This window comes from Streptomyces sp. Q6, assembly GCF_036967205.1.
In the GTDB taxonomy this organism is placed as follows: Bacteria; Actinomycetota; Actinomycetes; order Streptomycetales; family Streptomycetaceae; genus Streptomyces; species Streptomyces citrinus.
In genome coordinates this window covers 7,168,942-8,091,687 of sequence record NZ_CP146022.1, presented here as the reverse complement: position 1 = coordinate 8,091,687, position 922,746 = coordinate 7,168,942, and the positions used below count along the sequence as shown (strand labels likewise).

Sequence of the window (922,746 nt, the reverse complement as noted above, 5' to 3'; positions counted from 1 at the left end):
GCCTGGAAGCCGTGCGCGCAACCCGCCGGGATGTACACGGTCGTCTGCGTCTCGCCGGACAGTTCGAAGTACGCCTGGTTGAGATAGGTCGGCGACGTCGGCCGCAGGTCCACGACGACGTCGAAGACCTGCCCGGACGAGCACCGCACCAGTTTGGCCTCGCCGTCACCGGAGCGCAGGTGCATGCCGCGCACCACCCCGCGCACCGAGCGGGACAGGCTGTCCTGGACGAAGGCGTGCGGGTCGAGGCCGACCGACCGGACGACGTCGGCGTCGAAGGTGCGGCAGAAGAAGCCGCGCTCGTCGGCGTACGGCGTCGGCTCGAAGAGGAACGCGCCCGCGATCTCCGGGACTTCGGTCGCTTTCATGGGGCCTCTCGGGTGGCAGGGGTGGGGACGGGGGCGGTCGTGGGGAGCAGGGCCGCGCTCAACGCGGCGAACTGGTCCGCGAGTTGGCTGGCGGCGATCCGGTTCCGCTCGGCGAGGATCTCGCGCAACTCCGCCGCGCGCTCCTCCACCTCGCGGAACTGGGCGAGCAGCCGGTCGGCGTCGACCTCACGGGCCGGGTGCACGTACGCGCCGAGGCCCATCCGGTCCATGAGCGCGTCGCTCTTCGCCGCGTAGCTGAGGGCGAGGGTGGGGGTGCCGGTCTTCAGGGCGCAGATCAGGTTGTGGTAGCGCGTCGCGACGACGGTGTCGGCGGCCGCGGTCTCCTTCATCAGGTCGGCGAGCGACGCCGTCTCGGTGGCGGTGACCAGCGGCGAGTCCACGGCGTCGAGGATCGCGGTCACGACCGGGGCGTCGCACCCGTCGCCGGTGAGCAGCCGGACCTGCCGGCCGTCCTCGACCAGCGCGCGGACGAACCGGACGGTCCCGTCGAGGTAGCGCCGGTGGATCTCCTCGGCGCGGGCGCGGTCGTCGTCGCTTCCGTGGAAGTCCATCACGCCGACGCACACCGTGCCCGGCGCGTCCGAGGGCGCGGCCGCGGCGGGCGCGGGGAGGGCGAACGCGAGGTCCGGGTGGACGGCGTCGCGGCTGGTGTCCACGCCCATCTCCCGCATCGCGTCGCGGGATTGCGTGTCCCGGTACGAGCGGTACGTGGCGAGCCGCGCCGACCGGCGCACCAGGGCGCGGGTCAGCCGGTTGCCGATCGGTGCTGCGCCGACTCCGGCCAGCGCGACCCGGGTACCGAACATCCGGCCGCTCGCGCAGAGCAGGAACAGCGCGTACGGGAAGCCCCAGGGCCGCAGCGGCAGCGTGGCCTCCAGGACGCCCATGCCGGGCACGATCACCACGTCGTGCCGGCGCACCCAGGCGGCGGTGCGGAACGCGTCGACGACCTTGCCGAGGCCCTTCGCGGCGACGGCGCCCGCGCGCGACGCGGTCCGGTACTCCGCCCGGTTCCAGTGCAGCCGCGTCGCGGGATCCCGTACCGCGCCGCGACGGCCTCGGGCCCGCCGCACAGCGCGTCCACGATCGCGGCCGGGTGCGCCGCGCGCAGGTGACCGAGGACGGCCTCCAGGGAGCCGTCGTTGCCGAGGTTGCCGGAGCCGAGCAGGCCGAACACCCCGACCCGGGGCGCGCGCGTCATGCCCGCCGCCTCTCCCGCCCGGCGACGACGGCGTCGACGGAGACGGTGAGCAGGTCCGGGTCGACCGGGGCGCGGTCCTCGACCCGCTCGCCCGCGCCGGGCCGGGCCCGGCTGGCCATCCACGCGGCCAGGTGGCGGAAGCAGGCGCGGCGGTCGGCCGGGGAGAGCGGCGCCCGCCGGATCGCCGAGGCGAAGCCCCAGACGTACTCGGCGAGCAGCCGCGGCGTCGGGTGCAGGGCACCCGCCCGGCGCGGGTCGAGGTTGACGCACCGGGACCGCTTGGACGGGTTGGCCCGCTCGGCGCGGGTGGGGTGGTCGCGGCGGAAGTACAGCAGCTCGGGGACCTGGTGGAAAGGCCCGTTGAGGACGATCTCGGCGACGAACGTGCGGTCCGCGTGGTGGTAGCTGTCGTGCGGCCGCACCCGGCGCAGCATGTCCGCGCGCATCACGCCGTAGAAGTCGTCGCCGCCGGGCGCGAACAGGAAGCTGCGGAACCGCTCCGGCGCGGACGGCGAGTCGGTGGCGATCCCGTACTCGTACGGGACGGTGACCTGGCCCTGGCCGTCGATGACCGCCTGCCCGGAGTGCGCGAGGACCACGTCGGGGCGCTCGTCCAGGGCCTCGACGCAGCGCAGCAGCAGGTCGCGGGCGTAGAGGTCGTCGTGCGAGGCCCACTTGAACAGTTCGCCGCGGCACTGCGTGAAGACGTAGTTGTGGTTCGGGGCGGCGCCGATGTTCCGGGGCAGCCGCAGGTACCGGACGCGCGAGTCGAGTGCCGTGTACTTGCGGCAGATCTCCTCGGTCCCGTCGGTCGAGGCGTTGTCCGTGATGACCAGCTCGAAGTCCTCGTAGGTCTGGCCGAGCAGGGCGTCGAGCGACTCGGCCAGGTACTCCTCGCCGTTGTACACGGGCAGGCCGATGCTCAACCGGGGGTGAAGGTTCATGACGTCCTCACTTCGGGGGGGTTGTGGTGGTGCTCACGCAGGGCGGACCGCAGGTGCAGCCACCACACGGCGGAGCTGCCGAGGGTCGCGGCGGCCACGCCCCAGGCCGAACCGACGGTGCCGGCCACGGCCGCACCGCCGAGCCCGCCGATGACGTACAAGGTGGAGGCGAACAGCTGGCTGCGCAGACTGCGCCGGGCGGCGGCGAGGGCGCGCAGCCCGGCCGCCGCCCCGGTTCCGAGCCCCGCACCGGCGACGCCGAGGGTGACCGGCACGATGAGCGCCGAGGAGGCGCTCCAGACGTCGCCGAGCACGAACGCGCCGAGCCGGTCCGGCATGAGGAGCAGCGCTGATCCCCACAGGAGTGCGGCGACGGCCTGTCCGGCGCCGAGCAGCAGACAGAAGCCGCCCAGTCGGTGCGGGGCCTGCCGTACCACCCGTGCCGCCTCCGCCACGGTGACCAGCGAGAGGCCCATCAGCACGGCCATGAACGGGCCGAGCAGGAGTTCGGCGCCGCGGACGACACCGACCGCGCTGACCCCGACGATCGCGCCGAGCCCGTACGCGCGCAGCTGGCTCGCGCCGCTGACGCCCACGTTCTCGACGAGGTAGCGGTAGCCGAGGTCGCGGTGGTCGCGCAGCCAGCCGCGGACTCCGCTCATCCGGGGCCGGATGCCCGACTGGAAGCAGCCGTACCCGGCGGCCACCGCGGCGGACCCGCCCCAGGCGAGCACGAACGCGGCGACGCCGCCCGCACGAGCGGCCACCACCAGGGCCGGGACCAGCGCGACGCCCCACACCAGGTCGTTCATGAACGCTTTGCGTCCGGCGCCGGTGGCGAAGAACGCGTAACGCCAGGCGTCCTGGAGCAGCAGTCCGGGAAGCATGACGCCGAGGCAGGCGAACGCGGGACCCACCGCTCCGCCGACGGCCAGTCCGACCGCCAGACAGCCGGCGCCGATGGCGGCGCCGACACTCAGCGCGGTCCCCGAGGACCGGGCCACCGCGTCGCGCCACGTCGCGTCGGGCACGCCGCTGAAGCGCACCACGAGCGGGTCGGTGGCGAGGCCGCGGGAGATGCTGAGCACGACCCCGTAGGTGACCCAGGCCAGGCTGAACACGCCGAACGCGGTCAGCCCGAGCTCGCGGGCCACGTAGATGCCCACCGCGAAGTTGGAGATGCTGGAGGCCGCCTGGTCGGCGAGTCCCCAGGACAGCCGGCCGACGACGGCCCGCGTGGCGGTCCGTCGGGCGGGTCCGGCCGCCGCCGTCGTCTTCTCCCCCTCCGTGGTCATCGGTCTCACGCCTTGATCAGACCGGCGCCGCGCAGGGCGTCGGCCGCTGTGGCGACGGTGTCGAACGGGAGCCCGGACCGCTCGGCGACGTCGAGGAGACTGTGCTCGCCGTCGGAGAGGTTGAGAACCCAGAGCATGGCCAGCTGGGCCTCCTTGGTGTCGCTGCGGCCGCCGAGGGCGTCGTACAGACCGCGGCGGCCCAACTGCGGTTCGCCGTACGGGCTGAGGTTGAGGTAGCTGCGGTTGCGGTCGAGGACGGCGAACGCCTCGCGGCAGACGGCGAGCGTGTCGGCCATCGCCTCCGGGGAGACGAAGTCCGGATTGTCCGCGGAGGTGTGGTACTCGGGGTACCCGGCGTACGGGGTCCGGGTGAGCGAGCCCACGCCGAGATCGAAGCCGGGCGAGCAGTACTGCCGCTCGTCGTAGCCGTAGGGGGTGAACTCCCTTATCTCGTGCGGTCGTCCGGAGGCGGTGAGGACGTGTCGCAGCACGCGGTCGATCTCGGCGTCGCCGCGCCTGCTCCGCTTGTACGTCAGCTGCCCGCGGTCCCCGGCGCAGGCCAGGACCACGCCGTGCTTCACCTGCTCCACCCGCTCCTTGTTGCGGGCGAGCCAGGTGATCGCGCCGATGGTGCCGGGCGCGTAGATGAACCGGTAGGTGTAGTACGGGTTCCGCTCGGCCAGCGAGCGGGCCAGGAACGTCGCCACGGCGATGCCGGCCAGGTTGTCGTTGGCCAGCGACGGGTGGCAGACGTGGCAGGACACGATCACCTCGTCGGGCACCTGGCCGGGGACCACGTGCTCGGCGTAGGTGAGGTGGCCGTCGGCGAGGGTGGAGTCGATCCGCACCTCGTACTCACCGTCGGGCAGTGCGTCCAGGGTCTCCTGGGCCAGGCAGAACCCCCACTCCGGCTTGTAGTAACTGGTGCGGTACGGAACCCACTTCGGCCGGTCGGGCAGGGTGTGCAGATGGGCGCGCAGCTCGGAGAGCGGCATCGTGCGCGCCACGGGCACGCTGTAGCCGAGCACGTGCAGGCTGGACGCGGCGAAGTCGACGACCCGCCGGCCGGAGGCGTCGGCGATGTACGCGTCCCGGATGTTCCACTCCTGCGGCACCGTCCAGTCGAGCACCTGCGTTCCGGTGGGCACCTCGTGCACCTGGAGCGGCAGGTACTCGCCGACGATGTCCAGGGTGGCGCGCACGCCGTCCCCGGTGATGCTCCGGCAGAGCGGATAGAGCCGCTCCACCAGTGCGTGCATCTCCTCGCCCGGAGCGGTCATCCGCGCCACCGCAGGGTGTCGTCGACGGAGCCGGACGCGGACGCGGCGCGCAGGACGGCGAGCCGGGTGAAGCGGCTCTCGAAGTCGTCCTTGGTGAGCCCGAACGACCGGTAGGCGTCGGCGAGTTCGAGGGCGCCCTGCTTCACGGTCCACTCGCAGTCGAAGCCGGGGATCGCGGCGCGGAACCGGGAGAAGTCCACCCGGTAGGAGCGCGGGTCGGAGCCGTTCTCCCCCGTGATCCGCACCTTCGCGCCGGACACCGCCTCGGCGACCTGCTCGGCGATCTCGGCGACGGTGACGTTGTTGGTCTCGCTGCCGATGTTGAACGCCCGGTCGTGCACGGCTTCCCGAGGTGCCGTCAGGGCGGCCGTGAAGGCCCGTGCGATGTCGGCGGCGTGCACCAGTGGACGCCACGGGGTGCCGTCGGAGAGCACGAGCACCTCGCCGGACAGCAGCGCGTGGCCCACCAGGTTGTTCAGGACGATGTCGGCGCGCAGCCGGGGCGAGTAGCCGAACGCGGTGGCGTTGCGCATGAACACCGGGGTGAAGTCGCCGTCGGCGAGCGCGTGCAGGTCGTCCTCGACCCGCACCTTGGACTCGGCGTACGGCGTCACCGGGCGCAGCGGGGCGTCCTCGGTCACCAGATCGTCCCCGCCGGACGCGCCGTAGACCGAGCATGTCGACGCGTACAGGAAGCGGCGCACCCCGGCCTCGCGGGCGAGCCGGGCCAGGCGTACGGAGGCGTGGTGGTTGATGTCGTAGGTGAGTTCGGGCGCCAGCGATCCCAGGGGGTCGTTGGAGAGCGCCGCCAGGTGGATCACCGCGTCGACACCGGCCACGTGCTCGGCGGTGACGTCGCGCAGGTCGACGCGGTGGCCCGAGGGGTCCGCGGGCGGCTCGCCGAGGACGCAGTCGGCGAACAGGCCGGAGTCGAGGCCGACGACCTCGTGTCCGGCGGCGGTGAGGACCGGGGCCATCACGGTGCCCAGGTAGCCCTGATGTCCGGTCAGTAGTACGCGCACGGTTCAATCCCCCAGGTCGAGCGTGAGTTTGGTGACGGCGAACGCCTCGGCGTATCGCTGGTGGCATTCGATGCCGCGGATCCGGGCGAGGCCGAGGAAGGCCTCGCGGTCGTACCACGGCCGGTGGCGCTGCGAGGGATAGTGCTCCTGCAACAGCCGCACCTTCTGCTCGGCGGTCTCCGGTGACAGCGGCTGGTACGCCGCCATCCGGCCGAAATCGCCGTCCCATTTGACGATCTCGTAGCCGAGGACGAGGTGGTCGCGGAAGGCGGTGGGCATCAGGCGCGCGAGGCCGCGGTGGTCCTGGTGCGCGTCGTCGGTGCGCGGGGCGAGGACGAGGTCCGGGTCGGTCTGCGCACGCAGTTCCTCGACGGCGGCCTTGGCCTCGTCCCAGTGCGCGGGCAGATGGCCGTCCGGCAGCTTGTGCACGGTCAGGCGCAGGTCGGCGCCGGGGCAGAACGCGGCGAGCGCGGCCTGCTCCTCCTGCTCGCGGTCACTGCCGCCGCCGGACAGCACCAGGGCGTCGACGCGCAGGCCGGGCCGCGCCCGGCAGAGCGTCAGGAGGGTGCCGCCGGCGCCGATGGCGATGTCGTCGCAGTGCGCGCCGACGGCGACGATCCGCTCCAGGGGCCCCGCGCCGAGACGGATCACGCGCCCACCTCTGCGGCGTCGCGCTCCCACACAGCCCACGGGCGGTCGCCGCGGGCGTAGGCGGCGTCGAGGGCGGCCCGCTCCTTCACGGTGTCGGTCGGCTTCCAGAAGCCGCGGTGCTGGTGCGCCACCAGCCGTGCCCGCTTGGCCAGTTGGGCGCAGCCGTCGGCGACCAGGTCCCCGTTCTCGGGTATGTGGTCGAACACCTCCTGGCGGAGCACGAAGTAGCCGCCGTTCTCCCACAGCGGCAGTTCGCTCACCGCGGTGATACCGCCGACCAGGCCGTCCTCGCCCAGGTCCACGCAGTGGAACGAGGACTGCGGCGGCACCACCATCATCGACGCGCCGGCGTCGCGCCGGCTGAACTTGTCGATCATCTCCGGCAGCGGGGCGTCGGTGAGGACGTCGGCGTAGTTGGCGAGGAACATCTCGTCGCCGTCCAGGTGGTGGCGCACCCGGCGCAGCCGCTCACCGATGGGCGACTCGACGCCGGTCTGCGCGAACGTGATCGTCCAGTCGGAGATGTCGGTGGACAGCAGCTCGGTCTGTCCGCCGCGCAGCACGAAGTCGTTGGACGTCGTCTCCTCGTAGTTGAGGAAGAAGTCCTTGATGTGGTGCGCGCCGTAGCCGAGGCACAGGATGAACTCCTTGTGCCCGAAGTGCGCGTAGTAGCGCATGACGTGCCAGATCAGCGGCCTGGGGCCGACCATCGCCATCGGCTTGGGAACGTCGTCGGCGGCACCGCTGCGCATCCGCATCCCGTAACCGCCGCAGAACAGGACCACCTTCATCGCTTGACCTCGACAATGCTGAGTTCCGGGATGGGGAAGACCAGGCGGCCGCCCCATTCGTGCACGTACGCGAGTTGCTCGACGAGTTCCTCCCGCAGGTTCCACGGGAGGACGAGGACGTAGTCCGGTTTGTCGTCGGCGATCTGCTCGGGCGGCAGGATCGGGATGCGGGTGCCCGGGGTGAACCTGCCGTGCTTGTACGGGTTGCGGTCCACGGTGTACGCGAGCAGGTCGGGCCGGATCCCGCAGTGGTTGAGCAGGGTGTTGCCCTTGCCGGGGGCGCCGTAGCCGACGACCGTCCTGCCCTGCTCGGCCGCCTCGACGAGGAAGGTGAGCAGGTCGCGGCGGACCTTGGCCACCCGGGCGGAGAACTCGGTGTACCCGGAGAGCTCCTGGAGACCGGCGGCCTTCTCCCTGGCCAGCACGTCGGCCACCCGCTGCGACGGCTCGCCGGCCGCTTCGGCGGGCCGGGCCCACAGCCGGATGGAGCCGCCGTGCGTGGGCAGCAACTCGACGTCCACCAGGGCGAGTCCGCCGCTCGCGAGCGCCCGGATCGCGGAGGCGACCGTGTAGTACTGGAAGTGCTCGTGGTAGATCGTGTCGTACTGGTTCTCCTCGATCAGGGTCAGCAGGTGCTGCACCTCGATGGAGACCCAGCCGTCGTCGGCGACCAGGGCGCGCAGTCCCTGGGTGAAGCCGACGACGTCAGGGATGTGCGCGTACACGTTGTTGGCCACGACCAGGTTCGCCGGGCCGTGCTCGGCGCGGACCTCGGCGCCGGTCTCCGGGCTCAGGAACGCGGTGAGCGTCGGCACCCCGGCGTCGCGCGCGGCGGCGCCGACGTTCACCGAGGGTTCGACGCCGAGGCAGCGGATCCCGCGGTCCACCACGTGCTTCAGCAGGTAGCCGTCGTTGCTGGCGACCTCCACCACGAAGGCGTCGGCTCCCAGGCCCGCCTTGTCGACCGCGTCGGCGACGAACGTGCGCGCGTGCTCCACCCAGGAGGTCGAGAAGGAGGAGAAGTACGCGTACTCGCTGAACGTCTCCTCCGGCGTGATCAGCGGCGGTATCTGCGCCAGCCAGCAGTCGGTGCAGACCCGCAGGTGCAGCGGGAACGTCGTTTCCGGCTTGTCCAGTTGGTCGGCGGCGAGAAAGCTCTCGCACGGCGGCGTCGCCCCGAGGTCGACGACGCTCGCCGTCGCGTGCGAGCCGCAGAGTCGGCATCGTGTCATCTACTGTCCCCATCCCCCCTGCTCGCGCGGGTGTCCCCGCCCCGAGTCAGTACTGACCGACCCGCGATCGCGGTGCGGTACTCCTCCAGCAGGCGCTCCAGGCCGACGGCCGGGCTGAAGCCCTGCTCGTACCGGCTCCGGGCCGCCCGGCCCATCTCCCGGCCCAGGGCCGGTTCGTCCGCGATCCGGCGGATGCCGGCCGCGAGCGAGGACGCGTCGCCGGGCTGGTGCAGCAGCCCGGTCTTCCCGTCCTCGACGAGTTCGACGAACGCGCCGTGGCCCGCGGCGACGACCGGGACCCCGGCCGCCATCGCCTCGACGACCACGAGGCCGAACGCCTCCAGCCAGGTCGACGGCGCGACGACCGCGACCGACCGGGCGATCGCCTCCCGGCACCGCGCCGTGTCGTACAGGCCGACGCACCGCACGTCGTCCCGGCCCGCCGCCCACGCGGTGACCTCCGGCTCCAGCGGTCCCGCGCCGGCGATGACGAGCGGGACGCCCACCCCGCCGTGCGCGGCGAGTTCGTCCCACGCGGTCATGAGCAGCCGTACGCCCTTGGCCTCCGCGAGCCGGCCGAGGAACAGCACGTGCTCGCCCTCCCCGGTCCGCAGGACCCCCGGTTCCGGTACGAAGTTGTGCTTCACCGCGAGGCGGCCGGCCGGCATTCCGGCGCGTACGAGGACGTCGCGCTGCGCCGCGGAGATGCACAGGAACCGCTCGACGCCCGACCACCAGCGCCGCCGGTTGGCCGACAGGCTGACCGCGAGCGGCACCGTCGCCAGCCGGGAGCCGCGGTAGCAGCCGTGGCGGACGGCGGGCAGCGGCGTCGACCCGACGCACTCGGTGCACGGTTTGCCGTCGCGCTGAAGCGTGCCGGGCGGGCAGATCTGGGTGTAGTTGTGCAGCGTGGCGACGGCGGGCACGCCGACGTCGGCGCAGGCGGCGATGACCGCGGGCGACAGCAGCGGGAAGACGTTGTGGACGTGCACGACGTCCGGCCGGTCGGCGCGCAGCCGGGCGGCGAGTTCGGTGCGCACGGCCGGGTTCCACGGCACGAGCAGTGGCAGGGCGGCCTTGCTCAGCAGGGACCGGCCGGCGATGTCGTCGCTGCGCCGCTCGAAGACGTCGACCCGGTGGCCGCCGGAGCGCAGCAGCTCCACCTCCTGATCGACGACCTTGTTCTCGCCGCTCGGCTGTGCCGAGGCGTAGCGGTTGTGCACCACGAGGATGTGCATGCTCAGGTCACCTCCCGATCCCGGGCCCAGCGCGGGACAGGTCGTCGTTGGGGCGCGGGTGCGAAGAGTTCGGGCGGCGCGGCCGGAGCCTTCGCGGCCGGGGTCGCCAACAGCGAGGCGGCCAGAGCCAGATGGAGCAGGTACGGCGAGGCGTCGCCGAGCCCCGCCTCGGTGTACGAGGCGATCGCGCAGTAGCTGATCAGGAAGATCGCGCAGGCTCGTTGCAGCGACGGCGGCCGCAGCAGGGCGACGCCGCCCAGGGCGAGGAAGACGGCCGCGACGAGACTGACGCCCATCAGGCCCTGTTCGTGGTAGACGGCCAGCCAGCTGTTGTCGATCGGCAGCCCGCCGAACGACTTGTCGCCGAGGCCGGTGCCGAACGCCATGTCCGCGCTCGACCGGGGTGCCGCGAGGAGCGCGTCCCAGACCTTGGCCCGGCCGGTGAGGTTGGAGAAGTTCTCCTGGGTCTGTCCGCGCAGGAACCAGGCCTGGAGCGCGGAGGCGAACCCCACGGCGGCGACGACGGCGATCACCACCGCCCAGGTGAAGAAGCGGCGGGCGGCCGCGCTGGTCAGCAGGAGCGAGCCGATGGCGAGGGCGAGTCCGATGAACAGGCCGAGCGTCGCCGTCCGGGTGTGGGTCAGGGCGAGCAGGACGAGCGAGGGCACGATGACGAACGTCGCGCTGGCCCGGTCGGTCCTGCGGCCGATGAGGAGCAGCACGGTGAGCCCGATGATCACCGCGGCGTACTGTCCGATCTGCGGCGGGGTGAGCGGCCACAACGCGCCGACCAGCCGCCCTCCGTAGAGTTCGGGCAGGGCCGCGCCCGGCGAGATGACCAGCCCCGCGGCCACCGATCCGAGCACCACGAAGTACATCCGAATGTGGTGCCGTACGAACGTCAGGTCGCCGTCCCACCAGCGGCTGAGCAGCCACAGCGTGGCGACGAACAGCGCGAACCGCGCGCAGCGGAACAGCGCCCCGAACCCGGACTCCAGGTCGGCGCTGGCGACGACGCTCGGTACCAGGATCAGGGTGAGCAGGGACACGTACGCGCTGGGGCGCACGGTCAGTCGCAGATTGACGGCGAGCGCGAGGGCGAAGGCGGCGACCAGCGCGCCCATCGTGACCATCTGGATGAGCGAACGGGGCAGCGGGACGATGGTCTTCGCGCCGGCGGAGCCGAGGGTGTTGAGGATCAGCAGCCCCCACACCGCCCCGATGATCTTCGGTGTGCCGGGCCCGTGCCGCAGGTCGTCGCTCATCTCAACCACCGGCCCGTGCGCGGAAGGTGCTGCCCGCGTCCTGCCGGAAGGACGTGCCCTGCCACCGGTGGGAGGTGATGACCTGGCTGGTGTCCTGGGCGACGAACTTCCACGCCCCGACATAGGTGTTGTCGTGCCAGCGGTTGCCCTGCTTGCGGGTGATCGCCTCGGCCACCTTCTCGCCCTTGTACGGCGACCAGTCCGGATAGGTGCCGAAGTTGGCGAGGACCGCCATGCGGTCGCACTTCTCCGTGCACTTGACGACGGACTTGTCGAGCACGAAGCGGTTGTCGTGGATGTCCACCCGCTGGGTCTTCCACCGGCAGTCGGCGTACAGCGGCGGCTTGGCGATGGCGGGCTTCGCGCACCGGTCGGTGCTCTTCACGAGCAGGGTGCAGTCCCCGGACGAGGTGTTGGCCGGGCTGTTGCAGAACCGGTCGGCGTTCTCCCACAGGGTGATCCCCGACCAGTTGTTCTCCAGGACGTTGCCGTAGATCTCGATCTTGTCGGTGCGGGCCCTGACCCGGGGTTCGCCGCCGGACTCGGACACGTAGAGGGTGGCGAACGGGAAGTTGTCGCCGTCCTTGGCCTGCCGGCGGCCCTCGACCCAGTTGTTCCGCCGGATCATGTTGTTCCGGATCACCGCGTTGTAGCTGGTCTCGTAGATCAGGGCGGCGCCGTCATTGCCCTCGATCACGTTCTTCTCGATGCGGAAGTCGTTGTTGTTGGTGTCCGCCCACAGGCCGGTGCCCCGGTTGTCGTGCACCCAGTTCCCGCGCACGTCGGCGCCGTTGACGGCCCAGAACTTCACACCGCCGGTGCAGCCGCAGCCCTCGCGCTTGCGCTCCCAGTCGCCGGTGTTGTTGCCGACGATCTCGTTGCCCTCGATCACCAGGCCGGTGAGCCGGCCGTTGCCCTTGTACGCGTTCATGCCGTACTGGCCGTTCTCGCGCAGGCAGCTGGCGCGGACCTGCTGGCGGGCGCCGGCCATCAGGCCGGCGGCGGAGTTGTACTGGATCGTCGCGTGCTCGATGACCCACCCGTCGGCCGAGTCGTGGTTGACGACGCCCTCGTCGTGCGGGGCGTTGAAGTGCTGGACGGTCAGGTAGCGGATCGTGACGTTCGGGGCGTCGCCGCCGAACGCGTACTGGTTCTTCTTCCCGCCGTCGAGCACGGCGCCGGGCGCGCCCAGGTAGCGGTTCCCCTTCTTGGGGATGACCTGGGCGTACCGGTCGGGTTCGAGCCGGTGCTTGCCCGGCTCGAGCCAGAAGGTGGTGTCCGGCGGGTTCTTCTTGGTCTTCTTCTCCAGGTCGCCGACGACCCCGGGGTCGACCGTGATCGCGCCCTTCGGCGCCTTAGCCGGTCCGGCCTCCGGCGCGGCGCACACCCGTGCCACGGGTGTGGCCGTCGGCGCGGCGCTCGGCTTGGCGTCCGCCTGCCGCGGTGTGCTGTCGCAGCCGGTCGCGGCCAGCAGGACCAGCGCCAGCGATGCCATCGCCGGCGCCCACGGCCGCCTCGTGTTCCGCACGCTCCGCCCCCTAGCCGTGGAACCTGAGCACGGTGGTGAAACCGTCCGTGCCGTCGGCGGAACGGGTACCGGTGCCGACGAGCGTGGTGGCGGGCTCCTTGCGTCCGAATCCGGCGGAGTACCAGCCGAGCGGCGGCTCGCTCTCGCCGGAGTGCGCCTGCCAGGACAGCTCCGCGGGCAGGTCGAGCACCGCCGAACGCTCCTCGCCGTCCCGGGTCCAGGTGAGCCGGGCCCGGTGGTCGACCAGGTCAGCGGAGACCGTCGGGCCGAGGTGGAAGGCGAGCTGCACGGACCGGCCGGGGCCGCGCACCTCGTCGATCACCTTCACCTCCCGCTCCGCGGGCGTGAGTTCCACCTGGCGGCGGTGCACGGCGTCCTGGTAGCCGTCGTGCTCGGCGCACCAGCGGGCCACCGGCGCGTCGGTGTCGGCGACCAGGACGCGGCTCTCGGCGTGCCGGGTCCACAGAAACGGTCCGCCGGACACGGACTGGTCCGCACCGTCCAGGCACAGGGTGTTGTGGCCGAGGGTCGACCGGAAGTACTGCCGCCACTCGGGCTGCCCGTGGTAGCAGTACGTGCCCGGGTCGGCGAGCACGTCGACCCCGTCGTGCCGGACCTCGACGGACAAGGCGTCCGCGTGGGCGTGCGCGGCGATGGACAGGAAGCCGTGCGGGCCGCCGTCGCAGCGGCACCAGATCTCCTCGGGCCCGCGCAGGATGGTGAGCCCCGCGTCGGCGAAGTGGGCCGGGCGGCTCGCCGGCCGGGTCGCGGCCGGCTCGCCGGGCTTGACGAGCGCGGCGAGCAGCGGGGTGCGCACATCGGTGCCGGTCACGTCCGGCCACCAGTCGAGGCGGCCGAACACCGCGTCCCCGGTGGCGAGGAGCGAACCCCAGCGGTCGGTGCCCGCGCCGTCGACGACGAGCCCGTGCCCGTCGTCCGCGTCCCCTTGGCGCGGGGGCCGCAGCCGGTTGTCGACGACGGCCGCGAGGGCGTCGGTCATCCGCAGCAGGACGAGCCGGACCGTCGCGGGGACGGTGACGTCGGCGGCGTCGGCCTCGGCCAGCGCGGCCAGGCCGAGCTCCAGGACGAGGCCGTGATACTCGCTGGCCAGTTCGCGGTTGATGCCTGACAGGAAGGTGTTGGCGCGCAGGTTGCGCTCCAGGGACCGCAGGGCCCCGGCCCGCCAGCGCGCCGACGAGGGGAACCAGTCGAACGCGCAGGCGGCCGACAACTGCCCGGCGGCCTCGGCGATGACGTGGTTGTTCGCCGAGGAGCCCCGGCTGGGGAAGGCGGCGAGCCAGCGCTGGTGGTGCCAGATCTGCTGCACCGCCACCGGGTTCTGCTCGAACAGCGCGGCCGCGCCGGGCCAGCCGTCGAGGAGCCGTCTGACCCACACCCAGGACAGCAGCCGGATGCCCAGCTCGATGCCGCTGATCCAGTGCACTCCGCGCAGCGGCGGGTTGGCCGCCCACCAGGAGCGCAGATGGTCGGCGACGCGCTCGGCGTACCGGTCGTCGCCGGTGACCGCGTAGGCGGCGGCGAGGACGGTCAGGTACTGGTGCCGGGACAGCTCCCAGATCTGCTTGATGTCGCCGACGGCCTCCTCGTCGCGGTAGGGCACGCCGAAGCAGTAGCCGAACGGCGCTCTGCGCCCGGTCTTCGGGTCGTGCCACCAGTCCGGGTCGACGAGGTCGTCGCGGACCACGCCGAAGTACTCGACGTGCCCGTACATCAGCCGGTCCGCCTCGGCGACGAGGCGTTTCGCGGCGTCCGGCGGGATCGCGGCGATCGCCCCCGCCGGCAGGACCGCGGTGAACCGGGCGTCGGTCACGGTCGGACAGGCCGGCCGCGCCGTGCGCCAGCGGCGTCGGCGCACCGCGTCGCCCGCCCGGCCCGCGACCTCCCGCGGCCCCATCCGGGACAGCCGCCGGAGGTACCAGGCCGGGCTTCCCGCGGTGACGCTCATCGCGTCCTCGCCAACGTCACCGGAGCGCCACCGGCCAGCGCGGTCTGCACGGCGAGCGTGGCCGCCGTGGTGGCGACGAGGGAGTCGAGCGGTACGGGCATCGGTCCGCCGGTCCGCACGGCCCTGACGAAGGCGGCCAGTTCGGCGTTCTGGCCCTTGTCCCGGGTCTTGGGCAGCCGCGAGCTGACCCACTTCCTGCGGCCGGACCCGCCGTCCGCGTACACGGAGGCGCGGACGAAGTCGTCGAGCCGCAGCGCGCGTCCGTCGGCCACCAGGTCCAGGGTCTCCTTGGGGAGGCCGGAGGGGCCGGTGGTGAGGTAGCTGAGGGTGGCGGTGGATCCGTCGGGGTAGCGCAGGACGACCTGGAGGTCGTCGTTGCCGGACGGGGCGACCGCGTACACGGAGACCGGGTCGGCGTCGAGCAGCCAGCCGGCCGTGTCGATGAAGTGCCCGCCCTCGCCGGCGAACCGCGAGCCCTCACTGCTCTGCCGCAGGTACCAACTGCCGTGCTGCAACCGTCCCGCGTTCACCAGGTAGCGCAGGCTCGCCGGACCCGTCCGGGCGCCGAACTGCTGCTTCGCCTCCTGGAGGAGCGGCGCGAAACGGCGGTTGAAGCCGACCTGGAGGCGGTCGTTGCCGGACTCCTCGACCGCGGCGAGGACGCCGGCCAGGTCGTCCTCGGTGAGGGCCAGGGGCTTCTCCACGAACACGGCCTTCCCGGCGAGGAGTGCCTGCCGGGTCAGTTCGGCGTGCGAGCTGTGCCGGGTGACGACGAACACCGCGTCGATGGACGAGTCGCCGAGGACGGCGTCGAGGTCGGTGGTCGCCTCGGCGAAGCCGAACTTCTGCTGTGCGTTGGCCGCGGACAGCGCCGTCGTGGTGACGACCGTGGCCAGCTCGACGCCCTCGCGCCGGGCCAGGTGCGGCAGCAGCATCGACGTGGCGTAGTTGCCCGCGCCGACGAACGCGAGGCGCACCGGCGTCTTCGCGGGCCGGGCCAAGCTCGCCTCGACGCGCGCCGTGGGCACGGCCACCTCCGGGGCCGCCGCAGGCGTGCCGTCATCGGTCTGCTCGGGGTAGCGGAACAGGACGGTCACGGCCTTCAACTCGCCGTCCTTCAGCCGCTGGTACGTCTCGACGGCCTCGTCGAAGTCCGCGGTGTGGGTGACCAGCGGCTCGACGTCGACGCTGCCGCGCGCCATGAGGTCGAGGAAGCACGCCAGGTTGCGGCGCTCGGTCCAGCGCACGTAGCCGATCGGGTAGTCGCGCCCCTCCAGTTCGTACTCCGGGTCGTAGCGGCCGGGGCCGTACGAGCGGGAGAACCGGACGTCGAGCTCCTTCTCGTAGTACGCGTTCCACGGGAGATCGAGGCGGCACTTGCCGATGTCGACGACCCGGCCGCGGTCCCGGCTCAACTTCGCGGCCAGCTCGACGGGTTGGTTGCTGCCGCCACCGGCGGCCAGGTACACCTGGTCCACGCCGTACCCGTCGGTGAGGTCCGCGACAGCGCTCTCCACGGCCGCGGACGCGGGGTCGCCGCAGGCCGTGGCGCCGAGGCTCTCCGCCAGCTCGCAGCGCGCCGGGTCCGGGTCGGCGCCGACGACACGGACGCCCGCGGCGGCGAGGAGCTGCACGACCAGCTGTCCGATCAGGCCCAGGCCGATGACCAGGGCCGTCTCGCCGAGCTGCGGCTCGCCCTGGCGCACCCCCTGGAGCGCGATCGACCCGACGGTGCCGAAGGCGGCATGACGCGCCGGGAGGCCCTCGGGCACCCGGGCGTAGAGGTTGCGCGGCACCCAGTTCAGCTCGGCGTGCAGGGCGTGTTCGTTGCCGGCGCAGGAGACGAGGTCGCCGACCTTCACGTCGTCGACGCCGGCGCCGACCTCCTCGACCACGCCGCACAGCGAGTAGCCGAGCGGGGTGTAGGAGTCCAGCTTGCCCATCACCTTGCGGTAGGTGGCGGGCACGCCGTTGGTGGCCACGCTCTGCATGACCTTGGCGACCTGGTCGGGCCGGGAGCGCGCCTTGCCCACCATCGACATGCCGGCCTCGGAGACCTTCATGAGCTCGGTCCCGGTGGAGATCAGCGAGTAGGCGCTGCGGACCAGCACACCGCCCGGCTTGCACCCCGGCACCGGGACGTCGAGCAGCGCCAGCTCGCCGCTCTTGTAGTTCTGCACAACCTGTTTCACCGAAGTCCCCTTGTTTCTCTGCCGTCTTCTACGCGCTTCACGCCGCGGAACGAGCGCCCTGGCCGGACCCGGAGGTCGCGTCGCGGTACCAGTACTCGAGGGTCAGCACATGCCACAGATGCTTGGAGAAGTCCCGCTGTCCCGCGGCGTCCTCGGCGACCATCCGGGCCAGCGCGTCACGGCGCAGAAACCCGGAGCTCACGAGGACGCCGTCGTTCACCACCTCGCGGACCAGCGGTGCCAGGTCCCGGCTCATCCAGGCCCGCAGCGGGGCGCTGAACAGGCCCTTGGGCCGGTAGACGATCTCCTTGGGCAGGATCGAGGTGGCCGCCTCCTTGAGCGCCGCCTTGCCCTGCCGTCCGACGATCTTGCGGTCGCCGGGCACGGCGAACGCCGCCCTGACCACCTCGACGTCCACGTACGGCACGCGCACCTCGGTCGACGCGGCCATGCTGGAGCGGTCCGTGTACGCGAGGTTGAGCCCCGGCAGGAACATCCGGGCGTCGCCCAGGCACATGCGGTTGACGAAGTCGTCGAGGTCGTTGTCCTCGTAGACGTCCGCGTGTTCGGTCAGGACGTCGTCGACCGTCCCGGCCAGGTCCGGGTTGACGAGGTCGAGCAGTTCGGCCTGGTCGTACATGGTGTAGCTGCGCCGGAACGCGGTCTCCTCCGGCAGGTCGGCGAAGGACAGGAACCGCTTCGCGAAGCGCACCGAGCGGTAGCCGCGGCGGCTCGTGGCGACCGGCAGCCGGTCCACGGCCGCCGACAGGCCGCGCCGCAGGGGCCGCGGGACCCGCTGGTAGCGCACCGCGAGGAGGTTGGCCAGGTGCTTGCGGTAGCCGGCGAACAGTTCGTCGGCTCCCATGCCGGAGAGCATCACCTTGACCCCGGCCTCCCGGGCGGCCGAGCAGATCAGGAAGGTGTTGATCGCGGCCGGGTCGCCGATCGGCTCGTCCAGGTGCTGCGTCATCCGCGGCAGCAGGTCGAGGACGTTCGGCGCGATCTCGATCTCGTGCAGGTCGACGCCGAACCGCTGGGCGACCTGCCGGGCGTAGCGCAGGTCGTCCGGCATCGCCTCGAACTTGGCGTCCTCGGCGCGGAATCCGATCGTGTACGCGGAGATCCCGGGCTGGTGGCGGGCCGCGAGCGCGGTCAGCCAGCTGGAGTCGAGGCCGCCGGAGAGGAAGGTCGCCACGGGGACGTCGGAGAGCAGATGGCGCCGGGTCGACTCCTCGACGATGGCGGCCAGGTCCGGCCGCTCGCCGGCCTGCGCGCGCGCCCGGCCCTCGGCGGCGACGTCCTTCAGGTTCCAGTACCGGCCGCGCTCCACCCGGCCGTCGGGCCGGCAGCGCAGCCAGCTGCCCGGCGGCAGCTTCTCCGCCTCGCGGTACGCGCACCGCGAGTCCGGCACCCAGTAGTAGAGGAGGGAGGCCACCAGGGCGGCGGGGTCGACCTCCAGGGGGCCGCCGGTCGCGGCGGCGACGGCCTTGAGCTCGGAGGCGAACAGCAGGCCGTCGCCACGGCGGAGCAGGAACAGCGGCTTGATGCCCAACTGGTCGCGGGCGAGGACCAGTTCACCGGTGCGCTCGTCGAAGATGCCGAACGCGAACATGCCGCGCAGCCGGGGCAGGCAGTCCGTGCCCCAGCGTCGCCAGGCCTCCAGGATCACCTCGGTGTCGGAGGTGCCGCGGAACCGGACCCCGGCGGCGGTCAGCTCGGCGCGCAGCTCGGGCGCGTTGTACAGCTCGCCGTTGTAGGTGAGGGCGAGGCCGTCCTTGACCATGGGCTGGGCGCCGGTCTCGGACAGGTCGATGATGGACAGCCGGCGGTGCCCGAGCTGCACCTCGCCGTCACCGACCGGGTGGCCGTAGCGGCCCGCCCCGTCAGGACCGCGGTGGGCGAGGATGTCGGTGAGCCGGTCGGTGACGGCCTTCCCGTCCGGCCAGCGGTACGTCCCTGCGATGCCACACATAACTACCGCCCCTCCTGTTCGTTGTCCGCGCCCCGTGCGGCCCAGATCGGCTGCCGCTCGGTGTGCCGCCGCTCCGTCCCGTTCTGCCGGGGCAGCCGCTCGCTGCGGCCGCGCAGCGCGGTGTGCAGCCCGTCCCACAGGGTGCCGTCGGTCCTGTCCCGCGGATCGGGGTCGATGAGCACGACGCCGATCACCGGGATGCGCTGGTCGGCGAGTTGGCGCGCGACGGTGTGCAGCCAGGCGGCGCTGCCGTGCCCGGCGCGTACGACGAGCACGGTCTGGGTGCCGAGGTAGTGGAGGTCGGTCCACGCGGTGCCGGGTGCCACCGAGCCGACGCCGATCCGGCGTACCTGGTCGGAGACGGTCGCGGCGCGCTCGCCGCCGACCACGGTGGGGTCGGACTGCTGCGGGCGGCGGCGGGAGAGCTGCGTGCCGGGCAGGCCGTCGATGACGGTCACCGGCCCCTCCGCCATCAGTGCCCGGCCGACGTCCAGGGCGATGGTGCTCGCGTTGCGGGCACAGCCCAGTTCGAGCACGGACACCGGTTCGGTGGAGCCGCGCACGGTGCGGGCGAGGTGCGCGGTGAGGCGTTCGCCCGCCGTCCGGGTCCGCCGGCGGCGCCACGGCCTGCCCGAGCGGCGGGGCAGTTCCGCGATGACGGACGCGCCCAGGTTCGCCGCGATGTCCCGTCGCAGCACGGGGCGGTCCTTGACCACGACGCCGACGGCGGCGAGCGCGAGCCCGAGGACCAGGCCGAGGACCAGCCCGATCGCGGCATTGGTGACGACGGCCTTGGGCAGGGAGTGCTCCACCGCGCGGGCGTCGTCCACGACCTGCGTGCCGGCGATGACGTCGGGCGTTCCGGTGCGCGCTTCGGCGGCGCGCTGGTCGAAGTCGGCGATGCGGGAGTTGAGTTCGGCCCGGCGGGCGAAGAGGGACTCGATGCTCGCCGCGTCCTGCGGGTCGCTCTCCGGCGAGCGGTCCCCGATCGTCTCGTTGACCTGGGCGAGTTCTTGCCGCATCCGGTCGCGCTGGTCGAGCAGGGCCTTGGCCTCGGCCTTCGCGGCATCCTTCATCCGCCTGACGTGGTCGCTGACGAACGCGTCGGCGAGCGCCCTGGCCCGGGCCACGGCCTGCGCGTCGGTGTCGGCGGTGACGTCGATCCGCAGCAGGTTGTTGGTCAGACCGGTGCCCCGGTAGTCCCGCATGAGGTCCTCGGGCTTCTCCGAGGAGTGGAGGGACGTGAGGGCCGCGGCCGCGATCCGTGTCGTCCCGAGGAGTTCGACGTCGGTGCGCATCAGCGTTCCGGTGTCGTTCGGCTGGTCCTCCTTGTGCGCGACCAGCACCTTGGTCATCGCGCTCGGGGGCGGTGGCAGCAGAACCGCCATCGCCGCGCCGGCCAGCAGGCCGAGGAGCGCCATGGCGCTCCAGAGGCGGCGGCGCCTGCGCACCGCCACGACGAGCGCGTGCAGGTCGAAGAGGGGAGCGGCCGTGGACGACTCCGTTTTCCTGTCCGTCGTCATGCCGAACCTCCCCTTGCCTGGCCGCGCCCGGCGAGCGCCGGGGCGGCCTTGTCCGGTGCGTCGCCGGCGTCGCGCCGCGCGACGGCCTGGACCGGTTCGGCGACGACGACGCCGACGACGTCGTGTCCGCCGTCCGCGCAGGCCTCGGCGATCCCGGCGAGCTCCTCCGCGGTCCAGCTGCCCGCGCTGAGCACGACGAGGGCGCCGGACTCGGCGCCGCGGTCGGGCACGGTCGGCCGGTCCACCGACACCTCCAGCGCGCGCAGCGCGGATCGCCGTGCGCCTCGGTGACGAGCTGGCCCGCGGCCCGCAGGGCGATCTCGTCGCCCTCGGGGACGAGGACCAACAGGCCGCGATTGTGCGCCAGTTGGTTGCGGAGCCGGGCGCACACCCGTCCGTAGCGGATCCGTCGGCCCGCCTCGTCGCGGGACTTCAGCGGTGCCGCCATGTCCCATCGGGTGTCGGCGCCGACCAGGCGGCGCAGTCGGGCCCGCGAGCCGTGGCCCTCGTACCGCTGCGCGCGCTGTTCGCCGGGTACGTCGACAGTGCCGAGCAGCGTCGAGCCGAGGGCGGCCGTGATCTCCGCGTCGGTGCGCAGCCTGCGGTTCATACGGGCGGCGACGAGATGGCCGATGACCGCGAGCAGGAAGGACAGCAGGGCGCCGAAGACGACGAGCTGGGTCCGCGTGGGCGGCGCCTCGCCGGTCGGCCGGGCCGCGGGGCCCATGACGACCATGTTGGCCAGGGTGCTCGCCGGGTCGGACTCGTCGAGCTTGCGCATGGCCTCTTCCAGGGAGGTGCGCAGCTTTTCGAGCGCGGTACGGGCCTGCACGCTCTCCACGCTCTGCCCGGGGTCGGCGGCCTCGGCGAGCTCGGTGATGCGTTTGTTGGTCTCGCGCACCTGCTTGCGCAGTGCCTCGGGAGCGGTGGCCGGGTCGGCGTCGGTGCTGCCGCCGGCGACCCGGGCGGCGAAGGCGACGAACTCCTTGGCCAGCCGGTTGGCGAGCTGCTGGGCCCGCTCGGGGGTCTCGGCCGTGCCCGAGAGCGCGATGATGTTCCCGTTGGCGGCCTTGGCGCTGACCCGCTCCCGCAGGTCGTCGCCGGTGACGCCGCTCCAGTCGAGCTCCTCGGCGGTGCGGTCGACGACCACGGAACTGGTCGCGATGTCCACCTGCGTGAGCAGTTCGCGCTCTTCCCACTGTCCGGGCAGCAGCACGGAGGCCGACGCGGTGTACCGCGGCGGGAAGACCACGGAGACGCCGTAGCCGACGAGCGCGCCGATCAGGGCGGCGACGGCGAGAACCCGCCACCGCCGGTGGAAAATCCGCCCGATGGTGACCAGGCGTATCGTGTCCTCACTCACCTGCGCGGCCTCTTCCTTGCGCGGTCACGGCAGGCGGCGTCGTAGGCGGCGAGCAGCGATTCCTGCGAGTTGCTCCAGGACAGCGGTCCGCTGATCCGCTCCTGGCCGATCGCGCCCATGCGGGCCCGCTTCTGCGGGTCGTCCAGCAGCACCGTGATGAGCTTGGCGAATTCGGCCTCGTCGTTGGCGGGCGCGTAGACGGCGGCTTCCCCGGCGGAGACGCGTGCTTCCTTGAGGTCGAACGAGACGATCGGGCGGCCCATCGCCATGTACTCGAGGACCTTGTTCATGGTCGACACGTCGTTGAGCGGGTTGTGCGGGTCGGGCGACAGGCACACGTCCGCGGTGGACAGGTACCGCACGAGGTCGGCGTCCGGAACGCGCCCGGTGAACTGCACCTGATCGTCGAGCCCGAGCTCCGTGGACAGCTCCACCATCGCGTCGAAGGCGTCGCCGGCCCCGACGAACACCGCGTGCCAGTCGGTCCGTCCGAACTCGTCGCGCAGTTTCGCGAGGGCGCGCAGCGCGTAGTCGACCCCGTCCTGCGGCCCCATCACGCCGAGGTAGCACAGCAGGTGTTCCTTGCCGCGCTTCAACTCCGGTTCGGGAGGGACCGGTTGGAACCGGTCGACCGCGGGTGCGCTGCGTACCACGAACACGTCCTCGGGGCGCCGGCCGCCGCGGCGGATCGCGACGTCCCGGTAGCTCTCGTTCGTGGCGAGCACGATATCGGCGGCCCGGTAGGTGCGCCGTTCGAGGGCGCACACGGCGCGGTAGAGCAGGTCCTTGCCGCGGTCGAAGCGGGAGAGGTACAGCTCGGGCACCAGGTCGTGCTGGTCGAAGACGAACTGCGCGCCGCGCCGCTTCAGCCACATCGCGGGCAGGAACAGCAGGTCCGGCGGGTTGCAGGCGTGCACCACGTGGACCGGGCCGACCTTGCGGGCCAGCCGGGCCGTGTGCCACAGCGCCGTCGCGTACTCCTTCAGGTAGCCGGACGGTCCGCCGGTGGCCGCGGTCAACGGGTAGCGGTGGATCCGCACCCCGTCGATCACCGCCTCCGGTTCGGTGTCTCTCTTGCTCCCCTGCGGGCAGATGACGTCCACCGTCCAGCCCGCGTCGCGCAAGGTCGTGCATTCCTGCCACACCCGCCGGTCGAACGGCACCGACAGGTTCTCCACGAGGATCAGCGCGCGCCGGCCGGGCCGGACACCGCTCGTTGCTTTACCAGGCAAGGCCCACGTACCCCGGATCGGTCCGACGCGCTTCGGCGTCGGGAAGGCGGATGAGATCGACGATCACCGGGCCGTCGCCGTGCGGCAGCGCCGACAGGACGGCCGGGTCCCTGGTTCCGACCAGGCACACCTCGGCGTGGTCGAGCACTTCGTCGACGGAGTCCGCGAGCAGTTGCGCCAGGTGCGGAAGCCGGGTCTCGATGTATTCGCGGTTCGCGCCGATCAGCCGAGAGAGGCTGACGTTGGCGTCGTGGATCCGCAGGTCGTAGCCCTTGCCGTGGAGCCGCTCCGCCAGTTCGACGAGCGGGCTCTCGCGGAGGTCGTCGGTGCCCGGTTTGAAGGAGAGTCCGAACAGTCCGACCCGGCGTTTGCCGGTGCGCTCGACGAGGTCCACCGCGCGTTGCAGATGGTCGGCGTTCGAGGCGAGCACGTGGGACAGGATGGGCACCGAGACGTCGGCCCGCTGTGCCGCGTGGACCAGGCTGCGCAGGTCCTTCGGGAGGCAGGAGCCGCCGAAGGCGAAGCCGGGCCGCAGGTAGGCGGGGCTGATGTTCAGCTTCCGGTCGGCGAGGAACACGTCCATCACCTGGTGCGAGTCCACCCCGAGGGCCTGGCACACGGCGCCCAGTTCGTTGGCGAATCCGATCTTGAGACCGTGGAACGAGTTGTCCGCGTACTTGATGGCCTCGGCCACCGGGACCGGCACCCGGAACACCTCGCCGGGCAGGCCGCCGTACAGCGCGAGCACCGCGTCGCCGCTGGCCGCATCGAGTTCGCCGATGACGGTCTTGGGCGGGTCGAAGAAGTCCCGCACGCTGGTGCCCTCGCGCAGGAACTCCGGGTTGACCGCGACGCCCAGGTCGACGCCCGCCGTGCCGCCGACGTACTTCTCCAGGATCGGCAGCAGCAGGTTCAGGCAGGTGCCGGGGAGCATGGTGCTGCGGAAGACGACGGTGTGCCGCCCGCCCCGCTCGGCGAGGGCGGCGCCGATCTGCTCGGTGACCCGCTCCAAGTACGTCGTGCACAGGCTGCCGTTGGGCTCGGACGGCGTGCCGACACAGATCAGCGATATCTCGCTGTTCATGATCGCCTCGCGGACGTCGACGGTGGCGCGTAAGGCTCCCTTCCGTACGACGTCGGCGGTGAGTTCACCGATCCGCTCCTCGACGACCGGGGCCTTCCCGTCGTTGACCAGGTCGACCTTCACCTGGTTCACGTCGACGCCTATGACCTCGTGTCCCATGCCGGCCAGGCACGCGGCCGACACGCAGCCCACGTAGCCGAGCCCGAAAACGCTGACCCTCATGACGCATTCCTCCCCCCAGGCAGGCCCTTGCGGCCTGCCGTCCGCGCGGCGTCGATGCGACGTCCCCGCTCTCCCCGCATCAGTACGCCCCCTGCCCGTGGAGCACCGCGCGCAGCGTCTTCCACAAGATCACCGTGTCCAGTGCCAGGGACCAGTCCTCGACGTAGCGCAGGTCGAGGCGGACGGCCTCCTCCCACGGCAGGTCGCTGCGCCCGCTGATCTGCCACAGGCCGGTCAGACCGGGCTTGACCAGGAGTCGCCGCCGGATGTCCGGCCCGTACGCCGCGGACTCCTCCGGCAGCGGGGGCCGCGGGCCGACGAGCGACATCGAACCGGTGAGTACGTTGAACAGTTGCGGGAGTTCGTCGAGCGAGTAGCGGCGCAGTACCGCTCCCACCCGCGTCACCCGCGGATCCCGGCGGAGCTTGAACAACAGGCCCGCGCCTTCGTTGCGGTCGGCGAGCTGGGCACGCGCCCCGTGGGCTCCGGCGACCATCGTGCGGAACTTGAAGATGGTGAACTCGCGGCCGTCCTTGCCGACCCTGCGCTGGCGGTACAGCGCCCCGCCGCGGCTGTCGGCGAGGACCAGCAGACCGACGAGGACCATCAGCGGCGCGAACAGCACGAGCAGAACGGCCGCGCCCAGCCGGTCGACGACACCCTTGATCGCTCTGCGGCCGCCGGTGAAGGTCGGCATGCTCACCCGCAGCAGCGGGATGCCGAGCACCGCGTCGACGTGCAGCCGCGGCCCGGCCACCTCCATCAGGACGGGGGCCACGACCATCTCGGCGTCGCTGCCCTCCAGGTTCCAGGCGAGACGCTGCAACCGGTCGGGGGACCAGTGCGGGTCGGGGGTGACGGCGACGACCCGGTAGCCGTCGCGGCGCACATGGCTCGCCACGTCGGCCAGTTGGCCGACGACCGGCACCCCGTCGAGGTCAGCGCCGTCGGATCCGAGGCCGTCCGTCGTGCACACGGCCTCCACCCGCCAGCCGAGATGCGGGAACTTGCGGGTACGGGATATCAGGTCGCGCACGGTCTCCGGGCTCCCGGCGGCGAGCACCGGGCGCAGGCACCATCCGTCCTTGCGCTGTTTGTGCAGCCAGAGGCGGAGCACATAGCGCGTGGTCATGGTGACGAGCGCGATCGCGGGTATCGCGACGAAGATCCAGAGCTTGATGTTGCGGGAGGTCAGGGCGATGCCGCCGAGCGCCAGCACGACGGTCGCCGTGAACAGCGAGCGTCCGAGCCGGCGGAACTCCTCGGCGCCCTGCCCGAGCACGGCGGGAGCCCACGCCCTGCTGAGGGCGAGCGCGGCGAGCACCAGGAGTTCGGTGCCGAACGCCAGGATGCCCCACTTCTCATGCCAGTTGGCCGCGTCGCGGGCCCCGAAGAAGTTGCCTATGGAGGCCACCACAAGCGCGGTGGCCACGGTGTCGCTGGTGATCACGGTTCGCCGGTACCGCTGTTCCCAATCGTGCGCGAGCTGGCCGAACTCTCCGTTCGCCAAGCGACCGCGCGCCGACGGAAAAGGGCCGACTAATCCCCCCTGACGCACAGAACCCCCCCGGTCCCCAGTGGTACGACGTGGTCGTTTTACGCCGTTCCTCCCCCCGGGCAGCCCCCGCCCCCGCGGACGGCACCCGGCTGCTTCATCGCTGCGTGAACAGCCCACCCCGGCGGCAATAGATCATCATTTGTCGCCTCGTGTCCCAGCATGTGAAGCACGGTCAATCTAGACCATGGGGACCCCCCTGGAGAGAGGGATGTGTGGAATTCGTGCCCAACATTTGAAGCTCAATACATGGCCTGTGAATCATCCGCGAGGGTCATGACAACGAAGTCGTGGCCTGTGACCTGTGACGACACGGCCGCGCCGGAGGGCCACGACGGCGGTCGAACATCCGGATGATCGTCGACCGGTCGCCGCAGGCTGTCCGGATGAGCGGCTCTCGCGGCCTGATCTCGCCCCTGCGAAAGATCGCAGAAAGCGGTTTCCGCAGGCCCGAGCCGTTTTCACGGCTCCTCGGGCCCGTCCTCGTCGAGCGCGAACCACACCGTCTTGCCCTCCGGTTCGGGGCGTACGTTCCACTGGTGGGCCAGGAGGTCGAGGAGGACGAGACCGCGGCCCGAGGACGAGAGTTCGCCGGGGGCGCGCCGGTGCGGGACCTCGTCGCTGCGGTCGGTGACCTCCACGCGCAGCCGCCGGTGTCCCTGCGGCCCGCTGATGTCGGCCCGCAGGAGGGCGGACTGCTCGGTGTGAATGAGCACGTTGCCGAGGAGTTCGGAGGCGAGCAGGACGGTGGTGTCGACCTGCTCGGGGCGCTCCCAGTCGTGGAGCAGGCCCTGGAGCTCGATCCGCGCGTCGGCGAGGCCCTGCGCCTGGTCCTGTTCGAGGGTGAGCCGCAGATGCCGTCCGGTGCCGTCGGCGTGCGGGGCGGACGGGTCGCGGCGCAGCAGAAGCAGGGCGATGTCGTCCTCGGTGTAGGAGGCGGGCCGGCCGTCGGGCTGCGCGGAGTGCGGTGCCACGACCGCGTTCAGGAGCCGGTCCGCGAGGCCGTCGAGGTCGTCGGGGGTGCCGGGCGTCAGCGCGTCGCGCACCCGCAGCCAGCCGGAGTACATGTCGTGGCCGCCGGACTCGATCAGCCCGTCCGTGCACAGCATGAGGATCTCGTTCTCGCGCAGGGAGACGACGCTGACCGGGTAGTCGTCCTCCCCGAGGTCGAGGCCGAGCGGCAGTCCGCCGCGTACGTGCTTGAGCAGGCAGGTGCCGTCCGGGAGGCGGATCACGGGGTGCGGGTGTCCGGCGCGGGCGATGCGCAGGGTGCCGGTGGCGGGGTCGGCCTCCAGGTAGATGCAGGTGGCGAAGCGGCCCCCGGCCAGGGACGACAGGAACTTCGAGGCTCGCACCAGGACGGCGTCGGGGCCGTGGCCCTCGGCCGCGTACGCGTGGATGGCCGTGCGCAGCTGGGACATCAGGCCCGCGGCCTGGACGTCGTGCCCCTGGACGTCGCCGATCACCAGGCCGAGGCGCCCGTTGGGCTGGGTGATGCAGTCGAACCAGTCGCCGCCGACCATGAGCCCTCCGCCGGTGGGCAGGTACCGGGCGGCGACCGTCAGGCCGTCGGTGCCGGGGCCGACGCGGCCCATGCTGCTGCGCAGGTTCTGCGAGAGGGTGCGGTCGGCCTGGCCGTCGTAGCTCTGTTCGATGCTCTGGCCGAGGAGGACGGCCACGGTCCGCAGGAAGGCGCCGAGGCCGTTGGTCATCCGCAGCGGGGCGTCGAAGGCGGCCATCCAGACACCGGTGAGCCGCCCGTACGTGGTCAGGGGCAGGAACGCCCAGGCCACGTACCCCTGCCGGTCCGAGAGTCGCCAGGTGGAGGGGAACCGGTCGCGGAACTCCCGCGGCGACGCCAGGAACACCGGACGTCCGGTGCGGGCCACCTGGGTGGCCGGATGGGCGGCGTCCAGGGGCAGTCGGTAGACGTCCCCCTCCCCCTCCGGCAGCCCCAACTGGCCGACGCAGTGCAGGAGTTCGCGGTCCGCACGGAACACGGCCTGGCCGCACAGCGGCAGCGTCGGGTCGGTGAGCCGCGAGATCAGCGTGAGCGCCTCGCCGAGCGACGCGGCCCGCGCGAGGGCGTGCCCGGTCAGGAGCAGGCCGGCGCCGCGGTGCCGCATGCGCTCGGACACCCGGCCGGCTCCGTCGGCGGCCGGGCCCGCCATCCGGTTCAGCGCCTCGACCTGACGCGTCTCGGCGTCGTACGCGTCGGACCCCTCGGCATCACCGTGCTCGCGCCCACCACCCACCAGCGCCACTCCCGTCAGATCTGCGCACCCGTCTCCCCCATGTTCCGCCGATCCGCTGCGCCGCGCCTGCGCTCCCGCACCCGTTTGCGCGCGAGGCCGTACACCCCCGTACCAACTGGCCGTCCGGGAGCAGGCATTGACGGATCCGCACGCGGCGACGAAGATCGACAGGCATCACTCTGACAACGTTGTCGAGAAGGAAAGGTCCGCCATGCGCCCGATCCGACCGATGGGACCGATGAGAGCGCTGAGACGCGGGGTGACGACCGCGTTGATCCTCACGACCGTGGCCGCCGCCTCGGTCACGACCGGCGTCGCCGCCGCCCAGGAGCGGGGAGCGCGGTTCGCCGCCGACCCCACGTCCCTGGTCGACACGTCGGTCGGCAACAACGGCGACGGGACGACCTTCCCCGGCGCCGCCACCCCCTTCGGCATGGTGCAGCTGAGCCCGGACACCCAGCTGAACAAGTACGCCTCCTACGACTACGCGCAGGACACGATCCTCGGCTTCAGCCACACCCACCTCTCGGGCGTCGGCTGCCAGACGATGGGCAACATCCGGTTCATGCCGACGACCGGCGCCGTCACCTCGTCCGACCCGGCGGCGTACGGGGCGAAATTCAGCCATGACCATGAGACCCGCGCCCCGGGCTACTACGGCGTGACGTTCGACAACGGCATCAAGGCGGAGCTGACCGCGACCCAGCGCACGGGACAGCACCGCTACACCTACCCGGCGGACTCGGGCACCCAGAACGTTCTCATCGAGGCAGGTGAGAGCAATGGGAGCACGTACGCGGGCGACATCAAGGTGGTCGGCGACGACACCGTGGAGGGCTGGGTCCAGGGCGGCAACTTCTGCGGGGAGACCGGTAAGGAGCGGTACCGGGTCTACTTCAGCGCCACGTTCGACCGCACTTTCAAGACGTTCGGCACCTGGACCGACGGGACGCTGACACCGAACCAGCGGGAGGCCTCGCGCGGCAGCAAGCGCGCGGGCGCCTGGCTGTCGTTCGACGCGGCGCGGGGCCGGCGGATCGGATCGTCGGTGGGCCTGTCCTACACGTCGGTCGACGGCGCGCGCCTCAACCGCAGGGCCGAGCGGCCCGCGTCGTTCGACGCGGCGCGCGGTGCCGCGCACGACGACTGGCGGAGCGAGCTGAACCGGATGCGGGTCGCGGGCGGCAGCACCGCCGACCAGCGCACGTACTACACCGCGCTCTACCACTCGCTGCTGCACCCGTCGATCGGTTCCGATGTCGACAACCGCTACCGCGGCTTCGACGACAAGGTGCACCGGGCGGACGCGCCGTACTACCAGATGTTCTCGCTCTGGGACACCTACCGTTCGCAGAACCAGCTGGTGGCGTTGTTGCATCCGGACAAGGCCGCGGACATGGCGAAGTCGGTGCTGCGGATCTACCAGGACGGCGGCTGGCTGCCCCGCTGGGGGCTCGGTGGCGGCGAGACCAACGTGATGAGCGGCGATCCCGTCACCCCGTGGGTCGTGGACCTCTACAACCGCGGCCTGCTCGACGACAGCACCGCGCGTCAACTCTTCGACGCCTTGTGGAAGAACGCCAACGAGGTGCCCGCCGACCAGTCCCTGTTCCGCGGCCGTGACGGCAATCCGACGTATGTGAAGAACGGCTGGGTCGGGTACCAGAACCTGCCCGGCTACCGGTTCGGCGACAGCCGTCAGGCGGGCTCGGCCACGCTCGAGTACGCGCTCGGCGACTGCGCGCTGTCCACGATGGCGGCGGGGCTCGGCCACCGGGACAAGGCCGCGACGCTCGCCGCGCGCTGCGACAACTTCAGCACGCTGTGGGACAAGGACGTCACGTCGAAGGGCTTCACCGGGTTCCCGGTCACGCGCGACGCGGACGGCACGGTCGCCGGTGACCCGGATCCCACTCGGTCGGGGGCGTTCCACGAGGGCACCGCGTGGCAGTACCAGTGGCTGGCGCAGCAGGACCCGAAGGCGCTGTTCGGCCTGATGGGCGGAGCCTCGGGCGCGGAACAGCGGCTCGACACGTTCTTCGACATGCCGACCGTGCTCACCGACCCGGCGAAGGCCGCGTCGGAGTCCTGGGTGACGGGCGCGTACGACTACCACAACAACTTCGCCTTCAACCCGAACAACGAGCCGGACTTCCACACCCCGTGGATGTACGCGTGGACCGGCGCGCCGTGGAAGACCTCGGCGGTACTGCGGGCGATGCGGACGCTGTTCACGGACGACGCGTACGGCATGCCGGGCAATGACGATCTCGGTGCGACGTCGTCGCTGCTCGTCTTCGCCATGGCGGGAGTGTTCGAGGCCCAGCCCGGGTCGGCCCGCTACATCGTCTCGGCGCCGATGTTCGAGAAGGTCGAGATCCGGCCCGCGCACGGGCGCGCGATCCGCATCGAGGCACCGGGGGCGGACGCGTCGAAGGCCCAGTACGTCGCGTCGGTGCGGACGGACCGGGGCCCGTCGCGGCAGAGCTGGCTGTCCCACGAGGATCTGCTCCGGTCCGGCACACTGCGCGTCACGTTGTCCGACCGGCCCACCCGTTGGGGCGTCGACGCCGCTCCGCCCGCGGTGGCGCGGGACTGATGGCGTGGGTGACCGTCAGGAGGCGGGCCGGGCGGCCGGTCCGGGCCTGGCGGTCACCTCGGTGGGGGCCAGGGACGTGTGCCCGTGCTCGCAGCCGACCGTGACCCGCACCGGCGCGCCGCACTCCGTGTGCCGCAGGTCGAGGACCGGCTCGGGGCCCGTGCCGGTGTGGGTCTCCCCCCACTGTTTCAGCGCCACCAGGACCGGCCACAGGTCCCAGCCCTTGCGGGTCACGCGGTACTCGTTGCGGGCGCGGCTGCCGGGCTCCTGGTAGGGGACGGCCCGGAGGATGCCCGCCGCGGTGAGCTTGCGCAGCCGGTCGCTGAGGACGGCCTCCGACAGGCCGATGTGGCGGCGGAACTCGTCGAACCGGCGCACCCCGTTACAGGCGTCGCGCAGGATCAGCAGCGTCCACTTCTCCCCCACGACGTCGAGCGTGAGCTGGACCGGGCAGTTCTCCGTGCTCGTCTCAAGCCACTCCATGCCGTCATCGTAGAAGCCTGACTTCATGATTGACAGCCAGATGACGCCCGGCTAGCTTCATTCTTCGAAGTCAGATGGCGCGCAGGTGGCATGGTTCGGACGAAGAGGAGCGGGGCTGTGGGACGGACACGCACGTACGAGTGGGAGGATCCCGCGCGCACCGCGGCCGCCGTGGGCCAGGGCTCCGGTCTGGACTTCCTCCGCGACATCCAGGCGGGGAAGCTTCCCGCGGCGCCGGTGGGCGCCACGATCGGCTTCACCCTCGACGAGGTGGAGAAGGGACGCGTGGTCTTCTCCCTCGTCCCCGGCGAGGCTCACTACAACCCGATCGGCAGCGTGCACGGCGGCGTCTACGCGACCTTGCTCGACTCGGCGGCCGGCTGCGCGGTGCAGTCGACGCTGCCGCCGGGCATGGCGTACACGTCGCTCGATCTGACCGTGAAGTTCCTGCGCCGGATCACCGTGGACACCGGCACGGTGCGCGCCATCGGTACGGTGATCAGCAGCGGCCGCCAAACGGCCCTGGCGCAGGCCCAGTTGGTCGACGCGACGGACCGTGTCCTGGCGCACGCGACCAGTACGTGCATGCTCTTCCCGCTGCCCGCCGCCTGACCGGACGCCGCTCTCCCGCCCCTCAGCCGATGGTCACCACCCGTGCCCAGGTCGGCGGGGAGTCGGGGACGTAGTCGGGATCGTCCTCGTCCGTGCCGCGCGTCGGGCGGGGGAAGAGGCCGACGACGGTGCGGCACGGGGGTGGCGCGGACGGCCAGGGGGTCTGGCCGTCGGTCAGGGCGACGATCACGTCGGGGCGGGGACGCGAGCGCAGGGCCCGGTCGAATCCGGAGCGCAGGTCGGTGCCGCCGCCTCCGATCAGTTCGAGGCTCTCGGCGCGGCAGATCGGGACGGCGATCCCGGCCGCCGCGTCGCAGGAGAGGACCGAGACCAGGTCGCGCCGCCCGCCCACGGCGCGGGAGATGGCCGCCACTTCGATCAGCGCGCTGCCCAGTTCGGCGTCGCTCACCGAGCCTGACGTGTCGATGACGACGCAGACGCGGGGCGGGGTCCGGCGCAGGCTCGGCAGCACCACGCCCGGCAGGCTCGCGGAGCGCCGGGACGGGCGGCGGTAGGTGTGGTCCTCGCCGACACCCGGCGCGCCCGCCGCAGACCGGATCGCCGACCCCAGCAACTGCCGCCAGGGCTGCGGCGGTTGGAACGCGTCCTGCGCCCACCGCCGCCACCCCTCCGGCGCCTCCCCGGGCGCCCCCTGATGCCTTCCGCGACACGGAAGCGGACGGCGTCCCGCTGCTGCCGGGTCAGCCCGTTCGCACCCTCGGGCCCCAGCTCCCAGGGCCGTTGCTGTCCGTCGGCGCCGCTGCCGCAGTCCAGCCAGGCCAGGTCCGCGGCGAGCCCGGACATCGACGCCGCCCGCAGGTACTCCTCCATCAGGAGCCCGTCGGGCAGCCGCAGCATCGACGGCAGCGCAGCGCCGACCGGCAGCGGCAGCCCGTCGCCGTAGATGTCGTCGTTGATCTCGAAGTCGGCGGCGATGTTGCGCCGCAGCCGCTCCCCCGGCCCGAACTCCTCGTGCTCGCGGGCATGGCGTTCGCCCCGCCCGTGGTGGTCCCGCAGCAGGTGGGAGACCTCGTGCACCCAGACGCCCGCCAGTTCCTCCACCGGCATCAGCGCCACGAAGCCCGGCGAGACGTAGCAGCGCCAGTGCACGTCGACGGCCATCGTCGGCACGGTCGGGTCCTCGATCACGTGCAGCGCGAAGAGCGCGTCGGCCAGGTAGGGGCGGACCTTCACCGCGTGCAGCCGGGCGGCCAGCAACTTCTCCATGTCCAGCGGGATGCGGGGCTCGCCCGGCCCGGGGGGCGGCGCGGGACGCACGGCTCGCACCGGGCGCGGCGGCGCGGGCCTGGCCATCGGGCGGGGCAGCGGGCGCCGGGTGGGCCCGGTCATCGGCGCACCCCGTTCGCGCGGCCCGCCTCGACGCGGCCGACCGAGCGCTGCGCCCGTTGCGCGAGACCGATGACACCGGCCAGGCGCTGCACCGTCTCCGGTACCTCCCAGTCGTCGCGCCGCAGCCCGGCCAGCGCGGTCGCCGGGGCGACCAGCAGATCGGGGGCGCCGGTCTCCAGGGCCCGGACGAGGACGGCCCAGCCCGCTTCCCAGCGCGCCCGCTCGGGCCGTCCCCCAACGGCGGCGACGACCGCCTCCAGAGCGGCCTGGCGCAGGTCGCCGCGTTCCGGAAGGTCGGCGGTTGCCGGGTCGGCGAGGAAGGTCTCGGGGTCCGGCAGGTCCATCCGGTCGATGTGGGCGAGGAGTTCGAGGCCGGGGCCGTCGCCGACCGCGCCGCGCACGAGCAGCGCGATGACGTCCCGGGACACCGAGGCCGCCGTGCCGAACGCCAGCAGGGTCAGCGCGGCCTCCCAACTGCGCGGCGAGGGCCAGGCGCCGCCGCGCCGGGTCTCGGTGTTCGGCAGCCGGTGGATGAGCGTCGGCCGCGCCGCGAGGAAACCGCAGACCGCGCGCCGGGCGAGCGCCACGGCCTCGGGCAGCCGCTCCGGTTCGAGGCGGGGCAGTTCGGCCCGGGGCCAGACGCCGCCGAGGCCGCGCACCACCACGTCGCGGTCGTGCACCCAGTACAGGTGCACGAAACGGTTGGCCAGCGGCGGGCTCAGCTCCCAGCCGTCCGCAGCCGACGCGCGCGGGTTGGCGGCGGCCACGATCCGGACGCCGGGCGGGAGTTGGAGCGCGCCGACGCGCCGCTCCAGGACGACCCGCAGCAACGCGGCCTGCACGGCGGGGGTGGCGGTGGACAGTTCGTCGAGGAAGAGCAGTCCGCGCCCGGCCCGTACGAGTTCCACGGCCCACTGCGGCGGTGCCATCGGCACGCCCCGCACCGCCGGGTCGTCGCCGACGATGGGCAGTCCCGAGAAGTCGGACGGCTCGTGCACGCTGGCGATCACCGTCGTCAGCGGCAGGTCGAGCGAGTCCGCGAGCTGGGTCAGAGCGGCGGTCTTCCCGATGCCGGGCTCGCCCCACAGCAGGACGGGCAGGTCGGCGGCGACGGCCAGAGTCAGCGCTTCGAGCTGCTCGTCGGGCCGGGGTTCGGTGCTCGTCGTACGGAGCAGCCGGAGCAGATCCTCGGCCACGGAGAGGTCCGAGCCGGGGGCAAGGGACGGAGCGGAGGCGGGAGCGGTCAGGAGGGTGCTGGGCGTCATGGGCATCACCTGGGGAGAGTCGAGGGAACGCCGTGTCGGCGTTCCGGGGAGGAAGGCGTGTGGGAATGCGGAGGTGTGCATGTCTGGATGTGCGGGACACGGTGGCGGGACGGAGGGCGGGGCGGCCTGCACCTCGCCGGGTCTGATCAGTACGTGGATGGGCCGAGCCAGGCGAACTGGTCCTGTGGAACGTCCAGTTGTGCCGGCCCGACCAGGCGGGTCAGGAGAACCGCTACCGCCGGTCGGCCAGTTGGCCCCGACCGACCGCGACCAGCTACACCTGACCGGTACGAGAACGAAGCCGGCCACGCGAACTGGTCGAGCCAGTCGGGCAGGCGAGCCCCGACCGACCGCGACCAGCTCCCACCGACCGGTACGAGAACGAACCCAGCCAGGCGAACTGGTCGAGCCAGTCGGGCAGGCGAGCCCCGACCGACCGCGACCAGCTACACCTGACCGGTACGAGGACGCGCCCGGCTCCCCCGTTTACGGCGCACCGCAAGTGGTGTCCGGCGCTCGATCCGCGGGCGTCCGGTCCCCTGCCGTGCGGCCGGGCCCCCGTCGGTGAGCCCCGCGCGGAAGAGCCCGTGGTCGACGCGGCGGGCCGCGGCCGAGGCGAGTTCGTCGCGCAGCGGCCCGTCGCGCAGGACCGCGCCGGATCCGAGGAGCCCCTCGACGACAGCCAGGGCTCCCTCCATGTCGCCGTGGCCGAGGCGTTCACGGACCGCGGGCAGCGCCTGCGGATCGCGGTGCACCGCGTCGATCGCCCGGAGGCAGGGCAGCCCGGGGCCGCCGAGCGCCACCAGGATTTCCTCGCGGCGCAGTTGGTCCGCGTCGTGGTCGACCGCGGTCAGGACTCCGTCCCGCAGCGCGATCCGGTGGATCTCGCCGCGGCAGTCGACCCGGTGCGGATCGCCGGGCGGCTCGGGACCGGCGTCGGGGCGCGGCCCCTGGGCCGCACCCGCGCCGGTCAAGGCCCGCGCCACCAGCGGATGCAACCGTCCGGGCGCGATCAGACCGGCCCGCAGCAGTTCCAGGTCCGGCAGGACCCGGGCCGCCGCCTCCGGCAGGACCGCGAGCCCGGCGACGTCCTGCGGCGGCGGGGTCCGGCGCGGCGGCCGGAGCGTCGGGGCGTGGCTGTCGTCGGGAGCGACGAGTTCGAGCACGGCGCGGTCGCGGGCCCCGAGCCGTACGGTGAACGCGCCGCGCGGCCGACCCGCGGCGCGCAGCAGCAGCTCGGCCTCGCGGGCCCAACTGCCCACGGCCCAGCCCGCGTTCGGATCCACGTCGACGCCGGGCACCGCCGGTTCGCGCGGTGCCGGGCCCGCTCCGCACCGCCGAGCCAGGTCGCCGGCGTGGCCCGCGTCCCAGAGGTGCCGGTGCAGATCGAGCCGGAACCGCCGGTCGGGATGCGGATGCGGGTGCCAGGGGGCGTGGTCGTCGGCCCCGTCCCACAGGGCGAGGGACATCCGCTGACCGGCGTCCGCCCGAGCGGGTGGTGTCCGCACCACCAACCACGGCGGTGTCGGCCCGGAGCCGCGACAGCGGGCGAGCGCGAGGGTGAGGCCGGGCCGCAGTCGCCCGTCGGGGGCGGTTCTCGGCATGTGCCAGCGCAGCAGATCCGGTGCCAGACTGCGCAGCTCCGCGCGGAGGCGGGTGGCTGTCTCGGTGCCGTGGCGGTGGCGCACGGCGCGCAGATCGAGGTCGACATCGATACGGGCGGCGGCGCAGGCGCCGGCCCAGTCGCCGACCGCACGGCGTGCGGTCGCGGTCTCGATCATGGACGGTGGCACGGCGTACTCACGTACGCGCTGCCACATCAGAAGGCGGGGCGGAATCTCATTCGCGGTGTGAGGTGCCATCAGCACTCACCGTTCGCGAATGAATCCCCCAATCGGTACGAGGAGAAGTTCGTCATCCCCGGCATCGTAACCACGCCGAAGTTGATCTGTCAGTCCCCTTTTTCACCTGGCCTATCTTGGCGACCATGCAGTCATACACGATCGGCCAGACGGCCAGGTTGCTCGGCGTGAGCCCCGACACCGCGCGACGGTGGGCGGACGCGGGCCGGGTGGCGACCCATCGCGACGAGAGCGGGCGGCGCCTCGTCGACGGGAAGGATCTCGCCGCCTTCTCCGTGGAGCTCGCCAAGAGCGTGCACAGCGAGGAGGACGCCTCCTACACGTCGGTGCGCAACGCGTTCCCGGGCATCGTCACCGCCATCAAGCTCGGCGATGTCGCCGCCCAGGTGGAGATCCAGGCGGGGCCGCACCGTCTGGTGTCGCTGCTGACGCGGGAGGCGGTGGAGGAACTGGGCCTGGAGGTCGGTATGGAGGCCACCGCCCGCGTGAAGTCGACGAACGTGCACATCGACCGCACCTGAGCGGGGACACCGGCCCACGGCCGGCCCCTCCAGCCCCGCACCACCGAGCCCCACTGGATCCCGTACTAACGCACATACCAAGCCTTTGGATCTCCAGGGACGCTCATGCGATGAGACAGGAGACTTCCCCCTCGCATCTGCGGCAGTATGATCCGCGCAGGACATCGGCCCTGTCCCGGCTCGTAGAGAAGTTCTCGCGTCCTGCGCGAGAAGGTGAGGGAGTACTCCGTGATGACCCGTTCCGCGCGCCGCACCCGTCGCATGCTTCAGGTGAGCGGCCTCGGCACCGCCGCGCTGCTCACCCTGAGCGCGTGCGGGTCGTCCGACTCCGGCTCCTCCTCCGACACGTCGGACTCCTCGGCGAAGAAGCTCTCCGGCACGGTGAACGTGTTCGCCGCCGCCTCCCTCACGGAGAGCTTCACGACGCTGGGCAAGCGGTTCGAGAAGGAGCACCCCGGCACCAAGGTCACCTTCAACTTCGGCGGCAGCGACACCCTCGCCGCCGGGATCACCGGGGGCGCCCCGGCCGACGTGTTCGCCGCGGCCAGCCCCAAGACGATGAAGATCGTGACGGACCAGGGCGACGCGTCCGGGGAGCCGACGACGTTCGTGCGCAACCGGCTGGAGATCGCGACCGTGCCGGGCAACCCGGACAAGGTGGCCTCGCTCAAGGACCTCACCGGTGCGGGCCTCAAGGTCGTGCTGTGCGACAAGACGGTGCCGTGCGGTGCCGCCGTCCGGACGGCCCTGGACGCCGCCGGGTTGAAGCTCACCCCGGTCTCGTACGAGCAGGACGTCAAGAGCGCGCTGACGAAGGTGGAGCTGAAGGAGGCCGACGCCGCCGTCGTCTACAGGACCGACGTGCGGGCGGCGGGTGACAAGGTGGAGGGCGTGGACTTCCCCGAGGCGGCCGACGCCATCAACGACTACCCGATCGCCCTGCTGAAGGACGCGCCCCACACCGAGGCCGCGAAGGCCTTCATCGCGCTGGTCAGGTCGGCCGAGGGGCAGAAGGTCCTGACGGCGGCCGGGTTCCTCAAGCCGTGACCTCGCTCCACAAGCCCGGCGCCGCGGCCGACACCCTCCAGGGCGCATCGCGGCGCCGCCGTACCCGCTGGGCGCCGCTGCCGCTGCTGCTGCCCGCGCTGGTCGGTCTCGCGTTCCTCGTCGTGCCGCTGGTCGCGCTGCTCGTCCGCGCGCCGTGGCGGGACCTGCCGGAGCAACTGGCCAGCCCCGAGGTGTGGCAGGCGCTCCAGCTGTCCCTGCTGTGCGCCACGTCGGCGACCGCGGTGAGTCTGGTGCTCGGGGTGCCACTGGCCTGGGTGCTCGCGCGGACGCGGTTTCCGGGGCGCGGTCTCGTACGGGCGCTGGTGACGCTGCCGCTGGTGCTGCCGCCGGTGGTCGGGGGCGTGGCGCTCCTGACGGCGCTCGGGCGCAACGGCGTGGTCGGGCAGTACCTGGACCAGTGGTTCGGTGTGACGCTGCCGTTCACGACGACGGGTGTGGTGATCGCCGAGGCGTTCGTCGCGATGCCGTTCCTCGTCATCAGCGTCGAAGGGACGCTCCGGGCCGCCGATCCGCGGTACGAGGAGGCCGCCACGACACTCGGGGCGTCGCGGTTCACCGCGTTCCGCCGGGTGACGCTGCCGCTCATCGCGCCCGGGATCGCGGCGGGCTCGGTGCTCGCGTGGGCCCGCGCGCTCGGTGAGTTCGGCGCCACGATCACCTTCGCCGGCAACTTCCCCGGCCGTACCCAGACCATGCCGCTCGCCGTCTACCTCGCCATGCAGAGCGACCCGGCCGCGGCGATCGCCCTCAGTCTGGTCCTGCTCGCCGTGTCCGTCACGGTGCTCGCGGGCCTGCGCGACCGCTGGATGACCGCCTCATGACCTCCACCGAGCCCGTACCGACGGAACCGGTGCGCAAGGACCCGGCCGAGGGGCTCGACGCGCGGCTCGTCGTCGACCGGGGTGCCTTCCGCCTCGACATCGCGCTGACCGCGGCGCCCGGCGAGGTGGTCGCCCTGCTCGGCCCGAACGGCGCCGGCAAGACCACCGCCCTGCGCGCCCTGGCGGGCCTCACCCCGCTCGACGGGGGCAGACTGCGCCTGGACGGCACCGAACTCGACGGCACACCACCCGAGTCACGGCCCGTCGGCGTGGTCTTCCAGGACTACCTCCTCTTCCCGCACCTGACCGCCCTCGACAACGTCGCCTTCGGGCCGCGCTGCCAGGGCAGGACCAAGGCGCAGGCCCGTGCCGAGGCGGCGGACTGGCTCGACCGGATGGGTCTCGCCGCGCACGCGGGGCCAAGCCGGGCCGGCTCTCCGGCGGTCAGGCGCAGCGCGTCGCTCTCGCCCGCGCGCTCGCCACCCGGCCCCGGCTGCTGCTGCTCGACGAGCCGCTGGCCGCCCTCGACGCCCGTACGCGTCTGGAGGTGCGCGCCCAGCTCCGGCGGCATCTGGCCGAGTTCGAGGCCGTCGCGGTGCTGGTGACGCACGATCCGCTGGACGCCATGGTGCTCGCCGACCGGCTCGTCGTCATCGAGCACGGTCGCGTGGTCCAGGAGGGCGCGCCGTCCGACATCGCGCGGCGGCCGCGGACCGACTACATCGCCCAGCTCGTCGGCCTCAATCTGTACCGGGGCCGTGCCGAGGGCCACACCGTGCGGGTCGACGACGGCGGTCCCGCGATCACCACGACCGAGGAGTTGGACGGACCGGTGTTCGTCGCGTTCCCACCCGGCGCCGTGACGCTGCACCGGGAGCGGCCGACCGGTGCGAGCGCCCGCAATCTGTGGCGGTGCGAGGTGAGTGGCATGGAGACGCACGGCGACCGGATCCGGGCCGCGCTCGCCGGTGAGCTGCCGCTCGCGGCGGATCTGACGACCGTCGCCGCCGCCGAACTCGGGCTGCATCCGGGGGTGACCGTGTGGGCGTCGGTCAAGGCGACGCAGACACACGCGTACCCGGCCTGAAACCGCAGCGGTGCCGGACGCGGGGCTACGGTGGGCCGCGTCGGGGCCCGCACGGGCGCGCCCCCCTTCCTCCGTGAGGCGCGTCGTCATGAGTCTGAGCATCCGCAACCAGCTCCCCGGAACCGTCACCGCCGTCACCCCGGGCGAGGTGATGGCGACGGTCGGGGTCCGTCTCGACGGGGGCCAGGAACTGACGGCCGCGATCACCCTGGACGCCGTCAAGGACCTCGGTCTCGCCGAGGGCGCCGTGGTCCGCGCGCTCGTCAAGTCCACCGATGTGGCGCTGGCGACCGGCCCGGTGACGGGTCTGTCCATCCGCAATCAGGTGCGGGGCACGGTCACCGACGTGGCCACCGGGGGCGCGATGGCCTCGGTGAAGGTCTCGGTCGGCGGCGGCGAGCTGACCGCGGCGGTCACCAAGGACGCGGTCGCCGACCTGGGCCTCGCGGCGGGCTCCTGTGTGGTCGCCCTGATGAAGTCGACCGAGGTGTCGCTCGCGACGGCGTAGTCCGGGTCTCGGCCGGCGCGCGCGGAGGTGTCGGTGCGCGCGTCCGTACACACTGGTGTGAGCCTCAGTACCGCTGCGCCTTCGCGATCTTCGCGGTGAGGTGCGGCTCCGGCGGTTGGGTGCTGATCGCCAGAGGCTGCGCCTTCTCGCCGGGCTTCAGGTCCTTGGCACCGACGACGGTGGTCTCCACGACCTTGCCGTCGGAGTCGCTGAAGTCGACCTGGACCGCGTAGGAGGCGGTCGCGTCGGTGCTGTTGGTGATGGTGACGACGAGGGCGCGGACGCCGTCGGTCTGGGAGAGCGGCTTGCCGGTCATCGAGACGTCTTTCATGGCGTTGCCCTGACCGTCGGCCGCGTCGAGTGCCTTGGTGAACTCCTGGCGGTTGCGCTCCACGTCGGCGGAGACGGACGCCTCGAAGTCGTGGGCGCGCTGGGACGCCGACTCCGCCGCGGCGGAGGCCGACTTCTTCACCTCCGCCTTCTTGGACGCTGCGCTCGACGCCAGCGCGGACGGCGGCTCGCCGGTGAAGTTCGACGCGTCGGGGGCGGTGGCGCGCGGGGTGACGCTCGCGTCCGCGTCGCTGCCCGATTCGGTGCTGCAGGCCGCGAGCGCCAGGGCGCTGGTGAGCGCGCACAGGGCCAGGGTGGCGGAGCGCAGGGTGCGTGGCATGCCTGGGGACCTTCTTCCGTACTTCCGTACATCCGTCAGCGGCACGCCCCATGCTGCCTATATGTCACGAGTCCCGCCATTTGTACGGATACACCACTAAAAGATGCGTTCGGTCGGGCACTCAGAGAAGACTGTGTGCCCGAGCGTTCCGTTGGCTCCGCAGCGCGACCGTGAGGAAGACATGGAGAAGGCCACCACCACCCCCACCACGGCCAAACTGCCGCTGTTCACGCTGACCACCATGGTCGTGGGTTCGATGGTCGGCGCGGGCGTGTTCTCGCTCCCCCGGCGCTTCGCCGAGGAGACCGGCGTGGCGGGCGCGCTCATCGCGTGGGCCATCGCCGGCACCGGCATGCTGATGCTCGCCTTCGTCTTCCAGTCCCTGGCCGTGCGCAGGCCCGATCTGGACGCGGGTGTCTACGCGTACGCGAAGGCCGGGTTCGGCGAGTACCTCGGCTTCTTCTCCGCGTTCGGCTACTGGGCCAGCGCCTGCGTCGGCAACGTGACGTACTGGGTGCTGATCATGTCCACGGTGGGCGCGATCTGGCCGGCGCTCGGCGAGGGCGACACGGCGCTCGCGATCGTGATCTCCTCGGCCGGCCTGTGGGCGTTCTTCCTGATGATCCGGCGCGGCGTGAAGGAGGCCGCGGCGATCAACAAGATCGTCACCGTGGCCAAGGTCGTCCCGATCCTCGTCTTCGTCCTGCTGGCGCTGTTCTGCTTCAAGGCCGACGTCTTCGCCGACAACTGGGGCGGCGCCGACTACGCGGGCTCGCTGTTCAGCCAGGTTCGCGGCACGATGCTCGCCACCGTCTTCGTCTTCCTCGGCGTCGAGGGCGCGAGCGTGTACTCGCGGCACGCCAAGAAGCGCTCCGACGTCGGCAAGGCGACCGTCCTCGGTTTCCTCAGCGTCTTCGCCGTCTTCGCCTCCGTGGTCATCGTGTCCTACGGGATCATGCCCATGGAACAGATCGCCGAACTGCGCCAGCCGTCCATGGCCGGCGTCCTGGAGGAGGCGGTCGGCACCTGGGGCAAGGTGTTCATCAGCGTCGGCCTGATCGTGTCGGTGCTGGGCGCCTATCTGGCCTGGACGCTGATGGCGGCCGAGGTACTGTTCGTCGCCGCCAAGGACGACGACATGCCGCGCTTCCTGCGCAGCGCGAACCGCGCCGACGTGCCGGTGCCCGCGCTGATGCTGACGACGGCCCTGTCGCAGGTGGTCCTGATCATCACCGCGTTCTCGGACGACGCGTTCAACTTCGCGCTCGATCTGACCAGTGCGCTCTCGCTCATCCCGTATCTGCTGGCGGCCGGGTTCGCCGTCAAGCTCGGGACCCGCTCCGATCCGCTCACCGACGGCGGCCGCACCTCGAACCGTGAGCTGACCATCGCGGCCGTCGCCGCGCTCTACACGCTGTTCATGCTCGTCGCGGCCGGGCTGAAGTTCGTCCTGGTGTCGTTCATCTTCTACGCCCCCGCCACGATCTTGTTCGTGATGGCCCGCAGGGAGCAGGGCCGACGCCTGTTCTCCCCGCGGGAGCTGGTCATCCTCGTCGTCTCCGTCGTCGGCGCCGTGCTCGGCGTCGTGGCCCTGGCCGCCGGCTGGATCAGCCTCTGAGCCGCTCACCCGAGCCCCGCACCCCCTGGAAGGCACTCCGTGACCGACACCCCCGCTTCCGCGTCCTACGGCGTCCACTCCGAGGTGGGCAAGCTGCGCAAGGTCCTCGTCTGCGCACCCGGGCTCGCGCACCGCAGACTCACCCCGACCAACTCCGACGACCTGCTCTTCGACGACGTCATGTGGGTGGAGAACGCGCAGCGCGACCACGCCGACTTCGTCAACAAGCTGCGCGGGCGCGGCGTCGACGTCGTGGAGCTCCACGAGGTGCTCGCGCAGACGATGGCGATCCCCGAGGCGAAGTCCTGGCTCCTGGACCGCAAGATCGTCGCCAACCAGGTCGGGGTCGGTCTCATCGACGACACCCGTGCCTTCCTGGAGGCGCAGGAGCCGCGGCAGCTCGCGGAGTACCTCATCGGCGGTCTCGCGACCACGGACCTGCCCGACGACCACCGCTCCGCCTATGTGTCGCTCGCGCGGGAATCCACCGGCGTACGCGAGTACTTGATGCCACCGCTGCCCAACACGCTCTACACCCGTGACACCACCTGCTGGCTGTACGGGGGGCTCACGCTCAACCCGCTGTCCTGGCCGGCGCGGCACGACGAGACGCTCCTGATGAAGGCCGTGTACGGGTTCCACCCGGACTTCGTGGGGTCGACGGTGTGGTGGGGGGACCCCGAGCGGAGCTGGGGGCAGGCCACGTTCGAGGGCGGCGACATCATGCCGGTCGGCAAGGGCGTCGTCCTGATGGGCATGAGCGAGCGCACCTCGCGGCAGGCCGTCACCCAGGTCGCGGCGGCCCTGTTCGAGAACGGCGCGGCCGAGCACGTCATCGTCGCCGGGATGCCCAAGCTCCGCTCGGCGATGCACCTGGACACCGTCTTCACGTTCGCCGACCGGGACATCGTCACGCTGTACCCGCGGATCATGGACTCGGTGCACACGTTCTCGCTGCGTCCGAGCGACAAGGCGCCCGGCCTGCACATCACCGACGAGGGCACGACGCCGTTCGTCGACGTCGTCGCCTCGGCCCTGGGCCTGAGCGGCGGGCTGCGGGTCATCGAGACCGGTGGCGACGTGTACGCGTCCGAGCGGCAGCAGTGGGACAGCGGCAACAACGCCGTCGCCGTCGAGCCGGGCGTCGTGTTCACGTACGACCGCAACACCCAGACCAACACGCTGCTGCGCAAGGCCGGCGTCGAGGTGATCACGATCGTCGGCGCCGAGCTCGGCCGCGGGCGCGGCGGCGGGCACTGCATGACGTGCCCGATCGTGCGCGACCCCGTGGACTTCTGAGTCCGCGTGGACGCCCGGTTCGCGGCGCGTGCCGTCGCCTGCGTGGTGGCGGCGCTCGCCACGCTGACCGTCCTCACGACGGCGACGGTGCGCGGCACCGTCCTCGACCCGGGTTTCCACGCGTCCGTCCTCGACGAGGAGCACGCCTACGACCGGCTGTACAACGAGGTCCTGGTGGATCCCCGGGCGGCCCCGCTCACGCGTGATCTGCTCGCCGGCCTCGCCGTGCCGGAGGCCCAGGTGACCTCCAACATCAAGCTGGTGCTGCCGCCGGAAACGGTGCGCGACCTCACGCTGGAGCAGATCCAGGCCGTGGTCGGCTATCTCAACGGCACGCGCGGCTCCCTCGACCTCACCGTCGATCTGCGGCCGGTCCTCGCCCACCTCGACGATCTCGCGCAGACGTACTTCGGTGACCTCGTGGCCGGGGTGCAGCGCAGCCCGGAGCCGGACTTCGAGCGGTTCACCGCCGATCTGTCGGACGCCCTGCGGGAGTTGTCCGCGGGGCGGGCCCCCGAGGGGATACCGGCGCTCCCGCTCACCGAGGAGCAGGCCGACCGGGTCGCGGACGCGCTGCTGTCCGCGGTCGCGGAGAACGAGCGCGGGGCGCTGCGACCCGAGGTGGAGACGGCGCTGGCCGACGGGGACGTCGCGACCGCGCTGGCCGCCGTGGCGCCCGCCGCCCTGTCGGAGCACACGCGGGGCGCGGTCGCCCAGCTCCGGCAGCTCGTGGACGACGGCACCTGGGACCTGGGCGCGGCGCTGCGGGAGTCGGGCAACGACCTCGACACGCTGCACGACGTGCGTCCGTACACGGCGGTCGGGCTCGGTCTGGTCGAGGGACTCGCGGCCGCGCTGCTCGTGGCGTCCCTCGCCGTGCTGTGGTGGGCCGGATCGCCGCAGCCCGGACGGCGGTTGACGCGGCTCGGCGTGCCGCTCGTCGCAGGTGGTCTCCTCACGCTGCTGGCCGTGGGCGCGGCGCGGCTGTCGGCCGACGGGCGCCTGGTCGACCCGCCCGCCTCGTGGCCGCCGAGCCTGGCCCGGCTGGTCGACGACGTGCAGGGCACCGCCGTCGACCGGCTCACCGCCACCGCGGTCGTCGCGGCGCTGGTGCCCGTCGCCGTCGGGGTGCTGCTGGTGGCGGCGGGGCTGCGGCTGCGCGCGGAGCGGGCGCGGACGGCGCCGTCGCGGCGATTCCTCGGGGCGGGGCTGGGCGCGGCCGCCGTGGCGGTGGCCGGGATGGTCGCGCTGCCGCCGCTGATCAGTCCCGGTGGGCCGCGCGTGTGCCAGGGCAGCGCCAAGCTGTGCGACCGGCGCTACGACGAGGTGGCGTACCTGACCTCGCACAACGCCATGTCGACGACGGTCGACCGGTTCATCGGGCCGCTCCAGGACCCGGGGATCACCGCGCAGTTGGACGACGGGGTGCGGGCCCTCCAGATCGACACGTACCGGTGGGAGCGGCCCGACGAGATCGCCGGGCGGCTCTCCGACTCGGATTTCACCCCCGCGCAGCAGGCCCTGGTCAGGTCGGCGGTCAACGCGATCAACCCGCCGCGCGACGGGCTGTGGCTGTGCCACGCGGTGTGCCGGGCCGGGGCGGTCGAGCTGGTGGCGGCGCTGCGCGGGATCGGTGACTGGATGCGGGCCCATCCCACCGATGTGGTCACGTTCATCGTGCAGGACGCGATCAGTGGTGAGGACACCGCGAAGGCGTTCGCCGAGGCCGGTCTCGACGATCTGGTCCACACGCCCGACCCGGATCCCGCACGGCCCTGGCCGACGCTCGGCGACATGATCGACAGCGGTCGCCGGCTCGTCGTCTTCGCCGAACAGGCCGACGGCCCCGCTCCCTGGTACCGGAACTTCTACCGGTACGGCATGGAGACCCCGTTCGCCTTCCGCTCCCCCGGCGACATGAACTGCGTGGCGCACCGCGGCGGCGACGACAAGCGGCTCTTCCTGCTGAACCACTTCATCACGATCGACGGCGGCAGCCGCCTGGACGCCGGTACGGTCAACACCCGCAGGTTCGTGCTCGACCGGGCCCGCCGCTGCGAGCGCGAACGCGGCCGACCGGTGACCTTCGTCGCCGTCGACTACGCGACGATCGGCGACGCGCGGGGTGCGGTGGCCGTGCTCAACGCGGAGCGCCGGACACCGGCCCCCTAGGGCCTGCCCGGCCGATCGTGTCGTGGACGCGGGGTCCGGCACGCCGGCGCAGCAGGGCACGGGCCACCCGAGCCGCGACCTGATCCGCCGGGCAGGCCCTGGGTCCGCTCGGCCCGAGACGTCCGGCCTGTGATAATTTCGCCGAGCCAGTCGTACCTTTGTGCGTTCAACGACGCACACGGGTCAGGGAATCCGGTGGGAACCCGGAACTGACGCGCAGCGGTGAGGGTGACGGGCGGAGCAACTGCCACTGGGCCACCGGCCCGGGAAGGCGCTTCGCGCGGACGACCCCGAGTCCGAAGACCTGCTGGCAGCCTCCGGCGGCGACCAGCGGGCGGGGGTGAACCGTAGGCCGGCTCCGCGTATGAGCCCTGGACGCTAAGGACTCCCCGTGCCCCTCGCACGTCAACTCCGCCTTGCCGCGCCCCTGTTGGCGGGAACCCTGCTGCTGCTCACCGGATGCGCGACAGCGGAACCGGCCGACGGCGCGCCGGACGGCGACGCACGCGCCGTGACGCTCGACAACTGCGGTACGAAGGTCCGCGTCGCCCACGCGCCGCGCCGGGCCGTCGCCCTCGATCAGGGGTCGGCCGAGATCATGCTGTCCCTCGGACTCGCGGACCGGATGGTGGGCACGGCCACCTGGACCGATCCGGTCCTCAAGGGCCTGGCGAAGGCGAACGCGAAGGTGCCGCGTCTGGCCGACCGCTACCCGTCCTTCGAGAAGGTCCTCGACACCGAACCGGACTTCGCCGCGGCCTCCTTCACGTACACCCTCGGCAAGGGCGGTGTGGCCCCGCGCGAGGAGTTCGAGAAGCTCGGCGTGCCCACCTACCTCTCCCCCACCGACTGCGCGGACAAGGACAACAGTGGCGACGGCGACGGGGTGCGCACCGAGGCCCTCACCCTGGACACCGTGTACGGGGAGATACGTGACCTCGCGCGCGTCTTCGGCGTCGAGGAACGCGGCGAGAAGTTGATCACCGGTCTGAAGTCCCGTGTCGGCGCGGCCACTTCGGGGCTCGACGCGAGCGGCGTGGACGTCCTGTACTGGTTCGCCAACTCCGACTCGCCCTATATGGCGGGGTGTTGCGGCGCGCCCGGCGTCATCACGAAGGAACTCGGCCTGCGCAACGTGTTCGACGACACGCGCGAGGAGTGGCCGCAGATCAACTGGGAGACGGTCGCCGACCGCGACCCCGACGTCCTCGTCATCGGCGATCTGACGCGCCGCTCGCAGTCCGCCGAGTCGGCCGCGCAGAAGATCCGGTTCCTGGAGTCCGACCCGGTCACCAAGAACATGACGGCCGTACGGAAGAAGCGGTACGTGCTGCTCAGCGGGCAGGACATGAATCCCACGATCCGGACCGTGGACGGCGTGGAGAAGGTGGCGGCGGCGCTGCGCACGTACGGCCTCACCAGGTGAGCGTCCTGCGGCCGGGACTCTACGGGGCCGCGGGCCTCGCCGCGCTGTGCGCCTCCGTCGCCGTGGCCATCACCATCGGGCCCGCGCACATCGAGGTCGCCGACGTGTGGGCCGCGGTCGGGGCACGGCTCGGCTGGGGCACCTCCGATCTCTCGCCGATCCGCGACGGCATCGTGTGGAACCTGCGGCTGCCGCGCACGCTGCTCGCGGCCGTGTGCGGCGCGGGCCTCGCGGTGTGCGGCACGGTGCTCCAGGCGCTGCTGCGCAATCCGCTCGCCGACCCGTTCGTGCTCGGGGTGTCGTCCGGAGCGTCGACCGGCGCCGTGCTCGTCGTGGTGCTCGGGGTGGGCGGGGGCGCCCTGTCCGTGTCGGGCGGCGCGTTCGCGGGCGCGGTCTGCTCGTTCGCGCTCGTCCTGCTGCTCAGCCACAGCCTCGGCGGCAGCACGGACCGGGTGGTGCTGTGCGGGGTGGCCGCGATGCAGCTCTTCTCCGCGCTGACGTCGTTCGTGGTGCTGACGGCGGCCGACGCGGAGACGACGCGCGGCGTCCTGTTCTGGCTGCTCGGCTCGCTCGGCGGCGTCGGCTGGACCGAGGTGTGGCTCTGCCTCGCGGTCCTCGTCGTCGCCCTCGCGGTCTGTCTCGGGTACGGGCGCACGCTCGACGCGTTCGCGTTCGGCCCGGAGGCGGCGGCGGCGCTCGGCGTCCATGTCGCCCGCACCCGCCTGGTCCTGCTGTGTGTGACGGCCCTGTTGACGGCGGCCCTGGTGAGCGCGGCGGGCGCCATCGGCTTCGTCGGTCTGGTGCTGCCGCACGCGGCCCGCGCCCTGGTGGGTCCCGGGCACACCCGGCTGCTGCCGGTGACGGCGCTGGCCGGGGCGGTGTTCCTGGTGTGGGTGGACACGGCGGCCCGCACGGTCCTCGAACCCCAGGAGGTTCCGGTGGGGGTGGTGACGTCCTTGATCGGCGTGCCCGCGTTCGTGCTCGTCCTCTACCGCGGCAGGGCCGTGCGGTGACTGTCTCCGGGAAGGGGCTGAGCGCGGAGCGCGTGTCCTGGTCGCCCGGCGGGGCGCTCGTCCTCGACGGGGTGAGCCTCGCCCCGCGCCCCGGCACCGTCACCGGACTCCTCGGTCCGAACGGCTCGGGCAAGTCGACCCTGCTGCGGCTGCTCGCCGGTGTGCTGGCCCCGAGCGGCGGTGTCGTCACCCTCGACGGCGACCCGCTCGCCTCGGTGCGCCGCAGGACGGCCGCCCGGCGCATCGCGATGGTGGAGCAACAGGCCGACACCCAGGTCGAATTGACGGTCGCCGATGTCGTACGTCTCGGCCGGGTGCCGCACCGCCGCGCCTGGTCGGCCGCGTCGGCGGGGACGAGGCGGCGGTCCGGGCCGCCCTGGAGCGCAGTGGGCTCGCCGACCGGGCCCACCGGCTGTGGCACACGCTGTCGGGCGGGGAGCGGCAGCGCGTGCAGATCGCCCGCGCCCTGGCGCAGGAGCCGCGCGAGCTGCTGCTCGACGAGCCGACGAACCACCTCGACATCCAGCACCAGTTGGACCTGCTGGACCTGATCGGCGGGCTCGACCTGACCAGCGTCGTCGCCCTGCACGATCTGAACCTGGCCGCCGCGTACTGCGACCAGGTCGTCGTCCTGTGCCGGGGCCGGGTGGTGGCCGCGGGCGCCCCGGGCGACATCCTGACCACGGAGCTCATCGCCGAGGTCTACGGCGTACGCGCCGAGGTCAGTCGGCCGGGCCCCGCGGACCGTCCGCACATCCGGTTCCTGGGCACGGTCGGCCGCTGAGACCGGACCCCGTGTCACTCGAAGCGGTCGACGTCCCCGGCTCCGCGCCGCACGATCTCGGCCTCTCCGCCGGAGAAGTCGATGACGGTGGTGGGTTCGGTGCCGCAGTCACCGGAGTCGAGCACGGCGTCCACCGCGTGGTCGAGCCGCTCCTTGATCTCCCAGCCCTGCGTCAGCGGCTCCTCCTCGCCGGGCAGCAGCAGGGTGCTCGACAGGAGCGGCTCGCCCAGCTCGGCGAGGAGCGCCTGGGTCACCACGTGGTCGGGGATGCGTACGCCGACGGTCCGCTTCTTCGGGTGCTGCAACTGGCGCGGCACCTCCCGGCTCGCGGGGAGGATGAACGTATAGCTGCCGGGGGTCGCCGCCTTGATCGCGCGGAACACGTCGTTGTCGATCTGCACGAACTTGCCGAGCTGCGCGAAGTCCTGGCAGACCAGGGTGAAGTGGTGCTTGTCGTCGAGGTGCCGGATCGAGCGGATCCGCTCGACGCCGTCACGGTTGCCGAGTCGGCACCCCAGGGCGTAGCAGGAGTCCGTCGGGTAGGCGACGAGGGCGCTGTCGCGGATGCTGTCGGCGACCGCGGAGATGATGCGCGTCTGCGGATTCTCGGGGTGCACGTCGAAATACCTGGCCATCCGCCGAGCGTACGGGATCACCCGCGGTCCGGCCCGGTGCATGCGGAGTGAACCGGGCCGGGGCGCGACGCCTCACTCCCCGGCCGGTTCGGCGACCGCGCGGGCCGGGCCCGACGAGGCGAGGAGCCGGGTGGCGGTCCGCACGGCGGCGCCGACGTGACGGGTTCCGGTGACCACGCACAGCGTGTAGCCGAGGTCCTCCACGCGCTGCCGCGTGACGGCGTCCACCGGCGCGGCGCCCGGCGCCGCGCTCTCGCTCAACTCCTGGTACTCGGCGAGGAGTCTGCGCAGCACCGTGGGGTGCGGGACCAGCATCAGGCCGCCTCTCCCGTGGCACTGCGGCGCACGCGGTCGCAGCTGCGGTTGATCAGCCGCGAGACGTGCATCTGGGAGATGCCGAGCTGCTCGGCGATCCGGCTCTGCGTCATGTCCTCGAAGAACCGCATGTAGAGGATGGCGCGTTCGCGCTCCGGCAGCTCGCGCAGGCCCTGCCGAGCGGCCTCCCGGTCGGTGACGAGGTCGAAGCCGGGGTCGGCGGTGCCCAGGACGTCGGCCAGGCTGTACCCGTCGTCCGAGGTGGCGAGTTCGGCGTCGAGGGAGAGCGCGGTGTAGCTCTCCAGGGCCTCCAGACCGTCACGGACCTCCTGCTCGGTCAGCCCGGTGTGCTCGGCTATCTCGGCGATGCCGGGCTCGCCGGCGCCGGGGGCGTCGGCGATGTCACGGCGCGCGGCGCGCACCTTGTTCCGCAGATCCTGGACACGACGGGGTACCCGCAGGTCCCAGGTGCGGTCCCGGAAGTGGCGGCGCAGCTCGCCGGTGATGGTGGGCACGGCGTAACTCTCGAAAGCCCCGCGCTCGGGGTCGAAGCGCTTGATCGCCTTGAGCAGGCCCACGGCGGCGACCTGCTTGAGGTCGTCCAGGCTCTCGCCGCGGTCACGGTAACGGCCGGCGATGCGGTGGGCCATCGGCAGCCAGGCCGAGGCGAGTTGCTCGCAGACGAGGTCGTACTCGGGCCCCGCGTCGAGGCTGTTCAGCCGGGCGAAGAGCACGGCGGTGTCGGGCGCGTCGTCATGCGGGTGTCGCCCCGGGGCGGTCGTGCGCGGGGCGGGGTGTGCGGCGGTCTGGGTCATCATGAAGATTCGCTCCTCCACGGATAACTGCTGGCAGGTCACCGCGGGAGCCGGGAACGACCGACGAAGCGGCCGTCCACCGGGAAAGGACACACCTCTCCCGCGAACGCGCCTCCTGTCCGAAGCACGACTCCCGTTTGCCCCGGCCCCCGCACCGCAAACAAGTCGTTCTCGCAACGACTTCGCGGGCCTTTTCGGCAGGTGTCCGCGTCACCAGGGGAGGAACACGTGGATCTCCTTGCCGCCGGCGCCCGCCACGACATGCACCTGACGGGCGAGCGCGCGCACCAGATGCCAGCCGATGTGTCCCGGCCCGCGACGCGGATCGGCGGGGCGCGGCGTGGGCGGCACCGGATTGCTGTCGCCGACGGTCAGGTGCAGGCCGTCGAAGGTACGGCGCAGGGTGACGGTGACCGGCCCCGGTGCGTACTGCACCGCGTTGGCGACGAGCTCGTCCACGATGAGCAGCGCGTCGTCACGACTGTCGGGCTCGTCGGGTGGGACCCGGCGGGCGAGCGTGTCCAGAAAGTCCGCCGCGAACAACCGGGCGTCGGTCACTCCCCGTGGGTCGTACCCGTTCACCACGGTCGCCGCCAGGTCGTCGGCGCTCGTCCGCCCCTCACCGTCAGCCATCATCCATCACCGCTGTCCTTCCTTACCGACCTGTCGCACTCCCGAGGACGCCTTGCCCGGAGCGGCCACATCATGTGCATCACTTCTGAGACCTCTGTGCACACGGGTTCCACGAAGATTCCTCTCACACCTGGCGAACCGTGACAGGAAGCACCGGACATGGCGCGCCGGGCACCCCCTGCCTGCACCGTCCGGGGCGAAGGCGGCCCATACTGGGTCCCACCCCGTCCGCTCACAGAACGACTCCATGTCTAAGACCAGCACCCCCTCGCCCCTCGTCCCCGACACCGCGTGGCTGGGACGCGGGCGCCATCTCGGGCCCGAACCCGAGCAGGACGTCCGGCGCAACCTGATCGCCCTCGAGGCGGCCGGTGTGCTCGACGGCTTCCTCGATCTCGATCCCGTGGAGGCGGCCCGCTCCACCGCCCTGCACCCGCGGGACGAGGACTCCGTGCCCGGACCCGCGACCCGCCGCCTGTTCGAGGCGCGCTGGCGCCCGGTCGACGGCGTCACGGTCCGCGCACAGCTGACCACGTACGACGTCGAGGCGCGCCGCAAGGACGGTGCGCCCGGTGTCGGCTGGGTGCTGGCCGCCGAGGCGGAGCAGGCCTGGGACCCGCGGTGGCCGTCGCCGCTGACCATGTTCTGGCCGGACAGCGACAGCATCCCGTGGGACCACGACACGGTGGCGGGGCTGCGCCTGCGGGCACCGAACCCGCTGCCCAAGGACGACGACGAACTGCGTCACCTGCTGCGGGACTGCGCGAAGCAGAGCTGGTACGTGCACGTGGTGGTGCACGAGGCGATGACGCCGGACGCGCGCGGTCAGCGGCCGGTCACCGCGTATCTGCCGCCGAGCCTGCGACACCGGGTGATCGAGCACCGGGCGACGCCGGAGCAGGCGCAGATCGCGGACTTCGCGCTGCGCCGCGAGCTGAAGTCGGGGATGCCGCGCGGCGGCGCCGTCGTCCTGCCCACGTCTCCCCCGCCGCCGGGCTACGACGCGGACCACTTCACGGTGCGCAATGTCTTCCTCGACGGCTCCGAGCAGACCGAACTCCTCGCCAGGATCGCGGAGTTCGCGGCGATCCCGCGGCCCCTGTCCGCCGAGGCGGAGCAGGCCCTCACGCGGCTGCGCAAGGGCTGGCACCTGCTCACGCCGGACGAGGAGCTGGCCCACGCGCAGGACATGGTCGGCCGGTACGCGGAGGCACTCGACGCGATGACCCGGTCCCGTGATCTGTACCGGGAGGCGGCCGAGGCGGCGCAGGCGGCGCTGGCCGAGGCGACCGGCGGCGACGGGTTGCCGCGCCCCTCGACGGCCTCGCCCGGCAAGGGCGAGGCCTCCCCGCTGAGCGCCCTCACGAAGGCGTTCGGCCGGTTCCGGGATCCGGGGAAGTAGCGCGATCCCGCGTCACTCCTGCGGGCCGGGCTCGGACATCCGCAGCGCGATCTCCTGGAGCAGCTCGGAGGACGTGACGTCGCCGCGTCCTTCGTCGTGCACCTTCGCGAGCTGCATGAACACGAACGCGAACGCCTCGACGAGCGAGACGCTCGCCGGCATCAGGGCCGCGATCGTCAGCTCGGCCGCCTCCTCGGCGGTGGCTCCGGCCGGGATCTCGATGGTCGGGAACACCTCCGAGACCAGCTTGCCGAGTTGATTGACGTCGGTGTCGAGTGCCTCACCCGTCCCCAGTCTGCGCACCATCTCCTGCGTCTCGGTCAGTACGCCGATCGCCCGCAGGATGATCTCCCTCTGTTCCATGCGAGGAGCCTATGCGCGAAGGGCCTCCAGACGTGCAACGTGGTCGCAACGTCCCTGGGGCTTCACTGCCCGTCATGACCGACGTACCCCGCGTGGAGCTGACGCCCGAGGCCGCCGACCTGCTGCGGCGGCTGCGGGACGCCCACGGTCCGCTGATGTTCCACCAGTCCGGCGGCTGCTGTGACGGCAGCGCGCCGATGTGCTACCCGGAGGGCGAGTTCCGCACCGGTGCCTCGGACGTGCTGCTCGCGGAGCTGGCGGTGGAGGGGATGGCGGAGCCGGTGTCGTTCTGGATGTCGAAGAGCCAGTACGAGGTGTGGAGTCATACGCGTCTGATCGTGGACGTGGTCGAGGGCCGGGGCAGCGGCTTCTCGCTGGAGGCGCCGGAGGGCGTACGTTTCCTGATCCGTTCCCGGCTGGTCGGTACATAGCCATCGACGGGGCTCCGGACGTCTGCTGAACTCCCTTGATGCAGACGAGAGTTGGCAAGAGACGCAGAAGTGTTCTGGCGGCCCTCGCGGTCGCGGGCGTACTGGCGGGGACCGTGCTGGGCGGGGCGGCGCCGGCCGCCGCCGATCCGGGCGCGGCCCGGGTGGCGGCGGGCGTCACGTACACGGAGTTCGACATACCGGCGACCAGGGCACGGCGCACGCCCATGTGGTCACGGTCGATCTGCGCGACCCGCACATACGGGTGGGGCTGCTGCACCCGGGCGTGGTCGGCGCGCGGGCCACCGTGTCGTCGATGGCCGACGCGAGCGGCGCGGTCGCGGGGGTGAACGGGGACTTCTTCAACATCACGGAGACCCAGCACCCGGGCGTCGAGGCGACCGGCGCGGCGGTCGGGCCCGCGATCGCGAACGGACACCCGCTGAAGGCGGCCGTCCCGGACGGGCAGCGGTTCGGGCCCGCCCTGCCGCCGGGCACCTCGACGCGCGACGTGCTGGGAGTGGGGGTCGACCGGCGGGCCCGGCTCGACAGCCTGGCGCTCGACGGGTCGGTCCGCACGCGCGACGACGCGGTCCCGCTCGGCGGGCTCAACCAGTACGCGCTGCCGGTCGGTTCGGTCGGCGCGTTCACGGCGGACTGGGGCGGCGTGTCCCGGGTGCGCGCCACCTGCGGCACGGACACCCAGCGGGCGGCTCCGTGCAGTACGGACACGTACGAGGTCACGGTGCGCCACGGCCGGGTCGTGGCATCGGCCGACACCCCGGGCGGCGGTCCGATCGCGGACGCCGACACGGTTCTGGTCGGGCGGGAGGCGGGCGCCCAGTGGCTGCGGAAGCTGTCCGCGGGCGATCCGGTGCGGGTCACGCACCGGCTGGTCGCGGCCGGCTCCCGCGTCCCGTACGGCTTCGCGGTCGGCGGCTATCCGGTGCTGCGCGACGGCGCGCCGCTGCCCGGCCTGGACGCGAGGACCTCGGCCGTGCGGACCGCCGCCGGGATCGCCGACGACGGCCGGACCCTGATCCTGCTCGCCCTGGACGGGGCGCCCGCGTACCGCACCGGTCTGTCGATCGCCGAAGTCGCCGACACGATGCGGTCGTTGGGTTCGACCGACGCGTTCAGCCTCGACGGCGGCGGTTCCTCGACGCTGGTGTCGCGGGACCCGGGGGCGGCCACGGTGACGGTCCGCAACCATCCCACGGATCCCCCGGAGCGCGCCGTCGCGAACGGCATAGGCGTCTACTCCCGCCCGTAGCCGGTCAGTTGTCCCGCACGGCCACCAGCCCGTTGAAGACACCGACGTAGGCCGTCCCGTCGGGGCCGAGCGTCACGGGCGCCCAGTTGTTGTCGTACGCGACGCCGGTCCCCGCGAGGCGCTTCCACCGGGTCTCACCGCTGCGGAAGTCGACGGCCGTGAGGTACCAGGCGTCGACGCCGAGGGAGTTGGGCTCCTTCGTGTAGAAGTACAGCAGCCCGTTGGCGGTGGAGAGCTTCGGCACGGTGGAGGGGGCGCGCACGCCGCTCTCCCACACCGTGTCGCAGCCGCTGCCGTCGGCGCGTACGTCGATGCGGGTGACGCCGCCGACGACGCTGCGGCCGAAGGTGAGGGACGTGATGTTCTCGTAGCCGTAGTTGTTCTCGACGACGAGGCTGTTCCCGTGGGAGATGAGGGAGTTGTCGGTCGTGGAGGCGCCGGAGCCGAAGACCGGCACCTTGCAGACGAGCCGTTCGTCGTCGGGGACGTCGGCGCCGCGGCGGTAGACGAGGACGTTCATGCGGTCGTCGGCGTTGTCGGTGATGGCCACGTAGTCCTCCCCCTCGCCGAACAGGTCGGGGGTGGTGCCCGAACCCTGGTTCACGGAGCCGGGTTTGGTGCCGGTGCCCCGGTCGTAGGTCTGCCGCCAGACCGACTTCGGGGTGCCGTCGGGGGCGGCCGTGAACCCGTACAGGGCGTGGTCGGTGACGATCGAGACGCCGTCCTTCGCGACGGAGAACGAGTTCTGGATCTCCTCGCCTTGCAGGCGGATCGAGCGGATGGTGCCGGTGGCGGGGTCGACGGTGCCGACACGTCCCTGGCGGGTCACCCACCAGATCCGGCCTTCCCAGTCGGGCATCACGGCGGTGACGGGGTCGCACTCGCCGCTGGGGTAGAGGTTCGTCCAGCTGACGCAGTCGTGGGGGACCTGCCCGGTGAGGTCCCAGTCGTCGGTGACGACGAACCGCCAGCTCCCGTCCGCCGCCTGTTCGTGCGCGAGGCGGACGATGTGCTGCCGGGAGTCGGCGAGGACGAGGCGGTCCTGGTCGTCCAGGTAGGAGTAGGCGCCGCCCGACGTGTCCTTGAAGATCTTCGCGAAGTCGAGCCGGGTGATCGCCTCGACGGTGGAGGGCCGCTGCGGGAGCTGGTACTCGGCGAGCGTGGCGAGGCTGTGCGGGTCGAGGAGTTTGACGAGGAACCCGGTGAAGGTGCCGCAGACGGTGACGATGCGGCCGGCCCGGTCGAACGTGACGGTGGCGCACTCGCCGCCGAGCGCCGCCATCTGCTCGCTGCTGACCGTCGGACTCTTCCCGCTGGGGCCGCTCCAGGGGTACGTGCCACTGCCCCAGGCGTCCGCGTGCATCCCGCTGCGGCCGTTGGCGGCGAGGTACGGGTGCTGGTCGGGGGCCTTGCCGGGGACGGGCTGCGGGGCGGCGGGCGCGCCCTCGTACTGCGTGACGAGGCGGTGGCCCGGGGCCTTGGGGATCTCGTCGGCCGACGCGACCTGGGGCTGCACGGCACAGGCCGCCGCGAGGGTCAGGGTGAAGGCTGCGGCACGGGCGAGATGTCTGCGAGGCGGCATGCGCCGAAGCTAGGTCGCCACCCTTGAAGTGTCCATGCATATACGGGAGTTGTTCACGAACCCGAAACGATCACGCGGGGCGCGGGGCGCGGCTACGGGTTGAGGCTGCTGACGAGCCCTGCGGTGGCACTGATGCCGTTGTGGATGGTCGGGGCCGCGCTGGTCCCCGCGAGCAGGAACCCCAGGAAGACGCACACGAGGGCGTGCGAGAGCTTCATGGAACCGCTGCGCAGGAAGATCACCGCGACGATCAGGAGCAACAGCACGATGGAAATGGACAGCGACATCGTCGAACCTCCTCCGCCACGTCAACACCGTGGCTTTCGGCCGCAAGTGTGACGCAGCGGAGGACGCCCACCGGGGCATGACCTGTCCCCCGAACGGGTGTTAACAGCGGGTCACCGTCCCACGGTCACCGGTCGTGGGCCTCGAGGAAGGCTTCGAGCCCGGCGAGATCGTCGGTGTTCAGGTGGTCGACGTCGGCAGCGATCAACTCGGCCCAGACCGCGTCGCGTTCGGGCCCGGCGAGATCAGGCGTCGCCCAGAACCGGACGCGCTGTCCGCGCGCGTGAGCCGCGTCGACGATGCCGCGCAGCTTGGCGCGCTCGGCCGCAGGGATCGGGCCGGTGCCCAGCCAGGTGAAGTTGTTCGCCCAGTTGTCGCTGATGAGCGGGATGAAGGAGGCGGGCGCCGCAGTGCCGAGGTCGGCGAGGCGGCCGTCGTAGAACGCGCTGCGGCTGCGCTGCGCCTCCATCGGGACGCGGGCGGCTCGGTCGCCCGAGACGACGGCTGTGACGGGTCCGTTGCGCACCCGCCCGTGGGCGTACGTGGTGAACAGGCCGCGGTAGCGGCGCAGTTGCCGGTCGAGTTCGAGGTACGTCGCGGCGCCCTCGGTCTTGATGTCGACGAGCAGGTGCAGCGGGGTGCGCCACCCCCGGTACACGGAGCCGTGGTTGGCCCTGACGCGGGCGGCGAGCGGGGCGAGGTAGAGCGAGTCGAGGGTGCGCGCGGGGTCGAGGTCGATCGGGTCGTGGGCGACGAGGAGCTCGCCGTTCACGAGGTAGATGTCGGCCTCGACGCTGTTGAACCGGTGGTCGAGCGCGTCGAACAGGGGCCGCGGGTGCTCGTAGTCGTTGTGGGCGTGCGCGCGCGGGAGCGGGCGGGGCCGCGCCGCCCTGCCCCGGCGTGCGCGAGACCGGGTGCGGCGATCCCGGTGGCGAGTGCGGCGGCGAGGGTGCCGAGCGCTCTGCGGCGAGTGGTCAGGGCCATGTGTGCCTCCCGTGGTGGGCGGGTGGGGACACGGGTGAGTATGCGGGGCGGGGGACGCCGAAGGGCAGTGCCGTGACGGGAGTTGGCCGGACTGCCGCCCCTGGTTCACCGCCGGGTCATCGCGCCGGGACCTGGCGCGCCGGCTCCCCCGCGGACAGTCGCTCGCGCAGGCGGCCGAACGCGGTGGGGGTCGGCCGGTGGGGCAGGAACGCCTTGATCTGTTCGGCGCAGTCCCGCGGGCTCGACAGGCCGGTGTCGCACTCGATGTCGTAGTCGATGTCGGCGTCGCCGTAGCGGTGGACCTGGTCGTACTGGAGGGCCGCGAGTCCGGGCGGGCGGTCGCCGCGGGCGCGTTCGCGGCGGGTGAGTTCGTCGAGCGGGCAGCGGACGCCGACGAAGACGACGTCCTCGGGGCGCAGCACGCTCAGGCAGTCGCGCAGCCGCCAGGGCTCGCTGAGCACGTGGTCGACGACGAGGTCGTTGCCGACCTCGGCCATGGCCGCGATCGCGCGGTGGAAGCCCCTGCGGGTGCGGCGCAGAGAGGCGTCGAGTTCCTCGGGGCCCAGGTCGCGCCGGGTGCGCATGGCGTTGAAGGCGTCCACCGCCAGATGGAAGTGGACGCCGTCGTCGAGGACGTCGAGGAGTTCGCGGGCGATGCTCGACTTGCCCGAACTGGACGTGCCGTTGAGGAAGATGATCCGGCCAGGCGTCATACGGTCATGATCACACGGGCGCGGAGGGGCGATGCCGCACGGGCCGACGGCCACCGCGTCGGCGGTGGCCGTCGGCCCGCGGGGACGCTCAGGGCGCCCGGAGGTCGATCAGTTCGGCCAGTTCCTCGCGGTGGCGGCCCGCCGTGCCGAGGGCGATCGAGTCGGCCTTGGCCCGCTTGAGGTAGAGGTGGATCGGGTGTTCCCAGGTCATGCCGATGCCCGCGTGCAACTGGAGGGCTTCTTCGGCGGCGTGCACCGCGACGGGCGCCGCGTAGGCCTGGGCGACGGCCACCGCGATGTCGGCGTCCGCGCTGCCGGTGGCGAGCGCGTCGGCCGCGTTCCGTGCGGCGGCACGGGTGTTGACGGTTTCCAGCCACAGCTGCGCGAGCCGGTGCTTGAGCGACTGGAACGAGGCGATGGGCCGGTTGAACTGGTGGCGCTCGCGGGTGTAGCGCACCGTCTCGGCCAACAGCCACTCGGCGAGGCCGAGTTGCTCGGAGGCCAGGAGACCGGCTCCGGCGCGCAGGGCACGGCGCACGGCCGGTGCGGCGTCCCGGGCGAGCAGCCGTCCGGAGGCGCCGGACAGGGTGACGGTGGCCAGTGGGCGGGTGCGGTCGAAGGAGATCTGCGCCTCGACCGTGACGCCCTGGGCCGTGGCGTCGACGGCGAAGAGACCGTCCGCCGTGGGCACGAGGAACACGTCGGCGGCGGCCGCGTCGGCGACACCGGTCACCTGCCCGGTGAGGGCGCCGTCCGCTTCTCGTACGTCGTCGAGGGCGCGCCCGGACGTCGCCGCCGACGGCACGGCGAGTGCGCCGACGGTGCGGCCCGAGGCGAGGGACGCCAGCAGGGTGGCGGCGGCGTCCGTGTCACAGGCAAGCAGCGCCTCGGTGGCGATGACGGCACTGGTCAGGTACGGCACGGGGGCGACAGCGCGCCCCAACTCCTCCAGGACGACGGCGGCTTCGCGGTGCGAGGCACCCTGGCCGCCGCGCTCCTCCGGTACGAGGAGACCCGCGAGGCCCATGCTCTCGGCGAGGTTCTTCCACAGGGCGCGGTCGTGCGGCTCGTCCGACTCGATGCGGGCGAGGACGGCGGTGGCGTCGCAGTGGTCGGCGAGCAGGTCGCGGACCGCCGAGCGGAGCGCTTCCTCCTCCTCGGAGTAGAGGAGGTCGGGCTGGGTGGGCGTCGTGTTCATCGGGCGAGGTCCTTCCAGGCGACGTCCTTGTCGGTGCGGGGCTCGGGCGGCAGGCCCAGGACGCGCTCGGCGACGATGTTCAGCAGGACCTCGCTCGTCCCGCCCTCGATGCTGTTGCCCTTGGCGCGCAGGTAGCGGTAGCCGGCCTCGCGGCCCGCGAAGTCGACGATCTCGGGGCGGCGCAGCGTCCAGTCGTCGTACAACAGGCCCTCCTCGCCGAGGAGTTCCACCTCCAGGCCGCTGATCTCCTGGTTGAGGCGGGCGAAGCCGAGCTTCATGCCGGCGCCCTCGGGGCCGGGATGTCCGGCGACGAGCTGCTGGCGCAGCCGCTCGCCGGTGAGGCGGGCGACCTCGGCGTCGACCCACAACTTCACGAGGCGCTGGTGCAGGTCGTGGGTGCGCAGCTCGGGGCGCTCGCGCCACGTACCGGCGACGATGCCGATGAGGCCGCCCTCGCGCGGGATGCGGGCGCCGCCGATGGCGACGCGCTCGTTGTTGAGGGTGGTCTGGGCGACCTTCCAGCCGTTGCCGACATCGCCGAGGCGGTGGGCGTCGGGGATGCGGACGTCGGTGAGGAACACCTCGTTGAACTCGGCCTCGCCGGTGATCTGGCGCAGCGGCCGCACGTCGACACCCGGGTCGGTCATGTCGCACACGAAGTACGTGATGCCCTTGTGCTTGGGCACGTCCGGGTCGGTGCGGGCGATGAGGATGGCGAACCGGGCGTTGTGCGCGCCGGACGTCCACACCTTCTGGCCGTTGACCGTCCACTCGTCGCCCTCACGGACGGCTCGGGTGCCGAGCGCGGCGAGGTCGGATCCGGCGCCGGGCTCGCTGAACAGCTGGCACCAGATCTCCTGGCCGGTCCACAGCGGCTTGAGGAACCGCCGCTTCTGCTCGTCGGTGCCGAAGGCGAGGATGGTGGGGGCGGCCATGCCGAGCCCGATGCCGTTGCGCCTCGGGGCGTTGTCGGGGGCGCCGGCGGCCTCCAGTTCGGCGTCCACGACGGCCTGGAGGGAGCGCGGGGCGTCGAGCCCGCCGAGGCCCTCGGGGTAGTGCACCCAGGCCAGGCCCGCGTCGAAGCGGGCGCTGAGGAAGTCGGCGCGCGGGGTGGTGGCGGGCGGGTGCGCGGCCAGGAACTCCTGGGTGAGCGAGCGCAGTCGAGCGGCGTCGACGGTCATGCGGCGGCACCTTCCTTGTCGGCGGTCAGGCCGGGGATCACGGCGACGCGGCCCGTGGTCACGCCGTCGGCGACGCGCTGCACGGCGGCCGCGGCACCGGTCAGGTCGACCCGCTCGCTGACGAGGGGCTTGATCGCGCCGCGCGTGGCGAGTTCGGTGAGCCGCTCGTGGCAGTGCGGGATGAGCTTGGGGTTCTTGCTGGCGTACAGCCCCCAGTGCAGACCCATGATCGAGTAGTTCTTGACGAGGGCGTGGTTGAGCGCGGGGCTCGGGATGGTGCCGCTGGCGAAGCCGACGACGACGATCCGGCCCTCGAAGGCGACGGTCTTCGCGGACTGCGTGTACGCGTCGCCGCCGACCGGGTCGTAGATCACGTCGGCGCCGCGGCCGCCGGTGGCCTCCTTCACGGCGGCGATGACGTCCTCGGAGCGGCGGTCGATGACGACGTCGCAGCCGAGCTCGGCGGCGACCTTCGCCTTCTCCGGGCCGCCGACGACACCGATGACCTTGGCGCCCGCGGCCTTGCCGAGCTGGACGGCGGCGCTGCCGACGCCACCGGCGGCGGCGTGCACGAGCAGCGTCTCGCCGTCCTGGAGGCGGGCGCGCTGGTGCAGGCCGAACCAGCCGGTCTGGTAGCCGATGTGCAGCGCGGCCGTCTCGGCGTCGTCCAGCGCGTCGGGCGCGGGCAGCAGGCCGCGCGCGTCGGCGACGGCGTACTCGGCGAAGCCGCCGTACGGCAGGACCGGGTTGGCGATGACGCGGCGACCGTCCTCGGTCTCGCCGCAGATCTCCACGCCGGGGGTGAACGGCAGCGGCGGCCTGACCTGGTACTGACCGCGGCACATCAGCGCGTCGGGGAAGTTGATGTTGGCGGCGCGCACCTTGAGCAGGACCTGCCCCTCGCCGGGCACGGGGCGCTCGACCTCTTCGAGGCGCATCACCTCGCTCGGCTCGCCGATCTCGTGCACTTGCCATGCCTGCATGCGGAGCCTCCACGGGACTGCGTCGTCACACCGGGTTCCGCTGCATACTAAGCGGTCGCTTGCCCTTCTGTGAATGCCCCTGCCGGGTCGCTCCGCTCACTCCTCGGAGCGGGCCGTTCGCGCGGGCCGTGCCCGTACGTGCATCCGCTCCCCCTGCGGCCCGAAGAGGCTGAGGAACTCGGCGGGACCCTCGCCGGTCGAGCCGAACCAGTGCGGCACGCGCGTGTCGAACTCGACGGCCTCGCCGGGGCCGAGCACCACGTCGTGCTCGCCGAGGACGAGGCGCAGCTTGCCGGAGAGCATGTACAGCCACTCGTACCCCTCGTGGGTGCGGGGGTCGGGCTCCATCAGGCGCTGCGGCTCGATCACCTTGTACGCCTGGAGGCCGCCGGGCTGCCGGGTCAGCGGGATCAGGGTCCGGCCGCCCATCTTGATCGGCTTCGCGCGCACCCGTGGATCCTCCACGGGCGGGGCACCCACCAGCTCGTCCAAGGGCACCTGGTGGGCGCGGGCGATGGGCAGCAGCAGCTCCAGGCTGGGCTTGCGCAGCCCGGACTCCAGGCGGGAGAGCGTGCTGACCGAGATGCCGGTCGTCTCGGAGAGACCCGACAGCGTGGCGCCGCGCTCCTTGCGCAGCGCGCGCAGCCGGGGGCCGACCCCGGACAGCACGGCGTCCATGCTCGCCCCGGACGGCTCGTCGTCGTGCTCGTGCGTGTGCTGGTTCATGCATCCATTGCAGTTTCGGCAAATGCATTTGTCAATACGGTCGGCTCAGATGCACCTTCATGAGTGCAGGTACACACACAGAGACGCACGGACGACGAGGTGGGCACATGAACGGGACCGAGAAGGAGACGTACGAGGTCGTGGTGGTCGGCGGCGGCGCGGCGGGCCTGTCGGCGGCGCTGATCCTCGGCCGCTCGCGCCGCTCCGTGCTCGTGGTCGACGCGGGCGAGCCGCGCAACGCGCCGGCCGCGCACATGCAGGGCTACCCGTCGCGGGACGGCATGCCGCCGGCGGAGTTCCTCGCCGAGGTGCGCCGCGAGGTCGCCGGGTACGGGGTCGAGCTCGTACGGGACCGGGTGACGGCGGCCGACCCGGACGCGGCTGGGGAGTTCGACGTGGCTCTCGCGGGCGGCGGCCAGGTGCACGCACGTCGGCTCGTGGTCGCGACCGGCCTGGTCGACGAGCTTCCGGACATCCCCGGCGTCGCCGAACGCTGGGGCCGGGACGTGATCCACTGCCCGTACTGCCACGGGTACGAGGGGCGGGACGAGCCGATCGGTGTCCTGTACGGCAAGGCGTTCGGCACGCACCAGGCGCTGCTCTTCAGTCAGCTCTCGAACGACGTGACGCTCTTCCTGCACGACGTCGACGCGGACGCACTCCCGGACGCGGACTGGCAGATGCTCGCGGCGGCGGGAGTGAGCGTCGTGACCGGCGCGGTCGCCGAACTCGTCGTCGAGGACGACCGACTGACCGGTGCACGGCTCACCGACGGACGGACGGTCGCACGCTCGGTGTTCGTCGTGCCGACCCGCATGGTGCCCCGCGACGCGCTGCTGGCCGCCCTGGGCGCCCGCACGAAGGAGACCCCGGCCGGTCCCTTCGCCGACATCGACCCGACGGGTCTGACCAGCGTGCCGGGCGTGTGGGCGGTCGGGAACGCGGCGGGGCCCGCGGAGCAGGTGGTCAACGCGGCGAGCGCCGGGTACCGGGCCGGCACCTTCATCAACACGGACCTGCTCCACGCCGACCTGGAACGAAAGGTCGCGCTGCGGCGGTCCGGGGTGTTCTCGCCGGAGGGCGAGCAGGCGGTCGCACGGGCGCGCCAGGTGTCCCAGGTGTCCGAACCGGCGTGAAGTTCGCTCCAGGCATGGAGGGTTGAGCGCTCAAGCGGTATCCATGCCCGCATGAATCCCTCCTCCGTACCCGGCCTGCCCGCCCCTCCCCCGCTCGGTGCGTCGGCGCTGCCCCCGGACACGTACGACGGCAGGCTGGTCCTGGTGACCGGGGGCGGCACCGGGCTCGGGCGGGCCGTCGCCGCCGAGTTCGTACGGCTCGGCGCCTCGGTGATGATCGTCAGCCGGAAGGCGGAGCATCTGGCGCCCGCGCGAGAGGAGTTGGCCCGTATCGAGGGCGCGGGCACGGTCACGGCGGCGACCTGCGACATACGGGACGCCGCGCGGATCGCCGAGGTCTTCGACGCGGCCGAGGCGGCGCACCGCCGCATCCCGGACGTCCTGGTGAACAACGCCGCCGCCAACTTCCCCGTACCCGCTGAGGAGTTGACGCCGAACGGCTGGCGCTCGGTGGTCGACATCACGCTCAACGGGACGTTCCTGATGACCCGCGAGTTCGGCCGCAGGCACCTCGCCGCGGGCACCCCGGGTTCGGTGATCGCGGTGGGTGCCTCGTACGCGTGGACCGGCGGCCCCGGATTCGCGCACAGCGCGGCGGCCAAGGCGGGCGTGAAGAACCTGGTGGAGACCCTCGCGGTCGAGTGGGGCCCGTACGGCATCCAGGTCAACGGGCTGGTGCCGGGCCTGATGCCGCACGACGACATGACGCCCGACATCCGCGAGAACCTCGACCGGGCCGATGATCCGGCCGCCCGCCAGCCCGCTCTCCGGGTGGGCGCGCCCAGGGAGTTGGGCTGGGCGGCGACCTTCCTCGCCTCGCCGTACGCACGGTTCATCAGCGGGCACACCCTGGTGGTGGACGGCGCGAACTGGCAACGACGCGGCCTGGTCAACGCACCAGTGACAACCGTGCGCGACCAGCTCGGCCGCGGACCGTTCGACCCACGCTGAGCGGCGTACGTGCCGTGCGGCAGGCTGCTGACAGGCGTTCCGCACCCGGCCCTCAGCCGATCCGCTGCCCGTAGACGTGGTCGACGGCCATGATCATCAGGACGCGCCGGTCGGCGACCATGACCGTCCGGTACTCGTCCCAGTCGGGGTGCTCGCCGGCGGCCGCGCGGTAGTAGTCGACCAGCGCCTCGACCTCCGGGCCGTGCGGATCGGTACCGGGGCCGATGAGCGTGACCTTGCCCTCGGCGGTGGCCCACGCGCGGCCGCTGGAGCCGGTGACCTCCAGTGCCGCCCGCGGGTCGCGGCGCAGGTTCGCGGTCTTGGCCCGCCCCTCGGTCATGGATACGTAGAGGGTCTCGTTCGCGCGGTCGTAGAAGGGCATGACGGGTGAGAGCTGGGGCAGGCCCCCGGACTTGATCGTGGCGAGGACACCGAGGCGGCTCTCGGCGAGGAGGGTGCGGGGGTCGAAGTCCGTGGCGGCCGTGCCGTACGTGTCTGCGGTAGTCATACCGAGCGCAACGGACCCGGCGCGTCGTTGATTCCGCCCGGCCCCGGCACGCTCACGCCCCGCGGAACTCCGGTGGCCGTCGCTCCCCCTTCGCGGCGAAGCCCTCGCGCGCGTCGTTCGAGGTCAGGGTGAGGGCGGCGCTCATCGCCACCCGGTCCAACGCCGCGTCGAGCCCGGCGTCGGCGTACGCGTCGATGTCGCGCTTGACGGACTGCACGGCCAGGGGCGCGTTGGCCGCGATCTCGGCGGCGACGTCCCGGGCGGCCTCCTCCAACTCCGCTTCCGGGACGACGTGTTGGAGCAGTCGCAGTTCCCTGGCCGTGACCGCGTCGATGCGTCGTCCGGTGAGCGCGAGGAACTTGGCCCAGCCCGCGCCCGCCTCCCGCGCGATGCGCAGATCACCGCCCGCGTCGACGGCGACGCCGAGCCGCGCCTCGGGCAGCGCGAACACGGCGTCGTCCGCCGCGATCCGCACGTCAGCCATCAGGGCCAGCTCGAACCCGAAGCCCAGGCAGTACCCCCGCACGGCGGCGACCACGGGCTGCGGCAAGCGGGCGAACGCGGCGAACCGCTCGTGCACCCAGCGGATGCCCTCGTAGTAGGCGCGGCTGCGCGCCGATCCGCTCTCGCCCTCGATGCCGCCGCCGGGCGCGGTCACGTCGATGCCCGCGCAGAAGGCCCGTCCCTCGGCCCGCAGCAGGACGACGCGGATGCGGTCGTCGAAGCGGATCCGGTCGGTGAGCACGCCGAGCTGACGGCTCGACTCCCAACTCCAGGCGTTGAGCTTGGCCGGGCGGCACAGGGTGAGGACGCCGATGCCGTCCTTCTCGACGTCCAGGCGCAGCCGCCGCGCGTCGCCGTCGGGGATCTCGGTGTCGAGGGTGTCGATCATGTGGTCTCCGGCCGGCTCGTCGGCGGGTGCGGGCGGCGCGCAGCGTAACGCGTCCGCGTACGACCTTGAAGGGATGCACGACGACCGACGCGAGTAGACACTGTCTACCTCCGTCGGGTAGACAGTGTCTCTGCACGAGGACCGGCAGGGACTGCGGAGGGAACGCATGGACGGCGCGGACAGCGGCGGTATCGGCTCACTCAGGGATCGACTCGTCGACACGGGTGTCGCGCTCGTGGACGCGGAAGGGGCGGCGGCCCTGTCACTGCGGGAGATCGCCCGCAGGGCGGGTGTCTCGCACGGAGCACCCAGGCGCCACTTCCCCACGCACCTGGAACTGCTGTCGGCGATCGCCCGGCGTGGCTTCGCGGAGCTGGGCGCACAGGCGGACGAGGCCGTACGGGCGGCCGGGGACGAGAGCGCGCGGGCACGGCTCGCCACCCTGGCCCGTACGTATCTGGACTTCGCGGCGGACCATCGCGGCATGTATGAGCTGATGTTCCGTCACGATCTGCTGGAGAGCAACGAGTTGGGGCTGCGCGACACGAGCCTGCCGCTCTTCGAGGTGCTGGTGGAGCTGGTCGCGGCGGCCCGTCCCGACGTCGAGCCCGCTGTCGTGGCGGGCGCGTTGTGGGCCAATCTGCACGGGGTCGCGCAGTTGTGGGGCTGGGGCAGTCTCCAACTGGCCGTGGGCGGCGACGAGATCGAGCCGCTGCTCGCTTCCGTACTGGACGCTCACCTGGGTCCGGTGGCGCGATGAGCGCCCCGGCGCAGCGGCGGGTCATGCTCGCCGGGAGCGTCGTCGGCGCGGTGCTGGTGGCGCTCGACGGCACGGTCCTGACGATCGCCCAGCCCGCGCTCCAGCGCGATCTGGGTGCCTCGCTGTCGCAGGTCCAGTGGACGAGCACCGCTTATCTGATCGCGGTGGCGAGCCTGCTGGTCTTCGCGGGGCGGCTCGGCGACCGGTTCGGACACCGGCGGCTGTTCGCGTACGGGATGCTCGGGTTCGCGGCGACGTCGGCGGGCATCGGGCTCGTCCCGGGCATCGGCTGGGTGATCGCGCTGCGCGTCGTCCAGGGCGTGTGCGGGGCGCTGCTGCAACCGGCGACGCTCGGCATGCTGCGGGCCGCGTACCCGCCGGACGAACTGGGCATGCCGATCGCGCTGCGGACCAGTGCCATCGGGCTCGCGGCGGCCGCGGGTCCGCTGGTCGGCGGTGTCCTGACGGCGCATCTCGGCTGGCGCTCCGTGTTCTTCCTCGGCGTGCTCCCGGCGGTGGTGATCGCGCTGCTCGTCCTCTTCGTACGGGAGCCGCGGGTAGCACCGACGACGACGCCCGTGGGGCTCGATCCGCTCGGGGCGCTGCTTCTCGGCACCGCGCTGGCCTGCCTCGTCACGGGACTTGTCGCACTCCCGGGGGCAGGTGCGACACCGGCGCTCGCCGGGGCCGCCGCGGCGACGGCGCTCCTCGTCCGGCACGAGCGCCGCACCTCCAGCCCGCTGCTCACCCCCGCGATCGTCGCGTCGCCGGTGTCCGCGGCGGCGCTGGGCATCCTGCTCACGTCGTCGGCGGCCCTGTTCGGGTCGCTGTTCGCGGCGACGTACTTCCTCCAGGACGTGCTGGGCCTCGACGCCCTGGCGACGGCCCTGCGGATGCTGCCCGCCGCGCTGTGCATGGTCCTCGCGGCGCCGCTGAGCGCGGTGCTGCTGCGTCGGCACGGCGCGAGGGCGACGACGGCGGCCGGGATGCTCCTGCTGACGGCGGGCGTCCTCGGCTTCGGCCGGCTGGACGAAGGCGCCGCTCAACTCGCCATCGGCGCTTGCGCGGTGGCGATGGGCGCGGGCTTCGGCACGGTCATGGTGAGCGCGACGGAGGTCCTGGTGCGCCGGGCGTCCGAGGCGCACGCCGGGGTCGCGGGCGGGTTGCAGCAGACAGCGATGAACGTGGGGCCGACGCTGGGCGTGGCGACGGCCACGACACTGCTGGCGTCCGGCGCGGACTTCGTCGGCTCGATGCGCACGACGCTGACCGTCCTGGCGGCCCTGACGTGCGCGGCCGCCGTGGCGGCGCGCCTGCTGCCGGCACGGGAGACGGAAGCCGTCAGTGCGGGATCCCGTCGATCAGTTCCCGCGCCCCCTGACGCAGCAGCGCCACCGCCACGGACATCCCCAGCGTCGCCGGGTCCAGCGGACCCGCCCATTCCTGGGCGTTGAGCACCCGCTTGCCGTCGGGCGTGAACACGCAGGCGCGCAGCGACAGATCGCCGCTGCGCTCGGCCCGCGCGTACCCGGCGACCGGCGAGTTGCAGTGGCCTTGGAGGACGTGCAGGAACATGCGCTCCGCCGTCGCCTCCCGCCAGGTGTCGCGGTGGCCGAGCCCGCTCACCGTGTCCAGGGTGACCGTGTCGTCGGCGCGGCACTGGAGCGCGAGGATGCCGGCGCCGATCGGCGGGCACATCAGCTCGGGCGCGAGCACGTCGGTGACCACGTCCGTGCGGCCGATCCGCTCCAGCCCCGACAGGGCGAGCAGCAGCACGTCGGCGTCGCCCGCCGCGAGCTTCTCCAGCCGCCTGTTGGCGTTGCCGCGCATCGGCACACACATCACGTGCGGGTGGCTGGCGGCGAGTTGAGCGACCCGGCGGACCGAGGACGTGCCGATCCTGGTGCCCTCGGGCAGCTCGTCGAGGGTGCGGCCGTGCGGGTCGATGAGCGCGTCGCGGACGTCGTCCCGCTTCAAGTAGGCGCCGAACGTGCACCCTTCGGGCAGCGGGCGGTCGGCGGGGATGTCCTTGAGGCAGTGCACGGCGAGGTCGGCGCGCCCGTCGAGGAGTGCCTGGTCGACCTCTTTGGTGAAGGCGCCCTTGCCGCCGAGTTTCGCCAGGTCACCCATCCACTTGTCGCCGCTGGTGGTGACGGGGACGACCTCGGTGCGCACCTCGGGGTGGAGCGCGGCGAGTTCCTCGCGGACGCGCTCCACCTGCGCCAGGGCCATCGGAGAGGAACGGGAGACGATACGGATCAGCTCGGCAGCCATCCCGCAACGATAGGGGACCGCGGCCTCAGCGGTTGAACACTTCGAACGGCACGGCCGGCTTCCCGCCGAACCGCTCGGCCGCGGCCTGCACGTTTCCGGTGAGGAAGGTGCGGCAGTAGGTCTCCGGGTCCTCGTCGGTCAACACTTCGATGTACGTACGGTGTTCGAGCAGCGAGCGGACGGCGCGTTCGAGGCCCGCCGTGGCGTCGGCGGCGTGCGTGGGCTGCGCGGAACCGGCGACGGCGACCCATTTCACGCCGTTCCACGGCTCCAGCCCCTCCTCCGTCAGCTCGGGGAAGATCCACCGGTTGCCCGCGTCCGCCGCGGCGTCGAGCGTGGCGCGGCCGACGGCGACGTGGTCGGGGGTGTTCCAGTACACGCCTCCCCACGTGTCGCGGTGGTTGAGGGTGATGACGAGTTCGGGGCGGTGCCGGCGGATCGCGGCGGCGATGTCGCGGCGCAGCGCGACGCCGTACTCGATGACTCCGTCCTTGTGGTCGAGGAACTCGACGGTGTCGACGCCGACGACGGCCGCGCTCGCCCGCTGCTCCTGTTCGCGCAGCGGACCGCACTTGTCCGGGGCGAGGGTGTCGATGCCGGCCTCTCCGCGCGTGGCGAGGACATACGTGACCTCCTTGCCGGCGTCGGTCCAGGCGGCGATGGCCGCGGCGCAGCCGTATTCCAGGTCGTCGGGGTGGGCGACGACCGCGAGGGCCCGCTGCCAGTCCTCCGGCATGGGCTGGAGCGCGGGTTCGCTCTTCGGTTCGGGCAGGCTCATGAAGGGCAGGGTAGGCGCCCACGGCGCGGGGCGCCTCATCCGGATTCACCGGGGTCAGCCTCGCGGGGCCGCTGGGAATGCGGAGCCGTCTGGCCTGTCGCCTCCGCGCTCGTGCTCACCCTCCGGTGGGCAGGGCTCGGCCTCTACCGCCGCGGCTGCGCCGGGCACCGCGCCTACAGCAGGAACAACACCCCCGACACCAGCTCGACCCCATCCCCCCGACCACCGCTACCGACCATGGCCAATCGACGGCGACATGCATGAACACCTCCCGGAGCAGACCGCCAACAAGCCAGACGGAGACCGTCTCCTACAGAGACCGTGATCGAGGCGGCTGGCTCTCCTGTCTCGGGGCATCAGAAAGGGGCCGCGCCCTCGCGGGTCGGCATCGTCCTCGCCCCGTTCACCACTTAAGTCTTCCTGTACCGACCCCGAAGCAGCAGCCCCAGGGGGCCAACCACAACCGCGACCTCCACGACCCCGATCCGCACTGGATCGTCCGCGCTGAACACCCAGCCCGCGACCGCACCCACCACGACACCCCACGCCACCATGATCGGAACGCCAATGACACCCGCCCTCCGCACCGCCCGCTGGCTCACCGCGGCCGCCGCCCTCAGCAGCGCCACCGCCGCCTACCTCACCGCCACCGGCTGGTACAGGTCCGCCGCCGGGGTCGTCTATGCGGCCGGCCTCCTCGCCTGGTGCGCGTCCCGCGAGTACGCCATCGCCCGCCGGGCAAGGCTCCGGGCGCAGCTCGCCGAACGCAAAGCCCGCGGCATCCCCATCTTCGAGGCCGTGTTCGAGGTCGTGCCGTGCTGCGACCTCTCCACCCACGCCGACGGCAGCGCGCATGGTTCCGACTGCCTGCGCCCTCGGGACCCGGACGAAGAACTGCACGCCGCGTGCTGCGCCGACGGGTTCGTCTCCCGCGGCACCACCCATGACTCGGCCTGCCCCACCCGCATGACGAGGAGCAACGCCGCATGACCGACCGCATCCGCTGGACGAGATGACCAGCGATCACCTCGACGCCCTGTACGACCGCGCCGAGGATCGCCGCCCTCAGCGCCTGCGATCCTCCGGCCACGCGAAGGGACCGTGGCGCCGGCCGAACTCCCTCGACCGGTCATTGAGCCGCCGACGCAGCCACGTCATCCACAACACCAAGGGGGTCGCGACCATCCCCATCCCTAGCGCCATCCACCAACCGATGCCGCTGAAGCGCCAGATCAAGACCATGACGACGTAGATCGCTACCGCGCTCAGGACGTACCGCGTTCTCCTCGAAAGATTCATTCGGACCGGATACCCCCGCCCCCGCGACCACAACGAAGGGGCGCGCGCCAGATGTCTCCCCGGACCAGCACACGCCCCATCCGGTGGCCTCGTCGTCCCGCCCCACGGCACGGGCCGCCTCGTCCCCGTGGCCCCCTCAAGCAAGCGGCCTCGCCGCTGTTCCAGGGGACTCGGGGAACCACGGCGCACCCGCGACCGCACGCCGAAGCCACAGAACCCCGTACGGGGCTACACGTCGCCGCGCACCATGGCCAGCAGACGGTCGAGGACGCGCGGTCCGCCCGCCCGGAGGCCGTCGTGCTCGAACTCGTTCGTCACCCAGGGCCGCAGCCCTCGGATCGAGCGGGCCGTGTGCAGCGCGTGCTCCGTGTCGACGTACATGTCGTCGTGGTAGACGGCTGCGACCACCGGCACCTCGTTCGCCGCGAGTCGCGCCGGGTCGTAGAGCGGAGCCCAGTCCGTGCGCGCGGCCACCGCGTGCGCGGCCTCCCGCAGCGGGCGCAGCGCCGGGTCGGTGTCGAACTGCCAGGGGTGCACCGACTCCCCGGTGAAGAGCAGCGCCGAGCCCGAGGCCAGCGTCTTCTCGCCGTCGAACTGGGGGAACTCGGCGCGCACCCGTTCGGCGGACCAGTCGGTGGCGCGCCCGCCCTGCGCGTAGATCGCCTCGTGCAGGACCGCGTAGAGCGGGTGGCTCGCGTAGGACAGCGCGCCGGCGACCTGCTCCTGGAACGCGTCGGAGAGTTCGCGTCCGGCGGGGGTGCGGACGAACGCGTCCTCCAGGAGGTGGTGCAGTCGGTCGCTGCCGTCGCTCCCGCCGAGCCAGATGCCGAGCGACTGGAACGCCTCCAGGGTGAGGCGGTAGCCGTTGGGCAGGACCGGCTGCCGGTCCTGGACGTACGCGGCGATCTCCCGGGCCCGCTCGACGTCCATCGGATAGCGGGCGTAGTGCGCGCGGACCTTGCGCTCGACGCGCGGGTACGCGGCGCGGTAGACGTCGTCGGCGTGGCCGTCGAGCGTGGGCAGGCCGCCCGTGATGAGCGCCGCCGCGAGGCCCTCGGGCGCGGACGACAGGTAGCGCACGGCGCAGAAGCCGCCGAAGCTCTGGCCGAGGACGGTCCACGGGGCGCCCCCGGTGACCTCGTGGCGGACCAGCTCGCAGTCGCGGACGATCGAGTCGGCGCGGAAGTGCGTGAGGTACTCGGCCTGGGCCCGCGCGTCGCCGCGCAGCGGGAGCGTCTGGCGGTTCACGGTCGCGGAGGCGCCGGTGCCGCGCTGGTCGAGCAGGAGGACGCGGTAGTCCTGGAGGGCGCGGCCGAGCCACGCCTGCTTGCCGCTGAAGCGGTTCGCGCCGAACCCGGGGCCGCCCTGGAGGTAGACGAGCCAGGGCAGTTCGTCGTTCTCCCGGCCGGCGGCGACGGCCTCGCGCGCGTACAGCTCGATGCGCTCGCCGTCGGGGTCGGCGTGGTCCAGAGGGACGGAGAAGCGACGGTCGGCCAGGACGACTCCGGCCTGACGGTAACGGGCGGCGCTCAAGGCAACTCCTGTACGGATGGCGGTGCGGGCGGCCCGAACTGCGGACAAGCGGGCCGTCCGCCCAGTTCAGCACATGGTCGCGGGCGGGTTCAGCGCGGGCCCAGGCTGGAGCCGCGGACGACGAGCTCCGGCTGGAGGACGACCCGGCGGTGCTCGTGCCGGCGCCCGGGGTGGTCGGCGGCGTCGATCTCGTCGAGGAGCAGCTCGGCGGCGAGGGCGCCCATGGTGACGGCGGGCTGCCGCACGGACGTGAGGGGGACGGCGGCGGCGGCCGCGAACTCGATGTCGTCGTAGCCGACGATCGCGACGTCCTCGGGGACCCGCACCCCGGCCGCGTACAGGGACTGGAGGACGCCGAGGGCCAGCAGGTCGTTGGCGCAGAAGACGGCGGTGGGGCGGGCGGAGAGGCCGAGGAGGCGGGCGCCCGCGTCGCGGCCCGCGGCCACGTCGAGCCGGTCGGTGGGCAGTTCGCGCAGCGCGGTGGCGGGCAGTCCGGCCTCGTCGAGGGCGCGGAGCGCGCCCTGCCGGCGGTCCTCGACCTGGTTGAGGGCGGGCGGGCCGCTCACGTACGCGATGCGTCGGTGACCCGCGTCGACGAGGTGACTGACCGCGAGCGCGCCGCCGTTGACGTCGTCGACGGATACGGAGCACTCGGTGGCGCCCTCGGCGACCCGGTCGACGAGGACGAACGGGATGTCGTGCCGGCGGAACTGCTCGACGGTGCGGCCGGTCGCCTCGGCCGGGGTGAGCAGGACGCCGCGCACCCGCTGCTCGGCGAAGAGGGACAGGTACTCGGCCTCCTCGCTCGCGCTCTGCGCGCTGTTGCAGACCATCACGCCGAGCCCGGCCTCGCGCGCGGCACGCTCGGCGCCGCGCGCGACGTCCACGAAGAACGGGTTGCCCATGTCGAGGACGAGCAGGCCCATGATGCGGCTGCGGCCGGCGCGCAACTGGCGGGCGGACTCGCTGCGGACGTAGCCGAGCCGGTCGATGACCGCGAGGACGCGGGACCGCGTCTCGTCGGCGACGGTCTCGGGCCGGTTGATCACGTTCGAGACCGTGCCCACGGACACCCCGGCGGCGCGGGCTACGTCCTTGATCCCCACGGACTGTCCCATCGGGTACGGACCTCCAGGTGAGCGGGTGCGGCAGGGGGAGTGTACGTGGGGCGCACCCCGAAATGTTCGGCCAGTCGGACAACCGGACGACGGAGGTCGGTGCCGGGTCCCCGGACCGAGCCGCTCGTCGCCACGCCGAGACGGCGGCAGCCCGATGACTTGAATCGTTTCTTACCACACCGTCGGCCACTGTGCGCCCACCGGCATCCTCTGTCAATCCGCTTGCACGAGTGTCTTTTGTGCACGCAAGCCCCTTGTCTCCGCCTCAGGCTGCGCATAGGTTCCTCCACCCCACATTGAATCGTTTGAAATCGTTCAACCCACGATCTCGCTCCTCCCCCCCACCCATCGACAGAGACCTTCCGGCAGAGGCCTTCCGGCAGAGACCTCCGCAGAGCGCCCTCGCCGGGCGCCTTCACCCAGCTCCTTCACCGAGCGCCTTCACCGAGCGCCTTCAAGGACGAAGGGAAACCTCGCAGATGAGCAGCGACATCCACCGCAGGACCGTGCTGGCCGCGACCGCGGGCGCCGTGCCCGTGATCACCGGGCTCGCCGCCGTGGGCACGGCGGCACCGGCACAGGCGGCCCCGTCGGCGTCCGCCGCACCGGACGCCACCCCCACCGTCACCGGCCTGACCGTCGAGCACCGCGTCCTGCCGCTCGGCACCGACGCGGCCCGCCCCCGCTTCGGCTGGCGGCTCGGTTCGACGGCGCGCGGCCTCGCGCAGGGCGCGTACCGCCTCCGCGTCGCGACCTCCCCCCAGCGGCTGACCGCGGGCCGGCCCGACGTGTGGGACAGCGGCACGGTGCAGGGCTCCGACTCGGTCGCCGTGCGGTACGACGGGCCCCGACTCAAGCCGTCCACCCGGTACTTCTGGGACGTGACGGCCTGGGACGCCACGGGCCGCGGCCTGGGCACGGCATCGGCCGCCTGGTTCGAGACGAGCCTCATGAGCACGGACGGCGTCGCCGACTGGGACGGCGCCCAGTGGCTCGGCATGAAGGGCAAGGCCCCCGACTCGGCGGGCGCGCCCCTGCTCCGCAGCGAGACACCGCTCGGCGAGGGCGGGATCGCCGAGGCCCGCCTGTACATCACGGCCCTCGGGGTGTACGAGGCGTACGTCAACGGCGAGCGCGTCACCGCGCCGCAGGACGGCGGCCGGGCGACGGAGCTCCTCACGCCGGGCTGGACGAACTACGACACCACGGTGAACTACCTGACGTACGACGTCACGGACGCGGTGGCGCGCGGAGGCCGCTCCGTGACGCTCGCGGCGGTCCTCGGCAACGGCTGGTACAACGCCCGCGTCTCCGAGGGCAGCACGTACTGGTCCAAGGACGGGAACGCGCTCGCGCTGAAGGCCAAGCTCCTCGTCCGGTACGCCGACGGCAGCACACAGTCGGTCGTGACCCGCCCGGACGCCGGCTGGAAGGCCACCGACACCGGCCCCTACCGCGCGGACGACATCTACGACGGGCAGACGTACGACGCGCGGAAGGAACTCGACGGCTGGACGTCCGCCGGCTTCGACACCGCGGGCTGGGCCGACGTCGAACAGGTCGGCTACGCGGCCAGGTTCCCCGGCGCGAAGCTCACCGCGTACCCCGGCGAGACGGCACGCCTGATCCCGAAGTGGGACCGCCACCCCCGGTCGCTCACCGTCTACGACACGGTGACCGGCGCGTCGTCGAGCGCCAACGGCAAGGGCGAGATCGTCCCCGACCCGGACCGCACGACCACCGGCAGGCCCGGCCCGGTCACCCTGCGCCCCGGTGACACGGCCGTCTTCGACCTCGGCCAGAACATGGTCGGTGTCCCCCGCTACACCCTGCGCGGTCCGTCCGGCGCCGAGGTCGTCGTCAGATGCGCCGAGATGCTCAACGACGACAGCGAGGGCGCCGACGGCCCGGTCGGCTCCCTCTACCGCGCCAACCTCCGCTCGGCGAAGGCGACGAGCACGTACGTCCTCAAGGGCGCGAAGGCCGGCGAGACCCACCAGGACTCGCTCACCTTCTACGGCTTCCGCTACGTCTCGGTGGAGGTGACGACGCCCGGCGCCGAGGTCACCGTCTCGGACCTCACCGGCAAGGTCGGCACGTCCGCGATCCGCGAGATCGGCGACGTCACCACGGACGACGACGCCGTCAACCAGCTGATCAGCAACGTCCGTTGGGGCCAGCGCGGCAACTACCTGTGGGTACCGACCGACTGCCCGCAGCGCGACGAGCGGCTCGGCTGGACCGGCGACACCCAGGTCTTCTCGAACACCGGCCTGTACAACACCGACGCGGTCGCGTTCCTCAGCCACTTCGAGGACATCCTCATCGAGTCGCAGAAGACGTACGGGGTCGACGGCGCCCAGTTCACCGCGGTGGCGCCGGGCAACCGGTACAACGCGGCCGCGCCGTGCAGCGGTTGGGCGGACTGCGGCGTCATCGTGCCGTGGACGGTGTGGCAGATGAGCGGCGACGCCACGATCATCGACCGCAGCTGGGAGGCGATGGTCCGCTACATCGACTGGATCCGGCGCAAGGGCGGCGACACCTACGCGGGCCAGGGCGCGATCTTCGCCGACTGGCTGGCGTTCCAGAACACCGGCACCCAGCTGATGAGCGACGTCTACTACGCCTACAGCGTGCTTCTGATGGCGCAGATGGCGCGGGCCACCGGACGCACCGCCGAGGCCACGGCGTACGACGACCTCCTGGCCCGCATCCGGCGCGCGTTCCTGGCCACGTACATCAGGACGGACGGTGACCGGATCACCGTGCTGTCGAGCAAGGGCGGCAAGCCGCTCATGGGCGGTGACCCCGAGGACGACAGCCAGTCCGCACTGCTGTGGGTCCTCAAGCTCGGCTTCTACGACACCGAGGCCCAACGCCGCTCCCTGGTGGGGCTGTTGGCGGACAACATCGGCAACGACGCCGCGTACAAGGCGGCTCATCCGGACAGTGCCCGGGTGCGGTACGCGCGGAACACCCTCTCCGTCGGCTTCCTCGGAGTGAACGTCCTCGCGCCGGTCCTGACCGACGAGGGCCGCGCCGATCTCGCGTACGAGCTGCTGCACCAGGACGCCATGCCCTCCTGGCTGTACTCGGTGAAGAACGGCGCGACGACGGTGTGGGAGCGCTGGAACTCGTACTCCCAGGAGGACGGGTTCGGCCCCGTCGAGATGAACTCCTTCAACCACTACTCGTACGGCGCGATCATGGAGTGGATGTACGCGTACATGGCGGGTATCGCACGGGACCCGGAGCACCCCGGCTTCCGGCGCTTCCGCCTCCAGCCGCACCTCGACCCGACCGGCCGCATCACACGGGTGTCGGCCCGCCACCTGTCCCCCTACGGCGAGATCACCAGCGAGTGGTCCCTGGCCAAGGACGGCACGCTCACGTATGAGGCGGTCGTCCCGGCCAACACCGAGGCGACGCTGAGCCTGCCCGCGGTGTCGGCGTCGGCGGTCCGCGAGGGACGCACACCACTGGCGAAGGTGGCCGGCGTCCGAGCGCGCGGGTTCGCGGACGGCACGGCGACGTTCTCGCTGCCGGCGGGCCGGTACCGACTGACGAGCACGGTGCGCTGACCCCGCGCCGCGTATCGGCCTTCGGTGAGCGGACGGGGCGGCTCCCCGCCCGCTCACCGAAGCGCCCGGCTCGACCCCCGTACCACCAACTCCGGTCGCATCAGCACATGTTGGTGCCGGTGCGCGGAGGCCCGCTCGCCCGTCTCCTGGAGCAGCAGTTCCGCCGCGATCATGCCGAGGGTGAGGGCGGGCCGGCGGACCGAGGTGAGCGGGACGGTGGCCGCCGCCGCGAACTCGATGTCGTCGTAGCCGACGATCGAGATGTCGTCGGGGACCCGCACCCCGGCCGCGTACAGCGCCTGGAGGACGCCGAGGGCCAGCAGGTCGTTGGCGCAGAAGACGGCGGTGGGGCGGTCGGCGAGGCCGAGGAGGCGGGCGCCCGCGTCGCGGCCCGCGGCCACGTCGAGGCGGGCGGTGGGCAGTTCGCACAGGAGGGTCTCGGGCAGGCCCGCCTCGGCGAGTGCCTTGAGGGCGCCCTCCCTGCGGTCCTGGACCTGTTTGAGGTGCGGCGGGCCGCTGACGAAGGCGAGCTTGCGGTGGCCGCCGCCGACGAGGTGGCGGAGGGCCAGGGCGCCGCCCGACACGTCGTCGACGGCGACCGAGCAGCCCGGTTCGTCACCGGCGACCCGGTCCACGACGACGTACGGGATGCCGTGCCGCCGGAAGTCGCGCAGGGTCGCGCCGCTCGGGTCGGCGGGGGTGATCAGGGCGCCGCGCACCCGCTGTTCGGCGAAGAGCGAGAGGTACTCGGCCTCCTCCGACGGGTTCTGGGCGCTGTTGCAGACCATGACGCCGAGGCCCGCGTCGCGCGCGGCGCGTTCGGCGCCGCGCGCGACGTCCACGAAGAACGGGTTCCCCATGTCGAGGACGAGCAGCGCCACGATGCGGCTGTGTCCGGCCCGCAGCTGACGCGCGTACTCGCTGCGGACGTAGCCGAGCCGGGCGATGACCTGCTGGACGTGGCGGCGGGTGGGTTCGGAGACGCGGTGCGGCTGGTTGAGGACGTTGGAGACGGTGCCCACGGAGACTCCCGCCTCGTGGGCCACGTCCTTGATGCCGACCGTCGAGCGTTCAGGCAAGGTGGAAGACCTCGGTGAGCGGCCGCATCGCGGCGTCCGGGGCCTGTCCGTCCAGCTCCTCGAAGAAGGCGCCCATCTCGGCCTGCCAGCGGGCGTTCACCTCCGTGGCGTCCATGGCGGCGCGGGCCGCGTGGAAGTCCTCCGTCTCCAGATAGCCGACGAGCAGTCCGTCGTCCCTGAGGAAGAGGGAGTAGTTGTGCCAGCCGGTGGCGGTCAGGGCCTCCCGCATCTCCTGCCACACGTCCGCGTGGCGGGCGCGGTACTCGTCGATCCGGTCGGCCTTGACCTTGAGCAGAAAACAGACGCGCTGCATATGGGTGGTCCCTCGCTCAGAACGTGAACTGGTCGATGTTCTTCTTGTCGAAGACGGTCGGCTTGCCGAGGGAGACGACGCCGTCCTTCCCGACGGTGAACTCGCCGAGGTCACCGGCCTTGAAGGTCTCGCCCTCCTTGCCGGAGATCTGCCCGGACTCCAGCGCGACGGCGGTGTGCGCGGCGAGCGCGCCGAGCTTCGCCGGGTCCCACAGCTCGAACGCCTCGACGGTGCCGTTCTTGACGTAGGCGCGCATGTCGTTGGGGGTGCCGAGGCCGGTCAGCTTGACCTTGCCCTTGTACTTGGAGCCCGACAGGTACTGGGCGGCGGCCTTGATGCCGACGGTGGTCGGGGAGATGATCCCCTTCAGCTTCGGGTGCTCCTGGAGGAGGCCCTGGGTCTGCTGGAACGACTTCTGGGCGTCGTCGTCCCCGTAGGCGGTCGTGACGAGCTTGATGTCCTTGTACGCGGGCTTCTTCAGCTCGTCCTTCATGTAGTCGATCCACGTGTTCTGGTTGGTGGCCGTCTGGGCCGCCGAGAGGATCGCGATCTCGCCCTTGCCGCCGATCTGCCGCGCGATCTGCTGGACCTGGGTGCGGCCGAGGTCCTCGGCGCTGGCCTGCGAGACGAAGACGTTGCGGCAGTCGGCCTTGGTGTCGGAGTCGTACGTGACGACGCTGACGCCGTTCTTCATCGCCTGCTTCAGGGCGGTGCACAGGGCGCCCGGGTCCTGCGCGGAGACGGCGATGCCGTCGACCTGCTGCTGGGTGAGGGTGTTGACGTAGGAGACCTGGCCGGAGGTGTCGGTGCCGCTGGACGTCCCGACCTCCTTGTACGTCGAACCGAGCTCCGCGAGCGCCTTCTTGCCGCCGTTGTCGGAGGTGGTGAAGTACGGGTTGTTGACCTGCTTGGGCAGGAAGGCGACCGTGAGGCCCTTCTTGGTGGCGGCGTTCGGGTCGGCCTTGCCGGCGGCCGCGGACTTCGCGTCCTCCTTGTTCGCGTCGTCCTTCGTCGTGCCGCTGCAGGCGGTGGCGCCGAGGACGAGGGCGGTGGTGACGGCGAGCGCGGTGGAGAGGCGGCGGGTTCGGGCGGTTGCGGACATGGCGGTTCCTCACGGGTCGAAGGGAGGGGAGACACGGGAACGGAGTTCAGGGCGCGGCCGGTACCGGTGGAGGTGCGGCGGCGGTCTTCCTGCGGGCCCTGGCCTGGGCGATCCGGCGGCCGACGCGCGGCGCGAGCACGGAGATCACGAGGAGGACGCCGGTGACGACGATCTGGGACTGGGCGGAGACGTTGAGCAGGCTCATCACGTTCTGGAGCGTGCCGAGCAGGAACACACCCGCGATCGCGCCGCCGAGGGTGCCCTTGCCGCCGTCGAAGTCGATGCCGCCGAGCAGGACGGCCGCGATGACCGACAGTTCGAGGCCGGTGGCGTTGTCGTAGCGGGCGCTGGCGTAGTGCAGGGCCCAGAAGACGCCGGTGAGCGCGGCGAGCAGGCCGGTCGTCACGAACATCGACAGCTTGAGCCGCTTGACGCGGACACCGGAGAAGCGGGCGGCTTCCTCGCTCGCGCCGATCGCGAACAGCGAGCGGCCCACGCGGGTGGCGTGCAGCACGACGACCGCGATCCCGAGGAGGACGAGGAAGGGCAGGAAGGCGTACGGGACGAACGTGTCGCCGATGTGGCCGGCGCCGAAGTCCAGGTACGAGGAGGGGAAGTCGGTGACCGAGTCGGAGCCGAGGACGATCTGCGCGATGCCGCGGTAGGCGGCCATGGTGCCGATGGTGACGGCGAGGGAGGGCAGGCCGAGACGGGTCACGAGCAGTCCGTTGACCAGTCCGCAGACGAGGCCGAGCACGAGGCAGACCGGGATGATCGTCTCGATGGCCATGCCCTCGTTCCACAGCGCGCCCATGACGGCGCCGGACAGTCCGGCCGTCGAGCCGACCGACAGGTCGACCTCACCGGAGACGACGAGCATCGTCATCGGCAGGGCGATGAGCGCGATCGGCAGGGTGTTGCCGATGAGGAAGGACACGTTCAGCGCGTTGCCGAAGTTGTCGACGAACGAGAACGAGCAGAGCAGCAGCACGATCAGCAGGGCGCCGACGGCGGTGTCCCAGCGCACCACGCTCCTCAGGGAATCGGCCTTGAGGTTCTCAGGCATGGCGGGCGCTCCTCATCTGTGCGGCCTGCTTGCGCAGCACTGCGGCGACGCGCAGCGCCAGGATCCGGTCGACGGCGATGGCGAGCAGCAGCAGGATTCCGTTGATGGCGGTGACCCACACGGAGCTGACGCCGATGGCGGGCAGGACGCTGTTGATGGAGGTCAGCAGCAGCGCGCCGAGGGCGGCTCCGTAGACGGTGCCGGAGCCACCGGTGAAGGCGACGCCGCCGACGACGACGGCGCTGACGACGGTGAGTTCGTAGCCGTTGCCGGTGGCGGAGTCGACGTTGCCGAAGCGCGCCAGGTACAGGGCGCCGGCCAGGCCGGCGAGCGCCCCGCACAGGATGTAGGCGGTCATGACGCGCTTGCGGACGGGGACACCGGCGAGGGTCGCGGCCTCCGGGCTGGAGCCGAGCGCGTACAGGTCGCGGCCGCTGCGGTAGCTGCGCAGGTAGAAGCCGACGCAGAGCAGGACGGCGACGGCCAGCAGCGCCAGGTAGGGCACGATCCACAGACCGTCGTGGCCGAAGTCGACGAAACCGTCCGGCAGGTCGGAGGCGACGATCTGCTCGGAGCCGACCCAGATCGAGTCGATGCCGCGGATCACGTAGAGGGTGCCGAGAGTGACGACGAGCGCGGGCACCTTGCCGAGGCTGACGAGCGCGCCGTTCAGGGCGCCGAAGAGGGCGCCGAGGGCGACGGCGTACAGCACGGCGACGAGTGAACTGCCGCCGCCCTGGAGGTAGTTGCCCGCGGCGAAGGCGGAGATGCCGAGCACCGAGCCGACCGAGAGGTCGACGTTGCGGGTGATGACGACGACGGCCTGGCCGGTGGCGACGAGGACCAGGATCGTGGCGTTGAGGAGCAGGTCCTTGACGCCCTGCTCGGACAGGAACTCCGTGTTGGAGATCTGGGTGGCGAGCAGCATCAGGACGAGCACGCCGGCGACGGCGAGTTCGCGGGCCTTGAACACCTTGTCGAGCAGGCGCCGTCCGGCGGCCGGTTCGGGTGCGGCGTCCTCGCGCACCGGCTGAGCGGTGACGGTCATGCCGCCCTCCCCTGGGTCGTCCGTCCGGTGGCGGCGGCCATCACGGTCTCCTCGGTGGCCTCGGTCCGGGTGAGTTCGGCGGTCAGGCGGCCCTCGTGCATGACGAGGACGCGGTCGGCCATGCCGAGGATCTCCGGCAGGTCGGAGGAGATCATCAGGACGGCGACGCCCTCGGCGGCCAGCGACGACAGCAGGCGGTGCACCTCGGCCTTGGTGCCGACGTCGATGCCGCGCGTCGGCTCGTCGACGATGAGGACCTGCGGCCCGGTGGCGAGCCACTTGGCGAGGACGACCTTCTGCTGGTTGCCGCCCGACAGGGTGCCGACGACATCGGCGAGCCGCGCGTACTTGACCTGGAGCTTCACGGCCCAGTCGAGCGAACGGCTGCGCTCCGCCCGGCGGTTCATCAGGCCGGCGCGGCTGGTGTCGGCGAATCCGGTGAGGCCGATGTTGCGCTCGATGGACATGTCCATCACCAGGCCCTGGGCGCGGCGGTCCTCGGGGACGAGCGCGAGGCCCGCGTGCATGGCGAGGCTCGGCGCGCCGGGTTCGAGCCGCCGACCGAGCACCTCGACCTCGCCGCCGTCGAACCGGTCGACGCCGAACACGGCGCGGGCCACCTCGCTGCGTCCGGCGCCGACGAGTCCGGCGAGGCCGACGATCTCGCCGCGGCGCACCTCGAAGGAGACGTCGGTGAAGACGCCCTCGCGGGTCAGCCGGCGCACGCTCAGCGCCACTTCGCCGAGTTCGGTGTCCTGCTTGGGGTAGAGCTCGTCGAGGTCGCGGCCGACCATGCGGCGTACGAGGTCGTCCTCGGTCAGCCCGTCGAGGGGTTCGCTCGCCACCCAGGCGCCGTCGCGCAGCGTGGTGACGCGCTGGCACAGCTCGAAGATCTCCTCCAGGCGGTGCGAGATGAACAGCACGGCCGCACCCTGCGCGCGCAGTGCCTTCACGACGCCGAACAGGCGGGCCACTTCGCTGCCGGTCAGCGCGGCGGTCGGCTCGTCCATGATCAGGACGCGGGCGTCGAACGAGAGGGCCTTGGCGATCTCGACGAGCTGCTGGTCGGCGATGGACAGGCCGCGGGCGGGCTGGTCGGGGTCGAGGTCGACGCCGAGGCGCTGGAAGAGGGCGGCGGTGGCGTCCTTGACGGCGCGGTGGTCGACGCGGCCGAGGGAGCGGCGCGGCTGGCGCCCCATGAAGATGTTCTCGGCGATCGACAGGTCGGGGAAGAGCGTCGGCTCCTGGTAGATGACGGCGACGCCGGCGTCCCGGGCGTCGGCGGGGCCGTGGAACTCCACGGGCGCGCCGTCGAGCAGCACCGTCCCGGTGTCGGGCCGGTGCACGCCGGCGAGGGCCTTGATGAGCGTCGACTTCCCCGCACCGTTCTCACCGGCCAGGGCGTGCGCCTCGCCCGCGTACAGGCGCAGCGAGACGCCGCGCAGGGCGCGCACGGCGCCGAAGGACTTGCTCACCCCCTCCAGCGCGAGCACCGGAGTCGTCTCCGGTTCAGGATGCGTCATGGCATGTCTCCATGGGTGTGCTGACGGCGGGCGGGGTCGTGCGGGAGGCACGAGCGGCGGCTGTGGGCACCGGGGCCGCTCGGGGCTTTCCCTGCGGCGTGAAATGTTTCAGTGAAGTTGCCCGGAAGCTAGCTCCGTCCGTCCGGACAGGTCAAGAGGTCGAGTCCATCCCGATCCTTCGACGTACAACACGATTGAGTAACACGGTTGACCTTGTGCGCGACCCCTTGACGGCCTCGGCGAGCGGGGCTAACTTCCCCTCCGAATGAATCGATTCACTCGATTCGTGCCCAGACCCGCACCCAGAGGTGGACATGCCTGACATCGCTGCCGTGAAGGCCGCACTCTCCAGCCAGCGGATCGAGACGCCGTCGTGGGGCTACGGCAACTCCGGCACCCGGTTCAAGGTGTTCGCCCAGGCCGGTGTGCCCCGCACCCCGCAGGAGAAGCTCGACGACGCGGCGAAGGTGCACGAGTTCACCGGCATCGCCCCGAAGGTGTCGCTGCACATTCCGTGGGACAAGGTCGACGACTACGCGGCGCTCGGAGCGCACGCGAAGGAGCGCGGCCTGGAACTGGGAGCCATCAACTCCAACACCTTCCAGGACGACGACTTCAAGCTCGGCAGCGTCTGCCACCCGGACCCGGCGGTGCGCCGCAAGGCGGTCGAGCACCTTCTGGAATGCGTCGACATCATGGACGCGACGGGCTCCAAGGACCTGAAGCTGTGGTTCGCCGACGGGACGAACTACCCCGGCCAGGACGACATCGTGGCCCGCCAGGACCGGCTCGCCGAGTCCCTCGCCACCGTCTACGAGCGCCTCGGCGACGACCAGCGGCTGCTCCTGGAGTACAAGTTCTTCGAGCCCGCCTTCTACTCGACGGACGTCCCCGACTGGGGCACGTCGTACCTCCAGTGCCTGAAGCTCGGTGACAAGGCGCAGGTCGTCGTCGACACCGGACACCACGCGCCGGGCACCAACATCGAGTTCATCGTGGCGCTGCTGCTGCGTGAGAAGAAGCTCGGCGGCTTCGACTTCAACTCCCGCTTCTACGCCGACGACGACCTGATGGTCGGCTCGGCCGACCCCTTCCAGCTCTTCCGCATCCTGCACGAGGTCGCCAAGAACGGCGGCTTCGAGCCGGAGACGAACGTGGCGTTCATGCTCGACCAGTGCCACAACATCGAGGCGAAGATCCCGGCGGTCATCCGCTCCGTGATGAACGTGCAGGAGGCCACCGCCAAGGCGCTGCTGGTGGACCGCGAGGCGCTGAGCGCGGCGCAGGCCGCGGGCGACGTGCTGGCCGCGAACGCCGTGGTGATGGACGCCTACAACACCGACGTGCGGCCGCTGCTCGCCGAGTGGCGCGAGGAGCGGGGCCTGAACCCGGACCCGGTCGCCGGGTACGCGGCGTCCGGGTGGCAGGAGCGGATCGTGGCCGAGCGGGTCGGCGGCGAGCAGGCCGGGTGGGGGGCCTGAGCCCACCCGCGTTCGCCGCCCACGACACCCCAACTTCCCAAGGAATTCGCATGTCTACGCATCCTGAGGTCGCCGCGCTCCTCGCGCGCTCGAACCGGCTCGGCGCCGACCCCCGCAACACGAACTACGCCGGCGGCAACACGTCCGCCAAGGGCACCGAGACCGATCCCGTCACCGGCTCCGACATCGAGCTGATGTGGGTCAAGGGCTCCGGCGGCGACCTGGGCACCCTCAAGGAGGGCGGCCTCGCCGTCCTGCGCACCGACCGGCTCAAGGCGCTCACCGCGGTGTACCCGGGGGTGGAGCGCGAGGACGAGATGGTCGCCGCGTTCGACTACTGCCTGCACGGCAAGGGCGGCGCGGCCCCGTCCATCGACACGGCCATGCACGGCCTGGTGGACGCGGCCCACGTCGACCACCTGCACCCCGACTCCGGTATCGCGCTGGCCTGCGCGGCGGACGGCGAGAAGCTGACCGCCGCGTGCTTCGGCGAGCAGGTCGTGTGGGTGCCGTGGCGCCGTCCCGGCTTCCAGCTCGGCCTCGACATCGCCGCGATCAAGGCCGCCAACCCGCAGGCCATCGGCTGCGTCCTCGGCGGCCACGGCATCACCGCGTGGGGCGACACGGCCGAGGAGTGCGAGCGGAACAGCCTCTTCATCATCCGCACCGCCGAGACGTTCCTCGCCGAGCGCGGCAGGGCCGAGCCCTTCGGACCCGCCCTTGAGGGGTACGCGGCTCTCGACGCGGCCGAGCGCCGGGCGCGGGCCGCCGCACTCGCCCCGTACATCCGGGGGCTCGCGTCCAGCGACCGTCCGCAGGTCGGGCACTTCGACGACTCCGGCACGGTCCTCGACTTCCTGGCGTCCGCCGAGCACCCGCGCCTCGCCGCGCTCGGCACGTCCTGCCCGGACCACTTCCTGCGCACGAAGGTCCGCCCGCTCGTCCTCGACCTCCCGCCGACCGCCGAACTCACCACCGTGGTAGACCGGTTGACGGAGCTGCACGCCGCCTACCGCGAGGAGTACGCCGCCTACTACCGGCGGCACGCCACCCCCGACTCCCCCGCGATGCGCGGCGCGGACCCGGCGATCGTCCTCGTCCCCGGCATCGGCATGTTCTCCTTCGGCAAGGACAAGCAGACGGCACGCGTCGCGGGCGAGTTCTACCTCAACGCGATCAACGTCATGCGCGGCGCCGAAGCGGTGTCCACGTACGCCCCGATCGAGGAGTCGGAGAAGTTCCGCATCGAGTACTGGTCCCTCGAAGAGGCCAAACTCCAGCGGATGCCGAAGCCGAAGGCGCTCGCCACCCGGGTCGCGCTGGTGACCGGCGCGGGCAGCGGCATCGGGAAGGCCATCGCGCACCGCCTCGTCGCCGAGGGCGCGTGCGTCGTCGTCGCCGACCTGAACGCGGACGGCGCGGCGGCGGTCGCCGAGGAGCTGGGCGGCGCCGACAAGGCGGTCGCGGTCGAGGTCGACGTGACGTCGGAGGAGCAGATCGCGGACGCGTTCCGTGCGGCCGCTCTCGCCTTCGGCGGTGTCGACCTGGTCGTCAACAACGCCGGCATCTCCATCTCCAAGCCGCTCCTGGAGACCACGGCGAAGGACTGGGACCTCCAGCACGACATCATGGCGCGCGGCTCCTTCCTCGTCTCGCGCGAGGCGGCCCGCGTGATGAAGGCACAGGGCATGGGCGGCGACATCGTCTACATCGCCTCCAAGAACGCGGTCTTCGCCGGCCCCAACAACGTCGCCTACTCCGCGACCAAGGCCGACCAGGCCCATCAGGTCCGCCTGCTCGCCGCCGAGCTGGGCGCCGACGGCATCCGCGTCAACGGCGTCAACCCGGACGGTGTGGTGCGCGGCTCGGGCATCTTCGCGGGCGGCTGGGGCGCGCAGCGCGCGGCGACGTACGGCATCGAGGAGGAGAAGCTGGGCGAGTTCTACGCGCAGCGGACCCTGCTGAAGCGCGAGGTGCTGCCGGAGCACGTGGCGAACGCGGTGTTCGCGCTGACGGGCGGGGAGTTGACGCACACGACGGGGCTGCACGTTCCGGTGGACGCGGGGGTCGCGGCGGCGTTCCTGAGGTGACCGGCGAGGGTGGCTGATCCGGTGATCGGCCCGCCCGCGTCCGCCGGACGCCCGCGGGCCGCGACCGGTCCCCGCGCGGTTCCCGGCGCCCTTCCGCGGCGCGGGGAACCGCGCGACCAGCCACCCCACGCCCCACACCCGCCAGCCACACCCCGACCGCACCGGCCCAAAGGCGAACGAACCTCATGCCCCACATCCCCTATGCCGCGATCGACCTGGGCGCCTCCAGCGGCCGGGTCATGGCCGCCCAGGTCACCCCGGACACCCTCACCCTGACGGAGTCGCACCGCTTCGCGAACCGACCGGTGCGCACCCCGGACGGCCTCCACTGGGACATCCTCGCCCTGTACGCGGGCATCCTCGACGGCCTGCGCGCGGCAGGACCGGTCCGCTCCGTCGGCATCGACAGCTGGGCCGTCGACCACGGCCTGCTCGACGCGGACGGCGCGCTGCTCGGCAACCCGTTCCACTACCGCGACAGCCGCACGGACCAGGTCGCCGAGAAGGTCTGGGAGAGCGTCCCGCCGGCCGACCTGTACGCGGCGACCGGCATCCAGTACGCCCCGTTCAACACCCTGTACCAGCTCGCCGCCGCCCGCGGCACCGCCCAACTCGACGCGGCTCGAAGCCTGTTGATGATCCCCGACCTGCTGACGTACTGGCTGACGGGACAGCAGGGCACCGAGCTGACCAACGCCTCCACGACCCAGCTCATCGACCCGCGCACCGGCGACTGGGCGCACGACGTCGCGGCCCGCACCGGCGTCGACCTGACCCTGTTCGCCCCGCTGCGGCGCCCCGGCGACCCGGCGGGCGAGCTGCTCCCGCACGTCCTCGACGAGGCCGGGCTGACCGGGCCCGTCCCGGTGACGACGGTCGCCTCGCACGACACGGCGTCGGCAGTGGCGGCGGTCCCGGCGACGGAGGAGCACTTCGCGTACATCTGCACCGGCACCTGGTCCCTGGCCGGCCTCGAACTCGACGCCCCGGTCCTGACCGAGGAGAGCCGCGCCGCGAACTTCACGAACGAGCTCGGCATCGACGGCACCGTCCGGTACCTCCGCAACATCATGGGCCTGTGGCTGCTCCAGGAGTGCCAACGCACCTGGCGGGACGCCGACCTGACCGAACTGCTCGACGGGGCGGCCCGGTGCGCCCCGCTGCGCTCGGTCGTCGACGCGGGCGACCCCGCGTTCCTGGCACCGGGCGGCATGCCGGACCGGATCGCCGCCGCCTGCCGCGCCACGGGCCAGCCGGAGCCCCGGACCCGCGCCGAGACCACGCGCTGCATCCTCGACTCGCTCGCCCTGGCGCACCGCCGCGCCATCGCGGACGCGGCCCGCCTCGCGGACCGACCGGTGGACGTCGTGCACATCGTCGGCGGCGGCGCCCGCAACGCCCTGCTGTGCCGGCTCACCGCCGACGCCTGCGGGCTGCCGGTCGTGGCGGGCCCGGCGGAGGCCGCGGCGCTCGGCAACGTCCTCGTGCAGGCCCGCGCCCACGGCGACGTCGGAGACCGGGCCGCCATGCGCCAACTGATCGCCCGTACGCAGCGCTTGACCCGGTACGAGCCGCGCGGCCGACGCTCCGAGTGGGACGCGGCGGCTGCTCGTGTCGCGACCTCGTGACCCGCGCGCCGGTACCACGTACGCTGCACCCATCCGATGACCGAGCCGCATCTATCAACGAAGGGGCCACCATGCGTGTCGCGCTCTTCCTGACCTGTGTCAACGACACGCTCTACCCGGACACGGGCCGGGCCGTGGTGAAACTCCTGACCAGGCTGGGCGTCGACGTGGACTTCCCGGCCGCCCAGACCTGTTGCGGGCAGCCTCACTACAACACCGGCTACCGCCGCCAGGCGGAACCGCTGGCCCGTCATTACTCCGATGTCTTCGGGCCGGGCCTCGCGTCGGGTGATTACGACGCAATCATCACGCCGTCCGGCTCGTGCGCGGCGATGGTGCGCGAGCTGTACCCGCGGATGGGCGAGCGGGCGCGCGCGGAGGGCCGGGGCGACCGGCTCGCGACGACGCTCGCGCCGGTGATCCCGAAGACGTACGAGCTCACCGAGTTCCTCGTCGACGTGCTGAAGGTGACCGATGTCGGCGCCTCCTACCCGCACAAGGTGACGTACCACCCGACCTGCCACGGCCTGCGCTCGCTCGGCCTCGGCGACCGCCCCCTCCAACTCCTGCGGGCCGTCAAGGGACTTGAGCTGGCGGAGCTGCCCGGCGCGCAGGAGTGCTGCGGCTTCGGCGGCACGTTCGCGGTGAAGAACTCCGATGTCTCCTCGGCGATGGGCGCCGACAAGGTGCGCAACGCCGAGTCGACCGGCGCCGACGTGCTGTGCGCCGCCGACAACTCGTGCCTGATGCACATCGGCGGCACGATGTCCCGGCTGAAGGTCGGCATGCGGCCGGTCCACATCGCGGAGATCCTGGCGAGCACAGAAGAGGAGCCCCACGTATGAGCGGCACCTTCGTCGGCATGCCGGCCTTCCCGAAGGCCGCGCACGACGCCGTACGGAACACGACCCTGCGCGCCAACCTGAAGCACGCCACCCACACCATCCGTGACAAGCGCGCCCGCGCCGTCGCCGAACTCGACGACTGGGCGGCGCTGCGGGAGGCCGGCAAGCAGATCAAGGACCACACGCTCCGCCATCTCGACCACTATCTGGTCCAGTTGGAGGAGTCGGTCACGGCCGCGGGCGGCACCGTGCACTGGGCGCGCGACGCCGACGAGGCCAACCGCATCGTCACCCGGCTGGTCCGGGAGACCGGCGAGTCGGAGGTCGTCAAGGTCAAGTCGATGGCCACGCAGGAGATCGGTCTCAACGAACACCTGGAGGCCGAGGGCATCCGCGCCTACGAGACCGACCTCGCCGAACTCATCGTGCAGCTCGGCGACGACCGGCCCTCGCACATCCTGGTCCCCGCCATCCACCGCAACCGCGGCGAGATCCGCGACATCTTCGCTCAGGAGATGGGCCGTTGGGGCCGCCCGGCCCCCGAGGGCCTGACCGACACGCCCGCCGAACTCGCCGAGGCGGCCCGGCTGCACCTGCGCGAGAAGTTCCTGCGCGCCAAGGTCGGCGTCTCCGGGGCCAACTTCATGGTCGCCGAGACCGGCACCCTCGTCGTCGTCGAGTCCGAGGGCAACGGCCGGATGTGCCTCACCCTCCCCGAGACGCTGATCTCGGTCGTCGGCATCGAGAAGATCGTCCCGACCTGGCAGGACCTGGAGGTCTTCCTCCAGACGCTGCCGCGCTCCTCGACGGCGGAGCGGATGAACCCGTACACGTCGACCTGGACGGGGACCACCGACGGCGACGGACCGCGGACCTTCCACCTGGTCCTGATCGACAACGGCCGCACCGACACCCTCGCCGACGAGGTCGGCCGCCAGGCGCTGCGCTGCATCCGCTGCTCCGCGTGCCTGAACGTCTGCCCCGTCTACGAACGGGCCGGCGGGCACGCGTACGGCTCGGTCTACCCGGGCCCGATCGGCGCCATCCTCAGCCCCCAGCTCCGGGGCACGGCGAGCGAGATCGACGCCTCACTGCCGTACGCGTCGTCGCTGTGCGGCGCCTGCTACGAGGTGTGCCCGGTCGCCATCGACATCCCCGAGGTCCTCGTCCATCTGCGCGAGCGGGTGGTGGAGGGCGGCGAGGTGACCCTGCGCGGCACGAAGGTGACGCTCAAGCCGGCGAAGGGGCACGCGGCGGAGCGCGCCGCGATGCGCGCGGCCCGCTGGGCGTTCACCCACCCGGCCGTCCTCGCCACCGGCCAGCGCATGGCCTCGCGCACCCGGCGCTTCCACCCGCGCACGGTGCCCGGTCCCGGCAGGGCGTGGACGGCGACCCGGGACCTGCCGCAGGTGCCCGCGGAATCGTTCCGCGACTGGTGGCAGCGGACCGACGGCGGAAAGGAAGGCCAGAAGTGAGCAGCAGGGACGTGATCCTGGGCCGGGTGCGACGGGCGCTCGGCGGCCCGGCGGGCGCTCCGTCGACGTACGCGACGGACATCGACCGGAGCTATCTGCGTGAGCACGGTTCCCGTACGACCGAGGAGACGGTCGAACTCCTGGCGGAGAACCTGGCGGACTACCGGGCGATCGTGCACCGGTGTTCCGCAGGGGAGCTGCCGAGGACACTCATGAGGCTGCTGGCCGAGCACGGGGCGCAGTCCGTGGTCGTCCCGCCGGAGCTGCCCGCCTCCTGGCTGGCGGAGGCCGACCCGGTCCGCATCCACGACAGGGCCGCGAACACCGCCGCCGAACTCGACCGGGCCGACAGCGTCGTCACGGCCTGCGCGGTCGCGGTCGCCGAGACGGGCACGATCGTCCTCGACGGCTCCCCCGACCAGGGCCGCCGCCGCATCACCCTCGTCCCCGACCACCACATCTGCGTCGTGCGCGTCCCCGGCCAGGTCGTCTCCTCCGTGCCGCAGGCCCTCGAACGGCTCGACCCGGCACGCCCGCTCACCTGGATCTCGGGCCCGTCCGCGACCAGCGACATCGAGCTGGACCGGGTCGAGGGGGTGCACGGACCGCGCACCCTGGAGGTGGTACTGGTGAGCGAGGACTGAGCGGCGCGGTTAGCGTGAGGCCATGATCCGGTTCGACCAAGTCACCAAGCGGTACGCGGACGGCACCACGGCGGTGGACGATCTGTCCTTCGAGGTCGCCGAGGGCGAACTGGTCACGCTCGTCGGCCCGTCCGGCTGCGGCAAGACCACGACGATGATGATGGTCAACCGGCTCATCGAGCCCACGTCGGGCCGGATCTACGTCGACGGCGAGGACATCGCGACGGTCGACCCGGTCAAGCTGCGCCGCCGGATCGGCTACGTCATCCAGCAGGTCGGCCTCTTCCCGCACCGCACGATCCTCGACAACACGGCGACCGTCCCGGCCCTCGTCGGGTGGAAGAAGGCGAAGGCCAGGGCGCGCGCCGCCGAGCTGCTCGACCTGGTGGGCCTGGACCCCAAGACGTACGGCGGCCGCTATCCGGAACAGCTCTCCGGCGGCCAGCGCCAGCGGGTCGGGGTCGCCCGCGCGCTCGCGGCCGACCCGCCGGTGCTCCTGATGGACGAGCCGTTCGGCGCCGTCGACCCGGTGGTGCGCGAACAGCTCCAGGACGAGTTCCTGCGGATGCAGGCCGCCGTGCGCAAGACGGTCCTCCTCGTCACGCACGACATCGAGGAGGCTGTGCGGCTCGGCGACCGGATCGCCGTGTACGGGCAGGGCCGCATCGAGCAGTTCGACACGCCGGGCGCGGTCCTCGGCACGCCCGCGACGCCGTACGTCGCCGAGTTCGTCGGCGCGGACCGGGGGCTGAAGCGTCTGTCGGTCACGGAGATCGAGCCGTACGACCTCGAACAGCCCGCGGTGGCCCGGCTCGACGAGTCCGCGGCGCAGGCCGCGTCCCGGATGCGCGCGGAGGCGGCGCGCTGGGCGGTGGTCCTCGACGGGGGAGGCGATCTGCACGGCTGGATCGGCCTCGACGAGGCGGCCCTCGCCGGGCAGGACGGCCGGGTCCGGGATCTCGCGCACCGGATGAACGCGTGGGTCCCGGTCGGCGCTCCGCTGAAGCAGGCGTTCGGCGTGATGCTTCAGCACGACGCGGGCTGGGTGGCGGTCCTCGACGGCTCGCGCTTCCTGGGCGTCCTCACCCCGGCGAAACTCCATGAGGCGCTGCGCCGCTCGGTCGACGCGGACGCGCAGGGGATCGCCCGTGCCGAGGTGGAGTTCGACTCGGTGGCCGACGCGTGAGCGTGCCGGTCCCGGCCGACGTCCACCGATCTCCACCGACCTCTACCTGTCTCCACCGACCTCCACCGACCTCCACCGATGAACCCTCACCCTAGACCTGACCCTGAGACTTGGGGTTCGCGGTGGACGTTCCGGGGCCGTGATCGGGCACCTGCCCGTTCGGTCCGCGCGCATTCATCGCGCGCAGGTTCTCGTCGTGCACGTCGCCGGGCAGCCGCCGGTCGGGCCGGTACGCGGCGAGTTCCGGGGCGGTCCCGCCGGTGGTGATCTCCTGGGCGGCGAGCCGGCCGAGCACCGGGGCGAGCGTCACCCCGCTGTGCGAGACCAGGTGGTAGAGGCCGGGAGCGCCGAGTGCCTCGCCGATCAGCGGCAGCCCGTCCACCGGCACCGGCCGTACGCCGATCCGCGCGTCGGCGACGGGCGCCGCGCGCAGGGCGGGGACGATGGTGGTCGCCCGCTCGTGGAGTTCCTGCGGCAGCCCGTCGAGCGCCGTCCCGTCGAGCCGGGCGTCCACTTCCCAGGACAGGCTGAGGACTCCGCCGTCGGGTGTGGGCCGCAGGTCGATGCCGGGCGCGGTGAGGATGGCGGTGAGGGGCCCACCGGGCAGCGGACGGCTCTCGGCGACGAGTCCCGGTACCCGGCGCAGCGGGAGCCGCACCCCGGCGAGCGCGGCCAGGCGGTCGGCGCCGGGACCCGCGCAGTTGACGACGGTGTCGGCGGCCGTGCGCCGCTCCCCGCGACCACCCCGGTGACCCGTTCGCCGTCGCGCAGCAGTCCGGTGACGCGGGCGCCGAAGTGCGTCTCGGCGCCGTGCCGCACGGCGGCGTCGAGCAGGGCCCGTACGAAGCGGGGCGCGTCGTACCAGGCGCTGCGCTCGTGCACGACGACCTCGGCGGCACGGCAGGCGGCCGGGTCGACGGCGGGCGCGAGATCGCGGAGCACGGCGGCCGGGGCGACGCGGCAGGTGTGTCCCCAGCCGCGGGCGCGTTCGGCGCGCTCGCGCAGCGCCCGTCGGTCCGCCTCGTTCTCGGCCCACTGGACGTGCGGCAGCGGATGCCGCCAGCGCGGCCCGCCCAGTTCACCGGCGAGCCGGACGTGCTCGTCGGAGCCCTGCCGGTTCAGCCGGTAGTAGGCGTACGGGGTCTTGAGGTGGGTCACGTCGGCGGAGAAGGAGGCGCCGGAGGTACCGGCGGCCGGTCGCGCCTCTTCCACGACGACGACCTGGGCGCCCGCGCGGGCGAGGTGGTAGCTGACGCAGGCGCCGAGTACGCCCGCGCCGACGACTAGGACTCGGCTCATAGGCGTGCGTGTACCCCCTGAGGGCGCTTCGTTTCAAGGAGCCCTACCGCAACAGCCCTTTGTCCTGGAGGTAGGCGCGGGCCACGTCCTCGGGGAGCCGCCGCCAGCTGTCGACCTGCTGGTTCATCGAGGCCAGGTCGGCGGTGGTGAGGACGGAGTTGAGGGCGCCGAGCGCCTCGGCGACCTTCGCGCTGCCCGCTCGGGACCGGTTGACGACGGGCACGAGGTAGTCGGCGTTCTGGAGGTGCCGGTCGTCGTCGAGCAGGACGAGCCCGAAGTCGCCCAGCGTGGCGTCGGTGGTCGTCGTCAGCACCATCTGGTCCTGCCCGTTCTGCACGGCCTTCTTGGACTGGGTGGTGCCGACGCCCTTCGGGTCGACGCCGGTGATGTCGATGCCGTAGACCTTCTTCAGCCCCGGTGCGCAGTAGGGGCGTTGGACACACTCGTCGCCGGCGGCGAGCCGCACCTCGAGACCGGAGGCGCCGAGGTCGCTGAGCGTCCTGAGTCGGTGCTTCTTCGCGTACGAGGAGGCCACCGCGAAGGCGTTCTGGTCGACGGCCTTGCCGGGGTCGAGAACGACGAGGCCACGGGGCCGGGCGAGTTCGCGCAGCGCTTTCATGGTGGCGTCGAGGTCGGGCGAGCCGACGGGCGCGGCGTCGGCGCCGTTGGTCTTGGCGTTGAGCCAGTCGGCGAAGGTGGCTGCGTACTCGGGGACGACGTCGATCTGGCCCGACTCCAGGGCGGGTTCGTACAGCTCGCGATTGGCGACGGACAGGATCTCGGTGCCGTATCCGGCGTCCTTCAGCAGAAGCGCGTACATCGTGGCGAGCAGGTCGCTCTCGGTGAATCCGGCGGATCCGATGACGAGGTGCTTGCTGTCACCGGGCGGCGCGGTCACCTCGCCCTGGTTCTCCAGCGACGGCCCGCCGGAACAGCCGCCGACGAGCAGCAGCAGCCCGACCGCGCCGGCCAGTCTCCGCATCATCGCGCGGGTCACCCGACCCTCCCCCGCGCCCAGGCCGGAGCGAGCCGCTCGGCGATCTCGAAGATCCCTTCGACGAGGAGCGCGAACACGGCGACCAGTACGGCGCCCGCGACGACCTGCGGAGTGCTGGCGAGGTTGAACCCGGCGGTGATGATGCGCCCGAGCCCGCCGCCGCCGGCGAGAGCCGCGATGGTCGCGGTGGCGACGAGCTGCACGGCGGCGATCCGCACCCCGTTCATGATCATCGGCAGGGCGAGCGGCACTTCGACCCTCGTCAGCATCTGCCGCCCGGTCATGCCCATCCCCCGCGCGGCCTGCACGACACCGCGGTCGACGCCGCGCATGCCCACGTACGCGTTGGTGAGCAGCGGCGGTACGGCGAACAGCACCAGGGCGACGACGGTGGGCCCTTCGCCGTACTGCCCGAGGGGTGTAAGCAGCAGCAGGACGAGGACGGCGAAGGTCGGCACGGCGCGGCCGATGTTGGAGATGTTGACGGCGAGGGCGCCACCCTTGCCGAGGTGCCCGAGCACGAGGGCGACGGGCAGGGCGATGAGGCAGCTGATGACGAGACACACGATCGTCAGGAAGAGGTGCTGGGCGAGCCGGTGCCAGATGCCGTCGTCGCCGGACCAGTGCGCCGCGTCGGTGAGCCAGTCCCAGGTGTCGGTGAGGGTCTTCACGCGTGGCTCGCTCTCGCCCAGGGCGTGAGGAGCCGGCCCACGCCGAGGAGCAGCACGTCGGCGGCGACGGCGATGACGACGCACAGCACGGAGGCGGTCAGCACCTGCGCCTTGAAGTAGGTGTTCATCCCCGCGTAGATGAGGTTGCCGAGGCCGCCGTAGCCGACGATCGCGCCGACCGTCACCAGGGAGACGGCGGACACGGTGGCGATGCGCAGCCCGGCCATGGCGGCGGGCAGCGCGAGCGGGAGTTCGACGGTGAGCAGCAGCCGGATCGGCCCGTACCCCATGCCGCGGGCGGCCTGCCGGGTCTCCTGGGGGACGGCGCGCAGCCCGGCGAGGATGTTCCGTACGAGCAGGGTCAGCGAGTACAGCACGAGCCCCGCGACGACGAGCGTCGCGGACAGTCCGTACGCGGGCAGCAGCAGCGAGAACATCGCGAGCGACGGAATCGTGTACAGCACCGTGGTGAGGCCGAGGACGGGACCTGCGGCCCACCCCCACCGCCGCGCGACGACGGCCAGCGGCACGGCGATGACCAGGGCGATCGCGACGGCGACGCACGTGATCTCCAGGTGCTGCACCACGGCGTCGACGAGGATGTGCCGGCGCGTGCTCAGGTACTCGCCGCAGATCCATTCGTTGCGGGCGAGGCAGTCGTCCGGTGGCGGTGCTTGCGGTACCGCTGTCACGAGGGGCACCCGCCCATTCCAGTGGCCGAAGCGGCGCGTGGCGCGCTGGGTGACCCGTACGGGCGGCGGACGGGCGCCCCGCGCGCCCCCCGACGGGGCGACATCCCGCCGCGGGACTGACGCGCGACGGTGGCGCGGCTAGGTTGTCGGGCATGAGCAATCTTGATCGTCAGGCGGTCCCTTCCGTGTGCGGCGGACGCGGGTTCGTCGTGGCGGAACCGGTCCGTGAACTCCTCAGCCCGCGCCGGGTGCGGCTGGGCGAGTCCACGGAAGTACGCCGGCTGCTGCCGAACCTGGGCCGCCGCATGGTGGGCGCCTGGGCGTTCGTGGACCACTACGGCCCGGACGACATCGCGGACGAGCCCGGCATGCAGGTGCCGCCGCACCCGCACATGGGGCTCCAGACGGTGTCCTGGCTGCACGACGGCGAGGTGCTGCACCGCGACTCGACCGGCAGCCTCCAGACGATCCGCCCCCGCGAACTCGGCCTCATGACGTCGGGCCGCGCGATCTCCCACTCGGAGGAGAGCCCGCGCCCGCACGCCCGCTTCCTGCACGGCGCCCAGCTCTGGGTCGCCCTGCCCGACGCGCACCGCCACACGGACCCGCGCTTCGAGCACCACGCGACCCTGCCGACGGTCACGGCACCCGGCCTCACGGGAACGGTCGTCCTGGGCACGCTCGACGGAGCGACGTCCCCCGGCACGACGTACACCCCGCTCGTCGGCGCGGACCTGACCCTGACGGCGGGCGCGGACGTCCGCGTCCCGCTCGACCCCGACTTCGAGTACGCGGTCCTGTCGATGTCCGGCGAAACCCACGTCGACGACGTCCCGCTCGTCCCCGGCTCGATGCTCTACCTCGGCTGCGGCCGCACCGAACTCCCGCTGCGCGCGGGGTCGGACGCGAGCGTGATGCTCCTGGGCGGCGAGCCGTTCGAGGAGGAGCTCGTCATGTGGTGGAACTTCATCGGGCGGAACCAGGACGAGATCACTCAGGCGCGGGAGGACTGGATGACAGGGTCGCGATTTGGGGATGTGAAGGGGTACGACGGGGGGCGGTTGGATGCGCCTGAGCTGCCGCCTGTTCCGCTCAAGCCGCGAGGTCGAGTGCGCTGAACGGACTGTTCTCGGCGTAGGCCACGTGAAGTCGGGCGAGCAGCGAAGTCGACTCGCCTGACTTCCCTCCAACGCGATCGCCCCCAAGGCTCAGTAGCCCCGGCGCGGCGGATCGGCCTCCTCTCGGGAACGATGCTGACTACAGGAGCCAGCTGCACGGTTCCCACAAATCACCGGGGAGGTGCAGCTTGTTGATTCTGCACAGGGACCCGGCCAGTCCACCTCTGTTCGGGCTGTACCGCACAAGGTTGACCGCCGAACCAGTCCGGCGGTCACGTGATTGGAGCGGCAGCGAAACAGCGCCCGAGCGATAGCGGGGAGGCGACGGCACGGCGACGGCCCCCGGCAAGGTGATGACCACAAGGAGTCCGCCGGCTCAGGGGCCGCTACGCAAACCTGGGGTGCATCATCATGACCCGCTCCATCGCCCGCACGACCGCCCTCACCGCTGTGCCCGCGGCCCTCGGCGTCACCCTCACCGCCCGCACCATCAACTGGCCCGGCCAGGCGCCCCGGCGCGGGAACCCGGAGCAGCAGGGCGACCACCTGCGGCTCACCGGGATCAGCACGTCCGGCGCCGCCTGCACCGTCCGGGGGCATCCGGCCGTCCCCCCTGATGACGCAGGTGGCGACGCCCCGCACGCCAAGGACGACAAGCATCGCGCCCGCCCCCTGACCGAGCCGGCCGTCGGCAGCGTCCCCTCCTCGCCGGCGTCACCCGGGACACCGGGGCCGAAGAGACCGGCGAGCACCCCGGCAACGTGGACGACGGCATCGAGGTCCACACGGGGAACCCGGTCACTTCCTTCGGCGATTGAGCCCACGTGAGCGGACACCGGCCGGAGGGTGTGACGGCTCGGCTCGGGCCGCTTCCCTGTGCGCCGCCCTCACCACGCGTGTTGGGCACGGTCCACGGGCCTCGGCCGCAGTGCCGGGCGAGGTCAGGCGAGCGACGCGGCGCGGGCCGGGTCGAGGGCGTGGCGGAGCGCCTCGGAGCGGGTGAACCGCCCGAGTTCGTCGAGCACGAGTTGTCCAAGGCGGTGGCGTTCGGCGCCCAGGGCGCCGGCGAGATGTGGGGTCAGGACAACGTTCGGAAGCGTGAACAAGGGCGATTCGGGAGCCGGGGGCTCGGGATGCGTGACGTCGAGTACGGCGGTGAGATCCGGCCTGGCGCGCAGGACCTGCACGGCGGCCTGCTCGTCGATCAGCGCGCCTCGCGCGGTGTTGATCAGAGTCGCGCCTGGTCGGAGGGAATTCAGCAGCACTGCCCCGACGGCGCCTTGGGTCGCGGGCAGGAGGGGCGCGTGGAGGCTGACGACATGACAGGTGGCGAAGAGTTCCTCCATGTCGACCAGCCGGACGTCGGCCTGCCGGGCAATGTCCGACGAGGCCACGGGGTCGGTGGCGACGACCTCGACGTCGAAGCGGGAGAGGTGGGCGGCGACGAGTCTGCCGATGTGGCCGAGCCCCCACAGGCCGACCCGTGCCCGGTACGCGCCGGGGACATCGGGGTCGCGCGGGAATCGGCGGCTGCTCGCGACGTCCCGGGCGATGCGGTACGTCTGCTTCAGCCCGAGCAGGACCTGGGCGAGGGTGAATTCCGCCACCGGGACGGCATTGGCCGCGGCGGCCGAGACGATCGGAATGCCGCGCGCCCAGAAGGCGGGCGTGGTCAGGTGCCGGACGGACCCCGCTGCCACGAACACGGCCTGCAGTCTGGGTGCCTGCTCGAGAAGCGGGGCGTCCAGTACGGGTGCGCCCCAGCCGGTGAGCAGGAGGTCGACGTCCCTCAACACCTCGGGGGCCGCGGCGAGTTCCTCTCGGGTACGCGGCGGCGCCTGCCAGTGCACGAGTCGGCTGATCCCCGTGAGCACCTCGGGCGCGTAGACGTCCGCCCGGCGTTCCTCCTCCATGACCAGCAGGGCTGTGGGTGCGGTGGCCATTGCGCTCATGTGGGACGGGTCTCCTCAGGTGGATCCGCACCCGGGCGGGGGCCGGACGATCACTCCCCCCGGGTTCGGACGTGTTGGAAAACGTGGGACTACGTGAGGCAAATCGATGTGGCTTGTTTAGTGCGTCAGCTGGACGCCCGCCGGGACCATACATCGGACCTATGAAAGGCCCTATGCACACCTCGGATGTTCTGTCGCACCCTACTCGACGAGGTGGAGCCAGAATTCCCGCCTACCTGCTCCTGGACGATCATGCGCAAACACTCCAACTACGCCTACACCAGGCCACTTTCCCGGCGGTAGACACTCTTAGCACGCCTCCGCCCGCGAAGGCCATGCTTCCGGAGAGGGCTAAGCGGGCACGGCGAGCGGGGAGGACTTTTTTGTATTCATCGGAGTATTGACCGCCGATTCCGGCCCCGCTACCTTCCTGGCAGGCGCTCCTGGCAAGCGCTTTCTCAGCTAACTGTCATGTGGGAAATCGGGAGTTGTCATGCAGAGATCGCGATGGGTAGGTGCCGGTGTTCTCGCCTCGGCCCTGGTGCTCACCGGCTGTTCGTCCGGGCCTGCGGGAGTGGCCGCCAAGCAGAACTCGAAGGCCACTTTGGAGCTCTGGACCCGGACGACACCGGGCGGGCCCGGCGAGCAGGGCGCACTCAAGCTCGCCGCCGCCTTCACCAAGGCCACGGGCTACAAAGTCAAGGTCACAGCCATCTTCGACGACTTCGAGACCAAGCTGCAGCAGCGGGCGGCCCAGAAGAAGCTCCCCGACATCGTCATGAACGACGTGACGCAGCTCGGGGCCATGCACAGTCAGGGGCTGCTGCGGGAGATCGACCTGGACAAGATCAAGGACAGCGAGCAGATCATCGGTCAGGGCCTCGACTCCGGCAAGAGCGTGGACGGCAAGCAGTACGGGCTGCCGTACTCGGCGCAGGCTTCCGCGCTGCTCATCCGCAAGGACTGGCGGCAGAAGCTGAAGCTCGACACCCCGACGACCTGGGACGACTTCGCCGCCATGGCCAAGGCCTTCACCACCAAGGACCCCGACGGCAACGGGAAGAAGGACACCTCCGGCCTCGCCGCGCCGCTGTCCACCAAGCGCGGCTACGCCTCCTGGTACTTCTCCAACTTCCTCTGGGCCGCCGGCGGCGACTTCATCACCGAGGCCGGGAAGGGAACGTACAAGCCGGCGATGACCAGCACGGCTTCGGTCAAGGCGGTGCAGTGGTTCCGCGACCTGGGCTGCAAGGACAAGGCCATCCAGCCCGGCGCCGTGACCATGGACACTCCCCCGACGAACGAGACGTTCGAGTCAGGCAAGACCGGCATGTTCGTCGTCGGTCCCTACCTGCTGCCCCGCTTCGACGAGACTCTCGGCAAGGACAAGTACGAGGTCGTGCCGATGCCCAAGGGCCCGAAGGACGCCACCGTCCTGGCCGAGGGCGGCTCCGTCTATCTGATGGCCGGCTCCGACAATGAGGCCGGCCAGGACGCTTTCGCCTCCTTCGCCGTCTCCGTCGAGGGTCAGAAGACGGGGATGGAGGGCGACACCGCCTACACCGTGCAACTCCCCGTCAACAAGGCCGTGGACGTCTCCCAAGTACGCCCCGACCCCCGTTGGAAGACCTACTCCCAGGCGTACCAGGACTCCGGTCGGTACGCGCCGTCCATTCCGAACTGGACGCCGGTGCGGCAGGCGACGGCTGACACCCTGAACGCGCTCATGGCCGACTGCAGCCTGAACACCGAGGCCAAGCTCGGTGACCTCGACAAGCAGCTCGCCGACATCCTCAAGGAGCAGGGGATCGACGCGTCATGAGCCTCGACCAGGCGGAGCCGGTGGCCGCTCCGGCAGCCGCGCCCGGTCCCCGCGCACCGGGCCGCGGTCGCGCCGCGGCCACCGCCCGACAAGGGCGCAGCCGCAGATCGGGCCGGTGGTGGACGCCCTGGCTGTTCCTGGCCCCCGCGCTGATCCTCTTCCTGTACTTCAAGTTCATCCCCATGGCCAACGCGCTGACCATGTCCTTCCAGGAGGTTCAGCCCTATCTGGGAAACAAGTGGGTCGGCACCGAGAACTACTCCACGGTGCTGCAGTCCCACGGGTTCCGCGAGGCCGCCTGGCACACGGTCGTCCTCGCCGCCGGACAGACGGCCGGTTCGATGGCGCTCGGCCTCGTCCTCGCCCTGCTGATGGAGGGGCAGGGCCGCCGGCTCAGATTCGTGCGCTCCGCCGCGTTCCTTCCGGTGGTGGTGCCGATCGCGGTCGTCGCCGAGCTGTGGCGGATCATGTACCACCCGACCGGGGACGGCATGCTCAACTCCCTGCTCGGTCTGGTGGGTCTTGGGCCGTCGGGGTTCATCAACGATCCGGACACGTCGATGGCCTCGATCATGCTCACCGGCATCTGGCGGGGCGCTCCCTACGACATGATGATCATCCTCGCCGGTCTGACGAGCGTGGACCGCGGCCTGTACGAGGCGGCGAAGGTTGACGGCGCATCGAGGTGGCAGCGGGTGTGGTACGTGACCGTGCCCGGACTGCGGTCGGTGTTCTCGATCCTGTTCATCCTCGCCGCGATCCGTGGACTTCGGGTGTTCACCGAGGTGTTCCTGCTGACCAACGGCGGACCCGACGGCTCCACCGAGGTCGTCATGACCCTCATCTACAAGCTCGGACTCGAACAGAGCCGGCTCGGCGTCGGAGCCGCAGGTGCCGTCCTGCTGTTCGTCGCGACGCTGATCCTGACCGTCGTCGTCCAGCTGCTGCGACGCAGGGAGAGCAAGTGAGTGCGCAGACCGAGACCGCGCTTGGCCTGACCGAGAGCCGCAGCACCGGCGGGCGGATCCTGAAGGCCGTCGTCCACCTCCTGGTTCTGATCATCTTCGCGGGCCCCCTGCTGGCCCTGCTCGTCAGTGCCTTCGGCCATGTCAAGGACCCGACCCAGCTGAGCATCGTCCCCTCGGGCCTCACGCTGGACAACTTCAGGATCGCTTTCGACCAGGGGGTGCTCGCGTATCTGCTGAACTCGTTCCTCGTGGTCGGCTTCGGGCTGCTGCTCCAGGTCGCCGTCTCCGTGCTGGCCGGGTACGCGCTGGCGCGCAAGAAGTTCCCCGGGATGACACTCGTGCTCGTCGCCATCCTGGCGACGCTGATGCTGCCCGAGGAGATCCTCGCACTGCCCCTTTCGCTGATCCTGTCCGATCTGCCGGTCGTCCACTTCAACCTCATCGGCACCCTGGCCGGAATGATCGTGCCGCTGGGCGCCTGGGGATTCTCCATCCTGGTGATGACCGAGTTCATGAAGGACGTGCCCCGCGAACTCGAAGAGGCCGCACGCATCGACGGCGCGGGAGACCTGCGGATCTTCGCCCAGATCATCCTGCCGATGTGCAAGCCCGCGCTGGGTGTCATCGGGGTGTTCGGCTTCACCATGATCTGGGACCAGTACCTGCTGCCCCTGCTCGTCTCCACCGACTCCTCCTCGTACACGCTCCCGCTCGCGCTGCGGACCCTGCGGATCGACCCGGCCGTCACGCCCGGAGTGGTCATGGCGGCCTCCCTGCTCGCGCTGCTGCCTTCCGTGATCGTCTTCCTGTTCTTCCAGCGCTCCTTCGTGAGCGGCCTGTCCTCCGGCGCGTTGAAGGGCTGACCCCGACCGCTCCGCCCCCGCCCGTGCACGAGAAAGAACGATGCCCCATGCCCTCTGCCGCCGAAGCTCACCTGTCCGCGCCACCGGCTCCCCGAGCGGCCCCGGAGACGGCCTGGTTCACCACCGCCCGGTTCGGCATGTTCGTCCACTGGGGCCTGTACTCCCTTGCCGCCCGACACGAGTGGGTGAAGAACCGGGAGCGGCTGACCGACGAGCAGTACCAGGTGTACTTCGACCACTTCGACCCCGACCGCTACGACCCCGTCGAGTGGGCCAAGGCGGCCAAGGCCGCCGGCATGCGCTACGTCGTGCTCACCACCAAGCACCATGACGGATTCTGTCTGTGGGACAGCGCCCTCACGGAGTACAAGGTCACCAACACCCCGCACGGTCTTGACCTCGTCGGGCCCTTCGTCGAGGCGTGCCGGGCCGAGGGGCTCAAGGTCGGGCTCTACTACTCGCTGATCGACTGGCACCACCCGTCCTTCCCCGTGGACGGCACCCATCCGCAGCGTGACGACGAGGAGTTCAAGGCCACCCACGCGGACCGGGACATCCGTGACTACCAGCGGTATCTGCACGGGCAGGTCCGTGAGCTGCTGACCTCCTTCGGGCGCATCGACTACCTGTTCTTCGACTTCTCGTACGCCGGACGCACCTGGTGGGGCGGCAAGGGGCCCGACGACTGGGACTCCCCGAAGCTTCTGGAGACGATCCGCGAACTCCAGCCGCACGTCCTCGTCAACGACCGGACCGGGCTGCCGGGCGACTTCGTGACCCCCGAGCAGTACCAGCCCTCAGGACCGATGACCGAGAACGGGCGGCCCGTGCTCTGGGAGGCCTGCCAGACGCTCAACGGCAGTTGGGGCTACGACCGTGACAACCTCGACCGCAAGAGCGCGGACCTGCTCATCCGCATGCTCGTCGACGGGGTGTCCAAGGGCGGCAATCTGCTGCTCAACGTGGGCCCCACCGGCCGCGGCGATCTGGACCCGCGCGACACCGAGGTGCTGGCCGAGATCGGCCGCTGGATGCGGCTGCACGACCGGGCGATCCGCGGCTGCGGCCCCTCCCCCTTCACCGCCCCCGCCGAATGCCGCTACACCCAGCGCGGCGACCGGCTCTACGTCCATCTGCTCGCCTGGCCGCTGCGCCACCTGCATCTGCCGGGCCTGGCCGGCCGGGTGCGGTACGCCCAGCTACTCAACGACGCGTCCGAGATCGTCCCGGTCCACATCGCGCCGGACCGGCCCGCGGTCAACACCGAGATGGGCGGACAGCCCGCCGGAACGCTCACGCTCCAACTTCCGGTACGCCGCCCCGACACACCCGTCCCCGTCATCGAACTGTTCCTGGACAGCCCCGCCCGCTGACCGCAAGTCCCGGACACGTTTGTTCACCGCACCGTCACGGAGGAACCATGCAGCGTCGCACCTTCCTCATCAGCACCGCGGCCGGGGTGGCACTGGCCGCCGCCCCCGTCGGCACCCTGTCGACCGCGAGCGCCACCACGGCCCCTGCCATGGTCCGCACCCTGGACGAGCTCCGGGCCGCCATCAACGGCGCGGGCCCGGGTGACCGGATCGTCGTCGCCGACGGCACCTACACCGTCCCGGCCGACACCCCTCTCCTCATCAGGGGCACGAACGGCACCGAACGCGCCCCGGTGACCATCGCCGCCCAGACCCGCGGCGGCGTCGTCCTCGAGGGCGAGCGGAGCTTCGTCCTGGAAGCCTCCAGCCACATCACCCTCAGCGGCTTCTCCTTCCGGCAGACCACCACCCTGGACGTCCCCCCGGACTGCTCCCACATCCGACTCACCCGCAACGACTTCCAACTGGCCGACATCGAGGGCCTGCACTGGGTGATGGTGCGCGCCGACGACAGCGTCATCGACCACAACCACTTCCACGGCAAGAGCACCCTCGGCATCTATCTCGGCGTCGAGGGCGCGGGCACGGAGGAGATGGCGCAGCGCGTCCACATCTATCGCAACCATTTCTCCGACCACACCTTCACCGGGTCCAACGGCGGAGAGCCGATCCGCCTGGGCGTCAGCCCCCGAGCCCTGTCGAGCGCCCGGGCCGTCGTCGAGTACAACCTCTTCGAGCGCTGCAACGGCGACCCCGAAGCCATTTCGGTGAAGTCCTCGGACAACACCATCCGGCACAACACGATCCACGACAGCTTCGGCGGCATCGTCCTTCGACACGGCAACCGCAACCGGGTGGAAGCCAACCATCTCGTCGACGGCACGGAAGGGCTCCGGATCTACGGCAACGACCACGTGATCGTCAACAACTACCTCGCCGGCCTGTCCGGCCGCGCCATGGTGATCGGCAGTGGATCGGAGCGCGACCACCTGCCCGGCGAATCGCCCGAGACGCGGCGCGGCAACGACGCCCCCGACCGTGTCCTGATCGCCTACAACACCCTGGTCAACAACGCCGGCACGCTCTCCGGCGAGAGCCAGCGCCCGCACGAACCGCGCGATGTCACCGTCGCCGACAACCTGTTCGTCGCGGACACCGGTCAACTGGTCGCCATGGCCGCCACCGTGCGCTTCACCTGGTCGGGCAACATCCTGTGGGGCGCCGCGGCCGACGGCAACATGCCCACCGCGGGCGGCGTCCGGACCGACCCGAGACTGGTGACGGACGCGCACGGCATCGCTCGGCCGGCCGCCGACAGCCCGGCGATCGACGCCGGCACGCTCCGGTGGCCGCCTGTCACCCACGACATCGACGGTCAACCGCGCGGTCGGCTGCGCGACGTGGGCGCGGACGAGCACTCCTCCCGCACGCCGCGGCGCGGCCCGCTGACGCCCGCAGACGTCGGCCCCGAGGCCGCCTGAACACCCCCTGTCCCCATCGACGTAGGAGGCATCATGCAACGACGCACGTTCCTCAGAAGCACCGCGGTGGCCGCGATCGCCGCCGTCCCCCTCGGCACCACCCTCACCACGAGCGCCTCGGCGGCCGACATCCCCGTCGCCTCCCTGGCCGCGCTCCAGAGCGCCATCAACAGCGCGGGTCCCGGGGATCGCATAGTCGTCGCCAACGGCACCTACACCGTCCCGTCGGGGGGCGCCCTCACCATCTCGGGCAAGCACGGCACCGAGGCCGCACCGATCACCATCGTCGCGCAGAGCCGCGGCGGCGCCGTGCTGAAGGGCGAGCGCAGCTTCGTACTGAGCGACTCGACCAACATCGTGCTCAGCGGCTTCGCCTTCCGGCAGAGCACGACGCTGGAACTCCCGGTCAGCTGCTCGGGGATACGCCTGACCCGCAACGACTTCCAGCTCGCCGACACCACGGATCTCGACTGGGTCGTCGTGCGGTCGGACGACTCGAAGATCGACCGGAACCACTTCCACGACAGGACCACCGCAGGGATCTTCCTCGTCGTCGACGGTCCTTCCGACACGTCGGTCATGACGCAGCGGACGCACATTCTGCGGAACTACTTCTCCGACCACAGCTACGGCGGCACCAACGGCGGCGAGCCGATCCGGATCGGCTACAGCAAGAGGGCCCTGGCCAGTGCCGACGCCACGGTCGAGTACAACCTCTTCGAACGCTGCGACGGCGACCCCGAGGCCATCTCGGTGAAGTCCTCGGACAACACCGTCCAGTACAACACCATTCGCGACAGCCTCGGCGGCATCGTGCTGCGCCACGGCAACCGCTCCACGGTCCAGGGCAACTACGTGATCGGCGGTACCAATGGTGTACGCCTCTACGGCAACGACCACACCATCGTCAACAACTACATCAGCGGGCTGTCCGGCCGGGCCCTGGTGATCGGCAGCGGTTCCACCCGGGACCACAACACGAGCGAGTCGGATGAGGAGCGGAAGGGCAACGACGCCGTCGACCGCGCCCTGATCGCCCACAACTCCCTGATCGGCAACGCCGAAACGCTTGAGGGCGAGACCCGCACGTACGCGCCTCAGGACGTCGTCGTCGCCGACAACCTGCTGGTCGGCGACGCGGGCAGCCTCGTCGCGATGGGAGCCACCACACGCTTCACCTGGCAGAGCAACCTGCTGTGGGGCGCGGCGGCGAACGGCAACATCCCCGCCGGGGGCTTCACCCGGGCCGACCCTCGCCTCGCCCAGGGCGCGGACGGGGTCATGCGACTGACGGCGGCCAGCCCGGCGATCGGCGCGGCCACCCTCGCCGACGCGCCCGTGACCGACGACATCGACGGGGACCCGCGTGGCAGCGTCCGGGACATCGGCGCCGACGAGTACGCGACGACGGCCGCGCTGCGCCACCCGCTCACGACGGCTGACGTGGGCCCGAACGCCCCTGAGCCGGAACCGGCCCCACGATGACACCCGGCCGCCCGCCCGGCGGGCGGCCGCACCCCACCCACCCCGCAGACGCACCGGAAGAAGGCAGCGCCATGACCGGGACGAACCGCCACGCCACGGCAGCACCCGGCCCACCGGCCACACCGGCGACGGACAGGACCAGGCTGGGCCTGTGCTCCGTCACCTACCGCCGGTTGCCCGCCATCGAAGTCGCGCGGTACGCCGTCCATGCCGGACTGGAGGTCATCGAATGGGGGGCGGACGTGCACGCCCCCGCGCAGGAGCCCGGCACCGTCCGCGCGGTCCGGGCCGTCTCCGACCGGTACGGGCTGGCTTGCTGCTCGTACGGTTCCTACTTCCGCGCCACCCCGGGGGAACTGGCCGACTTCCCCGCCATCGCCCGGGCCGCGGTGCGGCTCGGGGCGCAGCGGGTCCGGGTCTGGGCGGGCGGCACCGGATCACAGCACGTCCTGCCGGATGAGCGGCACGAGACCGTGCGCTGCCTGCGAGAGGCAGCCCGGATCGCCGCGGACCACGGCCTCACGCTCGCGACGGAGTTCCACGGCGGAACCCTCACCGACACCGTCGCATCGACCGTCAGGCTGCTGGACGAGGTGGACGCGGACAACGTGCACACCTACTGGCAGCCCCCGCTCGACATGCCCGACGAGGAAGCGCTGGCAGGGCTCGTCGAACTCGGCGCCCGGGTCGCCGCCGTCCATGCCTTCTCGTGGTGGCCGGGCAACACGCGACGTCCGCTGGCGGAACGCAAGGCCCTGTGGACGGCTGCTCTCGGTTCTCTGCGCGGCCGGGGCGTGGAGGCACTTCTGGAGTTCGTACCCGGCGACGGCCCCGCGCTATTGGCCCGCGAGGCGGCAGCCCTGAGGCATGCCGCAGGTCAGTCCCACGCCCCACAGACGTAGTTGACCGAAAGCGGACGTACCACGAGGAACAGTTCGTCCGCTCCCTCCACCCCGACCCCGGACGGCAGGCATGCACATCACGGACGACGACACTCTCCTGTTCATCGGCGACTCCATCACCGACGCGGGCCGCGACCGCGCGGACGCCACCTCGCTCGGCACCGGTTACGTCAGCGAGATCGCCCGGACCTTGCGCGACCGAGCGGCCGGCAGCGCCGGCCCCCGGATCGTCAACCGAGGGATCAGCGGCCATCGCGTGTACGACCTCGAACCCCGCTGGACCGCCGACGTGATCGACCAGAACCCGACCGTCGTGACCGTGAAGATCGGCATCAACGACACCTGGCGGCGCTACGACCAGGGACTGGTCAGCTCCATCACGGAGTTCCGTACGTGTCTGGACCGCCTGCTGGCTGTCACCGCACAGCAACTCTCCGCGCGGCTGGTCGTCATCACCCCGTTCCTCCTCCCGGTCGAGCCGGGACAGGAAGCCTGGTTCGAGGATCTCGGGCCCCGCACCGACGCCGTTCTGAGGGCCGCCGCGGACAACGGCGCCCAGGTGGTCCGCGCCGATCTCGTCCTGCCCCGCGCTGCGCGGAACCGCCCGGCGGCGGAGCTGGCCGAGGACGGTGTCCACCCGACCCCTCTCGGGCACCGGCTGATAGCTGACGCCTGGCTCTCCACCGTCCATGCCTCGTCCCCGGATCCGGTGCGATAGCCGGTCCGCCGTGTGTCGCGGTCCGGATCGTGCAGCCAGCGAGGACAACGTCACCGACAAGGCTGTCGGGACCCGGGCCGGGCCGCTGACACCGGCTTCGGCACAACCTGTCGGTGCCTTCACCCTGCCCCGAAACAGACCGGCTCAGCGCGCGGCCGCAGCACAAGGCCGAGCGGTTGGCCGGCGTCGCGCTGCACCTGGGTCACCACCGGCAACGCGCACCGCCGCCACATCCGCTGTGTCGTCCGGCAGGCCGACCCCTTCTCGCCTCGCCGAACACGTGAACTTCCTGTCCTCGCGCGGCGGCCGTCTGAACCGACCGCGCCCCCGAAGAACCCGCCCCATGTCGAAGATCAACGCCGCCACCGTCGCCGAGCACCGTGCCAAGCGGCCTGCGGCCGACGCGATGATCGACCATCCGATTCACACAAGCGCAGGACCAGCGACGCCAGGAAGCGCCCAGCGCCGACATCACCGTGCGCAACACGTCGGACCGCCGGCTCGACGGATGGAAGCTCGATTTCGCCTTCCCCGGGCAGCAGAAGATCAACTCCGTGTGGAACGCCAAGGCGACCCAGAACGGTTCCGATGTCCATGTCACCCCCGAGTCCTGGACGAACCCCATCCCCGCGGGCGGGTCGGTGAGCTTCGGCCTCAACGGCTCCTCGACCGGCGGCAACGGCACACCGACGTCCTTCTCGCTCGACGGCAGGAGCTGCGCCGTCGCCTGAACCATGGTTCAGTGACCGGCTGAGCGCGTCCCGGCGGCCGACCGGTAAGGTCGGCCGCTGAGGCACGGAACCGGTACAGCGGGAGGGCGCATGAAACGGCCGACGATCGCGGACATCGCGCGCCAGGCGGGAGTCTCCAAGGTCGCGGTCTCCTACGCGCTCAACGACCAGCCGGGCGTCTCCGCGCAGACCCGGGCGCGGATCAAGGCGATCGCCCAGGAGGTCGGCTGGCGGCCCAGCAGTGCCGCCCGCGCGCTGAACGGCGCGCAGGCCCGTGCCGTGGGCCTGGCCGTGTGCCGCCCCGCACGCACGCTCAGCGTCGAACCGTTCTTCATGGAACTCATCGGCGGCATCGAGTCGGTGCTCGCCCCGCGCTCCATCGCGCTCATGCTCCAGACCGTCACCAGCCACGAGGACGAGACGGAGCTGTACCGGCGCTGGTGGGGCGAGGGCCGGGTGGACGGCGCGCTCCTGGTGGACCTGCACGACGACGACGCCCGCGTCCCCGCTCTCACCGCCCTGGACATGCCCGTGGTGGCGCTCGGCCCGCCCCACGCGGCGGGGAGCGTGCCCGCCGTCTGGTCCGACGACGGGGCCGGCATCCGGGAGACCGTCGCCTATCTGGCCGCACTGGGGCACCGCAGCCTCGCGCGGGTGGCGGGACTCGCCCGCCTCGCGCACACCACCGTGCGCGATGCCGCGTTCGAGGCGAGCTGCCGCGAGGCGGGTCTGCCCGAGCCGGTCGTGGTGCACACCGACTACTCCGGCGAGGAGGGAGCACAGGCCACCCGCAAGCTGCTCATCTCCCCGGACCGTCCCACCGCGATCGTCTACGACAACGACATCATGGCCGTCGCGGGCCTCTCGGTCGCCCAGGAGCTGAGCCTGGAGGTGCCCCGCGATCTGTCCCTCGTGGCCTGGGACGACTCCCCCTTCACCCAGGCCGTACGTCCCCAACTCACCGCCCTGACACGGGACATCCCCGAGTACGGCGCATGTGCCGCGCGGACGCTGCTGGCAGCCATCGACAAGGAGCCGGTCGAGCATCTCCAGGTGGCGGCCGCCCGGCTGGTGCCGCGGGGCAGCACCAGCCCGCCTCGGTCCCTGTGAAGGCGCCCGCCGGGGGTTCCGCCGGGGCGGGCCGCCCTGTCAGCTCGTCGGCGGACGACGAGGCGCGGCGGTCGAGGCACGGGGCGTCAGGGCGGGGGCGTGCGGCGGCAGCGGGGACACTTCCCGACCGGCGATCACGGCGAACAGTTCCCGGGTGACCTGGGCGCCGAACCCGTACACGTCGTGGCTCATCGCCGAGAGCGTGGGATGCGTCAGACGGCACAGCTGCGAGTCGTCCCAGGCGAGCAGCGACAGATCGTCCGGAACCGCGATGCCCATCTCGGCGGCGACGCCGAGCCCGGCCACGGCCATGATGTCGTTGTCGTAGACGACGGCGGTCGGCCGCTCGGGCCGCAGCAGCAACGAGCGGGTGGCGCGGGCCCCTTCCTCCCCGGCGAACCCGGTCGACACCTGGATGCCAGGGGCCAGGCCGAGGTCCCGCAGGGTGTCCTGGAAGGCACGTTCGCGGATGGCGCTGTGCCCCAGGCCCTGCGGGCCGCCGACCCGGGCGATGCGCCGGTGGCCGAGGGCGGCGAGATAGCGCACCGCCTCGGCCACCGCCGTGGCGTCGTCCGTCCACACCGACGGGAGGCCCCCGGTCAGGTCCGGGTGGCCGACCGCCACCGCCGGAACGCCGAGCCGCTTGAGCGGCTCGATCCGCGGGTCGCCCTGGTGGAAGTCGACCAGGATGGAGCCCCCTACCTGCCGTTCGCGCCACCATGTCTCCTGGAGGGCGATCTCCTCGTCCAGGCTGCTCACCAGTCGGAGCAGGAGGGAGCAGGACCGCTCGGCCAGGACGCTCTCGATGCCGGAGATGAACTCCATGTAGAACGGTTCGAGGCCGAGCAGCCGGGCAGGACGGCACAGGGCGAGGCCGATGGTGTCGGTCCGCTGCGTCGACAGGTTGCGGGCGGAGGAGTTGGGTGCCCAGCCCAGTTCACGGGCGGCGGCGAAGATGCGCTCCCGTGTGGGCTCCGCGAGGCCGGGCTTGTGGTTGAACGCGATCGACACCGCGCCCTTGGACACCCCGGCGGCGGCCGCCACGTCCTTGATGGTGACGCGCCCGGCGGAGGTGCTCACGCCGGTTCCACGCAGAAGAGGGCCGCGCGGAACGCGTTGGCACCCGCGCCCTGGGCCCCCCGTACCCGAATGCGCGTCTGCTCGCCCGGCAGCAGCGTGATCAGCCCGCGGTCCGCGGTGGCGTGCGGGGCGAGGCGGTCGGGCTGGAGCAGCAGGTCGCGTACGAGGGTGTGCGCCGTCACCACGACATCGACCGTGTCCCGGTCCCGGCCCACGGTCTCCACCGCGATGTCGAATCGCGGTGCCGGATAGGCGAACTCCTTGTCCCGCACGGGCAGATGCAGGGCGCGCAGCCCGTCGGCGTCGGCCACCAGGTACTCCTTCGTGGCCCCTGTCGGGGGCCGGACCTGCGGCGGGGCGGGCAGCTTCAGGACCTCGCGCGCGGGCACGGTGAAGGGGTGGTCGACGCGGGCGGCGAGCGTGCCGTCGCTCCGCATCAGGCGCAGCGTCACCTCGCCGCTCCACGGCTCGGCAGCCTGGTTGACCAGGACGAGATCCGGTCCCTCGACGCCGGGCTGGAGGGTGAGGAGCCGGTCCGCGTAGACGCGGCGCAGTTCGTGGTGGAGCGGCTTGAGGCGGCCGTCGCCGTCGATAGCGGACCAGGAGCTGACGGGCCAGCAGTCGTTGATCTGCCACACGACGGTGCCCGCGCAGCGCGGCCAGTGGGCGCGCCAGTGCTCGATGCCGGTGGCGACGGCGCGGGCCTGGACGACCTGGGTGAGGTAGTGCCAGCGGTCGAAGTCGCCCTCGGGCAGGGCGAAGTGACGCTCGACGCCGCGGTTCAGTTTGCCGTTGCCGTCCTCGGCCTTCTGGTGGTGGAGCATGCCGGGCGAGTCCGGGGCGAGCTCCTCGCCGGGCAGGGCGCGGCGCAGCGTGGCGAGCGCCGGGGGTGCCTGCCAGCCGAATTCGGAGACGAAGCGGGGCACGTTGTCGAGGTACTCGGTGTAGTCCCGCCGGTTCCACACCTCCCACGAGTGGTAGGTGCCGTGGTCGGGGTCGTTCGGATGGTGGTCCCACGATCCGGACCACGGGCTGCCGGCCGAGTAGTGCCGCGTCGGGTCCAGCTCCGCGACCACGCGCGGCAGCAGACCGAGGTAGTAGCCCTCGCCCCAGGAGTTGCCCGCGAGCGGTTCCTCCCAGTCCCAGTCGCGAAAGCCCCACAGGTTCTCGTTGTTGCCGTTCCACAGCACGAGACTGGGATGCGGCATCAGCCGGACGACGTTGTCGCGCGCCTCGGCCTCCACCTCGCCGCGCAGCGGCTGCTCCTCCGGGTAGGCGGCGCAGGCGAAGAGGAAGTCCTGCCAGACCATCAGGCCCAGTTCGTCGCAGGCGTCGTAGAAGGCGTCGTCCTCGTAGATGCCGCCGCCCCAGATCCGTACGAGGTCGACGTTGGCGGCGGCGGTCTGCTCCAGGCGGGCGCGGTAGCGCTCGGGTGTGATGCGGGAGGGCAGCACGTCGTCGGGGATCCAGTTCACACCGCGTACGAAGATCCGCTCGCCGTTGACGACGAACGTGAAACCGGTGCCGTGCTCGTCGGCGGCGCGATCCAGTTCTACGGTCCTGAACCCGACCCGGCGCTGCCACCCGTCCAGCGGGGAGGAGCCGTCGAACAAGGTCAACTCAATCTCGTACAAGGGCTGTTCGCCGTATCCGCGCGGCCACCACAGTCGTACGTCCGGGACGTCGAGCACGAGCGTGACAGCGTTGTCATCAACGTCGGCGCACGCCTCGGCCCCCGCCACCGCGGCCCGCACGGCGAGAGGCCGGCCGGCACCCGAGGCGGTGCGTTCGAGATCGACGTGGAGTTCGACGCGACCGCGACCGCCCTCCACCGTCACCAGCGGACGCACCCGCGCGATGCGCGCCGTCGACCAGCGCTCGAGGCGGACCGGGCGCCACATGCCCGCGGTGACCACCGTGGGCCCCCAGTCCCAGCCGAAGTTCGCGGCCATCTTGCGGATGTACTGGAACGGCTCGGGATAGACGTTCGGCCGGTCTCCGGTCGACTCCCGCACGGACGCGGCCTCGTCGTAGGCGGAGGCGAACGTGACGCTCAACTCGCCGGTGAGGTCCGTGACATCGAACCGGTAGCTGCGGTGCATGTTGCGCGTGCGCCCCAACTCCCGCCCGTCCAGCGTGATATGGGCGGCGGTGTCGAGGCCGTCGAAGACCAGGTCGGTGCGCTCGTGCGGGGCGGAGCCGGGTGCCGGGCCGTCCAGACGGCGCGTATACGTCCACGACCGCCGCCCCACCCAGTCCACCTCCCGCTCGTTCGCACCGAGGAACGGGTCGGGGATGAGGTCGGCGGCGAGCAGATCCGTGTGGACACAGCCGGGGACACGGGCTTCGAGGAGCCTCCCCTCGTGGCTGACGTGCCAGCCCTCGGTCAGCTGGACGATGTCCTTCATCAGCGGCTCCATTCAGACAGGCGCAGGCCCTGGTCGTGCGCAACGCCCGCCAACCTAACCCCCTCATGATTAACCGGTCCAGTCCTCAGAAGCGATCACGGCCGCACGCGAACACCCCAGACAGGAACCGCTCTTTACCGCAGGTGGTCTAGCGAGCTGGTAACGATTGGGCATCGCGCCGGAAATCAGTGCTTTACCGGTTCACAGATGGCTGACATAGTGCGGTCAGCCGCTGGGCCTGAGCCGTAACCCTTGGAAGGAGTTGGGCACATGAGGAAGAAGCCGCTGAGCATCGCGCTGCTCGCCGCCGCGACAGTGACCGTCGCGGGATGTGGCGGAGGAGGGGCCTCGACGGGCGAGGCTGCCACGTCGCCTGCGGACCCGGGCAAGGCGTCGGGCACCATCACCGTACTGACCAACCGGACCGACCTGGTCCAGGACGGCACGATGAAGAAGTACGCCGCGGAGTTCAGGAAGACACACCCCAAGGTGACGGTGAAGTTCCAGGGCATCACCGACTACGAGGGCGAGGTGAAGATCCGGATGAACACGGAGAACTACGGTGACGTCCTGCTGATCCCCTCCGTGATAGCCAAGGGCGACTACCCGAAGTTCTTCGCCCCGCTGGGCGACACCAAGGACATGGCGAAGACGTATCGCTTCACCGGCAAGACCGACGTCAGGGGCAAGACGTACGGCATCGCCAACTTCGGCACCGTCAACGGCCTCGTCTACAACAAGGCGGTGTGGAAGAAGGCCGGCATCACCGACTGGCCGACCACGCCGGCGCGGTTCCTCGACGACCTGAAGCAGATCAAGGCGAAGACCGGGGCCACGCCGTACTACACCAACTTCAAGGACGGCTGGCCGCTGAGCAGCCCGTGGACCAACAGCGTCGGCTCGGTCAGCTGTGACGTGAACGCCTCGGACGCGCTCGCGACGTCCGACAAGCCCTGGGCCGAGGGCAGCGATCTGAACGTCCTGGACACCCTCCTCCACGACATCGTCCACGACAGGCTGTCCGAGAAGGACCCCACGACCACCAACTGGGAGACCTCGAAGACGGACCTGGCCAAGGGGAGGATCGGCAGCATGCTGCTCGGGTCCTGGGCCGTGAACCAGATGCGCGACGCCGCCACCAAGGCGGGCAAGGACCCGGACGACATCGGCTTCATGCCCGTCCCGGTCCAGAAGGACGGCACATTCTGCGCCACGATGCTCTCCGACTACCAACTGGCCGTGAACACGCACTCCAAGAACAAGAGCGCGGCCCGCGCCTGGATCGACTGGTTCACCGAGAAGTCGGGCTTCGCCGCCGAGGAAGGCGGCGTCTCCGCCCTGACGTCCATCAGCTTCCCCGACGTCCTCAAGCCTTATGAAGACAACGATGTCAAGCTCATCGAGCGATCCGAGGCCAAGACCGAGCAGGTCAATGCCATCGACAACGCCTCCGAGATCGGTCTCGCCAAGCAGGACTACCGCCAGAAGCTGATCGACATCGCCCGCGGCGCCCAGAAGGGCTCTCTCCAGGACTACTTCGACGACCTCGACAAGCGCTGGGCCGACGCGGCCGCCACCGCCGGCAACTGACCCGGACACGAGCACGGGGCCCCGCACCGTCCGCGGGCAGGGCCCCTTTCCTGCATCGCGCTCGACACGGATCACGAAAGGCCCGTTCGACATGACCGACACCACGTCCACAGCGCCGTCGACGCCCGCACGCCAGGCCGCCCCCGTCGGCCGGCGTCCGCGCCGGGGCGTCCCGCCCACCCGGTCCTGGCGCGACCACCCGCTGCGCAGGATCACCCCGTGGCTCTTCCTGCTCGCGCCGCTGGCGCTGCTGATCACGTTCACCTACGTGCCCGTGGGCAACATGATCTATTACAGCTTCACGGACTGGGACGGGGTGAGCCCCGACCGGAGCGTCGTCGGGTTCGACAACTACACCCAGCTCTTCACCCGGCCCGAGTTGTTCCGGGTGTTCTTCGTGAGCTTCTACTACCTGGCGGCGTCGGCCGTGCAGATCGTGATCGCGTTGTACTTCGCGACCGTCCTCAGCTTCGACCTGCGCTTCCGCAACTTCTTCAAGGGGATCCTGTTCTTCCCCTACCTGATCAACGGCGTCGCCATCGGCTTCGTCTTCCTGTACTTCTTCCAGGACGGCGGCACCCTCGACTCGGTCCTGTCCTGGTTCGGCGTCGGCGGCGACCACGCGTGGCTCGGCGATCCCGAGTCGGCCAACACGTCCCTCGCCGGGGTGTCGGTGTGGCGCTTCACCGGTCTGAACTTCGTCCTCTTCCTCGGCGCGATCCAGTCGATCCCGGGCGAGCTCTACGAGGCGGCCCAACTCGACGGCGCGAGCCGCCGGCAGCAGTTCCGCCACATCATCGCGCCGAGCATCCGGCCGGTGCTGAGCCTGAGCGTCATCCTGGCGATCTCCGGCTCACTCGCCGTCTTCGAGATCCCGTACATCATGACCGGCGGTGCGACCGGCACCTCGACCTTCGTCATCCAGACGGTCAAGCTCGCCTTCCAGTTCAACAAGACGGGCCTGGCCTCGGCCTGCGCCGTGGTGCTGCTGCTGATCATCCTGGTGATCACCTGGATCCAGCGCCGCCTCGTGCCCGACGACAAGGTGGACCTCGTATGACCACGCCGACCACGCACGACCGCCCGACGCCCCGCAACCGACCCCGCATCGGCACGGCCCTGACGTACCTCTCCCTGCTCGTCGCCTCGCTCGTGGTGCTGGTCCCCCTGGTCGTCGTCTTCCTCACCTCGCTGAAGTCCTCCCGCGAAGTCAGCGACGGCGGCAGCGCGTTGAGCCTGCCCCACGACTGGCTGAACTTCTCCAACTACGCGACCGCGTTCCACGACGGCGAGATGCTGAGGGCATTCGGGAACACCGCGTTCATCCTGCTGTTCTCCATCACCGGCACCGTGCTGATCGGTTCCATGACCGCGTACGCGATCGACCGCTTCGAGTTCCGGCTGAAGAGGACGGTCATGGCGCTCTTCCTCGTCGCCACGCTCGTCCCGGGTGTGACGACGCAGGTCGCCACCTTCCAAGTGGTCAACAGTTTCGGCCTGGTGGACAGCCGATGGGCGCCGATCCTGCTCTACATGGGCACCGACATCGTGTCGATCTACATCTTCCTTCAGTTCATCCGCGGCATCCCCACGTCGCTCGACGAGGCGGCCCGCCTCGACGGCGCCAACACCTTCACCATCTACCGCAAGATCATCTTTCCGCTGCTCAAGCCGGCGATCGCCACCGTCGTCATCGTCAAGGGCATCACGACGTACAACGACTTCTACATCCCGTTCCTGTACATGCCCTCCGAGGACAAGGGGACCATCTCCACGGCACTGTTCCGCTTCAAGGGGCCGTTCGGGGCGCACTGGGAGGCCATCTCGGCGGGGGCGATCCTCGTGATCCTGCCGACGCTGCTGATCTTCCTGTTCCTTCAGCGCTACATCTACAACGGCTTCGCGCAGGGGGCCACCAAGTAGCGTGACCCACTGGCGGTCGGCGGGACACGGAGGCGGTGGCCCGCCGGCACCGATCGCGCGCCCGCTCCCCGGCCGCGGCCCTGTTCGTCGTGCGCGACCATCACGCTGCCGCCGGTGGGCGCGATGCGCCATCAGCGCTGCGGCCGCCCCTGCGCATCCGGGTCTGCGCCCACCACGCCTACGCCGCTCACCGCCGCCGCACCGACAGGCATGAGGCTGAGCTCAACTCCCGTTAAATTAGGGAGAGATCAGTTCGGACGAACTGGCACGGCAGGCGGCCGACCTGGGACTTGAGTCCGTGGCCGACCTGGTCGACGTGAGGGGGCCGCGGCATGAAGTACCGGAGCGAATCCGAGATCAAGCAGGCGCTGGGCATCGACACCTGGAGGAATCTCTCCCGGGACAAGATGATCAGCTTCGTCGCCATGATGCCCGATCTGGACACCGAGGTGGCCCTCAAGGTCATCGAGCAGTTCCCCGCCTTCAAGGACTTCGCCAAGGACGCTGTGAGCGCCATCGAACGCGCGCACGCGGCGACGCTCTCGGCCAATGATCAGAGTCAGGACCATGTCCACCGGGCCTGCCAGGAGGTCAGGGAGATCCTCAGGGGCGAGCTCAACAAGGATGACCTGAGCTGGGAGGAGCGGAAGTTCATCTACGAGCAGCTTCAGGAGACCGCGCGGATGCAGTTCCAGAAGGACAGCGAGAACAAACAGTTTCTGGACGGACAGTTCAAGAAGGTGCTGGTGGGCGCCGCCGGCGCGCTCGCGCTGTGCGTGGCCTTCGTCGGCGGCAGGGTGATGGCCGGGAGCAACGACGATTCCGCAGGCTCTCCGGACTGACCCCGCCCGGCGCCCCGCCCCAGAAACGGAATCGCCCCGCAACCGGCAGGAAACCCCCCGCCGCACCGCGCTTCGTACACTCGGCGTACCAGTCCTGGACACCGGGATCCCATACGCGCCGGCGGACGACTGCTCATGGGGAGACCGCCATGGCGAACATCATTCCGATGCGCGGCCCTGCCGCACGTGCCGTACGCGACGGGCGTGCGCCGGACAGCGGCAGCGCACTCGCCTTCGCCACCGTGCATGGTCACCGCCGCGCCTACCGGATGACCGGCAAGGGGCCGGCCGTGCTGCTCATCCACGGGATCGGGGCGACCTCCGCGCACTGGGAGGACTGCATCGAGACCCTCGCGCGCCGGCACACCGTCATCGCCCCCGACCTGCTCGGTCACGGAGACTCGGCGAAGCCGCGCGCCGATTACTCGGTCGCCGCGTACGCCAACGGCCTGCGTGACCTCCTGGGCGTGCTCGGCGTCGAGCGCGTCACCCTCGTCGGGCATTCCTTCGGCGGTGGCGTCGCGATGCAGTTCGCCTATCAGTTCCCCGAGCGCGTGGACCGGCTCGTCCTGATCGCCACCGGTGGTGTCGGGCGCCAGGTCACCCCGGTGCTGCGGGCGGCGACCCTGCCCGGCGCGGGGCTCGCACTCGGCCTGTTGAAGGTGCCCGGAGCGCGGTGGCAGATCACCGCGTTCATCCGCGCCCTCCAGCTTCTGGACACCGGGCTCGGCCTGGACGCGGTCGACCTCGTCGACGTGGTCGACGCGCTGCCCGACCAGAACTCCCGCAACGCCTTCACGCGTACGCTCCGCGCCGTCGTCGACTGGCGCGGCCAGGTGGTCACCATGCTGGACCGCTGCTACCTGGCCCGGGGCGTACCCACCCTCCTCGTCTGGGGTGACCGCGACAGCGTGCTGCCCATCGCGCACGCCCACACCGCGCACCGGGCGATGCCCGGCAGCCGACTGGAGATCTTCCGCGGCGCCGGGCACTTCCCCCACCACGCCGATCCCGCCCGGTTCATCCGCGTCCTGGAGGAGTTCATCGCCACCACCACGCCCAGCGACTGGAGCGCCGAGCAGTGGCGCGAACTCCTGCGCGCAGGGCGGCCGGAGGAGAGATACGCACTGGCCGCGGATCGCGAGTACCGCGAGGCCAGCGAACGCAGCGCGACGTGAACCATCCAGGTGGACAGGGGCGTCAGCGTTCCTGCCGCGTCGGGCGGAAGAGGATCTCGTTGATGTCGACCTCCTGCGGCTGGCTCATGGCGAACGCGACGCAGCGGGCGAAACTGTCGGCGGGGATGGCGGTGTCCCGGTAGAAGTCGGCGATGCCGTCCGCGACGCCCTCGGCCTTGACCGAGGCGGGCAGTTCGGTGGCGACCGCGCCCGGGGAGATGACCGTGGTGCGGATGTTGTACGGCTTGACCTCTTGGCGCAGGCCCTCGGAGATGGCGCGCACGGCGTACTTGGTGGCCGAGTAGACGGCGCCGCCGGGGTTGATGACGTGTCCGGCCACCGAGGAGACGTTGATGAAGTGACCGGAGCTCTGTGCCTTGAAGTGGGGCAGGGCCGCCGCGATGCCCCAGAGGACACCCTTGATGTTGACGTCGATGGCCTGTTCCCACTCGTCGAAGCGTTCCATCTCCAAGGGGGACAGCGGCATGAGGCCGGCGTTGTTGAGCATGACGTCGACCCGGCCGTGGAGGTCGACGGCCCGCTGGACGAGTTCCTTCACCTGCTCGCGGTCGGTGACGTCGGTCCGTACGACGGCCGCGGGTTCGAGGGAGATCTCCTCCGCCAGTTGCTCAAGGCGGTCCAGGCGGCGGGCGCCGAGCACGATCTCGGCACCCTGCGTGGACAGGTGCCGGGCGGTCTCGGCGCCGAGGCCGCTGCTCGCGCCGGTGATGACGACGACCTTGCCGGTGATCTTCTCGGACATGGGGGTCCCTTCCGTGAGGGGTGGTGGTTGTCGTTCGGGGCTTGGGCGTTCGGTGTCGTCCGGTGCGGGGAGGGCTGGGGCACGGGGCGTGGACGGCGACGGGTTCGAGCGTCTTGTGGTCCGCATCGGGCGAGGTGAGCGCCGTGACGAGGACCTGGCGGCCGGGGACGCCGATCGCGGTCATGAGCGCGATCCGCGCCGGATGGTTGCCGAGGGCGGCCAGGGTGTTGCGGACTCCCCCGTGGTCGATGTGTTCCGCCTGACCGGGGCCGCCATGGGAGCCGTGCGTGAAGACGACGGCGTCGACGCCTTCGACGGCGGCGCCGAGGCTGCCGGCGTCGGTGAGGTCGCCGGCGACGATCTGGACGCGGGCGGGCAGGGCGGCTCGGGCCGCTCGGGGTCGCGGGCCAGAGCCTTGACGTGGTGGCCGTGGCGCAGGGCCTCGGCCACGGCGTGGGTGCCGACGCTGCCGGTGGCGCCGACGACCAGGACGGTGAGCGGGGCGTGCGGGGCGGATCCGGTCATGGGCTCACGCCTCGGGACGCCTTCTCGAAGGCGTGCGCGGTGGCGTCCTCTCCGTGGTCGTTGATCCAGACCTTGGTCTCCAGGAACACGTCGTCGCGGGCGACGTCCGTGTCGCGCAGGGCCTCACCGGCCTGGGGCTCGTTGCCGAACGCGGCGGCGGTGTCGACGCGGCGGTAGCCGACGCGCAGCGCCTCCGTGACGGCGGCGGTGACCTCGGGCGGGCTCTGGAGGACACCGAGACCGAGGGCGGGGATCCGTACACCGTTGTTCAGCGGAAACGGGCCGTTTGTCATAGTTTGACGCTACGGAGTCGGTCCGGGGCCCGCACTCCGAACGCGGGGTCGCGTGCGTCCCCCGCCCGCCGCGAGCGGCGACGGCCTGGGAGGCGACAGTGACAGTGAACCGAGTGGGCCTGGTCGTGCACGGCGGGCGGGCCGAGGCCGTGGAAGCGGCCCGGGTGGTCCGCGCGTGGTGCGAGGAGCACGCCGTGCGGTGCACCGACATCGACGCGTGGCACGACGAAGGGCCGCCTGACGACCGTGCGGAACTCGCGGCCGCGGGCCATCCCGATCTCATCGTCACGCTCGGCGGCGACGGCACCTTCCTGCGTGGCGCACGACTCGCCGTGGAGGACGAGGCGCTGGTGCTCGGGGTCGACCTCGGACGCGTGGGTTTCCTCACCGACGTGTCGGCCGAGGACGTGCGCGCGGCGCTGGACGCGGTGCACGAGGGCCGGTTCGAGGTCGACAGCCGCATGCTGCTCGCCCTGCGCGCCTCCCGCCGTCTGGAGGTCCCCAAGGATGTGGCGGACTGGGTGGAGTACGGCCGTGGCCGCATGATGCCGCCGCCCCCGGTGCGCCCCGATCTCCAGGGCGACGGCGAATGGGGCACCCCCTTGAGCGTCACCGCGCTCAACGACATCGTGGTGGAGAAACTCACCCGCGACCGCCAGGTGTCCGTCGGCGTCTATCTCTGCGGCAGGCTGCTGGCCGCCTACTCCGCCGACGCGCTCCTGGTGGCCACCCCCACCGGTTCGACCGCGTACAGCTTCGCGGCCGGCGGCCCCGTGGTCTCGCCGCGCGCCGACGCCCTCGTCTTCACGCCGGTGGCTCCGCACATGGCGTTCAACCGGTCCATCGTCGCCGCCGCCGACGAACCCGTCGCCCTGCGCATCCTCGAACGGTCCGGCCAGGCCGCGGTCAGCATCGACGGCCAGCTGCGCGGCGTCCTGGACCCCGGTGACTGGATCGCGGTGTACGCGGCGCCGCGCCGGCTGCGCGCGGTACGCCTCGCCCCGATGGACTTCTACGGCCGGCTGCGCGAGCGGATGAACCTGACGGACGCCCCGGCCGCGGTGGCCGACGGGTGTCCCCCGCGGCTGTGGTCGGTGTCCACGCCGCCGCCCGCGGACATCGCCCATCTGGCGATGCTGCCGGTGCCGGATCGCGTCCGCGGCAGGTGACGCCTCCGGCGCGCGGGTCGGCCGGGCCCCTGATGGCTGGACCGGCGGACGACGGTGGTGCGGCCGGGCGGCTACCGCGGTGCGGTCACGTTCTCGGTGGCGGCCCAGGCGGCGAGGAGGTGGAGCCGGTCGTGGTCGGGGGTGTTCGGCGGGGCGCTGTAGGCGGTGAGGGTCAGGCCGGGCCGGGCGGGGAGTTCCATGGCGTCGAAGTCGAGGGTGATCTCGCCGACGACGGGGTGCCGGAAGGATTTGCGGCCGGTGTGGTGCAGCCGCACGTTGTGCCTGGCCCAGGCGGTGCGGAACTCGTCGTTGCGGGTGACCAGTTCACCGATCAGGCCGGTCAGCTCGGTGTCGCCCGGGGCGCGCCCGGCCTCGGTGCGCAGCAGGGACACGGTGGTGTTCACGGACTCCTCCCAGTTCGGGAAGAAGTCGGGCCCGGCGGGGTCGAGGAACTGGAAACGGGCGATGTTCACCGGATGCCGGCCCTTCTCCGCGTAGAGCGGGCTGTACAGGGCGCGGCACAGGTCGTTGGCGGCGAGGACGTCGAGGCGGCCGTTGCGGATGAAGGCCGGGGAGTCCGTCATGGAGTGCAGCACCCGCAGGACGCTGTCCGGCAGCGGTCCGCGCACACGCTTCGTACGGCGGGCGGGCCGCTTCGCGGCGGCACGGGCGAGGTCGTAGAGGTGCGCGCGCTCGGCGTCGTCGAGCTGGAGGGCGTGGGCGAGGGAGTCGAGGACCTCGTCCGACGCGCCGGCGAGGTGACCGCGTTCCAGGCGGACGTAGTAGTCGATGCTGACGCCCGCGAGCAGGGCGACCTCCTCGCGGCGCAGGCCCGGCACGCGGCGGTTGCCGCCGTAGGCGGGCAGTCCCGCCTGCTGCGGGGTGATCCTGGCGCGGCGGGAGGCCAGGAACTCGCGGATGTCGCTCTCGGTGCTCACGCATTCCAGGCTAGATCGGACGGCGCACCTGTGGGGGGTCCTGTCGGTACCTGTAACGCCAGACCCTTCTCCACCACTTTGACCTGCGATTTCCTGGACATCGGCAGCAGCTGGGGCCTCCCGGACGGTATCCGGGGCCAGACCGCGGCGGCTGCCGCACGACAGGCCGGGCCACACAGTGGCCTGTGCCGGTACGCCCCCTTCGCACTCTGGAGCCGTCATGCCGAAGCAGTCCGCACCCCAGGAGCTGGCCGGGATCGCGCCGAAGCTCGTCGAGATCACCGACGACGTCCTGTTCGGCGACGTGTGGGAGCGGCCCGGTCTGTCACCGCGCGACCGCAGCCTGGTCACCGTCAGCGTGCTCGCCGCCCTGTACCGCGGCGAGCAGCTCCCGTACCACCTGGGCGTCGCCCTGGACAACGGACTCAGCGTCGAGGAACTGTCCGAGGCGATCACGCACCTGGCGTTCTACGCGGGCTGGCCCAACGCCATGACCGCGATCACCCGGCTCAAGAAGATCGCCGACGAACGCGACGCCGGCTGAGCCCACCGCACATCACGCGACACCCACAGCACACCTCACGCACGGAGCACACCCCGCATGAGCAAGGTCTTCTTCATCACCGGCGCCGGGCGCGGCCTGGGCGCGGACATCGCCCGCCAGGCCCTGGCCGCCGGCCACCAGGTCGTGGCCACCGGGCGCCGTCCCGAGCGCGTCCTGGAAACCCTCGGCGGCGAGCAGGAGAACCTCCTGGCCACCGCCCTGGACATCACCGACCCGGCCGCCGCCGAGGCCGCGGTCCGGGCCGCCGTCGACCGCTTCGGCCGCATCGACGTACTGATCAACAACGCCGCCAATTTCTACGCGGGCTTCTTCGAGGAGCTCTCCGACGCGCAGGTCCGCGCCCAACTGGAGACGAACCTGTTCGGCCCGATGAACGTCACCCGCGCCGCCCTGCCCGTCCTGCGCGCCCAGCGCTCCGGGCACATCATCACCGTCTCCTCCCTCGCGGGCGTGGTCGGCGTCGACTTCTGTGTCGCCTACTCGGCCGCCAAGTTCGGCGTGGAGGGCTTCATGGAGTCCCTCCGCCACGACGTCGAGCCGTTCGGCATCCGCACCACCATCGTCGAGCCCGGCTTCTTCCGCACCGAACTCCTGGTGGACTCCTCCACCACGTACGCGGAACTCTCCCTCGACGACTACGCCGAGCGCACCGCGGAGACCAAGAAGGTCTGGGAGTCCATGAACGGGCAGCAGGCCGGGGACCCGGTCAAGCTCGCCGACGCCCTCGTCGAGGTCGCCGAACTCGACGAGCCGCCGCTGCGGTTCATCGCCGGCGACGACTGCCTCCAGGCCGTCGAGGCCAAGGCCGAAGAACTCCTCGCCCAGGTCGAAGCCTCCCGCGGCTCGGGTTCGGGCCTGGCCCACGCGGACGCCGTCTGACCCGCACCACAGCAACGGAGAAGGACTCATGGAACTCGTCACGTCGACCCCCACCGTCAAGACCCCGGCCGAGCGCTTCACCGGCGACGTCTACCTGAACCTGCTCGAAGCGCCCGCTGAACCGGCCCGTCTGGCCGTGGGCCTGGTCCGGTTCACCCCCGGCGCCCGCACCCACTGGCACGCGCACGCCAACGGCCAGACCCTCTACGTCACCGAGGGCGTCGGCCTGGTCGGCACCCGGGACGGAGACGTCGTACGGGTCGGCGCCGGCGGCACCGTCAAGTGCCCCGCGGGCGAGGAGCACTGGCACGGCGCGACGGACGCCACGTTCATGTCCCACATCGCCATCGTGGTCGGCGACGGCCAGGGCGACGGCACCACGTGGCTCGAGCCGGTCACCGACGAGCAGTACGCCGCGGCGCTCTCCGCCACCGGCGACACCCGATAGGCGACGCCTGACCGGGGCCGGGGAGCCGGGGTGCCGGCGTGTGCCGACGCACTCGATGTGATGCCGCGTACGGCCCTCGCAGGAGGAGGAGGCACACTGGAGCCCACTGTTCTTGTCCGCTCGGGCACGTGAGCGTGCCCGAGCGGACAACTCCCGCCGCCCCCTGAAGGAGCCGCTGCCGTGAAGCGCCCCACCGCCCGCGACGTCGCCGAGCGCGCCGGAGTCTCGCGGGCAGCCGTGTCGTTCGTCTTCAGCGGGCGCGCCGAGGGGAATCTGTCGGCCCGGACGCAGGCCCGTATCAAGGAGGCGGCCGACGCCCTCGGCTACCGTCCGGACGAGGTGGCGCGTTCGCTGCGCGGGCGGCGCACCGGGGTGATCGGCATGCTCAGCGACTCGATCGCGACGAGCCCGTTCGCGGGGCGCATGGTCCTCGGTGCGATGGAGGCGGCACGCGCGCGCGGACACCAGATCCTCCTCATGGAGTCGCGCAGCGACAGCGCGGCGGAGGCCGAGGCGATCGCCGAGCTGCGGGCCCGGCGGGTCGACGGATTCGTCTACGCGGCCATGGAGTTGAACGTGACGGACGTCCCCGAGGGCCTCGATCCGGCACGGACCGTTCTCGCCAACTGCCTTCCGCGCGAGGAGGGTTCGTACGCCGCCGTGGTCACCGACGAGCACGCCGGCGGACGCAGCGCCGTGGACGTGCTGCTCACGGCCGGACATCGGGACATCGCCCTGGTGGGCGGCCCCGAGGGCAACATCGCCGCCGACGACCGGGCCCGCGGCTTCACCGACGGTCTGCGCGCGGCGGGCCTGTCCGTGCGACCGGGCTGGTCGCGGCGGGTCGGCTGGCAGATCGACGAGGGACACGCCGCCGCGCTGCGGCTGCTGGACGCGGCCGAGCGGCCGACGGCCGTCGTGTGCGCCAACGACCGTGTCGCGACCGGGGTGTTGCTGGCCGCCGCCCGGCTCGGCATCCAGGTTCCCGAGGAGCTGTCGGTGGTCGGGTACGACGACCAGGACCAGATGGCCGCGCATCTGGTCCCGGCCCTCACGACCGTGGCGCTGTCGCATCACGCGATGGGCGCCGCCGCCGTGGACACCCTGCTCGACTCGGTGGAGTCCGGCGAACCCGTCGCGACGGAGCGGGTGCGGCGCCTGGACTGCCCGGTCGTCAGCCGCGGTTCGGTGGCGGCCCCGGCGCACGACTGACCCGCCCGGCCACCCCGGTCACGGGTGTTCCCACGCCGCGACCTCGACCTCCGCGCCGCCCCGCGCGACCTCGATCGCCAGCCTGCCCCGCGGCGCCGGATGGATCTTCTCCGTGAGCGCCACCCGCTCGTCCCAGATCACCTCGACGAGCGGTCCGTCGACGAGGACGCGGAGGCGGCCGTCGGCACCGGTCGGGCCGGTGGCGGTCACCGTGCCGGTACGGGGATACGGGCGCGTCGCCGAGGCGGGAACCTCCGTGCGGTCCAGCGTCACCGTGCCGCGTGTGGGATTGACGCGGACCGAGACCGCGTCGCCGAGGCGCACGGTCACTTCGGCGTCCGGTTCCCGCGTGCGGATGTCGGCCTGGATCTCGTACGCGGGCGGCAGTTCGGCTCCGACGGGCAGCTCTCGTCCGCGCAGGGCGGTCAGTTCACGGGCGAAGGCGTGCCGCACGGTGCCGTCGGGATGCAGCCCGATCTCGCGGGGGTACGTGAGGCAGCCGGCCCAGCCCGCGGCCACCGATTCGGCCTCGGTACGGGACTCCCAGCTCCACCCCCACACCAGGACCCGGTCGTGCTCGACGAGCGCGGTGGGGGCGTAGAAGTCCCGGCCGTGGTCGAGGAGTCCGCCGTCGTCCGGGACGAACCGCAGTCCGTCGCCCTCGGTGCGGAGCGTGCCGCCGAGGTGGGTCGCCGTGTAGGTGACGCCGTCGATCCAGAGCGACAGGATGAGCAGCCACCGCCCCTCCCGCACCGGAATCAGCGCGGGGCACTCCCAGGCGGTGGCCGGCATCGCGTGCCGGGCCGCGGCGGGAGCCTCGGCGTCGAGGAGTGAACCGGCCCATTCCCAGGGCGCGTCGAGGGACTCCTCGTCGATCCGGTACACGAGGACGTCGGGGCGCGGCACGGCACCCCGGTGTCCCGCGCCGACGAGGGCCCAGCGGCGGCCCTCGTACGTGAAGACGTACGGGTCCCGGAAGGCGAGCAGGTCGAGCCCCGGCGGCGGGCCGTCGACCACCGGGCGGGGCAGCGCGTCGAAGCGGGTGATCTCCGGGTCCGTGGCGCGCGCCAGCATGACCGTGCCGAGGCCGTCGTGGCGGTTCATCCCGGTGTAGACGGCGGTCGGCACGCCGTCCTCGACGAGCGCGCAGCCGGACCAGGCGCCGAGGCGGTCGGGCAGCTCGGGGCTGGGCTCCAACGCGATGCCGTGGTCGGTCCAGCGCACCAGGTCGGGGCTCGACGCGTGGCCCCAGTGGATGTCGCCCCACACCGGTTCGTGGGGGTTGTGCTGGAAGAAGAGGTGGTAGCGGCCGTCGTGGTGGAGCGGCCCGTTGGGGTCGTTGCACCAGTTGCCCGCGGCGGGCCGCACATGGTGGCGCGGCGCCGAACGGTCGGCGGCCTGAACGCTGCCGGGGGCCTGCGGGGCGAGGTGCGTGACGTGCGGCATGCGGCATGACTCCTCGACGTCGTGAACGGGGGGTGCGGGGCGGCGGACCGGGCCGACGGCCCTTCACGTACGCCCTGCGCAGCGCAACCTAACACGTGATAGCTTCGCTGCTCCCGTATACGTCGAGTCCCCGGCGGTACCGCACGCCGGGTCCCGCGAGGGCCTCGCGCCGGGACCGGACGGGGCCCTGTCCCGCGCCCCGCCAGGACCGTGCGCAGGCTCGGCCCGGAGCGCGCCTCAGGTTCCGACCGGGGTCGCGCCCCGGTCCCGACCAGGCCACCAGCCGAGTCCCCGGCGGGCCCCAGCGCCGCCCCCGCCGCGACGACCCGCAGACACCGGAGGGAATCCGCCCGTGATCGCCACCACCGCGAAGGAACCCGCTCGCGATCGTCACCGCCCCCGAACGAACCCGCCCGCGTCCCCCATCGCCCCGAAAGGAATCCGCCCGTGATCGTCGTCGCCGGCGAGGCTCTCGTCGACCTCGTCCCGCAGCCCGGCTGCGGCCCCTTGGCCCCCCTCGCCCCCAAGCGTGGCGGTGGCCCGTACAACACCGCCGTGGCGCTCGGCCGGCTCGGCGAGCGGACCGCGTTCTTGTCCCGTCTGTCGCGCGACGCGTTCGGGCAGGAGCTGCTCGACGGCCTGCGGGCGGCGGGAGTCGACGTCACGCATGTGCAGCGCGGCGACGAGCCGACGACGCTCGCGGTGGCCGCGCTCGGCCCGGACGGTTCGGCCGGCTACACGTTCTACGTCGAAGGCACCGCGGACCGCCTGTTCAGCGCGCCGCGCGAACTTCCGCACGGGACAAGGGCGGTGTCGTTCGGCACCTGCTCCCTGGTGCTCGAACCGGGCGCGAGCGCGTACGAGGAGTTGCTGCGCCGCGCCCACGCGCGCGGCGTGTGCACCGCCCTCGACCCGAACATCCGGCCCGGAATAATCCCTGACCCGGACGCCTATCGGGCCCGCTTCCGCTCCTGGCTGCCGAGCACCACGCTGGTCAAGTTGTCCGACGACGACGCCCGCTGGCTGGGCGGCGACCCCGACTCCTGGCTCGGGCACGGCCCTTCCGCCGTGGTGATCACGCGCGGCGGCGAGGGTCTGACCGTCCTCACGCGCGCGGGCGAGGTGACCGTGCCCGCGGTACGGGTGCCGGTCGCGGACACGATCGGTGCGGGCGACACGGTCAACGCCGCGCTCCTGCACCGCCTCGCCGCCCACGACGCGCTGTCCGGGGAGGCGATGTCGGCCTTGGGCGAGGCCCGATGGCGCGACGTGCTCTCCTTCGCCGCGCGGGCGGCCGCGGTCACGGTGTCCCGGGCGGGAGCGGAACCCCCGTACGCCCATGAACTCGTCTGAGACGAGCAGCACTTGACCCCGTGCCGGGGTGCCCGCACGTCGGCGGGCACCCCGGGGACCGGGAGCGAGGGAGCTCAGCCCAGTCCGTACTCGCGGATCTCCAGGTCCCCGAAGACGGCCGGGCCGCCCGAGGCGTACAGGGCGACACGGTCGTCGCCGGGCAGGCCGAACGCCTGGTGGGTGTGGACATAGCGGCCGTCGCCCACGAACACCTCCACCGTCGTGCGGTCCACGAGGATCCGCAGCGCCACCTTCCCGGCGCTCGCGTCCACCGGCGTGTGGGTCTCGCGCGTGCCGCCGGGATACAGCGTGCCGCCACGGTTCACGTAGGCGTAGCCGCCCGCGACGTACACACCCACGTCGACGTGACGGGTCCCACCGGGGGCCTTGCGGAGCTGAAGGCCGACGTTCTCGGTGCTGCCGGGGGTCCACCGCAGTTCGCCGCGGATCTCGTAGGCCGTGCCCGTGTGGTCGAGGGTCTTGGCGCCGTCCACCGTCACGTCACCGAGCCGCTGGGTCCGTGTGACGTAGGCGTCGAGGGCCGGGGTGGGACGCGAGGCGAGGAAGTAGGTCCCGTCGCCAGCCCGTTGGAGGGTGATCTCCCGGGTGATCGAGTCGGTGCCGTTGAAGCCGTCGGCGATGAGGGTGGGGGTGTTGTGGGGGTACTCCCAGTTGTTCGTCCAGGCGAAGGCGTACCGGGCCGCCGGGTCGACCGTGCCGTCCGCCGCCCGCTTCTCGCAGGTGACGCCCGCGTACCAGTCCGGGCCGTGGTCCAGCCACTGCGGCGCGTCCGCGTCGGCGGTGAAGGTCTCGCCGTCGAAGTCGCCGGTCCAGTAGGCGTAGGTGGCGGGCAGTCCCCGCGCTGAGCCGTTGGCGCTCGCGGCGAGGACCCAGTGCGAGGTGCCGTCCGCGGCCTTGATGCGGAACAGGTCGGGGCATTCGAGGGTGCCGTAGCCGTCGCGCACGAAGCCGCTCCGGTACGTCCAGGACGTGAGGTCGCCGGAGGTGTAGAGGCCGATCTTGTCGCGCTCGGCGAGAGCCATCACCCAGCGGTCGCGGTCCGTGTCGCGGACGATCTTGGGGTCGCGGAAGTCCTTGACCCCGGGGTTGGCCAGGACCGGTCGCGTGCCGTACGGGCGGAAGGTGCGGCCGGAGTCGGTGGAGTACCACAGGTACTGCGCCTGGGAGTCGGCCGCCGCGTCCGGTTCCATCGTCACGAGGGCGATCACCGCGCCCGCGCCGAAGCCGGCCGTGTTCTCCTCGTCGACGACCGCGCTGCCCGACCAGGCGTCGCCCGCGGCGGTCGTGTCCTTCGGCAGCGCGACGCCCTGGTCGCTGTGACGCACCAGGTCGGTGGAGGTGGCGAGACGCCAGGCGGTGCCTTCGGCGCCGGTGATGTAGTCGGCGTTGTAGAGCGTGTAGTACGCGTACGCGCCGTCGATCCAGATCGGGCGCTGCGGGTCGTTCTTCCAGTTGTCCGGGATCGTGAAGTGATAGGCGGCTCGGTAACTGCCCAGCGCCGTCGTGGACTTGGGCTTCGCTCCGGCTCCGGTCCCGGCGTCGGCCGCGGTCCCGGCCCGGGCAGCGGGGGCGGGCAGGGCCAGGGCGCCCAGGGCCGAGGCCCCGAGGAGTGCGGCTCGGCGGGTCACAGGTCTGATCGTCATGGGGCGGCCTCTCGATCGGGGGGCGGGGGTCGCGCCGTCCGCGCCGGACCCCTCGGGCACGTAACCTAACTCGTGATAGGTCAAGCCCCGCAAGGGGTGTGGGGTGGGCGAAAATTCCTTGGTCCACCCTCTTGACGCGACCCTCCCGCCCCTCCCATCATCCGGAAGTCACCGCAACTATCACGAGTTAGGCCCGACTTGATGTTCCCCATCGCCCCGGGACGGCAGGCATGACGACACCAGTGCCGTCCCCCGCTCCCGCCCCGTCACGCCGTACCGGTCCCGGCCGCCGGACCCTGCTGCGCGCCGGCGGCTACACCCTCGCGGCGGCCGGACTCGCCTCCACCGCCGCCCACTGGGACCGGCTCACGGCCTCCGACATCCCGGGCCGCGACGGGTCCATGCTCACCGTCGCCATCCTCGGTTCGGCGATCGATCCGAGCCAGCAGAGCGTTCTGGTCGAGGACTTCCAGCGGCTGCACCCCGGCGTCAAGGTCCGGCTGCTCGCCGTCCAGGCCACCGACTGGAGCGACTTCTTCTCCAAGATCCTGACCCAGATCGCGGCCGGCAGCGCCCCCGACGTGGTGTACGTGGCGACCGAGGGCGTGCAGCTCTTCGCCGACCGGCTCGGCGTCGCGCTCGACCCCTGGGTGCGACGGGACGCCGACGAACTGCGGGAGTTCTTCGCCGACGTCCACCCCTCGCTCGTCGAGTCGATGATGTACGAGGGGTCGCTGTACCAGCTGCCGGTCGAGTTCAACGCGGCCGACATGTACCTCAGCAAGAAGGTCCTCGACCGCACGCACGCCACGCTCCCGCCCGCCGACTGGACCCGCGACGACTTCACCGGGCTGCTGCGCGACATGAAGCGGGCCGGCGGCCGGGGCTTCACCCCGTTCTTCTGGACCAACCGCCTGTGGGGCGGCGTCGTTCCGTGGCTCTTCGCGAACGGCACGAACATCCTCAGCGAGTCCAAGGCCCCGGGCGGCGACTGGCTCTGGGACACCTTCTACGAGCCGAAGGCGCGGCGCGGACGCGGTGGCGGCTTCCGCTGGACCACCCCGCAGGCGCTGGACGCGCGCGTGGAGGAGGTCTACGAGTATCTGGCCTCGCTCGTCCACGACGGCCTGTGCTCCCGTCCCGAGGGCGGCAGCGGGACGAACCTGATCGGCGCGTTCTCCACCGGGCGGGTCGGCGCCACTCCGGCCGGCGGTTTCTGGGCCGGCGGGCTGAGCGCGGCGGGTGTCGAACGGGACGCGTACGACGCGCAGTTCTTCCCGCGCTGGCGCACCCAGCGGCACCAGTACGGGGCCGCCGGATACGCGATCCTGCGCACATCGAAGCGGCAGGACGAGGCGTGGGAGTTCGTCAAGTACGCGGTCCGCAAGGACGTGATGACGCGGCTGTTCCAGGCGAACCAGACCACCCCGGCGCGGCGCTCCATGCTCACCGCCGAGCGGTACGCGAAGACCGGCCCCGCCCACTGGGAGATCTTCTACGACACCCTCGACCGCTTCCCCACCACCGGGCCGATCCCGGCCCCGCCGCAGGTCGCCGCCGTCGACCTCGCCCTGACCAAGCACACCGCGACCGCGCTCGGCAGCCCCGGCAGCGTCAGGCCCGCCCTGCGGGCACTGCAACGGGACCTGGAACGCGCCATGGAGCGTGACATATGAGCACCCCTGTGAGTACCCCCGTGCGCACCCCCAAGAGCATCCCCGCCCGTGCCGGACGGAGCCGCGCCGCGCGCGTCACCGCCTGGCTGTTCCTCGCACCGACCGTGCTCGGCGTCGTCGTCTTCACCGTGGTGCCCATCGTGGGCTCGGTGGTCCTGTCGTTCTTCCACTGGGACGTCATCGACTCCCCCACGCCCGCGGGTCTCGCCAACTACCGCGAGCTGACGGCGGATTCCTCCATCCTCACCGCGTTCCGCAACACGCTCCTGTTCATGGTCCTCGCCGTGACGCTCCAGCTCGTCGTCGCGCTCGTCCTCGCGCTGGCGCTGCAAGGGCGGATGCCGCGATGGATCCAACAGGCGCTGCGCTCCGCCTTCTTCTTCCCGCTCGTGCTGTCGGCGGCGTCCATCTCGGTCGTCATGAAGTACCTGTTCAACCAGGACTTCGGCGTCGTCAACTGGCTGCTCGGACAGGTCGGCGCCTCCCCCGTGCCCTGGCTCACCTCCGAGGGCTGGGCCATGGCGGCGGTCGTCCTCGTCTACGTGTGGCAGCAATTCGGCTTCTCCTTCCTGCTGTTCGTCGGCGGACTCGCCAACATCCCGCGCGAACTGCACGAGGCCGCCGCGATGGACGGCGCGACCGGGCTGCGCAAGCACCTGCGGATCACCATCCCGCTGCTCTCGCCCACCCTGCTCGTCGCCTCGGTGGTCGGCGTGATCAACGCGCTACAGGTCTTCGAGCAGCCGTACGTGCTCACCGACGGCGGGCCGGGCGACTCGACGCGCACCGCGGTGATGGTCCTCTACCAGACCGCCTTCGAGCAGCTCCGGTTCGGCGAGGCCTCGGCCGTGGGCGTGGTGCTCTTCGTGCTGATCCTCGCCGTGACCGCGCTTCAGTTCCGCCTCAGCCGCCGCTTCGTGCATTACCAGTGAGAGGCCCCTCCCCCGCCATGACCTCAGCGTCGTACTCCCCTTCCTCGTCCACCCACTCGTCCTCGCCGGACCGGCTGCGCGAGCGGGTCGGCTCCCTCACCGCGCGGCGGCTCGGTACCGTCGCGCGCGTCTGCGGACTGCTCGTCGTCGCGCTGTTCACCATCGGGCCCGTGGTGTGGACGGTGTCCACGTCGCTGCGCTCGCCGGCCGAGTCCTTCGACCTGCCGCCGCAGCTGATCCCGGCGCACGGCACTCTGTCGGCGTACCGGCAGGTCTTCGACCAGATCGACGTCTGGCTCTTCGCGCTCAACTCGGCCCTGGTGACCGGCCTCATCGCCGTCGGCCAGATGATCACGGCCGGTCTCGCCGGGTACGCGTTCGCGCGGCTCGACTTCCGGTTCAAGCGCCCGCTGTTCGGGCTCGTGCTCGCCACGATGATGGTCCCGGTCCAGGTCACCATCGTGCCGGTGTTCCTGATCCTGAAGGGGATGGGGCTGACGGACACGCTGCTCGCGCTGATCGTGCCCGCGGTCCCGACCGCGTTCGGCACGTTCCTGATGCGGCAGTACTTCCTCACGATGCCGAAGGAGCTGGGCGAGGCGGCGATGATCGACGGGGCCGGGCCGTGGCGTGTCTTCCGCTCGGTGTACGCGCCACTGGCGACCCCGGGACTCGCGATCGTCGGGGTCCTCGCCTTCAACTACCACTGGAACGAGTTCTTCCGGCCGCTGATCCTGGAGACCAGCAACCAGAACTTCACGATGCCGCTCGGCCTGGTCTCGCTCCAGGGGAACCTCGGCACGGGGTCGATCTCCGTCGTGCTCGCGGGAGTCGTGCTGTCGATGATCCCCGCCGTGGTGGTGTTCGTGATCGGGCAGCGACCGCTGCGGGAGGGGATCACGTCGTCGGGGCTGAAGGGCTGACGGGCTGGAAGTTCGGTGACGGGAGAGACCGTGCTACCCGTACCCGAGCGGGGAAGGAAGGGCCCCGTTCCGAGGTCCTGTCGGCCCCTGCCCTCGTGTCGGCGCGTGGGCGAGAGTGGCAATGACATGACTGGGAGGTGCTTCGCCATGATGTTCTGGAACGGACATGATCCGGGTGGCTGGGGCTGGTTCGGCATGTCGGTCGGCACCCTCGTGTTCTGGGCGCTGACCGTCACCGCCGTCGTCCTGATCTTCCGGGCCTTCCCCCACCCTCCCGAGCCCTCGCGTTCGTCCGCACCAGCCGCGCCCGAGCGGCTGCTCGCCGAGCGCTTCGCCCGGGGCGAGATCGACGAGGACGAGTACCGAGGGCGCCTGGCCGTCCTGCACACGGCCGACCCGCTCACGAAACGCTGACGTCGACGCCGACAGCGCACCGTGCCGGTCGTCGTCGTGGTCGATGACCGGCACGGTGCGCTGACAGTTCTTGCTGTCAGTTCTTGGCGAAGAGTCGGTCGACGAGGGCCGTGAAGGCACCCTCACCTGCCGTCCGGGGAGGCAGAGGACGAACACCCCTGAGGCACGGCTGACGGTCCGTCGCAGCGAAGTCCCCTACAGGCAGGGGCCGTTCGGCCCTGGGGTGGGGCCCACATGCTCTCGTCGGGCGGGGGCGCAGCCGGGAGAGTGGGCCCGGTACGCGACCTCGTCCGTCCCTTCCTCACGGAGGTGAGCGATCGTGCCCCGCCCCGTCATCGCCGGAATCGACGGCAGTGCCGCCAGTCTCTCGGCCGCCGAGTGGGCGGCCCACGAGGCCGAACTCCGGGACACGGCCCTGCGTCTCGTGGCGGCCTGGCCCGCCTCGTACGGAGCCGTCCCGGACGCCGCGGAGGCGGTCGAGCGGCGCCGTTGGTCCCTGCGCTCGCTGGACCTGGCCGCCGAGCGGCTGCGCAGCCGCCGTCCCCGCCTGGAGATCCACACGCGGCTCATGGGGGCCGCACCGCGCGCGGCGCTCCTCGCGGCGGGCGACGAGGCGGAGTTGCTGGTCATCGGGTCCCGGGGCTCGGCACCGTCTCGCCGCTGGTGGTCGGCTCCACCACGGACGCCGTCGCCGCCGGGGCGGGCTTCCCTGTCACCCTCGTACGGCCCGCTCCGCCGCCCGGGCCGATCCTGCTGGCGGTCGACGCCGGGCACGATCAGGCAGACACCGGTGCGCTGTTCGCCTTCGCCTTCGAGGAGGCCGCGCTGCGCGGGCTGCCCCTGCGGGCGCTGTACGCCGCGCCCGGGCCGACGCTGCGCTCGTACCCGCTCTCCACCTCGCACCACGGCAGCCGGCCACAGGTCAGGCGCGCCGCACGGCAGCTGACCGAGGCCCTGCTGCCGTGGCGTGACAAGTACCCCGGCGTGCGGGTGGAGGAGGTCTGCCACGACGATGTTCCCGCCCAGGCCGTGATCGCCGCCGCCCGGCACGCGTCCCTCGCCATCCTCGGCCGCCACGCGCCGCACGCCGCCCGGCCCCGGCTGGGGGTCGTGGCCCACGCTGCCGCGCACCATGCGGCCTGCCCGATCGTCCTGGTCCCCGTCCCGGACGCCGTGACCTCGAGGCCGCGCCTGGCGCCCTGACTCTGCGTCTTCGTCCCATGGCCTGATCCGACGTCCTGCGGGAGCACGTGCCGGTCCGTCCGAAGGAGCACACCGTCATGACAACTCCGCCGAAGCCGACGCACCACCCGGTCCGGGTCGATGCCGAGCTGGATCCGTCGCTGTCCCGGTGGCTGTGGCTGGTGAAGTGGTTCCTGCTGATCCCCCACTACGTGGTGCTGTTCTTCCTGTGGATCGCGTTCACCGCGGTGAGTGTGGTCGCCTTCTTCTCCATCCTCTTCACCCAGCACTACCCACGGTCCCTCTTCGACTTCAATCTCGGTGTGCTGCGCTGGAGTTGGCGCGTCGCCTACTACTCGTACGGCGCTCTCGCGACGGACCGGTATCCGCCCTTCAGCCTGGGCGAGGAATCCGGCTACCCCACGCGGCTCGACATCGACCGGCCGCCGCGGTTGTCGCGCGGCCTGGTCCTGGTGAAGTGGTGGCTGCTGGCGATTCCGCACTACATCGTCGTCGGGCTCTTCCTCGGCGGGTACCACCTGGGCGGCTGGGACGGCGGGCTCATCTCCGTCCTCGCGTTGATCGCCGGGGTGGCGCTGGCCTTCACCGCCGCCTACCCGCGGGGCCTGTTCGACCTGGTCATCGGGCTCAACCGGTGGGTGCTGCGGGTCGCCGCCTACGTGGCCCTGATGACCGACTCGTACCCGCCGTTCCGGCTCGACATGGGCGGAACGGAGCCGGGTCAGCACCTGGAGGATCTGGAGCACCTGTGAACGTGCGTGCTGCGGAACCTCGGCGGGCTCGCCCCGTTCGCCGCCCGGCTCGTCCCTGGCGCTACGGCGCCGACCACCCGCCGGGTCAGGAACCTGACACCCCCGGCCAGAGCCGGACGGGTCGCTCGGCCGCGCGGTCCTCGACCCAGCCGACCAGCAGGATCGCCGCGCCGATGAGCGGCCACACGACGAGGAAGAGGAACCAGTCGGCGCCCAGGGGCAGGGCCGTCTCCAGCGCGTGGACCTTCCACAACTGGTCGATGAGAAGCACCCCGAGGACCAGGGCCACTTCGTGCCAGAGGTAGACCGTCACCGCACGGGCGTTGAGCAGCACCACGGTGGCGTGCACGGGCCGCAGGCGTCGCACCCACTGGTCGCCTCGCGGCGACAGGCGCAGCAGAAGCAGGACGAAGCCGAACGACCACAGCGCCTGCGCGAACGGGATCTCGCCCAGGTCGTATCCGGCGTCGGCCCCGTGGGTCAGCGCGTACCAGCCGCCCATCGCCATGACGAGCACCGACAGCGCTACGACGCGCGCGACCGGAAGGCGGCCGACGAGCCGGTCACGATGGGCGAAGCCGAGGAGCCAGCAGGCACCGAAGGTGACGAAGTCGGTGACCGGCCCGTCGAGGCGCTCCGGAAAGGGAACGCTTCCGGTCCGGATCAGCGCCGCGAGGGCCAGGAACCCGGCCACGCACCACCACGGCCGCCACCGGAACAGACGCAGCAGCGGCGGGGAGAACAGGACGAAGAGGAGGTACGCGCGGACGTACCAGAGAGGGGCGACGATCTGTCGGGCCCATTCGGTGTCCGCCGCGGGCGGATCGTTCAGCGGCACGATCCACCACAGCAGTTCGGGCCATCCGCGCGACGTTCCTGGGCCTGCCTCGGCGGGCGTCCAGCCGTGCGCGAACATCGCGGTGAGCACGCAGAGCCCGAACATCCACAAGGGAGGCAGCAGGCGTCGCATACGGGCCCGTACGACCGTCGGCGCGCTGCGGTCGTGCCGGTCGAGCGACCTGGCCATCAGGGAGCCGGCCAGGGCGAACATGACGCCCATCGCGGGGAAGGCGAAGGTGAGCCAGGCCCAGTTGAAGGTGTGATAGGTGACCACCCGCACCAGGGCCAGGGCGCGCAGGAAGTCGAGATAGAGGTTCCTGGGCGGCTTTCCGGCCGGTCGAGCGGTCGGATTCGCAGTCGGTGGAAGGGGTGGTTTCGCGCTCGGTCCGGATGGGGGTACGGGGGTCGGCGACTGCCGCGTGCGCTGCCGTTCCGGCGTCGCCGGAGCGGTCACCAGGCCGGTGCGGCGGAGTTTGTGCCAGCGCAGCCGGGCCCCCGTCACCGCCGTCGCGCAGGATTGCAGCAGTACCAGGTAGAGGAGTTGCCGGTAGACGATCTGCTGGAGCGGCAGCGCCCACAGGGCGCGCAGTTTCTCGCCGTCCAGGTGGAGCGCGTAGCCCGCGCAGAGCGTCTGCACCGCCAGCAGCCCGCCCCACACGAGGAGGGTGCGCTCGGGGTCCTGGAAGAGCAGCCCGTACAGCAGGAACAGGTCGATGAGCGGCGCCAGGAGCGGGGTGAGTGCCGTGAACAGGACGACGAGGACGAGGCCGTAGCGTCCGAAGTGGCCCGCGTGGCCGCGTTCCACGACGGCGTGGCGGTGCTTCCACATCGCTTGCAGCGTGCCGTAGCTCCACCGGTAGCGCTGTCGCCACAGCTGGCGGATGCTCTGCGGCGCCTCGGTCCAGCCGCGGGCGCGCTCTTCGTAGACGACGTCCCAACCACCTCGGTGCAGCGCCATGGTGAGGTCGGTGTCCTCGGCGAGGGTGTCGCCGCTCACGCCGCCGATGTGCCGCAGCGCGGTGCGCCGGAAGGCGCCGACGGAGCCCGGCACCGTGGGGATGCAGCGGAGCAGGTCGTACATGCGCCGGTCGAGGTTGAGGCCCGTCACGTATTCGAGGTGCTGCCAGCCGCCCAGCAGCCGGCGCCGGTTGCCGACCTTGGTGTTGCCCGCCACGGCGCCGGTACGACGGCGGGCGAAGGGCTGCACCAGCCGGTGCACGGTGTCGGGCTCGAAGACGGTGTCGCCGTCCATCATGACGATCAGCTCGTGCGAGGCGCGGGCCACTCCGGTGTTCAGCGCCGCGGCCTTGCCCCGGTTGCGCTGTCGGACGAGGACGACGCCCGGCAGGCCGAGCCGCCGCACGATGTCGGCCGTGCCGTCGGTGGAGCCGTCGTCCACCACGACGACCTCGACCGGGTGCGTACCGCCGACCACGGACAGCACCGTCTGGGCGATGCATTCCCGTTCGTTGTAGGCCGGGATCACCACGCTGACGGGCTCGGTGACCTCCGGCCCCCAGGAGAAGTCCGGGCCGCCGCGCGTACGGGCGTGCCGGTGGGCCAGGAGCACCATGGTGGCCAGCCGGAGGAGCACCAGGGCGCCGACCACGGCGAGCAGCACGGCCAGGGCCGGCACGATCCGGTCGGCGGTCACGACGGCGGCGACGAAGGTCCGGCCACTCCACAACGCGGCTCCGTGGACGCGATGTCGGGCGTCGTCGGCGCCGAGCGCCTCGGTGACGGTGGCGAACCGGTAACCGCGGCTCTTGAGCTCGGGCACGATCCGCTCCAGCGCGCGCACCGTCTGGGACCGGTCTCCCCCGGCGTCGTGCAGCAGAACCACGGCGCCACGGCCGTGCAGGGTGCGGGTGACCCGCTCGACGACGGCGTCCGTTCCCGGGCGCCGCCAGTCCTCGCCGTCCACGTCCGTGAGGACGGTGACGTACCCCCTCTCGCCCAGGCTGCGCACCACCGGCCAGGACCGGTCGTCGAGGTCGGCGGCCGTGGCGGAGTACGGCGGGCGCACGACGGTGCTGTGCACGCCTGCCGCGCCCGCCAACGCCATTTGGGACTGGGCCAGTTCGCGGTCGAGTCCGGCCGCGGACCGGTGTGCGAGATCGGGGTGGGTGAAAGTGTGGATGCCGATCTCGTGCCCCGACGCGACCAGGTCCCGTACGAGCGCGGGCTCGCGGGCGGCGGCGGCGCCGACGACGAAGAACGTGCCGTCGACGTCGTACCGGTCGAGGATCTGTCGCACGCGCGGCGTCCATGTCGGGTCGGGGCCGTCGTCGAAGGTGAGGGCGATGACGTGGTCCGGGATGCGGTGGCTGCGGGCCCGGGGGCCGCTGAAGTCGACGACCGGGCCGCCGCGCAGCACCTCGTCGGGGACCCGGCCGGTGGCGGCGGGCCGGTGTACGCGGTGGTCCGCGCCGAACTCGCCGTGCACATAGCCGTGCAGGAGCAGCATCCCGAGCGTCAGCGCCAGCGCGAACAGGAGGGCGGCCGGCCACGGCCCCGGTATGTGGCTGCGGCGGGGCGCCGGTCGGGTGTCGGCCTCCTGTCCTGTGCCGCTCATCGGGTGTTCCCGGTCGGTGTCGTCGCCGCGAGCGGCGACGCGGTGGGCGCGTCGGGCGCGGTCGTGTCGGGCGTCGCCATGTCTCCGGGAGTGCCGGTGGAGGCCGACGGGCTCGTGCTGCCGGTCGGCCCGCTGCCCGAACCACCGGGGCTCGTACGCGTGCCGGACGGCGTCGACGGCTGCGGTCTGGTGGGAGTGGCCGTGGGAGTCGGAGGTGTCGACCCCGATGGCGGGATCGTCGTCGTAGCGGGCGGGGGCGGGGCGCCGCCGGTCGAGGCGGTGCCCGACTCCGACGGTGGTGGCAGGGGTGGCTGCGGGGCGGGTATGTCCGTAGGCGTCGCGGCCGGTGTCGCCGGACTCGCGGGCCTGTCCGGCGGTACCCGTTGCACGGTCCCCGGCTCGCTGGAGGGCACACCGGGGATCGGGAGCACGGAACGCGGGGCGAACGGCGTCGCCCCGATGAAGCTGAGGACCAGCACGGTCGTGTACGCGACACACAGGGCCGCGGCGCCGTAGACGAGGCGGCGTACGGCTCGCCCGCGTCGGCCGGTCGCGTCGACGAAGACGGGGTCGGGGGCGGGCCCGGAACCGGGGGCGCTGGACGGGGTGGTGAGGTGCGGAGCACGGGGCAGCACCAGGCGCAGGGTGCGGGACTCCTGTCGCGCTCGCCGATCCCGGTCTTCCCGGTGGCCCGGGCTGAAGTGGCTCAGGTGAGGGCGCCTGCCGGGCCGCCCCTTCGTACGCAGTGACATGTCGGCCCTCCCGCCCCACACAGCCCCGGCTCCGCTCCGGTCCGCTCTGCTCTCTCCTCCAGCCTTTCGCTCTCGTGACCTGCGAAGAATGGGGCGAGGGGCCCGGCTCGGGGCCGATTGGTCCCGGGCGGGGACCGACTGCCTCCTGCCGCGGGCGGCGGCGCGCGCTGCAATGGGAGGAAGGGCAACAACTCCCCGCCGCGGCAGGTCGGTTGACCGTCGGACGGCCCCTCGGTGGGACGGGTGGAAGGACGGCGCGCCATGCGTTTCGACGACCGTAGGGCAGCCGGGCGACGGCTGGCCTGGCATCTGGACTTCCTTCGCGGGCGGCATGCGATCGTGTTGGGGCTGACACGCGGCGGAGTACCGCTCGCCTTCGAAGTGGCCCAGGAGCTGGGCGCGCCGCTGGACGTGCTCGCCGTCCGCAAACTGGGCGTGCCGTGGCAGCCGGAGCTGGCGTTCGGTGCCATCGGCGAGGACGGGGTCCGGGTGCTCAACGACGACGTCATCCTTCGTACGGGCCTGACGCAGACGGTGCGCGCGTCCGTCGAGGACGCCGAACGGGCCGCACTCGACGAGCAGGTGCTGCACCACCGCGCGATCCGGGCCCCGGTGCCGGTGACCGGGCACACGGCCGTGATCGTGGACGACGGGTGCGCCACCGGCGCCACCGCGCAGGCCGCCTGTCTCGCCGCCCGCCGGCGTGGTGCGGGCGAGGTCGTCCTCGCCGTTCCCGTCGCTCCGATGTCCGTCGTCGAGCGGCTGCGCCGGATCACCGACGATCTCTTCTGTCTCCAGTCCGTGCAGCATCTCGGTTCGATCGGCGCCTGGTACGACGACTTCAGCCAGGTCTCCGACGACGACGTGCGGCGGCTGCTCGAGCAGGCCACGCGCCTGGCGCCCGCGCCGCGGCTGACCGTCCAGCCCGATCCCGCGCGCCCGAGCAGGGAGCTGCCGGTCTCCGTCGCGGGCGTACGGCTCGCGGCGCAGCTCGCGGTGCCGGACACCGCGCAGGCGGTGGTGGTGTTCGCGCTGGCCGGCAGCAGCGGCAGGAACAGCCCCCGCAACCGGTACACCGCCGCCACCCTCAACCGGGCCGGTCTCGGCACCCTGTTGCTCGACCTGCTCACCGAGGAGGAGGACCAGGAGCGCGGCGCGGTCTTCGACATCCGCCTCCTCGCCCACCGGCTGCACGCCGCCACGCTCTGGCTACGTCATCACGTCACCCTGCCCGTCGCCTACTTCGGTGCGGAGACGGGCGCGGCGGCCGCCCTGGAGGCAGCCGCAGTGTCGGACAGCGACATCCTCGCCGTCGTGGCACGCAGCGGCCGCACCGATCTGGCGAGTCGTACGGCACTGGCCCAGGTCCGCGCGCCTGTCCTGTTGATCGTGGGGGGCCAGGATCCCGGGATGCTCAGCGTCAACCGCCTCGCGGCGGATTGGCTGACGGGTGATTGCGGGCTGGCCGTGATCCCGGCCGCCACCCACCTGTTCACGGAGCCCGGGGCGCTGGCCGCGGCGGCCGAACTGGCCCGTGACTGGTTCACCGGCCACCTCGCCACCGCCCCGGCGCTCGCCGAGGTCCGGCCGCTCCTGTCGGCCCGGTCGGCATGACCGCGACACCGATCGTGCGCGCGGGCTGCGCCCCGGGACGGGTGTCCCGGGGCGCAGCCAGGCGTACCACCTCGTCGGATCCCCGAACACCGAGACTCCCGAGGGCGCCCGAGAGTCGCGGGGGGGGTCAGTCGCCGACGTCCACGACGTCCACCCGGACCTCGGGCGGCTGTCGCAGCGAGTTGTGCACGGTGCAGTGCCGCACCACGGCGTGCAGGGCCGCCCGCCGCACCTCGCTCAGGCCGCCGGGGACATTGACGCGCACCCGGATGGCCGCGACCCGCGCCGGGCGGTCGTCCGCCATGTCGAACTCCGCCCGCACCAGAAGCCCTTCGCGCGCCAGGTGGTGCCGTTCCAGGAAACGCCCCGCGTAATACGCCACGCAGCCCGCGAGCGACGCGACGAAGAGCTCGACCGGGGTGGGGCCTTCGTCCCGGCCTCCGGATCCGAGCGGCTGATCGGTGGTGAGCCGGTGCTCGCGCACGGAGATCGTGTACGCCTCACCGGACGTGAACACCACCTCCACGCCAGTGGGCCGGGTCGTCGCCACGGGCGGTGTGCCGCTCTCGTTCGTTCCCTGCTCCACGGCAGACATCACGCCCTCCTCCCTCTCGCTTCCTCTCGCTGCTCCTCCGAGTGGTGCAGCAGGCGGTTCAGGGTGGCCAGGTACCGTGCGCCGACAGCGCCGTCGGACGCCCGGTGGTCGGCGCTGAGCGTGGCCGTCACCGTCGGGTGCACACCGAGCAGGCCGTCGACCGCGCAGGGGCGATCCGTCACGGTGCCGAATCCGACGAGGGCCACCTGGGGCGGGTGGATGACGCCGTACACCGTCTCGACACCCTGTTCGCCGAGGTGAGGGTGGCGCCGGTCAGTTCGCTGCCGCGCAGCCTTCCGGCGCGGGCTCGCACGGCGAGGTCCTTCAACCGGCGCATGAGAGCGGGGAGTTCCAGGGTGTCCGCGTCGTGCAGGGCGGGGGTGAGCAGCCCACCTCCCCGGAGGGACACAGCGACGCCGAGCGCGGCGGTCGTGCCGCTGGTGAAGTGCAGCAGGGCCATGTCGTCGGCGGAGGTCGGCGGGATCGTGAACTCGAGGGAGGCGGCGGCCGTCAGCTCCTCGTACGAGCGGGTACCGGGCAGGTCCGCGGCCCCCTCCCCCACGATCAGTACGTGTTCCAGACCGGGCAGCGCGTCCCTGATGCCGGTGACCTTGCGCCGGTAGAGGGCGGCGGCGGTGACCAGGACCCGGAAGTCGCCGAGCGCCGGCCGCCGGCGTACCGGTTCGGGGCCGAACGCGGAGAACAGCGGGCAGAGCACGCTCGTGTTCTTCAGCGTGCCCAGGACCACGGTGTACAGCTCGGGGCCCCGCCCGAGCAGCGTGCCGACGCGGTCACCCCTGCCGATGCCCAGGGAGCGCGGAACGTTGGCGAACCGGGCCGTGCGCAGGGCGAGTTCGGCGTAGGTGACCGTCGTGAGGCTGTCGTCACGGGCGACGCAGCGCAGCGCCACATCCGCCCCGTGGCCCGCGTCGACATGCCGGTCGACCGCCTCGTACGCGATGTTGAGGCCGTGCCCGCCGTGCAGCCCGAGGAGTTGGCCACGGGCGTTGGACCACGTGAACCAGCGGCGTTCCCGGTCGTAGTCGGCCAGGTTCGGCGCCACCCGGGGCGAGGCGCTCTTACGAAGGGTCTGCCAGGGCATGACGGCCTCCCTGTTCGCACGGCTCCTCCCTCGACCATCCGCCCGCGCGCTGCGTCCCGCATGGGCCGAAAGTCCCCCGGTCGGTCCCCGGCGGCCCATGCTTCCTCCAGGGCAGGGGAGTTGACTGGACGTGTCGGGCGCACGGATGAACGTGCGGGCTCCTCGTTCCTGGATTGGGCCCGCGCCGCCGGGCTCTTAGACACGAGAATGTCCGGTCAAGGGCAGGTGATCGCGATGACCGCCAAGGAGTGGGCCGTTCGGATCCACCTCATCGAGGAGGGCGACGAGACGTGCGCCCGCGCCGAGTTGACCGCGCCGGGCTCGTCCAAGACGGTCGTCGGCCGCGGGGTGTCGCGCCGTCACCCGATCGACCGGCCGGTACCGGAGATCGGCGACGAGTTCGCCGTCGCACGGGCCCTGGAGGACCTGGCCCTGCGCGTGCACGACGTGGCCGTGGACGACGTCGTGGAGCTGACGGGCCCCATCGGGCCGACGCCCCGCACAGGCACTGGCCGGCGGTGGCCATGACCGTTCTGATCGCGTACGCGAGTGTCCACGGCTCCACCCGGTCGCTCGCCGAGCGGATCGCGGAGCGGCTCACGCGCCGCGGGTTCGACGTGACGGTGACGCCGCTCGGTGCCGCTCCGGATGTCACGCCGCCGCGCGCCGTCGTGCTCGGCAGCGCCGTGCACGACGGCGCGTGGCTGCCGGAAGCCGCCGGCTACGTGCGGGAGCGTCGGGCCCAGCTCTTCGCCACCCCGGTGTGGATGTTCAGCGTCGGGATGGCCGCGGCCCTCCCCCGGCCCCTGCGCCGCCTGGCCACGCGCCGCGAACCGCCGCGGCTGGCCCGCCTCGTGGACGCCGTCGAACCGCGTGGCTACCACCGTTTCTCCGGCGTGATCCGCCGGGACCATCTCGACCGGCGGGGACGGATCCTCTTCCGCCTCCTGGGGTGCCGTTACGGCGACCACCGCGACTGGGACGAGGTCGACGCGTGGGCGGACACGATCGCCCAGACGCTCGCCGGCTGAGCGCCACCCGCCCACGCGCGTCCCTGACGCCTACGCCAGGGGCCACCCGGTCCGGACACAGGCCCCACGTCCCCTGTCCGCGAACGGCGTTGCGGCGCCACCGTGGGAGCAGGAGCCCCTCCGCACGAGGAATCGGTCCGCAGGGCGCCGCACGCGAAGGCGTCGGACCGGCCGAACGCGGTGACAGCACCACCGGGGAGGCGAAGGTCATGCTCAAGCCGATCGTTGTCGGTCTCGACGGGTCACGTCAAAGTCTCGCCGCCGCCGAGTGGGGAGCGCGGGCGGCTCTGCGGCGCGGTCTGCCGCTGCGGCTCGTCCACGCCTGGCAGGGTTCGCCCGGCGAGGCCATGCCGCCCGATCTCACCGTCCCCCAGTACTGGGCCCGCCGGGTGCTGCGCGGTGCTCTGGAGCGGATCAGCGAGCGCTATCCGCAGGTGTACGTCAGCGCGGAACAGGTACGGCACCCACCGCGTCAGGCCCTGCTGACCGCGGCCGAGGATGCGGAGCTGCTGGTCCTCGGGAACGAGGGGCTCAGCGGTGTCGGCAGTCTGTTCTCCGGGTCCGTCGCGCTGTCGGTCGTGTCCCATGCCCCGCTGCCCGTCGTCCTCGTCCGGGCCGGCTTCACCGCACCGGACGAGCACCGCCCGCACGACAGCGGTGCCTCCTGCGAACGCACGCCCTTCCGCGACGTCGTGGCGGCCCTGGAGCCGGAGAAGTCCTACGACGAGCTGCTGGCGTTCGCGTTCGCGGAAGCCGCCCTGCGCGCCGCGACGCTGCACGCCGTGCACGTCTGGCACCTGCCGTACAGCACGGCCCACACCGCGGTACCGGGAGTCCGTGCCGCGTCCCGGCAGGCGGCCGAGACGGCGATGGCGGACCGGCTGAGCCCATGGCGCGAGAAGTACCCGACGGTCCCTGTACGAAGCTCCGTGATCCGGGCCCGGACGGCGCACGAGATCGTCCACGTCTCCGAGGGCGCCGGTCTGCTGGTCGTGGGGCGCGGCCCGCGCCACGCGGGGATGGGGCCACGCACCGGTCCGGTCACCCACGCGGTGATCCACCATGTCGCCTGCCCCGTCGCCGTCGCGCCGCACGGCTGAGGGCACGCAGGCCTGCGCCCCTGGGCCCAGGCCTCCCGGCCCTCGAAAGGGCTGACCGGTCCCTGCCCCGGGCACCGCGGAGGGGGGACGGTGGAGGCAGGAAGAGGCCTGACCTGTCGGCGCACATCAGGGAAAGGAAGGCACACCATGTACGCGTTCGCACTCCTCGCACTTCTCGGTCTCGCCGTCCTGGCCGTGGCGCAGATCGGCCACCGATTCCTCTCCCGCGCCCCGGAGTTCTGGGCGTTCGTCCTGGTCGGCCTGGGTGTCGGAGCGGCGTGGCTGGTGGACTTCGACCTCTTCGAGATCTGGGGGCTGCCCGTCCGCAACGACACGATCGGCATCACGGTGACCGGCCTCCTCATCGCAGGCGCCGGCTACTTCTGGCGCGAACTGCTGCACTTCTTCGCCGGGCTCGCCCGCAAGCTGACCGACGAGGCGGCGTCCATGGAGAAGTCCCAGCAGCTTCGCCGCGTCGCCTGAACAGCCCGTCCGCACCCCGCACCTGAAAACCGCACCGCTCACAGGAAGAACAGGAAGAGCAGAAGGAACAGGAAGAAGGGAGACAGAGGCGATGACTCGTGGCAACGGCCCGCTGATCGTGGGCGTCGACGGTTCGCCGGGCGCGCTCGCCGCGCTGCGCTGGTCGATCCGACAGGCACGGCTGTTCCGCACCGACGTCGTCGCGGTCCACGCCTGGCAGCCGAGCGAGGCGCTGCGCGCACCCTACGCCCCGGTCGCGGACAGCCCCACCGCCGCCGACGACCGGGAGCAGGCCGACCGCCTGCTCGGCACCACCGTCTCCCGTGTCGTCGCCGCCGAACCGGGTGCGCGGCTCAGGGCCTTCCTCACCGAGGGCCCTGCCGTGCCCGTCCTCATCGACCGCGTCGACGAGGCGCTGTTGCTGGTCCTCGGACACCGGCTGCGGGACGATCCCGCGCTCCCCGCACGCGGCGCGGTGGCCCGGGAGTGCGTGCGCCGAGCGCCCTGCCCCGTGGTCACGGTGCCGGAACCCGCTCCCGGTCCGCCGCCGCGGCAGGACGAGTTCGACGTCCTCGGCCGGACTCCGAGCCTTGGCGGACCGCGTCCGCGCGTTCCGGCGCTGCACGTGCCCGGCTGACAGCGGCGCTTCGGCTCACCGCTCCCTCAGCCCGACGGGCGGAGGGCGGAGGGCGACCCAACTCCTGTATCGGGCAAGGAATTTACCTGGGGCCAAGCCCCTGGGCCCCACTTGTGTGCATGCTGGGCTCAGCGGGTCTCGCTGACGGCGGGGCCCGCGACGGGGCTCTCCGAGCGATCGTCGTACTTGCGCCGGTGCATCAGCAGGCCCAGGAACCCCGCGAGGAAACCGCTGATGAGCCCGGACACCGCGTGGTTCGCGGCGTTGGCGCCTGCGCTGGACGGGAGGCCCACGACCAGGTAGTTCGCCAGCGCGCTCATCACCGCGCCGATGGCGCCGCCGATGACCCCGCTGATGGCTGACGCTCGTACGGCGGAGGGGGCTCGCACGGCGGACGTTGCTCGTGCAGCGGAGGGCGTGGACGCGGCCGGGCGGGGGCGTCGAGGTGCGGTGGTCGCGGCGCCGGGCGCTCCGGGAACTCCTTCGATCCCGAGGGCCCGGTCGAGTGCGAGTGGTCCGGGGCCGGTGATGAGGAGGCCGATGAGGAGGGCCACCAGGAGCAGCGGGAACTCCAGGCCGGCTCCGCTTGCCGTCCCCTGCTGGGGAGTCATGAAGCCCGTGTCGGCGTTGACGAGCGTCATCGCCACGGTCAGATGGACGGCCAGGACCACCGAGGTAAGGCGGGTCAGCAGCCCGGCGAGGAGCAGCAGTCCGGCAAGGGTCTCGCCGATCGACACCCCCCAGCCCATGAGCGAGGGGGCGGGCACCCCGAGCGAGCGCAGGAAGTCGCCGAAACCGGCCGGGCCGTGCACGAGCTTGTCGAGTCCGTGGACGAGCATGATCAGACCGGCGAAGGTCCGCAGGACCGTGGGCGCGTAGGGGCGCAGGCGGTCCGCGGGTGCGAGGCCGAGCAGGCGCCGCGGCTGGGGAGACGTGACGGTCATGGGTGAACCTCTCGGGTGAGTAGCCGTGCGGAACTCCGCGAGCGCGAAAGCCGCAGCACCCCAACAGGCGTGCCGGTCCCGGACGGACAGCTCCGCGTCCTCACCGGTCGAGGGCCTGGGTGGCGTAGGCGCAACTGTGCGGTCCGGGCGACCGCGAGGGAATCCCTCGGCTCATCGCTTGTGGTGATGCCGAGGGATTCCTCGCGTGGATGCCGGGCGTGCCCCGCATGGCGTGGATGCCGGGCGTGTCCAGCGTGCTGTGCGTGGCGGCGCCGGATGCGCGGGAGGGGGCAGGGCGGCGGGTCAGCTGATGCCTAGTGCGCGTCGGGCGGTGAGGTCGCGGGAGGAGTGGCCGTGCTGGCCGCGAACGTGTAGGTGCCGCCGACCAGCCGCCGGCCACTCGACTGCCGGACCGTCAACTCCGTTCCAGGCACGGCGAGTTCGACGAGGATGGAGGTCTTCGTGGCCAGAGGGAATGCGAGTTCGATGAGGATGGAGGTCTTCACGGCCAGGGTGACCTTGCGGAACGCGACCAGGCGTCGGGGCTCGGCCGCGGCGCCGTCGGGCAGGAGGGCGTAGACCTGCACGACGTACAGCCCCTGCCGGTCAGGGAAAAGGCCGTGGGGCGCGACCTTTCGGGCCTGCGCTGCGAACAGGCGGGAAGCGGCTCGGCGCCTTCTCAGCGCCGCTGGGCACCGGCCGGCGGCGGACCGCTCCGGCCGTTCCCGGCGGACGTACGACGCCTCGATCCGCGAGCCGAGGTGGCCGTCCGCGGAGGAATCGGCTCAGTCGACGGAGGCGTCCCACGAGCGGAGTCGCCGTGGGCACCGGCGGTCGGCGTCACGCCATGTCCGCCGCGACGCGCAGCGCTGCCTGCCTGAGCCAGATGTGGGTGGAGTCGTGCGTGTGGAGCGGATGCCACCACAGGGCTTCCTGGAGGGGGACGGCCTCATAGGGCGGCGCCACCACGCGCACGGCGGAGTGGTGGTGCATCAGCGTGGCCAGGCGCTTCTGGATCAGGGCGATCCGGTCGGTACCGGCGACCATGAAGGGCAGCATGGCGAAGCTGTCGACCGAGACCTCGACGCGCGGTTCGATGCCGAGCATGGCCAACTGCCGTACGGCGGGGGCGTCGTAGGTGCGCTGGTAGGTGACCCAGGGCAGCCGCGCGAGCTGGGTCCGGGTCAGGTGGTCCGTCACCTCGGTGTTGGACTCGGCCACGAGGAAGACCCACTCGTCGTGGAAGAGGTCGGTGCGGGGCATGTCGCCGACGACACCGTGCGGCATCAGCAGACCGTCGGTCGTACTGAGCAGCACGCCGAGGTCCTCGACGACGGTCGGCGGCGTCTGGGTGAAGCGGAGCCTGACGTGGGGGGCCTCGGTGTGCACGAGGCGGCTCAGCGCGGCGCCGAAGACGGCCACCGCGTAGTCGGAGGCGATCAGGGTGAAGGTGCGGCTCTCGGTGGCCGGATCGAAGTCGGCCTGGCTGCTGAACAGGCGCTCCAGCAGGTCGCAGGCGGTGGAGGTCCGTTCGAGCAGGACCTGCCCCAGGGCCGTCAGCTCGTAGTGGCCGCCGGTACGGGCCAGCAGGTCGTCGTCGAAGTGGCGGCGCAGGCGTGACAGGGCGGCGCTCATCGCGGGCTGGGACAGGCCGACGCGTTTCCCGGCGCGGGTGACGTTGCGCTCCTCCAGCAGGGCGCGCAGCGCGATGACGAGATTGAGGTCGAGGCGGGAGAGGTTCACGAGTCCTTCTTCACGAGTGCTTCTGCGCGGGCCTTCTTCGCGGGCCCTCTGCGCGGGCCCTCTTCGGGGTACTTCCTCGGGGTACTTCCTCGGGGTCTTTCTTCGGGCGGGGCGCCAGGGGTATTCGTCCGATGGATAAAGAGTATCCACAGAATCGATTTCCCTGATCAGGGGTGTGGGGGCCAGATTAGGCACACCGCAATCAGGAGGACATGTTCGTGAAACCTGAAGCCGCCCCCGCGCTCTTCGCCGGCCCCTACGCCCTGGGCACTCTCTCCGCCGCCGGACAGGACGCGTTCCCCGCGCTGATCCGGCGCGACGGCTCCGTCGTGGATCTGCGCCGGGCTCTCGACGACCCGTCGCTGACGATGCTCGACGTGCTGGAGGACTGGGACCGTCACACGGCCGCCTTCGCCGACCTGGGCGGGCGTCCGTCCGAAGGCGACCCGGCCGTGGACACGTTCCGGGTGCACGCGCCGCTCGCGCCTCGTCAGGTCCTGCAATCCGGAGCCAACTACCGCCAGCACGTCATTGATCTGCATGTGGCGCACCGGGACGGCTCGGACGGGCTCAGCGAGGAGGAGGCCCGCGCCGAGGCCGCCGAGATCATGGACCGGCGGGCCGCCGAGGACCTGCCGTACGTGTTCATCGGGCTGCCGAGCGCGATCACCGGCCCGTACGACGACGTCGTGCTGCCCGCCTGGGCCGAGAAGCCCGACTGGGAACTGGAGTTGGCCGCCGTCATCGGCAGGCCCGCCTTCCAGGTGTCCGAGGAGCAGGCGCTGGACCACGTGGCCGGCTACACGATCGCCAACGACCTGACCGACCGGGCCACGGTCTTCCGCCGTGACATGCCGCAGATCGGCACCGACTGGCTGCGCAGCAAGAACGCCCCCGGCTTCACGCCGCTCGGCCCCTGGATCGTGCCGGCCGGGTCCGTCGCGACGCCGGACGACCTCCAGGTCACGTTGAAGCTGAACGGCGAGACGATGCAGGACGAGTCGACCAAGGACATGATCTTCCCGGTCGCGCGGCTGATCGCGTACATCTCCCGGACCGTGCACCTCCTGCCGGGCGACCTGGTGCTCACCGGAAGCCCGGCCGGCAACGGGATGCACTGGGGCCGGCTGCTGCGCGACGGCGACGTGATGGACGCGACCGTCACCGGGCTCGGCGCCCAGCGCACGCGCTGTGTGGCGGAGGCGTCGGCATGACCTACGACCGTCTCGACCCGGAAAGCGCAGTCGCCGAAGCGGCCACGTCCTTCTCGAACTGGGGTCGTTGGGGTGCGGACGACCGTCTGGGCACCCTGAACTTCCTCACCGAGGCCAAGCGGCTCCAGGGCGCGGCCCTCGTCCGTCGTGGCGTCAGTTTCTCGCTGGCCCAGTCCTTCGACATGAACGGCCCGCAGCGGGGCTGGCGCCGGCGCACCAACCCGGTGCACACCATGCTGGACACCGGCTCGGACGCGGCCCTCGGCACGCAGGGCATGCCGCACGGGATCGGCGGCGCGGACGACGTGGTGGCCATGCCCCTGCAGTGCTCCACGCAGTGGGACGGCCTCGGCCACATCTTCGACCACGGCAAGGCGTGGAACGGCCGCGACGCCGCGACCACCGTCACCTCCGACGGCGACCTCGTCACCGGCATCGAGCACATGGCCGCGCACGTCGCCGGACGCGGTGTGCTCCTGGACGTCGGACGGGCGATCAGCCCCTCCGGCGAGCTCTCCGACGGCTTCGCCATCACCGCCGAGCACCTCGACGAGACCGCGCGCGCCCAGGGCGTCCAGGTGGAGCGGGGCGACATCGTGCTGGTCCGCACCGGGCAGCTGGCCCGCGTACGGCGTGACGGGTGGGGCGAGTACGCCGGCGGGCCCGCGCCCGGCCTGTCCTTCACCACGGCCGGCTGGCTGCACGCCAGTGAGATCGCCGCGATCGCCACCGACACCTGGGGCTTCGAGGTGCGCCCCAACGAGTTCGAGGCCGCCTTCCAGCCGCTGCACCAGGTCGTCATCCCCAACATGGGGCTGCTCGTCGGTGAGATGTGGGACCTGGAGGCCCTGGGCGAGGACTGCGCCGAGGACGGCGTCTACGAGTTCTTCCTCGCCGCTCCCCCGCTGCCCATCACCGGGGCGGTCGGCTCCCCGATCAACCCGCTCGCCGTCAAGTAACCACCGGGACAAAGGAGTTCCCCCATGGCACCCTCACGCAACGTGCTCGTGATCGGCGGCGGCGCGGCCGGCAACGCGCTGACGATCCTGCTGCGCCGGGCCGGCGTCGCGGTCGACCTCGTCGAGGCCAGGCAGGACTGGAACGCCACCGCCGGCTCCGGCATCACCTTGCAGGGCAACGCCCTGCGCGTGCTGCGCGACCTCGGCGTGTGGGACCGGATCGACGCCAGCGGCTACGGGTTCGGTTCGGTCGGCATCACCGCGCCCGACGGCACCGTGCTGCACGTCCAGGACGACCTGCGCACCGGCGGCGACGACCTGCCCGCGACGGTCGGCATGCGGCGCCCGAGGTTGCAGCAGATCCTGATCGAGGCGGTACGCGCCAGTGGTGCCACGGTGCGCCTCGGCACCACCGCGACGATCGTGGAGCAGGACGACACCGGCGTCACCGTGCGGCTGAGCGACGACGGTCGGGAGGCCCGCTACGACCTGGTCGTCGCCGCCGACGGCCTGGGCTCCGCCACCCGCGCCGCGATCGGCATCACCGACCGGCCCGAGCCCACCGGCATGGCGATCTGGCGGGTGGCCGCGCCCCGGCCTGCGGGCGTCACGCGCACCGACCTCGCCTACGGCGGCCCCGCCTACATCGCCGGGTACTGTCCGACCGGCGAGGACACCCTGTACGCGTACGTCGTGGAGGCCAACCGGGACCGGGCGGCGATCCCGCCCGAGAGCTACGCCGACGAGATGGTCCGGCTGGCCTCCGCGTACGGCGGCCACTGGCCCGAGATCACCAAGACGATCACCGACCCGGCGCAGGTCAACTACACCTGGTTCGACCGGATGCTGGTGGAGGGCTCCTGGCACCGCGGCCGCGTGGTCCTCATCGGCGACGCCGCCCACTGCTGCCCGCCCACCCTCGCCCAAGGGGCGGCAATGTCCCTGGAGGACGCCGCGGTCCTCGCCGAGCTGCTCACCGGCGGCGACGCCTGGGACGACGCGCTGCTGAGCGCCTACTACGAGCGGCGCATCGGGCGCGTCCGGGCGGTCGTCGAGGCGTCCGTCCAGCTGGGGCAGTGGCAGCTCGACGGGGTCCGCGACGCCGATGTGCCCGGTCTGATGGCCCGCACCATGTCCCAGTTGCAGGAGCGCCCGTGACGCACACCGTCGATGTCCACGCCCACGTACTGCTGCCCGACGTCGAGCAGTTGGTCGCCGGTACCCCGGGGTTCGAGGAGGCCAGGGCGCTGGACGCGCGGCGCAACGGGCCCGCCGCTCTGAAGGTCAGCGGGGAGATGATCCGGGAGCGGTTCGCCCGGCTCACCGACGTGCGGGCCCGGTTGCGGGCCATGGACGAGCAGCGGGTGGACGTCCAACTGGTCAGCCCGTCCCCGTCGCACTACCACTACTGGGCCGACGAGGAACTGGCGGAGAAGGTGTTCCGCCTGGCCAACGAGGCCGTCGCGGCGCACTGTTCGGCCGAGCCCGCGCGGCTGCGCGGTCTGGGTCTGGTGCCGCTCCAGCATCCGCGGCTGGCTGTCGCGGCGCTCGACCACGCGCTCGACGCGGGGCTGCTGGGCGTGGAGATCTCCAGCCACGCCCCCGGTCGCGAGCTGTCCGACCCCGCGCTCGATCCCCTGTGGGCGCGGGCCGAACAGACCGGGGCGCTGCTGTTCCTGCACCCGTTCGGCTGCACGCTGGACGAGCGCCTGGACCAGTGGTACCTGTCCAACTCGGTGGGGCAGCCCACCGAGAACGCGGTCGCCCTGTCCCACCTGATCTTCTCCGGGGTCCTCGACCGCCATCCGGGCCTGCGGATCATCGCCGCGCACGGCGGCGGCTATCTGCCGACCCATATCGGGCGCGCCGACCACGCGTGGCGGACCCGCACCGACGCGGGCGCCCACTGCGCCCACCTGCCGAGCAGTTACCTGCGGCGCCTGTACTTCGACTCCCTCGTCCACGACCCGTACGTGCTGCGCGAACTGGTGCGCGTCGCGGGCGCCGACCGGGTGCTGCTCGGCTCCGACTTCCCCTTCGACATGGGCGCGTCGGACCCGCTCGGGGCGCTGCGCGCCGCCCGCCTGGACGACGCCGCCTTCGACGCCGTCCGCGGCGCCACCGCTTCCGCGCTCCTCGACCTCTCCTGAAGGAGGACCACCATGACGTCCCGTCTGCTGACCCATCTGCGCCATGTCGACCTGGCCGTGCCCGACTTCGACAAGCAGCTCGACTTCTACTCCGGCGTCTGGGGCCTGACCAAGGTCGCCGAGGACTCCGGCATCTCGTTCCTGGCAGCCGAGGGCTCCCCCGAGCAGTACGTGGTGCGGCTGCGCAAGGCCGACGAGAAGCGCCTGGACCTGGTGTCCTACGGTGCCGCCTCGGCGGCCGACGTGGACACGCTCGCCGAGCGACTCCTGGCCGGGGGCGTGCAGTTGATCACGCGGCCCGGCGCGGTGGACACGCCCGGCGGCGGCTACGGCTTCCGGTTCTTCGACGTCGACGGGCGCACCATCGAGGTCTCCGCCGACGTCGAGGTGCGCCGGCACCGCAGGATCGAGGAGAAGGAGGCCATCCCGGTCAAGCTCTCCCACGTCGTCCTCAACTCCCCCGACCTGGACCGGACACGGCAGTGGTACGAGCAGCACCTGGGCTTCCGCCTCTCCGACACGCTGTCGTCGCCGCACATGGGTGAGGTCATGCACTTCATGCGGATCTCCAACCAGCACCACTCGATGGCCCTGGCCAAGGGGCCGCACACCGCCCTGCACCACATCTCCTTCGAGATGCGCGGCCTCGACGAGTACATGCGCGGTTCGGGCCGCGTGATGCGCGCCGGATTCACCAAGCTGTGGGGGCCCGGCCGCCATCTGGCCGGAGACAACACGTTCACGTACTTCCTCGACCCGCACGGCAACACGGTCGAGTACACGACCGAGTTGGAGCTGCTGGACGAGGACACCTGGCACCCGCACGTCTACGACTTCTCGCAGCCCGAGGTCACCGACCAGTGGGGCACCGCGAACCCGATGAACGAGATGGTCGCCAAGGAATCCTTCAACGACGTCGACCGCGGCGTGTTCGTCGCGCCGCCGGTCTGACCGATCCGACCCCCGGGAGCGCGCCCGCTCCAGCGGTGCCCTGCTCCATGCGGCGCGCTCCCGGGCCCATGTGAAGGGACCTGTCCCCCATGCGCTTTGTCACCTACCAGCACCACGACTCCGTCCGGGCCGCCGTCCTCGCGGCGGACGGCACCCTGTTCCCGCTGCCCGACGGGCATTGCCTGACCGACCTCGTCACGCGGGGCGAGGGCCTCGACGCCCTGCTCGACGTGGGGAACGCGGCTCTGGACGCACCGCCCGGCCCGCCTGTCTCCGCCGTGCGCCTGCTGCCTCCGCTGCGGCCCACCTCGCTGCGCGACTTCGTGACGTTCGAGGAGCACGTCGAAGGCGTACGCCGCTCCGTCAGCGGCGCCGACGGCGTGCCCGAGCAGTGGTACGCGGCGCCGACCTTCTACTTCAGCAACCACCAGGCGGTGTTCGGGCCGCACGATCCCGTCCCCGTGCCGCCGGGCTCGGCCGCCCTGGACTTCGAGCTGGAGGTCGCCGCCGTCATCGGCCGCGAGGGCCGCGACCTCACCCACGAGCAGGCACGCCGGCACATCATCGGGTACACGATCCTCAACGACTGGTCCGCCCGCGACCTCCAGTCCGCCGAGATGAACGTCGGCCTCGGACCGTGCAAGGGCAAGGACACCGCCAACAGCATCGGCCCGTGCCTGGTCACCGCCGACGAGCTGGAGCCCTTCCGCGACGCCGAGGGACTGCTCCGCCTGGCCCTGACCGCCGAGGTCAACGGCCAGGTCGTCGGCGAGGACCTGCTGTCCAACATGAGCTGGACGTTCGAGGAGATGGTCGCCTACGCCTCGCGCGGCACCCGCGTCGTCCCCGGCGACCTGCTGGGTTCGGGCACCTGCGGCAACGGCGGCTGCCTCGCCGAACTGTGGGGCGTGCGCGGCGAACGGACCCCGCCGCCGCTGAAGCCCGGGGACACCGTCACGCTCACCGTCGAGGGCATCGGCACCCTGTCGGTGTCCGTGGTGCCCGGTGTCGATCCGGTCCCGCTCCCCGCGGGCCGGCGCCGCAAGCGGGAGCGCCCGTGAGCGAGCTCCACCCCAAGCCGCTCCTGGGCAGGGTCGTCGTCGTCACCGGCGCCGCCCGCGGCCAAGGGGCGGCGCAGGCCCGGACGCTGACGGAGCACGGCGCGCGGGTCGTCGCCGTCGACGTGACCGAGAGCGCGGGCTGCCGCCTGCTCGACGTCACCGACCAGCAGGCATGGCGCGACCTCAGCGACGAACTCGCGGACACCTACGGGCACATCCACGGGCTGGTCAACAACGCCGGCATCACCTGGCGTGCCCGTCTGACCGAGGTACGGCCCGAGGACTTCGAGCGCGTCCACCGCGTCAACGTCACCGGCCCGCTCCTGGGCATGCAGCATCTGGCACCGCTGATGCGGACCGGCACCGCGATCGTCAACGTGGGCTCCTCCGCCGCGCTCACCGCGCACTACCCGGTCGCCTACACCTCCAGCAAATGGGCGCTGCGCGGTCTGGCCCGCACGGCGGCGCTGGAGTTGGGGCCGCGCGGGATCCGCGTGAACACCGTCCACCCCGGGTTCATCGAGACGGAGATGACCGCCTCGGCGGTCCCCGCCTTCCGGGAGGCCAATGTGCGTGAGACGCCGCTCGGGCGCACCGGCACCGTCGACGACGTCGCCTCGCTCGTCGCGTTCCTGCTCTCGGACGCGTCCTCGTTCATCACCGGCGCCGACATCCCCGTGGACGGCGGGCTCACCGCGCACGGCGGCGTGAAGTCCGTATCGGACGCCGTCCGGGCGGCGGGTACGGCGCCATGAGACGGCTGGAGGGAAAGGTCGCCCTGATCCCCGGAACGGGCAGCGGCCTCGGCCGGGCCGCCGCGCTGCGCTTCGCCGCCGAGGGCGCCCTCGTCGTCGGCGGCGACACGGACCACGCCCTGGCGTCGGAGACCCAGCGCCTCATCGGCCGCGAGGGCGGCATCGCCCTCCATCCGCGGAAGCTCGACGTCACCGACCCTGGCAGCGTCCGCGCGTGGGCGCAGGAGGCCGTGGACGCGTTCGGCGGCATCGACGTACTGCTGGCCCACCCTCCGGTGGCCCGCGACATCCCCGTCGAGGAACAGTCCTTCGACGACCACACGGCCATGATCCGCGGGCAGTGGGACGCCGTGTGGTGGTGCGCGAAGGCGGTGTGGCCCCATCTGGCACTCGGTGACGGCCGCGTCGTCACCGTCGCGTCCGCCGACCCCGTGGCCGGTTCCCAGGCGGCTGCCGCGGCCGGGGTCGCCGCGCTGTCGCGCCAACTGGCCGCCGAGGGGCCCCGTTCGGCATCCGTGTGAACTGCGTCCGCGCGGGCGGCATCGGTCCGGGCGGCGGCGTCCAGGGCGCGGGGCCGGCCGGGTGCGCGCCGGTCGGACGCGCGGGGTGTGCGGACGACGTCGTCAACGCGGCCGTCTTCCTCGCCTCCGACGAAGCCTCGTTCATCACAGGTGCCCATCTCGTCGTGGACGGCGGCTGGTCAGCCGTACGGCCCGGTTGAAAGGAGAATTCATGGACAAGGTCAGTGCCTCGGCCGCGAGCGCGGTGGCCGACATCCCCGACGGCGCGTCCCTGGCGGTCGGCGGGTTCGGCCTCAGCGGCGTTCCCGACACGCTGATCGGCGCCCTGCACGCCCAGGGCGCGGAACGGCTCCGGGTGGTGTCGAACAACTGCGGCACCGACGGGCACGGTCTCGGTGTCCTGCTGGAGTCCGGGCGCATCGCGCGCGTGACGGGCAGCTACGTCGGAGAGAACAAGGAGTTCGCCCGCCAGTACCTGGCCGGTGAGCTGGAGGTGGAACTCGTGCCGCAGGGCACGCTCGCCGAGCGGCTGCGCGCGGGCGGCGTCGGCATCCCGGCGTTCTTCACACCGGCCGGTGTCGGCACCCAGGTCGCCGACGGCGGTCTGCCCTGGCGCCATCACCCCGACGGCACCGTGCGCACGGCGTCCCCCGCCAAGGAGATCCGCACCTTCCACGGCTCGGACTACGTGCTGGAGGAAGCGGTCACCACCGACTTCGCCCTCGTACGGGCCTGGCGCGGCGACCGCCACGGCAACCTCGTCTTCCGCCAGGCGGCCGCGAACTTCAACCCGCTGGCCGCCATGGCCGGACGCGTCACCGTAGCCGAGGTCGAGGAGCTCTGCGAGCCGGGCGAGATCGACGCGAACACCGTGCACGTCCCCGGCGTCTTCGTGCAGCGCGTCGTCGCCCTCACCCCCGCCCAGGCCGCCGCCAGGACCATCGAGAAGAGGACCGTACGCGCATGAGCACGCCCACCGGATGGACGCGCGAGCAGATGGCCGCCCGCGCGGCCCAGGAGCTGACGGACGGCTCCTACGTGAACCTCGGGATCGGCCTGCCCACGCTGATCCCGAACCATCTGCCGCCGGGTGTGCACGTCGTGCTGCACTCCGAGAACGGCATCCTGGGCACCGGCCCCTACCCCGCCGAGGCCGACGTGGACCCGGACCTGATCAACGCGGGCAAGGAGACCGTCACGGTGCTCCCGGGGGCCGCGTTCTTCGACTCCGCCACCTCGTTCGGCATGATCCGCGGCGGGCACATCGACACCGCCGTCCTGGGAGCGATGCAGGTCTCGTCGGCCGGCGACCTGGCCAACTGGATGATCCCCGGGAAGATGGTCAAGGGCATGGGCGGGGCCATGGACCTCGTGCACGGGGCGCGGCGGGTCATCGTCCTGATGGACCACACGGCGAAGGACGGCAGCCCGAAGATCCTCGCCGAGTGCACCCTGCCGCTGACCGGCGAGCGGTGCGTGGACCGCGTCATCACGAACCTCGGGGTGCTCGACGTGACCGAGCACGGCCTGTGCCTGGTGGAGACCGCGCCCGGTGTGACCCTCGCCGACATCGAGGACCGCACCGGCGCGGTCGTCGCAGCGGGCGGCGGGGAGCCTCAGGCCGCCTGATCGTCCGTGGCCGCGTCGCTGAGCCGGTGCCTGCCCGGTCCGCCGGTGACGGCCGCGCGGTCGGGCAGGTGGACGATCCCGGTGCAGCCGGTCGGCGACGGCTCCCAGCGCGTAGTGGTTGAACGAGGTCATGCCACCCGGGTCGAGCGTGCCGTCCGGGCGCATGCTGTCCCGGCGCTCCCCGACGGTGGTCGCGCCCCCGGTCACCGTGTGCAGCCGCGAGGGGCACCCGGTCCGGGTGAGCAGCCGTTGGGCGACGTCGACGCTCCGCCCGGAACTCGTGGTGCGCCCCTCCTCACGGACTCCCTCGACGCGACTGGTCACACCTATCGAGATTCGATAGATTTCCATCGCAACTCGATGGAGGCTGAGTCATGGGAAAGCTGACCGTACGCGCCCTGCGCGCCGTGCTCATGGTGGTGTTCGCGGGCACCGTGTTCGTCCAGGCGTCGATGGCGTGGGTCCTGATCAGCGGCAACGACCCGGAGGACGGATCACTTCCGCTGACCCCGCTGCGCCTGATCACGATCCTGGGCATGGTGGCGGCCCAGGTCGCCCTGGTCTGCGTGGGGCGGCTGGTGGCCATGGTGCGCCGCGGCACCGTGTTCTCCCACGCCGCCTTCCGTTACGTGGACGGCGTGATCGGCGCGATCGTGGCGGCGGCCCTGCTGTGGTTCGCGGTGACGGCCGTCAACGCGCCGGGCCAGCGGGACGATCCGGGCGTCACGCTCATCATGGGCGGGATCGGCGTGGCCGTCCTGGGCGTCGCGCTCATCGTGCTCGTCCTGCGGATGCTGCTCGCCCAGGCGGCCCGTCTCCAGGCCGAGTTGGACCAGGTGATCTGATGCCGATCGTCGTCGACATCGACGTGATGCTGGCCCGGCGGAAGATGTCGGTCGGCGAGCTGGCGGAGCGCGTCGGGATCACCCCCGCCAACCTGGCGGTCCTCAAGAACGGCCGCGCCAAGGCGGTACGGTTCGCGACGCTCGCCGCGCTCTGCGAGGCGCTCGCCTGCCAGCCCGGCGACCTCCTGCGCTGGCAGGCCGATGACACGGCCGACACCGCCGGCGCCGCCCACGCCGAGGAGGAGGGGTCTCCCGTACGGGGGTGAACCCGCCCTGAGCCGACCCGCGTTCGGCGCCCACCCCTCACCCGGTGCCCGCCGACGCCCTACGGCGACACGTCCGTCAGCATCCGCCATCCCGGCGCGTAGCGTCCGTGCAGGACCAGTGACGCGGCGCCCACCGCGCCCGCCGTCTCGCCGATCAGGCTGGGTTCCACCGCCACCCTGCCCAGGAGCCGGGTCACCGACGTGGTGTTGACGGCGGCGTCGATCTCCTCGCCCAGGACGTTCTCGACACCGGCGAGGGCCTCTCCGCCGAGGACCACCCGGCTCACGTCGAGCAGGGCGACGGCCCCGCGCACCGCCTGCCCCATCCGACGGCCCGCCCGGCGCACCACCTCGCAGGCAGCGGGATCCCCGGCGCGCACCGCACGCCGCAGCAGCTTCCAGTCGGCGCGCACCGCGTCGGGCTCGCCGCTCAGGCCGAGGCGCCGCGCGGCCGCCCGGCCGTGCCGCACGAAGAGGTCGTCGACCAGGGCCGCGGGGTTGCAGTTCGGGCCGAGACACCCCTTGCTGCCGCAATCGCAGAGCCGGTCGCCGCCCTCGATCTGGGCGTGGCCGATCTCGCCCGCGTTGCCCGAATCGCCGCGCAGGACCTGGTTGTTGAGCATGATGCCGGCGCCGACGCCCGCTCCCATGTACAGGAACAGGAAGCCGTCCGCGCGCTCCTTGCCGCCGATCCAGCGCTCGCCGATCGCCGCGGCCGTCGCGTCGTTGTCCATCGCCACCGGCAGACCGGTCGCCTTCGCGAACATGTCGAGCAGGGGCACCCGGCGCCAGCCGTCGAAGTTGGGCGGCTCCACGACGGCACCGGCGTCGCCGTCGAGGGGTCCGGGCGCGGCGATCCCGAGGCCGAGCAGCCGCTCGCGGTCGATGGCGGCGCGTTCGGACAGGCGCAACGCGGCGCGCGCCACCTTGTCGACCACCTCCTCGGGGTCGCTGGGTCGCGGCAGCGCGATGCGGCGGCTGAGCAGCACCGATCCCACGAGGTCGACCAGCGCGATCACGGCGGCGTCCGGGTCGAGGTGCACACCGAGGGCGTAGGCCCCGTCGGGGCGCGGCATCAGCAGGGTGCGCCGTTTGCCGCCGCTTGAGGGGGCCTGCCCCGATTCGGCGATCAGGCCCGCGTCGAGCAGCCGCCGTACGACGTTGGACACCGTCTGATTGGTGAGCCCGGTGAGCGGCCCCAGCTCGACGCGGCTGACGGGCCCCCTGGTGCGGATGGCGTCCAGGACGACGGCCTGGTTGTAGCCACCCACTCGGGGCAGGTTGGTACCGCTTCGCATGATGGGGCGCTCCTCCCTCGTGCGGCCCGTGCACCCTGCGGTACCGAACTCGCCTCCCGCCAGCGGAACTCCGGCACGGAGATTATGCAGGAGGCGTTGACTTAGTCCATCCATTGGATTTAGGTAATGCGCCAGACGCACCACGCACCCCGCCAGCCCCTGCTGCGTCCCGCGCACGTCCGCTCCAGAGCCGCACGTCCCTCCCGTACGTCCGTACCCCCGCAGTCGGGCGCCCCAGCCAGGCGCACGAGCCGCACACTTCGGAGGATCCCCTTGCGCAAGAAGCTTCTCGCCGCCCTCGCGATCACCGTCGCGACAACGTTGTCGGCAGCCGGATGCGGCGGCTCCGGTGCCGCCGCCGACGGCACGTCGATCAAGGTCGTCTACTGGCAGCATCTGGACCAGAACGACCACAAGCAGCAGAAATTCCTCACCTCGATGAAGAAGTCCTTCGAGAAGGCCCACCCCGGCAAGACGATCGAGATCGTCCCGGTCACGGCCTCGGAGAACGACTACTACACGAAGATCCAGCTCATGATGCGCTCACCCTCGACGGCACCCGACCTGGTCTACGAGGACACCGCGCTGATCAACTCCGACATAGCCAGCGGCTATCTGAAGCCCCTCGACGCGTACGTCGCCAAGTGGGCGGACTGGGACAAGTTCGCCGCGGCCGCCAAGACCGCTGTCTCCTCCCCCGACGACGGCAAGACGTACGGCGTCCCAGACGACACCGACACCCGGGGCATCTGGTACAACCAGAAACTGCTGGCGAAGGCCGGGATCAAGACCCCCTGGCAGCCCGAGAGCTGGCAGGACATCCTCGATGTCGCCCGGACGGTCAAGAAGAAGCTGCCGGGTGTGACGCCGATGAACCTCTACACCGGTCAGGCCGGCGGCGAGCAGTCCACCATGCAGGGCTTCGAGATGCTGCTGTACGGGACCGAGGGCGCGGGCAGCTCCCTGTACGACGCCAAGAGCAAGAAGTGGATCACCGGCTCGCAGGGCTTCAAGGACGCCCTGACGTTCGTCCACACCGTCTACAGCGAGGACCTGGGCCTGCCCAAGTCGACCGCGCTCGGGGCCAACGCGGGCACGGAGGTCGGCACCAAGCTGCTCCCCGAGGGCAAGCTCGCCCTCGACATCGACGGTTCGTGGATGGCGAACAACTGGCTGGAGACCGGCCCGCGTCCGTGGCCGGAGTGGACGAAGACGATGGCCTCCGCCGCCATGCCGACGCAGAACGGCCAGGCGCCCGGCAAGGTCAGCATGTCGGGCGGCTGGGCCTGGTCCATCCCGGCCAAGGCCAAGAACCCCGATCTGGCCTGGCAGTTCACCAAGGCGATCAAGAACAGGGCCCACTCGACGCAGTGGAACATCATCGAGTCGACGACCGCCGTCCGCACGGACGTGGCCGCCGACCCGAAGTACCTGGAGGCCACCCCGACCAACAAGTTCTTCACCGGCCTGGTCAAGTACACCCACTTCCGTCCGGCGCTGCCGAAGTATCCGCAGGTCTCCAACGCCATCACCAAGGCCATGGAGTCGGTGACCACCGGCCAGAGCTCGGTGGAGGAGGCCGCCAAGACCTATGACCAGGACCTGGCCACCGCCGTCGGGTCCGACAGCACCGCCAAGGGCACCCGATGAAATCCGCCGCCGCCCCCGCCGGACTCGCCGCGCCCTCGGGGCGTGCGGCCGGCGGCCGCGCGGCACGCCAGTCGCTGCTGCGCGGCCTTCCGCTGCTGCCGTCCCTGGCCCTGCTGGCCGTGTTCCTGGCCGGGCCGATCGTCTACTGCGTCTACGACGCGTTCACCGACGCCCAGTTGACCGGCGCCGCCGAGACGCACTTCGTGGGCCTGGACAACTTCTCGCGGGCGTTCGACGATCCCGAGTTCATCAACTCCCTCTGGCTGACACTGGTGTTCGTCATCGGGTCCGCCGTCATCGGGCAGAACACGCTCGGCCTGAGCCTCGCGGTCCTCTCCGAGAAGGCGACCCGCCCGATGCGTTCGCTCACCAACGGTGTGGTGATCGCGGCGTGGGTACTGCCCGAGGTCGTCGCCGGCTACCTGATGTACGCGTTCTTCTACCAGCAGGGCTCGCTCAACAACGTGCTCGACCTGCTCGGCCTGCCGGGGCAGAACTGGCTGTACACCATGCCGATCCTGGCGGTCTGCCTGGCCAACGTGTGGCGCGGCACCGCGTTCTCGATGATGGTCTACTCCGCCGCGCTCAACGAGGTGCCCCGCGAACTGGTGGAGGCCGCCGAGATGGACGGCGCGGGCGTGTGGCACCGGCTGTGGCACGTCACGCTGCCGGTCATCCGCCGCACCGTCATGACCAATCTGATGCTGATCACGCTCCAGACGCTCTCCGTCTTCGGGCTGATCTACGCGATGACGCGCGGCGGCCCCGGCAACAAGAGCCAGACCCTGCCCGTCTTCATGTACCAGCAGGCGTTCCAGAACAGCGCGATCGGCTACGGCACGGCGATCGCGCTCGTCCTGCTGGTCGTCGGGGCCCTGTTCTCCGTCGTCTATCTCAAGCTGCTCAAGGTGGAGGAGGACTGATGGCCGCCACCGACGTGAGGCCGGCGCCCGGTACGGGACACTCCGGCCCCGACGCCCGCCCCGCGCCCGCCACGGGCACCGCGCGCCGCCGGATCCGGCCCGCACGGATCGCCGTCAACCTCGTCCTGCTGGTGATCAGCCTGCTGTTCGTGCTGCCGCTGATCTGGATGGTGTGCGCGTCCATCAGCTCCACGGCCGGCTTCGAGCTGAGCCTGCCGTCGCCGCCGACGCTGGACAACTTCCACGCGATCCTCAACACCGAGACCACGTTCCGGCCGATGCTCAACGGCCTGCTGCTGTGCGGCGGGGCGACCCTGCTGTGCGTGGTCGTCTCGATCCTCGCGGCCTACCCCCTGTCGCGGTACCGCTCCCGGCTGCGCCGCCCGTTCCTGTACACCGTGCTGTTCACGACCGGGCTGCCCATCACCGCCGTGATGATCCCCGTGTACAGCATGTTCGTACAGGTCGAGCTGATCGACTCGATGTTCGCGACCACGCTGTTCCTGACGGCGTCCGCGCTCCCCATCGGCATCTGGCTGATGAAGAACTTCATGGACGGTGTGCCCATCGTCCTGGAGGAGGCGGCCCGGATCGACGGCGCCAACGCCATGCAGTCGCTGACGCGGGTGGTGCTGCCGCTGATGTGGCCCGGGGTCACCGTCGTCACCGTGTTCACGTTCATCAGCATGTGGGGCAACTTCTTCGTCCCGTTCGTGCTGCTGCTGTCGCCGGAGAAGCTGCCCGCGTCGGTGAGCGTGTTCACGTTCCTGAGCGCCCACGACCAGACGCAGTACGGGCAACTGGCCGCGTTCTCCGTGGTCTACACGCTGCCCGTGGTGATGCTCTACCTCCTGCTGACCCGCAAGCTGGGCGGCGGGTTCGCGCTCGGCGGTGCGCTGAAGGGCTGAACCCGCCCTGCCGCCTCGCCTGTCCACGTACGTACTGGGAAAGGTGTTCTGTGCATTCCGACCGCGACATCGTCGAGCGTCGCCTGCGGCGCGTACTCGACGAACGCATCCGGCCCGCCGTCCACGCCGTGTCGGTCCCGCTGGAGGTGGGCGTCTGGCAGGTGCCGGGCGAACCCGTTCCGGTGGCCGAGGGGCTTGCGGCCGACTTCCGGCCCACCGAGGCGGGGGCGCTCTGGGGCCCCGCCTGGACCACCAGCTGGTTCAGGCTCCGCGGCCGGGTCCCCGAGGAGTGGGCGGGGCGCCGGGTCGAGGCCGTCGTCGACCTGGGCTTCGGCACCACCGAACCGGGCTTCTCCGCGGAGGGCCTCGCCTACCGGAGCGACGGCACCGCCGTGAAGGCCCTCAACCCGCGCAACGTCTGGCTGCCGGTCGCCGAACAGGCTACCGGCGGCGAGGAGTTCATCGTCTACGTCGAGGCCGCCGCGAACCCCCTCGTCATGCACTCCGGGCCCGAGGACCGCAGCTTCGCGATCACGCCGATCGGCGGCCGCGCCCCCTGGCTGGACGCGCCGGACGCCTCGCAAGGGGAGCCGCTGTACCGGCTGCGCCGGCTCGACCTGGCCCTCTTCGACGCGGACGTCTACGAACTCGTCCACGACATGGAGGTGCTCGACCAGCTCATGCGCGAGCTGCCCGAGCAGTCGCCGCGCCGCTGGCAGATCCTGCGGACGCTGTCGAACGCCCTGGACGCGGTGGACCTCCAGGACATCGGCGCCGGCGCGGCCGCGGCCCGCGCCATCCTCGCTCCGGCCCTCTCCTCGCCCGCCACCGCCGGTGAGCACCGGGTCTCCGCGATCGGTCACGCCCACATCGACACGGCCTGGCTGTGGCCGCTGCGCGAGACGGTGCGCAAGGTGGCCCGTACGGTCTCCAACGTCACCCAACTCATGGACGAGCACCCGGAGTTCCGCTTCGTGATGTCCCAGGCGCAGCAGCTGGCCTGGCTGAAGGAGCACCGGCCCGAGGTGTACGAGCGGGCCCAGGAGAAGGCGAAGACGGGGCAGTTCGTGCCGACCGGCAGCCTGTGGGTGGAGCCGGACACCAACATCACCGGCGGGGAGGCGCTGGCCCGTCAGTTCATCCACGGCAAGCGGTTCTACCTCGAAGAGTTCGGCGTCGAGACCGAGGACATGTGGCTGCCGGACACGTTCGGCTACAACGCGGCGATGCCGCAGCTGATGAAGCTGGCGGGGGTGCGCTGGTTCCTGACGCAGAAGATCTCGTGGAACACGACGAACAAGTTCCCGCACCACACGTTCTGGTGGGAGGGCATCGACGGCACCCGGATCTTCAGCCACTTCCCGCCGGTCGACACGTACAACAGCGACCTGTCGGGCGCCGAAGTCGCGCACAGTGTGCGGAACTTCCAGGACAAGGGCTCCGCCAACCGGTCGCTCGCCCCGTTCGGGTACGGCGACGGAGGCGGCGGCCCCACCCGCGAGATGCTCGCGCGCGCCGCGCGCCTCGCCGACCTGGAGGGCTCGGCGCGGGTGGAGATCGAGAAGCCGGGTGACTTCTTCGCCAAGGCGCTGGAGGAGTACCCGGACGCCCCGGTGTGGGTGGGCGAGCTGTACCTGGAGTTCCACCGGGGCACGCTCACCAGTCAGATCGCGACCAAGCAGGGCAACCGGCGCAGCGAACACCTGTTGCGCGAGGCGGAGTTGTGGGCGGCGACGGCGGCGCTGCGCACGGGCGCGGCGTATCCGTACGAGGCGCTCGACCGTCTGTGGAAGACGGTCCTGCTGCACCAGTTCCACGACATCCTGCCGGGTACGTCGATCGCGTGGGTGCACCGGGAAGCCGAGGAGACGTACCGTCGGATCGCGGCCGAACTGGGCGACTTGATCGCTTCGGCGCAGTCGGCGCTCGCCGGGCCTGCCTCGGACGACGGCTCCGAAGTCGTCTTCAACGCGGCCCCGCACGCCCGTGGCGGCACGGCGGCCCTGGGCGCCGCGGTGCGCGCCCGGCGCGAGCCGGGGACGGTCGCCCCGGTGGTCCGGGACGGCGGCCACGTCCTCGACAACGGGCTCGTGCGGATCGTCGTCGACGCGCGGGGCCTGGTCACGTCGGCGTACGACATCGGCGCGGACCGCGAGGCGCTGCCGCCGGGCGGCGCCGCCAACCTGCTCCAGCTCCACCAGGACTTCCCCAACCAGTGGGACGCCTGGGACCTCGACGCCTTCTACCGCAACACCGTCACGGACCTGACGGAGGTGGAGTCGGTGACCGTGGTGGACGGCGCGGTGAAGGTGACGCGCGCCTTCGGGGCCTCCCGCGTCGAGCAGACGCTGAGCCTCGCGCCGGGCGCCCGCCGGCTCGACATCGACACGACCCTGCACTGGCACGAGACGGAGAAGGTGCTCAAAGCGGCGTTCCCGCTCGACGTGCGGGCGGCGCACTCGACGGCACAGGTCCCGTTCGGGCACGTCGAGCGCCCCACGCACACCAACACCAGCTGGGACGCGGCGAAGTTCGAGGTGTGCGCGCACCGCTTCCTGCACGTCGGCGAGCGCGACTGGGGCGCGGCCCTGGTCAACGACTCGACGTACGGTCACGACGTGACCCGTGACGTGCGCGAGGACGGCGGCACGACCACCACGGTCCGTCTCTCGCTGGCCCGCGCGCCGCGCTTCCCCGACCCCGACACCGACCAGGGCACGCACCGGCTGCGCTATTCCCTGGTGATCGGCGCGGGCGTCGAGGACGCGATCCGCGAGGGGTACCACCTCAACCTGCCCGAGCGCGCGGTGCCGGGCTCCGCCGAGGTGGCGCCGCTGGTGTCGGTCGACTCCCCCGCCGTCGTCGTCGAGACGGTCAAGCTCGCCGACGACCGCTCGGGCGATGTGGTGGTCCGGCTCTACGAGGCCCACGGCTCCCGCGCCACGGCGCTGCTCGCGCCCGGCTTCCGCCTGGCGTCGGCCACCGCCACCGACCTGCTCGAACGTCCCCGTGCGGCCGACGCGGCGAGCTGCGAGGTCACCGGCGACGGGGTGCGGCTGCGGTTGCGGCCGTTCCAGATCCTGACGGTGCGGCTGGTTCCCGAGCAGTAGGGACGCGGTGCGGGAGGGGCTCGCCCGGGGCCCCTCCCGCGCCCGCGCGCACCCCGGGCAGTCACTCGACACGGCGACAAGGAGCAGTGAACAGCGATGGTGACACGAAGAAGCCTGCTGCGGACCGGCGGTGCGGTGCTGGCCGCCGGGGCGTTCGGGATCTCCCTGCCGGGCGGCGCACGGGCCGCCGAGCGCGCCACGGCGGCCCGCCTGCTGCCGTCCTTCGGCCGCCCGACGCGGCTCGACGTCGCCGACGTCGGCGCCCTCGACGGGCACGACCAGCTTCTGCTGACGACCCTTCAGGGGACGGTGAACCGCGGCGGACCGCGCCTGTACTTCGCCTTCGACGACGGGACCGCGGACCGGCGCTGGCTCGCGAGCACCGGCGCGTCCGTCACGGAGCACGACAACGCCCTCGACCTGGTGGGCCGTTACCGCGACCGGGTGCGCGGCGCGATCCTGATCGACCCCGAGGTGCCCGACACCGTCAACGTCGCCACCACGCTCGCGGGACTGGAGAACGGGGTGGCCGCGACGGCCGAGCAGGCCCGCACCCATGGCCTGAAGACCCTCGTCGACCTGCGCGGGCGCTTCACCCCCGGCGATGTCGAGGGCGTCTACCGCTGGCAGTTGGACCATCTCTTCCCGCGTTGCGGCCACGCCCTCCTGGCCGGCCTGCCGCCGACCCGGACCGTCTCCGTGAGCGGCGTCGAGTGGCGGGAGGTGGCACGGGAGACCGAGCGGATCAGGGACGTCTCCAACCGCGAGGTGCGCACGCTGGACCTGAGCGCCGAACTGAGCGGCGACAACGATGTCAGCACCGTCTTCGTCAGGTTCCAGGACGCCTTCGGCGACGACGGTTGGGGCGCGTCGGTCGGCGCCGTGAAGGTCACCGCGGACGGCAAGGAGATCGCCTCCTTCACCCCCGGCACCGATGCCGAGAAGCCGTACCTGTTCGACGGTCTCAACTCCTCCCTCGGCGACAAGGCGAACCGCTTCGCCGACGGCGGTGGCTACTTCGTCTACCGCTTCGAGGCGCCCGCGGGCACCCGGTCCCTCACCGCCGACGTCGATCTGTGGAACCAGTACCTGGTGACCGCGACGGCCACGGCGCCCACCCGCGTCGAGCCCTTCCCCTACTTCCGGGACTACGTGGTGGCGAGCAGGGCCATGGTGCTGTGGCTCCCGCCGTCCGGCGACACCGGCAAGCTGCTCGACGAGACCCTCTCCCACCTCGCGCCCACGACCCCGTACACCGGCTGGTTCCCCAACGACGTGGCCGGCGAGTGGGGCGGCGTGGACCGCGCCTCGCAGCACGGCGTGGAGGTGGTCGCCGCCGACTTCTACATGAACGGGACCGTGCACGCCGGGGTCCCCGCGAAAATCTCCGACCGCGTTCCGGCGCGGCCGAAGAGCGAGCTGCGCAACCGCGTCTACGTCACGTTCACCGTCGGCGAGGGCGACAACATCCAGTACTGCCAGCGCCGCATGCGGGACATCTGGGACGACCCGAAGCGCGGCGAGGTGCCCGTCAACTGGACCGTCAGCCCGCTGCTCGCCGACATCGGCCCGGCCCACCTCGCGTACTACCAGCGCACGGCCACCGACAACGACCTGCTGATCTGCGGCCCGTCCGGCGCGGGCTACACCTATCCGGCGTCCTGGCCGAAGGACGCCCTGGACGCGTACACCGAACTGACCGGCCGTTACCTGCGCCGCACGGGCATGGACCTCGCCTACGCCTACAACCCGCGCAACGCCGCGGGCGACGGCTGGATCCCCTTCGACGAACGCGTCATGGCGTCCTACCGCGAGAACACTCCGCTGCGCGGGGTCATCCAGTCCTGGGAGACCGGCGATCTCCAGACCCGCCCGGCCGGCATCCCGGTGATCGGCAACTTCTATCCGCAGGGCAAGGGCGCCGACTTCCGCGACGCGCTGGTGCGCCACGTCGACGGCCGGGACCCGGACCGTCCGCTGTTCGTGGCCGCCGCGATCAACGCATGGAGCTGGACCCCGAGCGACATCGCCGATCTGGCGAAGCTGCTGGAGGACCCGTTCGAGATCGTCCGCGGTGACGTGTTCTTCGAGCTGCTCGCCAAGAGCACCGGAGGCTGATCCCGGCCGACCCCCGCCGCGCGCGTTTCGCCGCGCGCACGACGGCAAGGCGTCCCGCCGACGGTGATCACGACGATCCGCCGCGGCGGCCGCGGCGGGAGGAGGCGACGTGCGCGCAGGTGGGACGACGGGCAGGACGGACCGCGTCGGGCGGCGGGCCCTGCTGACCGCCGGGATGGCGGGCGCCGCTGGCCTGTCGGTGGCCGGGTGCGGCACGTCGGGCACGCCCGAAGGGGTGCCGGCCGGTCCACCACGGCCCGGCCCTCGCCCGCCGCGTCGCCCCGCACCGCCCGCCGCCGGGCCGAACTGCCCCGCGGCGGGCGGCGGGTCTTCCCCGAGCACCGGCTCGTCGGGTACTGCGGTCTGCCCGGCGCCGCCGCCCTCGGCCGCCTGGGCACCGGCGATCTCGACGACCGGGTGGCGGAGATCGAGCGGCGCGGTCGCGCGTACGCCGACGGACGCCAGGTGCTGCCCGTGCTCGAACTGCTGGCCGTCGTCGCGAACTCCGCGCCCGGACCCGACGGCGCGTACCGCAGTCGTACGCCCGACGCGACCGTGCGCGCCTTCCACGAAGCGGCCCGGCGCCACCGGGCCCTGCTGCTGCTCAACATCCAGCCGGGCCGCGCCTCGGCCCTCGACGAGGTCCGGGCGCTGGAGCCGTGGCTGGTGCACCCCGATGTCGGGATCGCCCTCGACCCGGAGTGGGAGATGGGGCCCGGCGAGAAGCCGGGTGACACCTACGGCCACACCAGCGGCGCCGAACTCACCCGGATCGCCGCGCGGCTCGCCGCGCTCGTCGAGCGGCACGATCTGCCGGAGAAGGTCTTCGTGCACCACCAGGTCGCCGAGTCCGTCGTCCGGGACGGGCAGCGGATCACGGCGCCCGCCGGGGTCGCCATGGTCAAGAGCGCCGACGGCATCGGGACGCCGCGGCTCAAGCGGCAGACCTGGGAGCGGCTGGTCGACCCGATGCCGCGCGGGCTGCACACCGGGTTCAAGCTCTTCTTCGAGGAGGACGCGCGGGACGGCGGCCGTCTGATGACCCCGGACGAGGTCCTCGGCCTGACGCCGCGTCCGTCGTACGTCATGTACGAGTGAGCGCCCGACGCCGGTGGCGTACCCGCGGGTACGCCACCGGCGTCGGGGCCGTGCGGGTCGGTCAGGCCTTGTCCTGCATGCTGCCGCGGGCCGGGTTCGACTGCTGCGCGGCCTTCGGGTCCTTCTCGTCCGCCTTCGCGCGCACGCCCTGCTCGATGCGCTCACCGATCGACTTGTCGATGTTCGACCAGTAGGCGAAGGCGCGGACGAGAACGGGTTCGCTCACGTCGTTGAGGAGATGCCCGACGACGTTGTCCACGAGCCGGTCGCGGGCGGCGTCGTCGAGGACCTCCCGCACCATGGTCCCGGCCTGGCCCCAGTCGTCGTCCTCGGCGTGGTCGACGTAGGCGGCGCGGGTGATGTCGCCGTCCGCGTACCAGCTGGGCGGCGTGCCGTACCGCTCGGTGTCCGCCGCGGGGCCGCCCTTGGAATTCGGCGCGTACACCGGGTCGGTGGTCCTGCGGTACGCCATCGCGCCGTCCTTGGAGTACGTGTGGACGGGCACGACCGGGGCGTTGACCGGGAGCTGCTGGTAGTTGCCGCCGATGCGGTGGCGGTGCGCGTCGGCGTACGAGAACAGCCGGCCGAGGAGCATCCGGTCGGGGCTCGGGCCGATGCCGGGCACGAAGTTGTTGGGCTGGAAGGCGGCCTGCTCGATGTCCGCGTGGTTGTCCGTGGGGTTGCGGTCCAGGGTCATCCGGCCGACCTCGATGAGCGGGTAGTCGGCGTGCGGCCACACCTTGGTGAGGTCGAACGGGTTGAAGCGGTAGGTGGCCGCGTCCTCGTACGGCATGACCTGGACGTGCAGCGTCCAGCTGGGGAAGTCGCCGTCGCGGATGTGCTCGTAGAGATCACGCGTGTGGTAATCCGTGTCGGCGGCGCACATCTGGTCGCCCTCGTCCTGCGTGAAGAACTCGATGCCCTGGTCGGTCTTGAAGTGGTACTTCACCCAGAACCGCTCGCCCTGCGCGTTGATCCACATGTACGTGTGCGAGGTGTAGCCGTTCATGTGGCGCCAGGTCCGCGGGATGCCGCGGTCGCCCATCAGCCAGGTGACCTGGTGGGCCGACTCGGGGGAGAGGGTCCAGAAGTCCCACTGCATGTCGTGGTCGCGCAGGTTGTTGTCGGCGCGGCGCTTCTGGGACCGGATGAAGTGCTGGAACTTCATCGGGTCCTTCACGAAGAACACCGGGGTGTTGTTGCCGACCATGTCGTAGTTGCCTTCGCTGGTGTAGAACTTCACCGCGAAGCCGCGCGGGTCGCGCCAGGTGTCCGGGCTGCCGCGCTCACCGGCGACGGTCGAGAAGCGGGCGACCAGTTCGGTGCGGGTGCCGGGCTGGAAGACGGCCGCCTTGGTGTAGGCGCTGACGTCCGCGGTGACCTCGAAGTGTCCGAAGGCGCCGCTGCCCTTGGCGTGCGGCTGGCGTTCCGGGATGCGCTCCCGGTTGAACTGCGCCATCTGTTCGATCAGATACGAGTCCTGGAGCAGGATCGGGCCGCCCGCGCCGACGGTGAGCGAGTGCTCGTCGCTCTCCACCGGGGCACCGGCATCGTTGGTGGTGGCGGGTGAGGTGTCGTGTGCCATGGCTCTGCCTTTCGTCGTGCGGGAGCGGTGAGGTGTCGGTCACGCGGAGGCCGACCAGCGGTGTGTAGATCGATTGACCCGGTTCGCCCGGGGCAAACCCGCCCACCGCCGTCCCGGGGCATTACGTCCGTGGACGGTGACGGGGAGTCGATCTCCTGACCTCTTCGGCGTCGGGTGCGGGAGCGAGGGGGGCGCGGGGGCTGCCGGTCAGATCCGCCTGGTTCTCGCCCACGGCGAGGTGTTCCAGCAGCTCCGCCAGTTCGTTGCAGGCGCTCTGGACCGAGCGGCGGGTCGCGCGCTGTTCGGTGACGAGCGAGGACAGCAGCAGGGCGGTCAGCGCCGCGGCTCCGTTGAAGGCCTGGAGCTTGGCCATGACCTCGATGCCGGACAGACCGACGAACGCGCCGCGCTCGGTGTTCGCCGCGTAGGTGGTGAAGACGGAGGCGACCAGCGCGCAGAGCATGCTTCCGGCCAGCTGGAAGCGGAGCGCCGCCCAGATCAGCAGGGGGAAGACGAGGAAGAGCATGCTCATCCTGCTGAGCACGGCCACCGGTACGAGCACCACGGTCGCGAGTCCCAGACACACCGCTTCCTTCCAGCGCCGTCGCGGAAACCGCCCGGCGCCCAGACTCAGGACGAGCAGCAGGGGTGTGACGAGCAGGACGCCCATCGCGTCGCCGACCCACCAGGCGAGCCACACGGACCAGAAGTCCGCCGCGTCCAGGTCGCCGGTCCACACCTGCGGCGCGATCCCGGCCGTCGCGCTGATCGCCATGGCACCGAACCCGCCGAGGAAGACCAGCGCGATCCCGTCCCGCAGCCTCGAGACGTCCGGCCGGAAGCCGACCCGGTGCAGCAGCAGGCAGGCGCAGAGCGGCGCCGCGGTGTTGCCCGCCACGGTGATCAGGGTCGTGAGCTGGGGCGTGGTGAGCGACATGATGACCAGGAACGAGCCGAGGGCGATGCCCGGCCAGACGCCCACGCCGAACACGAGAAAGGCGGCGAGGGCGAGACCGGTCGGCGGCCAGACGGGCGTGACGACCGTGCCCTCGAACACGAGTTGGCCCAGCAGACCCAGGCGTCCGGCCACGTAGTAGCAGACGGCCACGGCCAGGGCCTTGAGTACGAGGTCCAAGGACCATCGGGGCCGCCGAGTAACCAACACAGGAGCCATCAGACACCGGCCGGACGCACTCGGCCATGCGGACGCCCCCGCTCGGGTCGCTGCGTGCGCGGGGATCGCCGGCTGTCCCGCCCTGTTCAGGCACACGGGGCCCGCCGCCATCCCGTGCCTCCGTCGTGGCCGACGACGAGGACCGCTGCGTCGTCCTCGTGGCCGACCGAGTCCGCCAGTTTCATGACGCCGCCGGCCAGGGTGTCGACGCCGAGCCCGGCGGCCGCGGTGATCTGGGCGAGCCGTCGGACCTGGTCCAGGCCGTCGTCGAGGCTGAGCGAGGGGCCTTCCACGACGCCGTCGGTCGGCAGTACGAAGACGCCGCCGACGGTGAGCCGGTGTCGGGCGACGGGGTACGTGGCGCCGTGCAGCACGCCGAGCGGGGGCCCGCCTTCCTCCTCGTCGACGCCGGAGCGGCCGTCGGCCGTGGCCCAGATGTGCGGGATGTGGCCGGCCCGCGCGCACTCCAGGGTGCCGGCGGCCGGGTCGAGCCGCAGGAAGGTGCAGGTGGCGAAGAGGTCGGCGTCCAGGGAGACGAGGAGGTCGTTGGTGCGGGCGAGCAGCTCCCCCGGGTCGCCGGTGACGGAGGCCAGCGCGCGCAGCGCCACGCGTACCTGGCCCATGAACGCGGCGGCCTGGATGTTGTGCCCCTGTACGTCGCCGATGGACAGGGCGATCCGGCCGTCGGCCATGGTGAAGGCGTCGTACCAGTCGCCGCCGACGTTCAGCCCGTGGTTGGCGGGCATGTAGCCCACGGCGAGGCGGACGCCGGGGGCGGTGGGCAGGTCCCTGGGCAGCATGCCGCGCTGGAGGGCCACCGCGAGCTCGACCCGGGACCGCTGGAGTTCCGCGAGCTCCCGGGCACGGGCGGTCAGGGCGCCGAGCTTGGCCAGGAGCTCCGCGCCGTCCTCCGCGGACTCGCTGCGGAACATCGGCCTCCTCCGTTCCACCCGCGTGTCTCCCCACCCTGCCCGTAACCGGGGGCGGCCGCACCTTCTCGGCGTGCTCGCGCGCCGACGCCGTGGGGCCGGTCGGCCGCGGCGGCCTCCGTCGTCGGCGGCCCATCGGGCTCGTCCGCCCCGGCGGCCGGGCGGCCCAGCACGATTCCGGCGAGGACCAGGGCCATGCCCGCGCCCTGCCGCAGGGTCAGGGACTCGCCGCCGAGCGTGGTGCCGAGCAGCACGCCCGTCACGGGGTTGAGGAGGCCGATGAGGCCGACCGTGGCCGCGGGCAGCCGGCGCAGGCCGGTGAACCAGGCGACGAAGGCCAGGGCGGTGGCGATCACGGCGGTGTAGCCGAGGGCGGCGACCCCCTCGGGGGTGAGCTGTGGGGGCGCGCCTTCCAGCACGGCGGCGGCGACGACCAGGAGCAGCCCGCCGAAGGTGAGCTGCCAGGCGGTGGTGGGCAGCACGCCGGGTCCCGTGCCCCAGCGCTTGGACAGGGCGTAGCCGATCGAGGAGACGGTCAGCGCGCCGGCCGAGGCGAGCAGTCCGGAGATGCCGGGCGCCGTGACCTGGCCGGAGAGCATCAGGACCACGCCCGCGAGCCCCACCACGGCCCCGGCGGCGGCCCGGACGCGCGGCCGTTCGGCCAGCAGTGCCCAGGCGCTGAGCATCAGCGTCGGCGCGGAGAGCGCCATCAGCGTGGCGGCGGTGCCGGTGGTGAGCAGGTGGGAGGCGAGATAGACGAGCAGGAAGAAGGCGCTGGTGTTGAGCAGGCCGAGCACGGCCGACTTCCACCACCAGTCGCCCCGCGGTCGCTCGCGGCACAGGGCGAGCAGGAGCAGTCCGGCGGGCAGCGCCCGCAGGGCGGCACCCCACCAGGGGGCGCCCGCCGGCAGGAACTCGTGGGTCACGAAGTAGTTGGCACCCCAGGCCACCGGGGCCAGCGCGGCGACGACACCCCACCGGTAAGTAGTTTCCATGGAAGACAACATATCTTCCATGGAAGATATGAAGGTAGGCTGCGCGCATGGACATGGACCACGTCGCCCGCATCCAGGCCGCATGGCGACGCGAGCGCCCCGATCTCGATGTCTCGCCGCAGGGCGTGATCGGCCGCCTGCACCGGATCGCGGCCCTGCTCACCCAGGAGTTGTGCACCGTCTACAGCCGCTACGACCTCAGCGAGGGCGAGTTCGACGTGCTGGCCGCCCTGCGGCGCGCGGGCGAGCCCTTCGAACGCGCCCCCGGCGAGCTGGCCGCCCACACCATGGTCACCACCGGGGCCATCACCAAGCGCATCGACCGCCTCGAACGGGCGGGCCTGGTCACCCGGCGCCGCGCCTCCGGTGACGGCCGCGGCCGGGTCGTCGCCCTCACCACGGCCGGGCGGGATCTCTTCGACCGGGCGTTCACCGACCACATCCGCAACGAACACCGGCTCCTCGCGGCCCTGACCCCCGCCGAGGCCGCCGCGCTGGAGCCGCTGCTGACCTCATGGCTCGGCCGTCTGGAAGCCCCGGCCGACACGGCCGATCCGGGCGCCGTACGCTGACCCGCGGCCCCGGCGGCCGTCCTCACCTCACGCCGGGTTGTCCACCCCGGTCACCGCGGGCGGCCCCAGGGGAGCCTCGTCGGCGTCGAACCCCACGTCGCGCAGCGCCGCCGCGACGCCTCGTACGGCTTCGGCCTCCGCCTCCCCGCTCGTCTCCGCGGTCACTTCCACACGGGCGCTGAAGGTCCGGCCGTCGTCGTTGACGGTGAGCACGTCGAGGTCCTCCTCCCGTCCGAGTTCCGTGTGGTGGGGGTCGGCCGGGCGCAGGCGGCGTGCGAGGCCGGACTTCGTGTCGTCGTCCGGGGCGCGCAGGAACGTACCGGGGACGGTGATGACGTAGGTGGTCACGGGAACAGGTGTCCTCTCGCGGGTGCGGGTCAGCGGTGCCGGGCGACGCTCTTGCGTACGCTCTTGCGCCCGGCCGCGGCGGCGCCCCGGGCGCGGTAGGCCGCCGACGGCTTGCCATGGGTGTCGGCGGCCGCGATGAGCAGCCCGCCGAGCAGGGAGACGTTCTTCAGGAAGTGGGTGCGCTGCTGTGCGCGGCGCTCGGGGTCCTTCTCCTTCCACCAGGCGTGCCCGGCCAGCGTCGTCGGGGCGAGCGACCCGGCGAGCGCGAGGGCGGCCACGCGCGGCAGGCGGCCCGTCGCGAGCAGCACACCGGCGCCCACCTGGACCGCCGAGTTGATCCTGACGAGTTGCTCGGGGTTCTCGGTCAGCCGCGGGATCCTGTGCGCCACGGGGACCGCCACCGGCTCGGCGGCCGGCGCCACCCGGGCGGGGGCGCGCAGGGTGGACAGCCCGCCGACGACGAAGACGGACGACAGCATCGGTCGTGCGCATTTCCTCAGTACAGCCATACCGACCCGACTTCCCCGGCTTTCCTCCCTCAGTCCCCCGCCTTCGCGACTCTAGGTAGACTGACCTACCTATTAATACCTACTGACGTCGTACGGGAGCCTCGTGATGGCCGAAACGGAGACGACCCCGGCGCCGCGGCCCGGTCGGCGGCGGGGTGACGCGCGGGAGCGGTTGCTCGCCGCCGCCGCGCGGCGCTTCTACGCGGACGGAGTGTCGGCCACGGGCATCGACACGATCACCGCCGAGGCGGGCGTGGCCAAGATGAGCCTCTACAACAACTTCTCCTCGAAGGCCGACCTGGTCAGGGCGTACCTCGACGCACGGCACGAGGAGTGGCTCGGGCTCTACCGCGCGCGGCTCGCGGCGACCTCGGGCGACGGCCGCGAGGGCGTCCTGGCCGTGTTCGACGCGTACGCGGACCACGCCTCCTCCGCGTACGAACACGGGTTCCGCGGGTGCGGTCTGCTCAACGCCGCGGCCGAACTGCCCGCCGGGGACGAGGGACGTGACGCCGTGCGACGGCACAAGGAGGAGGTGGAGGAGCTTCTCGCGGGGCATGTGGCGCGGCTTCTGCCGGGGCGGGACGAGGAGGCGCGGTCCGTGGCGGAGCACCTGGCGTTCCTGCTGGAGGGGGCGATGGCGCGCGCCGGGCTCGAAGGCGCGGGCACGCGGATCGCGCACGCCCGGACGATGGCGGCGAACCTGGTGGACCGTCTGTGACCCGGGCCGTCGGAGCGGGCACCGGTTCCGTGGGCGTGGGCTCCTTGTGCGTGTTGCTGGCGTCCGTGCTGTGGGGCACGACGGGAACCGCGGCGACCCTCGCCCCCGGGGTCGGGCCGCTGGCGATCGGGGCCGTCGCGATGGGGTTCGGCGGGCTGCTCCAGGCGCTCGTCGCCGCGCCGCGGATCGTGCGGGAAGCGCCCCGACTGCGGGCGCGGGGCGGTGTGGTGCTGCTCGGGGCGCTCGCGGTGGGCGCCTACCCGCTCGCGTTCTACAGCTCCATGCACCTCGCCGGGGTCGCCGCGGGAACGGTCGTCTCGATCGGCTCGGCGCCGCTCGCCTCGGCCGTCGTCGAACGTGTCGTGGACAAGCGGCGCCTGACCCGGCGCTGGACGGGCGGCGCCGCTCTCGGCCTGGCGGGGACGGTGCTGCTGTGCGCGGCCGAGGCGGCCCAGGCGCACACGGGCTCCGGTGCCCGATCCGTCGGGGCGACCGTGCTCGGCGTCGGGCTCGGCCTGGTCGCCGGGTTCACGTACGCCCTCTACTCGTGGGCGGCCCACCGGCTGATCAGCGGCGGCATCAGCTCCGGCGCGGCCATGGGCGGCGTCTTCGGGATCGGCGGGCTGCTGCTGATGCCGGTCCTGCTGCGCACCGGCGCGCCGCTGCTCGATTCGTGGACCACCGCGGGGGTCGGCGTCTACATGGCCCTGGTGCCCATGTTCCTCGGCTACGTCCTGTTCGGCTGGGGGCTCGCGCACGTACCGGCGAGCACCGCGACGACGCTGACGCTGCTGGAGCCCGCCGTCGCCGCCGTCCTGGCCGTCCTCGTGGTCGGCGAGCGGCTGCCCGCGGCGGGGTGGGCCGGGATCGTGCTGGTCGTCGGGTGCCTCGCCGTGCTGACGGTGCCGGGCCGCGCGGCCGGGCGTTCCCGGTCGCGCGGCCGCGACGAGGCTCCCGTGAGCCCGCGTCTCACCGACGTCAGCGGTCGGTGAAGGTCAGCGGTACGTCCAGGCGGGAGGCGAGTTCGTCGGGCGTGATGCCGAACGTCCGGGCGACGGTGACGCCTTGGGGCGTGATGTCGAAGACCGCCAGGTCGGTGTAGACGCGGTCGACGCAGCCCAGGCCGGTGAGCGGGTAGGTGCACTCGGGCACCAGCTTGGGGGTGCCGTCCTTGGTGAAGAGGGTCATCATCACGAAGACCTTCTTCGCCCCGATCGCCAGGTCCATGGCCCCGCCGACGGCGGGGATCGCGTCGGGTGCGCCCGTGTGCCAGTTGGCCAGGTCACCGGCCGAGGAGACCTGGAAGGCGCCCAGGACGCAGATGTCGAGGTGGCCGCCGCGCATCATGGCGAAGGAGTCCGCGTGGTGGAAGTACGCGGCTCCGGGCAGCTCGGTGACGGGGACCTTGCCCGCGTTCGTGAGGTCGGGGTCGATCTCGTCGCCCTGCGCGGCCGGGCCCATGTTGAGCATGCCGTTCTCCGTGTGGAGCACGACTCCGGAGTCGGCGGACAGATGGTCGGCGACGAGCGTCGGCTGACCGATGCCCAGGTTCACGAACGCGCCCTGCGGGATGTCCGCCGCGATGAGGGCGGCGATGTCGTGCTTGCCGAGCGGGGCCCGGTCGCTGGTCGGCTGGATCGTCGGGGTCATGCGCGGGCCGCCTCCTGCACCACTCGGTCGACAAAGATGCTCGGGGTCACGACGGCCTCCGGATCGAGCGTTCCGGTCTCGACGATCTCGCGCACCTGCGCGATCACGGTGGTCGCCGCGGTGGCCATGACCGGCCCGAAGTTGCGGGCGGTCCTGCGGTAGACGAGGTTGCCCATCCGGTCGGCGCGGTGGGCGCCGATCAGCGCGACATCGCCCTTGATCGGGTATTCGAGGACGTACGTGCGGCCGTCGATCTCGCGGGTCTCCTTGCCCTCGGCGAGCAGCGTGCCGACGCCCGTGGGGCAGTAGAACGCGCCGATGCCGGCCCCGGCCGCCCGCATGCGCTCCGCGAGGTTGCCCTGCGGGACGACCTCCAGCTCGATGCGGCCGGAACGGTAGAGCTCGTCGAACACCCAGGAGTCCGCCTGACGCGGGAAGGAGCAGATCACCTTGCGGACCCGGCCCTTGGACAGGAGCGCGGCGAGTCCGGTGTCCCCGTTGCCCGCGTTGTTGGACACCACGGTGAGGTCCGTGGCGCCCTGCCGGATGAGCGCGTCGATCAGCTCGACGGGCATGCCGGCCATGCCGAAGCCGCCGACCAGGACGGTCGCGCCGTCCTCGACACCGGCCACCGCCTCGTCCGCGGTGTCGCACAGTCGCGTGGTCATCGGGTCCCTCCGCTCACGTTCTCCAGGACCACGGCGAGCGCCTGGCCCACTCCGATGCAGATGGCGGCGACGCCCCAGCGCTCGCCGGACTCGCGCAGCCGGTGCGCGAGGGTGCCGAGCAGTCGTCCGCCGGACGCGCCCAGGGGGTGGCCGAGCGCGATCGCGCCGCCCTTCGCGTTGACGATCTCCGGGTCGACGTCCCACGCGTCCACGCACGCCAGCGACTGCACGGCGAACGCCTCGTTCAGCTCGACGGCGGCGACGTCGGACCAGGTGATCCCGGCGGCCTTGAGCGCCCGGTTCGCGGCCTCGACGGGCGCGTAGCCGAACAGTTGCGGGTCGAGCGCCGACACGCCGCGCCCGGCGATCCGGGCCACGGGGTCGGTGCCGATCCGCGCGGCGGCCTCGCCCGAACCGAGCAGGACGGCCGAGGCGCCGTCGCTGAGCGGGGAGGCGTTGCCCGCGGTGATGACGCCGTCGGAGCGGAAGACGGGCTTGAGCGCGGCGAGCTTCTCGGGGGTCGAGCCGGGGCGGATGCCCTCGTCCCGGTCGAGCGTGCCGCCCTTCGCGTCGACGGCGACGGGGACGACGAGGTCGTCGTAGAAGCCCGCGTTCCAGGCATCGTCGGCGAGCTGGTGGGAGCGGGCGGCGAACGCGTCCTGGCGCTCACGCGGTACGGAGAAGCGGTCCGCGAGCTGCTCGTTGGCCTCGCCCAGGGAGACGGTCCACTCCTTGGGCATGCGCGCGTTGACCAGTCGCCAGCCGAGCGTGGTGGACACGGCGGTCACATCGCCCGCCGGGAACGGCTTCGCGGACTTCGGCAGGACCCAGGGCGCCCGGGTCATGGACTCGACGCCACCGGTGAGCACGATGTCCGCGTCGCCGGTCTCGATGGCGCGGGAGGCGATGATCGCCGCGTCCAGGGAGGAGCCGCACAGCCGGTTGACGGTCGTGGCGGGCACCGAGGTCGGCAGCCCGGCCAGGAGTACGGCCATCCTGCCGACGTTCCGGTTGTCCTCACCGGCGCCGTTGGCGTTCCCCCACACGACGTCGCCGATCAGCGCCGGGTCGAGCGCGGGCGTCTTGGCCAGGGTGCCGGTGACGGCCAGCGCCGCGAGATCGTCGGGGCGGACGTTCGCGAGCGCGCCCGAGAACCGGCCGAAGGGGGTCCTTGCTGCTGCGTACAGGTAACTGTCGGTCACTCCCCCACCGTAGGAGCGTCCGTTCATCGCGTCCAAGACCTAGTCGGCATGGATTGATAAGGCTTCTTTATAGGTGCTTGTAGGCTGGGTCCATGGAACTGCGTCAGCTCCGGTACTTCCTCGCGCTGGCCGACGAGTGTCACTTCGGGCGTGCGGCGGCCCGCCTGCACGTGGCGCAGCCGGCGCTGTCCCAGCAGATCAAGCAGTTGGAGCGCGATCTGGGCGTCCCGCTGTTCCACCGGTCCACGCGGCGCGTCGAGCCGACCGAGGCGGGCCGCGAGCTCACCGGGTACGCGCGGGCGCTCGTCGCGGAGGAGGAGCGCGCCAGGACCCATATGCGGGAGCTGGCGACGGGCCACGCGGGGCGGGTGCGCGTGGGGTTCATCGGGACGGCCACGTACGACGTGCTGCCGAGGGTCGCGAGGACCGTACGGGCCCGCCTGCCCGCGATCACCATGGAGCTGCGCGGCGAGCTGCTCACCCCGGAGCTGGTCGCGGGGCTGCACTCGGGCGCGTACGACCTCGCGGTGGTGCGGGGCGCCGTGGCCGATCCGGAGATCCGCCTCACGCCGCTGCGGTCCGAGCCGCTGGTGGCGGTGCTGCCCTCGCACCATCCGCTGGCCGGGCGGGAGAGCGTCGCGCTGGAGGCCCTGGCCGGGGAGCCGTTCGTCATCCATCCCTCGCGGTCCCGGTCGTCGATGTACGACCGGGTGCTCGCGGCGTGCGCGCGGGCGGGGTTCAGGCCCGAGTCGCTGGTGGAGGTCGGCGAGACGGCCACGCTGGTCGTGTTCGTGGCGGCCGGGCACGGGGTGGCCCTCGTGCCGCAGTCGGTGCAGAGCCTCAGCCTCGACGGCGTGACGTACGTGCCGCTCGCCGCGCCCGAGTCGGTCGATCTGGTGCTGGCCCGCAGGGCGCAGCGCAACTCCCCCGCCGCGGAACAGGTCGCGGCGGTGATCGAGGAGTGCGTGAGCACCTCATGAGCACCTGATCGCGAGCCGGGGTACGCTGCCGGGCGTCGAGGGGGTTGATCATGTACAGAACTACGGGGGGACGGGCCCGGGGCGTCTTGGGCGCCGTCGTCATGGCCGCCGTGCTCACGGCGGCGGGATGCGGCTCCGGCTCGGACACACCGGACGCGACGCCGGGATCGGGCACCGGAACCTCCTCGCCGAAGGGCTCCGCGTCCTCGCTCGGCTGGGAGTTCGAGCACATCGCCGACTTCCACGGGGAGATCTCGGACCTCGCCGTCCTGGCCGAGGACGATGTGTGGGCGGTCGCCTCGGAGAACAGCGTCCAGGGCGCCGACCCGTATCTGCTGCACTTCGACGGCGCGCGGTGGAAGCGCGAGGAGCTTCCCGACGCGCTCGGCACCACCGACTACCCGCCCGTCTTCGAGGAGATCGGCGACGCGGCCCTGTGGCTGCGGCCGAGGACGACGGGGACGACCGGGGGCGCGAACGCGTGGGCGCAGTGGGACGGCACCCGGTGGACGGCGGTGCCCGATCCCCCGCCGGCCTCGGCCGGCGACCTGGAGGCCACCGCCCCGGACGACATCTGGGCCCTCACCGCCGAGCAGACCGCCCGGCACTGGGACGGCGCCCGCTGGACCTCGTACCAACTCCCGTACACAGCTGCCGACTTGGCCGTGGCCGGGCCGGACGACGTGTGGGCGGTGGGCAGCCGCTCCACCGGCCCCGGTACGGAGACGGGGAACGGCGAGCGGTACGCCCAGCCCGCCTCGATGCACTGGGACGGCACGTCCTGGAAGCCCGTGGACACGCCGCTCGCCCGCTTCGAGGAGCCGATCCCGCCGGAGCCCAGCGCGGGCCTCGGTCAGGTCGTCGTCCTGGACAGCGGAGAGGTGCGCGCGTACGGCATCAACTCCTTCAACCACGGCGAGGTCGAGCCCGAGCCCACCGACGAGTACATCCGGCTGCGCCGGGACGGCGACACCTGGGTCGACCAGGAGCCCGCGCCCGACCGGTGCGCGGCGCGGACCCCGGTCGGGCAGGACGACAACGGCCTCTTCCTGGAAGGCAATTGGTATCTGACCGACGAGGGGCGGTGCGTGAAGATCACACGTCACCGCCTGCCGGTGTCGACCGGGGCCGGCAAGAGCTCGAACCAGTCCCTGTGGCTCTCGGAGATCCACCGGATCCCGGGGACGGACGAGTGGCTGGGCGGCGGACACGTCCAGGTCAACCAGTCCGGCGACCCGTTCAGCGCTCCGGTCGTCGTCCGGCTCAAGCGCGGGGGCTGACCTCCGCCGGTCCAGCGCCGGGGCTGACCTCCGCCGGTCCAGCGCGGGGGCTGACCTCCGCCCGTCCGACGACGCGCTGCCCGACCGCTTTTCGGCGGACGTCACCCCGCCGGATCCGCCACGGCTGTTCGGGACCCACTGCTGTCACGCGGTCCGACCTCGACGACCGACCCGTCCGACTCCGGGAGGGGTGCGCAAGCGGCCAGTGCCGCGGCGACGAACCGGGCGACGAGCGGGCGGCGGTCCCGCGCGGACCAGGCCAGGACGAGCCGGCTGAGCGGCGCGTCGACGACCGGCTTGTACACGAGCCCGGGGTGGGCGGGCTGGACGAGGGAGCGCGGCAGGACCGCGATCGTACGGCCGATCATGACCAGTTGGTTCAGCTGCGTCACGTCCGCGACCTCCGGGCCGCCGCCGCTGTCGGGGACGCCGGCCCAGTGCGGCTGGACCTCGTGCTCCAGATCGCCGAGGCGCACGTCGTCGCGGGCGGCCAGCCGGTGGCCGGGCGGCAGGACCGCGACCCGCCCCTCGACGTGCAGGGTCTCGTGGTCGAGGTCCGTGAGGTCGTCGAACGGCGCGTAGAGCAGGCCCACGTCGGCGCGGCCGTCGCGTACGTGGTCGGCGCGGTCGGTGGCCCCGCCGAACAGGATGTCCACGCTGCGCGCGTCGGGCTGTTGCGCGTACGCGGCGAGGATTCCGGACAGCAGGTCGGCGTCACCGCCCGGCTTGATCACCAGACGCAGCCCGGCCCGGGGTCGGCGGCCCGGCGGGCGCTCTCGGCGGCCGCCCGTACCGCGCCGAGCGCGTACCGGCCGTGCTGGAGCAGCGCCTCGCCGGGCGGGGTCAGCGCGACATGCCGGCTCGACCGCTCCAGCAGCCGCACGCCGAGGCGCGACTCGATCCGGCGGATCGCCTTGGACAGGGCGGGCTGGGCGATGGCCAGGCGGGCGGCGGCACGGCCGAAGTGCAGCTCCTCGGCGACCGTGACGAAGTACTCGATCTCGCGCGTCTCCAGATCAGCCATTCCTCCAGGTTATCGCCCGAGAACGAGGTGGTCTTGGACAGGACGTCCGGGTCGCGGGTTCGATTGACCCCATGATTCAGCACACGATGATCGTCTCGTTCCCCGACAGCACCCCCGACTCCGACGTGGACCAATTCCTCAAGGACATCGAACAGGTCATGCGTGACTCCGGCACGATCACGACGTTCGCGGCCGCCCGGCACCTTCGCGTGCCCGAGGACGACCACAGCCCGGTCTTCACGGCCACGGCGATCGTGCAGATCGGCCTCGCCGACCGTGACACCCTCCTCGCCTCGTTCGCGGCTCCCGGGGTCGAGGAACTCATCCGGCGCTGGCAGGCCCGCCACCCGTACCAGGTCGTCTGGGCCAACCACGAGCCCCTGAGCTGAGGGACCACCGTCGAACAGCGCGGGCCGGATCGGCGGGTGACGGCGCGTCAGGGAGCGATGCCCGCCCCGCCGATCCGGCTCCACGCCCGCTCGTGCGGCGCGGTCATCGCGGGCCGGGACACGGAGGCGCGGGCCCGAGGCGTCCTCGTTCGCCCTCGCCCGCACCGGCGGCCTACCCTGGCGGGGCGATCTTGATCCCGGTATCCCGTTGTGCTTCGGAGGCTCACCGTGTCCACTCCCGTCCCTCCCCCGGTCCGCGCGTCCGTGACGGCCGCGGGCGTGGGCGAGCTGGCCCTGGACCGGCCGTCGGCGCTCAACGCCCTGGACCTGACGATGGTCCGCCTCATGAAGCAGGCGCTGGAGGGCTGGCGGGACGACCCGGCCGTGCGGTCGGTCGTCGTGCGCAGTGAGTCGCCGAAGGCGTTCTGCGCGGGCGGCGACATCCGCGCGGTGCGCGCGGCGGCGCTGGCCGGGGACGACGCGGCGGTGCGCGAGTACTTCGCCACGGAGTACGCGCTCAACGCCCTGATCGCCGCGTACCCGAAGCCGTACACCGCCGTCATCGACGGCTACGCGATGGGCGGCGGGCTCGGCATCTCCGTGCACGGCTCCGCGCGGGTGGTCACCGACCGGGCGGCGTTCTCCATGCCGGAGACGTCGATCGGGTTCTTCCCCGACATCGGCGCGAGCTACTTCCTGCCCCGGCTGCCCGGCGCCGTCGGCCGGTACCTGGGGCTGACGGGGGCGCGGATCTCCGGGGCGGCCGCGGTCGAGTGCGGGCTCGCCACGCACTATGTCGCCGCCACCGAACTCCCTTCACTGGTCGAGGAGTTGCTCGGCGGCGCGGAGCCGCGGTCGCGGCCCGCGGGGCACTCGGAGCTCACCGGACTGTACGAGGCGATCGACCGGTGCTTCGGGCCCGGAGGCCTCGACGAGGTCGCGGCACGGCTGCGCGCGGAGGACAGCGCCTGGGCCCGGGAGACGCTGCGCACCCTGGGCGGGGCCTCCCCCATGAGCCTGGACGTCACGGACGAACTCCTGCGCACGGGAGCCGAGTTGCCGCTGGCCGAGTGCCTGGCGCACGAGCTGGAGCTGGCCTGCGAGGTGAGCCGCTCGCACGACTTCGCCGAAGGGGTGCGAGCGGCCCTCGTGGACCGGGACAGGTCACCTCGCTGGGAGCGCCGCGGCGACGGCGGCCGCCATCCCTTCGTGTCCGACGGCGTTGGGGTGGAAGGGAGTTGAGGGGTTCACGCCCTCGACCCAGCGTCCCGTGGGCCGGCAGGCGTCGTGACCGACGCTCGGCCCGTACACGTCCACGTACCGCGCCCCGCCCTTGCGCGCCTGCGCGGCGATCATCGCGTTGAGCCGCTTCTGCGTGTCGCGCAGGTACGGTACGTCGCCGAACGCGACCGGCACGGTGGAGAAGCAGCCGATTCCGCTGTCCGGCAGGATCGCCGGGTAGCCGAGGACGAGGATCCGCGCGTGCGGCGCCTTCCTGTGGATCCCGCGGACGACGGACGCCACCTTGGCGGCGGTGGCGTCGACGCGGGCCGCGAGCTGGTCGGTGCCACCGGCCGTGTAGAGCTTGTGGCAGGGGTCGCCGAACGGGTCGGAGGCGCTGACCGACGCGCATCTGCCGATGATCTCGCCGAAGCCGATGTCGTTGCCCCCGATCTGCACCGTCACCACGGAGGTGTCGGCGGTGACGGCGTTCAGCTGGGGTGGGTTCACGCCGCCCGTCACCGTCTGCGGCTGCGTCATGTCCACGGTCCTCGCGCCGCCGCAGGTGACGTCGGTGAACCGGTCGAAGCCGATGCCCTTGGCGGTCAGCGAGGGGTAGTTGTGGTTCGACCGGCCACAGCCCGCGGGCGTTCCCAGCTGGTCGGGGATGCCGATGCCCGCGGCGTACGAGTCGCCGAGGGCCACGTACTTGTGCGTGTTCAGGTGGTGCTTGTGCGGCTTCGTACGGCTGTCGTGGTGTCCGCCCGGCGCGGCGGCAGCCGTCCCTGAACCGGCCGTCAGGGCGAGCGGCACGACCAGGGCGGCGGACAGCGCCAGGGCGGCGCCGCGGGCCCGTCGTGCGGATCTTGCTCCTGCTGGTGCGTGGGGCTCTGGCACGGGGAACGTCCCTTCCCGACATGGAACTTCACGGTCCACACCGGTGTGGACCGGTACTGGTTTGTACCGGTGCCGACTCGCCGGTAACAAGAGGCGTGCACCAAGTGGTTCAAGAGGCATCCACCTCGTGGTTCAGGAGGGCCGCGCCGCGCGGATCAGATGGTCGCGTACGAGGGTGACGTGCGGGTTGGCCGACGATCCGGGGCGCTGGACGAGGAAGGCGGTGTTGATGGGGGCGTCGTCCGGCTCGTTCAGGAGGACCAGGTCACCCGAGGCCAGTTCGTCCTCGCAGAGATAGCGGGGCAGGACGCTGAAGCCGCAGCCGCCGGCGACGGCCCGCTTCACGGCTCGCAGGTCGGGCACGGTGACGGCGGGGGTGCAGGTCAGCCGCTTGCCGAAGACATGGCGCCAGTAGCGGCGGACGATCGGCAGGTCCTCGGCGTACGCGACGAGCGGGACGCCGTGCAGCGCGGCGGGACCCTCCGTGGCGACGCGCGCGCCGATCCGGTCGGCCCAGCTCGGCGCCGCGAGGAGGACGAACTCCTCGTCGTCGAGCGGGACCGAGGCGAGATGGCGCCCACGCGGCCGGGCGGTCGCGATCACCAGGTCGTGGCGTCCGGCGCGCAGCGCGTCGAGCAGGGGGTCGGTGAGGCCGCAGGTGATGCGCAGGCGCACGCCCTGGTCGAGCAGCGGAGCCAGCGTCGGCAGAACGCAGTGCCCGAGGTACTCGGCGGGTCCCGCCAGGTGCACGGGGTCCGCCTCGCCCTCGCCGAGCAGCCCGCCGGGGCCGCTGACGGCCCCGAGGGCGTCCAGCGGCTCCACGATCCGGGCGGCCAGTTCGTCGGCGAACGGGGTCGGGGCGACACCGCGCGGCAGCCGCTCGAACAGCTCGCGGCCGAGCGCTCCCTCCAGGGCCCGGATCTGCGTGGTGACCGTGGGCTGCGACACACCGAGCAGGCGCGCACCCGCGGTGAAGGCGCCCGAGCGGTACACGGCGAGGAACGTGCGCAGCTGGTTCAGGTCGGGGAGGCCGCCGGCCGCACCCCCGTGAGGTGCGGCTATTCCCGGCATCCCATCGGCTTCCCTATCTCTCACATGGACGAGCCTATTGGATTCCTATGGGTGCGGCGTCCTACGGTCGGGGTATCGCCGTACCCCGGCCGCCCCCTCGAAGAGAGCACTCACATGTCGAAGATCCTTTTCGTTCTCACCGGCGCCGACCAGTGGACGCTGGCCGACGGCACGAAGCACCCCACCGGCTTCTGGGCGGAGGAGGCCGTGGCCCCGTACGAGGCCTTCAAGGCCGCCGGGCACGAGGTCGTCGTCGCCACCCCCGGCGGTGTCGTACCGCCCCTCGACCGGGGCAGCCTCGCGCCGCAGTTCAACGGCGGCCAGGAGGGCGCGGACAAGGTGGCCGCAGCTCTCGACGCCTTCACCGAGCTCCAGTCGCCCCTGAAGCTGGCGGACGTCGACCTCGACGACTACGCGGCCGTCTTCTACCCCGGCGGCCACGGGCCCATGGAGGACCTCGCCGTCGACGCCACGTCCGGCCGTCTGCTGACCCTCGCGCTGGAGTCCGGCAAGCCGCTCGGCGTGGTCTGCCACGGCCCGGCCGCGCTGCTCGCCGCCACCGGGGCCGACGGCACCAACTCCTTCAAGGGCTACGACGTGGCCGCGTTCACCAACGAGGAGGAGGTCCAGGGCGGCCTGGCCGACAAGGCGAAGTGGCTGCTCCAGGACCGTCTCACCGAGGCCGGCGTCCACGTGAAGCCGGCCGAGCCGTGGGCGCCGCACGTGGTCGTCGACCGCAACCTGGTCACCGGCCAGAACCCCGCGTCCTCCGCGCCGCTCGCCGCCGAACTGCTGAAGAAGCTGGCCTGACCGCACCACTCGGCACCGGTCACCACGTGTGACACCGCGGGCGGCGGGTACCTGACCGCCGCCCGGGGTTCCGAACCGATGGACCCCGGCGAACACGCCACGACACGAAGGAGGTCCACGATGACGCACACCGCCCAGACCGGTGACGTCACCGGTACGCCGGACGGGGACCTCCCGCACGACTGACCCCCGGCGGGAGTCGTCGAAGCTGTCGCAGCCGTCGAAGGGAGACACCGAGCATGCCGCTCCAGAGCACCCCGAAGTACACCGTCCCCGGCCTCACCGTGGAGCAGGCCAGGGAACTGATCGACACCCTCCAGATGCGTCTCCACACGCTCAACGACCTGCATCTGACGCTGAAGCACATCCACTGGAACGTGGTCGGACCGCACTTCATCGCCGTGCACGAGATGATCGACCCGCAGGTCGACAAGGTCCGCGCGATGGCGGACGACGTGGCGGAGCGGGCCGCGGCGCTCGGCGGGGTCAGCGTGGGCACGCCCGGCGCGCTGGTGGCCGCACGGACGTGGCAGGACTACAGCGTGGGACGCGCCGACGCCATCGCCCACCTCGGAGCGCTCGACGTCGTGTACACCGGCGTGATCGAGGACTACCGCAAGGCGGTCGAGCTGACCGGGCCGATCGACCCGGCGACGGAGGACCTGCTCATCGGGCAGTTGCGCGACCTGGAGCAGTTCCAGTGGTTCGTCCGCGCGCATCTGGAGACCGCGGGCGGCGCGCTGAGCACGGGCGGCGCCGACTCGGAGGCCGAGGCGGCCCACCGGGCCGTCCAGTAGCGGCCCTGTGCCCCGCGATTCGGATACCCGTTCGCGGGAACGCGGTGACTCATGAAGCCGTCAGACACAGCAGCTTCCGAATCAGCGAACTCCGGCGCGGCGGACCTGTTCACGGCGGACCCGGTCGAGGCGGTACGGGACAGCGGCGGCCTCCGGACCCGTGGCGGGCGCGGCCGGTTCGGGGCGCCCGCCGCCGTGGCCCTCGCGGGAACCGCCCTGGTGGCCCTGTCCGCCTGCGGCGGCACTCCGTCGCAGAGCGCCCCGTCGGCCTCACCGGTCGCCCACGCCGCGCGACAGCAGGGGACGAGCCGCTGCACGGCCGCGCACCTCAGGCCCGCCGTCGCCGCGAGCGAGGGCGCGGCGGGCAGCGTCTCCTACGACCTGACGCTCACCAACACCGGGGACAGCGCCTGCGCCCTGAAGGGCTATCCGGGGTGTCCCTGATCCGGCGCGACGGGAGCACGGTCGGCGCGCCCGCCACCCGTGAGGGTGCCGCGGGAGCGCCGGTCGCGCTCCGGCCCGGCCGGGCCGCGCACGCCACCCTGCACACCCTCAACGAGGGGGTCAGCGACGCCGGTTGCCGCGGCGAGCACGATCTGCTCAAGATCTACCCGCCCGGCTCCTACGACCCGGTGACGCTCCGCGACAGCCGGGTACGGGTGTGCGGCGGCACGTTCACCGTCACGGCGGTGGCGCCGTCACGCGCGTAGCGTCCTACCAGCGGTCGCGGTGCACGACCTCGGCGACGGTGCGGCGGCGCACCGGGCCGAACCGGCCGAGCGGCCATCCCACGGGAATCGCCGCGAACGTCCTCATGTCGGCGGGTATGCCGAGCGCCGCCTTCCACTCCTCCTCGAGCATCAGGTGCCAGATGGTGATGTTCGCCGCGAGCCCGAGGCCACGGGCGGCGAGCAGCAGGTTCTGCACCCCCGGGTAGACACAGGACCCCTCCGCGAGCGCCATGAAGCGTTCCTGGGTCCCCGCCATGGTGGCCGTCGCCTCGGGGCCGAGCGCGGCGGCCGACGCGGCCAGCCCCTCCGCCTCGATCCGCGGCGGCGGGAACTGGTAGCAGGGGATGACCAGTGCCGGGGTGTCCGCGAAGTGGTCGCGCTGGTACTCGATGGCCGCGACCATCCGCCCGTACGCCGCCTCGTCCATGCCCTCGGGCGCGTACTTGCCGGTGGTGGCCAGGTACGCGTCGACGCAGCGGCGCCACAGCGGGGCGAGTTCGGCCATCACCGCGCGGTCGGTGACGACCACGTACTCGTAGCGCTGCATGTTGCCGCCGCTGGGGCCCCAGACCGCCGACTGCACGAGCTGGTCGAGGAGTTCGTCGGGTACGGGGTCGGGGCGCAGGCGGCGCATGGCCCGCATCGTGGACATGGTGGCGAAGAGCGCGGGCTCGTCGCTCCGGTCGTCGGCGGCACGGGTGTCCGTGGTCGTCTCGGTCATGATCGGGAGTGTAGAGGCGGCTCTGCGGGCCGAATCACCGCCCCCTGGACCGCGGATGACGGTCTGTCAGACACCGACCGGTTCCGGGGCGAGACCGAGGAGTCCGTCGGCGTGGTGGGCGCCGGACTCCGCCGCGATCTCGTCGAGCGTCTGCGCGTCGCGGACCGGTACGCAGCGCACCGCGGCGTCGTCGAGCGCGTAGCCGTGAACTCCCGGGCGGGGCAGGCTGTTGTACGCCCACGGGGTGGAGAAGTAGTAGGCGCCCGTGTCGTAGAGGACGACGAAGTCGCCCTCCTCCAGCGGCGGCAGCTCGCGCGCCTCGGCGACGACGTCGCCCGCGAAGCAGCACGGTCCCGCGACGTCCTGCACTTCGGGCGCACCGGACTTGGGGTGGCCATGGGCGTCGAAGGCGCCGACGCGCAGCGGCCAGGAACCGGGCATCAGGACGGTGCGGGTCGCGGTCTGCGCGCCGGCGTGGGTCACGGCGATACGGCGGCCGCCGGACGTCTTGGCGTACTCGACGCGGGCGGCGATGAACCCGTTCTTGGCGAGCAGCGACCGCCCGAACTCGGTGACCAGGCCGTAGCGCCCCTCGAACAGGCCGGGCACGGCGGTGCGCAGCGCGTCGACGTAGTCGTCGTACGTGGGACGCACGGTGTCGTCGGCGAAGTTGACGGGGAGTCCGCCGCCGATGTCGAGGCTCGTGATCTGCCGCCTGCCGAGCCGGGCGTTGATCTCCTCGGCGAGACGGTAGGTCTCGGCGATGCCCTCGGCGATCAGCTCCAACGGGCAGCCCTGCGAGCCGACATGGGCGTGCAGGCGGGTCAGCCAGGGGCGCTCGGCGAACGCCTGGTGCACGCGCTCGCGGCCGCCCTCGTCGCGCAGCGCGACACCGAACTTGGAGGTCTTCGTCGCGGTGCTCATCGCGCCGATGGAGCCCCCGCCGACCTGCGGATTGACGCGCAGCCCGATCACGGACGCGCAGTCGGCGGGCCGCAGGGCGTCGATCCGGTCCAGCTCGTCGAAGTTGTCGGCGTTGAGGGCGATGCCGCGCGCGAGCGCCTCGGTGATCTCCTCGCGGGTCTTGGCGGGCGAGTCGAGGACGATCCGCGAGGGCGCGCATCCGGCGTCGAGGGCGAGTCGCATCTCTCCCGGGCTCGCCACCTCGCAGCCCATGCCGAGGTCGGCGAGCAGGCGCAGCACCGGGACGAGCGAGGAGGCTTTCACGGCGAAGGTGTGCAGCACGTCGGGGACCGGCTCGAACGCCGTGTGCAGGGCGTGGACCGTGTCCCTGATCCCTTCGGTGTCGAGGAAGCCGGCGACGGGCTGGGCCGTGCCGAGCAGCTCGTGGTCGAGGGCGTGGCGCAGCACGCGGCCGACGCGGTCGGCGGCGGTGCGGGGGGCGGTGGGGGCGTCGTCGCAGGAGGTCACCTGCCGAGCCTGCGCGCCGGGCCGTCGCCCCGTCTTCGTGGCCCGGGACAAAATCGCGGCGCCTCTTGGTGCCGTACGCACAAGACCGGGGGAAAACGGGTCAGATCGCGGCCTGTGCGAGGCGGACGGCGAGCGTGACGACGAGCCGGGTGTCCGGGTCGTCGAGGTCCACGCCGAAGCGCTCGCGAACCCGCCGCAGCCGGTAGCGCAGGGTGTTGGGGTGCAGGACGAGGAGCTGTGCGGCGCGGGGGACGTCGCCGCCCGCGTCCAGGTAGGCGGTGAGCGAGCGGACGAGCTCTCCCCCGGCGGCGAGGTCGGCGCGGACCATGTCCTGGACGGGTCCCCCGTGCCGTTCCCACAGCGGTCCGATCGCGTCGAGCACGGTGAGCACGGTGACGGTCTCGGCCACGTCGTCCGGTCCCGCGTGCCGCGGCGGCGGGGCGGTGCCGGCGGGCATGCGGGCGGCGCGTGCCTCGCGTTCACGCAGCGCGCGCACGACGAGCCGGGCCCGCTCGCAGGAGTCGGCCGCGTCCAGCGGCGAGGCCACCTGGTGCCCGGCGCCGATGCGGACGGCGGGCGCGTCGGGCAGCGTGTCGGCCAGGGAGTCGAGTTCACGGGCGAGGGCCCGCGCCTCCCGGTCGCCGTCGGCGGCGACGGGCAGCAGCAGGGTGACGCGGTCGCTCTCGCGCAGCACGCGCACGGTGGAACGGTGGGCCGTCGCCTGGAGCGCGAGCGTCTGGAGGCTGCGTTCGCCGGGCCCCGCGGGGCGCCGACCCGCTCCGCGATCAGCACGACGCAGGGCACCTCGGGTGCGAGTCCCAGGGACCAGACGTGGGCGCCGAGATCGCCCTCGCCGCGCAGCAGGGCGCGCAGCGCGTGCTCCTCGCGGCGTCGGCTGCCGCTCATGCGCAGCCGGTCGCGCAGCAGGTGCGGGACCGCGGCGTCGGCGGCCCTGCGCAGCGCCTCGGCCGCGTCCGGGGAGAAGCTGCGCCCGTCGGCCGCCGCCCAGATCGAGCCGAGGATCTCGCCCCCGCTGCGGATGGCGACGATCAGCCGCTCCGGATCGTCGCCGTCGGCCGCCCGGTGGATGACGTCGCGGGAGGTCCACAGGGCGCGCAGCAGTCCGCTGCGCCGCAGTTGGGCGACGCGCCGGTCGGGCACCTTGCCGCTGAGGATCGTCGAGCGGCGCACCGGGTCGGCGTCCGGGCTGGTGTCGGAGTGGGCGAGGACCCGGAACCGGGTGTCCTCCACCGTGATCGAGGCCTGGCAGTGCCGGGCGGTCTCCTCGGCGAGTACGGCGAGGTCGCCGCCGGCGATGTCCCCGGCGGGCCGCTCCCCGGTGCCGACGAGGGCGAACGCGGTCGCCGAGCGGAGCAGTTCGAGCGTGTCGGACCAGTCCGCCCACTCCGCCCTGGCCAGCACGGCGATCCCGGTCTCCTGTGCCGCGGCGACGACGTCGGCGGGCGGCGGCTCGTGCTCCGCGCAGCGCACCACGACCGCGGCGGCGCCGCGCCGGGCGGCCTCGCGCACCGCGCGCGCCGCCGCGCCGGGGTCGGCGGGCAGGCCCGTCACGAGCACGATCCGCCCGTCGTGCGGCCGCCGCGCGTCCTCGTCGCCGATGACCAGGCCGCGGACGGCGACGTCCTGTCCGGCCGGGGCGAGCACCAGACGCAGGATGCCCTCGTCGTCGTACGCGAGGAGCGTGCGGAGGGTGACGTCGTGCGCGGCGGCGGGGTTCACGCGGTCCCGGCCGTGCGCGTGGTGCCTGCGATCATCGCCCCAGCATACGAACCGCTTCCGGGCCGCGCCCCGGTCAGCCCGCGGTGCGCCCCGCCGCCGCGTCGATGCGCAGCGCTCGGACGAACGCGTCCTCCGTCTCCGCGCTGAAGAACCCCGAGATCCCGCGCAGGAGTTGCAGCGCCGTGCGCACGCCCGAGGGCAGCGGACGGGGCATGTCGGTGGCCGGGACGGCGAATTTGTCGGGCGCCGAACGGGCCGCTTCGAGATGGGCCTGGGCCCGCCGCAGATCCCCGCTGCACGCGTGGCGGACGGCACAGGTGACGTCGTACGAGGCGCTGCGCGAGACGTCGAGCAGCGACTGGATCCCGGCGGCGTGCCCGTCGTCGGGATGCGCGGGCGTCAGTGCCCGCTCGTGGACCGCGGCGCTGAGGTGGCCGCCGGCCCGGTCCAGGATCTTCACTATGGCGGACAGCCGCCCCGCTTCCAGAGTTGCCTCGTGTGCCATGCCGATTCCTTTCATCACCCCGTCCGGTGAGCCCGTGTCTCCAGCGTTATCACCGGGTCGCGCCCGGAGCGAACCCCCGAACGGGGGCGCACAGCACGCGCAGAGGGAGAGCCGACGGCGCGGGGAGCGGAGGTTGATGCACGGGGCGGCGCACGCGGTCGGCGCGTCGGGGCGCGCGAAGCGCCCCGACGGATGGTCCGTCGGGGCGCTCCGGGCCCTTGTCCGGTCGCCGGCGCGCGGCCTCGGCCGGTCAGACGCGTCCGCCGGTGAGGCGGGTGATCGGACCGTGCGTGCCGCGTTCGGCACGGCGTCCGGCCGCGTACGACGCCGCGGTCAGCGCGGCCACGGAGGCCGTCGCGCCCGCGGCGACGATCTTGCGGTTCTTCAGTACGGTCCACGCCGTGGTGGCCGCGGAGGCGACCTGTCCGGCCGTCGCGACCACGCCCTCACGGGCGCTGGTGAGCGCGGCGCCGGTCGTCGTCGCCGCGCGCCCCACGGCGTCGCCCGCGCCGGTCGCGGCGCGCGCTCCTCGGCGCCCGCGGACTCCGCCTTGGCCGCCGCGTTCCGGCCGGCCCTGGTCGCGCGGCCGGTCTCTTCGTTGACGTCCTTGACGTCCTTGACGTCCTTGTCCTGTGAGTTCGCCATAGGGCCCGGTTAGCCGCATCCGGCCGCCACAAACACATCCGCGGGACGCCATTCGGGCGCGAGGTCAGCGGCGGCCCTTGGCGCGCTCCACTCCCACGACGCCGAGCGCGGCCAGGCCGATCTGGATGGCCAGCTCGATCCAGTCGATGCCGTTGGTGTCCGCGACGTCGAACGCGGCGGCGACGGCGGTTCCGACGAAGGCGGCCGCGATGCCGACCAGGATCGTCCAGATGATGCCGATGCGCTGTCGGCCGGGGATGACGAGTCGTCCGAGGACGCCGATGATCACGCCGATGACGATCGCGCTGATGATTCCGGAGATGTCCATGCCTGTTCGTCCCTCCAGGCCTCTCGGCCTATTCCGGGACGGCCTCTCCAGGACCCTTCCGGGAGACGGCCGTCGCAGCACAGGTTCCCCGGCCGCGACCGCCCACTCTCCGGGAGAACCCTGAGACGGCCCTGATATCCGTACGCGGACGGGGAGTCGGCGGCTTCGGCCACCTCACAGGGACGGCGGCGCGAGTGGCGGCGGTGGGACGGCCGGGACCGCCGGCTGCTGTGCGGTGTCGTGGACGACGCGGGAGAGCGTGAACCGGTACTCGAAGGTCTGGGTCATCCCCTCGGCTATCACGAGATACCCCTCCCCCTCCTCGTACACCGTGCGCCGCACCAGGTTGAGCGGTTTCCTCGGCTCGAAGGCAAGCACGTGCCGGTGCAACGCGTCCCGCGCCTCGCGCCGCGTTCCGCTCACGTGCCCGGCGGCCCTGGTGCCCCAGTGCGGTCCGCCGACCCCGCCGTGCAGACACGACATCATCAGCCCCCACGTGGCCCTGCTCTCGTCCTGCGTCACCGCTCCCCCGTACGTCGCTCGCGTGTTCCGTGATCCACGCCACGGTATCTCCCGCGTGCGCCCGGGTAGGCGGCCGCATGCTCACCTGGACACCGCTTGCCAGGGAGAACGTCATGTCCGCACACCACCTGGGAGGTAGCGATGTCCTCGAAGCGACGCCGTAAGAAGAGGGCCCGTCGTAAGAACGGCGCGAACCACGGCAGCCGTCCGCAGTCCTGAGGGCGGTACGACGGCGGCGGGGCGGCACCGATGGGTGCCGCCCCGCTCGTGCGCGCGCAGGTGATCAGCGTCCGGCGAGGAGTTCCAGGGTGTCGATCACGCGGTTCGAGAAGCCCCACTCGTTGTCGTACCAGGCGACGACCTTGATGTGGCGGCCGTCGACGCGGGTCAGCTCCGAGTCGAAGATCGACGACGCCGGGTTGCCGGTGATGTCGGAGGAGACGAGCGCGTCCTGCGAGTACTCCAGGATGCCCTTGAGGGGGCCGTCGGCGGCGGCGCGGTAGGCGGCCAGGACCTCCTCGCGGCTCACGTCGCGGGCGACCGTCGTGTTCAGCTCGACGATCGAGCCGACGGGGACCGGTACGCGGATGGAGTCACCGGAGAGCTTGCCGTCCAGGCCCGGCAGGACCTTGCCGATCGCCTTGGCCGCGCCGGTGGTGGTCGGCACGATGTTGATGGCGGCGTTGCGGGCGCGGCGCGGGTCGCGGTGCGGCCCGTCCTGGAGGTTCTGCTCCTGCGTGTAGGCGTGCACCGTGGTCATGAAACCGTGCTCGATCCCGGCGAGTTCGTCGAGGACGGCGGCCAGCGGCGCGAGCGCGTTGGTGGTGCAGGAGGCGTTCGACACGATGGTGTGCGCGGCCGGGTCGTACGCCTCGGTGTTGACCCCGTAGGCGAGCGTGACGTCGGCGCCGTCGGACGGCGCGCCGACCAGGACCTTGCGCGCACCCGCGTCGATGTGGGCCTGCGCGGCCTTCGCCGAGGTGAAGCGGCCGGTGGCCTCCAGGACGAGGTCGACGCCGAGTTCGGCCCAGGGCAGCTTCGCGGGCTCACGCTCGGCGAGGACCTTGATCCGGTGGCCGTCGACGACGAGGGTGTCGCCGTCGACCGAGACGGGGCGGCCGAGGCGGCCGGCCGTGGAGTCGAAGGCCAGCAGCCGGGCGAGGGCGGCGGGTTCGGTGAGGTCGTTGACGGCCACGATCTCCAGGCCGCTGTCGCGCTCGAGCAGGGCGCGCAGCACGTTGCGTCCGATGCGGCCGAATCCGTTGATGGCGATGCGAGTCATGAGTGGTGTCCCTTCCGTTCGCCCCTCCAGGCTCGCGCGCCGCGGCGGCCGTCGACAGTGGCGCGATCGCCACGATCCGCAAGGATCGCGACACCCCCGCGGAGGAGCGCTATTCGCCCTGGGCGAAGGTGCGTCGGTACTCGCTGGGGGTGGTCCCGAGGATGCGCTGGAAGTGGAGGCGCAGGTTCGCCCCGGTGCCGAGACCGACGTCGGCCGCGATCTGCTCGACGCCGCGCTCCGACCGCTCCAGGAGTTCGCGGGCCATGTCGACGCGGGCCCGCATCACCCACTGCATCGGCGTGTAGCCGGTCTCTTTGACGAACCGTCGGGAGAAGGTGCGCGCGGACACCGCCGCGTGCTGGGCGAGGATCTCCAGGGTGAGGGGTTCGCCGAGCCGGTGCAGGGCCCATTCGCGGGTGGCCGCGAACCGTTCGCCGAGCGGTTCGGGCACGCTGCGCGGCACGTACTGGGCCTGGCCGCCGCTGCGGTAGGGCGCCGCGACGAGGCGCCGGGCCGCGTGGTTGGAGGCGGCGACGCCGAGGTCGCCGCGCAGGATGTGCAGGCACAGGTCGATGCCGGAGGCGGCGCCGGCCGACGTCAGGACGCTGCCCTCGTCGACGAACAGGACGTTCTCGTCGACCTGGATGTGCGGGTGCCGCGCGGCGAGGGCGCGGGTGTAGTGCCAGTGCGTCGTGGCGCGGCGGCCGTCGAGCAGGCCGGTCGCGGCGAGGGCGAAGGCGCCGGTCGAGATGGCGGCGAGGCGCGCACCCCGGTCGTGGGCGGCGACCAGCGCGTCGACGACGGGCTTCGGCGGGTCCTCGCGGTCCGGGAAGCGGTATCCGGGGATGAAGACGATCTCCGCCCACTCCAGCGCTTCCAGGCCGTGCGCGACGGCGTACGAGAGTCCGTCCCCGCCGGTCACGAGCCCGGCGGCCGCGCCGCACACCCGCACCTCGTACGGCATGCTCGCGCGGGTCGTGAACACCTGCGCGGGGATGCCGACATCGAGCGGCTTGGCCCCTTCGAGCACGAGGACGGCGACGCGGCGCAGGCGAGAGTCGGACACGCGCACGAGCCTACGCGGGCGCCTCTCAGGGCGTGTCCCCCCGCCACACCAGCCGGGCACGGCCCGCTCCCCGGCGGCCGGCCCGTACAGCGCCCGGCCGCCCGCGCCGAACGCGCCGAGCTCCGTGGGCAGCGCGATCTCCCCCGGCGGGTCCGTGTCGGCCGCCTCGGTGACGTCGAGCAGCAGGCCGTCGAGCGGGCCGCCCACCAGTTCCGCGTAGCGGCGCCCGGGGCGCGGGGCCGCGTCGTCGTGATCGGCGCCGTAGACCCTGCCCTGCAAGAACTCCTGTTCATCCATGGGTGCAGCCTGGCAGCCGCCACTGACAGCGGGCCGCGCATGACCCCACATGCCCTGGGTACGCGACCCGCTTCCGACCGCTACGACGACCGCGGCCGGATCGCGACGAGAGCGAGGCTGAATCCCCATGGACATCAACGGAACCCCGGTCCCCGACCCGTCGGGCGACACGCCCTCGACCGCTCAGCGGGCGCTGAGCGCGCTGGCCGAGAACACCGGCGACCAGAACGCGCTCGACACCCTGGCGGGCAGCGAGGTGCTCGTACCCGTACCGGACGAGGCCGCCGACGAGCAGGGTCCCGACGCTCCGGGTCTTGCGCTGCCGGTGATCGAGCAGCCGGGCGGCGAGCAGGTCGTGCCGGTGTTCACGTCCGAGCTGCGGATGACGGCTCTGCTGCCCTTCATCTCGCAGTGCCGCCCGGTGCCGCTGGGCGCGCTGGCGGCGGGCTGGCCCGCGGATCTGTCCCTGACCATCGACGCGGGCTCGCCCGACGCCCTGACGCTCAGCGGCGACGGCGTCCGGTCCCTGTTGGCCCGCTCCTAGCGCACTCCGGGAGCCCCGGGCGGACCGTGCCGTCGGCGGCGCGCGTCATGGCCGATCGTGGCTTTGCGCGCGAGACGGCGTAAAGATTCCGAGGATCTTGCGTTTGCCCGGGGCTCAGAGTGTTACTCCGACACCGTGGACGGCCGACCCTCGAAGCGGCGGGTTCGGCAGTGAGCCCGCCCTCCGCTCCTCGGTCGCCCGGGGAGCGGAGCCCACAGCGCAGAAGTGGTCAGAACCGCCGGGGCGCGGCGTGCGCCACCTCGGCCCCGCGCAGGACGAACTGGCGCTCCAGCTCACCGCGGACGCCGTCGTCCAGCTCGCCGGTCCTGGCCCACTCGATGAGCTGTCCCGCGACCGAGCGCAGCCGGGTGTTGCTCCGCATGGAGACCTCGCGCAGCACGTCCCACGCCTCGGCGGGAGGGATCCGGCCCACGGCGGCGACGACGCCCATCGCCTGGTCGATCTCGGCATGGGAGTGCACAGCCCGCTTCAGCTGCTCGACCTGGTTCTCCAGCTCGACGACTCGCGCCGCGTCGTCCCCCACGGGCGACGCCTGACGGCGAGATGTCGCGGGTACCACTGTCCACCTCCGCGGAACGGGTTCGGGTTCTTCACAGCGTCTCTGCCCTGTCTCACCCGTGCAACACACTCCGTGGCCAGGATGCTTCCGTATCTTGGCCGAAGGAGGTCGTCAGGCTCCCGTGCTCTCCCGCACGATCAGCTCGTGCCCGACCACGTGGTCCTGGAGCGGCCCCGCCGACGACTCCTCGACGCGGTCGAGCAGCAGCGCCACGGCGGCGCGGGCGATCTCCCGCTTGTCCGGGGCGATCGTCGTCAGGCTGGGGACGCTGAACCGGGATGCCTCGATGTCGTCGAAGCCGACCACGTCCAGGTCGCCGGGGACGCGCAGCTTCCGTTCGTGCAGGGAGCGCAGCGAGCCGAGCGCAAGGTGGTCGTTGAGGCACAGCAGGGCGTCGGGGCGCGGGCCCTCGTCCATGAGCGCGGCGGCCGCCCGCGCGCCGTCCCTCCAGTGGTACGCGTCCACGGGGACCACGAGGTCGCCGTCGAAGGGCACGCCGGCCTCCTTCAGCGCCTCGCGGTAGCCCTCGGTGCGCAGCCGGTCGGTGCCCTGGCGGCCTCGTACGCTGCCGCCGACGACGGCGATCCGGCGGCGCCCCCGCGAGAGCAGGTGCCGGGTGGCCTCGCGCGCGGCCGCGACGTTGTCGATGGCCACGTGGTCGGTGCTGCCCTCGGCGGGGCGCTCGCCGAGCAGGACCACGGGCAACCGGCGGTCACGGGTGGCCAGGTCGCGGGGGTGGAGGGCGAGCGGGCTGAGGATCACCCCGTCGGTGAACTGGGCGTCGAAGCCGTGCAGCGCGGCGAGTTCCCGCTCGCGTACGCCACCGGTCTGGTGCAGCAGGACGGTCTGCCCGCGCCGGTCGGCCTCCGTCATGACGTGCTTGGCCAGCTCGGAGAAGTAGGCGACGTCGAGTTCCGGCACGGCGAGGGTGATCATGCCGGTGCGGCCCTGCCGGAGCTGACGTCCCGCCATGTTGACGCGGTAGCCGAGGGCGTCGATCGCCTCCTGCACCGCCTCGCGGGTGCGGTCGGAGACGTGCTCGAAGTTGTTGATCACGTTGGAGACGGTCTTGGGCGAGACACCCGCGTACTCCGCCACGTCCTTGATCCTGGGTCTGGCCGCCACGCTGTTCATTCCTTCCGTCTGCCGTCTGTGATCGTACCCAGCGTCACGAATCGGTTTCGGGCCGGATCCTTGACCGTCCCAGGGATTTACATCGATGTAATCGTCATGGTGCCATGAGCCTCGCGCCGACCGGGAAGCCCCGCGCCCCGGCTCGGACGCCCATGATCACGCGCAGCGTCGACACGCGAGGAGCACCATGCCCGTCCCGCCCCCTCCGGCTCAGCCCCGACCCGAGTACCCCCGGCCGCAGTTCGCCCGCGAGGCCTGGCTGAATCTCAACGGCGAGTGGGAGTTCGAGATCGACCGCGCCGACACCGGTCTGGAGCGCGGCCTGCGCGAGCGCGCGCTGGCCGACCGGATCACCGTGCCGTTCTGCCCCGAGTCACAGCTCTCGGGGATCGGCGAGACGGACTTCCTGGAGGCCGTCTGGTACCGGCGGACCGTGACGGTTCCGGCCGACTGGACGGACGCCCGGGTGCTGCTGCACTTCGGCGCCGTGGACCACGACACGACCGTGTGGGCGGACGGCGTCGAGGTGGCACGGCACCGCGGCGGGTTCACCCCGTTCACCGCCGACCTCGGTGACGTGGCGGTGCCGGGGCGGGAGTTGACGATCGTGGTACGGGCCCGCGACAGCCGGCACGGCCCGCAGGCGCGCGGCAAGCAGGCCACCTGGTACGCCAACTCGCACTGCCACTACACCCGCACGACGGGCATCTGGCAGACGGTGTGGCTGGAGCCGGTGCCGCGCACGGTGGCCCTGAAGCGGCCGCGCGTCACGCCCGACCTGGCCTCCGGCTCGTTCTTCCTGGAGCTGCCGCTGACCGGCAGCGCCGCCGGACACCGGGTGCGCGCCACGCTCGGCGACGCGCGGGGCACCGTGGCGACCGCCGAGGCGCGCGCCGACCTCGACCTCGTGCCCCGGCTCGCGCTCACCGTGCCCGAGGACCGGCTGCGGGTGTGGTCGCCGGACGACCCGCACCTGTACGACCTCGTGCTCGAGGTCGTCGGCGCGGACGGCGAAGCGGTGGACCGGGTGACGTCCTACGCGGGGCTGCGCGCGGTGTCGATCGACGGGAAGCGGTTCCTGCTGAACGGCGAGCCGGTCTTCCAGCGGCTCGTGCTCGACCAGGGCTACTACCCCGACGGCCTGATGACCGCGCCGAGCGACGCCGACCTCGTCCGGGACATCGAACTCGGCCTGGCCGCGGGCTTCAACGGCGCCCGGCTGCACCAGAAGGTCTTCGAGGAGCGCTACCTCTACCACGCGGACCGGCTCGGCTACCTGGTGTGGGGCGAGTTCGGCGACTGGGGCTGCGAGGTCGGCGTGCGCGACGACAACCAGCGCCCCGACGCCTCGTACGTCACCCAGTGGCTGGAGGCGGTCGAGCGGGACTACTCGCACCCGTCGGTCATCGGCTGGTGCCCGCTCAACGAGACGTACCAGACGCTGCACGACCGCATCACGCAGCTCGACGACGTCACCCGGGCCATGTTCCTCGCGACCAAGCAGGCCGACGGCACCCGGCCCGTCATCGACGCGTCGGGCTACGCGCACCGCGTCCCGGAGACGGACGTGTACGACGCGCACTGCTACGAGCAGGACCCGACGGCGTTCGCGAAGACGATGCGCGGACTCGCCGAGGACAGGCCGTTCGTCAACTCGGGCCCCGAGGGCCGCGCTTGGTCGGTGCCCTACCGCGGACAGCCCTACTTCTGCAGCGAGTTCGGCGGCATCTGGTGGGATCCGCGGGCGGCGGCCGACGTCGCGGGGTCCGAGCGGGACGAGTCGTGGGGCTACGGCGAACGGCCGCGCACCGAGGCGGAGTTCGTCGAGCGGTTCACCGGTCTCACCGGCGTGCTGCTCGACGACCCGGACATGTTCGGCTACTGCTACACGCAGCTCACGGACGTCTTCCAGGAACGCAACGGCGTCTACCGCTTCGACCGCGGCGAGAAGGCCGACACCGCGCTGCTGCGCGCCGCCCAGCTCCGCCCCGCGGCGTTCGAGACACCGCGCCAGCCCTGATCCGTCCTCCCTCCCCGTCCCGCCTGCCCATTACATCGATGTACGAAGGAGCACCATGACCGGCACACCTGTCCCCGTCGGTCGCCCCGCGCTCACCCGGCGTCGCGCGCTGACGGCCGCGCTCGCGGCCGGCGCCTCGGTCCTCGGCGCCGGCGCGCTGAGCGGCTGCGGCAGCGCGCCGGCGGCCGACGAGTCGACCGTCCGTCTGTGGGACCCGTTCAGCGGGGCCGACGGCGGCCTGTTCGACGACATGGCGCGCACGGCGCGGCCCGACATGCCGGGCACCCGTATCGAACGCACCGTCCTGGAGTGGGGCACCCCGTACTACACGAAGCTCGCCATGGCCTCGGCCGGCGGGCGCGGCCCCGACGTCGCGATCGCGCACATGTCGCGCCTCGCCGGGTACGCGCCCACGGGGCTGGTGGACCCGTGGGACCTGGACCTGCTGGCCGAGTTCGGCGTGCGGCAGGGCGACTACGCGGACGCGGTGTGGTCCCGTACCCGGTACAAGGACGCCACGTACGCCGTCCCGCTCGACACCCACCCGTTCATCGTGTTCTTCCACCCGGAGCCGGTGAAGAAGGCCGGGCTGCTCACGAAGGACGGCACGCTCGACGCGGACGCGTTCTCCTCCCCGAAACGCTTCCTCGCGGCGAGCCGTGAGCTGGCGAAAGCCTCGGGCAGGCAGGGCATCGCCTTCGGGTACGCCAACGACACGGCGCAGGGCTGGCGGCTGTTCTACGGCCTGTACCGGCAGACCGGCGGGGCGTTCACGCTACCGCCGGGCGGACCCGCCGAGGTCGATCCGGACCGGATGGCCGAAGTCATCGCGTTCATGGCCGAGTTGGTCGGTGACCGGGCGAACCCGAAGCGGCTCGACTACCCCGCCGGGATCGCCTCGTTCACCAACCGGCAGACGGCGATGATCCTGTCCGGCGAGTGGGAGCTCGGCACCTTCAGGGCGGCGGACAAGGACGTGGGCGCCGCGCCGATGCCGACCGTGTTCGGGACACCGGCGGTGTACGCGGACTCGCACTCGTTCGTGCTGCCGCACCGCGATCACCCCGACGAGGAGCACCGCCGCCGCACGCACCGGACGGTGGCGGCGCTCCTGAAGGCCGGTCAGATCTGGGCGGGCGCGGGACACATCCCCGCGTACGGGCCGATCACCCGCACCCGCGCGTACGCCGGCCTGCTGCCGCAGGCGCACTACAAGTCGGCGCAGGACCATGTCGTGCTCGACCCGTCGGTCTGGTTCGCGGGCGCGGGTTCCGACTTCCAGAACGCCATGTCGCAGGTGCTCCAGCAGGCCCTCCTCAACGGTCTGTCCCCGGACCGTGCGGCGCGCGCGATGGTGCGGCGCCTCGACACCTTCCTCGCCAAGCCAAGCCCGGCCTGACCGGCCGCACACCTCGCAGGAGGCACGACGATGTCCTCTCCCCTCGCCCGGCCCCGGGCCCTGGCGGTACGGCGGCTGTTCTCCCCCGGCCTGCTGTTCGCGCTGCCGTTCCTCGCGCTGTTCGCCGTCTTCATGCTCTGGCCGCTGGGCCAGGGGCTGTGGATGAGCGTGACCGACGCGTCCCTGTCGGCGCACGCCCCGTCCTTCATCGGCGCCGACAACTTCACCGAGGCGTTCAAGGACGCCGAGATGTGGCGGGCACTCGGCCACACGGTCTGGTTCACCGCGATCTCGACGGTCCCGCTCGTCGTCGTGGCGCTCGGCATGGCGCTGCTCGTGCACACCGGGCTGCCCGGCCAGTGGGTGTGGCGGCTGGCGTTCTTCGCGCCGTACCTGCTGCCCGTCGGCGTCGTCGGACTGCTGTGGCTGTGGCTCTACCAGCCCGACCTGGGCCTGTACAACCACCTTCTCGACAAGCTCGGGCTCGGTCGACTCGCCTGGCTGAGCGACGAGTCGGTGGCCATGTGGGCGATCGCCCTGACGACCCTGTGGTGGACGGTCGGCTTCAACTTCCTGCTCTACCTCGCCGCGCTCCAGTCGATCCCCGACCCTCTCTACGAGGCGGCGGCCATCGACGGCGCGGGGGCCTGGCGGCGCCTGTGGTCGATCACGCTGCCCCAGCTGAGCCGGATCACGCTCGTCATCACGGTGCTCCAGATCCTGGCGTCCCTGAAGGTCTTCGACCAGGTGTACCTGCTCACCAAGGGCGGTCCGAACAACTCGACGCGGCCGGTCGTCGAGTACGTCTACGACGTCGGGTTCACCGGCTACCGGCTCGGCTACGCGTCGGCGATCAGCTACATCTTCTTCGCTCTCGTCGTCCTCGCCTCCGCCGTCCAGTTCGCCGTACTCCGCCGCCGGGAGAAGTGACCATGACCTCCACCGAAGCCCCCGCACGTCCCACTCCTCCGCGCACCGGTGCGCGCACCGTCCGCCCGTCCGGGCCGCCGCGGCGCCCGCACCGGTCGCGGACGAATCTGACGCTCGGCGAGAGCCGCACCGCCCGGGTGCTCGCCCTGGCCGTGCTCGCGGTCGCCGCCCTGGTGTGGCTCCTCCCGATGGCGTGGGCCGTGTTGACGGCGTTCAAGTCCGAGCAGGACGCGAGCAATCCGCTGAGGTGGGTGTGGCCCGAGCACGGGTTCACGCTCCAGGGGTTCCGCAGCGTGTGGGAGCGCGGCGACCTGCCGCTGTGGATGCTCAACAGCCTGCTCATCTCGGCGGCCGTCACCGTGATCACCGTGCTGGTGTCGGCGATGGCGGGCTACGCGTTCTCGCGCACGGTGTTCGCCGGCCGGCGCGGTCTGTTCGCCCTCACGATCGCGGCCGTCCTGGTGCCGCCGCAGATCCTGATCGTGCCGTGGTTCCAGCAGATGCTGACGCTGCACCTGCTGGACACGTACTGGGCGGTGATCCTCCCGCAGACGGTGGCGCCGGTGATGGTCTTCATCCTGAAGAAGCACTTCGACTCCCTGCCGCGGGAGTTGGAGGAGGCGGCGCGGATCGACGGCGCCGGGCACTGGCGGATCTTCTGGTCGGTGCTGCTCCCGCTGTCGCGCCCGATGCTCGCCGCCGTGGCGATCTTCGTGTTCATCGGGGCGTGGAACAACTTCCTGTGGCCGTTCGTGTCCACGTCCGACCCGGCCCTGATGACGCTGCCCGTCGGCATCACGTCGGTGAAGGACGCGTACGGCGTCCAGTACGCCCAGACGATGTCGTCGGCCGTGCTCGCCGCGCTGCCGCTCGTCGTCGTGTTCGTCTTCTTCCAGCGGCACATCGTCAAGTCCGTCGCGACGACGGGCCTCGGCGGCCAGTGATCCCGCCCTCTATTACATCGATGTAAGGAGCTGGTCGTGCGCACGCGTCCCCGTTCAGCCCTGCTCGCCGCGCTGTTCGCTCTGCTCGTCGGTCTCGTCGCGGCGCCGCAGGCCGCCGCCGAGAGACCCGCGGCGGTCGCGGCGGGCACCTTCCGCAATCCGCTGAACTCCGGCCCCGATCCGTTCCTGGCGTACGCGAACGGGGCCTACCACCTGACCACCACGCAGGGCGACAGCATCACGATGTGGCGCTCGCCGTCCCTGGGCACGCTGCTGGACGCCGACCCGATCACGGTGTGGACCGACACCGACGCGTCCCGCGACCAGCACATCTGGGCCCCGGAGTTCTACCGCTTCGGCGGCCGCTGGTACCTCTACTGCACCGCCGACGACGGCACCGACGACCACCACCGCCTGTACGTCCTGGAGTCGGAGCGCGACGACCCGGCGGGGCCGTACCATTTCAAGGCGAAGCTGGTTCCACCCCACCACGCCGCCGACTTCGCGATCGACCCCGGCATCCTCCAGCACGACGGCCGGCTCTACCTCGCCTACAGCGGCATCAACCCGTACCAGCACAACGGCCTGAACATCGCGCCGATGTCGAACCCGTACACCGTCTCCGGCGACGCGGTCGCGATCGACGCGGCGGGCGGGTGCCCCGAGGTCCGCGAGGGCCCGGAGTTCCTGAACCGCAACGGCCGTACGTGGATGACGTACTCGACCTGTGACACCGGCAAGCCCGACTACCAGGTGTGGATGATGTCCCTGGCGAACGGCGCGGACCCGCTCGTGCCCGGCAACTGGAAGCAGCACGCGGGGCCCGTCTTCTCCCGCGCCGACGACCGCGGTGTCTTCGGCCCCGGGCACCACGCCTTCTTCACCTCCCCCGACGGCACGGAGGACTGGCTGATCTACCACGCGAAGACGACGTCGGCGTACACGTACACCAACCGCACCACCCGGGCCCAGAAGATCTCCTGGAACGCGGACGGCAGCCCGGACCTGGGCACTCCGCTCGCGCTGGGCGCGACCCAGAACCTGCCCTCGGGCGACCCCGGTTCGGGCCCTGACTGGATCAACGACGACGGTCGCTCCAGCGGCTCCGGCACCCTCGCGTACACGGGCACCTGGAACTCCGGCACCGGGTGCGGCACGCAGTGCTTCTGGGGCGACGACCACTGGAGCGACCGGGCGGGCGACACCGCGACGTTCACCTTCACCGGGACGCGGATCGCGCTCCTGTCCGTACGGGACACGGGCAACGGCATCGCGGCGATCAGCGTCGACGGCGGTCCCGAGCAGCGCGTCGACTTCTACGGCGCGATCCGCACCGGCGAGACCGTCCAGTACCTCAGCCCACGCCTGCCGAGCGGCCGGCACACGTTGCGGGTCCGAGTGACCGGGGAGCACGACGCCTCGTCCGGGGCGTCGTTCGTGAGCGTGGACCGGGCGGAGGTCTACACGGACTGACGGGCCGCGGTCACCGCCACCGTCGTGTACGGCAGCGTGAACGCGCCGCCGACCGCGTCGATGGCGGCGCCCGTCCCCTCCAGGAGACGGGCGAGCTGCTCCGGGGTGTACCGGCTCGCCTCGCCGCTGGTGCGGATCTCCTCCAGCCAGGCGTCGCGGGTGCAGTGCCGCCGCCACGCGACGCGCCACTCCTCGGGCTCCTCGAAGGCGCCGGTGTCGCGGACCGCGCCGGACACCGTGCCGAAGATGGTTCCGTACGCGTCGAGGACCGAGCGCGACCAGGGGTTGCGCGGGGCGTCGGGCAACGCGCGCGCGTAGGCGGCGGCGAAGGCGTCCGCGAGGCCGAGCTCCGGTCGGACGGTGTTCCAGAACAGGGCGAGCCGGCCGCCGGGGCGCAGCACCTCGGCGGCCTTCGCCGCACCCGCCACCGGGTCGACCCAGTGCCAGGTCTGCCCGGCGACGACCGCGTCGAAGGTGCGGCCCCGCGCGCCCCAGGTCTCGAACGGCGCGACCTCCACGGCCAGTCCGCTCCCCGGGCGAAGGCGGCCATGCGCGGGTCGACGTCGACACCGAGCACCGTGCACCCCGCCGCCCGGAAGTGGCGGGCGACGATGCCGGTGCCGCAGCCGACGTCGAGCACGTCGGGTCCCGGCGCCGCGGCGGCGATCCGCTCGATCAGGGCGTCGGGGTAGCGCGGGCGGGTGCGGTCGTAGCGGGCGGGGTCGGCGCCGAAGGACTCCGCCATCTCACGGGACTTGTGCGGTTCGTTCGCCTCGGGGATGGGGTGAGTGGGCATGCGCCCACTCTAGTGGGCACTTGCCCACTCGTCTACGGTTGCCCCAGTCGACGAAGGAGACGTGCAGGTGCCGACGGGTGTGGCCATTCAGGATGTGCGCGCGCAGCTCTTCGACGCGGCCGAGCGCGTCCTGCTGCGGGACGGGGCCGAGGCGCTGACGAGCCGGGCCGTCACCACCGAGGCGGGCTGCGCCAAGGGCGTGCTGCACCGGCACTTCGCCGACTTCGACACCTTCCTCGCCGAGCTCGTCCTGGACCGGGTGGGCCGGATCGCGGAGCGGGCCGCCGCGCTGCGCTCGGCCGCCGGTTCGGGGAGCGTGGTCGCGCACCTCACCGACGCCCTGATGGGCCTGTTCAGCCCGGTCGCCGTGTCGATGGTCGGCCTCATCACCTTCCGCGACGCGCTGCGGGCCCGGCTGCGCGCGGCCGGACAGCCGGGCATCCCGGTCCTGACGCAGGCGGCGGCGATGATCACCGACTACCTCGGCAGGGAACGGGAGTTGGGGCGGATCGCGGCGGACGCCGACGTCGACACCCTCGCGCTCACACTGATCGGCACGGGCCATCTGCTGTTCGCGGGCCGCGACGAGGGCCCGCCGGGGACCGCGGACGTGTGCAAGGTCGTCACGTCGGTCGTCACCGGCGTCCTCACGGAGAGCTAGAGCCCGTCTGCGGACCAGGCCGTGCCCCGCTGGGCACAGGCGATCGACCGGACAACCGTTTGAGGGGTTCGGGGCGGTGACCGTCACCGCGGTACCGACACCGAAGTTGAGGTCCGTGACGCACCCCGACCCGACTGCGGGAGTGCGTCTCGGCGGCGGTCACGACACTGTGCGGGTGTGTTCGACGTGACCGCCGCCTTCGACCTTCGGCAGCACGGGCGCGGGCCCCCTCCGGTGGGAGGGGCCCGCGCCGTTCCTGTCCGTGCCGAGATCAGCCGCGTACGGACTCCAGCTCGCGCTCGTCCTGCGCGGGCGGCGCGGCGGCGAGGTTCTGCTGGAGCTTCTCGCCCTCGACGTCGACGTTCGGCAGCGCCTTGTCGAGCCAGCGGGGCAGCCACCAGGCCGACTTGCCGAGCAGCGCCATGACCGCGGGGACGAGCGCCATGCGCACGACCCAGGCGTCGAAGAGGACCGCGACGGCGAGTCCGAAGCCCATCATCTTGATCATGTCGTTGTTCTCCATGATGAAGCCGGAGAAGACGCTCATCATGATGATCGCGGCGGCGCCGACGACCCGGCCGCCGTGCTTGAAGCCGGTCACGATGGCCTCGCCGGGGCGCGCCCCGTGCACGTAGGCCTCTCGCATGCGGGTGACGAGGAAGACCTCGTAGTCCATGGCGAGGCCGAAGACCACACCGATCATGAAGATCGGCATCATCGACATGATCGGGCCCGGCTGGTCGACGCCGAAGACGTCCGCGAGCCAGCCCCACTGGAAGACCGCGACCACGGCGCCGAGCGCCGCCGCCACCGACAGGAGGAAGCCGAGCGCGGCCTTGAGCGGGACCAGGATCGAGCGGAAGACGAGCATCAGGAGGAGGAAGGCCAGACCGACCACCAGCAGCAGATACGGGACGAGCGCGTCGTTCAGGGTCTGCGAGAAGTCGATCGTCATGGCCGTCTGACCGGTGACCAGGACCTCGGTGTCGGTGTCCGCGCCGAGGGTCCTCGCCTCGCCGCGGATCGTCTTGACGATGCCCTCGGTCTTGTGGTCGCTGGGTCCCGAGGTCGGCACGACGGTCATGATGGCGGTGTCACCGGCCGGGTTGACCTGCGCCGGAGCGACCGCGGCCACGCCCTCGACCTTGCGCAGCGACGTGGCGACCGTCTTCGCGGCGGCCTCGGCGCCCTTGCCGTCGACCGTGACCATCAGCGGGCCGTTGAAGCCGGCGCCGAACGACTCGGACAGCATGTCGTACGCCTTGCGCTGGGTGCTGTCCGGCGCCGAGGTGCCCTCGTCGGGCAGACCGAGTTCCAGGCCGGCGGCCGGGACGGCGATCGCGCCGAGGCCGAGGACGCCGACGACGAGCACCGCGAGCGGGCGGCGCAGCACGAAGCGGGACCAGCGGGTGCCGAGGTTCGGCTTGCCCTCCGGCGCGGCCTGCTGCGCGGCGGACTTCTTGCGGTCCTTGCGGCGCAGCACCTTCTTGCCGGCGAAGCCGAGCAACGCCGGGATCATGGTGAGCGCGATGACCACGGCGATGGCGACGGTCGCCGCGGCGGCCAGGCCCATCTTCGTGAGGATCGGGATGTTGACGACGGAGAGGCCGGTGAGGGCGACGATGACGGTGAGGCCCGCGAAGACGACCGCGGAGCCCGCGGTGCCGGTGGCGCGACCCGCGGCCTCCTCCGGTTCACGACCCTCGGCGATCTCCGCGCGGTAGCGGGAGACGATGAACAGGGCGTAGTCGATGCCGACCGCGAGGCCGATCATCGACGCCAGCGTGGACGTGGTGCTGGACAGGTTCAGGACGCTGCCGAGCGCCGCGATGCCGGAGACGCCGATGCCGACGCCGATGATGGCGGTCAGCAGCGGCATGCCCGCCGCGATCATCGAGCCGAAGGTGATGACGAGGACGACCGCCGAGATGGCGATGCCGATCATCTCGGCGCTGCCGCCCATCTCCTGCTCGGCCTCGACGGCGTCGCCGCCGGTCTCGACGGTGAAGCCGTCGGCGCGCGCGTCGTCGGTGGCCTTCGTCAGGGCTTCGTGCGCCTCGTCGGACAGCTCGGTGCCGGCGACCTTGTAGGTGACGGACGCGTAGGCGGTGGTGCCGTCCTTGCTGACGGCGTTCGCCTTGTACGGGTCGGCGACCGAGGCGACCTCGGGGCCGTCGCCGAGCACGGTGACCAGCTTCTTGACGTCGGTCTTCTGCGCCGGGTCCGTGAGCTTCTCGCCCTCGGGGGCACGTATGACGACGCGGGCGGTGGCGCCCTCGGCGCTGGCCGCGGGGAACTTCTGGTCGAGGAGGTCGAAGGCCTTCTGCGACTCCGTGCCCGGCATGGAGAAGGAGTCGGCGGGCGGGGCCGGCGCGGCCGACGACGCGTAGCCGATCCCACCGAGCAGCAGCACCCACAGCAGGGCCACATAGCGGCGGCGCCGGAAGGACAGCCGCCCGAGTTTGTAGAGGAACGTAGCCACGGCGAAAGGGGCTCCCGTCGGGGTCGAAGGCAGGATCGACCGCCCGGCGGTGCGTCGTCGCACGTCAGGGAGGTCGGCAGGATCGTTCCTCTATGGTCTCCGGTCTCCAGGGTCCACAGGTCAGCCTGAGAGCCGGACTCCGCGCCCGTGTCTGATGTAGTCGACGGCACGGAGTGTCATACCTGGGGAGGAGCCGTACGAGATACGTGTAGACCCCCGGGTGGAAGGACCACCCGGGGGTCGCTCAGGGGTTACCCGAGGTCAGAGCCGCACGCCGGCTGCTTGGTCACCGCGGCGGAGCGTGCCGTGACGGTGACGGCGGCCGGCGTCGTCATCAGCGCGCCGGAGGAGGACGTCGTCCTCGCTCTCGTGCGGGGCACGGGGTCCCTGTCCCGTGCGACGCGGACGGCGGCCGGGGCCGGATCAGCTGGTCCGGAGGGTTCAGGCCGCCTGGCCCGGGTCGGTCAGCTCGTCGAGCCGAGAGTCGGTGGACTGGTGGGCCGCCTTGGCCGTGCCCAGTCCTTCGAACGCCGACCGGCGCTCCGTGATCTCCGCGGCCTCCGCCCTGATGCCGGCGCCGGCGACGTCCGTACCGCTCGACGGGTTCGTTCTCCACCTGCCGCTGCGCCGGTGACATCCCGTCGCGCGAGATCGGCTGCCGCGACCGCTCCAGCGCGTACTCCTCACGGCCTGCTCTCCGAAGGCTGAACGGGCTTCCTTCGGCATGGGCCATCGGTGCGCTGCCCGCGAGTTCACCTCCCGTACCGGCCCGGGACACCCGCCGCACCCTTCGCCCTCACACCAAGATCACAGGATGCCCTGGACATGTTCCCGACACGAAGGAGCCCGTACGTGGCCGCTCACCGGACTCCCCTGCTCGCCCTCGCGACGGCCGTCGCCGCGCTCGCCGTGACGGCCGCGGCACCGGTGCGGGCCGCCGCGCCGCTGCCGGCCGTCACCCCGCGCGCGGAGACGCCCGCGCTGCACGACGACACGGCGGGCGGCGACGCCGACGCCGACGACCCGGCCATCTGGCGCGACGCCGCCGACCCCGACCGCAGCCTCGTCATCGCCACGGCGAAGCAGGGCGGTCTGCGCGTGTACGACCTCGACGCCCGGGAGGTGCAGTCGCTCCCCGCGCCCGCCGCGCCGGGACCGGACGACGCGCCGGGCCGGTTCAACAACGTCGACCTGGTGCACAGCGCGCGCCTCTCCGACCTCGCGGTCACCAGCGACCGCGGCAGCGACCGGCTGCGCGTCTACCGGATCGACCGCGACCGCGCCGGCGGGCCGCTCACGGACGTCACCGACCCGAAGGCGCCCAGGATCTTCTCCGCGTCGCAGGACGAGGTGAACGAGCAGCGCACGGCGTACGGGCTCGCCACCTGGACCGACCCGAGGTCGGGCCGCTCGTTCGCGATCGTCAGCCGGCGCGAGCGCACGCGCTTGGCGGTCCTGGAGCTCACGGCCCGCGCGGACGGCACGGTCGGCTACACGAAGGTCCGCACCCTGGACCTGCCCGCCGGCTTCCGTCTCCCCAACGGCACGTCGTGGACGCCGTGCAACGAACCCGGGGAACTCCCCCAGATCGAGGGCATGGTGGTCGACCCGGCGACCGGCACCCTGTACGCGGGCCAGGAGGACATCGGCATCTGGCGGCTGCGCGCCGACCTCACCGGGAAGCCCCAACTGGTCGACAAGGTCAAGGAGTTCGGCGTTCCCGGCACGTACGACGAGACCACGGAGGAATGCGTGGCGGGCGCCGACCCCGGCTACGGCGGCACGCGCCTCACGGCCGACGTCGAGGGCCTGACCCTGGTCACCGAGAAGGACGGCGACGGCCTGCTGCTCGCCTCCAGCCAGGGCGACGACACGTTCGCCGCGTACGACCGCGAGATCGACGACGACAACGAGTACGAGGGCGGCTTCCGGATCACCCCGGCCTCGGCGACGCTCGACGGCTCCGAGGAGTGCGACGGCGCCGCCGCCCTGAACGAGCCGCTCGGCCGCCGCTACCCGAACGGCCTGTTGGTCGTGCAGGACGGGCACGACGCGCCGGGCGACCCCGACCGCCCGTCCACGAACTTCAAGTTCGTCGACCTCGGCAAGGTCACCTCGGCGATCGACGACTGACGGGGCCGGTGGGCGGCTCGCCCCACGGCGCCTCCAGCGCGGCCCGCAGTGCGGCGACCGCGTCCGCGCCGATGCGCTCGGCGAGCCGCGCCTCCAGCCGGTCGAGGGCGCGGCGGGCCCGGTCGTGGGCGTGCCGCCCCTCGGCGGTGCGGCGGATCAGCCGCTGCCGGGCCGACGCCGGGTCCGGCACCTGCTCCAGGAGCCCGGCGGCGACCAGCGCGTGCACGGCCTGGTGCACGGTCTGCCGGGTGACGCCCATGCGCCGGGCCAGCTCCGAGACGGTGGTGCCGTCCTTGTCGAGCGCGGCGAACAGCTGCACCTGCGGCGGTGTCACCGCCGGCACGCCGCCGCCCGCCAGATCGGCGAGCAGCCCCTCCTCGAACCAGCGCCGGGCCTCGCCCAGGAGCTGCGGCAGATCGCGTCGCGTCTCGGTCATGCATCCCTCGCAGTACAGCCGCCGCTCGCACGGCACTTGCCCGTCCCCCGTTCCGCGTGTCAGGGTACCTGACGTACATCGTCAGGCAGCCTGACAAAGCGAGGGTGAACAGTCATGACCATGGAGTACGCGACCCGGTGGCGCGCCGCCTCCCGGATTCCGGCCGAACCCGACAAGCCGTACGTCATCGAGAAGGGTGAGGGCGACCGGGCGCACCTCTTCGGAGACCTGATCACCGTCTACGCGGGCGGCGAGCAGACCGAGAACGCCTTCAACTTCTTCACCGTGGAGGGCCCGAAGGGCGACATCATCCCGGCCCATGTGCACGCGGAGACGTACGAGGTGTTCTACGTGACGCAGGGCGCCGTGCGGCTGTTCGTGGAGGACCTGGAGGGCGAGCAGATCGAGCGGGTGCTGACGCCCGGCGACTTCGGGTTCGTACCGAAGAACTGCCCGCACGCCTACCGCATGGAGCGCCATCACAGCCAGGTCGTCGGCGTCGCCGCCGGGCCCGGCGGGACCTTCGAGCGGTTCTTCGAGACGCTCGGCACTCCGGCGGAGGGGCTCGGCCTGCCGGTCGAGCCGTTCGTGCCCGAGCCGCGCAAGTTCGGTGTGGTGCCGCGCGAGTACGACGTGCGGTTCCTGCCCGACCACCAGTGGCGGACGTCGTGACGCCGGGCGGGCTGCGGGAGCTGATCCCGGCCCCGCATCCGGATGTGGCGCCGCTGCCGCCCGCGACCGCGCGCCCCTGCGGGGTGCGGACGCTGCGCGGTGTCCCGTACGCGGAGCCGGCGGGTGTCCGGCCGCTGGAGCTCGACCTGTGGCTGCCCGCGGACGCGCCCGGCGCCGCCCGCCCGCTGGTGCTGTTCGTGCACGGCGGGGCGTGGCGGCGCGGCCGACGCGACGACATGGGGCCGCATACCCGGGCGTGGGAGCCGGGGCCGTTCGAGCGGCTCGCCGCGGCGGGGATCGCGGTGGCCTGCGTCGACTACCGGCTGAGCGGCGAGGCACTCTTCCCCGCGCAGCTGGACGATCTGCGGGCCGCGCTGCGCTGGCTGACCCTGCGGGCGGCCGAGGTCGGCGTCGATCCCGAACGCGTCGTCGTGTGGGGCGAGTCGGCGGGCGGGCACCTGGCGTCGCTGCTCGCGCTGGCACGGGGCGGGCCACGGCTCGCGGGGGCCGTCGTCTGGTACGGGCCCGCCGATCTGACGACGCCGCGACCGCCGTTCGACCCGGCCGACCCGGCGACGCCGGAGGCCCTGCTGCTGGGCGCCGCGCCCGCGGACGTGCCCGAACGCGCCGTCGCCGCGAGCCCGTCGCGGCAGGCGCACGCGGACGCGCCGCCGTTCTTCGTCGTGCACGGCGAGGCCGACACGATGGTGGCGCACACGCACGGCCGCGATCTGGCGGCGGCACTGCGCGCGGCGGGCGCGCCGGTGGAGCTGCGGACGGTGCCGGGGGCCGACCACGGCTGGCACGGAGCGGACGGTACCCAGGTGCGGGAGATCTTCGACGCGTCCCTGGGATTCGTGCGCCGGGTCGGCTGACCCCTTTGCGGGGCGGCGCTGAGCTGGCACATTGGGTGGCGCGCCGCCCTGAAACCGGATCCGGCGTCAACTTCGAGGTCCAGTGCGAGGGAGTGCGATGAGCCCGCGGTTCGGCGACTACCAGTTTGAGATCTACCTCGACGGGCTGCGCGGGGTCGTCCCCATGCAGCCGATGGAGTTCGCCGCACTGGAGGAGCGAGCACGGGCGGCGCTGCCCCCGTCCGTCTGGTCGTACGTCGCGGGCGGCGCCGGCGACGAGCACACGCAGCGGGCCAATGTGCGGGCGTTCGAGCGGTACGGGCTGATGCCCCGCATGATGGTCGGCGCCGCCCAGCGGGACCTCTCGGTCGACCTGTTCGGGCTGCGCCTCGACTCTCCCCTGTTCATGGCACCGGTCGGCGTGATCGGCCTGTGCGCGCTCGACGGGCACGGGGACCTGGCGACGGCGCGGGCCGCCGCCCGCACCGGGGTGCCGATGGTGGCGTCGACGCTGTCGGTCGACCCGATGGAGGACGTGGCGGCCGCGTTCGGGGACACCCCCGGCTTCTTCCAGCTGTACACACCGACCGACCGGGACCTCGCCGAGAGCCTGGTGAAGCGGGCGGAGGCGGCGGGCTTCAAGGGCATCGTCGTCACGCTCGACACCTGGGTCACCGGCTGGCGTCCGCGGGATCTGTCGACCGCCAACTTCCCGCAGCTGCGCGGCCATTGCCTGGCCAACTACACGTCGGACCCGCGCTTCCGCGACCTGGCCGCCTCCACCGCACCCGACGACGTCGTACGCACCTGGGCCGGTGTCTTCGGCAACCCGCTCACCTGGGACGACCTGCCGTGGCTGCGTTCGCTGACCGATCTGCCGCTGATCCTGAAGGGCCTGTGCCACCCGGAGGACGTGCGCCGGGCGCGGGACGGCGGCGTGGACGGCGTCTACTGCTCGAACCACGGCGGCCGCCAGGCCAACGGCGGGCTCCCCGCGCTCGACGCGCTGCCGGGTGTCGTCGAGGCGGCGGACGGCCTGCCCGTCCTCTTCGACTCCGGGATCCGCTCGGGAGCGGACGTCGTCAAGGCCCTCGCCCTCGGCGCGACGGCGGTCGGCGTCGGACGCCCGTACGCGTACGGGCTCGCGGTCGGCGGTGAGGACGGCCTCGTCCACGTACTGCGCTCGCTGCTCGCCGAGGCGGATCTGACGATGGCCGTGGACGGCTATCCGACGCTCGCGGATCTGACGCCCGAGTCCCTGGTCACGCTCCCCCGGGCCTGACCGGGGTCAGCTCCGGCCATTTGGCGGTGCGGCCGTCGCCGGACGAGCGGCCTCGCAGCCGACGCACGAGCCACGGCCCCAGGAACGTGCCGACCCAGCGCGCCTCGGCCGCGACCCTCCGCAGCCCCTGCGGCACCGGTGTGTCGGGCGGCGGCAGCGGGCGCGTCCAGCTGTCGTCGCTCCCGGGCAGCCCGAGCGCGTCCGCGAGCGCGGCGGCGATGCGGTCGTGGCCGAGCGGACTGGCGTGCAGCCGGTCGGCGCACCACAGCCGCGGATCGGTGACGACCGGGTGGTCGGCGGTGTCGACGAGGACGACGCCGTGCCGGTGGGCGGCCGCGCGGATCCTGGAGTTGAGGTCGACGACGCGCCGCGCGAGCGGCCGGGCGAGGGGGACGAGCCGGCCGACGTCCGGGAACGTCACGCCCACGACGGTGGCGCCCGCCGTACCGAGTCGGGCGTACATCGCCTCCAGGTGCCCCGCGACGGCGGCGGCGTCGAAGGACGGCCGCATCAGGTCGTTGACACCCGCGACGACGGTGACCAGGTCGGGTTCCAGGGCGAGCGCGGGGCCGAGCTGCTCGGCGTGCACCCCGGCGGCGAGACGGCCGCGCACGGCCACATTGGCGTAGCGCACGTCCGGGTCCACCACCGCGAGACGCTCGGCGAGCCGGTCGGCGAAGCCGCGCAGCCCGGTCGCGTCGTCGCCGTCACCGACCCCCTCGGTCTGGCTGTCGCCGAGGGCGACGTACCGCAGATACCTGCCGCTGTCCGTCATGGCGTTCACCGCTTCGGGGCCGGGAGTGCGTGCGGGGGTTCACAGGCGTGGGCCTTCGCCGAGCGGGCGGCGAAGGCGGTGAGCGCGGCGCGTTCCGCGCTCAGCTCCACAGAGGTCGGCGACCGCTTCTTCGCGGTGCGTTCGTCCAACGAGGACAGCTCGAACAGGGCTGTTCCGTCGGGGCACTCGGCGGTCGTCCAGGTCGAGCCGCGCTCGGAGGTGCGCAGATGCGCGGGCCGGTCGGCCGCCGGAACCTCGTCGTCGTACGACCGCTCGTACTCGGCGTACCGGCGCTGGGCGTACGCCCCGTAGTCGGCGGTCAGGACGGTGCTTTCGGTGCCGGTGCCGGTGAGCCTGCACACCTCGTACGGTGCGCCGTTCCTGGCGGTCTCGGTCGCGCGGGTCAGCGTGCGGGTGCCGGGGACCCCGGCGCACGTTCCGGAGGCGGTACGCAGCGGCTCGTACTCGTCGTCCGCGAGCACCGGAAGGTCCAACGACCTGATGGGGTCGCCGAGTTCGGCTTCGCAGCCGCGTGCCCGAGCGGCCTCGGCGGCCGTGGTGGTGGCGATGCGGGCGTACGCGGGGCGGTTCGCCGGGTCGTCGAGCGTGCCGTCGAGGGTGCTGGTGACGGTGACCGACAGGCTTCTCCCGCCGGTGCAGGGCAGGACGAGGGCGACCCCCGCCTCGACGCTCGCGGCAGGTCCGTCTCCGGGTCGCGCATCGCGGGCACCGGTCCAGAACAGTCCGGACCAACCGTGACCGACGGGCACCGGCAGGACGGAGCTCGTCGCGTGGCCGAAGTAGCCGCCGGTCTCCGAGCCGCCCGCCCGCGTGGTGTCCTCGACGAGGATCTCGGCGCTGCCGTGGACGGCCACCCGGCAGTGGGCCACGCCGCCGCCCCGCTCGTCGACCTCGACCGCGCCCGACCCGAGGACGTCGCGCACGGCGTCCCGGTCGAGGAGTCCGCCGCAGGCCTCGTCGAGCGCGGCGTCGTCCCGCCACCGCTGGAAGTCGCCGTGGAACAGCAGGAATCCGGCGACGAGCACGACGACGGCCAGGGGCGCGCCGATCGCGACGCGCACCGTCCTGGTCACTGCCATTCCTCCACCTCCCCGATCACCGTCGTGTCGTGGCAGTGCCGCAGCCGGGGCCAGGCGGCGGGGTCGTCGAGGTAGGCGTCGAGCACCTTCCGTACGGAGGCGGAGAGCGCGGCCCGCCGGGCCTTGCTCACCTCGATGTCGAAGCCGTGGCCGTCGACCTCGAAACCCGCCGTGACGCGGTGGTAGGTGGGTCCCGCCGCGCACCGCGAGCGGGCCCACAGATCGAGGACGGCGTCACCGCCCTCCTGCGGGATGGTCCTGGCGCGCCGGCCGTCCTGGAAGTCGGGGGTGTCGCCCGAACTGCGGTACTGGTCGTACGCGGCGTCGCCGACCGGGCCCGCCCAGCTCGCGGCGGTGATCGCGGTGACGTCCCACTCCTCGGGGGCCTCGGTGTCGGAGTAGGCGGTGCACACGCTCAGCAGGCGCGAGTCCTGGAGGTCGCCGCCCGCCGTCCACCGGCCGGGGAAGCCGGTCCGCGCGCCGAGGCCGCGGCACTTCGGCTGATCGCGCCCCGGCTCGTCGACGGAGGTGACCTTGTAGTCCTCGGTGACGTGGGCCTCGTACGGGTCCACGACCTCGGCGGGCTCCTTCAGCGGGGCACCGCCGCACTTCTGCCGTGCGGTGATCTCGTTCGCGAGGTGCACGGCGGTCCGGAAGTCGGCGGCCGCTCCCGCGTGCGGCAGGTCGACGACGGCGTCGACCTGGAGGAGCCCGGTCGTCCGGACCTGGCCGCGCAGGCCGTTCGGGCACTCGGCGAGGATCCAGGCGCCGCCCTGCTTCCGTGTGCCGCCGGTGAGTCCCGGCGCCTCGCGCTCGGGCCCGTACGCGCCCGGCGCGAGATCCTCCACCTCGACCGGGACGGAGAGGTACGACAGGACCGGCACGGCCGTCACCCGCACCGATCCGTGACCCGGCCACGTGACGGAGCAGTGGGCCGCCGAGCGGCTCCGCTCGTCCGGTTCGAGCTCGGTGCCGTACTGGTCGACGCGTCCGGCGACCGCGTCGGGTATGCGCCCGCGCAGTTCCTCGTACGGCAGCATGCCCGCGCACGCGCGCTTCAACTGGGCCCGGTTCGCGGCGAGATGGCCGCCCTCGTCGCCGCTCGACGCGATGACGGTGGCCACTGCCGCGATGAGCGCCATGGCCAGACCCCCGAGCACGACCGCGCGTCTTCGCGGCACACGACGTCGTTGTGGCACGTCCCCTCCCCCGTTCCCCCGTGGCCCGCCGCCGCGATCCCCGTTCCCCGTGTCGTACGGCTGCGGAACCTATCAGCCGTCTGTCGGACCCTGAGCGAGCAGGTCCGTCGCGGCCTCCCAGCGGAACTCCCCCTCGGCGAAGCGCACGCCCATCCCGCGCAGCCGTCGCAGACTGTCCCGGTAGGCGGGGTGGCGGGCCAACTCCTCGTTCACGCGCGGCAGTACGACGACGGGGACGCCCGCCCCGTACGCCTCGCAGAGCGTCGCCACGGCGAGGGTGTCGGCGATCCCGCCGGCCCATTTGTTGAGCGTGTTGAACGTGGCGGGCGCGACGACGATCGCGTCGGCGGGCGGGAACGGGCGCGGGTCGGCAGGAGTGCGCCACGCCGAGCGCACGACGCGGCCGGTCTGCGTCTGCACGGCGGCCAGGTCGAAGAAGCCGCCCTGCGCGGCGGTCGGCGTCGCGATCACCCCGACCTCCCAGCCGTGGTCCTGCGCGTCGGCGACGAGCTTGCCGACGCCGTCGGCGATCCCGGCCGCGCACACGACGACGTAGAGGAAGGGCTTCGGTGCGGCGGGCTCAGCCATGGGTCACCGCGTCGATCAGGTCGGCGAGGGCGGCCGCGGTCTTCGCGAGGCCGTCGTGGGGGGTGACCGGTTCGTCGAGGTAGACGTCGCGGCGCAGTTCCAGCATGAGGGCGCTGACCCGGGCGTCCTCGCCGTAGTGGCGCAGCGGCACATAGGTGCCGGCGAACGGCGTGTTCAGGCCGCTCTCGCCGAGCGGCGCGAACGCCTCGCGGGCCGCGGTGAGCAGGGCGTCGGGCGTGTGGAAGGGGTCGGTGCCGAGGCAGACCGGCGGGCGGGGGTCCTCGCCGTGGAGTTCGTACGGGAGCGCGCGGCTGGGGTACGAGTGCACGTCGATGATCACGGCACGGCCCGTCGCGGCGATGCGGTCCTCGACGGCCCGTGTCATGGCCTCGGCGTACGGGTCGAAGTACGCGGCGATGAGGTGCGCCTCGTCGGCGGGCGGTTCGGCGCGCAGCGGGGCGCGCCGCGTGGTCCGCGTGTACACGGCACCCATGCCGACGGCCCGCATCTCCTCCCGCTCGTCGGGGAACCGCTCGGGGTCGACGACGAGCCGCGACAGTTCGTTGACGAAACGCCACGGTGTGACGGACGCGGCCCGGGCGGCCTGTTCGGCGATGTCCTGGGTGCGGGCGTCGGTGATGAGGTCCAGTTCCCGCTCCAGCGCGGCGTCGTCGACGACGATGCCGCGGCGGACGGTCGGCGGGATCGTGCGTGCGCCGTGCGGCACGTGGAGCAGTACGGGTGAGTCCGGCCCGCCGGGCAGGAGCCGGTGACCGGGTGGGGCGCTGGGCGTCGTGTCCATGCCCCTACTCTCCCCCGGCCGTCCCACGGGGTGGAACCCGTGGTGTCGGTCCGTGGACCGGCGCTCGGCCCGCCGGGGCGCCGACGGCCGCTCCCGGTGTCGGGGGAATATGCCATGGGCCTCCCCGGTTGACCGCCGTGAAGGAGGCACCACCGATGGAGCAGAAGTACTACACGCACGGGACGGCCGCGGAGCGCTGGGAGCGCGCGCAGATGTTCTTCGACGCGAAGGAGTACGCGACCGCCGCGCGGATCCTCGACGGTCTCGTCGAGGAGGTCCCGGAGCAGGTCGGTCCGCGGCTGCTGCTCGCCCGCTCCTACTACCACTCGGCTCAACTGCGCCGCGCCGAGGCCGAGTTGCTCGCCATCGTCGAGCGCGACCCGGTCGAGCACTACGCCCGGCTGATGCTCGGGCGGACGCTGGAGCGGCAGGGCAGGGGTGCCGAGGCGGCGCCGCATCTGCGGATGGCGGCGGCGTTCGCCGGTGACTTCCCGGAGAGCTGAACAACCCCGACCATCCAGGGTGCGGCCGGTGCGCGAGCCCGGCCGCACCCTTGTGAGCAGCGGCTCGGTTAGCCTTGCGGAACGATGAACCGCACCGAGCAGCCCGCACCGGCCCCCCGTCTGACCACCCCCTGGGGGGAGGTCGGCCTCACCCGCTATCCGGAGGATCCCCGCGATCAGCTGCGCGCGTGGGACGCCGCGGACGCCTATCTCCTCAAGCACCTCGCGGAGTCCGGGATCGAGCTGACCGGCGCGGTCGCGGTCGTCGGCGACCGGTGGGGCGCGCTGGGCACGGCGCTCACGGGGAGCGACGCGTGCGCTCCGACGCTGATCTCCGACTCGCACCTCGGGCAGCGGGCGACGTCCGCGAACCTGGAGCGGAACGAGCGCACGGGCGCCCGGCTCCTCACCACCCAGGACACCCCGCCCGAGCGCGTCGACGTCCTTCTCGTACGGGTCCCGAAGAGCCTGGCCCTCCTGGAGGACGCGCTGCACCGGCTGCGGCCCGCCGTCCACAAGGACACCGTGGTCATCGGCACCGGCATGGTGAAGGAGATCCACACCTCGACGCTGAACCTCTTCGAGCGGATCATCGGTCCGACCCGGACCTCGCTCGCGGAGAAGAAGGCGCGGCTGATCTTCACGACGCCGGACCCGCGGCTGACGCCCGGCCCGAACCCGTGGCCGCACCGCTACGAGCTCCCGGACGACATCGGCGCGCTGGCGGGCCGTACCGTCGTCAATCACGCGGGGGTCTTCTGCGCGGAGCGCCTCGACATCGGCACCCGCTTCTTCCTGCGGCATCTGCCGCACGGCACCGGCGCCACGCGCATCGTCGACCTGGGCTGCGGCAACGGCGTGGTCGGGGCGAGCGCGGCGCTGACCGACCCGGACGCGGAGGTCCTGTTCACGGACGAGTCGTTCCAGGCGGTCGCGTCGGCGGAGGCCACCTACGCGGAGAACCTCGGCGACCGGCCGGGCAAGGCGGTCTTCCGCGTCGGGGACGGGCTCGCGGGGGTCGCGCCGGACAGCGTGGACCTGGTGCTCAACAATCCGCCGTTCCACACCCATCAGACGACGACGGACGCGACGGCCTTCCGCATGTTCACGCAGGCGCGCGAGGCGCTGCGGCCCGGTGGCGAACTGTGGGTGGTCGGCAACCGGCACCTGGGCTACCACCTGAAGCTGCGGCGCCTGTTCGGCAACAGTGAACTGGTCGCGAGCGACCCGAAGTTCGTGGTCCTGGAGGCCGTGAAGCGGGAACCGTCAGAGGGGCCGGGCACACGGCGCCGGTGACGCGGCGGCCGCCGTGAACGCGGCACCGGCCCACACCGCGAGCCCGCGCGGGACGGCGAAACACGACGGACGTCGACATCACGCCCCGGGCGGCCGATGCCCGTTCGCAGGACGGCCTCGGTGTGGGGTGCGATGAGTTCCGGCGGCTCCGCCGGTCTGGCCTTGTGATGGGTCGGATTCGATCGGCCCCGCGTGGGAGGAGTGCGGGACATGGCGGTGGGTGTCTTCGCGGGGATCCCTGTCCGTGACTACAAGAGCGCCGTGGAGTGGTACACCCGGCTGCTCGGCAAGGAGCCGGCGTTCTTTCCCAACGACGTCGAAGCCGTGTGGCGGCTGGCCGAGGACCTGTACGTGTACGTCATCGTGGACGCGGCGCGCGCCGGGGGCGGCGTGGGCATGATCTGGCTGGACGATCCGGCGTCCGAGGTGGAGCGGATCGCGGAGCGCGGACTGCGGCCCGTGGACGTGGAGCGGCACGACAACGTCTGCAAGTGGGTCTTCCACGACGCCGACGGCAACGAGACGGGGATCGGCGGCGAGGTCGCGCCCGCCCCCTGAGTGCGCGGGCGGGGCCGGGACCTTGTCGGAACGAATGGCTCCGGGCGACGATGCCCGGATGAAGGGTGATCTTTTCGCGAGTGAGTTCATGGTCCAGGCCGCCGTGGCGCCGGGCATGTCCGTGCAGAACGCCAAGTCGATCCGGTACGTGATCGACGGCGAGATGCTGGCGCGGCAGGGGGCGATGATCGCCTACCGGGGGAATCTGCAGTTCGAGCGGAAGGGGCAGGGGGTCGGCGGCATGCTGAAGCGTGCCGTCACCGGGGAGGGGCTCGCGCTGATGAAGGTGCGCGGGCAGGGCGAGGCATGGTTCGCGCAGGAGGCGCAGAACGTGTTCGTCGTCGACATCGAGCCCGGCGACGTGTTCACGGTCAACGGCCGCAACGTCCTGTGCTTCGACGCGACACTCTCGTACGACATCAAGACCGTGAAGGGCGCCGGCATCAGCGGCGGCGGTCTGTTCAACTCCGTGTTCACCGGGCACGGCAAGCTGGGTCTGGTCTGCGAGGGCAATCCGCTGGTGCTGCCCGTGTCGCCGCAGCAACCGGTGTACGTGGACACCGACGCGATCGTCGGCTGGACCGCCAACCTCCGTACGTCGCTGCACCGTTCACAGTCGCTCGGCTCGATGATCCGGGGCGGTTCGGGCGAGGCCGTGCAGTTGATGCTGGAGGGCGAGGGGTTCGTCGTCGTACGGCCCAGTGAGGCGACCCCGCAGAAGCCGCAACAGCACTGAGACCCGTCACGTCGTGAAGTTCCGGCGCCGCGTGAGCGGCGCTGGACAAACGGAGCGCCCTGCCTCTATTTGGCGATAGTGAGACAAGACGCCGCACACCCCATCATGATGGGGCCATGGGGGGAACGACGCCTGCGTCCGGTCCGGACCGCCGCGGCACTGAGTGCCGCCCGGCGTCGGCCGACGCTGTCCGACAGCTGCCGCTTCGGCGCCGGTTGAGCTCCGCCGACGCCTCGCCGGTACTGACCGCCGGCGACATACGGTCCAGGAGACCAGGCCCCCGCCCAGGGCGGGCAGCCCGAACCGACCGCTTCAGCACGGTCGTTCGCACAGCCGCGACCCCGGCCCGACCACCACTCACCGTCTGAGTCGGAGCCGATCACGGGCCGGGCCCGTCCGTCCGACGCGGCCGCCCGCCCGTTCACGCATCACGCCGACCGATGCCTCACGTCTATGCCGGGCGCGGGTTCTGCGCGAGCACCGTGCCAGGGGGGATTCCACATGCCAGGGAAAGCGACGTCCGTCATGAAGTCCGGGGCCAAACGGCTCCTGGCACGCACCGGATTCGACATCGTCCGCAGCACCCGCCCGCGGGGCGGGGTCGACGACTTCATCCCGTTCGAGGCGACCATGCGGGCCGCGCGGGCGGCAGGACTGTCGGTCGGCGACTACATCGACGAGGTCATGAACGGCACGCCGGGCGCCACCCGGTCGACCATCGAAGAACTGGGCGCGCTCGGCGTCTTCGCCGCCGACCCGCGCACCGTCCTGGAGATCGGCCCCGGCTCCGGGCGCTATCTGGAGCAGACCCTGAAGGAGTGCTCGCCGAGCCGGTACGAGATCTATGAGACGGCCGCTCCCTGGGCCGACTACCTGGTGGAGACCTTCGGGGTGGTCGCCCGGCCCGTCGCCGGATGGAGTCTCGCCCCGACGCCCGACGCGAGCGTCGACCTCGTACAGGCCCACAAGGTCTTCAACACGCTGACGTTCCTCGGGACGTCCCGCTACTTCTTCGAGATGGCACGCGTGACACGCCCCGGGGGCCGGATCGTCTTCGACGTGATGACGGAGAGCTGTCTGGACCCGGCCGCGGTGCGCGCCTGGGCGACCCGCGGCGGTGACGGGCACGACTCCTATCCGGCCGCCGTGCCCCGCCGGATGTGCGTGGACCTCTTCGCGACGCTCGACTGCGACCTGGAGGCCGGGTTCCTGGCCCCCATGGGTGTCGCCTCGACGGAGGTACTCGTCTTCAGGAAGAGGGACTGAGGCGCCGGGGAGACGGACTCAGGCGTTCAGGAAGAGGGAGTGACGCGCTGTCGTTCGCTGACCGCGATCCGGGCCAGCTTCGTCAGCATCATCCCGTTGCGGACCTTGACCAGGTAGTCCACCGGCAGCCCGTGCATACGGGTGCCGGGGCCGCGCAGCGGGTGCCAGTCGAGGACGAAGAGGGTGTGCTCGCCCCACGGGACGAGCCGCATGGCGACGCGGGCGGCCCCGAACGGGTCCGCCTTCGCCTCCAGCTCCAGCCGACGGCCCGGCTCGCAGATCCGCACGACGCTCTTGTCGTCGAGGGTCAGCGGGCCGATGCCGACCCGGAACGTGATGGTGGAGCCCACCTCGGGCCAGTGGGGGTCCTCGGCGAGCACTTCCTGGTTCCCCGTGACCCACTCCCCGTACCGGTGCCCGTCGGACAGCAGGCGCCAGACCTCGGACGGCGGGCTCAGGATCAGACGGCGGTTGCGGGCCACGGGATCACGCTCCTTCTCAGGACCAGCGTTCAGCCCCGGTACGTCTCCAGCAACCGGAGCCACACCTCGCTGACCGTCGGATACGCCGGGACCGCGTGCCAGAGCCGGTCGATCGGGACCTCGCCGGCGATCGCGATCGTCGCCGAGTGGATGAGCTCGCCGACACCCGGGCCGACGAACGTGACGCCGAGCAGAACCTCCCGGTCGAGGTCGACGATCATGCGGGCGCGGCCGGTGTAGCCGTCGGCGTAGAGGCCGGATCCGGCCACGTTCGCGAGGTCGTAGTCGACGGCGCGGACCCGGCGGCCCGCGGCTTCGGCCTCGGCGAGGGTCAGGCCCGCGCTCGCCGCCTCGGGATCGGTGAAGACGACCTGCGGGACGGCGTCGTGGTCGGCGGTCGCGGCGTGCGCGCCCCAGCGGTCGGTCTCCAGGAGCGGGACGCCGGAGGCGCGCGCGGTGATCGCGGCGCCCGCGATCCGCGCCTGGTACTTGCCCTGGTGGGTGAGGAGCGCCCGGTGGTTGGCGTCGCCGACGGCGTAGAGCCACTGGCTGCCCTGGACCCGCAGCGAGTCGTCGACGGACAGCCAGGAACCCGGCTCCAGGCCCACCGTCTCCAGTCCGATGTCGTCGGTGCGCGGGGCGCGGCCCGTCGCGAAGAGGATCTCGTCGGCGTCGAGCGTCGTGCCGTCGTCGAGGGTCGCGGTGACGGTGCCGCCCTCGCGGACGACGGCCCGCACGGAGACGCCCGTACGGATCTCGGCGCCCGCCTCGCGCAGCGCGTCCGCGACCAGCTCACCGGCGAACGGTTCCATGCGCTCCAGCAGGCCCCCGCCGCGTACGAGGACGGTGACCCGGGAGCCGAGCGCCTGCCAGGCCGTGGCCATCTCGGTGGCGACCACGCCGCCGCCGACCACGATCAGGCGGCCGGGCACATGGTCCGCGCTGGTGGCCTCGCGGCTGGTCCAGGGCTTCACCTCCGCCAGACCCGGCAGGTCGGGCAGGGCGGCGCGCGTGCCCGTGCAGACGGCGACGGCGTGCCGCGCGGTGAGCGTGGTGCGCGTGCCGTCCTCGGCCGTGACGGTCACCGTGCGGGGGCCGTCGAGGCGGCCGTGGCCGCGGTACAGGTCGACGCCGATGGACTCGATCCAGCCGACCTGGCCGTCGTCCTTCCAGTGGGAGGTGTAGTCGTCGCGGTGGGCGAGCACGGCGGCGGCGTCAAGATCGCCCTGCACGGATTGGCGCAGGCCGGGCACCCGGCGGGCGTCGGCGCGGGCGATCACCGGGCGCAGCAGCGCCTTGCTGGGCATACAGGCCCAGTACGAGCACTCGCCGCCGACGAGTTCGCTCTCCACGATCGCGGCGCTCAGGCCGCCCGCCCGTGCCCGGTCCGCGACGTTCTCGCCGACCGGTCCCGCTCCCAGCACTACAACGTCGTACGCGATGGCTTCCGTCATGCGTCCCAGTGTCCCAGTGTGATCGAAGGTGTGCGTGCCGAGCTCTTGGGTACGTGCGCGGAATACGTCCGCCATGCGGACGGTTGTGCACAGCGGCAACGCCCCACGGCTTCGCCCCGAACCCCAGGAAGCAGGAAGAGGGAAACACCATGAGCAGCACCACTGTGGAGCTGACCAAGGAGAACTTCGATCAGCTCGTCACGGAGAACGAGTTCGTGCTGATCGACTTCTGGGCGTCCTGGTGCGGCCCCTGCCGGCAGTTCGCTCCGGTCTACGAGAAGGCCGCCGACGCCAATCCGGACCTGGTCTTCGGCAAGGTCGACACGGAGGCGCAGCCCGAGCTGGCCGCCGCGTTCGGCATCCAGTCCATCCCGACGCTGATGATCGTCCGCGACCAGGTGGCCGTCTTCGCGCAGCCCGGCGCGCTGCCGCAGGAGGCGCTGGACGACGTGATCGGGCAGGCGCGCAAGCTCGACATGGACGAGGTGCGCAAGTCGATCGCGCAGCAGCAGGAGCAGGGCCAGGGCGGTCAGCCCGAGCAGGGCTGACGTCGGTGTACGAACAGGGAGGCGGTCGCCGCGGCGGCCGCCTCGTCGCGTATCGGGACCGGCCGGATCAGGTGGACTCGCGCCGGACGAGGGTCGCCCCCATCACGTCGCGGACCTCCGGCTCGGCCGCCGGGTCGCGGACCAGCCGGTCGACGAGTTCGGCCAGCTCACGGCCGGACGGCAGATCGATACGGACCGTACTGAGGCGGGGCCGCAGCAGCCGCCCCAGCATCAGGTCGTCGGCGCCGATCACGGCGACGTCGCCGGGCACGGCGCAGCCCGCGTCCTGCACGGCGCGCATCAGGAGCATCGCGTACTCGTCGTTGTACGCGAAGACGGCCCCGAGCCCCAACTCGCTGATCCGTGAGGCGACTTGGGCCGCGTCCTCCTCCTCGTAGGCGAGCGGCAGCGGCACCGCGTCCGCGCCCGTTGCGCGTACACCCGCGAGACGGGGCTCGGCGAACGCGTCGAGGCCCTCCTCGCGGGGCATGACGACGCCGATGCGGCGGTGGCCGCGCGCGAGGAGGTGCTCGGCCGCGACCCGGCCGACCTCGCGGTGGTCCATGAGCAGCGCGTGCGCGTCCTCGACGGGGGCGGGGCCCAGCGTGATGACGGCCTTGGCGCCGGACCGCTTGAGCACGGCGATGCCGTCGGGGCCCATGCCGACCGGCGCGAGCACGGCGACGGGACGCAGCTCGGCCCAGGCGCGGGCCGCGTCGTCACCGCCGACCCCGACGCTCCCGTACTGCACCACGGTGTAGTCGAGGCGGCTCAGCGCCCACTGCAATTCGTTGAGGAACCCGCTGTACAGGGGTCCTGCGGGGACCTCGGGGGTGGGCATCAGGACGATGCGGGTGTGTCCGGCGCGCAGGCTGCGGGCGGCGGCGTGCGGGACGTAGCCGAGTTCCTTGGCGGCCTCGTGGACGCGGCGGCGGGTGGGTTCGCTGATGCGGACGGCACTGGTGTTGTTCAGGACGTAGCTGACCGTGGCACGCGAGACACCGGCCAGGCGTGCGACATCCGCGCTGGTCGGCACGGCGCCCCGGGCGGACTGCTTCGCGGGCGCCTTGGGGGCGGACGGCTGCTGGGCGGGCTGCTGCTTCGGTATCTGCACCATGACGTACGGCATCTTTCCAGACGGGGTACGGCAGAAGGCTCCCGGGCGTGCTCCGGGGGGGCGCCGTGGGGCTAACGTGCGTTCACCTGAGGGGAATGGGGGGCTGTCCATGAGGAAGTCAGGGGTCACCGGGACGCCGCTCGGCCTGGCCGACGCGGCACGGGCGCTGGCGGACGGCACGGTGTCGTCGCGCGCGCTGGTCGAGCGGACGTTGGCCGGGATCGAAAGGACGCAGCCGGTCCTGAACGCGTTCCGGCGGGTCCGTGCCGAGGCGGCGCTCGCCGAGGCCGACGCGGCGGACCGGGCGCTCGCGGCGGGCGGGCGGCTGCCGCTGCTCGGCGTGCCGGTGGCGGTGAAGGACGACATGGACGTGGCCGGGGAGCCGACGGCGTTCGGCTGCGCCGGAGAGTTCCCGCCCCGGACCGAGGACGCGGAGGCGGTGCGGCGGCTGCGTGCGGCGGGCGCGATCGTCGTCGGCAAGACGAACACGTGCGAGCTGGGGCAGTGGCCGTTCACCGAGGGGCCCGCCTTCGGTGACACCCGCAATCCATGGGCGCCCGCGCACACCCCGGGCGGCTCGTCCGGTGGTTCCGCCGCGGCCGTCGCCGCGGGCCTGGTCCCGGCGGCGCTCGGCTCCGACGGCGCGGGCAGCGTGCGCATCCCCGCGGCGTGGACGCATCTGGTGGGCATCAAGCCGCAGCGGGGCCGGATCTCGACGTGGCCGTGGGCGGAGGCGTTCCACGGCATCACGGTGAACGGGACGCTGGCCCGCACCGTCGCGGACGCCGCGCTGCTCCTCGACGCGGCGAGCGGCAGCCACCCGGACGATCCGCACCGGCCCGCGCCGGTGCGCGCCGGCGAGGCGGCGCGGCGGGAGCCGGGGCGGCTGCGGATCGCGCTGTCGCTGCGGATGCCGTTCACGGCCACGCCGAAACGGCTCGAACCGGCCGTCAGGTCGCGGGTGGTGGCGCTCGCGGAGCGGCTGGCCGCACTCGGCCACGAGGTGGAGGAGGCGGATCCGCGGTACGGGCAGATCGGCCTCGCGTTCGTGCCGCGCGCGACCGCCGGGATAGCCGAGTGGGTGGACCGGGTGCCCGATCCGGCCCGGCTCGACCCGCGCACCCGTGAGGCCGCCCGGATGGGTCGGCTCCTCGGCGGGGCGCCGCTGCGGGTCGCCAAGCGGGCGGAGGCGGCGCTCCACCACCGGGTCGGGGCGCTCTTCGACCGTTTCGACGTGGTGCTCGCGCCGACGACGGCCGCTCCCCGCCGCGCGTCGGCGATCTGGCGCGGCTCAGCGGCTGGCGCACGGACCGCGCGATGATCGCCGCGTGCCCGTACGCCTGGCCGTGGAACGTGCTCGGCTGGCCGGGGGTGAACGTGCCGGCGGGGCGGGTCGGCGACGGTCTGCCGGTCGGCGCGCAACTCCTCGGGCCCGCCCACAGCGAGCCGCTCCTGATCTCGCTCGCGGCCCAACTGGAGGCGGACCAGCGGTGGTTCGAGCGGTGGCCGGAGGCGTTCTAGCCCCGGGCGAGGGTCTGCCAGAGTTCCGGTTGTTCGAAGTTCAGTGCCCACAGGACGGTGTAGGGCACCTTGTACGTGCGCAGCGCGGGCAGGTGGGCCGCGGTGCCGCGCGCGTCCTGGTACCAGACGGTGTGGAGCGTCTGGCCGTCCTTGTACGTGAAGTGCGGGGTGCGGGAGTCGGGGTCGAGGGCGTAGGGCGCCTTCACCTTGCGGCGCAGCGCCTCGGCGTCCTTCCATGTGACGTGTTTCGCGCGGGACGTGCTGCCGACCGCCCAGTCCCAGCCATAGGCGGGGATCCCCATCTCCAGCTTGGCGCGCGGGACTTCGGCGGTGGCGTGGGCCAGGATCACGTCGTACCACTGCGGCGTGGACACGGGACCGGGCTCACCTTCGGCGTGGTGGAGGTTGTACGCCATGATGCGCATCCGGTCCGCCGCGGCGCCCAGCTTCGCGTAGTCCCAAATGCGGCCCGTGGTACGGGTTTGCGGGGTGACGGTGACGAAGCACTTCTTGTCCAGGGCGTGCAGGCGGTCGCAGAGCCCGGTGACGAACGCGGTGTATCCGTCGCGCACCGTCCGGTACTCCGCTTCCGGGGTCGGCGCGATGGTCTCGTAGTCGAGGTCGATGCCGTCGTAGGCGCGGCTGCGGACGACGGCGAGCAGGGCGTCGATGTGCTCGGCCCGACGGGCCGGGCTGGTCAGGACGGCGGCCAGGGCGCCCGGCTTCATCTGTTCCATGACGGTCGGGACGACCTCGATGCCCTTCGCGTGCAGACCGTCGATGATGCGGCGCTCGCCCGCTCCGGGGTGCCCGTCGACGCGGGTCGCGGACTTCGTCTCGTACCAGAAGGGGCTGATGGTGCGGATCTGCGCGGCGTGCTCCAGCGCGTTGCGGTAGGCGGCCTCCTGGTCCCAGTACGGGAGCCAGGCCGAGACGGTGCGCGGGGGCGGCGGTTCCGAGCGGGCGGGCGCCGCGGTGGTGAGGGCGAGCAGAACGGCCAGGGCGGACAGGGCGATCGGGTGTATTCGTCGTGCCATGTGCCGAGCCTGCGGGTCGTCCGGCGGCCCCGCCGCGCGGATTGGGCCGTCCAGGCTCTAACGTGACCCGCGTGACTGCCTTTGCGGATGACCATGTGTACGACCACCCGGGCCGCGGCGGCGACACCGCCACGGTGGAGGCCGAGCCGCGCCAGGTGGGGAGGGTCCGTACCGAGTACGCGCCGGCGCACGACGGCGACCCCGACCCGGGCGAGATCGTCTGGACGTGGGTGCCGTTCGAGGAGAACGACGGGCGCGGCAAGGACCGGCCGGTGCTCGTCGTCGCCCGCGAGGCGGCCGGCACACTGCTCGCCGTGCAGTTGTCGAGCAAGCGGCACGACCGCGACCGCGAGTGGGTGGCGCTCGGCTCGGGCCCCTGGGACAGGGAAGGACGCGACTCGTGGGTGGACCTGGACCGGGTCCTTCGGGTGCATGAGCGCGGGATGCGGCGCGAGGCGTGCGCCCTGGACCGCGGCCGGTTCAACACGGTGGTGCTGCGGCTGCGGGAGCGCTACGGCTGGAGCTGACCGGCGCCGAGGACCCGGACGAAGGCCTGCCGTGTCGCCGCGTCCTTCGTGCGGTCGAGGACGGCGAAGACGACGTGGTCGAAGTAGCCGCTGAAGCGGCCCGCGAGCAGCGCCCGGAACGCCTCGGCGACCTGGGCGGGGTCGTTGCGGAACACGCCGCAGCCCCAGGCGCCGAGCACGAGCCGCCGGTATCCGTGCGCGGCCGCGACCTCCAGGACGCGCTCGGCGCGGGACGCGAGCACCCCGGGGATCTCGGGGACGCGCTCCGGCGTGCGCTGGGCGATCACCCCGGCGTTCGGCGCGGGTGAGGTCAGGAAGCCGACCTCGTACGGGGTGTCGAGGAGCGCGCCGCGGTCGTCGCGGAACACGGGCACGCCCGGCGCGTGGATGACCCGGTCGGTGTAGAAGACGTCCCGGTCGGCGCGGTGGTGGGCGTAGAACTCCGGGGCCTCGATCAGGCAGGCGTACAGCGCGGAGGACCGGCAGACGGCCTCCTCCTGGGCCTGTGCCCCGTTCAGGAATCCGCCTCCCGGGTTGCGCGCCGAGGCGAAGTTCAGGACGGCGACCGGGTCGGGCCGCTCGCCCGTCAGACGGCGCGCCGCCTCCAGGCTGCTCTCCCCCGTGACCTCGACCGATCCCGCCGCTCCGATCGGCGCGGGCGGTGTCTCCACCGGGTCCGGGCCGTACATCCGCGTGCCCGCACGGGCCCGCGCCACGGCGTCGGCCAGGACCACCGTGCGGCCGTCCCCGGTCGGGTACCCGCCCGCCTCCACGATCCGCCGCGTGCTCTGCGCGATCTCGCGCAGTCGGGCGCTCACGCCCGCTCCCCCGTCGTGCTCATGAACCCATCGTGTGCGCCCGGTGACCGCTCGGGCAACAGAATTTCGCCCTCTTGTGCGATCGGCCGTGACCGTCTTGGGTGGTACGCGGCATTGCCCGGAAGCGGCCCGGACCCGGGTCGAATCGACGGCATGGTCTCCGCCAGGGACCATGGAAGGCACAAGGATCAGGAGGTCTCCGGCATGAGCGAGGGAGACTGTACGAACCTCGGTGAGCTGGTCACCGAGCCGGAGGTGGAAGCCCTCGTACGGGGCATCTGCTTCAAGACGGGGCCGCCCGGCACCGTCGGGGTCGAACTGGAGTGGATCGTCCACGAGCCGCATCGCCCGCGGCTCCCGTTAGCTCCGGAACGGCTCGACGCGGCGTACGTCGCACTGCGCGCCCTGCCCCTGCGCTCGGCGCTCACCGTGGAACCCGGCGGACAGCTGGAGCTGAGTTCGCTCCCGGCCGCCACGCTGACGGAATGCGTCTCGGCCATGCGGGCCGATCTGACCGCCGTCCGCACCGCACTCCGCGACCACGGTCTCGTCCTCTCGGGCCACGGCACCGATCCGTGGCGTCCGCCGAGGCGGGTGCTCAGACAACCCCGCTACGACGCCCTGGAAGCGTCGCTGGACCGCGCCGGTCCGGCCGGCCGCTCCATGATGTGCTCCTCCGCGTCGGTGCAGGTCTGTCTGGACGCGGGCTACGAGGAGCCGGGCCCGCTCGGGCACGGGCGGCGCTGGCTGCTCGCCCATCTGCTCGGCGCCGTCCTGGTCGCCGCGTTCGCCAACTCCCCGATGCTGTCCGGTCGTTCCACGGGCTGGCGCTCCACGCGGCAGTTGCTGTGGGAGCGGATCGACTCCGGGCGTTCGGGTGCGCCGCCGCTCCGCGCCGAGCCCCGTGCCGCCTGGGCGCGGCACGTGCTCGACGCGCCGGTGATGTGCGTGCGCAGCGACGAGGGGCCGTGGCAGGTGCCCGACGGCCTGTCCTTCCGCGAGTGGATCCGAGGCGGCGCGCCGCGCCCGCCGACCCGTTCGGATCTCGACTACCACCTCACGACGCTGTTCCCGCCGGTGCGGCCGCGCGGTCACCTCGAACTCCGCATGATCGACGCGCAGTCGGGCGACGACGGGTGGCTGGTGCCGCTCGCCGTGACCACCGCGCTGTTCGACGATCCGCATGCCGCCGAGACCGCGTACCGGGCCGTCAAGCCGCTCGCGGAACGGGCGGGGCCGCTGCCCGCGCCGCACAACCCGCTGTGGCGGGACGCGGCCCGGATCGGGCTCGCCGACCCGGAGCTGCGGGAGGCGGCGACGGCCTGTTTCACGGCGGCGCTCGACGCGCTGCCCCGGTTCGGCGTGGACGAGGGCGTACGGCGGGCGGTCGCGGACTTCACGCACCGCTACGTGGTGCGCGGCCGCTGCCCCGCCGACGACGCGCTCGATCTGCTGCATCCGACCTCTCAGGGGAGGACCGTCCGCTCATGACGACCGAGGAGAACAACGCTGCCCGCCACGCGGAGCACGTCACCGTGGAGCCGGAGGCGCTCCGGCGGCGCGCGGCGGACGCCCTGGAGGCCGCGCGGCGCCGCACGACCCTGCTCACGAGCTGTGTGGAGGAGCCCGACCTCACCGCGCAGCACTCTCCGTTGATGTCGCCGCTGGTGTGGGATCTGGCGCACATCGGCAACCAGGAGGAGCAGTGGCTGCTGCGGGCGGTCGCGGGCCGGGAGGCGATGCGGCCCGAGATCGACCCGCTGTACGACGCCTTCGAGCACCCGCGCTCGGAGCGTCCGACGCTGCCGCTGCTCGCGCCGCGGGACGCGCGCGGCTACGCGGCCGAGGTCCGCGGCCGGGCCCTGGACATCCTGGACGCGGCGTCGTTCGCGCCGGACGGCGCCGACCGGCTGACCCGTTCGGGGTTCGCGTTCGGCATGATCGCCCAGCACGAACAGCAGCACGACGAGACGATGCTGATCACCCATCAGCTCCGCAAGGGCGGTGCGGCGCTCACCGCTGCGGACCCCGAGCCGCCGGAGTCGCCGTTCCGCGGACCGGCCGAAGTCCTCGTCCCCGGCGGCCCGTTCACGATGGGGACGACCGCCGAGCCGTGGGCGCTCGACAACGAACGCCCCGCGCACGCCCGGCTCGTCCCGCCGTTCCACATCGACACGACACCGGTGACGAACGCCGCGTACATGGAGTTCCTCGCCGACGGCGGCTACCAGGACGAGCGCTGGTGGGCGCCCGAGGGCTGGGCGATGGTCCGCGAGCACGACCTGCGGGCGCCGATGTTCTGGCGGCGCGACGCGGGCCGCTGGCTGCGCAGGCGGTTCGGCGTGACCGAGGTCGTGCCGCCCGAGGAGCCGGTCCTGCACGTCAGCTGGTACGAGGCCGACGCCTACGCCCGCTGGGCCGGGCGCAGGCTGCCGACCGAGGAGGAGTGGGAGAAGGCGGCCCGCTTCGACCCGGCGACGGGCCGGTCCATGCGCTACCCGTGGGGCGACGCCGACCCCACGCCCGACCGGGCCAACCTGGGTCAGCGCCATCTGCGCCCGGCACCGGCCGGCAGCTACCCGCTCGGTGAATCACCTCTCGGTGTACGGCAGTTGATCGGCGATGTGTGGGAGTGGACGTCGAGCGACTTCCTGCCCTACCCGGGGTTCGTGGCGTACCCGTACCGCGAGTACTCGGAGGTGTTCTTCGGTCCCGACCACAAGGTGCTGCGGGGCGGTTCGTTCGCGGTGGACCAGGTGGCGTGCCGGGGCACGTTCCGCAACTGGGACTACCCGATCCGGCGGCAGATCTTCGCCGGTTTCCGCACGGCGCGCGACGCCCATCCCCAGGAGGTGTCCTGATGTGCCGCCATCTGGCCTATCTGGGGCCGGAGTTGCCGCTCGGCGAGGTCGTGGACGCCGCGCCGCACAGCCTGTTCCGGCAGTCCTGGGCGCCGCGCCGACAGCGGCACGGGACGGTCAACGCCGATGGTTTCGGCGTGGGGTGGTACGCGGACGGCGACCCGGTACCGGCCCGCTACCGCCGGGCCGTGCCCATCTGGGGCGACCAGACGTACGCGGACCTGGCCCGGGTGGTCCGCTCGGGCGCGGTCCTGGCCGCCGTGCGCGACGCGACGCTCGCCGGGGCCGACGGGGAGGCGGCCGCCGCCCCTACGCGTCCGGGCCGTGGCTGTTCAGCCACAACGGGGCGGTGCCCGGCTGGCCGCGCTCCCTGGCGTCCCTGACGACGACGCTCCCGGCCACCGATCTGCTGTCGATGGAGGCCCGCTGCGACGCCGCGTTCCTGTGGGCGCTGGTCCTGCACCGGCTGCGCGCGGGCGACGAGGAGGGGCAGGCGCTGGCCGACACCGTTCTCGACGTCGCGGCGGCGGCGCCCGACGCGCGCCTCAACTTCCTGCTGACCAACGGCGAGACGATCGCCGCGACCGCCTGGGGCGACACCCTCTGGTACCTCGCCGAACCCGGCCGCCGCACCGTCGTCGCCTCCGAACCGTACGACGACGATCCGCACTGGACCGAGGTGCCCGACCGCACGCTGCTCGCGGCGAGCCGCACCGACGTCCTGCTGACCCCGCTCAAGGAGCCGTCCGCGTGAGCACCTTCGATCTGACCCGCACGCTGCCCGAGGACGCCACGGACGCCGCGCTGCGCGCCGATGTCCTGCACGGCCTGACCCGTTCACCCAAGACCCTGCCGCCGAAGTGGTTCTACGACGCGCGCGGCAGCGAACTGTTCGACGAGATCACCACGCTGCCCGAGTACTACCCCACCCGGGCCGAGCGCGAGATCCTCATCGCGCGGGCCCCCGAGATCGCGGCGGCGACGGGGGCGCGGACCCTGGTCGAGCTGGGTTCGGGCTCCTCCGACAAGACCCGCCATCTCCTCGACGCCTTCGCCGCGTTGACGACGTACGTCCCTGTGGACGTGAGCGAGAGCGCGCTGCGCGGGGCGGCGCGGACGCTGCTCGCCGAGCGTCCCACGCTCGCCGTCCACGCCCTCGTCGCCGACTTCACGGCCGCCCTCGCGCTGCCCGCGACGCCGGGGCCGCGCCTGGTGGCGTTCCTCGGCGGCACGATCGGCAACCTGCTGCCCGTCGAACGCGCGGCGTTCCTGGCGTCCGTACGGGCCCTGCTCTCGCCCGGCGACTTCTTCCTGCTCGGCACCGATCTGGTGAAGGACGAGGCGACGCTGGTCGCGGCCTACGACGACGCGGCCGGTGTCACGGCGGCCTTCGACAAGAACGTCCTGTCCGTCGTCAACCGTGAACTCGGCGCCGACTTCGACCTCGACGCGTTCGACCACGTGGCCCGGTGGAACGCGTCGCAGGAGTGGATCGAGATGCGGCTGCGCTCGTCCGCCGCGCAGACGGTGAAGATCCCGGCCCTCGACCTGGCGGTCGACTTCACGGCGGGCGAGGAGCTGCGCACGGAGGTGTCGGCGAAGTTCCGCCGCGACGGCGTGCGCGACGAACTCGCCCTGGCGGGGCTCGACCTGGCGCACTGGTGGACGGACGAGGCGGGGAGGTTCGCGCTCTCGCTCAGTACGGCGGCCTGAAGGGCCTGAGGGAGCGCGCGGGGCGGGGCGTCACTCGCCGCTCTCGTCGAGGCGCCGGGTGATCTCCCGGGACGCCTTCTTCGCCTCCGTGGCCGGGTCGGCGCCCAGCAGGACCCGGCTCATGTAGGCCTTGATCGGATTGTCGGCGGCCTCCACCGTGGCCCACAGGGGCGAGGCGGGGGTCGCCTTGCCGTGGGCGGCGCCCTCGGCCATGGCGGCGACGCCGGGTTCGGTGGCCACGGCTCCGGCGAGGGTCGTCTTGTTCGGCACGTAGTTCATGGTCCTGGCCAGGTCCGTGTTCCACTTCTTCCCCGCCAGTGCCTTGACGACGGCGATCGCGCCGGACTGGTCGTCGGTGTTGGCGGGGATCACCAGGTCCGAGCCGCCGGTGAACACGGAGCCGAGCCGCCCGGCCGTCTTTCCGGGGATCGGGAAGTAGCCCAGCTTGCCCTTCAGGTCCGGGTTCTTCTCGATGATGCGCTGGGCCGCGCCGGGCACCGAGATGATCTGGCCGATGTGCCCCTCGGCGAACTGGTCGGCCTGTGAGGGGTGTTCCTCGTCGGCGTTCTTCGGCCCGGCACCGAGCGCCTGCAACCGCCCGTAGAACTCCATGCCACGCAGCGCGGCGGGGGTGTCGAGGGCGCCGGTGAAGATGCCGGACGACTCGTGGGCCAGTTCGCCGCCCTCGTCCCAGATGAAGCCGGAGAGCGTGTACCAGTCCTGGCCCGCGAGGTAGATGCCCTGGTCGGTGCCGGTGTCCAGGCGGCGCGTCAGGTCGAGCCACTCCTCGCGGGTGGTGGGCGGCTTCTTGATGCCGGCCCGCTCGAAGAGTTCCTTGTTGTAGATGACGACGCGGTTGGCCGCGTACCAGGGGATGCCGAACTGCCGGGAGCCGTCGCTGCCGGGTTCGGCGAGGCCGGGCAGCCAGCGCTCCATGCCGAGGTCGCGCGCGGACTCCAGGGACAGGTCGACGAGCCGGTCGTCCTGCATGTACTGCGGGACCTGCGTGTTGCCGACCTCGATGACATCGGGGGCGCCGTCCTTGCCGCCGTCGCCCGTGAGGGCCTTGGCGACCTTCGAGCCGATCCCGGTCCACTCCTGGATGCGGATGTCCAGGTCGACGTCGGCGTGCTCCGCCTCGAACCGTTCGGTGAACCGGTCGAGGAAGGCGTCGGAGGCGCTGTTGCTCATCAGCCACACGGTGACGGTCCGCCGCGCGGGTTCGCTTCCCGGCAGGGCTCCGCAGCCGGTGAGCAGCGTGCCGGTCACGACGGCGAGGGAGACGAGGGGCAGCACGGAACGGCGGGATCTCACGGGGGGTCACTTTCTGCCTGCGGACAGGGAAGGGCGGCCCGACGTGGGGGACGAGCGACGGCTCGTACGGGTGTGCTGGGATTTTGGTATGGACCAACGGACCGGTCAAGGGCTATCCGGAATTCAACCGGAGCCCGACGCTCCTCGGCCCGGCCCCGACCGGCGCTCTCCCGCCGCCGGAAGACCCGGCGCCCGGCGGCACCCCACGGACGGCGGGCACCACGGCCCGCCCGGTGTCCCCCTCGCGCTCCGCGCCGCCCTGGGGCACGGTGGAAGCATGTCGAATCACACGTATCGCGTCACCGAGATCGTCGGAACCTCGCACGAGGGCGTCGACCAGGCGATCCGCAACGGCATCGCGCGCGCCTCGCAGACCCTGCGCCAGCTGGACTGGTTCGAGGTCACCCAGGTACGGGGGCAGATCGTCGACGGCCAGGTCGAGCACTACCAGGTGGGCCTGAAGGTCGGCTTCCGCCTGGAGGACGAGGCCGCCGACGAGGGCTGAGAGGGGAGCCGGGACCGGCGCCGAGGGACGCGCTCAGGTCACGTGCGGCCCTCGCGCTCCTGCGCGTCCTTGAGCGCCGTCGACGTGCTCGCCCAGCGGGCCCGTACGACGGTGAACCCGGCGCGCTCGGCCTCGTCGCACACCAGCTCGTCGTCGTCGACCAGGACGCGCACGTCGCGGCCGCGGGCGAGGCGCTTGAGGACGTCGAGTTTGGTACGGCGGGCGGGCCTGCGGTCGTCGTTGCGGCGCATGTGCAGCGGCCCGTCGGGCAGCCCCTGGGCGCCCAGCCACGCCACGGTGTCGGCCCGGCAGCGCTCGGGCCGCCCGGTGAGGTAGACGACCTCGCACTCCTCGGCGCTGCTCAGCGCGAGCGCGATGCCCTCGGCGAGCGGCGGGTCGTCGGGCGCGGCCGCGAAGAACGCGTCCCAGTCGCGGGGCCTGCGCTCCAGGAACCGCTGCCGGTGCGCGGTGTCCGCGAGCGTGCCGTCGAGGTCGAACACGGCGAGGGGGCGTCTGTCCTGGGCCATGCCCCCACCCTAGACAAACGCGCCCGTCCGGACCGCGGGAATCCTCGCGGCGCCACAACGTTGTACAAGGCGTGACCACCGTGATCGAAACGACCCGCTTCTCCGTGCTCGACCGCTCCCGCACCCGCGAGGGCCACAGCGACGCCGAGGCGCTGCGTGACACCGTCGCCCTCGCCGCGGACCTGGAGCGTCTCGGGTACGAGCGGCTGTGGGTCTCGGAGCACCACGGCGTGCCGGGTGTCGCGGGCTCCGCGCCGACGGTGCTGGCGGCGGCGGTCGCCGCGGCGACCCGCACCCTGCGCGTCGGCACCGGCGGCGTGATGCTGCCGAACCACCAACCACTGGTCGTCGCCGAGCAGTTCGGTGTGCTCGAGTCGCTGTTCCCGGGCCGGATCGACATGGGTCTGGGGCGCTCGGTGGGGTTCACGGACGGGGTCCGCAAGGCGCTGGGGCGCGGCAAGGACGAGGCCGAGGACTTCGCGGGCCAGCTCGACGAGCTGCTCGCGTTCTTCACCGGCACCTCGTCCACGCGGGTGCGCGCCCGGCCGTCGGAGGGCCTCACGGTGCCGCCGTTCGTGCTCGCGATGGGCGAGGGCGCGTCGATCGCCGCCCGCGCGGGCCTGCCGATGGTCATCGGGGACTTCCGGGGCCGGGAGAAGATGCTGCGGGGCATCGACCGCTACCGCGCCGAGTTCCGCCCTTCCGCCTGGGCCGCGGAGCCGTACGTCGTCATCTCCGGGACGGTCGCCGTCGCCGGCAGCGAGCACGAGGCGCGACGGCTGCTGATCCCCGAGGCGTGGTCGATGGCGTACGCGCGCACGCACGGCACGTTCCCGCCGCTGCCGCCCGCCGAGCGCGTCGCATCCCGGGACATGACCGCGAAGGAGCGCGAGCTGTACGAGGCCGGGCTGCGCGGCCACATCGTGGGCACCGAGGCACAGGTCGCGGACGAGCTGGAGACGCTGATCAAGGAGAGCGGGGCCCAGGAGGTCCTGGTCACGACCAGCACGTACGACCGTGAGGGCCTCCTGGAGTCGTACCGCAGGCTCGCCCGGGTCGCGCGTTTGACCGGGGCCTAGAATCGTGGGGTTTGCCAGGACCCCGTACCGACACCGAAGCCGCACGATCCGCCGGAGCCGCGCCCCATGCCCCACCCCGACTCGCCCGACCCCCGCCACGACGGTCTCGTCCGGGTGCGCGGCGCCCGCGAGCACAACCTCCGGGGCGTCGACGTGGACGTGCCGCGCGATGTGCTGGCGGTCTTCACGGGGGTGTCGGGGTCGGGGAAGTCGTCCCTCGCGTTCGGGACGATCTACGCGGAGGCGCAGCGCCGCTACTTCGAGTCGGTCGCCCCGTACGCGCGCCGCCTCATCCACCAGGTGGGCGCCCCGAAGGTCGGCGAGATCAGCGGGCTGCCGCCGGCGGTGTCGCTCCAGCAGAGCCGCTCGGCGCCGACGTCGCGCTCCTCGGTCGGCACGGTGACCACGCTGTCGAACTCGCTGCGCATGCTGTTCTCGCGGGCGGGCCGCTATCCGGCGGGCGCCGAGCGGCTCGACTCCGACGCGTTCTCGCCGAACACGGCGGCCGGGGCGTGCCCCCGGTGCCACGGGATCGGCCGCGTGCACCGGACCACCGAGGCGCTGCTGGTCCCCGATCCCGGCCTGTCGATCCGCGAGGGCGCCATCGCCGCGTGGCCCGGCGCCTGGCAGGGCAAGAACCTGCGCGACATCCTCGACGCGCTCGGCCACGACGTGGACCGTCCCTGGCGCGAGCTGGAGCAGGCCGACCGGGACTGGATCCTGTTCACGGACGAGCAGCCGGTGGTGACGGTGCACCCGGTGCGCGACGCCGACCGCATCCAACGCCCGTACCAGGGCACGTACATGAGCGCCGACCGCTATGTACTGAAGACGTTCGCGGACTCCAAGAGCCAGTCGCTGCGGGCGAAGGCGGAGAAGTTCCTGGAGAGCACGCCGTGCCCGGTGTGCGGGGGCGCGCGGCTGCGCGCGGAGTCGCTGGCCGTGACGTTCGCCGGGCGCACCATCGCGGAGCTCGCGCGGCTGCCCTTGTCCGAGCTGGCCGACGCGCTCTCGACGCCGGGCGACGCCTCGGAGACGGCGCGGGTGCTGACCGACGATCTGCGGGCCCGGCTCGCCACGGTCACCGAGCTCGGCCTCGGCTACCTCGCGCTGGACCGGCCGACGCCGACGCTCTCGGCGGGCGAGCTACAACGTCTGCGTCTGGCCACGCAGTTGAGGTCCGGTCTGTTCGGTGTGGTGTACGTCCTGGACGAGCCGTCGGCCGGCCTGCACCCGGCCGACACCGAGTCGCTCCTGACCGTCCTCGACCGACTCAAGGCCGCGGGCAACTCGGTGTTCGTGGTCGAGCACCACCTCGACGTGATGCGCCACGCGGACTGGCTGGTCGACGTGGGGCCGCTGGCCGGGGAGCACGGCGGGCGGGTCCTGCACAGCGGACCGGTGGCGGGGCTGCGGGACGTCCCGGACTCGGCGACCGCGCGCTTCCTCTTCGACGACTCCCCCGCCGTCGAACGTCACGTCCGTGAACCCCGGGGCTGGTTGAAGGTCGGACCGGTGACCCGGCACAACCTGCGGGACGTGACCGCGGAGTTCCCGTTCGGCGCGTTCACGGCCGTCACCGGAGTGTCCGGGTCGGGGAAGTCGACGCTGATCGGTGAGATCACGGAGGAACTCGACGGCGTCGGGCGGCTCGTGGTCGTCGACCAGAAGCCGATCGGGCGTACGCCGCGCTCCAACCTGGCCACGTACACGGGCCTCTTCGACGTCGTGCGCAAACTCTTCGCGGGCACGGACGCGGCGAAGGAACGCGGGTACGGGGTCGGGCGGTTCTCGTTCAACGTGCCGGGCGGGCGCTGCGAGACATGTCAGGGCGAGGGCTTCGTCAGCGTCGAACTCCTCTTCCTGCCGAGCACGTACGCGCCGTGCCCGGACTGCGGGGGCGCGCGCTACAACCCCGAGACGCTCCAGGTGACCTACCGGGGGCGGAGCATCGCGGAGGTGCTCGATCTGACGGTGGAGTCGGCCACCGCGTTCTTCACGGACGCGGCCGCGGCGGGCGACGACGCGGCCCGGCCGGTGCTGCGCAGTCTGCGCACGCTGCTGGACGTGGGTCTCGGCTATCTCCGGCTCGGCCAGCCCGCGACCGAGCTGTCCGGGGGTGAGGCCCAACGCATCAAGCTGGCGAGCGAGTTGCAGCGTGTGCGGCGCGGGCACACGCTGTATCTGCTCGACGAGCCGACCACCGGGCTGCACCCCGCCGATGTGGAGGTGCTGCTGCGCCAGCTCCACGGTCTCGTCGACGCGGGCCACTCCGTGGTGGTCGTCGAGCACGACATGGCGGTGGTCGCCGGCGCGGACTGGGTCGTCGACCTGGGTCCGGGCGGCGGTGACGCGGGCGGCCGGGTCGTCGTCGCTGGCCCGCCCCGGCTGGTGGCCGCCGACCCGGACAGCCGCACCGCCCCTTACCTGGCCCGGCTACTGCACCGCTGAGCGCAGCTTCCCCTTGGCGAGCTTGCCGGTCGGCGTGCGTGGCAGCGCGGGCACGAACACGACGTCGCGCGGCACCTTGTAGTGCGCGATGCGCTCCCGTACGTACGCGATCAGTTCCCGCCCCAACTCCGCTCCGGCCACGGCTCCTTCGGCGGCCTGGACCACGGCGCGCACGGACTCACCCATCTCCGCGTCCGGGACTCCGACGACCGCGACGTCGGCGACGGCGGGGTGCAGCACGAGGCAGTCCTCGATCTCCTGCGGGTAGATGTTGACCCCACCCGAGATGATCATGAAGGCCTTGCGGTCGGTGAGGTAGAGGTAGCCGTCCTCGTCGACGTGGCCGATGTCGCCGGTCGTCGTCCAGTTCGGGTGGTCGGGGTGCTGGGCCTCGCGGGTGCGGTCGTCGTCGTGGTGGTAGCGGAAGGGGAGCTCGTCGCGCTCGAAGTAGACGACGCCGGTCTCCCCCGGCGGCAGTACCTTCCCCGCCTCGTCGCAGACGCGCAGCTCGCCGAGGAGCCCGGCGCGCCCCACGGAGCCCGGCTTGCGCAGCCACTCCTCGGGGCCGATGAAGGTGATCCCGTTCCCCTCCGTCGACGAGTAGTACTCGTACAGGACGGGCCCCCACCACTCCATCATCCGTCGCTTCACCTCCAGCGGGCACGGCGCGGCGGCGTGGACGGCGACCTTCATCGACGACGTGTCGTACCGCTCGCGCACCTCCCGGGGGAGCTTGAGCATGCGCACGAACATGGTCGGCACCCACTGGCTGTGGGTGACCTTGAACCGCTCGATCGCCGCCAACGCCCCCTGCGCGTCGAAGGACTTCATCAGCACGACCGTGCCGCCGGTCGCCGTGATCGTGTGACAGAAGCGCAGCGGCGCCGCGTGGTACAGCGGGGCGGGGCACAGATAGACGGTGTCCTCACCGAATCCGTACATGGGCTGGAAGAGGAGTTGGTACGTGGTCGGGTCCGTGCGGATGTCGCCGTCCGGGAGCGCGGGCTCGATCCCCTTGGGCCGGCCCGTCGTGCCGGACGAGTAGAGCATGTCGGCGCCGCGCGGCTGGACGTCCGGCGGCTCGGGCGACGCCTCCCGCAGGGCAGCGTCGTACGATCCGTCGTCGAACCCGAGCCGGTGCGTGACCTCGGGCACCGACGCGCCGACGCGCGCGCCGAGTTCATCGAGCGCCCCGGACACGATGAGGGCGGCTGCCCCGCAGTCCCGCACGATGTACGCGGCCTCCTCGGCCGTCAGGTGATGGTTGACGGCGGTGAGGTAGAGCCCCGAGCGCATGGCGGCCCAGGAGACCTCGAGGACCCGCGGATCGTTGTCGGCGAGCAGGGCGAGATGGTCCCCTCTGCGCAGCCCCGCCGACCGGAGGTGATCGGCGAGGCGCAGCGAGTTCTCCTCCAACTGCCCGTACGTGAGGGTGGTGTTGCCGTCAGCCGTGACGACGGCCGGCCTGGCGGGGTCGTACGCTCCCGGATACATGGCCAGACGGTACCCCGGAGATATGACGGGGCGTCAGGGGTCGTCAGAGCAGTTCCTCCAGGAACCGGGAGCACAGGTCGGGGCGGCCCCGCAGGTACGCCCAGTGCTCCTCGTCCCGCAGCACGGCGGCGCACGCCTGGTCCAGGGTCGTCGTGTCCCGGCCGAGCACCTCGCGGACGACGACGACCGACGCGGTGAAGCCCCAGCGGCCCGAGGCCGACAGGCGGCGCGCGACTGCTGTCGCGGGCGCGTCGGGTGCCGTCGCGCGGACGTGCTCGACGAGCGGCACCAGCCAGTGCGCCCACCGGTCGTACGGCCCCGGGGCCGCCTCGCGCTCGGCCCGCTCGGCCAGTGGTTCGAGGACGGCCCGCAGCCGGTCGACGTACTCGCCCACCTCGCCGGTCACGTGCGGATACTCGCTCCGGAAGTGCTCCCAGCCGGTGTCGGCGCACTCGGCGATCTCCGTGAGCCACCAGCGTCCGCCCGGTCGCAGCATTTCGTCGCCCGCGAGCACGAACGCCCTCCGCAGCACGTCGAGGGAGGGCGCGCCGCGCTCGGCGAGCAGGACCGCGTCGTAGAGGTCCTTGCCCTGGGGGTGGATGTCGCTGATCAGCCACATGATCTTCCAGGCCAGCGACAGTTCGGGCGTGACCGCTTCGACGACCGCGCCCGGTCCGGCGCCGAGCGGACGCAGCGGGGTACGGACGGCCGGGGTCGCGAGGAGTTCGTGGTGGACGACGTCGATCTGTACGGTGCCGCCCGCCGTGCCCGGCGCGCTCCACGGGAGCAGCAGCCGGCGCCCCGGCACCCGGTCGTACGTCCAGATGTCCTCGGTGACGGCGCCGTCCGCGGCGATCCGGACGCCCGCGTCGGGCCGGGCCTCGGCCGTGCGCTGCGCGGCGGCGGCGAGCTGGGCGAACAGTTCCCGGTCCTCCGCTCCCCCGAACCGCCAGTCGTCGGGCGCGACATAGTCGAGATCGCCGGGTTCCCGCGCGGCGGCGCCGAACCAGGTGGCCATCAGCCTGCTGCCGCGCAGGACGAGGCGCGCGCCCAGCGATGTGCCGGCGACGGCGGCGAGCACCAGGTCGAGCGCGGTCCGACGGGCGAGGAACCAGGCCCGCGCCTCGTCCTCGCCGGCGAACCGGGGGTCGCCCGCCCGGTACGCGTTCGAGAACTGGAGCAGCGCCGGATCGAAGACGGCCGGCTGGTCGAGCCCCTCGGGCGCGGGCAGAAGGGTGCGCGGCAGGGCGAGGCGACGGCGCTCCTCTTCCGCCGGTGAGGTGTGCGGCAGCGGGCCACCCTCGTACAGGGCACGCCGCCAGTCCTGGTCCTGCGGCGGTCGCGGGGACGGTGTCCCGGGTGCGGTCATGACGGGCCTCCTTCCGTGATCCAGCCCGCGTCGAGCCCGAGCCGGGTGTCGTGCAGGACGTACTCGCGCTCCGTCTCCAGAATCCGTACGCCGGGTGCGGCGGTCAGGGCGGCGACGAGTGCCTCCAGCCGGCGTCCCGCGGTGGCGCGGCCGACGCCGTGGCAGCGCTGGGTCACGAAGCGTTCGTGGCGGCCGTCGTCGCGGACGCGTCGGGCGTTCCACGAGACGTGGGCGGTGTGCCCCTCGACGCGGGCGGCGAGCGCGCGCGGGGCACACTCCCGGTCGAGGAGCACCTTGACGTGGTGCTCGAAGTGCAGGTGCGCGGGGGCCCGTGCGGCCTCCGCGTCGGTCACCGGCACTCCGGCAGCCCACGGCGCGGTCTCGGTCTTCGACCGCAGGACGGGGAATCGGTCGCGGGCGAGGTCCGCGACCGTCCGTGCGACGGGGCCCGCGAGCCACTCGTCGGCGCGCCCGCGCCCGCGCAGCGTCACCATCGGCTGCGAGCGGTGGTGCCCCCGGCCCAGCACGATGTGCGTGAAGCCGAGTCCACGGGCCGCCGCCCAGGACGCGAGCCGCTCGACCGCGTCGCCCTCGGCGGCACGAACCGCACCGACGGTGAGATGGGTCTCCAACTCACCCTCGTACAGGGCTAGTTCCCCGGCTTTCCGGCCGGCAGGACGTGGGCGGACCACCGTGCCGTCTCCTCCGCTGTGAGCACTCGCTCCAGGACCAGGTCGCCCGTCATCCCGGGAAAGAACCGTCCGGCGGGCCATCCGCGCTCGTACGGCGGCGGGTCCAGCACGAGCAGACGGGATCCCTCGACGACGGGTATGTCGCTGGGTGTGCCCTCATTCCATATCCAACCGCCGTCCGGCGCCACCAGATTGAAGGTGCCCTTGGTGGGGACCTGCCCGGGGGCGTCCCGGCACACGGCGACCTCCCGCGGCGTGGGGACGTACCCGGGCAGATGGCCGCCGCCCGCGAGGCGGTCGGCGAGCAGGGTGTGGAGCTGGAAGGTGTCTCCGAGGCCGGTCATCCGCAGGGCGTATCCGGTGCCGGACGGGCGGTCGATGACGATCAGCGGTTCGTCGTCCAGGACGAGCAGGGCGTAGGTCAGGCACTTGAAGTCGTGGCCCGACGCCTCCTCCACGGCCCGCAGCGCCGTCAGCAGTTCGGCGCGCCGCGCGGCGTCGAGGCCGGTGCGCACGGAGGGGTGGTTGAGCATCGCGACGGACGCCATCTCCCACTGCGGCAGCGTCCACCAGGCCATCGCCCGCTCGAAGCCGACCCGCTCGAACACGGCCCGCTCGGGGTCCGCTCCCTCGGGGTCGGGCAGTTCGCCGCCCCCGGTCGCCGCCCAGCGCTCGCAGAACTCGCCCGCGGCACGCACCGCGTCCGCGAGCCCGTCGAGGATCGCCGGGGCGCACGCGCGCGGGTCGGCCCCGCGCTCGACGCACGCGCCGATGACGACCGCGAACGCGCCGCGCGGTCCCGGCGGCACGCTGGACAGCAGCCCGGCCAGGCGCACCGCCCCCGTCGCCAACTCCTGCTCCCCCGCGCCCTGGTAGTGCTCGTTCATCAGCTGGAAGGCGCGCTCGACCCCCGCGCTGTCCTGCTGTTCCACAGCGGCCTCGACACCGGTGACGGCGTCGAGGAACCGCTCCCTCCCCTTGCGGTTGAAGATCATGCGCGCAGCATACGGAGCGGCACCGACAACGCGATGACGGGACCGGGGGTTTGAGCACCACTCCCGGCCCCGCCCACCCCGCGCTCTTCGCGGGACGTCTCATCGCTCGCTCAGCGGCTGACCTTGCGGTTGGCGCGCAGCCACTCCTTGTTCATACGGGTGATGGAGAACAGCGGGATGCCCTTGGGGCAGGCCGTCGCGCACTCGCCGGTGAGGGTGCAGCCGCCGAAGCCCTCGTCGTCCATCTGCGCCACCATGTCGAGGACGCGCGTCTCGCGCTCCGGGGCGCCCTGCGGCAGCACGTTCAGGTGGTTGACCTTCGCCGAGGTGAAGAGCATGGCCGCGCCGTTGGGGCACGCGGCGACGCAGGCGCCGCAGCCGATGCACTCGGCGTGCTCGAACGCGAAGTCCGCGTCGGGCTTGGGCACGGGCGTCGAGTGCGCCTCGGGGGCCGCGCCCGTCGGCACCGTGATGTAGCCACCGGCCTGGATGATCCGGTCGAGGGCGCCGCGATCGACGACCAGGTCCTTGATGACCGGGAAGGCGGAGGCGCGCCACGGCTCGATGTCGATCGTGTCGCCGTCCTTGAAGGACCGCATGTGCAACTGGCAGGTGGTGGTGCGCTCCGGGCCGTGCGCGTCGCCGTTGATGACGAGGCTGCACGCGCCGCAGATGCCCTCGCGGCAGTCGTGGTCGAAGGCGACGGGGTCCTCGCCCTTGACGATGAGTTCCTCGTTGAGGGTGTCGAGCATTTCGAGGAACGACATGTCCTGGGAGATGCCGTCCACCTCGTACGTGGACATGGCGCCTTCGGCGTCGCTGTTCTTCTGGCGCCAGACGCGCAGGGTGAGCTTCATGCGTAGCTCCGCTGAGTGGGGTGGACGTACTCGAAGACGAGGTCTTCCTTGTGCAGGACGGGCGAGGCGCCGGTGTCGGTGAACTCCCAGGCGGCGGCGTAGGAGAACTCCTCGTCGACGCGGGCGGCCTCACCGTCCGGCGTCTGCGACTCCTCGCGGAAGTGGCCGCCGCAGGACTCGGCGCGGTGCAGCGCGTCCAGGCACATCAGCTCGGCGAGCTCCAGGTAGTCGACGATGCGGTTCGCCTTCTCCAGGGACTGGTTGAACTCCTCGCCGACGCCGGGCACCTTGATGCGGCGCCAGAACTCCTCACGGATCTGCGGGATCCGCTCCAGGGCCTTGCGCAGCCCGGTCTCGGTGCGGGCCATGCCGCAGAACTCCCACATCAGCTCGCCGAGTTCGCGGTGGAAGGAGTCCGGGGTGCGGTCGCCGTCGACGGCGAGGAGCCGGGCGAGGCGCTCCTCGGTCTCGCGCACGACCTCGACGGCGGCCGGGTGCTCGGCGTTCACCTCGTCGGTGTGCGGGTGCTTGGCCAGGTAGTCGTTGATGGTGGCCGGCAGGACGAAGTAGCCGTCCGCGAGGCCCTGCATCAGCGCGCTCGCGCCGAGCCGGTTGGCCCCGTGGTCGGAGAAGTTGGCCTCGCCGATCGCGAACAGGCCGGGGACGGTGGTCTGGAGGTCGTAGTCGACCCACAGGCCGCCCATCGTGTAGTGCACGGCGGGGTAGATCCGCATGGGCACCCGGTACGGATCCTCGTCGGTGATCCGCTGGTACATGTCGAAGAGGTTCCCGTACTTGGCCTCGACGGCCTTGCGGCCCATCCGCGCGATGGCGTCGGCGAAGTCGAGGTACACGCCCTGCCCGCCGGGACCGACGCCTCGGCCCTCGTCGCACACGTTCTTCGCGGCGCGCGAGGCGATGTCGCGCGGGACGAGGTTGCCGAACGACGGGTAGATGCGCTCCAGGTAGTAGTCGCGTTCGTCCTCGGGGATCTGGTTCGGCGGCCGGTCGTCGCCCTGGGCCTTGGGCACCCAGATGCGGCCGTCGTTGCGCAGCGACTCGCTCATCAGTGTCAGCTTCGACTGGTGGTCGCCGGTGCGCGGGATGCAGGTCGGGTGGATCTGCGTGAAGCAGGGGTTCGCGAAGTACGCGCCGCGCCGGTGGGCCCGCCAGACGGCCGTCGCGTTGCTGTTCATCGCGTTCGTGGAGAGGTAGAAGACGTTGCCGTAGCCCCCGGAGGCGAGCACGACGGCGTCGGCGAAGTACGTGTCGATCTTCCCGGTGACCAGGTCCCGGGCGACGATCCCGCGCGCCTTGCCGTCGACGACGACGAGGTCGAGCATCTCGGTACGGGGATGCAGTTCGATGTTGCCCGCGGCGACCTGCCGGCTGAGGGCCTGGTAGGCGCCGAGCAGCAGTTGCTGCCCCGTCTGTCCGCGGGCGTAGAAGGTGCGCGACACCTGGACGCCGCCGAAGGACCGGTTGTCGAGCAGGCCGCCGTACTCGCGGGCGAAGGGCACGCCCTGCGCGACGCACTGGTCGATGATCTCGACGGAGATCTGGGCGAGACGGTGCACGTTCGACTCGCGGGCGCGGAAGTCGCCGCCCTTGACGGTGTCGTAGAAGAGGCGGTGCACGGAGTCGCCGTCGTTGCGGTAGTTCTTCGCGGCGTTGATGCCGCCCTGCGCGGCCACCGAGTGGGCGCGGCGCGGCGAGTCCTGGAAGCAGAACTGGACGACGTGGTAGCCCTGTTCGGCGAGCGTGGCGCCGGCGGAGCCGCCCGCGAGTCCCGTGCCGACCACGATCACCGTGTGCTTGCGGCGGTTGGCCGGGTTGACCAGCTTCGCCTCGAAGCGCCGGGTGTCCCAGCGCTCGTGCACGGGCCCGGCCGGGGCCTTGGTGTCGACGACCGGTTCGCCGGTGGAGTAGTCCGCGTAGTCCCTGGACGAGGTCATGTTCTTCAGCTCACCAATCCGGTCATGACGCCCACGGGCACGGCGACGAAGCCGAGCGTGAGCAGTACGGCGAGGACCGTGCCGACGGTCTTCAGGGCCCGATCGCGGGTGCGGCTGCCGACGCCGAGGGTCTGCGCCGCGCTCCAGAACCCGTGCTGCACGTGGAACCCGAGGGCGAGCATCGCGACGATGTAGATGACGTTGCCGTACCACGTCGAGAACGTGTCGATGATGTTCTGGTACGGGTGCAGGTGCTCGTATCCGCCCGGGTGCACGGTGCCCGTCGTCAGGTCGAGGATGTGCCAGACGATGAAGAGGCCGAGGATGATGCCGCCCCAGCGCATGGTGCGCGTGGCGTAACTGGCGCGCGGCTTCTTGTGCACGTACTTGTTCGGGCGTGCCTTGATGTCGCGGCGGCTGAGCTGGTACGCGGACGTGGCGTGCGCCACGACGGCGACGACGAGCACGATCCGTACGAGCCACAGGCCCCACTCGTGGTGCAGGACCGGAGCGCCCATGGTGCGCAGCCAGTGGGCGTAGTGGTTGATCTCGCCCGGACCGAAGAAGATCTTCAGGTTCCCGATCATGTGCGCGACCAGGTAGAGCAGCATGACGATGCCGCTGACAGCCATCACGGTCTTCTTGCCGAGGGAGCTGTCCCAGATCGTGCGCGTCATGGACGACCGTCGGTCCGTCCGCGTTGCCAGAGCCATGTCATCGACGGTAGGGCCGAAGTACCTGATCGGTCCAAGACATGGTGCGGCTCATTTCCATAGGCTGCGCCTATCGAGGGACTAGGGTGGCGGTATGCAGTTCCAGCAGCTCCAGTACTTCGTCGCGGTGGCGGAGACCCGGCACTTCACGCGCGCGGCGGAGCAGGTGCACGTCGCGCAACCCTCGCTGTCCCAGCAGATCCGGGCGCTGGAGCGGGAGCTGGGGGTCGATCTCTTCCAGCGGGCCCGCGGCAACATCACCCTCACCGACGCGGGCGAGGCGCTGCTCCCGCTGGCGCGCCGGATCCTCGCCGACGCGGACACGGCGCGGCACGAGGTACAGGAGCTGGCCCAGCTCAAGCGCGGCCGCGTCCGGCTCGGCGCGACGCCCTCCCTGTGCACGGGCCTGCTCCCGGACGTGCTGCGCGCCTTCCACGACCGCTACCCCGGCATCCAGCTCCTGATCGAGGAGAGCGGCTCGCACGACCTCGTACGGGAACTCGCGCGCGGGGCGCTCGACCTGGCGCTCGTCGTGCTGCCGCTGCCCGCCCCGGCGCCCGCGCTGACCACGGTGGAGCTGCTGCGCGAGGAACTGGTCGTGGTGTCGTCGCCGGCCGCGCCGAGCCCCGGCCGCGGCCGCGGGTCCGTCCGTATCTCCGACCTGGAGGGCGAGCGTCTGGTCATGTTCCGGCACGGCTACGACCTGCGGGAACTGACCGTCGCCGCGTGCCGGGCCGAGGGGTTCGAGCCGGACTTCGCGGTGGAGGGCGGAGAGATGGACGCGGTGCTCGGGTTCGTCCGGGCCGGGCTCGGGGTCGCGGTGGTGCCGTGGATGGTGGCGACCCGGGCCGGGGCCGATCTCCGGGTGACACCGCTGGCACGGCCGGGCCTGCACCGGACCATCGCGCTGGCCCACCGCTCCGACGTGGCACCACCACGGGCCGCGCGCGAGCTCCAGCGGATGCTGGTGGAGCGGGACGGGTGACGCTTGCGGGTTCCCGCGCCCCTGGCGGGGAAGCGCCCGCCTTGAGGGGCGCGGGGAACCGCGCGACCGGCCACGACGCACCCGTCACCCGTCACCCGTCACCCGTCACCCGTCACCCGTCACCCGTCGAGGATCCCCCGCCCCTACGGCTCCCGATCCGTCAGACAGTACAAACCCCCGGCGGGATCCCGCATCACCGACCAGCGACGCCCGTCCCCCACATGCACGGCCCCCCACCCCTCATGCACGGCCCGCGCGGCCGCCCGCTCCGCGCACGCCACGTCCACATGAGCCGAGGGCGCGTCCTCCGTGTCCAGGCGCTGCATCAGCAACTGCACCGGCATCGCGTCCCGTGCCGCCGTCAGCAGCCTGAACTCCGGACTGCTGCACGGGACTTCGGGCCATTCGGTGAGCGCGGCCCAGAACGCGACCTCCGCCGCGTAGCCGCCCGGCGCCGTGTCCAGGCACAGCTGATCCACCCGGGTCCCGGACACCGCCGACGGCACCGCGCGCTCGCCGCCCCACTCCACCAGGCAGAACAGATGGCCCGCCGGTGAGCGCATGACTTCGAGTCCGGGTTCCGCGAAGACGCCATGGGCGCCCAGTTCGCGGGCGCGCCGCGCCTCCCCCGCCACATCGTCCACGGCGAGGTCGACGTGCGCGCCGCCCGGCCCCTCGAACACCCCCTGCACCTTGACGCAGGGGTCGGATCCGGACGACAGCAGTGTCGTGAACTCGCCCTGGTCGCCCCGGAGTTCGGAGGTCCTCGTCGCGGTGACCCGCGCCCAGAAGTCGCAGGCCGCGCCGAATTGCTCGTAGGGGCGGTCGATGAACACATAGGCCCAACGGATCATGGCGGCCACCTCACCCCGTGGCGTCGGCGAGGGCCAGCTCGTGGAGCCGGTCCGGCGGGCCGGGGCGCGCGTAGTACCAGCCCTGCGCCGTGTCGCAGCCGAGCTCCTTCAGCTGTTCGGCCTGCGCGCCGGTCTCCACGCCCTCGACAGTGACCGCGAGGTCCAGGCTGTGGGCGAGCGAGACGATCCCCTCGACGATCTTCAGGTCGACCGGGTCCGCCGGGAACTGCTGCATGCCCTGGGTGAAGGAGCGGTCCAACTTCAGTACGTTCACGGGGAGTCGGCGCAGGTTCGCCAGGTTCGAGTAGCCGGTGCCGAAGTCGTCGAGGGCTATGTCGACGCCCATCTCCGAGAGGCGGCGCAGCGGCTTCAGGAGGTCGTCGTCGGCGCCGATCAGGGCCGACTCGGTGACCTCCAGGCAGAGCGCGCCCGGTGCGAGCCCGGACCGCTCCAGGATGTCGACCGTGTCGGAGACGAGGCCGGGGTGCGTGAGCTGCATCGGCGACAGGTTCACGTTGATGCGCATCGGGCCGGCCTCGGCGTGCCGGGTCTGCCAGACCCGGGCCTGGCGTACCGATTCCTCCAGGACCCAGCGCCCCAACGGCACGATGAGACCGGTGTGTTCGGCGAGCGGGATGAACCGGTCGGGGCCGAGCACGCCGTGCTGCGGATGCAGCCAGCGCACCAGTGCCTCGGCGCCACGCACGCTGCCGTCGCCGAGGTGGACGAGCGGCTGGTACTCGATGAAGAACTCGCCGCGGTCCAGGGCGGCGGGCAACGCCGTGGTCAGGCCGTGCCGGGTGATCGCTCGGGCGTCGGCCTCGGGGTCGGCCAGCTCGTAGCGGTTGCCGCCCGCGGACTTGGCCCGGTACATCGTGATGTCGGCGCTGCGCAGCACCTCGGCGGGGCTGCGCTCGGCGGCCGGGCCCTCGACGATGCCGACGGAGCCGCGCACGGTGAGTTCGCGGCCGTCGATGCGGATCGGGGTGGCGAGGGCGTGCATGATGCGGCCGGCGAGTTCGTCGACCTCGGTCTCGGTGTCCTTGCCGGTGGTCAGGGCCACGAACTCGTCACCGCCGAGCCGCGCGACCATCTCGCCGGGGGCGGTGGCGCAGGCCTGGAGCCGGTCGGCGACCTCGACGAGCAGCCGGTCGCCGACCGCGTGGCCGAGGCTGTCGTTGATGGTCTTGAAACCGTCGAGGTCCAGGTAGCACAGGCCGAAGCGGGTGCCTTCGCCCGCGCCGAGCACCTTCTCCAGGCGCTCGAAGAACAGGGTGCGGTTGGGCAGGCCGGTGAGCGCGTCGTGCGTCGCCTCGTAGCGCAGCCGCAGGTTGAGCAGGCGGCGCTCGGTGGTGTCCTCCATGAGCGCCAGCTGGTACTGCGGGACACCGTCCTTGTCGCGCAGCAGCGACACCGTCAGGTTCGTCCACAGCGCGGTGCCGTCGGGGCGGTGGAACGCCTTGTCCACGCGGTAGTGCTCGCGCTCGCCGCGCACCAGCTCGTGGTAGAGCGGCCAGACCTGCGGGGCGTCCTCGGGGTGCGTCCACTCCGCGACGTTGCGCCCGCGCAGCAGGCTCTCGCTGCCGCCGAACATCCGTACCAGCGCGTCGTTGACCTCCAGGACGGTGCCGTCGAGGTCGGCGATGCCGATCCCGATGGCGGCGCCGTGGAACACCGCGCGGAACCGGGCCTCGCTCGCGTGCAGGGCCTCGGCGACGGCGCTGCGGGCGTTGAGCGCGGCGCGCGAGATGGCTTCCTGCTCGACGAGGGTGCGCTCGCGCAGGGCGGCGGCGAATCCGGCCGCGAGGGTGTGCTGGATGCGGGAGCAGCGCGCCCGCAGATCGTCCTCGCGCTCCGGGGTGCGGGCCTCGTCGCCGCAGTAGAGGACGAGGTACGCGTCGATGACGTCGAGCGTGCGGCTGAGCGCCTCGGGGTCGGTGCAGTGCGCCTCGACGAGACCGGCGCCGACGGTCCTGCCCAGGCTCGCGTCGAGGGTCCGCGCGGCCAGCGCGTCCCGCAGCCGGCGGGCGAGCGGCACGAGTTCGTCCTCGAACTCGGGCCGGGTCAGGGAGGTCGCCGTCACCGGGAAGATCGCCCGGCTCCAGATCGTGGCGAACCTGCGCAGTCTGTCTTCCGGTCCGCCCGGCTCTTCACTCACGCCTTGCGCCCCACTCCCACATAGCCCGCGAATGTGTACGGGTCCTCGTCCTCGGGCGCGGTCTGAGGCCGCCACACGGGTATCGGCACGATGCCCGGCTCGACGGTCTCATATCCCGTGAAGAACCGTGCGATCTCCTCACGGTTCCGCATGATCAGCGGATTGCGGACATCGTTGCGGTAGACGTCGACCGCGCCACTGGCCGTCTCCGTCGAGATGGGCATTCCCTCGTACGAGGCGTGCGTCACGACCAGCAGGCTGCCGGGCGCGAGCGCCGCGCCGAGTTCGGCCACGGCCCGCTGCGGTTCGTCGGCGTCCTCGATGAAGTGCAGGACGGCGACGAGGAGCAGCGCCACCGGCTGCTCCAGGTCGATGAGTCGCTGCACCTCGGGGCTGGCCAGGATGTCCTTCGGCTTGCGCAGGTCGGCCGAGACGGCGGCGGCGTCGGGATTGCCGTCGAGGACGGCCTTGCTGTGCGCGACCGCGACCGGGTCGTGGTCGACGTAGACGACACGGGCGCCGGGGCTCGCCTGCTGCGCCACCTCGTGGACGTTGCCGAAGGTCGGGATGCCGGAGCCGATGTCGAGGAACTGGGTGATGCCCTCGTCGACGGCGAAGCGCACGGCCCGCCGCATGAACGCCCGGTTCGCCTGCATGATCTTGGGCAGGCCCGGCATGAACTCCATGGCCTTGCGCGCGGCCTCCCGGTCGACCTCGAAGTTGTGCGATCCGCCCAGGTAGTAGTCGTAGATCCGGGACACACTGGGCACCGAGATGTCGATGCCCTGCGGGGCCCAGGCAGGACGCTCCATCTATCTCTCCAAGGCGTAGGCGAGCCGGTGTTCGAGGTGAGGCTACTGATCAGCCGCCAAAGGAGCGAGTCAAAACGGAAATTGACCGTCCGTTCTCGGTCACTGCCTCCGGCACGTGCCAATTGGCAACGATCCGAAACCACCCCGAAACCATATGTATCCCAACCGAAAAGAACCGGTCCGTTCCTGATGCGGGACCATCACGTGGTCACGCGAGGAACGGACCGGCGATTCGCCAAATCCTTTGAACACTCTACCTTCGAGGGATCCGCCCGGGGGCGGACACTTCCTTGGAGCGCACCTTCCGGGGAGCGCTACTTCTGCGGGGCCCCTACCGGCTTTCCGTCGGGGGCCGCGGCGTACCAAGTGCCGCCCACGCCCTGCCCGTTGGTGTCACCGGGCTTCTTGTCGCCGGAGAAGGTGTACACCGGCCAGCAGTTCAGCGTCTGCTGCTTCGTTCCGTCGGGGCGGTCGAACGTCATGTAGCCCTTGAGCGGAATGTTCTTGGTGTCGTTCTTCGCCACCGGCGCGACGGCCGGCCACTTCTGCGCGCACGCGCCCACACAGTTGGACTTGATGGGCCAGGCCGAGTCCTTCAGGAACCGGTAAACGGTCATTCCGTTCTTGTCGACGACGATCTCGCCCAGCTTCGGGTCCTTGCGCGTGGAAAGTCCCGCCGTATCGGCCGGCTCCGCCGCGGCGGGGCTCGCCTTCTTCCCGTCGGGGGCGGCCGCGTACCAGGTGCCGCCCACGCCCTGCCCCTTGGCGTCGCCGGCCTTGGTGTCCATGGCGTAGCGGTACATCGGCCAGCCGTCGATGGTCAGTTGCTTGGTGCCGTCGGCGGCGGTCACCTCGCCGAGCAGCGACGGGTCGACGCCGGCCGCGGCGGTCGCGCCGCTCGCGGGTACGGCGGGCCACGCCTTCAGACAGGCGTCGTCGCAGTTCGACTTGGGCGGCTGCGCGGTGTCCTTGTCGAAGCGGTAGAGCGTGAATCCGGCGCTGTCGGTGAGGACCTGGCCGAGCTTCTTGCTCTCCCACACGGCGAGCTGGCCCGCGGACTTGGCCTTGGCACCGGCGTCCTTGTCCGCGGATCCGGACCCGTAGCCGTCGTCGGATCCGTAACCGCCCTGCGCCGGGGCCGCGTTGCCCACGTTCTGGCCGTTCGTGGAGGTGTCCCCCTTGTCCTGACCGCACGCCGTCGTCAGCGCCAGCAAGGCCGCAGCTGTCGCTACGAACGAGGCGCTCCGCCAGGAGGTCTTCATCTTCAACTCCCGCATGTTGCTTCGGTGTTGTGCGATCCCGGTCGGGTCCGCACATGGCCCTAGGTACGGGCGGGGACGGCGGGAGCGTTCAACGCGGCCGAAGATTTCTTGACGCGGACGAGCGACGGGCGGGGGCGCAAACCCGCGGCGCCCCGCGCCCCACCTTCGGGGTATTCGGGGCGAAAGCCTGCGTGCGGCGCCGGACGGCGGTCCATGATCTCGCTCGTGCTCCGAACACAGCGGGCCAGAGCCGCCCTGGTCACCCGTGCTCTCGCGGTGGTCGCCACCGCCTGGTTGTGCGGTGTCCCGGTGGCGGCCGCGACAGCCCTGCCTCTACTCGCGCCGGCCGACAGCTGCGCGTACGCCTCGGTCGACGGCGGCGCGACGGGCGGCGCCGTCGCGATCTCCGGTGACGGCGTGAGCTGTACGCCGGCGCCGCACACGCCCCCGCCGAAGAAGCCGACGCCCACACCGCCACCGCCCAAGAAGCCGGTACCGCCCCCACCGGCCCCACCACCCCCGAGCCCCCGAACCCCCTCCGGCCGCACCGACCACACCAGCCCCACCGGCACCTCCTCGCCCGGCGCCCCCGACCGTCGCGCCACCACCGCCGGCACCCGAGCCGCCGCCTCCGCCGAGGCCGAGCCCCAGGCCGACGCCGTCCGTCCACCCGTCCCCGAAGCCCGTGCACTATCCGGCCTACCGCACGTCCGTGCACCGCGCGCCTCCGCGCGGCGGCCCCTCGATCGTCACGCTCACCCTGCTCATCACCGCACCCGCGGTGCTCGCGGTCGCCGCCCTGCGCCCCCGCTGAACCTTTGTGGAGGTACCGATGTCGGAATGGCTTGTTCTCGCCCTCGCGATGGTCGCCGTCTGCGCGATCGTCCTGGTCGTCCTGGTCCTGCAGCAACGAAGAATCGGCGAGGACGACGACCCCACGGAGACCCCGGACGTCATCGAGTACATGACGATGATGATCGGCGTGGTCTACGCCATCGTCCTCGGCCTGGCCATCGCGGGGGTCTGGGAGGCGCGCAGCGCGGCCCAGGACCACGTGCGCAACGAGGCGCAGGCGCTCCACGAGATCCACGAGCGCGTCCGCGTCTATCCGGCCGACGTCCGGGACCACATCCGGGCGGATGTCGACGCTTATGTCAGCCATGTCGTGACGACCGAGTGGCACGCCATGCGCTCGCGGGGCGAGCTGACGCAGAAGGGCACCGAGCTGCTGGACACGGTGCGCCACGACGTCACCGATTTCGAGCCGCGCAACGACTTCCAGGCGCAGGCCTACCAGCCGCTGGTCGACCAGGTCACGGCCGCCGACGACGCCCGCAACGCCCGCGCCGACTCCACGGGCGCCACGATGCCGGGGGTGGTCTGGTTCGGCCTGATCGTCGGCGGCCTGGTCACCATCGGCATGATCTTCGCGCTCCAGATCAGACGCACCGCCCGCGAGCTGATCCTCGCCGGTCTCTTCTCCGCCCTGATCGCGTTCCTGCTCTTCCTCATCTGGGACTTCGACGCGCCGTACAGCCGTGGCATCGCGGCCACCGCGGAGCCGTTCCTGATGCTGTTCCCGGGAGCGGGGTGACCCCGTGTGGAGCACTCTGGGGGCATGACCCCATGGCACGCCCCGATCGTCGTCCACCCGCCCGCCCCCGAGGGCGGGCGGCACGTGACCGTGCGCGGACAGGCGGTCGGACTCGCGCACAGCGACGCGGATCTGACCCGGCTGCTCGGCCGGGCCGGGCTCGGCTCGGCCGATCTGACGCTCGACGATCCGCACCTCGTCGAGTGGCGCGGCGCCGGTCCGCACGTCTGGCACGCGGCGGGGCCCGACGGGGTGTCAGCACGCCACGAGGTCCCCTGACCGGCCCAAGGACATGCCCCGTTCGCACGACACCGATCGCGCCCGTAAGGGGGTGTCCCTAGCGTTTCGGTCATCGAGGTGCTTGTCCCAAGCGAGCGGAACCGGTCCGCAGCTGCTCCTCGTGGACCCGGAGGAACCCCCATGAAGGCGATACGTGCCGCTTCCGCCGCCGCGCTCTCCCTCACCGCCCTGACCCTCACCGCGCCGACGGCCGTGGCCGAGTCCGACCCGTTCCAGGTCAGCATCGCGCCCACGACGATCGCCGCCGGCGGACAGGTGACGCTCTACGCGAGCGGGTGCAGCGGCGACACCACCGTCTCCGCCGGCATCTTCGACAGCGTCAAGATCCGCAAGGACAGCGGCTCGGCCACCCGGACCGTGGACTGGGACGCCAAGCAGGGCGCCATGTACTCCGTGACGTTCTCCTGCTCGGGCGGCTCGTCCCGCACCGTCGACCTCACCGTCGCGGGCGGCAGACCCGTCGAGCCGACTCCCCCACCTGTCCATCACGGGGTCCGGGCCGGCGTCGGCGGCAGCCTCGGCGGCTTCGACATGCAGGAGATCGGCCTGGGCGCCGCCCTGATCACGGGCGCGCTCGGCACGGCGTACTACTTCTCCCGGCGCCGCTCCGGCGAGAACAACGCCTGACCCGGGCCGAAGCGAACGGACCGGTGCCCCGAAGACCACGCTGTCTTCGGGGCACCGGTCCGTTCACGTGCGCCGCGGGCCCCGCGAAGGGGGGTCGGGGCCCGCAGGTCTCGTACGACTACGCCTTGCTCGTCATGCCTTGCTCGTCATGCCTTGCCGCTGACGCCTTGCTGCTTACGCCTTGCCCTCCGCGCGACGGCGCATCCAGAACACGCCGCCGCCGATGAGCGCCGACGCGACGAGCGCGCCGCCGATCGCCATGTCGGTGGAGGTGGCGCCGGTCTCGCTGGCACCACCGAGACCACCGCGGACGCCACCGTGGATGACGGTGAAGGCGGCCGGACGCGTCAGCGGCACGCCCTGGCAGCTCACGGAGACGTCGTGGGCGCCGGGGGCGGCGTCGCTGTGCACGGTGGCGTTGGCGCTGGCCTGCTCGCCGCCCGCGTTGTTCAGGTTCACCGTGCCGAACGCGTCCGACGTGGCGGTGCTGTTGGACTGGCACTTGGTACCGGTGACCGAGATCGTCACCTGACCACCGCGCGGGATCACGCTGGGCGAGACCGTGAGGTTGGACGGGTCCGTCCAGGCGGACGCGGCGGGGGCGGCGAGACCGACGGCGACGACGGCGACGGCGGACACCGCCAGAGCACGGGTGGTACGCATGGAAATCCTCCGCGGAAGGCGTCCCCGGGGAACGGTCCCCGGGAATTTCGGCGAGAACGCCTCCCAGACGAACCCTCAGATGCCGTGCGCACGACCGCATTTCGGGAATCGGCCGTCCTGGTGAGCCGACACACCGAAGGAATTCCGTACAAGCCGATATTGCCGCAGGTCACAGACCGTCAGAAATTTCCTGAGGGCCGCACCTCGGATGGCTCACGCACCCCCTGGACGGACGCTGCGGGTGCACCCGTTCGCCCTCGCCCCGTCGCTGGTCGTGCGCGGTCGACTTAGCGTTTCGGTACGCGCAACGGACCCGGTCTCGCCGCCGGGCCCAGAGGGGATGAGCGAATGTCCTACGCAAGGCTCGAAGACGAGGAGCAGCCCAGAAAGCGTGCGCCGTGGGGCGTGATAGCGCTGGTGCTGCTCACCGGTCTCGCGCTGATCCGCAATGGTTCGGGGGAATTCGACATCGGCCCGCCGCAGCCCGCGTCGGCCGCCGCCGCGGACGTCCGCACGCCCACGTGGGCCACGTCGAAGGCGCCGCAGCCGCTGCCGTTCTCGTTGGTGGACCGGGTGCGGATCCCGGCGATCCGGGTGGACGCCCCGGTGACCCAGGTCGGTCTGGACGCGGAGGGCTGGGTGGACGCGCCACCGCCGCAGGACCCGAACCTGGCGGGCTGGTTCACCGGCGCGGTCTCGCCCGGCGAGAAGGGCACGGCCGTCGTCGTCGGGCACGTCGACAACATGCAGGGCCCGGCCGTGTTCTACGGGCTCGGGTCCCTGAAGAAGGGCAACCACGTCGAGATCCGGCGCAAGGACGGCAGGACCGCCGTGTTCCAGGTGTACGGGATCGAGGTGTTCGAGAAGGCGAACTTCCCCGGCAACCGCGTCTACGGCTCCAACGGGACGCCGGAGCTGCGCGTCATCACGTGCGGTGGCGGCTTCTCGAAGCAGAACGGCTACGACGGCAACGTGGTGGCCTTCGCCCGTCTGGTGTCCGTGCGCTGACCGCACGGACACCGGTCGGCGGGGATCAGACGCCGCGGCGGCGCGGGACGGTGATGCGGTAGCCGTCGTCGATCAGCCGCGGCAGGTACTCCCGCAGGGCGGAGACGCTCTGCGAGCGGTTGCCGCCGGCGTCGTGGTTGAGGACGACGACGCCGGGCGCCGCGCCGCGCAGTACGCGGGTGACGATGGTGTCGGTGCCGGGGGTGTTCCAGTCGAGGGTGTCGACGGTCCAGGCCAGGGGCTCCATGCCGAGGTCGGCGCCGAGCCGGAACGCGGCGCGGTTCCACGCCCCGTACGGCGCGCGGAACCAGGCGGGCGGTTCACCGACCGTGTCCTCGATGACCTCGCAGGTGCGCTCGATCTCGGGCCGCATGCCGGAGCGGGTCATCCGGGTCAGGAGCGGGTGCGTCCAGGTGTGGTTGCCGATGACGTGTCCGTCGTCGGCCATCTCGCGCAGCAGGTCCTTGTTGTCGACGGCCATCTCGCCGCACACGAAGAACATCGCGCGCACCTCGTGCTTGCGCAGCGTGCGCAGGATGTCCGGGGTGTAGCGGGGGTCGGGCCCGTCGTCGAACGTGAGCACCATGGCACGGTCGCCGCGCTCGAACTCCATGCTGAGGAGGGGTTTGTGACGGACCGCCAGTCGGCCGGGGACGGCACGCTGGGGCCCGCTTCCGGCCATCGGCCGCAGCCGGTACGCGGAGGGCCCGAGGGGCGGGCGGCCTGCGGCCCCGCGGCGGGCGCGGCGCTCGGGCTCGCGCTCGGCGGGGCGCTCGCGCGCTCGGCGGCGGCGCAACCGGTGAGTGCGGCCAGGCCGACGGCGGTGAAGCCGCGGAGCAGGGTCCGGCGCCCTGACGCGATCTGATGCGTTTTCATGCTTCATCCGTCACACGGCGCCGGTGGCGCCGCGCAGAGCACCACCGGTTGGGCGGCGTGAAAGCACCCGTTCAGCCGCGACGGCCCGCGCCCCGGAACCGAAAAATCCGCTCCGCCCCGGCGCTGCCCCCACCTGCGGGTTTCCGCTAGCCTCTGCGCGTGACCGAACAGCAGCCACACCAGTTCGAGCGCGGTACCGACGGGCCCAAGGTGATCGTGGTCGGGGTCGACGGTTCCGACTCCTCCTTCCGCGCCGCGGCCTACGCCGGAGGCCTCGCCCGGCGTCAGCGCGCCCTGCTCGCCGTCGTCTATGTGCAGCCCGTGATGACGGCGGGCGCCGCGCTCGGGGTGCCCGTCGCGGAGACGACCGACGAGATCGCGGAGGGCCTGATCGCGGAGATCCGGGAGGCGACGGAGCGGGTCAAGGACATATACGACGTGCGCTGGGAGTTCCACACGTTCCGCGGCGACCCGTTCAACGGCCTGGTCACCGCCGCCGACGAACTCAAGGCGGACGCCGTGGTCGTCGGCGCCTCGGAGCAGGCCGGTCATCGCATCGTCGGCTCGGTCGCCATCCGCCTGGTGAAGGCGGGCCGCTGGCCCGTCACGGTGGTGCCGTAGCCCCTCGACTCCGGCGGGGCGTGCCGCCTTCCGTGCCTCTTGTCACGGGTGCGCCCTGATCGGCCATCAGCCGTCGCGCAGCCGTACGCGGCAGCGTCAGTCGGTGACCGCACGCACGAGCAGGGACGACCGGATGTGCCCAGGGGTCGGCGCATCGATCGGGCGGGCCAGGGCGCCGGCTTCCACGGATCTCCCTACTTGAGCCTGGTCGGGCCCCGTCCTGCACCGACCCTTCTCCTGCAACACGTCCCGGAGTCGAAGCAGGGCAAGAACCGCATGCACCTCGATCTCGACTTCGGCACCACGGACCTGGTGCCCGAGGTCAACCGCCTTGAGCAGCTGGGCGCTACGAGACTCTCTGAGGAACTCAGCGAACACGGCTTTCGCTGGATCGTCGTCGCCGACCCGGAGGGCAACGAGTTCTGCGTCTTCGATCCCCCGCACAGCTCCGACACCGCACGGTAGTCGCTCAAACGCCTCCGAGGGGTGCCGTGGTACCCGCGGCACCGTGCAAGAGGTCCGAGCCGGCGAAGCAGACGTCTACTTCCCCATGACGAGGCCGTCCTCGGCCGCGCCCCTGCCGAGGACGACCCGGCGGATCTCGTCGCGGACGCCTTCGAGGTCGGCGCCTCGGTCGATGGCGCGGTTGAGGTTCACCACGCGGTCGGAGCCGAGGTCGAACCACTGAGGGACGAACTCGGCCTTCGTGACCCGCCAGCGCTCGCCGGCGCGGGCCGGCGGGGCGAAGGTGAAGCGGCCGATCGTGCTCATGTTGCCGCGGGCGTCCTGGGCGCCGTCGTGGTTGAACATCTCCCCCGCGATCTGGTCGCCCATCCCGTAGACGATCCAGGTGCCGTTGACCTTCTCGTACGCCTGCGGGACGTGGGCGTGGGTGCCGAGGATCAGGTCGATGTCGGGGCGACCGTGCGTGCGGGAGGCGGTGAGCTGCCTGCCGAGCGTGAGCTGGCCGGTGTCCGGCTCGTCCTGCCACTCCGTGCCCCAGTGGAGGGACACGACGACGACGTCGGCGCCCGCCTTCCGGGCGGCGCGGGCGTCCGCGATGATGCGCTGACGGTCGATCAAGTTGACCGCCCAGGGCTTGTTCCTGGGGAGCGGGTAGCCGTTCGTGCCGTAGGTGTAGGCGAGTTGGGCGACCTCGGCGCCGCCCGCGCGCAGCCGGGCCGGGCCGCGCCCTCCGCCGCGGTGCGGCCCGATCCGGCGTGCCGCAGACCGGCCCGGTCGAACGCGCCGAGCGTGCGGGCGATGCCGTCCGCGCCGTCGTCGAGGGTGTGGTTGGAGGCGGTGGAGCAGGAGTCGTAGCCGGTGGCGCGCAGGCCCGCGGCGATCTGGGGCGGGGACGTGAAGGCCGGGTAGCCGCTGTAGTCGCCGGGCGCGCCGTACACGGTCTCCATGTGGCAGATCGCCAGGTCCGCCGACGAGACCACCGACTTGGCGCCCGCGAGCATCGGGCGGAAGTCGTAGCCGTCGCCGCCCGCGTCCTCGTTGGCCTCGTCAATGATCGACGTGTGGGGCAGGACGTCGCCGGACGCGGCGAGCGTGAAGCCGCGGGCCGCCGCGGGCGCGGGGTGCCCGGAGGTGGAGGCGGAGGCCGTGGCGGACGGCCGCGAGGGCCCGCCGCCGGGGCGGCGCAGCCCGCGCCGAGGCCCGTCAGGACGGCCGCGAGGGCCACCGCCGCCTGCCGCGTCCGGCGCGTGCTCCGTGTCATCGACAAGGCTCCTCGGGTGACTGGACGGAATGAGTCCGTATGTAGGTGGTTTTCGGCGTGATTTTCGCCATACGCATCCATGTACGAGTGCCGGGTGCAGTCAAGTCCCCATACCGGTCCCGTCCCTGAATCGGCGTCACCGCGCTGCGCCACTCGGCCCGCTCACCGCACCGCTCGTCGACGGCTTCGACCGCCTGCCGCAGATCCGCGCGCGGCCCCTGGGCGGGCGCCGGGGCGTGCGTTGCCATACGCGCATGACGACGGCGCTCACGACACCCACGACACCGGAGGAGGACCTCGCCCAGGTCCAGCGGGAGCACGGCGGGCCGCTGTTCTCGTTCCTGCTGCGTCTGTGCGACGGGGACCGCCAACGCGCGGAGGACCTGGTCCAGGAGACGTACGTACGGGCCTGGCAGCATCCGGAGGCGCTCGACGCGCGCTTCGAGTCGGTGCGGCCATGGCTGTTCACCGTCGGTCGGCGGCTCGCGATCGACGCGCGCAGGGCGCGGCTCGCGCGGCCCGCCGAAGTGGGCGACGCGGTTCTGGAGAACGCGCGCGTCTGCGCCGATCACGCGGAACGGTCGGCGGCGGCGCTCGATGTGCGGGAGGCTGTGGCGACGCTCTCCCCCGAGCATCGAGCCGTCCTCCTCGAGGTGTACTTCAAGGGCGCGAGTGTGGCCGAGGCCGCGCGAACGCTCGGCATCCCCCCGGGTACCGTGAAGTCCCGCGCGTACTACGCGTTGCGCGCGTTGCGCCGGGTTCTTCCGGGCTATGCGTCCGACCTGCGCTGAAACCGTAGGCCGGGTCAAGCCTTCGCAAAGCGCCTTGCTCAGCGTGCCGTTCTCTCGGTTGAGTAATCCGCTGTCCTCCCCGGCGAGTGGGACATGGGTGGGGTCCGGGGGCCGGCGAAGCGCACGGACCGGAGGAAGGCAGGAAGGAATGTTGCACGGGAGCCAAGGCGGCGCGACGGGCGCCGGAGGCGAACTCACCGTACCCATGGCGTGGTTGTACGCCGAGTACATCGCGGACGAGCTGTTGCGCACCGGGGATCTGATGCCGCCGACGTCCTTCGAGTTCCGGGCCGGGCGCGACGCGCTGGCCCTGACCATCTTCCTGTCCGACGCGGAGGACGAGCTGTCCGGGATCCGGGTGGTCTCGCAGCTGGAGACGTGGTCGTCGCTGACCGCCTACGACCAGCCGTGGCAGAGATGGGTGCGGGAGCGCTTCGCGGAGCGGGAGCGGGACCGCCGCGGCGCCGTGAGCCGTTCGCCCGATCTGGAGCTGGCCCAGGCGGCCTGGAGATGGCTGGAGGAGACGGAGCTGCTCGCTCCCGACCTCGACGCGGTGCCGGTCCCCGACGAGGAGGACGGGCCGCAGGTCTGGACTCCCGCCTGGCAACTCGGCCTGCCGCTGGGGCACTTGGCGATCCATCTGTTCTGAGCGGGTCCGCGGAGGTGCCGGGCGGGCGCCGCGGCGGTCAGGGTGGGTACACGCCCCTTCGGTACGTCAGGGCGCGTACACGCCCGCCCGGTACTTCGGGATGCGCACCGTGATCTTCATGCCCGCGCCGACGGCCGTCTCGATGACGAGGCCGTAGCCGTCGCCGAAGACCTGGCGCAGGCGTTCGTCGACGTTCGAGAGGCCGATGCCGCGGGACGCGTCCCCCTCGCCGCGCAGGATCGCCCGCAGCTCGTCCGGGTCCATGCCGACGCCGTCGTCCTCGATGACGACCTCGGCCTCGGCGCCCGCGTCCGTCGCCCCGATGGAGATGCGGCTGCGGGTCACGGCACCCTCCAGGCCGTGTTTGACGGCGTTCTCCACCAGTGGCTGGAGGCAGAGGAACGGGAGGGTGACCGGGAGGACCTCCGGGGCGATCTGCAGGGTGACGGAGAGGCGGTCGCCGAAGCGGGCGCGGACGAGAGCCAAGTACTGGTCGATGGAGTGGAGTTCGTCGGCGAGCGTGGTGAACTCGCCGTGCCTGCGGAACGAGTAGCGGGTGAAGTCGGCGAATTCCAGGAGGAGTTCACGGGCCCGTTCGGGGTCGGTGCGGACGAACGACGCGATGGCCGCGAGGGAGTTGAAGATGAAGTGCGGGGAGATCTGCGCGCGCAGCGCTTTGATCTCCGCTTCGATGAGACGGGTGCGGGAGCGGTCGAGTTCGGCGAGTTCGAGTTGGACGGAGACCCAGCGGGCGACCTCGTCGGTGGCGCGGGCCAGGACGGCGGACTCGCGGGGCGCGTAGGCCACGACGGCGCCGAGGACGCGGCCGTCGGCGACGACCGGGGCGGCGACCGCCCAGCGCAGCGGGCAGTCGACGGACGAGCAGCCACACGCGAAGGCGACGGTGCGCCCGCCGGTCAGGGCCGGGGCGACCTGGTCCATGACGTGCTTGGCGTGCGGGTGCTCCGCGGTGCCGTCCCAGGCGAGGACGGCACCTCGGTTGGTGACGGCCAGGGCCTCCGTGCCGAGGAGCGTGCGCAGGCGGCGGGCGGACTTGCGGGCGGTGTCCTCGGTGAGGCCCGCGCGCAGGGCGGGGGCGGCGAGCGAGGCCGTGTGCAGCGTCTCGAAGGTGGCGCGCTCGACGGGGGTGCCGACGTCGCTGTGTCCCGCGGGGTCGGTGCGCCGGCCCAGGAGGAAGCCCGCGCCGAGGAGGACGGGGCACAGGGCGAGGAGGGTGGCTGTCACGGCGCCGCTCACGGGGGACCTCCCGCGCTCTTGAGGGCCTCGGGGAGGTGGAGGCGGGTCATCGTGGCCGTCGTGTGCGGCGGGATGGCGTGCGGGGTCGCCAGGGAGACCAGGATCATCGCCAGGAAGCCGACCGGGACGGACCAGACCGCCGGCCAGGCCAGGAGGGTGTGGAGCCAGCCGGAGGTCGCCGCGCCGAAGACGGTGAGGGTGACGGCGAGGAGCGCCGACCCGCCGCCCAGGAACAGGCCCGCCAGGGCCCCGGGGGGTGTGAGGCGGCGCCACCAGATGCCGAGGACCAGGAGGGGGCAGAAGGACGACGCCGAGACGGCGAACGCCATGCCGACCGCGTCGGCCACCGGGACGCCGTCCACCAGGAGCGCGCCGGCCAGCGCGACCGCCATGGCCAGGACCACGCCGAGCCTGAAGTGCCGTACGCCGCGCGCCGGGAGGACGTCCTGGCTGACCACACCGGCCACCGCCATCGTCAGGCCCGACGCCGTGGACAGGAACGCGGCGAACGCGCCGCCCGCCACCAGCGCGCCGAGCAGGTCCCCCGCGACGCCGCCCACGACGCGGCCGGGGAGCAGCAGCACGGTGGCGTCCGCGTCGTGGGTGGCGGTGAGTTCGGGGGCGTAGACCCTGCCGAGCCAGCCGTAGAGCGGCGGGAGGAGGTAGAAGGTGCCGATCAGGGCGAGGACGACGACCGTGGTGCGGCGGGCCGCGCGGCCGTTCGGGCTCGTGTAGAAGCGGACGACGACGTGCGGCAGGCCCATCGTGCCGAGGAACGTCGCGACGATCAGGCCGTACGTGGCGTAGAGCGGGTGGTCGGCGCGGCTGGTGGCCAGCGGGCGGCCCGCGCCGACCCCGGCCGACGGCACGTCCGCGGCGGGGAAGTCGGGCGGTGTCGCGCCCTGCCCGTGCCACGCGAGGAGCAGGAAGAACGCCGGGACCAGGAGGGCCGTCAGCTTCAGCCAGTACTGGAAGGCTTGCACGAAGGTGATCGAGCGCATGCCGCCCGCCGCCACCGCGAGGACCACGACAGCGGCGACCAGCGCCCCGCCGAACCAGCGCGGCGCCCCCGTCAGGATCTGCAACGTCAGCCCGGCGCCCTGGAGTTGGGGCACCAGATAGAGCCAGCCCGCGCCGACCACGAACATGCTGACCACGCGCCGCACCTGCCGCGACTCCAGGCGGCCCTCGGCGAAGTCGGGGAGCGTGTAGGCGCCGGAACGGCGCAGCGGGGCGGCGACGAAGACCAGCAGGACGAGGTAGCCCGCCGTATAGCCGACCGGGTACCAGAGCATGTCCGGGCCGTGCACGAGGAGCAGCCCGGCGACGCCGAGGAAGGAAGCCGCGGAGAGGTATTCGCCGCTGATGGCGGCCGCGTTGAGGCGGGGTCCGACGGTGCGCGACGCCACGTAGAAGTCCGAGGTCGTCCGGGAGATGCGCAGTCCGAAGCCGCCGATGAGGACGGTGGCGAGGACGACCACGGCCACCGCGGGGATCGCGTACGCCTCGTTCACGGTGCTCCGGTGTCGCCGGTGTCACGGCCGCGTACGAGGGCCGCGAAGTCGCGTTCGTTGCGTTCGGCGCGGCGCACGTACCACCATGCGACGAGGACGAGGAGCGGGTAGCAGCAGAAGCCGAGGACGAGCCATTCGACCGCCGCGTTGCGCAGTGCTCCGAAGAACAGCGGCAGGACCGCGACGGGGACGGCGAGCACCACGAACGCGGCGACGCCGGCGCGTAGTTGGCTGCGCATGAGGGAGCGGACGTAGGCGGCGCCGAGCGTGGTCTGCTCGTCGATCTCCCACTGGGTGCGCAGGCCGGGCAGTCCGGCCGCGCCGTGCACGGTGCGCGGCTCGCCGGTCACCACCTGACGTCGGGGTTCGGACACGGGCGGAGTGTAGGCAGGCCCGGCCGCTCGAAGGAAGGGGCCTGGTCAGCCGGTGGCCCTGCGCATGAGGAGTTCGCGCACCCGGCTGGCGTGGCGGCGGCTGACGGCGATCTCGGCGGCGCCGACGCGGACGGTCATGCCGCCGCCGTCGAGCCGGAGTTCGTCGATGCGGTGCAGGGAGACGAGGTGGCTGCGGTGGACCCGGACGAAGCCGAGCGGCTGCCAGCGCTCCTCCAGGGTGGTGAGCGGGATGCGGACCAGGTGGCTGGTGCCGTCGGCGGTGTGCAGGCGGGCGTAGTCGCCCTGCGCTTCGGCGTACGTGATGTCGGAGACGGCCACGAGGCGGGTGACGCCGCCGAGTTCGACGGGGATGCGGTCGGCGACGGCGGTGGGCGGCGGGGCGACGGCCGCGCGTTCGGCGACGCGGCGCACGGCCTCTGCGAGGCGTTCGCGGCGTACCGGTTTGAGGAGGTAGTCGACGGCCTTGAGCTCGAAGGCCTGGACGGCGAAGTCCTCGTGCGCGGTGACGAAGACAACGAGCGGCGGCCGGGCGAAGCCCGCGAGCAGCCGGGCGACGTCGAGCCCGGTGAGGCCCGCCATCTGGATGTCGAGGAACAGCACGTCGATCGCGCCGTCGCCGCCGGGCCCCTCCTCCAGGGCGCGGCCGATGCGGCGCAGCGCCTCGTTGGCGTCGGTGGCCCCCTCGGCGCTGCGGACGCGCGGGTCGGCGCGCAGGAGGTAGAGGAGTTCGGCGAGGGCGGGTTCCTCGTCGTCGACGGCCAGTACGCGCAGCATGCGCCGGAGTGTAATCGCGCGGTCGCTTGAATGAATCGCCCGCCTCCTGCGTACCGGTGAGCGAGAGCAGGAGGAACACATGAGGTCCCTGGAACGGCATCGCGACGCGGGTGCGTACGCGCTGGGGGTCCTCGACACGGCGGACCGGTTCCGCTTCGAGGACCATCTCGTCGAATGCGTGGCGTGCGCGGCGTACGTCGGTGAAGTGCGGCCCACCACACGGCTGTTGGGCGTGTACGCGCGGGCGACTCCGCCGCACGTCGACATGTTCGCGCGGCCGGCGCCGGCGCTCGTCGACCGCACGGTGGACCGGCTCGCCGTGCTGCACCGGGCGAAGCGGCGCCGGATGTGGGGCACGGGTGTCGCGGTGGCGGCGCTGCTGGCGCTCGCGGGGCAGGGCTCCGCGATGCTCGCCGACGGAGGGAGCGGTGATCCGCCGGACCTGACGCTGCGCGCGCGGGACACCCGGTCGGAGGTCGCGGCGACGCTGACGGCGGACGAGCGGGCGTGGGGCACGGAAGTGGGCCTCGACGTGCGGGACCCGGGCGGGCCCCGGGTGTGCGAGCTGGTCGCGGTCGGCCGGGACGGCACGGAGCAGGCGGTCGCCACGTGGGCGGTGAGCGGCGGGGACGGCGGGCGGGTCTCGATCGACGGCGGGGCGGCGGACCGGCCGGGCGAGATCGCGCGATTCGAGGTGCGGGCGGTCGGCGGGGACCGGCTTCTCACGCTGCCGGTGCGCTGAAAGCCTGTCGCCCCTCCCCTGCTTCAGGAGGCGTGACCTCTACTTCAGGAGCCGTGACCTCTACTTCAGGAGGCGTGACATCCGGCGGTCCGCCAGCGGTTTGCCGCCGGTCTGGCACGTCGGGCAGTACTGGAGCGAGCTGTCGCTGAAGCTGACCTCGCGGATCGTGTCGCCGCACACCGGGCACGCTTCGCCGGTCCGGCCGTGCACGCGCAGCCCGCTCTTCTTCTCGGCCTTGAGCCGTCCGGCGGCGACACCGCGCGAGCGCTCGACGGCGTCCGTGAGCGTGGTGCGCAGTGCCTCGTAGAGGGTGTGGATGTCGTCGGGTGTCAGGCTCGACACCCGCTTGAACGGGGACATGCGGGCGACGTGCAGGATCTCGTCGCTGTAGGCGTTGCCGATGCCCGCGATCAGGGACTGGTCGCGCAGCGCGCCCTTGATCTGCCGCCGCTCGCCGTCGAGGAGTCTCGCGAACGCGGCCTCGTCGAAGTCGTCGGCGAGCGGGTCGGGGCCCAGCCGTGCGATGCCCGGGACGTCGCCGGGGTCGTGGACGACGTACACCGCGAGCTTCTTGGTCGTTCCGGCCTCGGTGAGGTCGAATCCCTCGCCGGTAGCGAGGGCGACGCGCAGCGCGAGCGGGCCCTTGCCGGGTTTCGGCGGGCCGTCCGGGAGACGGTCCTTCCAGTGGAGCCAGCCCGCGCGGGCCAGATGGGTGACCAGGTGCAGGCCGTCCGCGTCGAGGTCGAGGAACTTGCCGTGCCGCGCCACGGCGGTGACGGTGCGGCCCTCGAGAGCGGTGAGCGGGGGGTCGTACGTCTTCATGACGCTGATCGCGACGGGCAGCACACGGACGATCTCGCGCCCCACCAGATGCTCGGCGAGGAAGTCCCTGAGCGCCGCCACTTCGGGCAGTTCCGGCATCGCTCCAGCCTCTCTACTCGCGTGCGGGGACGATGAACTCGCACCACACGCACTTGCCGCCGCCGCGCGCCTCCACGCCCCAGACGTCGGCGAGCCGGTCGACGAGGAGCAGGCCGCGGCCCGAGACGCCGGACTCGCCGGCGTCGCGGCGGCGCGGCAGGGCGCTGGAGCTGTCCTCCACGTCGACCCTGAGTCTTCGGTCGGGTCCGGTCAGGACCCGCAGGGTCACGATGGCCGGTCCTTCGGTGTGCATGAGGGCGTTGGTGACCAGTTCGTCGGCGACGAGTTCGATCTCGTCGGCGCGTTCGCGGGCGCCCCAGGCGCGCACGGCGGCGCGGATCATGTGCCGGGCCGCCGTCAGCGCGTCGGGGTCGCCGGGCGGCACGTGTTCGGTGAGGCGGCCGCCGCTCTGCGCGGCGCCCGCGCCGCGGCGGCGCAGCAGCAGGAGCGCCACGTCGTCCTCGCCGCCGCGTTCGTCGACGGACTCGCACAGCCGGTCGGCGAGGCGGTCGACGTCGGAGGGGCCGGTGCCGATCAGCGCGGTGAGGGCGTGCAGTCCGTCGTCGAGGTCGGTGCCGGGCTGCTCGACGAGGCCGTCGGTGCAGAACAACAGGGTCTCGCCCGGGTCGAGTTCGACGGTGGTGACGGGGTAGTCGAGGCGCCCGAACTCGGCGGACAGGCCCAGCGGGAGTCCGCCGTCGACGGGCACCTTGCGGCACATGCCGTCGGTGCGGCGCAGCAGCGGGTCGAGGTGGCCGGCGCGGACGAGCTGGACGACGCCGGTCGACAGGTCGGCCTCCGCGTACAGGCAGGTCGCGAAGCGTTCGGTGTCGAGTTCGTGGAGGAAGACGGAGGCGCGGGCCATGACGGTCGCGGGGGTGTGCCCCTCGGCGGCGTAGGCGCGCAGCACGATGCGCAGCTGCCCCATGACGGCGGCGGCGTGCGTGTCGTGGCCCTGGACGTCGCCGATCACCGCGCCGACGCGGCCGCCGGGCAGCGGGATCACGTCGTACCAGTCGCCGCCGATGTCGCGGCCGACGGACTGGCCGGAAGCGGCGCGGTAGCGGACGGCGATGTCGGCGCCGGGCACGGCCGGGATGGTGCGCGGCAGCATCGCCTGCTGGAGGCCCTGGGCGAGGTCCTTCTCCTGCTCGTAGAACATGGCGCGCTGGAGGCTCTGCGCGATGCTGCTGCACAGGGCGACGAGGACGTTGCGCTCGGACTGGGTGAAGCCCTTGCGGTCGTGGTAGAGCAGCCCGACGGAGCCGATGGGGCGGGCCTGCGCGATCAGCGGCAGGTAGGCGGCCGAGTGGATGCCGAGGTGGGTGATGTGCGGCCACAGCAGCGGGTACGAGCGGGCGAAGTCCTCCGGCGACTCGATGAAGCGCGGCGTGAGCGTGCGCACGACCTCGCTCATCGGGTACGGATCGTCGACGCGGGTGACGTGGGTGCCGGGCACGAAGCTGCCGGAGGGGCCCTCGGCGACCAGGTGGATGCGGCCGGCCCGGACCAGGCCCATGACGAAGCTGGTCGCCCCGAGGTGTTCGATGCCGTGCGTCTCGCGCAGGACGTCGATGACCTCCTTGACGGTGCGGGCGTGCGCGAGGGCGGCCGTGGTGTTCTGCACGACGCTGGTCTCGCGGCGTCGGACGGCTTCGCGGGCGGCGCGCTCGTGCTGCACGGTGGCGTCGTTGAGCTCGTCGGTGGCGTCGCGCACGATGCCCGCGATGCGCCGGGGGCGGCCGTGCTCGTCGCGGCGGATGTAGCCGCGGGTGTGGGTCCAGCGCAGTTGCCCCTCGCGGGTGCGGATGCGGAAGTAGGCGCCGTAGTTCTCGTCGCCGTTCTTGAGCGCCTGGGAGACGAGGCCGTCGAGCCGGACGCCCTCGGCGGGGGGCACGCGCAGGGACAGGGTCTCGGGCCGGTCGTCGTACTCGTCGGGCGTGATGTCGAAGACCGCGTGGGCCTGCGCGTCCATGTGCATCAGACCGGCGTCGAGGTCCCATTCGAAGCTGCCCATGCGCAGGCCGCGCCCGTACTCCTCCAGGAAACCGCGCGAGGAGTCCTCCGGGCGCTCCCCGCCCGGGGAATCGCCGGGCTCCTCGCCGCCCCCGCTACCCGCGTCCATAGGGCCACGCTAGGCGCAGGGCGGGGGGCTCGCACGCGGTCAACTCGGCAGTGGGTTCTCGTCGACGGACGACATCCCGTCGCCCGCGTCGGGGATCAGGCCGCCGCTGTCGGGCACGTCAGGGCTGTCCGGGACGGTGTCGGGCCCGGTGTCCTCGGTCGTCGCGTCCGGGGGCACCGCCGGGTCGGAGTCCGTCCCGGTGTCCGTGCCCGTGTCGGGCGCGGTGGGCTCGTCCGGGGCGGTCGTCGTCTCCGGGGCCTGGCTCGTCGGTGTCGGGCAGCCGGTCGGCCAGGGGGACGGGGTGCCCGTCGGGGTGCCGGTGGGCAGCGCGGTGGGGCAGTCGGTGCTGGTGGCGTCGTCGTCCGGGCTCGCCGTGTCACTGTCGGAGTCGCTGGGCGCCGGGGACGTCGAGGAGTCGTCCGGGGAGGGTGACGGGGACGTAGGCGACGGGGTCGGTGAGACGGGTGTCGGGGTGGGCGGCGGCACCGTGTGGTCCGTGCGGCCGTTGTCGCCGATGGGTCGCTCGATCCACGTGTTGTTGACGATGTTGATGATCGTGATGTTCTCGATGACGGTCGGCGCCGGCGTCACGATCACCACCTTCGTCGGCTGGTAGCCGCTCCACGGCTGTCCCTGGTGGCTCGGCGTGCCCTTGAAGGCGACGGGCGGCTTGAGCGGGTTGCCGCAGGCGCAGCGCACGCGCGGCATCCCGTAGCCGTCGACCATCACGGCGGTACCGGACTGGAGGACGGACTGGAACGTGGTGGCGTGGCCGTCGCTGTAGCCGTGGTTGGTGACGCGGGTGTCGACGCGCAGGACCACGGACGTCAGGCCGCGCAGGTAGGCGGGGATCTCGGTCCGGTCGATGCCGGAGGCCTGCGCGAACGCCGACGCCTTGGCCTGGTCGGTGGTGAGGAAGCGGATCTGCCGCTCGACGTCGCAGCTGCCCAGCGAGTGGGTGCCGCCGTAGAGGCCCGGGGTCGCCCCGGAGTACGACTGTTCACCCTGCGCGCTCGGGGAGGCGCTGCCGGTCGGTTGCGGCGTTCGGGTGACGGGCGGCGGGCTCCCCTCGGACGTGGCGGTCGAATCCGTGAAGGGGTCGGGGCCCTGTGCCGCCACGGGCTGGAGGAAGAGTTCCCCCTTGCCGTCGGAGGCGTTCTGGTCGCTTCCCCCCGAGCATCCGGCGAGCAGCAGCGCCGCGGATATCCCGAGCGCGGCGACGTACGTTCTGGTCCTGGTCCGAGCGCGCACCTGTTCTCCCACCTGTGCACCGGCAGTCTGTCCTTCCAGTGCGGACCGGACGGGCGGGCACCGCAACCGGTGACCTTGAGGGGACACTGGAGTCGTGGAGTGGTTCACGGCGTCCGACTACTGGCTGAGCCGCCTGGTCTTCCAGCGGGGCCTGGCGGCGCTGTACCTGGTGGCGTTCGTCGGGGCGGCGCTTCAGTTCCGGGCGCTGATCGGCGAGCGCGGGATGCTGCCGGTGCCGCGGTTCCTGGCCCGGGTGCCGTGGCGGCGGGCGCCGACGGTGTTCCGGCTGCACTACTCGGACCGGTTCTTCGCGGGGTGCGCCTGGGCCGGTGCGGCCCTCGCGGCGGGTCTGCTCGCGGGGGTGGACGGGCTGCTGCCGCTGTGGGGCGCGATGCTGCTGTGGCTGGTGCCGTGGGTCCTGTATCTGTCGATCGTGAACGTGGGGCAGACCTGGTACGGCTTCGGCTGGGAGTCGCTGCTCCTGGAGGTCGGCTTCCTCGCGGTGTTCCTCGGCAACGACGAGGTGGCGCCGCCGGTCCTCGTGCTGTTCCTGCTGCGCTGGGTCCTGTTCCGCCTGGAGTTCGGGGCGGGGCTGATCAAGCTGCGCGGTGACGCGTGCTGGCGGAAGCTGACGTGTCTGTACTTCCATCACGAGACGCAGCCGATGCCGGGCCCGTTGAGCTGGTTCTTCCACCGCCTTCCGCGCCCGCTGCACAAGGTGGAGGCCGGCGCGAACCACGTGACCCAACTCGCCGTGCCGTTCCTGCTGTTCACCCCGCAGCCGGTCGCGTCGGTGGCGGTCGCGCTGATGATCGTGACGCAGCTGTGGCTCATCCTGTCGGGGAACTTCGCGTGGCTGAACTGGCTCGCCGTGGTCCTCGCGGTGTCCGCCCTCGACCTCACTCCCCTGCGCACGCCGCCCGAGCTGCCCGCCGCGCCGCTCTGGTACGAGGTCCTCGTCCTGGCCCTGACGGCGCTGGTGGCCGCGCTCAGCTACCGGCCGGTGCGCAATCTCCTCTCCCGGCGCCAGTCGATGAACCGCTCGTACGACTCCCTGCACCTGGTCAACACCTATGGGGCGTTCGGCACGGTCGGCCGGGTGCGGCACGAGATCGTCGTCGAGGGGACGGCCGACGAGGTGCCGCGCCACGAATCGGTGTGGCTGGCCTACGAGTTCAAGGGCAAGCCCGGCGATCCGCGGCGCCTGGCACGGCAGTTCGCGCCGTACCATCTGCGGCTCGACTGGATGATGTGGTTCGCCGCGCTGTCGCCCGCGTACGCCCGGTCGTGGTTCGAGCCGTTCGTGGAGCGGCTGCTGGCGGGCGACCGGGACACGCTGCGGCTGCTGCGGCACTGCCCGTTCCCGGACGCGCCGCCGGCGCATGTCCGGGCCCGGCTGTACCGCTACCGGTTCACGACGTGGCGCGAGCTGCGCGCGACCGGGGCGTGGTGGGAGCGTACCTACGTACGGGACTTCCTGCCGCCGACCCGGCTGAGGTAGACGCGGCGGGCGGTACCGGCGAAGACGTCGGGATCGATCCCGCCGGTCACCTCCCGTGCGGCGTCGACGACTTCGGCGTACGTCGCCGCGAGGGTGCACACCGGCCAGTCCGAGCCGAACAGGACGCGCTCGGGCCCGAAGGCGTCCAGGACCGTGTCCGCGTACGGGCGCAGCGCGTCGACGGTCCAGTGGCGCCGATCGGCCTCGGTGACCAGGCCGGAGAGTTTGCAGACCGTGTTGGGGAGCGCCGCGAGGGCCCGTAGGTGCGTGGCCCAGGGCTCCCGCTCGCCCGCCGCTATCGGCGGCTTTCCGGCGTGGTCGAGGACGAAGGTGAGACCGGGGTGGTCCCTCGCGGCTTCGACACAGGCGGGGAGCTGGTGCGGCAGGACCACGAGGTCGTACGCGAGTCCGGCGCCGGCGACGGCGGTCAGGCCGTGCCGCACGTCGGGGCGGCGCAGCCACGCGGGGTCGGGTTCGCCCTGGACCTGGTGCCGGATGCCCACCAGGTGCTCGCCGCCGGGAAGCCGGCGCAGTGCGGCGAGCGTGTCGGACACGTCGGGGCGGGTGAGGTCGGTCCAGCCGACGACACCCGCGACGAGGTCGCTGCGCCCGGCGAGGGCGAGGAGTTCGGGGGTCTCCTCGGCGACGGTCACCGTCTGCACGAGGACGGTGGCCGTGACACCCGCCGCGCGCGCTTCGGGGGCGAGGTCGTCGATCGTGAAGTCGCGGCGGATCGGGGCGAGTTCGGCTCCGGTGATCCAGTCCTGGTCGCGTACGGAGAGGTCCCAGACGTGGTGGTGGGCGTCGACGATCCCGGTCACGGCAGCTCCCACACCACGGGGAGCCCGGCGTCGACGCCCTCGGCCGAGTAGTCGTGGGCGACGTCGAGGAGCTCGCCCATGCGGGCCTGCCAGGCGATGTTGACGGGGAGCTTGTCGAGTTCGGCGAGCATCCGCGGGTAGTCCTCGCACTCCAGGACGTGGAAGAGGTCGGTGCCGCTGCGCCAGATCGTCCAGCGGGTGGCGCCCGCCGCGCGGATGGCGGCGACGAGTTCGGCGGGAACCTCGCGGTGGGCGGCCTCGTACTCGGGTATGCGGTCGGCGCGGACCGTGGTGTGCAGGGCGACTCTCACGCGGGCTGCTCCCGTTCGGGGGTGGGGACGTCGGCGGCGAGGAGGTTGCGTTCGCGGGCCTCCTGCCAGAGGGCTGCGGGCACCGGCGTGGTGAACTGCCGTACGGTGTCCGCGACTTCGGCGACGGAGCGGGTGCCGACGAGGACGCTCGTGACCGCCGGGTGGCCGGTGGGGAAGGCGAGCGCTACGGCGCGGAGCGTGGTGCCGTGCCGCTCGGCGAGTGCCTTCCACTTCAGGGCGCGGGAGACGGCGCCGGGCGAGGCGAGCGAGTAGTCGAAGGTGGCGCCCTGTCGGGGGTCGGCGAGCAGGCCGGAGTTGAAGACGCCGCCGATGACGACGGACACGCCGCGTTCAGTCGCGGCGGGCAGCAGCGACTTCAGGGCCCGCTGGTCGAGCAGGGTGTAGCGCCCGGCGCACAGGACGACGTCGACGTCGGTGTCGCGGACGAAGCGGGTGAGCATGGCCGCCTGGTTCATTCCGGCGCCGATGGCGTCCACCAGGCCCTCGGCGCGCATCCGCTCCAGCTCCGGGTAGGCCTCGTGGAAGGCCTGCTCGGCGTGGTCGTCGGGGTCGTGCAGGTACGCGACGTCGATGTGGTCGAGGCCGAGGCGGCCGAGGCTCTCCTCGATCGAGCGGCGTACCCCGGACGCGCTGAAGTCCCAGACGCGGCGGTGGGTGGCGGGCACCGCGAAGCCGTGTGCGAGGTCGTCACCGCCGGTGCCGGACGGTTCGAGGAGCCGCCCGACCTTCGTGGAGAGGGTGTACGAGGTGGTGGTCCTGGTCCGCAGGTACTCGCCGACCCGGCGCTCGGACAGGCCGATGCCGTAATGGGGGGCGGTGTCGAAGTAGCGGATCCCCGCGTCCCAGGCGGCGTCGAGGGCGTCGTACGCCTCGTCGTCGCGGACCGGGGTGTAGAGGTTGCCGATGCCGCCGGCCCCGAAGCCGAGTTCGGCGACGGGGGCGCCTCGGCCGAGGGTGCGGGTGCGCATGCCGGTCACTGTCCCACGGGCCGCAGGCGCAGCCCCTGCATGCCACCGTCGACGGCGAGGGAGGTGCCGGTGGTGGCGCCGGACAGCGGACTCGCCAAGTAGGCGACGGCGCCCGCGACTTCGGTGGCGGAGACGAGCCGCCCGGTGGGCTGGCGGGCTTCGAGTGCGGCGCGTTCGGCGGCCGGGTCGTCGGCCCGGTCGAGGAGCCGGCCGATCCACGGGGTGTCGGCGGTGCCGGGGTTGACGCAGTTCACGCGGACGCCCTCGCGGATGTGGTCGGCGGCCATGGCGAGGGTGAGGGAGTACACGGCGCCCTTGGACGCGGAGTACAGGGCGCGCTGCGGGAGCCCGGCGGTGGCGGCGATGGAGCAGGTGTTCACGATCGCGGCGTGGTCGGACGCGCGCAGGGCGGGCAGGGCGGCGCGGGTCACGCGGACCATGCCGAGGACGTTGATGTCGAGGACGCGGTGCCATTCGGCGTCGTCGTTGTCGGCGACGGTGCCCTGCGCGCCGATGCCCGCGTTGTTGACGACGACGTCGAGTCCGCCGAGGTCGGCGACGGCCGCGGCCACGGCGGCCCGCACCGCGATGTCGTCCGCGACGTCGGCGACGTATCCGCGCAGCGGCTTGTCCACGGCGCTGATGTCGAGGTCGAGGACGGCGACGTCGGCGCCGCGCGCGGCGAGCAGGTCGGCGGTGGCGCGGCCGATGCCGCCGGCGCCGCCGGTGACGAGCGCCTTGAGGCCGGCGAAGTCCTGGAGGGTGTCGGTCATGCTGCGGCTCCGTTCGCGTGGTCGGTGGTCTGGGTGGCGAGGTCCTTGGCCCAGAACTCCCCGTCGGGGTAGGTGAATGCGGCGATCGACTCCGGGCGCATCGTGGCGGAGAAGCCGGGGGCCCGTGGGGCCGTGTAGTGGCCGTCGCGGATGACGACCGGGGCGAGGAAGTGCTCGTGCAGATGGTCGACGTACTCGATGACGCGGTCCTCGGTCGTGCCGGTCAGCGCCACGTAGTCGAACATCGACAGGTGCTGGACGAGTTCGCACAGGCCGACGCCGCCCGCGTGCGGGCAGACGGGGACGCCGAACTTGGCGGCGAGCAGCAGGATCGCGAGGTTCTCGTTGACGCCGCCGACGCGGGCCGCGTCGATCTGGAGGATGTCGAGGGCGCCGGCCTGGAGGAGCTGCTTGAACACGACGCGGTTCTGGACGTGTTCGCCGGTGGCGACCTTGACCGGGGTGACGGCGGTGCGGATCGCCGCGTGACCGAGGATGTCGTCGGGGCTGGTGGGCTCCTCCACCCAGTACGGGTCGAACTCGGCGAGGGCGCGGGTCCAGCGGATCGCCTCGTCGACGTTCCAGCGCTGGTTGGCGTCGACGGCCATCCGGATGTCCGGTCCGACGGCCTCGCGGGCGGTGCGGCAGCGGCGGATGTCGTCGTCGAGGTCGGCGCCGACCTTCAGCTTGATCTGGGTGAAGCCGTCGGCGACGGCCTGCCGGGCGAGGCGGGTGAGCTTCTCGTCGGAGTAGCCGAGCCAGCCGGGGGACGTCGTGTAGCCGGGGTAGCCGCGCTCCAGGAGGCGGGCGGTGCGCTCGGCCGCCCCGCGTCGGCCGGACCGCAGGAGTTCCAGGGCCTCTTCGGGGCTGAGCGCGTCGGCGATGTACCGGAAGTCGATCTGCGCGACGAGCCACTCGGGTTCGGCCTCGGCGAGCAGCCGCCACAGGGGCGTGGCGGCGCGCTTGGCCGCGAGGTCCCAGACCGCGTTGACGACGGCCCCGATCGCCATGTGCATCACGCCCTTCTCGGGCCCGAGCCAGCGCAGTTGGCTGTCGCCGATCAGGTCGCGGTTGAGGCTGCCCGGGTCGGCGCACAGCGCGTCGAGCGGGCGGCCGACGACGTGGTGGCGCAGGGCGTTGATCGCGGCGACCTGGACGTCGTTGCCGCGGCCGATGGTGAACGTGAAGCCGTGCCCCTCGTGTCCGTCACCGGCGTCGGTGCGCAGCACGACGTAGGCGGCGGAGTAGTCGGGGTCCGGGTTCATGGCGTCGGAGCCGTCCAGTTCCCGGGAGGTGGGGAACCGGATGTCGTAGGTGTCGACTGCCGTGATGCACGGGGTGGTCGGGGGCACGGATCGCCTTTCGGGCAGGGGGCCGAGGGTCGGCCGGGGTGGTGGCGTCAGTCCTGGGCGCGGCCGGTCGTCACGCGGGCGATCATCAGGGCGAGCAGGATGATTCCGCCGTAGATGGCCTGGATCCAGAAGGACGGCACCTGGGCGAGGGTGAGCAGGTTCTGTACGACGCCGAGCAGGAGCACGCCGGTGAGGGCGCCGAACATGGTGCCCTTGCCGCCGTCGAGGCTGATGCCGCCGATGACCGCCGCGGCGAACACCGTGAAGATCATGTTGTTGCCCTGGTTGGCGCTGATCGCGCCGACGTACCCGGTCTGGATGATGCCGCCGACCGCGGCGAGCACTCCGGCGACGACGAACACGCCGAGCATGACGCGCTCGACGCGGATCCCGGCGGCGCGGGCGGCGTCGGCGTTGCCGCCGATCGCGTACAGGGCGCGCCCGACGCGGTGGTACTTGAGGATCAGACCGGCGACGGCGAACGAGACGGCCGCGAGCCACACCGACATCGGGATGTGCAGGAACGTGGTCGTCGCGAGGGAGAAGAACGCGTCCGGCATGCCGAAGAGCGTCTTGCCCTTGGTGGCGCCGACGAGCAGCCCGCGCAGCACGATGAGCATCGCGAGCGTCACGATGAACGCGTTGAGCTTGAACGTGACGACGAGGATGCCGTTGAAGGCGCCGATGACGCCGCCGGCGACGAGGATCGCCACCAGGGCGAGGGCGACGGGGAACTCGGTGCCGAATCCGGACTGGGCGACCGGAAGCAGCAGCAGGGCGCCGAAGGCGGGCGCGATGCCGACGACGGATTCCAGGGACAGATCGAACTTTCCGGTGATCAGGACGAGGGACTCGGCGAGGACGACCATCGCGAGGGCGGCGGAGGCGCCCAGGATGGAGATGAGGTTGTCCTCGGTGAAGAAGGTGTCGTTGACGATCGCGCCGAGCACGACGAGCAGCAACAGGGCGGGGACGAGGGCGAGTTCGCGGGCCCTGCGCAGCAGGACGCTCTTCGCGGCGCCCGTCGGCGGGGCGGGGCGTGGAGTGCGGGTCGGGGTCGAGGCCGACGGGGCCTTGGTGTCAGCCATGGTGGGCTCCTTTGAGGTCACTCGTCCTCAACGCCCTCGATGGAGGCGATGAGGTCGTGGTCCGACCAGCCGGCCGGGTGCTCCGCGACGATCCGGCCGTGGAAGAGGACGAGGACGCGGTCGCCGCGGCGCAGGTCGTCGAGTTCGTCGGAGACGACGAGGACGGCGGTGCCGTCGTCGCGGGCGTGGTCGACGCGGCGCAGCAGTGACTCCTTGGACTTCACGTCGACGCCTGCGGTGGGGTTGATGAGGATGAGCAGGTGCGGGTCGCTCGCGAGGGCCCTGGCCATGACGACCTTCTGGGCGTTGCCGCCGGACAGGTCGGAGACCGGCTGGTCGGGGCCTTCGGCGTGGATGTCGAGGCGGTCGATGAGGTCGCGGGCGACGGCACGCTTGCGGTCGGTTCCGACGAATCCGTACCGGCCCAGGCGGCCGAGGACGGTCATCGTCGCGTTGTCGCCGATGGACATGCCGGTGACGAGGCCCTGGTCGTGGCGGTCGCGCGGCACGCATCCGACCCCGGCGGTCAGCGCGGCCGGCACGTCACCGAACGGCAGCGGCCGCCCGTCGAGCAGGGCCGTGCCCGCGGTCGGCGTGTGCAGCCCCGCGAGCGACTCGGCGAGGGCGATCTTTCCACTGCCGCTGGATCCGGCGAGGCCGACGACCTCGCCGCGGCGCACGGTCAGGTCGATGGCGCGATAGGTGTCCGCGCTCAGCCCGCGGACGTCGAGGACGACCGGGGCGGCCCGGTCGGCGACGGCCTGGTCGACGACGGCCTCGGCCGCGGCGGCGGCGGCTTCCGCGACCGCCTCCCCCGCCATGGCCTCCACCAGCGCGGGGCGCGGCAGTTCGGCGACCGGCGCCGTGGTGATCCAGCGGGCGTCGCGCAGCACGGTGACCGTCTGGCAGACCTCGTACACCTCCTGGAGGTGGTGCGAGATGAACAGGAAGGTCACGCCGGAGTCCTGGAGGGCCCGCATGCGTGTGAAGAGCCGGTCGATCTCCTTGTTGTCGAGCTGCGCGGTGGGTTCGTCGAGGACGATGAACCGGGCGCCGCCGCTCAACGCCCGTGCGATCTCGACCATTTGACGGTCCTCGACCTTGAGCTCGCTGGTGCGGGCGGCCGGGTCGACGCGGATGTCCCAGGTGTCGAGGAGTCTCTCGGCCTCCGTGTGGAGCCGCTTCCAGCTGAAGAAGCCGCGGCGGGCTCCGGGCTGCCGGTTGATGAAGAGGTTCTCGGCGACCGTCAGCTCCGGTACGACGGTGGGCTTCTGGTAGACGCAGGCGACCTTGGAGCGCCAGGCCTCGCGGTCACCGAGGGCGGGCGCGGGCGCGCCGTCGAAGAGCAGCGTGCCCGCGTCCGGGGCCTGGAGCCCCGTCAGGACGGTGACCAGGGTGGACTTGCCGGCGCCGTTCCGCCCGACCAGCGCGTGGGACTCGCCCGCGCGCACGGTCAGGCGGCCGTCGGCGAGGGCGACCGTGGGCCCGTACCGCTTGGCGATGCCGCGGGCCTCGACCAACGGCGGTGTCGTGGCCGTCATTTGACCGTGTTTCCCCACAGCTCGGGGTCGTCGACGTTGTCCTTGGTGACCAGCGGCGCGGGCAGCTGGTCCTCAAGGATGCCGTTGGGCAGCTTGACGATCTCGGAGCCGTGGTCGGTCGGGCCGGGCTCGAACGTCTTCCCCCGCATCGCCGCCTTGATGTAGTACATGCCGTACTTGGCGTACGAGTCGGCGGGCTGCGAGACGGTGGCGTCGATCTGGCCCTTGCGGATGGCGTCGAACTCCTGCGGGATGCCGTCGTTCGACACGATCGCGATGTGCCCGGCGGTGCCGGCCTTCTTCAGGAGCCCCTTGGACTTGAGGGTCTGGAGGGTGGGCGCGAGGTAGACGCCGCCCGCCTGCATGTAGATGCCCTTGAGGTCGGGGTTGGCGTTGAGGAGGGTGTCCAGCTTGGAGGCGGCGGTGTCCGACTCCCACTTGGCGGGGATCTCCAGGACCTTCAGCTTCGGGTACGTCGACTTCACGCAGTCGCGGAAGGCCTTGGAGCGTTCACGGCCGTTGACCGAGGCGAGGTCGCCCATGATCTGCACGACCTTGCCCACCTTGACCTGCTTGCCGAGGTACTCGCATGCCTTCTCGCCGTACGCGACGTTGTTGGCGCGGACGACCATGGCGACCTTGCCCTTCTCGGGCGCGACGTCCACGGCGACGACGGGGACGCCCTTGCGTTCGGCCTGGTCGAGGCCCGCGGCGATGGCGGCGCTGTCGAGGGGCGCGACGACGAGGCCCTTCACGCCCTGGTTGAGCTGGTTGTTGATGTCGGTGATCTGCTGCGAGGGATCGCTGTTGGAGTTGACCGTCTTCAGCGCGTCGACACCCTCGGACGTCGCCATCTTCGGCACGTAGTCGTTGTACGACTGCCAGAACGGCGAGGTCAGCAGGGGCAGGATGACGCCGACCTTGCCCTTGCCGTCGCCGCCTCCCCCGCCGGCGGCACCTGCCGCGCCGTCCTTGGTGCTGCCGCACGCGCTGAGGGTGAGGGCGGCGCACCCCAGCAGGGCCGCGACGCGCAGCGCTCCCGCTCTCGAAGTCCTGGAGACCTTCGTGCTCTTCGTGCCCTTCGTGGTGCCAGTCATCGGACCGCTCCTCGGCTCCGGAGGTCAGGGACCGCGGCCGGGTGTTGCCCGTCCCGAACCGGCCGCGCCGAGATATTTATCAGACCACTTTGCTCGAACAACACCCTTCGGCGTCAATTTCCTTCGGGTTTTACGCCTCTGAGACCCTCTGGAGCCTCAGAAAGGTCCGACCACCTCCGTAGTGGTCGGACCACTTCGCTGGTTAGACTGCGGCGCATCCGGCCGGAGGAGGACGTCATCGTGGAGCAGACCGCCCCCCAGAAGGGCACCGTCACGGAGCGGGCGATCGAGCAGATCAAGGCGATGATCGGCGGCGGCAGTCTGGAGCCGGGCCAGCGCCTGCCCACCGAGCGGGACCTGGCCGTGCAGCTCGGCATCTCGCGCTCCTCGATGCGTGAGGCGATCCGGGCGCTCACCGTGCTCGGCGTCCTGGAGGCGCGGCACGGATCGGGTATCTACGTCACGCAGCTGGAGGCCGGTGACCTCCTGGAGACGTTCGGGGTCGTCGCGGATCTGTCCCGCGGGCCGCAGCTCGTGGAGCTTCTGGAGGTGCGCCGGATCCTGGAGTCGACGGCGACGGCGCTCGCCGCCGCGCGCATCACGCGCCCCCAACTGGCCGAGGTCGAGGAGCACTTGGCGGCGATGGAGGCCACGGACGACCCGGAGGAGATCCTCTCGCACGATCTCGCGTTCCATCGGGCGATCGCCGCGGCGGCCGGCAACGACACGATGGCGGCGATCCTGGAGGGCCTGTCGTCGCGGACGTTCCGGGCCCGGGTCTGGCGGGGCTACCAGGAGGAGGGCGCGTTCGAGCGGACGCGGCGCGAGCACGCCCGTATCCACCGCGCGCTCGTCGCCCGCGACCCGGAGGCGGCGCGCGCGGCGGCGGCCGCGCATGTGGGTGAGGTCGAGCAGTGGCTGCGCACCCAGCTCGACCGGCCGGCGTCGGCCGAGGAGCGGTCCTAGGGTCTTCCCTCGGGCCTGGGCCCGCGCTTCGGTCCGGGCTCGGGGCTGTCCTTGGCCGGGTCCGCGGGCAGTTCCACGGTCACCCGGAGTCCGCCGGCGGGGCGCGGGGCGAGCGTGAGGGTGCCGTCGTGGGCCCGCGTGATCCGCTCGACGATGGCCAGGCCGAGGCCGACGCCCGCCTGGTCGGTGTGGATGCGGTCGGCGCCGCGCCGGAACGGTTCGGTGAGGGTCGCGACCAGCTCGGGCGCCAGTCGCTCGCCGGTGTTCTCGACCGTGAGCACCACCGTCGTCGGCCGGACGGCGGTCGTGACCCGCACCGAGCCCGTCTCGCCCGCGGTGTCCTCACCGCCCGTCTCGGCGATGTTGTGGACGATCGCGTTGTGCACGAGGTTCGTGGTCAGTTGCAGCAGCAGCGCCGGCGAACCGGTCGTGGGGGCGATCTCGCCGGAGGTCTCCAGCGCGATGCCGTGCTTCTCCGCGAGGGGCAGGAGCGTCTCGGTGGCCTCCTCCGCGAGGAGCGAGAGGTCGACCCGCTCCCGGGCGAAGGCGCGCTGGTCGGCGCGGCTGAGCAGCAGCAGCGCCTCGGTGAGGTCGATGGCCCGGGTGTTGACGGCGGCGAGCCGGTCGAGGAGTTCGCGGGGGTCGCGGTCGGGGTCGGCGCGCGCCACGTCGAGCAGGGACTTCGAGATGGCGAGCGGGGTGCGCAGTTCGTGGGAGGCGTTGGCGGCGAACCTCCGCTGCTCGGCGACGTGCGCTTCGAGCCGGGCGAGCATCGTGTCGAAGGCGTCGGCGAGTTCACGGAACTCGTCGTCCTTGCCCGGCAGCCGGATCCGGTGCGAGAGCGATCCGTCGGCGGCGGTGCGGGTGGCGTCCGTGATGCGGTGGAGCGGGGCGAGCATGCGGCCGGCGAGGAACCATCCGCCCCCGAGGCCGAACACCAGCAGGCACAGCATGGTGAAGGCGCCGACCGGAGCGAAGGCGCGCAGGGTGGAGCGCTGGGCTTCGGGCGGGAAGACGAACCCGAAGTGCGGCACGCGCGTCAGGAACACCCACCCGGCCAGGAGCATGAGGACGCCCGCGACCATGAGGAATCCGGCGTAGCTGAGGGTGAGCTTGAGGCGGACGCTCAGTCCGGGCTCCCGGTCCACGGCCGTCATCCCCCTTCGTCCCGCCGCGCTTCGATGCGGTAGCCGACGCCCGGCACGGTGGCGATGATCCAGGGTTCGCCGAGGCGCTTGCGCAGCGCCGACACGGTGATGCGCACGGCGTTGGTGAACGGATCGGCGTTCTCGTCCCACGCCCGCTCCAGGAGTTCCTCGGCGCTGACGACACCGCCGTCGGCGGCGACGAGGACGTCGAGCACGGCGAACTGCTTCCTGGTCAGCGCGACATAGCGGCCGTCGCGGTAGACCTCTCTGCGGAACGGGTCGAGCCGCAGCCCCGCGATCTCCCGGACCGGGGGTCTGATGTGGGCGCGCCTGCGGTCGAGTGCGCGGAGCCGGAGCGTGAGCTCCTGGAGCGCGAAGGGCTTCGTGAGGTAGTCGTCGGCGCCGAGTTCGAAGCCGGAGGCCTTGTCGTCGAGGCGGTCCGCCGCGGTGAGCATGAGGATCGGCATCCCGCTGCCGGAGGCGACGATGCGCCGGGCGACCTCGTCGCCGGAGGGGCCGGGGATGTCACGGTCGAGGACGGCGATGTCGTACGTATTGACGCTCAGGAGCTCCAGCGCGGTGTCGCCGTCGCCCGCGATGTCGGCCGCGATGGCCTCCAGCCGCAGGCCGTCGCGGATCGCCTCCGCCATATAGAGCTCGTCCTCGACGATCAGCACACGCATGCTCCCGATGCTAAGAGCGGCCGCATATCGTCGGCGTATCGAAATCCGCATACGGGCCCACAACACCGCGCCGCCTTGACTGCCGGTATGGCTCGAACCCCTCTCTCGGCACGGACGCCGACGCGTCGCACGCGCCGCCTCGTGCTCGGCCTGACAGGCGTCACGGCGGCGATCGCCGTGGTGCTCGGCCAGCAGTGGCCGGCCTCGCCCGACACGTCCACCCGCGCCTCTCCGCCGACGCGTGCCACCGCGCCCTCGCCGTCGTCCTCCGCCTCCTCGGCTCCGTCGCCCATGGAGTCCACGCGGCCCGAGCACCGGGGGCCGCCGAGCGTGGCGGACGGTGTCGTGCCCGACGGCGTGACGGTCTTCGACGATACGGTCCCGGCGGTGGCGCACCTCGATCCCGCCCTGCTCGCGGCGGTGCGCCGGGCGGCGGCCGACGCCGGGAGCCGCGGCGTGGAGTTCTACGTCAACAGCGGCTGGCGCTCGCCCGAGTACCAGGATCACCTGCTCGACGAGGCCGTCGCGAAGTACGGCTCCGCGGAGGAGGCCGCCCGCTGGGTGGCCACCGCGGCGACCTCGCCCCATGTCTCGGGGGACGCCGTCGACCTGGGGAAGTCCGACGCGACGGCATGGCTGTCCGCGCACGGCGCCGCCTACGGGCTGTGCCAGATCTACCGGAACGAACCGTGGCACTACGAACTGCGCGCCGAGGCGAGCGACCAGGGATGCCCGACCATGTACGCCGACCCCACGCAGGATCCGAGGATGCGACAGTGACCACGAGTGAACAAGACCGGACGACGGTGCGGGACGCCGATCCGGCCCGGACCGAAGAAGACGGTGCCGGGCCGTCGCGCCCTCGCCGGGCGCTGCACGCCCTGTCCCGGCCGGGCCCCTGGCGGCGGGGCCGGGTCCTCGCCGCGTTCGCGCTGCTGCTGGGCCTGGTGATGCTGTCGCACGCGCGGATCCCGAACGGGTTCAAGAACCTCGGCAGTCTCGTGGAGACGTTCCTGCCCTGGTTCGGTCTGTTCGTCCCCGTGCTTCTGGCGGCGGCGCTGTGGCGGCGCTCGGCCACCGCGGTCGTCGCGCTGCTGCTCCCCGTCGTGGCCTGGCTGAGCCTCTTCGGCGGGCTGCTCGGCACGTCCTCCCACGCGGGCGGCGACCTGACCGTGGTCAGCCACAACGTGGGCGCCGAGAACCCCGACCCGATCGGCACCGCACGCGCGCTGGCCGCCTCCGGCGCGGACGTCCTCGCCCTGGAGGAGATGACGCCGAAGGCCGTGGTCACGTACGAGAGGGCACTGGCGACGGCGTATCCGCACCACGCCGTCCTCGGCACGGTCGGGGTGTGGAGCAAGCTGCCGCTGTCGCACACCGAGCCGCTCGACGCGTCGGTCCTCCAGGGCATGTTCGGGCCGCTGGGCGAACGCCAACCGGTCGACGCCTCGTCCGACTCCATCCGGGCGATCCGCACCACGGTGACGACGGATCGCGGGCCCCTCGCCGTGTACGTCGCGCACCTGGGGTCCGTGCGCGTCAATCCGCGGGCGGGTCTGTCCACAGGGCAGCGGAACGCCGCCGCCGATGCGCTCGCCCGGACGATCGCCGACGAGAAGATCGAGCGGGTGGTGCTGCTCGGCGATCTGAACGGCACCATGGACGACCGCGCGTTCGACCGCCTCACCTCGGAGCTGGACTCGGCGCAGGAGGTGGCCGGGGACGGCTTCGGGTTCACCTGGCCCGCCGCGTTCCCGATGGTCAGGATCGACCAGATCCTCGTCCGGGGCGTCACGCCCGACAGCGCGTGGCTGCTGCCGAGGACCGGCAGCGACCACCGGCCGGTGGCGGCGACGATCAGCTGGTGACCACCGCGGGCCGCGGCGTCCGACTCACCCGTCCCGGGTCGGCGCCGCGGCCGCCAGCGCCGAGAGCAGCAGGTCGAGCGCCGCCTCGAACGAACTGCCCGCCATGAGCGGCAAGTGCCCGCGCACCGCGGCCAGTTGGGGGTGCGTCTCGGCGGACAGACCGGCGTACACCCCTTCCCACGCCCGGTCGTCCGCCGCTCTGCGTTCCACCGGCAGCGCCAGGTGCGCGGCGTCGAGCGCCGCGTGGCCGAGGACCGTGTCGACGAAGGCCGAGTAGTGCCGTACGGCGTCCTCGTCCGAGAATCCGGCCCGGCGCAGCAGTCCGATCCCCGCGTCCACGGCCCGGAACTCGTGGACCCGGCGCGTCACCCGGTACGCGGCGAGCGCCGCGACCCGCGGATGCTCCCGGTAGCCGCGGTGGATGCGCAGGGCCAGCTCCCGCAGCCCGTCGCGCCATGCCATCGTGTCCGGCTCGAAGCCCCGCGTCGTCTCGCCGATGATCCGGTCGGCGACGGCGAGCAGCAAATCGTCCGTGTTGTGGAAGTACCGGTACAGCGCGCTGGGGTCGCAGCCGAGCGCCGCGCCGAGCCGTCGCACGCTCAGCGCGTCGGGCCCGTGCTGCCCGACCAGGCGCAGCGCGCAGTCCACGATCACGTCCTCGGACAGCAGCACTCCCGACTTCGTCGGCTTGCGGCGCCGCCGCTCCTCCGGAATGCGCCCTTCGACCATCCCGCCACCCCTTCCGCAGACACCACAGAGACCGCCGGTGCCAAGGGCTCCGCCGCCCCGCACCCCCTTATGTCAACACCATTGACGCAATGCTGACAACCCCGGTTTGATCACAGCCTCCTCCCCCACGCATGTCTCTTCCGTTCCCCAGGAGCCTGCTCATGAGAAGCGAACCTCCAGGTCTGCGACGTTCTCTCGGCGTCGTCGACGGCATCGCGATCGCCGCCTCCAGCACTGCCGCCACGACGAGCATCGGGATCGGCATGGGGTCCCTCGCCGCGACCGTGGGACTCCAGGCTCCGGCCATCCTGCTGGTCGCCTTCGTGCCGATCCTCGGCATCGCGACGGCGTACGCCCGGCTGAACCGGCACGAGCCGAACATGGGCAGCGGCTATGTGTGGGTGGGCCGCTCGCTCGGTCCCTGGCTCGGCTTCCTGACCGGCTGGGTCACGCTGGTCGGCACCCTGGTCTTCATGGCGTACACCAGCGCCGTGACCGGTTCGGTGTTCCTCCAGTTCGCCAACAAGGCTCATCTGCACACGGTGTTGGGGCTCGATCTGGACCCGAACTCGACGGCCCTGTCCACGGTGGTCGGCCTGCTCGTGCTGACCGCCGTCACCGTCACCGCGGTCACCGGGGTCCGCAAGGCGACCCGCCTCCAGACGTGGCTGCTCGTCTTCGAGTACGCGGTGCTGCTCGGCTTCTGCGGCTGGTCGCTGATCACCGGGTCGCACGCCTTCCAGTGGTCGTGGCTCAACCCGTTCGACATCCACGACGGCACCGCCTTCGCGCAGGGCCTGGTGCTCGCGGTGTTCTTCTTCTGGGGCTGGGACGCCGCGTTCAGCGTCACGGAGGAGACCAAGAACGTACGGGACGCGGGCCGCGGCGGGTTCATCGCCCTGTTCACCATGCTCGCGCTGTTCCTGTACGGGTCCGTGGCGTTCCAGCGCGAGATGTCGCTGCCCGAACTCCTGGAGCAGGGCCCGCAGGCCCTCACCTATCTCGGCGCGAAGCTCGCCGACGAGCCGTGGGCCAGCCTGCCGCTGCTCGCCCTGCTGTTCTCGGCGGTCGCCTCGCTCCAGGCCAGCGTGATCCCGACGGCGCGGGGTCTGCTCGCGATGGGCCGGGACCGCACGATGGGCCAGGTGTGGACGCGGGTGAGCCCGCGCTACGGTTCGCCGGCCGTCGGCACGGTCCTCGTGATGTCGATCGCGGCCGCCGTCTCCGTGCTCGCGCTCGCCATCCCCCGGCTCAACGAGATGATCCTCGCGGCCGTGAACTCCATCGGTCTGACCGTCGCCCTCTACTACGGCCTCACGGCCCTGGCCTGCGCGGTCCGGTTCCGGCCGCTGCTGCGCACGGCGCCGCACGAGGCACTGCGCGCGGTCATCGCCCCGGGACTCAGCGGGCTCGCGCTGCTCGGCATCGGGGCGTACCTCGCGAAGTCGTACGTGACGATGAGCGACGACTTCGAACTCAGCCCGGACAACGGGTGGTTCATGCTGTCGGTGCCCGCCGCCATCGTCGTGTCCGGCCTGGTGATGGCCGCGATCGCCAAGTACCGGCGGCGCTCGCCCTACTTCGCGACGGGGCGCGGCACCGATGCCGCCGCGCCGGCGCCGGCCCCCGAGGTCCCGTAGCGCCGGAGTGTCGTAGCTCTGCAGTGCCGTAGCGGTCCCGACCTGAACACCCCCTTACGCCCCTGTCCCCCCCCTGTCCCTTGTGGCTTTGTACGTTGAGGAGTTGCCGTCATGCCCGACACCGCTTCCGCCGATCTGGTCTTCACGGGCGGTCCGGTCCACACCGGTTCGCCCGCCCGCTCCCGGGCCACCTCGGTGGCCGTGCGCGGCGAGCGCGTCGTCGCCGTCGGCCACGACGAGGTCCGCGAGCTGATCGGCCCGGACACCGAAGTCGTCGATCTGACGGGGAAGCTGCTGATCCCCGGCTTCCAGGACGCGCACGCGCATCCGGTCGGCGGCGGTATGGAGCTCGGCCAGTGCGACCTGAGCGGGGAGACGACGCTCGCCGGCTACCGGGAGCGGATCGCCGCCTACGCGCGGGAGCACGCCGAGGCCGAGTGGATCACCGGAGGCGGCTGGTCGATGGAGTCGTTCCCCGGGGGCCTGCCGACAGCCGCCGAGCTGGACGCATTGGTGCCCGACCGGCCGGTGTTCCTCGTCAATCGGGACCACCACGGCGCGTGGGTCAACTCCGCCGCCCTGCGCCGCGCCGGGATCGACGCCGGGACACCCGACCCGTCGGACGGCCGGATCGAGCGCGCCGCCGACGGCTCCCCGACGGGCATGCTCCAGGAGGGGGCCGCGAACCTGGTCGGACGGCTGCTGCCGCGCAGCACCCGCGAGGAGCGGATCGCCGGGCTGCTGCGCGCGCAGGAACTGATGCACTCGCTCGGCATCACGGCCTGGCAGGACGCGCTGCTCGGCAGCCACGCCAACCTCACCGACCCGACCGACGCGTATCTGGCATGCGCGGACGACGGCCGGCTCACCGCCCGCGTGGTGGGGGCCCTGTGGTGGGACCGGGCGCGCGGCACCGAGCAGATCGAGGAGCTGATCGCGCGACGGGCGGCGGGGACGCGGGGGCGGCTGCGCTCGACGACCGTGAAGATCATGCAGGACGGGGTCGCCGAGAACGGCACGGCGGCGATGCTCGGCCCGTACCTGGACGGGTGCGGCTGCCACAGCGACAACAGCGGGATCAGCTTCGTACCGCCGGAGGACCTCAAGAAGTACGTCACCGAGCTGGACGCCCACGGGTTCCAGGTGCACTTCCACGCGCTCGGCGACCGGGCCGTGCGGGAGGCGCTCGACGCGGTGGAGGCGGCCCGGCGCGCGAACGGCCGGTCGGACACCCGGCCGCACCTCGCCCATCTCCAGGTCGTGCACCCGGACGACATCGGGCGGTTCCGGGAGCTCGGCGCGAGCGCGAACCTGCAACCGCTGTGGGCGGCGCACGAGCCGCAGATGGACGACCTGACGATCCCGTTCCTCGGAGCCGAACGGGCCGGTCGGCAGTACCCGTTCGGGGCCCTGCTGCGCTCGGGCGCGACGCTCGCGGCCGGCAGCGACTGGCCGGTGAGCAGCCCCGATCCCCTGGAGGGCATCCATGTGGCGGTGAACCGGCTGCTGCCCGACGCGGAGCCGGGCACCCCGGTCTTCCTGCCCGAGCAGCGGATCGGCCTCGCGGACGCGCTGGCCGCGTACACGGCGGGCAGCGCGTACGTGAACCACCTCGACGCCGAGACCGGGACGATCGCTCCGGGCTACCTCGCGGACCTGGTCGTCCTCGACCGGGACCCGTTCGCGGGTCCGGCCGAGGAGATCGGCTCGACGCGGGTGACGCAGACGTTCGTCGGCGGTCGGCGCGTGTTCGGCTGAGCCGGGGGTCCGGTCACGGGCCTCAGACGTCGGCGGCGCACCGGAAGCCGCAGTTGCCGCTGCTGGAGTCGGGGGTGTTCCGGGTGCGGGCCGCCACGCGGTAGCGGTTGCAGTACGAGTCGTGGCACATGTACGAGCCGCCGCGCATGACCCGCGTGTCGCCGTGGTCCGGGCCGCGCGGGTCGGTGACCGGCGTGGCGGGGTGGGTGGCCGTGAAGCGGTCGGCGACCCATTCCCACACGTTGCCCACGGTGTTGTACAGGCCGTAGGCGTTGGGCCGGAACGCGTCGACGGGGGCCGTGCCGATGTGGCCGTCCTCGCCCGTGTCGACCACGGGGAAGTCGCCCTGCCAGATGTTGCAGCGCCGGCGTCCGCGCGGGGTCAGCTCGTCGCCCCACGGATAGCGGGCCCGGTCGAGGCCGCCGCGGGCCGCGTACTCCCACTCGGCCTCGGTGGGCAGCCGCTTCCCGGCCCACGCGGCGTAGGCCTGCGCGTCGTCCCAGCTGACGTGGACGACGGGGTGCCGGGCGCGGTCGCCGACGTCGGTGCCGGGGCCTTCGGGCGTGCGCCAGGTCGCGCCCTCGACCCCGCGCCACCAGGGGGTCGCGGCCGGTGCCGGGGTGGACCGCACCTGCTCCGGAGCCAGGAATCCGGCGAAGACGTACGACCAGCGGAAGCGCTCGGCGGCCGTGACGTATCCGGTCTCCTTCACGAAGGCCGCGAACTGGGCGTTGGTGACGGCGCGTTCGTCGATCCGGAACGGCGACACGGTGACCTCGCGCACCGGGCCCTCCCCGTCGCCGGGGTTGGCGTGCTCGTCGTCGTTGCCCATCAGGAACGTGCCGCCGGGCAGCGCGATCATGCGCTTCGGCGCGGCTTTGCGGCGCGGTACCGGTGCGGGCGTGAGCGGGAGCGCGACGGGTGCGGGATCGGCGGCACCGCGGGGCGCGGCGCAGCACGCCGGGACAGCCTGCTCCTCGCCGTCGACCGAGGCAGATATGTGGCCCATCGTTCGATCCTCGCACGGCCGGTGCGGGCGTCGGGGCGGCCCCCCGCACCGCACGGCCCGGAGCGCGTAAAAACCCGCACCCCTCGCGGATCCGTGGGAGGGGTGCGGGCGACGAGCGCCGGGTCAGTCGACGCTGGGCAGGATGTGGGGTTCGGCGAGGTCGTCCTCGTATCCGGCGAGGCGGATGGGGGCGGACCGGGCCCAGACGTCCAGGCTGCCGAGCTTCTCCGGCCTGCGGCCGGCTCGCTCCGTACGATCCTTGGGACGCTGCTCGTGATGGGTCTTCTCTGGTGTCACCGCGCACTCCTTGTGTGTCGGGTAACCCGCTCCGGCGGACCGGCTCCCAGCATGACGCCGGGTACCGGAGGCCCGATCGGGCTTGAGTAGAGGGCCAGTTCGGGCGCGGTGGCGCCGGTTGTCGCTGGTGGGATCGGCCGTGGTGACCGGCCTCTCCCCGGACGGAACCATGGGTACGGGTGGGACCCACGTGCGGTAACCGTCCGGCTACAGAGTAACCAAATGAGCGGGGGTCCGCTCGATGGGGCTGAAACCCGGCCGCCCTCCAGAGGTCGCCGGGTGTTCATTCAGCCACGGAGACCCCCCGGACCGCGACCGCTTTTCGCTCCACGCGGGCGGTTCAGGACGTCGGACCGGGCCGGTCCGTGTTGATGCTGCGGCCCGGTTCGTCGGTCGTGGCGGCCGAGGGACGCGAGGTCGCGTCGGGCGAACCGGACGGCACGGCGGGCGCGGGAGCGCTCGGGACCTGCCCGTTCGGCGGGGGCGGGCCCGTCGGGCTGGCGGTGGCGGTGCCCGCCGCCTCGTCGGCGATGGCGTCGAAGTCCACGTCACCGGTGTTCTCCAGCATGGTGATGTGGTCGAGGACCGTCTGGTTGGCGTCCGTCGCCAGCTCTCGCACAAGTGTGTTCCGGGTGGTGTGGCGGACCTGGGCGATCGCCGCGAACACCTTCCCGTGGGCGTTGCGGAGCAGATTGGCGAACTTCCGTTCGTAGTCCTTGCCGGTCGCGGCCGTCAGCTCTTTCAGCCAGCCCTGTTGCTGCGGGTTCGGCTGATTGGGGAGTTCGACGCCGAGCTTCGCGGCCACCGAGCGCACCCGCTGGTCCAGATCCGTGTGCCCGACGATGAGGTGGTCGCCGGCGTCCCTGATCGCCTGGGTGGGGGCGCGCTCCATGGCCTGCTGGCCCGCGGGTATCTCCCACAGTCCGGCGAGCCTGACCTTCACGACGAGGTCCCGGTCGGCCGCCGACAGCGGTCCCCACTGGGTGGCGACCGTGCCCGCGTTCAGATTCGCCTGGCCGGTTCCCGACCGGTCGGCGTACGACCAGATGGGGAAGGCCAGGGCGCCGAGCGTGGCGACCAGGGCGGCGAGGATGAGGGCGGTGCCGTTGACGCGACGCAAGCAGTCCTCCCGGTGACCGACGTCAACTCGCCCGAGCGGCGAGCTACTTGGTGGTACGGGAACATACGGGCGCGGCGGGCGCGGCGTTCACCACCTCGCGGGGTTCGCGGTCCTCGGTCACGGTCCGTGTCCGCCCCCACGCCACGGCGCAGGTCGGGAAAGGCAGGAGCGTTAATGTCCCGTTGACCGCTCGGTCAGGTCCGCATGGTCTGCTTCCGGACGAGGCAGCGGAGGATCTTCGGGAGGAGTCGTCCATGGAGCGCGTCGAACTGCACACCGTCGAGGAGTTGATGGCCGCGCTGCACGCCTGCCGCGGCGCGTGGGACACCCCCGACCGCAGCGGCGATCCCGTCGACCTGCACGACCACGCGCTCCAGACCGCGGCGTTGCTGCGACGGGGCCGGCCCAGCGACAAGGAGTTGCAGGTCGCGGGGCTCGTGCACGACCTGGGGCATCTGCTGTGTCCGGGCGACGACGCGGGGCACGCGGACCGGGCCGCGGACGCGGTGCGCGCGCTGCTCGGCGAGCGGGTCGCCGCTCTCGTCCGCCTGCACGTCCCGGCCAAGCGGTATCTCGCGGCCGTCGAGCCGGGCCGGGGCCTGTCGCCGCAGAGCGCGCTGACGATGGGGGCGCAGGGCGGCCCGATGACGCCGTACGAGGTGGCGGCGTTCGAGGCGGACCCGCTCTGCGAGGACGCGGTGGTCCTGCGGCAGGCGGACGACGCGGGCAAGGTGGTGGGCCTGGACGCGGGGGTGCTCGACGACTGGCGCCCCGTCCTCGAACTGGTCGCGGCGGGGGCACGGCCGACTGCGGTGCCCACCGCCTGAGTTCACCCGCCCGCGCCGGCCGTCTCCACGAACGGTCCACGAACCGTGCACCGCTGACACATCGTCACGCGGCAGGCCGGCGTGAGACCGTACGCGCATGACTTCGCGCCCCAGCGCACCGCGCCCCCTCGACGGCAGGGCGGCCGTCGTGACCGGCGCCTCGCGGGGCATCGGCCGCGCGGTGGCCGAGGAACTCGCCCGCGCCGGGGCGCTGTTGTGCGTGACGGCGCGGGACGCCGAGGGGTGCGCGAGACGGTCGCGGCGCTGCGCTCGCAGGGCGCGGACGCGATCGGCGTGGCCGGGTCCGTCGCCGATCCGGCGCATCTGTGGGAGGTGACGGAGGCGACGCTCGCGGCGTACGGCCGGGTCGACATCGTCGTGAACAACGCCGCGACGAACCAGCCGTACGGCCCGCTCATGGACGCCGATCCGGACGCCTGGCGCACGGCGTTCACCGTGAACGTGGAGGCGCCGCTGCGTCTGGTGCAGTGCGCGTGGCGGGCATGGATGAGCCAGCACGGCGGTGCCGTCGTCAACGTGTGCACCGAAGGAGCCACGCACGTCGGCCCGCACGTGGGCGCGTACGGGACGAGCAAGGCGGCCCTGCTGCACCTGACGGCTCAACTCGCGGGCGAGCTGGGCCCGTCGGTGCGGGTCAACTCGGTCTCCCCCGGTCTGGTGCGCACCGAGATGGCGCGGTTCGTGTGGGAGCGGGCCGAGGAGGCGGTGGCCGGCGGGCTGCCGACCGGACGGATCGGCGAGCCCGAGGACATCGCGCGGGCGGTGCGCTGGCTGGTGTCGGACGAGGCGTCCTGGATCACCGGCACGGACCTGCTGGTGGACGGCGGCACCCGGGTGCGCGCCGCCTCACCTACGGGCGACGCGCACGCCGTGCAGGACCGGCTGCGTCACCACTTGCCGGGCGCGTAGTCCTTCAGGAAGACGCCGTAGACGTCGTCGCCGGCCTCGCCGCGCACGACCGGGTCGTAGACGCGGGCGGCGCCGTCGATCAGGTCGAGCGGGGCGTGGAAGCCCTCCTCGGCGAGGCGCAGCTTGTCGAAGTGCGGGCGCTCGTCGGTGATCCAGCCGGTGTCGACCGAGGTCATGAGGATGCCGTCGCTCTGGAACATCTCCTGGGCGCTGGTCCGCGTGACCATGTTCATCGCGGCCTTCGCGGCGTTCGTGTTCGGGTGGCCCGCACCCTTGTAGCCGCGGCCGAAGACACCCTCCATCGCCGAGACGTTCACGACGTACGCGCGTCCGCTCGTCGCCTTCTTCGCGGCGTCGGCCATCGCCGAGCGCAGGGCGCTGATCAGGATGAACGGCGACGTGTAGTTGCACAGCTGGGTCTCGAGGAGCTCCACCGGGGAGATCTGCTCGATGGTCTGCACCCACGTGTTGGAGTCGACGACGTCCGGCACGAGGCCGCCCGCGTCGATGGCGGTGCCGTCGAGGTGCCGCTCGATGCTCGCGTTGCCCGCGACGAGCGCGAGGTCCGCGACCTTCTGCGCGTCGAGGCCGCTGACGCCGAGCGGCAGCGCGGCGAGGCCGTCGACGGCGCCCGAGTTGAACGCGCCGATCACGGAGTGCGCGGGCAGTTCACCGGCGGGCAGCGGGGCGCTCTCGCCCTCGACCAGGGCCGCGTAGGCGGAGGGCAGGCGGCGCACGGTCTGCGTCGCGTTGTTGATCAGGATGTCGAGCGGGCCCGCGGCGGTGAGCTGCTCGGCGAGCGCGACGGTCTGCGCCGGGTCGCGCAGGTCGATGCCGACGACCTCCAGACGGTGCATCCAGTCCGCGGAGTCGTCCATCGCCTTGAAGCGGCGGATCGCGTCCTTCGGGAAGCGCGTGGTGATCGTCGTGTGGGCGCCGTCGCGCAGCAGCCGCAGCGCGATGTACATGCCGATCTTGGCGCGGCCGCCGGTGAGCAGGGCGCGCTTGCCGGTGAGGTCGGCGCGGGCGTCACGCTTCTCGCGGTTCAGCCGGGCGCAGTCGGGACAGAGCTGGTGGTAGAAGTAGTCGACTTCCACGTACCGGGTCTTGCAGGTGTAGCAGGAGCGCGGGCGCTGGAGTATCCCCGCGAGCCGCCCCTCCTCGACCTGCGACGAGGGCAGCAGGCCCTCGGTCTCGTCGTCGATGCGCTGGGCGGAGCCGGTCGCGGTCGCCTCGGTGACGGCCTTGTCGTGGGCGGTCTTGGCGGCACGGCGCTCCTGGCGGCGGCGCTGCTTCACGGTCCGGTAGACCCCGGCGGTGGCGCGCCGGACGGCGATCGCGTCGGGGTGGTCGACCTCCAGCCGGTCGAGCTCCTCCAGCACGCTCAGGCACACGGCGAGACGCTCCGGGTCGATGCCGGGGCCGTACTCGATGTCGGCGGCCTCGCCGGCCTCGGGGGCCTGGTTGTCCTCTGTGACGGTCATCGCCGGTGCAGTTCCTCGTGTCGCTCGTGCCGCGTCGGGACGGAGGTGGCCGCGCGGCTGCCAAAAGGCGGCACCCTACAGGTCGCACAGTTGATCCCGCCAGCTCCGGAGGATACTGGCGCGGCCTGGGGTCGGCCAAATGGCGCAGCGGCCGGTCGGGGGCGGGACCGACCGGCCGCACGCGGCGTTCCGGCGCACGGTGGCCTTCTCGCATGCGGCGCACCGCTGCACGGGAGCCTGCTCGCATGCGGCGCTCGGCCATGCGGGGACCTTCTCGTATCCGGCGCTCCGCTGCACGGGGACCTGCTCGCACGCGGCGATGCGCTACACGGGGACCTGCTCGCACGCGGCGATGAGCAGCGCCACCTCGGCGTGCACGGCGCGCGCCAGCGCGTCCAGGTCCGGGACCGCCGCCGCGTCCGCCACCAGGCCGTAGTGCACGCGCCCCCGGTACGTCGAGACGGCGACGGCCAGGGACTGCCCCTGGGCGAGCGGGGCCAGCGGGAAGACCTCCCGGAGCGGGCAGCCGCCGAGCTTCAGGCCGAGGCTGGGCAGCGGCACGCTCGTGACCAGCAGATCGAAGAGCAGGCGCGCGTTCTGGCCGACGAGGGAGCCGCCGAGCCGGTGGCCGAGGGGCGGCACGTGGTCGGCGAGCAGGGCCACGGCACCGGCCCCGCGGTTCGGCCCGTGGTCCTTGCGCCGGTCCATGGCGGTACGGACCTCGCGCAGCCGCTCCAGCGGGTCGGCCTGGGCGACGGGCAGCCGCACCAGGTAGCCGGAGAGCCGGTTGCCCTGCGGGTGGGCGGTGCGCGGGCGGCGCCGGGAGACGGGGATCAGGGCGCGCGGCTCCACTCCGGCGCTGCCGTCGCCGCGCTCGTCGAGCCAGCGCCGCACGGCCCCGGCGACGACGGCGATCAGGACGTCGTTGACGGTGCCGCCGACGGTCTTGCGGATCCGGTGCACGTCGTCGAGGTCGAGCACGACCCCGGCGGTGCGCCGGGTGCCGCTGGCCTTCGCGGTGAGCGCCGCGGATGTCCGTACGCCCCAGGTGGCGCGGGCCACGGAGGCGCCGATCGCGACGGCCTGGGTGGCGCTCCCCACCACCGCGCGCACGTGGTCCGGGTAGCGCCGGGGTCGAGGTCGCCGACGGTGAGGTCGCGCAGGCCGGGGAACGGCAGCCGCAGGCCGCGGCGCGGTGCGGGGTGCGGCTTCGGTTTCCGCGGGGCCGGCAGGTCCATGGGGTCGAGGACGGCGGCGGCCAGCGTCAGGGCGCGAAGGCCGTCGGCGAGGGCGTGGTGGAACTTGAAGAGCACGGCGAACGTGGCGCCGTCCGCCGAGGGCAGCACATGGGCCTCCCACGGCGGCCGCGCCCGGTCCAGCGGGCGCTCCATGAGCGCCCCGGCCGCGGCGTGGAAGTCGTCCACGGGCTCGGTCATCCGCACGTGCGCCAGCGGGTCGAAGTCGGTGACGGGCACCCGGGCGGCACCGCCGACGGGCACGAGCACCCCGGCGATCCGCATGCGCAGTCCGGGAACACCGGCCGCGCGCGCCGCGAGGAGCTCGTACGCGTGCCGGGCGGCGCCGGGCGCGTCGGCGTCGAACACCCCCAGCGCGCCCAGGTGCATGGGGTGTGCGGCGGTCTCGATGTTCCAGAAGGCAAGGTCGAGTGGTGCGAGCAGGTCCGGGCTCTTGGCGGTCATGGAGTGCTCTCGCGTCGACGACGGGAACACGCAGTCAACAGTCCGGGGTCGATTACGGTCAAGTACGATCTAGGCACGCTCAGTTAACAACAGATTAAGACCCGCCTCCCAGGTGAGAGGCGGGTCTCGTGTGACAGGTGGGACGCCAAGCTGCGTGTCTAGTACGTCACTTCAGCGCCGGCGGCGCCGCGTCGGCACCGGTCCCCCACGCCGAGGGCGTGTCGCCCACGTCGAAGGTGAGGTTCCGCAGTCCGCGCAGGTCGTCGGTGGTCAGGTACGTCTTGTCGTAGTCGGCGCCGTTCACCTGCGCCGACCGGATGTAGCGGTCCGTGTCCGAGGTCCCCGGCGCGCGCACGGTGAGCTGCCCCGTCGGGTAGTAGCGCCGGTCGAGCGTGAGGTCGACACGGGCGAAGACGGGCGTCGACAGGCCCCAGGTGTCCGTGCCGGGCTGCACCGGGAAGATCCCGATGGAGGACAGGACGTTCCAGGCGGACATGGTGCCCAGGTCGTCGTTGCCGGTCATGCCGGTCGGGGTGTCGGTGAACAGGGTCAGCGCGCCGTGCACCACGTCGGTGGTCTTCCACGGCTGGCCGGTCGACAGGTACGTGTACGGGGCGATGAGGTCGGGCTCGTTCTGGGGGTTGTACTTGTCGGCGTTGTAGTAGTCGTAGGGGCCGTTGACCCACACCTCGCGCGCGGTCTTCGCGGGGTCCTCGACCAGCTGGTCGTAGGCGAAGAACGAGTCGAGGCGCTGGTTCGCGGCGTCCTTGCCGCCGATCAGGCCGACCATGCCCGGCAGGTCCTGCGGCACCAGCCACTGGTACTGCCAGGACGTGCCCTCGTGGAAGCCCTCGCTCTGAGCGGGGTCGGCGGGCCCGGTGAAGGCTCCCGCCGCGTCGCGGGCCCGGAAGAACCCGGTCGAGCCGTCGAAGATCTCGCGGTAGTTCTGCGCGCGCTCGGTGTACCGCGCGGCGTCCGCGTCGTGCCCGAGGTCCTTCGCCATCTGCCCGAGCATGGCGTCGGACAGGGCGTACTCCAAAGTGGCCGAGGCCCCGTGGTCGTAGTCGGAGTCGCCGGGCTTCACGTGGGCGCGGCCCTTGATGTACGGCGCGAACCCGTGGGCGAGGTACTCCTTGTTGGCCTCGCGGCCCACCGGCGCTGAGTCGGCCGGCGGCACGCCGTCGGCGTTCTTCTTCAGCGCCCGGTACGCCTCCTCCTCGTGCCCCTTCAACAGACCCTGCTGGTAGGCGTTGGTGAGGAACGGGGTGACGGGGTCGCCGGTCATGATGTTCGTCTCGACCGTGCCGTAGCCCCACTTGGGCAGCCAGCCGCTGTCCTTGTCGATCCGGATCACCGACAGGGCCATGTCCCGCGACTCGCGCGGCGCGAGCAGCGACAGGAGCTGCGCCTGGGTGCGGTAGGTGTCCCACAGGGACCAGTTCTGGTAGTACGTGAACCCGTCGGCGCGGTGGGTCTTCTGGTCCCATCCGGTGTAGCGGCCGTCGACGTCGCTGCCGATGTTCGGGGCGAGGAAGGACCGGTACAGCGACGAGTAGAAGGTGCGGCGCAGGGTCTCGCTGCCGCCCTGGGCCCGGACGTCGTCGAGCCGGTCCTCCCAGGCGGCCTGTGCGGCGTCGCGTACGTCGGCGTACGAACGGCCGCCTTCCGTACGGAGGTTGAGGGCCGCGCCGTGCGCGTCGACGTACGAGATCGCCGTGGTCGCCTCGACGGTGCGGTCCTTGCTGGTGTCGAACCGCGCGAAGGCGCCGTTGCGCTCGGCGTCGGCCTCGGAGGTCTTCGCGCCCTCGGTGACCGTGCCGCCCTTCCACGTGCCCGACGTGGTGAAGGGACGGTCGAACTTCGTGATCGTGTAGACCGTGTACGGCTTGGTGTCCTGACAGAAACCGCTGCCGGTGATGGCGGTGCGCACGGTCCTGCTGTCGAGGATCTCGACCTTGGTGTGCAGCGTCTTGTGCAGCGACTGGCCCGCGTTGATCATCACGTTGGCCTTGTCGGTGGCCGGGAACGTGTACTTCTGGACGCCGGTCCTCTTCGTCGCGGTCAGCTCGGCCTCGATGCCGGTCTTCAGGCCGACCCGGTACGAGCCGGGCGAGGCCTGCTCGTCGTCGTGGCTGAACTCGGCCGCGTACGTGGCGTAGTCCGTGCTGGTGATGTCCCCGGTGGTCGGCAGGACCGGCAGGTCGCCGCCGAGTCCGCAGCCCACACCGGAGAGATGGACCGTGGAGAAGCCCCGGATGTGGTTCTCGGAGTAGTCGTAGCCGGTGTTGTGCCCGGTGTCCGGCGAAAGCTGCACCATGCCGAACGGCACGGCGGCGCCCGGGTAGGTGTTGCCCTCGTTCTCGGTCCCGATGAACGGGTTGACCAGATCGGTCAGCCGACCGTCCGCGCCCGACGCGGCCTGGGCCACGGGCGCGCCGAGTCCGGTACCGAGCAGCGCGGCGGCCGCGACCAGGCCCAGGGTGCGGGGCAGGGGTCCGCGGGTGCGTCTTTCCATCGTGCGCCTTCTCATGGTGCGCCTTTCGACAACGTTGTCAGCATGGTGCGCGCTCATTCTTCGTCCGTCCCGATGGCCCGTCAAGACTCCGGACGCCACAGGTGATCATCCGTCCCGTCGCCGGCGAACCGCACCACTTGGGCGCTGTCGGCCGTGGACGGCCCCTCGACGCCGAGGACGTCGCCGATGCTTGATCCGGACACGGCGGTAGGCCGGTTCGAGGGTCCTGGGTTCCCCGCCGGGGTCGGCGAGGAAGGGGGCGGGCCCGGTGTCGGGCCCGCCCCTGGTGCGCCGGTCAGGCGCAGTTCGCCACCGTGTTCCGGGAGGCGTCGCGGATCAGCGCCTCCTGGGCGTCGTGCAGTCGCGTCACGTCCGGCTTGACGACCCTGCGGTCGTACGTCAGAAGGCCGTTGAGCTCGCCCTCGACGTCGGAGATCTGCGTGTAGACGGCTCCGTTGCCGCCCTTGCAGGCCAGCTTGTGCACCTCGTCGAGCTTGGCGAGGTAGTCGTCGGTGTACGTCGCCGGGTCGACGTCCACGTACGACTGCTGCACGGACCAGGCGTGGCCGGGGACCGCGAGGCCGAGGCCGCCGTACTCGCCCGCGACCAGGGCCCGTTCCCCGTCGGGGTGGGGCGGCAGCGCGGGGCTCGGATAGCCGTGCTCGTCCATGATGTCGCCGGTGCCGCCGTCCCGGCCGAGGTTCAGCCCGGACATCGAGTTGATCAGGCGGGTCGGGTCCCAGGACTTCGCCTGGTCGGCGACGCGGGCCTCGTCGTACTGGCCCCAGCCCTCGTTGAAGGTGACCCACATGATGACCGACGGGTGGTTGTAGTGCTGGTCGATCATCGTCTTCATCTCGCGCTCGTACTCGGCGCGGGCGGCGGTCGACGGGTCGACCCCGGCGGCCATCGCCGGCATGTCCTGCCAGACGAGCAGGCCGAGCTTGTCGGCCCAGTAGAACCAGCGGTCGGGTTCGACCTTGATGTGCTTGCGGACCGAGTTGAAGCCCATCTTCTTGTGCATCTTCAGGTCGTACGCGAGGGCCTCGTCGCTCGGCGCGGTGTGCAGGCCGTCCGGCCAGAAGCCCTGGTCGAGGGTGGCCATCATGAAGACCGGCGTGCCGTTGAGCACGGTGCGCGGGGTGCCGTCCACCTTCTCGACGGAGATGGAGCGCATGCCGAAGTAGCTGCCGACGCGGTCACCGCCGACGCTGACCTTGAGGTCGTAGAGGAACGGCTTGTCGGGGGTCCACAGCCGCGGGTTCGTGATCTTCACGGTGAGCGGGCTGCCGGAGGTACCGGTCGCGGTGGCGACCTTCTTGTCCCCCTCGTACGCCGTCGCGGTGACGGGCAGGCCGGCGCGGACTCCCGTGGTCTCGACGGCCAGTTCGCCCTTCTTCACGTCCGGTGTCAGCTTGAGGTCCGTGACGTGGTCGGCCGCGACCGGCTCCATCCACACGGTCTGCCAGATGCCCGAGGACGGGGTGTACCAGATGCCGCTCGGGTCGAGGCGCTGCTTGCCCATCGGCGGGTTCTCGCCGTTCGCGGCGTCGGTCGGGTCGTAGACGCCGACGATCAGCTCCTGGGTGCTGCCGGGCTTGAGCGCGTCGGTGATGTCGGCGCTGAACTTGTCGTAGCCGCCCTGGTGGTCGGCGACCTTCCTGCCGTTCACGTACACCTCGGACTGCCAGTCCACGGCGCCGAAGTTGAGCTGGAGGCGTTGGCCGCCGCCGACCTTCCAGTCGGCCGGCACGGTGAACGTGCGGCGGTACCACATGCGGTCCTCGTGGCGCTCGATACCCGAGAGCTGGGACTCCACCGGGTAGGGGACGAGGATCTTCTCGCCGAGGTTCTTGCCGACCGGCGGCCGCTCCCCCGACTTCGCGGCTTCGAACTGCCAACTGCCGTTCAGGTTCTTCCACTTGGCGCGGGTGAGCTGCGGCCGCGGGTATTCACGGTGGGCATTGGCCGGGGTGACGTCGTCGCCCCACTTGGTGCTCAGCTCGTACGTGGAGCGGTTGGGGCCGCTGGACCAGAAGGAGCCGACGGCGGTGCCGTCGCTGCCGGTCAGCCCGCCCTTGCCGTCGTAGGTGACGTCGGCGAGGCCCGCGGCGTCGCCCTCCTTGTTGCCGACGACCGGCTCCTGGAGACCGACGAGGACGGCGCGCGGGTCGTCGGGGTCGGCCTGGACCGAGTCGAGCGGCCACGTGGCGCCGCCGATCACCGCGGTGAGGTGGTCGTCGACCCCGGCGGGGACGGCGCCGAGCTTCTGCGCGAAGTCGAGCTTGAGGGTGCGGCCGTCGCCGAGCACGGTGGTGCCGATGGCGCCGTCGTACGCCCAGTCGTCGGGCAGCCGGAACGCGGAGGACGGGATGGCCTCCTTCGCCTCGCCGGGTTCGGTCCAGCGCAGGTGGAGATTGGACCCGCCGTAGTGCTCGAAGTACTCGACCTTGATGTCGACGGCCTGGCCGGCGGTCAACTCGACGGGCTGGGACGTCTGTTCCTTGTCCCAGTCGTCGACCCAGTGGTCGATGGTCAGCTTCCCGTCGACCCACAGCCGGAAGCCGTTGTCGCCGATGAGGGAAAACGTTGTCAGGCCGGTCTTCTCCGGCACGACTTTCCCGGTCCAGCGGACGCTGGCGTCGTCGGCGCTTCCGGTGGCGGACTGCAACCGGGACTCCAGGCTGCCGAAGTCGATCTTCGGGTCGAACCCGGTGGCCTTCAACGTGCCGAAGTCGAAGGCGCCGGGGGCGGTTTGGGAGTAGTACTCGCCCTTGAGGCCCTGGGGCACGGCGGGCTCGTCCGCGGCCGTGCCCGCCGAGGCGGACGGGGCCATGGTGAGCGCAGTGAGTCCGAGTGCCGTGGTCAGGAGAAGTGCCAGATGTCGCCCGTGACGTCTGAGGTTTCTGGTGCGCACGGATCCTCCTTTGCTGGAACGCTTCGAAGAAGGGTGGCGGCTCGCCGCTCGAGTCGGTACAACGAGTCTGTACAACGTTGGAAGGAACGGCAGTTGGCATGACAGCACGCTGCGCGGCGCGCTGTCCAGGGGCATGACAAGCGCACCCGGCGAGCGGGCGCGCCGAGCCGAGGGAGATTCCGTGCGGGTGAGCCTCAAGGATGTCGCGGAGCGTGCGGGCGTCTCGATCAAGACCGTGTCGAACGTGGTGAACAACTACCAGCACGTCACCCCGGCGATGCGCGCCCGCGTCCAGGAGGCCATCGACGCGCTGGGTTACCGGCCGAATCTGACCGCCCGCCACCTGCGCAAAGGCCGGACGGGCATCATCGCGCTCGCCGTTCCCGAGCTGGGCAACCCGTACTTCGCCGAACTGGCCGGGGCCGTCATCGACGCGGCGGCGGAGCACGACTTCACGGTGCTGCTCGACCACACCCGGGGCGAGCGTGAGCAGGAGGTCCTGGTCAGCCAGGGGTTCCGGGCGCGGGTGATCGACGGCCTGATCCTGAGCCCGCTGGAGCTGGAGGCGGCGGATCTGCGCGGGCGCGAGGACGATGTGCCGCTGGTGCTGCTCGGCGAGCGCGAGTACGACCTGCCCTACGACCACATCGCGATCGACAATGTCGCCGCGTCCCGCACCGCCGTCCGCCATCTGCTCGGCCGGGGCCGCACGAACATCGCCTATCTGGGCGCGCGCACCGACTCCGCGAACCAGCCCGCGCATCTGCGACTCGCGGGCTGGCGTGCGGAGTTGACCGACGCCGGGGTGCCGGCGCCGGACAGCATGGTGGGGCCGACGGGCGGCTGGGACCGGCACGACGGGGCCGAGGCGATGGCGCGGATGCTGGACGCGGGCGTACGGCCGGACGCCGTGTTCGCGTACAACGACCTGGTGGCGATCGGGGCGATGCGGGTGCTGCACGAGCGGGGCCTCCGGGTGCCCTGGGACGTCGCGGTGGTCGGTTTCGACGATCTCGCGGAGGGCCGGTTCGGCGCCGTCACGCTCACCACGATCTCGCCGGACAAACAGGCCATCGCGCGGCTCGCGGTGGGGTCGCTGCTGCACCATCTGGAGCACCCGAACGCGCAGGCGGGACGTGAACTGACCGCGGAATTCCGGCTGATGGAGCGGGAGAGCACGCTCGGCCGTCGCTGAGCGCCCCGCCCCCGGGAGTGCGGACGAGTCCCTGCGCGAAGGGTTTACAGCCTTCTTCCAACGATGTAAAAACCTCCCCTGTACCGCCGATCCGACCGGTCGAACACATCCACCCCGTCTGCGCGTTCACGCGCCGGGCCGTGCCGTAATGGGGACCACCAATGACGCAGACCGCACGCCTTCGCCGTACCTCCACCCGGACCCTGCTCGCCGCCGGTCTCGTCGCGAGCCTCGCGCTCGCCACCGGATGCGCCAAGTCCGAGGACGACAAGAACGGCTCCGACCAGGGCAGTTCGAGCGCCGCCGAGCAGAACGCCGGGCAGGAGGTCGCCTCGCCGGACGGCGGCGAGACCTGCGACATCGCCGCGTTCGGCGGCAAGAAGCTCGACCTGAGGAACGCCACCGTCGGCTTCTCCCAGTCCGAGAAGGAGGCCAACCCGTTCCGCATCGCGGAGACGGCCTCCCTCAAGGCCGAGGCGAAGAAGCGCGGCGTCAAGTTGCTCACGGCCAACGCCCAGTCGCAGTTCTCCAAGCAGATCAGCGACGTCCAGGACCTGATCTCCAAGGGTGCGGACCTGCTGGTGATCGCGCCGCTCAACTCGGACGGCTGGGAGCCTGTGCTGCGCGCGGCCGGCGCCAAGCACATCCCGATCGTCACGGTCGACCGCAAGATCAACGCGGCGGCCTGCAAGGACTACGTCTCGTTCATCGGCTCCGACTTCGTCGAGCAGGGCAAGCGCGCCGCCGACCAGATGATCGAGGCGACGGGCGGCAAGGGCACGATCGCGATCCTGCTCGGCGCGGCGGGCAACAACGTCACCACCGAGCGCACCAAGGGCTTCGAGGACCGGATCAAGGAGAAGGCACCCGACCTGAAGGTGGTCTTCAAGCAGACCGGCGAGTTCGCCCGGGAGAAGGGCCAGCAGGTCACCGAGCAGCTCATCCAGTCCAAGCCGGACATCGACGGGATCTACGCCGAGAACGACGAGATGGGCCTCGGCGCGGTCAACGCCCTCAAGGGCGCGGGCAAGAAGGCCGGCGACGTGAAGATCGTGACGATCGACGGCACGCGCAACGCGGTGCAGGGCATCGTCGACGGCTGGATCTCCGGCGTCATCGAGTCCAACCCGCGCTTCGGACCGCTCGCCTTCCAGACCCTGGATTCGTTCACACAGGGTGACAAGGTCGGCCAGGACATCGTTATCAAGGACAGTGCGTACACGAAGGCCAACGCCGACGCGGACCTCAGCAAGGCGTACTGACATGCTGTCAGCGACCGGTCTCAGCAAGACGTTCCCCGGCGTGCGCGCCCTCGACGGTGTCGACTTCACCGCGCGCGCCGGGGAGGTGCACGCCCTGATCGGGGAGAACGGGGCGGGCAAGTCGACACTCATCAAAGTGCTCACGGGGGTGTACCGGCCGGACCCCGAGGCGGGCACCCTCACGTACGACGGCCGGCGGGTCAGCTTCGCCACGCCGCTCGAAGCGCAGCACGCGGGCATCTCCACGATCTACCAGGAGGTCAATCTCGTCCCCCTGATGAGCGTGGCCCGCAATCTGTTCCTCGGCCGTGAGCCGCGCGGCAGGCTCGGCCTGATCGACTTCCGGCGGATGCATCGGGAGGCGGAGGCGGCCCTGGACGAGCTGGGGGTCCGCGTCGACGTGCAGCGCCCGCTGCGCGAACTCGGCGTCGGCGCCCAGCAGATGGTGGCCCTGGCCCGTGCGGTCTCGGTCGACGCGAAGGTCGTCATCATGGACGAGCCGACGTCGTCGCTGGAACCGCGCGAGGTGCGCACCCTGTTCGGTGTGATCCGCATGCTGCGCGAGCGCGGCATCGCCGTCGTCTACGTCAGCCATCGCCTCGACGAGCTGTACGAGGTGTGCGACGCGGTCACGGTGCTGCGCGACGGCGCGGTGGTGCACACCGGGAGGCTGGCGGACCTGGACCGGCTGCGGCTCGTCTCGCTGATGCTCGGCCGGGACATCGGTGACGTCCAGGAGAAGGGCCTCACCCAGTTCTCCGGTGAGCACGACACGTCGACGGAACCCGTGCTGGAGGCACGAGAGTTGACGGTCCGTCACCAGCTGCACGGGGTGTCGCTGGAGATCCGTCCCGGTGAGGTCGTCGGGCTCGGCGGGCTGCTCGGGTCCGGGCGCAGCGAGACCGCGAAGGCCATCGCGGGGGCGCTGCCGGTGGACTCCGGCGGGGTCGTCGTCGCCGGTGCCCGGATCCGTACGGGGTCCACGCCCGCCGCGATCCGGGCCGGGATCAGCCTGCTGCCCGAGGACCGCAAGGCGGAGGGCATCGTGCCGGGCCTGTCGGTGCGGGAGAACATCGCGCTGGCGGCGCTGCCGGGCCTGTCCCGGTTCGGGCTCGTCGACGAGGGCCGTATCGACCGCGTCGTCGACACGTTCGTGAAGCGGCTGCGCATCAAGACGGCGGGACCGCACCAGAAGGTCGGCGAGCTGTCGGGCGGCAACCAGCAGAAGGTGCTGCTCGCCCGCTGGCTCGCGATGAACCCGAAGGTGCTGCTCCTCGACGAGCCGACCCGCGGGATCGACGTGGGCGCGAAGGCCGAAGTGCAGAAGCTCATCGACGAGTTGGCGGACGACGGCCTCGGCGTGCTGCTGATCTCCTCCGACATGGAGGAACTCATCGAGGGCTCGGACCGGGTCGTCGTCCTCAAGGACGGCGCGCCGGTCGCCGAGCTGACCGGCGACGCCGTCACCGAGGACCGTCTGATGCGCGCCATCGCCGCGACTCCCGCTGGAGGGCAGCCCGTTGAGTGAACTGACCCTGGGCAGGTCCGGTGTCGACCGCGACCGGGCCCTGCGCCTCCTCCAGGACTACGGCGTGTATCTGGGCGTCGCCGTGCTGCTCCTGGTGAACATCGCGTTCACCCCGCACTTCCTGTCGACCGAGAACTTCCGTACGCAGGCCGTCCAGGTGGCGCCCGTCCTGATCGTGGCGCTCGGCATGGCCCTCGCCATCGGCAGTGAGGGCGTGGACCTGTCGGTCGGCTCGGTGATGGCGCTCGCCACGTCCCTGATCTCCTTGTACCTCGGGTACGGGGCGTGGATCGCCCTGATCGCCGCGCTCGTCGGCGGCGTCCTGGTCGGCCTGGCGAACGGGGCGCTCGTCGCGTTCATCGGCGTCCAGCCCATCGTCGCCACCCTGGCGTTGATGGTCGCGGGCCGCGGCCTCGCGCTCGTCCTCCTCCCCCAGCTGAAGGACGTACGGGATCCGGGGCTGCGCGCGCTCGGCACCGGGGACGTGCTCGGCATCCCGTACGTGGTGCTGATCGCGGCCGCCCTCGCGGTGCTCGTCGCCTTCGTCGTGCGGCGCACCACGTTCGGGCGGCGGCTGCTCGCGATCGGTGACAGCCGGCCGGCGGCGCGGCTCGCCGGGCTCCCGGTGCGGCGGGTCCTCGTCCTCGTCTACGTCCTGTCGGGCGCGCTGGCCGCCGTGGCGGGCGTGCTCGCGACGGCCCGGCTCACGGCGAGCGACCCGACGTCGCTCGGCACTCTCATGGAACTGTCCGCGATCACCGCGGTCGTGGTCGGCGGCACCCCGCTGACCGGCGGCCGGGTCCGCATCGGCGGCACGGTCGCGGGGGCGGTCCTCATCCAGCTCCTGACGGCGACGCTGATCAAACACGATCTGCCGCCGTCGTGGACGCAGATCGCCCAGGCCGCGGTGATCGTGCTCGCCGTCTACGCGGCCAGGGAACGGGGGAAGCGATGACCATGACGGACGTGGAAGCCGTGCAGCCGGGCAGGGCCGTGCCGGAGGAGCCGCTGGGGGCCACCCGTGCCGAGCGGCTGAGCGCGCTGGCCCAGCAGCACGGAGCGCTGGTCACGTTGGTGATCGCGGTCGTCATCGCGTCGCTGTCCTTCGACACGTTCCTGACCGGGGACAACCTGGAGAACATGGCGCTGTCCTCGGCGTTCCTCGCGATCGTCGCGCTCGGCATGACGTTCGTGATCGTGACGGGCGGCATCGACCTCTCGGTCGGTTCGCTGTTCGCGCTCGGCGGTGTGCTCGCCGCCTGGGGTTCGCGGTACGGAACGGTGGTGGCGCTGCTTCTGCCGCTCGCGGTGTGCGGACTGATCGGCCTGGTCAACGGCTTGCTGATCGCCCGCTCGCGGCTCGCTCCGTTCATCGTGACGCTCGCGGCGATGCTCGGCGCGCGCGGCCTGCTCCTGGCGATCACCGACGAGGGCTCGACGACGTACCTGGTCGACAAGTCCACGTTCTTCGCGACGCTCGGCCAGGGCAAGCTGCTCGGGGTCGGCGTCCCGGTGTGGATCACGCTGGCGCTGTTCGTGCTGGGCGCGGTGGTCCTGCGCCGCACCCGCTTCGGGCAGTACGTGTACGCGGTCGGCGGCAACGAGGACGCGGCGGCCCTGATGGGAGCGCCGGTGGCGCGCACGAAGATCGGCGTCTACGTGGTGTCCGGTCTCTGCGCGGGGCTGGCCGGGGCGCTCAACGCGGCCTGGCTGGTGTCGGGCGTGACGATCCTCGGCTCCGGCATGGAGCTGGAGGCGATCTCGGCGGTCGTCATCGGGGGCACGCTCCTGACGGGCGGCTTCGGGTTCATCAGCGGTTCGCTGGTGGGGGTGCTGCTGCTCAAGGTCATCCAGAACGTGATCAACCAGATCGGGTCGCTGGACTCCGCGTACCAGCAGGTGGTCAGCGGGGCGTTTCTCGCGGTCGTGGTGATCGCGCAGACATGGCTGGGGCGGCGCCGCCGCGTGTGGTGACGCGGCGCTCTCCCCCGGTCGTGCCGCCGACCGCTTCGGTGCCCGTCCCCTTCGCCCGTGCGGCGAAGGGGACGTCTCCGCTCACAAGGGCAGATCTCCGGCCGGCCGGCGGGGTATCGACGTCGTGGGCTCCTTGGCATGCGGGGCGAGTTGGACGAGGAGGGCGAGGACGCAGGCCGCGGCGGCTCCGGTCCAGATGGACAGGTAGGCGGTGAGCGCCGGGGTGTCCGTCGTGCCGATGACGAGGGAGCCGAGGGCGACGGAGAAGGCGGCGCCGCCGACGCTGCCGCCGAGCGTCTTCAGGTTGTTGTAGACGGCCGTCGAGCTCGCGGTGCGGTCGGTGGCGCTGCGCTCCACGATCACGGTGGGCAGTCCGCCGAGCGCGAACCCGGCGCCGACACCGACGAGCGCGCCGCCCGCGACGAACGGCACCAGCGCGGAGTGTCCGGCGATCTGGCCCGCGTATCCGGCCGCGAGCAGGGCGAACGCCACGAGCAGCAGCCGCCGGTAGCCGATCCTCGCCGCGAAGGACGCGCACAGGGCCGAGCCGACGAACGCCATGATGTTCGGGACGACGCCGTACAGGCTGATCTGCCAGGGCGCGAGGTCGAAGCCGTAGCCCTCGTCGGCGGGCGAGGCGGCCATGAAGCTGACGGCGACGGTCTGCCCGCCGAGCATCACACCGCCGAGCACGAACCCGGACGCGTAATACGGGGCACTGTGCCGCCGCACCAGGGCCCGCACGTCCACCAGGGCGTGCGGGCGGACGAGTTGGAGCCGGGCCCACACGGTGAGCAGCGCGACGGCGAGCAGCAGTCCGCCGAGGGTGGGCACCGAGAGCCAGCCCCAGGCGGTGCCGCGCGAGACGGTGCCGAGCAGCAGGACCAGGGCGAGCGCGAGCAGCACCGCGCCCGACCAGTCCATACGGCCCTCGGCCCGGGTGCGTGACTCGGGCACGGCCACGAAGGAGAGCGCGACGCAGCACACGGCGAGCACCGCGAGGGCGACGAGCGTCGCGCGCAGATCGCCGAGGAGGCTGAGCAGCGGTCCGGCGAGAGCATGGCCGAGGACGGTCCCGAGGGTCAGCGAGCCGACCAGGAGTCCGACGGCCCGGCGCCCGCCGTCGACGCTGAGCCGGTCCCGTACGAGACCGATCTCCAGCGGAAGCAGCGCGGCGAGCGGGCCCATCAGGGCACGGCCGAGGAGCAGGACGCCCAGACCGGGGGCGGCCGCGACGAGGACCGTGCCCAGGGCGATGGAGCCGAGCGCGATCCGGATCAGGCGCCGGTGTCCGTACAGGTCGCCGAGGCGTCCGAACGCGGGGACGCTGATCGCGGCGGCCAGGTACTGCACGGTGGTGACCCACTGGGCCTGGCCGGTGCTGATGCCCTGCCAGTCCTGGATCTGCGGGACGAGCGGCACGGCGGCGCCCTGGAGGAAGCCGCTGACCAGCTCGAAGGCGATGAGGAGTCCCACGACGGCGCGCACTTCGGCGGTGCCCTTCGCGGGGGCCGCGGAGGGGGCGCTCACGCGGCCGCTCCACGCTTGAGGCGCTCCTCGGCGAGCACGGTGAGCAGAGCGGCCTGGCGCTGGAGGACGGTGTCGTCGAAGACGGCCTTCGGCGAGTGGTTCATGGGCGCGGTCATGGCGTCGACGCCGTCGGGCGCCGCGCCGACGAGGAGCATCACGCCGGGGACGCGCTGGAGGACGAACGCGAAGTCCTCGGAGCCGTTGGCCGGGTCGGGGGCCTGCCACACCTGGGTGGGGCCGAGGAGTTCGCGGGCGGTGTCGAGGGCGAACGAGGTCTCGCCCGGTTCGTTGACGGTGACCGGGTACTGCACGTGGTAGGTCACCTCGGCCTCGATGCCGTGCGCCTCGGCGATGCCGCTGACGAGGCGGGGCAGGCCCTCGATGAGGCGCGCGTGGGCGGCCTCGGAGTAGCTGCGCACGGTGGCCTCGAAGGTGGCGGTCTCGGGGATGACGTTCTGCTGGGTGCCGGCGTGGAAGGTGCCGACGGTGACGACGACCGGGTCGAACAGGTCGAAGCGGCGGGTGACCCAGTTCTGGATCGCGGTGACGATCTCGCAGGCCACCGGGATCGGGTCCTTGGCGCTGTACGGGGTGGAGCCGTGGCCGCCCGCGCCGCGCACGGTGACGCGCAGGACGTCGGAGGCGGAGGTGACGGTGCCGGGGCGGGTGGCGACCATGCCGCCGGGCAGCCGGTTCGCGGCGACGTGCAGGGCGAAGGCGGCGTCGAGCGGCTTGCCCGCCGCGTCGAGGACGCCCTCCTCGATCATCAGGCCCGCGCCGTTGTGCCCCTCCTCGCCGGGCTGGAACATGAACACGACGTCGCCGTGGAGGTGTTCGCGCCGCTCGGCGAGGAGGGTCGCGGCGCCGACGAGTCCGGCGGTGTGCAGGTCGTGGCCGCAGGCGTGCATGGCGCCGGTGACCTGGGAGGCGTACGGGACGCCGCTGTTCTCGGTGACGGGCAGGGCGTCCATGTCACCGCGCAGCAGGACGGCGCCGCCGGGCCTGCCGCCGCGCAGGACGGCGGTGACGGAGCCGAGGGCCGTGCCGGTGGTGATCTCCAGGGGCAGTCCTTCGAGGGCGGCGAGGACCTTCTCCTGGGTGCGGGGCAGGGCGAGGCCGAGTTCGGGGTCGCGGTGCAGGCTGCGGCGCAGCTCGACGAGGTCGGGCTGGAGTTCCCGGGCGCGTGCGGTGATCGACATGAGGGAGGAACCTCCTGGTACGGTCCGGCGGGACGGCGGGGATGGGCGTCAGGGTGTGGCCCTGGCGCAGGAACGGCTCTCAGATCGCAGGGAAAACGCAGGAGTGGAGCGGTCGTGCAGGAATTCGGCGGGGCGCTCGACGACCTGGATCAGGCCCTCGTGCACGCCCTCCAGATCGCGCCGCGCGCCGGGTGGGCGCGGATCGGCGCGGCGATCGGGGTGGATCCGGTGACGGTGGCCCGTCGCTGGAGCCGGCTGACCGAGGCGGGCGCCGCCTGGGTCGGCTGTCATCCGGCGCCGGCCCTCGCCGAGTCCGGCCAGGGGTGCCTGGCGTTCGTCGAGGTCGACTGCGCGAACGGCCGGCTGTCCGCCGTCGCCCACGCGCTCGCCGCGGAGCGGCACGTCGTCGCGGTCGAGCACGTCAGTGGCGGCCGCGACCTCCTCCTGACGGTGCTCGCGCCGCGTCTTTCGGCGCTCACCCACTGGGTGACACACCGGCTCGGCTCGCTGGCGGGCATCGTCGCGACCCGCACCCACCTCGCGAGCACCGTCTACACGGAGGGCAGCCGGTGGCGGCTGCGCGCCCTCGACTCCGCGCAGATCGTCCGGCTGACCGAGTCGGCCCCGGCGCGCGGGGACACGCCGGTCTTCGAACTGACCGATCTGGACAGCGCGTTGCTCGCCGAGCTGTCGGTGGACGGCAGGGCGACCCACCGTGCGCTGGCCGAGCGCTGCGGTGCGAGCCCGGACACGGTGCGCCGCCGGGTGAACCGGCTGCTCGCGTCGGGCATGGCGCAGACCCGCTGCGAGGTGGCCCGCCCGCTCTCCGAGTGGCCGGTGTCGCTGATCCTGTGGGGCCGGACGGCGCCCGGCGAGCTGCGGGCGGTCGCCGAGCAGGTCACGGGGGCGCGTGAGGTGCGGCTGTGCGCGGGGGTGATCGGCCGCCACAACCTCAAGGTGATCGCATGGGTCCGTTCGCTGGACGACACGCAGCGCTTCGAGGTCCGGCTCGCCGAGCGGCTGCCCGCTCTTACGGTGATCGACCGGGCGGTGGCCCTGTGGCCGATGAAGCTCAACGGGGCCCTGCTGGACGAGCGCGGGTACCGGACCGGCGCGGTGCCGATCGATGTCAGGCAGGTGGGCGCGGCATGAGCAGGTTCCGCGCGATGCCGTTCTTCTGGATCTCGGAGGACCCGGTCAGCACCCGGAACATGCGCAGCCGCCGGAGATGCTCCTCGACCTGTCGCTGCGGGGCCGCTACTGGGCCAACGGCTTCGAGGGCAGCCCCCCGAAGCCGGGCCACGACAGGGACTGAGGCGTCAGCGGACGGCTTGGCCCTTCCCCAGGGCGATCACCCCGGCCCGGGACACCGTGTACAGCTCGGCGTCGCGGCCGGGGTTGACGCCGATCGTCGCACCGGACGGGACCTCCACGTTCTTGTCGAGGACCGCGCCGCGGACCACCGCTCCCCTGCCCACCCGTACGTTGTCGTGCAGCACCGAGCCCTGGACCACCGCGCCGTCCTCGATCGTGACGCCCGGCGAGAGCACGGAACGGGTGACCTGGCCGCGGATCACGCAGCCGGGGCTGACAATCGAGTCGCTCGCGATGCCCCCGGCGCAGAACCTGGCGGGCGGCAGCTGCCCGGGATGCGTGTAGATCGGCCAGCGGCGGTTGTCCAGGTTGAAGACCGGGTGGTCCGAGATGAGGTCCATGTGGGCGTCGTAGTAGGCGTCGAGGGTGCCGACGTCGCGCCAGTAGCCGTGGTCGCGCTCGCTCTCCCCCGGCACGTGGTTGCCGTCGAAGTCGTAGAGCTGGGCGACGCCGCGCTCGGTGAGCATGGGCAGGATCGAACCGCCCATGTCGTGCGCCGATTCGTCGTCCTCGGCGTCGGTCTGGAGCGCGTCGATGAGGGTCTTCGTGGTGAAGAGGTAGTTGCCCATCGAGGCGAACACCTCGTTCGGGGTGCCGGGCAGCGGCGGCGGGTCGGTGGGCTTCTCCAGGAAGGCGTCGACGCGCGTGCCGTCGCGGGCCGGCGTGATGATGCCGAACGACGACGCCTCGGCGCGGGGCACGCGGATGCCCGCCACGGTGACGCCCGCACCGGACTCGATGTGCTGCGCGAGCATCTGCCGCGGGTCCATCCGGTACACGTGGTCGGCGCCGAACACCGCGATGTAGTCAGGCTGTTCGTCGTGGACGAGGTTCAGGGACTGAAGGATCGCGTCGGCGCTCCCCGAGTACCAGCGCGGGCCGAGCCGCTGCTGCGCCGGGACCGGGGTGACGTAGTTGCCGAGCAGGCTCGACATCCGCCACGTCGTCGTGACGTGCCGGTCGAGCGAGTGCGACTTGTACTGCGTCAGGACGCAGATGCGCAGGATGTCGCCGTTCACCAGGTTCGACAGGACGAAGTCGACGAGCCGGTACGTGCCGCCGAACGTCACCGCCGGTTTCGCCCGGTCGGCGGTGAGCGGCATCAGCCGCTTGCCCTCCCCTCCCGCCAGTACGATCCCGAGCACCGAAGGCCCACCACGCATCCCAACCCCCTGTGTGTCACGTCCCGTTGAGAATCTCCTGGTACACCTCGACCGTGCGCCGGGCGACCGCGTCCCAGCCGAACTCCGCCGCGGCCCGCTCCCGTCCCGCCTCGCCCATCCGCCGCGCCGTGCCGGGGTCGGCGACCACCTGGTTCAGCGCCGCGGCCAGGCCCGCCTCGAAGGCCTCCGGGTTCCGCTCGGCATAGGGGACGAGCAGCCCGCTCGCGCCGTCCTCGACCACTTCGGGGATGCCGCCGACCCGGGAGGCGACGACCGCGGTACCGCACGCCATCGCCTCCAGATTGACGATGCCGAGCGGCTCGTACACCGAGGGGCAGACGAACACCGAGGCGTGCGTGAGGAGTTGGACGACCTCGGAGCGCGGCAGCATGGACGGGATCCAGCGCACCCCGTCCCTGGTCCGCTTCAACTCCTCGACCAGTTCCCGGAACTCCCGGCCGATCTCCGGGGTGTCCGGAGCCCCCGCGCACAGCACCAGCTGCGCGTCCTTGACCAGGTCGCGGGCCGCGCGCAGCAGATGCGGCACGCCCTTCTGGCGGGTGATCCGGCCGACGAAGAGCACGTACGGGCGCTGTGGGTCGACGCCGAAGCGGCGCAGCACGTCGGTACCGGGGTCGGCGCGGTACAGGGACACGTCGATGCCGTTGTGCACGACGCGGACGCGCTTGGGTTCCAGGGCCGGGTAGCAGGCGAGGATGTCGTCGCGCATCGCGCGGGACACGGCGATCACGCCGTCCGCCGCTTCGATCGCCGTGCGTTCGGCCCATGCCGACAGTGCGTAACCGCCGCCGAGCTGCTCGGCCTTCCAGGGGCGCAGCGGCTCCAGGGAGTGAGCGGTCATCACGTGCGGTATGCCCAGGTGGAGCGCGCCGAGGTGACCGGCGAGGGCGGTGTACCAGGTGTGCGAGTGGACCAGCTCGCGGCCTTCGAGGGCGGCGGCGATGGACAGGTCCACGGAGAGGGTGCGCAGCGCGTCGTTGGCCCCGTCGAGCGCCGGCCAGGCGCGGTGGCGGCGCACGCCCTCGCCCGCGCCCTCACCCCAGGTGTGGACGTCGAGGTCGACGAGCGGGCGCAACTCCCGCGCCAGGAACTCGACATGGACCCCGGCACCGCCGTAGACGTCCGGCGGATACTCCCTGGTGAGCAGTCCCACTCGCACGCGCGGCCCCCGTCGTCGGTCGGCAACACTCGCTCACATCGTCAGGATCGATTCGCACCTCATGGTCACCCATGGACCGCCCCGCGCGAAAGGGTGCGGACGGCACGAAGCCCTCCGGAGTACCGCGGGCACCCGCCCTGGGGATGACTCAGGACCCGGCGTACTCCATCGGCAGTAGGACCCAATGCCTTCTCCGGTCGGACGACAGAACCGCCTCGGCGAGAGATCGTGGAGGTATGAAAACGGACCGTTCGCCGCACCGCACCGCCAGGAGGGCCACATGAGTGCCCTGGCGCTGTCCGTGCTGCTCTCGCTGGTCTCGGCGGTCGCCTACGCGGGCGGCGCGATCGTGCAGGAGCGGGTGGCGGAGACCTCCCCCGCGTCGGCGTACGCGCCGTTGCGCAGGCCCGCGTGGTGGGGAGCGGGGTGTCTGAACGGTCTGGGCGCGCTGCTGCACGTCGTCGCGCTGGCGTACGGGCCGCTGAGCCTGGTGCAGCCGCTGGGCGCCCTGACGATCGTCCTCGCGCTGCCGATGGCGGCCCTGCTCGTGGGGCGTCGGGCAGGAGCCACCGCCTGGCGCGGGGCGGTCATGGCGACCGTGGGTCTCGCGGGTCTGCTGGCGCTGACGGGGCCCTCGGCGTCCGACCAGTCGCTGGGCGGCACCGAGCGGCTCATGGTCGGTCTGGTGACGGCCGGTGGCGTGCTGGTCCTGATGACGTCGGCGCGGGCCGCGCACCGGCACCCGGTGGTGCGGTCGGTGCTGCTGGCCGTCGCGGCGGGCGGGGCGTTCGGCATGGCCTCGGTGTTCACGAAGTCGGTGGCCGTCGACTGGTCCGGCAGCCCGCTGGCGCAGCTCGGCAGCCTGCTGGCCATCGCGGGGCTGGCCACGACCGGCATGCTCCTGTCGCAGGCCTCCTACCGGGGCGCGGGCCTCGCGGTGCCGCTGGCGACGGCGACCGTGGTGAACCCGGTCGCGGCGGCAGTCGTCGGCCTGACCCTGTTCGGGGAGTCGTTCCGCTACGGAACGATCGGCACCGTGCTGGCCTTGGGCTGCGGCGTCGTGGCGGCCGGCGGTCTGATCCTGCTGACGACGGAGCGTATCGGCACAGGCCGCCCGACGGCCGAGCCGACGGTGAGCATCCCGAGCGCGGCGCAGCCGACGCCGACGCCGACGCCGACGCCGACGACACCGTCGATGCCCCAGGCGCGGTCGGTGTCCGAGGCGCGGTCGGTATCGGCGGCGCAGGCGGTGTCCGGTGAGCAGACGATGTGCTCGATGGCGTCGTCCGTGGTGCCGGACAGCCCGGCGGGCCTGGAGGCCATGCCGAGGAGCCCGCGACCACCGTGCGGCGAGTGGAAGGTCGAGAACGCCCGGTCCTGACGCCCGCCCGCCCCTGGATCCAGTCGGGATCCCGACTGGATCCCGTCAGGATCCGACTAGATCCTGACGCCGTGGGCCCGCAGATACGCGAGCGGGTCGACGTCACTGCCGAATCCGGGCCCGGTCCGCACCTCGAAGTGCAGATGCGGGCCCGTGCTGTTGCCCGTGGAGCCGGAGCGGGCGATCCGCTGCCCCTGCACGACGCGCTGCCCGCTCTTCACGGACAGCGCGGACAGGTGGCCGTACTGGCTGTACTTGCCGTCGGCGTGCCGGATCACGACCTCGTAGCCGTACGAGCCGCCCCACCCGGCCGAGACGACCTGGCCCGCGGCGACGGCCTTGACGGACGTCCCGGTGGGCACGGCGAAGTCGACTCCCGTGTGGTAGCCCTTCGACCAGGAGGAACCGGCCGCGTGGTACGGGGTGCCGAGGGAGGCGCTGACGGGGGCGACGGCGCCGCCCGCGGTCGCCTTCTCCGCGGTACCCGTCCCGGTCCTCGCCTTGGTCCCGGCCTCGGTCTTGGTCCGGGTCTTCGCCTTCTCGGCCGGTTCGGTCCTCTGGGGCTGCGTCTTGGTCGCCGTTCCGCCGGGAGCGGCGCCCTTCGGCAGCGAGAGGCGCTGGCCGGGAACGATCAGGTCCGGGTCGCCGCCGATCACCGTGCGGTTGGCCTGGTACAGGCGCTCCCAGCCGCCGCGCACCTTGCGGGCGTCCGCGATGCCGGAGAGGGTGTCGCCGCCGAGCACGGTGTACGTCTCGCCCCGGCCCGCGGTGGACTGCGGGATGACCTCGGGTTTGACGTCCTTGACGTCGCGGACCGTGCGGACCGGCTCCCGGGTCAGGCCCGCGCGCTGCGAGCAGACCGGCCAGGCGCCGGGCCCCTGGCCCTTGAGCACCTTCTCGGCGACGGCGACCTGCTGGTCCTTGGTGGCGAGGTCGGCGCGCGGCGCGTAGGCCGTGCCGCCGTACGCGGCCCAGGTCGAGCGGGTGAACTGGAGCCCGCCGTAGTAGCCGTTGCCGGTGTTGATGGACCAGTTGCCGGAGGACTCGCACGCGGCGACCTTGTTCCACGTCGCCTCGTCCGCGGCCTGGGCCGGGCCCGCGCCGATCAGCGGGATGGCGATGCCCGCGCCGCCGACGGTCACGGTGAGCGAGGCACGGTTGACCCGGCTCGGCTGATACCTGCGGTGCCGGCCACGTAACGCCATGAAAGCCCCCTCTGGTACCCGTACAGGCACACGTAGGAGCGGCAAATTAGCCGCTCCTACGCAGTCATGACAAGAGTGTCCCAAGCCACCCTGGCGTGTTTCAGCCCCTCAAGTGCCCTGGGATCCAGTCGAGTTGGACCGCCTGCTGGAAGGCGCCGCCGCCCTCGTGGTCGTTGAAGGCGTAGACCTCCATGGAGCGCTCGGCGCCCGCCCAGTGGTTGTACGCGGCGAAGACCGTCGACGGCGGGCAGGTCAGGTCCTCCAGGGCCGCCGAGAACAGACCGGGGGCCGTGGCGCGGGCCGCGAAGTTCATGCCGTCGAAGTACGAGAGCGTCCGGAAGACGCGCTCGTCCTCGCCGATGTGCGCCTTGAGGTAGAGCGCGATCTCGCGGTACGGGTGACGCTCGGTGAGCGTGGCCGCGCGCCCGAAGTGGCACAGGAACGGCACGTCGGGGGCGGCCGCCTTCAGGTCCGGCACGAGTCCGGCCACCGCGATGGTGATGCCGCCGCCCTGGCTGCCGCCGGTCACGGCGACCCGGGAGGCGTCGATCAGGGGGTGCGAGCGGGCCGCGTCGACGGCGCGCACGGCGTCGGTGTAGACGCGCCGGTAGAAGTAGTCGTGCGGGTCCTGGATGCCGCGGGTCATGAAGCCCGCGACGGACGGCGTGCTGCCGACCGGGTCGGGGGTGTCGCCGACGGAGCCGCCGCTGCCCTGGCCGCGGGTGTCCATCACGAAGTGCGCGAACCCGGCGGCGGCCCACCTGAGGTGGGTGTGCGGCAGGCCCCGGCCGCCGTTGTAGCCGATGTACTCGACCACGGCCGGTATCGGCTCGGTGGTGCCCGCGGGCAGGACGAGCCAGCCCTTCACGGGATGCCCTCCGAAGCCGGCGTACGTAACGTCGTACACATCGACCGCCGAGTACGGGACGTCCACGGGCTCGAAGCGCGCGTCGAGGTCGTACTCCCTGGCCTCGGCCAGGGTCTTCTCCCAGAAGGCGTCGAAGTCTTCGGGTGCCGTCGACGCGGGCTTGTAGGCACGCAGTTCGTCGATCGGCAGGTCGAAATGAGGCACGCGCGGCTCCGGTTTCGTAGAGAGTTCACGTGGGGGCGTCAGCGGCAACGCTAACCGCCGACGCGCGACAAATAAACAAGATCGTTCATTTTTCCACGCAAGATCAATCCAGATCGACCCGGGAGCGACAGGAATGAGCACTACAGCCCAGATCGGTGTCACGGGGCTCGCTGTCATGGGGCGCAACCTCGCCCGCAATTTCGCCCGCAACGGATACGCCGTCGCCCTCCACAACCGCACGGCGTCCCGTACGCACGCGCTGGTGCAGGAGTTCGGCGAGGAGGGCATCTTCGTCCCGACGGAGACGGCCGAGGAGTTCGTCGCCGCCCTGGAGCGCCCGCGACGACTGGTGATCATGGTCAAGGCGGGTGAGCCCACGGACGCGGTGATCAAGGAGTTCGCGCCGCTCCTGGAGCCCGGCGACATGATCGTCGACGGGGGCAACGCGCACTTCGCGGACACCCGCCGCCGCGAGAAGGAGCTGCGCGAGCAGGGCATCCACTTCGTCGGCACCGGCGTCTCCGGCGGCGAGGAGGGCGCGCTGCACGGGCCGAGCATCATGCCCGGCGGCAGCGTGGAGTCGTACGACTCGCTCGGTCCGATGCTGGAGAAGATCTCCGCGAAGGCGAAGGACGGCGCGCCCTGCGTCACGCACGTGGGCCCCGACGGCGCGGGTCACTTCGTGAAGATGGTGCACAACGGCATCGAGTACGCCGACATGCAGCTCATCGGCGAGGCCTACCAGTTGCTGCGCGACGTGGCCGGGTACTCCCCCGCGCAGATCGCCGACATCTTCCGGACGTGGAACACGGGACGCCTCGACTCCTACCTGATCGAGATCACGGCCGAGGTCCTGTCGCACGTGGACGAGGCCACCGGGAAGCCCTTCGTGGACGTCGTCCAGGACCAGGCCGAGCAGAAGGGCACCGGCCGTTGGACGGTGCAGATCGCGCTCGACCTCGGGGTGCCGGTGTCCGGCATCGCGGAGGCGGTGTTCGCGCGCTCGCTGTCCGGGCACGCCGAACTGCGCGCCGCGTCGAAGGAGTTGGCGGGTCCGACGGCGCGGGCGCTGAGCGAGTCCGAGGCCGCCGCCTTCGCCGACCAGGTCGAACAGGCCCTGTACGCCTCGAAGATCGTGTCCTACACGCAGGGCTTCCACGAGATCGCCGCGGGCAGCGAGACGTACGAGTGGAACATCGACTCCGGTGCGGTGGCCCGGATCTGGCGCGGTGGCTGCATCATCCGCGCGGCCTTCCTCGACCGGATCACGGCGGCGTACGAGGCGGAGCCGGAGCTGGTGTCGCTCCTGTCCGACAAGGGGTTCGCCGACGAGATCGCCGCGGCGCAGGACGACTGGCGTGCCGTCCTGGTCGCGGCGACCACGCAGGGCGTGCCCACGCCGGGCTTCGCCGCGGCTCTCGCGTACTACGACGCGCTGCGCGCCGAGCGGCTGCCGGCCGCGCTCACGCAGGGCCAGCGGGACTTCTTCGGCGCGCACACGTACCGGCGCACCGACCGCGAAGGGTCGTTCCACACGCTGTGGGGCGGTGACCGCTCCGAGGTCGGGGCGTAGGGCTCACACCGGCGACGGCTCGGGCTGCGGCGGTGCGGGCTCGGGCTCCGGGTTCGGCCGCGGCGGCACCGGCGACGGCGAGGGCTCCGGCACGGGCCGGGGCTCGGGCGCCGGGAACGGGTCCGGGAGCGGCACCGGGTCCGGGACGTCCGGTCCCGGGCCCGGGCCGGGAGTGGGGGTCGGCGGGACGGGATCGGGGAACGGGTGGGTCATGGTCGTGCCTCCAGCGGTTCGGAGGGGGTCCTGTCCACTGTCTCCCGGGTCGCGTGCCCACGCCCGCCGAGTCCACGCGTGACGTCAGCTCTCGGTCCTGACCAGGCGCACGACGGGGATGTCACGGCTGGTCTTCTTCTGGTACTGCGCGTACTGCGGGAACAGCTCGACCAGCGAGTCCCAGACCCGCGCCTTCTCCTCGGCGGGCAGGGTCTCGGCGCGCGCGGCGAAGCGCTCCGTGCCGACGCGCAGCCGGACGTCCGGGTTCGCCTGGAGGTTCAGGTACCACTGCGGGTGCTGGTCGGCTCCGCCGTACGAGGCCACGATCAGGTAGTCGTCGCCGTCCCGCCCGTAGATCAGGACGGTGCGCCGCCACTGGCCCGACGTGCGTCCCTTGTAGTCGAGGAGCAGACACTGCACCCCCTGGATGGTGGTGCCCTTGGTGCCGCCGGACTCCTCGTACCTGCGGGCCTGGTCGGCGACCCATCCGGTGGGACTGATGACGACGTCGGTGTCGCTGTCGTGGTCGGCCATACCGCTTCCTCCTCGGTGAGTGCTTCTCGTCTCGCGGTCTCTCGTGCTTCTCGGCGCTCTGCTGTGTCGCGGGTGTCAAGCCTGCCGGGCGTTCGCGTATTCCGCGGCGGCGGCGTCCAGGCCGGGGCGGGGACTGGAGAGTACGGGGATGCTGGTGCCGGTGCGGTCGGCGGCGTCGGTGAGGGATGCCTGCGCGAGGACGATCGCGTCGGCGTCGGCGATGCCGTCGAGCGCGGCGGCCACGAGGTCGAGGTAGCCGTCGCGGTCCCCCGCCAGGAACCGCTCCCAGGCCCCGTCGACGAACACGGTCCGCACGTCGACCGGGCGTCCGGCGCGGTCCGCCTCCGCCTCGACCAGGGCGACGGTCGGTTCGAGGGTGCTGCGCACCGTGGCGACGACGGTGATCCGCGATCCGGCGGCGACGGCCCGCGCCGCCATCGGGCGGTCCACGCGCAGCACGGGCACGCCCACGGTGCCGGCGAGGCCCTCCGCGACGCCGCCGATGGTCGAGCAGGTGCACAGCACGGCGTCCGCGCCGTCGCGCGCGGCCTCTTCGAGGAGCCCGCGCAGCTCGTCGGCGACGGCTTCGGGGCCCTCGACACCGGCCCGCACGAGCAGTTCCTCGCGCACGACGTGCCGCAGGGCGAGGCCCGGGTGGTGGGCCGCGCGCAGCGCCTCGAAGACGGGGATGTGGACCGCGGAGGTGTGCAGCAGTGTCAGGGTCATGCCCAAACCCTACGGGGGTGCCGCGTCACCACTTGGCGGGGTCGGCCTCGAGCGCTTCCTTGGCCGCGAGCAGCAGCTCGGTGGAGGCGGCGGGCGCCTCGCCGGGGTGCCGCTCGGCCCACCGCACGACGAACGAGCACAGCGGCGCGACGGCGATCGTCTCGCGCGCCGCGATCCCGTACAGCTCCCGGGCGAGCGAGCCCGCGATGCCCTTGCCCTCGTGCTCCGGCGCCACGACGGTGTGCACCGGGACGAGAGCACGCTGCGGCGCTTCGAGCACGAAGTACTGGATGTGGCCGACGACTTCGCCCTCGGCGCCACCGACGCGGGCCTGGAGGAGGCCCCGGTCGCGGTCGTCGTGGATCTCGATGTCGCTGGTGGGGCTCACGGGGCTCTCCTCGGTTCCTGAGGGGCGGCGGTCAGCCGGCCGGCACCGCCTGGGGGCTGCGCATCGCGTCGCCGCCGGGGGCCGGCTCGGAGGCGTCCGCGCCGAGCGCCACGATCGCGTTGTCCCGGTCCACGTGCACGACCCGGGGCCGCAGCGAACGCGCCTCGGCGTCGTCGACCTGAGCGTAACTGATGATGATCACGAGGTCGCCCGGGTGGACGAGATGGGCGGCCGCACCGTTGATGCCGATGACACCCGACCCGCGCTCGCCTTCGATGACGTAGGTCTCCAAGCGGGCGCCGTTGTCGATGTCGACGATGTGGACCAGCTCGCCGGGCAGCAGATCGGCGGCGTCGAGCAGATCGGCGTCGATGGTCACCGAGCCGACGTAGTGCAGGTCGGCCTGGGTGACGGTGGCCCGGTGGATCTTGGACTTCATCAGAGTTCGCAGCACTTTGGACTCCTGGAGGACGGCTCCCTGCCGGCTTTTTGCTGGTCAAGGGCGTCCATCACTGTACAACGACAGGTGTTCGACCCGAAGGGGCTTCGTGACGCGCGCGGATACCCCGATCCGTTCCGGTCGCGGCTGTGACGGGGGCCGTCCGAGTCGCCGCTGGTCAGCGGTGGTCCTAGCGTGGTGCGGGTGAATCTGCGGTCCGTCGGGCGCGACCCCTTGGGGCAGGAGCGGTTGCTGATCCTCCACGACTTCCTGGGGCATCCCTTCCCCGTCGGGCTCAGCCATGAGCTGGCCGGGCGGGGGTGGCGGGTCGCTCACCTCTACAGCGGGGACCATGTCGGCCCGCACGGAACGTTGACCGCTCGGTGCGACCGCGTGACCGTACGAGGCGTCGTCGGCGAGAGCGGCACGGCGTACGGCGAGGCGGTCACGGACGCCTGCGCGGCGGCCGTACGGGAGACGCGGGGGCCGGTGACCCTGTTGTCGGGCAACGCGGCACCCTCCGTCCAGGCCCGCTTGCTGGCGCTCGCCCGGGAGCGGGGCTGGCGCTACGTGTACTGGTTGCAGGACTTCTACGGCGCCGCGACCGGGGTCGGCGCCGCCACCGCCGCGGTCGAGGCCGAGACGCTGCGCGGCAGCGATCACGTGGTCGCCGTCACGGACGGCTTCGCCACGGCCGCACAGGCGCTCGGCGTCGCGGCGCACCGGGTCACCGTCATCCGCAACTGGGCCGACACCCCGGCCCCCGATGCCCCGGACCCGCCCGTCTGGGGCCCGGCGGCGGACCTCGTCGCCGTGGGTGAGCCGATCCTGCTGTACGCGGGCACGCTCGACGCGCGGCACGCCCCTGAGCTGCTCGCCCATCTCGCCGCAGCCTGCGCGCGGGCGGGCCTCGGGCATGTCTTCGTCGTCAGTCAGGGCCCGGGGCGCGAACTGTTGGAGCGCCGGTGCCGCGCGGACGGGCTGAGCCGGCTCACCCTCCTCGACCTGCGCCCGTACGCCGAGGTGCCCGCCATGCTCGCGGCCGCCGACGTCACGCTCGTCACCCTGGCCCGTGCGGCGGCCGCCGTGTCCGCGCCGTCGAAGCTGCTCGCCTGTCTGGCCGCCGGCCGCTGTGTGCTGGTGGCGGCGCCGTCGGGCACCGAGACCGCCCGCGTCGTCACCGCCTCGGGCGGCGGCCCGCTGGTCGACCCGGGCGACACCACGGGTTTCACCGACGCCGCGCTGCGACTGCTGCGCGAGCCCGCCGTGCGCACGGCGTGCGCCGACGCGGCACGGACCTGGGCGCGTGACGCGTTCGATGTCACCGCCGTCGCCGACCGCTTCGCGCGGGTGCTGTAGCCGGCCCGCTCCTCCGGGCCGTTCGAATCGACGGGAGAAGCGAATGACCGCACAAAGTGTCCAGGCTCGGCAGCGGCGGGGCCCGGTCCTCGTGGCCGGAGCGGGAGGGTTCATCGGCGGGCATCTCGTCGCCCGGCTGCTCGCCGAGGGCAGACGCGTGCGCGCCGTCGACATCAAGCCGTTCGACGCCTGGTACCAACGACATCCCGCGGCCGACAACCAGCGCGCGGACCTGGCGCTGCGCGAGGAGTGCCGGCGCGCGGCACAGGGCGTCGACGACGTCTACAACCTGGCCGCCGACATGGGCGGCATCGGCTTCATCGAGCACAACAAAGCGGCCTGCATGCTGTCGGTGCTGATCAACACGCATCTGCTGCTCGCCGCGCGGGAGCACGACGTCGGCCGGTACTTCTACGCGTCCTCGGCCTGCGTGTACCCGGCCTACCGGCAGGACGACGCACGGGTCGAGGCGCTGCGCGAGGACATGGCCTACCCGGCTCAGCCGGAGGACGGCTACGGCTGGGAGAAGCTGTTCGCCGAGCGCATGTGCCGGCACTTCGCCGAGGACTTCGGTCTGACCGTACGCATCGCCCGCTTCCACAACGTCTACGGCCCGCACGGCTCGTGGGACGACGGCCGCGAGAAGGCGCCCGCCGCCCTGTGCCGCAAGGTGGCGAGGGCCCTGCGCGACGGTGCCGACGCGATCGAGCTGTGGGGCGACGGCACCCGTACCCGCTCCTTCATGTACGTCGACGACTGCGTCGAGGGGATCCGGCGGATCATGGACAGCGACGTCGATCACCCGTTGAACCTGGGCACCGGTGAACTGGTCACCGTGACCGAGCTCGCCCGGCTGATCGAGAAGACCGCCGGCGTCCGTCTCGAGCACCGCCACGACCTCTCCGCTCCGCAGGGCGTCCACGGGCGCAACAGTGACAACACCCGGATCCGTGCGCTGCTCGACTGGGAGCCGCTCGTCCCGCTCTCACAGGGGCTCGAACCCACCTACGCGTGGATCGCCCAGCAGGTGGCGAACGCGGACGCGGCGGCACCCGGCGCATGAGTCGCCGTCGGACGTGGACGAACTGGGCCGGGACCGCCCGGTGCGCTCCGCTCGCGTACGTCCTCGCCCGCGACGAGGACCACGTGGCCGCGCTGGTCCGCCGGGCCCGTGAGCGGGGTCTGACGGTGCGGGCCGTCGGGGCCGGGCACTCGTTCGCGCCCCTGGCGTGTTCGCCGGGGCTGCTGATCGACACCCGGGGGCTGCGGGCCCTCACCGTCGAGGACCGGACCGCTTCGGGTGGTGTCCGGGTGACGGTCGGGGCGGGCATGCCGCTGGGTGAGCTGGCCGGCGCCCTGCACCGCCGGGGGCTGCTGGTGCAGGGCCTGGCGACGACGACGGCGCCCACCGTGGCCGGGGCCGTGGCGACGGGCACCCACGGCGGCGGGCGGCACGCGTCGCTGTCGGCCCAGGTCGCGGGCGTCCGGGTCGTCACGGGGACCGGAGCGGTCCTCGACGTGGACGCGGACGACCCGCGACTGCCCGCCCTGAGCCTGTCGCTGGGCGTCCTCGGCGTGATCACCCGGGTGACCCTGCGCTGCACCGCCACCCACCTGCTCGTACGCCGGGAGGAGGACGTCCCGCTGGACGCGCTGACGGACGATCCCGTGCGCTGGGCCCGCAGCGGCGAACACGTGTCGGCGTTCTGGTTCCCCTGGCGTGACCGGGTCCGGCTGTGCACGCTGGACCGCTCCCCGCGCCGGGCCCCGCACCCGGCGCCGCCGGTTCCGACCTTCGCGGCCGCACCCGCGCCACGGCGCGCGCGGTGGCGTCCCGCGTGCCCCTGCCGCCCCGGGCCGCGCGATGGGCGACCGTCCGCACCTGGCCCGCACCGCCCTCGCCCCGCACGGCTCCGGCGCACCTCAGCCTCGTCTTCCCTCAGCGCCTGCGGTTCGCCGCGCTGGAGTACGCCGTCGCACTGGAGGACCTGCCGAGGACCGTGGCCGCCCTGCGCGCCGCACTGCGCCGCGCGGGCTTCGCCGGGACGCTGCCCATGGAGCTGCGGCCGGGCCCCGCCGAGACGACCTGGCTCGGTCCGGCCCACGGCCGTCCGACCGCGTGGATCAACCTCGCGGTGCCGCGCACGGCAGGACGCGCGCGCTGGCTGCGTGCCGCCGAGGACGTCCTCGTCCAGGGGGGAGGGCGCCCGCACTGGGCGAAGCTGCACGGCCTCGACGCACCGGCGCTGCGCTCCCGCTACCCCCGCTGGGACGACTTCCTGGGCGTGCGCGCGTCGCTCGACCCGGACGGGCTGTTCCTGTCGCCGTACGCGCGGCACCTGCTCACCGGCGAGCTCCCCTGACCGTCCGGAGCAACCCGGAGCGCCGGGCCGCGCACGCACGGTTACGGTGGGGCTTCCCTGTGCAGCGCAGTCATGACCGGGACGGGAGCACGATGTACGTCCAGTGGGCCCTGGTCGCCGCCGCCGCGTTCCTGGCCGGCATCGGCCTGACCTGGCTGTGGCACCGGACGGTCGGGCCGCGCAAGAGCGCCGACGGGATGCCGTTGATGGCGGCCGCCTGCGGAACGGTCGCATCGATGTACGTCCTCACCATCGCGTTCCTGATCGTGAACGCCAGTTCCGGCCTCGGGGACGCCCGTAGCGAGGCCGAGGCCGAGGCGGGCGCGCTGCGCGACGCCTATATCGCCGCGCGGAGTTTCGCGCCGGACGAGCGCCGCCGGCTCCAGGCCGAGCTGCGCGCGTACACCAGGACCGTGATCGACGAGGAGTGGCCGGCCCTCGCCCGGCGGGAGACCGCGCCCGCGGCCTGGGACCGGCTCGACGCGCTCCACGCCCGGTCGCTGAACGGCCGGGGGGCTCCGACCCTGGCCCGGAGCGATCTGCACCAGGCGCTGAACACCGTCTACGCGCAGCGCCGGCTACGGGTGGCGGCGGCGGGCGAGAGCGTCCCCGCGCCGCTGTTCGCCTTCCTTCTCCTCACCGCCGTCACCGTTCCGGTGTTCTTCCTGCTCATGGGGTGGCCGTCCGGCACCCGCCCCGCCGTGGGGCTGGGGGTGGTGATGGCGCTGTGCGCGTCCGGGATCTTCATCGTGCTCCAGCTCAACCACCCGTACTCCAGCGGAATGCGGGTCTCCCCCGAAAGCTTCCGCGACGCGCTGACGCGCATGGAGCACTTGGACGCCCGAGCCGTCACACGGTGAGCGGGGTCGTGCTGACGCCGCGGTGGAAGGCGGCGGCGCGGGCGGCTAGGCGATCGTCAGGATGTCGTGCACCGGGCGGCGTGGGGTCGCGGGGCCCTGGGGGCCGTAGCCGAGGCGCAGCACCATCTGGACGTGGGCCATGGCGGACAGGGGGTCGCGGGTCAGGCTGCGCAGATCCTGCCATTCCAGGGCGTGGGACGTGAGCGAGGTGGCCAGCCCCCTGACGGTGGCCGTGAGCAGGACCCGCTGCATGGCCTGACCCGCGGTGAGCCAGTCCGCGGGACCGTCCTGCGCGGTGCCCAGCACGGCGAGATGCGGGATGTGCTCGAACGAGGTCGTGCCGCGGTCGGCGACCTCGTGGCGGCCGGCGAAGTCGCGTACCGGCGCGTGGCCGTCGCGCTGTCGTGGGCCGAAGGCGTACTCGGGCACTCCTGTGGTCGCCGACTCCGCCTCGTCGCCGAGGCGTGTCCACCGGTCCAGCTCCGCGCGGCGCGCGGGGTCCGCGTCGTCGCGGCCCTCGGCGTCGTGCACCAGGTCCACGATCTCCTCCGCGTGCCACTGGGAGACGAAGCCCAGGTCCGCGCCTTCCCGGCGGGCGGCGTCGATCAGTTCGGCCCGCACGTCGTCGGGTACCTCCGTGTCGGCGAACGGCCAGCGGCTGGTGTGCCGTTGGCGTATCGCCGGGTACAGCGGCCACAGGCCGGCGGGGTCCGCGGGCGGGGCGGGGTCGGCCAGCTCGACGGTGGCCAGCAGGAAGGGGTCGGCGGGGTCGGGCAGGACCCGTACGCCCGGATCGCGTCCCTCGTGGACGGCGGCGACCCGCAGGTTGAACAGTGCCGCGCCGCAGCTCAAGTGCAGGGCCCTGTGCTCGGGATCGCTCTCGGGCATGGCGCGGGCCGGGTCCGCCCTGAGGTCGAGCGTCGCGGTGCCGGAGTGGAACCGGAAGTTCCAGGGCTGCGCGTTGTGCATCGAGGGTGCGGCCGCCGCGTCGGTGACGAGCCCGGTCAGGGTCTCGGTGGCCAGGGCGGCCCGTGGGCGATTCGGCATGGTGCCTCCTCTGTGTCACTCATCGCCATTGTCCCGCGCCCCGGCGTCTTCGCGCCCTCGGCCCGGGAACGGGACGAGCGGGGGTGGCGCCGCGTCGACGGCGTCACCCCCGGCTCGGAGCGGGCGGGCTCAGACGAGCCACCGGTGCCGGCTGACGATCGGGAGACGGGCCCACAGCCTGCCCAGGCCCCATGTGGCGCCCGCGCCCGCGGCCGCGAGGGCGATGAGGACGACCGCGTACACGAGGTGGTAGTCGGCGAAGGGGTTCGTCGACATGCTCGCCGAGCCGTCCGAGAGGTGCCGCGCCGGCGGCCATTCCGCGATCCACATCAGCGCCATCATGGCCGTGCCGGCCACGGCGGCGAGCCGGAGGGCGATGCCCGCGGTCAGCGCGACACCGACGCCGAGCAGGCCCATCATGAACAGCCAGTCGGCCCAGGCGGCCCCGGCCCAGGAGTGGAACGTGGATTCCATCGGACCGGCCGCCACGCCGCTGAGGAAGCCCTTGGTCGGCGATCCTCCGTCGACCCAGCCCTTGCCGCCGGGGGTGGCGTAACCGAACCCGAACGTCTTGTCGAGGAACGCCCACAGGAAGACGAACCCGATCAGGAAGCGCAGCCCGGCGAACACATAGGCGGTGGTCGCGGTCGTGGCGCCCGCTTCCGCCGTCGCCTGCGCGGAAGGGGAAGTCCGCGACGTCCCGCGCAGCGACGGGAGGTGGAATCCGGGGTGACGGTGCGAGTGGTCGTGGACGGCCATGATGCTCATCCCTCCAGGGGTGGTGACGGACGAGGGTCGGTGCGACTCTCGTTGCGCCTTCAATGTGCCGCTCCGGGCGGAGTGGGACGCAGGGCCCCCGGGGTCCCTGGCCAGGACCGAACGTCCTTGTTCTCAGGGCCCGTTCAGGGTCTTCGCCCTCGGTGTCCGCTCGGAGAGGGAAGCGACCTGCGTGACGGGCGGCCGCCCTCCCGCAGAGACGGCCGCCCCCGACGGGTGCCACCCGTCAGCCCCTTCGCCGCCCGCTCGGCGGCGAAGGAGTACCTCCCTCTTCCAATAGAGCTCCGTCCACCGCGTCGCGGCAGGCGCCGAAAGGGCCATCGCGCACCGCCGGGCGACCCTATGTCCGGCACGCGTCCCGGTGACTCAGGTCCTGCGGACCGCGCCGGTGAACCCCGCGACGAACAGGGTGGCGAAGGCCCAGGACAGCGCCTGGAGCACCCAGCCGCTCGCGGTGAGCGCCTGTCCCGCCGCGCCGGACGCGACGGTGCAGTCCTGGGGACCGGCCGACCGGGCGAGCGGCAGGGCCAGCTGGAGCCCGATCGAGACGGTCTCGACGACCGAACACGGCCCGTGATGCGCCCCGGCCGTGTCCGCCTCCCTGGCGACCCCGCCGTGCGCCCCGAGCACCACGGCCAGCGTCACGGCCAGCGCGACGACGCCGAGCAGGTAGAAGATGGCGCGCCAGGGCTTGTAGCCGTAGCCGAGGACCATGCCGGTCAGTCCGCCCCACGCGCGCTCGGCCAGACCCACGTGGTCCCTGCGCAGCCGGTCCTTCTGCTGGGCGACGAGGACGCTGCGCGCCTCCTTGTCGTGGCCGCGCTGGTGGCAGAGGCCGGCCAGTTGCCGGTAGGGCTGCGCCGCGTAGGTCGCGGTGCCGTCATAGAGGTACGTCAGCCAGTCGTGCCGCCCGCGACCCTCCAGGTCCGTGTACGTCAGGCCGTTCACGTCCAGCCGGTGCCGCGGGCCCCGGCGGTGGGCGAGCGCCACGTGGTCGCCGATGATCAGCGAGCCGTCGACGTGGGCGCCCCTGAGGTTCAAGGCCGCCGCGTCGCCGCCACCGCGCAGGTCGAGTTCGTCGCCCAGCGCCACGTTCAGCCGGGCCTTCATGAAGGGGGCGGCGAGGGCCGCTCCGGACTTGTTCTCCATCCGGGTCCCGTGGCAGCGCAGTTCGCCTCCGGCCTCGGCGCCGCCCAGCCAGAGCGCTCCGAACCGCTCACTGGCCGCGTCGAGGACGCTGTCCGTGAAGACCACCGACCCGCGTACGGTGAGGTGATCGGCCATCAGCGCGGGGCCGCCCGAGCTGGTCAACTCCACGCCCTCACAGACGAGTTCCTCGATCGTCGCCCCTGACAACAGGACGGCACACGCATCGCTGCCCTCGACCCCGGCCTTGAATCCGCGTCCGAGGACGAGCGGCAGTCCGGTGTGCAGGCTGAGGGCCTGCAACGCAGTGCCGTCCGTGCTCTCCAGCGTGGCCCCGGAGAAGTCCAGGAGTCCTCCCACGGACACGCCGGACAGGTTGACCGCGCCGGGCCATCCGTCGCGGCCGCGCCCTGCCGCCTTGAAGCGCTCGTTCATCAACGCGCTGTGCTCGATCCGCGCCTGGTTCATGTCGAGTGCGCATCCGTGCAGGTTGACGAACGTCGCCCCGGAGCAGACGAGATGACCGATCTCGGAACCCCAGAGCGCCGCGGCAGGGCCGTCGCACCGCCCCCTGACCTGTGTCCGGCTCAGGCCGAGAAACCTCACCCGCAGCAGCGGCGCCTTGAGAGGGATCTCCTGGCGGTGCTCCACGACGCAGTCGCCCAGGAGGAGCGCCGGGAGCTCGGCGTCGAGCGCGCTGATTCCTTCGGCGAGCAGGCAGTCGACCAGTTCGAGGGGCATGGGGCTGTGTACGTGGTCCAGGTCGATGCGGCCGGTGACGCGAGCGCCGCGCAGCTTGAGCGCCGCCGGTGGACCGTCGTCGGAGGACCCTGAGGCGGACCCGGCGCACACAATCGCCCGGATCGAAGCGGCCGACACGGTCCGGTCCGCACCCCAGGCGCGCATCGCGGCCTCGTTGACGGCTTCCTCGCCTGCCAGATCGAGCTCCCGGCCCTCGGCGGCGTGGTCCGCCAGCGCGCGCTCCAGCTCTGTCGGCACGGTTCCCCCCGAAGGTCCGGTGCGGCCCACCTCAGTGTGCGGCCGCGGCGTGCGCCCGTCACGGGTGCCCGAGTGGGTGTCACGCGGCCCCCTTCGACCGTCGGCCCGTTCGGCGTGGCGGTGCAGGGGCCGAAGGTCCCGGGGCGGATCCCGGGCGGCCCACGCGTCATCGCGCGCGCGGGCGTTGACTGGAGTCGTCACAGAGCCGTTCCCGGCTCAAGGAGGCGATCGTGATGCGTACGTTTCTCCCGCCGGAGTTCTGGTGGACGTTCGGTGAGCTGCTGGTTGTCTCGATGGTGCTGATCCTCGTGACGGTCGCTGTCGCCGACACGCTGTACCTGCGCTGCGTGCGCCGGCGTGAGCGTCGGCGGGACGCGGCACGGCACCCCCGGGTGCCGGCGGAACCGCGGCGGAGCCCGGTGGGCGCGGGCAGGCGGCTCAGCTGACGTGACGAGCGACGGTCCCTCGGAACTTCGGGACTTCGGGACTTCGGGGCTCAGGCCCCGGTTCCCGTACCGCGCACGGCGAAAGGGGTGGGGCGCCGCTACCAGGGGCGGCGCCCCACCCTTCGCGCGTGCTCCGCCAGGGCGGCTAACGGCGGACCGGAATCGTCCGCGCCTCGGTCTTCTCGGCCGTGGCGAGCGGAACGGTCACGGTGAGGATGCCGTCCTTGTACGTGGCGCTCGCCTCGTCCCCCAGGGCCCCCGGAGGGAGCCGCAGGGAGCGGACGAAGGCGCCGTAGCGGAACTCGGTGTGGTGCTTGTCCTTGGTCTCGTCGCCGCGCTCGGCGCGCAGGGTGAGGACATCGTCGGCCACGGTGATCTCGATGTCCTTCTCCACGTCGATCCCGGGCAGTTCGGCCCGCAGCGTGTACGCGTCCTCGGTCAGCTGCTGCTCGACCCTGATGCCGTGCAGCCCGGGAACGCCTCGGTGCGCGGGGAATCCGCCGAGCCCCGACTCGATCCAGTCGAACAGGTCGGGCAGTACCGGCGGTCGCCACTCCAGAAGGCCGGCCATCTCGCTCTCCCTTCCCTCCGCGGTGCGTCGGCCGGGGTCTTCGCCCCCGGCCTTCACTGCCAGCCTCCTCCGCGCGCCCCGCGCTGTCCTGGGCCGAACGTCCCCGCTGTGGACCGCACCGGCCCCTCCTGCCAGGTCACGCCCTGTGTCACGGTGGAGGAGAGCCGCTCCGGCTCACCCGGGAACTCCCGAGAGAGGTGGTGGACACCATGGCGCTCCCGCTGGTCGTGGGTGTGGACGGGTCCGAGGCCAGCCTCCGTGCGGTGGACTGGGCAGCGCGGGAGGCCGCCGTACGTGGTTACGCGCTGAGGCTGGTGCACGCGTCGCTCTGGGAGAAGTACGAGGACGACGCCCCCGCCGTGCCGCTCGGCCCACGGCCCGGCCGGCACGACCTCGCGCACCAGATCCTGCGGACCGCCGTCGCACGGGCCGCCGCGAGCCGTCCCGAGGTGCGGGTCTCCACCGAAGCCGTGGCCGAGGACCCCGAGACGGCCCTGCTGCGCGCGGCGCGCAACGCCGTCGCCCTGGTCACCGGGCGTACAGGCCGAGGCCCGGTGCAGGAACTGCTGCTCGGCTCCGTCAGCCTCGCCGTGGCCGCGCACGCGCAGTGCCCGGTGATCGTCGTGCGCGGGAGCACGGCCGGGGTCACCGGTACCCACCAACGGATCCTGCTCGGGGTGGGCGATCACGAATCCGCCGACTCGGCGACCCGGTTCGCGTTCGCCGAGGCCGCGGCACGGCACTGCGTGCTCGACGCGGTGCGTACCTGGCGCGCCCCGGCGGGCAGGACCGCCGATCATCCGCTGCTGTCCGGTGATCCCGCGCGGCAGTGCGAGCAGGCCGCCGAGGACGTGCTGGCCGACGCGCTGCGCGGTCCTGCGCGGGTCCATCCCGACGTCCCGGTGCGCCCGGTCACCGTGGAGGGACCGGCCCGCAGGATTCTCATCGACCGCTCCGCCGCGGCCGACCTGGTGATCGTCGGAGCGCGACGGCGTCACGGCCACTTCGGGCTGCAACTCGGCCGGGTCGCGCACGCCGTACTGCACCACGCGGACTGTCCCGTCGTCGTGGTGGCACAGCACGGTTCCCGAACCACCCCCGAGGAGTAGTCGTGCGAGACATAGCGGGACCGCTGCGGACCGTCGGTGCGGTCGTCCTCGACACCGACGGTGTGATCACGGACTCGGCGCGGCTGCACGCGCAGGCGTGGAAGGCGACCTTCGACGCCTTCCTGCGCGAGCAGCCGCCCCCTTCGCCGAAGGACCGGCGGCCGTTCGACACCGAGGTCGACTATCCGGCGTACGTGGACGGGAAGTCGCGGCGCGACGGCGCGGCGGCGTTCCTCGCCTCCCGCGGTGTGCACGCCGACGCCGGGACGGTGGAGGCCGTGGCCGTGGCCAAGGACCGCCTCTACACGGAGCGGCTGCGGCACGGCCCGGCCGTTCCCGCCTATCCCGGCACGGTGGATCTGCTGCGCGCCCTGCTCGGCGGCGGGGTGCTGCTGGCCGCGGTCTCCGCGTCGCTCCACGCCCGTGAACTCCTCGCCCGTACCCAGGTGATGAGCCTGTTCGACGCGGTGGTGGACGGCGTCGACTCGGCACGGCTCGGCCTCGCGGGCAAGCCGGCTCCCGATCTCTTCCTCGAAGGCGCCCGCAGGCTGGGCGTGGCGCCCGCGCGCACGGCGATCGTCGAGGACGCGGTGGCCGGGGTGGAGGCGGGCCGGCGGGGCGGTTTCGGCCTGGTCGTCGGCGTCGACCGGACGCCGGGTCGGACGCGGACCGCCGAACTCCTGCGCCACGGCGCCGATCTGGTCGTCGCGGACCTCGGTGAGCTGCTCGTGAAGGGAGCCGTCTCGTGACGGAGTGGACATGGGAGTACGAGGGCCTCGCGCCCGGTGACGAACGCCTGCGGGAGTCCCTGTGCGCCCTGGGCAACGGATACTTCGCCACGCGCGGCGCCCTCCCGGAGTGCGACGCGGACGCGGTCCACTACCCGGGCACGTACGTCGCGGGCTGCTACGACCGGCTCCCGTCGACCGTCGCGGGCCGCCAGGTCGAGAACGAGGACCTCGTCAACCTCCCCAACTGGCTGCCGCTGCGCTTTCGTTGCCGCGACGAGCACGGCACGGGGCCCTGGCTCCACCCGGACACCGCCCGGGTCGTCGACCACCGTCAGACCCTCATCCTCAACAGCGGACTGCTGGAGCGGCGCACGACGTACGAGGACAGCGAGGGACGCCGTATCGCCCTGCGGCAGCTGCGGCTCGTGCACATGGCGGACCCCCATCTCGCCGCCCTGCGCTCGGAGTTCACGCCGGAGAACTGGTCGGGCGAGCTGGAGGTCCAGGCCGCGCTCGACGGGTCCGTCCGGAACGCGGGCGTGCCGCGCTACCGCGATCTGGCCGGGCACCATCTCGTCCACGTGCACAGCGGCACCGCCGCGCCCGACCTCGTCTGGCTGCGCTGCCGCACCCGCGTCTCCGACGTGCGCATAGCCCTCGCGTCCCGCACCGACTGCGCCGACGCCACGCTGCGGCACGACCAGCACACGGACGACCGCGCGGCGCAACTGCTGCACCTGCCGATGCGGCCCGGCCGTACCGCGACCGTGGACAAGATCGTCGCGCTGCACACGTCCCGCGACCCGGCCATCAGCGATCCACTGCAAGCCGCGGTCGACCGGGCCCTGGGGGCACCGTCCTTCGACGACCTGATCGACACGCATCTCACCGCGTGGGACCAGCTGTGGCGCCGGGCCGAACTCGACGTACCCGGCGAAGCGGGCCGCATCCTGCGGCTGCACCTCTTCCACGTCCTCCAGACGCTCTCGCCGCACACCGCCGAACTGGACGTCGGGGTGCCCGCCCGCGGGCTGCACGGCGAGGCGTACCGCGGGCACGTCTTCTGGGACGAGCTGTTCGTGCTGCCCTATCTGAACCTGCACTTCCCCGAGGTGTCCCGGGCCCTGCTCACCTACCGGCACCGCCGCCTGGAGCGGGCCTGCCGCGCGGCGCGCGACGCCGGGTACCGCGGCGCCATGTACCCGTGGCAGAGCAGCAGCGACGGCCGGGAGGAGACCCAGCGGCTGCACCTCAACCCGGAGTCCGGGCGCTGGCTGCCCGACCACACCCACTTGCAGCACCACGTCGACTCGGCCGTCGCGTACAACATCTGGCGCTACTGGGAGGCGACCGGTGACGCCGAGTTCCTGCACACCAAGGGTGCGGAGACGCTGCTCCAGATCGCCCGGTTCTGGGCGGACAGGGCCGCGTACGACGAGGATCTCGGCCGCTACCGGCTGCGCGGGGTCGTCGGCCCCGACGAGTACCACGACGGGTATCCGGACGCCGATCGTCCGGGCATCGACGACAACGCGTACACGAACGTGACGGCGGCCTGGACGCTGTCCCGCGCGCTCGACCTGCTGGCCCTGCTGCCCGACCCGCGGCGCCGGGAGCTCACGGAGCGGATCGCGTTCGACGGCGGTGAGGCCGAACTGTGGCGGGACGTGTCGCAGTCGCTGTACGTGCCCTTCCACGGCGGGGTGATCAGCCAGTTCGAGGGGTACGAGCGGCTCGCCGAGCTGGACTGGGACACGTACCGGAAGAAGTACCGGGACATCCGCCGACTGGACCGGATCCTGGAGGCCGAGGGCGACACCGTCAACCGCTACCAGGCGTCGAAGCAGGCGGACGTCCTGATGCTCGGCTATCTCTTCCCGCCCGCCGAACTCGCCGCGCTGTTCCGGCGTTTGGGGTACGCGCTCGACGACGCCACCTGGCGGCGGACCGTCGACCACTACCTGTGCCGTACCAGCCACGGCTCCACGCTGAGCGGGCTCGTGCACGGCTGGGTGCTCGCGCGGGCCCGGCGCGCCGGAGCCTGGAAGTACGCCCATGAGGCGCTCATCGGCGACATCGCGGACGTGCAGGGCGGCACCACGGGCGAGGGCATCCACCTCGGCGCGATGGCCGGCACCGTGGACCTCGTGCAGCGGGGTCTGACCGGTCTGGAGACCCGCGGCGACGCGCTGTGGCTGGACCCGGCGCCGCTGCCCGAACTGACCGGCTCCTCCTACGGGTTCACGCTCCGCTACCAGGGTCACTGGGGGGTGCGGCTGCGGCTGCTGCCGGGTCGGCTGCACCTCGCCGTGCCCGCCTCCGACCGCTCGCCGATCACCGTCGAACTGCCGGACCGCGCCGTCACGGTCCGGCCGGGCGAGACCTGCGAACTGGACCTCCCGGAAGTGGAGCTGCCGGAACCGGGATGAGGACGAGGACGCGGGTGCCCGGAGCTGAGGGGGCGAGAACGACGATCGCCCCCGCCGGGCAGGGTTCAGGCCATCCTGCGCCCGCGTTGCCCTCGTTCGGGGCCGTCCCAGGTCTCCCACGCGCGGTCCCACTCGGCGAGACGTCCCCGGTCGAGCCGGCGCCGTACCGACCATCCGACGAGGACCGCCGTGCCGGCCGCACCGGCGCCGGTTCCCGCGGCGACGCTCCCCACACGCGTCCACAGGTCGGTGCCGCCCAAAGGCGCCGCGACCAGGCGGTCCTGCCGGTCGAGCCACACCCACGTGGTCTCGCCCTCCCGCGTCCCGGCGTGCACGCGCACGGTTCCGGTCCGCGTCGCGCCCGAGGCCGTCTCCCAGCGCACGGGCACCCGGAACGACGCCTGCGCCCCGGGCCCGCTCCAACTCGCCTTCGGCGGCGCGTCCGCCACGAGCACGGCGCGCGCCTGGTGCCGCTCCTGACGCTGGGCCACGGAAGTGGCCCGCGCGTCGTCGTACGCGACCCGGCCGGCGGCGAGACCGGCCGCGGGCGCGCCCACGAACACCGCGGAGCCGACCGCGAGCACCGTCCACGCCTCGACGACGTCGGACCGGCGCCGCAGGGGGTTGTGGCGCCAGCGCCACCCTCGTCGCGCACCGTTCATCACGTCACATCCCCTCGCGCTCTCTGTCGGACGCACCGCCCAAAGGCCGAACGGCCCTGAACCGCACGGCTCAGAGCTTGCGCAGCCATTCCTCCGGGACACCGTGCGGCGCCCCCGCGTCGGGGCGCCGGTGGGAGTCGTCGAGGCGGAACGTCAGTTCGTCCAGCACCGAGACGACTCCGTCGATGTGCTCCGCCATCCGGGCGGCGATCTCCTTCTCGCTGCGCCGTTCGACCTTCCCGGCGAGCGTGACGACGCCCTCGTGCACCGTCACGGAGAGGAGTTGCGGCATCAACCACAGGCTGCGCACGAGGACTTCGTCGATCACTTCGCGGCGGATCTCCTCGTCGGGCCGCAGGAACACCTGGAGCAGGTCGCGGCGGGTGACGATGCCGACGAGCCGGTCGGCCTCGTCGACCACGGGCAGCCGCTCCACCTTGTGCCGGGCCATCACGCGGGCGGCCTCGGCGATCGTGACGTCGGCGTGGACCGTGACGGGCGGCTCCGACATCAGCTCCCGCGCCGTGCGGGCGCAGGCCCTGCGGCGCTCGGCGCGCCGCCCGCGCCCGACGGCCGGCATCCACGGACGACGCCGGCGCGCGTACGGGCCGTCGCCCGACCGCACCTCGCGGACGAGCAGGTCGGTCTCGGAGATCACGCCGACGACGTGCCCCTCGTCGTCCACGACGGGCAGTCCGCTGATGTGACGCCCGTTCAGGAGTCGCGCCACTTCCTTGAAGGGGGTGGCGCACTCGGCCCGGACGACGTCGCGCGTCATCACGGAGTCGACCTTGCTGTGCTTCATCGCTCCTGCCTCCCGGACTCGGGCAGCCGGCCTGCCACGTACTCGGTGAGGTCCAGCAGGCGGTTGGTGTAGCCCCACTCGTTGTCGTACCAGCCGAAGACCTTGACCAGATCGCCGTTGACCTGGGTCAACGGAGCGTCCAGCACGCAGGACGCCGGGTCGCCGACGACGTCGCGCGAGACGATCGGGGCGTCCGACACCCGCAGGACCCCCTGGAGTTGGTCGTCCGCCGCCTCCCGGAACGCGGTGTTGATCTCGTCCGCGGACGCGGGCCTTTCGAGGACGACCGTCAGGTCGGTCAGCGATCCGTCCTCCACCGGCACCCTGACCGCGAGACCGTCGAGCGTGCCCGCGAGCTCCGGCAGCACCACGCCGACGGCCCGCGCCGCTCCGGTGCTGGTCGGGATGATGTTCACGGCGGCCGTGCGGCCCCGGCGCGGGTCCTTGTGCGGCCCGTCGAGGACCACCTGGTCGTTCGTGTAGCCGTGGATCGTGGTCATCAGGCCCTTGGCGATACCGAAGCGCTCGTCGAGCACCTTCACCATCGGCGCGACGCAGTTCGTGGTGCAGGAGGCGTTGGAGATCACGTGGTGGTGGTCCGGGTCGTACGTCTCGTGGTTGACGCCCATGACGAGCGTGGCGTCGACCCCCTTGCCCGGCACGGACAGCAGCACCTTGGCCGGGCCCGACTTCAGATGCGCCCCGGCGTCCTCACGGGTGCGGAAGCGGCCCGTCGACTCGATCACGACGTCCACGCCGAACGCGTCCCAGGCGAGCGCCGCCGGATCGCGCTCGGCCGTGACGGCGATCCGGTGGCCGTCGACCGTGAGCGAGGTGTCGTCGTACGCGACCTCGCGGCGCAGCCTGCCGTAGGTGGAGTCGTACCGGAGGAGATGTGCCAGCGTCGCGGGCGAGGTGATGTCGTTGACGGCGACGACCTCGACCGGTGTGCCGGCCGCGCTCTCGGCCCGCTCCAGTACGCAGCGCAGGTAGTTGCGTCCGATGCGGCCGAAGCCGTTGATGCCCACACGCACGCTCATGTCCGGTGCCCTTCCGGTCGGTTGTTCCTCGGTCCGTGCTGTCACCTCAGCCTTGCGCTCGGACCCCACGCCGGACATGGGTCGTGCGGGGGCCGGGGGGTGGGACCTTCGGCCCGTGGCCGCCGCACGGATGAAGCAGGGTCTATCCGGTCGGCACTCGGGGCAGACGCGTCGCATGGACACTGCGAAACTCGAACTAGCCGCCCAGCGCTTCCGCGAAGCCGAAGCCGCCCTGGACGCGGCTCGCGCCGACCTCAGGGGCGAGGCCCTCGCCTTTCTCCAGGACACCGACGACCGCAGGGCACGGGACGAGGTCACCCGCATCACCGGCTGGTCCCGCGGACAGTTGAGGCGCCTGGCGAAGCAGGGCGCGAGCGGCCGTTAGACACGGTGGGCCCGTCCCCGAGGACCCGTGGACGGCCCTCTTCGCGGCGGCGGCGACCGCGCGGTCGCCGCGCCTACCGATCAGCCACGTGCGCCGGTCCCCACGGGGCGGGTCCCGACCCCTGCGCCCACGCCTCCAGCTCCTCACCGTCCACGCACCGGATGCCGCACGACCGGGCGTACTCCTCGGCCGGAGTCGTGAACGCGCTGGTCGTGACGATGACGGCCAACTGAGCGCCGTGCACCGACCAGCAGGTTCCGCCGAAGCGCTGCAGATCCATGGAGCCGACCTTGTTGTCCGGCGCGTACTGCTTGCACTGGATGACGACCCGGCGGCCGTCGGGGGCGACGGCGAGCACGTCGGCGCCCAAGTCGCCCGCACCGCCGGTGACTTCGACGTCTTGGCAGCCGTCCCGTTCGCACAGTTCCGCGATCGCCGCTTCGAAGCCGTCGGGATCGAGTGCGGTGAAGTCGACCCGGTCCCGGTGGGGTGCGAGTTCGACGGTGAAGCCGTCGTGCACCGCCGCGGGGGCCGGGGCCGCCGTCGCGGCCGGCACCGGCTCACGGTCCGCCTCGGCCATCCCGGCGAGCGCCGCACGGCGCAACTCGCGTGAACGAGGCATGCCCCGCAGCAGGACGTAGAGGACCGGGATGGTCAACAGGCCGAGCGAAGCCGCCGTGCCCGGATGCGCCCCGGCCCAGTGGGCGAAGCGCACGAAGAGCAGCGTGACGGCGCAGAGCAGGGCCGCGACCAGGGCGAAGGCGACGGCCAGCCCGGACAGGTCCGTTCCGCGCGGGTGGCGTGAGCTCCGCCGTCGGCCGCCTCGGGTCACGCTCTCGGTCCGTCGTATCGCCACCGGATCTCCTTCGGTCCTCGTCCGTCTGCACTCTCCTCGTACACACGTGCCCCGATGAGCGACAACCATGATCAAAAAAGCTGCGGCGCGATGCGATCACGTCTCCATTTCCTGACGGCGAGCGCAGGGTTCGAGCCGCCGACCCAGATCGAATCGTTCAGGTCCCGAAAGGAAGTCCGTCCCAAGGTATTGCCTCACAGTTGTCTCAACCCTTAAATCAAAGCTCGAACTAAGCAACTGACGTTCAGCGCACCACAGTTCACCTCTTCCGCGCACGCCGGAAGTGTCCTCACCCCCGCACGGAGTGACACCTATGAGACACAGATCCTTGGGGATCGCGCTCGCCACGGCGGCGGCGCTGCTGACCATCCCCGCCCAGACCTCGACGGCATCGGCCGCGGCCGCCGAGACGCCGCTCTCCCAGGGCAGAACCGCCACGGCCTCCTCCACCGAGAACGGCGGGACGCCCGCCGCGGCCGCCGTCGACGGCGACACCGGCACCCGCTGGTCGTCCGCCGCCACCGACACCCAGTGGCTCCAGGTCGACCTCGGCGAGTCGGCGAACCTCAGCAAGGTCGTCCTGAACTGGGAGGCCGCCTACGCCAAGGACTACAAGATCCAGGTCTCCGGCAACGGGAGCACCTGGACCGACGTCAGATCCGTCACCGCCTCCGACGGCGGCACCGACACCCTCGACGTCTCCGGCACCGGCCGGTACGTGCGGATGTACGGCGTCACCCGAGCCACCCAGTACGGCTACTCGCTCTGGGAGTTCCAGGTCTTCGGCACCGCGGGGAGCACCCCGCCGGCCGACGGCTGCGCGACCGCGAACGCGGCCAAGGGACGCCCGGCCACCGCGTCCTCCACGGAGAACGCCGGCACTCCGGCCTCGGCCGCGTTCGACGGCGACACCGGCACCCGCTGGTCGAGCCAGTCCTCCGACCCGCAGTGGGTCCAGGTCGACCTCGGCTCCTCGCAGAGCATCTGCAAGGTGGACCTCACCTGGGAGGCCGCGTACGCCAAGGCCTTCAAGATCCAGGCCTCCGCGGACGGCCAGAACTGGACGACGCTGAAGGACGTCACCGGCGCGACCGGCGGCAGCACCTCGTACGACGTCAGCGGCACGGGCCGCTACCTGCGGATCTACGGGACCACCCGGGCCACGGCCTACGGCTACTCGCTGTGGGAGGTGGCGGTGCACACCGGGAGCGGGTCCACCACACCGCCCGTCGAGGGCGGCGGCGACCTCGGACCGAACGTCATCGTCGTCGACCCGAACACGGCGAACCTGCAGGCCAAGTTCGACCAGGTCTTCGCGCAACAGGAGTCGAACCAGTTCGGCTCGCAGCGCTACCAGTTCCTGCTCAAGCCGGGCACGTACAACAACCTCAACGCCCAACTCGGCTTCTACACCTCGATCTCCGGGCTCGGGATCAACCCCGACGACACGAAGATCAACGGTGACGTGACGGTCGACGCGGGCTGGTTCAACGGCAACGCCACGCAGAACTTCTGGCGCTCCGCCGAGAACCTCTCCCTCAACCCGGTCAACGGCACCGACCGTTGGGCCGTCGCCCAGGCCGCCCCGTTCCGTCGCATGCACGTCACCGGTGGCCTGAACCTCGCGCCGGCCGGCTACGGCTGGGCCTCCGGCGGCTACATCGCGGACTCCAAGATCGACGGCACGGTCGGTCCGTACTCGCAGCAGCAGTGGTACACCCGCGACAGCTCGGTGGGCGGCTGGACCAACGGTGTGTGGAACATGACGTTCACCGGTGTGCAGGGCGCCCCGGCGACGAACTTCGACTCGGGTCCGTACACCACGCTCGACACGACGCCCGTCTCGCGCGAGAAGCCGTTCCTGTACCTCGACGGCAGCGACTACAAGGTGTTCGTCCCCGCCAAGCGCACCAACGCGCGCGGCGTGTCCTGGCCCGCCAACGCGGGCACGTCGCTCCCGCTGAGCCAGTTCTACGTCGTCAAGCCCGGCGCGACCTCGGCCACCATCAACCAGGCGCTCTCCCAGGGGCTGAACCTGCTGTTCACTCCCGGCGTCTACCACCTCGACCAGACCATCGACGTCACGCGCGCCAACACGGTGGTGCTCGGTCTCGGCCTCGCCACGATCGTCCCGGACAACGGCATCGACGCGATGCACGTCGCCGACGTGGACGGGGTGAAGCTGGCCGGCTTCCTGATCGACGCCGGTTCCCGGAAATCCGACACGCTGCTGCAGATCGGTGGGGCCGGCGCGAGCGCCGACCATGCCGCGAACCCGACCACCATGCAGGACGTGTTCATCCGCATCGGCGGCGCGGGCCCCGGCCTCGCCACCAACTCCGTGGTCGTCAACAGCGACGACGTCATCGTCGACCACACCTGGATCTGGCGCGCCGACCATGGCGAGGGCGTCGGCTGGGAGACCAACCGCGCCGACTACGGGCTCGTCGTGAACGGTGACGACGTCCTGACCACCGGCCTGTTCGTCGAGCACTTCAACAAGTACGACGTGCTGTGGAACGGCGAACGCGGGCGCACGATCTTCTTCCAGAACGAGAAGGCGTACGACGTGCCCGACGCGGCGGCCGTCACCCATGACGGCATCGTCGGATACGCGGCCTACAAGGTCGCCGACGGTGTCACGACGCACGAGGCCTGGGGCATGGGCAGCTACTGCAACTTCACCTCGGACCCCGGCATCGTGCAGCACCACGGGTTCCAGGTCCCGGTGAAGCCGGGCGTCAAACTGCACGACATCCTGGTCATCTCGCTCGGCGGCAAGGGGCAGTACGCCCACGTCGTCAACGACACCGGCGCCCCGACCTCGGGCACCGACACCGTCCCTTCGAAGATCACTTCGTTCCCGTAGAACCACGGGAACGGGGGCGCGGGGACGGTCGAACAGACCGTCCCCGCGCCCCCGTTCCGGGTGGGCGGCCGGGCTCAGTGCCCGCCCATGCCGTCCTTCGCGGACTCCTTGGTCTCGCGTGCCGCGCCCATCGCCTTGGCGGCACGGCCCTTGGCGGTGAGACGCTCGTTGCCCACGGCACGGCCCGTGGCCTCCATGGCGGCTCCCGCGGCCTGCTCCGCCTTCGCCTTGGCCTTCTCGCTCGCGGTCATGATGTTCACCATCCGTTCCGTGGACTGCATGTGCTGATCTTCGGTTGACCGCCGTGGCGACGATCAAACGCGGATCGGTCGATCTCTCGCCCCCTGTCCGGGTTCCTGCCGACCCCTCAGGCGGCCCCCGCGAGCGCCCTCGTGAGGGCGCCCGCCCTCGGCGTCAAGGAGAGACCTGCACTCCCCCGGTCCGAGCCGTCCGGCCCCCCGCCCGCGGGGACCCGCCGTCCGGCGCGAGCGCGGCCAGGCGAAAGGCGCGGCGGTACGCGGCCGGTGTGGTGCGCAGCGCCTCGTGGAACCGGCGCCGCAGGTTGACCGCGGAGGAGAGGCCGACGCGGCGGGCGATCGTCTCGACGGGGAGGTCGGTCTCCTCCAGGAGGGCGCGGGTCGCGGCGAGGCGGCGGTCGAGGAGCCAGCGGCCGGGGCTGATGCCCAGCTGTTCCGTGAAGCGACGGGTCAGAGTGCGGGGCGAGACCTGGGAGCGGGCCGCCATGTCGGCGACGCTGATCTGCCGGTCGAGGCGGCCCTCCACCCATTCCAGGAGCGGTGCCAGGGAGTCGGGGGCCGGTCCGGGGGCGGGCGGTTCGGCGTACTGGAGCTGGCAGCCCTCGCGGTGCGGCGGCATCACCATGTGCCGGGCGACGCGCAGCGCGTACGCGGCGCCGTGGTCGGTGCGGACCAGGTGCAGGCAGAGGTCGACGCCGGCCGCGGACCCGGCGCTGGTGGCGACGTCGCCGTGGTCCACGTAGAGCACGCCCGGGTCGACCGTCACCGCGGGGAACCGTGCGGCGAGCGCGGCGGCCCCGGCCCAGTGCGTGGCGGCCCGGCGGCCGTCGAGGAGTCCGGCGGCGGCGAGCACGAAGGCGCCCGAGCAGAGGCCGACGACCCGGGCGCCGCGCTCGTGCGCCCGGCGGACCGCCGCGGCGACCGGCGGGGGCACCTCGGCGCCGGTCGGCCGCTGCCAGCCGGGGACCAGGACGGTGTCGGCGCGCTCCAGCGCGTCCAGGCCCGCCGTCACCAGCAGGTCGTAGCCGGCCGCCGAGCGGACCGGGCCGGGGTGTTCCGTGCAGACCTCGAAGGTGTAGCGGGCGGGCACCGCCGGGCCGTGGTCGCCGAACACCTCGGCGGCGCAGGCCAGCGCGAACGTCGACTGCGGGGGCTGCAACAGGGCGACCACGCGATGCGGCGCCCGCGTCCGCCTCCCCTCCGGTCCAGGCGTCATGGCGCGAAAGTACCTCTTCATGTCGTTCGGGACACTGGGATCCAGCAATTGGTGCAGACCATTATCGGTGCGGTGACCACTGCGCAGACATCCACCGAGATCAGCCCGCCGCTCGCCCGACTCCCGTTGTGGGACCGGCGCTTCACGCTCTACTTCGTCGCCCGCGCCGTCTCGCTGGTCGGTGACGCGATGATGCCGGTGGCCGCCGCGCTCGCGGTCGGCGCGGTGTACGGGATCTCCGGGGTCGGCCTCGTCCTCGGTACCTGGACCGGCACGGCCGTGGTGCTGCTGCTGTTCGGCGGGGTGTTCGCCGACCGGTTCGGCGCGCGCCCGATGATGGTCGGCGCCGACGTCGTCCGGGTGCTCACGCAAGGGGTGCTGGCCGTGGCGTTCTTCGTGGGGACGCCGCCGTTCTGGCTGCTGGTGGCCATGGCCGCGCTGGCCGGAGCCGCCACCGCGATGTTCCAGCCGGGGGTGAACGGGATGGTTCCGCTGGTCGCCCGTGAGCCGCAGCGCGCCAACGCCACGCTCAAGGTGGCGGACGCCGTCGCCCAACTGCTCGGCCCCGCCCTGGCGGGGCTGCTGATCGCGCTGGCGGGCGCCGGGACCGTGTACGCGATCGACGCGGGGACCTTCGTGCTCAGCGCCCTGTGCCTCGCGCTGATCCGGCTCGCTCCCGGCCTCACGTCCCCCGCGCGTCAAGGCCGTTCGGTACGGGGTGACCTGCGTCAGGGCTGGCACGAGTTCCGTTCCCGCACCTGGATGTGGGCGGTGATCCTGATCTGGATGATGTACGGGGTACTGGTCTTCGGGCCACTGGTGCCACTGAGTTCGGCGCTGGTCGGTGAGCGGCTCGGGGCGAACGCCTACGGCCTCGCGATCTCCTTCCTCGGCGCGGGAACGGTGCTCGGCGGCCTCCTCGCGCTCCGCCTGCGCCCGGCCCGCCCGCTGGCCGCCGGGGCCGTGGCGATGATCCTCTACACCGCGCTCCCGCTCTGCGTGGCTCTCGGCACCGGGCTGCCGGTGCTCCTCGTGGGCCATGTCCTCGGCGGCGGCGCCCTGGCGTTCTGGTCGGTGATGTGGGCGACCAGCGTGCAGACCCACACGCCGCCGGGCGTGCTCAACCGGGTCAGCGCGTACGAGATCGCCGGATCGGTGTCCGGGATCGCGCTCGGCCAGGCGCTGGCGGGCCCGGCGGCCCAACTGGCCTCCCCGGCACGGCTGATGCTGGTGTCGGCGGGGGCCTGCCTCGTGGGCGGTGCGGCGCTGCTCGCGACCCCGGCGATCCGTCGGCTGCGCCGTATCGCTCCCCCGGTCCGCGGGTGACTACATCAACGGCCGTACGGCCCCGGGCCCCGATCCCAGGGTTTTCACCGTGGCCCGATCAGCGGCCCGGGGTCCATCGTGGAGGCACGGAAGTTCACGGGCTTCCGGCCACGGGGGAACCAACGGGGGATCCAACGGGGGTACGGGGGACGGGGGTGCCCGACAGGGCACCCCCGCTGTCGGTTGTCCGGGGCACTCGGCACGCTCAGGGTCCCGACTGGCTGAGCAGGCGGACGAGTTGGGCCCTGCGGTGCACCCCGTCGAGCTTGCGGTAGATGTTGCCGAGGTGGAACTCGACGGTCTTGACGCTGAGGAACAGCTGCTCGGCCGCCTCGTGGTTGGTGACGCCGCGGCCGACGGCGAGGGCGACGCGCAGTTCCTGCGGGGTGAGGCCGTCGAGCGGGGTGCCTCCGGCGGCGACCCGGTCGCCGCCCGCCGCGTGCAGTTCTGCGGCGGCGCGGGCCGCCCAGCCGCTCGCGCCGAGCCGTTCGAAGGTGGCGAGGCCGCGCTGGAGCCAGCGCCGCGCCTCGGAGCGGCGGCCCTGGCGGCGCAGGAGTTCCCCGTGCGCGAACTCGGTGCGGCCGCGCTCGAACGGGGCTGTCACCTGGGCCAGTTGGGCGAGCGCCTGATCCATGTGCCGTTCCGCGTCGGCCGGTTCGAGCAGGGCGCGGCAGCGGGCGGCGGCGGCCGAGGTGATCGGGCGGTGCCCGCGCCCGGCCTCGTGCTCCAGGACGCGCAGTACGTCGTAGGCCTCGTCGGTGCGGTGAAGGTGGACGTAGGCGTCGGCGAGGTCGGCGGCCCAGGAGAGGTACAGGCCGTCGCCGCGGCCGTGGGTGAGGGAGAACTCCCGTACCCGTTCCAGGTGTCCCGCCGCCTCCTCGAAGCGGCCGAGGCCCAGTTCGAGGAGGCCGAGGGCGCCGTCGGCGCGCGCCGCGTCCATGGGGAGTTCGGCGGCCGTGGCGAGGAGCGGGCCTGCGCCCCGTGGCGGCGGCAGTCCGCCTCCCTGCCGCGCGCGGCCTCGGTCCTGGCCTGCGCGGCGAGCGCCCGGCACACCTCGATGACACGTCCGGTGTCCTCGCCGAGCCGGGCGGACTCGTCGGCGTGCGCGAGTGAGGCGTTCCAGTCGCCGCGCCAGTACTCGACGACGGAGAGCGTGCCGAGCAGGTGCGCGAGGAGTCCCACGGTGCTGGAGGCGCGGGCGGCGTGCACGGCACGGTCGAGCAGGTCGTGTCCCGTGTCGAGTTCCTCGGTGGCGAGGTAGCACAGACCGCCGACGCCGGAGACCGGGTACGGGAACGCCAGGTCCGGTGCGGCCAGGGGCTTTTCGAGTTCCCTGAGCAGGGTGCGGCCCTCGTCCGCGTCACCGCCGAGGAGCTGGACGAGTGCGTGCAGCAGCCGTACGGGCAGGGTCGCGGGCACGTCACCGAAGGCGTCGGCGATGCGCATGGACTCGGCGGACGTGGCGCGGGCGGCGGTGAGGTCGCCGATGGCGAGTTCGGTGAGGGTGATGCCGCCGAGCATGACGGCGGCAAGGGCGGGGTCGACGCGCCGGGCCTCGTCGACGGCGGCGCGCAGCTGTTCGCGGGCACGCGCGGGGCGGCCGCGCTGGATGTCGACGTAGCAGCGCAGTTGGCGGAGGTCGAGGCGGGTCCGTTCCTGCGTGGCGTGGCCGAGGGCGCGGTCGAGCAGGTCGGCGGCCTCGTCGAGGGAGCCGGCGGCCTGAGCGGCGCGCGCGGCGCAGAGCAGGCGCCGCGCCCGGTGCTCGTCGTCCGGGGTGAAGCGGGCCGCGTGGGCGTACAGGCGGGCGGCGAGCGGCAGGGCGAGACTGCCGGGGCCGCCGGACGCCGCGCGCTCCAGCCCGGCGGCGACCTGCTCGTCGGGGTCGGCGCCGGATTCGGCGAGGTGCCAGGCGTACCGCTCGAGCGCCGTGGGCGCCTGGGCGCCCTGGAGGGCGTGGGCGACGGTGCGGTGGGCCCGCCAGCGGTGCACGGCGCTCGCCCCGTGGTACACGCCGGAGCGGACCAGCGGGTGCCGGAAGACGTAGGCGCCCGCTTCCACGGTCATCAGGCCGGCGCGTTCGGCGGGTTCGAGGCTCGCGTAGCTCAACCCGTGGGCGCGCAGCACCCGTTCGGTCCCGGCGAGCGGGCGGGGGCCGAGGACGGCGAGGAGCAGCATGGCATCCCTGGTGCGCTCGGGGAGCCGGGCGATGGCGCTGTGGAAGGTGCGGGCGAGCATCTCGCCGATGGGCAGGGGCGCGCCGGTGTCGGGGCGGTGGCCGCCGCGGGCGAGCAGCGCGGGGAGTTCGACGAGGGCGAGGGGGTTGCCGCGGGCCTCGGTCAGGAGCCAGTTGACGTCGGGCGCGGGCAGGGGTTCGCCGGCGACCAGTTGCCGTGCGGAGGCGGCGTCGAGACCGCGCACGGTGAGCGTCTCGACCGGGGCGAGGCGGGAGGCGGCCGCGTCGGTGTCGCGGGTGGCGAAGAGGACGACGACGCCTTCGCGGCCCAGCCTGCGGGTGGCGAAGGCGAGGGCGTCCAGGGAGTACGGGTCGAGCCACTGCGCGTCGTCGACGACGACGAGGACGGGCCCGGTCTCGCTGACGGCGCCGAGCAGGCTGAGTGTGCCGGCGGCGACGGCGAACCGGTCCTGTTCGACGGCGGGGCCGAGCGCGAGGGCTCCGGTGAGGGCGGCGGCCTGCCGGTCCGGGATCCGGTCGAGGAGGTCGGTGACCGGGCGGAACAGGTCGGCGAGACCCACGTAGGGGAGCCCGGTCTCGGCCTCGATGCCTTGGGTGCGCAGCCGTGTCATGTCGTGGGCGAGCGACTCGGCGTGGCCGAGCAGGCTCGTCTTGCCGATGCCCGCTTCGCCGCGGATGACGAGGGCGGCGCTGCGCCCTCTGCGCGCGTCGTCGACGAGGTCCGCGAGGCGGGCGCATTCCGCTGTCCGACCCAGCAGCATGCGCCCAGGGTAACCGCGGGTAGACGCACCCGGTTAGAGGTCAACTGGCTTCGGAGAAAGCCCCGTTGACCTCTTGCCGATACCTTCGCCGTACCTTCACGCGGCCTCCGCGACCGCCGTCTTGTCCCCCTCGGCGAACTGCGTGCGGTACAGCTCGGCGTAGCGGCCGTCGGCATCGAGGAGCGTCTCGTGCGTACCGCGTTCGACGATGCGGCCCTCCTCGACGACGAGGATCTGGTCGGCGGAGCGGATGGTGGACAGGCGGTGGGCGATGACGATCGCGGTGCGGCCTTCGAGGGCTTCGGCGAGGGCTTCCTGGACGGCGGCCTCCGAGGTGTTGTCGAGGTGCGCGGTGGCCTCGTCGAGGATGACGACGCGCTGGCGGGCGAGGAGCAGCCGGGCGATGGTCATGCGCTGGCGTTCGCCGCCGGAGAGGCGGTAGCCGCGTTCGCCCACGACGGTGTCGAGGCCGTCGGGCAGGGCGTGCACGAGGGTGTCGAGGCGGGCCCTGCGCAGCACGTCCCACAGCTCGTCCTCGGCGGCTCCGGGGCGGGCGAGCAGCAGGTTCGCACGGACGGAGTCGTGGAAGAGGTGGCCGTCCTGGGTGACCATGCCGAGCGTGGCGCGCATCGAGTCGGCGCTGAGGTCGCGGACGTCGACGCCGCCGATACGGACGGCGCCGGCGTCGGTGTCGTAGAGGCGGGGCAGGAGCTGCGCGACGGTGGACTTGCCGGCGCCGGAGGAGCCGACGAGGGCGACCGTCTGGCCGGGTTCGGCGCGGAAGGAGACGCCGTGCAGGACCTCGGCGCCGCCGCGGGTGTCGAGCGAGGCGACCTCTTCGAGGGAGGCGAGGGAGACCTTGTCGGCCGAGGGGTAGCCGAAGCGCACGTCGTCGAACTCGACGGCGACCGGGCCCTCGGGCACCTCGCGGGCGTCGGGCTTCTCCGCGATGAGCGGCTCGAGGTCGAGGACCTCGAAGACCCGCTCGAAGCTGACCAGTGCGCTCATCACCTCGACGCGGGCTCCGGCGAGGGAGGTGAGGGGCGCGTAGAGGCGGGTGAGGAGCAGGGCGAGGGAGACGACGGCGCCGGCGTCCAGGGTGCCTTCGAGGGAGAAGTAGCCGCCGAGGCCGTAGACCAGGGCCAGGGCGAGCGCCGAGACGAGGGTGAGCGCGGTGATGAACGCGGACTGGGCCATCGCCGTACGGACGCCGATGTCGCGCACCCGGCGGGCCCGCTCGGCGAATTCGGCCGACTCGTCGCCGGGGCGTCCGAACAGTTTGATGAGGGTGGCGCCGGGCGCGGAGAACCGCTCGGTCATGCGGGTGCCCATCGCCGCGTTGTGGGCGGCGGCCTCGCGCTGGAGACCGGCCATGCGGGAGCCCATGCGGCGGGCGGGCAGCACGAAGACGGGCAGCAGGAGCAGTGCGAGGAGGGTGATCTGCCAGGAGAGGGAGAGCATGACGGCGAGGGTCAGGAGCAGGGTGACCAGGTTCCCGACGACACCGGAGAGGGTGTTGCTGAAGGCGCGCTGGGCGCCGATGACGTCGTTGTTGAGGCGGCTTACCAGGGCGCCGGTGCGGGTTCGTGTGAAGAACGCGACGGGCATCCGCTGGACGTGGTCGAAGACGGCCGTGCGCAGGTCGAGGATGAGTCCTTCGCCGAGGTTCGCGGAGAGCCAGCGGGCGAGCAGTCCGACACCGGCCTCGGCGACGGCGATGACCGCGATGAGGACGGCGAGCCGGACGATGTGGCCCTGGTCGTCGCCGCCCACGATGGCGTTGACGACGTTGCCCGCGAGGACCGGGGTCGCGACGGCGAGCAGTGCGGTCACGATGCTCAGGAAGACGAACTGGCCGATGCGGCGGCGGTGCGGCCGGGCGAATCCCGCGATGCGGCGCAGGGTGGCGCGGGCGAAGGGGCGGCCGCCGGGGCCGCCGTTCTGGGCGTTCATGACGCTGTGCAGCTGCGTCCAGGCTGTGGTCTCCATGCTCATGCCGACGACGTTAGAACCTCAACCAATCTTGAGGTCAAGTCTTCGGGTGAACCGGTGCGCAGTGAGGTGATCCCGTGCGACGCCGCCGACGCACCTCTTGACCCGTAAACACCCGAAACATACCTTCGCCTCAATTGTTGCGCCCACCACACAAGTTGTGGGCGCCGGACGACCAGGAAGCGAAGACATGCCGGAGCTGTGCAGACGTACTCTGCTGTCCGCGATCGGCGTCACCGCCGCCGCGGGAACCGTCGTGACCGGCGGGTCCGCCGCCGCGTCCGCCCGCGCGAAGCCCTACGAGGACGAGGTCCGCTCCCTGCTCGCCCGGATGACCCTCGCGGAGAAGCTGGGGCAGTTGCAGCAGCTCCCCTGGTCGTGGGACCTCAATCCGGGCTCGGGGTCGACGAAGGAGGTCGAGGACGCGGCCCGGACGGGCCGGCTCGGCTCGGTGCTCAGCGTCTTCGGCGCGCGGACCACGAACGCGTTGCAGCGCATCGCCGTCGAGGAGTCCCGGCTCGGCATCCCGCTCCTCTTCGGCCTGGACGTCATCCACGGGTTCTGGACGAACTTCCCGATCCCGCTGGCGCAGGCGGCGAGCTTCGACCCGGAGGTGACGCACACGGACGCCGAGGTGTCGGCGAAGGAGGCCCGCTCGAACGGGGTGCACTGGACGTTCTCCCCGATGATGGACGTCACCCGCGAACCGCGCTGGGGCCGCGTCGCCGAGGGAAGCGGTGAAGACCCCTACCTGACCAGCGCGTTCGCCGCCGCCAAGGTCCACGGCTACCAGGGCTCCGGATACGGCGCGAAAGACCGCATCGCCGCCTGCGCCAAGCACTTCGTCGCGTACGGAGGTGCCGAGGGCGGCCGCGACTACAACACGGTCGACGTGTCCGAGTCCCGGCTGCGCAACCTGTATCTCCCGCCGTTCAAGGCCGCGTCGGAGGCGGGCGCGGCGACGGTGATGGCGTCGTTCAACACCGTCGGCGGCGTCCCCGCCCACGGGAACACGCACACGCTCACCGACATCCTGAAGCAGGAGTGGGGCTTCGGCGGGTTCGTCGTCAGCGACTGGACCGGCGTGCAGGAGCTGATCGCGCACGGCTTCGCCGAGGACGGCGCGGACGCGGCACGCCTCGCCCTGAACGCGGGCGTCGACATGGAGATGACCAGCACGAACCTCCGCACGCACGGCAAGAACCTGCTGCGCGCCGGAAGGATCGAGGAACAGCGGATCGACGACGCGGTCGCGCGCGTGCTGCGCCTCAAGCACGAGCTGGGCCTCTTCGACGATCCGTACGTCGACGAGTCCGCCGCGATCACCGGACCGTCGGCCGGAGCCCGCGACGCGGCGCGCGCGGCGGCCTCCCGCACGATGGTCCTGCTGAAGAACGACCGCAGCGTCCTGCCGCTGAAGAAGACGGTCGGCTCCCTGGCCCTGGTGGGCCCCTTCGCCGACTCGGCGGATCTCCTCGGTACGTGGGTGGTGCCGGCGTCGGCGGAGCGGTTCCCCGCGGTGAAGGTCCTGGACGCGGTGCGCGCCGCCGCGCCGGACGCGAAGGTCACGTACGCCCGCGGTGTCGCCCCGGAGGGCACGGACGTCTCCGGGATCGGGGAGGCGGTCGCGGCGGCGCGGGCCGCGGACGTCACGGTGGTGGTCGTCGGCGAGCCGTCCGCGCTGAGCGGTGAGGCGGCGGCGCGCAGCGACCTCTCGCTGCCCGGCGCACAGGAGAAGCTGATCGCGGCGGTCGCGGCCACCGGCAAGCCGTTCGTGGTGGTGCTGGTGAACGGCCGCCCGCTCACGGTCGGCGACTGGCTGGACTCCGCCCCGGCCGTCCTGGAGGCGTGGCACCCCGGCACCGAGGCGGGGCACGCGATCGCGGACGTGCTGTTCGGCGCGGTGAACCCGGGCGGCAAGCTGCCGGTGTCGTTCCCGCGGACGGTCGGCCAGCTCCCCGTCCACTACAACCACGAGTCGACGGGCCGCCCCGATGCCGCGGCCAACAAGTTCACGTCGAAGTACCTGGACCTGCCGCCGACCCCGCAGTTCCCCTTCGGCCACGGCCTCAGCTACACCACGTTCGACCTGGGCACGCCGACGCTGAGCCGCGCGAGCGTGTCGGCGGCCGCGCTGCGCAAGGGCGACACCGTGCAGGTGTCGGTACCCGTGCGCAACACGGGGTCGCGCGCGGGCGACGAGGTGGTGCAGCTGTACGTCCACGACGTGGCGGCGAGCATCGCCCAACCGGTGCGCAGGCTGCGGGGGTTCAGGCGGGTCGGCCTGGACGCGGGGGCCGCCACGACCGTCCGCTTCACGCTGGGGGCCGACGACCTCGGGTTCTGGACGAACGACCCGCAGGGCGAATTCCAGCTGGAGAAGGGCACGTTCGAGCTGTTCGTGGGGAACAGCTCGACGGCGGAGGCCAGACTGGCCCTGAACGTCGACTAGTCCAGGCTCGGCGCCGCCGGATGCCGACCAATGACCACTGACCACTGATAGCTGATAGCTGATAGCTGACTCAAGGGAGCCCCGTCATGTCGTCGGTCCGAGTCGAACGCCACGGGCACGTCACCACGGTCGTCCTGGCACGCCCGCACGCGCGCAACGCGGTCGACGGTCCGACGGCGGACCGACTGGCCGACGCCTTCCGCGCGTTCGAGGCGGACGACGACGCGCGGGCGGCGGTGCTCTGGGGCGAGGGCGGCACGTTCTGCGCGGGCGCCGACCTCAAGGCCGTCGGGACGGAGCGCGGCAACCGGGTGGCGCGGGACGGGGACGGCCCGATGGGCCCGACGCGGCTGCGTCTGTCGAAGCCGGTGATCGCGGCGGTCAGCGGCCACGCGGTGGCGGGCGGTCTCGAACTGGCCCTCTGGTGCGATCTGCGGGTCGCCGAGGAGGACGCCGTGTTCGGCGTGTACTGCCGCCGCTGGGGCGTGCCGCTGATCGACGGCGGGACGGTGCGGCTGCCGCGCCTCATCGGGGAGAGCCGCGCCCTCGACCTCGTCCTGACCGGGCGTTCCGTCCCGGCCCGCGAGGCCTACGAGATGGGCCTCGCGAACCGCCTGGTCCCGTCGGGCCGCTCGCGCGAGGAGGCGCAGGCGCTGGCCGCGCGGATAGCGTCGTTCCCGCAGGCGTGCCTGCGCAGCGACCGGGCGTCCCTGCGGGAGCAGGGCGGGCTGGACGAGGAGACGGCGATGCGCAACGAACTCCGGCACGGGGTCGAGGTGTTGAGGGAGGGCATCGAGGGCGCGGGGCGGTTCGTGGCCGGGGCCGGCCGGCACGGCGGGTTCGACGGCTGACGCGACCGCTCCCGTACGGCAGGATGACCGGACGCACGCTCGAACCGGCCGCACCGACACGGGAGTTGCCCATGACGCAGACGTCGCCCACACCCCGGATCGACACCAGCAGACCGCATCCGGCCCGGGTGTACGACTGGTTCCTCGGCGGCAAGGACAACTACCCGGTGGACGAGGCGCTCGGCCGACAGATCACGGCGATGGAACCGACCGCCAAGTACGGTGCTCGGCACAACCGTTGGTTCATGCAGCGCGCGACGCGGATGCTCGTGGCACGCAAGGGCGTGCACCAGTTCCTCGACATCGGCACGGGCATCCCCACGGAACCGAACCTGCACCGGATCGCGCAGCGCGCGGCGCCCGAGGCGAGGGTCGTGTACGTCGACAACGACTCGATCGTCCTCGCGCACGCGGAGGCGCTGCTGCGCGGGACGCCCGAGGGCGTCACCCGCTACCTCCAGGCGGACGCGCGGGAGCCGGACCGCATCCTCGAACTGGCCCGGGAGATACTGGACTTCGAGCGTCCGGTCGCCGTGTCGCTGATCGCGCTGCTGCACTTCGTCCCGGACGAGCAGGGCGCGTACGACCTCGTCCGTACGCTGGTGGACGCGCTGCCGTCGGGCAGCCATCTGGTGCTGTCCCAACTCGCGTCCGACTACGACCCGGAGCGCACCCGGGAGGCCGTCGACATGTACGCGGCCGGCGGAGTCACCCTCGTGCCGCGCACGCGTGAGGAGTTCACCACATTCTTCTCGGATCTCGACCTGCTCGATCCGGGCGTAGTCTGGCTGCCCGAATGGCACCCGGAGCTGGCTGTCGACGAGGAACGGGACGGGACTGCGGTGCCGCTCTACGCGGGTGTCGCGCGCAAGCCGTGAGGTTGCCCGAGATGGCGAACATCACACATGGCGATGCCCACGTCACGCGCCGGAGCGCGAAGTCGCACCGATCCCCTACTCTCGTTCACATGTCCTCCACTCCCGCCCCGCACTCCGAACGGTCCGCCGACGTGGTCAACGAGCAGATCCGTGACCTGTGGGCGCGCACGGGCGGGCAGCTGTCCGCTCATGACCGTGCGGAGTACGAGGCGCTGGTGACCGAGTGGGCGGCGGCGACGGCCGAGGGGATCACGCAGCGCGTGTGACGCGCCGCTCGACCACCGGCGGTCAGGACTGGGGCCGGCTTCCGTGGTTCGCCGCGTGCTTGCGGCGGGCCTTCTTCTTGCGGCGTCGCTTCGAGGACATGGGGCCTCCTGGTGACGTGTCGTGGGGACGCGACGTGAATGCGCGTCGCGGATACGTGCTTTTTGTGGCGTTCAGGGCATATCGCCCCTATGTGACTTTTCTTTACGATGGCACGGGCCAGGTCGCCCCGCATGTCGCAGGAAGGGGACATCCATGAGCTCCACACCCACCGACGGGGGCCGTCGGGAGCGCTTCGACCGGGGCATGGAGACCCTGGGCCGTGTCGACGGCGAGGCCGGGCGGCGCGTGATCGACGCCCTCGGCGACGTCAGCCCCGAGCTGGCCCACCAGATCGTCGCCTGGGGCTTCGGGGAGATCTACAGCAGGCCCGCTCTGCCGCCGCGTGACCGACAGTTGGTGACGCTCGGTATCCTCACCTCGCTCGGCGGCTGCGAGGCACAGCTGGACGTGCACATCAACGCCGCGCTGAACGTCGGCCTCACTCCCGAGGAGATCGTCGAGGCCCTGCTGCACGCGGCCGGCTACTGCGGCTTCCCTCGGGCGCTCAACGCCACCTTCGTCGCGAAGAAGGTCTTCGGCGAGCGCGGCCTCCTTCCCGTACGGCAGGAATGAGCGGGGGCGAGGGCGCCCCGGTGCGGGGCCTGACGGGCCGCCGTGCAGAAGGCGATCACCGTGACGGCCGATCCGGACGTGGAGATCGTCGGACACTGGTTCGGCGACACCCGGCTCGACTTCCGGCCGGAGTCGTACTGGGCCGCCGGCACGAAGATCACGCTGAGTCTGCGGCTCAAGGACGTCGAGGGCGCCGACGGGGTCTTCGGCACCCAGGACAAGGACGTCACCTTCCACATCGGCCGCGAGCAGATCAGCGTCGTGGACCTGCGGGCCACGTCGATGACCGTACGGCGCGACGGTGCGGAGATCGCCACGTACGACGTCAGCGGCGGCGACTCCGCACACACCACCTGGGCGGGGAAGATGGTGATCTCCGAGCGGTTCGTGGAGACCCGCATGGACTCGACGACGGTGGGGCTCGGCGACGAGTACGACATCGACGACGTGCCGCACGCGCAGCGCCTGACCACCTCGGGCACGTTCATCCACGGCAACTACTGGGCCTCCCCCTCGATCTTCGGTACGAAGAACACCAGCCACGGCTGCATCGGCCTGCGGGACGCCCGGGGCGCGGACGACGCGTCGACGCCGGGCGCGACGTTCTACAAGAGCTCCATGGTCGGAGACGTCGTGGAGGTGCGGCGGTCCGGCGAGGAGACCGTCGACCCGTCGAACGGGCTCAATGGCTGGAACATGTCGTGGTCGGACTGGAAGGCCGGTAGCGCGGTCCAGGGCGCACGGGGCCACCGGCGACCCGTGGGGCATGACGATCGTTCTGCGCCAGATGTTCACAGTTTCTCCGTGGGGCGTTGACGCGGCCTGAGGCGCAATGACAGGGTCACCAGGCCCGTTACGCCGCCCCCGATGAGGGACCGAGGAGCTCCCAGCCCCGATGAACCCCCGCCCCGAACACACGCACAGCGCCCACCGGTTGGCCGACGTCTGGCGGCGTTTCGCGGAGAAGCACTGGGCTCGGGAGCCGGTGGTCGTTCCGGGCGGGCCGCCTTCCGGCCTCGACGCGGCGCAGGCCCATACGCTGCTGGTCGCCGCCGCGGGCACGGGCGATCCCGGCCGGGCCCGCCTGGCCGTCCCGGACGGTGTGCTGCGCACCCCCGGCGCGCTGCTTCCCTCACCGGCCGACCGCGACACGGCCGCCTACGCCGAGCGGATCACGTCGGCGGGCCAACTGGCGCGCGGCGGATGGCTGTTGACGGTCCCGGACCCGCTCGCTCTCGACTTCGGCCTGTGGTCACGGGTGCGGGAGTCCCTCGCGGGGCTGTGGCGGCACGTCGGCTGGCCCGCGCTGCCGGTCACCGCCGAACTGGCCGTCGGCGACCGGTACCACGCCGCGGAGGAGCCCGGGGCCCGCCCTGACGCCGCCGTGCTCACCTGGGTGCTCGACGGCTCGCTGACCGTACGCGTGCGACCCGAGCACACCGGTACCGAGTTCGAGCTGCGGGCCGAGGCGGGCGACCTGGTGCACTGGCCCGCCGGGAGCACGCACCTCGACGACCGTACGGCGCGCTGCACGACACTGCGGCTCACCGTCCCCGCCCGGACCACCTCGGCCCTGCCGTTCGTCGGCGACGTGCTCGCGGAGCTGCTGCGCGGCCGCCCGGACGCCGGGGACGCGCCGTCGACGGTCCCGCACCCCGCGCCCGCCGCACCGGATGGCCGCCTCACCCCGGCACCCCAGCACATCGAGCCCGCCGAGCGGTACGCCACCGTCCTCACCGGCGACGAGCCCGAACGCGCGCTGCTGCTGCGCTGGGCCGGTCTGCGCTCCGCGGCGGGACTCGACCCGGCCCCGCCGCCGCGGCCGCCGATCGCGCTCGGCCCGCACCACCGATTACGACGCACCACCGCGGTCCTGCACGTCAGGGACCGCGACGGCGCGCTGGTCTGGGCCGCGCACGGCCACGCGCGGCGCACCACCCACCCGGCGGCCGACCGGATCCTCACCCGGCTGCGCACGGCCCCGTCCGGCACGGTCGCGGGGCTCGCCTCGGCCTGTCGCCTGGCACCGGACGACCCCGGACTGCTCGGCCTCCTCGGCGAGTTGTACGAGGTGCGCGCGGTGGAGGCGACCGCCCCGGAGCGACCGTCATGAGCACGGCACAGCCCGCGCCCGTCGACACGCTGGAGACGTTCGACTGGGACACGTTCCTCGACAGGTACTGGGACCGGCGGCCCGTGCTCATCCGGGGGCACGGTTTCGACCCGGCCCCCTTCGACGGGCACGAGGTCTTCGAGGGGGCCGTGGCGGCGGCCACGCGGGCACCCGCGGGCCGGGTGACGTTCACCGTGGGGTCCCGGCGGCTCACCGACCCGGGCGATCTGCTCCCGCAGCCGGAGGACGCCTCCTTCAGCGCCTACCAGCGGCGCGTGACGGAGCAGTTGGCCGGTGCTCCGTTCGCCCTCGTCGTACGGGAACTGCACGCCCGGCACCATCCGCTGTGGCTCAGGGAGCGGGACTTCGTCGCCGCGCTGTGGGACCGCGCCGGGCAGCCGCTGCTGGGCGCCACGACCACACTGCACTACGGGACCTGCGGCTCGGACCGGCCGGCACACACCCGAGGCGCAACGTTTCTGTACACGCTGCTCGGCCGCCCCCGGCTGCGCCTCGATCCGGGCGGCCCCGCCGAGCGCGCCGCCGAGGTCCCGCCCGGCGACCTGCTCTACTGGCCGCCCGGTCACCGTTACGCGGCCGAGCCCGGCACGACACCCGGCGCCGTCGTCCACCTGGGCGTGCCCCGCCACCCGCCGCGGCCCGGCGACGCGCTGTGCAGGCTGCTGGCCCCCGGCCCCAACCCGGTCTCCCCGCAGGGCGGTTGGGGCGGCGACGACATCCTCGTACCGGACGAGGCGAACACCACCGCGCTGCCGGCGGAGCTGCCCCGGGTGCTCGCCGAAGGACTCGCCCAGTACCGGGCCGCGGGGCGGCCCGCGCCGATGGAGCGGTGGCTGGCGCGGGAGTCGCTGCGGCACGCCACGGACGGCGGGCTGCGGCCGGTCCCGCCACCGGCCCGGCCCGGCTACTTCACCGACGACGACGGGATACGGGCCGTCGAGCGCGTGCTCTGGTCGGAGGCGGCCGGGCGGCGCCTGGTGGCGGCGTGCGGGCACGTCATGGAGACGGACCTGACGGCTCCCGAACTCGCCTCCGTCGTCGGCCTGTTGAACGCGGGCACGACGGTGACGGTCGGCGAACTCGTGCCGTCCGCACGGACGCTGGTGTCGCGGCTCGCGGGCTTCCGCGCGGTGGAGCGCCTCTGAGCACCCGCCCGGTGCCGGCTAGGACCCTCCGTTCACCGGGATGGCCAGGTACTTGTACTCCAGGAACTCCTCGATGCCGACGCGGCCGCCCTCCCGGCCGAGGCCCGACTGTTTGACGCCGCCGAACGGTGCCGCCGGGTTCGACACCAGGCCGGTGTTGAGGCCGACCATGCCGGTCTCCAGTCGCTCGCCGACCCGCAGCGCACGGTCCAGGTCGCGCGTGAAGACGTAGGACACGAGCCCCCATTCGGTGTCGTTCGCGGTCTCGACGACGTCGTCCTCGTCGTCGAACGTGAACAGCGCGGCGACCGGGCCGAAGATCTCGGTGCCGGTGAGTTCGGCGTCGCGCGGCACCTGGGCGAGGACGGTCGGCGGGTAGAAGTTGCCTTCACCGGACGGGAGTTCGCCGCCGGTGAGCACCTTCGCGCCGCGCCGGACGGCGTCGCGGACCAGGTGCTCGACCTTGGCGCGGCCCGCCGCGTCGATCAGAGGGCCGACGTCCGTGCCGGGCGCGGTGCCGTCGCCCACCGTCAGCGCGGACATGCGTGCGGTGAGGCGGGAGCCGAACTCCTCGGCGATCGCGCTGTGCACGTAGATGCGGTTGGCGGCGGTGCAGGCCTCCCCCATGTTGCGCATCTTGGCGACCATCGCGCCGTCGACGGCGGCGTCGAGGTCGGCGTCCTCGAAGACGATCAGCGGGGCGTTGCCGCCGAGTTCGAGCGAGGTGCGTACGACGGTGTCGGCGCACTGGGTGAGCAGGATCCGGCCGACCTGGGTGGAGCCGGTGAAGGAGAGCTTGCGGATGCCGCCGCCGCGCAGCAGGGGCTCGACGAGACCGCCCGCGTCGGAGGTGGTGACCGTGTTGAGGACGCCGGGCGGCAGGCCCGCCTCGGTCAGGATCTGGGTGAGGGCGAGGGTCGACAGCGGGGTCTGCGGGGCCGGTTTGAGGATCATGGTGCAGCCCGCGGCGACGGCGGGGCCGATCTTCCGGGTGCCCATGGCGAGCGGGAAGTTCCAGGGCGTGATGAGCAGGCAGGGGCCGACCGGCTGGCGCAGCACGAGGTGCCGGTTGCGGCCGTCGGGGCTGGTGGCGTAGCCGCCGTCGACGCGCACCGCCTCCTCGGAGAACCAGCGGAAGAACTCCGCGGCGTACGCGACCTCGCCACGGGCCTCCGCGAGGGGCTTGCCCATTTCGAGGGTCATGAGCAGGGCGAGGTCCTCGGTGCGGCCGAGGATGATCTCGTGGGCCCGGCGGAGGATCTCCGACCGGGTGCGGGGCGGGGTGGCGGCCCACTCCCGCTGGGCGGCGACGGCGGCGTCCAGGGCCGCGCGGCCGTCCTGCGCGGTGGCGTCGGCCACGCGGCAGAGGGGGCGCCGGTGGCGGGGTTGTCGACCACCATCGTGCGGGCGGTCCGCGACGGCTTCCAGGCGCCGCCGATGTGGAGTTCCTTCGGGACGGTGTCGATCACGGGGTGTGAGGTCATGTGGGCTCCGCCGTGGGGTCGGGGAAAGAGGTCGGGGGTGGTGGGGCGCCGCAGGCAGGGCCGTCCTCCGGGGCTCGGATCCGTGGCCGTCTGACGCGGAATCGGCTCGGGGCCGTCCGGTGCGGTCGGCTACGCGGCCGTCCGGATCGGCTCGGCTCGGGGGCCGTCCGGCTCGGCTCGGCTCCGCGGCCGTCCGGTGCGGTCGGCTACGCGGCCGTCCGGCTCAGCTCGGCTCGGCTATGCGGCCGTCGGCTCCGATCGGCTGCACGGCCATCCTGTACGGCCCGGCTGTGCGGCGGCTCACCTGCCTACGTGGTCGTCGCCGTCTCCACCGCGGAGGTCCACGCCCTGAGCGCGTCGTCGACCTGCCCCTCCGTGACGACCAGGGCCGGGATCATCCGGACGACGTTGCCCCACGGGCCGCAGGTCAGCAGGAGCAGGCCCTCGTCGGCGGCCGCCTGCTGGGCGCGCAGGGCCGTGGCGGGGTCGGGCTCGCCGTCCGCCGTCGTGAACTCGCTGGCCAGCATCAGGCCGAGGCCGCGTACGTCCCCGATGGCGGGGGTCTTGGCCGCGACGTCCTCCAGGCCCGAGCGCAGCCGCGCGCCCATCGCCGCCGCGTTCGCCACGAGGCCCTCCTCGGCGATGACGTCGAGCGTGGCGCAGGCGGCGGCGCAGGCGACCGCGTTGCCGCCGTACGTGCCGCCCTGGGAGCCGGGCCTGACCTTGTGCATGAGGGCCTGCGGGGCCGCGATCCCGGACAGCGGGAAGCCGCTGGCGAGGCCCTTCGCGGTGACGAGGACGTCGGGGGTGACGTCGAAGTGGTCGTGGCCCCAGAAGCGGCCGGTGCGGCCGACGCCGGTCTGGATCTCGTCGAGGATCAGCAGGATGCCGTGCCGGTCGGCGCGCTCCCTGAGCCCCTGCAGGAAGGCCGAGTTGGCGGGCACGTAGCCGCCCTCGCCGAGCACCGGCTCGACGAGGATCGCCGCGGTGTCGTCGGGGTCGGAGACGGTCTGGAGCAGGTGGTCGAACTCGCGCAGCGCGAACCGGGTCGCGGTCTCCTCGTCCCAGCCGTAGTGGTAGGCGTTCGGGAACGGCGTGATGGCGACGCCCGCCATGAGCGGACCGAACCCGGTACGGATCTTGGTGCCCGAGGTCGTTAGGGACGCCGCGGCGACGGTGCGGCCGTGGAAGCCGCCGTGGGCCACCACGATGTTGGGGCGCCCGGTGGCCTGCCGGGCGAGGCGCATCGCCGCTTCGACGGCCTCGCTCCCGGAGTTCACGAAGAAGAGGCTGTCGAGGCCCGTCGGCAGCACGTCGCCGAGCTTCTCGACGAGGCGCTGGAGCGGCTGGTGCAGGACGGTCGTGTACTGGCCGTGGATGAGGGTGGCGACCTGTTCCTGGGCGGCGGCGACGACGCGGGGATGACAGTGGCCGGTGCTGGTGACGCCGATCCCGGCGGTGAAGTCGAGATAGCGGCGGCCGTCGATGCCGTAGAGGTGGACGCCTTCCCCGCGCTGCGCGACGACGGGGGTGGCCTGGCGCAGATGCTCGGACAGTTGGCTCATGACTCCAGCGTCAGTGCCGGGCCGAACGGGCGTCAATGGGTCAAGTGTGACGATTCCCCGCCCCTGTCCCTCAGGTCACGGCTTCCCCAATTCGCAGGAGTTCTACGTAACTTCCGTACGGGCGGGGTTCCCAAGGCCCTGGAGTTCTGCAACAGTCCTGCGCAACCCACCCGATCCGGTGACGGAGGCGAGCGTCATGGCGGTGCACGACGGGGCGCGCGGGCACGATCTCGCGGCGCTGCGCGGTCTCAACACCGCTGTCGTGCTGCGGGCGTTGCGGCAGGAGAGTCCCCAGACGGTGAGCGGGCTCACCGCTGCGACGGGGCTGTCCCGGCCGACGGTCGAGGCACTGGTGGAGGAGCTCGCCACGCAGGGCTGGATCGCCGAGACGGACGCGCCGGCCGTGGGGCGGGCTCCCGGGCGGCCCGCGCGGCGCTTCCGGTTCCGCGCCGAGGCGGGGCACGTGGTCGGTGTCGACATCGGCCTGAAGAAGCTCGTGCTGCTGCTCTCCCGGCTCGACGGCGAGGTCGTCGCCCGGCGGCGGGAGGAGTTCCCCGCCGAGTTGACGGGGACCGAGCGAATCGCGCTGCTGCGCTCCCGGCTGCGCCGCTTCCTCGCGGACGAGGGGCTCGGCCCCGACGACGTGTGGTCGGTGGGCGTCGGCGTGCCGGGCATGGTCGACGAGACCGGGCGGATCCGTTCGGTGATCGTCCCCGACTGGACCGATCTGGATCTCGCGCGCCGGCTCGCGGACACCGTGCCCTGCCGTGTCCTCGTCGAGAACGACGTCAATCTGGCGGTGCTCGCCGAGCACTGGCGCGGTGCGGCGACGCTCGCCGACGACGTGGCGTGCGTCCTCGTCGGGCATCGCATCTCGTGCGGCCTGATGATCGACGGGCGGCTGCACCGCGGGCGGCGCGGCGGCGCGGGCGAGCTCGGCATCCTGCCCCAACTGGGCCTGGACGAGGCGGAGAAGGCCCTCGCCTGGGACGGCGAGCGGCGGCCCGGCGAGTCGGGGACGGACGCGCTGGCCCGAGCCGTCCTCGCGGGTGACGCCGGCGCGCTCGCCGTCCTCGACCGCTATCTGGCCGGTGTCGCGCCCGGCATCGCCGCCCTGGTGCTCGCCCTCGACCCCGAACTCCTGGTCCTGTCCGGCGCGTTGGCGCCGATCGGCGACCCGCTCGGCCCGCTGCTCACCGAGCACCTGCGGCCGCTGACCCTGCACGTGCCCCGGATCGCGGTCAGCACGCTGGGCCGCGAGAGCGTGGCGCTCGGCGCGGTGCGCCGCGCCCTGGACGCGGTCGAGTCCCGCCTCCCGGACCGGGCGGGCCCGTCCCGCCCGCCCCTGCCCTGACCCACCCCGCCCCTTCGACCGACCGGAGACGCGTATGCGCAGGAGAACATTCCTCGCCGCCGCACTGGCGACGACCCCGCTCGCCGCCGGATGCAGCACCGACTCGGGTTCCACGACCGCCGGTTCACGCGGCCGCACGACCCTTGCGTACGGCATCTGGGATCCCGCGCAGGTCCCGGGGATGCAGCAGATCATCAAGGCCTTCGAGCGCGCGAACCCGGACATCTCCGTGGAGATCCAGCTCACGCCCTGGTCGTCGTACTGGACGACGCTGCGCACGGCGATGCGCGGCGGCACGGCCCCGGACGTGTTCTGGATGAACGCCGTCAACATCCAGCTGTACGCGTCCAACGGCGTCCTCGAACCCCTGAGCTCGCACATCCGGCAGGACCGCACACCGGTCGGCAGGCATCCGAAGGCGCTGCGCGACATCTACGCGTACGACGGCAGGCAGTACGGACTGCCGAAGGACTTCGACACGGTCGGGCTCTGGTACAACAAGGCCCTCTTCGACAAGGCGGGCGTCCCGTACCCCGACGAGAGCTGGACCTGGGACGACGTCAGGGACGCCGCGCACGAGCTGACCGATCCACGGACCCGGGTCTACGGCATCGCCGCCGAGATGGACCGGCAGACGAAGTTCTATCCGACGATCTTCGGCGCGGGCGGCCAGGTGCTGCGCGAGGGACGGTCCGGGTTCGCGGACGAGCGGGCCATCGAGGGGCTCCGCTTCTGGACGGACCTCGTCGACCGGGGCTGGTCGCCGCCGCAGAGCGCCATGTCGGAGGTGCGGGCACGCAATCTGTACCTCTCCGAGCAGGTGGCGATGAACTACGACCTGTCGGCGATGGCGTCGTTCATGTACGGCACGCCCGCCATCAAGGACCACGGCGGTGTCGCCGTGCTGCCGAAGGGCCGCGAGCGGGCCACCGTCATCCACGGCCTCGCCAACGTCATCAGCGCCAAGTCCCGCAAGAAGCAGGCGGCCTGGAAGTTCGTCGACTTCATGGCGCGGCACGAGGCCGCCGAGATCCAGGCGAAGGGCGGCGTGACGATCTCCTCGTACGCGGGAACGCAGGACGCCTGGCTGAAGTCGATGCCGGAGTTCGACCTCCAGGTCTTCATCGACATGCTCGACGACGCGGCCCCGTACCCGAGTTCACGGAACACCGCCGTGTGGGAGGACCTCGAGTACCTGCTGCTCGGGGCGCCGTTCAGCGGCAAGGGAGGCGTGGAGCGCGCGGCGCGCACGCTGGCGGAGCAGATGGACCGGGCGCTCGACGAGGAGGAGAACTGATGGCCGTGTTCCCGTCGACGGCCGCCGCAGAGGCGGAGGGCCGGATCAGGAAACCCCGTACGAGGGCCGGCCGCGACGACGCGACGCGCGGCCCCAACTCCCGCACGCAGAAGGCGGCGTACGTCTTCATCGCGCCGATCGGTCTCGGGTTCCTGGTGTTCTACATCTGGCCGATGATCCAGACGTTCGGCTACAGCTTCACCGACTTCGGCCCGTTCGGCGGCAACACCTGGATCGGCGGTGACAACTACGCGCGCGTCCTCCAGGACGTCACGGTGTGGCGCGCGATCGGCAACACGCTCCTGTACGGGGCGATCGGCCTGGTCACGCTGCCGCTGTCGATCGCGGTGGCGGCGCTTTTGAACCGGCGGGGGCTGCGCGGCGTCGGGGTGTACCGGGCGCTCTACTTCATCCCGTTCGTGACACTGCCGGTCGCGGTCGGCCTGGTCTGGAACTGGCTCTACAACGGCAACTTCGGCCTTCTGAACGAGGTGTTGTCGTGGTTCGGGATGTCACGCCACTTCTGGGCGTCGGACCCCTCGTCCGCGCTGTGGGCGATCGGCCTGGTCGCCGTGTGGCAGAGCGTCGGCTACTACTTGATCATCTTCATCGCGGGGATCAAGGGCATTCCGCAGGACTACTACGAGGCGGCCGAGCTGGACGGCGCGGGACCGGTGCGCCGCTTCTTCACCATCACGCTGCCGCTGCTGAGTCCGAGCATCTTCTTCGCGGCGGTCATCTGCGTGATCAACTCGCTCCAGATGTTCGACCTGATCTACGTGATGATGAGCCCCACGAACCCGGCGCTCGGCTCCACGCAGTCCGTCGTGAGCCTCTTCTACCAGTGGGCGTTCCAGCAGAACAACCAGGGCGCGGCGGCCGCGCTCGCCTTTCTCCTGATGCTGTTGACCGCGGCCCTGACGTTCCTTCAGTTCCGGCTCCAGAAGAGGTGGGTGCACTATGCGTGACCGGCTGACGCGTCGGGTGGACGGCGGCTCCGTCGCCACGCACGTCCTCCTTTCGCTGGGCGCGCTCGTGATGGTCTTCCCGTTCCTGTGGCAGTTGCTCACGGCGCTCAAGACGCTTCCCGAGGCCGTGCACGTACCGACGACGCTCTTCCCCGAGCGGTGGAACTGGGCCTCCTTCAAAGAGGTGTTCACAGCCCTGCCGTACGGGGAGATGCTCGGCAACAGCGTCATCAACACGGTCGGCCGGACCCTGGGCCAGCTGGTGTTCTGCTCGCTGGCGGCGTACGCGTTCGCACGGATGCGGTTCCGTGGCAAGGACGTGCTGTTCGCCCTGTTCCTGTCCGTGCTGCTCGTGCCGTCGTCGCTGCTGATCCTGCCGCAGTACGACATCATCCAGCGGCTCGGCCTCCTGAACACGGCCCCCGCGCTGTTCCTGCCGGGCATGTTCAGCGCGTTCGGGACCTTCATGCTGCGGCAGTTCTTCCTCTCGCTGCCACGGGAGCTGGAGGAGGCGGCACGGATCGACGGCGCGGGCCCGTTCCGGATCTTCTGGTCGATCATGCTGCCGCTGATCCGTCCCGCGCTCGCCGCTCTCGCGGTGATCACGGCGATGTGGTCGTGGAACGACCTGCTGTGGCCGCTGGTCGTGAACACCGATCCGGCGAAGATGCCGATCAGTGCCGGGCTGACCTCCCTGGAGGGCCAGTTCGAGACCGACTACCCCGTGATGATGGCCGGTTCACTGATCGCGAGCCTGCCGATGATCGTCCTCTATCTCTTCCTCCAACGGCACTTCGTGCAGGGCATCGCCCAGAGCGGCACGAAGGGCTGACCCGATTCCGGCAGCACCCGAACAGCAGGGAAGGACCTCCATGGCACGCCTCGACGTGGGCCTGATCGGCGCCGGCGGCATCGCCCGCGCGCATCTGCCCGCCTGGACAGCCCTGGGCGCACGCGTCACGATCCTGTCCACCGACGGCCACGCGGAACAGCTGGCCGCCCAGTACGCCGCGTCCGGTGTCACAGCCGTGCACAGCCTCACCGAACTCCTGGACCGCTGCACGGTCGTCGACGTGTGCACCCCGACGTTCACGCACCGGGACCTCGCCCTCGACGCGATCGCCGCGGGCAAGCACGTCGTCTGCGAGAAGCCGCTGGCCCTGACGGCCGCCGAGGCCCAGGAGATGACGGACGCGGCGCGGGCGGCGGGCGTGCTGCTCTTCCCCGCGCATGTCGTGCGCTACTTCCCGGCGTACGCGGCGCTCGCCGCGCACGTGGCGCGGGGTGAGCTCGGCGCCCCGGCCGTGCTCCGCTTCACGCGCTCCGGCTGCTTCCCGGTGTGGGCGCCGTGGTTCTCGGACCCGGCCCTGTCGGGCGGCATCCTGGTCGACCAGATGATCCACGACTTCGACTTCGCGCGGCTGCTCGCCGGGGAGGTCGTCCGCGTCCACGCCCGGCTGCGCGGGAAGCAGGAACCCGGCGCGGTCGCCGGTGACGTGGCGACGGGCACGGCGGTGCTCACGCACGCCTCCGGCGCGGTCAGCCACGTGCTCGGGGTGTGGGGGCTGCCCGATCTCCCGTTCCGTACGACGTTCCGGGTCGCGGGCCCCGGCGGCATCCTGGAGCACGACTCGACCGACCGTCCGGGCTTTCGTGTACTGGCCCAGGGCAGCCGCCCGCTCGGCGAGGGCATCCCCCGCAGCCCGATGACGGAGAGCCCCTACCTCACGGAGCTGCGGGACTTCGCGACGGCCGTCGCGGGCGGGCCCGCGCCCCGGGTGTCGGCGCGCGACGGCGTCGAGGCCGTCCGCGTCGCGCAGGCCGCCGCCGAGTCGGCCCGCACCGGCGAACCCGTCGAACTCAAGGTTACCGAGGAGGCCGGACTGTGAAGGTCGGAGTGCTGTCGTTCGCCCATGTGCACGCGGGAGGATTCGCGCGGCTGCTCGCCTCGATGGACGGCGTGGAGGTCCTCGCGGCCGACCCGGACACGGATCTGGCGGCGCCGGGCGAGGTGCGCGGCAAGGACTTCGCCGCCCAGCTCGGCGTGAACTACGTCGACACGTACGAGGAGTTGTTCGCCTGGGGCCCCGACAAGGTGGTCGTCTGCTCCGAGAACGTCCGGCACCGCGCGCTGGTGGAGCTCGCCGCGTCGCACGGCGCCGACGTGCTCTGCGAGAAGCCCCTCGCGACGACGGCCGAGGACGGCGCGGCGATGGTCGCGGCGTGCCGGGCGGCCGGGGTGCGGCTCGCCGTGGCGCATCCGGTGCGGTTCAGTCCGGCGTATCTCGCGGTGCGCGACGCGGTGCGGTCCGGTACGACGGGCGAGGTCCTCACCGTGTCCGGCGCCAACAACGGCTACATGCCGGGCGCCCGGCGCCGCTGGTTCGTCGACCCCGATCTCGCGGGCGGCGGCGCCCTGATGGACCACACCGTGCACCTCGCGGACCTGCTCGACGACCTCTTCGACGGGGCCCCGGCGACGGACGTGTACGCGCAGACCAACAACATCCTGTACGAGGCCGACGGCGAGGTCCCCGTCGAGACGGCGGGCCTGCTCACCCTCACGTACGCGAACGGGGCCGTCGCCACGATCGACTGCTCCTGGAGCCAGCCTCGCCACCACCCGGCGTGGGGCGGCCTGTCGATGCAGGTCGTCGGGGAGCGGGCGACGCTGGAGATGGACGCCTTCGACCAGAAGGTCCACGGCTTCAGCGAGACGTCCCGCTCCGGCGTCGAACTCCCCTACGGGGTCGATCTGGATGCCCTGATGCTGCGGGAGTTCCTGTTCCCGGGTGCGGGGACCGGGGCGATCGGCGTGACGGACGGCGAGGCCGCGCTGCGGTCGCTGCGGATCGTGACAGCGGCGTACGAATCGGCACGGACGGGACGGACGGTGACCCTGAACCAGCACTGACAGCGCTGATCGCACTCACCGCTTCGGCTCTCTGCGCACGGCTCGCATACCTTCTCGGTATGCGCAGAAGTGAGCTGACGGGTGCGGACGGCGGCTGGGCGGGCCTGGAGCTGGAGGTCTCGGACCGTCCGCGCCCCGGCCTGTGCCCGTACGTCGCCGAGGGCGGGCGTCTGCTGCTGCGCCGCGGGGACGGAGCCCCCGTACTGCTCGCCCGCGTCGAGGACGGGGATCAGGGGGTGGACTTCCTGCGCACCGGCGGCTTCCGCTCACCGCTGCCCCCGTTGCGCGCGGACGAGGCGCGCCGCGTCCCGGGGAGCGCGGGGTGGGCGCACCGGTTCGCGGAGGCGCTGAACCGGTCGCCCGACTCGCCGGTGCACGACGGGCGGTGGGCCCTCTGGGACGCGTCCCCGTTCCAGCGGTGGAAGCCGGCGTCGATGGACTCGGCGGAGTACTGGCGTGAGTTGCTCGTCGAGGGCGACCCCGACGGCTACGTGGACTGGTTCGTGCACAACGGATCGTGGGAGGTGCTGCCGCTGCGGGCCTGGCCGGAGGCGTCGGACGCCCGCGTGAAGGCGTACCGGAGACAGGTCCGCGAGGGGGTGCTGCCGCCCGTGCTGCTGTGGTGGTGCAGCGGCCTCGACACGCATGTCGTCCTGGACGGGCACGCCCGCCTGGCCGCCGCCCTCGCGGAGGACACCGCGCCGCCCCTGCTGGAACTGGTACGCCTCGCCCCGGCCGACGACGTGGCGGCGGACACGGCCGCCGCCGTCGCCGCGTACGAGCGAGAACTCGACAGGTTCGCGACGCTGCGTGTGACACGAGGGACGCATGTTCCGGACGGCGCCGCGCTCGCCGGTCCCGTGCTCGCCCGCGACCTGGGCCGGGCCCGCACCGGCCACCGCCCCTCCTGGGCCTGGCCGTTGCCCGGCAGAGTGGCCGAATGGCAGCGGGTGGCGCGGGAGTCGGACGCCGGATGGGCCGACCGCGTGACATGAGACCCGGGCGCGTACGGCAGGATGGCCCGGCGCGCACGGAACGGCCCCGCGAGGCGGTCGTCGGTCGGCGCGCCGGTCCGATCCCCGAGCAAGCAGGTATTACGTGACGAAACATCACATATCCGTTCCCACCGCTGTGTTGTGCTCGCGCGCGGGAGGTGTCCGGTGACCCGAGGCCTCGAACTCCACGACCTGATCGTCGCCGGCATCGCGCTGCTCGCGGGCCTCCTCGCCGGGCTGCTGCTGCGGGCGGTGCTGCGCTGGCTCGGTGTCCGGGCCGGGCAGACGCGGTGGGGCGGGGACGATGTGATCGTCGACGCGCTGCGCACCCTCGTGCCGTGGGCCGCGATGGCCGCGGGCGCGGCCGTGGCGGCGACGGCGCTGCCGCTGACCGCGCGCACGGGACGCACGGTGAACATGACGCTGACCGCGTTCCTCATCGTCTCGGCGACGCTGACGGCGGCCCGGGTCATCACCGGGCTGGTGCGCTCGGTCGCGCAGTCGAGGGCCGCGGTCGCGGGCTCGGCGACGATCTTCGTGAACATCACGCGGGTCGTGGTGCTCGCGATGGGCTTCCTCGTCGTGCTCCAGACCCTCGGGATCTCCATCGCGCCGCTGCTCACGGCCCTCGGTGTGGGCGGTCTCGCGGTGGCCCTCGCGCTCCAGGACACCCTCGCGAACCTCTTCGCGGGCGTGCACATCCTCGCGTCGAAGACGGTGCAGCCGGGCGACTACATCCGGCTCAGCAGCGGCGAGGAGGGCTATGTCGTCGACATCAACTGGCGCAACACGGTGGTGCGCCAGCTCTCCAACAACCTCGTGATCATCCCGAACACGCAGCTCTCCGGCACGAACATGACGAACTTCAGCCGGCCCGAGCAGGAGATGACCCTGACCGTGCAGGTGGGCGTCGGCTACGACAGCGACCTCGAGCACGTCGAGCGCGTGACGATCGAGGTCGTCGAGGAGGTCATGAAGGGCGTCGAGGGCGCGGTCCCCGAGCACGAACCTGCCGTCCGCTTCCACACGTTCGGCGACTCCCGGATCAGCTTCACGGTGATCCTGGGCGTCGGTGAGTTCAGCGACCAGTACCGGATCAAGCACGAGTTCATCAAGCGTCTGCACCTGCGCTTCCGCACCGAGGGCATCCGGATCCCGTCGCCGGCCCGCACGGTGGCCCTGTCCCCGGGCAGCGCGCAGATCGTGATCCCGCATCAGCGGGACGCGTCGACCGCCGTGGACGCGTCGATCATGCAGAAGCCCGAGGTGCACTGATCACGAGCTCGCCGATGACCCGGGTCGCCGTCTCCGCCATGAACGGGTTCGACGTCCGGTAGTAGTCGAGCTCGTGCGCCGCGATGGTCAGGGCCCAGCCGCGTCCGCGGGCCCAGGTGTCCGCGTCGGGGGCGAGAGCGGTACGGAAGGTCTCCCGCCCCCGCGCGTCCAGGACGTACCAGGCGGCGATCAGGTCGACGGCCGGGTCGCCCAGGCCCATGCAGCCGAAGTCGATGACGGCGCTGAGCCGTCCGCCGTCCACGAGGACGTTGCCGGGCTGTAGGTCGCCGTGCAGCCAGACGGCGGGCTCCGGCCCGCGCGGGGCGCGCACGGCGGCGTCCCAGACGGCCAGGGCGCCGTCGGCGTCGATCACGTCGGCGAGCCGCCCGAGCACCGCGCGGGTGTCCGCGTCCCGTTCGGTGAGGGGCGGCCCCGGTAGGCCTCGGGCGCCCCGGCCGGGTCGATGCTCCTGACCGCCGCGACGAACGCCGCCAGGTCCTCGCCGAGCGCCTCCGGCTGCTTCTGCTCCCCACGACCGGGATCGCGCCGGGCAGCCAGCGGTACACGGCCCACGGCCAGGGAAGCCGTGCGCCGGGCGGCCCTCCGCCACCGGCTCGGGCACGGGGACCGGCAGCCGCCGCGCCAGGACCGGCATCCAGCGCAGCTCCCGCGCCAGGTCGGACACCGCTCCGCGGATCCGCGGCAGCCGGATCACATGCTCGTCGCCGAGGCGGAACAGCACGTTCTGGGTGCCGTGCGAGTCGACGTACCGCAGGGGCCGTCCCGCCCACCGCGGGAACGCGTCGTCGACCAGCCGGCGCACGAGCCCCTCGTCGATGTCGGCTTCGTCCTGGTGCAGCTTGCGTACGGCCATGGGGGCCTTTCAGGGGGTCGGCGGACGGCGTCGCGCGAGCCTAACGGCCTCGGGCCCGGTGCGCCGACCGGTTTTCCCGGACGCCGAGTAGGGTGCGCGTCGTGCTGGAAGATCGACGACACACACGACATCCGCGGACCTCCGACCCTCTCGACTTCGACGCGAAGGGAGGATCAGCATGAAGCTGACCCTGCTCGGCGGCGGCGGTTTCCGCGTGCCGCTGGTGTACGGGGCCCTGCTCACCGACCACGCGCCGGGTCGCGTCACCGAGGTCGCGCTGTACGACCTGGACGCCGGCCGGCTCGACGCGATCGCCCGGGTCCTCGCCGAACAGGCCGACGGCGTGCCCGACGCGCCGGCCGTGACGGTGACGACGGACCTCGACGAGGCGCTGCGCGGTGCGGACTTCGTGTTCTCGGCGATCCGGGTCGGCGGCCTGGAAGGGCGTGCGGCCGACGAGCGGATCGCGCTCGCCGAGGACGTCCTCGGGCAGGAGACGGTCGGCGCGGGCGGCCTCGCCTACGGCCTTCGCACGCTGCCGGTGGCGGAGGAGATCGCCCGCCGGGTGGCCGCCCTCGCCCCGGACGCCTGGTTCATCAACTTCACCAACCCGGCGGGCCTGGTCACCGAGGCGCTCGCGGAGCACCTGGGCGACCGGGTCATCGGCATCTGCGACTCCCCGGTCGGCCTCGGCAAGCGCGTCGCACGGGCCCTCGGCGCCGACCCGAAGGACGCGTGGATCGACTACGTGGGCCTCAACCACCTGGGCTGGCTGCGCGGGTTGCGGGTGCGGGGCCGCGACGAACTGCCCCGGCTGCTCGCCGACGACGCGCTGCTCGGCTCGTTCGAGGAGGGCAAGCTCTTCGGCGCCGACTGGCTGCGCGCGCTCGGCTCGGTCCCGAACGAGTACCTGCACTACTACTACTTCAACCGCGAGGCCGTACGCGCCTACCAGGAGGCCGAGTTCACGCGCGGCGCGTTCCTCCACGGCCAGCAGGCCCGCTTCTACGACCGGATGCGGGATCCGGCGGCGCCGCCCCTCACGACGTGGGACGCGACCCGGGCCGAGCGCGAGGCGACGTACATGGCGGAGAACCGGGAGGCGGCGGGCGCGGGTGACCGCGACGACGCGTCGCTGGCGGAGTCCGGCGGCTACGAGAAGGTCGCCCTCGACCTGATGCGGGCCATCGCCCGCGACGAGCGCGCCACGCTGATCCTCAACGTCCGCAACCGCACGACCCTTTCGGCGCTCGACGCGGACGCGGTCATCGAGGTGCCCTGCCTGGTCGACGCGAACGGCGCCCATCCGGTGACCGTCGACCCGTTGCCCGGACACGCCACGGGCCTGGTCACCGCGGTCAAGGCGGTGGAACGCGAGGTGCTGGCCGCGGCCCGCTCCGGCTCACGCGCGACGGCGGTGAAGGCGTTCGCGCTGCACCCGCTGGTCGACTCGGTGACGGTGGCCCGCCGCCTGGTCGACGCCTACACGGCGGCCCACCCGGGCCTCGCCTACCTGCGCTGAGAACGCCCGAAGGGCCCCGCCGAACTGCTTCGGCGGGGCCCTTCGGACAACCACGACTTCGAAAAGTCGGGACGACAGGATTTGAACCTGCGACCCCTTGACCCCCAGTCAAGTGCGCTACCAAGCTGCGCCACGTCCCGGTGTCGACTGCCTCGCGGTGTTCTGTCCGGCGGCGACAAGAAGAACAATACCCCAAGCTCACGGGTGGTTTGAAACGCGTTCCGCGATGCTCCGTCGCGGTGGGTGAGAATCGGGGGATGAGCACTTCGCGCAGCGCCGACCGCGACCGGGACGACGAGGGACGGGCCCGCAACGCCCGCCCCCGCGACGGCCTCGGCAGGCCCCTCCCCTACGGCACCCCCGGCGTCGAGCGGCAGCCCGAGGGCGTCGTGCGCACCCCGGCCGAGACGCTCGCCGAGGCCCAGTCGCTGCTCGACGCGGGCGCCCCTTCCACGCGCACGAGGTCTTCGAGGACGCGTGGAAGTCAGGCCCTGCGGCCGAGCGCGATCTGTGGCGCTCGCTGGCCCAGCTCGCGGTGGGGCTGACGCACGCGGCCCGCGGGAACACCACGGGCGGCCCGCGTCTGCTGCGCCGCGGCGCGGACGGCCTGACCCGGTGGGCGGGCGAGCCTCCGGCGGGGCTCGACGCGGCGGGGGTGGCGGCCTGGGCGAGAGCGCTGGCGGACGACGTCGAGGGGCGGGCGCGCCGGTGGACGCCGCGCGTTCGGCGCCGCGCCTGACGACGCGGCCCTGAGCCCGTCCTCGGAAAGGGGCGGTGTCACCGGTCCGGCCCCCGCCCGCATGCGCCGCACCGGCCGCGATGTGACCCTGCGAGGGTGACGACCACCGATACCGCCGCCCCGCAGCCCGCCGCAGAGGCGAGTGCCCCGCCGGTCCTCGACAAGCGGCGCCGCAACGTCGTCTTCGGGACGATCATGCTGGGCATGCTGCTGGCGGCCCTCGACCAGACGATCGTCGGTACGGCCCTGCCGACGATCGTCTCGGACCTGGGCGGCGCGGCGCACATGTCGTGGGTCGTCACGGCCTATCTGCTGGCGGAGACGGTCGCCACGGTGCTCGTCGGCAAGTTCGGCGACCTGTTCGGCCGCAAGGTCGTCTTCCAGCTCTCGGCGATCATCTTCATCACGGGGTCGTTCCTGTGCGGCCTGTCCACGAACATGACGCTGCTCATCATCTGGCGGGCGGTGCAGGGCATCGGCGCCGGCGGTCTGATGGTGACGTCGATGGCGCTGATCGCGGACGTCATCCCGCTGCGCGAGCGCGGCAAGTACCAGGGTGCGATCGGGGCCGTCTTCGGTGTGTCGACGGTCATCGGGCCGCTCCTGGGCGGGCTGTTCACGGACCACCTGACGTGGCGGTGGGCGTTCTACGTGAACGTGCCGATCGCGATCGTGGTCGTCATCGCCGCGGCCCGCACGATCCCCGTCGTGAAGTCGGCGGTGCGTCCGGTCATCGACTATCTCGGCATCGCGCTGGTCGCGGTCGGCGCGAGCGCGCTGATCCTGGCGACGAGTTGGGGCGGCAACGAGTACGCGTGGACGTCCGGCGTCATCATCGGCCTGTTCGCGGGCGGCATCGTGGCGCTCGGCCTGTTCGCCTGGGTGGAGACGCGGGCGGCGCAGCCCATGCTGCCCATGCGGCTGTTCGCGAACCCGGTGTTCACGGTCTGTTCGGTCCTGAGCTTCATCGTGGGCTTCGCGATGCTGGGCGCGATGACGTTCCTGCCGACGTACTTGCAGTACGTGGACGGCGACTCGGCGACGATCTCCGGGGTGCGCACACTGCCCATGGTGATCGGTCTGCTGATCGCGTCGATCTTCTCCGGCAACGTGGTCAGCAAGACCGGCAGGTACCGGATCTTCCCGATCGTCGGCTCGCTCGTGATGGCGCTCGGCCTCTATCTGCTGTCGCTGATGGGGAGTTCGACGAGCGCCTGGCTCGAATCGATCTACATGTTCGTGCTCGGCCTCGGTATCGGCCTGTGCATGCAGGTCCTCACGATCGCCGTGCAGAACACCGTCGAGTACGTGGACCTGGGCACGGCGACGTCCGGTGTGACGTTCTTCCGTACGCTCGGCAGCTCGTTCGGCACGGCCGTGTTCGGGACGATCTACGCCAACTCGCTGAAGCCCAATCTGACGCAGGGCGTGGAGGAGGCGGCGCGGGCCGGCACCGGGATCGATCCGGCGGCGCTCGCCAAGGCCGCGCAGAGTCCCCAGGGGCTGCACGCGCTGCCGGAAGCCGCGCGCGAGCCGATCGTCGCGGGGTACGCGGACTCGCTGCACACGGTGTTCCTGTGGACCGTCCCCGTCGCGCTCATCGGGTTCGTCGTGGCGCTGTTCCTCAAGCAGGTGCAGCTGCGCGACACGGCGCGGGCCGGGTCGTCGGACATGGGCGAGGGGTTCGCGCAGCCGTCGACCGGCGACTCGGCGCACCTGCTGGAGCGGGCCGTGGGCACCATCGTGCAGAGCACGAGCATGGACACGGCGCGGCGCATCCTGACCACGTCGGACACCCGGCTCGACATCGCGGGCGCGTGGGCGGTGATGCAGGTGGAGTTCTTCACGCGGATGGTCGGTCACGCGAGCCTCGGCATGATCGCGGCGCGGCGCAGGCTGCCGCCGGAGGTGCTCGTGCCGGTCTTCCAGCGGATGGTCGACGAGGGTTATCTGACGCGTACGGGCTCGTACTTCGCGCACACGGAGGCCGGCAGGCGGGAGGCCGCCGTGCTCACGCAGGCGTGGGGCGACTGGCTGAGCGAGCGGGTCGAGGAGGACCTGGGGCGGCCGCCGGCCGCAGATCTGCGGGCGGCGGTCGACACCATCGCGAAGCGGCTGCTCGCCGAGGATCTGGCGCAGGGGCTGCCCCAGCACGTGGACGCGGACAAGACGCTCGCCGCGTCGTAGTCAGCGCAGGAGCAGTTGCAGACCGCCCACGACCGTCGCGGCGATGACGAGTTGCTCGAACAGGCGCTGGTTGATGCGGTGCACCGCCCACTTGCCGAGGAGCGCGCCCGGCACGACGAACGCGACGAGCGCCGCGTCAAGCAGCAGTGAGTGGGCGTCGATGAGGCCGAGGCCCACGCTGAAGGGCACCTTCGCCGAGTTCACTATGAGGAAGAACCAGGCGGAGGTGCCGAGGAAGCCCAGCTTCCGGAAGCCGGCGGAGAGCAGGTACATCGACATCACGGGGCCGCCCGCGTTCGCGACCATGGTGGTGAAGCCGCCGAGCACTCCGTACGAGCGGGCTGTGACGCGGCCCGTGCGGGGCCCCTCGTCGTCCGTCTCAGGTGCCTGCGCCTTCCTGCGGCGCCAGATCGTGACGCCCGCCATCAGGAGCAGGATCGCGCCGATGGAGGTGCGCACGGACCCGTCGTCGGCGAAGGCGAGGAAGACCGTGCCGAGCACCACTCCCCCGGCGACGGCGGGGAACAGCCGCCAGAGCGTGGGCCAGTGGGCGTGCCGCCGGTACGTCAGGACGGCGAGGACGTCGCCGCAGATGAGGATCGGCAGCAGCACACCGGTCGAGGCGCGCGCGGGCAGGATCGCGGCGAAGATCGCGAGGCTGACCGTGTTGGCGCCGCTGACGGCGGTCTTGGAGAAGCCGACGAGCAGCGCGGCGGCGGCGAGAGCGGTGAACTCCCAGGGGGTGACCCCGAATATGTCATGCATGGCGGAGACCGATGCTAGACCCATCTATCTGCCGCGTGTCAGGGTCACCCCATGGTGATACGCGTTACTGCCCGGCGTACGTGGCCCGCAGTTCGCGCTTGAGGATCTTCATGCTCGGGCCGAGCGGGAGCGCGTCGGTGATCTCGACGCGCCGCGGGTACTTGTGCTTGGCCAGGTGCTCCTTGGACCAGGCGGTGACCTCGGCGGCGTCGAGGACGGCGCCGGGCTTCGGGACGAGGACCGCGCAGACCTCCTCGCCGTGCACGTCGTCGGGCAGGCCGATGACGGCGGCGTGGCCGATCCCGGGGTGCCGCATCAGGACCTCCTCCACCTCGCGCGGGTAGACGTTGTAGCCGCCGCGGATGATGACGTCCTTCTTGCGGTCGACGATGCGCAGATAGCCGTCCTCGTCCTTGGTGCCGAGGTCGCCCGTCCGGAACCAGCCCTGCACCAGGGCCTCTTCGGTGGCTTCGGGGCGCCCCAGGTAGCCGGAGAACACGCAGTGGCCCCGGACGACGATCTCGCCGAGCTCGCCGGTGGGCAGCAGCTCGATGCGGTCCTCGACCTCGGGGCGGGCGACCTCGACGTCGACGCCCCAGATGGAATGGCCGATGGTGCCGGGCCGCGCGCCGTACCAGGGCTGGTTGACGGAGGCGACGGGCGAGGTCTCGCTGAGGCCGTAGCCCTCGTAGATGGTCGCGCCGAAGAGCGCTTCGAAGCGTTCGAGGACGGCGACGGGCAGCGACGCGCCGCCGGAGACCGCGACGCGCAGCCGCGGCAGGGCGGCGGCCTTCTCGCCGGCCGTGAGGAGGTGGACGTACATGGTGGGCACACCGTGGAAGACGGTGACGTTCTCGCCGACCATCAGGTCGATGGCCTTGGCGGCGTCGAAGCGGGGCATCAGGACGAGCGTCTTGCCCGCGCGCCAGATGGCGTTCAGGGACGCGGTCTGGCCGAAGGCGTGGAAGAGCGGGAGGGCGCCGAGGACGGTGTCGTCGGGGCTGTACTCGTTGCAGTCGAAGGCGTCGACGGTCGCGTTCATCACGAGGTTGAGGTGGCTGAGCACGGCGCCCTTGGGGACGCCGGTGGTGCCGCTCGTGTAGAAGACGACGGCCGGGTCGTCGGCGTCGCGGGTGGCGTATGTGGGGATCGGCTCGGCGGCGTCGGTGAGCTTCTCCAACTCGCCCTCCGCGCCCAGCAGGACGGTGCGGATGCCGACGGCGGCGGCCGCGGCCTCGCCTGCCGCGGCCTGCGCCGGGTGGCACAGCAGCAGGGTCGCGCCGCTGTCCCTGAGGACGTGCTCGACCTCCTGAGCGGACAGGAGCAGGTGTACGGGGACCACGGCGGCGCCCGCCGCGAGCGCGGCGTAGTAGGCGCGCGGGAACTCGGCGGTGTTGGGCGCCATGAGGGCGACCTTCTGCCCCGGTCGGACGCCGAGGCCGGCGAGGGCGGCGGCCTGCTTGCGGGCGCGCAGCCACAACTCGGCGAAGGTGTAGCGCTGGTCGCCCTCGACGAGACCGATCTTGTCGGGGTGGCGTCGGGCGGACTCGGCGAGGATCGCGGCGAGGGACAGGGTTGCCATGGGGTGGTGCTCCGTTCCGTACTGACTGCTGGTGCGGCGTTGGACCAGGTCTGCGGGGGCCGTGCTGTGAACTAGCGGGCGCCGCCGTTCACGTACAGGGTCTGGCCGCTGACGTAGGAGGCGTCGTCGCTGGCGAGGAAGGCGACGACGGACGCGATGTCCTCGGGCTGTCCGACCCGGCCGAGCGGGGTGCGTTCGGCGGCGAGCCTCTGGTGCTCGTCGGCGGAGGAGCCGACGCGCTCGGCGGTGGCGGCGGTCATGGCGGTGGCGATGTACCCGGGTGCCACGGCGTTGACGTTGATGTTGAAGCGGCCCAGTTCGATGGCGAGGGTCGCGGTGAAGCCCTGGATGCCGGCCTTGGCGGCGGCGTAGTTGGCCTGGCCGCGGTTGCCGAGGGCGGAGCGCGAGGAGAGCGAGACGATCTTGCCGTACTTCGCCCGCGCCATGTACTTCTGCGCGGCCTGCGAGCAGGTGTAGACCGAGTTGAGGTTGACGTTGATGACCGCGTCCCAGTCGGATCTGGGCATCTTGAAGAACATGCCGTCGCGGGTGATGCCCGCGTTGTTGACGAGGATGTGCAGGCCGCCGAGGTCCTCGTGGATCCGCGCGAAGGTCGCCAAGACGGCTTCCTGGTCGGTGACGTCGCAGCCGTAGCCGCGGGCGGTGCCGCCCTTCGCCCCGATGGCGTCGACGGTGGCCTGCGCGCGCTCGGCGGTGAGGTCGACGACGGCGACGGCGGCGCCCTCCTCGGCGAGGCGCTGCGCGGTGGCGGCGCCGATGCCCTGGGCTGCTCCGGTGACGACGGCGACGCGGCCGGTGAACCTGCTCATGGGTGCGTGATGTCCTTTGCTGGTGAGGGGAGTTCAGGCGCGCTCGACGAGGACGGCGCTGCCCTGGCCGACGCCGACGCACATGGTGGCGAGGCCGCGGGCGGCGCCGGTGCGGCGCAGGCGGTGCAGGAGCGTGGTGAGGATGCGGGCGCCGGAGCAGCCCAGCGGGTGGCCGAGCGCGATGGCGCCACCGGTCGGGTTGACCAGGTCGGGGTCGACGCCGAGGGCGTCGACGCAGGCGAGCGCCTGGGCGGCGAACGCCTCGTTGAACTCGGCCTCCGCGATGTCGGCGACGGACCAGCCGACGCGGGCGAGGGCCTTCTGTGTGGCGGGCACGGGTCCGATGCCCATGACGTCGGGGTGCACGCCGGCCGAGGCGCCGGCGACATAGCGGCCGAGGGAGACGAGGCCGAACTCCTCCAGGGCGTCCTCGCTGACAAGGAGCAGGCCCGCGGCGCCGTCGTTCATCGGCGAGGCGTTGCCCGCGGTGACCGAACCGCCCTTGCGGAACACGGGCTTGAGGCCGCCGAGCTTGTCGAGGGAGGTGTCGGGGCGGATGCACTCGTCGGCCTCGACGACGACGCCGTCGGGCCGGGTCACCGGGAGGATCTCGGCGTCGAAGAGTCCGTCCTTGCGGGCGGTGGCGGCCCGCTGGTGGCTGCGCAGCGCGAAGGCGTCCTGGCGCTCGCGGGAGATGCCGTGGCGGTCGGCGACCTCCTCGGCCGTCTCGCCCATCGCGAGGACGCCGTGCAGTTCCTTCATCCTCGGGTGGGTCAGCCGCCAGCCGAGGCGGGTGTCGTACGTCTGCATCGTGTGCGGCAGCGCCTCGTCGGGGCGGGGCAGCACGAAGGGGGCGCGGCTCATGGACTCGGAGCCGCCCGCGAGGGCGACGTCGGCCTCGCCGGCCGCGATGGTGCGGGCGGCGAGGGTCACGGCTTCGAGGCCGGAGGCGCAGAGCCGGTTCACGGTGGCGCCGGGCACGGACTCGGGCAGGCCCGCGAGCAGGGCGGCCATCCGCGCGACGTTGCGGTTGTCCTCGCCGGCCTGGTTCGCGGCGCCCCAGTAGACGTCGTCGACGCGGGCCGGGTCGAGCGCGGGCACGTCGGCGATCAGGCCGCGGATCACCGTCGCGGCGAGATCGTCGGGGCGTACGGAGGAGAGCGCGCCGCGCAGCTTCCCGATCGGGGTGCGGCGGGCGGCGGCGAAGTGGACGGGACGCACGTGCGGCTCCAGGCTCCGGGGACGACAACAAAATTAGCAGTGCTAGTTTTGGACTATAGACCCGCGCTTCGGCGCCTGGGAAGAGCCTCTGGGTGATCAAAGAGGGACATGACGCGATCAAAGAGGGACTGTCGGTTCCACATCTCAGGGTTGGCCCTGATGTCCCGCTCCCCCGGCCTGCCTACTGTGGAGATCCGGCACCGCTCCGCGGACGGCGTACGGGGGACCACGGGGGAAAACGGGGGAAACGACGTCGTCCAGCGGAGCGGACAGCCGGAACCTCTTGCTGTACGTCAGCCGCGCAGGTACGTGAGCACGGCCATGACCCGCCGGTGTTCCAGCAGGTCGGGCTCCAGGCGGAGCTTGCCGAAGATGTTGCGGACATGGGTCTCGACCGTCTTGCCGCCGATGACCAGTTTCTGCGCGATGGCCTCGTTCGAGCGGCCCTCGGCCATGAGGGACAGCACGTCCCGCTCACGGCCGGTGAGTTCGTCGAGGGGCCCGGGCGGGCGCGGCGCGTCCATCAGGCGGGCCACCACCTGCGGGTCGAGCACGGTCTCGCCCGCCGCCACCCGCTTCAGCGCGCCGCTCAGCTCGTCGATGTCGGCGACGCGTTCCTTGAGCAGGTAGCCGAAGCCCTCGGGCCGCTCGGCGAGCGCCTGGACCGTCGAGCTGCTCTCCACGTACTGGGACAGCAGCAGGACACCGGTGCCGGGGTGCCGCTCGCGCAGCACGGCCGCCGCGACCAGGCCCTCGTCGGTGTGGGTGGGCGGCATCCGGATGTCGAGGAGCACCACGTCGGGCGCGAGCTCGGCGACCAGGGCGAGGAGCGGTGCGGTGTCGGCGCACTCAGCGACCACGTCGACGCCCTCGTCGGTGAGCAGCCGCACGATCCCCTGCCGAAGGAGTGCCGAGTCCTCGGCCACGATCACCCGCACGGAAGCTCCGCCCTGATCCTGGTCCCGCCACCGGCGGGACTGTGTATGTGCAGTACGCCGTCGACGGCCGCGAGCCGGTCGGCGAGGCCGCGCAGGCCGGTGCCGCGCGCGGTGTCGGCGCCGCCGATGCCGTCGTCCACGGTCTCGACGACGAGCCGGCCGTCGAGATGCCGGGCCGAGACGCTGACGGCACGGGCCCGGGCGTGCTTGGCCGCGTTGGAGAGGGCCTCGCAGACGGTGAAGTACGCGGTGCTCTCGACCAGCGGGTCGTAGCGCCGGGGCTCGGCCGCGACGACGACGGGCAGCGCGGCCTCCTTCGCGAGGGCGCCGAGCGCGGCGGCGAGGCCGTCGCGGGTGAGGACGGCGGGGTGGATGCCCTGGGCGATGCCGCGCAGTTCGTCGATGGCCAGGCGCAGGCTCGACTCGGCCTCGTCGGCGGCCTCGCGCAGCGCGGGGTCCGGGTGGTCGGCGAGGCCGCGCTGCACCCGTCGTACGGACATCAGGGCGAAGACGAGGCGGGTCTGGGCGCCGTCGTGCAGGTCGCGCTCCAGGCGGCCGCGCTCGGCGTCGGCGGCCTGCACGATGCGGGTGGCGACGTCCTTGGCGCGGGTGCGCAGCCAGACGTTCTCCAGGGCGAGGCGGAGCGCGGCGGCGGTGGATTCGAGGAGTTCGGGGTCGTCGGCGAGGGCCGGGTCGTGGTGCAGCAGGGCGAGCTGCCGACCGTCGGAGGCGCGGACCGGGGTGCGTCCGGCGCCGTCGGCGGAGACCTCGCGGCCCGACCCGTCGACGTAGGCGCCCTTCTCCTCGCGCCACAGTCCGAGCCGCAGCGTCGGGTCGCCGAGGACGCGGACCAGTGCCTCGCGGACCTTGGACGGGTCGGGGTCGGTGCCGACGTCGATGACGAGACCGCTGACCTCGGCGCGTTGCAGGTGCATGCGCAGGAGGCCGCCGAGGAAGGCGAAGGGGACGGCGACCTGGGCCAGGTCGGACATCAGGTACACGGCCTGTTCGGCGAGCGAGCCGACCTCGCCGAACCACGGCACGACGTAGAAGAGCATGTCCCACATCAGGAACGCGACGGCGACGCCGATCCCGAACCAGGCCGGCAGCAGGGCCCTGCGGCGGGCGGCGGAGGCGTGCCGCCAGCGCTGCACGACGGCGACGGCCGCGACGGCGGAGATCACCCAGCCGATCGCGTGGTACACGGCGTCGAAGGTGTCGAACAGGCCGTGCCAGCCGGGGACGAAGAAGAGGTTGGGGCCGCAGGAGGCGCAGTCCAGATAGGTCGCGCCGGTGTCGGTCGCCGGGTCGAACAGGAGCGTGCGCACTAGACCGCCGACGGCGACGAGCCCGTACGCGAACTGGACGAGGCGGCGGGTGAGGACGGTGGTGAGGCGGCCCTCGGGGAACGAGAGCACGAGGTGCAGGAGCACCGCCATGTTCAGCGCTTCCCACCAGGCCCCGAAGGTGAAGAGGACCGGGATCGCGGTGCCCTGGAGGTTGCCGAGGAACCACGTGATGCCCTCGGCGACCATGAGGCGGCCGGTGTGGTTGGCGGGCCTGCGCTTCCAGGCCATGATCCCGGCGACCACGTACGCCCAGCCGACGGCGAGGTCGCGCACCAGGTCGGACGCGGACGCACCGCTGCGCGCGTACGCCCATGAACCGGCCGCACCCGATACGCCGGCGAGGGCCGCGGCCGCGGTCAGGCGCAGCCGAACCGCCCGCTTCCCCTGACTGTCCACGCGCCACACGTTAAGCCATTCGGGGGTGCGTGAGGTAAGCCGGTCAGGAGTGCGCGGGCCCGGGTACGGGCGGAGCGCGCACCGGCGCGCACGACCGCGGCGCGCACCACTGCCCCACCTTCTCGGGCGTCTCGTCCCTCGGCTCGGGCTCCCTGATCAGGGCGGGGACACGGCCTCGTCGATGTCGTGGGTGATGAACAGGACCGTCGTGCCGCGCTCGCGCCACGGTCCGCGGACCAGGTCCTCCAGGTCGGCGCGGGTCTGGGCGTCGACCGCCGCGAACGGCTCGTCCCTCAGGAGGACTTCGGGCTCGTACGCCAGTGCGCGTGCGATGGCGCCGCCGTGGCGGCGGGCAGGGCCACGGCGGCGAGGGCGGTGAGCGTACGGCGTGTGGAGCTCGTGGGATCCCCCTGGTGCTCAGCGCGAACACAGAGCACCCGCCCTGGGGGGTCACCACCCATGGTGAGCAGCACCATGGACACTCTTCACAGGCGGGGAACACGCCGTACGCCCGGCCGCGGCGCCCTGACCTGGCGTGCGGCTACGACGCGGTGGCGTCGTGCAGCGCGTCGACCTTCGTGACGAAGTCCTGGAGGTAGGGGTCGGCGATCTTGACGGGGCCCAGTTGGTGGTGTTCGGCCGGGTCGACCGTGATGCGGGCGGCGGTGTCGGCCTCGGAGTCCATCGCCTTGCGGGCCGCTTCCGCCGCGGCCCGGTCCTGGGCGGCGAGGGCCTTGAGCGCGGCGAGGCCGTGGCGCAGGGCCGCGCCCCAGTGCTCGGTGGCGGTCAGCCAGCGGTCGGCGTCGTGGAGGAAGAGCTGGTCGGGGACGCCGGCGCGCAGGACGGACGGGGTGCGTTCGATGGTGGTGGCCGTCGGGGCGAAGGAGCGGACCGCGGCTTCGGGGTCCGTGTCGTACGTCTTCCAGAAGGCGGTCAACTCGGCTGCGAGCAGCGGTGATTGGGGCTGCCACGGGGTCGAGCCGAAGGTGGGCGCCATGTGGTTCAGGTCGACGAAGACCTGGACGGCGTCGGCGACCCGCGCGTCGCCGCCCGCGAGGTGCAGGGCCGACTGGCGGGCGGAGCGGGTGCGGTCGTAGCCGCGGTCGTTCCACGCGAAGTCGGACATGGTGAACACGGCGAGCTTGCTGGCCGCTTCCTGGTTCATGGGGTTGGAGACGAGGCCGCTGAGGTTGTCGGAGAGGCCGGCCTCGCGCTTGTCGTAGGGGGCGAGGAGGAGGCGTCCCGCGGTGCGGCCGAAGTCGTTGACCGGGTAGTTGTCCCAGACGAAGACCTTGCGGCCGAACAGCTGGGAGGCCTGCCGCGCCTGGGAGTCGGTGATCTCCGGCGGGACGACGTCGGTGCCGGTCCACATCACTTCGACGGCCGGGTCGAGGTGGGCGCGGATCTCCTGCTTGTACGCGGTGTCGGTGAGGTCGCCGTACTCGGTGGGCACCATCTGGAGGGGGTTGGTGCCGTCGTGGGCGGCGACGAAGTCCCGCTGGACGGTGTTCAGGAGGCCGACCTGGGCCTGGGCGGCGGGACCGCGGCCGGGCGCGCCGAACGCCGTGGCGTCGCCCGCGCAGTTCCACTTCGTGTAGCTGATGTCGTCGAGCGGCACGGAGAAGGAGCGGACGCCCAGGTCGTACAGGGCCTGGAGCTTGGCGGTGAGGGCCCGCACGTCGGCCGGGTCCGAGTAGCAGATGGAGCCGCCGGGCGAGACGGCGAACGTGAAGCGGACGTGGTTGGCCGCGGCCCGGTCGACGAGGTCCGCGAGCTCCTTGAGCTTGTCGGCGGGGTACGGGTCGCGCCACTTGTCCCGGTGGTACGGGTCGTCCTTGGGCGCGTACACGTACGTGTTGGACTTGACCTCGCCGAGGAAGTCCATCTGGTCGAGGCGTTCGGCGGTGGTCCACGGCGGTCCGTAGAAGCCCTCGATGGACCCGCGCAGCCGCATCGACGGGAAGTCGGAGACCGAGGCCCCGGCGACGGCGTGCCGGGCGGTGATCAGTTGGCGCAGCGTCTGGGCCGCGTAGAACTGGCCGGTGGCGTCGGTGCCGCCGAGGGCGACGGTGCCGGGCGTGGCGCGCAGCGCGTAGCCCTCGGCGTGCGCGGGGACGTCGGTGCCGCGCAGGGCGCGGGCGAGGTCGGGGCGGGTGGCCGGGCCGAGCAGGACGGTGAGCGGGGCCCGGCCGGAGGCCTTCCGCGTCACCTCGACCCGCCGTACGCCGTGGTCCCTGAGGATCTCGGTGACGAGCGCGCGGGCCGCGGTGTCCGTGGTGTCGGCGACGACGAGCTCGACGCGGGCGGGGAGCGGGACGTCGGCGCCCGCGCGGGCGAGGTGCTGCGGGGTCGGCGAGACGGTCGGGAGGGCCTGCGGTTCCGGCGCGGCGGCGGCCGTGGCGTGGGGGACGGCGCCGAGCGAGGCGGCGAGGAGCAGGGCGGCGGCGGTCGCGGCCTTGAGGGTTCTTCGGGCGGGGGTCATGGGGCGCCTCCAGAGTGGGGTGGGGAGGTGGCGGTTCCGGTGGTTCAGGGGGCGGGCGCGGTCGAGCCGCGCTCCAGGAGGTGCGGGAGTGCGTCCTCGACCCGGCGGGCGGGGCCGCCGTCGAGGAGGGCGAGGAGTTCCGCCGCGGCCCGTCGCCCGAACGCCGCGGTGTCGCGGACGAGGGCGGTGAGCGCGGGGTGGGTGGAGCGGCACAGCACCGAGTCGTCCCAGGCGACGAGGGACAGCCGGTCCGGTACGGGGATGCCGCGTCCGGCGGCGACGCCGAGGCCGGCGACGGCCAGGACGTCGTTGTCGTAGACGATCGCGGTGGGCGGGGTGGTGGCGTCGAGGACATCGCAGGTGGTCTTGGCGCCCTCGGTCTCGGAGTAGTCAGTGGTCAGGGAGTGGGCGTCGATGCCGCGCCGCGCGGCCTCGGTGCGCAGCGCGTCGACGCGGCGGCGGGTGTGCGCGAGGTCCGGCGGGCCCGCGATGTGGGCGATGCGGCGGTGGCCGAGCGCGTGGAGGCGGTCGACGACGCCGGCCATGGCGCGGGCGTCGTCGGCCCACAGGTTGGCGATACGGGGTGGCCCGTGCCGTCGTCGCCGGGGGAAGCGAGCCGATGACGACGGCCGGGAGTCCGAGCGCGTCCAGGAGGGGCAGGCGCGGGTCGGTGGCGCGCGGGTCGACGACGAGGACGCCGTCGACGCGGTGCTCGGCCCACCAGCGGCGGTAGGCGTCGCACTCGGCGTCGATGTCCTCGACGACCTGGAAGAGCAGTCCGAAGTGGCGCGGGGAGAGCGCTTCCTGGATGCCGGAGACGAGTTGGAGGAAGAACGACTCGACGCCGAGGGTGCCGGCGGGCCGGGCGAGCACGAGTCCGATGGTGGCGGGGCCCTCGCCGGACAGGGCGCGGGCGGCGGCGCTGGGCCGCCAGCCGAGCGCGTCGGCGACGCGCCGCACCCGGGCGCGGGTGGCTTCGGAGACACCGGGCCTGCCGTTGAGCGCGAAGGAGACGGCGCTCTCGGAGACGCCGGCCTGCCGGGCGATGTCCTTGATGGTGGGGCGTCCGACCGGACCGCGGGGCACGAGGGACCTCCTGCCGAAACCTGGCGCAACCACTTGAGTGCAGAGCACACTAAAGCGCTGTAGCTGGTTCGACAAGAGGGCACGCGGGCGGTCGATTCCCTTGCTGTGAGGCCCTGTTGACGGGCCGCTTCAGGGTGGCTCACGATCGTCGCGGGCCCACCGGTCTTCGAGGAGCGGGAATTCCACGATGCGTTTCGGCGTCAATTACACCCCCTCTCAGGGGTGGTTCCATCACTGGCTGGACTTCGACCTCGATGCCGTGCGCGCCGATCTCGACGCGATCGCGTCGCTGGGTGTCGACCATGTGCGGGTGTTCCCGCTGTGGCCGGTGTTCCAGCCCAATCGGTCCCTGATCAGGCCGCGCGCGGTGGAGCAGCTCGTCGCCCTGGCGGACGCGGCCGGTGAACGCGGTCTCGACGTGAACGTGGACGGGCTCCAGGGGCATCTGTCCAGCTTCGACTTCCTGCCCGCGTGGACGCGGACCTGGCACCGGCGCAATCTGTTCACCGACCCGGACGTGGTGGCCGCGCAGGCGGAGTACCTGCGGACGCTGGCGGCGGCGCTCGCGGACCGGCCGAACTTCATCGGGATGACGATCGGCAACGAGATCGCCCAGTTCGCGGCGGGGCCGCCGCATCCGGACCCGGACCGCATCTCCTCGGCCCAGGCGGGGAGTTGGCTGGAGAGGGTGCTCGCCGCGTGCGAGGAGGGGGCGCCGGGCCGCACGCATCTGCACGCGGAGTACGACGCGTCGTGGTACCAGGACGACCAGCCGTTCACCCCGGCGCACGCGGCACGCCTCGGAGCGCTGACGGCGGTCCATTCGTGGGTGTTCAACGGGACGGCGCAGCGGTACGGCAAGGACGGTCCGGCGACGTACGGGCACGCGGCCTATCTCGTCGAGCTGTCGAAGGCGTGGGCGGACGATCCGCACAGGCCGGTGTGGTTGCAGGAGGTCGGGGCGCCGCAGCCGCTGATCCCGGCGGAGCACGCGCACCGGTTCACGGAGGCGACGATCGACGCGGTCCTCGACTGCCCCGATCTGTGGGGCATCACGTGGTGGTGCTCGCACGACGTGTCGCGGGACCTGGCCGACTTTCCCGAACTGGAGTATTCGCTGGGCCTGTTGACGAACGACGGCACGGTGAAGCCGGCGGGGAAGGCGGTCGCCGGGATCGCCGCCGAGTGGCGCGGGCGTGTCCACTCCCCCGCGCCGCGCACCACCGCGCTCGTGGTGGACGCGGGTGACGACGCGACGGCGCCGCGCCGCTCGGTGTGCGCGCCGGGCGGTCCGGTCTTCGAGGCGTTCGCCGCGCTGGCCGCGGAGGGGGTGCGTCCGACGGTGGTCCTCGCGAGCCGCGCCGACGACGCGGAGCATCTCGCGGCGCGCGGGATCACCGAGGTCGTCACCCCTGACCACGGTGCGGGAGGCCGGTCGCTCGGTGCGCGTTGCGCTGCTGACTGATGTGCCAGTCAGCAGCGCAATGCCGCCTTCTTCAGGGAGTTTGACGCCCTCGTGTTGAGTTCTGCTCAACACGTGGTTAGGGTCGTTCCCCGTGGAAACCGACGACGTCCCCGTCGGCGCGTCCGGCGCCGACACCGCAGCCCGCGTCCGTGATGTCATCACGGCCGCGGGCGTCAGCCAGCGCGAGTTCGCGCGCCGTATCGTCATGGACCCGTCCAAGCTGTCCCGCTCACTGAGCGGCACCCGCCGCTTCACGGTGGCGGAGCTGGCACGGATCGCCGACGAGGGCCGGATCGACGTGGGCCGGCTCCTCGGGTCGCGGCCCCGCGAAGAGGCGGCGCCCGTCATGGAGCCCGTCGAGTCCGTCGCGGGCGGGCGGCCGCTCCAGATCGTCCGCGCGACGGTCCGGCTCATCGCCGAGCACGGCTTCCACGCGGTGCGGGTCGCGGACATCGCCCGTGCCTGCGCCACCAGTACCGCGGCGATCCACTACCACTTCCCCGGCCGCGCCGACCTGCTCGAAGCAGCGGTGCGCTGGTGCATGGACGAGGACACCGCGCGGCGCGCCGCGCTGGTCGCCGACGCGGACGACGCGGCGGTGGAACTGCGTCAGCTCATCGAGCTCCAGACGCCACGCACCGAGCAGCAGCGCGTCCAGTGGGCGGTCTGGCTCGACCTGTGGGCCGAGGCCGCGCGCTCCACCGCGGTGGGCCGGCTGCACGCCGAGTACTACCGGCAGTGGCGGGAGACCGTCGCCGACGTCGTCCGCAGAGGGGTGGCGCAGGGCGTGTTCCGCGCGGAGGTCGATCCGGAGGCGGCGGCGTTGACGCTGACCGCTCTGATCGACGGCCTGGCGACGCAGGTCCTGGCGGACGGCTCCGGCGGTGGCGCCGACGCGATGCACGCGGCACTGGACACCCACGTCCGGGACTCGCTCCTGGTGGCTCCGTAAGCCCCCACCGGCAACGCATCACACACACCCCGACGGCGCGCGGACCGCGGGGCTCCACAGCGGGCCCCGCACCTCAGGCGCCGGAGGGGCTCGATCTGGGAGACCCCCACATGTCCATCACCGAGAACGTCATCATCACCTGCGCCCTCACCGGCGCCGGTGACACCGTCCGCAAGAGCCCCCACGTGCCCGTCACCCCGGAACAGATAGCCCGGAACGCCGTGGAGGCGGCGGACGCCGGCGCCGCCGTCGTCCACATCCACGTGCGCGATCCGGAGACCGGCGCCCCTTCGCGCGACCCGAAGCTGTACCGCGAGGTCGTCGAGCGCATCAAGGAGACCGGCACCGACGTCGTCATCAACCTCACCGCGGGCATGGGCGGCGACCTCGTCGTCGACCCGGACCAGCCGCTCGCCGGGTTCCCCCTCCCCGGCTCCGACCTGGTCGGCGGCCTCGACCGGCTCCCCCACGTCGAGGAGCTGCTCCCCGACATCTGCACCCTCGACTGCGGCTCGCTGAACTTCGGCGACGGCTCGAACCTCTACGTCTCCACCCCGGACATGCTGCGCGCGGGTGCCCGCCGCATCCAGGAGCTGGGCGTGCGGCCCGAGTTGGAGTGCTTCGACACCGGCCATCTGTGGTTCGCGAAGCAGCTGCTCGCGGAGGGGCTCCTCGACGATCCGTCGGTGTTCCAGCTGTGCATGGGCATCCCGTGGGGCGCGCCCGCCGACCCGGGCGTGCTCCAGTCCATGGTCACCATGCTGCCGGAGAACAGCCGTTGGGCGAGTTTCGCGATCGGCCGGATGCAGATGCCGTGGGTGGCGCAGTCCATCCTGCTCGGCGGGCACGTCCGCGTCGGCCTGGAGGACAACCTGTACCTCGGCAAGGGCACCAAGGCGACCAACGCCCAGCTCGTCGAGCGTGCCGTGACCCTCACCGAATCGATCGGCGCGCGGGTCGCGTCGCCGGACGAGGCCCGGGACATCCTCGGCCTCAGGAAGGCGGCGGCCTGATGACCACCACTGCCCCCACCACCCCCCTTCCCGCGCCGGAGGACGTCCGCCGCGTCGCCTGCGTCGGCGCCGGAGTCATCGGCGGCGGCTGGGTCGCGCACTTCCTGGCCCGCGGCTACGACGTCACGGCCTGGGACCCGGCGCCCGACGTGGCGCAGAAGCTGCGGCGGCTGGTCGACGCGGCCTGGCCCGCGCTCACCCTGCTGGGCCTCGCCGGCGGCGCGTCGCCGGACCGGCTCACCGTCACCGCCACGCTCGAACAGGCCGTCGGGGAGGCCGAGTTCGTGCAGGAGAGCGCGCCCGAGAAGCTCGACCTGAAGCGCGATCTCCTCGCCCGTATCGACGCCGCGGCGCCGCCCGGTGTCGTCATCGCTTCGTCCACGTCGGGCTACCCGATGACGGACATGCAGACGACCGCCGCCGACCCGTCGCGCCTGGTCGTCGGCCACCCGTTCAATCCGCCGTACCTGATTCCGCTCGTCGAGGTCGTCGGCGGCGAGCGCACCGACGCGGCGGCGGTCGCCTGGGCGTCCCGCTTCTACGAGGTCGCGGGCAAGTCCGTGATCACGATGGACCGCGAGGTGCCCGGCTTCATCGCGAACCGGCTCCAGGAGGCCCTGTGGCGCGAGGCGTTGCACATGGTGGCCAACGGTGAGGCGACGGTCCGTGACATCGACGCATCGATCACCGAGGGCCCCGGCCTGCGCTGGGCGGTGATGGGCCCGATGCTGACGTTCGCGCTCGCGGGCGGCGAGGGCGGCATGGCGCACATGCTGGACCACTTCGGTCCGTCGCTGAAGTCGCCCTGGACGCGGCTCCAAGCGCCGGAACTGGACCGGGAGTTGTACGAGGCCGTGGTCGCGGGCTGCGACGAGGCGGCGGACGGGCGCTCCATCGCCGACCTGGTGGCCGAGCGCGACCGGGGCGTCATCGACGTCCTGCGCGCGACGGGCCGTCTCGACGCGACGTCCGACCCGAAGGGGGACCCGCGATGACGCGGCAGACGGCACGGGAGACCCCGGCGGGGGCGCCCCGGCTCCCGCTCCTCCACCGGACGGTCCGCCCCGAGTGGATCGACTACAACGGCCATATGAGCGAGGCGTTCTACGTCCTCGCCTTCGGCCACGCCACCGACGCGATGATGATCGAGACGGGCCTCGACTCCACGTACCGTGAGTCGACCGGATGCTCCCTCTACACGGTCGAGTCGCACATCCGGTACCTGCGGGACGTCCCCGAAGGCGCCCATCTCGCCATCCGTACGCGGGTGTTGGGGGTGGCGGCGAAGAAGGCGCGGTTCACGCACGAGATGTACGTCGTCGCGGACGCGGTGTCCGAGCCGGCTGCGGACGCGGAGCCGGTGGCGACGACGGAACTCCTGGCGGTCCACGTCGACCGGCAGCAGGGGCGCGCGGCCGCGTTCCCGGACATGATCGGCGCCTGCTTCGCCCGCCTCACGGAACCGGCACCGCCGTGGGCGGGCCGGTCCATCGCGCCGGTGTCCTGACGGCGCGGCGCGCCTCAGCGCCCGGTCAGGTTGGCTTCCAGGAGGGGCAGCAGCCGCTCCCAGTGACGCCGCAGGCCGTCCGCGCTGAAGGCGTCGGTGTCGGCCATGGTGAACCCGTGGACGGTGTCGGGGTAGATCTCCGAGGTGTGGCGGACCCCCGCGCCGTCCAGGGCACGGTTGAGCTCGTCGAGGGCCTCGGGCGTCAGGTCGCTCGCGGCGTGGCCGAGGTGGACCTCGGCCGTGATCCGGGAGAGGAACGCGTCCAGGCTCTCGGACGGGTCGGGCACGACGGGTCCGTGGAACGAGGCGACGGCCGCGACCCTGGCGGGGTCGGCCGCCGCGGTGCGCATCGCCAGCAGGCCGCCGAAGCAGTAGCCGAGCACGCCCACCGGGCCGTCCGCGACCTCGGGCCGCGCGGTGAGGAACCCGAGGAACGCGTCGGCGTCGCGCAGGATGTGCTCGCCGGAGTGCCCCTGGAGGAGCGGCATCAGCTCCTTCAGCGCCGTGTGCCGTGCCTGCTCGTCGATGAACTCGGGCAGGTCGATCACGGGCGCCGGGCCGTGCCGGTGGAGGAAGTGGGGGACGAGCACGTAGTAGCCGTGCCCGGCCAGTTCGCGGGCCATCGAGCGCAGCGTGGGGCGGTCGCCGAACGCGTCCCCGTAGAGCAGCACTCCGGGGTGCCGCGCACCGTCGTCGGGAAAGGCGGCGAAGGCGTCGGCCGTGCCGTCCGGAGTGGGGATCCGCAGGTTCGTGAGGGAAGCGGGAATGGTGGATCGTCCTTCCTGATAGGTGGCCGGCGCCCGCGTCGCTCGCGCCGACGGGGGCGGGCCGGCTCCGCCGAACGTACCCGCTGCCGCCGCCCGTGACCAAGGGGAGCGGGCCGCTCCTGCCGGTGCTCGGCGACCCGGCGGCGGGTTCCGTCAGTACGGGCGGTCGCCCGCGACGGCGACGCGCTCGGCGACCCGGCGGTCGTCGCCGTAGTCGGCGACGGCGTAGTGCTGCGTGGCCCGGTTGTCCCAGAAGGCGATGTCGCCCGGCTGCCACGTGAACCGCACCTGGAATTCCGGGACATGGGCCTGCTGGAACAGGATCCGCAGCAGCCGGTCGCTCTCCGCCCGCTCGACGCCGAGGATCCGCGTCGTGAAGGAGGTGTTGACGAAGAGCATCCGCCGTCCGGTCTCGGGATGCGTGCGCACGACGGGATGCGTGACGGGCGGGAACGACTCCTGCCACCGGGCGAGCCGTTCGGGCCCGTAGAACCTGCGGAAGCCGGGCAGGAAGTCGTGCTCGGCGACGGCCCCGTCGACGCGGTCCCGCACCCACCGCGGCAGGTTGTCGTACGCGGCCGCCATGTCGGCCCACAGGGTGTCGCCGCCGAACGGCGGGACCTCGCGCAGCTGCAACACGGCGCCCATCGCGGGCCGTTCGCGGAAGGTGACGTCGGTGTGCCACACGTTCTCGTACGTGGGCACCGACCCGGCGCTCTTGTCGAACCGCACGACGTCGTCGCTGTCGCCGCGCGCGAGCAGCGGGTTGGTCTCCAACTCCCCCCAGTTGAGGGCGAACGCACGCTGGTGCGCGCTGCTGAGGTGCTGCCCGCGGAAGAACAGGACCTTCCATTCGAGCAGGGCGCGGTTCAACTCCCCGCGCAGCGCGGGCGACAGGGGGCGGGCGAGGTCGACGCCGCGGATCTCGGCGCCGATGGTGGCTCCTCGCGGGACGAGGCCGAACAGCTCGTACGGGCGGTCGTCCCAGTTCTCGGGGGTGCGGCGCAGGACGCGTCGGCCCTCGTACAGGCCGTCGTCGGGGATGCGGGCGGGACGCAGGGCGTGGGTGGGCGGGGTGTCCGTCACGGACATGAGCACTCTCCGGGGCACGCGGTGGTGAGGCGGGGGAAGGGCGCCGTACGCGCGCGGCCCGCGACGAGGCGCGGCGGGGCCCGTGGGCGTACGGAGATCAGCGACGAGGGACGAAGGCGTCCGCTACAAGCCGCTGCGCGCGCAACCACATCGGTCCGGCACGGTGGCCGATCCGAACGCGTGGGCGCGATGCGTGAACATGCCCCTCATCCTGCGCCCCGGCGGATCACCAGGTCAAGCGCGTCTCAGGAACGGCGAAGGCCGCCCCCACGACGGTGGGAGCGGCCTTCGGTCGTACGCGTGCGGGTCAGGCCGAGGTGACCGGAGCCGGGAACGTCGGGTACTCGACGCCGGAGACGTGCTGCACGACGCGGATCACCTGGCACGAGTAGCCGAACTCGTTGTCGTACCAGAGGTAGAGGATCGCGTTGTCGCCGTCGACCTTGGTGGCGCCGGCGTCGACGATCGAGGCGTGCCGCGAGCCGATGAAGTCGCTGGAGACGGCGTCGGGCGCGTTGGTGAAGTCGATCTGGCGCTTGAGCGGCGACGTGAGGGAGACCTCGCGGAGGTGGTCGAGGACCTCGTCGCGGGTGGTCTCGCGGCCGAGGCGCAGGCTCAGGATCGCGATGGAGACGTCCGGGACGGGCACGCGGATCGAGCTGCCGGTGATCGGGGCCTTCAGGTCCGGCAGCGCCTTCGCGACGGCGGACGCGGCGCCGGTCTCGGTGATGACCATGTTGAGCGGCGCGGAGCGGCCGCGGCGGTCGGCCTTGTGGTAATTGTCCAGCAGGTTCTGGTCGTTGGTGAACGAGTGGACGGTCTCCACGTGGCCGCGGACCACGCCGTACTCGTCGGCCATCGCCTTGAGCGGCGGCACGATCGCGTTCGTCGTGCAGGAGGCGCAGGACAGGATCTGCTCGTCCGGCTTGATCGTGTCGTGGTTGACACCGTGCACGATGTTCGGGACGTCGCCCTTGCCGGGCGCGGTCAGGACGACCTTGTCGATGCCCGGACGCAGGTGCGTCGACAGTCCCTCGCGGTCCCGCCACTTGCCGGTGTTGTCGATCAGGATGGCGTCGTGGATGCCGTACGCGGTGTAGTCGACCTCGGACGGGTCGTTCGCGTAGATCACCTTGATGGTGTTGCCGTTGGCGATGATCGTGCTGTTCGCCTCGTCGACGGTGATCGTGCCCTGGAACTGGCCGTGGATCGAGTCGCGGCGCAGCAGCGAGGCCCGCTTCACGAGATCGTCGGCGGCCCGCCCGCCGCCCGGGCGGACGACGATGGCGCGCAGCCGGAGCCCGTTGCCGGAGCCGGCCTTCTCGATGAGCAGGCGGGCGACGAGCCTGCCGATGCGGCCGAAGCCGTACAGGACGACGTCGCGGCCCGGGCGGCGCCCGGCGGTCTCCTCGGCACCGTCGGCGATCGCGCCGGCGACGGCGTCGGCGGTGAACTCCTCGACGGAGAGCCCGCGTTCGTCGCCGCGGTACGTCGCGGCGAGCATGCCGATGTCGATCTGGGAGGGCCCGAGGTCGAGCGTGGCGAGGGCGCGCAGGAACGGCATCGTCTCGGTGACCGAGAGCTCCTCGCCGGCTATCTGCCGGGCGAATCGGTGGGTCTTGAGAATGCTGACCACCGACTTGTTCACCAAGGAGCGGCTGTGCAGCAGGACGTTCACGTCCCGCTCACGGTGCAGCTTCCCGATGATCGGGATCATCGACTCCGCGGTCTCCTCGCGGTGCTTCCAATTGGTGAACGAGTCGTCATTGACAGTCACAGTTGCATCTTTCGAGCTAGGCGGCGCTCATATGCTAACCCGCCCGCTCGCGAAGGCTCCGCCGGGGGCGAAGGCCAGGTCGGCGAACCGCTCCCCGATGCGCAGGTGGGTGGCGGCGTCGGGGTGCAGGGCGTCGGGCAGGGGCGCCGCCGCGTGGTCGGCCTCGCCGTAGAGCTCGCGGCCGTCGAGGTGGTACAGGTGCGGGTCGTCGGCCGCGCGCTGCGCCACGACGCGGGCGAGCTCGTCCCGGATGGTGCGCAGCGTGAGCTTCCCGTACGCGGTCTCGGCCGGGTCGCCCGTCGCCATGAACGTGATGCGGCCGGTGCCGAACGACGCGGGGTCGGGGGCGCCGGGGCCCGGGGTGTCCTCGTGGATCGGGCAGAGGATCGGCGAGACGACCAGGAGCGGCGCGGTGGGGTGGCCGTCGCGCAGCGTGTCGAGGAAGCCGTGGACGGCGGGCCCGAAGGCGCGCATCCGCATCAGGTCGTAGTTGACGACGTTGATGCCGATCTTGACGCTGATGAGGTCGGCCGGGGTGTCGCGCATGGCGCGCGCCGTGAAGGGGTCCAGGAGCGCGGCGCCGCCGAAGCCCATGTTGATCAGGTCGGCGCCGCCGAGGGACGCGGCGTGCGCGGGCCAGGTGGTGGCCGGGCTCGCGGCGTCGGAGCCGTGGCTGATGGAGCTGCCGTGGTGCAGCCAGACCGGACGGCCCGTGTCCGCGGCGGCGTCGACGGGGGCGTCGGTGCGCAGGGCGACGAGCTCGGTGGTCTCGTTGTGCGGGAGCCAGATCTCGATGCTCTTCGAGGCGTCGGACAGGCCCGTGAAGCGGACGGTGCCGGGGCGTCCCGGCGTGCGCTCGAAGGTGCCCGCGGCCATGTCGATGCTCACGGTGTGGCCGCCCGCGACACTCCCCTGACCTGCGAGGCGGCCGTCGACGACGAGGTCGTACAGGCCGTCGGGGCGCGCCGGCATCCCCGCGTAGACGCGCTTGGTCGGCACAGTGTCCAGCTCGATCGCGGTGGCACGGGTGCGGAAGGCGAGGCGGACACCGGAGGGCTGGGACTCGGCCATGGCCAGCTGCCCGTCCGTGTTCTGGGCGCGGGCCCGGCCGGGCAGCCGGTGCGGCAGCAGCCCGAGCTCGGTGCGCTCGACGTCGAGGGCGCCGCGCAGCAGCCCGGCGGTGACCGGGGTGGTGATCCAGGGACGTCCGCCGGGGCCGCCGCCCTCGGGGTGCGCGGGGTGTCCGTCGTGCTCGGTGGTCATGGCTCAACCTGTCTGTGTCGTACGGGGTTCGGGCGCAGGCCAGTTCCGCAGGAGCGCGTCCAGGGCGTCGAGCGTGCGGGTCCACGTCTCGTCCGAGTCGGGGGCGCTGTGGCTGAAGCCGCCGCCCATCTCCAGGCTCACGTAGCCGTGGAAGACGCTGCCGAGCAGCCGGACGGCATGGGTCTGGTCCGGTTCGGTCAGGTCGTAGCCGCGAAGCAGTGCGCGGGTCATCTGCGCGTGCCGCACGCCGGCGCTGGCCAGGGCGGCTTCCGGGTCGAGGCGGAACTGGGCGGCGGCGTACCGGCCGGGGTGCTCGCGGGCGTAGTCCCGGTAGACGTTCGCCAGGGCGATCAGGGCGTCCTTGCCGGCCCGCCCGGCGAGCGCCTCGGCGGCGCGGTCGGCCAGCTCCTCCAGGGCGAGCAGGGCGATCCGGGTCTTGAGGTCGTGCGAGTTCTTCATGTGCGAGTACAGGCTCGCGACCTTGACGTCGAACCTGCGGGCCAGCGCCGAGACGGTGACCTGCTCGAAGCCGACCTCGTCGGCCAGCTCCGCACCGGCCCGCGCCAGACGTTCCGGGTTCAGTCCCGCTCGCACCATGAGCACCCTCTCCTTCGCCGAAACTCATTATGCATTTGCCTAAAGCCTTTAGGCAATTTAGCCTCGGCCATATGAAGGCACTGACTGAGCGAGAGATCCGGTCCGCGTTCGTGAATTGCAGCAAGGGCGAGGCCAAGCGCCTGTTCGTGCCGCACGATCTGGCCGAGCGCCCGTGGGACGACCTGGACTTCTTCGGCTGGCGAGACCCGCAGGCGCCGGACCGCGGCTACCTCGTGGCCGAGATCGACGGCGACCTGCGCGCGCTGGCGCTGCGCGCGTCGCACTCGACCGTGGGGCAGACGCGGCGCAGCATGTGCTCGCTGTGCGTGACGACCCACACGGGCGGTGTCTCCCTGCTGGTGGCCCCCAAGGCGGGGAAGGCGGGCAAGCAGGGGAACTCCGTGGGCGCCTACATGTGCAGCGACCTCGCGTGCTCCCTCTATGTGCGCGGCAAGAAGGACGCCGGTGCGGGTTCGCGGCTGCACGAGACGCTCACCCTGGAGGAGAAGATCGAGCGGACGACGGCGAACGTCGCGGCGTTCGTCGCCAAGGTGACCGCCTCCGGGTGACCGTCTGCGGGTGAGCGGCCCCGGTCAGCCGCCGACGATCGCCCCCAGTGTCACGTACAGGAGCGAGGGGCCGAGCAGGCAGCCGACGCCGGTGTAGAAGGTGGCCGTCATGGCGCCGTACGGCACGAGGCGCTTGTCCGTGGCCGCGAGCCCGCCGGCCACCCCGGAGGTCGTGCCGAGCAGTCCGCCGAACGCCATCGCGGACTTCGGGTTGTTCAGGCCGATGAGCGGCGCGACGAGCGGCGTCCCGATCATCACCACGACCGACTTGACCAGACCGGCCGCGACGGACAGCGCGATCACGTCCGAGCTCGCGCCGACCGCGGTGCCGGTCACGGGACCGACGATGTACGTGGCCGCTCCGGCGCCGATCGTCGCCATCGACGCGGCGTCCGTGTAGCCGAAGAGCGAGGCGACGACCGCCCCCACCACGAAGGAGACGAGAACGCCCAGCAGGATGGAGAGCCCGCCCATCAGCCCGGCCCGCTTGATCTCGCGCAGGTCGACCCCGTACGCGGTGGAGACGATCGCGAAGTCCCGCAGCATCGCCCCGCCCATGAGGCCGAGACCCGACAGGGCGGCGAAGTCGGAGAGGCCGTGCTCGCCGCCGGACACCGATCCGCCCCAGTAGGCGAGGACGAGGCCGAGCAGGATGGCGATGGCCGAGCCCTGCAACCGGCCGCGCGTCAGCCGCTTGGACAGCCAGGCGGACACCAGCATCAGGGCGCCGACGACGGCGAAGGCCACGACGAGACCGTTGGCCTCGAAGACCGCGGTGACGCGCTCCATGTCAGGCCCCCTGCTTCTCGTCGGCGGCCGCCGTCTCGGCCACCGGCGTCAGGGGTGGCAGCGGCTCCGCGGGTTCACCGATCCGCGCGAGCACGGGCACCAGGGCGCCTCCGGCGAGCAGCGCGCCGAGGCCGGCCAGGATCGCCATCGGTCCTCCGGTGACGGCCGCGACCACGTTCTGGCTGGACGCCATGGCGATGACGATCGGTATGTACATCGCGCTCCAGAAGAGCACGCCCTGCTCGGTGACCTCGGGGAACCGGCCCTTCTGGCGGAGCCAGTGGGTGACGAGGACCAGCAGGATCATGGCGAATCCGACGCCGCCCACATTCGCGTCGACGCCGACGGCGACGCCGAGCAGTTCACCGACCAACGTGCCTATGAGCAGGCACGCGGCGAGCGCTGCCACTCCGTATATGACCATCGTCTGCTCCACACTGAGAGACACAGGGGACTGGGACAGGGACTGGGACTGCGGCTGGGGCTGGGGCTGGGGGACTTCGGGGATGCGGGGTCCGGTTCGGTGGAGCGGGATCAGCCGTCCGTGCCGAGGAACAGGTCCTGGTAGCGGCTGCGCAGTTCGGCCTTCTGGACCTTGCCCATGACGTTGCGCGGCAGCGCCTCGACGACCCGCACGGCGCGCGGGTGCTTGAAGCGGGCCAGGTCGTCGGCGACGAAGTCCAACAACTCCTTCTCCTCGGGCTCTTGGCCCGCCAGGGGGACGACGACGGCGACCACGGTCTCCCCGAAGTCGGGGTGCGGGACGCCGATCACGGCCGATTCGAGGACCTTGGGATGGGCGTCGAGGAGCTCCTCGATCTCCTTCGGGTAGACGTTGAAGCCGCCGGAGATCACGAGGTCCTTGCCGCGGCCGACGATGCGGAGGTAGCCGTCCTCGTCGACGCGGCCCAGGTCGCCGGTGATGAAGAAGCCGTCCGCGCGGAACTCGGCGGCGGTCTTCTCGGGCATCCGCCAGTACCCGGCGAAGACGTTGGGGCCGCGCACCTCGATGCTGCCGACCTCGCCGTCGGGCAGGGTTTCGCCGGTCTCCGCGTCCACCACGCGGATCTCGATCCCGGGCAGCGGCTTGCCGACGGTGCCGGGCTTGCGCGGTCCGCCCTCGTACGGGTTGGTGGTGTTCATGCCGGTCTCCGTCATCCCGTAGCGCTCCAGGATGGCGTGGCCGGTACGGGCCTCGAAGGCCTCGTGGTCGCTCGCGAGCAGCGGTGCGGAACCGGAGACGAACAGGCGCATCGACGCGCAGGTCTCCGGGCCGAGCCGGTCGACCGTGAGCAGCCTGGTGTAGAAGGTCGGCACGCCCATCAGGACCGTGGCCCGCGGCAGCAGGTCCGTGATCGCCTCGGCGTCGAACTTCGGCAGGTAGTACAGCGAGGCGCCCGCCGCCAGGGTCATGTTCACGGCGACGAAGAGGCCGTGGACGTGGAAGATCGGCAGAGCGTGGATCAGCCGGTCCTCGCCGGTGAACCGCCACGCGTCGAGCAGGGCCCGGCAGTTGGAGGCGAGGTTGCCGTGGGTGAGGACGGCGCCCTTCGAGCGGCCGGTGGTGCCGGACGTGTAGAGGATCGCCGCCGGGTCGTCGGGGCCCGCGTCGACGACGTCCTCGTGGCGGGCGTCCGTGTCGAGGAGGCTGCCGTCACCGTCGACGCCGAGGGTCTCGACGACGAGTTCCTCACCGGCCCGGCGCTCGTGCTCGGCTCGACGCTCCGGTGAGCAGACGAGGACGCGGGGGCGCGCGTCGCCGATGAAGTAGTCCATCTCGGCGCCGGTGTACGCGGTGTTGAGGGGCAGGAAGACGCCGCCCACCTGCAGCGTGGCCAGATACAGGGCGATGGCCTCGGGGGACTTCTCCACCTGCATGGCGACGCGGTCGCCGGGGCTGACGCCGTCCGCGATCAGCCGCGCCGCGATCCGCCGCACGGTCTGCGCGGTCTCGCGGTAGGTGATGCCGCGGCCGTCGGGCAGCTCGAAGAGCACCTTGTCGGGCTGCCGCTCGGCCTGTTCGGTGAACGACCGGTGGACGGTCGAGAAGGGGGTGGGGTCGGGTGTGGGCAGGGACCTAGGCGTGTCGGATGCGGATGCCATCGGAGGGGTGTCCTTCTCGTTCTGCGGTGTCCGGCTCGGGTTCTGGTTCTGGTTCTGGATCTGGATCTGGATCTGGATCTGGATCTGGATCTGGATCTGGATCTGGATCTGGATCTGGATGCAGGGCTACGTCTGAAGCGAGGCGCGCAGCGGGCCTCCGAGGGCCACGGTGCGGTGGCGCACGAAGTCCTCGTGACGGCGCTCCAACTCCTGCGGTTCGTAGCGGTAGTTGATCATCGCTCCGTACGCCTGCCGCCAGGCCCTCGCCGCGCCGTCGGCCGGCCAGTTCAGCTGCCAGGCGGCGGCTCCGTTGCCCAGGTGGAAGCGGGCGACCGGGTCGAGGGGCCGGCCGTCGTCGCGTCGTTCGACGGCGATGTACCGGGCGAGTGCCGCGAACAGCCGGGGCCTGAGCCGCTCGACGTCCGCGGCGGCGAGGTCCCGTACGCCGTCGAAGGCGTCCAACTCGGCGACCAGGGACCGCACTTCGGGGTCTCCGGGGGCGGTCTCGGCGAGCCAGGCACGGAATCCCGGGATCGGGGACAGTGTGGCGAACCGGGTGAGGTGCGGCAGCTGCTCCCCCACCTGCTCGATGACCTGCTTGATGAGGAAGCTGCCGAAGGAGACCCCGGCGAGCCCGTCCAGGGCGTTGTTGATCGAGTACAGCGCGGCGGTGTCCGCGTCCGCGGGGCTGATCGCGGGGCCGGGTTCGAGGAGCGGGGCGATGCTGTCGGGCAGGCCGCGGACGAGGGCGACCTCCACGAAGATCAACGGCACGTCCCCGGTGGCCGGGTGGAAGAACGCGTAGATCCGGCGGTCCTCGGGCAGCAGCCTGCGGCGCAGCTCGTCCGTGGTCGCCATCGGGTGGACCCGTTCGCCGCGCAACAGGTCGCAGTGGAGCGCGTCGGGCGAGTCGCCGGTGACCTCCGCCATGCGCAGGAAGCCGCGGTTGAACCAGGAGGTGAGCAGGTGGTGGAAGTCGTGGTCGAGCGGGCGCAGTTCGGGGTGGTCGCCCATCAGGCGGCGCAGGTCCGCGCGCATGTGGACCAGGGCGAGCGTGGCGTGCGGCGCGTGGTTCATCCGGCGCAGCAGTTGCTGGCGGGCCGGTTCGACCACGTCGAAGAGCCGGACCAGTTCGTCCGCGCCCTGGCCACCGGCGTCCCTGGCCGCCTCCCAGCGGCGGTAGGCGGCGCGGACCCGGTCGGCGTCGACGTCGTAGGTCCGGGTGATGTGGGCGAAGAAGGCGCGCTTGCCCGCGTCGTCGAGTGCGGCGTACGCGTCGAGCGCACGGGCGGCGACCGTGCGCATCGAGGCCTCGCCGACATCGCTCATCAGGACGTCGAGTGCCGGGAACAGCTCGGCCAGGAGCCGGTTGTCATGACGTTCCATCTCCGCCCCTCAAAACGGACGAGAGCGCAGCGAGCAGCTCCGTTTCAGATATGCATCGTGCGCCGTGATGTATATAACGCTCGTACCGTAGGTCACATCAGTGGGCGGCGCCAGCCCTTGGAGCAGCCCGGATAACCTGGGCGGTCGGAGGTGCACATGGTTCGGGTCCCGGAGTCCCAGCGGGTGCGGGACGCATTGGAGAACGCTGTCGTCGACGGTCGCTACCGGCCCGGCGAGCGGCTCGATCCGGTGCGGCTCGAGCGCGAGTTCGGCTGTTCCCGCACGCCGATCCGCGAGGCGCTCCAGGCCCTGGAGCGGTCGGGACTCGTCCGGATCCGGCCCAAGCAGGGCACGTACGTCACCGAGTTGAGCGTGTCCGAGCTGGCCGAGCGGTTCGAGGTGATGGCGGAGCTGGAGGGCATGGCGGCCCGGCTGTCCGCGCGCCGCATAGAGCGGGACGCGCTCGACGCACTCGACAGGGCCCTCCAGGAGTGCGAGACGCACGCCCTGGCCGGGGACGCCGACCTCTACTACTACGCGAACGCCCAGTTCCACGGGATCGTCTACGACTCCTGCGGCAACGACTACCTCGGGCAGCAGGCCCACGCACTCAAGCGGGTCCTCCAGCCCTACCGCCGGTTGCAGTTGCGCGTGCCGGACCGGATGCGGCGCTCGCTCGCCGAGCACCGCGAGATCGCCGGGGCCGTCGCGCGCGGCGACGCCGAGACCGCGGAGAACGCGGCGCGGGACCATGTCCTGGTGCAGGTGAAGGAGTTCAGCCAGCTCGTGCGGACATGGCGGAGTCTCACCGACGCTCCGGACGCCCCGTCGGGCGTCAGGGCGTCGCCGCTCCCGGCGCCGGAATGACGATGTGCAGCGGCTCGCCGCCGTCGGGGACCGGCAGGTTCCAGGCCCGGCGGACCGCGTCCAGGAGCGTACGGGCGCTGTGCGGGGAGACGGCCAGCTCCTGGCGGGCCTCGGCCAGCAGGTTCGGGTCGCCGTCGGGCCCCGTCGCGGCGGCCGCGACGCGCCGTACGGCGAACCCGGGGCCCGCGAAGACCTCCAGGAAGGTCAGCGCCAGGTACGCGTAGGCGGTGGCCTCGTCGACGAGCCTGACCGCGCTCTCCGGGATGCCGGGGGCCGGGGGCAGCGGGTGGAACGCGAAGTTCTGGAGGGCTTCGATGAGTGCCCCGTTCCGCGCCTCGGACGCCCCGGTCGAGGTGCGCAGCAGCGTGGTCAGACCGCGGAAGCGGGTGAGGACCTCACTGCTGCGCGCGGACCACTCCTGCTTGCCGAGCAGGATGCGGAACCCCGCCAGGGTGTCGGCGAGTTCCTCGACCACGAGACGGTGGCAGACGGTGGCCAGCTCGTGCGAGTTGGTGTGCTGCTGCATCTCCACGATGCGCCGGGCGTAGCGGATCAGGTCGCGCGGGATGCCGCCGGACAGGGCGTGCGCGAGCAGCACGTACGGCTCGGGGATGCCTTCGGCGCGCCGGTCGAGGATGGCCTTGGACGCCTCCAGGGTGCACGGCTGGACGTGCAGGACGTCGTCGAGGGAGCTGTCGGTGGCGTCGCGGTGCGGCAGGCCGCGGCGGATGAAGGCGGCGCCGACGTCCTCGGCCACGGAGAGCAGGAAGTGGACGTGCGGGATGCCGAGGACGGCCTTGATCTCGCCGAGGAACTCCAGGGCGCGGGTGTCGGTGCCGAGCCGGTCCAGTTCGTCGACGGCGATCACGACCCGCTTGTCCTTCTCGTGGGCGTCGAGCGCGATCCGGGCGAGCAGGCTCCTGAAGTCCTCGACCAGTTCGGGGAACCGGGGCGGCAGCGAGGTCAGGGACGCGGCGTGCTGGCTGCCCAGGGTGACGACGGGGGCCGCGCCGGTCAGCGTCGTCGTGGCGGTCTGGACGGTGCGCAGTCGCAGCAGTTGCGTACGGCAGTCCTGCACGAGGTCCGGCACCTCGGGTGTGTGGTGCAGCCGTACCCGTACGTTGATCAGGACGACGCCGAGGGCGAACAGGGCCGAGCGGGGCAGATTGCCGGTGTCGAGGACGATGGGCCGGGTGTGCTCGTTGTGCCACAGGTAGGCCAGGGGCGCGGCGATGCCGCCGATGCCCGCTCCCGCGGTGATCACGACAGCGCCCCAGCCCTTCCACCGGTCCCGGCCGCCGCGCATCAGCGTCTTGCTCTTGCCGTACCAGTGCGAGGCCACGAAGAGCGGGACGAAGCTGACCATCAGTACCGCCAGCGGCGCACCGGTGGGCCGGCCCTCCTCGTCCGTCGGGCCGCTCTCCCGGAAATCCGCCCAGTGCCGGGTGATGCTGTCGTCGTAGAGGAAGTCCAGGACGCTCCAGAGCAACAGGCAGAGGCCGCCGAGGACGCACACCGTGTTCCACAGCAGCCGGACCCCCGGGCCGAGCCAGCTGGCCCGGCTCAGCTGGAAGAGCAGGAACGCGGCGAGGAGCAGGACCAGGGCGGCGGTCGGCCGGTTGCCCGCCCAGGAGTTCTCGGCGGCGTCGCGGCCGATCTGTGTCACGTCCACGATGCCGTGCAGGAGCACGCCGCCGTTCCAGTCCTGGAGGGCGCGCAGGCCGGGCGCGACACCGAAGGCCAGGAGGACGAACGCGAGGAGGAGAACCAGCGTGCGGCCCAGCAGGCGGCGCGATCTGCCCGTGGCGTTGCGCAGCATCCTGCGGAACCGGGACAGGTCGTCGTAGCGGGGCGCCTGGTGACCCCGCCACTCGATGTACCGCTCGCAGACGGTGGTGAACAGCAGGAGCAGGAAGTCGTGCGCCGCGTATCCCGCCGGGGCCTGGACGAGCACCGAGAAGTCCTCCGGCTGGGCCGTGTTGCCCAGCAGGGTCGACTTGCCGGCGCCGCGGGGGCCGCTGACGGCGACGGTGCCGCCCTGGAGCTGGCCGAGTTTGGTGTCGAGCCGCTTCATCGAGTCGACGGGGACGACGAGTTCGTCCGCGTACCCCTGCTTGAGGCCGGTGGCGTCCAGGGGGATCCACACCGAGTCGGGGTCGGCGCCGAGCAGGGACGCGATCACGTTGTGGACGTCGGCGGTGAGGTCGGCGCGCCGGAACTCCCTGCGCCACAGCTGGAGTTCGGCCTCACAGAGCAGCAACAGCGGCGGGATGACGGTCAGCGCGACCGCCGCGTCCTTCCCGTACGAGAGGCCCTCGCGGGAGGGCGGGTGCCGGACGACCAGGATGCCGAGCACGACGGTCGCGACGAGGAGCACCGGCCAGGTCCGCGCGAGCACCACTCCCCCGAGGACGAGGCCGACGACCGTGCCGAGCGCGCCGAGCACGAGACCGCTGTGCGGCTCGGCCATCCGCTGCCGCACGGCGCGGTCCGTCCGCCACAGGCCGACCGCGCCGAGCACCAGCACGCCGACCATCAGGAGGACGCCCACGATGCTGCGGCCCAGCACGGCGACGGACAGGAGCGCGGCGCAGAGCACCAGCGCGCGGAGTCTGCGGGTTCCCGTCCGCAGCCACGGTAACGGCGCGGGCCCCAGGCCCCGTTCGTCGCGGTCCTGCCGTGCCCAGCGTCGCGCGCGGAGCACCTCGCGGTGGAGGGCGAGGACGGTGGTCTGGGTGAGACGGGCCGCCGCGAGGAAGCGGGAGTGCTGCCGCAGGGCCCGCGCGATGCGGTCGGGGTCGGTGGTCATGACGTGCTGGACCGCGGCGCGGGTGACGGCGGGCCGCACCCCTATGCGCTCGGTCACGTCGGGCCGGTCGAGCGCCGCGCCCAGCACCTCGTGGTAGACGTCCCGCTCGAACTCGCCCCTGAGTCCGAGCGTCCCTCGTGGCTCCCCGTTCCCCAGCATGCCGTTCCTTCCCGCCAGGACCAGACCTCCATTGGAACGGACGACCGTCGGCCGTGGGGCGGTTCTGCGGATCCCGGTGTCCGGGTCAGTGGGACGGTGTCCCCAGCCGGCCGATGACCCGCGCCATCGCCGACCGCACGGCGTCCCGGGTCTCGTCGATGTGGTCGAGGCCCTCGAAGGCGTGCCGCGCATGCGGTACGTCGATGATCTCGACCGGGGCGCCCGCGGACTCGGCCGCCGTCACGAAGTCCGCGACCGTCGCCGCGATCGCGGGCGCTTCGAGGCCGGCGCGCAGCAGGACGAAGGGCGGGGCGTCCGCGCCCGCCCGTGCCACCGCCTCCACCGGGCGGAACCGGCCGGACGGCAGACCCCAGTTGGGCATCGGCGCCATGATCGGATAGCCGGCCGCCAGGCAGCGCAGCCACGGGGGCCGCGCGCCGATCCACTCCGCGGTCAGCAGTCCGCCGCCGGAGAGGAACCACAGGGCGATCCGGTCCGCGTCGACCCGGGGGTCCTCGCGGACCCGCTCCACGGCCTCGGCCACGTCCGCGGCGGCCCTCGGATAGTCGGTCAGGCCGTACAGCCGGTGGTCGACGGTCACGCCGATCACGCCGCGGCTCGCCGCGTAACGCCCGTATCCCTTGAGGGTCTCCCAGTCACGCGGGGTGGGGATGAGCCCTTCGGGAACGGGGCCGCCGTGCACGAAGACGATCGCGGGCAGCGGGCCGTCGGGGGCGCCGGAGGTCTCGGCGGTCTCGGTGGCCCGGGGCAGATAGAGGTCGATGTTCCCGTGGCGCTCGCGCGGGATGTCGGGGAGGTCCAGCAGGAACGGCCGCTGGTAGCCCGGCAGTTCGGCCGGAGCGTCGGTCTGCGGCACGGCCAGTCGCTCCCCCTCCCCGGCCGCCGCCCGCAGCAGGATGTCGGCGAGTTCCGCCGGACAGGACAGCATCGGCCAGTGGCCGGTGGGCAGTTCGAAGAAGGTCACGCCGGGGCGTGTCAGCACCTGGAGGGCGGGATCGCCGAGACCCACGACGAGGCGGACCATGGCGAGGGTGCTGCCGTTCTCCGCGCAGAGCACGCCGCTGGTCGGGATCTCCGCCGCCGCACCGGTCAGACGCAGCGGCTCCACCAGGGTGCCGAGCGGTTGCGGGGAGCCGAGCGCGGTGAGCTTCTCCCACGTGCTGTCGGGAACACCGGCGGTGCTGCCCCACCGCTGCCACTCCTGCGGCGACGCGGGAACCGGCAGTTCCCCGCCGTCCGGCCCCTGCGCGCCCAGCCGTGCGCGCAACTCCTGGTCGGGGACGACGGCGAGGGCGGGTGCGCCGTCGTTCGGCAGGGCGGAGTCCACGTAGACGATCCGGGCGACGCGCTCCGCCCTGCGGTCCGCCGCGCCGAGCACCGGATACGCCCCGTAGCCGTGTCCGACCAGCACGACGTCCCGGTCGGCCGCGGACCCGGCGGCGTCGATCTCGCCGACGACCTGGCCAATGTGCGTCTCCAGGTCCGCCCGGTCCCCGCTCAGCGGGTCCACGACATGGACCTTCGCGCCCGCGGCCGCCAGCCGCCCCGCCGTCTCGTCCCACACGGCTCCCCCGGTGAAGACACTCGGCACCAGAATGAACACGGTCATGTCCGCTCCTCAGCAGTACGGGTGTACGTCTTCTCGCGCGGCGGCGTCCCTCGTACCGGCCGCGTTCGAGTCGCCGGTAGGTTAGGAACTCCCCCTGAGGGAGGTTCAAGTGACGTTGCCGCCGGAGGGCCTGTGGAGCATCGGCGAACTCGCCGAGCACGCGGGGACGACCGTCAAGACCGTGCGTTTCTACTCGGAACAAGGGCTGCTGCCCGAGCACGCGCGCAGCAGCGGCGGTCATCGCCGCTACGCGCCCGCCGCGCTCGAACGGCTGCGCCTGATCCGGTCGTTGCGCGAACTGGGCCTGCCGGTGTCCGAGATCGGAAGGGTCGTCGAGGAGCGGGCCGGGGCGCAGGCCGTCCTGGAGGACGCCGTCGCCGGGCAGTTGCGCACGCTCGGTTCCCGGCTCCGCGCGCTGCGCTGGCAGGAGGCCGCGCTGCACCTCGTACACGAGTGTCCGCCCGAGGAGCGCGCCGACCGGTTGCGGCTCGTCGGGTCGGTGGGGGCGCCGCCGAGCACGGCACCCGTGGCCGGGTTCTGGCGCGGCTGGCTGCCGCCGCGGATGTCGGCGGCGGCGCGAGCGGCGTTCCTGGAGGTCGCGGTCCCGCAACCGCCCGACGACCCGACGCCCGCCCAGGTCCTCGCCTTCGCGCGGCTGTACGCGCTGGTCACGCGCCCGTGCTCGGACGCGGAGCCGAGCCAGCCCGCCGCGCACGAGAAGGCCGGGGCCCGCGAGTCCGCGCTGCTCTACGCCGGACTCGCCGAGGCGTACGAGCTGGCGTACGGGGATCTGCGCGCGGGGCGAACTCCGTACGCGGGCGAGGCACTTGACTGCTTCGTGGAGACGTACGCGCGGGTGCACGGGCTGCGCGACACCCCGGACTTCCGTCGCGGGCTCGCGGGGCAGCTCGCGGTCGACCCGCGGCTCGACGGCTACTGGGAACTGGTCGCCGAGCTGACGACGCCCGCGGGCGCGCCGCCGGAGCCGACGCCCGGGTCCGCGCACGACTGGCTGCTGGCGGCGCTCGACGCGCAGGTCGGACAGGCGGCGGCCTAGGGACTGCCCGCCGGGGGGACGGGAGAGGCCGCCGAGTTCGTTGGTGCCCACAGGGCCGCGACGTGGTCGGCGTCCTCGCCGCGCAGCATGGCGTCGAAGGCGCGCAGGGTGAGCAGGGCGCGTTCGCTGTTGTCGCCGCCGGGGAGCGCGTCGGGGCCGTGCCCGCTGACGCGCCTGCGGCATGCGCGGGCGGTCTGTGCGCCCTTCCCTCCTGGTACCGGTCATCGGGGTTCGGAAGCGGTTCGCCACAGTTCCCTCGCTCGCGGCGGAGGCGTGGACGGCGCCCCCGCGGCCGGCGCCCTTCGGGAGGGCGTGCGCCGGGCCGGCGCTCACTGTCCGTGAGTCACCCGAGTGGCCCGCACAGCCCTGCCGCGTCACGGTGCCCACGGTCTACTGCTCTGGGGCGGGCCAAGACCGAACACGTGAGCACGTACGGGACGAGGTGGCCGGATGGCAGCCCAGACAGTCGAGGCGGAACCCGAGACCGGGACCAGGCACGGGACCGGGGCCGGGGTCGAAGCCGGGACCGAGACGGAGTTGATGATCGCGGCGTCGGTGCTGCTCGCCGACGCCGCGCTCGCCGCCCGGCAGACCGGCGCCGAACTCACGGCGGCCGCCTCCAGCTGGCGGGTGGGGCTCGAAGCGGTGCGACGCCCGGGGTGGGGTTCGGCGCCGCGGTCGCCGCCGCCCGCGCGCTGACGAACCCCGCCGGTCTCGGCCTCGCCGCGAACGGCGGGCTCGTCGGCGAGACGTTCCGGTCGCTGGGCGCGATGGCCCGCCGGCGGCCCGCCTGCGTGGCGATGGCGGTCGACGCGTTCGCGCTGCGCATCGAGGCCGCGGCCCGCGAGCACCCGAACCTGGCGGATCCGCTGGCCCGCCGGCTCACGGCGGCTGTGATCGGCGGCCGCCGCGTCGAGGCGCTGCGCACCGCCCGCAAGCTGGTCGACCTGATGGGAGTCACCCGCACCCTGACCACCGTCAGCCCGGTGATCATGGAGCTGCTCGCGCTGAACGGGCTCCTCGACGAGAACCCGACCAACGACAGCTTCGCGTGGGTGACGCTGGGCGGCGGAGTTCCCACCACGGAGCCGTTCTTCGGTCTGCCCGCCGGGCTCATCCGGCACTTCAACCCGGGTCCCGGACGGGCCGAGCGGGTCGCGCCCGACGCGATGCTCGCCCAGGTCCTGACCCGCTCGGCCAACGACATCGTCAGCTACCTCGACGACATCTCCGCGCTCGGCAACCACGGTCTCGCCCTGTTGCGCAGGGTCGCGTGCGCGGACGGCGCCACACGGCACGTGCTGCTACTGCCGGGCACGAGTTTCGGCCGGGTGAGCAACAGCACCCCGCAGGACCTCGTCGGCGCGTTCGACGGCGTACTGCGCACCGACACGACGTACACGCGGGCGGTCAAGAACCTGCTGACGCGGGCCGGGGTCCCGGCCGGCTCAGAGCTGCTGGTCGTGGGACACAGCCTCGGCGGGATCACCGCCATGAACCTCGCGTGCGACCTGGACGTCGTGACGACGTACCGGCTGACGCACGTGGTCACCGTCGGTTCGCCGATCGACAACAAGCGGCCCGTGGACCCGTCGGTGCAGATCGTGAGCCTCGTCAACAAGCACGACGTGATCCCCGGACTCGACGGGCGGGGCCCCGCCGCCGCACGCGACGTCCCCGACGGCTGGCTCGAACTGACCTGGCTGGACGAGCGGTACGACTACCCGCTGTCGCACGCCCCGCAGGCGTACGCGGGCACCCTGAGCGGCGACACGCTGCCCCACCGCGGCCGGGTCAACGACCTGCTCGCCGCCTACGAGGGCGAGATCGTCTCCAACCAGCCCTACCAACTGCTCGACAAATGACCGGACGGAGACCATCGATGAACGCCGGTGACACCACCACCGCCCCCCGCCGTCCCGCCACGGCGTGGCCTCTGGAGAACGCGCTGGTCAGCGCGGCCTTCGCGGCCCAGCGGTGGTCCTGGATCGACGCCCCGGCCCGCGCCCTCGGGCTGACGTCCTTCACGCGGCGGCAGCTGACGCGGCAGGGGCTGGCGCAGATCCGGCGCGCGGCGGACGGGCGGCCGACGCGGCTGCGCACGGCGTTCGGGACGTTCCTGATGCCGTTCAGCGTGGACGACGCGTTCACGCTCGTCGGGCGGGCCGAGGAGGCGGGGGCGCGGGGCCGGGTCACCGCCCTCAGCGACGAGGGGCGCCGCTCGACGCTGAGCCCGCATGCCGCGCCCGAGCTGCCGTTGCGCGCCCTGCTGCCGCGCGTGCGCTCCCTCGCCGTCGAAGAGGCCCGTGAGCTGCTCGCCGCGCGGCAGGCCGACGGGAGCGTGTCCCGCGACGACTGGTGCGCCGTCACCCGGCGGCTCGCCCGGCGCCTCGTCCTCGGCGACGCCGCCGCCGACGACCCGCTCATCGGCGACATCCTGGAGGCCACGCTCCGGTCGACCGAGCCGGACGAACACGCCGACCGCGCTGCGGCGTTGCGCCGCCGCGTCGAGCCGTACGTCCACGACACGCACGCCACTCCCCCGGCCATCGGGGACGACGCCGTCGTCGAGCACGCCCTGGAGATCGTCACGCGCGCGCTCACGGAGACGGCGCCGCAGGCCCTGGCGCTCCTGACGGTCAGGCCGCCGCTGCCCGGAGCGGACCACATCGAGCTGACGGTCACCGAGGCGCTGCGCCGCTATCCGCCCCTGGCCGCCACGGTGCACGAGGTGACGGCGCCGTTCGCGTGGCGGGACATGACCGTCGAGACGGGCACGGAGATCCTGTGCGCGACCGCCTGGCTCCGCGACCTGGACGAGGACGAGGGGCTCGTCCCGGCATCGGAGGACCCGTCGACAGCGCTGTGCGCGGCGCCCGCACCGTGCGCCGCCGCCGAGCTCGCCGTGTCCGCCGCCGTCGAACTCCTGCGGGCCCTGACGCGGCGCGCCGAGCCGGTCCTTTGCGGCTCGCGCCTGGACCCCGAGGCGCTGCCGGGCACGCTGCCCGCGGCGTCGCTCACCATCGCCCTGGCCGAGACCGGCGCGGCGTCCCCGGCGAAGGTTCCGGGCCCGGTCTGCCGGGCGCGACGGCCGGGCCTGCCGCCGGGCGGGGTGCCCCGCACTACGCGGCGCTCGTGTCGGCGAGCGCCCGGAGCCTCCAGGAGCACGCGCGCCGCCTCGCGCAGTGCGCGCGGCAGCCGGGCTGGGACCACGACGCCTTCGGCGAGCAGTGCCGTATGACGCTGCTCGCCCACGCCGAACGCTGCACGCGCGCTGCCGCCGACGCCCGCAAGGCCGCCGAGTGGCTGGCGCATTGAGAGTCCGGCCCTGAAGGCCCTGAAGGCCCCGAAGGCCCCGAAGGCCCCGAAGGCCCCTGGCCCCCGTCCGTCCGGCGGACGGGGGCCAGGGGTCCTACCAGAACGGGGTCGTGCGGCGCCGCAGATCGCGGTCGATCATGCCCTGCACGGTGAACCACGCCTCGTCGCACAGCCGTCGCGTCACCGCGGCGCGGCGCGCGAAGGACGCCGGTGCGGGCGGCGCGGGAATCGGCTCGCCGACCGTGACGAGCCATTTCGCCGGCAGCGGCAGCAGCGTCGTGACGGGGAAGTACGGCAGGTCGAAACGGCGGGCCAGCGCCCTGATCTCGCCGAGCTTCGGGTACGTCTCCTCGGCGCCCACCACGGACACCGGGACGATCGGCGCGCCGGTCAGCACCGCGGTGGCGGCGAAGCCGGGGCTGAAGGGCCGCAGCCGGTAGCGCCGCGAGAAGTCCTTGCCGACGCCGTCGGTGCCTTCCGGGAAGACACCGACGAGTTCGCCCCGCGCGAGGAGGTCGTGGCCCAGCGTGGGGTCGTCGGTGAAGGCGCCGTGGCGGCTGACGTACGCCGCGAGCGCCGGGACCCGGTACAGGAGCGGCGACACGTAGAAGTGGACCGAGCGTGCCGTGCGCTCCCGCAGGAGTTTGTGGAGGACGAGGCCGTCGAGCCCCCACGCCCCCGAATGGTTGGACACGAGCAGCGCCGGGCCTGTCGCGGGGATGTGCTCGGTCCCGGAGACCTCGACGCGGAAGTATCCGTCGGCCAGCCGGCCGAGCACGCCGTCGACGGCGTCGCTCCGGGCCTTGTCCCGCTCTGCGGAGTTCTCCTTGATCACAAGGTCCCACTTTCTGCTGAAAACGGGAGACCGCAAGGCTAAAAGTGCCATTGAGGTGGTCTGTCTAGATTGTCCGTCCCTGTACCGTCCCGCATCTCCCCGTCACAGGAAGGCGTCATCCCGCCATGAGTACCTCCGCGACACCCCCCGTTTCCCCCGGCACCGAACTCGTCACCGGCCTGCTCGTCGACCGGTTCGAGGTGGACCCGGCGCTGGTCAGGTCCGACGCCCGGATGACCGAGCTGCTCATCGACTCGCTGATGGTGGTGGAGATGGCCGTCACGCTCAAGGACGAGCTGGGCGTCACCGTCTCCGAGGACGAGCTGCGCGAGCTGACCCTCGCCGACTTCGCGGCCCGCGTCGACGCGCGGCGGGCCCGGTGACCCGAGACGGATCGGTGACGGTGACCGGCATCGGCCTGGTCACCCCCGCCGGCCGGGACGCGCCCGCCACCTGGGCCGCGGTGCGGTCGGGGCAGGCCACCGCCCGGCGCGATCCGGCGCTGCGCGAGCTGCCGGTGTCCCTGAGCTGCCGGGTCGACGGCGTGGACGAGCTGCCCCGGGGCGGCGCGGCGTGGCGCATCTGGACCCGGTGGCCCGGCTGGCGCTGACCGCGGTGGGCGAGGCCCTCGACGGGGCGAAGCTCTCCCCCGCCGACTGGGACGCCTCCCGTGTCGGCGTGGTCCTCGGCACCGGGATCGGCGGGATGCGCGCGCTGGACACGGCCACGGAGCGGCTCGCGCGCTCCGGGGCGACGAGCGTCTCCCCGTACTTCCTCACCGGCTACATGCCGAACATGGCGGCGGCCGCGCTCACCCTCCAGCTGGGCGTGACCGGGCCTTCCTTGTGTGTCATGACGGCGTGCGCGGCCGGTTCCGACGCTCTCGGCACGGCCCGGCTGCTGATCAACTCGGGGCAGTGCGACATCGCGATCGTCTGCGGAGCGGAGGCGGCCGTCACCCCGCTCATCACCGCCGGCTTCAGCCAGCTGGGGGCGCTGTCGGACCGGGGTTCGCGCCCCTTCGACGTGGACCGCGACGGCTTCGTCATCGCGGAGGGGGCGGGCGCCCTCGTCCTGGAGCGGCCCGCGCACGCGGCGGCCCGTTCGGCGCCGCACCTCGCGCACTTCGTCGGCTACGGCGCCAGTACGGACGCCCATCACCTGGTGGCGCCGCACCCCGAAGGGCGTCAGGGCGAGCGGGCGGTGCGGGCCGCGCTCGCCGACGCCGGCATCGCGCCGCAGGACGTGGACCACGTCAACGCGCACGGCACGTCGACCCCGCGCGGCGACGCGATGGAGGCGACGCTCCTGTCCCGCGTGCTCCCGCACCGGCCGCCCGTCACCTCCGCGAAGGGGGCGCTGGGGCACAGCTTGGGCGCGGCCGGTGCGATCGAGGCCGCGCTGACGGTCCTGGCGCTGCGCGACGACGTGGTGCCACCGGTCGCCGGGCTGCGCGAGGCCGACCCGGCCTTCGGCATCGACGTGGTCGCGGGGGCCGCCCGGCAGCACCCTCGGCCCTCGCGCTCAGCACGTCCTTCGGCTTCGGGGGCACAACGCCGCCGTGGTCCTCGCGCGGGCCTGACGTCCGCGGCCACGGGGTGCGCGGGCGTCCGCGCGTCAGTGGCCGCGGAAGGCCTCCTCCAGCCACCAGGCGCCGTGGTCCCGGGTCACCTTGGCGTCGATGAGCAGCGGCCGGGCACGCGTCCCCGCGAGCCAGTCCGCGACTCCCGTGAGATCCACGGGAGTTCGTACGGTCACGGCCTCGAAGCCGTGGCCCCGGGCGACGGTGGCGATGTCCGTGGGCGGGAACTCGACGATGTCGAGGGCGTGTCCGTCGGGGCCGAAGTGGTGGACCTCGGCCCCGTAGGCGTCGTCGTTGTAGACGACGACCACCATCGGCAGGGCGAGGCGGCGGACCGTGTCGAGTTCGGCGACGCTCATCAGGGCGCCGCCGTCGCCGAGCGCGGCGACGGGCAGCCGGTCGGGCCGGGCCAGGGCCGCCCCGACGGCCGTGGCGAGCCCCAGCCCGATCGACTGGAACGCCTGCGTGAAGCAGAGCCCTTCGTGGTCCGGGACCGACAGGTACATGGTCGGGTGGCCCATGAAGTTGCCGGAGTCGACACCGATGACCCGCTCGGCCGGGAGGAGGTCGTCGAGGGCGATGCTCAGGGTCCGCGGGTCGATGCGCTCGCCGGTGCTCTCGTCGTCGTACGGGACATCGCGCAGGCGCACCCGCTCGGCGATGTCCTTCCGGACGTCCGCGGTGCGGTAGCCGGTCGCGCTGCCGGCGGCCGCGGCCTCCAGGGCGCGCCGCGCGGTGACGGCGACATCGCCCGTGACGCCGAGGTCCAGGGGGCGGTGGACGCCGAGCGCCGACGCGTCGTCGTCGACCTGTACGACGCGTGCGTCCGGGCCGATCAGCCGGCCGTGCCGCGTCGTCCACATGGTCAGCGCGCAGCCCCAGCCGACGACGAGGTCGGCGCCGCGGATCAGTTCGGCGGCCAGGGGTGAGGAGAAGCCGCCGGAGACGTCGAGCGACCAGGGTCGCCGGCGAAGAGGCCGCGCGCGACGGCCGAGGTGGCGAGGAGCGCGCCGTACCGGTCGGCGAGGGCGGCGAGCGCGTCCCTGGCGCCGGGCGTGCGGGCGCCCCGGCCCGCGACGAAGACGGGCCGCCGCGCGGCGTCGAGCAGCCCGGTCAGCGTCGCGATGTCGCCCGGCTCCGGCACCACGGCGGCCGGCCGGTCGGGCGGCGCGACGTGGTCGGGCACGCCGTCGGGCACGTCCTCGGCCTGGACGTCCAGCGGGAGGTTGAGCAGGACGGTCCGGCGTGCGCACAGGGCGTGGCGGACGGCGGCGCGGGCCTGCCCGACCGCGTCCGCCGCGGACGTCACGCGCAGCGGGACCGCGCCGACCGCGCGCGCCAACGCGTCCTGGTCGACGGCGAAGTTGGACGCGGGTGACGTCGCCTCGGCCGCGAGGACGAGCAGCGGCGTGCGGCTCTTGGCCGCCTCGGCGATGCCGGTGAGGGCGTTGGTCAGGCCGCAGCCCTGGTGCACGCTGAGCGCGGCGACGGTTCCGCTCATGCGGGCGTACGCGTCGGCCATGGTGGCGGCGCCGCCTTCGTGGCGTGCGGCGACGAACCGGCTGCCGGCCGCGACCAGGGCGTTCGTGACGTGGAAGTTGCCGGAGCCGACGACGCCGAAGACATGGTCGACGCCGGACGCGGCGAGCGCCCGCCCGACGGCCTCCGCGACCTTCACGCCCGCTCCACGAGGGCGAGGATCCGCGCGGGCGCCCCCGAGCCGGTGACGATGGGCAGCGGTCCCGCGACGACGACGGCGCCGGTCGCCGGCAGCCGCCCGAGGTTCCGCAACTGCGTCAGCCCGTACTTGCCGCTGCCCATCAGGTACGAGTGGCAGGGGAACGCCGGGTCGAAGGAGTGCGCGGCGCCCGCGTCGGTGCCCACCGTCTCCACGCCGAGCCCGATCACCGGCGTCTCCTGCGCCACCCAGCGCGCGCACTCGGGCGAGAGGCCGGGGGTGTGCGGACCGTTCTCGTCGGCGTTGACGAACGGCTCCTGCGCGTGCGAGCGCGCGTCCCACCCGGTCCGCAGCAGCAGCCAACCGCCGTCAGGGAGTGGCCCGTTGGCGTCCTCCCACGCCTTCACGTGGTCGATCTCGACGAGGAAGTCGGGGTCGGCGGCGGCCTCGGCGGAGAAGTCGAGCACGACCGCCGGGGCGATCAACTGCCGCGCGGGGACGGAGGCGACGTCACCGAGCGCCTTGCCGGTGACCCAGTGGTTGGGGGCGTCGAAGTGGGTGCCGGTGTGCTCGCCGCTGCGGAAGTTGTTCCAGTACCAGGCCGGGCCCCGGTCGTCGTACCGGCTGATCTCCTCCAGTTCGAAGGAGGCCGTCTGGCCGAACTGCGGCGGGAGTTGGATGACGGGCGTGGTCGAGGAGAGCGGCGACGTGAGGTCGACGACCTCGATCGATCCGCCGCGCAACCCTGAGGTCAGTGCGGCCAGGACGGACGGGCGGGACGACATGACGGCCTCCTGCGGTGGGACGCTCGGCGGGACGCGGCGGATGCTACGGACCGGATCCGCGCGCGGGGAAGACCGTGGCGGCCCCCACCTGGTGGGAGCCCGCGTCCGCCGGTCAGTCCCAGGGCTCTCCCCGCACGACGTCGAACGGCGAACGCCCGGCGCGTGCCTCGGCGATCACCTCCTCGTCGGACCGGCCCGCGCCGCGCCAGTTGCTCGCCGACCGGCTCTCCTGTGTGTCGATCAGCTCCCCGCCCCGCCCGTCGTCGATGTGGACGACGTCTCCGGTGATCACGGCGAGCACGCTCTCGTCGACCATCTCCAGGATTCCGGCGGAGCCGTCGTCGCACGCGTCGCAGCCGCAGTCCGGCACGATCCCCAGGGGCACGGCGGGTTCTCCCACGCCGAGCACCAGGACCGTGCGGGATACGTCGTCGATGGCGCCGTAGCCGATGACGAGCGGCACGGCGTCCGGCCGCCGGGGGCGCAGCACGATCGCGTCGGCGACCTCGACCTCGGGAGGGCGTCGCCAGACCGGGGGCCCGCCGCGCCGTCGGCGACCGGCTCCCGGTCGGCGAGGCCGCGTGCGGACAGCACCGTCGCCCACGCCTCGGCGCGTGCCGCGAGGATGCGGTACTTGCCGGGGTCCAGGCACCGCGAGTACTCCTCGTCGCGGCCCGGACCGCCGTCGTGCGGATCGGGCCAGGGCGGGGTGTCCGCGCCGGTGACGGCGAACGCTGCGTCGACTGCCCTGAGCAGACCGGATCGATCTTCCATACGGGCAGCGTACGGCCGCTCTCCACGACTACGCTGCGACCGGGTCGACGGCGTACGGACGGCCCGGCGGAACGGCACAGGGGGAGGGCGGCGCGATGACGGACGCGGTGGCAGGGCCGTGGGAGTCGACGCTCACATCGGTGGTCGTGTACGCGCGGGGCGCGGTCTGCCGGCGGCGTGCCCGCGGCGTCGTGCCGCCCGACGGCCGCGTCCGGGTGAGCGGACTGCCCCGGTCGCTGGAGCCGGACTCCCTGAACGCCCGGGTCCTTGACGCGCCGGGCCTGCGGGTCGGCGCGGCGCGGCCGGTCGTCGAGGCGGAGCCGACGGAGCCGGAGGACCGCGACGCGTTGTACCGGGCGGTCGAGCGGTGGCAGGCGGAGCAGGGCGCGGCGCAGGCGCGCAGGGACCGGCAGGCGCGGCGCGTCGCGGAGATCGCGGCGCTGCGGCCCGTCCCGCCGCCCCGCAAGCGCGACGACCCCACGCATCGCCGTACGCCGGTCGACGCGTGGCTCGCCCTCACGGGGTTCGTCGACGAGCGGCTGACGGTGTTGCACGCGGGGCTCGCCGCGCTGGACGAGGAACTCCTGCGGATCGCGCACGAGCTCGACGTCGCGACCGACCGGCTGGAGCGGGCGTCCACGGACGCCGCGTCGTCCGCGATCCGCACCACCCTCGCGGCCGACCTCACCGTGGAGGGTGAGGCGGCGGGAGGCGCGGAGGTGGTGGTCGAGGTGGAGTACCGCGTGCCGGGCGCGGTCTGGGCCCCCGCCTACCGGCTGACGCACCGTCAAGGGGATGGTGACGCGCGGCTCGTGCTGCGCGCCTCGGTGGCTCAGCGCACCGGCGAGGACTGGACCGGCGTCCACCTCGCCCTGTCGACGGCCGATCTGCGGCGGCCCACCGGCGTGCCGAAGCTCCGCTCGCTGCGGATCGGGCGCCGCAGGTCCACGCCCGAACCGTCCGGCTGGCGCGAGCCTCCGGCGGGGCTCGCCGACCTGTTCAGCGGGTACGACGCGGCGGGGCCGCGACCTGCCGCCGCTGTCCGGGAGGCCCCGAACGAGACGCTGGTGGGAGCGGGGTTCGTCGCGGGGGCGCGCCACCGCCGCCGCCACCGCCGCCGAGCGCGCCCGCGCCCCAGTCCGCTCCGCCGTCCTACGGGGTGCGGTACCGGCGGCCCCGGGCGCGGTCCGTCCTCGGGCGACCCGTGGCTTCAGCGCCGCCGCCCTGGACAGCGCACCGGCCCCGGCCCCCGCGGCGGCGGCGCCTCCCCGCCACCGCCGCCTGTGCCGGGCCCGCCGCGGCCGAGCACCGCCGAACTCGACTACGCCGACCTGGTCCTGGCCGGGCCCGAGGAGCACGGCGCGCGACGCGGTGTGCTGCTGCCGGGGTCGACCACCGACGCGGTCGCCTCCGAGTACCGTCGCCGCGCGGATTCGGTGGCCTCGCTGCCGCTGCCCGGACACGCGGTGCGGCCGCGCGAGTCGGCCGGTTCGTTCGACCACCGCTTCGACGCCTCGGCCCCCGCCGACATCCCGTCCGACGGCACCTGGCACACCGTCACCGTGACGGAGCTCCCGGTGGCGCTGCGCACCGAGTACGTCTGCGTGCCGTCGGTCGACCCGACCGTGTTCGCGACGCTGCTGGTCTCCAACACCACGGATCAGGCGCTCCTGGCGGGCCCCGTGGACCTCACGGTCGACGGCGAGCACCTGCCGACCGCGGCGCTGCCCACGCTCGCCCCCGGCGGCACCGGCCGTGTGGGGCTCGGGCCCGCCGAGTCGATCCGCGCCGCCCGCCGCACCGACCTGCGGGAGTCGACGGCGGGGCTGCGCAACACCACCACGGTCCTCGACCACCGCGTCCACGTCGAGCTGGCCAATCGCCTCGCCCGGCCGGTCACCGTCGAGGTGCGCGAGCGCGTCCCCGTGACGTCGGACGCCGACGTGCGCATCGAGGAGCGTGCCGACTGGGTACGCCCCGAGGCCGGCGACGGGCCCGAGCCGCACGTCCCCGGCACCCGTCTGTGGCGGGTGGAGCTGCCCGCGGGCGGCACGGTCGCCCTCGACGGCGGCTACGAGATCCGCGTCCCGGCCGCCAAGGCCCTCGCCGGCGGCAACCGGAGGAGCTGACACCCCCATGACGACACCAGCCGCGCCCTCCGAGGACGCCCCCGCCGAGCGGCCCCCGCCGCGACGCCGCTGCCCGTGACCGCCGTGACCTGTCTGGAGGACCGCGCCCACATCGAGCGCACCGCGACCGTGGAGGTGGCGGCCGGTGTCCAGCGGCTGCTCCTGGGCCCGGTCGGCGCGCTCGCCGTGGACCGCACGCTGCACGCCGAGTTCACCGGCGACCCGGACGCCACCGTCCTCGACGTACGCCTGGTGCGGGCCTGGACGCCCCCCGCTCCACGCCCGCCGGGCGACGAGGACTCCCCGCTGCGCCACCGCGCCCACGCCCTGGAAGAGGAGGAGCGGGCCCTGGCGCAGCGGCTCGACCGGCTCCGCGCCCGTCTCGACGCGCTCGGCAGGCTGGCCGCCGACCTGCTGCGGGAGATCGGCGAGGGCGCCGGATACGGGGAGTCCGAACCGGAGCGCTGGGCGGCCGAGTTGGACCGGGTGAACGCCGAGCGCGACACGGTCGAGGACGAACTGCACGCCACGCAGGTCCGGTTGGCGGCCGTCACCGACGAACTGGGGCAGGCGCGGCACGCGTTGCACTACGCCGAGCACGAGCCGCCGTCCCTGACCGCCCACATCGAGCTGACGCTGCGGGCACGCACGGCGGGCCGGGCCGCGCTGCGCCTGACCCACGTCACACCGTGCGCCGTGTGGCGCCCCGCCTACCGCGCCGCGCTCGGCCCGGACGGCGAACTGACCCTGCGCACCGACGCGGTGGTGTGGCAGCGCACCGGCGAGGACTGGTCCGACGTGGATCTGACGCTCTCGACGGCCCGGTCCGCGGCGTCCACGAAGCCGCCGCGCCTCGTCGAGGACCGGCTGACCCTGCGCGACCGTTCGGCCGAGGAACGCCGGACCGTCGACGTCGAGGTGCGCGAGGAGGACATCACGGACGTGGGCCCGGCCCAGGTCGTCGGCCTGCCGGGCGTGGACGACGGCGGCGAGGTGCGCGTCCTGCACGCCCCCGCGCCGGTCCGCGTGCCCGGTGACGGACGCGCCCACCGCGTGCCGCTCACCACGACGACGTGCGCGACGCGGAGCGAGTACTCCTGCGCGCCCGAACTCTCCCCGCTGGTCACGGAAGTCGTCCGGTTCACGAACACCGCGGGGCACGCGCTGCTCGCCGGGCCCGTGGACCTGGTCAGGGGCAGCGGGTTCACCGGCCGCGGCACGCTCGCCTTCACCGCGCCGGGCGCCCCGGGCGAGCTGGCGTTCGGCAGCGCGGACACGTACCGGGTGCTGCGCGAGACGGACGAGTCGCGCGACACGTCGGCCCTCACCCATCGCACGGTGACCACGCGCACGGTCCGGCTGCACCTCTCCCGGTTCTCCGCCCCGGACGAGACCGGCGAGCGGGTCGTCACGCTGCGGGAGCGGATCCCGGTCTCCGAGGTGTCACAGGTCGAGGTCCGGCTCCGCAAGGAGGCGTGCTCCCCGGCGCCGGACACGGTCGACGCCGACGGCGTCGCCCGCTGGGACCTGACGCTCCCGCCCGGTGGGCGGCGCACGGTGACGCTGGTCTATGACGTGTCGTCGAGCGGCAAGGTCACCGGGGTGTAGCGGTTCAGTCCTTGTAGTCGGGTGCGATCCGCTCCACGAGTCGGAGCAGGGCCGCCCACGCGAGGTCGTACGCGAGGTCGTCCTGGAAGTCGGCGGTGGCCTCCCCCGCGAGCTGCTGCGCGGTGTATTCACACACCTGCTCGTCCGGCAGCACCAGCGGGGCGCCTGCGGCCTGGGCGGTGACCTGGATCTCGCAGGCCTTCTCCAGGTAGTACATGCGCAGGAACGCCTGCTTGGCGCTCTCCCCGACGGTCAGCAGGCCGTGGTTGCGCAGGATGAGCACGGGGTGGTGGCCGAGGTCGGCGACGAGGCGTTCCTGCTCGTCGAGGTTGAGGGCGACGCCTTCGTAGTCGTGGTAGCCGACGCGGTTGTGGAACTCCATCGACATCTGGTTGACCGGCAGCAGCCCGGCCTGCTGGGCGGCGACGGCGCAGCCGGCCTTGGTGTGGGTGTGCAGGACGCAGTGGGCGTCGGGGCGCGCCTTGTGGATCGCGCTGTGGATCACGAAGCCCGCCGGGTTGACCGGGTGCGGGGTGGGCTCGACGGGGTTGCCGTCGAGGTCGATCTTGACCAGGTTCGAGGCGGTGATCTCCTCGAAGAGCAGCCCGTACGGGTTGATGAGGAAGTGGTTCTCCGGGCCCGGGAGCCGCTGCGAGATGTGCGTGAAGATCAGGTCGGTCATGCGGAAGTGCGCGACCAGGCGGTAGACGGCGGCGAGTTCACGGCGCAGCCGCAGTTCCTCTCGCGCGGCGGCATCGGCCGTGACGGCGGTGGCGAGGGTCTCGGTCACGCGGGTGCTCCTTGCATACGGGACGTACGGGACGTGGGGTCGACGACGGGGGTGTGCGGGCGCCCGGTGGTCAGCCAGGCGAGGACGTTGTGGGCGGGCGCGGTGGCGTAGGCGCGCAGCGAGGTGTCGGAGAGGAAGGCGCTGTGCGGCGACAGCAGCAGGCGCGGATGGCTGCGCAAGGGGTCGTCGGCCCGGGGCGGTTCGACGGGGAAGACGTCGAGCGCGGCCCCGGCGAGGTGCCCGCTGTCGAGGGCGGCGAGGAGCGCGTCGGGGTCGACGAGGTCGCCGCGCGAGACGTTCACCAGGACGCTGCCGGGACGCATCCGCGCGAGGAGCCCGGCATTCACCATGCCCCGGGTCCGCGGGGTGGAAGGGCTGTGCAGGGAGAGGACGTCGGCGCGCTCGACGAGCGTGTCGAGGTCGAGCCGTTCGACGCCTTCGGGCCAGTCCGCGGCGTAGGGGTCGCAGGCGGCCACGGTGCCGAAGAGGGGTGCGGCGATCCGGGCGAGGACGCGGGCGATACGGCCCATGCCGATCAGGCCGAGCGTCAACTCGCTGGGGCGGCGCGGCACTTCGCGCAGTTCGGTGTTCCAGCCGCCGGACCGGACGACGGCGTCGGCCTGCGGGAGGCGGCGGGTCAGGCTCAGCACCTGTGCGAGGGCGTGCACGGCGACGTCCTCGGTGGCGGCGTGGGGCAGGTTCGTCACCCACAGGCCGCGCCGGGCGGCTTCGGCGGTGTCGATCATGTCGTGGCCCGCGGACATGGTGGCGATCATCCGGACCGCGGGCATCCGGTCGAGGAGCGCCGCGTCGACGCGGGCGTAGCCCACGATCAGGGCGACGGCGTCCCGCCCGGCGGCCGCGATGGCCTCGGGGTCGCGGCTGCCCACCACGCGGACGTCGCAGCCGCCCTCGGTCAGGAGACGGACACCCGGCTCGGGGTCAAGCTCCTCGGTGTCGGTGATCACGACAAGGGGTCGCGCCACAGCATCCTCCCGGAAGGTGGTGAATGATTCGATCGCTGTTCAGGATCAGAACTTACGTTTCGACTGCACAACTTGTCCAGGCCGGATGAGACGATCGTTGGCGACGGTCATCGACGGAACATGGGCCACCCCGTGGGCGCCTTGACCGGCTGACCGACAATGAGCGGGCGCCCGGCCCGCTCACCGCAGGGCGAACACCGAACACGGATGGGGACAAGACGTGGACCTGGACGAGACCGACCTCGGCATCGTGCGCGCATTGCAGACCGACGGACGGCTGACCTACGAGACGCTCGCCCAGCACGTGGGCCTGTCCCGTCCGGCCACCCGGATGCGCGTGCAGCGCTTGCAGGAGTCGGGCGCCGTACGGGTCGTGGCGATCGTCCATCCGTCCGTGCGCGGCCTGTCCGCCTCCGCGCACCTGGCGATCGACACGGACGGCGCGGCGGGACCGGTGGCCGGCGCGATCGCCACACTCCCGCAGGCGCCGTTCGTGACCCTGACCAGCGGGCGCCGGAGCATCATGACCGAGCTGCGCACGGCGGGCTCCGGCGCGCTCGAGCGGACCATCGAGCAGATCCGGGCGCTGCCCGGCGTGCGCACCGTGGACACCCTGGTCGCGACGCGGCACGTCAAGGACCCCTACCTGCTGACGGACGAGCCGACCGTCGGCACGCAGGGCGATCTGGACGCCCTCGACGAGCGGATCCTGAGCGAACTGGAGGAGGACGGGCGCCTGGCCTTCGCGGAACTGGCGGCGCGCGTCGGCCTGTCGCCGGGCGCGACACGGGCGCGCACCCTGCGCCTCCTGGACGGCGGGGTGGCCAAGGTGGTCGCCCTGGTCCGCCCCGACGTGCTGGGCATGGGCTATCTCTGCGGGTTCAGCCTGCGGGTGACCGGTACGGCGGCGGCCGCGGCCGAGCGGATCGCCGCGATGGACCGCGTGACGTTCCTGTCGACCTGCCTGGGCCACGCGGAGCTGGTCGGCACCATCACGGCGGAGTCGTTCGGCACGGTGCGCACGACGCTGGAGGAGATGCGCGCGACGCCCGGCGTGCGCGAGGTGGAGAGCTGGCTCCACCTCGAAATCGTCAAGGAGCGCTACGACCTGGGCCCGCGCACGGACTGAGGACGGGCCGGGCACGGACCGAGCACGACCGGGGAGAGGACCAGCGCCGACCGAGCGACACCGACATCGATACCGACACCCGCAGCTACGGCAGTCGATCCGTAACCGAAGCGCCCTTTCGACTTTACAAACATTCTTGAGACAACCCTCTAGCCAATCAGGCGTTTGTCTCTTTATGGTTCGGCGAGCCGATCGTCTGTCGGCGCTCACCTGAACCTCCCTGGTCGAAAGCAGGCCCTGCCATGCCCCGCCCCTCTGAGTCCCGCGACCGCACGCTGCTCGTCACCGGTGCCGCGGTCGCCGCCGCCGGCACCCCGGTCCGCGCCGAGTCGCTCGCCGTACGCGGCGACCGCATCGTCCACGTCGGCACCGTCGAGGACGCCCGCGCCGCGCTCGGCGGCCGGGTCGACAAAGAACTCGCCCTGGACGGCGGCCTGGTCCACCCCGGCTTCGTCGACGCCCACTGCCACCCCGTGATGTACGGGCAGGCCCTCGCCTGGGTCGACCTGCGGCCCGAGCGGGTGCCGGACATCGACACCCTGGTCAAGGTGTTGCGCGAGGCCGCCCGCGACCTGCCGGCCGGTGTCCCGGTCCGCGGCTTCGGCTACGAGCACCGGCGCCTGGCCGAGGGCCGCCACCCCGACTGCCACGACCTGGACCGCGTCGCCGACGACCGCGAGGTCTACGTGATGAACGCCTCCGGGCACGGCGGCGTCGTCAACTCCCACACCCTGCGCACCTGCCGCATCACCGCGGGCACCCCGTCGCCCGAGGGCGGCTCCATCGGCCACTTCGAGAACGGGGAGCCCGACGGACAGCTGTGGGACGCCGCGTGCGACCTGCTCACCGGGCCGGCCGGCGTGAAGATCGGCAACCACGGCCCGAACTTCCACCTCTCCGAGCCGGACGAGATCATGGCCGACCATCTGCTGCGCGCGCAGGAGGTGTTCCTCGCCGCGGGCGTCACCACGATCGGCGACGCGCAGGTGTCGCGCCGCGAGATGGAGACCTATCTGCGGGCCCACGCCGACGGCTCGCTGCGGATGCGCGTCTCGGCCTACCTGACCTCGGCGCTGCTCGACACCGCGCTCGAACTCGGCGCCGTCCGCGGCTTCGGCGACGACCTGTTCCGCATCCAGGGCGTGAAGTTCTACGCCGACGGCACGCTCGGCGGCTGGACCGCGTACTTCCCCGAGGGATACGCCGCGGACTGCTGCCACCACGGTCAGCTGTACCACTCGGTCGAGGAGTACGCGGAGATCGTGCGCCGCGCCCACGCGGCCGGGCTCCAGACGGCGACGCACGCGCAGTCCCCGTACGCCATCGGCATGGTGCTCGACGCGATCGAGGCGGCTCAGGCGGACCGGCCCCGCGCCGACATGCGCCACCGCGTCGAGCACTCGGGCCTGCCCACCGACGAGCAGATCGGCCGCATGGGCGCCCTGGGTGTCGTCCCCGTCATGCAGCCGCAGCACCATCTGCGCACCGGGGACGGCACGTTGACCGCCATCGGCGAGATGGGCCACCGCTACAACCCGGCGGGCCACTGCGCCGACGCCGGTGTCCCGGTCGTGTTCTCCTCGGACGCGCCGGTCGCCCCGCCCGCGCCGCTGGAGGCCGTGGCCGCCGCGGCGACCCGGCGCACCGTGCTCGGCACCGTCCTCGGCGGCACGTCGCTGCGCCTCCCGGTGGCGGCGGGGCTGCACGCCCACACCGCGGCGGCGGCGAGCGCCCTGCACCGCGAGCACGCGGTCGGCGCCCTCGCGCCCGGCATGCTCGCCGACTTCACGGTTCTGGACGCCGACCCGCTGTCCGTGCCCGTGGAGGAGCTGACCTCTGTCCGCGTGCGCGAGACGTGGGTCGGTGGCGCCCGCGCCTGGGCCGCCGCGGGCCGCTGACCGCGCGATCCCGCCGCCTCACCCGCTCGTTCGTCCCCGTCTCCTTCGTCCCGGAGGTCCCCATGCCGGACCGCACCACCCCTCCCCCAGCCCGGAGCCCGTTGCGGACAGCCCTGGCCGCCCTGGCCGGCACGTCCATCGAGTGGTACGACTTCTACGCCTTCGCCACCGCCGCGGCGATCGTGTTCAACGACGTGTTCTTCCCGGCCGACATGCCGACGGCGCTGAAGACGATCTCCTCCTTCGCCACCTTCGCGGTCGGCTTCCTGCTGCGCCCGCTCGGCGGCATCGTCTTCGGCCACATCGGCGACCGTGTCGGCCGTAAGAAGACCCTCGTCATCACGCTGCTGATGATGGGCATCGCCTCGTTCGCGATCGGTCTCCTGCCCACGTACGACCAGGTCGGCGTCCTCTCCCCGATCCTGCTGATCACGCTGCGCCTCATCCAGGGCATCGCCATCGGCGGCGAGTGGGGCGGCGCCGTCCTGATCGCCGTGGAGAACGCGCCCAAGAACCGGACGACCTTCTTCGGCTCCTTCGCCCAGCTCGGCTCGTCCGTCGGAGCCCTGTTGTCCACCGGCATGTTCAGCCTCATGAACCTCTTCGGTGACGAGGCGTTCAACAGCTGGGGGTGGCGCGTGCCGTTCCTCGCCTCGGCGGTCCTCGTCGTCATCGGCCTGGTGGTGCGCACCAAGCTGGAGGACTCCCCGGTGATGGAGGACATCCACGCGGAGGCCGAGAAGGGCGGATCGCCCGGCCGGCTGCCCGTGGCGGAGGTCCTGCACAAGGACTGGAAGACGGTTCTCGTCGGCGTCTTCGCGCTGGCCACGGCCACCGGCGGCTACTACGTCGTGACCAGCTACCTCCTGTCGTACGGCACCGACGAACTGCACCTGTCCGAGTCGATGCTGCTCAACGGGCTCTCCCTGGCCGCCTTCCTGGAACTCGTCGTCACCCCGTTCCTCGCGCTGCTCGGCGACCGCGTGGGCGCGCACAAAGTCGTCGTCGGAGGGCTCGCGGGCGTCGTGTTCCTCTCGCTCCCGCAGTTCATGGTCCTGGGCGGCGGCAACGTCGTGCTGATCTACCTGACGATGCTGGCCATGCGGTTCGTGATGTCGGCGCTGTACGGGCCGATCGCCGCGATCCTCGCCGACGGCTTCGCCCCGCACGTCCGCTACACCGGCATCTCGCTCTCCTACCAGGTCTGCAACCTGATCTTCGCGGGGTTCGCCCCGGTCACCGCGGTCTGGCTCTCCTCGCTCGCGGGCGGCGCCTACTGGCCGCCGGCCCTCGCGCTGATGGCCGTCTCCGTGATCGGCATCTGGTGCACGCTGCGGCTGCGCGTCTACCACCTGCGACGCGTCGCCGCCGAGCCGTCGGCAGGGCTGCCGCAAGGGGTCCCCGCCCGGGTCTGACGTCGTCTCGCCCTCGTGGCCCGGTCCGGCCGAACAGCACCGGACCGGGCCACCGGCGTGTCACCGCACTTCGTACGCGCGGACCAGGGTCTGCGCCACGCTCGCGCCGTGACCGTCGGCGACGACGAGGCGCAGGTGGACGAACGTGCCGGACGGGGCGTCCGCGGGCAGCTTCGCCGTCCACGTGCCGTCGGCCCGGACGACACGGGCGGTGTGCCAGTCCGTGACCGCGTCGACCGTCGTCTGGTCGCCGTACGCGTACTCCACCCGCACGTCGGCCGGCACGACCGGGCCGTCCGCGGCGTCGCTCGTGGCGCTGACGCGGATGCTGGTCGCCTCGCCCGCGGGGCGTGCGTTGCGCAGGTCGGAGGGCACATCGACGGTCGGGACCAGGAGCCGTTGGGCGCCCTGGTCGGCGGCCGAGGAGTGGAACGTCCAGGCGGTGGCGTGGGCGAGGCCCGTACGGTCGACGGCCGACGCGGGCCTGCGCCAGGTCTGGCGGAAGGTGACCTCCGCGTCCTCCTGCGGCAGCGTGAACATGCCCGAGGTCATGCTGCGCGGTTCGCCGTCGACGAGGAGCTGCCGGGTTCCGTAGTCGGTGGCGGCGAGCGTCGAGTCGTGGCCGCCCGCGTCGCCGAACGGGGCCAGGGCGAAGCTGAGGCGGTTGCTGTCGCGGGTCATCAGCGCACGGTCGTAGGTGTTGCGGACCGGCCCGTACGGGGACTTGTACCAGAGGGCCGTGCGGCGGCCCGCCGGAACGGTGTGCGGTCCGTCGTACGCGGTGCTGCCGTACGGGCCGAGCTCCCGGCGCAGCAGCGTCGTCCAGGCGGGGCCGTCGTCGCCGTCGGGCGTGGCGGTGAAGAACTCCGTGCGGCGCTGCGGTGCGTGGAGCGGCAGCGTGGTGCCGCCCGCCCAGACCGCGGCCAGGCCGGGGAGGCCGACCTGGACGTCCGACCAGTACGTCGCGTCGGCCGCGCCCTGCACGTGGTAGCGCGCGTCGGTCACGGCCAACTCGTGGTCGTGGACGCGCTGTTCACCGGGGCGGATCTCGCCGTGCGCGGTGTACGCGAGGTTGTACAGGTACGGGCTGCGGGCGGTCGCGGTGCCGGACCAGGACACGGTCGCCGTCCCCCGCTCCGCCTCCGCCTTGATGGCCAGGGAGTCGGCCCAGGTGATGGTGGCCTGGGGGACGCCTTCGGGCCCGGTGACCTGGAAGCGGCCCTGGCTGTCGGGGACCGCGGCGAGGACTCCGGCGGCGCCGGCCTTCGCGGCGGCGGTGTTCCACGTGAAGGCGTTGCCGCCGCCCACACCCGCGTCGACCAGGGCGATCTTCCCCTTGAGGTCGTGGGCCGCGAAGGCGGCGTCGGTGCCCTTGCCGACGGGCACGACCTCGGCCGACCCCTGACCGTCGAACTCGGTGGCCTTCTGCACCGGCAGCGAGTCCAGGGTACGGCCGCCGGAGGTGGTCAGCGCGGCGAGCGGTGCGCTCTGCCGGGCGGAGGCGAGGAAGGTCAGATCGTCGGCGCCGCTGACCGGCTGGGCGTACAGCGCCTTCACGTACGACGGTACGGAGGTGAGGTAGCCGGCCTTGAGGCGCTTGCTGTCGTCGAGGCCGACGGCGAGACCGAGCGCGAAGCCGTTCGGCCGGCTGGGCCGGTCGGTGTCCCAGGAGATCCGCCGCGCGTCGCGCGCGTCGAGGGTGACCGTGGTGTCGCCGGAGACGGTCACCTCGGGGTCGTACAGCTGGGAGACGGAGGCGACGCTGCCCACGTTCCCGGCCGCGTCACGCGTCATGATCAGACCGCTGAGCGCGTAGGTGCCGACCGGGACCCGGATCGTGGTGGCGCCGGCGTCCGGGTAGCCGAGCACGTAGCGGCGGGCCGTGTCGCGGTGGTCGTCGAAGAGCTGGAACGCCGACGGGGTCGCGGCGGGGTCGCCGTGCCGGTCCAGGCCCTTGACGGTGAGGTCGGCGGACGGGACCTCCATGTGGACGCCGAACGGGACGACGACGCGGGTTCCGTCGCCGTCGGTGGCGACGAGTCGCCCGGTGACGGTGCCGTAGTCGCCCGCGTCGAGGTGGGCCGACGGGTCGATACGCAGGACGGCGTCGGCGGTGCCGCCCGCGGGGACGGTGACGGAGTCGTGGGCCGGGGCGGCGAACCCGTCGAGCCGGGAGCCGTCGTCGCCGCGCACGTCCCGTACGGCGAGGTCGAGGGTGACGTCCTTGCCCGAGGTGTTGGTGAGGGTGACCGGCTTGTCGACGGAGGCGTGTCCGGCCTGCGGGTACGCGAAGTCGCCGAGGAGCGGCGCGGGTTCGGCCGTCACCGGCTCGTCGATCGCTCGGGCCACGTCCATCGGGCCCGCGCCCTGTTCGAGCACGGGGGTGTCGGTGGCGGCGGCCGACGAGGTGAGGAGCGCCTTCAGCCGGGCCGGGGCGAGGCCCGGGTGCTGCTGGAGGAGGAGCGCGGCGCCGCCCGCGACGTGCGGGGTGGCCATCGAGGTGCCGGACATCGACCGGTACGCCTGGTCGCCACGCCCGCCGGCCCGTGCGGCGACGACGCCGACGCCCTGGGACGCGAGGTCCGGCTTGGCCGAGATCCCGTCGACGGAGGGGCCGCGGCTGGAGAAGGGCGCCGTGGCGTTGTCGCGGTCGAGGGCGCCGACCGTGAGGGCGCTCGGCGCGCAGCCCGGGGTGGAGACGGTGCCGTGCAGCGAGGCGTTGCCCGCCGCGACGACGAACAGGGCTCTGTCGCTGAGGCGTTGCACGGCCTCGACGTCGGGTCCTGAGCAGCTCGTGGCGCCGTCGGCGCCGAGCGACATGGAGACGACCCGCGCGCCGCGGTCGACGGCCCACTCCATGCCGTCGACGATGCCGCTGAGGGTGCCGGAGCCGTCGTCGCCGAGGACCTTGCCGATGAGCAGGTCGGCCTTGGGTGCCATGCCGGCGTAGCGGCCGTCGGAGGCGGCGCCCGTACCGGCGACGGTGGACGCGGTGTGGGTGCCGTGGCCGGTGCGGTCCTCGCTGTCCTGCCCGGTGACGAAGACCTTCGTCTCGGCGATGCGGCCGGCCAGGTCGGGGTGGTCGGCGTCGACGCCGGTGTCGAGGACGGCGACCTTGACGCCGGAGCCGTCGAGTCCGGCGCGATGGGCGGCGGTGGCGCCGGTGAGGGGACGGTGGGGGCGCCGAGGTCGCCGGCGGCGGTGCCGTGGACCTTGGCGTCGAGCCAGATCCTGGTGACGGCGCCGCCGGAGCGGGCGCTCCCGGCCTTCGGCGCGAGGTCGCGCCAGGCGTCGGCGGCGGACTTCTTGGTGACGGCGAGCCCTGAGCCGCCGATCGAGTCGAGGGTCGCGGTGACCTTGGTGCCGGGGTCGCCGAGCGCGGCGCGCGGCCGCCCGCGTAGGCGACGACGAGGGGCACGGTGTCGGTGTGCGCGTCGTCGTACCCGTCGGCGACGAGCCGGCCGATGTCGAAGAGGGCCGCGTCGACCAGGCCCGCGTCCACCAGTCGCTCGACGCCCTGCGGGAAGACGTAGGTGCGGGTGCCGTCCTGCCAGACGGCGGCGGGGTGGTCGGTGCCGTCGGCGGGGCGCGGGGCGGCGGACAGGACCCGGCCGTCGGCGGCCACGCGGGCGTCGACGACGTCGCCGGTGACGAGGGTGACGGTGACGGACCGGCCGCCCGGCGCGCTGGGCGCGGGCGCCGTGTCGTCGGAGGTGGCGGCGCGGGCCGCGGGGGTGGCGACGGCGAGCAGGGCGGCGGCCGCGAGTCCGGCGGCGGTCCGCTGCCAGGGGTGCCGAGATCTGCTGGGTCTCACAGAGCGACGCACAGAGCGACTCCTGGGGAGGGAGAGGTGGGGTGAACCAGCAGCGTGACCAACTCCGGGGCGCTGTGGGGACGTTCGCGGTGGCGGGTGGCTGCCATGACGTGATCCCGACAGCGGCGGCCCGCGCTCGCGGGCCCTTGGACCCGGGGGCCGCGGGACGTGTGCCACGGCGTTCCCGGGACCTTCGTCCCGTCTCCGGCCGCGCTCCACGGGCATCACGCCCTCGGCAGGCGTCGTCACGTCCGAGATCCGCCGGCCACCCGCCCGTCCGCCCGGACGGCGGCGGGACCTCAGACCGTCGCGCCTTCTTGGAGGCACCATGAGCACCGCCCCCGCAGCCCGTGACACCGCATCGCTCGACCGGCCGTTGCCCCGGCTGCCGCGGAGCCGGGACGCGCTGTCCCGTGATCTCGCCGAGCGGGCGGTCGCCGCCGTGGCCGCGCAGGCGCTGCTGACGCGGAAGCCGGGCCTCGCCGACTGCGCGTCCGACGACGGGCGGGGCACGGCGCTGGCGGCGTCCGCCGCGCCGTTGTACGAGGCGTTCCGCACGGTCGCGTCGTCCGACGGCACCACGAGCGCGGACGTGGCGGCCGTACGGGACGAGGCCGAGGCCCTGATCATGGACGACGACGGCCGCCTCGGGCTGGTCCAGGCGCTGCGCGTGCTGCTGCCGCTGGTGGCCGCGCGGGCCGGCGGCGACGGCTCGGTGCGCGAGGTGTGCGCGCGGGCGGAGCGCGTCGCGCACCCGCGGGCCGATGCCGCCGCGCTGTCCCTGGTGACGGGTTTCGCGCTGCCCGCGCTGTACGAGGCACGCGCCTGCGGCCTCGACGAGAACGCGGCCCGCCTCGACGCGCTGCTCGCGCTGATGGCCCGCCGCCAGGACCCGGCGGTGGCCGACGACCGGGGGCCGCTCGCGGTGCGCATGCTCCGCCGGGACGCCGCGGCCGTCCTGGAGGCGGGCGGTCGCTCCACCGAGGAGGGCACGCGGCGTTTCGGGGTCCTGGAGGACACCGTGCGGCGCTACGGGATCACTCCGGCGGACAGCGCGGGCCTGCTGGCGGCGACCCTGTTCCTCGACGCGCTCGCGGACCCCGCGCCGAGGGACGGCGCACGCGCCACGCAGCTGACGGCGAGCGGTAGCTGAGCGTCGCGGGCCCGCCGAGGGTCGCCGTGACCGGGCGGGCGAGCCGTCAGCCGGCGGTCAGTCGGAGCCCGTCGGCCACCACCCGTCCGTCGTGCAGCACCGTGCGGTCGGTCCCCCGGTCCATGACGGCGCTCGTCGGTGTCTCCCCGTCGACGAGGAGCAGATCGGCGCGGTCGCCCACGGCGAGACCCGGGCGGTCGGTGACACCGGTGAGGCGGGGCACGTCGTGGCTCATGATCGAGGCGCCACCCATGCTCGCCACGGCGAGGCACATCTCGATGTGCTCGTCGCGGCGGAAGTTGTTGGTGAACGCCAATTGCCAGGTGCGGTCGAGGAGATCGCAGTTGCCGTACGGGCTCCAGTAGTCGCGCTGCCCGTCCTCGCCGAGGCCGACGCGGACGCCCGCCTCGGTGAGGGCGACGAGGGAGAGGTGGCCGCGGCCGGCCGGGGCGACCGTCGCCATGGCGATGTCCAGCTCCGCGAACTCCTCGATGAGGCGGCGGCTCGTCGACTCGTTCACCGAGCCGAGCTCGTAGGCGTGCGACATCGTCACCTTGCCCCGCATATCGAGGGCCCGGACGCGCTCCAGGATCAGGTCGGTCGAGAAGACCCCGAGCTCGCCCGGCTCGTGCAGGTGGATGTCGACCTCCACCTGGTACTTCTCGGCGAGTCCGAAGACGACGTCGAGATGGCCCTTGGGGTCGCGGTCCAGGGTGCAGGGGTCGATGCCGCCCATCACGTCGGCGCCCGCCTTGAGCGATGCCTCCAGATAGTCCGCGGTCCCCGCCTCGCGCAGGATGCCCGCCTGCGGGAACGTCATGATCTGGACGTCGGCGAGATGCCCGTACTTCTCCTTGGCGGCGACGACCGCCTCGAACTTCTCCAGCTTGCAGTCGACGTCGACCTGCGCGTACGTCCGCACGCGGGTCGTGCCGCGCGCGATCATGCGCTCCAGGGTGCCGGCGACCCGCTCGGGCAGCGGGACTTCGGCGTCGCGCCAGTTCTCGCGGTCGTTCATCGTCATCGTCCACACGCCGGGCCCGCCGGTGTGCGGGCGGAACGGCAGGCCGATGCGGGTGGAGTCCAGGTGGACGTGGACGTCGCTGAAGGAGGGCAGCAGGAGCCGGCCCCGGCCTTCGACGACGTCCCCGGCGGGCTCGGCATGCGGGTCGTGCGGGCGGAGCGCGGTGATGCGGTCGCCGTCGAGCTGTACGTCACTGCGCTCGCCGCCCCAGGGGCGGACGTCACGGATCTGCATGTGGTGCGAAGTCCTCACGTGGAAGAGATGGATGAGGTGAAGAGGGACACAGCGATACGGGGTTGTGGGGAGAGGGGGACAGAGGGACAGGGAGTGAGGGGGCAGGGGGATACGAGGGTCAGTCGGTCGCCGTGGCGACGGCCCGGTCGGGGAAGTGGCAGGCGGGGCCGGTGCTCGACAGCGCGGGGACCTCGCCCGCGCAGCGCGCCTGTGCGGCCGCGTCGAGGCGCGGCCGCACCGGGCACCGGGTACGGAACACACAGCCGGACGGCGGGTTCGCGGGGGTGGGCAGATCGCCGCTGAGCCGGATCCTGCGGCCCCGGTCGGCCTCGGGGTCCGGCTGCGGGACGGCGGAGAGCAGGGCCCGGGTGTAGGGGTGTTGGGGGTCGTCGAAGACCTCCCGGGTGACGCCGCTCTCCATGATCCGGCCGAGGTACATCACGGCGACCCGGTCCGCGAAGTGCCGTACGACGGACAGATCGTGGGCGATGAAGACGTAGCTGACGCCGGTGTCGGCCTGGATGTCCTGGAGCAGGTTGACGACCTGGGCCTGCACGGAGACGTCGAGGGCCGAGACCGGTTCGTCGCAGATGATGAGGCGGGGTTCGAGGGCGAGGGCGCGGGCGATGCCGACGCGCTGTTTCTGGCCGCCGGAGAACTCGTGCGGGAAGCGGTTGTAGTGGTCGGGGCGCAGCCCGACCCGGTCCATGAGTTCGCGTACCCGGGCCTTGACGCCGCCGGGCGGGTCGACGCGCTGGGCGTGCAGCGGGGCGGCGATGGCGGCGCCGACGGACTGCCTGGGGTTGAGGGAGGAGGACGGGTTCTGGAAGACCATCTGGACCTGGCGACGGTACTCCTGCGCCTCGGCGCGGTTCATCGTGGTGATGTCGCGTCCGTCGAGGCGCACGGTCCCGGACGTCGGGTCGAGCAGGCGCATCAGCAGCCGCCCGGTGGTGGACTTCCCGCACCCGGACTCGCCGACGATCCCGAGGGTGCGTCCGGCGCCGACGGAGAAGCTGACGCCGTCGACGGCCTTGACGAGGGAGCCGCCCCGGCCGAGGAGGCCGCCGCGTCCCCGGAAGTGCTTGGTCAGCCCTTCGGCCTCCAGCAGGGGTGTCGTGTCGGCGGTGGTCATCGCGTGGCCTCCTCGGCGGTGGCGAGGGTCTCCTGGTGGCACCGGGACGGGTGGGCGGCCCGGCCCGTGACGAACGCCGGTCGTTCGGTGTGGCAGCGGCCGTCCGGGACGCGGTGCGTCTGCGGGCAGCGGTCCGCGAAGAGGCATCCGGCCGGCAGCGCGGTGAGCGACGGCGGGAATCCGGGGATGGGGCGCAGCCGTTCGCCGTCCTCGCCGAGCGTGGGCATGGAGGCGAGCAGCCCTTGGGTGTACGGGTGGCGCGGGTCGCGGAACAGCTCCCGGACATCGCCCCGCTCGACGCACTGGCCGCCGTACATGACGGCGACGTGGTGGCAGACCTCGGCGACGACCCCGAGGTCGTGCGTGACGAGGACGACGGCGGTGCCGGTCTCCTGCTGCAACTCGCCGAGCAGGTCGAGGATCTGTGCCTGGACGGTGACGTCGAGCGCGGTGGTCGGCTCGTCGGCGATGAGGAGTTCGGGCTCGCAGACCAGCGCCATGGCGATCATCGCGCGCTGGCGCATGCCGCCGGAGAACTCGTGCGGGTGGGCGCCGGCCCGCCGCTTCGGGTCGGGGATGCCGACCCGGCCCAGCATGTCGACGGCGACGGCGTGCGCGGCCTTCCTCGACACCTTGTTGTGGACGCGGTAGGCCTCGGCGATCTGGGCGCCCACCGTGTGGAAGGGGTGCATCGCCGAGAGCGGGTCCTGGAAGATCATGGCGATCTTCTTGCCGCGCCAGGCCCGCATCCGCTGCTCCGTCAGGGAGTTGAGGTCGGTGCCGTCGAGCAGGATCTCGCCGTCGACCCGGGCGCGGGTCTCCTTCAGGAGCCCCATGAGCGCCTGGCTGGTCACCGTCTTCCCTGAGCCCGACTCGCCGACGAGGCCGACGGTCTCGCCGCGCGCCAGGGTGAGGTCCATGCCGTTGACTGCGTGCACGAGCCCGTCGTCGGTGGGGAAGGTGACGTGCAGGTCCCTTATGTGCAACAGAGGTTGGCTGGTGGTCATCAGGCGGCCCTCACTCGCGGGTCGATCACGGCGTAGACGGCGTCGACGACGACGTTGGCGACGATGATGAAGAAGGCGGCGAGCAGCGTGATCGCCATGGTCAGCGGCAGATCTCCGGCCTGAGCGGCCCGTACGGCGGTGAAGCCGACGCCCGGTACGGAGAAGATCTGCTCGGTGAGGACGGCGCCGCCGAGAAGCAGTCCGATGTCGAGGCCCAGCATCGTGACGACGGGCGTGAGTCCGGCGCGGGCGCCGTGCCGGACGATCATCGCCGTCCTGGACAGGCCCTTGGCGCGGGCGGTGCGCATGAAGTCCTCGCCGAGGGTCTCCAGCATGGAGCTGCGCGTGACACGGATGTACTGCGCGCTGAACAGGACGGCCAACGCGACCCACGGCAGCAGGTAGTTGAGGAACCAGCCGTCGAATCCGGCGGGCCCGAACGGTGACGTGATGGCGTTCGTCGTGAACGGCAGCACGTCGAAGGTGGACACGAAGATCAGCAGAAGGAGCAGGCCGGTGACGGGGATCGGCAGCGAGACCCCGATCGAGGCGGCGCCGACGATCAGCTTGTCGGTGAGCTTGTTCCGGCGCAGCGCGGCGAGCGTTCCGAGGGTCACGCCGGCCACCGTCCAGAGCACGATCGCGCCGACGGCGACGGACAGGGTATAGGGCAGGGCGCGTCCGAGGACGGCGGTGACGTCCTCGTTGGTCTGGAACGACATACCGAAGCAGGGCCACTGGCAGAGCGATTCGGCGCCGGGCGCCCCGATCGTCCGGCCGTGGAACAGGCCCGTCATGTAGGTCGCGTACTGCGTGAAGAAGGGCTGGTCCATGCCGAGGGCGACACGTGCCTCGGCGACGCGTTCCGGTGTGCACTCCTGTCCGCAGGCGGCCGCGGCCGGATCGGCCGGGCCGAAGTGGAAGAGGGTGAACGTGACGAAGCTGATGACGATCAGCAGGACGACGGTGGCGCCGAGGCGGCGCAGCAGGAAGGCGGCCATCCGGGATCACCCCTTACCCGAGGCGGAGGCGATGGACACGGTGGACAGGTCGATGGCGCCGAAGAAGTAGCCGACCTGCGCGTTGCGGATGTCGGAGCCGACGACGCTGCGGGTGACGTTCCTGATCAGCGGGACGAGCGGATAGTCCTGCATGGCGCGGTCGAAGAGCGTCGACCACTTGCGGCCGAGTTCCTCGCTCGTGCCGTTCTCGCCGCGCAGCGCGTACATGGCCTTCGCGATCTCCGGGTCGTGGTAGCGGGGGATGTTGGAGAAGCCGAAGGACCTGCCGTCGACGCTGGGGCCGAGGTTCGGGTCGATGGTGGTGCGCACCGAGCCGCTGTCGGCGCCGCCGCACCAGCCGCTGCGGGCCAGGTCGGGCATGTTCTCGCCGGCGAGGGTCGTGTAGTAGTTCGCGGCGGGGATGGCGCGCAGTTCGAGGTCGATGCCGATCTGCTTCAGGTTCTGCTGGAGCGAGGTGCCCATGTTCTTGTAGCGGGGCGTCGCGTCGGCGTATCCGTAGACGAGCTTCTTCGGCACGTCCCGACCTTCGAGGAGTTTCCTCGCCTTGTCCGGTTGCGGCTGCCCCGATGGGTCGAGGGCGGTGTGCTGGGTGACGTAGCCGCGCTGGTCGGGGTTGATGTACGACTGCGTGAGCTTGCCGAAGCGGGCGCCGCCGTACTGGAGGTGGATGGCCTTGCGGTCGATGGCGAGCGCGATGGCCTTCCGGACGACCGGGTCCTTGATGGTCTCGGTGTTGAGGTCGAGGACGTCGGTGCAGCCGATCAGTCCGGAGGCGGTACGCCGGGCGACGTCGGGCTCGTCGAGCTTGGCGGCGTCGGAGGCCTGGAGGCCGCCCGCGCTGTCGAGGGTGAGCGCGGTGGGGTCGGCGTCGGCGAGGAGCTGCTGGCTGATCGTGGACTGGGCGGTGGAGAGACTGAAGGTGAACGTGTCGGGGAGCGCGCTGCGGTTCGGGTCGCTCGCCGGGTCCCAGTGCTCGTTGCGGACGAGGGTCATGGCGCGCCCGCGGTCGTAGGACTTGATCCGGTACGGGCCCGTGGAGACGGGGTGGTTCGTGTAGTCGAGCTTGGTGTCCTTCGCGCGGGGCACGGGCGCGGTGTTGGAGCGGGAGACGAGCGCGGGGAACTCGGCGAAGGGCTGCTTCAGCCGGAAGACGACGGTCCGGTCGTCGGGTGTCTCGACGCCCTTGAAGTCACCGCCCTTGTACGGGCCTTTGTACCCGTCGTCGGACAGCGCGGCGTTCAGCTCCTGGGGCGCCTGCGTGTAGACGTCGCGGGCGTAGGTCCGCTCGACGCCGTACTTGACGTCCTTCGCGGTGATCGGCGAACCGTCCTCGAACTTCAGTCCCTTCTTCAGGGTGTACGTCCAGGTCAGTCCGTCCTCGGAGACCTTGCCGAGGTCGGTGGCGAGGTCGGGGACGATCGTCGGGGGCTTGCCCGCCTCCTCCTTCGCCATGGTGAGGGTGCGGTAGTAGAGCTGGCCGACGTTGGCCGTCTGGACGTAGTTGCTGTTGCCGGGGTCGAGGGTCTGGAAGTCGGCGGACATCAGGACGTCGACGTTGCCGCCTCTCGTCCGGTCGCCGTCGCCGACCTTGACGGGGTCGAAGGCGTCGGCGGGGGCGCGGGAGCCCGCGCCCGGTGCGGGCTTCGGACCGCCGCAGGCGGTGAGGGTCAGCCCGGCGGCCACCGTCAGGGCGAGCGCCGCCGCGGTGCGTCGTTTCACTGCTGCTGCTCCTGTCGTTCCTGGCTTGCCCGTACGGGGTTCAGCCACGGGAGGACCTGGGGTCGAGGGCGTCACGGACGGCGTCACCGAGCAGGTTGAAGGCGAGGACCGTGATCACCAGGGCGCCGGCCGGTACGGCGAGGAACCAGGGGTCGGTGAGGTACCAGTTGCCGGCCTGGGCGGCGTTGAGCATCTGTCCCCACGACGGGGTGGGGTCCTTGACGCCGACGCCGAGGAAGGAGAGCGCGGCCTCGGCGGTGATGTTCGTGGGGATCATCATCGTGGCGTAGACGAGGACGACGCCCATCACGTTGGGGACGATCTGCTTGAGGATGATCGACCGGTGCGAGGCCCCGTACGCGCGGGCCGCCTCGACGAACTCCTGCTCGCGGAGGGAGAGCACCTGGCCGCGGACGACGCGGGCCAGGTAGGCCCAGCCGAAGAAGCCGAGAATGATCACGAGTGAGGCGATCGGCAGCAGGCTGCCCTCCCCCAACGCCGTGTCCCCGAGCCGGGACTGGAGGATCGGCGTCAGCGAGAGCACGAGCAGCAGGTGCGGGAAGGCGAGGAAGAGGTCCATCACGCGGCTGATGACCATGTCGACCTTGCCGCCGAAGTAGCCGGCGGCGGCGCCGAGGACGGTACCGAGGACGACGGAGACGACCGTCGCGAGCAGCGCGATGACGAGGGAGACCTGGGCGCCGTGCGCCATGCGCGCGAAGAGGTCGCGGCCGAGGCCCGGTTCGACACCGAGCCAGTGGTCGGCGGACGGGTAGCGGTAGTAGGAGAGCGGCAGGCCGGGGGTGCCGTAGTCGTCCAGGACGTCGGGGCTCGTCCGCGTGGTGTACGGGTCCTGCCCTTCGAGGGCGCTGAGCAGCGGGGCGAACACCGCGAACAGGACCATGAGGACCACCACGGCGAGGGCGGCGAGGGCGATGCGGCTCCGGCGGACGCGGAGCCAGGCGGTGCCGAGCAACGACCGGGCGGCCATCGGCGCCGAGGCCGAAGTCGGCTCGCCTGCCGAGGAGTTGGGGACGGCGTCACCGTCGGCGCCGGAGGGCGGCCGAGCGGGCAGCACTGGGGAATCCGTCACGTCGCGTGATCCATTCGGCGCTCGGGGGAGGGAATGGCGGGACGGTATACCAGGAGAGGCGGACCGCGATAGACCTGGCCACATTTTGGTATACCGGGAGCCTCAACACCGCGATATAGCGGGGCAATAGACTCTCAACCGGATTCCGTGGGGCGCACCGCACGCGCCGCCCACCACCCGTCTTCCCTTCTCGGTATACCAGGCCGTACGATCACGAACCTCCGGCGTACGAGCCGCACTCGACGCCCACGCCCCCGACGCCGACCCCAGGAGGCATCACCATGCGCACCCGCTGGCGCGCGCGCCACATCCTCGCCCACCAGGACGGCGGCCACGCGCTGCTGCGGGACGGCGAGGTCGTGTGGCAGGACGACACCGTGATCTACGTCGGACCGCGCTACGAGGGAGAGGTCGACCGGGAGCGCGACCTCGGCGATTCCCTGGTGATGCCGGGCCTCATCGACCTCGACGCGCTCACCGACATCGACCACCTGGTCCTCGACTCCTGGGCGGGCCCCGAGCGCGGCCCGGGTCTCCAGTGGTCCGCGGAGTACTTCGCGCGGCGCCGCCACGACGTGTTCACGCCGCGGGAGCGCTCGACCGTCCGCGAGTACGCCCTCGCCCAGCTCGCCCTGCACGGCATCACCACCTTCATGCCGATCGCCTCCGAGGTGCACAGTCGCTGGGCGGAGCCGTACGACGAACTGGTCGACATGGCGCGGACCGCGAGCCGCATCGGCCTGCGCGGCTACCTCGGCCCGGCCTACCGCTCCGGCGTCAACGTCGTCCTGCCGGACGGCACCAGGGACGTCGCCTTCGACGAGGAGGAAGGGCGCGCGGGCCTGCGGGACGCGGTCCGCTTCCTCGACCACCTGGCCGGCCTCGGCGACCCGCTGCTCACCGGCGTCCTGCTCCCGTGCCGCATCGAGACCCTCACCGAGGAACTGCTCGGCGACACGGCCCGCATCGCGCGCGAACGCGGGGTGCTCGTCCGTCTGCACGCGCTCCAGGGCCTGGTCGAACGGGCGATCATCCAGCGTCGGCACGACGGAATGACGCCGCTCGAACTCCTCGACAAACACGGCCTGTTGGCGCCGAACCTGCTGATCCCGCACACCGTCACCCTCGACCGGCACCCGTCCGTGCACGGCGAGGACCGCGGCGACCTGGCCCTGCTCGCCCGCACCGGCGTCTCCGTGATCCACTGTCCGCAGACCTCGCTGCGCTACGGCGAGATGCTGCACTCCTTCCGCGCCTACCGCGAGGCCGGGGTCAACCTCTGCCTGGGCACGGACTCCTTCCCGCCGGACCTGATCCGCGGCATGGACGTCGGTGTGCACCTGGCGAAGATCGCCGAGGGCCGCTCCGACGCCGCGCCCGCCGAGCACTATGTGGAGGCGGCCACGCTGGGCGGGGCCCGCGCCCTCGGCCGCGACGACCTGGGCCGCATCGCCCCCGGCGCGCAGGCCGACCTGGTCGCCTTCTCCCTCGACGACATCCGGGACGGCGTCCTTGACGACCCGGTCCGCACCTTCCTCCTCAACGGCACGGCGCGACAGGCCACGGACTCGGTCGTCGCGGGCCGCCCGGTCCTGGTCGACGGCGCCCTGCCCGGCATCGACCTGCCCGAACTCGCCCGGCGCGCCCAGGAGTTGTTCCAGAAGATGCGGGCGGCCTACAGCGAGCGGGACACCGAACGCCGCGCCACCGAGGCGCTGTTCCCGCCGACGTTCCCGGCGCTGCGCGCACCGCGGCGGCACCCGGCGCCCGTGAAGGACGTACGCACGTGACCCTCGCCGTGGAACGCGAACTCCCCTGCGGCGTCTCGCAGGTGGAGCGGACCGAGGAGCTGATCCGGGCCGGCATCCACGCCGGGACGTACGAGCCGGACTCGCGCCTTCGCGAGCGGGACCTCGCGGAGGCGCTCGGCGTCTCGCGCGTCCCGGTGCGCGAGGCGCTGCTGCGGCTCGCGACCGAGGGGCTCGTCGTCCTGGAACCGCGGCGCGGCGCACGCGTGCGGCGGCTGACCCTGCGCGATGTCGAGGAACTCTTCGACCTGAGGCTGAGTCTGGAAGTCTTCGCGGCACGCCGGGCCGCCGAACTCGTGGCGCGCGGCGTCGCTCACGACGGTCTTCGTACGGTGATGGACGCGGCGGAGACGGCGACCCTGCGCGGTGACGCGGCCGGCATCGCGGCCGCGAACACGGCCTTTCACGCCGAGCTCATCACCATGACGGGCAACCGGCTGCTCCAGTCGTCCTTCCAGCCGACCCTCGGCCTGATGCACTGGCTGTTCCGGCTGACCGGCACCGCGCACGGCGCGCACCGGCACTGCGCCGAGCACCGCCAGATCTGTCAGGCGATCGGCGCGGGCCGTCCCGGACTCGCGGAGGCCCTCACGTTCACCCATATCGACATCCGGCGGGAGCCGGTCATGCGGGCGCTGGCGGACATTCTGCCGCCCGAATGACCTTCCGGTCCGTGGTCCCGCGCACCGCCGGTCTCCGCGATGCGACCGGCGCGCGGTCACAGAAGACACATAGCTTTCAGTTTGTCCGGAAACGAACTGCGCTCGCCCTCGTCCACGCTGAATGATGTGGCTGCTTCAACATCAACTCCTGGCGAGACGAGGGCAATCGTGAAGGCACGGTTCAAGAAGGCGACCTCGGTCGGTGCGGCGGCGACGGCGCTGGCCACGGGCCTGGTGCTGGCCGGTCCGGCGAACCCCGCGAGCGCGGCACCGGACGTGTATTTCGTGACGTACGAATACACCAACGGATCGGCTCTCGTGAATGTCTACAACAACGGCGAATACGCCGGATACGGCGCCTGGGCCGCCGACCCGGGCGACCTCGGATTCTCCACCGGGGACACTCTGGTCGCCTCCGACCAACTGGCGGACGGCTACGGCATCGAGGTCACCCTGAGCACCGGCCGGGTCGCCTCGTCCCGCGGGTATTCCGCGCCGTACACGGACATCGCGACGGGCAACCTCGCCGAGGGCGCCACGTACACGATGAAGGTCTGCCTGGTGAAGGGCACGTTCAGCGACTGCCGCACCGGCGTCGACGTGCACGCCTGACCGGTGCGGGCGGTCAGCTCGGACCACGGGGCCGAGCTGACCGCCCGCACCCGCCGCGACTACCGTGCGCGCGAGCGCCGCCGCGAGGGCATCGGCCGGAGCACCCACAGCACCTGCCAGTACGCGATCCCCGCCAGCACCCACACCAGCGCCACCGCGCCGAGCCCGCCCCCGACGGCACCGAGGACCAGCGGGGCGAGGGTGCACTGGAGCGCGCTCGACAGGAGCCACCGCACGCCCACCAGCAGCGCCGCCGTCAGCGACACCAGGGCGAAGTAGAAGGCCAGCGCCCCGCACAACAACCACCGTACGTGCGCCGGAAGTTCACCGTGGACGTGCGCGACGGCCGCGCCGAGGCCGGTCGCGAGCACGGCGAGCGCGCCAGTGCTGAAGCAGTGCAGCGCCATGGCGATCCGCACGGGCAGCCGGGTGGGCGAGAGATGCGGCACGGCCGCGTAGCCGTAGCGCACCGAGAGCACCCAGATCGCCACGAGCAGCGCGAAGGCACCGGCCGTCACCCCGCCGAGGGTGAGGTCCCACTCGGCCTCGGACGCCTCGTCGATGACCTGGATCAGGCCTTCGCCGAGCACGATGATCACGTACAGGCCCAGTCGTTCGGCGAGGTGGGCGGGGTCCGTGCGCAGCGCGCTGACCTCCATGCCCGCGGCCCGCTCCGGGGTGGTCCGCCGGATGTGCTCCATGCGGTCCCGCGCGCCCTTGAGGATCCGGGTGCCGGAGACGGCGAACATGACGGTGAGGTCGACGGCGATGCCGAGACCCCACAGCGCGTACCGCCACGGCGCGTCCACGAACACGGACACCATCCACGGCACCGTGCCGAAGCCCAGCTGCACCAGCGGCCAGTCGACGACGACCTGCCCGCGGCGCCACATCCGGTCCCCGAGCAGCCGCAGCCCGACGTACGCGAGGGCGAAGGCGGCGCCGTGCGCGTCCCTGACCTCGGGCACGGCGGCGACCATCACCGCGAGCAGGACCATCGCCGCGAGCATGCTGGTCGTGCGCACCCGCTCGCCCGCGACGTTCCCGTACATGACGAAGTCCGCCCAGGCCGTCCAGAACGCCAGGTAGAGCACCACGTAGACGTAGACGTCCGTCGCCGAGCCGACGTCGTGCAGCAGATGGGCCAGCATCCCGATGCCCGCGACGACGACGAGGTCGAAGAAGAGCTCGGTCCACGACGCGTGCCGCTCCTCCGCGGTCGCGTCGGCCACCGGGGCGTCCGGTGGGGGTACGGGGGTGTCGGCGGTGTCGGCGGTGTTGTCCATGCGGTCGAGCATGGGCGACGGGCGGGCCGATCCCCGGTATTGCCCCCGCCGCGTGCACCAGGCGGACCGGCTGCGGCTCGCGGACGTCCCGTACGCCCTGGTCCGCGAGCCGCGCACAGCGGCGGCGCCCCGGTGCGCGTGAGGCCGATCCATGTGCGGCGCCACCAGGTGACCCGCCCCGGGCATGGGCTCCCGCACCATGTGCCGGGGTCGGTCCGCTGCCTACCGTGACGGTCATGAACACCACCCGCTCCCCTGAGGGCGACGCCACCGCCCCCCTCGCCGGCCCTGTCGCGTCCGGCGCCGCAGGCCGCTTCCTCGCAGGCCGGACCGCTCTGGTGACCGGTGCGGCGAGCGGCATCGGACGCGCCTGCGCCGTCGCCCTCGCCGACGCCGGGGCCCATGTGTACGTCCTCGACGTGGCGAAGAAGGCCGCCGACCAGGTGGCCGGGGAGATCGGCGGCACGGCCTGCGTCAGCGACCTGGCCGACCCGTCCGCCGTCGACCTGCTCCCCACCGCCGTCGACATCGTCGTCAACAACGCCGGACTCCAGCACGTCGCGCCGCTGCACGAGTTCCCGCCGGAGCGCTTCGCCCTCATCCAGCGGATCATGGTCGAGGCGCCGTTCCGCATCATCCGGCACACCCTGCCCCACATGTACGCGCAGGGGTGGGGCCGCATCGTGAACCTCTCGTCCGTGCACGGGCTGCGGGCCTCGCCGTTCAAGGGCGCCTATGTGGCCGCCAAGCACGCGATGGAAGGGCTCAGCAAGGTCGCCGCGCTGGAGGGCGCGCCGCACGGAGTCACCTCGAACTGCGTGAACCCCGGTTACGTACGCACCCCCATGGTCGAGGCGCAGATCTCCGACCAGGCGCGCGCGCACGGCATCGCCGAGTCGGAGGTCCTGGAGAGGATCATGCTGGAGCGCAGCGCGATCAAGCGGCTGATCGAGCCGGCGGAGGTCGCCGCCGCGGTGCTGTGGCTGTGCTCCGAGAACGCCGGCTTCGTCACCGGCACGTCGCTGCCGCTGGACGGCGGCTGGACCGCGCACTGAGCGCCCGATCGCCCCTCCCCGCCCCCCCACTCGCGGGTGCGTCCCCGTCGCGGGGCGCGTGCCCTTCCCTCCCCGAGGTTCTCGTCATGCCCCAGCTCGCCACCCGCTCCGCCGCCGCCCTCGGACACCTCGTGGAACTGCTGAGCACCGAGGCGTCCGCCGAGGAGTACATGGCCGTGGCCGCGCGGGCCCGCGCCGACGGCGTCGGCGAAGCGGACCTGCGGGAGGTCGACCGGGCGGTCTCCACCGCCCTCGGCGTCCGGCAGGTGCTGCGCCGCCAGCGCCGCCGCGAGGCCGAGCTCACCGCCCTGTTCGACACCGCGGGCGACCTCGCCGCGCTGCGCGACCTCGACGCCGTCCTGCACTCGATCGTGCGCCGCGCGAGAACGCTCCTCGGCACGGACACCGCCTACCTCACCCTGGTCGACGAGGCGACCGAGGACACCTTCATGCGGGTCACGGACGGCTCGGTGTCGCTCGCCTTCCAGCAGCTCCGGCTTCAGCTGGGCGAGGGCCTCGGCGGCCTCGTCGCGCAGACCCGGCGGCCCTACGCCTCCCCCGACTACCGCACGGACGAGCGCTTCCGGCACACCCGGACCATCGACCACGGCGTCCTGGACGAGGGGCTGGTGGCCATCCTCGGCGTGCCGCTGATCCTCGGTCCCGGGAGGGCCGGCGGCCGGGACGTCATCGGGGTCCTGTTCGCGTCCGACCGCGGCCCGCGGAGCTTCTCGCCCGACGAGGTGGCGCTGCTCGGCTCGCTCGCCGCGCACGCCGCGATCGCCATCGACACGGCGAAGGCGCTCGCCGAGGCCAAGGCGGCGGCCGCCGAACTGACGGAGGCCAACGCCGTCATCCAGGCGCACGCGACGTCGACGCAGCGCGCGGCGGAGGCCCACGACCGGCTCACCGATCTCGTCCTGCGCGGCTCGGAGGTGTCCGAAGTCGCCGAGGCGGTGGCCGGGTTCCTCGGCGGCCGGCTGACCATCTTCGACCCGCGCGGCGACGTCCTCGCCCGGTCGGACAGCGGTACGGAGATGACGGCGCCGGACCAGGAGGCGCTCAGGACGGCTGTCGGCCGGGCCCGCGCCGAGGGCCGTTCCGTGCGCGCGGGAGACGTCTGGTACTGCGCCGTCCTCGCCGGTCAGGAACTTCTCGGCAGCCTCGCCTTCCACGGCCGCCCGGACCTCGACGGCCCCGACCGCCGCCTGTTCGAGCGCGCCGGCACGATCACCGCGCTGCTCCTGCTGCTGCGCCGTACCGTCGCCGAGACGGAGAACCGGGTGCGCGGCGGACTCCTGACCGATCTGCTCGACGGGGCCGGGCGCGATCCCGTCCTGCTCGCCGAGCGCGGCCACCGGCTCGGTGTCGATCTGAACCGTCCGCACCTCGTCCTGGTCGCCGAGGCGGTGACGGAGTCGAACGACAAGCTGACGGCAGCGGCCCAGCGGTATCTCTTCGGCAAGGAGGGCCTGTGCTGCGAGTACGAGCAGCGCGCCGTCCTGCTCGTCCCCGACGACGGCACGGAGCCGGGCCTCGCCGCCCGCGCCGCCGCCGACCACCTCGCGCAGGGACTCGGCGCCCCCGTCAGCGTCGTCGCCGCGGGCCCGTGCGAGGACCCGGCAGCACTGCCCGGCTTCTACACCGAGGGGCGCCGCTGCCTGAGCGCGATGCGGGTGCTCGGGCTCGGCGGCGACGGGGCCTGCGCCGCCGATCTGGGCTTCCTCGGCGTCCTCCTGGGCAAGGAGCAGGACACGGCGAGCTTCGTGCGCAGGGTCCTCGGGCCCGTCCTGGAGTGGGACGAGCGCCGGGGCACCGAGCTGGTCCGCACGTTGCAGGCGCACTTCGCCGTCAACGGCAGCCATATCCGCGCCAAGGATCTGCTGCACGTCCACGTCAACACGGTGGTGCAGCGCATCGAGCGGATCGGCGCGCTCCTGGGACGCGACTGGGAGAGCCCGGAGCGCGCCCTGGAGATCCAGCTGGCGCTGCGCATCCACCTCGTCTCACAGGCGGGCCACCGCGGCTGAGCGGGCGATCAGACGGCCGCGACGCCCGCCGGGACCCGCAGCTCGGGGACGGTGGCCGCCCGGACGTCGTCGACGGTGACGCCCGGGGCGAGTTCGGCCAGGACGAGACCCTCCGGTGTCACGTCGACGACGGCGAGGTCGGTGATGATCCGGTGCACGACGCCGCGCCCGGTGGCGGGCAGGCTCAGCTCGTCGACGATCTTCGGGGTGCCGTCCTTCGCGGTGTGCTCCATGACGACGATCAGGCGGCGCGCCCCGTGCACCAGGTCCATGGCGCCGCCCATCCCCTTGACCGTCTTCCCGGGGATCATCCAGTTCGCGAGGTCACCGCCGGCCGACACCTGCATCGCGCCGAGCACGGACACGTCGATGCGGCCGGCGCGGATCATCCCGAAGGAGACGGCGGAGTCGAAGGACGAGGATCCGCGCCGCAGGGTGACCGTCTCCTTGCCCGCGTTGATCAGGTCGGGGTCCTCGGTGCCCGCCACGGGATAGGGGCCGACGCCGAGGACGCCGTTCTCGGAGTGCAGGACGACGTGGATGTCGTCGGGGAGGTGGTTCGGGATCAGCGTGGGCAGGCCGATACCGAGGTTCACGTACTGCCCGTCGCGCAGTTCACGGGCGGCGCGGGCGGCGAGCCGGTCGCGGTCGAGTGCCATGGCTCAGACCTCCTGGGCGGCGGGGCGGACAGTGCGGCGCTCGACGCGCTTGTCGGTGGGGTCGGCGGCGACGATCCGGTCGACGTACACGCCGGGCAGATGGACGGCGTCCGGGTCCAACTCCCCCGCCTCGACGATGCGTTCGGCTTCGACCAGGGTGGTGCGGCCCGCCATCGCGGCGAGCGGGTTGAAGTTGCGCGCGGCGCTGTGGAACACGCAGTTGCCGTGCCGGTCGGCGACCTCGGCGCGGACCAGCGCGAAGTCGGCGGTGATGGACTCCTCCATCAGGTACCGGCGGCCGGCGAACTCCCGTACCTCCTTGGGCGGTGAGGCCACGGCGACGCTGCCGTCGGCGGCGTACCGCCACGGGAGGCCGCCCTCCTCGACCTGGGTGCCCACGCCCGCCGGGGTGAAGAAGGCGGGGATGCCGCTGCCCCCGGCGCGCAACCGCTCGGCGAGCGTGCCCTGCGGGGTGAGTTCCACCTCCAGTTCGCCGGAGAGGTACTGCCGCGCGAACTCCTTGTTCTCCCCCACGTACGACGACGTCATCCGGGCGATCCGGCCGGCCGCGAGGAGCAGGCCGAGACCCCAGTCGTCCACACCGCAGTTGTTGGACACCACCCGCAGCCCCGACCGTTCGGTGCGGGTCAGCGCGGCGATCAGTGTCGACGGGATCCCGCACAGCCCGAACCCCCCGACGGCGAGCGTCGCCCCGTCCGGGATGTCGGCCACGGCGACCGCGGCCGAATCCACCACCTTGTCCATGTCTTCTCGCTCCCTCTCCGCTCGGCTCGGCCCGATGACCTGCCCGGTGCCCTCCACCTTCGCCTCGGGAGCGCCCGGCCGGTATGTGGCCCGGGACCATGGTCGGGACGGGGTCCGTGGTGGTGGCCGCCGCGTCGTACGGGAGGGAGCGGGCCGTCGGTCGCCGAGCGCGAGCCGGAGGCCGATGACGACGACGGACCGGACGAGGCCGAACCGGGAGTCAGCGTGAGAAGCCCTGCGCCGGGGGCGAAGGCCCACAGCGCGGCACCGGTCGCCATGGACCGCCGGTGCACGACACACCCCGGCCGACCGGGCCGCACACACCCCTGCCTCAGCACTCCTTGACGGGCTCCTCGACGGCGGACGTCGTCGGTGCGGCGGGGGTGACCTGGTCGGCGCGGCGGCCGACGGCGGGCGCGAGGAAGATCGCCGCGGTGGTGAAGGCGAGGACCACGATCATGGCGGAGCGCAGCCCGTAGTGGTCGCCGAGGAAGCCGAGGCTCGGCGGTCCGACGAGGAACGCGACGTAGCCGATCATCGCCACGAGGCTGACCCGGGCCGTCGCGTTGGGACCGGAGTCACCGGCGGCGGAGAGCGCGACGGGGAAGCCGAGCGAGGCCCCGAGACCCCAGAACAGGACCGCGGCACCGGCCAGCGCGGACGAGTCGGAGAAGACGACGAGCGCGATGCCGATCGTCGCCGAGACGGCGCTCGCCCGCACGACGGGCTTGCGGCCGAGACGGCCGATGAAGAACCCTCCGACGAACCGGCCGAGGGTCATCGCGGCGGCGAACCCCGTGTAGACGGCGGAGCCCAGGGCGGGTGCCATGGCGTGGCCGTCGACCATGAGCAGGGGCAGCCAGTCGTTCGCGGCGCCTTCGGCGAGCGCCATGGCGAGGATGATGCCGCCGACCAGGAGCAGCCACCGGTCCTTCCACACCTGCGTGTCGGCCGCCGCGCCCCCGTCGGCCGGACCGCCCTGTGTCCCGCGCGTCCTGCCGACCCCGGACGGGACGGAGCGGAAGGCGTGTCCGAAGAGAGCCGCCGTGAGTACGGCGACGGCGGCGAGGTGCCACTGCACGGGGAAGGCGAGCGCGGTGCACAGGATGCCGACGCCCGCTCCGACGACGGTCCCGAGGCTGTAGAAGCCGTGCAGCGTGGGCAGTACCGTCCGCCCGGTGATCTGCTCCACCTCGGCGCCGTCGATGTTGATCGCGACTTCGCCGCCGCCCATCCCCGCGCCGAAGAGGAGGAGTCCGGCGGCCACGCCCCAGGGCGAGGTGGTGAGCGCCCCCACCCCGATGACCACGACGCTGAGCACCACCAGGACGGTGCCGACGCCCATGACGGGCCGGGTCCCGTACCGGGCGACCAGCGCGCCGGAACACAGGATGCCGATCATCGAGCCGACCGAGAGCCCGAACAGGATCAGCCCCATCTGCGCGGTCGACGCGCCGAGTTGGTCCCTGACGTCCGGTGTGCGCGTCACCCAGGACGACATCGACAGGCCGGGTATGAGGAAGAAGACGAACAGGGCCGCCCGTCGGCGGCGCGTGGCCAGATCCATGAGTGACGTGCTCTCTCACACGACGCGGTCGCGTGGGTCTCGGACGGAGTCGGATGTGTACGAACGTACACGCCGACCCGCGTGACTCCGCACCGCGCTCCGCTGACCACTCGCGCCCGCGCCGCGGAACCGGACACCCGGGCGGACTCGTGTCGTCGTACACGGGGGTCGTCATGCAGATCATCGAAGTGACCGGGTACGCGGTGCGTTCCGCCGTCATCACCCTGCGGCGGAGGGGGACGCCGCTGGAGTTCGTGGTCTTCCCGATGCTGCACGTGGCCTCGCCGACGTTCTACTCCCAGGTGCGCAGGCGGCTGCGGACGTGCGACCTCATCGTCCTGGAGGGGATCCGGGGGAAGTCGGCCGCGGTGAGCACGCTCACGCTCGCCTACCGGTTCGCGCCGCGCCGCCGGCGCAACGGCCTCGCGGAGCAGAGGGACGACGCGCTGCTTCCCGAGTCGGTGCCGGTGATCCATCCGGACGTCACGGCGGCGGAGGCGATCGCCGACCTCAAGGAACTGCCCCGGTGGACGTACGTGCTGCTCCTGGTCGCGGCTCCGGTGATGGGCCTGGTGTTCGCGCTGCGCGGTCCGCGCGCGTTCCTCGACGAGGACCTGGCGGTCGACGATCTGCCCGCGACGGCGCGCGCGGAGATGCTCGCGGACAGCGACGTGGAACACGCGATGACCGACCGGCGCGACCGGCGGCTCCTGGATGCCCTGGGCGCGATCCTGGACGCGCGCGCCGACGAGCCGATCCGCGTGGCCGTCGTCTACGGAGCCGGCCATGTCCCGGCGATCGTCGCGGGCCTGATGGACCGTCACGACTATCGGCCGCGCGAGGCGGAGTGGCTCACGGTCTACGTCCCGGACTGAACACCCGGCCGCGGGGCGGGCCTTGGCGAGGAGGTCGCCGTCGCACCCGTCCCACGCCGCCCGCTCTACCGCGCAGGCCCCGCTGCCGCAACCGCTTTCGGCATATGCCGTACATGGAGGCCGCGCGCCGCCTACTGTTCCCGCCGGGGCCTGCAATCAGCCCCACCCCTGTCTCCCGGAGGAGAACCCATGACCAGTGTGGAAGTGTCCCTCAAGACCCTGCTGACCGAGGTCGAAGGCGCGCTGGGCGCCGCGGTCGTCGACTGGACCAGCGGCATGGCGCTCGGCACCCTGGGCGGCGGCAAGGACCTGGACCTGACCGTCGCCGCGGCCGGCAACACCGATGTGATCCGCGCCAAGATGCGCACCATGGAGGTTCTGGGCCTCAAGGACAAGATCGAGGACATCCTCATCACTCTGGGCACCCAGTACCACCTCATCCGCCCCGTGGCCGGGAAGACCGGGAACGGTCTGTTCATCTACCTCGTCATCGACAAGGCCCGGTCGAACCTCGCCATGGCACGTCACCACCTCAAGCGCACCGAGGAGCAACTGGAGGTCTGACCCCCGCGTCTTTCATTTGCCCGCTACTTGAAGAATTCTTCAAGTCTCCATGTCTGCATCTGTCGAACTCTCGGATTCGGCGGACCCGGCGGGGAAGGATTGGACGCCACCGGACGCAGCGACAGGCGAGGTCGCTGCGTCCGCTCCCCCGCGCCACCTGTACCACCCGCGTCACCCGAGTCAGGGAAGTGAGCGATCCCGTGCAGCCGCCCCTTTACCAGGTCAAAGCCGAGTTCTTCCGGATGCTCGGGCACCCCGTGCGCATCCGCGTCCTCGAACTGCTGCAACACGGCCCCGTGCCCGTGCGGGATCTGCTCCTCGACATCGACATCGAGCCCTCGAACCTGTCCCAGCAACTCGCCGTGCTGCGCCGTTCCGGCATCGTGGTCTCCACCCGCGAGGGCACCACCGTGACCTATGCCCTGGCCGGCGGCGACGTCGCCGAGCTCCTGCGTGCGGCACGCCGCATCCTCACCGAGCTCCTCTCCGGCCAGACCGCCCTGCTGGCCGAACTCCAGGACGTGCAGAACACCGAGGACGCCGAGGACACCCAGGACACCCAGGACGCCGAGCACCCGGGCCGTCCCATCGCGCGCTCGGGCCACTGAGCCCCGCCGCCTGACGCCCGCCGTCCCGGCGGCGTCCCGCACGGCCCCTCCCTCACGAGGCCCGCGTCGAATCGCTCCACCATCACACGCCGCGCCTTCCCGGCTCAAGGGATCGTCCCGGTCCGCTGTGATCAACTGCCGCGTCTTTCCGCGTAGATGACGCCGTACGGGGAGTAAGTCCCCGTGTTTCGCGCACAATTCGCACGCCGCTGCGTACAGCCCATTGACGCCCGGTCGGCACCCCTCATACCGTCACCCGTCGAAGCGCTTCGATAGATCCTTGCCGAACTCTGGGGGAACCAGCGGATGTTGACGATCCGGAGCACCAAGCACACGAGAACCCGGCGCGTCCGCGCCCTGGCCGCCGTCGGCGTGGCGCTCACCTGCGCCCTGGCCCTCACCTCCTGCGGTGGCGACGACGACAGCGGCGGCGGTGACGCGAAGACGCTGCGGCTGTGGCACTACGAGGCCGCCAACAGCGCGATGGGCGCCGCCTGGAACGAGGCGATCAAGGAGTTCGAGGCCAAGCACCCCGGCGTGAAGGTGAAGTTCGAGGAGAAGAGCTTCGACCAGATCCAGAAGACGGCGTCGATGGTCCTCGGCTCGGACGACGCGCCCGACATCATGGAGTACAACAAGGGCAACGCCACGGCGGGCCTGCTCTCCAAGCAGGGCCTGCTCACCGACATGAGCGCCGAGGTACGCGAGCGCGGCTGGGACAAGCTGCTCTCGCCGTCCGTCGCCACCACGAGCCGCTACTCACCGGCGGGCACGATGGGCTCCGGCAAGTGGTACGGCGTGCCGAACTACGGCGAGTTCCTCATGGCGTACTACAACGAGGACCTCTTCAAGAAGTACGACATCAAGGTGCCGACGACGTTCGACGAACTCACCACCGCACTGGGCGAGTTCAAGAAGAACGGCGTGACGCCGCTGGCCAACGCCGGCGCCGAGTACCTCGCCCACCAGTACGTCTACCAGCTCGCCCTCACCAAGGCCGACCGCTCCTGGGTGGACGGCTACGAGCTCAAGGGCAAGGCGGACTTCCACGACGCGGACTGGACGTACGCGGCCGAGACGTTCGCCGACTGGGTGAAGAAGGGCTACATCGACAAGAACACCACCAGCGCCACCGCCGAGAAGGCGGGCGTCTCCTGGCTCCAGCAGAAGTCCCCGATCATCTTCTCCGGGTCGTGGTGGTTCGGCCGGTTCCAGGACGAGGCCACGTTCGACTGGTCCTCCGGCGTCTTCCCCGGCGCCTCGCTCACCCCGGGCTCCGGCGGCAACCTCTGGGTCGTCCCCGCCAAGTCGAAGAACAAGGAACTCGCCTACGACTTCATCGACATCACCATGTCGAAGAAGATCCAGAACATGCTCGGCAACAAGGGCGGCGTCCCCGTCGCCGCCGACGCCACCGCCATCAAGGACCCCAAGTCCAAGGAACTGATCAACAACTTCAACACCCTGACGAAGAACGACGGGCTGGCGTACTACTCGGACTGGCCGGCCGCCGGCTTCTACGAGACGCTCGTCTCCGAGACGCAGAAGCTGATGACCGCAAGCGCTTCACCGGAGAAGTACCTCGACTCCCTCCAGGCGGCCTACGACAAGGGCGTGTCCAAGGGATGAGCCTCGCCGCCCCTCGCAAGGAGCGCGCGGCAGGGGCCCGGCGCGGCGGGACCGCACCCCTGCCGCGCCGCGGCCGCCGCGACTCGTACGCCCTCTTCCTCCTGCCCGGCGCAGTCGCCTTCCTCCTCGTGATCATCGCCCCGTTCGCGATGAACACGGCCTGGAGCTTCACCGACTGGCAGGGGGTCGGCGACCTCACGTGGTCGGGGCTCTCCAACTACCGTGAGCTTTTCCATGACGCGCAGTTCTGGGCGTCCTTCAGGCACAGCCTCTTCATGGTCCTGTCCATGGCGATCGTGCCGACCGTCGTCGGGCTCGTGCTCGCCGCGGCCCTCTTCGACTTCGTCGCCAAGCACTACGGCAGCAAGGTCACCACCGTGCTGCGGGCCTGCTTCTACCTTCCGCAGGTGCTGCCGATCGCGGTCGCGGGCATCGTGTGGAGCTGGATCCTCGCCCCCGACGACGGCGCGCTCAACGCGTTCCTGAGGGCGGTCGGGCTCGGCTCCCTCCAGCAGGACTGGCTGGGCGATCCCGATCTCGCGCTCTACTCCGTGATGGGCGTGATGGTCTGGGTGCAGATCGGCTTCCCGCTCGTCGTCTTCATGGCCGGACTCCAGCGCGTGGACCCGCAGTTGTACGAAGCCGCCGAGCTGGACGGGGCGGGCTGGTGGCGCCGTCTGTGGCACGTCACGCTGCCGCAGATCCGCCCCGAGATCCACGTCGTGCTCCTGTGGTGCACGATCGCCGCGCTCAAGGTCTTCGGCGCGATCTACGTCCTGACCAAGGGCGGCCCCGGCGGGGCGACGAACGTCCCGTCGTACTTCTCGTACACGACCTTCTTCGAGCAGACGCAGGTCGGCTACGGCGCCGCCATCTCCACCGTACTGACCGTGATCATTCTCGTACTCGCGCTCGTCGGTCTGAAGGCGCAGACGCGTGCCGAGGACGTCGAGGAAGGACGGGCCGCGTGAACGCCGCCATCCGCCGTCACCCGGTGCTCGTGACCCTCGGCGTCGCGGCGCTGTTCATGATCGCCCCGTTCCTGATCGTCGTCGTCAACGCGTTCAAGTCGCCCGAGGACTACTCGAACAACGGCCCGCTCAGCCTGCCCGACAGCCTCTACACCGACGGGATCACCGGCTTCTGGGAGCGCGTCGACTTCGGGCAGAAACTGTGGAACTCGGTCCTCATCAGCGGCTCCGTCGCCGTGCTCGCCGTGGTCCTCTCGGTCCTCACCGCGTACGCGATCGGGATCGGGCGGGTGCGCGGCCGCACCTGGGTGCTCGCGTTCTTCGTGCTGGCGAACATGCTGCCGCAGGAGGCGCTGGTCTACCCGCTGTACTTCCTGGCGAAGAAGGCGGACCTGTACGACACCCGGCTCAGCGTGATCATTGTGTTCACGGTGATCCAGTCGGCGTTCGGCACGTACCTGCTCTCCTCCGTCCTCGGGCGTTTCCCGCGCGAGGTGATCGAGGCGGCGCGGATCGACGGGGCCGGGAAGTGGCAGGTCCTGTGGCGGATCGTGGTGCCCATGAACCGGCCGACGATCGGCGTCCTGCTCGTCTTCTTCTTCATCTGGACCTGGAACGAGTTCCTGCTCCCGCTCGTCATGCTGCTCTCCAACGACAACCAGACGGTGTCGGTGGCGCTCGGTGTGCTCCAGGGACAGCGTCTGATGGACGCGACGATGACCAACGCGGCGGCCCTGCTCGGCGTGCTCCCCGCCATCGTCTTCTTCCTGCTCTTCCAGCGGACCCTGACCCGCGGCATCGCCGCCGGCGCGGTCAAGTGAGCCTCCCCCACGCGTAGTTCACGTAGTTCACGCATGTACGACGCCACCCGCATCGAAGGAGTCCTGCCGTGCACGACCGTGGAAGACCTGCCACCACCGGGATCAGCCGGCGCAACCTGCTCGCCGCCGCGACGGCCGCGCTCGCCGTCCCCGGCGCGCTGATGGCCGTGGCGGCGCCGCCCGCGTCGGCGGCCGCCGCGTACCCCTTCCGGAACCCGTCCCACTCGGTGGCGGCCCGGGTGAAGGACCTGCTCGGGCGTCTCACGCTCGACGAGAAGATCTCGCTGTTCCACCAGTACCAGCCGGCCGTCGACCGCCTCGGCATCAAGTCGTTCCGCACCGGCACCGAGGCGCTGCACGGCGTCGCCTGGCTCGGCAGGGCGACCGTGTTCCCGCAGGCGATCGGGCTCGCCTCGACCTGGGACCCGGAGCTGATCGAGCGCGTCGGCTCCGCCGTCGGCGACGAGGCGCGCGGCTTCCAGCAGGAGCGCCCGGCGGGCTGGGGCCTCAACCTGTGGGCGCCGGTGGCGAACCTGCTGCGCGATCCGCGCTGGGGCCGCAACGAGGAGGGCTACTCCGAGGACCCGTATCTGACCGGCGCGATCTCGACGGCGTACGGGAAGGGGCTGACCGGCGGCGACCCCGATCACCTCAAGACGGCGCCGACGATCAAGCACTTCAGCGCGAACAACAACGAGGTGCGCCGCGACCGCACCTCCAGCGACCTGCGGCCGCGCGTGAAGCACGAGTACGACCAGGCCGCCTTCAGGCCCGCGATCGAGGCGGACGCGGTGACCGGCGTGATGTCCGCGTACAACCTGGTCAACGGGCGCCCCTGCACGGTCGATCCGGACCTGAACGACGCCGTGCGCTCATGGACCGACCGCGATCTGCTGAACGTGACGGACGCCTGGGCGCCCAACAACCTGGTGACCGGCGTCGGCGCGCAGAACTACTACCCGACCCTCGCCGAGGCCGACGCCGCCGCGATGAAGGCGGGCATCGACAGCTACACCACCGACGACGCCGACTCTGCGCCGACCACGACCGCCGTGAAGAAGGCGCTCACGGACGGGCTGCTCACTCAGGCGGACATCGACCGGGCCGCGGGCCACATCCTCGCGATCCGTGTCCGCCTCGGCGAGTTCGACCCGAACGGCGGCCGCTACGGGGGACTCGGCAAGGAGGCGATCGACACCCCGGCGCACCGGGCTCTGGCGCGGGAGACGGCCGCCAAGGCGGCCGTGCTCCTGAAGAACTCGGGTGGCACGCTGCCGCTGCGCAGGTCCGCCGACGTGGCGGTGGTCGGGCCGCTCGCCGACACCCTCTACACGGACTGGTACGCGGGCACCCTGCCGTACGCGGTGACGCCGAGGGACGGCATCGCCGCCAAGCTCGGCAAGGACGTCGCGGGCAGCGAGGGCGTGGACCGCATCGCCCTGCGCAACGCGTCCACCGGGAAGTACGTGACGGCGGGCACCGGTACGGCGGGCGCGCCGCTGCGCGAGACCACGGCCGCGGCCACCGAGGAGACGGTGCGGTTCGACGTCTTCGACTGGGGCGCCGGCATCGTGACCCTGCGGTCGGTGGCCAACGGCCTGTACGTGGGCCGCGGCGACGGCGGCTTCGTCAACGACCAGGTGCAGCCGGGCGGCTGGTACGTGATGCAGCAGTTCAGCCTGGAGAAGCAGGCGGACGGCACGTACCTCCTGAAGTACGCGGGGTACGAGACCGCCGACTCCTGGTGGACGTCGCCGGTCTACCTCGGTCCGTCCGGCGCCGACGGCGTCCTCGGCCTGGTGGAGAAGGCGGCCGCCGCCCGCTACACGCGCGAGGTGGTGCGCTCCGGCACGCAGGAGGCCGTCGCGGCGGTCACCGGCAAGGACGCGGCGATCGTCGTCATCGGCTCGATGCCCGCGATCAACGGCCGCGAGAACCACGACCGCACCGACATGGGCATCGCCCCGGCGCAGGCGGCCCTGGTGGCGGCGGTGGTCGCGGCGAATCCCCGTACCGTCGTGATCGTCGAGAACAGCTACCCGACGACGATCGGTGAACTGGCCGCTCAGGTACCGGCGTTGCTCTGGACGTCGCACGCGGGCCAGGAGACCGGCAACGCCCTCGCCGACCTCGTCTTCGGCGACGCCAACCCGGCGGGCCGCCTCACTCAGACCTGGTACCGCTCCGAGGACGACCTCCCGTCCATCCTCGAGTACGACATCATCAAGCACGAGCGCACCTACTGGTACTTCCGGGGCACGCCGCTCTACCCCTTCGGCCACGGCCTCTCCTACACGACCTTCGCGTACGGGCAGTTGAAGCGCTTCGATGGGGGCTACACGGTCGACGTCACCAACACGGGCCGCCGCGCGGGCGACGAGGTCGTGCAGCTGTACGTCCACCAGCGCACGTCCCGCGACGTGCAGCCGATCCAGCAGCTCAAGGCCTTCCGGCGCGTGTCGCTGAAGCCGGGCGAGACGAAGACGGTCCGGCTGCGCCTCACCTCCCGGGACCTCGCGCACTGGGACGTCACCCGCTCGCGGTGGGTCGTGGAGTCGGCCACGTACGACATCCGGGCCGGGTCCTCGTCCTCGGACCTGCGCGCGCGCACGACGTGGAAGGTGTCCGGCGAGACCATCGCGCCGCGCGACCTGTCGCGCACCACCCGCGCGGAGAACTTCGACGACTACGCCTCGATCCGTCTGGTGGACGAGTCGAAGGCGCGCGGCACGGCGGTGGGGGCGACCGCGGACGGCGCGTGGGTGTCGTACGCGGACGCCCGGCTGGCGAGCGGCAAGGGCCGGTTCACGGCGCGCGTCGCGGGCACCGCGGGCACGCTGGAGGTGCGGCTCGGATCGCCGACCGGCCGCCGTGTCGCGTCGGCGGCGTTCGCCGGGACGTCCTCGGAGTACGCCTACGCGACGGTGACGGCTCCGCTCGACGGCGTACCCGCCGGCAAGGACGACGTGTACCTGGTGCTCGGCGAAGGGATGCGACTGGCGTCGTTCACCCTCGGGTGACGACGGGTTCCCGGGCCCGACCGGCGCCCCGGATTCGCCGGATCGAGCCATAACTCCCCGCGGGACCCCGCCGAGTTGATAGCACTGACGGTGCAGCGGGACTCGGCGTGGGAGTGAGTGCAACGATGGCGACGGACAGGCAACAAGAGCGACGCGTGGGCGAGTTGCCCCGGGAGACCGGGGCGCTGGTCGGCCGCCGGACGGAGCTGGACCGCGTGGCGCGGGCCCTCGAACCGCACCGGGTGGTGACGCTCGTGGGGGTCGGCGGCGTGGGCAAGACCCGGCTGGCCCGGAGCGTCGCCGCCCAGGTGCGGCCGGGGTTCGCGGACGGGGTGTGGTGGGTCGCGCTGTCGGGTCTGCGCGACGCGGAGTTGCTGCCGCACGCCGTCGCCGAGGCGTTGCCGATGTCGCACCAGACGAGCGTCCCGGTCATCGAGGCCCTCGCGGCCTACCTCGCCGAGCGCGACCTCCTCCTCGTCCTCGACACCTGTGAGCATCTGACGCACGAACTCCGTCCGGTGGTCGAGGAGTTGGTGGCCGCCGCGCCGGGGCTGCGAATCCTGGCCACGAGCCGGCGGCCGCTGGGGACGGCGCGGGAGGAGGTCCTGACCGTGGAGCCCCTGCCGGTCCCCGGACCGCGCACGGCGCCCGGCGCTGGACCGGAGACGGGACCGGAGTCCGACGCCATGGTGCTGCTCATGGAACGGGCGGCGGCCGCGGTGCCCGGCTTCACCGTCACGGAAGCCGGCCGTCCCGCCCTCGAAGAGGTCTGCCGCCAGCTGGAGGGGCTGCCGCTGGCGATCGAGCTGGCCGCGGCCCGGCTGAGCGAGCTGTCCCCCGGCGAACTCACCGACCGCCTCTCCGACCGGGTGTCCGACCGGTTCGACGTGCTCGGCGAGGGCGACGCCGCGCTCGACGACGCGGATCCCGTCTGGCACCAGGCGCTGCGCACCGCGATCGGCTGGAGCCACCAACTGTGCACGCCTGCCGAGCGGTTGCTGTGGGCGCGGCTCTCCGTGTTCGTGGGCAGCTTCGACCTGGAGGGCGCGGTCCAGGTCTGCGGCGACGACCGGCTGGACCGCGGGGAGATCCCCCGGCTCCTCGCCCAGCTCGCGGAGAAGTCGATCATCACGTGGGAGCCGACGGCGGCCGGCGAGCGGTACCGGATGCTGGACACGATCCGGGAGTACGGCGAGGGCTGGCTGCGGAGTCTGGGCGAGGGCCGTGAGTTCCGCCGCCGCCACCGCACCTGGTACGTGCGTCTCGCGCGGGACGGCGACGCGGCCTGGATGGGGGCCGACCAGTACCTCTGGTACGAGCGGATGCACGCCGAGCTCGACAACCTCCGCCTCGCCCTCGAATCGTGCCTGGGCTCCGCCGACAGCCGGATCGGCCTCGGCATGGCCGGTGACCTCTGGTTCCTCTGGTACGCGTGCGGGCTCGCCCGGGAAGGGCGGCACTATCTGGACCGCGCGCTCGCCGCGTTCTCCGGTCCGAGCCCGTTGCGGCTCAAGGCCCTGTACGCGCTGGGCCTGGCGCTGACCGAGCTGGGCGACCTGCCCGCGCTGGAGGAGTGCGCCGCCGAGGCCGTCCCGCTGGCGGCGCGGTTCGGCGAGGAGGAGGACAGCCTCGCGAAGTCGGTGGTCGCGGTGGCCGCCGCGCTGCGCGGCGACGTGGCGACGGTCCTGGACGTGACCGACGCGCTGCACGCCCGGCACAGCCGCTCGCTGGACTCCATGCTCTCCCTGGCCGGCCTGGGCTCCCTCGCGGTCGGCAGCCATGCGCGCATCGCCATGGGGATGGCCGAGGAGGCCCTGCCCGGCCTGGACGAGATGCGGCAGATCTGCGAGAAGACGGGCGAGAACTGGATGCGCGCCTGGGGCGACTCCATCCGCGCCCAGGCGGAGCTCGCGCTCGGTCGCATCCAGGAGGCCGAGCACTCCGCGCGGGCCTCGCTGACGGTCAAGCACCGCATGCACGACAACTTCGGCTCCGGCATGTGCCTGGAGGCGCTCGCCCAGTGCGCGATCGCCGAGGGCGAGGCCGAGCGGGCGGCCCGGACCCTCGGCCTCGCGCACCAGCTGTGGAACACGCTCGGCCGCCCCCAGGTCGGCATCCCCTCCTGGGTGGCGGCCCACGAGGACTGCGTCGCGCGCACCCGCGCGTCGCTCGGCGAGCAGGACTACGACACCGCTTTCGAGGCCGGCTACCGCACCGACCTCGACGCGGGGATCGCCCGGGTCCTGGGAGGCGCGGCGATCGCCTGACAGCGGGGCGGCACCGGTCGGCGCACGCTGGGCGCCGACCCGGGTCCGGCCCGGCTACTCCACGGCGATCACCTCGCGCGCCAGGGCGGACGCCTGGCCCAGCCCGGAGATCGGTCGCAGCCAGTACGTGTACGCGTAGTCCCGGTCGGCGAGCAGCTTGTACGCGTCGTGGGTGTGCGCACCCCAACTGTTGTCGCCGCCGACCCCCATCTGGCGGTGGCCGACGCGCAGCACGACCTCGTCACGGAAGTCGAGCTGGTAGTCGTGGCGCGCGCCGAGGGACAGGTCCTCGGGGGTCAGGTGCGAGGCGTTGATCTCCAGGAGCGGGTGGTCGCCGAGCGGGTCGCCGCTGACCAGGAGGCCGCGCCCGCGACGGTCGCCGAGGACGGCCCAGCGCACGTCCGTCTTGTTGCCGTTCTCCTGGGGGCGGATGTACGAGGTCCATTGCTCGGCCACGGTTCCTCCCCACCGGCCCACGTCCGTACCGTCGTTGCGGTCCCAGTGGTTCTCCTCGGGGCCGCGCCCGTAGTAGTGGATCCGGTCGAGTGCGGCGGGCAGCCGCAGGATCGTGCCGACCTCGGGAAGGTAGGGGAGGTTCGCGGCGCCGGGGTGCAGGGCGTTGTCGACCTTCACGGCGCCGTTGCCGAAGACGGTGCAGGTGGTGGTGTACGTGGACTCGGTGCTGGTCGGCAGGGTGGCCTCGACCGTGACCTCGACGGCGTTGACCGCCTTCCCCGCTCGAGCCGGCGCACCGTCACCTCGGTGACGGTGCGCCGGGTGCCCGCGTCCCGCCAGGTCTGGTTGCGGGTGTGCTGGCCGTTGCCGTGGTCGTTGTCGGTGGGCCCGCGCCAGAAGTTGGGGACCGGGCCGGAGGTCAGGAGCGGTGCGCCGTCGGCCTCGTACGTCGTGATGAGGCCCTTCTTCTTGTCGACGGCGAGCGTGAAGCCGCGGCCGGTGACCGTGACGGCCGCGTCGGTGTCCTCGTAGGTCAGCTCCGGCACGTCACCGAGCGGTACGGGGGTGATCCGCGGTCCGGCGGTGTCCAGGGGCAGTTGGACGCGGGCCACCTCGAATCCCTCGTCCGCCCACGCGGTGTCCTCCTTCAGCCGGAACGACAGCTGGAGGAAGTACTCGGCGCCGGGCTTCGGGTCGACCGGCAGGCTCACCGGTACCGTGATGTCCTTGCTGGTGCGCGGCGCGACGTCCAGCTGGGCGCGGCTGAGGCGGCCGCTGCGGATCACCTCGCCGTCGCACGCGAGCTCCCAACGCCCGTCGTAGGAGCGGAGGTTGGTGAAGAGGAACTCGTTGGTGAGGGTGACGGCGCCGACTCCCGCGCCCTTCGTCGGGGCCGCGTTGATCTCCTGGTAGACGCGCTTGATCTCGGCGGCCTTGCCGGTGTGTCCGCGGTCCGCGGTGACGATGCCGTCGGCGACGAAGTTCCCGTCGTTGGGGTTGTCGCCCCAGTCGCCGCCGTACGCGAGGAACGTCTTATCCCGCGGCTTCTTCTTCTCGACCCGGACGGTCTTCGCGTCGAACCAGAACCGCACTCCGTCGCCGTCCGCGCCCCGCCCGTCGTCGGCGAGTTCGGTGGCGCTCAGGGCGCGGGCGTAGACACGGGCGCGACGGATCGTCCCGCTGAACTCCCGGGTCATGTTGTCCACGTCGACGCCGAGGGCGAGCGGGGCGGTGTTGACCGTCGGCTTGCGGGTGGTCGTCGTGGTGGCCTTCACCGCGCCGTCGACGTACAGCGTGAGCGCGCCCGCGCTCGCGTCGAAGACACCGGCGATGTGGTGCTCGGTGCCGGTCCAGCCCTCGGCCGGGGTGGTCCAGCTCGCGGTGATCCACTGGCCGCCGGAGTAGATGAAGAACTCCAGCTTCCTGTCGGACTGCTTGAGGCTGTAGTGGGTGTCGCCCTTGGCCAGGATCGGCTGGTGGTAGCCGGTCACGTGCGGGGTCACCCAGGCTTCCAGGGTGAGCGAACCGGTCAGGTCGAGCCGGTCGTCGCGCGCGAAGACGGTGGCACCGACGAGGCCCGTGTCCGTGCCGAACGTACCGGCCGGGTTGAGGAGTTCACCCTTCAGGCCGAGCGGACCGCTCTCGGTGAACAGGGTGCGCTCCGGGGCCGGCCAGTTCAGCGACTGGTCGACGAAGTCCCAGATCCAGCCGCCCTGGAGCACGTCGTATCGGCGGACCAGGTCCCAGTACTCCTTGAAGTTGCCGTTCGAGTTCCCCATCGCGTGGCAGTACTCGATCATCACGTACGGGCGGGTGTCGGCGGTGTCCTCGGCGCGCGCCTTCACCCGGGTCGGCGACTCGTACATCGCGGAACGGATGTCGCTGACCCCCGGGCTGTCGTCGCCCTCGTACTGGATGACGCGCGTCGTGTCGTACGAGCGGATCCAGTCGTGCATGGCGGTGAAGGTGGATCCGGCGCCCGCCTCGTTGCCGAGGGACCAGATGACCACCGAGGCGTGGTTCTTGTCCCGGTGGACCATGTTCTGCGCGCGGGCGACGCACGCCTCGGTCCAGTCGGCGTGGTTCGTCGGGTACTGGTCGCGGATGCCGTGCGTCTCCAGGTTCGTCTCGTCGACGAGGTAGAGGCCGTACGCGTCCGCGAGTTCGAGCCAGATCGGGTTGTTGGGGTAGTGCGAGGTGCGGACCGTGTTCATGTTCATCCGCTTGATGATCGTGATGTCCTCGACCATGTCGGCGCGGGTGAGGGCGGTGCCGCGGTCCGGGTGCATCTCGTGCCGGTTGGTGCCGCGCAGCGAGACCGGCTGCCCGTTGATCCGCATCAGACCGTCCTTGAGGGCGAACTCGCGCAGCCCGACCCGGTGCGAGAGCGTCTCGACGACCTTGCCCGACGGATCGCGCAGTTGCAGGACGGCGGTGTAGAGGTACGGGCTCTCGGCCGACCAGAGACGCGGTGAGGGGACGGCCCTGGCCGCGCGGACCGTGACCTCGCCGTCGGCCGGGGTCGCGCGCTGTGCGAGCGGCCGGTTCCACACCGGGTGCCCGTCGGCGTCGTAGAGCTGGGTCTCGACGGTGTACGCGGCCGAGGAGGCCGTGCCGCCGTAGTCGCGGACCGTGGCGGTGACCGACAGCTCGGCGCTCGTGCAGTCGTCGCCGAGCGGGGTGCCGAGGGTGAAGTCGCGCAGGTGCACGGAGGGCGTCGAGTACAGGTAGACCGAGCGGAATATCCCGCTCAGCCGGATCATGTCCTGGTCCTCCAGCCAGTCGCCGTCGGAGAACCGGTAGACCTCCACGGCGAGCTGGTTGGGGCCGCCGTCGGGGTCGAGGTGATCGGTGATGTCGTACTCGGCCGGGGTGAACGAGTCCTCGTGGTAGCCGACGAGTGTGCCGTTCACCCACACGTAGTGCGCGGACTTCACGCCCTCGAAGTGCAGGAACACCCGCCGCTTCGCCCAGCCGTCCGGCACGGTGAAGGTGCGTCTGTACTGGCCGACCGGGTTGTAGCGGGTCGGGGAAGCGGGCGGCTTCGCCTCTTCGCCGAGGCCGTTGGGCCCCCACCAGGGGTAGGTGATGTTGGTGTAGATCGGCCGGTCGTGCCCGTGCAACTGCCAGACGGACGGCACGGGGATCGTCTCCCACGACCCGTCGTCGAGATCGGTCCGGTAGAAGTCCTCGTCCCGCTCCGAGGGCCGGTCGACGTAGGCGAACTTCCAGTCACCGTCGAGACTCCGGCGGAACGCGGACCGGGTCCGGTCGGCCGCGAGCGCCCGCCGCACGCTCTCGTACGGCATGAGCGTGGTGTGCGGGGGCTCGGTGCCGAGCCGGAAGACGCCGATGCGACCGTTCCACTCGTCGCCGTCGGCCGTTACGCCACCGTCGGCGGCGTACGCCGGGGCGGCGGAGCCGACGGACGGCAGGGCGAGCGCTCCGAGCACGGCGGCGCCGGCGCCCAGCAGCCGACGGCGACTGAGGTACGTGGCAAAGGGGTGGGGGTGGCCGTGAGGGTGGGAGTCCGAAGACGACATGGCTGTGCCCTTCTGCGGGTGCGGACACGTGCGACTGGTGTGACGGGACTGGCCTGTTGAGCCCGACCACCCTAAGAACACAACACAACCCACACAATGCCACCGTCCGAATCTGTTGCTTCCTGAGGACGGGGGTCGGCACGACGCTGTCGGGGGTTTCGCCTACAGCCCCAGATCGCGCGCCACGATCTCCTTCATGATCTCCGTGGTCCCTCCGTAGATGGTGGTGATGCGCGAGTCGAGGTAGTCGTGCGCGATGCGGTACTCGAGCATGTAGCCGTAGGCGCCGTGCAGTTGGAGGCAGCGTCCGACGATGTCGACGTAGTTCTCCGTGGCCCAGAACTTGGCCGCCGCGGCGTCCACCGCGCTCAGTTCGCCGCGGGAGTGCCGCGCGAGCAGGTCGTCGATGTAGGTGCGGCCCACGCGTGCGGTGGTGACCATGTCGGCCAGCTGGAAGCGGGTGTTCTGGAAGGATCCGATGCTCCGGCCGAACGCCTTGCGCTCCCGGACGTACTCCACGGTCCGCTCCAGGACGCCTTCGATGGACGCCAGGGCGTTGGCGGCGATCGAGATCCGCTCCTGCGGGAGGTTGCGCATCAGGGCCTGGAACCCGGAGCCCTCCTCGCCGAGCAGGTTGGCGGTCGGCACGCGCACGTCCTGGAAGAACAGCTCGCTGGTGTCCTGGGCGTGCAGGCCGACCTTCTCCAGGTTGCGGCCGCGCGAGAACCCGGGCCGGTCGGCCTCGACGACCAGCAGGCTGAGTCCGCCGTGGCGGTCGGGGCCGGTGCGTACGGCGGTGACGACCAGGTCGGCGTTCTGGCCGTTGGAGATGAAGACCTTGCTGCCGTTGACCACGTACGCGTCGCCGTCGCGCACGGCCGTGGTGGCGATGCCGGCCAGGTCGCTGCCGGTGCCGGGCTCGGTCATCGCGACGGCCACGATGTGCGTGCCCGCGGCGATGCCGGGCAGCCAGCGCGCCTTCTGCTCGTCGTTCGTCAGGTCGGTGAAGTAGGGCACGACGATGTCGTTGGAGAGGCCGACCCCGGCGAGGCCGTCGGACGCGGGGTGGCGGGAGAACTCCTCGCCGATCACGGCGTTGACGCGAAAGTCGGTGATCCCGCCGCCGCCGTACTCCTCGGGGATGTTGAAGCCGAGGATCCCGGCCCGCGCGGCCTCCAGGAACAGGGTGCGGTCGACCTTGCCCGCCGCCCGCCACCGCTCGGCGTGCGGCGCCGCGTGCTTGTCGACGAACGCGCGCACGGTCTTGCGCAGCAGTTCGTGGTCGTCGTCGTACAGGGCTCGTTCGGTGAAGATCGCACGCGTCATCAGGACTCCGATCGGGGCTGATCTCGTGTCGGGGCAGGAAGAAGAAGGAGGGGGCGTGGGGCGGTCAGCCGGGCGGGAGGAGCACCGGTTTCAGAACGCGTCCGGCCCGCTGGTCGGCGACCGCGCGGCCGAAGTCCCGCAGGGGGTAGGGGGTCACCAGGTCGTCGAGCGGCAGGCCGCCCTTGAGGTGACGCCTGATCAGTTCCGGTATGAGCAGCGCCGGTTGGGCGTCCCCCTCGACGCAGCCGCGCAGCCGCAGCCCGCGCAGCATCAGGGACCGTACGTCGATGGCGGCCGCGGCGGGGCCGAGGCCGACCACCGCGAGCGTGCCGCGGGGCCGCAGCAGGGCGAGGGCCGCGGCGATCGACTCGGGGCGCCCGGTGGTGTCGAGCGCGTGCGTCACGGCCGCGGCGCGGCCGGACGAAGTGGTCAGGCCGTCCAGGGAGTCGACGGCCGAGGCCCCGTGCCGGACGGCGCGGGCCCGGCGTGCGGCCACGGGTTCCGCGACCACGACCTCGACGCCCTCGGACAGCGCGGTCAGGACGGCCGCGGTGCCGACCGCTCCGGCGCCGATCACCAGGAGCCGGTCGCCGGGGGCGGGCCGCAGGACGTTGAGCACGGCGCCCGCCCCGGTCAGGAAGCCGCATCCGAGCGGGGCGGCGATCTCCGGTGGCAGGTCGCCGACCGGCACGCACGAGCGGGCGTCGGTCAGCGCGGCCGTGGCGAACGAGGACTGCCCGAAGTACCCGCCGAACACCGGCTCGCCGTCGACACGGATCGTCGGCGACCCGTCGGGCCTGCCCCCGGAGCTGTTGTGCGCGGCCGCCAGGTCGCAGTAGGCCGGGTGCCCGGCGCGGCAGCGCGCGCACCGCCCGCAGGACGCGAAGGAGATCACGACCCGGTCCCCGACGCGCAGGGTGCCGCCCTCCGCGCCGACCCGCTCGACGATGCCGCAGCCCTCGTGTCCGAGCACGGCGGGCCGGTCGCCGAGGGCCTCGCGGGTGACGAGGTCGGTGTGACAGACGCCGACCGCCTCGATCCGGACGATCACCTCGTGCGCTCGCGGTCCGTCGAGTTCGGCCTCGACGATCTCGTGGTGTCCGGGGCCGCGCGAGAGCAGCACCGAGGTCCTCACGCGGAGTCCGGGTCTTCGCGCTCGAGACCGAAGTAGAAGTACCCGCCCCGCGCGAGGACGACGTCGGGCCTGCCGTTCATCACGCCCATGAGGGTGTGCTCGTCCACGCGCTTGAAGTGGTCGAGCACCGGCATGCCGTCGTAGACCATCGTGGCGGTCACCTCGCCCCGGAACTCGACGTTCCACAGACTGGCCTCGCCGTGGCCCGCCGCGGTGTCGGAGTAGAGGGTGCCGTCCTCGGCCCGGCAGATCAGCGGCTGGGCGGAGTCGAGGGCATCGAACCGCTTGCCGTGCCACCGGCTCGCGCCGAGCATCTTCTCGACGGGGTGGCCGGTGCGGAAGGCGAAGCCGCGCCAGGAGCCGAGCACGGACGCAGCGTCGACAACCTCCAACTGCGCCCACAGATCGTCCAGTTCGGCCGGATCGACGGGCCCTCGCGCCGCGCGGAGCGCCTGCCACTTCGCGTGTACGTGGTTCATCGGACCCCCAGCCGACGCAGCAGGGCCAGTTGGCTGTTGGTCCGATTCACGAAACCCCGCACGGCGCTCTCACCCGGTTTCGGCGGTCCGAGCGGCATCAGGCGCTGGGTGGCGACCGTCCGGCTCTCGGTGTACTTGCGGATGCCCTCGACGCCGTGGCGCCTGCCGAGTCCGCTGTCTCCCGTGCCGCCCATGCCCGCCTCGATGCTTCCGGCCGCCGCGGCGGCGCCGTCGTTGATGTTGACCGATCCGGCGCGGATCCGGCCGGCCATCCGGCCGGCCGCGCGGACGTCCTTCGACCAGACCGACGCCGACAGGCCGTACGTCCCTTGGTTGGCCAGCGCCACGGCTTCCTCGTCGGTGGCGTAGGAGGCGAGCGAGAGGACCGGGCCGAAGGTCTCCTGGTCCCACACGGGCATCTCCGGCGTGACGCCTTCGAGGACGGTCGGTTCGTAGAAGAGCGGGCCGATGTCGGTCCTGGCCCGGCCACCCGTGAGGACCGTCGCCCCCTTGGCCACCGCGCCGTCGACGTGCGCGGCGACCTCCGCGAGCCGCGCCGCCGACGTCAGTGATCCGACGTCGGCCGCGTAGTCGTAGGACCGTCCGAGCCGCAACGCCTGTGTGGCGCGGACGAGTTCGGCGCGGAAGGCGTCGTAGACCTTCTCGTGGACGTAGACGCGCTCGATGTGGATGCACATCTGGCCGGTGTTGGCGAAGGCCGCCACGGCCGTGCCGGCCGCCGCGGCGGCGAGGTCGGCGTCCTCGCGCACGATCAGCGGGTTCTTGCCGCCGAGTTCGAGCGAGGCCCCGACCAGCCGGCGCGCGGCGCGCTCCGCGACGGCGCGTCCGGTCGCCGTCGACCCGGTGAAGCAGACGAAGTCGACGGAGTCGACCAGGGCGGTCCCCACCACGGCCCCGGACCCGGTCACGATCTGCCACAGCTGGGCCGGCAGTCCGGCCTCCGCCATGAGGGCCCGCGTCCACAGCAGGGTCAGCGCGGTCTGGGAATCCGCCTTGGAGACCACGGCGTTGCCGGCCAGGAGCGCGGGCAGGACGTCGCCGACGCCGAGGTAGAGGGGGTAGTTCCACGGGGAGATGACGCCGACGACGCCCTTCGGCACCCGTACCTCCTGGACCCTGGTCAGGCCGGGCACCATCCCGCGTACACGGCGGGGGGCCAGGTAGTGGCGGGCGCGGCGCGCGTAGTGCCGGGCGATCGTCGCGACCTGGGCCACCTCCTGCCAGGCGTGGTAGCGGGCCTTGCCCGTCTCCCACTGGATCAGGTCGAGCGCCTGCTCCTGTCGCTCCAGGAGCAGGTCGTGGAAGGCGAGGACCACGTCGCCGCGACGCCTCGACTCCCTTTCCGCCCAGGCCGGTTGTGCGGCACGGGCACCGGTCACCGCCTCCACGACATCCTCCGGCGTACAGGCGGGGACGGTGGCGATCGGCGTCAGGTCGAACGGCGCGACCGCGACGGCCACCGGTCCGGCGCCTCCCCCGCCCTCGGCCCCCTGTCGCGACACGTCCCGGCACACCCACGCACACCATCGCGCGATGGCCTCGTCGGTCACCCAGGCGGGCCGCGAGCCCGCCGCCGCGGGGCCCGGCGGGGCGGGGGTCTGGTCCTGATCGGTGGTCATGCGGGCTCCTCGGTCGTACGGGACTGACGCGAACCGGAATGCCGTGCGCTGCCCTTGTCGACACCGTGTCAACGCCCTTGTCGACGGCGACGCGCCTCGCTATGTTAATCAAAAATCACATCCTGGAACAAGCTCTTCAACCGTGCTGGCGACGCCAACACCGAGCAGAACAAGGCGTGATGAGCCGCACGTCCTACCAGGAAAGCGAGCAAGTGAATGAGTAATCTCAGCCGTAGAAGAATGCTGTCACTGGGGGCCGCGCTGGGCCTCGCGAGCGCGGCGGGCACCGGGACCGCCTGGGCGTGGTCGCCGTCGGGCTCGGTCGCCGGAGCGGGTGCGGGCGTCGATCCGGAGTACGTGTGGGACGACGAGGTGGACCGCCTGGTGGCCTCGCTCATCGACAGCGGTCAGGTGCCCGCCGTCAACACCGCGATGGAGTCGTGGGTGAACAACGGCGACCCGCTGCCCACCGGACTGCCGGCCGACCTCACCGCGTACCTGCGGACGGTCAACAAGCTGCCCGACTGGGCGGATCCGGTGAAGCTGGCCCGTGCCGCCGACTTCAACCGGCGCAAGGACACCTACCTCTTCGTGCTCTACGGCCTCGGCAGCGGGATCATGAGCACGGTGATCCCGCGTGAGGCCAGGAGCGTCTACTGGTCGGCGGGCGGCGCCGACATGCAGGACCGGGCCGCGAAGACCTTCACGTTCGGCTACGACCTGGCCCAGCTGAAGGGCTTCGAACCGTCGGGGCAGTTCGTGGTGACGGCCAACAAGACGCGTCTGGTGCACGCCGGGGTGCGTCATCTGCTGCCGCGGTCGCCCCAATGGCGGGCGGTCACGGACCAGGAGATCCCGATCAGCAACGCGGACATCCTGGTCACCTTCCACAGCCTGGGCACCTTCGTCCGCAGGAAGCTGCTCGACTGGAAGGTCCCGTTCCCCGCCGCCGACCAGGAGGCGTTCCTGCACAGCTGGCAGGTCGCCCTGCATCTGCTCGGCGTACGCGACGAGTACATCCCGGCGTCGTGGGCCGAGGCGGAGGCCCAGTCGGGTCAGGTGCTCACCCCGATCCTCACGCCGACGCCCGAGGGCAAGGAACTGGCCGAGGATCTGCTGGGGCTGACCGCCCAGGTCGACCTCGGTGTCACCCGCGGATTCCTCAACGAGTTCGTGCGCTACGTCTTGAACGACGAGGTCGGTGACTGGCTGGGGCTCAAGCGCGACTACGCGTCGGCGACCCTGATCCGTACCGCGTGGCCGGCCTTCATCCTGTTCCGCGAGGGCCTGTCGCCCGTCGTCCCCGGCGCGTTCTACCTGTTCGACCAGTTCGTCCGCGCGCTGGCCATGCTGTTTCTGAACCGGGGCACCTCGCCGACGACCACCCGCATCGTCATCCCGACGGGCAACAGGCCGTCCTGAGCCGTCCTCAGAGCCCGAGAGCCGCCACGACCAGGCGGGTCACCAGGGCACGGTGGTCGGGGCCGTCCCGCCAGCGGAGCCGCCGTCCGGCCTCGACCACCACACCGAACCCCGCGTGCACAAGGACCCGGGCCTGCCGCGGGTCGAGGTCCGGGCGGGCCAGCCGCAACTGCTCCTCCCACACCGCGATGTGCTCGCGCTGCGCCTGCACCAGAGGGCGCTGGAGATCCGCCGGCAGGCCGACGAACTCGGCTTCGGCGACGCTCGTCAGCGCGGTGTGCTCGAAGCTGTACGCGACGTACGTCGCCGCCAGCACGGCGACGGCCTCGTGCGGATCGTCCACGCCGTCGAGGCTGCGGTCCACCGCCTGGGCCAGCAGCCCGGCCGCCTGGAGGCACGCCGCCGCGAGGATGTCGACCTTGCCGGGGTAGTGCCGGTAGAGCGCGGACGGGGCGATGCCGACCGCCTCGGCGATCTGGCCGTTCGTGACGCTGGTGAACCCGTCCCGGGCGAACAGCGGGACGGCGGCCGCGAGGATCTCCGCCCGCCGCGAGCGCGGCACCGGCAGGGCCGGCAGCTCGACGGCGCGCGCTTCCCGGGCGTCCGGTCCGGGACCGGTCGGGGCGGGTCCGCTCCGGGCCGGACCGGTCGCGGCCACGCGCAGGGCGCAGGCCGACAGCAGTTCCTCGACCCGGCGTTGAGCGATGGAGGTGCGGTGCATGGTGAGGGATCCGATGGCGCCGAGCGCGGCCACGGCCCGCAGCGGATCGCGGGGCCTCCCGTTCTCACGGTGCACCGCCTCGGTGACCCGCTCGACGACCTGCCCGAACTTCTCCTTGAGCAGCAGCCGGTCCTCGCGGACGAGATACCTGGCCTCCCACCGGTACACGCCGCCCGACGTCCGGTGCGCGACCGTGACCCGGATCAGCGCGGTCAGCACGTCCGCGGCGGGCGTCTCGGGCGGCAGTGCGTCGAGGGCGGCGACGAGCCGGTCCACCATGGTCCGCGTGCACGCGGCGAACAGCGCGTACTTGTTCGGGAAGTGCCGGTACAGGGCCGCGGCGGTGATCCCGACGGCGGCGGCGATGTCCTCCATGGACGCCGCGTGGTACCCGCGCTCGCTGAACAGCCGGCCCGCCGCGTCGACGATCAGCTGCTTCCGGTTGCGGGGGCGCGCGACCGAGATCGACTCGGCCGTCATGACCGGTCGGACGCACACGGGGACGGGACCATGCGGCCCAGTCAATCACACGCCGCCGCGCGCTCCCCGATCACTCGGGAACGACCGCGGAGCAGCGGGTCCCGGACCGCGCCCCATGTGATTCTCCATTAACAAATTGCTGCACGACGCTTCTCCCGCCGCGGTGTTGGGCGGGATGATGCGGCAGCGACCACCCATCGCCACCAGACCCGAGGAGTCGCCCATGCCGGCCGACACGGCGCCCGCCTGGTCCTTCAGGAACCACTGGATGACCCAGGTCGCCACCCACGCGCAGACCCGCCCGGACAAGCCCGCGCTGCGCCATCTCGGACGGACCACGACCTGGGCGCAGTTGTCGCGGCGGTCCCTGCGACTGGCCGCCGGGCTCGCCGACCGGGGCGTCGCCGCGGGTGACCGCGTGGCCCTGCTGACGCTCAATCACCCCTGGTTCGTGGAGAGCGTCCTCGCGGCGAACAGCCTGGGGGCGATGGCCGTGCCGCTCAGCTTCCGGCTCGCGCCGCTGGAGCTCGACCACATCCTGGAGGACTGCGCACCGTCGGCGATCGTCGTCGACGCCCGGCTCGTACCGCTGCTCCGGGCGGCGCCGAACGCCGCGCGCATCGGCACGGTCGTCGTCGTCGACGCGGCGGACCCGGCCGAGGGCGATCTGGCGTACGAGGACTTCCTGTCGGCGTACGAGCCCATGGAACTGCCCGACATCAGCGAGGAGTCGACCGCGCTGATCATGTACACCTCCGGCACCACCGGACGCCCCAAGGGGGTGCTGCTGTCCCACCGCAACATGCAGGTCCAGGCGATGACCTGCATCCGCGCGATGGAGATCTTCGACGACTCCGACGTCGGCTTCCTGACGGCGCCCTTCTTCCATATCGCGGGCCTGGGTTCCATCGTGGCGAACTTCGTGGTCGGCAGTACGGTCGTGCTCCATCCGCTGGGCGCCTTCGACCCGCGGGCGGTGCTCGACGCGTACGAGAGCGAGGGCGCCACCGTCGTCTTCAACGTCCCGCAGCAGTGGGACCTGATCTGCGCCCAGCCCGACATCGACAAACGCGACCTGAAGCTGCGGATCATCAGCTGGGGTGCCGCGCCCGCGAGCGACGCGACGCTGCGCGCCATGGGCGAGAGGTTCCCGGGCGCGCTGAACGTGGCCGTGTTCGGCCAGACCGAGACCTCGCCGATCACCTGCGTGCTCCGCGGCGAGGACTCACTGCGCAAGCTCGGCTCCGTCGGGCGGCCTGTCCCGAGCATCCAGTACCGCATCGTCGACGCCGCCATGAACGACGTCCCCGTGGGCGAGGTCGGCGAGATCGTCTACCGGGGGCCCACCGTGACACGGGGGTACTGGCAGAAGCCGCGCGAGACCGCGCAGGCCTTCGCGGGCGGCTGGTTCCACTCGGGCGACCTGGTCAGGCAGGACGAGGAGGGCTTCGTCTGGGTCGTCGACCGCGCCAAGGACATGATCATCAGTGGCGGCGAGAACATCTACTGCGCCGAGCTGGAGAACGCCGTCGCCACCCACCCGGCCGTGCGGGAGGTCGCCGTGATCGGCAGGCCCGACGCACGCTGGGGCCAGGTCCCGGTCGCGTACGTGACCGTGGCGCCGGGAACCGAACTGTCCCTGCCCGAGCTGACGGATTTCCTCGACGGAAGGCTCGCCTCGTTCAAGCGGCCCAAGGACCTCGTCGTGGTCCCCGAGCTTCCCCGGAACGCGGGCGGCAAGGTGGTCAAACCCGAGCTCCGCCGACAGGACGCGGCCACCGCCACCGGCTCGCCCGCATAGCCGCTGCGCCGTTGGGCACGCTGACCCCCAGGCGTCACAGGTGAGGGGGCGGCACATGGGCGAGGTGTTCTACCGCAGGCTGACTCGATGGCAGGCGGACGGGGACCGCGAGAGACTCGCGGACCTGTACGTGACGGCTTACGAGGAGCCACCTGGCGAGGAGTACCGCAATCGGGAGAGGTTCCTGGCCCGGCTGGCGGAGGACGTGCAGCGGCCGGGGTTCCACATGGTCGCGGCCGACGACGCGACGGGGGACGACGACGCGCCGGCGGGCATGGCGTACGGGTATCCGCTGCACCGCGACGGCTCGTGGTGGCGGGGCTTCGTCGGGGAGCTGCCGGACGAGATCGAGCAACTCACCGCGTCCGGCAAGGTGTTCGCCGTCGCCGAGTTGATGGTGCTGCCGCGCCATCGCCGCCGGGGCATCGGCGGCCGGCTCCTGGAGCGGCTGCTCGCCGCCGACGACGCGGAGCTGCCGGTCGCGCTGCTCGACCCGGCCGACTCGGTGGCGCAGGGCGCCCTTCAGGGCCGGGGATGGCGCCGGATCGGCGAGCTGCGCCCTCCACGACCGACTCGGTCGGCTCCGCGGGGCCGCTCGGCTCCGACGCCTCGGTGCTGGACGTGTGGGTCGCGGAGCCGCCGGGCTGAGCGGTGCCCGCCCCGAGCCCCGCCAGCAGACGCAGCCCGTCCTCGGCGGGGCTGCCGGGGGCCGCGGACAGCACCAGGAGTTCGCGCCCCGAGGCGTCCGGCAGCGCGAAGTTCTCCTGGTGCAGTTCGAGGAGGCCGACCAGCGGATGCCGGTACGCCTTGCGGCCGTGGGTGCGGGCGCGCACGTCCGCGCGGGCCCACAACCGGCGGAACCGCTCGCTGCCCATCGCCAACTCGCCGATGAGCGAGGCCAGTCGGGAGTCGTCGGGGTACTTGCCCGCGGCCAGGCGCAGGTGCCCGACCACGTCGAGGGTGCAGGACTCCCAGTCCGCGTACAGGCCGCGCTCGGTCTCCTCCAGGAAGATGTGCCGGGCGGTGTTCAGCCCCGGCAGCGGACGGCCGTAGAGGAGTTCGGCGAGGCCGTTGCCCGCGAGCACGTCGAGGCGGTGGTCCACGATCAGCGCGGGCGCGTCGGCGACCAGGCCGAGGACGCGAAGGAGCTCCGGCCGTACCCGACCGCCCGGCGCCTTCGCGCGGCGGCGGCGCTGCCGGGCCAGCCGGTAGAGGTGTTCCCGTTCGGTGTCGTCCAGGGCGAGCACCCCGGCGAGCGCGTCGAGGACCTGCTCGGAGGGCTGGGTCGCGCGCCCCTGCTCCAGGCGCACGTAGTAGTCGACGCTCACCCCTGACAGGTGCGCGACCTCCTCACGGCGCAGTCCCGCGACCCGGCGGCGGCTGTCGGTGGGGATGCCGACGGCCGCGGGGTCGACGCGGGAGCGCCGGGTCTTGAGGAAGCTCGCGAGATCGTCCATGCCCCCCAGTATGGGCACGGCGACGGCCGCGAGGGTGGCCCCGCCGTTACCAGGAAGTCCCGTCCTACGGAATCGGCGCCCCTGAACACCGGGCGCCGCGGCGGCCAGGATCGAAGACGTCCGCACCGCGCGCCTTCGATCCGCAGGAGCTCCCATGAAGACGTTCATCGTCCACGCCCACCCCGAGCCCGAGTCGCTCAACGGCTCCCTGACGGACCTCGCCGTGTCCACCCTGGAGAAGGCGGGCCACGAGGTACAGGTGAGCGACCTGTACGCGATGAACTGGAAGGCGGCGGTCGACGCCGAGGACTACGGCCCGCACGCCTCGAACCCGCTGAAGGTCCCGCTGGACTCGGGCCGGGCCTTCCTGGCCGGCGAGCTGACCCCGGACGTCCGCGCCGAGCAGGAGAAGCTGCTGTGGGCGGACACGGTCATCTTCCAGTTCCCGCTGTGGTGGTACTCGATGCCCGCGATCCTCAAGGGCTGGGTGGACCGGGTGTTCACGTACCGCTTCGCGTACGGCGTCGGTGAGCACAGCGCCACCCGGTACGGCGAGCGCTTCGGCGAGGGAACCCTCGCCGGCCGGAAGGCCCTGCTGTCGGTGACCGTCGGCGGCCCGGAGTCGCACTACGGCCCGCGCGGGATCAACGGCCCCATCGACGACGTCCTCTTCCCCATCCAGCACGGCATCCTCTACTACCCGGGCATCGAGGTGCTCCCGCCGTTCGTGCGGTACGGCACCGACCGGCTGGGCGAGGGGGCCTACGCGGACGTCGCCAAGGCCTGGGAGGAGCGCCTGCTCACTCTGGAGTCGACCCCGCCGATCGCCTTCCGCCGGCAGAACTTCGGTGACTACGAGATCCCCTCGCTGCACCTCAAGGAGGGCCTGGAGCCGGCGGGCCGTACGGGGTTCGGGCTGCACGTGCGGTCGTGACGGTCCCGCCGCACGGGCGCGAGACGGGCGCTCAGGCCGGGTCGGCGGGCCTTCTTCCTGACGGTGGGGACGGCGGCGCCCCCTTCTGGAATGTCGTTCCAGGCCATCGTGGAACACTGTTCCCGTCACGTCGAACGGAAGGCCCGGACCTGACGGTCCGGGCCTGTGGCGGGCCTACTGCGCGAGCGCCCCCATGGGGTCCCACGCCGGCAGGACGATGGGCGGCTCGTCGAGGGCGGCGGCCAGCTCCGGCGGGAGCGCGGAGCGGCGCACGGCGACCTCGAAGACGTGCTCGCCGAACCACGAGTCGTTCATCGTCCAGAAGCCCTTGTCGGCCTTCTCGTCGCCCCAGCTGTTCTCCACCCGCCAGCGACGCGGAGCACCGTCGACCACGTCCACGCCGGTGAACAGCATGGCGTGCGTCATCTGAGTCTCGTGGTGGACGAGCCGGGACGCCTTGTCCATCGTGAAGGACGCGTCGTAGACCGCCTCGTAGTCGTAGAGCGCGGCGTCCCAGATCCCGACGTCGGCCCGCATCATCCGGCCGACGTCACAGCCGAACCAGACCGGCTCACCGCCCACGACGGCGTCCATGCTGAGCCGCTTCAGCAGGTCGATCTCCCCGTTGAGATAGACGACGGGAGGAGCCTCGACGACATTGCCCAGGTACTCGACGGTGAAGGTCCGGCCCACCGGACTCGACTCCCTCGGGTCGTGGACCAGGCACACGTACTCGTCGAGGGGTATCCGGACGTACGCCGCGGCGAACTCGGCCGGTGTCGTCCAGCCGTCACGGTGGAACTCCTGGTCCTTGTCCCGCCACTGCCACAGGAACCGGCTCGGCGGGGTGCCGAGATGGATGCTGAGCACCCGGTGCACGGCCGCCAACACCTCACCCTTGCAGGCGCGTTGCGCCTCGACGCCCTCGGACGCGAGGCGGCGCAGGTCGCGGGCGCCCTTGCGGAGAAGCGTCCGCAGCGCCCGGTTCATCGGGCCGGTCGCCGACGAGCTGTCCGTCTCGGGCATCGCCGACTTCGGCACCAGGCCGTGCTTGGCCACCAGCGCCACGAACATGTTCCACTGGCCGCCGTCGCTGATGGGGTCCCCGAGCAGATGCGCCACCGTCCGGTCGTCCACATCACGTCCTGAGGTCTCGACGACGGCCTCCAGGAAGTGGTTGGCCCGCTCGAACTTGTCCCACCACAGCAGGTAGTTCTGCGAGAACTCGAAGTCCTTGACGTTGAGCTTCCGGGCGGCGCCGACGCGCAGCAGGTTCAGCCCGGCGAACATCCAACAGCGGCCGCTCCGCCGCTGGTCGGTGACCTTCCAGTCGTCCAGGTGGTGGGAGACCGAGTGGTCGGTGGCGGTCACGATCCGCCGGTCGAGGGCGATGTCGTCGACGGGGGTCCGCGTCACGGCGTTCTGCATCAGCCGGTTCGCGGGACGGGCGGCGAACTCCTTCTCGAACACGTCGAGTTGGGCGGAGGTGAGACTGCGGTCCATGGCCTGACGGGGGTGCGGGTGTCCGAGCGTCACAGTGATCCGGTTCCACTTCTCGAGGCGGGCCGTGATCGCGCGGGCCCGGGGCAGACAGCGGGGGCAACGCGCTCTCACCGTCGCACGGCGGCCGATCCCCGGTCAACGGGGGCCGCGGAGCGGGAACAGCAGGTCGGGCCGCCGATGTTGCACGGTGGAGGTACGTGCGCCGCCAGGGACCCCTGTCCGGCGCGTTCACACAGGAGGACTGCTTCATGAAGGACGGAACCTTGACGCTCATGGCGGTGCACGCGCACCCCGACGACGAGGCGACCGGCACGGGAGGCGTCCTCGCGCGGTACGCGGCCGAGGGCATCCGCACGGTTCTCGTGACGTGTACCGACGGCAGGTGCGGCGACGGCCCAGGGGGCGCCAAACCGGGCGAACCGGGTCACGACCCGGCGGCCGTCGCCGCGATGCGCCGTCAGGAGCTGGAGGCGAGCCGCGAGGTCCTGAAGATCAGCGACCTGGAGACCTTGGACTACGCCGACTCCGGAATGATGGGCTGGCCGAGCAACGACGCCCCCGGCTCGTTCTGGCAGACCCCGGTGGAGGAGGGCGCCGCCCGGCTCGCCGAACTGATGCGCCGCTACGAACCCGATGTCGTCGTGACGTACGACGAGAACGGCTTCTACGGCCACCCCGACCACATCCAGGCCCATCGCATCACGATGGCGGCGCTGGAGATGACGGCGCGGACGCCGAAGGTGTACTGGACGACGATGCCGCACTCGGTGATGCGACGGTTCGGGGAGGCGATGCGCGAGTTCGGAGAGGACGTCCCGGAGCCGGATCCCGCCGAGGCGGCCGCGATGGCCGAGATCGGGCTCCCCGACGAGGAGATCACCACCTGGGTGGACACCGCCGCGTTCGGCGGCCAGAAGTTCGACGCCCTGGCCGCGCACGCCAGCCAGGGCGAGAACATCTTCTTCCTCAAGATGGGCCAGGAGAAGTTCACCGAGCTGATGGGCGTGGAGACCTTCCTGCGGGTCAGGGACACCACCGGCGCCCCCGTCCCGGAGAACGACCTCTTCGCCGGACTGCGCTGACCCGCTCGGCCGCTCGGTGCCCGCGCGAGGACGCGGGCACCGAGCGGCCGCGGGCGTCGGGCGTCGGCCGTCAGGCCGGAGCCACGGCCCGGCCGGTCTGCGGGGAGATCATGCCCGCACAGAGGCCGCGGGCGGCGAGCCCCTGGGCGATGCGCGGGATAGCGGCGCGGGTGTTGGCGGGCCAGTCGTGCATGAGGATGACCTGGCCGCTGGTGAGCCGGGCGGCGGCCTGCACGATGGCGTCGGTGCTCGCGCCGTTCCAGTCCTGCGAGTCGACGTCCCAGATGATCTGTGTCAGCCCGTACGTGGCGGCGACGGACCGCACGGTCGTGTTCGTCTCGCCGTACGGCGGACGGAACAGCCGGGGGGTGCCGCCTCCTCCTTGGGCGATCGCCTGCTGCGTCCTGGCGATCTCCGAGTCGATCTGCGCCTGGCCGAGCCGGGTCAGGTGCGGGTGGGTGTAGCTGTGGTTGCCGACCCACATCCCGGCGGCCACCTGGGCGCGTACGAGGGACGGGTTGGCGGCCGCGTTCTGGCCCTGGTTGAACATCGTGGCGCGCAGGCCGTTCTGGCGGAGCGCGTCGAGCAGGGCGGGGGTGTTGCCGGCCTGCGGGCCGTCGTCGAAGGTGAGCCCGACGTATCCGCCGCACGCGGCGGCGGGCTGCGCCGAGGCCGTGCCGCCGACGGCGAGGGGGCAGACGCCGACGGCCGCGGCGACGGCCACTCGCGCGACCCGCGAACGTAACGAGCGATCAGTTCTGTCCTTCATGCGGGGGTCCTCCAGCTTCGGGGCGCCGATTTCGGGAGCGCCGGTTTCGGGGTGCCGGCTCAGCTCACGGTGATGCTGGAGGCGCCGCTGCTCCGGTAGCCCTCGGTCGCCATGATCATGTAGTAGCTGAAGCTGCCCAGGGGCATCCCGACCCGGCTCCAGGCGTCGAAGTGGTTGCCGGTCGTGATGGTCCCGCCGGTGCGCTTGGACTGCCGGACGCTCCAGTACTGGTTGAAGGTCCTGGTGCCCTCGACGGACGGGGCGTTGTAGCGCGTCGTCTGATAGATGTCGTACGTGCCGCCGTCGCTGGTGACGGTTCCCTTGTACGTGCCGGTGGGCCGGTAGGTGCCCCAGTTGTCGACGATGTAGTACTCGACGAGCGGGTTCGACGTCCAGCCGTACAGCGCCAGGTAGGCGTTGCCGGAGGGCGCGAAACTGCCCCAGTAGGTGACGGTCCTGCGGGAGCCGTTGGCCCAGCCCTTGCCGGCCACGAAGTTGCCGGTGTTCCGCCACGACGTGCTGTAGCTGCCGCCGGACGACAGGGTCATGGAGACCGTGCCGGGCGCGTCGGTCCAGAACGAGTAGTAGTAACCGTTGTTGGTGCCGGTCTGGTTGGTCGTGATCGTCGTGTCCGCGAAGGCGGTGCCCGGCAGCGCCAGAGCGGAGGCGCCCAGCGCGACGGCACCGACCGTACCGATGAAGGCGCGACGGCTCAGGGGCGGGATCGGCGTCTTGTCGTCCATGTTCCTGCTTCCTCCTGGTGGGGCCTGAGGGAGGCTGCACAGCCATTGAGGTGCGTGTCGACGCCGTCAGAGTGGTCTCGCCCCCACGCACTGTCAACTGTTTCGACAAGCAGTGCGAAACTTTTGTGACATCAAGAGGCCTTCAAGCCCGCCGTATGCGCAGCTCAGACACGCATTACAGGCGCATGACAGAAGTCTCACGCGAGGTGATCGAACATCGATGCCGGAGTCAGTGCGTCACCGCATCGACAGCTTCGAAATATTTTCGACACGGGAGAGCGGACGCGGACTCAGCGGCGCCCGGGGGCGGCCGTGCTCTGCCGCACGACCAGGGAGGTGGCCAGCTCCAGCCGGGTCGCCACCGCTTCCTCGGCCCGGAGCCGCAGGAGCATCTGGGCCGCGCCCTCGGCCATGCCGCGCAGCGGTTGGTGGACCGTCGTCAGCGCGGGGCTCGACCACTGGGCGAGGGGCACGTCGTCGTAGCCGACCACGGACAGGTCGTCGGGGACCCGCAGGTCCCGCAGGCGGGCCGCGTCCAGGACGCCGAGCGCCTGAAGGTCGCTGCCCGCGAAGATCGCGGTCGGCGGGTCGGCCAGGTCGAGCAGCTCGGCGGCCCGCTCACGGCCGCCCTCCACATGGAAGTCCCCGTACCGGACGAGTTCGGGGTCGGCCGACAGACCGGCCATGCTCAGGGCCGAGCGATAGCCGTCGAGGCGGGCCAGCGAACACAGCATGTCCTCGGGCCCGGTGATGACGCCGATGCGGCGGTGGCCGAGCTGGACGAGGTGCCGGGTGGCGGCGAGGCCGCCGTTCCAGTTGGCCGAGCCGACCGAGGGCACGTCGGGGTCGGGGTCGCCCGCCGGGTCGATCACGACGAACGGGATGGAGCGCGACCTCAACTGCCGCTTCACCTCGGCGGGCAGCGTCGAGAAGACCAGGACGACACCGAGCGGTCTGCGCTGGAGCACGCCCTCGATCCACTCGGGCCCCGGCGCCTGACGCGTGCCGCTCTCCGTGAGCACCACGCTGGCGTTGTTCGCCTTGGCCACCTTCTCCACGCCCCGGATGAGCTCCAACGCCCAGACGCTCTCCAGCTCGTGGAAGACGAGCTCGATCAGCGGCGCCTCGTGGGCGACCCGGGTGGTGCGGCGGTAGGCGTTCTCGTCCAACAGGCGCTCGACCTTGACGCGGGTGGGCGCCGCCACGTCCTGCCGCCCGTTGAGCACCTTCGAAACTGTCGAAATGGAGACCCCCGCCTGCTGAGCGACCTGCGCCAGGGTGATCCGACCCACGTACTCGTCATCTCGCATACCCAGGATCTTAGGGCAAGCCGAAAGAGTTTCGAGGGGTGTGGGCGTGAGGGACGGGACCGCCGGGAGGCCCTGTCGCACGGCGGCGCCGAGCCTCCTCGGCGCCGCCGGCCTCAGCCGTTCACCGGGTCCGCGCGTCCGTCCCGCCGGCGGGCGGGCCCGTGAAGTCGACCTTCGACGTGTTCGAGCAGTGCTCCGTGCCCGCGTCGCACAACTGGTAGGTGTACGTGGGCCGTTCCTCGATGTGGACCACGTCCGTGGAGCGGCCGGTGTTCGGCACGGTCGCGATCACCTTGCCGTTCCTGACGACCTCGATCTTCGCCGTGGTCGCTCCGTTCCAGGTGAGCGCGGCGGAGTGGACACCCCGGACCCGGCTGCCCCGGGCGGTGAGCTCGTACGAGGCGCCGAGCCGGACCTTGACGACCCGGCCGGGCGCGCTCTGCGTACCGAAGTACGCGTACTCGCCCCGTGGGTCGATGGCCGCGGAGATGAGCGCGTCCTCGTTCGCGCCGAGGGTGACGGTTCCGGCGGCCGTGAAGTGTTTCAGGTCGACGGTGACCACGCGGCCCGGCGAGGACACGGTGCCGAACGACGCGAACCGGCCCGCGGGGTCCATCACGGAGGAGTAGAACGTCCCGCCGCCGGACGGGGTGATCGCCCCGGCGCGTTCGAAGGTGGTCAGGTCGACCCGGACGATCTTTCCGCGGGCGCCCTCGCCCGTCCCGAAGTAGGCGTAGTGGTCGTCGGGGGCGACGACCGCCGTGCGCAGCGGCCCCTCCCCCGGCTCCAGGGTCAGCGAGCCGGTCTCCTTCATCTCCGCCAGGTCGACCTTGACGACGTGGCCCTGCGGGCTGGTGACCGTACCGAAGTAGGCGTACCGGCCCCGGGAGTCGATCACTCCGTCGTCGAGGAAGTCCTCGCCCTTGCCGAGGGTGACGGAGCCGACCTGCGCGAACGTCTCCAGGTCGAACTTGATCACCCGGCCGGGGTTCGTCCCGGTGCCGATGTACGCGTAGCGGCCCGCGGGGTCCATGAGGATCGAGCGGGGGTTGTCCGCGCCGGTGGCCAGCGGTGTGATCCTGTCGAGGGTGAAGGTGTCCAGGTCGACGCGGACCACGCGGCCCGGGTTCGCGGCGGCCACGAAGTAGGCGTACGTGCCCGACGGGTCGATGACGGCGTCCTGGAGCAGTTTCTGGCCGATGCCGACCGGTATGACGCCGACGCGTTCGAAGGTCTTCAGGTCGAACTTGACGATGTAGCCGGACAGCGGGTCGGGGGCGTTGTCGGTGCCGAAGTAGGCGTAGCGGCCCTGCGGGTCGATGACCGCCGCGTGCATGTTCTTCTCGAAGCTCCGCATCCGCAGCGTGGCCGTGCGGGCGGGCATGGTCGTCCCGCTGCCGTGCACGGCCAGAGGGGGTGCGGCCTCGGCGGCGTCGCTGTCGATCGTGAGCGTGCCGGTCTGCTCGCCCTTCTCGGTGGGCCGGTACGTGATGCCGAGGGTGCAGTGTTCCTTGCGGGCGAGGGTGAAGGGGGCGGGACCGCAGGTGCCCGTCTCGGAGACGAACGCCCCGTCGTGGTCGGTGATCTGACGGACGGTCACAGGGTCGGCGCCGGTTCCGGTGAGCGTGACGGTGGCGGGGCCGCCCGTCGTGCCGATGGGGACCGTACCGAACCCGGCCCGGTCCAGGGCGACTTCGAGGTGCCTGCCGGGCAGCGCGCCGAGTGTCAGATCGGCCGTGGCCGTGGTGCCCTCGGCGAGGTGCGCGACGGCCTTCTCGGTCCCGTAGGCGGGAGCGGAGGCCGACACCGTGTAGTCGCCGACGGAGGCGAGCATCGCGTAGTGGCCGTCGGCGTCGGTCTGCTGCGCCAGGCCGACCGGGCCCGAGTCGTCGCGCAGGGCGACCGTGGCACCGGCGACGGGATCTCCGGTGGCCGCGTCGGTGACGGTGCCGGTGAGGGTGCCGACCGCGCCGCGCGGTGCCTTCTCGACGGCCGCGTAGGCGTCGAGCCGGCCCTGCCCGTAGACGTTGTTGTCCGTCGGTGTGCCGCCGCACTCGGTGGCGTCGACGTCGACCGCGGTCTCGTCGAGCAGTCGGCGGGTCGCGTCGATGTTCCGGGCGACGGCGGGGGCCGCCGACCACAGGAGGGCGATGGCGCCCGCGACGTGCGGCGCCGCCATCGACGTACCGCTGCCGACGGCGTACTTGCCGCCGGGGTAGGCGGAACGGACGGCCACGCCGGGGGCGGACACGTCCGGCTTGATCAGGTCGTGGCCGTTCTCGGACGGTCCGCGGCTGGAGAAGGCGGCGATGTTCCCGTCGGCGTCGAAGGCGCCGACCCCGTAACTCTCGGGCAGATTGGCCGGGTTGGCGTCGGTGCCGCACTCCGGCCCTTCGTTGCCGTTGGAGAAGACGGGGAAGATCCCGGCCGCGACCCAGGCCCGCACGGTCTGCTGGAACCAGGGGTCGGCTCCGGCGTCCGAACTGCCCCACGAGTTGTTCACGACGTGCGGGCGCAGTTCGGGGCGGGGGTTGCGGCCGTCGAGGTCGGTGGGCGCGAGCATGAACTGCCCGCTGGCGAGCAGTCCGCTCTGCGTACAGGTGGATCCTCCGCAGCCCTTGGCAGCGATCCACCGCGCGCCCGGGGCGACGCCGATGTGCTGACCGGCACCGCCGTCGCCGACCATGGTGCCGACCGTGTGGGTGCCGTGCCCGACGGTGTCGCAGGGCTTGCTCAGGCTCGGGATCACCGCGCAACCGCTCTGCGGGTCGTACCAGTTGTAGGCGTGGGTGACGGTCCCGTCGGCCTTGCTGCCCCGGTACTGCCGCGCCAGCGCCGGGTGGTCGAACTGCACGCCGGAGTCGATGCTGCCGACGACGATCCCCTGGCCCGTCGCGCCGAACTCCTTCCACGCCTTGGGCGCCCCGATCCGGTCGACGCCCCACTCGACGTCGTCGACGGTGGGCTCGGCCTCGGCCTGCCGGATCGCGGGCAGCGCGTACGTACGGTCCGCGGCGACCCGGTCGACGTCCGGCAGCGCGGTGATCTTCTTCAGGAGCGTCGCGTCGCCCTTCACCCGCACGGTGTTGGCGATCCAGTACGAGGTGTGGGGCGCGTGAGCGGCGCCGAGTACGTCGAGGAGACCGGCCTGGCTGTCGCGGGCCGTCCGCACGAGGCGGTCGCGCACGGTCCGGCCCTGCCGCGCCCGGTCCTTGATCCTCGCCGCGGAGCGCAGGTCCGCGTGGTCCTTCAGATAAACCCAGAAGGTGGAAGTGCCGCCGTCGGCCAGGGCGTTGCGGACCTTGCTCTCGACGGCCGGCCGATCCTCGTGCGGGGTGGCGGACGTGGTCGCGGCCATGGCCGGCAGCCCGGCGACGGCGAGCCCCGCGCTCAGCAGCAGGGCCCAGGTACGGGGAGCGGCGGTGCGTCTGCGTCTGCCGCGTCGCTGTCTCATCACGGTGAGGTCCTTCCTCGGACGGGGTACGGACGATGGGCGGAAGCGGCGGGCCGGGGGCGACCGTCGCCTCGGGAACGGTGGGCAGGGGCGGCTCGTCGGGCCGGGAGCGGTGAGCCGGGATGGCTGTCGGGTCCGGAGCGGGCTCGCACCGACGTCAACAGGACGCGCCGACCGTGCACATGACGGCCCATCATGTGCGGTGCGCTGGGCGGAAGTCTGTCCCGGCGGCGCGGCGTCGCGGGGCTCGCGGCCTGGCGAGTACTCGTCATGGCGCGACCTCGCCATCGCAACCTCGCCATGACACCGGGCCGGGGCTGTCGGGATTGCGACACGACGCACTCTCGCCACCCGCGCCCCTTCTCCCTCCGCCACCCGCGATCGGATCATGGCCACTGCCGGGCCGGGTGGCAGGTGGGGAAGCCGCCCGGCCCGGCCCAGCGCCGCTTCGCGTCCGTCGCCCGGCCCCCGGTGCCGTGGCCGCACCCCGCCAGGAGCCCGTCATGCCGACCGGTCCGACTCCGCGCAGCGGCAGAACCGCCGCTCTGTGCGCCGCACTCACCCTGGCCGTCGTCGGCCCGGCGCTTCCCGTGCGGGCCGACGCGGCTCCCCAGTCCGCTCCGGTCGGCGTGACGACGCGGACCGCCGACCGGAGCGCTCACACCGACACGGTCACGCTGGTCACCGGCGACACCGTCACGGTCACCACCGGCCCCGGCGGGCGGACCTCGATCGACGCCCGGCCCGCGCCGGGCACGGCCACCACCTTCCACACCGAGTCCACGCCCGCCGGAGCCACCTACGTCATTCCGGACAGCGCGGGGGCGGGACTCGCCGACGGGCGGCTCGACCGGGAGCTGTTCAACGTCACCCGGCTCATCGCCGACGGGCAGGACGACACGGGCGGCGACACCCTGCCGCTGATCGTCGACTACCCCGGTAACCCGGCCCGTTCCACCCTGGCCGCGCGCGCCGCGGACGCCCCCGGCGTCACCCGCCACGCCGCCCTCGCCTCGCTCGGCGCCACCGCCGTGGAGGTCGACAAGGACAAGGTCCGGGCCTTCTCCCGTGAGGTGCTCGACGGCCCGAAGGCCGTACTGCGTCCGGACCGCAGGGTGCGCGCCACTCTCGACAAGAGCGTCCCGCAGATCGGCGCGCCCGAGGTGTGGAAGAGCGGCTACGACGGCAGCGGCGTCAAGGTCGCCGTCCTGGACACCGGGATCGACTTCGCCCACCCCGATCTCGCCGACCGGGTCCTGGACTCCAAGAGCTTCATCGCCGGGCAGGGCGTGCAGGACGGGCGCGGCCACGGCACCCACGTGGCGAGCACCGTCGCCGGCAGCGGTGCGGCGTCGGGCGGACGGTACAAGGGGGTCGCGCCGGGGGCCCGGCTCCTGGTCGGGAAGGTGCTGGACAACCGGGGCAACGGCGACGAGTCCAGTGTGATCGCCGGAATGGAGTGGGCCGTCGCGCAGGGCGCCGACATCGTGTCCATGAGCCTGGGATCGCCCACCGAGGTGGGCAGTGACCTGCTGAGCGAAGCCGTGGACCGGCTCAGTGAGTCCTCCGGCGCCCTGTTCGTGATCGCCTCAGGGAACACCGGGCCCGGCCGGGCCACCGTGGCGAGCCCCGGGACCGCCCGTTCCGCGCTGACCGTCGGCGCCGTGGACGCTCAGGACCGGCTGGCCGACTTCTCCGGGCGCGGGCCCACCGTCGACGGGGCGCTCAAGCCGGAGATCACCGCGCCGGGCGTCGGCATCGTCGCGGCCCGTGCGGCGGGCACGAACATCGGCACGGCCGTCGACGCGTCCTACACCGCCATGGACGGCACGTCGATGGCCACACCGCACGTCGCCGGCGCGGCGGCCCTCCTGAAGCAGCAGCACCCGCAGTGGAAGGCCGCGCGTCTCAAGGACTCCCTCGTGTCGTCGGCGCGGACCGCCGCCGACCACGACGTCTACGAGCAGGGCGCGGGACGGGTCGCCGTCGACCGGGCCTCGGCGCAGCCGGTGACCGCCTCCGGCACCGTCGACCTCGGCGACCTGCGCGACCGTCAGCAGCCGCTGGACCGGGACGTCACCTACACCAACGACGGCGACCACGCCGTCACTCTCGCGCTGCGCCTCGACCTGAGCCGTGGCGGCGCGGCGGCGCTCTCCGCCGACACGGTCACCGTCCCGGCGCGGGGCACGGCCACCGTCACGCTCAGCGTCGACCCCGCCCGCACCGGCACCGGCCGCTACGACGGCTACCTGACCGCCACCGACGCCACCACCACGCTCACCACGGCCGTCGGCTGGACCGAGCAACCCCCGCGCCGCACCGTGGACTTCACCTTCACCGGACGCGACGGCAAGGCGGCGGGACAGACCAATCTTCAGATCCTGAACACGACCAGCGGCGAGGCGGAGCTGCGCAGCCTCACCTTCCTGGGCGCGGACACCTGGCGGACCGAACTGCCCGAGGGCCGTTACGCCCTCCAGGCCCTGGTCACCACGTACGACGCCCAGCGGTACCCGGCGGCCGTGGACACCTTCGCCGAACCGGAGTTCACCGTCGACGGCGACCGCACCGTGGCGGTCGACGCCCGCGCGGCACGGCCGCTGACCGCCCGGATCGACGGCGAGGACCGCCCGCTGGAACGCGCCGCCGTCAGCGTCACCGCGCGCCGCACGCTCGACGACGGGGCGAGTGCCGCGATCGGTGTCGCCACCGGGCTCAGTGACCGCACCTCCCAGTACGGGGCGATCCCGTCGCACAGCACGGCCGAGCGGGGCACCTTCGACCTGACAGCCGAGCACCGCCTGCGGGACCCGCTCGTCCGGGGCTCATGGACGGCCGCCCACCGCACCACGCGGCTCGATCTGCTCACTCCGGATCTCGGTGAACGCTCCACAGGAGCACAGGAGTTGACGGCCGTGGATGTCGGTACCGGTGACGATAGCGACTACGCCGGCCGTGACGTCTCGGGCAGGCTCGCCGTGGTCCGCACCAACGGTTGGCTCCCTCCCGTCCTGGCCACCGCCGCCCGGCACGGCGCCGCCGCCGTCCTGGCGATCCGCCCCACCGGCGGTGTCACGCTCGTCCAGGGCAGCGCGGCCGACACCCTGCCCGCCGTCGCCGTCAGCCACGAACAAGGCGCGCCCCTGCTCCGCGCCCTCGCCGAGGGAAGCCCGGTGACGGTCGCGCTCACGGGCCGCGGCGACAGCCGCTTCACCTACACGCTGCCCTTCCACGCCCGGGGCGGCATCCCCGAGGAGACCACGGTGACAGGCCGCCCCGCGCAGTTCGCCGCCCTGGTCAACACCTTCTCCGCGGACGGCACTTCGCGGCTCGCCGAGGACGATCTGACGACCTGGCACACCTGGGAGACGTCGACGTTCCGCACGACCGCCCGGCATCTCGCCCCGGGCACCCGGACCGACTTCGTGCACGCCGCCGACAGCCGGTACCTCCAGACGGTGCACACCTCCGACCTGTCCGGCACCTATCTGGAGGAGTACCCGGCGGCCCACGAGGCGGGCAGCACCCTGCACCGCGACTGGGGCCGCGCCCCCATGCACCCCACACTGCCGCGCCGCATCAGCTGTCCGATGTGCCGTGCCGACAGCGGAGCCAGCTTCTTGCTCGCCCCCTACGGCGACGGGGACCCGGAGCATTTCGGCATGGGCAGCGCCACGGCCACGCTCACCTATCGTCGCGACGGCCAAGAGGTCTCCGCGGCCCAGCTGTTCGTCCCCGAGGAGGCCGAGTACAGCATCGACCAGACGGTGATCCGCAGAACCAACGCCCTGGAGACGCTCGGCATCCGCACCGACACCACGTACACGTTCCGCTCGAAGGCCCCCGAGGCGGGTGCCACGGCCCCCGGCTGCGAGGACGTCTACGGCGCGGGCCACCCGTGCGCCGCCCTGCCGGTCATCCTCCTCAGCTACGACCTGGGCGTGGACGGCACGAACACCGCTCCGGCCGGCCGCTCCTTCCCCGTGCGGGTCGGCACGCTCCGTCCCGACGGCCACCGGGGCGCGCCTGTCACCGGCATCCGCGTCGAGGCCTCGTACGACGACGGCGCCACCTGGAGCGACCGCGTGGAGCCCCCGGTCCGTCCCGACGGCTCGGCCACCGCCGTCCTGACGCATCCGCGCGTCGACACGGGCCACGTGACGCTCCGGGTCACCGCGTGGGACGGCTCCGGGAACCGCACCCGGCAGACCGTCGTGCGGGCGTACGCGCTGCGCGGGTGAGGCGGGGGCCGTCGCGGATCCGGTGCGTACGAGGTCTGGGCCGGTCGGGAAACATGTGACATTGTACTGCCGTGGACAACCAACTGGCCTGCGATGTCGTGGTAGTTGGGGCCGGAATGGTCGGGGCCGCGTGTGCCTTGTACGCCAGTCGGGCGGGGCTGAGGACCCTGCTGGTGGACCGGGGGCCCGTGGCCGGCGGCACCACCGGCGCCGGTGAGGGGAACCTGCTCGTCTCCGACAAGGAGCCGGGTCCCGAGCTGGACCTCGCGCTGCTGTCGAGGCGCCTGTGGGGCGATCTCGCCGCCGAGCCCGGCCTCGGCCGGGCGGTGGAGTTCGAGGAGAAGGGCGGCGTGGTCGTCGCGTCCGGGCCCGAGGGCATGGCCGCGCTGAGCACGTTCGCCGAGGGCCAGCGCACCGCCGGGGTCGAGGCCCTGACGGTCACGCCCGAGGAACTGCGCGACCTGGAACCGCATATGACCAAGGACGTGGCCGGCGGCGTCCACTACCCGCAGGACTGCCAGGTGATGCCGTCGCTGGCCGCCGCCCAGGTCGTCCGCGCGGCACGGCGGGCCGGGGCCGAACTGCGCATCGGCGCCACCGTCACCGCCGTGCTGCGCACGAAGGACGGCTCGGTGCGCGGCGTGCGGACCGACCGGCACGGTGACCTGCGCGCTCCTGTGGTGGTGAACGCGGCGGGCACCTGGGGCGGCGAGGTCGCCGCGCTCGCCGGCGTGCGGCTGCCGGTTCTGCCGCGCCGCGGCTTCGTCCTGGTCACCGAGCCGCTGCCGCGCGCGGTGGTACGGCACAAGGTGTACGCCGCCGACTATGTCGCGGACGTCGCGAGCGGTGACGCGGGCCTCCAGTCCTCGGCGGTCGTCGAGGGCACCGCGGCGGGTCCGGTGCTGATCGGGGCGAGCAGGGAGCGGGTCGGATTCGACCGCGGGTTCTCGCTGCCGGTGGCCCGGCGGCTCGCCGCGCAGGCCGTCGCGCTGTTCCCCGCGCTCGACACGGTCCGCGTCATGCGCGGCTACCTGGGCTTCCGCCCGTATCTGCCGGACCATCTCCCGGCGATCGGGGCCGATCCCCGGGTGCCGGGGCTGTACCACGCCTGCGGTCACGAGGGCGCGGGCATCGGGCTCGCCGTCGGCACCGGGCATCTGATCGCGCAGTCCCTGACGGGGGCCACCCCCGACCTGGACCTCGCACCGTTCCGTCCGGATCGCTTCGAGGACGCCGCTCCGGAGGGGTCCCCGAACCGTCGTGAGGAAGGACAGCAGTGAAGAGGACGTCCCCGGTCACGACGCCGCTGACGCTGGCCCGCGCCCGCCCCGGTCCGCCGTTCACGGTGACCGTCGACGGACGGGAGACCGAGGCGCTGCCCGGACAGAGCGTCGCGGCGGCGCTCTGGTCGGCCGGGATCACCTCGTGGCGCACGACCCGGGGCAGCGGAGCGCCGCGCGGGGTGTTCTGCGGGATCGGCGTCTGCTTCGACTGCCTCGTCACGGTCAACGGCCGCCCCAACCAACGGGCTTGCCTCGTCCCCGTCTCTCCCGGCGACACGATCGGCACCCAGGAGGCGACCGGCCATGGCGACCTCGCGTGACTCTCTGGCGGTCATCGGCGCGGGCCCGGCCGGGCTCGCCGCCGCGCTGACGGCCGCCGACCAGGGCGTCCCGGTCACGCTGCTCGACGCGGCCGCGACACCCGGCGGCCAGTACTACCGCCGGCCCGCCGAGCAACTGAGGGCGGAAAGGCCCCAGGCCCTGCACCACGCCTGGGGCACCTGGGAGAAGCTGCGCGACCGACTGGCCGCGCACGTCAGAACGGGCGGAATCACCTACCTGCCGGACCGTCATGTGTGGTTCGTGGAGCGCCACTTGGCGACCGACAACAGGGATGTCGGCACCACGGGTTTCACCGTGCACGCGCTCGTCGGACCGGCCCAGGAGGAGTCCGAGACGGTCCGCGCCGACGCGGTGCTCCTCGCCACCGGCGGTTACGAGAAGGTGCTGCCGTTCCCGGGCTGGACGTTGCCCGGGGTCCTCACCGCGGGCGGCGCCCAGGCCATGCTCAAGGGCGGGCTGGTGCTGCCGGGGCGGACGGTGGTCGTGGCCGGGACCGGACCGCTGCTGATGCCGGTCGCCGCGGGGCTCGCCGCCGCCGGAGCGCGGATCGCCGCGTACGTCGAATCGGCCCGCCCGGGGAACTTCGTACGGCACGGCGCGCGACTCGCCGCCAACCCGGCCAAGCTCGTCGAAGCGGCCCGGTACGCGGGTCGACTGGCGCGCCGGAGAGTGCCGGTGACCGTGGGTCATACAGTGGTCGAGGCCCATGGGAGCGACCGCGTCGAGGCCGTCACGATCGCCGCCCTCGATCCGAGCGGCCGGGTCAGGGCGGGCACCGAACGGCGGATCGCCTGCGACGCGCTGGCCGTCGGCCACGGCATGCTCGCGCACACCGATCTCGCCGAGTCGCTGGGCTGCGCCCTCGACACCACCGGCGACGCCCGCGTGGTGACCGACGACGAGCAGCGCACAGACGTCGACGGCGTGTGGGCCGCGGGCGAGGCCACCGGGATCGGCGGGGCCGCGCTCGCGCTGGCCGAGGGCGAGATCGCGGGGCACTCGGTCGCCGCCCGCCTCAAGGAGTCGACCCGGATCCGGCCGTCCGGGCGAAGGCCGCCCGCTCCCGTTCGCGGCTGCGGGACGTCGCCTCGGTGCTCGACTCCGCGTACGCCCCGCCCGCGCACTGGGCGGACCTCGTCACGGACGACACGCTCGTCTGCCGTTGCGAGGACGTCCCCGCGGGCGCGGTCCGCGAGGCCGTCGGCGAACTCGGCGCCTGCGACCTGCGCACCGTCAAGCTCCTCACCCGCGCCGGGATGGGCTGGTGCCAGGGGCGGATCTGCGCGCCCGGGGTCGCCGGGATCGCGGGCTGCGCGCCGGGCCCGGCGAAGCGCCCGTTCGCCCGGCCCGTCCCGCTCGGCGTACTCGCCCGGGAGCCCGACCCCCCTGACACACACCTGGACCAGCGTTGAGCCACCCCTGAAGCACCTCGGGCCCAGCGCCCCCCTCGACCAGCCCTGACCGTGCCGTGTCACAGCTCGTCCAGTTCCCGTGCGGTCCCCGCAGCGGCCCGCCCCGACGGAAGGTCCGAAGACACCCATGAGCACGTACACCCCGCAGAACCCGCCCCGCCCCGTGTGGCGCGGCGTCCTCGTCGCCACCGCCCTGCCCCTGAACGACGATCTCTCGGTCGACTTCGAGGGCTTCGCCGCGCACTGCCGCTGGCTCGTCGACAGCGGCTGCGACGGCGTCGTCCCGAACGGCTCGCTCGGCGAGTACCAGGTCCTCACCGACGAGGAGCGCGCCCGGGTCGTCGAGACCGCCGTGGCGGCCATCGGCGGCGACCGGGTCATGCCCGGCGTCTCCGCCTACGGCTCCGCCGAGGCCGTGCGCTGGGCGCGGCAGGCCGAGGCGGCGGGCTGCGCGGCCGTCATGCTGCTGCCGCCCAACGCGTACCGGGCCGACGAGCGTTCGGTGCGCGCGCACTACGCCGCCGTCGCCGAGGTCGGCATCGACGTCGTCGCGTACAACAATCCGCACGACACCAAGGTCGACCTGACCCCCGAACTCCTCGCCGAGCTGCACGCGGCCGGGCACATCAGGGCCGTGAAGGAGTTCTCCGGCGACACCCGCCGCATCTACCAGATCGAGGAACTCGCCCCGGATCTCGATGTGCTGATCGGCGCGGACGACGTCCTTCTGGAGCTCGCCGTGGCCGGCGCCAAAGGCTGGATCTCCGGCTACCCCAACGCCCTGCCGGAGTCGACGGTCGAGCTGTACCACGCCGCCGTCAAGGGAGACCTGGCCACCGCGCTGCCCCTCTACAAGGAGCTGCACGCGCTGCACCGCTGGGACTCCAAGGTCGAGTTCGTCCAGGCCATCAAGTTGTCCATGGACATCGTGGGGCGGCGGGGCGGCCCGGTCAGGCCCCCGCGCGTACCGCTCCTGCCGGAGCAGGAGAAGGCGATCCGCGAGGCCACGGAGCGGGCCGTCGCCCACGGCCTGAAGTAGTCGGCCCGAAGTACGGAGAGGAGACCCCGCTCATGCGCAGCAAGCTCGTCCTGCACGCCGTGGACTCGCACACCGAAGGCATGCCCACGCGTGTGATCACCGGCGGCCTCGGGACCATCCCGGGCGCCACCATGGACGAACGCCGCCTGTGGTTCCGTGAACACCGCGACGACGTACGGCACTTCCTGATGGACGAGCCGCGCGGGCACCCTGCCATGAGCGGGGCGATCCTCCAGCCGCCCACCCGCCCCGACTGCGACTACGGAGTCGTCTACATCGAGGTCTCCGGCTATCTGCCGATGTGCGGCCACGGCACGATCGGGGTCGCGACCGTCCTCGTGGAGACGGGGATGGTGCCGGTAGTCGAGCCGGTCACCACCATCCGCCTGGACACCCCGGCCGGACTCGTCGTCGCCGAGGTCGCGGTCGAGGACGGCGCCGCCAGGGCCGTCACCCTGCGCAACGTGCCGTCGTTCGCGGTCGGCCTCGACCGCAAGGCGACCCTCGCGGACGGCCGCACGGTCACCTACGACCTGGCCTTCGGCGGCAACTTCTACGCGATTTTGCCGCTGGAGCAGTTCGGGCTGCCCTTCGAGCGTGAACGCAAGGACGACCTGCTCGCCGCCGGGCTGGCCCTCATGGACGCGATCAACGCCGAGGACGCCCCGGTCCACCCGGAGAACCCCTCGATCCACGGCGTCCACCACGTCTATCTCGCCGCCCCCGGCTCCGACGCCACGCGGTCGCGGCACGCGATGGCCATCCACCCGGGCTGGTTCGACCGCTCGCCGTGCGGCACCGGCACGTCCGCGCGCATGGCGCAGCTGCACGCCCGCGGCGAACTGCCGCTGCACCGGGACTTCGTGAACGAGTCGTTCATCGGTACGTCCTTCACGGGCCGCCTCGTCGAGGCCACCGAGGTCGCCGGGCGCCCGGCCGTCGTACCGACCGTCACGGGACGCGCCTGGATCACCGGCACCGCCCAGTACCTGCTGGACCCGACGGACCCGTTCCCGGCCGGGTTCATCCTCTGAGTCCTCAGTGACATCCCCAGGAGAGGAGCCTCGCATGGCCGTTCAGCGCAAGGAGGCCGTTCCGGCGAGCCCCGGGCCCGCGCTGCCCAGCCTCGCCGGGCCCCGGCCCCACTACCGCGCGCGCGTGGCGAACGCCCTGCGCGCCGCGCTCGTCGCCGGTGAGCTGAAGCCCGGCGAGATCCACTCGGCGCCGTCGCTCGCCGCGCGCTTCGGCGTCTCGGCGACGCCGGTGCGCGAGGCGATGCTCGATCTCGTGAAGGAGGGACTGGTCGAAGCCGTCCCCAACAAGGGGTTCCGGGTCACGGCCGTCTCCGAGCAGCAGCTGGACGAGTACACCCACATCAGGTCGCTCGTCGAGATCCCGACGACGGCCGCCCTCGCCGCGACGGCGGCCCCCGACGACCTGGAGAAGCTGCGCGACGTGGCCGGGGAGATCGTCGACGCCGCGGTGGCGGGCGATCTCATCGCCTACGTCGACGCCGACATCCGCTTCCACCTGGGCCTGCTGGCCCTCGCCGGCAACGCGCACCTCGTCGAGGTCGTGCACGACCTGCGCAAGCGCTCGCGCCTCTACGGTCTGACGGCGCTGGTCGAGCAGGGCCGTCTGGAGGCCTCCGCGCGGGAGCACCACGAGATCCTCGACGCGCTGCTGGCCCGCGACGAGCGGCGGGTGCGCGAGGTGATGACGCGTCACCTCGGCCACGTACGGGGCATGTGGGCGCGCTGAACCACACCGGCCGGGCCACGTACACCGCCGTCCGGGCGATGTGACGCACGATCCGGGACATACCTGCTGAGGTGCGGAAACGGCCCGATCTCCGCTGTAGGGCAACGGGCTCGTCCGGGACCGGTAACAACATCTCGTCCTGGGTGAGTTCGCTGATCAAGATGAGCAGAATGACTCCACCATCCACATTTCGGGCCGGTCACCGTGACCGGCCACGGGGGATCAGGAGCGGAACATGAACAGCAGCACCGCCAGGACGCGCTCGGGCAGAGGCCGGACGGCGCACACCGTGCTCGCCGGGGCGGCCGTGGTCACGGCTCTCCTGGGCATCACCGCGTGCCAGTCGGGTGACAAGGCGGACGCGGCCGTGTCGGCCTCCGGCACACCGTCCCCGTCGAGCCCGTCCGCCAAGGCGTCCGCGAGTTCGGCGGACACCGGGACCGGGACCGACGACAGCTCCAAGGGCGCCGGGAGGACCGGCGCGAGCGGCGACAGCGGCGAGACCGGTGGTGGCAACGGCACGTCCTACCCGGACTGCGGCCCCGAAGACCTGTCGGCGCTCTCCGCCGAGCCCCGCACTCCCGCCGACGGCAGCAAGAACACCTTCTACGCCCTGTCCCTCACCAACCGCTCCGACCACAAGTGTGTGATCAACGAGTACCCGCAGGTGTGGCTCGACGACAAGGCCGGTGCCACCGGGAGCGTGCGGCCCGACGAGAGCACCGCCGACGACGAGGCCCTGGTCTTGTCGCCGGGCGACGCCGCCTGGGCCGGTCTGCGCACCGCCAAGGGCCCGCACGACGAGGGGTCGACCGACACCTTCATCGTCCGACTGATCTCCGGTGAGGGCACCGACACGAACCACGACTTCCCCGCCGTCCTCGGTGAGCCGGCCGTCGTCAGCGACGGCGCGCGTGTCGGCTACTGGGCGGGAACCGAGGGCCTCGCCCTGCGCCCGATGTCCGACTGACCTCACCACAGGTGCGCGGGCGCGCACAGCGTGAAGTGCATATGCCAAACTTGCCGCAGGTGGCCGACCCCGCTCCAGCCGAGCGGAGCCGGCCACCTGGAACGTTGTCCTGCCGGCGCGGAATGATGGAAGGCCCTACAGGTGACAGCCTCGCTGATCTGCCCTGGGGCTCAATGGCTGGCCCACTGTCACTCCAGACCGGGGCATGTCCAGGAGCAGTGGGAACAGACCCTGATAGCCGAGATCCCGGTGGGGATCCGTTTCGACGTGCTGAGCGTGCCGCAGCCGTTGGGCCTGACCCTGCTGCTGGAGCTGGGCGAGGAGGCCGAGGGGATTCCGGTCCTGGAGGAGCACGTCAAACGCCCCGTCTTCCACCTCCTGGTCCACCCCGGCGGCATGGACGACTGGCCTGACGCCCCGGACACGGCGATCCTCACCCAGGGCGCGCTGTTCGCCGTCCCCTCCCCCGCGGCCGACGCCATCGTCGGCGCGCAGCAGCACGGCCTGTTGTGGCGCACCGTGCCGGACGGGTACGGACGGCTCGCCGACCCGGACACCCTGCTCGCCGCGCTCACCCGTGCCCGCGCCCCCGAACGGCAGGCCGCCCGTGTCCGCGCCGCGCGCTCCGACTTCTGGGGCTCCCGGCACCATCCCCACAGCTGAACCCGCGAGGTGGGGAGCGGCCGCGGGTACGCCGCCTCGCGCCGGAAACCCACGTGCGTCCGCGCGTACCGCTCTGCCACCATTCCGGCATGGTTCACCCTCTCGAACATCTGGTCGTCCGGCATGCGCGCCGTCTCCCCGCCCCCGCAGGGGCGGCCGGTGACGGGGCCGTCGCCGCGCGCCAGTTCGATGCCGCGCTGATGTCCGTGGGCTTCAAGCTGTCGGCGCCGCTCCTGGAGCGGCTGGCCGGGCTGTCGGACGGCGCGGTGGTCGATGTCGCCGTGCGGACGCTGGCCTGCGTGCGCGAGCTGGTCGGTGACCACGTGCGGCACAACGCGTACTTCATCGACTTCCCGGCGAACGTGCCGGACACCATGGACTTCTGGATGCGGTGCGTCCGTGAGGCGCTGGCCGACGACGACGCCCGTGAAGGCACGCTCAAGCAGCTGAGCATCGGTGTGGTGAATCTCCTGACGCTGCCTTCGTACGGGCGCTATCCGCACACGTACACCGAAATGCTGGGCCACCACGACGAGTTGATCGCGGCGGCCGGTGACCGGGTGACGGTCCTGCACCTCGGCCGGGACGCGGCCGACGAGGTCGGCGAGCTGTACCTGAAGCTCGCGGGCAGCCGCACGCCGCTGGGCGAGGACCACCTCCGTGACCTCGACGCGCTGGCGGAGCATTGCGTGGACGGCCCGCAGCCCGAGGAGATCCCCGTACGGGAGAACCGTGCGGTGATCAACAAGGCGCGGCTGCGCGCGGGTTCGGGGCTGCTCCTGGACACCGTCACCGATGTGCTGCGTCTCGCGTGCGCGCTGGTGGACGGCGACGTGTCCCTCCTCGAACCCACCCGGTTCGTGAAGCTGTCGCGGCCCACGCGTCGGGCGCTGCTCGCGGGTCTGGACGCGGTGGTCGCCGCGGCGCCCGCGAAGCTCGCCGACGTGGCCGTGCACGGGGAGGCGTGGAAGCGGCTCGGTGAGCGGCTGCACCCGCACGAGTACCCGCGATGGCCGCACGCCGCGCAGGTCTTCGCGGTGGCGCGCGGCGAGCAGCGCGTACGGTCCTTCGCGAGCCGTACGGAGGAGCTGCTGGGCCGGGGCGACCTGGCCGGCGCGATCGGGCTGCTGGCGTCGGCGCCGGGTGTGCTGCTGCGGTCCGTGGACCGGCTGGCGCGCACGGCCCGTACGGACGAGGAGCGGGCGGCCGTGCTCGCCGCCGTCGAGGAGGCCGCCCCAGGACGGCGGGGCGGGTGCTGCTCTCGGTACGCCAGCATCTGCTGAACCGGGGCGACCGGCTCGAACAGGCCGGTGCGCGCCGGGTGTTCATCAACCGGCGCGGGCGCGCCTGGGTCGCCGAGGACGCCCGTCCCGCGCTGCCCGGTTCCGTCAAGGAGCGGCTGGTCGCGCTGCTCGACGCGGAGATCACGCGTCGGCTGCCGGTCGCCGGTCCGGTGCTCGTGGACCCGGACATGCTCGATGTCGCGCTGCCGCTCAGCGGCAAGGCGGTCTCGTCCGGGCTCGGGGTGCTGCCGCGCGGTTCGGTGTCGCCGGTCGAGGGCGAGCTGCTGCGGTTCTTCGTGTACTGGAAGCAGAAGAGCCTGACCACCGACTACGACCTGTCCGCGCTGATCCTGGACGAGGAGTACCAGCAGGTCACCTGGCTCTCGTACACCCAGCTGACGGCGGTGGAGGGCCGGCACTCCGGGGACATCGTCGAAGCGCCCGAAGGCGCCTCGGAGTTCATCGACCTGCGGCTCGGGGCGGTACGCGGCAGCTTCGTCGTGCCGCAGGTGCTGCTGTTCGCCGGGGAGGGCTTCATGGACGTGGAGGAGTCGTTCTTCGGGTTCATGCTGCGGGAGGGCGAGCAGCGGGGGCGGCCGTTCGAACCGCGGACCGTGCGGATGAAGTCGGATCTGCGGGGCCCCGGCCGGGTGGCGCTGCCGCTGGTGTTCCGGCGGGGCGAGGACGGCCGGTGGCGTGCGCACTGGCTGCACCTGTATCTCAAGGGCATGCCGGCGGCGAACCGTGTCGAGGAGACCCGGGTGACGGTGGAGGAGCTGGCGCGCGGCATCGTCGAGCGCGAGCAGCTGACCGTGCGCTGGCTGCTCGGCCTGTCGGCCGACGTGGACGTGACCGTGTGGGACGGCACGAGCGTTCCGCACGGGCCGGTCACGTTCGTGGGGATGCAGCGCCCGGACGGGCTGCATCCCGCGTCGCGGATTCTCACGCCGGAAAATCTGCGCGACGTGATCCCTGAGTGACTGGTAGCGTCCAGCGTGTCGAGGCCATGAAGGGGCTTCCTTCTCCACCCACCCTCATCGGGGGTTTGCCACCAGCCCTTTCGCTTTCCTCGGCGACGGCCGGTGAGGCCATGAAGAGGCTTCCTTCTCATACCTTTCCTGTAGAAACAGCCTCTTCGCTCTCCTCACCGCCGACATCGAGCCCCGGGCGTTGTGACGCCTGGGGCTCTGTCGTCCGCGCTCACCCGCTGCCCGGCGTCCATCCCCTGCGCGGTACGGAGTCCAGGAGCAGGCGCGTGTAGGGGTGTCGCGGGGCGTCGAGGACCCGGTCGGTCGGGCCGGACTCGACGACCCGGCCCGACTTGAGGACCAGCACCTCGTCGGCGATGTGCCGGACCACCGCGAGATCGTGCGTGACGAAGAGGTAGCCGATACCCGCGTCGCGGCGGATCGTGGCGAGCAGCGCGAGGATCTGCGCCTGGATGGACACGTCGAGCGCGGCGACCGCCTCGTCGAGGACGAGCACGCGTGGCTCGACGGACAGGGCGCGGGCGATGGCCACGCGCTGGCGCTGGCCGCCGGAGAGCCGTCGGGGCGGCGCCGCCGCCTCGCGTTCGCCGAGGCCGACCTGGTCGAGGAGTTCGGCGACCCGCTCCCGGCGGGCGGCCGCGTCCAGGTCGGTGTGGAGTCTCAGGCCCTCCTCCACGCACGCGCCCACCGTCACGCGGGGGTCGAGCGAGAGATACGGGTCCTGGAACACCATCTGGATCTCGCGGGCGCGGGCCAGCCGTTCGGCCCGACCGCGGTGGCGCGTCGCACGGTCCCTGCCGTCGAGCCGTACCGTTCCCGCGCTCGGCCGCTCCAGGCCCACGACCATGCGGGCCGTGGTCGTCTTGCCGCTGCCGGACTCGCCGACGAGGGCGAGCGAGGTGCCGGGGGCCAGGGTGAACGAGACGCCGTCGACGGCCAGGTGGTCGCCGAACCGCTTGCTCAGGTCCTCCACCACAAGCCCTGTCGTGGCGGCGGTGGCCCCGTCGGTGGTCGTGGCCGTCGTGGTTCCTGTGTTCCTCGTGGTCACAGGGCGATCCCTTCGTCGGCCCGGTGGCAGGCGGCGAGGCCGTCGCCGTGCCGGGCGAGCACGGGCGCCTCCTGGGTGCAGCGCGCTACGGCGTGGGCGCAGCGGTCCGCGAACGCGCAGCCCGGCGGCGCCTCGGCCAGCGACACGGGGCGTCCGGGGATGGGTCGGGGCGGCGGCGCGTCGGGTTCGATGCGCGGGGTGCAGGCGAGCAGGCCCGCCGTGTACGGGTGGCGGGGCCGGTCGAACAGTTCGTCGGTGGAGCGGGTCTCGACGATGCGGCCCGCGTACATCACGTAGACCCGGTCGCAGATCGCGGCGGCGAGTTCGAGGTCGTGGGTGACGAAGAGCAGCCCGGTGCCGCGCTCCGCCCGCAGCCGGGTGAGGATCGCGATGATCTCCGCCTGCGTGGTGACGTCGAGGGCGGTGGTCGGTTCGTCGGCGAGGAGCAGCGCGGGTTCGGCGGCGAGCGCGGCGGCGATGACGACGCGTTGCAGCATGCCGCCGGAGAACTGGTGCGGGTGGCGGCGCAGCGCTCCGCGCGGGTCGCGGATGCCGACGGCGGTGAGGAGTTCCTCGGCGCGGGCCATGGCCTCGGCGGGCGGGGTGCCGCCGGCGCGGAGTCCTTCGGTGAGGAAGTCGCCGACGCGGCGCAGCGGGTTGACGGAGGCGCGCGGGTCCTGGAAGACCATCGCCACCTCGCGGGTGCGCAGTGCGGCGAGGTCGGCGGGGCTCATGGTGAGGACGTCGCGGCCCGAGACCCGGATGCGGCCGCTCGCCCGCGCGCCGCCGGGGAGCAGTCCGAGGACGCTGCGGCAGGCCACCGATTTGCCGGATCCCGACTCGCCGACGAGTCCCACGGTCTCCCCCGGCAGCACCCGCAGGCTCACGCCGTCCAGGATCGGGCGGGCCGCGCCCGTCCCGTCGCCGAGCCGGACGCTCACGTCCGTCATCTCGAGCACTGGTCGACGGTCACTCGGTTCGTTCTGCTGTGTCCGCGTCGCACTCATCGTTCCCGCCTCGCGATCCGGTCGGCGATTCCCTCGCCGACGATGCCGAACGCCACCACGGCGAGGACGATGCACGCCGAGGGCGCCAACGCCGGGAGCATCGCGCCGAGTTGGACGGCCGACTGCCCGTCGTTGATCATGGCGCCCCAGTCGGCGGTCGGCGGCTGCACGCCGAAGCCGAGGAAGGAGAGCGCCGCCAGGTCCATCAGCGCGTAGCCGAAGTTCATCGCGGACTGCGCGAAGACCGTCGGGACGATGTTGGGCAGCAGGTGGCGCAGCGAGATGGTCAGGGCGGACCAGCCCTGGACCCGGTAGGACTCGATGTACGGCCTGGCCTTCTCCTGCTGCGCGATGCTCCGTACGAGGCGGCCGACGTACGGCGTGTACGCGACCGCCATCGCGGCCACCGGCGCGGTCATCCCGGAACCGGCCACGGAGACCACGAGGATCGCGAGCAGCAGGCCGGGGATCGCGAAGACCAGGTCCATCGAGCGGGACAGGATCGCGTCCAGCCGGCCGCCGCGCCATGCGGCGGCCACCCCGAGCAGGATGCCGAGGAGCGTGGAGACGCCGACGACGAGCAGCGGCCCGAGCAGCCCGGTGCGGGCGCCGTACATGAGGCGCGACAGGATGTCCCGCCCCGACTGGTCGGTGCCGAGCGGATGGTCGGCCGAGGTGCCGACCAGGCTGTGGGCGAGGTCGACGGCCTCGGGGTCGTACGGCGCGAGGACCGGAGCGAGCACGGCGACCAGGACGAGGACGGCGAGCACCACGATCGAGGCGGTGAACATCGGGCCCTGGCCGAGGAGTTGGAGGCGCCGCAGGCCGAATCCGCGCCGGGGCGCCAGAGAGGTGGTGGTCATGAGGAGCCTTCCCCGCGCAGGGTGAGACGCGGGTCGATGAGGGGCGCGAGCAGGTCGACGGCGAGGTTCACGACGCCGAAGGCCGTCACGCTGAGGAGAGTGATCGCCTGGACGACCGCGAAGTCCTTGGCCGTGACCGACTGCACGAGCAGCGAGCCGAGGCCGGGCACGTCGAAGGCGGTCTCGACGATGGAGGTGCTGATGAGCAAGCCCGCGAGCAGGGTGCCGCCGACGGTGACGACGGGGCCGAGCGCGTTGCGCAGGACGTGCCGGCGCACCACGTCGCGGTACGCGACACCGCGGGCGCGGGCCACCTCGACGTGCTCGCGGCCCAGTTCGTCGAGCATCGCCGAGCGGGTCACGCGGGCGAGCAGCCCCGCGAAGGTCAGCGCGAGCGCCATCGCGGGGAGGGTGAGCTGGTACACGCGGTCCGCGAAGCCGCCGGCGGTGCCGCCCGGTCCGGGGAACCAGCCCAACCGCACCGAGAACACCGACACCAGGACGAGCGCGATCACGAACGACGGGGTCGCCGTCGCCACGCCGGTGCCGACGAGGACCGCCCGGTCGAGCAGCCCCGGGCGCAGGGCGGCGGCGATACCGGCCGCCGTGCCGACCAGGGCGACGAGCACGGCGGCGTACCCGACGAGCAGCGCGGTACCCGGCAGGCGGGAGCCGATGAGTCCGGAGATGTCCTGGTGGAACTGGGCGGAGCGGCCGAAGTCCCCGTGCAGCACGGCGCCGAGCCACTTTCCGTACTGGACGGGCAGCGCGTCGTCCAGGTGGTACTGGGACCGCAGGGCGGCCACGGCTTCGGGGGTCGCCGGGCGCCCGTGGAGCAGGAACGTCACGGGGTCGCCCGGCGCGAGGTGGATCGCGCCGAACACGACCACGGACGTCACGAAGAGCACCGCCGCGAGGCCCGTGAGCCGTCCGGCGAGGTAGCGCGTCATCGCTTCGCGGCCCCGATCGTCGCGGCCCACGGGTAGTACAGCTGGGCGATGCCGGTGGGTGCGCCGGTGACGCGGTTGCCGAGGAACACCGAGAACGGGGTCTCGTACACGGGGATGATGGGCAGCTCACGTACCGCGATCTTCTGGAGTTCCGCGGTGAGCCGGGTGCGCTCGGCGACGTCGGGCTCGGCGTTGGCCCGGTCGAAGGCGGCGTCGTAGGCGGCGTTCGACCAGTTGCCGTAGTTCCCGAAGTCGCCGGTGCGCAGGTACTGGTAGAACTCCAGCGGGTCCGGGGTGTTGTCGTACCCGTTGGTGATCACCAGGTCGAGGCCCTTGCGGGAGGCGGGGTCGACGAAGATGCCGCTGTAGGCGTCCGCGGAGACGGCCTTGAGGCGCACGTCGAGGCCGATCTTGCGCCCGGCGGCCTGTACGGCGTTGGCGAGGACGCTGATCTCGGGCGCGAGCGGGCTGGTGACGACGGTGATCCGCTTGCCCGTCGCTCCTGCCTGGGAGACGAGCTTCTTCGCGGCCTCGATGTCGTACGCGGGCTCGGGCAGGGCGTCGTACAGCTTGTGCCCCTGCTCCGGGTCGAGGGCCCAGGCGCCGCGCGCGGCGGGGGCCTTGGCGGGGTCGCCGACGCCGCCGGCCGCGGCCTTGATGATGTTCTTCCGGTCGAGCGCCATCGACAGCGCCCTGCGGACCTTCAGGTCGCCGAGCGGGCCGTGGAAGTTCAGCACGGCCAGGTCGGCCGCGGCCGTGTTCGGGCCGAACAGGACCTGCCCCTTGCCGCTGGAGCGCAGTTGGGCGTACGAGGAGGACGGCACCATGTAGCCGCCGTCGGCCGTGCCGGACATGAAGGCGTTGGCGCGCGCCGACGCGTCCTCGATGAACGTGAATCTGACCGCCGCCGACTTGGGTGTGAGTGCCTTGTCCCAGTAGCCGTCGAACTTCTTCAGCGTGATGCTGTCGCCCTGGTCCCAGCGGTCGAGGGCGTAGGGGCCGGTGCAGTTGACCGTGCCCTTGGGGGTGCCGTAGTCCTTGCCCTCCGCGGCGAGGGTGGCGGCGGACTCGACGGTGCCGGGTGAGGCGGCGAGGAGTTCGTTGAACAGGACGTCGGGCTTGGTGAGCTTGACGGTCACCTCCAACGCGCCGCTCTTCTCTATGGACTTGACGTTCTTGAAGGCGGATCCCCAGGGGGAGCCGGTCGCCGGTTCCATCTGCCGCTTCAGCGAGGCGACCGCGTCGTTCGCGGTCATGGTCGTGCCGTCGTGGAACCTCACCCCGGGGCGCAGCGTGTAGACGTACGTCTTCGGATCGGGATGCCGGTACGTGGTGGCGAGCCCCGGCTCGATCCTCAAGTCCGGTGTGACGCGCAGCAGTTGCTCGCAGACGTTGGCGAGGACGGTGTTGGGCGGGTAGTCGTACGCGAGGGCGTGGTCGAGCGTGTACGGCTCCGCGTACAGCGACCAGGTGACGGAGTCGAGCGGCCCCTTCGCCGGTGACGAGGTCGCCTTGACCGCGTCGGTGGAGGCCGGGCCGGTGGATTTCCGGGCCGTGGCGCCGGAGCACGCGCTCGTGGCGGCGAGCGCGGTGACGGCGGCGAGGCACAGAGCGGTTCTGGGCATGCGCATGCGTTTCACCCCTTGATGGGTGTGGCGGAGGTACGGGCGGTTCCCGGTGCGAGGACGGGGCGCTGGGGGGTGGACCGAAGTATTGATGCGGGAACGTTCCCGCACAAGACCTTGCGGGAACGGTTTTGCTGAGGTCGCGAGGGTGGCAGCATCAGCCCCATGACCGAACCTTCACGGCGCCCCGGGCAGCCGTCGCCGCCCCCGGTGCGGGTCCGTCTCGTGGACGTCGCCCGGGAGACGGGCCTGTCCAAGACCACCGTCTCCGCGGCGCTCACCGGCACCGGACGGCTCTCCGAAGCGGTACGCGAACGAGTGCGGGAGACGGCGCGCGCCATGGGCTACCGGCCGAACGCCACCGCACGTCAACTGCGCGCGGGGCGGGCCCGGTTGATCGGGTACGTCGTCGGGGAGTACGCCGGGGAGCCCTGGGCGTTCCTGGAGTCGCCGTACGTCGCCCGGCTCACCGGGGCCACCGCGGCGACCGCCATCGAGCGCGGCTACGCGATGGTGCTGCTCCCCGCGGGGTCGCTCCAGAACGAGTGGGTGGAGCTGCCGCTGGACGCGGTGGTGGTCGCCGATCCCGTGGCCGACGACCGGATCGTCGACGACCTGCTCGCGGCGGGCATCCCGGTGTTCAGCGACCGCTCGGTGGCCGGGCGGCCCGGCGCGTACTGGGTGGACGTGGACGCCGAAGCGGCGCTGCGGGAGATCCTCGACCATCTCGCGGAGCAGGGCGCCGGGCGGCCCGCGCTGGTGGCGCCCGTGACGGACACCCGCTTCAACCGCGACGCGCTCGCCGCCTACCGCGCCTGGTGCGCCGAGCGCGGCCTGGCGGAGCGCGTCGTGCGCGCCGAGGGTGCGGGCAACGGCCCGGTCGTGCGGGCCCTGGAGGAGATGCTCACGCAAGGCGAGCTCCCCGACGCGCTGGTGCTGGTGGCCGAGGCGAGCCCGCCGCTCGTGCTGGAGGCGCTGCGCCGCCACGGTCTCGACGTACCGGGCGATCTGCTCCTGGTCTGCGTGAGCGAGGACGTGACGGCGCTGCACACCTCCCCCGCGGTGACGACGCTGAGTCTGCGGCCCCGGGCCGTCGCGCAGGCCGGGGTGGAGCGCATGGTGGCCGTCCTGGAACAGGGCATGACCGAGCCCGCCGGAACCTTGGTGCCGACCCGCCTCCAGGTACGGGCCTCCTCACTGCGCCCGAGCGTGCCGCCTGCGTAGACCTGCTCCCCCCGGGCACCGACGGCGGTGTCTCACGCCCTGAGGTAGGCGAGGACGGCGAGGACGCGGCGGTGCGTCTCGTCCGCCTGGGGCAGGTCGAGTTTGGTGAGGATGCCGCTGATGTGCTTGCCGACGGCCGCCTCGGACACCACCAGTTCGCGGGCGATCGCCCCGTTCGATCTGCCCTCCGCGATCAGGGCGAGGACCTCGCGCTCGCGCGGGGTGAGGCGCTCCAGCGGGTCGCGGCGGCGGCGCAGCAGTTGGCGCACCACCTCGGGGTCGACGACGGTGCCGCCGTCGGCGACCTCGCACAGGGCGTCCACGAACTCCTCGACCTGACCGACCCGGTCCTTGAGCAGATAGCCGACGCCCGTGCCGTCCCCGGAGTCGAGCAGCTCCGCCGCGTAGGTCCGCTGCACGTACTGGCTCAGGACGAGCACCGGCAGCGCGGGCTGCTGCTCGCGCAGCCGGACGGCCGCGTGCAGCCCCTCGTCCTGGAATCCGGGCGGCATCCGTACGTCGGTGACGACGATGTCCGGCGCGTGCTCCTCGGTGGCGGCGATCAGCGCCGGGGCGTCCCCGACGGCGGCGACCACCTCGTGCCCGAGGCGGCCGAGCAGGCCGATGAGCCCTTCGCGCAGCAGCACGCGGCCGCCGGAATCCGCCGCACGTCCGCGATCGCGGCGCCCGTCCTGGTCACGGTGGCCCTCGCGGGCTCCCTGCTCGGGGCCACGGCCACCCTGAACGCGGCCGCGGCGACCGAAACGCGGGAGCGGACCACGGCCGACTTCGTGGTGCGCCCCGCCGGTGACGCCGGGTTCGACCCGGCGACGGTGGCGCGGCTGGAGGCGGTCGAGGGGGCGCGGGTGTCGGCGACGTCGGCCGGTGCCGTGTACGTCCTGGAGGAGGGCGTCGCCCTGGTCAGGTCCGAGGCGCGCGCGGCGCGTCCGGGTCCGCTCGCCGGGACGGTGCGGCTGCCGCTGACCGCGGGGAAGGTCGCCGACCTCGACGACGACTCGATCATCGTCAACGAGGAGTGGGCGCAGCACACCGTGGGCCACCGGGTCGCGGTGTGGCTCGGCGACGGTACGAGGAAGTCGCTGCGCGTCGCCGCCGTCATGCCCGTCGGCACCGGCGACAACGGCGCCTACATCACCCCGGCCAACGCGCGCCGGGCGCCCGTGGACCGCGTGGACGTCTCGGTCGCCCACGGGGCCGACGCCGCCGCGGTGGCCGCGGATCTGCGCCGGGCGGTGGGCGGCGCGGGCGGGCGGGTGCTCACCAAGGACCAGTGGGTGGCGGCGAGTTGCCCCGAGACGAACCGGACCACCCGGTACGGCCTCCTCCTGGTCCTCGGCATCGCCCTGCTCTACACCGGGATCTCGCTGGCCAACACGATGGTCATGGCGACGTCCGACCGGGTCCGCGACCTGGCCGTGCTCCGCCTCGCCGGGGCCACCCACCGGCAGGTCCTGCGGATGGTCGGCGCCGAGGCGCTGATGGTCGTCGTGGTCGGTGCGGTCCTCGGGCTGCTGGTCGCCGGGCTGAACCTGGCCGGTATGTGGGCCGCGCTCGGCCTCCAGTCGGTGGGGAGCCCGGTGGAGCTGCCGTGGACGGAGATCGGGGCGACGGTCGCGGCGTGCGCGACGCTCGCCGTCCTGTTCTCCGTAGCGCCCGCGTCGTGGGCGATGCGCCGCCGGGCCGTGGAGCAGGCCGGCGTGAAGGAGTGAGCGGGAGACGGCCGGGCGCGGGGCACGGATCCCGTTCCGTGTCCCCGCGCCCGGACCGGCGTCACGCGTCCTCGGTGACCGGGCTCGTGCGCGGCAGGGTCAGTACCGCCGCGAAGCCCAGGACCGCGACCGCCGCGAAGAAGTAGAAGCCCCACGGGTGGCCGATGCCGGAGGCGACCAGGGCGCCGGTGATGGTCGGGCCGACGATGGAGCCCATGCGGCCGATGCCCGACGCCGAGCCCAGGGCGGTGCCGCGCAGGGAGGCCGGGTAGTAGTTCGTCACGTAGGCGTAGACGAGCACCTGCGCGGAGAAGACGAACACACCGGTCAGGAACACGACGCAGTTCAGCAGCAGGTCGCTGTCCATCTTGATGCTGAGCAGCGCCAGCATGACGACGGACACCGCGAACCAGCCGAGGGCCGTGAGCTTGATGCCGCGCCGGTCCGCGACGAAGCCGCCGATGACGAGTCCGACGACACCGCCGATGTTCAGGATGAGCAGCTGTGTGACGGCGGTCGGGACCGGGTAGCCCGCGTCGTTCATCAGCTTCGGCAGCCAGGTGTTGAGTCCGTAGACCAGCAGCAGGCCCATGAACGACGCGACCCAGATGCCGATGCCGGCCCGCAGGTACACGGGCTTGAGCAGTTCGGTGAACGGGACCCGCTCGGCGTCGGAGCTGCGCGCCTTCTCGAACGCCGCCGACTCCGGCAGCCGGAACCACTGGATCACGGCGACCACGAGGCCGATGGCGCCCAGCGCGTAGAACAGGATCTGCCAGTTGTCGGTGACCTGGAGGGCCAGCAGCGAGGTGATGACCGCGCCGGTGTGGTAGCCGGTCATCGTCAACGTCGAGGCGCGCGCCCGCCGGTGGGCGGGCATGCTCTCGGCCATCATCGTCAGGGACACCGGCATGCAGGCGCCGAGGCCGAGGCCGGCCAGGAACCGCAGTGCGGCGAACAGGGTGACCGATCCCGCCTCCGGGACCAGCAGCGTGAACACGGAGAACACCACCACCGAGCCGATCAGCAGGTGGCGGCGGCCGAGGCGGTCGGCCAGCGGACCGACGCAGACCGCGCCGATGGCCACGCCGACCATGGACGTGGTCGCGATGGTGGTGGCATCACCCGTGGTCATGCCGAGGTGGTGGGTCTTGAGGAGGGTGGGAATGATCGCGCCGAGGACGACGAGGTCGTACCCCTCGAGCAGGACGGTGATCCAGCACAGGACGACGGTCCAGGTGCTGCGTGTGTCGACGCCGGATCTTTCCGGCGCCTGCGTCGTGACAGCGTTGTTCACGGTGAACGACCCCCTGGGGCGGCTACGAGGCGAAGGAGCGGGGCGGATCAGAAGGGGTAGTCGGCGATGTCCGGCCGGACGGTGACCCACTGGGTCTCGGTGAACGCCTCGATGTTGGCCGTGGCGCCGCCGAACCGGGAGCCGGTGCCGGACGCCTTCACTCCGCCGAAGGGGGCGTTGGGCTCGTCGGCCACCGTCTGCTCGTTGATGTGGATCTTTCCGGACTCGATGCTGTCGGCGAGCTTCATCGCGGTGCCGACGTCGCCGAGGATGCTGACCGACAGGCCGTACTCGCAGTCGTCGACGATGCGCGCGGCCTCGTCGAGGGTCGAGAAGCCGATCACGGGGGCGACGGGGCCGAAGATCTCCTCGCGCCAGGCCGGCATGTCCGCGGTGACTCCGGTGAGGACGGTGGCCGGGTAGCAGGCTCCGTCGATCGCGCCGCCGGCGGCGAGCGTCGCGCCCGCGGCGACGCTGTCGGTGACGAGGGAGTGGATCCGCTCCAGCTGGCGGCGGTCGATGATCGGGCCGAGGGCCACGTCCTGCCGGGCGGGGTCACCGACGGGCAGCGCCTTCGCCTTGGCGGCCAGTGCGGCGCCGTACTCCTCGACGAGCGACTCGTGCACGATGTGGCGGCCGGTGGTCATACAGATCTGCCCCTGGTGCAGATACGAGCCGAACGCGCCCGCGGAGGCCGCCTTCTGGACGTCGGCGCCGGGCAGCACCACCAGGGCGTTGTTGCCGCCGAGTTCGAGGTGGGCCCGCTTGAGGAGCCGCCCGGCCTGCTCGCCGATGGCCCGGCCGACGGGGGTGGAGCCGGTGAAGGAGATGACCCGTACCTCGGGCGCCTCGACCAGGGCCTGGCCCACGGCGCCGTCGCCCGGCAGCAGGTGCAGCACCCCGGCGGGCAGACCGGCCTCCTCGAAGATCCGCATGATCACGACGCCGCCGCTGACGGCCGTGCGCGGGTCCGGCTTGAGCAGGACGGCGTTGCCGAGGGCGAGCGCGGGCGCGACCGAACGCAGGCCGAGGATGAGCGGGAAGTTGAACGGCGCGATGACGCTGACGACCCCCGCGGGGCGCCGCCGGGCCAGTGACCAGCGGGCCTCTTCGGAGGTGAGCACCTCGCCGTGCGGGTGGGTGGGCAGGGAGGCGCATTCGAAGGCCTCGCCGACGGCGAGCCCGGCCTCGAAGGCGGCCTTGGGGCGGGTGGATCCGGCCTCGCGTATCAGCCAGTCCTCGATCTCGGCGGCGTGCCGGGTGAACAGCTCGCCCGCGCGCCGCATGACCGCCGCGCGCTGCTGCGGGAGGTCGCGGCCCAGGCGCGCTGTGTCTCGGCGGCGTGGCGCGCCGCGCGGCGGACGTCGTCCGCGTCGGCCAGGCCCACGGTGCCGAGTTCGGCGCCCGTGGCCGGTTCGCGGACGGTGTGGGTGGCGGTGGATCGCTGCCAGCCGTCGCTGTGGAAGCTGCTGCCCCAGACGGCGCTGTCCAGGAGTGTCATCGTGTGTCCGTTCGTCGGTGCGGGCGGGGGACGTGGGGAGGGTCAGGACGGGGTGGTCAGAGCGGTGTCGACCTGGATGAGGCGGGGATGGGCGGGGCGCTCGGCGAGCGCGGCCCGCAGTTCGTCGGTGCCGGTGACGTGCTGGGCCGCGACCCCGTACCCCTCGGCGATGCGGGTGAAGTCGAGTCCCGGGATGTCGAGGCCGGGTGCGTCGGGTACCCCGAGCAGTCCGCCGAACCAGCGCAGGGCGCCGTACGTGCCGTTGCGCAACAGCACGATGGTGACCGGGAGTCGCTGCTGCGCCGCGGTCCACAGCGCGGTGATGCCGTAGTTGGCGGAGCCGTCGCCGATGACGCCGACGACGGGGCGGTCCGGCTGTCCGAGGGCGACGCCGACGGCCCCGGGAAGTCCGAAGCCGAGACCGCCCGCGGCGGGGAAGTAGTACGAGCCGGAGCGGCGCAGGTCCATCTGGCGCCACCACGCGGCGTTGGTGGACGTCGACTCGACGACGTAGGCCGTGTCGCGCGGCATCTCGTCGCGCAGCGCCGCGAAGACCTGTTCCGGGTGGAGGGCGGGGCCCTCGGCGGTGAGCGGCTCGGGGTCGCCGCGGTAGGGGGCGGCGGGGCGGTCGGGGCGGTCGAGCGCCTGGACCAGGAGGTCGATGACCGCGCCGGGGTGGGCGACCAGGGCCTCGCCCATGGGCGCGCGGGCGGCGGCGGAGGCGTCGTCGGTCACCTGGATCAGCCGTGTGCCCTGCGGCAGGTACGGGCCGGGCAGGTACTCGTGGTAGCGGAACACCGGGGCGCCGAGGACCAGCACGAGGTCGTGGCCCTCGAAGGCCTCGGTCACCGGCGCGATGCCGGCCGGCAGCACGCCGCGGAACAGCGGGTGCCGGTTGGGGAAGGGGAGCCGGAACTGCGAGGGCGCGGCCCACACCGGGCAGTCGAGGCGCTCGGCGAGCTCGACGGCGTCGTCGAACAGACCCGCCGTGTCGATGTCCCCGCCGATGACGAGCAGCGGCCGCCGGGCGCCGGTCACCTGACCGACCAGCCAGTCCGCCTGTGCTGCGCCGGGTGCCGACGCGCGGATCACCCGGCGGTCGAGGATCGGCAGGCTGTTGTCCCCGGCCTCGGCCGCCCAGTCGTCGTACGGGACGGAGAGATAGGTGGGGCGGCGCTGGAGTTCGGCCTCGAAGAGGGCCTGGGCGAGGGCGCGCGGGACGTCCTGGGCGCACGCGGGCTCGGCGGCCCAGCCGACGAGCGGCTTCATCAGCGCGGGGGCGTCGACGCTGGCGAGGTTGGCCTCGGGGCCGATCGCCGGCCGCACCTGCTGGCCGGCGACGACGACGAGGGGCGTACGCGACGCCACGGCGTTGGTCAGGGCGCCCATGGCGTTGCCGGAGCCGGAGGCGGCGTGGAGGTTGACGAGGACGGGGCGGCCGGTGGCCTGGGCGTAGCCGTCCGCCATGCCGACGACGGCGCCCTCGTGGAGCCCCAGCACATAGCGGAAGGACTCCGGCAGTTCGGCCAGGAAGGGCAGCTCGTTGGAGCCGGGATTGCCGAAGACGGTGGTGAGTCCCTGACGGTCCAGGAACTCGTGGGAGATGCGGCGTACGGAGGGCACGGACGGTCCTTTCACGGCGATGGCGAACACGCTAGGGACCCCATGACATTCACACCAATAGATAGTGCGGCGGGCCGATATAGAGTGGATCGATATGGCGAGTCTCGATCTCAATCTCATCCGGGTCTTCGTGATGCTCTACGAGACCAGCAACGTGACGGCCACGGCCGAGGCGCTGCACGTCACCCAGCCCACCGTCAGCTACAACCTGGGCAAGCTGCGGCGGCACTTCGGCGACGAGCTCTTCCGGCGCACGGGGCGCGGCCTCGCGCCGACTGCAGGGGCGCGCCGCCTGTACGAACCGCTCCAGGCGGCGCTCGCGCAGATCGACCGGACGGTCCGGCAGGCCGATGTGTTCGACCCGCACACCATGCCGGGCCGCTTCACCGTCGCCATGTCGGACCTGGGTGAGACCACGCTCCTGCCCCGGCTGGTGGCGGCGGCGCGGGAGCGGGCGCCCGAGGTGACGTTCGCCGTGCTGCCGCTCGACGTGGACGACGCGGAGGGGCAGCTGCGCCGCGGCGAGCTCGACGCGTTCGTCGCGACTCCGGTCCTGGCCTCCCACCGGACCGTGCGCATCCCCCTGTTCCGGGAGCGGTACGTGGGGATGGTCGCCAGTGATCATCCGCGGATCCACGGTACGGAGATCAGCTTCGCGGAGCTGGCCACCGAACACCACGCGTCGGTGCACGGCCCCAGCGGGCACGCCGTCCCGCGCGACGTGCTCGCCGCGCACGGGCTGCTCGACCGGGTGGCCGTCGACGCCACCCGTTTCTCGATGCTGCCCTACCTCCTGGAGCAGACCGACCTGATCGCGATCGTCCCCGAGTACGTCGGTGAGGTCTTCGCCGCGTCCCACCAAGTCCGCACGGTGCGGCTGCCGTTCGAGGCGGAACCGATGGAGGTGGCGCTCTACGCGCGCCACGAGTCGTCGCGCACGCCGTCCCAGCGGTGGCTCGTCCGGTTCATGACCGAGGTGCTCGGCACGCTGGTGAGCGCCACCCAGCTGCCGCCGTCCAAGGCCGGCTGACGTCCACGGTCCGACGGCTCCGTGTCCGGGAGCAGGCACGGCCGGGGCGAGCGCGTGCGCTCACCCCGGCCGTGTGTCACGTCATCCGGTTCGCTGGTCCCGGCGGTGCGTTCAGCTCAGCTTGTACGCCGTGGGCATCGTCTGCCGGACGGTGTCCCCCTTGGTGTCCGTCGCGTGGACCCGCAGGCCGACGCTCTGGGCGGCCTGCTTGCCGCTCGGGTTGTCGATCTGGGCGGTGTAGGTGTTGCCGCCCGAGGCCCTGCTGGTCACCGGCTTCCAGCTCTTCCCTCCGTCGTAACTTGCCTCGATCTTCAGCGAGTTGACCTTCGGCGGGGCGGTGAGACGTTCCTGGTAGTAGGCGGTGACGGTGATCTCGTGCCGCTTCCCGGCCTTCGCGGTGTTGTCGAGGGCCAGGCCCAGGTCGTACCGCAGGAAGATCAGGGACTCGGGCCTGCACGCCGCGTCGTTGCCGCCGACGAGGTCGCCCATGCACGGGTTCTGCTTCGGGGCCTCGCCCTTGGACGGTTTGTCGGAGACGTACTGCCATACGGTCGCCACACCGTCGGTCTCGGTCTCGAACGTGTACCGGGCGGAGTCCGCCGGCAGTTCGTAGGAGACGAGGTCGCCTGCGCCGGCGCAGCCGGAGACGGTCAGCGCCGCCACGGTGGCGAGCACCGCGAGGACACCTCTGCGGCGACGGACCTGGGACGCGCTCGGGATCATCGTGCTGGTCTCCTTCTTCTGCGCGGTCTCCGGCGTCATCCCAGCACCCCGGCGTTGGTGACGAACAGGTGCCGGGTGCCGGGCTCGATCTTCCGCCCGGACGCGTCCGACAGGCTGAAGGTGCACCGCGCGTCCTGGATGGTCATGGAGGGCGGCGGGGTCGGTCCGCAGGCGCTGATGCCGAACGCGAAGTGGGTGAACAGGTCGTCGTCGACCGTGCCGATCAGCGCCTGGCGTGCGCCGCCGCTGCTGGTCAGGTAGAGGGACGGGTAGAAGGTGTTGCCCTGCCGGCAGGCCGCGCAGGGGGTCGGCTCCCCGGTGAAGCCGGATGCCGTCCGTACCGTCGGCACGGCCCCCGGTACGCCGGGCCCCTCGTTCCAGTGGACTTCGTTCTTCCTGGACAGGAGCTGCTCGTGGGTCTCGTCGCGCACGTGGTTCAGCGCGCCGTTGTCGAGGAGGTCGCCCCAGCCGGCGTCGAACCGGTCGATGGCGTCGGCCTGCGGCTGGACGTACACGGTGAGCCGCTGCCGGGTCGGCACGGTCGGCAGGGCCATGGCCACCGAGTCGGGAGCCGCCTGCGACCGCTGTTCCCAGGTCAGTCGGGTGAGCGTGCCGACCCGGTCCGAGTGGAAGGAGTGCTCGACGCGCTGGAGGCGGTCCGCGTCGAGGCGGTACGTGAGGTCCGACGGGACGCGTCCCCCGCTGGTGAAGCGCGCGGCGTAGACCGTCGGGGTGTCACTGCCGCCGAGGTCGATCGCGATGCCGGTGGGCCGGGCCTCGATCCGCTCGATCAGGCGCTGGGCCTGGTCGTGGCCGACCGTGACGACGGGCAGCGGGGCGTACGGGGCGAGGGCGTCGCAGGACTCCGGGGTCGGCCCGCACACCTGGAAGCCGTAGGAGGCGTTCAGGCCGGTCAGGCCCGGCGAGGCGACCAGGACACCGGTGGCGCCCGCGGCCGCGGCGGGAGCCAGCCGCTCGTCACGGAGCCGGTCGAAGTCGCACGTCGCCGCGCAGAGGTCGGTGGGCGTGATCAGCACCAGTTTGCCGTCGACGTCGAGGTCGGCGATCTCCGCGGCGGTGCCTGCGCCGGCGTGGACGACGGGCACACGGCCCTTGGTCGGCAGCCGGGGGATCTTCGCGTCGGACTCTCCGTAGCCCTGTGTCGCCCCGACGAGGATCGACGCGGTCTGCAACGTCGCGTCCGGCGTCTGGTAGCGGGCGGACAGGTCGAACGCGTCGCCACCGCCGACCGCCTTCATGGTGACGAGCGGGGTCGTCCGCACGCTGTAGGTGTGCTGGGTCAGGGTGCCGGTGCGCACCTTTCCGGTGGGCAGGGCCCACCAGTTCGCCGTCTCCCGGGCCTGGTAGTCGACGGAGAGGTCCGTCGCCATCGACCAGGCGCCGGTCGCCGAGACCCGCTCCGTGGCGCTGAGTGCCGCGTACGTCTCGGTCGCCACCGGGGTCCGCACGCTCACGGGGACGAGCTTGCGCAGGTCGAGGGTGACGGTGGTGGCCTTGTCGAGCGTCGCCTCGGGCACCACGGGCGCCGCGCTCTGGAGTGCGCCGGAGGCGTCCTTCCAGGTGACGGGCACGGTGGCCGAGTACGTGCTGCCCCGGTAGAGCGAGGCGGTGGTCGACGCGGAGCCCGGCACGGTGTCGAGGCCGTCGTGGAGCGCGTCCTTGTCGTCGACCGGGGTGAAGACCGCGGTGCCGTAGGCGAGGGCGGTGGCGCCGTCGGGCGGCGTGATCCTCACCGTCAGCGGAACCCGCTCGGCCTCCAGGAAGGTGCTGATGCGCGAGGTGGTCCGGAGGGCGCCCGACGCGTCGCGGGCGGTCAGCTCACCGCTCCAGCGGCCGAAGGCGCCGTCGGTGCCGAGCGCGCCGCCGTCGACCGTCACCGTCACCTCGGCCGAGCCGCCCGCGGGCAGCGAAACGCGGTTCCGGCTGAGGCTGATCAGGCCCTTGGGCGCTGAGGCGCCTGCGGAGGAGAGCGACGCCGACAGGTCGAGCGTCGTCGCGCTGCCGGTGAGGTTCGTGTACGTGACGGTTCTCGTGCCGGGCGCGTGCGGGTAGGCGCGGCGGCCGAAGTTCAGGGTTCCGGAGGCGATGATCTGCCGCGGCTCGGTGGCCTGCACAAGGTCGACGCGGCCGACGCCCTGCTCGCTCGGCTTGTACCCCAGGTCCTTGGCGGTGCCCATCAGGAGCGCCTTGATCTGACTGCCGGTCAGCTCCGGGTGCTGCTGGGCCACCAGGGCCGCGGCGCCGGCCACGTGCGGGGTGGCCATCGAGGTTCCGCCGGCGGCCGTGTACGTGTCGTTCAGCGGGGTGCCCATGGCGGTGCCGGCGGCTCGGGCCGCGATGATGCCGACGCCGGGAGCCGCGATGTCCGGCTTCGGCGCGTAGTCCCCGACGCGCGGGCCACGGCTGGAGAAGTACGCCAGCTTGTCGTGCTTGTCGACGGCGGCCACGGTCAGCGCCTCGTCGGCGGCGCCGGGGTAGCCGACCTGGCCGGTGTCCGGGCCCGAGTTGCCCGCGGCGACGACGAACAGGGTGCCGGTGTCCCGGCTGAGCCGGTCGAGCGCCAGGCTCTGCGGGTCGGTCCCGTCGGTGGGGCCGCCGCCGAGGCTCATGTTCACGATCTTGGCGCCCGAGTGGGCGGCCCACTCCATGCCGGCGATGACGTCGGAGTCGCGACAGGCCCCTTCGTCGTCGCAGACCTTGCCGACCTTCAACCGGGCCTCGGGGGCGACACCTCGGTACTTGCCGTCGGAGGCGGCTCCGGTGCCGAGGATGGTGGCGGCCACGTGGGTGCCGTGGCCGTAACCGTCCTTGGCCTCGGCGGAGGTTCCGGTGAAGTCGACCTTCTCGGCGATGCGGTCGGCCACGTCCGGGTGGGTGGCGTCGATGCCGGTGTCGAGGACCGCGACCGAGACGCCCTTGCCGTCGTAGCCGCGCTGTCGTGCGACGTCGCCGCCGATCTGGGCCACGGACGTGTCCAGGGTGACCCGGGACATCCCGTTCAGCCAGACCTTCTTGACACCGGCGAGGGAGCCGGCCGACCGGGCGGCGGAGGCGGATCCCTTCTTGCTGCGGACCCCCTTCCACCACGTGCCCTTGCCGGCGATGTCCAGGGAGCGGCCGCCGACGCTGCGCAGCGCCCTGCCCTTGCTCGTCCCGGCCACCTTCGGCGCCTCGGTGACGTCGTCCTTGTCGGTGTAGCCGACGATGACGGGCACCTCGCCGGTCGTGCCCGCCGCGACGAGCCGCGACAGCGAGGTGAGGTCGAACAGCGACCAGTCGAGGATGCCCTCACCGAGCAGGTTCAGGGCGTCGTTGGGGACGACGTACGCGCGTCCGGAACGGGTGATGGTGTGGAAGACGACAGGGGCTCCGCCCGTCCGGGCGGCGGCCTCGGTCCCGCGGACGACCACCTTGCCGTCGTCGAGACCGATCTTCACCTTGTCGCCGGTGACCAGGGTGACCGGTACGTCCTTGCCGATCGCGGCGACCGCCCTGGCCAGTTCGGCGTCGTCGATCGGGGTCGAGTCGGTGACCGCGTCCGCGGTCCGCGGTCCCGCGGAGGCACGGGTCGCCGTCGCGGTGGCGTCCGACGTCTGCCGGACGGGTGGGGCTGCCTGGGCCGCCGTCGCCGGCAGCACCGTCCCGAGGACGGTCATGCCCAGGGTCAGCGCACTCATGTGGCGTCTAAGACGCCGTAGTTCCCTTCGCCTCATCTGTCGCTCTCCTGTTGAGATGGGGGACACGGATCGGGCTCCGGACGCGGGCCGCTCGTCAGACGGGCCCGTACTCGTCGACGGCGTCGTCGCCGTCCGTGCTCCGGGGGCCCGGAGCATCGAGTGGATCGGCCGGCTGCTCGGGCGGCGGTCCCTGCTGTACGTGGGCGTGCGTCGAGGGGTGTTCCGGCTCCCCCGAGGCGTCCGCCGCGCCGACGGTCGGCAGATCTGCGGGTGACATGACAAGAAGTGTGCGGTGATTCCGGGCGCGGCTCGATCCCTCACCTGCGGGAATTAACCCCGCCGTGCCCGCGTCGGACGTTTTTTCGCACGGGGCGACGCGGGCCGGGGTTTACTCGTCGGCCGTCGAGGACCGCTGTGCGCCGCCGACCAGGCCCAGTTGCAGGACGCGGGTCGCGAGCGCGGTGCGCGAGGTGACCCGCAGCTTGCGCATCGCCGATCGCACCTGGCTGCCCACGGTCTGCGCGGACACCACCAGTTCTTCGGCGATCTGACGGTTCGTCCGGCCGCTCACGAGCAGGCGGGCGACCTCCAGTTCGCGCGGGGAGAGCCGGTCGCCGTAGCTGGGCCGTCCGCCTCGGCTCCGGCCCGGCCGGGCGCCGGAACCGCCCTCCTCCAGGACCCGGGCCAGCCGGTCCGCGTCGTCCAGGGCGCCCAGGTCCGACATCGCGTCCGCCACGTCGGACAGCAGGCGGACGCCGCTGTCGCCCTGGCCGTCGGCGAGCAGGCAGCGGGCGTGCCGCTCGCGGGCGAGCAGCGCGGCATAGGGCGCGGCAGCGCCTGCCACGCCTCGGCGGCCTCGGCGAACATCCCTGCCGCGTCGGCGCGTTGGCCGCGCGCCTCGGCCAGCATCGCATGGCAGGTCAGGAGGGACGCGTGCGGCGCCGGGGCTTGCCTGCCGGCCAGGATCCGCTCGAAGTCGGCGACGAGTGCGGCCGCGTCGTCGAGCCGGCCGGCGGCCACCAGAGCCTCCACGCGTACCAGCGCGACCTCGGCGGCGCGGGGCCAGATTCCCCTGCCGAGGGTGCTGCGGGCCGGTTCCTCGCTGAGCCGGATCGCTTCGTCCACATCGCCCTCACGCAGCCGCAGCCGGGCCAGCGCGGTCGAGGCGGCGATGCGCTGCTGGTCGTCGCGCCCGGCGAACCGCAGCCGCTCCCCGCCGCTTCCCTGTCCCCGCTGGCGGCCTTGAGCAGGCCGACGACGAGGGCCGCCGCGCACCGCTCCCGCTGCCGTACGCCGTGGTCGTCGCTCAGCCGCGCCGCCCGTTCGGCGAGGCCGGTCCAGGCGCCGGTCAGCCAGTCGAGACGGAGCCGCAGAGAGGCGATGATGTCGAGGTGGTCGAGGAGTTCGAAGCGTTCGGCGACGGCGAGGGCCCGGTCCAGGCGTGCCCCGGCCTCGGCGTGGCAGCCCCACTGCATGGCCTCCTCGCCGACGTTTCCGTGGCCGATCGCGACGATCTCGGCGTCCCGGGCGGTGTCCGCGCCGTCGGGGATGCGCCGGGCCTGCTCCCAGCCGGTCTCCTCGCCGAGCGCGAGCAGCACGTAGGCGCGTTCGGTCACCTGGTGCAGGCGGTCGTGGGGGGTGAGGGACGGGGCCGCCTCGGTCGCCTCGTGCAGCCAGGCCAGATGCTCCGACGCGGGACGCACCTGTCCGAAGGGCAGGGCCAGCAGGAGGCGGGCGCGGGCCGCCACCGACGAGTCGGGCGGGAGGTGCGGCACGGCCTCGCGGAGTTCGAGCCAGCCCGCCGACATCTCTCCGGACGCCATGAGGACCCGGCCGGTCTGGAAGCGTACGAGCGCCTCCTGTTCCGGCGTCATGGTCAGGCGCCGCAGGGCCGACCGCAGGGACCGGACGATCGGGGAGTACGGGTCGGAGCCGTGCAGCGCCTGGAACTGGATGTGCGCCACCAGTCGCACCAGCGGCTCGGCGGGCAGTTCGACGGTCGTGACCAGGCTGTGCAGCAGCAGCGACGACGTGGCGACGTCTCCGGACTGCACGCACAGGGCGACGGCCTCCTCGGTGTACCCGCGCGCGGCCTCGGTCTCGCCGGCCAGCCGGAAGTGCCGGGCCAGTTCGGCCACGGGCGGCGCGGGCCACCTCTCCAACGCGCGCCCGGCCCGCCGGTGCATGGCCCGCCGCTCCTCGGCGGGCACGGCCTCGTACAGGGCGTGCCCGGTCAGGGAGTGCCGGAACGACCACTGGCCGGGCCGGTCCTCGCGCAGCAGGCTGCCGGTCAGCGCGTCGGCGACCGCCGCGGGAAGCCGGTCCTCGGACAGGCCCGTCACCTCGCGCAGCGTCGCGTGGTCGGCCGATCCGGAGAGCACCGACATCGCGTGGAGCACGGTCCGGGTGTCGGGGTCGAGCCGTCTGACCCGTTCCAGGACGCCGTCGCGGATCGTGGGCGGCACCTCGATGCGGTCGAGGCGGCGGCGTGCCCAGGCGCCGTTGTGCCGGATGAGGTCGGCCCGGTCGTGGAGCAGCCGCACCGACTCCTCCACGGCGAGCGGCACGCCCTCCGTGCGCTCGTGCAGGAAGGTCGCGAACTCGGCGGAGACGTACTCGTCCGCCAGCATCGAGGAGACGACCTCCGCGGTCTCGCCGATGTCCAGCGGCCGCAACGCGAGCCTGACCAGGTGGGCTTCGGCCGGCAGCCGGGAGGAGAGGCGCAGCAGCAGCGAGTCGGACGGCACGTCCTCGCGCCGGTACGTCAGCACCAGGCTCACCGGCTGGGGTCTTCGGGAGACGAGGAACAGCAGGAACTCCAGGGTGGCCTCGTCGGCCCAGTGCACGTCCTCCAGGACGAGCAGGGCCACGTCGAGCCGGTCGAGGACCTCGACGAAGGCGCGGAACAGCCGGTGCCGGGCGGCGGACGCGTCGTCCAACAGCTCGGGGGCGGGCGGCAGTTCGGCCGCCCATTCGGGGAACAGCGGGCGGAGCGCGCCGCCCAGGCCGCTGAGTCCCAGCCGGGCGACGCCGTCGACCCCGTCGCGCACCGCGTCGACGACCGCGCCGAGCGTGTAGGGCACGCGCAGCTCGGGGCAGGCTCCGGCCAGGGCGCGGTGACCGCGTGCGGCCTGCGCGGCGAGGAACTCCCGCAGCAGCCTGGTCTTCCCGATCCCCGCCTCGCCCTCGACCAGGATCACGGCCGGCTGCCCGAGTGCGGCTTCGAGCGCGGCGACCTCGCTCTCCCGTCCGACGAAGCGCGGCCCGGACAGTCCGGGCAACCGACGACCACCGGTGTCGACCTGTCCCGACAATGCGCGTCTCCCTCAGTTGATCACCGCTGGGCCGCCATCGACTGTATCCACGAAGCGCTCATCTGTTCGCCCCGCGAGGGGAATCGTCGAAAGTCACCCCATCGAACTGCCGCACGCGGGCGCCCTGTTCAGGAGCGGACGAGCGGGGTGTCCACCAAGTGCTCGGCCAGGAACCACGCTTGGCGCTCCCCGGTCCTGATCACCTGGGAGACCAGCAGGTCGTTGGTGCCGTCGTCGCCGAGTTCGGCTGTCCTGGCGGCCGCGTCGTGGGCCTCGACGAGAATGGCCTCGTGTGCCTCCAGGAGCCGCGACAGCATGACCGGCACCTCCTCCACGCCGTCCGGGGGCCGCGGGATCGAGGTGATCTCGGCGACGTGCCGGGGGTCGCCGACCGCGACCCCGCCCAGGGACTGGACCCGTTCGGCGAGGGTGTCGACGAGTTCGAGCTGTTCCGTGGCGTGCTTGTCCAGGACCAGGTGGAGTTGGTAGAAGGTGGCGCCGCGCATCAGCCAGTGGTGCTTCTTGTAGAGGCCGTAGAGGATCTGGGTGTCCGCCAGGGCCTTGTTCAGCCGCTGGCAGGCGTACATCCGGGCCTCGTAGGTGAGGCCGACGGGGAACTGCTTGACGGTTCCGAACTCCTGGATGACCTCCCCCTTCTGGTGCAGCCACGGCTGGCTGCCGTTCGCGGGTCGGGAGTTGCTGGTCATGGTCCGCCTCCTGCGGTTCGTGCTGTGCGTACGCCGGTGACGCTAGGCGCGTACGGGCGGGCCGACTTGTCGTCGAGCGCATGCGCGGATGCCTGTCGGCGCACTGCGTCGCGCTGGCGGCCGAGGGGTTCGCTCTGGGGCAAGTGCCCGTGCGCCGACGGGCACGGGGGTCCCGCTTCCCGCTCCTAGCGTCCTCGGGACAGCCCATGGTGAGGAGTGACATGAATACGGACGAGCGGATCGAGCGGGTCGACGTGGTGGTCGTCGGTCTGGGGCCCGGCGGGGAGTACCTCGCGGGCACGCTGGCCGAGGCGGGCCTCGACGTCGTCGGGGTGGAGGCGGAGCTCGTCGGCGGCGAGTGTCCGTACTGGGGCTGTGTGCCCAGCAAGATGATGGTCCGGGCCGGGAACGTGCTCGCCGAGGCGGGACGGGTGGCCGCCCTGGCCGGCGGTGCGACGGTGGCCGCCGACTGGGGCACGGTGGCCGGCCGGATCAGTGGCGAGGCCACCGACGACTGGAACGACCGGGTCGCGGCGGACCGGCTGACCGCCAAGGGCGTCCGGCTCGTCCGCGGCAGGGGACGCCTGCGCGGCCCTCGGCAGGTCACCGTCGGCGCGCGTACGTTCGCGGCGCGGCGCGGTGTCGTGCTGGCCACCGGCACACGGCCTCGGACGCCCGCGGTGCCGGGCCTGGCCGGGACGCCGTACTGGACGAACCGGGACGCCATGGCGGCCAAGGAGCTGCCCGCGTCGATGCTGGTGCTCGGCGGGGGCGCCATCGGTGTCGAACTCGCCCAGGTCTTCGCCCGGTTCAGCTGTGCGGTGACCGTCGTGGAGGGGCAGGACCGGCTGCTGTCGCAGGAGGAGCCGGAGGCGGGCGAGCTGGCCGAGCGGGCGCTGCGGGAGGACGGCGTCACGGTCCTGACCGCCGCTCGGGTGCGGCAGGTCGGTCACGACGGTGCCGGGTTCACCGTCGCGCTGGAGAGCGGTGGCGAACCCCTGCGCGCGGAGCGGCTCCTCGTCGCCACCGGACGGTACGCCGACCTGGCCGCGCTCGGCGTGGACACGGTGGGGCTCGATCCGGCGGCCGGGGCCCTGGAGACCGACGGCCGGATGCGGGTCGCGGAGGGTCTGTGGGCGGTGGGCGACGTCACGGGCCGGGGTGCCTTCACCCATGTGTCCATGTACCAGGCCGAGATCGCCGTGCGGGACCTGCTCGGGCAGCCGGGGCCGGACGCCGACTACCGGGCGCTGCCCCGGGTCACGTTCACCGATCCGGAGATCGGCGCCGTGGGTCTGACGGAGCGCCGGGCGCGGGAGCGGGGGCTGCGGGTGCGTACGTCCGTGGTGCCGCTCTCGTCCTCCACCCGCGGCTGGCTCCACGGGCCGGGCGGCGAGGGGTTCATCAAGCTGGTCGAGGACGCCGACCGAGGGGTTCTCGTCGGCGCGACGTCGGCGGGTCCCGCGGGCGGCGAGGTGCTGTACGGCCTGAACGTGGCCGTGCACGCCGAGGTGCCCGTCGCCCGGCTGCGGCACATGATCTACACGTACCCGACCTTCCACCGGGCGGTCGAGTCGGCACTCGCCGCCCTGCACGCGGGGCCGGACCCCAGGTGACATGACAGCGAGCGACGCCGTCGTCGCACGGGCCCGCCGGAGCGTCGCTCCGGCGGGCGGTGGTTCAGCGGGCGAGTTCGGCCTCCAGCCACTCGACGATCTCCGGCGTCACGGGGTCGGTGATGTCGGCGAACTCGTCGTGGGTCTTCAGGAACTTGTCCACGTACGGGCAGACGGGCACGATCCGCAGGCCCGCCGCGCGCGTGTCGGTCAGCGCCTCCCGGACGAGGACCGAGGCCAGGCCCTGTCCGGCGAACGCCTCGTCGATCTCGGTGTGGAAGAAGACACGGCGGTCGTCACGGTCGCGGTAGGCGGTGAAGCCCGCGGTGGTGTCGGAGACGCAGATCTCGTAGCGGTGTCGCGGGTCCACCCGCAGGACGAGCGGGGCGGGGGTGGGCTGCTGGGTCATCAGGCGCCTTTCGGTCGGGTCGGGTTGGAGCGGGGGGCGATGGTGGCGTTGGGGAGGGCGGGCGCCGGGATCCGGTCGCCGTCGTAGCCCTCGACGTGGCCGAAGCGGTCGGAGGCGTTCTGCCACGCTTCCCTGGCTTCGACGATGTCCGCGTGGCTGCGGCCGACGAAGTTCCACCACATGACGATCTCTTCCTCGAACGGCTCGCCGCCGAGCAGGACGACGCGCGCGGGTTCGTCCGTCTCGTTCGTGAGCGTCAGGGTGTCGTGGCCGGGGGCCAGGTAGCCCAACTCGGCCTGTTCCAGGGAGGTTCCGGCCATCCGGACCGTGCCCCGGTCGACGAGGAGACCGTGCTCGAAGGTGGCGTCGATCGTCAGGGTGGTGGTCGTTCCCGGGTCGAGGACGAGTTCGGCGCCGAGCAGCGCGGTGAAGGTCGGCACGGGCGAGGTGTCTCCGGCGAGGGAGCCGAGGAAGACGCGGATGTCCGCTCCCCCGACCCGGACCGCGGGCGGCGCGTGGTGCCGGAAGTCCCGTGCGGTGTCACGGTGTTCCGCCGGGAGCGCGACCCACAACTGCACGCCGTGCAGGATGGTGGTGTCGGGGGTGGAGACCTCCGTGTGGGCGATGCCGAGTCCGCCGGTCATCAGGTTGACTTCACCGGGCCGCACCATGGCGTGGTTGCCCATGCTGTCGCGGTGCTCGATCTCCCCGCTGAACAGCCAGCTCACGGTCTGCAACCCGGTGTGCGGATGAGGCGCCACGTCCATGCCGCCCGAGACCGTCACGTCGTCGGGTCCGTAGTGGTCGGCGAAGCACCAGGCGCCGATGAGCGTCCGGGCCCGCTGCGGCAGCGTGCGCCGTACGGTCATCGCGCGGGGGCCGCCCAGCGGCACGTCCCTCGCCGACAACACGTCGACCCGTGGCCCGGGTTCACCGTGCTCGGTGGCCCCGCACCGCAGCTCCGCGGGGTCCGCTTCGACGTTGCTCATCGCACACCCTCCCTCTCCAAACTAGTTCATGATTCAACGAGTATGCCTGATGGTAAACCCTGGCTCCTCGGCGGCCATCCTCACGCGCCGCGCGCCGGGACCGCGTCAGGACGTGGCGCTCGGCACGCGTTCGGCGTCCGGTCCCGGTCGTGCCGGATCCGTTTCGGTGACCACCGGACCGGCCGTGGCGTCGAAGGCGTGGGTCACCTCGGGCGTCGTGCCCGGCTCGGTGAGCGCGCGGGCCAGTTCCTCCTGGCGGCGGTCCGTGGCCGTGGTCCGCGTGTGGTGCTGGTCGAGATGCTCCGCCCAGGAGGCGACCAGGTAGGTCTCGATGAACCGCTCCGGCTCCTTGCCGTCCTGGTAGAGACCCCAGGACAGGGCCTCGGCCCGTCGGCGCGAGCGGGCGACACGGTCCATGCGGCCGGTGAACGCCGCCCAGTTGGCGGACGGGACGCGGTGGACGACGGTCACGAGCACGGGCCCGTCGTCCTGCCCCGGCACGAACACCAGGGGCGGCTCGGGCCAGTGGTCCGACGGCGTCGGGTCGATGTCGTCCGTGCCGCCCAGCGGCCACCGCCGCAGGGTCGCGGCTCCGGCCAGCAGCAGTGCGCCGCCGATGAACAGGGCACTGGTCACCCCCAGCCACTCGGCCAGCAGGCCCCACAGCGGCGCCGCGAGCGCCTGCCCGCCCTGGAAGACCAGCAGATAGACGGCGAGGCCACGGGCCCTGACCCAGCCGGGCAGCCGCGCCTGGACGGCCGCGTTCAGCGTCGACAGGACGGCGATCCAGGCGAGGCCGGCGGGCAGCAGCGCCACCGCGGCCACCCAGGGCGTGCGAACCGTGGCCAGCACCACCAGCACGCAGGCGAGGACGAGCGGCCCCGCCGCGAGCAGCCCGTTGACGCCGCAGCGCCGCCGGATCGCGGGCAGCGCGAAGGCCCCGGCGACCGCGCCGCCCCCGACCACACCGAGCAGCAGCCCGTACCCGCCCGAGCCGAGCCCGAGCGAGCGGCTCGCGACCAGGGGCAGCAGGGACCACAAGGCGGCGCCGCCGGGGATGAACAGGGCCGTGCGGAGCAGGACGCGGCGGACCCCGGGCGCGTTCAGGACGTAGCGGCGGGCGGCGTGCGTGGCGGCCAGGAGCTTCTCGCCCCGGGCGACGGGGAGTTCGGGGGCCGGTCGCCGCCAGAGCGCCAGTACGGCGGTGATGCCGAGGTACGACAGTGCGTTGAAGGCGAAGACCCAGCCCGCGCCGGCCGCCGCGACCACCGCGCCGCCGAGCGCCGGTCCGACGGCACGGGCCAGGTTCATGTTCACGGCGCCGAGCGCGGCCGCCTGCCCGAGCTGTCGGCGTTCCACCAGTTCGGGCTGGACGGCCTGCCAGGCCGGGCCCATCAGGGCGGTGCCGCAGCCCAGCAGGAAGGTCAGGCCGAGCAGCAGCGCGGGGGTGAGCGCGTCGCGGAACGCCAGCACGGTCAGGCTCGTCGAGACGGCCAGCATGGCGACCTGAGCGGTGATCAGCACCGCGCGGCGGTCGTAGCGGTCGGCCAGCACCCCGGACGGCAGGGCCAGCAGCACGACGGGGAGGCCGGCGGCCGTCTGCACGAGCGTCACCAGCGTGGCGTCGTGCCCGATGAGCAGCCACTGGGCGCCGACCGTCTGCATCCAACTGCCGACGTTGGACACGAGTTGGGCGATCCACAGCGCGCGGAAGACGCGGGCCGCGAGGGGCGCCCAGGGCGAGTCCCCCGCCGGGGCGCCCTTCGCCGATGGTGCGGTGCTCATGCTGGTCCCTGCCGATGGGGGGAGTGCGGGCCGCCGGCGGTGCGGGTCGCCCGTGCCGTGCGGGATGCAGGCCTCGGTCACGGTAGGCCGGGCCGGCGGGTACGTCATGACCGAGAGCGCACGGATTCTGGTCCCCGAGTGCAGCGTCGTACTCCCCCGCCGTGCGGGGCGGCTGTACGGGTAGCTGTACGGGCGGACGTAGCTGATGGCCTTCCGGTCAGCCAGGAACGGGCCCGTCGGCTCGCGGGGCGGGGGTCGTGGCCCGCTGCTGCGCCCCCGGTTTCCGCACCGCGGGCAGGGGCGCACGAACGCCGCGTCAGCCCAGCGGCTTGATCCACGGCGCGTCCGAGCCGGAGAGACGGTGCACGGCGACCGAGGTTACGACGAGCAGCGCCAGCGCCAGGCCGAGGGCGAGCACGAGGTCGGCGTGGAGCAGCGCCAGCGCGCCCGCCAGGGCCCCGACGAACATCGCGAGGACGGAGAGCAGGCGCCGCCCCGGACGGGGAGCCTCCCCTCCCGCCGGGAGCGAGTCCGCGGCGAGCCCCGTCAGGGTCAGCGTGAGGACGGTCGTGGTCAGGTCCGGGACGCCGAGGCGCCGCGCGACCGCGTTCTGCGACCCCATGGCCAGGCCGAGCAGCACGATCAGGGTGTACCGGACCCCGGTTCCCGGAGTGCCGTGCGTGACGGCGGCCGCCACGACGGCTCCGGCGACCAGCAGCGTCTGGAGCGCCGTGGCGACGGTCAGCAGCCGTCCCCGGTGCGCGGCGAACCGCGTGCCGAACCGGCCTCCCGCCAGCGCGCCGACGAGGAACGACGCCATGGCGACGACCGAGGCGGACGCGGACAGGCCGGCGGCGCCCGCCAGGGCGAACCCGAGGAAGACCACGTTGCCGGTCATGTTGGCGACGAAGACGTGGCCGAGCGACAAATAGCTCACCGCGTCGACGACGCCGGTCACCACCGTCAGCGTCAGCATCAGCGGCATGAGCGGGCCGTGCCGGTCCCCCTTGGGCGGGACCAGCGTGTGGGCCGCGTCAGTCAGCAGCTTGCGCATGACGGGGTGTTCCTTCCGGTACGGCGGGGCGGCGCAGGGTCACACGGGTGAGCAGTCCTCCGGCCGGACCCAGCACGATCGCGGCGACCCCGGTCCACACGGGCCAGGGGTCGACGCCGAGCACGTGGTCGACCGAGAACCGACCGGGGCCGGTGAGCGCGAGGACCGCTCCGACGACGACGAGCACCATCGGGTACTCGTAGCCGTCGTCCTGCACCCACAGTCCCCTACTCCACTTCACGGTGCTCGCCACGGTCATGACGCCCATGGCCGCCATGCCCGCCAAGGGGGTGAGCAGCCCGGCCGCCAGGAACAGGCCGGCCCCGATCTGGCTGGTGCCGGCGGCCAGCGCCGTGAGCCGCCCGCCACGGAAGCCGTCGCGCCGGAACTCGTCGGTTCCGCCGGCGAGGCCCTTGCCGCCCAGCCGGAAACTGACCTTCTGCACTCCGTGCCCGGCGATGAGAACTCCCACCACCAGGCGCAGCACCAAGAGTCCGCTGTCCATTGGCTCCCACCTGTTCCTGACTGCCTGCTCGCTGCGGGCTGTTCACTGCTGGTTGTTCACTGCTGGCTGTTCACTGCTGGCTGTTCATTGCTGGCTGTTCACTGCTGGTCGCTTCGTGGCCGCCGCTTCCGACGGCCGGTCCCTGCCGGCCGGATCAGCCGGCCGCGTGGGCTCCGATGACGGCCTGCGCGTAGACGACGCCGAGGCCGTAGGCGCCCGCGTGCTCCTTCACGACGTCCGTGACCGGCACATAGGTCTCGGTGCGCGCCCAGTCCCGCTGGAGTTCGAGGAGCACCTGCACCCAGGTCACGGGAACGGCACCGGCCTGGATCATGCGCTGCACGGCGTGCTCGTGCGCCTGCGGGCTGACGCCGGCGGACGCGTCGGTGACGACGTAGACCTCGTATCCCTGGGCGAGCGCGGAGAGGGTCGGCAGGACGACGCAGACCTCGGTCCACAGACCGGCGATGACGAGCTTCTTGCGCCCGGTCGCCTTGACGGCCTCCACGAAGGGGACGTCCTCCCAGGCGTTCATCGACGTACGGTCGATGATCTTCTGGTCGGGGTGGACGTCGGTGAGCTGCGGCATGAGCGGCCCGGAGAACGATTCGGCGGCCACCGTGCTCAGCACCACGGGTACGCCGAAGACCTTGGCCGCCTTGGCGAGTCCGACGGTGGCGTTGATGACCGAGGAGCGGTCGGCGCTCCCGGCGGCGAAGAACATCTGCGGCTGGTGGTCCACGAACAGCACGGCGCAGTTGTCGGGGGTCAGCAGGTCGGGGGCGGGGGTTGCGGTGACCTCGGAGATGTCGACCATGGGGATGCCTTTCATGAGGGGGATGGAGGGGTTGAGCCGAGCGCCCGGACGTGCGCGGAGCGCGATGGTCCGCGGCGCTCGACCGTTCTCTGCGCTCGACCGTTCTCAGAGCGCGACCGTTCTCAGAGCGCGAAGCAGGGGTCGAAGGAGGTGGTCGCGGTCGGCGGCGTGAGGCCCCGGCGGGCACGCCACTGGCGGTGCTGCTCGGACTCCGCGACGGCCTGGCCCAGGAGTTCGGCCTGGCGGGTGCCCGAGAGACCGGTGGGCGGCGTCGCCTGGTAGCCGCCGTAGTGGGCCACCGGGCTCCAGGCAGGGCTGACCGGCGGAAGTTCCTCGTCGAGTCCCTCGTACTCGGCCACGGCGTGCACGATGCGGCCGCCGACGACGGTCAGCAGGGACTCGATGTGCACGATGTCCGGCTCGGGCACGGTGAAGTAGTCCTCGGACAGCAGCGCCAGGTCGCCCAGGAACCCCGGGCGCAGCACGCCCTTGACGTCCTGCTCGCCGGTCAGCGAGGCGCCCGCCTCGGTGAACATGGCCAGGGCGGTGCGCCGGTCGACGCGGTTGTGCGGCGGGCGCAGCACGAGGTCGCCGACGCTGCGTCCGGTGACCAGCCAGTGCAGGGCGAGCCACGGGTTGTAGGAGGAGACCCGGGTGGCGTCGGTGCCGGCGCCGACGGTCAGACCGCGCTCCAGCATGGCGCCGATCGGCGGGGCGTCCGCCGCGATGCCCGGCCCGTAGCGGCGCAGGAACGCCTCACCCTGGAACGACAGCCGGTTCTGCACGGACAGCGCGCCGCCGAGCGCGGTGATGCGGTCGAGGCTGTCCGCCGAGACGGTCTCCGCGTGGTCGAACAACCAGCGGTTGCCCGCCGGGAAGAGCCCTTCGGCGGCCAGTTTCTCGAACACGGCGAGATCGCGGCGGATCGTCTCGTCGTAGGTGGCGTGCAGCCGGAAACCCCAGCCGTTCTCCATGAGGAGGCGTACGGCCTTCTCGAATTGTTCCTCGTATCCGGAGGCGAGCGCGGGACGGGGCTGCGCGAAATTCTCGAAATCGGCGGCGGCCCAGGTGAGATTCTCGCCCGCGCCGTTGAGGCGCAGCCATGCGTCGCCGTCCTCGGGCCTGACGGTCTCGACCCAACGGGTGAGATCGTCGATCTCCTGGCCCGCGGTCTGCGGGAACAGGTGATAGGCGATGCGTACGGAGAGCTGGCCGGCTTCGGCGAGTTCCACGACGGTGCTGTAGTTGTCGGGGAAATTCTGGAATCCGCCGGCGGCGTCGATGGCGGAGGTGAGCCCGAATCGGTTCAGCTCGCGCAGGAAATGCCGGGTGGAGGTCTTCCTGTCCTCTCCTTCGAGCACCGGCGCCTTGGCCAGGGTCGCATAGAGGATCAGCGCGCTGGGGGCGGCGAGGAGCATGCCGGTCGGCTCGCCGTCCCGGCCCCGGACGATCTGCCCGCCCCTGGGGTCCGGGGTGTCCCGGGTGAAGCCGGCCGCCTTGAGCGCCGCGCGGTTGAGGACCGCGGCCTGGTACAGGTGCAGGACGAAGACCGGGGTGTCCGGCGCCGCCGCGTTCAGCTCGGCGACGGTCGGCAGCCGGCGTTCGGCGAACTGCTCGGCCGACCAGCCGCCGACCACCCGTACCCACTGGCCCTTCGGGGTGCGGGCGGCCTGCTCGCGCAGCATCGCCAGGCCCTGCCGGAGCGTGGGCACGCCGTCCCAGCGCAGCTCCAGTACGTAGTTGAGGCCGCCCCGGATGACGTGCAGGTGCGCGTCGTTGAGCCCGGGGATCATCCGGCGGCCGAGGCCGTCGACCACGGTCGTGCCCGGACCGACCTGTGGGGCCACGTCGTTGTCGTCGCCGACGACCGTGATGACTCCGTCCTTGATGGCGAGCGCCTCGGCCTGCGGCCTGGACGGATCGCCCGTATGTATCTTCGCGTTGCGGACGATCAGGTCCGCCGCGTCGTCGGTGGCCCGGGGCATGAGTCCCCCGGCCGGCATCGTCGACACCTTTCGACACCCTCCTGCGGGATGAACAACGTCGATTGCGTTCGGCTGTCAGCAGCGCGGCGGAGAAGAAAAGGGCGGCACGCCCTCGGCTCGCACTGGCACGCCCTCGGCTCGCACCGGCTCGCACGGGAATCACCTGGATCGACCCGAGGCGCGGCTCGTGACGTGAACGAGTGGCGTGAATTCCGCGGGAATTCACGCTTCTTTCTCCCGGCGGCCACCGGTTTCCCGGAGGAACAGGCGGCCCGCGACTGCACCACCACGTTATGCGGGTCCAGGTCGCCCGAGTTTCCCCGCAGCGCACTGCGCCGATACCGAGAGCGCACCGGCCGGGCGCAGTGCGCTGTCAGGGCATACGCGGTGCACTGCTGGGCAATTCACCGCGTTCCGGCGCCTTTAGCTTTGCGGCATCCCTCCGAGCCGTTGTCGTTTCCGGCCGGAGGTCGTCGCGCCGGACGGACCGGTGTGCGCCGATTTTCTGAGGAGCTTTCATGTCGGATGCTGTGGAGCCGGTCGTGCCGGTGCTCGAACCTGCGGCGGCCGCGTTCGCGGAGGCCACGTCCCGTCCCCCGTTCCTGTTCGACCTGGCGCCGGAGGAGGGGCGCAAGGCGGTCGACGAGGTGCAGTCCGGTCCGGTGGAGCTGCCGGAGGTGGACGAGGAGTGGGTCACGGTCTCCGGTGGTCCGACGGGAAGCGTGCGGGCGCGGATCGTGCGGCCCGCGGGCCTCGCGGGGCCGCTGCCGGTCATCCTCTACATCCACGGGGCGGGCTGGGTGTTCGGCAACGCGCACACCCATGACCGACTGGTCCGCGAGCTCTCGGTGGGCGTCGGCGCGGCCGTCGTGTTCCCCGAGTACGACCTCTCGCCGGAGGCCCGCTACCCGGTGGCCATCGAGCAGAACTACGCGGTGGCGCGCTGGATCGTCGACCAGGGCGCCACGTTCGGCCTGGACGCCGCGCGCCTCGCGGTGGCGGGCGACTCGGTGGGCGGCAACATGAGTGCCGCGCTGACGCTGATGGCGAAGGAGCGCGGTGACGTCCCGCTGCTGGGCCAGGTGCTGTTCTACCCGGTCACCGACGCGCACTTCGACACCGGCTCGTACCGCCAGTTCGCCGAGGGCTACTTCCTGCGCCGCGACGGCATGCAGTGGTTCTGGGACCAGTACACGATCGACGAGGCCGAGCGGGCGCAGATCACCGCGTCCCCGCTGCGTGCCACCACCGAGCAGCTGACCGGTCTGCCGCCCGCGCTGGTCATCACCGGTGAGGCCGACGTCCTGCGCGACGAGGGCGAGGCGTACGCCAACAAGCTGCGCCAGGCCGGCGTCGCGGTCACCGCGGTCCGCTTCCAGGGCGTCATCCACGACTTCGTGATGCTCAACGCCCTGCGCGAGACGCACGCCGCCGAGGCCGCCATCGCGCTGGCGGTCTCGACTCTGCGTACGACCCTCGCCGCGCGCTGACGCGCCACCACCCGTACGCCACCACCCCACACAGCCACCGGTCGCGCGGTCGCCCCCGCGCGGCCGGTCCCTCACGCCTCGCACAGCCGGACCGCGGCGGTCTCCGGGCCGCCGCGGCCCTCGCGAGAGCACCCCTCGACCGAACCGCCCCTCAAGGGAGTTGCCCATGTCCACCACCGAGAAGCCGACCGTCGTCCTGGTCCACGGCGCCTTCGCCGACGCCTCCAGCTACGCCCGCGTCATCCCCGAGCTGATCGCCCGCGGACTCGACGTCGTCGCGCCCGCCGTCCCCAACCGCAGCCTGATCGGGGACGCCGCGTACGTCGCCTCGATCGTCCGTCAGATCCCCGGCCCCGTCGTCCTGGTGGGGCACTCGTACGGCGGCGCCGTGATCACCGTCGCCGGCGTGGAGGACAACGTACGGGCGCTCGTCTACCTGGCCGGTTACGCGCTGGAGAAGGGCGAGAGCCTCGGCGAGCTCCAGGGCCGCTTCCCGGACTCGGACCTCGCCTCCGCGCTCGTCCAGACGCCCTTCCCGGTCGAGGGTTCGACGACTCCCGGCACCGACGTGTCCGTGCGCGCCGACAGGTTCCCGGCCATCTTCGCCGCCGACGTCGACCCGAAGCTGGCCGCGGTGCTCGCCGTGTCCCAACGCCCCCTGGCCGCGCAGGCGTTCACCGAGGCGGCCCCGGCAGCCGCGTGGAAGACGAAGCCGTCGTGGGGTCTGGTCTCCTCGTCCGACCACACCATCAACCCCGATGTGGAGCGCTTCGGCTACGAGCGGGCCGGCATGACCACCGTCGAGGTCGACTCCTCGCACCTGGTGATGCTCGCCCACCCCGAGGCGGTCGTCGACCTCATCGAGGACGCCGTCCGGGCCACCACCGCCTGACCCCACCGACGCTCACCATGCCCCTGACCACCACCCCACCGACCACCACGCCCGTCACCGCCCGCCCTGTCGAGGAACTGAACTCATGAACCCACCGATCCCCCGTCGTACCGTGACCGCGTCGCTCCTGGCCGGGGCCGCAGCCCTCGGGACCGCGGGCGTCACGACCGCCGCCCCGGCGTCGGCGGCCGAACCGTCGGACCGGGGGCACCGGCCGTCGCCGCGCCCCACCGTCGTCCTCGTCCACGGCGCCTTCGCCGACGCCTCCAGCTGGAGCGGCGTCATCGAGCGCCTGCAACGCGACGGGCACCCCGTTCTCGCGCCCGCCCTGCCGCTGCGCGGGCTCGCCAGCGACGCGGCCTACATCCGCAGCGTCCTGGACAGCGTCACCGGCCCTGTCGTCCTCGTCGGGCACTCCTACGGCGGGTCGGTCATCAGCACCGCCGCCGACGGTGCCGAGGGCGTGGAGGCGCTGGTCTACATCGCCGCGTTCGTGCCGGACGTCGGCGAGAGCGCGCTCGGCCTCACCGACAAGTACCCCGGGAGCACCCTGGGCCCGACGACCGACAGTCAGACGTACCCGCTGCCCGGCGGTGGCCAGGGCGAGGAACTCGTCATCAAGAAGGAGCTGTTCCGCGAACAGTTCGCGGCCGGTGTCCCCGTCACGACCGCTCAGGTGATGGCGGCGGGCCAGCGCCCGATCGCGCTGGCCGCGCTCCAGGAGGAGGCCACCGTCGCCGCCTGGAAGAAGATTCCCAGCTGGTACCTGGTGGCCGGCGAGGACCGCAACATCCCGCCCGCCGCCGAGCGGTGGATGGCCCACCGCGCGGGCGCCCGCACGGTCGAGGTCCAGGCGCCGCACGCGGTCTCCGTGAGCGACCCCGCGCCCGTCACCGAGCTGATCCTGCGCGCCGTCCGGTCCGTACACACGGGTCACTGAGCACGAGGTCGGGACCGGTCCTGGACCGGTCCCGACCCGCGCTGCCGATGACACGGCCCGGCTCCAGGCACGGGGCGTCCGGCGGTCGATCGTTCCGCGACCGACCCGACGCCCCCGCCGCCGGGCACTCACGCGCCGGTCATCCGGCGACGTCGACCCGGCGTGCGGCCGCGCCGTCCGCACGGGGAGGCAACGGGCGCTCGGGGACGACGAAGGGGGCGCTCCCCTCACCGTTCCACGCGGTCCGCACGCTGCGCCATTCGCGGGGCGAGATCCCGTAGGCGCCGCGGAACACCCGGCTGAAGTGGGCGGGGTTGACGAATCCCCAGCGCTGCGCGACGGACGCCACGGTCGGGGCGACCCGCGCGCCCCGGCCCAACTCACGGGCGCACTCCTCCAGTCGGCGCCGCTGGACGAGGCGCCCGACCGTGATCCCCTCGTCCTCGAACAGCCGGTGCAGGTAGCGCACGGAGATGTGGTGCGCCTTCGCGATCCCCTCCGGCGCCAGGGAGGGATCTCCCAGATGACGGTCGATGTGGTCGCGGATACGCGCCACCAGGTGACCGCGCGAACTCTCCTCCTCGGTGTCCGTGGCCCGCGCCGTCTCGGCCACCATCGTGACGAACAGGTCGATGACACTGGCGGCCAGCCTGCCCGCGGCCGACGGCGAGTACGAGTCCGCGGAGTCGACCAGCGTCGTCAGGAAGGGCATCAGGACCGCGGCACACCCCTGCCCGGCACCGATCGCGGTGCCGGTGACACCCCGCAGTTCCGCGTCGGACAGGCCGAGGGCACGGCGCGGCATGTGCACGATCCGCACGGAGAACGGCTCCGGGTGGTCAAGGAAGTACGGGTGCGCGGTGTCGTACACGAAGAGGTCGCCCGGACCCGCGTCCACCCGGCGGCCGCCCTGGGAGATGGTCGTCCGGCCCGAGACCTGCACGCCGATCCCCACGAACTGCTCGGCCGACCGCGCGATGTGCGACGCCGTCCGTCCGGCTCGGTAGGCGTCCGCCTCCACCGAGGCCACCCGGAGGTACCCCACCCGTGCGGTGGTGATCCGGCCGGCGAACGGCCCCTCGTCCCTCGACGTGACGGCCATGGGGACCCGTGTCCCGGCCAGCACCTCGCTCCAGTAGGCCAGTTGTTCGTTCTCGGGAACCGCGGCAGTGGTCGCCATCGGGCTCATCCGGTTCTCCTCTCCCTCCACGCACCGTGGCGGAGACCTCGGATCCGAGCGCACATGAATCCGGGCGAGCGCCGCTGCCGCGAAGGGCGACGGCCGGTACCTGGTCCTGCGCGGATGTCCGGACGACGACGTCGGCGCCCGGTTTCTCCGCCATGTCCAGACAATCAGTCGGTTACACCGACCTCCAGGCAGAAAGCAGGCAGAAACTCCTGCCGGTGCGGATGCCTGACGCGTACGTCCCCGTCGTACGCCCCTGTCGCGGCCGGCGCTGTGCGCTGTGCGCTGTGCGCTGTGCGCTGAGAGAACGGAACCAGTGCACGCAGAGAACGGATCTCCCCGCCGTCCCGCCATAACCTTGCGTTCGGATCAGAGGCGAGCGACACGATCGCGGGCGTCGGTGAGGACGCGTGGGTCGGCGCCGGGACCCATGGCGGCGGTGCGCCGGAACACCTCGTGCGCCTCGGCCGTTCGTCCGGCGTCGAGCAGCACGGTGCCCAGGGTGTAGAGGCGGCGGCTCTCCATCGCCGTATTGCCGTTCTCGTTGTAGAGGTCCACGGCGATCCGCAGGTGCGCGACCGCCTCGTCCCACCGTTCGAGCTGCGCGTACGTCACGCCGATGTTCGAGTGCAGTTCGAGCCGGGTGATGACGGCGACATGCGGTTCGACGCGCTCACCGGCGTCCTTCAGGAAAGCATCGACCTCCTGGAAGGCGGTGAGGGCCTCTTCGCTCCTGCCCTGTTCCACGAGCGCCAGGGCCTGGCCCTGCTTCGCCTGGAGGCTGCCGTGCAGGTCCCCCGCGACTTCGAAGAGTTCCGCTGCCTTACGGACGTCGTCGAGACCGGCCCTCTGATCGCCTGCCTTGCGCCGGCCCCAGGCCCGGTAGTTGTGGGCCCAGGCCTGCTGCGCCGCGTCGCCCGCCCGCCGGGCCGCGGCGAGGGCCTCGGTGGCACGGTCGACGCCGTCGCGCGGACGCCCTTCGCACACGATCTGCGCCCAGGCGTGGTAGTTGGTCTGGGTCGCTTCCAGCAGCGGATCGTCCAGCGCCCGCGCGGCCCGCGCCGCGGTGGCGAAGACCTCGGGCCAGTACCCCCAGAAGATCCACTGGTCGGAGAACCAGTGCAGCGCCTCGGCCACCTCCACGACCGTGGCGTGCTCACCCGCCGCCGCGGCCGCGCGGTAGGCGGCCAGCCAGTTGGCGCTCTCGGCCTTCAGCCACAGCAGCGCCTTGTCCGAGGAGGACAGGTCCACGGTCCCGCGCCAGGTGGCCGGCGGGGCGCCGTGGCCCGGCTCGAACCAGCGGCCTGCGACCACCGCGGTCTCCAGCAGCCAGCGGTGCAGATCCGTGCGCGTCCGATGGATGGCGTCCGCGCTCTCCTCGGCCTCCAGCCGGTTGCGGGCGAACAGGCACAGCAGGTCGTGCAGCCGGTAGCGGTCCCGGTCGGTACCGAGCAGTCCGGCCTCCACCAGTTCCTCGAGCGTGTCCTCGGCGTCGAACAGGTGCTGTCCGGTCAGCTGCGCCGCCGGAGGAGCGCCGGCGTCCGGCCCCGGGACGAGGGACAGGCGGCGGAAGAGGCGGGCGGCCGTCGGGGTGAGCTGCCGGTACGACAGGTCGAACGCGGCGGAGACCCGTATGTCTCCGGCGGCCAGCGCGTCCAGGCGCCGCTCGTCGAGCGCGAGGCGGTCGGCGAGGCGCCGTAGCGACCAACCGGTGCGGGTCGCGAGCCAGTTGCCCGCCACCCGTAGCGCCAGCGGCAGATGTCCGCAGCGCCGGGCGACCTCGGCGAGGGCGGCCGGATCGGCCTCCGCCCGCTCCGGCCCGACGAGCGTGGTCAGGAAGGTGCCGGCCTCGTCAGGACTCAGCTCGCCCAGTGGGATGCGGTGCACGCTCTCCAGGCCCGTGAGCATGCGGCGGCTCGTCACCACGACCATCCCCGCCCCGGCGCCCGGCAGCAGCGGACGCACCTGCGCCTCGTCGCGGGCGTTGTCGAGGACCAGCAGGACCCGCCGATCGGCCAGCAGACGCCGGTACAGCCCGGCGTGGCCCTGCGGTCCGGCCTTCGCGAGCTCCCGGTCGGCGACCTGGAGCGCCTTGAGCACACCGACCATCAACTCGGCGGGGCCCGGCGGGACATCGTCCATGCCGCGCAGGTCGAGGACCAGCTGCCCGTCCGGGAACCGGTCGGCGAGTTCCCTGGCCGCGTGGAGCACGAGCGTCGTCTTGCCGGTGCCCGGTGGCCCGGACACGGCGACCGCCACCGGCTGGGAACGCCCGCTCCCCGGACCGCTGGTCACCTCGGTCAGACTCCGGGAAGCAGCCCGCTCGGCCAGCTTGGTGAGCCGGGCGAGCTCCTGCTCACGCCCGACGAAGTCGTCCGTGCCCCGGGGAAAGGTCCGAACCCCCACAGGGCTGTAGCCCGCGCTGCGCCCGCTCCGGGCGACCTCCAGAAGCCGCTCCCGGTCCGCGTCCCTCAGCCCGAGACCGTCGGCGAGCGCGGCCACGGTCCGTCGCTGCGGCGCGGCACGCCGCCCGCGCTCCAGGTCCCCGATGCCCCGCACGCTCACGCCCGACGCCTCCGCCAGGCCCTCCATGGTCAACGACGCGGCCAGCCGCAATTCCCGCAGCACGGCCCCGAACGACACCTGTTCAGCGCCCACCCAGCCCCCGTCCTCACACCGTGCGCCCACCCGAACCCGTGAGCTTGATCATTCAAATTCTACGAGACGTCCGTGACCGCTTTGTCGCCCCGCGGTGAACGGACGGATCACACTCCGGCGAACCCGGTCCGACCCACGCGCGCCCCGGCGGCCCGGTGGCGCGATTGTTCCCGGATCGGTGATTTCCCGCGTGCACGACCCTCGCGATATCCATGCTGATGCGAGCCTCGACCTTGGACCTGAACCACACCCCAAGAGGGGCAACTACCCATAGCTGTAACAGAGTTGATGTTCCCTCAGGCAAGGACGCCGCTATCCATGATCAGTAGAACCGTTGTGGCCGTCGCCGCGCTGACAGCGCTGGCGGGCCTGTGTGTCGCCTTGACCGCGCTCGGGCAGACGACCGCCGCCGTCATCGCCGTGGTCTCCTCCGTCGGCCTGTGCGTGCAGCAGATCCTGTCGGTCTGCGGCCCCGGCTGTCCTCGGCCCACGTCCACGCAGACCGAGCACGAGCGGTGACCCCTCCACCGGCGTCGACATCCGGAGGCGGCAGACCCGGGCGACGGCTCGGACCGATCGCCCCGTCGGCCGGGCCCACCCACCGTGCCTGGTTGCAGCAGGTGCGCGACGCCTTCGAGGCCAGCGGCAAAACCCTGCTCGACCTGGAGCGCGACACCAACTGGTCACGCTCCAAGATCAGCGAGCTGCTGCGGGCGGCGGGCAGGTACCCCCGCTGGGAGCCCATACATACCCTGCTCAGCGCGCTGGGCTGGCCGAACAGCGCCATCCTGAACCTGCGCAACCTGTGGATCCGGGCCGCCCAGGAAGCCCGCAAGCGTCCCGGCTGGATCAGCGGCTGCGTCCAGGCGGGAGTCGACGGGAGCCCGCCGCCGGTGGATTTCAGCGCGTTCCGGGCACGCCGGGAGGGCCATTTCCATGCCTACGCCGCAACGTTCCTGCGCCGCCCGGCCCAGGCCCGTCGCGCGGTCGAGGACGACTTCAACCTGCTCCGCATCGTCTGGGACGACGCCCTGGCCAGCGCCAACGCCTCGCACTTCGCCTGGCAGATGCTGCGGGACACCGTCCTGGAACGTGCCCCGCGACGCGACGGCCACCCGGCCCTGGACGAGACCGCCTACGCGAGCCAGGCCCTGCGCCGGCAGAGCACCCACACCGACCGCGTGCGCCAGTTGCGGGAGACACTGCGCCTGTACGACGGCATCCGCCGGCTTCCCCCCAAGCAGCTCGACGTCATGGTCCTCCAGTTCATCCTCGGCCTCCCCGAGGAGACCGTGCAGGACCTGATGGGGCTGTCCCTGCCGGACGTCCGCTCCTGCGTGATGCACGCCCGCCGCACCCTCGCCGACCGCTTCCCCAGCCCCACCTTCGAGGAAGGACCCTGTGATGACCTCACCGATTGACGAGGTCCTCTCGCGCGCACGCCTGCGCGACGACGACTTCGCCTACCACTACCTTCCGTCCGCCCTGCCGGACACGGACGAACCACCGGCCCCGGTACCGCTGCGGACCGGCTCGTCGGAAGGAGACCTGGAGCGCCGAGCGCGTCGCGCCAACGCGGTGGGCGCCCGCCGCGATCTGACCACCCTGTGCCACACGGCCATCATCCTGGCCGGCGCGGATCACCTCACCGAGTTCCTCGACGACACGCTGCTCCCCGAACCCGAGAGCGCCCGCACCCTGGGCTGCTACCTCCACCTCGGGAACGCCCACGACGGCGCGCGCTTCTGGTGGCAGTTCGCCGCCGGAGCCGGCGACCACGCCGCGGCCTTCTGCCTCTACCTCCACCATCTGTCCCTGGAGGAGGTGGACCCGGCCGCCTGGTGGCAGGCGCAGACCGTCCCGAACTCCAGCCCGCCTCCGCACGATCCCCAGCTCGAGTTCGACACCGCGCACCTCCCCACCACCCTGCGCGTCCTGCGCCAGCTGAAGCTCCAGCGGTCGCTGCGCACCCCTCCCCCGCCGCCGCTCCGGCAGAACACCATCGACTACATCACCCGGGCCGTGTCCTTCGTCGACGACGACCTCGAACTCCCCCTGCCCGACGACACGTTCACCGCGCACATCCGCGCCCTCAACCTCCACGACCCCGCGCACGCGTGGCCGGATCCGGAACCCGCCGCCACCGCCAGACCACGCCTTCCGCGACGGCGCCCCGGCGCGTCAGCCCTCGCACTCCGCACAGCGGCCCGCCGCGCCACCCCACCGCCGCTCCAGGACACCTCGACCCCCCACGGACCGGCCCGGGAACACCCCCATCCGGGCGCCGACCTGCTCCACGCGTGCCGCTGAGCCCCTGCGCAAGGCCATCCTCTCGATACGAGGAGATGGCCTGCGACCTGATACGACAAGCCGACATCTCTGTCGGGACGACAGGATGTGAATCTTGTGCGGCGCCCTGTCCCCGGCATGCTCGCCTGACGCCACCTCCGCGAGGAGCGCGCCACGGCACCCGGCAGCGTCTGCCGCGTATCGATCACGCCTCAACAGCACACCGCGACACCTCGGCATCCGCCGCCGCGACCACCTCGGAGGCATCCACCGCGACTACCACCGCTCAACAGCCCGACCTGCACGGACGGGATTTTCGGCACGCACACCGCCGCCCGAACGGCCAGGACACGGACCGCGACGGCGCTGCGCACCGGGTAGTCAGCTCTGCCGCAAGCGCACGGGCAGGCTGAGCAGTCCCCTGTGGCGGGGATTCGGCTGCCAGCGAGCCTCGTGCTCCTCGTGCAGGCGGAGCCCGGGGAAGCGTTCCACGATCCGGGTGAGCGCGATCTCCGCCTGGAGGCGGGCCAGCGGGGCGCCGAGGCAGTGGTGGATGCCGTGGCCGAACGCGAGGTGCCTCGAGTCGGCGCGCCGGATGTCGAACCGATCCGGGTCGGGGAACACCGCAGGGTCACGGTCCGCTCCCAGCAGCGAGATCTGCACGAACTCACCCTCCTGGACCGTCACTTCACCGATCCTGACGGGTTCGGTGGCGTACCGGAGCGATGCGAGTCCGGACGGCGACTCGTAGCGCAGCACCTCTTCGACCGTGCCCCGTGCCAACGACGGGTCGGCGCGCAGTGCGGCGAGTTCGGCGGGGTGGATAAGGAGGGAGTGGAGGGCGTTGGCGATCAGGTTGACGGTCGTCTGGTGACCGGCGATCACGAGCAGGAACGCCATCGAGGTGATCTCGTCCTCGGTCAGTCGGTCGTCCTCCTGGGCGGTGAGCAGCTCCGACAACAGGCCGTCGTCGGGCTGTTCGCGTTTGAGGGCGATGAGTGCGCGGAGGTAGGCGTGCATGCTCTCGGCGGTGACGACGGAGACCTCGCCGTCGCCCGGCCCGCCGTCGAAGGTGTTGCCCCGTACGCGCAGTTTCTCGTGGTCCGCGTCCGAGGCCCCGAAGAGGTCGAAGACGACCGCGACCGGCAGTGGCAGCGCGAACTCGGAGATCAGCTCCGCCTCGGCCGCTCCGTCGAGGGCGTCGAGGAGCCCGTCGACATGCCGCTCGATCGAGGGGCGCAGGGCCGCGGTGCGGCGCACGGTGAACACCTGCTGGACGAGCCTCCGCAGCCGGGTGTGGTCGGGCGGATCCGCGTTGAGCATGTGCGTGAACAGGCCGCCGCCCGGCCCATGGTCGAGACCGATGTGCTGCCCCAACCGCTGCACCGCCTGGTTCTTCGACAGCCGGGGGTCGGCGAGCAGCGCCTTCGCCTCGGCATACCCGGTCACCACCCAGCCTTCGACCGGCGCCCGGCCCGGGTAGCGGATGTGACGGATCCCGCCGTCCTCACGCACCTCGCGGTAGAGGTCGTGCACCCGGTCCTGCCAGCCCTCGCCGAGGACGACGCCGCGGCTAGCCGACATGGCGTATCCGGTTCCGGTGCCCGACGTGGACGGTCCGCACCCCGAGGAGCCCGACGAGCGGCACCTCGGCGGTCCGCTGCCCGGGAGCCACGACGAGGCCGTCCCGCCGGACGCGGTCCAGCAGCAGCTCCGCCAGCGGCAGCACCATGTGGCGTCCCCAGCAGCGCTCGCTGACGTGCCCGAACGGCATGTATCCGGGCGTGCTGTCCGGGTCGAGGGCGTCCCATCGCTCGGGGCGGAACTCGTCCGGGGCGTCCCACAGGGTGGGGTCGCGGTGGGTGAGCAGCGGCAGCATGAGGATGTCGTCGCCGGGCCCGATCCGGGGATCGATCGCGGGGTATTCGGGACTGCGGTTGCGCAGCAGGTTCCAGGACGGGGGCAGCAGTCGCATCGCCTCGTACAGGATGTTCCGGTTCGAGGTCTCCGCGTCGAAGGGCGAGCCGAGCCAGAGGGCGTTGGCGACGAGGGTGGAGACGGTGAAGCAGACGGGGGCCGCCGCGCGCCGGTACATGCCCATCGCGTAGCGGCGGTCGTGGTAGCCGCTCGCCTCGGCGAACAGGTTGGCGATGTGCGTCAGATGCGGGCCGGGCTCGGGCCGGAACGGCAGGGCGGCGCCCGCGACGATCGTCGACCACGTCAGCCGGGGGTCGATCTCCAACTTGCGGGACATCAGGATGCGCAGTCGGTACGGATCGTCGCGCAGGACGAGGTCGCGCAGGAAGAGGTGCCCGGTGAGGGGCCACGGCCCCGACAGATCCGCACCCTCCATCCCCGCCGGCAACGGCCGCTCCAGCGCCTCGCGCACGTCCTTGCCGATGGTCCGGATCACGGACGACGCCTCGGACTTGGCGATGGACCGCCCGTGCAGCGGTTTGAACGTCGGCCGCTCGGTCTCGGTGGCTTTCCGGGCAGAGAGAATACGGTCGGAGAGTTCCGCGCCCGCGATGCCTATCGTGTCCGGTTCCAGTCGGACGAGGTCCTTGCCGAGATGGTCGTCGATGAGCGCCTGAAGTCGCGGGGCGAATACGGTCGCGCGTCGGGCACGGGAAAGCGATGGGGAAACGACGGACACAGGTGATCTCCGGAGAAAAGAAGAGGGCCCGAACTCGGCGGGGCCAGTTGGCTATTCGGCTCGGCCGGGTTCGGGCCCGGTGCTGGATCTACTGGTTTAGTACCAGAAATACCAGGCGCTCTTCTTGAGACTCGGCTCGCTCTTCTTGACGGACCGCAGAGCGGTGAGGAACTTCGACATGGATATGCCCCCTCCTTTATTTTCGGGTGATGGCCACCAAGACCGACATGCATGGCCGTTCCGAAGTGAAGCCGGAGGTGACGCCCGTTGTCAATGGAGCTCATGTGGACTTGGCCAGGCTTTTCCATTGCGGCTTTTCCTTTAACTGGGATGAAGGATTCCGGAGTCTATTACCTTTGCCATCTGGCGATCACCAGCAGGGAATCAGCCATGATCGACTGGAATGAACTGGCCATCCAGGCCACCCTCGCCGCCGCGGGTCACCCTTGCCGGTAACCTCACCCATGCAGGTGGGAGCAGGTTTCGATGCCGGCCGTGGTCACCCCCGCGTCGACGCTCTCGCACAGGGGCGGGCGGTTCTTCGTACGCGACACCGAGTCCGACGACGCCACCCGACAGGCCGCACCCAACGCCTTCTCCTGCTGAGTCGGTCACTTCATCGCCGGCCTTTCCCAGGGGCGCAGGTAGCGCGACGCACACCGCAGGCTCGCCGAGGCGATCCGACCCAAGACCCCGCGCTTGCCGGCCTGGCCGGTCAACGACATATTCAGCGCCATCCAAGTGCAACCTGCACCATGAGCACTTCCGGCAGACCGCCCACAGCTCGACAGATAGAGCGGCACACTGGTCCGATGGCGTACGCCCTCTCGAAGGGTGCGCCAGCACCCCAGCCCGAAGCGCATGCCTTCAAGGACTCTACGCAGGCCGGGCTGAGATCAAGCGCAAGCCCATGGGGAAGGCCAGCGGCGCCAGCAACTCCGTCATCCCTCTCCGCGACGCCATCAAGGTGCAGTCCAAGGAGCCGACCCGCCTCGTGAACGGGTACGTGCGACTCGCCACCGAGGAGGACCGGGGCCAGCTCCGGATCGCGACGGCCGCGGCACAGAAAGCCATCGCCGACAGCTCCCGCACTGTGCTGTTCACTGAGGTTGAACTCGTGAAGGCATTGGGTGCTGTGCCTGCTTAGCCTCGAAGTCCGCGGACGACCACCGGGAGATCGGCGCCCTTCGGGGAATAATGACGCAGCAGCCTGTTCGTGTTCTCGTTCGTCGGTCGTTGCCAGGGCGAGTGCCGATCGGCGAAGAGCACCTTCGTCTCGGCGTTGATAGCGAACTGGGCATGACCGGAGAGTTCCTCCCCACGGTCCCACGTGAGGGTCTTGCGTAGCTGCTCGGGCAGCTGCGCCATCGACGTGGTAAGCGCCGCGTTCATCGCGATCGCGCCATAGCCCGCGAGCGAGGTGCCGTTGTTCACGGGCGGGTTCTCGCCCCAGCCTGCGAGCCCGGGTAGGTGCACCAGGAGCGGTGAGCGGCTGCTGCGCTCGACAAGCGTGCCGATCGCGGAGCGGACCGTCCCGATGGTCAAGTCACCTTCCCAGCGTCCAGGGACCGCGCGGTCCCCTGCCGCGTCGGGGCGTTGGCTGAGGATGACGTCTGCGGTGACTTGCCCTTGCGGCGTGTTCTGCGACTGTGCCCGAGGAGTCCGCAGCGCCCGGCCGGTACGCAGACAGGTGACCAGCTCCCGCTTGAGCGCGCCACGGCCCTTGATGAACAGCGCCTGGTAGCTCGCTTCGTGGCTGATGCGCATGGATTCATCATCGGGGAACTCGGCGTGGAGCTGGTGTGAGATCTTCTCCGGACTCCATGCCGTCGCCCATCTTCTGTCCTGCCGGTGCGGCTTGTTCAGCCCTTTCCACGCGGGCGTCTTGGGCCCGGTGATGATCGGGCCGTCGGGACGACGGACACTGCCAGCGAGCCGTTCCTGTACGTATTCACGCAGCCTCTCGTTGCCTGCGAGCCTGGCTGCCTTTGGAAGCTTCACGGCCTGCTGCGCCTTCCCCTGAGCGACCGTGACCCTTCCCGCTGCGGGTGGCGGCGTTGCGGCGCAACTCGCGTGAGATCGTCCTCGGGGCACGCCCGATCGCTCGGGCTATCTCCCTCACACCCTTGCCCTGGGCTCGCGGAATCGCGATCTCCTCGCGCTCCTCGAAAGTCAGGTAGCGGCCGGTGGGCTCGGCCAGGGAGATCGGCGGCATACCGCAAGCGTGACGGAACCTCTTCGTCGCGTCCGCAGCCCCACGGTCACGCTGTGGATCCAGGACGAGGCATCAAGACTCCGCGGTATTCGTGCTGCGCGCGCCGAGATCCTCGATCAGGTCGTCATTGACCGCCTTCTCCTCCACTCGGACGCCCAATTCGGGCAGGATTGGCGCCAGTTCGGAATCCCAGGGAGCTGTAGCGGGCGCGCCGACGAGCGACGGCAGATCCGGGCGGCAGGCAGCCCGACGGTAGTCGGCCGTGCGGTAGCGCCATGGCCGCCAGGGCACGTGCGGCAGAAGCCTGGCGGCGATCCTGACACCCCCCAGCCGAAGTCGCCGTGGTAGCGCAGGGTGATCCCCTGTTCGTGCGCCCGGCGCAGCAGGGCAAGGGCCGTTGCCGACGGTTGCCCCTGAAGACAGACCAGCGGCGGACAGGCGGGACCGCAGGCGTCCGCAGCACCCGACAGAACCGCCGGAATCTCGCAGATCCACAGCGACGAGTGGTGCAGGTGGACGACGCGATGTGAGAGTTGACGCAGCGTCAGTACGGCGGGTTCGCCCGCGTCCGCATGCCAGTCGAGGGCGGGTGTGCCGCGCAGGCCCAGCGTGAGCACCGTCGAGGAGACGTCGCCCTTGAGCAGCCCAAGCGTCGCGGCGCCCCTGCACGCCGGCATCCTGGACGTGTCCGGTGAGTGCGTGCACCCGGAGAGCACCACAGTGGCCGGCGGCCTGCCGTCGTCGAGGGCATGGGCGTCACCGAGCACGCGGGCAGCGAAGGCGCTGAGCGAGCAGGTGCGCTCCCACGTGGCCCCGAACCCCTACCCCAGGTCTTCCAGGGTCGACGCTTCGTCGCCGTCCAGCGCCAGGCGTGCCCATAGCACGCGTGCGTCGCGGTGCGAGAAGTTGTCGTAGATGATGCCCGAGACCTGGTCCATGACCATCGCACTCATCACCAGCGCGTCCGGCGCCGCTACGGGACGCTCCTGCCCCAGGAAGTCGCCGAGCGTCACCCCGTCCCGGATGATCCGATCCAGCGAGTCGGTGCGCTGGCTGAGACGGCGGGTCTCCTCGACTCGCCCCACCGACATGTCGCAGAACACGGCCACTTCGACGACCCCGGCCCGCTTCCCCTGGCCGATCAAGGTGCGCTCGGTGTTCGCGACCTTCCGTATCTGCTCGTGCATGTGCACCGGGATACGGATGAGAGAGACGTAGTCGGCGATCGACCGGGTGATCGCCTACCCGTTCCACCACGTCGCATACGTCGAGAACTTGAACCCCTTGGAGGCGTCGAACTTCACGACGGCCCGCATCAGCCCCAGCATGCCGTGCTGGATCAGATCCTCGTAGCAGAGCCCCTGCCCCTGGTAAGACTGGGGCACCTGCTGCACCAGCCGTTGATTGTGTTGGACCAGGCAGTGCTGGGCACGGCCCCTGACGTGGTCGCGCTCCAGGCTCGCCAGTTCCTTCGCATCCGGCTCCTGCCCGATGAGACGCGGTCCGCCGCGCACACGGCGTGCGCAGCCGCCACGGCGGCATCAAGCGTGGCAAGGGGCCGCACCCCCTGTGCGGAGACAGGCGCGGCGGAGACCGGGACCGTCACGGCAGGACCAAGGACGTCACGGGGTTTCGCTTCCCTCACGCCGCTGGCGCCAACGGCAGAAGCCTTCACCTGCGCGGCAGGGACGGCACCGGTCCCGTTCCTCTGTGCATCCGCCGCCCGCCCGGGGGCCCCGCATCCTGCACCGGGGCGTCCGCCGCTCCCCCGTCCCGCACCCGCACCGCACGCCGCAGCTCCGCGGCCTCGCGCGGCGAAAGACCGCACAGCCGGGCCACTCCGTCCAGCGCACGCGCCGTCACATACCCCTCGGAGTCCCGGTAGCGCGCGAGCAGTTGCCTCACCACGGCGTCCCGGAAGGGCACCATTTCCGCCATGCGCACAATTTCTTCACTTCTCTGTGCAACCGTGCGCCCAGCCTGTGGGTCGTCCTCGTCATGCACCGCAATCTGACGCACCGGCAGCCCCATCTTCCCGAGCTCCGCGCGGAGCCGGCCCTGCTCCTGCTCGCCGAGCCCCAGCGCACGCGCCCGCACCCGGAAGACCGTCTCCGGCACCACTCCGCCGACCGCCGAGCGCCGCAGCCCCGCAAGGAGCTCCGCCATCGCTCGCAGGCCCCCCGGCCCGGCCTCTCCACCTGCCGCCCCAAGCGCCACGGCTACCCCCTCCTTCACGGTGCGAGACGAGCGTACGAGATTTGCGTTGACAGTGTCAACAGCAATTCACGCACGCTTTAGTCGATTCAAAGTGTACGCTCCGTACGGGATACTCACCTTCGACTTCGAGCACAACGCATGAGACGGGGAGCAGCAGTGGGCCTTGATCAGGTCGGTGGACGATTCCGGATCACCGGAGATCTCGGCCGGGGCAACATGGGCGAGGTGTACCGGGCGGTGGACGAACAGGTCTCCCCCGGCGCGGCTCACCACGAGGTCGCCGTGAAGACGGTGCTGCGCAACCGCACCGGCCTGCTGATCGACACAGCAGAGAGCAACAAGGAGACACAGCGCTTCCGCCGCGAGGTGAAGATCATGCGCATGCTCTCCCAGGGGCACCCCAACCTCACCCACCTGATCGCCGGCGGCGTCGACGACGGGCCGGGCGCCAGCGGTCTCCCCTATCTGGCGATGGAGCTGCTCGACGGCCACACCCTGGGCCTGCTGATGGACGAGGAGCCGCAGCTCCCGGTCTCCTGGGTCGCCGCGATCGGCGCGCAGATCGCGGCCGGTCTGGCCGCCGCGCACACGGCGGGCGTCGTCCACCGCGACCTCAAGCCGGCCAATGCCATGCTGCTGCACGACGGAACCGTGAAGATCCTCGACTTCGGCATGGGATCGATCGTGGACGACCCCGATCAGACGCGGCTGACCAGCACCGGGGTGAGCGTCGGCACGGCCCGTTACATGGCGCCCGAGCAGTTCCGCGCCGAGCCGGTCTCCGCCGCGGCCGATCTGTACGCGCTCGGCTGCGTCCTGTACGAGATGCTGATCGGTCGTCCCCCGTTCTCCGCCCGGACCGCCTACGAACTGTCCGTGCAGCACCAGTACGACCCGCCGCCGCGGCTGACCATCGTCCGTCCCGATCTGCCACCGGCCCTGGTCCGGCTGGTCTCCCGGCTCCTGGAAAAGGAGGCGGACAACCGGCCGGAGAACGCCACGCTGGTCCGCGAGGCGCTGATCCCGCACGCGCTCGCCCCCGACGAGACGGTCGGCCTGCTGGCCCCGGAGTGGACGGCGATGGACCCGGTGGCCCGGCTCCGCGCAGATATGCCGCGGCCCGCTGCCGTGAAGCCGGCCCCGGTGCCGCGCCGCACGCCCCGCCTGCCCGAGACCATGGACGTCTTCGGCATCCACGCGAATCTGATCGACGAGTACGCGACCTTCACCCGCAGCGCCACCGTCATCCGTGACGCCCGGATCGAGAACTTCGTCGAGGACGATCTGGCCTCGAAGTCGCAGTGGCCCGACCCCTGGCTCTCGCTGAATCCGTTCTTCGCCGACGGCGGACAGGTCACCGATCTGGTCAGGGACGGGGTGCTGCATCCCCGCTGTGCCGAGATCTTCCAGGCCGGCAAGAAGGAGGACGCCCGCCGTCCGGACGGTCGGCCGCTCACCTTCCACCGCCATCAGCGCGAGGCGATCGAGGCCGCCCGGGCGGGCGACTCGTACGTGCTCACCACCGGCACCGGGTCCGGCAAGTCACTGTCCTACATCGTGCCGATCGTGAACCAGGTGTTGAAGGAGCGGGACGCGGCCGGCCCCGGGGCCCGGCGCCGGGTGCGGGCGATCGTCGTCTACCCGATGAACGCGCTGGCCAATTCACAGCTCAAGGAGTTGGAGAAGTACCTGCGGCACGGCTTCGGGGAGGGCCGCGAGCCGGTCACCTTCGCCCGGTACACGGGCCAGGAGGACGAGGAGCGGCGCAGGGAGCTACGGAAGAACCCGCCGGACATCCTGCTCACCAACTACGTGATGCTGGAGCTGATGCTCACACGGCCGGACGACCGCGACGGTCTGATCCGCAACGCCGAGGGCCTGCAATTCCTCGTCTTCGACGAGCTGCACACCTACCGGGGCCGGCAGGGCGCGGATGTCGCGCTGCTGATCCGTCGGGTCCGCGAGGCATGCAAGGCGTCCGACACGCTGCAGTGCATCGGCACCTCGGCGACCATGTCCACCGAGGGCACCTGGGAGGACCAGCGGCGGGAGGTCGCCAAGGTCGCGGCTCGGCTCTTCGGCACCACGGTGCTCCCCACGCGGGTGATCGGCGAGACCCTGGTCCGGGCCACCGGCCAGGCCCCTGCGGCGGTGCCCGCCGAGCGGCTGCGGATGCCCGCGGCGCCCCGCGCGTACGAGGCGCTCACCGAGGACCCCCTTGCCCGCTGGGTGGAGTCCCGGTTCGGGCTCGAGGACGAGCCGGGCACCGGGCGGCTGCGCCGCTGTGCGCCGCGGACCATCGAGTCGGCCGCCGAGGAGCTGGCCGCGGCGTCCGGGATCCCCTCCGACCAGGTCCGGGCGGCGATCCGCGCCACCCTGGAGGCCGGTTCGCAGGCGAAGCACCCGGTGACCGAGCGGCCCCTGTTCGCCTTCCGCCTGCACCAGTTCCTCTCCAAGGGCGACACCGTGTTCACGACCCTGGAGAACCCGCTCACCCGCCCGCTGACCCGCACCTTCCAGCTGGAGAAGCCGGGCAGCGGCGGCATGCCGCTGTATCCGCTGTCGTTCTGCCGGGAGTGCGGGCAGGAGTACCTCACCGTGTGGCGCACCGAGGGCCGTGACGGTGTCTTCCGCTACGAGCCACGGCGTGACACCTCGGCCTCCGGCGGCCGCAAGGGCGAGGGCTATCTGTACGTCGGGGTGCCGGGCGAGGACTACGTCTGGCCTGCCGATCCTCAGCGGGCCGTGGACGACCGGCGGCTTCCGGAGTCCTGGCTTGAGCCCGACGCGAACGGCGTGACGGTGGTGAAGAAGTCCTACCGGGAGCGGGTGCCCGTCCACGTCGTCGTGGACTCTCTCGGTGTGGAGAGCGGCGAAGGTCTGGAAGCGGCGTTCGTCCCGGCGCCGTTCCTGTTCTGTGTGCACTGCCAGGTGTCCTACGAGCAGACGCGCGGCCGTGACTTCGCCAAGCTGGCGACGCTCGACCAGGAGGGTCGCTCCTCGGCCACGTCGCTGATCTCGGCCTCCATTCTCAAGTCGCTGCGCGCGGTGCCGGAGAAGAGCCTGGACAAGGAGGCACGTAAGCTCCTCACCTTCGTCGACAACCGTCAGGACGCCTCGCTGCAGGCCGGCCACTTCAACGACTTCGCCCAAGTCACCCAGTTGCGCGGGGCGTTGTACGCGGCGGTGGTGCGCTCGGGTGAGGAGGGGGTGCGCCACGACGATCTGACGCTGGCGGTGACCGAGGTGATGGGGCTTTCGCCGCGCGAGTACACCGGTGTCGCCGACCAGCCGCCGTCCATGGAGAAGCGGGCGACGAAGACCTTCCGGGACGTCGTCGGCTACCGCCTGTACCGCGATCTGGAGCGCGGCTGGCGGATCACCATGCCGAACCTGGAGCAGACCGGACTGCTGCGGATCGACTACGAGGACCTGGACTGGGTGGCGGCCCGCGACGAGCGCTGGGCATGGGAAGGCGCGCACCCGGTGCTCCGCGAGATCGACGCGGAACTGCGTGCCGAGATCGCCCGCACGCTCCTGGACTACATGCGCCGGCACCTCGCCATTGACGTGCAGTACTTCCGGGACGACTTCGACGCGCTGAAGGGCGCCAGCGAGGAGCGGCTGACCGGGCCCTGGGTGCTCGGCGACAGCGACAAGCCGGACGTCGGCACGGCCTACCCGTACGGTTCCCGCCCCGGCATGGAGCGCTCCGCGCTTTTCCTGTCGCCGCGCGGAAAGTTCGGCAAGTACCTGCGGCGGAACGTGCCCGCGCTGCGCGACGCTCCGCAGGACGACGTGCAGGGGGTGATTGAGACCCTGCTCACCGTGCTCCGCAAGGCCGATCTGGTACGTGAGGTGGAGGCGGCCCCGGAGCGGTCGGGACCGGCGTTCCGTCGGCGTGCGGCGGAGAAGCGCACCGGGTACCGGGTGTCGGCCGCCGCGATCGTGTGGCGGGCCGGAAGCGGTGAGACGGGCGCGATCGATCCGCTGACCCGCACCTACAGTCATGGCGAGGGGCCGCGCGTCAATCCCTTCTTCCGCGATCTGTACCGCGACGCGGCGACCGAGCTGGCGGGTCTTTACGCCCGCGAGCACACCGCGCAGGTGCCGCCGGAGGACCGGCTCCTTCGCGAGGAGGAGTTCCGCACGGCCGAACTGCCGCTGCTCTACTGCTCGCCGACGATGGAGCTGGGCGTCGACATCTCCTCGCTCAACGCGGTGATGATGCGCAACGTGCCGCCGACCCCGGCCAACTACGCGCAGCGCTCCGGCCGGGCCGGCCGTTCCGGACAGCCCGCGCTGGTGACCACGTACTGCGCGACGGGCAACAGCCACGACCAGTACTACTTCCGCCGTTCGGAGCAGATGGTCTCCGGCCAGGTCTCGCCACCGCGCCTCGATCTCGCCAACGAGGACCTGGTCCGCAGCCACGTCCAGGGCATCTGGCTGGCGGAGACCGGGATGAAGCTCGGTACGGCCGTCCCGGACGTCGTCGACGTGGCGTACGACCCGGACAGCGGGGACCGGCCGGACCCGCGGATGGCACTGCCGCTGCACACCCACATCCGTGACAAGTCGCTCGACGAGGAGGCCCGGCGCCGTGCGGTCGCCGCCGCGCGTGCCGTGCTCGCGCCGCTGGTCTCCGACTTCCAGGACACGACCTGGTGGTACGACGAGTGGATCGAGGACTGTGTCGAGCGGGCCCCGGACAGGTTCGACGCCTCCTTCGACCGTTGGCGCGACCTGTTCCGGGCCGCGGTCCTCGACCAATACGAGCAGAACAAGCGGGTGGTGGACCACACCCTCAGCCAGGGCGAGCAGGGCCGTGCCCGCACGCGCCGCCGGGAGGCCGAGACGCAGACCAATCTGCTGCTCAACCGCTCCACCGACAGCAAGTCGGTGATGAGCGACTTCAACCCCTACCGCTATCTGGCCTCCGAGGGCTTCCTGCCCGGCTACAGCTTCCCGCGGCTGCCGCTGGCCGCGTACATCCCGCGTTCGGGCAACCGGCGCAACGCCGACGGCGACTATCTGCAGCGCCCGCGGTTCCTGGCGATCCGCGAGTTCGGTCCGGGCGCGCTGATCTACCACGAGGGCGCCCGCTACCAGGTGACCCGGATCCAGCTGCCGCCGGACGCCTCCGGCGACCTGGCGACGGCGGAGGCGCGCCGCTGCGACTCCTGCGGCTACCACCACCCGGTCCGCCCCGGCCTCGACCGCTGCGCGATGTGCGACGCGGAGCTGACCGGGAAGCGCACCGGCCTGATCCATCTGCACACCGTGTACACCACGCCGCGCGAGCGGATCTCCTCCGACGAGGAGGAGCGGCGCCGGGCCGGTTTCCGGTTGGAGACCTCGTACGCCTTCCAGGACCACGGAGTCCGCAAGGGCCGTCTCACCTCACAGGTCTCGGACGGCGAGGGCGCCGCTGTCCTCGATCTGGACTACGGCGACTCGGCCACCGTCCGGATCACCAACCTGGGCCGGGTCCGTGACAAGGACGACGTGCAGGACGGCTACTGGCTGGACCTGGGCGACGGCCGCTGGCTCAACGACCGGGCCGCGGCGGACGCCGTGGAGGGCACCGGGATGCCGGTGGTCGACGAGGACGGCAACGAGAAGCGCCGCAAGAAGCGGGTCCTGCCGTATGTGGAGGACCGGCGGAACATCCTGGTGGCGACGCTCGACGAGCCACTGCCCGAGCCGGTCGCGTTCTCCGTCCTGTACGCCCTGGAGCGAGGCATCGAGGCGGCCTTCGAGCTGGAGGACTCCGAGCTGACGGCCGAACTCCTGCCGCCGCCCGAAGGACCGCGCCGCCGGCTGCTGTTCACCGAGGCCGCGGAGGGCGGCGCCGGTGTGCTGCGCCGCCTGCGGCAGGAACGCAAGGCGCTGCGGAAGGCGGCCCGCAAGGCCCTGGAGATCTGTCACTTCGACCCGGACACCGGCGAGGACCTGGGCGGTCCTGCGGGCGGCGAGGAATGCGCCCGCGGCTGCTACGCCTGCCTCCTGACGTACGGCAACCAGACCCACCACCGGCAGCTGAGCCGCCACGCGGCGCGCCCGTTGCTGCTGCGTCTCGCGACCGCGGACACCGTACGCGAGGACCGGGGCGAGTCGCGGAGCGAGCAGTTCCACCGCCTTGCGACGCCCGCCGCTCGGGCCGGAGCCGAAGTCCCGGCGGTCAGCACTCCGCTGGAGACCGACCTTGTCGCCCTGATCGCTTCGGGTGACCTCCTCGGCTGGCTGAAGGCCAAGGGCTACCGGCTGCCGGACGAGGTCGACGTCCTGGTGCCGGAGGCCGCCGCCAAGCCGGACCTGGTGTTCCGGATCGACGGCGCCAACCTCGCGGTCTTCGTCGACCTTCCCGGTCACGCCGCCGACTCCACCCGCGACACCGAGGCCGGTTACCGCCTGGAGGAGGCCGGCTGGGACGTCCTGCGCTTCCCGGCCGGCTCCGACTGGGACGCTGTCGCCGACGGCAACGCGGACTATTTCCACACTCGTTGATCCGTACGCCCGGCACCGCGCCCCTCCCGACCATCCCCACGATCCCGAAGGAACCGAGAGACCTCATGAGCCCCACGTACACGGCCGGTTCGCTGGTGACCGCCCGCGGCCGGGAATGGGTGGTGCTCCCCGAGAGCGCCTCCGGCATGCTGGTGCTGCGCCCGCTGGGCGGCGGCGAGGACGATGTCGCGGCGGTCTTTCCCGCCTTCGAGGAGGTGCGGCCCGCGCAGTTCGCGGCGCCGAGCCCGGCCGACCTGGGTGACCAGCGGGCGGCGGGCCTGCTGCGGACCGCGCTGCGGATCGGTTTCCGTTCCGGGGCCGGCCCGTTCCGCGCGCTGGCGTCGATCGCCGTGGAGCCGCGCGCGTACCAGCTGGTGCCGCTGCTGATGGCGTTGCGGCAACGCACGGTGCGACTCCTTATCTCGGACGACGTGGGCATCGGCAAGACCGTCGAGGCCGGTCTGATCGTCAAGGAGCTCCTCGCGCAGGGCGAGGCGAGCCGCCTCGCGGTGCTCTGCTCTCCCGCGCTCGCCGAGCAGTGGCAGGGGGAGCTGCGGGAGAAGTTCGGCATCGACGCCGAGCTGGTTCTCGCCTCCACCGTGTCGCGTCTGGAGCGCGGCCTGGAACTGGGTCAGTCGCTCTTCGACCGCCACCCGTTCACGATCATCTCGACGGACTTCATCAAGTCGACCCGGCATCGCGAGGACTTCGTACGGCACTGTCCGGACCTGGTGGTGGTGGACGAGGCGCACACGTGTGTCGCGGCTGACGACGCGCAGGGCCCGGCGTCCTCCTCGGCCACCAGTCAGCTCCGCTACGAGCTCCTGCGGCGGATCGCCGCCGACGAGGACCGACATCTGCTGCTGCTCACGGCCACCCCGCACTCCGGCAAGGAGTCCGCGTTCCGCAATCTGCTCGGTCTGGTCCGCCCTGACCTGGCCACGGTCGACCTGGAGAGCCCGGCGGGCCGGGCCCGTCTCGCCGAGCACTTCGTCGCTCGCAAGCGCGCCGACGTCCGCGAGTACCTCACCAAGGAGGACGGTCTCGCCGACGACTCCCTCGCCGAGCGGACCGCGTTCCCCTCCGACCGGTGGACCAAGGACGAGCCGTACAAGCTGGCTCCCGCCTACCGGGCGCTGCTCGACGACGCCATCGCCTACGCCAACGACCGGGTGGAGACGGCCAAGTTGCAGGGCAAGCGGGAGGCCAGGATCGCCTGGTGGTCGGTGATCGCGCTGCTCCGCTCGATGGTGTCCTCGCCGGCCGCCGCGGCCAGCACCCTGAAGACCCGCTCCGAGTCCGCCGCCGCCCGGACCGCCGCCGAGGCGGACGCCCTCGGCGCCCCGCTGACTCGCGACTCCTCGGACAGCGACCGGCTTGAGGGCATGGATGTCGCACCGGGCGCGGCGGAGAGCGAGCAGGGCGACCCGCGCCTGCGTGAACTCTCCACCCGAGCCGCCGAGTTGTACGGCCCGGCGTCCGACACCAAACTCAAGGCCCTCACCAAGCACCTCAAGTCGCTGATCGCGGACGGCTACAGCCCGATCGTCTTCTGCCGCTACATCCCCACCGCCGAGTACCTGGCGGAGCAGCTGGAGAAGAAGCTGGGGACGAAGACACTGATCGCGTCCGTCACCGGCACGCTCTCCCCGCAGCAGCGCCTGGAGCGCATCGAGAAGCTGGCCGCCGAGAACGCGGACGATCCGGCCGTCCGCCGTGTCCTGATCGCCACGGACTGCCTCTCCGAGGGTGTCAACCTCCAGCACTCCTTCGACGCGGTGATCCACTACGACCTGGCGTGGAACCCGACCCGGCACGACCAGCGGGAGGGCCGTGTCGACCGGTACGGGCAAAAACGCGACCAGGTCCGGGTGATCACCATGTTCGGTGAGGACAACGGCATCGACGGCAAGGTCCTCGAAGTCCTCTTCGCCAAGCACCGGCAGATCAAGAAGGACCTCGGCATCTCGGTCTCCGTCCCCGACGAGACGGCCTCCGGTGTCACCGACGCGGTCGTCGAATGGCTGCTCCTGCACGGCAGGCAGGGCACTCAGGAGAGCCTCTTCGAGTTCGACGGCCACCAGGAGTCCTTCGACCGCATGGAACGGGAGTGGAACTCGGCCGCCGAGCGCGAGCGGACGTCACGTTCGAAGTACGCGCAGCGCGCCATCCACCCGGAGGAGGTGGCCCGCGAGGTCACCGCCGTACGGGCCGCGCTCGGTGGCTCGGAGGAGGTCCGCGGTTTCGTCCTGGAGGCACTGCGCGACCTGGAGGCCCAGGTCCGCGACCCGCGCGACGGCTCCGGCGACTTCGCCGCGCAGGTCGGCGGCACCCCGGCCGGGGTGCGCGACGGGCTCGCTGCGGTGCTCGGCGGGCGGATCGTGGAGGAGGACCGGGAGATCCCGTTCCGCACCAGTCCGGCGATCGGTCGCGGCGAGGCGGCCCTGGTCCGCACCGACCCGGCGGTCGGCGCACTTGCCTCGTACGTCCTCGACTCGGCCCTCGACGCGAACACTCCGGGGCCGCGTCCGGCCCGCCGCTGCGGCGTCGTGACGACGGACGCGGTCACCACCCGCACCACGCTCCTCCTGGTGCGCTACCGCTTCCACCTGACGCTGCCGTCCCGCAACGGCGAGCGGCAGATCGTCGCGGAGGACGCCCGCCTGCTCGCCTTCGAGGGTCTCCCGGCGCGGGCGCGCTGGCTCGACGACGACGCGGCGGCCTCGCTCCTCGGGGCGCGGGCCGCCGCCAACACCCACGAGCAGCTGGCCCGCAACCAGATCACCCGCACCCTGGACGGACTGCCGGACCTGTCCGGCCACATCGCGGAGTACGGTGTCGCGCTCGCCGCCGACCTCGACGCCTCGCACCGGCGGGTGCGCAAGGCCGGCGATGAGATCGTGCGCGGCCTGAAGGTCGTACCGCAGGAGCCTGCCGACGTCCTCGGCGTGTACGTGTACCTGCCGCAGCAGCCCGCCTCTCCTTCTACGCCTTCTGCCGCCTCTACCGTGACCGGAGCCGAAGCCTGATGTCCGCCGCCACCCGCACCGCACCGGTCTTCACCGCCGTCACCACCGTCGGCGGGCTGCTCCCCGGCGACATGCTCGTCCGTATCGCCGAGGCGAGGAACCTGCCGGGCACCAAGTCCGCCGACTACGGCCTTCCGGGCTCGGTAGCCGTCCGCGACGAGGCCGAACGCGCCTGGGAGTACCTCAAGCCCCTCTGGCGCGAACTGCGCACCGCGCTGCCCGCCGACCCGGCGACCGGAGCGCCCGCCGCCGACCCGACGGGCCGCGCCTCCTCCGACTGGCTCTCCCAGCTCTTCCGCAAGCTGGACTTCGGGACGCTGACGGAGGTCGGGCCGGACGGGATCCGCGCCGATTCCGATACGGAGACCAGGTTCCGCATCTCGCACCGGCACGGACCCGCCCTGCTCCACCTGATCCCGTGGAACCAGGAGCCGGACAAGCGGCCGGCGGCCGGGCAGGTCCCGCCGCAGTCCCTGGTCCAGGACTGCCTCAACCGGGTCGAGGCCCACCTCTGGGCGGTCCTCACCAACGGTCGAACCCTGCGCCTGCTCCGCGACTCGTCGTCGTTCGCGACAGCCGCGTACGTCGAGTTCGACCTGGAGGCGATCTTCGACGGCGAGCTGTTCAGCGAGTTCGTGCTGCTGTACTGCGTGCTGCACGCGTCACGGTTCGAGGTGGCGGAGGGTACGGCGGCGTCCGGGTGCTGGCTGGAGAAGTGGCGGACCGAGGCCGTCACCTCCGGCGCGCGGGCCCTGGACCAATTGCGGCTCGGTGTGCAGAAGGCTCTGACGGTTCTCGGTACGGGCTTCCTGCGCCACCCGGACAACACGCGGCTGCGCGAGAACACCGACCCGAAGGCGCTCCAAGCGGCGCTCCTGCGACTCGTCTACCGGCTGCTGTTCGTGTTCGTCGCCGAGGACCGTGACGCGCTCCTCGACCCGGAGGCGGACGAGCAGGCCAAGGACGCCTACGCCCGCTACTTCTCCTCGGCCCGGCTTCGCAGGCGGGCGCGGCGACGCCAGGGCACCGCGCACGGCGACCAGTACGAGGCGTTGCGGCTCGTTCTCGACGCGCTCGGCACCGAGGGCGGCCGGCCCGAGCTGGCCCTGCCCGGACTCGGCGGACTGTTCTCGCGCAAGGAGGCGGACAAGCCGCTGGACGGCCTGAAGCTGACCAACGAAGCGCTCCTCACGGCCGTCGAGCACCTGGCGCAGGTACGCGACCCGGGGGCTCGGCGATGGCGGGCCGTCGACTACCGGCACCTGGACGCGGAGGAACTCGGCTCGGTGTACGAGTCGCTCCTCGAACTGGAGCCGAAGCACTCAGCGACGGACCGGTCGTTCGAACTGGTCGAGGTGGCGGGCAACAGCCGTAAGACGACGGGCAGTTACTACACCCCGTCCTCGCTGATCGAGTGCCTTCTCGACACGACGCTCGACCCGGTCATCGACGACGCGGTCAAGCGCGGCGAGCAGCGGGCCTCGGCGGGCGGTCGCCCCGATCCGGCGGACGACATCGTCGAGGAGCTGCTCGGCCTCACGGTGTGCGACCCGGCGTGCGGGTCCGGGCACTTCCTGGTCGCCTCGGCACGGCGGATCGCCAAGCGGGTCGCGGCGGTACGCGAGCACAACCCGGAGCCGACGGTGGACGCGGTACGGCATGCGCTGCGGGAGGTTGTGGCGCGATGCATCTACGGCGTCGACCTCAACCCGATGGCGGTCGAGCTGGCGAAAGTGTCGCTGTGGCTGGAGGCGATGGAGCCGGGGAAGGCGCTGGGGTTCCTGGACGCGCATGTCCGGCACGGCAACGCGCTGCTCGGCACGACGCCGTCACTCCTCGCGGGCGGCGTGCCCGACGAGGCGTTCGATGCGATCGAGGGCGACGACAAGAAGTACGCGGCAGCCCTCAAGAAGCGCAACAAGGCCCAACGCAGCGGCCAGGGCGACCTGTTCGCCGAGTCCGAGGTCACGGTGCCGAGCAATGCGCGCCTCGCGGCTCAGCTCAGCCGGATCACCAATGCTCCGGCCGACGACCTCAGTGACGTCAACGCCCAGGAGGCGGCGTACGAGGCGTACGTGAGCTCCTCCGCGTACACGCGCGACCGCGAGACGGCGGACACGTGGTGTGCCGCCTTCGTCTGGCCGAAGCAGCAGGGCGCGCCCGAGGCGCCGACGCACGACGTCGTACGGAACCTGCTTGCCGGGGACACGGCGGCGGTGAACGACGCGACGCTCACGGAGGTGCTCGCGCTGAGCGAGCAGTACCGGTTCTTCCACTGGCATCTGGAGTTCCCGGAGGTGTTCGCGGTTCCGGAGTCGGGGGCGGGTGTCGATCCGGCTACGGGGTGGGCTGGCGGGTTCGATGTGGTGGTGGGGAATCCGCCGTGGGACAGCATCAACTTCCCGGAGACGGAGTTCTTTGCCGTACGAGCACCGGACATCGCGGCGACCAACAACACGGCGGCCCGGAAGAAGAAGATTCAGGCGCTCGGGGACGACCCCGACACTGTGGGGTTGTTCAACGAGTACGAGGCTGGCAAGCGCAGGGTGTATGGCGAGAGCCACTTCCTTCGCATCTCCGGGCGCTATCCCCTGACGGGGCAGGGGAATCTCAATCTGTACGCGCTGTTCGCCGAGGCTGACCGCATTCTGACCGGCAGTCGGGGGCGTACCGGTGTCATCGTGCCGACAGGTATCGCGACGGATGCTCGTACGCAGTACTTCTTCAAGGACCTGGTGTCGAAGGGGTCGCTGACTGCACTTTTCGACTTTGAGAACGCGCAGCCCCTCTTCCCCGGCGTACACCGCTCGTTCAAGTTCTGCGTGCTCTCCCTCGCAGGCCGCTCCCTACGCGAACCGGCCGCCCGATTCGCCTTCTTCGCCCACGACCCAGCGGATCTGGAGGCCCCCGACAAGGTCTTCACCCTCACCCCCGAGGAGATCACCCTCCTCAACCCCAACACCGGTACGTGCCCGGTCTTCCGCTCTCGCCGCGACGCCGAAATCACCCTCGGCATCTACCGCCGAGTGCCGGTTCTCCTCAAGGAGTCCGACAAGACGAATGGGAACCCGTGGGGTGTGTCGTTCCTGCGTATGTTCGACATGTCCCATGACTCCCACCTCTTCCGCCCCTCGCCCGCCGACAGCGAAACCCTCGACTCGATGCTTGCAGACGGCTGGCGCCTTGACGGGAACGTACTGGTACGTGGGGAGGAACGACTGCTGCCTCTGTACGAGGCGAAGATGCTCCACCACTTCGATCACCGCTGGGCCACGTACACCTCTGAGGGCGACCCCCAGGAGCTTCGTATCAGCGAGAAGCAAGATCCGAACGTCCTCGCCCTTCCTCGTTATTGGGTAGGCGAATCAGACATCAGGACAGGCGCCAGCGATCAACACGGTGTCGACATCAAGGCGGACGGTGTGAGGAGCCGGCTGGCCAACAAGGGGTGGGATACCGAATGGCTGCTGGGTTGGCGCGACATGTGTCGGGCCACAGATGTACGCACCATGATCGCTTCCCTTGCGCCTGCCACCGGAGTCGGCCATAAGTTCCTTCTGGCTCTAGTCAAGAGTCCCGAGTTGCTCGCCGCCGCGCTCTCTTCATTCGCACTGGACTACGCCTCTCGCCAGGCCATCGGCGGCACTTCCATGTCCTTCTTCATCGTCAAGCAACTTCCCGTCCCGTCCCCAACTCAACTGACCATTCACACCTCTACGATCACCTCGCGCGTCCTCGAACTCACCTACACCGCGCACGACATGAAGTCCTTCGCCCGAGACCTCGGCGACACCGGCACCCCCTTCCGCTGGGACGAATCCCGACGCGTCATCATCCGTGCCGAACTCGACGCCCTCTTCTTCCACCTCTACGGCATCACCCGTGACGATGTGTCGTACATCCTCAACACCTTCCCCATCGTGAAACGCAAGGACGAAGCGGCCCACGGCACCTTCCGCACCAAGGACCTGATCCTCGCCGAGTACGACCGCATGGCCGCCGCCGGCCTCACGCTGGAGACCCCACTCGACGAGAGCGACTCCGGCACGTACCGGTCCACGCTCACCCCGCCGCCGGGTCAGGGCCCGCGCCACCCGGCCCGCCAGGACGGCTGACGTCCGGACAACGCAAAGGGGCGCCGCCCGCTACCCAGCGGACGGCGCCCCTTCGACGTATCAGCGCTCCGACGCGAACCGCACGAACCGTCCCCAGCCTTCATGGCCAACAGCGAAGGCCGGACGCGCCACATCCTTGGAATCCCTTACGTGGACGGCCCGCTCGGCGATCGCGATCTCGACACAGTCGTCGCCCTGACTGCCGCTGTAGCTGGACTTGAACCAGAACAGTTCCGCTGTACCGCTCGTCATCGCTCTCCTCGCAGTCTCTCCAGAAGGGCCCTGGTTTCCTGTGGGTTGAGGGCCTGCGAGCGCAGTGTGTCATAGCGCTGGTGGAGGAGGCTCACCTCATTTGCGTCCGAGATGAGTCGGCCGCTCTGCTGCCCCTCGGCGTATCCGACCCTCCGCCGCTCCGGCGTCTCCAGCAGGCGCACCGGGCCGTCCAGGCACGCGTGCAGCGCCGAGTCCAACGGCACCACCTGCAACGTCACGTTCCGCCGAGACGTCAGCTCAAGCACGTGATCAAGCATCCCGCGCATGGCCTCCGCACCCCCGAACCGCCGCCTGAACACGTGCTCCTCCACGATGAAGCTGAACAACGTCGTCGGCCGCTCCACCAGCATCCGCTGCCGTTCCGCCCGCGCCGCCGACAGCGCTTCGAGCCGCTCGTCCGTCACCACCGGAATCGTGCCCTCGAACACCGCCCGCGCATACGCCTCCGACTGCAACAACCCCGGCACCAGCCTGCACTCGTACGTACACAGACTCACCGCCGTCCGCTCCAGCCGAGCCCACTCCCGAAACCACGCCGCCAACCCCACCTCCCCCCGCGACAGATACCGCGCCGACTTCCGTAGCGCCCCCGTGTTCCCCGTAGCCTCCTCCCCGAGCTCCACGAACGACTCGTCCGGCATCCGGCGTCCCAGCTCCACGGACTCCACGGTGTGCTTCGAGAACCGCACCTTCTCCCCGAACTCCACCCGGCTCAGCCCCGCGTGCTCGCGCAGCGCCTGTACGACCGCGCCGAACGTCCGCAGACTGTCCGACGGATGCGGTTCCCGCTCCCCGTCCCCTTCCCCCTCGGGAAGCACTCCGGCCCCTTCTCCGACGATGGTCATCCGCCACCCCTTCCCGCCCGCACGATCACACGCACTCAGAGTGACGGCGTACGCCCCGTACTGTCCACCCCATGTGCCCGTACGGTGACCCCCCGTACGGGCCGCGCCTCTCACCGTTCCACGCCCGCGCGGGCCACGCTGGCCTCATGAACCGCACCGCACCCCAACTCGCCACCTCCACACTGACGTTCAGGCAGCGACTGTCGTCCACCCGTCGCGGCGCACGCCTCGCCCGGCTCCTCGCCGTCACCGAACTCCACACCTGGGGCCTCCAGCCAGACGTCACGGAGCGTGCCGAACTCGTAGTCGCCGAACTCGCCGCCAACGCCGTCCTGCACGGCCGCGTTCCCGGCCGGGACTTCGAACTCGCCCTGATCTACGCCCCGTTGCCCCACCCCGGCCGCCTTCTCATCGAGGTCTCCGACGCCCGCGGCGACCGTCTCCCCCACTCCGCCCCCGAGAACCACGACCTCTCCACCGGCGGCCGGGGCCTCACCCTCGTAACCCTCCTCGCCGACCACTGGGAAACCGTGGCCCGCTCGCCGGGCGGCAAGACCGTACGAGCGGAACTGGCCACGCCGTCCGATATCTGACGGTCCGTTGACCACGCCAACAGGGGCCCCATAAGGTCAACCGTGCACCACGTGCACATGGGGGACCTGCTTGAACATCACCGACGCCACCCGCATGCTCCGTCAGGCTGAACGCGCCTACGGCACGGGCACATTCGCGTACTCGCTCAACCTGCTGGACCGCATCTCCACAGCCCGCACCGGCCTGTCCGACGGCGACCGCGCCTCCTACTACGCACTGCGCGCCCTGCTTGCCGAACGCGCGGGCAACTGGCCCGGGGCGGCCCGCAGTTGGCTCGCGGTGTTCGGCGACACCCCGCCCGCGAGCGGCGAGGACCAGCCCTGCGACATCGGCTGCCACTGCGACGTCCGCACCGTGCTCGACGCCCCGGAGGCCGCATCCGGCGAGACGCCCTGCCTGTGCTGCCCGGCGCATGTGCTGTGGCGGCTGGTGTGGCAGGCGGCCCTTGAGGGGACGATCGGTCAGGTCCTGGACGCCGTCCCGGACCCGTCCGGGAACCGCCGCACCGCCCTGGTACACGCGCTCGCGATCGGCACTCTGCGCTCGCTCGCGACAGGAGAGGCGGTCGCTCCGGCAGACGCGGTCTTCACCATCGGTGTCTGGCACCTGCTGCTCCACGAAGAGGACCCGCTCCGCTTCGAAGCACTGGTGACGGCCCGGCGTGGCGCTCCCATCGGCGCCCAGGAGTGGCGGTCCGCTCGCGACACGCTGGCCGGCCGGATCCGTACAGCGCTCCGCTCGGTCGACGAACGCGACGGCCACGACGTCCTCGACGCCTGGGAGACCGCCTGGAACGTCGAGGAGTACGAGTACAGCGGCGAGCTCGTCCGCGGCGAACGCGGCTACCTGCGCATGGAGGACTGCTTCGGCAGCTGCGTCGACGGCTTTGGCTGCCTGTGCCCAGCCGACGCCTGGCCGCTGCCCACACGCGAGACCGCTCCCCCCTGTTCGGGACTGCTGTTCGGCGGCCGGTTGTGGATGGGTTCGCCCGTCACCGTGGACGCAGCCGCCCGGCAGCTGGAGGAGTGCGGCGAGCACCGCGCTCTCCTCACCGCGTACACCCGCCGCCACGGCGAACCCGCCACCTGGCAGGCGGAGTCCGACGCCCACCGAGCCTGTGCGCCGCACCTCGCCCGGGCCCTGGCCACCAGAGCCCATGAGCAGTTCGAGAAAGGCGAGTGGCGGGACACCCTCGACGACCTCACGGCAGCCGCCCGTCTCGGCTTCGTACTCGACCCGTGGCACCACGAGATGGCCCGCAAAGCCGGGCTGAGCGCGGGCCAGGACGGCAACGGCTACCAGCGGGCCTCGCTCGTCCAGCGCATCCACTGGCTGGAGTCCGCGCACGCGCTCGCTCCCGAAGACACCGTTCTCGCCACGGAGTTGGCGGCCGCACTGGTCCGGCGCGGCACCGAGGTGCTGCGCCGGAAGGACAGGAGGCAGAGCCGTGCCCGCTTCCAGCGGGCACTGAGCGTGCTGCCGGGCGATCCGGCGGCCGCAGAGGCACTGCGCGCGCTTGACGCCCTGGAACTCTCCGAGGTCGCCGCCGTCATCACGGGAGCCAGGCGAGGCAGGCAGCCCGGGCTTGAGCGGGTCCGGGAACTCCTGCACCGCGGATTCCGTGCCGAGGAACCGGTCGACGAACTGCGTGAGGTGCACGCGTGGTACCGCGCCCGGATGACGGAACGGATCGCGGAGAAGGCCCTTGCCGGGAAGAAGACCGAGGCGCGCAGGGCCCTGCGGCAGCGGGAGGAAGTACATCCCTCCTGGGACGAACGGGCAGACCGTGTCAGCGACGGTGACCTCGCCCATAGCCTGCGCGAGACGGCCGTCCGACAGCTCGAAGCACGGGCCGACGGCTACACCCGGCAGGTGCCCCTGCTGCTCGCCGCCGCCGCGTCCTTCGCCCGGCTCACCGGGGCGGAGGCCGAACAGCAGGCGTTGGAGACCGTCCTGCCGCATGCCGCGGAACTGGTAGACGCCGGACGCCCGTCCGACCTCATCGCCCTGCAAGCCGGATTGCTCATCACCCCGGGTCGCCACGTGGAGTACGACCAGCTCGTCGCCGTCGCGCACCACCGGCGCGCCCGCGACCGCCGCGCCAACGGCGACCCCGCCGGTGCCGTACGCGACGAACGCACCGCCGACGCGCTGCACATGGAGACCGAGCAGCAGATCGCCCTCGACTTCGACTTCGACTTCGAATCAGAGCTGTTTCCCGGGCTCTTCGACTGCCCCGAACCGCCGCCGGACCAGGACGGTCGGCCGCCGTACACCCAGGAGACCCTGTGACCGCGCACTCCCGCACACCCATGCCCTACTTCGGCCCCACCGTCTTCGAGCTCGTTCCGAACACCCGGCCGGGCATCGGTCAGGGGGACCTCGCGAAGGCGGCAGGCGTGGCGATCTCCCGGGCTCGCCGTGCCCGGGACACGGACCGCGAGCGCGCCCTGAAGGCCGCCCACGACGCAGCCCGCACCCCAGCCGACTCCCTCGTCGCCGAACTGCTCACCCCTCCCCTCCCGTCCACCGCCGCACCGGAAGGCCCCGCACCGCAGTGACCACTCCCCCGCCCGGCCCCGACGAGCTGAGCAAGCTGCGCGTCCGCGTCGCGGCGCTCTCCCGTAAGCGCGACGACGCCGAAGCCCGGCTGACCGGCCTGCTCACCGCGCTGCTGCCGCTCGACGACCTCCTCGCCGACACGGCGGCCCGGTCCGAGGAGCTCGGACGGTCCGAAGCAGACCCCACCGGACGGCTCGCTGCCGCCGTGCAGCAGCAGACGGACGCCGCCCACCGGATGCTCCGGGCCGAACTCGCCCGCCACGACGTCCGCCCCATGGACCTGACGGGGAAGACCCCCGACCCGGTGGAGGCGCGGGTGACGGGCGTGGAACCACACCCGACCGCCCCCGAGGGCACCGTCCTACGGGAGACCGTCACCGGCTTCCGGCACGGGACCGACTGCCTGCGCCGGGCCGACGTCGTCCTCGCCGTACCCGGGCCCGCGCCCACACCGGAACCAGTACCAGCACCTCAACCCGTACCCGTGCCCGCCACCGAACCAGCAGCACACGACGGGCCGCCAAAAGCCGGGCCCACGCGAGAACGCCGGAACCAGCCGCGCCGCACCAGCCGCGCCCGGCGTCGGCAGCCACTGCCCCGCAAGCCCTCCAAGCGCCGCCGCTGAGCACGCACCGCACACCCCTGCCCCGTCCAGACAGCCCGAAGGGCACGCCATGCCGTACCGCACGCTCGGAATCGATCTCGGCACCACCAACTCCGTCACCGTCTGGATGGACGGCGGCGTTCCGGTCGTCCTGCCCAACCGCCACGGCGAGCAGGCCACTGCGTCCGCCGTCGGTGTGGACGCCGACGGGTCCCTCCTGGTGGGCAGCGAGGCGCTCGGCGTGCGCGACCGGCTGCCCGGTTCCGTGATCACCGAGGTGAAGCGACTGATCGGCCGCCGCCACGCCGACGACGACGTACAGCGACTGCTCGCCGAACGGCCCGCGGACGCACCACCGGTGCGGGAGTCCACCGACGGGGACGGAGGGGTCGAGATCCGGCTCGGCGCCCACTGGCTGACGCCCGTGCAGATCTCGGCGATCCTGCTGCGGCGGCTGCGCACGGACGCCGAGAACACCGCCGGCGAACCCTTCCGGCGGGCCGTGATCACCGTACCGGCGTACTTCACGGAACCGCAGTTCGCGGCGGTGCGGGAAGCCGGGGAGCTGGCGGGCTTCACCGTCGTACGGATCCTGGAGGAACCGACCGCTGCGGCCCACGCCTTCGGAGTCGAGCGCCTCGTCGAGGACGACGACGACATGTGCTCGGTACTCGTCTACGACCTCGGCGGCGGCACCTTCGACGTATCGCTGCTGATCATCGGACCCGGGTACTTCAAGGTGTACGGCCTCGGCGGGGACAAGTCGCTCGGCGGAGCCGACTTCGACTCCGCGCTCTACCGGATGCTCGTCGAGGAACGGCTCGGCGACCGCGACCTCTCCGGGACCGGCGACGCGGCGCGGATCCGCGCCGCGTCCGAACGGACCAAGATCGAGCTCTCGGACGTTCCCGCAGCGGAGATCATCCTCGCGCCGCTGGGAGAGAACGGCGGCTCCTGGACGGGAAAGGTCACCCGCGACGGCTTCGAGGCGCTGATCAGCGCTGACATCGCCCGCACCCTGGAGATCACCCGCGGCGTGCTGCGCGAGACGTCCAGGATGCCCGAGGACATCGACAAGGTCCTCCTCGTCGGCGGCTCGACCCGTATCCCGCTCGTCCGCCGCCTGCTGACCGAACTGTTCGGTGAGGAGAAGGTGAACAGCGAAACCGACCCGATGGCCGCCGTCGCACTGGGCGCCGGCATCGAGACCGGGCTCGTATCCGCTCTCGCCTGCCCCTCCGAGCAGTGCCTGACCACAGGGATCCCGCTCGCCGAGAGCGCCTGCCCCGACTGCGGCACCTCGCTGCTCGGCACAGCGACGATCGACTGCCCCGACTGTCATGTGCCCGCCGCCGAGGGGACCGTGAGCTGCCCGGTCTGTGCCCGTGACCTCTCCGGGCTGCGGGCGTCCGCCCCCGTCGCGGCCCGCGCCGAATGCCCGCACTGCGGTTGCCGGCAGAACTCCACCACGTCCACCGTGTGCCGGGACTGCGACCAGCCGCTGGACGCGGGCGGCCTGAAGTGCCCCCGGTGCCAGATGGTCAACGCCTCCGGTCTGACGGCGTGTTCGGCCTGTGACGCGCTCTTCCACACCGACCAGCCGGAGCAGGTCACCGCCCAGAACCTGGGGCTTGCCCTCGACGACGGCACCGTAGCGGTCGTCTTCCCCGCCGGAACGACGTACCCGACCGACTGGCAGAACATCGAGGACCTCCAGGTCCGGCCTGACACCGCCACCGCGCTGACCTTCCGGTTCGTCGAAGGACCGCATGAGAAGTCCCATGCCCGCAACGAGTTCTGCGGACAGCACACACATCTCCTCGGCGCAGGCTCCGGAGGTGCGGAGCGGCTCGTCCTGCGCGTACGGATCGACGAGAACCGCACCGTGCACCTCGCCTACCGCCTCGGCGACGGCGAGGAGCAGGGAGCGCGGCTGCGCCGCAGCGCGGTCGCCGACGGAATCGGCCGCGACGCCGCTCATCTCCTTGACGAGGTCCATACCCATCTCGCCCATTTCGGCGACGAGCTCAAGGACGCGGAGCGCGACGCCTTCACGGAACTGACCGAGCAGCTCACCGCGACCGTGCGCGGTGAAACCCTCGGCCGGTCCCTCGACGGATTCCTCGACGAGGCCCGCGACACGGTGGAGACGTGCCGGAACGCACGCGGCTGGACGGCCAACGTGTCCATCGGTGCACGCCGGGGCCGGGAGCTGGGTCTTGGCCGGCTGGCCGGAGAGCTGGGCGACGCACGGCGCGCCCTGGACGCGGCCCGGGAGCGGATGGATCTGCCCGCGATGCGGGCCGCGACGGAGAACGCCCGCAGCCTGTGGCGGCAGATCGACACCGCCACCTGGCGGTCCATGCTCGCGGCCCACGACGCCGAGCTCGGCCGCTTCCCGGAGTCCGTACGGCGCTCCGTCCTGACCACCTGGGACGAACTGCGCGCCGCGGCCACACGCGGGGACTACGCCGATCAGGACGCCCTGCACGTGAAGCTGAACGACCTCGCCGGCCACTCTCAGGCGCCCGTCCCGACGGCGCGGAAGCACCGGGACAGTGCCCAGGTGTTCCCCGAGCGCCGGTAGGTGAACGGGGTGTGGTGAGCGCTCTACACGCCGCACACACCCATTGACACCGTCAACACGTACGCTGGACGTGCTTCGTACCGCCCGATCCGCCCACGCCACGGAAGGTCCCCATGCCGCAGCTCCCCGACCGCCTTCCCGGCTTCCCGGACTTCCGGATCGCCCTGCCCAAGGACGCCGGGGAGGCCCGCGGTCATCTGCTCACCGAGATCGGTGACAACGGATCGCACAAGTTCCTGGTGACCGCGGGATCGGCGGTATCGGCGGAGGACTGGCCGGGGCTGCCCCCTGCCGCCCGCCGGCTCCGTGCCGAACTGCGGGACAGCGGGACGCTGGCCGATGGGCCCCGCTCCGACACGTGGACCGCGTCCCGCGACATCGAGTGCAACTCGCCGTCCGCCGCGGCCGCACTGGTTCTCGGCTACGGAGCCACAGGGCCCGGCACCTGGCGCAGCACCGACGACGGGCACCGCCTCGGCGACTTCCTGCCGCAGAGCTGGCGGGCTCCGCAGAAGGCCTGGCTGGTGCGGGGGAACAACGTCTCCGGGCACAACCTGGTCCGTCAGCTCTGGCTGAAGGAGGGCGTCGTCTCACTCGATGCGGCACACCTTCCGCAGGTGGACGAGCCCGACCCGACCAAGAGCGTGCTGCGTCGCTTCGTCGAGGAAGGCTATGAGGGCTCGGCGACCTACCACCAGAAGCGCGGACTCGTCGACGAACTGCACGCCTTCATCACCCAGATGCGAATCGGCGACACCGTCGCCACCCTCAGCGACGGTCTGCTCCACCTTGGGCGGATCACCGGCGACCTGGTGCAGTCGGGCTCTCCCGGCGGGCTCTCCAACCTGCGGCGCACGGTGTCCTGGCAGGAGACGAGCCACCCGTACGAGGAACTGCCGGAGGAAATACAGCAGAAGCTCTCCGCCCAGCACGACGTGGTCGACCTGACCTCCGTCCTGGAGCAGCTCGCCGCGCTCACCGGCGGCGCAGGGACCGCCTCGGAGGAGGCCGGGCAGGTCCTGGACTCCTCCACCGAGCAGCGCGTCCTGACGCTCCCCGAGGTCACCGAGGAGTTCGCCCACAAGCTGCTCGTCCACGACCGGTCCTTCGTCGACGAACTGCGTGAACTCCTCCTCGACGAGCGGCAGATGGTGCTCTACGGGCCGCCCGGCACCGGAAAGACGTATCTGGCGCTGCAGCTGGCCGAGTACTTCGGCGGCGGCCCGGAACAAGTCAAGATCGTCCAGTTCCATCCGTCGTACGCGTACGAGGACTTCTTCGAGGGCTTCCGGCCGGTCGAGGACCCTGAGACCCGGGAGGTCGCGTTCCGGCTGACGGCGGGACCGCTGCGGGAACTCGCCGACACCGCTTCGCGCGAGGGCAATCGGCATGTGCCGCACTTCCTGATCATCGACGAGATCAACCGGGCCAATCTTGCGAAGGTCTTCGGCGAGCTGTACTTCCTCCTGGAGTACCGCACGCGCTCGGTGCGCCTGACCTACTCGGGGGACGACTTCGGGCTGCCGCCGAACCTGTACGTGATCGGCACCATGAACACCGCGGACCGGTCGATCGCGTTGGTGGACGCGGCGATGCGGCGCCGTTTCGCGTTCGTGGAGCTCTCCCCGCGGGTGGAGCCCACGGCGGGCCTGCTCACCCGCTGGCTGGAGCGCGAGGGCAAGGACCCCGAGCCGGCCAGCCTGCTCGACGCCCTCAACGAGGCGATCGACGACCCCGACTTCGCCATCGGCCCGTCCTATCTGATGAAGCCCGGCGTCTACCGCGAGGGCGGGCTCGACCGGACCTGGCGCACCAAGATCCTCCCGCTGCTTGAGGAACACCACTACGGCGAGGGCCTCGACATCGCCGCCCGCTACGGCCTGGACGCGCTGCGCGAGCGGATCCGACGGGCATGAGCGGCACGGCCCCGGAGCAGCAGAGGGACATCTCTGACGAGATCACGCTGTGGGAGTACGGCGACACCGTGTCCGTGCCGCTCGACGCGGCCGTCGGGCGGGCCCTCGTCGCATCGCGGTTCCTCGACAGCGTCGCGCCGGATCCCGAGCGGCCCGGACACTGGCGGCTGCGGGCGGGCAACCAGGTCGGTGCGGTCCGGCTGCCCGGCGGGACGGTCCTGCGGATCGCGCCGAAGACGCCGGTGGGGCGGCTGTTCTTCCTGCTCGGCTTCAGCCTGAACCCGGCCGGCGCCTGGCGTGACAGCCGTGAGGGCGCGGTCGGTACCGGTGCGCACGACGACATGGTGCCCGCTCTCGCGTACGCGGTGGAGCGGCAGATCGACGGAGCACTGCGCCAGGGGGTGCTCCAGGGCTACCGGGAGGTGGCGGAGTCCGCGCTGGTGGTACGCGGCCGGCTGCGGGAGGCCGAGCAGATCCGGCGGCACTTCGGCCGCACCCCGCCCGTCGAGATCGTCTACGACGCGTACACCGCTGACACCGCCGAGAACCGCATCCTGCGCGCCGCGGTGGAGAGGCTGCTGCGGCTGCCGCACGTGCCAGGGCCTGTGCGGCGCCGCCTCGCCCACCAGAGGGTCCGCCTCGCGGACGCCGGTCCCCTGGTACGCGGCCAGGAACTGCCGCTCTGGCAGCCGTCCCGTCTCAACTCCCGGTACCAGCCCGCCCTGCGCCTCGCCGAAGCCGTACTGCGCTCCACCTCGCCGGAGCACCGGCCCGGGCCGCTCGCTCTGGACGGCTTCCTGCTGGACATGAACAAGCTCTTCGAGGACTTCGTGACGGTCGCGCTGCGCGAGGCCCTCCGGGAACACGGTCTGACGGCGCGGCTGCAGGACGTACACCACCTCGACCTCGGCGGCCGGGTCCGGATGAAGCCCGATCTGGTGGTGTACGCCGCGGACGGCCGCACACCCGTCGCCGTCGTCGACGCCAAGTACAAGACCGAGAAGCCGTACAAGTCCGACGGCTATCCGAACGCCGACCTGTACCAGGCGCTCGCCTACGCCACCGTGCTCGGCCTGCGCGAGGCGCATCTGGTGTACGCGGCGGGCCGGCTGCCCGAGCGGGCCACCGAGGTACGCGGAACCGGCGGTCTGCGGCTGCTCCAGCACAGCCTCGACCTCACCTCGGAACCCGCGGCGCTGCTGCGGACGTTCCGGGAACTCGCCGCCCGCCTCGCCGGATCCGCCGACTGACATCTGATACCGATGGAAAGGGGGCCTCGGCCCATGCCCCGACTCGCCTTCGCCCAGAGCTTCTGGGACGGATACGAAACTCTGGAGAAGCCGGTCAGAGCCGGCGTCCGCAAGGCCATGGCCAAGTTCCAGGCCCTCACCGCTGCCGAACTCAACGCGGACAAGGGCCTGCACCTGGAATCCGTGGAGAACGCCCGCGACCGGCGGATGCGCACCATACGGATCACCGACTTCTGGCGCGGTGTGGTCCTCGCGCCGGACGACAGCAGCGATCTGTTCCTCCTCGTCCATGTGCTGCCGCACGACGACGCGTACACGTGGGCGGCAAAGCGCCTGTACAGCGCGAACACCGCCACCCGAGGTCTGGAGGTACGTGACGCGGTCGCGCTCGACGAACTGACGCCGCTGTACGAGACGGCGTCCCGCAAGGCGCCGAAGCTGCTGTTCTCCGGCGTCTCCGACGGGGTCCTGCGCGAACTGGGCATCGACGCACAGGTGCTGCGCGCCGCGCGCTCGATGGCGGACAAGGCACAGCTGGAGGCGTTCGCGACACTACTGCCAGAGGATCAGCTGGAGGTCCTGCAGTACCTCGCGGAGGGCTTCTCACCGGAGGAGGTCTACCGGGACGTGGTGGCGGTGCGCCGCCCGGTGGACGCACCGCCCGAGCCGGTCGAGGACCTCGCCACCGTCATCAGCAACACCACCGCCCGGATCCGCCTGGTCACCGGCCCCCAGGAACTGGAGGAGGTCCTGGCGAAGCCGTTCGCGGCCTGGCGGGTCTTTCTGCACCCGTCCCAGCGCAGGGTCGCCCTCCGCACGTCGTACGGCGGACCGGTGCAGGTCACCGGCGGTCCCGGAACAGGCAAGACGGTGGCCGCGCTGCACCGTGTGAAGCACCTGCTCGGGCGGTCGCCGGACAGCCGGATCCTGCTGACGACGTACACCAACGCGCTGGCCGCCGGGCTGCGCGACATGCTCGGTCTTCTTCTCGAAGAGGACGAGCACCTGCTCGCCCGGGTCGATGTGACGACGGTCGACGCCTACGCCAACGGCGTGGTGCGACAGCACACCGGCTCCGCACCGAAGCCGGTGGGCGACCGCGATCAGCGGCAGCTGTGGGAGAAGGCGGTCAAGCAGCTGGCCCTGCCGTTCCAGGACCGCTTCCTGGCACAGGAGTACCGACATGTGGTTCTCGGGCAGGACATCCGCGATCTGGACGGCTACCTCGCGGCGAGCCGGCGCGGACGCGGCACGGGACTCGGAGCGGCCCGGCGCGAGCTGGTGTGGAGCGGCGTCGAGCGGTTCGAGAAGCTGCTGCAGGAGCGTGGCGCCACCACACACCTGCGGGTCTGCGCCCGAGCGGCCGACCTGCTCGCCGCCGGTCCGACCCCGTACGACCATGTCGTGGTGGACGAGGCGCAGGACCTGCACCCCGCGCAGTGGCGGGTGCTCCGAGCCGCCGTCGCTCCCGGCCCCGACGATCTGTTCCTCACCGGCGACCCGCACCAGCGGATCTACGACTCCCGGGTGACGCTCGGCTCGCTGGGCATCGCCACCGCAGGGCGCAGCTTCCGACTGCGCCTCAACTACCGCTCCACCGAGGAGATCCTGGTCTGGTCGGCGCGACTGCTCGCCCCGGTCAGCGTGGACGCGCTGGAAGGCGAAGGAGCCGACTCCCTGGCCGGCTACCGCTCGCTGCTGCACGGGCGCCGTCCCGAGGCCGGCGGGTACACCACCCAGGCGGAGGAGCACACCGCGCTCGTGGAGCGGGTGCGGGCCTGGCTCGGCGAAGGGCTCGCCCCGCACGAGATCGGAGTCTGCGCACGGTTCAACCTGGCACTCGACGCGGCAGAGGCCAGGCTGAAGGCCGCCGGGATCCCGGTGGTGCGGGTGAAGGGGCAGGTCGCGGCTCAGACGCCGGGGATCCGGCTGGCGACGATGCACGCCATGAAGGGGCTGGAGTTCAGGGCGGTCTCCGTACTCGGCGTCACGACCGGAACGGTGCCCTTCGCCCGGGAGATCACCCCGCTGGAGGCGGATGCACCGCAGCACGAAGCCGATCTGCTGCGCGAGCGCTGCCTGCTCTTCGTCGCCTGTACGAGGGCGCGCGAGGCGCTGAGCGTGAGCTGGAGCGGGCAGCCGAGCGAGTTCCTGCCGGCCCAGGAATGAACTGGAGCGGGCAGCCGAGCCGGTTCCTTCCGATCCCGGAGGAACCGGCGGCTCCGGGGCTGCGGATGCACCGCCTTCGGAGCCGCCCGGCGGGTGTCCTCAGTCCTCCGGGGCCAGGGCACCGGAGGAGAGGCCGTCGCGGGCCAGGTCGGCGAGTCGGCGGCTGAGCTCGGACACGGTCCGCATCGACGCCTCGAATTCGGTGAGGCCGCGGAAGGCCGCACCGTAGCGGCGCTGTTCCTCGATGGCCATCTGCGGGATCCTGGCGCCCTTGGCCTCCATCCGGTAGGTGCCGGAGGCGCTGGTGGCTCGGCGAGTGTTGGCCGGGCTGCGCAGAAAGCCCTGGAGGTAGTCGGTGTCGAGCTGGTCGCTGGCGGAGACGGGGTCCGGGCCTTCGAAGGTCACGAGGCCCTCCCGCAGGAGTTCGGCGACGCCCGCCGTGGCGCCGTCGAGCGAGCCCGCCCCGGCACCGGGCCGGAGCTGTGGCAGCAGTGCGGTCAGACGGTGCAGCTGCTCCTCCAGGTCGCCGCGCAGGGCCGTGAACTCGCCGGGATAGTCGCGGTGCCCGGCCTGGAGGTGGCTGCCCGGCGTGAGGTCGACCGTGTCGTCGAGAAGGTTGATCGGGGGGATGTCTCCGGTCTGCTCGGGGCGCGGGTCCAGGTCGCCGTCGGGATCGTTGGCGGTGAGGTCGACCATGCGCACCGTGGCCGGCGGGGTGTCGCCCGGCCCGGGGCGGCGCAGGGTCCAGAGGTGGATGGGGAGGGCATGCGAGGAGGCCGTACCCGGAGGCAGGGCCACGACCTGGGTGAGGATGCCTCGGCGGACCAGTTCGGCCCTGATCCTTCGCCCGGCCTTGCGGTAGGCGACGGAGGCGGGCAGCACGATCACGACGTGCCCGCCCGGCGCGGTGTGTGCGTAGGCGTGCTGCAGCCAGGCGAGTTCGCCCTCAGCCTTGGAGGGTGTACCGAGTTCCCAGCGTGGATCGAGCAGGAGTTCCTCGCGGCCCCATCCGGTGACTCCCACTGGCGGATCGCAGACCACCAGTTCGGCCCGGAGGTCGGGCCAGCGGTCGTCGCGCAGCGAGTCACCCGTCTCGATCCGGGTGTCGGGCACCGAGGACAGGGCGGCGCGCACCGTGGCAAGCCGCGCTGAGTCGGCATCGGACTCCTGTCCACGGCAGTGCGCCCCGGTCTGCCCGGCGACGGCGAGGAGCAGCAGACCGATGCCGCAGGCAGGATCGAAGACCGTCGCTCCGGGCGCCGGCGGCGGTGCGAAGTGGCGTACGGCGCGGGCAAGGCGAGGCGATGTCAGCTGGTCCGACCCGGCGCGGCGGACGGCGTCGGTAAAACGGTCGATCAGTGCGTTCACGACGTCAACGGGCCGCTCGGATTCGACGAGTGCGCGCACCCGGGCCACCGCCTCTCGCGGCAGGCGCAACCCCGGCGGGCGACGCCCTTGCCCCTTGGAGAGCAGCTCGGCCACATCCGCGAGGCCAGCGACCATGTCGTCTCCGTAGGCGGCCCGCAGCTCCTGCCACACCTGGACCTCGGCCGAGACGTCCTGCCCCTTCCGCTGCTTCTCCAGCCACGCCTGGACCTCGGCGAGCGCGAACAACGGGCTGCTCGCCGCGCCACCCGAAGGGGCGGGGAAGTCGTCGTAGCGACGCCGCCAGTTGGACACGGCGGCGCGGGTGACCCCGGCGATCCTGGCGATCTCCGACCCAGTGACGAGAGGGCCGATGGCAGGTGCGGCTTGATCCGGCATGGGGCCACCGTACACGCAGCACCAGAAACCCGGGAACCCTGGAAGCGTGTTGACATCGTACACATGCCACCGTCATCATTCCACGTACACAGACGAGATCTCGTCTGCCTTCTCGCACCATGCCCCCACGGACGCTCGGAGACATCGTCATGGCCACCCACACCGCAGTCCGCACCGTCTACCGGCTCTCCACGGTCTCTCCGACCCCGGAGGACATGTTCGAGGCCCTCGACCACGAACAGCTCGACCGACTGGGCGCCGAACTGCACCACCCGGAGGTCCTCGGTGTGCCCGCGGTCTATCTCACCTACGGCAAGGAGGACGAAGCCGACACCTGGTGCGCCCCCAATGCCCGCACCACCGGAATCCCGGTCTTCGAGCCGGTCCGCCGCACCGGCGCCCTGCTGCTTCTCGCCGTCGCCGGCCAGGTGTACGCCGTGACCTGCGGCAACGGCTACCGCATGGTTCCCGACGCCCTCAAGGACAAGCGGTTCGGCCTCCGTTTCGCCATCCGCATGATCGACCCCCGGCACATCAGCGGCGCCATCACCAAAGCGCTCGGCCGGCCTCGCACCGACATCTCACTGGTACCGGCCGGAACTTCGGTTCCGGCACTCGGCATCCGCGACCAGGCGCGGGTGGTCCGCCACCTCGGTGGCCACCTCGACAACATCCCGCTCACCCGCAGCCGCCACGCGAACGGCCGGGCCTTCACCGCCCAGGGCGGCGTCGGCCTGCGACTTCCTCTCGGTATCGAGCCGACGGACCTGGTCCAGGACCTGCGCACGATCACCCGGGTCTGCCAGGACGACATTCCGCACCCCGAGCTGGAATTCGTCGACCACATCGTCCCGGTCACCGACACCGTCATCCTCGCCAGACTCGATGCCGCCCTCGACCGTCTGCTCGGGGCTCCCCCCGACGGACGGATCTCGTTCTCCGTCCCTCTCGACCTGCACGACACGTACGCCGAAGCCACCGCGTACCGGACCCGTATCGGCAGCACCGACTCTTTCCTGTCCGACGACTTCGACCTGGACTACGTCCTCACCCGGGCCCGGATCCACCACTCCGGCACCCGTCTCACCGCCCTGCGCGACGGCACGGTGACACTCCACCGCGACCCGTCGCCCAGATCCTCCATCCCGTTGGCAACCACCCATGCCCTGGACTGGATCCAGGCGGACATCTCACTCGGCTCACGGAAGTACTGCCTCCTGGACGGTAACTGGCACGAGCTCGGCGCCGGCTACATCGACTCCGTGCGCGACGGCCTGCGGCGAGTCTTCACCGACACTGCCGTGTACGGCCTGCCGCCCTGGCCCGGAGCTGCGACCGAAAGGACCTACAACAAGGCCGTCGCCAAGGCTCGGCCGGACTGGCTGTTCCTCGACGGCGAATTCATCAACAACCCGCTCAAGCGCACCGACCGCGTCGAGATCTGCGACCTGCTGACGCCGGACGGAACCCTGATCCTCGTCAAACAGACCGGTTCCTCGGGCACCTTCAGCCACCTCCTCGGGCAGGCCCAGGTAGCTGTCGAAGTCCTGCTCAACTCCCCTGAAGCAAGAGCCCAGTTCATCCGTCGGGTCACACGGGACAGCGGCGGGCGAATCAGGCTGGCGGACGATTTCACACCCCGCCGGCTGGTCCTCGCCGTCCGGCACAAGTCCGGGGCCACCCTCACCCCCGACTCACTCTTCGCCTTCTCACAGATCACGCTCCACCAGACAGTACGCGACCTCACCGCACGCGGGATGAGCGTCGAGGTCGTCCCTGTGCCGACGACAACGGACGCCACCGGCACCACCGCGGCGTGACGGCATCTCTGCCGACTGTTCACCGTCGGCATCCGACCCGTCGGGCGGCCCCTTCCTCGCCAGGCGTGAGAGCACCGCTCTCGGACCCCCGGCCTGGCCGCCCAGGAAGATCCAATAGCATTGATCCTCACGGGGTTTGTGATGGCTCACGTACCTCGCCACCAGGTCATCGCATCCGTCCGCGTCGAGATCCACGAGAGCCGCACTCCGCCCGAAGCGGTCGCTGTCGACTTCGAAGCCAGGTCCGCCCTTCAGCCCCACCGAGCCCCGACCTCCGGTCCAGGGTCTTCCGGTCGACAGATGCGGCATGGTGCTCGGCGACGCCCGGGTCCTCGACGGTTTCATCGGCTTGGACGGCGAATCGACCGACGGCCTCGCGGACGTCACCTGCTGCGGCAAGTACGAAGACTCCGTCCACGCCCAGTTCGGTGGTGCCCGCATCCCCCAGCACTCCGGCGGACACGGCCCACGCGGATGGCTCGACCTTCCCCTGGCCGAGGCACAAGCCCTCGCCGAACAGCTCGAAACCTGGACCCGAAACGGGCCCGGCAACGGCCTGATGGTCTCCGTGGACGCCCACACCGACTTCCACCGGATCAACCGAGCCGGCTGGAGCCACCCACTCCTGGCCGACGTCATCGACCTCCACGGCTGCCCCGTGCTCGGACTCGGCTGCGGCCCCGGGGACCACTCAATACGCCTCCACGGAGAGCGAGCCCACAGCCAGGTCTACCCCGCCGCCCTCCAAGCCCACGGCGACGAAACAGTCCTGCGCTGGACCATCCCGCCGTATAGCTCCGTGCCCGTCACCGCGGCACCATCCACGGAAACGACCCTCGCGGTGTAGAGCTCACGCCAGAGCCCCAGGAACTCGACGAGGTCCCCAGCGTCGCCACGCACGACGAAGACCGCGACCGCGAAACTCGGCTCTCCCCCCTCGACCGTTCCTCACGGCCATGACGAAGCCCGATGCGTGCCACAGCGAACGTACAGGCCGGGGCGCGTTCGATAGGCCTCTCTCCGGCCATGAGCGCTGCACGGTAGCGCTCGGCCTGCAGCGCTGCGGGACTCAGTGCCTGGAACGGTCCAGCACCGGGGGAAGTCGTTCGAACGACTCGCCGCCAGGGGTCTGCTGCACGATCGGGTGACATCTCGATCTGCCCCATGTCCTGGGTTCCAGGTTGACCTGCCCCGCGTGCCGGGTTCCAGTTCTGGTGGCTAGCTGACGGGCCTTCGCGGAAGGCTGGCAGTCATGCCTCGTCCCTATCCTCCGGAGTTCCGGGCACGTGCCATCACACTGGTCCGCGCGGGCAAGCAGGCCAAGCAGACCGCGGTCGAGCTCGGTATCCATCCCATCCCGTTGTCGAAGTGGCTGCGCCAGGACGACATCGACCACGGGTGGCGACCGGGAACGCCGTCGAGCGAGTCCGCCGAGCTGCGGGCGGCTCACCTGCAGATCCGCGCGCTGGAAACCGAGCTGGGGATCATCCGGCCCGCGGCGAAGTTCCTCAACGAAGACAAGCCCCGCCCAAAAGGCCCTACCCGGTGATCGACCGACTCGTCGACGCCGGGGCACGTCATCTTGACCTGCAGCAGACCCGAACGCCGGGGCCCAGCTGAGAGATCAGGCGACGGGCCCGGTGCTCGGGCGAGTAGCGGCGGCTGACCCAGTCGGCACCGAGCTCGCGGTAGGGCACCCGATCATGGGCGATGTGCCAGTAGGCGACGATGATGTCGTGCCGGGTGGCGCCGATGGCCTTGTAGCGGCCAGCCCGGCCACGGATCTGCGCGTGATGGGCGGACAGATAGGTGCCCTTGGTGCGGGCCGCGCCCCAGGCGGCCTCGGTCAGCGCCTGCTTGAGCCACCGCGAGCCCGAACGACGCTTGCCGCCCGAGGCCTTGTTGCCCGGACACACCCCCGCCCAGGAAGCCAGATGACCTGTCGTCGGGAAGACTTCCATGTCCAGACCGATCTCCGCGGCCAGGACCTGGACCGTCTTGGCTCCAACCGCCGGGATCGTGCACAGCAGCGCCAGCAGGTCCGCGTGCGGCTCCAGACGCCGGGCGATCTCCCGGCTGAGGTCCTCGACCGAGGCATCCAGCGTGTCCAGGTGCTCCAGCAACCGGCGGACCAGAACCCCGTGATGATCGACCCGGCAGCGATGTCCGAGCGCCTCCCCCAGACGCTCCTGCATGGACCTCATCCGCCCCTTGACCAGGGAAGCCAGCACGTGCGGGTCGCGCTCGCCGTCCACCAGTGCATCCAGGATCGCCCGCGCCGACTTCGAGTACGCCTGCGCGGCGACCGACGTCAGTTTGATCCCGGCGTCCTGCAGCACCTTCTCCAGTCGCTGGATCATCCGGACGCGTTCCTGAGTGACTGCGGTCCGCGAACGCGTGAGATCCCGAAGGTCCCTCATCTCGCGCGGCGGCACGAACGAGGGCCGCACCAGCCCGTGCTCCAGAAGCTGGGCGATCCACACCGAGTCGGAGACATCCGTCTTCCGACCTGGCACGTTGTGCATGTGCTGAGCGTTCAGGAGCCAGCAGGTGAACCGCTCCTCCAGCACGCTGAACACCGGTCTCCAGTAGACCCCGGTCGCCTCCATGCCAACGGGCTCGACCTGCTCCACCAGGAGCCAGTCGCTCAGTTCGGCAAATCACCGCTGGGTCGTTGCGTACGTCCGCGTCTCCTGCCCTCGGCTGTTCTTGCGCTTGCCGGGCCAGCGGACGGTGGCCACCACCGTGTCCCGGTGCACATCAAGGCCCGCACAGCGGTCCACGACCACGTCCATGACGACCATCTCCGCTCCGGCACCGACTCGAGCGGGCACCGCCCGAAGGGGCCTACCGGTTCAAAGAGTCTGAGATTCGCGCTCGCGGCAGCAGTCAGAAGTCCCTCAAGCCCCAGCGCCATACTTCTTTTTCCGGACTCGCGGTACCACGCGACACCGACGTCTACCGGACGACGCCCACTCCAGCTTCCTCCACCGTCCGCGACCATCGCGCGAGCGCACGACAGCAACCAGTACGGCGCACGAAGTCACCACCCACGGAGGCGGGTTCTCATCACTCGCCGACGCGAGCCCGAAGGGCGCCCACTGGATACTTTTCTTTTCTTTTCTCAGGATCTCGATCGTCTGCTGCTGTTCGCGGTTCTCCCGCCGCAGCCGCCGCAGTTTCTTGCGTTCCGCGCCGGTCAGCTCGTCCGGGGCGCCCACGCCCTGGTCGGCCTTGGCCTTGCGGTAGCAGCCGCGCAGGGACTCGGAGCTGATGCCGAGTTCACAGGCGACGGCCGTGACGGTCTTGCCCGAGGGGTCGACGAGCGCGATCGCGTCCCGCTTGAACTCTTCGGTGTACCGCTTCGTGTACTTGCTTCCCACCTGGTGCTACTTCCTCTGGAACCTCAAGGTCCCAGTCTCCAGGTGTCCACGATCAAGGGGAAGGTTCACCGGCGGGCCTGGCCCGTTCCGTCAGACGGCGGCACAGGAGGCGACCGCTGTTGCCCGGCGTTGCCTCCACGGCACGCGGGACGGCATTCCTTGAGTACCTTGACCATCATTCCGAATTCCGACAGTCCGGTTCCCCGGGGACACAGTTCGCTCCTCAACAGCCCGCTGGTCGGCGTCCCCCTGGGGGCTGCGTACCTCCAGGGTTCTCCGGCCCCGGCCTAACCACCGGGCCTCGGAAGCCGGATCGGTTTTCTGTCCCGAACGACCTCGAACATCGAGCGGTCGATCGCAGGCCTTCTCCGCGGTGCGACGGCCGCCAGTTTGATCACCCCGCGCTCGCTCAGGGCCACACGCCACTCGGCGGGTCGCGGACGCGTTCCCCTCTCGCCCTTCGCCTGGGCGAAGAGGGCACGCACGGCCGTCTCGCGGCGATCGTCAAGGCAACCCGTGACGAACGACGGCGTGTCCTGGGGCTGCACATAGGCGTCCTGGCTGAGGATCCGCACCACCATCAGCGCGGTCTTGTATGCATCCGTGTCCACGGTCGCATCGGTGGACGCGGCGAGCGGATCGTTCCAGTCCGGGGTCGCTGCCTGGGGCAGGATCGGATTGCGCCCGGCCTGCCGGAAACCGTCGCAGTCCAGGAAGTGGACCGACGGTGAAGGAGCCAGCGACCAGAGGGTGTTGGCGTGCGAGATGTCCCCCACCACCAGGCCCGCGGAGTGGAACCAGGCGACGGCGTCGGCACAGGCCAGAGCCAGGTCCTTGCGCTGCTCCGGGAGTGGCTGGACGACCTGCCTCCAGCCTGGCTTCGCGGCTCGGAGCAGAAACTGCATCTCCAACAGTCTCCTGTTTCCGGCCGAGTTCATCCAGGTCATCCGGCTCGGCGCGCGCCGCATCAGGAAACCCACCGGGCGTCCGCCGTGCACGACCCGGCACAACGGCCACGCGGCCAACTCGTCGAGCCGCTCCCGGTCGGTGGCCGAGAGCGCCTGCCGGAAGTCGACCAGGCCCGTGAGCGCGGCCCCGTCGACCTCCGAAGGTTTCTTGTACTCCTTGAACAGAAGCGCCCCGTCGCCGACGGGGAACACCTCTCCCTGGCCCCCGCTGGCCAGTCGGCCGCCGACCGCCAGCGAGGAATGTTCGACGTCGCTGCCGTCCGCGGTTGTCATGCCGTCTCCTCCCAGAGACAGATCACGGTCCGATCGTCGTCGTAGGACATCGCGCGCGTCTGCGCCTGCCACAGGAAGTCCGACATCGAGGGGATCTCGCCGCGGCACCAAGCGCCGGCGAGGAGTTGCGCGAACTCGGGGTCCTTCTGGGTCAGGGGATTGGTGATCCCGTCGGTGCCGAGGAGCAGGACGTCGCTCGGTACGGTCCGGATCAGACGGGTCCTGACCGTGCGGTAGGCGTGCGGCAGCGCCTCGGTCCGGGTATCGAGGACTCCCTCGGCGGGGGGCTCGGCGGCGTCGACCGACAGCCACTGCCCCGCGTGATGCAGGAACAGACCGCCATCGCCGACCCCGAACAGGACCCGTTCCCGCACGGCGGGGTCGGTGGGGACGAGCAGCACGTGGAGGGTGGTGGCGTAGTCGGCGTCCAAGTAGGCGCGCTCAACATTGTCCGCCTTCCTCTCCCGCATCGACCGCAGTTTGGAAACCGCACTGGCCACAGCCTTGTTCGCGAGAGCCCCGAGCTCCGCGGAGTCGCCTGCGCACAGCGCACTGAACAGGCTCGTCGCGTCACGCTCCAAGTGCACGGCCGCCAACCGGGACATCCGGTAGGAGCCAATGTGCGAGTACGCCGCCGATCCGACCCCGTCCGCCACTGCGAGCAGCAGCATCTCCGCTTCCGGCGGGCCGATCCGAGTGACCAGCATCGCGTCCTGCCGGCACGTGCCCTCCCAGTTGTGCGAGTCACCTCGTATGGAGGTGGCACGCACCACGAGGCGTCCCTGTTCGCAGCCGTCCAGGAGGACGTGAGGAGTGAACGCCGCGAACTCGTCGCCGTCGTGCAAGGACGGCGTCCGCAGTGGGCGCGGCGGGTAGCGCGGTGGACGCTTCCCGGTGTGCGGGGGCGCCCCAAGACCGGCGAACGGGTGGCGGGGCCCGCCGATATCGACGGACTGTTTGAGGTCGGCTGCGGGGTCCGCCGAAGGGGTCTCCTTCGCCTGCTCCGGGAGCATTGGCGCCGACTCCATGTGCGACTCCCGGCCGGACATCTCCGTTCCGTACATCGACTCGCTCACAGTTTGTCGAGGGAGAGCGTGGTGAAGTCCGGGATCTTCTCCTCCACTTGGAGGTCGAAGCCGTTGTCCCCCTGGGCCGCCATGCTTGTTGCCGAGGTGACGATGGACCGGGTCAGGCTCTTGGCGAATTCACGCAGCGCGGAGGCGGGCGAGACCGAGTCCTTGTTCTGCATGAACGCCCGGAAGTTAGCGACCCGGGCGATGATCGCGGGGTCGGCGTCGCTGATACCGAACGCGATGATTTTCGGGGCGTAGCGGAACTTCGACTGGTCCTTCAGGTCGTCCAGGGCGGACTCCCAGTCGAAGTCGGTGGGCAGGCCGTCGGAGAGGAAGAACACCACCGGCCGGTAGACCTCGTGGCCCTCGGCCTTCAGCGCGGTGACGTCCTTCTCGATGGAGTCTCGCAGCACCCGGAAGGCGGAAGTGAAGGAGGTCATTCCGCCTGCGGACAGCGAGGGCAGGGATGTCAACTCGCTCAGGTCGGAGAGTGGCTGCAGCACCGCCGCTCTGTCAGAGAAGCCGATCAGGGCGAACCGGGTTTTGTCCGCCACCGTCGGGTTCTCGCTGATTTCCTGGTGCAGTTCGGGCAGCGCCTGATTGATGGTCTCCACGGCCTCGCCGGACATGGACGCGGACTCGTCGCACACCAGGTAGAAGGGCAGAATCTGCATGGATACTCCAAGTAGGAAAGCGGGCCGGTCGGGCCGTCAGCTGGTGAAGAAGTAGATCTCGAGGGCGGCAGATCCTGCTGGGCCGTTCTGCCAGAAGTCGCGCGTCGTCGCGCCGCGGAACATATCGGGCCGGGCGGCCTTCAGCGCCTTGTTGATCTCATTGGCGTAGGCCTGGCCGGCCACGGTCTCCGGGGCACTGCCGAAGGTGAGGACGAAGGCCGCTGTACGTCCCTCGTACCGCCGCGTCTTCTGCCTGAGCTGAGTCACCACGGCGTCGTCGGCTCCTGCGGCGGTCACGTCCATCTTCACCGGCTTGCGTTCGACGGAGCGCGGACCGGTTGGCGTCGGGGTGGGCTTCGGAGACGAGGCGGACGCCTGGGGCGTCGGCCCTGTCGCCGTGACTGCCAATGGGTCGCCCCTGTCACCCATGGAAACCAGGGCCAGCACCAGGAGCATGTCCGCGAAGAGCCAACCGGCCAGGTGCACAGGATTGAACCTGAACCGCTTACGGGGAGCGCGCCTCACCGGCCCGGACCGATCACTACCCGAGAGTCGTCGTCGACCTGCCTCGATGCCGTATCCGGAAGGGTCCTGTCCCGCTCGACGCCTGTCTGGACGGGCTTGGCGGCGAGCACGGCTCGCTCCAGAGCCTCGGCCGCTGCTGTGAATCGTTCGGCGGCGTCGTGCAGCGCCTGATTGCGGGCCGCGATGCCGTCGACGGCTACTCGTGAGGCATCCACAGCATCGCCGGTCCGTTGGGCTGCCTCCCCCAACTCGACGATCAACCGGCCGTTGACGTCGGAGACGACCTCGAGCCCTGTGGTGAATTCCCGCTGCGTCGCCGCCAGTCCGGTCACGGAGTCCTCGATCCGCTGGGCGACGTCGGAGACGGCGGAACGCAGTCCGTCCCCATTGCCCGTGATCGCCACCTCGAGCTTCGACGTCGTGCGGACGAGTGCGTCACGCATGCCGTCGCCGGCCGTCCGGAGATCCTCAAAGGCCTTGTCCATGGACTTCCGCTGACCGCTGATCGCGTCGGTGAGCTGACGACCGGCCTCCGAGAGCGGCGCGTCGAGTTCCCGTACGGCGGCACGGATCGTCGTGCCACTGTTCGCGACCGAAGCCTCGATGTCCGCGAGAAGTTCCTTCAGCGGCTGCACGGCCGCGTCGGCCTGCTCCAAGCGCCGATCGGCCCGGTCCACGGTCTCCCCCACCGTTTCGGCCGCGCGCACCAGCAGTTCCTGCGTAGCAATCGCCTTCGTGTGCATGCGTTGGATCCGGCCGGCCGCCGAGTTGAGTTCGGCGGCGAAGCGCTGGGGGGAGGCGAACCTGTGTGCATTCAGCAGGAGTTGGGCACTTGTGAGGACGGGTACCAGTCGAGCGAGAGTCGCGCGGGTGCGTTCCTGGGCCTCCTCCTCACGCCGCTCGGCGGCATGGCGCAACCAGCTGTGTACGAGGGTGAGCACGAGCAGTGCTCCGAGCGCGATCGAACCGGCGATCGCCACATGTCCGAAGCGGAAGACCCCGCTGAGGTTCCCCTGGAAGCCGGATTGCCACAATTGGAGGAAGGGCCGGGCGGACGCCTTCGGGTCCGCGTCGGTGAGCGCCTCGTACGCAAGGGATGCCTTCGCCAGGCCGGTCCAGGTGAACAACAGCGGCAGAAAGACCAGGCCTCCGAGGACCCCGTCGAGCAGGGCCGTACGACGCGCCTGCTGGTCAGGCTCGGCCGCCGCCACACACTCGGCCCTGGCGAAGTGCTGTAACAGGTCCAGGTCAGCCCAGGAGTCGAGTGCGCTCTCCTCATCGGAGTCGAAAGCGTCTGCCAATCCATGCAGGCCATCGGCGCACGGCGCCAACACCCCTTCTTGCGCCAGGTCTTCGAGGTGACGAGCCGTCACCTTTTTGTCGAGAGGTCCCCCCACGGACATTCCCCGCCCTGGTCCGGCAGAGCGCCGTCCCGTTGTCTCCACAATCAGCGAAGTTCACAACTCTTTCACTGGGGGCACAATAATAGACCACATTCCCATCGGTAAGCGTGGCGTTCACGTGAGTTCAGGGGGCCGAGCATGAGCGGCGACGGGCGGCAACGCGGGGTCATTCGGCTGGGAGCAGGTGCAGCAGGGCCACGGTTACGTGAAGCGTCGGGCACGGTGGAGACGCCCCGGAACGAGGGCGTCGCCGCACGCCGCACGGTGGAGCTGACCAGGTCCACCCCGGCAGCCCGGATCACGAGCAGGGGAGCACTGCAGGTCAACCTCAACTGGTCGGCGGCTTCCCACGCGGATCTTGATCTCGGTTGCCTGGTACGGACCCGTGACGGCCGGGGCACCGCGATACAGCCCCTGGGCGAGGCCTTCGGTTCACTCACCGAGTGGCCCTATGTCAGCCTCGACCAGGACGACCGCACTGGATCGTCATCCGACGGCGAGACCCTGAGAGTCAGCCTGGAGCACCGAAATAAGTTCTCCAAACTGCTCGTCTACGTGTACGTCTACGAAGGAGCAGTTGACTTCCGCCATCTCCGCGGCGTGGTCACGGTCACCGCCCCGGACGGCGAGTGGCACATTCGCCTCGATGATTCCCCGAAGGGCGCCACCGCGTGCGCCATCGCCATGCTCACGCCGGGGGACAGGTCCCTGGACCTGCGGCGAGAGGTCGTGTGGTTCACCCCCCACCTGTTCCGCACTCACCAGCAACAGATCGACACCGCCTACGGATTCGGCTTCGAGTGGCGATACGGGAGGAAATCGGCCCGCTGATCGGCGATCACGACGGGCAACATCCCTGCGTCGACGCTCACGTGGAGTCCGCCGCCTTTGCCCAGACATGGCATCGCCGACGGCTCCCTTGGTGGACCGCTCTCCAGGACGGGAAGTCTGCTGACACCGCCCCGCCCACTCGATCCCGTTGTCCGTGGCAAAGCGAATGCTCTCGCGTCAGTAGATCGCCTGTAGGTTCAACTTGCTCTACCAGGCCATGAATTGACAGGATCTACGTCTATACCGAGGCTCAAGACGGGGGCGTCGGCATGCGTGCATGGGTGGTCAGAGCGGGCCGGCAGGGTGAACGCGAGAGTGAAGTTCTGCAGCAAGGTCTCGTCATCGCTGGTTGGACGGGGAACTCGGACCTATCCAACTGCATGGACCGCGCCGACATTCGCGGCATCGTGGAAGCCACGTACCCGGATGAGAACGACTACACCCTCCGAAACTGGACGAGTCAACTCTTCTGCTTCCGGCACAAGATAGCCGTCGGCGACCTCGTCGTGTTGCCCCGGATGAACGGCCAGTACGCGATCGGCCACATCACCGGGGAGTACGCCTACCGGTCCGATACCGAGGACGGGATGCGGCACATCCGGTCCGTCGACTGGAGCAGGACGGAGGTACCGCGCGAGACGTTCCGCCCGGATCTCCTGCAGTCCCTTGGCTCGCTGCTCACCGTCTTCGAGCTACGCCGATTCGACGCGGCGCAGCGACTCGCCCTGGTAGCTGAAGGAAGTGACGACCCGGGACGGCCGGACGACGGTGAACCCGGAGCCTCTCTCACAGGGCGACGCGTTCTCATCGAGCGTGCACGGGATCACGACAGTGACACTCAGGAGCCCGTGACCCTCACCGTGCGCAGGCTCCTCGAACTATGGGGCGCCGAGCGTCGCGACCGTGCCACGGTGGCCCGGATTCGACGCGATCTCGACGAGGCGGGGCTGCTGTCGGTCCCACCCTTCACCGAAGGCACGCAGGACAGCGTCATCGCCCTGATCGTCGCGGGCGCCGAGCCCGACGAGGACGGACCGAGCCAGCTCTCCAGGATCGCTCGCAGCGCCGTCACTGAGGCCCCGTCGGAGACGACGCCGGTTTCCAGGGCTGACGGTGTCGATTCCGCCGAGTTGTCCGGCGCGGCAGGACGACTCCGGTCCGGGGCACGGCGCCGCGAGCTCCCGACGACCACGTACCGGCCCACGCGCTGCGCAAGTACACGGGCACCGGCGAGTACATCTTGAGGGGCCATGTCGGAAGCGGACGTATCGACCACCACATCCCACGAGCCATGGCCGGCTAGGCGCGCCAGGTCATCGGCCGAGGTGCGGTCACCGTGCACCGTGTCGACGCCCGGCAGGCCGCGGCCACTGCGCCCGCGGTTGAAGGCAATCACCTGCCATCCGCGCTCAAGCGCGATGCCAGCAACCGACTTTCCGAGGAACCAGGTGCCGCCGAGGAGGAGAATGCGCATGCCCTGGATCTTGCCCGGGGCGGTCGATGGCAGCGAGGGCGGGGTGGTGTAGATGAAGTCCCCCTGGCCTCAAGTGCCCAGCACTTCACCGGCAATGGACGACATGATCGGTGCACGCTTCGTGAATGCGACGAGGCAGACACGACCGCGATCTGTGATCCAGGGCGGAGCGCTTGCTCAGCTCCAGAGCGGTAGCGCAAGCGATTCAGCCCGGAGCATCTCAGCCCGGATCCAGCTACTGCCCGTCTGCAAGCCCGCATCGAGTAGAGGCGAAGAGGGCTCCACACCCCCACAACTGCTGCCAGCTCCCGCCCCCACCACAGCAACGACCCTCGCATTCCCTCAAGCCGCACGAAAGCGCCCGAACCGCTCCCACCCGCGTTAAATATCTCCATGCATCCCCCAACGGCCATCACCCAAAAGCCGCATACCGCCCAACCTGAATCGGAAATGCGGTCAAGATTTCGCACGCACCCATAACCCAGACTCCAGCCAAGGGGACACCGCCCCCGACCCCACTCCCACTGGGAGCAACCCCCACCAGCACAAAGAGCGCAAGCCCATACCCGGAACGCCACCCATACGACGGGGAGCCACAGGTCATAAAACGGGCACGAACGTGAACATCCGCGCAAGGAATCGAATATGTGCGCAGCACTCAAAGTGGGCACAAATAGCCATGGGGACACTGGGAGTGCGCTCCCACTCCCCCGTTCCCTCTGGGAGCGACCGGAACAACAGAAAAAGGGCCGTTCGAAAACGGCCCTTCACCTGCGACGTTCGATGTCTCGAACTAGTCGGGACGACAGGATTTGAACCTGCGACCCCTTGACCCCCAGTCAAGTGCGCTACCAAGCTGCGCCACGTCCCGGCGCTCGCTGACCTGGGCTTTCCCCTGGCCGAACGTGCACGGAAACCATACCGCACTCGGGGCCGTGGTCGTGCATCCGTTTCGCGGCGGGGAACAGTTGACCTCAAGTTTGGTTGAGGTTGCAGGGTGGCTGTCATGACGACGACAGCGCGACGTACGTACGGATACAGCGACCTGCCCCGGCTGATGAGCGTGATGACCGGGGACGAGAAGCACGGGTCCGCCGCGACCTCCACCCTCGATGTGCTGTGGGTGCTCTACGACCGGGTGCTGCGGGTCGGGCCCGGCAGCGTGGACGATCCGGGACGGGATCGGTTTCTGCTGTCCAAGGGGCACGGGCCGATGGCCTACTACGCGGTGCTCGCCGCGAAGGGTTTCGTGCCGGTGGAGTGGCTGAGCGGGTTCGGGGAGTTCACCTCGCGGCTCGGGCACCACCCCGACCGGGTGCTCGTGCCCGGCGTGGAGATCGGCAGCGGGTCGCTGGGGCACGGGCTGCCCCTCGCCGTCGGCACCGCGCTCGGGCTCGGGGCGCGGGGGCTCGACGAAGCCGCCGTCTGGACGCTGGTCGGCGACGCCGAGCTCGACGAGGGAAGCAATCACGAGGCCATCGCGTTCGCCGGGGCCATCGGCCTGGAGCGGCTGCACACGGTGGTGATCGACAACCTCAGCGCCACGTACGGCAGGGCCGGAGGGATCGCGGCCCGTTTCGAGGCGGCGGGCTGGTCGACGGCGACCGTCGACGGGCGCGACCATGCCGCGCTGTACGAGGCCTTCACCGCCGCGCACGCCGGGCGTCCGCACGTGGTCGTCGCCCGCGTCGAGCCGAAGTTCTGATCCGGTCACGCCGGGCCATCGTTCCCGCCCCTCCTCGTACCGCCCCTGTACGCCCTGTACCGCCTCGGAAGGACCTCTCTCATGAACACCATGAACACGGTGGACACCACGGACACCATGCGTGACCGTTTCGCTCCTGTCGTCTCCCGGCTGCTCGACGAGGACCCCCGCGTCGCCGTCGTGCTCGCCGAGATCGGGCTCGCGCCGTTCGCGGAGGCCGCGCGCCGGCATCCGCAGCGGGTGATCAACGTCGGGATCAGGGAGCAGTTGCTCGTCGGAGCCGGGGCCGGGCTCGCGCTCGCCGGGCTGCGGCCGGTCCTGCACACCTTCGCGAGCTTTCTCGTGGAGCGGCCGTTCGAGCAGGTCAAGCTGGACTTCGGGCATCAGGGGCTCGGCGGGGTGCTGGTGAGCGCCGGCGGGTCGTACGACGTGTCGGCCGGCGGATTCACGCACATGGCACCCGGGGACGTCGCGCTGCTCGACACGCTCGACGGGTGGACCGTGCACGTGCCGGGGCATCCGGACGAGGCAGAGACGCTGCTGCGGCACGCGGTCGGTGCCGGGGACGAGCGGGTGTACGTGCGGCTGTCGGTGCAGGCCAACCGGGAGGGGCTCGCCGTCGACGGGGAGCGTTTCCTCCGGGTGCGGGAGGGGCGGCGGGGGGTCGTCGTCGCCGTCGGGCCGATGCTCGACAACGTGCTCGCCGCGACCGAGGCGCTCGATGTGAGCGTGCTGTACGCGACGACCGTGCGGCCGTTCGACGGGCGGGCGCTGCGGCAGGCCGTGGGAGCCACCGACGCGGCCGATGTCGTCCTCGTCGAGCCCTATCTCGCGGGCACCTCCACCGGCGCGGCGAACGACGCGCTCGCCGATGTGCCGCACCGGGTGCTCGGGCTCGGCGTGGGCCGTCGGGAGCTGCGACGGTACGGGCGGGTCGCCGAGCACGTCGCCGCGCACGGGCTCGACGCCGCCTCGCTGCGGGAGCGGATCAGCGGTTTCTTGTACCGGGACGCGCCGGTTCCTGTTCCGGCCTAGGCACCGGCAGGGTGGCGGGCGTGGGCCTCGCGTCGGCGCGTACGAGGTTGCGTACGCCGGGGATCGCGAGCAGGGCGGTGGCCGACAGGAGCGTGACGACGCCGCCCGCGAGCAGGACGTGCCGGGTCCCGAAGGCGCCGGACGCGGGGCCCGCGAGGGCCTGGCCGACCGGGGCCATGGCGAGGGAGCCGGCGACGTCGTAGGCGTGGATGCGGTTGAGCACCTCGTGCGGGACCTGGGTCTGCACGCTGGTCGCCCACATCACGCCCCAGAACGACATTCCGGTGCCGGCGACGAGGCAGCCCGCCATCATCCACGGGACGTCGAGGCCCGCGCCGACCACCGCCGGGAACAGAGCGAACGCGAACAGGGCGAGGGAGCCGGCGCGCAGCATGCGGCGGGGGCGCAGACGGAGCGCGACGAGGCCCCCGATGACGGTGCCGGCGCCGAGGGCGGAGTTGACCAGGCCGTAGGCGCGCGGGCCGTGCTCCTGGGTGATCTCGGTCGCGATGAGCGGGACGGCGGGTCCGGAGGCGCCGATCTGGAGGACGCACCAGACGGCGATGACGCCCCAGAGCCACTGCCGGGCTCTGAACTCCTTCCAGCCGTCGACCAGTTCGGTGCGGAAACGGGTACGGACGGCCTGGGTGCCGGGAGCCGCCGGGGGCAGGCGCAGGAGGATCAGACACAGGGCGCTCAGCGCGTACGTGCCCGCGTGCGCGGCGAAGACCAGGCCCGGCGAGGCGAAGGCGACGAGGAGTCCCGCGACCGCGGGGCCCGCGAGCTGGGAGCCCGACTCGGCGACCCGGATCGCGCCGTTCGCCGCCTGGACGTCGGCGGCGAGGCGGGGGACGGTGCTGGCGACGCCGGGCTGGAAGATCGCGGAGGCCGCGCCGTTGACGGCGCCGATGACGCAGATCTCCCAGAGCACGACGTGCCCGGTGAAGAACATGACGGCGGCGAGCGACTGGCTGACCAGGCGCGTGGCGTCGGCGCCGATCATCAGCAGGCGGGTGCTGAACCGGTCCGCGAAGACGCCGCCGAAGATGACGAGTCCGGCGAAGCAGCCGACGGACGCGGCCATGGCGAGGCCGACGGCTCCGGCGCCGTACCCGTACTGGAGGAGACCCGCGGCCAGGGCCACGGGCAGCATGGTGTCGCCGAGTTTGGCGATGGCCCGCGCGACGAAGAAGAGGCCGAAGTCGCGGGACCAGATGCTCCGGGACCTTCGCGCTTCCCGGGATCCTCGCGATCGCGGGAAGCGACCCCGCGGTTCCTTCGGACTCCGTGGTGCCCGCTCGCGCATACCCGCCCCGTCTCCTCCCGGCCCCCCGGCTCGGCGGCGCCGCATCGTCCACCCCTGTGAGGCGGATGATGCCACGGAGTACCGTGCACGCCCCACGTATTTTCAGCCCGTGGACGGGAGGCCCAACTCCGGGTGCGATTCCAGGAGTCGGGTCGGGGCGGCCTGGCGCCAGGAGTCCGCGAGGACGGCGCGCAGCTCGTCCGCGTCGTCGAGGGCCGCGAGTCTGGCGCGTACCCAGGCGAAGGACGCCTCGTGGTCGGCGATCCAGAACTTCTTCGGCTCCGCCAGGACCAGTTCGTCGCGCTCCTCCTTGGGGCAGCGCACGGCGATCGACGTCTCTTCCTCGGGCAGCGTGGCGAACATCTTTCCCGCGACCCGGAACGTGGGCATGCTCCAGGCGATCTTCTCCGTCGTCTCCGGCAGCGACAGGGCGATGGTGCGTACATCCTCGGCGTCCAGCATGGGGAAACCGTAGCCAAGGCCACTGACAACGGCTGGTCAGCGCCGTCGGGCGGTCACGGCACGCGCTTGTCCAGCCAGGCCGTGAGGTCGGCCTGGACCTCGTCGCGGTTGGTCTCGTTGAGGATCTCGTGGCGGGCGCCCTCGTAGCCCTTCCAGGTGAGGTCCTGCACGCCCACGTACCGGAAGTCCTCCAGGAGTTCGTGGACGAGGGTCATGTGCTGGTTGCAGGGGTCCTCCGTGCCGACCGCGATGTGCAGGGGCAGGTCGGCGGGGACGCGGGCGAGGTTCGCCGGGTCGTTGATGCGGCGCACGGCGCGGACCCAGTCCAGGGACAGGCCCGCCGAGAAGGGGAAGCCGCAGCGCTCGTCGGCGACGTACGTGTCGACCTCCGCCTCGTCGCGCGAGAGCCACTCGAAGCCAGTGCGGTGCTCGTACGGGTCGTTGAAGGAGGCGAAGAGGTCGGGGACGTAGGAGGAGAGGGCCGCGCGGCCGTCACGGGCGATCTCCGCCTCCAGGCGGGCGATCGAGCCCTCGATGTCGGCGCCGGGGAGGGAGCGGAAGGTGCCGGAGAGGATCAGGCCGACGAGGTCGTCGGCGTAGCGCTGCGCGTAGTCGCGCGCGAGCAGCGAGCCGAGGCTGTGGCCGAGGAGGACGAAGGGGATGTCGGGGTGCAGGGCCCGCACCTGGTCGCCGATGGCCTTGAGATCCTCGACGATCGACACCCACGCGTCGACGGTGCCGGGCTCGGCGTCGTCGGTGACGCCGTAGCCGCCGGTGGACTGAGCGGTGGCGCCGTGGCCGCGGTGGTCGGAGGCGATGACGCCGTAGCCGTGTGCGGTGAGGTGGCGGGCGAACCGGTCGTAGCGCAGGGCGTGCTCGGCCGCGCCATGGGCGATCTGCACGAACGCGCGGGGCCTGCCGCCGTCCGGGAGCCAGGTGTACGTGGCCACGGCCGCGCCGTCGCCGGTGCTCAGGGCGCTCGTGGTGTACGCGGGGGTGTCGGTCATGGGGTGCTCCTGTCCTGGCGGGGCGGCAACCCTGTTCACCTCCCCTTTCCCGCGGCCTCCATGCCTGGCCGGGTGGGTGCGACCTTGTAGAAGAGCGTCGTGGGGCGCGGGACGCCGGCGGGGTCGAGGGCGTAGTCGGGGATGACGCCGACCTCGGTCCAGCCCGCCGTGCGGTACAGGGGCTCGGCGGGGCTGCCGGTCTCCGTGTCGAGGACCAGGAGGGTGATGCCCGCCGCCGCGGCGGCTCGTTCGGCGGTGGCGAGCAGGGTGCGGCCGAGGCCCTGGCCTCGGGCCGACCCGCGCACCATCAGTTTGACGATCTCGGCGCGGTGCCGCCCGTTGGACCAGGGGTGAAGGCGAGCGAGACGGTGCCGACGCAGCGGCCCGCCGCGTCGCGGGCGACCCAGACCGCGAGGCTGCCGTCGGTCACGGCGGGGGTGCGCTCGCGCCACCACGCGGCGGCGTCGCCGGGCGTGAGTCCGGACAGGAATCCGACCGAGCTGCCGCCGGCCACGACGTCGGCGAGCAGGGCGCCCAACTCGTTTGCGCAGGAAGTGAACTGATCGGGCGTCATACGGACGATGTCGACGCTCACGGCAGGACCACCACGAGCGCGTACCGGACGGACTCGGGGCCCGGGCAGTGGAAGTGGGTCGGACCCCAGAGGCGGAAGCGCAGGCAGTCGCCGGCGCCGAGGGTGTGGGTGACGCCCTGCACGGTCAGGTCGAGGCGGCCGTCGAGGATCCAGATGTGCTGTTCGAGGCCGGGGACGGGCGGACGGTCGTAGGCGATGTCGGCGTACGGTTCGAGGCTGCCCTCGACGACCTCGGCGCGCAGTCCGGCGAGCGGCGGTGACACGGAGCGTCGCACGAAGCCCGACGCGTCGTCGCGCCACACGGGCTGGTCGGCGGCGCGCACGACCTGGGCCGGGGCGGACTCGACCTCGCTCAGGAGCTGCGACATGGTCCGCCCGTAGACGGCGCACAGGCGGTTGAGGAGGGCGGCCGTCGGGCTGATCTCGGCGCGCTCGGCGCGTGACAGGGTGGACCTGCTCACGCCGCTGCGGTCCGCGACGTCGCCGAGGGACCAGCCGTGCTCGGCCCGCAGCTCGGCCAGGCGAGCGCCGAGCCGGGCGTCGACGGGATCGGCCGGCCCCTCGTTCAGGGTCGTCGGAGCATCACTCTCGTGTCTCATATTCGGCACGATATCCCAGATATGAAACAGCGAGGTTGACGGAAAGACCGCGGTCGACGTGAAGACAGGTCGACGAAGAGGCCGCGGGAGCCCCCGGCGTCAGGCCGCCGCTTCGCCCAGCGCCGCGAGGACCGGGCGGATCAGCGGATGCGTCTCCGCTCCGTGGCGGACCGCCGCGAAGACCTTGCGGGTGGGGGCCACCCCGTCGATCGGGCGGACGACCACCTCCGTCAGGTCCATGCCGACCAGCGCCGAGCGGGGGACGAGAGCCACGCCCGCGCCCGCCGTGGCGAGCGCGACCACCGCCCGGAAGTCGTCCGAGGAATGCTCGAACTGCGGGGAGAATCCGGCGTGCTCACAGGCCAGGACGACCACGTCGTGGCACGGGTTGCCGGGGTACGGACCGATCCACGTGTCCTTCGCGAGGTCGGCGACCGGGACCCGCTCGGCGGCGACCAGGCGGTGCGCGACCGGCAGCACCGCGTCGAACGGCTCCGCGTACAGCGGCAGCCGGGTGATCCGGTCGTCGTCGGCGCCGGGCGCGCCCCGGTACTCGACGGCGACCGCGACATCGATCTGCCGGTCGAGCAGCAGCGGCAGACTCGCGTCGCCCTCGGCGTCGCGGACCCGGACCCGGATGCCGGGCGCGGACCGCGACAGACGCGCGAGGGCCGGGCCGACGACCAGGCCGATGCCCGTGGCGAAGGACGCGAGGGTCACCGTCCCGGCCTCGCCCGTGCTGTACGCGGCGAGCTCGGCCTCGGCCCGCTCCAGCTGGGCGAGGACGGCGTTCGTGTGCGTGAGCAGGATCTCGCCGGCCGGGGTGAGGCGGACGCCGCGCGCGCCCCGCTCGACCAGCTTGTGCCCCGTCTCCTGCTCCAGGGCGGTGAGCTGCTGGGACACCGCGGACGGGGTCAGGTACAGCGCGGCGGCCGCGGCCGTGACCGTACGGTGGTCGGCCACCGCCCGGAGGATGTGCAGTCGCCGCGCTTCGATCATGTCCCCGATTGTCGCAAACCGGTCAGCCGAGCTGCGCGCGGGCGTCGACGAACGCGTCCACGGCCCGGTTCACGTCCTGCGTCGAGTGCGCGGCGGACAGCTGGACGCGGATGCGGGCCTGGCCCTGCGGCACGACCGGGTAGGAGAAGCCGATCACGTACACGCCGCGCTCCAGGAGCAGCTCGGCCATCCGGCCCGCGACAGTGGCGTCGCCGAACATCACGGGCGCGATGGCGTGGTCGCCGGGCAGCACGTCGAAGCCCTCCTGCGTCATCCGCGTACGGAAGAGCTCGGTGTTGGCCGCGAGCTGTTCGCGCAGGTCGCCGGCCGACTCCAGGAGGTCGATGACCTTCAGGGACGCGGCCGCGATGACCGGGGCGAGGCTGTTCGAGAAGAGGTACGGGCGCGAGCGCTGGCGGAGCAGGGCGACGATCTCGGCGCGGGCCGCGACGTAGCCGCCGGAGGCGCCGCCGAGGGCCTTGCCGAGGGTGCCGGTGATGATGTCGACGCGGTCCATGACGCCGTGCAGCTCGGGGGTGCCGCGGCCGCCGGGGCCGACGAAGCCGACGGCGTGCGAGTCGTCGACCATGACCATGGCGTCGTAGCGCTCGGCGAGGTCGCAGATGTCGCCGAGGGGCGCCACGTAGCCGTCCATGGAGAAGACGCCGTCGGTGACGATCAGCTTGCGGCGGGCGCCCGCTTCGGTCGCGGCCTTGAGCTGGGCCTCGAGGTCGGCCATGTCGCGGTTGGCGTACCGGAAGCGCTTGGCCTTGCTGAGCCGGATGCCGTCGATGATCGAGGCGTGGTTGAGGGCGTCGGAGATGACCGCGTCCTCGGCGCCGAGGAGCGTCTCGAAGACGCCGCCGTTGGCGTCGAAGCAGGACGAGTAGAGGATCGTGTCCTCCTGGCCGAGGAAGGAGGACAGTCGCGCCTCCAGTTCCTTGTGGACCTCCTGCGTGCCGCAGATGAAGCGGACGGAGGCCATGCCGTAGCCCCAGCGGTCGAGGGCCGCGTGGCCCGCGGCGATGACCTCGGGATGGTCGGCGAGACCCAGGTAGTTGTTGGCGCAGAAGTTCAGCACCTCGCCGGGGCGGCCGCCCGCCGTCACGCCGACGGTGGCGGACTGCGGGGTGCCGATGACCCGCTCGGGCTTGTGCAGGCCGGCGGCGACGATCTCGTCGAGAGTGGCCTGGAGGTCTTCGCGTACGTTGTCGAACATGCCGTAAGTCCTTGTCAGCGGGGGGAGTTCAGGAAGTCCAGTCCAGGATGACCTTGCCGCCGCGGCCGCTCGCCGCGTCGTCGAAGGCCGCGTCGAAGTCGGTGTGCGCGTAGCGGCCGGTGATGACGGGGGCCAGGTCGAGGCCGCCTTCGAGCAGCACCGACATCGCGTACCACGTCTCGAACATCTCGCGGCCGTAGATGCCCTTGATCGTGATCATCGACGTGACGACGCGGGCCCAGTCGACGGCGAACTCCTGCGACGGGAGGCCGAGCATGGCGATCTTGCCGCCGTGGGTCATGTTGGCGAGCATGTCGCGCATCGCGGTGGGGTTGCCGGACATCTCCAGGCCGACGTCGAATCCCTCGCGCAGGCCGAGCGTGCGCTGGCCGTCGGCGATGGTGGACCGCGCGACGTTCAGGGCGAGGCTCACGCCGACCTTGCGGGCGAGCTCCAGGCGCTCCTCGCTGACGTCGGTGATGACGACGTTGCGGGCGCCGGCGTGCTGGGCGACGGCCGCGGCCATCAGGCCGATCGGTCCGGCGCCGGTGATCAGGACGTCCTCGCCGACGAGCGGGAAGGACAGCGCGGTGTGCACGGCGTTGCCGAACGGGTCGAAGATCGCCGCGACGTCCAGGTCCACCGGCACGCGGTGCACCCACACATTGGCCGCGGGCAGGGCGACGTACTCGGCGAACGCGCCGTCGCGGCCGACGCCGAGGCCGACGGTGGCCCGGCACAGGTGGCGGCGCCCGGCGAGACAGTTGCGGCACTTGCCGCAGACGAGGTGGCCCTCGCCGCTGACCAGGTCCCCGACGGCGATGTCCGACACGTCGCGGCCGGTCTCGACGACCTCGCCGGCGAACTCGTGGCCGACGACGAGCGGCGCGCTGATCGTGGACTGCGCCCAGCCGTCCCAGTTGCGGATGTGCAGGTCGGTGCCGCAGATCCCGGTCCGCAGCACCTTGATCAGTACGTCACCGGGGCCGATGGACGGCTCAGGGACGTCCGTCAGCCACAGTCCCGGTTCGGCCTTCTCCTTGACCAGCGCCTTCAACGGATCGGCTCCTGTCGTCGCGCACGCGGGCAGCGCGCAGCGGCCCGCGTACGAGGAAGAGTGGGTGGAGGTGGCGGCGAGGTGGCCGCCACCCCGGACTCTTCCCTACGGCGGGGCCCCGGGTCCATCGAGGATTTCTTAAGCGCCGCCGCAGCTTTCCTACAGGCCGTGTTCGTCCGGTGCCGCGCGGACCTGCCCCCGCTCGAAGTACGCGACGAGGGCGGGGTCGAGGTCCGGGACCGCGCGGGGTGTACCGCCGTCCCGCAGCGACTCGGTCGCCCGCACGCCCGCCGCGACGGCCATCCGCGCGGCGACGGGCGAGGTGTCGGTGGTGCCGCCGGCGCGCGCGAACCGGACGAACTCGTCGATCAGGAGCGGGTCGGCCCCGCCGTGCCCGGCGTTGTCCTCGGCGTCCGGCACGGGATACGTGGCGTCGGCCTCGGCCCGGTACGTGGAGCGGCGCGCGTTCCACACCTTGACCACTCCCCCGGGTCCGTCGCCGAAGTTCTCCAGGCGGCCCGCGTCGCCGATGACGGTGTAGTTGCGCCAGTAGTCGGGGGTGAAGTGGCATTGCTGGTAGGCGGCCAGCACCCCGTTGTCCAGGCGCATGTTGACCATCGAGACGTCCTCGACGTCGATGACCGGGTTGAGCCCGCGCTGGGTGTGCGGCGGCCAGTGGCCGTCCTTGGTGTACCAGTCGTCGGGCTTGGGTTCGCCGGGCGCGCGCCGGTGCGGGTTGTCGCCGTAGACCATGAGGTCGCCGAGGGCCTGCACCTGCCGCGTGTAGCCGTGTCCGAGCCAGTGCAGCACGTCGATGTCGTGGGCGGCCTTCTGGAGCAACAGGCCTGTCGTGTACCGCCGTTCGGCGTGCCAGTCCTTGAAGTACCAGTCGCCGCCGTAGCCGACGAAGTGGCGCACCCACACCGTTCTGACCTCGCCGATCTCGCCGCGCGCGATGATGTCGCGCATCAGGCGGACGACCGGCATGTGCCGCATGTTGTGGCCCACGTACAGCCGGGTCCCGGTCGCGTGGGCGGTGCGCAGGATCTCGTCGCAGCGCTCGATGGTGATGTCGAGAGGTTTCTCGACGAAGACCGGCTTGCCCGCCTTGAGTGCCTCGCAGGCGAGGTCGGCGTGGGTGTGGTCGGGGGTGAGGACGACGATCGCGTCGACGTCCGGGTCGTCGATCACCTTCCTGTGGTCGCTGGAGACGAGTGCGCCGGGAAACGCGAGGGCGGCTTCCGTGCGCGCCGCCGCGTCGTGGTCGGCGAGCGCGGTGACCCGGGAACCGGCCCCCGGCCGGTGCGCGGTGCGGGCGATCGAGCCGCGCAGCCCGTAGCCGAGGACGCCGAGCCCGAGATCACCGGACGGGGAGTCGGTCATGGATCAACCGCCTTTCCTATAAGGGGCGTTGAAGCAGCAGCGGGGAACCTTCCCGGGGACGGCCGCTTACGGGTGCACGAGGACGTGGGCGAGCCCGACGCGCCCGGTTCCGGTCAGTCGTACGCGTACGTAGCGGGCCTGCGTGTCCGTGTCGAGCACGGTGGGGCGCAGGGCCTTGCCCGTGACGTGGACGGTGGTGGCGTCGGTGAAGTCGGCGTCCGTGGCGAGCTGGACGTCGAAGTCCGCCGTCGTCATGGAGGTGTCGTTCCAGATCTCCACCTGGCCGAGGTGGTGGGCGGCGCCCAGGTCGACCTGCCACCAGGCGCCGGCCCCGGCGAGGGTGCGGCTGTCGGTGGAGGTGTCGCCGTCGACGGCGCGGGCCGCCGCGTTCGTGCCGTCCGTCGTGGACTGCGTGGCCGTGCCGGTACGGGCCAGGTCGGGGCGGAGCTGTTCGACGCGGCCGCGCCCGTCGGCGCCCGCCGCCTCGGCGACCTCGAGGGCCTCGGCCGGGAGCGTGTCGAGCCTGGTGCGGTTGTCGCTCATGGTCGAGCCGGTGCCCGCGAGGGCGGGGGCGTCCGTGTCGGTCCAGTTCCCGGTGGCGTGGTTGTCGATGCCGTAGTCGGCCCAGTTGGAGACCCACTTGTAGCCGACGCGGGTGATCACGTTGCCGGTGACGGCGATGTGGCTGGACTGTTCGTCGAGGTAGACGCCGTTGCCGTCGCGCTCGGTGTTCCCGTACGCGCTGCGGTTGATGTAGTTGCCGGAGATCACGGTGCCGGGCTGGGCGCCCTGCGTGTAGATGGCGCCGCCGTCGTGCTGTTCGTGCTCGACGCGCATGACGTTCGTGATCCGGTTGTTCGTGATCCGGTTGTCGCGCAGGACGGACCGCTGCGCCTCGGGCTGGTTCCAGCCCCAGCCGACGGAGACGGCCGAGTACGGCAGGTCGTCGAGGGTGTTGTGGTCGATGACGGTCTGCGCCTCGTAGCCGGCCCAGATGCCGACGGCGTCCGTGTACTCGGCTCCGGTCCGGCGGACGGTGTTGTAGGAGACCGTGTTGCGGGCTCCCGCGAGTGCGGGCTCCGGCTGGGGTTCGGTGTCGCCGATGTACGCGGCGCCGGAGGACAGGTCGGTGAAGCGGGAGCGGGTGAGGGTGGAGTCCTGGGTGCCGTGCTCGAACACGGCGCCCGCGCCGCCGAGCCGGGTGAACACCGCGTGGTCGACGACCACGTGCCGGCCGCCGCGGACGGTGAGGGCGGCGGCGGGCTTGGTGTAGAAGCGGCCCGCGTGGTCGACGGGTCCGGTGGCGCCGGTCAGGGTCAGGCCCGCCTGCGTTCCGGCGTATCCCTCGTCGGTGGACGGCTGCCGGTAGGCGGCGTACGCGAAGGTGAGGCCGGTGACGCGGACGTCGTGCGCGCCGTCGACGACGAGGAGGTTCTCGGTGACCGGGGTGACCGCGTGGAAGCGGCGCGGGTTCTCGCCCGCGCGCGGCAGGTACGTGACGGTGCGCGCGGCCGAGTCCCAGACGAACTCGCCCGGCCGGTCCAGGAGTTCGGGGGCGTTCTCGAAGAAGGCGACCTTGGCGTAGCGGCTGGAGTCGACGGTGGTCGAGTCCCAGGCGGGGCCGGTGCGGTCGGTGCCGGACGCGGAGTTGGTCCAGCAGGGCTGGGCGAACGTCATGAGGTCGCCGCTGACGGACGCGATCCGGCAGTGGTAGTTGCGCCAGCGGACGCGGATGACGGCCTCGGCGTCGGTGGGCCTGGCCCAGTCGGCGATGCCGGTCTTCTCGGCGCCGGTCATCCCGGTCTTGGTGGCGTCGCAGACGGCGGCGGCGCAGGACGCGCCGCGGGCTCGGACGGCTCGCTCGCCGTCGACGAACAGCTGACGCGGGGTGACACCGTCGGGGACCTTCGCGGACCAGGTCCCGTCGGCGTTCGCCGACCAGCCGGTGAGAGCGCGGCCGCCGGAGAGGACGGGATCGGCGCCGGGCGCCGCGGACCAGGTGACGCCGGAGTCGTCGGGGCCGAGCGTCAGCGGCGTACGCAACGCGTAGGTACCGTCGGCGAGTTCGACGCGTACGTCACGGCCGGAGACGGCGCGGGCGGCGTCGCGGGCGCCGGTCACCGAGCACGGCCGTCCCGCGGTGCAGGCGTCGCCCGAGCCGTGCGGGGCCGCGTACAGAACCTTCGGCGCGGCGGCCGCCTCGGCGGTGGCGGGCAGCGAGGCCAGGGCGAGGGTGGCCGCGGTGACGAGCGCGGCCGTCGCGGTGCGCATCCTGTTGTGCCCCCTCATGCTGTGGCCCGTCATGCTGTGCCCCCTCATGCCGTGGCCGTCCAGTCGGGGTGACCGGGCATCGGTGGATTCACCGCGCCGAACAGCCAGTCGCGCAGGAACGGGTCGAGCGAGCGGTCGCCGGTGACGTCGACGGCGTGGCCGATGAAGTCCTCGCTGGTGACCGTGCGGTCCTTGAAGCGGCGCGGCCACTGACCCATGATGCGATCGAACTTCCGCTGCCCGACCTGGAGTTGGAGTGCGTACAGGACGAGTGCGCCGCCGTCGTAGATGTTGGTGCCGCCCAGTCCCCTGGGCAGGCCGGGGGGTCCGTCGCTCGCGCGGATCGCGTCGAGTTTCCCGTACGTCGCCTTCATCTTGTCGGCCATCCGCGACCAGCCGCGCTCCTCGCTGTAGAGGGCGGCGTAGTACACGGCGGGCCCTTCGTTGAGCCAGGCCTGCTGCCAGTCGTGCGGGGTGACACAGTCGCCGAACCACTGGTGGGTCAGCTCGTGCACCATCGTGTTCTCGTACGTGGGATTGCCGTCGGCGTTGAGCTTGAACCAGTTGGTGCCCATCAGGGTGAGCGTGGAGTTCTCCAGGGCGTCGGTGTAGCCGCCGTAGATGTGCAGGCCGTACACGGAGAAGGGGTACCGGCCGAACTTCGCCTCCAGCCAGGCGAGATGGTCGGGGGTGCGTGCCACGATCGGCGCGTACGTGTCCTCCTCGCCCTGGGGGACGACGTGGCGCAGCGGGAGGCCCGTGCGGGATGTCCCGTACAGGTACGTGCCCTTGACGACGGCGATGCCGAGCAGCTCGGTGGGCATGCGCTCGCGCAGCGCGAAGTGCCAGACGGTGGAGCCGTCGGCGCGCCGGTCCTTGCCGGTCAACTCGCCGTTGGCTGCGGCCACATATCCCTCGGGTGCGGAGAGGTGGAAGGTCCAGGTGGCCTTGTCGGAGGGGGTGTCGTTGCAGGGCAGGAACGTGTCGGCGCGTGACGACTGCACGGCGGACGCGAAGCCGCCGTCCGCGCCGAACTTCCAGCCGGACAGGCCCGCACGGGGTGCCTTGCCGTTGCCGCGGTAGGTGACGGCGACGGTGAACGGGGTCCCTTTGTGGAGCGGGGCGGCGGGGGTGACCGTCAGTTCCTGCCCCGACTTGCCCAGGGACAGCGCGAAGGGGGCCGTGCGGCCGTTCACCGTGACGGCGTCGATGGTGTGGCCGTCGGTGTCGAGGTTGAACGCGGACAGGTCCTGCGTGGCCTGCGCGTTCATCCGGACCACGGCCGTGAAGTCGTAGGTCACGGGGGTGAAGTCGAAGGTCAGGTCGTAGTGGACGACCTGGTATCCGCCGTTGCCGAGGGTCGGGAAGAGCGGGTCGCCGACGCCGTCGGAGCCGGGGCGGGGATCGAAGCCGTCGGCGGCGACGGCGGGTGCGCCGAACACCGGGACCGTGACGGCCGCGGCCACGGCGGCCTGTCCGAGGAACGCGCGTCTGGTGGTGGTCACTTGGAGCCCTTCTTCCCGGAAGCCTGCTCGAACTCGGCGCGACAGGTGTCGCCGCCGGCGTTGCGCCACTTCTTGACCCAGGAGTCGTAGGCGGACAGCGGCTTGCGTCCGGTGACGAAGTCCTTCATGCCGTCGACGTGGATGGTGTAGAGGCTGCCGAGGCCCTTGGAGTCCCAGGTGGGCGAGGAGTAGCCCTGGGTCGGGTCCTCGATGAGCATCGGAATGATCTTCGTGTACGCCTCGTGGACGTGCTGGGCCGCGTCCGGATCGGTCGCGCTGAAGAACGCGGGTGCCGCCGAGGCCAGCTTCGACCAGGGCACGGTGATGTCCTGGGTGCCCTGCTTGGTGAGGACGGGGGTGCCGTTCTTGTCGCGCGTGTAGTCGGTGCCCTCGACGCCGTACGTGATGAGCGTGTATTCGAGGGAGCCGAACGGCGAGGCCGCGAAGTCGGCGAGGCGCAGGATCTCCTTGACGCGGGCGTCGCTCGCCTTGGTGATGTAGCAGTTCTCCAGCGAGACGTTGTCGGTCCAGGCCACCGCGTCCTTGCCGACCGGGACGATCGGCCGGACGTCGAAGGACTTGTCGATGGCGGCCATGGAGTCCACGTAGCCGGCGCCGGGCGCCAGGTACGACGGCATGCCGTCGTACACGTACGCGGCCTTGCCGTTCTTGAAGAGGTTCGTGTACTCGGCCTTCTGCGCGCCGGACATCTGGACGGTGCCCGGGTAGTAGCAGCCGGCCTTGTAGAGCTTGGCGGCGGTCTCGATGGCGTACCGGTACTTCTCGTCCTCGATCTGGTAGGTCCACTCGCCCGTCTTGTGGTTCCGCTTCCACAGGTGCTGGGCGCCGGCCGACATGGCGAGCAGGTTCACACCGCCGCCGGTGAAGAAGTACTGCTTCTTCCGGGAGTCGCTGAGGTCCTTCGCGAGGTCGACGAGGCGCTCGATGCTGTCGATCTGGTCGAGGCTCGTGACGCCCGCCTGTGCGAACAGGTCGGCGCGGTAGAAGCCGGCGCCCGCGCTGCCGTTCCGGGCGATCGGGATGCCGTAGAGCTTTCCGCCCTTGACCGCGTCACGCCAGCCGTACTCGGGGATGGCCGCCAGGTTCGGGTAGTCCTTGACTTTGTCGCCGGACAGGTACGGGCCGAGGTCGACGCACTTGGCCTGGAGGAAGGAGGCCATGTTGTCGACGCCGCCGGTCTCCGGGTACATGAAGATGTCCGGGAGCTGGTCGCCCGCGACCATGGTGGAGAACTTCGCCGGGTAGTCGTCGGCGGGCACGGCCGTGAAGTCCACCTCGGCGCCGAGGAGCTTCTCGATGGCCTGCCAGGCGGCGTTCTTGCCGCGTTCGGTCGGCAGCGGCGCGAAGGTCTCGGTGACGGCCGTGATCTTCTTGGCGCCCTTGAGGGGGGTGCCCTTCGTCGCCCTGATCAACTCCGTCGGGTACTTCACGAAGGCGTTCGGGACACCGGCCGCGGTGCCGGGCAGATCGGCGTTGATACCGAGCGAGCGGACCGTCGTGGTCGGCAGCAGCTTGCCGCCGATCGCGTCGGCCTTCGCCGCGGTGCCGCCGTCGCCGCACGCGGCGAGCAGCGGGGCGGCCGCGACACCGAGGCCGAGGCCCGCGCCCCAGCGGAACAAGGTGCGTCGGTTGACAGGGAGAGTGCCGGACATCGGGGAACTCCTCACCGGGAGGGGATACGAGGGAAGTCGCGGGGGGTGCGTCCTGCGCGGGGGGATGACTGTTCTGCGGGAAGGGGTGCGGCGGTCAGCCCTTGACGGCTCCGGTGAGCACGCCCTTCGTGAAGTACCGCTGGAGGAAGGGGTAGACGAGCAGGATCGGAACGACCGCGATCACGAGGACGGCCATCTGCACGGCCTGCTGCGGCGCCACGGCCTCGCCGACCGCGCCGGAGTCGAGGGCCTGCCCCTGGAGGATGAAGGTGCGCAGCACCATCGGCAGCGGCCACTTGTCGTTGTCGCCGAGGTACAGCAGGGCGTTGAAGTAGGCGTTCCAGTACGCGACCGCGTAGAAGAGTCCGACGACGGCGACGACCGCCTTCGACAGCGGCAGCACGACCTGGATCAGGGTGCGGAAGTCGCCCGCGCCGTCGACCTTCGCGGCGTCGTACAGCTCCTCCGGAAGATTCATGAAGAAGGCGCGCATCACGACGAGGTTGAACGCGCTGACCATCGTGGGCAGGACGAGCGCGGCGAAGGTGTTGTAAAGGCCGAGCTCCTTCACCAGCAGGAAGTTGGGGATGACGCCCGCGTTGAACAGCATCGTGAACAGGGCCGTCATGAGGATGAACCGGCCGCCGACGATGCCGCGCCGCGAGAGTCCGTACGCCATGCCGATGGTGGCCAGCAGACTGCACGCGGTGCCGAGGGTGGTGACACCGATGCTGACGAACAGGGCGCGCGTGACGCGGCCGCCGGTGAACGCGGTGCGGTAGGCGTCGAGGTTGGGGTGGTCGGGCCACAGGACGAGACCGTTGGAACGGATGATGTCGCTCTGCGACGCGAAGCTGGTCCCGATCACGCCGAGCAGCGGGTACGCGACGAGCCCGACGACGATGACGAGGGCGAGGCCCTTGAGGACCAGGCCGGTCCTGGTGGGCTTCTCCATCCAGGGCGGGCGGGCACCGGACGGGCGCAACTCCTGTGTCCGGGGCGCTCTTTCGGAGTGGTTCCGGGTCCGGACGGCGGTCGTCTCAGCGGTCAGCACCGCGGTACACCCCTTCGTGGCCGAGCCGGTGGGCGAACTTGTTCGCGCCGATGACGAGGACGGTGCCGATCACGGCTTTGACGAGGCCGACCGCGGCCGCCGTGCCCCACTGGTTGTCCTTGATCCCGTGGAAGTAGACGTACGTGTCCAGGACTTCGCCGCTGCCGGGGCCGACGGCGTCGCGCTGGAGCAGGATCTGCTCGAAGCCGACGGTCAGGATGTTGCCGAGGTTGAGGATCAGCAGCAGCACCAGGACCGGGGAGAGACCGGGCAGGGTGACGTGCCAGAAGCGGCGCGTCCGGCCGGCTCCGTCCATGGCCGCCGCCTCGTACAGGCCGCGGTCCACGGAGAGCAGCGCGGCGAGGATGATGATGGTGCCCCAGCCGGCGTCCTTCCACATGACCTGGAGCGCGAGCAGCAAGGGGAACGCGTCGGGGTCGGTCATCATGTCGTAGCGCGGTAGACCGAGGCTTTCGAGCAGGTCGGGGACGACGCCGGCGCCGCCGAGGATCTGCTGGAAGATCGAGACGATGATGACCCAGCCGATGAAGTGCGGCAGGTAGACGACGCTCTGCACGAAGCGGCGCAGCTTGTCGCTGACGATGCTGTTGAGCAGCAGAGCGAGCCCGATCGGCACGGGGAAGAACAGGATGAGCTGGACGAGCGCGATCGTCAGTGTGTTGCCGGTCGCCGACCAGAAGTCGGGGTCGGCGAAGGCGGCGCTGAAGTTCGCGAGGCCGGTCCAGGCGCTGTGCAGGTAGCCGAGGTAGGGCTGGTAGTCCTGGAACGCCACCATGTAGCCGAGCAGCGGCACGTAGTGGAACACCACGAAGTACAGGAAGCCCGGCAGGCACAGCAGCAACATCACCTTGTCGCGCCGGAGACGCTGCCAGAAGGTCGTGCGGGGTACGGCGGACGGTGGTGCGGGAACGGTCGGTGGTGCGGGAACAGTCATGGGGTGGTCCTGTTCGGCCGAGTGGCGCGATGCGGTAACTCTCCTGCTGCGGCGGCAAGTTAGTAAGCGGTTAACCCTGCCGTCAAGAGATGCGGGCAACGCCTGCGTTACGTATCGCTCTCAAGCCCTGCGATTGACCGGGCATTTCGGTTGTATTGCTGGCAACTTGTCAGTGTGGAGCGGTGGTTGACCTTGACGGTCACGCATCCTGCTCCCTAGTTTTCGGTAACGCCATAGAACACGTTTACTGTCCGGAGGCAGGGTGCGTACCACTGACGAGGCGCCGGTCGAGGCCACGGCCGCCGACGCCACACCGCCCCCGCGGCGGCCCCGTACGGTTCTCGCGATGGACTCCTCGGTCGTCGACGACGTCTTCCCGCCGTCGGTCCGGGCCCGCCTCGAGGAGACCGCCGACATTCAACCCCCCGCCGTCATAGGCGAGTTCACCAGCCGCGAGGCGCACTCCGCGCTCGCCGAGTGCGAGGTCCTGCTGACCGGCTGGGGCTGCCCGCCCATCGACAGGGCCGTGCTCGACCAGGCACCCCGGCTGCGCGCGGTGATCCACGCAGCCGGCACGGTGAAAACGTTCCTGAGCCGGGACGCCTACGAGCGCGGGATCACGGTCTCCTCGGCGGCCGCGGCCAACGCGGTACCGGTGGCCGAGTTCACCCTCGCCGCGATCATCCTGGGCGCCAAACGCGCCTTCCCCCTCTCCCACCTCTTCCGCACCCGGCGCACCCACCGCACCGCCGACGACCTGGACCGGCACCACTGGCTCGGCACGCGCGGCCTCACCGTCGGTGTCGTCGGGGCCTCGCACATCGGCCGCCGCGTCGTCCGGCTCCTGCGCCCCCTCGACGCCGAGGTCCTGCTCTACGACCCGTACGTGAGCGACGCCGAGGCCGAACTGCTCGGCGCGACCCGCACCGATCTGGACACCCTGGTCGCGACCAGCGATGTGGTGACCCTGCACGCGCCCGACACCGCCGAGACCCGGCGGCTCCTCGACGCGCGGCGGCTCGATCTGATGCGGCCGGGCACCCTGCTCGTGAACACCGCGCGGGGCCCGCTCGTGGACACCGCCGCGCTGACCGGGCACCTGGTCAGCGGCCGGATCGACGCCGTCCTCGATGTCACGGACCCCGAACCGCTGCCCGCGGACCACCCGCTGTGGGACCTGCCCAACGTCTTCATCACCCCGCACATGGCGGGCGCCCAGGGCAACGAGGTCGGGCGGCTCGGCGCGCTCGCCGTCGACGAACTCGCCCGGTACGCCCGCGGGGTACCGCTCAACCATCCGGTGCTCCTGGAGGATCTGGAGCGGATCGCGTGACCGGGCCCGCACCGCACGCCCTAGGCTCTGGTCCGGGCGGCGCACAGACGGCGCGGCCGGCACAGCACGACCATCAGGGGGTGGGCCGGATGTCCCGGCAGAGTTCGACGGCGTCCGGCGCGAGCGGCACGGCAGGCGGGCAGCGCCGCGCGACCGTCGTGGACGTGGCCGCGCTCGCGGGCGTGTCCACGGCGACCGTGTCGCGCGTGATGAACCGCAACTATCCGGTCGCCGCCGCCACCCGCGAACGCGTCGAGGAGGCGATGCGCTCCCTCGGCTATGTGGTCAACGCCCACGCCCGCGCGCTCGCCGGTGTCTCCGGCCGCACGGTCGGCATCATCGTGAGCGAACTGATCGACCCCTTCTACGCGTACATCGCGCGCGGCGTCGAACGCGAGGCGACCGACGGCGACCGGCTGTGCCTCGTCTGCTGCACCCAGGGCGATCCCCAGCGGGAGCTGGCCTTCATCGAGCTGATGCACGAACGGCGCGCGGACGCCGTGGTACTCGTCGGCGGAAGCGTCGAGGACCGCACATACAAGGCCGAACTGGCACGCCGGGCGAGGGAGTTGGACGCGGGCGGCTCGAAGCTGGTGCTGTGCGGGCGCCCCTCGCTCGGCGACGACGTGCCCACGGTCGGCGTGGAGTACGACAACGAGGGCGGCGCCTTCGCCCTCACCGACCACCTGATCACCCAAGGGCACCGGCGGATCCTCTACCTCGGCGGTCCGCCCGGCCTGTCGACGGCCCGCGACCGGCTGGCCGGGCACCGGCGCGCCCTCGAACTGCGCGGCATCGAGCGCGACCCGGCGCTGGAGCAGCCCGGCGCGTTCAGCCGCGCCTTCGGGTACCGGCGCATGGCCGAACTCCTGCGCGAGGGAACCGACTTCACCGCCGTCTTCGCCGCGAACGACATCGTGGCGGCCGGTGCGGCCCAGGCCCTGGAGGAGGCCGGGGTGCGCGTCCCGCAGGACATGTCGCTGGTCGGCTACGACGACATCCCGGTGGCCCAGGAACTGCGCCCCCGCCTCACCACGGTCCGGATCCCGCTGGAGGAGATGGGCCGGCAGGCGGTCCGGGTCGCGCTCACCGGCGGCGACGAGGACGACTGGCGCGCCCCGACGACCGGCACGCTGCGCCTCGGGACGCACATCGTGGTGCGGGATTCGGTGGCTCCGCCCCGGGTGGGGCGACGCCAAGGCTGAGCGTCCGCGGTCCGGCTCTCGTCGCGGGCCCAGGGTGCGGGACGGGTGCCGCTCGCCGCGGGCTCGGGGCGGGGACGCGGGTTCGGGCTCACGCTCGGGCGAGTTCGGCTGCGAGCGCGTGCGGGCTTCAGCGCACCCGGACGCCCTTCGCTGCTCGATTCTGCTTGAAGCAGGGCTGCTTGACGTAGTAACGAACAGAAACTCCGCAGAGCCTCTTGCGGACGGATAGCAAACGCTTACATGCTGGCGGCGCGACGCACGCGCCCCGCGTCCGGTCCTCACCGCACCGTCCTGCCTCGGCGCCTGTCGTTGAACCCCCTCCCCGTACGGACGACCGCAAGGAGACGACTCCGCATGCGTATCCCCGAAGCCCCGTCCCGCCGTACCGTCCTCACCACCGCAGCGGCCACCGGTGCCGCCCTCGCCGTCGGCCTCGGCTCGGGTCCGGCCGCGTACGCCGCCGACGCCGTGACCGTCCCGCTCAGAGCCCGCCCGTCCGCGGAGGCCGAGCGCCTGCGCCTCGGACAGGCCCTGCGCGCCTCCGAGTTCCAGGCCACGGGCCGGTACGTCGCGCCGGGCACCGCGCTCCGCCTTGACGTGCTGCCGTACGACGACGTGGTGCCGACGCTCTGGATCGGGCAGTGGGACTACTACGGCACGATCACCGCGCCCCGCAGTTATCAGCTCAAGGCGGGCGCGAACACGGTCACCGACCCGCACGGCGGCCCCGTCTACTTCTCGCTCACGGGCGACGGGGAGCGGGCGGCGGTCAAGCTCAGGAGCGGCTCCGTCCCGATGCCCGTCTTCACCCTGGGATCCACCCAAGAGGCCGACTACCAGGGTCAGTTGGACACGTACACCGACGTGCCGGTCGTCGAACTGCACGGTCCCCGGTCCATCGTGACGCTCAGCCGGGACGGCGCGCTGCTCCACCGCGACGAGGACCACGCGGCGCTGCTGCGGCTCCTGGAGCGGATCATCGACGCCGAGTCCGACATCAGCGGGCTCGACGCGTCCAAGCCGGTGCACCGGCCCAAGGCGGGCGGCTACCACTTCACCGAGGTGTCGGTCGTGCCGTCCGGCGTCGGCGCGTACGCCACCCACGGCTACAACGGCTTCCCTCGCGCCTACCTCGACCGGGCCACCACGGTGACCGGCCTGACGACCCGGGGCTGGGGGCTGTACCACGAACTGGGCCATCTGCATCAGCAGTTCGCGTACAAGCCGGGCGGCCTCACCGAGGTCACGGTGAACATCTACTCGCTGGCGGTGCAGCGCGCCCTGGGCCAGCCGTCGAACCTGCTGACCGTCACGCCGGCGACCGGGCTGAACTACTTCCAGTCCGCACGGGCCAAGTTCGGCACGGCGGGACTCACGTACGAGAAGTCGTTCGGCGCGTACGAGAAGCTCGTGCCGCTGCGGCAGTTGGAGCTCGCGTTCGGGGACGACTTCTGGCCTCGGATGCACCGGCTGGTGCGCGAGGAGAACCCGCAGTCGTCCTCCACCGAGACCGACAAGCGCTACCGGGCCCTGGCCACGTACGCCAGCCGCGTCGCCGAGCGCGACCTCACGGACTTCTTCGTCACCACCTGGGCCTTCCCCATCGACGCGCAGGGCCGCGCCGAACTGGCCGCACTCCATCTGCCGAAGCCGGACGTCGACCCGGCCACCCTGAGCGACTGACCGGGAGGGCGACGACCGACCATGGACCTCAGACGACCGATCACACGGCTCAGCGGACCGAGCGCGGACCTCAGCCGACGTCAGACCCTCTCGCTGGCCGGAGCGGGGGCCGCCGCGGTGGTACTCCCCTGCTCCCTCGCGGGCAGCGCCGCCGCGGCAGACGACCCGCAGGCCGTCGCCGCCGACGATCCCTACGAGCCGCTGCTCGCGCGGGCCGCGCGGCAGCTCACCGGCGGCGCCTTCGATCCGGACGACGCCGACTTCGCCGCCGCGCTGGCGGCACTGGACACGCAGGCCGCGGCCTGGTGGCGACAGATCGACGTGGCGACCGGGAGCAAGGCGCTCTGGGCGGACCTGTCCCCCGCCTCCGACCCCGCCATGTTCGGCCAGAGCTACCAGCGGCTGCGCACCCTCGCCACGGCATGGGCCACCCCCGGCACGTCGCTGACCGGCGACGCCACCGTGCTCGCCGGGCTGCTCGACGCGCTGCGCCTCCTGCACACCACCGGCTACAACCCGGCCCGGTCCGAGTCCGGGAACTGGTGGTTCTGGGAGATAGGCGCGCCCCGGGCGCTGATGGACACCTGTGTCCTGCTGCGCGCCGCGCTTCCGGCCGAGGACCTCGACGCGTACCTGAGGACGGTCGCCCGGTTCGTCCCGAACCCGGACCGGCGCACCAACTCCCCCACGCTCGCCGAGACCGGCGCCAACCGCGCCGACAAGGCCGTCATCGTCGCGCTGCGCGGCCTGCTCGCCCGGGACGCCGGGGTGCTCGCGCTGGCCCGCGACGGTCTCTCCGACGTCCGCGACCAGGGCCGCAACAGCCTGTTCCGGTACGCCACCTCGGGTGACGGGTTCTACCCGGACGGCTCGTTCGTCCAGCACGACTCCGTCGCCTACACGGGCACGTACGGGAGTGTCCTGCTGGGCAGCGCGGGGCAGCTGATCGCGCTGCTCGCCGGGTCCGCGCACGCGGTCACCGACCCGGCCGTCTCCGTGCTCTACGACGCCGTCGACCGGACCTTCGCGCCGGTCGTCCTCGACGGCCTCATGATGGACGCGGTGCGCGGCCGGGCGATCTCCCGCGAGCGGGCCCGCGACCACACCGACGGCGCCGTCACCGTCTCGTACGTCCTCCAGCTCGCCGACGGAGCACCCCCGTCGTACGCGGACCGCTGGCGCGCTGCCGCCAAGGGCTGGATCCTGCGGAACCGGGAGACGCCGTACGCGACGCTCGTCGGGATCCCCGCGCTCGCCCGCGCCAAGGCGGTCCTCGACGATCCGGCGGTGCGGCCCGCCGAGCGGCTCACCGGGCACTTCGTCCTCGCCGACATGGACCGGGTCGCGCATCGAAGGCCCGGCTGGGCCTGCGCCCTGTCGCTGTCCTCGAAGCGCATCGCCGCGTACGAGGCGGGCAACGGCGAGAACCTGCACGGCTGGTACACCGGCGACGGTATGACGTACCTGTACGACGGCGACGACCTCGACGCCTTCGGGGACGGCTTCTGGCCGACCGTCGATCCGTACCGCCTGCCGGGGACGACGGTCGACACGCGCGCGCGGGCCGATCTCGGGACCGGCGGCGGGACGAGCACCCTGCGGCCGAAGAACACGGTCGCGGGCGGCGCCGTCCTCGACGCCCGGTACGGCGCGGCGGCGATGGAACTGATCGCCGACGGGTCGACGCTGCGCGCCAAGAAGGCGTGGTTCTTCGTGGACAACGCGGTCGTCGCGCTCGGCGCCGGCATCACGGCGAGCGACGGCCGCACCGTCGAGACGATCGTGGAGAACCGGAACCTGCACGCCGAGGGCGCTCCGCGGCTCATCGTCGACGGGCACCCGCAGCCCGCGCGACAGGGCTGGTCGGCGCCCCTGACCGACGCCTCCTGGGCCCACCTGGACGGCACGGGCGGCTACGTCTTCCCCACCGGCGGTCCGCTCCACGCGCTCCGCGAGGAACGCACCGGTACCTGGCGCGCCCTCAACACCGGCGCCGACACGGGCGGCAGCACCACCCCGGTCACCCGCCGCTACGCCACTCTCTGGTTCGACCACGGCCCCTCCCCCACATCCGCTTCCTACGCCTACGTCCTGCTACCGGGCGCCACTGCCGCGACGACGGGCGCCTGGTCCCGGTCCCGGCCGGTGCGCATCGTCGCCAACGACGCCACCGTCCAGGCGGTCGAGTCGCCCCGGCTCGGGCTGCTCGCCGCGCACTTCTGGGCAGCGGGCGCGGTCGGCGGGCTGCGCGCGGACGGTCCCTGCACCGTCCTGGTGCGCCGCCGCGACGACGGGATCTCGGTGGCGGTCGCCGATCCGGGCCGCACCGCGACGACGGCCACGGTCCGCCTCCCCTTCCCCGTGCGCCAGGTGGTGCGCGCCGACGACACGGTCGAGGTCGCGCCGGGTCGCCGCCCGGTGCTCACCGTCCGCGTCGCGGGCTCGCGCGGCCATACGCACGCTGCCGAACTCGCCTGATCCGCCGCCCGACAGGCCCGAACCGAGGAGCCGACGAACCGCCATGCCCGCCCCGTACTTCTCCCTGCCGCCCACCGACCGTGTCCGCTCCCCCCGGACGGGCTGGACGCGGGCGCACTGGGAGGCCCTGGCCGACCGGCAGTTGGACGCGCTCGTCCCGTACGCGACCCCGGGGTTCGCGCAGTACCGGCTGCCGGGGCGGGCCAGTTGGTCCGGGGTCGTCTCGGACGGGCTCGAAGGGTTCGCTCGGACATTTCTGCTGGCCTCCTTCCGGATCGCGGGCGCGGGCGGGAGCGACGATCCCGGCTCGACCGTCGTCTCCCACCTGATCGAAAGGTATACGGAGGGTCTGACAACGGGCACGGACCGTGACAGCGGTGAGGCCTGGCCCGAACTCACCGACTGCTCGCAGCAGATGGTGGAGGCCGCCTCGATCGCCGTCGCCCTGCACGAGACGCGCCCCTGGATCTGGGACCGGCTGGACGCCCGGGTGCGGGAGCGGGTCGTCGACTGGCTCTCCGGGTTCGTCGGCGGGCGCACCTGGGACAACAACTGGCGCCTCTTCCAGGTGGTGTCGGAGCAGTTCCTGGCGTCCGTCGGCGCCCCGTACAGCCAGAGCGACATCGACGGCGGACTGGACCGGATCGAGGACTGGTACGTCGGCGACGGCTGGTACACCGACGGCGACGGCCGCAACTTCGACTACTACATCGGCTGGGCCCTGCACCTGTATCCGCTGCTGTGGTCCCGGATCGCCGGCGAGGACCCCGACTCGGGCCGCACGAAGGTGTACCGCGAGCGGCTCGGCCGGTTCCTCACCACGTATCCGCAGTTCTTCGGCGGGGACGGAGCCTCGGTGCACCAGGGGCGGTCGCTGACGTACCGGTTCGCGGCGACGGCACCCGTGTGGCTGGGCGCCCTCGCCGACTGCACGCCGCTCGCGCCCGGTCTGACCCGGCGCCTCGCGTCCGGCGCGGCCCGGCACTTCGTGGAGCGCGGGGTGCCGGACGAGCGGGGGCTGCTGCCGCTGGGCTGGTACGACACGTTCCTGCCCGCGACCCAGCCGTACTCGGGGCCCGCGTCACCGTACTGGGCGAGCAAGGGCTTTCTGGGGCTGCTGCTGCCCGCCGATCACCCGGTGTGGACGGAGCGCGAACTCCCGCTGCCCGTCGAGGAGTCCGAGCAGTACACGGCGCTGCCCGCTCCGGGCTGGCTGCTGCACGGCACCCCGCACGACGGCATCGTGCGGCTGATCAACCACGGCAGCGACCACAACCCGCCGCAGGGCCCGGCCGAGGACGACCCGCACTACGCCAAACTCGCCTACTCCACGGCGACCGCCCCCGAGTCCGCGCCGCACGCCTGGGCGCGCACGGTCGACAATCACGTCGCGCTGCTCGCCGCCGACGGCACCCCGTCGCGTCGGCTCCGCATCCACCCGCTCACCTGCGAGGGACGTCGCGCCTCTTCCCGTCACGACGCTCAACTCCCGGGCAGTGACGAGGAGTTCCCGATCGTCTCGACGAGCGTGCTGCACGGGCCGTGGGAGGTACGGGTGCACCGCGTGCAGGCCCCGGCGGGTGTGACCGTACGCGAGGGCGGCCACGCGGTCGCCGACACCGCCCGGCCGCACGCCGAGCGGGGGCCTGGCTGGGCCCTGACGCGCACGGAGTCGGGGCTGACGAGCGCGGTGGTGGCCCTGTACGGCTGGGCCGAGGAGACCGGCGTCGCCCGTGAGGTCGAGGCCAACGCCCACGGACCGCATTCGGCCACCCCGTACCTCCGCGCCGCGCGGCCCGCGGGCGGCGCGAGCGTTCACGTCACGCTGGTGGCTCTGACCCGTGACGTCGTGCATCCCCGGGCGCTGCGGGAGTCGATCGCCTGCACGGTGGAGGCGTCGGGGGAGGTCAGGATCACCTTCCCGGAGGGCGAGACGGTGACCGTGTAGCTCCCGCGCCCCGTCAGGCACAGTGGCGGATCCGTCACAGCAGGGTGTCGCCCCGTACCCGGATCATGTCCATCACTTCGCCCGCCATCGCCTTGATGGTGGCGAGTCCGGCCCGCCCCCAGGGCCGCGGTGCGGTGTCGACCACGCATACGGTGCCGAGCGCGAGCCCCGTACGGTCGTCGATCAGCGGGGCGCCCAGATAGGAGCGGATGCCGATCTCGTCGACCACAGGGTTGCCCGCGAACCGCGGGTAGTCGCACATGTCTTCAAGGACGAGCGCTTTGCGGCGCACGACTACATGAGGGCAGTATCCGTGATCGCGCGTCAAGTAGCGGCTCGCGGAGCCGTCGGCCGACCGGGCCGCGACCGCGCCGAGCGCGCCGCCCCGGTGGTCGCCGTCGGGCGTGTGCAGTCCGGCGAAGAACTGCCGGTTCTCGTCGATGAAGTTGACCATCGCGTACGGCGCGCCGGTCACGCCCGCGAGCCGGTCCGCGAACAGGTCGAAGGCCGGCTCGGGGCGCCGGCCGAGGCCGAGCCGGAACAGCCGCTGTGCCCGTTCCGGACCTTCCTTGTCGACCGGGGTGAGCAGCAGACGCCCGGCCGCGTCGTATGTCACGTGTGGGCTCCGAAGCTGGGCTCCGCGGGCGCGGCGTGCGCGAGCAGGTGCCGGACCAGGGTGAGCAGGGTCTGGATTCCGGAGCTGGAGATGCGCGCGTCGCAGCGGACCACCGGAACCTGCGGGTCGAGGTCGATGGCGGCGCGCACCTCCTCCGGTTCGTAGCGGTACGCCCCGTCGAACTCGTTGACCGCCACGATGAAGCCCATGCCGCGCTCCTCGAAGAAGTCGACGGCGGCGAAGCAGTCCTCCAGACGCCGGGTGTCGGCCAGGATGACCGCTCCCAGGGCGCCTTCGGAGAGCTCGTCCCACATGAACCAGAAGCGTTCCTGCCCGGGGGTGCCGAACAGGTACAGCACATGCTCCGGGTCCAGTGTGATCCGGCCGAAGTCCATCGCGACCGTCGTCTCGACCTTGTTCTCGATGCCCTCGAGATCGTCGGTCGCCGCGCTGACAGTGGTGAGCAGCTCTTCCGTGCTGAGCGGTGCGATCTCGCTGACCGCCCCGACAAAGGTCGTCTTCCCGACGCCGAACCCGCCCGCCACCAAGATCTTCAGCGCAGTGGGGAACAGCTCAGAGCTGTCGTCGTAGTCCATCGAGCACTGCCTCCAGTAGGGACCGGTCAGTGGGGTTTTCGTGGAACGTGGGGGGCTTGGTGGTGATCGCCCCGCAGTCGACGAGGTCCGAGAGAAGGACCTTGGTGACGACTGCGGGGAGCTTGAGGTGGCCGGCGATCTCCGCGACCGATGTCGGCTGGGCACACAGGTCGAGCGCCTGGCTGTGTTCGGGTCCCAGATAGCCGAGGGGGGTCGCCCCCGTGGCCATGACCAGGGACAGCAGATCCATCGACATGCTCGGCCGGGTGCGCCCGTTGCTGACCGTGTAGGGGCGAACGAGGCGGCCGGCCGCGCCGTCGAGCCACGGCCCGTCCTGCGGGGCCGCCACCCTCAATTCCTCATCGCCGAGGGCTCGGCCGCGGGCTGCCGCGGCGCCGTCACCAGGTAGGGACGCACACTCTTGACGAGCATGGCCATCTCGTAGCCGAGCACGGCGGCGTCGGCCTCCCGGCCGGCCAGCACGGCGAGGCAGGTGCCGGAGCCCGCGGTGGACACGAACAGCAGGGTGGAGTCCAGCTCCACCACCACCTGCCGTACGTCGCCGCCGTCGCCGAACCGGACTCCGGCGCTACGGCCGAGCGAGTACAGGCCCGACGCGAGGGCCGCCATGTGGTCGGCGCTGTCGGCGTCGAGTCCGTGCACGGACTTGACGAGGCCGTCGGAGGAGAGGAGCACGGCGCTGTTGGTGTGGGGAACGCGCTGGACGAGGCCGCTCATCAGCCAGTCGAGATCGGACACATGACCCGTCGGCACATCGCTCGCCATGGGGGATCGACTCCTTGTCGGACAGCTGGGGGTGGTGCTGGTCGGGTGGGGGGCGGAGAGGGGACCGGCGGGTATCGCCCCGCGGTGCGGGGCCGTCGCGGCGGTGGTCATGCGCTGCTCCCACCCGCGTCGTCACGGGGCGGTGCCTCGCGCGACAGCTCGCGCGGCTCGGCCGCCTCGGCGAGGGTGATGCCGCGCTGGAACGCCGCCATCAGTCCGGGGTCGTGACCGACCGGAGGGTCGTCGTCGGGGCGCTGCGCGGGGCCGCCGCGCAGCTGGGGGCGAGGTGCTCCTGTGCTCTGCGCCGGGGCAGTTGGGGCCGGCCCATGGTGCCGCGGACCGGGCCGCCGAGCGGGGTCGGCGGCGCCACCGTGTGCTCCTGCGCGGCCTGCCGGTCCTCGGGGCGGATGCCGGGCAGGGCGTCGGCGGGGGTGGGCCGCGGATCGCCGGTGGTGCGCTGCGGCAGGGGTGTCACGCCGGGCGGGGCTTCGGGGCGCGGCGGCCGGGGCACGGCGGTCACCCCGGCGTGCGGCGTGGCCCGGACAGGGCGTGCGAGCGGCGTCGGGGCCTCTGGTGGCACCGCCACGGGGACCGCGGCCGCGCTCCGCCCGTTCGCGGCGGCGGCCTGCGGGCCGAGCACGCTGTCGGCGGTCGCGGCGGCCGCGGCCCGGCGTACGTGCGGGGTCCGCTCGACGCCGTCGTCCCGGTCGGTGCCGAGCAGTGCCTGCGGCAGGACGAGAACGGCCTGTACGCCTCCGTAGATGTTGGTCTGAAGTCGTACGGTGATGCCGTGCCGCCGCGCGAGCTGCGAGACCACGAACAGGCCGATGCGCCCGTCCTGGAGCAGGCTCGCGACGTTGACCTGGTCGGGGTCGGCCAGCAGCGCGTTCATCTTGTTCTGCTCGGTGACCGGCATACCGAGGCCGCGGTCCTCGACCTCGACGGCGACTCCGGCGGTCACCACGTTGGCGCGGAGCAGTACCTGGGTGTGCGGGGCGGAGAACACCGTGGCGTTCTCGACGAGTTCGGCGAGGAGGTGGATGCAGTCGGCGACGGCGTGCCCGCGCAGCGTGCCGTCGATCGGCGGCACGAGCTTGACCCGCGAGTACTGCTCGACCTCGGCGATGGCGGAGCGCATCACCTCGGTCATGGAGACGGGGTGACTCCACTGGCGGCGGGAGACAGCGCCGCCGAGCACCGCGAGGTTCTCGGCGTGCCGGCGGATGCGGGTGGCGAGGTGGTCGACATGGAAGAGGCCCTTGAGGAGGTCGGGATCCTCCACCTCGTTCTCCAGGTCGTCCAGGATGGAGATCTCGCGGTGCACCAAGGACTGGAGGCGCCGCGCGAGGTTCACGAAGACCTCGACCTTCTGCTGGCTGCCCGCCTGGCTGGAGAGCTGCGTGGCCTGGACGACGGCGGTGACGGCGACGTCGTGGGAGCGCGCGAGGTCGGCGGCGAGTTTGTCGAAGTCGTCGGAGCCCGACGCCGCCGGGGCGTGCGGCCGGCGCGGCGGCGGCCCTTCGCCCTTGCGCAACTTCTCGACGAGTCCGCGGAGCTCGGCCTGACCGCGGGCGCTGGTGCGGCGCAGCCCGACGACCCGGTCGTGCACGGTCGTGGCCGCGCGGTCCGCGGCCACGGCGGCGATCACGATGGCCGCGGCCGTGACGAGACAGGCCCCGGCGAGGACGGCCCACAGCGCGGGGCTCGGGCGGACGCCCGTGGAGCGGATGACGAACAGCACGGCCGCGCAGGCGCTGAGGGCCACCGCGAGCGGTGGCAGCACGGCGACACGCAGCAACTGAGGGCGTATGTGGGTCTCGGCCGGGTGCGGCGCGGCGGCCCGCCCGGCCGGCCTGCCGTGCCGACCGCCTTCGCGGCGCTCTGCGCGGGCGGCCGGCTGGCGAAGCTGAGACATACGGGTCCTCGTCCTCGGTTCTCTCGGGGCGTCGGTCGGCGGGTCACGACGGCAGCCGACGCGACCGGGCGTCGCACGGCGGGCACTCACGGTAGTCGTCAACGCCTCATGTGCGGTGGGCAGTTGCCAAACTCCGGCGGCCGACGTCCTGCTCTGGTATGAGCCGCCAAACGCCAGTCCGATTACCCCTACGGACAGGTGTTCGCCCAGGCGGGGGCGACGGCAGCCTCTCGTACGGTCGGCTCCACGAGGACCGGATTCGACCGCATGCTCGACCGCCCGGACGCGCCGCTGCTCGCCGGCTTCTGGAGGACGGCGCACGGTGACGGCGCGGGGTGACGGGGACGAGCCCCCGCCCGCGCCGTTCACGTCGCGCGAGACGCCGCTCGCGTCGTGCGGGCCGCCGGTGGCGAGGAGGACGCGGAGGGTACGGGACTACGGAGCGGGAGGGGACAGCGGCGCCGGCCTGTGTTCGCCGGAGGGGGCACGGCGGCGGCTTTCGATCCTGGCGGAGTGCGGGCTGGGGACGGCGAGGAGCCGGCTGCACACCGGCTATCAACCACCGGCCATCGGCCATCGGCCATCGGCCATCGGCCATCGATGTACGGGTACCAGGGCGCGGCCGGCCCGGGATCGCTGGGCGCGGATCGTGGAGGAGCCGGACCGGCGGGCGGACGGCAGGGTCCTTGTGGAGGAGCGCAGGGACGGCTGGGCGCGCGGCCGGGCACGGGGCGGCGGGCGCCGGGCCTGGTGGCGGCGGGCCGGGCCTGCGCGGCGTTGGGCCTGCGCAGCAGCGCCGCCATCGGGGCAGCGTCTCCGCGCCTCCCGGCCGGTCCGTCTCCGGGACGACCTAGGCGTCAGCGGCACCGCGAAGTACGGCCCAAGGGCGCCTTCACGTCCGGATGCCGTCCGAGCCCCAGATCAGTCGCGGCCCTGGGCCGGGGATCTCTCGCGGCCCAGGGCATCTCCGGGCCCGGGATCTCTCGCGGCCCGGGGCCACCCCCGGACCCGGGATCTCTCGTGGCCCGGGGCCACCCCCGGACCCGGGATCTCTCGCGGCTCAAGGCCGCCCCGGGTACGGGATCGCTCCGGGTCCGAGATCACTCGGAACCCGGGATGGCTCAGAACCGGAGACCGCGATCACCGACGGGCCCACACACCGGGCGGACCCACCCACCGAACGGACCCATCCACCGGCCGGACCCACCCACCCGTCGCCACCAGCTCGCAGCCCCACACCTGCCCCCAGCCCGTCAGCGATCCCCCGCCAGATCCAGCTCGCCCTCGACCGGCTTCGCCGCCAGAGCCCCCTTCTCGTCGCCCTCGCGCGGACGCCAGGGATGCGCGAGGGGCGCGGACACCGCTCGCCACCACCGATCCGTCGGGATTCGCCCGGCCGGTTCGAAGGGCTCTCCGGGGCGCGGGACGGCGAGCACCTGCTCCGCTTCCCGCGCCGCGTCCGCCGTCCACTCGCCCGGCTCGGCCCAGGGGTGGAGCGACAGGTTGAAGGTGCCCCAGTGGATCGGCATCAGGACGCCGTGCGGCGTGCCACCCTGGAGGTCGAGGTGGGCCCGCACACCTTCGGCGGGCGTCATGTGGATGTCGGGCCACGCGCCGGGCAGCGGGGTGCGCCCGGTGTGGCCGTCCCGCCAGTGGTTGGAGTACGCGCCGATCTGGATCATGGTCAGGTCGAACGGGCCGTGCTCGGCGCCGATGTCTTTGAAGCCCGGGAAGTAGCCGGTGTCACCGCTGTGGTAGATCCGGTGCTCGGGCCCCGCCACGACCCACGACGCCCACAGGGTGTGCTGTGGGTTGCGCATGCCGCGGCCGCAGAAGTGGCGGGCGGGCGTCGCCGTGAGGGTCACTCCCCCGACCTCGGCCGACTCGTGCCAGTCGAGCTCGCGCAGCCGGTCGGCCGGGACACCCCAGTGCTCCAGGTGGGCGCCGACGCCGAGCGGCACGGCGAACAGGGTGTCCGTGCCGGCCAGCTCCTTGATCGTGGGCATGTCCAGGTGGTCGTAGTGGTCGTGGGAGATGACGACCACGTCGACGGGGCCGAGCGCGGCGAGCGGCAGCGGCGCGGGGTGCAGCCGCTTGGGGCCCGCGAAGGAGAAGGGGGAGCACCGCTCGCCCCACACCGGGTCGAAGAGCACCCGCACGCCGTCGATCTCGGCGAGCACGCTGGAGTGCCCCATCCAGGTGATCCGGAGCCCGTCGACGGAGGGCTTCGACAGGTCGGCGAGGGTCGTGGCGTGCACCGGGACGGTGCCCACGGGGGCGCGCAGGGCGCGCTCCTCCTTGCGGAAGAAGACCTTCGCGAAGTCGACCATGGAGCCGTCCGGCCGGATCTTCGCCGCCTGCGGGTTCTGGAAGGCGCCGTCCGAGAAGTTCGGCGACTTGTGAATGCGCTCCAGGCGGGCGCCCGTCGACTCGGCGCCGAAGGCGGCGGGCTGCAACGAACGCAGTCCGGAACTCAGGGAACGTGACACGGCGCCTCCCGTTTGATCGATCAGGGATTTCCATTATGGGCGGCCCCACCGACAACGCGCCGCCCGCCCTCGCGGGGCACCGGCCGCGCGGCTCCGGGGCACCGCGCGCCCCGCCCGCCCTGAACTGATCCATCATTCAGTAGCCGCTCCATTGACAGGGCTCTCCAAGGGTCCGGATACTGACCGACGATTCAGTAAAGCCACTTGGAGGCACCATGTCGGAACTCCCCACCGAGCTGGTCCCGCTCACCCCCGAGCAGCGCGCCGTCGTGGAGCTCGCGCGGTCGTTCGCCGCCGACGAGATACGCCCGCGCGCGCGTGCCGTCGACGAGGCGGACATCGAGACGCCCTGGGACCTGTGGCACAAGGCCGCCAAGGTCGGCATCACGGGGTTCATGCTTCCGCAGGAGTACGGGGGCGGAGGCTTCACCGACGTCTTCACACAGGTGCTCGTCCAGGAGGAGCTGTGCGTCGGCGACCTGGGCATCGGCAACCTGCTCTGCTCCAACGGCTTCTTCGCCGACCCGGTGCTCGCGCTCGGCTCCGAGGAGCAGAAGCGCGCCTGGCTGACCCCGCTGACCGGCCCCGACTCCCCCATGACCTCGCTCGCGACCACCGAGCCGGGCGCCGGCTCGGACGCCGCCTCCATCACGACGGCGGCGATCCGCACGGCCGGCGGCTATCTGCTGAACGGCCAGAAGGCGTGGATCTCGAACGCGGGCGAGGCCGGCCAGTACGTGGTGTTCGCCAAGACCGATCCGACGCGGCGCTCGCACGGAGTGAGCGCCTTCTTGTTGCCGAAGGAGACCGAGGGGCTCACCTTCGGTGAGCCGATGCGCAAGATGGGCCAGCGCGCCATCGTGTGCCGCGAGATGTTCTTCTCCGACGCGTTCGTCCCCGAGGAGAACCGGCTCGGCGACGAGGGCCAGGGCTTCGCCGGTCTGATGCGCACCTTCGACATCTCCCGCGCGGTGCTGGGCGCGGCGGCCACCGGCGTGGCCCGCGCCGCCTACGAGTACGCACGCGACTACGCGCGCACGCGCGTGCAGTTCGGCAAGCCGATCATCGAGCACCAGGCGGTCGCCTTCCGCCTCGCGGACATGCGCACCCGGATCGAGCAGTCCCGGCTCATGACGTGGCGCGCGGCCCGCCGTCTGGACGCGGGCCTGGACGCCACCGCCGAAGCGGCCATGGCGAAGCTCACGGCGTCGGAGACGGCCGCCTTCTGTACCTGGGCGGCGGTGCAGACGCTGGGCGGCTGGGGCTACTCACGCGAGTTCCCGGTCGAACAGTGGATGCGGGACGCCAAGTTGGAGGAGATCGAGGAGGGCACCTCCGACATCATGCGCCTGGTCATCTCGAGGTCGCTGTGACGGCCGAGCCGGTGCGGCTGACCGGCGGCGAGGCCGTCGTACGCGCCCTCGCCGCGCACGGCGTGACCCGCGCCTTCGGCATCCCCGGCACCCACAACCTGGAGATCTACCGCCATCTGACGGCGTACGGCATCGCGCACGTGGCCCCGCGCCACGAACAGGGCGCGGGGTACGCGGCGGACGCCCACGCGCGCGTGACGGGCACCGCGGGCGTCGCGATCACCACGACGGGCCCGGCCCTGCTGAACATCACGGCCGCCGTCGGCCAGGCGTACTCCGACAGCGTGCCACTGCTGGTGATCTCGCCCGGCATGCCGCTGCGCCACCCGCGCCAGTCGACGGGCCTGCTGCACGAGACGCGCAGTCAGAGCGAGGCGCTGCGCAACGTGGCCGCGTTCAGCCACCGGGTCTCCTCCGTGGAGGAGATCGGGGCGGCGGTGGCGCGTGCCTTCACTCTGTTCCGTACGGAGCGGCCGCGTCCGGTGCACATAGAAGTGCCGCTCGACCTCCTGGAGGCGGCGGAACCGGCGGGCCCGGTACGGCTGGCCCCGCCCACCGCCCCGGCCGTGCCCGACGCGCGGGCGCTCGCGGCGGCGGCCGACCTGATGGCGCGTGCCGAGCGTCCGGCCCTGGTCCTCGGCGGCGGCGCGCGCGGTGCGGGCCCCGTGTGCCTGGCGCTGGCCGAGCAGTGGGGCGCGCCGGTGGTGACCACGGCGAACGGCAAGGCGGTGGTGGACGAGCGCCATCCGCTGTCGCTGGGTGTGTCCCTGCACAGCCCGGCGGTCCACCGGTGGCTGGCCGACCGGGACGTGGTCCTGGCCGTCGGCACGGAGCTCGCGGAGTCGGACCTGTGGGCCGATCTGCCGCCTCTCCAAGGGAAGTTGATCCGCGTCGATCTCGATCCGGCGCAGATGTATGCGGGCATTCCGGCGGACGTCGCGCTGGTAGGTGACGCGGCCGCCACGCTGGACGCCCTGAAGGTCGTCGGTGGTGGCGCCCCTGACCTCATCCACGAAGAGGCGGCGACGCTGCGCGCCACGCGTGACGACGAGACCCGCGTGCGGGACGCCGCATGGGTCCCGTACCTGGAGGTGATCGGCGCGACACTCGCCCCGGACGCGATCGTCACCTCCGACAGCGCCCAGTGCTGCTACTACGGCGCCCTGCCGCACCTCCTCCTCGGCCCGCGGGCCCGCTATCTGCACCCGACCGGCTTCGGCACCCTCGGTTACGCCCTGCCCGCCGCGATCGGTGCCAAGGCCGCCCACCCGGACCGGCAGGTCGTGGCGCTGAGCGGCGACGGTGGCCTCCAGTTCACCGTCCAAGAGCTGGCCACGGCCGCCGAGCTGCGACTGCCGCTCCCCGTCGTCGTGTTCGACAACGCGGGCTACGGGGAGATCCGCGACGAGATGGCGGCCCGCGGCGACACCCCCGTGGCCGTCGACCACGCGCGCGTGGACCTGCCCGCGCTCGCCCGCGCCTACGGGGGCCACGGCGCCGTCGCCCACTCCCCCGACGAGCTGGCGACCCTCCTGGCCCGTGCCCTCACCACCGCGGGCCCCACTCTGATCACCGTCCCCGAGGAGACCGCATGACCACCCCCACGGCCCCGCTGTTCCAGCTCACCTGGACCGACCATGTCACCGGCCGCACCGGCCATCTGGTGGTCGACCGCCTGGTCCGCGGCGTCTCCAGCGGTGGCCTGCGCATGCGTCCCGGCTGCACCGTCGAGGAGGTCGCCGGACTCGCGCGGGGCATGACGATGAAGGAGGCCCTGCATTACAACCCCGAAGGGCGCTACATCCCCCTCGGCGGTGCCAAGGGCGGCATCGACTGCGACCCGCGCTCCCCTGAGGCGTACGGCGTCCTCGTGCGCTACCTGCGCGCCATGCGCCCGTACATCGAGTCCTTCTGGACGACGGGCGAGGATCTCGGCCTCACCCAGGACCTGGTCGACAAGGCGGCCGCCGAGGCGGGTCTCGTCTCGTCCATCCAGGCGGTCTACCCGCTGCTCGACGACGAGCAGGCCGCCCGCGCGCGGCTCGCCGACGCGTTCGCGCTCGACGTCGACGGGATCGGCCTCGACGAACTCGTCGGCGGCTGCGGTGTCGCCGAGTCGGTGCTCGCCGCGCTCGACCGCGCGGGCATCGCCCACGAGGGCACCCGTGTCGCGCTCCAGGGCCTCGGCACCATGGGCGGTGCCACGGCCCGCTTCCTCGCCCGCGCGGGCCTGAAGGTCGTCGCGGTCGCCGACTTGAAGGGCACGATCGCGAACGCCGACGGGCTCGACGTGGAGGCGCTGCTCGCCGCCCGCGACGCGTACGGCACGGTGGAGCGCGCCGCGCTGCGCCCCGAGGACCGTGAACTGCCGGGCGACGCCTGGCTGTCGGCCGACGCCGACGTGCTCGTACCGGCCGCGGTCTCGTACGCGATCGACGCCTCCAACGAGGACCGGATCACGGCCCGCTGGATCGTGGAGGCGGCCAACATGCCGGTCGTCGCGGAGGCGGAGGAGCTCCTCGCGCGGCGCGGCATCACGGTCCTGCCGGACGTGGTCGTCAACTCCGGTACGAACGCCTGGTGGTGGTGGACCCTGTTCGGCGACATCGGCGCCGACGCGGACGAGGCGTTCGCCTACACGCGGCGTTCCATGCGGGCGCTGATCGACCAGATGCTGGCCCGCGCGGAGGCCGACGGGACGACGCCGCGGGCCGCCGCGCACGCCATCGTCGCCGACCGGCTGCCCGTCATCGCGGAACGTTTCGGGTGGTACAGGTGACCACGAGCACCCTGGACACGCTCTTCGATCCCGCCTCGGTCGCGGTGGTGGGCGCTTCCGACAACCCCGAGAAGTGGGGCTACTGGCTGGCCACCGGCGCCCTGAGCGGCCGCGCCCGGCGCGCCGTCCACCTGGTCAACCGCAGGGGCGGCCAGCTGGAGGGCGAGCCTTTCCTGCCGGACCTGGCGGCCGTGCCGACCGCGCCGGAACACGTGGTGGTCGCGGTGCCGCCCCGGCAGGTGCGTTCCGTCGTCGCCGAGGGGATCACGGCGGGGGCGCGCTGCTTCACGGTCATCACGTCGGGCGGTGCGGGCGCCGCCGAGGAGCGGGCCCTGGCGGAGCTGGCCACCTCGAACGGCGCGCGGCTCCTCGGCCCGAACTGCATGGGCGTCGTCGACACGACCAGTCAGCTGCGGCTCAGCTGGGGCGACTTCCCGCGGGGTGGTCTCGGCCTGGTCTCGCAGAGCGGCAATCTCGCCCTGGAGATCGGCAGGCATCTCGCGCGCGCCGGTGAGGGTTTCTCGCGGTTCGTCTCCCTCGGCAACCAGCGCGACATCGACGCCGCCGACGCCCTCGCGTCGCTGATCGCGCACGAGCCCACGCGGGCGATCGCCGCGTACGTGGAGGACTTCCGGGACGGCCGCCGCCTGGCGGGGGTCCTGGCGGCAGCTCACGCCGCTGGGAAGCCGGTGCTGCTGCTGAGCGTGGGCCGCAGCGCGGCGTCGGGCCGTGCCGCGGCGTCGCACACCGGCGCGCTCGTCAGCCCGCACGCCACGGTCGCCGCGGTGTGCCGCGACGCGGGCGCGCTGCTCCTCGACTCGGCCGGTGAGCTGGTGGACACCGCCGTGTACTTGATGGCGGCCGGCATCCGGCGGGCGCGCACGCCGGGTCGGCGCGTCGCCGTCATCGGCGACAGCGGCGGCCAGGGCGCCCTCGCCGCCGACGTGTGCACGGCGCATGGCCTCGATGTGCCCCCGCTGTCCGCGGACACCGTGGCCGCCGTGTCCGGCCATCTGCCGCCCGGCGCGGGAGCGGCCAACCCGGTCGACCTGGCCGGGGCGGGCGAGGCCGATCTCGCGAACTACGCGCGCGTGGCGGGCGGTCTGCTGCACGGCGGCGACGCCGACGCGGTCGTCCTCACCGGCTACTTCGGCGACTACGCGACCGCCAATCCGGCGCAGAGCGACACGGAGTGCGCCGTCGCGCACGCGCTCGCCGACGCCTCCGTCGCCGCGGGCCGACCGCTCGTCGTCCACACGATGGCCCGTGACACCCCGGCGCTGACCGTCCTCAGGGAGCGTGGCGTCCCCGTCTACGAGCGCATCGAGCAGGCGGCGACCGCCCTCGCGGGTGCCGCGCGCCTGGCCGGCACGGCACCCTGCCTCCCGGATCCGCAGAGCACGTCTCCGGCGGCGTACGCCCTTGAGGACGGCGGCTACGAGCGCGTGCGTGACCTGCTCGCCTCCTACGGTCTCGCCTTCCCCGTGGCCGAGTTCGTGACGGACGCGGACGCGGCCGTCGAGGCCGCGCACCGGACGGGCTACCCGTTGGTGCTCAAGGCGATGGGGCTCGCGCACAAGACGGAGGCCGGCGGAGTCGCCCTCGGCATCGCCGACGAGGCGGCCCTGCGCACGGCCTTCGCCCGCATGCGGGAGGCCACGGGCGTGCGGCGCTACGCGGTCGAGGCGATGGTCGCACCCCCGTACGCGCGCGAGCTCATCGTCGGCGTGCGGCGGGACGCCTCGTTCGGCCCGGTCGTCATGGTCGGCGCGGGCGGTGTCACGGCCGAGCTGCACGCCGACACGGCGCTGGCCCTCGCCCCGCTCACCCCGGCACGCGCGCGTGCCCTGCTCCTCGAACTGCGGCACGCCCCGCTGCTCACGGGCTGGCGCGGTGCCCCGCCCGTTCATCTGGAGGCGGCCGCGGCCGCCGTGTGCGCCGTGGCGCGGGCCGCGGCGGACCACCCCGAACTGGCCGACCTGGAGGTCAATCCGCTGCTGGTCCATCCGGGCGGGGCGATCGCCCTGGACGCGCACGGGGTGCCAGCGCGCTGAGGCGGTCGGCGGTCTCCTCGTCGAGCGGCAGGAACGCTTCGAGCCGCAGCTCGGCGAGGGTCACGTCGACCGCCGTCCCGAAGTGCGTGAGCGTGCTCAGCAGACGCAGCTCACCGACGCGGGAGCGCAGCCGCAGCGGCACGGCGAACCCGAGGTGCTCGGGCCCGACCCGCCGAGGCCGGTCCGGCACGAGCCCCTCCAGCTCCGTGAGGAGCCGGGCCGTACGCCGGTGAGGGTTGCGCGCGGCCTCGTCCCGCAGGGCGTCGACGACGTGCCACGCCCATTCGTCGAGGTTCTCGATGCGCGGGGCGAGACCGCGCGGGTGCAGCAGCACGCGCGCGACGTTCACCGGCGCCTCCAGGAGAGACGCTTCCACGCCGTCGATCAGCGCATGGAAGGCGCCGTTCGCGGTGACGAGATCCGCGCCCCGGTCGATGATCACTGCCGGGTACGGGTGATGCGCCTCCATGACGCGTTCCAGCGCCTTGCGGACGGCACCCAGGTGTGGATCGGCGAAACCGGTCTCCCTGTAGGCGGGCGCGTACCCCGCGGCAAGGAGGAGCGCGTTGCGCTCACGCAGCGGCACGTTCATGGCCTCCGCGAGCCGTACGACCATGGTGCGGCCGGGTGTGGAACGGCCGCTCTCGATGAAGCTCACGTGGCGTTGCGTGGTGCCCGCGCGTGCGGCGAGTTCCAGCTGGCTGATCCTGCGGCGCGTCCGCCATCCGCGCAGCGCCTCGCCCAGTTCCCCGCCCCGTGCCGTCTCCGTCGTCACGGGCCCGTGTCTACCCGAGGAACCGCCGATCGGCCATTCCCTGCCGGGAATTGAGGTCATTCCCGCTCGCGCCGCACAGTCGTCGCAGGCGATCGCCGACCACCTCGACGCCCCGGCAACCCTAGGAGTCACCATGGCGCACATCGACGCACAGGATCTGGCCGACCGCTACGCCGCCGTCTGGAACGAGCCGGACCCCGGCCTGCGCCGCAAGGCCGTGGAGGACCTGTGGGCGCGGGACGGGGTCCATGTCCTGCGGCCGCCGCAGGAGATGCGTGCGGAGGCGGGCCGGCTCGGGTTCGCCGACGCGGTGCTCGTGGCGCGCGGCCACACCGAGCTGACGGCCCGGGTGGCGCGCGCCCACGAGGAGTTCGTAGCGTCCGGCGAGTTCACCTTCCGTGCCGCGCCGGACGCCGCGGCCGCCCTGGAGGACGTCGTCACGTTCCGCTGGCAGTCGGTGCGCGTGGCGTCCGGTGAAGTGACGGGTGGCGGCCTGGAGTTCGTGACCGTCGACGAGGACGGCCGGATCACCCGCGACTATCAGTTCCCGGCCCTGTGACGCCGGCCGTGCCTGTTGCGCCCTCGGCGCGGGCCCGGCCCCGCCGCCGGGCTCCCGCCCCTGACGCGTAGAACGCCAACCCGATCCCGATGAACAGCAGCAGCGGCAGGACCTGGCTGAGGGTGTACTGGAGCCGCTCCCCGGCGAACGAGGCGGGGAGCGAGTCCGCTGCGCTGCCCGCCGTGCCGAACCAGCCGACGCCGAACCCCGGCCAGACCAGCACGACCACGGTGAACGCCACGAACCCGGTGGCCAGCAGGCTGACGATCCGGGCGCCGGCGCGTCCGCCCGGCACGGCGTACGGGCGCGGCTGGTTTGGGTACTTGCGGCGCAGGACGGCGAGGCTCGGGAACGTGATGACGTACGAGATGAAGGTGGTGCAGATCGTCAGGCCGAGGCCGGCCGCGAAGTACTTCTCGCCGTTGCCCCCGGTGAGGTTCAGGGCGACGACGAAGAAGACGGTGCCGAGCACGGCGGACAGGAAGTTGACCCGTACCGGCGTGCCGTGCTTCTCGGAGATCCGGCCGAGCCACGCGGGCCCCGCGCCGTCCGCGCACGCCACGGCCTGCGCGCGGTGGGCGCCCATCGCCCAGGTGACACCGGACGTGAGCAGGCCGATGATGAGCCCCGCGGCGGCGACCCCGCCGAACACGGAGCCGAGTCCGGTGAGCGTGACGGTTCCGTCGGCGGCGATCGACCCTCCGTAGACCGTGAACACGGCCTTGCACGCGTCGATGAAGCCGCCGAGGCTGCCGATCTCCTGGCTCGGCAGGACGAACAGGATGCCGAGGATGGGCCCTCCGTAGAGCAGCACGGCGGCGAGTCCCGAGCGCAGGATCGACAGGGGGATGTCGCGGCGCGGGTTCTTCATCTCCTCGGCGGCGGAGCTGGGCAGTTCGAAGCCCACGTAGTTGAAGATGAGGACGGGGACCAGTGCCACGAATCCGGCGTACGTCGGGGTGAACTCGCCGGCGGGCAGTGTGTGCACACCGTGTTCGGCGGCGAAGACCACGACGGAGACGAGGAAGAAGCCGAGCAGCACGATCCGTGCGACGGCGCCGGCGATGGGCACCCACTTGCCGATGCGCACGGACTGGACGACCGCGAGCGCGCCGCCCCAGATGAAGACGAGACCGGCGAGGTACTTCCAGAGGCCGGGCAGCGGCGTGAAGAACTCCTCCCAGGTGGTGAGCGCGATGATGCACAGGCTGCCGCCCACCCACACCGGGTTGGATATCCAGTAGAGGAGCTGGTTGACACCGGCGACGAGCCGGCCGAAGGCGAGCCGCGTCCACACGTACGGGCCGCCCTGCACGGGGAAGGCGGAGCCGAGTTCGGCGACGAGCAGCCCGTACGGCAGGAAGAACGCGAGGGCGAGGATCGCCATCCAGGTGATCCCCTGCGGGCCCTGCGCCGCGACCGAACCGATGGTGTCGAGGCCGACGAGCGTGCAGATCAGGAAGAACAGCACATCGAGCCGGCGCAGGTCCTTGCGCAGCCGGGAACGCTGTTCGCCCCAGCCTTCCGAGAGGTCGGGGGCGCCCGCTGGGGGCTGGGTCGGCGGAATGGGCGGCGCTTGGGTCACGAGGTGCTCCTGGCGGCGACAGGACTGCTCCGACGGGGGGACGACCGACCCCTATTGACTGAATGGCCAGTCAGTAAGGGAAAGTAGTGGGACTGTGGCGTGCCCGTCAGGAGGGTGTCAAGAGTCGTGCACGAAGCCGCGGCCCGCGCCCGCGTACGGACCTCCCCCGCTGCCGTCCGCCGACAGGAACAACTAGGGTGACCGCGTGGCCAGAGTCCGGTTGAGCGTGGCAGAGCGGCGCGAAGAGCTGCTGCGCGCCGCCATCGAACAGATCGAGGCGCGCGGTGTCGCCGCCGTGCGCATCGCCGACGTGGCATCGGCGCTCGGCGTGAGCAACGCGCTGGTGCTGTACCACTTCTCGACGAAGGAGAAGCTCGTCGCGGCCGCGTTCACCTACGCCGCCGAGGGCGACCTGGCGCATCTGCGCAAGCTGCTCGGGCGTCGCACGTCGGCCCTCAAACGACTGCGGGCGGCGGTGCGCTGGTACGCGCCGACCGGGCAGGCCAAGGGCTGGCGGCTGTGGATCGAGGGCTGGGCCGCGTCCCTGCGCGAGCCCGCGCTGCGCGAGGTCGCCCGCGACCTCGACAAGCGGTGGAAGGCGGCGCTCGCGGACGTCATCGCGGAAGGCGTCGCCGCGGGCGAGTTCAGCTGCCCCGACCCGTCGGCGACGGCGCTGCGCCTGACAGCCCTGCTCGACGGACTCGCCGTGCAGATGACGGCGTACGACGGCGCGGTGTCGCGGGCCCGCACGCAGGAGTGGGCGGACGAGGCGCTGGCGCGTGAACTGGGCCTGGAACGGGCGGAGTTGACGGCGGCGGGCCGGTAGCCCGCCACCTCCACCACACGCTCGGACGCGCCTCCCCGCGCACGCTCAGGCACACCTCCCGCGTTACCCCAAGACTCACGGCCACTCGCACAGCGCCGCGACACTCGCCTCGTCACTCACCGCAGCCCGTACACCGCCGCGATGCCCGCCCCATCACTCACCGCGGCTCACAGCCCCCGTGAGGCTCACCCCATGCCTCACCGCAGCTCGTACACCGCCGTGAGGCTCACCTCGTCCTCGATCTCGCCCGGCGCCACCGGAACCTTCTCCGCCTCGTCGAAGGCGACCGCCGAGACCGCGACCGGGCGCGGCCGACCGCTCGCGCTCTCTTCGAGCGACACCAGCCGACCGAGCTTGCGCCCGGTCAGCGCGGCGTACTGCACGGCCTTCGCGTGGGCGTCGGCGTGGGCGGCCGCGCGGGCCTCGGCGCGCAGGGCGCCGGGGTCGGCGACGTCGAAGGCGACCGCGTCGACCCGGACCGCGTCGCCCGCCGCGTCCGCCATCGCCTGGATGACGGCGCCGGTGCGCGCCAGGTCGCGGACCTTCACGGAGAACGTCTGGGAGGCCTGGTACCCGGTCAGTTTCGGGGTCGCGTCGGGCTCGGGCCCGTTCGCGTACACGGCGGTCAGCGTGAGGCTCTCGGTACGTACGTCCCGGTCGGCGACACCGGCCTCGCGCACGGCGCCGAGCAGCGCGTTCGCGGCGCGGCTCTGAGCGGCCAGCACCTCCTGCGTGGTGGTGCCGGAGACCTCGACGCCCGCCGTGACGGTCGCCATGTCGGGTGCGGCAGTGGCCCGGCCCTCGCCGGTGACGGTCAGAGTGGTGGGCTTGGGGGCCGGCGCGGTAACGGCGGCCGGGGCCTGCTGGGCCGCGACCGCGGGGACCGCGGGCAGCCCGACGGCGAGCAGGGCGGCGGCGAGCGCGGCGCAGTGGCGGGTGCTTACAGGCATGGGACGGGGTCCTTCCCGGTCGGGCCCGGCCGGACGGCGGGCAGCCGACATCCCAGCACCCGCGCCGGCCCGCCCGGCCACGCCACTCCGCCCGGTCACCTCACCGGCTCAGCGGGGCCGTCCGTGGGTGGCGGTCAGGACGCCGACTCCAGGTGCGCCTTGATCGCGTGCGGGTCGATGAACCCCTTGGCCTGCACCCGGTCACCGGAGGACTCGCCGCGCAAACGTCGCCCGATCCACGGCACGAGGAACTCCCTGGCCCAGTGGATGTCGTCGCGCCGCACCTCGAACGTGCCGCGGGGCGGCAGCAGCGGCCAGGGCTGCTCCGGGTCGGCCGGGACCTCGACGCCGAGCGCCTGCGCGGCGCGCAGGGCGACCCGGGTGTGCCCCTCGGCCGAGAGGTGGAGCCGGTCCTCGTCCCAGGCCCTGCGGTCATGCAGGGACTTCAGGGACCACAGGTCGAGCATCGCGCAGCCGTGCCGGTCGGCGATGGCCCTGACGTGCATGTTGTACGTGGCGATCTTGCCGCGCAGATGCTTGAGCACGGCCACGTCGCGGGTGTCGAAGCCGGTGGCGACCATGACGGTCCCCGCGGCCTCGGAGAGCCGGACGACGGCCTTCTCGAAGCGTTCGGCCACGTCATCCGGGTCGGTGCCGGGACGGATGATGTCGTTGCCGCCGGCGACGAGGGTCACCAGGTCCGGGGCGAGCTCGACGGCCCGCGGGAGCTGGTCCTCGACGATCTGGTCGATGAGTTTGCCGCGCACGGCGAGGTTCGCGTACTGGAAGGTGTCCTCGGGGACGCGGTCGTCCAGGAGGACGGCGAGCCGATCCGCCCACCCGACGAAGCTCCCGTCGGGCCCGGGGTCCCCGACGCCTTCGGTGAAGCTGTCCCCCACCGCCGCGTAGGACCGAATCGTGCCGCCGCTGAGTGATCTCGATTCGTTTGCCACGACCACACATCTTTCACCCTGGGATGTGACCTACGCGACCGTAGCCAGGGGTTGACGGGTGGTGAGATAGCCCACTCGGCCCACCGGGAATATCCCGGTGGGCCGAGTGGATCGCGCGCGTCAGACGTTCACACCGTGCTCGCGGAGGTAGGCGAGCGGGTCGAGGTCGGAGCCGTAGTTCGGGGACGTACGGATCTCGAAGTGCAGGTGCGGACCGGTGACGTTGCCGGTCGCCCCGGAGAGTCCGATCTGCCGGCCCGCGGTGACGGCCTGCCCGGCCGAGACGCCGACCGAGGACATGTGGGCGTACTGCGAGTAGCGGCCGTCGGCGTGCTTGATGACGACCTCGTTGCCGTAGCTGCCGTCCCAGCCCGCCGAGACGACGGTACCGGCGGCGATCGCCTTGATGGAGGTGCCCGTGGCGACCGTGAAGTCGGTGCCGGTGTGGTAGCCGCTGGACCACATGGAGCCGGTCTGGTGGTACGGCGTGCCGGTGGAGGCGTCGACGGGCTTCACGTAGGCGGCCGTGGTGGTGGCGCTCGCCTGCGTCGCGGTGGTGGCGGCCTTGGCCGCGCCGTCGAGGGTGAGCTTCGTGCCGGGCTTGATGAGCGCGGCGTCGGAGCCGATGGCGGCCTTGTTGGCCTGGTAGAGCTGCTGCCAGCCGCCGTCGACGTCCTGCGCCGCGGCGATCTTCGAGAGCGTGTCCCCGGCCTTGACCGTGTACGTCTTCGCCTCGGCCGTGGCGGCGTGCGCGCCGGTGGCGCCGATCAGCGGCAGGGCGAGCGCGGCACCTCCGGCGGAGGCGACAGCGGCGGCGCGGGTGACGCGGTGGGACTTCGGGCGGCGGTGCTTTCCCTGTGCGGGCATGCCGATTTTCCTCTCCGTCGCCTGCGAGGTGAGCTGTCGGGTTCGGACGGGAGATGTCCGGCCGCACCCGGGTCACGGACGCGACTTCACCCCGAGCCGCATGGGGAATTCCCTGGGCGGCGTACTGCCTGTGGGTCCCCCGCTCCTGCCGTCACGGGTCGTCGTTCGGAATCCGGGGCGGCGGCAGGACTAGGCGTTCCGACCGGATTGAGTGGTGACCGTAAGGCAGGGAGAAAGGCGGCGACAAGCGCCGAATTCACTTCCGCGGGCCCTTTCTTGATCGCCTGAGAGATTCCTGTGTCACCCTCCGCGACCTTTTCACTTTGCCAACGCCTTACCCGTAGCAATTTCTCTGCGGCCCCCCTCGGGAATCCACCACGGAACGTCACGGCTATGAGCCTGCTCACGCGCACCCCCACAACACCCGCCCTACGGGGGACAGTTACCACGTAAAGCCCTCAAAACGGACAGACGGTTGCCTGGGGAACCATGTCGTATCGTCAGGAGCGCGATCCACCGGCGAGCAACGTCGGTGCACCGACCGGGAGGAGCCCCCGTGACGCAGCACGCCCCGTCCACCGAGCCCGAGCTGACCGGAGTACGCAACTTCCGGGACGTCGGCGGCCTCCCGACCGTGGACGGCCGGCGCGTGCGCCAGGGCGTGCTCTACCGCAGCGGACATCTCGCCCACGCCACCGCCGAGGACGCGGCGTTCCTCGCGGGGCTCGGCCTGCACACGGTCTTCGACTTCCGCAACGCGGCGGACCAGCGCCTCGAGGGCGCCGACGTCGAGCTGCCCGGTGTGCGCAATGTGAACCTGCCGCTGTCCGACCCCGCCGACGGCGCCGAGTTCTGGCAGATGGTCCGCGACGGCGACATAGAACAGCTGCGCACCCTGCTCGACGAGGGCCGCGCCGCGAACCGCATGATCACGTCGTACCGCTCGATCATCACGCAGCGCACCGGCGAGCACAGCCGAGTCCTGCACGCGATGGCCGAGGACAGCGTCCCGGCGCTGATGCACTGCGCCGCGGGCAAGGACCGCGCGGGCCTGTCGATCGCGGTGACGCTGCTCGCGGTCGGCGTGGAGCGCGACGCCATCGAGGCGGACTACCTGGAGTCGAACGCGAAGCACCGCCGCTACAAGGTGCGCCGCAGCGGCACCTCGGCGGACACGTACTCCCCCGAGGTCATGGAGCTGCTCAGCCCCCTCTTCGACGCCCGCGCCGAGTACCTGCACGCGGCCTTCGAGACGGTCGAGGAGACCTGGGGCAGCACGGACCGCTACCTCGAAGAGGGCCTGAAGCTCAGCGCCGCCGACCGCGAGCGGCTGCGGGAGCGCCTGCTGGACTGAGGTCCGCCGCGCGCCTACTGGCCGCCGCCCAGCGTGAACAGCAGGTAGATGAAGGCGGCCAGGGCGTGCCCGGCGAAGACGTACACGAGCACCCGCACCCAGATGCCGCGCGGCAGCTTGTCCTCGATGTCGCGGCCCGCGGGCCGCTCGGTGTCGCTCATGTCAGACCTCCCGGATCGGACCGGCCGCGGGGCCGAGGCACAGCGCGGCGGTCGGGCTCTGCAACAGGGTGTGGACGAAGAGGAGCTCGGCCCCGCCCTGGTCCGCCGCGGCGAGCCGGTGCGGGGTGAGGGAGTCGAAGTGGGCGCTGTCACCGGGACCCAGCCGGTGGGAAGTGTCCCCGAGCCGCAGCCGCAGTCGCCCTTCGAGGACGTAGAGCCATTCCTCGCCGGGGTGGACCCGGACGATGTCGCCCTGGCTGCCGTACGGGATGTGGACCCGCAGCGCCTGCATGCCGCGCCCGGCGGCGCCTGCCTGCCGGTACACCCAGCCGCCGGCCTCGGTGGGTTCCATGGCGCCGGCCCGTACGACGGCGTCGCGGTCGGCGGGGGTCTCGCCGAGCAGTTCGGAGACCGTCGTACCGTAGGTACGGGCGAGGGCGAGCAGCATCGGCAGCGACGGCTGGCGCTGTCCGGTCTCCAGGCGTGAGAGATGGGCCGGTGACAGGCCGGCCGAGCGGGCCGCGGTCTCCAGCGTGAAGGAGGCGCGGCGCCGCAGGGCGCGCAGCTGGGGCGCTACGGCGGGCAGCTCCGGGGGCTCCGGAACCTCCTCCGGGAGGGCAGGACTCATGCTGTCGATTGAGCCAGAGCCCTGCCCCGGCGGCAAATTCTTTGCCTCAGAGGCAAACCCGGAAAGGCGCCCGGCAGGGGCTCAGCGGTTGGCCACCGCCTGCTTGACGAGGGTCTTGCCGAAGTCCCACATCAGGCCGCCGCCGCTGTGCGCGTCGTCCATGACGGCGGTGAACGCGTCGACGAACCGGTCCACGTCGGCCTCGTCCACGACCAGCGGCGGGATCAGCTTGATCACTTCGAGGTGGTCGCCGGAGACCTGGGTGAGGATCCGGTGCTTCTGGAGCAGCGGCACCACGACCATCTGCGCGAACAGGCCCTTGCGCGCGGCCTGGAGCATCGTCCAACGGCTGCGCAGCTTCAGGGACTTGGGCCTGCCGAACTCGATGCCGATCATCAGCCCGCGCCCGCGCACGTCACTGAGGAGTTCGTAGCGGTCGATGAGCGCGGTGAGCCGGGACGCGAGGAGGTCGCCCATGGCGCGGGCGTTCGCGACGGTCTGCTCGTCCTCCATGACCGACAGGACGGCGAGCCCGGCGGCCATGGCCTGGGCGTTGGACCCGAAGCTCGCCGAGTGGACCAGGACGCGGTCCATGGACGAGTAGACCTTCTTGAAGATCCAGTCCTTGCCGAGCGTCGCGCCGACCGGGACATAGCCGCCCGACAGCGCCTTCGCCACGCACACGAGGTCCGGCTCGACGCCGTCCTCGTGCTGGTACGCGTAGAAGTCGCCGGTCCGGCCGAGCCCGGTCTGCACCTCGTCGGCGATGAGCAGTGCCTTGTGCTGGTGCAGGAGGTCCTGCGCGGCCCGCAGATAGCCGGGCGGCGACTCGTGCACGCCCTTGCCCTGGATGGGCTCGACGATGAGCGCGGCGACGTCGCCCTTCTTCAACTCCCGTGCCAGCGCGTCGAGATCACCGAGCGGGACGGCCGTGTCGGGCAGCAGCGGGGCGAACCCGTCACGGAAGCCGTCCTCGCCGTTGACCGACAGGGAGCCGGTCGTCAGGCCGTGGAAGGCGTGCGCGCAGTACAGGACGCGCGGCTTTCCGGTGGCGTACCGCGCGAACTTGAGTGCGGTCTCCACGGCCTCCGTGCCGCTGTTGCCGAAGAACACCCGGTCCAGGTGCGGGCTGTGCGCGATCAGCTTCTCGGCGAGCAGGCCCGGCAGCGGCTGGCAGTCGAACCGGGTCAGGTCGGCGAGCGAGGCGTCGAGGACGTCGTGCAGCGCCTTCCGTACGACGGGGTGGTGCCGGCCGAGGCCCATGACGCCGAAGCCGGCGAGCATGTCCAGGTAGTCGTTGCCGTCGCCGTCCCAGAAGTGCGCGCCCTCGGCCCGCTCGTAGACCTTGTCGAAGCCGATGGTGTGCAGCATCTTCGGCAGCTGGTGGTTGAGGTACTTGGCGTGCAGCTCGTACCGTTCGGCGCCGCGCTCGGCGAGCAGCGTGCCGAGGTCGAACTCCTTGCTCATACGTCGTTCTCCTTGCCGGATTCCGGACCGTCACCCGGCGTCGGACCGAGATCGGATTTCAGACTGAGGGAGGCGCCGATCCGTCCCGCGATCTCCACCGGTGTCAGACCGATGTCGGCGAGCACCTCGCCCCGCTTGGCGTGCGCGAGGAACTGCTCGGGGATCCCGAACCGCCGTACGGGCACGTCCACCTCGGCGTCCCCGAGCGCGAGGGCGACGGCCGAACCGACGCCCGCCGCCCGGCTGTTGTCCTCGACGACGGCGACCAGCTCATGATCGGCGGCCAGCGGCGCGAGTGCGGGATCGACGGGTTTCACCCAACGGGGGTCCACCACGGTGGAGTTGATGCCGCGCGCGGCGAGCAGTTCGGCGACCTGGAGGCAGACCGGCGCCATGACGCCGACGGAGACGAGCAGGACGCGCGCGTCGTCCGACCGGTGCAGGACGTCGACGCCGCCCACCCGGTCGACCGCCGGGATCTCGGGCCCCACGGACTCCTTGGGGAACCGCAGCATGGTCGGCGCGTCGTCCACGGCGACGGCTTCCCGCAGCTGCGAGCGGAGTTGGTCGGCGTCCCGGGGCGCCGCGATGCGCAGTCCGGGCACGACCTGGAGCACGGACATGTCCCACATGCCGTTGTGCGAGGCCCCGTCGACGCCGGTGACCCCGGCCCGGTCGAGCACGAACGTCACCCCGCACTTGTGCAGCGCGACGTCCATGAGCAGTTGGTCGAAGGCGCGGTTGAGGAAGGTCGCGTAGACGGCGACGACCGGATGCAGTCCGCCCGTCGCGAGGCCCGCGGCGGAGACGGCGGCGTGCTGCTCCGCGATCCCGACGTCCCAGACCCGCCCGGGGAACTCCTCGGCGAACCTGGTCAGGCCCACCGGGTGCAGCATCGCCGCCGTGATGGCGACGACGTCGTCCCGCTCGCGCCCGATCCGGACGATCTCGTCGCCGAACACGGACGTCCAGGACGGCCCGTTGGACGGTGCGAGCGGTTCGCAGGTCAGCGGGTCCATGACGCCGACGGTGTGGAACCGGTCGGCCTCGTCGGCGAGCGCCGGCTCGTAGCCGCGCCCCTTCTCGGTCAGGCAGTGCACGAGGACCGGCCCGTGGAAGCGTTTCGCGCGGCGCAGCGCGGACTCCATGGCGCCCATGTCGTGTCCGTCGATCGGCCCCACGTACTTCAGGCCGAGATCCTCGAACATGCCCTGCGGTGCGAACGCGTCCTTGAAGCCCTTCTTGGCGCCGTGCAGCGACTCGTACACGGTGTGCCCGACGATCGGCGTCCTGAGCAGCACGTCCTTGCCCCAGGCGAGCACCTTCTCGTACGAGTCGGTGGTGCGCAGCGTCGCCAGGTGGTTGGCGAGGCCGCCGATGGTCGGCGCGTAGGAGCGTTCGTTGTCGTTGACGACGATGATCAGCGGGCGGTCCTTGGCGGCCGCGATGTTGTTGAGCGCCTCCCAGGCCATGCCGCCGGTCAGCGCACCGTCACCGATGACGGCGACGACGTGCCCACGCTCCCCCTGCACCTGCCGCGCCTTGGCGAGGCCGTCCGCCCATCCCAGGGCGGTGGAGGCATGGCTGTTCTCGACGATGTCGTGCTCGGACTCCTCGCGCGACGGATAGCCGGACAGGCCGCCCTTGCCGCGCAGCTTCGAAAAGTCCTGACGGCCCGTCAACATCTTGTGCACATAGCTCTGGTGACCGGTGTCCCAGACGATCCGGTCGACCGGCGACTCGAAGACCCGGTGCAGCGCGATGGAGAGTTCCACCACGCCCAGGTTGGGCCCGAGGTGGCCGCCCGTCCTGGCGACCGCGTGGATCAGGAACTCCCTGATCTCAGCGGCCAGTTCACCGAGCTCCTCCTCGCTCAACGACTTCAGGTCGCGCGGCCCCCGGATGGATTCCAGAATCGTCACGCTCGAGCCCCCTTCCCGTTCGGACTTCAGAACTCAGCTCACGGTGACGTCGGGAGCCCCCGACGCGACGCCGTCCTGCTCCATCTGTTCGGCGATCTTCATCGCCTCCTCGATGAGCGTCTCCACGATCTTCGACTCCGGGACGGTCTTGATGACCTCGCCCTTCACGAAGATCTGACCCTTGCCGTTGCCGGACGCGACGCCGAGATCCGCCTCGCGCGCCTCGCCGGGGCCGTTCACCACGCATCCCATGACGGCGACGCGCAGCGGCACCTCCATGCCGTCGAGCCCGGCGCTCACCTCGTCGGCGAGCTTGTACACGTCGACCTGGGCCCGTCCGCACGACGGACAGGACACGATCTCCAGGCGCCGCTGCCGCAGCCCGAGCGACTCCAGGATCTGGATGCCCACCTTGCACTCCTCGGCGGGCGGCGCGGACAGCGAGACGCGGATGGTGTCGCCGATACCCTCGCTGAGCAGCGCTCCGAAGGCGACGGCGGACTTGATGGTGCCCTGGAAGGCGGGGCCCGCCTCCGTGACCCCGAGGTGCAGGGGGTAGTCGCACGCCGCGGCGAGCTGCCGGTAGGCGTTCACCATCACCACGGGGTCGTTGTGCTTCACGGAGATCTTGATGTCGCGGAAACCGTGCTCCTCGAAGAGCGACGCCTCCCACAGCGCGGACTCGACGAGCGCCTCCGGTGTCGCCCTGCCGTACTTCTGGAGCAGCCGGGGGTCGAGCGACCCCGCGTTGACCCCGATCCGGATCGGCGTGCCCGCGTCCGAGGCGGCCCGCGCGATCTGCTTCACCTGGTCGTCGAACTTCTTGATGTTGCCCGGGTTCACACGGACCGCCGCACACCCGGCGTCGATGGCGGCGAACACGTACTTCGGCTGGAAGTGGATGTCCGCGATGACGGGGATCTGCGACTTGCGCGCGATGGTCGCGAGCGCGTCGGCGTCGTCCTGCGTGGGGCACGCCACCCGCACGATCTGACAGCCGGAGGCGGTCAGTTCGGCGATCTGTTGCAGCGTGGCCCCGATGTCCGACGTCCGTGTCGTCGTCATCGACTGCACGGACACCGGCGCGCCGCCTCCCACGGCCACCGGTCCGACCTGGATCCGGCGGCTGACGCGCCGCTCGGCGATCGGTCGGACCGGCACCTCGGGGAGGCCCAGTGAGACAGGCTCTCCGGAACTCATGGCGTCGTCACCCACGATTCCCGGCGACGGTCTCGGTCATGGCCCGCAGGGACTCCTTGAGGGAGCCCATGGTGGCGAGGACCGCGGTCGGCTCGTACCCGCAGTGCGCCATGCAGTTGGCGCAGCGCTCGTCCTTGCCGCGCCCGTACGCGTCCCAGTCGGTCTTCTCGATGAGCTCCTTGTACGTGGTCACGTACCCGTCGCTCATCAGGTAGCAGGGCTTCTGCCAGCCGAAGAGGGAGTAGTTGGGGATGGCCCACGCGGTGCACGGGAAGTCGACCTTGCCCTCGAGGAAGTCGAGGAACAGGGGCGAGTGGTTGAGCCGCCAGCGCCGCCGGTTGCCGCCCGCGAAGGCCTTCTTGAACAGTTCGCGGGTCTGGGTGACGCCGAGGAAGTGCTCCTGGTCGGGGGCCTTCTCGTAGGCGTACGCGGGCGAGATCATCATCTCGTCGACCTTGAGGTCGTCGTTGAGGAAGTTGAGCACCTCGATGATGGTCTGCGGGGTGTCCGTGTTGAAGAAGGTCGAGTTCGTCGTGACCCGGAAGCCGCGCCGCTTGGCCTCCTTGATCGCCTCGACGGCCTCGTCGAAGACGCCCTCCTTCGCGACGGACTCGTCGTGCCGCTCGCGCAGCCCGTCGATGTGCACCGCGAACGCGAAGTACGGCGAGGGCGTGAACTTGTCCATCTTCTTGCGCAGCAGCATGGCGTTGGTGCACAGGAAGACGTACTTCTTCTTGGCCACCAACTGCCGCACGATCTCATCGATCTGAGGGTGCATCAGGGGTTCGCCGCCGGCGATGGACACCATCGGCGCGCCCGATTCGAGCACGGCGCCGACGGCCTGCGCGACGGGCATCCGCTGCTTCAGCACCCCGGCCGGGTGCTGGATCTTTCCGCAGCCCTCGCACTTGAGGTTGCAGGCGAAGAGCGGCTCGAGTTCGACAATCAGCGGGAACTTGTCCCGCTTGCGGATCTTCTGTTCGGCGAGATACGTCGCAACCTTGATGGACTGACGAAGCGGCATGGCCATCTGGCTCACCTCCGAGGGAGCAGCAAAGAACGGTGCCATTCGAAAAAAGCGGGAAGAACGGAACGAAGGACGCGGAAAGCAGATAGTCCACCGCGCACCGTGCCGATCCTGACGAGTTCATGTTCCGGGGCGTCCACGACCACCCGGACGGCGGCAACCGGGCGGCCGTCGGCTCTCGCGGCCGTGCGCAGCGTCGCCGCGGACTCCATGTCGACCGCGATCGCGCCGGTGGCGAGCAGGTCGCCCCGCTCGTGACCGCGCACGACGTGGTCGGAACCGGTGAGCGGGCCGGTGTGCACGGTCCTTCCGGGCACCGCCCTGACCAGCTCCTCGACCAGCAGGTCCGTGCCCGCGCACGGCGTGCTGCCGTGCGCGTCGCGCGTCTCCTCGGCCACGACCAGGTCACCGGGGTGCATACCGGGGGCGAGCCCCGCGCAGAACCCGGTGGCCACGACGGCGGCGCCGCTGAGGGCGCGGTCGCCGAGGGCGCGGGTCAGGGCTCGCTCCGCGGCCTTGGGCCCCATGCCCGTACGCAGCACGGTCACGGGGGTGGTCGCCCCGGCCCGGCTGCCGGTGCGCAGGGCGAGGTGCTCGATGCCGAGCGCGCAGGCGACGAGCAGCGGCGTGGTGTCCGGCGGTCCTTTCACCGCCGGGTCGCCGGTCATCAGCTCTCCTCGGCCGCGGCGGACCGGGCTTCGAAGGGCTCGCCGTGGACGTACCGGCCGAGCGCGGTCAGCGGGAAGACGTGCCGGTACAGGTGGTAGTTGATCGAGAAGTCCCAGGGGAAGCCGGTCCCGGTGAAGTACGGCTCGTCCCAGGTGCCGTCCTCGGTCTGGGTCTCGGCGAGGTACGTGACGCCCCGCTCGACCGCCTTGGACTCCCGCTCGCCGGCCGAGAGCAGCGCCATCAGCGCCCACCCGGTCTGCGAGGCGGTGGAGGCGCCCTGCCCCTTCCAGTCCTCGTAGCGGTAGGAGCGCAGGTCCTCGCCCCAGCCGCCGTCCTCGTTCTGGACCGACTCCAGCCAGCTGACCGCCCGCCGGACCGCCGGATGGGAGGTGGGGAGGCCGGCCGCGACGAGCGCGGGCACCACCGACCCGGTTCCGTAGACGTAGTTGACGCCCCAGCGGCCGAACCAGGCGCCGTTCGCCTCCTGTTCGGCGAGCAGCCACTCGATGCCGCGCCGGGTGCGCGGATCGTGGGACATGCCCTCGACGGCGAGCATCTCCACGACGTGCCCGGTGACGTCGGCGGACGGTGGGTCGATGACCTCGCCGAAGTCACAGAACGGCAGCCGGTTGGGGAACGGGCTGGTGTTGTCGACGTCGAAGGCGGCCCACGCGCCGTTCTTCGACTGCATACCGAGGTTCCAGCGCACGCCCCGGTCGATGGCCCTCTCCAGGCGTGCCGTGTCGGGGTGCCGCACACGGCGCAGCGCGAGCACGACCTCGGCGGTGTCGTCGATGTCGGGGTAGTTGTCGTTGTGGAACTCGAACGCCCAACCGCCGGGCTCCAGGCGGGGCTTGCGCACCGACCAGTCGCCGGGCCGGTCGATCTGCTCGGTGATCATCCAGTCGGCGGCCTTCACCAGCGCGGGGTGGTCGCCGGGCACCCCCGCGTCGGCCAGCGCGATGATCGCCAGGCAGGTGTCCCACACGGGGGACTGACAGGCCTCGATCATCCGGGCCCCGTCCTCGCGCCACACGGCGAACCGGTCGAGGGACTCCAACCCGGCCTTGAGGACCGGGTGTTGGAGGTCGTAGCCGAGCAGGTGCAGGGCGATGACGGAGTACACGGCGGGCGGCTGGATGCCGCCCCAGCAGCCGTCGTTCTCCTGCCGCTCGATGATCCAGCGCGCGGCCGAGTTGATGGCGGCCTTGCGCAGCGGCTTCAGGGCCATCCGGTGGTAGCCGTGCATGATCTTGTCGAGCCGCTGGAACGCGCCGTCCCAACTCGCCACCGGGGCAAGGGGTTTGGCGGGGTTGGGGTTCCTGGCGTCAGTGTGCAGCTCGTCGAGCGGGAACGGCGCGGGCCGCACCGGTCGTTTCGCGGACACGATGGTGAGCGGCACGATGGTCTGCCGCGCCCAGCATCCGAAGTCGTAGATGTTGAGCGGCATCCACTTGGGGAAGTAGATGAGCTCGGGCGGGAGTTCGGGAAGGTCGTCCCACTTCCACCAGCCGAACAGGGCAAGCCAGATCCGGGTGAAGACCCGCGCCTCGGCGATGCCGCCGCGTTCACGGATCCACGCGGAGGCCCTGGCCATGTGCGGAGCGTCCGGGGCGTCGCCGGCCAGCCGCAGGGCGACGTACGCCTCGATGGTCGTGGAGAGTTCGCCCGGTCCGCCGTAGAAGGTGGCCCAGGTGCCGTCCTCGCGCTGCTCCCCCCTGATGAACAGGGCGGAGGCGTCGGTGGTCGCCTGATCGCGGATGCCCAGGAACTGGCGCAGCAGCAGATCCTCGGCATCCATCGTCACGTTCGTGTCGAGGTCGCCCTTCCACCAGCCCTCGGAGTCCTGCCGGGCGAGCAGGAAGTCCGTGGCGCGGTGTATGGCTCGGCCGGCGGCGCCGTGCGTCCCGGCCGCCTGCGGGGTCGTGTCGGTCGGTGGGGCAGTGGTGGCCGAGGTCGCCTGTGGGGCCGGGGCCCCGGAGCTTCCGTCGGTCGTCGCTGTCATGGCTATCCCTTCATGCAGTGGATCATCTCTGCTGGGTAACCGTCGGCCGATGCCCTGGATGGACATCGGCCGGCGACTGCGAGTCATATGCGGCCGATAGTGATCATCTCTTTCGTACGACGACGAAGTCGGCGAGCGCCACGAACTGGGCCCGCACCTGGTCTGGCATCTGGACGGTGTCCAGGGCTTCGATGGCGATCGTGTGCTGGCGCCGGGCTTCCTGGGCCGTCCACTCGCGCCCGCCGGCCTCTTCGATGAGGGCGGCGCGGGCGGCGAACTCCGCCTCGGAGAAGTTGTCGAAGTCGTTGTTCTTGGCGTCGGCGGCGAGGAGGTCGCCGAGCCGCTCGGAGGCCGGGCCGCCCGCGGCGAGCGCGGCGACGACGGGCAGTGACTTCTTGCGCTGGCGCAGGTCGCTCCACGTCTGCTTGCCGGTGGACTGCGGGTCACCCCAGATGCCGAGCAGGTCGTCGACGGCCTGGAAGGCGAGGCCCAGGTGGTAGCCGTACGTCTCCAGGGCGTCGGCGGTGGCGTCGTCGGCGCCGCCGAGGACCGCGCCGATGGAGGAGGCGCAGGCCAGCAGCGCGCCGGTCTTGTTGCCCTCCATCTCCAGGCACTCCTCGACGCTGACGCGCTCGCGGTGCTCGTAGGAGATGTCCTGCGCCTGACCGTCGATCAGGGCGCGGGTGGCGGTGGTGAGGCGGCGCGTGGCGCGGCCGGCGTCGACCGTCTCCAGTTCGAGCAGCACCTCGTTGCCGAGGGCGAACAGGGCGTCGCCGACGAGGATCGCCTGGGCGGGACCGTGCACCTTCCACACGGTGTCGCGGTGGCGGCGCTGCTCGTCGCCGTCCATCAGGTCGTCGTGCAGCAGCGAAAAGTTGTGCACGAGCTCGACCGCGACGGCGCCCGGGACGCCGACCTCGGGCGCGGCGCCCGCGGCCTGTGCGGACAGCACGGCGAGGGCGGGCCGTACAGCCTTGCCGCCGTCACCGTCGGACGGGTTCCCTTCGGCGTCGATCCACCCGAAGTGGTAGGCGGCGACGGTGTTCATGGGTGGTGCGAGGCGGTCGACCGCCTTCTTGAGCACCGGAGTGGCCAGGGTTCGGCCGCGCTCCAGAAGCGCGGTCACGTCCACCGCGTCGGCAGCCTTTTCGGCCGAGGGCACAGGTGGCACAGTCTCTCCTTGTTTAACCGGATACACCGATGTCTTCGATGTCGGTGTTCCTACCGTGGGAAGTTCGAGGCTCACGCCGCCTCCCGGTACAGATGGCCGCGCGGGCGGCCGAGTGCGGCGAGCGCCGCGTCCGCCGCGGACGCACCGCTGCGCACGGCGCTTTCCATGGTCGCGGGCCACCCGGTGGCGGTCCACGCGCCGGCCAGGTAGAGGCCGGGGGCATTGGTGCGGGCGGACGGCCGCAGGGCGCCGACGCCCGGGGTCGGCGCGAACGTCGCCGTCCGCTCCCGGGTGACGAAGAAGTCGCGGACACCGGCGCCGCGCGCGGCGGGCAGCAGCCGCTCCAGCTCGGGGAGGTAGCGCTCCCGCAGAACGGCGACGGGGGCGTCGATCTCGTCCTGGGCGGCCGACTGCGACACCGCCAGGTACTGCCCCGCCTGTCGCGCGCCACCGTCCTTGTTCGCAGGCCCTTCGGGCCCGCCTCTCAACAGGCCCGACGCGTCGGTGCGGTCGAAGACCCACTGCACCGGGGAGCCGAGCGCCGTGAAGAAGGGCCGCTTGAGGACCTTGCGGTCGTAGACGACGTGCAGGTTCAGGATCGGCGCGGTCCCGATGTCGAGCAGCCGCCCCTTGTCGTCGAGCGCGCCGTCGGGCAACAGGTCGTGCGCCTCGCGCTGCGCCACCGCGAGTACGACGGTGTCGGCGGTGAGGATCTGGCCGGAAGTGTCGGAACCCTCGGGAACCTCGACGGCCCAACGCCCGTTCTCCGTACGGGAGATGGAGGTGACGCGTGTACGGAGTCCGATGCGTACGCCCGCGGAGTCGAGCGCCTTGCGGGCGAGAGTGTCATGGAGATCACCGAGGGGCACCTGGGCCCAGCCGATGTCGGCGGCACCGGGGTCGGACAGCAGCCCGGTCTTGAAGACCATGGCGGCCAGGCCCAGTGAGGCCTCCCCCGCCACCGCGTTCAGGGTCGCGACACCGACCAGGTCCCACAGCGCCTCGATGGCCCGCTGCGACTGACCGTGCTCGGCCAGCCAGGAGCCGAAGTCCCGCTCGTCGAGCGCCGGATCGGTGAGGTCGAGGCCCTTGAGGGCGAGCGCGGCACGGCCGACGTTAGCCCGCTCGGCCAGCGACAGATGCGGGTAGGTCGCCAGGCTCTTCGCCAGGTGCAGCGGTACGGGCAGCGCCGTGCGCCGCAGTCGCCCGAGGCGGTTCTTCTCCGCGTCGAGCACCGGCACGTCGAGACGTTCCTGCAAGGGGGCGAGCGACGCCCCGTCGACGCGGTCCAGGAACCAGCGGTAGGCGGTGCAGCAGCGCAGGTACACGTGCTGGCCGTTGTCGACGGTGAGGTCGCCGCGCTTGAAGGAGAAGGCGAGCCCGCCCAGCCGGGGCCTGCCCTCCAGGAGCGTGACGTCGACGCCGCCGTCGGCGAGCGAGAGCGCGGCGGTGATACCCGCGAGCCCACCGCCGATGACCACCGCGGTGGGCCGTTGTCGGGCCGCGGCGTCGTCCGCGTCGGGTCCCTCGGGTCCCGTGTTCCCGTTGCTCATGCGCCCTCCCCCGAGGCGGTGCCGATGGTGCGTACGGCCGGGGTGCGGCGGGGTTCGACAGAAGTGACGAACACGCGGCCGACCGTTGCATGCAGGGACGCCGCGTCGCGCCGGAGGGTTGCCCGCCGCTTCGCGTTCCTCGCTGCACCGAGACCGGTGGTGCCCATCAGGCGCGCCTCCTGAGGGCGGTGCGGGAGACCGTGCGCGCGTCGAGCCCGGACAGGCCGCGCACGGCGACGTACGCCTTCTCGTGTCCGGGCAGCGAGACGCGGCCGCGGAGCACGGCCTCCGGCTCGCGCTCGATGCGGTCGAGCAGGCGGCGGTAGATGCCGGCCATGGCGGCGACGCAGGCGCCGGAACGCCGGTCGAGCAGGGGTAGCAGCTTGTACCCCTCGGCGAACAGCGCGCGGGCGCGCCGCACTTCGAAGTGCACGAGGCCGGCGAAGTCCGAGCCGGGCGGCGGTGTCGGCCCGTCGAACCCGGCCGAGCAGCCGAACTTGGCGAGGTCGTCAGCGGGCAGGTAGGTGCGACCGTCGGCGGCGTCCTCGCGCACGTCCCGGAGGATGTTGGTCAGTTGGAGCGCGAGCCCGAGTGTGTCCGCGTACTCGGGCGCACGGTCGGCGCCGCGCGCCCCCGGTTCCGCGCCGAACACGCCCAGGGAGACCCGTCCGATGGCTCCCGCGACACAGCGGCAGTACACCTTCAGGTCGTCCCAGGTCTCGTACGTCTCGCCGCGCAGGTCCATCAGGACCCCGTCGATGAGTTCGTCGAGCCCGCCGAGCGGGATCGGGAAGCGGTCGGCGGCATGGGCGAGCGCGACGGCCACCGGATCGGTGTCGTCCTCCTCGACCTTGCCGTTCTGGACCCGCGCGAGCAGCGCCCGGGTCTCGTCGAGCCGCAGCGCCTTGACGTCGGGCGCCAGCGTGCCGTCACCGATGTCGTCGACACGGCGCGAGAACGCGTACACCGCCGACATGGCCCGCCGCTTGGCGGTCGGCAGCAGCCGGATCCCGTAGGCGAAGTTCCGTGCCTGCTGGCCGGTGACCGTCTCGCAGTAGCTGTATGCGGCGAGCACCGGTGCCGACATCTGCTGGTCAGACTCCACGGTTCTGCTCACCCCTCTCCTCGCAGAGTCGCTCCCACCTCGCGCAATAGCCGGAGCTTGGTGGGTTTGGGTGGTCCAGGAAGGACGTCGTACGAAACGGCGGTGATCGCGTGCACCGCCGCCTTCCCCCCTGCCACGAACCCGGCCAGCAGCAGCTTCAACCTGCCGTGGACGCTACCCACGAGGGGGGTGCCTTCATTCAGGAGCCCGAGGGCGCGTTCCGCTTCGAACGCGACCAGGGCGCGCACCGACGCGCCCGCCGTCGCCAGGGCGAGATCGGACTCCTGCACGTGGAACTCTTTCATGTCCTCGGCGGGCAGGTAGACGCGGTCCCGCCCCAGGTCCTCGGCCACGTCCTGGAGGTGCTCGACGATCTGGAGGCCCGTGCAGACGGCGTCCGAGCGGCGGATCCGCTCGGGGGTCGCGGTGCCGGTGATGGCGAGGACGAGGCGGCCGACCGGGTTGGCGGAGAGCTCGCAGTACGCGAGGAGGTCGTCGTACGTCTCGTAGCGCGCGACGAGCTGGTCCTGGCGGTTGGCCTGGATGAGGCCGAGGAACGGCTCGGGGGTCAGGGAGCGGCGGCGGACGGTGGGCTGCAAGGCCTTCAGGAGCGGATGTCTGGGGGTCGAGTCGAAGACCCGGCGCAGATCCGCTTCGAAGGCGTCCAGCATCGCGAGCCGGTCGTCGGCCCGATCGGGTGAGACACCGAGGAAACGGGCGTCCGCGCCGCCGGGCGCGAGGTCGCCGTCACCGATGTCGTCGACGAGGCGCGCGTACCCGTACACGGCCATCAGGTCGTCGCGCCAGGCGCGCGGCAGGAAGAAGGGGGCCACCGGGAAGTTCTCGTCGGCGGCCTTGTCCAGGGTGGCGCTCTCCGGGGTACCGGGGCGCGGGCGGGATGCGGTCACCGCGTGCGGTCCGCTTCCGGAACGACGGCAAAAGCCCCGTGGACCTGGAGAGTTTCCGTAGCCATTGCCGTCACGTCTCCCGTTCTACACTGCTGACCCAATACATCCTATTTCGGACACGCCGCCCGGACTTCCGCGCGGTGACCCAACCCCTGCCGGGCCGAGTGTCGCGCATTATCGCCCCACTTGCCGCGAATAGGCACCGGTACAGCTTACGTTGTACAACGATGCTCGCCGCGGCGGGGTGTTCCGCACATCACAACAACACACCGATTGACGCCAAGATTCCTTCAGGGCAAGGAAGTTGACCGGTCCTTGACCGTGATCGGAAAACAGTTGGCCGATGCAAGCACATGGAAGGCTCCACCGATACGAGTCGGTGGAGCCTCCTATGACGCGGGGCGGAGCCGGGCGGTTACTTGCCCGTGAACTTCTCGTACTCCTTGAGTACCTCGCCCGTCGGACCGTCCATACGCAGTTCCCCGCGCTCCAGCCACAGAACGCGGTCACAGGTGTCGCGAATGGACTTGTTGTTGTGGCTCACCAGGAAGACCGTGCCGGCCTCCTTGCGCAGCTCGCGGATGCGGGCCTCGGAGCGCTTCTGGAACTTGCGGTCACCCGTCGCCAGGGCCTCGTCGATCATCAGCACGTCGTGGTCCTTGGCGGCCGCGATGGAGAACCGCAGGCGGGCCGCCATGCCGGACGAGTAGGTGCGCATCGGCAGGGTGATGAAGTCACCCTTCTCGTTGATCCCGGAGAAGTCGACGATGTCCTGGTAGCGCGCCTTGATCTCCTCGCGGGACATGCCCATGGCGAGGCCACCGAGGATCACGTTGCGCTCGCCCGTGAGGTCGTTCATGAGGGCCGCGTTCACACCGAGCAGCGAGGGCTGGCCGTCGGTGTAGACCTTGCCCTTCTCGGCGGGGAGCAGGCCGGCGATGGCGCGCAGCAGCGTCGACTTGCCGGAGCCGTTCGAGCCGATGAGGCCGATGGCCTCGCCCCGGTAGGACGTGAAGGAGACGCCCTTGACCGCGTGCACCTTGCGCACGCCGCGCTCCTCGCCGCGCTTGAGTATGCGGCTCAGTGCCGACGTCGCGCTGCCCTTGCCGGTCTTGGCGCCGTTGACGCGGTACACGATGTGCAGCTCGTCGGCGATGACCGTGGGAACGCGGGCGTCGGAGGGGTTCTTGTCGAGATCAGCCACGGCCGTACCGCTCCTCGGACTTCCAGAAGTAGACGAAGCCGCCGACGGCGACCAGTACGGCCCAGCCGAGGGCGACCGCCCAGACGTGCGGCGGCAGGTTCTCGGAGCCGTAGCCGTCGATCAGCGCGAACCGCATCAGGTCCATGTAGATCGCCGCCGGGTTCCACTGGAGGACGTCGGCGATCCAGGTCGGCTTGCCCTCCAGCATGATCGGGATGGAGAACATGACGCCGGACGCGTACATCCACGTACGCATCACGAACGGCATGAGCTGCGCGAGGTCCGGGGTCTTCGCGCCCGCCCTGGCCATGATCAGCGCGAGTCCGGTGTTGAAGAGGAACTGCAACGCGAGGACCGGAACGATCAGCAGCCACGACAGGGACGGGAAGCTGCCGAAGGCGCACGCCACGATGAACAGCACGATCATCGAGAACAGCAGCTGCTGGAGCTGCTGGAGCGCGAAGGAGACGGGCAGCGAGGCGCGCGGGAAGTGCAGGGCGCGCACCAGGCCCAGGTTGCCGGAGATCGCGCGTACGCCCGCCATGACGGACGACTGCGTGAAGGTGAAGACGAAGACACCCGTCACCAGGAACGGGATGTAGACCTCCTTGTCCATGCCCCGGTTCGCGCCCAGGATCAGGCCGAAGATCAGGTAGTAGACGAGGGCGTTCAGGAGGGGGGTCGCCACCTGCCAGACCTGGCCGAGCTTGGCCTGGCTGTACTGGGCCGTCAGCTTCGCCTGCGAGAAGGCGAGGATGAAGTGCCGTCGGCCCCACAGCTGCCGTACGTACTCGGACAGGCCGGGCCGCGCTCCGCTGACGGACAAGCCGTACTTGGCGGCGAGCTCGGCCGGGGAGAGCCCGTCGTCGGGCGACGGGGCGGCGCTCACCGCGACACCGCCGTCATGCGTTGTCTCACTCACAAGGGGAACTTTCGTCTTCAAAAGCACAGCCTGGTCGGGCATAGGCGAGGAGCCAGGGACCGGGTACGGCCCGAATGCTCTCAGACATGAGCTTGTCAGATGACAGGAGGTCGGCCCAGTCGGGTCAGGCGCCACACCGTACGCCACTTCATCGGACGCCGAGGGCCGCACGGCGTCGTCCAGCCTTCCTTGAAACCGCCCAGCCAGGCCTTCAGGGCCGGGCCCGAGGGACGGCGGGCCAAGGTCAGGAGCAGCCACACGCCGAGGTACACGGGGATCAGCGGCGCGGGCAGGTTGCGGCGGGCCAGCCAGACCCGGTTGCGGGCCACCATGCGGTGGTAGACCGCGTGCCGGGAGGGGGCCGTGGTCGGGTGGTGCAGGACCATGTCGGCGCGGTAGTCGATCATCCAGCCCGCGTCGAGGGCACGCCAGGCGAGATCGGTCTCCTCATGGGCGTAGAAGAACTCGGCGGGCAGCGGTCCGGCCTCGGCGATCACGCGCGTACGGACGGCGTTGGCGCCGCCGAGGAACGTGGTCACGCGCGAGGAGCGCATCGGGTCGGCGGCGCGCAGCCGCGGGACGTGGCGGCGCTGGGTCTCGCCGGTGTCCGGGTCGGCGATGCGGAAGCTGATGATGCCGAGCTTCGGGTCGGCGGCGAAGGCCTCGCGGCACAGCTCGGCCGTGTCGGTGAGCGGCAGCAGGCCGTCGTCGTCGAGGAACATGAGGATGTCGACGTCGGATCCGGACGGGCCGAACGCCTCGATGCCGACGTTGCGGCCGCCGGGGATGCCCAGGTTCTCGGGCAGCTCGACGGTCCGTACGCCTTCGGGGACGTCCGGGACGGGTGATCCGTTGCCGACCACGACCAGCTCGACCGGGGCGCCGTCCTGCTTGGCGACCGAGTCGAGGAGGGCGCGCAGCTCGGCCGGCCGGTTGCCCATGGTGATGACAACCGCGCCGACCTTCGCCTGCCGTGCCGGCGTGCTCACTTCAGCCTGCTCGAAGCGAGGATGGACACGAGGTGGAGCAGCGTCTGGAGGAGCGCGATGCCCGCGAGGACGGCCACACCGAGGCGCGTGAAGAACAGGTCGCCCCGCATCTGGTCCACGATCGCGAGGACCAGGATGAGCAGGGTCGCCTCGATGCCGAGGATGAGCCGGTGGAAGTTGAGCATCGCGGCGGCCCTGCGGGCCAGCGCCATGCCCGAGGAGCGCATCTCGGACGCGGCCTCCTTGACCTGCTCCTTGCCGCTCTGCGCGCGGGCCACGGCGACCAGGTCCGTCTCGGACTTGATCAGGATGGCGCCGAGCGCGGCGAGCGTGCCGAGGAAGGCCCACAGCCAGTCGATCCGGCCGCCGCCCCACAGGTCCGCGGCACGCAGGCCGAAGCCGACGAGGACGGCGGCGTCGGTGAGGTACGCGCCGACGCGGTCCATCCAGACGCCGGTGAGCGAGTACTGCTTGCGCCACCGCGCGATCTCGCCGTCGACGCAGTCGAGCAGCAGGTAGAGCTGCACCGCGACAACGCCGAGGACCGCGCCCCAGATGCCCGGGACGAGGAGCGCGGGAGCCGCGAGGACACCGCAGACGGTCATCAGGTAGGTCAGCTGGTTGGGCGTGACCTTGGTGTTCACCAGGTGCCGGTCGACACGCAGCGAGATCTCGCGCATGTAGAGCCGGCCCATCCAGTGCTCACCGCTCCGGCGGTCCTTCACGCCCGCGGGGTGAACGACCGGGCGGAGCTCAGCTACCGATGGCTTTTGCATAGTCGGCGTAGGCGTCCCTGATCTGGTCGGTGGAGAGGTCGAGGTGTTCGAGGATCGTGTAGCGGCCCGGCCGGGTCTGCGGAGCGAACTCCACGACCTTGACGAACTCGTCCACGGTGAAGCCGATCTCCTCGGGCAGCACGGGCAGGCCGTGGCGGCGCAGCACCTCGGCCATGTAGCGGGACTCCTCGTGAGCACCGCGCAGGTGCATCGCGAAGGCCGCGCCCAGGCCGCACTGCTCGCCGTGGCTGGCGGCGCGCTTGGGGTGGAGGAGGTCGAAGGCGTGGTTGATCTCGTGGCAGGCGCCGGACGCCGGACGGGAGTCGCCCGACACGGACATGGCGATGCCGGTGAGGACCAGGCCCTCGGCGAGCACCTGGAGGAAGCCGTCGTCGCCGACGCCGCCCGGGTGCCGGAGCACGGCCTCGCCGGCCTGGCGGGCCATGGCGGCCGCGAGACCGTCGATGTCCTCGCCGCGCTCACGGGCCGCGAGCTCCCAGTCCGCGACCGCGGAGATGTTGGACAGGGCGTCACCGATGCCGGAGCGCACGAAGCGCGCCGGGGCCTCACGGATGATGTCGAGGTCGATGACGACGGCGATCGGGTTCGGCACGCCGTAGCTGCCGCGGCCCGCGTCGTTGTCGAGGGTCGCGACCGGCGAGCACAGGCCGTCGTGCGACAGGTTCGTCGCGACGGCGACCAGCGGCAGGCCCACGCGCGCCGCGGCGAACTTGCCGCAGTCGATGATCTTGCCGCCACCGAGGCCGACGACGGCGTCGAAACGGCCCGCCTTCTTGATGTCGTCGGCGAGCTGGATGGCGTCGTCGAGGGTGCCGCCCCCGACCTCGAACCACTCGGCGCGGGGCAGCGAGGGCGCGAGGCGGGTGCGCAGGGCAGCGCCCGAGCCACCGCTGATCGCGATGGCCAGGCGCCCCGTGGACGACGAGATCCTCTGGTCGGCGAGGACCTTGGCCAGGTCGTCGAGCGCTCCCGGCCGGATGTCGACGACGACCGGCGAGGGGATGAGCCTCGTCAGTACTGGCACGCGATCTCCCGCCCCTTGGCCAGGTCCTCGTGGTTGTCGATCTCGACCCACGGGACATCGCCGATGGGCGCGACGTCGACCTTGAAGCCGCGGTTCACGAGCTCCTGGTAGCCGTCCTCGTAGTACAGCTGCGGGTCACGCTCGTACGTGGCCTTCAGGGCGTCGGCCAGCTCGTCGGCGGCCTCGCCCTCGATGAGGGTGACGCCGATGTACTCGCCGGTGGCCTCGGAGGGGTCCATCAGCTTCGTGATCTTCTGGACGCCCTTGTCGGGGTCCACGACGACCTTCATCTCCTCTTCGCCGAGGGTCTTCACCGTGTCCAGGGCGAGGATGATCTTCTTGCCGTCGCCGCGGGCGGCGAGCAGCGTCTTCTCCACGGAGACCGGGTGCACGGTGTCGCCGTTGGCGAGGATCACCGAGTGCTTGATGGCGTCACGGCCGCACCACAGGGAGTAGGCGTTGTTCCACTTCTCGGCGACGTCGTTCTCGATGAGCGTCAGCTTCAGGCCGTACTTCGCCTCGAGCGCTGCCTTGCGCTCGTAGACGACCTCCTTGCGGTAGCCGACGATGATGCCGACCTCGGTGAGGCCGATCTCGGCGAAGTTCTTCAGGGTGAGGTCGAGGACGGAGAGCTCGTTCTCGGTTCCCTCGCCCACGACGGGCACGAGCGCCTTGGGAAGCGTCTCGGTGTAGGGGCGGAGCCGGCTGCCGGCGCCGGCGGCCAGGACGAGGCCGATCATGCGGGTTCTCCTTCATCGTGTACGGCGGGTGCTCCAGCAGAGACCCAGAAGCGGATGCTCTCGGCGAGCACCACGAGTGCCACGAACACGGCGCAGACCGTGAGCGCGACGGTGAAATCTGTGGTTGTGAACAGCGCGGCCAGGATCGTGACCACCAGCGTTCTGCCTTCGTGCCCGCCGATCGCCCGCACCAGCCAGTGCGGGGGCGCCCCGGTGCCGCCGCGAATGCGGTACACCGTGTCGTAGTGATGGTAGGCGACCGCCGCCACCAGCCCGAAAGCCGCGGGCAGGGCACCGTTCACCTCCGAGCGGGCCGCGAGGACCAGGACGGTCAGGTACTCGGAGGCCCGGAAAATCGGGGGCACGAGCCAGTCGAGGGTGCCCTTGAGGGGTCGGGCGACGGCCAGGCCCGACGTGACGCAGTACACGGCGGCGACGACGATCGGCCAGGTGCCGCCGACATCCGTGAGCGCACTCACCGTGACGACGGCCACGCCGCCGAGAGCGGCGATCACAGGGGCGGGGGCGGGCACCTTCACCTTGCTGAACAGCCGCGCGAGCGGCCCCGAGTCGGCGAGATCGGCGAGGGCCTGTGCGGCGCGGTCGGTGCGGCGGGCCTTGCGGGTGAGCGAGCGCAGGAGGCGCCCGGCGGTCGTGTAGCAGGCGGCGAGCGCGCAGCCGACGAGGAGGACGACGAAGGTGATGCGCGGGGTGGTCAGTGCGGTGAGGATCGCGATCAGCGCCCAGCGTTCGCCGATCGGCAGCACTATCATCCGGCGCACCCAGACCGTCCAGCCGACGCTGTCGAGCTTGTCGGAGAGGGCGGCGGTGGGGCTGGTGTTGGCCGCGGCGTCGTGGTTCGCCTCGTTGAAGGAGAAGTCGACGACGTGCCGGCAGGTCTGCAACACCATCGCGCCGAGGGCCAGGGCCCACACGTCGTCGCCGTCGGCGTTGGCCGCGCCGAGCGCGAGGCCCGCGTAGTAGGCGTACTCCTTGGCGCGGTCGAAGGTCGCGTCGAGCCAGGCGCCGAGCGTCGAGTACTGCAACGAGTAGCGGGCGAGCTGCCCGTCCGTGCAGTCCAGGACGAAGGAGAAGAGGAGGAGCAGGCCCGCGGCGACGAAGCCGGGGCGCGTGCCGGTCGCCGCGCAGCCCGCCGCGATCAGCGCGGTGAGCAGCGACGCGGTGGTGACCTGGTTGGGGGTCAGGCCGCGGCGTGCGCACCACCGCGCGAGGTAGCGGGAGTACGGGCTGACGCAGTACGTGGTGAAGAAGCCGTCCCGCGCCTTGACGGCGGTGCGCAGCCGGATCGCCTCGTCGTCGACGGCGGCGACGGACTGGCGGACCTCGTTGCGGGCCTGCGGGTCGGTGGGCACCGCGGCGACGAGGTCACCGAGCTCGGGGCGGTGCACGTCGGTGCCGGCCGCCTCCAGGGACTTGGCGACGGCGTCGGGGTGCATGCCGCTCTCCGTGACGGCCCGGTTCAGGGCCTGCCGGGTGGAGGGCAGCACCGCGAGGGCGCCGGGGATCGCCGAGGCGTTGAAGCGAGGGTCGGTGAGGCCGAGGCGCAGGGCGTGGACATGGCCCACGAATCCCGCGTCCACGACCGCGACCCGCTGGCCGCCGGGGACGGTCGCGAGCGCCGCTTCGGCGTCCGCGGCGTCCGGGGCGAGCCGAACGTCGAAGCCGAGCGCCCGCAGATCGCCCTCCAGGGACGACCCGGGGACCGGCTGACCGGTGACGATGGCGGTCGACAGACGAACTCACTCCTTGGGTGCCGACGCGAGCGCGCCGGGCTCATGCACGAAGGGGCGCCCTGAGCCCCGATATTTCCGGGGGCCGGGCGGCATGTCGGCAGAGGCTATCGGATGATGAGAAGTGGACGTTCACCGCCCGTTTACGGCCCGATTGGCCCCTGTCCCACACGGTCTGCGTAGGCCAGGCCGCCCGTTCATCATTGTCGATCAAGGCCCCGGGCGACAAACCCGCCGGCGCCCGCGACCGGTGGCGGTCCCGCTTAGGGTGGTGCGTCATGACGTGGCTGATCACCGGCGGAGCCGGATACATCGGGGCACATGTGGCACGGGCGATGACGAGCGCCGGGGAGCGCGTCGTGGTCCTCGACAACGTGACGTCGGGCGTCCCCGACCGGCTGCCCCCCGAGCTGCCGCTGGTGCGCGGCTCCGCCCAGGACGCGGATCTCGTGGCCCGGGTCTGCGCCGAGCACGGGGTCACGGGCGTCGTGCATCTCGCGGCGCACAAGCAGGTCGGCGAATCGGTCGAGAAGCCCGAGCTCTACTACCGGGACAACGTCGGCGGGCTCGCCACGCTCCTGGAGACGGTCGCCGCCGCGGGCGTGCGCCGCTTCGTCTTCTCCTCGTCGGCCGCGGTCTACGGCAACCCCGACACCGACCTCATCACCGAGTCGACACCGTGTGCACCCGTGAACCCGTACGGCGAGACGAAGCTGGCCGGCGAGTGGCTGGTGCGGGCGGCGGGGCAGGCTCACGGCATGGCGACCGTCTGCCTTCGCTACTTCAACGTGGCCGGGGCCGCCGAGCCCGCGCTCGCCGACATCGGCGTCTACAACGTGATCCCGATGGTCTTCGACCGCCTGACGCGCGGGGAGTCGCCGCGGATCTTCGGCGACGACTACCCGACCCCGGACGGCACCTGCGTACGCGACTACATCCACGTCGCCGACCTGGCCGAGGCGCACCTCGCCGCCGCGCGCCGGCTGCTGCGCCCCGGGGCGAGCGGCGACCTGACCCTGAACATCGGCACCGGGCAGGGCGTCTCCGTCCGCGAACTCGTGGACGTGATCGCGGACGTCTCCGGCGACCGCAGGCCCGCGCTCGTCGAGCCGCGCCGCCCGGGGACGCGCCGCGCGCGGTCGGCTCCTCGGCCCTCGCCGAGAAGGAGCTCGGCTGGGCGGCGTCGCGCGGGGTACGCGAGATGGTGGAGTCGGCCTGGGCGGGCTGGTGCCTGCGGCACCCCGGGGCGACCGCGAAGTGATCTCCTCAGCGCCCTGACCTGCGTACATACGAAGATTCCCGCGAGGGGCGTTTCCGCAGGTCAGGGCATATGACAACGGTGTTCAGTGCAGTGTTTGCGGATACCCCCTCCCCGTAGTTCACTGTGATCGCCGCCCCCGACCAGGGCGGCACGCGAACCGATACGGAGGGCGGTTTCGATGGGCGTCGGGCACAGCCACGACCACGGGCACAGCCATGGACCCACGACGGGGACGGCCGCCGCCGCCCACCGGGGCCGGCTGCGCATCGCGCTGTCGATCACGCTGACCGTGATGGTGGTGGAGATCGTCGGCGGCGTCATGGCCGACTCGCTCGCGCTGATCGCGGACGCGGCCCACATGGCGACGGACGCGCTCGGCCTCGCGATGGCCCTGATCGCGATCCACTTCGCGAACCGTCCGGCGAGCGAGCAGCGGACGTTCGGTTACGCGCGGGCCGAGATCCTCGCCGCGCTCGCCAACTGTCTGCTGCTGCTCGGCGTCGGCGGCTACGTCCTGTACGAGGCGGTCCAGCGCTTCATGGAGCCGGCCGAGACGGCGGGCGGCCTGACGATCGTCTACGGCCTGATCGGTCTGACGGCGAACATGATCTCGCTGTCGCTGCTCGTCAAGGGGCAGCAGGAGAGCCTGAACGTGCGCGGGGCGTTCCTGGAGGTGGCCGCCGACGCGCTGGGCTCGCTGGCGGTGCTGATCTCGGCCGTGATCATCCTCACGACGGGCTGGCAGGCGGCCGACCCGATCGCGTCGATCGTCATCGGACTCATGATCGTCCCGCGTACGGTGAAGCTGCTGCGCGAGACCCTGAACGTGCTGCTCGAATCGGCCCCGAGGGGCGTCGACATGGCGGAGGTCAGGGCGCACATACTGGCGCTGCCCGGCGTCGAGGACGTCCACGATCTGCACGCCTGGACGATCACCTCGGGGATGCCGGTCCTCTCCGCGCACGTGGTCGTCAGTCCCGACGTGCTGAGCGCGATCGGCAACGAGAAGATGCTGCACGAGTTGCAGGGCTGCCTCGGCGACCACTTCGACGTGGAGCACTGCACGTTCCAGCTGGAGCCCACCGGGCACGCCGAGCACGAGGCGAAGCTCTGCCACTGAACGCCGCCACCGCGCTCCCCCGCTGAACCCTGTCGCCGCACCCCGTCGGGCCCGCCTCCACCGAGCGGGCCCCTTCACCCGAAGGTTCCTCCGTTGACCGACACCGGTACCTGGTCCACCCGCCCCGAGACCGACGCCGACCGGGCGGCGGTGCACGCCGTCAACGTCGCGGCGTTCCCGACCCCCGCCGAGGCCGATCTCGTCGACGCGCTGCGTGCCGACGAGGACGCGTGGCTCGACGGACTGTCGTACGTCGCCGAGGCGCCGGACGGCACGGTCGCCGCGCACGCGCTGATCACCCGCTGCACCGTGGACGGGGCACCGGCGGCGGCCCTCGCGCCGGTGGCCGTACGGCCGCAGGACCAGCGCACGGGGGCCGGTTCGGCCGTCGTACGCGCGGTGCTGGAGGCGGCACGCGCGCGTGGGGAGCGGATCGTGCTCGTTCTCGGACACCCCGAGTACTACCCGCGGTTCGGCTTCGTGCCCGCGTCGACGTACGGCATCAGGCCCGGCTTCGACGTGCCCGACGAGGCGATGATGGCGCTGATCCTCGACGGTGGACCCGATTCCGGGCAGGTCCCGCGGGGCACGATCACCTACCCGGCCGCTTTCGGCGTCTGAGCGGGCCCTACGGTGGTCCCGCCCGGTCGCGCGGCCGGGCGGGACATGCGGGGAACGGTATGGCCCGGGAGTCTCCGTCCCGTACGGCAGACTTGGTCCGGAAAACCGAAGCGAAGGATGGGTATGCCGATCACACCTGCCACCGCGGCGAACAGCTCGTCGAACGGCACCGGAGAAGCGATCTTGCTGGAACTCGTCGACGAGGACGGCAGGACGATCGGCACGGCGGAGAAGCTCGCCGCGCATCAGGCGCCGGGGCAGCTGCACAGAGCGTTCTCCGTGTTCCTCTTCGACGAGCAGGGGCGGCTGCTGCTCCAGCAGCGGGCGCTCGGCAAGTACCACTCCCCCGGCGTGTGGTCGAACACCTGCTGCGGGCACCCGTACCCGGGCGAGGCCCCGTTCGCGGCGGCCGCCCGCCGTACGTTCGAGGAGCTCGGCGTCTCGCCGTCGCTGATGGCGGAGGCCGGAACCGTGCGCTACAACCACCCGGACCCGGAGTCGGGCCTGGTGGAGCAGGAGTTCAACCACCTCTTCGTGGGGATGGTGCAGGCGCCGCTCGTTCCGGACCCCGAGGAGGTCGGGGCGACGGCGTTCGTGACGGCCGACGAGCTGGCCGAGCGGCACGCGAAGGACCCGTTCTCCGCGTGGTTCATGACCGTGCTCGACGCGGCGCGCCCGGCGGTCAGGGAGCTGACGGGTCCGACGGCCGGCTGGTGACGCTCAGGCGTACGGGGGCTTGAGGGGCAGGGCGGCCCAGATGACCTTGCCCCCGCTCGCGGTGTGCGCGACGTCGCAGACGCCGCCGGCCTCCGCGGTGATCTCCCGTACGAGCAGCAGTCCGCGGCCGCCGGTCTGGCCGCTGGTGGCCTCCAGCGCCGTGGGGCGATAGGGGTGTTCGTCCTCGACGGAGACGCGCACCCACTCCGCGCCGACGGCCACCTCCACGGCGAGCATCGGGGAGAGCAGCGCGGCGTGCTTCACCGCGTTCGTCACGAGCTCGGAGACGATCACGAGCAGCCCGTGCACCAGCTCGTCGGAGGCGGGCACGCCCTGTCGGGCGAGCAGTTCACGCACCGCGCGGCGGGCCTGCGGCACGGAGGCGTCGACCGCCTCGGCGGTGAAGCGCCAGACCCCCTCGTACGGCAGCGCCTCGCCCGCCGGCCGGTCGAGGGGTACGTGCCCACTGCCTTGAGGACTTGGGCGGGACCCCCATCCGTGGTCGCTCATCGTCCCGTCGCCGCCCTTGCGCTCGATAGTCACCACCCTTCGAGTGTTGAGAATCGGCTGGTCCGGACCGGATGACTGACCAGAAGTCAGCGCGTATCGACGGAATCTGACCGCTGGCGTACGACAGGGTCAGTTCTGCGATCGATCCCGCCCCAATGAGTCCTCTTTCAGGGGCTCTTCAGCTTGTTGTACGAGACTGACGATGCGCCGGCCGCCCAGACCCGTCGCCAGCAGCCCGAGTCCGTCGAAGAGCAGGGCGAGGGAGAAGAAGCAGCCGAGGACGTAGCGGCTGCTCTCCGGCCAGTTGGCGAGGACCAGCACGCCGAGCAGGATGCCGAACGCCCCCTGCACCAGGGTCCAGCCGAGGTGCTGCCCCCGCACCACGAGCCCGCCGACGAGCCGGAAGACACCGCCGGTGAGGAAGAGCAGCGCGGCGAACATGGTCAGCGCCTCCGCGGTGCCCTCGGGGTGGCGGATGACGACGACGCCGGCCGCGAGGTTGAGCGCGGCGACCACGACGCCGAGCCAGAAGAAGGGGGTGCCGCGGGACTGGATCGCGTGCAGCAGGCCGATGACGCCGCCGAGCAGCAGCAGCCAGCCGAAGAGCAGCATCGAGGTGAGCGTGGCGAAGGCGGTGTAGGCGAGGCCGACGAGGCCCGCGAGGACGAGAACGCCGCCAAGAACGGCGAGCCAGCCGAGACCGCGGCGCAGTTTCCGCCGCCGACCGATCGGGCCGCGCTCGTCGGCGGTGGTGGCCTTTCCGGTCAGCGGCGCTCCGGCCGCTTCCTGGTCCTGCGGTTCAGCCATCGGCGCCTCCTGTCGGCACCCCCTTCCGATCGTACGTTCGCCCGCGGCGGATAGCATCCGGCGCATGGCTCCCGTCTCCGCGCCGCGGCTCACCCACTCCGTCACCGGCGGGGTCGCGACCGTCGTCATCGACCATCCGGCGAAGCGCAACGCCATGACGGACGGCATGTGGGCCGCGCTGCCCCCGCTGCTCGACGGGCTCGCGACGGACCCGGCGGTCCGTGCCGTGGTGCTGACGGGAGCGGGCGGGACGTTCTGCGCGGGCGCCGACATCTCGACGCTGGGCAACGGCGCCGCGCAGGGGCTCGCGGTCGCGGCCGAGGAGGCGCTCGCCGCGTTCCCGAAGCCGACGCTGGCCGTCGTACGGGGCTACTGCGTGGGCGGCGGCAGTCAGTTGGCGGCGGCGTGCGATCTGCGGTTCGCGGCCGAGGGCGCGCTGTTCGGGGTGACACCGGCGAAGCTCGGGATCGTCTACCCGGCGTCGTCGACGCGCCGCCTCACCGCGCTGGTCGGGCCCGCGACCGCCAAGTACCTCTTGTTCTCGGGCGAGTTGATCGGCACGGAGCGGGCGCTGCGGACCGGGCTCGTCGACGAGGTGTGGGACGGGGCGGACCTGGACAAGAGGGTGGCCGAGTTCACCCGAGTCCTGGTCGGCCGCTCCCTCCTCACGCAGGCCGCGGCGAAGGAGTTCGCGGCGGGGCGCACGGACCGGGACGCGCACTGGGCGGCGCAGGCGCGCGGCAGCGGCGACACCGCGGAGGGTGTCGCCGCGTTCCTGGAGCGGCGGGCGCCGCGCTTCGAGTGGACCGTGTGACGACCGCGTCTTAGGGCCTGCCTCCCAGATCCCTCCGTCCGCCCGAAGAGTGGGCCCTGCGGCGTCCGGTGCGTGCTCTCGGCGTGCCGGGTGCAGGGCCTCGTACTGGATGTACTTGGCCTTGGGCCCGGTGCGGCGAGAGCGCGTGCCAGGCGTCGCGGGGCAGGAGGGATCCGGGAGACAGGCCCTAGGTGAGGATGAAGCGGCTCTTGGAGCGGAACTCCTCGACGAGGTGCGCGGGCGCTTTCTGCGGGGAGCCCGCGTCGTAGGGCGGTTGCGGGTCGTACTCGGTGAGCAGTTGTACGGCCTGGGCGTGTTCGTCGCCCGCGATCCTGCCCAGCAGCGTCAGGCCCATGTCGATGCCGGAGGACACCCCGGCGGCGGTGACGTACTTGCCCTCGACGACGACGCGCTCGCCGGTCGGTTCGGCGCCGAACCGCTCGAGGAAGTCGAGAGCGAGCCAGTGCGAGGTGGCCCGCCTTCCCTTGAGCAGGCCCGCGGCCGCGAGGAGCAGGGATCCGGTGCAGACGGAGGTCGTCCACGTGCTGGTGGCGTCGGCCGCGCGCAGCCAGGCGAGGAGGGTCTCGTTCTCCATCTGCGGGGTCTGTCCCGGGCCGCCGGGGACGATCACGATGTCCGGGTGCGGCACGTCGGCGAAGGTCTTGTCGGCGACGAGGGCGAGGGTTCCGGTGTCGCTGCGCACCGGGCCGCGCCGCTCCGCGACGAAGACGAGTTCGGCGTCGGGGAGGCGGCCGAGGGTCTCGTAGGGGCCTACGGCGTCGAGGGCGGTGAAGCGGTCGAAGAGGACGACGGCGATCTGCACGAGGTGCCTTTCTGCTCTGCGGGTGGGTGTGGGTGCACGGGGTGCGGGGCGTGGAAGCGGCGGCGGTACTCCGCCGGGGGCGTGCCGAGGGTCTTCAGGAAGGCGCGGCGCATCGCCTCCGGTGTGCCGTAGCCGCTGGACCGGGAGATCTCCTCCACCCCGTCGGGGGTGTCCTCCAGGAGGCGGCGGGCGTGTTCCACGCGGACGCGGTCGACGTACTTGCCGGGGGTGAGGCCGGTCTCCGCCTGGAAGGCGCGGGCGAAGTGGCGGGGCGAGAGGCGGGCGCGGGTGGCGAGGGAGTCCACGGACAGGTCGTCGTCGGGGTGCTCGGTGATCCACTGCTGGACCTCTCGCAGCGGTTCGCGGCGGGCGGTCTGCGCGGCGAGCTGGGCGCTGAACTGGGCCTGGTTGCCCGGCCGTCGCAGGAAGACGACGAGGTGGCGGGCGATCGTCAGAGCCGTCCGCCGGCCGTGGTCCTCCTCGACCAGGGCGAGGGCGAGATCGATGCCGGCGGTGACGCCCGCGGAGGTCGCCACGTTGCCGTCGCGTACGTAGATGGGGTCCGGGTCGACCTCGACCTCCGGGTGGTCGCGGGCGAGGGTGTCGCAGTAGGCCCAGTGGGTCGTGGCCCTGCGGCCGTCCAGCAGGCCCGCGCGGGCGAGCAGGATCGCGCCGGTGCAGACCGAGACGATCCGCTCGGCGTGCGGGGCGGTCTCCCGGAGCCAGTCGATCAGGTGCGGGTCGGGGTGGCGGGTGCCCTGGCCGCCGGGGACGAGCAGGGTGTGCGGGGTAGGGGCGTCCGCGAGCGTGCCGTCCGGGACCAGGGTGAGGCCGCTCGACGTACGGACCGGCGCTCCGTCGAGGGAGGCCGTGCGGACCCGGTAGCCGTCGTCGGCGGATCCGACGGCGAGCGCGGCGCCGGAGAAGACCTCGACGGGGCCCGTGACATCGAGGCTCTGGACCTTGTCGAAGAGGGGGACCAGGACGGTGCGTTGCGGCATGTCCCCATTCTTCGAGCCCCTCCCGATGGCCGCAATGACGAGCAGCCCACCTTTCCTGCCTTCCTGGACTCCCCCTCGTCGCCATACGTACCGACCGGTCGGTAACGTACGGGGCATGACTCCTGACCCGCGCCTTCGTGCCGCCCGCCGCTGTCACAACGTGGTCAATCCGTTCCACTCCACGCACTACTTCTCGCCCGACCTCGGCAAGGAGCTGGCCGCGATCGGGGTAACCGACCGCAGTGCCGCCTACTTCGCGGTGCGCTCCGCGGCGATGGGTGAGGTCTGCGCCGGGACGGTGAGCGCGACGTTCTACAACTTCAACCACGAGCTCGTGGCGCGGCACGTCCCCGAGGTGTGGAAGACCGCGTCCCCGGCGACCGTGCTCGCCGCACGCGCGCGTGCCGTGGACGCGACGCTGCGCCGACTGCTGGGCGCGGAGGTGCTCGCCTCCAAGGAGATGGCCGAGGCCGCCGAGCTCGCCCTGCGCGCCACCGAGGCGTGCACCCGCCACGCGCGTCCCCTGTACGCGGCCCACGCCGACCTCCCGGTGCCCGAGGCGCCGCACATGGCGTACTGGCACGCGGCGACGCTGCTGCGCGAGCACCGCGGCGACGGGCACCTCGCCGCGCTGCTCGCCGCCGGCCTCGACCCGGTCGAGGCGCTCGTCAGCCATGTCGCGACCGGTAAGGGCATGGCCCCGAAGTGGCTGCTCGCCACGCGCGGCTGGAGCCGTGCCCAGTTCGACGAGGCCGCCGGACGGCTGCGGGCCCGCGGACTGCTCACCGCCGACGAGGAGTTGACGCTCACCGAGGAGGGCGTGGCGCTGCGGTCCGCGATCGAGCTGCGCACGGACGAGCTGGACCGCGCGCCCTACGCGCACCTCGGCGACGACGGTGTGGCCCGGCTCTCCGAGCTCGCCGCCGGCTTCATGGGCGCGGCGCTCGAGAACGGCGCGTTCCCCGCCGATCTGATCGGCAAGGCCGCCTGACGTCTGAGCGGCGCCGTACGCGGTACCCGGTCTCCTCGAAGCACCCCGGCCACCAGAGCCGGGGCCGTGAAAGGAGAGCCTTCATGTTCCGTGCCATCGCCGACGTACTGCGTCAGATCGCCGGCGCCGTCGCCACCGTGGTGACGCTGCCGTTCCGCGCGCTCGCCCGGCTGTTCGGCGGGGCGTCGCGCTCCGGGGGCGGCGCGCGCCGTGCGTGAGACAGGCTCTCCAGGTCGGCGCCCTGATCCCCCGATGTCGGTGTCACCTGCCACAATTGCCGCGCAACCTCAGTCGACATAGGCGGTACGGGATCGTGGCGACACCCACTGTTGGGTCCATCGAAGGCAGGATTGCCGAGGAACTCGGCGTACGGGAGCGGCAGGTGAAGGCCGCCGTCGAGCTGCTTGACGGCGGCTCGACGGTGCCGTTCATCGCCCGCTACCGCAAGGAGGCGACGGAGTCCCTCGACGACGCGCAGCTGCGCACGCTCGAGGAGCGGCTGCGGTATCTGCGCGAGCTGGAGGAGCGGCGCGCCGCCGTCCTGGACTCGGTGCGCGAGCAGGGCAAGCTGACCGACGAGCTGGAGGCGCAGATCCGCGCCGCCGACACCAAGGCGCGCCTGGAGGACATCTACCTGCCGTTCAAGCCGAAGCGGCGGACGAAGGCGCAGATCGCCCGCGAGGCGGGGCTCGAACCGCTGGCGCAGGGCCTGCTGGGCGACCCGTCGGTGGATCCGGTGGCCGCGGCCGCCGCGTTCGTGGACGCCGACAAGGGGGTCGCGGACGCGCAGGCCGCGCTCGACGGCGCCCGCGCGATCCTCACCGAGCGGTTCTCCGAGGACGCCGACCTGATCGGCGAGTTGCGCGAGCGCATGTGGGCGCGCGGGCGGCTCGCGGCGAAGGTGAAGAAGGGCAAGGAGGAGGCGGGCGCCAAGTTCGCCGACTACTTCGACTTCGCGGAGCCCTTCAAGGACCTCCCCTCGCACCGCGTCCTCGCGATGCTGCGCGGCGAGAAGGAGGACGTGCTCGAACTCGTCCTGGAGCCGGAGGAGCCGCTCGACGACGCCCCCGGAGCCACGTCCTCGTACGAGCCGATCATCGCCGACCGGTTCGGGATCAGGAACCAGGGGCGGCCCGGCGACAAATGGCTCCAGGACACGGTCCGTTGGGCCTGGCGCACGCGCGTCCTGGTGCACCTCGGTCTCGACCTGCGGATGCGGCTGCGGACCGCCGCCGAGGACGAGGCGGTCAAGGTGTTCGCGGCGAACCTCCGTGACCTGCTGCTCGCCGCCCCGGCGGGCACGCGCGCGACGCTGGGGCTCGACCCCGGTTTCCGTACCGGTGTGAAGGTCGCGGTCGTCGACGCGACGGGCAAGGTCGTGGCAACGGACGTCATCCACCCGCACGTCCCGGCCAACCGCTGGGACGAGGCCATCGCCAAGCTGGCCAGGCTCTCCCAGGAGCACGCGGTCGACCTGATCGCGATCGGCAACGGCACGGCGTCGCGCGAGACCGACAAGCTCGCGGGTGAACTCATCACCAAGCACCCGGAGTTGAACCTCACGAAGGTGATGGTGTCGGAGGCGGGCGCCTCGGTGTACTCGGCCTCCGCCTTCGCCTCCCAGGAACTTCCGGACATGGACGTGTCGCTGCGCGGCGCCGTCTCGATCGCACGGCGCCTCCAGGACCCGCTGGCCGAGCTCGTGAAGATCGACCCGAAGTCGATCGGTGTCGGGCAGTACCAGCACGACCTCAGTGAGGTGAAGCTGTCCCGCTCGCTCGACGCCGTCGTGGAGGACTGTGTGAACGGTGTCGGGGTGGACGTGAACACGGCGTCCGCGCCGCTGCTCGCGCGCGTCTCGGGCATCGGCTCCGGCCTCGCCGAGAACATCGTGGCGCACCGCGACGCGCACGGCCCCTTCGGCAACCGCAAGGCCCTGAAGTCCGTGGCGCGGCTCGGCCCCAAGGCGTACGAGCAGTGCGCGGGCTTCCTGCGGATCCGTGGCGGCGACGACCCGCTGGACGCGTCGTCCGTGCACCCCGAGGCGTACCCGGTGGTGCGGCGGATGGCGAAGTCGACCGGCGGCGAGGTCGGTTCGCTGATCGGCGACACGGGGACGCTGCGCTCGCTCAGGCCGGCCGACTTCGTGGACGACACGTTCGGTCTGCCGACGGTGACGGACATCCTGAAGGAGCTGGAGAAGCCGGGGCGCGACCCGCGGCCCGCCTTCAAGACGGCCACCTTCAAGGAGGGCGTCGAGAAGATCTCCGACCTGGAGCCGGGGATGGTGCTCGAGGGGGTCGTGACGAACGTCGCGGCGTTCGGCGCCTTCATCGACATCGGCGTGCACCAGGACGGGCTCGCGCATGTGTCGGCCCTGTCCCGTACGTTCGTCAAGGACCCGCGCGACGTCGTGAAGCCCGGTGACATCGTCAAGGTGAAGGTCCTCGACGTGGACGTGCCGCGCAAGCGGATCTCGCTCACGCTGCGGCTCGACGACGACGCCAGTGGCTCCGGCGGGGGTGGCGGGGAGCGGGGCGGTCAGCGCGGTGCGCGTGACCGTGACCGCAAGCCGCCGCAGCAGCAGTCCCGGCAGGGTGCCCGCGGTTCCGGCGGCCGGGGTGCCGGGGGCCAGGGCTCCGGTGGCGGCAAGGGGCGGCAGGGCGGCGCTCCCGCCGCCGCGAACTCCGCGATGGCCGATGCCCTGCGGAAGGCCGGGCTGGCCTAGGGGCCTGTGCGGGTGGGGAACCGCGGGCCCGTGGTGGCCGGTCGCGCGGTTCCCCGTCCTGGCTAGACCTCGCTCAGCTTGCCGTCGGCCACCTCGAGGCGCCTCGTCGTCTGGACGGCGTCCAGCATGCGGCGGTCGTGCGTGACGAGCAGGAGCGTGCCCTCGTACGACGCCAGGGCCGACTCCAGCTGTTCGATCGCCGGGAGGTCGAGGTGGTTCGTGGGCTCGTCCAGGACCAGGAGATTGACGCCCCTGCCCTGGAGCAGGGCGAGGGCGGCGCGGGTGCGCTCGCCGGGTGAGAGGGTCGCCGCCGGGCGCAGCACATGGTCGGCCTTCAGGCCGAACTTGGCGAGCAGCGTGCGGACTTCGGCCGGCTCGGTCTCCGGGACGGCCGCGCAGAACGCGTCGAGCAGCGCCTCCTGGCCGTGGAAAAGCGCGCGGGCCTGGTCGACCTCGCCGACCACGACACCCGAGCCGAGCGTCGCGTGCCCGGAGTCGAGCGGGACGCGGCCGAGCAGGGCGGCGAGCAGGGTGGACTTCCCCGAGCCGTTCGCCCCGGTGATCGCGACGCGGTCGGCCCAGTCGATCTGGAGCGTGACCGGGCCGAAGTCGAAGTCGCCGCGCCGCAGCCGGGCGTCGCGGAGCGAGGCCACGACGGAGCCCGAGCGGGGCGCCGCCGCGATCTCCATGCGCAGCTCCCACTCCTTGCGGGGCTCGTCGACGACGTCCAGACGCTCGATCATGCGCTGGGTCTGGCGGGCCTTGGCGGCCTGTTTCTCGCTGGCCTCGCTGCGGAACTTGCGGCCGATCTTGTCGTTGTCGGTCGCCTTGCGCCGGGCGTTCTTGACGCCCTTGTCCATCCAGCCCCGCTGCATCTGGGCGCGGCCTTCGAGGGCGGACCGCTTGTCGGCGAACTCCTCGTACTCCTCGCGGGCGTGCCGCCGGGCGACGTCGCGCTCCTCCAGATAGGCGTCGTAGCCACCGCCGTACAGGTTGATCTGCTGCTGCGCGAGATCGAGTTCGAGCACCTTGGTGACCGTGCGGGTGAGGAACTCGCGGTCGTGGCTGACGACGACGGTGCCGGCGCGCAGGCCCCGCACGAAGGACTCCAGGCGCTCCAGACCGTCCAGGTCGAGGTCGTTGGTCGGCTCGTCCAGGAGGAAGACGTCGTAGCGGGAGAGCAGCAGCGAGGCGAGGCCCGCGCGGGCGGCCTGGCCGCCGGAGAGGGACGTCATCGTCTGGTCGAGGCCGACGCGCAGGCCGAGCTGTCCGGCGACGTCCTCGGCGCGCTCGTCGAGGTCCGCGCCGCCGAGGTTCAGCCAGCGGTCCAGGGTCGTGGCGTACGCGTCGTCGGCGCCGGGCGTACCGTCGACCAGGCCCTGGGTGGCCTCGTCCATGGCGCGCTGGGCGTCGGCGACGCCGGTGCGGCGGGCGAGGAACTCCCGGATCGTCTCGCCGGGGCGGCGCTCCGGCTCCTGCGGCAGGTGGCCGACGGCCGCGGTCGGCGGGGAGAGCCGCAGCTCGCCCTCCTCCGGCACGGCGAGGCCCGCGAGGAGCTTGAGCAGGGTGGACTTTCCGGCGCCGTTGGCGCCGACGAGGCCGATCACGTCGCCGGGCGCGACCACGAGGTCGAGCCCGGAGAACAGGGAGCGGTCGCCGTGTCCCGCGGCGAGATTCTTGGCTACGAGGGTGGCAGTCATCAGGGCGCCGATCCTAATCGGAGCGCGGGGCCGCCGCGCCGTCGGCACCCTGCGGGCAGGTCAGCGGGCCATGGGCGCCACCAGCACACCTCCCGTGGCGCGGGCCACGAGGAAGGACTCCCCCTTGGTCGCCCGGGGATCGAGGGGGACGCGGTGCCGGCCCGGTTCGAGGACGTCGTCGAAGACCTCGTGGACGTGGGTGCGGTAGAGCCGGTCGAGGCGGTACGCGGTGATCCGGACACGGCAGGTGGAGGTGACTTCGAGGCCCGCCTCGCCGTCGGCGGCGACCAGGCGGGTGAGGCGGCGCTGTTCCTCGGGCCCGCGGTCGAGGGCGCTCTCGATCTGGGCGACCAGGAGGGGGATGATCGGCGCGAGCCCGTCCACGTAGGCCACGTCGGCGCCCGCGCGCTCGAACTCCCTTCGTACTGCGTCCCGTTGGCGCTCCTCGACCGCCCGGCCGAAGGCGACGGCACCGTAGGCGCGCAGTTCCTCGGGCGGGACTCCCGTCGCGTCCTGGGTGATGTCGGCGCCGATACCGATGGTGCGCAGGGCGGCGGCGAGTTTGGCGAGGACGGCGACCCGGGCGCCGATGAGCAGCACCCGGCGTCGGGCGGCCGGTGCGACGGGGTCGGCGAGCAGTTGGCCGAGGGCGGCGCGGTAGGCGGCGCCGCGGAAGCGGAACGGGCCGATGCCGTGGTAGCCGTTGAGCTCCAGATCGGCGTGCTCCTCGGTCTGCCAGGCGAAGTCGCGCCATACGTAGTCGTCGCCGTCGTCGCCGGTGTGCTCGATGACGGCGGTCACCGCGCCGCATTCCAGGCCCTCGCACTCGGGGCAGCCGTAGATGATGTAGCGGCCCTCGGCGAGCGGTGCCTCGGCCTCCAGGAGCAGGCTCTTGACGTGGTGGGTGAAGATGGCGGGCGGGATGTCGGCGGCCAGGGGAGAGACGGCGTCGAGGTCGGAGAGCTGGAACAGCAGCGGGCGCCCGTCGACGATGAAGTCCACGAAGTCCCGGTGGACTTGGTAGTCACCGTTGGCGAGAACTCCACCGGCGCGCATCGCCGGTGCCAGGCCGAAGGTCGCGTACTCGGCAGACATGAGGTGAGTATCCCCACCTGACACCTGATGTGAGCACGGCATGGCACATTCCGCTACCGTCCCGGCGTGGAGAGTGAGCTGAGCGGTGATGTGATCGTGGTCGGCGGCGGGGTCATCGGGATGGCCACCGCCCTGGTTCTCGCCCGGCGCGGGCACCGGGTGCGGGTGTGGTCGCGGGAGCCGGCCGGGCGGACCACCTCGGCCGTCGCGGGTGCGCTGTGGTGGCCCTACCGGATCGATCCGGTGGAGCGGGTGGGCGCGTGGTCGGTCCGTTCGCTGCGGCGCTACGAGGAGTGGGCAAGGCGGCCGGAGACGACCGGCGTGCGGATGGTCGACGGGGTGCACGCCGACACGCGGCTCGCCGGGCTCGGCGTGTGGGCGGGCGAGGTGGCGGGGCTGCGCGACACGGACGCGGGCCTTGCGGCGCGGCTTCCGCTGATCGACATGCCGGCGCATCTGGCGTGGCTGCGCGGGGAGTTGGCGGCCGCGGGCGTGGCCGTGGAGGAGCGGTCGGTGACCTCGCTGCGGGACGTGCCCGCGCCGGTGGTCGTGAACTGTGCCGGGCTCGGGGCGCGGGAGCTGGTCCCCGACGCGTCGGTGCGGCCGGTGCGCGGGCAGTTGGTGGTGGTGGAGAACCCCGGTGTCCGCACCTGGTTCACCGCCGCGGACGCCGCTTCCGACACCACGACGTACTTCTTCCCGCAGCCCGGCGGACTGATCCTGGGCGGCACGGCCGAGGAGGACGCGTGGTCCCTCGCTCCGGAGCCCGCGGTGGCGCGGGCGATCGTGAAGCGGTGCGCGGCGGTGCGGCCGGAGATCGCCGGGGCGCGCGTGATCGGGCACCGCGTGGGGCTGCGGCCCGCGCGGCTCGCCGTGCGCATCGACCGTGAAGTGACCGCGTCCGGGCGGGTGTTGGTGCACAACTACGGGCACGGCGGGGCCGGGGTGACCGTGGCCTGGGGATGCGCGGAGGAAGCGGCGGATCTGGTGTGAGGCGCCGGGCCGCGCCCGGGTGGGCGCGGCCCGGCCCGCGTCACGGCAGCAGGCCGTAGCCGAGGAGGACCGCCGCCTCGACCTTCACCGCGCCGGGCGCGAGGACACCGTCGGACTCGGGGTCGCCGCCCAGGCGGCCGCCGTGGCTGCGCAGGCCCACCGATTCCGGGTCGACGTCCTGGATGTGCACGACGCGGCCGAGCCTGACCCCGCACGCTTCGGCGTACACCTCGGCCTTGCGGCGGGCGGCCGCGACGGCGCGGCGGCGCGCCTCGTCGCGCATGGTCGGTTTGCCGAGGACGTCGAAGCGGACCTCGTCGACGCGGTTGGCGCCGGCCTCCACGGCGTCCTGGATCAGGTCCTGGAGGCGGTCGAGCTGCTCGGTGCGCACCGTGTACGTCGCTTCGCAGCGGTAGCCGAGGAACGTCCGCTCGCCGCCGTACCCCTTGAACTCGGACGCGAGCGAGAGGCGCGATCCGGACACCTCGGAGTCGGGCACGCCGTGCTCGCGCAGCACGGTCCGCAGCCGGGACACCGCCGCGCCCGCCTGGGCGAAGGCTTCCCTGGGCGTCGGTGAGAGGTGGTCGACGGCCAGCTTCAGGTGGGCCACGCGCGGCTCCGCCGACACGCTGCCCGTCCCGAAGACGCTGAGGCCCCAGGGCTCCTTGATCTCTGTCATGCGGGGATTGAAACACCGTGGCGCGCCGGGCGACAGGGCACGGCCGTCACGGCTGTGCGCGCAGCACCGCGTCGATCGCCTCCACCACGTCGTCGGCGGTCAGCGTCGGCGCGAAGTCCGGTTCGCGCCAGGTACGGCCGCGGGTCACCCACACCGTCCGCAGGCCGAGTGCCTGCGCTCCCCCGATGTCGGCGCGGGGCGCGTCGCCGATCATCCAGGCGTCGTGCAGGGAACGGCCCGCGGCCGCCGCGTGGAAGATGCCGGGGTCGGGCTTCCGGTGGCCCACGGCCTCCGAGATCGCCCAGCCGTCGACGAGCGCGGTGAGGCCGGTGCGGCGGAGCTTCTCGGTCTGCTGGGCGGTGCGGCCGTTGGTGACGACGAGCGGTGTCAGGCCCGCCTCCCTGGCCCGTACGAGCGCCGCGCGGGTCAGGGGCGGCAGTGCGACGCGGTCCGCCGCGCCGTGGTCGAGGACGGCGTGGATGGCGCGCGCGGGGACGCGGGGTCCGTAGCGTGCCGTCATCGCCGCGGCGACCTCGGCCCGTGGGGTGTACCCGTCGCCGTCGAGGGCCGTCAGCCAGGACACGTCCGTCGGCGGGAGCCCGTGGTCGGTCAGGAACTCCGCCAGCGCGGAGCGGAACGCGGCGTCCCGGTCGACCAGGGTGTTGTCGAGGTCCAGCATCAGCAGGGGCATGGCCGGGAGTGGACCACGTCCCGGCCCGGCCCCGCGTGACGTCAGTCCTGGTCGGTGTCCTTGCCGAGGGCGGTTCTGTCGGTGGCGGACCTGAGGTCCGTCTTGACGTCGGTGTCCAGGCCGTCGTCCGGCGCGTCGTCCGCCAGGTGTCTGCCGATGGGGTCGCCCTCCGTCTCCAGGCTGTCGCCGGGGCCGATGCGGATCTCGAACTCGCCGCCGTACTGCTCGTGTCCGGCGACCACCGCCGCCTCGACGACCTCGGTGCCCATCGTGCCGCGGACGATGAGCGGGTCTTTGCGCAGGTCGCGCATGAGGGACACGCACATGCCGATCATGACGAGGGTGAACGGGGCCGCCACGAGGATCGTGAGGTTCTGCAGGCCGGTGAGCGCGTTGTCCGAGCCGTCGCCGATGAGGAGCATGACCGCGGCCACGGCTCCGGTCACCACGCCCCAGAAGATGACGACGAACCGGCCGGGTTCGAGCGCGCCCTTCTGCGACAGGGTGCCCATGACGATCGAGGCCGCGTCGGCGCCCGACACGAAGAAGATGCCGACGAGGATCATGACGAGCAGGCTCGTCGCCGTGGCGAGCGGGAACTCGTGCAGGACGCCGAAGAGTTGGGCCTCCGGAGTGCTGGCGCCGCCGAGCTGCCCGTGCTCCTTCATCTTCATCGCCGTACCGCCGAAGATGGCGAACCAGAGCAGGCTGACCGTGGAGGGGACCAGGATCACGCCGCCGACGAACTGGCGGATGGTGCGGCCCCGGCTGATGCGCGCGATGAACATCCCGACGAAGGGCGTCCAGGAGATCCACCACGCCCAGTAGAAGACCGTCCAGCTGCCGAGCCAGTCGGCGACGCCCTTGCCGCTGGACGCCTCGGTGCGGCCGATGAGCTGGGGCAGGTCGCCGAGGTACGCGCCGAGCGAGGTCGGCAGGAGGTCGAGGACGATGATCGTGGGGCCCGCGATGAAGACGAAGACCGCGAGGATGAGCGCCAGGACCATGTTGATGTTCGACAGCCACTGGATGCCCTTCTCCACACCGGAGACGGCGGAGGCGACGAACGCGACTGTCAGGACGGCGATGATGGCCACCAGCAGGCCGGTGCTCGCGTTGTCCATCCAGTCCAGGACCTCGAAGCCGGAGCCGATCTGGAGCGCGCCGAGCCCGAGGGACGCCGCCGAGCCGAAGAGCGTCGCGAAGATCGCGATGATGTCGATGACCCGGCCCCACGCCCCGTGGGCGCGCTTCTCACCGATGAGCGGGACGAAGACCGAGGAGATGGTCTGCCGCCTGCGCCGCCGGAACGTGCTGTAGGCGATGGCGAGTCCGACCACCGCGTAGATCGCCCACGGGTGCAGCGTCCAGTGGAAGAGCGTCGTCGCCATGGCGGTCTCCATGGCCTCGGCGGCGTCGGCCGGGTCGGTGCCCGGCGGCGGGGTCGTGAAGTGCGCGAGGGGCTCGCTCACGCCGTAGAACATGAGGCCGATGCCCATGCCGGCGCTGAACATCATGGCGACCCAGGAGACGGTGCGGAACTCCGGCTCCTCGCCCTCCTTGCCGAGGGTGATCTTCCCGTAGCGGCTGATCGCGAGCCACAGGGCGAACACGACGAAGCCGGAGGCGGCGAGCATGAACGCCCAACCGCCGTTGTGGATCAGGCCGTTGAGGAGGCGCGTGGAGACGCTCTCCAGGCTGTCGGTGGCGACGGAGCCCCAGACCACGAAGGCCAGGGTGAGCACGGCGGTGACGCCGAACACGATCCGGTCGGTGGCGGGGCTCCGGCCGCCTGTCGCCCCCGCGTCGGGGACGGGAGCGTCGGTGGGAGGTTTCTGAGGGGTTGTCACCCTTTAGGGCCTACCACACGCGACGCTCCTGACACCTCTTCAGCAGCTGGTGTCGGGCTCCCCTTCCGTCAAGTGGTAGGGGGCACGGGCGTCGAGCAGCAGCGCGACCAGTGCCCGCTGCGACTGCCGCAGCGGTACGTAGGCTTCGCTGCCCGAGGTCCGCACGGTGATGCCGTGCAGCGCCAACTCGTCCTTGAGCGCGTCGTACTGCGCCTCGGTGAGGCGGTAGCCGCAGGGCGGATCCTGGATGATCTCGGCGGGTTCGGCCGGGTCGTTGTCCGCGCCGCCGACGTAGATCGGCCCCCTGTCGCCGAACCCGGCCACGCGGGCCGCGCCGGTCGCCGCCTCGATCCGGCCGAGCCGCTCACCGGTGAAGGTGAACAGGCCGCCGAGCGCCGCCAGTTGGGAGTCACGGCGGCGCCGGTTGTTGAGCGACTCGTCGGCCGCCTCGGCCGGGGTGCCGGGGTCGACGCGGCTCTCGATGAGCAGCCCGAGGGCGTGCTTCACGCCGGACATGTTGCGCAGGATGCGCTCCTGTCCGTCGCCCGCGGTCTGCTTGATCGGATCGCCGGTGACGGGGTCGGTCCAGATGCCGTACGTGCCCGTGGAGTACCCGGAGGCGTTCGCGGCCGGACGGACGTAGTCCAGGGATAGTTTCCGGGCCTCGTCGTGGACGGCCGCGTCGGTGTTGAGGTTGCGCGGCCAGAGGTCGAAGAGGTCCTTGTCGTAGTACTGGGGGGTGGCCCCGTACTCGTGCAGGTCGTAGATGACGTCGGGCGCCCGGTCGCGGATGACGGCCGCCATGGCCCGTGCCTCCGCGGTCCGGAGCGCGAGGTGGTCGCGGTTGATGTCGACGCCGTCGGAGTTGCCGCGGGTGTCGGCGGCGCGTCCGTCGGGGTTGGCGGTGGGCACGACCAGGAGGGTCGTGCGGGACAGGAAGCGCTGGGTCGCCGCGTCCTTGGCGTACGCGAGGTCGCGGATCTTGGTGAGGCACGCCTCGCGCCCGGACGGTTCGTCGCCGTGCTGGCTGCACACGAGGAGCACCGTGTCGGCGGTGCGGTGCGCGCCGATCCGGACGAGTTGGAGCGGCCGGCCCTGCTTGGTCGTCCCGATCCGGGAGACGGAGACCTGGTCGGACGCCTTGTCGACGGTGGCGAGGAGTTCCTGCTCCTCGGGCTGGGTGGTCCAGCGGGCGCCTTCGGTCCGCTCGAAGCCGGTGCGGGGCGGTGTGGTGGCGGTCGCCTGTGCCGGTGCGGTGACCGAGAGGGCGACGACGGAGGCCGCGAGGACGAGCGTGCGGGGGTGCAGGCGCATCAGCGGGCTCCTCCCGGGACGGGCCGGTCCTGGCGGAACGTGCTCACGCCGTCGGCCGACGACGAGTGCGGGGTGGCGGCGGCGGAGCCGGAGGTGGCGGCCGCGAACGCGTCGGCGCCGCCGACGACGGGGACGCGGGCCGCGGTGCGCGCCAGGTCGAGCGTCAGGGTGGGCTTGCTCGCCGGAGGGTCGATGAGGTCCTTGTCGGTGCCCGCGACGATCAGCGCGAGACGGTGCCCCTTGGGCACGACGTGGTCGCTGGAGGCGAGCGAGATGGTGAGCGTGTAGGGCTTGCCCGGGGTCAGGGCGGTGCCCTTGTCCGGGTCGGCGTACGTGCCGAGGTCGGCCCACCCGCGGCTGAAGACGGTGGAGTTGACGTCGGCGGTCGCCGTCCGCGTGTTCAGGAAGCAGGAGCTGTCGCCGGTCGTGCTCGGTCCCCAGCAGCTGCGGTCGGTCAGCGTCGTGATGCCTTCGCCGGCGCCCGCGTAGTCGCGGACGGTGGCCGGGCCGAGGTCGACGAGGACGGCACTGAGGTGCGCGCTCGACGTGGTCGGTGTGGCGGTGACGGTGACCTTGGAGGAGCCGGACAGGCGCAGGTCCTTGCCGAGCGGGCGGCTGATGAATCCGGCCTTCTCGGGGGTGGGGCTGTCGATCCGGTCGGCCCAGTCGGTCTCGCTCAGGGCGGGGTCGTCGGTGAACGTCTCGGTGCCCGAGCCGGTCTTCAGGCCCAGGGTGCCGACGCCCGCCGCGCTGCCCTTGCCGGGGCGCAGGGTGGTGGTCCCGGTGGCGCGCGGCGGCCAGACCCTGTCGGTGGTCCAGTGGTCGGGGGTGCGCTCGATGTCCGCCATCGGCTCGCGGTCGACGCCGTTGTCATAGCCGAGGAGTTCGTGGTCGAACCAGCGGTGCAGGGTGTCGACCCAGGCGGTGCGGCGGAAGTCGAACGGGTCGACGTGGCCGGTCTGCGACAGCCAGATCTTGCGGTCGACGCCGTTCTTGGCGAGCGCCTCCCACCACTGGCCGAAGTGCTTGGCGCGGACGTTCAGGTCCTGCATGCCGTGCACGACGAAGACGCTGGCACGGACCTTGCCGGCGTCCTTGACGTAGTCACGCTTCTCCCAGAGGGGGGTCCGGTCTCCGGTGCGCGGGGCCTCGTCGACGAGTTGCTGCTGGACGGCGGCGCAGCGGGCGCGGGCGTCGGGGCTCTCGACGTAGTCGGACAGCCAGTCGGGGCCGGAGTCGTAGAGCGGGGCGCCCTGCTGGAAGTAGTAGTCGTACCAGGAGGAGATGCCACCGATCGGGACGATGGTCTCCAGTCCCTCGACACCGGTGGCGGCGACCCCGTTGGCGACGGTGGCGTCGTAGCTCTTGCCGATCATGCCGGTGCGGCCGTTGGTCCAGCCGGCCTTGGCGCGTTCGGTGCCGGTACGGGTCGTGTAGCCCGTGCCGCGGCCGTTGAGCCAGTCGACGACGGCCTTGGCGGAGCCGATGTCGTAGGCGCCGCCGACGTCCACACAGCCGTCGGAGCGGTTGGTGCCGAGCAGGTCGACGCCGACGAAGGCGTAGCCGCGGGGCACGAAGTAGTTGTCGTAGAAGAGCGGCATCTGGACGACGTCGCCGTTCGCGTCGTACGTCTTCTTCTGGCTCTCGTTGCCACGCCCGCAGCAGGAGTAGTACGGGCTGGCGTCCATGATCACGGGTACCTTGCGGCCCTTGGCGGCGAGTTCGCGCGGGCGGACGATGTCGACGGCGACCCGGTCGGTCTTCCCGTCGCCGTCCCCGTCGAGCCGGGTGTCGACCCAGACGGACTCACGGATCGCTTTCTCGTACGAGTAGACGGGCTGCGACTCGGTGGGCGTGGCCGCGTGCACGGCGGCGCCGGGTGCGACGAGAACGGCGAGCAGCGCGGCGGTGGCCGCGGCGGCGAACGTTCTCCAGAGGCGGTGGGTGCGTCTGGCAGGTATCGGCATGGCGCGGAAGGTACACGGGTCAACTCGCGCGCGACAGAGGGCAGTAGCGGGACAGGACAGGCGTGTGGGCCGGATTGGCACATGTCGGCCGAATGGCGATCGTGTGACAGCGGCGGCCATGGACATGACGGGGGTGAGAGGTGCTGAATAGGCTCGCGGCAGTGATCACGCGGGGCCGGTTCCGTCCGCGTGCGCACTGTGACCTGCGCTCTGTGCCTCGCGCACAGCCCTCGGCGTGTTCCTACGACTTGGAGTTCTCGTGTACCGCAGACTCATCGCCCCCGGCGCACTCGTGGCCTCCCTCCTGCTGGCGATCCCGGCATCGGCCGCTGACTACACGCCCGGGGCCTCGGGCATCGGCGATCCCTACTACCCGACGTACGGGAACGGCGGCTACGACGTCTCCCACTACGACCTGCGGCTGAAGTACCAGCCGAAGACGGACCTGTTGGAGGGCACGGCGACGATCCTCGCCTCCTCCACGCAGGACCTCTCGCGCTTCAACCTCGACTTCGGCCTCACGGCGAGCGAGGTCCGGGTGAACGGCAAGAAGGCGTCGTTCACGAAGTCCGGGGTGCAGGAGCTGGAGGTGACCCCGCCGGCGGGCCTGCCGAAGGGCACGTCCTTCACCGTCGTGGTGAAGTACGCGGGCAAGCCCACCGACGTGAAGCTGTGGGGCTTCACCTCCCCGCAGCGCACCCCCGACGGCGCCGTCTTCGCCAACGAGCCGGAGTCGGCGGCCTGGTGGTTCCCCTCGAACGACCACCCGCTCGACAAGGCCACGTACGACGTGTCGGTCTCCGTGCCCGACGGCACGCAGGCGATCTCCAACGGCACGCTCCAGTCGCAGAGTTCGAAGCTGGGCTGGACCCGCTTCAACTGGCGCTCCAGCAAGCCGCAGGCGACCTATCTGACCACGCTCGCGGTCGGCAAGTTCGACATCACGACGGACCGCACCGCGTCCGGGCTGCCGGTGGTCAACGCGTACAGCAAGGACCTCGGCGCGAACGAGGGCGCCGCGAAGGCGAGCGTGGAGCGCACGACCGAGGTCGCGGAGTGGCTGGAGTCGCTGTACGGCCCGTACCCGTTCGAGGCGCTCGGCGGCTACGTGCCGAACGTGCCGTCCTCGTTCGCCCTGGAGACGCAGACGCGGCCCTTCTACTCCCCGAAGCAGTTCGCGAACGGCTCGAACGTCTCGGTCGTCGTCCATGAGCTGGCGCACCAGTGGTACGGCGACAGCGTCTCCGTCGACCACTGGAAGGACATCTGGATCAACGAGGGCTTCGCCCGCTACAGCCAGTGGCTGTGGTCGGAGAAGGAGGGCGAGGGCACCGCGCAGGAGCTCGCGGACTACGTGTACGCGCAGCACCCGGCGGACGACGCGTTCTGGACGGTGAAGCCGGGCGACCCGGGCGCGGAGAACCAGTTCGACATCGCGGTGTACGACCGGGGGGCGCTGGCGATCCAGGCGCTGCGCAACGCGGTCGGCGAGAAGGACTTCTTCGCGATCCTGAAGGGGTGGCCGCAGCGGCACGCGTACGGGAACGCGAAGGTCTCCGACTTCGTGCGGTACGCCGAGTCGGTGTCGCACAAGCCGCTGGCGTCGCTGTTCGACACGTGGCTGTACCAGCCGTCGAAGCCGGCGTCCCCGGCGCTGCGCTCCGCGGGGGTGGCGGAGCAGCCCGCGTCGTGGCGGGCGATCGCCGCGACGAACGGGGTGCACGCGCAGGGCTGAGGGTGCGTCGCCGAGTGCGGGCCGGTGGGGCGCTCGCGGGGTTCCCCGCCGCAGGGCGGGCGGCAAAGCGCCGCCTCAGAGGCGCGGAGAACGGCGCGGCCGCCCCTCAGCGGCCCGCGCCCGCCGCGCCTGCGGGAGGTACCTGAGGCGTTCCGGCAGGCGCGGGACGAGCCATCTCACCGGGACGGCGACGCGCCGCAGCACCCGCTCCTGGCGTGCCGTCCACGGGAGGCCGAGCGCCTCCCGTGCCTCGGGCGGGAGCAGGCCGATCGACAGGAAGCGCAGGGTGCGGGCCAGCGCGGGGCGCAGGACCGGCCAGAGCGGGCGCAGGACCGCGTGGTCGGGGGCGGGGATCGCGCGGGTGGCCGACGTCAGCTCGTCGACGACCGTGTTCCGGCCGATCTCCCGCGCGAGCGCCTCGTGGTAGTACGGCCAGAACTCCTCGGTCGTCCGCGGCATGTCCCGGTCGTGGATGCCGAGGATCCGGCCGACCATGAGCCACTCCGCGTAGAACCGCTCGTCCTCCTCGGGCGTGAAGGGGCGGGCGAAGTAGCGGCGGGCGTAGCGGGCCACGGGGTAGCCGGTGGCGTGCACCCAGGCGTAGAAGGCGGGCGTCAGGGCGTGGTAGCGGCGGCCGTGCGGGTCCGTGCCCTGGATGTCGCGGTGCACGCGGCGCAGGCGGCGCCCTTCCTCGGCGGCGGCCTCGCCCCCGTAGACCCAGAGCAGGAGCGAGGTGAGGGAGCGGCGGCCGCGGCCCCAGGGGTCGGTGCGGAAGACGGAGTGGTCGTCGACGCCGGCGCCGACGGCGGGGTGGGCGACCTGGAGGACGAACGCAGCGGGCAGGGCGAGCAGCGAGCGGATGTCGCCCGCGGTGTCCCAGAGGATCCCGCCGGGCGGGGGCGGCGGCGGATCCGGGTCGTGCTGCTTCATGCCGCGTCCTGTGGGTCACGTGGTGCCGGTGTTGCCTGTGATCCCAGTATGCGGCTCGGAGCACTTACCTCTCGCCGGCCTCACCGCCGAACCGTTTGGCGAGGTCCGAGGCGAGTTCGGAGACACAGGTGCACAGGTCGGCGACGGCTTCGGCGTGCGGGGCGTCGGCGGTGATCGTGTGGCACGGGACGACCGGAGGGGTCAGCCGTGGGGACGGGGGCGGCGGGGCCGCGGTGGCCACGGGCCGGGGTCGCAGCCGGCGCCGCGTGGAGGTGACCAGCGCCGTCGCCAACACGGCCACCAGCACGACCAGTTGACCTGCCTTGTGGTGAACGTCCCACGGAACCAGGGGCATGCCTGTGTCCTACCCGTACGGCACGCGGCCCCAACGCGGACGCCGCGACCGCCGTCGGTTCACCTGTCGTGGTCGTAGACCGTCACGGGTATCCCCCGCGCAGCCACCCGCTCGACGACCAGCGGCTCGACCCGCTCCCACGTCCCGCCGGCGAGCCCGCACCCGATGCGCGGCATGTGCACGGAGGCGCCCAGAGCGGTCGCCTGCTCGGCGACGGCGCCCAAGCCCTCGGCGATCGCCTCGTAGCGCACGGGTGCGCCCTGGCTACCGGTGCGGATCCCGCGCTGCCCGATCAGGTTGGCGACCCACAGGTGCGGCTCGACCCGGACGAACTGGACGGCTCCCAGGCCGAAGTCGTTCGCCGCGCGCTCGCGGTGCCAGCGGCGGTACGCCTTCTCCGGCTCGGGCCAGCGCCGCGAGAGGGCCAGGACGAAGCCTCTCCCCCAGCCCCCGATGTCGTTGCAGACATGGACGATCAGTCGCGGGCCCTTGCCCCACGGCACGGTGGCGTCACCCCGGACATACGTGATCTCCGACATGACGCCACCGTAGGGGCTGCCACTGACAACACGGCGGGTGCTACTTCCCGTCCGCCACCTTCGTCAGCTCGTCCGTCGCGAGCCGGTCGATGCGGCGTCGGGCGCCGAACCAGCCGATGACGAGGGCCACGGCGACGATCGGGATCAGCATGAGGGTCTTGCGGCCGGTCTCCTCGTCGTTCCACATGAGACCGAGGACCAGCACCAGGAAGACGATCGTGACGATCTCCGTCACCGGGGACCACGGCAGCCGGAACGACGGGCGCTCGACGAGGCCCTCCTTGGCCCGGCGGACGAACGCCAGGTGCGCGACCATGATCATGATCCAGGTGCCGATGATGCCGATCGAGGAGACCTCGATGACGATCTCGAAGGCGTCGTGCGGCAGCAGGTAGTTGAGGCCCACGCCGAGGACGCCGACGCCCGCGGTGAGCAGGATGCCGCCGTAGGGCACCTGGCTGCGGTTCATCCGGGCGGTGAACTTCGGGGCGGAGCCCGACATGGCCATGGAGCGCAGGATGCGGCCGGTGGAGTACAAGCCGGAGTTGAGCGACGACATGGCCGCGGTCAGCACGACCAGGTTCATGATGTCGCCGATGCCGCCGACGCCCAGCTTGCTGAAGAGCGTCACGAACGGGCTCTCGTTCGACGAGTAAGAGGTCGCCGGGAGCAGCAGCGCGAGGAGCAGCACCGAACCGCAGTAGAAGATGCCGACGCGCCACATGATCGAGTTGACCGCGCGCGGGACGATCTTCTGCGGCTCGGCGGTCTCGCCGGCCGCGACGCCGACGAGCTCCAGGGCGGCGTACGCGAAGACGACGCCCTGCATGACGAGGACGACCGACATCAGACCGCTGGGCATGATGCCGCCGTGGTCAGTGATCATGCTCAGGCCCGGCGTCTGCCCGTCGATCGGGTGCTGCGTGGCCAACAGGAAGATGCCGACGAGCAAGAAGGCGACGAGCGTGGCCACCTTGATGATCGAGAACCAGAACTCCATCTCGCCGAAGTACTTCACGGAGATGAGGTTCACGCCGAGGACCACCGCGAGGGCGATCAGCGCCAGCACCCACTGGGGGATGGTCGTGAAGGCGCTCCAGTACTGCGTGTACAGGGCGATCGCGGTGATGTCGGCGATGCCCGTCATCGACCAGTTCAGGAAGTACATCCAGCCGGCGACGTAGGCGCCCTTCTCGCCGAGGAACTCGCGCGCGTACGACACGAAGGAACCGGAAGAGGGCCGGTAGACGACCATCTCACCGAGGGCGCGCACGACGAAGTACGCGAAGACTCCGCAGACGAGGTACGCGAAGACGAGGGCCGGGCCCGCGTCGTGCAGGCGGCCGCCGGCACCGAGGAAGAGTCCCGTGCCGATCGCGCCGCCGATCGCGATCATGTTGACGTGGCGGCTCTTGAGGTCCTTGCTGTAGCCGGCATCGCCCGCGTCGGCGGGCGCCTGGGCCGCATCTGTGCGGGATGCGTCCAGAGCCGTGTTGACGGCGTCCTTGCTCACGTGGGGGTGTCCACTCTGTGGTGCCCGGAGACACGCAGGTCACCGGGGTCCGGAAAGTGCTCCGGCCCGCGACACCCCTGACAGCGCGCGGACCGACGGTGCACCTTCCCCCAGAGATCACCTCGCACGCGGTGGCAGAGATCACATAGCGGTTCTTCTCACATGGCAGGACGCCTCTGTACAGGCTCTCGAATCAGGCGTATAAGGCGTCGCGTTCGGCGATCTCGGCGCCGGACACTTTCACAACATCGGTGTGTCAGCAATACTGTTCAACCTGTGGTGAACCTGTTGGGTACCAGTACGCGAGCGACCCGCGAGGCGGACATGACGACGCACACCGAGGACGCCTCCACCGAGGACGTCCCGACGCTGACCGTCGACGAACTGGCGGCGCGGGCGGGCGTCACCGTGCGCACGATCCGCTTCTACAGCACGCGCGGCCTGCTGCCGCCGCCGGTGATCGGGCCGCGCCGGGTCGGCCACTACGGACAGGACCACCTCTCGCGGCTCGCCCTGATCGAGGAGCTCCAGCACCAGGGCATGACCCTCGCGGCGATCGAGCGGTACCTCGAGCAGCTCCCGGCGGACCTGAGCGCGCACGACCTGGCCATCCACCGCGCGGTGGTGGCGAGTTGGGCCCCGGACACCAGGGAGACGGTGTCGCGCCGGGAGCTGGAGCGGCGGGCCGGGCGGGCGCTGGACGACGAGGATCTGGCGCGGCTCGCGGCCATGGACATCGTGGGCATCGAGGACGGCGCCGACACCTTCCGCTGCGACGCGGGACTGCTGCGCCTCGGTGTCCAGCTCCTCGACGTACCGCTGTCACTGCCGTCGATCCTCGGGGCCCGCGACATTCTCGTGGAGCACTCGCGCGCGGCGGCCCAGGAGCTGTCCCGGCTGTTCCAGGACGAGGTGGCGCAGCGGGCCGCGCAGGACGTGAAGTCGCTGTCGGCCCATATGCAGCCGCTGGTGGTGCAGGCACTGCTCACCACGTTCCAGCGGTCCCTGAAGGAGTCGCTCGGCGAATGGCTCACCGCCTCCCCCGCACCTCGTGGGGACGAGGACGGTGTCCCCGCCCCCACGAGTCGGCAGGACGTCAGCGAGCGTCGGTGAACGTCTCGCCCTTCTCCGCCTTCTCCACCAGCAGCGCCGGCGGCAGGAAGCGGTCGCCGTAGCGCTCGGCCAGCTCCCGCGCGCGGGCCACGAAACCGGGCAGGCCGCCCTCGTAGCCGTTGATGTACTGGAGCACGCCGCCGGTCCAGCCCGGGAAGCCGATCCCGAAGATGGAGCCGATGTTGGCGTCGGCGACGGAGGTGAGGACCCCCTCCTCCAGGAGCCGGACGGTGTCCAGCGCCTCGGAGAAGAGCATGCGCTCCTGCATGTCGGCGAACGGGATCTCCGTGCCCGGCTTCGTGAAGTGCTCGCGCAGGCCCGGCCACAGACCGGCGCGCCTGCCGTCCTCGCCGTACTCGTAGAAGCCCGCGCCGCCGCTGCGGCCCGTGCGCCCGAACTCGTCGACCATGCGGTCGATGACGGCTTCCGACGGGTGCTCGGTCCAGGTGCCGCCCGCCGCCTCGACGGCCGCCCGCGTCTCCTGGCGGATCTTGCGGGGCAGGGTCAGGGTCAGCTCGTCCATCAGGGAGAGGACCTTGGCCGGGTAGCCCGCCTGGCCCGCGGCCTGCTCGACCGACGCGGGCTCGATGCCCTCGCCGACCATGGCGACGCCCTCGTTGATGAAGTGGCCGATGACGCGGGACGTGAAGAAGCCGCGGCTGTCGTTGACGACGATCGGCGTCTTGCTGATCTGCCGTACGAGGTCGAAGGCGCGGGCCAGCGCCTCGTCACCGGTCGCCTCGCCCTTGATGATCTCCACGAGCGGCATCTTGTCGACGGGCGAGAAGAAGTGCAGACCGATGAAGTCGGCCCGGCGCTCGACGCCCTCGGCGAGGACGGTGATGGGGAGCGTCGAGGTGTTCGAGCACAGCAGCGCGTCCGGCGCGACGATGTGCTGGATCTCCTGGAACACCTTGTGCTTGAGCGACGGGTCCTCGAAGACGGCCTCGATGACGGCGTCGCAGCCGGCCACGTCCTGCGGGTCCGCGGTGGGCGTGATGCGGGCGAGGAGCGCGTCCGCCTTCTCCTGCGTGGTGCGGCCGCGCTTCACGGCCTTGGCGCAGAGGTTCTCCGAGTAGGCCTTGCCCTTGGCGGCGGACTCGGCGGAGACGTCCTTGAGGACGACCTCGATCCCGGCGCGGGCGCACGAGTAGGCGATGCCCGCGCCCATCATCCCGGCGCCGAGGACGGCGACCTTCCTGACCTCGCGGGGCTCGATGCCCTGGGGGCGGTTGGCGCCCGAGTTGACGGCCTGGAGGTCGAAGAAGAACGCCTGGATCATGTTCTTCGCGGTCTGGCCGGTGACCAGCTCGGTGAAGTAGCGGGCCTCGATGACCAGGGCGGTCTCGAAGTCGACCTGGGAGCCCTCGACGGCGGCGGCCAGGATGTTGCGGGGAGCGGGGTAGGGGGCGCCGCCCAGCTGCTTCTTGAGGTTGGCCGGGAAGGCGGGGAGGTTCGCGGCGAACTTCGGGTTGGCCGGCGTGCCGCCGGGAATGCGGTAGCCGGGCTTGTCCCAGGGCTGCGCCGACTCGGGGTTCGCGTCGATGAAGGCGCGGGCCTTCTCGATCATCTCCTCGCGGGTGGCGGCCACTTCGTGGACCAGGCCGTTCTCCAGGGCGCGCCGCGGGTTGTACTGGGTGCCCTGGAGCAGCACCTTGAGGAGCGCGTCGGCGATGCCCATCAGGCGGACGGTGCGAGTGACGCCGCCGCCGGCCGGGAGCAGGCCGAGCGTGACCTCGGGCAGGCCGATCTTGGAGCCGGGGGCGTCGAGGGCGACGCGGTGGTGGCTGGCGAGCGCGATCTCGTAACCGCCGCCCAGGGCCGCGCCGTTGATCGCGGCGACGACCGGCTTGCCGAGGGTCTCGATGCGGCGCAGCGCGTTCTTGATGCCGAGGCCGGCCTCGAAGACGGCCTGGGCGTCCTCGGGCCCGGCCTTCATCATGTCCTTGAGGTCGCCGCCCGCGAAGAAGGTCTTCTTGGCGGAGGTGTAGATGAAACCGCGGATCGCGTCGGGGTTGGCGGCGAGCTCGGCCTGGGCGCGGTCGGCGGTCGCGGCGATGGATTCCTTGAACGCCTGGTTCATGGTGTTCGCGGACTGGCGGGGGTCGTCGAGGACGAGGGTGACGATGCCGGTCTCGTCCTGTTCCCAGCGGATGGTGGAGCTGGCGGTCATATTCGTGTCTCCGTGATGTTCGGTGCGGCGGGGTCGGCGGCTAGGGGGGAGGGAGGGGCGTGTTCTTCGTCGCCGGGTGCGGGAGGTTCGTGGCTGGTCGCGTGGTTCCCCGCGCCCCCGAGACGCGCACTTCGTGCGGCATCTCCTCGGGGAAATGCGGCGCGCGGCACCTGCGTTTCAGGGGCTGAGGGAACCGCGCGACCAGCCCACGGCGCACCCGCACCGGGCGACGGAAAACGCTCCCTGCGGCGCTACACCCGCTCCACGATCGTCGCGATCCCCATCCCGCCGCCGACGCACAACGTGGCGAGCCCGTACCGGAGGTCCCTGCGCTCGAGTTCGTCGACGAGCGTGCCCAGGATCATCGCCCCGGTCGCGCCCAGCGGGTGGCCGAGAGCGATCGCGCCGCCGTTGACGTTGACCTTGTCCAGGGAGAGGCCCATGTCCCGCACGAAGCGGAGCACGACCGCCGCGAAGGCCTCGTTGATCTCGACGAGGTCGATGTCGTCGATGGTCAGGCCCGCCTTGGCGAGGGCCTTGCGGGTGGCGGGCGCGGGCCCGGTCAGCATGATGGTCGGCTCGGAGCCGGAGACGGCGACCGAGACGACACGGGCGCGCGGCGTCAGGTCGTACCGCTCGCCGACCTCGCGCGAGCCGATGGCGACGAGCGAGGCGCCGTCGACGATGCCCGAGGAGTTGCCCGCGTGGTGGACGTGGTCGATCTTCTCGACCCAGTGGTACTTCTGGAGCGCGACCGCGTCGAAGCCGCCCAGGTCGCCGATGTCGGCGAACGACGGCTTCAGCTTCGCCAGCGAGTCGGCGGTGGTCCCCGGGCGCAGGAACTCGTCGTGGTCGAGGACCGTGAGTCCACTGCGGTCCTTGACCGGGACGACGGACCGCTCGAAGCGCCCGTCCTTCACGGCGGCGGCCGCCCGCTCCTGGGAGAGCGCCGCGTACTCGTCGACGTCGCGTCGGGAGAAGCCCTCGATGGTGGCGATGAGGTCGGCGCCGATGCCCTGCGGGACGAACCCGGTGTCGAAGTTGGTCATCGGGTCGGCGAACCAGGCACCGCCGTCGGAGGCCATCGGCACCCGCGACATGGACTCGACACCACCGGCGAGGACGAGGTCCTCCCAGCCCGAACGCACCTTCATCGCGGCCAGGTTGACCGCTTCGAGGCCCGACGCACAGAAGCGGTTCTCCTGGACGCCCGCGACCGTGTCGGGCAGTCCGGCCGCGATGGCGGCGATGCGGGCGATGTCGGAGCCCTGGTCGCCGACGGGTCCGACGACGCCGAGGACGATGTCGTCGATGGCGGCGGGGTCGAGGCCGGGGAAGCGGGCCCTGATCTCGTGGATGAGGCCGACGACGAGGTCGATCGGCTTGGTGCCGTGCAGGGAGCCGGTGGCCTTGCCCCGGCCGCGCGGGGTGCGGATCGCGTCGTAGACGTACGCGTCAGTGGTCACGGAGGTGCCTTTCGGAGCAGCGGAACGAGGGTCGGGTCAGGACAGCAGCGAGCGTCCGATGATCTCCTTCATGATCTCGGTGGTGCCGCCGTAGATGGTCTGGATGCGTCCGTCGGTGAAGGCCTTCGCGACGCGGTACTCGGTCATGTAGCCGTATCCGCCGTGCAGTTGGAGGCAGCGGTCGGCGACGCGCTTCTGGAGTTCGGTGGCCCACCACTTGGCCATGGAGGCGTGCACGGCGTCGAGGGTGCCCGCGCAGTGGTCCTCGATGCAGCGGTCGAGGAACGTCCGCGTGACGGCGCACTCGGTGGCCATCTCCGCTATCTCGAACCGGATGTGCTGGAGCTTGGCGAGCGGCCGTCCGAAGGCCTCGCGCTCCTTCACGTAGCTCGTGGTGATCTCCAGGAGGTGCTCGGCGGCCGCGATGGCGGCGACCGCGATGCCCATGCGCTCCTGGGCGAGGTTCGTCATCAGGTGGACGAAGGCGCCGTCGCGCTCGCCGAGCAGGTTCTCCTTCGGGACGCGTACGTCGTGGAAGAACAACTCCGCGGTGTCCTGGGCCTTCTGGCCGATCTTGTCGAGGTTGCGGCCGCGCTCGAAGCCCGCCGTGCCGCGCTCGACGACGAGGAGGGAGAGCCCGCGCGCGCCGCCCTCGGGGGTGGTCTTCGCGACGACGATGACGAGGTCGGCGAGGATGCCGTTCGAGATGAAGGTCTTGGAGCCGTTGAGCAGCCAGTGGTCGCCCTTGTCCTCGGCGGTGGTGCGGATGCCCTGGAGGTCGGATCCGGCGCCGGGTTCGGTCATGGCGATCGCGGTGATCAGCGAGCCGTCGCAGAAGCCGGGCAGCCAGCGGCGCTTCTGCTCCTCGGTGGCGAGCGAGGTGAGGTACGGGCCGATGATGTCGTTGTGCAGTCCGACGGCGAGGCCGGAGGCGCCCGCGCGGGTGAACTCCTCGGCGAGCACGGCGCTGTAGCGGAAGTCAGGGTTGCCGCCGCCCCCGTACTCCTCGGGCACGGCGAGTCCGAGCAGGCCCTGGCGTCCGGCGGCGAGCCAGGCCTCGCGCGCGACGATGCCGTCCTTCTCCCACCGCTCGTGGTGCGGGGTCACCTCCTTGGCGAGGAAGGTGCGGACGGTCTCGCGGAACGCCTCGTGCTCGGCGCTGAACAGGCGTCGTTCCATGCTCGCGATCAACTGCCTTTCTTCGTGGGCTCGTGCAGCGCCGGTACGCCCCAGTCGCGGGCGACGTCGGCGGTGTCGGCGCCCGGCCGGGCGGGGCCCGAGCGGACGGTGGCGGGGGTGGCCGAGAAGCGGGGCGCGGGGGCGGGCTGGGTGATGCCGCCGTGCTCGACGAAGGTGCCGCGGGCGGCGAGGTGCGGGTGGGCGGGCGCCTCGCGCAGCGAGAGCACGGGGGCGACGCAGGCGTCCGAGCCCTCGAAGACGGCCGTCCACTCGTCTCTCGTACGGTCCTTGAAGCGGGCGGCGACGGCGTCGCGCAGCTCGTCCCAGCGTGTGAGGTCCTTGCGTGCGGGAGCGATGTCCGCGAGGCCCATGAGTGCGATGAACTCGTCGTAGAACTGCTGCTCCAGGGCGCCGACCGCCATGTACCGGCCGTCGGCGGTCTCGTACGTGCCGTAGAACGGACAGCCGCCGTCGAGCAGGTTGGCGCCGCGCCGGTCCTGCCAGCCGCCGGCCGCGAGCATGCCGTGGATCATCGCGGCGAGGTGGGACGCGCCGTCGACGATGGCGGCGTCGACGACCTGGCCCGCCCCGGTGTCGCGCGCGTGGTGGAGGGCGGCGAGGATGCCGACGACCAGGTACAGCGAGCCGCCCGCGTAGTCCCCGACGAGGTTGGCGGGGACGGTCGGGGGTTCGCCGGGCTTGCCGATCATGCCGAGGGTGCCGGTGAGCGCGATGTAGGCGATGTCGTGCCCGGCGCGCTGCGCGAGGGGGCCCTCCTGGCCCCAGCCGGTCATCCGGCCGTAGACCAGTTTCGGGTTGCGGGCGCGGCACTCCTCGGGTCCGACGCCGAGGCGCTCGGCGACGCCGGGGCGGTAGCCCTCGATCAGCACGTCGGCGCGCTCGACGAGTTGGAGCACCTGCTCGGAGCCGCCCTCGGCCTTCAGGTCGACGAGGACGGAGCGCTTGTTGCGGTTGGTGATGTCGTACGCGGGGTCGATCGCGAGGCCGGAGCCGCCGGGCCGGTCGACGCGTACGACGTCGGCGCCCAGGTCGGCGAGGAGCATCGCGGCGAACGGTCCGGGGCCGATGCCGGCGAGCTCGACGACGCGCACCCCGGTGAGCGGGCCGCCCTGCCGGTCGCGGGTTTCGGTGCCTGCCACTGCCATCCGTCACGTCCCTAGTCTGTGACACAACTGATGTAACACCAGTGATGCTAAGAACACGTTCCGGTGAGCACAAGCCCCGAACGAGCAAGCGCTTAGCCAATTTACGGGCTCACGCTCCGCGCGCCCTCCCTCGCCGCGCAAAGTGGACACCTGCCTTCCGGTGACCACCCGGACTCGTGGGGTATTCGGGGATTTCGTCCGTAAGTTCCTCGGAAGGGAGACCAAGAGATGCACGGGAGTCGTGTGCTGACACTGACCGCCGTCGCCGGAATGTCGTTACTGGGGCTCGTGGGGTGCGGTGGTGACAGTGACGAAGGTGGCGAGGCCTTCAAGGGAACGAGCGCCGACCGGATAGCGGCCGACGCGGTCAAGGCCACGGAACAGGCCGACTCGATGCACGTGAAGGGCAGGATGCGGCAGTCCGGCGGCGAGGAACTCACCGTGGATCTGGCGGTGGACCAGCGCAAGAACTGCGACGGCACCATCAAGACGGCGGGCACGACCGCCGACGTGCGCCACCTCGACGGCACGCTCTATCTGCGGGGCGACGAGAAGTACTGGCAGACCGCCCTGAAGGAGCAGCCCGGGGCCGGGAAGATCGTGCCGAAGGTCAAGGACAAGTGGGTCAAGACACCGGCGGACGACTCCATGACGCAGGGCCTGTGCGACAAGCAGGGGCTCGTGGCGTCGATGGACGAGGACAAGTCCGAGCGCAAGGGGCTCAAGAAGGCAGGCACGACCACCGTCGACGGCAAGGAGGCGATCAAGCTCACGAAGAAGGCGTCCGGCGGCGAGACGCTGACGCTCTACGTCGCCACCGAGGGCAAGCCGTACATCCTGCGCACCACGTCGAGCGGCGGCGAGAGCCCCAACACGGCGACCTTCAGCGACTACGGCAAGGCGGTCGAACCGCAGGAGCCCTCGGCCGACGAGACCGTCGACCTCAAGGCGCTGGCGGCCGCGTCCCAGCGGACGTGACCCCGGCCGACGCGATCCCGGCGGACGCGACCGAGGATCACTCCCCCGCGCCGTCCAGCTCGGCGATGAGCCTCTTGGGCGCGATCGTCCGGTAGCTCTCCTCCACCCAGTCGCACAGCAGGTCCGCGGCCGGTGCGCCCTTCTCGTCCAGCGGGACGCGCACCCAGCCCGCCTTGCCGAGCCCGTACCCGGCGGGCTCGGCACCGGGCGCCGTCAGGGCGTGGGCATGGGCCTCCTCGTCCGTGAGCTTGACGGTCAGGCCCATCGGGTAGGTGCCGTCGTCGACGCCCATGAAGACGAACACCTTCTTGTTCACCTTCGCCACCGTCTCGCCCCAGGGGAACTCCTCGGTGGCGCCGGGCAGCCCGAGCGCGAACTCCCGCACCCGGGCCCACGTGCGCAGGGCCCGCTGCGACGGTTTCCTCGGTTCGGTCACGGCGGCCTCCGCTTCCGGGCAGGGGCCCGTGCGGCCCCGCTCCCCGTCCACGCTAGCCTCGGCCACCGACAACGGCGCGCGACGCACGGTGAGGGATGTCATGAACGAGTCGGGTACGACAGACGGCAGGGCGGACAGGCCGTACGACGTGGTGCTGTTCGGGGCGACGGGCTTCGTCGGGGTGCTCACCGCCGAATACCTCGCGGCGCACGCCCCCGAGGGGTTGCGCTGGGCGATCGCGGGCCGGGACACGGCGAAGCTGGAGCGGCTGCGCGAGCGGCTCACCGGGATCGATCCGTCGTGCGCGGTGCTCCCGCTGGTGCGCGCGGACGTCGCCGACCGGGCGAGTCTGCGCGAACTGGCCGCCCGCGCGCGCGTGGTGGCCACGACCGTGGGCCCGTACCTGGAGTACGGCGAAGGGCTCGTCGCGGCCTGCGCCGACGCGGGCACCGACTATGTGGACCTCACGGGCGAGCCGGAGTTCGTGGACCTCATGTATGTGCGCCACGACGCCCGCGCGCGCGAGACGGGCGCCCGGCTGGTGCACGCCTGTGGCTTCGACTCGATCCCGCACGACCTGGGCGCGTACTTCACGGTGCGGCAGCTGCCCAAGGGCGTGCCGCTGCGGGTCGACGGTTTCGTACGGTCGAACGCGACGTTCTCGGGCGGCACGTTCGCCTCCGCCCTGAACCAGTTCGGGCGGGCCCGGCAGATGGTCGCCGCGCACCAGGACCGGCGGCGCCACCAGCCGCGGCTCGTGGGCCGCACCGCGTACGCGCCGACCGGGACCCCGCGTTTCGCCAAGGAGGTCGGGGCGTGGGCGGTGCCGCTGCCCACGATCGACCCGCAGGTGGTGCAGCGCTCGGCGCGCGCCCTGGAGTCCTACGGGCCCGACTTCCGCTACCGGCACTACGCGGCCGTGAAGTCGCTGCCGGTCGCGGTGGGCGGGGTCGCGGCGGCCGGTGCCCTGTTCGCGGCGGCCCAGGTGCCGCCCGCACGGCGGTGGCTGGGCGGGCGGCTGCTGCCCGGCGACGGGCCGGGCCGGGAGCGCCGGGCGAAGAGCTGGTTCTCGGTGCGGTTCGTCGGCGAGGGCGGCGGGCGCCGGGTGTTCACCGAGGTGGCCGGCGGCGACCCCGGGTACGACGAGACGGCGAAGATGCTCGCCGAGTCCGCGATGTGTCTCGCGCAGGACGAACTTCCGGACACCGCAGGGCAGGTGACGACGGTCGTGGCGATGGGCGACGCGCTGATCGAGCGGCTGCGGGCGGCCGGGATCACGTTCCGGGTCGCCGCCGAGCGCTGACCAGGGCGTCCCTGCACAGCCGGTCGGCCCGTCGCGTGGTCTCCGGGACGCGATAGGCCGGGGTCAGGGACAGCGCGTGCGCGCACGCGTTGTCCAGGGAGATCCGGTGGCCCACGGACACGTAGACCGGCTTCACGCCGTCGCGGGTGCGCAGCGCGCGGCCGACCTCCTCGGCGCCGTCCAGGAGGGCGGCCGTGCTCCCCCGCGCCCGGCCCAACTCGCCGTGCGCGAAGGCGAACGGGTTCTTCGCGACGCCCATCGTCGGCAGCCCGGTGAGCACGCCGAGGTGGCTCGCCAGGCCGAAGCGGCGCGGATGCGCGCGGCCGTAGCCGTCGCAGACCACGAGCCCGGGATCGGTGCGCAGCGCCTCCAGGGCACCGAGGACGGCCGGGATCTCGCGGAACGCCAACAGCCCGGGAACGTAGGGGAAGGCGACGTGCCCGACGGCCGTCGCCTCTTCGAGCACGTCGAGCGTGGCCGCGTCCAGGACGACGGCGGCCGCGGCGACGACGTCGTGCTCGTCGTCGTACGCGACGTCGATGCCGGTGACGGTGCCGGTCCCCGGCGGCGGGCCGGCCTCGTCCAGGGCGACGCGGTCGCGCAGCGCGTCCTGCACCGCGCGCGCCGCGGCCTCGTCCGTCGGCCAGCCGTCAGGGATCCCCGTGGTCGTGAGCATGCCCACACCCTAGACAGCGGCGCCCCGCACCCTCGTATGATGTAAGGCATGAATGACTCCATCGACCCTTACGAAGGTGTTGACGTGGACCCTCACGCGGCCCCTTACGTATTGGAGCCCGGGGTTCCGTCCGTCGAGGTGTACCGGCGGCTGCGCACGGACGCGGGCCTGTCCGACAAGTCCCCCGAGGCGGCCGCCCTCGCCCTGCCCCACACCTGGTACGGCGTCGTGCTGCGGCACGAGGGCGAGCCGATCGGGATGGGCCGGATCGTCGGGGACGGCGGCACGGCGTTCCTGATCGTCGACATCTGCGTGCACCCCGACCACCAGGGCGCGGGCCTCGGCAAGCGCATCATGGCCGCGCTCACGCAGGAGCTGGAGCGGCGCGCGCCCGCGACGGCGTACGTGTCGCTCATCGCGGACGGCCCCGCGAAGTTCCTCTACGAGAAGTTCGGGTTCGTCGAGACCTCGTCGTACGGGTCGGTGGGCATGTCCCGGCTGATGACGGGCGCCTAGGGCGCGTCGGACGGTCAGAGCCTGCCGCCCGCCGTCGTGTCGGACGACAGGCGCTGGGCCGCGTACACCGGGATCACAGGCGGCGGGACCTCTTCGCACGTGCCCGGACTCGCCCTCGGCGACGTCGAGTTGGATGCCGTCGACGGCGTGCACCTCGCCGTACGCCTCGCGCAGGGCGATCGCGGGGGTGGCTCCGGGCATCGCCCTATGCGTAGATCACGCACACTTCAACGCACGCCACAAGACCGCGCGTACCCTGACGATCATGTTCGTACTGGAATTGACATACACGGCACCGATCGAGCGCGTGGACGCCCTCCTGGAGGCGCACCGCGCCTGGCTCGACGGGCACTTCGCCGCGGGGACCTTCCTCGCGGCGGGCCGCAAGGAGCCGCGCGACGGCGGCATCATCATCGCCGCGGGGGACGATCGCCGGGCCGTCGAACAGCTCGCGGCGACCGACCCCTTCGTGACCGGCGGGGTGTGCGCGTACGGGATCACCGAGTTCATCGCGGCGCGGACCGCCCCCGAACTGGCCACCTTCCGGCAGGAGTCGCCCGCCGGCTAACGCCGCAGGCGCGCCACCCGCCCCTTCTCGCCGGACGCCCAGCAGGCCCCGTCCCGGGTGCAGTCGACCGTGTCGTACGAGCCCGTGTCCACGGTGCGCCAGGTGCGGCCGCCGTCCGTGGTGAGGTCGGTTCCGGTGGGGCCGACCGCGAGGGCCCCGGAGTGCGTGCGCGGGAGCCAGGCGACACCCGAGCGGTACGCGGGCGGCGGCTGCGCCGATCCGGTCCAGGTGCGGCCCGCGTCGCCGGTGACCGCGGCCGCCCGCGGCGAGGGCTGGTCGGCGCGGTAGTCGCCGCCGACGGCGATGCCGTGCGTACGGTCACGGAAGGCGAGGCCGAAGACACCGCGCGCGGAGTCGCCCGCCGGGATCGGCGTATCGGTCGCCGTCCACGTCAGACCCCGGTCCGCGGAGTGCAGCACGCGGGCGGTCGCGCCGCCGCCGGTGGCCAGCCAGACGTCCTTCGGGCCCGACGCCACCAGGCACTGGCCGGACGCCGCGAAGCCCGCCTCGCCGGTCTGCGCGGGCGGCATGCCGGCACTCGGCAGGACCGTCCAGGATCGGCCGCCGTCGCGGGTCGACAGGATGCGGTACGTGCCGTCCACCGGGTCGCTCATCGCGAGCCCGTGCCGGTGGTCGAAGAACGTGACGCAGTCGTAGAACGCCTTCGGGTCGGGGTTTCGGAACGACTCGGTCCAGGTCGCGCCGCCGTCGTCCGTACGGAAGATCCGGGAGTCCTCGCCCTCGCCGATCGCTAGGGCCACGGCGCGACGTGCGTCGAACGCCTCGATGTCCCGCAGTTCGAGTCCGGCCGCGGCGGGCGGCGACACGTCGCTCCAGCGCGTCCCGCCGTCGGTGGTGCGCAGGACGGTGCCCTTCGAGCCCGCGACCCACGCCGTGTCGCGGTCGACGGCGGCGAGACCGCGGAACCGAACGTCCTTGTTCGTGGGTCTCAGTTCCCAGAGGGGATCCTTCCCCGTGCCGGACGTCTGTGCGGCGGCCGGTACGGAGGCGGAGACCGCCAGCACCACCGCGACCAGAGCCATCAGTTTCCTCAGCGTGCCCCGTGTGCCCCACGTGCTCAGTCGCCTCATGGCGCGCGAAGCTAGTCCACTGTCCCGGCTGCGTCCAGAGCACCATGGTTGAAACCGGTGACAGAGGTCACTCGCATTTCACCTGACGTGAGGTGCACGGATTACATCGTTCCGTCGTCTATTCAGGTAAGGCCTTCAGATCGTCCGTCACTAGGGAGCAGGCGTTGTCGTCCACCGTCATCGAGCAAGCCGTAGAGGCCCGTCTCGTCGCCGCCGCACCGCGGATGGCGAGCATCCCCGCGACCCTTCGCTACGACGTACGGGACCCGTTCGCGGTCCGTATGTCCTTCCCGGCCCCCGCGACGCTCGAAGGCGTCGAGGTGTGCTGGACCTTCGCCCGTGAGCTGCTGTCCACCGGGGTGGCGGAGTCCGCGGGCACCGGTGACGTGCGGGTGCGGCCCTACGGCTACGACCGGACGGTCCTGGAGTTCCACGCCGTGGAGGGCACCGCGATCGTGCACGTCCGCACCGGCGAGCTGGAGCGCTTCCTGACGGACACGGCGGAGCTGGTCCCGGCCGGCGCCGAGGCCCTGCACATGGACATGGACAGTGATCTGGTGGAGCTGATGCGGGACGCCTACTGAGCGTTTGCGGCCCCGCCCGTCAGCCCGTCCAGCGCGTCCGGAAGGCGCCGGGGTCGGACGGGGACCGGTCGGCCACCTGGACGGGCGGCCAGGTCCACTGCGCCACGGTGATGCCCGGCGTGCGCGAGAAGCGGATCGGACCCCGGGTACCCTCGACCGTCAGGTGCGGCCAGGAAGCGGCCGTCGCCGCGCGGTCGGTGCCGTGCGCGCGCAGCGACTCGGCCAGGACGGTGATCGTGTCCCAGCCCTCGTGCGCGACGAAGGAGGGCGGCTCGCCCAGCCGGTGGCGAAGGAGCCGGTCGACGCGCTCGCCCAGCGGGCCGAGGCGTTCGGGCAGGTAGCGCAGGAACGGGATGCCGGCGCCGTCGGCGCCGAGCGCCGCCGCCCATCCGGGGAACTCCGGCTGTCCGGCGGGCGCGCCGATCAGGATCTCGGTGAGCCGCGGGTCCGCCCGGATCGCCTTGACGAGGGGGACCGCCGGGTCCGGCGCGCCGACCAGGAGCAGGAGCGCCGTCGCGCCGTCGGCGGCGAGCGCGTCGCACAGGGCCGCGGGGGTCAGCGCGTGCGCGTCGAGGACGACCACGCTGCCGCCGCGGGCCGTGACGTGGTCCCGCAGGATGTCCGTCCCCGCCGCCCAGTAGACGCTCGGCTGAGCCGCCACGGCGATGCGGCGACGGCCCTCGGCGAGCAGGAAGTCCGCGAAGATCCGCCAGCCGCGGGACTGCGCCGGAGCCAGCCGCGCCACCCACCGCGCCGGTGCGTCGGTGAGCGCGTCGAGCACGGCGGACGAGCAGAGGAACGGCACGCCGACCGCTTCGGCACGCGCGGCGGCGGCACGGGCGACGACGCTGTGGTACTCCCCACGACGGCGGCGACGCCCAGGCCCGCCAGTTCGTCCACGGCCGTCGCGGCCCGTCCCGGGTCGGCCGCGGTGTCCCTGACGGCCAGTGCGAGGGGGCGCCCGGCGATCCCGCCGGAGGCGTTGACCTCGTCGACGGCCAGTTCGAGCCCGGCGAGCAGGTGCCGGCCCGCCTCCACCCAGCCGGGCGGTGACAGCGGGACGAGCGCACCCACACGGACGGGCGGCAGCGATGGCGTGTTCATGCTGTTCATTGGATCCGTCCCGCTCCCCACGGGCAACGGGATTTAAATGCCTTGACCGTGACGGCCGCGCCTTTTTACCGTGTACGTGGTTCTGTTGCCGTCGATCGGAGAAGGACGTTGCTCGTCTGAGGTCTTGAGACACCGCGCATGTCACGCCGCGCCTTCGCCGCGCGTGCACGGACATGTCGTCGTGTGAGACCTCGGCATCCCGAGCCGTCCTCCCCGCCGGTACAGGCCTTTTTTGTTGCCCATGGCCCCGCGGTGTCTCGAACGCGTCGCACCCCTGTCACCGTGCCGCCATCGAGCAACCGCGAGGCCTGTATGTCATCGTCCACACGTCACCCCCGCTCCGCCCCCGCGTCCGTCGCCTGCACCGGCCTGTCCTACGTCTGGCCGGACGGCACCGGCGTCTTCGACGGCCTCCAGGTCGCCTTCGGGCCCGGCCGCACCGGCCTGATCGGCGTCAACGGGTCAGGGAAATCGACCCTGTTGAAACTGATCGCCGGTGAGCTGACGCCCGGCGACGGCACCGTGCGGGTCAGCGGCGAGATCGGCTACCTGCCGCAGAACATCACGCTCGACACCGCGCTCCGCGTCGACGAGACCCTCGGCATCGACGCGGTCCGCGCCGCGCTGCACGCCATCGAGGCCGGAGACGCGCGCGAGGAGCACTTCACCACCGTAGGCGACGACTGGGACGTCGAGGAGCGGGCGCTCGCCACCCTCTCCGCACTCGGCCTGGGCGACATCGACCTGGACCGCACCATCGGCGAGGTGTCCGGCGGCGAGTCCGTCCTGCTGCGGCTCGCCGCGCTGCTGCTGCGCCGCCCGGACGTGCTGCTGCTCGACGAGCCCACCAACAACCTCGACCTGCACGCGCGGCAGCGCCTGTACACCGCCGTCGACGGGTGGTCCGGAGTGATGGTCGTCGTCAGCCACGACCGTGAACTCCTCGACCACGTCGACCAGATCGCCGATCTGCGCGGCGGCGAGGTCACCTGGTACGGCGGGAACTTCTCCGCCTACGAGCAGGCCCTCGCCGCCGAACAGGAGGCGGCCGAGCGGATGGTGCGGGTCGCCGAGACCGATCTGAAGAAGCAGAAGCGCCAACTGGCCGACGCCCAGGTCACGTTGGCGCGGCGGAGGCGCTACGGGCAGAAGATGTGGGACTCCAAGCGCGAACCGAAGATCGTGATGGGCGCCCGCAAGCGCGCCGCCCAGGTCTCCGCGGGCAAGCACCGCATCCTGCACGAGGAGAAGCTCGCCGAGGCGAAGGAGCGCCTCGACGAGGCCGTGGAGCTGGTGCGCGACGACGACGAGATCCGCGTCGACCTGCCGTTCACCGCGGTGCCGCCGGGCCGTGAGGTGCTCACCCTGCGCGGGCTCCGGCTCGCCCACGGGGCGGGCCTGCCGGGCCAGTTCGAGCTGCGCGGGCCCGAGCGGGTCGCGCTCGTCGGACGCAACGGCGCCGGCAAGACGACCCTGCTGCGCACGATCGCCGGGGAGCTCGCGCCGGTCGAGGGCGAGGCGATCGCGCACGTACCGCTGCGCTTTCTGCCGCAGCGCCTCGACGTACTGGACGACGGGCTGAGCGTCGCGGAGAACGTGGCCCGGTTCGCGCCCGACGCCACGAACAACCGGATCCGGGCGCGGCTCGCGCGCTTCCTGTTCAAGGGGGCGCGGGCCGACCAGCCGGCGGCGACGCTGTCCGGCGGCGAGCGGTTCCGGGCGGCGCTGGCCGCGCTGATGCTCGCCGAGCCCGCGCCGCAGCTGCTCCTCCTCGACGAGCCGACGAACAACCTGGACATGGCGAGCGTGGCCCAGCTGACGTCGGCGCTGGAGTCGTACGAGGGGGCCCTGATCGTGGCCGGCCACGACATGCCGTTCCTGGAGTCGATCGGGGTGACGCGGTGGCTGCACATGTGAGGGGGAGGTGACAGCCGGGTAACGGGGGATTCCGCCCGGCCCGTCCTGCTGTGCATGATGTGCGCGTCCTCACGTGTCGGGGCCTCCCGCAGCACCCGCGATCGCCATGGAGTTCACCCGTGCCCAGCAAGAAGGCCCTCGTCCGCCGTCCGGGACCGCGCATCGCCGACGGGCTCGTCACCCACCTGGAGCGCACGCCCGTCGACGTCGACAAGGCCCTGTCGCAGTGGCAGGGCTATGTCGACGCGCTGGAGGCGCACGGCTGGGAGACGTTCCTGGTGGAGCCGGCCGACGACTGCCCGGACGCGGTGTTCGTGGAGGACACGGTCGTCGTTTTCCGCAACGTCGCGCTGATCACCCGCCCGGGGGCCGAGCAGCGGCGCGGCGAGATCGCGGGGGTCGAGGAGGCCGTCGCGCGGCTCGGTGCCTCCGTCAACTGGGTGTGGGAACCGGGCACGCTGGACGGGGGCGACGTACTGAAGGTGGGCGACACGCTCTACGTGGGCCGCGGCGGCCGGACGAACGCGGCCGGGGTGCGCCAGTTGCGGGCCGTTTTCGAGCCGCTCGGGGCCCAGGTCGTGTCGGTTCCCGTCAGCAAGGTGCTGCATCTGAAGTCGGCGGTGACGGCACTGCCGGACGGCACCGTCATCGGGCACGAGCCGCTGGTCGACACCCCGTCGCTGTTCCCCCGCTTCCTGCCGGTGCCGGAGGAGGCGGGGGCTCACGTGGTGCTGCTCGGCGGTGACCGGCTGCTCATGGCGGAGAGCGCCCCGAAGTCGGCGGAGCTCTTCGCGGACCTCGGATACGAGCCCGTTCTGGTGGACATTTCGGAGTTCGAGAAGCTCGAAGGCTGTGTGACGTGCCTCTCAGTTCGCCTGCGGAGCCTGTACGCGTAACCGTGACTCTTTATGGGGCGCTTAACCTACGGCAACGTAACCTACGACACCGTAGGTAAAACCGCTCGCTGTACCTCCGTCCCCCAGGAGCCCCTGTGACCGTCATCTCCCCCCGCCTCGGCTCGTCGACCAGTTGGACCGACGCCCGCCTTCTGTACGCGCTGGAGGAAGTGGTCGAGAAGGAGCTGAACCGGCATCTGAAGGTCGCCAAGGACTGGATGCCGCACGAGTACGTGCCCTGGTCCGACGCCCGTAACTTCCCCGGCCTCTTCGAGGACGGCGAGGCATGGGAGAAGGAGCAGTCGAAGGTCACCGAGGTCGGCAGGACCGCCCTGATCGTCAACCTGCTGACCGAGGACAACCTCCCGAGCTACCACCACGAGATCGCGACGCTGTTCGGCCGCGAGGGCGCCTGGGGCACGTGGGTGCACCGCTGGACGGCGGAGGAGGGCCGGCACGGCATCGTGATGCGCGACTACCTGCTCGCGTCGCGCGCCGTCGACCCGGACAAGCTGGAAGCCTTCCGGATGTCGCACATGAGCGAGGGCTACGAGTCGGACAACAACCACTCGATGCTGCACTCGATCGCGTACGTCGCGTTCCAGGAGCTGGCCACGCGCATCTCGCACCGCAACACCGGCCACCAGTCCGGTGACCCGGTCTGCGACCGGATGCTGGCGCGCATCGCGACCGACGAGAACCTGCACATGGTCTTCTACCGGAACCTCCTGAAGGCCGCGTTCGAGCTCACCCCCGACCTGACGATGCGCGCCGTGCGCGACGTGGTCGTGAACTTCCGGATGCCCGGCCACGGCATCCCCGGCTTCGAGCGGGCCGCCGCGCAGATGGCGATCGGCGAGGTCTACAACATGCGCATCCACCACGACGACGTGCTCCAGCCGGTGCTGCGCTTCCTGAAGGTCCTGGAGATCGACGGGCTCGGCCCCGAGGGTCTCAAGGCGCAGGAGGAGCTGGGCCTGTTCATGAACGGCCTCGACGAGGAGGCTTCGAAGTTCGACGCGAAGCTCGCCGCGCGCAAGGCCCGGATGGCGGCGCGGGCGGCTTCCTGACCCGCTCGGCCCTCGGTCCTGCCGCGGTCGCGTCCGCCCCCTCACCGGGCGGACGCGACCGCGGCTTTTCCGTATCCCGTCAGTGCGCCGTGCTGACCTGCGCGGCCGCGTCCCGCACCTCCGGGCACGGGTGCGCCCGCAGCGCGGCAAGGCGGTCGCGCCACGGCTCGGGCCACGACGCCCGCTCGCCGCAGGCCACGGTCACCGACCACGCGAACATGCCCTCCGGGTAGGTCCCTGTCGCGGTGAGGGCGTCGGCCAGGGCCTTGCGGTCGTCGCCCCCTCGGCCTCGCGGCGGAGCCGCTCGCGCAGCCGGCCGGCGACGCGCGAGGCGAGCGCGGGGCGGTCGGCGTGCAGCGCGGCCAGTTCCCGCAGCCCCTGTTCGGTGAGGTCGACCGCGCCGACGAGGATCTCCGCGGCCCGCACGACGAAGGGGTCGCGCGCGGCGAGCAGTCGGGCCACCGCGAGGGCCACCGTGCGCTGGAGCTTCGCCCGTGGTGTGTGCGCGGCGAGCAGCCCGGCGACGTGCTCGACACGCCGGTACGCGGGGCGGTCCCGCTCCTTGCCCGCGTCGGGCGCGGCCCCGTGGTCCATGAGAGTGGTCAGCGCGGCACACAGCGTGTCGGTTCCCGCGTCCGACCGCGTCGCCGCCCGGACCAGCCCGGAGGCCGCCGCCTGCCATCGGGCCGTGTCGAGGCGTTCCACGTCGGTCAGGGCCCGGGACAGGAGCGCGGGCGCCTCGGGCGACCACGGGGCCCAGGAGGCCAGTTCGGTGAGGGCGAGGGCGGCGAGTTCGTCGTCGTCCGTGTCGGCGACGGCCGCGACCAGGGCGGCGTAGCGGACGCGGTGGGCCCGCGGAAGGTCGAGGGGCGCCAGTCGCAGCGCCGCACCGCGCAGGACGGACTCGCTGTCGCCGGCCGCCGCGGCGAGGATCTCCCAGGCCGCGTCCTCACCGAGCAGGCCGTACGCGGCGAACGCGACACAGGCGGCCCGCACGTCGCGGTGGGCGTCCGGCGCGGCGAACGCGCGGGCCAGCAGGGGCGCGGCCATCGGCGCGGGCAGCCGGGTCGCGGTGAGGCGTGCGGCTTCCTTGCGGCTGGTGACCTTCTTGCCGGGGCCGGTCAGCAACTCGGCGAGCAGTGGCTCCAGTCGGGAGGGGCGGACGTGGCGGGTGGCCTGCGTCGCGGTGTACACGGCGACGCGGGCACGGTCGCCGCCCGCGTGGCCGAGGAGCAGTGGGAGGTCGTCGCCGGTGCGGCCCAGTGCGCCGAGGGCCGCTTCGGCGAGGGCGACGTCGGGGGCGTCGACCCAGCGGCGTACGAGCGCGAGGCCGCCCTCGGGGACGAACGCGGCGCACCGGATCGCTTCGGCGCGGCGCCAGGTGTCGAGGCCCGCGTCGTCGGCGCAGCTCTTCAACTGCTGGAGATATGCCCGCTGTTGGCGCGGCAGCCAGCGCCGGACGACCGGTCCGCCGACCGGGAACACCCAGGGGCTCTTGTCCCGCAGGAACCGTCCGTACGGCGGCCGCCCGGTGAGCAGAAGGTCGAGCAGGTCGGTGCGGTGGACGGCCACCGCCTCGGCCACACACGGGAGGGCGGCGGCGGACGGTTCGATGGTGAGGATCTGCTCGACGCGCTCGGCGCGGGTCGCGCGGGGCTCCAGCCAGAGCCGGATCGCCTCGCGCGCCGTGGAGTCGTCGCCGTGCTCGGCGGCGGTGCGGAGCATGTCCTGGAGCTCCGTCATGGCGTCGGCGCGGCGGCCGACGGCGCGGGCCAGGCCGAGGAGCAGCCGGTAGTCGTTCTTCTCCGCCTCGGCGTGGATGTGGCGCCGCAGCGCCGCGTGGACCTGGTGTTCCTGGCCGCGGCGCAGGGTCCGGTCGAGGCGGCCGAGGTCGACGGCGCCGGTGTGGCCGTGGAGGGCGACGAGGGTGGCGAGGCCCCAGTCGACGGGTTCGCGGTCCGGGCCCGCCGCGTGCGCGCGCAGGACGCCGAGGGCGAGCCGGGTGAGGGCGGAGCGCGTCTCGTGCGAGCAGTCGCGGGCGTCGACGGCGTCCCGCACGATCCGGCTCAGGTGCGGCAGGCTCGCGGTCCGCCACAGCGCCGGGCGTACGTCGTCGGCGAGGGCGCGCACGGCCTGCCCGCGGACCGGGTCCTGTTCGTTGCGCAGCCGCCGGGCCGATTCGGCGGCCGCTTCGGTGACCTGGGCGGGGTCACCGGTACGGGCCGCGTTGCGGAGGTACTGCTGCCAGCCGAAGGCGCGGTCCTCGGCGGCCGGGCGGCGCGTGGCGTCGAGCAGCGTCTTGCGGATCTCGGCGGGCGGCAGGTAGGAGGCGCTGAACAGCACGGTGCTCCAGGCGGCACCCCGCGCACGGGCCGCGGCGGCCGCGCGGCGGGCCACATCGGTGACGTAGCGGCGCGGCAGGACGTCGAGCACCAGCGGGTCGACGCCATGGTGGGCGGCGCCGCGACCGGCCACGGCCGTCTCGTACGTGGCCGGTCGGTCGGCGGGGGCCTGCGCGGCGAGCAGGGCGGCCAGTTCGCGGGGCCGCTCGGCGGCGCCGCGGGCGTACGCGGCGAGTTCGGGGGCGCCGCTGCGTGCGAGCGTGCGCAGGACGGCCGGGGTGAGGCAGCCGCTCAGTCCCTGCCGCCAGGGTCCGGCGAGGTAGCGCAGGAGCCGGGCGGGGTCGGCTTCGGCGAGGACGCCGAGCGCCCCGTCGAGCGACCGCGGGAAGCGCGACGGCGGGTACGCGTCGAGCAGGTCGAGGACGCGCGGCGGCGCGGTCCGCGCGACGGCGGCGAGGGCCCGGCCGTAGTGGAACCACCAGCCGTCACGGGCGGATTCGGGCAGGTCGGCGAGCTCCGCTCCGCGACGTCGAGGACGATCGCCGGGTGGCGCCTGGCGAGCCCGGTCCATCCGCGTACGGCGGGCAGGACCTCGGGGAGGAGCCGGGCGACGGTCCGCGGGGAGCAGGCGGGCAGCAGGCGCGCGGCCTCGGCGTCGCCCCAGTCGGCGCGGACGCGGTCCACGAGGCGGTCGGCGAGGGCGGTGCGGCGGTCGGTGACGATCACCCGCAGCAGCCTGCCGCGCACGGCGGTCGGCGCGTCGCGCAGCGCGTCCTCGAACGCCGCGTCCGGCACGCCGAGTCCCTTCGCGGCGCGCAGCGCGTGTCCGCGGACGAACGGGTCCGGGTCGCCGAGCCGCCCCGCGACCCACGCGGCGTCGCCGCCGGCACAGGCCAGGAGCGTGGCGACACCTCGCTCGTAGGGGCTGCCGCCGTCCAACACGGCTATGAGTGCGGCGAGTTCGTCCGAGCCGGCCCGCTCCCCGGCGTGGCGCGCGATGCGCCGGGTGCGCTGCGGGTGGGAGAGGTGATCGAGGTCGGCGAGCAGACGGGTGGCAGGGGTGGTGCGCGCGTCGGACATGGGAGAAGTGTGCCCGGACCGCGCTGCCGGGCCCAGCGAATAAGGGGGCGGCCGCGGGCTCTGGCGGGGTCGCCGCCGCGGTGCCACGGTGCGCACAGGGGGTGAACTCCATGGCGCAGACGCACGAGTGGATGTTCTACGAGGTCATGTGGCGCAGCTGGGCCGGGCGGGCGCAGGTGCCGTATCCCGTGCCGTGGTGGGCGCAGCAGGCGTTCCGGCGGTGGAGCGACGACTACGACGCGGGGTCGTACGACTCGAAGGAGGCGGCGTTCGCCTCGAACGCGCTGTACCGGTACTGGGGCATGGTCGGTGTGAAGGACCACCGGCAGGAGTCGCTGATCGGGCAGGCCGGGGAGATCGAGCCGGTCTACGACAAGTACTGCCTGTCGTTCTTCCTGTTCGACCCGGCGACGGGTGCGTTGCACCTGCCGCAGCTGACCGACGGCGGGACGGTGGAGCAGCGGAGGGAGGCGCCGCATCTGCCGGTGGCGCTGACCACGTTCCGTACGGCGGACGGGGTCGAGTTCGTGCAGCGGACGTTCGCCGTGCCGGTCGGGGCGCGGCAGCGGGACGCCGTCGTCACCCGGCTGACCGTGGGCTCGCCGACCGGGCAGGCCCGGGAGGGGCTGCTGTGCGCGGCGCTGCTCGCGGCCGGGCCGAGCGGCTTCCAGCGGCACGACCGCAATGGGCGCGAGATCACGGACCGGCGGCTGACGTTCCTGCGGTATCTGCCCGCCGAGCAGCGGGTGGAGACCAACAGCGGCTGGGGTCCGGTGTTCGACACGGCGCCCCAGCAGTACGGGGTGTACGGCAACCCGGAGTTCAGCGCGGACCCGGACACGTACCTGCACCACAGTCCGTTCCGGGACCTGGTGATGGGCGGCAAGCTCAACGGGTCGCCGCAGGCGCAGGACCAGGTGGCCGGGTTGTGCAGCGCGGTGTTCAGCTGGCCGTACCGGATCACCGAGGACGAGGTGATGGAGGTCGACGTCCGGCTGCCGGTGGACCTGTACGCGGGCGCCGACGACCTGGCCGAGCTGCGGGCGACGCCGGCCGACGAACTGGAGGCCGCGAACCGGGAGTTCTGGACGCGGAAGCTGACCTGCCAGGGGGTGCAGCCCGAACTGCCGCGCCCGGTGGCCCACTTGGCGGACATGTTCCGCGAGGCCCGCTCGCAGCTGCTGATCCTCTCGGACCTCGGGGAGATCCATCCGGGACCCACGGTCTACGACTCGTTCTGGATCAGGGACTCGTCGGTGGAGGCCACGGCGTGCTCGCTGGTGGGCGACTCCACCCTCGCCGAGCATCAGCTGGGGACGCACTATCCGCTGAAGTTCAACCGGGGCGGCGGACGGATCGGCCCGTGCGCCGAGTACGGGTTCTACGGCGGGCCGCACGAGAAGGACGACCGGGAGTGGGACAGCAACGGGCAGGCGCTGTGGGCGATCGGGCGCTACGACCGTACGCGCGGGCCCGCGACCGCCTTCGGCGCGAAGCTGTACCAGCCGTACGTCCTGGACGGGGCGCGGTGGCTGCGGGACAACCGCGACGGGTACGGGCTGCTGCACAGCGGGTGGAGCGCCGAGCACCTGGGCGAGCGCGACAAGCCGCACTACTGGGACGATCTGTGGGGCCTGGCCGGGCTGTACGAGGCGGCGCGGCTCGCGGAGCGGATCGGCGCGCCCGAGGTGTCCGAACTGTGGGGCGCCTTCGACGACCTGAAGGCCGCCACGGCCGCGTCCGTGCGGTGGGTGCTCGGGGAGCAGGCACGGCGCGGGGCCTGGGAGACGTACATCCCGACAGGGCCCGGTGACGTGGGGCGGCTCGACTCGACGATGATCGGCGCGGCGGCGTACTTCCATCCGCTGCGGCTGCACATGGGCAGCAAGCTCGGCGACGAGGTGGACCGGGCCGCGCGATACACCCTCGACACGATGTACGCGCACTTCGTGACGGGCGGCTTCCGGCACGAGGCGGCGTGGAACGCGTACGGGCCGTATCTGACGATGCAGCTGGCGCACGCCTACCTGCTGGCGGGGAACCCGGAGCGCGCGGACGAACTGCTCGGCTGGGTGGTCGGAGCGGCGTTCCCTCGGACGCAGGGGCGGGCGGCGGCGCTCGGCGCGTGGAACGAGCAGCACGCCTTCCCGCTCGCCTCCGACTTCCGGGAGGTCCCCGACCGGCACTGGTACATGGGTGACATCCCGCACGGCTGGGCGGCCGCCGAGTATCTCCTCCTGGTCCGCGACCTGCTCTTCTTCGAGGCGGACGAGGACCGCGACCCGCATCTGTACATCGCGCCGGGCATCCGTGCGCACTGGGTGCCGAGCGGGCAGTCGGCCGGGGTCGAGGACGCCCCGACCCTGTTCGGCGAACCCTTCGGGTACCGGCTCACGCATGACGCCGGGGCGCGCACGGTGACGGTACGGATCGGGGCCGCGCCGGGCGGGGTGCGGTTCGTCTACCCGTGCCGGTTCGGACCGGTGCGGTCGGCGGTCGCGGACGGGCGGCGACTGGACGTCTCCGCGTGCGGCGACGACGTCCGTGTGCCGGCCGGGACACGGGAGTTCACGGTCACGTACGCCTGAGGTGCCGGCGCTCCTTCTCGGAGAGCCCTCCCCAGACGCCGAAGCGCTCGTCGTGGGTCAGCGCGTACTCGAGGCAGATCTGCCGGATGTCGCACATCCGGCAGATCAGCTTCGCCTCGCGTACGGAGCTGCCCGGTTCGGGAAAGAAGAAGTCGCCACCGGTCTGGGCGCACAGGGCCTGTTCCTGCCAGGTGGGGCCGGCAGGGGTGAGGGTCGTGTTCGCGTGCATGCCGAGGAGCCTGCCGCCCGGCGCAAAACGTTCGATCAACGCCGGATCAACGCGGCTCGTCGCTCCGATCCGGCCACGGACCCCCGGGGCGTCACTGCTGGTTCGGGTCCCCCTTGATGACGGCGAACCCCGCGCCGTACGGGTCCGCCAGCTTGGCGATCCGCCCGACGCCGGGGATGCTGACCGGCGCGAACCGCACCGTACCGCCGAGCTCCTGCGTCCTGTCGGCCACGGCGTCCACGTCGGGGACATGGAAGTACGGCACCCAGTGGGCGCCCGCCGGCTTCTCCACGGGGTCCGTGTCCAGCGGGACGACACCCCCGAACATCCCGTTCTCGTCGGTGCCCGCCGGGTTGACGGAGGTGTACGTGCCGCCGGGGAAGTCCACGTCGAAGGTGCCCCAGCCGAAGACCGAGCCGTAGAACTCCTTGGCCGCGGCGACGTCCGGGACGTACAGCTCCAGCCAGTTCAGCGCGCCGTCCTCGGTCACGTGGTCGAGGCCCTTGTTCCGTCCCGGCTGCCAGATGCCGAAGGACGCGCCCGCCGGGTCGGCCAGGATCGCCATCCGGCCCAGGTCGAAGACGTCCATGGGCGGGAGGAGCACCGCGCCGCCGCCCTGCTCGACGGCCTTCGCCGTGGCGTCGGCGTCGGCGCTCTGGAAGTAGACGCTCCAGGCCGGCTCACCCTGCTCGGCGGTGACGGTCATGGCGCCCGCGACCGTCTTCCCGTCGAGCTGGAACATCCCGTACCCGCCGGCGTCAGGACCTGCCGACTGGAACCGCCAGCCGAAGAGACCTCCGTAGAAGGAGATCGCTCCGTCCATGTCGGGCGTCCCGAGGTCCAGCCAGTTCGGTGCGCCGTTCACGAAATCCGTGGTGATCATGGTCGTACCCTCCTCGTCGAGGGGTCGATTTCCTGGATTGCTCCCGGACTCTTCCTGGACTGCCGAGTCTTGCACCGGGCACTGACAATCGCCCTCGCACCGCCCTGACCAGGGAAGGTCCAGACCAGCCACCCGCGGCCCTTCATTATTCAACTCTTGAACGAAAGAAATCTTTGGGAGCGCTCCCCGTCATAAGTCTTGACGCTCCTGGTCCCTCTCGCCACAGTGGGGCTCCCCCACACACCCCCACTTTCAGGAGTGCCGATCGTGATATCGCGCAGAAAGTTTCTCGCGGGCACCGGAGCGACCGTCGCAACTGCCGCCGCCTCACTGACCGTTCCGTCCTGGACGGCGGGCGCGGCGCCCACCACCTGTGAACTGGCCCTGGAGAACACGTCGTTGAGCGGCACGGTCCGCGCCTACGTCACCGGCCACGAGCAGGCGACCGGCAACTGGGTGCTGCTGCGCGCCGACGGCAGCGTCTACCGGCCCACGTCGCCGAGCGCCCCGCAGTCCCCGCTGCCCGTCGACTGCGCCATCCCGCTGGGCGCGGCCGGATCCGCGCCGAAGGTGGTGACGCTGCCTCAGATGTACGGCGCCCGGGTCTACTTCGTCCGCGACGACACCCTGGACTTCTTCCTCAACCCGGGCCCCTCGCTGGTCGAGCCGGCCTTCGCCACGGAGGCGGACGCGAACTACGGCAAGACCTGGTCGTTCGCCGAGTTCACCTTCAACTCCGACCAGTTGTACGCGAACATCAGCTACGTCGACCTGGTCACGGCCCTGCCCATCGGCCTGACCCTGGAGGGCGACGCCACACACACCGTCGCACCGCTGCCCGACGGCGCGGTCGACAGGATCGCCGCGGATCTCGCCGCGCAGGCCGCGAAGGACGGGCAGCCCTGGGACAAGCTCGTCATCAAGGGCGGCGACGGGAAGGTACTGCGCGTCATCTCGCCGCAGAACCTCATGGCGCCCTACTTCGACCGGCCCGACCAGATGCCGTTCCGGGACGTCTGGACCGCGTACATCGACCGGGTCTGGAGCACGTACAGCTCCACCGATCTGAAGATCGACCTTCAGGGCGGGCGCGGGGTGTTCACCGGCCGGGTCAGCGGCGACACGCTCACGTTCAACGGCGGCCACACCTTCACCAAGCCGGTGTCGAAGGACATCTTCACCTGCAACCACGGCCCGTTCACCAACAACCCGGCCGACTCCGACGACAAGAAGGGCCTCCTGGCCCGGCTCGCCGCCGGATTCAACCGCAGCATCATGCTCACCCACCCCGAGCAGCCGAACGGCACGACGACCGCCGACTACTACACGGACGCGACGACGAACCACTGGTCGCGGATCGTGCACGCCAACTCGCCCATCGGGTACGCCTTCCCGTACGACGACGTGCGACCCGACGGTCAGCCGGACGTGTCGGGCGCGGCGCACGACGGGAACCCGCGGCGCTTCACGGTCAGCGTGGGTTCGTGACCGACCCGGTCACCTGCCGGCGTCCTCGCGGATGAGTTCCACCGCCTTCTCCGCGAGGGCGACCGTCGGCGCGTGCGTGTGTCCGCGGGTGATGCGCGGCATGACGGAGGCGTCGACGACGCGCAGCGCCTCGGTGCCGCGCACACGCAGCGCCGGGTCGGTGACGGACCCCTCGTCGGCGCCCATCCGGCAGGTGCCGACGGGGTGGTAGAGGGTCTCCGCGCCGGCCCGGATCGAGCGCGCCAGCTCCTCGTCGTCGACGACGCCCGGGTAGCCGGCCATCGGCCCCGAGTGCAACGGCTTCAGCGCCGGGTCGGCGAGGAGTTCCTCGGCGCGGCGCACGCCCGCGACGAGCGTCCGCAGATCGGCGTCGTCGGTCAGATAGCCGGGGTCGATACGCGGGCGGCCGCCGTCGGCGGTCGGGGTGATACGGCCCTCGCTGCCGGGTTGCAGCAGGATCACGCCGAGGGTGAGGCCGTGCTCGGTGGGCGGGGTGAGGCCGTGGTTCACGAACGGCACCGGCGCGTACACCAACTCGATGTCGGGCGCCGCGAGTTCGGGCCGGGTCCGGAGGAAGGCGACGGCCTCGCCGACGTTCGAGGTGAGCGGGCCGCGGCCGCCGAGCAGGAACCGGGCGATGTTGGCCGGGGTGTCGGCCCCGGTCAGCGAGACGGGGCGGGGGCAGCGCACGGTGACGGCGTAGGACAGGTGGTCCTGGAGGTGCCGGCCGACGTCCGGGGAGGCGACGCGGGTGTCGATCCCGGCGGCGGCGAGGGTCTCCGGGTCCCCGATGCCCGCCTGCTGCAACAGTTGCGGCGAGCCGATGGCGCCCGCGGCGAGGATGACCTCGCGGGTGGCGCGCAGCGTCCCCGCGGGGACGCCCTCGGCCGCGACGCCGGCGGCCCGGGTGCCGTCGAAGTCGATGCGGGTGACGCGGGCGTCGGTGTAGATGTCGAGGTTGGGGCGGCGCGCGGCGGGCTTGAGGTAGCCGTCGGCGGCGCTCCACCGGCGGCCCCGGTACTGGTTGAGCGGGGTGAGCGCGAAGCCGCTGTGGTCGTCCTGGTTCAACTCCCCCAGGTCCCGCAGGCCCTGGGCGCGGCAGGCGTCGAGGAAGGCGGCCGTGGTGGGGTTCGCGGCGCGCGGCGGGGAGATGTGCAGCGGCCCGAGCGTGCCGTACACGGACTTCTCGGCGCGCTCCCCGCCCCACCGCTCGGCCCGCTGGAAGTACCGTACGAACTGCTCGTACGCCCATTCACGGCCGGCGGCCTCGCCCCAGGTGTCGTAGTCGTCGCGGTGTCCGCGCACCCACATCATGGCGTTGATGGAGGAGCACCCGCCGAGCATGTGCCCACGCGGCCAGTACAACTCCCGCCCGTCGAGCTCCGGTTGACCGGCCGTGGCGTAGTCCCAGTCGTACGGCGTCTTGAACAGCTTCGGGAACGCGGCGGGTATCCGGATCTCGGTCTTACGGTCCCGCGGCCCGGACTCGACGAGGGCGACCTTCACCCCCGGATCCTCACTGAGCCGGCCGGCCAGCACGCACCCGGCGGACCCGGCCCCGACGATGACGTAGTCGTACGTACGGTCCTTGCTCAACTCGGCTCCCTCGACGACCCGTTGGCTGGTGCAGGTGTTACCGATGGTCTACACCCGGGTGGGGGCGGGCGTACATAAGGCGGGGGCCGGGAGGGCGGCCGGCCGCAGCCTCACGCGAAGGCCCCCGCCCGGTTCAGCCGAGGCGCGACGCGGCGGTCGGCCTGCGCATCGTGGCCGCGTAGCAGCAGCAGGCCACCACCATGCCCACCGGCAGCGCGAGGTCCACGCCGTCGAGGGCGGCGGCGATCGGTCCGGTGTAGAGGGTGTTGTGTCGAGGCCCTGCACGCGATGACGGTCAACGCGGCCTACGCCGCCGGTGAGGAGCGCGAGGCCGGACGTCTGGCCGTCGGGTACCGCGCCGACCTGACGGTGTTCGGCGCGGACCCGGCCGCGACGCCCGCAACCGAACTCCCGGACGTGCCGGTTCAGTTGACGGTCGTCGGTGGCCGGATCACGCACCGGGCGGCCGGGATCTAGGTGTATTGACCCGCAGGGTTGTTGACGCGGGTCAATACACCTAGGGCCCGTCGTGGCCCTCAGTGGTGCGGCGGGTCGTACTCCGGGATCGACCCGTCCGCCTTCTTCACGAGGAACAGCCCCGCCATCCCCATGTCCGAGTGGCTCTGGACGTGACAGTGGTACATCCACGCCCCGGCGCCCACCCCCTCGCCCGCGATGATCTGGAACCCGAAGGAGTCCGCCGGGCCGCAGATCTTGTTGTCGAGGACCTGGGTGGGGTCGTCGGGGCCGGTGAGCATCCCGGTGCGGTTGTCCGCCCAGCGATGACCGTGCATGTGGAACGTGTGGTAGTACTCGCCGTGCGTGATCATGACGATCTCGACCCGGTCGCCGACCGTCGCCTCGAACGTGGGCGCCTCGTGCGCCGCCTTGTTGTTGATGGTCATGTCGTTGAAGACGATGGTGAACGTCTTGCCGGGGTCGGGCAGGACGTCGCCCTTGCGGCGCACGATCACCGGCCCGTACAGGCCCTTCCTGATGCCGCCCGTTCCGTGGTCCGTGCCGACGACGTGGTCGTGGTAGTGCCAGTAGCCCGCCGTCCCGGCCCGCCACGTGCCGTCCTTGCGGCGGCCCGGCGCGTGCGTGCGCCAGGTGTAGGTCCGGGTGCCGCCCGGTTCGACGTGGCTGCGGTTCATCCGCGTACCGTCGCTGGAGATCTCGTAGTCCATGCCGTGCACGTGCAGGCTCGCGTCGACGTCCGTGAGGTTCTCGAACTCGATGTGCAGGGTGTCGCCCTCGTTGAGTTCGATGAGCGGGCCCGGGACCGACGCCTTGCCCTTCTCGAAGCCGTAGCCGAGCTGTCCGTCCGCGAGCTTCTCCGCGTACAGCTTGACGCGCCGGACCTCGCCGCCCGCCGGCGCCGTGCGCGGTGGGGTGTCGGCGCCCGCCGCCTGTGGTGCGGTCGCCGCGATCGACAACGATGTCACCCCGGCCGTCGCCGCCACCGCGCCGCCGATCAGCATGCGGCGACTGAGCGCCCGTCTGTCCTGGTCGTTCGACTGGTTCGGTGTGTCGTGTTCCGTCACGGCCAACTCCCCACCCTCGTAAGGACTTCCTGACGCATCTCGCGCACGGTGCACGGTAGTCACGTGATCTTCGTTTATCCACACTCAGGACAAAGTTCGTGCCATTGCGGTCATAGGTATTGGCGAGTCATGAAAAGAGGTCTAGCTTCATCCGCGCTGTTGCTGTGTCCGACGAGGGGTGGGTGAACACATGCGGCACTTACCGCATCAAAAGCCGTTGCCCGTACGAGAGTTCAGAGCGAGCAGACGCGGACGGGGCCGGGTCTGGGCGGTGGGCATCGCCGCCGGGGCCGTCGCCGCCGGGCTGCTGAGCGGTCCGACCGCCAGCGCCCGGCCGGCACCCGAACCGGGACTGACAACGATGTCCCTGCCGTCGCCGCCCGGCGGCGCCAACGTGAAGGTCCTGGTCTTCTACGGGACCGCGGCGGGCGGCGACGAGTCGCCCCTGGTGAACGCCGGGATCGAGGCCATCGAGAAGATCGGCCTCTCCGGACCCGCCGGGCAGCGGTTCAAGATCGAGGCGACCGACGACGCCTCGGTCTTCACCGACGCCACCCGGCTGGGACGGTTCAACTCCGTCGTCTTCCTGACGGGCGGCGGGGACGTCCTCGATCCCGACCAGGAGGCGGGGCTCGAGACGTACATGGAGGCGGGCGGCGGGTTCGTCGGCGTCCATGACGCGGCGCGCGCCGAGCCGTACTCGGACTGGTTCACCGGTCTGGTGGGCGCCCGGCCCGCCGCGTCGTCGCCCACCGCCGTGCAGCGCGCGACGGTCGAGGTCGGCGACCGGCAGAACCCGGCGACCAAGAACCTGCCGACGCAGTGGAAGCGGCCCGACCGCTGGCTGAACTGGGTGAAGAACCCGTCCGGCGACGTGCACACCGTGGCCCGGGTGCGCGAGTCGACGTACAAGCCCGGCGAGAGCGCCAACGGCTGGGACCACCCGGTGAGTTGGTGCCGTGACTACGACGGCGGCCGTTCCTTCTACACCGGGATGGGCGGGACCGTCGCCTCGTACGACGAGGTGGACTTCCGTGACCATCTGCGCGGCGCGCTGCTCTGGACGTCGCGGATCGTCCGGGCCGACTGCAAGGCCGCGATCAACGCCAACTACAAGGCGGAGCGGCTCACCGTCGCCAACCAGCCGGGGCAGAACGACCAGATCGGCGAGCCGCACGGCCTGGTCACCGCACCGGACGGACGCGTCCTCTACATCGGGCGCGGCGGCGCCGACTCCTCCCAGCCGGTGATCACCGACTGGAACAACCCCGACATCGGCAAGGGCCGGGGCGAGATCCACGTCTACGACCCGAAGACCAAGAAGGTCACCCTGGCCGGCGCGCTCACCGTCTTCGGCAACAAGGGCGGCGGCGACGAGCTCGTCAAGGTCGAGGAGGGGCTCCTCGGGATCGAGCTCGACCCGGGGTTCGAGGAGAACGGGTGGGTGTACCTGCACTACACGCCGCACGCGCAGATCAACCGGGACACGCACATGGCCGAGCGGCGCGTCTCGCGCTTCACGCTCGACCGGGCCACGAACAAGCTGGACCTGGGCAGCGAGAAGGTGCTGCTCAAGTGGCCGGTGCAGATCCACAGTTGCTGCCACGCGGGCGGCGGGATGGCCTGGGACTCGAAGGGCAATCTCTACATCGCGACCGGTGACAACAACTCCTCGCGGTTCAGCGACGGTTACTCCGGCAACAACCCGGAGCCGAACTACAAGGGCGTCTCGTTCGCGGACGCGCGCCGCACCGCGGGCAACACCAACAACCTCAACGGCAAGATCCTGCGCATCCACCCGGAGGCCGACGGGACGTACACCCTGCCGGAGGGGAACCTCTTCACCGGCAAGGAGACCGCCGAGGGCGGCGGGAAGACACGCGGCGAGATCTATGTGATGGGCGTCCGCAACCCCGCGCGCATCTCCGTCGACAAGAAGACCGACACGCTGTACGCGGGCTGGGTCGGGCCGGACGCGGGCGAGCCGTCGACGACCTGGGGGCCGGCGAAGTACGACACGTTCGCCGTCATCACCAAGGCGAGCAACCGGGGCTGGCCGTACTGCATGGGCAACAAGCAGCCCTACCGCGACCGCAATCTGCCGGACCCGACGAAGCCGCTCGGCTGGTACGACTGCGACCACCCGAAGAACGAGTCGCCGAACAACGACGGCCTCGTCAACCTGCCCCCGGTGACCGGGAACAACATCTGGTACTCCCCCCAGGGCGGCGCCCCGGACTACCCGCGCGACGCCGACGGCGTCCCCTCGTACAAGAAGGAGGAGGCCACGTATCTGCTGCCGTGGCTGAAGGGCGGCGGGCAGGCCGCGATGGACGGGCCCGTCTACCGGTACGACGCCACGATCCCGAACGCCGACAAGTGGCCGAGTTACTGGGACGGCAAGTGGTTCGTCGGTGACTTCTACGACTCCGACCAGCCGCGCAACGCGGTCCTCACGGACCCGGCGACGCACGGCGACGGATCGATCCCGGTCCACTCCGAATCGCTGAAGAAGATCATCCCGATCGGGAACGACGGCATCAAGAACCTCATGGACTGGAAGTTCGGTCCGGACGGCGCGCTGTACGTCCTCGACTACGGGCGCGGCTTCTTCACCTCGGACGCCAAGTCGGCGCTGTGGAAGGTGACGTACACGGGCGGCGCGGCGACCCCCGCGGCCGATCAGCTGGCCAGGAAGGCGCAATCATGACAAGGCCCCCCACCATGACGAGGCACCGAAGACTCCTGACCGCTCTGCTCGGCGCGCTCCTGATGGTCGTCGGGCTCGGCGCGCTGCCCGCGGCGACCGCGGCGCCGGCTCCCGGCGCGGCGGCGGCGCAGGTGCTGAACTGGACGGCCGGTGACGACATCACCACGTACGCGTCGGCGCCGACCACGGCGGTCGCCGGGCAGACGACGATCGTCTTCGAGAACAGCGCGGCGACCGGCAACACCACGGGAATGCCGCACACGTTGACGTTCGACGTGTCGGACCCCGAGTACAACAACGACGTGCCGGTGAACATCCTGGCCAACCCGTTCGACGCGGAGGGCGGCAAGCACTCCGTCGAGGTCACCCTCTCGCCCGGCCGGTACCGCTACCACTGCACGATCCCCGGCCACGAGGGCATGCAGGGCATCCTCGTCGTGACCGACGGCGGCGGCGACGACACGACCGCTCCGGAGACCTCCGCGAAGGCGGAGGGGCAGACCGACTCCGACGGGGCCTTCATCGGTTCGGCCGCGGTGACGCTCGCCGCGACCGACGCCGGCTCGGGGGTCGACCGGATCGAGTACGCGCTGGACGGCGGCGGGTACACGCCGTACACGACCCCCGTGGTCGTCGACCAGGTCGGGGCGCACACCCTCACGTACAAGGCGACCGACAAGGCGGGCAACACGGCCGCCGAGAAGTCGCTCGCGTTCACCGTGGTCGCGCCGCCGACGGACGACACGACGGCGCCGGAGACCTCGGCGACGGTCAGCGGCGAGCAGAACGCGGACGGGGCGTACGTCGGGATGGCGACGGTCACGGTGACCGCGTCGGACACCGGCTCCGGCGTCAACACGATCGAGTACGCGGTCGGTGCCGACGGCGCCTGGCAGCCGTACACCGCCCCGGTGATGTTCCACGACCCGGGCGGCCGCACGGTGCGCTACCGGGCGACGGACAAGGCGGGGAACCGGGCCGCCGAGAAGACCGTCACGTTCACGGTCGTCGCCCCGCCCGTCGAGGACAAGACACCGCCGACCGTGTCCCTGACGGTCGACGGCGACAAGAACTCCGACGGCGCGTACATCGGCGACGCGAAGCTCACCCTCGCCGCGACGGACGACACGTCGGGCGTCGACCGGATCGAGTACTCGCTGGACGGCGGGCCGTACCTCGCCTACACCGCGCCGGTGGTCGTCGATCGCGTGGGCGCGCACTCGGTGGCGTACCGGGCGAGCGACAAGGCGGGCAACACCGCGGCGGCGCAGACGTTCGTGTTCGCCGTGGCGTCGGGCGGCGGCGTGCCCGCGCCCAACTGCCCCGAGTACGACGAGCGGTTGACGGTCTTCGTCGGCTCGGTCGACACGGGCGTCCCGAACCGGGTCACCGACAACCGGTGCCGGATCAACGAGTTGATCGAGGACGAGAAGGAGTGGACGTCCCAGGCCCTCTTCCTCAAGCACGTGAAGACGGTCACGGACAGGCTCCTCAAGGAAGGCGTCATCGACCAGCGCGAGTACAACAAGATCAACCGTGCCGCCAAGCAGTCCGGGATCGGCAAGCCCGGACAGACCGACGGCTACCGGAAGATCATGGACGGTACGCAGGAGTCGTTCGCCAAGTGGGAGCAGGTCGGCGGCGGAAAGTTCCTGCTGAACGGCGACGGCACGATCACCAGCGACCCGACCGTGTCCGGCATGGGCATGCTGTGGCTGCCGACCCGCAAGTACGGCGACTTCTCGCTCAAGCTCCAGTGGCGGGACGACGCACCGGGTACCGGCAACGCCAACGCCGGTGTGTTCGTGCGCTTCCCGTGGGTCCACGACAACCCCGAGGAGCCGCGTCCCGAGTGGGTCGCCATCAAGTACGGGCACGAGGTGCAGGTGCTCGACAAGCCCGACGGCGACATGTACAAGACCGGTTCGATCTACGGCTTCGACCGGGTCGGGCTCGCGGGTGCGGGCGTCACCCAGAAGGGCACGTGGAACGACTACGAGGTCAAGGTGGTGGACCAGCACTACTCGGTCTACCGCAACGGCGTGCTGATCAACGAGTTCGACAACACCGGCGGCCGGCTCTTCGAGCCGCCGCGCTCGGACGACCCGGGCACCGACGGCCGGCGCTACGCGTCCGGCTACATCGGGCTCCAGGTGCACAGCACGACGGACGTCATCTCGTACCGGGACATCCGCATCAGGGAACTCCAGCCCTAGCGGGAAGGGCTCAATCGCCGGGCCGGGCCTCGTGCCTGGCCCGGCTCGGCTGTACCCGCTTGGGTTCGCCCGGCATCTTCGGATACTCCGGCGGGTACGGCAGGTCGCCCAGGCCGCGGTCCTTCTCGTCGCGGTCGGCCAGTTCCAGGAGGGCGTCGAGGGCGTACCGCTCCTTGTCCATGTCGGCGTGCACGTCGCCCACGTCGGCGTACCGCCGGGGCATGGAGACGATGTCGAAGTCACGGGGCAGCGCGTCCCCGAGTTCGTCCCAGGTCAGCGGGGCGGAGACGGGGGCGCCGGGGCGGGCGCGGATGGAGTAGGCGGAGGCGATGGTGCGGTCGCGGGCCGTCTGGTTGTAGTCGACGAAGATGCGTTCGCCGCGCTCCTCCTTCCACCAGGCCGTCGTCACCGCCTGCGGCATGCGGCGCTCCAGTTCGCGTCCGCAGGCGATGGCGGCGCGGCGCACCTCGACGAAGGTCCAGCGCGGTTCGATGGGCACGAACACGTGCAGGCCGCGGCCGCCGGAGGTCTTGGGCCAGCCCCGCAGTCCGCCGAACTCGTGGAGCACGTGGCGCAGTTCGTGGGCGGCGTGCACGGCGTCGCCGTACTCGGTGCCGGGCTGCGGGTCGAGGTCGATGCGCAGTTCGTCCGGGTGGTCGGGGTCGGAGCGGCGCACCGGCCACGGGTGGAAGGTGAGGGTGCCGAACTGGGCGGCCCACAGGACGGCGGCGACCTCGGTCGGGCACATCTCGTCGGCGGTGCGTCCCGACGGGAAGGTGATGGTGGCGGTGGGGATCCAGTCGGGCAGGTTCTTCGGGGCCCGCTTCTGGTAGAAGGACTCGCCGGTGACGCCGTCGGGGTAGCGCTCCAGGGTCGTGGGCCTGTCCCGCAGGGCGCGCAGGATTCCGTCGCCGACCGCGAGGAAGTAGTTCGCCACGTCCAGCTTGGTGTGGACCGTCGTGCCACTGTCCGGGAAGTACACCTTGTCGGGGCTGGACAGACGCACGGGCCGTCCGCCCGCCGTCAGCTCCACCGCCGCGCCCTTGCTGCCCATGCGTCCACGCTAGGCCGAAGGAACGTACGGCGCATACCGGGCGACCAGCGGGCATAAAGGTGAGAATCGGTGCATGGATCTTCCCGTGATGCCGCCGGTCCGGCCGATGCTCGCCAAGTCCGCCGCCCGGATCCCCGCCGGGATGCACTACGAGGCGAAGTGGGACGGCTTCCGGGCGATCGTCTTCCGCGACGGTCCGGAGATCGAGCTCACCAGCCGCACCACCAAGTCGCTGACCAGGTACTTTCCCGAACTGGTGGAGGCGCTCGCCGAGCGTCTGCCCGAGCGGTGCGTGCTGGACGGGGAGATCGTGATCGCGCGGGACGGGCGGCTCGACTTCGACGCGCTGACCGAGCGGATCCACCCCGCGGACTCCCGGGTGCGGACCCTCGCCGAGCGCACGCCCGCCTCCTTCGTGGCCTTCGACGTCCTGGCGCTGGGCGACGAGGCACTGGTCGACGTGCCGCTCGCCGAGCGCAGGACACGCCTGGAGGAGGCCCTCGCGCAGGCCTCGGCGCCGCTGCACCTGGCCCCGGCGACGACGGACGCCGAGCTGGCGGGGCGCTGGTTCGAGCAGTACGAGGGCGCGGGCCTGGACGGCGTCGTCGCCAAGCCGCTCGACCTGCGGTACCGGCAGGACGAGCGCCTCATGTTCAAGATCAAGCACGAGCGGACGGCGGACTGCGTGGTCGCCGGGTACCGGCTCCACAAGAGCGGCCCGGTCGTCGGCTCGCTGCTGCTCGGCCTGTACGACGACGCGGGCACCCTCCAGCACGTGGGGGTCTGCGCGTCCTTCACGATGAAGCGCCGCGCCGAGCTGATCGAGGAGCTGGAGCCGCTGCGGACGGAGTCCGCCGAGGGCCACCCCTGGGCGGCCTGGTCCGACGAGGCGGCCCAGGCGAAGTCCCGGATGCCGGGCGCCACCAGCCGCTGGACCGGCAAGAAGGACCTCTCCTGGGTGGCGCTGCGCCCCGAACGGGTGGCCGAGGTGGCGTACGAGCACATGGAGAACGGCGCACGCTTCCGGCACACGGCCCGGTTCCGCCGCTGGCGCCCGGACCGGACGCCGGAGAGCTGCACCTACGCGCAGCTGGACGAGCCGGTGTCGTTCGACCTGGCGGACGTCCTGCGCTGAGCCCCGGAGCGGCGACCTCACGGACAGCGTCTCGTACGGGGATCAGCGCGGGCCTGGTGCGGGTATGCCTGGGCCGTGGACGGGATACGTAGGCGCGCGTTCGTCGTGGGGATGCTCGGGGCCGCGAGCGCGGCCTGCACGGCGGGCGGGCTGCCCCCGGACGGGAACGGGGACGCGTCGCCGTCCGCCCGGGGCGCGGCCCTGCTCGCCGTGAAGATCGACAACGTGGGGGCGGCACGGCCGCAGACCGGGCTCCAGGACGCGGACATCGTCTACGCCGAACAGGTCGAGGGCGGTCTGAGCCGTCTGATGGCGGTCTTCGGCTCGCGCCTGCCCGACGTCGTGGGCCCGGTGCGCAGCGCGCGCGAGACCGATCTGGAGCTGCTCGCCCAGTTCGACCGCCCGACGCTCGCGTTCTCCGGCGCCCAGGGCAGGCTGCTCCCGCTGATCGACGCGGCGTCGCTACGCGCGAAGTCCCCGGCCGAGGCGGGCGGGGCGTACTTCCGCGGCGGCGACAGACCGGCGCCGCACAATCTCTTCCTGCGACCGGGCAGGCTGGGCCGTACGACGTCGGGGACGAACGCGGGCACGGCGGCCGGGTTCCGCTTCGCGGCGCGGGCACCGGCGGACGGGCGGGCCGCGGCGGAGCGCACGGTGCGCTTCCCGTCGGCCCGCTTCACCTTCACCTGGGCCGCCGGGCAGGGGCGTTGGCGGGTGAGCATGGACGGGCGTCCCGCCGTCACGTCCACCGGCGAGCGGCTCACCGCCGCGACGGCCGTCGTGCAGTACGTCGACATCCAGCCGTCCCGCTTCCACGACAAGCTCGGCAACACGTCACCCCTGTCGCGCACGGTGGGTACGGGGAAGGCGCTCGTCCTGCGCGACGGGCGCGTCTACGACGCGCGGTGGGAGCGGCCCGCCGCCGCCGACCCGACGACGTTCACGACGGCGGACGGCACGCCCCTGCCCTTCGCGCCGGGGCCGGTGTGGGTGGTGTTCACGAAGGCGTGACGGCCGGGGCGGCCGTCGCCTGCGGACTGCGCAGCCCCTCGGCCGCGTCGCACACCCGCTGGATCAGATCGAAGAAGACCTGCTGCTCACCGGCGTCGAGGGGCGCCAGGAAGACCTGGTTCATGCGGGCGGTGCGCACGGTCAGCTTCTTGTGGGTGCGCGCCCCCTCCGCGGTCGGCCGCAGCAGCCAGCGGCGGCCGTCCTGCGGGTCGCGCACCTTGTCGACGAGGTCGCGCCGGGTGAGCCGGCTGACGACCTCGGCGATCGTCGAGCGGTCGAGGCCGACGCGCTCTCCGACGGTGCGCTGGTCGAGTCCCGGCTCGGCGACGAGCGCGTTCAGGACCGCGAACTGCGGTGACGTGATCTCCTCCGAGACCATCGCGTTCCACAGCAGGTAGTGGGCCTGCTGGAGCCGCCGGGCGAGATGCCCGGGATGGGTGGTCAGGTCCACCGCGGCCATCGCGGTCCTCCGGTCTGTGCGCAGTGCAGGGGCGTAGTGGTGCGTGGTGCAGGTGGGCGGGTGTGCCGATGGGCGAGTGTGCGGGCGTGCGGATGTGCGGGTGCACTGAGCAATACTCCGGCACTCGGTATCCCGCTGTCGAGTGGAAACCCCCTGTCCTCCCCGTGACTCTTGACGGTTTTCGTCCCCGGTGGCACCGTGTGCAGCGCTCCAAAAATACTCAGTGCGCTGAGTAAATACAGAGCCCGGCCCAAGGAAGAAGCCCCATGACGCTCACCCAGCACGACATCGACGCGGAGATAGCGGCCGAGCACGCCGCGTACGAGAAGCGCGTCGCCGGCGGCGCGCCCGTCGAGCACCACCCGCGCCGCGACTACGCGCCCTACCGCTCCTCCACGCTGCGCCACCCGAAGCAGCCGCCGGTGAACATCGACGTCTCCAAGGACCCGGAGCTGGTGGAGCTGTCCTCCCCCGCGTTCGGCGAGCGCGACATCACCGAGATCGACAACGACCTCACCCGGCAGCACAACGGCGAGCCGATCGGCGAGCGCATCACCGTCGCGGGACGCCTCCTCGACCGCGCCGGGCGCCCGCTGCGCGGCCAGCTCGTCGAGATCTGGCAGGCCAACTCGGCGGGCCGCTACGCCCATCAGCGCGAGCAGCACGACGCCCCGCTGGACCCCAACTTCACCGGTGTGGGGCGGATGCTGACGGACGATCAGGGCCGCTACCACTTCACCACCATCCAGCCGGGCCCGTACCCGTGGCGCAACCACGTGAACGCCTGGCGGCCGGCCCACATCCACTTCTCGATGTTCGGCTCGGCGTTCACGCAGCGGCTCGTGACGCAGATGTACTTCCCGAGCGACCCCCTGTTCCCGTACGACCCGATCATCCAGTCCGTGACCGACGACGCGGCCCGTCAGCGGCTCGTCGCGACGTACGACCACAGCCAGTCGGTGCCCGAGTTCTCGATGGGCTACCACTGGGACATCGTGCTCGACGGACCGCAGGCCACCTGGATCGAAGAAGGGCGCTGAGCGACCACCATGACGAAGATCGACACGACCGACCCGGCCGCCGTGCTGCCCACGCCCTCGCACACGGTCGGCCCGTTCTACGGGTACGCGCTGCCGTTCCCCGGCGGCGCGGACATCGCGCCCGTCGGCCACCCGGACACCGTCACCGTGCAGGGATACGTGTACGACGGCGAGGGCAACCCGCTGCCGGACGCGTTCCTGGAGCTGTGGGGCCCCGACCCGGAGGGCAACCTGCCGCAGGTCGACGGTTCGATCCGGCGGGACCCGGCGACGGGCGGCTACCTCGGCCGCAACGGCGTGGAGTTCACCGGCTGGGGCCGTATCCAGACCGACGCCAACGGCCACTGGTACGCACGGACGCTGCGCCCGGGAGCACGCGGGTCCAACGCCCCGTACCTGAGTGTGTGCGTGTTCGCGCGCGGGCTGCTCGTCCATCTCTTCACGCGGATCTACTTCGCGGGCGACGACGCGGCGCTCGCCGCCGACCCGCTGCTCGCCGGGCTCGACGAGGCGCGGCGCGACACGCTGATCGCACGGCGGCGGCCGGACGGCACGTACCGTTTCGACATCCGCCTTCAGGGCGAGGGCGAGACGGTCTTCCTGGAGTTCACGTGACCCTGTTCGACCCCGGTACCGAGGACGCTCCCACCGAGCGCACCACGTCCGAACCCGCCTTCCTTCAAGCCCTGTTGGACGCGGAGGCGGGTCTGACGCGGGCACAGTCCTCGCTCGGGCTCGCTCCGGCCGGGGCCGCCGACGCGGTGACGGCCGCGGCGGTCGCCTCGTCGTTCGACGTACGGGACCTGGCGCGGCGGTCCCGCGCCGGGGGCAATCCGGTGATCCCGCTGGTCGCCGATCTGACGGCGGCGGTCGGGGCGGAGCACGGGCCGTACGTGCACCGGGGCGCGACGAGCCAGGACGTGCTCGACTCGGCGCTGATGCTGGTGGCGGCGCGCAGCCTGGACGCGATGGCGGGCGACCTCGCCCGCACCGAAGAGGTGCTGGCGCGGCTCGCCGTGGCGCACCGCGACACGGTCATGCCGGGCCGCACGCTCACCCAGCACGCGGTGCCGACGACATTCGGCCTCAAGGCGGCCGGGTGGCGGTCGCTGATCCTCGACGCGCGCGACCGGCTGCGGTCCGTGCGGGACGCCCTGCCGGTCCAACTCGGCGGCGCGGCAGGCACGCTGGCGGCGTTCGAGTCGTACGGGTCGGCCGAGCCGCTTACGCTCGTCGAGGTCTACGCGCACGAACTCGGCCTCGCCGCACCGCAGTTGCCATGGCATGTGCTGCGGTCGCCGGTGGCGGACCTGGCCGGGGCGCTGGCCTTCACGGCGGGTGCGCTCGGCAAGATCGCCGCCGATGTGCTGGTCCTGTCCCGTACGGAGATCGGGGAGCTGGCGGAGGGGGCGGGCGGCGGCTCGTCCGCGATGCCGCACAAGGCGAACCCGGTCCGCTCCACGCTCGTCGCGGCGGCGGCGCGCCGGGCACCGGGGCTCGCGGCGACGCTGTACGGCTCGATGGCGGCGGAGGACGAACGCCCGGCCGGCGCCTGGCATGCCGAATGGGCCACCCTGCGGGAGCTGTTGCGCGTCGTCGGCGGCGCCGCACGCGACACCGCCGAACTGGCCGAGGGGCTGGTGGTACGCCCCGAAGTGATGCGCGCGCACCTGTCCCTGACCGGCGGGGCGATCGTCTCGGAGCGCCTCTCGGCGGAACTGTCCGGCCGGCTCGGCCGCGCCCGCGCGAAGGAACTCCTCGCCACGGCGTCCCGGCGCGCCGCCTCCGACGGCCGCGACCTGGGGGCCGTCCTGGCCGACGTTCCCGAGCTCGAAGAAGCCGACGTGAGCGTCCCGGAACTGATGGATCCGGCGCGCTACACGGGGGCGGCCGGGGCGCTGGTCGACCGGGCGCTGACCCGCCGCTGACCTGCCCCTGTCCGCCCCGCCTTGCCCGCCCGCACCCGGCCCGCACCGCCACGTCCCCCGCGACCGAGCGCGGGTGGGACGTCCGGTGCGCGTCCCCCTCTCCCACCGACTGGAGCCAGCCCCATGACCACGTCCGCCCGACCCCTGCCGCACCACCGCGTCGAAGGGTCGCCCTCGGCTCCCCCGCTGATCCTCGGGCCCTCGCTCGGGACGTCGCTCGCGCTGTGGGACCGGGTCGCGCCCGAGCTGTCCGTCACGCACCGCGTCGTGCGGTGGGACCTGCCGGGGCACGGCGGGTCCGACGCGGGGCTGATCGCGGCCGGGGCCCGGGTGGCGGATCTCGCCGGGCTCGTGCTCGCCCTCGCCGACGAGCTCGGCATCGAGCGATTCGCCTACGCGGGCGTGTCGTTGGGCGGCGCTGTCGGGCTGTATCTCGCCGTGCACCACCCGGAGCGGATCGACCGCCTCGCCGTGCTCTGCTCGTCCGCGCACTTCGGGGGCTCCCTGGCCTGGGAGGAGCGGGCCGCGCTGGTGCGCAAGGAAGGCACGGCGGGCGTCGCCGACAGCGCGCCAGCGCGCTGGTTCACGCCGGGGTTCCGCGACGACCGGCTCGTGCAGGACAACCGGGACGCCGACCCCGAAGCGTACGCGGCCTGCTGCGACGCGCTCGCCGCCTTCGACCTGCGGGACCGGCTCGCCGAGATCGGTGTGCCGACGCTGCTGGTCGCCGGGCGCGACGATCCCGCGACGCCGCCCGCCCATCTGCGGGAGATCGCGGACGCGGTGCCGGGCGCCGCACTCGCCGAGCTGGCGGGCGCCTCGCACCTCGCCGTCGCCGAGCGCCCCGAGGCGGTCCTCGGGCTGCTGCGCACGCACTTCGGTACGGGCGTCAAGCGCGGCATGGCCGTGCGCAGGCAGGTGCTCGGCGACGCGCACGTCGACCGGGCGCAGGCGCGGCAGACGCCGTTCACCGCGGGGTTCCAGGACTTCATCTCGCGCTACGCGTGGGGCGAGATCTGGACGGACGAGACTCTGACCCGGCGCGAGCGCAGCATGGTCACCATGACCGCGCTGGTCGCGCACGGCCACCTCGACGAGCTGGCGATGCACGTACGCGCCGCCCTGCGCAACGGCCTCACCCCCGACGAGATCGGCGCCGTGCTCCAGCAGTGCGCCGTGTACGTGGGCGTACCGGCGGCCAACTCGGCGTTCGCCACCGCACAGCGGGTGCTCGCGGAGGAGGGCCTGGCGTGACGGCCACCCCGGCGGCCCTTCCTCTCGGGCCGTCGGGTGTCCCTTTCGGCGACGGAGCCGCCGGCCGGCCTGGCGGCGCGGGCGCCGTCTGATGGGCCGTGCGGCGTCGGCTCGCGGGGCGCCGGGGGACGGGCTGCGCGGCGGCCCCGGCCGACGGGGCAGCGGGGTGCGACGTGCACGGCGACCCGGGGCTCGGGCGACTGCCCGCCCCGCGGCTCCGGCCGACGGCGCCACCGGCCGGGCGGGCGCCGGAACGACCGGGCGCCTCGTGGACCGGACGGGTCCGGCGCGCGCACGAGGACACGTACGACCGCGCCGGGCAGATGCGACTCGGCGCCGCTCACCGGCCGGTCGCGGCGGTCAGCGCAGGCCCCGCCCCGTCTCCAGGACCTCCCTGGCCCGCGCCGCGAGCCCGTCCGCCCCGCACGAACGGGCCAGCGTCAGACCGCGGTTGAGCTCCGAGAGGGAGCGGCCCGCTATGCCGTACTCGACGCGGGCCAGCGCGTGCTCGTACGCGCAGGGCGACGCTTCGAGATACGTCACCGCCTTCGCGTACAGGGTGAGTTGCTTCTGTCCGGTCTCCAACGAGGCCGCGCAGCGCAGCGCTTCGCCGATCGCCGTGTCCGTGCCGAAGCGCTCGGCCTGGATGCGGGCCTCCCCGGCGAGTTCGGCGGCGCGCCGCGGATCGGTCAGGGCGAGCGCCCGAGCGAGGTCGAGGGCCCACGGCGCCATGATCGTGTTGTGGCCGCCGCGCGCGATGGACGCCTTGGCGGCGCTCTCCAGTTCGTTGATGCCCTCTTCGACCCGGCCGGTGGCCAGGAGCAGCCGGCCGCGGACCGAGTGCGCGTCGGGCAGCACGATCGTCGACGGGTAGGGCGGCCCGAAGGCGTAGCGGTCCGCGATGTCCTGCGCCTCGTCCGGCTTGCCGCGGGCGAGCAGCGTGTCGATGAGCATGCACGCCGCGTCCCAGTGCATCGGCAGCCCGTGCCCGACGCGGTCGGCGAGCCGCAGGGACTCGCGCAGGAACGCTTCGGCATCGGTGAGGCGACCTCGTCTGCGGTGGACGTATCCCACGAAGGCGTGCGCGATGGCGAGGTGGCCGCCGCTCCAGCCGGCCGTCTCGTACTCGCGGACGGCCTCGGTGAACAGGGACTCGGCGCGGTCGAGCCGGTCGGCGAAGAGGTAGGCGCTGCCGAGCATGGCGAGAACCTCGAAGCCCCATTCGGGGTCGGTCCAGCCGAGTCCGGGTGCGAGGCGGCCGTTGACGAGGGCGCGGTCGCAGCGCTCGACGACCTCCTCCGCGTTCTCCCCGCGGGTCATCGCGTCGAAGGCACGCAGGATGAGCAGCACCCGCTCCGGGTTGTCGCGGCCGCCGAGCCGGTCGGCGAGGGTGGCCAGGTTGCGCGAGCGCCCCGGGGAGTCCTCCTCGCCCGCGTGGATGCCCTCCCACATGAAGTGCACGGCTTGCAGACGCAGCCGCGCGGGGCCGGGGTCGAGCCGCTCGGCCTCGGTGTCGATGAGCCGCAGCGCCTCTTCCAGCTGGTCGTTGTGGACGAGGGCCTGGGACAGTCGGCACACGGCGTCGACACGCTGGTCCCCGTCGAGTCCGGGTGTCGTGTCGAGGGCCGCGTCCAGGTGCTTGATGGTGGTGGCGGGCGAGGTGAGCAGGGTGGCGCAGCCCAGTTCGTACAGGACGTGCGGGCGCGTCTCGGGCAGCGGCGGTTCGGCGAGGGCGCGCTCCAGACAGCGGCGGGCGGCCGCGGGCGCGCCGACCGCGAGATGCTCGCTGGCCGCGGCCCGCATCTGCTCGACGAGTTCGGGGTCGTCGTCCGGGTGCACTTCGAGCAGGTGCCGGGAGGCCGCGGCGGGTCCGTGCCCGGATGCGGTGACCGCCCACGCGGCCTGGCCGTGCATGGCGGTGCGGGTGGCCGACGGGATCGCGTCGTAGACGGCGGAGGCGATCAGCGGGTGCACGAACTCCAGGGTGTCCGCGGTGCCGTACGTGACGTCGGTCAGGATGCGGGCGGCGCGCAGCCGCTCGGCGCAGCGCCCGGCCTGTTCCGGGTTCATTCCGGCGAGCAGGGCCGCGAGGCCGGGCTCGATGCGGGTGCCGAGGATGGCGGCGGCCCAGGCGAAGCGGGTGGCCTCGGTGCCGAGTCCTTCGAGGCGGGCGACGAGCCCGCGCCCGCGCGCCGACTGGTTCAGGGCGCGCAGCCGGGCGGCCGACTCCTCCTCGGGCGCGAGGCTGCTGTCCTGCACCTTGGCGAGCAACTCGACGGTCTCGTACGGGTTTCCGCCGGTGACCGCCCAGACCTCGCGGCAGAACGGGTCGTCGGCGTGAGCGCCCAGTGTGGCGCGGGTCAGGCCCGCGGTGGCGTCCGGGGTGAGGGCGCGCAGCTTGGCGGCGCCGGGCCGGGCGGCGGCGGCCACGGCGTCCAGACAGGCTGCCGCCTGCGCGTGCTCCGGGTCGCGCTGGGCGACGACGACGAGCACCGGCAGGTCGTCGAGGCGCTCGGCGAACGCGGCCAGCCACTCCAGGGTCTCCAGGTCGGCCCAGTGCGCGTCGTCGATGAGCAGCACCAACGGCCAGTGCAGCCGCGCCAGTCGGGACACGGCGGCGACGAGGCCGTCACGCACACCCTGCGGGTCGGCCTGGCGCCCGGTGGGCTCGGCTATCCCGAGGGCGGGGCCCGCGATGTCGTACCAGTCGCCGAAGTACTCGCGGGCCTCGTCCTCGGAGAGCGCGAGGAGGGCGGGCTGGAGCAGTCCGCGTACGACGTTGAAGGGGACGGAGGTGACCGTCTCCCCGCCGCGCGCGGACCAGACGGTGGCCCGGCCCCTGGCCATGTCGTGCACGCGGGAGAGCAGGGCGGTCTTGCCGATGCCCGCCTCTCCCTTGTAGACGACGAGGCTGCCGGACGAGGCGGCGTCCCCGCACAGGTCGTCCAGCGCCCTCTCGGCGACCTCGAGTTCGGATTCCCGCTCCCACAGCAGCGGGCCGGAAGAGGCGGCGTCGGCGTGCCGTCCCTGTGTCATCCCGCACCCTCCCGGTGTCGTTCCCCGTGCCCTGCCCCGTACGTGGCCGTACTGGTCATGAGGGTAATGCGCGGGGGCCCGTCGCGGTGGTGGGTCTTCGGACCCGATGACTTTTGATCGGGCCTGAGGAGCCGGGCGGGCCCGTACGCTCCGCTCCGTGCGATCCCTGTCCGGAACGCGCGGACAACGATCCCGGCCGTCGCCCGGACCCTCTCATTTCCTTTTCAGGCTCGCCTCATACTGTGACGTCCATGACGTCGCAGACTCCCGCAGCCTGGTATCCCGATCCCGGGCAGGTCCCGGACGGCCCCCGCACCGAACGCTGGTGGGACGGCAGCCGGTGGACGGACCAGACCCGTCCGGCCACGACCCCGCCGCCGAACGCCCCGAACACGCCGCAGGCACCCCGGCGCCCCCGGCCCCGCAGGCCGCCCCCGCGCCCGGCCCGGCTCCGCTCGCGCAGCAGCCGCCGGGGCAGCAGCCGACCGCGCCCGGCATGTATCAGGCGTATCCCAACTACCCGGGCTATCCGGGCCAGTTGCCGCCGAAGCCGCGCAGCCGTGCGCGCGTCGCGATCGCGGTCGGTGTCGCCGTGGCGGTGCTCGCCGGGATAGCCGGCGGCGTGTACGCGCTCACCTCCGATGGCGGCGGCGGCAAGAACGACGACCGGGCCGGGTCCGCCTCGCAGTCGCCGCTCCCCGGTGGGCCCGGCGGGGGCGGTGGTCCCGGCGGCGGCGACGGTGGCAGCGCGTCCCCCGAGTCACCGCGGTCGCCGCGGGCCCCGCTCGACGAGGGCTACGCCACCGACATCACCAACGGGGTCGCGCTCCCCGTCCTCGACGACTGGACCGGTACCGACGGCGCGGGCGTCGCCGGTGTGCAGACCGGGCCGTACAAGTGCCCCGACGACACGGCGCAGACCTGCGTCAAGGGTGGGGCGTCGACCTCGTCGGCGAAGGACCTCAAGCTCGACGCGACGACGGCCGAGGCGGCGGCGAAGGAGGACATCCTCAAGAACGCCAAGGCGTCCTACGGCGGCAAGGTCTACGGCGGGATCCTCAACCACGACGAGCTCCTGTCGGAGAAGGTCACGGTCGCCGGGCAGAAGGGCTACCGGGTCCGCTGGAACGTGGACACCAAGTCGTCGATCGACGCGTGGGTGGAGTCCGTGGTCTTCCCGTCGCCGGACGACGCGAAGACGCTGGTCGTCGTGCGCATCGGCGTCGACATCCCGCGCACCTCCAAGGAGAAGGCCGCCGGACCGGACAACACGGCGATCGACAAGCTCGTCAAGGGGATCAAGAAGTCCCGGGTGCGCATGGGCGGCGGCGTCGGCGAGGACGTCTGAGCCGGTAAGGAGCGCGTCTGAGCAGGTGAACGGGCCGGGCGGGTTCCCCTCCGCTCAGTGGAGGAACCCGCCCGGCCGGGGTGCGCGCCGCCCCCGTCCCCACGGTGCGGCGCAGGCGGACCGCCGGCCGGTCATCCCTGCGGCCGGCGGTCAACCGTTCATGTGGCCTGATCGGGAAGCGTCAGGCCGAGTCCCGGAATGAGGACGCTCTCGACGAAACGGACCAGGTAGTCCTCGTCGGCGTCGCACCCTTCCAGTACGGGGCGACTGCGCATGACTCCGAAGAGCTGCGCGGCCAGGTAGCGCAGGCCCGGATGGTCCGCGGCGATCTCGCCGCGCGCCACCGCCCGCGCGACCATCGCGTCGATCGACGCGATCTCCGGGTCGACCAGGGCCCCGCGCAGCGCGCACTTCAGCTCGGCGTCCTGGAGGACGGCGTGGCCGAGGGCCTGGATCAGCGAGGTGTCCCGCTTGGCCTGCGCCCCGGCGTTGCGCGCGGCGGCGACCAGGTCTCCGGCGAGGGTACCCGTGTCGGCCGAGAAGAACTTCACGCAGCGTCCGGCGAGCAGCGCGGCCGCCACCATCTGCGGCTTCGTCTTCCACTGCCGGTAGAGCGTGGACTTGCTGCAGCTGGCGTGCGCGGCGACGCCCTCCATCGTGAGCGCCTCGTATCCGTTCGTTCGCAGCTGTTCGAGCACGGCCTCGTAGAGCTCCTGGGCCCGCTCCGGCGTGATCTTGGAACGGCGCGAGGTGGTCGTCGCTGTCGCGGTGGCCGGTTCTCGCGTCGTCATGACTCTGCGCTCCTCGCTCGATGGTGTGTGTCGATGAGATCACATCCCCTATCGATACGCCAGTGTACCGGTACGCCAGCGTTTCGGTACACTGGCGTATCGATGACGGGCGCTCCCGCGTCCGCACTCGTCCGTAGCGGCGCCACAAGCCACCCGCACCACCACGCACCACCCAGTCGTCACGAAAAGGGGCCAGGGGATGAATTCCCTGATAGAGCCTGCCGAACCGGAGCCGGACAGTCGCGCTGCCCGACCGCCGCTGGTCCGGGAGCTCCTGCTGGTCGTAGGACTCTTCCTCGTCTACAAGTTCGGCCGGCAACTGGCCAACGGCCATACCGGCGAGGCGTTCCGCAACGCCGACCACGTGTGGAGCTTCGAACGCGCCGTGCACCTGCCCGGCGAAGGCGGAGTCCAGAGCGCGCTGCTGCACAGCGACACCCTCGTGCACCTCGCGAACACCTATTACGCGACCGTGCACTTCCCCGCGACGCTCGCCCTGCTCGTCTTCCTGTACCTGCGCCGCCCGCGCCACTACGTGTGGACGCGACGCGTGCTCGCCGTCCTGACGGCGGCGGCGCTCGTCCTGCACCTCACGTTCCCGCTCGCGCCGCCGCGGATGCTGTCGGCCGCGCACCTGGTCGACACCGCGCAGGTCTACGGCCCTTCGGTGTACGCGGCGAAGCCGGCCACCGACACGATGGCCAACCAGTTCGCGGCGATGCCCTCGCTGCACTTCGGCTGGGCCCTGATGGTCGCGATCGGCCTGATCGCCGCCACGCGGTCGCGGTGGCGCTGGCTGTGGCTGCTGCACCCGCTGGTCACGCTGCTCGTCGTCGTCGGTACGGCGAACCACTACTGGCTCGACGCGATCGTGGCGACGGCGCTGCTCGGCATCGCCCTCGCGGTGATCCGCATGCCGCGCGTGGTGGGCGGTGCGCGGCTGCGGCGGCATCTGCTGCCCGTCCCCGCGTACGCGGTCGCCCCGGCCGCCACGGCGCGCGGCCCGCTGACGCCCGCGCCCTGGTCGCCCACCGCGTCGCCGCGCACCCCGCCGGACTCGCTGTCCGCGTCGGACGTCCTGGACCGGATGCCGATCCGCATTCCGGTGCAGGTCTCGCCGACCCCGGGCTCCACCTCGGTCACGACCGCCCCGCAGCTCGTCTCGACGGGAGCGCGGTGATGAGTGCCACGCTGCTCGCCGTCGCGCTCTCCCTCGTCTCGGCCGTGGCGTACGCCGCCGCGGCGGTCGCCCAGGAACGGCTCGCCGCCCGCACCGCAGGCGCCGGAGCGGGCCTGGTGCGGCTGCTCGGCACCGGCGCCTGGTGGTGGTCGGTCGGGCTGAACGCGTCGGCCGCGCTGCTGCATGTCGCCGCGCTCAAGTACGGCCCGCTCACGCTGGTGCAGCCGCTCGGCGCGCTCACGCTCGTCGCCGCCGTTCCGCTGGGCGCGCGGATCGCCGGGCGGCACGTGACGGCCGGCGAATGGCGGGGCACGGCCCTGACGCTGGCCGGTCTGGCCGCGCTGCTCGTGACGGCGTCGGGCCCCGCGCCGGACGACAGGCTCTCGCTGCCCGAGGCGCTCGCGGTGGCCGGCGCGACGGCCGTGCTGATCGGCGCCCTGGCCCGGCGCGGCGCCAAGCCCGGACTGCGGCACGCCACCGCGTCCGGTCTCGCCTCGGGTGTCGCCTCCGCGCTCACCCAGACCGTGACCGTCGCGGTGACCGACCGCTCGGGGCCGCTGCTCGACGTGCGGGTGATCGCGGTGGCGCTGCTCGTCGCGGCGTTCGCCGCGGGCGGGCTGCTGCTGTCGCAGACCGCGTACCGGGGCGGGCTCGGCGCGCCGCTCGCGATGGTGACCCTCGCGAACCCGGTCGCGGCGGCGGTCATCGGCCTCTCGCTGCTCGGCGAGCGCCTTCAGGGCGGGATCACCGGGTTCGCGCTGGCGGGAGCCGGTGCGGTGCTCGCGGCCCGGGGTGTGGTGCTGCTGACCCGGAGCGGGACGGCGGTCGCGCCCGAGCCGCAGAACACGGTGGTGGTCCTCACGTCGATCCCGGGGCAGCCCCGGCAATCGGCGCCTGCGCAGGCGACCGCGCCCGTTCAAGCTCCTGCGGCGATCGAGGAGCGCGGCCCGGGGCAGAGCCCTGTGGCCTTCGCGCCGTAGGAACCGAGCCCGACCGAGGACAGCCGAGCGCGTCGGTGGCCGTCACCGCCGGCCTGCCGGTGCCCGGCGGCGGCGCGGAACGCGTCGGGCGGGCTCGATGAGCCGACCGGCCGGTGACGCGGTGCGGGGCGGGCCCTGCGGCCCGCCCCGGCCCGGTCATCCGAAGCCGCGCGAGTCCTGCTTCAGAGCGGTGTCCACCGTCAGGGCCGTCGCGACGACGAGGCTGAGCAGCGGCTCGGGGAGCTGGAAGTGGATCTGCAACACGTAGTTGTCCGCGGTCGTGAACATCGTCTTGGCGAGTCCCTCCCACGTCTTCGTGATGCGGGCGACCTCCTGGTCGTTCTGGTCCACGATCGCGAAGTTCCAGGCGCGCCAGTTCTCCGCCTTGATCGCGCCGACCTGGAGGCCGTTCACGTTCATCGCGAAGTTGATCTTGCCGATCATGTTCTGCTGGACGATCTCACCGACCGGCGTGCCGTCCGGGCGCTCGACGATCACCCGCGACTTCATGAACTTCGCCGGGCGCGTGAGCACCAGCTGCGGCTGGCCGTACGCGTCGCGGATCTCCAGCTTGTGGGTCATGAACTGGTCGACGCTGGAGACGAAGCGCAGCGCCTTCTTCAGAGCCGTCTGACCGACCTGGGTGACCGAACCCAGCACGTTGCCGTGCTGGTCCATGACGCTGTACTCGTTCGTCAGCTCGATCAGCTTGGCCTTCTGGTTCACCACCAGGACCGGCTCGGTGAACAGCGAGCCGCCGCCCTGTCCGGCGGGCGCGACACCGGCCTGCTGCTGCACCTGGCGCTGGACGCGCGCGGAGTCGTGGTGCTGCTGGGCCTGAGCGCCGTAGGCCTGCTGCTGCACGGGCGGCTGCTGCGGCGGCGCCTGCTGTCCCTGCATCGCGTGGGCCTGCTGGGGCTGGTGGGCCTGCTGCTGCGGCACCTGGCCCGCGGCGGGCGCCTGGGCCTGTCCGGCGTGCGTGTGCTCGGTCCACTGGGACCCGTCCCACCACCGCAGCGTCTGGGGCGTCCCCTGCGGATCCGGGTACCAACCGGCAGGAGTGTTCGATTGCGTCGTCACCGGGGCACACTATCGCGGCGCCCCAGGAATGCCTCCAGGCCCGACGGATGTGACGTAGCCCCCTCCGCCCCGGCGGGGACGGCCTCGGACAGGACGGAGGGGACGCGGGGCTACGCGGTCGCGAGACCCGGGTCGCTCACGCCGGCCTGACCGTTCTCGACGTGTCCGGCCAGGCGTCGCAGGTATCCGGCGTTGCCCTCGACGACGATCTTCAGGTCGTACCAGCGCTTGGTGGCGCTCAGGTCGACCGTCTGCCGGACGGTCGTGCCGGCCCGCACCGTGTACGTCTGCGCCTGGCCGCCGTACGCGTTGGTGACGGTGAGGCGGGCGTCGGCCGTGGTCGGGTTGCTCAGGGTCAGCAGCAGGTTCCCGGTCGTCGCGTCGTGCCGTGCGGTGACCTCGGGCTCGACGGCCTTGTTGTTGCCCTTGAAGGCGCGCAGGAAGCCGTTCGGGCCGTGCGCCGTGAGGTCGTAGCTCCCGTTCGAATAGGCCGAGTTCCAGCTGTCGGAGAGCGACTTGGCGGCCTCGGAGGTGTACGTCCAGGGCCCGTCGGTGCGGTTCTGCGAGCGGACCTGGAAGGCGGCGCCCGCCCGGTCGCCGCCGCTGAACGTCAGCTTGTACTTGCCCGTCGCCACGTCCGCCGCGCCGTCGACGTAGGGCGCGTACGCGAGCGGACGGCTCGGCCGCGAGCCGCGCTCCTGCTTGGGGAGCACGCCCTGCGCGGGCGGCTTCGGTACGTAACTGCTGTGGCGGACCCGGTCGGGCGGCAGGTAGGCGGTGGTGTCGGGCAGGTCGGCCGGGTCCGTGACCTTGAGGGAGAAGTCGAAGGCGGAGGTCAGGTCGCCGCAGATGGCGCGGCGCCACGGCGAGATGTTGGTCTCCTTCACCCCGAACCGGTTCTCCATGAAGCGCAGGATCGAGGTGTGGTCGAAGGTCTCCGAGCAGACGTAGCCGCCGGTGGACCACGGGGAGACCACGAGCATCGGGACGCGCTGGCCGAGGCCGTAGGGGCCTGCCGCGTAGGTGGCGCCGCCCTTGTAGTAGTCCGAGGTCGTGTCGACGGTCGACAGGCCCTGGTTCGCCGAGGCCGGCGGGTAGGGCGGTACGACGTGGTCGAAGTAGCCGTCGTTCTCGTCGTACGTGATGAACAGGGCCGTCCTGCTCCACACCTCGGGGTTGGAGGTGAGGGCGTCGAGGACCTGCGAGATGTACCAAGCGCCGTAGTTCGCCGGCCAGTTGGGGTGCTCGGAGAACGCCTCGGGCGCCGCGATCCAGGAGATCTTGGGCAGGGTGCCCGCCTTCACGTCGGCCTTGAGGACGTCGAAGTAGCCGTCGCCCGCCTTGGCGTTCGTGCCGGTGCGGGCCTTCTCGTAGAGGGCGTCGCCGGGCTTGGCGTTGCGGTAGGTGTTGAAGTAGAGCAGCGAGTTGTCACCGTAGTTGCCGCGGTACGCGTCGTCGATCCAGCCCCAGCCGCCCGCCGCGTCGAGGCCGTCGCCGATGTCCTGGTACACCTTCCAGGAGACGCCCGCCTTCTCCAGGCGCTCGGCGTACGTGGTCCAGCCGTAGCCCGCTTCCTGGTTGCCGAGGACGGGGCCGCCGCCGGTGCCGTCGTTGCCGACGTAGCCGGAGAGCATGTAGTAGCGGTTCGGGTCGGTCGCGCCGATGAACGAGCAGTGGTAGTCGTCGCAGACCGTGAACGTGTCGGCGAGGGCGTAGTGGAACGGGATGTCGTCCCGGGTCAGGTACGCCATCGTGCCGGTGCCCTTGGCGGGGATCCAGTTGTCGTACTTGCCGTTGTTGAAGGCGCTGTGGCCGCCCGCCCAGTCGTGGTCGAGGCCCGCGATGAACTGCATGCCGAGGTCGGCGGCGTCGGGGTGATAGGGCAGGGTCTCCTTGCCGCCGCCGCTCTGGTTCCAGACCGGCTTGCCGCTGGGCAGCGTCACGGGACGCGGGTCGCCGAAGCCGCGCACGCCCTTCATGGACCCGAAGTAGTGGTCGAAGGAACGGTTCTCCTGCATGAGCACCACGATGTGCTCGATGTCCTGGACGGTGCCGCTGCGGCGCGCGGCCGGGATGGCCGCGGCGCGGTCGATGGAGCCGGACAGGGCGGTGAAGCCGGCGGTGGCCCCGGCGATCTGGAGGAAGCGGCGCCGATTGAGTTCGGTCATGGGTGTGGGGGTCTCCTGTTGCCTCGGTGGTGATCGATCCACGAAGAGGGGCAACGGGAGTGTTCAAGATGAGCGGTACCGAAGAAAAGGGGGAGGAAGTGACGGTCGCGCAAAATGTGGACGGCCGAGGCACGACGGCGCACGCTCCGGACGCGCCTCACCGCACCCCCTCCCACACCTCCCGCTCCGCCGGGCGGGGGTCCGTCTCCGTACGGCAGTCCGGAGCGTCGAAGACCATCGTCGTCCGGTCGCCCTTCGGGTCGTACGCCGCCCAGCCCGGATCGCCCGAGGCGGCGAAGGAGACCCACGCGCCGTGCATCGCGCGGGCCAGTTCGGCCGGGGCGTCCTCGCCGGCCAGGGGCAGGTAGGCGGGGTCGTCCGGCCGGTCGAAGACGAAGGGGAGCTCCAGGGCGTGGCAGGCGCCGAGTTCGCCGTCGAACCGGGGCGAGCGCCAGGCGAATTCGTAGAGGTGGCTGCCCGGGACGGACTCGGCGAGGCGGACGGCCGGGATGCGCCAGAACCAGTCGGTGACGATCGCCTGGAGCAGTTCGCCGGGGCTCGCGCCGGGGCGCGCCGCGCGGTAGCCGTCGAGATCGGCGCCGTACGCCTGGGCGCCGCGCGCGAGGCGGCTCTCCGAGATCGTGTGCAGTCGGCCGGACGGCACCATGTACAGGCGGTTCTCCTCGCGGTTGGAGCCGACGAGGAGGTCGACGCCGAGGTCGGGTCCCGGCAGCCGGAGTGCGTCCGCGACGGGTTCGAAGACCATGCCGTTGAGCGCGGCGTCGCCCCACACCGCCGGGTCGGGCCGGCGCGCGAAGTCGCCGCGCAGAGCGGCCTGCGCGGCGATGAGTGCGGGCAGCGGCACGGCGGCGAACGCCTCGGCCGTGTGCGGGACGCCGAGCCGCTCGGCCATCGACGCCCCGATCGCGCGCGCCGTGTCGGGCCGTACGAAGTGGTGGCAGGCGCCGCTCTGGAGGACGGCCCGCCGGAACAGCCCGCGGGCGCGGGGCTCGACGAGCAGCTGTCCGATCGCCACGGCCCCGGCGGACTCGCCGAAGACGGTGACGCGGTCGGGGTCGCCGCCGAACTCCGCGATGGTGTCGCGCACCCACTCCAGGGCGGCGATCTGGTCGAGCAGTCCGCGATTGTCGGGGGCGCCCGGCAGGTGCAGGAAGCCGTCGGTGCCCAGGCGGTAGTTGACCCCGACGAAGACGACGCCGTCGCGGGCGAAGGCGTCCCCGCGGTAGCCGGAGGAGTTCGCGGAGCCGTTGGAGAAGGAGCCGCCGTGCAGCCACACCATCACGGGCAGGCGCGCACCGGGGCCGGGCTCCGGGGTCCAGATGTTGAGGTTGAGGCAGTCCTCCCCCTCCTCGGACGTCTCCGGGATGAGCGCGTCGAAGGGCGGCGCGTACGGGGCCTTGGGCGCGGTCGGCCCGTACGCGGTCGCGTCCCGCTCCCCGGTCCACGGCTCGGCGGGGGCGGGCGCGGCGAACCGGCGCGGGCCGAACGGCGGCGCGGCGTACGGCACTCCGAGGAAGGCGGTGACGCCGCCCTCGGTGCGGCCTCGGACAGTTCCCTGGCGAGTCGTGACGACGGCGGTCGTAGCGGTCATGCGGTGAGGCTCCCTCGGCCGGGCGGTCGGGCGGGGCGGCGCCGTACGTCGTACGTACGTCCGCCACGCGCCGCGTGCCCTGCGCCGGGCACCATCCCCTCTCGTACCGTGCCGACCGGCCGGAGATCAAGACGGCGGACGCTCAGCCGTGCTCCGCGCCGCCGAGCGTCCATTCGCCCTCCTCCCCGGGGTCGAGCGGCGGCCCCAGCGGCTCCCCCGCGAGCCACTGGGCGACGGCGCGGGCGATGGGCTGTCCCGTCTCGATCTCCACGAAGCCGAACTGACCCGACTGGTTGCATTCCAGGAACCACCAGATGCCGTCCGTGTCCTCGGCGAAGTCGAAGGCCCCGTAGGCGAGCCCGGCCCGTCGGAGGTAGCCGTGGACGGCGTCGGCGATCCGGCGCGGCACGGCCACCGGGCGCCAGGGGCCCGCGCCGGCGCTGAAGCGCACGTCCACGATGCCGTCGGTGGCGTCGGTGTCCTGCCCGCTCGCCGCGCGGGCCGCGAACATCCGCTCGCCGACACAGGTGAGGCGGATGTCGGCGGTCTTGCGGATCCGACGCTGAAGCAGTGTCGGTCCGTGCGCGACGTCGCGGTAGTCCTCGCCGGGACGGACCCGGGTGGTCGGCACGGCCAGTCCGTTGTCCCCGGGATGCGTTCCGGAGACCGGCTTGACGACCAGATCGGGGTAGCGCTCGGTGAACTCCCGGGCGACGCGCGGGAACGTGGTGATCAGGGTGGCCGGCACGGGCAGTCCGCAGGCCCGTGCCAGCCATAACTGCCAGGGTTTGTGGCGGGCCTGGCGCGCGGCGTCGGGGTGGTTCATCCACCGCGCGTCGGTGCAGCGCAGCATTCCGTACAGCGTCTGCGTGGCCTCCTCGGTCAGCCAGGCCGAGGCGGCGCTCGCGCGGCTGGCGGGCGTGCCCGGCCGGCGCACCCAGATGGAGCGCAGTCCGCCCATGCTCACGACCCGGCCGCCGACGGACAGATGGCCGTGGAAGGCGCCGTGCGCGAACTCCCCGGACACGCCGACACCGCCCGGGAGTTCGGCCGGGTCGAGCCTGAGCACGGGGATTCCCCCGGCGTTCAATTCGACGACCGCCATGTCGGCCGTCACATCCTGTTCGCTCGTCAGGATCAGCACCGTCATTTCCGAGCGGCCGTTCAGTCGTCGAAATGGGTTTTGGAACCCGCGGTGGAGGTCGTGGCGGCGCATTCTCGCAACACTGCGTAGTCGCGCGCGGCCACTCCGCCGTCGGCCAGTACGTTCAATTGCAGTGCGGAGTCGTATGTGTACACCGCGCTGACCTCTGCCTCTTGTGTGGGGCGGGCATAGTTCAGGGCGAACGGTCGCATGAGTACTCCTAGTTGGGGGTGCACCAAGTCAAGCGCATGGTGACTCTCCGGCGTCACTCTCCTGAGGAATTTCTCAGATTCACTCTCTAGAACGCATCACACCTACGGAGGAGTTGCTTCCGCCACGCTGTGTGATGACACAGCGTCAGAAAGGGAAAGCGGGGGCCCTTTCGGACCCCCTTCTCAAATACCGCCTTTACAAGCCTTTACACATCCCGACTCCGCTCTCCATGCGGGGGGCACGGGTCGCCGGGTGCGGGGCGCGCGCCCCGCACCGCGTAACCGCTGTGAAGCACGCGCTCAACGGAACGTTCACGGGCGGGTGATGAAGTCCCCGTACCTGTGAGCGATCTTGGAGGAGCCGTGAGCGTGGGTCCCTTGAGCCGGGAGCAGCTGGACGCCTACATACGGGCGCGGCTCGCTCTCGCCGGGTTCGACCTGGAGAAGCTGCCGGAGGAGGCCGACCCGGCGACGGGGGTGCCGACGCGGGCCCAGGCCCTCGCCTCGCTGCGGTCGTTCGTCGCGTCGACGCCGGCGGCGCTGGCGTCGTGGGCGCCGCCCGCGTCGAGCGCCGCGTCCGCGCAGCAGGGAGCGGTGCCGCTCCTCTATCCGTCGATCGACGAGGCCCGGGGTGGTCGGCGATGAGTGCGGTGTCGCGCACCCTCAACCGGCGGACGTTCCTGGCCGCTTCGGCCGCGACCGCAGCCGTCGCGACCACCGGGACCGTGGTCTCCGCGCCCCCGGCGAGTGCCGCTCCGGCCGCGCCGACGCTCCCCGACATCGACGTACGGGACGCCGCCCGCGCCGACGCGTCGGAGGCCACCCTCGCCGAGGCCGCCGTCCTCATGAAGCGCGGGAAGCTGACGGCGGTCGAGCTGGTGCAGGCGCATCTGGAGCGGATCGAGCGGTACGACGGGACGTACCAGGCGTACGCGGAGGTGACCGGCGACGCCGCGCTCGCCGCGGCGCGGAAGGCGGACCGGGGCGGGGGTCCGCGGGGAGTTCTGCGCGGCATCCCGCTGTGCGTGAAGGACAACTACTTCACGGCCGGTGTACCGACCCGGTGCAACTCGAACATCTTCGCGGACTTCGTGCCCGACGAGGACGCGACGGCCGTGGCCCGGCTGCGGGCGGCGGGCGGCATCGTGCTCGGCAAGGGGCAGATGGGTCCGCTCGCCACGACCCGCGCGACGACGCCGAACGGGACCGTCACCACGGTCAACGCCTGGACGCCCGACGACCCGTCGGTCGACCCGGGCGGCTCGTCGACCGGGCCCGCGTGCGCGGTGGCGGGGCGGCTCGCGGTGTCGTCGATCGGGACGCAGACCGGCGGTTCGATCGTTCTGCCGTCCAACCAGCAGAACCTCACCGGGCTCAAGCCGACCATGGGGCGCGTCTCGATCCACGGCGTGATCCCGCTCTCGTACACCCGCGACCACGCGGGGCCGCTCGCGCGGGACGCGATGGACGCGGCGCTGATGCTGTCGGTCCTGGCCGGGCCCGACGCCCACGACCCGCGCACGCTCGGCCTTCCCGCCGTCCCCGACCTCGTGCGGGCGGCGACGCCGCTCGTGGGCCGGGGCGGCGCGGTCCGGATGCGCAGGGCGACTCGGATCGGGGTGCCGGCCGACTTCCTGACCGGTGCCGCGCAGGGGCTGCGCGAGGCGTTCCTCGACCGGCTCGACGGCATCTCCGGCGTCACCCTGGTGGACGTGGCGTATCCGGACGACTGGGCGCTGCTCACCGGTGCGTTCAACGCGGCCCGGTTGTCCGAGCGCACCGAGCCGTTCCGGCACTGGCTGCGCGCGGACCCCGCCGCGTTCGGTGTGTCACTGCTCAGTTGGCTGCAAGGACTGATGATCTCCGGCGACGAGTGGATCACGGCGCAGCGCGCGAAGACGCATCTGCTCCGGGAGGTCCTCGACGGGGTGATGGGCCGCTGCGACGTCCTCCTCCAGACCGGGCCCGTGCCCTTCGACATCCTCGGGCTGCCGGAGATCGCGTTCCCGATCGGCTTCTCCGACGCGGGGGTCCCCGCGGGCGTGATCCTCGGCGGCCAGCCGTACGAGGAGGACCGGCTCCTGGAGGTGGCGGCCGCGTATCAGGCGGTGACGGACTGGCACACGCGGCGGCCCGCCGATCCGTCGGCGGGCGCGCGCCTGAAGTCCGCCGCCGCCCGGCCCCGGCTGAGCGCGGAGGAGGCCGCGGCCGGTTCCGCGTGACGGTCGCCCGCCGCGACCGGACGCGTCATCGACAGGGGTGACGCGTCCGGAACGCTACAACTCCCGCACGTGGTAAGGCAGTTCCGTGCAGGACGCCTCGACGGACACGGCATCGCCCTCGCCCCCGCGCCGCACCCGGTAGGTGGCGGCGGTGTTCCCGTCGAGCCCCGGCACCGGCACCGTCACGTCCCGCGCGCCGGGAGCGACCAGCAGGGTCAGGCCGTCGAGCCAGTCGCCGTCGGGGCGCTGGTCGTCCGCGCCGAGCGGCAGCACCGCGCCTTCGCGCACGTACAGGGGAAGGCTGTCGAAGCCGTGGCGCTCGTGGCGCCAGGCCGGCCCCTGCGCCCGCTCGCCCGTGAGCAGGTGCGTCCAGGTGCCCTCCGGCAGGTAGTACTCGACGTCCCCCTCGGCCGTGAAGACCGGGGCGACCAGGAGGTCGGGGCCGAGCATGTACTGGCGGTCGAGGGTGCGGCACGTCGGGTCGCCGGGGAAGTCGAGGAGCATCGGGCGCATCACGGGGACGCCCGCGCGGTGCGCCTCCACGGCGGCCCCGTACAGGTACGGCATCAGCCGGTGCTTGAGGAGGGTGAACCGCCGGGCCACGTCGACGGCTTCCTCGCCGAACTCCCACGGCACCCGGTACGAGACGTTGCCGTGCAGGCGGCTGTGGGAGGAGAGCAGACCGAAGGCGAGCCAGCGTTTGAAGACCGCCGGGTCGGGGGTTCCCTCGAAGCCGCCGATGTCGTGGGACCAGAAACCGAACCCGGACAGGGACAGGGACAGACCGCCGCGCAGCGACTCGGCCATGGCCGTGAACGAGGCGAAGCAGTCGCCGCCCCAGTGCACGGGGAACTGCTGGCCGCCCGCGGTCGCGGAGCGCGCGAAGACGACGGCCTCGCCGCTGCCGCGCTCCTTCTCCAACAGTTCGAAGACGGTGCGGTTGTACAGGTGGGTGTAGTAGTTGTGCATGCGCTCCGGGTCGGAGCCGTCGTGCCAGTCGACGTCCGTCGGCACCCGTTCGCCGAAGTCCGTCTTGAAGCTGTCGACGCCCATGTCGAGCAGGGTGCGCAGTTTGCCCGCGTACCACTCGCGGGCGGCCGGGTCGGTGAAGTCGACCAGGGCCATGCCGGGCTGCCACAGGTCCCACTGCCACACGTCACCGTTGGGGCGGCGGACCAGGTGCCCCAACTCCCGCCCCTCCGCGAACAGTTGGGACTTCTGCGCGATGTAGGGATTGATCCACATGCTGATGCGCAGTCCGCGCGCCTTGAGGCGGCGCAGCATGCCCGCCGGGTCGGGGAAGACGTCCGGGTCCCAGGCGAAGTCCGACCACTGGTACTCGCGCATCCAGAAGCAGTCGAAGTGGAACACGGAGAGCGGGATGGCGCGTTCGGCCATCCCGTCGACGAACGACGTGACGGTGTCCTCGTCGTACTCCGTGCAGAATGACGTCGTCAGCCACAGGCCGAACGACCAGGCCGGCGGGAGCGCCGGGCGTCCGGTGAGGGCCGTGTAGCGGCGCAGCACGTCCTTCGGAGCGGGCCCGGCGACGACGTAGAACTCGACCGACTGGTCCTCGACGCTGAACTGGAGCTGCCCGACGGACTCCGAGCCGATCTCGTACGCGACCTTGCCGGGGTGGTTGACGAAGACGCCGTAGCCCCGCGAGGAGAGGTGGAACGGCACGTTCTTGTACGCGAGTTCGCTGCTGGTGCCTCCGTCGGCCTGCCAGATGTCGACGGTCTGGCCGTTCTTGACGAACGGCGTGAAGCGTTCGCCGAGGCCGTAGATGTGCTCGCCGACGCCGAGCGCGAGCTGGGCGACCATGTGGTGCGTGCCGTCGGGGGTGGTGGCGAAGGCGGTTCCCTTGCGCTCGACAGCCGTGAGGCGGCGGCCTGTCGCGGTGTCGTGGAACTCCAGGCCCCACTCCCCCGCGGTGTCGAGGCGGACGCCCAGCGGTCCGGTGGTGAGTTCGGTGACCGTGCCGTCGCGGGTGACGCGCGCGCCGCCCGCACGGTCGGCCGCCGCGAGTTCGAAGTCGGGTCCGCGGTGCTTCTTGCCCGCGTGGTGGGTGAAGCGGACACCGATGACGCCTTCGGCGGGCGAGAAGCAATCGACCGTGATGAGCGGGGTGTTGAGGGTGTCACCCCGGTCGCGCACATGTCGCACGGCGGCGTGGGCGGTGAACCGGTCCGCGCCGGCCCGCACCTCGCGGACCTCGGTGGCGTACGCGGCACGGACCCCTTCGCGCATGAGCCAGAAACCGTCGGTGAACTTCATGTGGTGGTCCCCCGTGTGATGAAGGTGAGCCGGGCGATGCGGAGCGCACCGCGCAGCCGGACGCGCAGGTCACGCACCCCCGTGGCGGCGAAGTCGGCGTCCAGTGTGACGTAGCTGTATGGGCCATCGGTTGCCGGTACGTCGAGTGTGCACCCGTCCCCGATCTCCAGGACTCCCTCGCCCGCGACCTCGGCCCGTACACCGATCACGCCGTCGGGGCCGAAGTCGCAGGCACGGTAGAGGAGTTCGCCGGATCCGGAGCCTGTTCGGGCGTCGGCGCACGGCGTGACCGCGTCACCGGCGCTCTTCGTACGGTCGACGATCTCGGTGCCCCGCTGCTCGTCGTACGCCACCGCTTCCAGGCCCCGCGCGAGGACCGGGCGGGCGGCCTGCTCGTCGGCGTCGAGCGTGAGGGATCCGGTGAGACGGATGTCCTCGCTGGAGGCGCCGACGAGCAGTTCGTACGTCCCCGATGTGACGCTCCACCGCTCGCGCGCGACGTCCCAGTGGCCGAGGTCGGCGAGCGGCACGGTGAACGTGACCCGCTCGGCGGCGCCGGGCGCGAGCGTCGCCCGCCGGTGGGCGACGAGCTGGCGGCGCGGACGCGGCACGGGCATGCCGACCGGCCGGACGTAGAGCTGCGGCACCTCGTCGGCGGTGCGCCCGCCGGTGTTGGTGACGGTGAAGGTGACCTCCAGCGTGTCCCGCGCGTGCCGCAGGAACAGTCCGTCGTACGTGAAGTCGCTGTAGGCGAGGCCGTGTCCGAACGGGTAGAGCGCCTCGCCCTCGAAGTAGAGGTACGTCTGCCGGGAGCCGATGACGTCGTAGTCGAGCAGGTCGGCCAGGTCGGTGTCGGCGGCGTACCAGGTCTGCGGGAGGCGTCCGGCGGGGCTGACGTCACCGGCGAGGACCCGCGCCAGGGCGCGGCCCGCGGCCTGTCCGCCGTGGGCGGTCCACAGCAGCGCGGGCAGGGCGGCGTCCGCGTCGGGGACGGCGTACGGGTAGGCGGAGACGAGGGCGAGCGCGGTGTTCGGGTTGGCGGCGCGGGCGGCGCGCCACAACCGGTCCTGGTGGGGCGGGAGTTCGAGGGTCGTGCGGTCCTCGGTCTCGCGGCCGTTGATGTGCGGGTCGTTGCCCGCGACGACGATCACCACGTCCGCGTCGGCCGCCGCCCGCGCGACGGCGTCCTCACCGCGCTCCACGACGTCGACGAGGAATTCCGTGCCCTCGTCGGCAACCTTCACGCCGTCGGCGGCGACCACGACATACCGGCCCGTCCCCGTGTGCCTGAGGAGGTGACCACCACTGTGCCCGTGCTCGATGCCCGCAGCGCCGCCCTGGGGCTCCAGGGTGAACGTCTCCCGCACGATCCAGCCGCCGGGCTGCTCCGCGGACGCCCGTACGTAACCGTCCTCGGCCACGGACAGGTAGCGGCCGTCGGGCGCGCGCAGGGTGAGGACCCCGTTCCCCCAGTCCACGAGGGCGAGTTCGCTGCCGGCGTCCGGGGAGACGGTGAGCGGCGGCAGGTCGGTGCGGCCGGCGAGCAGGGCCGGGTCGAGGGCGGAGCCGTCGCCCTCGCTCACCACGTCCCCGGCGGGGGCGTCGGGGACGCGCAACTGCCCCTGCGCGCAGCGCAGTCGGACGCGGTCCACGCCCTCGGCGAAGGCCACGTTCCCGAACCGCTCCCGCAGCCCGTCGAGCGGGGTCGAGCGGCGGATCAGGGTGCCGCTGTACCAGTCGGTCTTGCACTCGTCGGCGAGCAGGCCGACCACGGCGATCCGGGCGTCGTCGGCGAGCGGCAGCAGACCGTCGTTCCTGAGCAGCACGATCGCCTGCTCGGCGGCCTCCTGGGCGAGGGCGCGGTGCTCCTCGGTGTCGAAGGCACGGACGTCCTCGAAGGGGTCCGCCCCCGCGAAGTCCTCGAACTCGCCGAGCCGCGCCCGCACGTCGAGCTGGCGGCGCACCGCGGTGTCGATGTCGGACTCGGTGAGCAGCCCCCGGTCGACAGCCCGCCGGACGCGGCCGGTGATGACCGAGGAGTCGGTGCCGTGGTCGGTGAAGCTGTCGACGCCCGCGACGATCGCTGCGGCGGTGGCCTCCTCGTGGGTGGCGAAGTAGTGCTCGGAGTCGACGAGGTTGCTGGGCGCGCCCGCGTCCGAGCAGACGAGCAGCTCCTGGTCCGTCCACGTCCTCAACTGCTCGCGCAGGTAGGGCGATACGTGGTTGGGGCGGCCGTTGACCAGGTTGTAGGCGGGCATGACACCGGCCACGGCGCCCGCCTCGACCGGGCCGCGGAACGCCTTGAGGTCGTACTCGTGCAGGACGCGTGGGCGCACGGAGGAGTTCGACGTGTCCCGGGCCGTCTCGTTGTTGTGGGCGAGCCAGTGCTTGAGGACGGGGGCGGTGCGCCAGTACGTGGGGTGGTCGCCGCGCAGGCCGCGGGTGTAGGCGGTGGCGATCGCGGCGGTGAGGTGCGGGTCCTCGGAGTAGCCCTCCTCGTTGCGGCCCCACAGGGGGTTGCGGAGCAGGTTGACCACGGGCGCCCAGACGTTGAGGCCGACGCGGTCGTCGCGTTCGCGCATCGCGCGGACCTCGGCGGAGACGGCGTCCGCGACGCGGCGCACCAGGTCCTCGTTCCAGGTGGCGCCGAGGCCCACCGCCTGCGGGAACACGGTGGCCCTGCCCAGCCACGCGACGCCGTGCAGCGCCTCCTGTCCGGTGCGGAAGGCGGCGAGGCCGACCCGGTCCACGCCCGGGGTGAACTGGTGCAGGAGCGCGATGCGTTCGTCGAGCGTGAGCTGGGCCAGAAGGTCGTCGACGCGCTTGTCCACGGCCGCTGCGGTGTCGGGGCGGAACGGGTGTCTTTCGGTCACGTACGGGTCCCTTGGCGATGGAGATCGGAAGGTTTTCGAAGCGCTTCGATGCTCGGTAGTGGGGTTGTCAGGTGTCAAGTAGGCAGCGGAGAAAGGTCGTTCAGGAAATCCGTGCACCAGTCTTGTGGGCGTGGGAGCGCTCCCTTAACCTCGCTGCAACATCGAAGCGCTTCGACATTTGCGCGACGCGAAGTCCCCGAAGGGTTACCGCAATGACGCCGAACTCGCCCTCCGCTTCCGCCCCCAGCCGCAGAAGCTTCCTCGCCTCCACCGCCGTGGCCGCCGCGGCCGTGGCCGGGGGAATGCCCCTGCTCGCCGCCTGCGGCGGGAGCACCGACTCGGGCGAGGGGACGACGTCGGGGAAGTCCGCGGAGAAGTTGCTGCCGACCTTCGCCGCGCGCAGCATCGTCACCCCCGACATCGCGTCGAAGAATGGTTCCTGCGCCGGCTACACGGCCAAGGTCGACCTGGACAAGCTCGCCACGTCCGTGCCGAAGAAGCTCGGCACCGGCGCCGAGGTGACGATCATGGCCCCGTTCTGGGGTCCGCCACCGAAGACCGACTGCGCGTACTACACCGCGCTCAATGAGGCGTCCGGCGTCAAGGTCACCTGGAAGAACCAGGACGGCAACACCTACGGCGAGAAGATCGGCGCCGTGCTCGCCTCCAGCTCGCTGCCGGACGTGATGATCGTCCCCGGCTGGGAGCTGTCCGGGAAGATCCCCTCCGCGCTGGTCGCCAAGATGATGGACCTCGGCCCGTACCTGGCCGGGGACAAGGCCAAGGCGTACCCGAACCTGGCGGCGATGCCGACGGACGCCTGGCGGCGGGGCATCTTCGGCGGGAAGCTGCGGGGCATCCCGTACCCGTACTCGTACCTGCCGAACATCGCGCCCTTCTACCGCAAGGACCTGTTCGAGAAGAAGGGCTACTCCGTACCCACGTCCGCGCAGGAGTTCTTCGACCTCGCCAAGGAGATGACGGACAAGAAGGCGGGGGTCTACGGCTGCGACGACATGAAGTGGTCGGCCTTCAACTTCTTCGGTTCGCTCGGCGGCAGCGAGAAGGCACTCGGCTGGAAGCTGGAGGGCGACAAGCTCGTCAAGCGCCTGGAGACGGACGAGTACCTCGAGGCCCTGGAGTGGACCCGCAAGCTGTTCGCGGCGGGCGTCGTGCACCCGGACGCGAAGGCGCAGACCGGCGACGGCTTCCTCCGCTTCACCAGCGGCAAGGTCATGATGTGCAACGGCGACATCGCCTACTGGTACGGCAAGACCGCCGAGATGCAGGGCAGCAAGACCTACCCCGACTTCGAGATGGCCGCCATGGACATCTTCGGCGCCGAGGGCGGCGACCCGACCCTGTACGCGGGCACGCCCGCCAACGTCTGGGCGTTCGTCCGCAAGGACGCGTCCAAGGAGGTCGTGCGCAACGTCCTGGCCGCGGCGAACTACTCCGCCGCGCCCGTGGGCACGAAGGAGCACATGCTCGCCTACTACGGCAAGGAGGGCGTCCACTTCACGATCACCGACGGCGTCCCGAAGAAGACCGAGAAGGGCAACGCCCAGGCGCTCAACTCCTGGCAGATGCTGGGCGGACCCGCGCCGTTCTTCGCCTATCCCGATCTGCCCGACGTCACCCGGGGCATGATCGAGTGGCAGCAGCGCATGGGGGCGTTCGTCAAGAAGACGCCGTTCTACGGAATGACGATCATCGAGCCCTCCCGGTACGCCACGCTGGAGGACAAGTTCGAGGAGCTGGAGAACGACTTCGTCCGCGGCAACAAGAAGCTCGGCGACGTCCAGCAGGCGATCAGCGACTGGAAGTCGCAGGGCGGCGACAAGCTCCGCGACTGGTACAAGAAGCTCCTCGACGAGAACGGCAGCGCGTCCTGATGGCTCTCCAGGCCGAGCGACCGCCCCGGACCGCTTCCGAGAAGGCCGTCCCGGGCCGGGCGCGCAGCACACGCAAGAAGGCACGACCGGCCGGCGGCGTCACCTGGCGGCTGCGGCTGCGCCGCGACCGCGGGCTCATCCTGATGACGCTGCCCGCGATCGGGCTGCTGCTGCTCTTCAACTACCTTCCGCTGCTCGGCAACGTCGTCGCGTTCCAGGACTACAACCCGTACGTCTCCACCAACGGTGTCACCGCGATCCTGCACTCGCCGATGGTGGGGCTCGAACAGTTCCAGCGGATGATCGAGGATTCCGACTTCTGGAACGCCTTGCGGAACACGCTGCTGCTCTTCGTGATCCAGCTGCTCCTGTTCTTCCCGATCCCGATCGCGCTCGCGCTGCTCATCAACAGCGTGGTCAGGCCCCGGGTGCGAGCCCTGTCGCAGGCGATCATGTATCTGCCGCACTTCTTCTCGTGGGTGCTCGTCGTCACCGTCTTCCAGCAGATGTTCGGCGGCGCCGGTCTCATCGCGCAGATCCTCCAGGACCACGGGGTCGACGGGTTCGACCTGATGACGAACTCCGGGATCTTCAAGTACCTGCTGACGGCGCAGATGGTCTGGAAGGACGCCGGCTGGGGCGTCATCGTCTTCCTCGCGGCGCTCGCCTCCGTCAGCCCCGAGCTGTACGAGGCGGCGGCGATGGACGGCGCGAACCGGTGGCGCCGCATGTGGCACGTGACGCTGCCCGCGCTGCGCCCGGTGATCGCCCTGCTGCTCGTCCTGCGGGTCGGCGACGCGCTGACCGTGGGCTTCGAGCAGATCCTGCTGCAACGCAAGGCCGTGGGAGTGGGTGCGTCCGAAGTGCTCGACACCTATGTGTGGAGCACCGGCATCCAGAACGGCGACTTCAGTTACGCGGCCGCGGTCGGCCTGGTCAAGGGTGTGGTCGGGGTGTGTCTCGTCCTGCTCGCCAACAAGTTCGCGCATCTTCTCGGCGAGCAGGGGGTGTACAAGAAGTGAGTGCCACGGTCGAACGACCCCGCTCCGGGACGCGTCCGCGCTCGGTGTGGCAGGGCCCCGAGCGCCCGGTGTGGGAGGAGCCGCCCACGAAGGCGGGCCTCGGCGCCAAGGGTCTGATCCTCGCCCTGTGCTGTCTGGCGGTGCTCGGCCCGTTGTGGGTGGTGATCGTCACGAGCCTGTCGCCCCGGCACGTCATCGATTCCGTGGGCGGTCTGGTGGTGTGGCCCGAGGGCTTCACCCTCGTCAACTACACGGAGCTGCTCAGCGGCGGCCAGGTCAGCAGGGCGATGCTGGTCTCGCTCGGCGTGACCACGGTCGGCACGCTGTTCTCCATGGCGGTGTCGGTCCTCGCCGCCTACGGGCTGTCGCGGCCCGGGTCGTTCGCGCACCGGGCGCTGCTCATGGGCCTGATGACGACGATGTTCTTCAGCGCCGGGCTCATCCCGACGTACCTCCTGGTGCAGACGCTCGGCCTGACCGACTCGTACCTGGCGCTGATCCTGCCGAGCGCGGTGAGCGTCTTCAACATCCTGGTGCTGCGCGGGTTCTTCATGGGCATCTCGCCGGAGCTGACGGACAGCGCGCGGATCGACGGCGCCGGCGAACTGCGGATCCTGTGGACGATCATCGTGCCGCTGTCCCGCGCGGTGATCGCCGTCATCTCGCTGTTCTACGCGGTGGCCTACTGGAGCGCCTGGTTCAACGCCATGATCTACATCGACGACCCGGCGAAGCTGCCGTTGCAGAACGTGCTGATGCAGCTCGTGCAGAAGAACACCGCGCTCCCGACGGGCCTGAGCCAGCGGGTCAACGCGGGTGAACTCTCCGCCCTGGGACTGCAGATGGCCATGATGGTCCTCGCCCTGGTCCCCGTGGCCCTCGCCTCCCCCTTCGTCCAGCGCCACTTCAAGAAGGGCATGCTCACCGGCGCCGTCAAGGGCTGACGGCGCGCACCACCACCCTCGAACCTCCCGGAGCCGCAGATCATGATCGCCCGCGACGGCCGCCTCCTCTTCGGCGGCGACTACAACCCCGAGCAGTGGCCCGAGGAGGTGTGGGCCGACGACGTACGCCTGATGAAAGAGGCCGGCGTCACCTCGGTCACCCTGGGCGTCTTCTCCTGGGCGAAGCTCGAACCACGCCCGGGGGCGCGGGAGTTCGGGTGGCTCGACCGGCTGATGGACCTGATGCACGCGCACGGCATCGGGGTGGTGCTCGCGACACCGACCGCCTCCCCGCCGCCGTGGCTGGGGCGGCTGCACCCGGAGACACTGCCGCGTGACGAGGACGGGCGCACGGTGTGGTGGGGCTCGCGCCAGCAGTTCGCGCACTCCTCCAGCGCGTACCGCCGCTACGCCGCCGCGATCACCGAGGATCTGGCGAAGCGGTACGGGCGGCATCCTGCGCTGCGGATGTGGCACATCAACAACGAGTACTGCACGGTCGACCACGGCGACGAGGCGGCGCGCGCCTTCCGCGACTGGCTGCGCGCGCGGTACGGCACGCTGGACGCCCTCAACGAGGCCTGGGGCACCGCCTTCTGGAGCCAGCACGTCGAGACGTGGGAGGACGTGATCCCGCCGCGCCGCGCGCAGTACCTGCGCAACCCCACCCAGGTCCTCGACTTCCGGCGGTTCACCTCGGACGCGCTCATGGAGTGCTTCGTCGCCGAGCGCGACCTGGTGCGCCGCCACTCCCCCGCCGACATCCCGGTGACGACCAACTTCATGGCGTTCTGGACCGGGCAGGACGGCTGGGCGTGGGCGGAGCGGGAGGACGTCGTCTCGGTCGACGTCTATCCGGATCCGCGGGACCCGCTGGGCGGGCAGTACAACGCGATGATCGCCGATATGACGCGAAGTCAGGCGCGCGGCCCGTGGATGGTGATGGAGCAGGCGGCGGGCCCGGTGAACTGGCGCGGCGTGAACCATCCGAAGCCGGTCGGGCTCAACCGCCTGTGGTCGCTCCAGTCCGTGGCGCGCGGCGCGGACGCCGTCTGCTACTTCCAGTGGCGGCAGTCGCGGCAGGGCGCCGAGAAGTTCCACTCGGGGATGCTCGGCCACGCGGGCGAGGAGGGGCGGACGTTCGCCGAGGTGAAGCGCGTCGGCGCCGAACTCGCCGCGCTGGGTCCGGACGTGACGGGCACTCACCTGGTGGCCGATGTCGCCGTGCTGCACGACTGGAACTCCTGGTGGGCGGGCGGCCAGGACGCCCGGCCCTCGACGCGGGTCGTGTACGAGGACGTCGTACGGGCCTGGCACCGCGCCCTGTGGGAGGCGCACCTCACCGTCGACTTCGCGCATCCCGCGCACGACCTGAGCGGCTACAAGGTGGTCGTGGTACCGCAGTCGTACCTGCTGGACGACGCGGCGATCGAGAACCTCGTGGCGTACGTGCGCGGCGGCGGGACGCTCGTGGCCGGGTTCTTCACGGGCGTCGCCGACGAGGACGACCGGGTGCGGGACGGCGGCATGGACGTACGCCTGCGTGAGGTGTTCGGCATCCGCACGCTGCACGAGTGGTGGCCCCTTGACGCCGAAGAGCGGGTGGAGTGCGGGGAGTTCGGCGGGACACTGTGGTCGGAGGAGCTGACGGCCGCCGACGACGCCGACGTAGTGGCCGCCTATCGGGGCGGGGAGCTCGACGGGCTGCCCGCCGTGCTGCGCCGCGGCCGCGCCTGGTACCTGTCCACCCTCCCCGATCCTCTGGCCCTGCGCTCGCTGCTCGCGGGCGCGGCCGCCGAGGCGGGCGTACGGCCTCCGCTGTCCGGCCTCCCCGCAGGGGTGGAGGCCGTACGCCGTGGCGAGCTGCTGTTCCTGCTGCACCACGGGCGCGGCGAGGTGACGGTCGAGCTGCCGGGCGACGGACCGTACCGGGACGTGCTGACCGGTGACCTGCACACCGGATCCGTCCCCCTGGGCCGGTTCGGCGTGGTGGCGCTCGCCCGGCAGACGCGAGGTCGCGGTGCTGCCTGAACATCCGCACGGCACCTGGGAGACGAGTCCGGCCGCCCGCTGGGAGGACGCCTTTCTGAGCGGCAACGGCCGGCACGGCGCCCTCGCGTTCGGCGACCCGTACGACGACCGGGTGGTCGTCACCCATCACTCGCTGGTCCGCCCCGACGGGGAACCGCGGCCGCGTCCCCCCGCCCTGGCCTCCCGGCTGGCCGACCTCCAGGACCGGTTGCTGGCCGGCGAGACGGACGCGGCCGAGTCGTTCACGGACGGGCGGCCGCTGCGCTGGGTCCAGGCGTTCCATCCGGCGTTCCAGGTCCGGTTCGTGCGCGACACCGTGGTGTGGCGCGGCTACCGGCGCGCCGTCGACTTCGCGACGGGCGTGGCCCAGGCGTGGTGCGGCGGGTGGCGCGGGCGGGTGTTCGTGTCGCGGGCGGACGACGTCGTGGTGCAGTACGTCACCGGTCAGGGACTCGACGGCGAGGTGTTCCCCGACCCCCGGCTCGCCGGGGTGCCGGGCGGGCTCGGCGTCGGGCGCGGGGTCGTTCTCACCCCGTACGGGGCCCAGTTGACGCTGCGCTGCCGCTACCCGGACAGCGATCTGGCGTACACGGGCACCACCCTCGCCGTCGTGCGCGGCGGCCGGACGTCGGTGGGCGCCTGCGGGCTGCGGGTCGACGGCGCGCAGGGGCTGCTGCTGCTCACTCGCGTGCGCCGGCACCTCGGCGAGCTCGACGCGGTCGCCGAGGCCGCCGCGCTCGCGGAGTTCATCGACGGGGACGACCCGGCCGAGGACACGTACACGGCCCTGCTCGCCCGGCACGAGGCGCTGCACCGTCCCGCGTACGAGCGGGTGTCGCTCACCCTGGACGCGCCGCGCGGTGAACGCGGTCTGCCGGGGAGCGAACTGCTCGGCAGGACCGACGGTCAAGCCCTCCTGGAGCGCCTGTTCGCGGCGGGGCGCTATCACCTCCTCAGCGCGTCGGGTGCGCTGCCGCCCCGGCTCACGGGACTGTGGACCGGCGAGTGGGACACGGCCTGGTCGGGCGCGTTCACCACCGACGCCAACCTCAACCTCCAGACGGCATCGGCCCCGGCCTGCGCACTGCCCGAGGTCACCGAGGCCCAGAGCGCTCTGGTCCAGGGCCAGTTGGCGCACTGGCGGGACAACGCGCGGAGCGTCTTCGGTACGCGGGGCGTCGTCGCGCCCGCGCACACCGACGGCGAGTCCGGGCACGCGTTCCACTTCCAGCGGCGGTGGCCGATGCACCTGTGGACGGCGGGCGCCGACTGGCTGCTCACGCCGCTGGTGGAGCAGGCCGAGACGAGCGGGGAACGGCCCGCCTGGCTGGCCGCCGCCCTCGCCGACGTCGCCCTGTTCTACGAGGACTTCCTCACCCGGACCGGACCCGACGGGCGCATCGTGATCGTGCCGTCGTACTCGCCGGAGAACCGGCCCGCGAACGCGAGCTGGGGCACGCTCAACGCCACGATGGACATCGCCGCCGCCCGGCACGCGCTGCGCACCGCCGCCGCCTGGCACCCGGGCCCGGACGCGGAGCGCTGGACGGCGCTCGCCGAGCGGCTGCCCGACTACCGGATCAACGCCGACGGGGCCCTCGCCGAGTGGGCGTGGCCGGGCCTCGACGACGCCTACGACCACCGGCACCTCAGCCATCTCTACCCGGTGTGGCCGCACCACGACATCACCCCGTACGACACCCCGGAGCTGGCGAAGGCCGCCCACCGCGCGCTGGAGCTGCGCGGCGCCGAGAACCACTCCGCGCACGGCCATCTGCACCACGCCCTGATAGCGGCCCGGCTGCGCGACGCCCCTCGGGTGGCGGACGCGCTGCGGCAGGTCCTGACCGGCGACTACTTCCACCCCTCGCTGATGAGCGCGCACTACCCGGCGCGCGACGTGTACAACGCCGACGCGGCGCACACCCTGCCCGCCGTGCTCACCGAGGCGCTGCTCCAGTCAACGCCCGAACGCCTCGTGCTGCTGCCCGCGCTGCCCGCCGCCTGGCGGCGCGGCGAGGTACGCGGTCTGCGCACACGGTTCGGCGCCCGCGTCGACCTCACCTGGAGCGGCGCGACCTGCACGGCCCTGGTCCGCCCCGACCGTGACGCGGACATCGGCCTCAAGACCCCGGACGGCGGTGACGGGCACCTGCGCCTGACCGCCGGCGAGGACCGCGAACTCAACTTGAGGACGCGGTAGTTCCCCCCACCCGAGCGAGACCGACCATGGAAAGGGACACCATGGCAGCCACCGCACGACGCTCGATCCCCCGCCGCACGCTCCTCGGCTCCGCCCTGGCGGCCGGAGCGGTGATCGCCCTGACCGCCTCGCCCGCCGAGGCGCTCATCTGGTCCTCGTCCGACCAGTGGGGCAACTACACGACATCGGACGGCTACACGCTCTACAACAACATCTGGGGTTCGGGCGCGGGCTCCCAGTCGATCTGGGCCAACTCCTCGTCGAACTGGGGCGTCTGGGCGAACCACCCGAACACGGGCGGCATCAAGTCGTACCCGAACGCGAAGAAGGTCGTGAACAAGCCGCTGAGCTCGCTGTCCTCCCTCACCAGCAGCTACAACGTGACGGTGCCGTCGTCGGGCGCGTACAACACGTCGTACGACATCTGGGACAGCGACTACGACCACGAGGTCATGCTCTGGGTCAACTACAACGGAGCGGTCGGCCCGCTCGGCACCTCGCAGGGAAACCTCACACTCGGCGGGCACACGTGGACCGTCTACAAGGGCGACAACGGCGCCAACGAGGTCTATTCGTTCCTGCGCACCTCGGACTCCACGTCCGGCACGGTGAACATCCTGCCGATCCTGAAGTGGATCAAGGACACCAAGGGCTGGTGGGGCGACGAGACGATCGGTGACGTCCAGTTCGGCTACGAGATCACCTCGTCGTCCGGCGGCCTGGACTTCAGGACGAACAGCTTCGGCGTCTCCAGCAGCTGACGCGGTACGACGCCGAAGAGGGCGCGGCTCAGACCCCGGCGGGGGCCTGGGCCGCGCTGTCGCGCAGGGTCAACTCCGGCTTGAGCAGCACGACTTCCTCGTCCGAGCCCCGGCCCTCGATCTGCGCGATGACCTGCTCGACCGCGCGCCGCCCCATCTCCTGCGCGGGCACGGCGACCGAGGTGAGCGGCACCGACGCGTGGGCCGCGACCTGGTCGGGGCAGACCGCGACGACGGAGATGTCCTCGGGGACCGCGCGCCCGGACTGGCGCAGCAGGGCGAGCAGCGGGTCGGTCGCCGCCTCGTTCTGGACGACGAAGGCGGTGGTGCCCGGCCGCTCGTCGAAGATCCTCGACAACGTTGCCGAGACGGAGGCGTACGAGCCTTCGCACGGCCGGTGCAGCAGGCGCAGTCCCAGTTCGTTGCTGCGCTCGCGCAGGCCGGTCAGGGTCCGCTCGGCGAACCCGGTGCGCCGCTCGTAGACGGCGGCGGCCTCGCCGATGACGGCGATCTCCCGGTGTCCGAGGTCGGCGAGGTGCTGGGCGCACAGGGCGCCCGCGGCGGCGAAGTCGAGGTCCACGCAGGTGAGCCCGGTGGTGTCGGCCGGCAGACCGATCAGCACGGCGGGGCGGCTCGCGGAGCGCAGCAGCGGCAGCCGCTCGTCGTCCAGCTCGACGTCCATCACGATCACGGCGTCGGCGAGCGCGCTGCCCTCGATGCGGCGTACGGCCTGGGCGCCCTCCTCGCCGGTGAGGAGCAGGATGTCGTAGCCGTGGGTGCGGGCGGCGGTGGCGACGGCCATCGCTATCTCCATCATCACCGGCATGTACATGTCGGTGCGGAGCGGCACCATCAGCGCGATGATGTTCGACTTGCTGCTGGCCAGGGCCCGCGCGCCCGCGTTCGGGTGGTAGCCGAGCTGGCGGACGCTGCTCTCGACGCGCTCACGGGTGGCCGCGGAGATGGACCGCTTGCCGCTGAGGACGTAACTCACGGTGCTGGCGGAGACTCCCGCGTGCCGGGCGACCTCTGCGAGCGTGACCATGTCGTTCTCCTGAGCCGGGACGAGGGCGCCGAGGCGAAGCGGTTCGACGCCGGCGGGGTGTCTATGACCGTGCAACATCCCGACCCTATGGGGGGTGACGGGCACCTGTCCAGGAGTCCGTCGAAGCGCTTCGATAGGGTGAGGACGGCGAGTCGTCCCCCACAGAGTACTGACAGGATGCCGTCTCCGTGCCGGGTGGCCGACAACCGACTCCCGTCCTCCTCACGCCCGTTGGCCTTCGCCGCAGAGCCACCCCATCACCCGGCCGGTGCCCGCCGCGTCCCCGGGCTCCACCCCGGCCGCGGCCCACGCCGCGGCGACCCGCTCGGGCCGGGCGAGCAGCCGCCGCAGCCCCGGCCGCGCCCCCGCTTCGGCCAGCATCCGCCCCGCCAGGGCGTGCGCGTCGCCGGGCGCCTGCCGCAGACGCTCCGCGTACAGGGCGCGCGCCCGCTCCGGGTCCCCGCCACGAGGCACGCGTCGGCGCCGGGCCCCGGCCGCGGCGCGAGATACAGGCCGCCCCGCGCGTCCGACCAGTGCACGGCGGACGCCCCCGGGACGATGACGGGCTCGTGCCGGGCCACGGGCGCTTCCGCGCCCTCCCGCCAGGCCCGGTCCAGGTCCGCGCGCTCGGCCGCCGCGCAGCGCAGGTTCCGCAGCCGCCATTCGACCCGGTGGCTGACGGCCGCCGCCCGCGCACGGGCTCCCGCGTCGGGGTCCACGGGCTCGCGCAGCCAGCCGTCGAGCGTCGCCGCGAGACCGGTCACCAGGCGGCTGCCCGCCGGGGTGAGGTCGCCGCGGGTGGCGAGCGTGCGCACCACGAGGCGGGTCTGCAGGCGGCGCAGCGCGAAATGGAAGGGTGCCGTGTTCTCCGGATCGGCCCGGCGGTCCCCGATGCGGGCCCGCCAGAAACCGGTGACCCCGGTGAACGCGTAGGCGCCGTGCAGCAGGCCGGACAGATGGCGCGGGTCGGCCCGCCACGGCGCGTAGTACCGCTCGGCCCGGTCGTCGTCGAGCAGCGGGAACAGATGGAGGAGCGCGCCGAGTTTGCTGTGCTGGAACTCGTGGACGAGGGACTCGGCGAGGTCGAGTCCGGTCTGCGGACGGGACACCAGCATGGAGCCGAAGGCGTCCGCGGTGGAGGCGCTCAGCCGCGCTCCGGCACGGTCCTCGACACCCCAGGGGACGATACGGGTGATGTCGCCGGGCCGGATCGTCCCGACACCGCCCGCCCGCCCGGGTCGGCGCAGGATGGCGTACGCCTCGTCCAGCGCCCGCTCCCAGTGGGCGACCTCCTCGGCGGGCAGCCTGGAGGGGGCGACGGGTTCGTCGAGGTCGCGGTAGGGGTCGAGGTCGTCGAGGTGGACGGCGTCGCCCCCCAGGGCGCGCAGCCGATGCCACACCGGCGATTCGGCATCGGCGAGCGGGCGGACCGCGACCGTCCCCGCCGCCACCCGTCCCGCGCGTACGGCGACCCGCACAGCGGTGAACTCCTGCGCGGTCCGGGGAAGTTGGAGGAGTCCGAGCGTGGGCAGGCTCACCGCTCCGTGCCGCGCGGGGACCGTCAGATCGGCATCGACGCCGCTCCGTACGCAGGCGGCGAGCGCGACGCACACGAGGTGTCCGACGTCCGCCCACAGCGGCGGCCCGGACGCTGCGCCGTGCAGCCGGCGCAGCGCGTGCGCGATCCACGCTCCGCACTGCGGGCTCATGAGCAGGGCGTCCACCGCGGCCGGTGCCCGCCGCGCCGCCTCCTCGACCGCGGCCCACGCATCGGCACTGTCCCCCAACGGGCCCAGAAGGCCCGGGAGTTCGTCGAGCCGGTCGAGCAGCTCGCGCAGCAGGAGCAGACGTCGGGTCCGTTCACCTCTGGCCAGGAAGGCCACGGCCTGCTCGGAGCCGCCTCCGGTGGCCAGTTCGTCGAAGAGTGCTCCCGGCATGCGCAGCGCGGGGTGACCGGAGCCGGCCCGTGCGCCGGGCCCGGTCACGGACGGTGTCGTCACGTGCTACTCGGCCCGGCCCTGGGGGTTGCCGCTCCCTATCGCGTTGCTGCGGGGGCGGCGGGTGTCGTCGAGGAGTCTGCGGTTGGGGGCGAGGGCCGGGTCCCGGCGGAGTTCTACGATGCTGACCGCGGTGAGGTCCACCAGGTCCGACTCCACATGGTCCGCCGGACGGTCGGCGCGTACCGGCTCTTTCAAGGTGTGCTCCCCCTTCACCTACGACGGCACGCGATGCCGCCGCCGTCCTGTATCCATCATGACGAAGCTTGCCCGGTCCCGGAACCCGCAGACCCGGCCGAAGATCGGGAACGTCCTGTTGGCCGATTCCCGTCGGGTGCGCGGTGGTCAGTCGGCCGCCAACCCCTCGATCGCGTCGCGGAGTTCGGCGGCTCTGCCCGGGTCGTCGTCGAGCGAGGTGACCGCCTCGTACAAGGTCCACAGATCGTCGCTCCGGGTGCCGTGGGCGCGCACGACGGCGACCAGGTCGGGGCGTGGAGCGGGGTTGCGCCGCATGTGGGCGGTCAGCCTCGGGTCGAGCAGCAGCACCAGGGTCTGGCGCTCGTCGAGGCTGTGGGCCAGCGGATAGGCGAGGAGCGCCTCGACGACGCGGGTGAGCGCCGCGAGGGTGCCGCGGCCTGCGGCCCGTACGGGGCGCGGCCGCACCGTCTCCGCGTGTCCCGGCCGGTTGAGGATCAGTGTCGGCAGCTGCTCGGTGCGTCCCGAACTCCACTCCTTCTCGACCAGGTCGCGCACGTCGGCGAAGAGCGGCACCGGGTCGGGTGCCGCGCCGCCGCCGGTCCGGGCGAGCGAGGTGAGGACGAGGTCGGAGAAGAGTCCGGTGCGTCGCTCCGGGTCGTTGACGGCGCGCTGCCCGCGCGTCGCGGCCAGCAGCAGAGCCTGCTCGTGCACGTCGGTACGGCCGCCCGCGGGGAGGTGCTCGGTGGGCAGGGAGTGCGGGAAGCCGTGCCGCTCGTCGAAGGTCTGGCAGGCGTCGACGACCCAGGTCTGCCGCCCGAATCCGGTGAGGGAGTCGCTGGACAGGCGTCTGCGGGCGGACTCCAGGTCCAGATTGCGTCGGTCGTCGGCGGTGGCGTCGGAACAGTAGAGACGGATCCGCTCGTCCTGGTCGAGGACTCCGTGGCCGCCCCACCACACCCACAGGAAGTCCCCCTGGCGTGCGGGGAGTTCGCGCACGAGTGCGTCGCGCAGCGTGGCGTGGTCGGCGGGTTCGTGCGCGGGCCACGGCCGCTCGTCGTCGACGGGCGCGAGGTGCAGCAGGATGTTGCGCTCGGGCACGCCGCGCTCGCGCAGCCAGGTGTGGAAGCGCAGGGCGTCGTGGGCGGGTCCGGGCAGCCGCCAGGTGTCGCCGGCCCGGTAGCGTTCGATGCCGACGACGAGCGCCGTCACGCGAGCGGGGTCGATCTCCGGGTGCCTCACGGGAGCTGGTCCGCGATGGCGCGGTAGACGGCCGGGTCGTCCCAGTAGGCGCTGTGCGCGACGGGGAACGGCTGCCGGCTGTCGGTCGCGATGTCGGTGACCCGGCCGGGGAAGAGCGGGGCGCCGCGGTAGCCGAGCAGGTCGCGGACGTCGTAGAGGTTCAGCCAGGCGGGGACGTGCGCGGGCAGCTCCGCCGGATGGTCGAGGGAGGGCAGGGCGCCCGTCTCGTACAGGAAGGGTCCCTGGGAGCCGACCGTGACGAGGAGTTCGACGCCCGGCTGCGGGCCCTGGATCAGGGTGTCGAGGGCGATGATGCCGCCCAGGCTGTGGCCGAGGAGCACGATCGGGGGCCGCTGCGCGGCGATCAGCTCGCGCAGGCCGTGGCGTACGCCGTCGCCGCGCGCCAGGTAGCGCAGGATGTCGCCCGCGGCGGGGTGCGCGGCGTCGGTGAGCGCCCGGCGGCGCCGTACCGCGATCCGTGAGCCGGCCCTGAGCGCGGGCCGCTTGAGGGCGCGCAGGATCAGTCCGCGGTCGGCGCCCGCGGGTGTGGCACCGAGTGCCTCGGCGATACGGTCGACGGCCGCGTCCCGCGCGTCTCCCGTGCACAGGACGGGCGCGTCGCTCGCCAGGGCGGCGCCGATGACGCCGGCGGCGAGGGCGCGGGCGAGCACCCGGGCGAGTTCGTCGGCGTCCAGGGCCGAGGCGGCGGGCGGCAGGAGCGGGGAACGGGCGAGAGCTGTCGCGCACGCGGTGAGACCGGGTCCCAACTCCGGCGCGATGTCGCCCAGTCGCAGCAACAGGCGGCGCGGCCGTTCGTCGGGGAACGCCGACCCGGGGGCCGTGACGGTGGCCCCCGCGCCGACCGCGGCCAGCGCCAGTTCCGCCTCCGGGTCCGCGTACCGGAGTGCCCACCGCTCCGTCTCGTCCTCGTCGCCGTCGTCGAGGCCACGACCGGTGCCGCCGGGCCCTTCCGGCACGCTCGCTCCACCGGCCGCGAGCGTGGCTCCGTGCGCCTCGCCCCAGTAGTAGGGGACGACGCGCGCGTGCGGCGCGACCTCGTCGATGCCCGTGGTGACCCGGGTGCGCAGGTGCGTGAAGCGTGGCTCTCTGACGCCCGTACCGTGAATGAAGACAACCGTGGTCAATGCGTTCAGCCCCCGTGCCGGTCCCGAATCCCGCCCTGCCCCTGTGCGCCGCGGGGCCCGGCTACGGCCGGTCGCCCGCGACGCCTGTGCTCACCCCGCTGTCACATCGGCAGCGGGGCGATGTCCACCTCGATGCGCTGGTGCAGTTGGGCCGCCATCCGCCAGGGGTGTTCGACGCCCAGGACCCGGGTGAGGCCCTCGACCGCCTGCGCGTGGAGCCGGTCCGCCTCGGCCGTCTCGCCGAGGCCGCGCAGGTCCAGGCCCAGGTTGGCGGTGCAGGACAGGGTCAGGGGATGCTCCGGACCCAACACGTCCGTCAGCAGCGGCAGCACGGCCTCGTCGACGGCACGGGCCGCCGCGAACCCGAGGCGCGCGTAGTGGTCGTTGGCTCGGCCGAGACGCGCGGTGAGGGTGAAGGGGTGCCGCTCCCCGACGGTCGCCGTGAACTGCTCGACGGCCTCGACGTCGTGCTGCTCGGCGGCGGTGATCTCACCCAGGGCGCGCAGCGTCGCGGCCAGGTTGACCAGGGCGCTCAGCGTGCTCGCGTGGCTCTCGCCGAACACGGTGCGGTAGCGCGTCACGTTCTTCTCGCCCAGTTCGCGCGAGAGCGCCAGGTCGCCGCTGAGCCGACGGTCGACCACCGCGTTCATCTGTGTGGCCAGGGTGTCCTCGTACTGCGTTCCGTAGCGCTCGGTGAAGCGGACCAGGGTGTCCTCGGTCAGCTCGCGCGCCGCGGCGACGGCTCCGGCACGGCGGCGGCACACGGCGAGGTCGCGGGCGGCCTTGATCGTGGCGGCGTTGTCGGGTCCGAAGTTCGTCACGTACGTCTCGTAGGTGGATTCCTGGAGGAGGTGGGCACCGCGGTAGTCGCCGGACTCGCGGATGTCGATCGCCAGGCCGTTGAGCGAGTTGAGCGTCAGTCCGTTCGTGGGCCCGTAGAGCAGGTCGAACTGGCGGGCCGTCTCCTCGTCGACGGCGCGCGCCTCGCCGAACGCTCCGCAGCAGCGCAGGGTGACGCCGTAGTTGTGCGCGGCCTCCAGGGTCTGCGGGTCGTCCGGGCCGAAGAGTCGCCGGGCCATCGCCAGCGCCTCCTCGTCGAGTCCGCGGGCGGCCTCGAAGTCGCCCTGATAACGCTGGGCCATGGCCATCTGCCACATGGAGCCGATGAGCTCCTCGTCCGGGACGTGCCCGGCCCGGGAGCGCTCCAGGGCCGTCTCGTTGAGCCGCATCGCCTCTGCCGGGCTGCCGAACTTGCGCAGCATGAACGCCAGGAACTTCGCCATCCTGATCACCAGGATGTCGTCGTCGCCCGACTGGGCCTGCCAGGCCGTCCAGGCCTCCCTGGCCATGCTCATCGAGGTGTCGTGGGCTCCCCAGAAGTAGAGGAAGAACACCACGTCGTAGACGAAGTCGCGGACCCAGGGGTCCGAGCTGCGCACCGCCCCCGACGCCTGTACGTGCGGCAGCAACGCCTGGTAGGTGGGCCAGAGTTCGGGCGCTGCGCCCTCGCCGGGCTTGGCGGTGGCGAGGAGCTGGTGGGCGGCCTTGCGCATCGTGGCCTCCGCGGCCTCGTCGAGGCCGGTCGCCAGCACGTTCTGCATCAGACGGTGCATCTGGAGCGTGCCGCGTTTGTGGTCGAGGCGGATCAGCGAGAACTTGCTGAGTTCACGGGTGGCGCGGGCGAGCAGCACCGGGTCGCGCAGGACGGGGTCGAGTTCGGGGCTGATCACCACGTTCCGGCCGCCGCGCAGCAGGCTCAGCGGGATCGGCTCGGGCGCCATCAGGGCGCAGATCTCCAGGAGTTGACGGGCCGCCGGGTGCTCCTCCGCGAGGCGGTCCAGGGAGAGGTTCCAGGCCGCGGCGACCGGCACCGGGTAGTCCGGGTTCGGGTCCAGGTCCAGGATCTCGAGGCGGCGCTGGGCGAGGAGTTCGAGGTGCTCGGCCACGGGCATGCCGGTGGCGGCGTGCCAGGCTCCGGCCTGCTCGATGGCGAGCGGGAGGTCGCCGAGGGCCTCCGCGAGCTGGTCGGCGTCCTGGTCGCTCAGATCGGGCGCGCGCCGCTGGAGCAGGGCGATGGACTCGGACCGGTCGAAGACGTCGACGCTGAGCGGCGTGGCGACCCGCTCCCAGTCGCGGTTGCGCGAAGTGACGATGATCTTCCCGGGGCCGCCGCTGGGGAAGTAGGCGCGGACCGCGTCGATGTCCTCCGCGTTGTCGAAGATCAGCAGCCAGTTGTCGTGCGGCTTCCCGGTGCGCAGCGCCTCCTGGACGGCGGGCACCGCGGTGTTGGCCTGCGGGCCGGTGTTGAGGCCGAGGACGCCGGCGAGTTCGGCGAGGGAGGCGAGGATCAGGGACTCGCGCTCCGAGGGGACCCACCAGATCACGTTGTACTCGGCGCTGTGCCGGTACACGTACTCGATCGCGATCTGTGACTTGCCGACGCCGCCCATGCCGTGCAGCGCGTGCGGCAGGACGGCGGCGGTCTCCTTCTGCCGCAGTTGTTCCTCGACCGCTTCCAGGAGGATCTCGCGCCCCGTGAAGTTGGGGTTCTTGGGCGGCACATTTCCCATGATCTTCGGCTGACCGCTCCGGACGAAGCGGTGTTCGGGAGCCTTGAGGTCCATGGTCGTGTCAGCCTTCCCAGCATCAGTGTGTTCGGTTGTCTCAGGCCTCGCCGTCGGCGGCACATCGTCTCCTGGTTCGGTGGTGCTGTCCGCAACCAGCCCTTCCCCACCAGGCGCACCGTTATCTCTGTGCGCCCCCGGACCACCCCCGTTCGCGACGGGTGCGCCGGAGGTGATGCCCGCCATGATCCGCGCGGCGCGCCGGGCGTGCGGCCCGGACAGGGCCCGCAGCACGGCCAGTTCGACGCGGAGCCAGGGGCGGCCCGAGGTCTCGGGGTCCGGCAGCGCCGTGCGCTCGGGGTCGCGTACGGCGGCTCGCAGCGGGGCGGCCGCGCCCTGGCCCGCGCGCAGGTCGGCCAGCAGGTCGACGGCGTGGGCCAGCTGGCTGCGGTTCCCGGTGGCGAGCAGCGCCTCGCGGACGCCGTCCGCGAACTCGGGGCTGCCGCCGCCGTCGTGGTCCCAGTCGATGAGGCCGCCCATCATGACCTCGGCGACGTGGTCGGGGCCCGCTTCGGGGACGGCGCGCTCGCGCAGCTCCTCGATGAGGTCGAAGTCGAGCGGGATCACGGCGAGCAGCAGCGCGAGGTGCCGGGCGATCGGGCTGGCCAGGCCGAGGAAGCGGGCGACGACGGCAGCCGCGGCGCGCGGGCCGTCGATCCTCGGGGTGCGCAGTCCGGGCGCGGGGGCGCCCTTGGCGAGGCCGCCGGCGAGCACGACGGGCAGGGTGCGCCGGACGCCGGGTTCGCCGGTGACGAGGTCGGCCCAGGCCGCGAACGAGGCGGGGTGCGCGCTGAGCACGGGCACCGGGACGCCGCCGTCGTCCGGTTCGGGCAGCGGGTCGGCGAGCGGGTGCGGTGGCCGGCAGGTCAACTGCCGGTTGAGCGCGCCGAATCCGGCCGCGCCGAGCTGCGCGCGGAACGGGTACAGCGAGGAGCGGTGGCGCAGATAGGGCGGTAACAGGTGGACGACGGCGGTCGGTCCGCCGCCCGCCAGCCGGGTGAGCAGGGTGTCGGCGCCGGCGGTGGCCCAGCCCGCGCCGAGTCCGTCGGTGACCACGAGGCAGAGCCGCCTGCCGCTGCCGTCGAGCAGTTCCCGCGGGTCGCCGGTGCGGCCGCCGGGCCAGCGCAGGACGGCGGGTCCTGTGGCGGGGACGCAGACGCGCACGGTACGGACGTCACGGAACGCACCGCTCTGCGTGGCCTCCTCGGCGATACGGCGGACGGTGCCGCGCCAGGCCCGCATGGTGAGGGTGTCGTCGACGAGGAACACCAGGTCGAACGTGGGTTCCCGCTCCGGTCGCAGGTACGGGATCCACAACCCGTCGCTGAGGCCGTGCTCGGCGGTGCGCTCCTCGTCGAGGAGGTTCAGGGTGCGCGAGGGCACCCGGCGGCCGAGTACGCGCAGGGCACGGGCGAGCCGCAGGGGTCGCGGCGGGTCGGGCGGCGGGAGCGGGGGCAGCTGGAAGACGGATTCGGCGCCCGCGCCTTCGGGGGCGGACTTGAACAGGGGCATACGGATGTCGTGCGACTCCTCGTCCGCGTCGGGGGCGGACGGTGTGGCCCGGGACCCGGGCAGGGATGAGGGCGGGGTGGGAGGTCGAACGGGTGCGGAGCGCGGCGGCGGGATCTCGTCCCGCTCCGCCGGGCCATCCGGATGATCCGCTTCCGTCCGATGCGATTCCGCGGGGTCGCGCCGTCCTGAGGCGAGCCACGCGGCCGCGAGCCAGGCGGAGTCCGCGAGATCGCGCCAGTCCGGTTCGTCGTGCCCGGTGGCCTCGCCGTGTCCGCCGTCGCTCGGGTCGGGTGCACGCTCCCTGGGCAAGCCGGTCATCAGCGGCCTTTCGCGAGGTCGCGCAGCAGCATCTCGACGAGCTTACGCCCGTGGGTGTCGTGCTGAAAACCACGCGAGGTCACCAGCTGGACGGCGTTGAGGAGTTGGTCGACCGAGTGGGTTCCTCCGTCCTTCACCCGGCGCTCGAACTGGTCGAGCAGGGGGCCCACGACGTCCTCGCTGCCGCGCAGATGGCTCGACACGATCGCGACGAGCTGTTCGCGCGAGGGCAGCCGCAGCTCCAGCGGGAGGCAGCGGCGGCGCAGCGGCAGCGGGAACTCGCGTTCGCCGTTGCTGGTGATCACGACGATCGGGAACGCGCGGCACTCGATCCGGCCGTGGCGCACCGTGGTCCGCACCCCCGGGTCGTCGGTGAACACGCTCGCCTCGGGTTCGGCGCTGCGCATCAGTTCCGGGATCTCGTAGGACCCGTTCTCCATCACGTGCAGCAGGTCGTGGGGCAGGTCGACATCGCACTTGTCGAGTTCGTCGATGAGCAGGACACGGGGCTGTTCATACGGGAGGAGCGCGGTGCCCAGCGGCCCGAGGGTGAGGAAGTCACCCATCCGCGGCGGCAGTTCACCGTCCTGGCCGGGGTCGGCGCCCGCCCGCCAGGCGGCGACGGCCTGGGCGCGGCCGATCGCGTCGTACGAATAGAGTCCGCCGGACAGCCTGCTGCGCGAGACGATGCCCCACTGGAGGACGCGGCCGAGGCCCAGTTCCTGGGCGATGAGGTACGCGAGGGTGGACTTGCCCACACCGGGCGGCCCGGTCACCAGGAGCGGGCGGCGCAGCAGGATCGCCGCGTTCACGACGTCGATCTCCTCGTCGCGCAGCTGCACCAGGTCCTGGGCCTCGCCCAGGCGGCGCTCTGCGGCCCGGGTGTCGTCGAGATCGGGCAGGGGGATCGGCGGGCCGCCGGCGAAGCGGCGCCACTGCGGCGGGTCGGGCAACCGGGGTCCCTGGCCGACCGGGGCCCGGTCACCGGCGGCCCGGAACACACGCCAGGCGGGCGGCGCCCCGGCGGCACCGTACTGCTCCGTCATGCCGGCATCTCCTCACAGTCGACCAGGCGGTTGGGGTCGTCCCACAGGAACGCGATATGTCTGCCCACCAGGAGCGGTCCCACATCGTCCGTCTCCGCCTGTGTGCGCAATTGGTGGACTTTGGCCGGCAGCTGGGTGGGGGACGTGCCGAGGATGAGCTGGAGCACCTCGACGGAGCCCGGCATGTTCTCGCGCCGGTCCCAGGCGGCGAGGCCGACGCCCTCGGCGAGCGCGGCGGCCAGCGCCTCAAGGCCCTGCTCGCGCACGGCGGGGTGCTGGAGGATCACGGCGGTCTTCTCCGGCCGCGCGGCGAGGCGGGCGCGCCAGCGGCCGAGGTCGAGCGGCCCCTGGGCGCTCCACCGGTAGGCCTCGGCGGCGGTCGCCGACTGGAAGGTGCCCCAGCGGGCCCGCCAGCGGCGCAGCTGGGCCGGGTCGCGGGCGCGCATCCGGTCGAGGCTGCGCAGATGCACGTAGTAGCGCAGGCTGACCGGGAGCGGCGCGGTGTCGCTGTCGATCTCCAGGCGGGCCATGTCGTGGTTCAACAGGGCGTGCGGCAGGACGAATTCGATGTGCACGGGTCCGTCGTCCGGGCGGTGCGCCCACTGGGCCTCGCCGTGGCGCAGCGCCCGGTCGACGACGGCGGCGAGGGTGTCGAGCGTGGCGGACTCCACGCCGAGGGCGATCGGCTGCCAGATGCCCGCCGCCGCGTTCACCCAGTGCCGTACGAAGACCCGGTCCGAGCTGTCGTCCGCCGGGTCGATCATGACGACGAGGGCGCGTGGCACGGTCGGGTCGACCGCGGCCCGCCCGGAGATCCGCTCCCGGCGCTCGGCCAGGGTCGCCTCGTGTCCGGCGTCCTCGGCCCAACCGTCCGACCAGGCGCGCAGTTCCGGGGCGCGGGCGGCGCCGAGGTCGGCGGCCACCTCGACGAGGACGACCACCGGGGGCAGCCCGTCGTACTGCGCGTTCTGCTCCAGCAGATGGTCGAAGAAGTCCACGGCGTCGTCGCAGTCGGGCAGTTCGATGCGTAGTTCCCGGGCGAGCGCGGTGTGCAGCGCGGCGCGCGGAACGGGGCTGCCCGAGGCCAGTAACTCGCGTGCCTGGCGGGCGACTTTGACGCTGAGCACCGGCTGCAACGACGGAGTGCCCCGGGTCTCCACACCGCGCGCCTCGCGCACGGCGATGCGGGCCAGGCTCTCGGCCGCCTCCGGCGACGCGAGGGCCTCGACCGCGCCCTTCAGCGCGGGCAGGCCGCGCTCGTGCGGCAGGACCTTGTTCAGCAGGGCGACCATCTCGGCGCGCGGTTCGAGGCCGCGCTCGCTCACTTCGAGACCCGTCTCCGAGGCGACGAGCTCGATGAACAGGGAACGCTGACCGGCATCGCGAATGCATCCCAGTGCGATCAGTTCTTTCGCGAGGAGCGTCACGAGGCGCACCGGGACGCCCCGCGGCCCGTGTGCCGCGCCTGTATCCACCGACCATCCCCCGTGCGTCGGTCCCACCCGTCGGAACTTCGGGCGAAGCTACCACGTCAACTCTACTGCTACCAGGGCGGATTGGGTCCACCACCGGGAAGGCTGAGGTTCCCGGGAGCCCGCGGCGCGCGGTCGGATCAGCGGCGTTCCGCGGTACGGGACAGATACTCCGATGACTCGTGTCATCGTGGATGCTGTACGGCGGCCACCACGCCCGGCGGCCTCGCCCCCCAGGAGGGACACACCGTATGACCGACGCCACCGCCACCGCTCCCGTACGCACCACGACGGGACTCGTCCGCGGGCGCACCCGTGGGCCGCTCCATGTCTTTCGCGGCATCCCGTACGCCCAACCCCCGGTCGGAGCACTGCACTTGGCGGCCCCGGTGCCCGCGCTGACCTGGGACGGCGTGCGGGACGCGGTCGCCTTCGGGCCGCCGCCTCCGCAGTCGCTGGCCACGGCGGTCCCGCGCACCGCCGCGCCCGAGGGCGACGACTGGCTGACGGTCAACGTGTGGTCGCCGGAGCTCGGTGCGGCCCGGCTGCCGGTCCTCGTCTATGTGTACGGCGGCGCCTACCTCACCGGGTCCGCGGACGGGCCGCCGTACGACGGGGCGGCGCTCGCCGAGCGCGGTGTGGTGGTCGTGACGTTCAACCACCGGGTCGGCGCCGAGGGGTTCGGCGTGTTCGACGGCGCGCCGGCCAACCGCGGCCTGCTCGACCAGGTGGCGGCGCTGCGCTGGGTGCGGGAGAACATCGGGGCGTTCGGCGGGGATCCGGACCGGGTGACGGTGTTCGGCGAGTCGGCGGGCGCGGGCGCGGTGGCGTCGCTGCTCGCGATGCCGTCGGCGGCGGGCCTGGTGCGCGCGGCGATCGCGCAGAGCGTGCCCGGCACGTTCTTCACGCGGGAGCTGGCGCGGGACATCGGGGCACGGATAGCGGAGCGGCTCGGCGCACCGGGCGCGTCGGCGGCCGACCTCGCCGCCCACTCCCCGACGCGTTGCGCGACGCGACCGACGCGCTGATCCGGGACCTGCCGTCGTACGCCGGCCGCTGGGGCCGCGTCGCGCACACGCTGACGCCGTTCTCCCCGGTGGTCGACGGCGAGGTGCTGCCCGAGGACCCGTGGACGGCACTGGCGGCGGGCGCCGCGCGCGACGTGCACCTGATGGTCGGTCACAACCGCGACGAGTACCGCCTGTTCACGGTCCTGGCCGGGCGGTACGGGGCGACGACCGCGGACGAGGCGTCACTGGCGCTGCGCCGCTTCGGCCCGGGTCCGCAGGCCGAGGACGACTACCGCGCGGCGTATCCGTCCGCGGACCCGTCGGCGTTGCAGGAGCTGGTGATGTCCGACTGGCTGTTCCGGATGCCGAGCCAGCGGCTCGCCGAGGCGCAGGCGGCCGGTGGCGGTACCGCGTACCTGTACGAACTCGCCTGGCGGTCACCGACGTTGGGGGCGGCGCACGCGCTCGACGTGCCGCTCGTCTTCGGAACGCTGGACAACGACTTCTCCCGGATGTTCTTCGGCGGCGGTGCCCCGGCCGAGGCGGTGGCCCTGTCGGCGGAGATGGGCGAGGCGTGGACGGCGTTCGCCGAGCACGGGCAGCCGGGGTGGGCGCCGTACCTCCCCGGCGAACGGCTGACCCGGATCTTCGACGCGCCGTCGACCACGGCCTCGTATCCGCAGGAGTCCTCGCGCCGGATCTGGGAGAAGCACGCCTTCGACCCGCTCGGCCTGGACCCCGCCTGACGTCCGCGGGCCCGTCATTCGAAGGCCGCCGCCGCCTCGTTCAGGGTCCGCGCGATGACCTGCGGGTCGTAGGCGGCTTTCGGGCCCGGCGTGTAGGTCACGGCGCGCAGTGCGCCGGTGTACCGGAAGGTGCGGTGGCGCTCGTACACCGGCCAGGACACCGGTGACTTGCGGTCGATGCCGACGCTGATGCCCTGGAGGGGGGCCATGCCGAGGAGTTGGTGGACGCTGTCGAGGCCGCCGGTGCGCTCCCCGTCGACGAAGACGTCGAAGCCCCAGCGGATGCCTTCCTGGGCGGTGGCGACGAGGCTCAGGGTGCGGGCCTCGGCGGGCACCGCTCCCGCGTCGGCCGTCACCAGTTCGCCGTACTCGTTGAACGCGAAGTTCAGGCGGCCGTCCTCGATGTAGAGGCTGTAGCCGCCGCCCTGGTCGCCGTGCGAGACGAGCACGCCCTCGGCGGGTGGGCCGGCCAGGTCGACATCCACACGGAAGTCGCGGAAGGAGATGAGGCGGGAGCTGCGGTAGCGCTCCAGTTCCGGGGTGCCGGGGAGCAGGCGCAGGGGGCGTTCGTAGCGTTCGTCGGCGGGGTGGCGGCGCAGGAAGCCGCCGCTGGTGTCGACCAGGGGGAAGACGCCGTTGCGCCAGGCCGCCTGGTCCCAGGCGGCGGCCAGCTCCTTGACCAGTTCCGGGTGCCGGTCGGCCAGGTCGGTCGTCTCGGTGGGGTCCGTGGTGATGTCGTACAGGGACCATTCGCTGTCGTCGTAGGGCGTGCCTGGGCGGTGCAGGGTGACGAGCTTGAGGCCGTCGCGGTAGTAGGAGCGGTCCCCGGTGATCTCCGAGTACTGCTCGCCGTGGGTGGAGGGTGCGGCGGCGTCCTTGAGGACGGGCACGAAGGAGGTGCCGTCCTCGGCGAGCGTGGGCCGCCCGTGGATCTCCGTCGGGCGCTGTACGCCGGCGAGTTCGAGGAGGGTGGGCGCGATGTCGGTGACGTACTGGTACTGGTGGCGGGTGGCTCCGGAGGGCAGTCCGTTCTTCCAGGTGAGCACGGAGGGGACGCGTACGCCGCCCGCGTAGGTGTTGCCCTTGTACAGCCGGAACGGGGTGTTGGAGGCCATGCCCCAGCCGCGCGGATAGTGGACCAGCGAGCGCGGGCCGCCGATCAGGTCGATGTCGCGGGCGACGTCCGGGTTCCAGTCGTCGGGCAGCCGCGGGTGGTGGGCGAAGCGGGAGAAGTAGGAGCGGGTGCCCTCGCGGCCGCCTTCGCCGGTGCCGCCGTTGTCGGAGGTGAACAGGATGATGGTGTCGTCGAGTTCGCCGAGCTGGTCGAGGGTGTCGACGAGCCGGCCGAGGTTCTGGTCGACGTTGTCGACGACCGCCGCGTACACCTCCATGTAGCGGGCGTAGAGGGCCTGTTGGGTGTCGGTGAGCTCGTCCCAGGCGGGCACGTCGTGGCCCGCCTCGGCGTTGCGGTCGGGCAGCCGGGTGCCTTCGGGGAACAGTCCGGCGGCGAGTTGGCGTGCGAAGCGGGAGGCGCGCAGCCGGTCCCAGCCGTCGGCGTAGCGGCCGCGGTACTTGGCGATGTCGGCGGGCTTGGCCTGGAGCGGGCCGTGCACCGCGTTGTGCGCGTAGTAGAGGAAGAACGGTTTGTCGGGGTCGTGGGCGCGCAGCGACTTCAGCATCGAGATCGCCTGGTCGGTGATGTCGTCGGTGTAGTAGTAGTCGTCCGCGAACGAGTCGATGTCCAACGGGCTGTTGTCACGCACGAGTTGGTGCGGGTGGAAGATCGAGGTGAGACCTTCGAGGACCCCGTAGTACTGGTCGAAGCCCTTCTGGAGGGGCCAGTTGCCGCGGCTGTCGGCGGCGTGGGACGCCGAGTCGCGCGACAGGTGCCATTTGCCGACGGCGTACGTGGCGTAGCCCGCACCATGCAGGGTCTGGGCGAGGGTGGGGACCGTGTCGGCGATCTCCATGGCGTATCCGGGGAAGCCCGCGTCGGCGTTGGCGACGAAGGAGTAGCCGGCGCGGTGCGGGTTGAGGCCGGTGAGCAGGGCCGCGCGGGACGGTGAGCAGAGCGGGGCGGTGTGGTAGTTGGTGAGGCGTACGCCGTCGGAGGCGAGGCGGTCGAGGACGGGGGTGTCGATCTCGGAGCCGTAGGGCCCGGTGTCGCTGTAGCCCATGTCGTCGACGAGGACGACCACGATGTTCGGCTTGCCCTCGGTGTCGGGGCGGGGCGCCCAGTGGGGTGTCGACTCGGCGAAGGTGCGGCCGACCGTGCCGGGGAAGTCCGCGTAGGGGTCGGGGCGGCGCTGGTCGGGGGCGTCGGTGGTGCTCATGCGGTGGCTTCCCATCGGGTGTGCGGGTCGGTGAGCGAGCCGCGGACGACCGGCTCGGGGGCGGCGGCCAGCAGCGTCCGTGTGTACGGGTGCCGGGGGTTCTCCACGAGGTCGTCGGCGGGGCCGGTCTCGACGATGCGGCCGTGCCGCATGACGGCGATGCGGTGCGAGACCTGGCGTACCACCGCGAGGTCGTGGGCGATGAAGACCAGGGCCAGGTCGAGGTCCCGCTGGAGGTCGGCGAGGAGGTTGACGACCTGGGCCTGGACCGACACGTCGAGCGCCGAGACCGGTTCGTCGCAGATGAGGACGGCGGGGGACGGCGCGAGGGCGCGGGCGATGCCGATGCGCTGGCGCTGGCCGCCGGAGAAGTCGCGCGGGTGGCGGTCGGCGGCGCTCGGATCGAGGCCGACCTGCTCCAGGAGCCGCGCCACCTCGCGCGGCCGGTCCCGTTCGGTGCCGATACCGAAGGCGATGAGCGGTTCCGCGATGATCCGGCCGACCGTGAGGCGGGGGTTGAGCGAGGCGTAGGGGTCCTGGAAGACGAGCTGGACCTGGCGGCGCAGGTCGTGGAGTTGCCGCCGGTCGGCCGGGGCGACCGGGGTGCCTCGGAAGGTGACCGTGCCCGAGGTGGCCGGGTGGATGCCGATGAGGGTGCGGGCCAGGGTGGACTTGCCCGAGCCGGACTCGCCCACGACGCCGAGGGTCTCGCCCGCGGTGAGGGTGAGGTCGACTCCGTCGAGGGCTCGGGTCTCCCTGCGGTCGGCGCGGCGGCGGGACGACGACGCCGGGAAGTGCTTGTGGAGGTTCTCGGCGGTGAGGACGGTTTCCCGCCGCGCGGCGTTCTCGTGTCGTGCCGGGCGCGGAGCGTCGGTGGTCGCTCGCGCCGGTCCCGGGGTGTCCGCCGCGGCGATCGGTTCCAGGCAGGCCGCGCGCGTACGGTCCTCGGTGACGGGCGGCTCCGTCGTCCCGCACTCCTGTGTCGCCCGCGCGCACCGCGGCGCGAACGCGCAGCCGGCGAGCGGCAGCGACAGGTCGGGCGGGCTGCCCGCGATGCCCTCCAGGCGGGTGCCCGCCGGACGGTCGAGGCGTGGGACCGCCGCCAGGAGGCCCGCCGAGTAGGGGTGGCGGGGGGCGTGCAGGACGTCGCGGGTGGGGCCTTCCTCGACGATGCGGCCGCCGTACATCACCGCGACCCGGTCGCAGGCGCGGGCCACGACGCCGAGGTTGTGGGTGATGAGGACCAGCGCGGTGCCGGTCTCCTTGGTGGCTGTGTCGAGGACGCCGAGGATCTGGTCCTGGACGGTGGCGTCGAGGGCGGTGGTGGGCTCGTCGGCGAGGAGCACCTCGGGGTCGTTGGCGAGGGCGAGGGCGATCATGACGCGCTGGCGCATGCCGCCGGAGTACTGGTGGGGGTGGTCGTCGAGGCGGCCCGCGGCGTCGTGGATGCCGACCAGGTCGAGGAGTTCGAGGGAGCGGGCGCGGCGGGCCGCCCGGTCGCCGCGGCCGTGGGCGCGCAGCACTTCGTCGAGGTGGCGGCCGATGGTCAGGACCGGGTTCAGGGAGGTGAGCGGGTCCTGGAAGATCATGCCGACGCGGTCGCCGCGGACGGCGCGCAGCGCGGTGTCGTCGAGTGTCGCCAGGTCCGTGTCGCCCAGGCGTACGGAGCCGCCGGTGACCCGTCCGGTGCCGGGCAGCATCCGCATCAGGGCGAGCGCGGTGGTGGACTTGCCCGAGCCGGACTCGCCGACGATGCCGAGGGTGTCGCCGGCGGCGAGGCGGAAGGAGACGCCGCGGACCGCACGGACCGGCGGCCGGGTCCCGGTCGGGTCGGGGAACTCCACGCTGAGGTCGGTGACGTCGAGGACGGGGGCGGCGCTCATCGGCGTACTCCCTGGTTGAGGGCCTCGGCGAGGAGCGAGAGGCCGAGGACGAGGAGTGTGACCACGGCGAGAGGGACCAGGGCGAGGGACGGGGTGTCGCCGAGGTGGCCGACGGCCGAGGCGAGGATGTTGCCGAGCGAGGGGGCGGGCGCGACGACGCCGACGCCGAGGTAGCTCATGCCGCCCTCGATGAACACCGCGACGGACAGGGACACGGCGATCTGCACGATCAGTGGGTCGGCGGCGTTGGGCAGGATGTGGCGGACGAGGACGCGCTGCCGGGAGGCTCCGCCGACGGCGGCCGCGACCGCGTACTCGCGCTCGCGGTGCACCAGGATCGCCGCCCTCAACTGCCGTCCGAACACGGGGATCTCGGCGAGCGCGACGACGAGGACCACGGTGCCCGCGCCCGGACCGACGATCGCGGTGACGGCGAGGGCGAGGACGAGTCCCGGGAAGGCGAAGATCAGGTCGAAGATCCGCTGGACGACGGTGTCGACGACCCGGGCCGTCGTCGCGGCGAGCGCGAGCCCCACCCCGAGCAGCGCGCCGAGCGGCACGGCCGCGGCGATGATCCACAGGTCGGAGCGGATCCCGTACAGGACGCGGCTGAGGACGTCGCGGCCGAGATCGTCGGTGCCGAGCGGATGCCCGGCGGCCAGCAGCCCGGTCAGCGAGTCGGCGGACTGCGCGGTGGGCGAGGCGGGCGCGAGCAGCGGGGCGAGCAGTCCGGCGAGGGCGATCCCGCCGACGAGGACGAGCCCGACGATGCCACGCGGCGTCAGGAGGCCCTGGACGTAGGGGTTCTGTCGGAGTTCACGGGGGCGCCCGGTGGTCGGCGGAGCGGCGATGGCGGTCATGGCGTGGCCCCTCACTCGAAACGGATGCGCGGATCGAGCCACGCGTAGACGACGTCGGTGAGCAGCTGCACGACCACGAACACGACGACGAGCAGCAGCAACAGGTCCTGGATGACGGGGTAGTCGCGGCGCAGCACGGCTTCCTGGGCGAGGCGGCCGAGGCCCGGCCAGGAGAAGATCGCCTCCACCAGGACGGCGCCGCCGAGCAGATGGCCGATCTGCATCCCGAGGAGGGTGACGACGGGCGGGGCCGCGTTGGGCAGGGCGTGCCGCCACAGGATGCGGCGGCGGGGGACGCCGAGGGCGGTGGCGGTGCGGACGTAGTCCTCGTCGAGGGTGCGTTCCAGGCTGTCCTTCAGGTAGCGGGCGAGGACCGCCGCGGAGGGCAGGGCGAGGCAGAGCGACGGGAGCAGCAGGTACTGCGCGGCGAGGTCGGGGGCGTCGAGGAACGAGCCGGCGCCGCCGGACGGCAGCAGCCCGAGGAGCACGGCGAACACCAGGACCAGGACGACGCCGCTGACGAACGGCGGCACCGAGAGCGCCGCCGTGGTCAGCACCCGGACGAGCGCCTGGACGGGCCTGCGCCGCGAGGTGGCGCCGAGCACTCCCCCGGTGAGGCCGAGGACCAGCACCCACGCCAGCGCGCCCAGCGTCAGCTGCACGGTCGCGCCGAGGCCCGCGCCGATGAGGTCGGCGACATCGCCGCCGATGACGTACGACGCGCCGAGGTGCCCGGAGAACAGGTCGCCGAGCCAGTGGAAGTACTGGGTGAACGGTGACGCGTCCAGGCCGAGCCGGTGGCGTATCGCCTCGACGGACGCCGGGCTCGCGTCCGCGCCCGCGAGGCTGTCCGCCGGATCGCCGGGGATCAGGCGCAGCAGGAGGAAGACGGCGACGGACGCGAGGACGAGGACCGCCAGGGCCGAGGGGACGCGTTTGACGAGATAGGAGCGCATGGGTGGGATCTCCTCAGTTCCGTTGCGCTGCCGCCTACTTGGCGAGGTAGGCGGTGTCGAGGTCGAGCAGGCCGTAGCGGTTGATCGCGATGTCGTGCAGCTTGGTCGTGTACACCGCGGTGGCGGGGACGGCGGCGAGATCGATCACGAAGCACTCGTCGAGGAGGAGGTCGGTGAGCTTCTTGTAGAGCCCTCGGGCGGCGGCCCCGGTGGGATCGGCGGTGGTGTTCCAGGCGCCGACGGCGAGCTTCTTGTACGCGGCGGAGGAGAACTTCGACGTGTTCTTCTCCGCGTTGAAGGGGTACGCCGAGACGGCGAGCGTGGACGGGATGGACTGGCCGAAGCCGTGCCCGCCGCACCACAGCGCGTCGAAGTCCTGGGCGATGAGCTTCTTCTGCCAGGCGGCCGGGTCGCGGGGGACGATGTCGACGGTGATGCCGACCTGCTTGAGGTCGTACTGGACGAGCTGGGCGAAGGCGTCCTGTCCGGTGACGTACTCCATGGTCAGTTTCAGGCCCGTGGCGCCGACCGACTTGAGCAGCTCGCGCGCCTTCGCCGGGTCGTGCTTGCGGGAGACCGGCTCGGACGGCGCGAAGGCCACGGAGTCCTTGGTCCAGGGGGTGTCCGTGGCGGTGCCGAACCCGTACATCACCTGGCTGACCAGGCGGTCGCGGTCGACGGCGTAGGAGATGGCCTGGCGGACCGCCTTCTCCTTGAGCTCGGGGTGGGTGACGTTCGCGCCGACGTAGTACGAGCCGCCGGTGCCGTAGCTGAACTGGTTGACGGTGAAGGCGGGTTGGGAGGAGAAGGCCTTGTTGTTCTTGCCGTCGAGCTGGAAGGTCAGGTGCACCTCGCCGGTCTTCAGGGCCGAGGCGATGGAGTCGGTCTCCGAGATGACACGGATCTCGACGGCGTCCAGGTAGGGGCCCTCGTCCTTCCAGTACGCGTCGTTGCGCTCGAAGGTGAAGGACGTGCCCGGGGTCCACTTCTTCGCCCGGAACGGGCCCGTGCCGTTGAACTTCTTGCCGGTGAGGGCGTCCGGCACATTGCCGCCATCCGAGATGATCATGAACTCGAAGAGGTCGAAGAGATTGCTCACCGGGTGGTCGAGGGTGAGGACCAGCTCGTGGTCGCCCTTCTTGTCGAAGCCGGTGATGGCGAGCGCGGTGGAGCGCAACTGGGCGGAGCGGTCCGGGTTCTGCGTGTTCTTGATGGAGCTGACGACGTCGTCGGCGGTGAACGCCCTGCCGTCGTGGAAGGTCACTCCCTCGCGCAGGTGCAGCGTGACGGTCCTGCCGTCGTCGGAGACGTCCCACTTCGTGGCCAGTTCGGGCTGCGGGTCGAAGTTCTTGTCGTAGACGGTGAGCGTGTTGTAGATCAGGCGCTGCGGCAGGCAGGCGCCGCTGATGGTGAACAGCAGGGCGGGCGTGAAGTCCTGCTGGGAGGCGATGGTGAGGGTGCCGCCCTTGACCGGCTTCGCGTCGCCCGACGCGTCGGCGGACGCGGCACCTCCCGTCGCGGCGCTGCGGCAACCGGACAGGCCGAGCCCGAGGAGCGCGGCGCCCGCTCCGGCGGCGCGCAGGGTGGAGCGGCGGGTCACGGACGTAGCGACAATGGAGGATATTTCGGTCATCGAATCCTGCCTGGATGCAAGGGGCGGACGTACGGAGGCACGACAAGGGCCCAGGTGAGAGAGCGCGCCCCGGAGGCCGGCCACCACGCTCGGTGACACAACGTCAGAACAGGGCGCTACAGAGGGAGTTGAGAGCGTCGAAAGCTGCACACGGGCGGTGCGGGAGGAGTGGGCGCACAGGCTCGGCGCCTGCTCCGGCCGGTGTTCTCGGCAGGAGTGCTCAGCCGGTCTTCTCGACCGGCGTTCTCAGCCGGTGTTCCCAGCCGGTGATCAGCGATTTTCAGGGGCGGACGGCACACACCGCGCTGGCCTGTCGACAGAGGTCGACGTGCCTGCGGGACACGAGGCGCTGGTCCGGATTCATGCGAGCAATATGACAGCGCCTTTCTCGAACGGTCAACCGGTCTTGTCCACGATGCAGGACCCGCCCCCTGCTCACCCGCGATCACCTGACGTCCCGTCGACGCTCGAAAAAGGGCTTCTGAACAGGGGATTCAGCAGCACGGTAGCGGCGGCGACCGGGAGCGCATCGCGTCCAGAATGTGGATTCACGATGCGTTCGGGGTCGTCGCAGACGTGCGAGTGGCCGATCGCCGCACCGCGGATCTCGGCCAGATAGCCCTCGTCCCGCAAGCTGCTCTGGTCGGTCACCACCACCAGGTCCGGGTCGAACACGTCGAGCAGCAGGGCCACCGCCGCGCCGACCGCACGGGCCCGGTCGCGCAGCAGCCGCTCGGCGCGCTCGTCGCGCGCGGCCGCCTCCCACAGCAGCCCGAACTCCGGTGCGGGGACGAGACCTTGGCGTACCGCGGACTCCACCAGGGACGTGTCCGAGACCGTGGCCGCCAGACAGCCCGTACGGCCGCAGTCGCACGGGACGTCGGAGCCCGGCACGGGCAGGTGGGCCACGTCCCCGCGCCCGACGCGGGGCCTCGGTGGACGACGCCCGCGATGCCGATCGCCGCGTCGACGACGTTGCCGACGAAGAGGTGGACGAGGCTGCGCCGGGCGGCACTGTGGCCGAAGAGGATCTCCGACTGCGCGATGGCGCGGGCGTGGTTGTCGATCCGCACCGGGAGGCCGAGCGCCCCGGCGAGTTCGTCGGCGAGCGGCCGCTCGTGCAGCCCGAGGGCGTCGTGGCGTACGACGCGGCCCGCGCCCGGGTCGACCCAGCCGCCGAGGACGGCGCCCACGCCGAGCACGGGCCGGGTGGCGGGCGCGGCCGCCATGAAGTCGCGCAGCGCGTCCGCGATCCGGGCCACGAGGTCCCGCCGGGCGATGCCGTCGTGCGGGAAGGTGCGCCGGGCGACGACCCTTCCGCGCAGGTCGACCAGGCCGAACGTGGACCCCGGCACCCCGATGTGGACACCCCCGGCGACCGGCCCGCCGACCTCCCCGGTGTGCAGGTCCACCGGTGTGCGGGGGCGGCCCGCGCCGCGCGTCTCGACCAGGTGGGGCAGGTCCCGCAGGAGTCCGGCGCGGCCGAGGTCGGAGCACTGGCGGGACACGGCGGCGGGGCTCAGTCCGCTGACCCGGGCGATGGTGGAGCGGGCGACGGGGCCGTGCTCCAGTACGGCCCGCAGGACAGCCGCGGCGTTGGCCTCGCGCCGGCCGTCGCCAGGCAGGGGGGCGGAGTGGGTCGCTGTCATCGTCCGTCCTGGTGGTCGGCTGGGCTCGGGAGAGCGCGCGGAGGGTCGCTCGCACCGTAGTCCGGTCGGGGCGGCGGAGTTCGCAATGTTGCCGCGGGATGAAATCGCCGACCCGCGCGGCTCCGCTTCCACAGTCACGTATCCGCAGGTCACGGCGCGCTTGGTGGACGCACTGCGCCCAACGAACCGACGGACGGGCCGGGTTGACGTGTGCGCGGAGCCGGGGGCAAGGTCGGGCCATGTCCGCCACGACGATGCTCGCCGAGCGGCTCCACATCGACCTGGGACGCCTCGCGTCGTCGGCCTGTCGGAGCCTCGCCTCCCTGGCCTGCCGCGGCTGACCACGTCACTTCTCCACGGTCGCGGTGCCGCGGCCGGTTCGTCCGGCCCGACAGTTCGTCCGGCCTGATTTCTTCCGCTGCGAGACGAATTCCGTACCGGTCACCTCCGCAGGCGATGGCCCTCGGCCCCGCGGCCACCGAGCCCTCGCACTCGAACGAGCCCAGCAGCCCACCGAGCCCAGCGCTCGTACGACCTCAGCACCCCACCGAGTCCGGCTCACCACCGAGCCCAGCTCCCCACCCGGCCCACTTCCCCACCGAGCTCAGCACTCGACCCAGCTCGGCACCCACCGGCCTCAGCGCCTCACCTACTTCAGCGCCCCACCGATCTCAGCGCCCCACCGAAAGGACCCGCGTTCCCATGACGACCGCACCCGCCACCCCTGCCACTGCCACGGCCACCACCCCCGCCCCCACCGTCACCGTCACAAAACTCGGCGGCCGTCTCGGCGCCGTCATCGAGGGCGTCCGCCTCTCCGGCGACCTCGCCCCCGAGACCGTCGCCGCCGTCCGCGCGGCACTCCTCACCCACAAGGTCGTCTTCTTCCGCGGCCAGGACCACCTCGACACCGACTCCCACGAGGCGTTCGGCCGGCTCCTCGGCACGCCGGTCGCCCACCCGACCGTCCCGTCCGCCGACGGCCGCTACTCGTTCCCGATCAACTCGGACTACGGCGGCCGCGCCAACCAGTGGCACAGCGATGTCACGTTCGTCCCCGCCTACCCGGCCTTCTCGATCCTGCGCGCCACCAAGATCCCCCCGTACGGCGGCAACACCCTGTGGGCCAACACCGCGACGGCGTACGAGAATCTGCCCGCCCCGCTCCAGGAGCTCGCCACGAGTCTGCGCGCCGTGCACTCCAACGACTACGACTACGCGGCCTTGCGCCCCGACGCGATCCCGGAGCAGCTCCAGCGCTTCCGCGACGTCTTCGCCAAGATCAAGTTCCTGACCGAGCACCCGGTCGTCCGCGTCCACCCGGAGACCGGTGAACGGACCCTGCTGCTCGGCAACTTCGTACAGAAGATCTCCGGACTCACCGGCCGCGACTCCCGCGACCTGCTCGAACTCTTCCAGCGCCACATCGAGCGCCCGGAGAACACCGTCCGCTGGCAGTGGCAGGTCGGTGACGTCGCCATCTGGGACAACCGGGCCACCCAGCACTACGGCGTCGACGACTCCGACGACCACGAGCGCAAGCTGGCCCGCGTGACCATCGACGGCGACGTCCCGGTCGGCGTCGACGGTCGTACGTCCACGCTCCTGTCCCCCGATTCGGTGCCCGAGCCGGAGCACGGCATCGCGTCCGGCGCCTCGACGGCGGCGACCGGCACCCCGACGTCCGTCGTCGCGTGAGCACCGCCGCACCGCGCCCCGAACCGGCCCGGCGCCGTCCGAACGTCGTCGTCATCCTCACCGACCAGCAGCGCTGGGACACGACCGGTGTGCAGGGCGGCCCGCCCGGACTGACTCCGCAGTTCGACCGGATCGCCCGCGAAGGCACCCTGGTCGAGCAGGCGATCACGCCCAACCCGGTCTGCGCACCCGCCCGTTCGGCCCTCCAGACGGGTCGCTGGCCGACGGCGGCGGGCGTGCACCGCAACGGGCTCGCCCTGCCCGCCGAGCTGCCGACGCTCGCGAGCGGCTTCGCCGAGGCCGGGTACGCGACCGGATACATCGGCAAGTGGCACCTGGCGGGCGCGCCGTCGGGAGCGGGTCCGGTGCCGAAGGACGCGCGGGGCGGCTATCAGGAGTGGTTGGCGTCCGAGCTGCTCGAGTTCACCTCGGACGCCTACCACACCGTGTTGTACGACGAGGCGGGTGAACCGGTGCGGCTGCCGGGGTACCGCAGTGACGCGCTGATCGACGCGGCGATCCGGTTCGTGGCCGACCACCACGACCGCCCGTTCCTGCTCTTCGTCTCGCTCCTCGAACCGCACCACCAGAACCCGACCGACGACTATCCGGCTCCTGAGCCGAACACGGCCGTCCCGCAAGGGAGTTGGCTGCCGCCGGATCTGGCCGCGCTCAGCCCGTCCGCGCCCCAGGGCGGTGTCCACCGGCATCTCGCGGGCTACCTCGGCCAGATCAAGCGGGTCGACGAGGGCGTGGGCCGGCTGCGCGACGCGCTGCGCAGCCTCGCGCTCACCGAGGACACGATCCTGGCCTGGACGGCGGATCACGGCTCGCACTTCCGCACACGGAACGGCGAGTACAAGCGGTCGGGGCACGAGGCGTCGGTCCGGGTGCCGCTGGCCCTCACCGGGCCGGGATTCACCGGCGGCGGTCTCGTCCGTCACCCGGTCAGTACGGTCGACCTGATGCCGACGCTCCTGTCGGCGGCGGGCGTCGACGTGCCGTCGGGCGTCCAGGGCCGGTCCTTCCTGCCGCTCACCGGGGGAGGCGCCGACCCCGGCCGGCCGCCGGAGGTGTTCATCCAGATCAGCGAGGACCAGGTGGCCCGCGCCGTGCGCACCGACCGCTGGAAGTACGTCGTCGCGGCGCCGGACGCCGACCCCTGGCACGACGCCTCGGCCGGCCGGTACGTCGAGACCGAGCTGTACGACCTGGCCGCGGACCCCTACGAGTTGGACAACCTGGCGGGCCTCACCTCCCACCGCCGCGTCGCGGACTCCCTGCGCGAGGCGCTCGCCGCCTGGCTCGACCGGGTCGGCGAGAAGCCGGTGACGGTGACACCGGCACCGGAGCGCCCCACGGGTCAGCGCAGCGTGGATCCCTTCCCACCTGACCTCCCTTGGGATTCACTGCCGTTCGCGCATTAGGCGCACCCGCTGATGGCCCCCGCGGCGACGGCCGCCGGGGCCCTCGCCCGCTCCGACATCAGGGAGGACAAGAAGAGCGCCAAGCGCGCCTCTAGCCCCCCAAGCGGGGGCGCCGCCTCCGGCCCGCTCACGCCGACCGGGAACACGGGGAACACGGGGAACACGGGGAACACGGGGAACACGGGGAACACGGGGAACACTCACGGTCGGCGTCGCCGCCTGACCGTGAGCACCCCCGGGGCACCCGCCTTCGGCATGACCGGGGCCGGGGCCGTGTCAGGTGCACGGCCCCGGCCCCGGTCCGCCTACCGTCTGGGCATGAACACTCGCGCCCAGATCTCCCTGCTGCTGCTCGCCGGCGCGTCCGGTGCCGTGGACGCGCTCGCGTTCACCGCGCTGGGCACCGTGTTCGCCGGGGTCATGACCGGGAACCTCGTGCTGCTCGGGATCTCGGCGGGGTCCGGCGCGGGGCACGACGTGGCGGCTCCGTTGTACGCGCTCGGCGGGTACGCGCTGGGGGCCGGGGTCACCGCGTTCGGGTGCCGACGGGTGGGGACGCGGGCCGCCTCGCACGGTGGCCGGGGCAGGTCGTGGCCGCGCTCGCGGCCCAGACGGCGCTGCTCGCGTTCGTCGCCGTGGCGGGTGCGCTGCTCGACGGGCGGCCCGACGGGGGCCGGCGCACGGTGCTCCTCGTGGCCGCCGCCCTCGCGATGGGCGGGCAGTCCGCGGCGATGGTCGCGGCCGGGGAGGGCGCCGCGCCGACCACGTACTTCACCGGGACGCTCACCACTCTGGTGACGGGCACGGTCGACGGCTCCGCGCGCGGGCGCGGTCAACTCTGGGTGACCGCGCGGTTGTCGGCCGTGGTCGGCGGCGCCGCGTGCGCCGTCGCCGTACGGGAGGCCGCACCGGCGTGGGGGTTCACCGCACCTGCCGTGTTCGCGGCCGCCGCGTTGGCGTGCCAGAAACCTGCACAGCGATTGCGCAGAGCGGTCACGTCGGGCCGCAGAACTCCATTGCCGAATACACGCAGCAGGAGCCTTTGATGCGTGAGTGTCCCATTCGGTGAAAGCAGGCACACCCCCTTCACATTTCCCGTCGTGAAGAATGTGAAGGAGCTGCCACCAGGCCGTGAACAGGCCTGCACGTCCCGGTAATTGGGTCCGCACATCACTCCGACCGGGGACGTTCCGATTGGCTGTGCGACGCGTCGGCGTGCTTTGATCCAGCGCATCGCGGAACGGTTCCCGGATTCGGTTCTGCTGTTACGGCCGATTCCCGACGCCAACGCGTTTTTCGAAATACCCAGACATACCCATGAGAAGGGCGGCTCATCATGAGCAACACCCACCAGGTCGAGACCCTCGAGATTTCCGACGCCGAGCTGGACAACGTCTCCGGCGGTCTGGTCGGCGGCCTCGCCGCCAACCTGACCGGCACCGTGGACTCGATCGCCCCGGTCTCCGGCGTCGTCTCGGGCCTCACGGGCACGGTCGAGGGCCTCACCGGCCTCAACACGGGCGCCGTCACGGGCCTGGCCACCGGCCTCACCGCCGGCCTCTGAGTCGCATCAGACGGATCACCCGCCGCCGACCTGACCGGCGGCGGACCCCAGGCCTCGGAACCAGCCAGGTTCCGGGGCCTTCGGGGCGTCCGGCCGCGCGGGAGCGCGCCGCCCGGACCTCGGCAACGTAAGGGAATCACCGCGTGCAGTTCCGCCAACAGGCCCTGTCCAAGTTGCAGTCGCCGGAGGCGCTCGACCTTCCGGTGCGGCTCGCGCGGCCGCAGGGGCTGCTCGCGCTCGCCGTCACCGTCGTCGTGATGGCCGCCGCCAGTGTGTGGGCCGTGACCGGTTCGGTCTCCTCGACGCTCAAGGCGAGCGGCGTCCTCACCTACGGGCGGGGCAGTTACGTGCTCCAGACGCCCGTCACCGGACAGGTCACCGGCCTGTACGTACGGGAGGGGCAGCGGGTCGCGGCCGACGCGCCCCTGCTCAAAGTCCGTACGGAGCAGGGCAATCGGGTCGTCCGCGCCATCGACGCGGGCCGGGTCACGGCGCTCGTCGCGCGGATGGGGTCCGTGGTGACCACCGGTGCCGACGTCGCGACCCTGGAACGCACCTCCTCCGCGCGCGATCCGCTGCTCGCCCTGCTGTACGTGCCCGCCACCAGCGCGGCGACCGTCCCGGCGGGCGCCTCCGTCGACCTGACGGTGCCCGCAGCCCAGAGCTACGGGGTGCTGCGCGGCACCGTGAAGGCGGTCGGGCGCGCCGCGCAGACGAAGCGGCAGGTCACCGACGTCCTCGGGGACGCCGATCTGGCCGCGCAGTTCACCAAGGGCGGGGCGCGGGTTCCGGTCCTCGTGCAGCTCACCCCCTCCGCCTCGACGACGTCCGGCTATGCCTGGTCGTCCCGGGGCGGGCCGCCGTACGCCCTCACCTCCATGACCCTCACCGGCGGCGCCGTGCACCTCGCCGAGCAGCGCCCGATCGATTGGCTGCTGCCGTGACCGCGACCTCGTTGCCGCCCGCCGGACACGGTGGGCGCCGCCGCTCCCGGCCCGCTCCCCCACCGCCCAGGCGCCGCAGGACGGTGCGTACCCCCACGGTCCTCCAGATGGAGGCCGTCGAGTGCGGCGCCGCGGCGCTCGGCATGGTCCTCGCGCACCACGGCCGGCACGTCCCGCTCGAAGAGCTGCGCATCGCGTGCGGTGTCTCGCGGGACGGCTCGCGCGCCAGCAACCTCCTGAAGGCGGCGCGCAGTTACGGCCTGACCGCCAAGGGCATGCAGATGGAGCCCGGCGCGCTCGCCGACGTGCAGGGCCCGGCGATCCTTTTCTGGGAGTTCAACCACTACGTCGTCTACGACGGCACGGGGCGCCGCTTCGGGCGGCGCGGCGTGCACATCAACGACCCGGACAAGGGCCGCCGGTTCGTGGCCACCGAGGACTTCGACACCAGCTTCACGGGCGTCGTCCTGGTCTTGGAGCCGGGACCGGACTTCCGGCCGGGCGGGCGCCGTCCGGGCGTGCTCAAGGCGCTGCCCGGACGGCTGCGCGGCACGACCGGCACCATGGTCGCCGCGCTCCTCGCGAGCCTGCTGCTCGTCGCGGTGGGCGCGGCGGTGCCCGCGCTCAGCCGCACGTACATCGACCTGTTCCTGATCGGTGATCAGACCTCCCTGTTGGGCGCCCTGTTCGCGTCGATGGGCGCGATGGTGGCGCTCACCGGCGCCCTGACCTGGTTGCAGCAGGCGAATCTGCTGCGTGGCCGGATCATCTCGTCGACGCTCAGCAGCGCCCGCTTCTTCGGCCATCTGCTGCGGCTGCCCGTGCAGTTCTTCGCGCAGCGCAGCCCGGCCGACCTCGTCCAGCGACTCCAGTCGAACGACGGGGTCTCCGAGACGCTGGCCCGCGACCTGACGGCGGCCGGCGTCGACGGGATCGTGGTGCTGCTGTACGCGGCGCTGCTGTGGACGTACGACCCGCAGCTGACGATGGTCGGCGTCGGCATCGCGCTCCTGAACGTGGTGGCGATGCGGATCGTCGTACGGCTGCGCGCCACACGCACGCAGAAGCTGCGGGCGGACACGGCCCGGCTGACCAACACCTCGTACACCGGGCTCCAGTTGATCGAGACGATGAAGGCCACCGGCGGTGAGGACGGTTACTTCCGGCGGTGGGCCGGACAGCACGCGACGACGCTGGAGGAGCAGCAGCGGCTCGGGGTGCCGAGCGCCTGGCTGGGGGTCGTCGCGCCGACGCTGGCGACGCTCAACAGCGCGCTGATCCTGTGGATCGGCGGTCTGCGCGCCGTCGAGGGGCATCTGTCGGTGGGCCTGCTCGTCGCGTTCCAGGCGCTGGTGACCCGCTTCACCGCGCCCCTCACCCGGTTGAACGGGGTCGCGGGCCGCATCCAGGACTTCGCCGCCGACGTGGCCCGGCTCAAGGACGTCGAGAGCTTCCCGGTCGACACCCTGTACGCGCGCCCGGAAGCGGTGCACGACACGCGCCGGCTGAAGGGGCACGTCGAGCTGGAGGAGATCACGTTCGGCTACAGCCCGCTCGACAAGCCGCTCCTCTCGGGGTTCTCGCTGACGGTCGGTCCGGGCGAGCAGGTGGCGCTCGTGGGCGGCTCGGGCAGCGGCAAGTCGACCGTCTCCCGGCTCATTTCGGGGCTGTACGCGCCGTGGGAGGGCGTCATCCGGATCGACGGGCGGCGCCTCGACGACATCCCCCGCGGGGCGCTCGCCGCGTCAGTGTCCTTCGTCGACCAGGACGTGTTCCTCTTCGAGGGCACGGTCCGGGACAACGTCGCGCTGTGGGACCCCTCGATCTCCGACGACGCGGTCGCCGACGCGCTGCGCGACGCGTGCCTGTACGACGTGGTGGCGCGGCGGCCCGGCGGCCTCCACAGCCCGGTCGAGCAGGACGGGCGCAACTTCTCCGGCGGGCAGCGTCAACGTCTGGAGATCGCACGGGCGTTGGTGCGCCGGCCGAGCATCCTCGTCCTCGACGAGGTGACGAGCGCGCTCGACGCCGAGACCGAGCAGGTCGTCATGGACAACATCCGGCGGCGCGGCTGCGCCTGTGTGGTCATCGCCCACCGGCTGAGCACGGTGCGCGACAGCGACGAGATCGTGGTCCTCGACCACGGGCAGGTCGTCGAGCGCGGCCGCCACGAGCATCTGGTGGCGGCGGGCGGCCCGTACGCCGAGCTGGTCAGGGAGCACTGACATGACCTACGAACCGTACGAGCGGCAGGAGCAGTACGCACAGCACGTGCCGCAGCAGCGGTACGGGCAGCAGGAGGGGTACGAAGAGGCGTACGCGCAGCCCCCGTTCGGCTCGCCGCACGCGGGCGACCAGGTCGTCGCCGCGTTCGGCGGGCTCGGCGCGCCGCTCGACTGCGCGGGAGTGCGCAGCCTGCCATTGGAGGGCCCGCAGGTGCTGTGGCTCGTCACGGACGGCGCCCTCGACCTGTTCGCGGTGGACGTGTACGCGCAGGGGCACTGGAACTTCCTGGGGCGCCTGGAGCCGGGCACGCTGCTGCTCGGCCCGGTCGAGGGCACCCGGCACACCCTGGTCGGGCGGCCGCTGGCGGGCTGTGCCCTGCGTCGTATCCCGCTGCGCGAGCTGCCGTACACGCCCGGCGCCCGGCCCTCGGCCGACGGCTCGTACGACATGGCGTGGAGTCTGCTGGAGGAGGCGTTCGCGCTCGGTGTGGGGCGCGGGCAGCGGGTCCTCTTCGAGGCCCCCTTCAGCGATCACGGCGGGCGGGCCGCGGACCCGGAGCTCCTCGGCGACGACGACGTGCTGTGGCCCCAACTCTCCCCGGGCAGCGTGCAGTACGGGTCCGCGTACGCCGCCGACGCGGCCGCCGATCTGCTGGTCGACGGGGCCCTGTGGCAGCGCATGGTGAACCAGCAGCACCGGCTCCTGTCGACGCTCGACCGGTGGATCGAGCGTCTGGAGAGCGCGCACGAGGACCGGGCCGCGGCCGGGATCCGGGCGGGTGAGGCGGTGCGCGAGCAGGCCGACCGGACGCTGCTCGCCTCGATCGGTACGCGGCGGCGGCGCGAGCGGCCCGCCGACGCGGGCGTCGACGCGACGTACGCGGCGTGCACGGTGGTGGCGCGGGCCGCCGGGATCCGGCTCGTCGAGCCGCGGCACGGCGGCCCGGTGAGCGACCGGATCGACCCGGTCGAGCAGATCGCGGTCGCGTCCCGGATCCGTACCCGTCCGGTGCGGTTGAGCGGCGACTGGTGGCGTCAGGACTCGGGGCCGCTGGTCGGCTTCCGCGCGGCGTCCGGGGCGCCCGTCGCGCTGCTGTGGCGGCGCGGCGGCTACGAGGCGGTGAACGCGGCGGGCGACCGGCGCAGCCGGGTCGACGAGGACAACGCGGAGGACTTCGAGGAGCGGGCCGTGATGCTCTACCGGCCGCTGCCCGAGGGAGAGTTGACGCCGCGCGGTCTGCTGCGGTTCAGCGTGCGCGCGCTGGGTGGTGACATCCGGCGGCTGCTCCTCGCGGGCCTGGTGACGGTGGGGCTCGGCGCGCTGGTGCCGGTCGCCACCGGACAGGTGCTCGGCCGGTACGTACCGAACGCCGAGACGGGCCCGATCACCCAGATGTCGCTGGCGATCATCGTCTCCGGTGTCGTGTCGGCGGTGTTCATGCTGGTGCAGAACATGTCGGTGCTGCGCATCGAGGGCCGCGTCGAGTCCGTGCTCCAACCCGCCGTCTGGGACCGCCTGTTGCGGCTCCCCACACGATTCTTCGCGTCCCGCTCGACGGGTGAGCTGGCGAGTGCGGCGATGGGCATCAGCGCGATCCGCCGTCTCCTGTCGGGGGTCGGCCCGGTGGTCGTGCAGTCGGTGACGATCGGCGCGATGAACCTGGTGCTACTGCTGGTGTACAGCGTGCCGCTGGCGCTGGCGGCGCTCGGCCTGCTGGTGCTCGTCGCGGGTGTCTTCCTCACCCTCGGCCTGATGGAACTGCGCTGGCAGCGCCGACTGGTAAAGCTCGGCAACAAGCTCAACAACCAGGCGTTCCAGACGCTGCGCGGGCTGCCGAAGCTGCGGGTCGCCGGGGCGGAGTCGTTCGCGTACGGGGCGTGGGCGAAGGAGTTCGCGCAGAGCAGGGAGCTCCAGCGGCGGGCGGGCCGCATCAAGAACGTGACGACGGTCCTCAACGCCGTCTACCTGCCGCTGTGTTCGCTGGTGATGTTCATGCTGCTCGCGGGGCCGGCGCGCGGGTCCCTGTCGGCGGCCGCGTTCCTGACGTTCAACACGGCGGTGACGATGCTCCTGACCTCGGTGACGCAGCTGACCGGCGCGCTGATCTCGGCGGCGGCGGTGCTCCCGATGTACGAGCAGATCAAGCCGGTGCTCGACGCGGAGCCCGAGGTGCGCGGCGCGGCGACCCAGCCCGGCGAGCTGACCGGGGCGTTGGAGGCGCGCGGCGTCTCCTTCCGCTACACGGACGACGGACCGCTCGTCCTCGACGACGTGTCCGTGTCCATCGGGCCCGGCGAGTTCGTGGCGGTCGTCGGCGAGAGCGGCTGCGGCAAGTCGACGCTGCTTCGGCTGCTCATCGGCTTCGACGCACCGACGTACGGCAGTGTCCTCTACGACGGCCAGGACCTCTCGGCGCTCGACCAGGCGGCGGTACGCCGCCAGTGCGGTGTCGTACTCCAGAACGCGCAGCCGCTGACCGGCTCGATCCTCGACTGCATCTGCGGCGCCGAGTCGTTCACGCAGGAGGAGGCGATGGCCGCCGCCGAGATGGCGGGCCTGGCCGAGGACATCAAGCGGATGCCGATGGGACTGCACACGATGATCGCGGGCGGCGGCGCGATCTCGGGCGGCCAGCGCCAGCGCCTGATGATCGCGCAGGCGCTGATCAGGCGCCCGCGCATCCTCTTCTTCGACGAGGCGACGAGCGCGCTCGACAACGAGACGCAGCGCATCGTGATCGACAGCACCCGGGCGCTCCGGGCGACCCGCGTCGTGATCGCCCACCGGCTGTCGACGGTCCTCGACGCGGACCGGGTCGTCGTGATGTCCCAGGGCCGCGTCGTGCAACAGGGCTCCCCGGCCGAGCTGCTGGCGGACGCGGGCGGGCGGCTGCACGAGCTGGTGCGGCGGCAGATGGCGTGAGCGGGCCGGTCACGGCCTGAGGTTCTCGGCCCGCGAGAAGAACGGACGCACGGGTCCGGCGCCTGCGGGCCGCCGGGGCACCGGGAGGGTCCGCCGCTCTCGCGGGCCGCGAGAGCGCCGCCGACGAGCATCAGGGTGAGCATCGCCGACAGGGGGCAGGCCGCGCCGTAGTGGCGGCGCGGCCGGGTGTCCAGGGCCGCGATCCTGCGCGCCAGGCCCTCCGTGGAGCACCGGCCCAGGGTCGCCGCCGTGGTGGCTCCGTCCTCCTGGTGCCTGCACGGTCCAGGAGTTGAGCCCTTCAGGAGTGGGCGCCCGCGGGCCTACCTGACGTCCCCGTACTCGCTCAGCACGCCCTGCGGAGCGAGCGTGTTGACGTAGTGCGCCGGCCCGTGGTCCTCGAAGGAGTAGCGGAACGGGATCGAGCGGGTCAGGGCCAGGCGCGTCGCGAAGAAGGCGAGCGGGGCCACCACCGCGAGTCCGGCGAGGCTGTCCATCTGGGCGTAGGGCCGCGCCGGGTCGTGGCGCTCCACCCAGCCCTCCTGGCGGACCCGGGCCGGGAGGGCCGCGACGCGGCGCAGCCGGTCGAGCGGGTTCGCGCCGCCGAGCACGTCACCGGGGAGGGCCACGGCCTCCGCCGCCGTGTCGGCCGCCGCCGCGAACACCGCGTCCAGGCCCCGGCGCGGCCTGCGGTAGTGGAACTCGCGGCCGAACGGGGCGTACGGGCCGACCGGCCGGGGCGGCAGCGCGGGGACGACGTCACGGTCGTGGATGTAGCGCAGGACGCGGTCGCGCAGCACATGGGTGCCGTTGCTGTCGGTGGCCCGCTCGCAGGCACGGGCGAACTCCGGTCCGCCGATCAGGGGTTGACCGAAGGTGTAGACGGCGCGCAGCCTGCGGGCGAGGTGCGCGTAGCGCGGTTCGTGCACGAGGGTGACGGCCATCAGGGCCGCCATCGCCGCGCCGAGGCTGTGCCCGGTGATGTAGAGCGCTTCGAGTCCTCCGCCCCGTACGCCCCGCTCCTTCGGGTCGACGGACTCGCCGCGCACCGCGCGTTCCAGGGCCTGGAGGACGAGGTAGCGGGTGGCGCGCATGTTGCGGTAGAAGCCCGCGTGGACGGAGTGGCGGACGCCGTCGAGGTCGACACTGAGGGTGTCGGGGCGTACGTCGGCGTCGGTGAGGATGCTGATGATGTCCTCGGGCTGGGTGCCGCGGTAGCACAGGATGGCGATCCTGCGGTCCTCGTCCTGGATGAGGTAGGCCGCCGAGGCGACGTACAGGGCGTCCACGCGCTGCTCGAAGACGCGGATCCGATTGGACTCCAGGCCGAGCCGTGTGGCGATCATGGCGACGGTCCCGGCGTCGCTCTCCTGCCCGAATCCCGCGTACGCGTAGGCCGAGCAGACCGCCATGACGTGCGGAAGGACGCCGTCCGGGTCGGGGTGGGCCTTGTCGTCCAGGAGCCGTTCGGCCAGGTCGGGGTAGACGGGGAAGGTCGCCCGGCCCGACTCGACGAAGGTCGCCTCCTTCAGGGGTCGCAGCTCGGCGAACGTGGGTCCGTGCACGGTGGTGTCGCGCATGACGCCTCCCTGGGCGGGTTGCCGAGCACACCACCGCGGCCGGGTGTCGTCAAGCCGTCGCTGACCGGCCATCCGCGGGGGCCGCCGGGCGCGGTCACGAGGGACGCGTGTGGGAGGGGCGGCGCACGATGTCGCGGGGCGGTCGCGGGCCCGCGAGGCCGCGCCTCCGACAGGGCCAAACGCCCTTATTCGTAAGGGAGTTCGCGTCGCTCGGCGGTCGTCGCAGATGGCGGGATACGGCGCTGCGGGACGTCGGACGACGCCGATAGCGTCGCTGCCCCCTCCGGTACGACCTCCTGACGCACGGCACACGACAGGGACGGCAACGATGGCCGACACCGAACGGTACGCACAGTACGAGCGGTACGAGGGCGGCAGCGCCGAGGCCGAGCGCCTCGTCTTCCAGCGCCTCGCCGGCGAGATCATGCGGGTCCAGGTCGCGAACCGCCGGGCGAGCGGCGCCGCGGGCTACGAACGCGCCTTCCACGCGAAGGCGGCGCTCGGCGTCGAGAACGCCCGACTCCGCTTCCTCGATGATCTGCCACCCGCCCTGACCAGCGGCTTCGCCAAGGCCGGCGCCGAGTACCCGGCGACCGTACGGCTCTCCAACGCGAGCGGTGTGCGCGGCCCCGACGGCGCGCCCGACCTGCACGGGGTGGCCGTGCGGGTGCAGGTCACCGGCGACGAGAGCCACGATCTGCTGGCGACCTCGTTCCCGGTGTCGCACGCCCGCAACGCCCGCGAGTTCGTGGCGTTCGCCAAGGCCATGGCCGGCGCGCGCACTCCGTTGCAGAAGGCCGTCGGCCTGTTCGTGAAACTGCCCCTCGCCGTGGGCCTCGGCACCGCGAGCCGGATGCGGCGCAATGTGCAGGCGGCGACCCGGCACACCGTCAACAGCCTGGCCCGCGAGACGTACTGGAGCCGCGGCGCGATCCTGTGGGGCGAGGCGGGGCCGGTCCGCTACCTGCTGCGCCCGGCCGTCGGCGGCGGCGCCGAGCCGCGTCCCGACCGCGGCGACCCGAACTTCCTGCACACCGAGCTCGCCCAGCGCCTGTCCCGTGGCGACGTCACCTTCGACCTGTGCGTGCAGCGGTACGTCGACGAGCGCCGCACGCCCGTCGAGGACGGCTCCGTCGAGTGGAAGGAAGCGGTCTCGCCGCCGCTGCCGGTGGCCCGGCTGACCGTCCCCGCGCAGGACATCACGACGGCGGAGGCCCGCTCGGCGGCCCGCCGCGTCGAGGAGCTGACGTTCAACCCCTGGTTCACCTCGGAGGACTTCAGGCCGCTCGGCAACCTCAACCGGGCCCGCAAGGTCGCGTACGAGGCGAGCGCCGCGCAGCGCCAGGGCACCCGGTTCACCTCGCAGGAACCGCTGCGCAACCGGGTCCTCGGGGTGCCGGTCGGGCTCGCCTTCCGCGCCCTGAACCGGTATGTCCCCTGGCACCGGCTGCCGTTGGACGCGAGCCTGCTCAACCTCGTGTTCCTGCGGAAGGCGCTGCGCCGCCTCAACCTCATCGACACGGACGTGCCCGAGGCGCCGCCGAGGACGCAGTCCGTGCCGGTCCCGGTGGACGAGCGGCTGCGCACCTCACGCTCGTACGACGGGACCTACAACGACCTGTCGGCGCCGAAGATGGGCGCGGTCGGGGCCGCGTTCGGCCGCAACCTCGCACCCGTGTACCGCCCCGACCTCTTCGACACCCCGAACCCGGTGACGGTCAGCCGCCGGCTCCTCACCCGGGAGAGCTTCGTCCCGGCGACGTCCCTCAACGTCCTGGCCGCCGCGTGGATCCAGTTCCAGGTGCACGACTGGGTCAACCACCGCCGCTACCCCGAGGGCGGCAAGACGGTCGAGGTACCGCTGCCGCCCGGCGGCGGCACGTGGGTCAACCACCCGAACGGGCCGGAAGAGAACGTGATGCGGTTCGCCGAGAACGAAGGCGTCGAACCGCCCGGCGACCGGCCGCCGATCCTCTTCGGGAACACCGCCTCGCACTGGTGGGACGGCTCCGAGGTGTACGGCGGCGACGAGCGGACGGCGAAGTCGCTGCGCGAACCCGACGGCGGGGCACGGCTGTTGCTCGACGCGGGCCACATCCCCGTCGACCGTACGGGCATTCCGATCACCGGGTTCAAGGACAACTGGTGGATGGGCCTCAGCGCGATGCACACGCTGTTCGCGCGGGAGCACAACACGGTGTGCGACGCGCTGCGCGCCGAGTACCCGTCGATGAGCGAGGAACGGATCTACCACACGGCGCGGCTCGTCGTGTCGGCGCTCATCGCGAAGATCCATACGGTGGAGTGGACCCCGGCGATCCTCGCGACGAAGGCGATCGACGTCGGCCTGCGCACCAACTGGGATGGCCCGCCGCGCAATTGGCTGAACCAGCTGGGGCTGTGGCTCCTGGAGTCGCATTCGCTGACCGGCATCCCGAAGACGCTGCCCGACCACCACGGCGCCCCGTACTCGCTCACCGAGGACTTCGTCACGGTGTACCGGATGCACCCGCTGATCCCCGACGACTACGAGCTGCGCGAGCACCACTTCGGGCAGCGGCTGGAGACCGTCGGCTTCCACGACATCCAGGGCACGGCCGCCGAGAGCCAGATCCGCAAGACGGGCCTCGCCAACACGCTCTACTCGTTCGGCATCGCGCACCCGGGCGCGATCACGCTGCACAACTACCCGAAGTCGCTGACGCGCTTCCAGCGCGAGGGCGAGATCATCGACCTGTCGGTGGTCGACCTGGTGCGCACCCGGCGCCGTGGCGTGCCGCGCTACAACGACTTCCGCGCGGGGCTGCACAAGGAGCGCATCCGCCGCTTCGAGGACCTGACGCGGGAGCCCGAGACGCTGGCGCGCCTGAAGGACGTGTACCGGACCGTCGACGAGATCGACACGGTCGTCGGCCTGTTCGCGGAGAACCCGCCGACCGGCTTCGGCTTCTCCGACACGGCGTTCCGCATCTTCATCCTGATGGCGACGCGACGGCTCCAGAGCGACCGCTTCCTCAACGTCGACTACCGCCCGGAGATCTACACGCCGCTCGGTATCGACTGGGTGGAGAAGGGCGGCATGAAGTCCGTCGTGCTGCGGCACTGCCCGGACCTCGCGGGTCTGCTGCCGCGCGAGGCGAGCGCGTTCGCGCCGTGGCGGCCGGTGCCGCCGACCGAGAACGGGGCCTCCCATGCCGACAGTTGACGGTTCGTCGGGCCACCAGGGCCTGGACGACCTGCTCACCCGCCCGTTCCTGAAGACGGTCTGGCGCCGCCGTACCCACCGGGTCTCCCGGGGCGCTTCGGTGTCGGCCGGATCGATGAGCTACCGCTCGCCGCACCGGGCCGAGCCGCTGAGCGAACTGGAGGAGGCGGTGCTGATCGCGGTCACCGGCTCCACCGGACTGACCATGCCGGACCGCCCGTTCGAGGACCCGCGCGACGGCGAGCCCATCATGGCCAAGCCCAACCTGACGATGACGGGCCGCACGGCGGGCAGCCCCGACAACGCGCAGGGCACGTACTTCTTCCTCATCAACGACAGCGGTACGTACTTCCTGCGCAAGCTGCCGCCCGCGCCCCAGGAGCCGTTCGAGGCGGCGACGCTGGTGGAGCGGGCGCGGCAGGCGAAGGTGAAGGTCCTCGACCACCGCCTGGACGTCGCCGAGGGGCTGCGCGACTTCCCGGCCTACCTGGACTCGAACCGCTTCCTGTCGAACCTGCCGGGCACCACGGTCCTGTTCCCGGTGGTCGACCTCTCGCACCAGTACATCAACGCCCTGATGTACCTGCTCACGCAGCCGGACGGCGCCCGGCCGACCGTCGTGGACGACCGCAACCTGTACCGTCCCGCGGGCGTGAAGAAGTGGATCGACAACGGCTTCCTGAACAAGGAGCTGAAACTGCCGCTCGGCGCGCTCGGCCCGATGCGCACCCAGATCGAGGCGGACCTCCTCCTCCAGACGGTGATGCTGACGGCGGAGGCGATGGGCCTCGGCGCCTGGATCCACGCCTCCATCAACCCGCAGATCGCCCTGGGCGACCCGAAGTTCAGGAAGACGTACGGGAACATGCTCGGCTTCACGTACGTCACGCCGCGTTGGCGCCCGGCCGACCTGTGGCGCTGGCACGTCCCGCTGCCGAAGTACGCGACGCTGCGCTCGCACCCGGTGGGCATCGCCGACCCGGCGACCGGCGAGCCGCTGATCGCCGCGGCCTGCCCGCCCGCGCACGCGTCGATGTCGGACGCGGTGGACGCGGTCATCGACGGGAAGTTCGGCTCCGGCGGCACGTACGGGGACAAGGACGTCTTCACCCGGATCTACAAGGAGGACTACGGCCAGCGGTACCTCGCGGAGGCCGGCGAGTACGACGAGCGCGTCATCGACTGCGCCCGTGACATCTGTACGTACATCCTGTCGACGCACCGCCGCTTCCCCGCGCACACGGACGCCATCCACGTACCCGGGATCTGGCTCCAGGCCCACCACGTGGAGGGCGAGTACTACGAGCGCTTCTTCACGAACGGTCTGACGGACGCGCACCGCGCCCACGACACGCTGTGGGACGCCGACGGCGAACCGATGAGTTGATCACGCTTCGGGAGTCACCCTTCTCGTACGCATCCGCGTCCGACCGGAGGGTGACCCCGATGACCGACAGCACCACGCTCACCGACGTTCTGGCTCCGCACGTGACGAAAGGGCCGGTGCCGGGCGCCGTGGGCCTGGTGGCCCGCGGCGACCGGGTCGAGGTGGCGGCCGTCGGGCACACCGACGCGGAGGGCACCGCGCCGATGGCCCGCGACTCGATCTTCCGCATCGCCTCCCTCACCAAGCCGATCACGGCCGCGGCCGTGATGATGCTCATCGAGGAGGGCAGGCTCGCCCTCGACGCACCGATCGCGCACTGGCTGCCCGAACTGGCGTCGCCGAACGTGGTGCGCGAGCCGGCCGGGCCGGTCGAGGACGTGGTGCCCGCGAACCGGCCGATCACGGTCGAGGACCTGCTCACGTTCCGGGCGGGCTGGGGGTTCTCCTCGGACTTCTCGCTGCCCGCCATGCAGGCGCTGTTCCCGCTGATGGACCCGCACGCGCCGCAGCGCCTGCCGGAGCCGGACACCTGGCTCGCGGCGCTGGCCGGCGTCCCGCTGCTGCACCAGCCGGGCGAGGCCTACCTGTACAACACCTGCTCCGACATCCAGGGCGTCCTGATCGCGCGGGCCTCGGGCACCCCGCTCCCGCAGTTCTTCGCCGAGCGGATCTTCGAGCCGCTCGGCATGCGCGACACCGGCTTCGAAGTGACGGCCGCCCAGCGCGACCGCTTCACCAGCTCGTACGTGCCCACGGCCGACGGTGGCGCCCGGCGCGTCGACACCCCGGACGGCCAGTGGAGCAGCCTGCCCGCGTTCCCCTCCGGCGCGGGCGGGCTGGTCTCCACGGCGGACGACTGGTGGGCGTTCGCCCGGATGCTGCTCGACGGCGGCGGCACGCTCCTGTCCGCCGATTCGGTCCGCCTGATGACCACCGACCACCTCACCGACCAGCAGCGCGGGGCGAGCGAGCTGTTCACCCAGGGGCAGGGCTGGGGCTTCGGCGGCTCCGTCGACGTCGAGCCGCGCGACCCCTGGCAGATCCCGGGCCGCTACGGCTGGGTCGGCGGCACCGGCACGGCCGCGCACCTGATCCCGTCGACCGGGGCCGTGACGGTGCTGCTCACCCAGTACGCGATGAGCGGTCCGGCGCCGCAGCGGATCATGCGGGACTTCTGGGCGTACGGGGCCGACGCCCTGCGGTAGTCGCCCGTCGCGGTCGTCATGCGTCGCCCCGGTACACGACCCGGCCGGGGTAGACCTGGTCGCCCACCCGCAGCCACAGGCGCAGGCAGGCGAGGGTCTCGCCGGGCCGGCCGCCCGCCGTCAGACGTACGTCGTCGGCCCGGGTGTGGCGGTGGGCCTCGCGGTAGGGCCCGGCGGGCAGGAACGCCTCGACGTCGTGTCCCGCGGCCCGCGCCGCGCGGGCCGCGTCGAGCGCGATACCGGCGGCGTCCTCGGCGTAGCGGTGCCACCAGCTGCCGGGGGCGCCGGGCGGGAGGTGGACGACGGAGCACAGGGCCTCGGCGGCGCGGGCGCGGGCGCGCACCTGCTCGGGCCCCTCGGTGGGCGCGCGGTCCACGGCGTCGGCGCGGCGGGCGAGTTCGGCGGCGTACACACTGCGTACGCCGGGTTCGCACAGCAGGGCGGAGCCGCCGGTCCACAGGCCGTCGAGGAGGTGGCACAGGCTCTCGTCCAACGCCCCGAGGGCGATGGCGAGTTCGCCGAGTTCGCGCAGTCCCGCGCCCTCGGTGCGGCTGACCCGCAGGCCCTTCCTGCCGTCGGGGGCGGGCGGCAGGAGCTCTTCGTCGCGCAGGCCGGGCAGGGTGTCCCAGGGGCCGTCGGTCGGCGGGTCGGCCTGGGCGGCGCGGGCCCGCCAGCCCGCCGCGTGCCGGGCGGGCAGCCGCAGCAGCGTCAGATGGAACCAGCGGCGCAGCCCGTCCTCGTCGCCGGGACCGCCGGCGCCCGGGGTGCCGCGCCGGGCGCGTAGTCCTCGACGACAGGGGACTTGGCGAGTTCGGCGGCGAGCGCGGCCAGGCCGGTGGCGGGGGCGGCTTCGGCGGGCGCCGGGCGCAGCCGCAGGACGGGCTCGTCGCGTCCCCGTTCGGCGCGCAGCGCGTCGAGGTCGGCGAGGAGCCGGGTGCCCGCGGGCACGCCGGGGTCGCCCGGGGCCGCGGCGAGGCAGGCGCGCAGGGTGGCGCGCAGCGCGTCGACGGCGGCGACGGTGACGGCTCCGGCCACCGTCCGCTGCTGGGCGAGGAGTTGCTGGAGCGCGGGCCACTCCTGGGGGTCCGCCCCGGTGCTCATTGCAGTCCCGCGAACGGGTCGTCCTGCTCGTCCCGGTTCTTGTCCTGCACGGTCATCCGGTGCCGGAGCACCCGGCCCGGTTCCCGCTGGACGTGCAGCAGGTCGCGGGCGGGCCAGTACGGCAGTTCGGCGGCGTGCACGCGCAGCAGTCCGGCCTCGTCGAGCGTGGCGCGGTAGCGGGTGCGCATCCCTGGTGCGGCGGGCGGGCTCGGCAGGCGTCCGACCGTGATGACCTGCTCGCCGTCCTCGCCCTCGGCCGCGACCGAGAACTCCCACTCGCCGTTGCCCTGGGGCAGCGGCAGATGGCGGCTGAGCAGTCCGGCGCGGCCGGGGCCCGGGTCGTCGGCCGTGTCGTGGAAGGTCTGGTCGAAGAGCGCGCCGCCGGTGAAGACGGGGTCGGTGCCCTCGGCCGCCTGCGCCGAGCCGGCGATGGTGCGGCCCACGTACAGGGAGAACGGGAGGACGGCGGGCGGCTGGTCGTCCTTGAGGAGTCCGGCCTTGCGGAGGCGGCTCCACACGTCCACGTACGGTTCGCCGCCGGAGGGGACGACGTAGTGGGGTGTGCCGTACGACAGGTAGCCGAACACGTCGAGATCGGCGGCGACCTCGAAGCGGATGTTGATCAGGTGCGGCCAGATCGCCGGGTCGAGGACGCTGCCCGGGGGCATGTCCGGCAGCTGCTTGCCGATCTCGGGGCACTTGAACTGGCCCCAGGTGATGTTGCCCTGGTTGCCCTCGCGGACCCGTACGACGCTGACGGTCTCGGTGAGGCGGGCCGGCTCCGCGCTGCGCACGGCGAGGACCGGCGGCACCCCTTCGGTGTGGACGAGGTGGTACAGCTCCTCGTTGGCGTGGAACAGCGGAAGGTCTCCGGCGCCGAGCTGGAGGCCGTGCATGAAGGCGCAGGGCAGCGCGAAGAAGAGGTTGTCGACGTCCACCTGGACGACGGTGCGGCCCTGTTCGAGTGCGGGGACGGACCCTTCGGGGTCGAACGCGGTCTGGCGTACGTGTTCGGCCCAGGCGGCGCCGATCGAGGTCGCGGTCTTCGCGTAGGCCCGCTCCACCTCGATGGTGGCCGGGTCCCAGTCCAGTTTCCCGTCCCGGCCGAGCCCCTGGACGAGTGCCTCGCGCACCATCGGCATGGCGCTGGTCTTGCCGGTGAGCACGATCCGGTCCAGCGGTTCGTTGCTCTGCTGCTGGGTCAGCCGCTGGGTGAGCATGCCGGTGGCCAGGTCGACGACGTTGGCCAGGTGGCCGCGGATGAGCCTGCCGAAGGTGGCGGCGTCGAGCTCGAAGCTCAGCGGGCCCTCGGCGCCGACGGTCTCGACGAGGTCACCGTGGCCGAGGCTGCCGAGCACGCCGGACAGTTCCTGTTCGCCGAAGACCGTCGGGGAGGGCGGCTGCGGGCCGCTCTGGTCGGATCCGCCGAGGTGGATCTTGGCCTGGTCGGCGAGTTTCCACAGCTGTTCGAAGTGCCAGCGGCGCTGCTCCTGTTCGGAGCCGGGGGCGTCCTTCCAGTGGGTGGGGACGACGGCCTCCACGAGCCTGCGGGCGACGGCGCGCACGTCGGCGTCGTCGGCGTGCACGTCCCGGGCGAGGCGCCCCGCCAGGTACGTGCCGCTGTCGTCGAGGTACGGCGCCCGCTCCGTCTGGAGCGCCGTGCGGTAGGCGTCGGGGCGGCGGGCGATGAGCCGGTCGGCGAGGGACGCCTTGAGCCAGTGGAAGACGGTCAGGGTGAGCAGGTCGCCGCCGAGCCGGGTGTGGCCGCTGGAGCCGCTCACGGTCGGGACGAGCGTGTAGTGCCGGCCGAGGCGGTCGGCGTCGGGCCGCTCCAGGACGGCGGCGGGTGTGGTGTCCCGCAGGGTCAGGGTGACCAGGGCCATGTCGGTGGTGCCGCCGCCGATGTCGAGGATGAAGATGTTCTGCACCCAGGTGGCGGCCTCGGCCGGGTGGGGGCGGGAGCGGGCGCGGAACGCCTCGACGCCGACGTTCAGGTCGCCGCCGAAGTCCCGCATGACGAAGAACATGACGGCGGCGACGGCCTCGTCGAAGTGCATGGAGACCCGGCTGATGCCGAGTCCTTCGGAGACCAGCGAGTACAGGGCGCGGCGTACGTCGGGGGTGGCGACGGTCGGGTAGGTGAGGGCGACGTCGTCGAGGGTGCCCGAGCCGAGGCTGCCGCCCGCGTGGGCCCGGATGTAGCGGTCGGCACGGTCCACGAGGAACCCGAGTCCGGCCTGGATGAGGTCGTCCGGGGTGGGCGGCGGTGTGCCGGGCAGGTCCGTCAGGGGCCGGGAGTCGCCGAGCCGCAGCTTGAGTCCTCGGTAGGCGGCCAGCGGCTGCTGCCCGAGGATGCCGGAGAGCGTGCCCGTGGAGGTGGCGGTGCGCGGCGCGGGCAGCCCCTCGGGGTCGCCGAGGCGCACCGCCAGCGGGTCGGTGCCCAGTACCTCGATGCGGCTGGGGACTTCGTGGCTGCCGTCGCCGAGGTCGACGCGGAACAGCCGCATGGCTTCGAGCGGCGGGTCGCTGAACGCGTCGTCGTAGCAGCGGTAGAGGCGCTGGGCCAGTTCGTGGCGGAGCGTGCGCGAGCAGTCGGGCAGCCGCTGTTCGAGCAGCAGGCAGAACCGGAACAGGCCGTCGGAGTCGGTCGCGGAGCCGAGGTGTCCGGCGATCGCCGCGGCCCGGTCGCCGCGGGCGGTCGTGGCGAGGGTCCCGTCGAGTTCGGCGGCGGTCAGCGCGAGGACGGACTCCCATTCCCCGGCGACGACCGGGGGGCAGGGCGCGGCGAGCACCCGGGTGAGGATCCCGGTGCGCAGCCGCTGCACCTGCGAGGCGGAGAACGGCTGGCTGGTGTGGATGAGCGCGTCGTACAGCGTGACGGTGGAGTTGGAGGTGCCGAAGTCGATGGCGGCGTGCCCCAGGTAGCGGTCGGTGTCCGGTACGGCGGTGGGTGGCGGCGGGGCGGCCGGCATGGCGAGGGCGGGCCGGGCGAAGGCGAGGGTGACGCGGGCGTGGGCGTGCTGGACGGCGTCGGCGGGGGTGAGCCCGGCGGCCGCGAACTCCGCCGTGGCGTGGGGTGTTTCGGGCACGGGCGCGTACGCGACGTCGCAGACCAGGCGCACGATGCCGTCGGCCGCCCCGGCGGGGTGGGCGACGGGCCAGGCGTGGATGTCGGTGGGCAGGGCGAGACGCTGCCCGTCGGGGGCGACGGCCTGCCAGGCGTCGGCGACCTGGGTGCGCCACTCCGCCACGGGGGCGGCGCCGTCGGCGTCGGCCTCGACGCGGCAGCGCAGACTCTCGACGCGCACCGGGCCCCCGTGCGGGGTGAGCCGCACGGCGGGCATCCGGTAGCGGCCGTTGGCGTCGGGACGCAGCGGCTGGGACGGCGGGCCGCCCACGGTGTCGTCGAGGACGAACTTCACGTCAAGAGCCATCACGCACCTCCGACATGGAGCACGGCCTCGAAGCTGGTGGCGGTCCCGGTGTCGCCGAGCCGGGCGGCCAGGGGCCCGGTGTCGCGCTCCCACCAGTAGACGGAGGTACGGGCGAGGGCCCGCAGTTCCTCGGCGAACCCGGTGGAGCTCCGGGCCTGCGCGCCCTCGCCGGCCACGGCGCGCACCAGGGCCTTGGTGACGTCGCCCCGGCTCATCTCGTCGAGGAAGGCGTGGACCTGGGAGACGAGGCAGGCGCTCACGGCGCGCTGGGCGTCGGCGAGCCGGGCCAGCGACTCGTGCAGGACCATGGCGGCCATGTCCCTGCGGTAGCGGGCCACGGTGGTCTGGTGCCGGGCGTACGCGGCGGCGTTGCTGTCGGGGTGCCAGGGCAGCACCTGGCCGAGGCGCAGCGGGAAGCGGGCGCGCAGTCGCAGGTCGCCGCTGTCGTCGGGGAGCTGTTCGCGGACCGCCTTCTCCGCGCCGTCGCGCATCCAGCCGAGCGTGGTGGCCCGTCGCAGCTGGTCGAGGAGGAGGTCGGTCTCGGCGGGTGTCGCGGACTTCAGCCGGGCGAAGGCGTCCGGGGTCAGGATGGCGCCGAGTTCACCGGCGATGGCGACGAGCCGGTGCTGGTGGCCGACGAGCCACTGTTCCAGGGCGGCGAGGAGCCGGGGCCCGTTGCGGGACTGGATGTCGCGGCAGGTGTCGCGGAACTCGGCGAACAGGTCGTCCGAGGTGAGGGGCGGCGGTCGGTCGTCGGGCAGGCTGCGCGGGTCGACGTGGGCGTCGCGGACGGCGTCGAGCAGGCGCCGCCACGACTCCCAGGCGAACACCCGGTCGGCGACGTCGGCCTCCAGCTCTTCGAAGAGGGTGCGCTCCTGGGTGTCGGTGGAGTCACGGGGCAGGGTGAGCCCGCGGGCGTCGAGCAGTTCGGTCGCGGCGCGGGCGCGGACGTCGCGCCATACGGTGTTGAGGGCGAAGAGCTGGGTGCTGACCCGGGTCTGGGCGTCGGCGTCGGCCTTCGCGCCGCCGCCGGAGGTCAGCGCGTCGCAGAGTGCGCGGAGCGCTTCGCGGGCCTCGCGGCGCCGCCCGTCGAGCTGGGCGAGACGCAGGGCGACGCCGTGTTCGCCGACGTGGTCGAGCAGCGCGTCGCGCAGCCGGCCGATGCCCCCGTCGTCGGCGAACGCGGTGAGCATGCCGCCGAGCGCGCCGCCGACGCCCGCGGCCGTCAGGCGGTCGCCGACGGTGCGCCAGACCGCGGCCCGCGCGTTGGCGAGCGGGAGCTGGGTGCCCAGGTGGCGGGAGCTGACGAAGCCGGGTCCGACCTCACGCAGTTGTCCGGAGACGTGCAGGGCGCGCATGGCGGAGGTGAACACGATGCGGTCGCCGCGGCCCTGGGCGACGAGGCGCTCGGCGCCCGCGAGCAGCTCGCCGAGGACGGGGACCCGCTCCAGGAGCCGTTCGCGGCTCGTCGACCGGTCTGCGTCGTCGAGCCAGGGCTTCAACAGGTCTTCGGTGACCGGCAGTTCGTGGAATCGGCTGACGGCGGCGAGCACCGAGCCCTGGAGCCCGTCGTCGCGCTGGGCGGCGAGCCACATCCGGCGCAGCCGCTCGGGCGTGTCGGTGGCGCCGCTGGTGGTCTTGAGCAGGATGAGGACGGTGTGCACGGTGCGCAGTTCGACGCCGCACACGTATCCGTCGCGTACGGCGCTGAAGGCGCTGTTGAGTCCCGGGAAGTCGATCAGGCGGAGTTCGCCGCCGGGGAACGGGGTGACGTCCCACACGCCGCGGTCGACCTCGACCTCGCGGACGACGCGCCGCACCAGCGGCATGGTGGCGCGCAGCATCTCCGCGCTGAGTCCGCCGCCTTCGAGCCGGGGGTCGGGGGCGCTGAGTCCGGCCGGTCCCGGCAGTACGACGGCGGCTCCGGCGAGCTGGGCGTCGAGCACGGCGGAGGTGCCGAACAGGCGCCTTCCCGAGCGGCGGGCGTTGTCCAACGCAGCCGAGACCAGGGCGAGTTCGTCGAGGACGCCGGAGAGCGACGCGCCGATGGCGCCGCCGAGGTGGGTGTCGCGGAAGGCGAGGAGCGGGGTGCAGTCCGGGGTGTCGAGGTGGATGCCGCGGAGCTTGCCGACGAGGTCGGCGTCGAGCCCGGCGGCCGCGGACTGGTCGGCGAGCGCGTCGCGCAGGTGCCGCAGGTACTCGACGGCCTGCGCCTCGTCGAAGTACTCGACCTGGACGGACGTCTGGCGCGAGCGGCCGCCCCGGGGAGCGGGCCTGGCCTGGACGACGGTGACGTTGCCGGTGACGGCCTCGTCGCCGACGGGCAGAAGCTCGGGCAGCCCGAGGAGGACGCCGAGCAGCAGCGACTTGCCCGCGCTCATCTCACCGACGAGGCCGATCCCGAACGGCGACCGGGCGCTCTCCTCCGCGTCCCGCAGCGCGTCGCGGGCCCGGACGAGCGCGGCCCGGGCCTCCGGGGCGGCGAGTGAGGCGGGCGGATGTTCCTCGATGAGTGCGCGCAGCCCTGCCGCGTCGGACACATGGCGCGTCAGATCCTCGGCGGTCATGTCCTCCCCCTCCCGCCACATCCCCAACAGCACTTCCACAAGGGCGAGTTGGGGCACTTCCCGGGCGTCCCGGCGCCAGGGGTCTCCACCGTAGAGCCCGGTCATGTCCACAGATAGCGGGATGCGCAAAGAATCTCTGCGCGGACTGCTCCGGCCCGCACGGGGCGTTGACAGGAGCACGTCCAGGTAGGCATCTTCATGCTCGAAGTTGCGCGAAATCACAGATGTTCAAGCACTAGTAAACATCCACGCGAGCGAGATGCCGGGCCGGGCGACCGGCCCCGCGGAAGCGGAGACGTACCGTGCACAGTGGGCGCAGACGAGGGCAACGACGAGGCATCAGAGCCGTGTTGGGGGGTTGCGGCGCGCTCGCGCTGCTCGGGGCGGGCCTGCTGACCGCCCCCGCGCAACAGGCCGGTGCCGCCACTCCGGGCAGCGGCACCCTCGACGCCGGGCACACGAGCGTGACGTGGCAGAGCCCCACGTACGCCGCCGGAACGGTCGACGACCCGAAGAAGTGCCCACCGGCGGCCGACGATCCGGACGGCAGGACGTGCGACCGCTTCGACCTCCGTGTGTCGGTGCCCGACGGCTACTGGGACGACAACCCCGAGGGCGGCGTGCCGATCTCGATCGCGTGGGAGAAGCAGCCCAGCGACGACTTCGACCTGTACGTCTATGACGACGCGGGCAAGCAGGTGGCGTCCAGCGCGGGCACCGCCGACCCCGAGGCGACCGTCATCCCGAAGGCGAACGGCACGTACCACGTCGTGGTCGTCCCCTACGACGTCCACGACAACTCCTTCGTCGGCACGGCCTACCTGCCCGAGACGACGGACGCCGGGAACCTGACGTCCTTCGCGGGCGGCGACGGCAGCTACCGGTTCGCCGCGGGCGACCTGAAGGCGCGGGCCGACTTCCTGAAGGGTGGTCAACTCCGGCTCCAGGCCGACCCGTCGGGCACCTTCAGCGACCCGGCGGGCCGGCGGATCGTGCGCGAGCAGCCCGCCGTCGACCCGCACACCACGTCCTTCGACGCGGGCGCGTACTACGGCATCCGCTCCGCGTCGGCGGTCCTGCGCGTCTACAAGAAGCCCCTGCGCTTCGGCCTCTACAAGGCCGACAACACGACGCGCGTCTGGCAGGAGGACAAGCCGCTGCGCTGGTCGACCGGCGGGATGCGGCAGAGCCTGGAGCGCGGCGCGGACGAGCAGTTCTTCGGCGGCGGCGAGCAGAACGGCAGCTTCTCCCACCGCGACAGGACGGTGTACGTCGCGAACAACACCAACTGGAACGAGGGCGGCTACCCCAACTCCCAGCCGTTCTACCTGTCTTCGGCCGGGTACGGCGTCTACCGCAACACCTTCGCGCCCGGCGTGTACGACTTCGGGCCCTCGGTCCACACGGGCCAGCAGGAGCGCAGGCTCGACGCGTACTACTTCCTCGGCGACGCGAAGCGCGTCATCGGCGACTACACGTCCTTGGTCGGCAAGCCGTTCATGCCGCCCGTCTACGGTCTCGAACCGGGCGACGCAGACTGCTACCTGCACAACGCCAACCAGGGCGAGCGGCACACCCTGGACGCGCTGAAGGTCGCCGACGGCTACGTCGAGAACCAGATGCCGCTCGGCTGGATGCTCGTCAACGACGGCTACGGCTGCGGGTACGAGAACCTCGCCGAGACCGCCAAGGGCCTCCAGGACCGCGGCGCCCAGCTCGGCCTGTGGACCGAGAACGGCATCGACAAGCTCGCCGACCAGGTGAAGGCGGGCCAGCGGGTCGCCAAGCTCGACGTCGCCTGGGTCGGCAACGGCTACGGCATGGCCCTCGACGCCTGCGACCAGGCGAAGGCCGGTATCGAGGACAACAGCGACGCCCGCGGTTTCGTGTGGATGCCGGTCTCCTGGGCGGGCGCCCAGCGCTGCGCCGTCCTGTGGTCGGGCGACCAGAAGCTGTCGTGGGACTTCATCCGCTGGCAGATCCCCACGTACGCGGGCGCCACGCTGTCCGGCATCGCCTACAACACGGGCGACGTGGGCTCGATCTACTCGCACGACGCGAAGATGTACGCCCGTGACCTCCAGGCCAAGACGTTCCTGCCCGCCATCATGACGATGGACGGCTGGGCGCGGGACATCACCACCGGCCAGAAGATCAACCAGCAGCCGTGGGTGGACGGCGAGCCCTACACGTCGATCAACCGCAAGTACCTCCAGTTGCGCGAGCGCCTGATGCCGTACCTGTACACCCTGGCCGAGCAGGCGGCGCGCACGGGTGTCGGGAGCATCAGGCCGCTGTGGCTGGAGTACCCGGACGACCCGAAGACGCTCGGCGCGCAGGCCAGGTACGAGTACCTGGCGGGCGACGACTTCCTCGTCGCGCCGGTCTACAAGGACTCCGAGACCCGCGACGGGATCTACCTGCCGAAGGGCACGTGGACCGACTACTGGACGGGGAAGCGGTACAAGGGCCCGACGACGATCGACGGCTACCACGCGCCGCTGGACACGCTCCCGCTCTTCGTGAGGTCCGGGGCGATCGTCCCGATGTGGCCGCAGGGCACCACGTCGTGGAAGACCCGCGACAAGACCCGCCTGGGCTGGGACGTGTACGCCTCGCAGCCCGGCCGGCACACGTACACGCTGTACGAGGACGACGGGGTGACCCGTGACTTCGCGAAGGGCGCGGCGGCGACGCAGCGCGTGACGTCCACGACCGGGCCCTCGGGCACGACGCTCGACGTCGGCGCCAGCAAGGGCGACTACCGCGGCAAGGCGAGCGAGCGCGCGTACACGTTCACGGTGCACGGGGCCGCTCCGCACCGGGTGACGCTGGACGGGCGCGCCCTGCCGGCCGGCTCGTGGTCGTACGACGCGAAGAAGGGGGTGACGACGGTGAGGACGCCGTCGCTGTCGACGTCGCGCGCGTTCGAGCTGCGCCTCGGCTGAGGGTCCGCCCCTGGGATCCTGGTCCGAGGGGGTGGGCGGGGTGCTCCTGTCGCCCCGCCCACCCCTCGGCGCCGGACCCGCGCGAACGCTTTCCCCGCGCGGCCGCAAGTACGGGGTGAGACCACCGAGCGGTGGTCGCGAGGGAGGTGCCGTGTCCACGGAAGTGGAGAACGGACGGGACGCCGCCGCGCTGCTCACCGCGGCGGCGCGGGACACGGGCGGGTTCGAGGAACTGGTGGAGCGCCACTCGACGGCGCTGCACGGCTATTTCGCACGCCGCGCCCCGCGCGCGGCCGACGATCTGCTGGCCGAGCTCTGGCTCCAGGCGTACACGACCCGGCAGGGCTACGACCCGGCACGCGGGTCGGCCAGGGCGTGGCTGTTCGGGGTCGCCAGGAACGTCCTGTCGGCGTACTGGCGGCGCATCGAGCAGGAGTCGCGCGGCGCTCCCGGCGAGGGCGCCCACGGTGATCCGTGGGAGGCGGTGGACGACCGGCTCGACGCGTCGGCGCTCGCCCCCGCACTGCGCCGCGTCCTTGCCGAACTGCCTCCGGTGGAGCGCGAGTTGCTGCTCCTGGTCGCGTGGGAGCAGCTCTCGCCGACCGAGGCGGCCGCCGTGCTCGGGATACCGGCGGGCACGGCCCGCTCGCGGCTGCACCGGGCCCGTGCCCGGCTGCGGGAGAGCGCGGCACTCGCCTCGGCCGGGTCCCCCGGTCCCCCCGGCCCGCGCGGCCGGTCGTCGTCCGCACGCCAGACAGGAGAACAGGCATGAACACGGCCCACGACAGCGAGCACGGCAAGGACCTCGACACCCCGCACGTCGCCGAGCACGACGGCACGCAGAGCACGCAGGGCACGCAGAGCACGACCCAGGTGCTCGACAGGGCCGGGGTGCTGGACTTCCCGGCGCGGACGCGCTGGTCGAGGCGGGCCGGGTGGCACCGCCCTCGGCGGGGGCGGTGCGGGCGGCGCGGCTGGCCGTGGCGCAGATCTCGCTCCAGGACCGGCCGGATCTGCGCGAGCTCGCCGCGGGCCCGGAGCCCGGGGCGGCGACCCCGAGGTGGCGTCGGCGCAGGCTGCTGGTCGCGGCCGCGGCGGTGCTCGCCCTGGCGCTCGGCGGCGCCGCGTATCCGGTCCTGGGAGGCGATCCGGCCGCCGACGCCTCGGCCGCGTCGTTCCTCTCGGAGGTCGCCGAGACGGCGGCGGCGGGGCCCGCGCCTTCGGCCCCGTACTGGAAGGTCCGGGTGGCGGTGGTCAACGAGGACGACGGGCGGCGCACGGACACCACGTACATCGACCGCGGCGGGCGGGTCTGGTCGGTGGCGTCGGACGGCTCGGTCCAGAAGCCGGGGCCGAAGCTGATGCACTGGCGCGTCGGCGACCGGCGACTGACGTGGAAGCAGTTGGGCACGCTCCCGGCGTCCGCGGACGCGCTGGCCGCCCGTCTGGGCCCGGACGCGTTCGACCAGGCGGTGATGCTGCTGGAGGGGGCGCCGCTGCGCCCGGCGGTGCGGGCCGCCCTGTTCGAGATCCTCGCCGACCAGGACGGGGTGGAGCTGATCGGCACGGTCGAGGACAGTCGGGGCCGTACGGGGACGGCGGTCGAATACACCACCGCCCCTTCGGAGTTCACGGGTGAGCGGACGACGATCCGGCTCGTGATCGCACCGGGATCAGGCGAACTCCTGGAGTCCGCCAGCCGCACGAAGGGTCGCCCCGACGAGCGCACCACGTTCCTGGAGGTGGGACCCGCCGACCACGTCGGCTGAGGAACGGGCACGGGGCGGACGCCGGTGCCGGCGTCCGCCCCGACTCCCTTGTTCCCTACATCAGTCGACCCGCTCCGACTCGTGCCAGCCCGCGTGCAGCGCCCGGTACTCCTCGGGCGTCGCCTTCGGTACGTACGACCCCGGGCCGAACATCGCCTTGGCGAGACGGGCCCGTACCCGCTGGCGCACGGTGAACTTCCGGACCACCCCGTTCTCGTCGACCCGCGGCCCCAACTCATAGGCCTTCGGCTGCTCATGGGCGTTCAAGGTGTACAACTCGGCGCGCGTGAGCGGCTCGTGGACCTCGATGTACTCGCCGTGCGGCAGGCGTCGGATCGTCCCGGACTCCCTACCGTGCAGCGCCTTCTCGCGGTCGCGGCGCTGAAGTCCGTTGCAGATCCGCTTGGTGACGGTGTACGCGAGGAGCGGCGCCACGAAGACGGAGATCCGCACGAACCACGTGATGGCGTTGATGGACAGGTGCAGTTGGGTGGCGACGATGTCGTTGCCGCCGCCGATCAGGAGCACCGCGTACAGCGCCAGCCAGGCGACGCCGATCCCGGTCCTGACCGGCTTGTTGCGCGGCCGGTCGGCGAGGTGGTGCTCGCGTTTGTCGCCGGTGATCCACGCTTCGAGGAACGGGTAGACCGCCATGAACGACAGGATCAGCGGGAACAGCGTGAACGGGATGAAGACGCCCAACTCCAGTGTGTGGCCCCAGGCGTTGATCTCCCACGCGGGCATCACCCGGATCAGCCCCTCGGAGAAGCCGAGGTACCAGTCGGGTTGAGCGCCGGTGGTGACCAGGTCCGTCCGGTACGGCCCGAAGGCCCACACCGGGTTGATGGTCGCGACCGCGCCCATCAGCGCGAGGACACCGAAGACGAGGAAGAAGAAGCCGCCGGCCTTCGCCACGTAGTTCGGCAGGAAGGGGACCCCGACGACGTTCTTCTCCTGGCGTCCCGGGCCCGCGAACTGGGTGTGCTTGTGGTAGAAGACCAGGATCAGATGGGCCGCCACCAGGCCCAGCATGATGCCCGGCAGCAGCAGGATGTGGATCGGATAGAGCCGGGCGATGAAGTCCTCGCCGGGGAAGTCGCCGCCGAACAGGAAGTACGCGAGGTACGTTCCGACGACCGGCACCGAGAGCACCGCGCCGTGCGCGAACTTCAGGCCCGTGCCGGAGAGCAGGTCGTCCGGGAGCGAGTAGCCGGTCAGCCCGGTGATGATGCCGAGGAACAGCAGGGTCCAGCCGAACAGCCAGTTGACCTCGCGCGGCTTGCGGAAGGCGCCCGTGAAGAAGACGCGCATCATGTGGATGGTCATCCCCGCGACGAAGACGAGCGCGGCCCAGTGGTGGATCTGCCGGATGAGCAGGCCGCCGCGCACCTCCATGCTGATGTCGACCGTCGACTCGTATGCCCGGGTCATGACGATGCCCTTGAGCGGTTCGTACGAGCCGTTGTAGACGACTTCCGCGGTGCTCGGGTCGAAGTAGAGCGTGAGGTAGGTGCCGGTGAGGATCAGGATGATGAAGCTGTAGAGGCAGATCTCGCCGAACATGAAGGACCAGTGGTCCGGAAAGATCTTCCGCATCTGGGACTTGGCGAGCTGGTAGAGGCCGAGCCGGCCGTCCGCCCAGTCGGCGAGGCGCTCCCCGCCGCTCGGAGGGTCGTCCCGGCGGCCGTTTCCGCGGGCGCGATCGGTACCTTCGCTCATGCGGCTCCCCCTGTCGACCACGGGTCGTCGAAGCACAGCCAGGGTAGAGCGCGCGGGGGCGGGCCCGACAGGGGTCGTCGCGCGGTAAGCGGCGAAGGTACAAAAGTCAACCATTGACGTGGGCCCCCTGCGCTGCGATCTTGGCAAGCGCTTTCTAGCTGCCTGGCGTCAAGGGGGACGCATGAGGAATTCCACCGCACCGGTGCACACCGGCGCGCCACCGTCCGCACCGAGCGGCGCGCTGTTCTCCGGGCGCCACACCCATCTGTGGGGCTTCCTGCTCGCGGGCTGGCTGATCAGCTATGCCGACCGCACCGTCACCGGGCCCGTCGTCTCCTGGATGATCGAGAACAAGGCCGGGTTCATCGGCGACGCCTCGAACCCGGCGACGCTCGGCGGCCTCATCGGCTCGATGTTCTTCACCGGCTACATGCTCACGCAGTACGCGGGCGGCCGGCTCGGCGACCGCTACGGCCACCGCGAGATGCTGGTCGTGTCGCTGCTGTGGGCGGGTCTGCTGACGCTGGTGTCGGGGCTGACCGGCGGCCTGATCGGCTTCGTCGTCGCCCGCGTCCTGACCGGTCTCGGCGAGGGTGTCTTCTACTCCAACGACCGTGTCCTGGTCATCAACCACACGCCCCCGGCCCGGCGCACCATCGGCCTCGGGGTCGTCCTCGCGGGCCTGTCCATCGGCCTGACCGTCGGCATCGTCGCCACCCCGCACCTGATCGACTGGGGCGGCGCCTGGGGCATGGGCGACCGGGCGTGGAGCATGCCGCTGTACGTCTTCGGTGGCGTGTCGCTGCTCGTGGCCGCGGCGACCTGGGCGTTCTTCCGGGCGCGCGGCGACCGTCCGCTGCGGCTCGGCCCGCCGGCGCTGCGCCTGATCGGCTACTCGGTCCCGGCGGCCGTCGCGATCGTCGCCCTGTTCGTGCTCGCCGACGAGTTCGGCTGGCCCGACTGGCTGACGGCGATCGGCTCGGCGGTGCTGTTCCTCGTCATGGTGACGATCGTGATCCGGCAGATCGTCACCACGGGACGCTCGCCCCAGCTCCTCAACCGCAACGTGTGGCTGGTCTACATCGGCTTCATCGCGGTGATGTGGAACCTCTGGTTCTTCTCGTTCTGGTCGGTGCAGATCGTCGCGGAGAGCGCGCACAGCAGCCTCGGCGCCGCGGCCCTGACGGCGGCGTTCAACGCGGGCGCGGGCATCATCGGCTTCCCCGTCGGCGGCTGGATCGCCGACCGGCGCGTACGGGCGGGCAAGGGCCGCAAGCCGCTGGCGGTGACGTGCGCGGCCGTGCACACGGTGCTGGCGGTGGCCTTCGGCATCAGCGTCGCGAACGGCGACCCGTCGCTGCTCCTGCTCGGCCTGATCCTGTTCTGCTCGGGCCTGTTCTTCAACGCGCTCCAGCCCATCGTGCACAGCCTCCTCGGCGACCTCGCCGAGGAGAAGGACCGCGGCTCCCTCTTCGGCCTGTTCAACCTGGTCGCGGAGATCGGCGCGGTCGCCAGCCCCGTCGTCAGCGGTGTGCTGCGCGACGCCACGGGAAGCTGGGCGCCCGGCGTCTTCACGGCCGCCGGTGTGATGGCCGTGTCCGTCGTGCTCTACGCGATGGTGAAGGAGCGGATACCCGCGGTCGCCGCAGCGTGACCCCGGGCCGGCTCAACAGCCCTGCGCCACCGGCTCGAAGGTGACCTTCGCCCGCTCGTCGGCCCCGTTGACCTCGCTGTAGGTCGCGGGGCCGACGCGGTACCAGACGTCGTCCTTCCGGGGCTTGCCGTTGACGTCGTCGAGGCGGACGCACCAGCGCTCCTTGCGCACGACCCGCGTGTACGCCTCCGTGCCCTTGCGGACCTTCTCGCAGTCCCGGTACGTCTTCGTCGTGTACCAGGTCCTGGTGCGGCCGTTGACCCGCTTGGTGTGCCGGACCCTGCGGGTCTCGGTCCCGCACTTCTTCACGAAGTGCGGGCGGGTGGCCCGCCGGGTCTTCCGGGTGACGTGCCGGAGGGAGTCGCGCACCCCGGTGATCGTCACGTCCTTCTCGCGGCTCGTGTCCTGCGCGTACCCGCTGTCGGCCGTCGCGGTACCGCCCGTCGACGACCCGCTGTCCGTCGTCCCGCCGCACGCCGCCAGCGCGACCACCAGCACCATCGTCAGTCCGGCCAGTGCCGGGCGCCGCTTCAAGGACATCGCTCCTCAGGGTGTACATGTCAGCCGAAATCAGAAGCGGCAGCCTAGCCGATCATGGCGCGACGGCCTCCGGCCGGGGTCACGGCGTCTCCCCCCGGCCGCAGGCAGCGGCAGCCCCACACCCCGTCGACGCGATCGACGTGATCGACGTGATCGACGTGATCGTGCGTGAGGCGCACGGCGCCTGCGCCCTCCCGCGGCCGGTTCGCTCCCGACGCCGGGGACCCGCTCTCGTCATCCAGGCGCACAGGCGGCACACCGGCGTGGGTGCACGTCGCGATCCGCACGACCGGTGAACGTATACGGACCGCTCCGACCCGCGAAAAGCCGACGGACACGGGCTCCGATCCGAATACCCTTACGAGGAACGGGAATTGATACGTTCCCGAGGTTCCAGCACACCGTTTGCGGGACCCGTGTGCCCGGTGGGGGGAGTGGGGTGGCTGCCGCGACAGGCGACAGAGCCGGCCGGTCGGAGCGGGACGCCGCGGTGCGCCGCCGCGTCGCCGAGAGCCTGAACCGGCCGCAGGGACCGCTGCGCCCGCTGCCCGCCCTCGTCCTGCTCGGCGCGCGTGGCAGCGGCAAATCGACGCTCACCGCGCATCTGCGGGGCTGGGCGCAGCGCGTACCGCTCGCCGCCCTCGATCTGGAGCCGATCAGCGAGCGCGGCGGCACACGGATCGACGTCCTGACCGAACTGGCCTTCCAACTCAGCGCGCATCGCGACGAGTTGCCGACCCTGTCGTTCCCCGCACTCGGCTCGCTGCTCGCCGCGGTCGGCACGGCGGTCGACGCGCGGAGCCGGGAGCGGGCGGTGCGCGAGATGGCGGAGGCGCTGCGCCAAGGGCGGGCCCGCGAGCACAGTTACGAGGAGTTGTTCGACCTCGCCGACACCGCCGCGCAGGCGGCCGGACTGCCCGGCTGGACCTCGGCGGTCGTGCCGCTGGTGCAGGGCGGACTGCGGTCGTGGCGGGGCCTGAGACTGCGCCGCAGGCTGGCGGAGACGTCCGCCGCGGGGCCGGGCCGGGGCGCCACCGCGGACTTCCTGGTCGGCGTGAACCGGCTCTACCACGGCTACCCGGCCCAGCGGGAGGAAGCCGAACGGGTCCTCCTCGACGCCTTCCTGGCGGACCTGCGCGGCGCCTACGCCTCGGCGCACGCCGACCGCAAGCGCACCACGAACTGCCTGGCGCTCCTCGACAACGCCGACTCCGCCGTCGGCGAATCCTTCCTCCACCTGCTGCTCGACGCGCGGGAGCGGGCCCGGCGCCCCGACCCGCTGCTCGTCGTCGCGACCGCCCGGCGCCGCCCCGAGGCGCTGGTGCGCGCGGAGACCGGCAGCGGCCGCCGCCCCGACTACCGCGAGAGCTGGCACGGCTCCGGCGACTTCACCCCGCAGGCCGCGGGCCCGCTGCGGGCCGGGCGGCTGCGCGACCTCGACCGCCGCGAGGTCGAGGAGCAGGCCGCCGCGGCGCTCGACCGCCTGCCGGTCGACTCGGTCCTGCCGGCGGCGGACAACTCGGTGCAGTGGCTCGGCTGGATCGTCCACGAGATCACCCGCGGCCACCCGGCGGGCACCGCCCAGGTCCTCGACGTGCTGCGGCGGATGCCCGCCGACCTGCCCTGGGACCAGCGGGTGCGGCAGTGTCTCGCCCCGGTCGACGGCAGCGTCCTGCCCGCACCCGAGGTGTCGGCGGCCCCGGCGCTCCTGGAGTGGCTGCTGCGTGACTGCTCCACGCAGCTCACCCGGGTCCTGCCGCGCGCCGCGGCGGCCCTCACCCTCGGCCGCGCCGAGACCTGCGACGCGCTGTGGGAGGGGCAGGAGTCGGTGCTCCGCGAGTTCGTGAACCTCAGCGCCGACGACCTGCGCACCGTGCAGGAACCCGACGAGGACCTGCCGGCGCTCCCCGCCTGACCCGCTTCCTGCTCCTGCGCCGGCTCGACGCGGCGCCGGGCTCCCCGACGACGCGGCCACCTGGACCGGCGCGCACCGGGCCCTGCGGGCGGCCGCGACGGCCCGCGGTGATCTGCGCGCGGCCGCCTACCACGACCTCGCGCTCGGTGAACTGCCCTCGGCCGTCGACTACTTGAGGGAGCGGTTCGACGAGACCGGCGCCGACCAGTGGTGCGCCGACCTCGCCTGGGTCCAGCGCGCCCCGGCCCGCTGGGGCGGCGCCCTGCCCGAACCGGCCCGCGAGCGCTACGAGCGTCTCGTCGGCGTGGCCGAGGGCGACGCGACCCGGCGGGCGATCACCCGGCTGCTCACCGCCGGCTGGATCACGGCGCACCCGCGCCCCGACGGGGAGCCGCTGCCGTACGCCGATCCGCTGGGCGATCCGTACGCGGAGCTGTACCCGGACATCGCCGAGGAGTTCCTCACCCTGCGCCGGCCCATCGGTGACGAGCACGACCGCCATGTGCTGCTGCGCATGGCCCAGCGGTACGAGAGGAAACCGTGGTGGTAGACCCCTTCCAGCCGCGCCGACCGCGCCCCCGTGTCTGGCCGTGGGCCCTGGCGGCCGTCGTCGTTCTCGCGGGCGCCGCGTGGGGCCTGCTGACCTGGCTCGGCGACGACGGCGACGACCTGGGCAGGACGTGCGCGCCCGGCATCCACCAGACGGGGCCGCGCGACGAGTGCATCGGCGTCTCCGACGGCTCGTTCGCCTTCGCGGACTCCCTGGGGGACGTGATGGACAAGATCGCGCAGGAGAACGCGCGGGTCGAGAAGTCGGGCAAGAAGTACGTCTCCGTCGTGTACGCCGAGCCGCTGACGACGGTGCCGGGCGAGGAGGAGGCCAAGTACGGACTGCGCGCCGAGCTCATCGGCGCGTATCTCGCGCAGCGCGAGCTGAACGACCCGGAGCTCGGCGCGGGCCGCGGCGACCTGCCGCAGATCCGGCTCCTCGTCGGCAACCTGGGCCTGCGCTCCGAACAGTGGAAGCGGCTGACCCAGGACGTCATCGAGCGGTCCGAGGGCCCCGACCACGTCGTGGGCGTGGCGGGGTTCGGGCAGAGCAGGGGCGGCACCCAGGACGCGGTCGACGCGCTGCGTGAGGCGGGCATCCCGATGATGGGCGCGACGGTCACCGCGGACGAGCTGTCCGACGCGGCGCACGCCGGGTTCTTCCGGGTGTCGGCGCCCAACCGCGACCAGGCCGCGGGCGCCGTCAACTACCTGAGGGAACAGCAGAAGAAGCACCCCGGCTACAAGGTGGCGGTCATCCGTGACCGGAACACCGACGACATCTACAACACCTCGCTGTCCCGCTCCTTCACCCGGGCGGCGAAGGCCGAGGGGCTCAAGCTGGAGGGCGCGCCGCTCGAGTACCTGTCCGGCGTGGACGGTGTCACGAACGCGTTCTCCTCGGTCGCCGACAAGGTCTGCGACCTCGCGCCCGACGCGGTGTTCTTCGCGGGACGCGGCCTGAACATCCGCAACTTCATCAACTCCATGTCGGCCCCCGACCGCCGCTGCACGGTGACGCTCCTCACCGGCGACGACGCGCTCGGCGCGTACTACGGCTCGCTGGAGAGCGACGCGCGGCGCGCCAAGTTCCGTACGGAGTGGGAGGACAGCCGGGTCACCGTCCTCTACACGGCGCTCGGCCACCCGGCGCTCGCGGGCGAGCTGTACGAGAAGCCGAACGATCCGCTGCCGGACTTCGTCGACCTGTACCGCGCCGAGTTCGGCGGCAGCGCGGACGCGGTCCGCAAGGCCCTGGAGGACGGCCAGTCGATCCTCGGGCACGACGCGGTGTGGACGCTCGGCGTGGCCGTGCGCAACGCGGCGGGTCCGGACGGCAAGGGCGCGGTGAACCCGGGCGCCACGCTCCAGATGCTGCTCCAGCTCGGCGGCAGCAAGGCGGTGGCGGGGATCAGCGGCCCGCTCTCCTTCGGCTCGGACGGCAACCCCGACGGCAAGCCGATGGCCCTGGTACGGATGGAGCCGAGCGGCACGTACACGTTCCGTCAGGTGCTGCGCCCGTAGGGGGACTCGCTCATCACCTGGGCGACCATCGCCTCCAGACGGTCGTGGTGGGCGCCGCGCCAGTACACGTGGTCGCACGCCGTGCAGCGGGCGAACACGTCGTACGTGGCGCGGGTGCCGCCCTCCAGACGGTCGGCGACGTCCTCCTTGCGGGCCTCCGCGAGGACGCCGTTGCAGGCGGTGCAGCGGGTCCACGGGCTCAGCTCGGGCGCGAACCGGCTCAGCACGTCGCGGAGTTGGTCGTCGGTGCGGTCGCTGTAGACGTAGGCGCCCGCCCACAGTTCGCGGCGGCGCAGCAGACCGCGGTCGCGGCTGAGCAGGACGCGCCGCTCGGCGGCGGACAGCGCGGCGAGCGCGGGGTCGCCGATGTCGGTCGCCTCGTAGGCGGCGTCGATGCCGAGCAGCCGCAACCGGCGGGCCAGTGTGCCGAGATGGACGTCGAGGAGGAAGCGGAGCGGGGCTCCGGGCACGTGCTGCGGGCGGGCGACGGGCCGTACCTCGACGTGCTCGCCGGCGGCCGGGATGTGCCCGGTGGGGGCCGTGCGGCCGTCCACGACGAGCGCGCCGACCTCGGTCAGGGGCACCCCGAGCGACTCCACGACATGGCCGAGTGTGGAGACTCCGTCCGTGCGGAGCGGGGCCGCGACGCCGCCGCGGCGGGCGGCGGGGACGAACAGCCCCAGTTCGGCTGCGACTTGGACGTGGATCTCGGGACCGTTCATCGGGACAGAATGCCATGATGGGACGGCCGCGGGCGCCGCTCACGCGTCCGCGCGACGGCTCCCCGCACCTGCGGGCGCGGGTTCCGACCGACAGAAGGCGAGAGCGCATGACCGAGTACAGCACCGGGCTGCCGCCGGAGTTCCTGGACAGCAGCTCCTCGTCGTTCACCCGTCTCGTCGAGCGCGTGGCGCCGCACACCCTGCCGTGGAACCGGGACACCGGCGGACCGGTGCACGACGTCCCGCACGGCACGACGGTGCTCGCCCTGACCTTCGACGACGGCGTCCTGATGGCCGGCGACCGGCGTGCCACGATGGGCAATCTGATCGCGCAGCGCGACCTGGTGAAGGTGGGTCCCGCCGACAGCCACACGGCGGTGGCGTTCGCGGGCACGGTCGGACTCGCCAAGGAGCTGGTGCGCCTCTACCAGTTGGAGCTGGAGCACTACGAGAAGCTGGAGCGCCGCGCGCTCACCCTCAACGGCAAGGCGCAGCGGCTCGCCGCGATGATCCGCGACCAGCTGGCGCAGGCCATGCAGGGGCTCGCCGTGGTGCCGCTGCTCGCCGGGTACGACACCGCGCGCGGTCTCGGCCGGATCTTCAGCTTCGACGTCACCGGCGGCCCGTACGAGGCGGTCGGCTTCCACGCCGACGGCTCCGGATCGCCGTACGCGCGCGCGGCGTTGAAGAAGCTCTACCGCCCCGGCCTCTCGGCGGCGGACGCGACGACGGTGGCCGTGCAGGCGCTGTACGACGCGGCCGACGACGACTCGGCGACCGGCGGCCCCGACGTGCACCGGCACATCTACCCCACGGTGGCGCTGGTCACGGAGGACGGCTACCGGCAGCTGCCGCAGGACGAGGTCCGCGCGTCCGCGCAGGCCGTGGTGGCCGCCCGCCAGGAGGCACCGGAGGGTCCGGCCGCCCCCCTGCTGTGACCCGCGTTTCCCTTCCCTCCTCCCGCCCTTTCCCTGTCGTCCCTCCTCCGTTCCCCCTCTGTTTCCCTTTCGGCCGCACGCACGGGGCGAAAACGCGCCGCCGGGAGGTACCTTTCCCTACCGATACCGATCACTGGTGCGACAGGGAGTGATGAGCACACCCATGCGGCTACTCGACATACCCCGCCTGGTGGAGCCCCTCGTCTCGGGGGGCCTCGCCGACTCGGTCTTCACGACGGCCGTCGAGGACCCGCTGCGCGTCCAGTTCTCGGTGCCCGGACCCGGGGGCGAGTGGAGCGAGGTCACCACGGCGGACTTCTGCCGCCAAGTGACGGCCGTGGCACGCGGGTTCACGGCCGACGGGGTGCGTCCCGGCGATCCGGTGATCGTGATGTCGCGTACGCGCTACGAGTGGACGCTCGTCGCCTACGCGCTGTGGACCGTCGGTGCCGTGGTGGTGCCGGTGTACCCGACGTCGTCCGGCGAACAGGTGCGGTGGATCCTCCAGGACACCGGGGCCGTCGGCGTCGTCGTCGAGAACGAGCACAACGCGATGACGGTCGCCGCCGCGTACGGGACCCGCACCGACCTGACCCGGCTGTGGGAGCTCGACGCGGGGGCCATCGCGTCCCTCGTGTCGGCGGGCGCGGCGGTCGACGAGGCCGCCGTGCACCGGCTGCGGTCCGCCGTGCGGCCGCAGGACACGGCGCTGATCTGCTACACGTCGGGCACCACGGGCCGCCCCAAGGGCTGCGTCATCACGCACCGCAACCTGGCGTCGGAGACGGACACCCTCCTGGCCGGCTGGGGCGTGCTGCTGGCTCCGGCCGGGGAGCAGCCGCGGATCCTCGCCTTTCTTCCGCTGGCGCACTGCTACGGCCTGATGGTCGTGGTCAGCGCGGTGCGCGGCGGCATCAACCTCGCGCACCAGCCGAACCTCTCCCCGGACTCGCTGCTCCCGGCCCTGGAAGCGTTCCGGCCCACGTTCCTCTACGCCGTCCCTTACATCTTCGAGCGGATCTTCGGCAAGGCGAGGATCAACGCCCAACAGACCGGTCACAGCGCCCTGTTCGAGCGGGCGGTGCGGGTCGCGGTGCGCTATGCGACGCGCGTCCAGGAGCGCGCCGCGGGCACCGGTTCCGGGCCGGGCCCCCGGCTGCGGTTCCAGCACCGGCTGTACGACCGGCTCGTCTACGCGAAGGTCCGGGGCGTCCTCGGCGGCCTGGTGCGCAACGCGGTGTCGGGCGGTTCCCCGCTCGCCCGCGAGCTCGGCCTGTTCTTCGCGGGCTGCGGCATCAACGTGTACGACGGCTACGGGCTGACCGAGACGACCGCCGCGGTCACCGCCCAGCCGGTCGGCGCGGTCCGGCACGGCACCGTGGGCCGGCCGCTGCCGGGCAACGCGGTGAGCATCGCGGACGACGGGGAGATCTGGGTGGCCGGCGACGTGGTCTTCGCCGGGTACCTCAACGACCCGAAGGCCAACGCGGAGTCGTTGCGGGACGGTTGGTACGCCACGGGCGACCTCGGCCACCTGGATCCCGACGGCTATCTCGTGATCACGGGCCGCAAGAAGGACATCATCATCACGAGCGGCGGCAAGAGCCTGTCGCCGCAGACCCTGGAGGAGCAGCTCCGCGCCCATCCGCTGATCTCGGGGTGCATCGTCGTCGGCGACAACCGTCCGTACGTGACGGCGCTGATCACGCTCGATCCGGACGCCCTCGCCAGCTGGCAGATCCTCAAGGGACGCCCGCCGAGCGAGCCCGCCCAGCTCCTGGAGGACGACGAGCTGCGCGGGCACATCCAGCGTGCGGTGTCGCGGGCCAACTCCCGGGTGTCGCGGGCGGAGTCGGTCCGCGCGTTCCGGATCCTCCCCGACCAGTTCGGCGCCGACCCGCGGCTGATGACGCCGTCGCTGAAGCTGCGGCGCTCGGCGGTCATCACGGCGTACGCGCGCGAGATCGAGGAGCTGTACGCGGCGCGGTGATCGCCGCGCCCCACCCCCGGCGCCTTTGACCGCTCACCCGCTCACCCGCTCCCCCGCGCCCTCGTGCGCACGCCTATGGGCACGAATTCGAGAAAGCGCTTTCCACATCGGCCGGGGATGCGATGAGATCGACGTATGCACCAACCGGTTCCCGACCATCTGGACCACCGCTACCGCGGTGAGCATCCGATCCGCACCCTCGGCCACCTCTTCCGCCCCGACCGCGCCCGGCTGCTCCTCGCCTGCGCGCTCTTCGTCGTCAAGCACAGCCCGATCTGGCTGCTGCCGCTGATCACCGCCACGGTCCTCGACGTCGTCGTCCAGCACGGCGACCAGGCCGAGTTGTGGCAGGCGACCGGCGTCCTCCTCTTCATCCTGGTCATCAACTACCCGCTGCATCAGTGGTACGTCCGCCTGCTCGCCGGCAGCATCCGGCGCATGGGCACGACGCTGCGGTCGGCCCTGTGCCGCCGGATGCAGCAGCTCTCCATCGGCTACCACGCGCGCGTCAGCTCCAGCGTCCTCCAGGCGAAGGTCGTCCGGGACGTGGAGGCCGTCGAGCAGATGGTGCAGCAGAGTTCCGACATGGGTCTGGGCGCCGTCGTCACCCTCGTCGGCGGGCTCGTCGTCATCGGCCTGCGCACGCCCGAGTTCCTGCCCGTCTTCCTCGTCGTGGTGCCCGCCGCCGGGTATCTGGTGATGCGGCTGCGCGGCCGACTGCGCACGCACAACGAGGAGTTCCGCCGCGAGGTCGAGCATCTGTCCTCACGCGTCGGCGAGATGACGACGCTCATCCCCATCACCCGCGCCCACGGCCTGGAGCGCACCGCTCTCGGCCGCGTCGACGGCTCGCTGCGCCAGGTCTTCGCGGCGGGCCTGCGCCTGGACACGATGAACGGCCGCTTCAACTCGGCGGCCTGGGTCCTGCTCAACATCCTCGGCGTCTGCTGTCTGACGGGGTCCGCGCTGGTCGCGTACCACGGCTGGCTGCCGGTGACACCGGGCGACGTCGTGATGCTGAGCTCGTTCTTCACCGTCCTGACCAACTCCACGACGACACTGCTGGGCCTGGCTCCCGTGATCAGCAAGGGTCTCGAGTCGGTGCGCTCGGCGGGCGAGGTGCTCCAGGCGCCCGACCTGGAGAGCAACGCGGGCAAGGCGGGCGTCGAGCGGGTCACCGGGCGCATCGACTTCGAGCGGGTCGGATTCTCTTACGGCGACGAGGCCCCGGCGGTCGACGGCTTCACGCTCACCGCGCGGCCCGGCGAGACGATCGCCCTGGTCGGCGCCTCGGGCGCGGGCAAGTCGACGGTCCTGAACCTCCTCATCGGCTTCATCAGGCCGACGTCCGGCCGGATCCTCCTCGACGGCACCGACATGGCCGCGCTCGACCTGCGCAGCTACCGGCGCTTCCTGTCGGTGGTGCCGCAGGAGTCGATCCTGTTCGAGGGCAGCATCCGCGACAACGTGACGTACGGGCTCGGCGACACCGACGAGGAGACGCTGCTCGGGGCGCTGCGCGACGCGAACGCCCTGGAGTTCGTGGAGCGGCTGCCCGACGGTCTGGAGACGGTGGTCGGCGAGCGGGGGGCCCGGCTGTCCGGTGGACAGAAGCAGCGGCTCGCCATCGCCCGCGCGCTGATCCGCGACCCACGCGTCCTGGTCCTCGACGAGGCGACGTCGGCGCTCGACAACCGCTCCGAGGCCCTCGTGCAGGAGGCGCTGGCGCGTCTGGTGCACGGCCGCACCGTGTTCGTCGTGGCGCACCGGCTCTCCACGATCCGGGGCGCCGACCGCATCGTCGTGATGGACGGCGGCCGGATCGCGGAGACCGGTACGCACGGCGAACTCCTGGAGCGGGGCGGGGTGTACGCGGGGTTGCAGCCGGCGAGCCGGTGACGGCCCCGCCGCCCTCGGTGCCGATCGAGGGCGGCGCCCCCGCCGGAAAATTCGCTGTCGGTCCGGCGGGCCGTGCTGGTAGACAGCCCCGGTGACAGAGACCTTGGAGTTCACCGATCTGCTGCGGCTGATCGACGACCGGGCGGCCGCGTTCCGTGCCGCGGTCGCCGTCGCGCCCGACCTCGACGCGCAGGTGCCCGCCTGTCCCGACTGGACGCTGTTCGATCTGGCGGCCCACCTGGGCGAGGGCGCCGCGCGTGGGCCGCGACGGTCGCCGCCGGGCCCGACGCCCCGGCCAAGTGCGCACCGCGCGACGCGACGGCCGCGCCGCGCGAGCGCGAGGCCCTGCTGGCCTGGCTGACCGCGTCGACGCAGGAGCTCCTGGACGAGCTGCGGGCGGCGGGCCCGGAGCGCGGGGTCTGGACGTGGTGGGGGACGTCGCAGTCGCCGCCGACCGTCGGCGCCGTCGCCCGGCACCAGCTGCACGAGGTCGCGGTGCACACGTACGACGCGCAGAGCGCCATCGGGGCACCGCGGCCGCTGCCGGACGAGGTGGCGCTCGACGGGGTCGAGGAGTTCCTGACCACCTGCTGCACGACGACGGCGCCGTGGCCGCACAGATCCGCCACCTTCGACTGCGTCGCCACCGAGGGCCGTGCCTGGCGCCTGTGGCTCGACGCGGACGGCGCGCGGACCGGCCGCATCACCGCCGGCGACGAGGACCCGGCCGACGCCTCCCTGCACGGCACGGCCGCCGAGCTGACCCTCGCCCTGTACGACCGTGCCCCGTTGGACTCCGTGCGGGTGGAGGGCGACCGCGCTCTCCTCGACGTGCTGTGGAACTGGGACCCGAACGAGTAGGACGCGGGTCCGTTCAGCGCGGCAGCCCCGCACCCGGCGGAGGTCGAGGGCCGCCGGCCGCGCGGGACACCACCGCTCGGATCGCCGGGGCTCAGGCCACGTACGAGGCCTTCCGGGCCGCGTCGACGACCTTCGCGCCGTCGGCCGCCGTGAGCAGGCCGTCGTTGACCCAGGCGTCGACGGTCGTGCGCACCCGGCCGACGAGCGCGCTCTTCCCGGGGAACGGCGCCGCGGCCCAGACGGCGTCGAGGAGGCTCGTACCGTCGCCGCGTACGGGGTTGGCGACGCCCGAGTCCACCCCGCCGAAGACGACGCGCGGCTCGGACCGCCGGAAGTAGGCGTGCGTCGGATCCTCCGTGCCCTCCAGGAACGGCGCGAACTCGACGCCGTTCAAGGTGAGATGGAGCGGCTTGCCGTGGACGGGGGTGAACGTGGGCAGCAGGTCGCCGGAGAGGGCGGCGCCCCGGTACAGGCCGAACTCCAGGGTGGTGGTGCGGGCGTCGCGCGCGACCAGGTTGACCGGGCCGTGGAAGAGGGCCTGGAGCTCCGGGTCGTCCGGGGTCTTCTCGACGCGCAGACGGAACGGCATCGAGATCCGCACGGTGTCGCCGTCCCGCCAGGTGCGCGCCACCGTCAGGTACGTGCCCGGCGTCGGCGAACTCCCGGCCACCGGGCGTCCGTTGACGGTCACCGTGAACCCGGCGACGGCCCACGCGGGCACGCGCAGTTTCAGTGCGAAGGCCGCGGTGCCGCCGCGCACCGTGAGAGTGCTGCCCTGCTCGCGCGGAAAGTCGGTCGTCTGGGTGACGGTGAGGCCCTTCCCGGCCCATGTCAGGGTGGAGGCGCTGAAGAGGTTCACGTACAGGGCGCTGTCGTCGGCGGCCCGGAAGTACACCGTGTCCTGGTACTTGGTGGCGCTCTCCATGCCGGTGCCCTCGCAGCAGGTGGTGCCCGCCTTGGGGGTGTAGTCGCGCACGTGTCCCGGCCGCAGCCCGATGAAGTACGTGACGAGCGGCTTCTCGGCGTCGGCCTTGTCCTGCTTGGATCCGAGCACCTGGTTGAGCAGGGCGCGCTCGTAGTAGTCCATGTACGTGGGGTCCTGGTCGCGCAGGAACAGCAGACGGCTGAGCTTGAGCATGTTGTACGCGCAGCAGGTCTCGGCGTTGACGTCGGTGAGGGTCGACGCGATGACGCCCCGCTCGCCCCAGAACTCACGGTCGCTGGTGCCGCCGATGGCGTACATGCGGGGCGGTACCACCATGTCCCAGAAGTTGCGGGCGGCGTCGAGGTAGCGCTGCTCGCCGGTCTCGTCGTACAGCCGCAGCAGTCCGGTGAAGACGGGGATGTGCTGGTTGGCGTGGAGCCCGCTGAGCGTGTCCTGTGCGGCGGCGCACGCGTCGATGAGCTTGTCGAGGTCGAACAGGCGCGCCAGGGCCAGGTGTCGGGGGTTGCCGCTGAGCGTGTACAGGTCGCAGACGGCCTCGACCATGCCGCCGAACTCGCCGCTGGAGAAGATGCCCCACATCCGCTGGAGGGTGGCCGCGGGCAGCCGGGACAGACGGGAGTACATCCAGTCGCACAGGCCCTCGGCGAGGTCGAGGGCCTTCGGGTCGTCGGTGGCGAGATGGGCGTCGACCAGGCCCCGCAGGATCTTGTGGGCGGTGTAGTAGGGCGCCCAGACCTTGGTGTAGTCGCCGCTGGTCATCGACTCCAGGGCGATGAACTGGGTCTCGGGGTAGGCGGCGAGGAACCCGGGGTGGCTGGGGCCGCCCCAGGTGCGTCCGAGGGACGCGGTGCGGGCGTGCGGTGAGGCGTCGGCGAAGCCGGCGCCCTCCGTCTCGTCGAAGCCGTACGCGGCCAGATCGCCCGAGCCCCGGTAGGTGCCCGCGTGCAGCGCGGCGATGTCGTCGGCGGTCAACTTCCGCGACCAGAGGTGGACTTCGTCGAGCGCTCCGGCGAAGGCCGGGTCCCCGGCGTAGTGGGAACGGCCGAGCCAGTGGTCCGTGAGGGCACCGAGGTCGGCCGGGGTCAGCGTGAGGGCGGTGTTGCGGGCGACCTCGACGCCGTCGACGTACAGGACACCGGTGCCGCCGCCGAGGGTGAAGGCGACGTGGCTCCACGTGCCGACGGGCAGCGGCGCCGTGCCGTCGATGCCCTGCTCGCCGCCCGCGCCCGACGTGGTCACCGCCAGACGGGGGTTGCCTTGGGCGTTGCGCGCGGCGAGGTACAGGTAGCGGGTCGTGTCGTTGCCGAAGTCGGCGATGCGGGCCCAGGCGTCGGCGTGCTCGGGCCTGACCCAGGCGGCGAACGTCAGCGCGTCCGTGGCGCCGTCGAGGACGCCGGCCGGCAGGTCGACGTACTGGTACGAGCCGCGGATGTTCGACACCGCGCCGCCGCCGAAGCGGCCCGGCACGCTCAGCACGGTCGGGTCGGCGCGCAGCGCCGCGCGCACGTCGTACAACTCCCCCACCACGGTGCGGATCTTGGTGAGGTACGTGGTGTCGCCGGTGCCCGCGTACGCCTGCGCGAGCATGGTGAGGAAGTGGCCGGTGGTGTGACCGCGGAGGTTTCCGTTGGCCTCGCCGTCCAGGCCCTCCCAGCCGCCGGGGGCGACGGCGCCCGGCGTCGGACGGCCGACGTTGGCGCGGAAGACCTGGACGAGCCGCATCTCGTCGTAGCCGGTGGCGAAGTCGAGCATGAGGCGCCGCTTGTCGGCGAACACGCCTGCGCCGAGGGCCACTTGGTCGAGTGCGAAGGGCAGTACTCCCCCGGCCGCGACGGCGTCGGCGCCGCGGGGCGCCGCGTGCGCGCGGTCCGGGGCGAGCGCGAGGGCCGTCGCGCCGAGGGCGGCGGCCGAGATGAGGGATCTTCTGGTGGGGCCGGATGCCATGTCGGACCTCTCCTGAGCGATCTGTTCGATATATCGACATAGGTTCGGTAAACCGACCAGAAGCTAGACGTCCGGCCCCTACCCGTCAATGGGTCACCCGGCGGTCGGCGTCCAGTTCCCGAGCCAGTCCGCGACCTCCTGGTCGGCCGCCTGCGCGTCGGTCAGGACCGGCCGGTCGGCGCTCGCCGCACCGGCGCCCGCACCGGAGTTGGCGTACTCGGCGAACCGGTCGTCCTTCCACGAGAAGCCGCCCATGTCCGACCAGGGCGTCGACTTGATCGCGGCGCTCAGGGTGGAGTTGCGGACGGTGGTCTGCGGGTCGAGCGCGGCGTTGCCGCCGGCGTGCCAGTTGCGGCCCAGGAAGAAGCTGCCCGCGGTGACGTCGCCGCTGATGGTCGAGCGGTTGATGAGGATGCCCTTGTGTGCGGCGGCGGTGCTCGGCGCGGTGACGTACCCGGCCGATGTGCCGTTCCACCGCTTCTTCAGGGTGATCACGGACCGGTCGACGACGGCGGTGGCGCCGCCGAAGATGAAGTCGACGTTGCCGACGACGTACGAGTTCGTCATGAGGACCCGGTTGCCCGCGCCGTCGAGCAGCAGCGTGTCCTGGTCGCCGCTCACGATGACACCGTCGAGGAAGACCTTGTCGGCGCCGGTGCGCAGCGCGACGGCCTGCGCGGAGATGCTCTGGTCCGCGCTCTCGTCGAAGTCGTTGGAGACACTGAGGTTGCGCAGTTGGCTGTCGGCGCCGAGCAGGGCGACGGTGGCACTGCCCGCGGTCCCGTACGTCGATCCGTCGGCCTTCTTCGATCCGGCGGCGTGCCCCTCGACGATGACCGTGTCCTTGCGGCTGCCGCCGGTCCCGGCGATGGTCACGTGCGGCTTGTTCGCGGGCACGGTGACGGTCTCGCGGTACGTGCCGGGCGCGACCGCGATGTCGACGCGCGCGGTGTTGTTCGTGGGGACGGCGTCGACGGCGGCCTGCACGGTCCTGAACTGCGCGCTGCCGTCCTTGGCGACGGTGAGGGTGGTCGCGGCGGCCGCCCGCGGTGCGGGACTCGCGGCGGCGCTCGTGGCGGTGCCGATCGAACCGCGCGGCCCGGCACCGGACTTGAGGAGCGCGGGCACGTCGGCGGCCTTGTCGAGCGTGTAGGGGTAGAAGTCCTTCGGCTCGAAGGCGGTGCCGCCGCTCTGGTTCTTGCCGGTGGTGCCGGAGAAGACGCTGCCGCGCTGCACGATCGACGCGGTGTCGTCCTTCGTGACCGGGTTGTTCACGCCCTGGAAGTAGCTGTTCTCCAGGACCATCCTGGTCCTGCCGCGGGAGTAGTTCCCGTACGCGGACGTGATGGCGGTGTCCGGGTCGTCCTGGAGGTAGTTGTTGTAGAGGTGCGCGTGCGCGGCGTTGTCCGTCGAGGGGTTGCGCTGCTCGGTCTCGCGGATCCAGTTGTGGTGGATCGTGATGTCGGTGACGACGTTGTCGGTCCAGCCGATGCCGAACGCCTTGTTGTCGTTGCTGAGCCTGTTCCACGAGACGGTGACGTTCGTGGAGTCCTTGCGGACGTCGATGAGTCCGTCGGCCATGTGCCGCAGGTCGTTGTGGTCGATCCACACGTGGTGGGCGCCGTCCATCTGGACGGCGTCGAAGTCGTGGTCCTTGTCGTTCCAGACGCCCTGGTAGGTGTCGCGGATCGTCAGGTTGCGGATGATGACGTTGTGCACGCCGGTGCCGAGGAAGAAGCCGCCGCCGACGATCTGCCCGGACGTTCCCGAGCCCACGATCGTCTTGTCGGAGGCGACCTTGATCTCCTTGCCGACGGGGTCGACGGTCACGGCCGCGGCGACGACGATGACGTACGGCTCACTGGCGGTGGCGTACTTCTCCAGGTCGGCGGCGGTCTTCACGGTGACGGTCCGGCCGTCGCGCCCGCCGTACGTGCCGTTCTGGCCGTGGGAGTCGAGCGACGCGAAGCCGTCGGCCACGTCGGTGGTCCAGCCGGCGGCCTCGGCCGCGGCCGCCGTGTCGTCGCCGGCGCCGAGCAGGCCGCCTCCGTAGGCGAGGGCGGCCGCGGCGGCGAGGGCGAGGGTGCCCCGGCGACGAGGACGGTTCCGCGCCTGCGGTGGCGGGGTCCGGGGCGTGCGGTGCTGCTGCGGGTGTCACTCATGTGCGCTTGCGCTCCGTGGTGGTGGGGGTTTCCCCCGCCGGGTGGCAGGGGCCGGAGTGCAGTCGCCGCGCAGGGGCGAAAAGGTTGCCGTGCGGGTGCTATCGCGCCGGGGACGCGGCGAAGTGGTGCCGCTGGTAGCCGCTGCCGTGGTTGCGCCAGTCCAGGCTGATGCTGCTGTCGGCGACGACGCGGCCGCGGCCGACGTGCGCGGTGACGACCGGGGTGCGGTACGAGCCGTTGTGGTTGCCCCAGAAGTTGTCGCCGTTCTCCAGACGGTTCTTGATCCCGTGGAAGCTGCCCGCCTTCAGGACGCGGTGGCCCCGCTCGACGCGGAGGGTGAGGTAGGCGTCGTTGAAGAAGTCCTCCTTGAACCCGGCGGCGGGACCGTCCCAGGACGCCTTGGCGTACGCGTGCGCCTTCGTCCCGGAGCGGGCCGCGCACACCGTGACGGTGAAGTCCCAGTTGTCGGCCCAGGGGCCCGAGTACGACGGGGTGTCGACGGACTTCTCGCTGGTGGTGCACCGGTACGTCGGCGTACCGCCGGGCGCGGCGCGCCCGGCGGCCGCGGCGCAGGGGCCGGCGAGCAGGGTCAGGGCGAGGGAGACGGCGAGGGCGTGGCGCGGCAGGGACATGCGGGGCCTTTCTCGGGGACGGTCACGGGCGCGCGGGCGGCACCCGATCTCCGGTTGATGTGTGGACGGCCGCGCCCCCATGCGATACCTGTCGGTCCGTCAACCACCCGATCGGTCCCGCTCCGGCCACGCTCCGCAACCGCGCTCCGCCCCGGCGCACACCCACTCCCGCCCAACGTCCCAGTTCACGCCCCACCGACCGAACTGGCATACAGGGAAACCCACTTAAGGGTGATAACCACCGGTGACGATGAACCTGGACCCCGTCGCTCCGCATCATCACCCATGTCCGCATCTGCACCACGTGCCCGAGGGGCACCGCTGACAAGGGGGGAACCCATGGCATCCGACGGGGGCCACGACGACACCCGCGGCACCGAGCTGCGGGAGCTGCTGAGCGCGCGCAGACAGGCGCTCGGTCTGACCGGGGACCAGACGGCACGGGCCGTCGGCCTGTCCGCGCGGCAGTACGCGGCGCTGGAGAGCGGCGCGCCGCACGGCACGGGCCTCGGCCTGGAGCGGCTGAAGTCCGTGGCCGACGGGCTCGGTCTGACCGGTGCGGCGCGCGAGACGTTCCTGCTGCTCGCGGCGGAGCCGGGCGTCTGCGCGCACGACCTCGTCGAGCGGCGCAGGCCGACCGTCGAGGAGCTCGCGCACATCGACCTGATGGACCCGAACGCGGCGCTGATCACGGACCACGCGTGGAACGTGCTGGCGGCGAACGCCGCGGTGGCGCGGCTCTTCGCCGACCCCGAGCGGTCCCCGCGCCACGACCGCAACCTCGTGCTGTGGCTGCTCACCGCGGAGGCGGAGCAGCGGTTCGCCGACATCGGCCAGGTCCGTGCCGACGCCGTCGCGCGGGTGCGCGCGGCGATCGGCCGGATCCCCGCCGACGCCGCGCTGCGCGCCCTCGCCGAGCGGATCACCGCCGATCCGCTCGGCGCGGGGCTGTGGCGGAGCCGGGCGGTCCGGCTGCCGTCCGACGCGTGCACGCGCCGGCTGCGTCACCCCGTCTACGGGGAGGCCTCGATCCTGGTGACGACCTCCCGGCTGCCCGGTGGGCTGCAGCTGTACGTGCACCACGCGGCGCACCTCATCGGAGGAACCGTTTCTCTCTGACGGGGACGACGGGGACGACGACTGCGACGCGGACGACGGGTGTGCCGGGGACGACGGACAGGCCGGGCGCGCCGGGCGGTCAGTCCTTCTTCGCGGCGGCGAGGAGCGCCGCCCTGATCGCGTCGTAGGCGGGCTTGCGCTGGAGGTTCTCGTCCCAGGGCAGCGCGGCGCCCTGTCCCTCGAAGACGGCGGGGATCCACGAGTGGCGGTCGGAGTAGCCCCACACCGTGATGCCGACGCACCGCTTCACGGCGAGGCAGGCACTGGTGACCTGGCCGTACCAGTCGGCCTGCTGGGCCAGCTTCGCCTCGTCCGCGGGCAGGATCATGCGGATGTCGAGCTCGGTGAAGGCGACGTCGACGCCGAGGTCGGCGAAGCGCTGGAGGTTCTCCTTGATGCCCCCGGGCAGGCCGTACTGGAGCGCCAGGTGGCCCTGGAGACCGAAGCCGTCGATCGGTACGCGGTCCGCCTTGAGCTGCTTGATCAGCGCGTAGTAGGCGTCCGACTTCGCGCCGAGTCCGTCGACGTTGTAGTCGTTGAGGTAGAGCTTGACCTTCGGGTCGGCGGCGCGGGCCCAGCGCAGGGCGTCGGCGATGTAGCCGGGGCCGATGGTCTTGTAGAAGATGTTCTCGCGGTAGGTGCCGTCCTCGTTCATGATCTCGTTGGCGACGTCCCAGGCGAAGACCTTGCCGCGGTAGTGCTTCACCACGTGCGTGATGTGGTTCTTGAGGATGGAGCGCAGTTCGTCCTTCGTCCAGGTACCGGAGGAGAGCCAGTCCGGCAGCTGGCTGTGCCACAGCAGGGTGTGGCCGCGGAGCTTGAGGCCGTTGGCCCGCGCGTAGTCGACGATCTCGTCGCCCGCGGTGAAGTCGAAGACGCCGCGCTGGGGTTCGGTGGCGTACCACTTCATGGCGTTGCCGGGGGTGGTGCTGCCGAACTCGCGCCCGAGCAGGTCGGCGTACTCGGTGTCGGCCAGCTCCGGGTTGTCGACGGCGGAGCCGAAGTAGCGGCCGCTCTGGCGGGCCAGGTCGTCGAGCGTCCGCGTGTGCTGCTTCGCGCCGGTCTCCGCCTGGGCGGACGGGGCGGCGGCGAGGCCGAGCAGCAGGGCCGTCGCGGCGAGGGCGGCGCCGGCGGCGGATCTGGTGCGGGCGGATCGGGGGGACGTGCGCATGGTGCGGCTCCTCAACTCGATGAGATCCCAACTCGCACAGCTGGGCGGGTCGTTGTCCTTGCGCGGCGGGGCGCGCCGAGACGGCGCGCCCCGCGTTCGTGAGCCGGGCGCCACAGGGACGTCGTGACGCCCGGCGGTTCGTGGGGCGCGGCGCCGGCTACTTGACGCGCAGCTCGCAGCGCATCCGCCGCTCGTGCCCGACCTCCCGCTCCGCTCCCGTGAGGGTGAGCGGCACGGTGTGGTGGACGTGTTCGCTGGACGCGGCGACGCGCAGTTCGAGCGCGCCGGGTTCGACGACGCGGCGGCCGTCGGCACCGGTGTACGCGGCGAGGTCCGCGGGGAACGTGGCGTGCACCTCGGCGCTCGCCCCCGCGTCGAGCGGGACGCGGGCATAGCCGACGAGCCGCACCTCGGGGCGGGCGACGGTGCCGACCGGGTCGTGGAGGTAGAGCTGGACGATCTCGGTGCCCGGCCGGTCACCGGTGTTGCGGACGGTGAGCCGCACGGTGGTCTCGCCGTCGGTGGGCAGTTCGGGGGCGTCGCACTGCGGGGTGTCCCAGGCGAACGTGGTGTACGAGAGGCCGTGGCCGAACGGGTAGAGGGCGGTGGGGTCGACGTTGCTGGGGTCGCCGCGGCGGCCGAGCGGTGGCGCGAGGTACGGCGCGGGCTGGCCGCCGGGGTGCGCGGCACGCCGATCGGCAGCCGTCCGGACGGCTCGACGCGTCCGGACAGGACTCCGGCGACGGCGGGGCCGCCCTCCTGGCCGGGGAAGAACGCCTGGACGACGGCGGCGGCCCGGTCGGCCCAGCGGCCCAGCGCGTAGGGCCGGCCGCTGAGCACGACGAGCACGACGGGCGTTCCCGCACCGAACACCTCGTCCAGCAACGCGCCCTGCTGATAGGGAAGTTCGAGGTCCTCCGTGTCGCAGCCCTCGCCGGAGGAGCCGCGCCCGAACAGGCCCGAGCGGTCACCGACGACGGCGAGGCACACGTCGGCGTCCGCCGGGTCGTCGACGAAGACGGCGCCGGGCAGCTCCGCGCGGAGCGCTTCGGCGAGCGTCGGCACCTCGACACCGGCGGCGAGCCCGGGGTGGTTGACGCCGACGTGCCGCGGGAACGTGTAGCAGCCGAGCATCGCGGCCTGTTCGTCGGCGAGGGGGCCGACCAGGGCGACGCGCAGCCCGTCGGGCAGTGGCAGCAGCCCCGCGTCGTTGGCGAGCAGCACGACCGACTCCTGTGCCACCGCACGCGCCAGGTCCCGCATCTGAGGGGGGTTCAGGTCGATGGGCTCGTCGCCGGTGACCGGCTCCCAGCCCGGGTCGAGCAGCCCGAGTTCGCACTTCTGCGTGAGGACGCGCAGCGCGGCGCGGTCGAGCAGGTCCTCGGGGATGTGGCCGGCGGCGGGCAGGCAGCGCGCGGCCGGCAGTTCGACGTCGACGCCGGCGGCGAGGGCGAGCCGGGCGGCGTCCCCCTCGGAGGCGGCGACCTTGTGAGCGGACTCCAGGAACGCGATGCCGAAGTAGTCGGCGACGACCGTGCCGGTGAACCCCCACTCCTCGCGCAGGAGTCGGGTGAGCAGCCCGGCGTGGACGTGGCCGGGCAGCCCGTCGATGTCGTTGTAGGAGGCCATCACGGAGCGGGCCCCGCCCTCGCGCAGCGCCATCTCGAACGGCGGCAGGATGACGTCCGCGAGCTCGCGCGGGCCGAGCGACGCCGGCGCGTGGTTGCGGGCGCCGCGGGAGGCCGAGTAGCCGGCGAAGTGCTTGAGGGTGGCGACGATGCCGGCGGCCTCCAGGCCCCGCACATAGGCGGCGCCGACCGTGCCGACCAGGTAGGGGTCCTCGCCGATGGACTCCTCGGTGCGGCCCCAGCGCGGATCGCGTACGACGTCGAGGACGGGGGCGAGGCCCTGGTGGATGCCGACCGTGCGCATCGACGTACCGATGGCCTCGGCCATCTCGGTGATCAGGGCCGGGTCGAAGGTGGCGCCCCAGGCGAGGGGCGTCGGGAACACGGTGGCCTGCCAGGCGGCGAAGCCGGTGAGGCACTCCTCGTGGGCGAGGGCGGGCACCTCGAACCGGTTCCCCTCGCGGATCCGGTGCTGCAGCTCGGCCAGCCGCGCGGCGCCTTCGGCCGGTTCCACGGGGACGGTGCCGAAGGGGCGGGTCAGCTGCCCGAGGCCGTGCGGGAGCAGGGCGTCGAGGACCGCGCTCTCGGCGACGTACGCGTGCTGTCCGGGCGCCACCGCCGCGGTGTCGGTCTCGATGTCGGCGCCCAGCCACACACTGGAGAGCTGGGCCTTCTTCTCCTCGCTGGTCATCCGGGCGAGCAGGTCGGCCGCCCGGACCTTCGCGGGCAGGCTGGTGTCCTGCCAGGGCTGGACCATGGAACTCCTCAAGTGCGGTACGTGCAGGGGGTGATGGCGATCCGCGACGCTGCGGCTCAGCCCTTGGTGGCGCCCATCGTGATGCCGCCGATCAGCTGCCGTTCGGCCACCGCGTAGAAGGCGAGGGCGGGCACCATGGCGAGGACGAGGTAGGCGAAGACGCGGGCGATGTCGGCGGCGTACTGCCCTTGGAACTGCTGGACGCCGACCGGGATCGTCCACCACGTCTCGTTGCTGAACACCAGGAGGGGCAGCAGGAAGTTGTTCCAGCTGCTCACCACGGCGAGCACGGAGACGGTGCCGAGGGCGGGCCGGGCCATCGGCAGCAGGATCCGCCAGAAGAAGCCGAACGGGGAGCAGCCGTCGAGGGTGGCCGCCTCCTCCAGTTCGCCGGGGATCTGCCGGAAGAAGCCGCGCAGGATGACGATGGTGATGGGGAGGCCGAACGCGGCCTGCGGCAGGATGACGCCCCACGGGTTGTCGAGGAGTCCGAAGGTGCGCAGCAGGATGAACAGCGGCAGGATCGCCACCGCGAACGGGAACATCAGCCCCATCGTGAAGAGCGTGAAGAGCAGTTCCCGCCCCCGGTAGGAGAACCGGGCCAGGGAGAAGGCGGCGAGGGCCGCGGCCCCCACCGTCAGCAGGGTCGTCCCGATGGCGACCAGCGTGGACGAGCCGAGCATCCGCCAGAAGGACCCCGAGGCGAGGATGTCCGTGTAGTTGGACGTCACCCAGGGCGAGGGCAGCCCGAAGGGGTTGCTGGAGAGCTGGTCGGTGGACTTGAAGCCGGAGATGAGGGCGTAGAGCAGCGGGGTCACCATGACGATGCCGACCAGCCACACGATCACGTACAGGGGCACCTTGCCGAAGCGGCGGCGGCCCACCGTGTCGGGGGCGCTCATCGGGTGGCTCGCATGTTCGTGAGGGCTCCTTCGGTGTCGCGACGCAGCACGAAGCGCTGGTAGGCGAGGGCGAAGACGAGGCTGATGAGGAACAGCGCGATGCTGAGCGCGCTGGCGTAGCCGATCTGGTAGCGCTTGAAGCCGTACTGGAACAGGGTGATGGCCATCGTCTCGGAGGCGTGGTCGGGACCGCCCTGCGAGGTCACCCACACCAGGTCGAAGAGCTGGATGGCGCCGATGACCGACAGGAACGCGCTGATCCGCACCGTGGGTCCGAGCAGCGGCAGGGTGATGTACCGGAAGCGCTCCCAGGCGTTCGCGCCGTCGATGCGGGCGGCCTCGTGCAGTTCGGCCGGGATGCCCTGGAGTCCCGCCAGGTACAGCATCATGTGGAACCCGAAGTACTTCCACGTCATGACGAGGAACAGGGTCGGCATGACCGTCGACTGGTCGGCGAACCAGAGCCCGCCGAGGCCGTCGAGGCCGACCGCGCCGAGCACCTTGTCGGCGAGGCCGGCGTCCGGCGCGAAGATCATGGAGAACAGGACGCCGGTGATCACCTCGGACAGGACGTACGGGGCGAAGAACAGCATCCGGTAGAGGGCCCGGCCGCGCAGCTTCTGGTTCAGCAGGACGGCCATGGCGAGCGCGAACGGCAGCTGCACCAGGATGGAGAAGCCGACGAGGAGCAGGCCGCGCCACAGGTCGCCGAGGAAGACCGGGTCCTTGATCAGGCGGCTGTAGTTGTCGAGGCCCGTGTAGTCCGTGGGGGACCCGAAGCCGCCCCAGTTGAAGAGGCTCACGTACACCGCGTACATGATCGGGGCGAGGACGAGCGCGCCGAACAGGATCAGGGCGGGCAGGGTGAAGGAGACGGCGGTCAGCCAGTCGGTGACGCGGCGGGCGAGCGGCCGCCGGTTGCCGAGGTCGCGCTGCGGCTCCTCGGCGACGGCGGGCCGCGCGTCCTTTACGTAGGTCGAAGTCATGGTCCCTTACTGGCTCTTGGCGACCTGGGTCACCGAACGGGCCACCTGCTCGGGCGACTTGGATCCGGCGATGAGGGCGGCCACGGAGTCGTTGACCTCCTGGCCGACGGCCGGCGGGTAGGCCTGGTCGAGGTAGAGCTGGAAGCCGGTGGACTTGCCGAGCATGTCGGACACGGCGGTGAGGTTCGGGTCGGTCAGCGCGCTCGCGGCGTCCTTGACGACCGGGATCATGTTGGCCTTGGAGACGAGGATGCGGTCGGACTCGGCCGTCATGAAGAACTTCAGGAAGTCGACGGCCGCCTTGGGGGCGCCCTTGCGGACGGCGTAGCCGCCGCCTCCGCCGAACACGTCGGTGAGTTGGCCCTTGCCGCCGGCGACCGAGGGGAAGGAGAAGAAGCCGAGGTCCTTGCCGATGCCCTTGCCCGCGTCGGCCTGGACGACGGGCGCCCACTGGCCCATCAGTTCCATGGCGGCCTTGCCGTTGCCCATGGTGGCGGCCTCTCCGTTGGGGGTGGAGTAGGCGGCGCCGAGGAAGCCCTTCTGGAACGGCTTGAGCGCGACGAGCTCCTTGAGGTGCTCACCCGCCTTGACGAAGTCGTCGCCGGTGAAGTCCTTGGCGTCGGCGGCCTTCTGCATGCCGTCGACGCCGGCGATCCGCATCGACAGGTAGGACCAGAAGTACATGCCGGGCCACTTCTCCTTGCCCGCGAGGGCGATCGGGGTGACGCCCGCGGACTTCAGCTTCTTGACCGTGTCGAGGTAGTCGTCCCAGGTGGTCGGCGGGGCGCTGATCCCGGCCTTCTTGAAGAGCGCCTTGTTGTACCAGAAGCCGACGGCGCCGATGTCGAAGGGCATCGCGTACGTCTTGCTGTCGAACTGGTAGGCCTTGACCGACGCGGGGACGAGGGTGCCGGCCATCGGCTCCATGGACGTGGTGAGGTCCTCGACGAGGCCCGCGTCGATCTGCTGCTGGAGGACTCCGCCACCCCAGGTGTGGTAGATGTCCGGAAGTTTTCCGGAGCTGGTGAGCGCCGTCATCTTGGACTTGTAGGCGTCGTTCTCCAGCGTCACGAGCTTGATGCGCACATCGGGGTTCTTGGCCTCGAACGCCTTCGCCCGCTCCGGCCAGATGGTCTTCGACGGCTCCGTGGTCTGGATGTTCCACCATTCGATGACGGTCCGGCCGGAACTGTCCTTCCCACTGCCGGAGTCGGAGCCGCCGCACGCGGTGAGCGCTGCGGCGCCGAGACCGGCCGCCGAGGCGGCGCCGAGGAATCGACGGCGGGAGAAATCGGAGGCTGACATGGCGCACCTTCCGGAAGTGATCCGAAAATTATCGGGAGACGGCCACGGAAGTTACGGAAACGAGAACGGGGTGTCAACGCCCTTAACAAAAAAGGCTGTTGACACCCCGAGACGGAATGCGTGGTTCTACCGGTCGCTAGACGTCGCGCGGAGCCGCCGTACTGGCCCTGACCACGAGTTCCGTCGCCAGCTCGACCCGCGGCGACGCGGGCGCGACCGAGCGGGTGAGATCGAGGACGGAGCGGGCGGCCAGCTTGCCCATGTCCGCGAGCGGCTGGCGGACCGTGGTGAGCGGCGGCGCGGACCAGCGCACCTCGGGCAGGTCGTCGAAGCCGACGACGCTCATGTCCTCGGGCACCCGCAGGCCGCGCCGGCGCAGCGCCTCGATCGCGCCCAGGGCCATCTGGTCACTGGAGGCGAAGACGGCGGTGGGCGGTGCGGCCAGGTCCAACAGCGCGTTGCAGCCGGTGAATCCCGACTCGTGGTAGAAGTCGCCGGGCACGATCAGCTCGTCCTCGACGGGGACGCCCGCCACGTCGAGGGCGGCCCGGTAGCCGTCGAGCCTGGCCCGCGAGCACAGCAGCCGGGGCGGCCCCTCGATGAACCCGATCCGGCGATGGCCGAGCGCGAGGAGATGCTCGGTCGCCGCCATCCCGCCCGCCCAGTTGGTGGCGCCCACGGTCGTCGCCTCGGTGGCGGGTGAGCCCGCCGGGTCGATCACCACCAACGGCACGCCGAGGCGCCGCAGTTCCTCGTGCAGACCGGGTTCGAGCACCGACGTCACCAGGATCACGCCGTCGGAGGCGCGAGCCCGCAGATTGGTCATCCACTGTCGCGCGGCGCCCGCCCGGTCGTGGATCGCGGAGACCACGGTGCCCACGCCGGCCTCGTGCGCGACCTCCTCGACACCGCGGATGATCTCCACGGCCCAGGGGCTGTCCAGATCGTTGAAGACCAGGTCGAGCAGGGCCGCCCGGTCGCCGGGCGCGGGCGGGCGCCGCTGGTATCCGTGCCGGTGCAGCAGGTCCTCCACCCGGGCCCGGGTGGCCGGTGACACGTCGGAGCGCCCGTTCACGACCCGCGAGACCGTCGGGACCGAGACCCCGGCCTCCCGCGCGATCTCGGTGATCGTCACCTTGCCCGGCCCGTCCGCGCTCTGCGTGGCTGCCTTGCCCTTGCCGCCGTCGCGGGCCACGTACCCCACCTCCATCACGCTGTGCGCCCGAAAGATCTCCGGACGCTTTCCGGAAAACCGTAGGTCATGTCGTCAAGCGCCGCCGGACGAGTCGGCAATCTGTCCGACCCGCCGAACGTCAGGCCCTGAACTTACGCTTCTGTCACGGCCAGCACCTCCCCCAGCCAGGCAAGTTGACGGCGTACGTGCACGGCGTCGCCGCCCTCGTGACCGTTGAAGGGGTAGGCGTGGATCTCCCGCGCCGGGTCCTTCCCGGTGAGTTCGCCGTAGCGGTGGTACGCCGCGTACGCGCCGCTCGGCGGGCACACGGTGTCGCGCAGACCGACGCCGAGATGGAGGGGCGCGTGGGCGCGGCGGGCGAACGAGACGCCCTCGACGTACGACAGCGTCCGGTACGCGGCCGCCTCGGCGCCCCGGTGCACCGCGAGGTAGCCCGCGATCTCCCCGTAGGGCCCGTCGTCCGTGAGGTCGAGGGCGCGCCGGATGCCGCACAGCAGCGGCGCCGTGACCAGCGCGGCCGCGAGGTCGGGGACGAGTCCGGCGACGGCGAGGGCCACTCCCCGCCCTGGCTGTTGCCGACGGCGGCGACGCGTGCCGGGTCGACGCCGGGCAGAGCGCGCAGCGCGGCGACCGCGCCCACGGCGTCGGTGATCAGGCGCCGGTAGTGGAAGTCGTACGGGTCGAGCAGACCGCGCACGGCGGGTCCGGGACCGCCGGCGGCGTGGGTGTGCGGGTCGGGGGTCGCGCCGCCGTTGCCGTACTGGTCGCCCTGGCCCCGGTTGTCCATGAGCAGATGCGCGTATCCGGCGTTCACCCAGGTCAGGCGCTCGTGCGGGAGGCCGCGGCCGCGGCCGTACCCGGCGAACTCGACGACGCCCGGCAGGGGTTCGGGCACGCCCGCGGGCCGGGTGTACCAGGCGTGGACGGGGTCGCCGTCGAAGCCGCGGAAGGTGACGTCCCAGCTCTCGACGAGGGTCAGTCCCGTCTCGGTCGGCCGGGCACGGACGATCGGTTCGGGGTGTGCGGAGGACTTCAGGGTGGCCCGCCAGAAGGCGTCGAAGTCGGCGGGTTCGCCGGGCTCGGGACGGTAGCGCTCCAGTTGGTCGAGCGGCAGGTCGAAGGCGGGCAAGGGCACCTCACAGCGGGTCGGGGGTCCAACTCCCGTTGCTACGAACCCCATTGACAGGGGTCGGGAGCGGCTTTAGGTTGCGGCGACGTTACCGGAAGATTCCTGAAAGTTCTCGGTCCGCCTTTCCCTGCCCCTGAGCGCCGCAGCGCGCCCCCGAGCATGCCCGTGTGACGAAAGGCCCTGCATGAGTACGTCCGCCATGACGGGCAGCCCGCCCCGTACCGAACCCGCCCAGGACCCGCCGCCGCCGCGCGACATCCCTTCGGGCAGACGCACCTGGCGCCAGGCACTGCGCCGCGACTGGCAGGTGTACTCCCTGGCCCTCCTGCCGATCCTGTTCTTCCTGGTGTTCCGCTATCTGCCGATGATCGGCAACGTCATCGCCTTCCGCCGCTTCCAGCCGGGCGGCTCGATCCTCGGCGAGGACTGGGTGGGGCTGCGCTATGTGGACATGTTCCTCAGCGACCCCGCCTTCTGGCAGGTCTTCCGGAACACGCTCTGGATGGGCTTCCTGACCCTGCTGTTCTGCTTCCCCGTGCCGATCGTCCTCGCGCTGCTGCTCAACGAGGTCCGGCGCACCGCGTTGAAACGTTTCGTCCAGTCGGTCTCGTATCTGCCGCACTTCCTGTCGATCGTGATCGTCGCCGGCATCACGATGCAGATACTGGCCTCGGACGGCCCGGTCAACCACGTCCTCGCGACGTTCGGCCACGACCCGATCCGCTTCATCCAGGAGCCCGAATGGTTCCGGACGATCTATGTCGGGTCCGAGGTCTGGCAGACGGCGGGCTGGGGCACGATCCTCTACCTCGCCGCGCTGAGCACCATCGACGACGACCTGTACGAGGCCGCCCGCATCGACGGCGCGAACCGCTGGCAGCAGACCTGGCACGTCACGCTGCCCGGCATCCGCCCCACGATGATGACGCTGCTGATCCTGAACATCGGCACGTTCATGGCGGTCGGCTTCGAGAAGATCATGCTGCTCTACAACCCGCTGACGTACCCGACGGCCGACGTCGTCTCGACGTATCTGTACCGCACGGGCATCGAGTCAAACTCCTTCAGCTACGCCGCCGCGATCGGCCTGTTCGAGGCGGTCATCGGCCTCGTACTGATCACGTCGGCCAACCAGATGTCGCGCAAGACGGTGGGGACGAGCCTGTGGTGAGCCAGCGTGTGTCAGTGAACCGGCCGACCCGCGGCTACCGGGTCTTCCAGGGCGTCAACGGCGTGATCCTCACCCTGGTCGTGGTCGTCACGCTGTACCCGTTCGTCAACATCGTCGCCCGCTCGTTCAGCGGCGAGCGGCAGATCAGGGCGGGCGAGGTGACGCTGTGGCCCAAGGGCTTCAACCTCACCACGTACCGGATCGTGTTCGGTGACGGCGCCTTCTGGCGCAGTTACGGGAACACCGTCCTCTACACCGTGGTCTCCACGATCGTCGCCATGACGCTGACGACGATCTACGCGTACGTCCTGTCCAAGAAGGATCTGCGCGGGCGCGGGGCGCTCATCGGGATCGCCGTGTTCACGATGTTCTTCTCCGGCGGTCTGATCCCCAACTACGTGCTGATCACCAGCCTCGGCATGAAGAACTCGATCTGGGCGATCGCCCTGCCGAACGCGATCAGCGTCTTCAACCTCCTCGTCATGAAGGCGTTCTTCGAGAACATGCCGGCCGAGCTGGAGGAGGCCGCGCAGATCGACGGCCTGAGCACGTACGGAATCCTGTGGCGGATCGTGCTGCCGCTGTCGAAGGCCGTCATCGCGACGATGCTGCTCTTCTACACGGTGTCGTTCTGGAACTCCTGGTTCTCGGCCTTCCTCTACATGGACCGCACCGAGCTGATGCCGGCCACGGTGTATCTGCGCAACCTCATCGCGGGCGCCACGACGGGCAGCAACGCGGGGGCGGGGACCGACCAGCTGTCGCAGGCCGCCGCGAACATCCAGTCCGTGACCATCGTGCTCACGGCCCTGCCGATCCTCGCGGTCTACCCCTTCGTGCAGCGGTACTTCGTCTCGGGCGTGATGCTCGGCGCGGTCAAGGGCTGACCCTTCCCGCCCCCACCTCCCCACCCGGCTTCTCTCCACCTCAACAAACGTGCATATCAAGGGAGTTCGCGTGACGAACCAAGGTCAGCTGTCGAGAAGGTCGCTCCTGGCCGCGGCGGGGTTCGCGGGTCTCGCGGCCCTCACCGCCTGCGGCAGCGGCGACGACGGGGGCGACCCCAAGGACCTGTCGAAGAAGCAGGAAGGCGCGATGAAGGACTACCGCGCCGGTGAGCGGTTCAAGGCGTCGAAGGCGCTGTCGATCTCCCTGCTGCACAACAACAACCCGGTGTACCCGACGAAGAAGGACTGGCTGTTCTGGAAGGAGGTCAGCAAGCGCACCGGTGTCACGCTCAAGCCGGTCGACGTGCCGCTGAGCGACTACGAGAAGAAGCGCAGCCTGCTGATCGGCTCGGGCGACGCCCCGTTCCTGATCCCGAAGACGTACCACCCCTCCGAAGTGGCGTTCGTGTCGTCGGGCGCGATCCTGCCGGTGAGCGAGTACGTGCATCTGATGCCCAACTTCCGCGACAAGGTCAAGAAGTGGAAGCTGGAGCCGGAGCTGGACTCCATCCGCCAGTCCGACGGCAAGTACTACCTGCTCCCCGGTCTGCACGAGAAGCCCAAGGCCGGCTACTCGCTGGCCTTCCGCACCGACGTCCTGGAGAAGATCGGCGCCTCCCTGCCGACCACCTGGGACGAGGTGTACGACACCCTGAAGGCGCTCAAGGACGAGTACCCCGACCGCTATCCGCTCACGGACCGCTGGAGCACCAACACGGTCTACCCCGCGGGCGCGCTGGTCAGCTATCTCGGGCAGGCCCACGGGATCCACGCGGGCTGGACGTACGACAACGTCACGTTCGACCGGAAGGCGAAGAAGTTCGTCTACACCGGCGCCACCGACGAGTTCCGCCATGTGGTCGAGTACCTGCGCAAGCTGGTCGCCGAGAAGCTGCTGGACCCGGAGAGCTTCACGCAGACCGATGACGACGCGGTGAAGAAGCTGCTCGGCGAGAAGTCGTTCGCGATCAGCGCGAACCCGCAGGAGCTGGTGCAGAACTACCGCTTCAACCTGGAGAAGCAGGTCAAGGGCGCGAAGATCGAGATGATCCCGGTGCCGATCGGCCCGGCCGGCGAGGTGATCCTGGACGGCATCCGCCTGGAGAACGGCGTGATGGTCTCCAGCAAGGCCCTCAAGAGCGACAACTTCGTCGCGATGATGCAGTTCCTGGACTGGCTCTGGTACTCCGACGAGGGCCAGGCGTTCTGCAAGTGGGGCGTCGAGGGCGTCACGTACACCAGGTCCGGTTCCTCGTACGAGCTGAAGTCCGGCATCTCGCTGATGGGCTCCGACCCGAAGGCGCCGAAGGACCTTCAGAAGGACTACGGCTTCTTCAACGGGGTGTTCACGTACGGCGGCAGCTGGGAGCTGGTGTCGTCGTCGTTCGGCCCGGACGAGAAGAGGTTCCAGGACGCCATGGCCTCGCGGAAACAGCTGCCGATCGCGCCGCCGCATCCGCTGGAGTCGACGGAGCAGGAGCAGGTGACGCTCTGGGAGACGCCGCTGAAGGACCACATGAACCAGAACATGCTGAAGTTCGTGCTCGGCAAGCGGCCGATGTCCGAATGGGACGCGTACGTCACCGAGGCGAAGGCGAAGAACAGCGACCGCCTCGCCGATCTGCACACCAAGGCCTACGAGCGCTACCGGAAGGACAACGGATGACCTCCCCCTCGCGGATCGACGTCCCCTCGCAGCCCGTCGGCCGGCTCGGCGACGCCTGGCGCGCGTGTGTCGGCACCGGCCGCTTCGACCTCGCACTGCGCCGCGACTACCAGGACTCCCTCGCCGTGATCCAGCGGGACATCGGCTTCCGGCACATCCGCGGGCACGGCCTGCTGAGCGACAACATGGGCGTGTACCGGCCGTACGAGTGGCAGGGCCAGCGGCGGATGCTGCACGCGTTCACGTACGTCGACCAGGTCGTGGACGCCTATCTGGATCTGGGCATCCGCCCGTTCCTCGAACTCGGTTTCATGCCGCGCGCGTTGGCGTCGGGCGACCAGACCGTCTTCTGGTGGGGCGGCAACGTGACGCCGCCGTCCTCGCACCGGGAGTGGGCGGACCTGGTACGGGCGACCGTGGCGCACCTGGTCGACCGGTACGGCCTGGACGAGGTGCGGACCTGGCCGATCGAGGTGTGGAACGAGCCGGATCTGCGGGACTTCTGGAAGGACGCGGACCAGGCGGCCTACCACCGCCTGTACGAGGTGACGGCGCTCGCCGTGAAGGAGGTCGACACGTCGCTCCAGGTGGGCGGACCCGCGGTCTCGCCGGGCGCGGACGACGGGTGGCTCGCGCGGTTCGCGGAGTTCGTGGAGGAGCGGGGCGTGCCGGTCGACTTCGTGTCGCGGCACGCGTACACGTCGGGTCCCGCTCAGCACGTGCCGTTCGGCTCGCACCAGACGCTGGCTCCGGCCGGGCGGCTGCTGGAGCAGTTCGCGGCGCCGCGGCAGGAGCTCAAGGGGACACGGCTCGCCGAACTCCCCGTCCACATCACGGAGTTCAACTCGTCGTACTGCCCGGACAACCTCATCCACGACACGGCGTACAACGCGGCCTACCTGGCGCCGGTCGTGGCCGGGGGCGGCGACCTCGTGGACTCCTTCTCGTACTGGACGTTCAGCGACATGTTCGAGGAGGCGGGGGTCCCGACGGCGCTGTTCCACGGCGGGTTTGGCCTTCTGACGCACCGCCAGGTCAAGAAGCCCACGTTCCACCTGTACGCGTTCATGGCGCGCCTCGGCGACGAGGTGCTCGCGCGCGGCGACGACCATCTCGTCACGCGGCACCCGGACGGCCGAATCGCGGTCCTGGCCTGGGCCGCGGCCGGCGCGGACGGTCACACGCTGCGGCTCTCGCTGCCGGCCGCCGGCGACGAGGTGTTCGCGCGCCGCTCCCACGTGGACGAGGAGCGCGGCAACGCGTACAGGGCGTGGCGGCGGATGGGCAGCCCGCGCTCGCCGCGCCCGCGTCAGCTAGACGTCCTGCACGAGGCGGCCGAGCCCGGACGCTCCCATCTCCGGCTGCCCGTACGGGACATGAGGGCGAGCCTCGACCTCGCCCTCGAGCGGAACGAGGTGACCCTGGTGGAGGTGGAGCCGGTCGTGGAGGAGGCGCCGCCCTGGTGGGACGAGGGGCGCCTGCTCGGCGGCGGCACGGCCGGATGAGCACGGCCACGGCCCACTTCGGCGCGGGCCCGCTCTCGCGGGCCTGCGCCCTGGTGCACACGCTCCTGACCGTCGAGGTGCTGCTGGTCGCGACGGTGGCGCCCGGCGGCGCGGCCCTGTTCCTCCTGGGCGGCGCCCCGGGCACGCTGCCGCTGGCGGCGCTGTGCCTGGTGCCGGTCGGACCCGCCCTCGCCGCCGCCCTGTACGCGCTGCACCATCGCGGCCACGACCTGACCCAGCTGCGTCCGGCCCGCGCATATCTGCGCGGTCTGCGTCTCAACTCCGTTGCTGCGCTGCGCCTTTGGGTGCCGTTGCTGACGTGGCTGACGGTGATCGCGTACACCCTGACGCACTTCTCCGCCGCGGGGCTGCCCGGCTGGTGGGCGGGCCTGCTCGCGCTGACCGGGGTCGGCGCGGTGCTGTGGGGCGCCAACTCCCTCGTGCTGCTGTCCCTGTTCCACTTCCGTACGGCGGACACGGCGCGTCTCGCCACGTACTTCATGCTGCGCCGGGGCGGTGCGACGGCCGGGGCGCTGAGCGCGCTGATCGTCGCGGGAGCGGCGACGTACTGGTTCACGGAGGTCCTGGCGCTGCTGCTCGCCCCGCTGCTGCTCCTGTCCCTGCTGCGCACCAGCCGACCGATGATCGTCGAGACCGAGGAGGAGTTCACCGCATGAGCGGCGCACCCCGCACCCCGAAGATCCCGTACGGCGGGGACTACAACCCCGAGCAGTGGCCCGAGGAGGTGGCGGACGCGGATCACCGGCTGTTCACGAAGGCCGGGATCGACACACTCACCGTGGGCGTGTTCGCGTGGTCGCTGCTCCAACCGACCGAGGACACGTACGACTTCACGACCCTGGACCGCACGCTGGACCGGGCGGCCGCCGAAGGACGGCAGGTCGTCCTCGCCACCGGCACGGCGGCGCTCCCGCCGTGGCTCGCGCTGGCCTACCCGGAGGTCAATCGCACGGACTTCGAGGGGCGGCGGCACGGCTACGGGCAGCGGCACAACTTCTGCCCGAGCTCACCGGCGTACCGGCGTCTGTCCACGGCACTTGCGGGTCGTCTCGCCCGGCGCTACGCGGCGCATCCCGCGCTGCTCGCGTGGCACATCAACAACGAGTACGGCGGGGCCTGTTACTGCGCGCGCTGCGCGGACGCGTTCCGGGTCTGGCTGCGGGAGCGGCACGGCACGCTTGACGCGCTCAACGACGCGTGGTGGACGACCTTCTGGTCGCACCGCTACACGGACTGGACACAGATCGAGCCGCCGAGCGCGCTCACCGAGCACTGGCGCGGCCCGGACCACACCGCGTTCCAGGGCATCACGCTCGACTACCAGCGCTTCATGACGGACGCGCTGCTCGGCTGCTTCGTCGCGGAGAAGGAGGCGATCCGCGCGCACAGCACGAACACGCCCGTGACGACCAACTTCATGGGGATGTACCGCCCGTCGGACTACCACCGCTGGGCGCCGCACCTCGACTTCGCCTCCTGGGACTCCTATCCGCCGCTCGACGCGCCGCCGACCTGGCCGGCGCTTGCGCACGATCTGATGCGCGGTCTCAAGGACGGCGCGCCGTTCTGGCTGATGGAGCAGACACCGTCGACGACGGCGTGCCGTGACGTCAATCCGCTGCGCCGGCCCGGGGAGTTGCGGCTCGCGAGCTGGCAGGCGGTGGCGCACGGCGCGGACGCGGTCCTCTACTTCCAGATGCGGGCGTCGCGCGGCGCGTGCGAGAAGTACCACGGGGCGGTGATCGGTCACGCGGGCCGCGACGACACGCGCGTCTTTCGCGAAGTGGCCGATCTGGGGGCGGAGTTGGAGGCCGCGGGGACGGTGACGCTCGGCGCCCGCACCCCGGCCCGTACGGCACTGCTCTTCGACTGGGACAGCTGGTGGGCCCTGGAGATGTCGGACGGCCCGTCGCGCCTCGTGACGTACGTGGACGTCGTGCACGCCTACTACCGTGCGGCGCGGGTGGCGGGGGCGGACGTGGACGTCGTCCCGGTGACCGCGGACCTGTCGGGGTACGACGTGGTCCTGGCGCCCGCTCTGCACCTGGTGAAGGGGGAGGTCGCGGAGCGCCTGGAGGCGGTGGCCGAGCGCGGCGGTACGGTCCTGACGACGTTCCTGTCCGGGCGCGGCGACGAGCACGACCGGGCGTTCCTCACCGATGTGCCGGGTCCGCTCGGGCCGCTCATGGGCGTGCGGGTGGACGAGTGGGACACGCGCCCCGCGGACGTGACGCACCCGGTGCGGCTGGGCGACCTGGACTCCGCGGCCCGCCTGGTCTTCGAGATCGTCATCCCCCGGGGCGCCGAGCCGGTCGGCACGTACACGTCGGACTTCTACGCGGGCACCCCCGCCGTCACCCGCAACCGTTTCGGCGGGCGCGGCGGCGAGGGCTGGTACGTGGCGACACATCTCGACGAGGCCGGGACGGAGTGGGTGGTGCGGCGGATCCTCGACCGGCACGGACTGGTCGGCCCGTACGCCGCACACGCCGGGGTCGAGACCGCGACCCGGGTCGCGCCGAACGGCGACCGACTCCTCTTCCTCCTCAACCACTCGACGCAGACCAGGGAGCTGTCGGCGCACGCGGCCGCCACCGACCTCCTCACCGGCAAGCGCGTCGAGCGGGAGGACCCGCTCGTCCTCGACCCCCTGGGGGTCGCCGTGCTGCGCCTGGAGTGATCCACGGCACGGCCCGACCGGTCAGAAGACGCGCCGCCCGTGCGCGTCCGGCACCCCGGACGCGCGCAGGAAGTAGCTGTTGATCTGGTCCCGCCACTCGCGGGCGGAGCGCACCTGCTCCGCGTACCGCTCGGCCACCCGCGCGTGCCGCGCGGGTGGCATCAGGTCGGCGAGGCCGTCCCAGACCTCCTGTGCGGCCTCGGCCTCCTCGACGCCCTCGAAGTGGGTGTCGTAGATGTGCTGGATCACGGTCGTGCCGCTGTGCAGGACGTGGTCGTACGGCACGTGGTGGAAGAAGAGGAGCAGCTCGTCGGGGCAGGTGTCCGGGCTCTCGTACGTCTGGGACCACGGCTTCGCGTACTGGGCCGCGTAGCCCGTCCCGGTGGCCGCGCTGCGGTCGACGCCGATGCCGTCGCGGTCGGCGAAGTGGTAGGTGCCCCACGGGCTGTACTCGTAGCCGTCCACGCTCGGCCCGTAGTGGTGGCCGGGCTGCACCATGAAGCCGACACCGAGGGGGGCCGTGTACTTCTCATACGTGGTCCAGGAGTCGCGCAGTACCGCGCGCAGCCCGGCCCGCAGCCGGTCCGGGTCCGCGGTGGCCCACGGCGTGAACGTCGACTCGGTCCACTCGGTGAGGAGTCGGTCGGGGTCGGCGTCGGGCTGCCAGGCGAGGCGGCCGAAGGCGTAGAGGTTGAACTGGGCGAGCGGGTGGCCCGTCCAGAAGGGGTCGTCGCCGACGTTGGAGACGGCGACCAGGCCACCGGAGGCGGTCAACTCACCGACGGTCGGGCCGTGTTCGCCTTCGGGGCGGAACCGCAGGACGTCGGCCCACATGGGTGCGAGCGCGCATACGTGCCGCTGCTGCCCGGTGTACTCCTGCGTGACCTGGAGCTCGACCGCGACGCGGGTGCGGGGCAGGGCGCCGATGACCGGGGAGACGGGTTCGCGGACCTGGAAGTCGATCGGCCCGTGCTTGACCTGGAGGACCGCGTTGTCCCTGAACCGGCCGTCCAGTGGCGCGAAGTGGTCGTGGGCGGCGCGGGCCCGGTCCGTGGTCCGGTCCCGCCAGTCCTGGCGATGGTCGTAGACGAAGGCCCGCCAGTGGACGGTGCCGCCGTGCGGCGCGAGGGCGTCGGCGAGCAGGTTCGCGCCGTCGGCGTGGGTGCGGCCGTAGGCGAAGGGCCCCGGCTGCCCCTCGGAGTCGGCCTTGACGAGGAAGCCGCCGAAGTCGGGGATGTGCGCGTACACGTGTGCCGCGGCCTCCCGCCACCATGCCCGGACACCGTCGTCGAGGGGGTCGGCGGTGTCGAGCCCGCCGACGACGACGGGTGCGGCGAAGCTGACGGCGAGGTGGGTGCGAATGCCGTACGGCCTCAGCGCGTCGGCGATGGCGGCGACTTCGGTGACGCGGTCGGTGAGGAGGTGGGCCTCGGTCTCGTGGACGTTGACGTTGTTGACACTGAGGGCGTTGACGCCGCAGGACGCGAGCAGTCGTGCGTACGCGCGTACGCGGGCCAGGTCGCCGCGTGCCCGCCCGTCCTGCCAGAACAGGGATCCGCCGGCGTAGCCGCGTTCGACCTGGCCCATGACCGGGTGGACGGCGACGTTGTCCCAGTGGTTCAGCATCCGCAGGGCGAGGGCCGGGCGGTGGGTCTCGGGCGGCGCGTCGGTGAAGGCGGCCCGGCCGAGCCTGACCACGTGGAAGTAGCCGTGGAGCAGGCCGGCGGGCGCGGCGGCGGTGACGGTGACGCGTCCGCCGGCCCGCTCCAGCGTGAAGCCCTCGGGGCCGTGCGCCTCCCCGGACTGCGGCTGCCGTCGCAGCAGGACGTCGTACGGGCCGTCGTCCTCCACCACCGAGCCGCCGTACAGGCCGCAGGCGTGGACGACTTCACCGCGCACCGTGTCGACGAGATCGCCCTCGCCCTCGACGCGTACGCGCCGCGATCCGAGCGCGTGGAGCGCCTCGTCGGGCAGCCACGCGGGGTCGACCTCACTACCGACGACAGGCATGGACGGCCCCTCCGAGTGATCTTCTGAGCATGTCGGTTGCGATTGTCCCGGTCCCCGACCCCTATTTGTCAATAGCCTTACCAAATAAGGGTCGGGGGTCGCCGGGGACCGCCCGACGCGCGTCAGGACTCGGCGACGTCGAGCGCGGTGATCCCGAATGCACCCTGGGCCGAACCGGGTTGTCGGCTCGTCATGGTCAGGCGGAGCCGTCGGCCGCGTACGGCGTCGAAGGTGAGTACGGTGGGCCGGCCGGACGCGTCGGCCCAGTCGATGTCGACGTCGGGTACGGGCCGGTATCCCTCACCGTCCGCGACGTCGACGTCGATCGTCGCGGGCAGCGCGTGCCGGCCGTCGATCACGAAGGTGGCCTCCACCCGGCCGATCGTGCGGTCCCGCTCCCATTCCACCGACACCCAGTCGGAGGGGCGGGCGCCGTCGAAGGCGGGCAGGAGCGCGGTGGCCGACTTCTGGAAGGCGTTGGACCACTGCGTGGCCGGGTCGCCGTCCAGCATCGCGGCGGGCAGGGTCTTCGCGGCGCCCGAGTAGCCGGCGTCCGCGTGCGGGTAGGCGACGGGTCCCGGGCCCGGGTCCGGGGCGAACGGTTCGGCCGGGGTCACCGGGCCGCCCGCGGGACCGGTCACGCGTACCGACACCTTCCCCGCGCGCAGCCCGTCCGCGCGGGCGGTGACGGTCAGCGTGCCGGGTTCGGTTCCCGCCCGCACGATGGCGAGCGCGAGCCCGTGGAAGGTGGTGCGGGTGCTGGCCTGGTAGCGCTCCGCGCTCTCCTGCTGTCCGTTGTCGACGCCCGCCAACTCGCCGCCCCTGACGGAGAATTCGAGGATCCGCGCCGCGTCGGGGACGACGACGCCGTGCGCGTCCACGACCTCGGCGGTGACGAAGACGAGCGAGCGGCCGTCCGCGCCGGTCGACCTGCGGTCGGCGGTCAGTCGCACCGCGTGCGGCGCGGCCGCCGTGCGCAGCACGTCCGTCGCCACCACCTTGCCGCCCCGCCGGGCCACGGCCTTCAACTCGCCCGCCGCGTAGGGGACTTTCCACGTCAGGTGCAGCTTGCCCGCGCTGCCGCCCGGCGAGGTGTAGCTGCCCGGGTAGGGGCCGCCCGTGACGGTCTTGTCGTCGCCGGTCGCCTCCGTGGTCTCCAGGTACGCGCGGCCGTCGGCGGTCTTCTTCTCGTCGAAGGAACGCACGCCCAGGGAACGGCCGTTGAGGAAGAGTTCGACGTCGGCGACGTTCGCGTACGCCCATACCTCCACCTCCCGGCCCGGTTCGTAGGTCGTCCAGTCCATAGGCAGCAGATGCACCATCGGCTCGTCCGACCACTGGCTGCGTAAGAGGTGGTACATGTCCTTGGGGAAGCCGGCGGTGTCGACCGCGCCGAAGAAGGACGCCTTGACGGGGAACACGTCGTACGGTGTCGGCTCGCCGATGTAGTCGATGCCGGACCAGAGGAACTCGCCGGTGAAGAAGCGCCGGTCGCGGTCCTTCTTCAGGCCGTACTCGCCGCTCATCGTCCACGAGGCGAGGTTGTTGTCGTACGACGAGGTGGCGCGCCTGCCCGGCGTGTGGTTCTCGCCGGTGTTGAGGTGCTCGGGCTCCTGGTACGTGCCGCGGCTCGACGTCTCGGAGGACGACTCGGACTCGAAGAGGAACAGGTGCGGGTAGCGGGCGTGCAGCGCGTCGACGGAGGCCGCGGTGTTGTAGTTGAGGCCGAGGCCGTCGAGTTCGGCGAGGATCAGGTCGGCGGGCGAGCCGACGGCGGGCAGCGAGCGGTACTTGTCGGAGCCGATGACGATCGGTCGCGTGGTGTCGAGGGCCTTGACGCCGGCGACGAGACGCTTCGCGATGGCGATGCCCTCGGTGCGGGTCGAGTCGGGGATCTCGTTGCCGATGGACCAGAGCACGACGGCGGGCGAGTTGCGGGCGGCGCGCACCATCTCGGCGATGTCGGCGTCGGAGTGCGCGTCGAAGAAGCGGCCGTAGTCGTAGCGGTTCTTGCCGGTGCGCCAGCAGTCGAAGGCCTCGACGAGCATGACGATCCCGAGGTCCTCGCAGGCCTCGATCACCTCGGGCGCGGGCGGGTTGTGGGAGGTGCGCAGGGCGTTGACACCCATGCTCTTCATGAGGGTCAGCTGGCGGCGCACCGCGTCGGCCTGGACGGCCGCGCCGAGCGCGCCGAGGTCGTGGTGGAGGTCGACGCCCTTGATCTTGGCGTAGGTGCCGTTGAGGGTGAAGCCCTTCTCCGGGTCGAAGACCGCGTGACGGACGCCGAAGCGGGTGCGGTACGTGTCGACGGCGCGGCCGTCGACCCGCAGGTCGGTGACGAGTGTGTACCGGTGTTCCGGAGTCTCGATGGACCACAACCGCGGCGTGTCGAGGGTGAGTCGGTGGTGCGCGGTGCCGCCGTCGGCCGCCACTGCTGTGAGGACGGATTCGCTCCGGGCGACGCGGCGCCCCTCGGGGTCGCGGATCGTGGAGACGACGGTGACGTCGCGCGCGGTCCCGGACTCGCCGACGACCGTGGTGCGCACGTCGACCGTCGCGTATCCCTTCTCCAGGGTGGCGGCGAGGTCGGGCGTGGTGACGAAGGTGCCCCAGCGGTCGACGTGGACGGGTTCGGTGACGACGAGCCGGGCGTGGCGGTAGATGCCGCTGCCCGAGTACCAGCGGCTGCTGGGCAGCCGGTTGCGGACCTCGACGGCGAGGACGTTGGCGCGCTTGCCGTCGACGTGCAGCAGGTCGGTGATGTCGTGCGCGAACCCGGTGTACCCGTAGGGGTGGTTGACGACGAGTTCGCCGTTGACGTAGACGTTCGCGTCCATGTAGACGCCGTCGAACTCGACGGAGATCCGCTTGCCCGCGTAGTCGGCGGGCACGGTGAACGTCTTGCGGTACCAGCCGAGTCCGCCCGGCAGGAAGCCGGTGCCGCTGGTCGTGTTGTGCTCGGCGGTGGGGGTCTGCTCGATGCTCCAGTCGTGCGGGACGGCGACGGTGCGCCAGTCGCCGTCGTCGTAGCCGGGCTGCTCGGCGTCGGTGTAGGCGCCGGTCGGGTCGGTGATGCCGTCCGGGCTGACGAGCGCGAACCGCCAGCCGTCGGTGAGCTCGACGGTACGCCGGCCGACGGGGCCTGCGCGGTCGGCGGCGCGGGCCACGGAAGGTGCGGCGAGCGCCCCGGCCAGCGGCGCGGCGGCGCCCGCGGCCAGCACGGATCTGCGGGTGACAGGCATGAGCGGGTCCCCTCGAAGCGAACATGATTCACCAGAAAGCCACTTGAGCTAACGGATTCTTTCGGCTTCGGACAGGGATTCGTCAAGAGCCTTGCCGAACTCAGTGCGTACGGGCGCCGTCACCCGAGAGGGTTTCCGCCACCGCGTGGGCGAGGAGGGCGTGGCCCTCGTCGCCGGGGTGCACACCATCGACCAGGTGGCGCGGGGCGAGCAGCTCGCCGCCGGGGAGCAGGGTCAGCCGCTTGTCTCCGTCGCGTACGGCCGCGCGCGCCGCGTCCTCGATCGCCGACCTCAACTCGGCCAGTGTGGCGCCGAGTTCGTTGGGGGTGTTCTCGGCGTCGGGGCGGATCACCGGGGAGACGACGAGGAGCGGGGTATGCGGGTGCCCGGCCCGCAGGACGGTCAGGAAGGCGCGGGTCGTCTCGTACAGGAGCGGCGCCGAATGGGGCGTACGGGACCAGCAGTTGGTGCCGAACGCGACGGTGAGCAGGTCGGCGTCGAGAGAGGCGAGCTGCTGGGCGGAGGCGAGTTCGCCGCGGGCCGCGCCCGCGTAGCCGAGGTTCACGTCCTCGACGCCGAGCGCGCGTCCGGCGACGGCGGGCCAGGCGAGGTGCGGCCTGGACGCGATCCAGCCCTCGACGACGGAGTCGCCGTACACGAGCCAGCGGGGCTTCGGCGCGGCGGGTTCGAGGGTGCCGCCGCCGACCGGACGCAGCTCACGCACCAACGGCCGCAGCACTTCCGGGAGGTGGACGGTGTACGTGCCGTCGGGGCGCGGCAGCGGCAGCCGGACGGCGTGGCCGCCGATGTCGGCGGGGACCTCCGCGCCGCCCGGCAACGCGAACACCGGCGGGTCCGTGCGGTACCGGTCGGCCGCCGACCGGCGCAGGCCCTCGTACCCGATCTCGATCTCGTGGACCCCGCGCGCCACGAACTCCAGGCGCACCCCGGCCGGAACCAGCGCCCGCCCCCAGGTGTCGGCGGGCAGGCGGTCGCGGTCGGCGGGATCGGCGCGCACGGGCCGCCCGTCGGCGGCCCACCAGACGGCCCCGCGCACGAAGTCCCTCACCGGGCGCCGCCGATCGTCGGATACGGGAACTTCACCCCGGCGCCGCCGTCCACGACGAGCGTCTGCCCGGTGACGTACGAGGAGAGCGGCGAGGCGAGGAAGAGCAGGGCGGCGGCGATGTCGGCGGGTTCGGCGACCCGGTCGAGTGGGGCGTTCGCGGCGTTGCGGGCGCGCCCTCGTCGCCGAGCAGCCCGGCCACGCGGGGCGTCCACACGACACCCGGGGCGACGGCGTTGACCCGTACGGCACGAGGTCCGTACTCGACGGCGGCGGTGCGCACCAGCGACATCAGTCCCGCCTTGGCCGCCCCGTACGCGCCGTGCAGCGGCGCCGCGGTGAGGCCCGACACCGACGCGACGAACACCAGCGGGCCGCCGCCGGACCGTGCGACGGCGTCGGCGCCGTACTGAACGGCGAGCCAGGCGTGCCGCAGCACCATCGAGAAGTGCCAGTCCCAGGCGTCGTCGTCGAGGGCGTCGAGCGCCGCATAGCGGGCCATCCCCACGATGTCGACGACGCCCGCGACCCCGCCCCATTCCCTGTCCGCGAAGGCGAAGAGGTCGCTCACGTCGGCTCGACGCGTGACGTCGGCGACGTGCGGGGTGCCACCGGTCTCGGCGGCGACGGCGTCGGCCCGTTCCTTGTCGACGTCGACGCACAGGACGCGCGCGCCGGCCGCGGTGAGCGCGTGGGCGGTCTGCCGTCCGATGCCGTTGCCCGCGCCGAGCAGAACGAAGCCGCGGCCGTCGAGGCGGTGCAGGGTGGCGTAGTCGGGGACCGGGGTGGTGTCGAGCGGCTCGCTCATGAGGCGGCCGCCCGCGGCGTGTACGCGGCCAGCTCGGGGATGATCTCCTTGCCGAGCACCTCGATGGTGCGCAGGATCTCCTGATGCTCCAGGTAGCCCCACTGGACGTAGCAGATGAGCTGGTCGACGCCCAGGTCCGCGTACCGCTTGGCCTTGCGCACGATCGTCTCTGCGTCGCCGATGAGGATCATGTCGCCGGCATCGAAGTCGGCGACCGGCACGTTCCCCTCGATGATCGGCGTGAGGAGCGGGAAGGTCCGCTCGCGCTCGTCCGGGGTGAGGTGGGGCAGCTCCCAGTCGAGGGTGAACTGGGCGAGGTTGCGGTACCACCAGGCGACCGAGTCCCAGACGCGGGCCGAGGGGCGGTCGGCGGCGTGCACGAGCGTGTAGGCGGCGACGCGGTCGGTCGTCACGTCCGTGATCGGGCTCGGGGTCCGCGCGGCCGCCCGGTACGCGGCGACCTGCCGGCCCATCGCCTCCAGGGGCTGCATGATCGAGAACGACAGCAGCCCGAGCCCGGCCGCGCCCGCGACCTCCGCGGAACCGGGCGAGGTGGCGGCCATCCAGCACGGCGGGTGCGGGTCCTGCACGGGCTTCGGGGTGACCATGCGGCGCGGGAAGCGGAAGCGCGGGGACGCGTACGCGAAGTACTCCTCGCGCCACATGCCGGTGACGATCTCGATCGCCTCGCGCCAGTCGGACCGCGACTGCTCGCGGTCGACGCCGAACGCGGTCTGCTCCATCGGGGTGGACCTGCCGGTCCCCCACTCCACGCGCCCCTCGGACAGCACGTCGACGGCGGCGACCTTCTCGGCGATCCGCTGCGGCGGCGTGAACCCGAACGGCGTGAGCGTCACCCCGAAGCCGAGCCGGATCCGCTCGGTGAGCGCGGCGAGGTGCCCGAGCAGCACCTCGGGCGCGGGGCAGTGCGAGCGCCCCTCCCTGAAGTGGTGCTCGACGGCCCACACCGTACGGAACCCCACCCGGTCGGCGAGCCGGATCTGCTCGACCGCCTCTCGGTACGCCCGCTGCTCGGCGGCGCGCTGCCCGTGCGGGTGAGCGCCGTTCCAGGGCTTGGGTACATCGATCTCGTACAGCACATCGAGGTCCATCGCGGAGCTCCTCCGGCGGGTACGGATGCTCGGGGACCATGCGGGAGATCTGACGAAGTGTCAAGAGAGATGCGCTCGCGCCTGCCCACCCGGAATGTCCGGCTTCCGGTTAGCGTTGACCGCGATCAGGAACAGTGATGCGGGACCGGCGACGCCGGAGAACCAGCTCAGGACCGGCAAGGACGGAAGGCGGCACATCGTGCACGGCGAGTACAAGATCCCCGGCGGCAAGCTCGTCGTCGTCGATGTGGACGTGGTGGACGGCGCCCTGCGGGGCGTCCGCGTCGCGGGCGACTTCTTCCTGGAGCCGGACGAGGCACTCCCCGCGATCAACGCCGCCCTCGAAGGCGCCCCCGCCGACGCGGACACCGCGGCCCTCGCCGCCCGGGTGGACGCGGCCCTGCCGACGGGCACGGTGATGCTGGGCCTGACCACGGAGGGCGTCGCCACGGCCGTGCGCCGCGCCCTCGCGCAGGCCACCGACTGGCGCGACTACGACTGGCAACTCATCCACGACGCGCCGCAGTCCCCCGTGCTGCACATGGCGCTCGACGAGGTGATGACCGAGGAGGTCGCGCTCGGCAGACGCCCGCCGACGCTCCGCGTATGGGAGTGGGACCGCCCGGCGGTGATCATCGGCAGCTTCCAGTCGCTGCGCAACGAGGTCGACCCCGAGGGCGTCGACCGGCACGGGGTCACGGTGGTGCGCCGGATCTCGGGCGGCGGCGCGATGTTCGCGGAGCCGAAGTCCACGATCACGTACTCCCTCGCGGTCCCGGAGTCCCTGGTCTCCGGCCTCTCCTTCCAGGACTCGTACGCCTATCTCGACGACTGGGTGCTCGGGGCGCTCTCCGACATGGGCATCAAGGCCTGGTACCAGCCGCTGAACGACATCGCGACGGACGTCGGCAAGGTCGCGGGCGCCGCGCAGAAGCGGGTGGCCGCCGGGCAGGGCGCGGTCCTGCACCACGTGACGATGTCCTACGACATCGACGCCGACAAGATGGTCGAGGTGCTCCGCATCGGCCGCGAGAAGCTCTCCGACAAGGGCACGAAGAGCGCCAAGAAGCGCGTCGACCCCCTGCGCCGCCAGACCGGCCTCCCCCGCGAGGAGGTCATCGCCCGCATGATCGACTCCTTCCGCAACCGGTACGGCCTGACCGAGAGCGCGGTGACCGAAGCGGAGATGGCACGGGCCGAGGAACTGGTACGGACGAAGTTCGGGACGCGGGAGTGGACGGCGCGCGTGCCGTAGCCCGGCGCGACCGGTTGTCGCCCTCGCCGGTGGTCCGCCCACCAGCGGGGGCCCGCCGTCGTGCACGCCGCTCATGCTCGCCCCGTCCGCCGCGGCGAGCGGCACACGCGCCCCCTCATCGACGGCATCGAGAGGGGGGTGACTTCACATGCAGGCGACCTGTTCCCGGGTTCCCGGCCAGCGTTCGACCCGTCCGTCGGTTCGTACATAGGCGACGGACTTGTCGTGGGCGAGCCACAGCTCGCGGCCGTCGTGGCGGTAGCCGGTGTCGACGGCGTCGGCGGGCATCGTGACATCGCGGGCATACGTGGAGGTGAGCCCGCGGAAGTCGGTCAACTGCCCTTCCGGATCGGCGAAATACTGGCTGCCGCGGTGGTGCGGATCGTCGGCCCGGCCCAGATACAGGAACTCCACGGACTGCCAGTCACAGTGCTCGGGCCCCATCGAACTCTCGACCAGCGTCGTGGCCACGGGCCGGCCACGCCGGTCCTCCCATACGCGGGTGTCGAGCTTCCGGCGTTCCTTCGCGCGGAACTCGGAGGGGTCGCACAGGGCGAACGTCTCCACGCTCCAACCCGGCCTGCGCGGCAGGTCCTTGGCGACGATCACGGCGGCCCGGGTGCGCCCGCCGACGTCGTACGAGTAGAGGACCCGGCTCTTCGTGCGCCGCTCGGCCCGGTACCCGCGATCCGGCAGGACCCGCCAGAACGTCTCGCCGACGTGCCCGGCCAGCGCCTCGTCCGGCGACTTCGCGCCGTCGCCGTCGTCGTAGTCCGCCCCGGAGCCGCCCTCCAGCGGCCGCCCCGCACACTCCAGCGCCCGCACCGACGCGCCCCCGCCTTCGAGCGGGCTGTCCTCCCCGACCCAGGACGGCGTCTTCGCCTTGAGCGGCCCGTCGTACCGGGACGCGGGCGCCTTCGAGCTCTTGAGCACGAGCCCCTCGGGGACGGACTCCCCCATCGAGCAGCCGACCGCGGCCACGGCCACCGCCAGCACCACCGCACCTGCTTTGACACCTGTACGCAGTCTTCTCATGCTCTCTCGACGCGGCAGGCCCCGGAAACGTTCGACATCTCCCCCGCGTCGAGGACGCGCCCCTTCGCCTGCGAGTTTCGTCACCTCGCCCGACCGGCCGCGCCGCGCGTCGAGTACCGTCCTGAGCGCGGCAGGGGGCCGCACCGCACGACAGTTGAACAGCCGGGGGTCATGGGGCATGGGGAGTATGGGGAGCGGTTTCGAGGGGCAACCGGACTGCTGGACGCGCGCGGCGGAACTGGCCGCGCAGCACCGGGCGTTGCTGCCACGACGCGGCGAGCGCGTCGCGGTCGTCGGCTCCGGAGCCTCGTACGCGATGGCGCAGGCGTACGCGGCGCTGCGCGAGGCGGGCGGCCACGGCGAGACGGACGCGTTCAGCGCGTCGGCGTTCCTGTACGGGCGTGAGTACGACCGCATCGTGGCGCTGACCCGCACCGGCGCGGCCCCGGTGATGCTGCGCCTGCTCGGCAAGGTGCACGGCAGTGTGCCGAGTGTCGTCATCACGGCGGCGCCCGACGCCCCGGACATCGCGGACCACACGCTGCGCCTCGACTTCACGGTGGAGCCGTCGACGACACCGGCCACCCGCTTCCCCACCACGGTCCTCGCCCTGCTCCGCGCCCACTTGGGCGAGAACCTGGACGATGCCACGGACGACGCGCAGGAGGCCATAGAGGAGTCCCTCCCCCAAGCCCTGCTCGGCGCCCGCCAGTTCACCTTTCTCGGCACCGGCTGGACGTACGGTCTCGCGGAGGCGGCGGCCCAGCTGATGCGCGACAACGCGGGCACCTGGGCCCAGGCCTACCAGGAGCCCGAGTACCGCCCCGGCCCGCCGTCCCCCGACACGGTCACCTGGGTCTTCGGCACGGCCCCCGACCGCCTCACGGCCGCGGTCCAGGCAGCGGGCGGCACGCTGATCACCTCGGCCCGCGATCCACTGGCGGAACTGGTGCGGGTGCAGCGGGTGGCGTTGGCGGGGGCGGCGCGGGCGGCGGTCTGAGGGACGCGCGGAGTTCACGCGGGGCGGCGCGCCGCCCGCGAGGCGCGAGGTCCGCACGGTCGGCCGAGTCGCCGTCAGCGGGTCACTGCACCCGTACCGCTCGCTGCATGACCTCGACGGCCAGGTGGGCGGCCGCCTCGCGGGTGGCGGTGCCGAGGTGGTCGGTCCTGATCGGGCCGCCGCCGGCGAGATGACGGTCGTAGGGCAGATGGACGACGGTGACGCCGGTCTCCCGCAGATGGGCCGTGGCCGCGTTCAGGTCGAGGTTCGGGTCAGGGGCGCTCGACGTCAGGGCCACCACGGTGGAGGCGAGCGCCGCGTGCGGGAGTCCGGCGAGCCAGTCCAGGACGATCCGGGTGCCGCCCACTCCCTCCGCGGTCAGCGGGGCGACCACGACACGGGCGTGCGCGGTGTCCATGGCGGTACGGGCGACCTCGCCGGGCAGCGTCTCGCAGTCCACGACGGTGACGGCGAAGTAGCGGCGCAGCGCCAGCGTCACCTTGCGGTAGGTGGGGATGTCCAGCGGGGCGCCGAGCCTGCCCTGGCTCGCGGGCAGCAGCCAGCCGCCGTCCGTCACCGGCACCAAGTACCCGGTGACATCGGCCATCTGCATCGACGGCGTGACGATCCGGGCCAGATCGGCGCAGGTCCAGCGCACCGACTCGGCCCCCATCCGCACGGCCAGGGTGCCGAGCGCGGAGTCCGCCTCCAGGGCGAGCACGGGGTCCTGCCGGTAATGGTTGAGGGTGCGGGCGAGCAGCGCCGCCGTGGTGGTCTTCCCCACGCCACCGCGGATCGACGTCACCGCGACCACCCGGCCCGTCCCCACAGGCTGCCGCAGCCAACCGGCGAGGCGCGCCTCCTCGGCCGCCTCCCGCGCGGAGGACGACGCCAGCTTGCGCAGCCCCTTCCCGGAACGCCGGGCCATCGAGTCCCCGTGCTGCGGCGCCCCGAGCGCGAGCCCGAGCCGCGGATCGAGCGTCGGTACGGGGTGCGGCGCGGCGACGGACAACTGAGCCTGCCGGGAGGGGCGCACGGCCGGGACCGCACCGGTGGCGGCGAGCGGCGCGGGCGCCACGGGCGCGACCGTCGCCGGGTTCGTGGGGGTGAAGGGGGCGGGGAGGGGCTGGGCTTGCAGGGGCGTGGCCAGGGCCGGGGCGGGGAGCGATGCCGGGGCCGACGACGGGGCCGACGACGGGGCCTGGTGCGGGTCCTGCGCCTGGGCCTGGTGCGGGCCCTGGGGCGGAGTCGAGACCTGGGGAGGCCCGGCCTGTGCGGGCCCGGCCTGCGCGGGTGGGCTCGCGGGAGCCGAGGCCACCGTGGCCGAGGTGGTGGCGGGCGGTTCCTGCGGAGGCGGGGGCGCCGGGATGTGCGGGGGCACGCTGTCCGACACCGGTAGCGGCAAGGGCTCGCCCGGCACGAAGGGGGCGACCGGCAACGCCGGCTTGGCGGACGGGCCCGGCACCATCGGGGACTCTCCCTGGACAGACGGGCCTGGCACCACTGCGGATCCGTCGTTCGCGGGCGAACCCTGCGTCACCGAGGACCCTCCTTCGGCAGACGGGCCCGGGACCCCTGCGGACTCGGCCTTCACCGGCGGGCCCTGCACCACAGAGGACTCCCTCTCGCCAGACGGGCCAGGCACCACCGCAGACCCCGCCTCGACGACGGCACCTGTCGCCACTGCGGAACCCGCCTCGACAGACGCACCCGGCGCCACCGTGCCCCCGGCCTCGTCGGACGTACCCGGCACCACCCCGGACCCCGCCTCGACAGACGCACCCGGCACGGGCCGGGCTGCCGAGGAGCCAGCCTCCGCGGACAGCACCCCGACCGACGGCACGCCCACGGACGACGTCGCCAACGAGTCAGCCTGCGAAGACAGATCCGGCACCGACGGCGCCAGGGGCGACTCAGCCCCTCCGGCCGGGCCCGGCACGGACGACTTCACCATCGACCCCGCCTCCCCGGATGCGATCGGCATCGCCACGGACTCAGCCTCCACCACCGGCGGCGCCACAGACACCGCAGGCACTACAGGCACTACGGGCAGCCCGGCCTCCGCCCCCGGCACCTCCAAGGGCGCCTCCGGCAAAGGCAGCGACGCGTCTTCCTCGCGGGACTGCGGTTCCGCAGCGGTGCTCTCGGCGGACGTCGCAGCCGAGTCCTCCGGCGCCGCACCGCGCCGGGACAGTCGCGCCGACAATCCCTTGCCCGCCGGGAACGGAGTCGCCCGCGTCGGTGTGTCCGGGATCGGCTCCGCGCCCGCCACCTGCTCCGCCGTGCGCCGTGCCGCGCGCCAACGTCCGGGGTGCGGGCGGAGCTCGTCCGGGTCGCGCACCGGCAACGGCACCCGGTCCTCGGCCGAAATCGACGCCTCTGAAGGTGTGTTGAGGTCGGGCAGGACACCGTCCTGCCGCTCGCCCGAAGTCGTCATCCCCGTCACCTCACGCGAAGGCGTTCGCTCAGCACCGTACGGCTCACCGTCCCCGCGGACATCACGCGGTCACGCGCTCGAACTTACCATCGGCCCGAATCCCCCCGTCCCGTCCGCCCGGACGCGCACCGTCCCCCCACGTCAGCCGCCGCTGAGGAAGCCGACGGCCGGCCGACGCCACCGGAACGACCGGAGCGACCGACGGGTCCCGCGAACCTCCCCTCCCCATCCCCTCGCCATCGAATTTGTCAACGGCCTTGACAGATTGTCCGGCGGTGGCGACCTTACCTGAAGGTCGCACGCTCAACTCCCCTCCCAGCAAGTCCACTTCACCTCATCCCAAAGAGCCGCATCGGAACCAGTGGCAGGCCCCGAGCCGGGCCCGGCCCCAGACCCACGGGAGTACCTCGCATGCCGTCGAAGCCCAGACGTGCCGGACGTGCCGGACGTGTACGTATCGGCCTGCTCGCAGGCGCCACCGCCCTGTCCTGCGCCGCCCTCGTCCTGCCGGGCGCGACCACGGCCGGCGCCGACGACACCGCGGGGAGCATCGACTTCTCGGAACGCCACCAGCGCATCGACGGGTTCGGCGTCTCGGAGGCGTTCCAGCGCGCCGCCGTCATCCACGGCCTGAAGGGTCTGTCGGCCGAGAAGGGTGACGAGATCGTCGAGCGGCTCTTCTCGCGCGAGAACGGCGCGGGCCTGAGCATGCTGAGGCTCGGCGTCGGCTCGTCCACGGACGAGGTGTACGACCACATGAGGACGATCGCCCCGACCGCCCCCGCGAGCCCCGACGAACCGCTCTCCTACCAGTGGGACGGCAACGACGGCGGCCAGGTGTGGCTCGCGCGACAGGCCCAGAAGTACGGGGTGAAGCGGATCATCGCGGACGCGTGGAGCGCCCCCGGCTACATGAAGACGAACGGTTCCGACGCGAACGGCGGCACTCTGTGCGGCGTCGTCGGCACCGACTGTGCGAGCGGCGACTGGCGCGCGGCGTACGCCACGTACCTCGCCCAGTACGTGAAGTTCTACAAGAAGGAAGGCATCCGCGTCACCGACCTCAACTTCACCAACGAGCCCGACTGGCAGGCCTCGTACGCCTCCATGCTCTTCACGCCCGCGCAGGCGGTGGACGCGGTGAAGGCGATCGGCCCGGTGCTGCGGGCGAAGGCCCCCGGCACGAACCTGTACTGCTGCGACAGTTTCGGCTGGGACCAGGGCAAGGCCTACGCCGCGGCCATCGCCGCCGACCCGAAGGCCGAGAAGGAGATCAGCGCGTACAGCGCCCACAGCTACGCCTCCTCCCCCACCAGCCCCCTTGTCGACAGCCGGAAGCCCGCCTGGATGTCGGAGTGGGCGGGCACGGGGGTGTGGCCCAGCAAGTGGGACGACGGCACGAACGCGGCCGGACTGTACGTGGCCGAGCACATCCACGACGCCCTCGCCGACGCCGACGCCTCCGCCTATCTCTTCTGGCTGGGCGCCTCGATCGGCAACACCGCCGCTCTGGTGCGTATGGACGGCGACAGTTACCAGGTCTCGACGCGGCTGCGGGCGATGGCGGCGTACAGCAAGTTCATCCGGCCCGGAGCGGTACGGGTGGACGCCGCGTCCGGCGATGACACGGTGCGCGTGTCGGCGTACCGCAACACGGACGGCAGCGACATCGCCGTCCTCATCAACACCGGCACGCAGGCCACGACCACCGACCTGGCCCTGAAGGCCGCCAAGGGGCACGAGGCGACGGCGTATCTCACGGACGGCGAGCATGACGTGACCGCGACGGACGGTCTGGCGCACGTCTCCGGCGGCCGCCTGACGGCAGAGCTCCCGGCCCGTTCGGTCGTCACCGTGGTGCTGAACTCGGCGGGCCACTAGGCCACTACACCTCTACACCTCTACACCTCTACGCCTCTAGCCCGCTTCGTTCAGCCCCGGTCCGGATCCCCGATCACCGGCCCCGGCCCGGTCCAGCGCACCGACGCGGAACCGAAACACCAGCCGCGACGCCGTCCCTCGTTCCTTCGCACCTCGTTCTGTCGTCCCTCGTTCCGACGCACCTCGTTCCGTCGCACCTGGCTCCTGCGGCTCGAAGCCGAGCCGCAGGAGATGGACCGTGTCCGGGGCGCCGTCATGGTCCGTGGTGTGCACCGTCTCCACGTCAACGCGCGCGGCGCAGTCCTCCGGCAACGTCAGCCGGGCCTGCGCCGCCCGCCCCGCCCATACGACGCCGTCCGCCCGGACATCCGGTCGCACCCGGCTGACGAAGACCTCCTCCACCGGCAGGGGCCGTTCCGCCTCCACCTCGTCGACGAGCAGCAACTCGCCGTCCGCGCGCCGCCAGTTGAAGTGACGCCGCAGCGCCGTCAGGCCGTCCACCTCATAGGCCCCCGCGATGTCGAGGGCGAAGACGACCCCCTCGTCACCGATTCGGCAGTCCGTCACCACCGCCGCCCGATCGCGGCCGGCGGACTGCTCACACCCGCCCACGCGGGGCACCGAGTGGGCGCGGGACGAGGCGTGCAGGAAGTCGTAGCGGGTGGCGTCGTCGAAGTAGCCCTTGCGGTACTCGCCGGCGCCCAGGTCGGCGAGGAGCACCTCGCCCTCGGCGGCGAGGACGAACTGGCCGAGGTCGTTGTGGTTGTGCGGCTCCGCGTTGTGGCCGCCCTTGGCCCCGAAGGCCACGCCGGGACCGCGGTCGACGACCCAGGCCAGGTCGGGAAGGTACGTGGTGCCGCTCTCCTGAGACGGCTCGCCTTCAGGGGCACCTGCGACCCAGCGAAGCGTCCTGGAGAGATCCGCCCAGTCCCTGGACAGGTCCCAGCCGATCGCTTCGGGCGGGACGTGGGCGCCGAGGCGCCGCGCGAGTCGATGCGCGAGTCCGGCCGGTACGAGGGTCCGCTCGCCCGCGTCGGAGAACGCGGGGAAGAGCCCGCCGCCCAGATGCACCGCCGCGGGGAACCCGGCGACGGCCCGTGCCGTGGGATGCGCGAGGAGATCCTCGCCAGTGGACTCCCTGAGCCCTTCGGCGAAGTAGACGAAGTGCGCGAATCCGAAGACCCAGTAGTCGGCGCCCTCGGCGCAGCCGCCGTCGTCGCCGAAGCCGCTGAGGTACGTCAGCTGGGCGTCGCGGCAACGGTCGATCACCCGCGTCAGACGGGGCCCGGGTTCCCACAGGGCCAGCGCGGCGAGCCCGGTGCAACCTCCGCACACGGCGGCCCAGTTGTGGTCCCAGCTCTCCCACAGGAGCGGCCGGTCGTCGTCGGCGAGGAGGGACAGGACCCGGTGGTCGACCTGTGCGCGCACACGGGCGGTGACCCGGGGATCGAGTCGGTCGCCGCACGTCCGCACGGTCTCCGCCAGGAGCTGCGCGGTGAGGGCGGCGAACAGGTCGAGGCACTGGTCCATGCCGCGGCCGAAGTGCGTCGCGTGCATCTCATGGGCGGGCAGCGCCCAGGTGTACTCGTCACACACGGACCACAAGGCGTCGGCCAGCGCGCCGAGTTCGGCGTCAGGGTCGATCAGGACCTCGGCGGCGAGGGCGGTGACGTGCGCGCGGCGCCGGAAGTACAGCTCCTCGTACGCCAGGCGGTCACCGTCGTCGTCGAAACGGCGGTACGCGGAGAACGTCAGCTCCGGCATGGTCGCGCCCCGCGCGGCACCGGCCGCCTCGCGGACGCGCCGCCGGAGGTCCGCCAACTCGCCCTCGGACGGGGCCACTTGGCTGCCCGGCGCCCGGCCTCCTGAAGACCCCGACCCCATCATCCCCCCACTCCCCGCTCACGGAGATCCGACATGACCTGACAGTTGCGCCCCACCACGAACAGCACGCACCCGGGCACCACCGCGAGGCCCAACAAGGGTGCCTGGTTGACCAGGAGCAGGGCCACCGCCGCGAGCGCCAGGTTCATGAGGGTGAGGAGCGGGTGCCTCAGGGCGGCGTACGGTGCGAGCAGGAAAAGCCGTCGCCCCACCGTCCCGCCTCCCGCCAGATGCGCGAGCGCCACCGGCCAGGCGGCGAGGGCCACCAGCGCGACCACCAGCGCCATGGGCACAACCGCCGCGCCCAGAGCGGACGTTCGCAACGTCACGGCGTCCGCCACGGCCGCGACGACGAGCAGCGCGAACGGTGCCGACACCAGCACCGCCCGCCGGAACAGCCGCCGATAGACGCGAACGAACAGCCGCACAGGCGCCTGCTCATCCCCGACACCTCCCACCGATCCCACCGTCGCCCCCATGTACGCGAACGCGGCGGCCAGCGAAGGACCCGGCAGCACCAGCAGCAACACCCCGAAGAACACCGGGTGCCGCCACGGCTGATGACTCACGTGCAGCGCGAGCAGGAGCGGCAGATTCGTCACCGCGATGCCGAGGTTGACGACCAGGACCCGGTGGACGTGGGACCAGATCAACTCCCAGGATCCGTAGGCCACGTTGAGCCGGGCGCGTCGCGCGGGTCCCGCTGTCGTCGCCACCCGCTCAGCCCTTCACGCCGGTGGTCGCGATACCCCGTACGAAGTAGCGCTGGCCGAGCAGGAACACCGCGAGGACCGGCACCACGGACAGCACCGAGCCCGTCATGATCATCGCCGACTCGGCGTCGTACTGACCGATGAAGGCGCGCAGTCCCAACTGGACGGTCCACAGGCGGTTGTCCGTCAGGTAGATGAACGGGCCCATGTAGTCGTTCCAGGTGTTCACGAACGTCAGCAGCGCGAGGCTGGCGAGGGCCGGCTTGGACAGCGGGAGCACGATCCGCGCCCAGATGCCGTACTCGCTCAGGCCGTCGAGGCGGGCCGCCTCGCTGATCTCGTCCGGGATCGTCAGATAGAACTGCCGCATCAGGAAGACGCCGAACGCGCCGAAGGCCTGGAGCAGGATCAGTGACGTATAGGAGTTGACCAGGCCGAGCTTCTGCATGATCACGTACTGCGGCACCATGTACGCCTGCCACGGCACGGCGATCGTCGCTATGTAGCCCGTGAACAGCAGGTCCCGGCCCGGGAAGCGCATCTTCGCGAAGCCGTACGCGGCGAAGCTGCCGGTGAGAACCTGGAGGAACGTGATGACGACGCTCAGGAAGAACGAGTTGCCGAGGTAGGCGGCGAACGGCACCCGCGTCCAGATGCTCGTGAAATTGCCCCACTTGAACTCATCGGGGATCCACTGGATCGGCACCGTGAACACGTCACGGTCGTCCTTGACCGACGAGATCAGCATCCAGACGAACGGCAGCAGGACGCCGAGTGCCACCACGATGAGCAGCGCGTACAGGGCGATCCGTCCGGTCGCCGCCGCCGCGCCGCCACGGGCGCGGTGCTCCGCCGCCGGCCCGGCGGGTACCGGTTCGGCGGGCGCGCTGCTGTCCTTGCGCAGCACGGTGGTGTTCATCGCTCGCTCCTTCGCTGCATCTGGAACTGGATCACGGTGATCACGAGGCAGATCAGGAAGAGCGCGAGGGACACGGCGGAGGCGTAGCCGAAGCGGCCCTGGGTGATGCCCTCGCGGAAGATCAGCTGGGACAGGACGAGGGTGGAGCGGCCGGGGCCGCCCTCGGTCATGACCTGCACCAGGTCGAAGACCTTGAAGCTGGAGACCGTGATCATGACGGTGACGAAGAAGGTCGTGGGCCGCAGGCCCGGCAGCGTGACGTGCCAGAACCGCTGCCAGGGGCCGGCCCCGTCCATCCGGGCCGCCTCGTACAGCTCGGCCGGGACCGTCTGGAGGCCCGCGAGGAAGAGGACCATGTAGTAGCCCATGTCGCGCCAGACGCTCGCGACGATCAGCGCGGGCATCGCCCAGTCCTGGTCGCTGGTCCAGCCCGGCGGGTTGTCGATGCCGATGAAGGTCAGGAACTGGTTGACCGGGCCCGCCTCCGGGCTCAGCAGCATGTTCCACACCACGGCGACGGCGACGAGCGAGGTGATGTACGGGAAGAAGAACGCGGTCCGCAGGACGCGCACGCCGCGCAGCTTCTGGTTGAGCAGCACGGCGAGGCCGAGCGAGACCACGAGGGTGAGCGGGATGTGCCCGGCCGCGTAGTAGAAGGTGTTCTGCAACGCGGCCCAGAAGTTCGAGTCGTTCCACAGCCGCTCGAAGTTGCCCAGGCCCACCCACTTCGGGGTGGAGTACGAGTCCCACTGCGTGAAGGACATCGCGAGCGCGCCGATCACCGGCACGAGGGTGAGGGCGGCGAACCCCAGGAAGTTGGGGACGATGAACGACCAGCCGATGAGGGTGGTGCGGCGCCGCCGGCGCTTCACGGCGGCCTGGTGGGCCGCGGAAGCGCCGGTGGACACGTGCTTCGTGGTGGGCGGGGCGGTGACACTCACTGGACTTCGTCCTTCACGCGGCTGTCCATCTCCTTGATGCCCGCGTCGGCCGACTTCTCCCCGCTCATGATCATCTCGTGCTCCTCCTTGAGGATCTGGTCGATGTCGGAGGACTTGTCGCTGACCGGCATCTCCAGCTTCACCGTGGACGGCTGCATGGCCGTACGGGACAGCGCGTCGGACGGCATGCCGTCGACGGAGAAGAAGGTGTCGAGGATCTTGTCGCTGGTGTAGGCGGGCGTGACGCCGATCTTCGCGACGGCGGCGGCGCCCTCCGGGCCCGAGGCCCAGGCGACGAACTTCTTGGCGGCGTCGGCGTTCTTGGCCTTCTTGTTGACGGCGAAGCCGGTCGGCGAGCCGAAGGTGACGGTCTTCCCGTCGTTCTTGATCTGCGGCATCGGGGCCATGCCCCACTTGATGTCGTTCTTGCCCTGCTTCGCCTCGGCGAGCAGCGCGGCCGCCCACCAGGAGCCCATCGGGACCATCGCGGCCTTGCCGGTGGTCAGCTGGGAGTCGTACGTGATCTGGTTGCTGGAGGCGGTGGAGAACGGCATGGTCGCCTTGGCCTTCTGGAGGCCGAGCGCCATCTCGTACTGGTCCTTGAAGAACGCGTAGTCGCCGCCGAGCTGGTCGCCGCCGGTCTGCGCGGAGGAGATCGCCTGGATGACGGAGCGCCAGGTGTGCAGGTAGGTGCCGTAGACCTTGTCGGCGCCGGACCCCTTCGTGAACCGCTTGGCGAGTGTCGCGTAGTCGTCCCAGGTCAGCTTGGACAGGTCGGTCTTGCCGACCATGGCCTTGTTGTAGAAGAGGACCCAGAAGTCCGAGCGGTAGGGCAGCGCGTAGTACTTGCCCTGGAGGTCGTAGTCGCTGAGCCCGGAGTACGAGGCCTTGTCGAGCTTCGACGCCTCGTCGGTCAGCGGCAGGAGCTGGCCGCGGGTCGCGTAGCGGGAGTAGTCGGTGACGTTCTTCATCGTGAGGATGTCGGTGGTGTCACCGCCCGCCAGCATCGTGGTGATCTTCTCCGGGTAGCTGTCGGCGAGGATGTCGACCGGCTGGACGTCGATGGTCGGGTTCTTCGCCTCGAAGCCGTCGATGAGGGCCTTGAACTCGGGCGTGGTCTTGTAGTTCCACAGCGCGATCTTGACGACGGTCTTGCCGTCGGACGACGTGGCGCTGTCCGTGCCGCTGGCGTCGCATGCGGTGGCGGTGAGGGTCGCGGCGACGACCAGCGGCGCGATGCGGACGAGGCTCTTCTTCAACTTCATGTCGGCGGCTCTCCTTTGAGCTCACGGGTGGAGCGGTTGAGGACGGGACGGTCGGGACGGTCGGGACGTTTGGAACGACGTACGGGTGCGGGTGCGGGTACGGGTGCGGGTACGGGTGGTGTCAGGCGCTGAGGCCGAGGGCCCAGCTCTCCGCGGTGATCTCGGCGTGCAGTGGCCGGCGCTCGACCCAGCGGGCGAGTTCGTCGAGGACGTGGTCGGTGAGCCGGCCGATCTCGCTGCCGAGGGAGCCGGCGACGTGCGGCGTGATCATCACGCGAGCGAGGCTGCGCAGCGGCGAGTCGGCGGGCAGCGGCTCGGGGTCGGTGACATCGAGGATCGCGAAGAGCCTGCGGGCGGCGCACTCGGCGGCCAGCGCGTCGGAGTCGACAAGGGAGCCGCGTGCCGTGTTGATGACGGTGGCGAAGTCGGGCAGCCTGCGCAGTTGTTCGGCCCCGATGAGGTGGTGCGTCTCGGCCGTCTCGGGTGCGTGCACGGACAGCACGTGGACCCGGGGCAGCATCTCCTCCAGCGGTACGAGCGTCGCGCCGGCCCGCGCCACCTCGTCCGCGTCGGCGTACGGGTCGGCGACGAGGACGGTGGTGCCGCGCAGCACCTTGAGCAGCTCGACGACCTGCCGCCCGATCCGCGAGAAGCCGACGACGCCGACGGTCCGGTGGAAGTTGGACAGGTCGCCGTAGCCGCTGACCGAGCCCCAGCCGCCGTACGCCCGCTGCTCGTCGGCGGCGAGGAACGGCACCTTCTTCCCGGCGAAGATGATCGCCGCGAGGGTGTACTCCGCGACCGGTACGGCGTTGGCGTCGGCGGCGCTGGTGACGCGGATCCCGCGCCGCCACACCTCCTGGCCGACGAGGTCGCGGACGCTGCCGGCGCCGTGCAGCACGGCCCGCAGGCGGGGCGCGGCGGCGAGCCGCTGCGGGGTGAGGGCGGGCGCGCCCCAGGACGTGAGGAGGACCTCGGCGCGGGCGAGGCGTTCGCGCGCCCCGGCGCTGTCCAGGTCGTCGGTCCAGCACGGCTCGTCCAGGGTCACGAGGTCGGCGAGGCGCCGCAGCCGGTCCCGGTCGAAGTGGGCTTCGAAGCTGGACCTGCTCATCACGACCAGAGCGCGGGCCTTGGTCTGCATGGGGTGCGGGCTCCTCTGCCTTGTGGGCGCCCGCTGCAACAGCAGGTGCCATCCGTGTTTCCGGCGAGTTCCAGCCAGAAGTCGCTGAGTCAGAGATAGTGGTCGCCCGCACAAAGTCACCAGAGCTCGACCACATACGAAACGATCTGAACAGACTCGAACATCGCGCCCGGCTCAGAGCCCGCCTTTGAACCCGGACGGGAGGGGATACGCCATGACGCCCACACGGGGTGGTTCCGAGGGGGCCGACCAGTTGTTCGCGCTGCAACGCCGCGAACGCCTGATGGATCAGCTGCGCCTGCACGGCGCCGTTCGCGTCCGCGATCTCGCCCGCGACCTCTCGGTGAGCGAGCTGACGATCCGCCGCGACATCGCGGCCCTCGCCGATCGCGGCCTGCTCACCCGGGTGCACGGCGGGGCGACGCTGCCCTCGCCGCTGGAGCACGAGCCGGTGCGCAGACGGCGGCTCGCGACGCCCGCGTTCACGATCGGGATGGTCGTTCCTTCGCTGGACTTCTACTGGCCGCACATCGTCAGTGGCGTTCGCAACGCGGCGGCGGCGCACGGCGTCAACGTCCAGCTGCGCGGCTCCAGTTACGACCAGGCCGAGGATCGGCGGCAGATCGTCCGGCTGACCGAATCGGGCCAGGTGCAAGGCCTGCTCCTCGCGCCGAACCTCGAAGGCCCCGGTATGCACGAGATGCTCGACTGGATCGGCAAACTCCCGGTCCCCGTCGTCTTCGTGGAGCGCCAGACGCCCGAGTGGACCCCGACCCCGCACCAGATGGAGTGGGTACGCAGCGACCACGCGACCGGCATGGAGATGGCGGTCCGGCATCTGCACACGCTCGGCCACCGCGACATCGGCCTCGTACTGTCCAAGGGCAGCCCCACCTCGGCGCACCTCGCGGTCGGCTGGCACCGCTCCTGCGCCGCACTCGGCCTGTCCGACGCCTTCCTGATACGCGAGAGCGTCGCGCTCGACGTCCCCGGGCACCGCCGGATCATCGCCGACATCCTCGACGGCTGCCGCCGCTCGCGCATCACCGCGCTCATCGTGCACAGCGACCCGGACGCCCTCTCGATCGTCCAGTACCTCACCGAACAGGGCATCCGGGTCCCGGACGACATGGCGCTCGTCAGCTACGACGACGAGGTCGCGCACCTCGCCGATCCCGCCATCACGGCCGTGCGGCCCCCAAGGCACTGGTGGGCCGCACGGCGGTCGAGATGATGCTGGCACGGCTCCTCGAAGGCAGCCGCAGGCCCGCGGGGCGGGCCCTGATCCTCCCGGAGTTGATGATCCGCTCGTCATCGCTCCCGGCCGCCCCGCAGACGCTGCCCGCGCCGTCGGCCTGGCGCCGCGAAACGGTCTGAGCGCGCTACTCGCCCGCGGGCTCCAATTGGCCGTACGCGGCCCGCAGCCGGTCCGCGATCTGCGCGACACCGACGGCGTCGAGCCCCTTCCGCCCGGCCACCGCGGCCCGCGCGGCATCGCGGTCGTACGCGTACACGGCCCAGGACGCGGCCGTGTACGCACCGCGCTCCGGCGTACCGACGTCCGTCAGCGCCTCACGGATCGCCGAGGTGTCCACGGCGCCGCTCACCGCGCCGGACGCGGTCTGCAACGCGTCGACGACGAGCTTGCCCGACTTCAGCACGAACCGTGCCTCGTGCCTGCCGTCCCGCAGGCCGCGCAGCGCGTACGTCGCGAGCCGCTTGTCGGCGGCGACGCTCTTCGCGTTCCGCGCGACCAGGTGGCCGTCGACGTACACGTCGAGCACGGCGCTGCCGTCGTTGCCGCCGATGACGTCGACGCCCGTCCCGCGGAACGGGACGGTGAAGGACGCGCCGGCCGCCGTGCTCGTCGACGTGGTCCGATACCAGTCCATGGCATCCCCGAGCGAAGCCTTACGACTCCAACTCCCCTCATACCGCACAGACTTGTCCATGTTGTCGAGCTGCTCGGTGCCGTACGGGGCGTACCCGTCGACCGTCTCGACCTTCAGGTTGTCGAAGCCGGTCCGGTGGAAGTCGCTGCCGAGCTTGACGCGGCCCGCGCGCTCCGGGGTCGGGTCGTCGTACGTCGCGACGGCCTCACCGTCGACGAACGCGGTGACCCGCGCCCCCTTCGCCTCGACGGCGAGCCGGTAGTGGTCGGCGGCCGCGACCTTGCCCTGGGCGACGACCGTGCCGTACTCGTGGAACGTCCAGGCTCCGTCGGCCCCGATCCGCACGTTGTAGGCGGCGTCACTGATCGCCATCCCCTTCTGCTGCCGCACGCCGAGCGCGGCGAGTCCGCCGCCCGCGTCCGGGAAGGAGACATCGACGGACGCCGTGTAGTTCTCCCAACGGAAGTCGCCCACCGTGGTGTTGGGGGTGTTCTTGTTCCAGGCGGCGGTGTCCTTCATGGACGGATCCATGTACTGGTACAGCTTCCCGTCGTCCCCCACCTCCCACGCGCCGGTCTGGTCGACCATGTAGCGGGGCTGGTCGCCGCGCGAGGCGAGATAGGGCTGATACGTCTTCCCGACGCGGACCTTCCCCTCCTCGTCGTACGCGAAGTCGTCGGCGTACAGATACCGGTCGCGGGTGTCGGCGCGGCCGCCGCTCGCGTCGGTGTCGAGGACGGTCCGCTCGCCGGACGCGGGCAGTCGCCGGGCCGTGGCGTCGTCGGCGCTCGCGTCGAGGGTCGTGAGGGTGGTGATCGAGCGCGGCTTCACGGTGTACGCGTAGTACCCGTCGCCGTCGGGCCGGATCTCGTCGACCAGGTGCTTGAAGTTGGCGTCGTAGCGCTGCCCGGCGTCGGCCGCGCGCGTCTCCCACACCTCCATGGTCGGATCGCTGCCGAGCCGGAGGTTCTCGGCCTTGATCCGATAGGTCTTCGCCTGATCGCTGTCGTTGACGACGACGGTGGAGAAGTCCTTCTTGGCGGGATCGGCGAGCGTCATATAACTCGGGGCACCGTTGGACCCGTCGAGGTTCTCGGTCCCGCTCACCCCGCTGTGACTGGCTTCGGGCACGGTCCGCCAGATCCCCGCGGTGTTCGTGTCGTTCTCCCACCCGGTCTTCGCGAACTGGGTGAACTGCTGCATCACGTAGATCGCGGCGTCGTAATGCAGATACCCCGACCAGGGATCGCGCGCGCTGACAAGCTCCTTGTGACTGTACTGAGCACCCTCGTAGAAGGACCCGATGGCGGGCTGGAAAATGTAATGCGTCCGCTTCGAGTTCGCGTACCCCTTGACCAGACGATTGGCGACGTCGAGGGCGCTTTGCACACCGCCGATCCCGGTACTGGCGCCGCCCGGCCCTTCGTTGTTGTTCACCCGATAGTCGGTGACCCCGAAGGACCCGGTCCCCTCGCTGTACCAGACCTCCTTGTCCTGCCCGTTCGGAGTCCTGCCGGTCGCCAGCTTGGTGTACGGCTGGTACGTCGCACTGTCCGCGGCCCCGTCGAGCCGGTCGTCGGTGTTGTAGTGGTAGCCCACCGCGTCGACCATGCCGAAGAGTTCGGTGTCGGTGAGCAGCGCCGGGCCGATCTTCTTCGACTGGTTCTCGTCCGAAGCGACGATCTTGATGGAGTGGTAGGCCCGCGCGACCTCGTCCCGCCGGCCTTCCGGAATTCCGTATCGGGCGTCGGAGAATTCCGTGTCGCTCGCCACCGCGTTCTTGTACCACTTGATGAACGAGACGTCCGGCGTCCCCGTCTCGTTCTTGTCCGGGTTCACGTAATCGACCATGTACCCGTATTTCTGGTACACGTCGAGAAGGGTCTCCTTGTACCACCGGTACATCTCATCGGTGCCGGTCCCCTTGTTCCACTCCGTCTGCACCCACTGCGGCATCTCCCACCGGAGAACGGAGACCTTGAGCCCCGGGTTCACCGTCTTGGCGTCGGCGGCGAGCTGGAACCCCGGGGAACGCGACGCGTCGGCGAGTTCGTCGCGCGTCCGCATGGTGGCAGGGTCAGCGCCCGTGGAGGTGTTGGTGTCGGACCCCATCTCGACCTTGACGTGGTTGATCAGGGGGTGCGACCCACCGAACATCGTCCGGATGAACTGCCAGTACCGTTCCGGGTGTTCGGCCTTGTAGTCCATCAGCAGGTTGCTCGTGCTGTTGCAGCTGAGCACACCGAGGCCCTTGTACGTCAGCCCGTTGACGTTGTCGGCCCGCACGTCGTTCCCGTCGACGACGACCTCGACGGGGTCGTCCGCGGCGTGACCGGGCGGCGCGGCCAGCAGCCCGGCACCCAACGCCACCACGGCGGCGACGGAGAGCGCGCCCCATCGCGGTCTTCCCTGGCCGCGCGTCGTCCTCGACGCGCGCACGTTCTTCTCTGAAGGCATGCGCCATGACACAACGCGCCCGCTCAGCCCCTCTACGCCTCACCCGGACCCGAACGCACTCGTTCGGACTCGAACATGGCAGGCACCCCATGCCCCCCAAGGCACCAACGAAAGATCCCCACGGTTCCCGAGGAACCGTGGGGATCTGATCTGTGTCCGAGGACGGACACTTCGGCTACCTACACGTTGATGTTGGAGGAGCGGGTTCAGCTGCCGTAACGCATACTCCGTGCGGTGCGAACGCGAGGGTGCCGCGTTCGCACCGCACGGAAAGTACCCTTCAGCGGCGCTTCTTTCGCCGTGAGGTTCCTCGTCCCTTGCGCGCGCGGTCCGCGTTCACCCTGCCGAGCCGGGCGGACTGCGCCCGCAGGGGCCCCTGGGCGAGACGCCGCAGCCGCTCGAGGCCGTCCCGGTCCGGGTGGCCCGAGGCGAGGGCGGCCTCGATGGCGGTGCGGGCCTGGACCCTGACCAGCAACATGGCCAGGGCGATGCCGCCGAACGGCAGGACGAACAGGACCGCGACCAGCAGGCAGGCGAAGCCGAGCCCGACGTTGCCGGCATCGGCGCCGGGTGCGAACAGCGTGTCCTCGGTCATGGCGGGGAAGCCGCCGGTACGGAGCAGCCGGGCGCTGTCGTACGTGCGGCCCTCGGTGCACTCCTCCCCCCGGCGGGAGGGCCAGTTCAACCTGCTCCGAATCGTCCTCGCCGCGATATCGAGTGCGATTGGGGAACTCGACGACGGTGAGGCAGAGGATGCGCTTGTACTCCATGTTCGTCTTCGCCCGGACAACCGTCGCCCGTGACCTTCTCGCCGCCCCGGCCCGCGGCGGCGGTCGGTCATAATCTCCAGCTCGTTGCCCTTGGCCATCATGCCGCGCACGAAGGACTCCACCCACCGGGCGGTGCCATCCCGCATCCGCAACGCGATACGCCACCGGCCGCCCTTGAAGGCCGTACCGCCGGTGCGCTGAGCGATCTCCAGCTCGGCGACCTCGCACCACCGCACCCGACGATTGCGCACGAACCCGACCAAAACCGCCCCCTCCCGACGGAGCACGACCCGACGCAGCGCGCGCCGGGCACAGATCGTGGCGAGCACGGCCCACAGCGCGTACGAGCCCGGCTCGAGCCGTGGCGGCGGGGCGAACGGACCACGATCCACGGAGCCGGCCCAGACGTTGAGGACACCGCAGGCGACAAACGTCACCGCGCACGCCGCCCACACCACCGTCTTCGTACGGTGCCGCAGCACGACACGGCCGGAACGGCCCACCCCGCCGCCCCCTCCGCACGCCAACTGGCAGCACTGCTCCCTCGGTTATCGTGCTGTCCAGTGTTCACCACCCCGATACAGCTCAGCGCCTCCCGCGAGGAGCCACGCAGGTGCGGGCGGTGAAAATCCAATTGCCCTTGACGAGGGTGGCGCCCAGCACACGACCACTCTCTCGGAGCCACGGGTAGCGGTCTTGGAGTTCGGCGAAGTTGTCGTTGGTGACGATCACACCGTCGCACTCGTCCGCGATCGCGGTGACCAGGGCATCTCCCTTGCCCTCGGTGCCGGGAGGCGGTTGAACGATCTCGCTCTTGTTGAGCGCCGCCGTGACTGCCTCCCGTTCGTCATCCGCGACCCTGTGGCGGAAGGTCGCATCCACGATTACCTGGATGTCGGCATCCGGGTACTTCTTGGCAAGAGCGTCACGCGCCTCCCCCAGCTGGCTGTAACTCGGTCGGTCATCGGGCTGGTACACGCCGGGTCGCACCGGAGATCGGCCGATCCACGCCAGGTTCGAACCGTCCACCACGATCGTGCTTGGCCCGTCCGTCGGAGCGGCGGTGGACGGCCGATCTGCGGGTTTCGGCTTGTTCGCCATGCTCGCGGGTGTCGGCGCGGAATTTGCGTTCATGAGGTCGTCGAGCTCTTGCCGTACCTCCGGGGTGGGACCTCCCGTCCCGAAACTCTTCACCTCCTCGTCGATCACCACCTCGCCGGTGTGCTCCAGCGTGGCCTTGACGTGCAGCAGGCCGTTGGAGTCATAGGTGTAGGCCAGGCCGAAGCGGGACTTCTCCTTCACCCGGGGCTTCGGATAGTTGAGAGTGATCTCGGTGAGCTGGACGTTGTCGGGGTCGTCCAGGTCCTTGTCGCGGTCGCCCTCCCAGATCTGGACGGTCAGCTTGCGGGCGTAATCGTCCCTCGGGGTGTAGCTCTTCTTCTCGGTCCAGGGAAGTGCCTTGTTACGGGGGATGATCTCGCTGAACCGGCTGCGGCCGGAGGGGTCCTTCGTCGCCGTGCCCAGCGCGTGGCTGTTGGCGACCTGGATGACTCCGTCGGTCTCCTTGGCCAGTACGGCCGAGGCGATCGCGGCGCCGCGGGCCACCGCGGTCATCGGGTCGCAGATGTCCGTGGGGACCAAAGGCATCTGGAGCGCTTCGGACACTGCGGCTCGTACGCTCGGGATCTGGCTGGTGCCGCCGATCATGAGGACGTCGTCGACGTCGAGCGGGGCCATGTGCAGATCGCGGAGGCATGCCTCGACCGGGGCGAGCGCACGGTCGACGAGGTCTGTGATCGCTTCTTCGAGCTCGCCCTGGAAGATCTCGACTTCTCGTTCGTCCGGGGTGAGGATCCGGACGGATTGCTGCGAGGACAGCAGGATCTTGCTGCGTTCGATGTCGAGACGGAACTGCCGTTCCTGCGCCGGGCTCCATTCCCGTCGTGCCGGAGCACGGTCCAGGATCAGCCGGCGCAATCGCCGGTCGATCTCCAGGCCACCGAGCTCGGTCACGCCTCGGGATGCCCGTTCTTCGAAGAAGCCGCCCTCGTAGTCGAGCACGGTGACGTCGATCGTGCCGCCGCCCCAATCGAAGACCAGGATCTGAGCGTCGTCCTGCATGTCGTGTACGTGGGAGATCGCTGCTGCCGTGGGCTCGTTGAGGAGGGCCTGTACCTCGATCCCGGCGAAGCGAGCGGCCGCGCGGGTCCGATAGCGGGCCGCACCGGTCGCGTTGGCCGGAACGGTGATCACAGCACGGTCGATGCCGGTGAGGTTGTGGAGCGCGCCGCTCTTCATGGCGCTGAAGACGCCGGCGGCGACGGTGGTCGCCGCATATCTGCGGTCACGGATGTTCACGTACTCGTCGCTCTTGAGGAGGCGCTTGCATGCTTCCGCGGCCTCTTCGGAACGGAGCTTGGCCTCCCACCCGAAGAGAGGGCCACGCCGAAGCGAACTCGTTCCGACCACGGAGGGGAAGAGGTACTCGAACCCGGGGCGGCGCCAGTCCGCATCGAGGTGATGGGCGTCGAGGGGTAGTACCTCGACGTCGTCACCCTGCCACTGGGCGACTACGGAGTTGGTGGTGCCGAAGTCGATACCGGTGCTGGTCATGCTTCTGTCGCCCCCTGCCCGGCCCCATCCCGGCCCTCGTCGTCGATCCGCCGGCCCACGCGGAGCGGAATGCGGCGCAACTGTCCGGAAAGGACGAGCTTTCCGGTGGACTGGTCGACGTAGGCCGGGCGTACGACCTCGAAGCCCTCCCCCTCGCCTTCGACCACCACGAACAGTTCCTCTTCCTCCGGGGACTCGACGACGCGGATACCCGAGTCCACGAGCGAGGTTCGGATGCCACGACGCATGTCCTTTGCCGCGGGCAGGATGCCCCAGCAGTGCGCATCGCTCTCGACCAGCCGCGCCACATACTCCTCACGAGTCCGGAAGGCCTCCAGTACGGCCTGGCGCAGAGCAGCAGTGACCACGGCCGTCGTCGGACGCGTGTCCGCGGGCAAGGCTTCGAGGAGACCGGCCGCCCGCTCGGTGAAACGAGCAAGCAGAGCCGCAGGGTCGAGCAGCTCCTCGGGTCGGTGAGTGCGCAGCTCCATCTCGTCGATCCACTGCTTCTTCTGCTCCCGGTGTTCGCGACCGGTGGTCTTGGTCTTCCCCTGCACCTGTTGCCCGCGGCGGGGCGCCCTGGCCTTCTTCTGTGCCGGCTGTTGCCCGCCGGCAGCGGGTTTGGTCTTCTTCATGGCACTCATGCGGTCGTCCTGTGCTGGTGGTCGGGGCGCCGGGGCGCATTGAGCAAGGTCGGGAGCAGACCCGCGACGGCACGGTCGCGCACGATTGCGAGAGTCTCGGCACTCTGCGGGTCGGTACGGCGGGACAGCGCCCCCACCGGTGGTGTGATCAGCACGGGTGGTGCGCTCGGAAGCCTGAAGGTGTCGGCGTCGAGCGGCACCGTGAAGATGTCGGACCAGTCCTCGTCGCGTTCCGCCTGCCGGATACGGCTTTGCGCCCAGTTGACGCGCGCTGACTGATCACGGTCCGAGGTTTCTTCGAACTCCCGACGCAGGTCTCTCCAGCGAGCCTTCCAGAACTGGGAACCATGGGGCAGTCCGAGTTCGAGGTAGGGATTCGCGGCGCGCTCCCGATCATTACGAGGGGTGGCCTGACGTCGCCGAACCAACTGAAGATTGGCTTCGGCCATCGGCTCGTGCTGGACGATATTGCTCAGAGCGATCAGCGCACTGTCCAGATCCTCATCGAGGAGAGCGAGGTACGCACGCATGTTCCATGCTTCGGTCTGGCGCCGCCGGTCGCCCTCGACGAACTCCACGATCTTGTCGAGCTGGAGCCGGGCCTTCTTGATCTCCCCCAGGATGAGGGCGTCGTAGGCGAACTGCAGCGCCGTCAACTCGTGGAACTCGCTCCTGCCCGGGTTCACCGCGGTCTTGGGGCTCCAGAGTGCGGACATCAGTCGCCACAGGCCTTGGTCCGCGAGGATGTCCGGGTCCCAGTTGCCCGTGAGGGCTCCGTCCTGGATGCGGCGCAACTCCAGCACGAGAGAGCGCGGCAGCGCGTACTCCAGGTTCTTGAGAACGCTGGTGTCACCGTCCGCAGCGCTCTGCAGCAGGTCGTAGACGCTGCCCTCCTCCCACTCGACGTCCTCCTCGTCGAGGAACCGTCGACGGTCCAGGGCTTCGGTCCAGTGGAGGTCTACGACGTCCTCAGGGTCGACGTACTCAGGAGCGAGGCGAGCGAGCAGGTAGGCCTGCTCCTGCTTGCTACTCCGCTTGTTCCACGGCGCTGTCCTCCGGGTGATGACGCCACTGTCGATCAGATCGTCCAGCACCCCGAGTGGTGCCCAGGGCAGCGCTTTTGCCCATTGGACGAGAGACAGCGACTGCACATCGCGATCATGCAGTATCTGGTGGAGTGCGAAGGCACCGTCGGGATCCTGGCTCGTGGTCGGAAGGTTTTCACGATCAAGCCGGATGCTCTCTGAAGACATCAGATAGTCGAGCTGCAGTCGGCCCTCGGCGGTGAGCCAGGGCAGATCGACGTCTCGGACGGTCTTGAGAGCGGCGGCGATCCGATCCGGAGCCGCGCCTTCGAGTACGGCTCGCACAGCGGCGGGCAACTGGGCCACGGGCTCGCCGTCCCAGCACTGGCGGAGGATGTCCAGTGCGTCCTCCGGCACGTCGGTCCTGGAGAGAGCATCGGTCAGGAGGTCGGAAATGAGCTCCTGTACGAGCCCCACGGCCTCCGCCCCGAATACGCCGGCCCTGCGCCAGCGCCGCAGGACGAAGCCGTCCGGCCCGTCGGACCGGGCGGCGCCGTCGGCTATCTCCTCACGACGGGCCCGTCGATGCTCGCGCCACGCTGCGACCGCCTCGGCCCGCGTCAAAGGCACACCCGACGACTGCGCCGACACGAACGCACCGTTGTTCTCAGTCATCCGCCCTCACGTCTCACGTACCCCCGCGCGCCACGGCGGGCGGCGCCGAAATCTCAACGATCAGCATCCTGCTCAGTCCCTGCACCGATGATGCGGCGAGCGCCCGGCCCTCCCCAGCCGCCCCGGTCACGCCAGGCGACCTCCACCCCGAAAGCCTGTCGTACGGCGTCGACCGCCCATGGTTCGGCCGGCGCGTCCCGCAGTACGGCGACCAGATACTCGGGCTGCCCACCTTGACGTAGAGCCGCGCTCTCCAGCAGATGCAGTGCGGCCTCACGGAGATCCGTGTACATGCAGGATTCCGTCGCCACGGCTTCAAAGAGCGTGAGTCCTTCGGGGCCCAGGTGCCAGGCGTCGACGTAACCGTCATGGCCGACATCGCCGTCCAGCTCGAAGAGTTCGCCAAGCAGACGATGACGGAGACCTTCGTGTGATCGATCGGCCCGGGCGCTCTGCTCGCGTACCGAGACCAAGGCCTCCAGCCCGGACAGAGGCAAGGCCAGGAGACTCTTCCCGGGATCAGGAACTTCCGCGAGACCTTGGGTGCTCATTAGGGACATGTCGCTTCCGTTGGTGGGCTGGGAAATGCACGTGGCCCGGGTGGCGGGATCCCAGTCGATCTCGGCTCCGGCTTGGCGTACGGAGAGCAGGGCCTCGCCGTCCGCCCGCATGATCCACTGATTTCGTTCGCCGTCGACGACCATCCGATTGCCGACCCGGTGAATCGTGCCGGTACCCAGGTCCGAAGCGAGGTCCTCACGGAGTCGCTGGAGGAAGGAGTCGTCCGGATCGACTCGGAGGCGGTGGATCCGCTCGTACCCCTGACAGGCACTACGAGCGAGGTGGATACCTGCCACCGGTATCCCTCGTGCGGCGGCTTCATCAAGGGGAGTGCCCGGCTCTGTCCATGGCCTGGTCAACGCGGACCGGCGAGCAGCGCGTGCTTCCTTCCCCACGCGCGAAGGGACACCTGCGGTGAACTGGGAATAACTTCGTTCAGGGTGCCCACTGTGGTATCCGATGACGGCCCTGCTTCCCGGATCCAGGACCAGGCGGTATCCGTCGAGATCCAGGTACCACGTGTTCTTGGTCCGGTGGTGTTTCCCTTCCGCGAGGAAGGGACGCAGCATCGAGTGGAGTTCGACGGCTGCCTCGGCACGGTCGCCCCCGTGTCGCGCGGTGAAAGCGGCACAGGCGGAGGACTCGATACGCGTGAGAGCGATGTCGTCGGGTACGAGCTCCAGCCGATGGTCGCTCTCCGCGTCCCGGGGCGCCGAGAGGTAGCCCGCCTTGCCCGGCGACATGGGTTCGGCCGTCCGGAAGCCCCCGCATTCTGGCTGGCGGCACCAGCCGTCAGCATGGTCGGCGCCGTTGACGCAACGGGTGCCGTCCGCATGGAACCGGCTACAGGTGCCAGGCCGCACGGCCGCAGTGCGTTCCTGGAGACGTCCGACCAGCTGTTTCGGCGATGGGCCGGGCACGGTGGCGGGACCACCGAGCCACACCGGCAGCGGACTGCGGTGGGTGACCGCGAGGCTCTGGGTACATCGGGTCAGGGCGACGTACAGGTGGCATGGGCCGGCCGGGTCGCTGTCCGCGACCGCAGTGGGTTCCACAACGGCAACGTGGTCGAACTCCAGCCCCTTCGCTTCCTCCGGTGTCAGGACCGATATCTCCCCGTATCCGCTGACCGCGGCTGCCGCCTTCTCTCGCCACTCCCCGTCCGCCGGTACGATCACCGCCACCGTGCGCCGGGGATCGTCCGCCGCCTGTTCCACCGCGTACATGACCGCTCGTCCCACAGGGTCAGCGTCTTCCATGACGGCCACTTCGGTGCCTGCCTGCCGGACGGAGTCCGGGGCGGTGACACCCGGAGCGCAGTGCTCTCCCAGAAGGCGTACGAACTCCATCACTTCGCCGGGGACGCGGAAGCCTGTACGCAGCTCGGCCAGCCTCCAGCCGTTTCGTCGGGCAAGGAGCCCACCCAGCTGGTCCCAGTTCTCGTACGGCACCGGCCCGGTGGCCTGAGCGAGATCGCCCACGACCGTCATGGCCCCGCTCGGGCAACGACGGGCCAGTGACCGGGCCTGCATGGGCGTGAGGTCCTGGGCTTCGTCGATGACGATGTGCCCGTACGTCCGGTCCGGCCGACCGGTCAGGATGTGCTCCAGTTCGTCCAGGCACACCAGGTCCTCGAGGCTGAACTGCTGCGCCCCACCTCGGGCGCCCCCGCCCTGGTCACGGAGAAGAGACTGCTCCTCAGCAGAAAGGGTGCCACCGGCGGCCGAGGCGAGCGCGCTCGTGTCGGTGAGCAGCCTTCGGTACACGCCGGCGGCGGTCAGCTCGGGGGCGATGCGCCGGAGGAGGCGCGTGACGGGTTTCAGACCGAGTACGACTTCGAAGTAGTCGATATCGGCAGGTCCGGGCAGAAGCGCGATGTACGCGTCGGTGAGGCGCTGCACCATCTGCTGACGGAAGCGTTCTCGCCGAACCTGGTACGGGCTACTGCCGGCGAGGGTGTGTGCTGCGGTCTCGGCCAGTTCGGCCACGGATATGGAGACCTCACGGTTGCGGAGTTCGAAGGTGAACTCCGGACCGCCCACGACGGCAGCGAGACGTTCGGGATCGGTGGTGACCTGCTGATCGACTGCTCGCCGGAGAACCTCTTCCATCCCCGGGCCGGACTTGACCGCCGCCACATTGTGTATGTCGCGGGGAGCGCCGGCCCCTGACCAGAGAGCGGGCAGTTCCAGCAGGCTGACACCATTGGCGCCCAATTCGCCGAGCGCGGATCCCACGTACTCCAGGAAGCCGCGATTCGGGCCCACGACGAGCAGGTCGCCCACCGTCGTGTGCTGATTGTCGAGGAGCCATCGCACCCGGTGCATGGCGACGGCGGTTTTGCCGGTGCCGGGCCCGCCCTGGACGACCAGCACGCCTTCCGGTTTCTCCGCGACCAGGAGCAACTGCTCACGCTGGATCGTCTCGACGATGTCGTGCATGGCGCCGTCGCGGGCGCGCCCGAGCTCTTCGAGGAGGTGGTCGTGCCACCCGAATTCGTCGGATTCGGCAGCCGTCTCATCCACCGGGGCCGCCGCCTGCTCTGCGTCATCGACCGAGGGTTCGCGGTCGGGTTCGGCCCCATGAAGATCGAGGTAGCGCTTGACCTTGCGGGTCTGGCAGACGAGCTGGCGCAGCAACGCGACCTCGCCAGGATCCTTCGCGTCGGTCAGCCGCCACCTGATCGCCGCCGGCGCGGTCCACGAGAGGACCACCCTGTTACGTTCCGCATCGCGGACGGTACGGCGCCCGATGTAGTACGTCTCGCGTTCGCCGTCTGTCGTCTCGGTCACATCCGCGCGGAGAAACACCAGAGCATTTCCGCCGAGATCCAGGGCTTCCAGTTCGCGCTGCCAGGCCTGGTTCACGTCGATCGCGTCTTTGCCGCTCGCGGCAGCACTCACCGCTTTGAGGTCCGTGGCCTCCTGCCGGGTCTGCTCCAGACACTCGTAGGCGTGGTCGACCGACCGTTGCTCGGCCAAGAGGACAGCCCTTCGCCGGGCACGCTTCGGCATGCTGACTGTTACTCCTCGATCTCGGCTCGGACAGCGTCGGAGGTGTGGGGAGCGCGGACCTGTCGAGCCGGGGCGAAGGCGCTCAAGTTTCTGACTTCACCAGGGTGCAGATGGTTGTAGGCCGCGATCTATTTTGCCACCTCTTGGGCACCGGGGTGGCTGGAGCGGACTTCATCGTCCAAGGCCCGGGGCTCTGATGCAGTTGGCCCACGGAGCTGGGGCCGGCACTGCCCCAGCCCCGGCTTCCAAGGGCTCACCAGCCGCGGATCTTGCGCCCGTACTCGCTGTCGGGCCGGAGCAGTGCGTCAGCGACCCGGCCCCCGGCGTCCTTGGCGCCGCCGCCGAAGTTGAGGGTTCCGGCGGCGTTGGCGCTGGCGGCGACGCCGTCCCAGTAGCGGGCGTCGCGCTCGAAGCGGACGGAGTCGAGAAGCCGGAGCAGTTCGTCAGCGCTCAGGCGGCCGTGGGCGTCGCCTGCCCAGCTCACGGCCTGGTGCGCGGCGATACCGAGGCCGGCGAGGACCGCAGGGGTGGTGACCGCGTCGCGGGCCGCGAAGTGCGGGTACAGGTGGCTGATCAGCCGAGTGAGCAGGGGTACGAGCTCACGCTGAACCTGGTCGGCGTCGACACCGTCGGGGAGCTTGCCGTCGTGGATCGTGGCGGAGGTGAGGGCGAGGCCCGGACGGCCGTGCAGGGCGGTGATGACGAGAACGCGAAGGGCGGAGAGGAGGACGACCTCGGGGTCGGACTTGCTGAGCTGCCGCTTGCGTGCCTGCACCAGCTTCGAGAACGGGATGATCTTCCCGTCGGCATCCTCGACCCGGACCGCGTCCGCGACCCGGTGGGTGATCTGCGTGCCCAGGTCGCGCTGGTCCATGGACATGGCGAGGTTCTTCGCGACCGGCACGCCCTCGACGTTGCGGTCGTAGAAGATCTGCCGGGCGTCGGCGACGGAGAGCCCGAAGTACAGCTCGAAGGGGATACGGACCTGGCCGAGGTCGGCATACGTGATCCCGAAGCGCTCGGGGTCGTCGTGGAGCAGGTGCCAGGCGGTGACCTGGGTCTCGCCGTCGATGGCGACGATCGAGGAGCCCGGGGTGAGCGTCAGGGGGCAGATCCCGGTGCGGTCGACCAGTTCCGCGCCGATCGCGGCGGGCATGCCGTCGAGCCAGAGCGTGACGGGCGGCAGGGACCAGGCGGCGCCGTTCTTCCCGCTGATGCCGGAGGCGATGTACGCGGCGTACGTCGTGACGTTCTTGCCCTTCTGGGTGGTGAGGGTGCGCTGGACGAGGGCGCGCAGTTCGGCGTGGCGGCGGGCGGCCCCGGAGGCGTACTTCAGGGCCTGCTTGCTCTCCTCCTTCTTCGGGTCGGGGACCAGCTGGAGCAGCGTGAGCAGGGACATCGCGCCGATCACCGCGTCGTTGCGGACGGGAATGACGGTCAGCTGGATGCCTTCGGCGGTGGCGGACGGGAAGGCGAAGGAAGGGGCGGCGGGCGCTGAAGCGGACATGGGGCACCTCGGTTCGTGTCTGGACGTGCGGATGAACGCCGCCGAAGGACTCCGAGCGGCGAAAGCTCAACCAGAAGAGCACGACAGTGAAAGCACTGTCAATCCACTCGTTTAGGTCTGTCTGAGGTGTAAGCTGCTTTCAGCCCTCGTGGCCGTCCTGCCTCGTCCCGCCGCAAGGAAGACTTCGATGCCCACGTCATCCACCCTGGTCACCGCCGCCGAGATCTCACGGCTGGCGGGAGTCACCCGTGCCACGGTGAGCAACTGGCGCCGTCGCCACGAGGACTTCCCCGCGCCGACCGGCGGCTCGGACAGCAGTCCGTTGTACGAGGTGAAAGCGGTCCGCGAGTGGCTGGCCGGCCGTGGTTACACGGCGGAGACCGACCCGGCGGAGGAGCTGCGGAACCTGCTGCGCCAGGGTCCGTCGGGGGGTGCGACCGCCTCGCGGTTGATCCCGTTCGTGCTCGCGGCGGTGGAGGCAGGGGCGGAACAGCGCGCCACCTGGTCCGGCCTGCCGGACGCGGCTCTCGCCGAGCAGGCGTCCGCGGCCGTGAGCACGACCTTGGCCGCTGTCGAAGCACCTGAGCCGGACGCGGGCCCGGACGTATACGGCCCCGATGCCGCGGAACTGCTCCGAGCAGTCACCGCCTGCGTGGACTCCGAGCTCACGTCCGGCGGGACTGGCGCGTCCACTCTGGATGCTCTGGCCCAGCGCGAGCTGACCGACTCCAAGGCCACAGGTTCGTACGCCACTCCTGCCCCACTGCCCGAACTGATGGCTGCCCTGCTCGCAGCCGTCAGCGATGCGACGGCCCCCACCCGGGTCCTCGATCCCGCCTGCGGCAGCGGCTCCCTCCTGGCCGCTGCTGCCACCGCCGGAGCAACCGAGTTGTACGGCCAGGACATCGCACCCGTCCAGGCCCGGCGGGCCGCTGTCCAGCTGCGGATCGCCGCCGCTGGGGCGCACACCTCTGTCAGGGCCGGCGACTCCCTGCGTGCTGACGCGTATCCGGGGCTGACCGTCGACGGTGTCCTGTGCGCCCCGCCGTACGGTGACCGCGACTGGGGTCACGACGAGCTCGCCTACGACTCGCGATGGGCCTTCGGTGTCCCCAGCCGCATGGACTCCGAACTCGCCTGGGTTCAGCACGCGTTGGCCCACGTCCGGCCCGGCGGCGGCGCTGTCCTCCTGATGCCGCCCAGCCCAGCCTTCAGCGGGTCGGGACGGCGGGTGCGCGCCGAACTGGTGCGTACCGGCGCACTGCGCGCGGTGGTGGAGTTGCCCGGCGGGCTGACCACCTTCACCAGCGTGAGGCTTCAGCTCTGGGTACTTCAGCGTCCCTCGCCGCAGCCGCCGGAGGCGCAGTCCGTCCTGTTCGTCGACGCGCAGGCCGCAGTGATGCGGGCACCTGAGCCGACCGAGCCTCCAAAGGCAGTCCTCACTCATTGGGACGCCTACGCCAAGGCCCCGGACCGTTTCGAGGCGGTGCCAGGGGTCGCACGCGCGGTCCCGTTCGTCGACCTCCTCGACGAGCGCGTGGACCTAACGCCGTCCCGGCACGTGAACTCCGGCACGGTCGTCGTCCCTTCGGAAGCGGCGGCGACGGCCACCGGCCTGCGGAACCGACTGGCCGATGCCGCACAGAGGCTGACCGCTTCACTCACCGCCCTGGGCGAACCGGCCCCAGCCGGGGAAGAGGTACGCGCCTGGCGCACGGCGACCGTGGCCGACCTGTCCAGGGGCGGTGCGCTGGCCACGTACACGAGCGCGCCTTTCAAGCAGAGGACGAGCCGAGGGTTGGCGAGCACATCGACCGGGGCGCACGTCACCGCAGGCAGCGGCAAGACTGCCCATTTCACAAACCTGATGCTGAAGGCGCGAGACGTAGCCACCGGTGCCCGCGCTTCGGAGCCTGCCCCCGACGAGAACCTGGAGACAGCAGTACGCGTATCGGCCGGCGACATCCTCATCCCGCTCGTCGTGCAGGACCGTACGGGTTCCGGCCCCGTTCCCTTCCGGGTCGCGGACGAGGAGGACGAGGGCAACCTCCTCGGCCCGCACCTCCGTCTCTTCCGGCCTGACCCGGCCCGCCTCGATCCATGGTTCCTCGGCGGCTTCCTCTCCGCGGGCGGCAACGTCCGCGCCGCCGCCGTCGGCTCCACAACCCTCCGTATCGACGCGAACCAGCTACGCGTACCTCTGCTCCCGCTGGCCGAGCAACGCCGTTACGGCAAAGTCTTCCGGCACCTGTACGAGCTGCGGATCGCAGGTACCCGGGCCGCAGAACTCGCTTCCCAAGCAAGCGATTTCATGAGCGGAGCACTTGCTACCGGCGCACTGCTTCCACCGGAGGGGCCTGCATCCCCATAGGAGTGGGCCCCGGACCCCCGACGCGACCAGCACTATCCGGCCGGATAGTGCCTCCGCCGCCCCGCACTTCGACCACACTGACCACACCGACAACGTCAGTGACCCCGTTCATGACGTGGTCCACGACGACAGACATCAACAGCCGCCGCCCGGCACTCGCGGGTGACGCAGGGAAAGGACCCCGTTGAACAGCGCCATCCACACGGCCCTGGCCAATCACGCCTGGTCCGTCGCCGATCTCCTGCGCGGCGACTACAAGCAGTCGGACTACGGCAAGGTGATCCTGCCGTTCACCGTCCTGCGCCGCCTCGAATGCGTCCTGGAGCCGACCCGCGAGAAGGTCAACGAGACCGTAGAGCGCTTCAAGGGCCAGGACATCGACACCGGTCACTTCCTGCGCCGCGCCGCCGGCCACTCCTTTTACAACACCAGCACGTACACGCTGCGCGACATCGCGGGCGACGCGTCGAACGCGGGGCAGCTCCTGACGAAGTACGTCGGCGCCTTCTCCGACAACGCCCGCGAGGTCCTCGACAAGTACGAGTTCAACCAGCAGATCAAGAAGCTGGACGACGCGAACCTTCTCTACCAGGTCATCGGCAAGTTCACCGACCTCGACCTGCGCCCCGAGAAGGTTCCCAACCACAACATGGGCTACATCTTCGAGGAGCTGATCCGCCGCTTCGCGGAACAGTCCAACGAGACGGCCGGTGAGCACTTCACCCCGCGTGAGGTCATCAACCTCATGGTCAACCTGCTGATCGCCCCCGACGGCGACGCGCTGACCATGCCCGGTGTCGTCCGCACCGTGCTCGACCCGGCCTGCGGCACGGGCGGCATGCTGAGCGCGGTCGAGGAGCAGGTCCACGGGTTCAACGAGGACGCGACGGTCGAGGTCTACGGCCAGGAGCTCAACCCCGAGTCCTGGGCCATCTGCCGTTCCGACCTCATGATCAAGGGCCAGGACCCGGAGCACATCGCCTACGGCAACTCCTTCTCCGACGACGGCCACAAGCGCGAGAAGTTCGACTACATCCTCGCCAACCCGCCCTTCGGCGTGGAGTGGAAGAAGGTCAAGGACGAGGTCGAGTACGAACACAAGTCGATGGGCGACGCGGGCCGCTTCGGCGCGGGCCTCCCGCGCATCAACGACGGCTCGCTCCTCTTCCTCCAGCACATGCTGTCCAAGATGAAGCCGGTGGACGTAAACGGGGGCGGCGGCTCCCGCGTCGCCATCGTCTTCAACGGCTCCCCGCTGTTCACGGGCGCGGCCGGCTCGGGCGAGTCCGAGATCCGCCGCTGGATCCTGGAGAACGACTGGCTGGAGGCGATCGTCGCCCTCCCCGACCAGCTCTTCTACAACACGGGCATCTCGACGTACTTCTGGATCCTGACGAACCGGAAGTCGCCGGAACACAAGGGCAAGGTCGTGCTGTTGGACGCCCGCGACCAGTGGGTGAAGATGCGCAAGTCCCTGGGCGACAAGCGCAAGGAACTCGGCGACGGCGAGAACGGCAAGCCGAACCACATCGCCGACATCACGAAGCTGTACGGCGAGGCGATCACGGCAGCGGCCGACCCGTCCCACGCGATGCACGCGAAGGTCAAGGTCTTCGACAACACGGCCTTCGGCTACCAGCGCATCACGGTTGAACGCCCCTTGAAGCTCCGCTTCGAGCTGACGGACGAGACCCTGTCTGCTCTGCTCGTCTCGAAGCCGATGCAGAAGCAGGCCGAGGACGTGGCACTCAAGTCCCTCCCGGAGACGGCGAAGAAGGTCGCGGGCCGGCGCAAGCTCACCGACGACGAGGCCGCCGAACTCGCGAAGCTAGTGGACGCGGAACTCCAGCCGTTCAACGATGCGTTGAGTTCCCTCCTCGGCCAGACCTGGCCCACCTTCTCCGAAGCCCAGGTCGCTTTCACCACCGCAGCCGCCGAAGGCGGCCTGGCCCTCCCCAAGGGCGTCACCTTCAAGAAGGCGCTCCGCGACGCGATCGGGGTCCGCGACCCCGAGGGCGAAGTCCAGAAGCTGAAGGGCCATGCCAAGGAACCGGACCCCGACCTCCGCGACTACGAAAACGTCCCCCTGGACGACGACGTCGAGACCTACCTGACCCGTGAGGTCCACCCCCACGTCCCGGACGCCTGGATCGACCACACCAAAACGAAGATCGGCTACGAGATCCCGTTCACACGCCACTTCTACGTGTACGAACCGCCGAGGCCACTGGCGGAGATCGACGCGGAATTGAAGGCGCTGGAGTCGGAGATCCAGGCCCTGCTGGGCGAGGTGACCGAATGACCACCCTTTTTCCAACTGTGAAGTTGGGTCGCGTTGCACGCATTATCAGCGGAGTCGGATTTCCCCACGAATATCAAGGCAATGATTCTGGAGAAGTCCCGTTCATTAAAGTGTCCGACCTGAATACTCAGCGCCAAGGCTACCGATTGGTGGGAGCGCGGAACTGGGTAAGCCGCAGGGAAAGCGTCTCGCTTGGCGCACGTGTGGCACCTGCGGGCTCCACAGTTTTTCCGAAAGTCGGAGCCGCCCTGCTTAAGAATCCTCGCAGAATGCTTACGCAAGCATCGGCTATGGATAACAACTTGATGGCGGTCGTGCCCCAGGCTGGAGATCAGAGATTCTGGATGTACGCACTCTCCACCATTGATCTCGGAGAGCTTTCAGGGTCTGCACCTCTGCCGTTCGTTAGTGATGGCCAGGTGCGCGATCTAAAGATTCCCTTTCCGGCCCCCCTGGAACAGCGCCGCATCGCCGACTTCCTCGACGCCGAGACCGCCCGCATCGACAGCCTCCTGAATGCCGAAGCACGGGTCCTCGACCGCCTTTCTGAGCGGCGCAGTGCCGGTGTTTTCCATGCGGTCTCAGGAAGCGCAGTCCCTGAGCGCCGCGCCTCCACGCTCGCCTGGATGGAAAGCATTCCAGACACCTGGAAAGAAGTGAGTGTCGGGCTCGTTTCCCGCATGGGTAGTGGCCACACACCAAGCCGGTCGCACCCGGAGTGGTGGACAGGCTGCACGATCCCTTGGATCACAACCGGCGAAGTAAAGCAGGTCCGAGACGACCGCCTGGAAGACCTTCACGAAACCCGTGAAAAAATCAGCGAATTGGGTATCGCGAATTCCTCGGCCGAGCTACATCCGGTAGGAACTGTGTTCCTCTGCCGCACCGCGTCCGCAGGATATTCCGGAGTCATGGGGCTGGATATGGCCACGAGCCAGGACTTCGTGACCTGGACGTGCGGTCCGCTCCTGAACCCGTACTACCTCCTGTGGTGCCTTCGCGCCATGCGCTCCGATCTGCTGGGTCGGCTGGCTATGGGGTCCACCCATAAGACGATCTATGTTCCAGATCTCCAAATGCTGCGCATCCCACTGCCGCCTCTGGATGAGCAAATCGAGATCGTTGCCTCGATCCGCCACCAGAATGCCAAGATCGACAATCTCGCGGACAAGGTGAGCCGCCAGGTGGCACTGCTCAACGAACGCCGTCAGGCCCTCATCACCGCCGCCGTAACCGGCCAGTTCGACGTCTCCACCGCCTCCGGTCGAGGAGTTGACGGGTCATGAGCGACACCGCACCCGCCGCCCCGTTCGTCACCCGTGTCCGTATCGAGAACTTCAAGTCCATCGCCTCGTGCGACGTGTCGCTCGGTGCCTTCAACGTGCTGCTCGGACTGAACGCGGCCGGGAAGTCCAACTTCCTGGACGCTCTCCGTTTCGTACGGGACGCGCTCGCGTCTGGGCTCGGTCCGGCCGTGGACGCGCGTGGCGGGCTCCTGAATGTCTTGCGGCGGGACCCGGAACCGGCGGATCTATGCCGGATCACCGTAGGCGTCCGCCTGCCTGCCTCTGCTGTTCCAGGCAGGCAGGCGAGCGGAACGCTCGCGTACTTGGACGGAACCTACTCGTTCGACATCGGGTACGGGCCGGAGCCGTCCGGGCCGGAGGACGGGGTGCAGGAAGAACTGTTCGTCCACACCGAGGACTGCGAGCTCACCGCCCCGGACGGAAGCCGGGCCGCCCGCTTCTCGCGCACCGCAGAGTTCGTCAGGGACTCCGAGTTCCCGAGTTCACCCAACATGAACGGGGTCACGGGCTTGGTCGAGACGGACAGCCTGTACCTGCCCAGTGCCGGCACCCGTCCCGTGTACGCCGCCCTCCACCGCGGCCTCGCGGGCATGTTCTTCTACGATCCGGCCCTGGCCGCGCTTCGGGAGCCCAGGCCGCTCACCACCAACGCGCTCATGTCCGAGGACGGCGGCAACCTCGGTGCCACACTGAGCCAGCTGGACCCGGTCGTACGCAGGCGGATCGACGCCTACATGGCGGCCATCGTCCCCGGCCTCACCAGCGTGGAGCCGTCGCCGACCTCAGGTGCCGGTGATTACGTCGCCGCTCAGATGACCCTGGCGCCAGCCGCTGGACAGCCTTCCCGAACCTTTCGGGCCGAGTCCATGTCCGACGGAACCATCCGCGCGATCGGCCTGCTCGCCGCGCTCTTCCAGCCTCGCGCCCGCGACGGCAGGATCCGCCTCGTCGCCGTGGAAGAGCCCGAACTGGGTCTGCACCCGATGGCCGCCGGAGCCCTGTACGACGCGCTCACCGAGGCGAGCAACCACGTGCAGGTCCTGGGAACCAGCCAGAGCAGTCAGCTCTTCGACCGTAAGGAGGCCGACCTCGACGCGGTGAAGATGGTCGCGTCTCAGGACGGAGCGACGGTGATCGGTCCACTCGACGGCATCAGCCGCGGCATCATCACCGACGGGCTCTCCACGATCGAAGACCTGCTGCGGTCGGACCAGTTGGAGCCCGAACTCACCAGTGACGCCCAGGAGTCCGGTGGGGGTCGCGATGAGTGAACGGGTGACCATCGGTTCCGTCGTCGAAGGCGAGGGAGAACTGTCAGCCTTGCCCACGCTGCTCCGGCGTCTCGCATACGAGGCGGAGATCTGGGATGCCCATGTACGCAAGCCGCACCGTATCGGACGCGGTCACCTGGTCAAGGCCGGCGGTATCGAGTCCGCGGTCGATGAGGTCGCCCGCCGTGTTCCCGCCCAGGCACCGGGCGGGGTCCTGGTCGTGATCGACGCGGACGACGACTGCCCGGCCGGCCTGGGCCCTGAGCTTCTTCGGCGCGCGAAGGCGGCGAGGCCGGACCGGAGGGTCTCCGTGGTGCTCGCGAACCGTGAGTTCGAGGCGTGGTTCATCGCTGCCGCGCCTTCACTCGGCGGACACCGAGAGCTTGCCCACGATCTCGCCGTACCTGCCGACTGCGAGACCCGCCGGGACTGCAAGGGCTGGCTCACCCATCACCGTACCGACGGTCAGCCCTACAAACCGAACGCGGACCAGGCGGCGCTCGCCGAGGTCTTCGACATGGAGATGGCCCGCCGGAACTCGCCCTCCTTCGACAAGTTCTGCAGAGACGTGAACTACCTCATCACTGGCAAACGGGGAGACAAGTAAGCCATGGCCGCAGCGATCCACACCGAATCCGCCTTCGGCGACGCCATAGTCGCCTCGATGCTCGAACGCGGCTGGCGCGAGGCACAGCCCGAGGACTACAGCGCCGACATCGGGCTGGACACCAACGAGCTGTTCACGTTCATCGGCGCCACCCAGGCCGACGAGTGGCACCAGCTCGTCAACGTCTACGGCGGCGACGTCAACGAGGCCCAGGCCGGCTTCGCCCGCCGCCTCGACAAGGCGATCGCCGAGGAGGGGCTGCTCACCGTACTCCGCAAGGGCCTCAAGGACCGGGGCGTGAAGCTGTACGTCGCGTACTTCCGGCCGAACCTCGTCGCCGACGACTCGGTGCTCGACGGCTACCGGGCCAACCGTCTGACCGTCGTCCGCGAGCTGCGGTACGCCACCAAGCAGGCCGACTGGGACAACCGGCTCGACCTCACGCTCTTCCTCAACGGGATCCCCCTCGCCACCGCCGAGCTGAAGAACCCGCTCACCGGTCAGGGCGTCGAGCACGCCAAGGAGCAGTACCGCACCGACCGCGACCCCACCGAGCCGATCTTCCGGCACCGTTCCATCGCGAACTTCGCCGTCGACCCCGACCTGGTCTTCGTCGCCACCCAGCTCAAGGGCAAGAACACCCGCTTCCTGCCCTTCAACACCGGCTCGGACGGCCCCGGCCGCCCCGGTGGAGCTGGCAACCCCGCCCCCACCGCCTTCGGCCAGTACGCCACCTCCTACCTGTGGGAACAGGTCTGGGAGCGCGACAACTGGCTGGATCTGCTGCAGCGTTACGTCCACCAGAAGAAGGAGAAGACGCCCGGCGGCGGCCACACCCGCTCCACGATCTTCCCCCGGTACCACCAGTGGGACGTCGTCAAGAAGCTCACCGCACACGCGGCGAAGAACGGCACCGGGCACAACTACCTGATCATGGCCTCGGCCGGTTCCGGCAAGTCCAACACCATCGGCTGGCTCGCCCACCGGCTGTCCGACCTGCACGCCCCGATCGACCCGCGTGCCCTCAACACTGAGGCGCTGACCGGCGGTTACATCAAGCCGGGCAAACCGGTCTTCGACAAGACCATCGTGATCACCGACCGCCGCAACCTGGACTCCCAGCTCCGCGAGACAGTCGGCAGCTTCAGCCTCACCGACGGACTGGTCGTGAAGATCGACGAGAAGCACGGCGCGAAGAGCGAACAGCTCGCCCGTGCGCTCTCCCGCGACACCGGTAAGATCGTCACAGTCACCCTGCACTCCTTCCCGGCCCTCGTCGACTACCTCAAGCGCAACCCGACCGAGATCCAGGGCACCACCTTCGCGATCATCGTCGACGAGGCGCACTCCTCGCAGTCCGGCGACGCCGCTACCTCCGTACGCGAGGTCCTGCGGGATCTCGGCCTCGACTCGGACTCTGACGACGAGGGCGCCGGCACGGCCAAGGCCCGGCGCAGGAAGCCGGAAACCCTGGAGGAGGCGCTTACTCAGCGCGCCGAGGAGCGGGCCATGGCGCCCAACATCTCCTACTTCGCCTTCACCGCCACCCCCAAGGCCAAGACCCTCGAGCTCTTCGGGACGATCGACGACACCGGCGGCGAGGCCACGTACAAGCCCTTCCACACGTACTCGATGCGCCAGGCCATCGAGGAAGGGTTCATCCTCGACCCGCTGCGCAACTACGTCACGTACAACACGTACTGGAAGCTGGTGAACCAGAATCCGGACGAGAAGGAAGTCGACCCGAGCAAGGCGAACGCGCTGCTCGCGCGCTACGCGCTGACGCACGAGACGACTGTCTCCCAGCACGCGCAGGTGATCGTGGAGCACTTCGTGGCGCACACGCGCGGGCGGCTCGGCGGGCGCGCCAAGGCGATGGTGGTGACCTCGTCGCGGCAGTCCGCGGCCGATACCGCACGCGCGATCAAGAGCTACATCGCGGACCGCGAGTACGACACCAAGTACCCGGATCTCGGTGTCCTGGTCGCGTACTCCGGTTCCGTCACCCTGGACGGTGAGGAGCGCACCGAGTCGCAGGAGAACGGCGAGCTCGCGGAGAGCGCACTACCGAAGGCGTTCGAGTACACCAGGGCCGACGACAAGGCGGTGAAGGCGGGCGGCCGGGGCCAGCAGGAGTACAAGATCCTGGTCGTGGCCGAGAAGTACCAGACCGGCTTCGACCAGCCGCTGCTGACCACGATGTACGTGAACAAGAAGCTGTCCGGGATCTCCGCCGTCCAGACGCTGTCCCGGCTGAACCGGACCGCCGAGCGGAAGAGCCAGGCCGACCTGGCCGTGCTCGACTTCGTGAACGACGCCGACGACATCCAGGAGGCGTTCCGCCCGTACTTCGAGGAAGCGACCACGCTGCCCTCCGACCCGAACCTGCTCTACACCGCGCAGAGCAGGGTCATGGCCGCGCCGATCATCTCCGAGAGCGAGATGGACGAGTTCGCCGCCGCGTTCCTCGATGCGAAGGAGAAGGCGGCCGGCTCGCAGGCCAAGTGGGAGAAGCTGCACGCCGAGCTGTACCGGCTGCTCTCGCCTGCCGTCGCACGCTACGAGCAGCTGCGTGACAACGACGAGGTGGAGGAGGACGTCGAGACGGCCGAGGACTTCCGCGCCGACCTCAACGACTACGTCCGCAAGTACGGGTTCCTGGCGCAGATCGTGCCGTATCGGGACGGCGACTTGGAGCGGCTGCACCTGTACGGACGTTTCCTGCTCACGCGGTTGCGCGGCCGCAGTGACGGCGGCGTGGACATAGGGGCCGTCGACCTCAGCCACCTGCGAGTGGAGAAGACCGGTGAGCACGACAAGTCGCTGACCGCGGAGGGCGCGGCTACGCTGCCCGGCTTCGGGGAGGGCACGGGCGGTGCGAAGGAGCAGGAGACGTCGCTGCTCTCCGAGTTGATCGACAAGTTCAACGCGAAGTTCGGGACCGAGTTCACCGAGGCGGACCTCGCGCGTCCCTTCGAGGAGGCGAAGGCCGACCCGAAGGTGCGGGCCGCGGCCGTCGTCAACGACGAGGACAACTTCGGCAAGGTCTTCGACAAGGTCTTCGAGGAGAAGATGGGCGACCACATCGAGACGATCACCGGCATGGGCCGCAGGTACTTCGCTCCGGACCGCAGCTTCAAGTCGAACCTGGATCGCAGCGCACGGCGGGCCGCCTGGAAGATGATCCGCCAGGAGGCGGACATGGACGAGTAGGTCCGTACGGGTTCGGATGCGGGTGGGCCCGCCGTACACACGAGGGTGCTCTATGCGGGCCCACATGCTGCGTCAACGGATCCTCAGGCGAGGCCACATGGGTGCGCTACCGGCGCTGGTTCCCGTACGGTCCGCGCCTACGGGAACCGGACGCCCCCTTTCCCGGTCTCGCTGGACGGAAGATCACGGCAGCCGGGAGAATCATTCCGACCGTGACCGTACGCAGCGCAGCCACGACGGGGGCAAGGTGCCACAGGAACAGGGCCACGACGACCACCACGAGCAGCCGCCGATCGCCGGCCGGTACGAATTGCGCGAGCAGCTCGACGAGGGCGGCATGGGCACCGTGTGGCGTGGCTACGACGCGGTGCTCGACCGGCCGGTCGCCGTCAAGCTGATCCGGCAGCAGTCGGTGACGTCGGCGGAGCTGGCGGTGGAGTTCGCCAAGCGGTTCCGGCGGGAGGCCAGGATCACCGCGCGGATCCAGCACCCCGGGGTGCCGCAGGTGTACGACGCCGTGCTCGACGACAGTTACGAGCGGCTGTTCCTGGTGATGGAACTGGTCGACGGGGTGCCACTGAGCCGCTGGACGGGGCCGAACCGGCCGCTGCTGCCGATCGGCTGGGCGGTCGCGATGGCGGCCCAGGTCGCCACTGTTCTGTCGTATGCGCACGAGGTCCCGGTGATTCACCGGGACCTGAAGCCGGGGAACATCCTCATCGCCCGCGACGGGACCGTGAAGGTGCTCGACTTCGGCATCGCCGCCATTCTGCGCACCGACGTCACCAAGCTGACGGCGACCGGGACACCCATCGGTACGTACCAGTACATGGCGCCGGAGCAGGTGCGCAACGGACGCATCACACCGCAGACCGATCTGTACGCGCTCGGCTGCGTGCTGCACGAACTACTCAGCGGGCGCGTCGTGTTCACCGGTGACAGTGAGTTCTCGCTGATGTACCAGCAGGTCAGTGCCGCGCCCACTCCGCTGCGGGAGCTGCGGGCCGAGGTGCCCGCCGCGTTGGAAGAGTTGGTCCTGCACCTGCTGCGCAAGGCGCCCGAGGCACGGCCGGCCGACGTGCAGGAGGTGTACGAGCGGCTGCGGCCGTTCCTTCCGCAGCCCGGTGAGGACGGGCCCACCCCCACCGAACTCGGCGACTGGGCCGGAGCCCCCGACCCGACCGGGATCTTCCGCCGACCGTACGCGCCACGTGCCCGCGCCCGGACTCCCTCCGCACAGGCGACGCCCACGGCGTCCGTGCCAGCTGTCGTGCCCGCGCCGGTTCCGGATTCCGTACGCCAGGCGATCAAGGAGGCTCGGGATCATGCGAACCTGCTCCTGGAGGAGGAGCGGTTCGCACAGGCCGCCGAGGTGATCGGCGAGGTAGTGCAGCCGGCCGCGCAAGCGCTCGGTGCGGATAACAAGCGGGTACTCGACCTGCGCAGCTTCCGGGCCGCGATCTGGCTTCTGGGAGGCGACTACCGGGCCGCCCTGCCCGAGTTCGACCAACTCACCGACGCCTATGCCCGTACCGAAGGACCCACCGGAGAACAGGCCCGCGCCTGCCGCGCCCAGGCTGCCCGCTGCCGTGGCGAACTCGGTCAGGTCACCGAGGCGCTCGCCACCCTCAGCGACGTACTCGGCCTCGTCCGCACCATCGACGGTGACGCCAGCGAGGAAGCCCTCGACCTGCGCCGCGACATCGGCATGCTGCTCCTCGCACAGGGCCGGGCCCCGGATGCCCGCGCTGTCCTGGAGCCGCTCCACGCCGACCTGTGCGTGGTGTACGGGGAGGACGACGAGATGACCGCCGAGGTCGCCGAAGCGCTCTCGGTGATCCGGCGCCTCGAGGACGACGGTCCCGTCCCCTGACGGTCCGGGCCGCTCAGGCCCATGCCCATCGCGCGCCGCCGCCCGCGCGTCCCGCTCCCACCGACCGGAGAGTCCCCACCCATGCCACGGCTCGCCTTCGACATCGGCTTCTGCGCCCAGCTCGGCAAACTCCAGGGCACGGTCAGAGAAGGTGTTTTCAACGCCTGGGAGAAGTTCGAACGGCTCACCCTGGAGCAACTGTTCAAGGATCCCGGCCTGAAACTGGAATCGCTGAAAAGGGCCCGCGACCCGCACATCCGAACCATTCGCATCGACCAGGGAACCCGCGGGGTCGTCCTCGCGCCCGACAGCGGCGACATGTTCGTACTGCTGCGGGTCATGCCCCACGACAAGGCAATCGCCTGGGCGGTCAAGCAGAAGGCGACCATCAACACGGTCACCCGCGCCGTCGAGATCCGCGACATCGCCATGCTGGAGGAACTGACCCCCGCCTACGAGCACCTCGCCCGGGGCACCGAGCCCGAGCAGCGGCTCTTCGGCAAGGTCTCCGACGGAGATCTGGCCGCGCTCGGAATCGACGGCACCACCCTGCGCCAGGCACGGGCCCTCACCAGCGCCGAACAGCTGGAGGTTTTCGCCCCGTTCTTCCCGGCCGACCAGCGGGAGGTGCTCGAGTACCTGGCTGCCGGGTTCCCGGTGCAGCAGGTCTGGCAAGAGGTCGTCGCGGTCAACCTCGCGGCGGCCGAGGCAGCTGCGGGCGACCCGGCAACGGGCAGCGCGGGCACGGCCGACACCAGCGACTACGCCACCGCGATCCACCGCACCCCGACCCGCATCGCCGTCGTCGCCGACTCCGACGAGCTCCGCGACATTCTCGACAAGCCCTTCGCCGCCTGGCGGATCTTCCTCCACCCTTCCCAGCACAAGGTCGCCTACCGGGCCAGCTACTCCGGCTCCGCCCAGGTCACCGGCGGCCCAGGCACCGGCAAGACCGTCGTCGCCCTGCACCGCGTACGCCACCTGCTCCGCCACCTCCGTGACGGCGAGCGCATCCTCCTCACCACGTACACCAACGCCCTCGTCACCGCCCTCCGGGCCGGCCTCGCTGCCCTCGTGCACGATGAGGAACTGCGCAGCCGCGTGGACATCAGCACCGTCGACGCCTTCGCCGGACGTGTGGTCTCCACCTCCCGCCGTCCGCTGCGGGGCAGCGAGGAGGAGTCCCGCTGGCAGCAGGCCGCGCGGGCAACCGGGTTCACCGGCACGCCGCGGTTCCTCGCCCAGGAGTACAAGCACGTCATCCTCGCCCAGAACCTGCGGAGCCTCGAGGCGTACGAGGCCGCCGACCGGCCGGGACGCGGCAGCCGCCTGCCGGTCGCCGCCCGTGCGCTGGTGTGGCGCACCGTCCAGGAGTTCATCGACCGGCTCTCCGCCGACCGGCTGCGTACCTACCTGGGGACGTGCGCGGAAGCCGCCGATCTGCTCGCGGCAAGTGCGCCACCGTACCGGCACATCGTCGTGGACGAGGCCCAGGACCTGCACCCCGCCCAGTGGAGGCTGCTCCGCGCCGCCGCCCCCGAACGGCCCGACGACCTCTTCATCGCGGGCGACCCTCACCAGCGGATCTACGACTCCAAAGTGTCGCTGCGTGCTCTCGGCATCAAGGTCGCCGGCCGCTCCACCAAGATGCGCAAAAACTACCGCTCCACCCACGAGATCCTCAGCTGGTCCACGGCCCTCCTCGCCGGTCGCCCCTTCAGCCAGCTCGCTGACGACTCCCGGAACGAAACGCTGGTCGGCTACCGGTCGGCGCTCCACGGGACCGGCCCGGTACAGCACGCCGCGGCCACGGATTCGGCCGAACTTGACGCGCTCGCTGATCGCGTACGCCGGTGGACGGCAGCGGGTATCTCCCCCGGCGACATCGGGGTCACCACACGCTTCAACAGGGATGTGGAACGGGCTATTGCCCATCTGACGGCCGCCGGTGTCCCGGCTATGAAGTTGCGGGCCGACACCACGGGTGACGTGGACCGCGTACGCATCGGCACCATGCACTCCTTCAAAGGGCTGGAGTTCCGGTGCGTGGCGGTGATCGGCATCGACGCGGACGCCCTGCCCTTCGACAAAGCCGTCACGCCCGCCGAGGTGGACCGTCTCCAGCACGAGGCCGACCTCATGGCCGAACGATGCCTGCTCTTCGTCGCGTGCACCCGGGCGCGGGACGAGCTCTACCTCTCCTGGACGGGGCGCCCCAGCCGCTTCCTCGTCGAGGCTGGTTGCCTTACGTCGTAGTCGTCCCTTCCCACGGGCCGCCGTCACGGTCCGTGGAATCCCGTGTGCATCAGCCTTGTTCAGCAGAACCGCATGCCGACGGAGCGCTCGAATTCCTCCAGGCGAGGGAACAGGAGGTCCGACGCGTGTTCGTTGTCACCCGACAGCTCACCGCTCTCCCAGTGCCAGCGGAAGATCAAGGCCTTCGCCTTCTCCGCGAACTGGTTCGCGGGCCGCGTAGCTCCGCAGCGGCTGAGCACCAGCAGCTTCTTCTCTTCGGCTGCGGCAATACCGTTCAACCGCTGCACGTCCGACGTCGACAGCTCCCTTCCCTTGCCCTGCCAGACAATGTGGTAGGCGCCGGAGACGATCGGGGAATCGCCACCGTCCACAACAACGGAGACGCCTTCGATCCCGAAGGCCGACAGTTGCTCCGAAACGCGGTGAACGAGCTGGTCCGGTGGGATCGCGCCTGGCTCCGCGTGCCTGACAGGGAAATCGAGGGGAAGCTCCTCCTGGAACCGAGGGATGTCCCCCGGGGAGCTCGCATCCGGGCTGCGGTACGGGAGCCGACCGGGCGGGCTCCAGGGTGCGTAGCACTCCCAGTGGTCGATCTGCCGTGTCAGATGGTGGGCGAGCTGCGCCATCTCGGACGGAGAGACCTCCGACGGCACGCCGGTGAACATGCCGTCGTCCGTCTCCATGGGCCAGACAAGACGCGCCCACGAGTGCAGTTCGAGGTCGAAGGTGTCCACCCTCCATCCCGCTCTCTTGTCCAGGGACACGCGGAACGCGAACCGCTCGTACGTCGCGTCGAGATGGGCTCGCGCACCCGTTGTCACCATTTCGAGCTTCGGCCCGCCATCCTGATGGTGGACGAAGTAGCCGTGTGCGTCCGCGACGTTGTGAACTACCGCCCCCAGCTCGGCCAGCCGATCGGCCAGCTCGACGATCGGAGTCACTACGGGTTCGCTCCACCGCCAGGGGGAGGACGTACGCCGGCTGTGAAGGTGTGCGGAGGCGACGGCGTACAGGGAATCGACCAGAGTCTCGTCCGACATTCCGTTGAGCGGCCAGACGACCGGACGTATCGGCATGTCGGGCGAGCCGATCATCCAGACATGAGCCCCATCGATCTTCGTGATCGCCAGGATCGCGCTCTGTCCCCGCCCCAGGTCGACCTTGACGTACATGGGCGTGCTGTCAGGAACAGAGACCCTCGACACAATCTCGGGGTGCCGGTCTTCGAGGAGTTGGGCCAGCCCCTTGAACTTGAAGTACATACCGAACGAGGCGACGACATCGCCAGGCGGGAACTGCACGGACATCCCCCGGATGAGTCAGGAAGCGCGAGCCGCTTCGGGATCATCGTACGATCACTGCTCCTGGGTGGTGAGTTGAGGCTTCGGGAAGGTGCGAAGTCGCGCGCCGCACGCGAGTGTTGCAAGGTCAGGGCAGCGCACTCTGCAGGTTCTTGCGTGTCGTGCGGCCCGGGGCATGGTGGGGCGGGGGTTCACGAAGGTGCGGCCGGATCGGCATTCCGATCAGAGACGCTCGACGTTCGCGCTGCGAAGGCAACTTCGGTAATCGAGGACAAAGGGCGCGTACTGCTCAATGAGCTGGAGGTCGAATGCGGTGTGGTCGGTGACGAGGACCACGGCGTCCGATCCAGCCAGGTTGGCAGCCCTGAGTGGGACATGATCCACGTACGGGATGGAGTCGTCGACGTGAGGGTCGGCGACCTGGAGTCGGGCGCCCTCGGTGGCCAAGAGGCGCGCGATAGCGAGGGTCGGCGAGTCTCGCGTGTCAGCGGTGTCCGGCTTGTAGGCGAGGCCGAGGAGAAGGATCCGGGAGTTCTTGAGCGGGACACCGCGGAGAGCGAGTGACTCCGTGAGGCGGCGGACGACGTACGCGGGCATCGAGGCGTTGATGCCGGCGGCTGCTTCGACGAGGCGGAGGCGGCCGCCGGTCTGGTGGCGAATCTGCCAGGAGAGGTACGTGGGATCGACCGGGAGGCAGTGGCCGCCCACGCCGGGGCCGGGGGTGAAGCGCATGAAGCCGAAGGGCTTTGTCGCGGCGGCGTCGAGGGCGGTGTGGATGTCGGCGCCGAGGTGGCGGGTGTGGAGGGCGAGTTCGTTGACGAGGGCGATGTTGACCTAGCGGAAGGTGTTCTCGATGAGCTTGGCGAGTTCGGCGTCTCGGAGGGTGGGGACTTCGACGACGGTGTCAACGAGGTCGCGATAGAAGGCGGTGAGGGCTTTCAGGGAGGGGGTGTCCAGGCCGGCGACGAGCTTGGGGTTGTTCTGGAGGGTCCAGGTGCGGTTGCAGGGGTCGATGCGTTCGGGGCTGTAGCCGAGGTGGAAGTCCGGGCCGGCCGCGAGGCCGGAGCCGGACTCCAGGAGGGGTTTCAGGACCTCTTCGGTGGTGCCGGGGTAGGTGGTGGATTCCAGGACCACCGCACAGCCGGGGCGTATGTACGGGGCGAGGGTGCGTGCCGCGGATCTGATGGCAGCGAGGTCCGGGGCGCCGTCGCGTAACGGGGCGGGGACGGCGATGACCGCGACGTCGAAGTCGGTCAGGTCGGAGGGATTCATGGTTGGGGTGTAGGTGCCGTTTGCCAAGGCGGCGGCGAGGTGGGTGTCGGGGACGTTGGGGCTCGGGGACGTTGCCGACTGGAGGCGGGCTACGTGGGCGGCGTCGGTTTCGTAGCCGATGACGTGGTGGCCGGCCTGTGCGGCGCGGATGGCCAGCGGGAGGCCGACGTAGCCCTGGCCGAGTATCGCGGTGCGGTGGTTGGGGGTGGGCATCGGGGTCACTCGGCCGGGGTGGGGAGGTCGGCGGCCTGGAGGCGTTCGTGGAGTTCGCCGAGGGCGGTCTGGTTGCTGTCGTAGCGGAGGGTGGTGTGGGCGGTCTTGTAGTCGAGCCACCGCACGGCGGTGTGTTCGTGGGAGAGGGTGATCTCGGCGTCGGTGAGGTCGGTGGCGAAGGCGTACTCGGGGATGACGTAGGTGCCGGTGGGCCAGGTGTCGCGGTCGGCGAAGAAGCGGGCGGGGATGCTGGCTGTGGTCTGGAGCGGGTAGAGGGGGGTCGGGTGGTGGAGGCCGAGTTCTTCGGTGGTTTCGCGGCGGGCGGCCTGGGGTGGGGTTTCGCCGTCTTCGCCGCCGCCGGCGACGGCCTGCCAGATGTCAGTGTCCTCGCGGCGTAGTACGGCGAATTCGAGGTGGTCGTCGGTGCGGCGGAAGAGGATGACGAGGACTTGGAAGGGGCTCGGGGCATGTCGGGTCCTTGGTCAGGGGGTGGAGGGTGCGGGGGCTTTGAGGAGGTGGTGGCGGTTCTCGCAGATCTTCTGGGTGGCGCGTACGACGTCGGTGAGTTCGGGCGGCGTGTCGAGGAGGATGCCGGATCCGGTGGCTTGGCCGAGGAGGACGAGGTTGGGGCAGGTGGCTCGAGCCTGGGTGGCCGAGGCGGTGCGGGAGCTGGAGAAGTCGCGACTGGCGGGGTCGGCGTAGAGCGGTTCGTCGGGGCAGGCGGTGAGGTCGCGGACGGAGACGGGGACGTCTCCCTCGGCCACCGCACCCAGATGGCCTGGAACGTCCTCGACCAGTGGATCTGGTCCGAGAAACCTGTCCCCCCTCATCACCGTGAAGACGTGGACGGAAGTCCAGACCCGGATCGGCGCGCGCCGAAGCGACCGGTCCGAACAGCGAAGCCCCAGGCCCACTCGCCGTCCGTACGCCCTGCGCACCTTGATCTGCTGCGACCTCTGCAACCGCAAGATGCAGGGCACCTTCAACAACGGCCGCGCCCACTACCGCTGCCAGTACACCCGCGAGTACGCCAAGAGCAGCGCCATCGACCACCCGCTGACCGCCTACGTACGCGAGGACGCCATCCTGCCGCACCTCGACGCCTGGCTGGCCACCGTCTTCGAGCCCGCCCGGCTCACCGATACCTTGCGTGCCCTGACCGATGCCCAGCAGAAAGCACTCGTCGCCGACCCTGACCGTATCGAAGCCAGGCGTACGCTCCAGGACTGCGACAAAAAAGATCAAGCAGTACCGGGCCGCCCTGGACTCCGGCGCCGACCCCACCCTGGTCACAGGCTGGATTACCGAAACCACAGCCCGCAAAGAAGCCGCCCAGCGGAAGCTCGCCAAGATCGCGGGCACCGCCGGGCGGACGTTCACGGAGGAAGAAATCACCAAGATCGTCCGAGAGCTGGGCCAGATCGGCGACCTCATCCACCGGACCCCCGTTCCGGGGAAGACGAAGCTGTACACCAATCTCGGCGTCACACTCCGCCACAACGCACGAACGCGGGCCATGACATTTCAGTCACGACCCGCGCTCCATATGTACGTATTTCAGTGTCCGAGGGGGGACTTGAACCCCCACGCCCGATAAAGGGCACTAGCACCTCAAGCTAGCGCGTCTGCCATTCCGCCACCCGGACTAGGTGTCTGTCGTTCGCGGGGTGTTCCCCGCGGCGACATGGACAACAATACCAAGGTTTCGGGGTGCCTTTCACCTGCGTATCCGGCAGCCGCGGGTGTCGCGCGGGAGGACACGGTGCGTGATCGGCCGTTCACATGAGGGGTGCACCGCAGGACCTGTTTCCCATACAGGATTTCGTATACAGTCGCCGGGACAACACCGCCTCTGCTCGGAGGGAACATGGCACACCTGGACCCCGAGATAGTGCTGGGCACCGCCGCCCAGGCACCCGACGGCATCATGATCATCGATAGTGCGGGGCTGATCCGGTACTGGAACCAGGGGGCCGAGCGGATCTTCGGCTTCAGTGCGGACGAGGTGGACGGCCGCAGCCTGGACGTGATCATTCCGGAGAAGCACCGCGCACGGCACTGGGACGGTTTCGCGGAGGCGATGGCGCGCGGTTCCAGCAAGTACGGCGACGCCGATCTGCTGAACGTGCCCGCGCTCGCCTCGGACGGCCGGCGCCTGTCGATCGAGTTCAGCGTGGTCCTGGTGACGGGGTCCGACGGCAGCGCGTACTGCGGCGCCGTCGTGCGGGACGTCACCGCGCGGCGCGAGCGCGAGCGGGAGTTGATGCGGCGGCGGGCCGAGGCCTCGTCGGGCGTCTGAGCCCGGCGACCCCGAGCACGAATGCGGCCGTGACCCTCGGGGTCACGGCCGCATTCCTGTGCCGCCGCGGGGTCAGGCGATGACGCCCGACTCCTTGAGGTGGCCGATGGCCTCCTCGTCGTACCCCAGGTCGACCAGTACCTCGGAGCTGTGCTCCCCGAGCAGCGGGGCTCCGGTGATCTCCGGCTTGAACGAGGAGAACTTCACCGGGCTGCCGACGGTGAGGAAGGTGCCGCGGCCCTTCTGCTCGACCTCGACGACCGTGCCGGCGGCGCGCAGATCCTTGTCGTAGGCGATCTCCTTCATGCTCATCACGGGAGCGCAGGGCACCTCCCACTTGCGCAGGATGTCGACCGCCTCGTACTTCGTCTTGTCCGCGAGCCACTTCTCGATCTCCGCGAAGATCTCGAAGATGTGCGACTGACGGGCGCGTGCCGTGGCGTAGGCCGGGTCGTCGGCCCACTCCGGGTGGCCGATGGCCTCGGCGGTGCGCTTCCAGTTCTGTTCCTGGAGCGTGAAGTAGATGTAGGCGTTCGGGTCGTCCTCCCAGCCCTTGCACTTGAGGACCCAGCCGGGCTGGCCGCCGCCGCCCGCGTTGCCGCCGCGGGGGACGACGTCGGTGAACTCGCCGTTGGGGTACTGGGGGTACTCCTCCAGGTGGCCGACCTTCTCCAGGCGCTGCTGGTCGCGGAGCTTGACCCGGCACAGGTTGAGGACGGCGTCCTGCATGGAGACGGAGACCTTCTGGCCCTTGCCCGTCTTGTCGCGGTCGATGATCGCGGTGAGGATGCCGATGGCCAGGTGCATCCCGGTGTTGGAGTCGCCGAGGGCCGCGCCGGAGATGGTGGGCGGGCCGTCCCAGAAGCCGGTGGTGGAGGCGGCGCCGCCCGCGCACTGGGCGACGTTCTCGTACGTCTTGAGGTCGTTCCAGGAGGACCACTCGTTGAAGCCCTTGACCGAGCCGAAGATCAGCCGCGGGTTGAGCTCCTGGATGCGTTCCCAGGAGAATCCCATGCGGTCGAGGGCGCCCGGCGCGAAGTTCTCGACCATGACGTCGGCGCCGCGGATGAGCTTCTCCAGGACCTCCTTGCCCTCGGGGGTCTTGGTGTTGATGGCCAGGGAGCGCTTGTTGCTGTTGAGCATCGTGAAGTAGAGCGCGTCCAGGTCGGGGTCGTCCCGCAATTGGTTGCGGGTGACGTCGCCACCGGTGGTGCGCTCGACCTTGAGGACGTCGGCGCCGAACCAGGCGAGCATCTGGGTGCAGGCGGGGCCGGCCTGGACACCGGTGAAGTCGATCACCTTGATACCGGCGAGCGGCAATTCACTCATGTGCGTGCTTCCTTATCGTGAACGTGCGGGAACGGGACGGGCGGTGCGGCGGGACGGATGGTGCGGCGGGGCGTCACTTCGCGGCGGGCGTGAAGTTGCCGGCGGTGATGCCCTTGGGGTTGAGGTGCGCGATGTGGCCGCTCTCGGTGCCGGCCGACGGGTCGATCACGCAGTCGATGAGGGCCGGGCCGCCGGCGGCGATGGCCTCGGAGAGGGCGGCGGTGACCTCGGCGGGGGTGGTGGCGCGGTAGCCCGTGCCGCCGAACGCCTCGATCATCCGGTCGTGGCGGGCGGCGCTCATCAGGGTCGTGGGGGCGGGGCCCTCGCCGATGACCTCGTCGCCGCGGTACACACCGCCGTTGTTCATGATCACGGTGATGACGGGCAGGTGGTAGCGGCAGATCGTCTCGATCTCCATGCCGCTGAAGCCGAAGGCGCTGTCGCCCTCGATGGCGACGACGGGCGCGCCGCCGCTCTCGACGGCGGCCGCGATCGCGTAGCCCATGCCGATGCCCATGACGCCCCACGTGCCGCTGTCGAGACGGCGGCGCGGGTGGTGCATGTCGATGACGTTGCGCGCGATGTCGAGGGTGTTGGCGCCCTCGTTGACGATGTACGTGTCCGGGTGCTGGTGCACGACGTCGCGTACGGCCTTGAGCGCGCCCATGAACTGCATCGGGTGCGGGTCGGCCTCCAGGCGCTTCGCCATCTTGGCGACGTTCTGCGCGGAGCGCGCGGCCAGTTCCTCGCGCCAGGCGGCGGGGGCCGCGATCTGGCCGGGCTTGGTGCGGTCGGCGAGCTGGTCGAGGACGGACTCGATGTCGCCGACGAGGGGCGCGGAGATCGGCTGGTTGCTGTCCATCTCCTTCGCCTCGATGTCGATCTGGATGAACTTGGCGTCGGGGTTCCAGCCGCGTTCGCCGTGGTTGAGCAGCCAGTTGAGGCGGGCGCCGACGAGCATGACGACGTCGGCCTTCTTCAGTGCCAGGGAGCGGGCGGTGGCCACGGACTGCGGGTGGTCGTCGGGCAGCAGGCCCTTGGCCATCGACATCGGTACGTACGGGATGCCCGTGGACTCGATGAAGGTGCGGACCTTGTCGTCGGCCTGCGCGTAGGCGGCGCCCTTGCCGAGCACGACCAGCGGGCGTTCGGCGTTCGCGAGCAGGTCGATGGCGCGGTCCACGGCTTCGGGGGCCGGGAGCTGGCGCGGTGCCGGGTCGACGAGGCGGCTGAGCGTCCCGGCGCCGGCCTCCTTGTCCATGACGGAGCCGAGCACGGCGGCCGGGATGTCGAGGTAGACGCCGCCGGGGCGTCCGGACACGGCGGTGCGCAGGGCGCGGGCGATGCCGCGGCCGATGTCCTCGACGCGGCTGACGCGGTAGGCGGCCTTCACGAAGGGCTGGGCGGCGGCGAGTTGGTCCATCTCCTCGTAGTCGCCCTGCTTGAGGTCGACGAGGTGGCGCTCGCTGGAGCCGGATATCTGCACCATCGGGAAGCAGTTGGTGGTGGCGTTGGCCAGCGCGACGAGCCCGTTGAGGAAGCCCGGCGCGGAGACGGTCAGGGCGATGCCCGGCTTCTGGGTGAGGTAGCCGGCGATCGCGGCGGCGTGCCCGGCGTTGGACTCGTGGCGGAAGCCGATGTAGCGGATGCCCTCGGCCTGCGCGAGGCGGGCCAGGTCCGTGACCGGGATGCCGACCACCCCGTAGACGGTCTCGACGCCGTTCATCTTCAGCGCGTCGACGACCAGGTGGTAGCCGTCGGTGAGCTCGGCCGGCGCGTCCGTTGCCGCCGTGGTGTCAGCGGCGTTCTCAGCGGTCGAGGGAGCGGTCATGATCCGAGGCCTCCTTGGGCGGGTTCTTGCGGTGCGGCTGCTGGTGCTGCGGCTCTGTTCTCACCTTCGACAGCCCGTGCCGCCGCGTCCAAGACCCAACGGCGACCAGCTGATAACCACCGTCTATCGATGCCGGGACGGCGGCTGTGACCTGCGGTGACCGGCTTGATAAGCGGTCGCTATCGGGTGTTCGGAAGGAGGTATTGGACGCGTGTGTCCGGCCCCCGCACGCTCGCTGGGAGCCTGTCAGGAGGTGAAAGGCATGGCCGCGGACCAGTACCGGCCCCCGGAGCTCTCGGGTCCGGCCGATCTGCTCGACCGCCCGGTGCGGGAACGGCCGGACGCCCACGCCCTGATCGTCACGGGTGCTCGGGCGCCGGTGACGTACCGGTGCCTCGCGGCCATGGCGGATCAGGTGGCGGGCACGCTCGCCGGGGCGGGGCTGCGCCGCGGGGACGTGGTCGCGGTGGTCTCGCCGAACACCGTCGAGTTCGTCGTCGCGCTGCTGGGTGCGGCGCGGGCCGGGCTGGTCGTCGCCCCGCTGGACCCGGCCCTCGCCGACGGCGAACTCGCCCCACGGATCGCGGAGTTGGGTGCGCGGGCCGCTGTCGCCCCGGGCGGGCGGTCCTGTGCCGACTGGGTGCTGCGGGTGGACGCGGGCCGGGCCGGTGCCGTGGACCTCTCCCCGGCCCGGCGGTGTCCCTGCTCGGCCGTGCCGGGCGGCCCGACCTCACCGCCGACGACGCGCTCGTCATGCTCACCGCCGGGTCGACGCGCCGGGCCCGCATGGTGCCGCTGACCCGGGCCAACGTGGCCGCGTCCGTACGGAACTTCTGCGCCGCCTACGCGCTGGGGCCGGGCGACGCGACGGTGGCGGTGATGCCGTTCTTCCACGGGCACGGGCTGTTCGGCACGCTGCTGTGCTCCCTGGCGGCCGGCGGCCGGGTGGCGCTGCCCGCGGACGGCCGCTTCTCGGCGGCGACGTTCTGGGACGATCTGCGGGCAGCGGACGCCACGTGGTTCACGGCGGTGCCGACCGTGCACGAGACGCTCCTCGAAGACCTGGAGAGCCGGGAGGAGGAGCCGCGGCTGCCGCCGTTGCGGTTCGTGCGCAGTTGCAGCGCCCCGCTGAACGCCGCGACCCAGCGCGCCCTTGAACGCACGTTCGCCGCTCCGCTGCTGTCCGCGTACGGGGCGACCGAGTGCGCGCACCAGATCTCCAGCGAGCCGCTGCCGGAGCGCGGCGCCCTCAAGCACGGCTCGGTCGGCCGGGCGAGCGGGGTCGAGCTGCGGGTCGTGGATCAGGACGGTCGGGCCTGTCCGGCCGGGGTGCGGGGCGAGGTGTGGGTGCGCGGCCCCGCCGTCGCCCGCGGTCATCTCGCCGAAGGGCCCGCCACCGTACGGGGTTTCACGGACGGCTGGCTGCGCACCGGGGACCTGGGCGCGCTCGACGAGGACGGCTATCTGTCGCTGACCGGGCGCATCGAGAACCTCATCGTGCGCGGCGGCCGGAAGATCTCGCCCGAGTACGTGGAGGACGTGCTGGCCGGCTGCCCCTCCGTCGCCGAGGCCGTCGTGTTCGGTGTGGCCGACGCGGGACAGGGGCAGCGGGTGGGCGCCGCCGTGGTGGTGCGCGGGGAGGAGAGCGCCGGGCCGGACGAGATCCTGCGCTACTGCCGCGACCGGCTCGCCGCGGTGGCGGTCCCCGACCACATCGTCGTGGTGCCCGCGCTGCCCCGCACCGCCCAGGGCGGCCTCGACCGTGCCGCCGTGCGGGACGCGTACGTGTGAGGGCGCGGGCGTCGGGGGTCAGCGCACCCGGGTCTTTGGCGCCGGGGTCCGCGGCTGGTCGAAGATCTCGTCGAGGTTGAGGGCGGTCGCGGCGCTGACGAAGGCGCGGGCCGCGACCGAGCCGGGGTGCCCGCGTGGATCGCCACCGAGACCTGGGCGCCGGCGGCGGGCGCGACCAGCGGCAGCGCCCTCGCGCGGCCGACGACGGGCATCGCGCGCAGCCACGTATGGGGCACGATGCTCGCCCATTCCCCGCCGCCCACATGCGCGTACAGGGCGGCGATGGAGTCGGTCTCGACCTGCGGGGTCACCTCGAAGCCCTGGTCGGCGAAGACCTTGTCGACGATCTGCCGGATCCGCATGTCGGGGGTGAGCAGCGCGAGGGGCAGCTGGGCCGCGTCCGCCCAGGTGACGCTGCCGGTCTGCGAGGTGATCTGGCCGTCGGGGACCAGGAGCATGTACCGCTCCTGGTAGAGCGGGACGACCTGGAGTCCTTCCTGGTCGCCGGGGTCGAAGTGGGCTATCGCCACGTCCAGTTCGAAGTCGCGCAGCTGGCGGTGGAGTTCCTTGGTGGACAGGCGTGAGCGGACCTGGACCTTGGCCAGCGGGTGCGCCGAGCAGAACGCGGCGACCGGCAGCGCCAGGGTGGTGGACGCCGTCGGGTCCGTGCCGAGGCGCAGGATGCCGGTGATGCCCGACTGGACGGCGGCCACCTCGGCCTTGAACGCCTCCTGCTCGGCGAGGATGCGTTTGGCCCACACGACGAGCCGCTCGCCCTCCGGGGTCAGACCCTGGTAGTTGTGGCCCCGGTTGATGAGCGTGACGTTCAGCTCCCGCTCCAGCTTGGCGATGGCAGCCGAGAGCGCGGGCTGGGAGACGTAGCAGGACTCGGCGGCCCGCGCGAAGTGCCGCTCGCGGGCGACCGCCACGAAGTACTCCAACTGCCGGAACAGCATCTACGTCTCCCCCACCACGGGCGAAGTGATCTTGCGCGTCTTCCGAAGCGTGCCCCCGCCGGGCGCGGCTGGCAAGGGCCGGGAGCCGACTCGGGCGTGCGGTGCGTTGCCCGGCGTCGCGGCGCCGGGCAACGCCCCGCACGGTCTAGGGGCCCGCGGTGCGTGCCAGCAGGTCCGTGGCGGCGTGCACGGTCCGCAGGGTCGGGGCCTCGGCGCCGGTGATGTCGGCCATCTCCACCACCGCCGTGACGATGGCGTCGAGTTCCAACTGCTTGCCGGCTTCGAGGTCCTGGAGCATGGACGTCTTGTGGTGGCCCACGCCCTCGGCGCCGCGCAGCCGCTTCTCGATGGAGATGTCCGGGGTGCTGCCGACGCGGGCCGCGATGTCGAGGATCTCCTCCATGACGCGGGTGACCACGGTCCGGGTGAGCGGGTGGCGGCAGATGTCGACCATGGTGGCCCGGGTGAGGGCGCTGATCGGGTTGAAGGCGGCGTTGCCCATGAGCTTGATCCAGATGTCGTCGCGCAGGTTCTCCTCGACGGGGCACTTGAGTCCGCCCGCGATCATCGCCTCGCTCAGCGCCGCACAGCGCTCCGAGACGCCGCCGCCCGGTTCGCCGAGGGAGAACCGGGTGCCTTCCAGGTGCCGGATGACGCCCGGGGACTCGATGACGGTCGCGGGGTAGACGACACAGCCGACGGCCCGCTCGGGGGCAAGCACCTTGCTGGTCGCGCCGCCCGGATCGACGGCCTCGATCCTGCGGCCCTCGTAGGGGCCCGCCAGCTTGTGGAAGTACCACCAGGGGATGCCGTTCTGTCCGGCGACGACGGCGGTGTGCTCGCCCAGGAGCGGGGCGACGAGTGCGCCGCTGGAGGCGTAGGAGTGTGCCTTGAGTCCGAGGAACACGTAGTCCACGGGGCCGATCTCGTGCGGGTCGTCGGTGGCGTGCGGGTGGGCGGTGAAGTCGCCGCGCGCGCTGAGGACGCGGACGCCGTGCTGCCGGATCGCCCGCAGGTGCGGGCCGCGGGCGACGAGATGGACGTCCGCGCCGCCGCGGTGCAGCGCCGCTCCTACGTAGGCGCCGATGGCGCCGGCTCCGAGGACTGCGATCTTCATGGTGGCTCCTCCAGGGCATTCGAGGGTACGGAGGGGTGGATACTGTATGCACTGAGTGGGCTGAGTCGTGCCTCACCCGCGCGCCGCACAGCGCGCGGGTCATGACACGACGTCAGGAGGTGGCTGCGGGGCCGATCAGCGCAGCAGGAGCACCGCCGCGACCACGAGCGGGTGGAGCTCGTCCGCTCCGTCGTCGACGGCGGCGAAGAGCCGCTCCCGCATGCGCGGGTCCCAGAACCGGCCCAGGTGCCCGGCGATCGCCTCGGCGGCGGCCGGACCCGGCAGGTGACCGTGGTGCGCGGCGATGTCGTTGGCCATCCGGCTCTCCGCCGGGAGCGCGCCCGCCATGTCAGTCCCCCGCCGTGACGAGCGGTCCGGCGGCCTCGGCCCGCGCCCGGCCGACCTGGACGGCGGTCACCTTGTACTCCGGGCAGTTGGTCGCCCAGTCGGAGTTCTCGGTGGTCACCACGTTCGCGCCGGTGACGGGGTGGTGGAACGTGGTGTAGACGACGCCGGGCGGCATCCGGTCGGAGATCCGCGCGTGCAGGGTCGTCGCACCGACCCTGCTGGCGAGGGTGACGAGGTCGCCGTCGGCGATCCCGCGCTCCTCGGCGTCGTGCGGATGCAGTTCGAGGACGTCCTCGGCGTGCCAGGCGACGTTGCCGGTGCGGCGGGTCTGCGCGCCGACGTTGTACTGGCTCAGGATCCGGCCGGTCGTCAGGACCAGCGGGAACTTGCGCGTGCTGCGCTCCTTCGTCGGTACGTACGCCGTGACGACGAACTTGCCCTTGCCGCGCACGAACGCGTCGACGTGCATGACCGGAGTGCCCTCGGGGGCCTGCTCGTCGCACGGCCACTGGACGCTGCCGAGCTTGTCGATGAGGTCGAAGGAGACGCCCGCGAAGGTGGGGGTGACCCGCGCGATCTCGTCCATGATCTGCGACGGGTGGTCGTACGCCATCGGGTGGCCCATGGCGGTGGCGATGTCGCAGACGATCTGCCACTCGTGCCGGCCCGACTTCGGCTTCATCACGGAGCGGACCCGGTTGATGCGGCGCTCGGCGTTGGTGAACGTGCCGTCCTTCTCCAGGAAGGAGGCGCCGGGCAGGAAGACGTGCGCGAACTTGGCGGTCTCGTTGAGGAACAGGTCCTGGACGACGACCAGGTCCATCGCTTCGAGCGCCGCCGTGACGTGCTTCAGGTTCGGGTCGGACTGGGCGATGTCCTCGCCGTGCACGAACAGGCCGCGGAACGTGCCGTCGATCGCCGCGTCGAACATGTTGGGGATGCGCAGGCCCGGTTCGGCGAGGATCGTGCCGCCCCACAGGTCCTCGAAGACGCCGCGCACCGCGTCGTCGGAGACGTGCCGGTAGCCGGGCAGTTCGTGCGGGAAGGAGCCCATGTCGCAGGAGCCCTGCACGTTGTTCTGGCCGCGCAGCGGGTTGACGCCGACGCCGTCGCGGCCGATGTTGCCGCAGGCCATCGCGAGGTTGGCCATTCCCATGACCATGGTCGAGCCCTGGCTGTGCTCGGTGACGCCGAGGCCGTAGTAGATGGCGCCGTTGGGGGCGCTCGCGTAGAGGCGGGCGGCGGCGCGCAGTTCGGCGGCCGGGACGCCGGTGATGTCCTCGACGGCCTCGGGGCTGTTCTCGTCGCGGCCCACGAACGCGGCCCACTCCTCGTAGCCCTCGCAGCGCGCCGCGACGAACCCCTTGTCGGCCAGACCCTCGGTGACGACGACGTGCGCCATGGCGTTGACCACGGCCACGTTGGTGCTGGGCCGCAGCTGGAGGTGGTGCGCCGCCTGGATGTGCGGGGAGCGCACCAGGTCGATGCGGCGCGGGTCGACGACGATCAGCTCCGCGCCCTCGCGCAGGCGCCGCTTCATCCGCGAGGCGAACACCGGGTGTCCGTCGGTCGGGTTGGCGCCGATGACCATGATGACGTCGGCCTCGGCGACCGAGCGGAAGTCCTGGGTGCCCGCGGACTCGCCGAAGGTCTGCTTCAGGCCGTAGCCGGTGGGTGAGTGGCAGACGCGGGCGCAGGTGTCGATGTTGTTGTTGCCGAAGGCGGCGCGGACCATCTTCTGGACGACGTACACCTCTTCGTTGGTGCACCGCGACGACGAGATCGCGCCGATCGCGCCCGTCCCGTGCCGGTCCTGGATCTCGCGCATACGGCGGGCGACCGTGCCGATCGCCTCGTCCCAGTCGACCTCGCGCCACGGGTCGGTGATCCGGTCGCGGACCATGGGCTTGAGCTTGCGGTCGGGGTGGGTGGCGTAGCCGAACGCGAAGCGGCCCTTGACGCAGGAGTGGCCCTCGTTGGCGCCCCCGTCCTTGTGGGGGACCATGCGGACGAGTTCGTCGCCGCGCAGTTCCGCCTTGAAGCTGCATCCGACGCCGCAGTACGCGCAGGTGGTGACGACCGAGCGGGTGGGCATGCCGAGTTCGACGACGGAGCGCTCTTGCAGGGTCGAGGTCGGACAGGCCTGGACGCAGGCGCCGCAGGAGACGCACTCGGAGTCGAGGAACGACTCCCCCGCGCCCGCCGCGACCTTGGACTCGAAGCCCCGCCCCTCGATGGTCAGCGCGAACGTGCCCTGTACCTCGCCGCAGGCCCGTACGCAGCGCGAGCAGGCGATGCACTTGGACGGGTCGAAGTCGAAGTACGGGTTGGAGGTGTCCTTCTGCGCGTCGAGGTGGTTCTCGCCGTCGTAGCCGTAGCGGACCTGGCGCACGCCCACCACGCCCGCCATGTCCTGGAGTTCGCAGTCGCCGTTGGCGGGGCAGGTCAGGCAGTCGAGGGGGTGGTCGGAGAGGTACAACTCCATGACGCCCTGGCGCAGCTTCTCCACCTTCGGCGTCTGCGTGCGCACGGACATGCCGTCGGCGCAGGGGGTGGTGCACGAGGCGGGGGTGCCGCGCCGCCCGTCGATCTCCACCACGCACAGCCGGCACGAACCGAACGCCTCCAGGCTGTCGGTGGCGCAGAGCTTGGGGATGTCGATGCCCGCCTCGGCGGCGGCGCGCAGCACCGAGGTGCCTTCGGGCACGCTCACCGGTATCCCGTCGACCTCGACCGAGACCGTGGCCTCGCCCGGCCGCTCGGGGGTGCCGAAGTCGGGTTCCTTCAGGAGCGT

At 71.9% G+C, this 922,746-nt stretch carries 729 protein-coding genes, 3 tRNA genes, 57 pseudogenes and 2 riboswitches (3 of these 791 running past the window's edge); of the genes and pseudogenes, 365 read left to right on the top strand and 424 right to left on the bottom strand.

Annotation, left to right across the window (positions count from 1 at the left end; genetic code table 11):
* The 21 genes and pseudogenes from rfbC to V2W30_RS37035 all read right to left on the bottom strand — a co-directional run.
* Nucleotides 1–368, bottom strand: the 5' portion of a protein-coding gene (gene rfbC / locus V2W30_RS37135; RefSeq protein WP_338702996.1) for a dTDP-4-dehydrorhamnose 3,5-epimerase. 184 nt of this gene lie to the left of the window's left edge; 368 of the gene's 552 nt are visible here — the first part of the coding sequence; the start codon lies at nucleotides 366–368; its stop codon lies beyond the left edge, outside the window.
* Nucleotides 365–1,590: pseudogene (locus V2W30_RS37130) on the bottom strand (polysaccharide pyruvyl transferase family protein). Before V2W30_RS37130 ends, rfbC begins: the two are co-directional and overlap by 4 nt.
* The gene (locus V2W30_RS37125; RefSeq protein WP_338702995.1) at nucleotides 1,587–2,534 is read right to left on the bottom strand and encodes a glycosyltransferase family 2 protein; all 948 of its coding nucleotides are present in this window, start codon (nucleotides 2,532–2,534) and stop codon (nucleotides 1,587–1,589) included. Before V2W30_RS37125 ends, V2W30_RS37130 begins: the two are co-directional and overlap by 4 nt.
* Nucleotides 2,531–3,829: a hypothetical protein gene (locus tag V2W30_RS37120; protein WP_338702994.1), complete on the bottom strand. Its 1,299-nt coding sequence runs from the start codon at nucleotides 3,827–3,829 to the stop codon at nucleotides 2,531–2,533. The genes V2W30_RS37125 and V2W30_RS37120 overlap by 4 nt, the downstream gene beginning before the upstream one ends.
* Before the next feature lie 5 nt (nucleotides 3,830–3,834).
* Entirely contained in the window at nucleotides 3,835–5,118 is a 1,284-nt protein-coding gene (locus tag V2W30_RS37115; protein ID WP_338702993.1) for a DUF4910 domain-containing protein, read from the bottom strand.
* Nucleotides 5,106–6,131, bottom strand: a complete 1,026-nt coding sequence (locus V2W30_RS37110; RefSeq protein WP_338702992.1) for an SDR family oxidoreductase — start codon at nucleotides 6,129–6,131, stop codon at nucleotides 5,106–5,108. Before V2W30_RS37110 ends, V2W30_RS37115 begins: the two co-directional genes overlap by 13 nt.
* 3 nt (nucleotides 6,132–6,134) lie before the next feature.
* Nucleotides 6,135–6,782: a PIG-L deacetylase family protein gene (locus tag V2W30_RS37105; RefSeq protein ID WP_338702991.1), complete on the bottom strand. Its 648-nt coding sequence runs from the start codon at nucleotides 6,780–6,782 to the stop codon at nucleotides 6,135–6,137.
* Nucleotides 6,779–7,573, bottom strand: coding sequence for a glucose-1-phosphate cytidylyltransferase (locus tag V2W30_RS37100; protein ID WP_338702990.1), 795 nt, complete (start codon nucleotides 7,571–7,573; stop codon nucleotides 6,779–6,781). The genes V2W30_RS37105 and V2W30_RS37100 overlap by 4 nt, the downstream gene beginning before the upstream one ends.
* Nucleotides 7,570–8,805: a class I SAM-dependent methyltransferase gene (locus V2W30_RS37095; protein ID WP_338702989.1), complete on the bottom strand. Its 1,236-nt coding sequence runs from the start codon at nucleotides 8,803–8,805 to the stop codon at nucleotides 7,570–7,572. The genes V2W30_RS37100 and V2W30_RS37095 overlap by 4 nt, the downstream gene beginning before the upstream one ends.
* Nucleotides 8,802–10,043, bottom strand: coding sequence for a glycosyltransferase (locus tag V2W30_RS37090; protein WP_338702988.1), 1,242 nt, complete (start codon nucleotides 10,041–10,043; stop codon nucleotides 8,802–8,804). Before V2W30_RS37090 ends, V2W30_RS37095 begins: the two co-directional genes overlap by 4 nt.
* 2 nt (nucleotides 10,044–10,045) lie before the next feature.
* Nucleotides 10,046–11,308 carry an O-antigen ligase domain-containing protein gene (locus V2W30_RS37085; RefSeq protein ID WP_338702987.1) on the bottom strand — a complete coding sequence of 421 codons (1,263 nt, stop codon included), beginning with the start codon at nucleotides 11,306–11,308 and terminating at the stop codon, nucleotides 10,046–10,048.
* A 1-nt stretch (nucleotide 11,309) separates the two neighbouring features.
* Complete coding sequence (locus tag V2W30_RS37080; protein ID WP_338702986.1) at nucleotides 11,310–12,803, bottom strand: right-handed parallel beta-helix repeat-containing protein; 1,494 nt, start codon at nucleotides 12,801–12,803, stop codon at nucleotides 11,310–11,312.
* Nucleotides 12,804–12,846: 43 nt separating this feature from the next.
* Complete coding sequence (locus V2W30_RS37075; RefSeq protein ID WP_338702985.1) at nucleotides 12,847–14,802, bottom strand: alginate lyase family protein; 1,956 nt, start codon at nucleotides 14,800–14,802, stop codon at nucleotides 12,847–12,849.
* Nucleotides 14,799–16,994: a bi-domain-containing oxidoreductase gene (locus V2W30_RS37070; protein WP_338702984.1), complete on the bottom strand. Its 2,196-nt coding sequence runs from the start codon at nucleotides 16,992–16,994 to the stop codon at nucleotides 14,799–14,801. The genes V2W30_RS37075 and V2W30_RS37070 overlap by 4 nt, the downstream gene beginning before the upstream one ends.
* A gap of 37 nt (nucleotides 16,995–17,031) precedes the next feature.
* A complete protein-coding gene (gene asnB / locus V2W30_RS37065) occupies nucleotides 17,032–18,966 on the bottom strand; it encodes an asparagine synthase (glutamine-hydrolyzing) (RefSeq protein ID WP_338702983.1) in 1,935 nt (644 codons plus the stop codon).
* A 2-nt stretch (nucleotides 18,967–18,968) separates the two neighbouring features.
* Nucleotides 18,969–20,489, bottom strand: a complete 1,521-nt coding sequence (locus V2W30_RS37060; protein WP_338702982.1) for a Wzz/FepE/Etk N-terminal domain-containing protein — start codon at nucleotides 20,487–20,489, stop codon at nucleotides 18,969–18,971.
* Nucleotides 20,486–21,852, bottom strand: a pseudogene (locus V2W30_RS37055) (Wzz/FepE/Etk N-terminal domain-containing protein). Before V2W30_RS37055 ends, V2W30_RS37060 begins: the two are co-directional and overlap by 4 nt.
* Nucleotides 21,849–23,084 carry a glycosyltransferase family 4 protein gene (locus V2W30_RS37050; protein ID WP_338702981.1) on the bottom strand — a complete coding sequence of 412 codons (1,236 nt, stop codon included), beginning with the start codon at nucleotides 23,082–23,084 and terminating at the stop codon, nucleotides 21,849–21,851. Before V2W30_RS37050 ends, V2W30_RS37055 begins: the two are co-directional and overlap by 4 nt.
* A complete protein-coding gene (locus V2W30_RS37045) occupies nucleotides 23,074–24,390 on the bottom strand; it encodes a nucleotide sugar dehydrogenase (RefSeq protein ID WP_338702980.1) in 1,317 nt (438 codons plus the stop codon). Before V2W30_RS37045 ends, V2W30_RS37050 begins: the two co-directional genes overlap by 11 nt.
* A gap of 79 nt (nucleotides 24,391–24,469) precedes the next feature.
* On the bottom strand, nucleotides 24,470–25,948 hold the full coding sequence (locus tag V2W30_RS37040) for a sugar transferase (protein ID WP_338702979.1): 1,479 nt from the start codon (nucleotides 25,946–25,948) through the stop codon (nucleotides 24,470–24,472).
* Nucleotides 25,949–26,406: 458 nt separating this feature from the next.
* Nucleotides 26,407–28,200, bottom strand: coding sequence for a SpoIIE family protein phosphatase (locus V2W30_RS37035; RefSeq protein WP_338702978.1), 1,794 nt, complete (start codon nucleotides 28,198–28,200; stop codon nucleotides 26,407–26,409).
* A 238-nt stretch (nucleotides 28,201–28,438) separates the two neighbouring features.
* Between V2W30_RS37035 and V2W30_RS37030 the strand changes: the two genes are divergently transcribed.
* Nucleotides 28,439–30,799, top strand: coding sequence for a GH92 family glycosyl hydrolase (locus V2W30_RS37030; RefSeq protein ID WP_338702977.1), 2,361 nt, complete (start codon nucleotides 28,439–28,441; stop codon nucleotides 30,797–30,799).
* A 15-nt stretch (nucleotides 30,800–30,814) separates the two neighbouring features.
* Here V2W30_RS37030 and V2W30_RS37025 read toward each other — a convergent pair whose 3' ends face one another.
* Nucleotides 30,815–31,282: a helix-turn-helix domain-containing protein gene (locus V2W30_RS37025; RefSeq protein ID WP_338702976.1), complete on the bottom strand. Its 468-nt coding sequence runs from the start codon at nucleotides 31,280–31,282 to the stop codon at nucleotides 30,815–30,817.
* A gap of 117 nt (nucleotides 31,283–31,399) precedes the next feature.
* Between V2W30_RS37025 and V2W30_RS37020 the strand changes: the two genes are divergently transcribed.
* Entirely contained in the window at nucleotides 31,400–31,894 is a 495-nt protein-coding gene (locus V2W30_RS37020; protein WP_338702975.1) for a PaaI family thioesterase, read from the top strand.
* 22 nt (nucleotides 31,895–31,916) lie between these two features.
* Here the strand turns inward: V2W30_RS37020 and V2W30_RS37015 are convergent.
* The 3 genes and pseudogenes from V2W30_RS37015 to V2W30_RS37005 form a co-directional block, all read right to left on the bottom strand.
* Nucleotides 31,917–33,121, bottom strand: a pseudogene (locus V2W30_RS37015) (DUF2201 family putative metallopeptidase).
* 119 nt (nucleotides 33,122–33,240) lie between these two features.
* The gene (locus V2W30_RS37010) at nucleotides 33,241–34,509 is read right to left on the bottom strand and encodes an AAA family ATPase (protein ID WP_338702974.1); all 1,269 of its coding nucleotides are present in this window, start codon (nucleotides 34,507–34,509) and stop codon (nucleotides 33,241–33,243) included.
* A gap of 446 nt (nucleotides 34,510–34,955) precedes the next feature.
* Nucleotides 34,956–36,371 (bottom strand): hypothetical protein, encoded by a 1,416-nt coding sequence (locus V2W30_RS37005; RefSeq protein WP_338702973.1) that lies wholly within the window; start codon nucleotides 36,369–36,371, stop codon nucleotides 34,956–34,958.
* Between the two features lie 125 nt (nucleotides 36,372–36,496).
* On the opposite strand from V2W30_RS37005, the gene V2W30_RS37000 reads away from it, so the two are divergent.
* The 5 genes and pseudogenes from V2W30_RS37000 (at nucleotide 36,497) to V2W30_RS36980 (ending at nucleotide 40,376) form a co-directional block, all read left to right on the top strand.
* The gene (locus V2W30_RS37000; RefSeq protein WP_338702972.1) at nucleotides 36,497–36,892 is read left to right on the top strand and encodes a helix-turn-helix transcriptional regulator; all 396 of its coding nucleotides are present in this window, start codon (nucleotides 36,497–36,499) and stop codon (nucleotides 36,890–36,892) included.
* A 231-nt stretch (nucleotides 36,893–37,123) separates the two neighbouring features.
* Entirely contained in the window at nucleotides 37,124–37,939 is an 816-nt protein-coding gene (gene modA, locus V2W30_RS36995; protein WP_338702971.1) for a molybdate ABC transporter substrate-binding protein, read from the top strand.
* Nucleotides 37,936–38,781: a molybdate ABC transporter permease subunit gene (gene modB, locus V2W30_RS36990; protein WP_338702970.1), complete on the top strand. Its 846-nt coding sequence runs from the start codon at nucleotides 37,936–37,938 to the stop codon at nucleotides 38,779–38,781. The genes modA and modB overlap by 4 nt, the downstream gene beginning before the upstream one ends.
* Nucleotides 38,778–39,868: pseudogene (locus tag V2W30_RS36985) on the top strand (ABC transporter ATP-binding protein). The gene modB and the pseudogene V2W30_RS36985 overlap by 4 nt, the downstream one beginning before the upstream one ends.
* Before the next feature lie 88 nt (nucleotides 39,869–39,956).
* Nucleotides 39,957–40,376: a TOBE domain-containing protein gene (locus V2W30_RS36980; protein WP_338702969.1), complete on the top strand. Its 420-nt coding sequence runs from the start codon at nucleotides 39,957–39,959 to the stop codon at nucleotides 40,374–40,376.
* Between the two features lie 64 nt (nucleotides 40,377–40,440).
* Here V2W30_RS36980 and V2W30_RS36975 read toward each other — a convergent pair whose 3' ends face one another.
* A complete protein-coding gene (locus tag V2W30_RS36975; RefSeq protein ID WP_338702968.1) occupies nucleotides 40,441–41,046 on the bottom strand; it encodes an FxLYD domain-containing protein in 606 nt (201 codons plus the stop codon).
* Nucleotides 41,047–41,227: 181 nt separating this feature from the next.
* Here V2W30_RS36975 and V2W30_RS36970 point away from each other — a divergent pair, with 181 nt between their 5' ends.
* The 6 genes and pseudogenes from V2W30_RS36970 to V2W30_RS36945 all read left to right on the top strand — a co-directional run bounded on the left by V2W30_RS36970 (nucleotide 41,228) and on the right by V2W30_RS36945 (nucleotide 49,358).
* Nucleotides 41,228–42,664, top strand: coding sequence for a basic amino acid/polyamine antiporter (locus V2W30_RS36970; RefSeq protein WP_338702967.1), 1,437 nt, complete (start codon nucleotides 41,228–41,230; stop codon nucleotides 42,662–42,664).
* Between the two features lie 39 nt (nucleotides 42,665–42,703).
* Nucleotides 42,704–43,963, top strand: a complete 1,260-nt coding sequence (locus V2W30_RS36965) for an arginine deiminase (protein ID WP_338702966.1) — start codon at nucleotides 42,704–42,706, stop codon at nucleotides 43,961–43,963.
* 6 nt (nucleotides 43,964–43,969) lie between these two features.
* Nucleotides 43,970–46,135, top strand: a complete 2,166-nt coding sequence (locus V2W30_RS36960) for a hypothetical protein (RefSeq protein WP_338702965.1) — start codon at nucleotides 43,970–43,972, stop codon at nucleotides 46,133–46,135.
* A 130-nt stretch (nucleotides 46,136–46,265) separates the two neighbouring features.
* A riboswitch (cobalamin riboswitch) is annotated at nucleotides 46,266–46,461 on the top strand.
* A 65-nt stretch (nucleotides 46,462–46,526) separates the two neighbouring features.
* A complete protein-coding gene (locus V2W30_RS36955; RefSeq protein WP_338702964.1) occupies nucleotides 46,527–47,561 on the top strand; it encodes an ABC transporter substrate-binding protein in 1,035 nt (344 codons plus the stop codon).
* Complete coding sequence (locus V2W30_RS36950) at nucleotides 47,558–48,574, top strand: FecCD family ABC transporter permease (protein WP_338702963.1); 1,017 nt, start codon at nucleotides 47,558–47,560, stop codon at nucleotides 48,572–48,574. Before V2W30_RS36955 ends, V2W30_RS36950 begins: the two co-directional genes overlap by 4 nt.
* Nucleotides 48,571–49,358: pseudogene (locus V2W30_RS36945) on the top strand (ABC transporter ATP-binding protein). Before V2W30_RS36950 ends, V2W30_RS36945 begins: the two are co-directional and overlap by 4 nt.
* A 14-nt stretch (nucleotides 49,359–49,372) precedes the next feature.
* On the opposite strand, the gene V2W30_RS36940 reads toward V2W30_RS36945, so the two are convergent.
* The 4 genes from V2W30_RS36940 to V2W30_RS36925 all read right to left on the bottom strand — a co-directional run bounded on the left by V2W30_RS36940 (nucleotide 49,373) and on the right by V2W30_RS36925 (nucleotide 51,759).
* Nucleotides 49,373–49,993: an L-threonylcarbamoyladenylate synthase gene (locus V2W30_RS36940; protein WP_338702962.1), complete on the bottom strand. Its 621-nt coding sequence runs from the start codon at nucleotides 49,991–49,993 to the stop codon at nucleotides 49,373–49,375.
* A 72-nt stretch (nucleotides 49,994–50,065) separates the two neighbouring features.
* On the bottom strand, nucleotides 50,066–50,308 hold the full coding sequence (locus V2W30_RS36935; RefSeq protein ID WP_338702961.1) for a DUF5133 domain-containing protein: 243 nt from the start codon (nucleotides 50,306–50,308) through the stop codon (nucleotides 50,066–50,068).
* Nucleotides 50,308–51,126: a SigB/SigF/SigG family RNA polymerase sigma factor gene (locus V2W30_RS36930; RefSeq protein WP_338702960.1), complete on the bottom strand. Its 819-nt coding sequence runs from the start codon at nucleotides 51,124–51,126 to the stop codon at nucleotides 50,308–50,310. Before V2W30_RS36930 ends, V2W30_RS36935 begins: the two co-directional genes overlap by 1 nt.
* A 207-nt stretch (nucleotides 51,127–51,333) precedes the next feature.
* Nucleotides 51,334–51,759 carry an ATP-binding protein gene (locus V2W30_RS36925; RefSeq protein ID WP_338702959.1) on the bottom strand — a complete coding sequence of 142 codons (426 nt, stop codon included), beginning with the start codon at nucleotides 51,757–51,759 and terminating at the stop codon, nucleotides 51,334–51,336.
* A 244-nt stretch (nucleotides 51,760–52,003) separates the two neighbouring features.
* Here V2W30_RS36925 and V2W30_RS36920 point away from each other — a divergent pair, with 244 nt between their 5' ends.
* Complete coding sequence (locus tag V2W30_RS36920) at nucleotides 52,004–53,158, top strand: hypothetical protein (protein WP_338702958.1); 1,155 nt, start codon at nucleotides 52,004–52,006, stop codon at nucleotides 53,156–53,158.
* A 12-nt stretch (nucleotides 53,159–53,170) separates the two neighbouring features.
* On the opposite strand, the gene V2W30_RS36915 is transcribed toward V2W30_RS36920, so the two are convergent.
* The gene (locus V2W30_RS36915; protein WP_338702957.1) at nucleotides 53,171–53,521 is read right to left on the bottom strand and encodes a hypothetical protein; all 351 of its coding nucleotides are present in this window, start codon (nucleotides 53,519–53,521) and stop codon (nucleotides 53,171–53,173) included.
* Nucleotides 53,522–53,595: 74 nt separating this feature from the next.
* On the opposite strand from V2W30_RS36915, the gene V2W30_RS36910 reads away from it, so the two are divergent.
* Nucleotides 53,596–53,952, top strand: a complete 357-nt coding sequence (locus V2W30_RS36910; RefSeq protein ID WP_338702956.1) for a DUF779 domain-containing protein — start codon at nucleotides 53,596–53,598, stop codon at nucleotides 53,950–53,952.
* Between the two features lie 38 nt (nucleotides 53,953–53,990).
* A pseudogene (locus tag V2W30_RS36905) lies at nucleotides 53,991–55,222 on the top strand (phosphodiester glycosidase family protein).
* Between the two features lie 4 nt (nucleotides 55,223–55,226).
* Here the strand turns inward: V2W30_RS36905 and V2W30_RS36900 are convergent.
* From V2W30_RS36900 to V2W30_RS36865, 8 genes and pseudogenes are all read right to left on the bottom strand, one after another.
* Nucleotides 55,227–56,804, bottom strand: coding sequence for a hypothetical protein (locus tag V2W30_RS36900; RefSeq protein WP_338702955.1), 1,578 nt, complete (start codon nucleotides 56,802–56,804; stop codon nucleotides 55,227–55,229).
* Nucleotides 56,805–56,896: 92 nt separating this feature from the next.
* Nucleotides 56,897–57,091 (bottom strand): hypothetical protein, encoded by a 195-nt coding sequence (locus V2W30_RS36895; protein ID WP_338702954.1) that lies wholly within the window; start codon nucleotides 57,089–57,091, stop codon nucleotides 56,897–56,899.
* A 125-nt stretch (nucleotides 57,092–57,216) separates the two neighbouring features.
* Nucleotides 57,217–58,073, bottom strand: a pseudogene (locus V2W30_RS36890) (phosphatidylinositol-specific phospholipase C/glycerophosphodiester phosphodiesterase family protein).
* A 116-nt stretch (nucleotides 58,074–58,189) separates the two neighbouring features.
* Entirely contained in the window at nucleotides 58,190–58,786 is a 597-nt protein-coding gene (locus V2W30_RS36885) for a chloramphenicol phosphotransferase CPT family protein (RefSeq protein ID WP_338702953.1), read from the bottom strand.
* Between the two features lie 88 nt (nucleotides 58,787–58,874).
* Nucleotides 58,875–59,984: an acyl-CoA dehydrogenase family protein gene (locus V2W30_RS36880; RefSeq protein WP_338702952.1), complete on the bottom strand. Its 1,110-nt coding sequence runs from the start codon at nucleotides 59,982–59,984 to the stop codon at nucleotides 58,875–58,877.
* Nucleotides 59,981–61,165: an acyl-CoA dehydrogenase family protein gene (locus V2W30_RS36875; RefSeq protein ID WP_338702951.1), complete on the bottom strand. Its 1,185-nt coding sequence runs from the start codon at nucleotides 61,163–61,165 to the stop codon at nucleotides 59,981–59,983. Before V2W30_RS36875 ends, V2W30_RS36880 begins: the two co-directional genes overlap by 4 nt.
* Nucleotides 61,162–62,148 (bottom strand): NADPH:quinone oxidoreductase family protein, encoded by a 987-nt coding sequence (locus V2W30_RS36870; protein ID WP_338702950.1) that lies wholly within the window; start codon nucleotides 62,146–62,148, stop codon nucleotides 61,162–61,164. The genes V2W30_RS36875 and V2W30_RS36870 overlap by 4 nt, the downstream gene beginning before the upstream one ends.
* Before the next feature lie 96 nt (nucleotides 62,149–62,244).
* Nucleotides 62,245–62,874: an XRE family transcriptional regulator gene (locus V2W30_RS36865; protein WP_338702949.1), complete on the bottom strand. Its 630-nt coding sequence runs from the start codon at nucleotides 62,872–62,874 to the stop codon at nucleotides 62,245–62,247.
* 107 nt (nucleotides 62,875–62,981) lie between these two features.
* Here V2W30_RS36865 and V2W30_RS36860 point away from each other — a divergent pair, with 107 nt between their 5' ends.
* Both V2W30_RS36860 and V2W30_RS36855 read left to right on the top strand, forming a co-directional pair.
* Nucleotides 62,982–64,010: an NAD(P)/FAD-dependent oxidoreductase gene (locus V2W30_RS36860; RefSeq protein WP_338702948.1), complete on the top strand. Its 1,029-nt coding sequence runs from the start codon at nucleotides 62,982–62,984 to the stop codon at nucleotides 64,008–64,010.
* A gap of 51 nt (nucleotides 64,011–64,061) precedes the next feature.
* Nucleotides 64,062–64,961 carry an SDR family oxidoreductase gene (locus V2W30_RS36855; protein ID WP_338702947.1) on the top strand — a complete coding sequence of 300 codons (900 nt, stop codon included), beginning with the start codon at nucleotides 64,062–64,064 and terminating at the stop codon, nucleotides 64,959–64,961.
* Nucleotides 64,962–65,013: 52 nt separating this feature from the next.
* On the opposite strand, the gene V2W30_RS36850 is transcribed toward V2W30_RS36855, so the two are convergent.
* Both V2W30_RS36850 and V2W30_RS36845 read right to left on the bottom strand, forming a co-directional pair.
* Entirely contained in the window at nucleotides 65,014–65,469 is a 456-nt protein-coding gene (locus V2W30_RS36850; protein WP_338702946.1) for a PPOX class F420-dependent oxidoreductase, read from the bottom strand.
* Nucleotides 65,470–65,521: 52 nt separating this feature from the next.
* Nucleotides 65,522–66,361 carry an enoyl-CoA hydratase/isomerase family protein gene (locus V2W30_RS36845; RefSeq protein WP_338702945.1) on the bottom strand — a complete coding sequence of 280 codons (840 nt, stop codon included), beginning with the start codon at nucleotides 66,359–66,361 and terminating at the stop codon, nucleotides 65,522–65,524.
* A gap of 166 nt (nucleotides 66,362–66,527) precedes the next feature.
* On the opposite strand from V2W30_RS36845, the gene V2W30_RS36840 reads away from it, so the two are divergent.
* A complete protein-coding gene (locus V2W30_RS36840) occupies nucleotides 66,528–67,121 on the top strand; it encodes a TetR/AcrR family transcriptional regulator (RefSeq protein ID WP_338702944.1) in 594 nt (197 codons plus the stop codon).
* Entirely contained in the window at nucleotides 67,118–68,575 is a 1,458-nt protein-coding gene (locus V2W30_RS36835; RefSeq protein ID WP_338702943.1) for an MFS transporter, read from the top strand. The genes V2W30_RS36840 and V2W30_RS36835 overlap by 4 nt, the downstream gene beginning before the upstream one ends.
* On the opposite strand, the gene hemC is transcribed toward V2W30_RS36835, so the two are convergent.
* Both hemC and V2W30_RS36825 read right to left on the bottom strand, forming a co-directional pair.
* A complete protein-coding gene (gene hemC / locus V2W30_RS36830) occupies nucleotides 68,463–69,395 on the bottom strand; it encodes a hydroxymethylbilane synthase (protein ID WP_338702942.1) in 933 nt (310 codons plus the stop codon). The two genes, V2W30_RS36835 and hemC, sit on opposite strands and share 113 nt — an antisense overlap.
* Before the next feature lie 25 nt (nucleotides 69,396–69,420).
* Nucleotides 69,421–70,173 (bottom strand): PIG-L deacetylase family protein, encoded by a 753-nt coding sequence (locus tag V2W30_RS36825; protein ID WP_338702941.1) that lies wholly within the window; start codon nucleotides 70,171–70,173, stop codon nucleotides 69,421–69,423.
* A 567-nt stretch (nucleotides 70,174–70,740) separates the two neighbouring features.
* Between V2W30_RS36825 and V2W30_RS36820 the strand changes: the two genes are divergently transcribed.
* Nucleotides 70,741–71,163 carry a hypothetical protein gene (locus V2W30_RS36820; protein WP_338702940.1) on the top strand — a complete coding sequence of 141 codons (423 nt, stop codon included), beginning with the start codon at nucleotides 70,741–70,743 and terminating at the stop codon, nucleotides 71,161–71,163.
* 22 nt (nucleotides 71,164–71,185) lie between these two features.
* Nucleotides 71,186–71,425, top strand: coding sequence for a hypothetical protein (locus V2W30_RS36815; RefSeq protein WP_338702939.1), 240 nt, complete (start codon nucleotides 71,186–71,188; stop codon nucleotides 71,423–71,425).
* A gap of 275 nt (nucleotides 71,426–71,700) precedes the next feature.
* Here the strand turns inward: V2W30_RS36815 and V2W30_RS36810 are convergent, their stop codons facing one another.
* Together V2W30_RS36810 and V2W30_RS36805 are read right to left on the bottom strand one after the other, a co-directional pair.
* Nucleotides 71,701–73,005 (bottom strand): alpha/beta fold hydrolase, encoded by a 1,305-nt coding sequence (locus V2W30_RS36810; protein WP_338702938.1) that lies wholly within the window; start codon nucleotides 73,003–73,005, stop codon nucleotides 71,701–71,703.
* Between the two features lie 89 nt (nucleotides 73,006–73,094).
* Nucleotides 73,095–74,123 carry a LacI family DNA-binding transcriptional regulator gene (locus tag V2W30_RS36805; RefSeq protein WP_338702937.1) on the bottom strand — a complete coding sequence of 343 codons (1,029 nt, stop codon included), beginning with the start codon at nucleotides 74,121–74,123 and terminating at the stop codon, nucleotides 73,095–73,097.
* A gap of 479 nt (nucleotides 74,124–74,602) precedes the next feature.
* Between V2W30_RS36805 and V2W30_RS36800 the strand changes: the two genes are divergently transcribed.
* Entirely contained in the window at nucleotides 74,603–77,707 is a 3,105-nt protein-coding gene (locus V2W30_RS36800; RefSeq protein ID WP_338702936.1) for a family 78 glycoside hydrolase catalytic domain, read from the top strand.
* 53 nt (nucleotides 77,708–77,760) lie between these two features.
* Here the strand turns inward: V2W30_RS36800 and V2W30_RS36795 are convergent, their stop codons facing one another.
* From V2W30_RS36795 to V2W30_RS36770, 6 genes are read right to left on the bottom strand one after another with little or no spacing between them, the layout of a single operon-like run.
* Complete coding sequence (locus tag V2W30_RS36795; RefSeq protein WP_338702935.1) at nucleotides 77,761–78,786, bottom strand: LacI family DNA-binding transcriptional regulator; 1,026 nt, start codon at nucleotides 78,784–78,786, stop codon at nucleotides 77,761–77,763.
* Nucleotides 78,779–79,099 carry an L-rhamnose mutarotase gene (locus V2W30_RS36790; RefSeq protein ID WP_338702934.1) on the bottom strand — a complete coding sequence of 107 codons (321 nt, stop codon included), beginning with the start codon at nucleotides 79,097–79,099 and terminating at the stop codon, nucleotides 78,779–78,781. Before V2W30_RS36790 ends, V2W30_RS36795 begins: the two co-directional genes overlap by 8 nt.
* A gap of 16 nt (nucleotides 79,100–79,115) precedes the next feature.
* Entirely contained in the window at nucleotides 79,116–80,201 is a 1,086-nt protein-coding gene (gene rhaS / locus V2W30_RS36785) for a rhamnose ABC transporter substrate-binding protein (RefSeq protein WP_338702933.1), read from the bottom strand.
* Between the two features lie 46 nt (nucleotides 80,202–80,247).
* Nucleotides 80,248–81,267: an ABC transporter permease gene (locus tag V2W30_RS36780; protein ID WP_338702932.1), complete on the bottom strand. Its 1,020-nt coding sequence runs from the start codon at nucleotides 81,265–81,267 to the stop codon at nucleotides 80,248–80,250.
* The gene (locus tag V2W30_RS36775; RefSeq protein WP_338702931.1) at nucleotides 81,260–82,315 is read right to left on the bottom strand and encodes an ABC transporter permease; all 1,056 of its coding nucleotides are present in this window, start codon (nucleotides 82,313–82,315) and stop codon (nucleotides 81,260–81,262) included. Before V2W30_RS36775 ends, V2W30_RS36780 begins: the two co-directional genes overlap by 8 nt.
* Nucleotides 82,312–83,838 carry a sugar ABC transporter ATP-binding protein gene (locus V2W30_RS36770; RefSeq protein WP_338702930.1) on the bottom strand — a complete coding sequence of 509 codons (1,527 nt, stop codon included), beginning with the start codon at nucleotides 83,836–83,838 and terminating at the stop codon, nucleotides 82,312–82,314. The genes V2W30_RS36775 and V2W30_RS36770 overlap by 4 nt, the downstream gene beginning before the upstream one ends.
* A 314-nt stretch (nucleotides 83,839–84,152) precedes the next feature.
* On the opposite strand from V2W30_RS36770, the gene rhaI reads away from it, so the two are divergent.
* The 7 genes from rhaI to V2W30_RS36735 all read left to right on the top strand — a co-directional run bounded on the left by rhaI (nucleotide 84,153) and on the right by V2W30_RS36735 (nucleotide 93,187).
* Nucleotides 84,153–85,319: an L-rhamnose isomerase gene (rhaI, locus tag V2W30_RS36765; RefSeq protein ID WP_338702929.1), complete on the top strand. Its 1,167-nt coding sequence runs from the start codon at nucleotides 84,153–84,155 to the stop codon at nucleotides 85,317–85,319.
* Nucleotides 85,320–85,369: 50 nt separating this feature from the next.
* Nucleotides 85,370–87,409: a bifunctional aldolase/short-chain dehydrogenase gene (locus tag V2W30_RS36760; RefSeq protein WP_338702928.1), complete on the top strand. Its 2,040-nt coding sequence runs from the start codon at nucleotides 85,370–85,372 to the stop codon at nucleotides 87,407–87,409.
* A 185-nt stretch (nucleotides 87,410–87,594) separates the two neighbouring features.
* Nucleotides 87,595–89,037, top strand: coding sequence for a rhamnulokinase family protein (locus tag V2W30_RS36755; RefSeq protein ID WP_338702927.1), 1,443 nt, complete (start codon nucleotides 87,595–87,597; stop codon nucleotides 89,035–89,037).
* A 71-nt stretch (nucleotides 89,038–89,108) separates the two neighbouring features.
* The gene (locus V2W30_RS36750) at nucleotides 89,109–89,882 is read left to right on the top strand and encodes a (Fe-S)-binding protein (protein ID WP_338702926.1); all 774 of its coding nucleotides are present in this window, start codon (nucleotides 89,109–89,111) and stop codon (nucleotides 89,880–89,882) included.
* The gene (locus V2W30_RS36745; RefSeq protein ID WP_338702925.1) at nucleotides 89,879–91,357 is read left to right on the top strand and encodes a LutB/LldF family L-lactate oxidation iron-sulfur protein; all 1,479 of its coding nucleotides are present in this window, start codon (nucleotides 89,879–89,881) and stop codon (nucleotides 91,355–91,357) included. The genes V2W30_RS36750 and V2W30_RS36745 overlap by 4 nt, the downstream gene beginning before the upstream one ends.
* Entirely contained in the window at nucleotides 91,354–92,001 is a 648-nt protein-coding gene (locus tag V2W30_RS36740) for a LutC/YkgG family protein (protein ID WP_338702924.1), read from the top strand. The genes V2W30_RS36745 and V2W30_RS36740 overlap by 4 nt, the downstream gene beginning before the upstream one ends.
* Nucleotides 92,002–92,023: 22 nt before the next feature.
* On the top strand, nucleotides 92,024–93,187 hold the full coding sequence (locus tag V2W30_RS36735) for a betaine/proline/choline family ABC transporter ATP-binding protein (RefSeq protein WP_338702923.1): 1,164 nt from the start codon (nucleotides 92,024–92,026) through the stop codon (nucleotides 93,185–93,187).
* Nucleotides 93,188–93,278: 91 nt separating this feature from the next.
* On the opposite strand, the gene V2W30_RS36730 is transcribed toward V2W30_RS36735, so the two are convergent.
* The 5 genes and pseudogenes from V2W30_RS36730 to V2W30_RS36710 all read right to left on the bottom strand — a co-directional run bounded on the left by V2W30_RS36730 (nucleotide 93,279) and on the right by V2W30_RS36710 (nucleotide 96,846).
* Nucleotides 93,279–94,052 (bottom strand): FAD-binding oxidoreductase, encoded by a 774-nt coding sequence (locus V2W30_RS36730; protein ID WP_338703905.1) that lies wholly within the window; start codon nucleotides 94,050–94,052, stop codon nucleotides 93,279–93,281.
* Nucleotides 93,968–94,486: pseudogene (locus V2W30_RS41770) on the bottom strand (NAD(P)/FAD-dependent oxidoreductase); the annotation flags it as partial. The gene V2W30_RS36730 and the pseudogene V2W30_RS41770, both read right to left, overlap by 85 nt.
* A gap of 43 nt (nucleotides 94,487–94,529) precedes the next feature.
* Entirely contained in the window at nucleotides 94,530–95,468 is a 939-nt protein-coding gene (locus tag V2W30_RS36720; RefSeq protein WP_338703903.1) for an ABC transporter substrate-binding protein, read from the bottom strand.
* Between the two features lie 11 nt (nucleotides 95,469–95,479).
* Entirely contained in the window at nucleotides 95,480–96,154 is a 675-nt protein-coding gene (locus tag V2W30_RS36715) for an ABC transporter permease (protein ID WP_338702922.1), read from the bottom strand.
* Nucleotides 96,151–96,846, bottom strand: coding sequence for an ABC transporter permease (locus V2W30_RS36710; protein ID WP_338702921.1), 696 nt, complete (start codon nucleotides 96,844–96,846; stop codon nucleotides 96,151–96,153). The genes V2W30_RS36715 and V2W30_RS36710 overlap by 4 nt, the downstream gene beginning before the upstream one ends.
* Nucleotides 96,847–96,998: 152 nt before the next feature.
* Here V2W30_RS36710 and V2W30_RS36705 point away from each other — a divergent pair, with 152 nt between their 5' ends.
* The gene (locus tag V2W30_RS36705; protein WP_338702920.1) at nucleotides 96,999–97,964 is read left to right on the top strand and encodes a pirin family protein; all 966 of its coding nucleotides are present in this window, start codon (nucleotides 96,999–97,001) and stop codon (nucleotides 97,962–97,964) included.
* 411 nt (nucleotides 97,965–98,375) lie between these two features.
* Nucleotides 98,376–98,792 carry a hypothetical protein gene (locus V2W30_RS36700; RefSeq protein WP_338702919.1) on the top strand — a complete coding sequence of 139 codons (417 nt, stop codon included), beginning with the start codon at nucleotides 98,376–98,378 and terminating at the stop codon, nucleotides 98,790–98,792.
* Nucleotides 98,793–98,905: 113 nt separating this feature from the next.
* On the opposite strand, the gene V2W30_RS36695 is transcribed toward V2W30_RS36700, so the two are convergent.
* Nucleotides 98,906–99,916: a hydroxyacid dehydrogenase gene (locus V2W30_RS36695; protein ID WP_338702918.1), complete on the bottom strand. Its 1,011-nt coding sequence runs from the start codon at nucleotides 99,914–99,916 to the stop codon at nucleotides 98,906–98,908.
* A 493-nt stretch (nucleotides 99,917–100,409) separates the two neighbouring features.
* On the opposite strand from V2W30_RS36695, the gene V2W30_RS36690 reads away from it, so the two are divergent.
* From V2W30_RS36690 to V2W30_RS36645, 10 genes are all read left to right on the top strand, one after another.
* Complete coding sequence (locus V2W30_RS36690; protein ID WP_338702917.1) at nucleotides 100,410–101,738, top strand: sugar ABC transporter substrate-binding protein; 1,329 nt, start codon at nucleotides 100,410–100,412, stop codon at nucleotides 101,736–101,738.
* Nucleotides 101,735–102,706: a sugar ABC transporter permease gene (locus V2W30_RS36685; protein WP_338702916.1), complete on the top strand. Its 972-nt coding sequence runs from the start codon at nucleotides 101,735–101,737 to the stop codon at nucleotides 102,704–102,706. Before V2W30_RS36690 ends, V2W30_RS36685 begins: the two co-directional genes overlap by 4 nt.
* Complete coding sequence (locus V2W30_RS36680) at nucleotides 102,703–103,569, top strand: carbohydrate ABC transporter permease (protein ID WP_338702915.1); 867 nt, start codon at nucleotides 102,703–102,705, stop codon at nucleotides 103,567–103,569. Before V2W30_RS36685 ends, V2W30_RS36680 begins: the two co-directional genes overlap by 4 nt.
* 47 nt (nucleotides 103,570–103,616) lie before the next feature.
* Nucleotides 103,617–104,942 carry an alpha-L-fucosidase gene (locus V2W30_RS36675; RefSeq protein ID WP_338702914.1) on the top strand — a complete coding sequence of 442 codons (1,326 nt, stop codon included), beginning with the start codon at nucleotides 103,617–103,619 and terminating at the stop codon, nucleotides 104,940–104,942.
* A 47-nt stretch (nucleotides 104,943–104,989) separates the two neighbouring features.
* Nucleotides 104,990–106,423: a polysaccharide lyase 6 family protein gene (locus V2W30_RS36670; protein ID WP_338702913.1), complete on the top strand. Its 1,434-nt coding sequence runs from the start codon at nucleotides 104,990–104,992 to the stop codon at nucleotides 106,421–106,423.
* A 33-nt stretch (nucleotides 106,424–106,456) separates the two neighbouring features.
* Nucleotides 106,457–107,908 carry a polysaccharide lyase 6 family protein gene (locus V2W30_RS36665; protein ID WP_338702912.1) on the top strand — a complete coding sequence of 484 codons (1,452 nt, stop codon included), beginning with the start codon at nucleotides 106,457–106,459 and terminating at the stop codon, nucleotides 107,906–107,908.
* 71 nt (nucleotides 107,909–107,979) lie between these two features.
* Nucleotides 107,980–108,810, top strand: coding sequence for a sugar phosphate isomerase/epimerase family protein (locus tag V2W30_RS36660; RefSeq protein ID WP_338702911.1), 831 nt, complete (start codon nucleotides 107,980–107,982; stop codon nucleotides 108,808–108,810).
* A gap of 70 nt (nucleotides 108,811–108,880) precedes the next feature.
* Nucleotides 108,881–109,528, top strand: a complete 648-nt coding sequence (locus V2W30_RS36655) for an SGNH/GDSL hydrolase family protein (RefSeq protein WP_338702910.1) — start codon at nucleotides 108,881–108,883, stop codon at nucleotides 109,526–109,528.
* Between the two features lie 416 nt (nucleotides 109,529–109,944).
* On the top strand, nucleotides 109,945–110,259 hold the full coding sequence (locus V2W30_RS36650) for a cellulose binding domain-containing protein (RefSeq protein ID WP_338703901.1): 315 nt from the start codon (nucleotides 109,945–109,947) through the stop codon (nucleotides 110,257–110,259).
* A gap of 90 nt (nucleotides 110,260–110,349) precedes the next feature.
* Nucleotides 110,350–111,369: a LacI family DNA-binding transcriptional regulator gene (locus tag V2W30_RS36645; protein WP_338702909.1), complete on the top strand. Its 1,020-nt coding sequence runs from the start codon at nucleotides 110,350–110,352 to the stop codon at nucleotides 111,367–111,369.
* Nucleotides 111,370–111,408: 39 nt separating this feature from the next.
* Here V2W30_RS36645 and V2W30_RS36640 read toward each other — a convergent pair whose 3' ends face one another.
* Both V2W30_RS36640 and V2W30_RS36635 read right to left on the bottom strand, forming a co-directional pair.
* On the bottom strand, nucleotides 111,409–112,449 hold the full coding sequence (locus V2W30_RS36640; RefSeq protein WP_338702908.1) for a LacI family DNA-binding transcriptional regulator: 1,041 nt from the start codon (nucleotides 112,447–112,449) through the stop codon (nucleotides 111,409–111,411).
* Nucleotides 112,446–114,857: a glycoside hydrolase family 2 protein gene (locus V2W30_RS36635; RefSeq protein WP_338702907.1), complete on the bottom strand. Its 2,412-nt coding sequence runs from the start codon at nucleotides 114,855–114,857 to the stop codon at nucleotides 112,446–112,448. Before V2W30_RS36635 ends, V2W30_RS36640 begins: the two co-directional genes overlap by 4 nt.
* A 270-nt stretch (nucleotides 114,858–115,127) precedes the next feature.
* Between V2W30_RS36635 and V2W30_RS36630 the strand changes: the two genes are divergently transcribed.
* From V2W30_RS36630 to V2W30_RS36610, 5 genes are all read left to right on the top strand, one after another.
* Entirely contained in the window at nucleotides 115,128–116,447 is a 1,320-nt protein-coding gene (locus V2W30_RS36630; protein ID WP_338702906.1) for an ABC transporter substrate-binding protein, read from the top strand.
* 91 nt (nucleotides 116,448–116,538) lie between these two features.
* The gene (locus V2W30_RS36625) at nucleotides 116,539–117,507 is read left to right on the top strand and encodes a sugar ABC transporter permease (RefSeq protein ID WP_338702905.1); all 969 of its coding nucleotides are present in this window, start codon (nucleotides 116,539–116,541) and stop codon (nucleotides 117,505–117,507) included.
* On the top strand, nucleotides 117,504–118,370 hold the full coding sequence (locus V2W30_RS36620; protein WP_338702904.1) for a carbohydrate ABC transporter permease: 867 nt from the start codon (nucleotides 117,504–117,506) through the stop codon (nucleotides 118,368–118,370). Before V2W30_RS36625 ends, V2W30_RS36620 begins: the two co-directional genes overlap by 4 nt.
* A 332-nt stretch (nucleotides 118,371–118,702) precedes the next feature.
* Nucleotides 118,703–119,212 carry a hypothetical protein gene (locus tag V2W30_RS36615; RefSeq protein ID WP_338702903.1) on the top strand — a complete coding sequence of 170 codons (510 nt, stop codon included), beginning with the start codon at nucleotides 118,703–118,705 and terminating at the stop codon, nucleotides 119,210–119,212.
* Between the two features lie 149 nt (nucleotides 119,213–119,361).
* Nucleotides 119,362–120,390 (top strand): alpha/beta hydrolase, encoded by a 1,029-nt coding sequence (locus tag V2W30_RS36610; RefSeq protein ID WP_338702902.1) that lies wholly within the window; start codon nucleotides 119,362–119,364, stop codon nucleotides 120,388–120,390.
* 22 nt (nucleotides 120,391–120,412) lie between these two features.
* On the opposite strand, the gene V2W30_RS36605 is transcribed toward V2W30_RS36610, so the two are convergent.
* The 4 genes and pseudogenes from V2W30_RS36605 to V2W30_RS36590 all read right to left on the bottom strand — a co-directional run bounded on the left by V2W30_RS36605 (nucleotide 120,413) and on the right by V2W30_RS36590 (nucleotide 121,971).
* Nucleotides 120,413–121,120 carry an SDR family oxidoreductase gene (locus V2W30_RS36605; RefSeq protein WP_338703899.1) on the bottom strand — a complete coding sequence of 236 codons (708 nt, stop codon included), beginning with the start codon at nucleotides 121,118–121,120 and terminating at the stop codon, nucleotides 120,413–120,415.
* Complete coding sequence (locus V2W30_RS36600) at nucleotides 121,020–121,514, bottom strand: NAD(P)H-binding protein (RefSeq protein WP_338703897.1); 495 nt, start codon at nucleotides 121,512–121,514, stop codon at nucleotides 121,020–121,022. Before V2W30_RS36600 ends, V2W30_RS36605 begins: the two co-directional genes overlap by 101 nt.
* 71 nt (nucleotides 121,515–121,585) lie before the next feature.
* Nucleotides 121,586–121,678: pseudogene (locus V2W30_RS36595) on the bottom strand (hypothetical protein); the annotation flags it as partial.
* The gene (locus tag V2W30_RS36590) at nucleotides 121,675–121,971 is read right to left on the bottom strand and encodes an aldo/keto reductase (RefSeq protein WP_338702901.1); all 297 of its coding nucleotides are present in this window, start codon (nucleotides 121,969–121,971) and stop codon (nucleotides 121,675–121,677) included. The gene V2W30_RS36590 and the pseudogene V2W30_RS36595, both read right to left, overlap by 4 nt.
* Before the next feature lie 98 nt (nucleotides 121,972–122,069).
* On the opposite strand from V2W30_RS36590, the gene V2W30_RS36585 reads away from it, so the two are divergent.
* The gene (locus V2W30_RS36585) at nucleotides 122,070–123,140 is read left to right on the top strand and encodes an NAD(+)/NADH kinase (protein WP_338702900.1); all 1,071 of its coding nucleotides are present in this window, start codon (nucleotides 122,070–122,072) and stop codon (nucleotides 123,138–123,140) included.
* A gap of 71 nt (nucleotides 123,141–123,211) precedes the next feature.
* On the opposite strand, the gene V2W30_RS36580 is transcribed toward V2W30_RS36585, so the two are convergent.
* Nucleotides 123,212–124,078, bottom strand: coding sequence for a helix-turn-helix transcriptional regulator (locus V2W30_RS36580; protein WP_338702899.1), 867 nt, complete (start codon nucleotides 124,076–124,078; stop codon nucleotides 123,212–123,214).
* A 220-nt stretch (nucleotides 124,079–124,298) separates the two neighbouring features.
* On the opposite strand from V2W30_RS36580, the gene V2W30_RS36575 reads away from it, so the two are divergent.
* The 4 genes from V2W30_RS36575 to V2W30_RS36560 all read left to right on the top strand — a co-directional run bounded on the left by V2W30_RS36575 (nucleotide 124,299) and on the right by V2W30_RS36560 (nucleotide 127,182).
* Nucleotides 124,299–124,622 (top strand): carboxymuconolactone decarboxylase family protein, encoded by a 324-nt coding sequence (locus tag V2W30_RS36575; protein ID WP_338702898.1) that lies wholly within the window; start codon nucleotides 124,299–124,301, stop codon nucleotides 124,620–124,622.
* Between the two features lie 57 nt (nucleotides 124,623–124,679).
* Nucleotides 124,680–125,522: an SDR family oxidoreductase gene (locus V2W30_RS36570; protein WP_338702897.1), complete on the top strand. Its 843-nt coding sequence runs from the start codon at nucleotides 124,680–124,682 to the stop codon at nucleotides 125,520–125,522.
* Nucleotides 125,523–125,550: 28 nt separating this feature from the next.
* Nucleotides 125,551–125,970, top strand: coding sequence for a (R)-mandelonitrile lyase (locus V2W30_RS36565; protein WP_338702896.1), 420 nt, complete (start codon nucleotides 125,551–125,553; stop codon nucleotides 125,968–125,970).
* A gap of 180 nt (nucleotides 125,971–126,150) precedes the next feature.
* Nucleotides 126,151–127,182 carry a LacI family DNA-binding transcriptional regulator gene (locus tag V2W30_RS36560; RefSeq protein ID WP_338702895.1) on the top strand — a complete coding sequence of 344 codons (1,032 nt, stop codon included), beginning with the start codon at nucleotides 126,151–126,153 and terminating at the stop codon, nucleotides 127,180–127,182.
* An 18-nt stretch (nucleotides 127,183–127,200) separates the two neighbouring features.
* Here the strand turns inward: V2W30_RS36560 and V2W30_RS36555 are convergent, their stop codons facing one another.
* Nucleotides 127,201–128,628, bottom strand: coding sequence for a glycoside hydrolase family 32 protein (locus tag V2W30_RS36555; RefSeq protein ID WP_338702894.1), 1,428 nt, complete (start codon nucleotides 128,626–128,628; stop codon nucleotides 127,201–127,203).
* Nucleotides 128,629–129,075: 447 nt separating this feature from the next.
* Between V2W30_RS36555 and V2W30_RS36550 the strand changes: the two genes are divergently transcribed.
* The gene (locus V2W30_RS36550) at nucleotides 129,076–129,981 is read left to right on the top strand and encodes a carbohydrate kinase (protein WP_338702893.1); all 906 of its coding nucleotides are present in this window, start codon (nucleotides 129,076–129,078) and stop codon (nucleotides 129,979–129,981) included.
* A 74-nt stretch (nucleotides 129,982–130,055) separates the two neighbouring features.
* Here the strand turns inward: V2W30_RS36550 and V2W30_RS36545 are convergent, their stop codons facing one another.
* Nucleotides 130,056–131,645, bottom strand: a complete 1,590-nt coding sequence (locus tag V2W30_RS36545) for a glycoside hydrolase family 32 protein (protein ID WP_338702892.1) — start codon at nucleotides 131,643–131,645, stop codon at nucleotides 130,056–130,058.
* A 230-nt stretch (nucleotides 131,646–131,875) separates the two neighbouring features.
* Here V2W30_RS36545 and V2W30_RS36540 point away from each other — a divergent pair, with 230 nt between their 5' ends.
* The 7 genes and pseudogenes from V2W30_RS36540 (at nucleotide 131,876) to V2W30_RS36515 (ending at nucleotide 137,545) form a co-directional block, all read left to right on the top strand.
* Nucleotides 131,876–133,321, top strand: a complete 1,446-nt coding sequence (locus V2W30_RS36540) for an extracellular solute-binding protein (RefSeq protein WP_338702891.1) — start codon at nucleotides 131,876–131,878, stop codon at nucleotides 133,319–133,321.
* Nucleotides 133,318–134,253 carry a sugar ABC transporter permease gene (locus tag V2W30_RS36535; protein WP_338702890.1) on the top strand — a complete coding sequence of 312 codons (936 nt, stop codon included), beginning with the start codon at nucleotides 133,318–133,320 and terminating at the stop codon, nucleotides 134,251–134,253. The genes V2W30_RS36540 and V2W30_RS36535 overlap by 4 nt, the downstream gene beginning before the upstream one ends.
* A 17-nt stretch (nucleotides 134,254–134,270) precedes the next feature.
* Complete coding sequence (locus V2W30_RS36530; RefSeq protein ID WP_338702889.1) at nucleotides 134,271–135,176, top strand: carbohydrate ABC transporter permease; 906 nt, start codon at nucleotides 134,271–134,273, stop codon at nucleotides 135,174–135,176.
* Nucleotides 135,177–135,323: 147 nt separating this feature from the next.
* On the top strand, nucleotides 135,324–135,590 hold the full coding sequence (locus V2W30_RS36525; protein ID WP_338702888.1) for an SHOCT domain-containing protein: 267 nt from the start codon (nucleotides 135,324–135,326) through the stop codon (nucleotides 135,588–135,590).
* A 319-nt stretch (nucleotides 135,591–135,909) separates the two neighbouring features.
* Nucleotides 135,910–136,236: pseudogene (locus V2W30_RS41765) on the top strand (universal stress protein); the annotation flags it as partial.
* 17 nt (nucleotides 136,237–136,253) lie between these two features.
* Entirely contained in the window at nucleotides 136,254–136,793 is a 540-nt protein-coding gene (locus tag V2W30_RS36520) for a universal stress protein (protein ID WP_338702887.1), read from the top strand.
* Between the two features lie 77 nt (nucleotides 136,794–136,870).
* Nucleotides 136,871–137,545, top strand: coding sequence for a DUF4389 domain-containing protein (locus V2W30_RS36515; RefSeq protein WP_338702886.1), 675 nt, complete (start codon nucleotides 136,871–136,873; stop codon nucleotides 137,543–137,545).
* Nucleotides 137,546–137,630: 85 nt separating this feature from the next.
* Here V2W30_RS36515 and V2W30_RS36510 read toward each other — a convergent pair whose 3' ends face one another.
* Nucleotides 137,631–140,960, bottom strand: coding sequence for a glycosyltransferase (locus tag V2W30_RS36510; protein WP_338702885.1), 3,330 nt, complete (start codon nucleotides 140,958–140,960; stop codon nucleotides 137,631–137,633).
* A gap of 3 nt (nucleotides 140,961–140,963) precedes the next feature.
* On the opposite strand from V2W30_RS36510, the gene V2W30_RS36505 reads away from it, so the two are divergent.
* On the top strand, nucleotides 140,964–141,476 hold the full coding sequence (locus V2W30_RS36505) for a hypothetical protein (RefSeq protein WP_338702884.1): 513 nt from the start codon (nucleotides 140,964–140,966) through the stop codon (nucleotides 141,474–141,476).
* Nucleotides 141,477–141,973: 497 nt separating this feature from the next.
* On the top strand, nucleotides 141,974–143,326 hold the full coding sequence (locus V2W30_RS36500) for a phosphoribosyltransferase family protein (protein WP_338702883.1): 1,353 nt from the start codon (nucleotides 141,974–141,976) through the stop codon (nucleotides 143,324–143,326).
* A gap of 127 nt (nucleotides 143,327–143,453) precedes the next feature.
* Here V2W30_RS36500 and V2W30_RS36495 read toward each other — a convergent pair whose 3' ends face one another.
* Nucleotides 143,454–143,921 (bottom strand): OsmC family protein, encoded by a 468-nt coding sequence (locus V2W30_RS36495; protein ID WP_338702882.1) that lies wholly within the window; start codon nucleotides 143,919–143,921, stop codon nucleotides 143,454–143,456.
* A pseudogene (locus V2W30_RS36490) lies at nucleotides 143,921–145,023 on the bottom strand (2-oxo acid dehydrogenase subunit E2). The gene V2W30_RS36495 and the pseudogene V2W30_RS36490 overlap by 1 nt, the downstream one beginning before the upstream one ends.
* A gap of 234 nt (nucleotides 145,024–145,257) precedes the next feature.
* Here V2W30_RS36490 and V2W30_RS36485 point away from each other — a divergent pair.
* From V2W30_RS36485 to V2W30_RS36465, 5 genes are all read left to right on the top strand, one after another.
* Entirely contained in the window at nucleotides 145,258–145,551 is a 294-nt protein-coding gene (locus tag V2W30_RS36485) for a dsRBD fold-containing protein (protein ID WP_338702881.1), read from the top strand.
* Nucleotides 145,548–146,054, top strand: coding sequence for a flavodoxin domain-containing protein (locus tag V2W30_RS36480; RefSeq protein WP_338702880.1), 507 nt, complete (start codon nucleotides 145,548–145,550; stop codon nucleotides 146,052–146,054). The genes V2W30_RS36485 and V2W30_RS36480 overlap by 4 nt, the downstream gene beginning before the upstream one ends.
* 209 nt (nucleotides 146,055–146,263) lie before the next feature.
* The gene (locus tag V2W30_RS36475; protein ID WP_338702879.1) at nucleotides 146,264–147,154 is read left to right on the top strand and encodes a universal stress protein; all 891 of its coding nucleotides are present in this window, start codon (nucleotides 146,264–146,266) and stop codon (nucleotides 147,152–147,154) included.
* A 147-nt stretch (nucleotides 147,155–147,301) separates the two neighbouring features.
* On the top strand, nucleotides 147,302–147,637 hold the full coding sequence (locus V2W30_RS36470; protein ID WP_338702878.1) for a hypothetical protein: 336 nt from the start codon (nucleotides 147,302–147,304) through the stop codon (nucleotides 147,635–147,637).
* Between the two features lie 91 nt (nucleotides 147,638–147,728).
* A complete protein-coding gene (locus V2W30_RS36465) occupies nucleotides 147,729–148,274 on the top strand; it encodes a universal stress protein (RefSeq protein WP_338702877.1) in 546 nt (181 codons plus the stop codon).
* Between the two features lie 128 nt (nucleotides 148,275–148,402).
* Here the strand turns inward: V2W30_RS36465 and V2W30_RS36460 are convergent, their stop codons facing one another.
* The 3 genes from V2W30_RS36460 to V2W30_RS36450 all read right to left on the bottom strand — a co-directional run bounded on the left by V2W30_RS36460 (nucleotide 148,403) and on the right by V2W30_RS36450 (nucleotide 150,961).
* A complete protein-coding gene (locus V2W30_RS36460) occupies nucleotides 148,403–149,218 on the bottom strand; it encodes a DoxX family protein (protein WP_338702876.1) in 816 nt (271 codons plus the stop codon).
* A gap of 314 nt (nucleotides 149,219–149,532) precedes the next feature.
* Complete coding sequence (locus V2W30_RS36455) at nucleotides 149,533–149,805, bottom strand: hypothetical protein (protein ID WP_338702875.1); 273 nt, start codon at nucleotides 149,803–149,805, stop codon at nucleotides 149,533–149,535.
* Between the two features lie 253 nt (nucleotides 149,806–150,058).
* Nucleotides 150,059–150,961, bottom strand: a complete 903-nt coding sequence (locus tag V2W30_RS36450) for a LysR family transcriptional regulator (protein WP_338702874.1) — start codon at nucleotides 150,959–150,961, stop codon at nucleotides 150,059–150,061.
* Between the two features lie 212 nt (nucleotides 150,962–151,173).
* On the opposite strand from V2W30_RS36450, the gene V2W30_RS36445 reads away from it, so the two are divergent.
* From V2W30_RS36445 to V2W30_RS36400, 10 genes and pseudogenes are all read left to right on the top strand, one after another.
* Nucleotides 151,174–152,175 carry a fumarylacetoacetate hydrolase family protein gene (locus V2W30_RS36445; RefSeq protein WP_338702873.1) on the top strand — a complete coding sequence of 334 codons (1,002 nt, stop codon included), beginning with the start codon at nucleotides 151,174–151,176 and terminating at the stop codon, nucleotides 152,173–152,175.
* Nucleotides 152,172–153,134 (top strand): cyclase family protein, encoded by a 963-nt coding sequence (locus V2W30_RS36440; RefSeq protein ID WP_338702872.1) that lies wholly within the window; start codon nucleotides 152,172–152,174, stop codon nucleotides 153,132–153,134. The genes V2W30_RS36445 and V2W30_RS36440 overlap by 4 nt, the downstream gene beginning before the upstream one ends.
* Nucleotides 153,135–153,158: 24 nt before the next feature.
* Nucleotides 153,159–154,292, top strand: a complete 1,134-nt coding sequence (locus V2W30_RS36435) for an FAD-dependent oxidoreductase (RefSeq protein ID WP_338702871.1) — start codon at nucleotides 153,159–153,161, stop codon at nucleotides 154,290–154,292.
* The gene (locus V2W30_RS36430; RefSeq protein ID WP_338702870.1) at nucleotides 154,289–155,284 is read left to right on the top strand and encodes an amidohydrolase family protein; all 996 of its coding nucleotides are present in this window, start codon (nucleotides 154,289–154,291) and stop codon (nucleotides 155,282–155,284) included. The genes V2W30_RS36435 and V2W30_RS36430 overlap by 4 nt, the downstream gene beginning before the upstream one ends.
* A 12-nt stretch (nucleotides 155,285–155,296) precedes the next feature.
* On the top strand, nucleotides 155,297–156,235 hold the full coding sequence (locus tag V2W30_RS36425) for a VOC family protein (RefSeq protein ID WP_338702869.1): 939 nt from the start codon (nucleotides 155,297–155,299) through the stop codon (nucleotides 156,233–156,235).
* An 89-nt stretch (nucleotides 156,236–156,324) separates the two neighbouring features.
* A complete protein-coding gene (locus tag V2W30_RS36420; RefSeq protein WP_338702868.1) occupies nucleotides 156,325–157,296 on the top strand; it encodes a fumarylacetoacetate hydrolase family protein in 972 nt (323 codons plus the stop codon).
* The gene (locus V2W30_RS36415) at nucleotides 157,293–158,051 is read left to right on the top strand and encodes an SDR family oxidoreductase (RefSeq protein ID WP_338702867.1); all 759 of its coding nucleotides are present in this window, start codon (nucleotides 157,293–157,295) and stop codon (nucleotides 158,049–158,051) included. Before V2W30_RS36420 ends, V2W30_RS36415 begins: the two co-directional genes overlap by 4 nt.
* Nucleotides 158,048–158,772: pseudogene (locus tag V2W30_RS36410) on the top strand (SDR family NAD(P)-dependent oxidoreductase). Before V2W30_RS36415 ends, V2W30_RS36410 begins: the two are co-directional and overlap by 4 nt.
* 11 nt (nucleotides 158,773–158,783) lie before the next feature.
* Nucleotides 158,784–159,539: a CoA transferase subunit A gene (locus V2W30_RS36405; RefSeq protein ID WP_338702866.1), complete on the top strand. Its 756-nt coding sequence runs from the start codon at nucleotides 158,784–158,786 to the stop codon at nucleotides 159,537–159,539.
* Nucleotides 159,536–160,201 (top strand): CoA transferase subunit B, encoded by a 666-nt coding sequence (locus tag V2W30_RS36400; protein ID WP_338702865.1) that lies wholly within the window; start codon nucleotides 159,536–159,538, stop codon nucleotides 160,199–160,201. Before V2W30_RS36405 ends, V2W30_RS36400 begins: the two co-directional genes overlap by 4 nt.
* Before the next feature lie 78 nt (nucleotides 160,202–160,279).
* On the opposite strand, the pseudogene V2W30_RS36395 reads toward V2W30_RS36400, so the two are convergent.
* A pseudogene (locus V2W30_RS36395) lies at nucleotides 160,280–160,465 on the bottom strand (hypothetical protein); the annotation flags it as partial.
* A 110-nt stretch (nucleotides 160,466–160,575) separates the two neighbouring features.
* On the opposite strand from V2W30_RS36395, the gene V2W30_RS36390 reads away from it, so the two are divergent.
* On the top strand, nucleotides 160,576–161,046 hold the full coding sequence (locus V2W30_RS36390) for a DUF2975 domain-containing protein (protein WP_338702864.1): 471 nt from the start codon (nucleotides 160,576–160,578) through the stop codon (nucleotides 161,044–161,046).
* Nucleotides 161,046–161,312, top strand: coding sequence for a helix-turn-helix transcriptional regulator (locus V2W30_RS36385; protein ID WP_338702863.1), 267 nt, complete (start codon nucleotides 161,046–161,048; stop codon nucleotides 161,310–161,312). Before V2W30_RS36390 ends, V2W30_RS36385 begins: the two co-directional genes overlap by 1 nt.
* Nucleotides 161,313–161,371: 59 nt before the next feature.
* Here the strand turns inward: V2W30_RS36385 and V2W30_RS36380 are convergent, their stop codons facing one another.
* A complete protein-coding gene (locus tag V2W30_RS36380; RefSeq protein ID WP_338702862.1) occupies nucleotides 161,372–162,610 on the bottom strand; it encodes an ROK family transcriptional regulator in 1,239 nt (412 codons plus the stop codon).
* A 273-nt stretch (nucleotides 162,611–162,883) separates the two neighbouring features.
* On the opposite strand from V2W30_RS36380, the gene V2W30_RS36375 reads away from it, so the two are divergent.
* The 6 genes from V2W30_RS36375 (at nucleotide 162,884) to V2W30_RS36350 (ending at nucleotide 172,417) form a co-directional block, all read left to right on the top strand.
* Entirely contained in the window at nucleotides 162,884–164,260 is a 1,377-nt protein-coding gene (locus V2W30_RS36375; protein WP_338702861.1) for an extracellular solute-binding protein, read from the top strand.
* Nucleotides 164,257–165,183 carry a sugar ABC transporter permease gene (locus V2W30_RS36370; RefSeq protein WP_338702860.1) on the top strand — a complete coding sequence of 309 codons (927 nt, stop codon included), beginning with the start codon at nucleotides 164,257–164,259 and terminating at the stop codon, nucleotides 165,181–165,183. Before V2W30_RS36375 ends, V2W30_RS36370 begins: the two co-directional genes overlap by 4 nt.
* The gene (locus V2W30_RS36365) at nucleotides 165,183–166,091 is read left to right on the top strand and encodes a carbohydrate ABC transporter permease (protein WP_338702859.1); all 909 of its coding nucleotides are present in this window, start codon (nucleotides 165,183–165,185) and stop codon (nucleotides 166,089–166,091) included. The genes V2W30_RS36370 and V2W30_RS36365 overlap by 1 nt, the downstream gene beginning before the upstream one ends.
* A 50-nt stretch (nucleotides 166,092–166,141) precedes the next feature.
* Nucleotides 166,142–169,201: an alpha-mannosidase gene (locus V2W30_RS36360; RefSeq protein ID WP_338702858.1), complete on the top strand. Its 3,060-nt coding sequence runs from the start codon at nucleotides 166,142–166,144 to the stop codon at nucleotides 169,199–169,201.
* A 96-nt stretch (nucleotides 169,202–169,297) separates the two neighbouring features.
* Entirely contained in the window at nucleotides 169,298–171,319 is a 2,022-nt protein-coding gene (locus tag V2W30_RS36355; RefSeq protein WP_338702857.1) for a GxGYxYP domain-containing protein, read from the top strand.
* A 207-nt stretch (nucleotides 171,320–171,526) separates the two neighbouring features.
* Nucleotides 171,527–172,417 (top strand): hypothetical protein, encoded by an 891-nt coding sequence (locus V2W30_RS36350; protein ID WP_338702856.1) that lies wholly within the window; start codon nucleotides 171,527–171,529, stop codon nucleotides 172,415–172,417.
* Between the two features lie 61 nt (nucleotides 172,418–172,478).
* Here V2W30_RS36350 and V2W30_RS36345 read toward each other — a convergent pair whose 3' ends face one another.
* The 4 genes from V2W30_RS36345 to V2W30_RS36330 form a co-directional block, all read right to left on the bottom strand.
* The gene (locus V2W30_RS36345; protein WP_338702855.1) at nucleotides 172,479–174,002 is read right to left on the bottom strand and encodes a catalase; all 1,524 of its coding nucleotides are present in this window, start codon (nucleotides 174,000–174,002) and stop codon (nucleotides 172,479–172,481) included.
* A gap of 121 nt (nucleotides 174,003–174,123) precedes the next feature.
* Nucleotides 174,124–175,176: an MASE1 domain-containing protein gene (locus V2W30_RS36340; protein ID WP_338702854.1), complete on the bottom strand. Its 1,053-nt coding sequence runs from the start codon at nucleotides 175,174–175,176 to the stop codon at nucleotides 174,124–174,126.
* An 86-nt stretch (nucleotides 175,177–175,262) separates the two neighbouring features.
* Nucleotides 175,263–176,108, bottom strand: coding sequence for a PP2C family protein-serine/threonine phosphatase (locus tag V2W30_RS36335; RefSeq protein WP_338702853.1), 846 nt, complete (start codon nucleotides 176,106–176,108; stop codon nucleotides 175,263–175,265).
* Nucleotides 176,048–177,100 carry a DMT family transporter gene (locus V2W30_RS36330; protein WP_338702852.1) on the bottom strand — a complete coding sequence of 351 codons (1,053 nt, stop codon included), beginning with the start codon at nucleotides 177,098–177,100 and terminating at the stop codon, nucleotides 176,048–176,050. Before V2W30_RS36330 ends, V2W30_RS36335 begins: the two co-directional genes overlap by 61 nt.
* 53 nt (nucleotides 177,101–177,153) lie before the next feature.
* Between V2W30_RS36330 and V2W30_RS36325 the strand changes: the two genes are divergently transcribed.
* Entirely contained in the window at nucleotides 177,154–177,672 is a 519-nt protein-coding gene (locus tag V2W30_RS36325; RefSeq protein ID WP_338703896.1) for a MarR family winged helix-turn-helix transcriptional regulator, read from the top strand.
* 27 nt (nucleotides 177,673–177,699) lie between these two features.
* On the opposite strand, the gene V2W30_RS36320 is transcribed toward V2W30_RS36325, so the two are convergent.
* Both V2W30_RS36320 and V2W30_RS36315 read right to left on the bottom strand, forming a co-directional pair.
* Nucleotides 177,700–178,020, bottom strand: a complete 321-nt coding sequence (locus V2W30_RS36320) for a hypothetical protein (protein WP_338702851.1) — start codon at nucleotides 178,018–178,020, stop codon at nucleotides 177,700–177,702.
* Nucleotides 178,021–178,049: 29 nt separating this feature from the next.
* Nucleotides 178,050–178,529 carry a DoxX family protein gene (locus V2W30_RS36315; RefSeq protein ID WP_338702850.1) on the bottom strand — a complete coding sequence of 160 codons (480 nt, stop codon included), beginning with the start codon at nucleotides 178,527–178,529 and terminating at the stop codon, nucleotides 178,050–178,052.
* A gap of 106 nt (nucleotides 178,530–178,635) precedes the next feature.
* Between V2W30_RS36315 and V2W30_RS36310 the strand changes: the two genes are divergently transcribed.
* Both V2W30_RS36310 and V2W30_RS36305 read left to right on the top strand, forming a co-directional pair.
* A complete protein-coding gene (locus V2W30_RS36310; protein WP_338702849.1) occupies nucleotides 178,636–179,250 on the top strand; it encodes a TetR/AcrR family transcriptional regulator in 615 nt (204 codons plus the stop codon).
* Nucleotides 179,247–180,242 carry a DMT family transporter gene (locus tag V2W30_RS36305; RefSeq protein ID WP_338702848.1) on the top strand — a complete coding sequence of 332 codons (996 nt, stop codon included), beginning with the start codon at nucleotides 179,247–179,249 and terminating at the stop codon, nucleotides 180,240–180,242. The genes V2W30_RS36310 and V2W30_RS36305 overlap by 4 nt, the downstream gene beginning before the upstream one ends.
* On the opposite strand, the gene V2W30_RS36300 is transcribed toward V2W30_RS36305, so the two are convergent.
* The 3 genes from V2W30_RS36300 to V2W30_RS36290 are packed head-to-tail and all read right to left on the bottom strand — an operon-like array spanning nucleotide 180,229 to nucleotide 182,770.
* Entirely contained in the window at nucleotides 180,229–180,900 is a 672-nt protein-coding gene (locus V2W30_RS36300; RefSeq protein WP_338702847.1) for a 3-oxoacid CoA-transferase subunit B, read from the bottom strand. The genes V2W30_RS36305 and V2W30_RS36300 overlap by 14 nt on opposite strands.
* On the bottom strand, nucleotides 180,897–181,568 hold the full coding sequence (locus V2W30_RS36295) for a 3-oxoacid CoA-transferase subunit A (protein WP_338702846.1): 672 nt from the start codon (nucleotides 181,566–181,568) through the stop codon (nucleotides 180,897–180,899). Before V2W30_RS36295 ends, V2W30_RS36300 begins: the two co-directional genes overlap by 4 nt.
* Nucleotides 181,565–182,770: a thiolase family protein gene (locus V2W30_RS36290; protein WP_338702845.1), complete on the bottom strand. Its 1,206-nt coding sequence runs from the start codon at nucleotides 182,768–182,770 to the stop codon at nucleotides 181,565–181,567. Before V2W30_RS36290 ends, V2W30_RS36295 begins: the two co-directional genes overlap by 4 nt.
* Before the next feature lie 92 nt (nucleotides 182,771–182,862).
* Here V2W30_RS36290 and V2W30_RS36285 point away from each other — a divergent pair, with 92 nt between their 5' ends.
* Both V2W30_RS36285 and V2W30_RS36280 read left to right on the top strand, forming a co-directional pair.
* Nucleotides 182,863–183,750: a LysR family transcriptional regulator gene (locus tag V2W30_RS36285; protein WP_338702844.1), complete on the top strand. Its 888-nt coding sequence runs from the start codon at nucleotides 182,863–182,865 to the stop codon at nucleotides 183,748–183,750.
* 50 nt (nucleotides 183,751–183,800) lie between these two features.
* Nucleotides 183,801–185,030: a hypothetical protein gene (locus tag V2W30_RS36280; RefSeq protein ID WP_338702843.1), complete on the top strand. Its 1,230-nt coding sequence runs from the start codon at nucleotides 183,801–183,803 to the stop codon at nucleotides 185,028–185,030.
* Between the two features lie 101 nt (nucleotides 185,031–185,131).
* On the opposite strand, the pseudogene V2W30_RS36275 reads toward V2W30_RS36280, so the two are convergent.
* Nucleotides 185,132–186,054 (bottom strand): annotated as a pseudogene (locus V2W30_RS36275) (LysR family transcriptional regulator).
* Between the two features lie 71 nt (nucleotides 186,055–186,125).
* Between V2W30_RS36275 and V2W30_RS36270 the strand changes: the two are divergent.
* Nucleotides 186,126–186,443 carry a hypothetical protein gene (locus V2W30_RS36270; protein WP_338702842.1) on the top strand — a complete coding sequence of 106 codons (318 nt, stop codon included), beginning with the start codon at nucleotides 186,126–186,128 and terminating at the stop codon, nucleotides 186,441–186,443.
* A gap of 228 nt (nucleotides 186,444–186,671) precedes the next feature.
* The gene (locus tag V2W30_RS36265; RefSeq protein ID WP_338702841.1) at nucleotides 186,672–187,685 is read left to right on the top strand and encodes an enoyl-CoA hydratase/isomerase family protein; all 1,014 of its coding nucleotides are present in this window, start codon (nucleotides 186,672–186,674) and stop codon (nucleotides 187,683–187,685) included.
* Here the strand turns inward: V2W30_RS36265 and V2W30_RS36260 are convergent.
* Both V2W30_RS36260 and V2W30_RS36255 read right to left on the bottom strand, forming a co-directional pair.
* Nucleotides 187,608–188,561 (bottom strand): SGNH/GDSL hydrolase family protein, encoded by a 954-nt coding sequence (locus tag V2W30_RS36260; RefSeq protein WP_338702840.1) that lies wholly within the window; start codon nucleotides 188,559–188,561, stop codon nucleotides 187,608–187,610. The two genes, V2W30_RS36265 and V2W30_RS36260, sit on opposite strands and share 78 nt — an antisense overlap.
* Before the next feature lie 132 nt (nucleotides 188,562–188,693).
* The gene (locus V2W30_RS36255; RefSeq protein WP_338702839.1) at nucleotides 188,694–189,632 is read right to left on the bottom strand and encodes a LysR family transcriptional regulator; all 939 of its coding nucleotides are present in this window, start codon (nucleotides 189,630–189,632) and stop codon (nucleotides 188,694–188,696) included.
* A 114-nt stretch (nucleotides 189,633–189,746) separates the two neighbouring features.
* Here V2W30_RS36255 and V2W30_RS36250 point away from each other — a divergent pair, with 114 nt between their 5' ends.
* The 3 genes and pseudogenes from V2W30_RS36250 (at nucleotide 189,747) to V2W30_RS41760 (ending at nucleotide 191,949) form a co-directional block, all read left to right on the top strand.
* On the top strand, nucleotides 189,747–190,442 hold the full coding sequence (locus V2W30_RS36250) for a type 1 glutamine amidotransferase domain-containing protein (protein ID WP_338702838.1): 696 nt from the start codon (nucleotides 189,747–189,749) through the stop codon (nucleotides 190,440–190,442).
* Between the two features lie 239 nt (nucleotides 190,443–190,681).
* Nucleotides 190,682–191,239, top strand: a complete 558-nt coding sequence (locus tag V2W30_RS36245; protein WP_338702837.1) for a DNA starvation/stationary phase protection protein — start codon at nucleotides 190,682–190,684, stop codon at nucleotides 191,237–191,239.
* Nucleotides 191,240–191,290: 51 nt separating this feature from the next.
* Nucleotides 191,291–191,949 (top strand): annotated as a pseudogene (locus V2W30_RS41760) (DUF4232 domain-containing protein).
* 4 nt (nucleotides 191,950–191,953) lie between these two features.
* Here V2W30_RS41760 and V2W30_RS36230 read toward each other — a convergent pair.
* The 3 genes from V2W30_RS36230 to V2W30_RS36220 all read right to left on the bottom strand — a co-directional run bounded on the left by V2W30_RS36230 (nucleotide 191,954) and on the right by V2W30_RS36220 (nucleotide 194,822).
* On the bottom strand, nucleotides 191,954–192,691 hold the full coding sequence (locus V2W30_RS36230; protein ID WP_338702834.1) for a nitroreductase family protein: 738 nt from the start codon (nucleotides 192,689–192,691) through the stop codon (nucleotides 191,954–191,956).
* A gap of 66 nt (nucleotides 192,692–192,757) precedes the next feature.
* Entirely contained in the window at nucleotides 192,758–194,122 is a 1,365-nt protein-coding gene (locus V2W30_RS36225; RefSeq protein ID WP_425244640.1) for a diaminopimelate decarboxylase, read from the bottom strand.
* Between the two features lie 100 nt (nucleotides 194,123–194,222).
* Nucleotides 194,223–194,822 (bottom strand): helix-turn-helix domain-containing protein, encoded by a 600-nt coding sequence (locus tag V2W30_RS36220; RefSeq protein ID WP_338702833.1) that lies wholly within the window; start codon nucleotides 194,820–194,822, stop codon nucleotides 194,223–194,225.
* 131 nt (nucleotides 194,823–194,953) lie between these two features.
* Here V2W30_RS36220 and V2W30_RS36215 point away from each other — a divergent pair, with 131 nt between their 5' ends.
* The gene (locus V2W30_RS36215) at nucleotides 194,954–196,009 is read left to right on the top strand and encodes a hypothetical protein (RefSeq protein WP_338702832.1); all 1,056 of its coding nucleotides are present in this window, start codon (nucleotides 194,954–194,956) and stop codon (nucleotides 196,007–196,009) included.
* Here the strand turns inward: V2W30_RS36215 and V2W30_RS36210 are convergent.
* The 4 genes from V2W30_RS36210 to V2W30_RS36195 form a co-directional block, all read right to left on the bottom strand.
* Complete coding sequence (locus tag V2W30_RS36210) at nucleotides 195,936–196,367, bottom strand: hypothetical protein (RefSeq protein ID WP_338702831.1); 432 nt, start codon at nucleotides 196,365–196,367, stop codon at nucleotides 195,936–195,938. The two genes, V2W30_RS36215 and V2W30_RS36210, sit on opposite strands and share 74 nt — an antisense overlap.
* Nucleotides 196,368–196,617: 250 nt before the next feature.
* Nucleotides 196,618–196,863, bottom strand: a complete 246-nt coding sequence (locus V2W30_RS36205; protein WP_338702830.1) for a hypothetical protein — start codon at nucleotides 196,861–196,863, stop codon at nucleotides 196,618–196,620.
* A gap of 213 nt (nucleotides 196,864–197,076) precedes the next feature.
* Nucleotides 197,077–197,340: a GlsB/YeaQ/YmgE family stress response membrane protein gene (locus V2W30_RS36200; protein WP_338702829.1), complete on the bottom strand. Its 264-nt coding sequence runs from the start codon at nucleotides 197,338–197,340 to the stop codon at nucleotides 197,077–197,079.
* Between the two features lie 174 nt (nucleotides 197,341–197,514).
* The gene (locus V2W30_RS36195) at nucleotides 197,515–197,862 is read right to left on the bottom strand and encodes a hypothetical protein (protein WP_338702828.1); all 348 of its coding nucleotides are present in this window, start codon (nucleotides 197,860–197,862) and stop codon (nucleotides 197,515–197,517) included.
* Nucleotides 197,863–198,003: 141 nt separating this feature from the next.
* On the opposite strand from V2W30_RS36195, the gene V2W30_RS41755 reads away from it, so the two are divergent.
* Nucleotides 198,004–198,081: a 50S ribosomal protein bL37 gene (locus tag V2W30_RS41755; protein WP_374104540.1), complete on the top strand. Its 78-nt coding sequence runs from the start codon at nucleotides 198,004–198,006 to the stop codon at nucleotides 198,079–198,081.
* 64 nt (nucleotides 198,082–198,145) lie between these two features.
* On the opposite strand, the gene gap (V2W30_RS36190) is transcribed toward V2W30_RS41755, so the two are convergent.
* Nucleotides 198,146–199,144 (bottom strand): type I glyceraldehyde-3-phosphate dehydrogenase, encoded by a 999-nt coding sequence (gene gap, locus V2W30_RS36190; protein ID WP_338702827.1) that lies wholly within the window; start codon nucleotides 199,142–199,144, stop codon nucleotides 198,146–198,148.
* Between the two features lie 109 nt (nucleotides 199,145–199,253).
* Nucleotides 199,254–200,210, bottom strand: a complete 957-nt coding sequence (locus tag V2W30_RS36185; RefSeq protein ID WP_338703893.1) for a GlxA family transcriptional regulator — start codon at nucleotides 200,208–200,210, stop codon at nucleotides 199,254–199,256.
* A 424-nt stretch (nucleotides 200,211–200,634) separates the two neighbouring features.
* On the opposite strand from V2W30_RS36185, the gene V2W30_RS36180 reads away from it, so the two are divergent.
* Entirely contained in the window at nucleotides 200,635–201,051 is a 417-nt protein-coding gene (locus V2W30_RS36180; protein WP_338702826.1) for an SseB family protein, read from the top strand.
* Nucleotides 201,052–201,280: 229 nt separating this feature from the next.
* Here V2W30_RS36180 and V2W30_RS36175 read toward each other — a convergent pair whose 3' ends face one another.
* Together V2W30_RS36175 and V2W30_RS36170 are read right to left on the bottom strand one after the other, a co-directional pair.
* Nucleotides 201,281–201,595, bottom strand: coding sequence for an ANTAR domain-containing protein (locus tag V2W30_RS36175; RefSeq protein WP_338702825.1), 315 nt, complete (start codon nucleotides 201,593–201,595; stop codon nucleotides 201,281–201,283).
* A 147-nt stretch (nucleotides 201,596–201,742) separates the two neighbouring features.
* A complete protein-coding gene (locus tag V2W30_RS36170) occupies nucleotides 201,743–202,765 on the bottom strand; it encodes a LacI family DNA-binding transcriptional regulator (protein WP_338702824.1) in 1,023 nt (340 codons plus the stop codon).
* Nucleotides 202,766–202,952: 187 nt separating this feature from the next.
* Here V2W30_RS36170 and V2W30_RS36165 point away from each other — a divergent pair, with 187 nt between their 5' ends.
* The 5 genes from V2W30_RS36165 to V2W30_RS36145 are packed head-to-tail and all read left to right on the top strand — an operon-like array spanning nucleotide 202,953 to nucleotide 209,531.
* Nucleotides 202,953–204,785, top strand: a complete 1,833-nt coding sequence (locus V2W30_RS36165; protein WP_338702823.1) for a glycoside hydrolase family 2 protein — start codon at nucleotides 202,953–202,955, stop codon at nucleotides 204,783–204,785.
* A 55-nt stretch (nucleotides 204,786–204,840) separates the two neighbouring features.
* Nucleotides 204,841–206,184 carry an extracellular solute-binding protein gene (locus tag V2W30_RS36160; protein ID WP_338702822.1) on the top strand — a complete coding sequence of 448 codons (1,344 nt, stop codon included), beginning with the start codon at nucleotides 204,841–204,843 and terminating at the stop codon, nucleotides 206,182–206,184.
* Nucleotides 206,185–206,214: 30 nt separating this feature from the next.
* Entirely contained in the window at nucleotides 206,215–207,114 is a 900-nt protein-coding gene (locus tag V2W30_RS36155; protein ID WP_338702821.1) for a sugar ABC transporter permease, read from the top strand.
* Between the two features lie 2 nt (nucleotides 207,115–207,116).
* Nucleotides 207,117–208,058, top strand: a complete 942-nt coding sequence (locus V2W30_RS36150; protein WP_338702820.1) for a carbohydrate ABC transporter permease — start codon at nucleotides 207,117–207,119, stop codon at nucleotides 208,056–208,058.
* Nucleotides 208,059–208,094: 36 nt separating this feature from the next.
* Complete coding sequence (locus tag V2W30_RS36145) at nucleotides 208,095–209,531, top strand: family 43 glycosylhydrolase (RefSeq protein ID WP_338702819.1); 1,437 nt, start codon at nucleotides 208,095–208,097, stop codon at nucleotides 209,529–209,531.
* On the opposite strand, the pseudogene V2W30_RS36140 reads toward V2W30_RS36145, so the two are convergent.
* A pseudogene (locus V2W30_RS36140) lies at nucleotides 209,519–210,276 on the bottom strand (class I SAM-dependent methyltransferase). The gene V2W30_RS36145 and the pseudogene V2W30_RS36140 overlap by 13 nt on opposite strands.
* Nucleotides 210,277–210,406: 130 nt before the next feature.
* Here V2W30_RS36140 and V2W30_RS36135 point away from each other — a divergent pair.
* The gene (locus V2W30_RS36135; protein WP_338702818.1) at nucleotides 210,407–210,988 is read left to right on the top strand and encodes a TetR/AcrR family transcriptional regulator; all 582 of its coding nucleotides are present in this window, start codon (nucleotides 210,407–210,409) and stop codon (nucleotides 210,986–210,988) included.
* Between the two features lie 271 nt (nucleotides 210,989–211,259).
* Here V2W30_RS36135 and V2W30_RS36130 read toward each other — a convergent pair whose 3' ends face one another.
* On the bottom strand, nucleotides 211,260–213,470 hold the full coding sequence (locus tag V2W30_RS36130; protein WP_338702817.1) for an MMPL family transporter: 2,211 nt from the start codon (nucleotides 213,468–213,470) through the stop codon (nucleotides 211,260–211,262).
* A gap of 511 nt (nucleotides 213,471–213,981) precedes the next feature.
* Between V2W30_RS36130 and V2W30_RS36125 the strand changes: the two genes are divergently transcribed.
* Nucleotides 213,982–214,104, top strand: a complete 123-nt coding sequence (locus V2W30_RS36125) for a hypothetical protein (RefSeq protein ID WP_338702816.1) — start codon at nucleotides 213,982–213,984, stop codon at nucleotides 214,102–214,104.
* A 191-nt stretch (nucleotides 214,105–214,295) separates the two neighbouring features.
* The gene (locus tag V2W30_RS36120; RefSeq protein ID WP_425244639.1) at nucleotides 214,296–215,603 is read left to right on the top strand and encodes a phytase; all 1,308 of its coding nucleotides are present in this window, start codon (nucleotides 214,296–214,298) and stop codon (nucleotides 215,601–215,603) included.
* Here V2W30_RS36120 and V2W30_RS36115 read toward each other — a convergent pair.
* Nucleotides 215,581–216,039: a MarR family winged helix-turn-helix transcriptional regulator gene (locus tag V2W30_RS36115; RefSeq protein WP_338702814.1), complete on the bottom strand. Its 459-nt coding sequence runs from the start codon at nucleotides 216,037–216,039 to the stop codon at nucleotides 215,581–215,583. The genes V2W30_RS36120 and V2W30_RS36115 overlap by 23 nt on opposite strands.
* A gap of 114 nt (nucleotides 216,040–216,153) precedes the next feature.
* Between V2W30_RS36115 and V2W30_RS36110 the strand changes: the two genes are divergently transcribed.
* From V2W30_RS36110 to V2W30_RS36100, 3 genes are all read left to right on the top strand, one after another.
* The gene (locus V2W30_RS36110) at nucleotides 216,154–216,711 is read left to right on the top strand and encodes a quercetin 2,3-dioxygenase (RefSeq protein ID WP_338702813.1); all 558 of its coding nucleotides are present in this window, start codon (nucleotides 216,154–216,156) and stop codon (nucleotides 216,709–216,711) included.
* Nucleotides 216,696–217,586, top strand: a complete 891-nt coding sequence (locus V2W30_RS36105; RefSeq protein WP_338702812.1) for an alpha/beta hydrolase — start codon at nucleotides 216,696–216,698, stop codon at nucleotides 217,584–217,586. The genes V2W30_RS36110 and V2W30_RS36105 overlap by 16 nt, the downstream gene beginning before the upstream one ends.
* Nucleotides 217,587–217,683: 97 nt before the next feature.
* Nucleotides 217,684–218,847, top strand: a complete 1,164-nt coding sequence (locus V2W30_RS36100; protein WP_338702811.1) for an alpha-hydroxy-acid oxidizing protein — start codon at nucleotides 217,684–217,686, stop codon at nucleotides 218,845–218,847.
* Here the strand turns inward: V2W30_RS36100 and V2W30_RS36095 are convergent.
* The 5 genes from V2W30_RS36095 to V2W30_RS36075 form a co-directional block, all read right to left on the bottom strand.
* Complete coding sequence (locus V2W30_RS36095) at nucleotides 218,828–219,622, bottom strand: SGNH/GDSL hydrolase family protein (RefSeq protein ID WP_338702810.1); 795 nt, start codon at nucleotides 219,620–219,622, stop codon at nucleotides 218,828–218,830. The genes V2W30_RS36100 and V2W30_RS36095 overlap by 20 nt on opposite strands.
* 5 nt (nucleotides 219,623–219,627) lie before the next feature.
* Nucleotides 219,628–220,722: a hypothetical protein gene (locus V2W30_RS36090; RefSeq protein ID WP_338702809.1), complete on the bottom strand. Its 1,095-nt coding sequence runs from the start codon at nucleotides 220,720–220,722 to the stop codon at nucleotides 219,628–219,630.
* Nucleotides 220,713–221,903: a hypothetical protein gene (locus V2W30_RS36085; RefSeq protein ID WP_338702808.1), complete on the bottom strand. Its 1,191-nt coding sequence runs from the start codon at nucleotides 221,901–221,903 to the stop codon at nucleotides 220,713–220,715. Before V2W30_RS36085 ends, V2W30_RS36090 begins: the two co-directional genes overlap by 10 nt.
* 90 nt (nucleotides 221,904–221,993) lie before the next feature.
* A complete protein-coding gene (locus V2W30_RS36080; protein ID WP_338702807.1) occupies nucleotides 221,994–222,509 on the bottom strand; it encodes a flavoprotein in 516 nt (171 codons plus the stop codon).
* Nucleotides 222,502–223,311 carry an N-formylglutamate amidohydrolase gene (locus V2W30_RS36075; protein WP_338702806.1) on the bottom strand — a complete coding sequence of 270 codons (810 nt, stop codon included), beginning with the start codon at nucleotides 223,309–223,311 and terminating at the stop codon, nucleotides 222,502–222,504. Before V2W30_RS36075 ends, V2W30_RS36080 begins: the two co-directional genes overlap by 8 nt.
* A 155-nt stretch (nucleotides 223,312–223,466) precedes the next feature.
* On the opposite strand from V2W30_RS36075, the gene V2W30_RS36070 reads away from it, so the two are divergent.
* The 5 genes from V2W30_RS36070 to V2W30_RS36050 all read left to right on the top strand — a co-directional run bounded on the left by V2W30_RS36070 (nucleotide 223,467) and on the right by V2W30_RS36050 (nucleotide 227,670).
* Complete coding sequence (locus V2W30_RS36070; protein ID WP_338702805.1) at nucleotides 223,467–223,814, top strand: tetratricopeptide repeat protein; 348 nt, start codon at nucleotides 223,467–223,469, stop codon at nucleotides 223,812–223,814.
* 120 nt (nucleotides 223,815–223,934) lie between these two features.
* Nucleotides 223,935–225,110 carry a methyltransferase gene (locus V2W30_RS36065; RefSeq protein WP_338703892.1) on the top strand — a complete coding sequence of 392 codons (1,176 nt, stop codon included), beginning with the start codon at nucleotides 223,935–223,937 and terminating at the stop codon, nucleotides 225,108–225,110.
* A gap of 210 nt (nucleotides 225,111–225,320) precedes the next feature.
* On the top strand, nucleotides 225,321–225,668 hold the full coding sequence (locus tag V2W30_RS36060) for a VOC family protein (RefSeq protein WP_338702804.1): 348 nt from the start codon (nucleotides 225,321–225,323) through the stop codon (nucleotides 225,666–225,668).
* 58 nt (nucleotides 225,669–225,726) lie between these two features.
* The gene (locus V2W30_RS36055; protein WP_338702803.1) at nucleotides 225,727–226,404 is read left to right on the top strand and encodes an AIM24 family protein; all 678 of its coding nucleotides are present in this window, start codon (nucleotides 225,727–225,729) and stop codon (nucleotides 226,402–226,404) included.
* Between the two features lie 501 nt (nucleotides 226,405–226,905).
* The gene (locus tag V2W30_RS36050; protein WP_338702802.1) at nucleotides 226,906–227,670 is read left to right on the top strand and encodes a class I SAM-dependent methyltransferase; all 765 of its coding nucleotides are present in this window, start codon (nucleotides 226,906–226,908) and stop codon (nucleotides 227,668–227,670) included.
* A 26-nt stretch (nucleotides 227,671–227,696) separates the two neighbouring features.
* On the opposite strand, the gene V2W30_RS36045 is transcribed toward V2W30_RS36050, so the two are convergent.
* Both V2W30_RS36045 and V2W30_RS36040 read right to left on the bottom strand, forming a co-directional pair.
* On the bottom strand, nucleotides 227,697–228,152 hold the full coding sequence (locus tag V2W30_RS36045) for an SRPBCC family protein (RefSeq protein WP_338702801.1): 456 nt from the start codon (nucleotides 228,150–228,152) through the stop codon (nucleotides 227,697–227,699).
* A 29-nt stretch (nucleotides 228,153–228,181) separates the two neighbouring features.
* A complete protein-coding gene (locus V2W30_RS36040; protein ID WP_338702800.1) occupies nucleotides 228,182–229,606 on the bottom strand; it encodes an NAD(P)/FAD-dependent oxidoreductase in 1,425 nt (474 codons plus the stop codon).
* 149 nt (nucleotides 229,607–229,755) lie between these two features.
* Here V2W30_RS36040 and trxA point away from each other — a divergent pair, with 149 nt between their 5' ends.
* Nucleotides 229,756–230,154 carry a thioredoxin gene (trxA, locus tag V2W30_RS36035; RefSeq protein WP_338702799.1) on the top strand — a complete coding sequence of 133 codons (399 nt, stop codon included), beginning with the start codon at nucleotides 229,756–229,758 and terminating at the stop codon, nucleotides 230,152–230,154.
* 67 nt (nucleotides 230,155–230,221) lie between these two features.
* Here trxA and V2W30_RS36030 read toward each other — a convergent pair whose 3' ends face one another.
* A complete protein-coding gene (locus V2W30_RS36030) occupies nucleotides 230,222–231,271 on the bottom strand; it encodes a LacI family DNA-binding transcriptional regulator (RefSeq protein ID WP_338702798.1) in 1,050 nt (349 codons plus the stop codon).
* 109 nt (nucleotides 231,272–231,380) lie between these two features.
* Between V2W30_RS36030 and V2W30_RS36025 the strand changes: the two are divergent.
* Nucleotides 231,381–232,792, top strand: a pseudogene (locus V2W30_RS36025) (amidase).
* Here the strand turns inward: V2W30_RS36025 and V2W30_RS36020 are convergent.
* Nucleotides 232,789–233,829: a glycosyl hydrolase family 18 protein gene (locus V2W30_RS36020; RefSeq protein ID WP_338702797.1), complete on the bottom strand. Its 1,041-nt coding sequence runs from the start codon at nucleotides 233,827–233,829 to the stop codon at nucleotides 232,789–232,791. The pseudogene V2W30_RS36025 and the gene V2W30_RS36020 sit on opposite strands and share 4 nt — an antisense overlap.
* A gap of 71 nt (nucleotides 233,830–233,900) precedes the next feature.
* Between V2W30_RS36020 and V2W30_RS36015 the strand changes: the two genes are divergently transcribed.
* Nucleotides 233,901–234,356, top strand: coding sequence for a type II toxin-antitoxin system PemK/MazF family toxin (locus V2W30_RS36015; protein WP_338702796.1), 456 nt, complete (start codon nucleotides 233,901–233,903; stop codon nucleotides 234,354–234,356).
* Here V2W30_RS36015 and V2W30_RS36010 read toward each other — a convergent pair.
* The gene (locus V2W30_RS36010; protein WP_338702795.1) at nucleotides 234,341–235,174 is read right to left on the bottom strand and encodes a TIGR02452 family protein; all 834 of its coding nucleotides are present in this window, start codon (nucleotides 235,172–235,174) and stop codon (nucleotides 234,341–234,343) included. The genes V2W30_RS36015 and V2W30_RS36010 overlap by 16 nt on opposite strands.
* A 204-nt stretch (nucleotides 235,175–235,378) precedes the next feature.
* On the opposite strand from V2W30_RS36010, the gene egtA reads away from it, so the two are divergent.
* The 4 genes and pseudogenes from egtA to egtD all read left to right on the top strand — a co-directional run bounded on the left by egtA (nucleotide 235,379) and on the right by egtD (nucleotide 239,748).
* Entirely contained in the window at nucleotides 235,379–236,665 is a 1,287-nt protein-coding gene (gene egtA, locus V2W30_RS36005) for an ergothioneine biosynthesis glutamate--cysteine ligase EgtA (RefSeq protein ID WP_338702794.1), read from the top strand.
* A complete protein-coding gene (gene egtB / locus V2W30_RS36000; protein ID WP_338702793.1) occupies nucleotides 236,662–238,035 on the top strand; it encodes an ergothioneine biosynthesis protein EgtB in 1,374 nt (457 codons plus the stop codon). The genes egtA and egtB overlap by 4 nt, the downstream gene beginning before the upstream one ends.
* A pseudogene (egtC, locus tag V2W30_RS35995) lies at nucleotides 238,035–238,789 on the top strand (ergothioneine biosynthesis protein EgtC). Before egtB ends, egtC begins: the two are co-directional and overlap by 1 nt.
* Nucleotides 238,786–239,748, top strand: coding sequence for an L-histidine N(alpha)-methyltransferase (gene egtD, locus V2W30_RS35990; RefSeq protein ID WP_338702792.1), 963 nt, complete (start codon nucleotides 238,786–238,788; stop codon nucleotides 239,746–239,748). The pseudogene egtC and the gene egtD overlap by 4 nt, the downstream one beginning before the upstream one ends.
* Nucleotides 239,749–239,778: 30 nt before the next feature.
* On the opposite strand, the gene V2W30_RS35985 is transcribed toward egtD, so the two are convergent.
* The gene (locus V2W30_RS35985) at nucleotides 239,779–241,062 is read right to left on the bottom strand and encodes an extracellular solute-binding protein (protein ID WP_338702791.1); all 1,284 of its coding nucleotides are present in this window, start codon (nucleotides 241,060–241,062) and stop codon (nucleotides 239,779–239,781) included.
* 277 nt (nucleotides 241,063–241,339) lie between these two features.
* Here V2W30_RS35985 and V2W30_RS35980 point away from each other — a divergent pair, with 277 nt between their 5' ends.
* Nucleotides 241,340–241,567: a dodecin gene (locus V2W30_RS35980; protein WP_338702790.1), complete on the top strand. Its 228-nt coding sequence runs from the start codon at nucleotides 241,340–241,342 to the stop codon at nucleotides 241,565–241,567.
* A 38-nt stretch (nucleotides 241,568–241,605) separates the two neighbouring features.
* Here the strand turns inward: V2W30_RS35980 and V2W30_RS35975 are convergent, their stop codons facing one another.
* Nucleotides 241,606–242,094 (bottom strand): hypothetical protein, encoded by a 489-nt coding sequence (locus V2W30_RS35975; protein ID WP_338702789.1) that lies wholly within the window; start codon nucleotides 242,092–242,094, stop codon nucleotides 241,606–241,608.
* A 71-nt stretch (nucleotides 242,095–242,165) separates the two neighbouring features.
* On the opposite strand from V2W30_RS35975, the gene V2W30_RS35970 reads away from it, so the two are divergent.
* Together V2W30_RS35970 and V2W30_RS35965 are read left to right on the top strand one after the other, a co-directional pair.
* Nucleotides 242,166–243,173, top strand: a complete 1,008-nt coding sequence (locus V2W30_RS35970; protein WP_338702788.1) for an LLM class flavin-dependent oxidoreductase — start codon at nucleotides 242,166–242,168, stop codon at nucleotides 243,171–243,173.
* Nucleotides 243,174–243,239: 66 nt separating this feature from the next.
* Complete coding sequence (locus V2W30_RS35965; protein ID WP_338702787.1) at nucleotides 243,240–245,624, top strand: excinuclease ABC subunit UvrA; 2,385 nt, start codon at nucleotides 243,240–243,242, stop codon at nucleotides 245,622–245,624.
* Here V2W30_RS35965 and V2W30_RS35960 read toward each other — a convergent pair.
* The 7 genes from V2W30_RS35960 to V2W30_RS35930 form a co-directional block, all read right to left on the bottom strand.
* The gene (locus V2W30_RS35960; protein WP_338702786.1) at nucleotides 245,610–247,118 is read right to left on the bottom strand and encodes an acyl-CoA synthetase; all 1,509 of its coding nucleotides are present in this window, start codon (nucleotides 247,116–247,118) and stop codon (nucleotides 245,610–245,612) included. The genes V2W30_RS35965 and V2W30_RS35960 overlap by 15 nt on opposite strands.
* A gap of 43 nt (nucleotides 247,119–247,161) precedes the next feature.
* The gene (locus V2W30_RS35955) at nucleotides 247,162–248,487 is read right to left on the bottom strand and encodes a nucleotidyl transferase AbiEii/AbiGii toxin family protein (protein WP_338702785.1); all 1,326 of its coding nucleotides are present in this window, start codon (nucleotides 248,485–248,487) and stop codon (nucleotides 247,162–247,164) included.
* Nucleotides 248,484–249,119: a hypothetical protein gene (locus V2W30_RS35950; protein WP_338702784.1), complete on the bottom strand. Its 636-nt coding sequence runs from the start codon at nucleotides 249,117–249,119 to the stop codon at nucleotides 248,484–248,486. The genes V2W30_RS35955 and V2W30_RS35950 overlap by 4 nt, the downstream gene beginning before the upstream one ends.
* Before the next feature lie 17 nt (nucleotides 249,120–249,136).
* The gene (locus V2W30_RS35945) at nucleotides 249,137–250,174 is read right to left on the bottom strand and encodes a hypothetical protein (RefSeq protein WP_338702783.1); all 1,038 of its coding nucleotides are present in this window, start codon (nucleotides 250,172–250,174) and stop codon (nucleotides 249,137–249,139) included.
* A 110-nt stretch (nucleotides 250,175–250,284) separates the two neighbouring features.
* Nucleotides 250,285–251,031, bottom strand: coding sequence for a succinate dehydrogenase/fumarate reductase iron-sulfur subunit (locus tag V2W30_RS35940; protein WP_338702782.1), 747 nt, complete (start codon nucleotides 251,029–251,031; stop codon nucleotides 250,285–250,287).
* Entirely contained in the window at nucleotides 251,028–252,986 is a 1,959-nt protein-coding gene (locus V2W30_RS35935; protein ID WP_338702781.1) for a fumarate reductase/succinate dehydrogenase flavoprotein subunit, read from the bottom strand. Before V2W30_RS35935 ends, V2W30_RS35940 begins: the two co-directional genes overlap by 4 nt.
* Nucleotides 252,987–252,991: 5 nt before the next feature.
* The gene (locus tag V2W30_RS35930; RefSeq protein WP_338702780.1) at nucleotides 252,992–253,699 is read right to left on the bottom strand and encodes a succinate dehydrogenase; all 708 of its coding nucleotides are present in this window, start codon (nucleotides 253,697–253,699) and stop codon (nucleotides 252,992–252,994) included.
* A 94-nt stretch (nucleotides 253,700–253,793) separates the two neighbouring features.
* Between V2W30_RS35930 and V2W30_RS35925 the strand changes: the two genes are divergently transcribed.
* Nucleotides 253,794–254,684 carry a LysR family transcriptional regulator gene (locus tag V2W30_RS35925; RefSeq protein ID WP_338702779.1) on the top strand — a complete coding sequence of 297 codons (891 nt, stop codon included), beginning with the start codon at nucleotides 253,794–253,796 and terminating at the stop codon, nucleotides 254,682–254,684.
* 143 nt (nucleotides 254,685–254,827) lie between these two features.
* Here the strand turns inward: V2W30_RS35925 and V2W30_RS35920 are convergent, their stop codons facing one another.
* The 4 genes from V2W30_RS35920 to V2W30_RS35905 all read right to left on the bottom strand — a co-directional run bounded on the left by V2W30_RS35920 (nucleotide 254,828) and on the right by V2W30_RS35905 (nucleotide 259,785).
* Nucleotides 254,828–255,538 carry a VOC family protein gene (locus tag V2W30_RS35920; RefSeq protein WP_338702778.1) on the bottom strand — a complete coding sequence of 237 codons (711 nt, stop codon included), beginning with the start codon at nucleotides 255,536–255,538 and terminating at the stop codon, nucleotides 254,828–254,830.
* Nucleotides 255,539–255,548: 10 nt separating this feature from the next.
* Nucleotides 255,549–257,696 carry a putative bifunctional diguanylate cyclase/phosphodiesterase gene (locus V2W30_RS35915; protein WP_338702777.1) on the bottom strand — a complete coding sequence of 716 codons (2,148 nt, stop codon included), beginning with the start codon at nucleotides 257,694–257,696 and terminating at the stop codon, nucleotides 255,549–255,551.
* Complete coding sequence (locus V2W30_RS35910) at nucleotides 257,693–258,508, bottom strand: SAM-dependent methyltransferase (protein ID WP_338702775.1); 816 nt, start codon at nucleotides 258,506–258,508, stop codon at nucleotides 257,693–257,695. The genes V2W30_RS35915 and V2W30_RS35910 overlap by 4 nt, the downstream gene beginning before the upstream one ends.
* Before the next feature lie 314 nt (nucleotides 258,509–258,822).
* On the bottom strand, nucleotides 258,823–259,785 hold the full coding sequence (locus V2W30_RS35905) for an SCO0930 family lipoprotein (RefSeq protein ID WP_338702774.1): 963 nt from the start codon (nucleotides 259,783–259,785) through the stop codon (nucleotides 258,823–258,825).
* A gap of 817 nt (nucleotides 259,786–260,602) precedes the next feature.
* Here V2W30_RS35905 and V2W30_RS35900 point away from each other — a divergent pair.
* The 3 genes from V2W30_RS35900 (at nucleotide 260,603) to V2W30_RS35890 (ending at nucleotide 262,291) form a co-directional block, all read left to right on the top strand.
* Nucleotides 260,603–261,364: a hypothetical protein gene (locus tag V2W30_RS35900; protein ID WP_338702773.1), complete on the top strand. Its 762-nt coding sequence runs from the start codon at nucleotides 260,603–260,605 to the stop codon at nucleotides 261,362–261,364.
* Nucleotides 261,365–261,388: 24 nt separating this feature from the next.
* Complete coding sequence (locus tag V2W30_RS35895) at nucleotides 261,389–261,643, top strand: hypothetical protein (protein WP_338702772.1); 255 nt, start codon at nucleotides 261,389–261,391, stop codon at nucleotides 261,641–261,643.
* A 141-nt stretch (nucleotides 261,644–261,784) separates the two neighbouring features.
* Nucleotides 261,785–262,291: a hypothetical protein gene (locus tag V2W30_RS35890; RefSeq protein WP_338702771.1), complete on the top strand. Its 507-nt coding sequence runs from the start codon at nucleotides 261,785–261,787 to the stop codon at nucleotides 262,289–262,291.
* A gap of 174 nt (nucleotides 262,292–262,465) precedes the next feature.
* Here V2W30_RS35890 and V2W30_RS35885 read toward each other — a convergent pair whose 3' ends face one another.
* Nucleotides 262,466–262,954, bottom strand: a complete 489-nt coding sequence (locus V2W30_RS35885; protein WP_338702770.1) for a hypothetical protein — start codon at nucleotides 262,952–262,954, stop codon at nucleotides 262,466–262,468.
* Between the two features lie 348 nt (nucleotides 262,955–263,302).
* Here V2W30_RS35885 and V2W30_RS35880 point away from each other — a divergent pair, with 348 nt between their 5' ends.
* A complete protein-coding gene (locus V2W30_RS35880; protein ID WP_338702769.1) occupies nucleotides 263,303–263,962 on the top strand; it encodes a class F sortase in 660 nt (219 codons plus the stop codon).
* A gap of 25 nt (nucleotides 263,963–263,987) precedes the next feature.
* Here the strand turns inward: V2W30_RS35880 and V2W30_RS35875 are convergent.
* A pseudogene (locus V2W30_RS35875) lies at nucleotides 263,988–264,838 on the bottom strand (polysaccharide deacetylase family protein).
* Between the two features lie 159 nt (nucleotides 264,839–264,997).
* Here V2W30_RS35875 and V2W30_RS35870 point away from each other — a divergent pair.
* Nucleotides 264,998–265,459 (top strand): universal stress protein, encoded by a 462-nt coding sequence (locus tag V2W30_RS35870; protein ID WP_338702768.1) that lies wholly within the window; start codon nucleotides 264,998–265,000, stop codon nucleotides 265,457–265,459.
* 198 nt (nucleotides 265,460–265,657) lie between these two features.
* Nucleotides 265,658–265,924: a VOC family protein gene (locus tag V2W30_RS35865; RefSeq protein ID WP_338702767.1), complete on the top strand. Its 267-nt coding sequence runs from the start codon at nucleotides 265,658–265,660 to the stop codon at nucleotides 265,922–265,924.
* A 75-nt stretch (nucleotides 265,925–265,999) separates the two neighbouring features.
* Here the strand turns inward: V2W30_RS35865 and V2W30_RS35860 are convergent.
* Nucleotides 266,000–267,185: pseudogene (locus tag V2W30_RS35860) on the bottom strand (CapA family protein).
* Nucleotides 267,186–267,439: 254 nt separating this feature from the next.
* Here V2W30_RS35860 and V2W30_RS35855 point away from each other — a divergent pair.
* Together V2W30_RS35855 and V2W30_RS35850 are read left to right on the top strand one after the other, a co-directional pair.
* On the top strand, nucleotides 267,440–267,976 hold the full coding sequence (locus V2W30_RS35855) for a sigma-70 family RNA polymerase sigma factor (RefSeq protein ID WP_338702766.1): 537 nt from the start codon (nucleotides 267,440–267,442) through the stop codon (nucleotides 267,974–267,976).
* Nucleotides 267,977–268,124: 148 nt separating this feature from the next.
* Complete coding sequence (locus V2W30_RS35850) at nucleotides 268,125–268,625, top strand: hypothetical protein (protein WP_338702765.1); 501 nt, start codon at nucleotides 268,125–268,127, stop codon at nucleotides 268,623–268,625.
* A gap of 66 nt (nucleotides 268,626–268,691) precedes the next feature.
* On the opposite strand, the gene V2W30_RS35845 is transcribed toward V2W30_RS35850, so the two are convergent.
* The 4 genes from V2W30_RS35845 to V2W30_RS35830 form a co-directional block, all read right to left on the bottom strand.
* A complete protein-coding gene (locus V2W30_RS35845) occupies nucleotides 268,692–269,882 on the bottom strand; it encodes a sensor histidine kinase (protein ID WP_338702764.1) in 1,191 nt (396 codons plus the stop codon).
* A complete protein-coding gene (locus V2W30_RS35840) occupies nucleotides 269,879–271,396 on the bottom strand; it encodes a cation acetate symporter (RefSeq protein WP_338702763.1) in 1,518 nt (505 codons plus the stop codon). Before V2W30_RS35840 ends, V2W30_RS35845 begins: the two co-directional genes overlap by 4 nt.
* Nucleotides 271,393–271,746: a hypothetical protein gene (locus tag V2W30_RS35835; RefSeq protein WP_338703891.1), complete on the bottom strand. Its 354-nt coding sequence runs from the start codon at nucleotides 271,744–271,746 to the stop codon at nucleotides 271,393–271,395. Before V2W30_RS35835 ends, V2W30_RS35840 begins: the two co-directional genes overlap by 4 nt.
* 69 nt (nucleotides 271,747–271,815) lie before the next feature.
* Nucleotides 271,816–272,565, bottom strand: a complete 750-nt coding sequence (locus tag V2W30_RS35830; RefSeq protein ID WP_338702762.1) for a LytTR family DNA-binding domain-containing protein — start codon at nucleotides 272,563–272,565, stop codon at nucleotides 271,816–271,818.
* Nucleotides 272,566–272,644: 79 nt separating this feature from the next.
* Here V2W30_RS35830 and V2W30_RS35825 point away from each other — a divergent pair, with 79 nt between their 5' ends.
* Nucleotides 272,645–273,307: a zf-HC2 domain-containing protein gene (locus V2W30_RS35825; RefSeq protein WP_338702761.1), complete on the top strand. Its 663-nt coding sequence runs from the start codon at nucleotides 272,645–272,647 to the stop codon at nucleotides 273,305–273,307.
* A 60-nt stretch (nucleotides 273,308–273,367) separates the two neighbouring features.
* Here V2W30_RS35825 and V2W30_RS35820 read toward each other — a convergent pair whose 3' ends face one another.
* From V2W30_RS35820 to V2W30_RS35810, 3 genes are read right to left on the bottom strand one after another with little or no spacing between them, the layout of a single operon-like run.
* Nucleotides 273,368–274,228 carry an Fpg/Nei family DNA glycosylase gene (locus tag V2W30_RS35820; RefSeq protein ID WP_338702760.1) on the bottom strand — a complete coding sequence of 287 codons (861 nt, stop codon included), beginning with the start codon at nucleotides 274,226–274,228 and terminating at the stop codon, nucleotides 273,368–273,370.
* A 13-nt stretch (nucleotides 274,229–274,241) separates the two neighbouring features.
* Nucleotides 274,242–276,353, bottom strand: a complete 2,112-nt coding sequence (locus V2W30_RS35815) for a SpoIIE family protein phosphatase (protein ID WP_338702759.1) — start codon at nucleotides 276,351–276,353, stop codon at nucleotides 274,242–274,244.
* 39 nt (nucleotides 276,354–276,392) lie between these two features.
* A complete protein-coding gene (locus V2W30_RS35810) occupies nucleotides 276,393–277,604 on the bottom strand; it encodes a DUF6777 domain-containing protein (RefSeq protein WP_338702758.1) in 1,212 nt (403 codons plus the stop codon).
* 94 nt (nucleotides 277,605–277,698) lie between these two features.
* On the opposite strand from V2W30_RS35810, the gene V2W30_RS35805 reads away from it, so the two are divergent.
* Complete coding sequence (locus V2W30_RS35805) at nucleotides 277,699–279,105, top strand: lipase maturation factor family protein (protein WP_338702757.1); 1,407 nt, start codon at nucleotides 277,699–277,701, stop codon at nucleotides 279,103–279,105.
* Here the strand turns inward: V2W30_RS35805 and V2W30_RS35800 are convergent.
* From V2W30_RS35800 to V2W30_RS35765, 8 genes are read right to left on the bottom strand one after another with little or no spacing between them, the layout of a single operon-like run.
* A complete protein-coding gene (locus V2W30_RS35800; RefSeq protein ID WP_338702756.1) occupies nucleotides 279,066–279,926 on the bottom strand; it encodes an amidohydrolase family protein in 861 nt (286 codons plus the stop codon). The two genes, V2W30_RS35805 and V2W30_RS35800, sit on opposite strands and share 40 nt — an antisense overlap.
* Nucleotides 279,923–280,237 (bottom strand): L-rhamnose mutarotase, encoded by a 315-nt coding sequence (locus tag V2W30_RS35795; RefSeq protein ID WP_338702755.1) that lies wholly within the window; start codon nucleotides 280,235–280,237, stop codon nucleotides 279,923–279,925. The genes V2W30_RS35800 and V2W30_RS35795 overlap by 4 nt, the downstream gene beginning before the upstream one ends.
* Nucleotides 280,234–281,226, bottom strand: coding sequence for an aldo/keto reductase (locus V2W30_RS35790; RefSeq protein ID WP_338702754.1), 993 nt, complete (start codon nucleotides 281,224–281,226; stop codon nucleotides 280,234–280,236). Before V2W30_RS35790 ends, V2W30_RS35795 begins: the two co-directional genes overlap by 4 nt.
* 5 nt (nucleotides 281,227–281,231) lie before the next feature.
* Nucleotides 281,232–281,999 (bottom strand): SDR family oxidoreductase, encoded by a 768-nt coding sequence (locus V2W30_RS35785; RefSeq protein ID WP_338702753.1) that lies wholly within the window; start codon nucleotides 281,997–281,999, stop codon nucleotides 281,232–281,234.
* Complete coding sequence (locus tag V2W30_RS35780; protein WP_338702752.1) at nucleotides 281,996–283,351, bottom strand: L-fuconate dehydratase; 1,356 nt, start codon at nucleotides 283,349–283,351, stop codon at nucleotides 281,996–281,998. Before V2W30_RS35780 ends, V2W30_RS35785 begins: the two co-directional genes overlap by 4 nt.
* Before the next feature lie 47 nt (nucleotides 283,352–283,398).
* On the bottom strand, nucleotides 283,399–284,439 hold the full coding sequence (locus tag V2W30_RS35775) for an ABC transporter permease (RefSeq protein WP_338702751.1): 1,041 nt from the start codon (nucleotides 284,437–284,439) through the stop codon (nucleotides 283,399–283,401).
* Nucleotides 284,440–284,456: 17 nt separating this feature from the next.
* On the bottom strand, nucleotides 284,457–285,980 hold the full coding sequence (locus tag V2W30_RS35770) for a sugar ABC transporter ATP-binding protein (protein ID WP_338702750.1): 1,524 nt from the start codon (nucleotides 285,978–285,980) through the stop codon (nucleotides 284,457–284,459).
* Nucleotides 285,977–287,077 carry a sugar ABC transporter substrate-binding protein gene (locus V2W30_RS35765; protein ID WP_338702749.1) on the bottom strand — a complete coding sequence of 367 codons (1,101 nt, stop codon included), beginning with the start codon at nucleotides 287,075–287,077 and terminating at the stop codon, nucleotides 285,977–285,979. The genes V2W30_RS35770 and V2W30_RS35765 overlap by 4 nt, the downstream gene beginning before the upstream one ends.
* A gap of 240 nt (nucleotides 287,078–287,317) precedes the next feature.
* Here V2W30_RS35765 and V2W30_RS35760 point away from each other — a divergent pair, with 240 nt between their 5' ends.
* The gene (locus V2W30_RS35760) at nucleotides 287,318–288,043 is read left to right on the top strand and encodes a FadR/GntR family transcriptional regulator (protein WP_338702748.1); all 726 of its coding nucleotides are present in this window, start codon (nucleotides 287,318–287,320) and stop codon (nucleotides 288,041–288,043) included.
* On the opposite strand, the gene V2W30_RS35755 is transcribed toward V2W30_RS35760, so the two are convergent.
* Both V2W30_RS35755 and V2W30_RS35750 read right to left on the bottom strand, forming a co-directional pair.
* Nucleotides 288,040–289,200, bottom strand: a complete 1,161-nt coding sequence (locus V2W30_RS35755) for a HAMP domain-containing sensor histidine kinase (RefSeq protein ID WP_338702747.1) — start codon at nucleotides 289,198–289,200, stop codon at nucleotides 288,040–288,042. The genes V2W30_RS35760 and V2W30_RS35755 overlap by 4 nt on opposite strands.
* Nucleotides 289,197–289,874: a response regulator transcription factor gene (locus V2W30_RS35750; RefSeq protein WP_338702746.1), complete on the bottom strand. Its 678-nt coding sequence runs from the start codon at nucleotides 289,872–289,874 to the stop codon at nucleotides 289,197–289,199. The genes V2W30_RS35755 and V2W30_RS35750 overlap by 4 nt, the downstream gene beginning before the upstream one ends.
* An 87-nt stretch (nucleotides 289,875–289,961) precedes the next feature.
* Between V2W30_RS35750 and V2W30_RS35745 the strand changes: the two genes are divergently transcribed.
* Nucleotides 289,962–290,654: a M15 family metallopeptidase gene (locus V2W30_RS35745; RefSeq protein ID WP_338702745.1), complete on the top strand. Its 693-nt coding sequence runs from the start codon at nucleotides 289,962–289,964 to the stop codon at nucleotides 290,652–290,654.
* The gene (locus V2W30_RS35740; protein ID WP_425244638.1) at nucleotides 290,603–291,742 is read left to right on the top strand and encodes an endonuclease/exonuclease/phosphatase family protein; all 1,140 of its coding nucleotides are present in this window, start codon (nucleotides 290,603–290,605) and stop codon (nucleotides 291,740–291,742) included. Before V2W30_RS35745 ends, V2W30_RS35740 begins: the two co-directional genes overlap by 52 nt.
* Before the next feature lie 24 nt (nucleotides 291,743–291,766).
* On the opposite strand, the gene V2W30_RS35735 is transcribed toward V2W30_RS35740, so the two are convergent.
* Nucleotides 291,767–292,471, bottom strand: coding sequence for a TetR/AcrR family transcriptional regulator (locus V2W30_RS35735; RefSeq protein WP_338702743.1), 705 nt, complete (start codon nucleotides 292,469–292,471; stop codon nucleotides 291,767–291,769).
* A gap of 161 nt (nucleotides 292,472–292,632) precedes the next feature.
* Between V2W30_RS35735 and V2W30_RS35730 the strand changes: the two genes are divergently transcribed.
* Nucleotides 292,633–294,111 (top strand): APC family permease, encoded by a 1,479-nt coding sequence (locus V2W30_RS35730; RefSeq protein WP_338702742.1) that lies wholly within the window; start codon nucleotides 292,633–292,635, stop codon nucleotides 294,109–294,111.
* Nucleotides 294,112–294,222: 111 nt separating this feature from the next.
* A complete protein-coding gene (locus tag V2W30_RS35725; RefSeq protein ID WP_338702741.1) occupies nucleotides 294,223–295,869 on the top strand; it encodes an amidohydrolase in 1,647 nt (548 codons plus the stop codon).
* Nucleotides 295,870–295,891: 22 nt separating this feature from the next.
* Here V2W30_RS35725 and V2W30_RS35720 read toward each other — a convergent pair whose 3' ends face one another.
* The 3 genes from V2W30_RS35720 to V2W30_RS35710 all read right to left on the bottom strand — a co-directional run bounded on the left by V2W30_RS35720 (nucleotide 295,892) and on the right by V2W30_RS35710 (nucleotide 298,295).
* Entirely contained in the window at nucleotides 295,892–296,878 is a 987-nt protein-coding gene (locus V2W30_RS35720; protein WP_425244637.1) for a formylglycine-generating enzyme family protein, read from the bottom strand.
* Nucleotides 296,879–297,001: 123 nt separating this feature from the next.
* Nucleotides 297,002–297,175 (bottom strand): hypothetical protein, encoded by a 174-nt coding sequence (locus tag V2W30_RS35715; RefSeq protein WP_338702740.1) that lies wholly within the window; start codon nucleotides 297,173–297,175, stop codon nucleotides 297,002–297,004.
* 340 nt (nucleotides 297,176–297,515) lie between these two features.
* On the bottom strand, nucleotides 297,516–298,295 hold the full coding sequence (locus tag V2W30_RS35710) for a DUF4142 domain-containing protein (protein ID WP_338702739.1): 780 nt from the start codon (nucleotides 298,293–298,295) through the stop codon (nucleotides 297,516–297,518).
* A 254-nt stretch (nucleotides 298,296–298,549) separates the two neighbouring features.
* Between V2W30_RS35710 and V2W30_RS35705 the strand changes: the two genes are divergently transcribed.
* Both V2W30_RS35705 and V2W30_RS35695 read left to right on the top strand, forming a co-directional pair.
* A complete protein-coding gene (locus tag V2W30_RS35705) occupies nucleotides 298,550–299,122 on the top strand; it encodes an inositol oxygenase family protein (RefSeq protein WP_338702738.1) in 573 nt (190 codons plus the stop codon).
* A 97-nt stretch (nucleotides 299,123–299,219) separates the two neighbouring features.
* Nucleotides 299,220–300,052 (top strand): annotated as a pseudogene (locus V2W30_RS35695) (SDR family oxidoreductase).
* Here the strand turns inward: V2W30_RS35695 and V2W30_RS35690 are convergent.
* The 5 genes and pseudogenes from V2W30_RS35690 to V2W30_RS35670 all read right to left on the bottom strand — a co-directional run bounded on the left by V2W30_RS35690 (nucleotide 300,031) and on the right by V2W30_RS35670 (nucleotide 308,668).
* Nucleotides 300,031–301,536, bottom strand: a complete 1,506-nt coding sequence (locus V2W30_RS35690) for an SDR family NAD(P)-dependent oxidoreductase (protein WP_338702735.1) — start codon at nucleotides 301,534–301,536, stop codon at nucleotides 300,031–300,033. The pseudogene V2W30_RS35695 and the gene V2W30_RS35690 sit on opposite strands and share 22 nt — an antisense overlap.
* Nucleotides 301,537–301,860: 324 nt before the next feature.
* Complete coding sequence (locus tag V2W30_RS35685) at nucleotides 301,861–302,304, bottom strand: WS/DGAT domain-containing protein (protein ID WP_338703889.1); 444 nt, start codon at nucleotides 302,302–302,304, stop codon at nucleotides 301,861–301,863.
* A gap of 210 nt (nucleotides 302,305–302,514) precedes the next feature.
* Nucleotides 302,515–303,161: pseudogene (locus V2W30_RS35680) on the bottom strand (wax ester/triacylglycerol synthase domain-containing protein); the annotation flags it as partial.
* A gap of 241 nt (nucleotides 303,162–303,402) precedes the next feature.
* Nucleotides 303,403–305,751, bottom strand: coding sequence for a GH92 family glycosyl hydrolase (locus V2W30_RS35675; RefSeq protein ID WP_338702734.1), 2,349 nt, complete (start codon nucleotides 305,749–305,751; stop codon nucleotides 303,403–303,405).
* 295 nt (nucleotides 305,752–306,046) lie between these two features.
* Nucleotides 306,047–308,668: a PA14 domain-containing protein gene (locus tag V2W30_RS35670; protein ID WP_338702732.1), complete on the bottom strand. Its 2,622-nt coding sequence runs from the start codon at nucleotides 308,666–308,668 to the stop codon at nucleotides 306,047–306,049.
* 181 nt (nucleotides 308,669–308,849) lie between these two features.
* Between V2W30_RS35670 and V2W30_RS35665 the strand changes: the two genes are divergently transcribed.
* The 5 genes from V2W30_RS35665 to V2W30_RS35645 all read left to right on the top strand — a co-directional run bounded on the left by V2W30_RS35665 (nucleotide 308,850) and on the right by V2W30_RS35645 (nucleotide 314,627).
* Nucleotides 308,850–309,863 (top strand): LacI family DNA-binding transcriptional regulator, encoded by a 1,014-nt coding sequence (locus tag V2W30_RS35665; protein ID WP_338702731.1) that lies wholly within the window; start codon nucleotides 308,850–308,852, stop codon nucleotides 309,861–309,863.
* Nucleotides 309,864–310,024: 161 nt separating this feature from the next.
* A complete protein-coding gene (locus tag V2W30_RS35660) occupies nucleotides 310,025–311,125 on the top strand; it encodes an ABC transporter substrate-binding protein (protein WP_338702729.1) in 1,101 nt (366 codons plus the stop codon).
* A 1-nt stretch (nucleotide 311,126) separates the two neighbouring features.
* A complete protein-coding gene (locus tag V2W30_RS35655; protein WP_338702728.1) occupies nucleotides 311,127–312,653 on the top strand; it encodes a sugar ABC transporter ATP-binding protein in 1,527 nt (508 codons plus the stop codon).
* Nucleotides 312,646–313,608: an ABC transporter permease gene (locus tag V2W30_RS35650; protein ID WP_338702727.1), complete on the top strand. Its 963-nt coding sequence runs from the start codon at nucleotides 312,646–312,648 to the stop codon at nucleotides 313,606–313,608. The genes V2W30_RS35655 and V2W30_RS35650 overlap by 8 nt, the downstream gene beginning before the upstream one ends.
* The gene (locus tag V2W30_RS35645; protein ID WP_338702726.1) at nucleotides 313,605–314,627 is read left to right on the top strand and encodes an ABC transporter permease; all 1,023 of its coding nucleotides are present in this window, start codon (nucleotides 313,605–313,607) and stop codon (nucleotides 314,625–314,627) included. The genes V2W30_RS35650 and V2W30_RS35645 overlap by 4 nt, the downstream gene beginning before the upstream one ends.
* 81 nt (nucleotides 314,628–314,708) lie before the next feature.
* On the opposite strand, the gene V2W30_RS35640 is transcribed toward V2W30_RS35645, so the two are convergent.
* The gene (locus V2W30_RS35640; RefSeq protein WP_338702725.1) at nucleotides 314,709–316,157 is read right to left on the bottom strand and encodes an MFS transporter; all 1,449 of its coding nucleotides are present in this window, start codon (nucleotides 316,155–316,157) and stop codon (nucleotides 314,709–314,711) included.
* Nucleotides 316,154–317,356, bottom strand: coding sequence for a M20 family metallopeptidase (locus tag V2W30_RS35635; protein WP_338702724.1), 1,203 nt, complete (start codon nucleotides 317,354–317,356; stop codon nucleotides 316,154–316,156). The genes V2W30_RS35640 and V2W30_RS35635 overlap by 4 nt, the downstream gene beginning before the upstream one ends.
* Nucleotides 317,357–317,470: 114 nt before the next feature.
* On the opposite strand from V2W30_RS35635, the gene V2W30_RS35630 reads away from it, so the two are divergent.
* Nucleotides 317,471–318,508: an Lrp/AsnC family transcriptional regulator gene (locus tag V2W30_RS35630; protein WP_338702723.1), complete on the top strand. Its 1,038-nt coding sequence runs from the start codon at nucleotides 317,471–317,473 to the stop codon at nucleotides 318,506–318,508.
* Here V2W30_RS35630 and V2W30_RS35625 read toward each other — a convergent pair.
* The 3 genes from V2W30_RS35625 to glgA are packed head-to-tail and all read right to left on the bottom strand — an operon-like array spanning nucleotide 318,486 to nucleotide 321,073.
* Complete coding sequence (locus V2W30_RS35625) at nucleotides 318,486–318,659, bottom strand: acyl-CoA dehydrogenase family protein (RefSeq protein ID WP_338702722.1); 174 nt, start codon at nucleotides 318,657–318,659, stop codon at nucleotides 318,486–318,488. The two genes, V2W30_RS35630 and V2W30_RS35625, sit on opposite strands and share 23 nt — an antisense overlap.
* A 16-nt stretch (nucleotides 318,660–318,675) precedes the next feature.
* The gene (glgC, locus tag V2W30_RS35620) at nucleotides 318,676–319,893 is read right to left on the bottom strand and encodes a glucose-1-phosphate adenylyltransferase (protein ID WP_338702721.1); all 1,218 of its coding nucleotides are present in this window, start codon (nucleotides 319,891–319,893) and stop codon (nucleotides 318,676–318,678) included.
* A gap of 16 nt (nucleotides 319,894–319,909) precedes the next feature.
* On the bottom strand, nucleotides 319,910–321,073 hold the full coding sequence (gene glgA / locus V2W30_RS35615) for a glycogen synthase (RefSeq protein WP_338702720.1): 1,164 nt from the start codon (nucleotides 321,071–321,073) through the stop codon (nucleotides 319,910–319,912).
* A 280-nt stretch (nucleotides 321,074–321,353) separates the two neighbouring features.
* Between glgA and V2W30_RS35610 the strand changes: the two genes are divergently transcribed.
* Entirely contained in the window at nucleotides 321,354–322,454 is a 1,101-nt protein-coding gene (locus V2W30_RS35610) for a DMT family transporter (protein WP_338702719.1), read from the top strand.
* A 56-nt stretch (nucleotides 322,455–322,510) separates the two neighbouring features.
* Here V2W30_RS35610 and V2W30_RS35605 read toward each other — a convergent pair whose 3' ends face one another.
* Both V2W30_RS35605 and V2W30_RS35600 read right to left on the bottom strand, forming a co-directional pair.
* Nucleotides 322,511–323,659: a transglycosylase family protein gene (locus tag V2W30_RS35605; protein ID WP_338702718.1), complete on the bottom strand. Its 1,149-nt coding sequence runs from the start codon at nucleotides 323,657–323,659 to the stop codon at nucleotides 322,511–322,513.
* A gap of 100 nt (nucleotides 323,660–323,759) precedes the next feature.
* A complete protein-coding gene (locus V2W30_RS35600; protein ID WP_338702717.1) occupies nucleotides 323,760–324,731 on the bottom strand; it encodes an acetylxylan esterase in 972 nt (323 codons plus the stop codon).
* A gap of 133 nt (nucleotides 324,732–324,864) precedes the next feature.
* On the opposite strand from V2W30_RS35600, the gene gndA reads away from it, so the two are divergent.
* Nucleotides 324,865–326,304, top strand: coding sequence for an NADP-dependent phosphogluconate dehydrogenase (gene gndA / locus V2W30_RS35595; RefSeq protein WP_338702716.1), 1,440 nt, complete (start codon nucleotides 324,865–324,867; stop codon nucleotides 326,302–326,304).
* A gap of 3 nt (nucleotides 326,305–326,307) precedes the next feature.
* Here the strand turns inward: gndA and V2W30_RS35590 are convergent, their stop codons facing one another.
* The 5 genes from V2W30_RS35590 to panD form a co-directional block, all read right to left on the bottom strand.
* A complete protein-coding gene (locus V2W30_RS35590; protein ID WP_338702715.1) occupies nucleotides 326,308–326,517 on the bottom strand; it encodes a hypothetical protein in 210 nt (69 codons plus the stop codon).
* A gap of 84 nt (nucleotides 326,518–326,601) precedes the next feature.
* Complete coding sequence (locus V2W30_RS35585; protein ID WP_338702714.1) at nucleotides 326,602–327,051, bottom strand: nitroreductase family deazaflavin-dependent oxidoreductase; 450 nt, start codon at nucleotides 327,049–327,051, stop codon at nucleotides 326,602–326,604.
* 75 nt (nucleotides 327,052–327,126) lie between these two features.
* Nucleotides 327,127–327,777 carry an aspartate/glutamate racemase family protein gene (locus tag V2W30_RS35580; RefSeq protein WP_338702713.1) on the bottom strand — a complete coding sequence of 217 codons (651 nt, stop codon included), beginning with the start codon at nucleotides 327,775–327,777 and terminating at the stop codon, nucleotides 327,127–327,129.
* A gap of 25 nt (nucleotides 327,778–327,802) precedes the next feature.
* Entirely contained in the window at nucleotides 327,803–328,165 is a 363-nt protein-coding gene (locus tag V2W30_RS35575) for a GNAT family N-acetyltransferase (RefSeq protein ID WP_338702712.1), read from the bottom strand.
* A 31-nt stretch (nucleotides 328,166–328,196) separates the two neighbouring features.
* Nucleotides 328,197–328,619 carry an aspartate 1-decarboxylase gene (gene panD, locus V2W30_RS35570; RefSeq protein WP_338702711.1) on the bottom strand — a complete coding sequence of 141 codons (423 nt, stop codon included), beginning with the start codon at nucleotides 328,617–328,619 and terminating at the stop codon, nucleotides 328,197–328,199.
* 189 nt (nucleotides 328,620–328,808) lie between these two features.
* On the opposite strand from panD, the gene V2W30_RS35565 reads away from it, so the two are divergent.
* From V2W30_RS35565 to V2W30_RS35545, 5 genes and pseudogenes are all read left to right on the top strand, one after another.
* Nucleotides 328,809–329,963, top strand: a complete 1,155-nt coding sequence (locus V2W30_RS35565) for a glycosyltransferase (protein ID WP_338702710.1) — start codon at nucleotides 328,809–328,811, stop codon at nucleotides 329,961–329,963.
* 43 nt (nucleotides 329,964–330,006) lie between these two features.
* Nucleotides 330,007–331,026, top strand: coding sequence for an NAD-dependent epimerase/dehydratase family protein (locus V2W30_RS35560; protein ID WP_338702709.1), 1,020 nt, complete (start codon nucleotides 330,007–330,009; stop codon nucleotides 331,024–331,026).
* Nucleotides 331,023–331,424: pseudogene (locus tag V2W30_RS41750) on the top strand (FAD-binding protein); the annotation flags it as partial. The gene V2W30_RS35560 and the pseudogene V2W30_RS41750, both read left to right, overlap by 4 nt.
* Nucleotides 331,425–331,699: 275 nt before the next feature.
* Complete coding sequence (locus tag V2W30_RS35550) at nucleotides 331,700–332,326, top strand: D-arabinono-1,4-lactone oxidase (protein ID WP_338702707.1); 627 nt, start codon at nucleotides 331,700–331,702, stop codon at nucleotides 332,324–332,326.
* A gap of 59 nt (nucleotides 332,327–332,385) precedes the next feature.
* The gene (locus V2W30_RS35545) at nucleotides 332,386–333,186 is read left to right on the top strand and encodes a hypothetical protein (RefSeq protein ID WP_338702706.1); all 801 of its coding nucleotides are present in this window, start codon (nucleotides 332,386–332,388) and stop codon (nucleotides 333,184–333,186) included.
* Nucleotides 333,187–333,231: 45 nt separating this feature from the next.
* Here V2W30_RS35545 and V2W30_RS35540 read toward each other — a convergent pair whose 3' ends face one another.
* From V2W30_RS35540 to V2W30_RS35530, 3 genes are all read right to left on the bottom strand, one after another.
* Complete coding sequence (locus tag V2W30_RS35540) at nucleotides 333,232–334,233, bottom strand: Acg family FMN-binding oxidoreductase (protein WP_338702705.1); 1,002 nt, start codon at nucleotides 334,231–334,233, stop codon at nucleotides 333,232–333,234.
* Between the two features lie 129 nt (nucleotides 334,234–334,362).
* Nucleotides 334,363–334,992 (bottom strand): hypothetical protein, encoded by a 630-nt coding sequence (locus V2W30_RS35535; RefSeq protein ID WP_338703887.1) that lies wholly within the window; start codon nucleotides 334,990–334,992, stop codon nucleotides 334,363–334,365.
* A gap of 384 nt (nucleotides 334,993–335,376) precedes the next feature.
* Complete coding sequence (locus V2W30_RS35530; RefSeq protein WP_338702704.1) at nucleotides 335,377–337,155, bottom strand: hypothetical protein; 1,779 nt, start codon at nucleotides 337,153–337,155, stop codon at nucleotides 335,377–335,379.
* 233 nt (nucleotides 337,156–337,388) lie between these two features.
* Here V2W30_RS35530 and V2W30_RS35525 point away from each other — a divergent pair, with 233 nt between their 5' ends.
* Entirely contained in the window at nucleotides 337,389–337,601 is a 213-nt protein-coding gene (locus tag V2W30_RS35525; RefSeq protein WP_338702703.1) for a hypothetical protein, read from the top strand.
* Nucleotides 337,602–337,746: 145 nt separating this feature from the next.
* Here V2W30_RS35525 and V2W30_RS35520 read toward each other — a convergent pair whose 3' ends face one another.
* Nucleotides 337,747–338,172, bottom strand: a complete 426-nt coding sequence (locus V2W30_RS35520) for an Hsp20/alpha crystallin family protein (protein WP_338702702.1) — start codon at nucleotides 338,170–338,172, stop codon at nucleotides 337,747–337,749.
* A 209-nt stretch (nucleotides 338,173–338,381) separates the two neighbouring features.
* Here V2W30_RS35520 and V2W30_RS35515 point away from each other — a divergent pair, with 209 nt between their 5' ends.
* Genes V2W30_RS35515 through V2W30_RS35505 form a run of 3 tightly spaced genes read left to right on the top strand, consistent with a single transcriptional unit; the run spans nucleotide 338,382 to nucleotide 342,441 of the window.
* The gene (locus V2W30_RS35515) at nucleotides 338,382–339,281 is read left to right on the top strand and encodes a universal stress protein (protein ID WP_338702701.1); all 900 of its coding nucleotides are present in this window, start codon (nucleotides 338,382–338,384) and stop codon (nucleotides 339,279–339,281) included.
* Nucleotides 339,282–339,283: 2 nt separating this feature from the next.
* On the top strand, nucleotides 339,284–340,030 hold the full coding sequence (locus V2W30_RS35510) for an HAD-IA family hydrolase (RefSeq protein WP_338702700.1): 747 nt from the start codon (nucleotides 339,284–339,286) through the stop codon (nucleotides 340,028–340,030).
* Nucleotides 340,027–342,441 carry a glycoside hydrolase family 65 protein gene (locus tag V2W30_RS35505; protein ID WP_338702699.1) on the top strand — a complete coding sequence of 805 codons (2,415 nt, stop codon included), beginning with the start codon at nucleotides 340,027–340,029 and terminating at the stop codon, nucleotides 342,439–342,441. The genes V2W30_RS35510 and V2W30_RS35505 overlap by 4 nt, the downstream gene beginning before the upstream one ends.
* A gap of 65 nt (nucleotides 342,442–342,506) precedes the next feature.
* Here V2W30_RS35505 and V2W30_RS35500 read toward each other — a convergent pair whose 3' ends face one another.
* From V2W30_RS35500 to gap (V2W30_RS35490), 3 genes are all read right to left on the bottom strand, one after another.
* Nucleotides 342,507–343,103: an Rv1733c family protein gene (locus V2W30_RS35500; RefSeq protein WP_338702698.1), complete on the bottom strand. Its 597-nt coding sequence runs from the start codon at nucleotides 343,101–343,103 to the stop codon at nucleotides 342,507–342,509.
* A gap of 70 nt (nucleotides 343,104–343,173) precedes the next feature.
* Nucleotides 343,174–343,908 carry a CBS domain-containing protein gene (locus V2W30_RS35495; RefSeq protein ID WP_338702697.1) on the bottom strand — a complete coding sequence of 245 codons (735 nt, stop codon included), beginning with the start codon at nucleotides 343,906–343,908 and terminating at the stop codon, nucleotides 343,174–343,176.
* Nucleotides 343,905–344,948 (bottom strand): type I glyceraldehyde-3-phosphate dehydrogenase, encoded by a 1,044-nt coding sequence (gap, locus tag V2W30_RS35490; protein ID WP_338702696.1) that lies wholly within the window; start codon nucleotides 344,946–344,948, stop codon nucleotides 343,905–343,907. The genes V2W30_RS35495 and gap (V2W30_RS35490) overlap by 4 nt, the downstream gene beginning before the upstream one ends.
* 175 nt (nucleotides 344,949–345,123) lie before the next feature.
* On the opposite strand from gap (V2W30_RS35490), the gene V2W30_RS35485 reads away from it, so the two are divergent.
* The gene (locus tag V2W30_RS35485) at nucleotides 345,124–345,333 is read left to right on the top strand and encodes a hypothetical protein (RefSeq protein WP_338702695.1); all 210 of its coding nucleotides are present in this window, start codon (nucleotides 345,124–345,126) and stop codon (nucleotides 345,331–345,333) included.
* Nucleotides 345,334–345,406: 73 nt separating this feature from the next.
* Here the strand turns inward: V2W30_RS35485 and V2W30_RS35480 are convergent, their stop codons facing one another.
* Complete coding sequence (locus V2W30_RS35480; protein WP_425244636.1) at nucleotides 345,407–346,189, bottom strand: restriction endonuclease; 783 nt, start codon at nucleotides 346,187–346,189, stop codon at nucleotides 345,407–345,409.
* A 313-nt stretch (nucleotides 346,190–346,502) separates the two neighbouring features.
* On the opposite strand from V2W30_RS35480, the gene V2W30_RS35475 reads away from it, so the two are divergent.
* Nucleotides 346,503–349,058 carry a discoidin domain-containing protein gene (locus V2W30_RS35475; protein ID WP_338702694.1) on the top strand — a complete coding sequence of 852 codons (2,556 nt, stop codon included), beginning with the start codon at nucleotides 346,503–346,505 and terminating at the stop codon, nucleotides 349,056–349,058.
* 74 nt (nucleotides 349,059–349,132) lie between these two features.
* Here V2W30_RS35475 and V2W30_RS35470 read toward each other — a convergent pair whose 3' ends face one another.
* Nucleotides 349,133–349,309, bottom strand: coding sequence for a CsbD family protein (locus V2W30_RS35470; protein ID WP_338703885.1), 177 nt, complete (start codon nucleotides 349,307–349,309; stop codon nucleotides 349,133–349,135).
* Nucleotides 349,310–349,472: 163 nt separating this feature from the next.
* Nucleotides 349,473–350,531 (bottom strand): helix-turn-helix domain-containing protein, encoded by a 1,059-nt coding sequence (locus V2W30_RS35465; RefSeq protein WP_338702693.1) that lies wholly within the window; start codon nucleotides 350,529–350,531, stop codon nucleotides 349,473–349,475.
* A 72-nt stretch (nucleotides 350,532–350,603) separates the two neighbouring features.
* Here V2W30_RS35465 and V2W30_RS35460 point away from each other — a divergent pair, with 72 nt between their 5' ends.
* Nucleotides 350,604–351,857 (top strand): MFS transporter, encoded by a 1,254-nt coding sequence (locus V2W30_RS35460; RefSeq protein WP_338702692.1) that lies wholly within the window; start codon nucleotides 350,604–350,606, stop codon nucleotides 351,855–351,857.
* Nucleotides 351,858–352,062: 205 nt separating this feature from the next.
* Here the strand turns inward: V2W30_RS35460 and V2W30_RS35455 are convergent, their stop codons facing one another.
* The 3 genes from V2W30_RS35455 to V2W30_RS35445 all read right to left on the bottom strand — a co-directional run bounded on the left by V2W30_RS35455 (nucleotide 352,063) and on the right by V2W30_RS35445 (nucleotide 356,801).
* Nucleotides 352,063–352,491, bottom strand: a complete 429-nt coding sequence (locus V2W30_RS35455) for a helix-turn-helix transcriptional regulator (protein WP_338702691.1) — start codon at nucleotides 352,489–352,491, stop codon at nucleotides 352,063–352,065.
* Nucleotides 352,458–354,812 carry an ATP-binding protein gene (locus V2W30_RS35450; protein WP_338702690.1) on the bottom strand — a complete coding sequence of 785 codons (2,355 nt, stop codon included), beginning with the start codon at nucleotides 354,810–354,812 and terminating at the stop codon, nucleotides 352,458–352,460. The genes V2W30_RS35455 and V2W30_RS35450 overlap by 34 nt, the downstream gene beginning before the upstream one ends.
* 96 nt (nucleotides 354,813–354,908) lie before the next feature.
* On the bottom strand, nucleotides 354,909–356,801 hold the full coding sequence (locus V2W30_RS35445) for an ABC transporter ATP-binding protein (RefSeq protein WP_338703884.1): 1,893 nt from the start codon (nucleotides 356,799–356,801) through the stop codon (nucleotides 354,909–354,911).
* A gap of 193 nt (nucleotides 356,802–356,994) precedes the next feature.
* Between V2W30_RS35445 and V2W30_RS35440 the strand changes: the two genes are divergently transcribed.
* From V2W30_RS35440 to V2W30_RS35405, 8 genes and pseudogenes are all read left to right on the top strand, one after another.
* Nucleotides 356,995–359,256 carry a glycoside hydrolase family 3 N-terminal domain-containing protein gene (locus tag V2W30_RS35440; protein ID WP_338702689.1) on the top strand — a complete coding sequence of 754 codons (2,262 nt, stop codon included), beginning with the start codon at nucleotides 356,995–356,997 and terminating at the stop codon, nucleotides 359,254–359,256.
* Nucleotides 359,257–359,342: 86 nt separating this feature from the next.
* Entirely contained in the window at nucleotides 359,343–360,107 is a 765-nt protein-coding gene (locus V2W30_RS35435) for a crotonase/enoyl-CoA hydratase family protein (RefSeq protein WP_338702688.1), read from the top strand.
* A gap of 71 nt (nucleotides 360,108–360,178) precedes the next feature.
* Entirely contained in the window at nucleotides 360,179–360,985 is an 807-nt protein-coding gene (locus tag V2W30_RS35430; RefSeq protein ID WP_338702687.1) for an SAM-dependent methyltransferase, read from the top strand.
* Between the two features lie 89 nt (nucleotides 360,986–361,074).
* Complete coding sequence (locus tag V2W30_RS35425; RefSeq protein WP_338702686.1) at nucleotides 361,075–361,251, top strand: hypothetical protein; 177 nt, start codon at nucleotides 361,075–361,077, stop codon at nucleotides 361,249–361,251.
* A gap of 253 nt (nucleotides 361,252–361,504) precedes the next feature.
* Nucleotides 361,505–361,924 (top strand): carboxymuconolactone decarboxylase family protein, encoded by a 420-nt coding sequence (locus V2W30_RS35420; RefSeq protein WP_338702685.1) that lies wholly within the window; start codon nucleotides 361,505–361,507, stop codon nucleotides 361,922–361,924.
* A 33-nt stretch (nucleotides 361,925–361,957) separates the two neighbouring features.
* Nucleotides 361,958–362,656: pseudogene (locus V2W30_RS35415) on the top strand (Ig-like domain-containing protein); the annotation flags it as partial.
* 163 nt (nucleotides 362,657–362,819) lie between these two features.
* Nucleotides 362,820–364,037 carry a hypothetical protein gene (locus tag V2W30_RS35410; protein WP_338702684.1) on the top strand — a complete coding sequence of 406 codons (1,218 nt, stop codon included), beginning with the start codon at nucleotides 362,820–362,822 and terminating at the stop codon, nucleotides 364,035–364,037.
* Nucleotides 364,034–365,203: a hypothetical protein gene (locus V2W30_RS35405; protein ID WP_338702682.1), complete on the top strand. Its 1,170-nt coding sequence runs from the start codon at nucleotides 364,034–364,036 to the stop codon at nucleotides 365,201–365,203. The genes V2W30_RS35410 and V2W30_RS35405 overlap by 4 nt, the downstream gene beginning before the upstream one ends.
* A gap of 18 nt (nucleotides 365,204–365,221) precedes the next feature.
* Here V2W30_RS35405 and V2W30_RS35400 read toward each other — a convergent pair.
* Both V2W30_RS35400 and V2W30_RS35395 read right to left on the bottom strand, forming a co-directional pair.
* Nucleotides 365,222–366,687: pseudogene (locus tag V2W30_RS35400) on the bottom strand (NAD-dependent succinate-semialdehyde dehydrogenase).
* Nucleotides 366,688–366,995: 308 nt separating this feature from the next.
* Entirely contained in the window at nucleotides 366,996–368,252 is a 1,257-nt protein-coding gene (locus tag V2W30_RS35395) for an aspartate aminotransferase family protein (protein ID WP_338702681.1), read from the bottom strand.
* Between the two features lie 196 nt (nucleotides 368,253–368,448).
* Here V2W30_RS35395 and V2W30_RS35390 point away from each other — a divergent pair, with 196 nt between their 5' ends.
* From V2W30_RS35390 to V2W30_RS35355, 8 genes are all read left to right on the top strand, one after another.
* On the top strand, nucleotides 368,449–369,606 hold the full coding sequence (locus V2W30_RS35390) for an ROK family transcriptional regulator (RefSeq protein ID WP_338702680.1): 1,158 nt from the start codon (nucleotides 368,449–368,451) through the stop codon (nucleotides 369,604–369,606).
* Nucleotides 369,607–369,640: 34 nt separating this feature from the next.
* Entirely contained in the window at nucleotides 369,641–370,903 is a 1,263-nt protein-coding gene (locus V2W30_RS35385) for a sugar ABC transporter substrate-binding protein (RefSeq protein WP_338702679.1), read from the top strand.
* The gene (locus V2W30_RS35380) at nucleotides 370,903–371,871 is read left to right on the top strand and encodes a sugar ABC transporter permease (RefSeq protein ID WP_338702678.1); all 969 of its coding nucleotides are present in this window, start codon (nucleotides 370,903–370,905) and stop codon (nucleotides 371,869–371,871) included. Before V2W30_RS35385 ends, V2W30_RS35380 begins: the two co-directional genes overlap by 1 nt.
* Entirely contained in the window at nucleotides 371,864–372,703 is an 840-nt protein-coding gene (locus V2W30_RS35375) for a carbohydrate ABC transporter permease (protein WP_338702677.1), read from the top strand. Before V2W30_RS35380 ends, V2W30_RS35375 begins: the two co-directional genes overlap by 8 nt.
* 40 nt (nucleotides 372,704–372,743) lie before the next feature.
* A complete protein-coding gene (locus tag V2W30_RS35370) occupies nucleotides 372,744–373,760 on the top strand; it encodes a Gfo/Idh/MocA family oxidoreductase (RefSeq protein WP_338702676.1) in 1,017 nt (338 codons plus the stop codon).
* Entirely contained in the window at nucleotides 373,757–374,785 is a 1,029-nt protein-coding gene (locus tag V2W30_RS35365) for a Gfo/Idh/MocA family oxidoreductase (protein ID WP_338702675.1), read from the top strand. Before V2W30_RS35370 ends, V2W30_RS35365 begins: the two co-directional genes overlap by 4 nt.
* 59 nt (nucleotides 374,786–374,844) lie before the next feature.
* Nucleotides 374,845–375,780: a hypothetical protein gene (locus V2W30_RS35360; protein WP_338702674.1), complete on the top strand. Its 936-nt coding sequence runs from the start codon at nucleotides 374,845–374,847 to the stop codon at nucleotides 375,778–375,780.
* 165 nt (nucleotides 375,781–375,945) lie between these two features.
* Entirely contained in the window at nucleotides 375,946–377,055 is a 1,110-nt protein-coding gene (locus V2W30_RS35355; protein WP_338702673.1) for a mechanosensitive ion channel family protein, read from the top strand.
* Here V2W30_RS35355 and V2W30_RS35350 read toward each other — a convergent pair.
* Nucleotides 377,030–377,929, bottom strand: a complete 900-nt coding sequence (locus V2W30_RS35350) for an aminoglycoside phosphotransferase family protein (RefSeq protein ID WP_338702672.1) — start codon at nucleotides 377,927–377,929, stop codon at nucleotides 377,030–377,032. The two genes, V2W30_RS35355 and V2W30_RS35350, sit on opposite strands and share 26 nt — an antisense overlap.
* Before the next feature lie 178 nt (nucleotides 377,930–378,107).
* Here V2W30_RS35350 and V2W30_RS35345 point away from each other — a divergent pair, with 178 nt between their 5' ends.
* Nucleotides 378,108–379,451 carry a 6-phospho-beta-glucosidase gene (locus V2W30_RS35345; RefSeq protein WP_338702671.1) on the top strand — a complete coding sequence of 448 codons (1,344 nt, stop codon included), beginning with the start codon at nucleotides 378,108–378,110 and terminating at the stop codon, nucleotides 379,449–379,451.
* A 66-nt stretch (nucleotides 379,452–379,517) separates the two neighbouring features.
* Here the strand turns inward: V2W30_RS35345 and V2W30_RS35340 are convergent.
* Nucleotides 379,518–379,591: transfer RNA gene (locus V2W30_RS35340), tRNA-Pro, on the bottom strand.
* A 117-nt stretch (nucleotides 379,592–379,708) separates the two neighbouring features.
* Between V2W30_RS35340 and V2W30_RS35335 the strand changes: the two are divergent.
* Nucleotides 379,709–380,204, top strand: a pseudogene (locus tag V2W30_RS35335) (DUF309 domain-containing protein).
* A gap of 181 nt (nucleotides 380,205–380,385) precedes the next feature.
* Nucleotides 380,386–382,377, top strand: a complete 1,992-nt coding sequence (locus tag V2W30_RS35330; protein WP_425244724.1) for an MDR family MFS transporter — start codon at nucleotides 380,386–380,388, stop codon at nucleotides 382,375–382,377.
* Here V2W30_RS35330 and V2W30_RS35325 read toward each other — a convergent pair whose 3' ends face one another.
* From V2W30_RS35325 to V2W30_RS35285, 9 genes and pseudogenes are all read right to left on the bottom strand, one after another.
* On the bottom strand, nucleotides 382,378–383,142 hold the full coding sequence (locus V2W30_RS35325) for a sulfite exporter TauE/SafE family protein (RefSeq protein ID WP_338702669.1): 765 nt from the start codon (nucleotides 383,140–383,142) through the stop codon (nucleotides 382,378–382,380).
* A gap of 64 nt (nucleotides 383,143–383,206) precedes the next feature.
* Nucleotides 383,207–384,724 (bottom strand): long-chain fatty acid--CoA ligase, encoded by a 1,518-nt coding sequence (locus V2W30_RS35320; protein WP_338702668.1) that lies wholly within the window; start codon nucleotides 384,722–384,724, stop codon nucleotides 383,207–383,209.
* Nucleotides 384,725–384,795: 71 nt separating this feature from the next.
* Entirely contained in the window at nucleotides 384,796–385,554 is a 759-nt protein-coding gene (gene fabG, locus V2W30_RS35315) for a 3-oxoacyl-ACP reductase FabG (RefSeq protein WP_338702667.1), read from the bottom strand.
* Between the two features lie 33 nt (nucleotides 385,555–385,587).
* Complete coding sequence (locus tag V2W30_RS35310) at nucleotides 385,588–386,775, bottom strand: thiolase family protein (protein WP_338702666.1); 1,188 nt, start codon at nucleotides 386,773–386,775, stop codon at nucleotides 385,588–385,590.
* 293 nt (nucleotides 386,776–387,068) lie between these two features.
* Nucleotides 387,069–387,713, bottom strand: coding sequence for a response regulator transcription factor (locus V2W30_RS35305; protein WP_338702665.1), 645 nt, complete (start codon nucleotides 387,711–387,713; stop codon nucleotides 387,069–387,071).
* Nucleotides 387,704–389,458: a sensor histidine kinase gene (locus V2W30_RS35300; RefSeq protein WP_338702664.1), complete on the bottom strand. Its 1,755-nt coding sequence runs from the start codon at nucleotides 389,456–389,458 to the stop codon at nucleotides 387,704–387,706. The genes V2W30_RS35305 and V2W30_RS35300 overlap by 10 nt, the downstream gene beginning before the upstream one ends.
* 168 nt (nucleotides 389,459–389,626) lie before the next feature.
* Nucleotides 389,627–389,794: pseudogene (locus tag V2W30_RS35295) on the bottom strand (ABC transporter ATP-binding protein); the annotation flags it as partial.
* Nucleotides 389,795–389,999: 205 nt separating this feature from the next.
* Nucleotides 390,000–391,940 (bottom strand): beta-N-acetylhexosaminidase family protein, encoded by a 1,941-nt coding sequence (locus V2W30_RS35290; RefSeq protein WP_338702663.1) that lies wholly within the window; start codon nucleotides 391,938–391,940, stop codon nucleotides 390,000–390,002.
* 44 nt (nucleotides 391,941–391,984) lie between these two features.
* Nucleotides 391,985–393,026, bottom strand: a pseudogene (locus V2W30_RS35285) (LacI family DNA-binding transcriptional regulator).
* A gap of 187 nt (nucleotides 393,027–393,213) precedes the next feature.
* Between V2W30_RS35285 and V2W30_RS35280 the strand changes: the two are divergent.
* The 5 genes from V2W30_RS35280 (at nucleotide 393,214) to V2W30_RS35260 (ending at nucleotide 397,963) form a co-directional block, all read left to right on the top strand.
* On the top strand, nucleotides 393,214–394,491 hold the full coding sequence (locus V2W30_RS35280) for a glycosyl hydrolase (protein WP_338702662.1): 1,278 nt from the start codon (nucleotides 393,214–393,216) through the stop codon (nucleotides 394,489–394,491).
* Nucleotides 394,492–394,582: 91 nt separating this feature from the next.
* Entirely contained in the window at nucleotides 394,583–395,443 is an 861-nt protein-coding gene (locus V2W30_RS35275; protein ID WP_338702661.1) for a TetR family transcriptional regulator C-terminal domain-containing protein, read from the top strand.
* 110 nt (nucleotides 395,444–395,553) lie between these two features.
* Entirely contained in the window at nucleotides 395,554–396,456 is a 903-nt protein-coding gene (locus V2W30_RS35270; protein WP_338702659.1) for a 3-keto-5-aminohexanoate cleavage protein, read from the top strand.
* Nucleotides 396,456–397,451, top strand: coding sequence for a 3-hydroxyacyl-CoA dehydrogenase NAD-binding domain-containing protein (locus tag V2W30_RS35265; protein WP_338702658.1), 996 nt, complete (start codon nucleotides 396,456–396,458; stop codon nucleotides 397,449–397,451). Before V2W30_RS35270 ends, V2W30_RS35265 begins: the two co-directional genes overlap by 1 nt.
* Nucleotides 397,448–397,963, top strand: coding sequence for a thioesterase family protein (locus V2W30_RS35260; RefSeq protein ID WP_338702657.1), 516 nt, complete (start codon nucleotides 397,448–397,450; stop codon nucleotides 397,961–397,963). Before V2W30_RS35265 ends, V2W30_RS35260 begins: the two co-directional genes overlap by 4 nt.
* A 14-nt stretch (nucleotides 397,964–397,977) precedes the next feature.
* Here V2W30_RS35260 and V2W30_RS35255 read toward each other — a convergent pair whose 3' ends face one another.
* The 5 genes from V2W30_RS35255 to V2W30_RS35235 all read right to left on the bottom strand — a co-directional run bounded on the left by V2W30_RS35255 (nucleotide 397,978) and on the right by V2W30_RS35235 (nucleotide 403,459).
* A complete protein-coding gene (locus V2W30_RS35255) occupies nucleotides 397,978–398,709 on the bottom strand; it encodes a dienelactone hydrolase family protein (RefSeq protein ID WP_338703883.1) in 732 nt (243 codons plus the stop codon).
* Between the two features lie 174 nt (nucleotides 398,710–398,883).
* Nucleotides 398,884–399,822 (bottom strand): TauD/TfdA dioxygenase family protein, encoded by a 939-nt coding sequence (locus tag V2W30_RS35250; protein ID WP_338702656.1) that lies wholly within the window; start codon nucleotides 399,820–399,822, stop codon nucleotides 398,884–398,886.
* Nucleotides 399,823–400,129: 307 nt separating this feature from the next.
* Nucleotides 400,130–401,599 (bottom strand): glyceraldehyde-3-phosphate dehydrogenase, encoded by a 1,470-nt coding sequence (locus V2W30_RS35245; protein ID WP_338702655.1) that lies wholly within the window; start codon nucleotides 401,597–401,599, stop codon nucleotides 400,130–400,132.
* A 27-nt stretch (nucleotides 401,600–401,626) separates the two neighbouring features.
* The gene (locus V2W30_RS35240) at nucleotides 401,627–402,862 is read right to left on the bottom strand and encodes a GDSL-type esterase/lipase family protein (RefSeq protein WP_338702654.1); all 1,236 of its coding nucleotides are present in this window, start codon (nucleotides 402,860–402,862) and stop codon (nucleotides 401,627–401,629) included.
* Nucleotides 402,863–402,865: 3 nt separating this feature from the next.
* Complete coding sequence (locus V2W30_RS35235) at nucleotides 402,866–403,459, bottom strand: TetR/AcrR family transcriptional regulator (protein WP_338702653.1); 594 nt, start codon at nucleotides 403,457–403,459, stop codon at nucleotides 402,866–402,868.
* Between the two features lie 71 nt (nucleotides 403,460–403,530).
* On the opposite strand from V2W30_RS35235, the gene V2W30_RS35230 reads away from it, so the two are divergent.
* Nucleotides 403,531–404,028, top strand: a complete 498-nt coding sequence (locus V2W30_RS35230; protein WP_338702652.1) for an FBP domain-containing protein — start codon at nucleotides 403,531–403,533, stop codon at nucleotides 404,026–404,028.
* 24 nt (nucleotides 404,029–404,052) lie between these two features.
* Here the strand turns inward: V2W30_RS35230 and madM are convergent, their stop codons facing one another.
* From madM to V2W30_RS35215, 3 genes are all read right to left on the bottom strand, one after another.
* Nucleotides 404,053–404,817 carry a malonate transporter subunit MadM gene (gene madM / locus V2W30_RS35225; RefSeq protein WP_338702651.1) on the bottom strand — a complete coding sequence of 255 codons (765 nt, stop codon included), beginning with the start codon at nucleotides 404,815–404,817 and terminating at the stop codon, nucleotides 404,053–404,055.
* 1 nt (nucleotide 404,818) lies between these two features.
* Complete coding sequence (gene madL / locus V2W30_RS35220; protein ID WP_338702650.1) at nucleotides 404,819–405,241, bottom strand: malonate transporter subunit MadL; 423 nt, start codon at nucleotides 405,239–405,241, stop codon at nucleotides 404,819–404,821.
* 110 nt (nucleotides 405,242–405,351) lie between these two features.
* Nucleotides 405,352–406,920, bottom strand: coding sequence for a malonyl-CoA synthase (locus tag V2W30_RS35215; protein WP_338702649.1), 1,569 nt, complete (start codon nucleotides 406,918–406,920; stop codon nucleotides 405,352–405,354).
* A gap of 7 nt (nucleotides 406,921–406,927) precedes the next feature.
* On the opposite strand from V2W30_RS35215, the gene V2W30_RS35210 reads away from it, so the two are divergent.
* A complete protein-coding gene (locus V2W30_RS35210; protein WP_338702648.1) occupies nucleotides 406,928–407,056 on the top strand; it encodes a hypothetical protein in 129 nt (42 codons plus the stop codon).
* Here V2W30_RS35210 and V2W30_RS35205 read toward each other — a convergent pair.
* Nucleotides 407,047–408,306: a malonyl-CoA decarboxylase domain-containing protein gene (locus V2W30_RS35205; RefSeq protein WP_338702647.1), complete on the bottom strand. Its 1,260-nt coding sequence runs from the start codon at nucleotides 408,304–408,306 to the stop codon at nucleotides 407,047–407,049. The two genes, V2W30_RS35210 and V2W30_RS35205, sit on opposite strands and share 10 nt — an antisense overlap.
* 156 nt (nucleotides 408,307–408,462) lie before the next feature.
* Between V2W30_RS35205 and V2W30_RS35200 the strand changes: the two genes are divergently transcribed.
* Nucleotides 408,463–409,173, top strand: coding sequence for a GntR family transcriptional regulator (locus tag V2W30_RS35200; protein WP_338702646.1), 711 nt, complete (start codon nucleotides 408,463–408,465; stop codon nucleotides 409,171–409,173).
* Here the strand turns inward: V2W30_RS35200 and V2W30_RS35195 are convergent.
* Nucleotides 409,142–412,141 carry a P-loop NTPase fold protein gene (locus V2W30_RS35195; RefSeq protein ID WP_338702645.1) on the bottom strand — a complete coding sequence of 1,000 codons (3,000 nt, stop codon included), beginning with the start codon at nucleotides 412,139–412,141 and terminating at the stop codon, nucleotides 409,142–409,144. The two genes, V2W30_RS35200 and V2W30_RS35195, sit on opposite strands and share 32 nt — an antisense overlap.
* A gap of 85 nt (nucleotides 412,142–412,226) precedes the next feature.
* Nucleotides 412,227–413,771, bottom strand: a complete 1,545-nt coding sequence (locus V2W30_RS35190) for an alpha/beta hydrolase (protein ID WP_338702644.1) — start codon at nucleotides 413,769–413,771, stop codon at nucleotides 412,227–412,229.
* A 109-nt stretch (nucleotides 413,772–413,880) separates the two neighbouring features.
* Between V2W30_RS35190 and V2W30_RS35185 the strand changes: the two genes are divergently transcribed.
* The 4 genes from V2W30_RS35185 to V2W30_RS35170 all read left to right on the top strand — a co-directional run bounded on the left by V2W30_RS35185 (nucleotide 413,881) and on the right by V2W30_RS35170 (nucleotide 418,069).
* On the top strand, nucleotides 413,881–414,828 hold the full coding sequence (locus tag V2W30_RS35185; protein ID WP_338702643.1) for a MerR family transcriptional regulator: 948 nt from the start codon (nucleotides 413,881–413,883) through the stop codon (nucleotides 414,826–414,828).
* 450 nt (nucleotides 414,829–415,278) lie between these two features.
* Nucleotides 415,279–415,527, top strand: coding sequence for a hypothetical protein (locus V2W30_RS35180; RefSeq protein WP_338702642.1), 249 nt, complete (start codon nucleotides 415,279–415,281; stop codon nucleotides 415,525–415,527).
* Nucleotides 415,488–416,693: a lipase family protein gene (locus tag V2W30_RS35175; protein WP_338702641.1), complete on the top strand. Its 1,206-nt coding sequence runs from the start codon at nucleotides 415,488–415,490 to the stop codon at nucleotides 416,691–416,693. Before V2W30_RS35180 ends, V2W30_RS35175 begins: the two co-directional genes overlap by 40 nt.
* A gap of 17 nt (nucleotides 416,694–416,710) precedes the next feature.
* Nucleotides 416,711–418,069 (top strand): hypothetical protein, encoded by a 1,359-nt coding sequence (locus V2W30_RS35170; protein ID WP_338702640.1) that lies wholly within the window; start codon nucleotides 416,711–416,713, stop codon nucleotides 418,067–418,069.
* A gap of 171 nt (nucleotides 418,070–418,240) precedes the next feature.
* On the opposite strand, the gene V2W30_RS35165 is transcribed toward V2W30_RS35170, so the two are convergent.
* The gene (locus V2W30_RS35165) at nucleotides 418,241–418,981 is read right to left on the bottom strand and encodes a 1-acyl-sn-glycerol-3-phosphate acyltransferase (protein WP_338702639.1); all 741 of its coding nucleotides are present in this window, start codon (nucleotides 418,979–418,981) and stop codon (nucleotides 418,241–418,243) included.
* Between the two features lie 125 nt (nucleotides 418,982–419,106).
* On the opposite strand from V2W30_RS35165, the gene V2W30_RS35160 reads away from it, so the two are divergent.
* The 3 genes and pseudogenes from V2W30_RS35160 to V2W30_RS35150 form a co-directional block, all read left to right on the top strand.
* Nucleotides 419,107–419,364: an acyl carrier protein gene (locus V2W30_RS35160; protein ID WP_338702638.1), complete on the top strand. Its 258-nt coding sequence runs from the start codon at nucleotides 419,107–419,109 to the stop codon at nucleotides 419,362–419,364.
* On the top strand, nucleotides 419,361–419,591 hold the full coding sequence (locus V2W30_RS35155; RefSeq protein ID WP_338702637.1) for a hypothetical protein: 231 nt from the start codon (nucleotides 419,361–419,363) through the stop codon (nucleotides 419,589–419,591). Before V2W30_RS35160 ends, V2W30_RS35155 begins: the two co-directional genes overlap by 4 nt.
* A pseudogene (locus V2W30_RS35150) lies at nucleotides 419,555–420,370 on the top strand (beta-ketoacyl-[acyl-carrier-protein] synthase family protein); the annotation flags it as partial. The gene V2W30_RS35155 and the pseudogene V2W30_RS35150, both read left to right, overlap by 37 nt.
* A gap of 228 nt (nucleotides 420,371–420,598) precedes the next feature.
* On the opposite strand, the pseudogene V2W30_RS41745 reads toward V2W30_RS35150, so the two are convergent.
* From V2W30_RS41745 to V2W30_RS41740, 4 genes and pseudogenes are all read right to left on the bottom strand, one after another.
* Nucleotides 420,599–422,241: pseudogene (locus V2W30_RS41745) on the bottom strand (thiamine pyrophosphate-binding protein).
* A complete protein-coding gene (locus V2W30_RS35135; RefSeq protein WP_338702634.1) occupies nucleotides 422,238–423,026 on the bottom strand; it encodes a cyclase family protein in 789 nt (262 codons plus the stop codon). The pseudogene V2W30_RS41745 and the gene V2W30_RS35135 overlap by 4 nt, the downstream one beginning before the upstream one ends.
* A 112-nt stretch (nucleotides 423,027–423,138) precedes the next feature.
* Nucleotides 423,139–423,630 carry a DUF6226 family protein gene (locus V2W30_RS35130; protein ID WP_338702633.1) on the bottom strand — a complete coding sequence of 164 codons (492 nt, stop codon included), beginning with the start codon at nucleotides 423,628–423,630 and terminating at the stop codon, nucleotides 423,139–423,141.
* A pseudogene (locus V2W30_RS41740) lies at nucleotides 423,585–423,800 on the bottom strand (DUF6226 family protein); the annotation flags it as partial. The gene V2W30_RS35130 and the pseudogene V2W30_RS41740, both read right to left, overlap by 46 nt.
* 95 nt (nucleotides 423,801–423,895) lie before the next feature.
* On the opposite strand from V2W30_RS41740, the gene V2W30_RS35125 reads away from it, so the two are divergent.
* Complete coding sequence (locus V2W30_RS35125) at nucleotides 423,896–425,929, top strand: DUF4139 domain-containing protein (RefSeq protein ID WP_338702632.1); 2,034 nt, start codon at nucleotides 423,896–423,898, stop codon at nucleotides 425,927–425,929.
* Between the two features lie 75 nt (nucleotides 425,930–426,004).
* On the top strand, nucleotides 426,005–427,537 hold the full coding sequence (locus V2W30_RS35120; protein WP_338702631.1) for a mucoidy inhibitor MuiA family protein: 1,533 nt from the start codon (nucleotides 426,005–426,007) through the stop codon (nucleotides 427,535–427,537).
* A gap of 4 nt (nucleotides 427,538–427,541) precedes the next feature.
* Here the strand turns inward: V2W30_RS35120 and V2W30_RS35115 are convergent, their stop codons facing one another.
* Both V2W30_RS35115 and V2W30_RS35110 read right to left on the bottom strand, forming a co-directional pair.
* Nucleotides 427,542–428,327 carry a class II aldolase/adducin family protein gene (locus tag V2W30_RS35115; protein WP_338702630.1) on the bottom strand — a complete coding sequence of 262 codons (786 nt, stop codon included), beginning with the start codon at nucleotides 428,325–428,327 and terminating at the stop codon, nucleotides 427,542–427,544.
* Nucleotides 428,324–429,313, bottom strand: a complete 990-nt coding sequence (locus V2W30_RS35110; RefSeq protein ID WP_338702629.1) for a C-terminal binding protein — start codon at nucleotides 429,311–429,313, stop codon at nucleotides 428,324–428,326. The genes V2W30_RS35115 and V2W30_RS35110 overlap by 4 nt, the downstream gene beginning before the upstream one ends.
* A 220-nt stretch (nucleotides 429,314–429,533) precedes the next feature.
* Between V2W30_RS35110 and V2W30_RS35105 the strand changes: the two genes are divergently transcribed.
* From V2W30_RS35105 to V2W30_RS35095, 3 genes are all read left to right on the top strand, one after another.
* Entirely contained in the window at nucleotides 429,534–430,442 is a 909-nt protein-coding gene (locus V2W30_RS35105; RefSeq protein WP_338702628.1) for an Lrp/AsnC family transcriptional regulator, read from the top strand.
* Nucleotides 430,443–430,684: 242 nt separating this feature from the next.
* Entirely contained in the window at nucleotides 430,685–432,340 is a 1,656-nt protein-coding gene (locus tag V2W30_RS35100; protein ID WP_338702627.1) for an amidohydrolase, read from the top strand.
* 62 nt (nucleotides 432,341–432,402) lie between these two features.
* Complete coding sequence (locus tag V2W30_RS35095; RefSeq protein ID WP_338702626.1) at nucleotides 432,403–433,755, top strand: MFS transporter; 1,353 nt, start codon at nucleotides 432,403–432,405, stop codon at nucleotides 433,753–433,755.
* 60 nt (nucleotides 433,756–433,815) lie between these two features.
* Here V2W30_RS35095 and V2W30_RS35090 read toward each other — a convergent pair whose 3' ends face one another.
* Nucleotides 433,816–436,983, bottom strand: coding sequence for a S8 family serine peptidase (locus V2W30_RS35090; RefSeq protein ID WP_338703881.1), 3,168 nt, complete (start codon nucleotides 436,981–436,983; stop codon nucleotides 433,816–433,818).
* Between the two features lie 199 nt (nucleotides 436,984–437,182).
* On the opposite strand from V2W30_RS35090, the gene V2W30_RS35085 reads away from it, so the two are divergent.
* Entirely contained in the window at nucleotides 437,183–437,614 is a 432-nt protein-coding gene (locus V2W30_RS35085) for a hypothetical protein (RefSeq protein ID WP_338702625.1), read from the top strand.
* 283 nt (nucleotides 437,615–437,897) lie between these two features.
* Nucleotides 437,898–438,722, top strand: coding sequence for a triphosphoribosyl-dephospho-CoA synthase (locus tag V2W30_RS35080; protein WP_338702624.1), 825 nt, complete (start codon nucleotides 437,898–437,900; stop codon nucleotides 438,720–438,722).
* Nucleotides 438,723–438,768: 46 nt separating this feature from the next.
* Here the strand turns inward: V2W30_RS35080 and V2W30_RS35075 are convergent, their stop codons facing one another.
* The 6 genes from V2W30_RS35075 to V2W30_RS35050 form a co-directional block, all read right to left on the bottom strand.
* The gene (locus V2W30_RS35075; RefSeq protein WP_338702623.1) at nucleotides 438,769–439,980 is read right to left on the bottom strand and encodes an amidohydrolase family protein; all 1,212 of its coding nucleotides are present in this window, start codon (nucleotides 439,978–439,980) and stop codon (nucleotides 438,769–438,771) included.
* Nucleotides 439,981–440,098: 118 nt separating this feature from the next.
* Nucleotides 440,099–441,115 carry an oligopeptide/dipeptide ABC transporter ATP-binding protein gene (locus V2W30_RS35070; RefSeq protein ID WP_338702622.1) on the bottom strand — a complete coding sequence of 339 codons (1,017 nt, stop codon included), beginning with the start codon at nucleotides 441,113–441,115 and terminating at the stop codon, nucleotides 440,099–440,101.
* The gene (locus V2W30_RS35065) at nucleotides 441,112–442,122 is read right to left on the bottom strand and encodes an ABC transporter ATP-binding protein (protein WP_338702621.1); all 1,011 of its coding nucleotides are present in this window, start codon (nucleotides 442,120–442,122) and stop codon (nucleotides 441,112–441,114) included. Before V2W30_RS35065 ends, V2W30_RS35070 begins: the two co-directional genes overlap by 4 nt.
* Nucleotides 442,122–443,123 (bottom strand): ABC transporter permease, encoded by a 1,002-nt coding sequence (locus tag V2W30_RS35060; protein WP_338702620.1) that lies wholly within the window; start codon nucleotides 443,121–443,123, stop codon nucleotides 442,122–442,124. The genes V2W30_RS35065 and V2W30_RS35060 overlap by 1 nt, the downstream gene beginning before the upstream one ends.
* 6 nt (nucleotides 443,124–443,129) lie before the next feature.
* Nucleotides 443,130–444,863 carry an ABC transporter substrate-binding protein gene (locus V2W30_RS35055; protein ID WP_338702619.1) on the bottom strand — a complete coding sequence of 578 codons (1,734 nt, stop codon included), beginning with the start codon at nucleotides 444,861–444,863 and terminating at the stop codon, nucleotides 443,130–443,132.
* Nucleotides 444,864–444,903: 40 nt separating this feature from the next.
* Nucleotides 444,904–445,941: an ABC transporter permease gene (locus tag V2W30_RS35050; RefSeq protein ID WP_425244723.1), complete on the bottom strand. Its 1,038-nt coding sequence runs from the start codon at nucleotides 445,939–445,941 to the stop codon at nucleotides 444,904–444,906.
* Between the two features lie 296 nt (nucleotides 445,942–446,237).
* Here V2W30_RS35050 and V2W30_RS35045 point away from each other — a divergent pair, with 296 nt between their 5' ends.
* The 3 genes from V2W30_RS35045 (at nucleotide 446,238) to V2W30_RS35035 (ending at nucleotide 449,038) form a co-directional block, all read left to right on the top strand.
* Nucleotides 446,238–447,746, top strand: coding sequence for a chlorohydrolase family protein (locus V2W30_RS35045; RefSeq protein ID WP_338702617.1), 1,509 nt, complete (start codon nucleotides 446,238–446,240; stop codon nucleotides 447,744–447,746).
* Nucleotides 447,743–448,426, top strand: coding sequence for a GntR family transcriptional regulator (locus tag V2W30_RS35040; RefSeq protein WP_425244635.1), 684 nt, complete (start codon nucleotides 447,743–447,745; stop codon nucleotides 448,424–448,426). The genes V2W30_RS35045 and V2W30_RS35040 overlap by 4 nt, the downstream gene beginning before the upstream one ends.
* 168 nt (nucleotides 448,427–448,594) lie before the next feature.
* Complete coding sequence (locus tag V2W30_RS35035; RefSeq protein WP_338702616.1) at nucleotides 448,595–449,038, top strand: hypothetical protein; 444 nt, start codon at nucleotides 448,595–448,597, stop codon at nucleotides 449,036–449,038.
* 59 nt (nucleotides 449,039–449,097) lie between these two features.
* Here the strand turns inward: V2W30_RS35035 and V2W30_RS35030 are convergent, their stop codons facing one another.
* Complete coding sequence (locus V2W30_RS35030; RefSeq protein ID WP_338702615.1) at nucleotides 449,098–450,324, bottom strand: low temperature requirement protein A; 1,227 nt, start codon at nucleotides 450,322–450,324, stop codon at nucleotides 449,098–449,100.
* On the opposite strand from V2W30_RS35030, the gene V2W30_RS35025 reads away from it, so the two are divergent.
* The 3 genes from V2W30_RS35025 to V2W30_RS35015 all read left to right on the top strand — a co-directional run bounded on the left by V2W30_RS35025 (nucleotide 450,323) and on the right by V2W30_RS35015 (nucleotide 453,409).
* Nucleotides 450,323–450,466, top strand: a complete 144-nt coding sequence (locus V2W30_RS35025; protein WP_338702614.1) for a hypothetical protein — start codon at nucleotides 450,323–450,325, stop codon at nucleotides 450,464–450,466. The two genes, V2W30_RS35030 and V2W30_RS35025, sit on opposite strands and share 2 nt — an antisense overlap.
* A gap of 94 nt (nucleotides 450,467–450,560) precedes the next feature.
* A complete protein-coding gene (locus V2W30_RS35020; RefSeq protein WP_338702613.1) occupies nucleotides 450,561–451,379 on the top strand; it encodes a 3-hydroxybutyrate dehydrogenase in 819 nt (272 codons plus the stop codon).
* 86 nt (nucleotides 451,380–451,465) lie between these two features.
* A complete protein-coding gene (locus V2W30_RS35015; RefSeq protein WP_338702612.1) occupies nucleotides 451,466–453,409 on the top strand; it encodes a helix-turn-helix domain-containing protein in 1,944 nt (647 codons plus the stop codon).
* An 8-nt stretch (nucleotides 453,410–453,417) separates the two neighbouring features.
* On the opposite strand, the gene V2W30_RS35010 is transcribed toward V2W30_RS35015, so the two are convergent.
* The 3 genes from V2W30_RS35010 to V2W30_RS35000 form a co-directional block, all read right to left on the bottom strand.
* Nucleotides 453,418–454,068 carry a 3-oxoacid CoA-transferase subunit B gene (locus V2W30_RS35010; RefSeq protein WP_338702611.1) on the bottom strand — a complete coding sequence of 217 codons (651 nt, stop codon included), beginning with the start codon at nucleotides 454,066–454,068 and terminating at the stop codon, nucleotides 453,418–453,420.
* Nucleotides 454,069–454,071: 3 nt separating this feature from the next.
* Nucleotides 454,072–454,833, bottom strand: coding sequence for a CoA transferase subunit A (locus tag V2W30_RS35005; RefSeq protein WP_338702610.1), 762 nt, complete (start codon nucleotides 454,831–454,833; stop codon nucleotides 454,072–454,074).
* A gap of 331 nt (nucleotides 454,834–455,164) precedes the next feature.
* The gene (locus tag V2W30_RS35000) at nucleotides 455,165–456,400 is read right to left on the bottom strand and encodes an MFS transporter (RefSeq protein ID WP_338702609.1); all 1,236 of its coding nucleotides are present in this window, start codon (nucleotides 456,398–456,400) and stop codon (nucleotides 455,165–455,167) included.
* Nucleotides 456,401–456,573: 173 nt separating this feature from the next.
* Between V2W30_RS35000 and V2W30_RS34995 the strand changes: the two genes are divergently transcribed.
* The 8 genes from V2W30_RS34995 to V2W30_RS34960 all read left to right on the top strand — a co-directional run bounded on the left by V2W30_RS34995 (nucleotide 456,574) and on the right by V2W30_RS34960 (nucleotide 467,155).
* Complete coding sequence (locus tag V2W30_RS34995; protein ID WP_338702608.1) at nucleotides 456,574–457,275, top strand: hypothetical protein; 702 nt, start codon at nucleotides 456,574–456,576, stop codon at nucleotides 457,273–457,275.
* 189 nt (nucleotides 457,276–457,464) lie between these two features.
* Nucleotides 457,465–457,839 (top strand): hypothetical protein, encoded by a 375-nt coding sequence (locus tag V2W30_RS34990; protein WP_338702607.1) that lies wholly within the window; start codon nucleotides 457,465–457,467, stop codon nucleotides 457,837–457,839.
* Between the two features lie 200 nt (nucleotides 457,840–458,039).
* The gene (locus tag V2W30_RS34985) at nucleotides 458,040–458,447 is read left to right on the top strand and encodes a metalloregulator ArsR/SmtB family transcription factor (protein ID WP_338702606.1); all 408 of its coding nucleotides are present in this window, start codon (nucleotides 458,040–458,042) and stop codon (nucleotides 458,445–458,447) included.
* 306 nt (nucleotides 458,448–458,753) lie between these two features.
* The gene (locus tag V2W30_RS34980; protein WP_338702605.1) at nucleotides 458,754–460,076 is read left to right on the top strand and encodes an extracellular solute-binding protein; all 1,323 of its coding nucleotides are present in this window, start codon (nucleotides 458,754–458,756) and stop codon (nucleotides 460,074–460,076) included.
* Nucleotides 460,073–461,047: a sugar ABC transporter permease gene (locus V2W30_RS34975; protein ID WP_338702604.1), complete on the top strand. Its 975-nt coding sequence runs from the start codon at nucleotides 460,073–460,075 to the stop codon at nucleotides 461,045–461,047. The genes V2W30_RS34980 and V2W30_RS34975 overlap by 4 nt, the downstream gene beginning before the upstream one ends.
* Nucleotides 461,044–461,868: a carbohydrate ABC transporter permease gene (locus V2W30_RS34970; RefSeq protein WP_338702603.1), complete on the top strand. Its 825-nt coding sequence runs from the start codon at nucleotides 461,044–461,046 to the stop codon at nucleotides 461,866–461,868. The genes V2W30_RS34975 and V2W30_RS34970 overlap by 4 nt, the downstream gene beginning before the upstream one ends.
* Nucleotides 461,869–461,936: 68 nt before the next feature.
* On the top strand, nucleotides 461,937–464,888 hold the full coding sequence (locus V2W30_RS34965) for a glycoside hydrolase family 3 protein (protein ID WP_338702602.1): 2,952 nt from the start codon (nucleotides 461,937–461,939) through the stop codon (nucleotides 464,886–464,888).
* Between the two features lie 155 nt (nucleotides 464,889–465,043).
* Nucleotides 465,044–467,155, top strand: coding sequence for an ATP-binding protein (locus tag V2W30_RS34960; protein WP_338702601.1), 2,112 nt, complete (start codon nucleotides 465,044–465,046; stop codon nucleotides 467,153–467,155).
* Between the two features lie 54 nt (nucleotides 467,156–467,209).
* On the opposite strand, the pseudogene V2W30_RS34955 reads toward V2W30_RS34960, so the two are convergent.
* The 5 genes and pseudogenes from V2W30_RS34955 to V2W30_RS34935 all read right to left on the bottom strand — a co-directional run bounded on the left by V2W30_RS34955 (nucleotide 467,210) and on the right by V2W30_RS34935 (nucleotide 475,733).
* Nucleotides 467,210–471,153: pseudogene (locus tag V2W30_RS34955) on the bottom strand (glycoside hydrolase family 2 TIM barrel-domain containing protein).
* Between the two features lie 162 nt (nucleotides 471,154–471,315).
* The gene (locus V2W30_RS34950; RefSeq protein WP_338702600.1) at nucleotides 471,316–472,479 is read right to left on the bottom strand and encodes an acyl-CoA dehydrogenase family protein; all 1,164 of its coding nucleotides are present in this window, start codon (nucleotides 472,477–472,479) and stop codon (nucleotides 471,316–471,318) included.
* A gap of 64 nt (nucleotides 472,480–472,543) precedes the next feature.
* On the bottom strand, nucleotides 472,544–473,614 hold the full coding sequence (locus tag V2W30_RS34945; RefSeq protein ID WP_338702598.1) for an alcohol dehydrogenase catalytic domain-containing protein: 1,071 nt from the start codon (nucleotides 473,612–473,614) through the stop codon (nucleotides 472,544–472,546).
* A complete protein-coding gene (locus tag V2W30_RS34940; protein ID WP_338702597.1) occupies nucleotides 473,611–474,093 on the bottom strand; it encodes a DUF4334 domain-containing protein in 483 nt (160 codons plus the stop codon). Before V2W30_RS34940 ends, V2W30_RS34945 begins: the two co-directional genes overlap by 4 nt.
* Nucleotides 474,090–475,733: a succinic semialdehyde dehydrogenase gene (locus V2W30_RS34935; protein ID WP_338702596.1), complete on the bottom strand. Its 1,644-nt coding sequence runs from the start codon at nucleotides 475,731–475,733 to the stop codon at nucleotides 474,090–474,092. Before V2W30_RS34935 ends, V2W30_RS34940 begins: the two co-directional genes overlap by 4 nt.
* 216 nt (nucleotides 475,734–475,949) lie before the next feature.
* Here V2W30_RS34935 and V2W30_RS34930 point away from each other — a divergent pair, with 216 nt between their 5' ends.
* Entirely contained in the window at nucleotides 475,950–477,155 is a 1,206-nt protein-coding gene (locus V2W30_RS34930; protein WP_338702595.1) for an oxygenase MpaB family protein, read from the top strand.
* Between the two features lie 7 nt (nucleotides 477,156–477,162).
* On the opposite strand, the gene V2W30_RS34925 is transcribed toward V2W30_RS34930, so the two are convergent.
* Nucleotides 477,163–478,356, bottom strand: a complete 1,194-nt coding sequence (locus V2W30_RS34925) for a TetR/AcrR family transcriptional regulator (protein WP_338703879.1) — start codon at nucleotides 478,354–478,356, stop codon at nucleotides 477,163–477,165.
* A gap of 223 nt (nucleotides 478,357–478,579) precedes the next feature.
* Here V2W30_RS34925 and V2W30_RS34920 point away from each other — a divergent pair, with 223 nt between their 5' ends.
* Both V2W30_RS34920 and V2W30_RS41735 read left to right on the top strand, forming a co-directional pair.
* Nucleotides 478,580–480,157: a long-chain-fatty-acid--CoA ligase gene (locus tag V2W30_RS34920; protein ID WP_338702594.1), complete on the top strand. Its 1,578-nt coding sequence runs from the start codon at nucleotides 478,580–478,582 to the stop codon at nucleotides 480,155–480,157.
* 55 nt (nucleotides 480,158–480,212) lie between these two features.
* A pseudogene (locus tag V2W30_RS41735) lies at nucleotides 480,213–480,554 on the top strand (hypothetical protein); the annotation flags it as partial.
* 259 nt (nucleotides 480,555–480,813) lie between these two features.
* On the opposite strand, the pseudogene V2W30_RS34915 reads toward V2W30_RS41735, so the two are convergent.
* Nucleotides 480,814–481,614: pseudogene (locus V2W30_RS34915) on the bottom strand (helix-turn-helix transcriptional regulator); the annotation flags it as partial.
* A gap of 154 nt (nucleotides 481,615–481,768) precedes the next feature.
* Between V2W30_RS34915 and V2W30_RS34910 the strand changes: the two are divergent.
* Nucleotides 481,769–482,548, top strand: coding sequence for an NAD(P)H-dependent oxidoreductase (locus V2W30_RS34910; RefSeq protein WP_338702593.1), 780 nt, complete (start codon nucleotides 481,769–481,771; stop codon nucleotides 482,546–482,548).
* Nucleotides 482,549–482,722: 174 nt separating this feature from the next.
* On the opposite strand, the gene V2W30_RS34905 is transcribed toward V2W30_RS34910, so the two are convergent.
* A complete protein-coding gene (locus V2W30_RS34905) occupies nucleotides 482,723–484,051 on the bottom strand; it encodes a C1 family peptidase (RefSeq protein ID WP_338702592.1) in 1,329 nt (442 codons plus the stop codon).
* A 248-nt stretch (nucleotides 484,052–484,299) separates the two neighbouring features.
* On the opposite strand from V2W30_RS34905, the gene V2W30_RS34900 reads away from it, so the two are divergent.
* The gene (locus V2W30_RS34900) at nucleotides 484,300–485,133 is read left to right on the top strand and encodes a PIG-L family deacetylase (protein ID WP_338702591.1); all 834 of its coding nucleotides are present in this window, start codon (nucleotides 484,300–484,302) and stop codon (nucleotides 485,131–485,133) included.
* Nucleotides 485,134–485,203: 70 nt separating this feature from the next.
* Here the strand turns inward: V2W30_RS34900 and V2W30_RS34895 are convergent, their stop codons facing one another.
* From V2W30_RS34895 to V2W30_RS34880, 4 genes are all read right to left on the bottom strand, one after another.
* On the bottom strand, nucleotides 485,204–485,902 hold the full coding sequence (locus V2W30_RS34895; protein WP_338702590.1) for a polysaccharide deacetylase family protein: 699 nt from the start codon (nucleotides 485,900–485,902) through the stop codon (nucleotides 485,204–485,206).
* Between the two features lie 59 nt (nucleotides 485,903–485,961).
* Nucleotides 485,962–486,645 carry a glycoside hydrolase family 11 protein gene (locus V2W30_RS34890; RefSeq protein WP_338702589.1) on the bottom strand — a complete coding sequence of 228 codons (684 nt, stop codon included), beginning with the start codon at nucleotides 486,643–486,645 and terminating at the stop codon, nucleotides 485,962–485,964.
* A 290-nt stretch (nucleotides 486,646–486,935) separates the two neighbouring features.
* Nucleotides 486,936–487,955, bottom strand: a complete 1,020-nt coding sequence (locus V2W30_RS34885) for a LacI family DNA-binding transcriptional regulator (protein WP_338702588.1) — start codon at nucleotides 487,953–487,955, stop codon at nucleotides 486,936–486,938.
* A gap of 121 nt (nucleotides 487,956–488,076) precedes the next feature.
* Nucleotides 488,077–491,409 (bottom strand): S8 family serine peptidase, encoded by a 3,333-nt coding sequence (locus tag V2W30_RS34880; RefSeq protein ID WP_338702586.1) that lies wholly within the window; start codon nucleotides 491,407–491,409, stop codon nucleotides 488,077–488,079.
* A 503-nt stretch (nucleotides 491,410–491,912) separates the two neighbouring features.
* Between V2W30_RS34880 and V2W30_RS34875 the strand changes: the two genes are divergently transcribed.
* From V2W30_RS34875 to V2W30_RS34830, 10 genes and pseudogenes are all read left to right on the top strand, one after another.
* Entirely contained in the window at nucleotides 491,913–495,653 is a 3,741-nt protein-coding gene (locus V2W30_RS34875; protein WP_338702585.1) for a S8 family serine peptidase, read from the top strand.
* A gap of 71 nt (nucleotides 495,654–495,724) precedes the next feature.
* A complete protein-coding gene (locus tag V2W30_RS34870; RefSeq protein ID WP_338702584.1) occupies nucleotides 495,725–496,933 on the top strand; it encodes an FAD-binding oxidoreductase in 1,209 nt (402 codons plus the stop codon).
* Complete coding sequence (locus V2W30_RS34865; RefSeq protein WP_338702583.1) at nucleotides 496,930–497,256, top strand: (2Fe-2S)-binding protein; 327 nt, start codon at nucleotides 496,930–496,932, stop codon at nucleotides 497,254–497,256. The genes V2W30_RS34870 and V2W30_RS34865 overlap by 4 nt, the downstream gene beginning before the upstream one ends.
* A pseudogene (locus V2W30_RS34860) lies at nucleotides 497,240–498,690 on the top strand (FAD-dependent oxidoreductase). The gene V2W30_RS34865 and the pseudogene V2W30_RS34860 overlap by 17 nt, the downstream one beginning before the upstream one ends.
* A gap of 127 nt (nucleotides 498,691–498,817) precedes the next feature.
* Entirely contained in the window at nucleotides 498,818–499,729 is a 912-nt protein-coding gene (locus tag V2W30_RS34855) for a dihydrodipicolinate synthase family protein (protein WP_338702582.1), read from the top strand.
* 32 nt (nucleotides 499,730–499,761) lie between these two features.
* Complete coding sequence (locus V2W30_RS34850; RefSeq protein WP_338702581.1) at nucleotides 499,762–500,763, top strand: proline racemase family protein; 1,002 nt, start codon at nucleotides 499,762–499,764, stop codon at nucleotides 500,761–500,763.
* A 34-nt stretch (nucleotides 500,764–500,797) separates the two neighbouring features.
* Nucleotides 500,798–501,490, top strand: a complete 693-nt coding sequence (locus tag V2W30_RS34845) for a GntR family transcriptional regulator (RefSeq protein WP_338702580.1) — start codon at nucleotides 500,798–500,800, stop codon at nucleotides 501,488–501,490.
* 235 nt (nucleotides 501,491–501,725) lie between these two features.
* Nucleotides 501,726–502,460 (top strand): DUF4232 domain-containing protein, encoded by a 735-nt coding sequence (locus V2W30_RS34840; protein WP_338702579.1) that lies wholly within the window; start codon nucleotides 501,726–501,728, stop codon nucleotides 502,458–502,460.
* A 141-nt stretch (nucleotides 502,461–502,601) separates the two neighbouring features.
* Nucleotides 502,602–503,123 (top strand): hypothetical protein, encoded by a 522-nt coding sequence (locus tag V2W30_RS34835; RefSeq protein WP_338702578.1) that lies wholly within the window; start codon nucleotides 502,602–502,604, stop codon nucleotides 503,121–503,123.
* Between the two features lie 89 nt (nucleotides 503,124–503,212).
* Nucleotides 503,213–505,386, top strand: a pseudogene (locus tag V2W30_RS34830) (hypothetical protein).
* Between the two features lie 220 nt (nucleotides 505,387–505,606).
* On the opposite strand, the gene V2W30_RS34825 reads toward V2W30_RS34830, so the two are convergent.
* From V2W30_RS34825 to V2W30_RS34805, 5 genes are all read right to left on the bottom strand, one after another.
* Entirely contained in the window at nucleotides 505,607–506,371 is a 765-nt protein-coding gene (locus tag V2W30_RS34825; protein ID WP_338703878.1) for an ABC transporter ATP-binding protein, read from the bottom strand.
* A 68-nt stretch (nucleotides 506,372–506,439) separates the two neighbouring features.
* Entirely contained in the window at nucleotides 506,440–507,393 is a 954-nt protein-coding gene (locus tag V2W30_RS34820) for an ABC transporter ATP-binding protein (protein ID WP_338703877.1), read from the bottom strand.
* Between the two features lie 53 nt (nucleotides 507,394–507,446).
* Nucleotides 507,447–508,313, bottom strand: a complete 867-nt coding sequence (locus V2W30_RS34815; protein ID WP_338702577.1) for an ABC transporter permease — start codon at nucleotides 508,311–508,313, stop codon at nucleotides 507,447–507,449.
* Complete coding sequence (locus V2W30_RS34810) at nucleotides 508,310–509,263, bottom strand: ABC transporter permease (protein WP_338702576.1); 954 nt, start codon at nucleotides 509,261–509,263, stop codon at nucleotides 508,310–508,312. Before V2W30_RS34810 ends, V2W30_RS34815 begins: the two co-directional genes overlap by 4 nt.
* Nucleotides 509,260–510,894 carry an ABC transporter substrate-binding protein gene (locus V2W30_RS34805; protein WP_338702575.1) on the bottom strand — a complete coding sequence of 545 codons (1,635 nt, stop codon included), beginning with the start codon at nucleotides 510,892–510,894 and terminating at the stop codon, nucleotides 509,260–509,262. Before V2W30_RS34805 ends, V2W30_RS34810 begins: the two co-directional genes overlap by 4 nt.
* A gap of 159 nt (nucleotides 510,895–511,053) precedes the next feature.
* On the opposite strand from V2W30_RS34805, the gene V2W30_RS34800 reads away from it, so the two are divergent.
* Entirely contained in the window at nucleotides 511,054–512,112 is a 1,059-nt protein-coding gene (locus V2W30_RS34800) for a LacI family DNA-binding transcriptional regulator (RefSeq protein ID WP_338702574.1), read from the top strand.
* 32 nt (nucleotides 512,113–512,144) lie between these two features.
* Here the strand turns inward: V2W30_RS34800 and V2W30_RS34795 are convergent, their stop codons facing one another.
* Nucleotides 512,145–512,759 (bottom strand): response regulator transcription factor, encoded by a 615-nt coding sequence (locus V2W30_RS34795; RefSeq protein ID WP_338702573.1) that lies wholly within the window; start codon nucleotides 512,757–512,759, stop codon nucleotides 512,145–512,147.
* On the opposite strand from V2W30_RS34795, the pseudogene V2W30_RS34790 reads away from it, so the two are divergent.
* Nucleotides 512,757–513,842, top strand: a pseudogene (locus V2W30_RS34790) (FtsX-like permease family protein); the annotation flags it as partial. The gene V2W30_RS34795 and the pseudogene V2W30_RS34790 sit on opposite strands and share 3 nt — an antisense overlap.
* A 61-nt stretch (nucleotides 513,843–513,903) precedes the next feature.
* Here V2W30_RS34790 and V2W30_RS34785 read toward each other — a convergent pair.
* From V2W30_RS34785 to mdlC, 3 genes and pseudogenes are all read right to left on the bottom strand, one after another.
* Nucleotides 513,904–515,139: an aromatic acid/H+ symport family MFS transporter gene (locus tag V2W30_RS34785; RefSeq protein WP_338702572.1), complete on the bottom strand. Its 1,236-nt coding sequence runs from the start codon at nucleotides 515,137–515,139 to the stop codon at nucleotides 513,904–513,906.
* 47 nt (nucleotides 515,140–515,186) lie between these two features.
* Nucleotides 515,187–516,640, bottom strand: a pseudogene (locus V2W30_RS34780) (benzaldehyde dehydrogenase).
* A 42-nt stretch (nucleotides 516,641–516,682) separates the two neighbouring features.
* Nucleotides 516,683–518,263, bottom strand: a complete 1,581-nt coding sequence (gene mdlC / locus V2W30_RS34775; protein ID WP_338702571.1) for a benzoylformate decarboxylase — start codon at nucleotides 518,261–518,263, stop codon at nucleotides 516,683–516,685.
* A 94-nt stretch (nucleotides 518,264–518,357) separates the two neighbouring features.
* Between mdlC and V2W30_RS34770 the strand changes: the two genes are divergently transcribed.
* Nucleotides 518,358–519,293: a LysR family transcriptional regulator gene (locus tag V2W30_RS34770; protein WP_338702570.1), complete on the top strand. Its 936-nt coding sequence runs from the start codon at nucleotides 518,358–518,360 to the stop codon at nucleotides 519,291–519,293.
* A gap of 111 nt (nucleotides 519,294–519,404) precedes the next feature.
* On the opposite strand, the gene V2W30_RS34765 is transcribed toward V2W30_RS34770, so the two are convergent.
* The 6 genes from V2W30_RS34765 to V2W30_RS34740 form a co-directional block, all read right to left on the bottom strand.
* On the bottom strand, nucleotides 519,405–520,055 hold the full coding sequence (locus tag V2W30_RS34765) for a hypothetical protein (protein WP_338702569.1): 651 nt from the start codon (nucleotides 520,053–520,055) through the stop codon (nucleotides 519,405–519,407).
* Nucleotides 520,052–523,714, bottom strand: a complete 3,663-nt coding sequence (locus tag V2W30_RS34760; RefSeq protein ID WP_338702568.1) for a S8 family peptidase — start codon at nucleotides 523,712–523,714, stop codon at nucleotides 520,052–520,054. Before V2W30_RS34760 ends, V2W30_RS34765 begins: the two co-directional genes overlap by 4 nt.
* Nucleotides 523,715–523,808: 94 nt before the next feature.
* Nucleotides 523,809–523,991, bottom strand: coding sequence for a hypothetical protein (locus V2W30_RS34755; RefSeq protein ID WP_338702567.1), 183 nt, complete (start codon nucleotides 523,989–523,991; stop codon nucleotides 523,809–523,811).
* Nucleotides 523,992–524,102: 111 nt separating this feature from the next.
* Nucleotides 524,103–524,558 carry a helix-turn-helix transcriptional regulator gene (locus V2W30_RS34750; RefSeq protein ID WP_338702566.1) on the bottom strand — a complete coding sequence of 152 codons (456 nt, stop codon included), beginning with the start codon at nucleotides 524,556–524,558 and terminating at the stop codon, nucleotides 524,103–524,105.
* Nucleotides 524,559–524,634: 76 nt separating this feature from the next.
* Complete coding sequence (locus V2W30_RS34745; RefSeq protein ID WP_338702565.1) at nucleotides 524,635–527,028, bottom strand: ATP-binding protein; 2,394 nt, start codon at nucleotides 527,026–527,028, stop codon at nucleotides 524,635–524,637.
* Between the two features lie 128 nt (nucleotides 527,029–527,156).
* The gene (locus V2W30_RS34740; RefSeq protein WP_338702564.1) at nucleotides 527,157–527,735 is read right to left on the bottom strand and encodes a DNA starvation/stationary phase protection protein; all 579 of its coding nucleotides are present in this window, start codon (nucleotides 527,733–527,735) and stop codon (nucleotides 527,157–527,159) included.
* Nucleotides 527,736–527,956: 221 nt separating this feature from the next.
* Between V2W30_RS34740 and V2W30_RS34735 the strand changes: the two genes are divergently transcribed.
* Nucleotides 527,957–529,351, top strand: a complete 1,395-nt coding sequence (locus V2W30_RS34735; protein WP_338702563.1) for an NAD(P)/FAD-dependent oxidoreductase — start codon at nucleotides 527,957–527,959, stop codon at nucleotides 529,349–529,351.
* A gap of 64 nt (nucleotides 529,352–529,415) precedes the next feature.
* Here V2W30_RS34735 and V2W30_RS34730 read toward each other — a convergent pair whose 3' ends face one another.
* The 7 genes from V2W30_RS34730 to V2W30_RS34700 all read right to left on the bottom strand — a co-directional run bounded on the left by V2W30_RS34730 (nucleotide 529,416) and on the right by V2W30_RS34700 (nucleotide 536,913).
* Nucleotides 529,416–529,760 carry a GNAT family N-acetyltransferase gene (locus V2W30_RS34730; protein WP_338702562.1) on the bottom strand — a complete coding sequence of 115 codons (345 nt, stop codon included), beginning with the start codon at nucleotides 529,758–529,760 and terminating at the stop codon, nucleotides 529,416–529,418.
* Nucleotides 529,760–530,749 (bottom strand): pirin family protein, encoded by a 990-nt coding sequence (locus V2W30_RS34725; RefSeq protein WP_338702561.1) that lies wholly within the window; start codon nucleotides 530,747–530,749, stop codon nucleotides 529,760–529,762. Before V2W30_RS34725 ends, V2W30_RS34730 begins: the two co-directional genes overlap by 1 nt.
* A 105-nt stretch (nucleotides 530,750–530,854) precedes the next feature.
* On the bottom strand, nucleotides 530,855–532,534 hold the full coding sequence (locus tag V2W30_RS34720) for an MFS transporter (protein WP_338702560.1): 1,680 nt from the start codon (nucleotides 532,532–532,534) through the stop codon (nucleotides 530,855–530,857).
* Between the two features lie 316 nt (nucleotides 532,535–532,850).
* Nucleotides 532,851–533,588, bottom strand: a complete 738-nt coding sequence (locus V2W30_RS34715) for a YoaK family protein (RefSeq protein ID WP_338702559.1) — start codon at nucleotides 533,586–533,588, stop codon at nucleotides 532,851–532,853.
* Nucleotides 533,569–534,093, bottom strand: coding sequence for a DoxX family protein (locus V2W30_RS34710; RefSeq protein ID WP_338702557.1), 525 nt, complete (start codon nucleotides 534,091–534,093; stop codon nucleotides 533,569–533,571). The genes V2W30_RS34715 and V2W30_RS34710 overlap by 20 nt, the downstream gene beginning before the upstream one ends.
* A gap of 154 nt (nucleotides 534,094–534,247) precedes the next feature.
* The gene (locus V2W30_RS34705) at nucleotides 534,248–534,910 is read right to left on the bottom strand and encodes a hydrolase (RefSeq protein WP_338703876.1); all 663 of its coding nucleotides are present in this window, start codon (nucleotides 534,908–534,910) and stop codon (nucleotides 534,248–534,250) included.
* Nucleotides 534,911–535,032: 122 nt separating this feature from the next.
* Nucleotides 535,033–536,913, bottom strand: a complete 1,881-nt coding sequence (locus tag V2W30_RS34700; RefSeq protein ID WP_338702556.1) for an amidohydrolase — start codon at nucleotides 536,911–536,913, stop codon at nucleotides 535,033–535,035.
* A gap of 500 nt (nucleotides 536,914–537,413) precedes the next feature.
* Here V2W30_RS34700 and V2W30_RS34695 point away from each other — a divergent pair, with 500 nt between their 5' ends.
* The 3 genes from V2W30_RS34695 (at nucleotide 537,414) to V2W30_RS34685 (ending at nucleotide 540,217) form a co-directional block, all read left to right on the top strand.
* The gene (locus V2W30_RS34695; RefSeq protein WP_338702555.1) at nucleotides 537,414–538,385 is read left to right on the top strand and encodes an alpha/beta hydrolase; all 972 of its coding nucleotides are present in this window, start codon (nucleotides 537,414–537,416) and stop codon (nucleotides 538,383–538,385) included.
* Between the two features lie 166 nt (nucleotides 538,386–538,551).
* Nucleotides 538,552–539,277: an alpha/beta fold hydrolase gene (locus V2W30_RS34690; protein ID WP_338702554.1), complete on the top strand. Its 726-nt coding sequence runs from the start codon at nucleotides 538,552–538,554 to the stop codon at nucleotides 539,275–539,277.
* 85 nt (nucleotides 539,278–539,362) lie between these two features.
* Nucleotides 539,363–540,217 (top strand): alpha/beta hydrolase, encoded by an 855-nt coding sequence (locus tag V2W30_RS34685; protein ID WP_338702553.1) that lies wholly within the window; start codon nucleotides 539,363–539,365, stop codon nucleotides 540,215–540,217.
* A gap of 139 nt (nucleotides 540,218–540,356) precedes the next feature.
* Here V2W30_RS34685 and V2W30_RS34680 read toward each other — a convergent pair whose 3' ends face one another.
* Both V2W30_RS34680 and V2W30_RS34675 read right to left on the bottom strand, forming a co-directional pair.
* Entirely contained in the window at nucleotides 540,357–541,406 is a 1,050-nt protein-coding gene (locus V2W30_RS34680) for a helix-turn-helix domain-containing protein (protein ID WP_338702552.1), read from the bottom strand.
* A gap of 366 nt (nucleotides 541,407–541,772) precedes the next feature.
* Nucleotides 541,773–544,061, bottom strand: a complete 2,289-nt coding sequence (locus V2W30_RS34675) for an ATP-binding protein (RefSeq protein ID WP_338702551.1) — start codon at nucleotides 544,059–544,061, stop codon at nucleotides 541,773–541,775.
* A 318-nt stretch (nucleotides 544,062–544,379) separates the two neighbouring features.
* Here V2W30_RS34675 and V2W30_RS34670 point away from each other — a divergent pair, with 318 nt between their 5' ends.
* The 3 genes from V2W30_RS34670 (at nucleotide 544,380) to V2W30_RS34660 (ending at nucleotide 546,371) form a co-directional block, all read left to right on the top strand.
* Complete coding sequence (locus V2W30_RS34670) at nucleotides 544,380–544,580, top strand: hypothetical protein (protein WP_338702550.1); 201 nt, start codon at nucleotides 544,380–544,382, stop codon at nucleotides 544,578–544,580.
* 101 nt (nucleotides 544,581–544,681) lie between these two features.
* Entirely contained in the window at nucleotides 544,682–545,482 is an 801-nt protein-coding gene (locus tag V2W30_RS34665) for a sigma-70 family RNA polymerase sigma factor (RefSeq protein ID WP_338703875.1), read from the top strand.
* Nucleotides 545,466–546,371: a hypothetical protein gene (locus V2W30_RS34660; protein ID WP_338702549.1), complete on the top strand. Its 906-nt coding sequence runs from the start codon at nucleotides 545,466–545,468 to the stop codon at nucleotides 546,369–546,371. Before V2W30_RS34665 ends, V2W30_RS34660 begins: the two co-directional genes overlap by 17 nt.
* 360 nt (nucleotides 546,372–546,731) lie before the next feature.
* On the opposite strand, the gene V2W30_RS34655 is transcribed toward V2W30_RS34660, so the two are convergent.
* Both V2W30_RS34655 and V2W30_RS34650 read right to left on the bottom strand, forming a co-directional pair.
* On the bottom strand, nucleotides 546,732–547,934 hold the full coding sequence (locus tag V2W30_RS34655; protein WP_338702548.1) for a cytochrome P450: 1,203 nt from the start codon (nucleotides 547,932–547,934) through the stop codon (nucleotides 546,732–546,734).
* Nucleotides 547,924–549,006 carry a cytochrome P450 gene (locus V2W30_RS34650; RefSeq protein ID WP_338702547.1) on the bottom strand — a complete coding sequence of 361 codons (1,083 nt, stop codon included), beginning with the start codon at nucleotides 549,004–549,006 and terminating at the stop codon, nucleotides 547,924–547,926. The genes V2W30_RS34655 and V2W30_RS34650 overlap by 11 nt, the downstream gene beginning before the upstream one ends.
* Nucleotides 549,007–549,215: 209 nt before the next feature.
* Here V2W30_RS34650 and V2W30_RS34645 point away from each other — a divergent pair, with 209 nt between their 5' ends.
* Together V2W30_RS34645 and V2W30_RS34640 are read left to right on the top strand one after the other, a co-directional pair.
* Entirely contained in the window at nucleotides 549,216–549,413 is a 198-nt protein-coding gene (locus V2W30_RS34645) for a hypothetical protein (protein WP_338702546.1), read from the top strand.
* A gap of 503 nt (nucleotides 549,414–549,916) precedes the next feature.
* Entirely contained in the window at nucleotides 549,917–550,153 is a 237-nt protein-coding gene (locus tag V2W30_RS34640) for a hypothetical protein (protein WP_338703961.1), read from the top strand.
* On the opposite strand, the pseudogene V2W30_RS34635 reads toward V2W30_RS34640, so the two are convergent.
* From V2W30_RS34635 to V2W30_RS34615, 5 genes and pseudogenes are all read right to left on the bottom strand, one after another.
* Nucleotides 550,152–551,251: pseudogene (locus tag V2W30_RS34635) on the bottom strand (IS30 family transposase); the annotation flags it as partial. The gene V2W30_RS34640 and the pseudogene V2W30_RS34635 sit on opposite strands and share 2 nt — an antisense overlap.
* Nucleotides 551,252–551,293: 42 nt before the next feature.
* Nucleotides 551,294–551,988: pseudogene (locus V2W30_RS34630) on the bottom strand (DUF2399 domain-containing protein).
* Nucleotides 551,989–552,042: 54 nt separating this feature from the next.
* Nucleotides 552,043–552,408 carry a sigma-70 domain-containing protein gene (locus V2W30_RS34625; protein ID WP_338702545.1) on the bottom strand — a complete coding sequence of 122 codons (366 nt, stop codon included), beginning with the start codon at nucleotides 552,406–552,408 and terminating at the stop codon, nucleotides 552,043–552,045.
* A gap of 54 nt (nucleotides 552,409–552,462) precedes the next feature.
* Nucleotides 552,463–552,735: a sigma factor gene (locus V2W30_RS34620; RefSeq protein ID WP_338702544.1), complete on the bottom strand. Its 273-nt coding sequence runs from the start codon at nucleotides 552,733–552,735 to the stop codon at nucleotides 552,463–552,465.
* A 157-nt stretch (nucleotides 552,736–552,892) separates the two neighbouring features.
* On the bottom strand, nucleotides 552,893–553,387 hold the full coding sequence (locus V2W30_RS34615; RefSeq protein ID WP_338702543.1) for a hypothetical protein: 495 nt from the start codon (nucleotides 553,385–553,387) through the stop codon (nucleotides 552,893–552,895).
* 189 nt (nucleotides 553,388–553,576) lie between these two features.
* Between V2W30_RS34615 and V2W30_RS34610 the strand changes: the two genes are divergently transcribed.
* The 3 genes from V2W30_RS34610 to V2W30_RS34600 all read left to right on the top strand — a co-directional run bounded on the left by V2W30_RS34610 (nucleotide 553,577) and on the right by V2W30_RS34600 (nucleotide 567,092).
* Nucleotides 553,577–559,948, top strand: coding sequence for a protein kinase domain-containing protein (locus tag V2W30_RS34610; protein ID WP_425244634.1), 6,372 nt, complete (start codon nucleotides 553,577–553,579; stop codon nucleotides 559,946–559,948).
* 65 nt (nucleotides 559,949–560,013) lie between these two features.
* Complete coding sequence (locus V2W30_RS34605) at nucleotides 560,014–562,977, top strand: DEAD/DEAH box helicase (protein WP_338702541.1); 2,964 nt, start codon at nucleotides 560,014–560,016, stop codon at nucleotides 562,975–562,977.
* Complete coding sequence (locus V2W30_RS34600; RefSeq protein ID WP_338702540.1) at nucleotides 562,977–567,092, top strand: Eco57I restriction-modification methylase domain-containing protein; 4,116 nt, start codon at nucleotides 562,977–562,979, stop codon at nucleotides 567,090–567,092. Before V2W30_RS34605 ends, V2W30_RS34600 begins: the two co-directional genes overlap by 1 nt.
* Before the next feature lie 60 nt (nucleotides 567,093–567,152).
* Here V2W30_RS34600 and V2W30_RS34595 read toward each other — a convergent pair whose 3' ends face one another.
* On the bottom strand, nucleotides 567,153–567,344 hold the full coding sequence (locus V2W30_RS34595) for a DUF397 domain-containing protein (RefSeq protein ID WP_338702539.1): 192 nt from the start codon (nucleotides 567,342–567,344) through the stop codon (nucleotides 567,153–567,155).
* A complete protein-coding gene (locus V2W30_RS34590) occupies nucleotides 567,341–568,210 on the bottom strand; it encodes a helix-turn-helix transcriptional regulator (RefSeq protein WP_338702538.1) in 870 nt (289 codons plus the stop codon). Before V2W30_RS34590 ends, V2W30_RS34595 begins: the two co-directional genes overlap by 4 nt.
* A 146-nt stretch (nucleotides 568,211–568,356) precedes the next feature.
* On the opposite strand from V2W30_RS34590, the gene V2W30_RS34585 reads away from it, so the two are divergent.
* The 8 genes from V2W30_RS34585 to V2W30_RS34550 all read left to right on the top strand — a co-directional run bounded on the left by V2W30_RS34585 (nucleotide 568,357) and on the right by V2W30_RS34550 (nucleotide 579,892).
* Nucleotides 568,357–568,803 (top strand): ATP-binding protein, encoded by a 447-nt coding sequence (locus tag V2W30_RS34585; protein WP_338702537.1) that lies wholly within the window; start codon nucleotides 568,357–568,359, stop codon nucleotides 568,801–568,803.
* A 70-nt stretch (nucleotides 568,804–568,873) separates the two neighbouring features.
* A complete protein-coding gene (locus tag V2W30_RS34580; RefSeq protein ID WP_338702536.1) occupies nucleotides 568,874–571,096 on the top strand; it encodes a hypothetical protein in 2,223 nt (740 codons plus the stop codon).
* Entirely contained in the window at nucleotides 571,093–571,365 is a 273-nt protein-coding gene (locus V2W30_RS34575; RefSeq protein WP_338702535.1) for a hypothetical protein, read from the top strand. The genes V2W30_RS34580 and V2W30_RS34575 overlap by 4 nt, the downstream gene beginning before the upstream one ends.
* Nucleotides 571,362–571,991, top strand: coding sequence for a nucleotide exchange factor GrpE (gene grpE / locus V2W30_RS34570; protein ID WP_338702534.1), 630 nt, complete (start codon nucleotides 571,362–571,364; stop codon nucleotides 571,989–571,991). Before V2W30_RS34575 ends, grpE begins: the two co-directional genes overlap by 4 nt.
* Nucleotides 571,992–572,040: 49 nt before the next feature.
* Nucleotides 572,041–574,557 (top strand): Hsp70 family protein, encoded by a 2,517-nt coding sequence (locus V2W30_RS34565; protein WP_338702533.1) that lies wholly within the window; start codon nucleotides 572,041–572,043, stop codon nucleotides 574,555–574,557.
* 113 nt (nucleotides 574,558–574,670) lie between these two features.
* Nucleotides 574,671–576,473: a DUF4357 domain-containing protein gene (locus V2W30_RS34560; protein ID WP_338702532.1), complete on the top strand. Its 1,803-nt coding sequence runs from the start codon at nucleotides 574,671–574,673 to the stop codon at nucleotides 576,471–576,473.
* Complete coding sequence (locus V2W30_RS34555; RefSeq protein WP_338702531.1) at nucleotides 576,470–577,723, top strand: McrC family protein; 1,254 nt, start codon at nucleotides 576,470–576,472, stop codon at nucleotides 577,721–577,723. Before V2W30_RS34560 ends, V2W30_RS34555 begins: the two co-directional genes overlap by 4 nt.
* 33 nt (nucleotides 577,724–577,756) lie before the next feature.
* Complete coding sequence (locus tag V2W30_RS34550) at nucleotides 577,757–579,892, top strand: UvrD-helicase domain-containing protein (protein WP_338702530.1); 2,136 nt, start codon at nucleotides 577,757–577,759, stop codon at nucleotides 579,890–579,892.
* Between the two features lie 99 nt (nucleotides 579,893–579,991).
* Here V2W30_RS34550 and V2W30_RS34545 read toward each other — a convergent pair whose 3' ends face one another.
* Complete coding sequence (locus tag V2W30_RS34545) at nucleotides 579,992–581,656, bottom strand: N-6 DNA methylase (protein WP_338702529.1); 1,665 nt, start codon at nucleotides 581,654–581,656, stop codon at nucleotides 579,992–579,994.
* A gap of 149 nt (nucleotides 581,657–581,805) precedes the next feature.
* Between V2W30_RS34545 and V2W30_RS34540 the strand changes: the two genes are divergently transcribed.
* The 3 genes and pseudogenes from V2W30_RS34540 to V2W30_RS34530 all read left to right on the top strand — a co-directional run.
* Nucleotides 581,806–583,476: a TIGR04141 family sporadically distributed protein gene (locus tag V2W30_RS34540; RefSeq protein WP_338702528.1), complete on the top strand. Its 1,671-nt coding sequence runs from the start codon at nucleotides 581,806–581,808 to the stop codon at nucleotides 583,474–583,476.
* Between the two features lie 307 nt (nucleotides 583,477–583,783).
* Entirely contained in the window at nucleotides 583,784–584,323 is a 540-nt protein-coding gene (locus V2W30_RS34535; RefSeq protein WP_338702527.1) for a hypothetical protein, read from the top strand.
* A gap of 405 nt (nucleotides 584,324–584,728) precedes the next feature.
* Nucleotides 584,729–585,051 (top strand): annotated as a pseudogene (locus V2W30_RS34530) (transposase); the annotation flags it as partial.
* A 2-nt stretch (nucleotides 585,052–585,053) separates the two neighbouring features.
* On the opposite strand, the gene V2W30_RS34525 reads toward V2W30_RS34530, so the two are convergent.
* From V2W30_RS34525 to V2W30_RS34490, 8 genes are all read right to left on the bottom strand, one after another.
* On the bottom strand, nucleotides 585,054–586,127 hold the full coding sequence (locus tag V2W30_RS34525) for an IS110 family transposase (RefSeq protein WP_338703874.1): 1,074 nt from the start codon (nucleotides 586,125–586,127) through the stop codon (nucleotides 585,054–585,056).
* A 9-nt stretch (nucleotides 586,128–586,136) separates the two neighbouring features.
* Entirely contained in the window at nucleotides 586,137–586,310 is a 174-nt protein-coding gene (locus tag V2W30_RS34520) for a hypothetical protein (RefSeq protein WP_338702526.1), read from the bottom strand.
* Nucleotides 586,311–586,376: 66 nt separating this feature from the next.
* Entirely contained in the window at nucleotides 586,377–586,859 is a 483-nt protein-coding gene (locus tag V2W30_RS34515; RefSeq protein WP_338702525.1) for a transposase, read from the bottom strand.
* 287 nt (nucleotides 586,860–587,146) lie between these two features.
* Entirely contained in the window at nucleotides 587,147–588,019 is an 873-nt protein-coding gene (locus V2W30_RS34510; protein ID WP_338702524.1) for a hypothetical protein, read from the bottom strand.
* 77 nt (nucleotides 588,020–588,096) lie between these two features.
* On the bottom strand, nucleotides 588,097–589,128 hold the full coding sequence (locus V2W30_RS34505) for a protein phosphatase 2C domain-containing protein (protein ID WP_338702523.1): 1,032 nt from the start codon (nucleotides 589,126–589,128) through the stop codon (nucleotides 588,097–588,099).
* 44 nt (nucleotides 589,129–589,172) lie between these two features.
* Nucleotides 589,173–589,847, bottom strand: a complete 675-nt coding sequence (locus tag V2W30_RS34500) for a vWA domain-containing protein (RefSeq protein WP_338702522.1) — start codon at nucleotides 589,845–589,847, stop codon at nucleotides 589,173–589,175.
* Nucleotides 589,848–589,883: 36 nt separating this feature from the next.
* Nucleotides 589,884–590,333 carry a hypothetical protein gene (locus tag V2W30_RS34495; RefSeq protein WP_338702521.1) on the bottom strand — a complete coding sequence of 150 codons (450 nt, stop codon included), beginning with the start codon at nucleotides 590,331–590,333 and terminating at the stop codon, nucleotides 589,884–589,886.
* 35 nt (nucleotides 590,334–590,368) lie between these two features.
* Nucleotides 590,369–591,769, bottom strand: coding sequence for a hypothetical protein (locus V2W30_RS34490; RefSeq protein WP_425244633.1), 1,401 nt, complete (start codon nucleotides 591,767–591,769; stop codon nucleotides 590,369–590,371).
* Between the two features lie 144 nt (nucleotides 591,770–591,913).
* On the opposite strand from V2W30_RS34490, the gene V2W30_RS34485 reads away from it, so the two are divergent.
* Nucleotides 591,914–592,606 carry a tellurium resistance protein gene (locus V2W30_RS34485; RefSeq protein ID WP_338702519.1) on the top strand — a complete coding sequence of 231 codons (693 nt, stop codon included), beginning with the start codon at nucleotides 591,914–591,916 and terminating at the stop codon, nucleotides 592,604–592,606.
* A 380-nt stretch (nucleotides 592,607–592,986) separates the two neighbouring features.
* Complete coding sequence (locus tag V2W30_RS34480) at nucleotides 592,987–593,850, top strand: hypothetical protein (RefSeq protein ID WP_338702518.1); 864 nt, start codon at nucleotides 592,987–592,989, stop codon at nucleotides 593,848–593,850.
* A 1,027-nt stretch (nucleotides 593,851–594,877) separates the two neighbouring features.
* On the opposite strand, the gene V2W30_RS34475 is transcribed toward V2W30_RS34480, so the two are convergent.
* A tRNA-Pro gene (locus V2W30_RS34475) sits at nucleotides 594,878–594,951 on the bottom strand.
* Between the two features lie 135 nt (nucleotides 594,952–595,086).
* On the opposite strand from V2W30_RS34475, the gene V2W30_RS34470 reads away from it, so the two are divergent.
* The gene (locus tag V2W30_RS34470) at nucleotides 595,087–595,785 is read left to right on the top strand and encodes a transketolase (RefSeq protein WP_338702517.1); all 699 of its coding nucleotides are present in this window, start codon (nucleotides 595,087–595,089) and stop codon (nucleotides 595,783–595,785) included.
* Between the two features lie 81 nt (nucleotides 595,786–595,866).
* Entirely contained in the window at nucleotides 595,867–596,820 is a 954-nt protein-coding gene (locus V2W30_RS34465; RefSeq protein ID WP_338702516.1) for a transketolase, read from the top strand.
* Here the strand turns inward: V2W30_RS34465 and V2W30_RS34460 are convergent.
* The 14 genes and pseudogenes from V2W30_RS34460 to V2W30_RS34395 form a co-directional block, all read right to left on the bottom strand.
* A complete protein-coding gene (locus V2W30_RS34460; protein ID WP_425244632.1) occupies nucleotides 596,774–598,171 on the bottom strand; it encodes an MFS transporter in 1,398 nt (465 codons plus the stop codon). The genes V2W30_RS34465 and V2W30_RS34460 overlap by 47 nt on opposite strands.
* Nucleotides 598,172–598,228: 57 nt before the next feature.
* On the bottom strand, nucleotides 598,229–598,588 hold the full coding sequence (locus V2W30_RS34455; protein WP_338702514.1) for an MmcQ/YjbR family DNA-binding protein: 360 nt from the start codon (nucleotides 598,586–598,588) through the stop codon (nucleotides 598,229–598,231).
* A 53-nt stretch (nucleotides 598,589–598,641) separates the two neighbouring features.
* On the bottom strand, nucleotides 598,642–599,595 hold the full coding sequence (locus V2W30_RS34450; RefSeq protein ID WP_338702513.1) for an alpha/beta hydrolase: 954 nt from the start codon (nucleotides 599,593–599,595) through the stop codon (nucleotides 598,642–598,644).
* Between the two features lie 35 nt (nucleotides 599,596–599,630).
* Nucleotides 599,631–600,169, bottom strand: a pseudogene (locus tag V2W30_RS34445) (N-acetyltransferase family protein).
* Between the two features lie 17 nt (nucleotides 600,170–600,186).
* Nucleotides 600,187–600,789 carry an XRE family transcriptional regulator gene (locus V2W30_RS34440; RefSeq protein WP_338702512.1) on the bottom strand — a complete coding sequence of 201 codons (603 nt, stop codon included), beginning with the start codon at nucleotides 600,787–600,789 and terminating at the stop codon, nucleotides 600,187–600,189.
* A gap of 99 nt (nucleotides 600,790–600,888) precedes the next feature.
* Entirely contained in the window at nucleotides 600,889–601,788 is a 900-nt protein-coding gene (locus V2W30_RS34435; RefSeq protein WP_338702511.1) for a LysR family transcriptional regulator, read from the bottom strand.
* Nucleotides 601,789–601,810: 22 nt separating this feature from the next.
* Nucleotides 601,811–603,007: a glycine C-acetyltransferase gene (locus V2W30_RS34430; RefSeq protein ID WP_338702510.1), complete on the bottom strand. Its 1,197-nt coding sequence runs from the start codon at nucleotides 603,005–603,007 to the stop codon at nucleotides 601,811–601,813.
* A gap of 28 nt (nucleotides 603,008–603,035) precedes the next feature.
* On the bottom strand, nucleotides 603,036–604,064 hold the full coding sequence (tdh, locus tag V2W30_RS34425) for an L-threonine 3-dehydrogenase (RefSeq protein ID WP_338702509.1): 1,029 nt from the start codon (nucleotides 604,062–604,064) through the stop codon (nucleotides 603,036–603,038).
* 159 nt (nucleotides 604,065–604,223) lie between these two features.
* Nucleotides 604,224–605,447, bottom strand: a complete 1,224-nt coding sequence (locus tag V2W30_RS34420; protein WP_338702508.1) for a Gfo/Idh/MocA family oxidoreductase — start codon at nucleotides 605,445–605,447, stop codon at nucleotides 604,224–604,226.
* 66 nt (nucleotides 605,448–605,513) lie between these two features.
* Complete coding sequence (locus tag V2W30_RS34415) at nucleotides 605,514–607,718, bottom strand: discoidin domain-containing protein (RefSeq protein WP_338702507.1); 2,205 nt, start codon at nucleotides 607,716–607,718, stop codon at nucleotides 605,514–605,516.
* Between the two features lie 44 nt (nucleotides 607,719–607,762).
* Nucleotides 607,763–609,223: a M1 family metallopeptidase gene (locus tag V2W30_RS34410; RefSeq protein ID WP_338702506.1), complete on the bottom strand. Its 1,461-nt coding sequence runs from the start codon at nucleotides 609,221–609,223 to the stop codon at nucleotides 607,763–607,765.
* The gene (locus V2W30_RS34405; RefSeq protein WP_338702505.1) at nucleotides 609,220–610,896 is read right to left on the bottom strand and encodes an extracellular solute-binding protein; all 1,677 of its coding nucleotides are present in this window, start codon (nucleotides 610,894–610,896) and stop codon (nucleotides 609,220–609,222) included. Before V2W30_RS34405 ends, V2W30_RS34410 begins: the two co-directional genes overlap by 4 nt.
* A gap of 94 nt (nucleotides 610,897–610,990) precedes the next feature.
* Nucleotides 610,991–611,851, bottom strand: a complete 861-nt coding sequence (locus V2W30_RS34400) for a carbohydrate ABC transporter permease (RefSeq protein ID WP_338702504.1) — start codon at nucleotides 611,849–611,851, stop codon at nucleotides 610,991–610,993.
* A gap of 85 nt (nucleotides 611,852–611,936) precedes the next feature.
* Nucleotides 611,937–612,905: an ABC transporter permease gene (locus V2W30_RS34395; protein WP_338702503.1), complete on the bottom strand. Its 969-nt coding sequence runs from the start codon at nucleotides 612,903–612,905 to the stop codon at nucleotides 611,937–611,939.
* A 262-nt stretch (nucleotides 612,906–613,167) separates the two neighbouring features.
* On the opposite strand from V2W30_RS34395, the gene V2W30_RS34390 reads away from it, so the two are divergent.
* The 5 genes from V2W30_RS34390 to V2W30_RS34370 all read left to right on the top strand — a co-directional run bounded on the left by V2W30_RS34390 (nucleotide 613,168) and on the right by V2W30_RS34370 (nucleotide 621,552).
* On the top strand, nucleotides 613,168–614,238 hold the full coding sequence (locus tag V2W30_RS34390; protein WP_338702502.1) for a hydroxyacid dehydrogenase: 1,071 nt from the start codon (nucleotides 613,168–613,170) through the stop codon (nucleotides 614,236–614,238).
* Nucleotides 614,239–614,327: 89 nt separating this feature from the next.
* The gene (locus V2W30_RS34385; protein ID WP_338702501.1) at nucleotides 614,328–615,443 is read left to right on the top strand and encodes a LacI family DNA-binding transcriptional regulator; all 1,116 of its coding nucleotides are present in this window, start codon (nucleotides 614,328–614,330) and stop codon (nucleotides 615,441–615,443) included.
* A 354-nt stretch (nucleotides 615,444–615,797) separates the two neighbouring features.
* A complete protein-coding gene (locus V2W30_RS34380) occupies nucleotides 615,798–617,126 on the top strand; it encodes a M60 family metallopeptidase (RefSeq protein ID WP_338702500.1) in 1,329 nt (442 codons plus the stop codon).
* A 21-nt stretch (nucleotides 617,127–617,147) separates the two neighbouring features.
* The gene (locus V2W30_RS34375; RefSeq protein WP_338702499.1) at nucleotides 617,148–619,604 is read left to right on the top strand and encodes a polysaccharide lyase 8 family protein; all 2,457 of its coding nucleotides are present in this window, start codon (nucleotides 617,148–617,150) and stop codon (nucleotides 619,602–619,604) included.
* Between the two features lie 43 nt (nucleotides 619,605–619,647).
* Nucleotides 619,648–621,552 (top strand): DUF2264 domain-containing protein, encoded by a 1,905-nt coding sequence (locus V2W30_RS34370; RefSeq protein WP_338702498.1) that lies wholly within the window; start codon nucleotides 619,648–619,650, stop codon nucleotides 621,550–621,552.
* 34 nt (nucleotides 621,553–621,586) lie between these two features.
* Here V2W30_RS34370 and V2W30_RS34365 read toward each other — a convergent pair whose 3' ends face one another.
* The 5 genes and pseudogenes from V2W30_RS34365 to V2W30_RS34345 all read right to left on the bottom strand — a co-directional run bounded on the left by V2W30_RS34365 (nucleotide 621,587) and on the right by V2W30_RS34345 (nucleotide 625,465).
* Entirely contained in the window at nucleotides 621,587–622,168 is a 582-nt protein-coding gene (locus V2W30_RS34365; RefSeq protein ID WP_338702497.1) for a GAF domain-containing protein, read from the bottom strand.
* A complete protein-coding gene (locus V2W30_RS34360) occupies nucleotides 622,165–622,764 on the bottom strand; it encodes a GTP-binding protein (protein WP_338702496.1) in 600 nt (199 codons plus the stop codon). The genes V2W30_RS34365 and V2W30_RS34360 overlap by 4 nt, the downstream gene beginning before the upstream one ends.
* Entirely contained in the window at nucleotides 622,742–623,113 is a 372-nt protein-coding gene (locus V2W30_RS34355; RefSeq protein WP_338702495.1) for a DUF742 domain-containing protein, read from the bottom strand. Before V2W30_RS34355 ends, V2W30_RS34360 begins: the two co-directional genes overlap by 23 nt.
* Nucleotides 623,114–623,115: 2 nt before the next feature.
* Nucleotides 623,116–623,550 carry a roadblock/LC7 domain-containing protein gene (locus V2W30_RS34350; RefSeq protein WP_338702494.1) on the bottom strand — a complete coding sequence of 145 codons (435 nt, stop codon included), beginning with the start codon at nucleotides 623,548–623,550 and terminating at the stop codon, nucleotides 623,116–623,118.
* A 107-nt stretch (nucleotides 623,551–623,657) separates the two neighbouring features.
* A pseudogene (locus V2W30_RS34345) lies at nucleotides 623,658–625,465 on the bottom strand (sensor histidine kinase).
* A gap of 198 nt (nucleotides 625,466–625,663) precedes the next feature.
* Between V2W30_RS34345 and V2W30_RS34340 the strand changes: the two are divergent.
* Nucleotides 625,664–625,804 carry a hypothetical protein gene (locus V2W30_RS34340; protein ID WP_338702493.1) on the top strand — a complete coding sequence of 47 codons (141 nt, stop codon included), beginning with the start codon at nucleotides 625,664–625,666 and terminating at the stop codon, nucleotides 625,802–625,804.
* Between the two features lie 914 nt (nucleotides 625,805–626,718).
* Here V2W30_RS34340 and V2W30_RS34335 read toward each other — a convergent pair.
* Complete coding sequence (locus V2W30_RS34335; protein ID WP_338702492.1) at nucleotides 626,719–627,954, bottom strand: MBL fold metallo-hydrolase; 1,236 nt, start codon at nucleotides 627,952–627,954, stop codon at nucleotides 626,719–626,721.
* Between the two features lie 215 nt (nucleotides 627,955–628,169).
* Between V2W30_RS34335 and V2W30_RS34330 the strand changes: the two genes are divergently transcribed.
* The 4 genes from V2W30_RS34330 to V2W30_RS34315 are packed head-to-tail and all read left to right on the top strand — an operon-like array spanning nucleotide 628,170 to nucleotide 634,160.
* Entirely contained in the window at nucleotides 628,170–629,327 is a 1,158-nt protein-coding gene (locus tag V2W30_RS34330; RefSeq protein WP_338702491.1) for an acyl-CoA dehydrogenase family protein, read from the top strand.
* On the top strand, nucleotides 629,324–630,922 hold the full coding sequence (locus V2W30_RS34325) for a thiamine pyrophosphate-dependent enzyme (protein WP_338702490.1): 1,599 nt from the start codon (nucleotides 629,324–629,326) through the stop codon (nucleotides 630,920–630,922). The genes V2W30_RS34330 and V2W30_RS34325 overlap by 4 nt, the downstream gene beginning before the upstream one ends.
* Nucleotides 630,919–632,106 carry a glutamate dehydrogenase gene (locus V2W30_RS34320; protein WP_338702489.1) on the top strand — a complete coding sequence of 396 codons (1,188 nt, stop codon included), beginning with the start codon at nucleotides 630,919–630,921 and terminating at the stop codon, nucleotides 632,104–632,106. Before V2W30_RS34325 ends, V2W30_RS34320 begins: the two co-directional genes overlap by 4 nt.
* Complete coding sequence (locus tag V2W30_RS34315) at nucleotides 632,103–634,160, top strand: acetate--CoA ligase family protein (RefSeq protein ID WP_338702488.1); 2,058 nt, start codon at nucleotides 632,103–632,105, stop codon at nucleotides 634,158–634,160. Before V2W30_RS34320 ends, V2W30_RS34315 begins: the two co-directional genes overlap by 4 nt.
* On the opposite strand, the gene V2W30_RS34310 is transcribed toward V2W30_RS34315, so the two are convergent.
* On the bottom strand, nucleotides 634,093–634,935 hold the full coding sequence (locus V2W30_RS34310; RefSeq protein ID WP_338702487.1) for a helix-turn-helix transcriptional regulator: 843 nt from the start codon (nucleotides 634,933–634,935) through the stop codon (nucleotides 634,093–634,095). The genes V2W30_RS34315 and V2W30_RS34310 overlap by 68 nt on opposite strands.
* Nucleotides 634,936–635,068: 133 nt before the next feature.
* Here V2W30_RS34310 and V2W30_RS34305 point away from each other — a divergent pair, with 133 nt between their 5' ends.
* Nucleotides 635,069–635,494: a hypothetical protein gene (locus V2W30_RS34305; RefSeq protein WP_338702486.1), complete on the top strand. Its 426-nt coding sequence runs from the start codon at nucleotides 635,069–635,071 to the stop codon at nucleotides 635,492–635,494.
* Here V2W30_RS34305 and V2W30_RS34300 read toward each other — a convergent pair.
* Complete coding sequence (locus V2W30_RS34300; RefSeq protein WP_338702485.1) at nucleotides 635,463–637,079, bottom strand: APC family permease; 1,617 nt, start codon at nucleotides 637,077–637,079, stop codon at nucleotides 635,463–635,465. The genes V2W30_RS34305 and V2W30_RS34300 overlap by 32 nt on opposite strands.
* A gap of 226 nt (nucleotides 637,080–637,305) precedes the next feature.
* On the opposite strand from V2W30_RS34300, the gene V2W30_RS34295 reads away from it, so the two are divergent.
* Nucleotides 637,306–637,905 (top strand): TetR/AcrR family transcriptional regulator, encoded by a 600-nt coding sequence (locus V2W30_RS34295; protein WP_338702484.1) that lies wholly within the window; start codon nucleotides 637,306–637,308, stop codon nucleotides 637,903–637,905.
* A gap of 197 nt (nucleotides 637,906–638,102) precedes the next feature.
* On the opposite strand, the gene V2W30_RS34290 is transcribed toward V2W30_RS34295, so the two are convergent.
* The 3 genes from V2W30_RS34290 to V2W30_RS34280 form a co-directional block, all read right to left on the bottom strand.
* A complete protein-coding gene (locus tag V2W30_RS34290; protein WP_338702483.1) occupies nucleotides 638,103–638,855 on the bottom strand; it encodes an SIMPL domain-containing protein in 753 nt (250 codons plus the stop codon).
* Between the two features lie 134 nt (nucleotides 638,856–638,989).
* Nucleotides 638,990–639,808 (bottom strand): SGNH/GDSL hydrolase family protein, encoded by an 819-nt coding sequence (locus V2W30_RS34285; protein ID WP_338702482.1) that lies wholly within the window; start codon nucleotides 639,806–639,808, stop codon nucleotides 638,990–638,992.
* A gap of 120 nt (nucleotides 639,809–639,928) precedes the next feature.
* Nucleotides 639,929–640,675: a LysM peptidoglycan-binding domain-containing M23 family metallopeptidase gene (locus V2W30_RS34280; protein ID WP_338702481.1), complete on the bottom strand. Its 747-nt coding sequence runs from the start codon at nucleotides 640,673–640,675 to the stop codon at nucleotides 639,929–639,931.
* A 3-nt stretch (nucleotides 640,676–640,678) separates the two neighbouring features.
* Nucleotides 640,679–640,849: riboswitch (cyclic di-AMP (ydaO/yuaA leader) on the bottom strand.
* A gap of 382 nt (nucleotides 640,850–641,231) precedes the next feature.
* Here V2W30_RS34280 and V2W30_RS34275 point away from each other — a divergent pair.
* Nucleotides 641,232–642,029 (top strand): tyrosine-protein phosphatase, encoded by a 798-nt coding sequence (locus tag V2W30_RS34275; RefSeq protein ID WP_338702480.1) that lies wholly within the window; start codon nucleotides 641,232–641,234, stop codon nucleotides 642,027–642,029.
* Nucleotides 642,030–642,043: 14 nt separating this feature from the next.
* Here V2W30_RS34275 and V2W30_RS34270 read toward each other — a convergent pair whose 3' ends face one another.
* The 19 genes from V2W30_RS34270 to V2W30_RS34180 all read right to left on the bottom strand — a co-directional run bounded on the left by V2W30_RS34270 (nucleotide 642,044) and on the right by V2W30_RS34180 (nucleotide 663,275).
* Nucleotides 642,044–642,190, bottom strand: a complete 147-nt coding sequence (locus tag V2W30_RS34270) for a DUF6126 family protein (RefSeq protein WP_338702479.1) — start codon at nucleotides 642,188–642,190, stop codon at nucleotides 642,044–642,046.
* Between the two features lies 1 nt (nucleotide 642,191).
* Nucleotides 642,192–642,818, bottom strand: a complete 627-nt coding sequence (locus tag V2W30_RS34265) for an XRE family transcriptional regulator (RefSeq protein WP_338702478.1) — start codon at nucleotides 642,816–642,818, stop codon at nucleotides 642,192–642,194.
* Between the two features lie 81 nt (nucleotides 642,819–642,899).
* The gene (locus V2W30_RS34260) at nucleotides 642,900–644,285 is read right to left on the bottom strand and encodes an aspartate aminotransferase family protein (RefSeq protein ID WP_338702477.1); all 1,386 of its coding nucleotides are present in this window, start codon (nucleotides 644,283–644,285) and stop codon (nucleotides 642,900–642,902) included.
* On the bottom strand, nucleotides 644,282–646,207 hold the full coding sequence (dxs, locus tag V2W30_RS34255) for a 1-deoxy-D-xylulose-5-phosphate synthase (RefSeq protein WP_338702476.1): 1,926 nt from the start codon (nucleotides 646,205–646,207) through the stop codon (nucleotides 644,282–644,284). Before dxs ends, V2W30_RS34260 begins: the two co-directional genes overlap by 4 nt.
* 33 nt (nucleotides 646,208–646,240) lie before the next feature.
* The gene (gene ispG / locus V2W30_RS34250) at nucleotides 646,241–647,407 is read right to left on the bottom strand and encodes a flavodoxin-dependent (E)-4-hydroxy-3-methylbut-2-enyl-diphosphate synthase (protein WP_338702475.1); all 1,167 of its coding nucleotides are present in this window, start codon (nucleotides 647,405–647,407) and stop codon (nucleotides 646,241–646,243) included.
* Between the two features lie 7 nt (nucleotides 647,408–647,414).
* Nucleotides 647,415–648,437, bottom strand: a complete 1,023-nt coding sequence (gene hpnH, locus V2W30_RS34245) for an adenosyl-hopene transferase HpnH (protein WP_338702474.1) — start codon at nucleotides 648,435–648,437, stop codon at nucleotides 647,415–647,417.
* Between the two features lie 5 nt (nucleotides 648,438–648,442).
* A complete protein-coding gene (locus tag V2W30_RS34240; RefSeq protein ID WP_338702473.1) occupies nucleotides 648,443–649,102 on the bottom strand; it encodes a 1-hydroxy-2-methyl-2-butenyl 4-diphosphate reductase in 660 nt (219 codons plus the stop codon).
* Nucleotides 649,102–651,108 carry a squalene--hopene cyclase gene (gene shc / locus V2W30_RS34235; protein ID WP_338702472.1) on the bottom strand — a complete coding sequence of 669 codons (2,007 nt, stop codon included), beginning with the start codon at nucleotides 651,106–651,108 and terminating at the stop codon, nucleotides 649,102–649,104. Before shc ends, V2W30_RS34240 begins: the two co-directional genes overlap by 1 nt.
* Nucleotides 651,109–651,211: 103 nt before the next feature.
* A complete protein-coding gene (locus tag V2W30_RS34230; protein WP_338702471.1) occupies nucleotides 651,212–652,306 on the bottom strand; it encodes a polyprenyl synthetase family protein in 1,095 nt (364 codons plus the stop codon).
* Nucleotides 652,307–652,350: 44 nt separating this feature from the next.
* Nucleotides 652,351–653,832 (bottom strand): hydroxysqualene dehydroxylase HpnE, encoded by a 1,482-nt coding sequence (gene hpnE, locus V2W30_RS34225; protein ID WP_338702470.1) that lies wholly within the window; start codon nucleotides 653,830–653,832, stop codon nucleotides 652,351–652,353.
* A gap of 166 nt (nucleotides 653,833–653,998) precedes the next feature.
* A complete protein-coding gene (gene hpnD / locus V2W30_RS34220; protein ID WP_338702469.1) occupies nucleotides 653,999–654,949 on the bottom strand; it encodes a presqualene diphosphate synthase HpnD in 951 nt (316 codons plus the stop codon).
* A complete protein-coding gene (hpnC, locus tag V2W30_RS34215) occupies nucleotides 654,946–655,845 on the bottom strand; it encodes a squalene synthase HpnC (protein ID WP_338702468.1) in 900 nt (299 codons plus the stop codon). The genes hpnD and hpnC overlap by 4 nt, the downstream gene beginning before the upstream one ends.
* Before the next feature lie 415 nt (nucleotides 655,846–656,260).
* Entirely contained in the window at nucleotides 656,261–657,049 is a 789-nt protein-coding gene (locus V2W30_RS34210; protein WP_338702467.1) for an ABC transporter ATP-binding protein, read from the bottom strand.
* The gene (locus V2W30_RS34205; RefSeq protein WP_338702466.1) at nucleotides 657,042–657,971 is read right to left on the bottom strand and encodes an ABC transporter permease; all 930 of its coding nucleotides are present in this window, start codon (nucleotides 657,969–657,971) and stop codon (nucleotides 657,042–657,044) included. The genes V2W30_RS34210 and V2W30_RS34205 overlap by 8 nt, the downstream gene beginning before the upstream one ends.
* 95 nt (nucleotides 657,972–658,066) lie before the next feature.
* Nucleotides 658,067–658,912 (bottom strand): glycosyltransferase family 2 protein, encoded by an 846-nt coding sequence (locus tag V2W30_RS34200; protein ID WP_338703873.1) that lies wholly within the window; start codon nucleotides 658,910–658,912, stop codon nucleotides 658,067–658,069.
* 44 nt (nucleotides 658,913–658,956) lie between these two features.
* Nucleotides 658,957–659,736, bottom strand: coding sequence for a CDP-alcohol phosphatidyltransferase family protein (locus V2W30_RS34195; protein WP_338702465.1), 780 nt, complete (start codon nucleotides 659,734–659,736; stop codon nucleotides 658,957–658,959).
* Nucleotides 659,714–660,781 (bottom strand): iron-containing alcohol dehydrogenase family protein, encoded by a 1,068-nt coding sequence (locus V2W30_RS34190; protein ID WP_338702464.1) that lies wholly within the window; start codon nucleotides 660,779–660,781, stop codon nucleotides 659,714–659,716. Before V2W30_RS34190 ends, V2W30_RS34195 begins: the two co-directional genes overlap by 23 nt.
* Nucleotides 660,769–661,521: a phosphocholine cytidylyltransferase family protein gene (locus V2W30_RS34185; protein ID WP_338702463.1), complete on the bottom strand. Its 753-nt coding sequence runs from the start codon at nucleotides 661,519–661,521 to the stop codon at nucleotides 660,769–660,771. The genes V2W30_RS34190 and V2W30_RS34185 overlap by 13 nt, the downstream gene beginning before the upstream one ends.
* Nucleotides 661,518–663,275 carry a DUF5941 domain-containing protein gene (locus V2W30_RS34180; protein WP_425244722.1) on the bottom strand — a complete coding sequence of 586 codons (1,758 nt, stop codon included), beginning with the start codon at nucleotides 663,273–663,275 and terminating at the stop codon, nucleotides 661,518–661,520. Before V2W30_RS34180 ends, V2W30_RS34185 begins: the two co-directional genes overlap by 4 nt.
* 275 nt (nucleotides 663,276–663,550) lie before the next feature.
* Between V2W30_RS34180 and galE the strand changes: the two are divergent.
* From galE to idi, 4 genes and pseudogenes are all read left to right on the top strand, one after another.
* Nucleotides 663,551–664,533 (top strand): annotated as a pseudogene (gene galE / locus V2W30_RS34170) (UDP-glucose 4-epimerase GalE).
* A 178-nt stretch (nucleotides 664,534–664,711) separates the two neighbouring features.
* Nucleotides 664,712–665,653 (top strand): cation diffusion facilitator family transporter, encoded by a 942-nt coding sequence (locus V2W30_RS34165; RefSeq protein WP_338702460.1) that lies wholly within the window; start codon nucleotides 664,712–664,714, stop codon nucleotides 665,651–665,653.
* 93 nt (nucleotides 665,654–665,746) lie between these two features.
* Nucleotides 665,747–666,274 (top strand): N-acetyltransferase, encoded by a 528-nt coding sequence (locus V2W30_RS34160; RefSeq protein ID WP_338702459.1) that lies wholly within the window; start codon nucleotides 665,747–665,749, stop codon nucleotides 666,272–666,274.
* 123 nt (nucleotides 666,275–666,397) lie between these two features.
* On the top strand, nucleotides 666,398–666,991 hold the full coding sequence (gene idi / locus V2W30_RS34155; RefSeq protein ID WP_338702458.1) for an isopentenyl-diphosphate Delta-isomerase: 594 nt from the start codon (nucleotides 666,398–666,400) through the stop codon (nucleotides 666,989–666,991).
* Between the two features lie 3 nt (nucleotides 666,992–666,994).
* Here the strand turns inward: idi and V2W30_RS34150 are convergent, their stop codons facing one another.
* Nucleotides 666,995–667,501 carry an ATP-binding protein gene (locus tag V2W30_RS34150; protein ID WP_338703872.1) on the bottom strand — a complete coding sequence of 169 codons (507 nt, stop codon included), beginning with the start codon at nucleotides 667,499–667,501 and terminating at the stop codon, nucleotides 666,995–666,997.
* Nucleotides 667,502–667,630: 129 nt separating this feature from the next.
* The gene (locus V2W30_RS34145; RefSeq protein WP_338702457.1) at nucleotides 667,631–668,308 is read right to left on the bottom strand and encodes an HdeD family acid-resistance protein; all 678 of its coding nucleotides are present in this window, start codon (nucleotides 668,306–668,308) and stop codon (nucleotides 667,631–667,633) included.
* 64 nt (nucleotides 668,309–668,372) lie between these two features.
* Here V2W30_RS34145 and V2W30_RS34140 point away from each other — a divergent pair, with 64 nt between their 5' ends.
* Nucleotides 668,373–669,122, top strand: a complete 750-nt coding sequence (locus V2W30_RS34140; protein ID WP_338702456.1) for an enoyl-CoA hydratase/isomerase family protein — start codon at nucleotides 668,373–668,375, stop codon at nucleotides 669,120–669,122.
* 187 nt (nucleotides 669,123–669,309) lie between these two features.
* Here V2W30_RS34140 and V2W30_RS34135 read toward each other — a convergent pair whose 3' ends face one another.
* A complete protein-coding gene (locus V2W30_RS34135; protein WP_338702455.1) occupies nucleotides 669,310–669,945 on the bottom strand; it encodes a DJ-1/PfpI family protein in 636 nt (211 codons plus the stop codon).
* The gene (locus V2W30_RS34130) at nucleotides 669,894–670,946 is read right to left on the bottom strand and encodes a GlxA family transcriptional regulator (protein WP_338702454.1); all 1,053 of its coding nucleotides are present in this window, start codon (nucleotides 670,944–670,946) and stop codon (nucleotides 669,894–669,896) included. The genes V2W30_RS34135 and V2W30_RS34130 overlap by 52 nt, the downstream gene beginning before the upstream one ends.
* Nucleotides 670,947–671,061: 115 nt before the next feature.
* Here V2W30_RS34130 and V2W30_RS34125 point away from each other — a divergent pair, with 115 nt between their 5' ends.
* From V2W30_RS34125 to V2W30_RS34115, 3 genes are all read left to right on the top strand, one after another.
* Complete coding sequence (locus V2W30_RS34125; protein ID WP_338702453.1) at nucleotides 671,062–671,937, top strand: SCO6745 family protein; 876 nt, start codon at nucleotides 671,062–671,064, stop codon at nucleotides 671,935–671,937.
* An 83-nt stretch (nucleotides 671,938–672,020) separates the two neighbouring features.
* Nucleotides 672,021–672,155, top strand: a complete 135-nt coding sequence (locus tag V2W30_RS34120; RefSeq protein WP_338702452.1) for an LPFR motif small protein — start codon at nucleotides 672,021–672,023, stop codon at nucleotides 672,153–672,155.
* Nucleotides 672,156–672,250: 95 nt separating this feature from the next.
* Entirely contained in the window at nucleotides 672,251–674,665 is a 2,415-nt protein-coding gene (locus V2W30_RS34115) for a Tex family protein (protein ID WP_338702451.1), read from the top strand.
* A gap of 62 nt (nucleotides 674,666–674,727) precedes the next feature.
* On the opposite strand, the gene V2W30_RS34110 is transcribed toward V2W30_RS34115, so the two are convergent.
* The gene (locus tag V2W30_RS34110) at nucleotides 674,728–676,365 is read right to left on the bottom strand and encodes an ABC-F family ATP-binding cassette domain-containing protein (RefSeq protein WP_338702450.1); all 1,638 of its coding nucleotides are present in this window, start codon (nucleotides 676,363–676,365) and stop codon (nucleotides 674,728–674,730) included.
* A gap of 60 nt (nucleotides 676,366–676,425) precedes the next feature.
* Nucleotides 676,426–677,460: an oxidoreductase gene (locus tag V2W30_RS34105; RefSeq protein WP_338702449.1), complete on the bottom strand. Its 1,035-nt coding sequence runs from the start codon at nucleotides 677,458–677,460 to the stop codon at nucleotides 676,426–676,428.
* Between the two features lie 120 nt (nucleotides 677,461–677,580).
* Here V2W30_RS34105 and V2W30_RS34100 point away from each other — a divergent pair, with 120 nt between their 5' ends.
* On the top strand, nucleotides 677,581–678,453 hold the full coding sequence (locus V2W30_RS34100; protein WP_425244721.1) for an NAD(P)/FAD-dependent oxidoreductase: 873 nt from the start codon (nucleotides 677,581–677,583) through the stop codon (nucleotides 678,451–678,453).
* 40 nt (nucleotides 678,454–678,493) lie between these two features.
* Here the strand turns inward: V2W30_RS34100 and V2W30_RS34095 are convergent, their stop codons facing one another.
* From V2W30_RS34095 to V2W30_RS34075, 5 genes are read right to left on the bottom strand one after another with little or no spacing between them, the layout of a single operon-like run.
* Nucleotides 678,494–679,132, bottom strand: coding sequence for an SIMPL domain-containing protein (locus tag V2W30_RS34095; RefSeq protein ID WP_338702447.1), 639 nt, complete (start codon nucleotides 679,130–679,132; stop codon nucleotides 678,494–678,496).
* A gap of 46 nt (nucleotides 679,133–679,178) precedes the next feature.
* Nucleotides 679,179–679,823 carry an HAD family hydrolase gene (locus V2W30_RS34090; protein ID WP_338702446.1) on the bottom strand — a complete coding sequence of 215 codons (645 nt, stop codon included), beginning with the start codon at nucleotides 679,821–679,823 and terminating at the stop codon, nucleotides 679,179–679,181.
* Nucleotides 679,824–679,864: 41 nt separating this feature from the next.
* Nucleotides 679,865–681,673, bottom strand: a complete 1,809-nt coding sequence (locus tag V2W30_RS34085) for a BCCT family transporter (protein ID WP_425244631.1) — start codon at nucleotides 681,671–681,673, stop codon at nucleotides 679,865–679,867.
* Between the two features lie 39 nt (nucleotides 681,674–681,712).
* A complete protein-coding gene (locus tag V2W30_RS34080; protein ID WP_338702445.1) occupies nucleotides 681,713–682,987 on the bottom strand; it encodes a M14 family metallocarboxypeptidase in 1,275 nt (424 codons plus the stop codon).
* A complete protein-coding gene (locus tag V2W30_RS34075) occupies nucleotides 682,987–684,954 on the bottom strand; it encodes a Xaa-Pro dipeptidyl-peptidase (protein ID WP_338702444.1) in 1,968 nt (655 codons plus the stop codon). Before V2W30_RS34075 ends, V2W30_RS34080 begins: the two co-directional genes overlap by 1 nt.
* A 259-nt stretch (nucleotides 684,955–685,213) precedes the next feature.
* On the opposite strand from V2W30_RS34075, the gene V2W30_RS34070 reads away from it, so the two are divergent.
* On the top strand, nucleotides 685,214–686,689 hold the full coding sequence (locus tag V2W30_RS34070; RefSeq protein ID WP_338702443.1) for a M1 family metallopeptidase: 1,476 nt from the start codon (nucleotides 685,214–685,216) through the stop codon (nucleotides 686,687–686,689).
* 75 nt (nucleotides 686,690–686,764) lie between these two features.
* Here the strand turns inward: V2W30_RS34070 and V2W30_RS34065 are convergent, their stop codons facing one another.
* From V2W30_RS34065 to V2W30_RS34050, 4 genes are all read right to left on the bottom strand, one after another.
* Nucleotides 686,765–687,619, bottom strand: coding sequence for an oxygenase MpaB family protein (locus V2W30_RS34065; protein ID WP_338702442.1), 855 nt, complete (start codon nucleotides 687,617–687,619; stop codon nucleotides 686,765–686,767).
* 64 nt (nucleotides 687,620–687,683) lie between these two features.
* Nucleotides 687,684–687,974 carry a hypothetical protein gene (locus V2W30_RS34060; RefSeq protein ID WP_338702441.1) on the bottom strand — a complete coding sequence of 97 codons (291 nt, stop codon included), beginning with the start codon at nucleotides 687,972–687,974 and terminating at the stop codon, nucleotides 687,684–687,686.
* Between the two features lie 59 nt (nucleotides 687,975–688,033).
* Nucleotides 688,034–688,513, bottom strand: coding sequence for a macro domain-containing protein (locus tag V2W30_RS34055; RefSeq protein WP_338702440.1), 480 nt, complete (start codon nucleotides 688,511–688,513; stop codon nucleotides 688,034–688,036).
* A 40-nt stretch (nucleotides 688,514–688,553) separates the two neighbouring features.
* Nucleotides 688,554–690,026 (bottom strand): amino acid permease, encoded by a 1,473-nt coding sequence (locus V2W30_RS34050; protein ID WP_338702439.1) that lies wholly within the window; start codon nucleotides 690,024–690,026, stop codon nucleotides 688,554–688,556.
* Between the two features lie 324 nt (nucleotides 690,027–690,350).
* On the opposite strand from V2W30_RS34050, the gene V2W30_RS34045 reads away from it, so the two are divergent.
* The gene (locus tag V2W30_RS34045; RefSeq protein WP_338703870.1) at nucleotides 690,351–691,139 is read left to right on the top strand and encodes a MerR family transcriptional regulator; all 789 of its coding nucleotides are present in this window, start codon (nucleotides 690,351–690,353) and stop codon (nucleotides 691,137–691,139) included.
* On the opposite strand, the gene V2W30_RS34040 is transcribed toward V2W30_RS34045, so the two are convergent.
* The 4 genes from V2W30_RS34040 to V2W30_RS34025 all read right to left on the bottom strand — a co-directional run bounded on the left by V2W30_RS34040 (nucleotide 691,123) and on the right by V2W30_RS34025 (nucleotide 697,123).
* Nucleotides 691,123–693,312 (bottom strand): 3-hydroxyacyl-CoA dehydrogenase NAD-binding domain-containing protein, encoded by a 2,190-nt coding sequence (locus tag V2W30_RS34040; RefSeq protein WP_338702438.1) that lies wholly within the window; start codon nucleotides 693,310–693,312, stop codon nucleotides 691,123–691,125. The genes V2W30_RS34045 and V2W30_RS34040 overlap by 17 nt on opposite strands.
* Before the next feature lie 251 nt (nucleotides 693,313–693,563).
* Nucleotides 693,564–694,778: an acetyl-CoA C-acetyltransferase gene (locus tag V2W30_RS34035; RefSeq protein ID WP_338702437.1), complete on the bottom strand. Its 1,215-nt coding sequence runs from the start codon at nucleotides 694,776–694,778 to the stop codon at nucleotides 693,564–693,566.
* Nucleotides 694,779–694,814: 36 nt separating this feature from the next.
* Nucleotides 694,815–695,957 carry an acyl-CoA dehydrogenase family protein gene (locus V2W30_RS34030; protein ID WP_338702436.1) on the bottom strand — a complete coding sequence of 381 codons (1,143 nt, stop codon included), beginning with the start codon at nucleotides 695,955–695,957 and terminating at the stop codon, nucleotides 694,815–694,817.
* Between the two features lie 8 nt (nucleotides 695,958–695,965).
* Nucleotides 695,966–697,123 (bottom strand): CaiB/BaiF CoA-transferase family protein, encoded by a 1,158-nt coding sequence (locus V2W30_RS34025; RefSeq protein ID WP_338702435.1) that lies wholly within the window; start codon nucleotides 697,121–697,123, stop codon nucleotides 695,966–695,968.
* Between the two features lie 228 nt (nucleotides 697,124–697,351).
* Here V2W30_RS34025 and V2W30_RS34020 point away from each other — a divergent pair, with 228 nt between their 5' ends.
* Complete coding sequence (locus tag V2W30_RS34020) at nucleotides 697,352–698,101, top strand: hypothetical protein (protein ID WP_338702434.1); 750 nt, start codon at nucleotides 697,352–697,354, stop codon at nucleotides 698,099–698,101.
* Between the two features lie 37 nt (nucleotides 698,102–698,138).
* Here the strand turns inward: V2W30_RS34020 and V2W30_RS34015 are convergent, their stop codons facing one another.
* Nucleotides 698,139–698,537 (bottom strand): MmcQ/YjbR family DNA-binding protein, encoded by a 399-nt coding sequence (locus V2W30_RS34015; RefSeq protein WP_338702433.1) that lies wholly within the window; start codon nucleotides 698,535–698,537, stop codon nucleotides 698,139–698,141.
* 100 nt (nucleotides 698,538–698,637) lie between these two features.
* Here V2W30_RS34015 and V2W30_RS34010 point away from each other — a divergent pair, with 100 nt between their 5' ends.
* Nucleotides 698,638–699,840: a saccharopine dehydrogenase family protein gene (locus V2W30_RS34010; protein ID WP_338702432.1), complete on the top strand. Its 1,203-nt coding sequence runs from the start codon at nucleotides 698,638–698,640 to the stop codon at nucleotides 699,838–699,840.
* Here V2W30_RS34010 and V2W30_RS34005 read toward each other — a convergent pair.
* The gene (locus V2W30_RS34005; RefSeq protein ID WP_338702430.1) at nucleotides 699,812–700,516 is read right to left on the bottom strand and encodes an endonuclease V; all 705 of its coding nucleotides are present in this window, start codon (nucleotides 700,514–700,516) and stop codon (nucleotides 699,812–699,814) included. The two genes, V2W30_RS34010 and V2W30_RS34005, sit on opposite strands and share 29 nt — an antisense overlap.
* A gap of 84 nt (nucleotides 700,517–700,600) precedes the next feature.
* Between V2W30_RS34005 and V2W30_RS34000 the strand changes: the two genes are divergently transcribed.
* On the top strand, nucleotides 700,601–701,032 hold the full coding sequence (locus tag V2W30_RS34000; protein ID WP_338702429.1) for a GNAT family N-acetyltransferase: 432 nt from the start codon (nucleotides 700,601–700,603) through the stop codon (nucleotides 701,030–701,032).
* Between the two features lie 265 nt (nucleotides 701,033–701,297).
* On the top strand, nucleotides 701,298–701,600 hold the full coding sequence (locus V2W30_RS33995) for a YciI family protein (RefSeq protein WP_338702427.1): 303 nt from the start codon (nucleotides 701,298–701,300) through the stop codon (nucleotides 701,598–701,600).
* On the opposite strand, the gene V2W30_RS33990 is transcribed toward V2W30_RS33995, so the two are convergent.
* Entirely contained in the window at nucleotides 701,597–702,643 is a 1,047-nt protein-coding gene (locus tag V2W30_RS33990; RefSeq protein WP_338702425.1) for an oxidoreductase, read from the bottom strand. The two genes, V2W30_RS33995 and V2W30_RS33990, sit on opposite strands and share 4 nt — an antisense overlap.
* A 272-nt stretch (nucleotides 702,644–702,915) precedes the next feature.
* Here V2W30_RS33990 and V2W30_RS33985 point away from each other — a divergent pair, with 272 nt between their 5' ends.
* A complete protein-coding gene (locus V2W30_RS33985; protein WP_338703869.1) occupies nucleotides 702,916–703,275 on the top strand; it encodes an SsgA family sporulation/cell division regulator in 360 nt (119 codons plus the stop codon).
* Between the two features lie 19 nt (nucleotides 703,276–703,294).
* Here V2W30_RS33985 and V2W30_RS33980 read toward each other — a convergent pair.
* Nucleotides 703,295–704,379 (bottom strand): annotated as a pseudogene (locus V2W30_RS33980) (ABC transporter substrate-binding protein).
* Between the two features lie 321 nt (nucleotides 704,380–704,700).
* On the opposite strand from V2W30_RS33980, the gene V2W30_RS33975 reads away from it, so the two are divergent.
* The 3 genes from V2W30_RS33975 to V2W30_RS33965 all read left to right on the top strand — a co-directional run bounded on the left by V2W30_RS33975 (nucleotide 704,701) and on the right by V2W30_RS33965 (nucleotide 708,271).
* Nucleotides 704,701–706,305: an ABC-F family ATP-binding cassette domain-containing protein gene (locus V2W30_RS33975; RefSeq protein WP_338702424.1), complete on the top strand. Its 1,605-nt coding sequence runs from the start codon at nucleotides 704,701–704,703 to the stop codon at nucleotides 706,303–706,305.
* A 119-nt stretch (nucleotides 706,306–706,424) separates the two neighbouring features.
* Nucleotides 706,425–707,201: a dimethylargininase gene (gene ddaH / locus V2W30_RS33970; RefSeq protein WP_338702423.1), complete on the top strand. Its 777-nt coding sequence runs from the start codon at nucleotides 706,425–706,427 to the stop codon at nucleotides 707,199–707,201.
* Nucleotides 707,202–707,296: 95 nt separating this feature from the next.
* On the top strand, nucleotides 707,297–708,271 hold the full coding sequence (locus V2W30_RS33965) for an acyl-ACP desaturase (protein WP_338702422.1): 975 nt from the start codon (nucleotides 707,297–707,299) through the stop codon (nucleotides 708,269–708,271).
* 79 nt (nucleotides 708,272–708,350) lie between these two features.
* Here V2W30_RS33965 and V2W30_RS33960 read toward each other — a convergent pair whose 3' ends face one another.
* Both V2W30_RS33960 and V2W30_RS33955 read right to left on the bottom strand, forming a co-directional pair.
* Nucleotides 708,351–708,491, bottom strand: coding sequence for a hypothetical protein (locus tag V2W30_RS33960; RefSeq protein ID WP_338702421.1), 141 nt, complete (start codon nucleotides 708,489–708,491; stop codon nucleotides 708,351–708,353).
* Entirely contained in the window at nucleotides 708,473–711,184 is a 2,712-nt protein-coding gene (locus tag V2W30_RS33955; protein ID WP_338702419.1) for a hypothetical protein, read from the bottom strand. Before V2W30_RS33955 ends, V2W30_RS33960 begins: the two co-directional genes overlap by 19 nt.
* A gap of 619 nt (nucleotides 711,185–711,803) precedes the next feature.
* On the opposite strand from V2W30_RS33955, the gene V2W30_RS33950 reads away from it, so the two are divergent.
* The gene (locus tag V2W30_RS33950) at nucleotides 711,804–714,281 is read left to right on the top strand and encodes a hypothetical protein (RefSeq protein ID WP_338702418.1); all 2,478 of its coding nucleotides are present in this window, start codon (nucleotides 711,804–711,806) and stop codon (nucleotides 714,279–714,281) included.
* On the opposite strand, the gene V2W30_RS33945 is transcribed toward V2W30_RS33950, so the two are convergent.
* Together V2W30_RS33945 and V2W30_RS33940 are read right to left on the bottom strand one after the other, a co-directional pair.
* Nucleotides 714,268–714,510 carry a WhiB family transcriptional regulator gene (locus V2W30_RS33945; protein WP_338702417.1) on the bottom strand — a complete coding sequence of 81 codons (243 nt, stop codon included), beginning with the start codon at nucleotides 714,508–714,510 and terminating at the stop codon, nucleotides 714,268–714,270. The two genes, V2W30_RS33950 and V2W30_RS33945, sit on opposite strands and share 14 nt — an antisense overlap.
* Before the next feature lie 91 nt (nucleotides 714,511–714,601).
* Nucleotides 714,602–715,393: a VOC family protein gene (locus V2W30_RS33940; protein WP_338702416.1), complete on the bottom strand. Its 792-nt coding sequence runs from the start codon at nucleotides 715,391–715,393 to the stop codon at nucleotides 714,602–714,604.
* 267 nt (nucleotides 715,394–715,660) lie between these two features.
* On the opposite strand from V2W30_RS33940, the gene V2W30_RS33935 reads away from it, so the two are divergent.
* Nucleotides 715,661–716,881, top strand: coding sequence for a glycoside hydrolase family 64 protein (locus V2W30_RS33935; RefSeq protein WP_338702415.1), 1,221 nt, complete (start codon nucleotides 715,661–715,663; stop codon nucleotides 716,879–716,881).
* Between the two features lie 9 nt (nucleotides 716,882–716,890).
* On the opposite strand, the gene V2W30_RS33930 is transcribed toward V2W30_RS33935, so the two are convergent.
* The gene (locus tag V2W30_RS33930; RefSeq protein WP_338702414.1) at nucleotides 716,891–718,477 is read right to left on the bottom strand and encodes a GMC family oxidoreductase; all 1,587 of its coding nucleotides are present in this window, start codon (nucleotides 718,475–718,477) and stop codon (nucleotides 716,891–716,893) included.
* A gap of 279 nt (nucleotides 718,478–718,756) precedes the next feature.
* Here V2W30_RS33930 and V2W30_RS33925 point away from each other — a divergent pair, with 279 nt between their 5' ends.
* Complete coding sequence (locus V2W30_RS33925; protein WP_425244720.1) at nucleotides 718,757–718,954, top strand: amidohydrolase family protein; 198 nt, start codon at nucleotides 718,757–718,759, stop codon at nucleotides 718,952–718,954.
* A 59-nt stretch (nucleotides 718,955–719,013) separates the two neighbouring features.
* On the opposite strand, the gene V2W30_RS33920 is transcribed toward V2W30_RS33925, so the two are convergent.
* Nucleotides 719,014–719,958 (bottom strand): multicopper oxidase domain-containing protein, encoded by a 945-nt coding sequence (locus tag V2W30_RS33920; RefSeq protein ID WP_338703868.1) that lies wholly within the window; start codon nucleotides 719,956–719,958, stop codon nucleotides 719,014–719,016.
* 340 nt (nucleotides 719,959–720,298) lie between these two features.
* On the opposite strand from V2W30_RS33920, the gene V2W30_RS33915 reads away from it, so the two are divergent.
* Both V2W30_RS33915 and V2W30_RS33910 read left to right on the top strand, forming a co-directional pair.
* On the top strand, nucleotides 720,299–722,731 hold the full coding sequence (locus tag V2W30_RS33915; protein ID WP_338703866.1) for a ThuA domain-containing protein: 2,433 nt from the start codon (nucleotides 720,299–720,301) through the stop codon (nucleotides 722,729–722,731).
* A 14-nt stretch (nucleotides 722,732–722,745) separates the two neighbouring features.
* On the top strand, nucleotides 722,746–724,947 hold the full coding sequence (locus V2W30_RS33910; RefSeq protein WP_338702413.1) for an OmpL47-type beta-barrel domain-containing protein: 2,202 nt from the start codon (nucleotides 722,746–722,748) through the stop codon (nucleotides 724,945–724,947).
* Nucleotides 724,948–724,957: 10 nt separating this feature from the next.
* On the opposite strand, the gene ligD is transcribed toward V2W30_RS33910, so the two are convergent.
* Nucleotides 724,958–726,001 carry a non-homologous end-joining DNA ligase gene (gene ligD / locus V2W30_RS33905; protein WP_338702412.1) on the bottom strand — a complete coding sequence of 348 codons (1,044 nt, stop codon included), beginning with the start codon at nucleotides 725,999–726,001 and terminating at the stop codon, nucleotides 724,958–724,960.
* Between the two features lie 73 nt (nucleotides 726,002–726,074).
* On the opposite strand from ligD, the gene V2W30_RS33900 reads away from it, so the two are divergent.
* The gene (locus tag V2W30_RS33900; RefSeq protein ID WP_338702411.1) at nucleotides 726,075–727,136 is read left to right on the top strand and encodes an ATP-dependent DNA ligase; all 1,062 of its coding nucleotides are present in this window, start codon (nucleotides 726,075–726,077) and stop codon (nucleotides 727,134–727,136) included.
* A gap of 111 nt (nucleotides 727,137–727,247) precedes the next feature.
* Nucleotides 727,248–728,147, top strand: a complete 900-nt coding sequence (locus tag V2W30_RS33895) for a DUF3048 domain-containing protein (protein WP_425244719.1) — start codon at nucleotides 727,248–727,250, stop codon at nucleotides 728,145–728,147.
* Here V2W30_RS33895 and V2W30_RS33890 read toward each other — a convergent pair.
* Nucleotides 728,134–728,607, bottom strand: a complete 474-nt coding sequence (locus V2W30_RS33890) for a MarR family winged helix-turn-helix transcriptional regulator (RefSeq protein WP_338702409.1) — start codon at nucleotides 728,605–728,607, stop codon at nucleotides 728,134–728,136. The genes V2W30_RS33895 and V2W30_RS33890 overlap by 14 nt on opposite strands.
* 266 nt (nucleotides 728,608–728,873) lie before the next feature.
* Here V2W30_RS33890 and pcaH point away from each other — a divergent pair, with 266 nt between their 5' ends.
* From pcaH to pcaD, 4 genes are all read left to right on the top strand, one after another.
* Entirely contained in the window at nucleotides 728,874–729,647 is a 774-nt protein-coding gene (gene pcaH, locus V2W30_RS33885; RefSeq protein ID WP_338702408.1) for a protocatechuate 3,4-dioxygenase subunit beta, read from the top strand.
* 9 nt (nucleotides 729,648–729,656) lie between these two features.
* A complete protein-coding gene (gene pcaG, locus V2W30_RS33880; RefSeq protein WP_338702407.1) occupies nucleotides 729,657–730,262 on the top strand; it encodes a protocatechuate 3,4-dioxygenase subunit alpha in 606 nt (201 codons plus the stop codon).
* Nucleotides 730,259–731,575 carry a 3-carboxy-cis,cis-muconate cycloisomerase gene (pcaB, locus tag V2W30_RS33875; protein WP_338702406.1) on the top strand — a complete coding sequence of 439 codons (1,317 nt, stop codon included), beginning with the start codon at nucleotides 730,259–730,261 and terminating at the stop codon, nucleotides 731,573–731,575. The genes pcaG and pcaB overlap by 4 nt, the downstream gene beginning before the upstream one ends.
* Nucleotides 731,576–731,698: 123 nt before the next feature.
* Nucleotides 731,699–732,829: a 3-oxoadipate enol-lactonase gene (gene pcaD / locus V2W30_RS33870; protein ID WP_338702405.1), complete on the top strand. Its 1,131-nt coding sequence runs from the start codon at nucleotides 731,699–731,701 to the stop codon at nucleotides 732,827–732,829.
* Nucleotides 732,830–733,189: 360 nt separating this feature from the next.
* Here the strand turns inward: pcaD and V2W30_RS33865 are convergent, their stop codons facing one another.
* Nucleotides 733,190–735,865, bottom strand: a complete 2,676-nt coding sequence (locus V2W30_RS33865) for an ATP-binding protein (RefSeq protein ID WP_338702404.1) — start codon at nucleotides 735,863–735,865, stop codon at nucleotides 733,190–733,192.
* 251 nt (nucleotides 735,866–736,116) lie between these two features.
* On the opposite strand from V2W30_RS33865, the pseudogene V2W30_RS33860 reads away from it, so the two are divergent.
* A pseudogene (locus V2W30_RS33860) lies at nucleotides 736,117–736,197 on the top strand (hypothetical protein); the annotation flags it as partial.
* An 8-nt stretch (nucleotides 736,198–736,205) separates the two neighbouring features.
* Nucleotides 736,206–737,213, top strand: a complete 1,008-nt coding sequence (locus V2W30_RS33855) for a hypothetical protein (protein WP_338703959.1) — start codon at nucleotides 736,206–736,208, stop codon at nucleotides 737,211–737,213.
* A gap of 158 nt (nucleotides 737,214–737,371) precedes the next feature.
* Here the strand turns inward: V2W30_RS33855 and V2W30_RS33850 are convergent, their stop codons facing one another.
* Nucleotides 737,372–738,004: a TetR/AcrR family transcriptional regulator gene (locus V2W30_RS33850; RefSeq protein WP_338702402.1), complete on the bottom strand. Its 633-nt coding sequence runs from the start codon at nucleotides 738,002–738,004 to the stop codon at nucleotides 737,372–737,374.
* A gap of 199 nt (nucleotides 738,005–738,203) precedes the next feature.
* Here V2W30_RS33850 and V2W30_RS33845 point away from each other — a divergent pair.
* Together V2W30_RS33845 and V2W30_RS33840 are read left to right on the top strand one after the other, a co-directional pair.
* Nucleotides 738,204–739,022 (top strand): annotated as a pseudogene (locus V2W30_RS33845) (phosphatase PAP2 family protein); the annotation flags it as partial.
* Nucleotides 739,023–739,183: 161 nt separating this feature from the next.
* Nucleotides 739,184–740,164 (top strand): DMT family transporter, encoded by a 981-nt coding sequence (locus V2W30_RS33840; RefSeq protein WP_338702400.1) that lies wholly within the window; start codon nucleotides 739,184–739,186, stop codon nucleotides 740,162–740,164.
* Nucleotides 740,165–740,320: 156 nt separating this feature from the next.
* Here the strand turns inward: V2W30_RS33840 and V2W30_RS33835 are convergent, their stop codons facing one another.
* From V2W30_RS33835 to tgmA, 5 genes are all read right to left on the bottom strand, one after another.
* The gene (locus tag V2W30_RS33835; RefSeq protein WP_338702399.1) at nucleotides 740,321–741,244 is read right to left on the bottom strand and encodes a phospholipid scramblase-related protein; all 924 of its coding nucleotides are present in this window, start codon (nucleotides 741,242–741,244) and stop codon (nucleotides 740,321–740,323) included.
* Nucleotides 741,245–741,354: 110 nt separating this feature from the next.
* Nucleotides 741,355–743,412, bottom strand: a complete 2,058-nt coding sequence (locus V2W30_RS33830) for a phosphocholine-specific phospholipase C (RefSeq protein ID WP_338702398.1) — start codon at nucleotides 743,410–743,412, stop codon at nucleotides 741,355–741,357.
* Nucleotides 743,413–743,569: 157 nt separating this feature from the next.
* A complete protein-coding gene (locus V2W30_RS33825) occupies nucleotides 743,570–745,024 on the bottom strand; it encodes a carboxylesterase/lipase family protein (protein ID WP_338702397.1) in 1,455 nt (484 codons plus the stop codon).
* Between the two features lie 142 nt (nucleotides 745,025–745,166).
* Nucleotides 745,167–746,174 (bottom strand): ATP-grasp ribosomal peptide maturase, encoded by a 1,008-nt coding sequence (tgmB, locus tag V2W30_RS33820; RefSeq protein WP_338702396.1) that lies wholly within the window; start codon nucleotides 746,172–746,174, stop codon nucleotides 745,167–745,169.
* Nucleotides 746,175–746,188: 14 nt separating this feature from the next.
* Nucleotides 746,189–746,380, bottom strand: coding sequence for a putative ATP-grasp-modified RiPP (gene tgmA / locus V2W30_RS33815; protein WP_338702395.1), 192 nt, complete (start codon nucleotides 746,378–746,380; stop codon nucleotides 746,189–746,191).
* A 369-nt stretch (nucleotides 746,381–746,749) separates the two neighbouring features.
* On the opposite strand from tgmA, the gene V2W30_RS33810 reads away from it, so the two are divergent.
* Nucleotides 746,750–747,025 carry a hypothetical protein gene (locus V2W30_RS33810; protein WP_338702394.1) on the top strand — a complete coding sequence of 92 codons (276 nt, stop codon included), beginning with the start codon at nucleotides 746,750–746,752 and terminating at the stop codon, nucleotides 747,023–747,025.
* Nucleotides 747,022–748,602 carry an amidase gene (locus V2W30_RS33805; protein ID WP_338702393.1) on the top strand — a complete coding sequence of 527 codons (1,581 nt, stop codon included), beginning with the start codon at nucleotides 747,022–747,024 and terminating at the stop codon, nucleotides 748,600–748,602. The genes V2W30_RS33810 and V2W30_RS33805 overlap by 4 nt, the downstream gene beginning before the upstream one ends.
* Nucleotides 748,603–748,656: 54 nt before the next feature.
* Here V2W30_RS33805 and yicI read toward each other — a convergent pair whose 3' ends face one another.
* Complete coding sequence (gene yicI, locus V2W30_RS33800) at nucleotides 748,657–750,882, bottom strand: alpha-xylosidase (protein WP_338702392.1); 2,226 nt, start codon at nucleotides 750,880–750,882, stop codon at nucleotides 748,657–748,659.
* Nucleotides 750,879–753,755 carry a glycoside hydrolase family 3 C-terminal domain-containing protein gene (locus V2W30_RS33795; RefSeq protein ID WP_338702391.1) on the bottom strand — a complete coding sequence of 959 codons (2,877 nt, stop codon included), beginning with the start codon at nucleotides 753,753–753,755 and terminating at the stop codon, nucleotides 750,879–750,881. Before V2W30_RS33795 ends, yicI begins: the two co-directional genes overlap by 4 nt.
* 212 nt (nucleotides 753,756–753,967) lie before the next feature.
* On the opposite strand from V2W30_RS33795, the gene V2W30_RS33790 reads away from it, so the two are divergent.
* Genes V2W30_RS33790 through V2W30_RS33765 form a run of 6 tightly spaced genes read left to right on the top strand, consistent with a single transcriptional unit; the run spans nucleotide 753,968 to nucleotide 762,611 of the window.
* Entirely contained in the window at nucleotides 753,968–755,650 is a 1,683-nt protein-coding gene (locus tag V2W30_RS33790; RefSeq protein ID WP_338702390.1) for an extracellular solute-binding protein, read from the top strand.
* The gene (locus V2W30_RS33785) at nucleotides 755,650–756,672 is read left to right on the top strand and encodes an ABC transporter permease (protein ID WP_338702389.1); all 1,023 of its coding nucleotides are present in this window, start codon (nucleotides 755,650–755,652) and stop codon (nucleotides 756,670–756,672) included. The genes V2W30_RS33790 and V2W30_RS33785 overlap by 1 nt, the downstream gene beginning before the upstream one ends.
* Complete coding sequence (locus V2W30_RS33780; protein WP_338702388.1) at nucleotides 756,669–757,616, top strand: carbohydrate ABC transporter permease; 948 nt, start codon at nucleotides 756,669–756,671, stop codon at nucleotides 757,614–757,616. Before V2W30_RS33785 ends, V2W30_RS33780 begins: the two co-directional genes overlap by 4 nt.
* A 42-nt stretch (nucleotides 757,617–757,658) precedes the next feature.
* On the top strand, nucleotides 757,659–759,647 hold the full coding sequence (locus V2W30_RS33775; RefSeq protein ID WP_338702387.1) for a beta-galactosidase: 1,989 nt from the start codon (nucleotides 757,659–757,661) through the stop codon (nucleotides 759,645–759,647).
* The gene (locus tag V2W30_RS33770; protein ID WP_425244718.1) at nucleotides 759,637–761,850 is read left to right on the top strand and encodes a glycosyl hydrolase family 95 catalytic domain-containing protein; all 2,214 of its coding nucleotides are present in this window, start codon (nucleotides 759,637–759,639) and stop codon (nucleotides 761,848–761,850) included. Before V2W30_RS33775 ends, V2W30_RS33770 begins: the two co-directional genes overlap by 11 nt.
* Nucleotides 761,851–761,891: 41 nt before the next feature.
* A complete protein-coding gene (locus V2W30_RS33765) occupies nucleotides 761,892–762,611 on the top strand; it encodes a glycoside hydrolase family 12 protein (protein WP_338702386.1) in 720 nt (239 codons plus the stop codon).
* Between the two features lie 28 nt (nucleotides 762,612–762,639).
* On the opposite strand, the gene V2W30_RS33760 is transcribed toward V2W30_RS33765, so the two are convergent.
* From V2W30_RS33760 to V2W30_RS33725, 8 genes are all read right to left on the bottom strand, one after another.
* Nucleotides 762,640–763,656, bottom strand: a complete 1,017-nt coding sequence (locus tag V2W30_RS33760; RefSeq protein WP_338702384.1) for a LacI family DNA-binding transcriptional regulator — start codon at nucleotides 763,654–763,656, stop codon at nucleotides 762,640–762,642.
* Between the two features lie 257 nt (nucleotides 763,657–763,913).
* Nucleotides 763,914–765,656 carry an HEXXH motif domain-containing protein gene (locus V2W30_RS33755; protein ID WP_338702382.1) on the bottom strand — a complete coding sequence of 581 codons (1,743 nt, stop codon included), beginning with the start codon at nucleotides 765,654–765,656 and terminating at the stop codon, nucleotides 763,914–763,916.
* Between the two features lie 3 nt (nucleotides 765,657–765,659).
* Nucleotides 765,660–765,851, bottom strand: a complete 192-nt coding sequence (locus V2W30_RS33750) for an aldo/keto reductase (protein ID WP_338702381.1) — start codon at nucleotides 765,849–765,851, stop codon at nucleotides 765,660–765,662.
* 147 nt (nucleotides 765,852–765,998) lie between these two features.
* Nucleotides 765,999–767,090, bottom strand: a complete 1,092-nt coding sequence (locus V2W30_RS33745; RefSeq protein WP_338702380.1) for an effector-associated domain 2-containing protein — start codon at nucleotides 767,088–767,090, stop codon at nucleotides 765,999–766,001.
* Nucleotides 767,087–768,235 carry a hypothetical protein gene (locus V2W30_RS33740; protein ID WP_338702379.1) on the bottom strand — a complete coding sequence of 383 codons (1,149 nt, stop codon included), beginning with the start codon at nucleotides 768,233–768,235 and terminating at the stop codon, nucleotides 767,087–767,089. The genes V2W30_RS33745 and V2W30_RS33740 overlap by 4 nt, the downstream gene beginning before the upstream one ends.
* Before the next feature lie 101 nt (nucleotides 768,236–768,336).
* A complete protein-coding gene (fxsT, locus tag V2W30_RS33735) occupies nucleotides 768,337–772,689 on the bottom strand; it encodes an FxSxx-COOH system tetratricopeptide repeat protein (protein ID WP_338702378.1) in 4,353 nt (1,450 codons plus the stop codon).
* Nucleotides 772,689–773,735, bottom strand: coding sequence for a MoxR family ATPase (locus tag V2W30_RS33730; protein ID WP_338702377.1), 1,047 nt, complete (start codon nucleotides 773,733–773,735; stop codon nucleotides 772,689–772,691). Before V2W30_RS33730 ends, fxsT begins: the two co-directional genes overlap by 1 nt.
* The gene (locus V2W30_RS33725; protein ID WP_338702376.1) at nucleotides 773,732–775,162 is read right to left on the bottom strand and encodes an effector-associated domain 2-containing protein; all 1,431 of its coding nucleotides are present in this window, start codon (nucleotides 775,160–775,162) and stop codon (nucleotides 773,732–773,734) included. Before V2W30_RS33725 ends, V2W30_RS33730 begins: the two co-directional genes overlap by 4 nt.
* A 296-nt stretch (nucleotides 775,163–775,458) precedes the next feature.
* On the opposite strand from V2W30_RS33725, the gene V2W30_RS33720 reads away from it, so the two are divergent.
* Entirely contained in the window at nucleotides 775,459–776,235 is a 777-nt protein-coding gene (locus V2W30_RS33720; protein ID WP_338702375.1) for a carboxylesterase family protein, read from the top strand.
* Nucleotides 776,211–776,963, top strand: a complete 753-nt coding sequence (locus tag V2W30_RS33715; RefSeq protein WP_338702374.1) for a carboxylesterase family protein — start codon at nucleotides 776,211–776,213, stop codon at nucleotides 776,961–776,963. The genes V2W30_RS33720 and V2W30_RS33715 overlap by 25 nt, the downstream gene beginning before the upstream one ends.
* Before the next feature lie 14 nt (nucleotides 776,964–776,977).
* On the opposite strand, the gene V2W30_RS33710 is transcribed toward V2W30_RS33715, so the two are convergent.
* The 7 genes and pseudogenes from V2W30_RS33710 to V2W30_RS33680 form a co-directional block, all read right to left on the bottom strand.
* On the bottom strand, nucleotides 776,978–779,296 hold the full coding sequence (locus V2W30_RS33710) for an arylsulfatase (RefSeq protein ID WP_338702373.1): 2,319 nt from the start codon (nucleotides 779,294–779,296) through the stop codon (nucleotides 776,978–776,980).
* On the bottom strand, nucleotides 779,293–781,179 hold the full coding sequence (locus V2W30_RS33705; RefSeq protein ID WP_338702372.1) for an ABC transporter ATP-binding protein: 1,887 nt from the start codon (nucleotides 781,177–781,179) through the stop codon (nucleotides 779,293–779,295). Before V2W30_RS33705 ends, V2W30_RS33710 begins: the two co-directional genes overlap by 4 nt.
* Complete coding sequence (locus V2W30_RS33700; protein ID WP_338702371.1) at nucleotides 781,176–782,039, bottom strand: ABC transporter permease; 864 nt, start codon at nucleotides 782,037–782,039, stop codon at nucleotides 781,176–781,178. The genes V2W30_RS33705 and V2W30_RS33700 overlap by 4 nt, the downstream gene beginning before the upstream one ends.
* An 11-nt stretch (nucleotides 782,040–782,050) precedes the next feature.
* The gene (locus V2W30_RS33695; RefSeq protein WP_338702370.1) at nucleotides 782,051–782,995 is read right to left on the bottom strand and encodes an ABC transporter permease; all 945 of its coding nucleotides are present in this window, start codon (nucleotides 782,993–782,995) and stop codon (nucleotides 782,051–782,053) included.
* Nucleotides 782,996–783,029: 34 nt separating this feature from the next.
* Entirely contained in the window at nucleotides 783,030–784,628 is a 1,599-nt protein-coding gene (locus V2W30_RS33690; protein WP_338702368.1) for an ABC transporter substrate-binding protein, read from the bottom strand.
* Between the two features lie 280 nt (nucleotides 784,629–784,908).
* Nucleotides 784,909–784,992 (bottom strand): putative leader peptide, encoded by an 84-nt coding sequence (locus V2W30_RS33685; RefSeq protein ID WP_338703864.1) that lies wholly within the window; start codon nucleotides 784,990–784,992, stop codon nucleotides 784,909–784,911.
* A 71-nt stretch (nucleotides 784,993–785,063) separates the two neighbouring features.
* A pseudogene (locus V2W30_RS33680) lies at nucleotides 785,064–786,277 on the bottom strand (ROK family protein).
* A gap of 702 nt (nucleotides 786,278–786,979) precedes the next feature.
* Between V2W30_RS33680 and V2W30_RS33675 the strand changes: the two are divergent.
* From V2W30_RS33675 to V2W30_RS33645, 8 genes and pseudogenes are all read left to right on the top strand, one after another.
* Nucleotides 786,980–787,975, top strand: coding sequence for a TauD/TfdA family dioxygenase (locus V2W30_RS33675; protein WP_338702367.1), 996 nt, complete (start codon nucleotides 786,980–786,982; stop codon nucleotides 787,973–787,975).
* A complete protein-coding gene (locus V2W30_RS33670; RefSeq protein ID WP_338702365.1) occupies nucleotides 787,972–789,402 on the top strand; it encodes a sulfatase-like hydrolase/transferase in 1,431 nt (476 codons plus the stop codon). Before V2W30_RS33675 ends, V2W30_RS33670 begins: the two co-directional genes overlap by 4 nt.
* A gap of 12 nt (nucleotides 789,403–789,414) precedes the next feature.
* Nucleotides 789,415–789,885 (top strand): annotated as a pseudogene (locus V2W30_RS41730) (DUF1275 family protein); the annotation flags it as partial.
* A 56-nt stretch (nucleotides 789,886–789,941) separates the two neighbouring features.
* On the top strand, nucleotides 789,942–790,448 hold the full coding sequence (locus V2W30_RS33665; protein WP_338702364.1) for a DUF1275 family protein: 507 nt from the start codon (nucleotides 789,942–789,944) through the stop codon (nucleotides 790,446–790,448).
* Between the two features lie 290 nt (nucleotides 790,449–790,738).
* Nucleotides 790,739–790,966 (top strand): type A2 lantipeptide, encoded by a 228-nt coding sequence (locus V2W30_RS33660; RefSeq protein WP_338702363.1) that lies wholly within the window; start codon nucleotides 790,739–790,741, stop codon nucleotides 790,964–790,966.
* Between the two features lie 143 nt (nucleotides 790,967–791,109).
* Complete coding sequence (locus V2W30_RS33655) at nucleotides 791,110–791,910, top strand: HlyD family efflux transporter periplasmic adaptor subunit (protein ID WP_338702361.1); 801 nt, start codon at nucleotides 791,110–791,112, stop codon at nucleotides 791,908–791,910.
* A complete protein-coding gene (locus V2W30_RS33650) occupies nucleotides 791,895–794,135 on the top strand; it encodes an NHLP family bacteriocin export ABC transporter peptidase/permease/ATPase subunit (protein ID WP_425244630.1) in 2,241 nt (746 codons plus the stop codon). Before V2W30_RS33655 ends, V2W30_RS33650 begins: the two co-directional genes overlap by 16 nt.
* Nucleotide 794,136: 1 nt before the next feature.
* Entirely contained in the window at nucleotides 794,137–797,058 is a 2,922-nt protein-coding gene (locus tag V2W30_RS33645; RefSeq protein WP_338702360.1) for an NHLP bacteriocin export ABC transporter permease/ATPase subunit, read from the top strand.
* A gap of 320 nt (nucleotides 797,059–797,378) precedes the next feature.
* Here V2W30_RS33645 and V2W30_RS33640 read toward each other — a convergent pair whose 3' ends face one another.
* A complete protein-coding gene (locus V2W30_RS33640) occupies nucleotides 797,379–798,635 on the bottom strand; it encodes a lipase family protein (RefSeq protein ID WP_338702358.1) in 1,257 nt (418 codons plus the stop codon).
* 328 nt (nucleotides 798,636–798,963) lie between these two features.
* Between V2W30_RS33640 and V2W30_RS33635 the strand changes: the two genes are divergently transcribed.
* Genes V2W30_RS33635 through V2W30_RS33625 form a run of 3 tightly spaced genes read left to right on the top strand, consistent with a single transcriptional unit; the run spans nucleotide 798,964 to nucleotide 804,432 of the window.
* Nucleotides 798,964–801,840 (top strand): peroxidase family protein, encoded by a 2,877-nt coding sequence (locus V2W30_RS33635; RefSeq protein ID WP_338702357.1) that lies wholly within the window; start codon nucleotides 798,964–798,966, stop codon nucleotides 801,838–801,840.
* Nucleotides 801,827–803,227 (top strand): hypothetical protein, encoded by a 1,401-nt coding sequence (locus V2W30_RS33630; RefSeq protein ID WP_338702356.1) that lies wholly within the window; start codon nucleotides 801,827–801,829, stop codon nucleotides 803,225–803,227. The genes V2W30_RS33635 and V2W30_RS33630 overlap by 14 nt, the downstream gene beginning before the upstream one ends.
* 59 nt (nucleotides 803,228–803,286) lie before the next feature.
* On the top strand, nucleotides 803,287–804,432 hold the full coding sequence (locus V2W30_RS33625; protein WP_338702355.1) for a serine hydrolase domain-containing protein: 1,146 nt from the start codon (nucleotides 803,287–803,289) through the stop codon (nucleotides 804,430–804,432).
* Nucleotides 804,433–804,448: 16 nt separating this feature from the next.
* Here V2W30_RS33625 and V2W30_RS33620 read toward each other — a convergent pair whose 3' ends face one another.
* The 4 genes from V2W30_RS33620 to V2W30_RS33605 all read right to left on the bottom strand — a co-directional run bounded on the left by V2W30_RS33620 (nucleotide 804,449) and on the right by V2W30_RS33605 (nucleotide 811,534).
* The gene (locus V2W30_RS33620; RefSeq protein WP_338702354.1) at nucleotides 804,449–804,925 is read right to left on the bottom strand and encodes a hypothetical protein; all 477 of its coding nucleotides are present in this window, start codon (nucleotides 804,923–804,925) and stop codon (nucleotides 804,449–804,451) included.
* Between the two features lie 215 nt (nucleotides 804,926–805,140).
* Entirely contained in the window at nucleotides 805,141–805,533 is a 393-nt protein-coding gene (locus V2W30_RS33615; protein ID WP_338702353.1) for a hypothetical protein, read from the bottom strand.
* Entirely contained in the window at nucleotides 805,530–808,967 is a 3,438-nt protein-coding gene (locus tag V2W30_RS33610) for a hypothetical protein (RefSeq protein ID WP_338702351.1), read from the bottom strand. Before V2W30_RS33610 ends, V2W30_RS33615 begins: the two co-directional genes overlap by 4 nt.
* Nucleotides 808,967–811,534 (bottom strand): dynamin family protein, encoded by a 2,568-nt coding sequence (locus tag V2W30_RS33605; RefSeq protein WP_338702350.1) that lies wholly within the window; start codon nucleotides 811,532–811,534, stop codon nucleotides 808,967–808,969. The genes V2W30_RS33610 and V2W30_RS33605 overlap by 1 nt, the downstream gene beginning before the upstream one ends.
* Nucleotides 811,535–812,304: 770 nt before the next feature.
* Here V2W30_RS33605 and V2W30_RS33600 point away from each other — a divergent pair.
* The 3 genes from V2W30_RS33600 to V2W30_RS33590 all read left to right on the top strand — a co-directional run bounded on the left by V2W30_RS33600 (nucleotide 812,305) and on the right by V2W30_RS33590 (nucleotide 816,251).
* Nucleotides 812,305–814,482: a TIM-barrel domain-containing protein gene (locus V2W30_RS33600; RefSeq protein ID WP_425244717.1), complete on the top strand. Its 2,178-nt coding sequence runs from the start codon at nucleotides 812,305–812,307 to the stop codon at nucleotides 814,480–814,482.
* 151 nt (nucleotides 814,483–814,633) lie between these two features.
* Nucleotides 814,634–815,254 (top strand): RNA polymerase sigma factor, encoded by a 621-nt coding sequence (locus V2W30_RS33595; protein ID WP_338702348.1) that lies wholly within the window; start codon nucleotides 814,634–814,636, stop codon nucleotides 815,252–815,254.
* Nucleotides 815,255–815,417: 163 nt separating this feature from the next.
* Nucleotides 815,418–816,251, top strand: coding sequence for a hypothetical protein (locus V2W30_RS33590; RefSeq protein ID WP_338702347.1), 834 nt, complete (start codon nucleotides 815,418–815,420; stop codon nucleotides 816,249–816,251).
* A 60-nt stretch (nucleotides 816,252–816,311) separates the two neighbouring features.
* Here the strand turns inward: V2W30_RS33590 and V2W30_RS33585 are convergent, their stop codons facing one another.
* Complete coding sequence (locus V2W30_RS33585; protein WP_338702346.1) at nucleotides 816,312–817,970, bottom strand: cytochrome bc complex cytochrome b subunit; 1,659 nt, start codon at nucleotides 817,968–817,970, stop codon at nucleotides 816,312–816,314.
* Between the two features lie 181 nt (nucleotides 817,971–818,151).
* On the opposite strand from V2W30_RS33585, the gene V2W30_RS33580 reads away from it, so the two are divergent.
* Entirely contained in the window at nucleotides 818,152–819,624 is a 1,473-nt protein-coding gene (locus V2W30_RS33580; RefSeq protein WP_338702345.1) for an MFS transporter, read from the top strand.
* A 12-nt stretch (nucleotides 819,625–819,636) separates the two neighbouring features.
* On the opposite strand, the gene V2W30_RS33575 is transcribed toward V2W30_RS33580, so the two are convergent.
* The gene (locus tag V2W30_RS33575) at nucleotides 819,637–820,164 is read right to left on the bottom strand and encodes a hypothetical protein (protein WP_338702344.1); all 528 of its coding nucleotides are present in this window, start codon (nucleotides 820,162–820,164) and stop codon (nucleotides 819,637–819,639) included.
* Between the two features lie 439 nt (nucleotides 820,165–820,603).
* Here V2W30_RS33575 and V2W30_RS33570 point away from each other — a divergent pair, with 439 nt between their 5' ends.
* From V2W30_RS33570 to V2W30_RS33560, 3 genes are all read left to right on the top strand, one after another.
* Nucleotides 820,604–822,079: a hypothetical protein gene (locus tag V2W30_RS33570; protein ID WP_338702343.1), complete on the top strand. Its 1,476-nt coding sequence runs from the start codon at nucleotides 820,604–820,606 to the stop codon at nucleotides 822,077–822,079.
* A 172-nt stretch (nucleotides 822,080–822,251) separates the two neighbouring features.
* The gene (locus V2W30_RS33565; RefSeq protein WP_338702342.1) at nucleotides 822,252–822,629 is read left to right on the top strand and encodes a hypothetical protein; all 378 of its coding nucleotides are present in this window, start codon (nucleotides 822,252–822,254) and stop codon (nucleotides 822,627–822,629) included.
* The gene (locus V2W30_RS33560) at nucleotides 822,620–824,152 is read left to right on the top strand and encodes an ABC transporter substrate-binding protein (protein ID WP_338702341.1); all 1,533 of its coding nucleotides are present in this window, start codon (nucleotides 822,620–822,622) and stop codon (nucleotides 824,150–824,152) included. The genes V2W30_RS33565 and V2W30_RS33560 overlap by 10 nt, the downstream gene beginning before the upstream one ends.
* Here the strand turns inward: V2W30_RS33560 and V2W30_RS33555 are convergent.
* Complete coding sequence (locus tag V2W30_RS33555) at nucleotides 824,134–824,874, bottom strand: Mut7-C RNAse domain-containing protein (RefSeq protein ID WP_338702340.1); 741 nt, start codon at nucleotides 824,872–824,874, stop codon at nucleotides 824,134–824,136. The genes V2W30_RS33560 and V2W30_RS33555 overlap by 19 nt on opposite strands.
* Nucleotides 824,875–824,981: 107 nt before the next feature.
* Between V2W30_RS33555 and prcB the strand changes: the two genes are divergently transcribed.
* From prcB to V2W30_RS33530, 4 genes and pseudogenes are all read left to right on the top strand, one after another.
* On the top strand, nucleotides 824,982–825,812 hold the full coding sequence (gene prcB / locus V2W30_RS33550; protein ID WP_338702338.1) for a proteasome subunit beta: 831 nt from the start codon (nucleotides 824,982–824,984) through the stop codon (nucleotides 825,810–825,812).
* Nucleotides 825,813–825,975: 163 nt separating this feature from the next.
* Entirely contained in the window at nucleotides 825,976–827,802 is a 1,827-nt protein-coding gene (locus V2W30_RS33545; RefSeq protein WP_338703861.1) for an AMP-dependent synthetase/ligase, read from the top strand.
* Nucleotides 827,803–827,937: 135 nt separating this feature from the next.
* Entirely contained in the window at nucleotides 827,938–829,701 is a 1,764-nt protein-coding gene (locus V2W30_RS33540) for an ABC transporter ATP-binding protein (protein WP_338702337.1), read from the top strand.
* Between the two features lie 91 nt (nucleotides 829,702–829,792).
* Nucleotides 829,793–830,562 (top strand): annotated as a pseudogene (locus V2W30_RS33530) (maleylpyruvate isomerase family mycothiol-dependent enzyme).
* A 91-nt stretch (nucleotides 830,563–830,653) separates the two neighbouring features.
* On the opposite strand, the gene V2W30_RS33525 reads toward V2W30_RS33530, so the two are convergent.
* The 3 genes and pseudogenes from V2W30_RS33525 to V2W30_RS33515 form a co-directional block, all read right to left on the bottom strand.
* Entirely contained in the window at nucleotides 830,654–833,452 is a 2,799-nt protein-coding gene (locus V2W30_RS33525) for a beta-L-arabinofuranosidase domain-containing protein (protein WP_338702336.1), read from the bottom strand.
* A gap of 93 nt (nucleotides 833,453–833,545) precedes the next feature.
* Nucleotides 833,546–835,614 (bottom strand): annotated as a pseudogene (locus tag V2W30_RS33520) (pectinesterase family protein).
* 98 nt (nucleotides 835,615–835,712) lie between these two features.
* Complete coding sequence (locus V2W30_RS33515) at nucleotides 835,713–836,246, bottom strand: hypothetical protein (RefSeq protein WP_338702335.1); 534 nt, start codon at nucleotides 836,244–836,246, stop codon at nucleotides 835,713–835,715.
* Nucleotides 836,247–836,585: 339 nt separating this feature from the next.
* Between V2W30_RS33515 and V2W30_RS33510 the strand changes: the two genes are divergently transcribed.
* Nucleotides 836,586–837,365 (top strand): helix-turn-helix domain-containing protein, encoded by a 780-nt coding sequence (locus V2W30_RS33510; protein WP_338702333.1) that lies wholly within the window; start codon nucleotides 836,586–836,588, stop codon nucleotides 837,363–837,365.
* Nucleotides 837,366–837,444: 79 nt separating this feature from the next.
* On the opposite strand, the pseudogene V2W30_RS33505 reads toward V2W30_RS33510, so the two are convergent.
* The 7 genes and pseudogenes from V2W30_RS33505 to V2W30_RS33475 all read right to left on the bottom strand — a co-directional run.
* Nucleotides 837,445–838,389, bottom strand: a pseudogene (locus tag V2W30_RS33505) (endo-1,4-beta-xylanase); the annotation flags it as partial.
* A gap of 304 nt (nucleotides 838,390–838,693) precedes the next feature.
* A pseudogene (locus V2W30_RS33500) lies at nucleotides 838,694–840,921 on the bottom strand (glycoside hydrolase family 3 N-terminal domain-containing protein).
* A gap of 56 nt (nucleotides 840,922–840,977) precedes the next feature.
* Complete coding sequence (locus V2W30_RS33495) at nucleotides 840,978–841,823, bottom strand: carbohydrate ABC transporter permease (protein ID WP_338702332.1); 846 nt, start codon at nucleotides 841,821–841,823, stop codon at nucleotides 840,978–840,980.
* Nucleotides 841,820–842,809 carry a sugar ABC transporter permease gene (locus V2W30_RS33490; RefSeq protein ID WP_338702331.1) on the bottom strand — a complete coding sequence of 330 codons (990 nt, stop codon included), beginning with the start codon at nucleotides 842,807–842,809 and terminating at the stop codon, nucleotides 841,820–841,822. Before V2W30_RS33490 ends, V2W30_RS33495 begins: the two co-directional genes overlap by 4 nt.
* Nucleotides 842,810–842,815: 6 nt before the next feature.
* A complete protein-coding gene (locus V2W30_RS33485) occupies nucleotides 842,816–844,114 on the bottom strand; it encodes an extracellular solute-binding protein (RefSeq protein WP_338702330.1) in 1,299 nt (432 codons plus the stop codon).
* A gap of 136 nt (nucleotides 844,115–844,250) precedes the next feature.
* The gene (locus V2W30_RS33480) at nucleotides 844,251–845,309 is read right to left on the bottom strand and encodes a LacI family DNA-binding transcriptional regulator (protein ID WP_338702329.1); all 1,059 of its coding nucleotides are present in this window, start codon (nucleotides 845,307–845,309) and stop codon (nucleotides 844,251–844,253) included.
* Between the two features lie 131 nt (nucleotides 845,310–845,440).
* A pseudogene (locus V2W30_RS33475) lies at nucleotides 845,441–846,438 on the bottom strand (acetylxylan esterase).
* 184 nt (nucleotides 846,439–846,622) lie between these two features.
* Here V2W30_RS33475 and V2W30_RS33470 point away from each other — a divergent pair.
* From V2W30_RS33470 to V2W30_RS33445, 6 genes are all read left to right on the top strand, one after another.
* Nucleotides 846,623–847,609 (top strand): ABC transporter permease, encoded by a 987-nt coding sequence (locus tag V2W30_RS33470; protein WP_338702328.1) that lies wholly within the window; start codon nucleotides 846,623–846,625, stop codon nucleotides 847,607–847,609.
* 14 nt (nucleotides 847,610–847,623) lie between these two features.
* Nucleotides 847,624–848,496: a carbohydrate ABC transporter permease gene (locus V2W30_RS33465; RefSeq protein WP_338702327.1), complete on the top strand. Its 873-nt coding sequence runs from the start codon at nucleotides 847,624–847,626 to the stop codon at nucleotides 848,494–848,496.
* A gap of 70 nt (nucleotides 848,497–848,566) precedes the next feature.
* Entirely contained in the window at nucleotides 848,567–850,222 is a 1,656-nt protein-coding gene (locus tag V2W30_RS33460) for an extracellular solute-binding protein (RefSeq protein WP_338702326.1), read from the top strand.
* Entirely contained in the window at nucleotides 850,219–851,727 is a 1,509-nt protein-coding gene (locus V2W30_RS33455) for a GH39 family glycosyl hydrolase (protein ID WP_338702324.1), read from the top strand. Before V2W30_RS33460 ends, V2W30_RS33455 begins: the two co-directional genes overlap by 4 nt.
* Nucleotides 851,724–852,404 carry a hypothetical protein gene (locus V2W30_RS33450; protein ID WP_338702323.1) on the top strand — a complete coding sequence of 227 codons (681 nt, stop codon included), beginning with the start codon at nucleotides 851,724–851,726 and terminating at the stop codon, nucleotides 852,402–852,404. Before V2W30_RS33455 ends, V2W30_RS33450 begins: the two co-directional genes overlap by 4 nt.
* On the top strand, nucleotides 852,401–854,428 hold the full coding sequence (locus V2W30_RS33445) for a beta-galactosidase (protein ID WP_338702322.1): 2,028 nt from the start codon (nucleotides 852,401–852,403) through the stop codon (nucleotides 854,426–854,428). The genes V2W30_RS33450 and V2W30_RS33445 overlap by 4 nt, the downstream gene beginning before the upstream one ends.
* 21 nt (nucleotides 854,429–854,449) lie before the next feature.
* On the opposite strand, the gene V2W30_RS33440 is transcribed toward V2W30_RS33445, so the two are convergent.
* The 5 genes and pseudogenes from V2W30_RS33440 to V2W30_RS33420 all read right to left on the bottom strand — a co-directional run bounded on the left by V2W30_RS33440 (nucleotide 854,450) and on the right by V2W30_RS33420 (nucleotide 862,666).
* A complete protein-coding gene (locus V2W30_RS33440; RefSeq protein WP_338702321.1) occupies nucleotides 854,450–856,438 on the bottom strand; it encodes an alpha-glucuronidase in 1,989 nt (662 codons plus the stop codon).
* A 122-nt stretch (nucleotides 856,439–856,560) separates the two neighbouring features.
* Nucleotides 856,561–859,680: a glycoside hydrolase family 2 TIM barrel-domain containing protein gene (locus tag V2W30_RS33435; RefSeq protein ID WP_338702320.1), complete on the bottom strand. Its 3,120-nt coding sequence runs from the start codon at nucleotides 859,678–859,680 to the stop codon at nucleotides 856,561–856,563.
* Between the two features lie 100 nt (nucleotides 859,681–859,780).
* Nucleotides 859,781–860,737, bottom strand: a complete 957-nt coding sequence (locus V2W30_RS33430; RefSeq protein WP_338702319.1) for a GDSL-type esterase/lipase family protein — start codon at nucleotides 860,735–860,737, stop codon at nucleotides 859,781–859,783.
* 8 nt (nucleotides 860,738–860,745) lie between these two features.
* Nucleotides 860,746–861,554: pseudogene (locus V2W30_RS33425) on the bottom strand (SDR family NAD(P)-dependent oxidoreductase).
* Nucleotides 861,551–862,666 carry an LLM class flavin-dependent oxidoreductase gene (locus V2W30_RS33420; RefSeq protein WP_338702317.1) on the bottom strand — a complete coding sequence of 372 codons (1,116 nt, stop codon included), beginning with the start codon at nucleotides 862,664–862,666 and terminating at the stop codon, nucleotides 861,551–861,553. Before V2W30_RS33420 ends, V2W30_RS33425 begins: the two are co-directional and overlap by 4 nt.
* 199 nt (nucleotides 862,667–862,865) lie before the next feature.
* On the opposite strand from V2W30_RS33420, the gene V2W30_RS33415 reads away from it, so the two are divergent.
* Nucleotides 862,866–863,921, top strand: coding sequence for a biotin/lipoate A/B protein ligase family protein (locus V2W30_RS33415; protein ID WP_338703859.1), 1,056 nt, complete (start codon nucleotides 862,866–862,868; stop codon nucleotides 863,919–863,921).
* A gap of 144 nt (nucleotides 863,922–864,065) precedes the next feature.
* Here the strand turns inward: V2W30_RS33415 and V2W30_RS33410 are convergent, their stop codons facing one another.
* Complete coding sequence (locus V2W30_RS33410; RefSeq protein WP_338702316.1) at nucleotides 864,066–864,920, bottom strand: hypothetical protein; 855 nt, start codon at nucleotides 864,918–864,920, stop codon at nucleotides 864,066–864,068.
* A gap of 214 nt (nucleotides 864,921–865,134) precedes the next feature.
* Between V2W30_RS33410 and V2W30_RS33405 the strand changes: the two genes are divergently transcribed.
* Nucleotides 865,135–865,956: a sugar isomerase gene (locus V2W30_RS33405; protein ID WP_338702315.1), complete on the top strand. Its 822-nt coding sequence runs from the start codon at nucleotides 865,135–865,137 to the stop codon at nucleotides 865,954–865,956.
* Between the two features lie 82 nt (nucleotides 865,957–866,038).
* On the opposite strand, the gene V2W30_RS33400 is transcribed toward V2W30_RS33405, so the two are convergent.
* Nucleotides 866,039–867,424, bottom strand: a complete 1,386-nt coding sequence (locus tag V2W30_RS33400; RefSeq protein WP_338702314.1) for a type VII secretion protein — start codon at nucleotides 867,422–867,424, stop codon at nucleotides 866,039–866,041.
* A gap of 1,380 nt (nucleotides 867,425–868,804) precedes the next feature.
* Here V2W30_RS33400 and V2W30_RS33395 point away from each other — a divergent pair.
* Nucleotides 868,805–870,274, top strand: a complete 1,470-nt coding sequence (locus tag V2W30_RS33395; RefSeq protein ID WP_338702313.1) for a glycoside hydrolase family 30 protein — start codon at nucleotides 868,805–868,807, stop codon at nucleotides 870,272–870,274.
* 36 nt (nucleotides 870,275–870,310) lie between these two features.
* Here the strand turns inward: V2W30_RS33395 and V2W30_RS33390 are convergent, their stop codons facing one another.
* From V2W30_RS33390 to V2W30_RS33365, 6 genes are all read right to left on the bottom strand, one after another.
* Nucleotides 870,311–872,116 (bottom strand): heparinase II/III domain-containing protein, encoded by a 1,806-nt coding sequence (locus V2W30_RS33390; protein ID WP_338702311.1) that lies wholly within the window; start codon nucleotides 872,114–872,116, stop codon nucleotides 870,311–870,313.
* 41 nt (nucleotides 872,117–872,157) lie between these two features.
* Entirely contained in the window at nucleotides 872,158–872,874 is a 717-nt protein-coding gene (locus V2W30_RS33385; RefSeq protein ID WP_338702309.1) for a hypothetical protein, read from the bottom strand.
* A 4-nt stretch (nucleotides 872,875–872,878) separates the two neighbouring features.
* On the bottom strand, nucleotides 872,879–873,790 hold the full coding sequence (locus V2W30_RS33380) for a carbohydrate ABC transporter permease (RefSeq protein ID WP_338702308.1): 912 nt from the start codon (nucleotides 873,788–873,790) through the stop codon (nucleotides 872,879–872,881).
* The gene (locus tag V2W30_RS33375; RefSeq protein WP_338702306.1) at nucleotides 873,787–874,731 is read right to left on the bottom strand and encodes a sugar ABC transporter permease; all 945 of its coding nucleotides are present in this window, start codon (nucleotides 874,729–874,731) and stop codon (nucleotides 873,787–873,789) included. Before V2W30_RS33375 ends, V2W30_RS33380 begins: the two co-directional genes overlap by 4 nt.
* Nucleotides 874,728–875,996, bottom strand: a complete 1,269-nt coding sequence (locus tag V2W30_RS33370) for an ABC transporter substrate-binding protein (protein ID WP_338702305.1) — start codon at nucleotides 875,994–875,996, stop codon at nucleotides 874,728–874,730. The genes V2W30_RS33375 and V2W30_RS33370 overlap by 4 nt, the downstream gene beginning before the upstream one ends.
* Nucleotides 875,997–876,117: 121 nt before the next feature.
* Complete coding sequence (locus tag V2W30_RS33365; protein WP_338702304.1) at nucleotides 876,118–877,137, bottom strand: hydroxyacid dehydrogenase; 1,020 nt, start codon at nucleotides 877,135–877,137, stop codon at nucleotides 876,118–876,120.
* 214 nt (nucleotides 877,138–877,351) lie between these two features.
* Here V2W30_RS33365 and V2W30_RS33360 point away from each other — a divergent pair, with 214 nt between their 5' ends.
* Together V2W30_RS33360 and V2W30_RS33355 are read left to right on the top strand one after the other, a co-directional pair.
* A complete protein-coding gene (locus V2W30_RS33360; protein WP_338702303.1) occupies nucleotides 877,352–878,371 on the top strand; it encodes a substrate-binding domain-containing protein in 1,020 nt (339 codons plus the stop codon).
* On the top strand, nucleotides 878,368–878,514 hold the full coding sequence (locus tag V2W30_RS33355) for a hypothetical protein (protein WP_338702302.1): 147 nt from the start codon (nucleotides 878,368–878,370) through the stop codon (nucleotides 878,512–878,514). Before V2W30_RS33360 ends, V2W30_RS33355 begins: the two co-directional genes overlap by 4 nt.
* 5 nt (nucleotides 878,515–878,519) lie before the next feature.
* Here the strand turns inward: V2W30_RS33355 and V2W30_RS33350 are convergent, their stop codons facing one another.
* From V2W30_RS33350 to V2W30_RS33320, 7 genes are all read right to left on the bottom strand, one after another.
* Nucleotides 878,520–881,486 (bottom strand): GH59 galactosidase, encoded by a 2,967-nt coding sequence (locus V2W30_RS33350; RefSeq protein WP_338702301.1) that lies wholly within the window; start codon nucleotides 881,484–881,486, stop codon nucleotides 878,520–878,522.
* A gap of 280 nt (nucleotides 881,487–881,766) precedes the next feature.
* Nucleotides 881,767–882,171: a hypothetical protein gene (locus V2W30_RS33345; protein ID WP_338702300.1), complete on the bottom strand. Its 405-nt coding sequence runs from the start codon at nucleotides 882,169–882,171 to the stop codon at nucleotides 881,767–881,769.
* 670 nt (nucleotides 882,172–882,841) lie between these two features.
* On the bottom strand, nucleotides 882,842–884,869 hold the full coding sequence (locus V2W30_RS33340; RefSeq protein WP_338702299.1) for an Hsp70 family protein: 2,028 nt from the start codon (nucleotides 884,867–884,869) through the stop codon (nucleotides 882,842–882,844).
* Nucleotides 884,866–885,513, bottom strand: a complete 648-nt coding sequence (locus V2W30_RS33335; RefSeq protein ID WP_338702298.1) for a hypothetical protein — start codon at nucleotides 885,511–885,513, stop codon at nucleotides 884,866–884,868. The genes V2W30_RS33340 and V2W30_RS33335 overlap by 4 nt, the downstream gene beginning before the upstream one ends.
* Nucleotides 885,510–887,213, bottom strand: a complete 1,704-nt coding sequence (locus V2W30_RS33330; protein ID WP_338702297.1) for a hypothetical protein — start codon at nucleotides 887,211–887,213, stop codon at nucleotides 885,510–885,512. The genes V2W30_RS33335 and V2W30_RS33330 overlap by 4 nt, the downstream gene beginning before the upstream one ends.
* Before the next feature lie 53 nt (nucleotides 887,214–887,266).
* On the bottom strand, nucleotides 887,267–890,788 hold the full coding sequence (locus tag V2W30_RS33325) for a HelD family protein (RefSeq protein ID WP_338702296.1): 3,522 nt from the start codon (nucleotides 890,786–890,788) through the stop codon (nucleotides 887,267–887,269).
* A gap of 253 nt (nucleotides 890,789–891,041) precedes the next feature.
* The gene (locus V2W30_RS33320; protein ID WP_338702295.1) at nucleotides 891,042–892,295 is read right to left on the bottom strand and encodes a DNA sulfur modification protein DndB; all 1,254 of its coding nucleotides are present in this window, start codon (nucleotides 892,293–892,295) and stop codon (nucleotides 891,042–891,044) included.
* A 187-nt stretch (nucleotides 892,296–892,482) separates the two neighbouring features.
* Here V2W30_RS33320 and V2W30_RS33315 point away from each other — a divergent pair, with 187 nt between their 5' ends.
* The 8 genes from V2W30_RS33315 to V2W30_RS33280 all read left to right on the top strand — a co-directional run bounded on the left by V2W30_RS33315 (nucleotide 892,483) and on the right by V2W30_RS33280 (nucleotide 907,495).
* The gene (locus tag V2W30_RS33315) at nucleotides 892,483–894,666 is read left to right on the top strand and encodes an N-6 DNA methylase (RefSeq protein ID WP_338702294.1); all 2,184 of its coding nucleotides are present in this window, start codon (nucleotides 892,483–892,485) and stop codon (nucleotides 894,664–894,666) included.
* A 184-nt stretch (nucleotides 894,667–894,850) separates the two neighbouring features.
* Nucleotides 894,851–896,968: a class I SAM-dependent DNA methyltransferase gene (locus tag V2W30_RS33310; RefSeq protein WP_338702293.1), complete on the top strand. Its 2,118-nt coding sequence runs from the start codon at nucleotides 894,851–894,853 to the stop codon at nucleotides 896,966–896,968.
* Nucleotides 896,965–898,254: a restriction endonuclease subunit S gene (locus tag V2W30_RS33305; RefSeq protein ID WP_338702292.1), complete on the top strand. Its 1,290-nt coding sequence runs from the start codon at nucleotides 896,965–896,967 to the stop codon at nucleotides 898,252–898,254. Before V2W30_RS33310 ends, V2W30_RS33305 begins: the two co-directional genes overlap by 4 nt.
* Entirely contained in the window at nucleotides 898,251–899,546 is a 1,296-nt protein-coding gene (locus V2W30_RS33300) for an AAA family ATPase (protein WP_338702291.1), read from the top strand. The genes V2W30_RS33305 and V2W30_RS33300 overlap by 4 nt, the downstream gene beginning before the upstream one ends.
* Nucleotides 899,539–900,153, top strand: coding sequence for a DUF4276 family protein (locus V2W30_RS33295; protein ID WP_338702290.1), 615 nt, complete (start codon nucleotides 899,539–899,541; stop codon nucleotides 900,151–900,153). The genes V2W30_RS33300 and V2W30_RS33295 overlap by 8 nt, the downstream gene beginning before the upstream one ends.
* Nucleotides 900,154–900,156: 3 nt before the next feature.
* Complete coding sequence (locus tag V2W30_RS33290; protein ID WP_338702289.1) at nucleotides 900,157–903,366, top strand: type I restriction endonuclease subunit R; 3,210 nt, start codon at nucleotides 900,157–900,159, stop codon at nucleotides 903,364–903,366.
* A 247-nt stretch (nucleotides 903,367–903,613) separates the two neighbouring features.
* Nucleotides 903,614–905,239, top strand: coding sequence for a protein kinase domain-containing protein (locus tag V2W30_RS33285; RefSeq protein WP_425244629.1), 1,626 nt, complete (start codon nucleotides 903,614–903,616; stop codon nucleotides 905,237–905,239).
* An 81-nt stretch (nucleotides 905,240–905,320) separates the two neighbouring features.
* Nucleotides 905,321–907,495, top strand: coding sequence for a UvrD-helicase domain-containing protein (locus V2W30_RS33280; RefSeq protein ID WP_338702288.1), 2,175 nt, complete (start codon nucleotides 905,321–905,323; stop codon nucleotides 907,493–907,495).
* A gap of 59 nt (nucleotides 907,496–907,554) precedes the next feature.
* On the opposite strand, the gene V2W30_RS33275 is transcribed toward V2W30_RS33280, so the two are convergent.
* The 5 genes and pseudogenes from V2W30_RS33275 to V2W30_RS33255 form a co-directional block, all read right to left on the bottom strand.
* Entirely contained in the window at nucleotides 907,555–908,802 is a 1,248-nt protein-coding gene (locus V2W30_RS33275; RefSeq protein WP_338702287.1) for a hypothetical protein, read from the bottom strand.
* Between the two features lie 216 nt (nucleotides 908,803–909,018).
* Nucleotides 909,019–909,624 carry a UDP binding domain-containing protein gene (locus V2W30_RS33270; RefSeq protein WP_338703857.1) on the bottom strand — a complete coding sequence of 202 codons (606 nt, stop codon included), beginning with the start codon at nucleotides 909,622–909,624 and terminating at the stop codon, nucleotides 909,019–909,021.
* A gap of 6 nt (nucleotides 909,625–909,630) precedes the next feature.
* Nucleotides 909,631–910,281 carry a nucleotide sugar dehydrogenase gene (locus V2W30_RS33265; protein ID WP_338702285.1) on the bottom strand — a complete coding sequence of 217 codons (651 nt, stop codon included), beginning with the start codon at nucleotides 910,279–910,281 and terminating at the stop codon, nucleotides 909,631–909,633.
* 152 nt (nucleotides 910,282–910,433) lie between these two features.
* Nucleotides 910,434–910,721 (bottom strand): annotated as a pseudogene (locus V2W30_RS33260) (NUDIX domain-containing protein); the annotation flags it as partial.
* 42 nt (nucleotides 910,722–910,763) lie between these two features.
* A complete protein-coding gene (locus tag V2W30_RS33255) occupies nucleotides 910,764–911,045 on the bottom strand; it encodes a hypothetical protein (RefSeq protein WP_338702283.1) in 282 nt (93 codons plus the stop codon).
* A 398-nt stretch (nucleotides 911,046–911,443) separates the two neighbouring features.
* Here V2W30_RS33255 and V2W30_RS33250 point away from each other — a divergent pair, with 398 nt between their 5' ends.
* The gene (locus V2W30_RS33250; protein WP_338702281.1) at nucleotides 911,444–911,878 is read left to right on the top strand and encodes a hypothetical protein; all 435 of its coding nucleotides are present in this window, start codon (nucleotides 911,444–911,446) and stop codon (nucleotides 911,876–911,878) included.
* Here V2W30_RS33250 and V2W30_RS33245 read toward each other — a convergent pair.
* Nucleotides 911,843–911,927, bottom strand: a tRNA-Leu gene (locus V2W30_RS33245). The genes V2W30_RS33250 and V2W30_RS33245 overlap by 36 nt on opposite strands.
* A 221-nt stretch (nucleotides 911,928–912,148) precedes the next feature.
* Between V2W30_RS33245 and V2W30_RS33240 the strand changes: the two genes are divergently transcribed.
* Nucleotides 912,149–912,580 (top strand): PAS domain S-box protein, encoded by a 432-nt coding sequence (locus V2W30_RS33240; protein WP_338702279.1) that lies wholly within the window; start codon nucleotides 912,149–912,151, stop codon nucleotides 912,578–912,580.
* A 72-nt stretch (nucleotides 912,581–912,652) separates the two neighbouring features.
* On the opposite strand, the gene frc is transcribed toward V2W30_RS33240, so the two are convergent.
* On the bottom strand, nucleotides 912,653–913,909 hold the full coding sequence (gene frc, locus V2W30_RS33235; protein WP_338702278.1) for a formyl-CoA transferase: 1,257 nt from the start codon (nucleotides 913,907–913,909) through the stop codon (nucleotides 912,653–912,655).
* A 73-nt stretch (nucleotides 913,910–913,982) separates the two neighbouring features.
* On the bottom strand, nucleotides 913,983–915,740 hold the full coding sequence (oxc, locus tag V2W30_RS33230; RefSeq protein ID WP_338702277.1) for an oxalyl-CoA decarboxylase: 1,758 nt from the start codon (nucleotides 915,738–915,740) through the stop codon (nucleotides 913,983–913,985).
* A 262-nt stretch (nucleotides 915,741–916,002) separates the two neighbouring features.
* Between oxc and V2W30_RS33225 the strand changes: the two genes are divergently transcribed.
* Together V2W30_RS33225 and V2W30_RS33220 are read left to right on the top strand one after the other, a co-directional pair.
* On the top strand, nucleotides 916,003–916,539 hold the full coding sequence (locus V2W30_RS33225) for an AMP-binding protein (RefSeq protein WP_338702276.1): 537 nt from the start codon (nucleotides 916,003–916,005) through the stop codon (nucleotides 916,537–916,539).
* Nucleotides 916,437–917,531 (top strand): AMP-binding protein, encoded by a 1,095-nt coding sequence (locus V2W30_RS33220; RefSeq protein WP_338702275.1) that lies wholly within the window; start codon nucleotides 916,437–916,439, stop codon nucleotides 917,529–917,531. The genes V2W30_RS33225 and V2W30_RS33220 overlap by 103 nt, the downstream gene beginning before the upstream one ends.
* Before the next feature lie 18 nt (nucleotides 917,532–917,549).
* Here the strand turns inward: V2W30_RS33220 and V2W30_RS33215 are convergent.
* Nucleotides 917,550–918,487 (bottom strand): annotated as a pseudogene (locus V2W30_RS33215) (LysR family transcriptional regulator).
* A gap of 145 nt (nucleotides 918,488–918,632) precedes the next feature.
* A complete protein-coding gene (locus tag V2W30_RS33210; protein ID WP_338702273.1) occupies nucleotides 918,633–919,604 on the bottom strand; it encodes a 2-dehydropantoate 2-reductase in 972 nt (323 codons plus the stop codon).
* A gap of 135 nt (nucleotides 919,605–919,739) precedes the next feature.
* Nucleotides 919,740–919,952: a formate dehydrogenase subunit delta gene (locus V2W30_RS33205; RefSeq protein WP_338702272.1), complete on the bottom strand. Its 213-nt coding sequence runs from the start codon at nucleotides 919,950–919,952 to the stop codon at nucleotides 919,740–919,742.
* Between the two features lies 1 nt (nucleotide 919,953).
* Nucleotides 919,954–922,746, bottom strand: the 3' portion of a protein-coding gene (gene fdhF, locus V2W30_RS33200; protein WP_338702271.1) for a formate dehydrogenase subunit alpha. 3 nt of this gene lie beyond the right edge of the window; 2,793 of the gene's 2,796 nt are visible here — the last part of the coding sequence; the start codon falls outside the window, past its right edge; the stop codon is at nucleotides 919,954–919,956.
* Nucleotide 922,746, bottom strand: partial view of an NADH-quinone oxidoreductase subunit NuoF gene (locus V2W30_RS33195; protein WP_338702270.1) — a 1-nt sliver only. 1,616 nt of this gene lie beyond the right edge of the window; only 1 of the gene's 1,617 nt is visible here; the start codon falls outside the window, past its right edge; the stop codon is cut by the window's right edge — 1 of its three bases falls inside, at nucleotide 922,746. The genes fdhF and V2W30_RS33195 overlap by 4 nt, the downstream gene beginning before the upstream one ends.

Coding starts and splice junctions, on each gene's coding strand:
- V2W30_RS37125 (WP_338702995.1), bottom strand. CDS start 2,534: ATGAACCTTCACCCCCGGTTGAGCATCGGCCTGCCCGTGTACAACGGC.
- V2W30_RS37120 (WP_338702994.1), bottom strand. CDS start 3,829: ATGACCACGGAGGGGGAGAAGACGACGGCGGCGGCCGGACCCGCCCGA.
- V2W30_RS37100 (WP_338702990.1), bottom strand. CDS start 7,573: ATGAAGGTGGTCCTGTTCTGCGGCGGTTACGGGATGCGGATGCGCAGC.
- V2W30_RS37095 (WP_338702989.1), bottom strand. CDS start 8,805: ATGACACGATGCCGACTCTGCGGCTCGCACGCGACGGCGAGCGTCGTC.
- V2W30_RS37090 (WP_338702988.1), bottom strand. CDS start 10,043: ATGCACATCCTCGTGGTGCACAACCGCTACGCCTCGGCACAGCCGAGC.
- V2W30_RS37085 (WP_338702987.1), bottom strand. CDS start 11,308: ATGAGCGACGACCTGCGGCACGGGCCCGGCACACCGAAGATCATCGGG.
- V2W30_RS37080 (WP_338702986.1), bottom strand. CDS start 12,803: ATGGCATCGCTGGCGCTGGTCCTGCTGGCCGCGACCGGCTGCGACAGC.
- V2W30_RS37075 (WP_338702985.1), bottom strand. CDS start 14,802: ATGAGCGTCACCGCGGGAAGCCCGGCCTGGTACCTCCGGCGGCTGTCC.
- asnB (WP_338702983.1), bottom strand. CDS start 18,966: ATGTGTGGCATCGCAGGGACGTACCGCTGGCCGGACGGGAAGGCCGTC.
- V2W30_RS37060 (WP_338702982.1), bottom strand. CDS start 20,489: ATGACGACGGACAGGAAAACGGAGTCGTCCACGGCCGCTCCCCTCTTC.
- V2W30_RS37045 (WP_338702980.1), bottom strand. CDS start 24,390: ATGAGGGTCAGCGTTTTCGGGCTCGGCTACGTGGGCTGCGTGTCGGCC.
- V2W30_RS37030 (WP_338702977.1), top strand. CDS start 28,439: ATGAGAGCGCTGAGACGCGGGGTGACGACCGCGTTGATCCTCACGACC.
- V2W30_RS37025 (WP_338702976.1), bottom strand. CDS start 31,282: ATGGAGTGGCTTGAGACGAGCACGGAGAACTGCCCGGTCCAGCTCACG.
- V2W30_RS37010 (WP_338702974.1), bottom strand. CDS start 34,509: ATGACGCCCAGCACCCTCCTGACCGCTCCCGCCTCCGCTCCGTCCCTT.
- V2W30_RS37005 (WP_338702973.1), bottom strand. CDS start 36,371: ATGGCACCTCACACCGCGAATGAGATTCCGCCCCGCCTTCTGATGTGG.
- V2W30_RS37000 (WP_338702972.1), top strand. CDS start 36,497: ATGCAGTCATACACGATCGGCCAGACGGCCAGGTTGCTCGGCGTGAGC.
- modA (WP_338702971.1), top strand. CDS start 37,124: ATGACCCGTTCCGCGCGCCGCACCCGTCGCATGCTTCAGGTGAGCGGC.
- V2W30_RS36980 (WP_338702969.1), top strand. CDS start 39,957: ATGAGTCTGAGCATCCGCAACCAGCTCCCCGGAACCGTCACCGCCGTC.
- V2W30_RS36975 (WP_338702968.1), bottom strand. CDS start 41,046: ATGCCACGCACCCTGCGCTCCGCCACCCTGGCCCTGTGCGCGCTCACC.
- V2W30_RS36970 (WP_338702967.1), top strand. CDS start 41,228: ATGGAGAAGGCCACCACCACCCCCACCACGGCCAAACTGCCGCTGTTC.
- V2W30_RS36940 (WP_338702962.1), bottom strand. CDS start 49,993: ATGGCCAGGTATTTCGACGTGCACCCCGAGAATCCGCAGACGCGCATC.
- V2W30_RS36935 (WP_338702961.1), bottom strand. CDS start 50,308: ATGCTGGTCCCGCACCCCACGGTGCTGCGCAGACTCCTCGCCGAGTAC.
- V2W30_RS36930 (WP_338702960.1), bottom strand. CDS start 51,126: ATGATGACCCAGACCGCCGCACACCCCGCCCCGCGCACGACCGCCCCG.
- V2W30_RS36925 (WP_338702959.1), bottom strand. CDS start 51,759: ATGATGGCTGACGGTGAGGGGCGGACGAGCGCCGACGACCTGGCGGCG.
- V2W30_RS36920 (WP_338702958.1), top strand. CDS start 52,004: ATGTCTAAGACCAGCACCCCCTCGCCCCTCGTCCCCGACACCGCGTGG.
- V2W30_RS36915 (WP_338702957.1), bottom strand. CDS start 53,521: ATGGAACAGAGGGAGATCATCCTGCGGGCGATCGGCGTACTGACCGAG.
- V2W30_RS36910 (WP_338702956.1), top strand. CDS start 53,596: ATGACCGACGTACCCCGCGTGGAGCTGACGCCCGAGGCCGCCGACCTG.
- V2W30_RS36900 (WP_338702955.1), bottom strand. CDS start 56,804: ATGCCGCCTCGCAGACATCTCGCCCGTGCCGCAGCCTTCACCCTGACC.
- V2W30_RS36895 (WP_338702954.1), bottom strand. CDS start 57,091: ATGTCGCTGTCCATTTCCATCGTGCTGTTGCTCCTGATCGTCGCGGTG.
- V2W30_RS36885 (WP_338702953.1), bottom strand. CDS start 58,786: ATGACGCCTGGCCGGATCATCTTCCTCAACGGCACGTCCAGTTCGGGC.
- V2W30_RS36880 (WP_338702952.1), bottom strand. CDS start 59,984: ATGAACACGACGCCCACCCAGCCCGACCTCCTCTACTCCGAGGAGGAG.
- V2W30_RS36875 (WP_338702951.1), bottom strand. CDS start 61,165: ATGACCGTCGACGCCGCTCGACTGCGCTCGCTCACCCAGGAGTTCCTG.
- V2W30_RS36870 (WP_338702950.1), bottom strand. CDS start 62,148: ATGCAGGCATGGCAAGTGCACGAGATCGGCGAGCCGAGCGAGGTGATG.
- V2W30_RS36865 (WP_338702949.1), bottom strand. CDS start 62,874: ATGAACCAGCACACGCACGAGCACGACGACGAGCCGTCCGGGGCGAGC.
- V2W30_RS36860 (WP_338702948.1), top strand. CDS start 62,982: ATGAACGGGACCGAGAAGGAGACGTACGAGGTCGTGGTGGTCGGCGGC.
- V2W30_RS36855 (WP_338702947.1), top strand. CDS start 64,062: ATGAATCCCTCCTCCGTACCCGGCCTGCCCGCCCCTCCCCCGCTCGGT.
- V2W30_RS36850 (WP_338702946.1), bottom strand. CDS start 65,469: ATGACTACCGCAGACACGTACGGCACGGCCGCCACGGACTTCGACCCC.
- V2W30_RS36845 (WP_338702945.1), bottom strand. CDS start 66,361: ATGATCGACACCCTCGACACCGAGATCCCCGACGGCGACGCGCGGCGG.
- V2W30_RS36840 (WP_338702944.1), top strand. CDS start 66,528: ATGGACGGCGCGGACAGCGGCGGTATCGGCTCACTCAGGGATCGACTC.
- V2W30_RS36835 (WP_338702943.1), top strand. CDS start 67,118: ATGAGCGCCCCGGCGCAGCGGCGGGTCATGCTCGCCGGGAGCGTCGTC.
- hemC (WP_338702942.1), bottom strand. CDS start 69,395: ATGGCTGCCGAGCTGATCCGTATCGTCTCCCGTTCCTCTCCGATGGCC.
- V2W30_RS36825 (WP_338702941.1), bottom strand. CDS start 70,173: ATGAGCCTGCCCGAACCGAAGAGCGAACCCGCGCTCCAGCCCATGCCG.
- V2W30_RS36820 (WP_338702940.1), top strand. CDS start 70,741: ATGACACCCGCCCTCCGCACCGCCCGCTGGCTCACCGCGGCCGCCGCC.
- V2W30_RS36815 (WP_338702939.1), top strand. CDS start 71,186: ATGACCAGCGATCACCTCGACGCCCTGTACGACCGCGCCGAGGATCGC.
- V2W30_RS36805 (WP_338702937.1), bottom strand. CDS start 74,123: ATGGGACAGTCCGTGGGGATCAAGGACGTAGCCCGCGCCGCCGGGGTG.
- V2W30_RS36800 (WP_338702936.1), top strand. CDS start 74,603: ATGAGCAGCGACATCCACCGCAGGACCGTGCTGGCCGCGACCGCGGGC.
- V2W30_RS36790 (WP_338702934.1), bottom strand. CDS start 79,099: ATGCAGCGCGTCTGTTTTCTGCTCAAGGTCAAGGCCGACCGGATCGAC.
- rhaS (WP_338702933.1), bottom strand. CDS start 80,201: ATGTCCGCAACCGCCCGAACCCGCCGCCTCTCCACCGCGCTCGCCGTC.
- V2W30_RS36780 (WP_338702932.1), bottom strand. CDS start 81,267: ATGCCTGAGAACCTCAAGGCCGATTCCCTGAGGAGCGTGGTGCGCTGG.
- V2W30_RS36775 (WP_338702931.1), bottom strand. CDS start 82,315: ATGACCGTCACCGCTCAGCCGGTGCGCGAGGACGCCGCACCCGAACCG.
- V2W30_RS36770 (WP_338702930.1), bottom strand. CDS start 83,838: ATGACGCATCCTGAACCGGAGACGACTCCGGTGCTCGCGCTGGAGGGG.
- rhaI (WP_338702929.1), top strand. CDS start 84,153: ATGCCTGACATCGCTGCCGTGAAGGCCGCACTCTCCAGCCAGCGGATC.
- V2W30_RS36760 (WP_338702928.1), top strand. CDS start 85,370: ATGTCTACGCATCCTGAGGTCGCCGCGCTCCTCGCGCGCTCGAACCGG.
- V2W30_RS36755 (WP_338702927.1), top strand. CDS start 87,595: ATGCCCCACATCCCCTATGCCGCGATCGACCTGGGCGCCTCCAGCGGC.
- V2W30_RS36750 (WP_338702926.1), top strand. CDS start 89,109: ATGCGTGTCGCGCTCTTCCTGACCTGTGTCAACGACACGCTCTACCCG.
- V2W30_RS36745 (WP_338702925.1), top strand. CDS start 89,879: ATGAGCGGCACCTTCGTCGGCATGCCGGCCTTCCCGAAGGCCGCGCAC.
- V2W30_RS36735 (WP_338702923.1), top strand. CDS start 92,024: ATGATCCGGTTCGACCAAGTCACCAAGCGGTACGCGGACGGCACCACG.
- V2W30_RS36720 (WP_338703903.1), bottom strand. CDS start 95,468: ATGCGGAGACTGGCCGGCGCGGTCGGGCTGCTGCTGCTCGTCGGCGGC.
- V2W30_RS36705 (WP_338702920.1), top strand. CDS start 96,999: ATGAGCAATCTTGATCGTCAGGCGGTCCCTTCCGTGTGCGGCGGACGC.
- V2W30_RS36700 (WP_338702919.1), top strand. CDS start 98,376: ATGACCCGCTCCATCGCCCGCACGACCGCCCTCACCGCTGTGCCCGCG.
- V2W30_RS36695 (WP_338702918.1), bottom strand. CDS start 99,916: ATGAGCGCAATGGCCACCGCACCCACAGCCCTGCTGGTCATGGAGGAG.
- V2W30_RS36690 (WP_338702917.1), top strand. CDS start 100,410: ATGCAGAGATCGCGATGGGTAGGTGCCGGTGTTCTCGCCTCGGCCCTG.
- V2W30_RS36685 (WP_338702916.1), top strand. CDS start 101,735: ATGAGCCTCGACCAGGCGGAGCCGGTGGCCGCTCCGGCAGCCGCGCCC.
- V2W30_RS36675 (WP_338702914.1), top strand. CDS start 103,617: ATGCCCTCTGCCGCCGAAGCTCACCTGTCCGCGCCACCGGCTCCCCGA.
- V2W30_RS36670 (WP_338702913.1), top strand. CDS start 104,990: ATGCAGCGTCGCACCTTCCTCATCAGCACCGCGGCCGGGGTGGCACTG.
- V2W30_RS36665 (WP_338702912.1), top strand. CDS start 106,457: ATGCAACGACGCACGTTCCTCAGAAGCACCGCGGTGGCCGCGATCGCC.
- V2W30_RS36660 (WP_338702911.1), top strand. CDS start 107,980: ATGACCGGGACGAACCGCCACGCCACGGCAGCACCCGGCCCACCGGCC.
- V2W30_RS36655 (WP_338702910.1), top strand. CDS start 108,881: ATGCACATCACGGACGACGACACTCTCCTGTTCATCGGCGACTCCATC.
- V2W30_RS36645 (WP_338702909.1), top strand. CDS start 110,350: ATGAAACGGCCGACGATCGCGGACATCGCGCGCCAGGCGGGAGTCTCC.
- V2W30_RS36635 (WP_338702907.1), bottom strand. CDS start 114,857: ATGAAGGACATCGTCCAGCTGACCGAGGGCTGGCACGTCAGCCACGAG.
- V2W30_RS36630 (WP_338702906.1), top strand. CDS start 115,128: ATGAGGAAGAAGCCGCTGAGCATCGCGCTGCTCGCCGCCGCGACAGTG.
- V2W30_RS36625 (WP_338702905.1), top strand. CDS start 116,539: ATGACCGACACCACGTCCACAGCGCCGTCGACGCCCGCACGCCAGGCC.
- V2W30_RS36620 (WP_338702904.1), top strand. CDS start 117,504: ATGACCACGCCGACCACGCACGACCGCCCGACGCCCCGCAACCGACCC.
- V2W30_RS36615 (WP_338702903.1), top strand. CDS start 118,703: ATGAAGTACCGGAGCGAATCCGAGATCAAGCAGGCGCTGGGCATCGAC.
- V2W30_RS36610 (WP_338702902.1), top strand. CDS start 119,362: ATGGCGAACATCATTCCGATGCGCGGCCCTGCCGCACGTGCCGTACGC.
- V2W30_RS36590 (WP_338702901.1), bottom strand. CDS start 121,971: ATGACAAACGGCCCGTTTCCGCTGAACAACGGTGTACGGATCCCCGCC.
- V2W30_RS36575 (WP_338702898.1), top strand. CDS start 124,299: ATGCCGAAGCAGTCCGCACCCCAGGAGCTGGCCGGGATCGCGCCGAAG.
- V2W30_RS36570 (WP_338702897.1), top strand. CDS start 124,680: ATGAGCAAGGTCTTCTTCATCACCGGCGCCGGGCGCGGCCTGGGCGCG.
- V2W30_RS36565 (WP_338702896.1), top strand. CDS start 125,551: ATGGAACTCGTCACGTCGACCCCCACCGTCAAGACCCCGGCCGAGCGC.
- V2W30_RS36555 (WP_338702894.1), bottom strand. CDS start 128,628: ATGCCGCACGTCACGCACCTCGCCCCGCAGGCCCCCGGCAGCGTTCAG.
- V2W30_RS36545 (WP_338702892.1), bottom strand. CDS start 131,645: ATGACGATCAGACCTGTGACCCGCCGAGCCGCACTCCTCGGGGCCTCG.
- V2W30_RS36540 (WP_338702891.1), top strand. CDS start 131,876: ATGACGACACCAGTGCCGTCCCCCGCTCCCGCCCCGTCACGCCGTACC.
- V2W30_RS36535 (WP_338702890.1), top strand. CDS start 133,318: ATGAGCACCCCTGTGAGTACCCCCGTGCGCACCCCCAAGAGCATCCCC.
- V2W30_RS36530 (WP_338702889.1), top strand. CDS start 134,271: ATGACCTCAGCGTCGTACTCCCCTTCCTCGTCCACCCACTCGTCCTCG.
- V2W30_RS36525 (WP_338702888.1), top strand. CDS start 135,324: ATGATGTTCTGGAACGGACATGATCCGGGTGGCTGGGGCTGGTTCGGC.
- V2W30_RS36515 (WP_338702886.1), top strand. CDS start 136,871: ATGACAACTCCGCCGAAGCCGACGCACCACCCGGTCCGGGTCGATGCC.
- V2W30_RS36510 (WP_338702885.1), bottom strand. CDS start 140,960: ATGAGCGGCACAGGACAGGAGGCCGACACCCGACCGGCGCCCCGCCGC.
- V2W30_RS36500 (WP_338702883.1), top strand. CDS start 141,974: ATGCGTTTCGACGACCGTAGGGCAGCCGGGCGACGGCTGGCCTGGCAT.
- V2W30_RS36495 (WP_338702882.1), bottom strand. CDS start 143,921: ATGTCTGCCGTGGAGCAGGGAACGAACGAGAGCGGCACACCGCCCGTG.
- V2W30_RS36485 (WP_338702881.1), top strand. CDS start 145,258: ATGACCGCCAAGGAGTGGGCCGTTCGGATCCACCTCATCGAGGAGGGC.
- V2W30_RS36480 (WP_338702880.1), top strand. CDS start 145,548: ATGACCGTTCTGATCGCGTACGCGAGTGTCCACGGCTCCACCCGGTCG.
- V2W30_RS36475 (WP_338702879.1), top strand. CDS start 146,264: ATGCTCAAGCCGATCGTTGTCGGTCTCGACGGGTCACGTCAAAGTCTC.
- V2W30_RS36470 (WP_338702878.1), top strand. CDS start 147,302: ATGTACGCGTTCGCACTCCTCGCACTTCTCGGTCTCGCCGTCCTGGCC.
- V2W30_RS36465 (WP_338702877.1), top strand. CDS start 147,729: ATGACTCGTGGCAACGGCCCGCTGATCGTGGGCGTCGACGGTTCGCCG.
- V2W30_RS36460 (WP_338702876.1), bottom strand. CDS start 149,218: ATGACCGTCACGTCTCCCCAGCCGCGGCGCCTGCTCGGCCTCGCACCC.
- V2W30_RS36445 (WP_338702873.1), top strand. CDS start 151,174: ATGTTCGTGAAACCTGAAGCCGCCCCCGCGCTCTTCGCCGGCCCCTAC.
- V2W30_RS36440 (WP_338702872.1), top strand. CDS start 152,172: ATGACCTACGACCGTCTCGACCCGGAAAGCGCAGTCGCCGAAGCGGCC.
- V2W30_RS36435 (WP_338702871.1), top strand. CDS start 153,159: ATGGCACCCTCACGCAACGTGCTCGTGATCGGCGGCGGCGCGGCCGGC.
- V2W30_RS36425 (WP_338702869.1), top strand. CDS start 155,297: ATGACGTCCCGTCTGCTGACCCATCTGCGCCATGTCGACCTGGCCGTG.
- V2W30_RS36420 (WP_338702868.1), top strand. CDS start 156,325: ATGCGCTTTGTCACCTACCAGCACCACGACTCCGTCCGGGCCGCCGTC.
- V2W30_RS36405 (WP_338702866.1), top strand. CDS start 158,784: ATGGACAAGGTCAGTGCCTCGGCCGCGAGCGCGGTGGCCGACATCCCC.
- V2W30_RS36400 (WP_338702865.1), top strand. CDS start 159,536: ATGAGCACGCCCACCGGATGGACGCGCGAGCAGATGGCCGCCCGCGCG.
- V2W30_RS36390 (WP_338702864.1), top strand. CDS start 160,576: ATGGGAAAGCTGACCGTACGCGCCCTGCGCGCCGTGCTCATGGTGGTG.
- V2W30_RS36385 (WP_338702863.1), top strand. CDS start 161,046: ATGCCGATCGTCGTCGACATCGACGTGATGCTGGCCCGGCGGAAGATG.
- V2W30_RS36380 (WP_338702862.1), bottom strand. CDS start 162,610: ATGCGAAGCGGTACCAACCTGCCCCGAGTGGGTGGCTACAACCAGGCC.
- V2W30_RS36370 (WP_338702860.1), top strand. CDS start 164,257: ATGAAATCCGCCGCCGCCCCCGCCGGACTCGCCGCGCCCTCGGGGCGT.
- V2W30_RS36365 (WP_338702859.1), top strand. CDS start 165,183: ATGGCCGCCACCGACGTGAGGCCGGCGCCCGGTACGGGACACTCCGGC.
- V2W30_RS36355 (WP_338702857.1), top strand. CDS start 169,298: ATGGTGACACGAAGAAGCCTGCTGCGGACCGGCGGTGCGGTGCTGGCC.
- V2W30_RS36345 (WP_338702855.1), bottom strand. CDS start 174,002: ATGGCACACGACACCTCACCCGCCACCACCAACGATGCCGGTGCCCCG.
- V2W30_RS36340 (WP_338702854.1), bottom strand. CDS start 175,176: ATGGCTCCTGTGTTGGTTACTCGGCGGCCCCGATGGTCCTTGGACCTC.
- V2W30_RS36335 (WP_338702853.1), bottom strand. CDS start 176,108: ATGTTCCGCAGCGAGTCCGCGGAGGACGGCGCGGAGCTCCTGGCCAAG.
- V2W30_RS36330 (WP_338702852.1), bottom strand. CDS start 177,100: ATGGAAACTACTTACCGGTGGGGTGTCGTCGCCGCGCTGGCCCCGGTG.
- V2W30_RS36325 (WP_338703896.1), top strand. CDS start 177,154: ATGGACCACGTCGCCCGCATCCAGGCCGCATGGCGACGCGAGCGCCCC.
- V2W30_RS36315 (WP_338702850.1), bottom strand. CDS start 178,529: ATGGCTGTACTGAGGAAATGCGCACGACCGATGCTGTCGTCCGTCTTC.
- V2W30_RS36310 (WP_338702849.1), top strand. CDS start 178,636: ATGGCCGAAACGGAGACGACCCCGGCGCCGCGGCCCGGTCGGCGGCGG.
- V2W30_RS36300 (WP_338702847.1), bottom strand. CDS start 180,900: ATGACCCCGACGATCCAGCCGACCAGCGACCGGGCCCCGCTCGGCAAG.
- V2W30_RS36295 (WP_338702846.1), bottom strand. CDS start 181,568: ATGACCACGCGACTGTGCGACACCGCGGACGAGGCGGTGGCCGGTGTC.
- V2W30_RS36285 (WP_338702844.1), top strand. CDS start 182,863: ATGGAACTGCGTCAGCTCCGGTACTTCCTCGCGCTGGCCGACGAGTGT.
- V2W30_RS36280 (WP_338702843.1), top strand. CDS start 183,801: ATGTACAGAACTACGGGGGGACGGGCCCGGGGCGTCTTGGGCGCCGTC.
- V2W30_RS36270 (WP_338702842.1), top strand. CDS start 186,126: ATGATTCAGCACACGATGATCGTCTCGTTCCCCGACAGCACCCCCGAC.
- V2W30_RS36255 (WP_338702839.1), bottom strand. CDS start 189,632: ATGCCGGGAATAGCCGCACCTCACGGGGGTGCGGCCGGCGGCCTCCCC.
- V2W30_RS36250 (WP_338702838.1), top strand. CDS start 189,747: ATGTCGAAGATCCTTTTCGTTCTCACCGGCGCCGACCAGTGGACGCTG.
- V2W30_RS36245 (WP_338702837.1), top strand. CDS start 190,682: ATGCCGCTCCAGAGCACCCCGAAGTACACCGTCCCCGGCCTCACCGTG.
- V2W30_RS36230 (WP_338702834.1), bottom strand. CDS start 192,691: ATGACCGAGACGACCACGGACACCCGTGCCGCCGACGACCGGAGCGAC.
- V2W30_RS36210 (WP_338702831.1), bottom strand. CDS start 196,367: ATGGCACACGAGGCAACTCTGGAAGCGGGGCGGCTGTCCGCCATAGTG.
- V2W30_RS36200 (WP_338702829.1), bottom strand. CDS start 197,340: ATGGACATCTCCGGAATCATCAGCGCGATCGTCATCGGCGTGATCATC.
- V2W30_RS41755 (WP_374104540.1), top strand. CDS start 198,004: ATGTCCTCGAAGCGACGCCGTAAGAAGAGGGCCCGTCGTAAGAACGGC.
- gap (WP_338702827.1), bottom strand. CDS start 199,144: ATGACTCGCATCGCCATCAACGGATTCGGCCGCATCGGACGCAACGTG.
- V2W30_RS36180 (WP_338702826.1), top strand. CDS start 200,635: ATGGACATCAACGGAACCCCGGTCCCCGACCCGTCGGGCGACACGCCC.
- V2W30_RS36170 (WP_338702824.1), bottom strand. CDS start 202,765: ATGAACAGCGTGGCGGCCAGACCCAGGATCAAGGACGTGGCGGAGTAC.
- V2W30_RS36165 (WP_338702823.1), top strand. CDS start 202,953: ATGCCCGTCCCGCCCCCTCCGGCTCAGCCCCGACCCGAGTACCCCCGG.
- V2W30_RS36160 (WP_338702822.1), top strand. CDS start 204,841: ATGACCGGCACACCTGTCCCCGTCGGTCGCCCCGCGCTCACCCGGCGT.
- V2W30_RS36155 (WP_338702821.1), top strand. CDS start 206,215: ATGTCCTCTCCCCTCGCCCGGCCCCGGGCCCTGGCGGTACGGCGGCTG.
- V2W30_RS36150 (WP_338702820.1), top strand. CDS start 207,117: ATGACCTCCACCGAAGCCCCCGCACGTCCCACTCCTCCGCGCACCGGT.
- V2W30_RS36120 (WP_425244639.1), top strand. CDS start 214,296: ATGTTCCCGACACGAAGGAGCCCGTACGTGGCCGCTCACCGGACTCCC.
- V2W30_RS36115 (WP_338702814.1), bottom strand. CDS start 216,039: ATGACCGAGACGCGACGCGATCTGCCGCAGCTCCTGGGCGAGGCCCGG.
- V2W30_RS36110 (WP_338702813.1), top strand. CDS start 216,154: ATGACCATGGAGTACGCGACCCGGTGGCGCGCCGCCTCCCGGATTCCG.
- V2W30_RS36100 (WP_338702811.1), top strand. CDS start 217,684: ATGAGCCCGCGGTTCGGCGACTACCAGTTTGAGATCTACCTCGACGGG.
- V2W30_RS36095 (WP_338702810.1), bottom strand. CDS start 219,622: ATGACGGACAGCGGCAGGTATCTGCGGTACGTCGCCCTCGGCGACAGC.
- V2W30_RS36090 (WP_338702809.1), bottom strand. CDS start 220,722: ATGGCAGTGACCAGGACGGTGCGCGTCGCGATCGGCGCGCCCCTGGCC.
- V2W30_RS36080 (WP_338702807.1), bottom strand. CDS start 222,509: ATGGCTGAGCCCGCCGCACCGAAGCCCTTCCTCTACGTCGTCGTGTGC.
- V2W30_RS36075 (WP_338702806.1), bottom strand. CDS start 223,311: ATGGACACGACGCCCAGCGCCCCACCCGGTCACCGGCTCCTGCCCGGC.
- V2W30_RS36070 (WP_338702805.1), top strand. CDS start 223,467: ATGGAGCAGAAGTACTACACGCACGGGACGGCCGCGGAGCGCTGGGAG.
- V2W30_RS36060 (WP_338702804.1), top strand. CDS start 225,321: ATGGCGGTGGGTGTCTTCGCGGGGATCCCTGTCCGTGACTACAAGAGC.
- V2W30_RS36055 (WP_338702803.1), top strand. CDS start 225,727: ATGAAGGGTGATCTTTTCGCGAGTGAGTTCATGGTCCAGGCCGCCGTG.
- V2W30_RS36050 (WP_338702802.1), top strand. CDS start 226,906: ATGCCAGGGAAAGCGACGTCCGTCATGAAGTCCGGGGCCAAACGGCTC.
- V2W30_RS36040 (WP_338702800.1), bottom strand. CDS start 229,606: ATGACGGAAGCCATCGCGTACGACGTTGTAGTGCTGGGAGCGGGACCG.
- trxA (WP_338702799.1), top strand. CDS start 229,756: ATGAGCAGCACCACTGTGGAGCTGACCAAGGAGAACTTCGATCAGCTC.
- V2W30_RS36030 (WP_338702798.1), bottom strand. CDS start 231,271: ATGGTGCAGATACCGAAGCAGCAGCCCGCCCAGCAGCCGTCCGCCCCC.
- V2W30_RS36020 (WP_338702797.1), bottom strand. CDS start 233,829: ATGGCACGACGAATACACCCGATCGCCCTGTCCGCCCTGGCCGTTCTG.
- egtA (WP_338702794.1), top strand. CDS start 235,379: ATGAGCGAGGGAGACTGTACGAACCTCGGTGAGCTGGTCACCGAGCCG.
- egtB (WP_338702793.1), top strand. CDS start 236,662: ATGACGACCGAGGAGAACAACGCTGCCCGCCACGCGGAGCACGTCACC.
- V2W30_RS35980 (WP_338702790.1), top strand. CDS start 241,340: ATGTCGAATCACACGTATCGCGTCACCGAGATCGTCGGAACCTCGCAC.
- V2W30_RS35975 (WP_338702789.1), bottom strand. CDS start 242,094: ATGGCCCAGGACAGACGCCCCCTCGCCGTGTTCGACCTCGACGGCACG.
- V2W30_RS35965 (WP_338702787.1), top strand. CDS start 243,240: ATGCCCCACCCCGACTCGCCCGACCCCCGCCACGACGGTCTCGTCCGG.
- V2W30_RS35960 (WP_338702786.1), bottom strand. CDS start 247,118: ATGTATCCGGGAGCGTACGACCCCGCCAGGCCGGCCGTCGTCACGGCT.
- V2W30_RS35955 (WP_338702785.1), bottom strand. CDS start 248,487: ATGACCGCACCCGGGACACCGTCCCCGCGACCGCCGCAGGACCAGGAC.
- V2W30_RS35945 (WP_338702783.1), bottom strand. CDS start 250,174: ATGATCTTCAACCGCAAGGGGAGGGAGCGGTTCCTCGACGCCGTCACC.
- V2W30_RS35940 (WP_338702782.1), bottom strand. CDS start 251,031: ATGAAGCTCACCCTGCGCGTCTGGCGCCAGAAGAACAGCGACGCCGAA.
- V2W30_RS35935 (WP_338702781.1), bottom strand. CDS start 252,986: ATGACCTCGTCCAGGGACTACGCGGACTACTCCACCGGCGAACCGGTC.
- V2W30_RS35930 (WP_338702780.1), bottom strand. CDS start 253,699: ATGGCTCTGGCAACGCGGACGGACCGACGGTCGTCCATGACGCGCACG.
- V2W30_RS35925 (WP_338702779.1), top strand. CDS start 253,794: ATGCAGTTCCAGCAGCTCCAGTACTTCGTCGCGGTGGCGGAGACCCGG.
- V2W30_RS35920 (WP_338702778.1), bottom strand. CDS start 255,538: ATGATCCGTTGGGCCTATGTGTTCATCGACCGCCCCTACGAGCAATTC.
- V2W30_RS35910 (WP_338702775.1), bottom strand. CDS start 258,508: ATGGAGCGTCCTGCCTGGGCCCCGCAGGGCATCGACATCTCGGTGCCC.
- V2W30_RS35905 (WP_338702774.1), bottom strand. CDS start 259,785: ATGCGGGAGTTGAAGATGAAGACCTCCTGGCGGAGCGCCTCGTTCGTA.
- V2W30_RS35900 (WP_338702773.1), top strand. CDS start 260,603: ATGTCGGAATGGCTTGTTCTCGCCCTCGCGATGGTCGCCGTCTGCGCG.
- V2W30_RS35895 (WP_338702772.1), top strand. CDS start 261,389: ATGACCCCATGGCACGCCCCGATCGTCGTCCACCCGCCCGCCCCCGAG.
- V2W30_RS35890 (WP_338702771.1), top strand. CDS start 261,785: ATGAAGGCGATACGTGCCGCTTCCGCCGCCGCGCTCTCCCTCACCGCC.
- V2W30_RS35885 (WP_338702770.1), bottom strand. CDS start 262,954: ATGCGTACCACCCGTGCTCTGGCGGTGTCCGCCGTCGCCGTCGTCGCC.
- V2W30_RS35880 (WP_338702769.1), top strand. CDS start 263,303: ATGTCCTACGCAAGGCTCGAAGACGAGGAGCAGCCCAGAAAGCGTGCG.
- V2W30_RS35855 (WP_338702766.1), top strand. CDS start 267,440: ATGACGACGGCGCTCACGACACCCACGACACCGGAGGAGGACCTCGCC.
- V2W30_RS35850 (WP_338702765.1), top strand. CDS start 268,125: ATGTTGCACGGGAGCCAAGGCGGCGCGACGGGCGCCGGAGGCGAACTC.
- V2W30_RS35830 (WP_338702762.1), bottom strand. CDS start 272,565: ATGCTGCGCGTACTGGCCGTCGACGACGAGGAACCCGCCCTCGCCGAA.
- V2W30_RS35825 (WP_338702761.1), top strand. CDS start 272,645: ATGAGGTCCCTGGAACGGCATCGCGACGCGGGTGCGTACGCGCTGGGG.
- V2W30_RS35820 (WP_338702760.1), bottom strand. CDS start 274,228: ATGCCGGAACTGCCCGAAGTGGCGGCGCTCAGGGACTTCCTCGCCGAG.
- V2W30_RS35815 (WP_338702759.1), bottom strand. CDS start 276,353: ATGGACGCGGGTAGCGGGGGCGGCGAGGAGCCCGGCGATTCCCCGGGC.
- V2W30_RS35790 (WP_338702754.1), bottom strand. CDS start 281,226: ATGCGCACCCGCACCCTCGGCCGAGGCGCCCCCGTCGCCGAACTCGGC.
- V2W30_RS35785 (WP_338702753.1), bottom strand. CDS start 281,999: ATGACCGACACCCTCCAGGACTTCGCCGGCCTCAAGGCGCTCGTCACC.
- V2W30_RS35775 (WP_338702751.1), bottom strand. CDS start 284,439: ATGGCTGACACCAAGGCCCCGTCGGCCTCGACCCCGACCCGCACTCCA.
- V2W30_RS35770 (WP_338702750.1), bottom strand. CDS start 285,980: ATGACGGCCACGACACCGCCGTTGGTCGAGGCCCGCGGCATCGCCAAG.
- V2W30_RS35765 (WP_338702749.1), bottom strand. CDS start 287,077: ATGACTGGCACCACGAAGGGCACGAAGAGCACGAAGGTCTCCAGGACT.
- V2W30_RS35755 (WP_338702747.1), bottom strand. CDS start 289,200: ATGACGGCCGTGGACCGGGAGCCCGGACTGAGCGTCCGCCTCAAGCTC.
- V2W30_RS35750 (WP_338702746.1), bottom strand. CDS start 289,874: ATGCGTGTGCTGATCGTCGAGGACGAGCTCTATATGGCGGAGGCGATC.
- V2W30_RS35745 (WP_338702745.1), top strand. CDS start 289,962: ATGGCTCGAACCCCTCTCTCGGCACGGACGCCGACGCGTCGCACGCGC.
- V2W30_RS35740 (WP_425244638.1), top strand. CDS start 290,603: ATGCCCGACCATGTACGCCGACCCCACGCAGGATCCGAGGATGCGACA.
- V2W30_RS35735 (WP_338702743.1), bottom strand. CDS start 292,471: ATGGTCGAAGGGCGCATTCCGGAGGAGCGGCGGCGCCGCAAGCCGACG.
- V2W30_RS35730 (WP_338702742.1), top strand. CDS start 292,633: ATGAGAAGCGAACCTCCAGGTCTGCGACGTTCTCTCGGCGTCGTCGAC.
- V2W30_RS35725 (WP_338702741.1), top strand. CDS start 294,223: ATGCCCGACACCGCTTCCGCCGATCTGGTCTTCACGGGCGGTCCGGTC.
- V2W30_RS35720 (WP_425244637.1), bottom strand. CDS start 296,878: ATGGGCCACATATCTGCCTCGGTCGACGGCGAGGAGCAGGCTGTCCCG.
- V2W30_RS35705 (WP_338702738.1), top strand. CDS start 298,550: ATGGAGCGCGTCGAACTGCACACCGTCGAGGAGTTGATGGCCGCGCTG.
- V2W30_RS35690 (WP_338702735.1), bottom strand. CDS start 301,536: ATGACCGTCACAGAGGACAACCAGGCCCCCGAGGCCGGCGAGGCCGCC.
- V2W30_RS35675 (WP_338702734.1), bottom strand. CDS start 305,751: ATGGAAAGACGCACCCGCGGACCCCTGCCCCGCACCCTGGGCCTGGTC.
- V2W30_RS35660 (WP_338702729.1), top strand. CDS start 310,025: ATGACGCAGACCGCACGCCTTCGCCGTACCTCCACCCGGACCCTGCTC.
- V2W30_RS35655 (WP_338702728.1), top strand. CDS start 311,127: ATGCTGTCAGCGACCGGTCTCAGCAAGACGTTCCCCGGCGTGCGCGCC.
- V2W30_RS35645 (WP_338702726.1), top strand. CDS start 313,605: ATGACCATGACGGACGTGGAAGCCGTGCAGCCGGGCAGGGCCGTGCCG.
- V2W30_RS35635 (WP_338702724.1), bottom strand. CDS start 317,356: ATGTCGATCACCGCACGCGCCCGGGAACTCCAGCCCGACCTCGTCGAG.
- glgC (WP_338702721.1), bottom strand. CDS start 319,893: ATGCGTGGTGGGCCTTCGGTGCTCGGGATCGTACTGGCGGGAGGGGAG.
- V2W30_RS35610 (WP_338702719.1), top strand. CDS start 321,354: ATGAGTGCCCTGGCGCTGTCCGTGCTGCTCTCGCTGGTCTCGGCGGTC.
- V2W30_RS35605 (WP_338702718.1), bottom strand. CDS start 323,659: ATGGCGTTACGTGGCCGGCACCGCAGGTATCAGCCGAGCCGGGTCAAC.
- gndA (WP_338702716.1), top strand. CDS start 324,865: ATGAGCACTACAGCCCAGATCGGTGTCACGGGGCTCGCTGTCATGGGG.
- V2W30_RS35590 (WP_338702715.1), bottom strand. CDS start 326,517: ATGACCCACCCGTTCCCCGATCCCGTCCCGCCGACCCCCACTCCCGGC.
- V2W30_RS35585 (WP_338702714.1), bottom strand. CDS start 327,051: ATGGCCGACCACGACAGCGACACCGACGTCGTCATCAGTCCCACCGGA.
- V2W30_RS35580 (WP_338702713.1), bottom strand. CDS start 327,777: ATGACCCTGACACTGCTGCACACCTCCGCGGTCCACATCCCCGTCTTC.
- V2W30_RS35560 (WP_338702709.1), top strand. CDS start 330,007: ATGACCGCACAAAGTGTCCAGGCTCGGCAGCGGCGGGGCCCGGTCCTC.
- V2W30_RS35540 (WP_338702705.1), bottom strand. CDS start 334,233: ATGCCGAATCGCCCACGGGCCGCCCTGGCCACCGAGACCCTGACCGGG.
- V2W30_RS35535 (WP_338703887.1), bottom strand. CDS start 334,992: ATGGCCGTCCACGACCACTCGCACCGTCACCCCGGATTCCACCTCCCG.
- V2W30_RS35525 (WP_338702703.1), top strand. CDS start 337,389: ATGCGTACGTTTCTCCCGCCGGAGTTCTGGTGGACGTTCGGTGAGCTG.
- V2W30_RS35520 (WP_338702702.1), bottom strand. CDS start 338,172: ATGGCCGGCCTTCTGGAGTGGCGACCGCCGGTACTGCCCGACCTGTTC.
- V2W30_RS35515 (WP_338702701.1), top strand. CDS start 338,382: ATGGCGCTCCCGCTGGTCGTGGGTGTGGACGGGTCCGAGGCCAGCCTC.
- V2W30_RS35500 (WP_338702698.1), bottom strand. CDS start 343,103: ATGAACGGTGCGCGACGAGGGTGGCGCTGGCGCCACAACCCCCTGCGG.
- V2W30_RS35495 (WP_338702697.1), bottom strand. CDS start 343,908: ATGAAGCACAGCAAGGTCGACTCCGTGATGACGCGCGACGTCGTCCGG.
- gap (WP_338702696.1), bottom strand. CDS start 344,948: ATGAGCGTGCGTGTGGGCATCAACGGCTTCGGCCGCATCGGACGCAAC.
- V2W30_RS35485 (WP_338702695.1), top strand. CDS start 345,124: ATGGACACTGCGAAACTCGAACTAGCCGCCCAGCGCTTCCGCGAAGCC.
- V2W30_RS35475 (WP_338702694.1), top strand. CDS start 346,503: ATGAGACACAGATCCTTGGGGATCGCGCTCGCCACGGCGGCGGCGCTG.
- V2W30_RS35470 (WP_338703885.1), bottom strand. CDS start 349,309: ATGACCGCGAGCGAGAAGGCCAAGGCGAAGGCGGAGCAGGCCGCGGGA.
- V2W30_RS35465 (WP_338702693.1), bottom strand. CDS start 350,531: ATGACGCCTGGACCGGAGGGGAGGCGGACGCGGGCGCCGCATCGCGTG.
- V2W30_RS35455 (WP_338702691.1), bottom strand. CDS start 352,491: ATGGATCAGGCGCTCGCCCAACTGGCCCAGGTGACAGCCCCGTTCGAG.
- V2W30_RS35450 (WP_338702690.1), bottom strand. CDS start 354,812: ATGCTGCTGGGTCGGACAGCGGAATGCGCCCGCCTCGCGGACCTCGTC.
- V2W30_RS35445 (WP_338703884.1), bottom strand. CDS start 356,801: ATGGAGACCACAGCCTGGACGCAGCTGCACAGCGTCATGAACGCCCAG.
- V2W30_RS35440 (WP_338702689.1), top strand. CDS start 356,995: ATGCCGGAGCTGTGCAGACGTACTCTGCTGTCCGCGATCGGCGTCACC.
- V2W30_RS35435 (WP_338702688.1), top strand. CDS start 359,343: ATGTCGTCGGTCCGAGTCGAACGCCACGGGCACGTCACCACGGTCGTC.
- V2W30_RS35430 (WP_338702687.1), top strand. CDS start 360,179: ATGACGCAGACGTCGCCCACACCCCGGATCGACACCAGCAGACCGCAT.
- V2W30_RS35425 (WP_338702686.1), top strand. CDS start 361,075: ATGTCCTCCACTCCCGCCCCGCACTCCGAACGGTCCGCCGACGTGGTC.
- V2W30_RS35420 (WP_338702685.1), top strand. CDS start 361,505: ATGAGCTCCACACCCACCGACGGGGGCCGTCGGGAGCGCTTCGACCGG.
- V2W30_RS35410 (WP_338702684.1), top strand. CDS start 362,820: ATGAACCCCCGCCCCGAACACACGCACAGCGCCCACCGGTTGGCCGAC.
- V2W30_RS35405 (WP_338702682.1), top strand. CDS start 364,034: ATGAGCACGGCACAGCCCGCGCCCGTCGACACGCTGGAGACGTTCGAC.
- V2W30_RS35395 (WP_338702681.1), bottom strand. CDS start 368,252: ATGAGCCAACTGTCCGAGCATCTGCGCCAGGCCACCCCCGTCGTCGCG.
- V2W30_RS35390 (WP_338702680.1), top strand. CDS start 368,449: ATGGCGGTGCACGACGGGGCGCGCGGGCACGATCTCGCGGCGCTGCGC.
- V2W30_RS35385 (WP_338702679.1), top strand. CDS start 369,641: ATGCGCAGGAGAACATTCCTCGCCGCCGCACTGGCGACGACCCCGCTC.
- V2W30_RS35380 (WP_338702678.1), top strand. CDS start 370,903: ATGGCCGTGTTCCCGTCGACGGCCGCCGCAGAGGCGGAGGGCCGGATC.
- V2W30_RS35375 (WP_338702677.1), top strand. CDS start 371,864: ATGCGTGACCGGCTGACGCGTCGGGTGGACGGCGGCTCCGTCGCCACG.
- V2W30_RS35370 (WP_338702676.1), top strand. CDS start 372,744: ATGGCACGCCTCGACGTGGGCCTGATCGGCGCCGGCGGCATCGCCCGC.
- V2W30_RS35360 (WP_338702674.1), top strand. CDS start 374,845: ATGCGCAGAAGTGAGCTGACGGGTGCGGACGGCGGCTGGGCGGGCCTG.
- V2W30_RS35350 (WP_338702672.1), bottom strand. CDS start 377,929: ATGGCCGTACGCAAGCTGCACCAGGACGAAGCCGACATCGACGAGGGG.
- V2W30_RS35345 (WP_338702671.1), top strand. CDS start 378,108: ATGAAGCTGACCCTGCTCGGCGGCGGCGGTTTCCGCGTGCCGCTGGTG.
- V2W30_RS35330 (WP_425244724.1), top strand. CDS start 380,386: ATGCTGGGCATGCTGCTGGCGGCCCTCGACCAGACGATCGTCGGTACG.
- V2W30_RS35325 (WP_338702669.1), bottom strand. CDS start 383,142: ATGCATGACATATTCGGGGTCACCCCCTGGGAGTTCACCGCTCTCGCC.
- V2W30_RS35320 (WP_338702668.1), bottom strand. CDS start 384,724: ATGGCAACCCTGTCCCTCGCCGCGATCCTCGCCGAGTCCGCCCGACGC.
- fabG (WP_338702667.1), bottom strand. CDS start 385,554: ATGAGCAGGTTCACCGGCCGCGTCGCCGTCGTCACCGGAGCAGCCCAG.
- V2W30_RS35290 (WP_338702663.1), bottom strand. CDS start 391,940: ATGACCCCCGCCCGAAGAACCCTCAAGGCCGCGACCGCCGCCGCCCTG.
- V2W30_RS35280 (WP_338702662.1), top strand. CDS start 393,214: ATGCGTTTCGGCGTCAATTACACCCCCTCTCAGGGGTGGTTCCATCAC.
- V2W30_RS35270 (WP_338702659.1), top strand. CDS start 395,554: ATGTCCATCACCGAGAACGTCATCATCACCTGCGCCCTCACCGGCGCC.
- V2W30_RS35265 (WP_338702658.1), top strand. CDS start 396,456: ATGACCACCACTGCCCCCACCACCCCCCTTCCCGCGCCGGAGGACGTC.
- V2W30_RS35260 (WP_338702657.1), top strand. CDS start 397,448: ATGACGCGGCAGACGGCACGGGAGACCCCGGCGGGGGCGCCCCGGCTC.
- V2W30_RS35250 (WP_338702656.1), bottom strand. CDS start 399,822: ATGTCCGTGACGGACACCCCGCCCACCCACGCCCTGCGTCCCGCCCGC.
- V2W30_RS35240 (WP_338702654.1), bottom strand. CDS start 402,862: ATGACCACCGAGCACGACGGACACCCCGCGCACCCCGAGGGCGGCGGC.
- V2W30_RS35235 (WP_338702653.1), bottom strand. CDS start 403,459: ATGGTGCGAGCGGGACTGAACCCGGAACGTCTGGCGCGGGCCGGTGCG.
- V2W30_RS35230 (WP_338702652.1), top strand. CDS start 403,531: ATGAAGGCACTGACTGAGCGAGAGATCCGGTCCGCGTTCGTGAATTGC.
- madM (WP_338702651.1), bottom strand. CDS start 404,817: ATGGAGCGCGTCACCGCGGTCTTCGAGGCCAACGGTCTCGTCGTGGCC.
- madL (WP_338702650.1), bottom strand. CDS start 405,241: ATGGTCATATACGGAGTGGCAGCGCTCGCCGCGTGCCTGCTCATAGGC.
- V2W30_RS35215 (WP_338702649.1), bottom strand. CDS start 406,920: ATGGCATCCGCATCCGACACGCCTAGGTCCCTGCCCACACCCGACCCC.
- V2W30_RS35205 (WP_338702647.1), bottom strand. CDS start 408,306: ATGGAACGTCATGACAACCGGCTCCTGGCCGAGCTGTTCCCGGCACTC.
- V2W30_RS35200 (WP_338702646.1), top strand. CDS start 408,463: ATGGTTCGGGTCCCGGAGTCCCAGCGGGTGCGGGACGCATTGGAGAAC.
- V2W30_RS35195 (WP_338702645.1), bottom strand. CDS start 412,141: ATGCTGGGGAACGGGGAGCCACGAGGGACGCTCGGACTCAGGGGCGAG.
- V2W30_RS35190 (WP_338702644.1), bottom strand. CDS start 413,771: ATGACCGTGTTCATTCTGGTGCCGAGTGTCTTCACCGGGGGAGCCGTG.
- V2W30_RS35180 (WP_338702642.1), top strand. CDS start 415,279: ATGGCAGCCCAGACAGTCGAGGCGGAACCCGAGACCGGGACCAGGCAC.
- V2W30_RS35170 (WP_338702640.1), top strand. CDS start 416,711: ATGAACGCCGGTGACACCACCACCGCCCCCCGCCGTCCCGCCACGGCG.
- V2W30_RS35160 (WP_338702638.1), top strand. CDS start 419,107: ATGAGTACCTCCGCGACACCCCCCGTTTCCCCCGGCACCGAACTCGTC.
- V2W30_RS35135 (WP_338702634.1), bottom strand. CDS start 423,026: ATGTCGTCCCGCCCGTCCGTCCTGGCCGCACTGACCTCAGGGTTGCGC.
- V2W30_RS35125 (WP_338702632.1), top strand. CDS start 423,896: ATGACGGACGCGGTGGCAGGGCCGTGGGAGTCGACGCTCACATCGGTG.
- V2W30_RS35100 (WP_338702627.1), top strand. CDS start 430,685: ATGCCCCGCCCCTCTGAGTCCCGCGACCGCACGCTGCTCGTCACCGGT.
- V2W30_RS35095 (WP_338702626.1), top strand. CDS start 432,403: ATGCCGGACCGCACCACCCCTCCCCCAGCCCGGAGCCCGTTGCGGACA.
- V2W30_RS35080 (WP_338702624.1), top strand. CDS start 437,898: ATGAGCACCGCCCCCGCAGCCCGTGACACCGCATCGCTCGACCGGCCG.
- V2W30_RS35075 (WP_338702623.1), bottom strand. CDS start 439,980: ATGCAGATCCGTGACGTCCGCCCCTGGGGCGGCGAGCGCAGTGACGTA.
- V2W30_RS35070 (WP_338702622.1), bottom strand. CDS start 441,115: ATGACCACCGCCGACACGACACCCCTGCTGGAGGCCGAAGGGCTGACC.
- V2W30_RS35065 (WP_338702621.1), bottom strand. CDS start 442,122: ATGACCACCAGCCAACCTCTGTTGCACATAAGGGACCTGCACGTCACC.
- V2W30_RS35060 (WP_338702620.1), bottom strand. CDS start 443,123: ATGGCCGCCTTCCTGCTGCGCCGCCTCGGCGCCACCGTCGTCCTGCTG.
- V2W30_RS35045 (WP_338702617.1), top strand. CDS start 446,238: ATGCGCACCCGCTGGCGCGCGCGCCACATCCTCGCCCACCAGGACGGC.
- V2W30_RS35025 (WP_338702614.1), top strand. CDS start 450,323: ATGCGGTCGAGCATGGGCGACGGGCGGGCCGATCCCCGGTATTGCCCC.
- V2W30_RS35030 (WP_338702615.1), bottom strand. CDS start 450,324: ATGGACAACACCGCCGACACCGCCGACACCCCCGTACCCCCACCGGAC.
- V2W30_RS35020 (WP_338702613.1), top strand. CDS start 450,561: ATGAACACCACCCGCTCCCCTGAGGGCGACGCCACCGCCCCCCTCGCC.
- V2W30_RS35015 (WP_338702612.1), top strand. CDS start 451,466: ATGCCCCAGCTCGCCACCCGCTCCGCCGCCGCCCTCGGACACCTCGTG.
- V2W30_RS35010 (WP_338702611.1), bottom strand. CDS start 454,068: ATGGCACTCGACCGCGACCGGCTCGCCGCCCGCGCCGCCCGTGAACTG.
- V2W30_RS35005 (WP_338702610.1), bottom strand. CDS start 454,833: ATGGACAAGGTGGTGGATTCGGCCGCGGTCGCCGTGGCCGACATCCCG.
- V2W30_RS35000 (WP_338702609.1), bottom strand. CDS start 456,400: ATGGATCTGGCCACGCGCCGCCGACGGGCGGCCCTGTTCGTCTTCTTC.
- V2W30_RS34995 (WP_338702608.1), top strand. CDS start 456,574: ATGCAGATCATCGAAGTGACCGGGTACGCGGTGCGTTCCGCCGTCATC.
- V2W30_RS34990 (WP_338702607.1), top strand. CDS start 457,465: ATGACCAGTGTGGAAGTGTCCCTCAAGACCCTGCTGACCGAGGTCGAA.
- V2W30_RS34980 (WP_338702605.1), top strand. CDS start 458,754: ATGTTGACGATCCGGAGCACCAAGCACACGAGAACCCGGCGCGTCCGC.
- V2W30_RS34975 (WP_338702604.1), top strand. CDS start 460,073: ATGAGCCTCGCCGCCCCTCGCAAGGAGCGCGCGGCAGGGGCCCGGCGC.
- V2W30_RS34950 (WP_338702600.1), bottom strand. CDS start 472,479: ATGACGCGTGCGATCTTCACCGAACGAGCCCTGTACGACGACGACCAC.
- V2W30_RS34940 (WP_338702597.1), bottom strand. CDS start 474,093: ATGAACCACGTACACGCGAAGTGGCAGGCGCTCCGCGCGGCGCGAGGG.
- V2W30_RS34935 (WP_338702596.1), bottom strand. CDS start 475,733: ATGACCACCGATCAGGACCAGACCCCCGCCCCGCCGGGCCCCGCGGCG.
- V2W30_RS34930 (WP_338702595.1), top strand. CDS start 475,950: ATGAGTAATCTCAGCCGTAGAAGAATGCTGTCACTGGGGGCCGCGCTG.
- V2W30_RS34925 (WP_338703879.1), bottom strand. CDS start 478,356: ATGACGGCCGAGTCGATCTCGGTCGCGCGCCCCCGCAACCGGAAGCAG.
- V2W30_RS34920 (WP_338702594.1), top strand. CDS start 478,580: ATGCCGGCCGACACGGCGCCCGCCTGGTCCTTCAGGAACCACTGGATG.
- V2W30_RS34910 (WP_338702593.1), top strand. CDS start 481,769: ATGAAGACGTTCATCGTCCACGCCCACCCCGAGCCCGAGTCGCTCAAC.
- V2W30_RS34905 (WP_338702592.1), bottom strand. CDS start 484,051: ATGGACCGCAGTCTCACCTCCGCCCAACTCGACGTGTTCGAGAAGGAG.
- V2W30_RS34900 (WP_338702591.1), top strand. CDS start 484,300: ATGAAGGACGGAACCTTGACGCTCATGGCGGTGCACGCGCACCCCGAC.
- V2W30_RS34895 (WP_338702590.1), bottom strand. CDS start 485,902: ATGAAGGACAGAACTGATCGCTCGTTACGTTCGCGGGTCGCGCGAGTG.
- V2W30_RS34890 (WP_338702589.1), bottom strand. CDS start 486,645: ATGGACGACAAGACGCCGATCCCGCCCCTGAGCCGTCGCGCCTTCATC.
- V2W30_RS34885 (WP_338702588.1), bottom strand. CDS start 487,955: ATGCGAGATGACGAGTACGTGGGTCGGATCACCCTGGCGCAGGTCGCT.
- V2W30_RS34880 (WP_338702586.1), bottom strand. CDS start 491,409: ATGAGACAGCGACGCGGCAGACGCAGACGCACCGCCGCTCCCCGTACC.
- V2W30_RS34875 (WP_338702585.1), top strand. CDS start 491,913: ATGCCGACCGGTCCGACTCCGCGCAGCGGCAGAACCGCCGCTCTGTGC.
- V2W30_RS34855 (WP_338702582.1), top strand. CDS start 498,818: ATGAGCACGTACACCCCGCAGAACCCGCCCCGCCCCGTGTGGCGCGGC.
- V2W30_RS34850 (WP_338702581.1), top strand. CDS start 499,762: ATGCGCAGCAAGCTCGTCCTGCACGCCGTGGACTCGCACACCGAAGGC.
- V2W30_RS34845 (WP_338702580.1), top strand. CDS start 500,798: ATGGCCGTTCAGCGCAAGGAGGCCGTTCCGGCGAGCCCCGGGCCCGCG.
- V2W30_RS34840 (WP_338702579.1), top strand. CDS start 501,726: ATGAACAGCAGCACCGCCAGGACGCGCTCGGGCAGAGGCCGGACGGCG.
- V2W30_RS34820 (WP_338703877.1), bottom strand. CDS start 507,393: ATGACGGACGTGAGCGTCCGGCTCGGCGACGGGACGGGCGCGGCCCGC.
- V2W30_RS34815 (WP_338702577.1), bottom strand. CDS start 508,313: ATGACCACCACCTCTCTGGCGCCCCGGCGCGGATTCGGCCTGCGGCGC.
- V2W30_RS34810 (WP_338702576.1), bottom strand. CDS start 509,263: ATGACGCGCTACCTCGCCGGACGGCTCACGGGCCTCGCGGCGGTGCTC.
- V2W30_RS34805 (WP_338702575.1), bottom strand. CDS start 510,894: ATGCGCATGCCCAGAACCGCTCTGTGCCTCGCCGCCGTCACCGCGCTC.
- V2W30_RS34800 (WP_338702574.1), top strand. CDS start 511,054: ATGACCGAACCTTCACGGCGCCCCGGGCAGCCGTCGCCGCCCCCGGTG.
- V2W30_RS34770 (WP_338702570.1), top strand. CDS start 518,358: ATGGCGAGTCTCGATCTCAATCTCATCCGGGTCTTCGTGATGCTCTAC.
- V2W30_RS34765 (WP_338702569.1), bottom strand. CDS start 520,055: ATGACGCCGGAGACCGCGCAGAAGAAGGAGACCAGCACGATGATCCCG.
- V2W30_RS34760 (WP_338702568.1), bottom strand. CDS start 523,714: ATGAGTGCGCTGACCCTGGGCATGACCGTCCTCGGGACGGTGCTGCCG.
- V2W30_RS34755 (WP_338702567.1), bottom strand. CDS start 523,991: ATGTCACCCGCAGATCTGCCGACCGTCGGCGCGGCGGACGCCTCGGGG.
- V2W30_RS34740 (WP_338702564.1), bottom strand. CDS start 527,735: ATGACCAGCAACTCCCGACCCGCGAACGGCAGCCAGCCGTGGCTGCAC.
- V2W30_RS34735 (WP_338702563.1), top strand. CDS start 527,957: ATGAATACGGACGAGCGGATCGAGCGGGTCGACGTGGTGGTCGTCGGT.
- V2W30_RS34730 (WP_338702562.1), bottom strand. CDS start 529,760: ATGACCCAGCAGCCCACCCCCGCCCCGCTCGTCCTGCGGGTGGACCCG.
- V2W30_RS34725 (WP_338702561.1), bottom strand. CDS start 530,749: ATGAGCAACGTCGAAGCGGACCCCGCGGAGCTGCGGTGCGGGGCCACC.
- V2W30_RS34720 (WP_338702560.1), bottom strand. CDS start 532,534: ATGAGCACCGCACCATCGGCGAAGGGCGCCCCGGCGGGGGACTCGCCC.
- V2W30_RS34715 (WP_338702559.1), bottom strand. CDS start 533,588: ATGCGCAAGCTGCTGACTGACGCGGCCCACACGCTGGTCCCGCCCAAG.
- V2W30_RS34710 (WP_338702557.1), bottom strand. CDS start 534,093: ATGGACAGCGGACTCTTGGTGCTGCGCCTGGTGGTGGGAGTTCTCATC.
- V2W30_RS34705 (WP_338703876.1), bottom strand. CDS start 534,910: ATGGTCGACATCTCCGAGGTCACCGCAACCCCCGCCCCCGACCTGCTG.
- V2W30_RS34700 (WP_338702556.1), bottom strand. CDS start 536,913: ATGCCGGCCGGGGGACTCATGCCCCGGGCCACCGACGACGCGGCGGAC.
- V2W30_RS34695 (WP_338702555.1), top strand. CDS start 537,414: ATGTCGGATGCTGTGGAGCCGGTCGTGCCGGTGCTCGAACCTGCGGCG.
- V2W30_RS34690 (WP_338702554.1), top strand. CDS start 538,552: ATGTCCACCACCGAGAAGCCGACCGTCGTCCTGGTCCACGGCGCCTTC.
- V2W30_RS34685 (WP_338702553.1), top strand. CDS start 539,363: ATGAACCCACCGATCCCCCGTCGTACCGTGACCGCGTCGCTCCTGGCC.
- V2W30_RS34680 (WP_338702552.1), bottom strand. CDS start 541,406: ATGAGCCCGATGGCGACCACTGCCGCGGTTCCCGAGAACGAACAACTG.
- V2W30_RS34670 (WP_338702550.1), top strand. CDS start 544,380: ATGATCAGTAGAACCGTTGTGGCCGTCGCCGCGCTGACAGCGCTGGCG.
- V2W30_RS34660 (WP_338702549.1), top strand. CDS start 545,466: ATGACCTCACCGATTGACGAGGTCCTCTCGCGCGCACGCCTGCGCGAC.
- V2W30_RS34655 (WP_338702548.1), bottom strand. CDS start 547,934: ATGTCGGCTAGCCGCGGCGTCGTCCTCGGCGAGGGCTGGCAGGACCGG.
- V2W30_RS34645 (WP_338702546.1), top strand. CDS start 549,216: ATGGCCACCAAGACCGACATGCATGGCCGTTCCGAAGTGAAGCCGGAG.
- V2W30_RS34640 (WP_338703961.1), top strand. CDS start 549,917: ATGGGGAAGGCCAGCGGCGCCAGCAACTCCGTCATCCCTCTCCGCGAC.
- V2W30_RS34625 (WP_338702545.1), bottom strand. CDS start 552,408: ATGCACGAGCAGATACGGAAGGTCGCGAACACCGAGCGCACCTTGATC.
- V2W30_RS34615 (WP_338702543.1), bottom strand. CDS start 553,387: ATGGCGGAGCTCCTTGCGGGGCTGCGGCGCTCGGCGGTCGGCGGAGTG.
- V2W30_RS34610 (WP_425244634.1), top strand. CDS start 553,577: ATGAGACGGGGAGCAGCAGTGGGCCTTGATCAGGTCGGTGGACGATTC.
- V2W30_RS34605 (WP_338702541.1), top strand. CDS start 560,014: ATGAGCCCCACGTACACGGCCGGTTCGCTGGTGACCGCCCGCGGCCGG.
- V2W30_RS34600 (WP_338702540.1), top strand. CDS start 562,977: ATGTCCGCCGCCACCCGCACCGCACCGGTCTTCACCGCCGTCACCACC.
- V2W30_RS34595 (WP_338702539.1), bottom strand. CDS start 567,344: ATGACGAGCGGTACAGCGGAACTGTTCTGGTTCAAGTCCAGCTACAGC.
- V2W30_RS34590 (WP_338702538.1), bottom strand. CDS start 568,210: ATGACCATCGTCGGAGAAGGGGCCGGAGTGCTTCCCGAGGGGGAAGGG.
- V2W30_RS34585 (WP_338702537.1), top strand. CDS start 568,357: ATGAACCGCACCGCACCCCAACTCGCCACCTCCACACTGACGTTCAGG.
- V2W30_RS34565 (WP_338702533.1), top strand. CDS start 572,041: ATGCCGTACCGCACGCTCGGAATCGATCTCGGCACCACCAACTCCGTC.
- V2W30_RS34560 (WP_338702532.1), top strand. CDS start 574,671: ATGCCGCAGCTCCCCGACCGCCTTCCCGGCTTCCCGGACTTCCGGATC.
- V2W30_RS34555 (WP_338702531.1), top strand. CDS start 576,470: ATGAGCGGCACGGCCCCGGAGCAGCAGAGGGACATCTCTGACGAGATC.
- V2W30_RS34550 (WP_338702530.1), top strand. CDS start 577,757: ATGCCCCGACTCGCCTTCGCCCAGAGCTTCTGGGACGGATACGAAACT.
- V2W30_RS34545 (WP_338702529.1), bottom strand. CDS start 581,656: ATGCCGGATCAAGCCGCACCTGCCATCGGCCCTCTCGTCACTGGGTCG.
- V2W30_RS34540 (WP_338702528.1), top strand. CDS start 581,806: ATGGCCACCCACACCGCAGTCCGCACCGTCTACCGGCTCTCCACGGTC.
- V2W30_RS34535 (WP_338702527.1), top strand. CDS start 583,784: ATGGTGCTCGGCGACGCCCGGGTCCTCGACGGTTTCATCGGCTTGGAC.
- V2W30_RS34505 (WP_338702523.1), bottom strand. CDS start 589,128: ATGGAGTCGGCGCCAATGCTCCCGGAGCAGGCGAAGGAGACCCCTTCG.
- V2W30_RS34500 (WP_338702522.1), bottom strand. CDS start 589,847: ATGCAGATTCTGCCCTTCTACCTGGTGTGCGACGAGTCCGCGTCCATG.
- V2W30_RS34485 (WP_338702519.1), top strand. CDS start 591,914: ATGAGCGGCGACGGGCGGCAACGCGGGGTCATTCGGCTGGGAGCAGGT.
- V2W30_RS34480 (WP_338702518.1), top strand. CDS start 592,987: ATGGACCGCGCCGACATTCGCGGCATCGTGGAAGCCACGTACCCGGAT.
- V2W30_RS34470 (WP_338702517.1), top strand. CDS start 595,087: ATGACGACGACAGCGCGACGTACGTACGGATACAGCGACCTGCCCCGG.
- V2W30_RS34465 (WP_338702516.1), top strand. CDS start 595,867: ATGAACACCATGAACACGGTGGACACCACGGACACCATGCGTGACCGT.
- V2W30_RS34460 (WP_425244632.1), bottom strand. CDS start 598,171: ATGCGGCGCCGCCGAGCCGGGGGGCCGGGAGGAGACGGGGCGGGTATG.
- V2W30_RS34455 (WP_338702514.1), bottom strand. CDS start 598,588: ATGCTGGACGCCGAGGATGTACGCACCATCGCCCTGTCGCTGCCGGAG.
- V2W30_RS34450 (WP_338702513.1), bottom strand. CDS start 599,595: ATGACCGACACCCCCGCGTACACCACGAGCGCCCTGAGCACCGGCGAC.
- V2W30_RS34440 (WP_338702512.1), bottom strand. CDS start 600,789: ATGAGACACGAGAGTGATGCTCCGACGACCCTGAACGAGGGGCCGGCC.
- V2W30_RS34435 (WP_338702511.1), bottom strand. CDS start 601,788: ATGATCGAAGCGCGGCGACTGCACATCCTCCGGGCGGTGGCCGACCAC.
- V2W30_RS34430 (WP_338702510.1), bottom strand. CDS start 603,007: ATGTTCGACAACGTACGCGAAGACCTCCAGGCCACTCTCGACGAGATC.
- V2W30_RS34420 (WP_338702508.1), bottom strand. CDS start 605,447: ATGACCGACTCCCCGTCCGGTGATCTCGGGCTCGGCGTCCTCGGCTAC.
- V2W30_RS34415 (WP_338702507.1), bottom strand. CDS start 607,718: ATGCGCACCGCGACGGCCGCGCTCGTCACCGCGGCCACCCTCGCCCTG.
- V2W30_RS34405 (WP_338702505.1), bottom strand. CDS start 610,896: ATGTCCGGCACTCTCCCTGTCAACCGACGCACCTTGTTCCGCTGGGGC.
- V2W30_RS34400 (WP_338702504.1), bottom strand. CDS start 611,851: ATGGAGAAGCCCACCAGGACCGGCCTGGTCCTCAAGGGCCTCGCCCTC.
- V2W30_RS34395 (WP_338702503.1), bottom strand. CDS start 612,905: ATGACTGTTCCCGCACCACCGACCGTTCCCGCACCACCGTCCGCCGTA.
- V2W30_RS34385 (WP_338702501.1), top strand. CDS start 614,328: ATGTCCCGGCAGAGTTCGACGGCGTCCGGCGCGAGCGGCACGGCAGGC.
- V2W30_RS34380 (WP_338702500.1), top strand. CDS start 615,798: ATGCGTATCCCCGAAGCCCCGTCCCGCCGTACCGTCCTCACCACCGCA.
- V2W30_RS34375 (WP_338702499.1), top strand. CDS start 617,148: ATGGACCTCAGACGACCGATCACACGGCTCAGCGGACCGAGCGCGGAC.
- V2W30_RS34370 (WP_338702498.1), top strand. CDS start 619,648: ATGCCCGCCCCGTACTTCTCCCTGCCGCCCACCGACCGTGTCCGCTCC.
- V2W30_RS34360 (WP_338702496.1), bottom strand. CDS start 622,764: ATGGACTACGACGACAGCTCTGAGCTGTTCCCCACTGCGCTGAAGATC.
- V2W30_RS34350 (WP_338702494.1), bottom strand. CDS start 623,550: ATGGCGAGCGATGTGCCGACGGGTCATGTGTCCGATCTCGACTGGCTG.
- V2W30_RS34330 (WP_338702491.1), top strand. CDS start 628,170: ATGTCGGAACTCCCCACCGAGCTGGTCCCGCTCACCCCCGAGCAGCGC.
- V2W30_RS34320 (WP_338702489.1), top strand. CDS start 630,919: ATGACCACCCCCACGGCCCCGCTGTTCCAGCTCACCTGGACCGACCAT.
- V2W30_RS34305 (WP_338702486.1), top strand. CDS start 635,069: ATGGCGCACATCGACGCACAGGATCTGGCCGACCGCTACGCCGCCGTC.
- V2W30_RS34290 (WP_338702483.1), bottom strand. CDS start 638,855: ATGCCTGTAAGCACCCGCCACTGCGCCGCGCTCGCCGCCGCCCTGCTC.
- V2W30_RS34280 (WP_338702481.1), bottom strand. CDS start 640,675: ATGCCCGCACAGGGAAAGCACCGCCGCCCGAAGTCCCACCGCGTCACC.
- V2W30_RS34270 (WP_338702479.1), bottom strand. CDS start 642,190: ATGAGCGACACCGAGCGGCCCGCGGGCCGCGACATCGAGGACAAGCTG.
- V2W30_RS34265 (WP_338702478.1), bottom strand. CDS start 642,818: ATGAGTCCTGCCCTCCCGGAGGAGGTTCCGGAGCCCCCGGAGCTGCCC.
- V2W30_RS34260 (WP_338702477.1), bottom strand. CDS start 644,285: ATGAGCAAGGAGTTCGACCTCGGCACGCTGCTCGCCGAGCGCGGCGCC.
- ispG (WP_338702475.1), bottom strand. CDS start 647,407: ATGAGTTCCGGAGAGCCTGTCTCACTGGGCCTCCCCGAGGTGCCGGTC.
- hpnH (WP_338702474.1), bottom strand. CDS start 648,437: ATGGCCATGCCGCTTCGTCAGTCCATCAAGGTTGCGACGTATCTCGCC.
- V2W30_RS34240 (WP_338702473.1), bottom strand. CDS start 649,102: ATGACCGGCGACCCGGCGGTGAAAGGACCGCCGGACACCACGCCGCTG.
- shc (WP_338702472.1), bottom strand. CDS start 651,108: ATGACAGCGACGACCGACGGAAGCTCCGGGGCCCCGGCCCCACAGGCG.
- hpnE (WP_338702470.1), bottom strand. CDS start 653,832: ATGAGCAACGGGAACACGGGACCCGAGGGACCCGACGCGGACGACGCC.
- V2W30_RS34200 (WP_338703873.1), bottom strand. CDS start 658,912: ATGGGCAACCGGCCGGCCGAGCTGCGCGCCCTCCTCGACTCGGTCGCC.
- V2W30_RS34195 (WP_338702465.1), bottom strand. CDS start 659,736: ATGCAAAAGCCATCGGTAGCTGAGCTCCGCCCGGTCGTTCACCCCGCG.
- V2W30_RS34185 (WP_338702463.1), bottom strand. CDS start 661,521: ATGATCGGCCTCGTCCTGGCCGCCGGCGCCGGCAGCCGGCTCCGCCCC.
- V2W30_RS34165 (WP_338702460.1), top strand. CDS start 664,712: ATGGGCGTCGGGCACAGCCACGACCACGGGCACAGCCATGGACCCACG.
- idi (WP_338702458.1), top strand. CDS start 666,398: ATGCCGATCACACCTGCCACCGCGGCGAACAGCTCGTCGAACGGCACC.
- V2W30_RS34150 (WP_338703872.1), bottom strand. CDS start 667,501: ATGAGCGACCACGGATGGGGGTCCCGCCCAAGTCCTCAAGGCAGTGGG.
- V2W30_RS34145 (WP_338702457.1), bottom strand. CDS start 668,308: ATGGCTGAACCGCAGGACCAGGAAGCGGCCGGAGCGCCGCTGACCGGA.
- V2W30_RS34140 (WP_338702456.1), top strand. CDS start 668,373: ATGGCTCCCGTCTCCGCGCCGCGGCTCACCCACTCCGTCACCGGCGGG.
- V2W30_RS34130 (WP_338702454.1), bottom strand. CDS start 670,946: ATGCCGCAACGCACCGTCCTGGTCCCCCTCTTCGACAAGGTCCAGAGC.
- V2W30_RS34125 (WP_338702453.1), top strand. CDS start 671,062: ATGACTCCTGACCCGCGCCTTCGTGCCGCCCGCCGCTGTCACAACGTG.
- V2W30_RS34120 (WP_338702452.1), top strand. CDS start 672,021: ATGTTCCGTGCCATCGCCGACGTACTGCGTCAGATCGCCGGCGCCGTC.
- V2W30_RS34110 (WP_338702450.1), bottom strand. CDS start 676,365: ATGACTGCCACCCTCGTAGCCAAGAATCTCGCCGCGGGACACGGCGAC.
- V2W30_RS34105 (WP_338702449.1), bottom strand. CDS start 677,460: ATGTCTGCCGAGTACGCGACCTTCGGCCTGGCACCGGCGATGCGCGCC.
- V2W30_RS34100 (WP_425244721.1), top strand. CDS start 677,581: ATGGCCACCGCCCTGGTTCTCGCCCGGCGCGGGCACCGGGTGCGGGTG.
- V2W30_RS34095 (WP_338702447.1), bottom strand. CDS start 679,132: ATGACAGAGATCAAGGAGCCCTGGGGCCTCAGCGTCTTCGGGACGGGC.
- V2W30_RS34090 (WP_338702446.1), bottom strand. CDS start 679,823: ATGCCCCTGCTGATGCTGGACCTCGACAACACCCTGGTCGACCGGGAC.
- V2W30_RS34080 (WP_338702445.1), bottom strand. CDS start 682,987: ATGCGCCTGCACCCCCGCACGCTCGTCCTCGCGGCCTCCGTCGTCGCC.
- V2W30_RS34075 (WP_338702444.1), bottom strand. CDS start 684,954: ATGCCGATACCTGCCAGACGCACCCACCGCCTCTGGAGAACGTTCGCC.
- V2W30_RS34065 (WP_338702442.1), bottom strand. CDS start 687,619: ATGAAGCAGCACGACCCGGATCCGCCGCCGCCCCCGCCCGGCGGGATC.
- V2W30_RS34060 (WP_338702441.1), bottom strand. CDS start 687,974: ATGCCCCTGGTTCCGTGGGACGTTCACCACAAGGCAGGTCAACTGGTC.
- V2W30_RS34055 (WP_338702440.1), bottom strand. CDS start 688,513: ATGTCGGAGATCACGTATGTCCGGGGTGACGCCACCGTGCCGTGGGGC.
- V2W30_RS34045 (WP_338703870.1), top strand. CDS start 690,351: ATGACGACGCACACCGAGGACGCCTCCACCGAGGACGTCCCGACGCTG.
- V2W30_RS34040 (WP_338702438.1), bottom strand. CDS start 693,312: ATGACCGCCAGCTCCACCATCCGCTGGGAACAGGACGAGACCGGCATC.
- V2W30_RS34030 (WP_338702436.1), bottom strand. CDS start 695,957: ATGGAACGACGCCTGTTCAGCGCCGAGCACGAGGCGTTCCGCGAGACC.
- V2W30_RS34025 (WP_338702435.1), bottom strand. CDS start 697,123: ATGGCAGTGGCAGGCACCGAAACCCGCGACCGGCAGGGCGGCCCGCTC.
- V2W30_RS34020 (WP_338702434.1), top strand. CDS start 697,352: ATGCACGGGAGTCGTGTGCTGACACTGACCGCCGTCGCCGGAATGTCG.
- V2W30_RS34010 (WP_338702432.1), top strand. CDS start 698,638: ATGAACGAGTCGGGTACGACAGACGGCAGGGCGGACAGGCCGTACGAC.
- V2W30_RS34005 (WP_338702430.1), bottom strand. CDS start 700,516: ATGCTCACGACCACGGGGATCCCTGACGGCTGGCCGACGGACGAGGCC.
- V2W30_RS33995 (WP_338702427.1), top strand. CDS start 701,298: ATGTTCGTACTGGAATTGACATACACGGCACCGATCGAGCGCGTGGAC.
- V2W30_RS33990 (WP_338702425.1), bottom strand. CDS start 702,643: ATGGCTCTGGTCGCGGTGGTGCTGGCGGTCTCCGCCTCCGTACCGGCC.
- V2W30_RS33985 (WP_338703869.1), top strand. CDS start 702,916: ATGGCGAGCATCCCCGCGACCCTTCGCTACGACGTACGGGACCCGTTC.
- V2W30_RS33975 (WP_338702424.1), top strand. CDS start 704,701: ATGTCATCGTCCACACGTCACCCCCGCTCCGCCCCCGCGTCCGTCGCC.
- V2W30_RS33960 (WP_338702421.1), bottom strand. CDS start 708,491: ATGTTCGCGTGGTCGGTGACCGTGGCCTGCGGCGAGCGGGCGTCGTGG.
- V2W30_RS33955 (WP_338702419.1), bottom strand. CDS start 711,184: ATGGACCGGGCTCGCCAGGCGCCACCCGGCGATCGTCCTCGACGTCGC.
- V2W30_RS33950 (WP_338702418.1), top strand. CDS start 711,804: ATGGCGCAGACGCACGAGTGGATGTTCTACGAGGTCATGTGGCGCAGC.
- V2W30_RS33945 (WP_338702417.1), bottom strand. CDS start 714,510: ATGCACGCGAACACGACCCTCACCCCTGCCGGCCCCACCTGGCAGGAA.
- V2W30_RS33940 (WP_338702416.1), bottom strand. CDS start 715,393: ATGATCACCACGGATTTCGTGAACGGCGCACCGAACTGGCTGGACCTC.
- V2W30_RS33920 (WP_338703868.1), bottom strand. CDS start 719,958: ATGCTGATCGGCGGCGCGGTGGCGGCGACGGCCGGGGTGACATCGTTG.
- V2W30_RS33910 (WP_338702413.1), top strand. CDS start 722,746: ATGACGAGGCACCGAAGACTCCTGACCGCTCTGCTCGGCGCGCTCCTG.
- ligD (WP_338702412.1), bottom strand. CDS start 726,001: ATGGGCAGCAAGGGCGCGGCGGTGGAGCTGACGGCGGGCGGACGGCCC.
- V2W30_RS33900 (WP_338702411.1), top strand. CDS start 726,075: ATGGATCTTCCCGTGATGCCGCCGGTCCGGCCGATGCTCGCCAAGTCC.
- V2W30_RS33895 (WP_425244719.1), top strand. CDS start 727,248: ATGCTCGGGGCCGCGAGCGCGGCCTGCACGGCGGGCGGGCTGCCCCCG.
- V2W30_RS33890 (WP_338702409.1), bottom strand. CDS start 728,607: ATGGCCGCGGTGGACCTGACCACCCATCCCGGGCATCTCGCCCGGCGG.
- pcaH (WP_338702408.1), top strand. CDS start 728,874: ATGACGCTCACCCAGCACGACATCGACGCGGAGATAGCGGCCGAGCAC.
- pcaG (WP_338702407.1), top strand. CDS start 729,657: ATGACGAAGATCGACACGACCGACCCGGCCGCCGTGCTGCCCACGCCC.
- pcaD (WP_338702405.1), top strand. CDS start 731,699: ATGACCACGTCCGCCCGACCCCTGCCGCACCACCGCGTCGAAGGGTCG.
- V2W30_RS33865 (WP_338702404.1), bottom strand. CDS start 735,865: ATGACACAGGGACGGCACGCCGACGCCGCCTCTTCCGGCCCGCTGCTG.
- V2W30_RS33850 (WP_338702402.1), bottom strand. CDS start 738,004: ATGACGACGCGAGAACCGGCCACCGCGACAGCGACGACCACCTCGCGC.
- V2W30_RS33840 (WP_338702400.1), top strand. CDS start 739,184: ATGAGTGCCACGCTGCTCGCCGTCGCGCTCTCCCTCGTCTCGGCCGTG.
- V2W30_RS33830 (WP_338702398.1), bottom strand. CDS start 743,412: ATGACCGAACTCAATCGGCGCCGCTTCCTCCAGATCGCCGGGGCCACC.
- V2W30_RS33825 (WP_338702397.1), bottom strand. CDS start 745,024: ATGACCGCTACGACCGCCGTCGTCACGACTCGCCAGGGAACTGTCCGA.
- tgmB (WP_338702396.1), bottom strand. CDS start 746,174: ATGACGGTGCTGATCCTGACGAGCGAACAGGATGTGACGGCCGACATG.
- tgmA (WP_338702395.1), bottom strand. CDS start 746,380: ATGCGACCGTTCGCCCTGAACTATGCCCGCCCCACACAAGAGGCAGAG.
- V2W30_RS33805 (WP_338702393.1), top strand. CDS start 747,022: ATGAGTGCGGTGTCGCGCACCCTCAACCGGCGGACGTTCCTGGCCGCT.
- yicI (WP_338702392.1), bottom strand. CDS start 750,882: ATGAAGTTCACCGACGGTTTCTGGCTCATGCGCGAAGGGGTCCGTGCC.
- V2W30_RS33790 (WP_338702390.1), top strand. CDS start 753,968: ATGACGCCGAACTCGCCCTCCGCTTCCGCCCCCAGCCGCAGAAGCTTC.
- V2W30_RS33785 (WP_338702389.1), top strand. CDS start 755,650: ATGGCTCTCCAGGCCGAGCGACCGCCCCGGACCGCTTCCGAGAAGGCC.
- V2W30_RS33775 (WP_338702387.1), top strand. CDS start 757,659: ATGATCGCCCGCGACGGCCGCCTCCTCTTCGGCGGCGACTACAACCCC.
- V2W30_RS33765 (WP_338702386.1), top strand. CDS start 761,892: ATGGCAGCCACCGCACGACGCTCGATCCCCCGCCGCACGCTCCTCGGC.
- V2W30_RS33760 (WP_338702384.1), bottom strand. CDS start 763,656: ATGGTCACGCTCGCAGAGGTCGCCCGGCACGCGGGAGTCTCCGCCAGC.
- fxsT (WP_338702378.1), bottom strand. CDS start 772,689: ATGACCGGCTTGCCCAGGGAGCGTGCACCCGACCCGAGCGACGGCGGA.
- V2W30_RS33730 (WP_338702377.1), bottom strand. CDS start 773,735: ATGACGGAGCAGTACGGTGCCGCCGGGGCGCCGCCCGCCTGGCGTGTG.
- V2W30_RS33720 (WP_338702375.1), top strand. CDS start 775,459: ATGACCGACGCCACCGCCACCGCTCCCGTACGCACCACGACGGGACTC.
- V2W30_RS33710 (WP_338702373.1), bottom strand. CDS start 779,296: ATGAGCACCACCGACGCCCCCGACCAGCGCCGCCCCGACCCCTACGCG.
- V2W30_RS33705 (WP_338702372.1), bottom strand. CDS start 781,179: ATGAGCGCCGCCCCCGTCCTCGACGTCACCGACCTCAGCGTGGAGTTC.
- V2W30_RS33700 (WP_338702371.1), bottom strand. CDS start 782,039: ATGACCGCCATCGCCGCTCCGCCGACCACCGGGCGCCCCCGTGAACTC.
- V2W30_RS33695 (WP_338702370.1), bottom strand. CDS start 782,995: ATGCGCTCCTATCTCGTCAAACGCGTCCCCTCGGCCCTGGCGGTCCTC.
- V2W30_RS33690 (WP_338702368.1), bottom strand. CDS start 784,628: ATGACCGAAATATCCTCCATTGTCGCTACGTCCGTGACCCGCCGCTCC.
- V2W30_RS33685 (WP_338703864.1), bottom strand. CDS start 784,992: ATGAATCCGGACCAGCGCCTCGTGTCCCGCAGGCACGTCGACCTCTGT.
- V2W30_RS33675 (WP_338702367.1), top strand. CDS start 786,980: ATGACGACCGCACCCGCCACCCCTGCCACTGCCACGGCCACCACCCCC.
- V2W30_RS33660 (WP_338702363.1), top strand. CDS start 790,739: ATGAGCAACACCCACCAGGTCGAGACCCTCGAGATTTCCGACGCCGAG.
- V2W30_RS33645 (WP_338702360.1), top strand. CDS start 794,137: ATGACCTACGAACCGTACGAGCGGCAGGAGCAGTACGCACAGCACGTG.
- V2W30_RS33640 (WP_338702358.1), bottom strand. CDS start 798,635: ATGCGCGACACCACCGTGCACGGACCCACGTTCGCCGAGCTGCGACCC.
- V2W30_RS33635 (WP_338702357.1), top strand. CDS start 798,964: ATGGCCGACACCGAACGGTACGCACAGTACGAGCGGTACGAGGGCGGC.
- V2W30_RS33630 (WP_338702356.1), top strand. CDS start 801,827: ATGCCGACAGTTGACGGTTCGTCGGGCCACCAGGGCCTGGACGACCTG.
- V2W30_RS33625 (WP_338702355.1), top strand. CDS start 803,287: ATGACCGACAGCACCACGCTCACCGACGTTCTGGCTCCGCACGTGACG.
- V2W30_RS33615 (WP_338702353.1), bottom strand. CDS start 805,533: ATGAGCACCGGGGCGGACCCCCAGGAGTGGCCCGCGCTCCAGCAACTC.
- V2W30_RS33610 (WP_338702351.1), bottom strand. CDS start 808,967: ATGGCTCTTGACGTGAAGTTCGTCCTCGACGACACCGTGGGCGGCCCG.
- V2W30_RS33605 (WP_338702350.1), bottom strand. CDS start 811,534: ATGACCGCCGAGGATCTGACGCGCCATGTGTCCGACGCGGCAGGGCTG.
- V2W30_RS33585 (WP_338702346.1), bottom strand. CDS start 817,970: ATGAGCGAAGGTACCGATCGCGCCCGCGGAAACGGCCGCCGGGACGAC.
- V2W30_RS33580 (WP_338702345.1), top strand. CDS start 818,152: ATGAGGAATTCCACCGCACCGGTGCACACCGGCGCGCCACCGTCCGCA.
- V2W30_RS33575 (WP_338702344.1), bottom strand. CDS start 820,164: ATGTCCTTGAAGCGGCGCCCGGCACTGGCCGGACTGACGATGGTGCTG.
- V2W30_RS33555 (WP_338702340.1), bottom strand. CDS start 824,874: ATGAACGGTCCCGAGATCCACGTCCAAGTCGCAGCCGAACTGGGGCTG.
- prcB (WP_338702338.1), top strand. CDS start 824,982: ATGACCGAGTACAGCACCGGGCTGCCGCCGGAGTTCCTGGACAGCAGC.
- V2W30_RS33545 (WP_338703861.1), top strand. CDS start 825,976: ATGCGGCTACTCGACATACCCCGCCTGGTGGAGCCCCTCGTCTCGGGG.
- V2W30_RS33540 (WP_338702337.1), top strand. CDS start 827,938: ATGCACCAACCGGTTCCCGACCATCTGGACCACCGCTACCGCGGTGAG.
- V2W30_RS33525 (WP_338702336.1), bottom strand. CDS start 833,452: ATGGCATCCGGCCCCACCAGAAGATCCCTCATCTCGGCCGCCGCCCTC.
- V2W30_RS33515 (WP_338702335.1), bottom strand. CDS start 836,246: ATGTCCCTGCCGCGCCACGCCCTCGCCGTCTCCCTCGCCCTGACCCTG.
- V2W30_RS33510 (WP_338702333.1), top strand. CDS start 836,586: ATGGCATCCGACGGGGGCCACGACGACACCCGCGGCACCGAGCTGCGG.
- V2W30_RS33495 (WP_338702332.1), bottom strand. CDS start 841,823: ATGAGCGCCCCCGACACGGTGGGCCGCCGCCGCTTCGGCAAGGTGCCC.
- V2W30_RS33490 (WP_338702331.1), bottom strand. CDS start 842,809: ATGACTTCGACCTACGTAAAGGACGCGCGGCCCGCCGTCGCCGAGGAG.
- V2W30_RS33485 (WP_338702330.1), bottom strand. CDS start 844,114: ATGTCAGCCTCCGATTTCTCCCGCCGTCGATTCCTCGGCGCCGCCTCG.
- V2W30_RS33470 (WP_338702328.1), top strand. CDS start 846,623: ATGAGTACGTCCGCCATGACGGGCAGCCCGCCCCGTACCGAACCCGCC.
- V2W30_RS33455 (WP_338702324.1), top strand. CDS start 850,219: ATGACCTCCCCCTCGCGGATCGACGTCCCCTCGCAGCCCGTCGGCCGG.
- V2W30_RS33450 (WP_338702323.1), top strand. CDS start 851,724: ATGAGCACGGCCACGGCCCACTTCGGCGCGGGCCCGCTCTCGCGGGCC.
- V2W30_RS33445 (WP_338702322.1), top strand. CDS start 852,401: ATGAGCGGCGCACCCCGCACCCCGAAGATCCCGTACGGCGGGGACTAC.
- V2W30_RS33440 (WP_338702321.1), bottom strand. CDS start 856,438: ATGCCTGTCGTCGGTAGTGAGGTCGACCCCGCGTGGCTGCCCGACGAG.
- V2W30_RS33435 (WP_338702320.1), bottom strand. CDS start 859,680: ATGCCTGTCACCCGCAGATCCGTGCTGGCCGCGGGCGCCGCCGCGCCG.
- V2W30_RS33420 (WP_338702317.1), bottom strand. CDS start 862,666: ATGGACCTCGATGTGCTGTACGAGATCGATGTACCCAAGCCCTGGAAC.
- V2W30_RS33405 (WP_338702315.1), top strand. CDS start 865,135: ATGGGGAGTATGGGGAGCGGTTTCGAGGGGCAACCGGACTGCTGGACG.
- V2W30_RS33400 (WP_338702314.1), bottom strand. CDS start 867,424: ATGGTGCCGGGCCCGTCCGCCAAGCCGGCGTTGCCGGTCGCCCCCTTC.
- V2W30_RS33395 (WP_338702313.1), top strand. CDS start 868,805: ATGCCGTCGAAGCCCAGACGTGCCGGACGTGCCGGACGTGTACGTATC.
- V2W30_RS33380 (WP_338702308.1), bottom strand. CDS start 873,790: ATGAACACCACCGTGCTGCGCAAGGACAGCAGCGCGCCCGCCGAACCG.
- V2W30_RS33370 (WP_338702305.1), bottom strand. CDS start 875,996: ATGAAGTTGAAGAAGAGCCTCGTCCGCATCGCGCCGCTGGTCGTCGCC.
- V2W30_RS33365 (WP_338702304.1), bottom strand. CDS start 877,137: ATGCAGACCAAGGCCCGCGCTCTGGTCGTGATGAGCAGGTCCAGCTTC.
- V2W30_RS33360 (WP_338702303.1), top strand. CDS start 877,352: ATGACGCCCACACGGGGTGGTTCCGAGGGGGCCGACCAGTTGTTCGCG.
- V2W30_RS33355 (WP_338702302.1), top strand. CDS start 878,368: ATGATGCTGGCACGGCTCCTCGAAGGCAGCCGCAGGCCCGCGGGGCGG.
- V2W30_RS33350 (WP_338702301.1), bottom strand. CDS start 881,486: ATGCCTTCAGAGAAGAACGTGCGCGCGTCGAGGACGACGCGCGGCCAG.
- V2W30_RS33340 (WP_338702299.1), bottom strand. CDS start 884,869: ATGACCAGCACCGGTATCGACTTCGGCACCACCAACTCCGTAGTCGCC.
- V2W30_RS33335 (WP_338702298.1), bottom strand. CDS start 885,513: ATGAGTGCCATGAAGAAGACCAAACCCGCTGCCGGCGGGCAACAGCCG.
- V2W30_RS33330 (WP_338702297.1), bottom strand. CDS start 887,213: ATGACTGAGAACAACGGTGCGTTCGTGTCGGCGCAGTCGTCGGGTGTG.
- V2W30_RS33325 (WP_338702296.1), bottom strand. CDS start 890,788: ATGCCGAAGCGTGCCCGGCGAAGGGCTGTCCTCTTGGCCGAGCAACGG.
- V2W30_RS33320 (WP_338702295.1), bottom strand. CDS start 892,295: ATGTCCGCTTCAGCGCCCGCCGCCCCTTCCTTCGCCTTCCCGTCCGCC.
- V2W30_RS33315 (WP_338702294.1), top strand. CDS start 892,483: ATGCCCACGTCATCCACCCTGGTCACCGCCGCCGAGATCTCACGGCTG.
- V2W30_RS33305 (WP_338702292.1), top strand. CDS start 896,965: ATGACCACCCTTTTTCCAACTGTGAAGTTGGGTCGCGTTGCACGCATT.
- V2W30_RS33300 (WP_338702291.1), top strand. CDS start 898,251: ATGAGCGACACCGCACCCGCCGCCCCGTTCGTCACCCGTGTCCGTATC.
- V2W30_RS33295 (WP_338702290.1), top strand. CDS start 899,539: ATGAGTGAACGGGTGACCATCGGTTCCGTCGTCGAAGGCGAGGGAGAA.
- V2W30_RS33290 (WP_338702289.1), top strand. CDS start 900,157: ATGGCCGCAGCGATCCACACCGAATCCGCCTTCGGCGACGCCATAGTC.
- V2W30_RS33280 (WP_338702288.1), top strand. CDS start 905,321: ATGCCACGGCTCGCCTTCGACATCGGCTTCTGCGCCCAGCTCGGCAAA.
- V2W30_RS33275 (WP_338702287.1), bottom strand. CDS start 908,802: ATGTCCGTGCAGTTCCCGCCTGGCGATGTCGTCGCCTCGTTCGGTATG.
- V2W30_RS33265 (WP_338702285.1), bottom strand. CDS start 910,281: ATGCCCACCCCCAACCACCGCACCGCGATACTCGGCCAGGGCTACGTC.
- V2W30_RS33250 (WP_338702281.1), top strand. CDS start 911,444: ATGCCCAGCAGAAAGCACTCGTCGCCGACCCTGACCGTATCGAAGCCA.
- V2W30_RS33240 (WP_338702279.1), top strand. CDS start 912,149: ATGGCACACCTGGACCCCGAGATAGTGCTGGGCACCGCCGCCCAGGCA.
- frc (WP_338702278.1), bottom strand. CDS start 913,909: ATGAGTGAATTGCCGCTCGCCGGTATCAAGGTGATCGACTTCACCGGT.
- oxc (WP_338702277.1), bottom strand. CDS start 915,740: ATGACCGCTCCCTCGACCGCTGAGAACGCCGCTGACACCACGGCGGCA.
- V2W30_RS33225 (WP_338702276.1), top strand. CDS start 916,003: ATGGCCGCGGACCAGTACCGGCCCCCGGAGCTCTCGGGTCCGGCCGAT.
- V2W30_RS33210 (WP_338702273.1), bottom strand. CDS start 919,604: ATGAAGATCGCAGTCCTCGGAGCCGGCGCCATCGGCGCCTACGTAGGA.
- V2W30_RS33205 (WP_338702272.1), bottom strand. CDS start 919,952: ATGGCGGGCGCGCTCCCGGCGGAGAGCCGGATGGCCAACGACATCGCC.